788 protein-coding genes, 6 tRNA genes, 1 rRNA gene, 3 other RNA genes, 13 pseudogenes, 4 riboswitches and 4 other annotated features are annotated in these 702,922 nt (G+C 38.0%); of the genes and pseudogenes, 555 read left to right on the top strand and 256 right to left on the bottom strand.

Annotated elements, in window-relative coordinates; translation table 11 throughout:
* Positions 1 to 588 precede the first annotated feature (588 nt).
* Entirely contained in the window at positions 589 to 744 is a 156-nt protein-coding gene (locus OK414_RS19015) for a hypothetical protein (protein WP_168797088.1), read from the top strand.
* 141 nt (positions 745 to 885) lie between these two features.
* On the opposite strand, the gene OK414_RS19010 is transcribed toward OK414_RS19015, so the two are convergent.
* A complete protein-coding gene (locus OK414_RS19010) occupies positions 886 to 1,626 on the bottom strand; it encodes an alpha/beta fold hydrolase (RefSeq protein WP_034649990.1) in 741 nt (246 codons plus the stop codon).
* A 711-nt stretch (positions 1,627 to 2,337) separates the two neighbouring features.
* On the opposite strand from OK414_RS19010, the gene OK414_RS19005 reads away from it, so the two are divergent.
* Entirely contained in the window at positions 2,338 to 2,610 is a 273-nt protein-coding gene (locus OK414_RS19005) for a GlsB/YeaQ/YmgE family stress response membrane protein (RefSeq protein WP_034649992.1), read from the top strand.
* Between the two features lie 450 nt (positions 2,611 to 3,060).
* Complete coding sequence (locus tag OK414_RS19000) at positions 3,061 to 3,534, top strand: hypothetical protein (RefSeq protein ID WP_034649993.1); 474 nt, start codon at positions 3,061 to 3,063, stop codon at positions 3,532 to 3,534.
* 320 nt (positions 3,535 to 3,854) lie between these two features.
* On the opposite strand, the gene OK414_RS18995 is transcribed toward OK414_RS19000, so the two are convergent.
* Positions 3,855 to 4,691, bottom strand: a complete 837-nt coding sequence (locus OK414_RS18995; protein WP_034649995.1) for an STAS domain-containing protein — start codon at positions 4,689 to 4,691, stop codon at positions 3,855 to 3,857.
* 220 nt (positions 4,692 to 4,911) lie between these two features.
* Positions 4,912 to 5,235: a hypothetical protein gene (locus OK414_RS18990; RefSeq protein ID WP_034649997.1), complete on the bottom strand. Its 324-nt coding sequence runs from the start codon at positions 5,233 to 5,235 to the stop codon at positions 4,912 to 4,914.
* Here OK414_RS18990 and OK414_RS18985 point away from each other — a divergent pair.
* A complete protein-coding gene (locus OK414_RS18985; RefSeq protein WP_263045355.1) occupies positions 5,206 to 5,850 on the top strand; it encodes an amidohydrolase family protein in 645 nt (214 codons plus the stop codon). The two genes, OK414_RS18990 and OK414_RS18985, sit on opposite strands and share 30 nt — an antisense overlap.
* A 247-nt stretch (positions 5,851 to 6,097) precedes the next feature.
* Here OK414_RS18985 and OK414_RS18980 read toward each other — a convergent pair whose 3' ends face one another.
* The gene (locus OK414_RS18980; RefSeq protein WP_263045354.1) at positions 6,098 to 7,006 is read right to left on the bottom strand and encodes a DMT family transporter; all 909 of its coding nucleotides are present in this window, start codon (positions 7,004 to 7,006) and stop codon (positions 6,098 to 6,100) included.
* A 538-nt stretch (positions 7,007 to 7,544) separates the two neighbouring features.
* Here OK414_RS18980 and OK414_RS18975 point away from each other — a divergent pair.
* Complete coding sequence (locus OK414_RS18975) at positions 7,545 to 7,745, top strand: hypothetical protein (protein ID WP_263045353.1); 201 nt, start codon at positions 7,545 to 7,547, stop codon at positions 7,743 to 7,745.
* Positions 7,746 to 7,852: 107 nt separating this feature from the next.
* On the opposite strand, the gene OK414_RS18970 is transcribed toward OK414_RS18975, so the two are convergent.
* Positions 7,853 to 8,725, bottom strand: a complete 873-nt coding sequence (locus OK414_RS18970; RefSeq protein WP_016765072.1) for a LysR family transcriptional regulator — start codon at positions 8,723 to 8,725, stop codon at positions 7,853 to 7,855.
* Positions 8,726 to 8,850: 125 nt separating this feature from the next.
* Between OK414_RS18970 and OK414_RS18965 the strand changes: the two genes are divergently transcribed.
* The 6 genes from OK414_RS18965 to OK414_RS18940 all read left to right on the top strand — a co-directional run bounded on the left by OK414_RS18965 (position 8,851) and on the right by OK414_RS18940 (position 13,130).
* Positions 8,851 to 9,960, top strand: coding sequence for a Gfo/Idh/MocA family protein (locus tag OK414_RS18965; RefSeq protein ID WP_205661745.1), 1,110 nt, complete (start codon positions 8,851 to 8,853; stop codon positions 9,958 to 9,960).
* Positions 9,961 to 10,133: 173 nt separating this feature from the next.
* Positions 10,134 to 10,727: a YdeI/OmpD-associated family protein gene (locus OK414_RS18960; RefSeq protein ID WP_205663076.1), complete on the top strand. Its 594-nt coding sequence runs from the start codon at positions 10,134 to 10,136 to the stop codon at positions 10,725 to 10,727.
* A 139-nt stretch (positions 10,728 to 10,866) separates the two neighbouring features.
* Entirely contained in the window at positions 10,867 to 11,238 is a 372-nt protein-coding gene (locus tag OK414_RS18955) for an iron chaperone (protein WP_095378952.1), read from the top strand.
* A 124-nt stretch (positions 11,239 to 11,362) separates the two neighbouring features.
* Positions 11,363 to 12,070, top strand: a complete 708-nt coding sequence (locus OK414_RS18950) for a DNA alkylation repair protein (protein WP_034650029.1) — start codon at positions 11,363 to 11,365, stop codon at positions 12,068 to 12,070.
* Positions 12,071 to 12,232: 162 nt separating this feature from the next.
* Positions 12,233 to 12,526 (top strand): RNA polymerase alpha subunit C-terminal domain-containing protein, encoded by a 294-nt coding sequence (locus OK414_RS18945; RefSeq protein WP_263045352.1) that lies wholly within the window; start codon positions 12,233 to 12,235, stop codon positions 12,524 to 12,526.
* Positions 12,527 to 12,644: 118 nt separating this feature from the next.
* Positions 12,645 to 13,130: a tetratricopeptide repeat protein gene (locus OK414_RS18940; protein ID WP_263045351.1), complete on the top strand. Its 486-nt coding sequence runs from the start codon at positions 12,645 to 12,647 to the stop codon at positions 13,128 to 13,130.
* A gap of 264 nt (positions 13,131 to 13,394) precedes the next feature.
* Here the strand turns inward: OK414_RS18940 and OK414_RS18935 are convergent, their stop codons facing one another.
* Positions 13,395 to 13,583 carry a hypothetical protein gene (locus tag OK414_RS18935; RefSeq protein ID WP_014458940.1) on the bottom strand — a complete coding sequence of 63 codons (189 nt, stop codon included), beginning with the start codon at positions 13,581 to 13,583 and terminating at the stop codon, positions 13,395 to 13,397.
* A 512-nt stretch (positions 13,584 to 14,095) separates the two neighbouring features.
* On the opposite strand from OK414_RS18935, the gene OK414_RS18930 reads away from it, so the two are divergent.
* A complete protein-coding gene (locus tag OK414_RS18930) occupies positions 14,096 to 14,323 on the top strand; it encodes a hypothetical protein (protein ID WP_263045350.1) in 228 nt (75 codons plus the stop codon).
* A 282-nt stretch (positions 14,324 to 14,605) separates the two neighbouring features.
* Here the strand turns inward: OK414_RS18930 and OK414_RS18925 are convergent, their stop codons facing one another.
* Positions 14,606 to 17,140 (bottom strand): NB-ARC domain-containing protein, encoded by a 2,535-nt coding sequence (locus OK414_RS18925; RefSeq protein ID WP_263045349.1) that lies wholly within the window; start codon positions 17,138 to 17,140, stop codon positions 14,606 to 14,608.
* Between the two features lie 300 nt (positions 17,141 to 17,440).
* On the opposite strand from OK414_RS18925, the gene OK414_RS18920 reads away from it, so the two are divergent.
* From OK414_RS18920 to OK414_RS18910, 3 genes are all read left to right on the top strand, one after another.
* Complete coding sequence (locus OK414_RS18920; RefSeq protein WP_128820090.1) at positions 17,441 to 18,502, top strand: NAD(P)-dependent alcohol dehydrogenase; 1,062 nt, start codon at positions 17,441 to 17,443, stop codon at positions 18,500 to 18,502.
* 192 nt (positions 18,503 to 18,694) lie between these two features.
* Complete coding sequence (locus OK414_RS18915; protein ID WP_263045348.1) at positions 18,695 to 20,089, top strand: MFS transporter; 1,395 nt, start codon at positions 18,695 to 18,697, stop codon at positions 20,087 to 20,089.
* A 15-nt stretch (positions 20,090 to 20,104) separates the two neighbouring features.
* Positions 20,105 to 21,085, top strand: a complete 981-nt coding sequence (locus OK414_RS18910) for a carbohydrate kinase family protein (RefSeq protein WP_013084278.1) — start codon at positions 20,105 to 20,107, stop codon at positions 21,083 to 21,085.
* Between the two features lie 320 nt (positions 21,086 to 21,405).
* On the opposite strand, the gene OK414_RS18905 is transcribed toward OK414_RS18910, so the two are convergent.
* Positions 21,406 to 21,789, bottom strand: a complete 384-nt coding sequence (locus OK414_RS18905) for a MerR family transcriptional regulator (protein WP_263045347.1) — start codon at positions 21,787 to 21,789, stop codon at positions 21,406 to 21,408.
* 108 nt (positions 21,790 to 21,897) lie between these two features.
* Between OK414_RS18905 and OK414_RS18900 the strand changes: the two genes are divergently transcribed.
* Entirely contained in the window at positions 21,898 to 22,287 is a 390-nt protein-coding gene (locus OK414_RS18900; RefSeq protein WP_263045371.1) for a carboxymuconolactone decarboxylase family protein, read from the top strand.
* A 582-nt stretch (positions 22,288 to 22,869) separates the two neighbouring features.
* On the opposite strand, the gene OK414_RS18895 is transcribed toward OK414_RS18900, so the two are convergent.
* The gene (locus OK414_RS18895) at positions 22,870 to 23,025 is read right to left on the bottom strand and encodes a hypothetical protein (protein WP_013058266.1); all 156 of its coding nucleotides are present in this window, start codon (positions 23,023 to 23,025) and stop codon (positions 22,870 to 22,872) included.
* A 356-nt stretch (positions 23,026 to 23,381) separates the two neighbouring features.
* Here OK414_RS18895 and OK414_RS18890 point away from each other — a divergent pair, with 356 nt between their 5' ends.
* The 12 genes from OK414_RS18890 (at position 23,382) to OK414_RS18835 (ending at position 27,303) form a co-directional block, all read left to right on the top strand.
* Entirely contained in the window at positions 23,382 to 23,642 is a 261-nt protein-coding gene (locus OK414_RS18890; RefSeq protein ID WP_095378986.1) for a hypothetical protein, read from the top strand.
* A 526-nt stretch (positions 23,643 to 24,168) separates the two neighbouring features.
* Entirely contained in the window at positions 24,169 to 24,348 is a 180-nt protein-coding gene (locus OK414_RS18885; protein ID WP_013084255.1) for a small acid-soluble spore protein H, read from the top strand.
* A gap of 342 nt (positions 24,349 to 24,690) precedes the next feature.
* A non-coding RNA gene (gene ssrS / locus OK414_RS18880) (6S RNA) lies at positions 24,691 to 24,879 on the top strand.
* Positions 24,880 to 24,892: 13 nt separating this feature from the next.
* Positions 24,893 to 25,157: signal recognition particle sRNA large type (ffs, locus tag OK414_RS18875), an RNA gene on the top strand.
* 52 nt (positions 25,158 to 25,209) lie between these two features.
* Positions 25,210 to 25,325, top strand: a 5S ribosomal RNA gene (gene rrf / locus OK414_RS18870).
* Positions 25,326 to 25,450: 125 nt separating this feature from the next.
* On the top strand, positions 25,451 to 26,302 hold the full coding sequence (locus OK414_RS18865) for a tyrosine-type recombinase/integrase (RefSeq protein WP_034650090.1): 852 nt from the start codon (positions 25,451 to 25,453) through the stop codon (positions 26,300 to 26,302).
* Between the two features lie 340 nt (positions 26,303 to 26,642).
* Positions 26,643 to 26,719: transfer RNA gene (locus OK414_RS18860), tRNA-Ile, on the top strand.
* 15 nt (positions 26,720 to 26,734) lie between these two features.
* A tRNA-Ser gene (locus OK414_RS18855) sits at positions 26,735 to 26,827 on the top strand.
* An 18-nt stretch (positions 26,828 to 26,845) separates the two neighbouring features.
* Positions 26,846 to 26,922: transfer RNA gene (locus OK414_RS18850), tRNA-Met, on the top strand.
* A 10-nt stretch (positions 26,923 to 26,932) separates the two neighbouring features.
* A tRNA-Leu gene (locus OK414_RS18845) sits at positions 26,933 to 27,017 on the top strand.
* A 9-nt stretch (positions 27,018 to 27,026) separates the two neighbouring features.
* A tRNA-OTHER gene (locus OK414_RS18840) sits at positions 27,027 to 27,097 on the top strand.
* Between the two features lie 115 nt (positions 27,098 to 27,212).
* Positions 27,213 to 27,303 (top strand) — tRNA-Ser (locus OK414_RS18835).
* Positions 27,304 to 27,647: 344 nt separating this feature from the next.
* Here OK414_RS18835 and OK414_RS18830 read toward each other — a convergent pair.
* Complete coding sequence (locus OK414_RS18830) at positions 27,648 to 28,823, bottom strand: NupC/NupG family nucleoside CNT transporter (protein WP_171776842.1); 1,176 nt, start codon at positions 28,821 to 28,823, stop codon at positions 27,648 to 27,650.
* A gap of 433 nt (positions 28,824 to 29,256) precedes the next feature.
* Between OK414_RS18830 and OK414_RS18825 the strand changes: the two genes are divergently transcribed.
* Positions 29,257 to 29,922, top strand: coding sequence for an MOSC domain-containing protein (locus tag OK414_RS18825; RefSeq protein WP_216875224.1), 666 nt, complete (start codon positions 29,257 to 29,259; stop codon positions 29,920 to 29,922).
* Positions 29,923 to 29,979: 57 nt separating this feature from the next.
* On the opposite strand, the gene OK414_RS18820 is transcribed toward OK414_RS18825, so the two are convergent.
* Both OK414_RS18820 and OK414_RS18815 read right to left on the bottom strand, forming a co-directional pair.
* Positions 29,980 to 30,819 carry a C40 family peptidase gene (locus OK414_RS18820; protein WP_013058260.1) on the bottom strand — a complete coding sequence of 280 codons (840 nt, stop codon included), beginning with the start codon at positions 30,817 to 30,819 and terminating at the stop codon, positions 29,980 to 29,982.
* 434 nt (positions 30,820 to 31,253) lie between these two features.
* On the bottom strand, positions 31,254 to 31,904 hold the full coding sequence (locus OK414_RS18815; RefSeq protein ID WP_013084251.1) for a DUF975 family protein: 651 nt from the start codon (positions 31,902 to 31,904) through the stop codon (positions 31,254 to 31,256).
* Between the two features lie 193 nt (positions 31,905 to 32,097).
* On the opposite strand from OK414_RS18815, the gene OK414_RS18810 reads away from it, so the two are divergent.
* Positions 32,098 to 32,451 carry a DUF4181 domain-containing protein gene (locus tag OK414_RS18810; protein WP_034650098.1) on the top strand — a complete coding sequence of 118 codons (354 nt, stop codon included), beginning with the start codon at positions 32,098 to 32,100 and terminating at the stop codon, positions 32,449 to 32,451.
* Here the strand turns inward: OK414_RS18810 and OK414_RS18805 are convergent.
* Together OK414_RS18805 and OK414_RS18800 are read right to left on the bottom strand one after the other, a co-directional pair.
* A complete protein-coding gene (locus OK414_RS18805; RefSeq protein WP_080743113.1) occupies positions 32,411 to 32,608 on the bottom strand; it encodes a hypothetical protein in 198 nt (65 codons plus the stop codon). The two genes, OK414_RS18810 and OK414_RS18805, sit on opposite strands and share 41 nt — an antisense overlap.
* Positions 32,609 to 32,749: 141 nt before the next feature.
* Complete coding sequence (locus OK414_RS18800; RefSeq protein ID WP_263045346.1) at positions 32,750 to 33,763, bottom strand: S66 peptidase family protein; 1,014 nt, start codon at positions 33,761 to 33,763, stop codon at positions 32,750 to 32,752.
* 148 nt (positions 33,764 to 33,911) lie between these two features.
* Here OK414_RS18800 and OK414_RS18795 point away from each other — a divergent pair, with 148 nt between their 5' ends.
* Positions 33,912 to 34,424 (top strand): sigma-70 family RNA polymerase sigma factor, encoded by a 513-nt coding sequence (locus OK414_RS18795; RefSeq protein WP_016765037.1) that lies wholly within the window; start codon positions 33,912 to 33,914, stop codon positions 34,422 to 34,424.
* A 19-nt stretch (positions 34,425 to 34,443) separates the two neighbouring features.
* Entirely contained in the window at positions 34,444 to 35,607 is a 1,164-nt protein-coding gene (locus OK414_RS18790; protein ID WP_263045345.1) for a DUF4179 domain-containing protein, read from the top strand.
* Positions 35,608 to 35,652: 45 nt separating this feature from the next.
* Here OK414_RS18790 and OK414_RS18785 read toward each other — a convergent pair whose 3' ends face one another.
* Complete coding sequence (locus OK414_RS18785) at positions 35,653 to 36,072, bottom strand: MarR family winged helix-turn-helix transcriptional regulator (protein WP_016765035.1); 420 nt, start codon at positions 36,070 to 36,072, stop codon at positions 35,653 to 35,655.
* Positions 36,073 to 36,217: 145 nt separating this feature from the next.
* On the opposite strand from OK414_RS18785, the gene OK414_RS18780 reads away from it, so the two are divergent.
* Together OK414_RS18780 and OK414_RS18775 are read left to right on the top strand one after the other, a co-directional pair.
* Positions 36,218 to 36,565 carry a DUF6054 family protein gene (locus OK414_RS18780; RefSeq protein WP_263045344.1) on the top strand — a complete coding sequence of 116 codons (348 nt, stop codon included), beginning with the start codon at positions 36,218 to 36,220 and terminating at the stop codon, positions 36,563 to 36,565.
* A gap of 205 nt (positions 36,566 to 36,770) precedes the next feature.
* A complete protein-coding gene (locus tag OK414_RS18775) occupies positions 36,771 to 37,154 on the top strand; it encodes a FixH family protein (RefSeq protein ID WP_034650105.1) in 384 nt (127 codons plus the stop codon).
* A 79-nt stretch (positions 37,155 to 37,233) separates the two neighbouring features.
* Here the strand turns inward: OK414_RS18775 and OK414_RS18770 are convergent, their stop codons facing one another.
* Complete coding sequence (locus OK414_RS18770; protein ID WP_263045343.1) at positions 37,234 to 37,614, bottom strand: VOC family protein; 381 nt, start codon at positions 37,612 to 37,614, stop codon at positions 37,234 to 37,236.
* 226 nt (positions 37,615 to 37,840) lie between these two features.
* Positions 37,841 to 38,770, bottom strand: a complete 930-nt coding sequence (locus OK414_RS18765; protein ID WP_095378999.1) for a DUF3298 and DUF4163 domain-containing protein — start codon at positions 38,768 to 38,770, stop codon at positions 37,841 to 37,843.
* 431 nt (positions 38,771 to 39,201) lie between these two features.
* Between OK414_RS18765 and OK414_RS18760 the strand changes: the two genes are divergently transcribed.
* From OK414_RS18760 to OK414_RS18740, 5 genes are all read left to right on the top strand, one after another.
* Positions 39,202 to 39,459 (top strand): FeoA family protein, encoded by a 258-nt coding sequence (locus tag OK414_RS18760; RefSeq protein WP_013084241.1) that lies wholly within the window; start codon positions 39,202 to 39,204, stop codon positions 39,457 to 39,459.
* Complete coding sequence (locus OK414_RS18755) at positions 39,452 to 40,183, top strand: FeoB small GTPase domain-containing protein (RefSeq protein WP_034650113.1); 732 nt, start codon at positions 39,452 to 39,454, stop codon at positions 40,181 to 40,183. The genes OK414_RS18760 and OK414_RS18755 overlap by 8 nt, the downstream gene beginning before the upstream one ends.
* A gap of 13 nt (positions 40,184 to 40,196) precedes the next feature.
* Positions 40,197 to 41,564, top strand: a complete 1,368-nt coding sequence (locus tag OK414_RS18750) for a nucleoside recognition domain-containing protein (RefSeq protein WP_053487989.1) — start codon at positions 40,197 to 40,199, stop codon at positions 41,562 to 41,564.
* A gap of 197 nt (positions 41,565 to 41,761) precedes the next feature.
* Positions 41,762 to 42,139: a hypothetical protein gene (locus tag OK414_RS18745; RefSeq protein WP_013084238.1), complete on the top strand. Its 378-nt coding sequence runs from the start codon at positions 41,762 to 41,764 to the stop codon at positions 42,137 to 42,139.
* Positions 42,140 to 42,255: 116 nt separating this feature from the next.
* Positions 42,256 to 43,239 carry an HD domain-containing protein gene (locus OK414_RS18740; protein ID WP_034650114.1) on the top strand — a complete coding sequence of 328 codons (984 nt, stop codon included), beginning with the start codon at positions 42,256 to 42,258 and terminating at the stop codon, positions 43,237 to 43,239.
* Positions 43,240 to 43,329: 90 nt separating this feature from the next.
* On the opposite strand, the gene OK414_RS18735 is transcribed toward OK414_RS18740, so the two are convergent.
* Positions 43,330 to 44,436, bottom strand: a complete 1,107-nt coding sequence (locus OK414_RS18735) for a GntR family transcriptional regulator (RefSeq protein WP_034650115.1) — start codon at positions 44,434 to 44,436, stop codon at positions 43,330 to 43,332.
* A gap of 338 nt (positions 44,437 to 44,774) precedes the next feature.
* Between OK414_RS18735 and OK414_RS18730 the strand changes: the two genes are divergently transcribed.
* The 9 genes from OK414_RS18730 to OK414_RS18690 all read left to right on the top strand — a co-directional run bounded on the left by OK414_RS18730 (position 44,775) and on the right by OK414_RS18690 (position 56,310).
* Complete coding sequence (locus OK414_RS18730; RefSeq protein ID WP_263045342.1) at positions 44,775 to 46,406, top strand: xylulokinase; 1,632 nt, start codon at positions 44,775 to 44,777, stop codon at positions 46,404 to 46,406.
* Positions 46,400 to 47,098 (top strand): L-ribulose-5-phosphate 4-epimerase, encoded by a 699-nt coding sequence (locus OK414_RS18725; RefSeq protein WP_263045341.1) that lies wholly within the window; start codon positions 46,400 to 46,402, stop codon positions 47,096 to 47,098. Before OK414_RS18730 ends, OK414_RS18725 begins: the two co-directional genes overlap by 7 nt.
* Positions 47,099 to 47,127: 29 nt before the next feature.
* Entirely contained in the window at positions 47,128 to 48,552 is a 1,425-nt protein-coding gene (gene araA / locus OK414_RS18720) for an L-arabinose isomerase (protein ID WP_034650118.1), read from the top strand.
* 151 nt (positions 48,553 to 48,703) lie between these two features.
* On the top strand, positions 48,704 to 50,083 hold the full coding sequence (locus OK414_RS18715) for a sugar porter family MFS transporter (RefSeq protein WP_263045340.1): 1,380 nt from the start codon (positions 48,704 to 48,706) through the stop codon (positions 50,081 to 50,083).
* Positions 50,084 to 50,342: 259 nt separating this feature from the next.
* A complete protein-coding gene (locus tag OK414_RS18710) occupies positions 50,343 to 51,218 on the top strand; it encodes a metallophosphoesterase family protein (RefSeq protein ID WP_230586603.1) in 876 nt (291 codons plus the stop codon).
* Positions 51,219 to 51,750: 532 nt separating this feature from the next.
* A complete protein-coding gene (locus tag OK414_RS18705) occupies positions 51,751 to 52,002 on the top strand; it encodes a hypothetical protein (RefSeq protein WP_034650120.1) in 252 nt (83 codons plus the stop codon).
* A gap of 80 nt (positions 52,003 to 52,082) precedes the next feature.
* Positions 52,083 to 52,193: riboswitch (SAM riboswitch) on the top strand.
* A 79-nt stretch (positions 52,194 to 52,272) separates the two neighbouring features.
* Positions 52,273 to 52,462, top strand: a riboswitch (cobalamin riboswitch).
* Positions 52,463 to 52,611: 149 nt separating this feature from the next.
* The gene (gene metE, locus OK414_RS18700; RefSeq protein WP_263045339.1) at positions 52,612 to 54,906 is read left to right on the top strand and encodes a 5-methyltetrahydropteroyltriglutamate--homocysteine S-methyltransferase; all 2,295 of its coding nucleotides are present in this window, start codon (positions 52,612 to 52,614) and stop codon (positions 54,904 to 54,906) included.
* A 141-nt stretch (positions 54,907 to 55,047) separates the two neighbouring features.
* Entirely contained in the window at positions 55,048 to 55,665 is a 618-nt protein-coding gene (locus OK414_RS18695; protein ID WP_263045338.1) for an acetate uptake transporter, read from the top strand.
* A 144-nt stretch (positions 55,666 to 55,809) separates the two neighbouring features.
* Positions 55,810 to 56,310, top strand: a complete 501-nt coding sequence (locus OK414_RS18690; RefSeq protein ID WP_016765020.1) for a GNAT family N-acetyltransferase — start codon at positions 55,810 to 55,812, stop codon at positions 56,308 to 56,310.
* Here OK414_RS18690 and OK414_RS18685 read toward each other — a convergent pair.
* The gene (locus OK414_RS18685; RefSeq protein ID WP_263045337.1) at positions 56,288 to 56,467 is read right to left on the bottom strand and encodes a hypothetical protein; all 180 of its coding nucleotides are present in this window, start codon (positions 56,465 to 56,467) and stop codon (positions 56,288 to 56,290) included. The genes OK414_RS18690 and OK414_RS18685 overlap by 23 nt on opposite strands.
* Positions 56,468 to 56,705: 238 nt before the next feature.
* Between OK414_RS18685 and OK414_RS18680 the strand changes: the two genes are divergently transcribed.
* The 3 genes from OK414_RS18680 (at position 56,706) to OK414_RS18670 (ending at position 57,677) form a co-directional block, all read left to right on the top strand.
* Positions 56,706 to 56,906: a helix-turn-helix transcriptional regulator gene (locus tag OK414_RS18680; protein WP_013084227.1), complete on the top strand. Its 201-nt coding sequence runs from the start codon at positions 56,706 to 56,708 to the stop codon at positions 56,904 to 56,906.
* A 161-nt stretch (positions 56,907 to 57,067) separates the two neighbouring features.
* Complete coding sequence (locus tag OK414_RS18675) at positions 57,068 to 57,232, top strand: hypothetical protein (RefSeq protein ID WP_013084226.1); 165 nt, start codon at positions 57,068 to 57,070, stop codon at positions 57,230 to 57,232.
* Positions 57,233 to 57,263: 31 nt separating this feature from the next.
* On the top strand, positions 57,264 to 57,677 hold the full coding sequence (locus OK414_RS18670) for a DUF5301 domain-containing protein (RefSeq protein WP_034650125.1): 414 nt from the start codon (positions 57,264 to 57,266) through the stop codon (positions 57,675 to 57,677).
* 85 nt (positions 57,678 to 57,762) lie between these two features.
* Here the strand turns inward: OK414_RS18670 and OK414_RS18665 are convergent, their stop codons facing one another.
* Both OK414_RS18665 and OK414_RS18660 read right to left on the bottom strand, forming a co-directional pair.
* On the bottom strand, positions 57,763 to 57,903 hold the full coding sequence (locus OK414_RS18665; RefSeq protein WP_013058226.1) for a hypothetical protein: 141 nt from the start codon (positions 57,901 to 57,903) through the stop codon (positions 57,763 to 57,765).
* A gap of 151 nt (positions 57,904 to 58,054) precedes the next feature.
* Entirely contained in the window at positions 58,055 to 58,687 is a 633-nt protein-coding gene (locus OK414_RS18660) for a LysE family translocator (protein ID WP_026106652.1), read from the bottom strand.
* A 138-nt stretch (positions 58,688 to 58,825) separates the two neighbouring features.
* Here OK414_RS18660 and OK414_RS18655 point away from each other — a divergent pair, with 138 nt between their 5' ends.
* Positions 58,826 to 59,437: a transglutaminase-like domain-containing protein gene (locus OK414_RS18655; protein ID WP_263045336.1), complete on the top strand. Its 612-nt coding sequence runs from the start codon at positions 58,826 to 58,828 to the stop codon at positions 59,435 to 59,437.
* Positions 59,438 to 59,565: 128 nt separating this feature from the next.
* Entirely contained in the window at positions 59,566 to 59,700 is a 135-nt protein-coding gene (locus OK414_RS18650) for a hypothetical protein (protein WP_256656509.1), read from the top strand.
* Between the two features lie 79 nt (positions 59,701 to 59,779).
* Here OK414_RS18650 and OK414_RS18645 read toward each other — a convergent pair whose 3' ends face one another.
* The 3 genes from OK414_RS18645 to OK414_RS18635 all read right to left on the bottom strand — a co-directional run bounded on the left by OK414_RS18645 (position 59,780) and on the right by OK414_RS18635 (position 61,136).
* Positions 59,780 to 60,220 carry a DUF5391 family protein gene (locus OK414_RS18645; RefSeq protein ID WP_034650129.1) on the bottom strand — a complete coding sequence of 147 codons (441 nt, stop codon included), beginning with the start codon at positions 60,218 to 60,220 and terminating at the stop codon, positions 59,780 to 59,782.
* A gap of 76 nt (positions 60,221 to 60,296) precedes the next feature.
* On the bottom strand, positions 60,297 to 60,494 hold the full coding sequence (locus OK414_RS18640; protein WP_043981104.1) for a hypothetical protein: 198 nt from the start codon (positions 60,492 to 60,494) through the stop codon (positions 60,297 to 60,299).
* Positions 60,495 to 60,647: 153 nt separating this feature from the next.
* Positions 60,648 to 61,136 carry a DUF2500 domain-containing protein gene (locus OK414_RS18635; RefSeq protein WP_263045335.1) on the bottom strand — a complete coding sequence of 163 codons (489 nt, stop codon included), beginning with the start codon at positions 61,134 to 61,136 and terminating at the stop codon, positions 60,648 to 60,650.
* 126 nt (positions 61,137 to 61,262) lie between these two features.
* On the opposite strand from OK414_RS18635, the gene OK414_RS18630 reads away from it, so the two are divergent.
* Complete coding sequence (locus OK414_RS18630; RefSeq protein ID WP_034650132.1) at positions 61,263 to 62,228, top strand: 2-hydroxyacid dehydrogenase; 966 nt, start codon at positions 61,263 to 61,265, stop codon at positions 62,226 to 62,228.
* Between the two features lie 11 nt (positions 62,229 to 62,239).
* The gene (locus OK414_RS18625; protein WP_034650134.1) at positions 62,240 to 62,470 is read left to right on the top strand and encodes a YczI family protein; all 231 of its coding nucleotides are present in this window, start codon (positions 62,240 to 62,242) and stop codon (positions 62,468 to 62,470) included.
* Positions 62,471 to 62,498: 28 nt separating this feature from the next.
* On the opposite strand, the gene OK414_RS18620 is transcribed toward OK414_RS18625, so the two are convergent.
* Positions 62,499 to 63,374 (bottom strand): Cof-type HAD-IIB family hydrolase, encoded by an 876-nt coding sequence (locus tag OK414_RS18620; RefSeq protein ID WP_016765012.1) that lies wholly within the window; start codon positions 63,372 to 63,374, stop codon positions 62,499 to 62,501.
* Between the two features lie 164 nt (positions 63,375 to 63,538).
* Here OK414_RS18620 and OK414_RS18615 point away from each other — a divergent pair, with 164 nt between their 5' ends.
* Positions 63,539 to 64,297 (top strand): DeoR/GlpR family DNA-binding transcription regulator, encoded by a 759-nt coding sequence (locus OK414_RS18615; protein WP_013084219.1) that lies wholly within the window; start codon positions 63,539 to 63,541, stop codon positions 64,295 to 64,297.
* 52 nt (positions 64,298 to 64,349) lie between these two features.
* On the top strand, positions 64,350 to 64,559 hold the full coding sequence (locus OK414_RS18610; protein ID WP_205661706.1) for a hypothetical protein: 210 nt from the start codon (positions 64,350 to 64,352) through the stop codon (positions 64,557 to 64,559).
* A 13-nt stretch (positions 64,560 to 64,572) separates the two neighbouring features.
* Here the strand turns inward: OK414_RS18610 and OK414_RS18605 are convergent, their stop codons facing one another.
* A complete protein-coding gene (locus tag OK414_RS18605) occupies positions 64,573 to 65,286 on the bottom strand; it encodes a YoaK family protein (protein ID WP_034650137.1) in 714 nt (237 codons plus the stop codon).
* Between the two features lie 73 nt (positions 65,287 to 65,359).
* Positions 65,360 to 65,860 (bottom strand): GNAT family N-acetyltransferase, encoded by a 501-nt coding sequence (locus OK414_RS18600; protein ID WP_028409511.1) that lies wholly within the window; start codon positions 65,858 to 65,860, stop codon positions 65,360 to 65,362.
* 114 nt (positions 65,861 to 65,974) lie between these two features.
* Here OK414_RS18600 and OK414_RS18595 point away from each other — a divergent pair, with 114 nt between their 5' ends.
* From OK414_RS18595 to OK414_RS18575, 5 genes are all read left to right on the top strand, one after another.
* On the top strand, positions 65,975 to 66,904 hold the full coding sequence (locus OK414_RS18595; protein ID WP_263045334.1) for a hypothetical protein: 930 nt from the start codon (positions 65,975 to 65,977) through the stop codon (positions 66,902 to 66,904).
* Positions 66,905 to 67,008: 104 nt separating this feature from the next.
* Positions 67,009 to 67,638, top strand: coding sequence for a CPBP family intramembrane glutamic endopeptidase (locus tag OK414_RS18590; RefSeq protein ID WP_205661704.1), 630 nt, complete (start codon positions 67,009 to 67,011; stop codon positions 67,636 to 67,638).
* 223 nt (positions 67,639 to 67,861) lie between these two features.
* A complete protein-coding gene (locus tag OK414_RS18585; protein ID WP_016765006.1) occupies positions 67,862 to 68,557 on the top strand; it encodes a FadR/GntR family transcriptional regulator in 696 nt (231 codons plus the stop codon).
* 280 nt (positions 68,558 to 68,837) lie between these two features.
* Positions 68,838 to 70,397: a sodium:solute symporter family protein gene (locus tag OK414_RS18580; protein WP_047931356.1), complete on the top strand. Its 1,560-nt coding sequence runs from the start codon at positions 68,838 to 68,840 to the stop codon at positions 70,395 to 70,397.
* Positions 70,372 to 70,617, top strand: coding sequence for a hypothetical protein (locus OK414_RS18575; RefSeq protein ID WP_034650149.1), 246 nt, complete (start codon positions 70,372 to 70,374; stop codon positions 70,615 to 70,617). The genes OK414_RS18580 and OK414_RS18575 overlap by 26 nt, the downstream gene beginning before the upstream one ends.
* A 58-nt stretch (positions 70,618 to 70,675) precedes the next feature.
* Here the strand turns inward: OK414_RS18575 and OK414_RS18570 are convergent, their stop codons facing one another.
* Positions 70,676 to 71,146, bottom strand: coding sequence for a hypothetical protein (locus OK414_RS18570; RefSeq protein WP_016765003.1), 471 nt, complete (start codon positions 71,144 to 71,146; stop codon positions 70,676 to 70,678).
* A 74-nt stretch (positions 71,147 to 71,220) separates the two neighbouring features.
* Positions 71,221 to 71,538 (bottom strand): GerAB/ArcD/ProY family transporter, encoded by a 318-nt coding sequence (locus OK414_RS18565; protein ID WP_263045333.1) that lies wholly within the window; start codon positions 71,536 to 71,538, stop codon positions 71,221 to 71,223.
* Positions 71,539 to 71,774: 236 nt separating this feature from the next.
* Between OK414_RS18565 and OK414_RS18560 the strand changes: the two genes are divergently transcribed.
* The 5 genes from OK414_RS18560 (at position 71,775) to OK414_RS18540 (ending at position 76,781) form a co-directional block, all read left to right on the top strand.
* Positions 71,775 to 72,260: a hypothetical protein gene (locus OK414_RS18560; protein ID WP_034650154.1), complete on the top strand. Its 486-nt coding sequence runs from the start codon at positions 71,775 to 71,777 to the stop codon at positions 72,258 to 72,260.
* A 79-nt stretch (positions 72,261 to 72,339) separates the two neighbouring features.
* Entirely contained in the window at positions 72,340 to 72,822 is a 483-nt protein-coding gene (locus tag OK414_RS18555) for a GNAT family N-acetyltransferase (protein WP_016765001.1), read from the top strand.
* Positions 72,823 to 72,824: 2 nt separating this feature from the next.
* Positions 72,825 to 73,904 (top strand): DNA alkylation repair protein, encoded by a 1,080-nt coding sequence (locus tag OK414_RS18550; RefSeq protein ID WP_034650155.1) that lies wholly within the window; start codon positions 72,825 to 72,827, stop codon positions 73,902 to 73,904.
* A 156-nt stretch (positions 73,905 to 74,060) separates the two neighbouring features.
* The gene (locus OK414_RS18545; protein WP_263045332.1) at positions 74,061 to 74,636 is read left to right on the top strand and encodes a hypothetical protein; all 576 of its coding nucleotides are present in this window, start codon (positions 74,061 to 74,063) and stop codon (positions 74,634 to 74,636) included.
* Positions 74,637 to 75,125: 489 nt separating this feature from the next.
* Entirely contained in the window at positions 75,126 to 76,781 is a 1,656-nt protein-coding gene (locus OK414_RS18540) for a M14 family metallopeptidase (protein WP_263045331.1), read from the top strand.
* 45 nt (positions 76,782 to 76,826) lie between these two features.
* Here OK414_RS18540 and OK414_RS18535 read toward each other — a convergent pair.
* Both OK414_RS18535 and OK414_RS18530 read right to left on the bottom strand, forming a co-directional pair.
* Positions 76,827 to 77,180 (bottom strand): annotated as a pseudogene (locus OK414_RS18535) (SDR family oxidoreductase); the annotation flags it as partial.
* 345 nt (positions 77,181 to 77,525) lie between these two features.
* Entirely contained in the window at positions 77,526 to 77,864 is a 339-nt protein-coding gene (locus OK414_RS18530) for a general stress protein (protein ID WP_016764995.1), read from the bottom strand.
* Between the two features lie 222 nt (positions 77,865 to 78,086).
* Here OK414_RS18530 and OK414_RS18525 point away from each other — a divergent pair, with 222 nt between their 5' ends.
* Together OK414_RS18525 and OK414_RS18520 are read left to right on the top strand one after the other, a co-directional pair.
* Entirely contained in the window at positions 78,087 to 78,956 is an 870-nt protein-coding gene (locus tag OK414_RS18525; RefSeq protein ID WP_013058194.1) for an SDR family oxidoreductase, read from the top strand.
* A 31-nt stretch (positions 78,957 to 78,987) separates the two neighbouring features.
* Positions 78,988 to 79,212, top strand: coding sequence for a hypothetical protein (locus tag OK414_RS18520; protein WP_016764994.1), 225 nt, complete (start codon positions 78,988 to 78,990; stop codon positions 79,210 to 79,212).
* Positions 79,213 to 79,253: 41 nt separating this feature from the next.
* On the opposite strand, the gene OK414_RS18515 is transcribed toward OK414_RS18520, so the two are convergent.
* Entirely contained in the window at positions 79,254 to 80,111 is an 858-nt protein-coding gene (locus tag OK414_RS18515) for an STAS domain-containing protein (RefSeq protein WP_016764993.1), read from the bottom strand.
* A 165-nt stretch (positions 80,112 to 80,276) separates the two neighbouring features.
* Between OK414_RS18515 and OK414_RS18510 the strand changes: the two genes are divergently transcribed.
* A complete protein-coding gene (locus OK414_RS18510; RefSeq protein WP_016764992.1) occupies positions 80,277 to 81,218 on the top strand; it encodes a magnesium transporter CorA family protein in 942 nt (313 codons plus the stop codon).
* A gap of 46 nt (positions 81,219 to 81,264) precedes the next feature.
* On the opposite strand, the gene OK414_RS18505 is transcribed toward OK414_RS18510, so the two are convergent.
* The 3 genes from OK414_RS18505 to OK414_RS18495 all read right to left on the bottom strand — a co-directional run bounded on the left by OK414_RS18505 (position 81,265) and on the right by OK414_RS18495 (position 83,232).
* Complete coding sequence (locus OK414_RS18505; RefSeq protein ID WP_016764991.1) at positions 81,265 to 81,567, bottom strand: hypothetical protein; 303 nt, start codon at positions 81,565 to 81,567, stop codon at positions 81,265 to 81,267.
* A 17-nt stretch (positions 81,568 to 81,584) separates the two neighbouring features.
* Positions 81,585 to 81,887: a hypothetical protein gene (locus OK414_RS18500; RefSeq protein WP_016764990.1), complete on the bottom strand. Its 303-nt coding sequence runs from the start codon at positions 81,885 to 81,887 to the stop codon at positions 81,585 to 81,587.
* A gap of 133 nt (positions 81,888 to 82,020) precedes the next feature.
* Positions 82,021 to 83,232 carry an AGE family epimerase/isomerase gene (locus OK414_RS18495; protein ID WP_263045330.1) on the bottom strand — a complete coding sequence of 404 codons (1,212 nt, stop codon included), beginning with the start codon at positions 83,230 to 83,232 and terminating at the stop codon, positions 82,021 to 82,023.
* 337 nt (positions 83,233 to 83,569) lie between these two features.
* Between OK414_RS18495 and OK414_RS29915 the strand changes: the two genes are divergently transcribed.
* Positions 83,570 to 84,904, top strand: coding sequence for an SH3 domain-containing protein (locus tag OK414_RS29915; protein ID WP_016764988.1), 1,335 nt, complete (start codon positions 83,570 to 83,572; stop codon positions 84,902 to 84,904).
* 395 nt (positions 84,905 to 85,299) lie between these two features.
* Here the strand turns inward: OK414_RS29915 and OK414_RS18480 are convergent, their stop codons facing one another.
* On the bottom strand, positions 85,300 to 85,512 hold the full coding sequence (locus tag OK414_RS18480) for a cold-shock protein (protein WP_016764987.1): 213 nt from the start codon (positions 85,510 to 85,512) through the stop codon (positions 85,300 to 85,302).
* 232 nt (positions 85,513 to 85,744) lie between these two features.
* Here OK414_RS18480 and OK414_RS18475 point away from each other — a divergent pair, with 232 nt between their 5' ends.
* The 4 genes from OK414_RS18475 (at position 85,745) to OK414_RS18460 (ending at position 89,211) form a co-directional block, all read left to right on the top strand.
* Positions 85,745 to 86,614, top strand: a complete 870-nt coding sequence (locus tag OK414_RS18475) for an STAS domain-containing protein (RefSeq protein WP_016764986.1) — start codon at positions 85,745 to 85,747, stop codon at positions 86,612 to 86,614.
* A 377-nt stretch (positions 86,615 to 86,991) separates the two neighbouring features.
* Positions 86,992 to 88,146 (top strand): ParM/StbA family protein, encoded by a 1,155-nt coding sequence (locus tag OK414_RS18470; RefSeq protein WP_016764985.1) that lies wholly within the window; start codon positions 86,992 to 86,994, stop codon positions 88,144 to 88,146.
* A 16-nt stretch (positions 88,147 to 88,162) separates the two neighbouring features.
* Positions 88,163 to 88,870 (top strand): hypothetical protein, encoded by a 708-nt coding sequence (locus OK414_RS18465; RefSeq protein WP_016764984.1) that lies wholly within the window; start codon positions 88,163 to 88,165, stop codon positions 88,868 to 88,870.
* 185 nt (positions 88,871 to 89,055) lie between these two features.
* Positions 89,056 to 89,211, top strand: coding sequence for a hypothetical protein (locus OK414_RS18460; protein ID WP_162488940.1), 156 nt, complete (start codon positions 89,056 to 89,058; stop codon positions 89,209 to 89,211).
* Between the two features lie 535 nt (positions 89,212 to 89,746).
* Here the strand turns inward: OK414_RS18460 and OK414_RS18455 are convergent.
* On the bottom strand, positions 89,747 to 90,274 hold the full coding sequence (locus tag OK414_RS18455) for a cupin domain-containing protein (protein WP_016764982.1): 528 nt from the start codon (positions 90,272 to 90,274) through the stop codon (positions 89,747 to 89,749).
* 276 nt (positions 90,275 to 90,550) lie between these two features.
* Here OK414_RS18455 and OK414_RS18450 point away from each other — a divergent pair, with 276 nt between their 5' ends.
* The 3 genes from OK414_RS18450 (at position 90,551) to OK414_RS18440 (ending at position 91,796) form a co-directional block, all read left to right on the top strand.
* Positions 90,551 to 90,739: a hypothetical protein gene (locus OK414_RS18450; protein ID WP_013058178.1), complete on the top strand. Its 189-nt coding sequence runs from the start codon at positions 90,551 to 90,553 to the stop codon at positions 90,737 to 90,739.
* 242 nt (positions 90,740 to 90,981) lie between these two features.
* Complete coding sequence (locus tag OK414_RS18445; RefSeq protein ID WP_016764981.1) at positions 90,982 to 91,158, top strand: aspartyl-phosphate phosphatase Spo0E family protein; 177 nt, start codon at positions 90,982 to 90,984, stop codon at positions 91,156 to 91,158.
* A gap of 248 nt (positions 91,159 to 91,406) precedes the next feature.
* A complete protein-coding gene (locus OK414_RS18440; RefSeq protein WP_016764980.1) occupies positions 91,407 to 91,796 on the top strand; it encodes a MerR family transcriptional regulator in 390 nt (129 codons plus the stop codon).
* A 77-nt stretch (positions 91,797 to 91,873) separates the two neighbouring features.
* Here the strand turns inward: OK414_RS18440 and OK414_RS18435 are convergent, their stop codons facing one another.
* Together OK414_RS18435 and OK414_RS18430 are read right to left on the bottom strand one after the other, a co-directional pair.
* Positions 91,874 to 92,929, bottom strand: a complete 1,056-nt coding sequence (locus tag OK414_RS18435; protein WP_263045329.1) for an NAD(P)-dependent alcohol dehydrogenase — start codon at positions 92,927 to 92,929, stop codon at positions 91,874 to 91,876.
* Positions 92,930 to 93,084: 155 nt separating this feature from the next.
* Entirely contained in the window at positions 93,085 to 93,345 is a 261-nt protein-coding gene (locus OK414_RS18430; RefSeq protein ID WP_016766547.1) for an HPr family phosphocarrier protein, read from the bottom strand.
* 267 nt (positions 93,346 to 93,612) lie between these two features.
* On the opposite strand from OK414_RS18430, the gene OK414_RS18425 reads away from it, so the two are divergent.
* Positions 93,613 to 94,344 carry a nucleotidyltransferase domain-containing protein gene (locus OK414_RS18425; RefSeq protein WP_263045328.1) on the top strand — a complete coding sequence of 244 codons (732 nt, stop codon included), beginning with the start codon at positions 93,613 to 93,615 and terminating at the stop codon, positions 94,342 to 94,344.
* 75 nt (positions 94,345 to 94,419) lie between these two features.
* On the opposite strand, the gene OK414_RS18420 is transcribed toward OK414_RS18425, so the two are convergent.
* Positions 94,420 to 95,163, bottom strand: a complete 744-nt coding sequence (locus OK414_RS18420; RefSeq protein WP_263045327.1) for an SDR family NAD(P)-dependent oxidoreductase — start codon at positions 95,161 to 95,163, stop codon at positions 94,420 to 94,422.
* A 117-nt stretch (positions 95,164 to 95,280) separates the two neighbouring features.
* Between OK414_RS18420 and OK414_RS18415 the strand changes: the two genes are divergently transcribed.
* Positions 95,281 to 96,123: a LysR family transcriptional regulator gene (locus OK414_RS18415; RefSeq protein ID WP_263045326.1), complete on the top strand. Its 843-nt coding sequence runs from the start codon at positions 95,281 to 95,283 to the stop codon at positions 96,121 to 96,123.
* A 189-nt stretch (positions 96,124 to 96,312) separates the two neighbouring features.
* The gene (locus OK414_RS18410; RefSeq protein WP_263045325.1) at positions 96,313 to 96,732 is read left to right on the top strand and encodes a GNAT family N-acetyltransferase; all 420 of its coding nucleotides are present in this window, start codon (positions 96,313 to 96,315) and stop codon (positions 96,730 to 96,732) included.
* A 158-nt stretch (positions 96,733 to 96,890) separates the two neighbouring features.
* Here OK414_RS18410 and OK414_RS18405 read toward each other — a convergent pair whose 3' ends face one another.
* The 3 genes from OK414_RS18405 to OK414_RS18395 are packed head-to-tail and all read right to left on the bottom strand — an operon-like array spanning position 96,891 to position 98,111.
* Positions 96,891 to 97,109 (bottom strand): helix-turn-helix domain-containing protein, encoded by a 219-nt coding sequence (locus OK414_RS18405; RefSeq protein ID WP_013058154.1) that lies wholly within the window; start codon positions 97,107 to 97,109, stop codon positions 96,891 to 96,893.
* Between the two features lie 10 nt (positions 97,110 to 97,119).
* Entirely contained in the window at positions 97,120 to 97,599 is a 480-nt protein-coding gene (locus OK414_RS18400; protein ID WP_221788122.1) for a DUF2975 domain-containing protein, read from the bottom strand.
* A gap of 29 nt (positions 97,600 to 97,628) precedes the next feature.
* Positions 97,629 to 98,111: a DUF2975 domain-containing protein gene (locus OK414_RS18395; RefSeq protein WP_263045324.1), complete on the bottom strand. Its 483-nt coding sequence runs from the start codon at positions 98,109 to 98,111 to the stop codon at positions 97,629 to 97,631.
* 567 nt (positions 98,112 to 98,678) lie between these two features.
* Here OK414_RS18395 and OK414_RS18390 point away from each other — a divergent pair.
* From OK414_RS18390 to OK414_RS18350, 9 genes are all read left to right on the top strand, one after another.
* Positions 98,679 to 98,990 carry a hypothetical protein gene (locus OK414_RS18390; RefSeq protein ID WP_263045323.1) on the top strand — a complete coding sequence of 104 codons (312 nt, stop codon included), beginning with the start codon at positions 98,679 to 98,681 and terminating at the stop codon, positions 98,988 to 98,990.
* A 149-nt stretch (positions 98,991 to 99,139) separates the two neighbouring features.
* Entirely contained in the window at positions 99,140 to 99,667 is a 528-nt protein-coding gene (locus tag OK414_RS18385; RefSeq protein ID WP_016766555.1) for an RNA polymerase sigma factor, read from the top strand.
* Complete coding sequence (locus OK414_RS18380) at positions 99,651 to 100,727, top strand: DUF4030 domain-containing protein (RefSeq protein WP_263045322.1); 1,077 nt, start codon at positions 99,651 to 99,653, stop codon at positions 100,725 to 100,727. The genes OK414_RS18385 and OK414_RS18380 overlap by 17 nt, the downstream gene beginning before the upstream one ends.
* Positions 100,728 to 100,794: 67 nt before the next feature.
* Positions 100,795 to 101,058 (top strand): YesK family protein, encoded by a 264-nt coding sequence (locus OK414_RS18375; protein WP_263045321.1) that lies wholly within the window; start codon positions 100,795 to 100,797, stop codon positions 101,056 to 101,058.
* 63 nt (positions 101,059 to 101,121) lie between these two features.
* Entirely contained in the window at positions 101,122 to 101,847 is a 726-nt protein-coding gene (locus OK414_RS18370; RefSeq protein ID WP_047931400.1) for an ABC transporter ATP-binding protein, read from the top strand.
* A complete protein-coding gene (locus OK414_RS18365; protein WP_263045320.1) occupies positions 101,844 to 102,671 on the top strand; it encodes an ABC transporter permease in 828 nt (275 codons plus the stop codon). The genes OK414_RS18370 and OK414_RS18365 overlap by 4 nt, the downstream gene beginning before the upstream one ends.
* A 13-nt stretch (positions 102,672 to 102,684) precedes the next feature.
* Positions 102,685 to 103,455 (top strand): ABC transporter permease, encoded by a 771-nt coding sequence (locus OK414_RS18360; RefSeq protein WP_051975577.1) that lies wholly within the window; start codon positions 102,685 to 102,687, stop codon positions 103,453 to 103,455.
* 7 nt (positions 103,456 to 103,462) lie between these two features.
* Positions 103,463 to 104,140: a response regulator transcription factor gene (locus OK414_RS18355; RefSeq protein WP_016766561.1), complete on the top strand. Its 678-nt coding sequence runs from the start codon at positions 103,463 to 103,465 to the stop codon at positions 104,138 to 104,140.
* Positions 104,128 to 105,591, top strand: a complete 1,464-nt coding sequence (locus OK414_RS18350; protein WP_263045319.1) for a sensor histidine kinase — start codon at positions 104,128 to 104,130, stop codon at positions 105,589 to 105,591. Before OK414_RS18355 ends, OK414_RS18350 begins: the two co-directional genes overlap by 13 nt.
* 240 nt (positions 105,592 to 105,831) lie before the next feature.
* Here the strand turns inward: OK414_RS18350 and OK414_RS18345 are convergent, their stop codons facing one another.
* A complete protein-coding gene (locus OK414_RS18345; RefSeq protein WP_263045370.1) occupies positions 105,832 to 106,581 on the bottom strand; it encodes an alpha/beta fold hydrolase in 750 nt (249 codons plus the stop codon).
* A 163-nt stretch (positions 106,582 to 106,744) separates the two neighbouring features.
* Here OK414_RS18345 and OK414_RS18340 point away from each other — a divergent pair, with 163 nt between their 5' ends.
* Both OK414_RS18340 and OK414_RS18335 read left to right on the top strand, forming a co-directional pair.
* Positions 106,745 to 107,467: an FxLYD domain-containing protein gene (locus tag OK414_RS18340; protein WP_237892644.1), complete on the top strand. Its 723-nt coding sequence runs from the start codon at positions 106,745 to 106,747 to the stop codon at positions 107,465 to 107,467.
* Between the two features lie 63 nt (positions 107,468 to 107,530).
* Entirely contained in the window at positions 107,531 to 107,857 is a 327-nt protein-coding gene (locus OK414_RS18335) for an antibiotic biosynthesis monooxygenase family protein (protein WP_263045318.1), read from the top strand.
* A gap of 432 nt (positions 107,858 to 108,289) precedes the next feature.
* On the opposite strand, the gene OK414_RS18330 is transcribed toward OK414_RS18335, so the two are convergent.
* Positions 108,290 to 108,592 (bottom strand): hypothetical protein, encoded by a 303-nt coding sequence (locus OK414_RS18330; protein ID WP_034650216.1) that lies wholly within the window; start codon positions 108,590 to 108,592, stop codon positions 108,290 to 108,292.
* A gap of 223 nt (positions 108,593 to 108,815) precedes the next feature.
* Here OK414_RS18330 and OK414_RS18325 point away from each other — a divergent pair, with 223 nt between their 5' ends.
* The 3 genes from OK414_RS18325 to OK414_RS18315 all read left to right on the top strand — a co-directional run bounded on the left by OK414_RS18325 (position 108,816) and on the right by OK414_RS18315 (position 111,680).
* Complete coding sequence (locus OK414_RS18325) at positions 108,816 to 109,889, top strand: beta-carotene 15,15'-monooxygenase (protein WP_404932057.1); 1,074 nt, start codon at positions 108,816 to 108,818, stop codon at positions 109,887 to 109,889.
* A gap of 140 nt (positions 109,890 to 110,029) precedes the next feature.
* Complete coding sequence (locus OK414_RS18320; protein ID WP_263045316.1) at positions 110,030 to 111,283, top strand: erythromycin esterase family protein; 1,254 nt, start codon at positions 110,030 to 110,032, stop codon at positions 111,281 to 111,283.
* Positions 111,284 to 111,314: 31 nt separating this feature from the next.
* A complete protein-coding gene (locus OK414_RS18315; protein ID WP_263045315.1) occupies positions 111,315 to 111,680 on the top strand; it encodes a cupin domain-containing protein in 366 nt (121 codons plus the stop codon).
* A gap of 26 nt (positions 111,681 to 111,706) precedes the next feature.
* On the opposite strand, the gene OK414_RS18310 is transcribed toward OK414_RS18315, so the two are convergent.
* Both OK414_RS18310 and OK414_RS18305 read right to left on the bottom strand, forming a co-directional pair.
* Positions 111,707 to 112,480 carry a Cof-type HAD-IIB family hydrolase gene (locus OK414_RS18310; RefSeq protein WP_263045314.1) on the bottom strand — a complete coding sequence of 258 codons (774 nt, stop codon included), beginning with the start codon at positions 112,478 to 112,480 and terminating at the stop codon, positions 111,707 to 111,709.
* 14 nt (positions 112,481 to 112,494) lie between these two features.
* Positions 112,495 to 112,665, bottom strand: coding sequence for a hypothetical protein (locus OK414_RS18305; RefSeq protein ID WP_016766569.1), 171 nt, complete (start codon positions 112,663 to 112,665; stop codon positions 112,495 to 112,497).
* A 112-nt stretch (positions 112,666 to 112,777) separates the two neighbouring features.
* Here OK414_RS18305 and OK414_RS18300 point away from each other — a divergent pair, with 112 nt between their 5' ends.
* A complete protein-coding gene (locus tag OK414_RS18300) occupies positions 112,778 to 113,275 on the top strand; it encodes a hypothetical protein (protein WP_263045369.1) in 498 nt (165 codons plus the stop codon).
* A gap of 72 nt (positions 113,276 to 113,347) precedes the next feature.
* Here OK414_RS18300 and OK414_RS18295 read toward each other — a convergent pair whose 3' ends face one another.
* Both OK414_RS18295 and OK414_RS18290 read right to left on the bottom strand, forming a co-directional pair.
* On the bottom strand, positions 113,348 to 114,028 hold the full coding sequence (locus OK414_RS18295) for a carbonate dehydratase (RefSeq protein ID WP_251384767.1): 681 nt from the start codon (positions 114,026 to 114,028) through the stop codon (positions 113,348 to 113,350).
* A gap of 285 nt (positions 114,029 to 114,313) precedes the next feature.
* Complete coding sequence (locus OK414_RS18290) at positions 114,314 to 114,514, bottom strand: hypothetical protein (RefSeq protein WP_034650223.1); 201 nt, start codon at positions 114,512 to 114,514, stop codon at positions 114,314 to 114,316.
* Between the two features lie 169 nt (positions 114,515 to 114,683).
* On the opposite strand from OK414_RS18290, the gene OK414_RS18285 reads away from it, so the two are divergent.
* Both OK414_RS18285 and OK414_RS18280 read left to right on the top strand, forming a co-directional pair.
* The gene (locus OK414_RS18285; protein ID WP_016766573.1) at positions 114,684 to 115,091 is read left to right on the top strand and encodes a DUF1878 family protein; all 408 of its coding nucleotides are present in this window, start codon (positions 114,684 to 114,686) and stop codon (positions 115,089 to 115,091) included.
* Between the two features lie 57 nt (positions 115,092 to 115,148).
* Positions 115,149 to 115,406 carry a hypothetical protein gene (locus OK414_RS18280; RefSeq protein WP_264363541.1) on the top strand — a complete coding sequence of 86 codons (258 nt, stop codon included), beginning with the start codon at positions 115,149 to 115,151 and terminating at the stop codon, positions 115,404 to 115,406.
* A gap of 789 nt (positions 115,407 to 116,195) precedes the next feature.
* Here the strand turns inward: OK414_RS18280 and OK414_RS18275 are convergent.
* Positions 116,196 to 116,477 carry a DUF4190 domain-containing protein gene (locus OK414_RS18275; protein ID WP_144644335.1) on the bottom strand — a complete coding sequence of 94 codons (282 nt, stop codon included), beginning with the start codon at positions 116,475 to 116,477 and terminating at the stop codon, positions 116,196 to 116,198.
* A 152-nt stretch (positions 116,478 to 116,629) separates the two neighbouring features.
* Here OK414_RS18275 and OK414_RS18270 point away from each other — a divergent pair.
* The 4 genes and pseudogenes from OK414_RS18270 to OK414_RS18255 form a co-directional block, all read left to right on the top strand.
* A pseudogene (locus OK414_RS18270) lies at positions 116,630 to 117,177 on the top strand (ATP-binding cassette domain-containing protein); the annotation flags it as partial.
* Positions 117,178 to 117,189: 12 nt separating this feature from the next.
* Positions 117,190 to 117,830 (top strand): annotated as a pseudogene (locus OK414_RS18265) (ABC-2 transporter permease).
* Between the two features lie 239 nt (positions 117,831 to 118,069).
* Positions 118,070 to 118,375: a hypothetical protein gene (locus tag OK414_RS18260; protein WP_263045313.1), complete on the top strand. Its 306-nt coding sequence runs from the start codon at positions 118,070 to 118,072 to the stop codon at positions 118,373 to 118,375.
* 221 nt (positions 118,376 to 118,596) lie between these two features.
* Entirely contained in the window at positions 118,597 to 118,806 is a 210-nt protein-coding gene (locus tag OK414_RS18255) for a hypothetical protein (RefSeq protein WP_263045312.1), read from the top strand.
* 480 nt (positions 118,807 to 119,286) lie between these two features.
* Here OK414_RS18255 and OK414_RS18250 read toward each other — a convergent pair whose 3' ends face one another.
* On the bottom strand, positions 119,287 to 120,474 hold the full coding sequence (locus OK414_RS18250; protein WP_263045311.1) for an ROK family protein: 1,188 nt from the start codon (positions 120,472 to 120,474) through the stop codon (positions 119,287 to 119,289).
* Between the two features lie 226 nt (positions 120,475 to 120,700).
* On the opposite strand from OK414_RS18250, the gene uxaC reads away from it, so the two are divergent.
* The 9 genes and pseudogenes from uxaC (at position 120,701) to OK414_RS18205 (ending at position 133,065) form a co-directional block, all read left to right on the top strand.
* On the top strand, positions 120,701 to 122,104 hold the full coding sequence (uxaC, locus tag OK414_RS18245) for a glucuronate isomerase (protein ID WP_263045310.1): 1,404 nt from the start codon (positions 120,701 to 120,703) through the stop codon (positions 122,102 to 122,104).
* Positions 122,105 to 122,174: 70 nt separating this feature from the next.
* Positions 122,175 to 123,473 (top strand): nickel-dependent lactate racemase, encoded by a 1,299-nt coding sequence (locus OK414_RS18240; protein WP_263045309.1) that lies wholly within the window; start codon positions 122,175 to 122,177, stop codon positions 123,471 to 123,473.
* Entirely contained in the window at positions 123,457 to 124,227 is a 771-nt protein-coding gene (locus OK414_RS18235) for an SDR family oxidoreductase (RefSeq protein WP_013058128.1), read from the top strand. The genes OK414_RS18240 and OK414_RS18235 overlap by 17 nt, the downstream gene beginning before the upstream one ends.
* A 36-nt stretch (positions 124,228 to 124,263) precedes the next feature.
* Positions 124,264 to 125,073, top strand: a complete 810-nt coding sequence (gene larE / locus OK414_RS18230) for an ATP-dependent sacrificial sulfur transferase LarE (RefSeq protein ID WP_263045308.1) — start codon at positions 124,264 to 124,266, stop codon at positions 125,071 to 125,073.
* A gap of 47 nt (positions 125,074 to 125,120) precedes the next feature.
* Positions 125,121 to 125,891: a nickel pincer cofactor biosynthesis protein LarB gene (gene larB / locus OK414_RS18225; protein ID WP_263045307.1), complete on the top strand. Its 771-nt coding sequence runs from the start codon at positions 125,121 to 125,123 to the stop codon at positions 125,889 to 125,891.
* Positions 125,872 to 127,275 (top strand): annotated as a pseudogene (gene larC, locus OK414_RS18220) (nickel pincer cofactor biosynthesis protein LarC). The gene larB and the pseudogene larC overlap by 20 nt, the downstream one beginning before the upstream one ends.
* Positions 127,276 to 127,421: 146 nt before the next feature.
* A complete protein-coding gene (locus OK414_RS18215) occupies positions 127,422 to 128,819 on the top strand; it encodes a glycoside-pentoside-hexuronide (GPH):cation symporter (RefSeq protein WP_263045306.1) in 1,398 nt (465 codons plus the stop codon).
* 108 nt (positions 128,820 to 128,927) lie between these two features.
* The gene (locus OK414_RS18210; protein ID WP_263045305.1) at positions 128,928 to 131,333 is read left to right on the top strand and encodes a glycoside hydrolase family 31 protein; all 2,406 of its coding nucleotides are present in this window, start codon (positions 128,928 to 128,930) and stop codon (positions 131,331 to 131,333) included.
* Positions 131,334 to 131,802: 469 nt separating this feature from the next.
* Positions 131,803 to 133,065 carry a SulP family inorganic anion transporter gene (locus tag OK414_RS18205; RefSeq protein WP_263045304.1) on the top strand — a complete coding sequence of 421 codons (1,263 nt, stop codon included), beginning with the start codon at positions 131,803 to 131,805 and terminating at the stop codon, positions 133,063 to 133,065.
* A gap of 88 nt (positions 133,066 to 133,153) precedes the next feature.
* On the opposite strand, the gene OK414_RS18200 is transcribed toward OK414_RS18205, so the two are convergent.
* Positions 133,154 to 134,098, bottom strand: a complete 945-nt coding sequence (locus tag OK414_RS18200; RefSeq protein WP_263045303.1) for a phosphotriesterase — start codon at positions 134,096 to 134,098, stop codon at positions 133,154 to 133,156.
* A gap of 220 nt (positions 134,099 to 134,318) precedes the next feature.
* Positions 134,319 to 134,831, bottom strand: a complete 513-nt coding sequence (locus OK414_RS18195) for a cytochrome c biogenesis protein CcdC (protein ID WP_263045302.1) — start codon at positions 134,829 to 134,831, stop codon at positions 134,319 to 134,321.
* 261 nt (positions 134,832 to 135,092) lie between these two features.
* Here OK414_RS18195 and OK414_RS18190 point away from each other — a divergent pair, with 261 nt between their 5' ends.
* The 4 genes from OK414_RS18190 (at position 135,093) to OK414_RS18175 (ending at position 137,920) form a co-directional block, all read left to right on the top strand.
* Positions 135,093 to 135,530 (top strand): helix-turn-helix domain-containing protein, encoded by a 438-nt coding sequence (locus tag OK414_RS18190; RefSeq protein WP_095379098.1) that lies wholly within the window; start codon positions 135,093 to 135,095, stop codon positions 135,528 to 135,530.
* Between the two features lie 242 nt (positions 135,531 to 135,772).
* Positions 135,773 to 136,468 (top strand): CPBP family intramembrane glutamic endopeptidase, encoded by a 696-nt coding sequence (locus tag OK414_RS18185; protein ID WP_263045301.1) that lies wholly within the window; start codon positions 135,773 to 135,775, stop codon positions 136,466 to 136,468.
* A 470-nt stretch (positions 136,469 to 136,938) separates the two neighbouring features.
* Complete coding sequence (locus OK414_RS18180; RefSeq protein ID WP_263045300.1) at positions 136,939 to 137,715, top strand: SDR family NAD(P)-dependent oxidoreductase; 777 nt, start codon at positions 136,939 to 136,941, stop codon at positions 137,713 to 137,715.
* A complete protein-coding gene (locus tag OK414_RS18175; protein ID WP_264363542.1) occupies positions 137,696 to 137,920 on the top strand; it encodes a hypothetical protein in 225 nt (74 codons plus the stop codon). Before OK414_RS18180 ends, OK414_RS18175 begins: the two co-directional genes overlap by 20 nt.
* Positions 137,921 to 138,042: 122 nt before the next feature.
* Here the strand turns inward: OK414_RS18175 and OK414_RS18170 are convergent, their stop codons facing one another.
* Together OK414_RS18170 and OK414_RS18165 are read right to left on the bottom strand one after the other, a co-directional pair.
* Positions 138,043 to 139,572, bottom strand: coding sequence for an MDR family MFS transporter (locus OK414_RS18170; protein WP_263045298.1), 1,530 nt, complete (start codon positions 139,570 to 139,572; stop codon positions 138,043 to 138,045).
* 53 nt (positions 139,573 to 139,625) lie between these two features.
* A complete protein-coding gene (locus OK414_RS18165; protein ID WP_016766587.1) occupies positions 139,626 to 140,297 on the bottom strand; it encodes a MarR family winged helix-turn-helix transcriptional regulator in 672 nt (223 codons plus the stop codon).
* A gap of 516 nt (positions 140,298 to 140,813) precedes the next feature.
* Here OK414_RS18165 and OK414_RS18160 point away from each other — a divergent pair.
* From OK414_RS18160 to OK414_RS18145, 4 genes are all read left to right on the top strand, one after another.
* Positions 140,814 to 142,028, top strand: a complete 1,215-nt coding sequence (locus OK414_RS18160; RefSeq protein ID WP_263045368.1) for a threonine synthase — start codon at positions 140,814 to 140,816, stop codon at positions 142,026 to 142,028.
* Between the two features lie 909 nt (positions 142,029 to 142,937).
* The gene (locus OK414_RS18155) at positions 142,938 to 144,341 is read left to right on the top strand and encodes an MFS transporter (protein ID WP_013084113.1); all 1,404 of its coding nucleotides are present in this window, start codon (positions 142,938 to 142,940) and stop codon (positions 144,339 to 144,341) included.
* Between the two features lie 291 nt (positions 144,342 to 144,632).
* Complete coding sequence (locus tag OK414_RS18150) at positions 144,633 to 144,836, top strand: cold-shock protein (RefSeq protein WP_013056405.1); 204 nt, start codon at positions 144,633 to 144,635, stop codon at positions 144,834 to 144,836.
* A 320-nt stretch (positions 144,837 to 145,156) separates the two neighbouring features.
* The gene (locus OK414_RS18145) at positions 145,157 to 145,327 is read left to right on the top strand and encodes a hypothetical protein (protein WP_168797080.1); all 171 of its coding nucleotides are present in this window, start codon (positions 145,157 to 145,159) and stop codon (positions 145,325 to 145,327) included.
* Positions 145,328 to 145,510: 183 nt separating this feature from the next.
* On the opposite strand, the gene OK414_RS18140 is transcribed toward OK414_RS18145, so the two are convergent.
* A complete protein-coding gene (locus tag OK414_RS18140; RefSeq protein ID WP_013058096.1) occupies positions 145,511 to 145,711 on the bottom strand; it encodes a cold-shock protein in 201 nt (66 codons plus the stop codon).
* Positions 145,712 to 146,001: 290 nt separating this feature from the next.
* Between OK414_RS18140 and OK414_RS18135 the strand changes: the two genes are divergently transcribed.
* Together OK414_RS18135 and fbp are read left to right on the top strand one after the other, a co-directional pair.
* Positions 146,002 to 146,877 carry a YitT family protein gene (locus tag OK414_RS18135; RefSeq protein WP_013084111.1) on the top strand — a complete coding sequence of 292 codons (876 nt, stop codon included), beginning with the start codon at positions 146,002 to 146,004 and terminating at the stop codon, positions 146,875 to 146,877.
* A gap of 765 nt (positions 146,878 to 147,642) precedes the next feature.
* On the top strand, positions 147,643 to 149,571 hold the full coding sequence (fbp, locus tag OK414_RS18130; protein ID WP_013084110.1) for a fructose-1,6-bisphosphatase: 1,929 nt from the start codon (positions 147,643 to 147,645) through the stop codon (positions 149,569 to 149,571).
* Between the two features lie 53 nt (positions 149,572 to 149,624).
* Here fbp and OK414_RS18125 read toward each other — a convergent pair whose 3' ends face one another.
* Entirely contained in the window at positions 149,625 to 150,332 is a 708-nt protein-coding gene (locus OK414_RS18125) for a M48 family metallopeptidase (RefSeq protein ID WP_095379106.1), read from the bottom strand.
* Position 150,333: 1 nt separating this feature from the next.
* Positions 150,334 to 150,837 carry a DUF1456 family protein gene (locus OK414_RS18120; RefSeq protein ID WP_016766592.1) on the bottom strand — a complete coding sequence of 168 codons (504 nt, stop codon included), beginning with the start codon at positions 150,835 to 150,837 and terminating at the stop codon, positions 150,334 to 150,336.
* Positions 150,838 to 151,259: 422 nt separating this feature from the next.
* On the opposite strand from OK414_RS18120, the gene OK414_RS18115 reads away from it, so the two are divergent.
* From OK414_RS18115 to OK414_RS18105, 3 genes are all read left to right on the top strand, one after another.
* A complete protein-coding gene (locus tag OK414_RS18115; protein ID WP_263045297.1) occupies positions 151,260 to 151,790 on the top strand; it encodes an ECF transporter S component in 531 nt (176 codons plus the stop codon).
* Between the two features lie 89 nt (positions 151,791 to 151,879).
* Positions 151,880 to 152,071 (top strand): hypothetical protein, encoded by a 192-nt coding sequence (locus OK414_RS18110; protein ID WP_013058089.1) that lies wholly within the window; start codon positions 151,880 to 151,882, stop codon positions 152,069 to 152,071.
* A 207-nt stretch (positions 152,072 to 152,278) separates the two neighbouring features.
* A complete protein-coding gene (locus OK414_RS18105; RefSeq protein WP_095379108.1) occupies positions 152,279 to 153,175 on the top strand; it encodes an alpha/beta fold hydrolase in 897 nt (298 codons plus the stop codon).
* Between the two features lie 169 nt (positions 153,176 to 153,344).
* Here OK414_RS18105 and OK414_RS18100 read toward each other — a convergent pair whose 3' ends face one another.
* Entirely contained in the window at positions 153,345 to 153,911 is a 567-nt protein-coding gene (locus tag OK414_RS18100; RefSeq protein ID WP_205661673.1) for a CBO0543 family protein, read from the bottom strand.
* 295 nt (positions 153,912 to 154,206) lie between these two features.
* Between OK414_RS18100 and OK414_RS18095 the strand changes: the two genes are divergently transcribed.
* The 4 genes from OK414_RS18095 (at position 154,207) to OK414_RS18080 (ending at position 156,867) form a co-directional block, all read left to right on the top strand.
* A complete protein-coding gene (locus tag OK414_RS18095; RefSeq protein ID WP_016766596.1) occupies positions 154,207 to 154,380 on the top strand; it encodes a hypothetical protein in 174 nt (57 codons plus the stop codon).
* A 23-nt stretch (positions 154,381 to 154,403) separates the two neighbouring features.
* Complete coding sequence (locus OK414_RS18090; RefSeq protein WP_095379109.1) at positions 154,404 to 154,781, top strand: hypothetical protein; 378 nt, start codon at positions 154,404 to 154,406, stop codon at positions 154,779 to 154,781.
* 273 nt (positions 154,782 to 155,054) lie between these two features.
* Entirely contained in the window at positions 155,055 to 155,678 is a 624-nt protein-coding gene (locus tag OK414_RS18085) for an FMN-binding negative transcriptional regulator (protein WP_034650256.1), read from the top strand.
* 211 nt (positions 155,679 to 155,889) lie between these two features.
* Positions 155,890 to 156,867 carry a ring-cleaving dioxygenase gene (locus OK414_RS18080; RefSeq protein ID WP_205661672.1) on the top strand — a complete coding sequence of 326 codons (978 nt, stop codon included), beginning with the start codon at positions 155,890 to 155,892 and terminating at the stop codon, positions 156,865 to 156,867.
* Positions 156,868 to 156,936: 69 nt separating this feature from the next.
* Here the strand turns inward: OK414_RS18080 and OK414_RS18075 are convergent, their stop codons facing one another.
* The 4 genes from OK414_RS18075 to OK414_RS18060 form a co-directional block, all read right to left on the bottom strand.
* A complete protein-coding gene (locus OK414_RS18075) occupies positions 156,937 to 157,206 on the bottom strand; it encodes a YjcZ family sporulation protein (RefSeq protein WP_016766599.1) in 270 nt (89 codons plus the stop codon).
* A 232-nt stretch (positions 157,207 to 157,438) separates the two neighbouring features.
* Positions 157,439 to 158,332, bottom strand: a complete 894-nt coding sequence (locus tag OK414_RS18070; RefSeq protein WP_205661671.1) for a tyrosinase family protein — start codon at positions 158,330 to 158,332, stop codon at positions 157,439 to 157,441.
* A 177-nt stretch (positions 158,333 to 158,509) separates the two neighbouring features.
* Positions 158,510 to 159,022 (bottom strand): hypothetical protein, encoded by a 513-nt coding sequence (locus tag OK414_RS18065; RefSeq protein WP_013084099.1) that lies wholly within the window; start codon positions 159,020 to 159,022, stop codon positions 158,510 to 158,512.
* A gap of 4 nt (positions 159,023 to 159,026) precedes the next feature.
* Positions 159,027 to 159,236 (bottom strand): hypothetical protein, encoded by a 210-nt coding sequence (locus OK414_RS18060; RefSeq protein ID WP_014459119.1) that lies wholly within the window; start codon positions 159,234 to 159,236, stop codon positions 159,027 to 159,029.
* Between the two features lie 198 nt (positions 159,237 to 159,434).
* Between OK414_RS18060 and OK414_RS18055 the strand changes: the two genes are divergently transcribed.
* On the top strand, positions 159,435 to 159,974 hold the full coding sequence (locus tag OK414_RS18055; RefSeq protein WP_095379111.1) for a GNAT family N-acetyltransferase: 540 nt from the start codon (positions 159,435 to 159,437) through the stop codon (positions 159,972 to 159,974).
* Between the two features lie 62 nt (positions 159,975 to 160,036).
* Here the strand turns inward: OK414_RS18055 and OK414_RS18050 are convergent, their stop codons facing one another.
* The 3 genes from OK414_RS18050 to OK414_RS18040 form a co-directional block, all read right to left on the bottom strand.
* Positions 160,037 to 160,672 (bottom strand): FMN-dependent NADH-azoreductase, encoded by a 636-nt coding sequence (locus tag OK414_RS18050; RefSeq protein WP_263045296.1) that lies wholly within the window; start codon positions 160,670 to 160,672, stop codon positions 160,037 to 160,039.
* Between the two features lie 485 nt (positions 160,673 to 161,157).
* Positions 161,158 to 161,793: an FMN-dependent NADH-azoreductase gene (locus OK414_RS18045; RefSeq protein WP_016766604.1), complete on the bottom strand. Its 636-nt coding sequence runs from the start codon at positions 161,791 to 161,793 to the stop codon at positions 161,158 to 161,160.
* Positions 161,794 to 161,823: 30 nt separating this feature from the next.
* Positions 161,824 to 162,141, bottom strand: coding sequence for a winged helix-turn-helix transcriptional regulator (locus OK414_RS18040; RefSeq protein WP_013058076.1), 318 nt, complete (start codon positions 162,139 to 162,141; stop codon positions 161,824 to 161,826).
* Between the two features lie 220 nt (positions 162,142 to 162,361).
* Between OK414_RS18040 and OK414_RS18035 the strand changes: the two genes are divergently transcribed.
* The 6 genes from OK414_RS18035 to OK414_RS18010 all read left to right on the top strand — a co-directional run bounded on the left by OK414_RS18035 (position 162,362) and on the right by OK414_RS18010 (position 168,277).
* Positions 162,362 to 162,604, top strand: coding sequence for a spore germination protein (locus tag OK414_RS18035; protein WP_013084095.1), 243 nt, complete (start codon positions 162,362 to 162,364; stop codon positions 162,602 to 162,604).
* 399 nt (positions 162,605 to 163,003) lie between these two features.
* A complete protein-coding gene (locus OK414_RS18030; protein WP_404932056.1) occupies positions 163,004 to 164,167 on the top strand; it encodes a glycosyltransferase family 2 protein in 1,164 nt (387 codons plus the stop codon).
* A gap of 127 nt (positions 164,168 to 164,294) precedes the next feature.
* On the top strand, positions 164,295 to 164,915 hold the full coding sequence (locus tag OK414_RS18025; RefSeq protein ID WP_216875357.1) for a polysaccharide deacetylase family protein: 621 nt from the start codon (positions 164,295 to 164,297) through the stop codon (positions 164,913 to 164,915).
* Between the two features lie 256 nt (positions 164,916 to 165,171).
* Positions 165,172 to 165,741: a LemA family protein gene (locus OK414_RS18020; RefSeq protein ID WP_263045294.1), complete on the top strand. Its 570-nt coding sequence runs from the start codon at positions 165,172 to 165,174 to the stop codon at positions 165,739 to 165,741.
* A complete protein-coding gene (locus OK414_RS18015) occupies positions 165,741 to 166,511 on the top strand; it encodes a TPM domain-containing protein (RefSeq protein ID WP_016766607.1) in 771 nt (256 codons plus the stop codon). Before OK414_RS18020 ends, OK414_RS18015 begins: the two co-directional genes overlap by 1 nt.
* Positions 166,512 to 166,906: 395 nt before the next feature.
* A complete protein-coding gene (locus OK414_RS18010; RefSeq protein WP_013084090.1) occupies positions 166,907 to 168,277 on the top strand; it encodes a DUF2254 domain-containing protein in 1,371 nt (456 codons plus the stop codon).
* A gap of 36 nt (positions 168,278 to 168,313) precedes the next feature.
* On the opposite strand, the gene OK414_RS18005 is transcribed toward OK414_RS18010, so the two are convergent.
* Together OK414_RS18005 and OK414_RS18000 are read right to left on the bottom strand one after the other, a co-directional pair.
* Positions 168,314 to 169,618: an aldehyde dehydrogenase gene (locus tag OK414_RS18005; protein WP_263045293.1), complete on the bottom strand. Its 1,305-nt coding sequence runs from the start codon at positions 169,616 to 169,618 to the stop codon at positions 168,314 to 168,316.
* 63 nt (positions 169,619 to 169,681) lie between these two features.
* Positions 169,682 to 170,308: a nitroreductase family protein gene (locus OK414_RS18000; RefSeq protein ID WP_034655063.1), complete on the bottom strand. Its 627-nt coding sequence runs from the start codon at positions 170,306 to 170,308 to the stop codon at positions 169,682 to 169,684.
* A gap of 447 nt (positions 170,309 to 170,755) precedes the next feature.
* On the opposite strand from OK414_RS18000, the gene gdh reads away from it, so the two are divergent.
* Positions 170,756 to 171,541: a glucose 1-dehydrogenase gene (gdh, locus tag OK414_RS17995; protein WP_034650269.1), complete on the top strand. Its 786-nt coding sequence runs from the start codon at positions 170,756 to 170,758 to the stop codon at positions 171,539 to 171,541.
* A gap of 144 nt (positions 171,542 to 171,685) precedes the next feature.
* Positions 171,686 to 172,675, top strand: coding sequence for a DUF4003 domain-containing protein (locus OK414_RS17990; RefSeq protein WP_263045292.1), 990 nt, complete (start codon positions 171,686 to 171,688; stop codon positions 172,673 to 172,675).
* A gap of 338 nt (positions 172,676 to 173,013) precedes the next feature.
* On the opposite strand, the gene OK414_RS17985 is transcribed toward OK414_RS17990, so the two are convergent.
* From OK414_RS17985 to OK414_RS17975, 3 genes and pseudogenes are all read right to left on the bottom strand, one after another.
* Positions 173,014 to 173,778 carry an MBL fold metallo-hydrolase gene (locus OK414_RS17985; RefSeq protein ID WP_205661665.1) on the bottom strand — a complete coding sequence of 255 codons (765 nt, stop codon included), beginning with the start codon at positions 173,776 to 173,778 and terminating at the stop codon, positions 173,014 to 173,016.
* A 144-nt stretch (positions 173,779 to 173,922) separates the two neighbouring features.
* Complete coding sequence (locus tag OK414_RS17980; protein ID WP_263045291.1) at positions 173,923 to 175,503, bottom strand: histidine kinase N-terminal 7TM domain-containing protein; 1,581 nt, start codon at positions 175,501 to 175,503, stop codon at positions 173,923 to 173,925.
* Positions 175,504 to 175,793: 290 nt separating this feature from the next.
* Positions 175,794 to 176,612, bottom strand: a pseudogene (locus tag OK414_RS17975) (histidinol-phosphatase).
* A gap of 248 nt (positions 176,613 to 176,860) precedes the next feature.
* Between OK414_RS17975 and rnpB the strand changes: the two are divergent.
* The 3 genes from rnpB to OK414_RS17960 all read left to right on the top strand — a co-directional run bounded on the left by rnpB (position 176,861) and on the right by OK414_RS17960 (position 179,079).
* Positions 176,861 to 177,249, top strand: an RNA gene (rnpB, locus tag OK414_RS17970) — RNase P RNA component class B.
* A 198-nt stretch (positions 177,250 to 177,447) separates the two neighbouring features.
* A complete protein-coding gene (locus tag OK414_RS17965) occupies positions 177,448 to 177,837 on the top strand; it encodes a VOC family protein (RefSeq protein WP_205661662.1) in 390 nt (129 codons plus the stop codon).
* A 357-nt stretch (positions 177,838 to 178,194) separates the two neighbouring features.
* Positions 178,195 to 179,079, top strand: a complete 885-nt coding sequence (locus OK414_RS17960) for a LysR family transcriptional regulator (RefSeq protein WP_016764972.1) — start codon at positions 178,195 to 178,197, stop codon at positions 179,077 to 179,079.
* Between the two features lie 32 nt (positions 179,080 to 179,111).
* On the opposite strand, the gene OK414_RS17955 is transcribed toward OK414_RS17960, so the two are convergent.
* Positions 179,112 to 179,669, bottom strand: coding sequence for a MerR family transcriptional regulator (locus OK414_RS17955; RefSeq protein ID WP_205661661.1), 558 nt, complete (start codon positions 179,667 to 179,669; stop codon positions 179,112 to 179,114).
* Between the two features lie 344 nt (positions 179,670 to 180,013).
* Here OK414_RS17955 and OK414_RS17950 point away from each other — a divergent pair, with 344 nt between their 5' ends.
* The gene (locus OK414_RS17950; RefSeq protein WP_205661660.1) at positions 180,014 to 180,328 is read left to right on the top strand and encodes an MGMT family protein; all 315 of its coding nucleotides are present in this window, start codon (positions 180,014 to 180,016) and stop codon (positions 180,326 to 180,328) included.
* A 33-nt stretch (positions 180,329 to 180,361) separates the two neighbouring features.
* Here OK414_RS17950 and OK414_RS17945 read toward each other — a convergent pair whose 3' ends face one another.
* Positions 180,362 to 180,979, bottom strand: a complete 618-nt coding sequence (locus tag OK414_RS17945) for a LysE family translocator (protein ID WP_034650283.1) — start codon at positions 180,977 to 180,979, stop codon at positions 180,362 to 180,364.
* Positions 180,980 to 181,116: 137 nt separating this feature from the next.
* Between OK414_RS17945 and OK414_RS17940 the strand changes: the two genes are divergently transcribed.
* The 5 genes from OK414_RS17940 (at position 181,117) to OK414_RS17920 (ending at position 185,106) form a co-directional block, all read left to right on the top strand.
* Positions 181,117 to 181,662 carry a cupin domain-containing protein gene (locus OK414_RS17940; RefSeq protein ID WP_095379138.1) on the top strand — a complete coding sequence of 182 codons (546 nt, stop codon included), beginning with the start codon at positions 181,117 to 181,119 and terminating at the stop codon, positions 181,660 to 181,662.
* 171 nt (positions 181,663 to 181,833) lie between these two features.
* Positions 181,834 to 182,766, top strand: a complete 933-nt coding sequence (bla, locus tag OK414_RS17935) for a class A beta-lactamase (protein ID WP_205661659.1) — start codon at positions 181,834 to 181,836, stop codon at positions 182,764 to 182,766.
* A 100-nt stretch (positions 182,767 to 182,866) separates the two neighbouring features.
* Positions 182,867 to 183,130, top strand: a complete 264-nt coding sequence (locus OK414_RS17930; protein WP_205661658.1) for an excalibur calcium-binding domain-containing protein — start codon at positions 182,867 to 182,869, stop codon at positions 183,128 to 183,130.
* A 241-nt stretch (positions 183,131 to 183,371) separates the two neighbouring features.
* Entirely contained in the window at positions 183,372 to 184,769 is a 1,398-nt protein-coding gene (locus tag OK414_RS17925; RefSeq protein WP_205661657.1) for an NCS1 family transporter, read from the top strand.
* A gap of 187 nt (positions 184,770 to 184,956) precedes the next feature.
* Positions 184,957 to 185,106, top strand: coding sequence for a hypothetical protein (locus tag OK414_RS17920; protein ID WP_013058052.1), 150 nt, complete (start codon positions 184,957 to 184,959; stop codon positions 185,104 to 185,106).
* Between the two features lie 80 nt (positions 185,107 to 185,186).
* On the opposite strand, the gene bglA is transcribed toward OK414_RS17920, so the two are convergent.
* Positions 185,187 to 186,626 carry a 6-phospho-beta-glucosidase BglA gene (gene bglA / locus OK414_RS17915; protein ID WP_205661656.1) on the bottom strand — a complete coding sequence of 480 codons (1,440 nt, stop codon included), beginning with the start codon at positions 186,624 to 186,626 and terminating at the stop codon, positions 185,187 to 185,189.
* A 284-nt stretch (positions 186,627 to 186,910) separates the two neighbouring features.
* Here bglA and OK414_RS17910 point away from each other — a divergent pair, with 284 nt between their 5' ends.
* The 3 genes from OK414_RS17910 (at position 186,911) to OK414_RS17900 (ending at position 188,488) form a co-directional block, all read left to right on the top strand.
* Positions 186,911 to 187,621, top strand: a complete 711-nt coding sequence (locus OK414_RS17910) for a GntR family transcriptional regulator (RefSeq protein ID WP_034650302.1) — start codon at positions 186,911 to 186,913, stop codon at positions 187,619 to 187,621.
* Positions 187,622 to 187,790: 169 nt separating this feature from the next.
* On the top strand, positions 187,791 to 187,973 hold the full coding sequence (locus OK414_RS17905; RefSeq protein WP_016764961.1) for a hypothetical protein: 183 nt from the start codon (positions 187,791 to 187,793) through the stop codon (positions 187,971 to 187,973).
* A 23-nt stretch (positions 187,974 to 187,996) separates the two neighbouring features.
* Positions 187,997 to 188,488: a GNAT family N-acetyltransferase gene (locus OK414_RS17900; protein ID WP_016764960.1), complete on the top strand. Its 492-nt coding sequence runs from the start codon at positions 187,997 to 187,999 to the stop codon at positions 188,486 to 188,488.
* 99 nt (positions 188,489 to 188,587) lie between these two features.
* On the opposite strand, the gene OK414_RS17895 is transcribed toward OK414_RS17900, so the two are convergent.
* Complete coding sequence (locus OK414_RS17895) at positions 188,588 to 189,007, bottom strand: hypothetical protein (RefSeq protein WP_142238680.1); 420 nt, start codon at positions 189,005 to 189,007, stop codon at positions 188,588 to 188,590.
* A 169-nt stretch (positions 189,008 to 189,176) separates the two neighbouring features.
* A complete protein-coding gene (locus OK414_RS17890) occupies positions 189,177 to 190,070 on the bottom strand; it encodes a DMT family transporter (RefSeq protein WP_205661655.1) in 894 nt (297 codons plus the stop codon).
* A gap of 114 nt (positions 190,071 to 190,184) precedes the next feature.
* Between OK414_RS17890 and OK414_RS17885 the strand changes: the two genes are divergently transcribed.
* The 13 genes from OK414_RS17885 to OK414_RS17825 all read left to right on the top strand — a co-directional run bounded on the left by OK414_RS17885 (position 190,185) and on the right by OK414_RS17825 (position 197,930).
* Positions 190,185 to 191,057 carry a LysR family transcriptional regulator gene (locus OK414_RS17885; protein ID WP_205661654.1) on the top strand — a complete coding sequence of 291 codons (873 nt, stop codon included), beginning with the start codon at positions 190,185 to 190,187 and terminating at the stop codon, positions 191,055 to 191,057.
* A gap of 130 nt (positions 191,058 to 191,187) precedes the next feature.
* Complete coding sequence (fabI, locus tag OK414_RS17880) at positions 191,188 to 191,967, top strand: enoyl-ACP reductase FabI (protein ID WP_013084067.1); 780 nt, start codon at positions 191,188 to 191,190, stop codon at positions 191,965 to 191,967.
* A gap of 248 nt (positions 191,968 to 192,215) precedes the next feature.
* Positions 192,216 to 192,533: a hypothetical protein gene (locus OK414_RS17875; protein ID WP_025750968.1), complete on the top strand. Its 318-nt coding sequence runs from the start codon at positions 192,216 to 192,218 to the stop codon at positions 192,531 to 192,533.
* A gap of 344 nt (positions 192,534 to 192,877) precedes the next feature.
* A complete protein-coding gene (locus tag OK414_RS17870) occupies positions 192,878 to 193,237 on the top strand; it encodes a sulfurtransferase (RefSeq protein ID WP_205661653.1) in 360 nt (119 codons plus the stop codon).
* On the top strand, positions 193,227 to 193,487 hold the full coding sequence (locus OK414_RS17865; RefSeq protein WP_205661652.1) for a metal-sensitive transcriptional regulator: 261 nt from the start codon (positions 193,227 to 193,229) through the stop codon (positions 193,485 to 193,487). Before OK414_RS17870 ends, OK414_RS17865 begins: the two co-directional genes overlap by 11 nt.
* A gap of 90 nt (positions 193,488 to 193,577) precedes the next feature.
* Positions 193,578 to 193,805, top strand: a complete 228-nt coding sequence (locus OK414_RS17860) for a sulfurtransferase TusA family protein (RefSeq protein WP_071272716.1) — start codon at positions 193,578 to 193,580, stop codon at positions 193,803 to 193,805.
* Positions 193,806 to 193,851: 46 nt separating this feature from the next.
* Positions 193,852 to 194,334 carry a DsrE/DsrF/DrsH-like family protein gene (locus OK414_RS17855; RefSeq protein ID WP_205661651.1) on the top strand — a complete coding sequence of 161 codons (483 nt, stop codon included), beginning with the start codon at positions 193,852 to 193,854 and terminating at the stop codon, positions 194,332 to 194,334.
* A gap of 27 nt (positions 194,335 to 194,361) precedes the next feature.
* Entirely contained in the window at positions 194,362 to 194,718 is a 357-nt protein-coding gene (locus tag OK414_RS17850; RefSeq protein ID WP_071272720.1) for a rhodanese-like domain-containing protein, read from the top strand.
* A 22-nt stretch (positions 194,719 to 194,740) separates the two neighbouring features.
* Complete coding sequence (locus tag OK414_RS17845) at positions 194,741 to 195,037, top strand: rhodanese-like domain-containing protein (RefSeq protein ID WP_205661650.1); 297 nt, start codon at positions 194,741 to 194,743, stop codon at positions 195,035 to 195,037.
* 55 nt (positions 195,038 to 195,092) lie between these two features.
* On the top strand, positions 195,093 to 195,644 hold the full coding sequence (locus OK414_RS17840; protein WP_171776924.1) for a sulfurtransferase TusA family protein: 552 nt from the start codon (positions 195,093 to 195,095) through the stop codon (positions 195,642 to 195,644).
* Positions 195,645 to 195,706: 62 nt separating this feature from the next.
* Positions 195,707 to 196,834 (top strand): MBL fold metallo-hydrolase, encoded by a 1,128-nt coding sequence (locus OK414_RS17835; protein ID WP_205661649.1) that lies wholly within the window; start codon positions 195,707 to 195,709, stop codon positions 196,832 to 196,834.
* 24 nt (positions 196,835 to 196,858) lie between these two features.
* Positions 196,859 to 197,083, top strand: coding sequence for a sulfurtransferase TusA family protein (locus tag OK414_RS17830; RefSeq protein WP_013058035.1), 225 nt, complete (start codon positions 196,859 to 196,861; stop codon positions 197,081 to 197,083).
* Between the two features lie 70 nt (positions 197,084 to 197,153).
* Positions 197,154 to 197,930, top strand: a complete 777-nt coding sequence (locus tag OK414_RS17825; RefSeq protein ID WP_205661648.1) for a sulfite exporter TauE/SafE family protein — start codon at positions 197,154 to 197,156, stop codon at positions 197,928 to 197,930.
* Positions 197,931 to 197,971: 41 nt separating this feature from the next.
* Here OK414_RS17825 and OK414_RS17820 read toward each other — a convergent pair whose 3' ends face one another.
* On the bottom strand, positions 197,972 to 198,148 hold the full coding sequence (locus OK414_RS17820) for a hypothetical protein (protein ID WP_016764944.1): 177 nt from the start codon (positions 198,146 to 198,148) through the stop codon (positions 197,972 to 197,974).
* A 469-nt stretch (positions 198,149 to 198,617) separates the two neighbouring features.
* Here OK414_RS17820 and OK414_RS17815 point away from each other — a divergent pair, with 469 nt between their 5' ends.
* The 3 genes from OK414_RS17815 to OK414_RS17805 all read left to right on the top strand — a co-directional run bounded on the left by OK414_RS17815 (position 198,618) and on the right by OK414_RS17805 (position 201,150).
* On the top strand, positions 198,618 to 199,820 hold the full coding sequence (locus tag OK414_RS17815) for a PLP-dependent aminotransferase family protein (RefSeq protein WP_095379159.1): 1,203 nt from the start codon (positions 198,618 to 198,620) through the stop codon (positions 199,818 to 199,820).
* A 65-nt stretch (positions 199,821 to 199,885) separates the two neighbouring features.
* Entirely contained in the window at positions 199,886 to 200,425 is a 540-nt protein-coding gene (locus OK414_RS17810; RefSeq protein WP_263045290.1) for a dienelactone hydrolase family protein, read from the top strand.
* A gap of 110 nt (positions 200,426 to 200,535) precedes the next feature.
* Positions 200,536 to 201,150 (top strand): GNAT family N-acetyltransferase, encoded by a 615-nt coding sequence (locus OK414_RS17805; protein ID WP_263045289.1) that lies wholly within the window; start codon positions 200,536 to 200,538, stop codon positions 201,148 to 201,150.
* 48 nt (positions 201,151 to 201,198) lie between these two features.
* Here the strand turns inward: OK414_RS17805 and OK414_RS17800 are convergent, their stop codons facing one another.
* The 4 genes from OK414_RS17800 to OK414_RS17785 all read right to left on the bottom strand — a co-directional run bounded on the left by OK414_RS17800 (position 201,199) and on the right by OK414_RS17785 (position 205,686).
* Positions 201,199 to 203,145 (bottom strand): FtsX-like permease family protein, encoded by a 1,947-nt coding sequence (locus tag OK414_RS17800; RefSeq protein WP_221788249.1) that lies wholly within the window; start codon positions 203,143 to 203,145, stop codon positions 201,199 to 201,201.
* Positions 203,135 to 203,896 carry an ABC transporter ATP-binding protein gene (locus OK414_RS17795; protein ID WP_034650363.1) on the bottom strand — a complete coding sequence of 254 codons (762 nt, stop codon included), beginning with the start codon at positions 203,894 to 203,896 and terminating at the stop codon, positions 203,135 to 203,137. Before OK414_RS17795 ends, OK414_RS17800 begins: the two co-directional genes overlap by 11 nt.
* A 100-nt stretch (positions 203,897 to 203,996) precedes the next feature.
* On the bottom strand, positions 203,997 to 205,001 hold the full coding sequence (locus tag OK414_RS17790) for a sensor histidine kinase (RefSeq protein ID WP_263045288.1): 1,005 nt from the start codon (positions 204,999 to 205,001) through the stop codon (positions 203,997 to 203,999).
* Positions 204,994 to 205,686: a response regulator transcription factor gene (locus OK414_RS17785; protein ID WP_034655065.1), complete on the bottom strand. Its 693-nt coding sequence runs from the start codon at positions 205,684 to 205,686 to the stop codon at positions 204,994 to 204,996. Before OK414_RS17785 ends, OK414_RS17790 begins: the two co-directional genes overlap by 8 nt.
* 170 nt (positions 205,687 to 205,856) lie before the next feature.
* Here OK414_RS17785 and OK414_RS17780 point away from each other — a divergent pair, with 170 nt between their 5' ends.
* Positions 205,857 to 206,789 carry an NAD(P)-dependent alcohol dehydrogenase gene (locus tag OK414_RS17780; protein WP_034650369.1) on the top strand — a complete coding sequence of 311 codons (933 nt, stop codon included), beginning with the start codon at positions 205,857 to 205,859 and terminating at the stop codon, positions 206,787 to 206,789.
* 29 nt (positions 206,790 to 206,818) lie between these two features.
* Here the strand turns inward: OK414_RS17780 and OK414_RS17775 are convergent, their stop codons facing one another.
* Entirely contained in the window at positions 206,819 to 208,039 is a 1,221-nt protein-coding gene (locus tag OK414_RS17775) for an acyl-CoA dehydrogenase family protein (RefSeq protein ID WP_034650371.1), read from the bottom strand.
* A 42-nt stretch (positions 208,040 to 208,081) separates the two neighbouring features.
* Complete coding sequence (sfnG, locus tag OK414_RS17770; protein WP_034650374.1) at positions 208,082 to 209,155, bottom strand: dimethylsulfone monooxygenase SfnG; 1,074 nt, start codon at positions 209,153 to 209,155, stop codon at positions 208,082 to 208,084.
* 446 nt (positions 209,156 to 209,601) lie between these two features.
* On the opposite strand from sfnG, the gene OK414_RS17765 reads away from it, so the two are divergent.
* Positions 209,602 to 210,954, top strand: coding sequence for an LLM class flavin-dependent oxidoreductase (locus OK414_RS17765; protein ID WP_263045287.1), 1,353 nt, complete (start codon positions 209,602 to 209,604; stop codon positions 210,952 to 210,954).
* The gene (locus OK414_RS17760) at positions 210,932 to 212,116 is read left to right on the top strand and encodes a M20 family metallopeptidase (RefSeq protein WP_034650381.1); all 1,185 of its coding nucleotides are present in this window, start codon (positions 210,932 to 210,934) and stop codon (positions 212,114 to 212,116) included. Before OK414_RS17765 ends, OK414_RS17760 begins: the two co-directional genes overlap by 23 nt.
* A gap of 181 nt (positions 212,117 to 212,297) precedes the next feature.
* Here the strand turns inward: OK414_RS17760 and OK414_RS17755 are convergent, their stop codons facing one another.
* On the bottom strand, positions 212,298 to 212,762 hold the full coding sequence (locus OK414_RS17755; protein WP_263045286.1) for a hypothetical protein: 465 nt from the start codon (positions 212,760 to 212,762) through the stop codon (positions 212,298 to 212,300).
* A gap of 92 nt (positions 212,763 to 212,854) precedes the next feature.
* Between OK414_RS17755 and OK414_RS17750 the strand changes: the two genes are divergently transcribed.
* Positions 212,855 to 213,397 carry a GNAT family N-acetyltransferase gene (locus tag OK414_RS17750; protein WP_034650384.1) on the top strand — a complete coding sequence of 181 codons (543 nt, stop codon included), beginning with the start codon at positions 212,855 to 212,857 and terminating at the stop codon, positions 213,395 to 213,397.
* A gap of 94 nt (positions 213,398 to 213,491) precedes the next feature.
* Here OK414_RS17750 and OK414_RS17745 read toward each other — a convergent pair whose 3' ends face one another.
* Complete coding sequence (locus OK414_RS17745) at positions 213,492 to 214,922, bottom strand: MFS transporter (RefSeq protein WP_028409344.1); 1,431 nt, start codon at positions 214,920 to 214,922, stop codon at positions 213,492 to 213,494.
* Positions 214,923 to 215,415: 493 nt separating this feature from the next.
* On the opposite strand from OK414_RS17745, the gene OK414_RS17740 reads away from it, so the two are divergent.
* Both OK414_RS17740 and OK414_RS17735 read left to right on the top strand, forming a co-directional pair.
* Positions 215,416 to 217,014, top strand: a complete 1,599-nt coding sequence (locus tag OK414_RS17740) for an FAD-binding protein (RefSeq protein ID WP_263045285.1) — start codon at positions 215,416 to 215,418, stop codon at positions 217,012 to 217,014.
* Entirely contained in the window at positions 217,014 to 217,343 is a 330-nt protein-coding gene (locus tag OK414_RS17735) for a ferredoxin family protein (RefSeq protein WP_016764924.1), read from the top strand. The genes OK414_RS17740 and OK414_RS17735 overlap by 1 nt, the downstream gene beginning before the upstream one ends.
* A gap of 34 nt (positions 217,344 to 217,377) precedes the next feature.
* On the opposite strand, the gene OK414_RS17730 is transcribed toward OK414_RS17735, so the two are convergent.
* A complete protein-coding gene (locus tag OK414_RS17730) occupies positions 217,378 to 218,766 on the bottom strand; it encodes an alpha/beta fold hydrolase (RefSeq protein ID WP_263045284.1) in 1,389 nt (462 codons plus the stop codon).
* 162 nt (positions 218,767 to 218,928) lie between these two features.
* Here OK414_RS17730 and OK414_RS17725 point away from each other — a divergent pair, with 162 nt between their 5' ends.
* The 3 genes from OK414_RS17725 to OK414_RS17715 all read left to right on the top strand — a co-directional run bounded on the left by OK414_RS17725 (position 218,929) and on the right by OK414_RS17715 (position 221,987).
* Positions 218,929 to 220,539: a gamma-glutamyltransferase family protein gene (locus OK414_RS17725; protein ID WP_263045283.1), complete on the top strand. Its 1,611-nt coding sequence runs from the start codon at positions 218,929 to 218,931 to the stop codon at positions 220,537 to 220,539.
* Between the two features lie 297 nt (positions 220,540 to 220,836).
* Positions 220,837 to 221,337, top strand: coding sequence for a CBO0543 family protein (locus OK414_RS17720; RefSeq protein WP_263045367.1), 501 nt, complete (start codon positions 220,837 to 220,839; stop codon positions 221,335 to 221,337).
* Between the two features lie 38 nt (positions 221,338 to 221,375).
* On the top strand, positions 221,376 to 221,987 hold the full coding sequence (locus OK414_RS17715; protein WP_016764920.1) for a CBO0543 family protein: 612 nt from the start codon (positions 221,376 to 221,378) through the stop codon (positions 221,985 to 221,987).
* 29 nt (positions 221,988 to 222,016) lie between these two features.
* On the opposite strand, the gene OK414_RS17710 is transcribed toward OK414_RS17715, so the two are convergent.
* The gene (locus tag OK414_RS17710; RefSeq protein WP_263045282.1) at positions 222,017 to 222,355 is read right to left on the bottom strand and encodes a hypothetical protein; all 339 of its coding nucleotides are present in this window, start codon (positions 222,353 to 222,355) and stop codon (positions 222,017 to 222,019) included.
* A 226-nt stretch (positions 222,356 to 222,581) separates the two neighbouring features.
* Between OK414_RS17710 and OK414_RS17705 the strand changes: the two genes are divergently transcribed.
* The 5 genes from OK414_RS17705 to OK414_RS17685 all read left to right on the top strand — a co-directional run bounded on the left by OK414_RS17705 (position 222,582) and on the right by OK414_RS17685 (position 225,550).
* Positions 222,582 to 222,764 carry a hypothetical protein gene (locus tag OK414_RS17705; protein ID WP_013084028.1) on the top strand — a complete coding sequence of 61 codons (183 nt, stop codon included), beginning with the start codon at positions 222,582 to 222,584 and terminating at the stop codon, positions 222,762 to 222,764.
* A 32-nt stretch (positions 222,765 to 222,796) separates the two neighbouring features.
* Entirely contained in the window at positions 222,797 to 222,997 is a 201-nt protein-coding gene (locus OK414_RS17700; protein WP_014459191.1) for a hypothetical protein, read from the top strand.
* Between the two features lie 90 nt (positions 222,998 to 223,087).
* Positions 223,088 to 223,426 (top strand): zinc ribbon domain-containing protein YjdM, encoded by a 339-nt coding sequence (locus OK414_RS17695; RefSeq protein ID WP_263045281.1) that lies wholly within the window; start codon positions 223,088 to 223,090, stop codon positions 223,424 to 223,426.
* 201 nt (positions 223,427 to 223,627) lie between these two features.
* Positions 223,628 to 224,872 carry a glutamate-aspartate/proton symporter GltP gene (gltP, locus tag OK414_RS17690; protein ID WP_016764917.1) on the top strand — a complete coding sequence of 415 codons (1,245 nt, stop codon included), beginning with the start codon at positions 223,628 to 223,630 and terminating at the stop codon, positions 224,870 to 224,872.
* A gap of 198 nt (positions 224,873 to 225,070) precedes the next feature.
* Positions 225,071 to 225,550 (top strand): DUF2798 domain-containing protein, encoded by a 480-nt coding sequence (locus OK414_RS17685; protein WP_263045280.1) that lies wholly within the window; start codon positions 225,071 to 225,073, stop codon positions 225,548 to 225,550.
* Between the two features lie 27 nt (positions 225,551 to 225,577).
* Here OK414_RS17685 and OK414_RS17680 read toward each other — a convergent pair whose 3' ends face one another.
* Entirely contained in the window at positions 225,578 to 226,447 is an 870-nt protein-coding gene (locus tag OK414_RS17680) for a LysR family transcriptional regulator (RefSeq protein WP_263045279.1), read from the bottom strand.
* Positions 226,448 to 226,556: 109 nt separating this feature from the next.
* Between OK414_RS17680 and OK414_RS17675 the strand changes: the two genes are divergently transcribed.
* From OK414_RS17675 to gvpU, 16 genes are all read left to right on the top strand, one after another.
* Entirely contained in the window at positions 226,557 to 227,777 is a 1,221-nt protein-coding gene (locus OK414_RS17675; RefSeq protein WP_263045278.1) for an MFS transporter, read from the top strand.
* 108 nt (positions 227,778 to 227,885) lie between these two features.
* A complete protein-coding gene (locus tag OK414_RS17670; protein ID WP_034650422.1) occupies positions 227,886 to 228,371 on the top strand; it encodes a general stress protein in 486 nt (161 codons plus the stop codon).
* 442 nt (positions 228,372 to 228,813) lie between these two features.
* Positions 228,814 to 229,074, top strand: coding sequence for a gas vesicle structural protein GvpA (gvpA, locus tag OK414_RS17665; RefSeq protein ID WP_013058000.1), 261 nt, complete (start codon positions 228,814 to 228,816; stop codon positions 229,072 to 229,074).
* 60 nt (positions 229,075 to 229,134) lie between these two features.
* Positions 229,135 to 229,611: a GvpT/GvpP family gas vesicle accessory protein gene (gene gvpT / locus OK414_RS17660; RefSeq protein WP_013084020.1), complete on the top strand. Its 477-nt coding sequence runs from the start codon at positions 229,135 to 229,137 to the stop codon at positions 229,609 to 229,611.
* Between the two features lie 25 nt (positions 229,612 to 229,636).
* The gene (gvpQ, locus tag OK414_RS17655; protein WP_171776945.1) at positions 229,637 to 230,110 is read left to right on the top strand and encodes a gas vesicle protein GvpQ; all 474 of its coding nucleotides are present in this window, start codon (positions 229,637 to 229,639) and stop codon (positions 230,108 to 230,110) included.
* A 19-nt stretch (positions 230,111 to 230,129) separates the two neighbouring features.
* Positions 230,130 to 230,396 (top strand): gas vesicle structural protein GvpA, encoded by a 267-nt coding sequence (gene gvpJ / locus OK414_RS17650; protein WP_013057997.1) that lies wholly within the window; start codon positions 230,130 to 230,132, stop codon positions 230,394 to 230,396.
* Positions 230,397 to 230,471: 75 nt separating this feature from the next.
* A complete protein-coding gene (gene gvpO / locus OK414_RS17645; RefSeq protein ID WP_013057996.1) occupies positions 230,472 to 230,738 on the top strand; it encodes a gas vesicle protein GvpO in 267 nt (88 codons plus the stop codon).
* Between the two features lie 28 nt (positions 230,739 to 230,766).
* Positions 230,767 to 231,693 (top strand): gas vesicle protein GvpN, encoded by a 927-nt coding sequence (gvpN, locus tag OK414_RS17640; RefSeq protein ID WP_016764910.1) that lies wholly within the window; start codon positions 230,767 to 230,769, stop codon positions 231,691 to 231,693.
* A 14-nt stretch (positions 231,694 to 231,707) separates the two neighbouring features.
* Positions 231,708 to 232,475 carry a GvpL/GvpF family gas vesicle protein gene (locus tag OK414_RS17635; RefSeq protein ID WP_013057994.1) on the top strand — a complete coding sequence of 256 codons (768 nt, stop codon included), beginning with the start codon at positions 231,708 to 231,710 and terminating at the stop codon, positions 232,473 to 232,475.
* A gap of 1 nt (position 232,476) precedes the next feature.
* A complete protein-coding gene (locus OK414_RS17630) occupies positions 232,477 to 232,743 on the top strand; it encodes a gas vesicle protein GvpG (protein ID WP_013084016.1) in 267 nt (88 codons plus the stop codon).
* Positions 232,744 to 233,553 carry a GvpL/GvpF family gas vesicle protein gene (locus tag OK414_RS17625; RefSeq protein WP_263045277.1) on the top strand — a complete coding sequence of 270 codons (810 nt, stop codon included), beginning with the start codon at positions 232,744 to 232,746 and terminating at the stop codon, positions 233,551 to 233,553.
* A gap of 17 nt (positions 233,554 to 233,570) precedes the next feature.
* Positions 233,571 to 233,858, top strand: coding sequence for a gas vesicle protein (locus OK414_RS17620; RefSeq protein WP_016764907.1), 288 nt, complete (start codon positions 233,571 to 233,573; stop codon positions 233,856 to 233,858).
* Positions 233,812 to 234,096, top strand: coding sequence for a gas vesicle protein K (locus OK414_RS17615; RefSeq protein WP_013057990.1), 285 nt, complete (start codon positions 233,812 to 233,814; stop codon positions 234,094 to 234,096). Before OK414_RS17620 ends, OK414_RS17615 begins: the two co-directional genes overlap by 47 nt.
* Before the next feature lie 21 nt (positions 234,097 to 234,117).
* The gene (gene gvpJ, locus OK414_RS17610) at positions 234,118 to 234,420 is read left to right on the top strand and encodes a gas vesicle protein (protein ID WP_013057989.1); all 303 of its coding nucleotides are present in this window, start codon (positions 234,118 to 234,120) and stop codon (positions 234,418 to 234,420) included.
* A 36-nt stretch (positions 234,421 to 234,456) separates the two neighbouring features.
* Positions 234,457 to 235,359, top strand: a complete 903-nt coding sequence (gene gvpT, locus OK414_RS17605) for a YtxH domain-containing protein (protein ID WP_263045276.1) — start codon at positions 234,457 to 234,459, stop codon at positions 235,357 to 235,359.
* Between the two features lie 23 nt (positions 235,360 to 235,382).
* Positions 235,383 to 235,799 carry a gas vesicle accessory protein GvpU gene (gene gvpU / locus OK414_RS17600; RefSeq protein ID WP_013057987.1) on the top strand — a complete coding sequence of 139 codons (417 nt, stop codon included), beginning with the start codon at positions 235,383 to 235,385 and terminating at the stop codon, positions 235,797 to 235,799.
* Between the two features lie 30 nt (positions 235,800 to 235,829).
* On the opposite strand, the gene OK414_RS17595 is transcribed toward gvpU, so the two are convergent.
* Positions 235,830 to 236,729, bottom strand: a complete 900-nt coding sequence (locus tag OK414_RS17595; RefSeq protein ID WP_263045275.1) for an AraC family transcriptional regulator — start codon at positions 236,727 to 236,729, stop codon at positions 235,830 to 235,832.
* A 108-nt stretch (positions 236,730 to 236,837) separates the two neighbouring features.
* Between OK414_RS17595 and OK414_RS17590 the strand changes: the two genes are divergently transcribed.
* Entirely contained in the window at positions 236,838 to 237,758 is a 921-nt protein-coding gene (locus OK414_RS17590; RefSeq protein ID WP_016764904.1) for a DMT family transporter, read from the top strand.
* 34 nt (positions 237,759 to 237,792) lie between these two features.
* Here the strand turns inward: OK414_RS17590 and OK414_RS17585 are convergent, their stop codons facing one another.
* Positions 237,793 to 238,008, bottom strand: coding sequence for a hypothetical protein (locus OK414_RS17585; RefSeq protein ID WP_013057984.1), 216 nt, complete (start codon positions 238,006 to 238,008; stop codon positions 237,793 to 237,795).
* Positions 238,009 to 238,281: 273 nt separating this feature from the next.
* Between OK414_RS17585 and OK414_RS17580 the strand changes: the two genes are divergently transcribed.
* From OK414_RS17580 to OK414_RS17570, 3 genes are all read left to right on the top strand, one after another.
* Positions 238,282 to 239,217 (top strand): aldo/keto reductase, encoded by a 936-nt coding sequence (locus OK414_RS17580; protein WP_034650444.1) that lies wholly within the window; start codon positions 238,282 to 238,284, stop codon positions 239,215 to 239,217.
* A gap of 366 nt (positions 239,218 to 239,583) precedes the next feature.
* Positions 239,584 to 239,967 carry a MerR family transcriptional regulator gene (locus tag OK414_RS17575; RefSeq protein ID WP_013084008.1) on the top strand — a complete coding sequence of 128 codons (384 nt, stop codon included), beginning with the start codon at positions 239,584 to 239,586 and terminating at the stop codon, positions 239,965 to 239,967.
* A gap of 20 nt (positions 239,968 to 239,987) precedes the next feature.
* Positions 239,988 to 240,434: a GNAT family N-acetyltransferase gene (locus OK414_RS17570; protein ID WP_013084007.1), complete on the top strand. Its 447-nt coding sequence runs from the start codon at positions 239,988 to 239,990 to the stop codon at positions 240,432 to 240,434.
* 314 nt (positions 240,435 to 240,748) lie between these two features.
* Here OK414_RS17570 and OK414_RS17565 read toward each other — a convergent pair whose 3' ends face one another.
* Positions 240,749 to 240,895 (bottom strand): YjcZ family sporulation protein, encoded by a 147-nt coding sequence (locus OK414_RS17565; protein ID WP_013057978.1) that lies wholly within the window; start codon positions 240,893 to 240,895, stop codon positions 240,749 to 240,751.
* Positions 240,896 to 241,411: 516 nt separating this feature from the next.
* On the opposite strand from OK414_RS17565, the gene OK414_RS17560 reads away from it, so the two are divergent.
* The 21 genes from OK414_RS17560 (at position 241,412) to OK414_RS17460 (ending at position 260,138) form a co-directional block, all read left to right on the top strand.
* A complete protein-coding gene (locus tag OK414_RS17560) occupies positions 241,412 to 241,723 on the top strand; it encodes a hypothetical protein (RefSeq protein ID WP_263045274.1) in 312 nt (103 codons plus the stop codon).
* Between the two features lie 457 nt (positions 241,724 to 242,180).
* Positions 242,181 to 243,389 (top strand): NAD(P)/FAD-dependent oxidoreductase, encoded by a 1,209-nt coding sequence (locus OK414_RS17555; protein ID WP_034650446.1) that lies wholly within the window; start codon positions 242,181 to 242,183, stop codon positions 243,387 to 243,389.
* 78 nt (positions 243,390 to 243,467) lie between these two features.
* The gene (locus OK414_RS17550) at positions 243,468 to 244,040 is read left to right on the top strand and encodes a GNAT family N-acetyltransferase (RefSeq protein WP_034650450.1); all 573 of its coding nucleotides are present in this window, start codon (positions 243,468 to 243,470) and stop codon (positions 244,038 to 244,040) included.
* Positions 244,041 to 244,120: 80 nt separating this feature from the next.
* Entirely contained in the window at positions 244,121 to 245,257 is a 1,137-nt protein-coding gene (locus tag OK414_RS17545; protein WP_034650452.1) for a GAF domain-containing sensor histidine kinase, read from the top strand.
* A 530-nt stretch (positions 245,258 to 245,787) separates the two neighbouring features.
* Positions 245,788 to 246,132, top strand: a complete 345-nt coding sequence (locus OK414_RS17540; protein ID WP_263045273.1) for a hypothetical protein — start codon at positions 245,788 to 245,790, stop codon at positions 246,130 to 246,132.
* A gap of 14 nt (positions 246,133 to 246,146) precedes the next feature.
* Positions 246,147 to 247,025, top strand: a complete 879-nt coding sequence (locus OK414_RS17535; RefSeq protein WP_263045272.1) for a PhzF family phenazine biosynthesis protein — start codon at positions 246,147 to 246,149, stop codon at positions 247,023 to 247,025.
* Positions 247,026 to 247,188: 163 nt separating this feature from the next.
* Entirely contained in the window at positions 247,189 to 247,863 is a 675-nt protein-coding gene (locus tag OK414_RS17530; protein ID WP_263045271.1) for a response regulator transcription factor, read from the top strand.
* Positions 247,860 to 249,242 (top strand): sensor histidine kinase, encoded by a 1,383-nt coding sequence (locus tag OK414_RS17525; protein WP_263045270.1) that lies wholly within the window; start codon positions 247,860 to 247,862, stop codon positions 249,240 to 249,242. Before OK414_RS17530 ends, OK414_RS17525 begins: the two co-directional genes overlap by 4 nt.
* Before the next feature lie 72 nt (positions 249,243 to 249,314).
* Complete coding sequence (locus tag OK414_RS17520; protein WP_263045269.1) at positions 249,315 to 250,400, top strand: ABC transporter permease; 1,086 nt, start codon at positions 249,315 to 249,317, stop codon at positions 250,398 to 250,400.
* Positions 250,400 to 251,095 (top strand): ABC transporter ATP-binding protein, encoded by a 696-nt coding sequence (locus OK414_RS17515; RefSeq protein ID WP_128820252.1) that lies wholly within the window; start codon positions 250,400 to 250,402, stop codon positions 251,093 to 251,095. The genes OK414_RS17520 and OK414_RS17515 overlap by 1 nt, the downstream gene beginning before the upstream one ends.
* Positions 251,096 to 251,221: 126 nt before the next feature.
* A complete protein-coding gene (locus OK414_RS17510; RefSeq protein ID WP_263045268.1) occupies positions 251,222 to 251,419 on the top strand; it encodes a hypothetical protein in 198 nt (65 codons plus the stop codon).
* Between the two features lie 62 nt (positions 251,420 to 251,481).
* A complete protein-coding gene (locus OK414_RS17505; protein ID WP_263045267.1) occupies positions 251,482 to 251,772 on the top strand; it encodes a hypothetical protein in 291 nt (96 codons plus the stop codon).
* 11 nt (positions 251,773 to 251,783) lie between these two features.
* Positions 251,784 to 252,356 carry a shikimate kinase gene (locus OK414_RS17500; protein WP_263045266.1) on the top strand — a complete coding sequence of 191 codons (573 nt, stop codon included), beginning with the start codon at positions 251,784 to 251,786 and terminating at the stop codon, positions 252,354 to 252,356.
* A complete protein-coding gene (locus OK414_RS17495) occupies positions 252,349 to 252,738 on the top strand; it encodes a VOC family protein (protein ID WP_016764883.1) in 390 nt (129 codons plus the stop codon). The genes OK414_RS17500 and OK414_RS17495 overlap by 8 nt, the downstream gene beginning before the upstream one ends.
* Positions 252,739 to 252,836: 98 nt before the next feature.
* Positions 252,837 to 253,436: a GNAT family N-acetyltransferase gene (locus tag OK414_RS17490; protein WP_263045265.1), complete on the top strand. Its 600-nt coding sequence runs from the start codon at positions 252,837 to 252,839 to the stop codon at positions 253,434 to 253,436.
* Positions 253,437 to 253,604: 168 nt separating this feature from the next.
* Positions 253,605 to 253,964, top strand: coding sequence for a hypothetical protein (locus OK414_RS17485; RefSeq protein ID WP_263045264.1), 360 nt, complete (start codon positions 253,605 to 253,607; stop codon positions 253,962 to 253,964).
* A 442-nt stretch (positions 253,965 to 254,406) separates the two neighbouring features.
* A complete protein-coding gene (gene zwf, locus OK414_RS17480) occupies positions 254,407 to 255,909 on the top strand; it encodes a glucose-6-phosphate dehydrogenase (protein WP_263045263.1) in 1,503 nt (500 codons plus the stop codon).
* A gap of 28 nt (positions 255,910 to 255,937) precedes the next feature.
* Complete coding sequence (gene tkt, locus OK414_RS17475) at positions 255,938 to 257,932, top strand: transketolase (protein ID WP_263045262.1); 1,995 nt, start codon at positions 255,938 to 255,940, stop codon at positions 257,930 to 257,932.
* A 30-nt stretch (positions 257,933 to 257,962) separates the two neighbouring features.
* Positions 257,963 to 258,856 carry a phosphogluconate dehydrogenase (NAD(+)-dependent, decarboxylating) gene (gnd, locus tag OK414_RS17470; RefSeq protein ID WP_013057957.1) on the top strand — a complete coding sequence of 298 codons (894 nt, stop codon included), beginning with the start codon at positions 257,963 to 257,965 and terminating at the stop codon, positions 258,854 to 258,856.
* Positions 258,857 to 258,905: 49 nt separating this feature from the next.
* Positions 258,906 to 259,574, top strand: coding sequence for a fructose-6-phosphate aldolase (gene fsa, locus OK414_RS17465; protein ID WP_013083988.1), 669 nt, complete (start codon positions 258,906 to 258,908; stop codon positions 259,572 to 259,574).
* Positions 259,575 to 259,652: 78 nt separating this feature from the next.
* Positions 259,653 to 260,138 (top strand): hypothetical protein, encoded by a 486-nt coding sequence (locus tag OK414_RS17460; protein ID WP_263045261.1) that lies wholly within the window; start codon positions 259,653 to 259,655, stop codon positions 260,136 to 260,138.
* 298 nt (positions 260,139 to 260,436) lie between these two features.
* Here the strand turns inward: OK414_RS17460 and OK414_RS17455 are convergent, their stop codons facing one another.
* A complete protein-coding gene (locus tag OK414_RS17455; protein WP_034650492.1) occupies positions 260,437 to 260,982 on the bottom strand; it encodes a GNAT family N-acetyltransferase in 546 nt (181 codons plus the stop codon).
* Between the two features lie 295 nt (positions 260,983 to 261,277).
* Here OK414_RS17455 and OK414_RS17450 point away from each other — a divergent pair, with 295 nt between their 5' ends.
* From OK414_RS17450 to OK414_RS17440, 3 genes are all read left to right on the top strand, one after another.
* Complete coding sequence (locus tag OK414_RS17450) at positions 261,278 to 262,558, top strand: glycosyltransferase (RefSeq protein WP_263045260.1); 1,281 nt, start codon at positions 261,278 to 261,280, stop codon at positions 262,556 to 262,558.
* Complete coding sequence (locus OK414_RS17445) at positions 262,530 to 263,237, top strand: TetR/AcrR family transcriptional regulator (RefSeq protein WP_233334985.1); 708 nt, start codon at positions 262,530 to 262,532, stop codon at positions 263,235 to 263,237. The genes OK414_RS17450 and OK414_RS17445 overlap by 29 nt, the downstream gene beginning before the upstream one ends.
* Before the next feature lie 154 nt (positions 263,238 to 263,391).
* On the top strand, positions 263,392 to 263,985 hold the full coding sequence (locus OK414_RS17440; RefSeq protein WP_028409296.1) for a hypothetical protein: 594 nt from the start codon (positions 263,392 to 263,394) through the stop codon (positions 263,983 to 263,985).
* Positions 263,986 to 264,025: 40 nt separating this feature from the next.
* Here the strand turns inward: OK414_RS17440 and OK414_RS17435 are convergent, their stop codons facing one another.
* From OK414_RS17435 to OK414_RS17405, 7 genes are all read right to left on the bottom strand, one after another.
* Positions 264,026 to 264,379 carry a DUF1516 family protein gene (locus tag OK414_RS17435; protein WP_234943443.1) on the bottom strand — a complete coding sequence of 118 codons (354 nt, stop codon included), beginning with the start codon at positions 264,377 to 264,379 and terminating at the stop codon, positions 264,026 to 264,028.
* Between the two features lie 154 nt (positions 264,380 to 264,533).
* Positions 264,534 to 264,956, bottom strand: coding sequence for a NucA/NucB deoxyribonuclease domain-containing protein (locus OK414_RS17430; protein ID WP_013083984.1), 423 nt, complete (start codon positions 264,954 to 264,956; stop codon positions 264,534 to 264,536).
* Positions 264,957 to 265,096: 140 nt separating this feature from the next.
* The gene (locus tag OK414_RS17425; protein WP_263045259.1) at positions 265,097 to 265,561 is read right to left on the bottom strand and encodes a FixH family protein; all 465 of its coding nucleotides are present in this window, start codon (positions 265,559 to 265,561) and stop codon (positions 265,097 to 265,099) included.
* 29 nt (positions 265,562 to 265,590) lie between these two features.
* Positions 265,591 to 266,973, bottom strand: coding sequence for a PepSY-associated TM helix domain-containing protein (locus tag OK414_RS17420; protein ID WP_263045258.1), 1,383 nt, complete (start codon positions 266,971 to 266,973; stop codon positions 265,591 to 265,593).
* 151 nt (positions 266,974 to 267,124) lie between these two features.
* A complete protein-coding gene (locus tag OK414_RS17415; protein WP_047931981.1) occupies positions 267,125 to 268,111 on the bottom strand; it encodes a glycerophosphodiester phosphodiesterase family protein in 987 nt (328 codons plus the stop codon).
* Positions 268,112 to 268,287: 176 nt separating this feature from the next.
* On the bottom strand, positions 268,288 to 268,929 hold the full coding sequence (locus tag OK414_RS17410; RefSeq protein WP_263045257.1) for a response regulator: 642 nt from the start codon (positions 268,927 to 268,929) through the stop codon (positions 268,288 to 268,290).
* Complete coding sequence (locus OK414_RS17405) at positions 268,930 to 269,751, bottom strand: sensor histidine kinase (protein ID WP_263045256.1); 822 nt, start codon at positions 269,749 to 269,751, stop codon at positions 268,930 to 268,932. It lies immediately after the preceding gene.
* Positions 269,752 to 269,974: 223 nt separating this feature from the next.
* Here OK414_RS17405 and OK414_RS17400 point away from each other — a divergent pair, with 223 nt between their 5' ends.
* Together OK414_RS17400 and OK414_RS17395 are read left to right on the top strand one after the other, a co-directional pair.
* A complete protein-coding gene (locus OK414_RS17400; RefSeq protein ID WP_263045255.1) occupies positions 269,975 to 270,808 on the top strand; it encodes an AraC family transcriptional regulator in 834 nt (277 codons plus the stop codon).
* Positions 270,809 to 270,835: 27 nt separating this feature from the next.
* Positions 270,836 to 271,465 carry a LysE family translocator gene (locus tag OK414_RS17395; RefSeq protein WP_263045254.1) on the top strand — a complete coding sequence of 210 codons (630 nt, stop codon included), beginning with the start codon at positions 270,836 to 270,838 and terminating at the stop codon, positions 271,463 to 271,465.
* 52 nt (positions 271,466 to 271,517) lie between these two features.
* Here OK414_RS17395 and OK414_RS17390 read toward each other — a convergent pair whose 3' ends face one another.
* Positions 271,518 to 271,880, bottom strand: a complete 363-nt coding sequence (locus OK414_RS17390; protein ID WP_263045253.1) for a transporter — start codon at positions 271,878 to 271,880, stop codon at positions 271,518 to 271,520.
* A 202-nt stretch (positions 271,881 to 272,082) separates the two neighbouring features.
* Here OK414_RS17390 and OK414_RS17385 point away from each other — a divergent pair, with 202 nt between their 5' ends.
* Genes OK414_RS17385 through cotJC form a run of 3 tightly spaced genes read left to right on the top strand, consistent with a single transcriptional unit; the run spans position 272,083 to position 273,179 of the window.
* Positions 272,083 to 272,331 carry a spore coat associated protein CotJA gene (locus tag OK414_RS17385; protein ID WP_013057939.1) on the top strand — a complete coding sequence of 83 codons (249 nt, stop codon included), beginning with the start codon at positions 272,083 to 272,085 and terminating at the stop codon, positions 272,329 to 272,331.
* On the top strand, positions 272,328 to 272,588 hold the full coding sequence (locus OK414_RS17380) for a spore coat protein CotJB (protein ID WP_013083975.1): 261 nt from the start codon (positions 272,328 to 272,330) through the stop codon (positions 272,586 to 272,588). The genes OK414_RS17385 and OK414_RS17380 overlap by 4 nt, the downstream gene beginning before the upstream one ends.
* Before the next feature lie 21 nt (positions 272,589 to 272,609).
* A complete protein-coding gene (gene cotJC, locus OK414_RS17375; protein WP_013083974.1) occupies positions 272,610 to 273,179 on the top strand; it encodes a spore coat protein CotJC in 570 nt (189 codons plus the stop codon).
* 70 nt (positions 273,180 to 273,249) lie between these two features.
* Here the strand turns inward: cotJC and OK414_RS17370 are convergent, their stop codons facing one another.
* Positions 273,250 to 273,618 (bottom strand): nuclear transport factor 2 family protein, encoded by a 369-nt coding sequence (locus tag OK414_RS17370; RefSeq protein WP_263045252.1) that lies wholly within the window; start codon positions 273,616 to 273,618, stop codon positions 273,250 to 273,252.
* 303 nt (positions 273,619 to 273,921) lie between these two features.
* Between OK414_RS17370 and OK414_RS17365 the strand changes: the two genes are divergently transcribed.
* Together OK414_RS17365 and OK414_RS17360 are read left to right on the top strand one after the other, a co-directional pair.
* Positions 273,922 to 274,500 (top strand): TetR/AcrR family transcriptional regulator, encoded by a 579-nt coding sequence (locus OK414_RS17365; RefSeq protein WP_263045251.1) that lies wholly within the window; start codon positions 273,922 to 273,924, stop codon positions 274,498 to 274,500.
* 26 nt (positions 274,501 to 274,526) lie between these two features.
* The gene (locus tag OK414_RS17360; protein ID WP_263045250.1) at positions 274,527 to 277,676 is read left to right on the top strand and encodes a bifunctional cytochrome P450/NADPH--P450 reductase; all 3,150 of its coding nucleotides are present in this window, start codon (positions 274,527 to 274,529) and stop codon (positions 277,674 to 277,676) included.
* Positions 277,677 to 277,875: 199 nt separating this feature from the next.
* Here OK414_RS17360 and OK414_RS17355 read toward each other — a convergent pair whose 3' ends face one another.
* Positions 277,876 to 278,835: a helix-turn-helix transcriptional regulator gene (locus tag OK414_RS17355; RefSeq protein ID WP_016764861.1), complete on the bottom strand. Its 960-nt coding sequence runs from the start codon at positions 278,833 to 278,835 to the stop codon at positions 277,876 to 277,878.
* A 90-nt stretch (positions 278,836 to 278,925) separates the two neighbouring features.
* Here OK414_RS17355 and OK414_RS17350 point away from each other — a divergent pair, with 90 nt between their 5' ends.
* Positions 278,926 to 279,444: a dihydrofolate reductase family protein gene (locus tag OK414_RS17350; protein ID WP_263045249.1), complete on the top strand. Its 519-nt coding sequence runs from the start codon at positions 278,926 to 278,928 to the stop codon at positions 279,442 to 279,444.
* A gap of 131 nt (positions 279,445 to 279,575) precedes the next feature.
* A complete protein-coding gene (locus OK414_RS17345; protein ID WP_013083968.1) occupies positions 279,576 to 280,016 on the top strand; it encodes a cell wall hydrolase in 441 nt (146 codons plus the stop codon).
* Between the two features lie 141 nt (positions 280,017 to 280,157).
* On the opposite strand, the gene OK414_RS17340 is transcribed toward OK414_RS17345, so the two are convergent.
* From OK414_RS17340 to gvpA (OK414_RS17295), 10 genes are all read right to left on the bottom strand, one after another.
* Positions 280,158 to 280,682: a hypothetical protein gene (locus OK414_RS17340; RefSeq protein ID WP_263045248.1), complete on the bottom strand. Its 525-nt coding sequence runs from the start codon at positions 280,680 to 280,682 to the stop codon at positions 280,158 to 280,160.
* Positions 280,683 to 280,827: 145 nt separating this feature from the next.
* Positions 280,828 to 280,956, bottom strand: a complete 129-nt coding sequence (locus OK414_RS17335; RefSeq protein WP_013083966.1) for a hypothetical protein — start codon at positions 280,954 to 280,956, stop codon at positions 280,828 to 280,830.
* A gap of 32 nt (positions 280,957 to 280,988) precedes the next feature.
* A complete protein-coding gene (locus OK414_RS17330; RefSeq protein ID WP_016764858.1) occupies positions 280,989 to 281,306 on the bottom strand; it encodes a gas vesicle protein in 318 nt (105 codons plus the stop codon).
* A gap of 14 nt (positions 281,307 to 281,320) precedes the next feature.
* Positions 281,321 to 281,605 carry a gas vesicle protein K gene (locus OK414_RS17325; RefSeq protein WP_013057927.1) on the bottom strand — a complete coding sequence of 95 codons (285 nt, stop codon included), beginning with the start codon at positions 281,603 to 281,605 and terminating at the stop codon, positions 281,321 to 281,323.
* Positions 281,595 to 281,846, bottom strand: coding sequence for a gas vesicle protein (locus OK414_RS17320; protein WP_013057926.1), 252 nt, complete (start codon positions 281,844 to 281,846; stop codon positions 281,595 to 281,597). Before OK414_RS17320 ends, OK414_RS17325 begins: the two co-directional genes overlap by 11 nt.
* Positions 281,843 to 282,667: a GvpL/GvpF family gas vesicle protein gene (locus tag OK414_RS17315; protein ID WP_263045247.1), complete on the bottom strand. Its 825-nt coding sequence runs from the start codon at positions 282,665 to 282,667 to the stop codon at positions 281,843 to 281,845. Before OK414_RS17315 ends, OK414_RS17320 begins: the two co-directional genes overlap by 4 nt.
* A 9-nt stretch (positions 282,668 to 282,676) precedes the next feature.
* Positions 282,677 to 282,934 carry a gas vesicle protein GvpG gene (locus OK414_RS17310; RefSeq protein WP_014459264.1) on the bottom strand — a complete coding sequence of 86 codons (258 nt, stop codon included), beginning with the start codon at positions 282,932 to 282,934 and terminating at the stop codon, positions 282,677 to 282,679.
* Positions 282,931 to 283,701 (bottom strand): GvpL/GvpF family gas vesicle protein, encoded by a 771-nt coding sequence (locus OK414_RS17305; RefSeq protein WP_263045246.1) that lies wholly within the window; start codon positions 283,699 to 283,701, stop codon positions 282,931 to 282,933. The genes OK414_RS17310 and OK414_RS17305 overlap by 4 nt, the downstream gene beginning before the upstream one ends.
* A 23-nt stretch (positions 283,702 to 283,724) precedes the next feature.
* Positions 283,725 to 283,988 carry a gas vesicle protein GvpO gene (locus OK414_RS17300; RefSeq protein ID WP_263045245.1) on the bottom strand — a complete coding sequence of 88 codons (264 nt, stop codon included), beginning with the start codon at positions 283,986 to 283,988 and terminating at the stop codon, positions 283,725 to 283,727.
* 23 nt (positions 283,989 to 284,011) lie between these two features.
* A complete protein-coding gene (gene gvpA / locus OK414_RS17295; RefSeq protein WP_013057921.1) occupies positions 284,012 to 284,290 on the bottom strand; it encodes a gas vesicle structural protein GvpA in 279 nt (92 codons plus the stop codon).
* A 436-nt stretch (positions 284,291 to 284,726) separates the two neighbouring features.
* Here gvpA (OK414_RS17295) and OK414_RS17290 point away from each other — a divergent pair, with 436 nt between their 5' ends.
* The gene (locus tag OK414_RS17290) at positions 284,727 to 285,551 is read left to right on the top strand and encodes an SPL family radical SAM protein (RefSeq protein WP_263045244.1); all 825 of its coding nucleotides are present in this window, start codon (positions 284,727 to 284,729) and stop codon (positions 285,549 to 285,551) included.
* Positions 285,552 to 285,586: 35 nt separating this feature from the next.
* Here the strand turns inward: OK414_RS17290 and OK414_RS17285 are convergent, their stop codons facing one another.
* Together OK414_RS17285 and OK414_RS17280 are read right to left on the bottom strand one after the other, a co-directional pair.
* A complete protein-coding gene (locus OK414_RS17285; RefSeq protein WP_016764853.1) occupies positions 285,587 to 285,970 on the bottom strand; it encodes a nuclear transport factor 2 family protein in 384 nt (127 codons plus the stop codon).
* A gap of 18 nt (positions 285,971 to 285,988) precedes the next feature.
* Positions 285,989 to 286,468, bottom strand: a complete 480-nt coding sequence (locus OK414_RS17280; protein ID WP_016764852.1) for an RrF2 family transcriptional regulator — start codon at positions 286,466 to 286,468, stop codon at positions 285,989 to 285,991.
* A 160-nt stretch (positions 286,469 to 286,628) separates the two neighbouring features.
* Between OK414_RS17280 and OK414_RS17275 the strand changes: the two genes are divergently transcribed.
* Both OK414_RS17275 and OK414_RS17270 read left to right on the top strand, forming a co-directional pair.
* Positions 286,629 to 287,612 carry a LacI family DNA-binding transcriptional regulator gene (locus OK414_RS17275; RefSeq protein WP_258356416.1) on the top strand — a complete coding sequence of 328 codons (984 nt, stop codon included), beginning with the start codon at positions 286,629 to 286,631 and terminating at the stop codon, positions 287,610 to 287,612.
* 272 nt (positions 287,613 to 287,884) lie between these two features.
* Positions 287,885 to 288,568 (top strand): TerC family protein, encoded by a 684-nt coding sequence (locus tag OK414_RS17270; protein WP_016764850.1) that lies wholly within the window; start codon positions 287,885 to 287,887, stop codon positions 288,566 to 288,568.
* A 36-nt stretch (positions 288,569 to 288,604) separates the two neighbouring features.
* On the opposite strand, the gene OK414_RS17265 is transcribed toward OK414_RS17270, so the two are convergent.
* Positions 288,605 to 289,156 carry a helix-turn-helix domain-containing protein gene (locus OK414_RS17265; protein ID WP_016764849.1) on the bottom strand — a complete coding sequence of 184 codons (552 nt, stop codon included), beginning with the start codon at positions 289,154 to 289,156 and terminating at the stop codon, positions 288,605 to 288,607.
* A gap of 95 nt (positions 289,157 to 289,251) precedes the next feature.
* Between OK414_RS17265 and OK414_RS17260 the strand changes: the two genes are divergently transcribed.
* The 3 genes from OK414_RS17260 to OK414_RS17250 all read left to right on the top strand — a co-directional run bounded on the left by OK414_RS17260 (position 289,252) and on the right by OK414_RS17250 (position 292,668).
* A complete protein-coding gene (locus OK414_RS17260; RefSeq protein WP_034650567.1) occupies positions 289,252 to 289,977 on the top strand; it encodes an AzlC family ABC transporter permease in 726 nt (241 codons plus the stop codon).
* Positions 289,974 to 290,318 carry an AzlD domain-containing protein gene (locus OK414_RS17255; protein WP_263045243.1) on the top strand — a complete coding sequence of 115 codons (345 nt, stop codon included), beginning with the start codon at positions 289,974 to 289,976 and terminating at the stop codon, positions 290,316 to 290,318. The genes OK414_RS17260 and OK414_RS17255 overlap by 4 nt, the downstream gene beginning before the upstream one ends.
* Before the next feature lie 451 nt (positions 290,319 to 290,769).
* Complete coding sequence (locus OK414_RS17250; protein ID WP_263045242.1) at positions 290,770 to 292,668, top strand: endonuclease MutS2; 1,899 nt, start codon at positions 290,770 to 290,772, stop codon at positions 292,666 to 292,668.
* A 192-nt stretch (positions 292,669 to 292,860) separates the two neighbouring features.
* Here the strand turns inward: OK414_RS17250 and OK414_RS17245 are convergent, their stop codons facing one another.
* Together OK414_RS17245 and OK414_RS17240 are read right to left on the bottom strand one after the other, a co-directional pair.
* Entirely contained in the window at positions 292,861 to 293,274 is a 414-nt protein-coding gene (locus OK414_RS17245; protein WP_263045241.1) for a DUF1259 domain-containing protein, read from the bottom strand.
* A 114-nt stretch (positions 293,275 to 293,388) separates the two neighbouring features.
* A complete protein-coding gene (locus OK414_RS17240; RefSeq protein ID WP_205661611.1) occupies positions 293,389 to 294,045 on the bottom strand; it encodes a DUF975 family protein in 657 nt (218 codons plus the stop codon).
* 391 nt (positions 294,046 to 294,436) lie between these two features.
* Here OK414_RS17240 and OK414_RS17235 point away from each other — a divergent pair, with 391 nt between their 5' ends.
* The 12 genes from OK414_RS17235 (at position 294,437) to OK414_RS17180 (ending at position 304,032) form a co-directional block, all read left to right on the top strand.
* Positions 294,437 to 294,799: a DUF4440 domain-containing protein gene (locus tag OK414_RS17235; RefSeq protein WP_047931999.1), complete on the top strand. Its 363-nt coding sequence runs from the start codon at positions 294,437 to 294,439 to the stop codon at positions 294,797 to 294,799.
* Between the two features lie 83 nt (positions 294,800 to 294,882).
* Positions 294,883 to 295,443: a signal peptidase I gene (gene lepB, locus OK414_RS17230; protein ID WP_205661610.1), complete on the top strand. Its 561-nt coding sequence runs from the start codon at positions 294,883 to 294,885 to the stop codon at positions 295,441 to 295,443.
* Between the two features lie 291 nt (positions 295,444 to 295,734).
* On the top strand, positions 295,735 to 296,298 hold the full coding sequence (locus tag OK414_RS17225; protein ID WP_034650577.1) for an NAD(P)H-dependent oxidoreductase: 564 nt from the start codon (positions 295,735 to 295,737) through the stop codon (positions 296,296 to 296,298).
* A 238-nt stretch (positions 296,299 to 296,536) separates the two neighbouring features.
* Positions 296,537 to 298,579 carry a BglG family transcription antiterminator gene (locus OK414_RS17220; protein WP_263045366.1) on the top strand — a complete coding sequence of 681 codons (2,043 nt, stop codon included), beginning with the start codon at positions 296,537 to 296,539 and terminating at the stop codon, positions 298,577 to 298,579.
* 36 nt (positions 298,580 to 298,615) lie between these two features.
* Positions 298,616 to 299,101, top strand: coding sequence for a PTS sugar transporter subunit IIA (locus OK414_RS17215; protein WP_016764838.1), 486 nt, complete (start codon positions 298,616 to 298,618; stop codon positions 299,099 to 299,101).
* A gap of 1 nt (position 299,102) precedes the next feature.
* Positions 299,103 to 299,399, top strand: a complete 297-nt coding sequence (locus tag OK414_RS17210; protein ID WP_128820277.1) for a PTS sugar transporter subunit IIB — start codon at positions 299,103 to 299,105, stop codon at positions 299,397 to 299,399.
* A 42-nt stretch (positions 299,400 to 299,441) separates the two neighbouring features.
* The gene (locus OK414_RS17205) at positions 299,442 to 299,726 is read left to right on the top strand and encodes a PTS sugar transporter subunit IIB (RefSeq protein WP_013057899.1); all 285 of its coding nucleotides are present in this window, start codon (positions 299,442 to 299,444) and stop codon (positions 299,724 to 299,726) included.
* A gap of 55 nt (positions 299,727 to 299,781) precedes the next feature.
* Positions 299,782 to 301,053, top strand: a complete 1,272-nt coding sequence (locus OK414_RS17200; RefSeq protein ID WP_013057898.1) for a PTS galactitol transporter subunit IIC — start codon at positions 299,782 to 299,784, stop codon at positions 301,051 to 301,053.
* A 26-nt stretch (positions 301,054 to 301,079) separates the two neighbouring features.
* Positions 301,080 to 302,126 carry a galactitol-1-phosphate 5-dehydrogenase gene (locus tag OK414_RS17195; protein WP_016764836.1) on the top strand — a complete coding sequence of 349 codons (1,047 nt, stop codon included), beginning with the start codon at positions 301,080 to 301,082 and terminating at the stop codon, positions 302,124 to 302,126.
* Between the two features lie 5 nt (positions 302,127 to 302,131).
* Complete coding sequence (locus OK414_RS17190; RefSeq protein WP_016764835.1) at positions 302,132 to 303,163, top strand: zinc-binding dehydrogenase; 1,032 nt, start codon at positions 302,132 to 302,134, stop codon at positions 303,161 to 303,163.
* Positions 303,164 to 303,205: 42 nt separating this feature from the next.
* Positions 303,206 to 303,550, top strand: a complete 345-nt coding sequence (locus OK414_RS17185) for a hypothetical protein (RefSeq protein WP_047932007.1) — start codon at positions 303,206 to 303,208, stop codon at positions 303,548 to 303,550.
* Between the two features lie 317 nt (positions 303,551 to 303,867).
* On the top strand, positions 303,868 to 304,032 hold the full coding sequence (locus tag OK414_RS17180; RefSeq protein ID WP_013057894.1) for a hypothetical protein: 165 nt from the start codon (positions 303,868 to 303,870) through the stop codon (positions 304,030 to 304,032).
* A gap of 81 nt (positions 304,033 to 304,113) precedes the next feature.
* Here OK414_RS17180 and OK414_RS17175 read toward each other — a convergent pair whose 3' ends face one another.
* Positions 304,114 to 304,368: a hypothetical protein gene (locus OK414_RS17175; RefSeq protein ID WP_013057893.1), complete on the bottom strand. Its 255-nt coding sequence runs from the start codon at positions 304,366 to 304,368 to the stop codon at positions 304,114 to 304,116.
* 362 nt (positions 304,369 to 304,730) lie between these two features.
* Here OK414_RS17175 and OK414_RS17170 point away from each other — a divergent pair, with 362 nt between their 5' ends.
* The 8 genes from OK414_RS17170 (at position 304,731) to OK414_RS17135 (ending at position 312,353) form a co-directional block, all read left to right on the top strand.
* Positions 304,731 to 305,537 (top strand): cell wall hydrolase, encoded by an 807-nt coding sequence (locus tag OK414_RS17170; protein ID WP_016764833.1) that lies wholly within the window; start codon positions 304,731 to 304,733, stop codon positions 305,535 to 305,537.
* A 398-nt stretch (positions 305,538 to 305,935) separates the two neighbouring features.
* A complete protein-coding gene (locus OK414_RS17165) occupies positions 305,936 to 306,886 on the top strand; it encodes an ABC transporter permease (protein ID WP_013057891.1) in 951 nt (316 codons plus the stop codon).
* Positions 306,879 to 307,826: an iron chelate uptake ABC transporter family permease subunit gene (locus OK414_RS17160; protein ID WP_263045240.1), complete on the top strand. Its 948-nt coding sequence runs from the start codon at positions 306,879 to 306,881 to the stop codon at positions 307,824 to 307,826. The genes OK414_RS17165 and OK414_RS17160 overlap by 8 nt, the downstream gene beginning before the upstream one ends.
* Positions 307,820 to 308,578 carry an ABC transporter ATP-binding protein gene (locus tag OK414_RS17155; protein ID WP_221788364.1) on the top strand — a complete coding sequence of 253 codons (759 nt, stop codon included), beginning with the start codon at positions 307,820 to 307,822 and terminating at the stop codon, positions 308,576 to 308,578. Before OK414_RS17160 ends, OK414_RS17155 begins: the two co-directional genes overlap by 7 nt.
* 23 nt (positions 308,579 to 308,601) lie before the next feature.
* Positions 308,602 to 309,558, top strand: coding sequence for a siderophore ABC transporter substrate-binding protein (locus OK414_RS17150; RefSeq protein WP_263045239.1), 957 nt, complete (start codon positions 308,602 to 308,604; stop codon positions 309,556 to 309,558).
* 425 nt (positions 309,559 to 309,983) lie between these two features.
* On the top strand, positions 309,984 to 310,826 hold the full coding sequence (locus OK414_RS17145; RefSeq protein ID WP_016764829.1) for a manganese catalase family protein: 843 nt from the start codon (positions 309,984 to 309,986) through the stop codon (positions 310,824 to 310,826).
* 273 nt (positions 310,827 to 311,099) lie between these two features.
* Positions 311,100 to 311,954: a manganese catalase family protein gene (locus tag OK414_RS17140; protein WP_034650594.1), complete on the top strand. Its 855-nt coding sequence runs from the start codon at positions 311,100 to 311,102 to the stop codon at positions 311,952 to 311,954.
* Between the two features lie 258 nt (positions 311,955 to 312,212).
* Positions 312,213 to 312,353 carry a hypothetical protein gene (locus tag OK414_RS17135; RefSeq protein ID WP_013057884.1) on the top strand — a complete coding sequence of 47 codons (141 nt, stop codon included), beginning with the start codon at positions 312,213 to 312,215 and terminating at the stop codon, positions 312,351 to 312,353.
* Between the two features lie 60 nt (positions 312,354 to 312,413).
* Here the strand turns inward: OK414_RS17135 and OK414_RS17130 are convergent, their stop codons facing one another.
* From OK414_RS17130 to OK414_RS17115, 4 genes are all read right to left on the bottom strand, one after another.
* Positions 312,414 to 312,668, bottom strand: a complete 255-nt coding sequence (locus OK414_RS17130; RefSeq protein WP_263045238.1) for a hypothetical protein — start codon at positions 312,666 to 312,668, stop codon at positions 312,414 to 312,416.
* A 153-nt stretch (positions 312,669 to 312,821) separates the two neighbouring features.
* Positions 312,822 to 313,901, bottom strand: coding sequence for a PrsW family intramembrane metalloprotease (locus tag OK414_RS17125; RefSeq protein ID WP_034650598.1), 1,080 nt, complete (start codon positions 313,899 to 313,901; stop codon positions 312,822 to 312,824).
* Between the two features lie 275 nt (positions 313,902 to 314,176).
* Positions 314,177 to 314,425 (bottom strand): hypothetical protein, encoded by a 249-nt coding sequence (locus OK414_RS17120; protein WP_034650601.1) that lies wholly within the window; start codon positions 314,423 to 314,425, stop codon positions 314,177 to 314,179.
* Between the two features lie 22 nt (positions 314,426 to 314,447).
* Positions 314,448 to 315,062, bottom strand: a complete 615-nt coding sequence (locus OK414_RS17115) for an NAD(P)-dependent oxidoreductase (RefSeq protein WP_034650603.1) — start codon at positions 315,060 to 315,062, stop codon at positions 314,448 to 314,450.
* A 266-nt stretch (positions 315,063 to 315,328) separates the two neighbouring features.
* On the opposite strand from OK414_RS17115, the gene OK414_RS17110 reads away from it, so the two are divergent.
* Positions 315,329 to 315,505 (top strand): hypothetical protein, encoded by a 177-nt coding sequence (locus OK414_RS17110; protein ID WP_016764823.1) that lies wholly within the window; start codon positions 315,329 to 315,331, stop codon positions 315,503 to 315,505.
* Between the two features lie 92 nt (positions 315,506 to 315,597).
* Positions 315,598 to 317,085 carry a hypothetical protein gene (locus OK414_RS17105; protein ID WP_034650606.1) on the top strand — a complete coding sequence of 496 codons (1,488 nt, stop codon included), beginning with the start codon at positions 315,598 to 315,600 and terminating at the stop codon, positions 317,083 to 317,085.
* Between the two features lie 237 nt (positions 317,086 to 317,322).
* On the opposite strand, the gene OK414_RS17100 is transcribed toward OK414_RS17105, so the two are convergent.
* The gene (locus OK414_RS17100) at positions 317,323 to 318,045 is read right to left on the bottom strand and encodes a DUF421 domain-containing protein (protein WP_228459510.1); all 723 of its coding nucleotides are present in this window, start codon (positions 318,043 to 318,045) and stop codon (positions 317,323 to 317,325) included.
* A gap of 326 nt (positions 318,046 to 318,371) precedes the next feature.
* Here OK414_RS17100 and cspD point away from each other — a divergent pair, with 326 nt between their 5' ends.
* Both cspD and OK414_RS17090 read left to right on the top strand, forming a co-directional pair.
* Positions 318,372 to 318,569 carry a cold-shock protein CspD gene (cspD, locus tag OK414_RS17095; protein ID WP_013057877.1) on the top strand — a complete coding sequence of 66 codons (198 nt, stop codon included), beginning with the start codon at positions 318,372 to 318,374 and terminating at the stop codon, positions 318,567 to 318,569.
* Between the two features lie 242 nt (positions 318,570 to 318,811).
* Complete coding sequence (locus OK414_RS17090; RefSeq protein WP_016764821.1) at positions 318,812 to 320,389, top strand: peptide chain release factor 3; 1,578 nt, start codon at positions 318,812 to 318,814, stop codon at positions 320,387 to 320,389.
* Positions 320,390 to 320,486: 97 nt separating this feature from the next.
* On the opposite strand, the gene OK414_RS17085 is transcribed toward OK414_RS17090, so the two are convergent.
* Positions 320,487 to 320,813, bottom strand: a complete 327-nt coding sequence (locus tag OK414_RS17085; protein WP_013057875.1) for a DMT family transporter — start codon at positions 320,811 to 320,813, stop codon at positions 320,487 to 320,489.
* Positions 320,810 to 321,343: a TetR/AcrR family transcriptional regulator gene (locus tag OK414_RS17080; protein ID WP_016764820.1), complete on the bottom strand. Its 534-nt coding sequence runs from the start codon at positions 321,341 to 321,343 to the stop codon at positions 320,810 to 320,812. Before OK414_RS17080 ends, OK414_RS17085 begins: the two co-directional genes overlap by 4 nt.
* 228 nt (positions 321,344 to 321,571) lie before the next feature.
* Here OK414_RS17080 and OK414_RS17075 point away from each other — a divergent pair, with 228 nt between their 5' ends.
* The gene (locus OK414_RS17075; RefSeq protein ID WP_263045237.1) at positions 321,572 to 322,147 is read left to right on the top strand and encodes a poly-gamma-glutamate hydrolase family protein; all 576 of its coding nucleotides are present in this window, start codon (positions 321,572 to 321,574) and stop codon (positions 322,145 to 322,147) included.
* Here the strand turns inward: OK414_RS17075 and OK414_RS17070 are convergent.
* Positions 322,098 to 322,652, bottom strand: a complete 555-nt coding sequence (locus OK414_RS17070; protein WP_016764818.1) for an HAD-IIIA family hydrolase — start codon at positions 322,650 to 322,652, stop codon at positions 322,098 to 322,100. The two genes, OK414_RS17075 and OK414_RS17070, sit on opposite strands and share 50 nt — an antisense overlap.
* A 148-nt stretch (positions 322,653 to 322,800) precedes the next feature.
* On the opposite strand from OK414_RS17070, the gene OK414_RS17065 reads away from it, so the two are divergent.
* Both OK414_RS17065 and OK414_RS17060 read left to right on the top strand, forming a co-directional pair.
* A complete protein-coding gene (locus OK414_RS17065; RefSeq protein WP_016764817.1) occupies positions 322,801 to 324,123 on the top strand; it encodes a helix-turn-helix domain-containing protein in 1,323 nt (440 codons plus the stop codon).
* 157 nt (positions 324,124 to 324,280) lie between these two features.
* On the top strand, positions 324,281 to 324,427 hold the full coding sequence (locus OK414_RS17060; RefSeq protein ID WP_013057870.1) for a hypothetical protein: 147 nt from the start codon (positions 324,281 to 324,283) through the stop codon (positions 324,425 to 324,427).
* A 39-nt stretch (positions 324,428 to 324,466) separates the two neighbouring features.
* On the opposite strand, the gene OK414_RS17055 is transcribed toward OK414_RS17060, so the two are convergent.
* Entirely contained in the window at positions 324,467 to 324,910 is a 444-nt protein-coding gene (locus OK414_RS17055) for a hypothetical protein (RefSeq protein WP_013083930.1), read from the bottom strand.
* A 118-nt stretch (positions 324,911 to 325,028) separates the two neighbouring features.
* Here OK414_RS17055 and OK414_RS17050 point away from each other — a divergent pair, with 118 nt between their 5' ends.
* The 9 genes from OK414_RS17050 (at position 325,029) to OK414_RS17010 (ending at position 330,219) form a co-directional block, all read left to right on the top strand.
* Positions 325,029 to 325,247, top strand: a complete 219-nt coding sequence (locus OK414_RS17050) for a DUF1659 domain-containing protein (RefSeq protein WP_205661599.1) — start codon at positions 325,029 to 325,031, stop codon at positions 325,245 to 325,247.
* 15 nt (positions 325,248 to 325,262) lie between these two features.
* Entirely contained in the window at positions 325,263 to 325,475 is a 213-nt protein-coding gene (locus tag OK414_RS17045) for a DUF2922 domain-containing protein (RefSeq protein WP_034650620.1), read from the top strand.
* 55 nt (positions 325,476 to 325,530) lie between these two features.
* Positions 325,531 to 325,668 (top strand): YvrJ family protein, encoded by a 138-nt coding sequence (locus OK414_RS17040; RefSeq protein ID WP_013057866.1) that lies wholly within the window; start codon positions 325,531 to 325,533, stop codon positions 325,666 to 325,668.
* Positions 325,669 to 325,752: 84 nt separating this feature from the next.
* Positions 325,753 to 326,166: a BlaI/MecI/CopY family transcriptional regulator gene (locus tag OK414_RS17035; RefSeq protein ID WP_013057865.1), complete on the top strand. Its 414-nt coding sequence runs from the start codon at positions 325,753 to 325,755 to the stop codon at positions 326,164 to 326,166.
* A gap of 3 nt (positions 326,167 to 326,169) precedes the next feature.
* On the top strand, positions 326,170 to 327,021 hold the full coding sequence (locus OK414_RS17030; protein WP_263045236.1) for a M56 family metallopeptidase: 852 nt from the start codon (positions 326,170 to 326,172) through the stop codon (positions 327,019 to 327,021).
* Between the two features lie 36 nt (positions 327,022 to 327,057).
* Entirely contained in the window at positions 327,058 to 327,765 is a 708-nt protein-coding gene (locus OK414_RS17025; protein ID WP_263045235.1) for a DsbA family protein, read from the top strand.
* Positions 327,765 to 328,175, top strand: coding sequence for a disulfide oxidoreductase (locus tag OK414_RS17020; RefSeq protein ID WP_034650626.1), 411 nt, complete (start codon positions 327,765 to 327,767; stop codon positions 328,173 to 328,175). Before OK414_RS17025 ends, OK414_RS17020 begins: the two co-directional genes overlap by 1 nt.
* Before the next feature lie 810 nt (positions 328,176 to 328,985).
* On the top strand, positions 328,986 to 329,468 hold the full coding sequence (locus OK414_RS17015; RefSeq protein WP_263045234.1) for a DUF2243 domain-containing protein: 483 nt from the start codon (positions 328,986 to 328,988) through the stop codon (positions 329,466 to 329,468).
* Positions 329,461 to 330,219, top strand: coding sequence for a cytochrome c oxidase assembly protein (locus OK414_RS17010; RefSeq protein ID WP_263045233.1), 759 nt, complete (start codon positions 329,461 to 329,463; stop codon positions 330,217 to 330,219). The genes OK414_RS17015 and OK414_RS17010 overlap by 8 nt, the downstream gene beginning before the upstream one ends.
* Before the next feature lie 38 nt (positions 330,220 to 330,257).
* On the opposite strand, the gene OK414_RS17005 is transcribed toward OK414_RS17010, so the two are convergent.
* Positions 330,258 to 331,142 carry a YitT family protein gene (locus OK414_RS17005; RefSeq protein WP_016764809.1) on the bottom strand — a complete coding sequence of 295 codons (885 nt, stop codon included), beginning with the start codon at positions 331,140 to 331,142 and terminating at the stop codon, positions 330,258 to 330,260.
* Between the two features lie 305 nt (positions 331,143 to 331,447).
* Between OK414_RS17005 and OK414_RS17000 the strand changes: the two genes are divergently transcribed.
* Together OK414_RS17000 and OK414_RS16995 are read left to right on the top strand one after the other, a co-directional pair.
* On the top strand, positions 331,448 to 331,573 hold the full coding sequence (locus OK414_RS17000) for a hypothetical protein (RefSeq protein ID WP_016764808.1): 126 nt from the start codon (positions 331,448 to 331,450) through the stop codon (positions 331,571 to 331,573).
* A gap of 98 nt (positions 331,574 to 331,671) precedes the next feature.
* On the top strand, positions 331,672 to 332,145 hold the full coding sequence (locus tag OK414_RS16995) for a hypothetical protein (protein WP_034650636.1): 474 nt from the start codon (positions 331,672 to 331,674) through the stop codon (positions 332,143 to 332,145).
* A gap of 28 nt (positions 332,146 to 332,173) precedes the next feature.
* Here the strand turns inward: OK414_RS16995 and OK414_RS16990 are convergent, their stop codons facing one another.
* Positions 332,174 to 332,632, bottom strand: a complete 459-nt coding sequence (locus tag OK414_RS16990) for a GyrI-like domain-containing protein (protein ID WP_013083918.1) — start codon at positions 332,630 to 332,632, stop codon at positions 332,174 to 332,176.
* A 242-nt stretch (positions 332,633 to 332,874) separates the two neighbouring features.
* Positions 332,875 to 333,102: a hypothetical protein gene (locus OK414_RS16985; RefSeq protein ID WP_016764806.1), complete on the bottom strand. Its 228-nt coding sequence runs from the start codon at positions 333,100 to 333,102 to the stop codon at positions 332,875 to 332,877.
* 128 nt (positions 333,103 to 333,230) lie between these two features.
* On the opposite strand from OK414_RS16985, the gene OK414_RS16980 reads away from it, so the two are divergent.
* Positions 333,231 to 334,229: an NADP-dependent oxidoreductase gene (locus OK414_RS16980; RefSeq protein ID WP_034650639.1), complete on the top strand. Its 999-nt coding sequence runs from the start codon at positions 333,231 to 333,233 to the stop codon at positions 334,227 to 334,229.
* Positions 334,230 to 334,268: 39 nt separating this feature from the next.
* Here the strand turns inward: OK414_RS16980 and OK414_RS16975 are convergent, their stop codons facing one another.
* Positions 334,269 to 334,901 carry a YitT family protein gene (locus OK414_RS16975; protein WP_013083915.1) on the bottom strand — a complete coding sequence of 211 codons (633 nt, stop codon included), beginning with the start codon at positions 334,899 to 334,901 and terminating at the stop codon, positions 334,269 to 334,271.
* A gap of 414 nt (positions 334,902 to 335,315) precedes the next feature.
* Here OK414_RS16975 and OK414_RS16970 point away from each other — a divergent pair, with 414 nt between their 5' ends.
* A complete protein-coding gene (locus OK414_RS16970) occupies positions 335,316 to 336,140 on the top strand; it encodes a 5'-nucleotidase, lipoprotein e(P4) family (protein ID WP_128820296.1) in 825 nt (274 codons plus the stop codon).
* 391 nt (positions 336,141 to 336,531) lie between these two features.
* Here OK414_RS16970 and OK414_RS16965 read toward each other — a convergent pair whose 3' ends face one another.
* Positions 336,532 to 337,101: a GNAT family N-acetyltransferase gene (locus OK414_RS16965; protein ID WP_013083913.1), complete on the bottom strand. Its 570-nt coding sequence runs from the start codon at positions 337,099 to 337,101 to the stop codon at positions 336,532 to 336,534.
* A gap of 312 nt (positions 337,102 to 337,413) precedes the next feature.
* On the opposite strand from OK414_RS16965, the gene OK414_RS16960 reads away from it, so the two are divergent.
* Entirely contained in the window at positions 337,414 to 338,205 is a 792-nt protein-coding gene (locus OK414_RS16960; RefSeq protein WP_098601027.1) for a sulfite exporter TauE/SafE family protein, read from the top strand.
* A 29-nt stretch (positions 338,206 to 338,234) separates the two neighbouring features.
* Here OK414_RS16960 and OK414_RS16955 read toward each other — a convergent pair whose 3' ends face one another.
* From OK414_RS16955 to OK414_RS16945, 3 genes are all read right to left on the bottom strand, one after another.
* Positions 338,235 to 338,960: a class D sortase gene (locus OK414_RS16955; RefSeq protein ID WP_016764803.1), complete on the bottom strand. Its 726-nt coding sequence runs from the start codon at positions 338,958 to 338,960 to the stop codon at positions 338,235 to 338,237.
* Position 338,961: 1 nt separating this feature from the next.
* Positions 338,962 to 340,095 (bottom strand): processed acidic surface protein, encoded by a 1,134-nt coding sequence (locus tag OK414_RS16950; protein WP_263045232.1) that lies wholly within the window; start codon positions 340,093 to 340,095, stop codon positions 338,962 to 338,964.
* A 343-nt stretch (positions 340,096 to 340,438) separates the two neighbouring features.
* Positions 340,439 to 340,570, bottom strand: a complete 132-nt coding sequence (locus tag OK414_RS16945) for a hypothetical protein (protein ID WP_013057845.1) — start codon at positions 340,568 to 340,570, stop codon at positions 340,439 to 340,441.
* 335 nt (positions 340,571 to 340,905) lie between these two features.
* Here OK414_RS16945 and OK414_RS16940 point away from each other — a divergent pair, with 335 nt between their 5' ends.
* The 4 genes from OK414_RS16940 to OK414_RS16925 all read left to right on the top strand — a co-directional run bounded on the left by OK414_RS16940 (position 340,906) and on the right by OK414_RS16925 (position 345,523).
* Positions 340,906 to 341,463: a thioredoxin family protein gene (locus OK414_RS16940; protein ID WP_026106641.1), complete on the top strand. Its 558-nt coding sequence runs from the start codon at positions 340,906 to 340,908 to the stop codon at positions 341,461 to 341,463.
* A gap of 382 nt (positions 341,464 to 341,845) precedes the next feature.
* A complete protein-coding gene (locus tag OK414_RS16935; protein WP_016764800.1) occupies positions 341,846 to 343,489 on the top strand; it encodes an APC family permease in 1,644 nt (547 codons plus the stop codon).
* A 124-nt stretch (positions 343,490 to 343,613) separates the two neighbouring features.
* Positions 343,614 to 344,237, top strand: a complete 624-nt coding sequence (locus tag OK414_RS16930) for a LysE family translocator (RefSeq protein ID WP_016764799.1) — start codon at positions 343,614 to 343,616, stop codon at positions 344,235 to 344,237.
* A gap of 440 nt (positions 344,238 to 344,677) precedes the next feature.
* A complete protein-coding gene (locus OK414_RS16925; protein WP_016764798.1) occupies positions 344,678 to 345,523 on the top strand; it encodes an N-acetylmuramoyl-L-alanine amidase in 846 nt (281 codons plus the stop codon).
* Between the two features lie 47 nt (positions 345,524 to 345,570).
* Here the strand turns inward: OK414_RS16925 and OK414_RS16920 are convergent, their stop codons facing one another.
* The 6 genes from OK414_RS16920 to OK414_RS16895 form a co-directional block, all read right to left on the bottom strand.
* Entirely contained in the window at positions 345,571 to 345,888 is a 318-nt protein-coding gene (locus OK414_RS16920) for a DUF3243 domain-containing protein (RefSeq protein ID WP_013083905.1), read from the bottom strand.
* Positions 345,889 to 346,106: 218 nt separating this feature from the next.
* Positions 346,107 to 346,613 (bottom strand): PCYCGC motif-containing (lipo)protein, encoded by a 507-nt coding sequence (locus OK414_RS16915; RefSeq protein ID WP_034650650.1) that lies wholly within the window; start codon positions 346,611 to 346,613, stop codon positions 346,107 to 346,109.
* A gap of 68 nt (positions 346,614 to 346,681) precedes the next feature.
* Complete coding sequence (locus OK414_RS16910) at positions 346,682 to 347,302, bottom strand: class I SAM-dependent methyltransferase (protein ID WP_095379274.1); 621 nt, start codon at positions 347,300 to 347,302, stop codon at positions 346,682 to 346,684.
* Between the two features lie 58 nt (positions 347,303 to 347,360).
* Positions 347,361 to 349,922, bottom strand: coding sequence for a heavy metal translocating P-type ATPase (locus OK414_RS16905; protein ID WP_034650653.1), 2,562 nt, complete (start codon positions 349,920 to 349,922; stop codon positions 347,361 to 347,363).
* Positions 349,923 to 349,953: 31 nt separating this feature from the next.
* Complete coding sequence (locus OK414_RS16900; RefSeq protein ID WP_263045231.1) at positions 349,954 to 350,313, bottom strand: ArsR/SmtB family transcription factor; 360 nt, start codon at positions 350,311 to 350,313, stop codon at positions 349,954 to 349,956.
* A 284-nt stretch (positions 350,314 to 350,597) separates the two neighbouring features.
* Positions 350,598 to 351,029, bottom strand: a complete 432-nt coding sequence (locus OK414_RS16895) for a PAS domain-containing protein (protein ID WP_026106639.1) — start codon at positions 351,027 to 351,029, stop codon at positions 350,598 to 350,600.
* 184 nt (positions 351,030 to 351,213) lie between these two features.
* On the opposite strand from OK414_RS16895, the gene OK414_RS16890 reads away from it, so the two are divergent.
* Both OK414_RS16890 and OK414_RS16885 read left to right on the top strand, forming a co-directional pair.
* Complete coding sequence (locus OK414_RS16890) at positions 351,214 to 351,453, top strand: hypothetical protein (protein ID WP_025751108.1); 240 nt, start codon at positions 351,214 to 351,216, stop codon at positions 351,451 to 351,453.
* 80 nt (positions 351,454 to 351,533) lie between these two features.
* Positions 351,534 to 351,686, top strand: coding sequence for a hypothetical protein (locus OK414_RS16885; RefSeq protein WP_162837692.1), 153 nt, complete (start codon positions 351,534 to 351,536; stop codon positions 351,684 to 351,686).
* A 46-nt stretch (positions 351,687 to 351,732) separates the two neighbouring features.
* On the opposite strand, the gene OK414_RS16880 is transcribed toward OK414_RS16885, so the two are convergent.
* A complete protein-coding gene (locus OK414_RS16880; protein WP_236702274.1) occupies positions 351,733 to 352,197 on the bottom strand; it encodes a hypothetical protein in 465 nt (154 codons plus the stop codon).
* Between the two features lie 388 nt (positions 352,198 to 352,585).
* Between OK414_RS16880 and OK414_RS16875 the strand changes: the two genes are divergently transcribed.
* From OK414_RS16875 to qoxD, 6 genes are all read left to right on the top strand, one after another.
* Positions 352,586 to 352,933, top strand: a complete 348-nt coding sequence (locus tag OK414_RS16875; protein ID WP_013083897.1) for a hypothetical protein — start codon at positions 352,586 to 352,588, stop codon at positions 352,931 to 352,933.
* 308 nt (positions 352,934 to 353,241) lie between these two features.
* On the top strand, positions 353,242 to 353,820 hold the full coding sequence (locus OK414_RS16870) for a hypothetical protein (protein ID WP_013057828.1): 579 nt from the start codon (positions 353,242 to 353,244) through the stop codon (positions 353,818 to 353,820).
* A 566-nt stretch (positions 353,821 to 354,386) separates the two neighbouring features.
* Positions 354,387 to 355,340: a cytochrome aa3 quinol oxidase subunit II gene (gene qoxA / locus OK414_RS16865; protein ID WP_013057827.1), complete on the top strand. Its 954-nt coding sequence runs from the start codon at positions 354,387 to 354,389 to the stop codon at positions 355,338 to 355,340.
* A gap of 46 nt (positions 355,341 to 355,386) precedes the next feature.
* A complete protein-coding gene (gene qoxB, locus OK414_RS16860) occupies positions 355,387 to 357,330 on the top strand; it encodes a cytochrome aa3 quinol oxidase subunit I (protein WP_013083896.1) in 1,944 nt (647 codons plus the stop codon).
* Positions 357,330 to 357,938 carry a cytochrome aa3 quinol oxidase subunit III gene (gene qoxC, locus OK414_RS16855; RefSeq protein ID WP_013057825.1) on the top strand — a complete coding sequence of 203 codons (609 nt, stop codon included), beginning with the start codon at positions 357,330 to 357,332 and terminating at the stop codon, positions 357,936 to 357,938. Before qoxB ends, qoxC begins: the two co-directional genes overlap by 1 nt.
* Before the next feature lie 3 nt (positions 357,939 to 357,941).
* Positions 357,942 to 358,250 carry a cytochrome aa3 quinol oxidase subunit IV gene (gene qoxD / locus OK414_RS16850; RefSeq protein ID WP_013057824.1) on the top strand — a complete coding sequence of 103 codons (309 nt, stop codon included), beginning with the start codon at positions 357,942 to 357,944 and terminating at the stop codon, positions 358,248 to 358,250.
* Between the two features lie 29 nt (positions 358,251 to 358,279).
* Here qoxD and OK414_RS16845 read toward each other — a convergent pair whose 3' ends face one another.
* Together OK414_RS16845 and OK414_RS16840 are read right to left on the bottom strand one after the other, a co-directional pair.
* Complete coding sequence (locus OK414_RS16845) at positions 358,280 to 358,618, bottom strand: hypothetical protein (protein ID WP_013083895.1); 339 nt, start codon at positions 358,616 to 358,618, stop codon at positions 358,280 to 358,282.
* Position 358,619: 1 nt separating this feature from the next.
* On the bottom strand, positions 358,620 to 359,399 hold the full coding sequence (locus tag OK414_RS16840; protein ID WP_047933178.1) for an undecaprenyl-diphosphate phosphatase: 780 nt from the start codon (positions 359,397 to 359,399) through the stop codon (positions 358,620 to 358,622).
* A 185-nt stretch (positions 359,400 to 359,584) separates the two neighbouring features.
* On the opposite strand from OK414_RS16840, the gene OK414_RS16835 reads away from it, so the two are divergent.
* The 3 genes from OK414_RS16835 to OK414_RS16825 all read left to right on the top strand — a co-directional run bounded on the left by OK414_RS16835 (position 359,585) and on the right by OK414_RS16825 (position 361,603).
* Positions 359,585 to 359,998, top strand: coding sequence for a hypothetical protein (locus OK414_RS16835; RefSeq protein WP_047933177.1), 414 nt, complete (start codon positions 359,585 to 359,587; stop codon positions 359,996 to 359,998).
* A gap of 101 nt (positions 359,999 to 360,099) precedes the next feature.
* Positions 360,100 to 360,642, top strand: a complete 543-nt coding sequence (locus tag OK414_RS16830; RefSeq protein ID WP_263045230.1) for a GNAT family N-acetyltransferase — start codon at positions 360,100 to 360,102, stop codon at positions 360,640 to 360,642.
* A 133-nt stretch (positions 360,643 to 360,775) separates the two neighbouring features.
* Positions 360,776 to 361,603 carry an LCP family protein gene (locus OK414_RS16825; protein ID WP_034650667.1) on the top strand — a complete coding sequence of 276 codons (828 nt, stop codon included), beginning with the start codon at positions 360,776 to 360,778 and terminating at the stop codon, positions 361,601 to 361,603.
* 34 nt (positions 361,604 to 361,637) lie between these two features.
* Here OK414_RS16825 and OK414_RS16820 read toward each other — a convergent pair whose 3' ends face one another.
* Positions 361,638 to 361,901, bottom strand: coding sequence for a hypothetical protein (locus OK414_RS16820; protein ID WP_013057818.1), 264 nt, complete (start codon positions 361,899 to 361,901; stop codon positions 361,638 to 361,640).
* Positions 361,902 to 362,314: 413 nt separating this feature from the next.
* Here OK414_RS16820 and hutI point away from each other — a divergent pair, with 413 nt between their 5' ends.
* The gene (gene hutI / locus OK414_RS16815) at positions 362,315 to 363,592 is read left to right on the top strand and encodes an imidazolonepropionase (protein WP_216875482.1); all 1,278 of its coding nucleotides are present in this window, start codon (positions 362,315 to 362,317) and stop codon (positions 363,590 to 363,592) included.
* Between the two features lie 76 nt (positions 363,593 to 363,668).
* Complete coding sequence (locus OK414_RS16810; RefSeq protein WP_034650672.1) at positions 363,669 to 364,043, top strand: hypothetical protein; 375 nt, start codon at positions 363,669 to 363,671, stop codon at positions 364,041 to 364,043.
* 47 nt (positions 364,044 to 364,090) lie between these two features.
* On the opposite strand, the gene OK414_RS16805 is transcribed toward OK414_RS16810, so the two are convergent.
* Complete coding sequence (locus OK414_RS16805) at positions 364,091 to 364,384, bottom strand: DUF3817 domain-containing protein (protein WP_013083888.1); 294 nt, start codon at positions 364,382 to 364,384, stop codon at positions 364,091 to 364,093.
* 260 nt (positions 364,385 to 364,644) lie between these two features.
* On the opposite strand from OK414_RS16805, the gene OK414_RS16800 reads away from it, so the two are divergent.
* The 4 genes from OK414_RS16800 to OK414_RS16785 all read left to right on the top strand — a co-directional run bounded on the left by OK414_RS16800 (position 364,645) and on the right by OK414_RS16785 (position 369,830).
* Complete coding sequence (locus tag OK414_RS16800; RefSeq protein ID WP_016764786.1) at positions 364,645 to 365,214, top strand: TetR/AcrR family transcriptional regulator; 570 nt, start codon at positions 364,645 to 364,647, stop codon at positions 365,212 to 365,214.
* A 39-nt stretch (positions 365,215 to 365,253) separates the two neighbouring features.
* Positions 365,254 to 365,703 (top strand): DUF6188 family protein, encoded by a 450-nt coding sequence (locus OK414_RS16795; protein WP_016764785.1) that lies wholly within the window; start codon positions 365,254 to 365,256, stop codon positions 365,701 to 365,703.
* A gap of 120 nt (positions 365,704 to 365,823) precedes the next feature.
* A complete protein-coding gene (locus OK414_RS16790) occupies positions 365,824 to 368,862 on the top strand; it encodes an efflux RND transporter permease subunit (RefSeq protein WP_263045229.1) in 3,039 nt (1,012 codons plus the stop codon).
* Between the two features lie 245 nt (positions 368,863 to 369,107).
* Positions 369,108 to 369,830: a GDSL-type esterase/lipase family protein gene (locus OK414_RS16785; protein ID WP_034650680.1), complete on the top strand. Its 723-nt coding sequence runs from the start codon at positions 369,108 to 369,110 to the stop codon at positions 369,828 to 369,830.
* Between the two features lie 28 nt (positions 369,831 to 369,858).
* Here OK414_RS16785 and OK414_RS16780 read toward each other — a convergent pair.
* Together OK414_RS16780 and OK414_RS16775 are read right to left on the bottom strand one after the other, a co-directional pair.
* Positions 369,859 to 370,899 (bottom strand): annotated as a pseudogene (locus OK414_RS16780) (alkene reductase); the annotation flags it as partial.
* A 172-nt stretch (positions 370,900 to 371,071) separates the two neighbouring features.
* Positions 371,072 to 371,191, bottom strand: a complete 120-nt coding sequence (locus tag OK414_RS16775) for a DUF4023 domain-containing protein (RefSeq protein WP_013057809.1) — start codon at positions 371,189 to 371,191, stop codon at positions 371,072 to 371,074.
* A gap of 208 nt (positions 371,192 to 371,399) precedes the next feature.
* On the opposite strand from OK414_RS16775, the gene OK414_RS16770 reads away from it, so the two are divergent.
* Complete coding sequence (locus OK414_RS16770) at positions 371,400 to 371,717, top strand: hypothetical protein (protein ID WP_013057808.1); 318 nt, start codon at positions 371,400 to 371,402, stop codon at positions 371,715 to 371,717.
* A 94-nt stretch (positions 371,718 to 371,811) separates the two neighbouring features.
* On the opposite strand, the gene OK414_RS16765 is transcribed toward OK414_RS16770, so the two are convergent.
* The gene (locus tag OK414_RS16765) at positions 371,812 to 372,999 is read right to left on the bottom strand and encodes a macrolide family glycosyltransferase (protein ID WP_263045227.1); all 1,188 of its coding nucleotides are present in this window, start codon (positions 372,997 to 372,999) and stop codon (positions 371,812 to 371,814) included.
* Between the two features lie 219 nt (positions 373,000 to 373,218).
* Between OK414_RS16765 and OK414_RS16760 the strand changes: the two genes are divergently transcribed.
* Positions 373,219 to 373,935 (top strand): CPBP family intramembrane glutamic endopeptidase, encoded by a 717-nt coding sequence (locus tag OK414_RS16760; RefSeq protein WP_034650690.1) that lies wholly within the window; start codon positions 373,219 to 373,221, stop codon positions 373,933 to 373,935.
* A 131-nt stretch (positions 373,936 to 374,066) separates the two neighbouring features.
* Here OK414_RS16760 and OK414_RS16755 read toward each other — a convergent pair whose 3' ends face one another.
* Complete coding sequence (locus tag OK414_RS16755) at positions 374,067 to 375,065, bottom strand: GerAB/ArcD/ProY family transporter (protein WP_263045226.1); 999 nt, start codon at positions 375,063 to 375,065, stop codon at positions 374,067 to 374,069.
* Positions 375,066 to 375,536: 471 nt separating this feature from the next.
* On the opposite strand from OK414_RS16755, the gene OK414_RS16750 reads away from it, so the two are divergent.
* The 4 genes from OK414_RS16750 to OK414_RS16735 all read left to right on the top strand — a co-directional run bounded on the left by OK414_RS16750 (position 375,537) and on the right by OK414_RS16735 (position 377,077).
* Complete coding sequence (locus OK414_RS16750) at positions 375,537 to 375,809, top strand: hypothetical protein (protein WP_016764777.1); 273 nt, start codon at positions 375,537 to 375,539, stop codon at positions 375,807 to 375,809.
* 84 nt (positions 375,810 to 375,893) lie between these two features.
* Complete coding sequence (locus OK414_RS16745) at positions 375,894 to 376,085, top strand: hypothetical protein (RefSeq protein WP_014459359.1); 192 nt, start codon at positions 375,894 to 375,896, stop codon at positions 376,083 to 376,085.
* A gap of 42 nt (positions 376,086 to 376,127) precedes the next feature.
* Positions 376,128 to 376,499: a hypothetical protein gene (locus tag OK414_RS16740; protein ID WP_034650698.1), complete on the top strand. Its 372-nt coding sequence runs from the start codon at positions 376,128 to 376,130 to the stop codon at positions 376,497 to 376,499.
* Positions 376,500 to 376,543: 44 nt separating this feature from the next.
* The gene (locus tag OK414_RS16735) at positions 376,544 to 377,077 is read left to right on the top strand and encodes a GNAT family N-acetyltransferase (RefSeq protein WP_047933164.1); all 534 of its coding nucleotides are present in this window, start codon (positions 376,544 to 376,546) and stop codon (positions 377,075 to 377,077) included.
* Between the two features lie 180 nt (positions 377,078 to 377,257).
* Here OK414_RS16735 and OK414_RS16730 read toward each other — a convergent pair whose 3' ends face one another.
* Positions 377,258 to 378,007 (bottom strand): MerR family transcriptional regulator, encoded by a 750-nt coding sequence (locus OK414_RS16730; RefSeq protein ID WP_095379290.1) that lies wholly within the window; start codon positions 378,005 to 378,007, stop codon positions 377,258 to 377,260.
* Between the two features lie 158 nt (positions 378,008 to 378,165).
* Between OK414_RS16730 and OK414_RS16725 the strand changes: the two genes are divergently transcribed.
* Together OK414_RS16725 and OK414_RS16720 are read left to right on the top strand one after the other, a co-directional pair.
* Positions 378,166 to 378,618 carry a MarR family winged helix-turn-helix transcriptional regulator gene (locus tag OK414_RS16725; protein WP_013083871.1) on the top strand — a complete coding sequence of 151 codons (453 nt, stop codon included), beginning with the start codon at positions 378,166 to 378,168 and terminating at the stop codon, positions 378,616 to 378,618.
* A gap of 22 nt (positions 378,619 to 378,640) precedes the next feature.
* Positions 378,641 to 380,248 carry an MDR family MFS transporter gene (locus OK414_RS16720; protein ID WP_095379292.1) on the top strand — a complete coding sequence of 536 codons (1,608 nt, stop codon included), beginning with the start codon at positions 378,641 to 378,643 and terminating at the stop codon, positions 380,246 to 380,248.
* Positions 380,249 to 380,282: 34 nt separating this feature from the next.
* Here OK414_RS16720 and OK414_RS16715 read toward each other — a convergent pair whose 3' ends face one another.
* Positions 380,283 to 380,435, bottom strand: coding sequence for a hypothetical protein (locus OK414_RS16715; RefSeq protein ID WP_013057796.1), 153 nt, complete (start codon positions 380,433 to 380,435; stop codon positions 380,283 to 380,285).
* Positions 380,436 to 380,460: 25 nt separating this feature from the next.
* The gene (locus OK414_RS16710) at positions 380,461 to 380,643 is read right to left on the bottom strand and encodes a YolD-like family protein (RefSeq protein WP_013083869.1); all 183 of its coding nucleotides are present in this window, start codon (positions 380,641 to 380,643) and stop codon (positions 380,461 to 380,463) included.
* A gap of 618 nt (positions 380,644 to 381,261) precedes the next feature.
* On the opposite strand from OK414_RS16710, the gene OK414_RS16705 reads away from it, so the two are divergent.
* Both OK414_RS16705 and cysI read left to right on the top strand, forming a co-directional pair.
* Positions 381,262 to 383,070, top strand: coding sequence for an assimilatory sulfite reductase (NADPH) flavoprotein subunit (locus tag OK414_RS16705; RefSeq protein ID WP_013083868.1), 1,809 nt, complete (start codon positions 381,262 to 381,264; stop codon positions 383,068 to 383,070).
* Positions 383,071 to 383,092: 22 nt separating this feature from the next.
* Positions 383,093 to 384,814: an assimilatory sulfite reductase (NADPH) hemoprotein subunit gene (cysI, locus tag OK414_RS16700; RefSeq protein ID WP_013083867.1), complete on the top strand. Its 1,722-nt coding sequence runs from the start codon at positions 383,093 to 383,095 to the stop codon at positions 384,812 to 384,814.
* Between the two features lie 49 nt (positions 384,815 to 384,863).
* On the opposite strand, the gene OK414_RS16695 is transcribed toward cysI, so the two are convergent.
* On the bottom strand, positions 384,864 to 385,130 hold the full coding sequence (locus OK414_RS16695; protein WP_034650713.1) for a hypothetical protein: 267 nt from the start codon (positions 385,128 to 385,130) through the stop codon (positions 384,864 to 384,866).
* 198 nt (positions 385,131 to 385,328) lie between these two features.
* Between OK414_RS16695 and OK414_RS16690 the strand changes: the two genes are divergently transcribed.
* Positions 385,329 to 386,078, top strand: a complete 750-nt coding sequence (locus OK414_RS16690) for an SDR family NAD(P)-dependent oxidoreductase (protein ID WP_034650716.1) — start codon at positions 385,329 to 385,331, stop codon at positions 386,076 to 386,078.
* 41 nt (positions 386,079 to 386,119) lie between these two features.
* Here OK414_RS16690 and OK414_RS16685 read toward each other — a convergent pair whose 3' ends face one another.
* Positions 386,120 to 386,650 carry a GNAT family N-acetyltransferase gene (locus OK414_RS16685; RefSeq protein WP_034650717.1) on the bottom strand — a complete coding sequence of 177 codons (531 nt, stop codon included), beginning with the start codon at positions 386,648 to 386,650 and terminating at the stop codon, positions 386,120 to 386,122.
* Positions 386,651 to 386,886: 236 nt separating this feature from the next.
* Positions 386,887 to 387,891, bottom strand: coding sequence for a DUF3231 family protein (locus OK414_RS16680; protein WP_034650719.1), 1,005 nt, complete (start codon positions 387,889 to 387,891; stop codon positions 386,887 to 386,889).
* 316 nt (positions 387,892 to 388,207) lie between these two features.
* On the opposite strand from OK414_RS16680, the gene OK414_RS16675 reads away from it, so the two are divergent.
* From OK414_RS16675 to OK414_RS16650, 6 genes are all read left to right on the top strand, one after another.
* Complete coding sequence (locus OK414_RS16675) at positions 388,208 to 389,002, top strand: aminoglycoside N(3)-acetyltransferase (protein WP_263045225.1); 795 nt, start codon at positions 388,208 to 388,210, stop codon at positions 389,000 to 389,002.
* Positions 389,003 to 389,271: 269 nt separating this feature from the next.
* On the top strand, positions 389,272 to 390,504 hold the full coding sequence (locus tag OK414_RS16670) for an NADP-dependent malic enzyme (RefSeq protein ID WP_013083861.1): 1,233 nt from the start codon (positions 389,272 to 389,274) through the stop codon (positions 390,502 to 390,504).
* 163 nt (positions 390,505 to 390,667) lie between these two features.
* Entirely contained in the window at positions 390,668 to 390,973 is a 306-nt protein-coding gene (locus tag OK414_RS16665; protein WP_013057785.1) for an antibiotic biosynthesis monooxygenase family protein, read from the top strand.
* Positions 390,970 to 391,335, top strand: coding sequence for a hypothetical protein (locus OK414_RS16660; RefSeq protein ID WP_016764767.1), 366 nt, complete (start codon positions 390,970 to 390,972; stop codon positions 391,333 to 391,335). Before OK414_RS16665 ends, OK414_RS16660 begins: the two co-directional genes overlap by 4 nt.
* 222 nt (positions 391,336 to 391,557) lie before the next feature.
* On the top strand, positions 391,558 to 392,202 hold the full coding sequence (locus OK414_RS16655; RefSeq protein ID WP_034650724.1) for a hypothetical protein: 645 nt from the start codon (positions 391,558 to 391,560) through the stop codon (positions 392,200 to 392,202).
* Between the two features lie 99 nt (positions 392,203 to 392,301).
* Positions 392,302 to 392,721, top strand: coding sequence for an Rrf2 family transcriptional regulator (locus OK414_RS16650; protein ID WP_013083857.1), 420 nt, complete (start codon positions 392,302 to 392,304; stop codon positions 392,719 to 392,721).
* Positions 392,722 to 392,751: 30 nt separating this feature from the next.
* On the opposite strand, the gene OK414_RS16645 is transcribed toward OK414_RS16650, so the two are convergent.
* From OK414_RS16645 to OK414_RS16625, 5 genes are all read right to left on the bottom strand, one after another.
* Positions 392,752 to 394,374, bottom strand: coding sequence for an APC family permease (locus OK414_RS16645; RefSeq protein WP_016764764.1), 1,623 nt, complete (start codon positions 394,372 to 394,374; stop codon positions 392,752 to 392,754).
* A gap of 393 nt (positions 394,375 to 394,767) precedes the next feature.
* The gene (locus OK414_RS16640; protein ID WP_014459377.1) at positions 394,768 to 395,223 is read right to left on the bottom strand and encodes a hypothetical protein; all 456 of its coding nucleotides are present in this window, start codon (positions 395,221 to 395,223) and stop codon (positions 394,768 to 394,770) included.
* Between the two features lie 241 nt (positions 395,224 to 395,464).
* On the bottom strand, positions 395,465 to 395,917 hold the full coding sequence (locus OK414_RS16635) for a DMT family transporter (RefSeq protein ID WP_013057779.1): 453 nt from the start codon (positions 395,915 to 395,917) through the stop codon (positions 395,465 to 395,467).
* 12 nt (positions 395,918 to 395,929) lie between these two features.
* On the bottom strand, positions 395,930 to 396,358 hold the full coding sequence (locus OK414_RS16630) for a DMT family transporter (RefSeq protein ID WP_028409192.1): 429 nt from the start codon (positions 396,356 to 396,358) through the stop codon (positions 395,930 to 395,932).
* Between the two features lie 70 nt (positions 396,359 to 396,428).
* The gene (locus OK414_RS16625) at positions 396,429 to 396,743 is read right to left on the bottom strand and encodes an ArsR/SmtB family transcription factor (protein WP_013083854.1); all 315 of its coding nucleotides are present in this window, start codon (positions 396,741 to 396,743) and stop codon (positions 396,429 to 396,431) included.
* A 295-nt stretch (positions 396,744 to 397,038) separates the two neighbouring features.
* Here OK414_RS16625 and OK414_RS16620 point away from each other — a divergent pair, with 295 nt between their 5' ends.
* The 3 genes from OK414_RS16620 to OK414_RS16610 all read left to right on the top strand — a co-directional run bounded on the left by OK414_RS16620 (position 397,039) and on the right by OK414_RS16610 (position 399,525).
* Positions 397,039 to 398,529, top strand: coding sequence for an MFS transporter (locus OK414_RS16620; RefSeq protein ID WP_263045224.1), 1,491 nt, complete (start codon positions 397,039 to 397,041; stop codon positions 398,527 to 398,529).
* Between the two features lie 286 nt (positions 398,530 to 398,815).
* Complete coding sequence (locus OK414_RS16615) at positions 398,816 to 398,986, top strand: hypothetical protein (RefSeq protein ID WP_013083852.1); 171 nt, start codon at positions 398,816 to 398,818, stop codon at positions 398,984 to 398,986.
* Positions 398,987 to 399,132: 146 nt separating this feature from the next.
* Entirely contained in the window at positions 399,133 to 399,525 is a 393-nt protein-coding gene (locus tag OK414_RS16610; RefSeq protein ID WP_263045223.1) for a hypothetical protein, read from the top strand.
* Between the two features lie 23 nt (positions 399,526 to 399,548).
* Here OK414_RS16610 and OK414_RS16605 read toward each other — a convergent pair whose 3' ends face one another.
* Positions 399,549 to 399,905: a helix-turn-helix domain-containing protein gene (locus OK414_RS16605; RefSeq protein ID WP_013057773.1), complete on the bottom strand. Its 357-nt coding sequence runs from the start codon at positions 399,903 to 399,905 to the stop codon at positions 399,549 to 399,551.
* Positions 399,906 to 400,172: 267 nt separating this feature from the next.
* Here OK414_RS16605 and OK414_RS16600 point away from each other — a divergent pair, with 267 nt between their 5' ends.
* The 3 genes from OK414_RS16600 to OK414_RS16590 all read left to right on the top strand — a co-directional run bounded on the left by OK414_RS16600 (position 400,173) and on the right by OK414_RS16590 (position 403,313).
* Positions 400,173 to 401,156, top strand: a complete 984-nt coding sequence (locus OK414_RS16600; RefSeq protein WP_034650732.1) for an asparaginase — start codon at positions 400,173 to 400,175, stop codon at positions 401,154 to 401,156.
* Between the two features lie 20 nt (positions 401,157 to 401,176).
* Positions 401,177 to 402,607: an aspartate ammonia-lyase gene (gene aspA / locus OK414_RS16595; RefSeq protein WP_263045222.1), complete on the top strand. Its 1,431-nt coding sequence runs from the start codon at positions 401,177 to 401,179 to the stop codon at positions 402,605 to 402,607.
* Between the two features lie 289 nt (positions 402,608 to 402,896).
* Positions 402,897 to 403,313, top strand: a complete 417-nt coding sequence (locus OK414_RS16590; protein ID WP_016764756.1) for a hypothetical protein — start codon at positions 402,897 to 402,899, stop codon at positions 403,311 to 403,313.
* A gap of 279 nt (positions 403,314 to 403,592) precedes the next feature.
* Here OK414_RS16590 and OK414_RS16585 read toward each other — a convergent pair whose 3' ends face one another.
* Complete coding sequence (locus OK414_RS16585; protein WP_013083843.1) at positions 403,593 to 403,862, bottom strand: GlsB/YeaQ/YmgE family stress response membrane protein; 270 nt, start codon at positions 403,860 to 403,862, stop codon at positions 403,593 to 403,595.
* Between the two features lie 350 nt (positions 403,863 to 404,212).
* Here OK414_RS16585 and OK414_RS16580 point away from each other — a divergent pair, with 350 nt between their 5' ends.
* The gene (locus OK414_RS16580; RefSeq protein ID WP_025751151.1) at positions 404,213 to 405,028 is read left to right on the top strand and encodes an STAS domain-containing protein; all 816 of its coding nucleotides are present in this window, start codon (positions 404,213 to 404,215) and stop codon (positions 405,026 to 405,028) included.
* A gap of 43 nt (positions 405,029 to 405,071) precedes the next feature.
* Here OK414_RS16580 and OK414_RS16575 read toward each other — a convergent pair whose 3' ends face one another.
* Entirely contained in the window at positions 405,072 to 405,257 is a 186-nt protein-coding gene (locus OK414_RS16575; RefSeq protein ID WP_013057763.1) for an aspartyl-phosphate phosphatase Spo0E family protein, read from the bottom strand.
* Positions 405,258 to 405,415: 158 nt separating this feature from the next.
* A complete protein-coding gene (locus tag OK414_RS16570; RefSeq protein WP_013083841.1) occupies positions 405,416 to 405,679 on the bottom strand; it encodes a GlsB/YeaQ/YmgE family stress response membrane protein in 264 nt (87 codons plus the stop codon).
* A 197-nt stretch (positions 405,680 to 405,876) separates the two neighbouring features.
* Here OK414_RS16570 and OK414_RS16565 point away from each other — a divergent pair, with 197 nt between their 5' ends.
* The 3 genes from OK414_RS16565 to OK414_RS16555 all read left to right on the top strand — a co-directional run bounded on the left by OK414_RS16565 (position 405,877) and on the right by OK414_RS16555 (position 407,875).
* Entirely contained in the window at positions 405,877 to 406,641 is a 765-nt protein-coding gene (locus OK414_RS16565; RefSeq protein WP_095379303.1) for a GNAT family N-acetyltransferase, read from the top strand.
* A gap of 142 nt (positions 406,642 to 406,783) precedes the next feature.
* Positions 406,784 to 407,260 (top strand): hypothetical protein, encoded by a 477-nt coding sequence (locus OK414_RS16560; RefSeq protein WP_014459392.1) that lies wholly within the window; start codon positions 406,784 to 406,786, stop codon positions 407,258 to 407,260.
* A gap of 138 nt (positions 407,261 to 407,398) precedes the next feature.
* The gene (locus tag OK414_RS16555; RefSeq protein ID WP_034650742.1) at positions 407,399 to 407,875 is read left to right on the top strand and encodes a hypothetical protein; all 477 of its coding nucleotides are present in this window, start codon (positions 407,399 to 407,401) and stop codon (positions 407,873 to 407,875) included.
* Positions 407,876 to 407,911: 36 nt separating this feature from the next.
* On the opposite strand, the gene OK414_RS16550 is transcribed toward OK414_RS16555, so the two are convergent.
* On the bottom strand, positions 407,912 to 408,745 hold the full coding sequence (locus OK414_RS16550) for an STAS domain-containing protein (protein WP_095379305.1): 834 nt from the start codon (positions 408,743 to 408,745) through the stop codon (positions 407,912 to 407,914).
* 246 nt (positions 408,746 to 408,991) lie between these two features.
* Positions 408,992 to 409,774 (bottom strand): PAS domain-containing protein, encoded by a 783-nt coding sequence (locus tag OK414_RS16545; RefSeq protein ID WP_263045221.1) that lies wholly within the window; start codon positions 409,772 to 409,774, stop codon positions 408,992 to 408,994.
* A gap of 152 nt (positions 409,775 to 409,926) precedes the next feature.
* Here OK414_RS16545 and OK414_RS16540 point away from each other — a divergent pair, with 152 nt between their 5' ends.
* The 3 genes from OK414_RS16540 to OK414_RS16530 all read left to right on the top strand — a co-directional run bounded on the left by OK414_RS16540 (position 409,927) and on the right by OK414_RS16530 (position 412,021).
* Positions 409,927 to 410,190 (top strand): hypothetical protein, encoded by a 264-nt coding sequence (locus OK414_RS16540; RefSeq protein WP_074894949.1) that lies wholly within the window; start codon positions 409,927 to 409,929, stop codon positions 410,188 to 410,190.
* A 354-nt stretch (positions 410,191 to 410,544) separates the two neighbouring features.
* On the top strand, positions 410,545 to 411,210 hold the full coding sequence (locus OK414_RS16535; protein ID WP_034650750.1) for a B12-binding domain-containing protein: 666 nt from the start codon (positions 410,545 to 410,547) through the stop codon (positions 411,208 to 411,210).
* On the top strand, positions 411,197 to 412,021 hold the full coding sequence (locus tag OK414_RS16530; RefSeq protein WP_034650753.1) for a hypothetical protein: 825 nt from the start codon (positions 411,197 to 411,199) through the stop codon (positions 412,019 to 412,021). The genes OK414_RS16535 and OK414_RS16530 overlap by 14 nt, the downstream gene beginning before the upstream one ends.
* 85 nt (positions 412,022 to 412,106) lie before the next feature.
* On the opposite strand, the gene OK414_RS16525 is transcribed toward OK414_RS16530, so the two are convergent.
* Positions 412,107 to 413,540: a PLP-dependent aminotransferase family protein gene (locus OK414_RS16525; protein WP_263045220.1), complete on the bottom strand. Its 1,434-nt coding sequence runs from the start codon at positions 413,538 to 413,540 to the stop codon at positions 412,107 to 412,109.
* Between the two features lie 144 nt (positions 413,541 to 413,684).
* Here OK414_RS16525 and OK414_RS16520 point away from each other — a divergent pair, with 144 nt between their 5' ends.
* Positions 413,685 to 414,602: a DMT family transporter gene (locus tag OK414_RS16520; RefSeq protein ID WP_263045219.1), complete on the top strand. Its 918-nt coding sequence runs from the start codon at positions 413,685 to 413,687 to the stop codon at positions 414,600 to 414,602.
* Positions 414,603 to 414,714: 112 nt separating this feature from the next.
* Here OK414_RS16520 and OK414_RS16515 read toward each other — a convergent pair whose 3' ends face one another.
* Positions 414,715 to 415,629 carry a LysR family transcriptional regulator gene (locus OK414_RS16515; RefSeq protein WP_013083830.1) on the bottom strand — a complete coding sequence of 305 codons (915 nt, stop codon included), beginning with the start codon at positions 415,627 to 415,629 and terminating at the stop codon, positions 414,715 to 414,717.
* Between the two features lie 410 nt (positions 415,630 to 416,039).
* On the opposite strand from OK414_RS16515, the gene OK414_RS16510 reads away from it, so the two are divergent.
* The gene (locus tag OK414_RS16510) at positions 416,040 to 417,143 is read left to right on the top strand and encodes a citrate synthase/methylcitrate synthase (protein ID WP_016764746.1); all 1,104 of its coding nucleotides are present in this window, start codon (positions 416,040 to 416,042) and stop codon (positions 417,141 to 417,143) included.
* Positions 417,144 to 417,198: 55 nt separating this feature from the next.
* Here the strand turns inward: OK414_RS16510 and OK414_RS16505 are convergent, their stop codons facing one another.
* Entirely contained in the window at positions 417,199 to 417,663 is a 465-nt protein-coding gene (locus tag OK414_RS16505; protein WP_223260182.1) for a DUF4306 domain-containing protein, read from the bottom strand.
* 187 nt (positions 417,664 to 417,850) lie between these two features.
* On the opposite strand from OK414_RS16505, the gene OK414_RS16500 reads away from it, so the two are divergent.
* The gene (locus OK414_RS16500) at positions 417,851 to 418,735 is read left to right on the top strand and encodes a diacylglycerol/lipid kinase family protein (RefSeq protein ID WP_025751162.1); all 885 of its coding nucleotides are present in this window, start codon (positions 417,851 to 417,853) and stop codon (positions 418,733 to 418,735) included.
* Positions 418,736 to 418,763: 28 nt separating this feature from the next.
* Here the strand turns inward: OK414_RS16500 and OK414_RS16495 are convergent, their stop codons facing one another.
* A complete protein-coding gene (locus OK414_RS16495) occupies positions 418,764 to 419,327 on the bottom strand; it encodes a YitT family protein (RefSeq protein WP_095379309.1) in 564 nt (187 codons plus the stop codon).
* Positions 419,328 to 419,687: 360 nt separating this feature from the next.
* On the opposite strand from OK414_RS16495, the gene OK414_RS16490 reads away from it, so the two are divergent.
* Both OK414_RS16490 and OK414_RS16485 read left to right on the top strand, forming a co-directional pair.
* The gene (locus tag OK414_RS16490) at positions 419,688 to 420,857 is read left to right on the top strand and encodes an MFS transporter (RefSeq protein WP_047932501.1); all 1,170 of its coding nucleotides are present in this window, start codon (positions 419,688 to 419,690) and stop codon (positions 420,855 to 420,857) included.
* A gap of 185 nt (positions 420,858 to 421,042) precedes the next feature.
* Entirely contained in the window at positions 421,043 to 421,489 is a 447-nt protein-coding gene (locus OK414_RS16485) for a GNAT family N-acetyltransferase (RefSeq protein ID WP_176584168.1), read from the top strand.
* A 328-nt stretch (positions 421,490 to 421,817) separates the two neighbouring features.
* On the opposite strand, the gene OK414_RS16480 is transcribed toward OK414_RS16485, so the two are convergent.
* Positions 421,818 to 422,174 (bottom strand): hypothetical protein, encoded by a 357-nt coding sequence (locus OK414_RS16480; RefSeq protein WP_263045218.1) that lies wholly within the window; start codon positions 422,172 to 422,174, stop codon positions 421,818 to 421,820.
* A 66-nt stretch (positions 422,175 to 422,240) separates the two neighbouring features.
* A complete protein-coding gene (locus OK414_RS16475) occupies positions 422,241 to 423,107 on the bottom strand; it encodes a YitT family protein (RefSeq protein ID WP_013083822.1) in 867 nt (288 codons plus the stop codon).
* Positions 423,108 to 423,269: 162 nt separating this feature from the next.
* Between OK414_RS16475 and cobT the strand changes: the two genes are divergently transcribed.
* Positions 423,270 to 424,307 carry a nicotinate-nucleotide--dimethylbenzimidazole phosphoribosyltransferase gene (gene cobT / locus OK414_RS16470; RefSeq protein WP_016764739.1) on the top strand — a complete coding sequence of 346 codons (1,038 nt, stop codon included), beginning with the start codon at positions 423,270 to 423,272 and terminating at the stop codon, positions 424,305 to 424,307.
* A gap of 57 nt (positions 424,308 to 424,364) precedes the next feature.
* On the opposite strand, the gene OK414_RS16465 is transcribed toward cobT, so the two are convergent.
* Positions 424,365 to 424,499, bottom strand: coding sequence for a hypothetical protein (locus tag OK414_RS16465; RefSeq protein ID WP_013057740.1), 135 nt, complete (start codon positions 424,497 to 424,499; stop codon positions 424,365 to 424,367).
* A gap of 318 nt (positions 424,500 to 424,817) precedes the next feature.
* On the opposite strand from OK414_RS16465, the gene OK414_RS16460 reads away from it, so the two are divergent.
* Positions 424,818 to 425,498: an FHA domain-containing protein gene (locus OK414_RS16460; RefSeq protein WP_263045217.1), complete on the top strand. Its 681-nt coding sequence runs from the start codon at positions 424,818 to 424,820 to the stop codon at positions 425,496 to 425,498.
* A gap of 15 nt (positions 425,499 to 425,513) precedes the next feature.
* Here the strand turns inward: OK414_RS16460 and OK414_RS16455 are convergent, their stop codons facing one another.
* From OK414_RS16455 to OK414_RS16445, 3 genes are all read right to left on the bottom strand, one after another.
* Positions 425,514 to 426,281: a class I SAM-dependent methyltransferase gene (locus tag OK414_RS16455; RefSeq protein WP_095379313.1), complete on the bottom strand. Its 768-nt coding sequence runs from the start codon at positions 426,279 to 426,281 to the stop codon at positions 425,514 to 425,516.
* A gap of 182 nt (positions 426,282 to 426,463) precedes the next feature.
* Positions 426,464 to 426,925 carry a DinB family protein gene (locus tag OK414_RS16450; protein WP_095379315.1) on the bottom strand — a complete coding sequence of 154 codons (462 nt, stop codon included), beginning with the start codon at positions 426,923 to 426,925 and terminating at the stop codon, positions 426,464 to 426,466.
* A gap of 120 nt (positions 426,926 to 427,045) precedes the next feature.
* Positions 427,046 to 427,321 carry an AbrB/MazE/SpoVT family DNA-binding domain-containing protein gene (locus tag OK414_RS16445; protein WP_013057736.1) on the bottom strand — a complete coding sequence of 92 codons (276 nt, stop codon included), beginning with the start codon at positions 427,319 to 427,321 and terminating at the stop codon, positions 427,046 to 427,048.
* 412 nt (positions 427,322 to 427,733) lie between these two features.
* Between OK414_RS16445 and rpsN the strand changes: the two genes are divergently transcribed.
* Entirely contained in the window at positions 427,734 to 428,003 is a 270-nt protein-coding gene (rpsN, locus tag OK414_RS16440; RefSeq protein WP_013083817.1) for a 30S ribosomal protein S14, read from the top strand.
* A 29-nt stretch (positions 428,004 to 428,032) separates the two neighbouring features.
* Here rpsN and OK414_RS16435 read toward each other — a convergent pair whose 3' ends face one another.
* A complete protein-coding gene (locus tag OK414_RS16435) occupies positions 428,033 to 429,553 on the bottom strand; it encodes an SH3 domain-containing protein (protein WP_263045216.1) in 1,521 nt (506 codons plus the stop codon).
* A gap of 559 nt (positions 429,554 to 430,112) precedes the next feature.
* Here OK414_RS16435 and OK414_RS16430 point away from each other — a divergent pair.
* Positions 430,113 to 430,646, top strand: coding sequence for a GrpB family protein (locus tag OK414_RS16430; RefSeq protein WP_013083815.1), 534 nt, complete (start codon positions 430,113 to 430,115; stop codon positions 430,644 to 430,646).
* Between the two features lie 36 nt (positions 430,647 to 430,682).
* Here the strand turns inward: OK414_RS16430 and OK414_RS16425 are convergent, their stop codons facing one another.
* The 4 genes from OK414_RS16425 to OK414_RS16410 all read right to left on the bottom strand — a co-directional run bounded on the left by OK414_RS16425 (position 430,683) and on the right by OK414_RS16410 (position 433,060).
* Positions 430,683 to 431,363, bottom strand: a complete 681-nt coding sequence (locus OK414_RS16425; RefSeq protein ID WP_013083814.1) for a DUF4397 domain-containing protein — start codon at positions 431,361 to 431,363, stop codon at positions 430,683 to 430,685.
* Between the two features lie 115 nt (positions 431,364 to 431,478).
* The gene (locus tag OK414_RS16420; RefSeq protein ID WP_095379317.1) at positions 431,479 to 431,916 is read right to left on the bottom strand and encodes a hypothetical protein; all 438 of its coding nucleotides are present in this window, start codon (positions 431,914 to 431,916) and stop codon (positions 431,479 to 431,481) included.
* Positions 431,917 to 432,008: 92 nt separating this feature from the next.
* The gene (gene nfsA, locus OK414_RS16415) at positions 432,009 to 432,746 is read right to left on the bottom strand and encodes an oxygen-insensitive NADPH nitroreductase (protein WP_016764733.1); all 738 of its coding nucleotides are present in this window, start codon (positions 432,744 to 432,746) and stop codon (positions 432,009 to 432,011) included.
* A 29-nt stretch (positions 432,747 to 432,775) separates the two neighbouring features.
* On the bottom strand, positions 432,776 to 433,060 hold the full coding sequence (locus OK414_RS16410) for a putative quinol monooxygenase (RefSeq protein WP_095379319.1): 285 nt from the start codon (positions 433,058 to 433,060) through the stop codon (positions 432,776 to 432,778).
* A gap of 204 nt (positions 433,061 to 433,264) precedes the next feature.
* On the opposite strand from OK414_RS16410, the gene OK414_RS16405 reads away from it, so the two are divergent.
* Positions 433,265 to 433,579, top strand: coding sequence for an ArsR/SmtB family transcription factor (locus OK414_RS16405; protein WP_013083811.1), 315 nt, complete (start codon positions 433,265 to 433,267; stop codon positions 433,577 to 433,579).
* A gap of 19 nt (positions 433,580 to 433,598) precedes the next feature.
* On the opposite strand, the gene OK414_RS16400 is transcribed toward OK414_RS16405, so the two are convergent.
* Positions 433,599 to 433,934, bottom strand: a complete 336-nt coding sequence (locus OK414_RS16400; protein WP_263045215.1) for a CHY zinc finger protein — start codon at positions 433,932 to 433,934, stop codon at positions 433,599 to 433,601.
* 177 nt (positions 433,935 to 434,111) lie between these two features.
* Here OK414_RS16400 and OK414_RS16395 point away from each other — a divergent pair, with 177 nt between their 5' ends.
* The 9 genes from OK414_RS16395 to OK414_RS16350 all read left to right on the top strand — a co-directional run bounded on the left by OK414_RS16395 (position 434,112) and on the right by OK414_RS16350 (position 442,030).
* Positions 434,112 to 435,179, top strand: coding sequence for an undecaprenyldiphospho-muramoylpentapeptide beta-N-acetylglucosaminyltransferase (locus tag OK414_RS16395; protein WP_016764730.1), 1,068 nt, complete (start codon positions 434,112 to 434,114; stop codon positions 435,177 to 435,179).
* A 499-nt stretch (positions 435,180 to 435,678) separates the two neighbouring features.
* Positions 435,679 to 436,230, top strand: a complete 552-nt coding sequence (gene lepB / locus OK414_RS16385; protein ID WP_263045365.1) for a signal peptidase I — start codon at positions 435,679 to 435,681, stop codon at positions 436,228 to 436,230.
* A 90-nt stretch (positions 436,231 to 436,320) separates the two neighbouring features.
* The gene (locus OK414_RS16380; protein ID WP_034650785.1) at positions 436,321 to 437,415 is read left to right on the top strand and encodes an NADH-dependent flavin oxidoreductase; all 1,095 of its coding nucleotides are present in this window, start codon (positions 436,321 to 436,323) and stop codon (positions 437,413 to 437,415) included.
* Between the two features lie 249 nt (positions 437,416 to 437,664).
* Positions 437,665 to 438,552, top strand: a complete 888-nt coding sequence (locus OK414_RS16375) for a sulfite exporter TauE/SafE family protein (protein WP_034650788.1) — start codon at positions 437,665 to 437,667, stop codon at positions 438,550 to 438,552.
* A 432-nt stretch (positions 438,553 to 438,984) separates the two neighbouring features.
* Positions 438,985 to 439,446, top strand: a complete 462-nt coding sequence (locus OK414_RS16370) for a hypothetical protein (RefSeq protein WP_034650791.1) — start codon at positions 438,985 to 438,987, stop codon at positions 439,444 to 439,446.
* A gap of 115 nt (positions 439,447 to 439,561) precedes the next feature.
* Positions 439,562 to 440,020 carry a hypothetical protein gene (locus tag OK414_RS16365; protein ID WP_034650793.1) on the top strand — a complete coding sequence of 153 codons (459 nt, stop codon included), beginning with the start codon at positions 439,562 to 439,564 and terminating at the stop codon, positions 440,018 to 440,020.
* Complete coding sequence (locus OK414_RS16360) at positions 440,020 to 440,340, top strand: hypothetical protein (protein ID WP_013057715.1); 321 nt, start codon at positions 440,020 to 440,022, stop codon at positions 440,338 to 440,340. Before OK414_RS16365 ends, OK414_RS16360 begins: the two co-directional genes overlap by 1 nt.
* The gene (locus tag OK414_RS16355; protein WP_034650795.1) at positions 440,340 to 441,599 is read left to right on the top strand and encodes a glutathionylspermidine synthase family protein; all 1,260 of its coding nucleotides are present in this window, start codon (positions 440,340 to 440,342) and stop codon (positions 441,597 to 441,599) included. Before OK414_RS16360 ends, OK414_RS16355 begins: the two co-directional genes overlap by 1 nt.
* Before the next feature lie 14 nt (positions 441,600 to 441,613).
* The gene (locus OK414_RS16350; protein ID WP_095379327.1) at positions 441,614 to 442,030 is read left to right on the top strand and encodes a DUF350 domain-containing protein; all 417 of its coding nucleotides are present in this window, start codon (positions 441,614 to 441,616) and stop codon (positions 442,028 to 442,030) included.
* A gap of 18 nt (positions 442,031 to 442,048) precedes the next feature.
* Here the strand turns inward: OK414_RS16350 and OK414_RS16345 are convergent, their stop codons facing one another.
* Positions 442,049 to 442,195 (bottom strand): hypothetical protein, encoded by a 147-nt coding sequence (locus OK414_RS16345; RefSeq protein ID WP_016764718.1) that lies wholly within the window; start codon positions 442,193 to 442,195, stop codon positions 442,049 to 442,051.
* Positions 442,196 to 442,384: 189 nt separating this feature from the next.
* Between OK414_RS16345 and OK414_RS16340 the strand changes: the two genes are divergently transcribed.
* Positions 442,385 to 442,810, top strand: coding sequence for a DUF6843 domain-containing protein (locus tag OK414_RS16340; RefSeq protein ID WP_013083801.1), 426 nt, complete (start codon positions 442,385 to 442,387; stop codon positions 442,808 to 442,810).
* A gap of 42 nt (positions 442,811 to 442,852) precedes the next feature.
* Here OK414_RS16340 and OK414_RS16335 read toward each other — a convergent pair whose 3' ends face one another.
* Positions 442,853 to 443,305, bottom strand: a complete 453-nt coding sequence (locus OK414_RS16335; protein WP_013083800.1) for a hypothetical protein — start codon at positions 443,303 to 443,305, stop codon at positions 442,853 to 442,855.
* Between the two features lie 172 nt (positions 443,306 to 443,477).
* Between OK414_RS16335 and OK414_RS16330 the strand changes: the two genes are divergently transcribed.
* Both OK414_RS16330 and OK414_RS16325 read left to right on the top strand, forming a co-directional pair.
* On the top strand, positions 443,478 to 444,815 hold the full coding sequence (locus OK414_RS16330) for a sodium-dependent transporter (protein ID WP_034650800.1): 1,338 nt from the start codon (positions 443,478 to 443,480) through the stop codon (positions 444,813 to 444,815).
* Positions 444,816 to 445,118: 303 nt separating this feature from the next.
* Positions 445,119 to 445,520 (top strand): hypothetical protein, encoded by a 402-nt coding sequence (locus tag OK414_RS16325; RefSeq protein WP_013057709.1) that lies wholly within the window; start codon positions 445,119 to 445,121, stop codon positions 445,518 to 445,520.
* 218 nt (positions 445,521 to 445,738) lie between these two features.
* Here the strand turns inward: OK414_RS16325 and OK414_RS16320 are convergent.
* Positions 445,739 to 447,263, bottom strand: a pseudogene (locus OK414_RS16320) (catalase); the annotation flags it as partial.
* Between the two features lie 452 nt (positions 447,264 to 447,715).
* Between OK414_RS16320 and OK414_RS16310 the strand changes: the two are divergent.
* Both OK414_RS16310 and OK414_RS16305 read left to right on the top strand, forming a co-directional pair.
* The gene (locus tag OK414_RS16310) at positions 447,716 to 448,882 is read left to right on the top strand and encodes a peptidoglycan-binding protein (protein WP_034650804.1); all 1,167 of its coding nucleotides are present in this window, start codon (positions 447,716 to 447,718) and stop codon (positions 448,880 to 448,882) included.
* Between the two features lie 124 nt (positions 448,883 to 449,006).
* The gene (locus tag OK414_RS16305) at positions 449,007 to 449,321 is read left to right on the top strand and encodes an MTH1187 family thiamine-binding protein (RefSeq protein ID WP_013083795.1); all 315 of its coding nucleotides are present in this window, start codon (positions 449,007 to 449,009) and stop codon (positions 449,319 to 449,321) included.
* A gap of 63 nt (positions 449,322 to 449,384) precedes the next feature.
* On the opposite strand, the gene OK414_RS16300 is transcribed toward OK414_RS16305, so the two are convergent.
* Complete coding sequence (locus OK414_RS16300; protein ID WP_013083794.1) at positions 449,385 to 450,968, bottom strand: PucR family transcriptional regulator; 1,584 nt, start codon at positions 450,966 to 450,968, stop codon at positions 449,385 to 449,387.
* Between the two features lie 306 nt (positions 450,969 to 451,274).
* Between OK414_RS16300 and allC the strand changes: the two genes are divergently transcribed.
* The 11 genes from allC (at position 451,275) to OK414_RS16245 (ending at position 462,943) form a co-directional block, all read left to right on the top strand.
* Complete coding sequence (gene allC / locus OK414_RS16295; RefSeq protein ID WP_234943440.1) at positions 451,275 to 452,516, top strand: allantoate deiminase; 1,242 nt, start codon at positions 451,275 to 451,277, stop codon at positions 452,514 to 452,516.
* 12 nt (positions 452,517 to 452,528) lie between these two features.
* Positions 452,529 to 453,779: a pyridoxal-phosphate-dependent aminotransferase family protein gene (locus tag OK414_RS16290; RefSeq protein WP_034650808.1), complete on the top strand. Its 1,251-nt coding sequence runs from the start codon at positions 452,529 to 452,531 to the stop codon at positions 453,777 to 453,779.
* 43 nt (positions 453,780 to 453,822) lie between these two features.
* Positions 453,823 to 455,433 (top strand): gamma-glutamyltransferase, encoded by a 1,611-nt coding sequence (gene ggt / locus OK414_RS16285; RefSeq protein ID WP_263045213.1) that lies wholly within the window; start codon positions 453,823 to 453,825, stop codon positions 455,431 to 455,433.
* Positions 455,434 to 455,457: 24 nt separating this feature from the next.
* A complete protein-coding gene (locus OK414_RS16280) occupies positions 455,458 to 456,042 on the top strand; it encodes a chromate transporter (protein WP_034650812.1) in 585 nt (194 codons plus the stop codon).
* Positions 456,039 to 456,569 (top strand): chromate transporter, encoded by a 531-nt coding sequence (locus OK414_RS16275; RefSeq protein WP_034650813.1) that lies wholly within the window; start codon positions 456,039 to 456,041, stop codon positions 456,567 to 456,569. Before OK414_RS16280 ends, OK414_RS16275 begins: the two co-directional genes overlap by 4 nt.
* Before the next feature lie 59 nt (positions 456,570 to 456,628).
* Positions 456,629 to 457,087, top strand: coding sequence for a GNAT family N-acetyltransferase (locus OK414_RS16270; protein ID WP_263045212.1), 459 nt, complete (start codon positions 456,629 to 456,631; stop codon positions 457,085 to 457,087).
* Between the two features lie 199 nt (positions 457,088 to 457,286).
* Positions 457,287 to 457,492 (top strand) — a binding site (T-box leader).
* 70 nt (positions 457,493 to 457,562) lie between these two features.
* Positions 457,563 to 457,769 (top strand) — a binding site (T-box leader).
* A 126-nt stretch (positions 457,770 to 457,895) separates the two neighbouring features.
* A complete protein-coding gene (locus OK414_RS16265; protein ID WP_013057698.1) occupies positions 457,896 to 458,969 on the top strand; it encodes a bifunctional 3-deoxy-7-phosphoheptulonate synthase/chorismate mutase in 1,074 nt (357 codons plus the stop codon).
* A 6-nt stretch (positions 458,970 to 458,975) separates the two neighbouring features.
* Positions 458,976 to 459,176 (top strand) — a binding site (T-box leader).
* 48 nt (positions 459,177 to 459,224) lie between these two features.
* Complete coding sequence (aroC, locus tag OK414_RS16260) at positions 459,225 to 460,391, top strand: chorismate synthase (protein WP_013057697.1); 1,167 nt, start codon at positions 459,225 to 459,227, stop codon at positions 460,389 to 460,391.
* A gap of 20 nt (positions 460,392 to 460,411) precedes the next feature.
* Positions 460,412 to 461,269, top strand: a complete 858-nt coding sequence (locus OK414_RS16255; RefSeq protein WP_013057696.1) for a prephenate dehydrogenase — start codon at positions 460,412 to 460,414, stop codon at positions 461,267 to 461,269.
* Between the two features lie 15 nt (positions 461,270 to 461,284).
* Entirely contained in the window at positions 461,285 to 462,556 is a 1,272-nt protein-coding gene (aroA, locus tag OK414_RS16250; RefSeq protein WP_263045211.1) for a 3-phosphoshikimate 1-carboxyvinyltransferase, read from the top strand.
* Between the two features lie 141 nt (positions 462,557 to 462,697).
* Positions 462,698 to 462,943 carry a hypothetical protein gene (locus tag OK414_RS16245; protein WP_013057694.1) on the top strand — a complete coding sequence of 82 codons (246 nt, stop codon included), beginning with the start codon at positions 462,698 to 462,700 and terminating at the stop codon, positions 462,941 to 462,943.
* 42 nt (positions 462,944 to 462,985) lie between these two features.
* Here OK414_RS16245 and OK414_RS16240 read toward each other — a convergent pair whose 3' ends face one another.
* The gene (locus OK414_RS16240; RefSeq protein ID WP_013083785.1) at positions 462,986 to 464,530 is read right to left on the bottom strand and encodes an FAD-dependent oxidoreductase; all 1,545 of its coding nucleotides are present in this window, start codon (positions 464,528 to 464,530) and stop codon (positions 462,986 to 462,988) included.
* A 127-nt stretch (positions 464,531 to 464,657) separates the two neighbouring features.
* Here OK414_RS16240 and OK414_RS16235 point away from each other — a divergent pair, with 127 nt between their 5' ends.
* The 5 genes from OK414_RS16235 to OK414_RS16215 all read left to right on the top strand — a co-directional run bounded on the left by OK414_RS16235 (position 464,658) and on the right by OK414_RS16215 (position 468,661).
* A complete protein-coding gene (locus tag OK414_RS16235) occupies positions 464,658 to 464,816 on the top strand; it encodes a hypothetical protein (protein ID WP_155276296.1) in 159 nt (52 codons plus the stop codon).
* Between the two features lie 366 nt (positions 464,817 to 465,182).
* On the top strand, positions 465,183 to 466,154 hold the full coding sequence (locus OK414_RS16230) for an alpha/beta hydrolase family esterase (RefSeq protein ID WP_016764703.1): 972 nt from the start codon (positions 465,183 to 465,185) through the stop codon (positions 466,152 to 466,154).
* A gap of 340 nt (positions 466,155 to 466,494) precedes the next feature.
* Entirely contained in the window at positions 466,495 to 466,914 is a 420-nt protein-coding gene (locus OK414_RS16225; RefSeq protein WP_013057690.1) for a CBS domain-containing protein, read from the top strand.
* A 177-nt stretch (positions 466,915 to 467,091) separates the two neighbouring features.
* Complete coding sequence (locus OK414_RS16220) at positions 467,092 to 467,568, top strand: hypothetical protein (RefSeq protein ID WP_263045210.1); 477 nt, start codon at positions 467,092 to 467,094, stop codon at positions 467,566 to 467,568.
* Between the two features lie 139 nt (positions 467,569 to 467,707).
* Positions 467,708 to 468,661 (top strand): sporulation protein, encoded by a 954-nt coding sequence (locus OK414_RS16215; protein ID WP_013083783.1) that lies wholly within the window; start codon positions 467,708 to 467,710, stop codon positions 468,659 to 468,661.
* Positions 468,662 to 468,690: 29 nt separating this feature from the next.
* Here OK414_RS16215 and OK414_RS16210 read toward each other — a convergent pair whose 3' ends face one another.
* The 3 genes from OK414_RS16210 to OK414_RS16200 form a co-directional block, all read right to left on the bottom strand.
* The gene (locus OK414_RS16210; protein WP_013057688.1) at positions 468,691 to 470,016 is read right to left on the bottom strand and encodes a hemolysin family protein; all 1,326 of its coding nucleotides are present in this window, start codon (positions 470,014 to 470,016) and stop codon (positions 468,691 to 468,693) included.
* 490 nt (positions 470,017 to 470,506) lie between these two features.
* A complete protein-coding gene (locus OK414_RS16205) occupies positions 470,507 to 470,641 on the bottom strand; it encodes a hypothetical protein (protein ID WP_263045209.1) in 135 nt (44 codons plus the stop codon).
* Between the two features lie 116 nt (positions 470,642 to 470,757).
* A complete protein-coding gene (locus OK414_RS16200) occupies positions 470,758 to 471,390 on the bottom strand; it encodes a spore coat protein (protein ID WP_016764699.1) in 633 nt (210 codons plus the stop codon).
* Between the two features lie 208 nt (positions 471,391 to 471,598).
* Between OK414_RS16200 and OK414_RS16195 the strand changes: the two genes are divergently transcribed.
* Positions 471,599 to 472,150: a hypothetical protein gene (locus tag OK414_RS16195; protein ID WP_013083781.1), complete on the top strand. Its 552-nt coding sequence runs from the start codon at positions 471,599 to 471,601 to the stop codon at positions 472,148 to 472,150.
* A gap of 22 nt (positions 472,151 to 472,172) precedes the next feature.
* Here the strand turns inward: OK414_RS16195 and OK414_RS16190 are convergent, their stop codons facing one another.
* Positions 472,173 to 472,625: a Dps family protein gene (locus tag OK414_RS16190; RefSeq protein ID WP_025751201.1), complete on the bottom strand. Its 453-nt coding sequence runs from the start codon at positions 472,623 to 472,625 to the stop codon at positions 472,173 to 472,175.
* A gap of 192 nt (positions 472,626 to 472,817) precedes the next feature.
* On the opposite strand from OK414_RS16190, the gene OK414_RS16185 reads away from it, so the two are divergent.
* The 3 genes from OK414_RS16185 to OK414_RS16175 all read left to right on the top strand — a co-directional run bounded on the left by OK414_RS16185 (position 472,818) and on the right by OK414_RS16175 (position 474,622).
* On the top strand, positions 472,818 to 473,099 hold the full coding sequence (locus tag OK414_RS16185; RefSeq protein ID WP_013057684.1) for a hypothetical protein: 282 nt from the start codon (positions 472,818 to 472,820) through the stop codon (positions 473,097 to 473,099).
* Positions 473,100 to 473,192: 93 nt separating this feature from the next.
* Positions 473,193 to 473,366, top strand: a complete 174-nt coding sequence (locus OK414_RS16180; RefSeq protein ID WP_162837684.1) for a hypothetical protein — start codon at positions 473,193 to 473,195, stop codon at positions 473,364 to 473,366.
* A 554-nt stretch (positions 473,367 to 473,920) separates the two neighbouring features.
* On the top strand, positions 473,921 to 474,622 hold the full coding sequence (locus OK414_RS16175) for a poly-gamma-glutamate hydrolase family protein (protein WP_216875520.1): 702 nt from the start codon (positions 473,921 to 473,923) through the stop codon (positions 474,620 to 474,622).
* Between the two features lie 51 nt (positions 474,623 to 474,673).
* Here the strand turns inward: OK414_RS16175 and OK414_RS16170 are convergent, their stop codons facing one another.
* Positions 474,674 to 474,943 (bottom strand): CPCC family cysteine-rich protein, encoded by a 270-nt coding sequence (locus OK414_RS16170; RefSeq protein ID WP_013057680.1) that lies wholly within the window; start codon positions 474,941 to 474,943, stop codon positions 474,674 to 474,676.
* 284 nt (positions 474,944 to 475,227) lie between these two features.
* Here OK414_RS16170 and OK414_RS16165 point away from each other — a divergent pair, with 284 nt between their 5' ends.
* Together OK414_RS16165 and OK414_RS16160 are read left to right on the top strand one after the other, a co-directional pair.
* On the top strand, positions 475,228 to 475,788 hold the full coding sequence (locus tag OK414_RS16165; RefSeq protein WP_263045207.1) for a copper resistance protein CopC: 561 nt from the start codon (positions 475,228 to 475,230) through the stop codon (positions 475,786 to 475,788).
* A gap of 4 nt (positions 475,789 to 475,792) precedes the next feature.
* On the top strand, positions 475,793 to 476,854 hold the full coding sequence (locus tag OK414_RS16160) for a copper resistance D family protein (RefSeq protein WP_234943439.1): 1,062 nt from the start codon (positions 475,793 to 475,795) through the stop codon (positions 476,852 to 476,854).
* Positions 476,855 to 476,885: 31 nt separating this feature from the next.
* Here OK414_RS16160 and OK414_RS16155 read toward each other — a convergent pair whose 3' ends face one another.
* A complete protein-coding gene (locus tag OK414_RS16155) occupies positions 476,886 to 477,086 on the bottom strand; it encodes a hypothetical protein (protein ID WP_205661547.1) in 201 nt (66 codons plus the stop codon).
* Positions 477,087 to 477,305: 219 nt separating this feature from the next.
* On the opposite strand from OK414_RS16155, the gene OK414_RS16150 reads away from it, so the two are divergent.
* A complete protein-coding gene (locus OK414_RS16150; protein ID WP_013083774.1) occupies positions 477,306 to 479,033 on the top strand; it encodes an ABC transporter ATP-binding protein in 1,728 nt (575 codons plus the stop codon).
* A gap of 41 nt (positions 479,034 to 479,074) precedes the next feature.
* Here OK414_RS16150 and OK414_RS16145 read toward each other — a convergent pair whose 3' ends face one another.
* Both OK414_RS16145 and OK414_RS16140 read right to left on the bottom strand, forming a co-directional pair.
* Positions 479,075 to 479,740, bottom strand: a complete 666-nt coding sequence (locus OK414_RS16145) for a type 1 glutamine amidotransferase domain-containing protein (protein WP_013083773.1) — start codon at positions 479,738 to 479,740, stop codon at positions 479,075 to 479,077.
* 97 nt (positions 479,741 to 479,837) lie between these two features.
* Positions 479,838 to 480,416: a hypothetical protein gene (locus tag OK414_RS16140; RefSeq protein ID WP_034650838.1), complete on the bottom strand. Its 579-nt coding sequence runs from the start codon at positions 480,414 to 480,416 to the stop codon at positions 479,838 to 479,840.
* Between the two features lie 150 nt (positions 480,417 to 480,566).
* Between OK414_RS16140 and OK414_RS16135 the strand changes: the two genes are divergently transcribed.
* Positions 480,567 to 480,965, top strand: a complete 399-nt coding sequence (locus tag OK414_RS16135) for a FixH family protein (RefSeq protein WP_034650840.1) — start codon at positions 480,567 to 480,569, stop codon at positions 480,963 to 480,965.
* A gap of 63 nt (positions 480,966 to 481,028) precedes the next feature.
* On the opposite strand, the gene OK414_RS16130 is transcribed toward OK414_RS16135, so the two are convergent.
* Positions 481,029 to 482,405, bottom strand: a complete 1,377-nt coding sequence (locus OK414_RS16130) for a PLP-dependent aminotransferase family protein (protein ID WP_047932259.1) — start codon at positions 482,403 to 482,405, stop codon at positions 481,029 to 481,031.
* Between the two features lie 150 nt (positions 482,406 to 482,555).
* Between OK414_RS16130 and OK414_RS16125 the strand changes: the two genes are divergently transcribed.
* Together OK414_RS16125 and OK414_RS16120 are read left to right on the top strand one after the other, a co-directional pair.
* Positions 482,556 to 483,473, top strand: coding sequence for a DMT family transporter (locus OK414_RS16125; protein WP_263045206.1), 918 nt, complete (start codon positions 482,556 to 482,558; stop codon positions 483,471 to 483,473).
* A gap of 294 nt (positions 483,474 to 483,767) precedes the next feature.
* On the top strand, positions 483,768 to 485,099 hold the full coding sequence (locus OK414_RS16120; RefSeq protein ID WP_013083768.1) for a polysaccharide biosynthesis protein: 1,332 nt from the start codon (positions 483,768 to 483,770) through the stop codon (positions 485,097 to 485,099).
* Between the two features lie 35 nt (positions 485,100 to 485,134).
* Here the strand turns inward: OK414_RS16120 and OK414_RS16115 are convergent, their stop codons facing one another.
* Positions 485,135 to 486,925, bottom strand: a complete 1,791-nt coding sequence (locus OK414_RS16115) for a transglycosylase domain-containing protein (RefSeq protein ID WP_013083767.1) — start codon at positions 486,923 to 486,925, stop codon at positions 485,135 to 485,137.
* A gap of 821 nt (positions 486,926 to 487,746) precedes the next feature.
* Here OK414_RS16115 and OK414_RS16110 point away from each other — a divergent pair.
* The 6 genes from OK414_RS16110 to OK414_RS16085 all read left to right on the top strand — a co-directional run bounded on the left by OK414_RS16110 (position 487,747) and on the right by OK414_RS16085 (position 493,323).
* The gene (locus OK414_RS16110; RefSeq protein WP_016764687.1) at positions 487,747 to 488,349 is read left to right on the top strand and encodes an alpha/beta hydrolase; all 603 of its coding nucleotides are present in this window, start codon (positions 487,747 to 487,749) and stop codon (positions 488,347 to 488,349) included.
* Positions 488,350 to 488,638: 289 nt separating this feature from the next.
* Positions 488,639 to 489,349, top strand: coding sequence for a polysaccharide deacetylase family protein (locus tag OK414_RS16105; protein ID WP_016764686.1), 711 nt, complete (start codon positions 488,639 to 488,641; stop codon positions 489,347 to 489,349).
* Positions 489,350 to 489,364: 15 nt separating this feature from the next.
* A complete protein-coding gene (locus OK414_RS16100) occupies positions 489,365 to 489,958 on the top strand; it encodes a DedA family protein (protein WP_016764685.1) in 594 nt (197 codons plus the stop codon).
* Positions 489,955 to 491,088, top strand: a complete 1,134-nt coding sequence (locus OK414_RS16095) for an MGDG synthase family glycosyltransferase (RefSeq protein ID WP_263045205.1) — start codon at positions 489,955 to 489,957, stop codon at positions 491,086 to 491,088. The genes OK414_RS16100 and OK414_RS16095 overlap by 4 nt, the downstream gene beginning before the upstream one ends.
* Positions 491,089 to 491,180: 92 nt before the next feature.
* Positions 491,181 to 491,930 carry an oxygen-insensitive NADPH nitroreductase gene (gene nfsA, locus OK414_RS16090; protein ID WP_034650851.1) on the top strand — a complete coding sequence of 250 codons (750 nt, stop codon included), beginning with the start codon at positions 491,181 to 491,183 and terminating at the stop codon, positions 491,928 to 491,930.
* Positions 491,931 to 492,285: 355 nt separating this feature from the next.
* Entirely contained in the window at positions 492,286 to 493,323 is a 1,038-nt protein-coding gene (locus OK414_RS16085; protein WP_263045204.1) for a 3D domain-containing protein, read from the top strand.
* A gap of 80 nt (positions 493,324 to 493,403) precedes the next feature.
* Here the strand turns inward: OK414_RS16085 and OK414_RS16080 are convergent, their stop codons facing one another.
* On the bottom strand, positions 493,404 to 494,546 hold the full coding sequence (locus OK414_RS16080) for a C40 family peptidase (protein ID WP_034650857.1): 1,143 nt from the start codon (positions 494,544 to 494,546) through the stop codon (positions 493,404 to 493,406).
* A 194-nt stretch (positions 494,547 to 494,740) separates the two neighbouring features.
* Here OK414_RS16080 and OK414_RS16075 point away from each other — a divergent pair, with 194 nt between their 5' ends.
* The 8 genes from OK414_RS16075 to OK414_RS16040 all read left to right on the top strand — a co-directional run bounded on the left by OK414_RS16075 (position 494,741) and on the right by OK414_RS16040 (position 500,893).
* A complete protein-coding gene (locus OK414_RS16075) occupies positions 494,741 to 495,790 on the top strand; it encodes an anthranilate phosphoribosyltransferase (protein WP_034650859.1) in 1,050 nt (349 codons plus the stop codon).
* Positions 495,791 to 495,943: 153 nt separating this feature from the next.
* On the top strand, positions 495,944 to 496,246 hold the full coding sequence (locus OK414_RS16070) for an urease subunit gamma (RefSeq protein WP_013057659.1): 303 nt from the start codon (positions 495,944 to 495,946) through the stop codon (positions 496,244 to 496,246).
* Positions 496,247 to 496,260: 14 nt separating this feature from the next.
* Positions 496,261 to 496,587 carry an urease subunit beta gene (locus tag OK414_RS16065; protein ID WP_013083758.1) on the top strand — a complete coding sequence of 109 codons (327 nt, stop codon included), beginning with the start codon at positions 496,261 to 496,263 and terminating at the stop codon, positions 496,585 to 496,587.
* Between the two features lies 1 nt (position 496,588).
* On the top strand, positions 496,589 to 498,298 hold the full coding sequence (gene ureC, locus OK414_RS16060; RefSeq protein WP_034650864.1) for an urease subunit alpha: 1,710 nt from the start codon (positions 496,589 to 496,591) through the stop codon (positions 498,296 to 498,298).
* A 10-nt stretch (positions 498,299 to 498,308) separates the two neighbouring features.
* Entirely contained in the window at positions 498,309 to 498,755 is a 447-nt protein-coding gene (ureE, locus tag OK414_RS16055) for an urease accessory protein UreE (protein WP_263045203.1), read from the top strand.
* Entirely contained in the window at positions 498,748 to 499,434 is a 687-nt protein-coding gene (locus OK414_RS16050; RefSeq protein WP_034650871.1) for an urease accessory protein UreF, read from the top strand. Before ureE ends, OK414_RS16050 begins: the two co-directional genes overlap by 8 nt.
* A gap of 38 nt (positions 499,435 to 499,472) precedes the next feature.
* Positions 499,473 to 500,087, top strand: coding sequence for an urease accessory protein UreG (ureG, locus tag OK414_RS16045; RefSeq protein WP_013057654.1), 615 nt, complete (start codon positions 499,473 to 499,475; stop codon positions 500,085 to 500,087).
* The gene (locus OK414_RS16040) at positions 500,084 to 500,893 is read left to right on the top strand and encodes an urease accessory protein UreD (RefSeq protein ID WP_016764673.1); all 810 of its coding nucleotides are present in this window, start codon (positions 500,084 to 500,086) and stop codon (positions 500,891 to 500,893) included. Before ureG ends, OK414_RS16040 begins: the two co-directional genes overlap by 4 nt.
* Before the next feature lie 256 nt (positions 500,894 to 501,149).
* On the opposite strand, the gene OK414_RS16035 is transcribed toward OK414_RS16040, so the two are convergent.
* Positions 501,150 to 501,788 (bottom strand): urease accessory protein UreH, encoded by a 639-nt coding sequence (locus OK414_RS16035; RefSeq protein WP_047932270.1) that lies wholly within the window; start codon positions 501,786 to 501,788, stop codon positions 501,150 to 501,152.
* A gap of 272 nt (positions 501,789 to 502,060) precedes the next feature.
* Here OK414_RS16035 and OK414_RS16030 point away from each other — a divergent pair, with 272 nt between their 5' ends.
* The 17 genes from OK414_RS16030 to OK414_RS15950 all read left to right on the top strand — a co-directional run bounded on the left by OK414_RS16030 (position 502,061) and on the right by OK414_RS15950 (position 518,845).
* Positions 502,061 to 502,522, top strand: coding sequence for a hypothetical protein (locus tag OK414_RS16030; protein WP_228459514.1), 462 nt, complete (start codon positions 502,061 to 502,063; stop codon positions 502,520 to 502,522).
* Positions 502,523 to 502,757: 235 nt separating this feature from the next.
* Positions 502,758 to 503,525, top strand: coding sequence for a carotenoid biosynthesis protein (locus tag OK414_RS16025; protein ID WP_034650879.1), 768 nt, complete (start codon positions 502,758 to 502,760; stop codon positions 503,523 to 503,525).
* Entirely contained in the window at positions 503,522 to 504,235 is a 714-nt protein-coding gene (locus OK414_RS16020) for a lysophospholipid acyltransferase family protein (protein ID WP_263045202.1), read from the top strand. Before OK414_RS16025 ends, OK414_RS16020 begins: the two co-directional genes overlap by 4 nt.
* Positions 504,199 to 505,338, top strand: coding sequence for a glycosyltransferase (locus OK414_RS16015; protein ID WP_230586538.1), 1,140 nt, complete (start codon positions 504,199 to 504,201; stop codon positions 505,336 to 505,338). Before OK414_RS16020 ends, OK414_RS16015 begins: the two co-directional genes overlap by 37 nt.
* Positions 505,335 to 506,795 (top strand): phytoene desaturase family protein, encoded by a 1,461-nt coding sequence (locus OK414_RS16010; RefSeq protein WP_263045201.1) that lies wholly within the window; start codon positions 505,335 to 505,337, stop codon positions 506,793 to 506,795. Before OK414_RS16015 ends, OK414_RS16010 begins: the two co-directional genes overlap by 4 nt.
* Positions 506,796 to 506,936: 141 nt before the next feature.
* The gene (locus tag OK414_RS16005) at positions 506,937 to 507,665 is read left to right on the top strand and encodes a hypothetical protein (protein ID WP_263045200.1); all 729 of its coding nucleotides are present in this window, start codon (positions 506,937 to 506,939) and stop codon (positions 507,663 to 507,665) included.
* A gap of 157 nt (positions 507,666 to 507,822) precedes the next feature.
* Complete coding sequence (locus OK414_RS16000; protein WP_258356319.1) at positions 507,823 to 508,566, top strand: sugar phosphate isomerase/epimerase family protein; 744 nt, start codon at positions 507,823 to 507,825, stop codon at positions 508,564 to 508,566.
* Positions 508,563 to 509,522, top strand: a complete 960-nt coding sequence (locus OK414_RS15995; RefSeq protein ID WP_205661532.1) for a sugar kinase — start codon at positions 508,563 to 508,565, stop codon at positions 509,520 to 509,522. Before OK414_RS16000 ends, OK414_RS15995 begins: the two co-directional genes overlap by 4 nt.
* A 2-nt stretch (positions 509,523 to 509,524) precedes the next feature.
* Complete coding sequence (locus OK414_RS15990; RefSeq protein WP_016764664.1) at positions 509,525 to 510,805, top strand: MFS transporter; 1,281 nt, start codon at positions 509,525 to 509,527, stop codon at positions 510,803 to 510,805.
* 26 nt (positions 510,806 to 510,831) lie between these two features.
* A complete protein-coding gene (locus tag OK414_RS15985; protein ID WP_013083742.1) occupies positions 510,832 to 511,476 on the top strand; it encodes a bifunctional 4-hydroxy-2-oxoglutarate aldolase/2-dehydro-3-deoxy-phosphogluconate aldolase in 645 nt (214 codons plus the stop codon).
* A 101-nt stretch (positions 511,477 to 511,577) separates the two neighbouring features.
* On the top strand, positions 511,578 to 512,588 hold the full coding sequence (locus OK414_RS15980; RefSeq protein WP_258356317.1) for a LacI family DNA-binding transcriptional regulator: 1,011 nt from the start codon (positions 511,578 to 511,580) through the stop codon (positions 512,586 to 512,588).
* Positions 512,589 to 512,690: 102 nt separating this feature from the next.
* Positions 512,691 to 513,326: a 3-hexulose-6-phosphate synthase gene (gene hxlA / locus OK414_RS15975; protein ID WP_216875550.1), complete on the top strand. Its 636-nt coding sequence runs from the start codon at positions 512,691 to 512,693 to the stop codon at positions 513,324 to 513,326.
* Positions 513,326 to 513,874 (top strand): 6-phospho-3-hexuloisomerase, encoded by a 549-nt coding sequence (hxlB, locus tag OK414_RS15970; RefSeq protein WP_047932281.1) that lies wholly within the window; start codon positions 513,326 to 513,328, stop codon positions 513,872 to 513,874. Before hxlA ends, hxlB begins: the two co-directional genes overlap by 1 nt.
* Positions 513,875 to 514,186: 312 nt before the next feature.
* Entirely contained in the window at positions 514,187 to 515,158 is a 972-nt protein-coding gene (locus OK414_RS15965; protein WP_025751238.1) for a DHH family phosphoesterase, read from the top strand.
* A 21-nt stretch (positions 515,159 to 515,179) separates the two neighbouring features.
* Positions 515,180 to 515,929 carry an SDR family oxidoreductase gene (locus OK414_RS15960; protein WP_034650911.1) on the top strand — a complete coding sequence of 250 codons (750 nt, stop codon included), beginning with the start codon at positions 515,180 to 515,182 and terminating at the stop codon, positions 515,927 to 515,929.
* A 269-nt stretch (positions 515,930 to 516,198) separates the two neighbouring features.
* A complete protein-coding gene (locus OK414_RS15955; RefSeq protein ID WP_034650914.1) occupies positions 516,199 to 516,846 on the top strand; it encodes a nitroreductase family protein in 648 nt (215 codons plus the stop codon).
* Positions 516,847 to 517,273: 427 nt separating this feature from the next.
* The gene (locus tag OK414_RS15950) at positions 517,274 to 518,845 is read left to right on the top strand and encodes an APC family permease (protein WP_013083735.1); all 1,572 of its coding nucleotides are present in this window, start codon (positions 517,274 to 517,276) and stop codon (positions 518,843 to 518,845) included.
* A gap of 60 nt (positions 518,846 to 518,905) precedes the next feature.
* Here the strand turns inward: OK414_RS15950 and OK414_RS15945 are convergent, their stop codons facing one another.
* Positions 518,906 to 519,469 carry a YdcF family protein gene (locus tag OK414_RS15945; protein WP_263045199.1) on the bottom strand — a complete coding sequence of 188 codons (564 nt, stop codon included), beginning with the start codon at positions 519,467 to 519,469 and terminating at the stop codon, positions 518,906 to 518,908.
* 147 nt (positions 519,470 to 519,616) lie between these two features.
* A riboswitch (cobalamin riboswitch) is annotated at positions 519,617 to 519,797 on the top strand.
* A gap of 91 nt (positions 519,798 to 519,888) precedes the next feature.
* On the opposite strand from OK414_RS15945, the gene OK414_RS15940 reads away from it, so the two are divergent.
* The 3 genes from OK414_RS15940 to OK414_RS15930 all read left to right on the top strand — a co-directional run bounded on the left by OK414_RS15940 (position 519,889) and on the right by OK414_RS15930 (position 523,959).
* The gene (locus OK414_RS15940; protein WP_263045198.1) at positions 519,889 to 521,415 is read left to right on the top strand and encodes a cobyric acid synthase; all 1,527 of its coding nucleotides are present in this window, start codon (positions 519,889 to 519,891) and stop codon (positions 521,413 to 521,415) included.
* 205 nt (positions 521,416 to 521,620) lie between these two features.
* Entirely contained in the window at positions 521,621 to 522,679 is a 1,059-nt protein-coding gene (locus tag OK414_RS15935) for a FecCD family ABC transporter permease (protein WP_013057631.1), read from the top strand.
* Positions 522,676 to 523,959: an ABC transporter ATP-binding protein gene (locus tag OK414_RS15930; RefSeq protein WP_047932282.1), complete on the top strand. Its 1,284-nt coding sequence runs from the start codon at positions 522,676 to 522,678 to the stop codon at positions 523,957 to 523,959. The genes OK414_RS15935 and OK414_RS15930 overlap by 4 nt, the downstream gene beginning before the upstream one ends.
* 17 nt (positions 523,960 to 523,976) lie before the next feature.
* Here the strand turns inward: OK414_RS15930 and OK414_RS15925 are convergent, their stop codons facing one another.
* The 7 genes from OK414_RS15925 to OK414_RS15895 form a co-directional block, all read right to left on the bottom strand.
* Positions 523,977 to 524,798, bottom strand: coding sequence for a hypothetical protein (locus OK414_RS15925; protein ID WP_016764653.1), 822 nt, complete (start codon positions 524,796 to 524,798; stop codon positions 523,977 to 523,979).
* Positions 524,799 to 524,842: 44 nt separating this feature from the next.
* The gene (locus OK414_RS15920) at positions 524,843 to 525,268 is read right to left on the bottom strand and encodes an Hsp20/alpha crystallin family protein (protein ID WP_013083730.1); all 426 of its coding nucleotides are present in this window, start codon (positions 525,266 to 525,268) and stop codon (positions 524,843 to 524,845) included.
* 89 nt (positions 525,269 to 525,357) lie between these two features.
* Positions 525,358 to 525,861: an Hsp20/alpha crystallin family protein gene (locus OK414_RS15915; RefSeq protein WP_034650927.1), complete on the bottom strand. Its 504-nt coding sequence runs from the start codon at positions 525,859 to 525,861 to the stop codon at positions 525,358 to 525,360.
* 51 nt (positions 525,862 to 525,912) lie between these two features.
* Positions 525,913 to 526,155, bottom strand: a complete 243-nt coding sequence (locus OK414_RS15910) for a spore germination protein (protein ID WP_013057626.1) — start codon at positions 526,153 to 526,155, stop codon at positions 525,913 to 525,915.
* A 107-nt stretch (positions 526,156 to 526,262) separates the two neighbouring features.
* Entirely contained in the window at positions 526,263 to 526,505 is a 243-nt protein-coding gene (locus tag OK414_RS15905; RefSeq protein ID WP_013057625.1) for a spore germination protein, read from the bottom strand.
* A 143-nt stretch (positions 526,506 to 526,648) separates the two neighbouring features.
* The gene (locus OK414_RS15900; protein WP_013057624.1) at positions 526,649 to 527,428 is read right to left on the bottom strand and encodes an STAS domain-containing protein; all 780 of its coding nucleotides are present in this window, start codon (positions 527,426 to 527,428) and stop codon (positions 526,649 to 526,651) included.
* A 183-nt stretch (positions 527,429 to 527,611) separates the two neighbouring features.
* Positions 527,612 to 528,817 (bottom strand): TcaA 3rd/4th domain-containing protein, encoded by a 1,206-nt coding sequence (locus OK414_RS15895; protein ID WP_263045197.1) that lies wholly within the window; start codon positions 528,815 to 528,817, stop codon positions 527,612 to 527,614.
* A gap of 198 nt (positions 528,818 to 529,015) precedes the next feature.
* On the opposite strand from OK414_RS15895, the gene OK414_RS15890 reads away from it, so the two are divergent.
* The 4 genes from OK414_RS15890 (at position 529,016) to OK414_RS15875 (ending at position 532,115) form a co-directional block, all read left to right on the top strand.
* Positions 529,016 to 530,161 carry an acyl-CoA dehydrogenase family protein gene (locus tag OK414_RS15890; protein ID WP_034650937.1) on the top strand — a complete coding sequence of 382 codons (1,146 nt, stop codon included), beginning with the start codon at positions 529,016 to 529,018 and terminating at the stop codon, positions 530,159 to 530,161.
* A 90-nt stretch (positions 530,162 to 530,251) separates the two neighbouring features.
* Positions 530,252 to 530,806 (top strand): GrpB family protein, encoded by a 555-nt coding sequence (locus tag OK414_RS15885; RefSeq protein ID WP_034650940.1) that lies wholly within the window; start codon positions 530,252 to 530,254, stop codon positions 530,804 to 530,806.
* A 15-nt stretch (positions 530,807 to 530,821) separates the two neighbouring features.
* Complete coding sequence (locus tag OK414_RS15880; RefSeq protein ID WP_095379368.1) at positions 530,822 to 531,754, top strand: alpha/beta hydrolase; 933 nt, start codon at positions 530,822 to 530,824, stop codon at positions 531,752 to 531,754.
* Between the two features lie 115 nt (positions 531,755 to 531,869).
* Complete coding sequence (locus tag OK414_RS15875; RefSeq protein ID WP_263045364.1) at positions 531,870 to 532,115, top strand: hypothetical protein; 246 nt, start codon at positions 531,870 to 531,872, stop codon at positions 532,113 to 532,115.
* Here the strand turns inward: OK414_RS15875 and OK414_RS15870 are convergent.
* Entirely contained in the window at positions 532,074 to 532,226 is a 153-nt protein-coding gene (locus OK414_RS15870; RefSeq protein ID WP_080743170.1) for a YflJ family protein, read from the bottom strand. The genes OK414_RS15875 and OK414_RS15870 overlap by 42 nt on opposite strands.
* Before the next feature lie 150 nt (positions 532,227 to 532,376).
* Between OK414_RS15870 and OK414_RS15865 the strand changes: the two genes are divergently transcribed.
* The 10 genes and pseudogenes from OK414_RS15865 (at position 532,377) to OK414_RS15820 (ending at position 543,189) form a co-directional block, all read left to right on the top strand.
* Positions 532,377 to 533,240, top strand: coding sequence for an alpha/beta fold hydrolase (locus OK414_RS15865; RefSeq protein WP_034650945.1), 864 nt, complete (start codon positions 532,377 to 532,379; stop codon positions 533,238 to 533,240).
* 136 nt (positions 533,241 to 533,376) lie between these two features.
* Positions 533,377 to 533,541 carry a hypothetical protein gene (locus OK414_RS15860; protein ID WP_162837685.1) on the top strand — a complete coding sequence of 55 codons (165 nt, stop codon included), beginning with the start codon at positions 533,377 to 533,379 and terminating at the stop codon, positions 533,539 to 533,541.
* 431 nt (positions 533,542 to 533,972) lie between these two features.
* Complete coding sequence (locus OK414_RS15855; RefSeq protein ID WP_263045196.1) at positions 533,973 to 535,316, top strand: copper amine oxidase; 1,344 nt, start codon at positions 533,973 to 533,975, stop codon at positions 535,314 to 535,316.
* A 107-nt stretch (positions 535,317 to 535,423) separates the two neighbouring features.
* The gene (locus OK414_RS15850; protein ID WP_095379374.1) at positions 535,424 to 536,386 is read left to right on the top strand and encodes a class F sortase; all 963 of its coding nucleotides are present in this window, start codon (positions 535,424 to 535,426) and stop codon (positions 536,384 to 536,386) included.
* 230 nt (positions 536,387 to 536,616) lie between these two features.
* A complete protein-coding gene (locus OK414_RS15845) occupies positions 536,617 to 538,155 on the top strand; it encodes an AbgT family transporter (RefSeq protein ID WP_263045195.1) in 1,539 nt (512 codons plus the stop codon).
* Between the two features lie 265 nt (positions 538,156 to 538,420).
* Positions 538,421 to 539,647 carry an ammonium transporter gene (locus OK414_RS15840; RefSeq protein ID WP_034650955.1) on the top strand — a complete coding sequence of 409 codons (1,227 nt, stop codon included), beginning with the start codon at positions 538,421 to 538,423 and terminating at the stop codon, positions 539,645 to 539,647.
* 14 nt (positions 539,648 to 539,661) lie between these two features.
* Positions 539,662 to 540,024: a P-II family nitrogen regulator gene (locus OK414_RS15835; RefSeq protein WP_013057611.1), complete on the top strand. Its 363-nt coding sequence runs from the start codon at positions 539,662 to 539,664 to the stop codon at positions 540,022 to 540,024.
* A gap of 405 nt (positions 540,025 to 540,429) precedes the next feature.
* Positions 540,430 to 540,708 (top strand): annotated as a pseudogene (locus OK414_RS15830) (ABC transporter ATP-binding protein); the annotation flags it as partial.
* A 257-nt stretch (positions 540,709 to 540,965) separates the two neighbouring features.
* Positions 540,966 to 541,874: a hypothetical protein gene (locus tag OK414_RS15825; protein WP_034650958.1), complete on the top strand. Its 909-nt coding sequence runs from the start codon at positions 540,966 to 540,968 to the stop codon at positions 541,872 to 541,874.
* A 217-nt stretch (positions 541,875 to 542,091) separates the two neighbouring features.
* Complete coding sequence (locus OK414_RS15820; protein WP_034650961.1) at positions 542,092 to 543,189, top strand: acyltransferase; 1,098 nt, start codon at positions 542,092 to 542,094, stop codon at positions 543,187 to 543,189.
* A 29-nt stretch (positions 543,190 to 543,218) separates the two neighbouring features.
* On the opposite strand, the gene OK414_RS15815 is transcribed toward OK414_RS15820, so the two are convergent.
* Positions 543,219 to 543,506: a hypothetical protein gene (locus tag OK414_RS15815; RefSeq protein WP_013057603.1), complete on the bottom strand. Its 288-nt coding sequence runs from the start codon at positions 543,504 to 543,506 to the stop codon at positions 543,219 to 543,221.
* Positions 543,507 to 543,727: 221 nt separating this feature from the next.
* Between OK414_RS15815 and OK414_RS15810 the strand changes: the two genes are divergently transcribed.
* From OK414_RS15810 to OK414_RS15800, 3 genes are all read left to right on the top strand, one after another.
* A complete protein-coding gene (locus OK414_RS15810; protein ID WP_013083710.1) occupies positions 543,728 to 544,216 on the top strand; it encodes a GyrI-like domain-containing protein in 489 nt (162 codons plus the stop codon).
* 91 nt (positions 544,217 to 544,307) lie between these two features.
* Positions 544,308 to 544,598 carry a hypothetical protein gene (locus OK414_RS15805; protein WP_013057601.1) on the top strand — a complete coding sequence of 97 codons (291 nt, stop codon included), beginning with the start codon at positions 544,308 to 544,310 and terminating at the stop codon, positions 544,596 to 544,598.
* A gap of 324 nt (positions 544,599 to 544,922) precedes the next feature.
* Positions 544,923 to 545,381 (top strand): hypothetical protein, encoded by a 459-nt coding sequence (locus OK414_RS15800; RefSeq protein ID WP_016764637.1) that lies wholly within the window; start codon positions 544,923 to 544,925, stop codon positions 545,379 to 545,381.
* Between the two features lie 41 nt (positions 545,382 to 545,422).
* Here OK414_RS15800 and OK414_RS15795 read toward each other — a convergent pair whose 3' ends face one another.
* On the bottom strand, positions 545,423 to 546,643 hold the full coding sequence (locus OK414_RS15795) for a DUF418 domain-containing protein (RefSeq protein WP_263045194.1): 1,221 nt from the start codon (positions 546,641 to 546,643) through the stop codon (positions 545,423 to 545,425).
* 165 nt (positions 546,644 to 546,808) lie between these two features.
* On the opposite strand from OK414_RS15795, the gene OK414_RS15790 reads away from it, so the two are divergent.
* From OK414_RS15790 to odhB, 6 genes are all read left to right on the top strand, one after another.
* Positions 546,809 to 547,705 carry an NAD-dependent epimerase/dehydratase family protein gene (locus OK414_RS15790; RefSeq protein ID WP_013083707.1) on the top strand — a complete coding sequence of 299 codons (897 nt, stop codon included), beginning with the start codon at positions 546,809 to 546,811 and terminating at the stop codon, positions 547,703 to 547,705.
* A 122-nt stretch (positions 547,706 to 547,827) separates the two neighbouring features.
* Positions 547,828 to 548,274 (top strand): OsmC family protein, encoded by a 447-nt coding sequence (locus OK414_RS15785; RefSeq protein ID WP_013083706.1) that lies wholly within the window; start codon positions 547,828 to 547,830, stop codon positions 548,272 to 548,274.
* 140 nt (positions 548,275 to 548,414) lie between these two features.
* The gene (locus OK414_RS15780; RefSeq protein WP_128820383.1) at positions 548,415 to 549,959 is read left to right on the top strand and encodes an MDR family MFS transporter; all 1,545 of its coding nucleotides are present in this window, start codon (positions 548,415 to 548,417) and stop codon (positions 549,957 to 549,959) included.
* Between the two features lie 66 nt (positions 549,960 to 550,025).
* Positions 550,026 to 550,613, top strand: coding sequence for a PadR family transcriptional regulator (locus OK414_RS15775; protein ID WP_034650977.1), 588 nt, complete (start codon positions 550,026 to 550,028; stop codon positions 550,611 to 550,613).
* A gap of 363 nt (positions 550,614 to 550,976) precedes the next feature.
* Positions 550,977 to 553,838, top strand: coding sequence for a 2-oxoglutarate dehydrogenase E1 component (gene sucA / locus OK414_RS15770; RefSeq protein ID WP_025751267.1), 2,862 nt, complete (start codon positions 550,977 to 550,979; stop codon positions 553,836 to 553,838).
* Positions 553,839 to 553,854: 16 nt separating this feature from the next.
* Positions 553,855 to 555,150, top strand: coding sequence for a 2-oxoglutarate dehydrogenase complex dihydrolipoyllysine-residue succinyltransferase (gene odhB / locus OK414_RS15765; RefSeq protein ID WP_014459542.1), 1,296 nt, complete (start codon positions 553,855 to 553,857; stop codon positions 555,148 to 555,150).
* Positions 555,151 to 555,191: 41 nt separating this feature from the next.
* On the opposite strand, the gene OK414_RS15760 is transcribed toward odhB, so the two are convergent.
* Positions 555,192 to 555,800: a TetR/AcrR family transcriptional regulator gene (locus OK414_RS15760; RefSeq protein ID WP_034650981.1), complete on the bottom strand. Its 609-nt coding sequence runs from the start codon at positions 555,798 to 555,800 to the stop codon at positions 555,192 to 555,194.
* Between the two features lie 196 nt (positions 555,801 to 555,996).
* Between OK414_RS15760 and OK414_RS15755 the strand changes: the two genes are divergently transcribed.
* From OK414_RS15755 to OK414_RS15725, 7 genes are all read left to right on the top strand, one after another.
* On the top strand, positions 555,997 to 557,172 hold the full coding sequence (locus OK414_RS15755) for a DUF3533 domain-containing protein (RefSeq protein WP_034650983.1): 1,176 nt from the start codon (positions 555,997 to 555,999) through the stop codon (positions 557,170 to 557,172).
* A gap of 35 nt (positions 557,173 to 557,207) precedes the next feature.
* Entirely contained in the window at positions 557,208 to 558,722 is a 1,515-nt protein-coding gene (locus OK414_RS15750; protein ID WP_263045193.1) for an FAD-dependent monooxygenase, read from the top strand.
* A 131-nt stretch (positions 558,723 to 558,853) separates the two neighbouring features.
* On the top strand, positions 558,854 to 559,546 hold the full coding sequence (locus OK414_RS15745) for a response regulator transcription factor (RefSeq protein ID WP_043981650.1): 693 nt from the start codon (positions 558,854 to 558,856) through the stop codon (positions 559,544 to 559,546).
* Complete coding sequence (locus OK414_RS15740; protein WP_263045192.1) at positions 559,543 to 561,012, top strand: sensor histidine kinase; 1,470 nt, start codon at positions 559,543 to 559,545, stop codon at positions 561,010 to 561,012. The genes OK414_RS15745 and OK414_RS15740 overlap by 4 nt, the downstream gene beginning before the upstream one ends.
* A 25-nt stretch (positions 561,013 to 561,037) precedes the next feature.
* Positions 561,038 to 562,105, top strand: coding sequence for a TolB family protein (locus OK414_RS15735; RefSeq protein WP_095379382.1), 1,068 nt, complete (start codon positions 561,038 to 561,040; stop codon positions 562,103 to 562,105).
* Between the two features lie 160 nt (positions 562,106 to 562,265).
* Positions 562,266 to 562,982 carry a M15 family metallopeptidase gene (locus OK414_RS15730; protein WP_095379384.1) on the top strand — a complete coding sequence of 239 codons (717 nt, stop codon included), beginning with the start codon at positions 562,266 to 562,268 and terminating at the stop codon, positions 562,980 to 562,982.
* Positions 562,983 to 563,097: 115 nt separating this feature from the next.
* Complete coding sequence (locus OK414_RS15725) at positions 563,098 to 563,769, top strand: DUF421 domain-containing protein (RefSeq protein WP_013057585.1); 672 nt, start codon at positions 563,098 to 563,100, stop codon at positions 563,767 to 563,769.
* Between the two features lie 27 nt (positions 563,770 to 563,796).
* Here OK414_RS15725 and OK414_RS15720 read toward each other — a convergent pair whose 3' ends face one another.
* The 3 genes from OK414_RS15720 to corA all read right to left on the bottom strand — a co-directional run bounded on the left by OK414_RS15720 (position 563,797) and on the right by corA (position 567,312).
* Complete coding sequence (locus tag OK414_RS15720; protein WP_053215320.1) at positions 563,797 to 564,531, bottom strand: polysaccharide deacetylase family protein; 735 nt, start codon at positions 564,529 to 564,531, stop codon at positions 563,797 to 563,799.
* Between the two features lie 84 nt (positions 564,532 to 564,615).
* Positions 564,616 to 565,893, bottom strand: coding sequence for a polyamine aminopropyltransferase (locus OK414_RS15715; RefSeq protein ID WP_034650992.1), 1,278 nt, complete (start codon positions 565,891 to 565,893; stop codon positions 564,616 to 564,618).
* Positions 565,894 to 566,349: 456 nt separating this feature from the next.
* Complete coding sequence (gene corA, locus OK414_RS15710) at positions 566,350 to 567,312, bottom strand: magnesium/cobalt transporter CorA (RefSeq protein WP_263045191.1); 963 nt, start codon at positions 567,310 to 567,312, stop codon at positions 566,350 to 566,352.
* A 130-nt stretch (positions 567,313 to 567,442) separates the two neighbouring features.
* On the opposite strand from corA, the gene OK414_RS15705 reads away from it, so the two are divergent.
* The 7 genes from OK414_RS15705 to OK414_RS15675 all read left to right on the top strand — a co-directional run bounded on the left by OK414_RS15705 (position 567,443) and on the right by OK414_RS15675 (position 572,277).
* Positions 567,443 to 568,318 carry an STAS domain-containing protein gene (locus OK414_RS15705; RefSeq protein WP_080743169.1) on the top strand — a complete coding sequence of 292 codons (876 nt, stop codon included), beginning with the start codon at positions 567,443 to 567,445 and terminating at the stop codon, positions 568,316 to 568,318.
* 220 nt (positions 568,319 to 568,538) lie between these two features.
* Positions 568,539 to 569,609 (top strand): FMNH2-dependent alkanesulfonate monooxygenase, encoded by a 1,071-nt coding sequence (gene ssuD, locus OK414_RS15700; protein WP_216875571.1) that lies wholly within the window; start codon positions 568,539 to 568,541, stop codon positions 569,607 to 569,609.
* A gap of 121 nt (positions 569,610 to 569,730) precedes the next feature.
* A complete protein-coding gene (locus OK414_RS15695) occupies positions 569,731 to 570,504 on the top strand; it encodes an alpha/beta hydrolase (RefSeq protein ID WP_034651000.1) in 774 nt (257 codons plus the stop codon).
* A 79-nt stretch (positions 570,505 to 570,583) separates the two neighbouring features.
* Positions 570,584 to 570,784 (top strand): DUF6501 family protein, encoded by a 201-nt coding sequence (locus OK414_RS15690; RefSeq protein WP_013057578.1) that lies wholly within the window; start codon positions 570,584 to 570,586, stop codon positions 570,782 to 570,784.
* Positions 570,785 to 571,062: 278 nt separating this feature from the next.
* Positions 571,063 to 571,302 carry a YiaA/YiaB family inner membrane protein gene (locus OK414_RS15685; protein WP_013057577.1) on the top strand — a complete coding sequence of 80 codons (240 nt, stop codon included), beginning with the start codon at positions 571,063 to 571,065 and terminating at the stop codon, positions 571,300 to 571,302.
* 125 nt (positions 571,303 to 571,427) lie between these two features.
* Positions 571,428 to 571,949, top strand: a complete 522-nt coding sequence (locus tag OK414_RS15680; RefSeq protein WP_047932394.1) for a hypothetical protein — start codon at positions 571,428 to 571,430, stop codon at positions 571,947 to 571,949.
* A gap of 109 nt (positions 571,950 to 572,058) precedes the next feature.
* On the top strand, positions 572,059 to 572,277 hold the full coding sequence (locus tag OK414_RS15675) for a spore germination protein (protein ID WP_013083687.1): 219 nt from the start codon (positions 572,059 to 572,061) through the stop codon (positions 572,275 to 572,277).
* A 49-nt stretch (positions 572,278 to 572,326) separates the two neighbouring features.
* On the opposite strand, the gene OK414_RS15670 is transcribed toward OK414_RS15675, so the two are convergent.
* Positions 572,327 to 572,464, bottom strand: a complete 138-nt coding sequence (locus tag OK414_RS15670; RefSeq protein WP_160309924.1) for a hypothetical protein — start codon at positions 572,462 to 572,464, stop codon at positions 572,327 to 572,329.
* 209 nt (positions 572,465 to 572,673) lie between these two features.
* Here OK414_RS15670 and OK414_RS15665 point away from each other — a divergent pair, with 209 nt between their 5' ends.
* From OK414_RS15665 to OK414_RS15635, 7 genes are all read left to right on the top strand, one after another.
* The gene (locus OK414_RS15665; RefSeq protein ID WP_013083686.1) at positions 572,674 to 573,015 is read left to right on the top strand and encodes a DUF1033 family protein; all 342 of its coding nucleotides are present in this window, start codon (positions 572,674 to 572,676) and stop codon (positions 573,013 to 573,015) included.
* 97 nt (positions 573,016 to 573,112) lie between these two features.
* The gene (sigY, locus tag OK414_RS15660) at positions 573,113 to 573,643 is read left to right on the top strand and encodes an RNA polymerase sigma factor SigY (protein ID WP_013057572.1); all 531 of its coding nucleotides are present in this window, start codon (positions 573,113 to 573,115) and stop codon (positions 573,641 to 573,643) included.
* On the top strand, positions 573,640 to 573,960 hold the full coding sequence (locus tag OK414_RS15655; RefSeq protein ID WP_016764613.1) for a YxlC family protein: 321 nt from the start codon (positions 573,640 to 573,642) through the stop codon (positions 573,958 to 573,960). The genes sigY and OK414_RS15655 overlap by 4 nt, the downstream gene beginning before the upstream one ends.
* Positions 573,960 to 574,160, top strand: a complete 201-nt coding sequence (locus OK414_RS15650; RefSeq protein ID WP_013057570.1) for a hypothetical protein — start codon at positions 573,960 to 573,962, stop codon at positions 574,158 to 574,160. The genes OK414_RS15655 and OK414_RS15650 overlap by 1 nt, the downstream gene beginning before the upstream one ends.
* The gene (locus OK414_RS15645) at positions 574,161 to 574,352 is read left to right on the top strand and encodes a PLD nuclease N-terminal domain-containing protein (RefSeq protein ID WP_013057569.1); all 192 of its coding nucleotides are present in this window, start codon (positions 574,161 to 574,163) and stop codon (positions 574,350 to 574,352) included. It begins immediately after the preceding gene.
* A gap of 12 nt (positions 574,353 to 574,364) precedes the next feature.
* Entirely contained in the window at positions 574,365 to 575,255 is an 891-nt protein-coding gene (locus OK414_RS15640; protein ID WP_034651012.1) for an ABC transporter ATP-binding protein, read from the top strand.
* Positions 575,252 to 576,028, top strand: coding sequence for an ABC transporter permease (locus OK414_RS15635; protein WP_095379392.1), 777 nt, complete (start codon positions 575,252 to 575,254; stop codon positions 576,026 to 576,028). The genes OK414_RS15640 and OK414_RS15635 overlap by 4 nt, the downstream gene beginning before the upstream one ends.
* 27 nt (positions 576,029 to 576,055) lie before the next feature.
* Here OK414_RS15635 and OK414_RS15630 read toward each other — a convergent pair whose 3' ends face one another.
* The gene (locus OK414_RS15630; protein WP_016764609.1) at positions 576,056 to 576,859 is read right to left on the bottom strand and encodes a lipid II flippase Amj family protein; all 804 of its coding nucleotides are present in this window, start codon (positions 576,857 to 576,859) and stop codon (positions 576,056 to 576,058) included.
* A 108-nt stretch (positions 576,860 to 576,967) separates the two neighbouring features.
* Complete coding sequence (locus OK414_RS15625) at positions 576,968 to 577,114, bottom strand: hypothetical protein (RefSeq protein ID WP_014459567.1); 147 nt, start codon at positions 577,112 to 577,114, stop codon at positions 576,968 to 576,970.
* A 252-nt stretch (positions 577,115 to 577,366) separates the two neighbouring features.
* Here OK414_RS15625 and OK414_RS15620 point away from each other — a divergent pair, with 252 nt between their 5' ends.
* Together OK414_RS15620 and OK414_RS15615 are read left to right on the top strand one after the other, a co-directional pair.
* Entirely contained in the window at positions 577,367 to 578,014 is a 648-nt protein-coding gene (locus OK414_RS15620) for a VC0807 family protein (protein ID WP_013057564.1), read from the top strand.
* Positions 578,015 to 578,147: 133 nt separating this feature from the next.
* A complete protein-coding gene (locus tag OK414_RS15615) occupies positions 578,148 to 578,420 on the top strand; it encodes a hypothetical protein (RefSeq protein WP_016764608.1) in 273 nt (90 codons plus the stop codon).
* Between the two features lie 57 nt (positions 578,421 to 578,477).
* Here the strand turns inward: OK414_RS15615 and OK414_RS15610 are convergent, their stop codons facing one another.
* Positions 578,478 to 580,178 (bottom strand): L-lactate permease, encoded by a 1,701-nt coding sequence (locus tag OK414_RS15610; RefSeq protein ID WP_016764607.1) that lies wholly within the window; start codon positions 580,176 to 580,178, stop codon positions 578,478 to 578,480.
* 381 nt (positions 580,179 to 580,559) lie between these two features.
* Between OK414_RS15610 and OK414_RS15605 the strand changes: the two genes are divergently transcribed.
* The 7 genes from OK414_RS15605 (at position 580,560) to OK414_RS15575 (ending at position 590,138) form a co-directional block, all read left to right on the top strand.
* A complete protein-coding gene (locus tag OK414_RS15605; protein WP_047932390.1) occupies positions 580,560 to 581,885 on the top strand; it encodes an FAD-binding oxidoreductase in 1,326 nt (441 codons plus the stop codon).
* Complete coding sequence (locus tag OK414_RS15600; RefSeq protein WP_095379466.1) at positions 581,886 to 583,247, top strand: (Fe-S)-binding protein; 1,362 nt, start codon at positions 581,886 to 581,888, stop codon at positions 583,245 to 583,247.
* Positions 583,231 to 584,682, top strand: a complete 1,452-nt coding sequence (locus OK414_RS15595) for an FAD-linked oxidase C-terminal domain-containing protein (RefSeq protein ID WP_016764604.1) — start codon at positions 583,231 to 583,233, stop codon at positions 584,680 to 584,682. Before OK414_RS15600 ends, OK414_RS15595 begins: the two co-directional genes overlap by 17 nt.
* Positions 584,683 to 584,854: 172 nt before the next feature.
* Positions 584,855 to 587,032, top strand: a complete 2,178-nt coding sequence (locus tag OK414_RS15590; protein WP_016764603.1) for a malate synthase G — start codon at positions 584,855 to 584,857, stop codon at positions 587,030 to 587,032.
* Between the two features lie 107 nt (positions 587,033 to 587,139).
* Positions 587,140 to 587,916: a fumarylacetoacetate hydrolase family protein gene (locus tag OK414_RS15585; protein WP_128820399.1), complete on the top strand. Its 777-nt coding sequence runs from the start codon at positions 587,140 to 587,142 to the stop codon at positions 587,914 to 587,916.
* 51 nt (positions 587,917 to 587,967) lie between these two features.
* Positions 587,968 to 588,762: an IclR family transcriptional regulator gene (locus OK414_RS15580; RefSeq protein ID WP_016764601.1), complete on the top strand. Its 795-nt coding sequence runs from the start codon at positions 587,968 to 587,970 to the stop codon at positions 588,760 to 588,762.
* A gap of 143 nt (positions 588,763 to 588,905) precedes the next feature.
* Entirely contained in the window at positions 588,906 to 590,138 is a 1,233-nt protein-coding gene (locus tag OK414_RS15575) for an aminopeptidase (RefSeq protein WP_263045190.1), read from the top strand.
* Between the two features lie 142 nt (positions 590,139 to 590,280).
* On the opposite strand, the gene OK414_RS15570 is transcribed toward OK414_RS15575, so the two are convergent.
* Positions 590,281 to 590,661, bottom strand: coding sequence for a DUF4183 domain-containing protein (locus OK414_RS15570; RefSeq protein ID WP_263045363.1), 381 nt, complete (start codon positions 590,659 to 590,661; stop codon positions 590,281 to 590,283).
* 134 nt (positions 590,662 to 590,795) lie between these two features.
* Here OK414_RS15570 and OK414_RS15565 point away from each other — a divergent pair, with 134 nt between their 5' ends.
* On the top strand, positions 590,796 to 591,158 hold the full coding sequence (locus OK414_RS15565) for a DUF4183 domain-containing protein (RefSeq protein WP_234943437.1): 363 nt from the start codon (positions 590,796 to 590,798) through the stop codon (positions 591,156 to 591,158).
* A 57-nt stretch (positions 591,159 to 591,215) separates the two neighbouring features.
* On the opposite strand, the gene OK414_RS15560 is transcribed toward OK414_RS15565, so the two are convergent.
* Positions 591,216 to 591,350, bottom strand: a complete 135-nt coding sequence (locus tag OK414_RS15560; RefSeq protein WP_013083673.1) for a hypothetical protein — start codon at positions 591,348 to 591,350, stop codon at positions 591,216 to 591,218.
* Positions 591,351 to 591,430: 80 nt separating this feature from the next.
* Complete coding sequence (locus OK414_RS15555) at positions 591,431 to 591,922, bottom strand: hypothetical protein (RefSeq protein ID WP_016764597.1); 492 nt, start codon at positions 591,920 to 591,922, stop codon at positions 591,431 to 591,433.
* Between the two features lie 407 nt (positions 591,923 to 592,329).
* Here OK414_RS15555 and OK414_RS15550 point away from each other — a divergent pair, with 407 nt between their 5' ends.
* The 3 genes from OK414_RS15550 to OK414_RS15540 all read left to right on the top strand — a co-directional run bounded on the left by OK414_RS15550 (position 592,330) and on the right by OK414_RS15540 (position 594,545).
* Complete coding sequence (locus OK414_RS15550) at positions 592,330 to 592,749, top strand: hypothetical protein (protein ID WP_013057548.1); 420 nt, start codon at positions 592,330 to 592,332, stop codon at positions 592,747 to 592,749.
* Positions 592,750 to 592,821: 72 nt separating this feature from the next.
* Positions 592,822 to 593,838 carry a hypothetical protein gene (locus tag OK414_RS15545; RefSeq protein ID WP_016764596.1) on the top strand — a complete coding sequence of 339 codons (1,017 nt, stop codon included), beginning with the start codon at positions 592,822 to 592,824 and terminating at the stop codon, positions 593,836 to 593,838.
* Between the two features lie 128 nt (positions 593,839 to 593,966).
* Positions 593,967 to 594,545 (top strand): HAD-IA family hydrolase, encoded by a 579-nt coding sequence (locus tag OK414_RS15540; protein ID WP_263045189.1) that lies wholly within the window; start codon positions 593,967 to 593,969, stop codon positions 594,543 to 594,545.
* A gap of 2 nt (positions 594,546 to 594,547) precedes the next feature.
* On the opposite strand, the gene OK414_RS15535 is transcribed toward OK414_RS15540, so the two are convergent.
* The 3 genes from OK414_RS15535 to OK414_RS15525 all read right to left on the bottom strand — a co-directional run bounded on the left by OK414_RS15535 (position 594,548) and on the right by OK414_RS15525 (position 599,443).
* Positions 594,548 to 595,144, bottom strand: a complete 597-nt coding sequence (locus OK414_RS15535) for a mechanosensitive ion channel family protein (protein ID WP_016764594.1) — start codon at positions 595,142 to 595,144, stop codon at positions 594,548 to 594,550.
* Positions 595,145 to 595,987: 843 nt separating this feature from the next.
* A complete protein-coding gene (locus tag OK414_RS15530; protein WP_263045188.1) occupies positions 595,988 to 597,010 on the bottom strand; it encodes a hypothetical protein in 1,023 nt (340 codons plus the stop codon).
* A gap of 969 nt (positions 597,011 to 597,979) precedes the next feature.
* Positions 597,980 to 599,443: a hypothetical protein gene (locus OK414_RS15525; RefSeq protein WP_013083667.1), complete on the bottom strand. Its 1,464-nt coding sequence runs from the start codon at positions 599,441 to 599,443 to the stop codon at positions 597,980 to 597,982.
* A 313-nt stretch (positions 599,444 to 599,756) separates the two neighbouring features.
* On the opposite strand from OK414_RS15525, the gene OK414_RS15520 reads away from it, so the two are divergent.
* From OK414_RS15520 to OK414_RS15455, 14 genes are all read left to right on the top strand, one after another.
* Entirely contained in the window at positions 599,757 to 600,638 is an 882-nt protein-coding gene (locus OK414_RS15520) for an HAD family hydrolase (protein WP_263045187.1), read from the top strand.
* 576 nt (positions 600,639 to 601,214) lie between these two features.
* Positions 601,215 to 602,039 carry a pyruvate, water dikinase regulatory protein gene (locus OK414_RS15515; protein WP_013083665.1) on the top strand — a complete coding sequence of 275 codons (825 nt, stop codon included), beginning with the start codon at positions 601,215 to 601,217 and terminating at the stop codon, positions 602,037 to 602,039.
* Positions 602,040 to 602,159: 120 nt separating this feature from the next.
* Positions 602,160 to 603,662, top strand: coding sequence for a malate:quinone oxidoreductase (locus OK414_RS15510; RefSeq protein ID WP_095379400.1), 1,503 nt, complete (start codon positions 602,160 to 602,162; stop codon positions 603,660 to 603,662).
* A 246-nt stretch (positions 603,663 to 603,908) separates the two neighbouring features.
* Entirely contained in the window at positions 603,909 to 604,568 is a 660-nt protein-coding gene (locus OK414_RS15505; RefSeq protein WP_013057538.1) for a 2OG-Fe(II) oxygenase, read from the top strand.
* A gap of 420 nt (positions 604,569 to 604,988) precedes the next feature.
* Complete coding sequence (locus OK414_RS15500; RefSeq protein WP_034651036.1) at positions 604,989 to 605,813, top strand: thermonuclease family protein; 825 nt, start codon at positions 604,989 to 604,991, stop codon at positions 605,811 to 605,813.
* 370 nt (positions 605,814 to 606,183) lie between these two features.
* Positions 606,184 to 606,738, top strand: a complete 555-nt coding sequence (locus OK414_RS15495; protein WP_016764587.1) for a GNAT family N-acetyltransferase — start codon at positions 606,184 to 606,186, stop codon at positions 606,736 to 606,738.
* Between the two features lie 197 nt (positions 606,739 to 606,935).
* The gene (locus OK414_RS15490; RefSeq protein WP_034651039.1) at positions 606,936 to 607,496 is read left to right on the top strand and encodes a hypothetical protein; all 561 of its coding nucleotides are present in this window, start codon (positions 606,936 to 606,938) and stop codon (positions 607,494 to 607,496) included.
* Positions 607,497 to 607,694: 198 nt separating this feature from the next.
* A complete protein-coding gene (locus OK414_RS15485; RefSeq protein WP_221788631.1) occupies positions 607,695 to 608,525 on the top strand; it encodes a YitT family protein in 831 nt (276 codons plus the stop codon).
* Between the two features lie 312 nt (positions 608,526 to 608,837).
* Positions 608,838 to 609,251, top strand: a complete 414-nt coding sequence (locus OK414_RS15480; protein ID WP_034651044.1) for a DUF4395 domain-containing protein — start codon at positions 608,838 to 608,840, stop codon at positions 609,249 to 609,251.
* A gap of 247 nt (positions 609,252 to 609,498) precedes the next feature.
* Positions 609,499 to 611,022, top strand: coding sequence for a nickel ABC transporter substrate-binding protein (gene nikA, locus OK414_RS15475; protein ID WP_263045186.1), 1,524 nt, complete (start codon positions 609,499 to 609,501; stop codon positions 611,020 to 611,022).
* Between the two features lie 2 nt (positions 611,023 to 611,024).
* On the top strand, positions 611,025 to 611,966 hold the full coding sequence (gene nikB, locus OK414_RS15470; RefSeq protein WP_034651050.1) for a nickel ABC transporter permease: 942 nt from the start codon (positions 611,025 to 611,027) through the stop codon (positions 611,964 to 611,966).
* A complete protein-coding gene (nikC, locus tag OK414_RS15465) occupies positions 611,963 to 612,769 on the top strand; it encodes a nickel transporter permease (protein WP_034651053.1) in 807 nt (268 codons plus the stop codon). Before nikB ends, nikC begins: the two co-directional genes overlap by 4 nt.
* A 5-nt stretch (positions 612,770 to 612,774) precedes the next feature.
* Positions 612,775 to 613,572: an ABC transporter ATP-binding protein gene (locus OK414_RS15460; protein ID WP_016764580.1), complete on the top strand. Its 798-nt coding sequence runs from the start codon at positions 612,775 to 612,777 to the stop codon at positions 613,570 to 613,572.
* 9 nt (positions 613,573 to 613,581) lie between these two features.
* Positions 613,582 to 614,352, top strand: coding sequence for an ABC transporter ATP-binding protein (locus OK414_RS15455; protein ID WP_263045185.1), 771 nt, complete (start codon positions 613,582 to 613,584; stop codon positions 614,350 to 614,352).
* Between the two features lie 65 nt (positions 614,353 to 614,417).
* Here OK414_RS15455 and OK414_RS15450 read toward each other — a convergent pair whose 3' ends face one another.
* Positions 614,418 to 614,714: a hypothetical protein gene (locus tag OK414_RS15450; protein ID WP_263045184.1), complete on the bottom strand. Its 297-nt coding sequence runs from the start codon at positions 614,712 to 614,714 to the stop codon at positions 614,418 to 614,420.
* Between the two features lie 689 nt (positions 614,715 to 615,403).
* Positions 615,404 to 616,792: a DUF2254 domain-containing protein gene (locus OK414_RS15440; RefSeq protein WP_263045183.1), complete on the bottom strand. Its 1,389-nt coding sequence runs from the start codon at positions 616,790 to 616,792 to the stop codon at positions 615,404 to 615,406.
* Positions 616,793 to 616,896: 104 nt separating this feature from the next.
* Here OK414_RS15440 and OK414_RS15435 point away from each other — a divergent pair, with 104 nt between their 5' ends.
* Positions 616,897 to 617,343 carry a DUF4385 domain-containing protein gene (locus tag OK414_RS15435; RefSeq protein ID WP_013083648.1) on the top strand — a complete coding sequence of 149 codons (447 nt, stop codon included), beginning with the start codon at positions 616,897 to 616,899 and terminating at the stop codon, positions 617,341 to 617,343.
* Here the strand turns inward: OK414_RS15435 and OK414_RS15430 are convergent, their stop codons facing one another.
* Positions 617,344 to 618,657 carry a hemolysin family protein gene (locus tag OK414_RS15430; protein WP_047931841.1) on the bottom strand — a complete coding sequence of 438 codons (1,314 nt, stop codon included), beginning with the start codon at positions 618,655 to 618,657 and terminating at the stop codon, positions 617,344 to 617,346.
* A 269-nt stretch (positions 618,658 to 618,926) separates the two neighbouring features.
* Here OK414_RS15430 and OK414_RS15425 point away from each other — a divergent pair, with 269 nt between their 5' ends.
* Complete coding sequence (locus OK414_RS15425; RefSeq protein WP_016764576.1) at positions 618,927 to 620,960, top strand: Na+/H+ antiporter; 2,034 nt, start codon at positions 618,927 to 618,929, stop codon at positions 620,958 to 620,960.
* 47 nt (positions 620,961 to 621,007) lie between these two features.
* Here the strand turns inward: OK414_RS15425 and OK414_RS15420 are convergent, their stop codons facing one another.
* Positions 621,008 to 621,544, bottom strand: coding sequence for a histidine phosphatase family protein (locus tag OK414_RS15420; protein WP_097825112.1), 537 nt, complete (start codon positions 621,542 to 621,544; stop codon positions 621,008 to 621,010).
* Positions 621,545 to 621,807: 263 nt separating this feature from the next.
* Between OK414_RS15420 and OK414_RS15415 the strand changes: the two genes are divergently transcribed.
* Entirely contained in the window at positions 621,808 to 622,689 is an 882-nt protein-coding gene (locus OK414_RS15415; RefSeq protein ID WP_095379409.1) for a M23 family metallopeptidase, read from the top strand.
* Between the two features lie 30 nt (positions 622,690 to 622,719).
* Here the strand turns inward: OK414_RS15415 and OK414_RS15410 are convergent, their stop codons facing one another.
* Complete coding sequence (locus OK414_RS15410) at positions 622,720 to 623,178, bottom strand: hypothetical protein (protein WP_263045182.1); 459 nt, start codon at positions 623,176 to 623,178, stop codon at positions 622,720 to 622,722.
* A gap of 199 nt (positions 623,179 to 623,377) precedes the next feature.
* Here OK414_RS15410 and OK414_RS15405 point away from each other — a divergent pair, with 199 nt between their 5' ends.
* The 4 genes from OK414_RS15405 (at position 623,378) to OK414_RS15390 (ending at position 626,312) form a co-directional block, all read left to right on the top strand.
* Positions 623,378 to 624,022, top strand: a complete 645-nt coding sequence (locus OK414_RS15405) for a GntR family transcriptional regulator (protein WP_263045362.1) — start codon at positions 623,378 to 623,380, stop codon at positions 624,020 to 624,022.
* 78 nt (positions 624,023 to 624,100) lie between these two features.
* Positions 624,101 to 625,132, top strand: coding sequence for a zinc-dependent alcohol dehydrogenase (locus tag OK414_RS15400; protein WP_263045181.1), 1,032 nt, complete (start codon positions 624,101 to 624,103; stop codon positions 625,130 to 625,132).
* A complete protein-coding gene (locus tag OK414_RS15395; RefSeq protein WP_263045180.1) occupies positions 625,129 to 625,890 on the top strand; it encodes an SDR family oxidoreductase in 762 nt (253 codons plus the stop codon). The genes OK414_RS15400 and OK414_RS15395 overlap by 4 nt, the downstream gene beginning before the upstream one ends.
* A 62-nt stretch (positions 625,891 to 625,952) precedes the next feature.
* The gene (locus OK414_RS15390) at positions 625,953 to 626,312 is read left to right on the top strand and encodes a hypothetical protein (protein ID WP_034651076.1); all 360 of its coding nucleotides are present in this window, start codon (positions 625,953 to 625,955) and stop codon (positions 626,310 to 626,312) included.
* 44 nt (positions 626,313 to 626,356) lie between these two features.
* Here the strand turns inward: OK414_RS15390 and OK414_RS15385 are convergent, their stop codons facing one another.
* On the bottom strand, positions 626,357 to 626,587 hold the full coding sequence (locus tag OK414_RS15385) for a hypothetical protein (RefSeq protein WP_013057513.1): 231 nt from the start codon (positions 626,585 to 626,587) through the stop codon (positions 626,357 to 626,359).
* Between the two features lie 262 nt (positions 626,588 to 626,849).
* Between OK414_RS15385 and OK414_RS15380 the strand changes: the two genes are divergently transcribed.
* On the top strand, positions 626,850 to 627,362 hold the full coding sequence (locus tag OK414_RS15380; RefSeq protein ID WP_095379415.1) for a topology modulation protein: 513 nt from the start codon (positions 626,850 to 626,852) through the stop codon (positions 627,360 to 627,362).
* 78 nt (positions 627,363 to 627,440) lie between these two features.
* On the opposite strand, the gene OK414_RS15375 is transcribed toward OK414_RS15380, so the two are convergent.
* Together OK414_RS15375 and OK414_RS15370 are read right to left on the bottom strand one after the other, a co-directional pair.
* The gene (locus tag OK414_RS15375) at positions 627,441 to 628,112 is read right to left on the bottom strand and encodes a glyoxalase (RefSeq protein WP_263045179.1); all 672 of its coding nucleotides are present in this window, start codon (positions 628,110 to 628,112) and stop codon (positions 627,441 to 627,443) included.
* A 39-nt stretch (positions 628,113 to 628,151) separates the two neighbouring features.
* On the bottom strand, positions 628,152 to 628,553 hold the full coding sequence (locus OK414_RS15370; RefSeq protein ID WP_263045178.1) for a hypothetical protein: 402 nt from the start codon (positions 628,551 to 628,553) through the stop codon (positions 628,152 to 628,154).
* A 130-nt stretch (positions 628,554 to 628,683) separates the two neighbouring features.
* Between OK414_RS15370 and OK414_RS15365 the strand changes: the two genes are divergently transcribed.
* Entirely contained in the window at positions 628,684 to 629,919 is a 1,236-nt protein-coding gene (locus OK414_RS15365; protein WP_263045177.1) for an MFS transporter, read from the top strand.
* A 23-nt stretch (positions 629,920 to 629,942) separates the two neighbouring features.
* Entirely contained in the window at positions 629,943 to 630,347 is a 405-nt protein-coding gene (locus OK414_RS15360; protein WP_263045176.1) for a GNAT family N-acetyltransferase, read from the top strand.
* A gap of 140 nt (positions 630,348 to 630,487) precedes the next feature.
* Here OK414_RS15360 and OK414_RS15355 read toward each other — a convergent pair whose 3' ends face one another.
* Both OK414_RS15355 and OK414_RS15350 read right to left on the bottom strand, forming a co-directional pair.
* A complete protein-coding gene (locus tag OK414_RS15355; protein ID WP_034651091.1) occupies positions 630,488 to 631,399 on the bottom strand; it encodes a DMT family transporter in 912 nt (303 codons plus the stop codon).
* 167 nt (positions 631,400 to 631,566) lie between these two features.
* The gene (locus OK414_RS15350) at positions 631,567 to 631,713 is read right to left on the bottom strand and encodes a hypothetical protein (protein ID WP_013057506.1); all 147 of its coding nucleotides are present in this window, start codon (positions 631,711 to 631,713) and stop codon (positions 631,567 to 631,569) included.
* A gap of 220 nt (positions 631,714 to 631,933) precedes the next feature.
* On the opposite strand from OK414_RS15350, the gene OK414_RS15345 reads away from it, so the two are divergent.
* Complete coding sequence (locus tag OK414_RS15345; RefSeq protein ID WP_034651093.1) at positions 631,934 to 632,824, top strand: LysR family transcriptional regulator; 891 nt, start codon at positions 631,934 to 631,936, stop codon at positions 632,822 to 632,824.
* 84 nt (positions 632,825 to 632,908) lie between these two features.
* A complete protein-coding gene (locus tag OK414_RS15340; RefSeq protein ID WP_263045175.1) occupies positions 632,909 to 634,081 on the top strand; it encodes an iron-containing alcohol dehydrogenase in 1,173 nt (390 codons plus the stop codon).
* A gap of 38 nt (positions 634,082 to 634,119) precedes the next feature.
* On the opposite strand, the gene OK414_RS15335 is transcribed toward OK414_RS15340, so the two are convergent.
* On the bottom strand, positions 634,120 to 634,452 hold the full coding sequence (locus OK414_RS15335; RefSeq protein WP_034651098.1) for a hypothetical protein: 333 nt from the start codon (positions 634,450 to 634,452) through the stop codon (positions 634,120 to 634,122).
* A 197-nt stretch (positions 634,453 to 634,649) separates the two neighbouring features.
* Between OK414_RS15335 and OK414_RS15330 the strand changes: the two genes are divergently transcribed.
* From OK414_RS15330 to OK414_RS15300, 7 genes are all read left to right on the top strand, one after another.
* Positions 634,650 to 635,687, top strand: a complete 1,038-nt coding sequence (locus OK414_RS15330; RefSeq protein WP_263045174.1) for an EAL domain-containing protein — start codon at positions 634,650 to 634,652, stop codon at positions 635,685 to 635,687.
* Between the two features lie 172 nt (positions 635,688 to 635,859).
* Entirely contained in the window at positions 635,860 to 637,104 is a 1,245-nt protein-coding gene (locus OK414_RS15325) for a YeeE/YedE family protein (protein WP_263045173.1), read from the top strand.
* Between the two features lie 302 nt (positions 637,105 to 637,406).
* A complete protein-coding gene (locus OK414_RS15320; RefSeq protein ID WP_263045172.1) occupies positions 637,407 to 638,513 on the top strand; it encodes a CapA family protein in 1,107 nt (368 codons plus the stop codon).
* 91 nt (positions 638,514 to 638,604) lie between these two features.
* Positions 638,605 to 638,790, top strand: coding sequence for a DUF4083 family protein (locus tag OK414_RS15315; RefSeq protein ID WP_013083625.1), 186 nt, complete (start codon positions 638,605 to 638,607; stop codon positions 638,788 to 638,790).
* Positions 638,791 to 638,890: 100 nt separating this feature from the next.
* On the top strand, positions 638,891 to 639,124 hold the full coding sequence (locus OK414_RS15310; RefSeq protein WP_034651110.1) for a hypothetical protein: 234 nt from the start codon (positions 638,891 to 638,893) through the stop codon (positions 639,122 to 639,124).
* A 104-nt stretch (positions 639,125 to 639,228) separates the two neighbouring features.
* Positions 639,229 to 639,714: a GNAT family N-acetyltransferase gene (locus OK414_RS15305; protein WP_034651113.1), complete on the top strand. Its 486-nt coding sequence runs from the start codon at positions 639,229 to 639,231 to the stop codon at positions 639,712 to 639,714.
* A 127-nt stretch (positions 639,715 to 639,841) separates the two neighbouring features.
* Positions 639,842 to 641,173 (top strand): TIGR00366 family protein, encoded by a 1,332-nt coding sequence (locus OK414_RS15300; protein WP_014459643.1) that lies wholly within the window; start codon positions 639,842 to 639,844, stop codon positions 641,171 to 641,173.
* 69 nt (positions 641,174 to 641,242) lie between these two features.
* Here the strand turns inward: OK414_RS15300 and OK414_RS15295 are convergent, their stop codons facing one another.
* Positions 641,243 to 642,082: an SDR family oxidoreductase gene (locus OK414_RS15295; RefSeq protein WP_263045171.1), complete on the bottom strand. Its 840-nt coding sequence runs from the start codon at positions 642,080 to 642,082 to the stop codon at positions 641,243 to 641,245.
* A 230-nt stretch (positions 642,083 to 642,312) separates the two neighbouring features.
* On the opposite strand from OK414_RS15295, the gene OK414_RS15290 reads away from it, so the two are divergent.
* The 3 genes from OK414_RS15290 to OK414_RS15280 all read left to right on the top strand — a co-directional run bounded on the left by OK414_RS15290 (position 642,313) and on the right by OK414_RS15280 (position 645,456).
* Positions 642,313 to 643,275 carry a carbohydrate ABC transporter permease gene (locus tag OK414_RS15290; RefSeq protein WP_016764551.1) on the top strand — a complete coding sequence of 321 codons (963 nt, stop codon included), beginning with the start codon at positions 642,313 to 642,315 and terminating at the stop codon, positions 643,273 to 643,275.
* A complete protein-coding gene (locus tag OK414_RS15285) occupies positions 643,275 to 644,102 on the top strand; it encodes a carbohydrate ABC transporter permease (RefSeq protein WP_013057493.1) in 828 nt (275 codons plus the stop codon). Before OK414_RS15290 ends, OK414_RS15285 begins: the two co-directional genes overlap by 1 nt.
* 70 nt (positions 644,103 to 644,172) lie before the next feature.
* Complete coding sequence (locus OK414_RS15280) at positions 644,173 to 645,456, top strand: ABC transporter substrate-binding protein (protein WP_263045170.1); 1,284 nt, start codon at positions 644,173 to 644,175, stop codon at positions 645,454 to 645,456.
* A 122-nt stretch (positions 645,457 to 645,578) separates the two neighbouring features.
* Here the strand turns inward: OK414_RS15280 and OK414_RS15275 are convergent, their stop codons facing one another.
* A complete protein-coding gene (locus OK414_RS15275) occupies positions 645,579 to 645,902 on the bottom strand; it encodes a YnfA family protein (RefSeq protein WP_034651124.1) in 324 nt (107 codons plus the stop codon).
* A 311-nt stretch (positions 645,903 to 646,213) separates the two neighbouring features.
* Between OK414_RS15275 and OK414_RS15270 the strand changes: the two genes are divergently transcribed.
* Positions 646,214 to 647,200 (top strand): MBL fold metallo-hydrolase, encoded by a 987-nt coding sequence (locus OK414_RS15270; RefSeq protein ID WP_016764548.1) that lies wholly within the window; start codon positions 646,214 to 646,216, stop codon positions 647,198 to 647,200.
* Between the two features lie 42 nt (positions 647,201 to 647,242).
* On the opposite strand, the gene htpX is transcribed toward OK414_RS15270, so the two are convergent.
* On the bottom strand, positions 647,243 to 648,115 hold the full coding sequence (gene htpX, locus OK414_RS15265) for a protease HtpX (RefSeq protein WP_013057489.1): 873 nt from the start codon (positions 648,113 to 648,115) through the stop codon (positions 647,243 to 647,245).
* Between the two features lie 251 nt (positions 648,116 to 648,366).
* Between htpX and OK414_RS15260 the strand changes: the two genes are divergently transcribed.
* Positions 648,367 to 648,705 (top strand): PadR family transcriptional regulator, encoded by a 339-nt coding sequence (locus OK414_RS15260; RefSeq protein WP_013083614.1) that lies wholly within the window; start codon positions 648,367 to 648,369, stop codon positions 648,703 to 648,705.
* On the top strand, positions 648,695 to 649,372 hold the full coding sequence (locus OK414_RS15255) for a DUF1129 family protein (protein ID WP_034651127.1): 678 nt from the start codon (positions 648,695 to 648,697) through the stop codon (positions 649,370 to 649,372). The genes OK414_RS15260 and OK414_RS15255 overlap by 11 nt, the downstream gene beginning before the upstream one ends.
* 172 nt (positions 649,373 to 649,544) lie before the next feature.
* On the opposite strand, the gene plsY is transcribed toward OK414_RS15255, so the two are convergent.
* A complete protein-coding gene (plsY, locus tag OK414_RS15250; RefSeq protein WP_098433171.1) occupies positions 649,545 to 650,132 on the bottom strand; it encodes a glycerol-3-phosphate 1-O-acyltransferase PlsY in 588 nt (195 codons plus the stop codon).
* A 465-nt stretch (positions 650,133 to 650,597) separates the two neighbouring features.
* On the opposite strand from plsY, the gene OK414_RS15245 reads away from it, so the two are divergent.
* From OK414_RS15245 to OK414_RS15170, 16 genes are all read left to right on the top strand, one after another.
* Complete coding sequence (locus OK414_RS15245) at positions 650,598 to 650,786, top strand: hypothetical protein (RefSeq protein WP_016764545.1); 189 nt, start codon at positions 650,598 to 650,600, stop codon at positions 650,784 to 650,786.
* Positions 650,787 to 651,092: 306 nt separating this feature from the next.
* Positions 651,093 to 651,404 (top strand): hypothetical protein, encoded by a 312-nt coding sequence (locus OK414_RS15240; protein WP_013057484.1) that lies wholly within the window; start codon positions 651,093 to 651,095, stop codon positions 651,402 to 651,404.
* A 128-nt stretch (positions 651,405 to 651,532) separates the two neighbouring features.
* A complete protein-coding gene (locus OK414_RS15235) occupies positions 651,533 to 652,273 on the top strand; it encodes a GH25 family lysozyme (RefSeq protein ID WP_404932058.1) in 741 nt (246 codons plus the stop codon).
* A gap of 33 nt (positions 652,274 to 652,306) precedes the next feature.
* Complete coding sequence (locus OK414_RS15230; RefSeq protein WP_034651136.1) at positions 652,307 to 652,633, top strand: nucleoside triphosphate pyrophosphohydrolase; 327 nt, start codon at positions 652,307 to 652,309, stop codon at positions 652,631 to 652,633.
* Positions 652,634 to 652,671: 38 nt separating this feature from the next.
* Positions 652,672 to 653,646, top strand: coding sequence for an HNH endonuclease (locus OK414_RS15225; protein WP_034651138.1), 975 nt, complete (start codon positions 652,672 to 652,674; stop codon positions 653,644 to 653,646).
* A gap of 138 nt (positions 653,647 to 653,784) precedes the next feature.
* The gene (locus OK414_RS15220; RefSeq protein ID WP_026106623.1) at positions 653,785 to 654,729 is read left to right on the top strand and encodes a sugar-binding transcriptional regulator; all 945 of its coding nucleotides are present in this window, start codon (positions 653,785 to 653,787) and stop codon (positions 654,727 to 654,729) included.
* A gap of 5 nt (positions 654,730 to 654,734) precedes the next feature.
* Positions 654,735 to 655,058 carry a hypothetical protein gene (locus OK414_RS15215; RefSeq protein ID WP_095379443.1) on the top strand — a complete coding sequence of 108 codons (324 nt, stop codon included), beginning with the start codon at positions 654,735 to 654,737 and terminating at the stop codon, positions 655,056 to 655,058.
* A gap of 182 nt (positions 655,059 to 655,240) precedes the next feature.
* Entirely contained in the window at positions 655,241 to 656,542 is a 1,302-nt protein-coding gene (locus tag OK414_RS15210) for a pyrimidine-nucleoside phosphorylase (protein WP_016764541.1), read from the top strand.
* 21 nt (positions 656,543 to 656,563) lie between these two features.
* Complete coding sequence (gene deoC / locus OK414_RS15205; protein ID WP_013057476.1) at positions 656,564 to 657,238, top strand: deoxyribose-phosphate aldolase; 675 nt, start codon at positions 656,564 to 656,566, stop codon at positions 657,236 to 657,238.
* 59 nt (positions 657,239 to 657,297) lie between these two features.
* Positions 657,298 to 657,696, top strand: coding sequence for a cytidine deaminase (locus OK414_RS15200; protein ID WP_013057475.1), 399 nt, complete (start codon positions 657,298 to 657,300; stop codon positions 657,694 to 657,696).
* A 19-nt stretch (positions 657,697 to 657,715) separates the two neighbouring features.
* Positions 657,716 to 658,897: a NupC/NupG family nucleoside CNT transporter gene (locus OK414_RS15195; protein ID WP_013083603.1), complete on the top strand. Its 1,182-nt coding sequence runs from the start codon at positions 657,716 to 657,718 to the stop codon at positions 658,895 to 658,897.
* A gap of 148 nt (positions 658,898 to 659,045) precedes the next feature.
* On the top strand, positions 659,046 to 659,660 hold the full coding sequence (locus tag OK414_RS15190) for an AmiS/UreI family transporter (protein WP_013083602.1): 615 nt from the start codon (positions 659,046 to 659,048) through the stop codon (positions 659,658 to 659,660).
* A 41-nt stretch (positions 659,661 to 659,701) separates the two neighbouring features.
* Positions 659,702 to 659,946, top strand: a binding site (T-box leader).
* A 67-nt stretch (positions 659,947 to 660,013) separates the two neighbouring features.
* Positions 660,014 to 661,243: an MFS transporter gene (locus tag OK414_RS15185; RefSeq protein ID WP_263045169.1), complete on the top strand. Its 1,230-nt coding sequence runs from the start codon at positions 660,014 to 660,016 to the stop codon at positions 661,241 to 661,243.
* 84 nt (positions 661,244 to 661,327) lie between these two features.
* Positions 661,328 to 661,744 carry a DUF4275 family protein gene (locus tag OK414_RS15180; protein ID WP_211186172.1) on the top strand — a complete coding sequence of 139 codons (417 nt, stop codon included), beginning with the start codon at positions 661,328 to 661,330 and terminating at the stop codon, positions 661,742 to 661,744.
* A gap of 274 nt (positions 661,745 to 662,018) precedes the next feature.
* Positions 662,019 to 662,366: a DUF805 domain-containing protein gene (locus OK414_RS15175; protein ID WP_034651157.1), complete on the top strand. Its 348-nt coding sequence runs from the start codon at positions 662,019 to 662,021 to the stop codon at positions 662,364 to 662,366.
* A 50-nt stretch (positions 662,367 to 662,416) separates the two neighbouring features.
* Positions 662,417 to 662,773: a DUF805 domain-containing protein gene (locus tag OK414_RS15170; protein ID WP_016764535.1), complete on the top strand. Its 357-nt coding sequence runs from the start codon at positions 662,417 to 662,419 to the stop codon at positions 662,771 to 662,773.
* Between the two features lie 71 nt (positions 662,774 to 662,844).
* On the opposite strand, the gene OK414_RS15165 is transcribed toward OK414_RS15170, so the two are convergent.
* Positions 662,845 to 663,903: an LLM class flavin-dependent oxidoreductase gene (locus OK414_RS15165; protein WP_095379446.1), complete on the bottom strand. Its 1,059-nt coding sequence runs from the start codon at positions 663,901 to 663,903 to the stop codon at positions 662,845 to 662,847.
* A gap of 320 nt (positions 663,904 to 664,223) precedes the next feature.
* On the opposite strand from OK414_RS15165, the gene OK414_RS15160 reads away from it, so the two are divergent.
* From OK414_RS15160 to OK414_RS15135, 6 genes and pseudogenes are all read left to right on the top strand, one after another.
* Positions 664,224 to 665,036 carry an amino acid ABC transporter substrate-binding protein gene (locus OK414_RS15160; protein ID WP_263045168.1) on the top strand — a complete coding sequence of 271 codons (813 nt, stop codon included), beginning with the start codon at positions 664,224 to 664,226 and terminating at the stop codon, positions 665,034 to 665,036.
* Between the two features lie 151 nt (positions 665,037 to 665,187).
* A complete protein-coding gene (locus tag OK414_RS15155) occupies positions 665,188 to 665,997 on the top strand; it encodes a hypothetical protein (RefSeq protein ID WP_034651164.1) in 810 nt (269 codons plus the stop codon).
* A gap of 180 nt (positions 665,998 to 666,177) precedes the next feature.
* Complete coding sequence (locus OK414_RS15150) at positions 666,178 to 667,089, top strand: NAD(P)/FAD-dependent oxidoreductase (RefSeq protein ID WP_095379448.1); 912 nt, start codon at positions 666,178 to 666,180, stop codon at positions 667,087 to 667,089.
* A gap of 171 nt (positions 667,090 to 667,260) precedes the next feature.
* Positions 667,261 to 667,502 (top strand): annotated as a pseudogene (locus tag OK414_RS15145) (recombinase family protein); the annotation flags it as partial.
* Positions 667,503 to 667,764: 262 nt separating this feature from the next.
* The gene (locus OK414_RS15140; protein ID WP_263045167.1) at positions 667,765 to 668,235 is read left to right on the top strand and encodes a hypothetical protein; all 471 of its coding nucleotides are present in this window, start codon (positions 667,765 to 667,767) and stop codon (positions 668,233 to 668,235) included.
* Positions 668,236 to 668,762: 527 nt separating this feature from the next.
* Positions 668,763 to 668,841, top strand: a riboswitch (ZMP/ZTP riboswitch).
* 49 nt (positions 668,842 to 668,890) lie between these two features.
* Positions 668,891 to 670,057, top strand: coding sequence for a phosphoribosylaminoimidazolecarboxamide formyltransferase (locus tag OK414_RS15135; protein WP_263045166.1), 1,167 nt, complete (start codon positions 668,891 to 668,893; stop codon positions 670,055 to 670,057).
* 130 nt (positions 670,058 to 670,187) lie between these two features.
* Here the strand turns inward: OK414_RS15135 and OK414_RS15130 are convergent, their stop codons facing one another.
* Complete coding sequence (locus OK414_RS15130) at positions 670,188 to 670,766, bottom strand: cysteine hydrolase family protein (protein WP_263045165.1); 579 nt, start codon at positions 670,764 to 670,766, stop codon at positions 670,188 to 670,190.
* 248 nt (positions 670,767 to 671,014) lie between these two features.
* On the opposite strand from OK414_RS15130, the gene OK414_RS15125 reads away from it, so the two are divergent.
* Positions 671,015 to 671,551: a cysteine hydrolase family protein gene (locus OK414_RS15125; RefSeq protein WP_216875634.1), complete on the top strand. Its 537-nt coding sequence runs from the start codon at positions 671,015 to 671,017 to the stop codon at positions 671,549 to 671,551.
* A gap of 130 nt (positions 671,552 to 671,681) precedes the next feature.
* On the opposite strand, the gene OK414_RS29975 is transcribed toward OK414_RS15125, so the two are convergent.
* A complete protein-coding gene (locus tag OK414_RS29975; RefSeq protein WP_404932055.1) occupies positions 671,682 to 672,062 on the bottom strand; it encodes a UPF0715 family protein in 381 nt (126 codons plus the stop codon).
* A gap of 21 nt (positions 672,063 to 672,083) precedes the next feature.
* Positions 672,084 to 672,398 (bottom strand): hypothetical protein, encoded by a 315-nt coding sequence (locus tag OK414_RS15120; RefSeq protein ID WP_263045164.1) that lies wholly within the window; start codon positions 672,396 to 672,398, stop codon positions 672,084 to 672,086.
* Between the two features lie 549 nt (positions 672,399 to 672,947).
* On the opposite strand from OK414_RS15120, the gene OK414_RS15115 reads away from it, so the two are divergent.
* The 3 genes and pseudogenes from OK414_RS15115 to OK414_RS15105 all read left to right on the top strand — a co-directional run bounded on the left by OK414_RS15115 (position 672,948) and on the right by OK414_RS15105 (position 676,112).
* The gene (locus tag OK414_RS15115; protein ID WP_171779150.1) at positions 672,948 to 673,145 is read left to right on the top strand and encodes an IDEAL domain-containing protein; all 198 of its coding nucleotides are present in this window, start codon (positions 672,948 to 672,950) and stop codon (positions 673,143 to 673,145) included.
* A gap of 645 nt (positions 673,146 to 673,790) precedes the next feature.
* Positions 673,791 to 674,918 carry a spore germination protein gene (locus tag OK414_RS15110; protein WP_263045163.1) on the top strand — a complete coding sequence of 376 codons (1,128 nt, stop codon included), beginning with the start codon at positions 673,791 to 673,793 and terminating at the stop codon, positions 674,916 to 674,918.
* Positions 674,902 to 676,112: pseudogene (locus tag OK414_RS15105) on the top strand (Ger(x)C family spore germination protein). The gene OK414_RS15110 and the pseudogene OK414_RS15105 overlap by 17 nt, the downstream one beginning before the upstream one ends.
* 95 nt (positions 676,113 to 676,207) lie before the next feature.
* Here OK414_RS15105 and OK414_RS15100 read toward each other — a convergent pair.
* From OK414_RS15100 to OK414_RS15085, 4 genes are all read right to left on the bottom strand, one after another.
* Entirely contained in the window at positions 676,208 to 676,480 is a 273-nt protein-coding gene (locus tag OK414_RS15100) for an HU family DNA-binding protein (protein ID WP_013083575.1), read from the bottom strand.
* 271 nt (positions 676,481 to 676,751) lie between these two features.
* The gene (brnQ, locus tag OK414_RS15095) at positions 676,752 to 678,098 is read right to left on the bottom strand and encodes a branched-chain amino acid transport system II carrier protein (RefSeq protein WP_263045162.1); all 1,347 of its coding nucleotides are present in this window, start codon (positions 678,096 to 678,098) and stop codon (positions 676,752 to 676,754) included.
* A gap of 283 nt (positions 678,099 to 678,381) precedes the next feature.
* Positions 678,382 to 678,609 (bottom strand): hypothetical protein, encoded by a 228-nt coding sequence (locus tag OK414_RS15090; protein ID WP_034651196.1) that lies wholly within the window; start codon positions 678,607 to 678,609, stop codon positions 678,382 to 678,384.
* A 49-nt stretch (positions 678,610 to 678,658) separates the two neighbouring features.
* Positions 678,659 to 680,293 carry an APC family permease gene (locus tag OK414_RS15085; RefSeq protein ID WP_016764520.1) on the bottom strand — a complete coding sequence of 545 codons (1,635 nt, stop codon included), beginning with the start codon at positions 680,291 to 680,293 and terminating at the stop codon, positions 678,659 to 678,661.
* Positions 680,294 to 680,916: 623 nt separating this feature from the next.
* Here OK414_RS15085 and OK414_RS15080 point away from each other — a divergent pair.
* The 3 genes from OK414_RS15080 (at position 680,917) to OK414_RS15070 (ending at position 682,254) form a co-directional block, all read left to right on the top strand.
* Positions 680,917 to 681,201: an AbrB/MazE/SpoVT family DNA-binding domain-containing protein gene (locus tag OK414_RS15080; protein WP_034651199.1), complete on the top strand. Its 285-nt coding sequence runs from the start codon at positions 680,917 to 680,919 to the stop codon at positions 681,199 to 681,201.
* 114 nt (positions 681,202 to 681,315) lie between these two features.
* Positions 681,316 to 681,615, top strand: a complete 300-nt coding sequence (locus OK414_RS15075; RefSeq protein ID WP_264363539.1) for a hypothetical protein — start codon at positions 681,316 to 681,318, stop codon at positions 681,613 to 681,615.
* Between the two features lie 120 nt (positions 681,616 to 681,735).
* Positions 681,736 to 682,254, top strand: coding sequence for a PCYCGC domain-containing protein (locus tag OK414_RS15070; protein ID WP_230586545.1), 519 nt, complete (start codon positions 681,736 to 681,738; stop codon positions 682,252 to 682,254).
* A gap of 130 nt (positions 682,255 to 682,384) precedes the next feature.
* On the opposite strand, the gene OK414_RS15065 is transcribed toward OK414_RS15070, so the two are convergent.
* Complete coding sequence (locus tag OK414_RS15065; protein ID WP_263045161.1) at positions 682,385 to 683,566, bottom strand: YhgE/Pip domain-containing protein; 1,182 nt, start codon at positions 683,564 to 683,566, stop codon at positions 682,385 to 682,387.
* A 189-nt stretch (positions 683,567 to 683,755) separates the two neighbouring features.
* Between OK414_RS15065 and OK414_RS15060 the strand changes: the two genes are divergently transcribed.
* From OK414_RS15060 to OK414_RS15015, 10 genes and pseudogenes are all read left to right on the top strand, one after another.
* Positions 683,756 to 684,364, top strand: coding sequence for a TetR/AcrR family transcriptional regulator (locus OK414_RS15060; protein ID WP_263045160.1), 609 nt, complete (start codon positions 683,756 to 683,758; stop codon positions 684,362 to 684,364).
* A 786-nt stretch (positions 684,365 to 685,150) separates the two neighbouring features.
* Positions 685,151 to 685,483 carry a carboxymuconolactone decarboxylase family protein gene (locus OK414_RS15055; RefSeq protein ID WP_013083567.1) on the top strand — a complete coding sequence of 111 codons (333 nt, stop codon included), beginning with the start codon at positions 685,151 to 685,153 and terminating at the stop codon, positions 685,481 to 685,483.
* 49 nt (positions 685,484 to 685,532) lie between these two features.
* Positions 685,533 to 687,302, top strand: coding sequence for a fatty acyl-AMP ligase (locus tag OK414_RS15050; RefSeq protein WP_051975584.1), 1,770 nt, complete (start codon positions 685,533 to 685,535; stop codon positions 687,300 to 687,302).
* An 81-nt stretch (positions 687,303 to 687,383) separates the two neighbouring features.
* Positions 687,384 to 688,421: a flavin-containing monooxygenase gene (locus OK414_RS15045; protein WP_034651203.1), complete on the top strand. Its 1,038-nt coding sequence runs from the start codon at positions 687,384 to 687,386 to the stop codon at positions 688,419 to 688,421.
* A 33-nt stretch (positions 688,422 to 688,454) separates the two neighbouring features.
* Positions 688,455 to 688,721, top strand: coding sequence for an acyl carrier protein (locus tag OK414_RS15040; RefSeq protein WP_013083564.1), 267 nt, complete (start codon positions 688,455 to 688,457; stop codon positions 688,719 to 688,721).
* Positions 688,718 to 689,887 (top strand): LuxE family acyl-protein synthetase, encoded by a 1,170-nt coding sequence (locus OK414_RS15035; RefSeq protein WP_263045159.1) that lies wholly within the window; start codon positions 688,718 to 688,720, stop codon positions 689,885 to 689,887. The genes OK414_RS15040 and OK414_RS15035 overlap by 4 nt, the downstream gene beginning before the upstream one ends.
* Position 689,888: 1 nt before the next feature.
* A complete protein-coding gene (locus OK414_RS15030; protein ID WP_034651207.1) occupies positions 689,889 to 690,293 on the top strand; it encodes an iron-sulfur cluster assembly scaffold protein in 405 nt (134 codons plus the stop codon).
* A 2-nt stretch (positions 690,294 to 690,295) separates the two neighbouring features.
* On the top strand, positions 690,296 to 691,465 hold the full coding sequence (locus OK414_RS15025) for a cysteine desulfurase family protein (protein ID WP_034651209.1): 1,170 nt from the start codon (positions 690,296 to 690,298) through the stop codon (positions 691,463 to 691,465).
* Between the two features lie 53 nt (positions 691,466 to 691,518).
* Positions 691,519 to 691,990, top strand: a pseudogene (locus tag OK414_RS15020) (DinB family protein).
* A 239-nt stretch (positions 691,991 to 692,229) separates the two neighbouring features.
* Positions 692,230 to 692,558, top strand: a pseudogene (locus OK414_RS15015) (phosphoribosyl-ATP pyrophosphohydrolase).
* A gap of 387 nt (positions 692,559 to 692,945) precedes the next feature.
* Here the strand turns inward: OK414_RS15015 and OK414_RS15010 are convergent.
* The gene (locus OK414_RS15010; RefSeq protein ID WP_205661428.1) at positions 692,946 to 693,269 is read right to left on the bottom strand and encodes a hypothetical protein; all 324 of its coding nucleotides are present in this window, start codon (positions 693,267 to 693,269) and stop codon (positions 692,946 to 692,948) included.
* Positions 693,270 to 693,668: 399 nt separating this feature from the next.
* Here OK414_RS15010 and OK414_RS15005 point away from each other — a divergent pair, with 399 nt between their 5' ends.
* Both OK414_RS15005 and OK414_RS15000 read left to right on the top strand, forming a co-directional pair.
* A complete protein-coding gene (locus OK414_RS15005; RefSeq protein ID WP_205661425.1) occupies positions 693,669 to 694,163 on the top strand; it encodes a DinB family protein in 495 nt (164 codons plus the stop codon).
* Positions 694,164 to 694,600: 437 nt separating this feature from the next.
* A complete protein-coding gene (locus tag OK414_RS15000) occupies positions 694,601 to 694,888 on the top strand; it encodes a hypothetical protein (protein ID WP_098366386.1) in 288 nt (95 codons plus the stop codon).
* 683 nt (positions 694,889 to 695,571) lie between these two features.
* On the opposite strand, the gene OK414_RS14995 is transcribed toward OK414_RS15000, so the two are convergent.
* Complete coding sequence (locus tag OK414_RS14995; RefSeq protein WP_029325325.1) at positions 695,572 to 695,802, bottom strand: alpha/beta-type small acid-soluble spore protein; 231 nt, start codon at positions 695,800 to 695,802, stop codon at positions 695,572 to 695,574.
* A gap of 447 nt (positions 695,803 to 696,249) precedes the next feature.
* On the opposite strand from OK414_RS14995, the gene OK414_RS14990 reads away from it, so the two are divergent.
* On the top strand, positions 696,250 to 696,522 hold the full coding sequence (locus OK414_RS14990) for a hypothetical protein (RefSeq protein ID WP_205661424.1): 273 nt from the start codon (positions 696,250 to 696,252) through the stop codon (positions 696,520 to 696,522).
* Between the two features lie 89 nt (positions 696,523 to 696,611).
* Here the strand turns inward: OK414_RS14990 and OK414_RS14985 are convergent, their stop codons facing one another.
* The 4 genes from OK414_RS14985 to OK414_RS14970 all read right to left on the bottom strand — a co-directional run bounded on the left by OK414_RS14985 (position 696,612) and on the right by OK414_RS14970 (position 699,503).
* On the bottom strand, positions 696,612 to 696,917 hold the full coding sequence (locus OK414_RS14985) for a hypothetical protein (RefSeq protein ID WP_263045158.1): 306 nt from the start codon (positions 696,915 to 696,917) through the stop codon (positions 696,612 to 696,614).
* Between the two features lie 124 nt (positions 696,918 to 697,041).
* A complete protein-coding gene (locus OK414_RS14980; protein ID WP_205661422.1) occupies positions 697,042 to 697,416 on the bottom strand; it encodes a DUF5412 family protein in 375 nt (124 codons plus the stop codon).
* 310 nt (positions 697,417 to 697,726) lie between these two features.
* Positions 697,727 to 698,365: a MarC family protein gene (locus tag OK414_RS14975; RefSeq protein WP_034651218.1), complete on the bottom strand. Its 639-nt coding sequence runs from the start codon at positions 698,363 to 698,365 to the stop codon at positions 697,727 to 697,729.
* A gap of 157 nt (positions 698,366 to 698,522) precedes the next feature.
* The gene (locus OK414_RS14970; protein WP_034651221.1) at positions 698,523 to 699,503 is read right to left on the bottom strand and encodes an NADPH:quinone reductase; all 981 of its coding nucleotides are present in this window, start codon (positions 699,501 to 699,503) and stop codon (positions 698,523 to 698,525) included.
* A gap of 267 nt (positions 699,504 to 699,770) precedes the next feature.
* On the opposite strand from OK414_RS14970, the gene OK414_RS14965 reads away from it, so the two are divergent.
* The 3 genes and pseudogenes from OK414_RS14965 (at position 699,771) to OK414_RS14955 (ending at position 702,144) form a co-directional block, all read left to right on the top strand.
* The gene (locus OK414_RS14965) at positions 699,771 to 699,893 is read left to right on the top strand and encodes a hypothetical protein (RefSeq protein WP_256656519.1); all 123 of its coding nucleotides are present in this window, start codon (positions 699,771 to 699,773) and stop codon (positions 699,891 to 699,893) included.
* Between the two features lie 314 nt (positions 699,894 to 700,207).
* Positions 700,208 to 701,082: pseudogene (locus OK414_RS14960) on the top strand (purine-cytosine permease family protein); the annotation flags it as partial.
* Between the two features lie 861 nt (positions 701,083 to 701,943).
* Positions 701,944 to 702,144, top strand: a complete 201-nt coding sequence (locus OK414_RS14955; protein WP_025751380.1) for a cold-shock protein — start codon at positions 701,944 to 701,946, stop codon at positions 702,142 to 702,144.
* 250 nt (positions 702,145 to 702,394) lie between these two features.
* Here the strand turns inward: OK414_RS14955 and OK414_RS14950 are convergent, their stop codons facing one another.
* On the bottom strand, positions 702,395 to 702,595 hold the full coding sequence (locus tag OK414_RS14950; RefSeq protein WP_034651224.1) for a cold-inducible protein YdjO-related protein: 201 nt from the start codon (positions 702,593 to 702,595) through the stop codon (positions 702,395 to 702,397).
* Positions 702,596 to 702,922 lie beyond the last annotated feature (327 nt).

Below are 702,922 nucleotides of genomic sequence, written 5' to 3'. Positions count from 1 at the left end.
TTTTCATCAAGAAATAACGAAATTCAGTGCTTTCATCTCTTTGTTGATTCAAAATTTATGGTTGCCATGTGTGAAAAGGAATATAACGACATCGTTATATTCCTTTTTCCTTAAAAGAAGGAATCTTAATTGCTCTAAACATTGAGAATAAGTATAACCAATGAGGACAAAAGGTTGTACACTGATAAAAATCCAGTGCTTTTTTCATACGTTTCTAATTAACATAGTACTTGTTCTCGGCACAAAAATAAGTAATGCACTATTTTTGAATAGATTATTTATTTCTTGTAGATCACTTCGTAACCGACATATATAACGAATAGAGCTATGAAGGTAATTCCTATTTCTATAAATGATCCGCAGATTATCCCTTCAACACATATTTCACCATTATTAAAAGAGACTCCCATATCTAACACCCCTATACATAACAATGTTAGAACATATGTTTATCTATTTCGTTTTAGGTACCATAATGGCGCTTATCGGAAATTATATGCTAAGTAGCGTGTTTAAAATCTTTTCATTTATAACCAGAGGATGAAAGGTTTATTGTTGGGAAAAATAAACCTGAAAGGAGTGTACTGGATGAAAAAACAAAAAAATTCAACTGATAAACCAACAATTGCAGAAGGAATGAATACTGAAGATGAATTGCAAAAAGATGCAACCCCAGAGGAAATTTCTAAAGGAGAATATACTAACGTAACTACTCTCTCTTTAGATGAAAATGATCCAAGCTAGATTATTTTAGGACGAATTTTTATTACACCGTTTATTTGAAACGGTGTTTTTGTTGATTATTTTTCTCTAGTAATTTCCCCTATCCCGAGCATTATATTAGTTACCATAATGTACTGGTATGCTCCCCTTATAGGTAGCTGATTATGAATTTTGAAGAATCCTCTCAATTGCATTTATTACATAATCCGGCTCATCTCTTTGAATATAGTGTCCACTATTAGGTGCTATAACTAACGAACTGCAGGTTGATAAGTCCAATAATTCTTCCTGCATACGCAGCCATAAAGCTTGTGCCTCAGGCGAATAAAAAGCTTTTTTTCCTGCTGCAAGAATAATAACGGGTGTATCTATAAGTTTTTTTCTATGTATTTTTACTTGTTCTAAACTCTCCATAAATTGGTCATAGGTACCCTCATGGATAAACTGTTTATTATAAGCTTCCTGAAATTCTAAAGGCATGATTGGAAGGAAACGCTGCCTATAATCCTCTGGAGTTGAATCTACAAGGATTAAACCTGCCACCTCATTGGGATACAAAGAAGTATACAATCGAACATTTACCCCACCAAAAGAATGACCAACTAATATATAGGGAGGAGTTAAATGCAATTTTCCTAGTAGCATTCTTAATTCTTTAACCATTTCAGAACTAACTCTTTTATTAGAGCTTATAGTGCTCTTTCCTAAGCCAGCTCGATCGTAAATAAGAACCCTTGTACATTTAGCAATTGATGGCGCTATTTCTGTCCATGCTTTAGAATAATCACCATAACCTGCATCCATTATAACTGTTGGAGATCCTTCATCTCTTCCAAATATTTTTGTATATACTTGAAAACTACCTATATCAACTAGTTCCTCACGTTCTAAATCCTTTTTCATTTAAATATAACTCCTTCCAGAATATATAAAATATCACTTTAAATATTACTATAATAAAGGGGTGAATCGTTATAATTTAATGCATACCATATGCAAAATTAGTTGACATAACAGGTATTATCAGAAATCAAGTGTCATTATGTGTCGAAGGGGTAATGTAAAAGAAATAACATCAGGAGGGGAGGACATGCTCGATAACTATGAACGTTTCCTATTCCATAGGGAGATTAAATGTTTAATTGCGGATTATGAGAAGTGTAGACATCTACCTACTAAGAACGAGTTATACAATCAGATAGTATTTCTAAAAAAAACACTTAAATATGGATGTAAAAAAAGAATATCTAGATAGTAGAAGCTATATATTTGTCGAGAAAAACAATTGATCTCTAAATCGGATTGTTTTTCTCTTTTTTATATAAAAGAATAGGTTCTTATCACTTGAATGAAATAAAAAGGAGATCACTAAGATATCATAAAACGAATTACACGACCCATAGAAGCAAATAAATTTATGATATATGGCATATTTTTGTTTAGGAAACTCACATGGTGAATAGGAATAGCGCTTAGTAACTATTTAAAGAAATCTGTGTGGAATTTTCTAAGTAATTGAGAGAAGAGCCTCTAAACAAGAAAAAAATCCCACGATTAATTCGTCTCATTTAGGGGTAAAGTCAACTAAATCTTTTAATAAGGAGACGATTCTTAATGGAAATCCTATGGATGCTAATTGTTGGAGGGATTATTGGTTGGATTGCTAGTTTAATTACAGGCCGAGATGTCCCTGGTGGAATTATCGGTAATATTATTGCTGGTTTTATTGGTGCCTGGTTAGGTGGACTTATCTTAGGTAATTGGGGACCAGTCGTAGGTGGATTTGCAATTATCCCAGCTATTATTGGATCGATTATTTTAGTATTAATTGTAAGCTTTATTATGCGCAAAATGGGACAGAAGAATAATCATGGTCATCATGCATGAGAAAGAGATAAAATGTAAATTGTAATGACTAATAATACCATTCTAATGTTATCTGACTTTATTGAAGAGAAGCAATTCAAACTAAATTCTCACCTTATTTATGTGCTTAGTACAATGGATAAAGATGTTGAAAATGAGACGAGAGTTTAATGATAAAACAATTGCTTTGCAATAAAAGAACGGAAAAAACATAAAAATTGAATCAGCATATCTTATAAGCGACCTTATAATTCTAATTGAAATTAATGAGGTCGCTTATTATTGGGGTAAATCTTTTAAAAATATGAGCCGGTATATTTCCCCGCAATTAATGTTAGTGATTAATGAATCCAGGATAATATTTGTTTATATACATTATTTATCGTGATAGCTAGTGAAAAATGACGTCCCCTTTTTATGTTTTGTTATAATAAAAGTATATATGATAAGGAGAGGGCAGAGAATTTAAGTATGATACTTATTAAAAATAGCGAAGAAGTAATAAGAGAAGCAAAACATCAACTTCACACAACCATGGATGATTATCAAACCGAAATTGTCTCTATTTTTGATAATCACCATATTCTAATGAATCAACGAATTAGATTAATGATTCTTTTATCGGATATAAAAGAGCAGGCTGTATTAATTGGAAAACACGCTGCAGTCAAAGGGAGACTAGAGTGTGAAGGGCAGGATCAATTAATTACAGAAGTTATAGATGAAGTTCCTTTCCAGTACAGTAAAGAAACAGTAACCGATTTAGAAGATAATATACAAATCAGTAAAAAAGGAATTGAAGATATAGCAAAAGAGTGCGGATTAGATACTGAAAAAATAGTTAACCTAAAAGCTCTTCTACTTAATCTAAAGGTGTCTAGTTACATAAATGGACACTATGAAATGTATGTAAAAGATAACACTTTATCTAGAAAAAGATCTTAGTACGTGAGGATAAAACGAATAAAGTTTTAACTATACGTAAAACTAATTAAGACGCCGTGAGGCATCAGTACTTAAACTTAAGATATGTGTAACAGAAAAACTACTGTATGTGTGGGAGCAGTAGTTTTTCTGTTTTCAAGCTGTATACTCCCTACATTTTTAGCTACCTTAATGCTTTTCTAGGCGCAAAAAGCCTTATATCTTGGGACTGACCCCTTCCTATAATGCTTTTCTGAATACTGATTTATTTTTTCAAAAACGATTCTAATTTCATAAATTCATTTCCATTTCTTTGTGTAGAGTACACTTACCTATTCCTCCTACATTTGATGGAGTTCTAGATATTCTTTTAATGTTTGCTGTAACGTCCCTTTTGTTTCTGCCTTGTCTTCAAAGGAGATTCCTGAGTGAATCATTGTTCGCACCAGGTCAGCACGTAAACCTGTAAGAATTGCCTTACATCCCATCATTGAAATTCCAGTTAATATTTTTTGAAAATGGTCAATGACATGCATCTCCATATTAGCAATTCCAGAAAGATCTATAATTAATGTTTCAATCCTTAAATCTGAGATGCTTGTCAGTACTTTCTCCTCAATCGTTTGGATACGATATGTGTCAACCCTTCCGATCAATGGTAATACAGCTACAGATTGGCTAAGTGGTATAATGGGTACCGATAGATGTTCAACTAAGTCCCTCTGGGAGGCAATTAATTCATCTTTATATTTGGAATAACTAATGAGAAAAGTGTTAAGAAATTGATCAATCTTATCATTAATACGCTTCTCTAAGGCATAAAATTCTTCACGGCTCTTAAAATGGTTATTTATTCGATCATATTGATAGAGAAAATGCCACAATGTTCGCCTAATGGCCTGTACCCATTCTAGTTTGAAGGCAAGAGTTAAAGCGTGCTCCGCCCAAGCTACACCTTCTTGCTCAGCAAAAGCAATGAGTTGTTCTTCTTTTTGCTCCACTACATATAGAGATAACTTTTGAGCATTTTTTAAAAGATCAATATTTCCAGTTTCTAAAATGTCGTTAATTTTAGAGGCTACATTAACCGCCTCCGATAAGAGTTTATCCTGGAAATTTTGTTTATTATCTCTAATAAAATCAGTCATTTTCTCTCTCTGATTATAAATAGCTTCCATTTTGAATACACCCCTTATTTGTTTGCTGATTATCATTATCCTTAATTAATCCATATCTCTAAATGAATTATTATCTATTGTTATTTTTAGTCTTTTTATATAAAGGAAAGGCCTTCTTCTTTTTGCTAACGACACTAGATATGTTTTTAGGTGAAAATAACAAAACTCTTATAATGAATCTTCAAACCTGGATATACCCATAGTAGTGCCACTTCTTTCACTATGATAAAGGGTCAATAGAATTTTTTCCACTGTCTGATATCCATTCAGATAGTTCATCAAAAATGTTCTGCATTTGTTCTTTATTTAACGTGTCAACATTCTCCCATGCACTAGAAATATAAACCTCTAGATGATCAGGACAGGAAATGGATTCAGTAATAAGGGATCTATAAAATAAAGGATTACCACCTTTATCTACTTCACCCTTATATCTATAGTTTTCAAACGTCCAACCCTCTTTTGTTTTTTTAAAATGATAAAGGTCCTTATATCCCGACAGAGGACTGTATATTTGCATTTTGAATCTAGGTGCACTACTCAATTTCAGATACCACCTACCTCCCCAAAAATGTCATTTTTAAATAAGATTCTTTGTATCTTTACCCCTAAAACATATATTTTATTTGCATCTTTTATACCATTTTCTTTTTCTTCTGGTGATGTCACTCTAAACGATTGGGTAGAGAAGCTTGTCAAAAAGCAAAAGATGAAAGGTCTCGGAGAATTTACTCTTGGCCCAGGTCAAATTCCATTGTTAGAACCTATATTTAAAGCAGCAAGTGACTATACGTCTTTGCCTATCTGGGTACATACTTTTCATCCTTTGAACTTAAAGGATATTCAAGAGTTATTTCTTCTCACTCAAAAATATGAAAATGTGCCGGTTATATACGGGCATATGGGCGGAATTCATTGGCTACAAACGATAGAAATGATAAAAGACACTAAAAATGCTTACTTAGATATATCTGCATTTTATACAACATACGCCTTGTCTTTAGCTATAAAAGAAATACCTGAAAGAACGTTATTTAGTTCGGACTTTCCATATGGAGATCCATACTTAAATCTACAGGCTGTTAAGAGGCATACATCTAGCGGAGAAGTTGCAGAAAGAGTGTTAGGTGGGAATATCTCGAATCTGCTAAATATATAAATTCAGCGTTTTTGTTTGATGTTGTGTTGCATGGGATAACTAGCAGTGAATTTTAAAATTATTTTCTGCCTTGAAATAAAAAAGGCAGCCAAATAGAGGGCTGCCTTTTAAACGAAATTCTAGAATTTCGTTTTATCATCATATATGATGAATTCCATTTGAAATATATCATATTCTGTAGTCCTTCAGTTTCTTAATTCCTCTCTCGGAGATAATTTTAAAGACTCACATTATAAAATCTACTTACTCAATTTTGTTTATTGCTAACAAGAGTGACATGCGGAGTTTTACCTTTTGATTTCCTAGATGAAAGATATACGCCAGTAAAGATAATAAGTAGTCCAATGACTACGTTCGGAGTAATTGTTTCTCCCAGTAGTAAATAACCCCATACCATGGCCGAGGCAGGAATTAGATAAGTAACCGTCGCTGCTAATTCAGGGCCACCATTTTTATTGATATAAAAATAGATTAACTGACCCAATCCTGAACCAAAACAGCCGAGACCCACAATTGCCAGAATAGGAAGTGGATGAATTAACAAATCGGATTTGAATGGTTGAGTAATCAACATCCCAACTAAACCGATGATAGCACCTGTTAGTAAGGTGAAGGTTGTTATAGTCAGTACGCTCACCTCAGACAGAAACCGTTTTGTTAACTGCCCAGCAAGCCCATAGCAGATACAAGCAACAAGCATTGTTCCAATTCCGACAAACCCTTTCCCGAAAATCTGACCAAATTGAAAATCCATAAGGACGAGTATCCCGAAAAACCCGATAAGAATACCGATCCACTGACGTCGGGTAAGTCGATAAGAAAAAAGAATAAATCCGATAAGACCTGTCCAGATTGGAGTGGTCGCATTTAGAATAGAGGCAGTTGTACTGTTTATCTCAGTTTCGCTTAAGGAAATTAATCCCCACGCCAAACCACAGTTAAATATACCAACAACAATCAACGCCTTCCAGGGGAGTTTCTCTTTAACTTTTCTACGCTTCCACCATAAAAACGGGAGCAAGATGATTGCACCTGCTAAACAACGAAAAAATACAATTCCCCATATACCAGCTGAGGGAAGCAGCCACTTCATAAATACAAAAGATAAACCCCAAATTAAACTAAGCCCAATTAAGGCTCCATACAATCGAAACATAATACACCTCCTTACTTCATTTATTATGGCAAATTTTGTTGATTATTTCATTCTGAAATTTTGCTTTTTAGAACATTTTCTCATGTTTTTTTGTTTTCGTTATCTTGATATCTTTCTCTAGGTATATAAGGTATTTCTTTTTTAATAATAAATTCGACGCTATTCATAGGAATAATGTCAAATTTAGAGTTTTTATTGAAAAGAGAACCTTTGTTCTTGTATGATATAGAGAACGAATGTTCTTTTTTTGAAAGTTCTTTCGATCGATTATGAGTAGCTACCAAACAGGTTCATTACATGTATCGACATGCAGGCATTCCTTGCTTTATTTTTTCTATTAAATGCAAACGTTGAAGAAGAGGAAAAAATGAGCTTGTTGGAGGATATTGTAATAAGCGCAAACAAGCCTATGCGCTTGCCAAAACGATTGATTAAATTTGGCTTTCTCTTTAGAAGCCCCAACTATACTATCATCTTAAAGGGAAAAGATAACCAATATATAAATTATAAAAAATTAGTTTTCTAAGGAGAAATAACATTGAACTCTACACTCAATAATTCAGAAGATATAAAAAGGGAAGAAGGACAAAAGCAGCTGCTTGAAAAAAATCTTCAAGCTCCCAGAAATAAAAAATGGATAATCAACTTTACTTGTACTATATCTCTTCTTTTATATGAGGGAAGATTAAAAAAGAGCCAATCAAACATTGATTTACTCTTTTTTATAAATGGCTGCTAAGAATACGCTTTATGTAAAGCGAAAAAATCCTTCACTGTACCTATATAAAAAACAATGATAGCCAAGAAATCACAAAAAGGGTTACAGAAAAAACTGTAACCTCAATATTAAACTTCTACTCTTCTAAAAGTGTCCCCAAGGAAGTTATTCAATTCAATAAACTGTTTTTCGATAGGGGTAAATTCATAATTTAGCCGGGAAATGAGATAAAAGTCAGTGTACCGATAAGGTGGTGGAACTTCTAAAAAATTATGGATATTATAACGGTTTGCGATACGCTTAGATATTAAGGAAATTCCCATGCCCATTAACGCAAATTTTACTAATGTTTCTGGATCGCTGACTTCGATCATGTCACCTTGTTCAATATGTAAGCTGGCGTAAATAGTATCTAATATTGTCATGTACAAACACTTATCTGAAAGTACCAGTATATTCTTTTGTCTTACATAGTCATCGAATGTCGTGTGTTGATCAATATCGCGACCAATGACAACCATTTCTTCTACGCCTACTTTTTTATATTTTATCTTTTGGTTGTTTAATGATCCAATTGTATAAGCTACATCGATTTGTCCAAGTAGAATTTGATTTTCGATATATTCGGTTGAACCCGTTTTTAGTGTTACTGCTAGATCTGGATAGGTGTTGTAAAGTTTGTTTAAAGCGCTTGAGAATTGAGTGCCCCCAACTGATATCATGGTGCCAATACGGAGTTTTTCATCTTGTTTCTTCATTTTATTTTCAGTTTCTTCCCAAAGAAGCAATATTTTTTTAAATTGGTGGTACAATTTTTCTCCTTGTTTGGTTAATTTAACGCCCTTTGAGTTTCTAATAAACAGTTCTTGATTATAATAGCTTTCTATTTTCTTTATTTTGGCGGTCATATTAGATTGAAGGTGGTTCAATTTCATTGCAGCCGCAGATATATTTCTTAATTCGGCCACTGAAACAAAAGCTTTCATATTTTCAATATCCATTCATATTCACCCTCCATCAAAAAAAGTGATATAGCTATCATATTTTAACATTTAAAATAATGATTCATTTTAATTATACTTGATTAAAAGGTAATATTTTCTACAAAATGTGGGAGGAATGTCTAATGAAGGAGAAATTAATAAAAGTAGGAATTATAGGGGGATCTTTAAATAATCAATGGGCGAGCAAAACACATATTCCAGTACTGAAAGAAAGCCCTTTTTATCGAATAACCGCAATTGGAACATCAAAAGCAGAAACCGCCAAGGAAAGTGCGAGAGTACTTAATGCTTGCCATAGCTTTACAGATTATAAGGGACTAGCGCAATCTAAAGATGTTGATTTAGTAGTAGTTAGTGTAAAAGTTCCGTTTCATTACGAAGCTTCAATTGCAGCAATAGAGGAAAAGAAACATATTTATTGCGAGTGGCCTTTAGGTGTAGATACTAAGCAAGCAATTAAACTGGCAAAGTTAGCGGATAAGGTGGACATTCACCATGCGATTGGGTTACAAGCAAGACAATCTCCCGAGGTGAATTATGTAAAGCAGGCTATTAACCAAGGGGAAATTGGAAGAATTATCTCCTGTACCATGCAGGTAGCGACACAAGGAAAGGGTGGAATAACAGATGAAGCAAACAGCTATATCTTAAAAAAAGAAAATGGAGCGAACCTTCTTACAATCAATGGTGGACACTCGCTTGATGTTCTGTGCTACATCTTAGGTGACTTTAAAGAGTTATCGTCGATAATGAATACGCATTATACAGAAGCTCTCATACAAGGAGCAGAAGTTACGGTGTCAAAGGATACAGCGGACCAAATCTTAATACAGGGAACACTCAACGGTAACATTTCAGCTGCTGTTCATATTCAAGGCGGAGTTTATCCTGCTTTTCAATTAGAGATTAGAGGAGAAAAAGGTGTTTTTCGCTTAACCCAGAATTCTTCATCCGGTCACGTACAATTTGGTAATCTCAAAGTAGAGAAGGTTAAGTATCCTACTTATTTATTAAGTACTGAAAGTGTGTATGTTGAAGAGATAAACGTATCTTCGGTAAAAGATAATCATCCAAAAGATTACGTTGAAAAGGCTTATAAGGTGTTGGCAAAAGATATATTTGAACATAAAAGTCAAATTCCAAACTTCCACGATGCTGTTAAACTTCATAAATTATTAGATGCGGTTCGAACATCTGCAGAGACTGGTGAAAGGGTAACGCTTGATAAATAAACGAAAGCCTCTTTCTTATAAAGTTAAAATATTTATGATTTTAATAACTATCAAGTCAGTTGAAGAAGGGCATTTCCTACATTTGAAGAATAGTAACACCATTAAATGAATTGAAGGTTGACTGTATGATTGCGAGAGCCACAGATTAAAAAATTGAATAGGAGTGTTCCATGATGACAAATAGTAAAATGAATCCTAAGGTCGATGAATTTTTAACTAAAGCTAAAAAGTGGAAAGAAGAATATGAGACGTTGAGAAAGATTGTTCTTGACTGTGAGTTGACCGAAGATTATAAATGGATGAACCCTTGTTACACGTTTGAGAAAAAAAACATTGTTTTAATACATGGATTCAAAGAATACTGTGCGCTACTGTTTCCTAAAGGTGCTCTGTTACAAGATTCTCATGGTATTCTAATCCAACAAACGGAGAATGTACAAGGAGCGCGGCAAATTCGCTTTACCAATGTGCAAGAAATAGTTGAAAAGGAAGCCGTCTTAAAAGCTTATATTTATGAAGCTATTGAGGTGGAAAAAGCCGGATTAAAAGTCAAAGTCAAAAAGCATGAAGAACTCATTATTCCTGAAGAGCTACAGCATAAATTTGATGAAATACCTGCTCTAAAAGATGCTTTTACTACATTGACTCCAGGACGGCAAAGAGCATATATTCTTTATTTTTCTGCGGCCAAACAATCTAAGACTCGAGCATCAAGAGTTGAAAAATGCATTCCGAACATTCTTAATGGAAAAGGATTAAATGATTAGTACATTTTATTTAAAACATGGCTAATATAAATTGTTAATGTATTTGAGTTAAAAATGAAATAAGGTTAAGTGAACTGACTGATGTTCCATTTATATAAAAGTAGAGTAGATTAAAAAAATTATTTGAGGAGAAAATGCTATGGAAGTTTTTGCAGAATATTTAGCGCGTATAGATAGCCCTGACCACCGTGATCGAACAGAGGAAGTTTTGGCTTGGATTGCTAATACTTTCCCGAATTTGGAACCACAAATCAAATGGAATACGCCAATGTTTACTGATCATGGAACATTCATCATCGGCTTTGCCTCAGCGAAACATCATTTGAGCGTTTCACCTGAAGAAATAGGGATTGCGCACTTTAATGATGACATTGCCCAGGCTGGATACAGCGCTACCAAAGGCCTATTTCGAATTCTATGGACTGAGCCAGTAAACTATGAATTACTTAAAAAAATAATTGAGTTTAATATGTTAGATAAGAAAGACTGTTCAACTTTTTGGCGGAAATAAAAAGCAGATTATGAAAGGTGAACTGATCCCCAAGCAGCTTAGGAATTACAGGATAAATTGGAAGCTGAACTAAAAAGAAAAGATGATCCAGTTTACGAATGGAGAAGAAGGAGGGTACAGAACGATGGATTTTGAAATGGTTATGAAAGAACTAGAAGCGCTTGGTACGGAACGAATTAAAAAGACTTACATAAACAATGGTGCACACGATCCGCTTTTTGGAGTGGCAACAGGGAAAATGAAGCCGATTGCAAAGAAAATCAAGAAAAACCAGGCTTTAGCTGAGCAGCTTTACGCTTCTGGCAATTACGATGCTATGTATTTTGCTGGTATCATTGCAGACCCAACAGAGATGACTGCGGAGGATTTTGAGCGTTGGATTGATAAAGCGTATTTTTACATGCTATCCGATTATGTAGTTGCAGTCACTTTGTCAGAAACCGATTTTGCGCAAGTTGTTGCTGATAAATGGGTGGCAAGCGGTGAAGAACTTAAAATGTCGGCAGGTTGGAGTTGTTACTGCTGGCTTTTAGGTAATCGTCCTGACGATGAATTTAGCACAAGCAAGATTGCCGATATGCTTAATCAAGTGGAAAACACGATTCACGATTCTCCAGATCGAGCGAAATCGGCTATGAATAATTTTATCTATACAGTCGGTGTTTCATATTTGCCACTTCATGAGAAGGCGCTTGAAACGGCAAAGGCAGTAGGTCCAGTCGAAGTTAAGAAGGATAAGAAAAAAAGTAGTATTCTTCTTGCTTCCGAAAACATTCAAAAGGATATAGATAGAGGACGGCTTGGTTTCAAACGCAAACATGTAAGGTGTTAGCATGATTTGTAATGGAGCTGCACTACCTGAAATGAGACTAACAAGCATTCAATGATAATTAGCTTACTATACGTAGGATGTTTTGTTCCTTCATAAATCATCCATTGAAGAAGTGGCAGGGGATAAAAGCTAAAAAACTCTTGAGAAAAGGAGAGATTAAAAATGAAAATCCAAAAGGGAAATCTAAGAATCTGTCATAAAGGACACAAATATTATAAAAGCAGCAGCTGTCCGACCTGCCCAACCTGTGTGCAAGAACGCAAACCTGACAATGAATTTCTTTCAGTGCTATCAGCACCAGCAAGACGAGCATTGGAAAGCAACGAGATAACTTCTTTGCAGCAGCTATCAACATTTAGTGAAAAAGAGATATTACAATTTCATGGTATGGGGCCGGCTTCTTTACCTAAACTTAGAACAGCTTTGCAGGCCAATGGATTAGCCTTTAAAAATTAAACAGATAGTTAAAGCAAGAATTAGATCTGGATAAAGTGTACGAATACGCTGAATTTCCGGATATGGAAGGATGTTAAGAGATAAATAGTGGGAAAAAGAAGGATTGGAGATTTAAGTAATGAATAACAAACTAAATAAAGCGTTAGCGTTACGAAAGAATGGAAATCACAAAGAATCTAACGAATTGCTAAGTGAATTAGTTAAGGAATTTCCAGACGATGGTTTATATAATTATCAATGTGCTTGGAGCTTTGACATATTAGGGGAAGAAGAAAAGGCAGTGCCCTTTTACGAAAATGCCATAAAGATAGGATTACCTTCTAAGGATATGGAAGGGGCAGTATTGGGGTTGGGCAGCACATATAGAGCCTTGGGGGAATATGAAAAGTCAAAAGATATATTTTTAAAAGGAATGGAATTGTTCCCAGATAATCATGTAATTAAAGTTTTTTATTCCATGACTTTGTACAATTTAAAAGAACATAGCAAAGCGATGGAACTGTTACTGAAATGCTTACTAAATACGACAAATGACAATGAAATACTAAGTTATAAAAAAGCCCTACATTTCTATTCAGATAAACTGGATCAGACTTGGAAGTAGCTTATAAAATTCGTTGAATATAAGTTCCTTTCCTGAAACGAGGAGAGAACTTTTTTTGTAACAATACTGGCAGGCTTCCTTTGATAAAATGACTTTTTAAAATTATAGATTGTGAAGAAATACATTTAAACTATAGGAGGCTTTGTTGAATAAGAAAGCCCTTACATATTGTATATGTCTAATATGTAAGGAGCCTTATAAGAATCACATTTAAAATAGGAGATCTTTTCTTTTAATCTTGCGGTTTTTGTTTTGTTGAAGTACTTATGTTTGTACCACTCTATCTTTACTAAACTCTTCTTCAATTAGCTTATCCATTAGAAAATGATAAAAAACGTGATAATTCGTTTTAGTTAGTTTGTCCAGTTCCTGGTGAGTGATGATATTATGTTGGATGAGTAAACCTATAGCAGCTGATATACAATTTACTTTTAAATCTTCTTCCCCTAACATATAAATCACCTTCCCTTATTTACTAAGTAACCCATTCTATATAATAGGCATACTTAAGACACGGACTGATATAAGCTCTTTTCTCAAATTATTGCTCTCGTGCTGATAGAAAATGATGATAAAATGTTCTCAACACTTTTTGATGCCTACTGTTATCTTTATATACTGCGCTTTCTTTTCCTGCAAAAAAAACAAAACGATTTAAATTTTCCCTTATTTTGGAATGTTGTATTTGTTTTTAACAGTTAGAGAAGCTTTTGAGTGCTCAGTATGTATCTGAATGTCAACACCAAGAACTTATGAACACCATCCGAGGAAAGTGAATAATGGAATTTATTTTAATTGGTTCTTATTATTTAGCTTATGTAAATGTGAAATAAATGTGGTTTTTCTGGAAGGAAAAAAGGCAACTTTAACTATGTCATAAACTTCCCTGTAGGTAATTATTAAATTATATAGGGGAATTTACATTTCAATAAAATACTGTTATTACAAGTTAGTGAGGTAGAAGTATGGAAGAAAACAATATTAAAAATTTAAAATCCGAAATTATAAAAAAGCATGAGGTATTATTTGCAAAGAGATTGGAACTTGAGAGTGAAGCAAGTCGTTTGATGTTAGAAATTAATTTATTGGATGCACAGAATACTGTTGATAAAGTAAGTCAGTTAAACAAAAAAATAGATGATATAACATTTGAAATGGATTATTTGAAACAAGCCCTTGAAGCCATTAATTAAGCTATATATATATCAAAAAAGTGTAACTAATTCTATAAGTATAACCACGAGCAAATTTAAGAGGTATTCAAGCAACTCAAATTTTTCAGATGCAACTAGTGGAGAAACCAGAGTAATTTTAACATAATCCTTTTATATAGATGTAATTGCGTTAGTCTAATAAAAGCCAAATAGAAAAGAGTGATCAACTTGGAAGAAATAAGAGGCCAGATAAATTTCAACCTAATTGAAGCACTACATTCAAACAAACAGCCACTTGTTTCATACAAGTGGCTGTTTTACTTAATTCTCTCTAATATTATGTTTAATAACTTCATTGAATTCTTCTACTTCTTTTCGAATACTAATGGTTGGTCCCCAAGAATCGATAAGGTTTATAGCTTCTTGGATAGAATGTAAAGCCTCTATATTCTCTCCTTTTCGTAATAGCAATTGGGCCATCCCGTAGTGATAGTATATTAATTCAATTTGGTTGGCTTTGTCTTTCTGATAAAGAAGGCTATTAAAGCATTTTTCTGCTTCCTCAAGCATATCACAAATGACATAAGCTACACCTAAATTAAAGTAAGCTTCAATGGTCTTTTCTCCTCCATATATTAAACTGATTTCATTAGCTTCTTCATATAATCGGATTGCTGCTCCATAATTTTTATAGACCATACATAGATCACCTCGCACTAATGAAATTCTATGTTGAATCACCGGTGTAGTAAAGATCTCCCTAACTTCTTCAAGAATACATTCTGCTTTGTTAGGATTATTTTTCTTCAACAAGAGCCTTGCTTTTAAGGCAAGTCCCCAAGCTTTCAAATCGTAAACATCAGACCTGTCTGAGCTTAACTGATCTAGTGTCTTTAGACCGGAATCTATTTGTAGCAGGGAACCATCTAGGTTATTGACCTCCATCAATGCCCAACCCAATGTATCAATTCTAAAAAATGCCTCATAGGTATGTTTTCTAAGTTGTTTTGCATAATCAGCTGCTATTTTTCCATATTTGATCCTTAACGGTAAATTAATTCGACTTAGAAAATGGCTTATGCGAAATACCAGCTCAATCAAAAGCTCTTTTTGATCGGATTCGTTTGCCCATTTTATAACCTTGAGTATATTCGGCCATTCTTTCTTAATTTCCTCTAAATCACGACCAAGCAAATAACTCCAATAAATCGAATCCGGAAGATCCCGTTTTAAATAGTTGTCTAAATATTGGATATAGTATTGGCTCCAACGCTTACGTGCTACATTTTCAAATTGTTTATCTTCTAACAATCGTTGTTCACCATATGTTACTACGGTTTGATGACCTAGATAATGGATTTTTCCTTCTATACGTTCTCCTTGGATAAGCGCAAATAATTTCATTTGATCAACAGCAAAATGGAATTTTCGAGCGTCTAGTCCAGCCGCTGTTGCCCAACTTTTCTCGTCAGGAGGTTTGCTGAAAAAGCATAACACTTTCCAAAGATGTAAAGTATCTTCATTACATTTCTCCCATGTGCGTCCGAAAAGAAAATCAAATAATTCCAACAGTGAGTAACCGGCTTTTCCTAGTTCCTGAATAAGTTGCTGAGCAGGAATGTCATCATCTGCAATGTAAGCTATACTAAGAGCGATAGCTTTAGGATTTCCAGCAGTAGCTGAAATGAGTTGTTCACGAGTTTCAAGAGGGCTATTTAATAACTGTTTCATTTGTTCTTGTTTATTCGATGAATTAGACATTTTCATATGTTGTTTTACTTCGTAAGAAAGATAGTTAAGAGCATCGTCCTTTTCCAGTCCCTTTAGTTGAATGGTTACTATATCTCTAAAGTTGTTTCTATATTTTTGCTGTAGATTCTCGCGAGATGTGAGTAATACTTTAACGCCTTGTGGAAGATTAGTAATAAATTCATAAATTTCACTTTCAGCTGTATCGATGCTATCAATCACAAGTAATACAGGTTTTTCTTTTGCATAATTAGCTAATGCATTGCGAACTACAAAACGTTTCTCGTCAATGGATCGGTTGATTTGCTCTATCCGTCCAAGTTGGTAAGCAATTGTATTTAGAAAATCACTAAAGGTTAGTCCCTTCCAGTCAGCACTAAACCATACTATAGAATTGAGGTTTGGCCAATCCATCTCAAGGCTTTCTGTTTCCCTATAATTCTTCTGAATACACGCATATGCTACTTCAAGAGCAAGAGTTGTTTTTCCAATACCAGCCCATCCGGAAATTAAACATAATGGAGAAGGGGAAGTTACCCACTGACGAATTGCCTCCAGGTCAAAGTGTCTTCCAATAAAAACTCCTGACCAGCGTGCTGGTAAGTTATGTATTGTAAAATGTTCCTTTGGAGTAGCAGCTTCAGTCTGAAGTTTATTATGAAATATTTTTTTTACTACTTCCTCAATATCTTTATTAAGGGGTGCACCAAATGAGTTGTCTGCCCCTAATATTTTTGCCTTTTCCAGACACGAAGATACCCAAGCTGGTAAAGCAGGTTTAAGAGTGGGTATAGAAGTTGTTTCCATCAGCTTTGAGAACCAACTGATATCTATATCCGTTTTTTTTAATATTATCCATATGATGCCGAAGAGCTTTCCATCGTCAATACGACCAGGAATATATTTTAATCCCATCTGACCTATCCAACTTTTAATTGTATTGGGAGATACACCTAGTTCATTTGCGATATTAGCTATATAAGATTGTCCTAGTGAGCTATCTTCGCCTTTTTTCCTTTTAATCTTATAATCAGGGTGAAGTTTTAGTTCTTTAACACCCAAAGATAACAGTTCTGCAAATGTTTCCCGATCTTCAATTTCAGCCATGAGAATCTTACACCTCCTATTAGCTTTATTTTAACGCTATATCTTTGTATGTATATAAAAAGAAAAGTACAGTGTTACTGTACTTTTAGACAGTATAAAAGGCTATTAATGGTGTGATGTTAGCAGGTAAAATTAGCTCATGTAATAAAAAACTCTAAAATGTATGCACTTACATAATAATAAAAATATATTTAAGGAACAGTCAAGTGCATTAGAAATTTATGAGTTGAAAGTAAATTCATATTTATTTTTACGTTATGGATTTATATAGAATTTCTATTAAAGAAAGGAAAATTATTGATGAATAACAACTTACCTAAAACTATGAAAGCAGCTGTCATGCACGGCACAAGAGAAATCAGTATTGAAACATTGCCTATACCACAAATTGATGAAAATGAAGTTTTAATTAAAGTAATGGCTGTAGGAATTTGTGGCTCAGACTTACATTATTATACCCAGGGTAGAATTGGTAAATACAAAGTAGAAAAACCATTTATCCTTGGACATGAGTGCTCAGGTGAGGTTGTAGCTATTGGATCAGCTGTTGAAAGATTTAGAGTAGGGGATCGCGTAGCCGTTGAACCAGGAGTAACCTGTGGACATTGTGAAGCATGCAAAGAGGGAAGGTACAACCTTTGTCCAGATGTTCAATTCTTAGCAACACCACCAGTTGATGGTGCCTTTGTTCAATATATAAAAATGCGTCAGGATTTTGTCTTTTTAATCCCGGATTCCCTTTCCTATGAAGATGCTGCCTTAATAGAGCCTTTTTCAGTTGGTATCCATGCAGCGACGAGAACAAAACTTCAGCCTGGGTCAACGATTGCGATTATGGGAATGGGACCGGTAGGGTTAATGGCTGTAGCAGCAGCGAAAGCATTTGGAGCAAGTACAATAATAGCAACAGACTTAGAACCATTGCGTCTTGAAGCAGCAAAACGAATGGGGGCAACTCACGTTATTAATATCAGAGAGCAAGATCCTCTTAATGAAATTAAAAATATTACTGAAAACGTAGGCGTTGACGTTGCATGGGAGACTGCAGGGAATCCAAAAGCATTACAATCTTCACTATCTTCAATTCGTCGTGGTGGAAAATTAGCAATCGTAGGTTTACCTTCTCAAAGCGATATTCCACTCGATGTACCATTTATTGCTGATAATGAGATTGATATATATGGTATTTTCCGCTATGCCAACACTTATCCAAAAGGAATTAAATTTCTTACTTCCGGTGCAATTGACACAAAGAATCTTGTAACAGATAGATATCCGTTAGCCGGCACACGTGAAGCGATGGAGCGAGCACTAAATTTTAAAAACGAATGTTTAAAAATTATAGTGTATCCAAACGAATAAAAACATTATACTTGAAAGCTAGATTTCTAGTTGATATTTATGACGAGATTCTTGAACTTTTAATTTTCAGATGCGGAGTTAAAATAAGACATTTGCAACTAAACCGCATCTGTTTTTTCTTTAAGGTAAATGTTTATAATACGACTAGCTTTCTTAACATATTTTTGAAAACGCATTCTGGAGGTATTACCTATGTTAAACGCAGAACAATCACAAATATTAGAGGCTGAAAGTAAAGGTAAACCTAATTCTATTCCTAGGTTATCCTGGTTAGAACGGTTTGGATATGGATCGGGAGACATGGCATATAATATTGTTTTTCAATTCGTTAATGCCTATCTACTTTTTTATTATACTGATGTCGGAGGTATCCACCCTGCAGCTGTTGCAACATTATTTTTAGTAGTACGAGTTCTGGATGCTATTTTCGATCCTATAATGGGAGTTATTTTAGATAAAACTAATACACGTTGGGGAAAAGCAAGACCCTACTTATTATGGGTTTCACTTCCTTTTGCGTTATTTACCATCCTATGTTTTACCAACCCTCACTTAGGGTCAACGGGCAATGTTATATATATGTACATTACCTATATCTTACTAGGGATGGCGTTTAGTATGCAAACGATCCCAGTTAATAGCTTAACAGGGAGGATTACCAATAACGTTCAGGAGCGCACGGTTTTAACAACTACTCGTATGATATTGGTTTATGTAGGAATACTCCTTTCCATTTCATGCGCCACCCCTCTTGTAACAGCTCTTGGAGGAGGAAATCAAGAATTTGGATTCCAAATGGCTGCGCTAGTCTATGCTGCTGTAAGTATCATTTTAAATCTGTTTAGCTTCTTTACAGTACGTGAGCGCATTGCTCCTAAAAAGAGTAAAAAACATGGGCTTAAAGTAACTTTATCTGTTTTGTTTAAAAACAAACCACTACTAGTACTAGTTTCGTCTTTCTTGGCATTTGCTATTGGTTTTAATATTAAACTTAGTACAATGGTTTACTATTTTACTTACAATGTTCATCAAAAGGAATTAGTATTTTGGGGCACTGTTTTATTTTTTGGAGCTGCGCTAATTAGTAACTTATTTATTCCTTTATTCTCTAATAAATGGGGTAGAAAGAGTGTAATGATTGTATCAGCTACAGTATCTCTTATTTCATATATAGGACTCCAATTTACTTCTTTTGATTCAATTGCTTTAATTTTATTTTGGCTGTTTGCTTCGGGATTCTTTACCACTCCACTAAACACACTAGCTTGGGGGATGGTTGCCGATTGTGTAGATTATGCTGAATGGAAAACTGGAGTTCGAGCAGATGGTGTTGTTATTTCCTTAATGAGTTTTACTAATAAGTTAGGGGTTGCACTTGCTGGATCATTCTCAGCCATCTATTTGGGGATAGCAGGCTATGTAGCTAATGCAGAACAAACCGTAGCTTCCTTAAATGCTATAAAAAATATGAATGCTCTAGTGCCAGGAATTTTCATTTTACTTTCTGTATTAATAATCTGCTTTTATCCTTTAACTGAAAAAACATATAATCAAATGATTTTGGATTTAGAGAAAAAATCTAAGTAAATGAGTGTGATATAAGTGCAAAATAGCATAAGTGAAAATGCTCCAGTTGTTTGTGTAGGAGAATTATTAATTGATTTCTTTTGTAGCAATATTAATTCCAATTTAATAGAGGGACGCCAATTTTTAAAAAATGCCGGTGGAGCACCAGCAAATGTATGCGCAACCATAGCGAAACTAGGCGGTAATGCATCATTTAGTGGTAAAGTAGGTAAAGACCCATTCGGCTACTTTTTAGAAGAAACCTTAAATTCATTAAACGTAGATACTTCGATGCTTGCTTGGGATGAAAAGGTAGCAACTACCCTAGCTTTTGTGTCTCTACAAGAAAATGGTGAGCGAGACTTTGTATTTCATAGGGGAGCTGACGCTTTAATGACAATGGAGGACATTAACCTAAATGAAATAAATAAAGCTAGAATCCTTCATTTTGGTTCAGCCACGGCCATGTTAACTTCTCCATTCCGTGAAACTTATTTAAGCCTTATCTCTAGTGCTAAAGAGGAAGGAAAGTTTATTTCTTTTGATCCTAACTATCGAAGAGATTTATGGAAAGGAAGATTAATTGATTTCATCTCAATCGCAAAGAAAGCTATTGCTTTAAGTGATTTTGTAAAAGTAAGTGATGAAGAATTAGAGATTATCACAGGCATTAAGAATCATGAAGTAGGTGTTGATACCCTACATAAAATGGGAGCTAAAATTGTAGCAGTTACTCTTGGAAAAAGGGGAACATTGATATCTAATAGTAGAAAAAAAGAACTAGTGAAGAGTATTCCTATTAAGTCAATTGACTCTACAGGAGCTGGGGATGCTTTTGTAGGTGCAACGTTGTTCAAATTAGCTAATACACAGAATATCAAATCCATTAAAAATGATTTCGAGCAGCTACTCGACATTATTGCATTTGCAAACCGAGTTGGAGCGCTGGTATGTACAAAGATAGGAGCAATTGAAGCACTGCCAAATATTGAAGAAATAGAAATTACTAGTGTATAAACAGCCTAGCGGTAATAATACAATAACTAGACATCATTTTATATTAGTCCTATAGCAAAGCCATTTTATACAATATACGCCTTGTCTTTGGCTATAAAAGAAATACCTCAGAGAACGTTAATTTAGTTCAGATTTTCCATATGGAGATCGATATTTACATCTACAGGCTGTTAAGCGTCATACATCTAGTCAAGAAGTTATAGATAGAGTATTAGGTGGGTCTCTATTAAATATATAAATTCAGCACCTTCTATTTGATGTTAGCCTAGGTACTATAAAAAGAACTTGAAAAATGTGTTTCAAGTTCTTTTTTATATTTATTAAGATTGTTGGTTTTCCACTGTCTCTAATTTTTTATAGTGCGCAATTTTTTCTTCAATTCTCTGCGAATTTAACTCTAGTTCCTCTATCTTGCCTAAGACATCTTTATAATGTTCTTCTAACAATTCCTTTCTTGCAGTAATAGTAGAATCTCCTTTCTGTCGCAAATCAGAAAACTGCTTCATTTTAAGCATAGGCATTCCTGTAACACGTAACCGAATTAAAAACTGAATCCAAGCTAGATCAACGTCTGTATATTGCCGATATCCGGTTTGGTCTCTTTGCACATTTTTTATTAATCCAATTTTTTCGTAATAACGCAAAGTATGTGTAGAAAGACCGGTCATACTTGCTACTTGTTGAATACTGAATAAATTTTCCATATTTATTATTATAACATGAGAAATAAAATGCTTGCTTTAGAGCGCGCTCTAAAGCGTAATATCTAACTTGTAAATAAAATAACTCAGTTGTAAGGAGAGATTCAGTTGATGAATGAACGTTACGAAAATGGTTGGAAAACGTTAATGGAAGTAGATGGAGAGGGTGGAAAACGAGTAATTGAATCATTAAAAGACATCGCTCCTGACATTGGGAAATATGTCATTGAATTTGCCTTCGGAGATATTTATACAAGAGAAGGACTTAACCTACAGCAAAAACAACTAGTTACAATAAGCGCGCTTACGACACAAGGAGGGTGTGAACCACAGCTGCATGTTCATATTAATGCTGCGCTTAATGTAGGTCTCACACCACATGAAATAGTAGAAGCCATTACTCACTGTATTCCATACACTGGCTTTCCTAGAGCGTTAAATGCTATTTTTATTGCTAAACAAGTTTTTACAGAAAGAGAATTAACCGTAACTTTGAAATAAAGGCATATGTGTATAAGGCAAGTCGATTTTAATTGAACTTTTAAACAGAGGTACGTCTTGATTAGGATAAACACAATAAATCGTAGTAGTACTCTGAAAAACACGATTTATGGTATAAGGTTAACCTTAGAATGAATACATTCCTTTTTTATAGGAAGGATCTTAATTGCTTCCTAAAATCAAACTTATATAAAATAAGAAAATATCTCAAAATAATGGCAGAAAAGGAATCCCAAAAGAGGTTACAGAAAAAACTGGAACCTCGATATTAAACTTCTATTCCTTTAAAAGTGTCAATAAGAGAGTTATTCAACTCAATAAACTAAACTGTTTTTCGATAGGGGGAAATTCATAATTACTTGATTTTGAACAGAAGGTTCCAAAAAAAATATTCCTTCATTACTTAACGATTATCTAATGTGAGATACTTTTTTTATTTGAATTCTGTTTCCATAATAGAATTCAAATTCTCTTTAGCTTGGTGCCTGTTTTTCGTATAATTCTTCTTCACTCTATAAAAGAAACCTCGGTTCAAGTCATAAATTTGAACTGAGGTTTCTTATTATCTTTGAAAGGTTAAATTTATTTTTTATTTACTTGGCGTCCACTTTTTTTCTGGCTCTGGGAACTTGTGTTGCCAGTTTGAAATTCATTGCCTAATTCGACATCATTTCTTTTATCTTGCTTCTCTACTTGCTCTCTTGTCTGATTCTTTTTCTGTATCCCTTGTTTTGACATTACTTATCTCATCTCGCTTTCATTTAGTATTGTTTTTAATATGTGCAACTATAAGAAAAAACATATAAATTAAATAAATAATTTGTTAGTTGCTTCTGAATCAAAACCCTATTTATCACCAAGCTAACCTCGGCATATAAACAACCGAGCACATCTTACATTACTACCTACACCTCCCCTAATGCAGTAATTACTCTTTTTTAGTTTTAGGGTGAACGGACAAGCTTTATGGGATTAATTTGATTTTGGAATAGGTGAGAATAGTATCGTAAAAGAGACGCATAATTAGTAAAACAATTACTGTTGTTTAAAGTGTCAAGAGATGAAGATTTTACTCATTTTTGGAGGAAGTTGTAATGGAGAAAGATCAAACGTTGAAAAACGCGATGAATGAATGGGCACGTGTAACTGAGGATCCCCAAATGTTAATGACTTATGAAGTAAACCAGGAATTCCAAGTAGATGAAAAATTGACATTAAAAAAAGCTGAAAAGCAAGGGGAAAAAAGAGCTATTAAGAGAGTAGCATTAAGAATGCTGCAAAAAGGTATGGATAATCAAACAATAGCTGAATTAACTGAGCTTACGGAAGAAGAGATTGAACAGATTCGTAAATAACGAATGTAAACCGAGGGCAGGAAGGAATAGGTCCAAAACAACATTTTATTTTATCACGATAAAAAAAGGGCTACCCCAAAATAGGAAAGAGGTAGCTTGCTCTACTCAAGCTGAAAATTGAATACATTGGTTGAGTTAAAACAACTACATTATTTTAACTTGTATAAAATTTTTAGTAAAACGCTATCATTTCCAGTTTTATTAACTAATTTCCTCTGCTAAAATGGAATCATAGGGATGAAGAGAGAAGGGTAGATGAGGCACATGAGTACGAGTCTATTGCTAACTTTAGGGGTTATATTTTTGGCAACAATAGCTATAGCCATTTTAATTAAGATTCCAGAAGAAGATTAAATTGAATAATAAAATAAAAAGCTATCTCAAATAATAAAGGAGATAGTTTTTTTACTGCTTTATGTCTCATTTGAACAATTAAAATTGATTTTGTATGGAGGAATTAAATGCATAAAAATTAATTAAAAACAAATACTTTCACTGTCATAAATAAAAAGGAGGCTAGATAAAGATGGATGCACAAAGAGCACAAGAAATTGCCGATTCAGTGGACATGGCCAATGTAATATATAACGGGAAAAGCATTTACATTGAGCATGTAGACCAACAAAATGGGGTAGCTACAATTCATAACCTGGATGAACCAAATAATAAGCAAAGTGTTTCTATATCTGAACTAGCAGAACAATAATTTACTCTTAAAATAAAAAAGCCGCTTTATTTAGGCTTTTTTATTTTTCTGTTATTTTTATCGAGAGAGGATGAGAAGAAAAAATAACCACATCAGAAAAGTGTTGTTAGATCAAGGATGTATAAAAATCTAACTGTAATGAACTTTACTTTTAAATGGAGGACTCAATATAATGAAACGCGACTCCTTATAACTTCCATCTTTCAAAGAAATCCCTTCCCAACAACAGTAAATTAAGCAAATAAGAAAATATTGAAGGCTAGGAGTCATATTTTCGTTTATGTTGACTTCTACGAAATTTTATTGTAGGATAATCTATATCATCAATAAACACATTAAATACTTATCCTACGATGCACGTTATGCCCTATTTGTTTTGAACCGTACTGTTTACTTGGGATTCCTACATTTATTGACGGATGCCATGCCTGTCTTTGACACAGGATCGCTGGAACGTTAATATGCGGAAACCCACCTGCGAGATCGCGGGTTCACAAAACAGATTGGGAGGACGACATAGGTGGGAATCTCTTAACTATACATACCGTGCTAGACGGGGAGATGGCGGTGCCCTGTAACCTGCAATCCGCCTTAGCAGGGTTTAATTCCTAACAGAGGTATGAGTCAGGTAAGGTCTGACTTGGACAAGTGGTGTTGACAACTAGGTCCTGCACAACAGAAACCTATGAACATGGTCAGGTCCGGAAGGAAGCAGCCATAAGTAGATTCTTCTGTGTGTTGCAGCACAACCCGGTCGAGCTAACTGTACAAGTAACGCTTATTTGATCATGTCAATGACGGGTGCACGGTGTTTTTACTTAGCAATTTTTATTTAGTGTTAAGAAAACTATCTTTAATAGGTCTGGTGGCGATAGCAGAGAGGTCACACCCGTTCCCATATCGAACACGGAAGTTAAGTTCTCTAACGCCAATGGTAATGGGGACTTTGTCCTCGTGAGAGTAGGACGTTGTCAGGCAAAAAAACAGCCCATCATATCAATGATGGGCTGTTTTTTTGTATATTAATTTCGTTTAAATTGATTTCTACGAAATTAAATGTTATGTTTTACGTAATTTATTAGTGTATGTAGGAGGATTTAGAGTGAAAAAAAATAGCCTAGAAGTTATTCCGTTGATTGATGACTTTAGCCAATGGTTAATAGAATCAGGCAAATCTGATAATACGATTAAAACCTATCGAGCAGTGTTAAACCAATTTCATGAATGGCTTCTAAGTGAAGGTAAACATTTAGATCAAGTAACAAGAAATAATGTCCAAACTTATATGATTAACCTTGAATCTAATAATAAAAGTGCGTCGACTATAGAAAAAGCTTTTGTAACAATTAGCGTTTTTGCACGCTTTCTTGAAAAACCAGAAATTGTTCAAAATATTGAACGTAAACAAAAAGAGAAAAATAACGAGGTTGTACCACAGTCATTAGAAGCAAGTGAGCGTGACCGCCTTTTATCTGAAGTAAAGCAAGAGGGAAACCTTCGTGATATTGCTATTGTATATACTTTATTACATACAGGGATTCGGGTATCAGAGATTTGTGCTTTGAATCGTAAAGACGTAGAGATTAACAAATCTGATGGTTTTTTAATTATCCGTAATGCTAAAGGATGTAAAAAGCGATTTGTTCCTCTTTCTACAGAAGCAAGGAATAGTTTGAAGAAATATATTGATTCACTTGATTCTAATCATGAAGCTTTATTTGTCTCTAATTTTGATAGAAGAATGTCTGCACGTACGGTTCAGTACATGTTAAAAAAATATAATGTAAATCCTCATAAATTACGCCACACTTTCTGTCATGAGTTAGTTAAGAAAGGGATAGATATTGCAATAGTTGCCGAACTAGCAGGCCATTCTGATGTGAATGTTACAAAACGATACCTAAAATCTTCTACAAGAGATTTAGAAAGTGCGATTACGCAAACCTTTTTATAAAAATAAGCTCTGTAACAAGAATCATGATTCTTGTTACAGAGTTTTTTTATTTAGGTGTATGTTCCTGCTTAATAATTGCAAAATTAAGTATTAAAACACAACTTACATAGATGTTGACTTCTACGAAATTATAAGGTAAAATAATTTTTGTTGGTAGCGAAACAGATATTAATTATTAAATTACTAGTCCATGTTTCATATGAAGGGGTAGCATACGGATAAATGTAACTGACTATAAATAATTTCCATACTTATTGTTGGCATAGTCAGGGTCTGCAATACCTTTATCACCGGTTCAAATCCGATTGCCGTATCCACATTCTAATAGAGAGCTTAGAAAGGACCTTTAGCTCAGCTGGTTAGAGCAGACGGCTCATAACCGTCCGGTCGTAGGTTCGAGTCCTACAAGGTCCACCATTGAACCTGAAATATGGAGGAATACCCAAGTCTGGCTGAAGGGATCGGTCTTGAAAACCGACAGGGGTGTCAAAGCCCGCGGGGGTTCGAATCCCTCTTCCTCTTCCATTATATCTTTGTTATTATCGCGGGGTGGAGCAGTTCGGTAGCTCGTCGGGCTCATAACCCGAAGGTCGCAGGTTCAAATCCTGTCCCCGCAACCATTTTTCACATGCGGATGTGGCGGAATTGGCAGACGCGCTAGACTTAGGATCTAGTGTCTTATGACGTGGGGGTTCAAGTCCCTTCATCCGCACCATTTTAGGAAGCGCCCGTAGCTCAATTGGATAGAGCGTTTGACTACGGAGGTTAGGGGTTCGACTCCTCTCGGGCGCGCCATAAACGGGAAGTAGCTCATTTTTGGTAGAGCCCAAGTCTGATAAACGTGAGGTCGATGGTTCAAGTCCGCTTAGGTCTACTATTATTCCACAGTATCTCAGTGGGAAATCCATACAGAGAAGTACCCAAGTGGCTCAAGGGGCTCCCCTGCTAAGGGAGTAGATCGTTAACGCGATGCGAGGGTTCGAATCCCTTCTTCTCTGCCATTTTATAATTTTATCTGGTCCGTTGACCGAGTGGTCGAGAAATTGTCCTTTTAAAAAGGTAACACGGGTTCGAATCCCGGACGGGTCATTACAAAAAAGGCAGTTTGCTGATAAAGCAAGCTGTCTTTTTTATTGAATAAGAGATATTGCTTTAATCCATTATGTAAAACTAATTTAAATGTTATTAGAATGAAGATAAAAAGCATTTGATAATAGTGTCGATAACTCGAAGTATGTCAACAGAGATATTTAATAAATTTCAACATTGTAGAAACGCTCCAGATATAATCCAAAAAGAACCACCCCCAACAAAAAAGCACTCACTAAAAGTGAGTGCTTTTTCATTAAATAAATAATCCAACCATAATACCTGTTAAAATCGATCCCATTGTCGCGACTAACAGCATCTTCAAGCCGAACTTCGCAACGCGTGAAGCTTGTTCGCCGTTGATTGCTTGGATCGTACCAAGAACGATACCAATTGAGCTGAAGTTTGCAAATGAGATTAAGTAAGCTGATACGATACCAACCGTTTTTTCAGAAAGGTGAGGCATCATTTTTTGGAAGTCAAGCATGGCAACGAATTCGTTTGCTACTACTTTTGTTCCCATTACGCCGCCGGCTTTCATTAGTTCATCTGCTGGAATACCCATGATAAAGGCAATTGGGTAGAAGATATAGCCTAAAATGTCTTGAACCGTTAATCCGATTACGCCGTTTAATACGTAGTTCACTAATGCTAAAAGACCAACGTACGTTACAAGCATCGCTGCTACGATTAACGCAACGCGTCCGCCGTCTAGTGCTCCGTCGCCGATTGCTTCAAACAGCGTGCCTTGCTTAGCAGGCGCTTTAATATCGACTTCGTTTTCATCTTCCACTTTTACAGGTGCAACGATAGAAGAAACAATTAAGCCAGAGAATACGTTTAGCGGAAGGGCAATTAATACGTATTCCGCCGGAATCATCTGCATGTACGCGCCTAGAATCGAACAAGAAACGGATACTAAAGACGTTGTTGTAACGATAAATAAACGGTTTGGTGTTAAACCCTCGATGTGGTTTTTCACCGCAATTAGCGCCGTTGTATCACCAAAAATCATTGCGTTCACGGCTGTGAAGCTTTCAATTTGAGGAAGTCCGGTAATTTTTGAAACAAGTCCTCCGATATATTTGATCCCAAAGGGTAAAATACGAGAGTAGTTTAAAATACTTAATAATGCTGAAACGAATACAATCATAACTAACGTTTGGATAAAGAAAATGCCTTTTCCTGCAAGATCTCCAAACACGAACGAAATTCCGTCGTTACCAAATGATAAGATCTTTGTAAATACACTTGTGATAAAGTCAAGCACCTTGCGACCAATCGATGTATTCATCATAAAAGCAGAGATAGCGAGCTGAATAACCAGCATAACTGCGATGCCTTTGTAGTTGATAAGTTTCTTGTCGTTTGACATGAGGAACGCAACTGCTAAGACAATTACAATTCCGATAATTCCCATTAAAATTGACATTTACTTTTCTCCTTACATGTACTCTATATTTATAAAAGAGGGACGTGCATAGAAATGACTATGTAAATCGGCCTCTATTTTATATAAAAATCAGGACTTTCACGCTAGTTTTAGTAAAAATGGGCAAAATTTTTTAGGCCATAAAAAAAATGACGTAATTGTAAAATAATATTTACTATGTGCTAATATGTAAAAAAACATGCAGAGCTGACATAATAACTTATATTTCGACAGCCTCTACTATCTTAAATCATTTCGAACAAAAGAAAAAGAGGAAATGAAGATATTTTTAATATAATTGTGAAATATTTTTTAAACTTTCATGATATTGCCAAGATTTTAGTGGAATACATGAAAAATAAGAGATCCATCTTTAAAATGTGGTAAAATATGACGTAATTAGTAAGGGAAAATGGGGAAGGGAGAGATACGAATGAATCAACCTAAAATAATTCATTTAGCAACCGGCATGCCTGAACAAATGGCATACAGTCCCGGCAAAGAAATACGTACAGGCATATGCAAGAAGCAAGTAGACGAAACGTTTTTAGCCAAAGAAGGATTTCAAGGTGACGGCGTAGCGGACTTAAGGTATCACGGCGGACGGGATCGTGCGGTGTGCGTGTATCCGTATGAACACTACCAAAAATGGAACGAAGAGTTTGATACGGAGCTGCCAATGTCTGCGTTTGGAGAAAATCTTGTGCTATCAGGCATGGTTGAAAAAGACGTATGCATTGGAGACGTTTATCAAGTAGGAGACGCCGTTATTCAAGTGACGCAAGGAAGAAATCCATGTGACACGATTACAAAGAGAACGGGCGTTAAAGGAATTTTAAAACGAATGATTGAGACAAGCTATACGGGCTATCTTTGCCGCGTGTTAAAAGAAGGTACGATTACGCAAGATGCGGAAGTGAAGTTAATTCAAGCTCATCCAGATCAAGTATCCGTGTGGTTTACGCTTGATTTATATTTCCATCGTTCAAAAGATGTAGAAGGGATGAAGCGGGCTTTAGAAGTGGCTGAGCTAGCTGAAGACTGGAAAAATAAATTTCAAACGCGGATTGAAAAGGCGCTTTCAGTAGCGCAGCGATAAAAAGTAAATGCCCTCTAATCGTTAGAACGTATCTAACGATTAGAGGGCATTTTTTTCTTAGAAGCGTCCGTATCCTAAGAAATGATCTTGATAATAAGAAACATCTAGGTCAGCTACTGCTACACCGTGTGAACCAGCATGAATCATTTGGCCGTTTCCGATGTAGATTCCCATGTGAGATGGGCCGCTTGTGTATGTGTTTTGGAAGAATACTAGGTCGCCTGGTTGTGGAGACGAAATTTTTGTCGCCATGTTCCAGTAGTTGGCTACGCTTGTACGTGAAATGCTGTGACCGCTATGATTGAACACGTATGCGATAAAGCCTGAGCAGTCAAATCCGCTTGGTGTGTTTCCTGCCCATTGGTAAGGTGATCCTACTAAACTACGTGCAACATTTACTGTGCTTCCAGAAGCCGTGCTTGTTGTTGGAGCAGGTGCTGGTGTGCTTGTTTCTTGTGCTGCAGATGTAGATGCTGTAGAGGTAGAAGGAGTTGATGTGCTTACACCTTTTACTTGGCTTGCGCTTGGTTTACCTGATGCAATTGTTACGTAGCTTGAGCTTTTTGAAATCCATTTGTTTGGTGCAATTTCAACTAAGCCGTTTGCTTCTTTTAAAATAGCAAACTCTTGACCTTGTGTTGCAGTTCCAACGACTGGAGATGAAAAGCTAGCTCCTTGACGAATATTTAACGCACTCACGTTTACGATGACTTTTTGATTAGTAGTAGTAGTTGCTTGTTGTTGAGGTACGCTTGGCGTTACCTTTTCTTGTACGGGTGCTGGTGCAGCGCCTCCGTCATTTGCACTTGCTGAAGTTGTGCTAAATGTTAGGGCAGCGGGAACAAGTAATGCTGCTAACCCCATATTCATAACTGTACGATTTGCTTTCTTTAGCATGTTCTTTCTCCCTTTCCATAACTTGTTTTATTCACAACTGTGAGTCTATCAATCCTGACAGGAAAAGTAAACATCTAATTCCAAATTACGACATTTTGTAACATAGTTTTAATATTAAAAGGCGATATAAGTAGAATTGTCACCTTCTCTGTAATAATTCTGACAATTTATCTAGGTAGAAATGTTTAGGAGATTCATAGATTTATTAGAAAATATGTAAGGAGGATGGAATTTTTCTATTTTTTTGTTGAAAAAGGAGAGGTGAATAAAAAAACAACAGCTAAATAGCTGCTGTTTCTAGAGTATATAGTTCGATGGTAACATAGTTTGTATCGAACTTAGTGAATAACGGGGCAAATTTCAACTAATGTACATGGAGAGAATACCAAACCTAAATAAAAAACCGTATTCGCAACTCGAATACGGTTTTTCGTTTATTCAGCTACTTCAGTTTCATTTGCTTTTAGCTTTTCATAAAACACACCAAGCGAAGTTGTTACGTACGGAACGAGCCATAATAACCCAATGCCAAGCGTGATGATACTTAAAATGCCCCAGCCGATAAAGCTTAAAAGGAGTAAAAAGTAGGTCCACTTGTAGCCGTTCATTAACCGTCTGCTTTCAGTAATAGATTGGTTCACCGAATAATCGGGGTTATCGCGGAATACGTAGTAAGCCTGTGAATAGGCAAGACTTTTGATGATGCCAGGAATGATTAATAAAATACTCCATAGCACGGTATAAATAATCGTTAGTAAGTAAAGTCCGAGTGTTCTAAAATATAGTCCCGCAGATGAAAACGAATCAAACACATTTCCTACACGTACACTTTCTCCTCGAACCAGACGTAATAGTACCCAGTAGTAAGAGAAAAAGAGCGGTACGAGCAGCAGGGATACAATATTAGCTAAGGTAGACTGAGAGTATTCGGTTTCGGATCCGCTTGGAAATCCGTTGATTAAAAAGTCAATAAGTCCTGGAATACCGGCAGCGATTAAATACGTAACGAACGTAAGCAGTACGGCAAATCCCCAGCGGTTTTTCAGCGCTGCGAGTGCACCTTGCTTTACTTCTTTTATTCTCATAACTTGATGTCCCCCTCTAGATGAGTTTATACAGAGAATTTAACCTGTACATTAGTCAATATATTAGCGATTTTTAAATATATGAATGCTTGCACTCATAAGTTGTGTAAAGATTTTTTAGACGCTTGAAATTTGTGGGAAATTCTTTAAAATGGAAGTATAAGGATATTTTTAGCCGGAAGGAGGAGTGAAAATGACGCTTGTGTATTTGCTGATTTTGGCAGTCGTTTATATCTTTCTGGATCTTGTCATGCGAAAAAAGCTGCATACAAAGATGAAAAAAAGCTATTGGAGAAGCTTTAAAGGAAGGCGTCCGCTGTTTATCACCATTGAAATGGTGCTGCTTGCTTCGTTTTTAGTGCTGATCTTTGTTATGCCTCCAGCCTACACATCCGTTTTTATGTTTCTTTTCTTGTTTCTCCTGTACGTGTTTCGAGGTTTCGAAGAATGGAAGTTTGAAAGAAATCAAAAAGAGTACTATCACTCGTGGCTTGGAGCAACCTTTTTCATGTTTGCTTCGTTTTTAGTGTTGATGAGAGATATGTAAAACAAGGTTGAGACATAACGAAATGAACCGCTGTTGATTTCCGTGCAAGACTTCGCTTTCCGCGGGCGGCCGGTGAGCCTCCTCGTCGCAAACGCTCCTGCGGGGTCTCACTTGTTCCGCTTTTCCCGCAGGAGTCTTCGTCTTGCCCTCCAATCAACCATTGGAAGCTCCTACATATATGAAACAAATCTACTTTCACCATAACCATAAAAAATCCGAACGAATTGGATTCTCCATCAAGAATCCAATTCGTTCGGATCTTCCTTCAATCAAACTACTTTTATACAAGCTTCTTTTTTTACGTAAAGTATTGAACAGCTGTGCCTTTATTTTTCTCTACGTTAACACTCGCATACGCGCCGTTAATAAGCGTGAGCTGAGGAGGGAGGTGTCCGCAGTCGATGTCATAGATAACTGGAATATGTAAGTCAGAAGCAAGGTCGAGATACACATCTTCAGCGGTGTAGGAATCAACGGGTTGATTAGCGCTGCTTCTGCCGAATAAAATACCTGAGCAGTTATCAAACCAGCCCGCTAGCTTAAGCTGAAGAAGTGAACGGCGAAGGTCAGCGGTCGTGAGTTCACAGTTGTCAAAGTACCAAATGACCGGCTCAGCAGGAATGTATTTTTCTCGAAACGTTTTTACGTCTCCAAAAGGAGTTCCTACTAAGTGCCTGATCACGTCAATACATCCTCCGAGAAGACGCCCTTCGATGTGCACGTCGCTTAACTCTGTATGCTTCCAAGCGGTTTGTTCGGTTAAATGAAACACGCATGGTGACGGGGTGTCATGCTGCCATTCTTTTTGATAGCGATCAGAAGAAATTTGAACCACGCTTTCTCCTTTTTTGGTCGTCAGCACCTGCTGCCACATCGCAGTCGTTGGATCCCAGTATTCTCCGCGCAAATCCACAAAGTTGGTTCCATGAGCCGTTGCAATCCCGGTGTTAAGTGTAATAGCCAGCAAAAGAACGCTGGTGTCAGAATAGCCAAGCACCCATTTTGCTGTCCATTTTGTAAAGTCTAGATGTTCAAGAATTTCAATCAGCAGCTCGCCTCCCCAAGGCGGGATAATGATATCAATGTTTCTATCTTCTATCATGGCTTGAAGCTCATTTGCACGTTTTTTAGGAGAAGCGGATTTTGCTTTATGCTGCGTCCACACGGTTTCGCCCGGTATAACAGAAAAGCCTTTTTCTTTCATTCGTTCACACGATAAAGAAAACATGGAATGAAGAGCTTGAGATACACCAGAAGAAGGTGCGGTTATGCCGATGGTTGGGTTGGATGTAAGAAAAGGATAGGTAATCATAGCGGCCTCCTTCAAAGGTTTTAGCTTATTTTACCAGCGAGAGAAATACTGAACAAGCTTATTTTTCATTTAATTTAGGAAGATTGATAGGTTTTGTAAAAAGAATCCGTATTAATAGATGTAAAAGCAAGCGGAAAGGAGCAATGTTATGGAAGATGACTGGATTGTTGCGTGTATAACGCGAAAAAAAGAAAAAGGATTAGAGCTGTTAATCGATCAGTACGGAGGGTTAATTACGGCCATTGTACGCAAGCATTTAGGCACGCTGAAAAGCTACGAGGAAGAGTGTGTAAACGACGTATTGTTAGCGGTGTGGCATCATATTGATCGCTTTGATTCGGAGAAAAATACGTTTAAAAATTGGGTTGCAGCTGTTGCTAAGTACAAAGCCATTGACTATCAGCGCAAATACATAAAAACGCAGCACGAATCGCTTAGCGAAGCGGGAATGGGTGAAACGTCAGAAGTTCATAACATTCAAACAAACGACGTGGAAGAACTCTTAGGTCACTTAAGCGAAGGAGACCGCGAGCTGTTTAAAGCGTATTACTTACAGGAAGTCGAGCTGAAGCAAATTGCTGAAAAACAGCAGACTACCATCAGCAATTTATACAACCGGCTGTCGCGCGGACGCAAAAAGTTAAAAGCGATTTTCAAATAAGAAACAAGGAGGGACAAAGATGAAAAATCAATATGACTTATTAAACGGATCTTCTGTAGATTTTGATGAATATGAAGAAATTGAGCTAACGGCAAGCGAGAAAAAGCGTATGAAAAAACGTTTAAAGCGTGACATAAAGCCGACTCGAAAAAAAGCGCGTCCGCTGATCGCCGCTGCGGTGCTGCTGCTTGCTGTGACGCCTGTAATGATGCAAAACGAAACGGTATGGGCATCGGCTGTGCGAATCAGTCAGCAAATTGGCCAGCAAATCGAGCTGCTTATGAACAAGCCTGAAGGCAGCTTGAGCAGCTATAAAAAAATGATAAATGAAACGGCGACTGACCAAGGCATTCAAGTAAAAGTAAATGAACTGATGCTGGATGACGGACAGGTGCTGCTTGGATTAACGATCAGCGCAGATGAATTTAGAAGAACTGCACTAGGGCTTAACCGAGACGCATCAATTCGACCGGGAGGGCTGCGCGTGAAAATTGGCAACATGTCGTTTTTTGATTCCGCTTCCAGTATCAGAGAGGAACCAATCAAAAACAAAGACGGAAGCTGGAACTATCTGTACGCTTTAAAACTAACGCAAGCGGATACGGACGGAGACGGAAAAATCGATGTGGAAGGCTACAATGTGCTAGATCATATTGATCCAAATAAAAATTATCAAATTAGCGCGCAGTTCACAAGTCTAGAATTTGAAAAGAATCCTGCTCAGACGAAAAGCGGGAACTACCGGGATTCTTACGGGGAGATTAAAGGAAATTGGACGGTTCATACAAGGGTAAACGGCTCAAGAATCATCGCTGATACAAAAGTGTATCCGTTGAATAAAGAAATTCCAATTAATGAAAAAGGAATAAAAGGCGTATTGTCCATCAAAGAAGTTCGCGTATCGCCTGTTTCGATTAAGCTGCACTATACGTTTACATCGTCAACCGGAAGCATCCGAGGCGGAACGGATGTCGGTGTAGACATAAAAGACCAAAATGGAAGAAACCTTTCTGAAAGCGGCAGTGGAGGAGGAACAGACAAGGTGCTAGAGATGGACGGAGAGTACCGAAATGATAAAGACGTTATTATGCTTAGATTTATTCCATATGTAAGTGATCATGAAAAAGACTGGTCAAAAGATTTAACTTCAGACGCCTTTAATTTGAAGGTAAATAACAAATAACAAAATAAAAACCAGATGCCTGCTTAGCGTGCATCTGGTTTTTTATTAGATATCCATTTTATTTAACAAGCGAAGAAACGTCTGTAATTCTTCATCCGTAAAATGGCTAAGCTTTTCACCATATTCTTTGGTGAGTACTTTTTCCATTTCTTCTGCAAACGCTTTTCCTTTATCCGTAATGGATAAGTAGACAACGCGGCGGTCTTTTTGACTGCGTACGCGCGTGACAAATTCTCTTTCCATGAGGCGGTCGCTGACGCACGTCATGCTGCTGTTTGAGATGTGCATATGCTCTGCAATCTCAGAAACGATATGATTGCCTTCTTTATACAGCAGGCGAAGCGCTAAAAATTCATTTAAAGGAATATATGATTTTAAAGTGGGGATAACCGATAGCTGCATTTTTTTCGTTTGGTTTCGCATCGTGGAAACCACATTTTGGATAAGTTGATCTCGTGTATTCATAGAGGTTGTATGCTCCTTTTTCCGTTCAAACAATTCTTTTTCTTCTATTGTACCATATTGATTGTACATAAAGAGAAGCGGCAGGTTTTTTAGTGGGAAAAAGAGAAGTAGTACATATCTGTTGCGATAGAAAGGGGCTTGAGTGATGCAAAAAGTAATTGAGTTTAAAACGATGCTGCTTCCTTTTGATGGAGCAAAAAAGCTTGTGAATGCAAATAATTCCGAAAGTGACTTATTATACAAGGAATATTATGATCTCGGAGACGGCAAGCAGATGTGTACGCTTGTGTTTGAACGCTATTTTTTCCGCACCGGCGGCAGAGGATCACTAACGATTATTTTAGAAAATGTGTCCGGTCCAAACAAAGTAAAGTGTATTCCTTCAGGAAGCGCAGCAGGGATATTAAATATTGATTGGGGAGCAAGCAAGGATTTTGTACGATGGGTAGAAAACGCCCTCTCATCGTACACGTTAGAAGAACCGCAGAGATAAAGGCAAAGCTGGAGAAGGCAATGAGCTTCTTCAGTTTTTTTTATAAAGCGAAGAGCGAGTAGAGAAATGAAAAGATGCAAAAGCTACTGTAGAAATAAGAACTTTATGTGGACAATAAGCATTTTTTCTCTTTTTACCGGATAAATGAGTATAATATGAAATTGCAGGAAGACTTCACATTTACATAATAAAGGAGAACAACATAATGAAAAAACTCAGCATCGTATTATTTGTTTTAATGATAGCTATAGTAGGCTGTTCAAAAGGAAATGATTCAAGTTCAAAAGAAGTAAAAGGAACGATTGAAGTACCGGAATCAATTCAAGCAAATGAACAAGTCAAGCTTAAAGTCCTTGTGACGCAAGGAGATAAAAAAGTGGAAAACGCCGATGACGTGCAGTTTCAAGTTGAAAAAGAAGGCTATATCAATCAAGAAATGACAAAAGCGCCGCACGAAGGAAAAGGTGTATACAGCACGGACTATACGTTTAAAGAAGAAGGCGAATATATGATTACCGCTCACGTGACGGTGGACGGTGACATGAAAATGTTTACGAAAAAAGTAGAGGTAGGCAAGTCTAAAGAGTAAAGTTTATAGCTGAAGAAGAGGCTTATATAGCCATGTAAAAGAGAATGCCTCGTGCATTCTCTTTTTTAGTAAGATGGCTTTAATCTAAGTAGTTCGATAGCTCAATCAAATTGTAATCAGGATCTCTAATATAAACAGAAACAATAGGGCCTACAGCACCTGTACGTTTGACCGGTCCTTCTTCAATTTCTGCATTATGTTTTTCTAAATGATTGATTATGCTTTCGATTTTTTCTTCTGTAATAAAACATAAATCAGCAGAGCCGGGAAGAGGATGCTTTGCTTTAGGCTCAAATTCATGGCCTGCTTGATGTAAGTTTATTTTTTGTTCACCAAAACGAAGCGCTACTCTTCCTTCTCCGAACGTTTCTTTCTGCATACCTAAGATAACCGTATAAAAGTGAATGGTTTTTTCAACGTCTTTTACCGTTAGTACAAAATGGTCTAATTTTTTAATCATTTCGTTTCCTCCTCACAATGTAAGCTTTCTTTCTCTGAAAATAGAGTAAGTATTTGATGTATGGCTGTATAATTTGATTTTCTGCAACATCCAAAAAAATGATGGTAAAAGGGAAGGAGATTAGGAATAAGCTTTCTTTTTTGCTCCGCTTATTCTGCAGAAAAAAAGAAAAAGAAGCTTGTGAACTGATGGTTCGTAAGCTTCTTTTTTGTTTTATACGATTATCTTATTTATAAACGCTGGACGGAATTTTAAACGTATGAATGCCGTTAGAATACGGGCCGTACTCATACTCACCAAATATAATGGCAATGCCGCTACTTGTGTAGTAAAACTGATCTTCTTTTAAGTTTACAGACTTAAATTCATTAACCCAGAACTGAGCACCTTTTTTATTGCGAGCAATCATTTCATTACGAATATAGTTATTAACTTTATTCAACTTAGTGTTGTTGTTAATAATATCTTTTAAGCTAATTTGTCGAGCTTTCAACAAATCGTAATTATAAGTATCAATCCAAGTGTTGCCGTGAGCGCCGCCAGCGTACGCATCATTCGTAATAGCAACACTTAAAATATTATCTTGGTTGTAAGGTACAGAGTATGTCATATTACGAGAATAAGGACCTGGTGCCCAGCCGTTTTTGCGGTCTTCCTTTTCTTGTTCTTTTAGCTCGTTGTGTTCTTTTTGTGCTTCTTTTGCAATATTTAAAAATTTTCGATTATAGCTAGCTTCAAATGGTTTATTGATAAGGCCAGATACCTGCGGATAGCTAATGTTGCTTGCTAAAGATTTCTTTGTAACCGTTACTCCTAGTGCTTGAATTTTGTCACTAGGCGCTTTTTCATACTTAATACTTGATGACTTTTGAGCATAGGTGCCCTTTGATACCCCATACAGACCACCAAATTTGCTGGACTCAGAATACACACGGAATACTTGCCCTTTTGTCACTTTTCTAGCCGCTACTAACTTGTTGTTTTTAATGTTGTAAAGATTAGTGTTCTTTAAAACGGTAACGCGTCCTATTTGCCCTTTAACCAGCTCCTGATTCCCCCACACGACTTTTGCTTCTGCAACTGTTTGCGGAGCAAGCGGCGTGAATAACAAAGCCAAACCTAAAACAACTGCGCTAACTCTTTTGAACCTTTTCATAAAAGCCTCCTAAAGTGATTTTTTGAGGTTTTAAAGCTAATCAATACTTTATTTTCAAAAAAACCCATTCACTAGTATAGCATATTTTTACAGTTTTTTATTTTTATCAATTCGTTTTTACTAAATTATTTTTCGACTTGATTCCTCTTATTAAATGATTAAATAAAATAGACCAGCGCACTTTATGCCTTCAGTAGAAATAAGAAAAAACACAGTATTTTACCCTAGACTAAAAAAGTTTCCTGTGGTAAACTTTTGGTATCATAACAAGTAAAAACTGAAAATTTTAAATAAATTATGCTGACATGTTCATTTTTCTGCACCAGCAGAATACCCTATTAAAAATCAACGAGCATATTTTTTTTACCTTAAAAGTTGGTCTAATGAAAAAAAATAACCTTAGGTAAAAAATGAGAAGGGACGAAAAATAGATGGCTAGTGTAAATAATTATCCATTGTCTACATTTACGACAGGTGAAACGGTACAGCTAGAGCGAATCGAAATCGAAGGTGCCTTAAAGCGACGCTTGTTAGATTTAGGATTTATTCCAGGAGCAATTATCAAAGTGCTTCAAAAAAGCCCGTTAGGAGATCCTGTTGCTTATCAAGTCAGTCATACAACGATTGGTCTCAGAAAAGAAGAGAGCTCAAAAATTTATGTAAAAAAAGTAGGTGATGACGATGAGTAAGTATCGTATTGCACTAGCAGGAAATCCGAACACAGGAAAAAGTACGTTATTTAATAGCTTGACCGGTCTTAAGCAACACACGGGAAACTGGACGGGAAAAACGGTAGCCAAAGCAGAAGGGACGTTTGAACACCACCAGCAGCTCTACACAATTGTCGATTTGCCTGGAACGTATTCACTGTATTCAAATTCGGCAGATGAAGAAGTAGCGCGTGACTATATTTTATTTGAAAGACCTGACGTTACGGTTGTGGTGGTCGATGCAACGGCGATGGAGCGAAATCTTAATTTAGCGCTGCAAGTGATGGAAATGACTGAAAACGTCGTGATTTGCGTGAACTTAATGGATGAAGCAAAGAAAAAAGGAATTGTGATTAACGAAAAAAAGCTCGCTGAATCGTTAGGCGTACCGGTTGTGCCTATATCAGCACGTAATAGAAAAGGAATTATAAATTTGCTCGATGCAATTGAAGGAGTCGTGCGAGGGCAGGTAAAACTTAACCCTTACCAGGTACAGTACACAAAAGAAATTGAAGCGTCACTAAAGGAGCTAGAACCTCAAGTCGCTTCTATTGTTGGAAATCAATTTCCTTTGCGCTGGATTGCTTTACGGGTTCTTGATGGAGATACGTCATTTTTAGAAACGATTCAGCTGCGTCAGCAGCAAGACATCAGTCACACAGAAAGGAGGAACAGCGCATATGGGAAATCCGTTAATTCCTGAAAACTCATTAGCAATGGAACAATTAACGCGCTATGCCCAGCAGGCAAAAGAAAAAGATCATCGTTCAAATATGGTGGCAAGCATTTATCAGTCGTCACAGCAAATATGTAAAAAATCAGTTGTGTACGAAGACCGCTCAAAGCTTCAGCGCACAGAAAAGCTAGATAAAGTCTTTACCTCGCCAATTTGGGGATTTCCAATTATGCTTGGTATTTTATCAGTAATTTTTTATATCACCATAGCCGGCGCAAATGTTCCTTCTGGATTAATCGCACAAGGTTTTGGCTGGGCGGAAGGGTACTTAACAGCTTTCTTTCAAGCGATGCATGCGCCGGAATGGCTGCACGGAATTCTTGTACTAGGGCTGTTTCGAGGTACAGGATGGGTCATTAGTGTCATGCTGCCTCCAATGGCCATCTTTTTCCCGGTATTTGCCCTTTTAGAAAACTACGGCTACTTGCCTCGCGTCGCATTTAATATGGATCGTTTGTTCAAACGAGCAGGTGCACACGGAAAGCAGTCACTAACGATGGCGATGGGATTTGGATGTAACGCCGCGGCGATTATGTCGACTCGTATTATTGAATCGCCTCGTGAACGTATGATGGCGATTTTAACAAATAATTTTGTTCCATGTAACGGCAGATGGCCTACGCTGATTTTATTAGCTTCTTTATTTATGGCGACCGGCTTTACAGGGAGTGCTAAAACTTTCGTAACGGCGCTTGTTGTAGTCGGAACAGTGTTATTTGGAATTGTGGTGACGCTGTTTGTATCGTGGGCACTGTCTAAAACGGCACTGCGCGGAGTTCCAACTCACTATACGCTAGAGCTTCCGCCTTACCGCAAGCCGAAATTTGTTGATACAATTGTGCGCGCGACGCTCGATAAATCGCTGTTCGTGTTAAAACGCGCGATTATTGTTGCAGCACCCGCAGCGGTGTTAACGTGGGTACTGGCCAACATCTATATCGGTGATACGAGTATTTTAATGCATTTTGTTCAGTTTCTTGATCCGTTTGCTAAATCGCTAGGACTAGACGGTTATATATTAGCTGCTTTTATCATTGGCTTGCCGGCTAATGAAATTGTGGTACCTGTTCTATTAATGGCGTATTTATCAACGGGTTCATTAATTGAAATTGAAGATGCGACTCGACTGAAACAAATTTTCCTTGATCACCACTGGACGTGGCTAACGGCTCTTAACATGATGTTGTTTTCGCTTCTGCATTTTCCGTGCGGAACGACGCTTGTGAATATTTATAAAGAAACCAAAAATGCAAAATGGACGTTTCTTGCTTTTGCGATTCCAACAGTGATTGCGATTGGCGTTACGTTTACGGTTGCTCAAGTGGTAAAAGCGTTTAACCTTATTTAAATATGAAATAAAAGTGCAGGGCTTTGAAAAGAGCCCTGTATTTTTTATGAGTATTCAATGAGATAAAGAGTATGATAGGGTGAACTTGATTGCTATTTGTTAGGTTAAATGGTAATTTGTATGATATAGATTTGCTTCATGCACAAAAAGAGATTAATAGAAAAAAGCGCCAATGAAATGCTAAAAGGAGGCTGACGGTGGGGATATTTTTTAATAAAATAGATTCAAAAAAAGCTAATAAGTATCAAACAAGGCTATACTCTTGTTTCACCATTCTCATCATAGTGAATGTGATTAACAGCTGGTTTCTCGATTGGCTTTGGCTTTATATCACCACAAGTAGCGTTCTTGTTATACTAGTGATATTCCTGCTCAAAACACCTAAACGTGATTTAGATGAAGAGTGGAAGCAGCTAGAAATAGAGAAAGACGAGACTTTTGAAAATAAAGTCAATCTTTTGATTCGAAATGGCAGAAGAGACGTTGATGTTATTAAATATATACGGAAAGAAAAAAATCTTGGTTTGCTTCCTGCAAAGCAGTATTTTGATCGAATTAAAGCGTCAAGTGAATAATAAAAAACGACCTCTGGTAAGACGAGGTCGTTTTTAGTTACAGGCAAATGGAACCCTGCGATGTCTCAAGTTAGATTAAAATAAGTCCAAAATAGTTAGTAAAAGGAGAGAGAAATATGCTCATACTTTATGATGAGCTGTACGGGAAATTTGAAGCAGACGGCGTTCTTTTAGAACTCATTCAAAGTGATCCTGTACAGCGTTTAAAAGGAATTTACCAAGGCGGAGCGAGCCGGTTTGTAAATGAAAACTGGAATACTACTCGATATGATCATTCCATTGGTGCGATGATGCTTGTAAATAGACTCGGAGGCTCTTTGGAAGAGCAAATAGCGGCTTTATTACATGACGTTTCACATACGGCATTTTCTCATGTGATTGACTATGTTTTGGGACAAAAAGAAGAAAATTATCATGAAATGATTTACGAACAAATTGTGACTCAGTCGTCTATTCCTTCTATTTTAAAAAGCGCCGGTTTAAACTGGCGAGAGATCTTACTCGATGAAAGCCAGTGGACGCTGCTCGAACAGCAAGCTCCGCACTTATGCGCTGACCGCGTGGATTATACGCTGCGGGATTTGTACGTATGCGGGGAGATTACTTTACAAGAAGTGCATGCGTTTTTGGATCAGCTTGTCGTATTTAATGGACAAATGGCGTGCAGTAATTTATCAGCGGCAGAGTGGTTTGTGGATGCTTACTACAAAGAAGTGATTGGCTTTTTTATGAATCCGCTTAATATGTTTGGAAATCATCAGCTGACGGAAACTATCAAGCTCGCTTTGCAAAAAGATATTTTATCTATCGAAGATTTTTTAAAGCAGGATGACGATGTGGTTTGGCTGCTGAAAAACGCTGGAGATAGCAGCGTTGAAGGGATGTTATCTGCTCTTTTTAACAGCAAAGTACAAAAAGGCACTGCTTCTTGTTATGATGTTCACCAAACGACAAAAATGCGCTGGGTTGACCCTCTTGTTATTAGTTCAAATGGGGCGAATTCTGTATCTCAGCTATCACTTATTGCTAAAAGACTAATAGAACAAGCAAAACAAAAGATCGAAAAAGGAGTATATCTCAACATTCAGGCTCCGTTATAAAGGGAATTAGTACATAAAGAAAGGGATGCATAATAATGTGCATCCCTTTCTCTCATAAGAAGTTTTATAGACCTCTAAGGGAGCCTTCTTTTAACGAACTTCATCACGCTTCGCATTTAACTCTTTAATCGTTTCACCTTCAACTAACACCGGCTGATAGTAGGTTTCGTTTGGCAAATCTTTTTTGCCCTGCAGCTTTTTAATGATCCAATCTGCCGCGTCGTGTCCCATTTGTTCTTGCGGGTGTGTTAGCGTTGTTAAATTAATCGTCGCATTTTTAGCGATGTACGAATTGTCTTGACCAATAATTGACAACTTGTCCGGAATGGACATACCAAGCTGTCTGCATACATTTACAACTTCTAATCCGACTTCATCGTTATAGCAGACAAGAGCCGTCATTTCGTCTTTGTTTTCAGTGAGAAACTCTTTTAAATTAGCGTACAAATCAAGCTTTGTTTCGGTGTTAAAAGACAGAATATGCTCAGGCTGAAAGCGGAGTTTTGCATCACCGAGCGCTTTTATGTAGCCTTTCATTCGGTACTTTCCCTGCAGGTCATCCATTTTTGCGATGAGCCCGATTTGAGTATGTCCTTTTGAAATTAATTCGTTTGTGGCAAGGTAGCTTGACTGAACGTCGTCTAGACAAAAAAACGGAACGTCCAATTCTTCGTAGTAGGCGTTAATCATCGTAAACGGAACGTCTTGTTCTTTGAATGATAAATAATAAGAGATGTTTGGATTGTACAAATTACTTTTTGTAGGCTCAACAATTAGACCGTCTACTCCGTAGGAAAGCATCATTTCCAGCGCTTTTTTTTCTTGTTCCACATCGTTATTCGTGCTTGCCAGCAGCAGCGAATAATTATCTTTATTTAATCTGCTTTCAATTCCGCGAATAATAGAAGGGAAAATATAGTCGGAAATATACGTGGTAATTACACCGATTGTTTTGTTGGCAGAAGCTCCGCTAGATTTGGATTGATACTGATTGCTTACATAGGTGCCAGATCCTTTTTCGCTTCTTAAAAATCCTTCATTCGACAGCTCTAAAATGGCTTTTCGAACCGTATGTCTGCTGACACCATACGTTTCTTGCATGACCGATTCAGTCGGGATTTGTTCGCCCATGCTGTAATCGCCTGAAAGAATTTTGCTTTTTATATCCTCAATAATCACCTGATATTTTGGCTTCATGTTTTCACTTCTTTCGTAGTTGTATACATTCAACTTTTTTTATGTATAAAATTTGTATGGACATATTTTATCATGAACGTGAATAAATGAAAAGATTTCCTTGATTTTTAATCGAAAGGAAAATGATTTAAGGGTTGAATACCGATTTTTTAAAAGTTTAAGAAAGGAATAGTAGGGTGTTTTAAGTATTTGTGTGCATATATAATTTTTATATTGACAAATGTACGTACAAATAAATATACTTAAGTTGTTAACGAATTCAAACAGTGTTACATAAAACGGAAAGCGCTTCCTTACTGCTATAGGTATTGTTATAGCTATCAGAAAGGAGATTAAACGTGAAAACAACTCAAGAAAGCACAAAACAAGCAATTGCTAAAGGGAAAACGTCCCTTGGAATTGAACTTGGATCTACTCGTATTAAAGCGGTGCTGATCGATGAAAACTTTGAAACGATCGCATCAGGCAGTTATGAATGGAAAAATCTCTTAGAAGACGGTTTTTGGACGTACAACTTACTCGATATTATTACAGGTCTGCAAAGTGCTTACCGTGAAATGAAGCAAGAAGTGGAACGAAGCTACGGGATCACCATTCGAACAGTTGGCTCCATCGGCGTTTCAGCTATGATGCACGGATATATGGCGTTTGATAAAACGGGTGAGCTGCTAGTTCCGTTTCGAACGTGGCGTAATGCAACAACAAGCGCAGCAGCAAAAGAATTAACTGAACATTTCCAATTTAATATTCCTGAACGATGGAGCATTGCGCATCTGTATCAGGCAATCATCAATCAAGAAAAACATCTGCCGCGCATTGATTACATGACAACGCTAGCCGGCTATATTCACTGGCTGCTGACAGGCAGTAAGGCGCTTGGCATTGGAGACGCTTCAGGGATGTTCCCAATTGATGAACGTACGCAAAATTACAGTGAAGGTATGATGAAGCAGTTTAATGAGCTTATTTCTGACAAAGGATATCCATGGCAACTATCAGATATTCTGCCTGCAGTTCATACTTCAGGCGAGCAAGCAGGTACATTAACAGCGATAGGAGCCAGCATTTTAGATCAATCAAAAAATTTGCAGCCGGGCATTCCGTTTTGTCCTCCAGAAGGAGATGCGGGAACGGGAATGGTGGCGACAAACAGCGTAAGAAAACGCACGGGAAATGTTTCAGTAGGAACGTCCGTTTTTGCGATGATTGTACTAGATAAAAAGCTTTTAAACGTTTATCCGGAAATTGATTTGGTTACCACGCCAAACGGCAGTCCAGTTGCCATGGTTCATGCGAATAACTGCTCAAGCGACTTAAACGCCTGGCTCGGATTGTTTCGCGAATTTTCGGAGGCGATGGGGCAAAAAGTAGAGTCGGATAAATTATTTCAAGTGATGTTAAATAAAGCGTTAGAAGCTGATCCTGATGGAGGGGGCTTGCTTAGCTACGGCTATTTCTCAGGTGAAAATATTACCGGAGTAGAAAGTGGACGTCCGCTATTTGTCCGTTCAGCAAAAAGCAATTTTAATCTAGCAAACTTTATGCGTACACATCTTTTTACAGCTTTTGGCGCTTTAAAAATAGGGATGGATCTTTTAGTCAAAGAAGAAAACGTAAAGATTCACAGCATTTTAGCGCACGGAGGATTATTTAAAACGCCGGTAGTTGGTCAAAAAATGATGGCAGCGGCAATCAACACGCCTGTTTCCGTTATGGACACAGCAGGAGAAGGAGGCGCGTGGGGAATGGCTATTCTTTCTTCTTATATGCTCAATAAAAGTGAGAATGAAAGTTTAGAAGATTTCTTGGATGATAAAGTCTTTAAAGAAGTGACCGCACAAGAAATTTATCCTGACGAACTCGATGTAAAAGGATTTGAAGCATTTATTAAAAGATATAAAAAAGGGCTAGTGATTGAAAAAGCAGCTGCAGAGCACCACAGCGAAGAACGGGAGGAGTTATTGTGCTAGATCAATTAAAAGAAGAAGTATTTCAAGCAAACGTCGATTTGCCAAAACACGGACTGGTCAAGTACACGTGGGGAAATGTAAGTGCCATTGATCGAGACAGCGGTTTGTTTGTGATTAAACCAAGCGGTGTGACGTACGAGAAAATGACGGCCAAAGACATGGTAGTCGTAGACCTAGAGGGGCGCGTGGTAGAAGGTGAGCTTAACCCGTCATCTGATACGCTGACGCATGCCGTACTCTATAAACATTACCCGCAAATTGGCGGTATTGCCCATACGCATTCAACGTGGGCGACGATTTGGGCTCAAGCAGGGCTTGATGTGCAGCCAATGGGAACGACGCATGCCGATACCTTTTATGGTTCCGTACCGTGCGCGCGCTTTTTGACCGAAAAAGAAGTGAATGACGGATATGAAGTGGAAACGGGCAAGGTGATCATTGAAACATTTGAAGAGCGCGACTTAGATGTGTTAGCGGTTCCTGGTATTTTACTTCAAGGGCACGGGCCGTTTACGTGGGGAAAAGATGCCAAATCAGCGGTGATGAACAGCGTCGTATTAGACGAAGTATCCAAAATGAACTTCTTTACACAAAAATTAAACGGGCTGGCTGAAGAGCTGCCGCAGCGCATATTAGACAAACATTATTTACGAAAACACGGAAAAAACGCGTATTACGGGCAAGGACAGTAAAAGACTTACATACAGAAAAGGGGATTATCATGTTAAAAACAGCTCAAAAAGAATTTTGGTTTATTGTTGGTTCACAGCATCTTTACGGAAAAGAAGCATTAGCAGAAGTAAAAGCACACGCGCAAACAATGACTGATGCTTTAAATGAAAGCGGTGTCTTGCCTTATCCGATTGTGCTGCAAGATTTAGCTGTGAGTGCTGATACGATTACAAACATGATGAAAGAAGTGAATTACCGAGATGAAGTTGCCGGTGTGATCACGTGGATGCATACGTTCTCGCCTGCAAAAATGTGGATTCGCGGCACCAAACTACTGCAAAAACCGCTGCTTCATTTGGCGACACAATTTAACGAAAGCATTCCTTGGGAAACGATTGATATGGATTTTATGAACTTGAATCAGTCCGCTCACGGTGATCGTGAATATGGCTTTATCAACGCGCGTTTGAACAAGCAAAATAAAATCGTAGTAGGCTACTGGGAGCGCCCCGAAGTACAGCAGCAAATTGCACAGTGGATGGACGTAGCCGCTGCTTATAACGAAAGCTTCAACATTAAAGTTGCGCGTTTCGGTGACAATATGCGCAACGTCGGCGTAACGGAAGGAGACAAAATTGAAGCACAAATTCAATTTGGCTGGACGGTTGACTACTTCGGAATCGGTGACCTTGTTCAATATGTCAATGCCGTTACGGAAGAAGAAATCAATGATTTATTTGCTGAATATGCCGACGCGTACGAATTTGTTTACGGCGGTTATTCTGCAGAAGACTGGGAGTCTAGCGTAAAAGTACAGGCAAGCTATGAAATTGCGATTAAACGTTTTCTAGATGAAGGCGGCTACAGCGCCTTTACCACTAACTTTGAAGATCTATACGGTATGAAACAGCTCCCTGGTCTAGCCGTACAGCGCTTGATGGCACAGGGCTACGGCTTTGCCGGTGAAGGAGACTGGAAAACAGCGGCGCTTGACCGCCTGCTTAAAGTAATGAGCCATAATCAGTCAACGGGCTTTATGGAAGACTATACGTATGAATTGGCTCCCGGACGTGAGTCTGTGCTTCAATCACACATGCTTGAAGTAGACCCGACGCTAGCGGTAAACAAACCAAAACTAATCGTTTCTCCGCTAGGTATCGGTAACCGCGAAGATCCGGCCCGCTTAGTGTTTGACGGTAAACAAGGAGAAGGTGTAGTGGTTTCCATGGCTGACTTCGGTACGCATTACAAGCTGTTAATTAACGAAGTATCGGCATTTGAGCCGGAAGTTCCTGCTCCAAATCTTCCGGTAGCGCGCGTGCTTTGGAACATTAAGCCGAACTTCCAAGACGGCGTTAAAGCGTGGATTGAAAACGGAGGAGGCCATCATACGGTTCTTTCATTAAATTTAACGACGGATCAAATCGTGAGCTATGCAAAGCTTGTTGATCTAGAGTACGTCATTATTAAGTAAGCATCACTACTTTCGAGGGAGCGCTGCTTCCTTGAAAGTGAAAATATAGCGCAACTTAGTAAAAGAACGCCGTTTTTAGAAATAAATGAAAGCGTTTTAAATTTGTGTGATAGGAAGCAAAACTAAGACAATACAAAGGGGATCTATAATCATGAGTAAAGTATCAAGTAAGTTTATCTTCTTCTTCGGCTCATTTGCCGGTATTTTATTCGGTTATGATATTGGGATTATTGCTGGTGCAGAAGGTCATATCCGTGAAGCGTTTCATTTAAGTCCGCTCTGGCTGGGAATTGTGGTTTCGTCGCTAATGGGAGGAGCAATTATCGGTTCCATTTTAAGCGGATTATTAGGCGATAAGTTTGGACGAAGAAAGTTAATTTTAATTTCGTCGATCATCTTTCTTTTAGGCTCCATCGGTTCAGCGGTTGCACCAGAGGAAATTACGTTAACGATTGCGCGCGTCTTTTTAGGTACAGCAGTAGGAACGGCTTCTTCGTTAGTTCCTGCCTATATGTCAGAAATCGCACCTGCTAATATTCGCGGGAAGCTTTCAGGTTTAAATCAGCTAATGATTGTAATTGGATTATTATTAAGCTATATTGTAGCCTTTATTTTTGAGCCGGTTCCAAACAGCTGGCGATTAATGCTTGGCAGCGCCGGTATTTTTGCAATTGTATTATGCATCGGTATGATCAAGCTTCCAGAGTCGCCTCGCTACTTAATTAAAAATGGAATGCCAGATAAAGCGCGTGAAGTGCTGCGCACGCTTCGCCGGTCAACAGCTGAAGTGGAAGCTGAAGTGTCTGAAATTGAAAGCGTAGCTGTTCATGAACAATCAGGCATTAAGCAGCTGTTTCATAAAAAGTTTCGTTTAGCTTTAATTATCGGTGTCGGAATGGCAACTTTTCAACAGATTCAAGGCTCAAACTCAATTGTTTATTATGCAACAAGCATTGCTCGTCAAGTTGGTTTAGCCCCGCAGGTAGCTGCTGGCTTTACGGTTATTGTTGGGGTGATTTTTGTGGTGACAACACTTATCTTCCTGCAGTTTGTTGATAAATTCAACCGCCGTACCATTCTTACGATTGGCGGTGCGGGAATGGCTCTTTCATTTTTCACACCGGCTATTCTAGGAGCATTAGGCGTTAATGAAGTCGTCGTGAACTGGGTTACGTTAATTGCTCTTTGCTGCTTTATCCTTTGCTATGCGTTTTCTTGGGCGCCGCTTACGTGGATCATTGTAGGAGAAATTTTCCCGCTTTCTGTACGCGGAATCGGTGCTGGGATTTCATCTGCTTTTAACTGGACAGGATCGCTGGCAGTAGGGCTTGTGTTCCCAATTTTAGCTGATCAGTTTAGTTTGGGCGTTATCTTTTCAACGTTCGGAATCATTTGCATTCTCGGTTTATTCTTCATACGTTTTGTAGTTGTTGAAACAAAAGGACGTAGCCTAGAGCAAATTGAAACGGACATGGCAGCTCGGTCTGCAAGGAAGTCTTTAAGTCCAGTTGAACATAATAAGTACGTTTGATTATGGTGAACGCTCTAATTGTAAGAACCCTTTGCTATCTCAACAAGGGGTTCTTTTTTTAGATTAGTAGGATTCTAGCTTTTATGTTGTCCTATCAGTGCTTAACAAAATGAAAGGAGAGATAGGCTATGGAAACTAATTTAAATGTGCGTTCTGCTTACAAGAAGGTAGTGACCATCATCAACAAATTCTCATATAAATAAGTAAGCTTGTTTACTTTTAACTAAATTTATTTATTAATAGGGGGATTAACTAGTTGATGAATTTGACGCTTCATGAACGTTCTGAAAAGATATTAAAGCAAAGAATTAAACAATTAAATCCGAGAGATCCATTTAACTTTGTTTTTATGGGAGACAGCAGAGGTGACGGACCAAACGATAATTGTTTCACGATGAGCGGTGAATTTGAGCTTGTATTAAAAAAGGCGGTGGAATTGAACCCGCTGTTTATTATTCATGGGGGAGACACCGTCTATACAGGGAAAAAAGAGTATTTGGAGCACTTTGTTAAGGTTGTTGAAAAAATCGCACCAAACATTCCTATGTTTGTATGCGTAGGGAATCATGATGAACTGTACCTTGATGAAAGCAATCTCGAAAACTTCAGAGCCACTATCGGAAAAGTACACTGGGTTATCGATATTCCTGTCTTCAACTTCCGGTGCATCGCACTAAATAATGTCATCAGTCCCAAGAATAAAATATATGGATTTACAGATAGAGAGCTGAATTATTTAGAGCAGCAGCTAGAGGATGCTCCTCGTAATACCGTTGTAGCCATGCATGCGCAGCCAAATATTGGCCGGTGGTCAAATCTTGAAGGGTTTCCTGTAACGACTCCTCAAAGTCAAGAATTTTTTGATTTAATTCAAGAACACCGCGTAAAAAAAGTGTTAGTCAGCCACGTGCATGCGTATGACGAGCAGTTTATTAGAAAAAACAGAAACGGGTCGTTTACGCTTGGAAGAGGCACTGATTTTGTATTGTCAGGAGGCGCCGGTGCTCCCCTTGATTTTGAGCCGCCTTTAATTTTAAATAATTATAATTTTACAGAGTTTTTTGTAAGCAGGTACGACATTTTAGGTCCTCTTCTTTGGAAGGATTTTGGACGACCTCGAAGAAATTGTTTGTAAAAACAAGAAAGTAGAAAGCTAGGTTCAAAAAAAGAGGCTGGGACAAAAGGGTTTTAGACGAAATGAAAAACGAACCATTGATCAAGATGTTTGATTAGTGGTTCGTTTTTTTTGTTAGGGTAAACGTAGGTTTCATGTGTATAGATCTTTCTAGCAGGTGATTGGAGGACAAGACGAAGACTCCTGCGGGAAGCGAAGTCTTGTACGGAAATCAACTGCGGTGTCACAAGCGATTCAGCTCATGTATCCCATTTGCCTTTAGATTGAATTCATTTCGTTATGTCTCAACCTCTTTTGGGAAAATGTGCATAACTCTTAACGAAACCTTGTAGCAGAAGGTTCAGTCAAACGTTATAATAGATAATGAATGATGATATATTCTCTATATTTGTCATATATTTGTATTACATATGTAATTAAAGAAAAACATTCACTTGATATACTGTTTAATGACTTAACTTTATCTTAAAATTCACAGTGAACTGCCTGTTTATAGAGGCTTAGAATATACACAGCAAATGGAGGAGCAATCATGGCAAACGAAAAGATGCAAGAAGGACTTAATCGTTTTATCAAGGAAGATTTAAATGACCTTTTAGGTAGACTGTTCCCCTTAATGGACCGGGAGTGTGCCGAAGAAAAAAGAAAGCTTATTGAAACAGCAGTAGAGTACATTTATTCGTCAGGATATCACCAAGGAGCAAAAGACTTGATCGAAACACATCGAAAAGACGATTACAAATTGTTAAGACAAAAATTAGCGTCAGCACCTCCTGAAAACTAATTTTTTTGCAATTTCTTTTGACAGCATAAATCTAAGGTGTTAAGATGGCTCTACATTCAAAATATTATAAACAATTAAAACTCTTATTGAGAGAGGCGGAGGGACTGGCCCTGTGAAGCCCGGCAACCATTTAACATTCTTGTTAAAAAGGTGCTACATCCTGCAAAGCGTACAGCTTTGAAAAATAAGAGAGGATTTCATAGATACTATGCCTCTCTATTCATGATAGAGAGGCTTTTTATTTTATGTGAAGGTGTTTTGAATGAACAATTTTATAAAAATGCATCAGGTGCTGTGTAACGAATGTACGCAGCTTAAAAGGGAAGATCGGTGAAAAGCCGGCGCGGTCCCGCCACTGTAATGGGGAGCAACTTATTAACCACTGTTTCATGTTGAAATGGGAAGGGATAAGAAGCGATGAACCTAAGTCAGGAGACCTGCCTGTTGTATGCACTTAAGCTCTACGGGATATAGAGAGGAGTGAGGAATACGTGTTGAGAAAAACAGACTATCTCAACTTTAGTTAAGTATGCGTATCATCTCTCTTTTCATTTCGAAAAGAGAGATTTTTTAGTTTATCGATAAAAAAATATACAGGGAGTGGAAAAAATGAGCAGTGTAAAAAGTTCAAATGTAGGTTATCCAAGAATTGGTGAAAAACGAGAATGGAAAAAAGCGCTTGAGCAGTTTTGGGCAGGAAAACTAGAGAAAGATATCTTTCTACAGGAAATTGAAGCTCTTCGTCTTGGGCATCTAAAAAAACAGCGTGACGCAGGAATTGAACTGATTCCAGTCGGCGATTTTAGCTTATACGATCACGTGTTAGATACAGCCGCTATGTTTGGTTTGGTGCCAAAGCGCTTTGAATATGACGGAGGACCGGTATCGCTTGAAACGTATTTTGACATCGCGCGAGGAACAAAAGGTGCGGTAGCTTCTACGATGACAAAATGGTTTAACACAAATTATCACTACATCGTACCCGAGCTTGAGGAATGTACGCCGGCACTTGTAGAAAATCGACCGCTTCAATTTTACAAAGAAGCAAAAGAAAAGCTGAATATCAAAGGTAAACCCGTTATTTTAGGTCCAGTAACATTTGTGAAGCTGTCAAAAGGATATAAAGAAAGTGAGTTTGAAAAAGTAGTTGAACAATTTGTTCCGCTTTATGCAACTATTTTAGCGGAGCTGCAGGCAGAAGGCGTCGAGTGGGTGCAGATAGATGAGCCGGTTTTAGCTACAACGCTATCAAAAGAAGAAATCGCGCTGTACAGAGAAGTCTATCAAACTTTGAAGGAAGCGGCACCGAATGTAAAAGTCATTTTGCAAACGTATTTTGACAGCGTTAATCACTATAAAGAAGTAGTTGCTCTTCCTGTTCATGGTATTGGCTTAGATTTTGTACATGACCGAGGCGAAAATCTCACGGCGCTTAATAAATATGGTTTTCCAACTGATAAAGTGCTGGCAGCAGGAGTGATTGACGGACGAAACATTTGGCGTGAAAATTTGGATGAACAACTTTTAACGCTTAGTGAAATTGAAGAAGCCGTATCAAAAGACCGTTTGATTCTGCAGCCTTCATCAAGTCTATTACATGTTCCTGTCACGGTAAAAAATGAAGAGACGATTGATCCAGTATTGAAAAATGCGCTCTCTTTTGCAGATGAAAAGCTGAAGGAAATCACGCTGTTAACGAAAGCGGTACAGCAAGGAAAAGAAGCAATAGAAAAAGAAATAAGTGTAAGCAAACAAGCGATTCAAGCATTAAATGGATCATCTTTTCGAAATCATCAAGACGTGCAAAAAGAGCTGAAGCAGCTGCACAGTTATAAAGCAGAGCGCCAAGCGCCGTTTGACGTACGTCAACGCGTTCAGCAAGAAGCGTTTCAGCTGCCGCTTCTTCCAACGACAACGATTGGAAGCTTTCCGCAAACAAAAGAAGTGCGAAAAGAGCGTCTAAAATGGCGTAAAGGAGAACTAACAGACGAAGCATATGAAGCGTACATTAACGAGGAAATCAAAAAATGGATTGAAATTCAAGAAAATATCGGCTTAGATGTACTTGTGCACGGAGAGTTTGAGCGTACGGACATGGTTGAGTACTTCGGTGAAAAATTAGGAGGCTTTCAGTTTACGAAGTTTGGCTGGGTGCAATCTTACGGTTCTCGCTGCGTGAAACCGCCGCTTATTTACGGAGATGTCTCGTACGAACAGGCGATGACAATAAAAGAAACGATCTACGCACAGTCTCTAACAAATAAGCCGGTTAAAGGAATGCTGACGGGTCCGATTACAATTTTAAACTGGTCGTTTGTGCGTGATGATATCCCGCGCTACGACGTGGCAAATCAAATTGCGCTTGCTCTTAGAAAAGAAGTGGAAGCACTTGAAAGTCAGGGCATCTCGATGATTCAAGTAGATGAACCCGCGCTGCGTGAAGGACTGCCGTTAAAACGAGAAAACTGGGAAAATTATTTAAACGCCGCGGTGTACGCATTTAAGCTAGCCACGGTATCCGTGCAAAATCAGACGCAAATTCACACGCATATGTGCTATTCAGAATTCGAAGAGATTATTGATGCGATCAAAGCGCTTGATGCCGACGTCATTTCCATTGAAACGTCCAAAAGCCACGGTGAATTAATTTATGCGTTTGAAGAACATACGTACAATCAAGGAATTGGACTTGGCGTATATGATATCCACAGTCCGCGCGTACCGAAGCTTGAAGAGCTGACACGAAATATCGAGCGCGCTTTGAAGGTGCTTGACCCTGCACTGTTTTGGATTAATCCGGACTGCGGCCTTAAAACAAGAGGAATCAGCGAGACGGTTGAAGCCTTAAAAGTGATGGTTGAGTGTGCAAAACAAACAAGACAAAATTTATTACAAAACGTTTAATAACAAGAAAGTAAAGATCAAGTAGTGTAAACGCTACACTGCTTGGTCTTATGGGTTTTTAAAGGCCAAAAATATCCATTGACACTTCCCGTAGATTTTTGTATCTTTTTAAAGGTGTTTTTAAAATCAGGGAGGTACAACATGAGTAACAACAGCACGCAGCACGTTAAAATTGTAACAGCAGATCCATCAGCGCTAGGCCTATTCGGACTTGCCATGGTGACACTTGTTGCATCGTTTCAAAAGCTTGGGGTAACCGATGGTGTTTCATTGGTATTGCCATGGGCAATTTTTTTAGGCGGGATAGGGCAGCTAATCGCGTCTATGCAAGATTTCAAACATAATAATACCTTCGGCGCAACGGCTTTTGGTGCCTTCGGAGTATTTTGGCTAGGTGTAGCTATGACATGGCTTATTCAGCTTGGAGCATTTGGGGAAGCGCTCGCAAAAGAAGCGGATCCGAAGCAGCTAGCATTTGCTTTTGTCGGCTACTTGATTTTCAGCGTTTTTATGACAGTTGGAGCAATGGGCACTCATAAAGTATTATTTATTATTTTTGTGTTAATTGATTTCTTATTCATTGGATTATCGCTAAGTACATTCGGTGTGGCATATGAGTACACGCACTTACTAGCAGCAGTGTCAGAGCTATTGATTGCTCTGTTTTCATTCTATGGATCTGCAGCGGCTGTATTAAATACTCACTACGGTCGAGTTGTGCTTCCGGTGGGCAAGCCGTTTGGTGCATTTATCAAATAATCAAGACGTTAATTAAAAAGCGAAGTAGGATTGAATTCTGTATGCTGCAGAGGTCAATCCTTTTTTGTTTGGGCATTTTTATATATAGTAGAAAGAGATAGTTATATGTAATAGAAGCTTTTAGAGAAAAAAGAGAAATACATAATGAAAGGAAACGTTCCAATGATTATAAGACAAGTGGATAAAAAAGATTTAAACCAATTAATTACGTTAGAAAACAAAGGCTTTACACCCGAAGAAGCTGCCTCAAAAGATGCATTTATCACGCGGATTAACACCATTCCTGATACGTTTATCATCGCCCAAGAAAATGAAGAAATAATCGGATATGTGAACGGTCCCGTCATTTCAGCACCGTTTATTACGGATGATTTGTTTGAAAAAACGATTTCGAACCCTGAGACAGGCGGTTATCAAAGTATTTTAGGTATCGTTGTAAATCCAAAGCATCATCACAAAGGAATTGCCAGTATGCTGCTAAGGGAGTTTGAAAAACAAGCGCAGAACAAACAGCGCTTAACGGTTACGTTAACATGTAAAGAAGAATTGATTCCTTTTTACGAAAAGAACGGATATGTGAATCAAGGAGTTGCGGAGTCTCAGCATGCAGGCGTCAAGTGGTTTAATATGAGTAAGAAGCTTTAATGTTACTACTATGAATTGCTTCTTGCACCGCTAATGATTTCCGTGCAAGGCTTCGCTTTCCGCGGGCGGCCGCTGAGCCTCCTCGTCGCTTGCGCTCCTGTGGGGTCTTACCTGTTACGCTTTCCCCGCAGGAGTCTTCGCTTTGCCCTCCAATCATCAGCTAGAAGCACCTGCATACACGAAACCTATGTTCACCATACCTATAAAAAAATTAGTACGAGGTGAATTCTTAATCAAACTCGTTCGCATTGTCCTTCAACTAACCTATTTTTGTTCCAACCTCTATTTCAGTTATGTAAAAGACTCTATTTTGTCAAACATATTTGACAGTAACAAAGGAAATAATATAAGATATGGATGTAAAAAGTTTTTTACATTTTAGAGATGAGTGATGAATGGTGGAAAATCGAATTAAAGAACTGCGTAAAAGCAAAAAGATGTCTCAAGACGAACTGGCAAAAGTATGCGGCGTATCGAGACAAACGATTAATGCAATTGAAAACAATAAGTATGATCCAAGCTTAACGCTAGCTTTTCAGCTGGCTGAGGAGTTGGGAGCAACAGTAGATGAGCTGTTTTTATTTCATAAATCATGATGAGTTAGTTAAAAAGAGAAGGTAATGTGAAGTAGTGATCTTACTAGTAGAAGTTTTGACATTTCTGTACTATAAGCTAAAAGCACATAAGTAAATAGTAGATCAATATTATTTCTATCACTTTATAAAAAGAGATTTACAGAGCAACGGTGGTGAAAGGAATGAAAAATCGAGCTGCCGGAGTAGCTCTTACAAGTACGGGCATGTTACTGTTGATGGTAACGTTAGTACTTCCTGTTCCGGGATTAACGTATAGTTTACTTGTAGGAAGCAGCATTCTACTAAAGGGCTGCGGAACAGGAGGAATAAAAAGGTGTATCACGTGAATGCAGCGTGATGTAGAAAAGGAGGTTCCTTTTGAAAAAAAGAACGATTATTATAGCTGCACTTTTATTTATCGTCGTATTTTATTTTACATATACCGGGAAAGCCCATCAGTTAAAAGACGTCATAAAAGTAGATGAAGCAAACGTTACGCGTATTGAAATAGATACAGACGAAGGAAAGCGTGTAGTAGACGATAAAAAGAATATAAAAGAGATCGTACACTCTTTGTCACAGGTAGAAGTAAAAAAAAGCAAGGAGCTCGACCAAAAGTTTGACCAGGCTTACTGGATAAAAATCGTCGAAAATGGAAAAGACGCGTACGGCTTAACGATTTACGATAATGACTACATAAAAGCGTTTAGCTTTGAAGATAAAAAACAGGCGACATATACGATTGTTAAAGATCAAAAAATGGATGTTAAAAAGCTGTTTTCAACTAAATAAACGTGTAAACCTACTAAAAAAGACAGCCTGCGCTGTCTTTTTTTATAAAATAATAGATTGAAAATTTAGATTATTTTAAGCGGGATTAATCCTTGCCTATATAATTAATAAATGATTGAATTAGGTCAATATCAGGGTTAACTAATAGTGCTGGAAGAAGGCCAAATGTTAATAATACAAGGACGTTTGATCCAATAAAGATGCGAAGTGCTTTTTTGATTTTCATGATATTTCCTCCCTTTTTTATATTTTCGTATAAAAAGAGAAAAAAATCAATAGAAATGTGACGAAATTGTGAACTTTTTGTCTGATAGTCCCTGATAGATGATAAAAATTCCCTCTCTATACTAGATAAAGAGGGGATATAGCACGTCATATTAAAAATACATGCGCAGATTCCCAATAAACCGGTAGAGGAAATAGCATGAAAAACCGATTAAGATACATCCTGCCGCAACAGAAACCCATTTAATATAAAGCTGATTCAGCACTTTTCTAGTTCCGGAGACAATCGTCATTAAGCCTAGGTCATGAATTAAAATCCCTGTTAATATTCCGGCAGCAATCAGCAAGAAATGAAAAGAATGAGAGGATTGAAGCGAATTGGTCAGCACCGTTCCAAACACGCTGAGCCAAAAAATGAGATTGCTAGGAGAAATCGCAACAAAGATCCCGTTCACATAAGAAGAGGCAAATGACTTTTTTATGTGCTCTCCAGGAGCCGTTATATCATGGTCGGCATGTTTAATGCTGTCATAGCCAATATAAAGTAAAAAAAGCGCTCCTATAAGCCACATGATAAGCTGTATAAAAGGAGCCGATAAAAAAGAAGCCAGTCCAGAGTAAAGAAGTACAATTAGTAATAAATCAACCGTCATGCCCCCGAGTCCGACAACCCAACCGTGAAGAAACCCGTTTTTTAAACCTTGCTTTGTCATTTCAATCGTCACCGTGCCAACGGGGAGGGCAATCGAAAGACCGAGCAGCACATTTGTTAAAAATAACGTCACCAAAAACAAAACCTCTTTCAATCTCGTATCTACTATCGTTTTCCGTTTAAGTGGTCTTTCATTATATAAAAATATGTAATAAAATTCACTGTTATGTATAAAAAAACATATGATGAATATAAGAGGAGGAAAAAGTAAATGAAATTAATTTGTGAATCGTTGGAAAAAGAAGACTACACGCAAGAACTTCCAGAAGTGAACTTTACACATCCTTTGATTCAACAAAAGGTGCGTGAACTCAAAAGCGGCTTACCTCATTCTTCCCTAGCGTACATAAAAAAAGCATATGAGTTTGTGAGAGATGAAGTATCTCATTCCTGGGATATTCAAAGCAAAATCATCACGAAAACCGCTTCAGAGGCTTTAAAAGAAAAGGAAGGAATTTGTTACAGCAAGTGTAATCTATTAGCTGCTTTGCTGCGTGCAGAAGGGATTCCTGCAGGCTTTTGTTATCAAAGGCTGATACTTGGAGATACAATAGACACAGGCTACTGTATTCATGCTTTAAATGCAATTTACATTAAAAGTGAAGATAGATGGATTCGATTGGATGCGAGAGGAAATAAAGAAGGAGTGCAGGCCGACTTTTCGCTAAAAAAAGAAAAACTGGCTTTTCCAGCGAATTCTATACGGGGTGAAATTGACTATCCAGTTATTTATACAAAACCTCATAAAAAAACAATGGACGTGTTGTCGCAGTACGAAGACTGCTTAGATATGTATTTGCACTACTTGCCTACCGAGCTATAAAAAGAGGTTGCGACAAAAGTATGTTAGTTGAAACAAGATTAGAACGATGAATTGAGATTCTTGGTGGAGAATCCAACTCGTTGGAATTTTTTATTGAAAGGTTTCATGTATATGGCTGCTTCTAGCTGATGATTGGAGGGCAAGACGAAGACTCCTGCCGGGAAAACGGAACAGGTGAGACCCCGCAGGAGCGGAAACTACGAGGAGGCTCACCGGCCGCCCGCGGAAAGCGAAGTCTTGCACGGAAATCAACAGCGGTGTAACAAGCAGTTCAGCTCATCTCTCCAATTTGTTCGTCTTTAAATGGAATGGACTTAGCTATGTCTCGCCCTGTTTACCATTTTAAACGCTTTCCTGTACGGTAGCTGACGGTCTTTTAAACGCAGCAACAAACCACACAATATTCGTGATCAGTAAGCCCAAACAAGAAATCATTACACCTATGATGGAAGCTGAGTTTCCTGAGAAGTCTTCTAATCCGAATAAAAACAGAGCCGGCATCAGTAATAGAGTACTAGCAGCGATTAAAAGGCCAATGCTGCAAAAAGCGGCCATGACAAATTTTAAGAAATGCATTCCCAACATATAAAAAGCTAAAGGCAATAGGTATAAAAATAGAACCATGCCAAGAGATAACCACATCCCAACTGAACCGAACGTGTTAACGTTGGGGCCAGAATCTGCTAAAGAAGAAAGCGAAGCAAGAACTATGATAGAGCAGAAAAATAGGGCGGAAAGCAAAGTGGTGATCGCCACACTATTTTTTGCTGTAGAATTGCGCACTGTTTTTAACCTCCTTTCCAAATAAAAAGTATATGGATTAATTTTATAATACAAAAGTTTGGAAATAACCAGTTTTTTACAAAAACCTTTGATAGGTTGGATAATAATGAAGAGAAGCCGGGTTAAGATAATACACGTGTACATATTTTTTGTGTGGACCTGGATAGTGGGTTTCATGCCAGTATTGTGCCAGTATTGTTTGAATAGGGTGCGAATGAGGGGCCTCGCCGTAATGTCCGTAGTAGAGACCGCTGCCTGAATAAGGAGAATACATAAAATCACCTGCCTGTTTAAATGAATGTGTTACACGGTATGTTTTTGTATTGAATAACGTTCTTGTAGAATGTAAAAAGGGCACAAATAGGTCGTTTGCTGTATAAATGCCTCATTCCAGTAAAAAAGACCTCTAAAAGCAAGAGGTCATAAGCTAAGCATCTGTATGTTCTTCACTTGGATGTCTTTGAAAATCCAAAAAACGAGTTCCTTGAAACGTCAGCATTCCTTCGTCGCCTTCTGCTAGCATGCCGTATTCGCGTCCTGAAACAGTAAATTCAGAGCGGTCTGTGCTTTCAAACTGAAAGGTTACGTAGTAAGTTGTAGACGTGTGAGAGTGATGATGTTCGTGAGCATGACCGCCATGGCGGTGGACGTTTGTCCGTTTGCCCGTAATTTTTGCTTTTACGGAGAGACGGGGAGACTGCTCATTTTTACTCCACGTGCTGATTCCTTTAAAAATAGAAAATAGAAAAATACCAATAACAATAACAAAAAATAGCATCACAAACGCAGGCATTCCGTTAAATAACGCGTCATCTGGAAAAAAAGCGCCTCCGCTTACGTCATCGGGCACATCACCTTCAAAAACAATGTCATCTCCGGACGGATCATCTTCAAATATCATTTCATCTTCAAACATTCGTATTCCCCCTTACTATAAATACGGTTCCTGAATGGAAAAAGTTTCATCTTTATAGTAGGCTTATGATAGGATAGCTAGTTGCTATTCATACATATGAGTGAACAAGGAAAAGGAGAGATACACATGGGGAAATACAAAGTTGTTATGTCTGGAAAGACGTGGCCAAATGCTTACGAAAAGCTAGCGGAGCACTGCGATATTCAAATGTGGGAAGGAGAAGGAAAGATTCCACAAGAAACGCTGCGCGACTGGCTTCGTGATGCTGACGGCTTTTTTAATATCGGCCACATCACAGTAGATGAAGAGCTGTTAGAAGCAGCACCGAACCTGCGCGTTATTTCTCAATCAGGCGTCGGGTATGACAGTGTAGATGTCGAAGCGTGTACCAAAAAAGGCGTGCCATTTAGTAATACGCCGGGCGTGCTAGTAGAAGCGACGGCTGATTTAACGTTTGGTCTCTTGCTGTCAGCAGCTCGCCGCATTCATGAAGGCTATGAAAAAGTGAAACAAGGAAACTGGGAAACGGTGTTTGGCGTCGATTTATTTGGAAAAACGCTTGGTATTGTTGGAATGGGCGATATCGGAAGCGCCGTTGCCAGACGCGCAAAGGCATCGGGTATGAATATCGTTTACCACAACCGAAGCCGCAAGCATGAAGCCGAAAAAGAGCTTGATGCCGTATATCTTTCGTTTGAAGAACTGCTTCACACAGCTGACTGTATCGTATGCTTAGTACCGCTTTCAGATCAAAGCAAAGGCATGTTTGGAGAAGCGGAATTTAAAGCCATGAAAAACAGCGCGTATTTTGTGAACGCAGCGCGCGGGGGATTAGTGGATACGGAAGCACTGTACGAAGCGCTGAAACATGAAGAAATTGCGTATGCCGCACTGGACGTAACGGATCCAGAGCCGCTTCCGGCAGATCACAAGCTGCTGCAGCTTTCAAATGTGTTAGTAACACCGCATATTGGAAGCGCTACGTACGAAACGCGCAATCGAATGGCAGATCTAGCCGTACAGAACTTGCTTTTAGGTCTTGAGAAAAAGCCTTTAGTGACGTGTGTGAATGAAGAAGTGAATTATAAGTAAGGAAAGATTTTTTGTTAAAAGCATTACAGCTTATTCTTTCAATTATTACTGTTGGACTGGCTCTTTATATCATGCTCACTCACAGCTACCAGTTCCTTTCATTTTTAAATATACTGCTCGGGTTTACCATGCTAGTTTTAGGAGCAATCGAGTGGCAAAAAAGAAAGAAAACCAGCGCATGGCTGCTATTTCTAGTTGCGCTGTTTAGCTGGTTTGTTGGTATTTACCGCATGACCATTTAAAAACGCTTGGCATACGCCAAGCGTTTTTTTAATGTGCTTCTAGCTGCGTTTCTAACACTTTTTCAATAACCGAAGCTACGCCGTTTTCATCGTTCGTTAATGTAACGTCATCTGCTAGTGCTTTAATTTCTGCGTGCGCATTTGCCATAGCGATTCCTTTTCCAGCCGTTTGCAGCATCGATACGTCGTTAAAGCTGTCTCCAATGGCAATGGTATCGTGAAGAGAGCCGCCAAGCTCTTTTATAACGTAGGTTAATGCGTTTCCTTTTGACGCATCTTTGTGTTCGAGTTCAAAGTTATGATCAGCGGAAGAGACAAGCGTCATGTCGTGCTGCTTGCTAAAGTGATCCCAGCCTTTTTTTCGTTTTTCATCATCAAATGAAAAAGCTAATACGTTATAAAGCTCCGCGTTTGTATTTAAAATATCTTCATACGATGCAACAAAGGCAAATCCCGTTTGGCTATACTGCTTAGCGGCAGCGTGATGAAGTCTTTCTTCGTCCACATTTTTATTGGCGCTTTTTACTCTGTCAATTTCAATGGCCAGCAGCTCACGGCCTGAGTTTGGCGTATAAATCGCATGTTCAGCAAACACTTCATAATAAAATTCGTTTGCATCCAGCCACTGAAGCGCTTCTTTTACGTGGTGGGCATCAATTGGAACAGAATGTCTGAGCTGTCCGTTGGGGTCATGAATAGTCGCTCCGTTTGCGGCAATTACCCAAAGGTTGGAAAGCTCAGCTTTTTTTAAAATTTCCTCCACATCGAAATAAGCGCGCCCTGTAGCAACGACGACTTCAACTCCGTGTTTTTGCGCTTTTTTAATTGCTTCTGCATTAATTGTGCTAATTTCACTGCTGCTATTTAAAAGAGTTCCATCTAAGTCTGTAAAAATCATCTTCATAAACTATCTCTCCCTTTGACTATCATTACTTGTTTTTGCGTGTTTTATCTTGTTTATCCTACAATAAACGAAAAAACACTGATAATCAAGCGTTTTTACATTGTTTTTACAAAAGAAACAAGTATAATAAAGTAAAAAGCAGAAAGAAAACAGGTGAACAAGCAATGTTAAAACAAGAAAGACGCAAACAAATTATGAATTTGCTTGAAAAAGAAGGCCGAATTGTGGCTACAACGCTTAGTCAAACGCTGAATGTTTCAGAAGATACAATCCGCAGAGATCTGCGGGAAATGGACGCGCTTGGTCTGCTGCAGCGCGTCCACGGAGGAGCACTGCCTCGTTCCACGTCTGCGGTTGATTACAAAGAGCGAAAACGTGAATTGATGGATGTTAAGCATTCACTTGCCGTTGCGGCGCTTCCGTTAATTAAAGACGGGCAGGTGCTCTTGATGGACGGAAGTACAACAAATATTCAGCTCGTCAAAGCTTTTCCAAAGAATTTGAAGGTTACCGTCATTACAAACAGTCCGTTAATTACCGTTGCACTAGCGGAACATGACTTTGTAGAAGTTGTTTCTCTTGGAGGAACGTTTCGAAAAGAATCGATGGTCACGGTAGGACAAAGCGTGGTTGATACGTTAAAACAAATTCGAGCGGATCTTTGTTTTTTAGGCGTATACGCAATCGATCCTAAAATCGGTATGAGCATTCCTTTGCTTGAAGAAATGCACATTAAAAGTCAAATGATTAAAAGTGCGAGTGAAGTAGCGGCTATTGTAACAGCTAAAAAACTCAATACGTCTTCAACGTACACGTTCAGTTCAGCAAACTCATTAGATTGGCTCATTACAGAAGAACATGTGAACGAAACCGTGTTAAATGCTTACCGCGAAATCGGCATTGAAGTAATCACAAATAAATAGTAGTTTTAGTAAGGAAGTATATGGTAATGTAGAGTAAAAAGGAGCTTGAGCGATGAGCGAACAAATAGATGTTACGCAGGAATTAGCGAAGCTTCAGCAAAGAGTCGAACACCTAGAGGAAAGAGTGGAAAAAGCAGAGTCTAAGCAAGGTCCTTTGCGGTCATTATGGGAAGCCATACAATCGATTTTAATTGGACTATTGATTGTAGGGCCTGCAGCAGCAATCATTTTTGGCGTTTTAGCGGCACTGTCAGGAAAATAAAAGACCCGTTTCTTTATCGAAACGGGTCTTTATCATTATTATTTTTTTCTGAATCAGAACGAAACTTCGTGCTGACAAAAATGATAATGGCTAACAAAATCACAATTGGCAGCCAAATAATTTCAAATTTATAAGCTGGCTCTGCAAGTGCGGCGATAGCAGCGCCAAAGCAGTAAAGCACAAGAGACAGCGCGCGAAGAATGGCATCGGTGTTAAACGTTTTGCGGTAGCGAGAACTGCGAAAACGTGCCGTTACGTCTTCAAAAAAGTTAGCAAGCGTGCCTGTCAATACAGTTGTGGAAATGCCGGCTACGCCAAGTTTTCGAGCCGCCGTTGTTTGAAGACCCATCGCTGAGCTTAATAAGAAAATAAATAAGTAAGTTAAGTGTAAAGAAGGAGAAAACGAAGATAAAAGTGCAAAAACAAGTAAAATTAATCCTTCTATTCCAAGCGCGATCGTTACGGCTTTAGGCCAAAACGTTTTTTCTTTGTTTCCAACTAAAATTGCAGCTCCTACAACTCCTATAATGAAGCCTCCTAAAGCTGTCAGAGAGTGAAAAACAGTTGTTTCAAGCGAGTTTCCGATTGCTAATCCAAGCAGCACGATGTTTCCGGTCATGTTTGCAGTAAAGATATGGCCAAGGCTTAAGTAGCCAATCACATCGACGATACCCGCTGTGACACAAAGAACCAGCAGAATAATGTTTCGATAAGTAGAATTCGTCACGGTAAGTCATCCTTTCTTTTTATACCAACTAAACAGTTTACCGTGAAGAAAAAAATCTGTCCAGAGAGTTGTCTTACAAATTTTTAAGCGTGTCCCATCCAAAAGCCACTTCAGATAGAGATGTACCCTCAATAACAACCTCAGCACGATCGATTCTTTTTCCGCCAAGTGCTTCGTAGAACTGACAGGCGCCGTTTTGTTCAAAAGCCCATGTGAGCATCGTATGTATATGTTGGTTTGCCAACTCTTGCGCTATTTTATGCATAAGCGCTTTTCCAATTCCTTTTCGCTGATGCTCTGCGAGTAAATACATGGCATACAGTTCTCCTTTATAGAAAGGATGCTTGCTGGTTCTTTCTTTGCCATAAGAAGCAAAGCCTACGATTTGACCGTTTTCTTCTGCAACAAAAATAGAATTTGATTCCAGCTGCTTTTTCCAGACGGGCTTTCGCTTTTCAGCGCTCAATGAATCTAAAAAAGAATCCGGAACAAGTCCTTTATAAGTTGATTTCCAGCTTTCTACGTGTACATTTGCGATGCCTGCTTCATCGCCAATTCTGCCTTGACGTATCATATGCTCACCTCGTTTTTTCTATATATTAACATAATTTTAAAGCGGGCATCCCCGTTTTTTCGTTTTCTTTGTATATATATAGTAGCTATTTTACATAACAAAGGAGATGATATAATGAGTAAATTATTATTAAAAGATCAGCCGTTAATTGTACTGCCGGCGCTGGCAGTCAAAGTAGGAGTGAACGGAGCCCTGTTTCTTCAGCAGCTTCACTACTGGCTTGAAAAAAGCGTAAACGTGCAGGACGGATATACATGGGTATACAACACCAATCAGCAGTGGCTGCAGCAGTTTCCGTTTTGGTCGCTTTCAACGATTCAACGCATCATTTCAAAGCTTGAAAAAGAAGGGTTAATTATAAAAGGAAAGTACAACCGCTCTAAATTTAACAACACCGTTTGGTACCGGATTAATTATAAGAAACTAGAAGAGCTTATGCCAAGCGATGAGTTTGAAGAGCTCGAAGATGTCAATTTGACAGAAGGGGAGAGTCAAATTGAAGCAGTGGAGCCCGTCACAGTGAAGGCTTCATTAACAGAGACTACAGCAGAAAATACAAATCAAATAAAAAGAGAAGAAGCCGCGCATGACGCTTATGTACAAACGTTAGAAGCCGTTTTTATTGCTAGAAGAAACCGAGGGGTGTATCCTTCAGCTAGTGACTTGAAGCATATGTATGAAGTCGCCAAAAGCGAAATACCTATAGAAGAGGCGCTAGCTGGACTGCATGAAGCATTTGATCACTACGTGCCTAAATACAGCGGCGATACCATTCGAGCATTTGCCTACATTAAACAGCATCTTTTTCATAAGCATTATGTAACATCACAGCGCACGCTAGCGAGTTATCAGACTGAAAAGCCGCTTTCCTACGTTAATAAAAAGCGCGTTGTTCGCAAGGAATTGACGCCGGATTGGCTAAAAGAAAATGAAGAGACAGAGCCTTCAGCTCCTGCTTTTAGAAATGATGCTCACTTTGAAGAAGAAAAGAAAAAGCTTGCTGAAAGTCTTCGTGAGCTGGAGCAGGAATTAAAAAATAATTGAAAATACCCCTGGACTTTTATAAGATAAAAGATAGTAAACCTTTTGAATACGAAAGGTTTACTAGGTAAAAGAAAAGCGGCTCTTAAAGAAGGTGCGCCATAAACGTGATAAAATTTTTGTTTTTGCTGCTTATGCCTACAATCTTTGTTTTTTTCGGTTTGTGGCTTATCCAAAATGTGTTGGTAACATTTGTGTGCTTTTACGGCTGGATGTTTATGATTTTATATGCAAATAATAAAATTAACTTGAAGGTAGCGCTTACAAAAAAATCTCTGTATGTGGGAACTCTGAGCGGAGTTCTATGTGCCGCTGTGATAATTGGAAGCAGCCTGCTTTTTTCTGGTAAAATCTTTCATGTAGAAGATATGCAAACGGTTTTGCAAATATGGGGATTTAGCGGATGGAAAGTAATCATTTTAGCCGTCATTTTGATTTTTATTAATCCTTATTTGGAAGAAATATATTGGCGCGTATATATACAGAATAAAGTGAAGAAGCATCTACCTTTACCCGCTTCAACCATTGTTACATCAAGCTTTTATACGCTTTATCACCTGTTTATTATTCTGCCCGTTTTTGCGTTTCCTTTTAATTGGATCTCGGCTGCAGGCGTTTTTTTAGCAGGTATAACGTGGGCGTGTATAAGGGAGCGATATGGTGCCGAAGCGGCAATTATTAGTCATGCGTTAGCGGACGCGGCGATTATGATTGTATACGGATTATATGTAAGATAGTGGTATTATGTCAAAAAACCATGAATCGTTATTCATTTATAACTTGTTTTCATGGTATAATAACAATAATAGTAAAATTTTATCAACACATTTGAATTGAAATAATGTATACTTGTAATACAAAGATTGAAGCGTTTACATAAATCGGAATACACACAGTTATACTGGAGCCGATGAACACTATAAAAAGAGAGAGATAATTACTTGGAGGAGGAATAGAAGTATGTTTGTACCTATTGAGCGTAAAAAAGTGTCTAGTCAAGTGCTTGATCAATTAAAAAAGATGATTAAAGAGAAAACGTTCCCGCCAGAGTCTCGTTTGCCGTCAGAACATGAGTTATCCAAAATGTTTGGAGTGAGCCGCGCACCAATTCGTGAAGCGCTAAGCGTTCTTTCTGCCAGCGGATTGATTGAATCAAGACAAGGCGGAGGAAGCTACGTAAAGCGTGTAAACTTAGTGGGTATGCTTGATCCAATGACGTTTGAAATGGTTGAAGCAGATCAAGTGCTTGAATTAATTGAAATGCGTATTATCATTGAGTCGCAGGCAGCAAGCTTAGCCGCGCTGCGCCGCACAGATGAAGAACTGATTGAAATTAAAGAATCGTTAGAAGCATTTAAAAAGACGGTTCATAACAGTGAAGAAATTGGACATGAAGCGGACTATCGTTTTCACCATGATATCGTGAAAGCAGCTCATAATTCATTCCTTCTTCATGCTGTAGAAGATTTAGGCCATTTGTATCGAAAAGCGCTTGCTTATTCGTTAAATAAAAGCCAAAAAGAAAATCGCAAGCAAACTGACGCCGACCATGAGCGCATTTTTGAAGCGATTAAAAATGGAGACCCAGAAGAAGCAGCAGAAGCGGTTCGTGATCACTTAGAGCACGTTCGCCAAAAAGTAATGGTATCTCAATAATAAAAAACGATAGCCTCAAGGGCTATCGTTTTTTATTATTTTATTATTTCGTTCATGTCAGGAAATAAAACATGTTGAAAACGAAAATTCACACTTAAGCCGGTACGAATGTGCCGGCTTTTTGTGTGAAAAAGGAGAAAACATCTAATTATACTCTTTAATAATCAGAAAATACAGTATTGTTAATAAATTTATGGCGTGGTATTTTATTAACAAATGTTATATTTATTTACATATTAATGTAAGTAAATATAACATTAAGAGGAAGAGGAGGGATAAGATGCTTTCATCAAGCGTGGGTTATTTGATTTTACTGATTTTTGGAGGAGGCTTTACGGCCGTTACAATCATGATGCAGCGCCGCCAAGGAAAGGAAATGACGGCTGAGCAGTTTAGTACAGCCGGAAGAAATGTAGGCGTTGGGCTGGCGAGTGCGTCCATTATTGCTGCATGGACATGGGCCGCTACGTTAATGATGTCTTCTTCCACAGGGTATCAGTACGGCATTAGCGGACCGTATTGGTACGCAGCGGGAGCAAGCATTCAAATTTTGCTGTTTGCCATTGTCGCGATTAACCTGAAGAAAAAAGCACCGAACGCTCATACGTTTTTAGAATTTATTGCACAGCGCTTCGACGTGAAAAATCATCGTTTAATGCTTGGCTTTGCTCTTATGACAAATATTATTGTGACCGCGATGGTTATTTTAGGAGGAGCCATTGCTTTAAACTCTCTTACTGGGATGAATATTTTTGTTGCCGCTATTTTAATTCCTCTTACGTTTACAATCTACACCATGATTGGCGGTTTAAAAGCCTCATTTGTTGCTGATTATTTTAACACCGTTTTTATTTTCGTTATCTTATTTATTTTTGCTGCTGCCGTTTATTATAAGTTCGGCGTAACAAGCGTGTACGAAGGGCTGAAAAATCTGCCTCAATCACAGCATATGCTTACGATGGCATCGGTGCCGGGCCTTTTGTTTGGGATGATTAATATTATCGGGAACTTCGGTACGGTCTTTGTAGATCAAGCTTACTGGCAGCGTGCTATTGCAAGTAAAAACAGCGCTGCTTCAAAAGCGTATATTTACGGCGGAATTGCTTGGTTTTCGATTCCATTTGCGGTTGCCACTTTCCTCGGCGTAAGCGCGGCTGGTCTTGGAATTGCCGTTGATTCACCAGATTCTATTGCACCGGTTATGGCGTCACATGTGCTTGGAAATCTAGGTTCTATTTTGTTTTTAACGATGCTGTTTATGGCAGTAATGTCGACAGGAGCAGCTGAATTAACGGCGATTACCAATATTATCGTAACGGACATTTACCTGCGTTCTATCAACCCAAAAGCAAGCAGTAAAAAAATCTTAAGCACATCGCGAAAAGTGACGCTTGGCTTCGGGCTGGCGATGGGCGTGTTTTCCATTTTACTGTTTTATTTAGGAATTAGCCTTGGGTTTGTTTATATGGCCATGGGTATTTTCGTCAGCGGAGCTGTTATTCCCGTTACGCTTGGACTGATGTGGAAAAAAGCGACGAACACAGGTGCATTCTATGGTGCGCTGTTAGGAATGATCGGAGGCGTTGTCGCATGGAACACATCTGCTTACTTGATTAACGGTCACATTAACGTAGAAGCTCTTGGCGGACTGTATCCAATGCTTATTGGAAATTCTACCGTTTTTATCATCAGCGGGGTCATATCAATTGGACACGGCTTACTTGCTAAAAAAGAATTTGACTTTGATGAACTAAAAGATAAATTTAAAAGCTTTGATGAACACGGAGATGAACCATTAAGGGAGGAAGTGGCGTATGGATCCACAACAACAGTTAAATAAAGACGCAAAGCTATGTACGCGCTGGGCGCTGGGACTTACATTCTTATTTGTCCTCTTGTTTCCAGGCGTGATGTTTTTAACGGGCTATCAATACACGCTTTCCTTTTTTAAAGGCTGGACGTATCTTGCGTTTGGCTGGCTGATTATCGCAGGGATTTGCATTATTGTGGGGCCTGTGATGGAGTTTGTGAGGGAGAAGAAGGATAGTACTTTAAAATAATAAATTTTATAAAAAAACAGCTTTTCTTTTGGAGAAAAGCTGTTTTTTTATTGATTCCTTATATTGTTTTAGAATCCCTCTCCAACTTACACACCCACCGGTAATACTGCACAACCATCCAAAACAACAGCGGATTTAGCAGAAGCGAATACCACCACGTCCACCATCCGTAGTGAAAATAACCCCATGGAGCAGGGAGAAGGGCCACTACTTCATAAAGTAAAACAGCAACCGACCAAAGTAAAATATAGGCGGCTTTTTTTGTGAGCTTTCCGGAAAAAGGATAGTAGGTAAGAAAAAGCATGTTTACAGGCGGAATGAGAACAGTATAGGCGAAAATACCTTGCCAGTCTGTCTCTTGTGTAAAATACCAGTAGCCGCGAAATTTGAAATTAATGAAGACATCAAAGATATGCTGAGCAGCAATGGTGAACATCCAAATGTGTACAATTTGATTTGTCGTGAAGCGCTTGTTTGTTTTAAAAGCAAGAACGTTAAATACTAAAATAGAAAGAATTAATCCAATCATATTGGTTCTCCTTTTGGCTTCTTACTTATATTGTATGATTTTAGGAGATTAAATCCAATAGAGAAATGGACATACTACGAATTTTCTGCGGTATTTTTCATAGGGACGGCCTGTATTTTTTTTCGATTTCTTAAAAATGCGATCACGAGTAAAAGAGCAGGAATGACAATTTGAAACGGAAGATGTAAAGTGAACGGAATGATTTTTAACCCTTCATATACGTGTTCGAAATAGTTTTGAGTAAGAGACAATGAATAAAACAAAATGACTAAGCCGATTGGAAACACAAGCGGTGACGGGTTTTTAAGCTTAAAAACGTGGGAAAGGCTCAGCACAGTGGCATAGAAAAACAGACCGATTTTAAAGAAGCCGCCAGTGATTAAAGCCAGCATAAAAAGTGGCGTATGGGGCTAGACGAGGGTGAGAAGCATTGCTGCGAGATCACGCAGCACTCGCGCGGCTCCGTTAGCAAAATATAATACATAAAGAAAAGAAAGTATGCGCTTTTTAACGTGTAGCATATGCATCATGTAAGTAAAGAGTTGGAAAGCAAATAGGAATAGTTTGTTAAAAAATAAGTCCGCTAGCCGAAGATATAAGAGAGAAGTACGTAAAAGGAGAGAGCACGTTGGATTTATTTGGAGTTATATTAAGTATCCATATTGGACTGGGCATGATTTGTTTGCTTTCAGGAATGGTGTCTATGCTAGCGGCTAAGAAAAAAGGACGGCATACCAAATGGGGAGAAGTGTATCACGCTTCTTATGCAGCACTAGCTGCCACAGCTATCATGTTAGCGATTTGGAAATGGAATGAAATTGCTTATTTATTTTATATTGCCGTGTTTTCATACGGATTAGCGATTTATGGCTATGCAGCACGCAAGCGAAAATGGAAGAACTGGCTTCAGCATCATATTCGCGGTATGCTGGGGTCTTATATCGGAGCTGTTACCGCACTGCTTGTAAATGTTGGAGACAGTATTCCGCTGTTAAACAAGCTTCCGGCACTTTCTTATTGGTTTTTGCCGACGATTATTGGCAGTCCGCTTATTTACATAGTCGTAAGACGCTATAGAAAAAATGCTTCTGTTTCTAAAAAAATATCATACTAAGCAAAAAAGCCTTTTACAGAAAAGGCTTTTTTCTGTTACGAACATTTGTGCTATGATAGAGAAGCAAGGAGGATGCAGCATGAAAGAAAATCATCAGTTTACCATACATACGAATAAAGAAAAGCTTGATATAGATGTCATCTACTCGTACCTTCATCATGAATCATACTGGGCAAAAGGAATTCCGCTTCACCTTGTTCAAACGTCCATTGAACACTCCGTTTGTTTTGGCGTGTATGATGAGTGCGATGAACAAGTAGGGTTCGGACGAATTATTTCTGATTTTGCGACGTTTGCTTATTTGGCGGATGTGTTTATTCTTCCGCACGCACGAGGCAATGGGCTTGGAAAAGCGCTGGTACAAGAAATGATTCGCTATCAGCCGATTCAACACGTACGAAAAATTTTATTGGCAACAAAAGATGCTCACGGTTTGTACAGTCAGTACGGATTTAAAGAAGTTAAAAATAAGCAGCTGTTCATGCAAATTTTTAAAAAAGGGATGTACGAGCGGGCGATTTATTCAAAAGAAAATAAAATACTGCCTGGAAAAGAGGGATAAGTATGGCTGAAGAATTACGTAAAAGCGTGTTTAATGAAGAATTGATTACGCACTTAAGCGACGCTTTTTCACGTGAAATGAGTTCATTTGATAAAAAAGCATTTCATGCGCTTGTTTTTCAACAAGATTGGCAAGACTTGGCGCTGAAAGAGCGCATGAGAAGAATTACGCTTTCCATGCATGAAGTGCTGCCGGGAGATTATGAAGAAGCACTTCATATCCTCTATAAAGTGGCTCCAACGGTAGGAGGACTTCAAGGCACGATTTTTCCAGATTACGTTGAACTGTATGGATTGGACGATTGGGAAGCTTCAATAAAAGCACTCGCTTTTTTTACGCCGTTTTCCACATCAGAATTTGCGGTGCGTCCGTTTTTAATTCAAGATAAAAATCGAATGCTCCAGCAAATGATTGAATGGGCAGGAGATGAAAACCATCATATTCGCAGATTAGCAAGCGAAGGGAGCCGGCCTAGACTTCCGTGGGGACAATCAGTACCTGCGTTAAAGCTAGATCCAAAACAAACGCTGCCGATTTTAGAACAGTTAAAATGCGATGAATCGCTCTATGTCCGAAAAAGCGTAGCCAATCATTTAAATGATATTTCTTACATAGAAAAAGACTGGATGCTTGATGTGGTGAAAAGCTGGTACGGAAAAGACGTTAAAACCGACTGGATCGTTAAACATGCGTGCCGCTCACTTTTGAAAAAAGGAGATCCTGAAGCTCTGTCTCTTTTCGGCTATGGAGATGATCCTGGCGTGACTGTCACAGGGCTTAGCTTACAGCCGCATACTATTACAATCGGTGATAGCGTTGACTTTTCCTTTGAACTATCCGTGGAAAAACCCATGCCGCTTCGCATAGAGTACGGAATTCATTACGTAAAAGCAAAAGGAAACCGCACTCAAAAAGTGTTTATGCTAAAAAATGTTCAAGCAAAAGCAGGTCAAACGCTGACAGTCACAAAAAAGCATGCGTTTAAAGATTTAAGTACAAGAAAACATTACAGCGGCACGCATACGCTTTCTGTTATTGTAAACGGAGTAGTAAAAGCAGAAGCGGACTTTGTGATAGAGTAGCTCTTTCCTTATGGAGAGAGTTTTTTTATGTTTCTATAGAGTTGATAAGGAAACTTAAGTCAATAGGTTGCTGCCTCTTTACTTATTTACAAAATCGACCGAGAAACATCCATTTAAATTCCTTTTATGGTATATTAATCCTTAGGGAGTGATAAAGTGAAGAAATTTATGGTGGGCACATTGAGTGCTTTTTTGGCAATGTCATTGGTAGCGTGCTCAAACTCTGCTAGCAAAGAAGAGAGCGGCTATAGCATTCAAAAAGTGAAAGTCAAGATAACAGATGATGCCAATTTAATTGGAAAAGTTGGTATACAAGATAGCAAAGGAAAAATGGTCGATGTAAAACCAAAAGCGCTGTATTACGAGTTTAAAATGAAGCAGCAAGGCAAGCGTAAATTCTATCAAAATGATAAAGACGAAATAGAAGCTAAAATTATACCGAATGAAGATTTAAAGAAAGCATCTATCAATACAGTAGGCGTTAATGTATTTGATGAGGGGCATGAGAAGTTCGGTACAGGTATGGGAATTGAAGAGTTTGACTATATGAAAAAAGGAAAAGTCGATGTGCACTACGATCTGGGCGCGACTGTTAAAAACAAAGAAATGCCTATGGCTCCATCTGATCAGAAATTAAAAAAACTCCAAAAGGTAGCGAGGCATGGAAAACTCATCATCACGAGAAACAACAAAGAAATTGGCCGATATGATTTAGAAACGCTAGATCCGTAAAGAAATGAATATAGGAGAGATAGCTGCATGGAATATGAAACAGCTAGACTAGCGCAAAACGGGCTCGAGGAAATGCTAAGTTTTATAGCAGTTCATACATAAAAAAGAGGCTGGAACAAACGTATTTTAGCTGAAATGAAAAATGAACCATTGATCAACATGTTTGATTAGGGGTGCATTTTTTTGTTATAGCGAACGGAGATTTCATTTGTTTCATTCCTTCTAGCAGTTAATTGAAGGTGAAGGATCCTGCGGGAAAAGCGGTTGAGATCGTTTATCCTGATTGGTCGTCTTCATATAGAGTTGATTTTGTTATGTCCTAATCTCTTTGTTATAAAATCGCACTCTTCTCTTACATTAAAATAGTCAAAAAGGTTCAGCTCCCTTATCTTGAAGTTATTTCCTTAAACGGTATAATTATTTATGAAACATTTTAAATATTTTAAAAATTTAAAATGTCTAATCAAAGGGATGGGGAGGAGTAAATGAATGAAAAAAACTGTAAAACGAACGGCCGTGCCGGCTCTTTTGTCGATTGGATTATTGCTGTCGCCACTTGCGGTACAAGCTGAGATGCCTTATTACGGAAAAGACTATAGTCAGCCGGAAAAAATTAAAGCGCTTTATCCGGAAATAAAGGTGAATGAAGCGACGCCGGCATTTCTGAAAGGACAAGACGCATTTACGACTCAAGAAGAAATGATGAGCTATGTCCAAAAACTTGCTCATAAAAGTCCGTACGTAAAGCTGAAGATTATCGGTAAATCACAGCAAGGGCGTGACATTCCAGCTCTGTATTTTTCAAAGGAAAAGAAGTTTGCGGATGGAAAACCATCTAAAAAACCAACGATTTGGCTTCAAAGTCAAATTCACGGAAATGAACCGGCAAGCGGTGAATCTGTACTCGCCGTGGCAACGCGTTTGACAGAAGACTTTGGAAAAGATGTGCTAAATAAAGTGAACATTGTTATTGTCCCGCGCATTAATCCAGACGGATCTTATGCATTCAAGCGCCAGCTAGCAAATAATTTAGATGGAAACCGCGACTACATAAAGCTTGAAAGCCCGGAAGTGCAGAGCGTACGAGCTGAATTTAACCGTTTTTCACCAGAAGTTGTCATCGACGCTCATGAATATACGCCTTACAGCAGCGGATTTAAAAATATCGGTAAAGAAGGCGTGTGGAAGTATCACGATATTTTACTGCAGTCTGGTCGAAACTTAAATATTCCGCAGAACATTCGAGACGTGTCTGATAAGCTGTTTGTGAATAGTACGCTTACAGCCATTGAAAAGCAAGGATATTCAGGAGAAGTATACTATACGTCTCAAGTGAATAAACAAGGGCAGCTTGAAGTGGAAGAAGGCTCAGTTGAACCGAGAATTGGCCGAAATTCACTAGGCTTGTATCCATCGTTTTCGTTTTTAGTGGAAAGCAGAGGAATTGGCATTGGACGAGAAGATTTTCCGCGGCGAGTGAGTGCCCAAATTGCTACACAAGAAAAGCTCATTACGCAAACAGCCGCCCATGCCAAACAAATTAAAGCGCTGATTGCAAAAGAAAAAGCGGCTCTTGTCAAAAAAGGAAAAAATGCAAATGATCATGATCCAATTGTTGTGAACAGTGAAAATAAAAAAATACCAAACTCTACGTTAGAAATGGTTGATGTGGAAAGCGCGTCTGTTAAAGAAATTCCTGTGACGTACTATAGTGCCAAAGCGGCAACGCCGACGCTTGTCCGCGAACGTCCAACTGCTTACATTTTAAAGGCAGGATATGAAGAGTTAGCAGCAAAATTGCAGAGACAAGGAGTAAAAGGCTTCAAGTTAACGAAAGAAACGGCTCTTTCAGTAGAAGCGTATTCGGTCAGCAGCCGTATTGAAAATGAAGCCTACGAAAACAAACCAAATGTAGACGTGCAAACAATCGTGAAGAAAAAAACGGTGACGTTCCCAAAAGGAAGCTACGTCTTTTTAACATCTCAGCCGCAAAACAATTTATTGTCTCTATCGCTTGAGCCGGAATCAGTGGACAGCTTCACAACGTTTGGGTATTTGCCTTCAGAGGTAGGACAAGAACTTGATGTTTACCGGTTTACGGGTTCCATTGAAAAATCGCCTTTGCAAAAAGAAACCCGTAAATAATGAAAAAGCGTGGAGCTTGGCTTCACGCTTTTTATATTGAGATTTTTAAGAAGAAACCCACTCTCCGCCGTTTACATGCAGCGTTTGCCCCGTGACAAACCGTGAGTCGTCGCTTGCGAGATACACGTAGGTTGGAGCAAGTTCAAACGGCTGCCCTTGGCGCTCCATCGGATTGTCCACTTGCGTTACTTGATCAGCTGAATAGCCTGCTGGAATGAGCGGTGTCCAAATGCGTCCCGGCGCTACGGCGTTTACGCGAATTCCGTCTTTAATCACGCTATTGGAAAGCGCACGAGTAAAGCCAACAATGGCTCCTTTAGTTGCCGTATAGTCAATTAACTGTTCATAGCCTTTATACGTCACAATTGAAGCAGTATTAATAATTGAGCTGCCGCTTTTAGGGCCTCGTCCACCTTTTTGTGTAAACCCGCGCTATGAAAAATATCTGCCTGTTTTATAGTACAAAGAGCCCTTCTGAATGAAGGGCTTTTAAATTGGCATTCTCTTTTATTTTCCTCGTGATTGCTCACGTGATTCATGGCGATTTTTTCTTCTTCTAGAGAGGAAATAAATAAAAAAGCCGATTAATACAAGAAACGTGATAAGCAAAATACTAGTAGGAAAGTAAAGGGAGCCTATCTGAATTCCCAAATAATTTAACATCGTTATAACTTCCTTTCTTGATAGACAATGGTTTATTTTACTAAATACCCTTATAAGCTAATAAAAAACGTTTCCGCTGTTTTAGTAGGGAATTGATTGACTCTGTACGCCAATAACCACGATATTTCCTTGTTTCATTTCTTCTTTATACCGGTTTGCTTCTTGATTGGATAAGCCGAGCGAAGCCATCTTTGAAAGAAGCTCATCTTCTCTTGAAAGAAGCTTATTTACCGCCGTTTCAAACATACCTTGCTCTGCCATTCTGTACTTTTTTGTATGTGTTGCCTCCGTTAAATTCTGAGCCCATTCTTTATCGTAGGCCAGCAGATAAATATCTTTGCTTGTAAATCCTTTCTTTAAAAAAGAATGGATGACGCAGACTGCCTCCTCTTGGTTTTCTGCTACCTGAATTTGTTTCATACACGAACCAAACCTCCTGATAAAAGATATTTCTGAAATACATCTTCTACTCATTCTGTAGCCTTTGTTTCCAACTTTAAACTTGTTTTCTATGAATTTTCTAAGATAGTAAAAGAGAATAGAAACTTCATAAACTTTTAAAAAAAGATGTTTGAACTTCAAAACAGAAGGCTAAACCTAAACTATACTAAAAAGTTCCATCAAAAATAGGAGGAGATTAAAATGAATTTACAAGATCAACAAACACAAGGTCAGCCCCAACAAACGCAAGACCGCCAGCCGGGTATCGAAAGTGAGATGAATCCTCTCCCTATTTATGAGGATGACAATTACATTGGTACAGGAAAATTAAAAGGAAAGGTAGCGCTAGTTACCGGGGGAGACAGCGGAATTGGACGAGCTGTATCCATTGCTTATGCGAAAGAAGGAGCGGACGTAGCCATTGTTTACTTAAACGAACATAGCGACGCCGAGGAAACAAAAGCCCGCATTGAAGAAGAAGGTGTAAGATGCTTGCTGATTGCAGGAGACGTAGGAGACGAATCGTTCTGTAACGAAGCCGTAGAAAAAACAGTGAGTGAGCTTGGAAAGCTTGATATCCTTGTGAACAATGCAGGAGAGCAGCATCCAAAAGAAAGCATTAAAGAAATTACGAGTGAACAGCTTGAACGAACGTTCAAAACGAACTTTTATTCATACTTTTATTTTACGAAAAAAGCGCTTGATTATTTAGGAAAAGGCAGTGCGATTATTAATACAACGTCAATTAATCCTTACCGCGGAAATCCTCAGCTGATCGATTATACGGCGACAAAAGGTGCAATCAACGGCTTTACGCGCAGTATGGCGCAAGCGCTTGTCAAAGATGGCATTCGCGTTAACGCTGTAGCGCCGGGCCCAATCTGGACACCGCTTATCCCGTCTACTTTCTCGGGTGATAAAGTAGGAGAGTTCGGTACAGACACACCGATGGGCAGACCTGGGCATCCTGTGGAGCACGTAGGCTGCTATGTACTGCTGGCTTCAAATGATTCATCTTATATGACGGGTCAAACGCTTCATGTCAACGGCGGAGATTTCATGAACACATAATTGCTTCACCTATAGTAAAGGAGGAGAAAAGATGGGAGAACGCCAGAAAAGATCTATTTCAAATACACCAAAAAAAAGAGATGAAACGGAACAGCGTGTAACAGATCAAGACGAAACGTTATTTGAACGTTTCAAAGAAGAAGAAACGGTCGATCCTATGCCGTTGGAAGATATAAGACTTGAACAAAAAGAAGAGAAAAATAAAACGAAAACGAAGGATGAATCAGGTTCTGAAAACATTCATCATAAAAAATAAAAAACAGCCTTGTCGGGCTGTTTTTTGTTTGTATCCCTATATTAATGAGTGCTAGAAGCAATTACAATTTTTGAATCCTCTTCTAATGCCTGAGCAAGATTCGATTTAATTCGTATATGGTCAAAACTTAAACCAAGCTGCATCGCAGTAGTGGCTAATTCAGGACGAATGCCGGATAAAATTGATTTAACGCCGATTAAATCAAGCGCATTTATCAGCTGAAACAGCTCGTGCGCGACCATTGTATCGATCATCACAACTCCTGACAGATCAATATACAAATGAGAGATTTGCTTCTCTGCACACTGTTTTAACGTGCTTTCTAGGATCATTTTGGCTCTTGCCGTATCAATATCGCCGACTAATGGTAAAAGAGCCACGTCTTTTTTAATCACAATAACAGGTGAACTTAATTCATGAATCATTTCCTGCTGAGAGCGGAGGCGGTTTGATGCATATTCCTGCGCTTCTGTGATGAATTTCAAAATAATAATATCAAACACTCTTATTACTTTTTCATTCCATACATCGATGTGCTGCTGAGTGATGTCATCATGAAGCTCTGCAAACCGGCGAATATACTCACAGTGTTGTTTGCGGACGTTCATAAATTCTTTAATAATACTTTGAATGGGGGTTCTAAGATGCTGTTGGTCTTTGGCAACTTTATTTAGCCACGTGTTAAAAGATTCAAAAAAGCTTTTTTCATCTTCTATAAAGACGTTGCTAATATATAAATGAAATTCATAGTTTTGCGCTTTTAAGCGTTGAATGACGTCGGGATCATTAGAGGTATATACGCCTTCAGAAGATTTTTTGTCCAAAGATTCATACCATTCTTCCGTCATAGTTGGTGCACTTTCTAGCAGATAAGAACGTAAAGCGATATCTTTCTTCACTGTTATTCTCCTCTCAAACTTATAAAGCATGCGCAGGTGCGCAACATATTTATTATAGCATCTTTTTCATAAAGATGGATATGAAATGTATGTTTGTTTTTTATGTTAGGTTTTAAGTGATTGTATATAGGGAAAAATTCTAATAAAAGGGGAAAGAGGGAAAGTATGAATACCGTGACGAACGATCAGTGGAAATGGTATCAGTTTGATTTAGAAGAAGCAGATGGAATAGCTGATATAATCAAAGACTATCAGTATCCAAGAGATGAATGGTTTTGCCAGCAGCTTCACAAGAAAAATTCTAATCATATTCAAGTAGACGTGATAGGAGAAAGCGAGCTTATTTATGGTTCGCTGATTTATCATAAGAAGTCGTTTGATCAAAGGGATTACGATTCGTTTCATTTTTATATTACCGAGGAGTTTATTATAACGGCAGGAATCGATTTGAAAATCCTAGAGAACACCAATCATGAACGAATGATTGAACGAATGAAGCAGTCTGCTAACACGGCGGAAAGTTTTTTTATTCTTTTAGGCGAAATTATGAAAAAACACTTAAATGGGTTTGATCAGTTTGAAAGTCATTTCAGAGAGCTTCTGTGGGAAGTGCGCCATAATAATAACATTGACGTGTTGGATGACATTCATAAAGCGCGGTACGACCTGCTTATATGGACAAATTTAATCAGTTCTGTTCGAGAAGTCACCATGGGAATAGAAGAAGCGTTTCATAAAAAAATTAACCAAACGGTCGAATATCAGCGGATGTGTAAAAAAATTGAAATTGGCTTAACGCTGATTGAACAATATCAAAAAGAATTTGACGCGTTAATTAAATTAGAAGAAGTTGTGTCTACTCATCGAGGAAATGAAATTATGAAAGCTTTAACGCTCCTTACTGCCATCAGCACGCCTTTAACGGCTTTTGGAGCCCTTTGGGGAATGAACTTTAAAGGAATGCCCGAGCTTGACTGGAAGTTTGGCTATGTCTATGCGCTTATTTTGATTGTTCTGTCGACCGTGGCTATTTATCTTTATTTACGAATGAAAGGATGGACGGGCGATCTGTTAAAAGGAAGAAAAAAGAATTCATTTTTTAAATAAGCTTTAATAAAAGCAGCCGCTTAATAAGCGGCTGCTTTGTTGGCTATTATCCTCGCCTCCACGTCGTAGGCTCACCTGAACGAAGGCATCTTGGAAATAAATCGTTTTCTTTTAGCTTTACTTGATTGCCGTTTTCGTCAGTATAGCGACCGGTTTGCGGAACCAATTCTCCGGTTGAAAAGGCGTCATCTACGGGCTTCCACGTCGTTGATTCACGTGTGTGTGGGCAAGGTGTAAAAAGATCATCTTTTTGAAAGAGTTTAATTTCTCCTTCCGCACAAATGTAAGCCCCCGATTCTGGTACAGCTTCACTCGTTCGATAAATGTTTTGTACGGTCTTCACACGCATCCAACCTTTCTTTTTAATTAGTTGTATTTTAGTGTCCCTGTCGTGGCGTCCATGTACGTGCGGTCTTCTATAATATCTGAGTCGTCTAGCTTTCTAAACGGAGCGCAGTAGCATACAACACCCGTCTCGATTTCAATTTCTTGAAATCCGTACGCACGGCAAAGGTATTCACCGACGTCGCTTGGAGATGGATGCGTATCCAACTCATCTAATGCTTCATTAAACATTTCTAAAAATTCTTTTTTCGAAAATTGCTTCTCATGGTGCAGTGTTACTGGATCTCCAGAATCTGTTCCTTGTGCTAACGCGTAAAAATACATCGTCCTCACTCCTTGCATATATATAGTCGAGCTTTTTCTAAAATGTGTAAACAATGATTGTTAGTAAGTAAATTCCCTTAAATAAAAGAAATAAACGCATTTGAAAGAAAACGGTTTCTTCATGATCATTCTTTCAAAGAGAATTCAGTGCTATCAGCGTTTGATAGCAAGCTGCCACAGGGTGATAATCGGCTTTAGGAGCCGGGCTTTTTTTCGAGCTGTAGCGTTCGTTTTGCTGATTTAACAGCTGATACCAGCCTCCATATGTGTGATCGATAAAGTGTTTCTGACAGTAGGAGAACAGGGCATCGTATGCTTTCCAATATCCGCTGTCTCCGGTTTTTACCCCGAGCAGTGAAGCCGCAGAAATGGCTTCAGCCATCACCCAGTAGTTTTTATCCCGGTCAATGACCTCTTCTTGAGGCGACAGCGCAAAGTAAAGACCTCCGTACTTAGCATCCCAGCCCCGGTTCCAGCCCTTATCAAATAAATACTTTGCACGTTCTGTCATCCAGTTTTCCGAACGGTGCCGATCAAGCCATAAAAGCAGCTTGCTCCATTCAAACTGATGTCCTGGTATAAAGCCGTACGGACGAAATTCGTCTTTTGGATTGTTTTTATTGTAGTCCCAATCTGGCTGCCAGTCTGTATCATAGTGCTCCCAAACCATGCCGCCGGATCGTTCAGCAAGCTGCTGCGTAACGCCTTTTGCAAGCGTGTACGCTCGGTCTAAGTATTTTTTATCTCTCGTTGCTTCAAAGGCAGAAAGCATCGCTTCACACATGTGCATATTTGCGTTTTGGCCGCGATAGAAAGAAGCAGCTGACCAAGAAGCGTCCCATTCGTCTCGGTAAAAGCCGTGCGCATCTTCCCAAAAGTGCTTTTCCATCACGTCATATACCTGTTCAATTGTTTCTTTTGCTTCTGAAATGCCGGCTTGATACGCGATGGAAGAAGCTAAAAGAGCAAAAGCGTGGCCATATGCTTGTTTCGAATCATCTTTTACTTCTCCGTCATCGGCTACTTCAAAAAAATACCCGCCGTGCTTTCTATCATAATGGTTGTTTTGTAGAAAACGAATGCCGTGCTGGGCTGCTTCTTTGCACCAATCCGGTCCGTCTAAAAGAGTCCCTACACTGAAGATATAAATAAAGCGCGCTGTACTTACCAAGTGCTTTGAATGCGTGTTGTTGACGGTACCGTCGTCGTAGTATTCATGGATATATCCGCCGTTTTTTTTGTCAATACAAGCGGGGTAGTAGAAATGAAGCGTATCAAAAATATGCTGTTTTAATGTGTGAGGTTCTCGAAACGCAGTTGAGGAAAAATCCGTTGCCGTGTTCATTTTATCACCATCTCAATCTTTGTTTTTAGTTATTTTCTACCCTAAGCAGTTGAGAGTAAACGTAAGGGTTTTTTTGCTGTTTCTGCTCTATTATTCTATTTTTGTTGAAAATGTATCAGTTTGGAAACAAGTTTGATATAACTTTGAAATGATTATCCGGTATTCTAAAGATACGTGCTAGCTGGAACGAACAAATGTATAGAGCCTCTAGACGTCAAATGATTTTATTTAATGTAGCTAGTTTAAGGTTGAGCTTAAACATCGGATCCTGTTTTCACTTAACCTATTAAACTAGCAGCATATATTTCTATTATATTTTGCAAATGAGGTATAAAAAATGACAGAAGTGAACAAACAAAGATTTTACAAAAAATTAGCGGTAACAGGTCTTGCTTTTACCCTTGTAGGGGCAGGAACTCTAGGTCTTCATTCTTTACATTTTACGGGTGAGCCAACTGTCGCAAGCGCAGCGGCGGAAACATATACAACAACGGCGAATTTAAATATTCGAAGCGGCCCATCGACGTCCAACGCGATTATTGCAACGGTCAAACAAGGCACGCAGCTAACGGTAGTTGGACAAGCAGCAAGCGGCTGGCTGAAGGTAAGCTATCAAGGCAAAACGGGTTACGTAAGCAGTGAGTATGTTAAAAAGTCAGCGAGTTCAACGACCAAAACCTATGTAACAACGGCAAATTTAAATATTCGAAGCGGTCCCTCGACGTCAAGCGCGATTGTTGTAACGGTCAAACAAGGCACGCAGCTAACGTCGACAGAACAAGCAGCGAACGGCTGGCTAAAAGTAAGCTATCAAGGCAAAACGGGCTATGTGAGCACGCAGTACGTAAAGGAATCAACGAGTTCTTCTGAACCGGCTCCAGCTCCTACTCCGGCAGCTTCTGTCTATGTGGCGACAGCGAATTTAAATGTTCGAACAACTGCTTCAACATCTGGTGCTGTCATGGCAACACTTAAAGCCGGCACACAGCTCGACGTGACGGCTAAAGCAGCAAACGGCTGGCTGAAAATTACGTATCAAGGTAAGGTTGGCTATGTAAGCGGTCAATACGTACGAGCATTAGCTGGCATGAAAGTGGTTTCGAACCCTGAAAGCATCCAAGTTGTTGTGAATAAACAAAACAAGCTTCCGGAAAACTACGTTCCGAAAGATTTAGTATATGCAACGATTCCATTTACATTCAAAGAACAAACGGAAAAGAAAAAAATGCGAAGTGAAGCAGCCGCTGCTATTGAACAGTTGTTTGCGGGTGCGAAAAAACAAGGCATTACGCTTCTTGGCGTATCGGCTTACCGTTCACATGCAACGCAAAGCGCGCTTTTTAGTTCGTATGTTCAAAGAGACGGTTATGATAAAGCGGCAACTTATAGCGCATTGCCAGGCACGAGTGAACATGAAACGGGTCTTGGAATTGATGTAACAAACGGAGACGGCACATGTGCTGCTCAAGACTGCTTTGGCGGAACTAAAGAAGCAACTTGGCTCGATGCCCACGCAGCAGAATACGGATTTATTATTCGTTATCCAAAAGGAAAAGATGCGGTAACGGGCTATAAATATGAACCGTGGCATTTGCGATATGTAGGCAAACCAGTGGCGCAGGCGATTAAAAGTAAAGGCATTACGCTTGAAGAATATTACGGAATTAAGTAGTTTAAAAAAGAAGCTAGAATAAAAGCAGCTTAGTTGAAGGAAGATCCGAACGCGTTTGATTCTTGATAGAGAATCAAACGCGTTCGGATTTTTTTATTGTTTTGATGAAGGTAGGTTTCATATATGCAGGGGCTTCTAAGTGCTGAATGGAGGGCAAGGCTCATCGGCCGCCAGCAAAAAAATTAACAGCGTTGGAACAAGTGATTCATACTAGCGGCTTTATCCCATTTGTTCGTTTTTAGATTGGATGGATTTAGTTATGCCTCAATTTGAATGTAGAATTAGTTGCATCATATAAAAAAAACCTCGTTCGAACAAAAGTCGAAGAGGGGTTTTTATTCGAAGAGTATTTGATTCGACAGTCTACCCATAGCCTGTATGTAAATGTCACTCTATCAGTCAACTGGGTGTACTTTTATAGCGCTGGGTCCTTTGGCTCCTTCTTGGATTTCAAACTCTACTTTTTGTCCTTCTGCCAGGTTTTTATATTCCTCACGGTCAATCGCATTGGAGTGAACGAACACTTCTTTTGATCCGTCTTCAGGTGTGATAAATCCAGATCCTTTTGATTCGTTGAATGATTTAACGGTTCCTTTATGTTTGCTCATTGAAAAAGCCCCCTTATAAGTATAGAAATAAATTCATAGTAGTTTTTTACCCAAACGCTGAAATTTTAATCATTTTATGGTAGGTATACCGATTAGAAGAATAGGGGTAAAAGTAAACAGGGAGAGCCTAACAATTTTTTTATTTCGGTTATATTTTTATATTGTATGTGATATAACTATTGTTATAAAATGTAATCGTTAATTCTGCTAACTAAAGGAGATAAAGAAAAAAATGAGGGATGAGTTGTTATATATAGGGAAGAAAATTATCGATAATAAACAGGAATTAGCGATACAATTTTCTGATCTGATGGACTCTGAATATAAGCGGAAGCTGGTTTACCACGAAGAAAGCGAAGTTTTAAAATGGAGAGCAGAACTCATTGAGTATTTAGGCGAGTCGTTATTCGAGGAGCGCTCGGTCGTTTTAAAGAAAATCGTTCAGTGGGGTACAGATATAGGAAAAGTGGCTGTGGAAAACGGACTTTCTTTGAGTCAAACGTTAAAATCACTTGCGCTGTTTCGAACAGTGATATGGGGTGTTTTTACAGAAGAGCTGCAGCAGAAGCAGTTTGCTCCTATTACGATGCTTGATGTAAGTAAAAAAATTGATCCGATGCTTGATGAGCTTAATCATATATTTGTCGAAATCTACGAAGAACATAATACGGACACCATAAAACACGCTTATGCAGCGCTAGAAGAATTATCAGTTCCCATCGTTCCTCTTTCTGAAGGAATCGCTGTGATGCCAATCGTTGGACAAATTGATACGCATCGTTCGCAGCTTATTATGGAAACGGCTTTAGAAAAAAGCGCTCAGCTGCAGCTGAGTTATTTAATATTTGATATTTCAGGTGTTCTTATCGTCGATACGATGGTAGCGAACAATATTTTTCAAATTGTAAAAGCCTTACAGCTTATCGGCACTAAAACGATGATTACCGGAATACGTCCGGAAATCGCGCAAACCGTTGTGGATTTAGGCGTCGATTTTGGAACAATTAAAACAAGAGCGACGTTAGAAAAAGGTCTTGAAGAAATAGGCTTTAGCAAACTGCCAGAAAATTCACAAAGAAAAAAAGACAAATGGCGTTATTAATAAATAAAAAAGCCCAGAGGCTGAGAAAAATATTTTAGTTGATGTTAAATCCGAACTATTAATCTGATTGATGGTTCGGGTTTTTTGTTGCTAGGATGAACGTAGGTTTCATGTATGTGGCTGCTTCTAGCTGTTGATTGAATGGTTGATATTGCAAAAAAATAAGGGAAAGTCACAGCGTCACATGTTACATTCCTTGTAAAAATGGGTACTGGTAAAAAGAAGCATTCCAAGTGCTTTTCAATTACATTAGCCGTCTAAAATTAATTAATTGTGAATTTAGAATAACATAAATTATTTAAATACTTAGACAAACAAATGAGGAAAATATATACTTATTAGTGTTGTCACGAAAAGATAAAGGGGGAGAAACAAGGATGGATATCAAACGTCAAAACGTTGATTTTGGTAACTCAATTTTTCAAACGCTAGTGGATGGTTATTACTATGAAATTCCTACAAACGTAGTAGAAATCACAAAAGATCAGGCAGAGGGTCATTTTCCTTCAAGTGTAAATGAACCGGAATTACTTCTTCAAAATTTACTGATTTCTACAACAATCGAAGGAGTAGAAAAGTATTATTTAGTAGGAGACGCAGCAGAGAAACACGTGCTAGGCAATATCCATATTAATAAGTTACATAATAAAACTGAATCTGATATTCCTTATGTGATGTTTTTAGCTTCAGTTGCTTATTACAACATACTTAAAGGAAAAGACAAAGAGAATAATCATGTGACGATTAATTATTTCTCGACTATGCTTCCGATTTGGCTGCTTAAGAAAACAAATAAATTCAGTGAAATGCAGCAGAAGATGGCCGAACGTTTTCAAGGAGAGCACACGGTTACCGTCTTGACTCCTGGGTTAGAAAAAACGCTCACTGTGAACATTGAAACGAGCAAATGCCGTATTGAAAGTGAAGTGGCTCGCTGGGCGATCAAAAAAGATTTTGAATTACAAGATAGAGAAGAAGCAAATGCATTCAAACATTTTGAAACGCTAATTGTAGATTTGGGCGGAGGCACGGTTGACCTTGCGCTTCTTCCTGCGGGACTTCAAGCTCCTAAAAGCAGAAATTCGCTGAAGTGTCTTACGGATATTTCATATTTGAAGCATATTGAAAAGCTAAGAAATGAAAAACTGCTTGAGTATTTTGATGATGTTCGTTCATTAGAAGAGTTTATTATTGCCAATATCCATAAAGCAAAAATGGAGCAAAGAGACGGCAATAGCGGGAAAAAAGTAGATCTCACGGAGCCTATTCACGCTTCGCTTAGAGAATACACGCAAATTTTATTAACGAAAGTTGAAAATCTATTTCCATCGCCAAAAGATAAAGTCTATAAATATATTTATATTGGAGGACTGGCTCCTATCCTTCAACAGTTTATTGCAGAGCAGATTGATAACATGTACGGGGAAGAAATCAGAGAAGAAAATCATCTTTTCTTGCCGGAGACGCGCAAATTAAATTTATACGGTCTTGAAATTTTAAGCAGACATGAAACAAACGCAGTTCACGTTTAAAAAGGGGGGAGCATATATGAGTCATCAAAACACGCGCCTTAAGGAAGCACTAGATGATTGGTACGGTCAGTTAAGCTCCCAAATGGCTGCACCATTTTATTTACTATCAAATGCGTTTCTGACTGCTGGCAATCTATCAGCAGATATGATAGGAGCAAGACAAAAGACCGTAAGTAATAGAGATGAACGTGCAAATTTCACAATTGACACTGCTGACATTCCGTCAGAAGTGTCTTCATTTCTGAAAGAAAAACAGCAGGCAAACGAGCTGCAGGACTATGTAGTAAGACTCATACAGCAAGACTTGCAAAAAATGAGCAAAGAAAATGAAGTGGAGACGTTAGTTCATTCACTTCGAAAAGAGCTGTTGGGCGAAATTGACTTACTAAAAAAAGAAATGAATTCACGTCTTGCTGCAAATCGTGAGGAGTATGAGGCCTCGCAGGCAAAGGAACTTCAGGATTATGTAGCGAAGCTTGTGGAACAAAACGGGCAGAAAGACAGCCGGGAAGAAGATTTTCACTCGTTAATTCATTCATTAAGAACCGAGCTGTTAGGCGAAATTCATTTGCTTAAAAAAGAGCTTGGCTCTGCGTCAGCTCCTTCCTATAAACAGCTGAAACCCGTTAAAAATGAGGAAGAAGAAACATTTAAAGAAGGTCAATTAATTAAAAGTGAAAAAGTGACCGGAACCATTCAAGAAGATATCGATGTAGATTTCTAAACAGAAAGTAGAGGTGTAATATGCCTCTACTTTTATTATTTTTCTATTAAACATGAGGCAGGGGCAAAAGTGTTTTTGCTAAAGGAAGATCCGAACGAGTTTGATTCTTGATCGTGAATCCAACTTGTTCGGCTTTTTATTGGTATGCTGAATGTAGGTTTCATGTGTTTAAATGCTTCTAGCTGTTGATTGGAGGGCAAGGCGAAGACTCCTGCGGGAAAAGCGGAACAGGTGAGACCCCGCAGGAGCGCAAGCGACGAGGAGGCTCATCGACCGCCCGCGGAAAGCGAAGCCTTGCACGGAAATTAACAGCGGTCCAATGTAAAAGCTTTAGCGTATAAATCATAAAGCTCTTTTGTTTCTTTTTAGCATTTTTCGGACATATAAGCAAAGATCGAATGTAACAATGGTGAAGATACTGCACTTTATCATAAACCAAAATAGTGATTCGTTTATGCCAAATCCGCCAATCGAAGCTTTTAGTTCATTTAGCTGCCTGAGAATTAAATTTATGTCGTTTTCATAAGCCACAGTAAAAGATTTAATCACAAGCATGGTCATAATGACTGCTTCTACAGATATATATAATTTTTCTTGCTAGTTTAAGAGAAGGATTTACGTTTGATTTGGGAATTTTATAAAAAAATTTCATTGTCTGTTTGCCTTTCAGTTATTTTAAGCGGTTTAAAAAGATTAGTTTATTCTATAATTCTTTCCGTGGCTACAAAATCCTTTATGTATAGCAAGTTTAAAAAAAGCCCGCTAGAAAAGGTCATACACCGATTTTCTAGCGAGCTTTTTTAGTCAACATCCATCTATTCACTTAGTATTGATCCTGAACAAGCGTTCCAATCCTGCATAACGCTCTGCTTATCTTTAATGTTCTTCAGCCAGAGCGTTTGCTTTTGTCACATGAACCGTACCAAATGGGTGGTTTGGGGGAGCGTATATGGAGTAAAGCTTTAGCGGAGTGGTACCCGTATTGGTGACATCATGCCACGTTCCGGCAGGGATAAATATCGCATCATCATCGTAGACTTTTCGTTTAAAGGTTAGATTGTTTTTACTTTTGCCCATTTGAACAACGCCTTGCCCTTGTTCAATGCGCAGGAATTGATCAACGTTAGGGTGGATTTCTAAGCCGATATCTTCACCGGGCTTAAGACTCATTAGCGTCACTTGTAAATGTGTTCCCGTCCATAAAGCAGTGCGGTACGTATTGTTTTGCTTTGACGCTTCATTAATGTTAATAACAAACGGCCTTGGTCCGTAGTCCTTTAATTTACCGTTTCTTTGCTGAAACTGTTCGCTGGTGTGATAGTGATTCGGCACATAATAACTATATGGCTGCCAGCCGTAATACACTGGGGTCTGCCACTGATGATAATAAGGTGTATAGTGCATACTCATTCTCCTTTTCTCGTTTAATTTTTCTTTTCATCCTATGCTTTTGTCAAAACGGTTGATACCATTTGCCTTTTTGTCTGTGGTCTTTATCCACTTATTTTTTGCTGAAATCATGTGATTAATGATTTATCTGAGCCTTTCGACTGTTTTGCGGTAGTTAAAAAATACTTTCATCACTTTAATACGATAATTCATTAAAAAAATATATCGTATGAAAACGTTTTATTTGATATAATTTTAGGAGATGAAAATTATTTTAAAGGGTGAGGTTCATTGAAAGAAAAAAAACTTCAAGAATTAACTGAACATCTTAATAATTTATTCAACAATTTAATTCATGGATCTATCACAGAAGGTGAATTTAATGAGCTGTCCGAAGAGCTTTACAGAAAGCAGACGAGGCTGCGCTATGAGATAGAGTGTGAGAAAGGTTCGTATTATAGAGAATATTTTAGAGGCTAAGGCTTTGTATTAGACTGCTTTATAAGAAATAAGAAAAGGCCTCCTAAATGGAGGCCTTTTCTTAACTTCTAACAGAAAGTGGAGTGATACTTTCTATTTCAATAAGTATATTAGTATATTGACTTTATAAAAAATAAAACTGTTGAAGCTATAAAACTCGCTATTCACCCCCAAAAACCTGTATGATAGGTTTAAGATTACCGCATATGAGATATATGTATAGTAAAAAGGGGTGATGAGCTGTGAAGTGGTATAAAGGAGTTGTCATGCAAGTCTTAATGACAGAAATCGAAACAGCAAGAGAGCATATGGTTATGTTAGGACTTACAGAAGGTTTTACAAGCCGTAATACAGTTCGAATCAGTCAAACCCTTGATTATTTATTAAATGAACTAAGTAAAGTGCTGGCCGCAGATTAATCGTATTTTATATAAAAATGAAAAGAGCTGCTGACTTCACGGCAGCTCTTTATAAGTTGCCTTAACGTTTACTTTAATGTTTATGATACTATTTATACAGTTACCTTGTAGCAAAGAAAATAGCGGAATTTATTATATATATCGTATAGTAGAAATCTAAAAGATGAGTTGAAAGCACCCTTGGAAAGGGAAGCTTAGATACATAAAGCAAACGCCGTACTAAGAATGGCGATGGAGGGTATAGTGGAATGGAATATCATATTAAAGAGACCGCTGCAAAGGTAGGGCTGCCTACGCATACGCTTCGATACTACGAACAGCAAGGGCTTTTACCTTTTATAAAAAGAGATGAAAACGGAAATCGTATTTTTAGCGAGTCTGATATCGAGTGGCTGGAATTTATTATTTGCTTACGAAAAACGGATATTGCCCTTTTAGAATTACGTAAAATTGTTGAATTAACACAAGAAGGCGATGATACAATCGGTTTGCGCAAGCAGATATTTGAAAAGCATAGAGAGAAAATGATGGAAAAACAAAGAGAGCTGGACGCGGCTTTTAGAAAAGTGGAAACGAAAATTGATTACTATGATAAATTAGAACAAAAGTATCAGGAAGAACTTTCATCTAAAGCCTAATTTATCGTTTGTTTTTCTTATTTTATGAAGACATAAAGCGGGTAGCTAATTCAATTAGCTGCCCGCTTTTTTAAAACTTACAGTGTAGAAATGTCAATAACAAATCGATAGCGAACATCGCTGCGAAGAACGCGCTCGTACGCTTCGTCTACTTGATTTGCATCGATGACTTCAATCATAGGAGCAATGCCGTGTTCAGCCGCAAAATCAAGCATTTCTTGTGTTTCACGAATGCCGCCTACAAGTGAACCGGCAATGCTGCGACGTCCCATGATAAGTGAGAATACGCTGTACTGATCTGGGTTAGCCGGTGCGCCAACGTTAACAAGCGTTCCATCTACGCGAAGTAATGATAAATATTGATCCACGTTCAGGTTAGCCGATACTGTGTTTAAGATAAGGTCAAAGCGACCAGCTAATTCAGTAAATGTTGTCTCATCACTTGTTGCAAAATAATGATCTGCGCCAAAGCTTAGAGCTTCTTCTTTTTTATTGTTAGAACGACTCAATACCGTCACTTCAGCACCCATTGCATGTGCAAATTGAATCGCTACATGTCCAAGACCGCCCATTCCCACGATCGCCACTTTTTTGCCAGGACCGGCATTCCAGTGCTTTAACGGAGAAAATGTTGTAATCCCTGCACATAGAAGCGGACTTGCTGCATCCATACTTAACTTATCAGGAATACGAACAACGAATCCTTCTTTTACGACGATTTTTTGGCTGTAGCCCCCGTATGTACGGTTTCCGTCATAATCCAATGAATTATACGTTTGAACAACGCCTTTTGTACAGTATTGCTCATCACCGTTTACACAGTACTCGCACTCTCCGCAAGAGTCAACGAAACATCCAACGCCAACGCGATCGCCAACCTTGTATTTTGTTACGTTTTGTCCAACCGCTTCAACTACTCCTGCGATTTCATGACCAGGAACCATCGGGAACATTCCGCCGCCCCACTCATCAAATGCACTATGAATATCAGAGTGACAGATACCGCTAAACTTAATATCAATTAAAACGTCGTCTGCTCGCAGTTCTCTGCGTTCAATTGTCGTGTTCTCGAATTTTGCCTTTGCATGCGGCGCACTTAAAACACGTGATGTTGTTGTATGTTGATTACACATAAGTAAAAACACAATCCTTTCGTCATTTGATGTATTTAAAAGTACAACACTAGCTTAAACGTTAAAGTCGACTTTAAAGCAAGAGTTTTTTTAAAAAATTTTGCTTTCTATGATTTTATGAAAAAAAGGAGAGTAAGGAATAGTGTAGCAGCTTTTTATCTATGTTTAGTTAAAAGAAATTCTTCAAGGGTGCGAGCGGCGGCGTGTTCATCCACTCCATTTGTCAGCAGTGTTATTTCATCTCCTTTTTTAACAGCTAAAGCCATGACCTTCATGATGCTTTTTCCACTTACACATTTTCTATCTTTTGTAATAAAAATGTCACTTTGAAACGAACAAGCTTCACGTGCAAATAAAGCTGTATGTCTAGCTTGAAGTCCTCCAGAAAGCTGCACCGTCATTCTTTTAATCAGCATTGTATTTCCCCTTTTTTGTAGTTTAAAAACTATAAAACTAGCTTAATCGTTGAAGTTAACTTTAAGGCAAGAAGTAATTTAGATAAAACAGTCATTTATGAATGTATGGAGAGCAGCAATCGTTTCTACTAGTCATTTAAATGATGGTAACTAAAAGAAAATACAGTATACATTTTAAGGAAGATTAAATAAATACGAACTTCTTTTTAAAGGAATTTCCACGTTCTAACCAGAAAAATAATATACATTGTTTTCTGGAGGAATATGATGAAAGAGCTAAAAAGGTTAGAACCGCTGCAAGCAGCTACACAATTCATTTTTAAGCATTATCCTAACTGTCAAGGGGCATTACTCGCCGGGAGCGTGGTGAGAGGAGAAGCTACACATACGTCCGACCTTGATCTTGTTATTTTTGATGATAGTCTTATTTCTTCTTTTAGGGAGTCACTCATTGAATGTGGATGGGCAATTGAAGTTTTTGCTCATAATCTGACTTCATACCAAGCCTTTTTTAAAAGTGACTGTAAGAGGGCTAGACCGTCACTGCCGAGAATGATTTCCGAGGGAATTATTTTAGTGGATAAAGGAGTGGTGCAGTCTATAAAAAAAGAAGCTGCACAATTACTAGAAAAAGGCCCGGAAAAATGGTCAGAAGAGACGATTAAACTAAAAAGATATTTTATAAGCGATGCCTTAGATGATTTAATCTGTTCTTTAAATACAGGTGAATCACTTTTTATTGCCAACACGCTTGCTTACATAACGCACGAATTTGTGTTAAGAACAAACGGTCATTGGATTGGGGATTCTAAATGGATTGTACGGTCTTTGAATAACTATAATGAAGGCTTTAGTAAAGAGTTTGTGGAGGCATTCGAAATCTTTTATAAAACAGGGAGTAAAGATAAAGTGATTCAACTAGTTGATAAAGTGTTAAAACCCTACGGAGGCAGGCTGTTTCAAGGGTTTTCACTGGGGAAAGAGGGATCCAATCACTAGCATAGTACTTGTTATAACCCCGCTACTATTTCTTGCTAGTAGCGGGGTTTATTTTTTAGAAATATTCGCATATGCTTAAAGCGTTTGCCCATTATCAATCGTAAATACTTGGCCCGTCACAGACTCTTGCTTTAACTGAAACAGAATAGCATCTGCGATATCTTCAGGAGAAGAAATGCGCTGAAGAGGTAAATTGCCTGCAAGCTGATACATTTTATCTTCGTTGCCAGCCCACCACCTTGTGTCGACTGCACCAGGAGAGATGCAGTTTACTCGAATATGTGGTGCTAAGGCAATGGCTAACGACTTAGTCATCGTATGAATTGCTGCTTTTGTTGCTGCATAGGGAATAGACGAGCCGATTCCAGTTGTACCGGCGACACTTCCTACATTAACAATCGCCCCTGACTTTTGCTTTTTCATATGTGGAACGGCTGCTTTTACACAGTGAAACATGCCTTTTACGTTTACATCATATAAAGAGTCCCATACGTCATCCGTTGCAGACTCTAAGTCATTCATGGAGATTTGAGCTGTAATACTAGCATTATTCACTAATCCATCTAACCGTCCGAATTGTGTAACCGTTTGATGAATCATTTCATTCACTTCATGCTCGTTGGCTACATTCGCTCGAAAAGCAAAAGCCATACTTCCTTTTTCTGAGATTTCTTCCACAACTTTTTTAGCTTCTTTTTCTGAGTTGCTGTAGTTTATCACAAGTTTTGCGCCCATGTCAGCTAACTTTAAAGCCGTTGCTTTGCCTATACCAGTGCCGCCGCCCGTAATAATAAATACTTTATTTTTAAAATCGATCATTTCTATAAACCTTCCTTTCCCTTAACATCTTTTATTATATCTTCGATGGAAAAAAGGATATAATAGGTAATACTAAGAGAGGTATCATTTAAAATGATATCAGCGGAGGAATTAAAATTGGAAAGCCAAGACTTACGAATTTTCAAATGTGTGGCAGAAGCAAAGTCACTATCAAGAGCTGCAGAGGTATTAGGATACGTGCAGCCGCATATCAGCCAGCGGATTAAAAATCTAGAGGAAGAATTAGACACCAAATTATTGATACGTACAAATCGAGGAGTTACGTTAACAAACGAAGGGGAAGCTTTGTTTGACTACGCCCAGCGTATTTTACGTTTAATGGAGGAAGCTAAAGCAGAAGTTAATCCGAATAAGTTTAGAAAATCTTTAATCATTGGTGCGTCGCAGACAGTTTCTGCTACTAAAGTTCCTTTTTTGTTCTCGTCTTTTTTGAAAGAACATCGGGATATTGAGGTTAAAATAAAAACAGATAGGAAACACGCCTTACCGGAAATGCTTTCGTACGGGGAAATTGATGGACTTTTTCTTAGCGGTACCTATAACGAGGCTCAGTTTGAAAGAGTTTATCGCTATGCAGAAAAAATGGTGCTTATCTCATCTCTATATGAAGCTAGAGAAGAAAAAGACCAACCAACGCTGCTCATCAATAGTGATGCGAACTGCATCTATAGAAACAGACTATTAGCGTTTTCAAAAGAACATCATATACATAAAGCCAGCATCATGGAGTTTGATTCATTAGAAGCTATTTTACAAGGCGTCCGCGATGGACTAGGTATAAGTGTAGTCCCGGCTAGCGTAGTAAATTCTCGTGGTGATATAAAAAGCATTCAATATCAAGAGCTTCCAGAAGACGTTCATATTGATTTTGTAGTAAAGAAAGGGAAGCAGCGCTCACAAAGTCTTAAGAAATTTATTCATTTTTTAGGGAGTCTATAAATCGAGTATTTATTTTAGGTTCAAATCGTATATGATTTGAACTTTTATTTTTGTCTACATTTATATATTGAATATATGTTTTTATACCCTTAATACTCGTTATGATTTGAAAGATAAATGAATGATCACCAAGGACTTTTGTTTTTGAAAACAGAAATAGTTTATATAAAAATAAAAGGAGTAGATTCTATGAAGATTTCCTTTTCACATTCTATAGAAAACGTTGAGTGGTCGAGGATGAAAGAAATTTACCGCTCTGTCGGGTGGAAGAACCATGATGAAGAAAAAATCAAAAAAATATTTCAAGCAAGCAACGTAGTAGCGATTGCTTATGATGAAAATAAAATAACAGGGTTTGGCAGAGCTCTTTCCGACGGTGTGTTTAATGCTGCGATTTATGATGTTGTGATTGATAAGGAGTATCAAAACAAAGGAATTGGACAGCAAATTATAGAGAACCTGCTTGCTCAGCTTGACGATATTTCCTGCGTTCATCTTGTTTCCACAGCAGGAAATGAAGAGTTTTATAAAAAAACAGGGTTTCGTAAAATGAAAACCGGTATGGCTCGCTACTTAAATCTTTCTTTAGTGGAAGAATATTTGCAATGAGCTATGTCTAAGATTGTCACCCATATCAATATAATTCTCAATCGAGTTCTCTAATTAAAAAAAATCAATAAAAGCAGAGAAGGGACAGCAATTAAGCTGCCCCTTCATTTTAATTTCAATACCTAATCCTCATGATTGAAGAAATTTATGGTCTTTTATTATTGATTGTCTTCGTCGCTTTTGTACTCCAAAATATCGCCTGGCTGACAATCCAAAGTCTTACATATCGCTTCTAATGTTGAAAAACGAACCGCTTTTGCTTTCCCATTTTTCAGAATGGAAAGATTCGCCATAGTAATTCCAACCCTCTCTGAAAGCTCGGTTACGCTCATTTTTCGTTTTGCTAACATCACATCAATATTAATAATAATTGCCATATCCTCCACCTCAGACCGTTAAATCATTTTCTGATTTTATGTTAATCGCTTCTTGCAAAAGCCTTTGGAGAACAGCAGCAAAAACTGCGATAACCAACGAAGCAAAAGGAATGACCATTCCAACAAATATGAGACCTGGGGCATCGTCTTTATCTGCCACGAGATAATAGACGGGCAAACCTAAGACATGCAAACTACAGATAGAAAGGGCGCAGTATTTGATTCTCATTAAAATTCGAACAGACAATGCAGAGAAAGCAATGTTCTTGTCAATATAACTCAACAGTTTAAAAGCTTGATAAAGGGCGAAGTAAAAAGGTAATGTTCCTCCATATAAAAGGATGAAAATGATATATTCTATGGAATGAATACCTAAGAAATCCGCTACCGCATCTGCCAGTTCAGGAACCAGAAATATGCACAAAGCGAGAACCGGAATTCCAATGAGAATAACTGCTATCTTCAAAAATAATGTGGTTGCTATCTTCATAAAAAACACCTCTTCTATATTTTGAAATATTAATTGTTTTTTGGCTGTGAATCCATGACATTCTTTATAGGTTTTTGAAACACGTCCACAATGGCTGCGATGATACTTGTTGCCAAGATGCCCATTAGACCTAGAGATATTGGACCTGCTGCATCATCACCTGTGAATTGAGCATGCACCCTTAAATAAACTATTGCTAACAAAATAAAGAAAATGACAGTAAAAGTGCATTTTTTTATTATCTTCAAAGACTGAAGAGATAACTCAGAGAAAACATTATTCTTTTCGATATAGGTTAAAAGTTTAAAAGTTTGATACAACGCCACAGAAAACGTGATACATATTCCATATGTACATACCAAAAGTGGATATAACGAATAATCACCAGGACGCTCTACAGCATCTCTTCTGGCTGCTTCAGGCAACAAAAATATACATGCGGCAAGCACTGCAATTCCAATTAGAAAAATTATTACCTTTAAGAAAGTGGTAGAACCTCGTTTAACATTCATAAAAACACCTCACTTATTTAATGATAATAAGAATTTAACATATGATTTATCGTTTTGCAATAAAATATTATCGTTTTTTATTATACTATTATTGTTATTATTGAAATATGCTTTTAATTTTAAACAAAATAAAAAGCATTTCTCCATACAAAGAAATGCCCTTACTTTAGAAGGTTAAATTTACAACTTGTTCAACAAAACTTCCAAAATCAACAACGAAAGATATCAGAACCTACTTAAAATAAATAATATCTTTAAAACTAACTAAATAATTCACGGTTAAATTCAAATAATTATTTCCATATTCGAGAATTTTTATGCGAATTTCTGCTTGAATTTAAGGGGAAATAGCAAATATAGAAGTAATACCAAGCAAATAAAAAACGTGAATTCATGTGTCAATTCATACTAGAATGCATTATGAAAGTAAGTTTTGCCCTCCAGAAAAGAACCCGTTAATAAAAATCTATGTCCTTTTTTTTCTTTCTGATGTTGAGACTTTGTAATTTGTATATTTCAATTTAGTATTATATGGTATTATTTTCTTTAGTTAGGAGGATATTTGAAATGAGTGTTTCAAAAGAAAATAAGCCAATTTTATTAACGGTGATTTTGTTGGTGGCTGCGTTTGTAGTGTTTTTTGCAGATTGGATATTTCCATCAAATTCAATTTTTCCAAACAGAAGCGGAGATTTGACTATTGCACTGTGGCTGTTTTTTGCAATAGACCTTGGTTTTATTGTGGCATTAGTTTTAGGAGTCCGAACGAAGAAGCCGAGCGCTGTGTGGTTTAGCATTATCGCAAACAGCATCTTTATTGTGTTGCTTTCTGGCTTAATGTTTTTATTAGCAATTGCGAATGGGATTTCCGAGCCCTAAGCCTTTAGTTAACTAAAAATTTCATAGATTGTGATAGTAAAAGCTTTCTTAATTAGGAGAGCTTTTTTATTTTTGTAAATAAAAACCACAACTTTTTATTCTAGATTACGTCTAAGTAACGAATATTAGTTAAAAGGATGGTCAGAACATTGGAAAATACGAAAAAAGAAGAGATTGAGCGTTGGTATGACGAACACAGTAACGCCTTATTAAAATTTATTTTGATGCTCGTAAAAGATTATCAGCAAGCTGAAGATTTGACCCATGAAACATTTGTAAAAGCTTATCTTTCCTATGATTTATTTCAGCAAAACGCTAGTGAAAAGACGTGGTTATTTCGTATTGCCCATAATGTAACGATTGATTATTTTCGAAAACAAAAGCCTGCTAGTCTTTTAAAAGACTTTCTTCTTTCGAAAAAGGATCATGCTCGTTTACCTCAAGAAATGATTGAGCTTAAAGAAAGTTCTCTAGAACTGTATCAAGCGTTAGGAAAGCTCAAAGATTCACATCGTAAAGTTATTTTACTGCGCAAAGTTCAAGGTTTTTCGGTTAAAGATACAGCGACTATTTTAGGCTGGTCTGAAAGTAAAGTAAAATCAGCGCAGTTCAGGGCAATTCCTGCTTTAAGAAAGCAGTTAGTAAAGGATGGATACGTATATGAAGAAACCGTTTAATTTTTATATAGATGACAATTCGCTAGAAAAATTGAACGAGGAGTTGATTTGGAAACCAACAAGGAAGCAAAAACATAAACAAAGGCTTTTAGAAACCATTGATCAATTAGAATCTTCACCACCAAAGTCTAAAAGAAATTTATTTTCTATAAAACAAAATCATCTGGTAAGAAATATTGTATATTGTGGGATTGCCCTCTTTCTTTTGAGCGGTGCATTCATTAGTTCAGCTTTTGTTTCTCCAGCAATGGCCCAAGTGGCTGCTAAAATTCCTTACGTAGGACAGCTTTTTAAGCAAAAGCCTATAGCTGATGTATTATATCAAGAGCTTGAAAAAAAGGGATATAAAACAGCTAGCGTGGGGCAGACCTATTATGGAGGGAAAAAAGAATTAGTTGTATCAGTAGAAGGGTCGGAGAAGTATTTTAATAAGGTACGAGGAGACATAACTGATATTGCAACCAACATTTTGTCCAAAAGGCAATATGATGCCTATACGTTTAAAATTGAAAGAATGGAGCCGTATGTCTATACGGAACCGAATGCACAAGAGAAAAAAATTGAAAAGATTCAAACTGATATTTCTACAGAATTAGAGAAGCATCATTATGATTTTTTAATAGCTAACGTTAGTTTTAATTCTCCGCCAAGAGTAGAGCTGGAAATTCCTAATACAGAAAAGAGAGTAGAAGAAATAAAAGCCCTCATTCATGCTGTTCTGGCTGAAAATAAGGCAGAGAATGCTTTAATAAAAATAAAGAAAATAAATCTTAAGAAACGTGATCAAGATAATCGATGGGGAACTATTGTTACGGATATAGGCGAAGACTTATTAGGAAAAAAGAAATATCATGTCAAGATGGTAGGCTATTCTGTTCATCCCGAGCCAAAATTATTTATCTACACTTCATTAAACGTTTCCGAAGATAATAAGAAATTTGCCGATGAACTTAAAGGAATTATCGATGAATTTCTTGAAACAAAAGAAATGAAAAATAAAGTGAAAGATGATTCTTACACAGTTGTGATTTACGGAAAAGGGAATAAAAAACTAAACTAAACACAGCACTTAAATATTTCTCCATACATGCTCCTCAGTAACAGATATTTTGAAAGGTTGATAGACGATGATGATAGGCGGTCCTTTACTTATTGCACTGTTGCCAGGTGTACTTATACTCGTGTTAACTTGGCTATTCAGAAAAATGAAATGGAACAAAGTCGTTAGAATGGCTCCTTCAATTCTAACCGTTATTACTGCGGCTGTACTTTTTTATATTGGTTATGGAGAAGTAAGAGGCTTTGAAGGTGCGGGCTATTTGTTTTTATCCGTGTTTTTGCTTTTATTTGCGGTGGTATCCTATATCGTAGCTAAAAAACCTGTACAATAATTTTTATAAACTTTATAAATTCTTTATAAATCCCTCCTATACTACGTGTAGGGGGGATTTAAGATGAAAAATATCATTTTAGATGTAAAAAGCGTTTCGAAAAAGGTAAGACGCCGTCACTTAGTAAAAGAAGTATCGTTTCGAATTAATGAAGGGGAAATATGCGGGCTGTTAGGACCAAACGGAGCTGGTAAAACGACCTTAATTCGTTTATTGACGGGGTTAATTAAACCAACCGCAGGAGAAGTTTTTATTAATGACAAACATATTGTTTCACAAAGAAAAGAAGCGCTGCAAAGCGTTGGCGCAATTGTAGAGTCGCCCATCTTTTTTCCTTATATGACAGGAAAAGAAAACCTGACAAATTTAGCTCGCCTGCATTCATTTCACACAAAACAACAAAGGCAGCAAAGAGTAAAAGAAGTGCTTGATATCGTGGGATTAACCGGCAGAGAAAACGATAAAGTTCGAACGTATTCTCTTGGAATGAAGCAGAGGCTCGGAATTGCTCAAGCGCTCTTAGGTGACCCGGACCTGTTGATACTAGATGAGCCGGCCAACGGCTTAGATCCAATGGGCGTACGTGAACTGCGCGAGCTGCTTTTTACGTTAAAACGCGACTATAACAAAACGATTTTGATTTCTAGTCATTTGCTGGATGAATTACAGCGAGTATGTGATCAAATCGTTGTGATGAGAGAAGGAGAGCTAATATGGGCCGGCGCTCTGGACCAGTTAGCATCCGGTAAAAATCTGGAAGATGCGTTTGTAGAGCTGGTGTCACAATGAAGGAGCTGTTAGTAGCGGAGTGGGAAAGACTTTGGAAAAGAAAGGTGGCGTGGCTGACCTTTCTATTAGTGCCGGTGGTGCTGTTAGCTGCTTCATCTTATCTCCAAAAAGAAAACGGAGCACTCACAGTCGATTTACCACAGTATACGTTTGCGGGAAACTTTCCTGTACTGAGCTTAGCTGAAATGTTATTTACCGTTTTTAATGCCATGTTCTTAGTTTTTATTACGCTCGTTGTTACCGGCGAGTACCGGTCAGGACAGCTGCGAATGGTCATGATACGATCATATTCGTTTAAAGAAATCATTCTAGCAAAAGCCGCAGTGATTCTGCTGTTTAATTTACTGTTTTTTATTACGTATTTTTGTATGAGCTATGTGATAGGCTTTCTGATGTTTGAACATCCGCAAACCTACTTTGTGTTTTATCACAGTCATGCTTTCAACATAAAAGAAGCGCTAGTATATAATCTTTCATTCTATGGATATGCCTATTTAACGACTATTGCGATATGCTGTGTGCTGTTTTTTATCTCTGTTATCAGCAAAACGACCACTACGGCTGTTGGAATCGGTGTTGCTTTTATACTGATCTCGTTTTCGTACCCGACTTTATTAACAGGGTTTAGGCAGTGGATGAGTGAAGAGCTTTTTGGACAGCTGTTTTTTACTTCCGTACCGATGATTCAATGGCAGGGGATCACAGTCATGATGGCAGAAAAACCGCAGTTTGTAGGATGGAATTTCGGTGTGTTAGGTTTTTATGTTCTGTTTTTTAGCGGTTTAACGTATGTAGCTATTCGAAAAAAAGAATCATTTCTATAAAAGGAGAAAAGACATGATGACAGGACTTTTTATCAGTGAATTAGAGCGAACGTTTAAACGAAAGAAAACAGCGGCTGTATTAGCCGTGTACGCAGGGTTACTTGCTTTTATTTGGTTCTTTTTTCAAAGGGGAGGCATTTCGTTTTTTGATGCAGACCACGACGTGAAAATTGATTCTTTAAATTCAGCACCGCTGCTTCTTCGAGACCTATCCTTTGCGATTACGTTTATTGTCATTCCTATGTTTGTGGCAGATAGCTTCAACGGTGAGTACACGTCGGGAGCGCTGCGCATGGTACTAATTCGGCCGCACCATCGTGTGAAGCTATTTTTTGTAAAGTGGGCGGTTCAATGTTTACTAGTTTTTATTATTCTTTGTATTACGTGGTTAGTGGGTACATGCCTTGGAAGAATGGTTATGCCTCATGTAAATGAAACAACGTTTTTAGGAGGACAGACTTTAGGGACTGTTGGAGCGTTACTATATTCGCTGAAATTTTACGGCATTTGTTTTTGCATCTTTATAGCGGTTATTAGTATCGGGAGTATCCTGAGTGTTCTTATGCCTAATTCCATTTTATCTTACGTCGCAACTATTGGTGCTTTAATTGGAAGTGTGTATGTGTCAGATAAACTAAGCTTCTTTTTCTCCGTAACCGATTCTGTTTTTCATGAATTAAGCAGGCCAAACTCTGAATTTTTAGTGAACCTATTATTTCCAATTTTACTCATTAGCCTTATAATAAACCTATTCGTATGGAAAAAGAAAGAATGGGTAGGGTGAGCTGGAGATGAATCAAACAATTTTACTAGTGGATGATGAAAAAGACATTATTTCATTTATGAAAGATGCGCTGCAAGATGAAGGGTATGAGGTGCTGTTCGCCTACGAAGGGCAAGAAGCGTTAAAAAAGTTAAAAATAAATCCAGATTTAATTGTGCTGGATGTGATGATGCCAGGCATGGACGGCTTTGCACTTTGTGAACTAATCAGAAAAAGCATATCATGCCCCATCATCTTTTTAAGCGCAAAGCAAACGGAGCAGGACAGAGTAAGAGGACTATTGGTCGGTGGAGATGATTATTTAGTTAAACCTTTTAGCATGAAAGAACTAAAAGCCCGTATTTATGCCCATCTGCGCCGTGAGCAGAGAATTAGCAGCAATTCCTATAGCAGGCTTCATTTTGGAGAGTTAACCATTGATTTAAATGGCTATCAAATTTTACATAACAATGAAGTAATTCCGTTTACTTCGAGAGAATTTGAGATCATTCATTTTCTCGCTCTTCATCCAGGTCAGGTGTTTACACGCGAGCAGCTGTATGAAAAAGTTTGGGGCTACGACGCGGAAGGAGATTCATCTACGATTACAGAACACGTGAAAAAAATTAGAGCAAAACTATTAAAATGTGACGAAACACCTTATATCTCGACCGTTTGGGGCATTGGTTACAAATGGGTAAAATAAAAAAATGGATGAACCGGGCAACGTTAAAAGCGCAGTTTGTTTTATCTTTTCATGTGATTTTGCTGTATAGCCTGCTTGCTACGCTTTTAACGTGGGGAATTGTCATCTCAGTGAACTGGTTTTTTATGCCCGGAGCACTGAATCCAGCAAATTATTATGAAAAACAAATTCCCGATATTCTTCAGTTCGTTAAGAAAAAAGAAGACGCGCTCCTTTCTAAAGATGCTAAAAACCAAGTAGAATCGGTTATTCCGCTAGAAGGCATGGATTATCAAATTATGAATAGAGAAGGACAAATCGTGTATGGCTCCATGTCCACTTCATATATCAAGAGCAAACGCGATTTTTATTCTCAGGTTAATACAAATATCCATTCAGGTAAATATATTATAAAAGTCTATCCGCTTTTTGATTCAAAAGACGAAGTAAACGGGGCCATTGCGTTAAGATATCAATTAAACATGGCTTCGGCTAACCCAAATATTAAATGGATCGTTGCGCTTGTAACGTTTTTATCTCTAGCCAGTCCGTTTCTTTATTTTTATTTGTTTGCTTATTTATTTGGAAGACGATTTAGCAAAAAAATTGAACGACCTTTTAACGAGCTGATGACAGCCGCAAAGAATATTCAACATAATAATTTGGATTTTTCGCTGTCCGTGACTCAAGACGCCAAAGAATTAAGTCAGCTGCTGCATGCCTTTGAAGAAATGCGAAAAGAATTAAAGCAATCGCTAGCTAAACAGTGGCAGCTAGAAGAAGACCGTAAGGATATGACGGCTGCGATTGCGCATGATTTACGAACGCCTCTTACAATCATTCACGGTCACACCGAAATTTTAATAGAAGGAAGCAAAAAGGACGCGGAGAGGCTTAATCGATATTTACATACGATCTACACAAATACACAGCGTTCGATTCAACTATTAAATCAGCTGCAAGAAGTATCTGTCATAGAAAACCCGGGCTTTACCGTAAAACGGGAACCTATTGATATCTACACATTTGTTCATGAGAAAGGGGACGAGTTTCAGCTTTTATGTCAAAAAAAAGAGATTACCTTTTTATCTTCAATTAGTGAAGCAGACGGACCAAATCAATTTTACGGAGATCCTCAGCGCATTTCTCAAGTATTAGATAATGTCATCACAAACTGTATTCGGTACACGCCTGAACGAGGGGAGATAGCTTGGAATACCGTCATTCATCATAGCGAAGTAATCTTTGAAATACATGATACGGGTCCTGGGTTTACACTATCCAACAAAGAACAGCTGTTTAAAAAGTTTTACAGAGAAGATGCGTCGAGAACAAGCGGGCACGGGAATTTGGGGCTAGGTCTTTATATTGCTCATTCCATTGTGAAAAACCACGGAGGAAGCATCACGGCCGATAATAAGGAGACGGGAGGATCATTGTTTAAGATTGTTCTTCCGATGGGAAAGAAGTAAACGCGTAAAAAAAGAACTCTCAAAAAAGAGAGTTCCAAAAAGGGTAAGTAAGAAAGAAATGTACATGTTCCTTTAGGGGGATTGCATCTGTACAGTAAAATTTATACCCCGTATACCTCCATTAAAAAGTTGGAAAATAATCCAATAATAGAAATGAATAGTTGACGATATGTTTTATAATTTATAAAAAAGACTGCAAAGCAGCTGGCTGTATACCGTGCTTTGCAGTCTTTTTCTAGTTTATTTGCTTAAGAAGTCTCTCATAAATTCATTTACCTTTTGGGGCTGCTCATGCTGAGGCGCATGTTCTACACCGTCTAAGCGGTGAACTGTTACGTTTGGAACGTACTCTTCAATACCGTCTAAATTACTGTTTTCAAACGCTTCGTCCGCATTTCCCCATACAATTAAAGTCGGAGACTGAAATACTTTATGCGGCAGTGCTACGGGTTTATGAACGCGCTCTTCAAATGGGTAAAGGGAAGACGCACGATAGTAGTTAAACATTGATTTCATTGCATTTGGCTGATTCCACGCCTCTACATATTTAGCTTCTTCTTCTTTAGTTAAATAGCCTTTTTTAATGCCGGGCTCCGTCAGCATATTTCTTAGCTTTTCGCTATTATTTGCGAGTAGCTCATCTTGAGAATTCGGCTGTTGGAAAAAGCTCATATAGCTGCTTGCTTCTCGTTGAGCAGGATTTTCAGCAAGCTCTCTTATAAATGTGTAAGGGTGCGGTGCATCAAACATCACTAACTTTTTGACATACTGCGGGTATGTATAAGCAAATGCCCATGCAACAGCGCCGCCCCAATCGTGTGCTACTAACACACACTCTTTTTCACCAAATGCTTCAATTAACTGTTTTACATCTTCCATTAAGTGAGGCATGCTGTAAGAAGAAATTTCTTCTGGCTTATCTGATAAGTTATAGCCTCGCATATCTGCAGCTATCACGCGGTAATCTTTCGAAAACTCTTCTAACTCTATTTGTTTATTACTTATATATAAAGAACTATATCACATAAATGGAATATTTATCTTATTATAATTTTAGCATATTCTAATTAGGTGTGAAATTCCCTTTAGATAAATCCAAAAAAGTATTATAATGGAATTTGTGAAAAAAATAGTATTAAACGGAGGAATCATCATGAAAGTAAGACTGCTGCTAGGAATACTCTTAGCATTCTTGTTCATTCTGGCTGGATGCAACAAGGAAACGGACACTGCCCAGCATAAGAAAGAGAAAACAAAGGATGAAAAAATAAAAATAGTAGAAGAAAAAAGTTATACACTTGCAGATTCGATCACTCATAATAACGTACTGAGCTATTCTGCGGTTATAAAAAATGAAAGTGACCAAACGCTTAATGTAAACGATACAACAATAAAATATGTAAACAAAACTGGAAAAGTCCTTGATCCGCATATTATTCCAAGTGACCCCGACGTTCATCTTGCTCCCTATGTACTAAAGCCGGGCGAGGAAGGGTACATTTCAGCGGAAGGAATTATTAATAAAGAACCAGATACATATAATGTAAAGGTCAAGATTAATCCGATAAAACCTGCAAGTAATGTACAGAGCTTGAAAATTAAAGGCGACGCAATGAGTCAGGAAAAAGAGAATCACATCTTACATATCAAAGGAACAGCTACAAACAATACCAAAGAATCTATTGAATATATTCTGGTTGGTGGAGCCTTATATGGAAAACAAAATGAGTTTATAGGAACTACATTTCAATCGGAAGAAGCGCAGCTGACTCCTGGAAAATCCATTTCTTTTGACGCTGCTTCATCGCAAATCCCTGATAAAGAACTAGCAAAAGTGAAAAAATATAAAGTAGTAGCTTCTACGTATCAAGAGTAAAAGAGTCTTCACATTAGACTTTTTTTGTGATTAATTAGACTTTATTTAAAGGAGGAAATCAATATGCCTGGAATTGTTAAAACCCCTGATCCTCCTTATTATGCTGTCATTTTCGCTTCTGAAAGAACAGAAGGAGAGAAGGGTTACGGGATAATGGCAGATAAAATGGTGGAGCTTGCATCTAAACAAAAAGGCTTTTTAGGAATAGAAAGTGCTAGAGATCAAGATTTAGGTATTACCGTTTCATACTGGGATTCCTTAGAATCAATAAGAATGTGGAAAGAAAACTTTGCCCACCGCGCAGCGCAGTACAAAGGAAAAAAAGAATGGTATCAAACGTTTTCGCTTAGAGTGTGCAAAGTGGAAAGGCATAGCTTTTTTGAGATGTAGGGCGTATATGGTTGATTGTTTAAAAAAGCGGAGAAGCCTTTATATTTATAGCTACTGTAGGATTTATAGCCGTTTTTATCACTTTATGTTCACTAGAAGCACAGCTAAGAACGATTGTTAAACAAAAAGATAGAATTGTTGAATTACTTGAGAAACGGAATAGAGAGTAAGCAAATCCTAATGAACTCAACGTTTATGATATCATCTCCTGACTTTAGTTACGGGAGATGTTTTATTTTAAGAGTGCATAAAAAAAAACCTCAGTAGGAGGTCTAGTTATTCCTTGTTAATAAAACACTTATAACAAGCTCATCTACTGTCGGATGTCATCTAGAGGCTGTATTAAAAGCTAATTATAAAGTAAGGCTATATTTATCGTTTCATCAGGAAAGATGAGCTGAACTTCTTTATTTCTTACTTGTGATCTTTCATTTAATCACCGTATTTTTTTCTGTAGGTGAGAAACGTTATCAAATATACAACTGAAATCATCGTTAGAAATATTAGCGGCGAAATGCCAATGCCATCATAAGAATTTTTTCCTTGAAAAGTCCGATAAATGGACTCTATAACTTCTAAAATCAGCATACCTATAACTACCACAAATGCGTATGATTGAGCCTTCGTGCTGATAAACTTCTTTCTTTCATCACCTTTTCGAGAAGATGATGTAACAAAAATCAAAAGTCCGCAAACTAACAGGATGAATGAATACACAATTTTAACCCAATCCATTCTTACTCCTCCTTATAATAAATGTAAAAAGTATTTTACATTTATTATTTTATCATCAGTTCCATAAATGTCAAACTCTTTTTACATTGTAAATTATTTGTATAAAAGAATTGGTGAAAAAAATGATTTTATAACATAATGTCACGCTACAAAGTGACTTAAATCAACTCCACTGGTAAAATGGAAGTAACAGGAATTTGCGTGTTTCACTAACTAAAGTGAGGTGGGTTGTTTGGTTCTTCATAAAAAAACAGTTTCTTTTGTTGCTCTTTTTTTACTGCTGTTAGTCATAAGTTCAAATTACGTGTTGTACCACTCTTCTTTTGGTCTTCAGTCGCTGCCTGCTGATCTCAACGGAGTAGTAGTAGGTTCTATTTTAGACTTAAGTCTTGTGGCTCCGCTCTTATTTCTAGCCTGGCAGCGTAAGTTCAGTCTAAAGCACTTTATTGTGTTAATGGCTACAGGCCTTATTGCTGCGCGTTTTATCATTCCAAGTGAATACTTGGCTTCTTTTCAGACGGTTATGTGGCTCGGTGTTGGAATAGAAGGAGTACTCATTTTATTTGAACTTTCGCTGCTGTTTATGCTAGTTAAAAACGCACCGCCTATTTTGAGAAGGATCAAATCAAGCTCTTTACCGCTTTTATTTTCTTTTTCGCGGGCTGTAAACGAAAAGTTCCCCAACCAAACGTTTCTACACATCCTTTGTTCAGAAATGCTGATGTTTTACTATGCGTTTGGAACGTGGAAGAAGCAGCCCAGTAATGAAGGGAATACGTTTACTCTGTATAAACGCTCAAGTTTTGTCACGTTTCAAATTATGATTATTCATGCGATTGTCATTGAAACATTAGGGCTTCACTGGCTGCTGCACAACACCTCTATAATTCTTTCAGTCGTTTTACTGATCCTTAATATTTATAGCATTGTTTTCTTCGTAGGAGACATTCAGGCATTCAGGCTTAACCCTTTACGAGTTGAAGATGATGGTTTATACATTTCTTTTGGCTTAGCCAAGCGTATGGAGATATCATTTAGAGACATCGCTGAGATAGTAGAAGACGCTCACATTCTCCAACAAAAAATACCTAGCACCACGATTGAATTTATCGCACGCGATTTTGAAACCGTTCATCCTGATCTTTTACTAACACTAAAATCTCCAATCGAAGCAACGCTTTTTATGGGAATCAAAAAGAAATACAAGCAGGTTGCCATTCGCGTAGATGATCCTCACGCGTTTAAAAAAATAGTCAAAGAGCGTTTGGAGAAAGCTCAGCGGGATGAGTTGATCTAGAACTTTAGAAAAACAAGATCTTATAGGAGTATCTATAAGGTCTTTTTGCTGCTGATCAGCTATTGGACATAAATAGTGAAGTGTTAGCTGTATTTTAGTAAAATGGAAATAATAGGTAAATTGGTGAAGGAGGATAGAATATGGGGATTTTTTCAAAAGGAAAAGAGAGGTATTTAAACTCTGTGGAGTGGCTATCTAAAAACTCAATTCATTTAAGCGAACCGGCTGAATGTACGCCTCAAGAGTTTGAATTTCTCCGTCATATCGTAAAAGATAAGAGAATTGTGTGGTTAGGGGAAAATGGTCACAACATAAGAGAACATAATATGATGAAGTCAAAAATAATAGAATTTCTACATAAAGAAATGAATTTTACCGTACTGGCATTTGAAAGCGGATTAGCTGAATGCTACAGCGCTAATGAGTTAAAGGAAGAGTTTACAGATGAAGACTTTTTAAAAAACGCCGTTTATTCTTTATGGGCAACAAAAGAAAATCTATCTTTGTTTCAGCTAATGAAAAAATCAGATTTAAGTTTAATAGGAATAGATATTAATCCTTCTTCTAATCCTGATCTTTTCGTGAAATTCGTTCAGCAGCTGAGTCCCGTAGTGTCTGAAGACATGATAGAAAAGATAGAATACATTGAAGCAGGCGTGTATAAATGGTATTACCAACTAGGGGAATATAAATCGAGAAGAAAAAAAGTTCCAGCAGAAATGCTACGTGAGTTTGCAGAGTTTAAAGAAAAAGCAAGCGTAGTAATAGGAGATTTAGAAGCTTATCTACTTGAAGAATACGTTTTGCATCTTGAAAATCAAGAGCTTGTATGTAAAGTTAAAATAATTATTCAATGCCTGCAAAACCGTTTGTATTTTATCAATCATATTCACCATAATCACCGGATGTATAAAAAACTAAGAGAAAAACGAATGAAGGAAAATTTAGAATGGATTTGTCAAGAACTGTACCCTAATGAAAAGATTATTATCTGGGCACATAACCTTCATATTTTCAAACAATATAAAACGTTTACAGGCTTTGAATCACTAGGAGCAATCGTTTCTAATGAAATAAAAGAACAGTCTTATTACTTAGGGTTATTTATGTATGAAGGTGAAATACATACGGACACGGGACAGCCATATAAAATAGAGAAGCCGCCTAAAAAAAGTCTAGAGGACTATATGCATCAAGTGCAGTCACCAGCTTTATTTACAGATTTTTCACAGCCTGAAAAAACCTCAGGAAACAAGTGGTTATTCACTAAAACTATCTTTTTAGAAAGTGGTACCATGCCAACTTTATTTGTACCGCGTGACCAGCTAGACGGTGCTTTACTTGTTGAGTCTGTTTCTCCGCCCGAGTATCTTAAACGCAATAAAAATAAATAAGAAAACGTGATGGACAAAGAGGGTATGTATATTGAAAATCTACAAATTCAGTAAAGAACATGGCAAAAAAGTAGAAAAATATCAGTCGCATTTAGCCACTTACGTAAAAATGGCACGAACAAATGAAGCAGCTACGATCGGTTATATGTATATAGAAGGAGAAGGAACGATAGGGCATCATCAAGCTCCTATCTCTCAGCTATTTATCGTAGTCGAAGGTGAGGGATGGGTAACAGGAGAGAATCAAAAACGAATATCCATTAAACGTGGAGAAGCAGTAATGTGGGAAAAAGGAGAGTGGCATACATCGGGAAGTGAAACCGGCATGACGGCCATTGTCATTCAATCGGAGGAGCTACATCCTGAAACATTTATGGAAAGAAAAAAGCACGCTTAGATAAGTTATCTAGGCGTGCCACTTTTCTATAGGACTTCAAAATTTTTAAGGGCAAACTCAATCCCGTCTTCACCCGATTTCTTCGTGACAAAATCTGCGGCGTTTTTTAACTTATCAGATCCGTTCCCCATCGCAATTCCAAGACCGGCTAATTCTATCATATCGATGTCATTTTCTCCGTCTCCGAATGCGATAGCCTCGGATTGATCGATGTTAAAATAGTCTAAGACCTTCAGGATAGCTACCGATTTTGTAATTTCTTCTTGAAGAACACTTACGACAAAAGGGTGCCATCTTTTAAACATTAAATGAGGAAATCGCTGCGTATACTGCTCAGCCGTTTTATCATCACCATATAGACACATTAAATAAATATCTTCGTCATAAATACGCTCATTCATTTGAGGATAATCACTGAGCGATAATGTTTCCTTCAGGGCTTTTAAAATATTATCATCTTTGATTCCGTTCATGCTGAGCTCTTTTGTATAAAATGAAAGACCGTGATTTTGCGAGGCTGCATATTCAAAGACTTCGCGCGCGACGTGCTTGTCCATGGACAGCTTACAAATGACTTCTTCATTATGTATAGTAAACGCTCCGTTTGCGGTAATGAGCGTATCTATGCCTAATTCTTTAATTTCTTCACAGAGAGATAAAGGTCTGCCTGTTGCGGCAACAACTTTTATTCCTTTATCTTTTAAGCTTTTTACAATATCTCGAGTTTTAGCGGAAATAGTCCCGTTTTCGTGATGAGTAAGAGTTCCGTCCACGTCAAAGAATACGATTTTATAGCTCATAGTAATCTCCTTGTTTAAACAGCTCTATCTTTTTTTACATTTACAAGCAGCAGGGCACAGGCAAATATAGCAGCTACATATAAAAACGCAGAAACAACCGGTTTATGTAAAAAAGCAGTATGATTGTATGAAGAGTCATACAAATAAAGAGCGGCTAAAAATAAAAAAGGTAGTAGTTTCTTCATGTTGTCACCTCCTGGTTTTATTATACATATTTTTCTTGTATTTGTATGTAATCTTAATAAGAGTGATAGAATAATAGTATTTTATAAGCAAAGAGAAAGCGAAGTGACGAATATGACGATACATCACTATATAGGTTCTCCTTATGAATTGCCTACAGGAAATTTTGGCACAAAAGAAACGCTGGTGTCTTTATCCGAAGCTTCTCCTTTTAATCGAAATCCAAAGAAAGAAAAGCTGATTACAATCTATGAAAAAGAAGAAGATGCGTACGGTATTAGTATCAATTACTTAAATGACGGATACGGCGATATAAAGCATGTATTCACCTTGCCCTATATCTACGAATTATCTTGCGATGTGCACCCTAAATCCATGAGAGAGCTTTTTACATATATTGAAGAACACCTTATAGAGGGTTGTCACACTGAATTATATTCTTGCTTGGACGGCGATGAAGCGGAAGAAAAAGATTCAAGTCTAGATACGAGTATTAACTTAAAAACGCTCTATTTCGGAAAGTATTACAAATTAGACAAAAAGAAGTACATCTATGAATTAGGAGAAATGTTTACATTTGAAGATAAACAATTTGTAGTAGTGGTGAAGTGAGGGGGTTAACTACTCGAAAAACAAAAAAATCCTTTGAGCTCAATGTTTTCAAAGGATTAGTTCTGATTACTTTTAATGACCATAGGGCATTCCACAAGAACAGCGGTGTGAACCAAATAATAAGTGATAAGAAGCGGGAAATTCTTGATTTACACGCTGTACGTCTCGTGCAAATTCTTCGCCATCTGCTGGGACTCGGCGAAGAGCATTTGCTTTTTCCTGCGTATCAATATTAGCTCCGGGTGGAACAAATCGGTTTGGTGCAATCCGTACACCATTTGTGACGACGGCATTATATGCAATAAATGTTCCTTCTCCAACAATTGCGTTGTAAACAATCGATTTAAAGCCAACAAATGTGTTATTTCCTATATAACAAGGACCATGAATAAGAGCACCGTGGGCAACGCTTACTTTGTTTCCGATAAAAATGGAATAACCTTTACCGCCAACAGGAAAGCGTTTGTTCACTAAACCATGTAAAATCACTCCGTCTTGCAGGTTTGTGTTTGAACCGATATAAAATGGAGTTCCTTCATCGGCACGAATGCTTACATTAGGAGCTACATATACATTATCTTTAATTCTGACATCTCCTATTACGCTACAAAATGGACTTATGAAAGCTGTTTTATCAATTTTAGGATAACGCTGGACTGGATTAAATGAGGTAACAGGGTTGGGGCTGATAAAGGGAGCAAACGAATCATTATGATTGTCATCATTTCTTTTTTCTTTTTTTCTTTCGCTCAAGATAACCTCTCCTTTCATAAAAGATACTTGTACTAGTAGAATATGCAGCTGAATGAAAAGAGCTTGGGCATATTTCGTATTGGAATATAAAAAAGCATGTTCATTTTTATAACTGACTTTAAATTTTTTAGTGCTAACGTCAACCTTGCCAAGAGAAAGAAACAGAACAGAAAATGCAGCTGTTATTAAGCTCATTGGCATTATAGAGGTGATACTAACAGAAAGACGCCTATATCCTTTGGATATAGGCGTCTTTCTGTTAGTGACTCAGCTTGTATTTAATATTTATAAAAAAGGCTTAATATACGGAAGACTCAAACCAAAATAAATAACAAATGACATAAGCAAGTAACAACCAATAACACTTCTTCTAACTGGTTTAGAAGCTTTTTTTAACCAGCCCCAGTGTTTATCATCATAGTCAAAAATAAAGTAGTCCAAGATAACAGATAAAGTGATAATAGCAGCAATTATTAATAAACCCATATGTATCCTCACTTTCAATTTATGAAATTATTCCCATTTATAATAATATACCTTATTATTCCATTAATCACAAAGTTATACTCTTATAAACGGTTTATTAATGCTACTATATTATGGTAAAATTAACGGATTATAGTAATATCATTTTTTAAAGAAAGATGGGAAGAAGTTGGATGTCGTAAAAGAAGTAAAGCTATTAAAATATCAAATGAGTCTGATGAAACATATGATTAACGCAGAGGAACACCCTTTTTTTATGTTCACGATTGATCATGAATTTGAAGAAAATCAAGTCAATGCATTCTTAAAAATACTAGGTGTGTTTAGCTGCCGAATAAAAGGTGGAGAAATCTTCGAATGCTATCAAAATGATCAGCTGTTCTCTCAATTTAACCTTTCGTTAGATAAACTATATGCGTCAGAACCACCTACGCTAGAAGAATTAAAAATGTATGTGACTAAAATTTTTTATCAGGAATTTGAACTAGAATATTTATTGTGCAGTTTGAAGAAGCAGTTTATTCAAACCGAAGTTTGTGATTTTTTCTTGAAGCGGTTAAAAACAGATTTGAAATAAATGATTTAAGAGGATTTTAAATATGTAGAGTTTAAAGGGAAAGGAAGTTTAATTGAAGTGGCACGAATTATCAACTTTTGGTCATTTATGTGTGCGTTACTGTGCGTTGTGTTCTTTTTCATCGCTTTTAATCACCCAACTTTATTTAATATAAATTTTTGTTTAGCAATGATTCTATTTTTCGTCGGCATTGCAGGGTTCTTTGGAATAAACAATTGGGCATCGGCTCTAAGAAGTATTCTAACGGTGATAATTAGTGCTGGGTTAATTCTAGTGACAGGATTTATTATCTTCATCGGCAATCTTTTTTCATAGCAGATACATAAGAGATACTAAAAAAGATTCTCATTTAGAGAACCTTTAGTAAGCACACTGCAGAAACAATTAAAATAGTACGCTGACTTAATGTTACTCCTCATCCTTTGGTGTAGTTGCTCGATTCTCATATATTTTCTCAATAATTTTATACGTAATTCCAGTTAAAACGGACAGGATTAGCACCTTTCCTGTAAGGTTAAGACCATAATTATATTTTAGATAGTCCAGTAGTACTGCATAGAAAAATACGCAGATGCCTAATATGACAAGTTTCATAAACAAACCTTTGTTATTAACTTGATACGTCTATATTTTAACGTATAAAAGAGGGCTAAATCGTTAACCCTCTTTTAAAAAAGCTTATTGAGTAATTAGGTGCAGTCTAACTCATTTATTTACATTCAAAAGAATAGTCATTGGTAATTGGATTATGTATTTCTACCATGACTTCTCCGCCGTTATCATAACATTTTGAGGTCAAAGTTTGTATCTCCGTACTATTAAAATAGCTAGAACAGTTAATCAACACAGAGATTACTAGTAGTAAAGTAAGTAGAACAATTACTATATCTTTTATTCTAGATTCAACAATAGATTTAATTTTTTATTCTCCTTTGCAAGTTACACTAAAAGCTATAGGTCTAGTAACAATGAGTCATAGTTAACGTTTGAATTTTAAGAGCTTGATCTTCCGAGAGTCGAAAATCAAGCTTTTATTCTTTTACATAGAAAATTCAATAATCTTATCTACACCCCGATTTTCTTACGTTTTTTACTTGACCTGTTTTATTCATAGTCAACCGTCGTTCCGCCAAACATAAACGTAATAATCCCTAATACAAAGAACAGCTGAGAAATCACGCCTACTATACTGCAAATTAGCCCGGCAATCGCGAGTCCTTTACCGCTTTGATTGGTAGCAGCTATTTGATTTGATGCTTTTTTGTAGAAGATAATTCCAATAATACCTGTAATAAACCCGATGATTGGAATGAAAATAGATACGATACCTAGAGTTAGAGAAACAATAGAGTTGGTGTTTACTTGAGGTTTTGTGTTAGTTTCCAACGAATTCACTCCCTATAAATGATATTTTTTGATTATACCATAAAAAGGAATAATATCCTTTTTACTAATAAAAGTAGAAATTTTTAGAATTATATGTGTCTCTGTATATTTTCTATGTGTCGTTTCATTAAACGTAAGATGACATGTACAAAAAGAAACTTATTAATTCTTGGGAAGAAGCCGATTTTCACCGGTTGATTCATTCTTTTTCACTGCCGAAAGATAAAAAAATACATACATTTTCACGCGGCATGTCGATGAAATTATCTCTAGCGGTAGCGCTGTCTCACCGTGCTAAATTATTGCTGTTAGATGAAGCGACAGGAGGATTGGATCCTTCGTCTAGAGAGCAAATACTAGATGAATTAAAAGCATTTGTCAGCGATGGAAACAGCGGAATATTGCTTTCGTTTCACATTATGAGCGACGTCGAAAAAATAGCGAGCCACCTTGTTGTGATTAAAACGGTGAGGTTTTATTAAATAAAGAAAACGAGAAAGTTTTTCAGGAGTATGCAATTGCCGTTATGAATGAAGAACAGCTGAACTTACTTCCTGAAGATGTAGTAGTGGCAAAAAGAACGTATGATACGTCTATCCGCGTATTAGTATCAGATAAGCATCAGCTGCCAGATGGAACTATAACTGAACCGATGTCGATGGAAGAACTAAGCGTGCTTTTAACAAGGAGTGAAACGTAAAGGAGAGGTCTATTGTTAACGAATTACTATCTCATTCACCGAAGCTTTTTGACGTACACAGCGCTCGCCATAGTTATTTCTGCGGTCATCTTTTATTTTGCGGATCCTTCATTTTACCGTATTATAGCGATGTTAATTATTTTATTAATGGCAATGCCAGCGCTTGAAGTGATCAAATTAGAAAGTAAGACCGGCTACGACAAATACGTGCTTACTCTTCCGATTAGTCGAAAAAATGTGGTGCAAAGCCACTATATTTTTTACTTTTTAATTGTCGTCAGCGGAACCATCCTATCCTATGGTGTTTTTTCAATGTATTCGCTTATTTCCCAGAGTGCAGTAGAGGATATAATAAATATCGTTTTGTTTGGTACATTTATCGTACTTTTTGCCGGTGCACTTGCTTATCCGCTTCTTTACGTATTCGGGGCAGAGAAATCTGACGGAATAGTACTTGGAGGTGGAATGGGGGCCTTTTCGTTGCCATTGCTTTACAAGGAGTTGTTGGGTATCTAGTTGAAATATTAGCAGCATCCAGCTTACCGGTTGCTTCTTCTTTACATGTTCCTATCTTATATACTCTCTTTGGAATGGTAATGTATATTGCTTCTTACTTTATTGCGCTGTCTATCTACCGGAAGAGAGAATTTTAGTGTGAATTGATTTTGAAGTAAAGACTACAAAGCATTCCTCAAGGCTATTTATCAACAAATAATTCAAACAAAAAACAGCCACAAAATTTGATAAACTAAGCAAACAAGACCTTAAAAATATAACCGATATCATTGGCGATAAAGCTTAACTTATGGGGATTTTCACAAAAGTTAATTGTGTCCTCTAAGCACATGTATTATAGTAAAAGATGCAGTTTTAAAATGAGAAAGGAGATTATATGGGGAATTTGTTTAAACGGGCTTCAAACGTATCAAAAACCGCTTTTATTGCTACACTGATTTTGTATATCATTATTGTAGCATCTTTTATTCCGTCAATTGTATTTGCTGGAGCTTTCTTTGCTATAGTAATTAAAATAGCAGCAGCACTTTTAATCTTAGTAACAATCCTAGGAATGATTTATTCGCTCTTCATTAAAGGCGGTCAAAAGTTTCTTTTTTTACTGTTACATGCCGCTTCTTTATTGATTCTTTTGTTTAGTATCTCTGCTTTTATGCTCGCTAAAAGCGCTGAGTTGACATAGTAAAGAGGAATTACATATGCAAAAAGGCAGGAGAAATCCTGCCTTTTTTATTTTTGTATGATTTCAAGAGGGTTCGTATGTTCTGGAGAGGCGCCGCTCACTATTAGGCTAAACTTGTTTAATAAGAAGAAAAGAAGATGTGATAATTTGGAAATGATCGTAACCTTGGAAGCTGGGCTGTTCTAACTTTGTCCTGTTATAAAAGAGGAGAGATTAATACAATGAAATGGTACAAACATGCGCTCATTCCTTTCGCCATAGGATTTTTAAGTTTTGTATGTTTTATGATTTATAGTAAAGCAGCAGGAAATACAAGTCTTCAGCTGAACCAAGCGCTGTTTATTTCCATAGGTATATGTATTGGAGTAGTCCCAATCTCATTTTTTGTAGAGTATCAAAAGAACAAAGAAAATAAAAAGTTTCATAGCTGATTTATTTACCAATTGGCCGTTCGTTCTTTATTTTGTATGTTAACAAGGATGTGATGACCTGTTAATTCTCGTAAAGATTGGTATGTTGGTTTTTATCATTTTACTGCACGCTGCCTTTCGAAAACTGATTTTTTACGCCCATAAAAAACAAAAGAAATCCCCAAAAGAAGCAAGCAGGGGATGAATAGGAGGAGTTTTGGTTATTTTGATCATCTTGTTATCTATCCGAAACCTTTTGGAGTTTTATTATGGTGATTAAGATATAGAAGTAAAAGAATTGCCTCTTAGCAAGTAGGAGGCAATTCTTAATCGCTGTCTAGGTAAGATAGCTCTGGCTTTAGTTTAAGCTCATGCTACAATCATTTTACTTTCTTTATTAGTAGGGTTGAAAGTCTTAATTAATCTTTCATTTCTTGTTTCGAAGGTAAAAACATTTATCTTTAATTACTCTTACTATACAAGCTGAAATGTAGATGGTACTTATTTTAAAAGGGAGCCTTCTGCTGACTCGGAATATACCAAGTTTGGCATTGTAATTTCAAGGAAATGCTTAATTACTAATGCGCATGCACCCAATTCATATGCCTTTTTTCCAGTTGAGGAGATTAATAATTCACGGTAGTGACTTATAGAGGAAGAAAGGCTGCTCTTAATTTTTTGTATAGAATCTGGGTATCGAGAAAGTAATTCACTATCGATAATTAAAATTTCAGGATTATAGATATTAATGACATTATTCAAACCAATTGAAAGGTAATGAATAAAATTCTCCATTTCTTGATGGGTTTCAATATCTTTTCTATTAAGCTCTTCTTCAATATGTTTAAAAGACATATTGCGAACTTGTTTTCTTTGGGAAAGATTCTTTAGAAAGCTTGACTCAGATGCATATTTCTCCCAGCATCCTTTGTTTCCACAGGCACAAAGCTCTCCATTTGGTTGAACAATCATATGACCAATTTCTCCCGCATAGCCATCATGACCTTTAGATAATTTGTTGTTTATTAAGATTCCAAGACCTATACCTGAACGAAGCGTTATACATACTAAGTTATCAGATTTATGATGTGTATAAGCTCGTTCAGCAAAAGCTAGCAAATTTGCATTGTTTTCAAGATAAACATTCACCTTTACTGCTGCTTCTAAGTCCGCTTTCAAAGCAATTTCACGCCACTGCAACCTAGGGATGTAGTGAATAATTTCATCAGTGGTAACGAGACCATGTATCGAAATAGCTATACCAATCAAACCGTATCTAGACATAAGACATTTATCTTTATATTCATTAATTTTTTTTACTAATACACTAAATATACTCGAGTAATTTGTATCGTGTATTTTGATTTTATCTGAAGAAACTGGACGTCCAAGAAGATTAGAAAGAGTAAATGAGATTTGACCATAATCTAGATCAATTCCTAGTGCATATCCTGCCGTTTCGTTCAAAGATAACATTATAGGCTTTCTTCCAACGTTTGAATAGTCTTGCTGTGTCTCAATAATAATATCTTCTTCAAGTAGACTTGCAACTTGTGCTGAAATAGTAGCTTTTGTTAATGCTGTAGCCTTAGACAATTCAGCTCGTGAGATCATTCCTGCCTCTACAATTTTGCTAATAATTAAAGATCGATTTAATTTTTTGATATAAGCTGCATCACCGTTAGGCATAAATATATCCTCCAAATTTTCGTTGACATTTTTTTATTATAGCATTTTCATGTGGAAAAATATTAATTGTAAAATTTAAAATATTTAATTGACTGAATTTTGTATACATGCTAAATTATTTCTATAATTAATTAGTTTAGTAAACGAACAAATTAATTATAACAGAAAATGAAAGTGTTTACATATATCCATAAAGTCAATTTTGTTTCCTTAGGAGGAAAATAACATGAAAGAGTTTTTAGCAGACGATTTCTTACTATACACACCTACAGCTGTTAAGTTATATAAATACATTGCTAAAGAAATGCCGATCTTTGATTTTCACTGCCATTTAGACCCAAAAGAGATTTTAGAAGATAAACAATATAAAAATCTTACTCAGCTGTGGTTAGCAGGAGATCATTATAAGTGGCGAACAATGAGAATGAATGGTATAGCTGAGCATTTCATTACGGGAGAAGCTAGTGACTGGGAAAAATTTTTTGCTTGGGCAGAAACGGTGCCCTCTTTAATTGGAAATCCGTTGTACCACTGGACTCATATGGAATTAAAGAATTTTTTTAATATTGATAAAAGGCTTAGCCCGGATACGGCACTTGAAATTTGGGATGAATGCAACGAAAAACTGCAAAGTGCCGAGTTTACACCTCAATCGTTAATTAAGAAATCTAATGTACGATTTATAGGGACTACGGATGATCCTACTTCTACTCTTAAATACCATCAATTGCTAAAGCAAACTACTACGTTTGAAACAAAAGTTGTTCCAACCTTTCGTCCTGATGGAGCAATGTTTATTGAATGTCCAACTTTTCAGAGATGGATCAAGAACCTTGAACACGTAGCTCAAAAACAAGTAACATCTTTAGCAGATTTAATTAAAGCGCTTAAACAGCGAGTTGATTATTTTCATGATAATGGGGGGAGAGCAGCGGATCATGATATTCCTTACATGAAATACCAAGAGGTGACTCTAGCAGAAGCGGAAATGATTTTTACGAGACGTATGAATGACGAACTTCTTTCACAAGATGAGTTAATTAAGTACCGATCGTTTCTTTTAAAAGAACTAGGAAAAATGTACGCTGACAAACAATGGGTAATGCAACTACATATCGGTGCTATGCGAAACAACAACACAAAAATGAAAAACCTTTTAGGGACGGATGCAGGGTTTGATTCGATTGGAGAAGCAGATATTGCACAAGGCTTATCAAAACTTCTTAATACGCTTGATCAAGAAGATACGCTGCCGAGAGTCGTATTATTTAATTTAAATCCTAAAGACAATCCTGTACTTGCCTCGATGATGGGAAACTTTTATGAAGAGGGTATTCCTGGGAAAATTCAGTTTGGCACAGCTTGGTGGTTTAACGACCATATTGATGGAATGGAGAGACAAATGAAAGATTTTGCTAACGTTGGGTTACTCAGTCATTTTATTGGTATGTTGACAGACTCTCGCAGCTTTCTCTCCTATGAAAGACATGATTATTTTCGTAGAATACTATGCAACTTAATTGGCGAATGGGTAGAGCAAGGAAAGGTTCCCAATGATTCTACAGTTCTGCAAGCGCTGATTGAAAATATTTCTTATTACAATGCAGAGAGATACTTTTTACAACGTTAACATGAATAAAGTTCTTTTTCTTATTATGGATAATTCTAATATTACAGATTAAAAGAAAGGAGAGAAAAAGGTGGGTATTTTGCAAGATTTATTAAAAGATATTCCTATTCCCAAAATGGCCAAGGTACAAGTGGCATTTGATGATACAAAAATTCATGATGTTCAACATGTATTAACGGAAAAATTAAATCAAGAAAACATAAAAAGAAGAATAACACCTGGGATGGAAATTGCTATTGCAGTAGGTAGTAGAGGGCTCGATCAAATAGTCGAAATGACAGCTACCACAGTACAATTCTTAAAAGAACTTGGAGCTAACCCTTTTATTGTTCCAAGCATGGGTAGTCATGGCGGAGCAACTGCTGAAGGCCAGCAAGAAGTTTTACGCCATCTTGGAATAACCGAAGAGAGTGTACAATGTGAGATTCGTTCTTCAATGGAGGTAGTGGAAATTGGACAATTATCCAATGGATTACCTGTCTTTGTAGATAAGCATGCTTCAAAAGCTGATGGAATTATCGTTGTAAATCGAATAAAACCACATACAGCTTTTCGCGGTCCAGTGGAAAGTGGTCTCATGAAAATGATAAGCATTGGTTTAGGAAAACAAAAAGGGGCAGAAGCTTGCCATCAGCTAGGATTTAAATATATGGCTGAAAACGTTCCTGCAATGGCTAAAGTTATTATGCAAGAACTTCCTGTTCTATTTGGCATTGCTAGTATTGAAAACTCATTTGATAAAGTAGCTGTAATAGAAGTATTGCCGTCTGAACAAATTGAGGATAAAGAGACGAATCTACAAATTATAGCTAAACAGCTTTTACCGAAACTTTACTTTGATGAGCTAGACGTGCTGGTTATTGATGAAATTGGTAAAAATATTAGTGGGGATGGAATGGATCCTAATGTCACAGGACGCTATCCAACTCCATATGCTCATGGCGGACCGTCCGTTAATAAGATGGTTGTTTTGGACTTGACTCCCCAAACAGAAGGAAATGCAAATGGAGTCGGAACTGCAGACTTTACGACTCAAAGATTAGTAGATAAAGCAAACCTAGAATTTATGTACGCCAATGGCTTAACTTCAACAGTTGTGGCGCCTACAAAAATACCTACTACGTTACCTAATGATCGCCAAGCCATTCAGGCAGCTATTAAAACGAGTAATATATTAGACTTTACTCAAGTAAAGATGGTGCGAATTAAAAATACGTTAGAGCTAAGTGAAATTGAGGTTTCTGAGGCATTGCTAAATCATATCCATTCTCATCCTCATATGCAACAAAGTTCAGAGCTGTATTCTATATCATTTAATAAAGAAGGCAATTTTTTGAGAGTGGAGGACAGAAATGAAACAATTATTTGATTTAACTAAAAAAACTGCAGTCGTAATTGGTGGAAATAGTGTCTTAGGTTCATCTATAGCGATAGGACTAGCTAATCATGGAGCAACAGTTGCTATTGTAGGACGTAATTTAGAAAAAGCAGAAGATGTAGTGAAGGAAATAGAACGTAATGGAGGAAAAGCAAAAGCTTTTCAAGCTGATGTCAGTGCTCGTGAATCCTTAATTGAAGTAGCTAGTGCAATTGAAAAATGGTCAGGAGGATGGGATATTCTTCTTAACGCTCCTGGTAAAAATAGTGGAACTCCTTTTTTTGAGCTAGATATGGACGAATGGGATGATATTATGGATGTCAATCTAAAAGGGGTTGTACTTACGTGTCAAATTTTTGCTGAAAAAATGATTGAACAAAAAAGAAAAGGCAGTATTATTAATATTTCTTCTGTTTCTTCGACTACTCCGTTATCTAAAGTATTTACGTATTCTGTGTCAAAAGCCGGTCTTAATAGTGTAACGCAATTTTTAGCTAGAGAGTTAGCTCCGAACGGTATTCGAGTCAACGCAATTATTCCTGGATTTTTTCCAGCAGAGCAAAATAAAAAATTACTAAGTTCACAGAGGGTAGATTCAATTATGGGACATACACCTATGAAGCGGTTTGGTAAGCCAGAAGAACTGCAAGGAGCAGCTGTTTGGCTTTCTTCAGAAAAGGCTTCTAGTTTTGTAACAGGAACGCTAATACGGGTTGATGGTGGATTTGGAAGCATGACAATTTAAAAGTAAGAAGATTGTCAAAGACGGGAGGATAAGAACATGTTGAGCAAAAAATACGAGACTTTAGCTTCTATTCTTCGAGATATGGAATCAGTTGTTGTAGCTTTCTCCGGAGGAGTGGATAGCACTTTCTTATTAAAAGTGGCTGTAGAAACATTAGGAAATGAAAATGTGATTGCAGTAACTGCAGATTCGGAGACCTATCCATCAAGTGAACTGGAAGAAGCCAAGGCGCTAGCAAAGCAAATTGGGGTAAGACATCAGATCATTGAGACATCAGAACTAGCCATTCCAGGCTACTCGGAAAATAACAAAAATAGATGCTATTTTTGTAAAAGTAGCTTATTTGATCATCTGAAGCCAATTATTGAAGAATACCAATTTAAAACGATTGTATATGGTGCTATAGCGGATGATATGAATGAACACCGACCTGGCATGAAGGCTGCAAAGGAAAAAGGAATACGAGGACCTCTACTAGAGGCTAATTTGTTTAAAAAAGAAATTAGAGAGTTATCTCAACAATTAGAGTTACCAACTTGGAATAAGCCTTCATTTGCTTGCTTATCTTCTAGAATTGCTTACGGTGAGTATATTACGAAAGAAAAATTAACCAAAGTAGAAAAAGCAGAAGCCTATTTAAAAGAACTAGGTATTGGTCAAGTGAGAGTTCGAACCCATAAAGAGATTGCTAGAATTGAAGTGGAACCTCAGGATATGAACTTTATTATGGCAAAAAACAATATCATTACTAAGAAATTGAAGGGACTAGGCTATAAATATATTACATTAGATTTAACTGGTTATCAAAGTGGTAGTATGAATCAAGCTTTATCCAAAGTGGAGTAGTGACACTAAACTTCACTGAATAAACAATCTAAGGTGTGTGACGAACAATGATAAAAGAAATTTTGAAACAAGTTCAGCAAGGGAAACTAACTGTGGCAGATGCTGAAAAAGAGTTAGCTACATATGAGGATCTAGGTTTTGCTAAGGTAGATTATCATCGAAAAAAACGTCAAGGTTTTTCAGAAGTAGTATTTGGTGAAGGGAAAACAGCGGAACAAATCATTTCTATTATTAAAGTGCTGCAACTGAAAGATAAGTCGGTGCTTGTGACGCGAATATCAAAAGAAAAAGCAAATCAAGTGCTTGAAGCATGCCCGAATTTTGCATATAACGAGGTAGCAAAAATTCTCTTTTGGAAGGACTCGGATCAGGATTCTTTTTTTGAAGGATATATTGCCATTGTTTGTGCAGGAACCTCTGACTTGCCTGTGGCAGAAGAAGCTGCAGTAACTGCAGAAATACTCGGGTGTAAAGTTCGCCGTATTTATGATGTAGGAGTAGCTGGTATTCATCGACTCTTAAATAATATTGATGAGATTCAAAATGCTACTGTGACAGTGGTAGTAGCTGGAATGGAAGGAGCTCTTCCAAGCGTTGTTGGTGGATTGGTTTCCCATCCGGTTATTGCTGTACCTACTAGCATTGGTTATGGAGCAAATTTTAACGGATTATCCGCTTTATTAACTATGCTAAATTCATGTTCTTCCGGAATTAGCGTAGTTAATATTGATAATGGATTCGGCGCTGCTTACAACGCTGCTTTGATTCACCGATTAATTCAAAAAGGAGCTAAACATAATGAGAACGCTTTATCTTGACTGCTTTTCAGGCATTAGTGGTGATATGTTCATTGGTGCACTTATTGATGCTGGAGGAGATTCGACTCTTTTAGAAAAGGAGCTTCAAAAACTAAATATTTCTGAAGAGTATAAATTGAGCTGGAGAAAAGTTGTGAAAAATGGAATCTCTAGTACGAAGTTTGATGTAGAACTATCGGAAACAGCTGATCACAAGTATGCTTCTGGACATCAACATAAACATAATCATAAGCATGAAGATGAAGATGTCGACCACAATCATGAACATGAACATAGCGACCATCATCACAAGCATGAACATAGCAATCATCACGAACATAGCCATCACCATGGTCATCGTGCCTACCAAGATATTGTAAAGCTAATCGACGGAAGTCAATTATCTCAAAAAGTGAAAGAAACTTCGTTAAACATTTTCAGAAAAATTGGGGAAGCTGAAGGTCTCATTCACGGTATTTCTTTAGAAAAAGTACACTTTCACGAAGTCGGAGCTGTAGACTCGATTATAGATATTGTAGGAGCTTCTATTTTGATAAACAAACTAGAAATTCAAAAAATAAAATCATCACCTGTTTGTGTAGGCGCTGGTAAAGTACATATTGATCATGGGATTTATCCAATCCCTGCACCTGCTACTTTAGAAATATTAAAAGGTGTTCCTCTTCAGCAAAGCAATATAAAAAGCGAGTTAACCACGCCTACAGGTGCAGCTATTGTATCAGTGCTTTCAGAAGAATTCTGTACAGTTCCTTCCATGACAGTACAATCAGTGGGATATGGAGCAGGAACAAAAGATTTTGAAAAACATCCTAATGTGCTGCGAGTAATCATTGGTGAGGAAAATTGAAAGTCTGAAGTATCGTATCTCAAAGTAAACAAGAACTAAAAGAAAGGAGAGACTATTTTGTCTTCACACATTCCTCCTAACTTGGAGCACATCGATCGTAAAATGATAAAAATGGAAGTGAATCTTGACGATATTTCTGGCGAATTACTAGGATATATTATGGACTTGCTTTTAGAGTCCGGAGCCAACGACGTCTTTTACACACCTATTTACATGAAGAAAAACAGGCCGGGTGTTTTACTTCAGCTGCTTTGTGCAGAGGCATATGTAGATAAAATAAAGGAGATTTTATTTAAGGAAACAACAACTTTGGGAATTCGCTATTATCCATTGTCGGTTCACCGGTTGGAACGAGAATTCCATAAAGTGGAAACAGTATGGGGAAGCGTTACGGTGAAAACCGGAATTATGAAAGGTGAAGTTGTACAAAGGGCACCAGAATTTGAAGATTGTAAGTTGATTGCTGAGACTTACAGCGTTCCTTTAAAAAAAGTATATGAACAAGTATGGAAAGAGTTAAAGAAAAGAGGAAATTGATTCTTTAAGTTTGTGGGCTACTAACTTAAAAAGAGACATCTGAAAGGAGTGTGATAGATTTTAAATATTGAAACATCTATGTCTACTTCTTAATGAAAGGGTTTACAAAAAGGAGATTGTAAATGGGAGAAAGAGGGGATAGTTATATGGCATTACCAGTGGTTCCAAGTAAAAGGCCAGTAGTTACGGTTTCTAAAAAGCTAACTTTCAAAGAAAAGATGTCTTATGGTTTTGGTGATATTGGTAACGGACTTATGTTTGATATGGGACAGTTATACCTTCTAAAATTTTATACAGATGTTTTGGGAATCTCTGCTTACTGGGGAGGGCTAGTATTTTTAATTTCTAAAATATTTGACGCGTTTGCAGATACAAGTGTTGGTGCATTTGTAGATTCAAGAACAAATATCTCAAAAAGAGGAAAGTTCCGACCTTTCATTTTATGGGGAACAGTTCCTCTAGCATTAATGACGGTCATCTCGTTTTTGGCTCCAAACTTTTCAGACACCGGAAAGATTGTTTGGGCATTTGCCACCTATATGGGATTTGGGCTAGCCTATTCATTTGTTAATATCCCATATGGTTCTTTATCTGCGGCGATGACACAAGATCCAATTGATCGTGCATCTTTAGGTTCATTTAGAGCAATTGGTAGTCAAACAGCTCTTCTTATTTCAGGAGTAGTGGTAATTCCTATTGTGCTACAGTTTGCTAATAAAGAAGTCGGGTACATCGTGGCTATATCTGTGATGTCAATATTCGGAATTTTGTTTCATTTAATTTGCTATCGTAATACTAAAGAAAACGTTATTAGAGCCCCAAGAAAAGAAAAGTTGCCTTTATCTAAGCTATTCAAAGCATTGTTTTCAAACCGTCCTCTTATTGTATTGTGTTTAGCAGCGTTATTCATGATTGCTTCTTCCAATATTCGCAACGCTGTTCAGTTGTACTATTTGGAGTATAATTTAAAAAGCCCAGAATTAATGTCAATACTTTCCTTTTTAAGTATAGGGCTTGCTGTAGTTGGTTCGATATTCATCCCAGCAATGGTAAAAAGAATAGGGAAGAAAAATACATTCATGCTTGGGCTTTTAGTTTGCATTGCCTGTGATGTTTTAAATTTTATATTACCAACGAGTACAGTAACGTTTTTAACTGTTTTTTCATTAGGAAACTTTGCATTAGCATTTGCGCTTGGTCTGCCGTGGGTAATGATTGCTGATTCCATCGACTATCATGAGTGGAATTCGGGAGAACGTACAGAAGGCATTGTTTACTCAACATACAGTTTCTTCCGAAAGCTTGCGCAGGCTTTGGCAGGTTTTATTCCAGGAGTTGCACTAAGTTTAATTGGGTACGTTCCAAATATTCAGCAGTCTTCAGATACATTGTTAGGTCTTAAAGGGTTATTATTTCTTGCTCCGGCGGCTCTTAATATTATTGGATTAATCATTTTATTTTTCTTTTATAACCTTACAGATAATTTATACAGTAAAATTGTTGCCGACTTGAAAGAGAGAGCAGCTTTAACTAAAAGAATTTGATAAAAAGTATTTTTAATATGAGCTAGTAAAGACAATATTTATAAACTTTTATTAGGGAGCAGCTTGACATACTATTTTATAATACATGCACAGTTAAGGAGATGCGACATGAGTATTAAGGGAAATTATCAATTTACTTTCTTAAATGAAGCTAATAATGTTCTTCAATTTGAACTAGCAGAGAGTAACATATACGCGAAAATTATGGTACTTGAAACGGACATTATCAGGGTTTTGTTTACAAACGGTGAAGAGTTACAACTAGATAAAACTTGGAGCGTTGCACCAGGACAGACAGATGTTCCATTGGAGGGGCGCAAACGTTTGGATACAAGCGGTTTTTCACTACCAAGCTATGAATTTAGTAATAATAACGGTGAATGCACCGTAGAAACTTCAGCGTTAAAGCTTAATGTTGATTTAAATGGATTTAAGATTAGCTGGTTTTACCGTGAGGATTTTGGGTGGGTGAATTTTGCGAATGACCGAAAAACTCAGGCGTATAATCTTGATGGTTCACTTGGTGAGGGGATCGTTCATTATTTAAAGCGTGATTTAAATGAACAATATTTTGGATTAGGAGAAAAGACAGGATCAGTTGATAAACATGGAAAGCGCTATCGAATGCAAGCAATTGATGCAATGGGGTATGATGCAGAATATAGCGATCCTCTTTATAAACATATTCCTTTTTACATCACAAGGCATAGAGAAACAGGATTCTCATTTGGGGTCTTCTATGATAATTTGTCCAGTTCAATTTTCGAACTAGGTACGGAACTCGATAACTATCATGAGCTATACAGATACTATCAAGCTAAACAAGGTGATTTAGATTACTATATTATTGGAGGCCCAAAAGTTAAAGATGTTACTCGGAAATTTTCATGGTTAACTGGACAAACGATCTTTCCACCGAAGTGGAGCTTGGGGTATTCTGGATCGACAATGAGTTATACCGATGCTCCAGATGCACAAATGCAGTTAAACGAATTCTTAAAACTGTGTGAAAAAAATGATATCTTATGTGATTCATTCCAATTATCGTCGGGCTATACGTCAATTGAAGATAAGCGTTATGTATTTAATTGGAACCAATCAAAAATTCCTTCACCAAAAAAGATGGTAAACGATTTTCATGATAAGGGTTTACGTTTATGTGCAAATATTAAGCCCTGTTTATTAAAAGATCATCCTTTATTTAATGAGTTAAAAGAAAAAAAGATGTTTATAACAAATAGTCATAACGAAGAACCTGAAATGGCACAATTTTGGGATGAAATAGGTGCTTATTTAGATTTTACCAATAAAGAAACCTACGACTGGTGGAAAGGGCAAGTAAAAGAAAAGCTATTGGATTATGGAATTGACTCCACTTGGAATGATAATAATGAATTTGAAATCTGGAGTAAGGAAGCCAGCTGTCACGGTTTTGGGAGCAATAAAGAGTTTGAACTGATTCGTGCACTTCATCCACTGCTTATGATGAAGGCTTCCTATGAAGCACAGTTGGAACATAACCCTCAGTTGCGTCCTTATTTAATATCACGATCTGGCTCTGTGGGAATGCATCGTTATGTGCAAACATGGACAGGCGATAATCGCACCAGTTGGAAAACGTTAAAATTCAATATCAAGATGGGGATAGGGCTGAGTTTATCCGGTATTTATAATTTTGGACATGACGTAGGTGGATTTTCTGGCCCTGCTCCTGAACCTGAATTATTCGTAAGATGGATACAAAATGGAATTGTTCATCCGAGATTCACGATCCACTCTTGGAACGATGACACGACAGTTAATGAACCTTGGATGTATCCTGAAGTTCTAGACTCAATTAGAGAATTAATTAAATTTAGAACAAAAATAATTCCATATATTTATAGTGAGTTGCGCGAAACCTCTAATAGCTACCATCCTATTATAAGGCCTACTTTTTATGATTTTGAACATGATGAAACTACCTTTGAAGAAAATGACGACTTTATGCTAGGTGAGTCTCTGCTGGTTGCTTCCGTTGTTGAAAAAGGAAAAAAAGAGCGAGAAGTATATTTACCAAATAATCCTGGAGGATGGTACGATTTTCATCTTGGAACATGGTATGAAGGGGGCAAAAAGGTTGAAATTCCAGCACCCTTACACTATACGCCGTTATTAGCTAAGGCGGGAGCAATCATCCCGATTAATGAAGCAGAAGTAACTTTTTCAACGAAGAATATGGATGAAAGAGGATTTTTATTATTTCCTTGTAGAGGGAAAGGGAAATCTTCTTATAGCTTATACGAAGATGATGGGTTAACAAACGAATATTTGCACACATTTGCGTACATTCATGTTGATATGGAGACTACAGAAGATGAGATTCAAATAAACATTAACAAGGAAGGTTCTTATGAATTACCTTATAACCAGATTACGTTTCACCTTCCGGAAAAAGAGCAGCGCAAGCTAACTATCAATGGATTAGATCAAAATGTTGGAAAAGGAACATTTAGTTATAATCTGAGCTGTTAATAAATATAACCATTGACCCTATAGCTACTATAGGGTCTAGTTGTTTTTATTTCTACATTTATAGCGCAGTTGAGTAAAAAAATTTATTTACTAAAAGCGATAAGTATCAAAAATTGTATGCCTAGAAGACTCTGTTTCAAGTCTTTACCTAGGGTCTGCGTGAACAAAGACTTCATTATTCCCTCAGTTTATAGCTCTTAAAGTCTTATATGGGGAAAATCGTAACGGTTTTACCTAGCTCTATCTAAAAAATAACTAAAAGAATAAATAGCAATAATTTTTAAGAAAATTTTAATAACTTGCTAAGAAACTTCTAATTTCCTCTTTATTTTTTTGTAAGTTGTCTCCTTTAAAATAAAAGTAATCGAGTAGCCCACCTTATTTTGAGTGGTTGAAAGCTCAATAGGGTTGTATGACGAAAATACGAATGGGTAACCTCACTACTTAAAATGGAGGCTGATGTACACTTATGAATCTAGAGGTTTTTCGAAATTACTCCTTGCAGCATTTGAAGAAAGATATACTATCGGGTATTGTTGTTGGCATTATAGCTATACCTTTAGGGTTAGGATTTGCGATAGCTTCTGGAATATCGCCTGTTACAGGACTTTATACAACGATTGTAGCGGGCTTACTAATTGCTATTTTAGGTGGATGTAGGTTTCAAATCGCGGGACCTACCGGTGCATTTGTTCCTGTTTTATTAGGGATTGTGTTGCAATATGGCTATGAAAACTTATTAATTGCCGGCTTTATGTCTGGAATTCTCCTCATTATCTTTGCGCTATGTAAAATAGGAGCTTTAATCAAGTATTTTCCGCCCTCTATTATTATAGGATTTCAGTCGGGAATCGCGCTGATTATCTTTAGCGGACAGATACCAAACTTCCTTGGGTTGCACGCGATTGACAAATTTCAGTTTTTTCATTTGAATATAAAAGAGATCTTTGGTAATTTACACTTCATCAACATCTATAGTATCGCGACAGCAGGATTGTGCTTAGCTACGATTTTAATTGTTCTTTACTTTTCGCCTAAGTCGCTGGGAATGTCTTATTTACTCGGAATTATTGTATCAACGGGCTTGGCATCTTTTTTCTTTTCCAATCAGTTTGAAACCATTGGTTCTATTTACGGAGAGATACCTCGTCATTTTCCGGCGCCAGCGTTTCCAGATATAACAGTGGAGAGGGTGGTCACTCTTTTACCTTCTGCATTTGTCATTGCTATACTTGTAGGGTTACAATCTTTACTGACAGCTCGCGTTGCAGATGAAATGACAAAATCAAAGCACAGCAGCAAAAAAGAACTGATTGGCCAGGGAATCGTAAACATGGTAACGCCGATGTTTTCAGGTATTCCCGCAGCAGGAGAGATTGCAAGAACTGTTACCAATATTAAAAACGGTGCTTCCTCTCCAATTGCAGGAATCACGCATGCTATCTTTGTGTTGATTGTGCTGCTAGTGCTCGCTCCGTACGCTTCATACGTAGCGCTTGCCAGTCTCGCTCCAGTTTTGATGGTCGTAGCGTGGAATATAAGTAAAAAAGAACAGTTCTCAAAGGTGGTAAAAGAAAAATCATTTCATTCATTGGTTTTACTTACGACATTTTCATTAACGGTGTTTACAAACCTGACAATTGGAATCGCCGTTGGATTATGCCTGTCGGGTGCACACTTTATGGTGAAAAAGAGTCAAGAAAAACAAAAGCTATTAAGAAAAACTGGTTAATATAAGCATATAAAATAATACGCGTAAAAACCCCCACGGTCGGCTTAGACAGTGGGGGTTTTAGTAGTAATGAAAAAGAATATCCCAATTACTTTCCTTCAAACCAGCAGCGGGCGTTATCAAAAAGCATATGCTGAATCTGCTGTTCGGTTACGCCTTTTCTTTTTAATTCCGGCACGACTTCTTCTAACACAAAGCTCATTGACCATTTTGGAAAACGTTCTTCAATTACGCCTTCTGGAAACCAGTCCATTGTACAGCAGTAATCTTGTGATAGAAACATGCGGTTTGAGTATCCTTGTTTGGCTAACTCAATGACCGTGTTATTTCTATTTACAGTTGAACATTCTCTTGTCAAACCGTAGCGGTCCATTCCGATAAAAGCTCCTTGTTTTAAGATGTTTGAAATATATTCAAGGTTATCCGTATCCCCCGTATGTCCAATCAGAATTTGATTTGGATTAGCACCTTCTTCAAGTAAGATATCAAGCTGCTTTAAGCCTGTGCCGCTTGCCGGATGTGAATGGGTCATAATCGGCACGCCCGTTTTTTTATGAGCGCGTGCGACGGCACGCATTACTTTTTCTACATCGGCCGTTACGCCAGGTGCATCTGTAGCGCATTTTAGAAAGCCTGCTTTAATCGACGTGTTTTGAATGCCGACTTCGATATCTCGAACAAACAGGTCCGCCATGTAATCAATGCTACGAGTTTGAAAATGGGTAGGGATGTAGTTATACGTATAAATTCCTGTAGCTGCGATGATTTGAGTGTCCGTTTCACGGGCAATTCGCTCAATAAAACGAATATCGCGTCCTTGTTCCATCACCGTAGGATCACAGATTGTTTTAACTCCGAGCTTCTTTGCACGATTTACTTGTTCTACTGCTTTTGCGATTTCTTGTTTCTCATTATATAAATGAGAAAACTGTGCGTGAATAGATTCAGAACGAACGCGCATATGCTCATGGATTAACGTTAGCCCTAGTTCTGACGCGTTGACTGGGCCTGTTACAGAATTGATAAATGTCATAGTATGATTCCTTTCATAATCTACCTGTAAATTAAAAAGCGGGTGACCAGGTACATTTTTAATTTAATCTGTTTTATTTTTATATATAGACTACCGTTATAAAAAACACATATTGCGTTATACAACATATTTATTGTCTTACACAACAGGCGGGCCTTTTACTCCCTATGACAAAAAATCCTTCTTTCCAAGCAGAAAGAAGGACCATTCGTATTGATGATTACCCAGCATTTACGCTGTAATTATCATCGTTTAATTTACGGAATTTTAGATAGCTGCCAACTCTCCAAATGACAATATATATAAAAGCTAGCGTCATCGTTAAGACCGCGAAGTCTATCGAATCTAACCCTTTAAAGTACTGGCTCAAAGCCATTCTTATGAAGATAATAGCAATAATCACATATTTAAAATTCTTATTTGGCTTTGAATAAATAAAGCCGTCTTCTCTTACTTCATAGTCTGTTTGGCTAAGCATAATGAGCCCGAATATAACACCTAATACACCAGCAATCATCATTTCCCAGTAGGGTGGTAAGTGAAAGGGCTGGCCCGGTATGTGCGTCAGCTGACTTAGACTAAGAGAAAATGCAATTAATATGAACAAAATAGGAGCTAATATACCAAGTCCATTCCTTTTAATGGGTTTATGTCTCTTTTTAACCCTTCTCCAAATAATGAATCCAATAAGAGCGATAACCAACATATAAATAAATGGCATTTCCATCGTCATGTTTCCTCCTTTTTTATGTGGATGTTCGTACAATCCACTATTTAGTATAAACAATAAAAGGATGGAGATAAAAGTGCATTCTTTCATTTTTACACATGAGAATTCTCACTATTTTTCATTACTGTCGTTTTAGGTTTTGGTATACGCCTTATTAACTGTTTCTTTCTTTTTTACCACAATATGTTAGAATTGTAGAAGACGAGAAAACGTAGTGCAAGCAAATTTTGTTTACACGCTGCTATAGTCATAGAGGTGAATGAATTGAGGTTAGGAAATCAGTTGCAAAAACTAAGAGAAGAACAAAAGATGTCTCAAGAAGAGGTTGCTAAGCAAGTAGGGGTATCTGTACAAAACATACATAAGTGGGAAAATAATCAGGGCTATCCCGAAATTCAGCATCTTTTAAAGTTAGGGGACATCTATGGAACAACCATTGATGAATTTATTAAAAGTGATGCTGCATTACAAAGCAGAATAAATATTCGGGAAGAAGAAAAAGAAGACGACGATGAACTGCTTCACCCAGGTTTTTATATCGGAATAGGCATCATGTTTCTTGGTACTTTACTTAGCCTGATTATCGGCAATCTTACAATCACGATGGTGACCAACATCGCTGGAATGCTAATTGCTTGTTTTTATAAAGGTATCTTAAAACTTTTGCGAGATATCAAAAAGGATTTTTACGAACAAGGATAAAAGAGCAAGCTGCGTAAGCCATCCGATGAAATAGTAGAAAAATAATGAGGTGTACCAGGTGAAAGAGTTAAATTTAAATTTTATGACCATATCTTTTTTATGTTTAGTAAGCTATTGCTTATTTCGAGTGGGAGCATACGCTTTAGCCAGTAGGTATATAGACAAAACGTCTGAAGGAAGTGTTTCCAATTGGGCGCTTAGTGTGCTTGTTAGAGGCGGTAAAAAAATGGAGTTCAGTGATTATGTCACGTGGGCAGGGTTTTGTGGTAAACGGTGCATACGTGAGCATGACGCATCCTACTACACATTATCTTCAGTTTTTAGGAATCGTCCCTTTGGCGATTGGAATAGCATTTTATCTAACAAAAACAAAAAAGTGGCCGCATTTTTTCTCCTTTCAACAAAACATGTCGTTTAAAACGAGAATCCTGTTTCTTTCTCCGCTTCTTTTATATTTGCTTATTATCCTCATTGGGAAAGGTGTACACGGAAGTTCCATTGTTGATCTTGTTCTTATTTTGCTTACCCAAACTCTAGTCATAGCATTTATAGAAGAGATGGTATTTAGAGGATTTATCCTTAATCTGCTGTTAGCAAAAAGCTATAAAGTGGCGGTTCTTCTATCATCGTTTTTATTTGCCTTTACGCACAGTTTGAATATGCTAAGCGGTCAATCGGTAGCAAATACAATTTTTCAAATTCTATTTGCATTTGTTATTGGGTTGGTACTGGCTTTGCTGATCGTTAACGGTCAATCGATTGGAGTGACGATTGTATTTCACGGCTTAAATAATCTTCTCCAGTTTACAAGCCCTGTTGAAGCTAACGATTCTTTACTTATTAATTACACGCTGCTTTTATTTTTAAGCGGATATGCACTCTATTTATGGAACCGAAAATCTACTTTATCTGTTTCTCATCACCAAGTTAGTGGCTAATTAAAAGAGGCTGTGACAAAAGTAGTCCAGTTGAAGGTGAATCCGAACAAGGAATGGAGATTCTCCATCAAGAATCTCCATTCCTTGTTCGGATTTTTTGTTGTTGTGATGGACGTAGGTTTCGTTTATGTGGGTAGTTGCTTCTAGTGATTGAGGGGCAAGGCGAAGACTCCCGCGGGAAAAGCGAAATAGGTGAGACCCCGCAGGAACGTAAGTGACCAGGAGGCTCACCGGCGGCCCGCGAAAAGCGAAGCCTTGCACGGAAATCAACAGCGGTGTAGCAAGTGACCTATACTAGCTCCTTTCTCCAATTTGCTCGCTTTTAGATTGAATTGCTTTAGTTGTGGTCTCACTCTCTTTTTAGAGTTCCGAAGCAGGTATTAATCTACCCAAAGCTGAATAACTCTTATGGCTAATGCTGCTAAATTTAATTTGTTGTGATCTTATTAAACGCAAAAGGGGAGAACTATATGTTTGAAGAAAAAGTAGGGATCATTACGGGTGGAACGTCGGGTATTGGTTTAGCAACAGCGGAATTACTCGCAAAAGAGGGCATGCATGTTGTGATCGCTTCTAGAAATAGTGAAAAAGGAGAAGAAGCTCTTTCTAGATTAAGAAAGTGGTCTCCTCGATCTATTTTCATCAAAACCGATGTAACGAATAGTCAAGATGTTAAAAACCTTGTTAGCCAAACATACTCTACATTTGGAAAAATTGACGTGGGCTTTAATAATGCGGCTAACACGGAGGCAGCTTCTAATGCTACCCATGAATTCAAAGAAGAAGACTTTGACTATTTAATAAACGTTACGTTAAAAAGTGTATGGCTTTGTATGAAGTATCAGCTGCAGGTAATGACCAAACAAAACAGCGGTGTTATTGTGAATACATCGTCAATGGACGCGATTTTATGTTCAGCGGGGACTGGCGTATATGCCGCTGGGAAAAGCGGTGTGATTGCTTTAACGAAATCAGTTGCTCAAGAATATGGCCATCAAAATATAAGAATTAACTCTTTTTGCCCAGGTGCATTTCGTACGCCTATGTTAGAAGAAAGATTTTCAAATCTATCTTCAGAGGAAAAAGCAAAGCTCAATGAATCCTATCAAAAGCTAAACGCGCTGGGCAGAATTGGTGATCCGATTGAAGCCGCAAAAGCAGTAAAATGGCTCCTTTCTGATGACGCATCTTTTGTTACGGGTCAAAACATTATTGTAGACGGTGGGATTGGATTTAGGTTTGAGTAAGAATAATGGAATAAAAAGATATTTAAGGGGATGCGAAGGTTTTGCAGGAGTTGCATTAATGATGTTATTGTTTCCTATTTTCTTTTTAATAGGACTCGTTACGCTTTTAACAGGAGTCTTTAAAAAAGAGAGTGTGAATAAATCTATTTTAAAAAAAGAAGGAACAATCAAGAGTACAATTGATGGTAATATAAATCCGAAATAACTAAGGTAAAACCTTTAATCTATTAATAAAAAAAGCCAATTCGATTTAAATTCGAATTGGCTTTTTCATTTTTGGAAACGACTGTTATGCAAATACACTTTTGACTACAGTATGAATCTCTTTTATTCCTCTTCTGGTTTTGAAGATAGCACTTCTTTTTTTAGAAAGAAGCATAAAACAAAGGCAATGATCGTAAGTACAAATGCGTAAGTATAGATATGCTGAAACGATTCAATAAATAAAACTTTGATTTTTATAAATAATTCTGGAGTAAGACCGTTTGGAATTCCTCCTGCTGCCAGGCTATTCATGTTATTTGCCATACTTTTAGGCAATTCATCGCCTAAACTGCTTAGATTTGACGTAAGTGTGGAAGATAATAGCGTCCCAAACATACTTACTCCGACAGTTGCGCCAATAGACTGAAACAATGGAACGGTTGCCAAGGCAATTCCTTTGTGTTCTTTTTCTACAGATTCTTGAACAATTAAGTTATCTCCACCGAACATAACGCCTAAACCAAGACCGGTGATAAAAAAGAAAATAATGACCTGCAGGGTAGTGGTACTAATATTTAATTTAGAAAATAAATAAAAGCCGATAACAGGCATAATGAAAGAAATCACAAACAATTCGCGGTACCGAACTTTTGTTAATAGAAACCCAGAAACGATTGAAGTTGCAACAGCACCTACCATCATGGGCAAGGTTAAATACCCAGATTCAGTAGGGGTAAGGCCTAATACGTTCTGTGCAAAGTAAGGGAAAGATGAGAATGATCCCATTAATCCACAGCCTACAGTAAAAACAAGCAGTGATAATACTAAAATATTACGATTTTTAAATAGATGCAGCGGTACGATAGGTTCAACCACTTTTGATTCTACCCAAATGAAAAATCCAATTAAAAGTACGCCTACACATAGTAGCGAAATGACGAACGGGGAGCTCCACGCATATCCTTCATTCTCGACTAAAACAGGCGTAATTAATAACGAAATGATTGCAGCTACTAGAAGAATAGCTCCTGCCCAATCAATTGTTACTTTTTTTCTTTCATGTACTTCTTTTAACCCACTTGCTAAAAAAATGACTGCTATTAATCCCACTGGAATATTCACGAAGAAAATCCAATGCCAGCTTGCTTGATCTACAAAAAAGCCTCCCATTAGCGGGCCTAAAAGCATAGGGATAAACATAACTGGTCCCATAAACGCTTGAACTTTTGCTCGTTGTTCAACAGGGAACAAATCACTCGAAATCGTCATGGCTAATGGCATGAGGCCACCCGCGCCAAGTCCTTGAATTCCTCTTCCAATTAAAAGCATAATCATTGAATGAGAAAGCCCGCATATAATGGAGCCTCCAATAAAGAAAGCCATAGAAGCGAAGTAGACTTTTTTTCGACTAAATAAATCGGCTAATTTTCCTAGTATAGGCATAAAAGCAGATAGAGCTAGCATATAGATGCCTGCAACCCAGCCATACATAGATAATCCGCCAAGATCACGTATAATCGTTGGCATGGCTGTATTTACAACTGTTTCATCAAGCTCAGAAAAAATAATTCCAATCATTAATCCAGTCATTACTAGTATTTTATTGTTTTTATTATTTAAAACTTGTTCTCCAACATTTGAGATGTTTTCCATATTGCGTTTCCTCTCGTGAAATTATTAGAAATGATCACTAAACAGCATGTGAATCATTTCTCGTTATTATCTCTATTAGTCTCTCGGGGATTTCGGTTTCTAAATCTCGGTGTTCTGAATTCAGCACCGTCTCCCCAAGGTCCGCGCCCAAAACTTCTTGGACCATGCTCTGGATCACCACCAAAAAATCTATGGTGAGGTCCAAATCCTCGTAGGTCATTATGGCGTCGGAATTCTTGATTTTCATCATGACCTTGTTTTAACATTTCTTCATCTAAATAAGTATTTAACTTTTGCATTAAATGTGAAAGAGTATCTTGCTCTTCTTCTGAAAGAACATCAAAGATGCCTGAGTTATTGTCTTGTTCCTCCGTAGCCTCGATAGCTTCTAGTCCCGCTTCTGTTAGCTCAACGGAAAGTACTCGCCGATCTTTCTCAGATGGCGTACGAACAATGTAACCTTTTCTTTCTAACTTACTAAGTAATTCACCTATTGACTGAGGTCTCATATCCAGTAAGTACGACAGCTCTTTTTGTGTAGTTTTAGGCTGCAATTTTAATAATTTTAATATCCGTCCTTGCCCCCGGTGCTGATCACCTAGTGCTCCAGCATCTCTTCGATTAACAAAGTAGTGTCGCTGGTATCTTGCCAGCTGTCTCTGGAATCTGAAAAATTGATCAATCAAATCTTGCTCGTGTAAATATTCGTTATCTCTTTCATTCACGATAAAAGCCTCCTTACTAATTTAACGCTGCACTTATCTATATGAAAAATTTTATCTTCTCAAAAAAGATAAGGTACCTTATCAAATAGTAAAGGTACCTTATTAAAATGTCAATATTTTATAAAAAAGATATTTTGACAAAGTTAAACATATGTATAAAAGCTGAATAGTTGAAGAAAGGTCTTGCTAAGTAAATTTTATTTTGAATAGCAGTAAACGTTTCTGTGGTGAAATTCGAAGAGCAGTTACTACTTCTTAAATGATTAATCCTATAACTAAAGTGCGAATTACATTTCTTTCCGCATTTTTATTTAAATTCACTGATGTTGACTTAAAAAAAAGTAATATAAACAAAGTGGAAAGAAGCATAAAGACCCTAATATAACAGGGGTTTTTATGCTTTTATTAATATTTAAAAAATTATGGGTAAATCATACCTTACTATTCTGATAAAAATAATATAAATTATAATGTATATAGGGTAGTATGTTTACAGAATTTAAAGGAGTGTGTATGATGCCGTTTAGTTATGTTTCTCACTTATATTGTCCTAAATGTAAAAAAGAATATAGTCCAAAAGAAAAACATCAATTATGTGAATGTGGCTCACCTTTATTAGTAGCGTATGATTTAGAGGGACTGAAAGACAATCTAAGTCCAGGAGATGTCCAAAGCAGAGAACCAAATCTATGGAGATATCATGAATTGCTTCCAGTAGAAGATCCTAAAAACGTCGTTTCCTTAGGAGAAGGGATGACTCCGCTTATAAAAATGCCTAAGCTAGGGAAAGAAATGGACATTCCAAACTTATATATGAAAGATGAAGGTATTATTCCAACGGGATCATTCAAAGCTAGAGGCGCCGCTGTAGGGGTGTCAAAAGCAAAAGAACTGGGCGTTGAACAGTTAGCGATGCCTACAAATGGCAATGCCGGAGCCGCTTGGTCGCTTTATTCGTCACGCGCTGACATAAAAGCAACCGTTGTGATGCCAAAAGATGCGCCTGTTATTACACGAAATGAGTGTGCTGTCGCTGGAGCTGACCTTTACTTAGTAGATGGACTCATTAGCGATGCGGGTAAAATTGTTGGTGAAGCTATTAAAGCCTGGGGTCTTTATGACGCTTCTACGCTTAAAGAGCCGTACCGAATTGAAGGTAAAAAAACAATGGGCCTGGAAATTGCTGAACAGTTTTCTTGGAATCTTCCTGATGTGATTTTATATCCAACAGGAGGAGGCGTTGGTTTAATCGGCATCTATAAAGCGTTAAATGAATTAAAAGAGCTTGGCTGGATTAAAGGTGACCTTCCTCGTTTAGTTGCGGTACAAGCTGAAAACTGCGCGCCTATTGTAAAAGCGTGGAATGAAAGAAAACAAGAATCTGAATTTTGGCCGGATTCTTCAACCATCGCCTTTGGTATCAACGTACCAAAGGCGATCGGAGACTTTCTTGTTTTAGAGGCCGTATACAATACAAATGGATGCGCGATTACGGTGGACGAAGATAAGATTGTGGAAGAACAAAAAAAGGTTGCGCAGCTTGAAGGTTCGTTCATTTGTCCTGAAGGTGCTGCTACATTCTTAGCTGCACGCCGCTTAAGAGAAGAAGGCTGGATTAAAGAAAACGAAACGGTTGTGGCTTTAAATACAGGGCTTGGAGTTAAATATCCAAACACGGTAGATATTGAAGTCCCTGTTTTAGAGCGAAATGGCAGCCTTACTAAAAAATAAAGCAAGTAAAAAAAATAGATCTTCTTCTAAGCGAAGGTCTATTTTTTATGTTAACGCAGATAAAACGTTTATCTAATGTAAAAAAATGTAATAAGCGTGAATCTTTATGTTCAAAACTATACGGGGGTATTTAGGTTTAAAGTTCGTCTTATGGGGTATCTAAGAGAAGAAAGAGAGTATCTTTCTATCCGGAAAAACAGCGTGGTGACGGAGTGGAGCTGGCATATTACGTAAGTTGAAGAATATGACAAAAGTAGCACTGTAAACCAGCTTGCTTTTACAGTAGAAAACTTACTTGAAGCCACGAACGATTATACGGAGAAAGGAGTTGAATTTTTATCCCTCGAACCCAGCCAACTCTTAAAGTTTTATTCTATGGACCGAATCATCCATTGCTGCACTTGTTAGAACGAGCTTTATATTTATTTTTAAGGCTACATAATTTTTGTAATAGAAACAGTGTATCTATTACAAAATAAAGCTTATATCTAATGGGTTGTAACAATAATTGTCAGATAACCTGAGTGGAAATTGCTACCAAGCACATAGTAAACCAGATGCGCTCTCTTTAACAACAAGTTACTATTTCAGCGACTGTAATTCCATCGAAAACGATCCCTATTTTAGGTGAAAATCGTTTTTTAAATAGCAATGAATTGTACGTTGAAATAAAAAAAGTTTATTTTGGTTTTAATTCATTTATTTGTTAGCGTTCCTTTCTCAGCAATTTTTGGCTTCAATCCCTTTAGCTATAACCTTTTTTAATATTTAACATCACATGAATATTTTTCGTTTTTTACTTAAAAATAAAGAGAGTTACAATACATTTAAGTGTGAAATACAGTAAGTCAAATTTGACTTTACTACTCAGTCTTGTATAATCGTATACCGCGGAGGTGACGTAATGAAATGAAGTTTAATAAGAAAAAAATTAACGTCGTAGATATTGACAAAGCTAAAAAAAGCGTCTTTGCTACAGGAGTAGGAAACGCGATGGAATGGTTTGACTTTGGCTTGTATTCATATTTAGCCGTAATTATTAGTCAAAACTTTTTTAGCGCAGTTGAAAATGATCAGCTCAAATTAGTGTTCACATTTGCCACATTTGCGATTGCCTTTTTAATGCGTCCATTAGGCGGTGTTATATTCGGTAGAATTGGGGACAAGTTAGGAAGGAAAGTCGTTTTAACCACCACCATTATTTTAATGGCCTTTTCCACATTACTCATTGGGTTGTTACCTACATATGATCAAATCGGTATATGGGCACCCATCCTTTTATTAATTGCACGAATCATTCAAGGTTTTTCAACTGGTGGTGAATATGCCGGTGCGATGGTGTATATTGCAGAATCGTCTCCAGACAATAAGCGAAATGTGCTTGGAAGTGGACTAGAAATCGGTACACTTGTTGGCTATATTCTTGCTTCACTGCTAGCTAGCTTACTATTTTTTATTCTGTCGGATAAACAAATGGCCTCATGGGGCTGGAGAATTCCCTTCTTATTAGGATTGCCTTTAGGACTTATTGGTTTTTATTTACGAAGAAGTTTAGGGGAAACACCTATTTTTGAAAATGAACTTTCCAACGAAGACGAAGTCGAAGAAGAAAGCTTCCTCTCTATTTTAAAAAATCACAAAAAAGATGTGTTTGTTTGTTTCGTAGCCGTGGCTTTCTTTAACATTACAAACTATATGCTATTATCGTACATGCCTTCTTATTTGAATGAAATTATTGGTTTATCAAACACAGTTGGTACGGTATTAATTACGGCAGTTATGATTTTAATGGTGCCGCTTGCTCTTATGTTTGGAAAACTGAGCGACAAAATCGGAAACAAGAAAGTTTTCTTAATCGGTTTAGGTGGATTGAGCTTACTGTCAGCCTTTTCGTTCTATTTAATCAACTTAAATGGTTTAGTATTTGTTTCAATCGGTATACTTATTCTAGGTGTTTTACTTGCTACGTATGAAGGAACAATGCCAGGAACGCTGCCAACAATGTTCTACACAGATATTCGCTACCGAACATTAGCGATCACGTTTAATGTTTCAGTTTCTATCTTTGGAGGAACGACGCCATTAGTTGCGACATGGTTAGTTCACGCAACGGGCAATCACTTGGCTCCAGCGTTCTATTTAACGATTGTGAGCATCATTGGATTCTTCGTAATCTTGTTCCTGTTTGCGAACACGGCAGGAAAATCACTCAAAGGTTCATACCCAACAGTTGCTTCTAAATCTGAATACAATGAAGCAGTTGAAAATCCAAAAGATTCATTATGGTGGCACACAGAGCAAACAGAAAAATAAAGTAAATAAACAGCAGCAGCTGAATTAACTGCTGGGCAAAATATGAACACTAAAAAAGAGCCTTCTCCTTGTATCGCATAGAGAAGGCTCTTTTTATCATTCAATCCTTTATCTCATTCCCTGTATTTGCTATTTTTGATTCTGTATGTTACGATTAAGTTAATTATTTTTGTTCGGTATAAGATTGAGAGAAGAGAAATCTCTTCCATAGAATTTTTTATCTTAAGATAGTATGGTTGGACAAGGGTAGTAATACAACCGTGGAGTATTCCACACCAGGAGGCAACAATTATGGAACAAGGTACAGTGAAATGGTTTAATGCAGACAAAGGCTTCGGCTTTATCGAAATTGAAGGCGGAGACGATGTATTCGTACATTTCAGCTCTATTCAAGGTGAAGGCTTTAAATCATTAGAAGAAGGTCAAAAAGTAACGTTTGACATCGAACAAGGCCAACGTGGAGCACAAGCTGCTAACGTTCATAAAGTAGCATAATTAAAAGCAAAAAAGACTCCACATAGGGGTCTTTTTGCTTTGGAGTTTAATAATTTAAAAAGATTACTTAAAAAATAAGTACAGACATTGGAGACAGAATGCTATTAAAGCAGAGCTACCTATATGTAAAATCCCATGTCGCAAAAAATAGAAAAAACCCCTTATGGTTATAGAACTGTATGCTTTAGGAGTACATATACGCCTGAAGGTATCAAAAATAACTAACCTTCGCTGGATTAGCCATTGAGAGATCACATTATATTTCCCGATAAATAAAGTTAAAAATTTGATTATTTTTGATAGGAGAGAGGATGAGAGATATGAGTATAAGCTTATTTACTAATGGAGAAATTGTAAATATAAAAGCATCTAATGAAAGAGTGATCATCTTAAAAAGCCATTATGTAAAAAACATGAAAAGATACTCTTATACAGTGGATAAATATCCAAGTACGTTTTTCTTTGAAGAAGAATTAATGAAACATGAATAAATATTGATTTATAGTTTGGATTTTGTCTATATTATGCTATACTGAATTTACCATTTGTATTACCGATTACTATTTTTGTATTAATAAGCCCTATCCCTTAGTGGATAGGGTTTTATTATGACATTTTCAAGGAAATGAAAAAGACAGACTCCATGGAGTCTGTCTTTTTATATTTATGATGGATTACGCTTTTTGAACGTTAGAAGCTTGAGGGCCGCGTTGACCTTGTTCTACGTCAAATGTAACTGCTTGACCTTCGTCTAAAGATTTGAAGCCTTCGCTTTGGATTGCTGAGAAATGTACAAATACATCGTCTCCGTTTTCGCGTTCGATGAATCCAAAACCTTTTTCTGCGTTAAACCATTTTACTTTACCTTGTTCCATAATTGTTGCCTCCTAGTGTGACACGCACACATTGTGTTACTATCCTTGCTCAAATCTATAGACGAAAGTTATGTAACTTATCAATCTTTACCGAACAAAAATAATTCTTCTTAAACTTAACAGAAATAGGGACTTATTGCAAGGATAGAGTCTGTACAGCTAGAATTTCTCTTTTATCTATGTTTGCACTATGTGAGCTAAAAAGCGATACGTAAGCCTCCTTAGTTCAAATAAAGAGAATGTTTGTGGTACACTTAAATAGTAAAAAACATTTAAAAGTGAGGAATTATATGAACACACCTAAAAAACATCACAGGCCTAAGCGGCTAAAAATTGCTTTCCGAGCGTTAATGGTCATTATCGGAGGAATTATTGCAGCTTACGGCTTAGAAACTGTCTTAATTCCAAACCATGTTTCAGATGGAGGGGTAACAGGCATTAGCATCGTTGCTTCAAACCTATTTGGCTTGCCACTTGGGGTTCTCATTGCCGTTATCAACATTCCTTTTGTATGGTTAGGATATCAACAAATTGGGAAAAGCTTTGCCATATTTTCCATCCTCGGAATTGTCTCATTAGCTGTCGGTACTAGCCTCATGCATCACACTCCAGCAATTATTGAAGGAGATACACTACTCGTAACCGTTGTTGGCGGTATTATCCTCGGGTTTGGAATGGGAATTGCACTTCGTAACGGCGGGGCCTTAGATGGCATCGATATGCTGGCCGTACTGCTTTCTCGAAAACTGCCGTTTGGAACAAGTGATCTTATTTTGTTCTTAAATGCATTTGTATTTATTTTCGTTTCATTAGTATTTGGTCTGCAAGGCGCGATTCTTTCTGCAATTGCATACTTTATTGCATCCAAAGTTATTCACATCGTAGAGGTAGGGCTAAGCGGATCGAAAACCTTCCAGATTATCACTTCTCAGCCTGCATTAATGGTAGAGACAATACGTGATCGTTTAGGTCGAAGCGCTACATACAAAGAAGCTTACGGCGGTTATTCTCATGAAAAATTTAAGGAAATCACATGCGTAATCAACCGTTTGGAAGAAAGTAAAATGAAAGAAATCATCAATGAAATTGACCCAACGGCTTTTGTTACGGTATATGACGTAGCGGAAGTTAAAGGCGGTAATTTCAGAAAGAATAATATTCACTAAGTTCACAAATCACTACATTCGTACGAACACTCTGCAATAATTCACTTTTAGGTTGGAGTGTAGAGATAAGAAAAGCAGCGTGATGTTTTACATCCGCTGCTTTTTTATATCGTAAAATTTATTTAGTACAGGGCGCCCGTTGTATAGCTAAATTGCTTAGGGGCGGGTTTTAAAACCGGATATGCTGAAATAGTGAAACGGTCAGAATTAGGGTGGATAAGGTATCAGCAGACATTAATGTGAGGATTTCCCCTCGATTTTTCTCTTCATCTAACACATCCAACAGAAAAAATCTCTGAACATAAAAGAACAGAGATTCAACAGAATGATGATTCTTATATAATACAAAGGATGACTTTTCCTGTCTCAGAAAGGTCATTTTTATTGTAACACCAGCAAGATCTTAACGCTGTGAGATATCTCACAGCTAGGGAAGAAAAAACCTGCTATTATATAGAGGTCGGAGTAAACTTTCTTAATTATGTGCGCTTCTTTCATATGTATCGAACCTGTTGACTGAGATCAGCAGGTTTTTTTATGTTACCAGCTAGCTGTCATCTTTAAAGGGGCAAGATCGTTTAATCTTTATAAACAAATAGACTTTATACCATTTTACCTATACGTAAAATAGGTTAAAATAAAGGGGTGAGGCGTGGAGAGAAAAGAGTTAAATAAGAGGTGCGTTACATTATGATCACAATTTATCTTACAAGGTTATAACGGTGATTATACTAAATGGTGAACGTTGAAAGGGGATACATAGTTTTGAACACAAAATACCTAGATTTACTTGCACAAAAGTATGATACGGAAGAAAAAGTGGTAACCGAAATTATTAACCTTGAAGCTATTCTTCATCTGCCAAAGGGGACCGAACATTTTGTCAGTGATTTACACGGCGAATATCAAGCCTTTCAGCACGTGCTGCGAAACGGTTCGGGAAATGTAAAAGAGAAAATCAAAGACCTTTTTAAAAATGTATTATCAGACAAAGAAATCAATGAATTTGCGACATTAGTGTATTATCCTGAAGAAAAATTACCGTTGATTAAAGCGCAGTTTCGAAACAAAAAGGAACTCTATCAATGGTATACAGAAATCATTGATCGTATGCTTAATCTCATTTCGTACGCTTCTTCTAAATACACGCGTTCTAAACTGCGTAAAGCATTGCCGGATCAATTTGTGTACATTATTGAAGAGCTGCTATATAAAACGGATGAATTTACAAATAAAGAACAGTACTATACAAAGATTGTTCAGCAGATTATTTCTCTGGGACAAGCCGATAAGCTTATTATAGGACTTGCTTATACGACGCAAAGATTGGTTGTGGACCATCTGCACGTAGTAGGGGATATTTATGACCGTGGACCTGAACCGGATAAAATTATGGATACGCTGATTAACTATCACTCCGTTGATATTCAGTGGGGAAATCACGATGTGCTATGGCTAGGGGCTTTTGCGGGTTCGAAAGTGTGTCTTGCCAATATTATTCGTATCTGCGCGAGATACGACAATCTAGATATTATTGAAGACGTATATGGCATTAACCTGAGACCCCTGCTTAACCTGGCGGAGAAATATTATGATGATAATCCTGCTTTTAGACCAAAGGTAAGCTCAAGTGATAAACTATCCGATCACGAGCGACTACAAATTACGAAAATTCATCAGGCTATTGCGATGATTCAGTTCAAGCTTGAAAGTCCGATTATAAAAAGACGTCCTTTCTTTAATATGTCAGAAAGGCTGTTGCTTGAAAAAATTGATTATGATAAAAATGAAATTACGATATACGGAAACACGTATCAGCTAGAAAACAGCTGCTTTGCAACGATTAATCCGGCGCAGCCTGATCAGCTATTAGAAGAAGAAGAGCAGGTAATGGAAAGACTGCTGCTTTCTGTGCAGCATTCGGAAAAGCTGGCGAGACATATGAAGTTTCTGATGAAAAAAGGCAGCCTTTATTTAAAATACAACGGAAACTTATTAATACACGGCTGCATTCCTTTAGATGAAGAAGGAAACATGGAAAAAATGACGATAGAAGATAAAACGTATGCGGGACGCAACTTGCTTGATGTGTTTGAACATTATTTACAAGAGGCTTTTGCACATCCTGAAGAAACGGATGATTTGGCAACAGATATGGTCTGGTACCTATGGACAGGGGAATATTCATCACTTTTCGGGAAACGCGCAATGACGACGTTTGAACGATATTTTATCAGTGATAAAGCAACGCATAAAGAAAAAAAGAATCCGTATTACTACTTACGGGAAAATGAAGAAGTCTGCCGAAACATTCTGGAAGAATTTAAGCTGAATCCGGATCATGGTCATATCATTAATGGTCATACGCCAGTCAAAGAAATTGAGGGAGAAAACCCAGTCAAAGCAAATGGAAAGATGATTGTTATTGACGGCGGTTTTTCAAAAGCGTATCAGTCTACAACAGGGATTGCTGGCTATACATTATTATATAATTCTTACGGTATGCAGCTAGTCGCTCATAAACACTTTAATTCAAAAGAAGAGATTTTATTAGAAGGAACGGACGTTTTATCCGTAAAGCGATTGGTTGATAAAGAACTAGAAAGAAAAATGGTTTTAGAAACAAACGTCGGAGAAGAATTGTTAAAAGAAATTTCGATTTTAAAAGATTTAAGAAAATATCGCTATAGTTAAAGATAAAAAAAGAGCAGTATGCCCCGGGGCTTCTGCTCTTTTTTATGTAGCCACTACACTGTCATTTCCCAGCTCGACATTTCCAGCCAGTTCTCTTGTTCACGATAATCGGGCATGATTTTACCGACAAGACGCCAAAACGACCGGTCGTGATTCATATGAACCATGTGGCACATTTCATGAACGACTACGTAATCAATGACGTGCTGCGGTGCCATTGCCAGCCGCCAGTTAAAGGTTAGCTGACGCTTGGAATCACACGTGCCCCACGCTTTTTTGCTATCGGAAATCGAAATGGAGCGCGGCTTTGTTTTAAAATGTTTTTGATAGGAGGAGATACTCTTGGTTACTAGCGCTTTACATTGTTGATAGTAAAAGCGTTTGAGCGCTTGTTTTATCGCTTCATTGTCGTGTTGATTGACATAAATCTGAAGCGTGTTCGCTTCAAACACTACAGAATCCTTTGTAATGGTCGAATCGTGATGAATCTGTATCGGATAGTTTTTTCCTACATACAAAAAGCGTTCTCCGGGTTCATAGACTTTTTTCTGTGGTCCATGCGTTCTATCTTTCATTTCGTTTATTTTTTGCTGAATCAATGCCCAGTTGTTCTCTAATAACATCCGTACTTGTTCAGTAGAGGTTCCTTTAGGAGCAAGGACTTCGACCGTTCCGTATCCGTCTACTTTGATTGCAAAAGAACTTCGGTTTTTATATCGTATTTCATAATGAATACTCTGATTTGAAAAAGTGTGTATCATTTTATCCTCTATATTGTACGGTTAAGCCTCTTAGGAATTTTCGAGCAAAATTCTCTTTGCACGGTTTGTAATTTTTGTGGCCTTTTTTTCGTAATAAAGCACCTAATTCTGCTTTAGATACACGTATGCCACCGTCGTCGAATACTTCTAACATCTCTTCACTGGTTAGGGACAAAGCAATTTTTACTTTCTTTAATAAGACGTTATACATATTTTGATTGCTTTGAACCGGCGCTGGAGGTGCTTGCCCTGGTTTAGGGTCTTGTTCTCCTCTTTTAAAGGTAATAAAACCGTTTAAAAAAGAATCTAACATATTGTTACTGCACGAGATGTGTTCGTCCGCATGAATTGCATCCTCGTCCTCTTCGTCTGGTGTTCTCGTAAGGATCTTTAATACGTCTTCTTTTGTTACGTCTACTCCGCCAAGATTAAAGATCTCTACCATTTCTGTGTTTTTTAAATCCAAGGCATATCGTAATCTAATTAAAATATCGTTATTATCCATTCTTGCTCCTCCTATAACTTGCTTGCTGTATGTAAAAATCATGACTGCCACAATCTGAACGAACTTGGTCAATATCAGTACAATTATAGTAACAGGTTTCGCTGGAATTCTAGGTTATTCCATTCATTTCTACAAACATATAATTTCTCATATTTATCAGCCTTCGTCAACTCTTGAAAAAGAACGATTTGCTCATATTATGCCCGAACAGACTCTTTACCATAACAAAAATTAGGCACCGCAGTCTGCTAAAGGAAGCAGAAGCAGCTTTATTTTTTTAAGAACAGATAGGACAATTTTTGAAGTTGGCGGATCCCTGTGTACTGCTAGAATGATATACCTTACTAAATAAATAGTTTTACGTATTTATTAAGTGTGTAATTAGGAGTATGATAGTAGTAAAAAAAGAAAGAGGTCAACAGATGAATTCAACATACTCACCCAGAGAATCAACCAAAATTAAAGCTTTATCTATGCATGCACTTTTTATCGCACTGACGTTTGTAGCGACAATGTTTATCAACATCAAGCTTCCAATCATGGGTAACGGAGGCCTCATCCATTTAGGCAACGTTCCTCTTTTTATAGCAGCCTTTCTTTACGGCAAAAAAACAGGAGCCATCGCCGGGGCTTTTGGAATGGGTTTATTCGATCTCATCTCCGGCTGGACAGCATGGGCGCCGTTTACGTTTATTATCGTAGGGGCAATGGGCTTTTTAGCAGGTCTTATATCTGAAAAAGCACCTGGTAAAAGAGCACTTGTGAACACACTGGCAGTTGTTGCTGCGCTGATTGTGAAAGTCGTAGGCTACTATTTTGCCGAAGTGATTCTTTACGGTAACTGGATCCTCCCGCTTGGTTCTATACCGGGGAATGTGATGCAAGTTGTTATTGCTGGCATCATCGTCGTTCCGCTTGTAGGACGCTTAAAAAACAGAGCTGTACAGATTTAATCGCTCAATTGTAAGTCGTTTTACCATTATCCTATCCTTAAGTGATATACTTGATAGATATTCATCAAGTGAAAGGAGCGGAAAACACCATGAAATATTTAAAATCACAGATGAAGCAGCTCATTAAAGACAATCAGGAACTGCAAGGTAAGCTGAATGGACTGATGAAAGAGCACAGCCTTGAAAAAAACTTTGCTCTTAAAGCTCTGTACCATGCAGAAGTGGCTGAAGGCGGGAAATATCAGCTTGCCTATCAAGCATTAGACGCACCGAAAAAGTAATGGCCTTGTTGCTCATTCGTATATTTCTTCATTATAAAAAGGCAGCCGAATCGCATATTTGGCTGTCTTTTTTAGCAAGTAGAATAACATAGCATTATGTTGGCTTTTGCACAACTTCTTTCTAACTGCTTAAATCTTGATAAATAGGGTATTAAAAAATAAATGCTACCGATCGTTCTAATTATATAAGAAAAGAGGAAAATAGCGATGACCGTATCTGCTTTAGAACAAGCAAAAGTAGAATTACCGAATGGAGAAACAGTAAATTACCGAATGAAAAAAGGCGGAAAAGAGGTACTTTTGTTAATTCACGGAAACATGAATTCTTCCCTTAACTGGGATGTGTTAATGAATGAACTTCCAGAACATATCACAGCTTATGCGATCGATTTAAGAGGATTTGGAGACTCCACTTATCATACACCTATCCACACAATCAAAGACTTATCAGATGATGTCAAACTGTTTGCGGATGCTTTAAAGTTGTCTGCTTTTACAATAAGCGGATGGTCATTAGGAGGAGCAGTTGCTATGCAATATGTGATTGATCATCCGAATGATGCCAAAAATTTAATTCTCTTAAGCTCCGTCAACATTAAAGGCTACCCCATTCCAAGAAGAACGTTCCTAGAACTGCCTATTCCTAACAACTTTATACAAACCAAAGAAGAAGTAAAAGAAGCATTTAGAATGGTAGAAAACGCAAAAGAAACAAAAAACACATGGTTTTTAAAAATGATGCTGCGTCAATTTTTATATACAAAAAATAAGCCGTCTGCTGATCAATTTGAAAAATATTTAGAAGGAACGATCAAGCAGCGAAATTTAATTGATATCAATTACGCACTCATGAGATTTAATATTTCAAACGATTTTAATGGTGTTGTGGAAGGGACAGGAGAGGTGGAAAAAATTATGATTCCTACTATAGTTATTCAAGGCGATGAAGATAAGATGGTTTCCACAAGAGATGCATCTGACATCGCGAAAGGCATAGGGGAAAACGCGACGTTAAAAATTATGAAAGGCGTAGGCCACTGCCCGTTGTTGGATGATTTAAGCAGTTTAATGGACTTATATAACGCTAATTTAAGCAGGGCTTAGTTTGCTGCTAACAGAAGTTTTATTATTGCTAGATGCAGCATGTTCTAAATTAACAATGAGAAAAGCCTTCTATTTTTTGAGGAAGCAGACAACTAGTAAGGAAAACAATCAAAAAAACGTAAGGTCTTTTGAAGATGCTTACGTTTTTTATTGATGACACTTATCAAATTTAATGCTGTTTTTCAAAATAAAGAAACAGATTGGTAATCCATTTTGATAGCAGTATCACACCCAGATAAAATACAAATAAATAACCGTAAGTAGCCCATTCATGCAGCTGGAAAAAGCCAATCCCTGTTAATAGAGGCTTGAAAATAAAAGCAAAAAACAAACAAAGAACAGTTGCATATGCATAGTAATTTTTATGATGGTTAATTGTCCATTGATAAAGAAGCATAAAAGAGACAGGAATAAGCGAAGCATCTAGGCTAAAGCTTACGGGTATGATTGTGTTGATTTGGTAAGGATACGTCCACAGCCCGTTATAAACTCCAGCGGTGTCGCTATAGTGAAACCAAACGTGCACGTTAAATCCATAAAACCCTAAGTGAAAGGCTTTTTTTCGATCAATTAAAAAATAAAGAATGACTAAAGGTAAAATGAAAGCCCCCAAGGTAACCCAAAACTGCCAAGAGCCTGGAGTGGAGTATTGCTGCCAATATTCAGCCCACGTTTTGGCTAGATTTTCTTGTATGCTATGTATTTTTTTTAGATATTCCTGTTGGTTTGGTGTCAATGTAATCCATCCTTTTTAAGTAAGCAAAATTTCGTTACTTTTAAAATGCCCTTTTCTTAAGGTTTGGATACCTTTCCCTGTTGAGTTGTTTGTATTTTTCTGCACGTAAAACAATGTACGTATTTGGGATGATCTGCATGCTTACGTCGGTCTTGCTGATTGGAGAGGCCGTTTATCAGCTCATCATTTAAAAAGCAGTTACAGAGACTGCTTTTTTTCCATTTTTATGAAACTTTTAGCGCGATTTTTACGTATAAAAGGTATCAATAAAATAGTAGAAAAAAGGAGTGGTTTTTTGTCTGAAGAAAAGAAAAAGACAGATTATCTAGGAATGGGGTTAGGGATGGGCGTTGCGATGGGAGCTTCTCTCGGTATGCTTATGGATAATATTGGGTTCGGCATTGCGATCGGAACGGCCTTAGGAGTTGCTTTTGGAACGGCAATGAATCAAAGGAATAAAAAGGAATAAAGTTTTGAAAGAAGGAGTTCAGAATGAAGTATTTTGACGAAGCAAAAGAGCTATGGTTAAACTATGTTCCGAGAAATGGCCAGTCGGATATCGTAGAAGGAGAAGTCATCCGGGCCATTGAAAAGCTTCGCTGTGAAGCTCAAGGCAACGGAAATGCCAATTGGGACGGCGGATTTGAGATGCTGGTGTTATATATACTAGACGTATTGAATGATCCGGACGTATTCAGCACAGCTATGTTAGCCGAAATAAAAGCCGATGTTCACACCTTGCTCACTTCGGCAGAAGATCCGTATTTAGAAGATGACTTATACGATCGTTTGACCGACCGCGTCATTGAGTGGCATATAGCCAAAGGCGGACCTATCAAACGAGAGAAAAATCCTCAATTGTATAGATAAACGTGAGAAAGGAGCTGTTTTAAACAAGCTCTTCTTTTTTTGAGTTTCTGAAGCTTTATTTAACAAACATGTATCTAGTTGCATCATGTGCTAAATAAATACATATAAAAAATAGCGGTTTACATCGTAGCAGTGTAGCATAAGCTTCTTAAAAAATCCATTCATAGATGGTAAAATGTTTGCTGACCTCCATAAAAAGTTCATAACTGACGCTGTTGCAAACACGTATAGTATTATATCTTTTACTAAATAAGAGATAAAGGAGAAGCGCCGATGTATATTCCAAAGTATTTTAAAGTGAATGAGGAACAAATAATGTATGAATTTATTGAAGACAATGGATTTGCCACTTTGTTTTCGTATCATAATGAAAAGCCTTATGCTACTCATTTGCCCCTGATGTTAAACCGGAAAGAAAAAGCTTTATACGGACATTTTGCTCGTCCGAATCTGCAGTGGAAAGATGCTGAAAATCAAGAAATTTTGGTTGTTTTTCAAGGGCCTCACTGTTATATTTCACCGTCTTGGTATGAAACGAATCAAGCTGTACCAACATGGAATTATGAAGCTGTTCACGTGTATGGCACCATGAAAGTGATTGAAGAACCAACAGAACTGCTTGGGCTGCTGAGGAAGATGGTGGAGAAATATGAAAGCCCGAGCAGTACATATACACTAGATGACGTTGATCCTGCTTATATGAATGGTTTAAGCAAAGGAATCATTGGGTTTAAAATCGACATCAGCAAAATGGAAGGCAAACAAAAGATAAGTCAAAATCATTCAGTCGAAAGACAGCAGTTAGTCATAGAAAAATTAGAGCAGACGTCTCGTGAAAATGAAACAAAAATTGCGGAGCTGATGAAGCAAAATGTGCAGCGCGTGCTTAAGAAGTAACCGCTGTTGGAAAAGATCAGCAGTTTGTTAAAGGGAAGATAAAGAGAAACTAACTATGTGTTTAGTTTCTTTTTTATGTTCACAACATTTTCTTGTTATTGACAAACAGGCTGTATATCCTTTAAAATTATCTTTAATTAAAGATAATTAAATTAAAGATAATTTTAGTGGAAGTTAAAAAATTTATATATTATGAAAAGAGGCGGAGCAGATGGAATTGTTAGGGTTGCATCATGTATCTATTTTGACGGGGAAAGCTGAGAAAAACTATCAGTTTTTCACCAAAGTTTTAGGCATGCGATTAGTAAAAAAAACGGTGAATCAAGATAACACTCAGTCTTACCACTTGTTTTATGCAGATGGAGAAGGGACGCCAGGAACGGAAGTAACGTTTTTTGATATTCCGGGGCTTGCAAGAACGCATCAAGGTGCATCTGACATTTCGACTGTTTCGCTTCGCGTTAAAAGTACGAATTCTTTACACTTTTGGAAAGAGCGCTTTGAGCAGTACGGAGTGGAATATGAAGAAATAGCTAAACGAGCTAATCGTGATACGTTAGCATTTAAAGATTATGAAGGTACACGTTTGCTTCTTGTCGCGGACAACGGTGAAAAAGGGGTAAGAGCAGGCGTGCCGTGGAAGTGCGAAAACATTCCGTTAGAACATGCGATTATCGGCTTAGGACCGGTCACGCTAACGGTGGGTACGCCAGAACCAACTGTTGACGTACTGACAAATATTATGGGATTTCGCTACGCGGGTTCTTATCCATCACTTGCAGGAGATCATAGAGATATTTTGGTTTATGCAACAGGTGAAGGCGGAAGCGGAGCCGAAGTTCATATTGAAACGAGACCCGATTTGCCGAAAGTTCGCTTAGGGCGCGGTGGCGTTCATCACGTTGCATTCCGTGTTCCAAATGAAGAAGAATACAATAAGTGGGCAGCTCGATTAAATGAAAACAGTCTGCCGAATTCCGGTAAAGTAGAACGATACTATTTCAAAGCACTTTATTTCAGAGAACCAAACGGCATTTTATTTGAATTATCAACGGACACACCTGGATTTGCGACCGATGAACCGCTTGAAACGATGGGCCAAACATTAGCCCTGCCGCCATTTTTAGAGCCGAAGCGCAAAGAAATCGAAGAAAAGTTGAGACCCCTAGATTTGGATGAAACGCTATAGAATTCTGAAGGTGCCTGCCGCCTATTAAGACATGAAAAAACTCCAGTATTTATACTGGAGTTTTTTAGGTTAACACTCATCGTGCCAGAAACCGCAACCACATGCACCAATAATAATGAGTAAAATAAACAGTACGATGATAATGGCGAAACCATTACATCCGTGGTGAGGAACGCCATATCCACATTCAGGAACCATATATCCATAGTCCGGCATTGAATACCCGCAGTGTGGAACCATGTGCTCATAAGCAGGAGCTGTATAGGCATGGTGAGCCATAGCAGGTGAGAATGGCATATTTTCATTAGAACTAAAAGGTGCGTTTACGTTATTATGCATTTTGATATCTTCCCTTCATTTATAAAACTTTTATAAAGCTTTGATAACTTATTCATATGTTCCAAGGTCCTTATATGAAGCTTATTCACAGCCCAATTATGGTTGATTAACTATATTTTATGGTGAATGGAAATGAAACAGTGAGTTTTATGATGCTTGTGGCCTTATAAGTTATGTCAGAAGGGAAGGGGTTTACCTGTTTTTGATTGTATACTGCTGTTTCTAGAACGGGTTATGATGAACGTTTTGATTTTCTTAATTCTATATCGTATACGTACCCAAGCTTTCGATGGTTCATAACGTCTTCAGGGGTTGTATTCCAAGGGTACATCGGATCTCTAAAGTTTTGACCAAATGGCCCGTTTTTCATCGGCTGATAGTTTTGATTACGATGAACAATTTGCCATACAGCCCAAATACGATCCACATTTGCGTGGTGTAAAAAGAAGACAGGATCATTCGGAGCAGTAGGCACAATGCCCATCTGTCCGCCAACCCAACGGTGTACGCGATTGTGAAGCTGTGGCCCGTTAATAAATCCTTCAAGCTGATTACGAAAGCTGTTTTGGCTGGTCATATCCCAAGGCGGCGTATCATACTGAGTTATTTTTAAAGCATTGAGGACATCATCTCGAGTAGGGAGTGTAGGTGCCTCTTTCGTTGCTCCAAAATTACGTTTTAGCCCTCCGGAAGGATTTCCTTGTTCATCGATCGTCGTCCAGCGCCCAGCTGCAAATGGCCCGGTATCGACGATAAAATCTTTTATGGGATTTCCGTTTCCTCCCATAAAATCTGCACTCCAAATTTGTGATTGTGAGGGATCCTGCATCTGTGCGTCCGTTTCCCATTCCCAATAAGGAAGGGTTACTTCTGGATTGATTGACTGAAGGTCACGTTCGAATCGTAAAAGGTATTCACGATGCCACGGTAAAAAAGCAGAACTCATATGTGCTGCATTTCGATCGCTGCCCGGAGGAGTATGAAATTTACCTGCTGCACCATGCCAGGCTATATAGCGGTCATATATCCCTTTTTCCTTTAGTATTAGCACGGTACGAACAAAATCTCTTTTTTCCGTGTCGGTAAGATGTAATACGTTTTTTCTAACTCTGTACTTGTTACTCATTTTTTAACCTCTTTCTAAAAAAGAAGCAAGGGGCTGTTTCTTTTTTATATTTAGAATATGTCCAAGAGGTAAAAGTGCTACTGTAAATTTACAGAGACTTTTTTAAAGGTGTAAATCATAAATAGAGGTAAAATAAAAAAAACAGGCATGCGCCTGCTTTTATTCACTGCATTATTATTAATGACCAATTGGATACATGGTCGTTACGCTGTAGTCGTAGTCTTTGCCTCTGTAGTCAGTATACACAACTCTAACTTCTTGGTTTAAAGAACTAATATACTTTTCTTTAACGTAGTTGCCAGATTTATTGTTGGTGCCGTCTTCGCCTTCGTTGATGACTTCTTCAGCAACAGACATCGCTTGTTTTTCATTTAAATACTTACTGAATTGGCTTTTACCTTGATAGTTGTCAACGCCTGGTTTTTGCATATGCGCGATAATGTGGCAATATCCGTATTTATCATTTCCTTCTTGTAAGACAAGTTCTTTGCCGGTAAATAACCTGTCGCTTTGAGTCTCTGCAGAGCATTGGTTGCTTGATGTAGTGTCCGATGTGCTACTCGATGTGCTGCTTGAATTTTCATGCTGCTGAATGAGGGAAATGGGCGAATTGTTGGTAAATACAGCGATGAGGGCAATAACAAGTGCCACAATAGTGTATAGTATTTTGCTGTTTTTAAAAAAATCCATTCCTTTATGCGTCTCCTTTTTGAATCAACGTTAAAATCAAATCGACTTTCTTTTCTAGCTGATCAATTAAGTTTTGTTTTACTTGTTCTGATTGTAATAAAGCGCTTCTTAGTTCGTCCATATCTTTTTGCATATACGCACGGTTTTCTTTTTCTTGCTGCAGCTCTTTTTGAAGAGCGTGTATCGTGGACAGCAATTCTTTATCTTGGTTCATTTCTGCGTTCACCGCCTCTGTGTTGATAAAAAGGAACTTATGCCCACTATATAAAATACCACTATCTCCGCTGTAAATCGACTATTTGGATAGGAAATGAGTCCTCCCGGGTAGGATTTTAGCAGGATATTGCTAGTTGAGAGGAGAATAGTATGGTTTACCGTAGATAGATAAGCTGTGCAGAAAAGAGGGAAGAAAATGTTTCCAGAATTAGAGACAAAACGGCTGATGTTAAGAAAAATTGTAGAAGATGATGCCGGTGAGATTTTAGAATGCTTTTCTGATGAAGAGGTTCTGCGCTATTACGGGCAAAAACCTTTAGAATCGATCAACCAAGTGAAGGAGATCATTAAGAATTTTTCCAAAGGCTACGAAGAAAAGCAATTGATTAAATGGGGGATTCAGCTAAAAGGAAAAGAAAAGCTGATTGGAACAATAGGGTTTCAAGAGTGGTCTTCTGAGCATAAGAAAGCGAACGTAAGCTATGCTCTTTTTCCGGAGTATTGGAACAAAGGATACGCGACAGAAGCCGTTCATGAAGCGATTTCTTATGGCTTCAACGAACTTCAATACAATCGTATAGGAGCGATTGTATTTACGCAAAATAGTGGATCTATCGCCTTGTTGAGCAAATTAGGATTTAAAAAGGAAGGGACGCTAAGAGAGTACCTGTACCAAAACGGCATCCCGTTTGATACATATGTTTATTCGCTGCTGCGCGGGGAAGCAAAGGTATAAATGCAAGCATGAAAAAAAGGAACATGGGGAGATGTTCCTTTTTTTCATGCTTGCAGTTTTTATTAAAACGTACGTGCAGCTTCTTTAGCGCGAGCAATGCCGTCTTCTTTAATTTCTTGTGCTTTATCTGGCATTGCAGCCTGTCCTTCTACAAATAGGCTTCCGATAGAGGGAACGCCGAAGAAGTTCATCATAATGCGCATATAGCGGTGACCCATTTCTAATTCACCAGCAGGGCCGCGAGAGTAGATACCTCCGTTTGCTTGAATATGATACGCTTTTTTATCTGTTAATAGACCTACAGAACCTTCTGCTGTATATTTAAATGATTTTCCAGCTACTGCTACAGCATCTAAATATGCTTTCATCACTGGTGGGAATGAGAAGTTCCACATTGGTGTAACAAATACATATTTGTCCGCTTGAGCAAATTGGTCACTTAACTCGTTTAAACGAGCAACTTTGCGCTGTTCTTCAGGAGTAAGCGCGTCAAATTCTGCGCCGCTTCCAAGTTTACCCCATCCGCTGAATACATCGCCGTCGATGTGAGGGATATATTCTTGATATAAATTAACGTGAACAATCTCATCCGTTGGGTTTACTTCTTTATACTCGTTAATGAATGCATCTCCCGCAGCCATACTGAATGATTGCGTAGCATCGTTAGGGTTTGCTGTAATATATAATACTTTTGCCATAATTCTTTTCACCTTTCTGTCTTCAATATATAAATGTTGTTTCATGAATTAAAGATAATATGTTCGGAAACATCTACTACGTTATTAATAGTAACTTACGTAACAAATTTAGTCAAAGGTTTTTTATTGGGTTTTATCATATTCACAAACGTTTTTAAGAGTATTACGCTTTTGAGTTTTGTAGATAATCCCTTTAAAAACAAAGGTTTATTTCATTTTAAAGTGTTATTTTAAACGTTATTCATTTAGAGGAACCATCTTTTTTGAACGTAGATAATTAAAAAACGAAAAAGAAAAATCGTACATTTTTGCTTCATGCGTTATTAATAGTAACAAAAAATAACAGCTTTTTATCTTTCCTTTAAATCTATTTTCAGCGTAAAACGAGCAGGAAGGTGATCATTATTTCAAGGGAAATATAAGGGAGGGAAGAGGAAAGAAAAAGACCTCGATCTGCTTCGAGGTCTTTTTCTTTTCTATTGAATTTAAAACGTTTTGGCCATTGAATGGGCTGTTTGGAGTGCTTTTTCTTTAATTTGCGGAATTTGATCAGGGAATTTTACTTGCCCTTCGATAATAATGCTTTCAAACGCTTCGATTCCAAAGAAGTCCATCATAATTTCTAAATAGCGGTGGCCCATTTCTCTTGCCATTTCAGGGCCTTCTGAATACACGTCTCCGCGGGATTGAATATGAATCGCTTTTTTTCCTTTAAGCAATCCCTGAGCGCCTTCTTTTGTATATGTAAAGGTTTTACCTGACACGGTAATCGCATCAATGTACGTTTTCATAATCGCAGGAACAGAGAAATTCCACATTGGCGTGACAAAAATATATTTGTCAGCGAGTACGAACTGTCCGCCTAGTTCGGCTAATCGTCCCACTTTTAATCGTTCATCCGTTGATAAATCCTGGATGGAAGAGTGAGAACGAAGCTTTTTCCAGCCGTTAAATACGTCTGCATCTAAGTATGGAATATCTGCTTGATATAAATCTAAATGAACTACATCATCTTCTGGATGTGTTTGCTTATATACGTCGATAAATTCTTTCCCCACAGCCATGCTAAGTGATTCGTCTTCAGCTAAAGGGTGTGCAGTAATATAGAGAACATTTGCCATGATGCTCATCCTTTCTATGGAGTAGTTTTATTAATCTTGCACCCAGCTTTCTGCCCACTGGCTAATCGGCCCTAATATTTTACCTAACTCCGTTCCTTTTTGAGTCAGCGAATATTCAGAACGAATAGGGCGGTCCGGAATGACATTTCGGACAACAATTCCGTGGTCTTCAAGCTCTTTAATTCGTTCTGTCAAAAGCCTTCTGCTTAAGGCTGGTATACTTTCATTTAATTCACTAAAGCGTTTAGGACCGCTCATAAGCACATAAATGATTAATCCTGTCCACTTCTTGCCAATCAGTTCGAAACTTTTTTCTACTTTAGGTTGAATATCTTTTGGTTCGTCCATATTACGTATCCTCCTTCAAACAATATGGATGAAAAATAACTTATGCATTTATTGTAACAGAAAAAGCATAAAAACATGTGGAAACTTTGGGTGAAGCAGGGTGAAATGAATAATTTCACTAGTATTTGTACCTTGCTTTTCACTTCTTAAAAACTTTTCACACATAGGCTTGTGACAGCATACGATGTACGAATTCATTTTAAGAAAAGGTGGTATGGTCATGGCAGGAGTTATTAACATCTGTAACACGAGAATTAATGGTATGGCAAGAAACGGATCGATGAATTTTGGAGAAGTTCTTCACAACGGACACACAGCGGATGTTAAATCTGTTGGAATCAACTCAACATATGGAGACATTTCAGCTGCTTGTGCGCGAATGAAAAATACAAATATGGATGCAGATATATTTGATCAAACGGCTGTTGCGAATATTGATGGGGTATATGGAAATCAGCTATAAAAGGGAGCTGCTTATAACGTATGAAGTTGTAAGCAGCTTTTTTATACTGAGAAGTAGAACACTTATTTATGATAAGAGAATGTGTTTCTAATTCAATAGAACGATCTACCAAAGTTCCCGAATCTATTATATACGCCTTTTCTAAAAAAATTATATATTGTACAAGCACCCGGTCATTTATTGAATAGTATATAGAGAAAAAACAAAGAAAGGATGATTAAAATAGAATTATATGATTCCTATTACAACCGTTCCGATGGAAAATACTATATTAAAAAGAAAAAAAAGAGTCCAAATCCCTTAAAAGAGACCAAAAATAAAATAAATAAAGCAGACCATTCATTATATGGTAGGAGTATAAAAAATAATCATAAACAACCTATTAAAGTGAGTATTATTATGCCTACTTATAATAAATACCACCAAACCTCTCTTTCGCTTTACGGTTTATCTAAACAAACGTTTCCCCACGCTCAGTATGAAGTCATTCTAGTGGATGACGCTTCTTCTGACAACACACCTAACATTGTAAAAGAAGCAGATGTCCCGTTTAAATTTAAATATATTCGCATGAAAAAAAATAAAGGGCGCTCATTTGTGCGCAATATAGGAATTAACCATGCTGAAGGAGATCTTTTAATCTTTTTAGACGGAGAAATGCTGGCTCCTCCTGCTTTTATTGAAAATCACTATAAACATCATGTGCATGAATCCAATCTTGTGGTTACTGGAGCTATGCATTATGAGGGAGTCTATACGTTTATTATGCCAGACTATAATAAAGATCAAATGGCTCATTTAAAAGAACTAGTAAATAACGATGCTGAGTATAGAAGATTGTATGAAAACTATGAACAGACGAAGCAGCATTCAAATGTTCCTTGTCCTCTTGTAACAAAAGAAGATATTGATACAAATCGTTTTCAACGTTTATCCTTTCCTAATCGTTATTTTCTTAACAGCGGGCTAAAACATTTCGGAGAGCGACTTGAAGGATTTACGCTACCTTATATTGCCTTTTTAAGTGGAAATGTATCAGTAAGAAAAGCGAACTTAAAAAAATCCGGTCTTTTTGATGAGACGTTTATCGGCTACGGGGCGGAAGACTGGGAGCTTGGGTATCGATTGTATAAAAATGGCGTACAGTTTGTTTTAGATCCCTCTACAGTTGCTTATCATCAAGAACATGGAATATCGAAGCGGAAAGTGAAAGAGCAGTGGGGTAACCACTATCGTTTTGTTAACAAACACCCACATATAGACGTTCTTATTTTATCTCTTGAATGGAAAGAGCTTCCGTTTATGCATATGCATAAAACATTAGTTGAATATAATCAGCTGGAGGAACGTTTTCCTGGCGAATATAATGAATTTAAACATGCTTTTCGCGTCATGCTGTTTAGAATTATTGAATATTTAAATAATGGACAGCCTGTGACGAAACTCTACGATCTTCCTGGAGGCTCAGAGGAAAGAATAAAAATTATTCAGCAGTTTGAAACACTGCGGCCTCGCGGATTTGACTACTTGGCGAGTTCTTTTGAACAAATTTATTACCTATAGCAGTATTGTATGCAGAAAAAGATATAACATCATCTCTTAAAAATTATCTCGCCGTAAAAGCCCCTCAGCTTACACCCACAAAGTGAGGGGTTTATTTCTATATCTATTTTATATAAGGGGAGAACATATGAATCAAAATTCACCAAAATATGTTGCGTTAACGTTTGATGATGGACCCTCAGCCTACACGGCTGCTATTTTAAAAATTCTAAAAAGGTATAATGTACGTGCGACCTTTTTTGTCGTAGGTGCAGAAGCGGAAAAATTTCCGAAGCTGATCCGACGTATTCATAGAGAAAAGCATGTAATTGGAAATCATACGTGGAGTCATCCTGATATTACAACTCTTTCTAAACGTGAATTATGGAAAGAAATCACTTCTACAAATATTCAAATAGAGAAAATAATAGGTTATTCTCCCAAGCTATTTCGTGCACCTTACAGTTCGATAAATGATACAGCTCTTGCTGCTATTAAGGAATTGGGAATGACGTCTGTTCTATGGAATGTAGATAGTCAGGATTGGCGTGAGGAAGATCCATTGGCCATATGCAAATATACGATTAAAAATTTACAAGAAAAGAATCTTATTGTCATGCACGATGGGGATCGATACGGCAGCGGAGCGCGAGATCAAATTGTTGCTTCATTGCCGAAACTTATTAAGTATTTAATAAAAAACGACTATCAATTTGTAACGGTTCCTGAATTTCACCGAGTCGCATACAAGATTGAAGGATGGCCTTAAGCCAAAAAAGGAATAGCCAAGAGGTATTCCTTTTTTTCTATTGTGAAACAAGATAAAATCGAGAAGGGTTACATGTGCTAATTGATAGAAAGACTAGGTAGAGAAAAGTATTTCACCTTATAGAGGGATTGATTGTTAGGAGATGTCTTACTTAGACGTGCAATACAAATAAAATTGGTAAAAAATGAATCTTTTTAGGGTATGATTCGTACTAGTAAGTAGATACATAATTTTGATGAAGAAAAGAGGTAGTACATTGAAAAACAAAGGTTTGATCGCTACGATCATTGTGTTAGTGCTTGTTGTAATTTACGGAGTGAGCTCTTACAATAGCCTTGTTAGCGCAGAGGAAGATGTAGATAATAAATTTTCCCAAATAGATAATCAATTAAAAAGAAGAGGTGATCTAATTCCGAACTTAGTCGAAACGGTCAAAGGCTATGCTAAGCATGAGCAGGAAGCAATTGATTCAGTCACTCAGGCAAGAGCGCAGCTAGCGGGAGCGAAAACTCCTGAAGATAAAGCTGATGCTAATCAACAGTTAAGCGGCGCATTAAGCCGCCTGCTCGTAGTGGTTGAAAAATATCCGGATTTAAAAGCGAATGAAAACTTCAGAAGCTTAATGGATAGTTTAGAAGGAACGGAAAATCGACTCGCTGTAGCACGTAAAGACTATAACGATGAAGTTGCGAAATACAATAAATCAGTTAAGAGATTTCCTAAAAGCATGTTAGCGGGTACGTTCGGCTTTGAAAAAAAACCGTATTTTGAAGTAACAAATGAAGAAAAAGAAGCGCCGAAAGTTGATTTTGGGAGCGATAAGTGATGAAATTTCTTGCTTCGTTTGCTTTATTATTGTCTCTTTTATGTAATATGGTAAGCGTTGCTTTTGCTGCACCTGATATTCCAAATCCGGTAGGCGATATTTACGTTCAAGATTTTGCTCATTTATTAAACGATCAGGAAAAAGCTGAAATAAACCAAATGGGCAGAAAATTGGATGATGAAACGAAAGCTCAAGTAGCGATTCTTACCGTGAATTCATTAGGTGATGCGGATGTAGAAGAGTACGCGAATGAAGCGTTTCGAAAGTACAAACTAGGTGATAAAAAGCTGAACAATGGCGTTCTTATTTTGCTCGCTAAAAAAGAACGAAAAATCCGAATCGAAGTAGGATATGGGTTAGAAGGAGCTATCACCGATATCAAATCGGGAGAAATTTTAGATTCTTATGCTATTCCTAACTTGAAAAATGGAAAATACGATACGGCGCTAGAAAGCACATACAAAGCTGTTTATAACCAAGTGGTGAAAGAGTATGATTTAGGAACAGATTTTGAACAAAAAGTGCCAAAAGCATCTCCGCCCTCTGATAGCGGTGTTCATTTAACAACTCTTCAAACGCTGCTGATTGCAGCTGTTATTGTGGGCTTACTTATTCTAGACTTCGTCTTTTTTAAAGGAGCGATCACGCAATTTCTGCTAAACTTCCTTGTCATATTTGGAGGAAGAGGCGGTGGCGGTGGCAACGGCAGCGGTCCTCGCGGAGGGGGAGGCGGCAGCTCTGGAGGCGGCGGAGCGAGCCGGGGCTGGTAAAAAGATAAGAGTAAAAAAAAGCTGAGATAAGATTAGGTTACTTGAAAGAAAATCCGAACGAGATGGATTCTTGATTGAGAATCCGACGCGTTTGGATTTTTTATTTGCGTGGTGAACATAGCTTTCATATATTCATTCAGTTACTTCTAGCAGTTGATTGAAGGGCAAGACGAAGTCTTGGACGTAAATCAACTGCGGTGTCACAAGCGGTCCAGCTCATGTATCCTATTTGTGCGTATTTAAATCGAATTAATTAGGTATGTCTCAACCTCTTTTTTTTCTTTGTACAGTTATACCTTAAAAAATAGATTTTTTCCATTATATAAGCATAATTAGAAAAATTAAGGGAACTAAGAAAAAAGCTAGAGATTTACAAATAAAAAGGAAGGTTTTATATGAATACATTTAGATGGATAGCGGCAAGGAAACAGCTTTCTCCTCGTGCTTTTAAAGATGAATTGACTAGTCAAATATGGTTTAGTCCCTTAATTTATGCTTTTTTTTCTGTTCTTTTAGCTGCGCTGACGCTGTTTCTCGACTATTACTGCAAAGTAGGAGAGAAGGTTCCTTCATTTTTTTCAATCAACATGGATTTAACCAATACGTTAGTAAGTACGATTATGCCGGGAATTCTATCGATTACGACGTTTACCTTCAACTTAATGCTTGTTGTATTTACATCATTTGCAGCTCAGTTTTCTCCTCGCGTGTTAAAGAACTTTGCTTCTTCTAAGTCTACTCAGCGAATTCTGGGTATTTTCATAGGGAGTTTTTTGTATACACTTTTTGTGTTTTTATTTTTAAACAGCTCTCAAGTAAACGGATATTTTGCGATTCCGTTTGTGACGACAGCCCTGTCTGTTTTTAGTGCGGGCACGTTTGTCTACTTTATTAATCATTCTGTTAGGTGGCTGCAAGTAAATCATATGACTCAATCGATGAAAACAGCGTCCATAAAAGCGATTAAGACAACGATTCGAGAGGAACTGGAGATTCACCGAACAAAGTCTAGTCATAGCGAACAATTTTCTTTTCCAGAAGGAGAGAAAAAGCCGGTATGTATTCAAACATCCGGCTATATTCAAACGCTGAACTACAGCCGATTGATTCACTGCGCCAAAGAGCATAATTTAGTTATAAAAATGGAGCGTGAAGTAGGGGATTATGTGCTCAGCGGAACCGTATTGTTTTATTATTGGCATAGAGATTCGACAGAGCACGATGAAATGGATTGTACCGTCTTTCACCAATATATCCATGTAGGGAAATCTCAGACTGATATTCAAGATACTACGTATATCATTACGAAGTTTGTGGAGATGGCAGTTAAATCACTGGGGAATGATGATTTCAAAACGGCGGTTAACTCCATTCATCAAATTAGCGATATTCTTCGGGAAATTTGTGAAGTTAGTCAATTTTCTTCTTATTTAGTGGATGACAGCGGCGTGATACGAATGGTGATTCCTGATAAAAAATTTGAGGACTTTTTATATGATGGATTCGCTAATATCCGGCACTATGCGAGACGGAATATTATCATCACGATGGAGCTGCTCAAAACGCTTGGAAATCTCGCTGAGGCCATTGGACCGGCTTATTACGACGATATTTGGGAGTTTGCTGTATACATTTCTAAAGGCTTTGAAGAAGAGTATTTATTTGTTCAAGATAAAAAGTACTTTTTGCATATTCTTTGTGATTTAGCGGTTTCTACAAAAAAAGAAGAGCAATATGAACAAATCGCCAAACAGATGAAGGAATAAAAAAACCGAAGTCAGACGCTGACTTCGGCTTTTTCTTTATTTATTTGAACGTTTTAAGATGCTTTTAGCATGTGAAAATGTATCAAAGCTTGCTTTTCCGTGATACGCACCCATTCCGCTGTCACCAACGCCGCCAAATGGAAGGTAGTGAGACGTCATATGGTTAATCGTATCATTGATAGAGCCGCCGCCGAATGACACGCTGTTTAAGATGTGATCTTGGACTGCTTCATCTTCAGAGAAAAGATAAAGTGCTAATGGTTTTGGACGTTTTACGATTGCTTGGATTACTTCTGAGATTTCATCGTATACGATGACTGGAAGAATTGGTCCAAAGATTTCATCTTGCATCACATTGTCTTCCCATGAGATGTTATCAAGAACAGTTGGTTCAATAAACAGACGAGAACGATCCGTTTTGCCTCCAAAAACAATATCTCCGTTTGTTAAGAAGCTGCTAAGACGATCAAAATGCTTTTCGCTCACTACGTGAGGGAAGTCTAGATTTTGTGAAACATCTTTGCCGTACGTGTTTGTTACGACTTGTTTTAGGTTAGCTAGGAGCTCGTCTTTTACATTTCGCTGAACAAGAATGTAGTCTGGCGCTACGCAAGTTTGACCAGCATTTGCAAATTTACCGCGCGCAATGCGTTTTGCTGCTTCTTCAATATTTGCATCTTCGTGTACAATTGTAGGACTTTTTCCGCCTAGCTCAAGCGTCACAGGCGTTAAATGTTTAGCAGCAGCTTCTGCCACAATTTTGCCGACCATTGTACTTCCTGTAAAGAAGATGTAATCAAAGTTTTCTTTTAGTAAAGCCGTGCTTGTTTCCACTTCACCTTCGACTACCGTCAAGTGTTCTTCAGGGAAGTTTTCATTAAACATCTTAGCAAGAAGGCTTGACGTATGAGGTGTTAATTCAGAAGGCTTTAACACCACGCAGTTACCTGCAGCAATCGCGCCTACTACTGGTGATACAGCAAGTTGGAACGGATAGTTCCAAGGTGCAATCACTAGAGCTAAACCGTATGGATCTTGATAAATGTAGCTTTTTGCTCCTGCGTGAGTAGATGGTGTTTCTACTTCTTTTGCCGCTGTCCATTCTGCAAGATTCTCAACTGCAAAGTCGATTTCGCTTAGCACAAGACCAACTTCTGCACGTTTTGCTTCAAATTCTGGTTTGTTAAGGTCAGCTTTTACTGCTTTTAAAATGTCGTCTTCATGACGTACAACAAGTTCTCTTAATTTCTTTAGCGTTTCGATACGGAACGCAACGTCTTTTGTTTTACCGCTATTAAAGAATGAAAGCTGTTTTTTTGTCAGTTCTTGATAGTTATTCATCAGAAAATCTCCTTTTACTTCACATTTTTAACTCTTTATTCAATGAACAGAAATAGCTGCTGCTTATTTCCAAGTTGTAACCGTATTGACCGGTAAACGGTAAGAAGCATGGCCTTCGCTTGCCGCTTTCCCGATTGAGATAAGCATAATTGGAAGATAACGTTCTTTATCTAAACCGAATTCTTCTGCGATTAAGTGTTTTTCGTATCCGCCGATTGGATTTGTATCATATCCGTGAGCGCGAGCAACAAGCATAAGCTGCATAGATACAAGACCTGAATCAATTAGCACGATGTCTTTCATATCTGCTTTTGGCATGTTTTCGTAGATCGGCTTAAAGAAATTTAGCTGCTGTTCTTTAATGTCCTGAGGCATATAGCCAAGCTCTACTGCTTTTCCGAAAATCTCGTCTGCATATTCGACGTTGTTCATGTCACCAAACACGGCAATAACAGCTGAAGATGTATGAACTTGTTCACTGTTAAATTTCGCAAGTTTAGCTAATTTTTCTTTGCCTTCCGGCGTTTCAATTACAACAAAGCGCCACGGCTGCATATTAACAGAAGAAGGAGCGCGCATAGCTTCTGTAAGAATTTCCTCCATTTCCTCACGGCTGATTTTTACTGAAGGATCATAATTTTTAATTGAACGGCGTTTTAAAGCAATTTCGTTAAAGTCTTTTGTAGTCATAGTCATTATTCCTTTCTTTTTAGGCGTTAAACTTATTTATTGTCATTCTCATATTTTCGATTGCGGACAATTGTTTGACATATCAATAATTGATACATCAACAATATAATACATTGATTTAAGAATTGCAAGGGAAAAAGTTTAAACTTTTGAAGTGGGGTTAATGGGAAGTGTGAAACCATATCCTGCGGGGAATAGAGATGAAGAGAGTAAGTGATAAAAATAAATAATAAGAATGATAAAACAAAAAGTTTGACTACTTTATTTCTCTTAGTTACGATAAGTAACGAAAAGAGGGAAAAGTGAATTTGTTACTTTTTAAATGAATGACAGTTTAAGAAAGAAGAGATAGAGAAATGTTTATTCTCTTTTTAAAACCTAAACTGTATTTATAATTAGTACAGTATAGCAAGACATATCAGGCAGAAAAATTAGGAGGACTTCAAGATGTATACAGATTTAAAAGATAAAGTAGTAGTTGTAACAGGTGGATCAAAAGGGTTGGGTCGCGCAATGGCCGTTCGTTTTGGCCAAGAGCAGTCAAAAGTGGTTGTAAACTACCGCAGCAATGAAGATGAAGCGCTAGAAGTAAAAAAAGAAATTGAACAAGCTGGCGGTCAAGCAATTATTGTTCGAGGCGACGTAACAAAAGAAGAAGACGTTGTGAACCTTGTAGAGACAGCTGTTAAAGAATTTGGCACATTAGACGTTATGATTAATAATGCAGGTGTTGAAAACCCGGTTCCTTCTCACGAATTATCATTAGAAAACTGGAATCAAGTAATCGATACAAACTTAACGGGCGCATTTTTAGGAAGCCGCGAAGCGATTAAATATTTTGTTGAAAATGACATTAAAGGAAACGTTATTAACATGTCCAGCGTTCACGAAATGATTCCTTGGCCACTATTTGTTCACTATGCAGCAAGTAAAGGCGGTATGAAGCTAATGACGGAAACGTTGGCTCTTGAATATGCGCCAAAAGGTATTCGCGTAAATAACATTGGACCAGGCGCGATCGATACGCCAATCAACGCTGAAAAATTCGCAGATCCGGAACAGCGTGCAGACGTAGAAAGCATGATTCCAATGGGCTACATCGGCAATCCGGAAGAAATTGCCTCAGTTGCAGCATTCTTAGCATCGTCACAAGCAAGCTACGTAACAGGTATTACACTATTTGCTGATGGCGGTATGACAAAATATCCTTCTTTCCAAGCGGGAAGAGGTTAATAGGTAGAACTGAATGAAAAAGACCTCGGAATATTTGGGGGTCTTTTTCGTATTGTCATAAATGCACGGCGTATTTACCAAATATTGAAACTTTTATTGAAGTGCTGCGTATATAAGCTAACGACGAATAAAGGACGTGTTGATATGCTACCGGAAACGATTCAACAAAAAGTAGATCAGTATAGAGGTTTTTATATCAGCTTAAAAAATGAATTCAAATGGAAAGTGGCAGATCCGAAGCAGTTTATGGCTATCGCTTCTATGTATGCAGTGAAAGGCAAATCGCTTCAGCTTCAGCCTTATATTGAGTTAAGTGACTATATTAAAAATCAAGTAGGAATGTTTTCTACATTAAAATCATCGCAGAGGTTTACGATTGCAGCCATGCTAGATACCTGCTATGAGAATCCAAAAGAAACGTTTCATGTATTTCTGGATGTATATGATCAATTGGTACAAGGCGGGTTTACGAGAGGCGCATTTACGTATATCGCGGCTTCCGCTATGCTGTCGAATGAGTCAAGTCGAAGTCATAAAGAAATGGTTCGAAGGTCAGTAGAAATTTATCAAGGCATGAAAAAAAAGCATCTCTTCCTTACATCAAGCGGTGATGTACCTGTTGCCGTTTTATTAGCTGAAACGAGCGAGTCTGTTGATGATTTGATGCATGAAATTGAACACTTCTATACCACATTAGGGCAGCATGGATTTAAAAAAGGAAATGACCTTCAATTTTTAAGTCATATTCTCGCAATCGATAAAAACCTACATGCGGATACCCTTATTGAAATATGCGTATCTGTAAAAGAAGCCTGTGAATCGGCAGGTATCAAAGTGAAAGCGATGCATTACCCGGTCATTGGCTTATTAGCACTATTTGAAAAACCAGAAACTGAAATTGAAACCATCCATGAAGTAGTGAAACAGCTAAACGCAGACAAACTTTTTAAATGGCAGAAAGACATCAATGTTATGCTGGCGGTTAATTTGGTTATCAGTGAAAAGCTGAAGGATTCTAGACTGGTCGAAACGGGCATCTATACAACGATTGAAACTATTATTCAAGCTCAGCAAGCGGCTATGCTAGCGGTTATTGCGAGCACTTCAGCGGTTGCTACTACGACTACTACTTGATAAATGAAACGGCTATAAAAAGAGGCTGGGGCAAAAGTATGTTAGTTGAAGGGTGACCTGAACGATGAATCGGTCGAATTTTTTATTGGCAGAGGGAAGGTAGGTTTACTCAATTTAGTTACTTCTAGCCGTAGATTGGAGGGCAAGGCGAAGACTCCTGCGGGAAAAGCGGAACAGATGAGACCCCGCAGGAGCGCAAGCGACGAGGAGGCTCATCTGTCGCCCGCGGAAAGCGTAGTCTTGCACGGAAATCAACGGCGGTGTCATAAGCGAGCGATTCATGCGATCTCATTTGTCCGTCTTTACATTGGAATGATTTTGTTATGTCTCAATCTCTTCTACTTAAAAATATAAACCTCGCCATCATCTGGAACAAAGACGTGAGATGTCATGTCTTTTTCTTTGATAAAGCCTTTTAATTCTTCCCTTGATAGCGTCCAGTGGTTTACAGCTTCCATATGGACAGAAATAATCGTAGCCTTAGGAGCTGCTTTGTATACTTCGTAAATATCTTCTTTCCCCATTACAAGAGAACCGCCTTCTAAAAACTGATTATCACCGCCATTTACGACAATGACATCCGGTTGATGGGTGTTGATTTCTTCTTCAACAGCGGCATACCATACCGTGTCTCCAGCTACATAGAGGGTTTTTTCACTCTTATGTTTAAAAACAACGCCGCACACTAAACCAGTACGCTTTAAAATTTCTCCTCTTCCGTGCTCGCCTTTTGTTTTGATTAATTCAACGCCTTCAAAAACCGTGTTTTGCGTAAGTACTTCTACATTTTTAAAACCAGCTTCTTTTACTACTGCGGCATCTTCTTCATTTTGAACGAACATTTTGATATCGTTTGGCAATGCCTGTTTAGCGGCATCGTCAAAATGGTCTAAATGGAGGTGAGTAACAATAACCGCATCTACATCAGCAATAATTTCTTCAACGGATATCGGTAAGTTCACTAAAGGGTTGTTTTGATCTTGTCTGATCGAATTTGAAAAAGGGGGGTAAGTTCCTTTTTCCGCTAACATAGGATCAATTAAAAACGTTTTTCCCTCGTATTCAACAAGTAAAGTAGCATTTCGAATATGTGTAATCTTCATCTCTATCTCTCCTTTTTTTGATCTACATACAGTTTATAAGATGAGCGGTTTTCAAATACATAAACAAAATCAAGTCTTTTAGCCCTTTTACTTGATAAATGAAAGAATATTAGTCAAAAGCAAAAAGAACCGAAACAATGATGTTCAGGTTCTTTTTAGCATTTCTTTTTTCTCTTCATACAAATGTACTTGGTTGCGTCCGTTTTGTTTGGCAGCGTACAGAGCAATATCTGCTTTATTTAAAAGGTCATCCAACGTGTCGTTTTCTTGTTTTGCTGCTTGGGCTACTCCAAGGCTTAGCGTAACAGAAATGGTTTCTTCATTGATACGTAAGGGCTGAGTCTTAACGTGCCTGCGAAGCTGATTGGCAAGGACCTCAGCTTCTGATGATGTATAGCCCTTTAGCGTGAGTACAAATTCTTCACCGCCGTACCGAGCAAAAAGCGCTCCTTGCGGTAATACGGACTGGCAGGCTTTTACGACATGTACAAGCACCTGATCGCCGGTATAATGACCATACGTATCGTTCACTTTTTTAAAATAATCAATATCAAGTATAAGAAGCGTAAAAGAAGATGCAGACTTTTTTGCTTCTTCGAACGCTTGCTTGCTGTGCTGAAAAAATGCCCTGCGGTTATAAATTTGCGTCAGCTCATCGTAATAAGCTTGATTTTCAAGCTTTAGCTGAAGTCTTTTTAGCTCCGTGATATCCGTAAAAATAAGCAGCAACCCGTGACTGTTGTTAGCATACTGCAAAGGAGAGGTGCGAACTTGATACGTACACTGAGATTGGTCCGCGAAAAAAAGCTGCAGCTCTTGACTGCTGTTTTTATTTTCGAATGTAAAAGGAAATGAACTGCCCGATAGCGTGAACCAAATATCAGCAAACCGTTTTCCAAACATCGCTTTTTTCAGCTGCGGAAACATGTTCTTCGACGCTAAGTTAAATTCAATTAATCTGTAAGCTTCATCAAGCACGATAACACCGTCATTAATGCTGTTAAATATCGCATCTTTCGCAACGGGCATAACTGTAAACATACGGGATGAGTTAATGGACCATAAATATAAAAAAGAAGAAACCCATAAAACCATAGGAACTGGATCAATTCCCTGCGGCGTAAAGCCCATTAAATAGACAAAAGCTGTGACGATAGGGACTAATTGCCCGACCATTAATGCAATTAACTGCAGGCGGTAAGCTTTGGCTGTTTCTTTCCAGCGGTAAACGGCGAGCAAAAAAGCAACGAACATAGACGAAAAGATGAACATGCCGTGAATCGTATACCATGGTCCAATTTCTTGATGAATGTAAGGAGCACCTAAAACTGGGTCAATTTCAAACACGCGGTAATGAAGGTGATGCCAGTCATTTGTTGCGACCATGATCAAACTAATAAAAGGAATGATGAAAAGCGCAAAAATATGCTTTTTCCTTACCTTTATGCCGACATACTGCATAACAAACAGCAGCCCTGCAGGAGGCGAAAAAGGCATGCCCACGTATTGAACGACGGTCCAAAATTTCATTTCCTCAAGATTAACAGATAGTAAGCTAAAGGCTGCACCCATACAATAAATAGCGGTGAAACCTGTATGAAGAATAAATAAATGCGCAATATTGCTGTAGTGGTGACGTTTAATAAACACGTAAAAGCACAAGTATAAATTAAGAACACCGGACGTACAGATAAGCGTTATATAAGCTGTTAAATCTAAATTCACAATCGTGTCCCTCATTAAGAAATCATTTTTAGTTAAATGTAGCACAATTGAAATGAAATGTGGTTATTTTATGCAGGAAATTAGTAGTGTTGGAGATAGTAGAGGGACTATAAGGATAGGTCTGGACGATGAAAAAATGGTGCCTAAACAACAAGTAATTGAAACGAACGGAGAAGATTTATCTTGAGCTACAAAAGTCAAAGTTTCTCGGTAAAAAACACATGCCTGAAAACACGGGATGTTCCTTCATCTGCGTGTCTTCAGGCATATTTGTATTTAAGTTTACTGTTTTACAAAGGTGTCACCTGCATTTTTTTCTGTCTAAAAAAGACCCAATCCTTAAAGCCGATTTCTTTAAGGCGCTTTTTTACGAGTTCAAAGTCGTCGCCAATGCGCTCCGGATCATGAGCATCGGAGCCAAATGTCATGCGTACCCCGTAGTGCAGAGCTCTTTCCAAAATATCGTCTGCAGGATACCAGCCTCCGCAGTCTTTGGTTTTGCCTGATGTATTCACTTCTATGGCAATGTCATGTGCTGAAATCACTTTTAGCGTTTGATCAATAACAGCTGTCTCGATAGAAGAAAAAGAAGGATAGAATCCTTTCATGGCATCAATATGGCCAAGAATCTGAAACATTCTGCTTCGGGCGGATTCTTCGATCAATTGATAATACGTTTCTTTCGTGCGCTGCTTTTCTTGCTGAGAAAGGCCTTCCCAGCGCGTTTTATGAAAGATGCTGACTTCATCAACTTGATGGACAGAGCCGATTATGTAGTCAAACGGATATTTTTCATAGTAGCTACGATATATTTTTGCATGATCGGGAAAGAAATCAGACTCTACGCCTAACAGCACTTCAATTTTTTCTTTATATTCTTCTTTTAGTTTCAAAATCTCAGCTACATATCCGGAGAATGCGCTTTTTCCCATCGCAATGTGAGGCTACGGCTGGTCTTCTTCGCTTGCGAAATAAGGAGAATGATCGGAAATCCCAATGATATCAAGGCCTTTATCAATAGATGCCTCTATATAATCTCGAATCGTTCCGCGAGCATGTCCGCATCGGTCGTGATGGGTATGAAAATCAAATTTTAAATCAGCGTTCATTTTTCATCACCTCTGTTACCTTTTTCATGTAGTGTATAAAATATTCTACAAAGAAACAAAGTATCCCCCGTAGAAATGGATGAAGAGAATATTTCTTGGCTTGCTGGTGATTCATCTATTAAAAAGATTGTACAGAAACAAGTTATTTTATTTAATTTGCTGCAAAAATTGAAATGGAATCCATACCAAAAGTTACATTTGATTCGGCAAGCTAAAACGCATATACTACTCATACACGATCTGAAATAACGTTCAGGTAATCGCTGCATCATTTGATGTAGAGGAAAGTCCATGCTCGCACGGTGCTGAGATGCCCGTAGTGTTCGTGCCTAGTGAAAAAATAAGCTAGGGCAGCTTGGCTTATAGCTTAGCTGACGGCGGGAAAAACCACCTAAGTCCTCGGATATGGTCGAGTATCCCTGAAAGTGCCACAGTGACGAAGCTTTGCTGGAAACAGCAAAGGTGGAACGCGGTAAACCCCACGAGCGAGAAACCCAAACAATGGTAGGGGAACTGTCTCTAAGGAATTCAACGGAGAGACGGACGGTTACATGTGTAATCGTAGATAGATGATTACCGCCTGAGTACGAGAGTAAAATCGTTTGCAGTACAAAGGTACAAAACATGGCTTATCGAACGTTGTTGAAACAGAGACTGACTATAAATATGTAATCAAAACAAACCAATTGGGTTTGTTTTTTTGTTTATTATTTTTCAACTCGTAGCCGACTCATTGATAGAGTGCTTGAATTTCTTTACATATGTAAATACATATTGCCTAAATTGTTGTATAGTTTACTTGTACTTACTAAACATGGGGAAAGGGAGAAGATGGATGATTAAGAAAATGGAACATACAGCAATTATTGTTGGAAATATGGATGAAACGATTCACTACTACTGTGATATGTTTGGCTTCAAAGTTCGCCTTCAAGGCTCTAACGAAAAGAGAGAGATGGCTTTTTTGTATCTTGAAGAACAGCCGGGTATTGAAATTGAGCTCATTCGAGATATTGATCCGATTGGAGAGTATAACAAAAGCGGGATTGTTAACCACCTTGCCTTTACGGTAGAAAATATAAATAAGGCAATTCAACATTATAAGAGCAAAGGAATTGAATTTTTATCACCGGAACCTCAGCCAACACTTGAAGGCGGTCGTATGATTTTATTTCACGGACCTAATGATGAATTGCTGCAGTTAGTAGAACGGGTTAAACTTTAAAAAGTTTACTTTAAGAGGTACATATAAGAAAAAATGTGTTTTACATTCTCAAAAAAGACCTTTCTTTTACGGTGATAGAAAGGTCTTTATGATGTATAGTTACTGTGATATCTTAGTCAGCTTTTTAATAATTTCCTTACGGTTCAGGACAAATTCTTCTTTCTGCTAGAAAATGATGAGTATAAAATTTTAATAAGTGCCGTATACAGCAATCGACAAGAGGAACTAAAAACATCCTCAAGTATGTTTCCGTTTTTTATAGTAGCATCTTCTATTTATAATGTATAATTCATTATAATCATATTTTTCATACATCTATGTAATGAATAGAGCCGCTTGATAAGGAGATGGTACAAAATGGAATGGCAGCAGTTTAAATATTTTCAAACGCTAGCACGTACGCAGCATATGACGCGCGCAGCAGAAAAGCTGTTAATTACGCAGCCTGCGCTCAGTCGTTCAATCGCTCGTTTTGAAGAGGAAGTAGGAGCGCCGCTATTTGACCGGCAAGGACGTTCCATTCGATTGAATCAATACGGTAAAGTCTTTTTGAAGCGTGTAGATAATATGATGAAAGAATTTGATAAAGGACAAGAGGAAATTCAAGCGCTGCTAGATCCTGAGAAAGGGCAGGTGTCACTTGGATTTTTGCATACGCTCAGCACGGATTTAATTCCAGATTTAATTGCGTCGTTTCGCAGCTTATATCCTAAAGTGAATTTTCTGCTGAGGCAAAGTCCTTCTCACGTTCTTCTTGAGCAGCTGGAGCTCGGTGAACTGGATCTTTGTTTGATTGCGCCTATGGAAGAAAAATCGTTCATTAAGTGGCATCATCTTTGGAGTGAAGAGCTGTTTGTCATCGTACCGAAAAATCACCGGTATGCTGATCGTGAAAGTGTTGCACTAGAAGAAATTGCTGAGGAATCATTTATTCACTTAAAAGAAGGCTTTTCTCTTCGTCTTACGTTTGAGCAGTTATTTGAAGAGACAGGGGGAAAGCCTCACATTATGTTTGAAGGAGAGGAAGCTGACACCGTAGCGGGACTTGTAGGAGCCGGTTTAGGAATTTCTATCCTTCCAGATTTACACGGAATAGATCAAAGCAAAATAGTGAAAATCCCATTAGCTAAAGCCAACTGTCACCGAGTAATTGGACTAGCATGGATTGAAGGAAGATATCTATCACCGGCTGTTAAACAGTTTAGAAACTTTGTTTTACATAAATTTAATGATCAGAAATAAAGATGTTTCATGCCCTAGGCTTGTTTACAAATTTAGTCCTTTTTTCGTTTGAATAATCGTTTTAAAATCGATCTTTTTTTACCTACTACGCTGCTTTCTTTTGAAGCTTCTACTAATTCTGAAATGGCCTGCTGCTCACGCAAGCTTTTACGCAAAGATTGAATAAGCTGCTTGTCTTTTTCCTGAAGAATTTGTTTTGTATCAGGCTCTTGTTGGGGTGAAGGCTGTACAGGAAGTTCAGAAGTTGTCGGCTGCTGGTCGTCGGCCTCGGGCTGGTCAGCGGTTTCTGCTGTGTTCTCTATGTCCTCTTTGTCTTCGGCTTCTTCTAGAGACACGGCAGCTTGATCCTCGCTTGTAGTCAAAGAGAATTCTTTTTGCAGAGATTCATTAATTTCTTCTGCTTGATAACCCTCATCATAAAGCTGCTTAATTTTCAGTAAAACGTTCGCAGCCGCAGCTTCATATTGTTTTGGTCGATGATCCTCTTTTTGTATAAAGAAATATTGGAATTTATCTATATATCTTCTGATGGTTGAAGTAGGAATACTTGTTTCTTTAGATAATTCTTTTACACTAAGCCATTTTGTCATTTTCTCACCACTTTTTAAATGATTACTTATTCGTCAGCATCAATTTGAAATTGTATTAGTATCTACTGTTTATCTTATCATGTAACGCTTCTACGTACCTTGCTGTGTTGGTTTCTGTAACGTTTTTATAATCACAGTGTCATAAATGAGGTATAAGCTGCCACTCGCGCAAAGATTTGCTAGTTGAAGAATAGGAAATACAAGTATTTACCTGAAGAATGTTGCACAATGATGAGCGTGCTTCTTATTATTATCTTATAATGTTGCTGAAGAAAAATCGAGTGATTCCTTCACTGTTTATTAATTATGGTAATGTTGTACTAAAGAATAAAAGGAGGGGCAGCATGAGTTTTACAGAACGAGCAGTAGCACTTATTAAACAAATCCCTCGCGGAAAAGTCATGACATACGGACAAATCGCCCGCCTGGCTGGTAGTCCGCGAGGTGCAAGGCAAGTTGTACGAGTATTGCACTCGATGAGTAAGAAACATAAACTCCCTTGGCACCGAGTTATCAACTCCAAAGGAGAAATTGGATTTAAAGACGAAGAAATGCCCCTTGTTCAAAAACATTCACTCGAAGCGGAAGGAATAATCGTTTCTTCGGATGGAAAGCTTGACCTTAAAGTCTATCTCTATGAACCTGAAGTGCATAAATAACAAAAAAGCTATCTGAAACAGATAGCTTTTTTGTTATTTATGTTTTTCAAAAGCCAGCTTTAATCCAAATCCAATTAACACCACGCCCGTTGCTTTGTCCATAAAGCGCTGCACGCTAGGTGTTGTAAGCCATTTTCGTAAATAGTTAATAAAAAAGACGAATACGAAAAACCACGTGATAGCGAGGATCGTATACGTTATTCCCATCAGAAGTAATTGAAGAGTTACGTTTTGATCATTTTGAACAAATTGAGGTAAAAAAGTTAAGAAAAATACCGCCACTTTTGGATTAAGGACGTTTGAGACCAGACCTTGACGAAAAGCAGATGTTTCTTTTGTTTTTTCTTCTTTTGCAGAAGAACCTGTATCGCTTTTTTTAGAAAGGAAAGCAGAAATTCCTAAGTACATTAAATAGACGGCTCCTGCGTATTTTACGATTTCAAATGCAAGAGCTGACTGAAGAAGAAGAGCTGATAAACCAAACGTAGCGGCGAGTGTGTGAACTAAAGAACCGCTCGCTAAGCCTAATGCCATTTTATAGCCGCCCGTTTGTCCATCTGCCATCGTTCGTTTGGTAATAAGAGCAGTATCAATACCAGGACTCATAATCACAAATAATGTAAGAACCAAAAAGGTCAAGATGTCATTCATTTTTTTCTTCCTCCTTACTGTGATAGTATTAAATTGTAATTTATTTATTAAATATAATTTAACATAAGTAACGTCGTTTATTAAGTTTAACTTAATAAAATTAAATGTAATTAAACATCTTTTACGGAGGAATCATCATGGAAAACATAGATATTGGAAAAAAAGTAGAGAAATTTCGAAAAGAAAAGGGGCTAAGCAGTCGAGAATTAGCAAAATTAGCGGACATCACGCCATCTATGTTAAGTCAAATTGAACGGGGATTAGCTAACCCGTCCATTTCAACGCTTAAACTTTTAGCAAAAAGCCTCGATGTGCCTACCTTCAGCTTTTTGCTCGAAGAAATAAATACATCTCATTTAGTCGTAAGGTCGAATGAGCGTAAAACAATGAAGGTAAAAGAGCTAACGTATTCGCTGCTATCGCCCGATTTCACAGGGAATCTAGCTACGGCCATTATGGAAGTACCGCCGATGATGGCTTCATCAGAAACTCCTTTAGCACATAAAGGAGAGGAAGTGGCATACGTCTTAGAAGGGAAAATTAAAGTGTATTTGGACGAGGAAGTATACGTGTTAGAAAAAGGAGATAGTGTCAAAATTCCTTCGCATCTGAATCATAAATGGGAGAATACGTTTGAAGAGAAAGCCGTTATTTTATTTTCCGTTACGCCGCCTATTTTTTAAAGTACTTACGGTTTTTATACTGCTCATCTTCAGTGTGAGACACTTTTATTATATAAATGTGATAAAACTATCATGTTTGTGAGAGTAAACAATTGATAAAATAGCATTGTTGGTAATCTCTACCTAAGAGAATACATACTAAATACTTTTTTTGAAAGGTGTTGAAGGGTAATGAAGACATGGAAAAAGATGTTTCGCGCTTCAAAGCTCCAAAAAATGCTGCCTGTATTCGCTCTTTCGTGCGCGGCGGTTGTAGGCTTTTCAAGCAGCGAGGTACATGCTGAAACGGTAAAATGTCAAAGACAAGAAACAAAGAGTGATCGAGAGTTTGCTAAGCTTGAAGAAAAATATGATGCGAATCTTGGCGTTTTTGCATTAGATACAGGCACCAATAAAACGGTAACGTATCACCCGGACGAGCGTTTTGCTTATGCGTCTACTCATAAGGCTCTCGCTGTCGGTGCACTTTTACAGCAGAAGTCAATTGAAGATCTCAACGAACGAATCTTTTATACGCGCGATGACCTTGTAAACTACAATCCAATTACAGAAAAACACGTAGATACAGGCATGACTCTTCGAGAACTCGCGGATGCATCGCTTCGCTACAGCGACAATACGGCAGGGAACTTAATTCTGCAGCAGCTGGGCGGACCGGATGGATTTAAAGAAGCTTTAGAAAACATAGGAGACGATGTGACGCTGCCTGAGCGCTTTGAACCGGATTTAAATGAAGTGAATCCAGGAGAAACCCACGATACAAGTACACCGAGAGCACTCGCTGCAAGTCTTCAAAAATATGTACTTGGACAGGCACTTCCTGAAGACAAACGTGCACTTTTAACAGATTTGATGAAGCGAAACACAACAGGGGATGCGTTAATACGAGCGGGCGTGCCGAAAAGCTGGGAAGTAGCCGATAAGACAGGCGCAGGCTCATACGCGACGCGAAATGATATTGCTATCCTTTGGCCGCCAAAAGGAGATCCAATTGTTCTTGCGATCCTTTCCAATCGTACGGAAAAAGATGCGGAGTATAATGATGAATTAATTGCAGATGCGGCTAAACAAGCGGTAAAGGCTTTAAGAGTGGCTCATAAATAGAAAAATGGATAATAGTAGTTTAAATGTAAAAAAAGATTGGAAAAAATGATAGAACATCCTATTATTAATGAGAAAAAAATATAGGAAGGAAGTATCTCTTATGAAGAAGATTTTTCCAATTGCGCTATCTTTCGGTTTGTTAACAAGCGTATCTTTTAGCGCAGCTTCAAACGTAGATGCGGCAGCTAAGTCTTACAAAAACTGCACGGAATTAAACAAAGACTACAAAGGCGGCGTAGCTCGTGCGGCTAACGTAAAGAATAAAGGCGGCAAAACAAAGTACAAGCCGTACGTATCAAAATCACTGTATGATGCCAATACAAAGCTAGATCGAGATAAAGACTATATTGCCTGTGAAAAATAAATACTAGCTGACTCATCCAAGCGTTTATTATAAGCGCTTGGATTTTTTATTGTCAGCAACTCCTTTATATTGCGAGCTGAGGTCAAAAATTAGTCAAATCGCACAAAAAAATATCAGAAAATTCACATAAATAATAATGAACTGGCGGTAAAATTCGTATACACTGTGTACATGTTAAGTTAACTTACATCTAGTGTTAGAAATAAGAGTGGAAGCATTATAAAAAGGAGTTGAGTGTATAGTGTCTACAAATGCAACAAGTTCCGTTATAGAAGAGATGCATTCTCATCAAGATAGGGGTCTTGATCCGTCACTAAAGCCAAAAGCGGAAAGTGATCGAAAGCTGACTCCGATGTCCTATATGTTTATGTGGATTGGAGACGGCGTTAATTTAGGAAATATGACGCTTGGAGCTAGCTTGGTAATTGCAGGTACTGCGGTATTAAATCTTTTTCAAACGTTTGTGGCAGCGATTATTGCCATTGGTATTATTTCTACTTTTTTTGTGTTAAACGATCGAATTGGCTACAAGACGGGCATACCGTATGTGATGCAGCTTCGAATGTCTTTTGGAATAAAAGGCTCTGTCATATCGTCTCTTTTACGAGGCATTCCAGCTATCATTTGGTATGGTTTTCAAAGCTGGACAGGCGGTACCGCTTTAAACGAAATCGGGAAAATTGTGAGCAAAGGGTCTTTTGACAATCTTGTTCTTTGCTTTATTATCATTCAGCTGCTGCAAATTGTGCTTTCACTGTACAGCTTCCACGCGGTTAAATGGGTAGAGATGCTTGCTTCGATCATCATATTGCTTGGCCTTGTTTATGTATTTGGTGTTCTTTTAACTTCTCATAGTGAGGTAGTAGGAGAGAAGTGGGTACATACAAAAGGCTCATGGGGACTTCCGTTCTTTTCTTTCATTATGATGTTCATGGGGAATTATGCAGCGATTTTTCTAAGCGCAGCCGATTACTCGAGAGAACTGAAGCCAGGGATTAGCGATACAAAGCGTGGGTTCTTATACTTTACACCGATTCTAGTAGCCTACGGATTCGTTCTTACAATCGGGGCAATGCTTGCTTCTGCTACGGGCATATCTAACCCTGTCAAAGCGTTTGCGGTTGTAGTGGATAATTCATATATTACCGTCGCTGTATCAGCTTTTATTGTGATTGGCGTCATTGCCGTAAACATGGTGGCAAATATTATTCCGCCTACGTATGTGATTACGCTGCTGACAAAAGCAAATTATAAAGTGGCGGTTACCATTACTGGACTGCTTGCCTTTTGCTCGTTCCCTTGGGTGCTTGTTCAAGATTCGTCAGCTGCAGGGCTTGGTTTGTTCATTTTGATTTACTCTGCTTTTTTAGGTCCAATTGTTTCTATTTTACTGGTAGATTACTATATTTTACGAAAACAAAGAGTGAACGTAGAAGAATTATATCAAGAAAAAGGGCCGTTTTCCGGCTACAATCCATGCGCCATGCTTGCGATGCTAATCGGCGCAGGTGCTGCATTTATCGAAGTCGATTTAGGCTGGATTATAGGAGTGGTAGTTGCAGGAGTTGCGTATATTCTTTTAACGAAATTTGCTTTTAAACATTCAAAATTTAAAAAAGGAACCATCTTTGAATACTAACATTCCATCGATAAAAGCCTTTGCTTGCTGCAAAGGCTTTTGTCGCGTCAAATTAAATCTCTTTGTCTAGTTTCCTAAAAAGTGGGTAAAGTAAAGAAGAGAAAAAAGTTACCTCTATTATGAGTTGCTTTTACAGGAGCGCATCTAATGTATCGCATCAATCATAGCTTAAAGGAGAGGGTAGAGTATGTATGAATTTAGAGTGTATACTCTTCGGGATGGAAGCGAAAAGGTAATCAAAACGCTGAAACATGAATCGTTTGCTGATGAAATTCAACGAGCGGGAATTAAGCAAACGGAAATTGCGCAAACACAGCTAGTAGATAAACCGAGATAACGTATTTGCCTTTATTTTTACATGTTTTAAAAAAGCGTGATTCCTGTGTTTTCACGCAGGAACCACGCTTTTCTGATTTCTTATAGTTCTTCACCGTTTGTTTCAATCACATGTTTATACCAGTTAAAGGAGTCTTTTTTGTAGCGCTTCATTGATCCGTTTCCTTCGTTGTCACGGTCGACATAAATCATGCCGTATCGCTTTTTCATTTCGCCTGTTGTAAAGGAAACAATATCAATAATTCCCCATGGCGTATAGCCCATTAAATCAACACCATCGTACGTTACAGCTTTTTCTAACGCTTCGATGTGCGATTTTAAATATTCAATTCGTGATGCGTCATGAATGGATCCGTCTTCTTCAACCGTATCAATGGCACCAAATCCGTTTTCTACGATGAACAGCGGAATTTGATAGCGGTCGTAGAAGCGGTTTAACGTATAGCGCAAGCCCGTTGGATCAATTGACCAGCCCCAATCGCTTGATTTGATATAAGGATTTGCTACGCCGTTTGGCAATCCGCCGTTTACGATATCGCCCGTGTTATCAGCTTCAACGTCGCTTTTAACCGTTGTGGACATGTAATAGCTGAAGCCTAAATAATCAACTTTTCCGTTTCGTAAAATTTCTTCGTCGCCTTCTTCAAACGGAATATGATAGCCTTCTCGTTCGAATTCTTTTAACGCATAACTTGGGTAATAGCCGCGAACTTGAACGTCAGGGAAGAAGTAGCGCTGTCTCATTGTTTCTTCTGCTAACATCACATCTTTAGGATTTGAAGAATACGGATAGATTGGCACATGTGAAACCATCGCTCCGATTTGGAAATTCGGATTAATTTCTTTTCCTTTTGATACGGCAAGAGCGCTTGCAAGCAGTTCATGATGTCCTGCTTGATACATCACTTCTTTTGCATTTTCACCCGGCTTTACAGAAACGCCGGAGTTTGTCCATAAGAATAGAGGGTTGTGTACGTCCATTTTGTTGTTAATTTCATTAAACGTCATCCAGTACGTGACTTTGTCTTTATAGCGGTCGAAACAAACTTCAGCGAACTTCACAAAGCAGTCCACCGTTTTTCGGCTTCTAAATCCGCCGTATTCTCGAGCTAAATGCAGGGGCATTTCAAAGTGAGAAAGCGTAATAACCGGTTCAATTCCATGCTTTAACAGTTCATCAAATACATCATCGTAGAATTTTAGTCCTTCTTCGTTTGGCTCAGCTTCATCGCCTTTAGGGAAAATACGGCTCCAGCCAATAGACGTTCGCAAACATTTTAAGCCCATTTCTGCAAACAGTGCGATATCTTCTTTATAGTGGTGATAAAAATCAATTGCTTCGTGATTTGGATAAAATTTATCTTCTTCCACTGTTTCAGTGATTTGTCGCGCTACACCGTGTGCACCTGCAGTCATAACGTCTACTACGCTCGGTCCTTTTCCGCCTTGGTTCCATCCACCTTCAAATTGATGAGCTGCTAATGCGCCGCCCCATAAAAAATTCTTTGGCATCTTTGTCATTGTTAGTTCCTCCTTATTTCACTACGGTAAATAATGTTTGATTCAGCCCGCTATTTTTAATATCTTCAACGATTACTTCTCGATAATCGCTTGAATTTGTGATAATAACCGGTGTGATTCTTAACACCCTTGTTGATTATACGCTTTCAGTATAATTGTATCGATACAATTTATCAATACTCTAATAAAATAATAATTAATGAATAATTAAAGTTTATGGTATAGAGTTAGATTATGGTATAATCGTGTTATTCTTGAGACAAATTCAGTAAAGAGGTATAGCTATGATCAAATACCAACAAATTGCAATTGAAATTGAAACCTATATTGAAGACCATAAGCTTCAGCAAGGAGATAAGCTGCCGGTATTAGAAACGCTGATGGCGCAGTTTAAGGCAAGCAAAAGTACGGTAACAAAAGCTCTGGATCTGCTGGAGAAAAAAGGCGTGGTTTTTCAAGTAAGAGGAAGCGGCATTTTTGTCCGTCGTCATAAACGAACAGGTTATATTGGCTTGCTTTCCAATCAAGGATTCACGAGTGAACTTGAAGATTTTCAGTTAACGTCGGAAGTGATTGAGTTAGATGTACGAAAGCCGACGCAAGAAGCCGCGTTAAATTTAAACATAGAAGAAAATAGTGACGTCTATTATGTAAAAAGAGTACGGTATATCAACGGTCAGACGCTTTGTCTAGAAGAATCGTTTTATAATAAATCCATCGTTACGTACTTGAATAACGAAATTGTTTCTCAGTCTATTTTTCATTACATTAAAGAAGGACTTGGCTTAAAAATCGGGTTTTCTGATCTATATCTTCACGTTGGCAAGCTGAACGAAGAAGAAGCTACGTACTTAGGATTAAAAGAAGGCGATCCTAAATTATTTATTGAAACGCTTTTCCACTTAGCCAACGGCCAGCCGTTTGACTTTTCAAAAGTAACGTACAACTACGAACAATCTCAGTTCTTTTTACAAGCAACAAGTCATGTTTTATAAAAAAGTGTCTGTCTCTCAATTAGCAAGGAACGAGAGGCAGGCACTTTATTTCATTTTTTCGATAAAAATATGAAATAAGATAATTATTGTAATAAATAGGAAATTAATATACGATAAAATGGTTACAGGGTTTATAGAGATAAGGAAATGAGGTGCGAAGTTGAAAAAAATGCTGAGCTATCTTATTCCCATGCTTTTTATGTTTGGTTTGCTTTCCATGAATTTATTTCAGCCGACTAAAGGCGATTTTATCGCTGTAGGTGTGATATCGATTCTTGCAGGTGCTGTAATTGGTTTTATAATGAACATAGGCTGTGCAGTATTAAAAACAGCCAAAAATAAGATGGAGTAAACTGATTAGAGGCGGTGGAGGTTTTGAGTGAAAGTATTATCATTCAGCCATATGCTAGCAAGTATCAACAGCAAGTAGTGGATTTAATTCTTCATATTCAACAGCAAGAATACCAAATTCCAATAACGGAAAAAGATCAGCCTGATTTGTTTGAAATCGAAAGCTTTTATCAACAGGGAAACGGAAACTTCTGGGTTGCTGTTTGCAACGAAAGAGTAGTAGGAAGCGTAGCTTTAATAGACATTGGCAGCCGTCAAGTAGCGCTGCGGAAAATGTTTGTAGCAAAGTCTTATAGAGGAGCGAACTTCAAAACAGCTCACCGGTTATTGCATACAGCCATCGCGTGGGCAAAACAGAGAGAAGTGGAAAGAATATATTTAGGAACCACATTACAATACAGAGCTGCTCATCGATTTTATGAGAAAAATGGGTTTCAACATATAGAGAAAGAAAAGCTGCCTGAGAATTTCCCGGTGATGAACGTAGATAAAAAGTTTTATACATATAAGGTATAAGCTAAGCCTTTGTGCAAAATCATATCGGTTATTGTAATGCACGATAGATATGAGAGCTGTGTTTGTAGCAAAACATATAAAAAAGACGGTCTATGCATATTAGATCGTCTTTTTATATAGCCTGTTTATAAGGATGGATGATAACCCAAACGGCAATGAGCAGCTCAACGTTACAATGAGGATTCGCGGGAAGAGACTAAAAGCGGATATCCCGTCGCTTAGCAAAAATAAAGTTAATACGGCGAGTGCTCCAACGATACCGAAAAGAAGATATAGAATTAGTTCAATTAATATCTTAAGTGAATTTATGTATTTCATGATGCTTGTTATAGCTATTGAACAAGGGATGCCTACTATAATGATGAATGGAGCCGTAAGATATACACCAATAAGCAAAGTCGATAAATAATCTAATATACTTGTATAGCCAAGGGAATTTAATTCAAATATTTCGATGCAAACTGCACCGCCGCATATCGATGAAGCAATAGTTGCAAGTATTCGTTTAATAAGCTTCACAGTCGTTCTCCTAGACGTGCTTTTTTATCTAGAATAGGAATAGCAATAGACTTTGAAAAATACTAGCATCCATTAAAAGAAAAATAGAGATAGGTGTTGGGACTGCTAAAAGAAAGCTTATACTTTAGCTTAATAACAAAAGCCGCTAGGTAAACGAATCTAGCGGCTTTTACTTTGGCAATGTCTCTTGATAATGAACTCTTTTTTTTAGTAGCAAATTGTCTAACTGAGCAATTAAAATCCCCGCAACCACAATAATAGAACCAATCAGTTCTTTAAGCGTAAACAGCTCATGCAAAAAAAGAACGGCAAAAAGCGCAGCAAAAATAGGCTCTGTTGCAAAAATAAGTCCTGTGTGAGTAGGAGTTGTATAGCGCTGCGCAATAGCTTGACAAATGAATCCAATCGCGCTGCAAAGAACGCCAAGACCTAAAATCGCAATCCATGATGATAAAGTAGCTGGAATGCTGGGATGTTCAAATAAAAAACTGCAAATCAGTGCAAATAATCCAGCAAAACCTAGCTGTAAAATGCCGAGAGCAATTGGATTTTCGTTTTTCGTAAACGTGCCGGTCAGCGTAATATGAATGGCATAACATAGCGCCGTTCCAATGCAAAGTACATCACCAGTATTCATATGAAAGGAGTGCTTTAAAGTTAAAACACCTATACCGGTTAGGGTAGTGATAATACCGAGCCCAATCGGCCAAGAAGGAAGCTTCTTCACTAACAGGCAGTGGAGCAATGGAACAAAAATGACCGTTAAACTGACAAGAAATCCGGCGTTTGAAGCAGACGTCATGCTGACGCCAAACGTGACAAATGAAAAAACTGAAAACAGTAAAAAGCCTAAAATAGCTGATGATAAAATCGTTTTGCGCGTGATATGTAGTAAAGGCTTATAGAAAAACAGTCCGGCAATCAAAAAAGCAATTAAACATCTAAGTGCAATGATAGTAAATGACCCGAGCGAACTCAGCCCCATTTTCATAAACACGTACGACATGCCCCAAAATACATTTACACCAACCATCATCATATTTGCTCGTGTGCGGTAACTCACGTTCAACCCTCCATTGTTTATGATGTACTCACAGTATACAAAGGAATTTGATATTAATAAAATGAATCTTTATAATGATGAACGTGAATTAAATTCATGTTAAGGCGGGAGAAAATGAGCTTAGTGAAATATGAAATTTTAAACAAAGTAGCGGAAGTGAGAAGCTTTACAAAAGCGGCAGATGCGCTGGCGCTCACGCAGTCAGCGGTCAGTCATGCCATTACAAATCTTGAAACAGAATTTGGATTTCCGCTTGTGAATCGAAACAGATCAGGTATTACCTTAACAACAGAAGGCGAAGCGATGCTTCTTGCTATTCGGAAGGTGCTCCAAGAAAGTGAAAAAGTTCATCAAGAAGCAGCCAGTCTCTTAGGACTTGCGAAAGGAACCATCAAAATCGGTATTTTTAAAAGCGTATCGACCAAGTGGCTCCCCGAAATTATTCAGCTTATGGAAAAAAACTACCCTGAGATTCAAATTCAGCTTAAAGAAGGCGATTACCTTGAAATTGAACAGTGGCTGCTGAGCGGAGAAATAGACTGCGGCTTTATCAACATTACGCATTCAAGTCAATTTCATATTATTTCTTTAAAAAAAGACCCGCTGCTGTGCGTCGTATCGAATCAAAGTGCTTTGTATCATCAAAAAACCGTTTCCTTTAAAGATTTAGAGAAAGAACCGTTTATTATGCCTACGTACGGCGGATATCATGATATTAAGCAACTGTTTGAAGAACGCGGCATTCAGCCTGATATCCGTTTTGAATTAATGGATGAAAGTGCTATTTTATCAATGGTTACGCATCACTTAGGCATTAGTATTTTACCTGAAATGCTTTTAGATTCGATCCCTCAAGAGCTTCGTGCGATTCCGTTTCAAGTGGACAGCTACCGTTCAATTGGTCTAGCTACTCGTTATCATCTTTCACCTGCAGCCAAAAAATTTGCTGAAACAACGCAAGCATGGCTGCAGGATTCGAATAAGTAGGAGATTATTTATAGGGCAAAATCGGTTAATTCATAAGACTCTTAGGAACTAAGCGCATCTTTGTGCTATAATAAAGCTATACAATTACCTATTAGTCATCATTGATGACTAATTTTTTTTGGAGGATAATATGGAAGATTTATTACAATTAAAGAACAAGAACATTGTGATTATGGGAGTTGCCAACGACAGAAGTATTGCTTGGGGTGTCGCAAAAGCCCTTCATCAAGTAGGAGCAAACTTAATTTTTACATACCGTAAAGAACGTTCACTAGGAAAGTTGAACAAGCTGTTAGAAAAAAATGAAATTCAAGCATCACTAATTGCTGAATGTGACGTGAACAGCGACGAAAGCATTGAAGCAGCGTTCAAAAAAATCGGAGAAGAAGCGGGCACAGTTCACGGAGTGATTCACTCTGTTGCGTTTGCTCATTCAGAAGATTTAAACGGCGAGTTTATTAATACATCAAGAAGCGGATATGCATTTGCTCAAGACACAAGCGCTTATTCATTTATCGCTGTAGCAAAAGCAGCAAAACCTCTTATGACAGAAGGCGGTTCTCTTGTGGCAATGAGCTATCTTGGTGCAGAACGTGCAGTTGAAGGCTATAACGTAATGGGCGTAGCGAAAGCAGCACTTGAGTCTTCAGTAAAATACTTAGCATTAGACTTAGGAAAAGACAATATCCGCGTAAATGCGATTTCAGCAGGCCCAATTCGTACGCTTGCAGCGAAAGGCATTTCTGACTTTAACCAAATTCTTCATCATGTTGAAGAAAAAGCACCTCTTAAGCGTAATGTAACGCAAGCAGAAGTTGGCGACATGACGGTTGTATTACTGAGCCATCTTTCACGCGGCGTAACGGGAGAAATCGTACACGTAGACGCTGGTTACAATATTGTAGGTTAATTCCTAAACACCTTCTCGAATGAGAAGGTGTTTTTTTGTGCAATGTTCAGAAATTTAATGCCCTTTACTCTATTAAAATAATCAGTTCTTTCTATTCACACTTGAGCTATATAGATATAAAGCGTACCTTCTTTTATAATTGTCAAGATTAATACATAAGAAATCAAAACGCCTATATTTTAAAATAGATAAGCTCTAAATTCTAAAAAGAACATATGATGTGGCAAAGGAAAAGGAGTTGACGAAATATGCATCAAGGACAGCAACATTACATTCCATGGGAACAATGGCATCACCAGCATCCTCAAGGCACGTGGAATCAATGGCATCAGCAACATCCTCATGTACCTTGGGAGCAGTGGCATAAACAGTATCCGCACGGCACATGGAATCAATGGCATCAACAACATCCATATACACCTTGGAATCAGTGGCATCATCAGTATCCGCACGGCACGTGGAATCAGTGGCATCAGCAAAATCCATATGTGCCATGGAACCAGTGGCACCAGCAGCATCCACACAGTTCGTGGAATCAATGGCATAATATTTATCATCAAAGCTAATCAGCTTTTTAACACAAAAGGTCCAGTTCCCAAGGAGAACTGGACCTTTTGTGCGCAGATGGTGAATGGTGCAGTAAGCTTATTTTTTATTAATTTATATGAGCCCAGGTGATGTATGAAAACGGAAAAGTCTGTTTAGTCTATAGGGGAGGGGGTACACACAATAAAGCAGGTTAAAGAAAACATTCATAATTTCTAAGGTGGATAAAGTGGATTGGTTCGTATGAAAGAATTCATGTAAATCATCAAAATTAAATATAATTTTCTCGCTTGACATTATACCCATAGGGGTATAATATAGAACATGTAAACAACATTAATTCAATAGCAAGGCGGTGATGGTTATGCTCTATATAGCAGTGTTGTTGCTTGCTATTTTATTTATTGCATACAGACGTTATTATCCCGTTAAAAGAATACAGTGCATACGTGAATCTGAAGCAAAAGAACTTGGGCGAACGGTTGTAGATATTCGTCATTATCATGAAGTTCGCGATTCGATTAGTATAGTTATTCCGTATGCGTATCTCAAACGCTTTTATTCAGAAATTCCACAGGGCAGCGTTCATCTGATTGCCCGAGATAGAGTGGAGTTAAATTTAGGCGTACGGTTCTTACGAAAAAAAGGTTTTGAAGTACGCAGCTATGAGTTAGCAGTGTGTAAAAGTAAAGTAAAGAAAGGGGTATTCGATTATGGAGTATAACCAACAGGTGAAAAATCGCCTGCGCCGAATTGAAGGGCAGCTAAAAGGCATGCTTAGCATGATGGAGCAAGGAAAAGACTGCCGAGACGTCGTGACTCAATTATCTGCTGCAAGAAGTGCCATTGATCGCACAATGGGAGTCATTGTGAGCAGCAATCTTGAACAGTGCGTCAGAGAAAGCCTTCAGCAAGGAGAGCCAACGGAAAGGTTAGTGAAAGAAGCTGTACAGCTGTTAGTGAAAAGTCGTTAATCTGTCACCTTGTTTAAGGTTGACGAATATCATTATTTATTATTATATACCCTTACGGGTATATGTATATAAAAAGGAGAGATAAATACTATGAAAATTGATCATGTCTTAGATGCAAAAGGATTAGCTTGTCCAATGCCAATCGTAAAAACAAAAAAAGCAATGGATACTTTAACAACAGGCCAAGTATTAGAAGTGCAAACAACAGATAAAGGTGCGAAAAGTGATTTAACAGCTTGGGCAAAATCAACAGGACACGAGCTTATTGATTTTAAAGAAGAAGGTAGCACATTTATCTTTTACATTCAAAAGAGCTAATTTTTTTAGAATTAAATATACCGCATAGGGTAATAGGAGGAACAACATGACTGAGCAAAAGAAACGAACAACAATTGTATTATTTAGCGGTGATTATGACAAAGCAATGGCAGCTTATATTATTGCTAACGGAGCGGCTGCTTATGACCATGAAGTGACGATATTCCATACGTTTTGGGGATTGAATGCGCTTCGTAAAGAAGAAATGGTGCCGGTGAAAAAAGGATTTTTAGAAAAGGTGTTTGGTAAAATGATGCCTCGCGGTGCGGATAAAATGGGCTTATCTAAAATGAACTTTGCAGGTATGGGACCTAAAATGATTAAAAATGTCATGAAAAAGCATAATGCCCTAACGCTGCCGCAGCTTATCGAAATGGCACAGGAACAAGACGTGAAGCTAGTAGCTTGTACAATGACGATGGATCTTCTAGGGTTACAGGAAAATGAGCTCCTAGATAATATTGAATATGCAGGCGTAGCGGCGTATTTAGCCGACGCAGAAGACGGAAACGTAAACTTATTCATCTAAAAGATAGCTCATGAAGCGAGGGTCAATATGATTATCAATGCGCTTATTATCGTCTTTCTGCTGTGGTTTTTGTATCAGCGTTTTGCACCAGTAAAAGGTATTCAGCAAATAGCCACAACGGAGTTAAAAGCAAAGTTAAAAAATAAAAATAACCAGTTTATCGACGTGCGAACACCGCATGAATTTCGTACCAAACATATTAAAGGATTTCGAAACATTCCTTTGTCAGAACTGCCAGCGCAAACAGGCCAGCTTTCAAAAGACAGAGAAGTAGTCGTTATTTGTCAAAGCGGCATGAGAAGTATGAAAGCAAGTAAACTGTTGAAAAAGCAAGGTTTTACATCTATCACCAACGTTAAAGGCGGCATGAATACGTGGAGATAAATCAAGAAGGAGGAGACGCAGGGTGAAGGCAATAGCAGCACAAGAAGTAGAACAATTAGTAAAAAAGCAAGAACAAGTTCATATTTTAGACGTGCGTGAAGTAGAGGAAGTAAAAACAGGTAAAATACCAAACGCGTTAAATATTCCGCTTCCTTTATTGGAATTCCGTATGCATGAGCTAGATAAAGCAAAGAATTATATTGTTGTCTGTCGTTCTGGTGGCAGAAGCGGAATGGCAGCTCGTTTTCTTGAGCAGCAAGGCTACAGTGTAACGAATATGACCAGCGGAATGATGGAGTGGAAAGGGGAAACGGTCTAATTTTTTTAGATAAAAACATACCCCTACTAGTATTTAAACCAAGGAGGAAAAAGAAATGATGCAAGCAAACTTCGTATTAGATGCAAAAGGGCTAGCATGTCCAATGCCAATTGTGAGAACAAAGAAGAAAATGAATGAATTAGAAGCAGGTCAAGTACTGGAAATTCAAGCAACAGATAAAGGCTCTACGGCTGACTTACAAGCGTGGGCAAAAAGCACAGGTCATGAGTATTTAGGTACAGAGACAGAAGGTGACGTTCTTCATCACTTTCTTCGTAAAGGCGGAGCTGAAGAAAACGTAACGCCAATTCCTGAAATTTCATTAGAAGAATTTGCGCAAAGAGTAGAAAATGATGAACATCTTCATATTTTAGACGTTCGTGAAGTAGAAGAATACGATGAAGCTCATATTCCAGGTGTAGTTCATATTCCGCTTGGTGAAGTAGAAAAACGTTCGAATGAGCTAAATAAAGAGAATGAAATTTATATTATTTGCCACTCTGGAAGACGAAGTGAAATGGCAGGGCAAACGATGAAAAAGCAAGGATTTAAACACTTAGTTAACGTGGTTCCTGGTATGCGTGACTGGACAGGTAAAGTAGAATAACTAATGAATCATAGTGAATTAAAAAATTTTGATATTTTATATACCTAAGGAGGTATTTTAATATGACAGTACATGTTCTTACTGCAAAAGAAGTTACAGCTAAAATTATCAATAAAGAAGCGTTATTTATCTTGGACGTTCGTAACGAAAGTGATTTTAGCGATTGGAAAATTGAAGGTCATCAATTTCAGCATTTAAACGTGCCGTATTTCGATCTTTTAGACGGAGTAGAAGAAATCTTAGAAAAAATCCCTTCTGATAAAGAAGTAGTAGTTGTCTGCGCCAAAGAAGGTTCATCAGTGATGGTAGCTGACATGCTTTCAGAAGCGGGTCTTACCGTATCTTACCTTAAAGGCGGTATGAAAGCGTGGAGTGAATATTTAGAGCCTGTTAAAGTCGGCGATTTGAAAGATGGCGGAGAGGTCTATCAGTTTGTTCGTATCGGTAAAGGATGCTTATCATATATGGTCGTATCGAACGGTGAAGCGGCTATTATTGATGCGACGCGTATGGCGGATGTGTATATTAACTTTGCCAAAGAACTTGGTGTCACAGTTAAGCATGTGTTTGATACTCACCTTCATGCAGATCACATTTCAGGAGGAAGAGTTATTGCTGAAGCAACAAATGCAGCTTACTGGCTGCCTCCAAAAGATGCAGAAGAAGTGATTTTTGACTACAAGGCTTTAGAAGAAGGCAGTGATGTCGTGATTGGTAACACAGCGATTACGATTCAGCCTCTTTATTCACCGGGGCATACGATTGGATCAACTTCTTTCATCGTAGATGATCAATACTTACTTTCAGGTGATATTTTGTTCATCGATTCAATTGGACGTCCTGATTTAGCTGGTATGGCTGAAGACTGGGTAGGCGATCTGCGCGAGACGCTTTATAAACGCTATAAAGCATTATCAGATGAGTTAATCGTATTGCCAGCTCATTTTATGATTATTGATGAGCTAAATGATAACGGCAGCGTAGCTGAAAAGTTAGGTACTTTGTTTGCAGAAAATCACGGATTAAACATTAAAGACGAAGCAGAATTCAGACACTTAGTAACAGATAACTTACCGCCGCAGCCAAATGCATATCAAGAAATCCGTGAAACCAATATGGGCAAAGTAAGTCCAGATGAAGAAAAACAGCGTGAAATGGAAATTGGACCAAACCGCTGTGCGATTCGCTAAAACCTAAACAAAGGAGAGAGAGAAATGGAATCAACTAAAGTACTAGATGCAAAAGGGCTGGCATGTCCAATGCCGATTGTTAAAACAAAAAAAGCAATGAATGAACTAGAAGCAGGTCAAGTGTTAGAAATTCATGCAACGGATAAAGGGGCAAAAAACGATCTTGCAGCCTGGGCAAAATCTGGTGGTCACGAGCTTCTTCATACAGAAGAAGGCGACGTTTTTAAGTTTTGGATTAAAAAAGGATAAGAAATAATGGACGAAAAGGGTATCTCTTGTAAAAGGTACCCTTTCCTTATATGAAACGGAGCGACTATAGATGGATCTTACATTTATCATCACGCTTTTTCTTATTGGATTTATTGGGTCGTTTATTTCCGGTATGGTCGGTATTGGAGGGTCTGTTATTAATTATCCGATGCTGTTATATATTCCTCCATTAGTAGGAGTAGGAGCATTAACGGCTCATCAAGTCTCAGGTGCAGGAGCTATTCAAGTGTTTTTTGCGACAATAGGCGGCGTATGGGCGTATCGAAAAAGCGGATTTTTAAACAAACCATTAATTATATATATGGGCAGCAACATTCTAATTGGAAGTATGCTCGGAAGCTATAGCTCGCATTATATGAGTGAAGAAGGATTAAACGTTGTGTACGGGGTTTTAGCTCTTATTGCGGTTATTATGATGTTTATTCCAAAGAAAAACTTAGATGGAATTAAAAGTGACGAGCTTCAATTTAACAAAGGGTTAGCTTCTATTTTATCGCTGCTTATCGGAGCCGTAGCAGGAGTGTTAGGAGCAGGAGGAGCCTTTATTTTAGTTCCTGTCATGCTCGTAGTGCTTAAAATCCCAACTCGGATTACCATCGCAACTTCACTAGCCGTTACCTTTATTTCCTCTATTGGATCAACGGTTGGAAAACTGGTCACTCACCAAGTCCCGTTCATCCCTGCACTTATTTTAGTTGGTGCAAGCCTGATTGCCTCTCCAATCGGTGCAAAAGTGGGGCAGAAAATGAATACAAAAGTGCTTCAGTGGATCCTTGCCGGTTTAATTTTAGCAACGGCAATTAAGATTTGGTGGGGGCTGCTATAAAAAAAAGCTAACGCTATGGGAATCCATAGCGTTAGCTTTTTTTATAGTACTTCATCACTTTCCACAAACATTTCAAGCGCAGGATGAAATTCTTTTTGATAGTGGTTAGACGGACATACTTTTACAACAGTAGAGCGAAGCGCATTGGATTTTGATGTATTTAACACTTGCTTGCATTTAGGGCATCGTTCATTAAACAGCAAATGAAGCCATTTCACTTTTTATCACTCCTGTACTAAAACCTTTAAACCTTATCGATTTAATAAGGATTATAAAGGGTTTTACACGGAAGGTCAATGAAAAGGGAAGGGATCTTACAAAATAATTTACTAAGATAAATATATTTGCATAAAAAATTAAGAATTTATAGAATTTATTGTTTATTTATTTGATTTTTATGTTATCCTTTTTAACATACATTAAATACAAGGCCATATTTATCGTACGACCTTTGATTTGTATTACAAATAGTGAATAAGAAAAATATGTACCGAAAGGAGAACGTGACATCAAGAAGAAATGAAGAGTCAGAGAGCAAGCAGATGCTGGTTGTCTATTAAAAAGGCATCTTCCAAGGCTTAAAAGAAGCCTGAGCTCATAGGGAAGGTTTTTGTTTTAATTTTTCTGACTATTCGAATAATTAACTCGTTATTAAAAGTTTAAAATCTAGAAAAGGAATGATCATCAATGAAAGATAAATTTGCCCAACGAGCTAGTCTTGTAAAATCCTCTGAAACGCGTGAAATCTTAAAAGTAACGGAACGACCAGAAGTCATTTCGTTTGCAGGAGGACTTCCAGCACCGGAGCTATTTCCCGTTGAAGCAATGAACGATGCGTGCCGCGCCGTATTAAGTGAAGACGGAGCCGCTTCGCTTCAATATAGTACAACAGAGGGGTATATCCCTTTACGAGAAGCAATTTCTAAACGAATGCAGGACATCGGCATTGAGTCCACGATTTCGAACATTTTAATTACGTCCGGATCTCAGCAGGCAATCGATCTTACCGGAAGACTGTTCCTTAATGACGGAGACGTGGTAATCTGTGAAAGCCCAACGTACCTAGCGGCCATTAACGTATTTAAATCCTACAATGCGACGTTTGTAGAAGTAGACATGGACGAAGATGGAATGATTATGGAAGAGCTAGAGAAAAAGCTTCAGGAAAATCCACAGGCTAAATTTATTTATACGATTCCTGATTTTCAAAATCCTACAGGGCGCACCTTAACGCGAGAAAGACGTCAGCGAATGATCGAACTTGCGAACGCATACGACGTGCTGATTGTAGAAGATAATCCGTACGGAGGAGTCCGATTTGCAGGAGAAGCGCTGCCGCCGGTTAAGCATTTTGATACAGAAAACAGAGTGATTTACATCAGCACATTCTCTAAAATTTTTGCACCCGGTCTTCGAATCGGCTGGGTATGTGCAGACGAAGCTTTCATTGATAAGTACGTGGCGTTTAAGCAAGTGGCTGACTTGCATACGGACAGCTTTGCTCAGCGCGTAACGGCTAAGTACATGGAGCTTTATGATATCGAAGAGCACATTCAAAAAATTAAAGCCGTATACAAAGAGCGATGTACCCAAATGCTATCGTGCATCGAAGAATTTTTTCCGGAGAATTTGTCTTACAGTAAGCCAGAAGGCGGATTGTTTATTTGGGTGGAACTGCCCCAAGGAATCGATTCAGCACATATCTTTTCAGAATGTCTAAAAAATAACGTAGCCTGTGTGCCTGGAACGCCATTCTTTCCAAACGGCACAAGAAACAATGCGCTGCGCTTGAATTATTCTAATATGTCTGCTGAACAAATCGTTGAAGGCATGAAGCGCATGGGAGACGTATTGCATCGTGAATTGACAAAGGAAACGACTGTTTTATAAAAAGAATGGAAAAATCAAATAAAGCAATTTTATTAATTCATGAAATATACGGTGTGAACGATCATATGAATTTTATGAAAGAGAAATTATCTAAGTTAGAGGCAGATATTATCTGTCCTAATTTATTATCTAACGACGTTCCTTATAGCTATAAAGAAGAAGGAATGGCTTATCAAAACTTTGTTCAAAACATTGGTATGGATGAGGGTTCAAGACAAATTACTAACATGTTAATTCAACTAAAACAAGAATATGAAGAAGTAGGAGTTATAGGCTTCAGTGTAGGAGCAACAATGTCGTGGCTATGCAGTGAAAACAATTTGTGTAACTTTGTGATTGGCTGTTACGGATCACGTATTAGAGATTATGTAAATAGAAGTCCTGTTTGCCCAACTCTTCTTATTTTTCCTGCTGAAGAGCAAACATTTGATGTAGACTGTTTAACAAACTCACTAGTCCAAAAAAGAGAGCCGCTTTTGGAAATCAAAAAGTTTTATGGTGGTCATGGTTTTATGAATCCTTTTTCACAAGCCTTTAATAAAGAATCAGCGGACCAAGCCTTCCAAACAATAAGTGAGTTTCTCAAAAAACACTTAGCTGATTAATAGATATATATGCTGAAAGTGATACCCTCCAATAAGCAGAAACTGACCCTTTTTCAGTACATATACACGTATTAACATTTACTTTAAATGTATCGAAAAGGAGCGAGGTTATGTTACAGTCAGTTGAGCTTGCAGGAACAGCGGTAAAGCTAATGCCGCTTGAAAAAATACATGAACAAGAATTATATGAAGCTGCAAAACCGAAAGAAATTTGGGAGCATCTCCCGATAAAAGTTCATAGTCTAAGTGATATGAAACGGCTGATTGAAAGTGCTTTAAAAACCAAGCAAGAGGGAAGAGAGCTGCCTTTTGCTGTGTTTGATATAGAGTCACATTCGATTGTAGGAAGCACAAGATTTTTAGATATATCACTTCCCAACAAAAGCGTAGAAATAGGGTGGACGTGGTATCATCCATCCGTGTGGCGCACCCGGGTTAATACGGAGTGTAAGTATTTATTATTAAAATACTGTTTTGAAGAGCTGAAGCTTCACCGCGTTCAATTCAAAACGGATGTGCGAAACAATAGGTCCAGAGCTGCTATTAAACGGTTAGGGGCTACCCAGGAAGGCATCAGCAGAAAACATATGGTTTTACCTGATGGATACGTACGAGATTCGGTTATCTTCAGTGTAATTGACGACGAGTGGCCGTTTGTCAAAAAGCGACTAGAAAGTTTTTTACATGCAGCCAGTCAGGGAAATAAAGAAAATACCAGCAATTAATGGCATATAAAGATAAAAAGCACAAGCTATAGCTTGTGCTTTTTATCTTTAAAGAGCTTCTTTAATAATTTTTTTATAGTAAAGAACAGATAAAATACCAAAGATAGAGTAGAGTGCCGTATAGACAATCATGACAATAATCATTGGTGTCCAAACCTCCGTTCCAAACAAGAACCAGCCGGATTGCACGGCAAAATAGCTGTGAAGCAAGCCTACGATTAAAGGTATGCCGAAATTAAAGAGCTGCTTTATTTTAATGCCTTTTAATAAATCTTGTTCGGTGAAGCCGAGCTTTCTAAGAATTGTATAGTTCGGCTTTTCATCTTCACTTTCGTCCATTTGTTTAAAATAAAGAATGCAGCCCGATGTAATTAAAAATGCCAGTCCTAGAAAAGCAACAATGAACATGATTAGACCCATATTTTGTTTTTGACTCGCTGCCATTTCTATACGTGAGTTATTTAAGCTATTATCGCTGAATTTCATCTCTCCGAAAAGCTCATTTGCTTTTGGTAGGTCATCTTCTTTTGATATATCTATTCCAGTGTAGAGAGAAGATTCTTTTTGAATAGAAGGATCTGCGTCTTGTTTAAACTTATTAAATATGGAATTATCAACAATCGCAGTAGGTAAACCGCCTCCTGTAAAATAAATAGGTAGAAGAAACTTTCGATTTAATCCTACAAACTTTTGTGGAATTACTTTTTGCTTACCTTTTAGCTCAATACGCCCTGAATCTTTAAAGGCCATTGTTTTTTGAAGCATATTATTATAGCCGGTAAACAAGGTTTCGTTTGGAGCTACATCTACACCACTAACGGATTTTTCACTAATCATTGGAATCGTCATAGCGGACGAGTCCACCATTGGACTTTCCAAATCATTTTCTAGAATGTTTTTTACGTTTGCTTTTACTTGGATGACGTCGATCTTTTTTTCCGTGTAGGCTATTTTCTTTCGATCCAGCGCGGCTTTAAACGAAGCAGCGTCTTTTGAATTATTGATAGCAAAATCATTAGGTACATAATCTCCGGCCGACTTTTCAGCAGAGTAATAGGAAATGTAGCTCAAGCATAAAAAACCGATAGCAAGAGCGGATACAGTCGTAATAACCGTTAGTAATAACGCGTTTGATTTCATCCGAAACATAATGGAAGAAAGAGATAATACGTCGTTAATCGTCAAGTAGCCATTTTTGCTTTTTCGCATGAGATTTAATAGAAAACGAACGGAGCCTTTATAAAACAAGTAAGTACCTATGATAACTAAAGCTAAAATAGATATCATGGCGATTGCTAAAGCATTCATGCTTGTAAAAGATCCATCAAACAACTTGGCAGAAATATAATAGCCTGAAGCGATAAAAATAATGCCAAGAATTCCAATAATAATTTCAAGTATACTGATTTTTTTTGTTTTGCCTTCTGTCGATGAAGTAACTCGGAATAAAGCCAAAATGGTCTGTCTTTTAATAAAAAGATAGTTCATCGTCATAATCAGCAAATAAATAGCGCCGAACACAATCAGCGTTTGAATCAAGGCTTCTTCAGAAAAATGAAGCTTGGCAATGCCTTTTGTATCCGTGATTTTAAACAAAATCATAATGACCGCTTTTGAAAACGAAAACCCGATTAAAATGCCGACAATCAGTGAGGCAAAATACAACATAAAATTTTCAACGGTCAAAATACGGAAAATTTTTGTTTTGGTCATGCCAATCAGCTGAAATAAGCCAATTTCTTTACTGCGCCGCTTGATGAATATCGTGTTTGCATATAATAGAAAGATAGAAACAATAGCTACAAGTAAAACAGAAGCGGCCCGAACCGCTGCGCCTCCTTTAATGGAACCTTTGGTTGCATCAAGAGCCGGATCATACTGCAGCGTTACAAAAGCAAAATATAAAGCTGCGCTGAACATCAGCGCAAAAACGTATAAATAATAGTTTTTTACATTCTTTTTGAAGTTTCGGAAAATCAGCTGATTAATGTTCATGTTGAACTCCGCCTAGCACGCCTTGAGTTTTCATAATATCGTCAAAAAAGGCTTTTTGCGTTTGATCCCCTTTGTACAGCTGCGTATAAATTTGTCCGTCTTTTATAAAAATGACTTTGCTGCAATAGCTGGCTGCCACTGGGTCATGCGTTACCATCACAATACTTGCACTTCTTTTGTCATTAAGATCGGTCAGTTTGTTTAACAAATCGCTGGCTGCTTTTGAATCAAGAGCACCTGTGGGTTCATCAGCAAAAATCATGCTTGGCTCATGAATAAAGGCTCTTGCAGCGGAAGTACGCTGTTTTTGTCCCCCGGAAATTTCACTTGGATATTTGTCTTTCAGCTCATAGATGCCGAGCTGTTTGGCCAGCGCATCAAATTTTTTGTGAGCTACTGCTGAAGGAGTTTTTGCAACAGAAAGAGGCAAGAGGATATTTTCTTTCACTGTCAGCGTATCGAGCAAGTTATAGTCTTGAAAAATAAAGCCTAAATGTGTTTTTCGGAAGTTTGCTAACTGCTTTTCTTTCATTCTGCTAATTTCATTTCCTTCGATTTTGATGGTTCCGCCGTTGATTTTATCAATGGAGGAAAGCACGTTCAGAAGAGTCGTCTTGCCTGAGCCTGAAGCGCCCATAATTCCTACAAATTCTCCTTTCATAATCGTAATGTCTACGCCTTTTAATACTTCTTGTCTATTAAATTTATTTCCGTAGCTTTTATGAATATTAGTTGCTTCTAATATGTTCATATGTACTCACTCCTTTGATCTGATACGTTTATTATAAAAAAAGGGACTTTCGTTTTCCTTTGATTCACCGAACAAATAACGAAAGCATGTGACATTTTTGTCACATGCTTTTCATATCCACAAAATCATTTGATTTAGGAAAGGCAAGTGTAAAAGTTGTGCCTTCATTAAGAGCAGACTGCACGCCAATATGAATCGAAAGAGCGTGCGCCGCTTTTTGAGCGAGATACAGACCCATGCCTGTAGCGCGGCCGTCTTCATGCTGCGTAGTTGAGGTGAAACCTTTCTCAAAAATGCGCGGCATATCTTGAGGAGAAATGCCCCGTCCGTTATCTTTTACCTCGATGTATACTTGACCGCGGTGCTCGTAGCTTCTAATCATCACATCAGATTCTTCACTGTACTTAACTGCGTTTGTTAACAGCTGTCTCATAATAAACGAAAGCCACTTTGCATCACACAGTACACGTTCTGCCTGTAGGTCCACATCAAACCCAATATTTTTTTGCATGCACCAAGCTTGCAGCGTTTTGATTTCAGTGAAAATAAGGGACTCTAAATCCAGATGTTCAATATACATATCATTTTGGATAAAGAAAATGCGCTTTTGATGCAGCTGTTGATCAAGTAAAAAATGAATACGTAGCCACTCGAACGTCAAGTTTGCTTTAACTTCTCGATTTTCTAAGCTTTCAATTATTAAATGCATCGCAGTTAACGGCGTTTTAATTTCGTGAATCCAAGCTAACAGTTCATCTTTTTCCTGCGTCACGTACAGCTGAGTCTGCACGCCATCTTTTTTCGCTTGTTCTAATTGTTGCATCAGATTTCGCTGAACAATCTTTTCAAAGGGGCGCAGCGGATGAGAAAGAGTAGAAGAATCAAAGAAATCCTCTTCATCTTTTAACCCTTGATAAAATTTCGTTTCTTTATGATAGCGGAAGACGCAAAAAATAAGAAAGACAATTGATGATATAAACACGATATAAAGAATCGAAGACACAGGAATGGAGCTATCAATATAAGCGATAAAAAGCATAAAAAGATGCATCATAAAAAAGAAAAGAATCCAGCTTAGACGCTCGCGAATAAAGAGTTTAATCATAGCGTTCCTCTTCAATCGCTACGTAGCCTTGGCCGACTTTTGTTTCAATAAAAGTTCCCAGTCCAATTTCATCTAATTTTTTTCGCAGGCGATTGACGTTTACCGTCAGCGTATTATCACTGATAAACCGTTTATCTTCCCACAAACTATTAATCAGTTCATCTCGACTTACAATCGTATTCTTTTTTTGTATTAGGCATTTTAAAATAAAGATTTCATTTTTGGTTAAATCAATAGCTGTAGATTCGGTTGATATTTTGTTTTTTTCATAATCAATCGTAGCTCCTTGCCATGAAAGAAGGTTTACTTGTTCAACGCTGTAATTATACACGCGGCGGAGAAGGGCCTGTATTTTTGCTACAAGCACATCAAAATGAAACGGCTTTTGCACAAAGTCGTCTGCTCCAAACTGCATAGACATTACCATATCAGAAGGATGATCACGTGAAGATAGAAAAATAATAGGGATTTTTGAATGAGAACGAATCATTCTGCACCAGTGAAATCCGTCATATTTCGGCAGCTGAATATCCATAATAACTAAATCAGGTTTTACCTCGCTAAACTCCTGCATAACGTTACTGAAATCACGGATGCCGTAAACATCATAAGACCATTGCTCCAACCGTTCTTTCAGTTCGTTAAACAGCGTTACATCGTCTTCAATTAAAAGAAGTTTAAACAATAACACGTACCACGCTTTCTGTTTTTATACTTATTTTATAGCAATATCCTTTTATTTACCATATGTGATAGTAGATTCACCAGCGTTCTTTATAAAATGTGAAAGAATAGCTTTCGACGAGCATAGTTTATAAACATATATTGAACTCTAGTGAAAAAAGGAGAGCTGTTATGAAAGCAATGGTATGTACAAAGTATGGTAAACCAGATGTTCTTCAGCTTGAAGAAGTGGAAAAGCCTATTCCAAAAGAGAATGAAATACTGATAAAAATTCATGCCACCACGGTCACATCGGGCGACTGCAGAGTGAGGAGCTTTAACAGTCCACTGCTGTTATGGCTTCCAATGCGAATAGTTTTAGGATTACGGAAGCCTAGAAAATCAATACTAGGCGTAGAGCTGGCCGGAGAAGTAGAGGACGTCGGAAAGAACGTAACGCGTTTCAAAAAAGGCGACCAGCTTTTTGCGATGACAGGCATGAAGTTCGGAGGATATGCGGAATATATCTGCTTACCAGAAAAGGGGACGATAGCCGTAAAGCCAGAGAATGTAACCCATGAAGAAGCCGCCTCTATTTCTTTCGGAGGCACGACGGCGCTGCATTTTTTTAGAAAAGGAAACATTCAAGCCGGGCAAAAAGTGCTTATCTACGGTGCTTCAGGTGCTGTAGGAACTGCCGCTGTACAGCTTGCGAGCTATTACGGAGCTGAAGTGACAGGCGTGTGCAGTGCTAAAAATAGTGAACTAGTAAAATCTTTAGGAGCAGATTACGTCATCGACTACCAAAACGAAGATTTTAATAAAAAAGAAGAAAGATATAATCTTATTTTTGATGCTATTGGAAAAATCACAAAAAATCAGTGCAAGGGAGCGTTAGCCTTAAATGGACGCTTTGTTTCAGTCGAAGGGCAAGGAATTGCCAAAGTGCAGACGGAAGATTTATTACTTCTTAAAAAGCTGATGGAAGAAGGGAGGATAAAATCAGTGATTGATAGATGCTACTTTTTAGAACAAATTCCAGAAGCTCATGAGTATGTAGAAACCGGACATAAAATAGGGAGTGTAGTTGTTACGTTAAAAAATTTAAAAAGAGAATCTCTATAGAGGATTCTCTTTTTTTACGATATTAAACTTTACTCTCCTCCTTTAATCCAAAGTTCAAGCGGAAGTCCTACAAGATTCTTTCCGATCCATTCTCTGGCAATATTATTAGAAGGACCCATAGCAATGCCCGCTCTGGCATCTCGAAACAAGCGTTCAATAGGGCCTTTTTTATAGCCGTATCCGCCGCTTACATCCAATGCAATTCGCGTTGCTTTGTTGGCTACTTCTGAAGCATGAACTTTAAATTCAGTCAGCGGAAGGGTAAGAACACCCTGTGCTTTTTGTTCAGCTTGTAAAATATCAAGCTGTTCTGCCAAGTCAATTTGCCATGGTTTGGTGCTTTCAATGAGGACTTTTGCTTCGGCAATCTGCTGGCGAATGACTTGATAGTCGCTAAGCTGGTTATTAAAATCGCGGTGAATCGTTCGCGTTGCATGGTTAACCGCAAGCTCTAGCGCATGTTCCGCTACGCCAAGCCAAGCAGAACCAAGGCCAATTAAATAAATAGGGGAAACGCCGTTTAAGACGATTTCTTTCCCTGTTTCTTCACTGCCTAGAAGATCTTCTTTTGGCACGTGTACATTTTTATAAGAAATCGGACCGCTGTGATTGCCGCGAACGCCCAGCGCTTCCCATGGACTTGCGGTGATGCCGTCTGATTTTCCATCTACAATAAAAAAGCTAATATCCGTTGCTTCTTGTGCTTCAGGACTGCGTGTTTGGACGATATAAAAATCAGCTTGCCCGGCGCTCGTAGTAAAGGATTTGTCAGCATTAACTACATAATCTTCGCCATTTCGCTGCGCTTGACTGAAGTTGTACCACCAGTGTCCTCCTGAGGCTTTTTCACTTGTAGAGTACGTACCAATCAGTCCTTGGTCAATTGGTTGCAACCAGCGTTTCTTTTGATCGTCGTTTCCGTACAGCGTAATAGTTTGAATTGCTCCGACATGCATCACGTAAACCAAAGCAGTGGAAGCACAAGCTTTTGCAATTTCTTCAGCTACAATCGCAAAAGCCACGTGATCAAGTTCTAAGCCGCTGTATGCCTTTGGTACAAGAATGTTTCCCCAGCCGGCTTTAATAAGCGCTTCTAAATTTTTTCGTGGAAAAACGCCTTCTTCATCTGTAAGGGCTGCATTAGGCCGGATCACTTCATCTACAAGAGAAGTGATTTTCTCGCGGATGGACGCGTAATAAGCGCGCGTTGATTGATTGTATAAAGGACGTGCAGAAACTTCGACTGACATAACATACCTCCAAAAATTTTAATGTTTGTTACGATAAACTATTTATAATGCGCCCGCTTTTTCTTTTAGCTCCTGTTCTTTTTGTCTTACGAGCGGAATGATGGTTTCGCCAAACGTTTTGATTTCTTCTTCATAATGTAAAAAGCCTGTCAAAATAATATCCACGCCGATTTTTTTCAGTTCGATAATTTGATTGGCGACTTGTTCGGGCGTTCCGATAAGGCCAGTTCGAAAGCCATCATTGTACTGAACTAAGTTTTCAAATGAAGAGTTTGCCCACATGCCTTCACCTTGAGGAGAAGCTTTTCCCGCAAATTGCACTTGACTTTCAAACCCTTCAACGGCCTCTTTATCCGCTTGTAGCACAATTTCTTTTAGCACTTGTTTTGCTTTTTCTTCTGTTTCACGGACAATGACAAACCCGTTCACACCGAATTGAATATCACGGCCGTTTGCGTTTGCTTTTACATCTTCAATTTGGTTTTTTAAGTTTTCAATCGAGTTGCCGTTCATGAAATAAACGTCTGATACTCGGCCTGCCATTTCACGGGCTGCTTTAGAGTTTCCTCCTTGAAATACTTTTGGCGGCTGAAGAGGCTTTGGTTTTAACGGTGCGTCATTTAATCGGTAAAAGTCTCCTTTGAACGTAGTCGTTTCGTTTTTCCATAGCTCTCGAAGCACGTTAATAAATTCTTCAGAACGGCGGTAGCGCTCATCATGATCTAGCCATGGTTCGCCGTAGCCGTTAAATTCGCCTTTAAACCAGCCGCTTACAACGTTCACAGAGACGCGTCCGCTGCTGATATGATCAATAGTCGAAATAATTTTAGCAAATACGCCGGGATGCCATAGCCCCGGAAGAACTGCTGTAATAATGTTGATTTTTTTAGTAGTGGCGGCCAAAGCAGAAGCGAGAGTCGCAGCTTCTAGTTGATTTTCAGCTCCGTAGCTTGCAAAAAACCTAGTTTGCAAGAGAACATAATCAAAGCCCACCTGCTCGGCAATTCGCGCATACCGGCTGTTCGCTTCAAATGACCACTCTGTTTTTTGAGGAATGTTGGAAATGACAAGACCTCCGCTTACGTTCGGAGCCCAATAAGCAAATTGCAAACTCATATGTAACGCCTCCTTAGTTAAATAGTGAAAATAAATGAGCTGGGTTAAACATTCAACTCCTTAAATGCCAAAGGCTCTTATCTCGCTTCAAGTTGAAGAGAAGATAAGAGCCTTCAGTAGCCTGACAGGCAGTATGGATGCTGAATGTACATATAGTTATATCACCGGTTATTCCGATAGTCAAAATGAGTTTTAAGAAATTTAAAAAGAATGAAATCGTAATTAAGTTTAGTTAAAGAAAGAAGAGATCATTTATTTTAACTAAAAACAAACTTGACTTATAGGAATAGTGAGTATACTATTCAAATAAGCTAAATAAATGAGAGGTCAACAGCTATTTTGCTCTAAATAAATAGCCGTTTAAAAACAATCGACCAGACGACTGGAGATGCTTTGAACAATCAAAGCATCTCTTTTTATTTGTCGTAAAAAGGAGGAAGTATACGTTGAGTGAAAAAAGAAAGCTAAAGCTAGGAGCAAATATTAAAGGCCTTGGAAATACGACGGATGGATGGAGACATCCGGACGCAGAGCCTGATGCGAGCATTAATATTGAGTTTTATAAGAAACAAGCGCGTATATTGGAAAAAGGACTGTTCAGCTTTGTCTTTATTGCAGATGGATTAGCCATATCTGAAAAGTCTATTCCTCACTTTTTAAATCGTTTTGAGCCAATTACGCTGCTGTCAGCTCTCGCTGCTTCTACGAGTCACATCGGACTAGTCGGGACGATTTCAACAAGTTTCAGTGAGCCTTTTACAATCGCTCGTCAGCTGATGTCTCTTGATCATATAAGCGGCGGGAGAGCGGGATGGAACGTAGTTACTTCTCCGCAAGAAGGGGCAGCGCGCAATCACAGCAGAGGATATCTTCCTCATCACAGCGAGCGATACGAAATTGCAAAAGAGCATCTCGATGCAGTAAAAGGACTGTGGGATTCATGGGAAGACGATGCTTTTATCTATCAAAAAGAAACCGGGCAGTTTTTTGATCCAAAGAAAATGCATACGCTTGGATTTAAAGGTAAACATTTTCAAGTTCAAGGGCCGTTAAATATTGCTCGTTCAAAGCAGGGACATCCGGTTGTGTTTCAAGCAGGTTCATCAGAAAAAGGAAGAGAATTCGGAGCAGAGAATGCCGATGCGATTTATACAAATGCACATACACTAGAAGAAGCGCGGGCATTCTATCAAGATATGAAAAATAGAGCAAAAAATCACGGAAGAAATCCCAAAGAGCTTCTCATTTTTCCAAGTATTGATTTAATTATAGGAGATAGCGAGGAAGATGTAGAAAGAAGATATAGAGAGCTTGCCGCTTTAATTCCAATTGATCATGCCATTACATATCTATCTCGTTTTTTTGATGACTACGACTTTCATCAATTTGACGTAGACGCACCGTTTCCAGAGTTAGGGGATATCGGAGCCAATGCCTTTCAAAGCACGACAAATAAAATTAAACAAGCGGCGGCTGCTCGCAAGTTAACGTTAAGACAAGTGGCGCTTGAAACAATATTGCCGCGTTCGCCGTTTTCAGGGACACCTGAACACGTTGCGGATGAAATGCAAAAATGGCATGAGCAAGAAGCAGCGGATGGATTTGTGCTTCGTCCTTTTATGAGCGAGACGTTTCATCAATTTGTGGAAAAAGTGGTGCCTATCTTACAGGAGCATGGGCTTTACGACACTTCATATGAAAGCGATACGCTGCGCGGAAATTTAAATCTCTCCGTTCCAGCCAATCGATATAGTCAAACAAAGGGGGAGTTTGTTTATGACAGTCAAATCAATCAGTGAATACAGCGTCACAGAAAGCTTAAAGAAGCAGGTAATTGAGTGGAGAAGACATTTTCATCGCTATCCTGAATTATCGTTTCAAGAGCATCGAACGGCTCAGTACGTTGAAGATACGCTTCGTTCGTTTGGAAGCTTTATCATTACGCGTCCTACACCAACAAGCGTGGTGGCTAGATTAATAGGAAAAGAGCAGGGGAAAGTAGTTGCGATTCGAGCGGATATGGACGCGCTGCCGATTGAAGAAGAAAACACGTTTGCATTTGCTTCTGTTCATAAAGGCGTGATGCATGCATGCGGACATGACGGTCACACGGCTATTTTATTAGGAGTAGCTTCTGTTCTTTCTCAGTTAGGAAATGAATTTAAAGGAGAAATTCGCTTGATTTTTCAACACGCAGAAGAGCTGCTGCCGGGAGGAGCGCAGGAGCTTGTGAAAGAAGGCGTGGTGGAAGGGGTGGATTACGTAATTGGTACGCATTTGAATTCTGGTCTTCCCGTCGGAGAAATCGGCGTGCTTGCAGGTCCTATGATGGCTTCGCCTGACACGTTTAACATATCGATTAAAGGAAAAGGAGGACACGCCGCAGCACCTCATGAAGCAGTTGATGCTATCGTTGTAGGAGCGCAAATTGTGACAAACCTTCAAACGATTGTTTCAAGAACGACGAATCCAATCGATAAATTAGTCGTATCGGTTACACAATTCCACGGTGGAACTACGCACAACGTACTTCCTGATAAAGTGGAGCTGAACGGAACCGTTCGCAGCTTTGACGCGGCTCTGCGAGAAAAAGTTCCGGCACAAATTGACCGTATCGTCAAAGGACTAACAGAAGCCTACGGTGCAGAGTACACCTTCACATATGAAAAAGGCTATCATCCTGTCATTAACTCTAAAGAAATTACGCGTTTAATTGAAGAAACAGCTATCGAAGAATATGGAAAAGAACGGGTTAAAACGCTGTCTCCTAAAATGGGAGGAGAAGATTTTTCAGCTTACCTGCAGGAAACGGAAGGGGCGTTTTTTAACATTGGAGCACGAAATGAAGAAGAAGGCATCGTATACCCTCATCATCATCCGAAGTTTACGGTAGATGAAGACTCGCTTGAAATTGGCGTAAAGATGTTTTTGCGCATAACAGAAAAGCTGTTGGCTCGTTAAAAAAAGAACAAGAACCTATTTGGTTCTTGTTCTTTTTTATGTATCCTTACTTCGTATCTTTATAATTCGTCGCAAAACCTGCTGCAATTAAACCAATTAAACCCAGCACTCCTACAATGACGGTTATGACCATTACGTTCACCTCAGTCGCTCTTAATAATACGCTTTCAATTGTTTAATTTTACCATGAATCTTCATATGAAAGAAGCTTTTCTTTTAAAGGCTCTAGCTTTTTAAATTTTTGAACATAGCTTTGCCGTTTTAACATGTCGTTGGTTATTATCAGCGCATCTTCTTTACGCCCTGCATACAAGTAAGCTTCAATGACTTCGTCAAATCCTTCTGAGTAAGGGAATTTTTCATATTTTGCTAGCTTAAATGAGGCATCGTAGTGTTTTGTTGCTTCTTCGTATTGCTTTAGTTTTAAAAGCATACGCCCATTTGCTAAATGTAAATCAGCTCGTTCTAAATCGGTAAGGGTATGGAGTTCGATCCCTTGATTGCGTATATCAAGAGCATCTTCATATCGCTTTTTTTCTTCTAGCTCAAACGCTTTCTCATAAAAATGGTCAAACTTCGTTAGAGATCTTCTTGATTTATAGAACTTGTAAATGCCGTATAGAATTAAAAGCAGTAACCAAAGCAACTCGTTCAGCTCTCTTTCTTTATGTATAATATTTATATTAAAGGAAATTAAATTCAATTGATAGATTTATGAAAGACGCTTGGAGGAATACGATGGTCATCAACCAGCAAATCTATAATGTAAAAGGACTTCAGTACATCATTCGTTCAGCTGACACCAGCGATGCACACGAACTGTCTCACCTTAGAGTTCAGCTAGACGGAGAAACGGAAAACTTAGATCGTGAACCAGGGGAAGGATGTATGGAAGAATCCGATTTTAAAAAACTTATTCAACGTGACACAGAAAGTAAACGAAACTTATTTTTAGTAGCAAGCGTACATAATGAAATCGTCGGATTTTCAAGGTGCCAAGGCAACGAATTGAAACGATTTTCTCATAAAGTAGAGTTTGGCGTGTGCATCGCAAAAGAACATTGGGGATACGGAATTGGCAAAGAGCTTTTACAGCAGTCCATACTGTGGGCAGATAGCGCGGACATGAAGAAAATGACGTTAAATGTGTTAGAGACCAATAAAAAAGCGATTGATTTATATACAAAGTTCGGGTTTGAAATAGAAGGAGTATTAAAAAATGATAAGGTGCTGTCTGACGGCAAGTACTATAACACGGTAGTGATGGGGCGCTTTGCATAGCCTTTTACGAGTATGTATTTTATCGACCTTTAACAAAAAACACCTTCAAGCACACTGCACTTGAAGGTGTTTTCCGTTTTTACTAGGATTATAGCTAGTGATAGACCTCACTTTTTTTACTAAAGCTTTTATCGCTTTCAAATTCTTGCTCTTCTTCTTTTTCGACATCTGTGCCAATAGGCTCCCACTTAATAAGAATCGTCGCGATCAGCCCAATAACGGGAACGATTGTAAGAACCAGAAACGTCGTATAGATCCCGCCAATTGAAAGGACAACCGGAAATAAGTAAAAACCTAAAATACTGCCAATACGCGTTGTTCCTTGCCCCCATCCAGAGCCTAGCCCTCGCAGTTCAGTCGGGTAAGAAAGAGTAGCCATCGTCATCCCTTGCGCTCCGGGTCCAAAAGATTGACCGAAAATAAATAAAGCAATAAATAAAATTGGCAGCGCAATAAAATGTGTATCGCCTGTGAGCCCCATCAGGACTAAGCTTAAAGAACAAATGGTATAGCCTGTAATGGCAAGCTTTCTTATACCGACTTGCTCAGTTAGCCGTGATTGTGTAAAGCCGCCAATAATCCCAAATAAATTAAAGAAAAGAGTACCGATAATTGCATAAATCATTCCTTTGCCAAAAATAAGCGTAGAAATGGTTGGGATATAGAAGCCAACGGCAAAGTACTGCATACTTTGAGTAGCCGTAATGATGGAAGCTAGAAATGTCCGAGCCCGATACTTCCCTTGGAAAATAGCTTTGTAAGACAGTTTTTTTGAACGAGATAATGGTTCTTCTTTTGCATTTTTAGCCACTGTGACTTGTATGTCATAGGTTTTCTCTAACACTTTGACCGCTTCTTTAAGCGGAAGGTGATGAGCGGCCCACATCGGACTTTCATCCATGTAGCGGTAGCGCAAAATTAGCACGATTAGTGCAGCAACAGCTCCAAATCCTACCGACCAGCGCCAAATATCTTCATGCTGCCCAAGCAGATAAAAAGGGAGAACAACAAGTCCAGTAACAGTTGCAGCCACATACCACAGGGGACACCACAAGTTCACGTATTGACCTTTTTTCTTTAAATTGCTGAACTCTGCAATAAAGCTGAGCGCTACCGGAACATCTAGCCCTACGCCTACGCCCATTAAAAACCGAAAGATAAACAACCAAACTAAATCAGTTGCTAAAGCAGCGCCAAGAGCGGAGAAGACCATAAAAAATAAATCAATTAAAAACATTTTGTTGCGGCCGAATTTGTCCGTGTAGTATCCTCCTACAGTGGCTCCTAACAAAGCGCCAAGGGCCATAATAGCTGTAAGACTTCCAAGACCGGCAGGAGAAAGGTTAAACTGTTCTTTTAACTGATCAGCTCCAATTCCAAGACTGGTAAAGTCATAGGCATCGACAAAAATGCCGCCTAACGCTACTAAAATGATTTTCCAGCTTTTAGAGGTAACTGGATTTGAATTAACAAAGTTGATAATGTCTTGACGCGATTGAATTACGTGTGGTTGAGCACTTGCCATACTTGACCTCCTTATCGTATTACATATAATTCAGGAAACAAAAAGGCTCTCATTCTTTTTAAAAGAATAAGAGCCTCCAGTTGTCTGGTCGGTTTTTTTAATTCCTATACGTTTAGTGAGATTAATTTACCAAAAAATTCATAGAGTTGTCAATACGAGATACGAACAATCGAAATAAATTCTAAGAATAACATAATCATTGACAATCCTAGCATAAACTTTTAATATATAATTAAACAAAGTGAATTACTAGGTATTGCTGACGCTGTACGAAAAAACGCGCCTACTAGGCAACTGGAGGCCAGACCATTGTGGTGAAACAAATGGACTGGTCTCCTTTTTTATTGAACGGCTGCTATGGGAAAATTGGATTCTGGAACAGAATAGTTGGTATAGATTTAGCGATGAGCAAAATAGTCGAATGGACAGTAAGTAAGTTTTTTTCTTAATAAGGTTTTTGAGAGCGTAAACATTTTAAGAGGAGGATCCGTATATGACTGCCGACTTTCATTTTCATACAGATGTATTAATTATTGGAGGAGGCCCTGCTGGTGCATGGGCAGCTCTGCAAGCAGTTAAAGAAGGTGCAAAAGCTGTACTTGTTGATAAAGGATATTGCGGAACGAGCGGAGCAACTGCGCCTTCTGGTACAGGAGTTTGGTATGTAAAGCCCACTTCTGATGAACAGATGACCGCGATGAAAAGCAGGGAAGAGCTGGGAGGGTATTTAGCGGAAAGAAGCTGGATGAAGCGAGTGCTTGATTGTACGTTTGAACAAGTAAATGAGTTAGCTCATTTTGGCTATCCGTTTCCAGTAGATGAAAAAGGGATTTCTCAGCGAACGACTCTTCAAGGGCCTGAATATATGAGATTAATGCGGCGTCAACTTCAAAAAGCAGACGTTCAGATTTTGGACCATAGCCCCGCACTGGAGCTTCTTGCAGATGAACACGGTGTGGCAGGTGCGTGCGGAATCAATAATCAAACGCAAGAAACATGGAGAGTGGAGGCTGCTGCAGTTGTGATTGCAACGGGAGGGTGTGCATTTCTGAGCGGAGCACTCGGTACAAATGTTTTAACAGGAGACGGTTACTTGTTAGCTACAGAAGCAGGTGCGGCCCTTTCAGGTATGGAGTTTTCAAATGCTTATTCGATTTCGCCAGCTTTTTCTCCAATCACAAAATCTGCATTTTATAAATGGGCTACATTTTATTATGAAGACGGTACAGTGATTGAAGGAGCCGGTTCTCATAAAGGACGTTCCATCATTGCCAGAACGTTAATGGCCCAGTCCGTTTATGCAAGGCTGGACAAAGCGGATGAAAGCATTCAAAAAGCCATGCGCTTATCACAGCCAAATTTCTTTTTATCATTTGATCGTCTTCATATAAATCCCTTTACTCAAATGTTTCCAATCACCCTGCGTTTTGAAGGAACTGTTAGAGGAACAGGAGGTATTCACATTACAGATGAAACGTGTAGAACCGACATTCCAGGTTTATATGCAGCCGGAGATGCGGCAACGCGCGAATTAATCTGCGGAGGATTTACCGGAGGAGGCAGCCATAATGCAGCGTGGGCTATCTCTTCAGGCTGCTGGTCAGGAAAAGCAGCGGCAGCATTTGCTGTTAAGCAAGGGAAAAATGCCGGAAGTCGACATGCAAAAGGCTTATCAGAAGCGTCAGGAATCACAAAGTCAGTAGCTTCTTCTGATGCAGCTGATACGAAGGAAATGATAGCATCGGTTCAGCGCGAAGTCTTTCCATATGATCGAAGCTGGTTCCGTTCAGGAGCAAGATTGCAAGATTCCCTTATGAAGTTAAATGCCGTGTGGAATGAGTTGAAGAATGGAGTATATGATAAAGAAAGAAACATTGTGAGAAGTCGAGAACTTGCGGCCATGACGGCAACGGCGCGATGGATGTATACAAGTGCATTAGAAAGAAAAGAAACGCGAGGAATGCACCGGCGTGACGATTTTCCGTTTATGGATTCCAAGCAGCACTACCGCATTCTAAGCGGAGGGGTGCAGGAAGTCTGGGCGAGACCCTTAAGTACAAAATCTTCTAATCACGTAAAGGGGGTTATTTAATGATCGAGCTTCTTAGTGAAGACCGATGTATTAACTGCAATCTTTGTGTATCCGTTTGTCCAAGAAATGTCTTTGACCGCTCTCGAATGGGAGGTGCTCCTTCCATAGCTCGTCAATCTGATTGTCAAACTTGCTTTATGTGTGAACTGTACTGTCCGGTAGATGCTTTATATGTGACGCCTTTAGCTGAACAAACTGTAGAAGTAAATGAACAGCATGTAATAAATCAGCACCTGCTCGGAAGTTACCGGGAAGCTGTAGGCTGGGGAAAAGGAAGAAAATCCACCGCTTCTTCCGATCAGTCGCATATCATCTTAAATAGGAAATAGACAAAAAAGAGCGGACAAAGCCGCTCTTTTTTCTTTACTTTTGCGTTTCACGAACCCATTTCACAATATCATCAATGACATAAGAAGGAATGTTGGCTGAAACAGCATATTCATCGGGCGTGCTTTTTTCACCAGTTCCTTCTGTGAAAAAGTGGTTGAGCTTTGGATAAAGCTTAAAAGAAGTGTTGGAACGCTGAGATAAGCTTTGTTTCCAGCCTTCAAAATCTTCCGTCGTTACTTGATAATCACGCGCTCCTTGTAAAAAAAGCAGAGGCGTATCCTGAGATTTTGCGACTTCTGCAGGGTGCCAGTGAGCTAAGTCATACCAAAAATAAGGCGTGCCAAGCAGGAACTCTTTTGGCGGCTGAGCTGGCGAAAAGCTTGGGTCTTGTAAAATGGCAAACTGCTGCTGAAAAAAAGTAAGCTGCTCTTTTGGAAGCTGATTCAGCGATACAAGATAGGCAAATTGTTCAAGCATTAACTCTGGAAGTGTGCGGCTCGGTGCAGCAAGTAAAATAGAGCCGCGCACGCTTTTGTCCTGCGTTTGCTTTAAAATTCTGGGCATCATCATGCCGCCTTGACTGTGTCCCAGTATAAAAATATTGCGGCTGTCGATACCTTTTTGTTTCGCCATTGCTTTGACTGCGAGTACGGCATCATCCGTTGTTTCATCGTCAACGTTTATTTTACTTTCACCGGACATTTTAGCTGTATGTTCGTATGTACGCTTGTTGTAGCGTAAAACGGCGATTCCTTGAGAAGCCAGTCCAGAAGCCAGATCTCGAAACGGCTTTAAGCTCATAAACGTTTCATCTTGATCAGAAGGTCCTGATCCGTGAACCAATATGACAACGGGTACATTTTGATGTTTTGAACGTGTTGGAAGAGTAAGCGTTGCTGGAAGTTCGTAAGGTGCTTTGCCGATTGAAAGCTGTTTTTCACTGTAGTTCTTAGGGGTGTCATAAGGCGGTTTGGAAAACGAAAACTGGCGCTCCTCCGGTACGATTCGCCAATCATCAATTTGACGATTTTGACTAAATCGAACGGTTAAAGTAGCTGATACGTGTTCAAATTCAATTGGGATTTCTATATTTCGATGAACGGTATTGACTTCACCTTGTACAGATGTACCAATCTTTTTTACAGAACCAAACTGAGCCGTTAGAGCTGACCACCATGTTTTTAGGTTGTCTTCACTCATTTTGGACTGCAGGCTGCGGGAAAAGTAGCGCTTAGCTTCTTTTGTTTTGCCGTTGGCGACATTCGTTAAAAATGCGTTTGCTCGTTTGACTTCAACTTTTGCTGAATGATGGGCAGCATTTGCCGCTGCTTCAGCTTGAACAGGTGAAGTGGACATAGGGAGTACTTGAAGTCCGAGTGCTAAAGAAACAGCGAGTGGAAGGGCAGCTTTTACTTTTTTCATACATCATCCTCCTTGGCGATTCTTGTACTCTATCAGTATACCAATTTTAGGTAAAAGACGTCATGTCATTCTAAGATAAAAAAAGCCGATGCGTTATGAATATGGTAAAATAAAGAAGTTATATTATTTAGAAAATTTAAATATCTAAAAAGGGGCGCTTTTATGACCTATGATCCGCATTATCATCCATATCCATCTTACCGAGTTCCCGTTTATGCAAAAAAAGGAATGGTATCTACATCTCAGCCGCTCGCAGCGCAGGCAGGCCTTGATATTTTAAAAAAAGGCGGCAATGCCATTGATGCAGCAATCGCGACAGCAGCGAGCCTTACTGTATTAGAGCCCGCATCTAATGGAATCGGAGGAGACGCGTTTGCGCTTGTTTGGACAAATGATCAGCTGTACGGACTAAACGCTAGTGGACCTTCTCCGCAGTCTATTTCCATTGATGCGCTAAAGGAAAAAGGATACAGAGATATTCCTAAGGACGGAATGATTCCCGTTACGGTTCCCGGGGCTCCGGCTGCTCGGGCTGCTTTATCGAAGCGATTTGGCAAACTGCCTCTTTCTCTAGTACTGCAGCCTGCCATTCAGTACGCCAAAGAAGGATTTCCGCTAGCGCCTACTCTCGCGAAACAATGGAAACAAGCGTACGATACGTTCAAACGAGTACATACAAGCGAAGAATTTGAGTCATGGTTTCAAACGTTTGCCCCAAATGGACGAGCACCAAAAGCAGGGGAAATGTGGTCATCCATCCATCATGCCCGTATGCTTCAGCTCATTGGTGAAACAGATGCAGAAGCGTTTTATAAAGGCGAGCTTGCGGATCGTATTGATGCATTCAGCAAAAAATATAGCGGCTTTTTATCCAAGGAAGATTTGGCTGCTTATGAGCCTGAGTGGGTGAACCCGATTTCCGCTCACTACCGTGGATATGATGTATGGGAAATTCCTCCGAACGGTCAGGGGCTTATTGCGTTAATGGCATTAAATATCGTCAAAGGCTTTGAGCTTCAAGAAAAAGACGCTGTGGATACGTATCATAAACAAATAGAAGCGATAAAGCTTGCGTTTGCGGACGGGGAAAAATACATTACGGAAGAAGCAAAAATGAGGGTGTCTGTTAGTGAGCTGCTGTCTGATACATATGCAAGCTATCGCCGCAGCCTTATAAAAGAACATGCTCTTCAGCCTGAAGCGGGAGAACCTGTCGGAAGCGGAACCGTGTATTTAGCAACGGCTGATGAAGCAGGAAACATGGTTTCACTTATTCAAAGTAATTATATGGGCTTTGGTTCTGGAATCGTTGTGCCAGAAACGGGAATTGCCTTGCAAAACCGCGGCCACAATTTTTCAATGGACCCTGATCACGATAACTGCCTTGCTCCTAATAAAAAAACGTTTCATACCATTATTCCAGGCTTTCTCACTAAAAATAATCAGCCCGTAGGACCGTTTGGCGTGATGGGAGGTTTTATGCAGCCGCAGGGACATATGCAAGTTGTCATGAATACGATTGACTTTCAGCTTCATCCTCAAGCCGCTTTAGACGCGCCAAGATGGCAGTGGAAAAAAGATAAAACGGTGCTTGTGGAGCCAGCTTTTCCCTCACACGTAGCACAAGCGCTTGAACGAAAAGGACATAAAATTGAAGTAGCTGTTGATTCAATGGCATTTGGGCGCGGACAGATTATTTGGAGAGATCCTGAAAGCGGCGTGCTATGCGGAGGAAGTGAATCACGAACGGATGGATTTGTAGCTGGATGGTAACGTTTAAAAAAACACAATAGGTGGAGGAAGAAGCCCGTACTGATTAGAGTTGGGCTTTTTTCATGTCTCAACCACATGTATAAATCTCTTCAAAGAACTTAAAACTAAAACAAATATTTACGTATGTATGAATAACGTGAACTTAGGGGTTATGTACGGGGAATTTACATTAGACGCTGCTGCGTATCTTTATAAATTAATATAAGCAATAATTGAGAGTGGTGAGAACAGCCGTCTCAAGCTGCCAATTGACATGAGGGTAGGCTAACAACACTTGGTGAAAGGAGCGAAAAGGTGATGAGAAATAAAAAGTTTGAAGTGAAATTTTTACGTGTAATGCTACTTATCGCCCTGGGAATTCTCCCTTTTTTATTTAGAAAACCACCGATTAAAGACTGGCTGCTGGCCTATGTATTTAACGCCTTAACAAATGGTATTATTGATAAATTTATTGTAACTCACGGCCTTCTTCGATATCCAAGTCGCTTATTGAAAAAACAGTTTAGAATTAACGTGTTGTTCGACTTTTTGCTGTATCCTATGATATCCGTCATGATTAATCAAGCTACGTATTACGATAAAGGGTTAAAAGTTTTATATAAAATTGTGCTTTTTACGATTCCAATGTTTTTTATTGAATTATGGGCTGAAAAACGAACGAAGCTCATTGAGTGGAAAACAGGCTGGATGTGGTATCACACTTTTACTAGCGTAACGTTAAAATCGTATCTTAACCGAATGCTGATTGGATGGATTCGAAAAATTGAAAAGAAGCAGGAAGAAACGAAAATACAATAGCAGAGATTCTAAAAACGACGTTAGAGAGGTGAACAAAGGTGCATATTTCTATCCTTCTATGGCTGATTTTTCAAAATATCCATAAGAAAACGTGGAACAAAATACGCGAGCTGTATGCTGGGGTTTTATACGTGAGCTTTTTTAATATTCTCTACTACTTTTTATGTAATAATAAATTGCTTTGGGATTTTAAATCTTCTCATCTTTCATTAAAAGTACTGCGTGTTTTACACCTTATGTTCATTACGCCCCTCATGATTTTGTCGTTCTTAGCTACTTATCCGTCTACACTCGCTAAGCAGGTGAAATATATTACAAAATGGGTGTGTACAGCTTCGTTTGTAGAATGGATTGGGCTTAGGTGTAAGGGAATTACATTTAGGCACGGCTGGCATTTGGGGTGGTCGGCACTTATTTACGTAATGATGCTTATCTTCTCGAGATGGTTTCAAAAAAAGCCTTTTGCGGTCTTACTGCTCTCGGTTTTAGCAACAGTGGTTCTCAGCGTTATCTTTAAAGTTCCCGTGAGCAAACGGATGCTAAAACATCCGCTGAAACGAATATTGACTCGGCCTTTAAAAGATCATGTGACTCAAGCTGTTGCGAATAAAGTAAAGCGAAAATGCCTGCTTCTCAAGCTGTTCTCGTAAGTTCCTGCTCTTTGTGAAGAGCAGGTTTTTTAGCTTACTGGAGGAATAACGTCCGTCAGCAGCAGAACGAAAAAAAACAGGCCCACTCCCGTAAAGCTTAAAGAAGCAAAAAAATAAGCCGTCCAGCGCAGACGAAACGGGTTGTGTTCAATATTGGCCCCAGACATTAACCTCATGGAATGAGTTTTATAGTGAGAATGAGCGCTGTTGCTTCCGCTGCTTGAAAACCAAAAAGTCAAAACTGAAAACAAAAGTCCGCTAAAAAACATAAGCTCAATAAAGCGGATAGACAAAAATGATGAGCACGCATAGGTTAATCCAGTTTCAATAAGCAGTGTAATAACAAAAATAAGCTGAGTTCTCTTCAAAAAATTCTCCCCTTTTTTCTCTGTGTCTACTTTTTATTATACAATAATTTACATATATAAAAAGTCTCAAAAATGCTTTTATTATGATATAATGGTAATAAATGTATGTATGAAAAAGTATTCAAAGTTCGTATGCATCACGATTATAAGCTTTTTTATAATGATGAGACTTACTATATACGCTGCGCTTAGCTTCAGGTGCGTAGAATGAAAGTGAGGAGTGTGTATGGACTTAGGAGAGACTGTGATTGCGATACTAGCAGCGGGAGCACTTTTATTATACGGCACGTTAGAGCTTTGGTTTGCGCCTCGTAATTCTTCTTTTTTTAAAGGGTGGAAGCAAAAACTAGCCGTCATTTTACCGTTATATGCGGTTACATTCGGCATATGGTTCGCGTTTTTTTCATAACAAAAAAGTCTTACAAAAAGGAGGAATGAAAGATGGAAATCAATTCATACCTCATTCGGTTTTCATGTATGCTGATGCTCATGTTTGGAGGATTATTTATTATACGGTATGTAAAAACAGGTGACTTTTATTTAGATCAGCTTCTTGTCTTTGGAGCGGGTTTTGTTCTGTTTATCGGCTCACTTATTTGGAAAAGAAAACATCAGCAGCAAGGAAATAGAAAAGCTTGTTAATCTCATGAAATTGTGACAGTATAAAACAGATAAAAAATGTAATCTCGTGATCGTACCATTGGTTACGAGCTGCTGCTGGAGGAAAAGAAAATGAATGTACCTAATTGCCCAAGCTGTCAATCACAGTATACATATGAAGATGGAAACCTGTTCGTCTGCCCGGAGTGTGGGCATGAATGGGGACAAGATGAAAAAACAGAAAGCACGGAAGAACAGCTGACTGTAAAAGATGCAAACGGGAACCTTTTAAAAGACGGAGATTCAGTTACTGTCATCAAAGACTTAAAAGTAAAAGGAAGCTCATCGGTTGTAAAAATGGGAACGAAAGTAAAAAGCATTCGTTTAGTAGAAGGCGATCATAACATCGACTGCAAAATTGACGGATTTGGAGCGATGAGCTTAAAATCTCAGTTTGTTAAAAAAGCATAAGAATTAAAAAAGCTAAGATGAAGAACAACTTCACTCTGGCTTTTTTCTATGTGTTTTAACTGATAAAGCGAAATATATAGACCAATTTGTCTATTTCAGAAGGAATCTAGCTAAATGTCCCGAACTTACTTAAAGTGTCTGATTATTTGGATATTAATGGAATGGATGTCCGTTTCATGAAGGCGAAAGGGAGGTAGAAATGTGAAAAAGTTTTTAGCGTTTCAAATTTTAATTGCATTAGTAATCGGAGCTGTTATCGGGCACTTTTTTCCGGACTTTGGGATGGCTTTAAGACCGGTAGGGGACGGGTTTATCCGGCTCATTAAAATGATTGTGGTGCCGATTGTCTTTTCAACCATCGTCATAGGTGCTGCGGGAAGCGGCAGTATGAAACAAATGGGGAGTCTAGGGTTAAAGACGATTATTTGGTTTGAAATCATTACTACCATCGTATTAGGAATCGGTCTGTTGTTAGTGAATTTGCTAAAGCCCGGAGTAGGCCTCGATCTTTCTCATCTTGTTAAAAAAGATATCGGTGAATTGTCTCAGTACACCGACAAAGTCGTAGACTTTAAACAAATGATTTTAAACATCATTCCAACGAATATCGTAGATGTGATGGCAAAAAATGATTTGCTGGCCGTGATTTTCTTTGCTATTTTATTCGGTGTTGCCGCTTCAGGAGTCGGTAAAGCATCCGAACCTGCAATGAAGTTTTTTGAATCTACGGCTAAAATTATGTTTAAATTAACGCAAATTGTTATGGTCACAGCGCCTCTTGGTGTACTAGCGCTAATGGCTGCATCTGTAGGTCAATACGGCATTGCACTTCTGCTTCCAATGCTAAAGCTAATTGGAACCGTCTTTTTAGGTCTTTTTATTATTTTATTTGTTTTATTTCCACTTGTTGGGTTTTTGTTCAAATTCAACTACTTTGAAGTATTCAAAATGATTTGGGACTTGTTTCTTATTGCGTTTTCAACAACAAGTACGGAAACGGTGCTGCCACAGCTGATGGAGCGGATGGAAAAGTACGGATGCCCTAAACGAGTTGTGTCGTTCGTTATTCCGTCGGGCCTGTCATTAAACTGCGATGGCTCCACACTGTATTTATCCGTTTCATGCGTCTTTTTAGCACAGGCTTTTAACATCGATATGCCATTAACTCAGCAATTATTTATGATGCTTATACTCGTGATGACAAGTAAAGGAATTGCGGCTGTCCCGTCAGGTTCACTTGTTGTTCTTTTAGCAACAGCCAACGCAGTAGGTCTGCCGGCTGAAGGAGTGGCAATTATTGCAGGAGTAGACCGCATCATGGATATGGCCAGAACAGGAGTCAACGTTCCAGGCCACGCGATCGCCTGTATCGTCGTCTCGAAATGGGAGAAAGTATTCCGCACCCAAACGCCGATCCCGCCCGGGTCGCACACGGAATCTCTATAAAATGAACCCCTGCTTTAGTCCATAAAGCGGGGGTTTTTGTTTACGTTTCAAAGATACAGACTAGAGTGGTTTGTCATACTCATCCCTCCACAAAAAGAGGAGCAGCCGCTTACAAGTGTTCACAAAATGTTCACTTACGAAGAAGGAAGATAAAAAGCTATACTAAGCCAAGTAAAAAAGATGAAAAGGATGAGGAATGTGCCAACAACTAAAAAAGAGAGTATGTATTTTGGAATGATGATGTGCGGAGGGATGGTGCTTGTGATGACGGTGTATAACATGTTAATGAATGACGTCATCGGGCATATCACTCTTGCAGAAGGTATTTTGAACTTGGTTATCACGTTTGTAGTCGCAATAGCTGTCGAAACTTTTTTCGTTGGTCCCGTAGCAAAAAAAGTAGCATTTTCACTGCCGCTTGATAAGTCTAAACAGTTAAAAGTCGTGTTGATTTTGTCATCATGTATGGTGATCGGAATGGTGCTTTCCATGTCTGTATACGGATTAATTACAATGTCGCTTACGAAAGGTTTAGGCGGAGAGTCGCTTCTTTCAAGCTATGCATGGATCGTGATGAAAAACTTTATCGTAGCCTACCCGCTTCAGCTTCTCATTATGGGACCTCTAGTTCGCTTATTGTTCATGAAGTTTGTGAAAAAGAATCCGGCAGCGGCTTAAGTCAAAACCCTAAGAACGCCTATTTTCTTAGGGTTTTGTAATGTAAAGCTGTTTGGTAAGAAGAGAAGAAAATTCACGTAAAGCCGCCGATACAAAGGCATCTTTTCGCGTAATAAAAAAAGTGGGAACCTTTCTATACGGTTCTGGCAGCGGAGTTAACGTTAATGAATGGTCGTGATTAGATACAATGGATTTCATCATTACAGCTACGCCCATACCAGCTTTTACACACCCAATAATCGCTTCAATCGTACCAAATTCTAATATTCGTTTTGGAAACACGCCTTCTTTTGTCAACAGCATTTCTAACGTATGTCGATATGCGCATCCGCTGCTGAATGCTAATAAATTCATATCGTTTAGGCTGTAAAGAGAAGGAAGAGGGTGGCGGCTCACAAGTACAAGCTCTTCATCTTGAGTAAACAAAGAGTTTAGATCAGGATGTTCACAGCTGCCTGCAACAAATGCGCCTTCAAGTTTTCGGGTTAAAACCAGGTGAATAAGGACATCGGTTGTATGTGTTTCTAAAATGAAGTCTACATCCGGATAGGCAGTGCAATAAGTAGAAAGCAAAGGCGGTAGCCGAAGAGCTGCAGTAGATTCAGTTGCACCTATTTTTAAAGGCCCTATCGGTGTGTGCGCACTGCTTTGCACAGTTGCCGTGGCTTCATTGGTTAAACGCAGAATTTGTTCAGCATAACGATGCAACAGCTCTCCGCTAGAAGTTAACGTTACGCCTTTACCGCTTCGTTCAAATAGCTGTGTGCCGAGTTCAGCTTCTAGCTGTTGAATTCGCATCGTCACATTCGACTGCACGTAGCTTAAGATTTTGGCTGCCTTTGAAATATTTTTTTCTTCTGCTACCGTTGTAAAAACAAGCAAATCTTTTATATCCATAAAATCTCCTCCTTCAGCTATCATTTTTATTGATGACTTTTATCTTTATTACTTATTTTACATGATACCATTCCTTCTCTACACTGAAAGTAGAGGTGGAGGAGAGAAAATGAGCAGACAAAAAGCTTCTTATAAGTGGATGATTTTATTTATTGCCACTCTTTCTCAGGCATGTGCAACATTTGTCACGTACGGGGTAGGACCGTTGGCAGCGTTTTGGCAAAGACTATATGATTTATCGCAGTTTCAAACAGGACTGCTCGTATCATCTGTTCAAATTGGCCCGATTTTTTCCATGCTGCTTTTTGGGAACTGGATGGATCAATATGGAGAAAGGTGGCTTGTAGGAGGAGGATCTATTTTGCTGGGGATAAGCATGCTTTTTGCCTATAGCGCTGATCATTATTTGTATCTAACAGGCGTACTTCTCGCAGCAGGCGTGTGGTATGGAACAGCACAGCCAGGAGGAAGCAAAGCAGTGGTGAAGTGGTTTCCTTCTCATCATAGAGGCCTTGCCATGGGGATTCGGCAAACGGGAATACCGATTGGAGGCGCTGTCGCTTCAGCAGCATTACCGCTGCTGTTTTATCAATACGGATGGCATGGGGCTGTTCTTGTACAGGCAGCGGCAGCTATCGGAGGAGGCCTTCTTTTTTTTGTATTCTACCGAGAGCAATCATCATCGTCAGAAAAAAAGGAAACATTTACACTTCGTCAAAAAATCAAGCGCATTTCTCAAGATAAAACGCTCTATCCGCTGTTTTTTGTAGGTGTTTCAATGATTTCTCTTCAAATGATTATCGTTGCGCACTTTATGAGCTATTTAACGAAAGCCATAAAGATGGATTTTGCTTCAGCTGGCATCATGCTGAGCATCACACTGTTAGGCGGAATGGTGGGGAGAATTGTTTTAGCTTGGGTAAGTGATTATGTGTATAACGGAAATCGAAGAACTCCTTTGCAAGTGACGGTTTGGATGGCTGCAGGACTAATAATAGCTATTTCTTATATTGGATTTACTTTGCCTTTTTGGCTACTAACTGCAGTTTGTTTTAGCCTCGGTTTTTTTGCAATTGGCTGGTTTAGTTTGTTTATCGTGCTAATAGCAGAAAAAGCCGATGATCGTTTTATTGGTTTAACAGTAAGCATTGCGTTAACGCTCAATCAATTTGCCATCGTGCTCGCACCGATTTGGTTTGGGCTCCTTGTGGATGGGTTCCGGAGCTACGCGTTGGCTTTTAGTACGGTTGCATGCTTCATTGCTTGTGGAGGAATATGGTTAAAAAAAGAGCGAGTTCATTCATTTTTAAATAAAAACGTCACTAAATAAAAAGTGATGTAGGGCTATTTATTTAAGAATAGAGAAGACCTCTTATCCTCTAAAACGTTTCAAAGCCATACTCCCGGGTACACACAACATTAATGAGGAGGAGATAGTATGGAAGCAAAAGCAAAGAATGTTGTGGGGGTATACGAAACGGAACAAGAAGCAATTCAAGCTGTAGAGAGTTTGAAAAAAGAAGGATACGCATCAGAAGAAATATCTATCATCGGCAAACATAAAAAGACCAAAAAAGTTCAGAAAGAAACGAATACAAAAGCAGAAGGGGCAGCAACTGGAGCACTTACCGGAGGTACGCTAGGGAGCTTGACCGGAATATTAGCAGGTGCCGGGGCTCTTGCCATACCAGGAATAGGTCCATTTGTGGCGGCTGGTCCGATTGTAGCTACATTAACAGGTGCGGCAGCTGGTGCGAGCGTAGGAGGTCTGTCTGGTATTTTAGTAAGTATGGGAATTCCAAAACAGCAGGCCGAACAATATAATGATTCAGTCAAAGAAGGCAGCTTGCTTGTTTTAGTAGACAAAGAAGACTCAGATCATGATGGAAATCCGAAAGCTCCTTTAACCGGAATGATTTTATAGAACGTATGATATGGAGGAGAAATCTGTCGCAGTGCGGCAGATTTTTTTATGCACTGATTTAAATACACTAATCTAACAATAATATTCCATAATAGTTAAAAATATCAAGATATGTCATGGTGTATCGAATAATAATATCCCTTAAATTATAACGTAATATTATTGTAACAATAATGTATTTATTGTTTTATTTTGGGATTGAAATCTTGATGAATGCTTTAACAGAAGGATTTAAGCGCAAATTTCATCCAATAATTAACTGTTAATTATTATACATAGTAGAATAATTTTCTAATTTATTTTCAGGAATTACTTTTTAGCAAATTATTCATGTTTGAAAGAGAGCTAAAAAGTATATTTCAAAAGTATGTTTACTTAAAAAGTTAAGAAGGTTGATTAGTAGCATCATTCATTTAGCTAAATTTCGAAAGGAGCTGCTAAAATGAGTATTCAAAAAAGTACAGATAGTTCTAGTTTAGCAGAAGTGATTGATCGAATTCTCGACAAAGGGATTGTCATCGATGCTTTTGCCCGAGTATCACTCGTAGGAATTGAAATTTTAACGATTGAAGCACGAGTCGTTATTGCAAGTGTTGATACGTGGCTTCGCTATGCAGAAGCCGTCGGGTTATTAACCGACAAAGTAGAGGAAGAAGGGCTGCCTGGCCGAACAGAGGAGCGAGGAGCAGGGCTTAGCTTTTAAGTCTTTTAATCATTAGAAGATTCATTAAATAAATAATAATAAGAGAAAAGAGGATGGAACATGACAACAACTGATCAAAATGAAAAACAACAAAATCAGCAGCAGGAAGAAAAAACGCAAAACTCTTTAAATCTTGCTATTTTAGGAGGCGTAGTAGGAGCGGGAATTGGACTTCTTTCAAGTCCTCAAACGAGTAAAAAAGTACTCAGCCGCTTAGGACAATCAGAAATTGTACGTGCGACAGGACAAGAGTTAAGAAGAAACGCACAGGATATTCTAACGCAGCAAGCGATGGGAGCATTAAGACAGACGGCTACAGGCTATCTTGAAAAAGACAATTTAAGCAAGCTGCTGGCACCTAAAAAGAAAAAAGAAGATGCATCAAATGAACAGGGAAATGCGCAGGAAGAAGTCAGCCAAAGCGCAGAAATGGAAACGTCTCAGTACGAAGAGCTAAAAGAAGAAAATAAAAATATGAACGACCAGCTGCAGCGCATTGAAGAGATGCTAAACAAACTCATGGACGCGAAGAAGTAAGATATCCGTCCTTAAGGGGAATTTTATGGATAAAAAAGATGTGGAGAAAGCAGCCTTAAAAGCAGGAAAAAAGATCATCGATCATACACCTGAACCTGTTAAGGAAAAGGTAGAAGAAAAGGTTAAAGAAAAAGCGAAAGAAAAATTTGTCGAAAAAACTGAAGGGAAACTGCAGGAAAAAGCAAATGAAGCATCAGAAAAACTGCAGGAAATAAAAGAAAAAAATGCCCAAAAGGTACACGGAAAAGGGGAAGACGCAAAAGAAAAGCTCCAAGACGTCTTACTATCAGTAAAAGATAAGCTTAGCGATGTGAAAGAAGCTGGAGAAAACTTTCAAGAAAAAGTTTCTTCTTCAGACGATAAAGAGAAGTCAAAAAATAAGCGGAAAATAAAAGGCGCAAATCAGATTAAAAAAGCAACGGATATTAAAAGCTCTACTAAGATTAAAAGTTCCAATGATATTAAATCATCTACAGACTTAAAAACAATGGGCTCATAAGCGAAAGGAGAAATGAGATATGTCTATTCAAAAAAGTACTAATAGTTCAAGTTTAGCAGAAGTCATTGACCGTATTTTAGATAAAGGAATTGTTATTGATGCTTTTGCAAGAGTTTCTGTTGTAGGAATTGAGATTTTAACGATTGAAGCACGAGTGGTTATTGCCAGTGTTGATACATGGTTACGCTACGCAGAAGCAGTAGGGCTTCTTCGTGACGACGTAGAAGAAAACGGTCTTCCTGAACGTTCAAATTCAAGTGAAGGACAGCCGCGTTTTAGTATTTAATATGAAGTGATATGGAACCTTCCTTTTTTGAGGGCGGTTCCAGCTTTTAGATCTAACTATTGGAGGCTACTAAAAATGGAAATTAAAAAAATTATGCAAGCCGTGAACGACTTTTTCGGTGAACACGTAGCTCCTCCTCATAAAATTACCTCGGTGGAAGCTACTGAAGATGAAGGCTGGAGAGTTATTGTTGAAGTCATTGAAGAACGAGAATATATGAAAAAATACGCCAAAGATGAAATGCTCGGAACGTACGAGTGCTTTTTAAATAAAGAAAAAGAAGTCATTTCATTCAAACGACTCGACGTCAGATATAGAAGCGCCATTGGCATTGAAGCATAAACGATAAGATGGCAGGAGGAACGTAAAAATGACCGTCTTAACAGACAAAAGGAAAAAAGGCAGTGGAGCTTTTATACAAGATGACGAGACAAAAGAGGTTCTTTCAAGAGCGCTGAGCTATTTGAAGTCCGGCTATTCCATTCATTTTACAGGTCCTGCCGGCGGAGGCAAAACCTCTTTAGCGCGAGCGCTTGCTAAAAAGAGAAAGCGTCCTGTAATGCTGATGCACGGGAATCACGAGCTCAACAATAAAGATTTAATTGGCGATTTTACGGGATACACGAGCAAAAAAGTAATCGATCAGTATGTTCGTTCTGTCTATAAGAAAGATGAACAAGTGAGTGAAAACTGGCAGGATGGCCGATTGCTTGAAGCTGTAAAAAATGGCTATACGCTGATTTACGACGAATTTACTCGGTCTAAGCCTGCAACGAATAATATCTTTCTATCAATATTAGAAGAAGGCGTGCTTCCGCTGTATGGAGTGAAAATGACCGATCCTTTTGTGCGCGTGCACCCTGATTTTCGCGTCATCTTCACAAGCAATCCAGCTGAGTATGCCGGCGTATACGATACGCAAGATGCGCTTCTTGATAGGTTAATTACCATGTTTATTGATTATAAAGACATCGACAGAGAGACAGCGATTTTAACGGAGAAAACGGACGTAGAAGAAGACGAAGCGCGCACAATTGTAACGCTCGTCACAAACGTGCGAAACCGCTCTGGAGACGAAAACAGCAGCGGACTTAGCCTTCGGGCTTCGCTTATGATCGCTACTCTCGCCACGCAGCAAGACATTGCTATCGATGGAAATGACGAAGATTTTCAAACGTTATGTATGGATATTTTGCATCATCCGCTTACCAAATGTTTGGATGAAGAAAATGCAAAAAGCAAAGCCGAAAAAATCATTTTAGAAGAATGTAAGAATATAGACAGTGAAGAAAAGTAAAGGAGCTTGAAAACATGAGTGAAACAAACGAAACAGGTATTTATATTTTTAGCGCCATTCAAACGGATAAAGACGAAGAATTTGGCGCCGTGGAAGTAGAAGGAACAAAAGCTGAAACATTTTTGATACGCTACAAAGACGCAGCTATGGTAGCAGCTGAAGTACCGATGAAAATTTATCATCCCAATCGCCAAAATTTATTAATGCATCAAAACGCAGTAGCAGCAATTATGGACAAGAACGATACGGTTATTCCAATCAGCTTTGGGAATGTATTCAAATCAAAAGAAGACGTAAAAGTTCTTTTGGAAAACCTTTATCCGCAGTTTGAAAAGCTGTTTCCAGCGATCAAAGGAAAAATTGAAGTCGGTTTAAAAGTAATTGGGAAAAAAGAATGGCTTGAGAAAAAAGTAAACGAAAATCCTGAACTTGAAAAAGTATCAGCCTCCGTAAAAGGAAAATCAGAAGCAGCCGGTTATTATGAGCGTATTCAGCTTGGAGGAATGGCTCAAAAGATGTTTACTTCCCTGCAAAAAGAAGTCAAGACAGATGTGTTTTCGCCGCTTGAAGAAGCAGCGGAAGCAGCAAAAGCAAATGAGCCAACGGGCGAAACGATGCTTTTAAACGCGTCTTTCTTAATTAACCGAGAAGATGAAGCGAAGTTTGATGAAAAAGTGAATGAAGCGCATGAAAACTGGAAAGACAAAGCCGATTTTCATTACAGCGGTCCTTGGCCTGCTTATAATTTTGTGAACATTCGCCTAAAAGTAGAAGAGAAATAACGTGCTTCACAAATTAGTAACCGCACCTATTAACCTTGTAGTGAAAATCGGCGAGAAAGTACAGGAAGAAGCTGATAAACAGTTATATGACCTTCCGACGATTCAGCAAAAACTCATTCAGCTTCAAATGATGTTTGAGCTTGGTGAAATTCCGGAAGAAGCGTTTCAAGAAAAAGAGGATGAACTGTTAATGAGGTACGAAATTGCGAAGCGCAGAGAAATTGAACAATGGGAAGAGCTAACAAAAAAAAGAAATGAGGAATCCTAGATGGGAGAATTACTGTATTTATACGGTTTAATTCCAACAAAAGAAGCAGCAGCCATAGAGCCGTTTCCATCTTATAAAGGGTTTGACAGAGAACATTCACTGTACCCAATTGCATTTGATCAGGTGACGGCTGTAGTTTCTAAACTGGATGCTGACACCTATTCAGAAAAAGTGATTCAAGAAAAAATGGAGCAGGATATGAGCTGGCTGCAGGAAAAAGCATTCCATCATCACGAGACGGTAGCCGCTTTGTACGAAGAATTTACGATCATCCCATTAAAATTTTGTACCATTTATAAAGGTGAAGAAAGTCTGCAGGCAGCTATTGAGATTAACAAAGAAAAGATAGAGAATTCACTGACGCTGCTTCAAGGAAATGAAGAGTGGAACGTGAAGATTTACTGTGATGATACGGAGCTTAAAAAAGGAATCAGCGAAACGAATGAAAGCGTGAAAGCGAAAAAAGAAGAAATTAGTCACTTATCACCAGGAAGACAGTTTTTTGAAAAGAAAAAAATAGATCAGCTGATTGAAAGAGAATTAGAACTTCACAAAAATAAAGTGTGTGAAGAGATACATGACAAGCTTAAAGAATTATCGCTTTATGACTCTGTTAAAAAGAATTGGAGCAAGGACGTAACGGGCGCAGCTGGACAGATGGCGTGGAACAGCGTGTTTCTTCTCCCGTCTTTGCAGATCACTAAGTTTGTAACCGAAATAGAAGAGCTTCAGCAAAAGCTTGAAAATAAAGGCTGGAAATTTGAAGTGACGGGACCATGGCCGCCCTATCATTTCTCGAGCTTTGCGTAAAGTGAGGAATTAACATTATGTCTCTTAAAGAATCCATGGAGAATAAAGATATTGCTCTTATTGATATTTTAGATGTCATTTTAGATAAAGGAGTCGCCATTAAAGGAGACTTAATCATTTCCATAGCCGGCATCGATTTAGTGTATTTGGATTTGCGGGTGCTTATTTCTTCGGTTGAAACGCTGGTGCAAGCAAAAGAAGGAAATCGCAAACCAATCACTTCTGAACAATTTGATAAACAAAAGGAGGAATTAATGGATGCAACCGGTCAGCCAAGCAAATGGACGAATCCACTTGGATCCTGATCAAGCTGAACAAGGCTTAGCGCAGCTTGTGATGACAGTTATTGAGCTATTGAGGCAAATCGTTGAACGTCATGCCATGAGGCGGGTGGAGGGTGGAACGTTGACGGACGAACAAATTGAAAACTTAGGAATTGCACTAATGAACTTAGAAGAAAAAATGGACGAGTTGAAAGAGGTGTTCGGTCTGGACGCAGAAGATTTAAATATTGATCTTGGACCGCTAGGCAGCCTGCTTTAAGCGGTCATTAGGAGGAACAGTATGGCAGTCGAACATAATATGCAGTCAAGTACGATTGTAGATGTGCTCGAAAAGATTTTGGATAAAGGAGTCGTCATAGCGGGGGACATCACCGTAGGAATTGCAGATGTCGAGCTATTAACGATAAAGATCCGCTTGATTGTGGCTTCGGTTGATAAAGCAAAAGAAATCGGCATGGACTGGTGGGAAAATGATCCCTATCTCAGTTCAAAAGGAGCCAATAACAAGGCGCTCGAAGAAGAAAATAAAATGCTGCATGAGCGGTTAAAAACGCTTGAAGAAAAAATAGAAACGAAACGTTAAAAACTGTACGCTACTTAAAAAATGGAGGGATTTACAATGGCAACTGAAACAAAATTAGAGAACACACAGGCAGAAAACAAGGAAAATAAAAATACGGAAAACGGTTCAACAGAAAAGAACGGTTCAAAAGCAAGCAAAACAACAAGCAGCGGGCCAATCAAACGAGCGGTAGCAGGAGGCATCATCGGTGCAACGATTGGATATGTATCGACTCCTGAAAATCGAAAAAGTCTCCTTGACCGCATTGATACAGACGAATTAAAAAGCAAAGCATCTGATTTAGGAACAAAAGTAAAAGAAAAATCAAAAAGCAGTGTGGCCAGCCTGAAAACATCTGCGGGAAGCTTGTTTAAAAAAGATAAAGATAAAGATAAAGATAAATCAAAAGATGATGAAGAAAACGTAAATTCTTCTAGTAGCGAAACAGAAGACGATAACGTTCAAGAGTACGACGAGTTAAAAGAAGAAAATCAAACTCTTCAAGATCGCTTATCACAGCTTGAAGAAAAAATGAACATGCTTGTTGAGCTTAGCCTCAATAAAAATCAAGACGAAGAAACGGAAGAAACGGAAGATACAGATTCCGACGAAGAAGAGAACGATGAAAACGAGCAGGACGATGAAAACGAAGAAGAAACATCTAAGCCTCGTAAAAAGGATAAAAAAGAAGCTGAGCAAGAAGAGGAAGAAGAAAGTGAAAGTGAAAGTGAAAGTGACGAAGACAGCGAGGAAGAAGAGGAAGATTCTCGCTCAAACAAAAAAAATAAAAAAGTAAAAACAGAAGAAGACGACGAAGAGGAAAACGAAGAAGAAAAAAAGGAAGCGAAGCCAAAAAAGTCAACAGCTAAAAAATCAAAAAATACAAAAGCAAAGAAAAACACGGATGAAGAAGATGATGACGCAACATCTCTTTCTAGTGAAGACGACACAACAGCCTAAGGCGTAAAGGAGGAAAGAAAGACATGAGTACAGGCCCTTCTTTTTCAACTAAAGACAATACGCTTGAATACTTTGTGAAAGCTTCTAATAAACATGGCTTTTCACTTGATATTTCATTAAATGTAAACGGCGCTGTGATTTCCGGTACCATGATTTCAGCAAAAGAATACTTTGATTACTTAAGCGAAACGTTTGAAGAAGGCAGCGAAGTGGCTCAGGCGCTAAGCGAACAATTCTCTTTAGCAAGCGAAGCGAGCGAATCAAACGGAGAAGCAGAAGCCCATTTTATTCATTTGAAAAATACAAAGATTTACTGTGGAGACAGTAAATCTACTCCTTCTAAAGGAAAGATCTTTTGGAGAGGGAAAATAGCAGAAGTAGACGGGTTTTTCTTAGGAAAGATTTCTGATGCAAAATCAACGAGTAAAAAGAGTTCATAAAAAACGGCGGGGTGATTGCCCCGCCGTTTTTTAGGGATGTGATGAAATGTGCAGCTTCTTTTTTCGATACATGAGCGGAGTCATCTTCATTTCTTTTCGAAACTGATTAATAAAATAGCTTGTACTATTAAACCCTACTTGATAAGCGACGTCCGTCACATTTGCTTCTGCTTGCTGCAGCATAACTAGGCTTTGCTGAATTCGATAGTTTAATACATAGGTCAAAGGCGATTTTTTTAACATTTTCTTAAAATATCGACAGCATTCAGAACGGCTCAATTGTCCGGCTTTGGCAATATCATCAAGTGTAATCTTTTCAGCAAAGTGCAAATGAATCCAATTGAGCATTTGCTTCATCCGCTGATTTTTGATCATTTCTTTTTCATTGTATTTCAGCTGCAACCCGTTAAGAATTAAATTTTTCCACAATATGTTGAGTTCAGAGGCAATCTCTATTTCATAGTGGTGCGGCTGCTTATGAATCCATGTGTGTATCTTATGTATAGACTCTAACACGTTATTTCCCCAGGATTGCTTTGGACTGATGAATAAATGTGATAGATTCGTTGCATGAATGTAGGGATAAACGTAATTTGTAAAAAGCTCTTGCGGCACAAGAAAATGAGGAGAAACATTTAAACAAATGTACACGCAGCCGGATTTGTTTATATCTTCAGTCATATGAAGACATCCGCTGTTAATAAACAGTCCGTAGCCTTGTTTTACAGTCACTGTTTTTTCATTTATTTGAAAAGACGCATCTCCTTTTATAACTAATACAAATTGAAGCTCATCATGCCAATGAAGAGGGATGTAGCCGTTTATGTGATCACTGATCGTCGTTTGATAACATGCTACTGGCAGCTCAACGGTGCGATGGGTCGTTAGCTCTTTTAAGTTTTCATCAATTTTAAAATGGGCTGCTGGCATACATGGTCACCTCAATATATTTATATTTTTTAATGTAATATGCGTATTTTCTGCCCCGTTTTTCACTTATTATAACACTATTCTTATAATAAAAGTGAGGGATAAAAGATGAACAATCTCAGCCGAAAAAAAGGGTTCTTCTTTGCCACAACTGGAGCTATATGTTGGGGGATGGGAGGGACAGTTGCTCAAAAGCTTTTTCAAGAATTTGAAATCAGTGTAGACTGGCTTGTTTCAGTCCGGCTGCTCATTGCGGGTTTTTTGCTGCTAATGATTTCATGTATAAAAAGTAATCGTTCTCACGTACTTGGAGTATGGAAGAACAGAAAATCAGCTTTTCAGCTCGTCGTTTTTTCCATAGTTGGTATGCTCGCCGTTCAGTATACGTATATGGCTTCTATTAAGCATGGAAATGCAGCAGTAGCTACGCTGCTGCAGTATTTATCACCGGTGATGATTATCATTTATTTGCTTTTGCGCAAGCAGTCTATATTTACGCGACAAGACGTCATCACTGTTTTGCTGGCACTGGGGGGCTGCTTTTTTTTATTAACAAACGGCTCTATTTCTCAGCTGTCTGTTCCTGTATCTGCCGTTGTTTGGGGAGTGCTGTCAGGTGTAGCAGCAGCATTTTATACGCTGTATGCCGTGCCGCTGATCAAAAAGTACAGTTCGCTTGTCATCGTTGGCTGGTCAATGGTAATTGGGGGAAGCGTAATGAGCTTTATTCATCCTCCATGGGAAGCGTCAAGCTTATCACCAATAACCTGCGGATATATTTTATTTGTCATTATTTTTGGCACGATGCTTGCTTTTTGGTTTTATGTAGAAAGCCTGCAAAGTCTTTTACCTAAAGAAACGAGTTTGCTTGGAAGTTTAGAGCCTTTAGCCGCGGTTATTACAACCGTTGTTTGGCTGAAAGAACCTTTTGGTTTTTATCAATGGATAGGCACAGCTTGTATTATTGGATTAGTTCTATTACTCACACGAACGAAACAAGCATCATCTAAGACGACACTTTCAGCATAAATAGGGGCTTGCTAAAAGAAGAAGCAAACCAATGTCACTTTGCCGCCGAATCTGTAGAAACTCGTTTGACTTTTAAAATCTTTACATATTGAATAAACACTCTTTCTTTTGTAGAAACATTTAATTTAGCAAGTCTTGATGCGTCATCTCGGTTTTTAGCAGATTCTATCACAAAAGTTCCTTTGATTTTGGCTTCATCTTTTAGAACGGAATACTGTATTTCAAATCGTTTTGCTTTCGTTTTCTGCATAGTGTTTGATAAGCTCCTTTGCCTGATAAATTGATGTATTACTATGAAATAAGCTTCGATAAAAAGGAAGAAAAGAACGTAACATATACTACTAAATGAAATGCAGAGCGGCAGTGACTTTTATCACACCACAACCTAGTATTTCATCTTTTTACCAAAAAAGATAGGGTGTTTTACCGTCGCTGCTTATAAAATCTTTTATTCTTTCTGCTTGACCTAGAGTTAACTCTATGGTTTATCTTGTAGTAGTATCATTTCAAGGAGGGGCTTTATATGAAGTATCATACAATTGCTAATACTGACTTACACGTATCAAATTTGATTATGGGAAATATGCGTTTAACAGAGCTTTCTTTACAAGAAGCAGAGAAGCTAATCCGCACAGCGATGGAAGAAGAAATTAACTTTTTTGACCATGCTGATATTTACGGTCCTGATTATGTGGGACAATGCGAAGAGTATTTTGCAAACGCTATACAAATGAATTCAAGTCTTCGTGAGAAAATGGTGATTCAAAGTAAATGCGGCATTAACGCAGCGAAAAATTACTATGACTTTTCAAAGAAGCATATCATAGACTCTGTTAACGGCAGCTTAGAGCGTTTAAAAACAGATTACTTAGATCTTTTATTACTTCATCGCCCAGATCCGCTAATGGATCCTGAAGAAGTAGCAGAAGCGTTTAATGAACTTCAAAGCAGCGGAAAGGTACGTCACTTCGGTGTGTCGAACCACAACCCAGCGCAAATTCAGCTGCTTGAAAAATATATCAACCAAAAGCTTGTCGTAAACCAAGTGCAGTTCAGCATTGCACATACGCCAATTATAGACTCTGGTATTTCTTTAAATATGGGCATCGACCAAGCTGTGAACCGCGACAGCAGCGTGCTTGAATATTGCCGTTTAAATGATATAACGCTTCAAGCGTGGTCGCCATTCCAAAACGGATTTTTCGAAGGACCTTTCCTAGGCGACAAAGAGAAATTTGGAAAGCTAAACGAAGTGATTGATCGCATCGCAAGTAAGTATAGCGTGACGAATACAGCGATCGCCGTTGCGTGGATCACAACTCATCCTGCAAATATTCAAGTGGTGCTTGGTACTACAAATATTCAGCGTATGAAAGATGCAAGTAAAGGTTCAGAAATCAAGTTAACGCGCGAAGAGTGGTACGATATTTATAAAGCCGCTGGCAACATGGTGCCTTAAGAGCTGCAGTTCTTAAAATAAAGCAGGTAACTCCGTTCGGATATGGAACGGAGTTACCTGCGTTTTACGATAAGTAACTACTGGTTAAGCTAGAAAATAATTTAGCAGCAGCTCAATTATTTTTGTAACGCCAAGACCTAACAAAAAGGCAATAAAACCGCCAATTACAATGGTAAGCATCATGTGAGCAGTATTCATCGTATTCATCCTTTCGGGTTTAAATATATGTTGCTGCTTGTACAAAAAAACTGCAGCATAAAGAGCGTAATGAAGAAGACTATAAAAGAATAAATCCTCGAGATAACTAGAGGTCAAGACAAACTCATCATGTTTTTCTGAAAAGTTTAAGGTGTAGGAGGAAGCAGTATGACGTATACCATTTCACAAGTGGCAAAAAAATTGAACGTGACAATTTATACCATTCGCTATTATGATAAAGAAGGGCTTTTTCCATTTTTAGATCGTACAGCGTCAGGGAATCGTATTTTTAAAGAACAAGATATTGAATGGATTGATTTAATCTGCTGTTTAAAAAGCACAGGTATGCAAATCAAGGACATTCGGACGCTTATTGAAAACTGTACGCTTGAAAATGCCGTGCTTGATAAAAGTCTGCAAATGCTGGTGGATCATAAAAAAGCAGTGCAAAAAGAAATCGAAGAAATCCATCATAAGCTTGAGACGATTGATTATAAAATTAAGCACCTGCCGGAAATGTACGAGCGAATTGTTAACAAGCCTTCAAACTAAACAAAAAAGGAAGCGTAAAAATGATCGGAAAAGTAGTACCTCTCACTGCAGAGAATATGCAGCAGTGCATTAACTTGTATATGAATGTATTTACAAAAAAACCTTGGAATGAGCCGTGGACAGAGAAATCAGCTAGAGAAAGGCTGACTGATTTACTGAACACACCTAAATTTATGGGCTATTTATTTTATGACCAAGGAGAGTTGATTGGAATGATTGCAGGTCACGCAAAAAAATCATACAGCGGTATGACCTTTTACGTGGCCGAGCTTTGCGTCAGTGCAAGCGCGCAGGGAAAAGGGTACGGTTCAGCTATCTTAAGCCGGTTTGAGAACGAACTTCAAAGACACGATATCAACAGCTTGTATCTCTTGACGGCGACTGGAGGAGCTGCACAGGCTTTTTATGAAAGAAACGGCTATACTGTCAATGATCAGCGCGTTGTCTTGAAAAAAACGTTTGTTTAATGTTTAGCATCTACATAGAGCAGGAAGAGAGTTGCAGAGTGACTCTCTTTTTAATTAATCTTTTTATCTATTAATATGTAGAAGAAAAGGAAGTATGAACAAGAAAAATAAGGTGATGGGAAGAAATAGACAAGAAACGGCAGATTAAAAAAGTCTATTTTTTTATAATGGCTAGTCTTATTATTACCTGGTTCATAAGCACATTTGAAAACAGTGCCCATTATGTGGACACTGCTTTTTCATAATAAAGTGGAAAGCTAGCTTTTGGTGAAAAAATTAGCGGAAATGAAGCTGTTCATCACTATTTCTAATGATTAGCAACCGCCAAATCCTCCCCAGCAAGCACAGCCGATGATGATTAATAAAATGAATAATACGATGATTAAAGCAAAGCCACTGCCAAACCCGCAGCCGCCGCCGTAACCGTAACCGCCATAACCACAGCCACCATAGAAGCCCATATATTTCACCTCCAAGTTCTGAGTACATTTTTAACATATGCCTGAAATGCAAAAGTGCTCCAAAAATATCCAATGATTTTAATGAAAATAAAAAAAGATAAGAAAATAAGATGGACACGGTACTTTTTTTCACTTTCTACATAGGATGAATCATCCCAAGATCTCATATATGAGCCCCCATGTTATAACGAAGCAGGCTAACACCACTTCCTCCTTAGCCTGCGTACATAATGAAGGAGAAGCCGAAGAATTTTTTCTTCGGCTTCTTATTTTTTACTATGAAATAAACACGTTAGTACTTTCCCTATACCATTCTAAGTCAGGATCCGCTTCTTTTTGTATGTATTAGGTACTAAAGAGAAATCAAGCTCATTTTCATATAAACCTAGTAATTTTCTTTTTTTCGTAATTCTTTTCCCTTATTTTCAGCATAACCAAGATATTTGCCCAAGACAGCGAATAGGTAAATGCATATTCATGGGTGAAAGCAAAAACAAAAAAACGGAGGTTTCTCTTATGAATTCAGAAATGCATTTTTTACCTACTATGTATTCTCAAGATCATCATCAACTTCAACAAGCAGATGAAAGGTTTATTGGCAGACCGTTTGGCTTTGGCAGACCGTTTGGTTTCGGACGCCCGTTTGGCTTTGGCTTTGGCAGACCGTTCGGCTATGGCTTTGGAGGTCCATTTTTAGGAGGATTAGCAGGAGGGCTAGTAGCAGGCTCACTGTTATCACCATATGGCTATGGCGGCTACGGTTACGGTGGTTACCCGTATGGAGGCTACGGCGGATACGGCGGCTATGGCTTTGGCTGCGGCTGTTAAACGCAAGTAAAAGGAAAATCTCAGAAGAAATATTTTTCACATCATTCTTTTCTATAAAGAAGTCTGTTTTGGAACGTAAGGCTTTATATCCATCCACAGTTAATCAGAGCGTGCACCCCACTTAATATAAAAAACCATCTGGTGAGTTTCCAGGTGGTTTTTGCGTGGAATTTTTTATGTAGTGAAGAAGTTATATATTTACGCACTTACTGGGGGTCTGTGTCTAAAGCAGAAGATCACGACATGATGTTTATCAATACTTTAGTCATGGACTTTATATGCTCATGGTATTAAGAGTCATGATTACTTCTATTGTATAGAAGATTAGTTTTAATGAATGGCTTCTTTAATCACCTGCTTACTATCCTCCAAAAGCTTAACCCACATACTTTCACACTGCTGCATGCAAAAATTAGCTTATATTGGGCATAATACAGAGAAGAAAGGAGGCGTTTGCATGGATTTGTTATCTGGAAACCCTTATTGGCAAACAACTGTAGCGAAGCCGCCTGTATACCCATCTCTAGAGGAAGATATTGAGTGTGATGTTCTTATTATTGGAGGAGGAAGTTCAGGTGCACAATGTGCTTACTATTTATGTGAGCAAGGGCTTGATGTTGTGGTTGTTGATAAACGTAAAGCAGGGCATGGAAGTACAATTGTAAATACCTCTCTTATTCAATATTTAGGAGATAAATTGTTTTACGAATTAGTCAACACGTTTGGAGAAGAAAAAACAGTCCGTCATTATAAGCTGTGTGAACAGGCTATTACAGATATTGAGGAAGCAGCTAAAAAACTTCCGATTAATGCAGAATTTATAAGAAGAGACAGCTTGTATTATGCAAGTTATGAAGAAGATATCACGAAGATAAATAAAGACTACTTTTATATGCAAAAGCATGGATTTGAAGCTGAAATCTTATCAGAAGAACAAATTGAAAAAGACTATGGATTTAAAAAACGAATGGCAATGCTTATTAAAAATGATGCAGAGCTGAATCCTTACAGCTTCACACTCGGTCTGTTAGAGTATGGAAAACAGCATGGGGTTCGGATGTTTGAAGAAACAGAAATTGTCGGTCAAAAGTTAGAAAAAGATGAAGCTGTATTTTTTACTAAAAATAAATCACAAATCAAAGCTAAACATGTCATTATGGCAGGAGGCTATGAAAATCAAGAATTTAAGAGGGAGAAAAAAGCTGTACTCACAAGTTCCTATGCTATCGTTACGACTCCTGTAAAGGATTTTACAGGATGGAAAAATCGAAATTTAATTTGGGAAACAGCTCGACCGTATATTTACATGAGAACAACTTCCGATAATCGAGTCATTATAGGCGGTCTTGATGAAAACACGATTGTGCCGCAAGAACGTGATGCTAAACTCGTTCATAAAAGAGACAAACTTTTAAAAGAGTTCAATAAGCTTTTTCCTCATCTTCAAGTCGAAGCTGATTATTACATAAGCGCTTATTACGGAGGCACTCATGACGGCCTTCCCCTCATCGGAATATATGACGAAATGCCTAACTGTTACTTTCTAAGCGGATATGGAGATAACGGAACGGTGTATAATATGGTGCTAGCTAAAATCATAGCAGAACATATCACAACGAAGAAAAGCAGTGATTTAGAACTTTACATTCAAACAAGAAAAGTTTAATATGTGAGAAAATGGAAGGTTTTTAAAAAAGCCTTCTTTTTTTTACATACATTTCTTGAAGTAGAGGAGAGACATAGTATGATAGAGGGTCACGCTATTTATTTACGCCCGTTAACTGTCAGCGATGCGCACGACAGCCTTCAGTTGCAAAAGGACAATCGCGGCTTTTTTGAACAGTTTTCTATGGTTCGAGAGGACTCTTTTTATACGTTAGAGAGCCAAGTAGAAAAAATTCAGCGTCACGAAGAGAAGAGGAAAAACGATGAAGAATACTATTTTGGTCTTTTTCAAAAAGAGAATAATAAGTTAATTGGCACCATTAGTCTTTTTCAAGTGATGCGCGAATCTTTACAAAGCGCGTTTATCGGCTATTTTCTAGATCAGCATCATAATGGAAAAGGGTACGCAACAGAAGCCGTAAAAGCACTTGTAGGCTATGCGTTCGAAGAGCTGAATCTTCACCGCATTGAAGCCGGTGTCATGCCTCGTAATATGCCTTCTCAGCGAGTACTTGAAAAAGCAGGGTTTCATAGGGAAGGAATAGCTAGAAAAAATGTAAATATTAACGGCATATGGGAGGACCATCAAGTCTTGGCTACCCTTAACCCTAACGATGAAATAGAAGAAATAAACGAGTTCTTAAAATTTTGATATACGTTTTCGGATTTAAAATTTATAATGAGAATAAGAGAATAGAACAGTCTATATTTAAATAGTAGGTGACTAAGGTAATGGAAGAGAGGAACATCAATGAAAAAGCCGTTTGGGATGTATTGCAGATGGCTAGCGAAGTAGTCGGAAGCAGGACGCTGTTTGTAGGGATTTTCGACGAACAATTTTCAGTTATGAAAGCCTTTAATAAAGAAGGGGGAAGCCTTGTAGAGGATGGACTGACGCTGCCGTTAGAACTTGCGGTATGCAACTTAGTCACATGTGATGAACCCCTTGTTATTCCCAATACAAAACGCGATGTTAGAACGTCTAATTTAGCCATCATTGATGGTGCCCGGGTAGGTTCTTATTTAGGAACACCTATTGTGCTAGAAGACGGGAGAATGTTTGGTACCCTATGTGCGGTCGATCCGGATCCTTATCAGTTTAGCGAAAGTGAAATTCAAGGGTTAAACCGGCTGGCTGGTATTTTGTCTCATATTATTTATAAAAATCAAGCGGCTGTTTTGCCGAAAATTGAAGAGAAAATTCTGCAGCTTGATAAACTGGCGCTCGTAGGGCAGCTAGCAGCAGGGTTAGCGCATGAGATTCGAAACCCGATGCAGTCGGTGCGCGGCTTTATTCAATTTCTATTTAATGAAAATGAACAGGCGGAGCCTTTTCAAAAAATTGTTCTTGATGAACTGGATCGTATGAATGAACTTATTAACAACTTCTTGCTTGTCACGCAGCCAACAGCGCCCAAAAAAGAAATCGTATCGATTGTAGAAGTTATTCATGATACCGTTGCTTTCTTGAAAAGTGAAGCTGCGCTGTATAATGTCGAAATGAACGTAAGAATAGAAGGAGCCATTCCGCTTGTCTCAATCGATCCTGCTCAAATGAGACAAGTGTTTATGAATCTTTTGAAAAACGCCATTGAAGCAATGGAGAAAAAGAAACGCGGGGAAGTAAATCTTATTATTAAAGAATGGGAAGGTTGGGCTATTATTGACATTCAAGATACCGGCTCTGGCATTCCGCTATCCATTATTAATAAAGTAGGAAATCCATTTTTCTCAACAAAAGATGGAACAGGCATGGGGTTAGGGCTTTCTATTTGTAAAACGATCATCAACGAGCATAACGGTAAGCTTGCGATTGAAAGTGATGAGAACGGGACAGTAGTGACGGTGAAGCTGCCTTTGACGATTTAAGATAAAACAAAAAAGAAAGGAGAGCAAGCACTCATCCTTTCTTTTTTGCTGACCTTTTTAATATGCTGAACTGTCTTCAATCCAGTATTCATAGTCTTCCGCATCTTTTTTATTTAACTTTTTGCCGTTGATGTAAATTTTGTCCCACTCGTAAATTTGTTTATCCAAATAAACGTTAAACACAATGCGTACATGTTCTTTTTCTGTATAATCGTAGCCGGTAAATTGTACAACGTGATGACGGCCATCTTTTTTAATATAGGTCCATTTTGGATGATCGTTGTACGTTTCAAGCGTAATTGCTTCGTCGCCGTAGCGAACTACATCTTTAATATTCGTTTTAAAACACCTTTCATTGGTTATAATCTATCATCTAAAATGACTCTATTATTATACATTATTTCTATTATTTTTCTATTCTTCCTTAAATTATTTTTAAAGTAAGAATATTTGTGCTATGGGTTTTTTAACAAGAAGTTTCATGAAAAAGAAGAATATGGTAGATTTGAAGAAAAAGGAGGTGCTCCAACGTGAATCGTTTAAAGGAAGCCCTGCATCAATCGTGGTCAATTCATTCAAGCACGAAGTGGACGGCTGACAATCCTTCTAAGGGACAGTGCGGCGTGACAGCTCTTGTCGTTCAAGATATCAAAGGAGGATATATTTTAAAAACTCCGTGTAAAGAAGGCTGGCATTTTTATAATCAGCTTGATGAACAGCGCTGTGATTTTACACAAGAACAATTTCGCGAGCCTCTCCATTATGCAGACATTTTGTCCAGTCGGGAAGAAGCGTTTATGGATACCAATAAGGAGCAATATGAGGCTTTAAAGAAAAACGTAATGACCTATTTTATACATGAAAATTTGCTTTAGAAAGGAACACATAAATGAAAAGTATTCAGTATTCCATTGTTGATGTATTTGCACAGAGAAAATATACGGGAAATCAGCTCGCTGTTTTTAAAGACGCAGGAAGACTTTCAGACAAAGAGATGCAGCAAATGGCTAAAGAAATTAATTTTTCTGAAACGACGTTTATCACGTCTGCTTCTGCAAAAGGAGAATATAACGTGCGGATTTTTACACCTAATGAAGAAGTGCCATTTGCAGGCCATCCGACGCTCGGTACCGCTTATGTTATCCGAGAAGAATTAAAAGAAAAAGATACAGAGGAGCTTATTCTTCATTATAAAGCAGGCCCTACGCCCGTTACATATGACGAACAAAAAGATGTACTATGGATGACACAAGGTCAGCCGACGTTTGGGAAAGTGTTAGATAAAAAGCAAGTGGCGGACGTGTTAAACCTTGATGAAGTTTATATCGACACGCGTTTTCCCGTTCAAGAAGTATCCACCGGTCTGCCGGTCATCCTTGTCCCGTTAACATCATTAGAAGCAGCTAAAGAAATAAATGTAGACAAAGAAAAATATTTCAAACTGATAGAAGACACGGAAGCGAAAGCAATTATGGTCTTTTCGCCGGAAACCTATCACGAAGATCATCACGTAAATGTGCGAGATTTTGCCGACTACTACGGCGTGCCAGAAGATGCAGCAACCGGCAGCGCCAACGGCTGTTTAGCAGCATATTTAGTTAAATACCGTTATTTTAATCAGCAAGCCATTGACATACGTGTAGAACAAGGATACGAAATAGGAAGATCTTCACTGCTGTATGTAAAAGCTAGTTATGATGGAGAGGCTTTTCACATTCAAGTAGGCGGAAAAGTCGAGATGATTGCGCGCGGTGAATGGATTTTGTAACAAGCTGTTCATCTGCTGTTCACAATAAGCCCTTATCCTAATAAAAACGCAATAGGACCACGGCGTTTGGTTACACTAGTAAACAGATAGATACTGAAAGAATAAATGATGGCGGCCAAAAGGCCGCCATTTTAAATGCTTGATAAAAGGAGTGGCAGAAAAAATGATTCACATTTTACTGGCGGATGACGATGAGCATATGCGGCAATTGGTTCGTCACTATTTGCAGCTTGAGGGCTATATGGTGCATGAAGCAAAAGACGGGGAAGAAGCTTCAGGCCTGCTTGCTAAGCAGCACATTCATTTAGCGGTTATAGATATTATGATGCCTCATAAAGACGGATATGAAGTGTGCGAAGAAATACGGAGCTATTATGATTTCCCCATTATTTTATTAACGGCAAAAGATCAGCTCGAAGACAAAGAACAAGGCTTTTTAGCAGGAACGGATGACTATGTGACAAAGCCGTTTGAACCAAAAGAATTGATTTTCCGAATCAAAGCACTGCTTCGCCGGTACGAAGTGGTAAATGAAAAAATGATCGTGCTGAACAACACCTCTATCGACCGAAAAAGCTATGAAGTGCACTGCAACGGACGACTGTTCATTCTTCCAATGAAAGAATTTGAATTATTAGCTCAGCTTGCGAGCTACCCAGGAAGAATTTTTACAAGAGAAGAACTCATTCACCTAATATGGGGAGCGGATTTTAACGGAGATAACCGCACAATCGATGTACACGTAAAAAGGCTGCGCGAGAGATTTGAACATACCGATGATTTTGTCATTACGACGGTTCGAGGCGTTGGCTATAAGCTTGAGGTGACGGCAAAATGAAGACGCTCTATTTGCGGATTGTCCTGACGACCATTGCTGTAATGGTATTTAGCAGTCTCCTCGCGTTTATTTTAGCAAACGTCTATTATCAGTACAGCTTAAAACCGTATAACGATCAAAAGGTTACGCGTATGGCAAAAGACATTAGGAGCTTTTACGAAAGCAATAGAGGCGTGGATCAACAGTCTTATTTACAGCATATTAGTAAATTGGGCTATCAAATATATGTAGTGGACAGGAGCGGAAATGAGACGTTTTACGGGCGGAAATTTAGAAACCAGCGCTTAGAAAAGAGTGCTGTCAAACAAGTGTTAGACGGCAAAATGTATCACGGAATTGCAAACTTTCCTTCACAGGTGTTTGTGACGGGATTTTTTGATAATGTATTAGCCAATACCATTGGCGTGCCGTTAAAAGGAGAAAGTAACAAGCAGCAAGCCCTGTTTATTCGCCCAGATATTCAGCTGCAGTTCGGGGAAATGCGTATTTTTTTCTCAGTCATTTTACTGCTGATGATTGTATTAAGTATTTTATTTGTACTTATTAGCACGCGTTATTTAGTAAAACCAATCGTCAAGCTAACCGAAGCGACAAAGCAAGTGGCAAAAGGAAAATACAACGTTGAGCTGTACGTAAAGCGCCGAGACGAAATCGGCTCGCTTGCTTCACATTTTTCTGAAATGGCTAAAAGTTTAGAGCAGCTTGAAGAGATGCGCCAAGAATTTGTATCGAACGTGTCACATGAAATTCAGTCTCCGCTGGCGTCCATTCAAGGGTTTTCAAAAACGCTCCGTTCTGGCCATCTTTCTGATGAACAAAGAAATGAGTATCTGTCTATTATTGAAGAAGAAAGCCGGCGCATGTCCTCGCTCAGCAAACAGCTGCTTACGCTTGCTTCACTTGATAAAGAAAACGAGCATATCGACAAAAGCACGTTTGACGTTGCAGCTCAAATCAAGCAAGTGCTGTTTATGACGGAGTGGAGCTGGCGTGAAAAAGAGCTGGCCATTGAAATGGATCTGCCTTCAACGATGATTTCAGGCGATCAAAAACTGCTTCATCAAGTGTGGACAAACTTGATTACAAACAGCGTAAAGTTCACGGAAGAAGGAGGAACGCTGTCTCTTCGCGTTGGCATGGAAGACACGCATTGCCACGTTGAATTTCAAGATACGGGAATCGGCATGTCAAAAGAAAGCCTACCGTATATTTTTAATCGTTTTTATAAGGAAGATAAAGCAAGAAGCCGGACGGAAGGAAGCAGCGGTCTTGGTTTAGCGATTGTGAAGCAAATTATCGAAATGCACGGAGGCTCGATTCACGTTGAAAGTGAAAAAGGAAAAGGCAGCACTTTTCACGTTTATCTTCCGAAAATGTAATGAGCCGTTCATCTTCCATTCATTTTCTATTTTTATACTTTAAATAGAATTAAAAAAGGAGATGAAAGAAAGATGTTTTTGGCTTTACGTGAATTAAAACATGCGAAGCTGCGCTATTTACTCATTAGCGTGATTATGGTGTTAATTGTATGGCTTGTGCTTTTTGTATCAGGCTTAGCAAAGGGGCTTTCCTCTGACAATGCTTCAGCTGTTCAAGAAATGAAAGGAAATTATTTTGTGCTTCAAAAAGAAGCGGATCAGCGCCTGACGCGCTCTGTTTTATCCACAAACAAAACAGAGGATATTCAACAACTAAGCGGCAAGAAAAATGCTGAGCCGCTTGGTGTCACGATGACAGCCGTTATAAATGAAGGAAAAGAGAAAAAAATCGACGCCTCGTTTTTTGCCATAAGCACAAGCGGCTTTTTAGCTCCGAACGTAACAGAAGGGAAGATGATTACGGACGATGCGAAACATGAAGCAGTGGCGGACTCTTCGCTAAAAGAAAAAGGAGTAAAGCTAGGTGATATGATAAAAGATACGGCTTCAGGAAAAAGCTTTAGAATTGTTGGTTTTACAAAAAATCAGTCGTTTAGTCACGCGCCTGTTATTCATATTAATCTTACAGAGTGGAAGACAATTGAAAGCACAGATGCCTTTAATGCAGTGGTGTTAAACATGAACGATAAAAAAGCACATGCTCTTCAAAAAAAGGAGTCTGACATTGATGTGATTAGTAAAGATGAAGCGTTAAAGGGTATTCCTGGCTATCAAGAAGAACAAGGCTCGCTTTTAATGATGGTCGCGTTTCTGTTTATCATTGGAGCTTTTGTATTAGCCGTTTTTTTCTACGTGATGACGCTTCAAAAAATGAATCAGTTTGGGGTGTTAAAAGCGATAGGAGCAAAAACAAGTTATTTAGCGCGGACGATTTTATCTCAAGTGGTTGTCTTAACTTTATGCAGTCTTGCTATCAGTATTGGATTGACATACGGAGTAGCTGCTATTTTACCGGATTCCATGCCGTTCCACTTGGACGTGTCGCTGATCGCAGGGTGTTCGGCGCTGTTTGTAGCTGTTTCTGTACTGAGTTCATTATTATCGCTGTATCGCGTAGCAAAAGTAGATGCGGTTGAAGCGATTGGGAGGGCTGTGTAATGAGTGAAGAAAAACTAGTTTTAGAGAGTGTTAGCAAGTCATTTGGAGACGGAGAAAACGCTGTAGTCGTGTTAAATAATCTATCGCTGCGTGTAAAAGCGGGAGAGCTTGTGGCTATTGTCGGTCCTTCCGGTTCTGGGAAAAGTACCTTTTTATCCATTGCAGGCGCGCTGCTTTCACCGTCTGGCGGACGCGTGATGATTGATGGAGACGAGATTAATAACATGTCTTCAGCGCAAATGAACAGCATCCGTTTGAAAAAAATCGGCTTTATCTTTCAATCAGCTAATTTAATTCCGTATTTAACGGTTCGCGATCAGCTGCTTCTTGTCACGGAACTAGAAGGAAATCGAGACAAAGAAGCCAAAAAAAGAGCGGATGATTTGCTTGAAAAACTAGGGCTTGCTCATCGAAAGCATCACTATCCTGAAAGTTTATCGGGAGGAGAACGCCAGCGGGCAGCGATTGCAAGAGCGTGGATGAATAACCCTGAAATTATCTTTGCAGACGAGCCGACGGCAAGCTTGGATTCAGAGCGAGGAAGAGCGGTCGTGCAAATGCTTGCAGATGAAGTGAAGCTAAGGGGCAAATCAGCTGTAATGGTTACGCATGATCAAAGAATGCTGGATTTATGTGACCGCGTTGTGTGGATGGAAGATGGGAAATTAGTGGAATCAAATAGCGTGCAAGTTTAAAAAAGAGGCTGGGACAAAAGTATGTTAGACGAAGGGAAAAACGAACTATTCATCAACATGTTTGATGAGCGGTTCGTTTTTTTGTGATAGTGCCTATCGTTTTATCTGTTTTGTTCCTTCTAGCAGTTGATTGGAGGGAAAGACGAAGACTCTTGCGGGAAAAGCGGAACAGATGAGAGCCCACAGGAGCGTAAGCGACGAGGAGGCTCAGCGGCCGCCGGCGGCAAGCGAAGTCTTGCACGGAAATCAACGGCGGTGTCTCAAGCAGTTCAGTTCATAAGACAATGCTATTTAGGAAAGAAGAAAATAAGAAACAGGAAATGAAAGAGTCATGAAGAAATAATAAAAAGGTGATGAAACAATGAGAACATGGAAAACAGCCGTGTGTGGATAAAGTAGGCCCTTTAGAACTGCTAAAAACAGAAAAGCCGATTGAAGTTAAAGCAAATGAATCGCTGTCGCTTGTTATCAAATATAAGCAGCAGCCCAACGAAAAGCATCTGGTACAAATACAAAACAAACACGAAGTGGACGTACCCCTAAAGAAAAGCAAGCTGAAAGCACCTTCAAAAACAGGCACTTACTGCTACTCATATTCGGTATGGTGGATGGATGAAAATCAAAAAAATGTATCTAATGGAGATGCGTTGTACGCGTTTGTGCTGGAAGTGAAATAAGGAGAGAGCATATGCAAATCCCCATTATTCTCATTGGACCTATGTGCGCTGGAAAAACGACGGTTGGTGAAAAAGTGGCAACCAAACTAAATATTCCTCAGTGCTCAATGGATGAAGTGCGATTTTCCTACTACCGGGAAATAGGATTCAGCAAAGAAACACAGCAACAAATTCGAGAAAAACAAGGATTTCAAGGCATGTACGCCTATTGGAAGCCTTTTGAAGCCTATGCCGTTAAAAGAATACTAGAAGATTACAAGCATGCGGTCATTGATTTTGGCGCCGGCCACTCGGTCTATGAAGACATAAAGCTGTTTCAACAAGTAGAAAAAACGTTAAAACCTTACGACTCCCTGTTTTTATTGCTTCCGAGTGCTGACAGAGAAGAGTCCATACAGATATTGCATCAAAGATTGCAACAAATAACGGATGACAACGATATTTTTGAACTTAACAAACATTTTGTAAAACATCCATCCAATCGCACATTGGCAAAGCAAACGATCTACACAAAGGGAAAGTCGGCAGATACAGTAGCGGAAGAAATGATTTTATCTATTAAAAGGAGTGAAAGTATTGATTAAAAAAGTCGGTCAAATTATGGTATATGTAAACGATCAAGATCAAGCGGTAAAGTTTTGGACAGAAAAAATGGGATTTCAGGTTATGTCTGAACAAAATAATGAACAAGGCATGAAGTGGATTGAGCTAGCGCCGGTAGCGGGGGCCGAAACAACCATTATCCTTCATAACAAACAGCTAATAGCAAAAATGCAGCCAGAATTAAATGTCGGGACTCCTTCACTGCTGTTTTTTACAGAAAATGTGGATGAATTATATAGTGATTTAACAGCTAAAGGCGTAACGGTGGGAGAAATCGTATCTATGCCTTCAGGGCGAGTCTTTAACTTTTCAGATAGTGAAGATAACTATTTTGCGGTTATGGAAAACGTGAATCATAAATAAAGGAAAAAGAAAAACACCGGGAGGATTCATTCTCGGTGTTTTACATGTAGGGCAGGATGAGTTACTCTGCATGGATAAATCAAGGAGTGATGCCTCTCATGATAAAACTAATAGGAGAAAAAGTGTGGTTAAGAGAAGCGACACAGGAAGACGTTAATGAACTTTATTACTGGAAGTACGAAGAAAAAAACCAAGAAGCAAAAAAGTGGAATGCTCCCTATATAACAGAAGGAAGACTGACCAGAGAAGAATATATGAACTCATGGGACAAGGAATATGAGCTTTTTCCATGCGTTCCTCGACTCCTCGCGGTCATCATTGATGAAAAAGCAGTGGGCACCGTAAGTTGTTACTGGGTAGACAAGCATACAAACTGGCTGGAAACCGGAATTGTCATTTACGACTCAGATTATTGGAGCGGAGGATACGGCACGGAAGCTTACCGCATGTGGATTGATTTTTTATTTGAGTCTACACATTTACATAGACTCGGTATGTCCACGTGGTCAGGCAACATCAGAATGATAAAAACAGCTGCAAAAATAGGCATGAAAGAAGAGGCGAGAATCAGAGAAGCACGTATCGTAAACGGTGAATATTTTGACAGCATCAAAATGGGAATGCTGCGAAGGGAATGGGAAAGTCATCGTAGTAAGAGCTGTAATAGAAAAGAATACAGAGGTGAACTAAAGCATTGATCAATATAGTCTCATTATTTAAGGCTTCTTCCTTTATGAATGGAAGAAGCTTTTCTTATGTCAATCATGTCATCTGTAAGACCTAGCGTGTATAAAATTAAAAGAAGGAACGTTTATATAGTTCTGCTCAAATCAGTTACTGTGTTAAAAACATCAGGGGGGAAATGCATGCGGGCAAACTTTAAAGAATCTACAAAAAGAAGCGTGAAAAAGAAGAAAACGCTGCAGTTTACACTAAATGTAATCGGAATATTTATGTTTATAGGGGTTTTAATCAGGTGGTGGACTGTTCCGTTCGCTGTTAGTAACGATCTTCAAATTTACTATAATCCAGATTTTCAAATGAAACCCAGTGAGTGCAAGGAATTTGTTGCGTTCGTTTTATGCGCAGCAAGCGTGTATTTTAGTTTAATAAACGTCTACTTTTTAGGAAAAACAGGTAAAAAATTAGTCTATACCGTTCTTGTTTTACTGGCTGTCTTTAACCTCTATATGATGCTTACACTTCTTGCTGTAGCCACGCATTAAAGGCGCGCATTTAGCTCAAAAGAAAGAGGTCAAATTTCCTTTCTCTTTTAACTTGTTTTATGATTTTTCTATGTAAAAAACAGATAAGTCTTGAAACACCTTCATTAGCTGAGCTTTCATAGTACTTCCACCTTTTAGTATTTTTCACCTGACACATATGTAAATATTATGTGTGTTTTTACTTTCATACAATTCTATCAGATTCATTAAAACAGTTTTATTTTCTAAATTCAACTGAAAAGTATTTTCATTATTTTCGCCCTAAACTAACCGAGATAAGCTGCTATAAGGTTTAAAGAAAAAAAGAAAATTGAAATGATTTTTTACGAGATTAATATCTTGACGAAAAAATATTTCAGGAATAAGATAGGTTACATAAAGTAACGAGTGAAAGAAAAGTTACTTTTTAAAGATTATATTTTTCCTAACAGGAGGAAGAGATATGGAAGCGATGACTTTTGTTTTATTCGGTTCAACAGGTGATTTAGCGAAACGCAAAATTTATCCTGCACTCTATAATTTATTTGTAGACGGGAAAATTTCTAAATCAATTTCTGTTGTAGGACTAGGCAGAAGGGAGATGTCCGATGCAGATTTTCAGAAAAAAGTAGAAGAATCTATTCATACTTTTTCACGTCGCGTCGAAAAAGATTCATCTCTTATGCAGCATTTTCTGTCAGCTTTTCGCTACAGCCAATTGGATGCAACGAATGCTGAAGACTATAAAAGTGTGTTAAATCTAGTAGAAGCACGAGAAGCAGAACTAAACATTCCAAGCAACCGAATGTTTTATCTCTCCGTTGCACCAGAATTTTTCGGTACGATCGCCGAGCATATTAAAGACAGCGGCTTAGGTGCTACAAAAGGTTGGAAACGGTTAATTATTGAAAAACCGTTTGGCCATGATCTAAAGTCAGCTCGACAATTAAACGAAAACTTAAGCAAAGCGTTTAAAGAAAAAGAGATTTACCGCATTGACCACTATCTTGGCAAGTCGATGGTACAAAATTTAGAAGCGCTGGAATTCGCTAATCCTATTCTTCAATCATTATGGAATAACGAACATATTGCGAATATACAAATTACAGCAAGTGAAACGGTCGGCGTAGAGGAAAGAGCAAGCTATTATGACCATTCAGGAGCGATTCGAGATATGGTTCAAAATCATATGCTGCAAATGCTGATGATGACGGCTATGCACTTACCGGCTCGCATTAGCGCTGATGACATTCGAAACGAAAAAATAAATGTGTTAAAAGCACTTCGTCCGCTTGTAAAAGAAGAGATGGATCTAGACGTTGTTCGCGGTCAATATGAGGCTGGAAAAATAAACGGGGCTTCAGTGCCGAGCTACATAAATGAGCCCGGTGTCTCACCATCTTCACAGACAGATACGTTTTTAGCAGCCAGACTATATATCGATAATTCGCTTTGGAAAGGTGTTCCTTTCTACATTCGTACAGGGAAAAGAATGGCGGAAAAAGCGACGCGAATTGTTATTGAATTCAAAGACTCGCTAAAAGAGTTGTACTTAGACAAAGGAGAAACAACATCTCCAAATCTGTTGATCATTGAAATCAACCCGCACGAAAATATTACGCTGCAGTTAAACAGCAAAAATCCATTTAATCATGGTCATATTGAGCCTGTACAAATTAATTTCTCAGGTCAGCAAGAAGGAGCGCCGGAAGCATATGAGCGTCTTATTGCAGATGCATGTGCCGGAGATTCTACATTTTTTGCTCATTGGAAAGAAGTAGAGCTAGCTTGGGAATGGGTTCAGCCGCTTCTTGAAGCGTTTGAGGAAAATACAGTGCCGCTTTATAAATATGCTGCTGGTTCATACGGCCCTGACGCATCATATGCACTTTTAGAAAAAGACGGTTTTAAGTGGTGGTTGGATGAAGAAACAGCAAGTCAATCACGCGAAGTGCAGCTAGTTTAATACAAACAAAGCGAAAGAAGGATGAAACATGAGTACCAACATAGACATACTTGCAGTTAATACGATTCGCACCCTGTCAATTGATGCAGTAAACGCAGCTAATTCAGGCCATCCTGGGCTTCCGATGGGAGCGGCTCCGATGACCTATGCGCTGTGGGCAAATCACTTACAGCATAATCCGGCAAATTCAAGCTGGTTTAACCGAGATCGTTTTATCTTATCAGCCGGTCATGGCTCAAGCTTGCTGTATAGCATGCTTCATCTAAGCGGATACAATGTATCGGTAGAAGATTTAAAGAGCTTCCGCAAATTAAACAGTAAAACACCGGGTCATCCTGAATTTGGCCATACGGACGGCGTGGAAGCAACAACAGGTCCTTTAGGTCAAGGAATTGCAAATGCAGTCGGAATGGCACTGGCAGAAGCTCATTTAGCGGCAAAGTTTAACCAGTCAAAATTCCCTGTCGTTGATCACTATACGTATACATTAGTAGGCGATGGTGACTTGATGGAAGGCATTTCTTATGAAGCAATGTCCATGGCTGGCCATATGAAGCTTGGCAAGCTTATCGCTTTATATGACTCCAACGATATTTCGTTAGACGGGGAATTAAATCTTTCGTTTGGTGAAAATATCCAAAAAAGAGCGGAATCTGCAAACTGGCAGTATTTGCGTGTAGAAGATGGAAATGACGTAGATGAAGTCACAAAATCCATCGAAAAAGCGAAGCAAAACACCGAACAGCCAACGCTTATCGAAGTAAGAACCATTATTGGCTACGGAAGTCCAAAAGTAGCAGGAACAAATAAAGCACACGGCAATCCGCTTGGAGAAGAAGAAGCAAAAGAAACAAAACAAGCCTACGGCTGGGAAGCTGAAGAAAACTTCTATGTTCCAGAAGAAGTAAAAGCTCATTTTGAAAAGCTAGAGGAAAAAGGGATGAAAGCAGAAGCAGAGTGGAACGAACTGTTTGCTTCTTACCAAAAAGAATACCCTATGCTCGCTGATGAATTAGAACGTGCCATCACGGGCGAAGCGTTAATTGAAGTAAATGATATTTTAACATTTTCATCAGAAAAAGCGATGTCGACTCGTGTTGCAAGCGGAGAAGCGATTAATTATTTCACTAAATCTGTGCCATCTATTTTTGGAGGCAGCGCTGATTTATCGCATTCTACGATGACAGACATTAAAGAAGACGGTCCGTACGCACCAGGATATTTCGGTAATCGAAATATTTATTTCGGCGTACGTGAACATGCAATGGGAGCGGCCGGTAATGGAATGGCCCTTCACGGAGGTGTGAAGCCGTTTGTCAGCACATTCTTTGTTTTTAATGATTACTTGCGTCCAGCGATTCGTTTAGCTGCACTGCAAAAGCTGCCGGTCACATATGTATTTACTCATGATTCCATAGCAGTAGGAGAAGATGGACCAACTCATGAGCCCGTTGAACATTTAGCTTCTCTTCGTGCAATTCCAGGGCTTACCGTAATCCGTCCGTCTGATGCAAACGAAACAGCTAGCGCTTGGGCTTATGCGCTTCAGCAAGCGGAAGGCCCTGTAGCCTTAGTGCTTAGCCGTCAAAACTTGCCTGTATTTGAAGAAACAAAACAAAATATCAACGACCTAGCTAAGGGAGCTTACGTATTAACCGAAACAAACGATAAGCCGGAGATGATTTTCATCGCCACAGGTTCTGAAGTAGCACTAGCGGTCGGTGCAAAAGCTCAGCTAGAGCGTGAAAATGTATCTGTACGTGTTGTAGCAATGCCTAGCTGGGAGCTGTTTAACAAACAGTCAAAAGAGTATCAAGAGCGTATCTTGCCTGAGTCTGTTTCAAAAAGAATTTCTCTAGAAATGGGGATTTCACTTGGCTGGGAACGTTTTGTAGGGCCAAAAGGAAAAGTGTTAGCTGTTGACACATTTGGTGCTTCAGGAACCGGAGCTGATGTGATGAAGCTGTTTGGATTTACAGAAGAAAACGTAGTGGCACAAGCAAAAGAATTGCTAAAGGCTTAAATAAAAAGATAAATAGAAGGAGCTGTTCACATGAAAGTAGGATTAGTTGGTTTAGGGAAAATGGGGATTAACTTAGGACAAAACTTATTGGATCAGCGTCATGACGTTGTAGCATTTGACGTAAATTCAAATGCAGTGGAGCAAATGAAAGGGTACGGTGCGTCAGGAGTATCAAGCTTACAGGAGCTTGTTCAGTCACTCGAAACACCAAGAGTTGTATGGCTGATGGTTCCTCATACGGTTGTTGATTCTGTTATTAGTGAAGTGAAGCCTCTTTTAGCTGAAGGAGATATCGTTATTGAAGCGGGAAACTCTCATTACAAAGAGTCTATTCGACGCTATAACGAGTTAAAAGAAAACAAAATCCGCTTTATGGACGTTGGAACATCTGGCGGAATGGAAGGCGCTCGTAACGGAGCATGCTATATGATTGGCGGAGATCGTGAAGCGTGGGAAATTGTTGAACCTATCTTCCGCGATACAGCAGTAGAAAACGGATACCTATACGCTGGAGAAGCAGGGAGCGGCCACTTTTTAAAAATGGTTCATAACGGCATTGAATACGGCATGATGGCTGCAATCGGAGAAGGATTTGAAGTTCTTGAAAAAAGCCAGTTCGACTATGATTACGAAAAAGTGGCGAGAGTATGGAACAATGGATCTGTTATTCGTTCATGGCTAATGGAATTAACCGAAAATGCATTCTCTAAAGATGCTAAGCTAGATGACATCAAAGGAGTTATGAACTCTTCTGGTGAAGGAAAATGGACGGTAGAAACGGCTTTAGACCTTCAAACAGCTACGCCGGTTATTGCGATGTCTTTACTAATGCGCTATCGCTCGCTTGAAGATGATACCTTTACAGGAAAGGTAGTTTCCGCGCTTCGAAACGAGTTTGGCGGTCATGCTGTGGAAAAGAAATAACAAGTGAAATACTGGGTATAGTAAAAAAAACTAATGGAGGAATGAAAAAATGAAATTTTTTATTGATACTGCAAACCTTGACGATATTAAAAAAGCATACAAATTGGGCGTTTTATCTGGTGTTACAACAAACCCTTCTCTTGTTGCAAAAGAAGGCGTAAAGTTTGAAGATCGTATTGAAGAAATTTTAAAAACCGTTCCAGAAGTAGAATCCGTTTCAGCAGAAGTGACGCCGGATGCCGAAACAGCAGAAGACATGATTGCGCAAGCAGAAGAATTAATCAAAATTAACGGCGGGGATCAAAACATTACGATCAAGCTTCCAATGACACTCGCTGGACTAGAAGCGACTCGCTACCTTGCTAAAAAAGGTGTAAAAACAAACGTAACGCTGATTTTCACTGTGAACCAAGCTCTTTTAGCAGCCCGTGCAGGTGCAACATATGTATCTCCATTCCTTGGTCGCCTTGATGATATTTCAGAAGACGGCGTACAGCTTGTGGCTAAAATTGCTGAGTTGTTCCGCATTCAAAATATCGACTCTCAAATCATTGCGGCTTCTGTAAGACATCCGGACCACGTTACACGCGTAGCCCTTGCCGGAGCTCATATTGCAACTATTCCATATTCAGTAATCGAGCAGCTTGTTAAACATCCTTTAACCGAACAAGGAATTGAAAAATTTGCGGCTGATTGGAAAAATGCTGTTCAAAACTAAGTAAAAGATAAAGAACGTGCGCATTCTAAAAAAAGAATGCACGCGTTCTCTCATAATATCCTTAAAGAGGTAAACACCATGAATACAGTAGACGCTAAGATGATTAAAACCCAATACGGTTTAGAGGTTTATGTAGATGATGTAGAGCATATTAACTTTAAAAGCCTTCATGCACCGAAAGTTAACCAGCCGCTCTATCGCATTGAATTTGAAATTGGCTACTTTTTATTAAAAGAACACAGATATTACGAATACGAAAAGAACTATTTTTGGCTTGCAGTAAGCGAAGATTTTAGTAAGCTAATTATTCAAGAACCTGATATGGAGAGCTTATTTGGAGCTAAAAGCGAAGACGAAAGAAAGGCGACAAAAGAGCTTTTAAGTCAGTGGCTCATTCATACCGAGGCTTATAAAAAGCAATTAAACCAGCATATTAATGATTGCAAAAAAAGTAATGAAACAAATGAGGGCATAACGGCTGTTTTAGAAAAGTTGCTGAATATTTCAGCAGCAGACATTGAACAAGCCCCGATTGAGAAATTAGCTGCCTCACGATCAGTTTAACTTAAAAAAGTAGGCAGGCATTCATAGCTGCACTTGAAAAAGATGCTTCGTTTAAAACGCGAAGCATCTTTTTTTCATTCTTTATAAAGAGCGGGCTTATCTGTAGGAAAGGCTCTTTTCGCATAGATTATTTCCTGATAAGAGATGATAAAATACTCTTTCAGGAGGCGGTTTCTCAATGGTTAAAGACATTATGCCACGTTTTCAGACTTCACTAAAGACGAGCAAATTCAACTATTTAACTCTTTAAAATTCCTATGTTAAAACGACTCTATTACTTATTCCGCTAAAGCCCCCGTTACTTGAATAACTTATACCAGTATAAAGTGGTTCTAATAGTAGGATTATATGACTGCTTTAGTGTGTCAACTCCACCTAGTATGAATCCTTGTTTTACATAAAATCTGCATGCACCAAGGTTATCATCTTGCGCTTCCAAGGACATTCCTATAAGTTTTCTTTGTCTTGCCCACTCTTCTGCTTTATTTAAGAGCAACTTTCCGACTCCGCTGCCTCTATAATCTTTTTTAGTAGCAATGTTTTCAATATAACAGAAGCGATTCCAATCCTTACTTATTCTAATCTGTCCTATGCAAGTAGTATTCATATAAGCTAAAAACAAAGCTTTATCCTCTCGGTTTATATATTGGCTCCAATCAAGTTTGTCATCTGGAAAACGTGTTTCTCTAGTTTCATCAAAAAGAACTTCTTTATAAGACCACTTTCCTGATTGCAAACTGGGGACAACTCTGCCATATAACTTAAAATAATCATTTGTCATATTGATGTCGTCTATTAAGTCATTATTTAATGGAGAAATAATGAGTTTACTTTCACTATCCAATAGTACACACTTCCTTTTATGATGTTTTGAAAATATTTTATTTAAGGATAAGTAAATCCTGTCTTATTCAACATGACTGCCCGTTAGCTGAATAAGCCTTTCTTTATACAATACTATAAAAAGGAAATTTCCCCTTGTTATAATTAAAAGCAGCAATCTTAAAAAAGTGCCTTAGGAAAATAAAGGATAGTAATAAAAACGACACAATTGTCGTTTTTTATATTGACGAATCAATTTCAGGAGGTTACATTATATTAAAACGACAATGTTGTCGTTTTAATATAAGGAGGCTGAAATGATGCTTATTACGATGTTAACAACAGGAACGCGAGGAGACACCCAGCCTTTTATGGCTTTAGGATTAGAGCTAAAAAAGAAAGGATACCGTGTACGAATTGCGGCTTCAGAAGCTTATCAAAACTTCATAAAATCGTATGGATTCGAATATGCCATGCTTCGAGGAGATGTTTCTAAAATTATAGAGAGCGGAGCAGCAGACGACGCGATTAATGCAGACAATCCTCTCAAATTTTTTTCAAGCTTAAAAAATGAAAAGATGATGGGTATGATGATTGATATACAAGAAGATTTGCACAAAGCATGCAAAGGAGCCGATGCAATTGTATATCATCCAGGTGCGGCAATTGGTTACTTTGCTGCTAATGAGATGAATATACCAAGCATTTTAGCCAGCCCTTTTCCAATGACACCAACAAAAGACTATCCAGCTTTACTTTTTTATGATCGACCACGATTTGGAAAAATATATAATAAGCTGACGCATCGTATTTTTGAATGGGGATTTTGGAAAGTAGTAAATGGTCCTTTAAAAAAATATTGGGTTCAGCAGCATGGAACAGGACCTAGCGATTTTTCATGTCCGTATCCAAAGCAGCGTACAGCAGCTAACCCAATCATTATTTCGTCAAGTCCCACTGTATTTTCCGTATCTAAAGATTGGCCTGAACACGTTCATTCCTACGGAAATTGGTTTATGGACAGTGACCATAGCTATCAGCCGGAAGAGAAGCTGGAAAGGTTTTTAAAGGCTGGAGAACCGCCAGTTTATATTGGATTTGGAAGTGTTGGTGATAAAAAAAACGCAGGCGAAACGACTGCTTTAGTGATTAAAGCCTTAAAACTTGCCGGGAAACGAGGTATCATCAATACAGGAGGAAGCGGAATGAATCACACGGAAGAGATAGCAGAAGACATTTTATTTGTAAAAGATATTCCTCATGAGTGGCTGTTTCCTAAAATGTCTGCCGTTGTTCATCATGGAGGAGCAGGAACAACGGCGGAAGGCCTCCGAGCTGGTGTTCCAAGTATTATTGTTCCTTATGGAAATGACCAATTCGCTTGGGGAAGAAAAATTCACGAGCTAGGAGCTGGAGCAAAAGCCATTCCGAGAAAAGAATTGACGGCTGAAAAATTATCCGCAGCTATTTCCTGTACGCAAGTTAATGAAATTCGGTCCAAAGCACAAGAAATCGGAAAACAAATCCGAGCTGAAAAAGGGGCTGAAAAAGCAGCTCAGGTGATTATTGATGCACTCGAGACATTCGGAAATAAATAAAAAAGTAAGCGAGCGTGAAAAAATGCCAAAAGTAAGGGAAGGATACGCTGAAAAAAAGAAGCAAGAGATTTTAGAAGCAGCCAAAAGAGTATGCAAGAGCAAACCGGTGCATGATGTAGCCATGCGAGATATCGTTTTGGAAGCTGGAATGAGTCAGGGAGGCGTGTACAAATATTTTTCAAACCTTGATGAAGTATTTGTCGGACTTCTTAATCAAGAAAGCGTCAGCTATAAAGTAAAAGATAAAATTGAAGCCCTACTTCAGACAAAAAAAGATTCCTTTGAAATGCTGCATGATTTTATTATGTATATTGGAGAGCATATCCAAGAATCGATGACAGCAGGAGGAGAAATTTACTTTGAACTAGTAGCGTTGTATTCAAAAGACCCTCAGCGTTTTATGAAAATTGAAGATCAGCTAGTTGAAGTCTCTAACCTTAAATATATTCAAAAAAAGCTTCACGACTTTATTACGCAGCAAATAGAAGTAAAGAATTTCTCTCCGGCTGTACCAACAGATGATCTGCTAGCTTTTATGGCTACAACGATCAACGGAATTACACAAAATCCAGCGCCGATTTACAACGTCGATGAAAAGAAACAAGTTGCTGAGGCGGGAAACGTAGAACGGCATGTCAATACGCTTTCAATAGCCGTTCGAAAGCTATTAGGAGAATAAGTACAGCTGTAACATTAAAATGTGTCTTATAATATTGCTAGCAGCGTTAAGTACATTTTTTAAAAAGGTTTTTTCACTTCTCCGTCTCCTTTGAATAGTTTTGCAAAAATTAAGCATAATACGACTGCAAACTATATTTAAGGAGATGGAAAAAATGAAAAAAGGACTTATCATTGCTTCTTCAGTTCTTTTTCTTTCAGGCTTAGCTGCATGTGGAGGAAATAAAGACAATAACGCAATGGACAATACTCAAAATGACTTACGCAACACTTCTACAAACGACGGGGTTGATAACAATATCCCAATGGATAACACCGATCAGCCGACAAAGTCAGTTGAAGCAGCGCAAAATGTAGAAGATATGAAGGAAGTTGACGATGCATATGTGCTTCGCGATAATAATAATGCCTATGTAACGGTAGACCTAGCTGGAAATGATGCAGCGGACAACAACGATAATGGCAAGGTGAACACTGTAACGTATAACGGCGATACTTATCATGAAGTTTCAACTGATTTTGAACAAAAAATTGCGGACCGTGTAAGAGAAGCAGATAGTAAAATCGACAAAGTATACGTGGCGTTTGTAAACACGGGCTTAGACAATATGAACAACAACAATAACGTACCTGGCGTAGATAAAAATGACAAGATGTATCGAGATGATGAAAAAGACAACAACCGTGATCCAGAAGATATTGTAGAAGATCCAAAAGATATGATGGACCGTAACAACAAAGATCAATAACATCAAAAAGGCCTCTGGATCACTAGAGGCCTTTGGTTCATTAACTAAGTTCAAGTAAAGAAATAAAAATCGGAAGAACACAGCAAGAAACGGCTGAAATAAAATCAAGCTCGTTCTGTTTTTTTGCAGAAAGCGTGAACTCCATCAAAATAATCGTCAGGATACTCATGAAAAGCGTTGCATAAAAAAGAAAATCGCGCTGACTTTCCACTAAAAACAACACCGCATTTAAAATCAAAATAACGGCATAAAGAAACTTAAGCAGCATGTGAAGCTGCATGCTGAATTTATTCTCTTGTTTGTAGCGCAAGATATACACAAAAAAGAAAATAAATAAAGTTAATTGCCATGAGGCAGGAAGTAGCTGCTGCCATAGATTGTCCAAGAAACTCATTCCTCCTATAAAACAATGATGCATATATGTAACACACACGTTTTTATTTTAAAAGTGAAGAGTATCTTTAGGCAAGAACAATTTTTCTTTTTTTATTCTTTTTCTTATACAGGCTCTCAACATAAAAAAAGAACGGTCGCGATGACCATTCTTTTTACTTCACTTCAATTAAAACCTTCGTGCCGTCTGGAAACTCGTCTACTTGATGTGAGATCCAAGATCCGGCGCCTCGGTTGTCTGAAGGCTTTACATATTCAATGTCTGCACCGTTTCCGCCTTCTTCACAAAAGGCCATCGGAAACTCATCTCGATCGTAGCCGCTTTTAGTCGGAATGCCCTTTAAAGACTCACGGCGGTTTTCTTCAGCACCGTCTCGGTCGATTGTACAAACAGCCGATTTTCCTTTATCGATTGCATGTTGAATGTGCGCTGCAGTTTCAGGGTAACGATCAGCAGGGAAGGTAATTACTTCATCGTAGGAGGTATTCGTTGAAGAGTTCTGCTCTAACGGATTTCCTTCAATCATAACAATAACGGCTAATACTAAAATTAAAATACCAGAAACAATTTTTTTCAATCTGTAAAACTCCTTTATAAAACGTTTATCACTTTTATTTTAAAGTAATAAGAAAAAAATGTAAAAACATATAATGGAACTAGCTAGAATTTATAAGAAAAACATAAGCTCACGTACAGCTGCTGAACGTGAGCTTATGTCTAATGATGAGAGTAATGATGGTGCGTTTCGTTTTCAGCTGACTGCAGTGAACGTAACTCTTCTTTCGATAATTTGCCTACTGCGACTTGCTGAGTAGGAAGGATGTGCTCACCGCGCGCGTTAATATCCGTTTTAATATAGTAAATACCATCCTCTTTAAAAGTTGCTTTTGCTTTATACATACTGCCGTCATAATGTGCCTTTGCTGTTTCAACTTTACCGGGAGCATCTTTTTTCCACACTTTAAACTGAACGATTTTGGCATCATCCACCGTTTTATTTTCTTGCATTACGTGCACTTCTAACATCTGTGTGCTCTTTGGCTCTATATTTTCAGGAAGCATCACATGCGCAGACAGAGGCTTTGGCTGCTTGTAGAGCTGGTCTGCGTTACTGTTTACAGAGCACGCGGAAAGTACAAGTGTACAGAGTATGACCAATCCGGGTATTTTCCATTTGTTCATTGTTACTGCACCTCACATCGTTTCATGCATCATGCGTTTAAAAACCGCTTCAATGCTGGAATTCGTTTGATGACAAAGAAATCTAAAAGCCACACGATAACTAAGGACAGTCCGACTAAAGGAAAGACGAGACCAAACACCACGATTATACACGTCACAATTCGCATTGCATTTCCTTCAGGAACTTTAGGAGCGCGTATGTCTTTAGCTGGTTTTCGTTTCCACCACAGTAAGGCTCCGCTGATGGCGATACCAGCAATTCCGATACAAATAATGAGGCCAATAAGCTGATTTATAAATCCAAACTGCGTACCTTTATGAAGCGTAATACCAAGTGCAATCAATTTTCCCATAAATCCATAGTTGCCGTACCGATAATCAGCTAACACAGCGCCGGTGTATTGATCAAGGTGAATGGTTGCCTCATCCTGAGCTCTTGGTGAAAAAACAGAGAGCGTATACACGCCTTGAGGTTCTTGCGGAATAGAAATGGTATAACCGTCGTGCATATGCTGTTCTTTTGCAATATCTACAATGTCATCAAGCGATACTTTTGTATATTGCGAAGCTGTGGAGCTTGGAACTTCTAACATTTCAGCTCCCCAAGGCACGTCCGCTACATCTTTTGTTTGTACGGTTGAAGGAGGGGCACTGCCTACCCAAATAGACGGAGGGTACCCCACGCCTGCGTTTGTGGCGATTTGCTGAAACGAATTGCCCCACAGTCCTGACCATGGAAGGCCCGTTAGTACGAGAAAAAGCATACCAGCTGAAATCCAAAAGGCTGGTACCGCATGAAGGTCTCGTGCAAGCACGTTTTTACCTTTTGAAAAACGAGGAATCAGCACGCCTTTTATTTTGTCTTTTTTGCGCGGCCACCATAAAAAAGCACCGGTTACAATTAAGACAATCGCCCAGCAGGCCGCAAGTTCTACGATACGATCACCCGCTGTTCCTGCCATTAGCTCTCCGTGAAATTCTTCAATTTGATTCATTAAGCGACGCGAATCATCCAGTTTTCCTACAATGTGACCATTGTGAGGATTAACAAAAATCGTATATGTATGGTCTTTTAATGAGATTCCTACTTCTGAAGAACGAGTGGAGCGCTCACTGGGCTTATACGTCAATACGTCAGCGCCTGGATACTTTTCCTTTACAGCCTGCACTTGCGCTGAAGGGGATGTAGACTGTGATTGAGCTTGAACATGATACAAGTCGTGGTACAGTCTTTCTTCAATTTGAGGCTTGAATAAATACATCCCGCCAGTAACAGCTAATATAAGAAGAAACGGAGTAAACACTAAACCTGCATAAAAATGCCAGCGCCATATGGCTTTGTATAGACCTTGAGAACGCGCCGTGCTTTTTTTAGTTGTACTCGCTGATTCTTCGCGCTTTTCCTGCATCATTTTTTCCTCCTTTTTACTAACTAACGTGCTTTTATTATAGAAGGAAAGGGAGAATTAGCCATCACCCCTGAGAGTGATTGTTGGGGCTTATAAGAGGAGGGAATTGATAAAAAAGCATCTGCTTCACGTAGAAAGGGCAGATGCTTTTCATTTATTTCTTTTTATAATAAGGGCCTAGACGGTCAATACGATTTGTCCAAATTCCACCTGAATAGTTATCCGGAAGGCGTTTTATGTCTTTGGCAGAATCAAATCCAGTGGAAAATTCGCTTCCGTTTCCGCCTACAATAACAGTTCGGGTATTGATACGATCCATTCGGTTTAAAAAGCGGTTTGGCCATCCCCACAGAAAAGGTCCGATTTTTTCAGGTATATGTAGTTCAGTGTTTTCACATGCTTTAGGCACGTATCCGGTCCACCCTGTTGCTATATACGGAATAAGACAAGATTTCATCGTTGCTTTTGACATAACTTTTAGATGGGGCATCGCTTTTTTTAACGAATCAATTGGTTCGTCTCCTCCGTACACAGTAATGGTTTTTAAGCGTTCTCTAGAGAGTTGTGACAAATACTTTGCTAGTTTTTTTCCTTCTTCAGGATCATTGCTTTTCACGTGAATAAGAAAGGATTGGTGCGGAAAGTATTTCATCACTTCGTCTAGAGAAGGCATAAGGTTGACTCCTTTGCCGCGAAAAGGATGCGTTTTTCCTCCATCTGCCGTGTAGCCGTACCCAATATCAAGCTTTTTTAATTCGGCCATCGTGTAATCCCGTGTTACGCCTGTTCCGTTTGTCCGGCAATCAAGAGTCCAGTCATGGAACACAGCAAACTGATTGTCTTTTGTAATATGAACGTCTAGCTCGACAATGTCAGCTCCGTCTTTAAAGGCTTGTTTCATAGAAGGAATCGTATTTTCTAAAAAAGAATGCTCAGGTTTGTAGATGCGTTCCGCTGTACACGTTTCGTTTTGAAGGCCTTTTATATTAAACGTTTGAGCTACGCCTCTATGAGCAAGAAGGAGAGGCTGTCCGCTTCTTTTTGTCAACAAAGAGCTATTGTTTATGTAGACAAAAACAGCGATTCCTATCAAAATAAACCATACAGATTTTCGTTTGAAAAGCGCTCTTAAAAAATTCATAGCATCCCCCAGGTAGTTATTATATGTTAATTCTTACTTCTAAAAAAGCCTATAAGAATTCGTTCTTACTTTCAATATCCAGTCGCTAATAACTTCATTATAGTTTTCAGATAATTTGTAGAAAAATAGAATGTTTCACATCTACCCAGACACAAAAAAACAGCTTGTGAAAGCTGTTAGTTCATTAAACCATTTTGAAACGCATAGCTTGTCAGCTGCACGCGGTTTTCTAAATGAAGCTTGCTTAAAATATTTTTTAAATGGCTTTTTACCGTGTGTTCAGAAATAAATAACTGCGCGGAGATATCGCGGTTCGACAGTCCTTTAGCCACTAATTGAAGTACTTCAAGCTCTCGTGCAGAAAGGGGAGTGTCGGGTTTTGTAATCGATGTTTCCTGCGGAAACTCTTTTAAAATTTGAAACGCAATTTCTTTTGACATAGGAACTTCATCTAAAGAGAACGCACGCAAATAGTCGTACCACACTTCAGACTGCAGATTTTTAAGCAAATAGCCCTGTGCGCCTTTTTTCAGCGCATCAAATAAATCCGTAATATCGTCTGAAACCGTGATAACCACAATTTTAACGTACGGAAACTGAAGCTTAATTTGTTTTGTCGCTTCTAAGCCGTCCATCACAGGCATTCCAATATCCATTAACACGATATCGGGCATTAATTTTTCAGTCAGCTCAATAGCTTCTTGCCCGTTGGTTCCTTCGCCAACAATAATAAAATCTTCATATTCTTCTAAAATATCGCGAATGCCTTCTCTCGCATGAGCATGATCATCTACAATCAAAATACGAAACGGCTGCATTTACATAACCCCCTTTTTAATGCTAACAATGGTTTGGTTCTGTTTTCGCTCAATGGAAAAGTCCCAGTTCATGTCCTTCGCACGATCTTTCATAATTTGCAAACCAAGACCGGACTTGAGAGAGTCGGACGTAAAACCTGTACCGAAATCTGTAATTTCACAAATCCATCCGCCAGCCGTTTCAGTGGCTGTAATCCAGATTTTATTTGTTTTGGCATGTTTAATGACGTTCATAGCAGCTTCTTTCACACAGGCAAACAGCTCATTTTTTTCTTTTCTCGACAGCGTTGTTTCTGACAGTCTCCAATCTAAATTTACATCTAGTAAATGAGTATGTGTTAAATCATCGACGTATTGATGAATACTTTCGGTCCAGCTTTCTGAAGAGTCTGAAGGAGAGTGCTTTAAATTTGTAATCGCTTGGCGCGTATCGTCATGCACATGCTGCAGAGTTTGTTTCATTCGTATAAAATCAGAATCCTGCTCTAAGTTGTTTTTTCTTCCGAACTTGTTCATTTTAACAGATAGGAGAAACAGCGACTGCGCAATGCCGTCATGCAGTTCACGAGCTAATTTTTCACGTTCAATAAGTGCTGCTTTCTTTTCTTTTTCTTGTCTTAGCTCCTCTTGTATTTTTTCTAAAATAGAAAATAAATAGCGGACAAACACAAGCGTTACAAAAAAGACAAGGAGCGGAGAAAGCACATTTCCCATATCCATTGAGATGTAAGGGAGCAAAAAGGCATGGCGAACATACTCCCAAAGCGCGATGGTCAGAGTTGGAAGAAGCAAAATCAGCCATTTAATTTGTCTATATTTCACGGTATCCCTTCTTTCGTCCATAAAATGTGTCTATATTTTATCATTTGAGCGGAAAATTACTAGAGGAAAGAAGAGAAATCACTCTTAAGAGTGATTAGTACCACCCCTAGCTGAACGGATAAAAGTAATGGAAAAAAGTCTCATCTGCAATATCATACAAGAAAAATTCTTGAGTCAATGGTATGGTTAAAAAGCTTAGGATGTGACAAGGAGGAATTTATGGATGGTAAAAGAAATTCGCACGGCGCACGTTGACGCCGATTTACATATTGAAGCTTATCGTTTTAAAGGGATTATGCAAAAATTTCCTAATCATTTTCACGAGTATTATGTGATTGGATTTATTGAAGAAGGTCAGCGCCATTTAATTTGCCAAGGCAAAGAATACATCATTAATCCAGGAGATTTGCTGCTGTTTAATCCGTATGATGTCCATAGCTGTGAACAAATAGACGGCAAAACGCTTGATTATCGCTGTATTAATGTGGCGCCAGAAGTGATGAAAAAAGCTGTTTTTGACATTAACGGCAGTGAAAGTCTTCCGCGTTTTAACAGCAGCGTGGTGCAAAGAAGTGATGCTGTCTCTAGTTTAAAAGAGCTTCATTTGCAAATTTTAAATGGTGAACGGGAGTTTAAGAAAGAAGAGTTATTTTTATATTTGCTAGAAGAACTCATGCAGGATCATTCAAATCTTTCTTTTCTTTCGTCAGCCGTTGACACGTCCCATGAAATCACAACAATCTGCAGCTATTTGGAAGACAACTATACAAACAAGATTACGCTGGATGAGTTAAGTCAGCTAATTGGATGGAGCAAATACCGGCTGCTGCGCTCTTTTACAAAGCAAAAAGGAATTTCTCCATATAGCTACTTGGAAACAATTCGAATCAATCAGGCTAAAAAGCTGCTAGAGCAAGGGAAAAAACCGATTGACGTATCTTTTTTAACGGGATTCAGTGATCAAAGTCATTTGACTCGATTTTTTAAAAGTCAGGTTGGGCTAACACCAAAACAATACATGAAAATCTTTGAAAGTGAAAAGAAAACAGGATGCTAGTAATAGCTTAGAAGGGAGAGAAGAGCTGTGGATCATTTAGCTGCTTATATGCTGATGGCATTGGTCATGTCCATGATACCTGGTGCTGATACAATTCTTATCATGAAAAATACGCTTCATCACGGAGCAAAAGCAGGACGTTTTACCATACTCGGCATGGCTACAGGCCTCACGTTTTGGACGTTCATTGCTGTGCTTGGCTTATCTGTTGCTATCGCTCAGTCGGTGTACCTGTTTAACACGATTAAATACATAGGGGCAGCGTACTTATTTTACTTAGGTATCAGAATATTTCTGACCAAAAATACGCTCTCATTAGAGGCCATTTCAGAAGAAACAAAAACTGGAAAGTCTTCATCTAATCGCAGCTATAGAGAATCATATATGCAAGGGGCTCTTAGTAATTTTCTTAATCCTAAAACAGTATTAGTTTATATTACGTTTATGCCACAGTTTATTAACTTGGATGCACACACAAATCAACAGCTGCTGATACTCGGTTTTATTCTGACGCTTATAGCAGTAGGATGGTTTTTAATTTTGGTGTATGTAATAGATTACGTGAAAAAATGGCTTAAAAAACCGGTGTTTCAAAAAGCCTTTCAACGATGCAGCGGAGTGCTGCTGATTGGTTTTGGAATAAAAACAATAGTGTAATCGCAGTTAGTAAGTAAAAAAGCCTTATTGAAAAATAAGGCTTTTTTTACGTTTAAAAACACGTAAACGAAACAATTTGTCGTGTATCCACACCGAAAATGGTCCAGAAACGTCCGTTCCATCTAAATCCTGCAACGGATCGCGGTCCTACAAAAATAGGAAAATACCAGAAGCTAGAGCCGTTTCTAAGCCATATGAACGTATTGCGGAAGAGACATAGAGAAATAGCTCCTGGATCAACAGCAAATGGAGTTGCCATTTGTTGAGCTGGAATAAATGCCGGCGGAGGGGAAGTTGGAGCTTGCTGCGGGTTAGGTGTAGGCAAACCGCCTGGTGGTCTAGGTGGACCGGGCGGGAGTTGAGGTCCAGGAAATCTTGTCGGGTGCAAATAAAAATCCATGTAGCTAATGTCCATTTTTTAATCACCTCTATTTTTTATCACTATTTTATAAAGTATGAGAAAGCTGCCTAAAGGGATTGGGCAATTATAGCGTTTTTTATATAGGTCTTTTTTACGAAGAAAAGTTTAGTTCCTAAGTCGGGAGTAAATTCCTTCATGAACTCGATAAAAGCTGAATAGGATTAAACAGAGTGTGTTTGTTAGAGGAGGACTTCTCATGGATAACAATCCAAAAAAGATGTTTACACCGGTTAAGACTTATCAACCTTTCCACAGTATCTATGATCCTTGCCGGCCGATAGGAGTTAAATATTATTCTACGCCGCCTCAATTATACATGGGATTTCAGCCGCCGAATCTGCAGCAGTTTTCACCGAAAGAAGCCCTAAAAAAAGGAACGCTGTGGCCGGCTTTTTGGGACTACTATGAAAATCCATACAAAGATAAGAAGAGGGATGAAGAATGAAAAATCTACCTCCGGAGTACTATCAGGATTTAGAAGAAATACAGGCGATTGATTTTGCACTAGTAGAATTAACGCTGTATTTAGATACCCATCCAAATGACCAGCAGGCTATGCAGCAGTTTAACGAATACGCGCAGCAGGCTATGCAGTTAAAAAGAAACTTTGAAACAAAGTACGGGCCGCTCCAGCAATATGGAAACAGCTATACCGACGGAAAGTGGAGCTGGGGAACAAGCCCTTGGCCATGGCAAATATAAGCAGATAAAGGCGGGAGCTATATGTGGGTGTATGAAAAGAAATTACAGTATCCAGTGAAAGTAAGCACGTGTAATCCAACGCTTGCCAAATATTTAATGGAACAATACGGGGGAGCGGACGGAGAGCTTGCGGCAGCACTTCGGTATTTGAATCAGCGCTATACGATTCCCGATAAAGTGGTTGGACTGCTAAACGATATCGGGACAGAAGAGTTTGCTCATCTTGAAATGATTGCTACGATGATTTATAAGCTAACAAAAGATGCAACGCCAGAGCAGCTGAAGGCAGCGGGATTAGCAGAACACTATGTGAACCATGATAGTGCACTTTATTACAATAATGCTGCTGGGGTTCCGTTTACAGCTACTTATATACAGGCAAAAGGAGATCCGATTGCAGATCTGTATGAAGACATAGCTGCAGAAGAAAAAGCAAGAGCTACATATCAATGGTTAATTGATATATCAGATGATCCCGATTTAAACGACAGCTTACGATTTTTACGAGAAAGAGAGATTGTTCACTCACAGCGGTTCCGCGAGGCCGTGGAGATTTTAAAAGATGACAGAGACAGGAAGAAAATTTTTTAACTAGTAAAAAAACATCCCCCTTGGCGAATGCAAACGAAAGGAGGGATGTTTTTTGTTGTGACTGCGTTGATTATGCGCTAGAACTGCAGTGACAAGAAACAACCTTTAATTTCCCTTCAACATCTTTCCAAACTCGCGTATAACTGTATTCACCTCCAATAGATTCACCGGTTGCCAGTGCCCCATTTAACGCTACTTTTGTAACGGTAACGGCAAGTTCTTGAAACAGTTTAACTTCTTGTTCCAACACTTCCATGCCCGCTATATCAAGACTTTTTGAACGATGAACATTTATATCTTCTTCTTTTGACAACCATTGCCCAAGGTGATTCACAAAAATAAGCTCATCTGAAAGTAATTCTTCTAATAGCTCTATGTTATTAGAAAGGATGGCTGAGCGAAGCATTTCTTCGTATTCTATAATTCTTGCTTGATTCATTTTTAATCCTCCTTTACGCCTTGTGTAACTCTTTTCTATTTCCACGTTGCTTTTTCTTTAAACTTCTGTCCTTAATAAGTTGTGCTAAATTATGTTAATAGAGGGGATAAGTGGACTAATTTTCTGTAAGCACTAAAGATTCTGAAAGACTCTGTTAATTACCTTTAAATGGTAGAAAATTAGAATGAAAGAACCTTTTCTTTCCCCTTTTCTAGTTATCTTTTTACTATTAAGATGCAGTTTTTTATACTTGTAATTGTAGCGGAATGAACGTTCATTCCGTTTTTGAAAAGAGGTGATAAAGTGGAATCTACTCCAACAAAACAAAAAGCGATTTTTTCTGCTTCACTTCTGCTGTTTGCAGAAAGAGGATTTGATGCAACCACGATGCCAATGATTGCAGAGAATGCCAAAGTAGGAGCAGGAACAATTTATCGCTACTTTAAAAATAAAGAAAGCCTTGTAAATGAATTATTCCAACAGCACATAAAAGAGTTTTTACAGTGCATTGAAAGCGGTCTGGCAAACGAGAGAGATGGATACCGAGATGGGTTTCATCATATCTTTGAAGGTATGGTGACATTTACTAAAAACCATCCTCGTGCTCTTGGATTTATTAAAACTCATAGCCAAGGAACTTTTTTAACGGAAGAGAGCCGCTTAGCATATCAAAAGCTGGTGGAATTTGTTTGTACGTTCTTCAGAGAAGGACAAAAGCAAGGTGTGATTAGAAATCTTCCTGAAAATGCGCTAATTGCTATTTTATTTGGAAGTTTCATGGAAGTATATGAAATGATTGAAAATGACTACTTATCTTTAACTGATGAACTTCTTACCGGTATAGAAGAGAGTCTGTGGGCAGCACTTAGCAGACAATCATGAAACTTAACAAGTGAAAGAGGGATAACATGAAAATTAAAGAAATGCCTCAGCCAAAAACGTTTGGAGAGCTTAAAAATTTACCGTTATTAAACACAGATAAACCGGTTCAAGCTTTGATGAAAATTGCGGATGAATTAGGAGAAATCTTTAAATTCGAGGCGCCTGGTCGTGTAACGCGCTACTTATCAAGTCAGCGTCTAATTAAAGAAGCATGCGATGAATCACGCTTTGATAAAAACTTAAGTCAAGCGCTTAAATTTGTACGTGATTTTGCAGGAGACGGGTTATTTACAAGCTGGACGCACGAAAAAAATTGGAAAAAAGCGCATAATATCTTACTTCCAAGCTTCAGTCAGCAGGCAATGAAAGGCTATCATGCGATGATGGTCGATATCGCCGTGCAGCTTGTTCAAAAGTGGGAGCGTCTAAATGCAGATGAGCATATTGAAGTACCCGAAGATATGACACGTTTAACGCTTGATACAATTGGTCTTTGCGGCTTTAACTATCGCTTTAACAGCTTTTACCGAGATCAGCCTCATCCATTTATTACAAGTATGGTCCGTGCACTGGATGAAGCAATGAACAAGCTGCAGCGAGCAAATCCAGACGACCCAGCTTATGATGAAAACAAGCGCCAGTTTCAAGAAGATATCAAGGCGATGAACGACCTAGTAGATAAAATTATTGCAGATCGCAAAGCAAGCGGTGAACAAAGCGATGATTTATTAACGCATATGCTAAACGGAAAAGATCCAGAAACAGGTGAGCCGCTTGACGACGAGAACATTCGCTATCAAATTATTACATTCTTAATTGCGGGACACGAAACAACAAGCGGTCTTTTATCATTTGCGCTGTATTTCTTAGTGGAAAATCCACATGTATTACAAAAAGCAGCAGAAGAAGCAGCCCGAGTTCTAGTAGATCCTGTTCCAAGCTACAAACAAGTCAAACAGCTTAAATATGTCGGCATGGTCTTAAACGAAGCGCTGCGCTTATGGCCAACTGCTCCTGCGTTTTCCCTATATGCAAAAGAAGATACGGTGCTTGGAAGAGAATATCCTTTAGAAAAAGGCGACGAACTAATGGTTCTGATTCCTCAGCTTCACCGTGATAAAACAATTTGGGGAGACGATGTGGAAGAGTTCCGTCCAGAGCGTTTTGAAAATCCAAGTGCGATTCCGCAGCATGCGTTTAAACCGTTTGGAAACGGTCAGCGTGCGTGTATCGGTCAGCAGTTCGCTCTTCATGAAGCAACGCTGGTACTTGGTATGATGCTAAAACACTTTGACTTTGAAGATCATACAAACTACGAGCTGGATATTAAAGAAACTTTAACGTTAAAACCTGAAGGCTTTGTGGTAAAAGCAAAATCGAAAAAAATTCCGCTTGGCGGTATTCCTTCACCTAGCACTGAACAGTCTGCTAAAAAAGTACGCAAAAAGGCAGAAAACGCTCATAATACGCCGCTGCTTGTGCTATACGGTTCAAATATGGGAACAGCTGAAGGAACGGCGCGTGATTTAGCAGATATTGCGATGAGCAAAGGATTTGCACCGCAGGTCGCTACCCTTGATTCACACGCCGGAAATCTTCCGCGCGAAGGAGCTGTATTAATTGTAACGGCGTCTTATAACGGACATCCGCCTGATAACGCAAAGCAATTTGTCGACTGGTTAGACCAAGCGTCTGCTGATGAAGTAAAAGGCGTTCGCTACTCCGTATTTGGATGCGGCGATAAAAACTGGGCTACTACGTATCAAAAAGTGCCTGCTTTTATCGATGAAACCCTTGCCGCTAAAGGGGCAGAAAGCATCGCTGACCGCGGTGAAGCAGATGCAAGCGACGACTTTGAAGGCACATATGAAGAATGGCGTGAACATATGTGGAGTGACGTAGCAGCCTACTTTAACCTCGACATTGAAAACAGTGAAGATAATAAATCTACTCTTTCACTTCAATTTGTCGACAGCGCCGCGGATATGCCGCTTGCAAAAATGCACGGTGCGTTTTCAACGAACGTCGTAGCAAGCAAAGAACTTCAACAGCCAGGCAGTGCACGAAGCACGCGACACCTTGAAATTGAACTTCCAAAAGAAGCTTCTTATCAAGAAGGAGATCATTTAGGTATTATTCCTCGCAACTATGAAGGAATAGTAAACCGTGTAACAGCAAGGTTCGGCCTAGATGCATCACAGCAAATCCGTCTGGAAGCAGAAGAAGAAAAATTAGCTCATTTGCCACTCGCTAAAACAGTATCCGTAGAAGAGCTTCTGCAATACGTGGAGCTTCAAGATCCTGTTACGCGCACGCAGCTTCGCGCAATGGCTGCTAAAACGGTCTGCCCGCCGCATAAAGTAGAGCTTGAAGCCTTGCTTGAAAAGCAAGCGTACAAAGAACAAGTGCTGGCAAAACGTTTAACAATGCTTGAACTGCTTGAAAAATACCCGGCGTGTGAAATGGAATTCAGCGAATTTATCGCCCTTCTGCCAAGCATACGCCCGCGCTATTACTCGATTTCTTCATCACCTCGTGTCGATGAAAAACAAGCAAGCATCACGGTCAGCGTTGTCTCAGGAGAAGCGTGGAGCGGATATGGAGAATATAAAGGAATTGCGTCGAACTATCTTGCCGAGCTGCAAGAAGGAGATACGATTACGTGCTTTATTTCCACACCGCAGTCAGAATTTACGCTGCCAAAAGACCCTGAAACGCCGCTTATCATGGTCGGACCGGGAACAGGCGTCGCGCCGTTTAGAGGCTTTGTGCAGGCTCGCAAACAGCTAAAAGAACAAGGACAATCACTTGGAGAAGCACATTTATACTTCGGCTGCCGTTCACCTCATGAAGACTATCTGTATCAAGAAGAGCTTGAAAACGCCCAAAGCGAAGGCATCATTACGCTTCATACCGCTTTTTCTCTCATGCCAAATCAGCCGAAAACATACGTTCAGCACGTAATGGAACAAGACGGCAAGAAATTGATTGAACTTCTTGATCAAGGAGCGCACTTCTATATTTGCGGAGACGGAAGCCAAATGGCACCTGCCGTTGAAGCAACGCTTATGAAAAGCTATGCTGACGTTCACCAAGTGAGTGAAGCAGACGCTCGCTTATGGCTGCAGCAGCTAGAAGAAAAAGGCCGATACGCAAAAGACGTGTGGGCTGGGTAAATTAAAAAGAGGCTAGGATAAAAGTAGTTTAGTTGGTTGAAGGAAGATCCGAACGATGAATCGTTCGGATCTTTTTATTGGTAGAGTAAACGTAGATTTCATCTATTTAGTGACTTGTAGCGGTTGATTGGAGGGCAAGTTGAAGACTCCAATCAACCGCGGTGTCACATGCAAGCCATACGAAATTCATTTCTCCCATTTATTCGTCTTTTGTCCCCACTTCATTTTTATAGCGCCTTAACGTTTCTTCTGCGTGACAGCAGATCTTTTTAATTAGCTCCTGAGGTTCTTCAATAAAAGCATGAGCCCCTAAGGTATAGAAAAAAGAAGCCATGTAGTTTAATTCATTTCCATCAGTTATTGTATCGATGTACCCATTTCCATCACGCGCCACCTTCACATGATTTTCAAGCCATGGAACGCTTTTACACTGACGAACGCCTTCGTGTGTCAAGGTTACTTTTAACGAAATTGGCTGTGAGTTTACCGGTTCTGTTTCAAGCCATTCCTTTAATGTAAGAGACATATTTTTGTCTTTTTCTAAAACTTTTAACGAGCGAATACGATCCGCTCGAAACAATAATACTTTTTGCTTATTGTAAGAATAAGCAGGACAGTACCATAAACCGTTATGAGCATAAATTCCAAGGGGTTTGACTTCTTTTCTTGTTTGACCCTCCTTTGAATCATAAAGAAATTCAATATATTTTCCTGCAAGGCTTGCTTCTAAAAGCGCTTTTAAATAAGGAGTGTCAAGGTTTCTTTTAGGATTCCAAAACGCAATATGAGCACTCATTTTATCTGCTTTTTTCTTTGTTTCCTCAGATAGGTAAACATAAAATTTTTGAAGAGCCGCATGAATTTCTGCATCAAACGGAAGGTCATGATAATACTGCAGAGCTTGATAAGCAAAAAAGATAGAAATAGCTTCTTCTTCTGTAAACAAAATAGGAGGGAGAATACGATTTTTTAGCACTCTATAGCCGCCGCTCCGTCCTTTTTCACTGTAAAGAGGCAGTCCTAATTCACTTAAGTCCAGTAAATAGCGCTGGATGGTCCGCACAGAAAGACCAAATTCCTCCGCTAGTTCTTTTGCCGTAAACGTTCTTTTTGTATTAATAAACATGAGCATATCAACAAGCCGTCTAGACTTAGCCATTTATTTTCACCTTTTTCTTTTAATATGACAAAAAGTGTCGTATTAAGATGATATCATACAGAAACAGTAAAGTTGAAAGGAGAAAAGGGAATGAAGAAAAAAATCGTCGTATATATTGCGGCAAGCTTAGACGGATATATTGCAAGAGAAAACGGAGAGATTGACTGGCTGGAAAGCGCAGAAGGAGAGGGAGACAATGGCTACGAAGATTTTTATCAAACGTGTGATGCGGTCGTTATGGGAAAAGCTACGTACGACCACGTGCTGAAGCTCACACCTGAGTTTCCGTATCTCGATAAAAAGTGCTACGTGTTTAGCCGCTCAGCTCAAGGAAAAGATCAATATGTCGAGTTTATAAACGAAAGCGTGGCGTCATTTCTCAACAACCTCAGTCAAGAAACTAAAAAAATATGGCTGGTGGGAGGCGCTGACATTCTCGCTGATTTCTTAACAGAAAAGAGGGTGGATGAATTTATTATATCGATCATTCCCGTTTTGCTTGGGGCTGGTATTCCGCTGTTTAAACGAGGAATTCCCGAAATGAACTTGAAGCTTACCGATATAAAACAGTACGGGCAAATTGCTCAGCTTTATTATGAAAAAGAATAAGCTTTTCGTAATAAAAATTCTTTCTGCAGTGTCAGTGTGCTCAGCGTGTATTTAACATCCAGCTATTGTTATTTTAGGGACAGTGACATCAAGAGCGTCCTTTTTTCATAGTATATTTTTGGGGTGAAAAAATGCCAAGAGTAAATTATCGAGATTCAGACGTTGCTTTAATGGCAAGGATGATGAGAGCAGAAGCTGAAGGCGAAGGAAAACAAGGAATGCTGTATGTTGGAAATGTCATTGTAAATCGTCTTAAAGCAAACTGTTTAGATTTCAAGAATTTAAGATCCGTTCCGCAAGTTATTTATCAGGTACAGGGAGGCAACTATTCGTTCGAAGCTGTTCAAAAAGGAAACGTATTTTATCAAAGAGCAAGAGGTGTTGAAAAAAGGTTAGCCAAAAAGAATTTGGATTATTGGAGAGAACACCCGGGGAAATATGCACTGTGGTACTTTAATCCATCCGCTCCATGCCCTCCAACCTGGTACGGTCAACCCGCTTCTGGTCAATACAAAAATCACTGTTACTACGAGCCAAAGCCCGGAACATGCGCTAGCGTTTATAACGGATAGATAGCTTAGAAAATATGCTGCATTCTCAAAGTCAGGCCTCAAATCCAAACCTTTAGCTGCAGGTGACAAGGTAGTCGTTCTTCATATAATAAGAGAAAGCCCTCTTTTAATAAAGGGGGCTTTTGCTAATTGGTGCATTTCTCATTTTGCTTCAAATTTTATGTTTTTACCAGCAGCAAATTCAGATTGATCCTTCGCTTTTGTATCCTTTACCACCCAGGACGTTTTTACCTTAGCTGCTGATAAAATTTCTTTAATTTGCTTATCGGTTAAGCCTTTCGTATAAAGGAAAAATTCTCTTGTATAGATGTTTTTATTTTCTTGCTCTTTATCTGCACCGCTGCCAAACCAATATCTTATTTGCTGATCGTCTTTGATGTTATTAAAAGCTTCTTTATAGTTAGGTAGCTTAACTTGAATATTCGACAGGTAATCCGTGCCGCGTAAAGTAAGGATCATATGTACTTTGTGAAAATCTTTTTTTGAAGAGCTTGTTAACCCTGATGTTCCAACTTCACTAAATTCTTTTTTCGTCAGCGGTTTAACTGTAGTAGAAACAGAAACTTTTGGATCTGAATTATTTGTCACAACGTCTTCGGTACTGCAGGCACCTAAAATGAACAGCGTTAAAAGAGCATAGACTACTCCAAATGCTTTTTTCTTCATGCTCGTTCTCCTTTGTCATTGATAGATAATGGTACTCATTCGCTATGTTCATTGTATTTACCTCCATTTGTTTCAATGTCATGAGTAATGAAGAAAAGTATAGAAACATTAAAAAGAGAAATGCCGAAGCATTTCTCTTTTGGTTCTATGAATCTGGATTAAGCGAAGTATGCGTATACTCCGGCATACGCTCTTCTTTTTCCGTTAGCTGAGTATCGGGGCTTTGCTGCTCTTGTGAAATAGGAGACAGCGTAGATTTTTGTTCAGGATTCATGTTTGTTATTCCTCCTTATATAAAGTGAGCTGTTAATCAAGCGAAAGCAAATCATCTTGAATTCGCTGCGTTAAAGATGCGACTTGCTGCGTTAAACTGTCATTTTCCGCCTGGAGTTTTTGATAAGACTGATTTGCTTTTGAACATAGGTAAGGGTCTGTTTCCCACCAGTCCATGCCAATTTCTCTTGCTTTATCAATAGAAGCGACAAGCAGCCGGATTTTGATTGTTAAGAGTTCAACATCAGCAATTTGCACTTTAATATCTCCAGCAATAACAAGACCTTTATCTAATACTTTTTCCAATACTTCTACAATGGTGCCCAGATGCCCGTTATGTTCCGCCGCCATTTTTTCACTCCTTGTTATAGCACTTTTCCTAGGGGACCTAGATCAATATTTAAATCTTCATTTGTAAAGTTAAACACTGATTTTAGCTCCTCCATTTTGTTCTCTAACTTCATCAACGCCACGCCCAGGTCTTCGATTTGAGCGTCCGTCAGGTTTCCGCTGTCGACTCGGCGAATCGCATGTTTTTCAATGAGCTGCCGCAGTAATTCAATGACTGTTAAAACAAGCTGCGCTAGGCCTTGTTCAGCATTTTCCGCACTCAGCTCAATGCGGCCGTTTCGTTTGAGGTTATTTTCCATTTCGCAACGCCTCCGTTTCCTGTTCAAGCTGCTGAGAAGAAATGATTTGACGATCATGAGAGCCTATCAGCGTTTCTACAGAAGAAATCAATACCCGCAAATCAAGATAGACTAAATCAATTCCGGCAATTGAAATCAATAAATCACCTTTAATGGCAATTCCTTTATCGAGGATCACATCTAATATATCAATGAGGGCGATGTCCTTTTGCTCCAGCGTTTGTTTTCGCAGCGATGTCATCCCGCATCTTTCTCCGAGCGCAGAGTGTCGATATGATAAGCAGGCCATGGTCCCGTTACTTCGATGTTCAGTCCCATTTCACTATAAAACGTTTGCTTGTCGCTAATGGCTTTTAAAAACGATTCTACATTGTTCTTTGAAAGAAGGTAGATGCTGTTCCAACACATGCTGTAGCTCTCGCCGGTTATTTTTTGACTCCAGTTATTTTTGATTGTGTGGTAAGCGGCGTAGGGGCTTATCTCACTGTGCAAGTGATCACAAAGCGACAGCTGTTCTTTTTCTGTTTCTTCTTCGATCAGCCTTTCTATCTTTTTACGTTCAAAAAACTGCCTGCCTGGAGGCAGCGTATTTATTTCTTCTTTTTTCTTTTGGATCGTTTCATTATTCGTTAGCAGATAGTTCTTTAAAGAATTCGTATGGGCATATACTTTTATATTCCATTCTTCAGATCTTTTTAAAAGCTGAAGAGAAGAGAGGTTTTTTTGTTTGTTATCAGCAATACTTTTTTGACAGCTATCCTTGCTTTTGTAGACCGTACAAAATTTCATGGGAAGAAGCGTGTAGTGACTTTGTAAGAAAAGAAGAATCTCATGGTGATGCATAGCTTTGTCCTGCAGCCATTTCATATCGTGCTCGATCTTTTCTTTCAGCATTTCTTCCGAATACTCATCGCTTGGCAAGTCGCATACAAATGCGGTAATGTCATCACAGTAAAGAGCATAGATAGGGTTGTTCTGATCCATGCCTTCAAGTGAAGGAAAGGGCATTTCCTTAGCTTCTTCGGTTGGAACTAGACCATATAAATAAATGAGCTTTTCCATCTTTTAACCTCACTTTTGTTTCTTCGTCATTGATTCCCATCTTTTTAATTCATATTCCTTTGCAGCTTCATATCTCAGCAGCAGTTCTTTTTCTTTTTCCATATATGCATCTTCTGGTATTTCTCCAAGCTCATACATCATTTGAAGATGAACGATTTTTTGCTGAATAAAAGAGACATCGTAAAGTTCTTTATCCGCTTCTTCCTTGATTTTCTGTCCGACTTTTACAATGAGCGTAACAGGAGACAGCAGCAGTTTATGAATCATACATTCTCTTCTACTTTTAGTTGAATATTAATAAAGTTATAAGCAGCCCACGGTCCGGAATATTTAAAATCGGCTTTGTGCTTCCATTTTTCATACAGGTTATTTACACGTTCATCAAACGCTGCTTCTTTTTCTCGGTCAATTAAAAAAGAAGCGTTCAAAAGCATTGTTTCGACAATAGGAGGGTTGAGTCTCGACGCTTCAGCTATCGGTTCTAAATGTTGATACAGCTCTTTTTTACAGTCGTGCTGAAGCTTTAAAAAGAATTTCTGAGCTGTTTCTCCGTGCGCAATTTGTTTATAAAAATCGGCACTGGCAGAACGCTGGTTTCGTACTTGCTGCAAAGAAGAATCTTGATTCACTTTTTGTTTCAGCCAGTCCGGTTTCCCAATTACTTTTAGTCCGACTTCTATTTTTCCTTTTAACTGTGGGAAAAGAGAGGCGAACTGTGGATATAAGTTTTCTAACAGCATTTCAACATCTTGCTGACTATGAAACACGTTGCCAAAGCTGATTGGAATGACCGAATCATGCTCATTCATTACTTTGGAAATCACCTGCTGGTGCGCTGTGACGTTCTCTTTTGTAGGATGATAAATTTTAAGAGGAAAGGCAGCAGCCACTATAGCTGCATCTCGGTAATGAATGGTAAAAGTAGCTCTTTCTTGCTGATCAATCGTGACGCTGCCAAACGTATGCCCCTCAGTGGCGGGAATACTGCAAAAAATATAAATGCCTGTTTCTTCACTCATTGATTTCTGTTTCATTCCTTTCCATTAAAATAATCAGCTTATTTCTCTACTGGAGAGCTTCGATAGCGCAGGCTGGTGCGTGAAAAAGACGTGATGTTATGCTGCTTATTGACCAGCACTTCATAGATACCAAGCAGTTCATCTTTTGCATAGCGCCTCATATACTCCTGTTCTTCAAATGCCTCAAGTGTTATTTTCCATCCTCCATTTTGAATCGATTCATACGAAATAATTCGGTGAGGAGGAGCAACGTGGTCTTTAAAAAAATCAGTCACGGATTCCATGATTTCGGCTACTTTCACTTCTCTAATCCACCTTTATGAGTTTATAAATCTAAATCTTGTAAAAGGTTTAGCTGTTCAAGTTTTTTTCCGCCGTTATTCGAAGAAAGAAAATCTTCTCTTTCATTATGAAGCAGCCGAACTGCCTCGGCATACCTCAGCCATGTGTCCACACTGGCAATAACGATTCGAGCTTCGATGGTAATTAATTCAATACCAATAACGGAAATACGAGCGAATACGTCAATTACCACGCCTTTATCTAAGATGCGGTCAACTACTTCAGCTAGACTAGAACAATCGTTTGATTTGTTAATCGTCATGATGAAATTCCTCTCATGTTGCATAGTGAAATATATACGTTTGCTAATCTTGCTATTAATGTGCGTGATATTGTAAAAAATATACAAATAAAACGTGCATAAATTAAAAAATAGTATAAAATACCATGATTATTTTTGTTTTAATACGGGTAGAGTTAAGTACATTACTTTTATCCATTGATGAATGAAAACACATACATAAAAAACAAAAGGAGTGGAGAAAGATGAGAAAAGAAGAGCAGCCGGTATTATCTGATTTTATTGAAAAGGACCAATTTGAGTTAAATTCATATTTAACCTCTTTACTTGAAACGACAAGTGAAAAGAAAGAAAACCAAAGTTGATGAGTTGAAAACATATAGGACTACTTTCCATCAGGAAAGTAGTTTTTTCATTTATAAGCTTGATATAATTTTTGAACAAAGAGGTGAGAAAGATGAACGAAAAAGACGTCATTTCGAGAAGTATTTTAACAAAAGCGACCGGCTTTTTAGCATCTGGTTATACTCATAGTTTAAATCCGTATGCTGGATGTGTATTTTCCTGCAAATTTTGCTACGTGCGAGAGCTGCCAATTCAGCGTTTTAAAGAGATAGAGTGGGGGACATGGCTAGAGCTTAAAGTCAACGCAGCTGAAGTCTATCAAAAAGAAATACAAAAACTGCGAAAAAAAGAGCAGCCGGTGCGCATCTTTATGTCTTCAGCGACAGATCCCTATCAGCCGGCTGAACGCAAAGCAGGCATCACACGGGCCCTTTTAGAAACGATGATCAATCATCCGCCTGATTTTTTATTGATTCAAACAAGGTCGCCCCTTGTGACGAGAGATATTGATTTGCTTTTACAGCTTCAAAACGTATGTGATCTTCGTGTATCGATGACTGTTGAAACGGACCGAGAAGATGTAAAACAAATTTTTTCTCCTTATGCTCCGGGGATGAAACTTCGTATGAACGCGTTAAAAAAAGTAAAAGAAAGCGGAATTTCAACGCAATTAACCATTGCTCCAATGCTTCCTTTTACGCCTGAATTTCCTAAAAAAATAGAAGGAATGATGGACCGAATTTGCATTGATACCTTGTACTTAGGAGACGGTTCCTTAGGTAAAACGTCTAAAAGGCTAGGGATGCCGGAACTATTTGAGAAGTACGGTTTCCTAGACTGGTATGACAAAGACATTCATGTCAAAGCCATTCGTTATTTTGAAAAATTTTATCCTTCTTCGATGATTTATCTTTCTCAAGAGGGATTTGCTCCGTAAAAAAAGAAGGGCTAGAAGAGCCCTTCTTTTTTATATTAGTTTTTATACGTATCAAACATGTTCGTATCGTCAGGTATGTTTTCTAAGTAGCTGATTTTTCCGCTGTCATCTAGCTTAGCAATATCTTTTCCCGTTTGAGTAAAGACGCTGCCAGACGCACGTTTTCCGCATACTGCCCAAGGCGTTTCAAACTTATCTGTACCTTCAACTGCTTTCCAGCCTTCGAACATATGCTTAATATCAGCATTTTCTTTAAACACCATTTTCACAAACAGCTTCCAGTTTTCAATGCCTTGCTTTTCGTGGCCGTTTAAGACAAATACGATATCGTCTGAAAAAAGCCCTACTAATTCTTCAAATGCTTGTACGGTTGTACGTGATTGATCGAATAAATCAAAATATCTATTTAAGTTTTCCATGGTGATCTCCTTTGGGTGCTACAGCACCATTTTTCCTTCTACTGTTGCTTTTAACATGTCCAGGTTTTCTTTCGGACATTTTTTGTTAATTTCACTTGTGAGCGTAGCAATGGTTTGCCGTTTCAAGATAGACTGCCACGAAGATTCGGCTTCTTCCATTAAATCGGATAATAAGCAAATATCTTTGTCTTTTAAGTTAAGCATGTCGTGAAAAATACCGCTTGATGAGTAAAGAGACTGCTTACCTTCAATGGCTACGTATACGTCATAAATACGAATTTCTTCCGGCGTTTTTTTTAAGCGAAATCCACCTTTGCTACCAGGAACGGAAGCAAGTAAATCAGCGCTAACCAGCTTGCGAAGAAGCTTTTGAAAATACGTAGGCGAGCCCCCAAGCTGAGAGCTGATGACATCTCCTGGCAACACAGCTTTTTCAGGTAAAAACGTAAGGAGCAAAATGGCATACACCGATTGCTCAACGCCTGTTTTCATATGCAAAAATATCATCTCCTGCTTTATGTGTACAATATGGATAATGGTTATCCACATTTAGGTTATCATACCGCTCATGGAGCAAAAAGTAAAGCAGTTACTTAATATGCACGCGATATTCGTGTATACTGTGAAAGAAACAGCAACAAAATACGGAGATGAGAGAATGACAACTATTGCAGATATCGCTCGGCTTGCAGGAGTAGCAAAAAGCACTGTATCCCGCTACCTTAACGGAGGGTCTGTGAGCGATGCGACAAAACGAAAAATCGAAGAGATTATTAAAGAAACAAACTATAGCCCAAATGCTTTTGCTCAAAGCTTAAAAGCAAAAAAAACAAACATCATTGGTGTAATTGTTCCGCGCATGGGTTCTTTTGCGACTTCCCGCACATTAGATGGTATTGACCAAGAACTTAGAGACCACCACTATCAAATGATTATTTCCAATTCTAATCAAGATTTAGAAAGAGAAATTGAAAATATCTATACGCTGGCTAAGCAGAAGGTAGCAGGTATTATTCTTCTTGCCGTTCAAATCACAAAAGCTCATTTGGAAGCGTTCCGCACAATTTCAATTCCCGTTTTGCTAATTGGACAACAGCATGAAGAAGTCCACAGTTTAATTCACCAAGACTACGAGGCTGCATGGGACATTGGAAGGTACATAGGAGAAAAAGGACATAAAAAAATCGCTTTTTTAGGCGTAACCGAAAAAGACATAGCTGTAGGTGTAAAGCGAAAAGAAGGAGTAAGGCAAGGTCTTAAAGACAGAGATTGCGAGATCCGCTGTTATCAAACAAGTTTTAACATGAGCGATGCAATCGGGGCTGCTACGGCTGTGATGAAAGAATTTAATCCGTCCATCATTGTATGTGCTACCGATAACATTGCGCTTGGTACGTTAAAGGCAGCTTATCTAAACGGACTGCGCGTTCCGGAAGATGTATCCATTACCGGCTTTGGAGGCTACGAAATTACAGGTGTGATTCATCCTAGCTTAACAACCGTAAAATATTACTATAAAGAAGCGGGACAAATGGGGGCACAGCGAATTATTAAGCTAGTCAACGGAGAAGCAGTTGAAAAGCTTACACTTTCTAACTATGAATTGATTGAAAGAGAAAGCGTTGACAACCGCTTTGCATAAAAAACGATTGACAGAATGTAGGAGATGCTATAGTATAAGTGGTGTAAATACAAACAAATAATTGAACGTATCTCCTAAAGGGGAGTAGCTTTAACAGCAAAGTCGTCATTACAGAGATTATCTCTCGGCTTTGTTGGCGACATTATGTTGTTAGCAAGACCTTTACCGCTTATTTGGTAAGGGTCTTTTTTGTATTCAATTATAAAAAAGGAGGAAAAGACTCGGACATTTAGAGGAGAAACGTTACATAAAAAGAGAAGGTGGAGGTAACTATGGAGGAACTAATTGGCGTATCAGTGCAAGGTTTGCTGCAAATTATTTTTCTTGATTTAATTTTAAGCGGGGATAACGCAATTGTTATTGCAATGGCGGCTCGTAACGTACCAAAAGATTTACAAAAAAGAGCGATTTTAATTGGAACAGGCGGCGCGATTGGTCTTCGATTATTATTTGCGGCTATTATTGTCCCTTTATTGAAAATACCATTAATCGGAGCGGTCGGCGGTTTGATGCTAGTATGGATTGCATATAAATTATTAGCGGACAATCACGATCACGGCGACAATCCTCAAGGTGGAGCAACGGTATGGAGCGCGGTTAAAACGATCATTATCGCAGATGCGGTCATGTCATTAGATAATGTATTAGCTCTAGCAGGTGTAGCTCACGAATTTGTCCCGATTATGATTGGTGTATTAATTTCAATTCCGATTATTATTTGGGGAAGCAGCTTTATTATGAAAGCAATGGAAAAATTTCCGATTATCATTTACGCTGGAGCGGCGATGCTTGCATGGTCTGCTGGAAAAATGATTGTTGAAGATAAAATTATCGGCGGATTTGTTCCAAGCACAGCTTTACATCTCGCTGTTCAAGTTATCTTAACTATTGCAGTTGTAGGCATTGGGTACATGAAAAACAAAAAAATGAAAAAAGAACAAGCTCACGCAGCTTAAAAAAAGAGCGTACGGATCATCCGTACGCTCTTTTTTTTATGATTCGGGGTAGTGCATAAGCAAAAAAAAGCTTGCTTCTTCTTCAGAAGAATTGATATAGCTGTGAGAGGTATTTCCTGAAAAATGCAGAGCATCTCCCGAGACTAATTCATGTTCTTCATTTTCAAAACGAACCGTTAATTCGCCTTCTTTAATAAGTAAGTATTCATCTCCTAAATGAGTTTTCGCTTCGTGCACGCATCCAGGCTTTAATGTGACGATGTAAATTTCAAACTTTTTTTCCGGATGATAAGGAAAAAAAGAATATACTAAGTAATCACCTTTGTTGTCCGTGATGGGATCTAGCTGTTTTATGCTTACTTTCTGCACATCCGGGGTGTCTTCTTTCATAAATACAGAAAAAGAGACTTGAAGGCCGTTGGCGATTTTCCAAAGCGTGGTAACCGTGGGACTGGATTTACCCTTTTCAATTTGTGCAAGCATTGCTTTACTAACACCGGTTAATTCGGAAACTTGATCAAGCGTCAAATTTCGATGTTTTCGTAATTTAACAAGATTTTTAGCAATAATATCTTGAATCGCGTCCATTGTTGTACTCCTTTAATTATTATAAAGATAGTATAACATACCGTTGTTTAATATAACGTATAGATGTATAATATAGCAGAAAAGGAGGGAGTACGGTGATTGCAGAAAAAGCAGTACAGCAAAGAGAAAAAGTGGACTTAACGTTCAGACAAGGGGCTAAGGATTGTATCCCTACGCTACTCGGTTACATAAGCATAGGGCTTGCGGCTGGGATCGTTGGAGTATCCTCGCATCTTTCCGTTATGGAAGTTGCTTTATTATCAGCGCTCGTGTATGCAGGGGCAGCACAGTTTATTATTTGTGCACTGATGGTTGCAAACAGTTCGATTTCAGCTATTATTCTCACAACATTTATTGTAAACTTACGACACTTTCTTTTGAGCGCTACGGTCGCGCCTGAGTTTACAAAATATTCATTATTAAAAAACGTTGGAATCGGAGCCCTTCTAACGGATGAATCATTCGGGGTGTCTTCAAGTAAAATTGCAAAAGGTGAGCCAATTAATGACCGCTGGATGAATGGATTAAATATAACGGCTTACGTCAGCTGGATTATCGCCTGTACGGCAGGAGCTATTTTTGGCCATATGCTATCAAACCCGGAAGCCTTTGGGTTTGATTTTGCCTTAACAGCTATGTTTTTAGCTCTGCTTGTTTTACAAATCGAAAGCGTGTTACCTTCAAAGCTTAATCATTACTTACGTTTGATTCTTTATATGGCGATTATTATGATTGTGCTGTCTTTTTTCGTACCTTCACATGTAGCTGTATTGATTTCAACGATTATTGTAGCGACAATTGGGGTGGTGACGGATAAATGAGCATCCACTACCCAACACTCATCGTTATTTTAGGATGTGCCCTTGTTACCGTAGTTCCCCGCATTGTTCCGTTTTTAGTTGTGCGTAACATCGCGCTGCCAGAACCCGTATTAAAATGGCTATCCTATATTCCTATTTGTATTTTAACCGCACTTGTTGTAGAAAACTTTATCATTCAAGCAAATGACAGCCAAGCAAATGACAGCGTAAAGATTAACTGGCCCGTCATTATCGTAGTCATTCCAACCTTACTGATTGCGCTGAAAACCAAAAGCTTATCCATCACCGTTATTAGCGGAGTTGGAATGATGGCGCTGCTTCGTTTTTTTCTTTTGTCATGAAAGCTCAAGTTATGCTCTTGAGCTTTTTTATTGTCTCCTTTACGCACGCTTTTTCATATAGTATGATAAGAGTGTAAATTAGAAGCCAATGAAAACTAAAATATAGATGAGGTGCTTTTATGAGCGGAGTAGTATCTAAATAGGAACAATTGAATGAAATAAATTAAATAAGCAAGACGGGTATTTTTTGGAGAATGAAGGTACCCTTTATTTGCTTATGGATTTATTTCACTGCCTATGAAGATACCTACAATGCTTTATAAAGGGTTCGGCATCTTTCGCGAAAGAGGCGTCTGTTTTTACAGAGCTTTCTTTTGTGATATGTGTTAGACACCTTATGAACGCAAAAAGCTGTGGGATCACCACAGCTTTTTTTATTTACCTTTTTCATTGCCTTCTAATGAATAGGTATCTTCATATGTGATGACAAATCATAGTGAGGAGAAAAACCATGAATACGATGACATTTGAAAAATTGCAGTATCAGGAATTAAAAGAAATCGTAAAATCTCACTGCATAAGTGAGCTGGGAAAACAATTAATGGATAAACTTCAGCCGAGCACATCTCTTAAAACAGTAAAAAACCGACTTAAAGAAACAACGGAAGCACGAAGACTTCTAGATGCTGAGAAATCACTTCCGCTATCAGGTGTCTCAGGTATAGGAAGAGTTATCGAAAAGCTTGAAAAAGGCATGATTTTAGAACCTGAAGAGTTAATGCGCGTATCTGATTTTTTAAAAGGCTGCAGAAAAGTAAAACAATATATGGTGGATAAAGAATTTTTTGCTTCGCTCTTAAGTTCCTATGCCCATTCGATGAAAGAACTGACAGGTATAGAAGAGGAAATTAATTTTGCGATCAAAGCCGGAAAAGTAGACGCTGCGGCAAGTAAAGAGCTCAAGCGTATAAGAAGACATATAGAAGGAACGGAAGCTAAGATTTCAGAACAGCTTGCGAAATTTTTACGAAACGGTAAAAACAAAGAGTATATTCAAGACTTCTTCATCAGTAAAAAAGGAGACCGCTATACGATTCCGATCAAGGCATCCTATAAAAACCATGTTGGAGGAACGATTGTTGAGACATCTTCTAAAGGGTCAACAGTGTTCATAGAGCCGGCATCTATTACAAAGCTGAATGCGGAACTAGCGATTTTGAAAGCAGAAGAAGAGGTAGAAGAATATCAAATTTTAGCGTCTTTAACAGGTTTAGTGTTAGAGAAGCTAGCTGATATTCATATTAATTTAGAGCTAATTAGCCAATACGACATGGTGTTTGCCAAAGCAAAATACAGTAAACAGGCCGATGGAATCGAACCTAAAATTAATGATTATGGATATATTCATTTAAAAGGTGCATATCACCCGCTGTTAACTGGTAAAATTGTTCCGCTTCACTTCGAAATTGGCGAGAATTATCGAAGCTTAATTATTACCGGACCTAACGCAGGAGGAAAAACCGTTGTCTTAAAAACGATTGGGCTACTGACACTCGCTACAATGTTAGGCTTTCATATTACAGCTGATGAAGGAACAGAAATTGCATTGTTTGAACATATTTTTGTCGATATCGGCGACAACCAAAGTATTGAAAATGCGCTGAGCACCTTTTCCTCACACATGAAAAATATATCGGCTATTTTGCAAAAAGCAACGAACAATACGCTGCTCCTATTCGATGAAATTGGCAGCGGCACCGAACCGAATGAAGGAGCTGCACTTGCGATTGCAATTTTAGAAAAGTTTTATCATATGGGCTGCATAACGGTCGCGACTACGCATTACGGAGAAATTAAGCGTTTCTCAGAAATTCATCCTGACTTTATGAATGCTGCGATGCAGTTCAACGATAAAACATTAGAACCGCTGTATCAGCTGTTAATTGGCACATCTGGTGAAAGCAATGCGCTTTGGATTTCAAAGAAAATGAAGGTAGAAGAAGAGATTTTACAAAAAGCAAAGTTCTATATGGAAAGCAAATCGTATGATACAGAAGTTGTCAGAGAAAATAAAATAAAAAAACCAACTGTTTTGAAGGAAAAGAAAAAAGACCTTGTTGAATACCAAATAGGAGATCGAGTCAAACTGTTAGATTATGAAAATCATGCGATTGTGTATAAGTCTAAAGACAACACAAACAATATAGTCGTACTCTATCAGAATGAGTTAATTGAAGTAAACGTTAAGCGAGTAGCTCTTGAAATCAAAGCTGCTGAATTATATCCCGAAGGCTATGATCTCGATTCATTATTTATTAGCTATAAAGATCGAAAAGAGCAGCATGATCTGCAGCGAGGATCAAAAAAAGCATTGCGGAAAATTGAAAAAGATATACGCGAAAATAGATAAAGCAGAAACCCAGCACTTATAAGAAAGTGCTGGGTTTCGTTTTTATGCAGCTTCTCAAAAATACATAGCGCCCTTTTGTTAATGACTTAAAAGGTAAGGAGGTTTCCTTTAGCTATATTAGTAGTCTATAGGTATAAAAAACATCTCTCATCTCTCACCTTTCTAATGTACCTGAGAGACGCGTTTAATAAACTATTCGTTTGTCGGAACGGGAAGACTCTTGAGCATTGTAAAACAAAAAGCCATTTTTTTTGCAAAATGTAAAGGAGGCTCTACAGATTGAATATGAAGATACATAAGGACCGGTTCTGTAAAAAGCCAATGGTTATGCAAAGCGCTTACGATAAGACCTTGCCGCGCAGCAGCTTCTGTAAAACGGGGGATTTCTTCTTGTAAAATAGCAATCTCAGCCAAGTTTAACGCGTTTCCCTGTGCATCTATCGCCTCAAATGATACACCAACAGGAACGACAGAGCTGCTTTTCCGCCCTTGAACATGAGCTTGAAAACTTCTTTTAAGCGACACTGAGCATCCTGTTGAACTAACTTTGCTTTTAGCGTTTAAAATCTGGCCAAACTGCTGACAAATTTCACTTGTAGTATACATATAAGCTCCTGCCTTTCTTCTATACTCTTAGTAAGCTTTATGACATAAGAGCTTCACTTATGCAAACCGTGTTCTTATAAAAAAATCCCCTTCACGATGAAGAGGATTTTTTTATTATTCAGCATGCGATGAGCGTTCATTTAACAAATTTTCATAAAAACGGGCAAGTGAAGCAGAAAGGTATGGAATAGACCATAAAAAGCCGATTCCTAGTGTAATAATACTTAATAAAAACCAGCCAAGAAAGCTTAGCAGCAGCAGGAAGTACTGTCCTTTATAACCATTCATCAACCTGCGGCTTTCTGTAATCGCTTGATTCATCGAATAAGTAGGATTGTCTTTACAAATATAGTACGTTTGTGAATATGCCAGTGCTTTAATAATTCCAGGAATTAGTAAAAGCAGTGACCACAGCATCACATAAAGAGTCATAAGTACATAAATTCCTAGTGACTTTACATAAAGACCGAAGTCTTGGAATGTTTTAAACAAGTGCCCCAATTGAACAGATTCACCTCGTGCTAAACCTAAAAATGCCCAGTAGTTCGCCATAAGAAGAGGTGAAAATACGATAGCAAAGGCAGTTGAAATCCATGAGGACGAGTCAGATTCATCTTTCATCCAATTTTCATAACCGCCGCTTGCCACAATTTCAAATGGAATAGGCAGAAGCGTATATACTCCGTACGTCACCACCGTCAGTAGAATCGCAAGTCCCCAGCGATTCTTTAAAGAAGCTTTAGCTTCTCTTTTAATCGTACCGATGTTCATGATGTTCCTCCTTTAATGTTGCAAAACAGTATCTTTTTGCTCGTATTAACATGTAAACCATGCACAATTGTTAATTTTGTATGAAATGAAAATAATAGTCAATAGGTTCTGAGATGAAAAGCAACGCTCTTGAGAAAAAATTTTACTAGACAGATAGAAATCGCTAAATAGGTACAATCTGCTTTTGAACTACTTTTGAAGAAAGGAGAGGTGCAAAAGCACTGTGTGCGATGCTTTATTTTAATATGAAGGGAAACTCTTATGAAAAAAATTTCTAACGTAGGAGGGGTTTCTATGTTTGAAATGATCAAAATGATGCAACAAGTCTTAAGTGAAAACGGCAGTATTCCTTTATAATGAATGTAAGAAAGAATGAGAGGAGACTGTGAAAGTGGAAAAAGAGAATCTCACTCAAACATTTTATAATTTAGAATGCAGTCACTTAAAATCTGAGATACGCACCTCTGCTAAAGAGCTTTCAAATATTCTTGCAGATGATTACGTGGAGTTTGGCAGCTCGGGCAGGGTATGGAAACGAAAAGATTACAATAACAATCATGTACTTTCGCCAGATGTATTCGAAATCTCTCATTTTCATATAGACGTATTGTCTCCTGACTGCGTATTAACTACTTATCATCTTATGAATCATACGGCAGAAAAAAAGACGCTTCGCAGTTCTATTTGGCGAAAAAGAGAAGAAAAGTGGCGTTTGTTTTTCCATCAAGGCACGGTGAGCAACGGCGATCAATAAATAAGATTATTCGGTTATTATTATACTTTCCCTCTATTTGATGCTATGATGAAAGTATATTTTGACGTAAGGGATGTTTTAAAATGAGCAAAAATAACGTAAAAAAAGAAGTATTTTCATGGATTAAGTCCATTGTTATTGCATTGGTTATTGTAGTGGGAGTTCGCCATTTTTTATTTGCGCCAACTACGGTTCACGGTGAATCGATGTATCCAACGTTTGAAGATTCAAACCGCGTCATTTTAAATAAAATCAGTGATGTTGATCGCTTTGATATGATTGTATTTCATGCACCGGATGCAGATGAAAATTATATTAAACGTGTAATTGGCCTGCCAGGAGATACGGTAGAAATGAAAAACGACGTTCTGTATATTAACGGCAAAGCTTATAAAGAGCCGTATTTAAAAGAATCTAAAAAATCTCTTGCACCTGATGAGAAATTCACGGAAGATTTTACGCTTCGAACGCTGCCTGCAACTGATGGCAAAGTGAAGGTACCGAAAAATTCACTGTTTGTCATGGGGGACAACCGTCCTGTAAGTCATGATGGACGAGCATTTGGCTTCATTCCACAAAAATCAGTTATCGGAAAAGTGCAGTTTCGCTACTATCCGTTAAATGAAGTAGGCGAACCAAAATAAAAAAGACAGAAAGACTGACGAAATTTAATTCGTCAGTCTTTTTTTGTTGGGTGAAATGAACTGATTTAAAAAAACGATTTGCTTTGTGAGAGTTAAATACCTTCTAAAGAATTAGTAAATTAGACTTTGTTTTTTTCTTTGTTTAGGAAATTATAAGGGTGTTTAAAAAGGGACTTCTAGGTACCTATGTTACTTCAAAGTAAGAGGTAGTACTGATAGGCAAGTAGTTTTTATGGGTATACAGATATATGAAGATAAAGAAACAAAGATTTGGGAAAGGAGCAGGTCAGCATGAAAAACGTATTAATCATTAATGGACACGAGTATTATAAAAAGTCAAAAGGAGAGTTAAATCAGACGATTTTTAACGAAATACAGCATTTACTCACTGATCAATTTGACATTAAAACAACGGTGGTTGATAAAGGCTACGAAGTAGAAGAAGAAATTGAAAAGTGGCTATGGGCTGATGTTGTGATTATGCAGACGCCTATTTACTGGTTCAGCATTCCCGGAAAGTTTAAGCAATATATTGATCGCGTGTATATGGATAACATTTTCTTTAAAGGTTCAAATCAATACGGGCGAGGGGGCTTATTAACAGGGAAAAAATACATGTTTTCTCTCACATGGAATGCGCCGGAAGCTATTTTCGACAATGACGAAGCTTTCTATGAAGGAAAAAGTTTAGACGAAGCCATTATGCATTTGCATAAAATGAATCAGTACGTCGGTATGAGTCCACTTCCAACTTACTCTATTCATGATGTAGTTAAACATCCAAACATTGATCACTACAAGCATAAATTAAAAAATCACGTAGCAGAAGTATTTGGAATAGGAGAGCATCAATAAAAACCGATACTACAAAAAACCTGACTAAACAGTCAGGTTTTTTTATTCACTGTGACGTAAAAATCGTAGTCAAAAACAGTTTTTCTTTTTCTATCTAATCACTAGCGAAATGTCTACAATGGTAAGGAAGAGTTAACCATCAAGTTGCACAATAATTCGACCAGAAGTGGTAATGAAAGCGTAAACATTTTGGTGGAGATCAGTGATAGAATAAATTTAAGCAAGGGGGGAGCAATTGATGCATCTAGATGAAAGGAGCAATTTAATTTTAAAACGAGTGGTTAGCAATCCAAGTATTTCCAATGCAGAATTAGAGAGAAAGTATCATCTTTCACGGAGGCAGATTAGCTACAGCTTTACAAAAATTAATGACTGGTTAAAGAGTAATAACTACCCAAAAATTCAGCGAACGAACGGGGGGAAATTTATTATTGATCCTCTTCTAATGGAACTGTTTGCTGAAAAAGTCGAACACTCTGCTGGAAGTTATATTCCGTCTGAAAAAGAAAGAGCTCAATTGGTTTTGCTTATGCTATTAGGCAGCGAAGAAGAATTATCTTTACTTCATTTCTCCAGCTCGCTATCAGTGAGTAAGAATACAGTATTAAGAGATATGAAATATACACAGAAAATTGTAAATGGTTATCATCTTGAAATTATTTATTCGCGAATGCATGGATACGACATAGTAGGAAGTGAGTGGAATAAAAGGAAGCTGCTTATTGAAGTACTGCGGACCGTATATGACATGTATCAAGGCGAGACGTATATTCAGGCATATACAGGAATTTCAAGAGAAGAAATTCAGAGATTAAAAGAGCAAATGGAAAAAGTAGAAAAGCGTTTAGCACTTCAATTTATCGATCAAAAAATAAAACTTCTTCCATATACAATAGCCATTTTGTTAAAACGAATTAAAAAAGGAAACTTAATTAAAGATTCTTATCATATCGACTATGAAGAACTATCGGATACAAAAGAGTTTGAAGCTGCCGAAATTTTAATTGAAGATGCTGCTTGTATCCCAAAGGAAGAACGTTTATTTATTACATTACAATTGCTTACTTCTAACGTTCTATCCTCCCAATTTTTAAGAGAGGAAGAAACTCTTGAATTAAAATCTTCATTAAAAAACAGCCTTGCGTTATTTGAGAAAAAAGCATGTATTACTTTTAAAGAAAAAGAGAAGCTGCTTCAAAAATTAGTGCTGCATATGAAACCAGCTTACTACCGCATTAAATATCAGCTAACTACTAACTATTCAATAATTGAAAAAGTTAGTGAAGAGTTCGAAGCCATTCACTACATTGTAAAGGACTCATTAAAGCCTTTTGAAACTTATATTGGCTGCTCTATTCCTGAAAGCGAAGTGATGTTTATTACCGTTTTTATTGGCGGACATTTAATTAACAGTGGCGAAACGATACAGCTGAAAAAGCGAGCGGTTGTTGTTTGTCCTAACGGGGTATCCATTTCACATTTGATGGAGCACACGCTCCGTGATCTATTTCCAGAGTTTTATTTCTACGAAGCTCTTTCAATTCGAGAATTTGAGCAATCAAAAGCAGAATTTGATATGGTATTTTCTCCTGTTACTGTTCAGACTTCTAAGCATTTATTTATTGTGGAACAATTTATTTCCGATTTTCAAAAGCTGCAGCTTCGGCAGCGAGTCATTCAAACCATATTCGGTTTAAATACATCCGTGGTAAACATTGAACAGTTAATAAGTGTCATTGAAAAATATGCAAAAGTTGATCAGAAGTCTCAACTTCAAAAAGCATTGCAAGACTATTTTTCTCTCCAAATATTAAACGAAACAAGTAAAAATCAAGAATACAGTTTAGCAGATTTAATTACACCCGAAACAATTGTGCTGCGCGATCAAGTGGAAAGCTGGAAGGAAGCTATTTCAATAGCCGCTGCCCCGCTTTTACATAAAGGTGTTATTACTGAAGCTTATATTGATAAAATGCAGGAACAATATCCGTCTATGTCTCCACATATTGTACTAAGACTTAATGTTGCCATACCTCACGCAAGCCCTGAGGACGGTGTTCAAGCAGTAGGCATGAGCTTACTTAAGTTAAAAGAAGGCTTATTATGCGGAGAGCAAAAAGTTCATTTTATTGTTGTTATCGCAGCTATTGATAAAAAGAAACATTTAAACGCTATGCTGCAGCTGATGAAGTTAGCGGAAATGAACGGGGTAATAAATGAGATGAAACAGCTAAATGAAAAATACAAAATCTATGAAATAATTAAAACGCACTCTATCTAATCATGGTACAGAATGTATAGCAAGGAGGATACAATCGTGACATTACAGCCTTTTTTAAAAGAAGAGTTACTGAAGTTAAATAGTGTATGTAAAGACCAAGCCGATATCTTTGAAATGGTGTACAAAGAGGCATTTGGCAAAGGGTATGTCAGTGAAAACTTTCTGGCAAAAATCAAAGAAAGAGAAGCATCTTTTCCGACAGGCCTCCAAATAGGCGATTACAGTGTAGCAATCCCTCATACAGATCCAGAGCACGTTTTTGAACAATTTATTAGTGTGGTTACCTTACAAAAACCTGTATCATTTTATTTAATGGATGATAATACAAAAAAAGTGGATGTGCGCATTGTGCTTCTATTAGGTTTAAACCAGCCTCACACCCAGTTAACAGTACTTCAGGAGCTGATGCAAACAATTCAAGATCAGCAAAAAATAGAGCAATTATTACAGGCTGAAAATCAAAGGAATGTTCAAGCTATTTTTAATGGAGTTGAAAAAATTAGTACAAAAGGGGAGAAGTAAAATGAAAAAGTATACGGTATTAGTAGCTTGCGGAGCGGGAATTGCAACATCAACAGTGGTGTGTGAACGAGTGGAAAATCTATTAAAAGACAACGGCATTAACGCGGAAGTTGTGCAGTGTAAAATTGCCGAAGTAGCTTCTCGCCAAGAAGGAGCAGATTTAATTGTATCGACAACGATTTTACCCACAACGTACAGCATCCCTGCATTAAGCGCAACCTCCTATCTCACAGGGATTGGCATGGAAGCACTGGACCAAAAAATAATAGATGCCTTAAATAAACCAGTTGCAAATTGATTAGTCAGAAAATTAAAAATAATAAATCGGGAGATGATTAGAATGAAAAAATATACGGTATTAGTAGCGTGCGGAGCAGGAATTGCAACATCAACAGTGGTGTGTGAACGAGTGGAAAATCTATTAAAGGACAACGGCATTAACGCGGAAGTTGTGCAGTGTAAAATTGCGGAAGTAGCTTCTCGCCAAGAAGGAGCGGATTTAATTGTATCAACAACGATTTTACCCACAACGTACAGCATCCCGGCATTAAGCGCAACCTCCTATATCACGGGAATTGGCATGGAAGCACTGGACCAAAAAATTCTGACGCATTTACAGGCATAGGTATCACGCGTTGCCTCCATTTTAGAAAATGACAAAAGAAAAATGAGGGATGGATATGGATAAACTTCTATCAGGTGTGCAAGCAGTATTAAATCTAGGACCTACAGTTATTTTACCAATTGCCATTTTTATCTTAGGCCTGTTATTTAAAACAGGTGCAAAAAAAGCGTTTAAATCCGGAATTACAATAGGAATCGGTTTTGTCGGGATCAACTTAGTTATTGATTTACTTGTAAAAAACTTAGGACCAGCAGCACAAGCAATGGTTGAACGATTTGGTCTAAATCTAACTGTTATTGATACAGGATGGCCTTCTGCCGCTGCAATATCTTGGGCATCTCCCGTTGCAGCTATACTAATTCCTGTTTGCTTGTTTGTAAATATTATTTTGCTTTTATTAAAACTGACTAAGACGCTTGATATTGATATTTGGAACTACTGGCACTTTATCGCTGCTGGTGCAACAGGATACGTTGTCACAGGAAGCTGGTGGTTTGCAATATTGTGTACCGTTCTGTATGAAATTGCTGTTTTATTTGTAGCAGATAAGACGGCGCCAATGGTTCAAAAATTTTACGGGTTAGAAGGAATTTCTCTTCCTACAGGCTCTACAGCTGCGTTTGGACCAATTGGTATTTTGGTAGGTATGGGTGTATCAAGGATTCCAGGGATTAAAAGGTTGAATGCAGATCCCGAATCTATTCAAAAACGTTTTGGTATTTTCGGTGAACCAATGATGATGGGGTTAATCTTAGGGTGTGTAATTGGTATATTAGCAGGCTATGATCTTGGTAAAGTTTTTCAAGTAGGTATTTCAATGGGAGCGGTTATGCTTTTGATGCCTAGAATGGTTAAAATCTTAATGGAAGGACTTATTCCAATTTCTGAAGCAGCTCGTTCTTTTCTTCAAAAACGATATGGTGATCGTGAAATATATATTGGATTAGATGCCGCTCTTGCAGTAGGACATCCATCCGTTATGGCTACAGCATTGTTACTTGTCCCCATTACATTACTTTTAGCTGTCATTCTGCCTGGGAATAAAGTGTTGCCTTTTGGGGATTTGGCTACCATTCCTTTCTATGTAGCTTTTGTTGTGGGCTCATTAAGAGGAAATATTATACACTCTCTTATTTCGGGCACCGTTATGGTAGCGCTATCACTTTACATGGCAACGAATTTCGCAGATGTGCATACGCAAATGTTATCAGGAGCCCAGTTTTCTATGCCGGAAGGTGCAACACAAATTTCAAGTTTAGACATGGGAGGAAACTTATTTAACTGGCTTATTCTTAAGTTCTCTCAACTGTGGGCTTCTATTTTTTAAAATAGACACAAACAGGAGGTAAGGCAATGAAAGCGGCCGTGCTGCATGAAAAAAATGAAATTATTTATCAAGATATTAGCATTGATTCCTGCCGAGCGAATGAAGTCAAAATAAAAGTAATGGCAGCAGGAATATGCGGATCGGATACACACAAAATGACAAGCAGATGGAAGTATCCGCTGCCTGCCATTATGGGTCATGAATTTGCTGGATATATCGTCGAAATAGGGGCAAAAGTAACAGATTTGAACGTTGGGGACAGAGTAGCTGCTATTCCATTTAAACCGTGCAGCGCATGTGAATATTGCCAAAAAGGACAGTATTCGTTATGCGAAAACTATGGAATGATAGGTGCTCAAGCATTTGGCGGATTTGCTCAGTATGTGAATATTCCAGCTTCTAATGTTATACAAGTAGGAGAGATGGACTTTGAAGAAGCAGCGATGATAGAACCTTTAGCAGTAGCGCTTCATGGAGTACTTAATATTCATCCGCAAATAGGAGACACCGCAGCGGTCTTTGGAGCAGGAGTCATTGGCATGCTGACGATTCAATGGTTGAAAATTGCGGGTGTAAAAGAAATCATCGCCATCGACATTTCTAGTGAAAAGCTTGCAGAAGCGAAGGCCATGGGTTGTGAAAAAGTGATTCATGCCCGTTACGAAAATGTCCTTGAAAAAATTAATGAATATACAAAAGGAAGAGGAGTGGATCTTGCGCTCGAATGTGCAGGTTCCCCTCTCACTCAAGAGCAGTGCCTGCTCGTTACTCGTAAAAAAGGGAAGGTTGGATATTTAGGTATTGCTTATTCAGATGTTTGTTTATCTGAAGCAGCATTTGAGAGTATTTTTAGAAAAGAGCTTACGTTGCAAGGTTCCTGGAACTCTTATTCTGCACCGTTTCCCGGGAAAGAGTGGAAAACAAGCGTTGACTTTATTTTAAATGGAAAGATTAGATTAAAAGAATTAATTTCTCATCGATTCAAGTTAGAAGACACGCAAAAGGCATTTAATATGATTATTAATCGAGAAGAAGCTTATGGAAAAGTGTTAATAATTCCAAATAAGGAGTGAAAAAAATGAAGGCAGTCATGAAGGTAGAGCCAGGCTACGATAAGATGCTGTTAAAAACAATCCCTGAATTAGAAGTTCAGAAAAACCAAGTGAAGATTAAAGTTGCGTATACCGGAATATGCGGTACGGATATTCACACGTTTACAGGTCAATATAAAAATTCCCAGACGCCGGTTGTGCTTGGGCATGAGTTTTCCGGTATAGTCGTTGAAGTAGGGGAAGATGTAACAAAAATAAAAGTTGGCGATAAAGTAACGAGTGAAACAACATTTGTGACGTGCGGAGAGTGTGATTATTGCTTAGAAAAAGACTATAATCTGTGCGCTCATCGAAAAGGAATAGGTACACAAATAAACGGCAGCTTTGCTGAATATGTTATTTCACGTGAGGAAAGTGTCCATGTGCTGCCAGATGCAGTCGACCTAAAAGCAGCTGCTTTAACTGAGCCTCTAGCTTGCTGCGTTCATGCAGCTTTAGAAAAAACAGTTGTTAAAAAAGAAGATAAAGTATTAATTTTTGGTCCAGGTCCCATTGGTTTACTGCAAGCACAAGTCGTAAAAGCACAAGGAGCGTTTGTTATATTAGCAGGTATAACAAAAGATCAGAAGCGTTTAGAGTTAGCTAAGTCTTTAGGAATCGACGTAACTGTAGATATCCAAAAAGAAAGCTTAGAAGAAATTGTGCTGACTTATACAAAGGGATACGGTGTTGACAAGTTATTTGAGTGTTCAGGTGCTGTCCAGGCGTTAAACCAAGGGTTGCCTCTGGTTAAGAAAAAAGGAACGTTTGTACAAGTAGGGATTTTCTCCGAAAAATTAAACCTTTTAGATCAAGAATCTATCATCCAAAGAGAAATTACATATATTGGAACCCGCTCTCAGAAACCAAGTTCTTGGCATATTGCTTTGAAACTCCTTGAAGAAAAGAAAATTAATACAGATAAAATGATCACTAAAATTGTACCTCTTGATTATTGGCGTCAAGGATTCGAAGCCGTTCTATCAGGTAATGAAATAAAAGTGCTTATTCAATCGTAGAAACGAACTATATAAATAATGTAAATCAGGGAGGGAGGAAGTGTGAAAGATACCCAAATGGAAGCAGGTTTATATTGTAACAGTTGCAAAGAAGAGCTTCCTCACCACGTTTATTATATTAACGGCAAAATTGTACGCGTAGAGTGTCAAGAATGTAAGCGTACAATGGTATTTAAAGTTGATGTTTTGAAAGAGTTCTATAAAGAGGTCTACAAGCGCGTCTCTACGAAACCTAACCGAGTGTCAAAAGAATATAAAAAAGATATAAATAGATTTTTAACTGGAATTCCAATAAGGTTAGTGAGCAAGCCTTATCGTCTAATGAAAGATTTTAACGAATCTATGCATACTATTCACTGCTACAAAAAACGAACTGCTAGAAAATAAAGGGCCGGTTGCCTGTTTTTATAGCTGATGCATCAATGCATTTTTTCTAGCTATATAAAAAAGCTGCTTTCTATACATGTAATGTATAGAAAGCAGCTTTTTTACGTGACAGTTTCAAACTTCAGGGTGTGAGGTGGGATAGTTTTTGTTTACCCGTCTATATCTAAATAAAACAATCTAAATGATAATGAAGTAGAAATTATTTATTCCGTTTGTTTATAAATTGTTTAAATATAAGAAGAAGCAGTTTAGCTTTAGAAAATAAGGGAAGAAGCATACTAACTTGCCTGTGTATATTTAGAAAAGGAGGGATAAAGATGTCGTTAGCTCATTTTGATGATATTTCAGAAATTTGCTATGCATGTGAAAAACAGCCTCTTGGAAAAAGACAAAAACGCATTGGCGTATGGACGGAAAAAGAAATGAGAAAGCCTGTTGAAGAGAGAGTAGAAAATCAGAAGGTGGTCGCACTTTCTCGTTAATGTAAAAAAGCCTTTAGCTCATCTAAAGGCTTTTTTACATATTGGCGTTTGGACATGTGTGAAGGGTCATAGAAGCAATCGTTATAAATCTTCTAGTCTTTGAACTTTTTTGCCTTCTATTTTATGCTGTTCCATTGTTTCTTTTAACTCTTTATTCGCTGTTGTCATCGTTGTTTCATTTGTTACGCCCATAAATGACCAGCCGTGAGATTCAAGCCAGTACTTGAATTCCCTCAAAAACTCTTCCTGCGTTCCTCCCGTATGATAAAAAGCTCCTTGAATTGTAATAGCCGGTTTCTCCGTGTTATACGTCACATACATTTTATTTGCACACATCCAAATAGACCTCCTTTATTAATAAACAAACGTAAATTGACAAAGAAGCGCTGAATCATTCCTCAATAGTTACACTATTTCTCTATTTGACTGCTGTTTTCCTTTTTATCTCTGCGATTAATCATAATTAAATCAAGTTTCTTACAGAAAAAGGAATGTAAGTAAACAGATAAAAAGCTTGTTTCGCAATGAAATCGTCATATTTCTACATATTCTTTAAGGGTCATGTAAAAGTTGTAACATAATGAATGGCACTGTAAGAAACTTAATCCAATTAGAACAAATGTTACTGTTTTTTTTAATGAAAAGGCGAATCTATGTGCTAAGGTAATAACAGGTTCAAATTTTAGGAGGTAGTTTTTGTGAGTAAAAAACGTGTAAAAAAATGGGCAGTTGCTTCTGCAGCGTCTGTAGCATTTCTAGCAAGTCAAGGAACAGCATCAGCAGCAGCTTCGCACAAAGTCGTAAAAGGAGATACCTTGTGGGGGCTTGGCCAACAAAATGGGGTTACGGTAGATGAGCTGAAAGGTGCTAATAACCGCCAAAACGACATGATTTACGTTGGAGAAACATTAACGATTCCTGACCAGGGACAAGCACAACCTGCCGCTAGTCCGGCAACATCTGTACATACAGTAGCACAAGGCGAAACGTTATATCATATTGCAACACAAAACGGCATGACTGTGGATCAGTTAAAAGCTGTTAACGGTTTACAAAGTGATATCATTACCATCGGACAAACGTTAAAACTTCAAGGAGAAGCACCGGCGCCGGCACAAACTGCTCCGTCTACATCGGTTTCTGCACAAGATCAAGATTTACTAGCAAGATTAGTAGAGGCAGAAGCAAAAGGTGAGCCGTACCAAGGAAAAGTAGCGGTAGCAATTGTGGTATTAAACCGTGTAGCTTCACCGGAATTCCCAAATAACATTCACGACGTTATTTATCAGCAGCTAGGAAACGGCGTATATCAATTTTCACCAGTAGCAAACGGCGCAATTAATCAGCCTGCATCAGAAGAATCAAAACGAGCGGTAAGCGAAGCAATATCAAACCCGCATGAAAACGATGCGCTGTTTTTCTATAATCCCAAAATCGCTGAAAGCCAATGGGTTGCAACGCAGCAAGTAACGGCAGTTATCGGAAACCATGTATTTGCAAAATAAGTAGATTTCTTTCAAATATAAACATATATTTCATATATATGTAAAGTTGATACAAAAAGGTTGCCACAGAAGTATTTTGCTTAAAGTTAAATCCAAACCATTAATAGTTATTAATGGTTTGGATTTTTTTGTTATGGTGAATGTAGATTTCATGTATGTAGTTGTTTCAATCTCTTATGTATGAAAAGAGAAATAGCTATTTTTAAGTCTAATTAAACCTTAAAATACCTTAACAGATCCATCTGTTAAGGTATTTTTTTGCTTAAATTTTAAGAAAACCATTGATTATTTAGAGAATAATGATATGATAAAGAAAGTCAATTGATAATGATAATCATTTACATATGATAAAGGAGGAGATAACTAGACTTATAGATGAAAGAAAGGAGTAAGGAAAGTTGAAGTTTTATCAGTTAATTCTTGTGTTTGCTGTACTATCGATTTTGTCTCTTTTTGTAGGAGTACAAGATCTGTCAGCGATGGATCTGTTTCATTTAACAAAAGAAGAAAGCCAAACGCTGTTTTTTAGTCGTTTTCCTAGGCTTTTGAGCATTATTATGGCGGGAATGAGCCTTAGTATTTGCGGATTAATTATGCAGCAAATTACGCGAAATAAGTTTGTATCTCCAACAACGGCAGGAACGATGGACTGGGCAAGACTTGGTGTGTTGATTTCTCTACTAGTATTTGCTTCAGCAAGTCCTCTATTAAAAATGAGCATTGCTTTCATTTTCTCACTGGCGGGCAATCTATTGTTTATGAGAATACTAGACAGAATTAAATTTAACGATACGATTTATATTCCGCTAGTCGGTTTAATGCTCGGCAGTATCGTAAGTTCCTTAGCTACCTTCATCGCCTACAAATACGATTTGATTCAAAACCTTTCTTCATGGCTGCAAGGCGACTTTTCGCTAGTAGTCAAAGGGAGATATGAACTTTTATACCTGAGTATACCTCTCTTAATAATTGCTTATCTTTACGCAGATAAGTTCACGGTTGCTGGTATGGGAGAAAGCTTTTCAATCAATTTAGGCGTGAAATACAAACAAATTGTAAACATTGGATTAGTCATTGTGTCGCTTATTACGTCGATTACGATTTTGACCGTTGGCATGCTGCCTTTTTTAGGATTAATCATTCCAAATATCGTATCGATTTACCGTGGAGATCATTTGCGAAAAAGCCTGCCTCATACAGCGCTGCTTGGAGCTGTGTTCGTACTGGCGTGCGATATTTTAGGCAGAGTCATTATTTTCCCTTATGAAATCTCTATTGGGCTAATGGTCGGTGTAATAGGAAGTGCGATCTTTCTTTTTATGCTGATAAGGAGAGGTCGTTATGCATAACAAATATAAAATCATTATTCTCGCCGCGCTGGCCATTTTATCAGTGGCGCTGTTTATCAGCTACGATTTAGGCTACTGGCAGTACACGCTGCCGCGAAGAATTGAAAAAGTCGCTGCGATTGTTTTAACCGGAGGAGCCATTGCGTTTTCATCCGTTATCTTTCAAACAATTACTAATAATCGAATTCTAACTCCTAGTATTCTAGGACTGGATTCACTGTATTTATTTCTGCAAACGTTTATTGTGTACATCTTTGGCTCGACGAATATTGTCATCATGAACAAAAATCTTAACTTTCTTCTTTGCGTTTCGCTGATGATTATCTTTTCGGTCTTGCTTTACATACTGATGTTCAAAAAAGCCGGTAAGAATATTTTCTTTATTTTACTGGTTGGAATTGTGTTCGGCACGTTATTTAAAAGCATGTCTTCATTTATGGAAATGCTGATTGACCCGAATGAATTTCAAGTTGTACAAGATAAATCATTTGCAAGCTTTAACAATGTTAATACCGATTTGCTATACATAGCAGCCGTCATATTTATCCTGCTTGGCATTTACGTGTGGCGCTTTACATCGATTTTTGATGTACTGTCGCTCGGAAGAGAACATGCGGTAAATTTAGGTATTGATTATGACGGGCTCGTCAAAAAAATGCTGATTGTGATTGCCATTTTTGTCTCAGTGGCTACAGCATTAGTTGGGCCGATCACCTTTCTTGGACTGCTTGTTGTGAACCTTGCGAGAGAGCTGTTCAAAACGTACAAGCACACCTATTTAATGATGGGATCACTGCTGCTTAGTGTTATAGCCCTCGTCGGAGGAGAATTTATCGTTGAAAAAGTGTTCACCTTCAGCACCACGCTGAGCGTCATCATTGACTTTGCCGGCGGAATTTACTTTATTTATTTGCTGCTAAAGGAGAATAAATCATGGTAGAAGTAACAAATGTCAGTAAAACATACGGAGAAAAAACCGTTTTAGAAAAAACATCCGTCGTGATTCCAAAAGGGAAAATCACGTCATTTATCGGTCCAAACGGAGCGGGAAAAAGTACGCTGCTTTCAATTATGAGCCGTCTCATTAAAGCTGACTCAGGGTCAATATCTATAGAAGGAAAAAATATAGAGAATATTGACAGCTCAGATTTAGCCAAAAAAATGAGTATTTTAAAACAGTCTAATCAGCTGAATATCAGACTTAGCGTACGTGAGCTCGTCAATTTTGGGCGGTTTCCTTATTCAAAAGGCCGATTAACCAAAAGCGATGAACAAGCGGTTGATCAGGCGCTAAGTTATATGAAGCTTGAAAGGATTCAAGATAAATACTTGGATGAACTGAGCGGGGGACAGTGTCAGCGAGCTTTTATTGCCATGGTCATCGCACAGGACACGGAGTATATCTTCTTAGATGAACCGCTCAATAACTTAGATATGAAGCATTCTGTTGAAATTATGAAGCTGTTGAAACGTCTCGTAGAAGACTTAGGCAAAACGATTGTAATTGTCATTCACGATATTAATTTTGCGTCTGTTTATTCGGATTATATTGTGGCACTTAAAAACGGTGAAGTGATCCGTGAAGGCCCAACAGAAACCATCATTCAAACGTCTGTATTAAAGGATATATACGATATGGATATTCCAATCGAAACGGTTGGCGGACAGCGTATTTGCGTTTATTTTTCATAAAATTTATTCATGAGGTGACGAAAGTGAAAAAAGTGTTAGTAATGTTTGTAGCAGTCTTAACTGCGATTGTTGTAGCTGCTTGCGGTAATCAAGGAGCAAAAGAAACAACAGGTGGAGAAAGTAAGCAAAAAGAGACGGTAACAGTAACCGACCAGTTCAATAAAGACGGAATTAAAATTAAGAAAAACCCTAAAAAAGTTGTAGTATTCAGCATGGGTGCACTTGATACACTAGATAAACTAGGGGTTGAAGTAGCGGGCTTGCCAAAACAAGCGATTCCTGAGTATTTATCAAAGTATCAAGATGATAAGTATGCGAATGTAGGTGGCTTAAAAGAACCTGATTTCGAAAAAATTGCAGAGTTAAAGCCAAACTTAATTATTATTCAAGGCCGCCAAGCAGATTCATTCGATGAATTTTCAAAAATTGCGCCGACGATCTATATCGATACGGACAACCAGCACTATATGAAGTCATTTAAAGAAAATACAAAAGTACTAGGACAAATTTTTGATAAAGAAGATCAAGCAAAAAAAGAGCTAGCAGCAATTGATAAGCAAATTGCAGATTTGAAAAAACAAGCGGACAAACTAGATAAAAAAGCGCTTGTAATGATGGCAAATGACAGCAAAATGACAGCGTTTGGTCCGGGTTCTAAATACGGATTAATCCACGACGTATTCGGTATTAAAGCTGCAGACGACAGCCTAGATCCATCGGCTAAGCATGGCCAAAGCATTTCATACGAATATTTAGTTAAGCAAAATCCAGACTACTTATTCGTCGTTGACCGCGGTGCAGCGATTGGTGAAAAATCATCTGCTAAACAAATTGTTGAAAATGAGTATGTAAAAGAAATCAACGCGGTGAAAAACAATCACGTTGTGTATCTTGATCCAGGCCTTTGGTATTTATCTGGAGGAGGCCTTGAGTCAATGGCTGGCATGATTAAAGAAATCAAAGCAGGGATAGAGAAGTAATAGAGAAAAGAGAAACTGGAACAAAAGTATTTTAATTGAAAGTAGATCCGAATGATTAATCATTCGGATTTTTTATTGTGGTGGAGAGAATATAGGTTTCATATCTGTAGCTGCTTCTAGCTGTTTATTGAAGTGATTAGTTATGTCTGAATCTCATTTTTAAGTGAACATTTTTCTGTCTGGCAGTGGTTTTGACTATAAAACGTTATAAACTGAACGAATACTAAAGAGCAAAGCGCAGGTATTTCCTTCTTTTTAGGTGTCTTTCTACTTATTAAATTAAATTTCTTAATAGGCTTTTTTATCCATTTTCGTTCCAGCAGGAAAAAGATACAAGTTTAGCGATTAATTGAATAGGGAGAGGGAACAGAAAAAAGAGGAAAAAATCTCTAAAAGGAATTTATTATATTAAAGGAGGAATTAACATGTTTCGTCATCAAAAAGAACTGCAGTTTGAAGTTAAAGTAGATCGCCCGGATCCGATGCTTGCTCGCCAGATTCAAGAAGTACTAGGTGGACAATTCGGTGAAATGACGGTAATGATGCAATACCTCTTTCAAGGATTTAACTGTCGAGGAGAAGAAAAATATAAAGATATGCTGATGGATATAGGTACAGAGGAAATTGGACACGTAGAAATGCTTTGTTCACTTATTAGTCAATTACTTGATGGAGCCTCTCCAGAAGATCAAGCAGAAGCTGCGAAAGATCCTGCAACAGCAGCTATCATGGGAGGAATTAATCCTCAACATTTATTAGTGAGCGGGCTGGGTGGTTTGCCTACTAATTCAAATGGAGTTCCATGGAACGGTTCATATATTGTAGCAAGCGGCAATTTATTAGCAGATATGCGTTCGAACTTGCATGCAGAAAGTCAAGGCAGACTTCAAGTAGCTAGGTTATACCATATGACAAAAGATGAAGGTGTACGCGCGACATTCCGAAAAATGCTAGCGCGTGATCGCTATCACCAGTATCAGTGGATGGAAGCGATAAACGAACTAGAAGAAAAAAATGGAGTGGTTGTTCCTGCATCTTTCCCTCCTGAGGCTGAAAAAGAATCACAGCCAGAAGCTTATGAGTTTTGGAACCTCTCAGAAGGCGCTGAATCAGAAGAGGGACCATGGGCTACTGGAAGTGCCCCAGACGGAAGCGGTGAATATGTATATATCAAAGATCCTGTAGCAAAAGGACAAGTTCCCAATCCGGAAATCCCTGATACTTCGTTGCATCATGATTTAACTCGTAAAAAAGTTTTCTCTAAATAAAAGAAAGAAAGACCCTCGATATGTGCGAGAGGTCTTTTTTTGCTTATAACAAAGGGTGTTATCCACGTGTTTCAATGACGTTGTCTTTTGACTACCCAGAATAAAAAGACCGCATATGGAAACAGTAGTTATGTGCACATGTTAGAAAGATGGCACCAAGGAATATGTTAGGAAAAAAAGAAACAGGTACTGTAAGTGAAAAATCATACAGGGGACAAAAATCTACATAAGTTAGTTCAAAAACAAGCAATGTCAATAAAAGGAGTGTTTGATATGTATTATTACAAAGAAGGATTAATCAATGGCATTAAACCGGATAAGCCCGATCCTGCGGCCGCGAAGGTACTGCAAGAAGCCTTAGGCGGGCAGTTTGGTGAAATGCGGACGATGATGCAATATTTCTTTCAAAGCTCTAACTTCAGAGGGAAAGAGACGCAGTATCGCGATTTAATGAGAGGTGTTTTTTTAGAAGAAATTGCTCATGTAGAACTCGTTCAAAATACCATTAATGCATTGTTAGATGAATCTGGCGGAGCCGGGGTAGGAAGTCAAGGTTCAGATCAGGCTCCTCTTGATGAAGCCGTAAAACATGCTAATCCTCATCACTATATCATGGGTGCTCAAAGCTCACTGCCAGTGGATGCGGGCGGAAATCCATGGAACGGCTCATGGGTTTATAATCACGGAAATCTAGTGGCTGATTTGCTCAATAACGTCGTATTAGAATCAACCGGCGTTTTACAAAAAACAAGAATATACGAAATGAGTTCTAACCAAACGTTAAGAGAAACGCTAGGTTTCTTAATTGTTCGAGATAATGCTCATCAAAATGCGTTTGCAAAAGCTCTTGAAACATTAGGCGTGGACTGGGGAAAACTATTCCCTGTACCAAATTATGATATTAACAAATACCCTGAATGCAGAAAATTTGTCGAGATGGGGTATCATAACACGCAATTTGATTTTAGGTTAGATCCGCATCGAATGGGAGAAATATTCCAAGGACAGACGCCAAGTAGAAATGGCGGAGACTTGAGCGTAACACCTCCACCGGAAGCTTTTCCAGTCCCTCATTTATCTGAAATGCCAAATGAGCATGCTCCAGGTTTAGGAGATATGAACGCATAAAAGTATGTGAATCGACTTTAATTAAACAAAGCTAAAACAAATAAAAAACATTGACTGAGAGCTAGTAGTCAATGTTTTTTATTTGTTTTAGCGCAATTCTTTCATTTGTCTAGCGCAAAGCACATCTCGCCATTCCTGTAAGCGCATGAGAAAGGGCTTTTTTACATCTGTTTGTGAATTTATTTGTTTTTTACAAGAAGAAAAGGGAATACTTTCTTTAATCGCTTGTGATAGAAAGCTAATAAGGGGTATGCTGCTATGAGTAACCAAAAAGATGAATTTTTATTTAAACGAGAGCTCTATCGCTTAGTACAAGAATACAAACGCTGTAAAGTTGAAGAAATTAGACGGGCAATTAAAAAGGATATTCTTCTTTTGAAGAAGGTTATAAATAACTAAAATAGATAAACACCGGCAAAAAAGCTCATGTTAGTTGATAAATGAGCTTTTTTTGCTGCTTTAAACTTGTTCAAACGAATTAGTATGTCTATAAATAGTCCCAGGAAGATTATGGATCATGTTAAACAAAGCTAACGCAGTTGTTTCTGCTTCCTCATAACGATGAATGATATCGTTTTCAATATCGCAGATTTGAAAACTGTTTAATTGTTTTGAATAACTTAGTGTAAACCTATTGGCAAGAGTATGAGTAATGTCGCTATCTCTATAATTTACTAAATTTTCTATCATGTGCTTAATTTCAGTTAGGTTCATCCACCAAGTCACCCTTTCATGTTATTGAATTTATCATACCATGTACAGGTAGTTTGAATACTTTTTTTTACAATTTGTAACAACAATTTTCAAAATGAAACATAAAGGTAATAAAAAGTTAAAACGAGCAGCTTAACGCAAGCTGAAGACTTCCTAGGAGGGGGTAGGTTTTTCTTTGCAGTAGGTCAACTCCAACTTTTTATCTGCGATTTCTTTTAGCCCAATACGAATCATACTGAATACTAAAATCCATAATATAACCGTTAAAATTGTATGTCCAGCGGGCAAAATACCTAGTATAGGTGAGTCCCAAAGAGCGTGCATAAAAACGACAAGCAAAAATACACCGAGAAATTTTGGTTTTATCAACATGCTCCACTGAAATTTCTTATTTCCTTGGACGATGCAGACGGCAGCTCCAGTCAAGGCAGCCCAAGCTACATGTCCTCCGGGAGCAAAAATGCTGCGCCAAAGTATTGTAGAATAAAGCATGTGAAAGCTCCCGGAAAGAAGTGCCCGTAAAGCATAGCCAGCGGTTTCAAAAGCAGCAAAACCAGCTCCTATTGCAGCTCCCAAGAGGAGTCCGTTAAGGATATATCTATATTTAAGATTGCGCACAAAATAAATAACCGCGATAACTTTAGCCAGTTCCTCGCATATTCCAATCATGATCACGTTTGTGTTATTTCCAAGAATATCATAAAACACAAGTGCTAATAAAAGTGAGAGGATTCCGCCAATAAAAACGACATACACAATTTTGTAAATAGCAATATTCTGCGGAGCGTTCATTTCCCAAAAGAAAATAAGCGTAGTAAATGGCACTGCAAAAGCACCGACTACAATAAGGCCGGGTATGAAGTTGATGTTTTCGAACAAGCTTACGCCTAGATATAGCCCTAAGTATGCGACAAGCGCAATAAGAAAGACTCTTGCAAAAAGCCAAGGCTTTGGCCATGTATTTACAACTTCTTCTATTTTAGGAGTCGTAAGCCCTGTTCCTACAATAAAAAGTCGTTCAGCTTCCATTTCACTGTGTTGTCGGAAGACTCGAGAGAATATATTTCGAAATTTAGGTTCAACCGAACGTTCATTTCTTGGGATTTTATCAACACGATGGGCAAACAAGTAGAATATGCTGTAGTTTTCGTCGTGGTCCACGATTTCATGGCCGCAATTTAAGCAGAATTTTACCCCTTCCGGATTAGAATAAGCGCAATGGGGGCATTTCATTTATCTTCCTCCTTTTTCTACATACAAATCGTTTGACGCTTGTCTTATGAGATCTTCTACATCTATTATGTGAACTGATGAAAAAAGCATAAGAGGGTTTGATAGGTAATTTGCTTAAATAATGGAATGGTATGTATATAAAAGACAGAAGCTATTGCTAAAAGAGAACTCATGAAACCAAAAAAGGCTGCGTCATAAGCCGAACATTCGACTTACAGCACAGCCCTTTATATGATTGAAAATGTGGATTTAAGCCTGTTTTCTTTACAATGCTACTACGCAATAAAAAAGCTTCCTGAAATAAAAACGATGACACCAATGACCATCATTAATATTTCGCGGTCTTTTTTTTCTGGTTTTTTATTAGCAGGAAGCAGCGATTTTGAAAGAGGCTTGGCAAAAATAATAACAAGCATGCAAACGGCAGCAAAGATGCCAAGTGCTACCTGAAAATTACCTTCAATAAAGACGCATGCCATTAAAAGTACAAGACTTATTTTTAGAAAAATTTTTGATAGGTTCACTATCAACACTCCTTTAGAACACTTAATACGAAAGACTTAGTGATTTTTTTATATGCCTGTTGTTTTCTACGGCTTGAAGAAGAAAATGAGCGACGTCAGAACGACTGATGTTGCGTCCGTTTTCTGGTATGCTAGCTTCTCCTATACGGTAATACGTGGTTAATGGACCGCTCGTTAGACCCATTGGCCGAGCAACTGTCCAGTCGAGTCCGCTTACCTTCAAGAGCTTCACAGCTTCGTGATGGTCGCGAAGCACATTTTTTAAAATACGCTGAGCAAGCCAGCCCGTCATGCCTGGAATTTCTCCGTCGATTCCGGCTGAAGCCGTGTAGGCGATACGCTGAATTCCATTTTCGTTCATACATTGAATGAGCAGATTTGTTGTTTCTACTAAAAGGGTAGAATGCCCTAGATTTTCGGTTCCAAGACAAGAAATTACTGCATCACACCCTCGCATAGCCTGGCATACTTCATAATAATCAAGCACGTCGCCTTGTATGATGTGTACGTTCGCATGCGTTAGCTTAAGCTTAGATGGATTTCGCACAAAAGCTTTTACATAATGTCCGTTTGTCACTGCTTGCTTGATCACTTCCTGTCCCGTCCTGCCGCTTGCGCCAATTAAAAAAATGTTCATACGATCAACCCTTTCGTTTCAATGTAGGTAGTAAAAACGAAATTTTCTTTTACCATAACACATTTTTCACGATTTAGCTTGTCAAAACATAAAAGCTGCTTACGAGATTCACCAAAGTAAGAGCTATCCTCTGTTCTTTTTTAAAACTTATGTCATAGACTGTCTAGAAAACAAAGAAATGTACGAACGGTTTATAAAGGTGTTTAATGCTATAGAAGAGAAAGGGTATTATAAGAATAAGGGACGAACAGAAGGGGTGATGCACGATGAAAAAATCGGTAAGCCGAGCACGTGTTATCATAGTACTAATAGGTTTTCCACTCATCTTTCTTATTATGGCGCTTGTGACCGGTGAGTGGCGATATATGACTTGGACCATTCCGCCTGCGCTGATGTCATGTTGGACGGCACTTTTTGTATTAAGGAAGCAAGAAGAAAGATAACAGGAAATTTGAACTATTGCATCGAATTTATAGAAAAAGTATAAAATGATAGAAAGCTATAGTAAGAAAATTTAATGAAGGACGGTGTGAAGATGAACGGACAACAGTTATTGTATGGGTTGCTTACGTCTAAAGGCGATATCCTGAGAGCTGCTTATGTGTTATGTGACCACCGCATTTATACGGAAATGTCAGCACAGTATCAGCAAACGGAGCATACGGATTTTCAAGCATCATTGGTAGAAGAAATGAAATTGCTTGAAAAACAGCCTGAAGTAGACATGCATCTGCATATTTTGCTTGAAATGGCGAAGTTTTTTGAACTTTCCGTTTCTCATGCTACAACAAATGGCGAGCTGTACGAGTTAAGCGATAACATTGGAAATTTGCTTGTATCTAAATACAATGAGCTGTTTTCAATTGCACGCTGTCATACGCTAGAAGACATAATGCGCCATCAAATCCGCCTGTTCTTTCATCTAATTGATTCGCAATACATGATTGCTACAAATCGTCAGCAAGCTGTGTTTCAGCAGCAACTGATGAATTGGATTGAACAGCTGCCCCCCATGTATCAGGAAAGAATGATTGATGCATTAGGAGAATATCAGCAGGAAGCACTTGTGAAACTGCTGCAGAAAAAAGGGACAATTGAACTGTACAAACAGCTTCCTCCGCACGCATACCCTGCTATTTCAGGCCTTATGGCAACCGTAATGAGTATCTTTATTCCCGTTAATTACCCGCCAGCACTGCTATTTAGTATGAATGCGCCGCTGTTTTTAATGGCGAGCTTTGAAAGTCATGAAATTATTGCAAAACGCAAAGAAGCTGGAACTTTTTTACCGCTGTTATTGGTAGTTGTTCAGCTGATGTGGACGTACAAGCTTGAGCATCAGGATGAGCTGTTGAATTATCAGTCTCTGCTGATCAAGTGGTCATCTGTACACACAGCGTATCAAGATTATATGAAAAAGAAAGAGCAGTCACTGTTTGACCGTGAACGGTTAGACAGCTTTATTTATAAAACAGAGCAGTATGTTAAGCAGCTCCGCGCTACGGAGAAAAAGACGGTGAAGCAAATTGAAACGCTCAAAACAGCCATTCGCCATCAGCTTGATGAAATGGAGCTCACATCGTTAAACGGAGGGCTTGTGCTTCAAAAAATGATTGAAGAGCATGAATCATTAAAACAAGATGTAGAAGAACTGCAGCGCAAGCTTTCGATTAAAGGTGACTTCTTCTCTAAAGTAAGACTGACGTTCCGTTCTGCAGAACGAGCCGTCAAAAGCAAAGTGAAAGAAGTAGAGCGTAAAAAAGTGCTTATGCAAATGACGGACTTTATTTTAGCAAATCGCTTGCCCGTATGCGTGGATATTCAAAATGAAATTTATGATTATCAAGACGAGCTGGCGACGACTATTTTTCAAATTAATCAACAGGTCGAGCTGCTTGAAGAAACAAAACAAAGCCGTCAGCTAGCGGATGCAAAAGTACGCCGCTATGATCAAGAAATAAAGCGATTTGAACGGAACTACTATGGCTTGAAAGAAGGAACCGTTGAAGAGATGGCCCAGTGAAACTGGGACAAACATATTTTATCCGAACGAGTTTGATTCTCTATCAAGAATCAAACTCGTTCGGATTTTTTTATGGTGATCGTGAACATAGGTTTTATATATGTAGCTGCTTCTAGCTGTTGATAGGAAAGCAAAGCCCTGCACGGAAATTAACAGCGATGTCTCAAGCGATCCATACGAACTCATTCACTCCGTTTGTCTGTCTTTAGATTGGCTTAATTTAGTTATGTCTCAATCTTATTCTCTGTCTGTAGGAGCGGACAGCTGATCTTTATACTGATCTACATAGAGCATGCCGTTTGTTGACACAACTGCATACAGCACTTGGTTCAACTGAAGCTGACGATTTGAAAGCTCAAGGTTGATCCACTGTTCGGTATATTGAGATGTTAAGTTTTTATGAATAATTTCTCCGTCCATGATGAGTTCTACCGGTAAACTCATTTCTTTAAACGGCTTAGACAAAACGTCCTGTTTGGCAATGTTTTGATAAGCAGTTTTCTTTAATACTGACAGTTTTCCGCTTACTTCTAAAACAGCAAACTCTACTTCAGCAATGTTGAACGTTCCTAGTTCTCGTAAATGCTGATTCAAGTCGTCAATAGAATATTTGACTTTTTTCATATTTGCTTCAAGAAGCTTTCCTTTTTCCATAATAACCGTCGGGCGTCCTGTAATCCATTTTCGCAAGCGCCTGCTTTTTAGAGCTGTTGATGCTAAAAGAAAATGAATGGCTACAAGAAAAGCAAAAGAAGCGAACATCGGCAGAAATTTTAATTTTAAATCAAATCCCATATTTGCGATGAACGACCCAATAATGATGGACATCGCAAATGTAAAATGATTATTATGCGTGTTAATTTGTTTTCCAATCAGGAAAGTAGTAATGCTTAAGATAATGAAAGAAACAAAGGTTCTAAGAAGGGACATGAGAATGTCTTCCATAGGTTGTGATGTCACCTGCTTTCTCATAAATAGAAAGAGTATCTATCTCTATAGCGTTATCCATTTAAAGGATCGTTATACAAGAAAAACACCAAGAAGAAGTGCGGATAATGCGTTCACATTCGGCTGCTTAAAAAGGGGCGGAAAGGCTGTAGGTAAGGGATCAAAGCAAACAAAAAGAATGTGCAAATTCCTTTGAAATTTTTTGGAGGATTTGTTACAATAAAGGTGCTTATTTTTGTTCGGTAAGGATAGTTCGAAGTGTTCGTCTTGACTTATTGTAAGAGCAGGAATAGAGTAATACACAATGTGTGGATTGTCACACAAGGAGGAATAGAGATATGTTACAAGGTAAAGTAAAATGGTTCAACGCTGAAAAAGGTTTCGGTTTCATCGAAGTAGAAGGACAAGACGATGTATTCGTTCATTTCTCTGCTATCCAAGGCGAAGGTTTCAAAACTTTAGAAGAAGGTCAAGAAGTTACATTTGAAATCGTTGAAGGCAACCGTGGACCACAAGCTGCTAACGTTCAAAAGTAATTTTTTTTATAAAGTTTAAGCCGATCAGCAGAACGTTTCTCTGGTCGTTCGTTAAACTAAACTGGGAGAAGGCCCCTTTTATAAAAGGGGTCTTTTCTTGTTCGCTTTTTACACCTTGTTGACGATTTCTTTGATTTTGTAGAAGTATTCAAATATGAAAAAAACTAGTCACGCAGTATAAAAAAAGCGTATAATGAAATGATGAAAATAGGAATTGTAGAGCAGAAAGGATTTTAAAACGTATGAACAACCAACTTCAAGAAACGATGGTCGATTCACGTCGTACATTCGCCATTATTTCTCACCCGGATGCCGGGAAAACAACGTTAACAGAAAAAATGCTGTTACTGGGCGGAATGATTCGTTCAGCCGGAACGGTTAAAGGAAAAAAATCAGGCAAGTTTGCTACATCTGACTGGATGGAAATCGAAAAACAACGTGGAATTTCGGTTACATCAAGTGTTATGCAGTTTGAGTATAAAGATCACTTTATTAACATCTTGGATACACCAGGACACGAAGACTTCAGTGAGGATACGTATCGTACCTTAACGGCTGTAGACAGTGCGGTCATGGTTATTGACGGAACGAAAGGGATTGAAGCACAAACGCTTAAACTTTTTAAAGTTTGTCGTATGCGTGGTATTCCTATTCTAACATTTATCAATAAATTAGACCGTGAAGGAAAAGAGCCGCTTGAGCTGCTTGAAGAAATTGAAGATGTACTCGGTATTGAATCATACCCTGTAACGTGGCCAATTGGCATGGGGAAACGATTCCAAGGAACGTATGACCGTTTTTCAAAACAAATTGAAGTATACCAAGGAAACAAAGAGTCCTATTTTGCAGACTTTGACGGTGAAAATATCGACGATGAAATTAAAAAACACGTCGATGAAATGTATTTACCAGGCTTAGTGGATGATTTATCTTTACTAGACGAAGCAGGTAATGATTTTTCAATTGAAAAAGTAAAGCAAGGCCTATTAACACCTGTTTTCTTCGGAAGTGCGATTGCAAACTTTGGTGTACAGTCTTTCTTTAATTCATTTTTACAATTAACATCACCGCCGCAGCCTCGTGAATCAACGAATGGCACCGTTCAGCCTACGGATGAAAACTTCTCAGGTTTCATCTTTAAAATTCAGGCGAACATGAACCCAGCTCACCGCGACCGCATTGCGTTCGTACGCGTATGTTCAGGGAAATTCGAGCGTGGAATGAACGTGACGTTAGCAAGAACGAACCGTAAAATGAAGCTAGCGCAGTCTCATCAGTTCTTGGCATCAAGCCGTGAAACAGTAGACACAGCGTATCCAGGGGATATCATTGGCTTGTATGACTCGGGTACGTATCAGATTGGCGATACCATTGTAGGAGAGGGAAAAGTATTCGAATTTGATGCTCTTCCAAAGTTCCCGCCTGAACTGTTTGTAAAAGTTCGTGCGAAAAATGCAATGAAATCTAAGCACTTTGAAAAAGGGATTAATCAGCTTGTACAAGAAGGAGCCGTACAGCTGTACCGTACGCCGTTCTTTGGAGATTATATTTTAGGAGCAGTCGGTGAACTTCAGTTCCAAGTGTTTGAACACCGTATGAAAGGTGAGTACAACGTCGATCTTGAATTCACGCGCATGTCTCATAACATTGCAAAATGGGTAGACAAATCAACAATTGAAGATCGCATGCTAGATTCTCGCGTGATGCTAGTAGAAGATCGTGATAAACATGCCGTTCTTATGTTTGAAAACGATTTTGTATGGCGTTTGTTCCAGGACAAATATCCATCTGTTAAATTCCTAGACCCGTTTAATCTATAAAAGAGTATAAAAAAAGGAAAACGATACATACTACTTTCATAAGTAGACAGTCGATTTTCCTCCTTTGCTTAAGAGTCAGTATTTACTGGCTCTTTTTTTAGTGAGCCACTGATTTTAAATTTAAAAGAATGACTCCTGCAATGATTAATACGATGCCAAATACCATCGTGAGACTGCCGCTTTCTTTCCAAATAACTACGCCAATCACAGCTGTCACAGCAGTTCCTACACCAGACCAAATGGCATACGCAACGCTGAGTGGAATGTGCTGAAGCGATGTGGAAAGCGCATAGAAAGCAAGACCAAACCCTAATAAAACACCAAGACTAGGCCAAAATTTTGTAAATCCGTTTGATGCTTTTAACATAGATGTACCAAATAACTCTGAACTAATAGCAATCGCTAAAAATAAATAGGCTTTCATCGAAAACCCTCCTCTGTTAATTTCCGAAGTTGTTGTTGAATCTGTTTTTGCATGTCTGGATTCACGGGTGCGAGCCCAAACATTTGACTGAACCATAATCCGTCAGCTGCTAGGCGCACAATGGTAGCAAGGACTGGATCAATGTCGTCTTGTTCAATGTGCTGCTGCCACTTTTCGTATTGCTTTTGAAAGTGCTGCAGGAGTTCAGGGTTGGTTGCAATACCTGCAAGTAACCCCGCGCTCATCACTTGTTCACGCTGAAGGTCATGAAGCGTCTCAGCAAGATAAGCCCGGCTCCATTTGCCAGGAGAATTGTCACGTTCAACTTGTACGTTTAGTCCGTCATCATATTTCTTTGTGACTGAATACAGCATTTGCTTAATCAATTCATCTTTTGAAGAGAAGTGATACAACAAACCGCCTTTACTGACGCCGGCTTCTTTTGCTACTTTTTCAAGCGTCAAATTTCCAACGCCGTCACGCTGTACAACCTGCGTAGCTGCAAGCAATATATCATCAAATGTAGACACACGAATTTCCTCCTTTTTGATTTTCCCTAGAATACTTTACCGTCTGGACGGTTTGTTTGGCAATACTTTTATTTCGAATTTCAAAAAAAATTTTTGTGCACACTAAAATATAAAGTATAAAAACAAAAATAAACGACTAAACAAAGGGTCAATACCTTTACTATATGAAAAAAAAGAAAAAATAAAGCCTGGGTATATGAAAGATAAAAGAAAGGTGTGAAGAAACCGATGAGGGATGTGTATCAAAGTTTTCAAGAACTATCACAGTGTGAACGAGCGGGAATTGATTACGAAATAGAATGTGTCATTCGCCGGAGAGAAATTGTCGTGCTTGCTATTCACGGAGGAACGATGGAAATTGGGACAGAAGAAGTGGCAGAAAAAATAGCAGAAAAGCTGAACGCAACGGTGTACGTATTTAAAACACTGAAAACAGAAAATCCGTTTGAATTGCATGTTACGTCTGCAAACTACGATGAAGAAATGGCGCGTCACCTCGTTAAAAAATCAGAGGTCACGATTTCTCTTCACGGTGCCTACAGCGACGTCTGCACGACTTATATCGGAGGAAGAGACGAAAAGTTAGAAAAAGCGGTGCGTCATGCACTCGCAGGTTTTCCGATCAGTGAAACGCCCGTGCATTTAAAAGGCGTTTCACCTCCAAATATCGCAAACGGCAATCAGCGGCATAAAGGACTACAGCTTGAAATAACCACTCCGCAGTATGAACAATTATTACAGGATAATCAGCTGTTTAACGAGTATGTGAATGCGGTAGTATTGGCTGTGAACTCAGTGATGTAAAGATAAATTCAACAGCTTCCTGTATATTGGCTGCAATAAAGGCTGCTTGTACGTCAGCCCATTTTTCCCGTACATGTAACGTGTCGTGCCCAGCTCCTGTTAACACTAAAATACATTGTGCTCCTGCTGCATGGGCCGCTACGAGGTCTTTCCACCGGTCGCCAATCACGATGCAGTTAGCCAAATTTAAGCTGTGCTCCTCGGCTGCTTTTAACAGCATGCCCGGCCTTGGTTTGCGGCACGAACAATTGTCTGAATCTTCATGAGGACAAAGGTAAACATCATCAAATCCAAAAGCTAAAAGCTCAGAGATAAAGTCTGATTTCTTTACCTTTCCTTTTGTAATATCGGGCTGATTCGTAAAAGAAAACAGCGGAATGTTTTGTTTCTTTATGTCTATAATCGCTTGCTTTGCTTGGGGGAATAGCTGAAAATCACCCGGATATTGTATTTCATTACTGCCGCCAATCGTTCCGTCTCGGTCTAAAAATATTGCTTCAATCATATTCTTCACCTCTTTTTCTATCATAATATAAAACAGGATTAATTTGATAAAAAATTTGTTTTTTGAAAAAAATCAAAGAAATATGACTGTCTTTTTACTTCTCATCATATGGATAAGTTAAATAGAAGTGGTGAGGAGGGAAAGACAAGTGAACGAAGAATCGTTTTATTCACCATTTATAAGCGAAGACGGAAAGAAAAAAACAATTGGAGAAATTGAGTTTTCAGATGTGCAGCGCATGATGGAAAAACATTTAGAAGAAGGCTATCAGCTTGAGTTCAAGCGCGAAGTAAGCTCAACGGTCAAACGGAAAATCCCAAATATCATCGCTTCGTTTGCCAATGAAAAAGGAGGGTGGCTTATTTTTGGCGTAGATGAAGACGACCATTCCATTAACCTGCTCGAGCGCAAAGAATATGAGCTGTTTATTAATAATATGCTTAAAGATGTCACCAATCCCATTCCTCGTATCGTTACGCGTTTTTTATCACCTGAAGATCACTCCGGGCAAGGTGTTTTTGTTATTTGGATTCCCGAAGGTCCGAACCCTCCGTACATGTCTTACGGGAAAATTTACAGAAGAATTGGAAGCGGCACATCTCCCGTTACGGAAATCGATGATCGCTATCATTTAGATCGACTCTATCAAAAATCCGAGGATCAAACGCAGCGAATAGAGGAATTTTGCACAAAAGAACTGTCTATCTATAACAGAAAATGGCCGATGCACGGGAAAAGCTATATTCATTACGGGATGTGTAATATGTACGTGCTGCCACTATATGATTTGCATTTAGTTGAACAAATGGAAGAAGAACGGTTAAAACAATATATTTTAAGCAAGTCTAGCGAGCCAAAATACTATCGTTTGGACGACGAGAGTACGGTGATGCTGCATACACCGTTTGTTAAAGCCTCTTATTCAGCGGAATCCATCATTTTTCGAAGCACAGATGTGATTGATGCGTATGATAAAACAATTGCGTGGGAGCAGTTTTATAACGGATCAGCTAAGTTTCATATTCCTATTCCGTACATGGAAGAATCAAAACAAATTCATGACGTATTAAAGTCAAGTATTTCAAGCTACATCGATGAGACGATTTTTGAGCAGTTTCAATATATAAACGGACCCTTTTTTCTCACATCTTTAATCAGCTGCATCGGCGGATACATTGATTGTATGATGGAATTAAAAGCAGAGCTGGAAGATATGATTATTGTGATTGACTTAGAGAACGTTCGAAACGATGTGCTTTACTTTCCGCATGAGCAATTTCAAACATTTCTAGAAGAAGAAGGGCTCGTCTTTTCAGATAAAAAGCAATATCGATTTAATCGATCATTTAAAACAACAAAATTAGGAGAGAATCTGGAGCTTCTTGCCTACGTTGATTATATCGTGACAGCGTTTGGCCTTTCAAAAAATCAGTCCATTGACTTTCTTAAACACTCATTAAATCAAGAATAAACTATACAATTTTTTGACAATAACTAAAAAAATGACAAAAGTGAAAAAAAGTATGATAATATCTTTCGTAAGTAATGAGCAAGTAAAGAAGAGAAAGGGGACTCTTTTTTACGGATGCCGTTGCTAGGTAGGGTTAAACATAAGGGGAGAAAAGGCAATGAAAAAAGCGACATCCATACTTCTAATTGTCCTAGCACTGGCTGGGTTAGGAGGAGTATGCGCTGCTTATTACCATTTGGAGCAGCAAAAGCAAACGGAAGAAATGACGTATGAACAGAAGTACATAACCGTAAGAAATGCATGAAAAAACCAGCCGATCGGCTGGTTTTTTTGGGGTTTCAAGTCATAGTAAGTAAAATAAAGATTTTGCTTGTTCAGTTTTTTTAAATAACTCCAATGATGTATAGACGCAAAATAGAAAGCCAACGCTTGAAAAAACAAAAAACAAGCGGAGAAAAGGGCGTTTTCTTTGAATGCGAAAGTACGTAAAAACAACGAGTGAACATACAAGCAGTACGCTCATAGCAGCAAATCGAATCGCGAGGTCTGCTAAATCATCAACCGTACGCTGAAACAATTTTAGCGTTTCATCGTTCAAATCAGTCTCAGGAATGTTCGTTTTGTCTTGCTGATTTAACACCCCTACATCCCATTTTTCTCGACTATAATCATGAGAAACCGTGTAGTAAAACGGACCAAGCTTTTTTTCATCTGCACCGTCGTCAGCAAGTGCTGAAGCTGGGTGCATGAATGCTAGAACAAAAAATAAAAAGCTCCACTTTCTCATTACCAAAGCCTCTTTCTAACTCAGACTATCTCCCATTATAAACCAAAAAATTTTATGTTTCCATCATCCCTCTTTCCTATTTCCATTTCTATATATAAAGTGAAAGGGGGAATAAAAGATGGCAGAAAAAATTCAGCATTCAAGCCAGCTTCGCTTAGTATTAGAACAAGGAATAAAAGAGGATGGAAAACCCGATTTAAAGACAAAATCCTATATGAACATTCAGCCTGGAAGTTCTGCAGATGCACTCATTACAGCAAGTGAAACCATTGCCAGCCTGCAGTCACTGCCGCTTGTTGAAATCAACGAAATTGTCACGTTTTCACTTTTAAAATAAGAAAAGAGGTAGAGTATGAAAACTTTAACGATGCAGTTTTTGAATGAGTCACAAAAAGCAGTAAGCCTATCGATTGAATCACCTAAAGATACGTTAGACGCGGCAGCCATTACAGCAGCAATGAACGCGCTGATCGCAAGCGATGTCTTTACTTCAAGCGGCGGAGCGCTCGTTTCCAGAAAAGGCGCTCAAATCGTCGAGCGAAATGTAACCGAATTTACGATTTAAAAATGAAAGTCCTTCCACTTCGGTGCGAAGGGCTTTTTTAAAAGGAGAGAGGAAGATGACAGAGTGGTTTACGCTTGTCTCAGACGTTGGTTTTCCCGTTGTGGTGACGCTTTATTTACTTCACCGAATTGAAGCCAAGCTCGATACAGTTGTGCTATCCATTCAGCATTTAACCGATGAAGTAAAAAAGTGATTATGACAATTGTAAGGCAGTTGTCATGGAAAAGTTGACGGATTTGACACCTCACACTACAATTGGTAGTGTGAGGTGTCGAATATGAAAATTGAAAAATTCAAATTTAACGAAACCGGCCTTAATCGCTTTTTTGGCCCGCTTGAAGCAAAAATTATGACGGCTTTATGGAACGGAAGTGAAATGTCCATTAAAGATGTGCAGCACGTGCTTGAGAAAGAAAAAGCAGTGAACTTCAACACCGTTATGACCGTTATGAATCGATTGGTGGAAAAAGGCGTGTTGCAAAAGCGTTTAAAAGGACGTACGTCGATGTATCAGCCGATTCTTTCTAAAGAGGAATTTATCGACGCTCAGTCGAAAGAGTTAACGCACGAATTGATCGACGAATTTGGCTCGCTTGCTGTTACTCATATGCTTGATGCGTTAGAAGAAGTTGATGATTCACTGTTAAGCATGCTCGAATCAAAAGTCAAACAGTTAAAAAAGGATGAATAATCAATGAATCAAGGAATACTAAAGCGTTCTAAGCTTATTTTTAACCTGTGCTTTTTTATTGCCGTGACGTTGCTTATGCAAATGGGCATGTATGTGCTGCATTTGCTGTTTGGATGGAATTTATCGTTTAACTTAATTTTACTTTGTAACAAAGTAGCCCACTTTTTTGGCTTGTTTTTTATTGAATACATGCTGAATGCGGTTATTTTTCATACGATGTTTGTACTGTTCATTAAAGCTGTAAAGCAAGTGATTCAAATGCGGAAAGTCCGTAAAATGATTACGAAGCTGCGAAATGAAACAACAGCGGCTCACCTGCAAAAAGCGTACGGAAAGAATTTAACAGTTTTAACAACAGATCAGCCCATTGCATTAACAATGGGGTTGTTTACACCGCATATCGTTCTGTCTACAGGGTTGCTCTCGGTGCTTGATGAAAATGAACTAGAAGCTGTTATTTACCACGAGCAGTCACACGTTGCAAACAAAGATCCGCTCAAAACATTTTTACTAAGCACGCTTGCTTCTGCATTATGGTATATTCCGTTTATTAAATGGAGCCATAAACGTTTCAAAGTCATGCGTGAAGTGCTGGCTGATCAAGATGCCATTGTGAAAAATGGCACGTCTGCTCACATCGGCAGCGCCCTTTTAAAAATGGTTAAAACGGGACAGACAAGTCTTTCGTGTGCGCACGTATCGTTTGCTGATACGTCGGTTAATTATCGCATTCAATATATTTTAAATCCGGAAACGAAAATGCCGATGCAGCCTCCTGTCATTTTAACGCTGACGTCGCTATACGTGTTTTTTATTTTGTGTGCGCTAATTTTTACCGCTCTAACAGCTTTGTAAGTTTGTAAGAGAGAAAGAAAAGAAGGAGATGAGATTGTGTCAAAAGCAAAGAAAAAGAAAAAAGTAACGCCCAATCAGCAAACGTCCTCGAGCAAGTGGATTTTTTGGGTGATTGGAATTATTGCGGTCTGTATTTTAGGGTTAATCGTCCTTTCTAATATGTCAAAGGGCGGAGGAGATGAAAAGGCCGCTCTTACATATGATAATCAGCCGTATCTTGGAAAAGAGTCAGCTCCGGTAGAAGTGGTAGAGTTTGGAGATTACAAATGTCCGGCTTGTAAAAACTTCACGGAATCCTTTTTCCCGCTGATTCAAAAAGATTATGTAGATACAGGCAAAGTCAAATTCTACTTTATGAACTATGCGTTTATCAACAATGACTCATCTCGTGCAGCAGAGTTTGCCGAGACGGTATATAAAGAGCTTGGGAACGATACATTTTGGAAATTCCATGAACTTCTTTATAAAAAGCAAAACGCAGCGGATGAAAAGAAAGATGTCTTAACGGAATCTTACTTAGAAGATACGCTGAAAGAAGTATCTAGCGATGCCGATGCGAAAAAAGTAGCGAGTGCTTTTAAAGATGGAAAAGGAAAAGATGCGTTTGATCAAGATATGAAGACAGCCAATCATTTAGGCATCACAGGTACACCAACCATTTATGTAGGCGGCAAAAAATTCGAAGGAAAAACAATCGATGACTTTGATCAAATGGTCAAAGATGCGGTTAAGGAGAACAAATAATGAACAAGTCTTTGGTCTTCGGGTGGATTACAGCGCTTATCGCGATGCTTGGAAGCTTGACGTTTAGTGAAGTTCTTCACTTTATTCCGTGTGAACTTTGCTGGTATCAGCGAATTTTAATGTATCCGCTCGCGATTGTGCTAGGTGTAGCCGTGTATCGGAATGATACGTTCATCTACAAATACGTCCTGCCGTTTTCAGTGATTGGTATGACGCTTTCAGGCTATCATTATTGCCTGCAGAAGATACCGGCTCTTAAAGCATTTGAAACGTGTACAAGCGGTGTTCCTTGCTCAGGTCAATATATTAACTGGCTTGGATTTATCACCATTCCTTTTTTAGCGTTTATTGCGTTTACTATCATTACAATTATGATGCTTGTTCTTCGCAAGCAGGCGAAAAAAGCTTAACCTCCGGGTTAAGCTTTTTTGTATGGAAACAAAAAAAGTCCCGCTTCCAAGAAGCGGGTGCAAATAGGGTACATCTATGAAAAATGATGAAATTGTTTTGACAAGAACAGTATATAAAAGAAAAGTGAAAAAACGGTGAAAAGAGAAAAGCTTTTTTAAAAAATAAGGTGAAAAGATGCTTTTCTTACAAAAAAAGCCCCGCTCACAAAAAGCGGGGAATAAATAGGGGTCATTTATGAAAAATGATGAAATTGCTTTGACAAACTTAGTATACAAAAGAAAAGTGAAAAAATGATGAAAAAAGAAGCGGGATATAAAAAAAGACCTGCTCTGGGGAAGCAGGTCTTCACAAAGGAGTAAAACTATGAAAAAAATATGCTAATTGGCTTCGCAAGTATTATCCTATACCTTTATGGTGAAAAAATGATGAAAAAAGAAGCGGGATATAAAAAAAGACCTGCTCTGGGGAAGCAGATCTTCAAAAGGAGTAAAACTATGAAAAAAATATGCTAATTGGCTTCGCAAGTACTATCCTATACCTTTATGGTGAAAAAATGATGAAAAAAGAAGCGGGATATAAAAAAAGACCTGCTTTGGGGAAACAGGTCTTTAGAAAGGGAGTAAAACTATGAAAAAAATATGCTAATTGGCTTCGCAAGTACTATCCTATACCTTTATGGTGAAAAGATAGTGAAAACGATATTAGGATATGGTTCCTATTTTTCCATATTATAGATTCATTTCTCTTTAATAGGGTATACGTACATTAGAATCGATATAAACTTAAAGAGCTGCCAGGGAGGTATATATATGGAAAAGAAACACGAAGCAACTGCAAATCAGCGCGTGGTTCATCGCACTCGAAATAGCTGGTCAGGCTTTTTGTTTGGCGTAGGGTTAGTTGCCTTTATTGATGAAGCAGTGTTTCATCAGCTGCTTCATTGGCATCATTTTTATGATAAGTCCACAACGGCCGCTGGTTTAGTGTCGGACGGTTTGTTTCATGCATTCAGCTGGTTCGCTACAATTGCATCACTTTTTATGGTGACAGATCTAAGGCGCCGAGGCGGCTGGTGGGTGAAAAGGTGGATAGGAGGAGTATTGCTTGGAGCCGGGGCGTTTCAGCTTTATGACGGGATCGTGCAGCACAAGCTTATGGGACTTCATCAAATCCGGTACGGAGTGAAGATTGCACCTTACGACATTACGTGGAATGTACTTGCATGTTTAATGCTGCTTATTGGCATCATTTTAACATGGTTTACACGTAAACAAGGTGCACATCATGATTAAATATGAAATATTGTCTCAGCTTTTATTAGCCCTGCCTTTTGTCGCTGCCTTTTTTTTATACATATGGGCTGTAGCGTCTTCGAATGCAACGTATAGAAAATGGTCATTATATAGGACGTCCAGCTGGACACTTGGTATTTTATGCGCCGTATCTTCTGTAGCCGGACCGCTCGCAGCCCGTGCTCATATGGACTTTACTGCGCATATGACGGAGCATTTGCTTTTAGGTATGCTAGCTCCGCTTTTAATGGCGTTAGGAGCACCTCTTACGCTGCTGCTTCGCACGCTTCCGGTTCATGCAGCCAGAAAAGTGTCAAAACTTTTAAAAGGGCGGTTTGTTCGGTTCATCAGCAGTCCGGTGACAGCTTCTGTTCTTAACGTAGGAGGACTTTGGATTCTTTATACAACAAGTCTGTATGGCATGATGCATCACTCTTTTTTCGTGCATGTCGCTGTACATATTCACGTGTTTTTAGCCGGCTATTTATTCACCGTATCGATGATTTCAATCGATCCTTCGCCGCATCAAAAAACTTTTACGCACCGGGCATCCGTATTGGTTCTTGCTCTTGCTGCTCACGGTATTTTATCAAAATATGTGTATGCTCACCCGCCTATGCACGTCTCGGCGGAAGGGGCGCAGCAAGGGGCTATGCTGATGTATTACGGAGGCGATTTAATCGACTTATGTTTAATTGTGCTTCTTTGTTATGAATGGTTTAAACGGGTTCAAAAAGTATCTCTTACATAAAAAACGCGCAGAAAGCATGGTGCTTTCTGCGCGTTTTTTTAGTGAATGTTTCGTTTTTTAAAGCGTCCGCCGCGGACTTCGGTAATATCTGCAACGGCTAAAAAGGCAGTAGGATCAAAATCTTCAACAATGGTTTTTAGCTTTGATTCTTCAAGGCGCGTAATGATGCAGAAAATCACTTTTTTATCATCGCCCGTATAAGCACCTTCACCGTGCAAATAAGTAACGCCTCGACCTAGACGCGCATTAATCGCATCGCCAATGTCATCAGAATGATCACTAATAATCCAAGCTGATTTTGATTCTTCCAATCCTTCTACAACCGTATCAATGGCTTTAGCTGCAATGATGTAAGCAAGGATAGAATACATGGCGCGGTCCCACGTGAACACAAATCCCGCTGCTCCTAAAATGAAGAAGTTGAAAAACATCACAATTTCTCCGACGGAAAACGGAATTTTTTTACTGATTAAAATGGCAAGTATCTCCGTACCGTCAAGCGCTCCGCCGTAGCGAATTACGAGTCCAATTCCAATTCCGAGAATAATCCCTCCAAAAACGGTAGCAAGAAGAACGTCTGCGGTAAACGCGGGGACATCATGAAACATAGAAGTTAAGATGGATACAACCAGTATGCCAAAAATAGTGGAAAGGGCAAATGTTTTTCCCATTTGCTTGTACCCGATAAATACAAACGGAAGATTTAGTACAAAAAGAAAGATTCCTAGATTTACGCCAGTAATATGCGAAAGCATGATCGAAATACCGGTAATTCCCCCGTCGACAACGTGGTTTGGGACAAGAAAAATTTCAAGTCCTGTGGCCATGAGCAGGGCACCGATCGCAATGGCGATGGCCCTACCAAATACCTGTCCCTTGGACAGCTTTCGGTGCTGAATTTTCGCTTTTTCGAGTTCTGTCATTTGCATGTCTCCTTTGATGCCTCATATGTATTTCTCACTTTAGAAAAGTGAAACTATCTTTAATTATACCTTACTATGCACAATTAGTGGGGATAGACGGCTTAATTACTCGTTTCACCATATAAAAAAAAGCCTGCTTTAGAGTCATAAGCAGGCTTTTTAAGGAGTAAAACGATGAAAAAAAGTACGATTGGCTTCACAGTTTTCACTATATAGAGGCTTGATGAAAAAATGATGAAAAAGCCGGCATGTGCGGTAAGAAAATCGGGGATACTAGTTAAAAAAGGCCAAAAGGAGATGACGAAATGAGCGTGTGGATGATGTATAACCACTTGATGCATTCGCAAATCTTTTTAAGCAGCGTATTAATTAGCGGTATTCTTCTTGTTAGCGGAGGATTTGTGTACGGCAGAATAATGAGCAAAAAGTGAACCTAATATTGCCACGGATAGGTTGTTAATGGAAGATGCTCAATAGCTGCTTGGTTAATGTTATACTTGCTCCATAAGCTTAGCGTGGAGGTGTCAGCATGAGCAAGCATCATGATCTAACAGCATCATACGGAGAATCGTTAGTGACGTGTGAACATCAGTTTGAAGCTAGCTATTACTATCATCAAGTGCGTGAACAGTGCATGAATCGTATTCATGAAATAAGCAAAGCGGTAGATGAATTCACCGTTGATTTTACAGATGAAAGTTTGAAAATATTAGAGCTTCTTTACTATGATCTAGAAGACAGCAACTGCTTTGACTATTTTTCAATGACAAAAGAAGAATTCGAAGAGTGTATGGGCGTATACTTTGGTGAAATGGTTACGTCAACTATTGACGAAGCGCGCTGGGTTGTGAAAGAATATCCGCTTATGGAAAACAAGTATGTGACCGGAATTGAAAAAGGGAATCTTTCACTCATGTTTCCTCACGGATTTTTTAACCATAAAGAGCGTCATCCAGAGTGCGTTTTTGCTCTTTATCATTTATATAAACAGCTGCAAAAATAGGAAAAAGGTGAACGTAAGTTCACCTTTTTTATTGTCCCAGCTTTATGGGAATATAAATATCCATTTCATATGTATCACTATATAAATTGCTGTGTATAGCTGTATTTACAATTTCAAGAGCAGGACCTTCAATCATGCTGTAAGGAGAGTTCGGCAGCCATTCATTCCAGATGCTGTTGTACGTCGACCCGAGCGATGTAATGGGACCTCTGTGTTTAAACTGCAGGTATGTAAACGAAGGAAACGTATGAACGCTCATACCGTTTGGAATAAAAGCCGTATCAGCCACTTCTGTCCCTGCAATATAAAAATAATTTTCTTTTTTCGGAGCCATGCAAATGCCTGTAACCATATGAGGTTCTTTTGAAGAGCTAATCATTTCTTTTTCTTTAAGTATTTGCTTCAAAAGATTCTCTTTTTGATACTCTCCGTTTTTTGCTATGCCTATCACTGAAAATCCTTCTTTATATACAACTTTACCTTGCATAATCCACCTCGAATTTTTCAAGCTCTAGCTTTTATTCTATCAATCATAAATTACTTTACCGTGATTGTAACATAATCTTAAGTAGATATCGATGCAGAAAATGGAACATGATCAAAGCTTCAAACACACGCTTGGGATACTCTAATTATTACATAAAAACAGCGCGGGAATTCGCACGCTGTTTTTACGAATGCAACACTTTATTTATATAACGTTTATGAAGAGTAAATCCGGGAAACTCCTTAATATAAGTCAAAATGGTAGCTAAACCAGTAGTCGTCCTGCACATTCTTTGTGTTTGAAGCGACAATATGCTCATGCCCTTGTTCGTCCGTGGCAATCCAGTTGTAGTTGATATCCATTTTAATCGGATACATATTGCCTTTTTTAAACAAAATAACGGGGGGAGTTACTTCAACAAACTCGTTTAGTTTTTTAACAACATCTTCTTTACAGCGAATTAGCTCCATGTCTTTTTCTCCTTCGGTGTTATTGCACAATCATATTTTTGGCGTTGTGCACAATATATAATTTAAAATAACAAAGGTAAGTTTAGCACATTTTACAAAAAACAGAGAAATAAAAAGGAGCAATATCGATGAATGAACAAATTTTATTAGCAGAACGCCCAAAGGGAATGCCAACAAAAGATACGTTTAAATACGAAAAAATTGAAATGCCTACAGCGAAAGAAGGCGAGGTACTTGTTCAAACACTGTACCTTTCTGTTGATCCGTATATGAGAGGACGCATGAACGATACAAAATCATATGTTCCTCCATTTGAGCTAAACGCACCGCTTGCAGGCGGCATTGTAGCACGCGTAACGGAATCAAAATCAGATCGCTTTAAAGAAGGCGATATCGTGACGGGTATGCTTCCTTGGAAACGCTATTCAGCTGCAGAAGCAAAAAACTTACAGAAAGTTGATCCAGAGCTAGCGCCAATTACAACGGCTATCGGCGTTCTTGGTATGCCTGGTCTCACAGCTTACTTTGGACTGCTTGAAATTGGTCAGCCAAAAGAAGGCGAAACAGTAGTCGTTTCCGGTGCAGCAGGTGCTGTTGGATCTGTTGTTGGTCAAATCGCTAAAATTAAAGGCGCACGTGTTGTCGGCATCGCAGGTTCTGAAGATAAAATTGCTTATTTAAAAGATGAGCTCGGATTTGATGAAGTGATTAATTATAAAAAAGGAAATGTAAAAGAAGCGTTGAAAGAGGCGTGTCCTAATGGCGTTGATGTTTACTTTGAAAACGTCGGTGGAGAGATTTCAGATGCAGTTGTCAGCTTATTAAATAAATTTGCGCGCATACCGCTTTGCGGCCAAATTTCACTGTATAACTTAGAAAAACAAGATGTTGGACCGCGTGTTCAAACACCTTTATTAATTAACAGTGCGTTAATGAAAGGCTTTATCGTAGCCGACTATGCAGACAAATTCCCTGAAGGCATTAAGCAGTTAGGGGAATGGGTGCAGCAAGGAAAAATCAAGTACAGCGAAAACATTGTAGAAGGTTTTGAAAATGTACCTGAAGCGTTCCTTGGTTTATTTGAAGGAGCAAACTTAGGAAAACAGCTTGTAAAAGTAGCAGAATAAGCGTAAAAAACCGTGCAGGATTATTCCCGCACGGTTTTTTTACATAGTTGAAGCCGTTTGTTGTTTCGCTTCTTCTTCCATATGTTCACCAGTTCGTTCGATTGGCGAGCGTTTGTGATAGCGTCCAAGCAGTCCTGTCATGATGAAGATACCGATTAACGAATAAAGAACTTGAACTACGCCGAATACCACTGTTGCAGAGCCTACAATCAACACATCTGTCAAAAGCATTGTTTTACCTGGATTAATGCCAAAGCGTTTATCAAGAAACACGCATAGCATGTTGATTCCGCCAAGAGAAGAGCCGTGGCGAAACAAAAAGATCAGTCCAATGCCGACGATAATGCCGCCCACAATCGCAGCTACAAGCGGATGCGGAAGCGCAAACGAAAAGTTGGCAGCTAATAAATCCGACATCACTGACATCAGGCTAACGCTGATGAAGCTTTTTATGGTAAATTGCAGACCAATTTGCGTAAGAGCCATAAAATAAAATGGTAAATTGATGATAAAGAACAATACCCCAAATGAAATACCGGTTAAATGCTGCAGGACGATTCCAAGTCCTGCTGTTCCGCCGATAACGAGGTTAGAAGCGGTTAAAAATTGAATCCCGATGGCAACGCACAAACAGCCAAAGGTAATCCATCCCCATTGTTTTACGTGATTCATATCTCCATCCCCTTTTGTATATTTATACAATACTTTCGATAGAAAACACCGTCTTTTAATTCACAAAATCTATTTTACTATATATCTTTTCAAAAAAAAGCACTTTTGTGAGAGAATCTAACACAAGATTAAAAGTTAGATAATTCAGATTTATTAAGTTTTTTGAAGCGAATGAGCGATAAACCAATATGTTTCTAAAAAAAGATTACAAAGAAAGAATGAGAAAAACGGATTTTGGAAAATGTATAAACAAATATTTGGATAATGGTTAAAAAAAGGGAGAAAAAATAATTAAAACGAACATTTTTAACTAAAATTAAAATATAATTCGGATTTTTATTGATTTTATGTTTAATTGAGGTAATATATAACATTATTATCATAAAAATATGTAGAGATGGAAGTGGATGCGAAATGAATAAGAAATTATCAGCGTTGACAGGGGTGGGTGTACTTGCTTTTTCACTGACGGCATGTGCCCCTCAGCAGGAAAAAGAAGTGTCTGCTGAGAAAAAAGAACCCGCTCAACACCTAGCTGATCAGCAAATCATGGCCGATGCTTGGTACCAAACATCCGGCGAAATGAAAGCTTTGTATTACCAAGGCTATAATACTGGAAAGCTTCGTTTAGAGGAGGCGCTTGCAAAAAGTACCGATAAAAAGCCTGCCATTATTTTGGATTTAGATGAGACCGTGCTTGATAATAGCCCATTTCAAGCTTCAGCAATCAAAACCGGAAAAGGATTTCCTTATAAATGGGATGAGTGGGTGCAAGCAGCAAAAGCGAAAGCAGTACCAGGTGCTGTTGAATTCTTGACGTATGCGGATCAAAAAGGTGTAGATATTTACTATATTTCGGGCCGTACAACTTCTCAGCTTGAGGCAACAATTAAAAACCTAAAGAATTTACATATTCCTCAAGCAACCAAAGACCATGTGCTATTAACGGGTCCAAAAGATGAAGGAAAAGAAACGCGCCGTCAAAAAGTAGCGACAAATCATAATGTAGTCCTGCTGTTTGGTGATAACTTATCTGATTTTAGCGGCTTTGATAAAAAGTCCATTACTGATCGAAATAAGCTTGTAGAAGAGCAGAAAGAAACGTTTGGCCAAAAGCTAATCGTATTTCCAAATCCAATGTATGGAGATTGGGAAGGAGCTATTTATAACTACGACTACTCAATTTCGGACAAACAAAAAGATAAGCTTCGCCGCGAACAGCTTCAGTATTTCAACTAAAAAAAAGAGGCTGGGACAAAAGGGTTTTAACCCAAGTGAAAAACGAACGATTGATCAGCATGTGATCAACCGTTCGTTTTTTTGTTATGGTGAATATAGTTTCATCTGTCTTGTTCCTTCTAGCAGGTGATTGGAGGGCAAGGATAAGACTCCTGCGGGAAAAGCGGAACAGGTGAGACCCCGCAGAAGCGCAAGCGACGAGGAGGCTCAGCGGCCGCCCGCGGAAAGCGAAGCCTTGCGCGGAAATCAACTGCGGTGTCATAAGCGGTTCAGTTCAAGTATCTCATTTGTTCGTCTTTAGGCTGGATTCATTTCGTTATGTCTTCAACCTCTTTTTAATTTTTCCAATATAGTCAGTTCAAACGATAGCTTGTCCAAATGATCCTGCTTTTTAAGAAAGAAGCCAAGGAGCATAAGGAGCTTGCTTCCACTCGTGTTTTAACATGCCATAAATCACAAGGTCATGGTAGTGATCATATAGGTATTCACCTTCTCTGCAAATACCTTCTTCTGTAAAACCTAGACGCGTAGGGATGGCTTTACTTTTTTCGTTATTAACGCCGCAGCGTATTTCGACTCGATGAAGGTTTAACGTATTAAATGCATAATTCAGGCATCCGTGTACGGCTCTTGTCATAATACCTTTTCCTTGAAAATCATGTCCAATCCAATAGCCGAGACTTGTACTTTTGTTTCCCCAATTAATTCCGTGAAAACCAATCATCCCGGCGATTTCTCCGTAGTACCGAATGATGGCCTGGAATCCTTGGTTATTATAATATTGAGCTCTCCATTCAGGGATGAGTTCATCGTAGTCAGCAATACTTTGCATGCTATCTACCCATGGGAGCCATTCTTTTAGGTAAGGTCTTGACTCGTTAATAAGAGAAAGCAAGGGGAAAGCGTCAGTTGATTCAATCAAATGCAAACTAACTTCGTCATCAATTTTGTATTCAAACATACGAAAGCCTCCTGTGATGATGGGCCTGCTGAGATAAGCGTAGCGTGTAGGCAGTTCTAACATCTAGTTTTTCTTTATTCTACCACAAGTAACAGAGAGGAGAGCGAGGAAGTTTAGGCTAAAAGTAAATAACGCATAAAGTCGATAGGATTTTAATGATTAAAAAAATTAATAATTGAAAGCACTTTTATCAATATTTTTACAGAAAAGAAGCATATACAGTGATACAATGGAAGAAGAGATAAGGCGTTGTATGTATACATACTTTATAACAAACATGATATTGGATTGATAAAAGCAGGTGGTAAAAACATGGATGTACAACTATTAATAACGGTATTTGCACTCGGGTTTTTCGGGTCATTTTTAGCAGGTATGCTTGGAATTGGAGGATCAGTTGTTTTGTACCCGCTGTTGCTATTTGTTCCGCCTCTTGTAGGAGTGGGAATGTTCAGCGCGCACGAAGTAGCTGGTATAGGAGCCGTACAGTCGCTGTTTGCGTCTGTTTCAGGAGCTCTTGCTTACAAAAAGGGCGGCTATTTGAATAAACCGTTAATTTTATATATGGGTATCAGCGTCCTAGTTGGCAGTCTCATTGGTTCAACGCTATCAAACTCGTTTTCAGAAGGAATGATCAATTTCATTTACGGCGTGATGGCAACAATTGCTGCAGGATTAATGTTTATGCCCAAAAAAAATAATCCAGCGGCCGATTCATTCGAAGTGACGTTTTCAAAACCTTTGGCAGCAGCTCTGGCGTTTTTAGTTGGAATTTGCGGAGGGATTGTCGGAGCAGGGGGCGCATTTTTACTTGTTCCTATTATGATTACCGTGTTAAAAATTCCTGTGCGCGTAACGATTGCAAGCTCATTAGCCGTGACGTTTATTTCATCTATGGGAACAACATTCGGTAAAGTAATGACGAATCAAGTCCTTTTGCTTCCGGCGCTTATGATTATTGGAGCAAGCTTACTAGCAGCTCCAATCGGCGCTTTTGTTGGGCAAAAGACGAAGGTAGCGTCGCTGCAAGTTATCTTAGCGATCGTTATTACGGCGACTTCGCTGAAAATATGGTTTGATTTACTAATGAAATCTATTCATTAAAAAAAGCTGCCTTTTTAAGGACAGCTTTTTTATTTTGTTGTTGATGACACAAGGTGAGCGACTAAAATATAGCGTTCAGGTGCTGAACCAACGTAGTTAAACGGATAACAGGTGCTGACGGTTAAAGTGGCTCTAGGCTTTGGCACAATAACAGTCCGGTCATCCGCATCAACGATTCGTACTTTGTTCACTTTGTATGTGAAGGTGCCTGCTGCCGTGTCCACCACGAGCGAATCGCCTTCACCCACGTCGCCAAGCTTACGAAAGACCGTATCGCGATGTCCTGATAGAACAGAATTGTCGTTTTGACCAGGCAGCACGCTTCCCGCAAAATGACCGACGCCTTTTTCTAATTCATCTTCGTTCGTACCGTGATAGATCGGCAGCTTAGCGTTTAATTTAGGAATATATAATTCTCCCATTAAATCACCGATTTTTGGCTGTTTCGGGTAAGACACATTTGACACTTTCGGCTTTTTTTCCGGGCTAGCAGTACGAGAGTGTACCGTTTTTTTAGCTTCAACAGCAGAAGCTTCAGCAGAAGAGTCTGCTGTTGAAGCGTCCTTGCTTTTAGAAACTGAAGCTGCGGCTGGTTCTTCTGTATCCATTGTTTTAAATGCCAAATAGCCTCTTGCAAATTTATAGGCGTTTGTTGTTGTAAACCAAAGACCAAAGCAAATGACGGCGGCTAAAAGGGAAAGAACAATCAACCGCTTTTTGCGATTGATTGTTCTTCTTGTTTTTCTTGGTTCCATTTTATGTGCGTCTCACTTTGCGGAAAAGAACAAAGCCAGCGGCTACAAGCACTAATCCAATTAATGTATTTGTTACATAATTAGAAGCCGTTTCCGGAAGTTTTCCGCCTTTAACGGTTTTTTGTACAGCGCCATTCGTTTGTTTCTTCACAGGTTCTTGTGTCTTTTCTACTGCTGGTTTTTGTGCTTGAGCTGGTTTTGCTACAGCTTCAGCAGATTTTTCTACTTCTTTTCCTGTGTCTGTGATGATATCAGAATTAAACATATCGCCTGTGAGCACCATGTCTGCTAAAAATTTACCGTCTGTCGTATAAAGAGAAATTTTTAGACTTGCATTTTTTAATTCTTCTAAGTTGATTAAATCAGTAAGAGAAAGCGGTCTTTCATTTCCGCCTTGTACAAGTGAAAATTTAGCGTCTAAATGGAAGATTGATAGCATTTCTTTATAAATAGACATTAATTCAGCGATTTGATCAGCAGATAATTCTGTTGCTGTATCAAAATCTTCGAATGCCGCTAAGCGCTCGCCTAATTGATCTAAGCGGTTAAGCGTTGCTTCATTTGAAAGCTCATCTTCTAACGATGTAAAATGTGCTTCAATTCGATTTAACTCTTCTGAAGTTAAGCCTAATTCAGACTGCATAAACGATAGTAAGCCGCTTAAATCTTCTTCGCTTAATTCATCATCGTAAGAAGCGTCTTCTTCGTCATATGACTCATCATCTTTATACCAGTCGTCGCCCTCTAGATAGAAGCCAACATCCTCATATAAATCATCTAGGTACACATAATCGTCTAAGCTTTGGCCGTTCTCTTTTAATAACGCATTTAAGCTTGTTTTGTCTAAGTCAAAATCTGCATACACATCTTGCACGTTATGTAAGTCAGCTGCAATTGGTTCACCTAAAAAATCTTCTAAATCTGCGATTGTATCGTAGTTTTCAAGACTATCGTCATACAGTGAAAGTGAATATTCAACGTCGTCTTTGGTTACTTCAAAGCCTCGCGTTTGGCTTACCGATTTTAAATACTTGTTGAAATCTGCGTCAAATGTTGACGCTGCTGCGAATGAAGACGTTGGAAATACGCCAACAAACAGCAGAAATGATAATAAAATTGCCCCCAGTTTTTTCATCAATTTTCTCCTTTTTTTTACGTTTTCTACAAGATTATATAGGAAGAGTTATAAATTTACAATATATACTTATATTATATATACCTTGAATATAGTGGTAATTTAAGGGATTTATAGAACTATATATCTTGAGAACACCGTACGAAAGGGAGTGGAAAGCCCTAGATAGAAAAAGGAGGAACTAAAGAAAAAGGTTTATAATTTTTTTAACAGAGGCAGAAATATAAAAAGGTATCAAAAAAGAACAGCACTTTGAAGCTGTTCTTTTTGAAATGATATGTAAGCCTTAGCATAGATAGTTGAAATTCGATACCGTTCCGCTTTAGAAAAAGGTGGTTACGAGTTATGATTTTAATAAGGATAGTGAAGAAAAGTGAGAGCGCGGTTTTGTCAGCTCTATTTTGATTCCTTTTAGCCTTAAACGTTCTACAAACTGTTTGCGTTTTTTTCGCTTTTCATGCGGGGATTGATTCATATTTGCCTCATCCTCCATATTTAGTCAAGTAGCTAACATATCATTATCATAATCAAAAGATGACGGTTACACAATAAACATTCTCAAATATTCACAAAGATTTAAAATTTGTTACATTGATAGTGTACATGTACCCCATTCTCTTTTTTTATAACATCTCAATGTGCTGTTTTTAAATCGAAGTTTTGTAAATCCTGTCGCAGGCTAAAAAACGCTCTGACTTTTATATTTTGATTCACTGTGCTTAAAAGCTATACTAGTAGTGCGTGTAGAAAAGAGTAAACCGAATTTTTACATCTCATCTATTCGTATACAAAAAAGAAAGAGGGATTTTGATGAAAACAGAACAGCAGTATTTTGAAGAGGGAAAATCAATTCAAACATATATGAACGACATGAGTACATTAAAAGAGGAAAGTTTAGCTGTTTATGAACAATTTCAGCTTCCTAAAGATGGACTGGCTGACAAATTAAAGGCTCACAAGCTTCATTTCTTAGCGATTACTGAAGATTGGTGCGGAGATGCGATGATGATTAACCCAATCATTCGTAAAGTAGCTGAAGCTGCCGGTATCGATGTGCGCGTTGCACTGCGAGATGCGGACACCGAATTAATTGACCGTCACTTAACAAACGGAGGACGTGCCATTCCGATTATTTTAATTTTTAATAATGAAGGGACGCTACTTGGGAAGTGGGGCCCCCGTGCTCCCGAAGTTCAGCAAATCGTCGATGAGCTTCGGGCCACGCTTCCTTCAAAAGAAGATCCTTCGTTTGAAGAAAAACAAAAAGAAGTTTTTTCTTCGTTACGAACAAGATATAAAGAAGAACCAGCTCTTTGGTCGCATGTTTATAATAGCTTTAAAGAAACGGTATTAGCAGTTGTGAAATAACTTAAAAAGGCAGGATAAAATGAAGCGCTCATTTTATCCTGCCTTTTTTCTGGTTATCGCAGCAAGATCGTTTGTATATCACTTTAATGGAAAGGCAGCTTTTATGAATGTTAGTGTTCAAATCGCGCACTTTTAATTGAAAAAACGCACAAAATTCTAAAAATAAAAATATTTTTTATTCAAAACGCGTACTTTTTAACTTGATGATGATATAATAACAAATAATAAATGAAGAAAGGGGACGCGTAAATGAATGGAAAAGTTTTTGGATAGTATTTTTAAGCAGCATTTTTAAAGTTCAACATGAATTTTATTTTTTAAATTTAATGAAAGCGCTTAATAACTCACTTCTCAGAAAATATAGAAGAAAGGTGTTAGATACATGAATAACTTACATAGAAAAATGGGAACGTTTTCTCTCATGATGGTTGGTCTTGGATCTATTATTGGATCAGGATGGCTGTTTGGGGCATGGAGAGCTGCTCAAATTGCAGGCCCCGCAGCAATTGCTTCTTGGATTATTGGAATGGTTGTTATTTTATTTATAGCTCTTTCTTACAGTGAACTAGGATCGATGTTTCCAGAAGCAGGAGGTATGGTTAAATATACGCAATACTCGCACGGATCATTTCTTGGCTTTATTGCGGCTTGGGCAAACTGGATTGCAATCGTATCGGTTATCCCTGTTGAAGCGGTTGCTTCTGTTCAGTATATGAGTTCATGGCCGTGGGAGTGGGCGAAATGGACAGGCAGTTTAGTAGAAAACGGGATTCTTACTGGAAAAGGCTTGGCTATTGCTACAGGACTATTAATCATTTATTTTCTTCTGAATTATTGGACCGTAGGCTTATTTTCGAAGGCTAATTCACTTATTACTGTTTTTAAGATTGTAATTCCGGGGCTTACAATTGGTGCTCTTTTATTTGCAGGGTTTCACGGAGGAAACTTCTCCTCTGCAGGAGGCGTTGCTCCAAATGGATGGGCAAGCGTTTTGACAGCGGTTGCTACGTCTGGGATTGTGTTTGCTTTTAACGGTTTTCAAAGCCCTATTAATATGGCGGGAGAAGCAAAAAATCCAGCTCGCTCTATTCCGATTGCAGTAGTAGGCTCAATTTTAATTGCAACCGTGATCTATGTATTGCTTCAAATTGCGTTTATTGGAGCGGTAAATCCTTCAGAAATCGTAAAAGGATGGAGTCATCTTAACTTTAATTCCCCGTTTGCCGATCTAGCGATTGCGTTAAATATTAACTGGCTTGTTATTGTGTTATATGCCGATGCTTTTGTATCGCCATCAGGAACAGGTATTACGTATACAGCTACCACGTCACGCATGATTTATGGTATGGAAAAAAATAAATATTTGCCGAATATACTGGGACGAGTTCATCCGCTTTATGGAGTTCCTCGTCAAGCCATGTTCTTTAATTTATTTGTCTCATTCATCTTTTTATTTTTATTTAGAGGCTGGGGAATTTTAGCCGAAATTATTTCTGTAGCTACGTTAATTTCATATCTTACCGGTCCTATTACCGCTATGACGTTAAGGAAAACAGGGACCGATCTTTATAGACCTTTACGTATAAAAGGGTTAAACGTAATAGCGCCTCTTGGATTTATTTTTGCTTCACTTACTCTTTACTGGGCAAGATGGCCGTTAACTGGACAGGTATTATTTATTATTTTAATTGGTTTGCCAATTTATTTTTATTACCAAGCAAAATCAAAATGGAAAGGCTTTGGTCAAAACTTCCGAGCCGGCGTTTGGATGATTGTCTACTTATTATGTATGATGACAATCTCTTGGATAGGAAGTGAAAAGTTCGGGGGACTCAATATTATTAAATACGGCTGGGATATGGGTCTTATTGCAATTGTTGCACTTTTCTTTTATGCTTGGGCACTTAAAAGCGGATACAAAACTGAGTATTTAAAAGAAGCAATCAATGTTAATAATGAAATGAAAGCAGCGGAAGCACAGACTGCCTCAGCTAAAGAACAGATCATAGAAAAACAAATTAAATAAGTAGTAAAAAAGCAGCCTGAATAGTTGAGGCTGCTTTTTTAGGAATGGATTTTATTTTTTTTGAATACTAGATAGTAAAAAATGCTATAATGGTGGGCAAAATCATGCAGGGGGAGAACGACTTATGGATATCGTATCAATCACTTCTTTTTTAGGCGTAGCCGCTTTGCTTACGGTTATGCCTGGACCTGATAACTTATTTGTTTTAGCACAAAGCATATCAAACGGTAGATATGCAGGAATCTCGACTTCATTAGGGCTTTGTACGGGCTTGCTTGGTCATATAGCTGCAGCAACATTGGGTCTATCGGCTGTTATCTATCAATCGGCTTTAGCGTTTGCTATTGTAAAATACGCTGGAGCAGCTTATTTATTATATCTGGCTTATAAGACGTTTACAGCAAAAGATTCCGCTCTCGCTGTTGACAACAAAGAAGCCGTTGAGTACAAGGCGCTATATAAAAAAGGAGTGATTATGAATCTGCTAAATCCAAAAGTTTCGCTCTTTTTTCTTGCTCTTTTACCTCAGTTTGTTAATCATTCAACCGGACACGCCACACAGCAAATGCTTGTTTATGGCGCCGTATTTTTAGTTCAAGCGCTGATTATTTTTACGTTAATTAGTCTATTTGCAGGGAAAGTAGGAGAGTTTTTGCGAAAATCTCCAGCTCTGTCTAAGCGGCTTAATCTCGTGCAAGGCTCTATCTTTACGCTTATTGGCTTAAAAATTGCTTTTAGTGAGAAATAGCAGAAGATAAGATGGCGAACCTGCTTTTATCTCCATTAAAAGGCGTGGACGTTAGTTAAAGGGAGATCCGAACGATAAATCCAATTCGCTCGGATTTTTTTATGTCTATGGTAAAAGTAAGTTTCATGTATGCAGTTGCTTCTAGCTGGTGATTGGAGGGCAAGGCGAAGACTCCCGCGGAAAGCGAAGTCTTGCACAGAAATCAACAGCGGAGTAACGAGATTCACGCTAGCTCATTTATCCGTCTTTATTTTGTGCTTTAAAACAGCGGAGAATACCTAGCAAAATCCTGCTTTCTTGTGTGAATTTTTTTGAATGTTTTAAGGGGGCGAACCCTTCTTGTCCAATCACATATATATATAGAATGAGAGATAAAACATCAGGCAAAGCCGGTGTTAATCACAAGTTCTTTCATATTATGATTGAAAGGAAAGGTTCACATGAAAAAAGTATGGCTAGATGCAGGACACGGCGGTACAGATTCAGGCGCTTTAGGAAATAATTTGCGTGAGAAAGATATTACGCTGCAGCTTGTACTACACGCGCGGGCGTATTTAGAACATAACTATTCCGTAGATGTGCAAGTAACTCGTTCAACCGATGTGTTTGTTTCATTATCAGATCGAGCGAACCGGGCTAATGCATGGGGAGCGGATATTTTTGTTTCTATGCACATTAATGCTGGCAGCGGTACTGGATTTGAAACGTATCGGTATCCATCACAAGAGGGAAGTCAATCTTCTCTTTTACAAAAAGAGCTGCACACGGAAATTTTAACAATCATGCGGAAATTTGGAACGATTGCAGATCGCGGTTTAAAAACGGCTAATTACGCTGTACTGCGTGAAACAAATATGCCAGCTGTTTTAACAGAAAACTTGTTTATCGATACGACAGCCGACGCTGAAAAATTAAAAAACGCTACGTTTCTTCGGGAAGTGGGAGAAGCGCACGCGCGTGGAATTGCTAAGTATTTAAACTTACCTTCTAATCAAGTTACATTCTATACCATTCAATCTGGAGACACATTTTATAGCATTGCAAAGAAGTATAATATCACCGTTCAGCAGCTGCAAGATGCAAACCCTGGCGTAGATCCTGCAAAACTGCAAATTGGTCAGCAAATTGTTCTTCCTGTCACTACGTATACTGTACAAGCAGGAGATACGTTCTATAGCATTGCGAAAAAATATAGCATGACCGTTCAGCAGCTGCAGGATGCAAACCCCGGCGTAGATCCTGCAAAATTACAAATTGGCCAGCAAATTATCATTCCAGCTGTTTAATATCTGTAAATAAAAAAGATGACACGGCAGCGTGTCATCTTTTTTATTTATTGAACCAATCTTACAAGCATATGGGCAAGATGATGCTGCTGTTCTTTGTCTCCAACCTTCCACAGTTCGTGAAGCAGGTTTTCCTCTCGATTGCGCGGCTCTTCATGCTTAGCAAGGTAATCAGCTACTTTCTGAGCGGTTTTAGCCAGCTGTTCTTCGTTCATCCCTAACTTTTCACCTTTTGAGACCTTGTCCCCTAGATAACTTTTAAATCCTTCGAAGCTAGAGAGAATATCCTCTTTTTTCTCCTCGCTCATAGAATTAATTGCTCCTTCAACTTTTGCTGAATGATTTGTTTCTACAGAATTACTCATAGTTTTTTTCTCCTCTCATGGTTATATTTGGGTGTTAGAAAGCATATTCCCTGAGGGTTCAGTAAATAAACGTCCAAATGTGTTATTTTTATATTATGGCGTTTTAGAAGGACTTAAAAAGGTGAGGTCAAATAAGGTTTTATCAACTAATAATAAAATGACAAAAAAGACTTTGAATAAAGAAATCAAAGTCTTTTACTGATTTTTATACTGAAGCATCATACTTCTGGCGTAGGCGTAGGCGTGGCATAGCCTTCCTTATATTTATCATCGATTTCTTGACGAATGTCTTCAATGCTTTTGCCTTTGCTGTAGTCTACTACAGCTTGAGCGGCTATTTCTAAACAGACACCGCATTTTGTTCCGTGATCATCCCATGTCACTGCGCCGTTTTCTTTGTTTTCAAAGATAAAACAGTCGTAGTTGTTTTGATGATTAGCTTCTTCTCCACATCCGCAGTAGCAAGGAATGTTTTCTAGTAAGGTTTGATGCTTAGCAGCGGCTGCATAAATAAGCTGCATGTCTTCGGGCTTGTCACTTAGAAAAGAGGGAAGAGTTTCACTATTTTTTGTTTCTTCTCGTTTATCACCTAATGTGTGCTGCTGATGTTCTTCATGTTGTGTTGCTTCTGTACGTTTGTTGCCTGAACTTTCTTTACTTTCGTTTTCGCAGCCGGAGACCATGCTTGCTGCAAGGACAACTGTTATGACCTTTGATTTTATCATCAAAATGTTCATCCTTTCTTCAATTAAAGCTAGACAATAATATGTACATCCATCATTCGTCTTTGAAGTCATTCATCAACTTTCTGCAAAATAATTTTCCGATACATACCTTTCAACATGACGCTTGAATTCTCCTTCAAGATAAGCTGATCCCGGCTTGCTTCAAACACATATTCAAAAGAGAGTCCAATATCCGTTCCTAGTAATTTTACGAAAGGGCGGAATATTTTTTTAGGAAAAGCCGCTGATTTCTTTTTAGTTTCAAATTTATCAAAAATCAGGATAGTTCCCTTAGGCTTTACTACTCTTGTCATTTCTTTTAAAGCTTGCTCCGCATCAGGTACTACGCTAAGAATTAAGCTTGCTACAACTACATCAAACGAAAAAGAGTCGAATGTTAGCTGCTGAGCGTCCATTTGGTGAAAGGTTATAGATGGATTTTTGTATTTATCTTTTGCTTTTTGAAGCATTTCACTGGAATAGTCGATGGCTGTTACATTTACTTCATGAGGAATAAAAGCTAAATCTGCACCCGTTCCAACACCTACAAATAAAATGCGCTGTTCAGATGAAAAGTGGACGTCTTGAAAGACTTTTTTTCTGGCTCGATAAAACATCCCGTTATTAAAAAACGCATCGTAAAAAGGAGCCCAACATTTATAAATAAATTGATTCCAGCGGTTATTCACGTAAACCCTCCTAGAGAATAAGCTTTCCAACGCCTGCTGGAAAGCTTATGGATTACATTTAATTTTTCATTTTGAGTAAGCGAAGACTGTTTAAAATAACAAGTAGCGCTGCTCCTGTATCGCTTAAGACGGCAATCCACAGAGTAAGCCACCCTGGAAAGATAAAAGCTAAGGCAATGACTTTAACAATAATAGAAAACCAAATGTTTTGTTTGATAACAGCTAACGCTTTACGGCTTAGCTTCATCGTATGAGGAAGCTTTTCTAAATTGTCTGCCATGAGAACAATATCAGCTGTTTCCATGGCCGTGTCAGTACCAGCACCGCCCATTGCAATGCCAAGATCAGCAGTAGCTAGAGCAGGGGCATCATTAATCCCATCTCCAACCATAGCCGTTTGATAGCCTTCATCTTGAAGCTGCTGTATGGCTTTCACTTTGTCTTCAGGCATCAAATCGGCGAAATAGCGGTCTATCCGAGACTGAGAAGCAATCATTTTAGCTGTTCCTTCGTTATCACCGGTTAACATCACAATTTGCTGCATACCGTTTTGTTTGAGGCTTTCTAAAGCAGATACGGTTGTATGTCTGATGGTATCAGCTACGCTAATAATACCTAGAACACTTTTAGCTGTTCCGACAATAATAATTGTTTTACCTTCGTTTTGAAGCTTTTCAATATGAGACCAGCAGTGGGATAGAGGTATTTCTAAATCTGAGAATAATTTTGCGTTACCTGCGTAATAAACCGTTTCTTGAATTGTTGCCTGCACGCCTTTTCCTGTAAGGATTTTAAAATTTGATCCTTGTAAAGAACCGACTTTTTTCTCCTCTGCATAATCCACGATAGCACGGGCAATGGGGTGATTCGAATAGTCTTCAAGCGTTTTTGTTATCGCTAAAAGCTGATTTTCTTCAGCAGCAAGGGAAACAACCTCTGAAACGGCTGGTTTGCCTTCTGTTAGCGTTCCTGTTTTATCAAAAGCAATCGCATTGATTGCACCAGCTTTTTCTAAAAACGTCCCGCCTTTAATGAGCACGCCATTTTTCGCCGCATTTCCAATCGCAGATACAATGGCGACGGGAGTAGAAATGACTAGCGCACATGGACAAGCCACAACTAATAATTCAAGCCCCTTGTAAAACCACTCACTCCATGCACCATCAAACAGGGGAGGGATGACCATAATGAATAAAGCTAAAATAAAGACGATAGGCGTGTAAATGGTTGCAAATTTATCAACAAATGCTTGAGTAGGCGCTTTTTTCTCCTGTGCTTCTTCCACTAAATGAATAATTTTAGAAATCGTCGTATCTTCCACTAGCTTTGTTACCTTAATTTCTAACGATCCGCTTTCGTTAATGGTGCCTGCATAAACAGCATCACCGATTACTTTATCAACTGGAATAGATTCACCTGTAATAGGGGCTTGGTTAATACTGGATTCGCCGTTTATAATTTCACCATCTAGCGGAATTCGGTCTCCTGGCTTTACGACAATCGTAGTGCCGATTGAAATATCTCCCGCTGCTTTTTTAATCAGCTGGCCGTTTTCTTTCACCCATGCTTCAGAAGGAGCTAAGTCCATCAAACCTCGTATCGAGTTTCTTGTTTGTTCAATCGACCTTGTTTGCAGAGCAACACCTAAAGCAAATAGCCAAACGACCGTAGCACCTTCAAGCCATTCACCAATAACAGCTGCTCCAAGTGCTGCAACGGTCATTAAAACATTCATGTCTAAAGAACGGCTTTTAATTCCGTAATAAGCACTTTTAGCCGGCTTATATCCGCTGACAATCATGGCAATAGCGTAGAGTACAGTTATCATATAAGAAGCAATTCCTGTATGAGAACCGATAAAACCTAATGCGATGAAAATACCCGAGAAAACAATCGGTCCATTTTGCCCTTTATGGTGCCGCGACTCAGCAGACTGCCTGCTGCTAGTTACTAAAGTAGCGGTATACCCAGCTTTAGATACTTCTTTAATAATGTCATCGGCTTCGTTATCGTGCTCAATTTGTGCTTTTCCCGTTGAAAAGTTAACGCGTACATCTTTGACAGCAGGAACTGTTTTTAAATGATTCACAATCGTGTTCGCACAAGCCGCGCAGTCCATTCCTTCAATCAAATACGTTTTCATTTTTTTATTTGATTGGATAGCCTCAATGTTAAACCCTAGTTTTTCTACTGAGCTTGGAATGAGTGACAGAGCTGACTCACTTGTCGCCGCTACCTGGAGCTTTCCTGTATTATAGTTGAGAGTTACGTGTTGAATATCGTTTAATGTTTTTAAACTTTTTTCAATCGTCGCGGCGCAGGAAGGGCAATCCATTCCATATACGCGGTATTCAGCCGTTTCTTCTATGTCACTGTCGCCTGGTACTATATCGTGATCACTGCAGCAAGAATGCTGGCTTTTATCGGTCGTTAACGCAATCGCATCTGAACAACAGCTATGACTGTGTTCATGACTCTTTGTGCCACAGGAAGAAGGCTCTTCAGTAGATGCGGCTTCTGAAGAAGAGGAGCAGCAGGTCTTGCTTTCAATTTCTGCTGAAGAAGATCCGCTGCAGCAGCTTCCGGTATGCTGATGACTTTTTTTATCTTCGTGTTTCATTGTGTCCCACTCCCTATACGGTAAGAAAAACTTAAATGGTTACGTCTTCTTTTTTAGCAAACATGATATCAATTACTTGTTTAATATGTGCATCCCTTAAAGAATAAAAAGCTAACTTTCCTTCTTTGCGATAATTGGCAATTCCTATATTACGCAGCAGTCTTAAATGGTGAGAAGCAGTAGCAACCGTAGAGCCTACTATATTGGCTACGTCACATACACATAATTCCTCGCCTTTATACAGAGCCAAGACAATTTTAAGCCTCGTTTCATCTCCTAACGCTTTGAACAGGGCAGAAACACCTTGAACAGCTTCGGCATCGATAGTAGGCTTAATACGATTTACTTTTTCTTCATTAAAACAATAAATATCACAGCGGTCTTTTGGCATGATTTCCTCCTTCATTCAAACATTCAAATGATTGTTTGTTTATAATATATGTCAATTTTAAAAAATGTTCAAACATTTATTGAGTATTCGGAATTTTTTTCTGAGCAAAACATAAATATAGAAAGTATGCCTATTAGTGTATGTACTCTGTACTAAATGGTGCGGGCGAAAAGAGAATGACTTTACAGGCAGAACAAAACAAAAAGCCACCCCTGTAGGTAGCCTTTTAATGATTTTAAAAATGATAGAAATAATGAAATATAGCTTAGACTTTGTTTACTTAATTAGCGTTTTAATCGGTTAAATAATAAATCTGCTGAATTATTTAACACCTTGTCCGACTCTTTTAATCGTTTGTCCGAGTTTTCTAAATAGGATTGAGCAGATAATACAACATCTAACGGATCCTTGACATTCTTCTTTTCGGTACATACTAAATGCCCTACACCATTTTTCCAATGAATCGTGCATTTAAAATTCACAAATGTATCATCGGTCGTTCTTAAACGCAAATGCCTGATGATGGGGTTAGATGAGGAGTGCTGTGACAGCATCCACATTGCTTGTTTCCGGTCGTCTTTATGAATAATGCTCCACAGACTGGAGACTGAAGAAAAATAAGAATGTGCTTGACTAGAAAAATGAAGAATTTCACCTTCTTGATTTAATTGAAAGTAAGGAACGGGGATCCATTTAAGTATGTTACTTTCCATCATGCACCTCTCCCAACTTAAGTAATCCCTTTTACCATATCACAATTACCTAATATTTGTATGATTTTTATTATTTTCCCCATGCTTTTCCCCGTTTTAAGCTGTAAAAGCTAAAGAATTATTCAGTTTAAAACACTTGAAAAAAGAACATATGTTCGGTAAACTAAAAATTAAAGGAGCGAATTCTATGCGACAGCTACTTCAAGAAAGCTACTCTTCAAAACGACCTGTTGAAATTATTTATATGGACGATAAAGGATGTTTGACACAGCGATTTATTATTGTGTATAAAATTTATCCTCAGAGCGTAAAAGCTTGGTGCTTACTAAGGAACGAGAAACGAACGTTTAAAATAGAGAATATCCTTTCATGCGGATTCAGCAATAAAAGGAAAAGCAGTTTTAGGCAGAAAGCTCACTCAATTTAAGAGGGGCTTTTTCATATCATTTCCTCTTATGGCGTGTGAGTTATTCTCATACACTATATCCACCAGAAAGGGGAATGAACATGACATTAAACCAAGGAAATAAAACTAAACACATCGCTAAAGGAAGAACGAAACAAACAGATATGACAATGCAGAGGGAGCAAAAGCAGCATCAGGCACAAAATGCATCTTTATCTCATAATAATTGTCGGGCAAATCTTGATGGAGATTGATTAAAAAAGGAAAGCTTCTGAAACTGAAGCTTTCCTTTTTTTTGCATTAAGTTAACTCGTATTTTTCTGATCCAATTACAATATAGTCTCTTGCTTGATATATGAACTTTACTGATTTTTCACAAACTTCGTACGAGTAATTCTCTAAAACATTGCTTTTTTGATTAATGTAATGCATAAAAGCACGCTGAAAATAACCATTCTCCACAAAAAGTTCACCGGTTTTGCACAGTTTTTCATGTGCTTCTTCCAGCCATTTTGCAATTTGGCTGTCGTTGTTAGCAAATGTCAGGATATGCGCATAGTGATCTGATAAATCTGTCATATCCTCTTTATCCTGGTCAAAATAAAACACTTTTTCTTTTTTTGACTGCAGCCTTTGTTTATGCAAAGTGATATTTTTTAACAGTTCTTTTTCAACGTCTTCTTCGGGACTTATATAGATGGGGCAGGTGCCTGCTACCTCACCTTGATCTGTAAATAATACAACATAGTACAAATCAAACATCATATCTCTCCCTTCACGTGTTCATACTATCCTATCTCGCATCCTTCATTTTTAGAATCATTTTTCTAACGTTTGTGCAACATTGGTTCTAATGTATTGTATTACTCATAAGCGAACCTCAGTTTTAACGGGAAAGAAAAGAGGAAATGAAAATAAAAATTCTGCGTTTCTTCATTATAATAAGAAAAAACGATCTGTTTACTAGTATTTAAATCTTTCGAAAAATCAAAATAAATAATGATTGATTTCGTCACTTTATTGTGGTTTCATAATAAAGTGTAAAAAGACCATTTTTCTTTCAGAGAGAAATGAGATAGAGTGCTTCTGTGTTGATTCTTTCTTTCGAATATAGTATACATACAGGGGTATAGAAATTAATTGGGAGGAAAACATGGCGATACTATATATGAGCATAGGTATTTTACTTTTATTAATGTGTTACAGTTTTTATAAACGCTATGTGCCGGTGCAGGGAATAAAGAAAGTGACGACCGTCGACTGTGCTTCTACAACAATTTCGTATGTAGATGTTCGTCATTTTCATGAAATGAAACAAAACCCCTGTCAAAAAGCAATCCATATTCCGCTTCCTTATTTAGAGAGACAGCATGAGGAAATTCCATATAAAGAAGTGGTCGTAATTGTTCCTGACAGCATTTCCCGAAATTTAAGCATTCGTCAGCTCAAAAAACATGGGTACCAGGTCAAGGGATACATGTGTGCGGAAAGATGTGTGTAATAAAAAGAACAGCAAATGACCCTTTATAGGGTTTCCTTTTGGAAAGCTGTGATATATAAGCTGAAAGATACCTGTGTCAAAACGGGTATCTTTTTTTGTTATGAAGATGAGAAGGGGGGCAGGGATCGGTTTCTTTTGGTTCAACAGCTACTGAGTCTTTTAGCGTATTTTTATGACAAAAGGTTTGAAAAATCCCTTTTGTGGTAAAAAAAAACGTAGTTCTCCTAGTGCATAGACAGAGGTTTAATAGGAAGTTATAATTTAGGCAATTACATAAAAGGGGAGTAAGCTAAGGAAGGTGAATAGATGTGCGAAAGATAAAGCGGTTGCTATTTCTGTTCATTTGTATAGCGGTTGTAATTGTTGCGTATGAAATGATTCGATATCCGATTGAAAACAATGCGGCAAGTGTGCAGCAGCATTTGCGAAATTGGGAGCATAAAGAAAGTATTGATGGTTCTGCAAGGATTACGCTGCAAGATTTTAAACGGGTTGATCACTCTAATACATACATAGCCTTATTCTCCATACCTGGTGATAAAGAAGGAATGGCCGTATTGAAGCAAGGATGGAACAAACGCCTGCGTATTGAAGTCAGTACCAAAATGAGCAATTTAGTGGATTATGATGATATCCATACAAATAAAGGGACATATGCGCTGTTTACAGGAACAAATAGAAGTAAACAAATTGAGCGAGTAAAGGCGGCTTTAGTGCACGATACGTATACAATTGATGCCGCGGTTCCAAAAAGTGATTATTTTGTGCTGTATGAAAAAATACCGAGTCATATTAAACATCCGTTTCCAGCAACGACAACGCTGCTGGATAAAGCAGGGGATGATATCACGGTTAAAGAATTTATGGATCAAGAGCTGCGTGAGTAACACGCAGCTTTTTTCTGTAATAAAAAGCTTTTTAAAAAAATTCACGTTTTGTTCATATTTTCGAAAGAAAGAATTTTAAGCAAAAAAATCAAATATTTGCTACAAAATAAAAGGGAATTAACGGGCAAAATAAGTTTCATACAGGACGTCACATTTTCTTTGAAAATTTGTCACAAAATATTCAATTATGTCGATGTGTATTGATATATCAATGTTGAAGCAAACATGCAAAGCTAATTTTGCAGTTATTCCTAAAGAAATAGTTAAGAAATGGGAGCTGAATCCTTTTATTTACATTTATTCATACCAAATTATGTGATAGAATATCGCAAGGTTGAAGCACTCTAACCCCATTGGTACAGTCACTATATTAGAATATTTTTAATATAAAAAAATAAAGCAAAAGGGACGAAAAAAATGTCATTTTGTATTACAATAGTAGTGGCCTACAAATAAGGGGGAAGAGAGTCTGTATAAAAATGTCGTTATCTAGCGAAAGATAGCGCATTTTGAATGTTCATCAATATAGGCTTCGCATCATGTGTTGTTAGAAAGGAGAGTTTTAAGTGAAACCAAAAAAAGGATTTTGGAAGCTAGTAGGTTTACTATCTGCGCTTTCACTAGTATTTTTGAGCGGTTGTTCAAAACTTGCTGTATTGAACCCGCAAGGTCCTGTTGCAAAAACGCAATCTGATTTAATCATTTGGTCTATGTGGATGATGTTGATCGTGGTTGTTGTCGTATTTGCTATTTTTATATTTGTTCTTGTCAAATATCGTGAAAAACCTGAAAACATGGACTATGAGCCACCTGAGCAAGAAGGTAACTTAAAGATGGAGGTTATTTGGACAGCTTTCCCAATCATCATCTTAATTCTATTAGCAGTGCCAACTGTTAAAGCGATCTACTCTGCAGAAGAAGTACCGGCAGAATCAAAGGATAAAGATCCAATCGTGATTCACGTTACATCTGCAAACTGGAAATGGATTTTCAGCTATCCGGAACAAAATATCGAGACGGTTAACTATGTAAACATTCCAGCAGATACGCCAGTGAAATTTGAGTTAACGGCTCAAGGACCTATGAACTCATTCTGGGTACCAGAACTTGGCGGACAAAAATATTCGATGAACAATATGTCAATGCCATTATACTTAGAAGCTGATAAGCCTGGTTCTTATATGGGACGTAGTGCTAACTTCTCGGGTGAACATTTCACTCAAATGCAGTTCGAAGTTCAAGCTCAAACGGACAAAGACTTCAAAGAGTGGGTTAGTGATGTAAAAGGTACAGCTGGTAAACTGACTGAAAAGAAATATGATCAAATCCTAAGCCCAGGCGTTGTTGGTCGTCAAACTTACAACGGTACACATTTAAAATGGATTGACCATGCAAAAGATGTATACATTCCTGGCAAAGAGCTAGAACGTGGTACAGGACATGATCACAGCAAGATGAAAGAAGACGAAAAAACGAGTAATGAAGAAATGGAAAACATGGATCACTCAAATCATGAATAACATTCATTTATTACACTAAATAACGTAATGATTGGGGGAAGACATAATGAAGCTAGATGAATTTTTCGTCACTGGCGAACCTATGATTTACGCTGCTGACGCAGCAATCGCTATGACGGTCATCGGTATCGTTTTTGTCTTAACATATTTCAAGAAATGGAAATGGTTATGGACAGAATGGTTAACAACAGTTGACCATAAAAGACTCGGTGTCATGTACATCCTTTCAGCTGTATTAATGCTTTTCCGCGGCGGAATCGATGGAATCATGATGCGTATGCAGCTTGCATTCCCGGGTATGAATATTTTAGATGAACATCACTACAACGGAGTCTTCACGGCTCACGGTGTTATCATGATCTTATTCATGGCAATGCCATTTATTATCGGACTAATGAACGTAATCGTTCCATTACAAATTGGTGCGCGTGACGTAGCATATCCGTTCCTAAACGCAATTAGTTTCTGGACATTCTTTATGGGAGCAATGCTATTTAACCTTTCTTTCGTAATCGGAGGAGCTCCTGATGCAGGTTGGACAAGTTACTTCCCGCTTGCAGGTAAAGAATTCAGTGAAGGTATCGGAAATAACTTCTATGCCGTTTCACTACAGATTGCTGGTGCTGGTACATTAATGACTGGTATCAACTTCTTTGTAACAATCTTAAAAATGCGTGCCCCTGGCATGACAATGATGAAAATGCCAATGTTTACTTGGTCAATCTTCATCACATCAATTATTATTATTTTCGCGTTCCCTGTATTAACAGTAGCGCTTGCACTTATGACACTTGACCGTGTATTCGGAACAGCCTTCTTTACAATGGCTAACGGCGGTCTTCCAATGATGTGGGCTAACTTATTCTGGATTTGGGGTCACCCTGAAGTATATATCGTTATTTTACCGGTATTCGGTGTCTTCTCAGAAGTTATCAGTACACATTCTCGTAAGAACTTATTCGGTTATAAAGCAATGGTTGTATCAATGGTCGGTATCGCATTCTTAAGTTACCTTGTATGGGTGCATCACTTCTTTACAATGGGTAACTCACCGTCAGTTAACTCGTTCTTCTCAATTACAACGATGTTAATCGCCGTACCAACTGGAGTTAAAATCTTTAACTGGCTCTTTACAATGTATAAAGGCCGTATCAAATTTACGACTGCGATGCTTTGGTCATTAGCGTTTATTCCAAACTTCGTAATCGGTGGGGTAACAGGGGTTATGCTTGCGATGGCATCAGCCGATTATCAATATCATAACAGTTACTTCCTAATCGCTCACTTCCACTATGTATTAATCTCTGGTACAGTGTTTGGCTGTTTCGCAGGTTTATACTTCTGGTATCCAAAGATTTTCGGTCACACGTTGAACGAAAAATTAGGAAAAATTTCATTCTGGATTTTTGTTGTTGGATTTAACGTATGTTTCTTCCCACAATTCTTCCTAGGTTTAGACGGTATGACTCGTCGTATGCAAACTTATGCAGACAACCTTGGCTGGAACGGATTAAACTTAGTTTCAACAATTGGTGCATTCTTAATGGGTCTTGGCTTCTTCGTATTAGTAGTTAACTTATTATACAGTGCATGGAAAAACAAACGCGACACTGCAAACGATCCTTGGGATGGTCGTACACTTGAGTGGTGGACTAAATCACCAGTTCAAGCTTACAACTTTGCAGTAATTCCTCATGTGAAAGAAATGGATGCATTCTGGCACATGAAAAAACGTAATGAAACAGAAATTAAAGCAGAAGACTTAAAACCAATTCACTTACCAAGCAACTCTGGTGTGCCGTTTATCTCAGGTATTTTCTGGTTTATCGGTGGATTTGGCTTAGTGTTTGAATGGATTCCAATGGCAATTGTTGGATTAGCAGGTATTTTTGCTTGTATGCTTGCTCGTTCATTTGATTATGATCCGGGCTTCTATGTAAAAGTAGATGAAATCAAGAAGGTTGAAGGAATTACAGGGGGTGACAAATAATGGCAGGACATTTAGATAAATCATTGCCGTTAGAATACCAAGAAGAACAAAGTCGCCTGAATATCCTTGGATTCTGGATTTTCTTAGGTGCCGAGATCGCGTTGTTCTCTACGCTGTTCGTAACGTACTTAACGTACCATACGCGTACAGCGGGTGGCCCTACTGCAGAAGAACTGTTCGTTGTTAAAGATTTTATGATCGAAACGCTGTTACTACTATTCAGTAGTTTCACGATGGGAATTGCCATCTTTAAAATGCGTAATAATGATTTAAAAGGACTTTTAGTTTGGTTCGTGATTACGCTTGTTCTTGGTGGAGGATTCCTTTTCTACGAAATTCGTGAGTTTTACATGTACGCAGTTCACGAAGGTGCAACAATGCAAACAAGTGCCTTCTTATCAGGGTTCTTTACACTACTTGGAACGCACGGTCTTCACGTAACAGTCGGTGTATTCTGGGCAATCAGTATTATTATTCAATTAGTAAGACGAGGATTAACACCAGTTACTGCTCGTAAAGTATTTATTATCGGTTTATACTGGCATTTCCTTGATGTTGTATGGATCTTCATCTTCACGCTTGTATACTTGAACGGATTGGTGGGATAAGACATGGAAAATAAACAAGGCCAAAAAGCAGGTTTTCCGCTTAGTCATGTATTTGGGCTTATCCTTTCACTAGCCTTAACATTCGCAGCGCTTGGTTTAGTAGTGCTAGCTGATCTATCAAGAAGCATTACGATGACTCTTATCATGATCCTAGCGTTATTACAAGCAGCAATGCAGCTAGTAATGTTCATGCACATGACTGAAAGTGAAAATGGTAAAGTACAGGTTGCAAATATTCTTTACAGTTTCTTTATTGCACTTTGTATCGTTGTTGGTACACTGTGGATTCTTGCAGCTCACTTTAACCATTAAAAATAAAACCACTTACTTCGGTAAGTGGTTTATTTTTTTTCATTCAGTTTATATTTCAACGTTTGATATTCTCCCGTGGGAACTTTTTTTACTACTTTTCCTTTATCATCTCTATAAACATTTACTTGTTCGTACACTTCAATTCGGTATCCGCCTCTTTTTTCTGTTTTAACATGAACTTCTTTGACCGACATGTTTAATTGTTCCGCCTCGTCTTCATCTGCAGAGGTTTCAACAGCTCCTCCATCAAGTGAAAGGTGAGATAGACTGTTAAACGACTGCTGGGAATTGTTATCAACATAGCTTGTCACGACTAAAATGCCGGCAAAAAACAATACTAGAAAAAGCGTCCGGACTTTCATCTTCATCTTAAAACACCCCCGTAAACTGACAAATCAGCACGACTGCACCTAATATCCAAACGTAAATTGCAAACGTTTTTAATGAATGATGCTTTAAATAATTGATCATCCATTTTACCGCTACATAACCAAATAAAGCAGATGAAAAGGTGGCAACGAATAAAAAGAAAACGGAAAGCTGCTCGACTTCACCTGTGACTACATCTTTTAACTGAAGTAACACCGCTCCGCAAATGGCGGGAGTCGACAATAAAAATGAAAAGTAAGCGGCTGTTTCACGGTCTAATTTTCGCATTAACGCAGCTACCATGGTTAAACCAGATCGAGATACAGCAGGGAATATCGCAGCTGCTTGAAACGAGCCGATAAAAAAGGCATCTCCGTATGAAATATGATCCATTTTTTTATAGCCATTTTTTACGGAATCACCAAACCATAACAGCAGTCCTGTCGCAAGAAATTCCCAGCCGATCGTTAAGCCAGATTTAGAAATACTGTCAAAATAGTCTTTGAACAAAAGACCAATCGCAACTGCAGGGATCGTTCCCATCACTAAAAGCCCTGTAAGCTTGCTAAAGGGATGACGAATAATATGCCATAGCTCACGCTTATAAAAGACAAATACAGCAAGCAGAGTGCCCATATGCAGCATCGTATCTAGATACAATCCTGCATCGTCTAAGCCAAATAAGTGGCGCCCTAAATACAAATGCCCCGTGCTGCTTATCGGTAAAAACTCTGTAAGCCCTTGAATGATTCCCAAAATAAATGCTTCAAACCACGACATCTTATCACCTCATACAGCGTGTCCTTATTAGTAGTGTATAGAGGAAGTTCTGAGAACATGACAAAAACATGGAAGTATAGGCATTCATTTAGTGAAATAAATACATAAAAATAGGTCATAGTATAAGAAGAGACGACCATTCTTATCTCCATCTCATCCACAATGAATGGAAAGAGGTGCTAAAAATGATACGAAAATGGGTGGCTGTATGCGTCGTATTCGCTGCTTTTATTTTTCCGCAGGCAGTAAATGCTGAACAGCCAAAAGTAGAGATATTTCAAATTGAAACGGGCAGAGTCGTTCGTTCAACGCTCAAACCTCCAAATGTTCAAAAAGAAGCTGAAAAAAGTATTGCGTCCATTACTGGTTTATATAAAAAGGCAAGTCCGCTTCCTAAAAAAGGCTATCTTGTTAAAGTACCTCTTGATCCAGCCGTAAAAATTGAAAATAGTGCGGTCAACACGCTGGCAAGTGAAGTTATTTTTGTTCTTGAGCCGAACCAAAAGCCAATCATGATGGTATTTGACAATGAAAATAGAACCTATTTTTTTGAATTCACTCATGATTTAACTCTTCTCAGAAAAGCATTACAGCTATAAGTCATCGAAATGATGGCTTTTTTTTACATAGACAGTTGACAGTTTATTATGATAAATGTAATATATTTAGAAAAGTCAGAAATAATAAGGGGGAGAATTATGTGATAGCTCTACGACCGTTCTCCAAAAAAGACTTTAAACAGCTAATGGATTGGATTCCCTCCGAGTCATTTATGGTGCAATGGAGCGGCTCTAGCTTTTCTTTTCCGCTTACTCCTAGACAGTTAAAACACTACATTCGATATGCAAATGAAGATGGTGCTTCTACCTATGCTTTTTCCGTCATAGATGAAAATGAACAGCTTATTGGGCATATTTCTCTTGCTCATATTGATTATTATCATAAAACAGGAAGAATTGGCCGAGTGCTGCTTGGTGAAGAGTATAGAGGAAAAGGGCTTTGCTCGCACATGTTTGAAAAAGTGTTAGCTTTCGGTTTTGAAGAACTGGGTCTTCACCGAATTTCGCTCGGCGTCTTTGATTTTAACGAGCGGGCGATTCAGTCCTATGAACGAATTGGCTTTACACGCGAAGGCCTTCTTCGAGATGTCCGGCTTGTAGATGGACAGTACTGGAGCTTAATTGAAATGAGTATGTTAGAAAGTGAATGGGTACAGCGTGATGTGCATCAAAAATCAAGCTAAAATCTACTAGTGAAAAGCCAGCTTCTCAACAAGCAGGCTTTTTTGACGTGTGCTTAAATTTCTCTAAAAAGGTATAAATTTTCATTCATTAAGGCATATAGAGAGTAAGTGACGTGTAAAGGAGACCGTATGAATGAAAAAATACAAAATAGGGATCTTAGCGGCATGTATTTTACTTTTAGGAACCGCTGGATTTGGAATTGCCTATCAACAGGAAACATCTGCTAAAGAGCAGCCTCACTCGTTTAATGTACTGGTTATGGGCGTAGATGAAAGGCCAGGAGATACAGGCCGCTCAGATGTATTAATGGTGGTCAACTTAGATACGAGCCACAATAAAGCAAAAGTTATGCCGATCCCTAGAGATACGCGCGTGCACATTGATGGAAAAGGACCGGATGAGAAAATTAATCATGCTTATCGATACGGAGGCATTCCTTTAACCGTGCGCACGGTTGAGAACTTCTTAGATATCGATGTCGATTATTATGTGAAAGTAAATATGGAAGGCTTTAAAGATGTAGTAGATGAACTTGGCGGAGTATACGTTAAGAACCCGTTTCCTTTTGTGTTTGATTCATTTATCTTTCCTGAAGGAGAAAATGCGTTGAACGGCGAAAAAGCTCTTGCCTATGTGCGGATGAGACACGAAGATCCAAAAGGAGATTTAGGTAGAAATAATCGCCAGCGCCAAGTAGTGGAAGCTCTATTAGATAAAGGAATGAACATGTCAACGGTGAAAAACATTCCAAGTCTCCTCACGCTTGTAAAGAAGCATATTCGAACGAATATTGATGTCAGCGATGCATTTACGATGTATAACGTTATTAAGAAGGGCCGGCCTGATTTCGAAACGGTAACCGTAAAAGGAGAAGGACAAATGGTAGATGGTACATGGTATTATGTTGTCAAACCATCTGAAAAAAAACAGCTGAGCGCTATGTTTCAACAAACCCATTAATAAGAAAGAGGACTGAAGAAATTCAGCCCTCTTTTTATTCACCAATTTCTTCTTGACGCTGCAAGCAGGAAATTTGTTTTTTCTCTGGATGGACACCAAATGTATAGCCCCACGTTTGCAATTTATCTAGAATGATTTCGTCTTTTTTAAAGCCAAAGATCATCACTACATCTTGGTTTTCATCTAAAAGCAAATACTTTTCATCTTTGCGCCACATCGTTAAGTTTGACGCATAGAAAAGATTCCAGCCGTTATTCATGCGATGACCGGTTGCTTGGTTTTTATAGTTGACAATCATATTTCTTCCTCCATTAGTGAATCTTTCTAAAAGTAAAACTTCAAAGAATATTATAAACGTTCTATTCCTAGAAATCTATTATTTATCCTGTTGAGGGGAAATCGCCGTGATATTTATAAAATACATGTGATAAAAGATTTAGTATATAGGGATATATTTGGATAAAACGAGAATTAATAAGTAATAAAACGGAGAAAAGAAGGGTCTAAAAGCATATATAATTGAAAAAATTATAAGTTATCTAGCTTTAAAGACTTAAAAACACGCTTTTCAGACCATGGACATGCTTTTTCAAATTTCTACCTACAAGAAAGAAGGCAGAGGTGCGAAATGTGTAGGTGAATCTAAATGAGTTTACGGTAAACATGAGGCCCCAAAACGTGGTACACGCTAGAAAAGGGGGAAATTCAACGATGTCAAAAAAAGCGCTATGGATTAAAAATGCTTCGCAAGTTGTAACGGCCAAAGAAAATAAAGGTCCTTTAGCTGGAAGAGAAATGAGAAACTTAACGGTGATTGAAAATGGCTCAGTCTGGATAGAAGGAGATCAAATTGTGACCGTAGGTACAACAAAAGAGCTAGAACAAAAATATGAAAGGGAAAGAAATGACGCAACGATTATTGATGCTTCTCATAAAATTGTGACTCCGGGTCTGATTGATCCCCATACACACGCTGTGTACGCTGGCTCGCGTGAAGAAGAATTTTATAGGCGGTTTGAAAGGCCAACTTCTTACTTGGATTTATTAGAAGAAGGTGGAGGTATTCACTCCACTGTCGTTCAAACACAGGAAGAGTATGCGTACCGGATTTATCAGCAGAGCTATGAGCGTCTTACGTCTTTTCTAGCTCACGGAGTCACAACTATAGAAGTGAAAAGCGGGTATGGCTTAGAACTAGAAACAGAACTAAAGCAGCTGCAAATCGCTAAAATGCTGAACGATACGCACGCAGTTGATGTAATAAGTACCTTTTTAGGCGCACACGTCGTACCTCTTATATATAAAAAAGATACGCAGAAATACGTCAGTTTACTTATTCACGAAATGATTCCTCAAATTTCTTCTTATAAGCTTGCAGCATTTAATGATGCTGTATGTCTTCCAAATGCTTTTTCATTCAAACAATGTCAAGAAATACTAGAAGCCGGGAAAAGCCATGGCATGCTTCCTAAAATACATGCCGACCCCTTTGAATACTGCCGAGGAGCGGAGCTCGCAGCAGAGGTAGGAGCGATATCAGCAGATTATCTTTTGTATGCTTCTGATGAAGGATTAAAGAAACTGGCTGAAAAGCGGATCGTAGCGACACTTTTACCGGGGAATTCCTTATTTGTTGGAATGAAATGGCCAGATGCTAGAAAAATGATCGATTTAGGAGTGCCGGTTACTCTTTCTACAGACTGCAATCCTGGTTCGTCTCCAACGACTTCACAGCAATTTGTGATGAACCTGGCATGTATGAATATGAACATGAGTCCTGAAGAAGTGCTTGTAGCCACAACTATTAACGCAGCTCATGCTATTAATCAAGGAGATAAGATTGGGAGTATTGAAGCCGGAAAACAGGCTGACTTAGCGATTTTTAATGTCCCTAGTTATCGAACCCTTCAATATCAGTATGGCTTAAATCATATTGACTGCGTAGTGAAAAAAGGAAAAGTAGTTGTAGAAAACGGAAAAGTTTTGTAAAACAAGTTTATAGAAAAAGAGAAAAGGGTAAAGAAATAGAGAATTCGTCACACATGCAAAGGCAGGGAATTTAGATATGATTACAAAACAAAATGTTATTCCATTACTAAAAGAAGCTTGCCCATCTTTTGAGCCAAGCGAAGAAGTGGACCTCAACGATAAAGAAGAGCTGCAGCATGAATTAAGCCGTGTTGCGGGTCATTTAATCTCTCTTGAATATAACGGCCAGCTCCAGCGTGAACCGGACGTATTTGAAGCGATTGAACAGCTGTATATAGAAGGTGAAGCTGATGTGAAAGAAGCTGTTACAACGGGACTCTTTCAAGCAATGCATGAAATGATTATAGATCAGCAAATTAGCCCAGAAGAAATTGGAATGCTATTAAAACCTCACTCACTGAAGTGGTGGAAAACGATTGACCATTTTAGCGAAAACAGTGGTGGACAGTAAGGAAAAAGAACGTCATGGAAACATGATGTCCATGACGTTCTTTTCTTTTACTGTTCTTTTTTCAGCTGTCTCTCTAAAATAAAAGGACCAAATGGAATAACCGACATAAGAAATGCAAATAAAGAGCGGCCGATTGACCATTTATGCGCGAATTTTACATGAACTACTGCAAGAGCGTACAGCACAAAAAGTGCACCGTGTGCTGCGCCTACAACTGATACAGCTTCTGGTATGCCTGCTGCATATTTTAGCGGCATAGCAATGCCAAGCAGCAGTAAAAATGAAATTCCTTCTAAAATTCCTACTAAACGCAGGCGACCGATTGGTGATGTAAGAACCATGTTTTCTCCTCCCGTAACGACGGAATAAATTTCTGTATCAATGACAAAAATGTACCATAGCGAGCTCTTCATATACAAGCATCATTTGTATCTGTCACAAAAAAGTCGAAAACGCTTTAATTTGCTCTATAGAAGTGTTTTGTTTAAAAAACTGACATACTCTTGTGATGCAAGGGATAAAAGAGCACACTACGTGTTGACAAGTTATTTTAATTATTTTATATGTATAGTATCGAAAACGTATGAGAGGATTTTTTACCATGACAAACCGAAAACAGCAGAGAGAGAAAATTTTAGATGCTGCTTTTGAAGTGTTCGGATCCAAAGGCTACTATGAAGCAAAAATGATTGATATTGCTAAACTAGCGGGTGTATCTAAAGGAACGCTTTACTTGTACTTTTCGTCTAAAGAGTCGCTTTATATCGCTGTGAACAATCGTTCGTTTGATGAGTTTTTGTATCATGCAAAGCGAAGAACGGATGAATGCCAAACTTTTCATGAAAAGCTGTATTCAATTGCGAAGCATCATCTGCTCTTTTTTTACGAAACTAAAAAATATCCCGACTCTTTTTGGCAAGCCCCTCACCAAATGCCAGAAATGATGGGGCGTCTTCATCAATTTTTTGAGGATTATCACGGGCTTGTTGCTAAATTGATTGAAGAGCAGAAAATAAAAAATGCTTTTTTACACTCAAAAGCGTTTTGCAGCATGTTAAATGGGTATAGGATGGATATCGTTTCCGATGATGATATAACAGAAGAAGATATCATGAACTATGCGGAGTTCATTGTGAACTTATACATTGAAGGCTGCTACTTTGAGACCTAAAAATGACTCGTCGGTACTGGTTGATAATGGAGGGATATGATGAATACCAGCAGCACAGTAATTAATTTTTCATATTTTCAAGAACAAACCGTTACCAAGGTTAACACAGACAATACCCTGCCGTTTTCTCTTGGATTTAGTAAAGGCGGACTTGTGGCAGAATGTCCATGGAGACTAAAAAACAAACGCAGCATCTTGCTTGGTCAAGCGGACTGGAAATCGCTACATTCTGCCGAGCAGCGTCAGCAAGTCGAAGCACTGCTGCTTGGCCAGCACATTATCTCTATACAGTGGTATGAAGATATCGGTATACTTCGAATTACATTTTCTAATGGGTATGCGCTAGATATGTTTCACGACAGCTCTTTTTTTGAAGGTTGGGATTTATATGGTCAAGACGGCTTTTCCTTTATCTCGCTGCCAGGTGGAGCATGCGACCATCAAATTTCAGTTTTTATAGAGAGTTCATCAGCACATGAAAGGAGGTGAGTTTTTTTGCGAAAAACTGACCCGCGGGTACTCTAAAATTGTTAAAAAAATAAAACGGGTCTGCAGCTATTAAAGGATGAAGGTTTCTCAAATAACTTAGTTACGTAACGGAGGAAAAAGATGAATTTTTTGACGAGATTTAGTTTGAAAAATGCAGTAGCTGTGTTTATCGTTTCATTTTTACTTATTTTAGCGGGGCTATATTCATTTTCAAAACTAAAAATTGATTTACTGCCGAATATCGAATTTCCGCAGCTGTCCATTGAAGCAACGTATCCCGGGGCTTCTCCTGATGACGTAAATGAAAGCGTCACGTCGAAAATCGAAGACCAAGTGAAAGGAATTGAAGGCGTTAAAAGCGTACAAAGCGTATCGTACGAAAACGTCGGTATTATTAATTTAGAATTCCCGTTTAATACGGATTTAGATAAAGTTGAACAGCAAATTAACTCGTCGATAAAAGAATTAGATTTACCAGAGTCATCAAATGTAGACGTAAACCGTTTTTCATTTGGTTCATTCCCGATCTTCAACATTTCACTGTTTGCGAAAGATGATGCAAATCTTGAAAAAGTATTAAATGATGAAGTAATTCCTGAATTGAATAAAATTCAAGGTATTAACTCCGTCTCAGTTGGCGGCGTGAAAGAGGACCTTTTACAAATTACGGTCGATAAAGAAAAAGCAGCTCAAGCTGGCTTAACGCTTGATGAGATGAAAGAACAAATTAATCAAAAAGCTGTTTCATTCCCAGCAGGAACATTAAAAGGAAAAGAGCTTCAAATTCCAGTGCGAGTAGAAGAAAAAGTTGCGACGATCGATGCATTAAAGAAAATCCAGCTGAAATCTACGATGAATCCTGAAGCAAAGCCTGTGAAGCTTGGCGATATTGCCAAAGTCGAAGCCGTAACAGACCAAGGCGAATATACACGCTATGACGGCAAAGATGCACTGTCGATGGCCATCACAAAAAAACAAGATGCTAATACGGTTGAAGTGGCGAGCGAAACGATGAAAATTTTGAAAAAATATGACGATCAGTTAGACTACGCAATCGGCTTTGACTCAGCTGACGGCATTGAAAAGTCTGTTGAAACATTAGTACGCGAAGGATTGCTCGGAGCATTATTTGCGTCACTTGCCGTGCTGATTTTCTTGCGTAACTTCCGCGCTACGATCATTGCGATTATATCGATTCCATTATCGCTGTTAGTATCAGCTATTTTCTTAAACCAGCTTGATATTTCACTTAATATTATGACACTAGGCGGAATGGCTGTAGCCGTTGGGCGCGTAGTGGATGACAGTATTGTTGTGATTGAAAATATTTTTAGACGCGTTCGCCGTTCAGAAGAAGGCATGAGCAACGAGCTTGTCGAATCGTCCACAAAAGAGATTTTAAAAGCTATCACCTCGTCTACGATTACAACGGTTGTCGTATTCTTGCCAATCGGTTTTGTAGGAGGAATTACAGGAGAGTTCTTCTTGCCGTTTGCCTTAACAGTTGTTTTTTCACTGTTAGCTTCTCTTCTTGTAGCGATTACAATCGTGCCGATTTTAGCAAAGTTTGCATTTAAAAAAGTACCGCCTGAAGAAAAAGAAGGAAAGCTGCAGCGCGGATATGCAAAAGCGATTGCATGGTCGCTTAATCATAAAATCAAAATTTTAATTTTATCCTTTATTTTACTGTTTGGCTCATTTGCGCTTGTTCCTTCACTTGGCTTTACGTTTATTCCAAATGAAGAACAAAAAATGCTTCAGGCCAACGTTCAATTACCGGCATCTACATCACTTGAAAAAACAAACGATGTATCTTTAAAAATTGAAAAGATGTTTGCGGATCAAAATGAAATTTCAGATGTGACTACGGAAGTTGGATCACGCGACTTTTCAACAGGTGTAAAACGCTCGAACCAAGTTGGCTATTTCTTGAACGTAAAAGAAGGCGTGAATGTTGATACGTTTATTGATAAAGTTCAAAAGAAAATGGAAAGCATCACGAAAGAAGAATCACCGAAAGCAACAGTTAATGTACAAGAAGCATCAACAGGAGGGCCTCCTACAAATAATAACGTAACCGTTGATTTATATTCTTCTAATTTAGATGACTTGCAAAAGGCAGCTAAGCAAGTGGAAAACTACTTAAACAAAGACAAACGTCTTAAATATGTAACAAATAACTTCTCAGATAAGCAAAAGCAGCTTGTAGTAGAAGTAGATCCTGATAAAGCCGCAGAGTACGGAGTATCTGGATTTCAGCTGCTTGGTACAATCTCCGACCAAACCAAACCGGTATCCGTCGGAGACTTAAAATTAGATAATACAAAACGGGCGGTTCAGCTTTCGTACGATAAAGACCTTAGTTCAGTAAAAGAAATTAAAGATCTTCAAGTATTTACAGAACGAGGACCTGTGTTAGTAAAAGATATTGCTGACGTTCGTACAATTGATACGTTCACTTCTATTCAAAAGCTTGACAGCAGAGTATTTGCGCGAGTGGAAGCAGACATTAAAGGCGATGATGTTCAAGCTGTGACCAAAGATGTTGTAGATGAAGTGAAAAAGTTAGACTTGCCAAAAGATGTGAGCTTGGACGGTGGAGGCGGAAGCGATGAGACAGTGGAAGTCTTCCAATCTCTAGGTCTAGCTATTTTAACAGCAATCGGTCTTGTGTATTTAACGATGCTCGTTACGTTTGGAAAAGCGCGTATTCCATTTATCATTTTATCGTCACTCATTTTTGTGCCAATCGGTTCGTTAGTTGGTCTAGTCCTTGCAAAAGAACCGCTGTCTGTCAGCGTAATGATTGGGTTCTTAATGCTGATTGGAATTGTTACAACAAACGCGATTGTGCTTGTAGATCGAATTACCCAAAATCGTGAACAAAAAGGCATGACGATCCGCGAATCCCTTATTGAAGCTGGGAAAACGCGCTTGCGTCCAATTTTAATGACGGCATTTGCTACCATTGCCGCATTAATTCCGCTGGCGCTTACTACATCAAGCGGAACGCTGATTTCAAAAGGCTTAGCAATCACGGTAATTGGAGGGCTTGCGTCATCTACCGTTCTTACCTTAATTATTATTCCAGTGGTATACGAACTCTTCTTCGCAAAGCAAGTGAAAAGAGAAAAGCAGCTGGAAAAAGAAACGACATAAGAACTATTTTCTAATAGAGGAAAATATGACCATAGACTATATGTTATAATAAAAGTACGTTTTAACCCCTTATATTATAGAAAAAGAAGCGGCGCTTTCGAGCGCCGCTTCTTTTTTATATAAAATCATTATTTACAAAAAATGATTAAATGTCTTGTATGGAGGGAAAGAGTGTTAACAGGAAGCTTTACTATACCACCGTAGAGTTATCTAAAAAACATACAAAGTACAGGAGTGTCGTTTTCGTGAGTTCAACAAAGAAAGTTGTATTTATCAGTTCCATTATTTTAAATGTCCTTTTCCTAGGTGTTTTTGCTTTTTATGCCACAAGCAGCAGCGCAATGAAAAATCCGCTGTCATCTAAGGATTCGTCTAAGCAAAGCTATAGGGATAATCCTTATTACATTGAACGGACCACTTTGTTTAAGCAATTAAGTATTCCTAAAGAGTCAATCGTATTTCTCGGTGATAGCATTACCCAGCGCTCTGAATGGAGCGAACTTTTTCATAATAAGCAGATTGTCAATCGAGGCGTAGCTGATGATACAACAGAAGGGGTATTGCATCGTCTAAAAAGTATTACAGATGCTAAGCCAAAAAAGATTTTCTTAATGATTGGCATTAACGATTTAAACGAGCAAAAATCTGTAAAAAAAACCAAAGCCAATTATACTGAAATTCTTGAACGTATTCATAAAGAATCACCGAATACAAAAGTCTACGTTCAAAGTGTACTGCCCGTGAACAATAAAAAATGCGGCGACGCAGTGGACAATAAAGATGTTATCGCATTAAATAACTATTTAGAGCGTCTAGCTAAGAAACACAACGATTCTTACATTGATCTGTATTCAAAAGTATCTACACATAATCAGTTAAAAAGTAATTTCACGGTTGATGGTCTTCATTTAAAAGGCCAAGGCTATGCTATTTGGAAACAAGAGGTTCAGGCATACGTAAACCAGTAAAAAAAGCGCTCCGGAAGGAGCGCTTTTTTTAGATAAGCTCTGGTAAATGTTTTTTAGCATCGTATTCGACAAGAGACTCACCGTTTTTAATGCGCTGGAAATAATCAGGATTTGAAATCAGCGGACGGCCAATAGCAGCTACGTCGATCCAGCCGGCTTGAAGCGCTTTTTCAGCTGATTCAGGCGTTAAGTCACCTACACCGATAATCGGTCCATCCCAGTACTTACGCGTAATTTCATAAAGATTTTGACCGTTTTGAACATCTTCATAAAAATCCAGCATAGACGGATGGATGATCTCAATTCCTGTTTCTTTAAATGCTTCTGTATACGTTTGAATAACTTTTTCAGTATCATCCCAGCGGTAGTCTGGTTTATCAAGCTTATGAGGAGAGAAGCGAATCACAACGCGCTCTTTTCCAATGGCGTCGATAACAGCGGAAATCACTTCTTTCATAAACGTTAATCGCTGTGCAAGGCCGCCTCCGTATTCATCAGTGCGTTTATTAGACCAGTCTGAATTAAACTGATCGATCAAATAGCCGTGAGCACCGTGAATTTCGACGCCGTCAAATCCTGCTTCAATGGCATTTTTAGCGGCTTGGGCATACTGTCCTACAACTTCTTTAATATCTTCTTTCGACATTTCTTCAGGCTCTTCATAGGGCTTGCGGAAACGAGGCACTTGGCCTTGTGCTGCAATAGCGGAAGGGGCCTGAGGCTTATGCCCATTGATTAACCCGGAATGACTCAAGCGGCCAACGTGCCAAATTTGAGCGATAATCGTGCCGCCTTCTTCATGAACAGCTTCTGTTACAGGCTTCCATGAATCAATTTGTTCTTGGGTATAGATACCCGGAACGCCAGGATTTCCTTTTGCGCGTTCGCTGATAACAATTCCTTCACTAATAATTAAGCCAATACCATCTTTTGCGCGGCGGCGGTAATAGTCTACAACGTCTTGACCGACTACGCCTGTCTCTGGATCAGCAAAGCATCTTGTCATCGGTGCCATTGCTGTACGAGTGTGTAAATCAAATGCTTCAATGTTTGTTGGTTGGAATAGTTTTTCAAATTTACTCATTTTATATTCAGCTCCTTAAGAGGAAAGTATAGCTGCGAACGTTTTGCAGCGGGTTCAGTTTATTGTAACAGGGGGTTTGTTTTATCTCCAAACATTTCGACTTCCGAAGAAAGTTCAAAAAAAAAGCCGGCTGTCTTTACAGCCAACTTTTACAACATTAATGCTGTTTGTTAGGAAGTTTTTTCTCAGGATGCCCAGTAGCTTGCCCCTGCTTATTTTTACGCTGCTTTTCTTGATTATCGTTCAGCTTTTGAACAAATTCATTTGTGTTTTCCATATTATCTAAACCTCCTTTATGAGCTTTCCCTGTTACTATAACCCATTGCACTCAAAAACATGACGCCAATCCGCTAAAAGCCGCTCCATATATACACCGGTATATAGAAATTAATAGGAAAATCGTGTATACTGTTGTAAAAATAATGTTAATGTTTCGTGAGTTTATAATTTCTTATTCATTCATGAACAAGAAAAGGTGTTACGCAATGAGTGATTTTTTTAGCGGGAAAGAAATGTCGTTTATTTTAATTTTGACATTCAGCGTGTACATATTTGTCTGGAATGTGCCCCTTCAGGCGACAAATGCCATGATGATCTACTTTATCCTGCTGTTTTTGTATACAGTCAGTAAGCTGCTTTTTTCTCCTCAGTTCCGACAATTTCCGCTTGTTAAGGTGCTATTGGCCATTTTATTCGTTCTTATGCTGGCTGAAATAATCGTTGCTTACAGCACTCATAGCATAAAGATTACAGATTTAAATCATATTTTCGATTATTTCAGTCATATGGATTTGTATTCATAAGTTTTTTAGCCGTCATTTTGCTAATCATTGGCGTATATACAGTTTGTACATAGCTGGTTTAATGAAAAAAGGTGCACAAATGTGCACCTTTTCTTTATGAATATTGCTTCACTACGTGATTTACTATTTTTTCGGCTGCAGCGGCGGGGCCAGCTGCCTGTTCGAAACTTACGTTGATTTCTTTTATCCCTTTCTTGTAGCGGTCGTCATGTATGACTTCGTCAACTGCATTCCTTAAAAGAGAAGCATTTACCGTTTCTTTTGCTAAGCGATACCCGGCGTTTAGTTCCACGAGCCTTTGAGCGACGAGAGGCTGATCTTTCCCATGAGGTAAAACGACTAACGGTACGTTAAAATGAATACTTTCATTTACGCTGTTCATACCTCCGTGCGTGATAAAAACATCAGCTTCTTTTAACACGTCAAGCTGGGGAACATAGGGCGAAATAAGAAAATGCTCTGGTGCTTTTTTTATCTTTTTAAAATCAGCTCGGTCTCCTACTGCAATCACAACTTTGCCTTCAAAGTCGCTAAATGCGTCGATGCAAAGGTTGAAAAAGCCTTCTACATCATGAAGCACCGTTCCCATTGAAATATAAAGAACTTTTTCGTCTTTTAGCTTTTCTAGCGGAAAATCATGAGAGCCGTGACGCTTTGGAAAGCTTGGCCCAATAAATAAACACGAGTCATCAAAATGTTCATGAAGCGGCTGAAAAAAGCGGCTTGTATATACGACCGTTAATTCGCCTTCATTGTTCATAAATTGAAGCAGATTTTTAGGTTCTACCCCAAACTGATTTTTCAGCAAGCTGAGCCCGTACTGAGCTTTTTCGTCAGGTTTAAATGGAATGCCTGAATCCGGATGCAGAGGCATCATTGCTAAGCGTTCTTTTGGCATTAAAAAAGAAGCGGATGATACAATCCCGGGAATCCGCAAATAATCACGCACTAATTCGCCTGCTCCAAACTTGTCGTAAAACACAAAGTCAAAGTCAATTTTTTTTGATAACGTATGAACAAGCTTTAGCGTATCTAAAGACGTTTGGATGTGGATATTTAAAAAAGCGTTGATTCCTTGAGGAGTTTCAGGCTTGATGGATACACCGCTTAATAAGTCCCGGTGAGTGTGTACGATAGCCCCGGCGTTTTCAAGACGCTCTTTAAAACGCTCGGCCGTAATGTAATGAACGGTATCACCTCGGTCTGAAAAAGCTTTTACCATTCCAAGCGTTGGGTTTACGTGACCTTCAGCGGGAAAATTGATCATTAAAATGTTTGCCATTTTTTCACTTCACTTTCGGTAAGATTTCTTCAAGCGTAATCAAATATAAGGAAGTTGACAACTAATTTGGCTAGCTCATTTATCTTTTCAAACCTTATCTTTGGGTGTAAAATGTGAAAAAATATAACTTTTTTCCTAAAAAATAACATCATTAAGCGGAAGTTATGGTAGAATTTTGAGAGCACTAGAGAGAAAGAATCATTTTTGGAGGTTACTATTTTGAGTACGTTATCAACAAATTTAGAACCGGTTTTAAAGCCTAAAAAGAAAAAAGAGTTTACTTACTTCACGCTGCTTCTATTTATCGTGTTGGGCTTTGGTCTGCAGATTATAGCTGGAATTGGAGTAGCTATTTACGATGAAGTTACGGGTTCAAATATGACGGGAATTTTATTAGAAGGACCATATGCTCTGCTGGTAGACGCGGCGTTTTTTCTAGGCGTTTCCGTGCTGTACAGGCCTGTGCGCAGATTTTTAAAGCCTATGTGGAACTTCTCAGTATTAAAAGAAAGAAAAACGTATGTATATATTGTAGTAGGCTTTTTAATTGTAGCCGCGGTGCAGTACCTGATGCTTTCATTTTTAAACGTAGAAAGCGCAGATCAGCAGCAAAAGGATTTAAATCAAGGCAGTTTTAATCAAACGCTGCTTTCGAGCTGGATATTTTTTATAAGTGTAGCAGTCATTACGCCTATTAAAGAAGAGCTGCTTTACCGGGGTGTTTTATGTGGCTTTTTAACTAAACGTCATCACGTGCTTGTAGGCATTTTCATTTCCGCTCTTGTATTCGGTCTTTTACATATTGGTTTCCCAATTACGGCTACTGTAATGGGACTTGTTTTTGCCATTATTTATTATCGAACAAAATCTATTTTCCCATCTATGATTTTACATATGCTGTGGAATGGATTAGTGAGTATAACTGTATTCTTTTAAAAGCCGCTTAAGCGGCTTTTTTATTTGGATAAAGACGCGGAATGCTTTACGCGAATTTTCCCAACAATTAATAATCCAAGAGGGTAAAATAGTCCAAATAACAGACTGTACGGAATCCACGTATCTCTGTCCTACGTTTGTTCATATGGAATGCTTGGATACACGATAAGTGAAAATGTAACGGCAATCACGCCCAGCGGAAGAGTTAAAATTCGGTAGTTTTTTAATTCAAGAATTTGAGCGAGTCCGGAAACGGTCGCATAATAGTAGAGAGACGTTTTGAAATAAAGAGATAAAAACCACATAATGGCCATGATTACTTCAATGTTTTTCAGAAAATCGGCCACTTCGATACGCCTTGCAAGTTCATAGCTTGGATATAAAGCGATACGTGTATACGTATTTCCAAGTACAAGAATGCCAAGCAATAAAATAATAATCATAATGCCTCCACCGATTAAGCTTCCTGTAAAAAAAGCGCGATTTCGCTGATCAGGTTCCGCTACGTGAGCAGGGAAAACGGTCAGCAATACAATAAAAGTGAGAGAAGTAATACTTGTAAAGACCAGAATAGATCTGATAATAGGTTTAACGCCTACCTCTAACAACGGCTGTAAATTCTCATAATGAATTTGAGGAAAGATCGAAAAAACTAAGATTAAAAACGGAATAACAAACCAAGGGAAGAGAATTTCAGCACAGCGGGCAATCGTTTCAATGCCAAGCCGAACGCCGACAGTCACAATTCCCATAAACAAAATATGAACAGCAAGCATAGGCGTTTGAATAATAATGCGAGTTGTTAGAAACGAGCCCACGTAAAATAAAACTTGACTGCAAAAAAGAAGAGTAGAAGCGACAAATAAAAGAGAGACAAACTTTCCTAGCCACTTGCCTAAAATGGCTTCGTTGAGTTCTATCAGGGTTTTATTCGGGTAAAGGCTAGAGAGTTTGATATACATCCATACAAGTAAAACGCCTACACCTACACCTAAAATAGCTGGAATCCATGCCTCTTGTTTAGAATCAGCCGTTAAGCTTCCAGGTACAACTAAAATAGTGTCGCCTAAACTATAAAAAATCACGAGTATTCGAAACTGTGCTGCGGATAATTTCATCTGACTATGCACGTTGTTCACTTCCTTTTACTTCAACAGACTGAACAAAAAATCACTAAAAGGCTTTAATAAAAAAGCAATGCCGTCCCCGGGGTTGGGGATTTCCACACCGCTGTATTTTAAACTAACAATCAACATACTTACTGTGAACAAACTCCAAAAAATTCGCTTTTCTCTTTTACTTTTCACTTTTTTTAAATAAGGTATTTCTACTAAACAAACAGCTACACAAAGTAAAAAAATCCCTAAAAATATAAGCATGTATCAACCTCAATTAGTAACCCTTCAAAAATAATAAAGGGATGTTAAAGACGCCTGTGTTTCAAAAATAGTATCACCCAAGATGGCTTCATTTATGAAAAGTAAGACTAAAGGCAGTGCAAAACCGTGTTATAATGACCAAGTTAAGCGTTATAATAGAGAAAAAACAGCATGATTACAAACAAGTAGATACATAACAAGGTAAGGATGGGAGAGAGATAGATGGCAGACGAATTCAAAAAAATGCTAGATGACAAAGAAAAGGTACAGCTTATGATCGCAGCCGTTGTCATGCTCGGAGGCCTGGTCGTTTTGTTAAAAAGCGTTGCAACGGGTCAGGCAATGGGCCAAAGATGGCTAGAAAGTAAAGGGAATGCAGACACAGATCTGTATCTTGAAACGGTAAAAAGCTACATACACCTGTATCAAATTGTGGGTGGCGTCATGTTTGGAGGAGGCCTTCTCACGTTACTTCGTGCTAAGCTAAAGAAATAAAGCGGCAGCAAAATAAAAGATCATAGTCCAAAAGAAGTATCATATCTTTTTAATAACTTAAAAAATAGTGAAAAGGAGTTATGTATGAATAATGAAGAAAATACACCGGCATATCATCTGTTTATGATGATAGGAGCGCTTGCTATGCTGATTTTTGGCGTTGTCGGTTTCTTTATTCAGTATCCTGCTACGTTAAGTTTTGTGATGTGTATTGGCGGAAGTATTATATTTTTGCTGCATTTATTTGAATATATGAAACCTAAAAATGAACTATAGCATCTTCAAACGAGGAAATCTAGAGGAAAAGGAAGATGAGAAATGCAGAAACATCGTACGTACGAAACGCTAGTTGATCTTTATCAAAAAAGCGCAAAAATTCATTATGAAATTGATTATCGAAATAAGAAATCTGTAAAAAAAGGAAACCGAGCTGCAGAAGATATGAAAAAAATTGCGCAGCTCATTCATTTATACTATCCAGGCATGCTGTTTGAATTTTCAACACTGCTGACGAATCCTACTTATCGGATTGACCTATGGGCTGCACATCATATTTTAGAAATTATGAGCTATTCACCAATGCTTGAGGACAACGCGCTTTCCGTCATTGAACGCTACGCCGATGAAAATGATTTTACGGCTTTAGGAAATCGCATGTGGTTAGGTCAGTGGAGAGAAAAACAACGCTAAAACCCATATAGGCAAACAAGAATAACTAAAAGGAAGATAGGTATATGAGTTTACGTACATTAAAGAATGGTATAGGCGTCACCATTCGAGAAGCAGAATCAAAAGATGCAGAGAAAATGATTGCTTTTTACAATCGAGTGGGAGGAGAAAGTGATTTTCTTTCATTTGGAGAAGGGGAGTTTCTTAGACCTGTTTCAGAGTATGAAGTGTTTTTAGCTTCTGTAAAACAAGAGCAAAATTCTCTTATAGTCCTGGCTGAAAAAGAAGAAGAAATCATTAGTATTGCATCCATCACCTCACCTCAAAACCCGCGTAATAAGCATGTGGGTACCCTTGGTATCGTGGTAGACAAATCTTATAGCGGGCTAGGGTTAGGAAGACAGCTAATGATTGAGCTGATTGAATGGGCACGTATGAATAAACAAACAAAAAAAATCGAACTTGTGACGCGAGAAGATAATCAAAGAGCTATTTCTTTATACAAGCAGCTAGGGTTTCAAATAGAAGGATTAAAAGAAAAAGACACCTATATAAATGGCTTGTACTATAATACAATGCTTATGGGGCTTCATTTATAAAAAGAGGCTGGAACAAAAGTAGTTTCGTTAAAGGAAGATCCGAACGATGAATCGAGATTCTTGATGGAGAATCAACGTCGTTCGGTTTTTTTTATGCTTGCGCTGTAACAAGCAGTTCAGCCCATGTATCCAATCTATTTATCTTTAGAAATGATTTAGTTATACTTAAATCTCTTTTGTTTATTGTTTGTTAGCATCAGCAAATGCACTCATCGCCTCGCTCATGAATTTCGCTAATCCTTTTCCGTAGCGATTGATGTTAGTTGTAAATCGCTCATCTTGCACATACATTTCTCCAAGACCTTTAAAGGCTTCTAATGAATACGTTCCAAAGTTTTTATTTAAAAATTGATACCATGTCGCAATAGCTTTTTGAGCTTCTGTAGAGGATGGTGACAGATCACGAAGCGAAGCTAAGTGAGTGTAGATACTTTCCCATTCGTTTGACATGTGCTGCTGTTCTTCTTGTGAGAAGCTTTGTATTTTTTCATTCGCTTCATCTACCCGCTGGTTTCCCCAGCGCTTTCGTGCTTCTTCTTCGTATGGGTTATGCGAAAAATCCAGTCCGTTAAACCGCTCTTTTTCGTTCATTTCAATCGCTCCTTCTTCATATTGAATCGTTTTATTAATGGTTACAATCATTTGATCGAGCCGACTGCGTTTTTCAATCAGCATGTTTTTTTGCAGTATCAACGCTTCTATGCGATTAAACGTCGGTTCTGTTATAATCTCGTGAATTTGTTTTAAAGGGAAGCCAAGTTCTTTAAAAAATAATATTTGCTGAAGCATATCGAGATTAGCCGGTGAATAAAGCCGGTAGCCGGATTCACTAACGGCATCAGGTTTTAATAGCCCGATTTCGTCATAGTGATGCAGCGTGCGGACGCTGATTCCTACTAAGTCAGCAACCTCTTTTACTTTTCTGTTCATTCTTTCATCTCCCTTCTAAAATCTACTATAAAATATAACGCAGCGTAAGGGTCAATACTAAAAAAGAAATAATTGACTTTTAGTTTATATGCATTTATATTTAATTAGCATTAACTATTTATAACATGAAATAAATAAGCAAGCCTGGAGGAATAGATGTGACAAAAAGCAATCAGTATCTTGGAGAGATTCGTTCATCGCTTCAAGTGCTATTTGAAAAAATGCAGCCTGAAATAATGGAGAGTCTAAATGAGCATGAGATGACTCCTACGCAATTATTTGTTCTTTCTTATTTAAAGAAAGTAGGGAGCAGTAAGGTTTCTCAAATTGCAGAGCTAATGGATGTCAAACCGAGCGCCGTGACTCTTTTAGTGGATCGTCTCGAACAACACAATTTTGTTGTAAGAGAACATAATAAAGAGGACAGACGAGTCGTTGATATTACCTTAACGGAGTTTGGGCATCGCAAGCTTGAAGATGTGCTGAATGGTCGAAAAGCCATTATGGACCGCTACCTTTTGCATTTAACAGAAGAAGAGCTTTCTATGATGGCTTCTATTACGAAAAAACTTGCAACGTCAGCTGCTTCTTATAAAGATAAGCAGCAGTAACAAAAAAGAGGAGAGACACACGATGGAAAATCAAAAAAATTCAAAGCGCACGCTCTTATTAATTGGGTTAATTATTGCGATGTTCTTTTCTGCACTTGATGGAACCATTGTCGGAACAGCTATGCCAAGAATTGTAGGAGACCTTGGTGGATTGAGCATGATGACATGGCTGACAACAGCCTATTTATTAACGTCGACAACGGTTGTTCCGATTGCAGGGAAACTCGCTGATTTAGTAGGACGCAGAGTAATTTATGTTACAGGACTTATTATTTTTATGGTCGCTTCTGCTCTATGTGGAATGGCAAATAACATGACAGAGCTTATTTTATTCCGTGCATTACAAGGAATTGGCGGCGGCGTTATGATGCCGATGGCAATGATTGTAATCGGTGATTTATTTACAGGAAAAGCACGAGCAAAATTTCAAGGAGTATTCGGAGGAATTTACGGTCTTGCTTCTGTCATCGGTCCACAAATTGGCGGATGGATTGTTGATTCACTGAACTGGAAATGGGTGTTTTACATCAACTTGCCGGTAGGGATACTCGCTACCGTTTTTATTGCACTGGGACTTCAAGGAAAGAAACAGACGGGACCTGTTAAATTTGATGTAGCCGGTATGTTGACAATGGTTATCGGAGTAGTGAGCTTGCTTCTTGCCCTGAGCTTTGGAGGAAAAGACTACGACTGGAACTCATGGCAAATTATTAGTCTATTTACACTTGCTGTTGTTGGGGTCATAAGCTTTATCATTGTGGAAACGAAAGCGAAAGAGCCGATTCTTCCGATGTATTTATTTAAGAACCGAACGTTTACGCTTTTAAATATCATTGGCTTTTTTATGAGCATCGGCATGTTCGGAGCCATTACGTTTGTTCCGTTCTTTATGCAAGGAATCGTTGGAGTCAGCGCCTCGGAATCCGGTACCATTATGACACCGATGATGATTTCAATGATTGTAACAAGTATTATTGGAGGGCAGCTTGTTTATAAAGTTGGAATCAAGCCTCAAATTGTTACGGGTATGCTCATTATGGCAGGAGGGTTCTTCTTGTTAACAACATTAGACCTTCATACTAGCAAACTTGTTGCCACTTCTTATATGGCCATAATCGGTTTAGGAATGGGTCTTGTAATGCCAATTTTAACACTTGCTCTTCAAGAGAGCTTTTCAAAAGAAGAGCTCGGTGTGGTTACATCATCAAGTCAATTTTTCCGTTCAATTGGAGGAACGTTCGGTATTACGATCTTAGGAGCAGTAATGAATGCAAAATCAGGTACGCTTCTTACTGACAAACTCGTTCCATATTTAAACACATTGCCTGCTCAAGCAAGTGCTTTTGCAGACGGGTTTAAAAAAGCGATTGATACGAATCCTGAAAGTGTGCTGCAGATGCTGTTTAGCCCTGAGGCGCTAAAGAGTATTCCAGCTGCGCTTTCAGACAGCATTGTGCCAATTTTGAAGACCTCGCTAATGAGCGCATTGCACAGCGTCTTTTTCATGGGCTTAGCTTTTATTATTTTAGGAGCGGTATGCACATTGTTCTTAAGGCAGATCAAGCTTTCAAATAAAAAAGCTGAAGAAAAACCAGAAGAAGGCATTGTTGAAGTAGAGCCATCACATTAAAAAAAGCGCACAAATTTGTGCGCTTTTTTCTATATTAACTAGTTGTTTCATTAGGCTTACGAAGAAAAGGAGATTGTTTAGACGTGTCATACGAAATTTGATCAAGCAAATACGTTAAATATAAGTTCAGTTCAAATCGATCTTCCGACACAAAATCTGTAAGCGCTTGCTTATTATCTTTCCACATGGTAATTCCTCCTTAATTTTACATACTAATGAATGGATTTAATATCAGAAAGCAAAAGGGAAACAACGGCTTCATTTTCGTCTTTTACGGATAGAATTTGCTGATGGAGATTTAAGTTGTGCACGCGGCCTTTGCACGTTTGCAACGTCCCATCTTTATAGTAAGAAACAGTTATCGTCCCACTTTTCGTTAATTCTCGTAAAAACATTCAAGAAGCCTCCTTAAAAAAGATTACCTGCTTTAAAAGCCAGTCCTTTCATTTGAGATGAGCAAAAGGGAATTGTATGTACTGCAAGCTTCCCTTTATATTCTTCAACGTGTATGAATAGATGGAATAAAAGGTTGCTAGCTCACCTATAAACTGTCCTAAATTTCAGAATATACTGTCTTTTCCATATAGTGTTTTTTAAAAGGATTAATGTTACATTTATTATGTAACATTCTGATGAGAAAGAAAACCGTTTCTACAAAACTTCTCTAAAAATTACAAAATATTCATATTCATGTGAAGGATGTAGAATGAACAAATATAGAAGTAACTGCGTTTATAAAAAAAGTAAACATAACTTCAATTATTAATGATCTTAATACTAGTTATCAATTATATGTATTTTACTAATTTATTCTTCTCCGATAAAATGCAGGTAGACGAATTTGATAAGAATTTTCTAATGATTTATATAATTAAATTTGATATAATCTATAGGAATAATAATGTATGAAAGGAAACATCATTGATTAATTAGACACAGGTATTAAATGTTGTTGAAGATGATTCGTAAAAGCATACATATTTAAATTATATATTTTTGTGAGGTGGACAGTGTTGCAACTTAAGGTAGTAAACAGCCCTTTTAATCAAGAACAAGCAGATTTGCTTAATCGCCTTCTGCCGACATTAACAGAAGCACAAAAAATGTGGTTGAGCGGTTATTTAACAGCAGCTCAATCTACGTCTGCCGAAGGAACGCCAGACGTTTCTACAGCAGCGCCTGCTCAAACGAAACAGACAGTTTCAAAAGACGTAACGATTCTTTATGGATCACAAACAGGAAATGCTCAAGGACTTGCTGAAAATACAGGCAAAACGCTTGAAGCAAAAGGCTTTAATGTAACTGTATCTTCTATGAATGATTTCAAACCAAATAATTTAAAGAAACTTGAAAATTTATTAATTGTCGTAAGTACACATGGAGAAGGAGAGCCGCCTGATAATGCGCTATCTTTCCATGAATTTCTTCACGGCCGTCGAGCGCCAAAACTTGAGAACTTCCGTTTCTCTGTTTTATCGCTTGGAGACAGCTCATACGAATTTTTCTGTCAAACAGGAAAAGAATTTGATGTGCGCTTAGCAGAACTTGGCGGTGAAAGACTGTATCCGCGCGTTGACTGTGATTTAGATTTTGAAGAGCCCGCAAATAAATGGCTTAAAGGTGTTATTGACGGATTAAGCGAAGCGAAAGGACACAGCGCTTCGGCAGCTGTTCCAGCGGAAGCTCCTGCAGGAACTTCACCATATTCAAGAACAAACCCTTTTAAAGCAGAAGTGCTTGAGAACTTAAACTTAAACGGCCGCGGATCAAATAAAGAAACGCGACACTTAGAACTATCTCTAGAAGGTTCAGGTTTGACGTATGAACCAGGAGACAGTTTAGGTATTTATCCTGAAAATGACCCGGAGCTTGTTGATCTTCTTCTTAACGAATTCAAGTGGGATGCAAGTGAAAGTGTAACGGTTAATAAAGAAGGAGAAACGCGTCCTCTTAGAGAAGCGCTAATCTCTAATTTTGAAATTACCGTTTTAACAAAGCCGCTTTTAAAGCAAGCAGCTGAGCTTACTGGAAACGATAAGTTAAAAGCCCTTGTAGAAAATCGCGAGGAATTAAAAGCATACACACAAGGCCGTGATGTAATTGACTTAGTTCGTGACTTCGGTCCATGGAACGTATCGGCACAAGAGTTTGTAGCCATTCTACGTAAAATGCCAGCGCGTCTTTACTCGATTGCAAGCAGCTTATCAGCAAACCCTGATGAAGTTCATCTAACAATCGGAGCGGTACGCTACGAAGCGCATGGACGCGAGCGTAAAGGTGTTTGTTCAGTCCTTTGTTCAGAACGTTTGCAGCCAGGCGATACGATTCCTGTATACCTTCAAAGCAATAAAAACTTTAAGCTTCCTCAAGATCAAGAAACGCCAATTATTATGGTAGGACCTGGTACAGGTGTGGCTCCGTTCCGCTCATTTATGCAAGAGCGTGAAGAAACAGGGGCAAAAGGAAAGTCATGGATGTTCTTTGGAGATCAGCACTTCGTAACAGACTTCCTTTACCAAACAGAATGGCAAAAGTGGTTAAAAGATGGCGTACTGACAAAAATGGACGTGGCGTTTTCACGCGATACAGAAGAAAAAGTATACGTACAAAACCGTATGCTCGAACATAGTAAAGAATTATTCCAATGGTTAGAAGAAGGCGCATCTTTTTATGTGTGCGGAGATAAAACAAATATGGCACGCGACGTGCACAACACGCTAGTTGAAATTATCGAAACAGAAGGCAAGATGAGCCGTGAACAGGCGGAAGGTTACCTTGCTGAAATGAAGAAACAAAAACGTTATCAGCGTGATGTATACTGAGGATTGAAAGGAGATTTTCAACATGGTAAACAAAATTTTAAAAGCGCCCGAAGGTCCTCCAAGTGACGTTGAGCGCATAAAAGATGAAAGTAATTATTTGCGCGGTACATTAGGAGAAACAATGCTAGACCGCATTAGCTCAGGTATTTCTGAAGACGATAATCGTTTGATGAAGTTCCACGGAAGCTACTTGCAAGATGACCGAGATCTTCGTAACGAACGCCAAAAACAAAAGCTAGAGCCAGCTTACCAATTCATGCTTCGAGTCCGTACGCCAGGCGGTGTTTCAACACCAGAACAGTGGCTAGTGATGGATGATTTGGCACAAAAATACGGAAATGGAACGTTAAAGCTGACAACTCGTCAGGCATTCCAAATGCACGGAATTTTAAAGTGGAACATGAAGAAAACGATTCAAGAAATTCATGCTTCGTTATTAGATACAATTGCAGCTTGCGGAGATGTAAACCGTAACGTAATGTGCAATCCGAATCCCTATCAGTCAGAAGTACACGCTGAAGTATTCGAATGGTCAAAAAAATTAAGTGATTACTTATTGCCTCGTACAAGAGCGTACCACGAACTTTGGCTAGATGAAGAGAAAGTGATCAGCACACCGGAAGTGGAAGAAGAAGTGGAACCAATGTATGGTCCGCTCTATTTGCCAAGAAAGTTCAAAATTGGCGTAGCTGTTCCACCGTCTAATGATATTGACGTGTATTCACAAGACCTTGGCTTTATTGCCATTTTAGAAGACGAGAAACTTGTTGGGTTTAACGTAGCAATCGGCGGCGGTATGGGTATGACGCACGGAGATAAAGCAACTTACCCTCAGCTTGCAAAAGTGATTGGGTTCTGTCGACCTGATCAAATTCTAGAAGTAGCTGAAAAAATCATTACGATTCAACGTGATTATGGAAACCGCTCTGTACGTAAAAACGCGCGTTTTAAATACACGGTTGATCGTCTTGGATTAGAAACGGTAAAAGAAGAGCTTGAAAATCGTCTGGGCTGGAGCTTAGACGAAGCAAAATCTTATCACTTTGATCATAACGGCGACCGCTACGGCTGGGAAAAAGGTGTAAAAGGAAAATGGCACTTTACTCTTTTTGTTCAAGGTGGACGTATTGCTGACTTTGAAGACTATAAGCTTATGACGGGTCTTCGTGAAATTGCAAAAATTCATAGCGGTGATTTCCGTTTAACGGCCAATCAAAATTTAATTATCGCGAACGTATCAACTGAAAAGAAAAAACAAATTAGTGACCTCATCGAACAATATGGATTAACTGACGGCAAGCATTATTCGGCTCTTCGCCGCAGCTCATTAGCTTGTGTATCGCTTCCAACTTGCGGGCTTGCGATGGCAGAAGCTGAGCGTTATTTACCAGTTCTTCTTGAGAAAATTGAAGCAATTGTAGATGAAAACGGCCTTCGCGATAAAGAAATTACTATTCGTATGACGGGCTGTCCTAACGGCTGTGCACGTCCTGCTTTAGGTGAAATTGCTTTTATCGGTAAAGCGCCGGGTAAATACAATATGTATCTTGGAGCAGCATTTGATGGCAGCCGCTTAAGTAAAATGTACCGTGAAAATATCAGTGAAGAAGAAATTTTAAACGAGCTGCGCGTCTTGCTTCCTCGCTATGCAAAAGAAAGAGAAGAAGGCGAGCACTTTGGTGACTTTGTCATCCGCGCTGGTGTAATCGAAGCTGTAACAGACGGCACGAATTTCCACGCGTAATATGTATAAAGGGACTTTTCTAACTTACAGAAAAGTCCCTTTTTCTATTTTAATATTCTCTAACAAATACAGCTACTCCAAATACCCCTAATCTTTCAGCAGTAATTTGTTCAAAGCCGTTGTCAAGTAAACAATGAGCTGCAGTGCGGTAGCGCTGACCTTGAGCTAACAAACGTCCGCAAGGATTTGCGCTGCCGATTACTGTTGCTTCTACGACAGTACGAGGAGCTTGTCTATCCAAAGGATTTCGCTCCCACAGAATTGTTACCACATCCGGAGGACGTGGGATAGATACATTTCCTGTGTGTTCATGCATAGCCATCACCTCCTTACACTATAGTAAATGCAAAAAATGACAGAATGCTTGTACACACGCTGATTTTTATTAAAAAAGGCGTTCAACTATGCTTAACTCGGCTAATTTCATAGCAATGAGGTGACTAATAGAAACGGATGGTATAAAAAAGAATGCTATAATGTAAAAGAAAGGAACTTTTATCAAGGAGGGAGAAACATGCAGCAAAAACGAGTAGCGGTTATTACAGGGGGAGCAAGCGGAATTGGCAAAGAAACTGCCTTAAAGTTTGCGCAAAAAGGAGACGCGGTGGTCATTGCTGATTATGATAAAGGGAAAGGAAAAGAGGCCCTTCAAAAAATTGAAGAAGCTGGAGGGAGCGCTTTATTTATACAAACGGACGTCACAAAGTTTGAAGAAGTGGAAGCACTGATTGAAGAAACCGTGAATCGCTTTGGGCGAATTGATGTGATGTTTAACAATGCAGGTATTGGACACCCTACATCTATTTTAGATCAAGACTTAGAAGAATATCACCGTATTATTAATGTGAATCAGCACGGCGTTACATACGGGATTATGGCAGCGGGCAGGAAAATGAGAGAGTTAGGTATTAAAGGCGTCATTATCAATACGGCATCTATTTTTAGCTTCTTAGCCTCACCCGGTACCTATGCCTATCACGCAACGAAAGGAGCTGTTGTGATGATGACGAAATCAGCTGCGCTAGATCTCGCTAAATACAGTATTCGCGTCGTCGCCGTTGCGCCAGGATTTGTTGATACGCCCATTATTCAAGGCTATAAAGACAACGGTATGATTGAAGGAATGAAAGCGAAAACGATGAGCAGAGAGCTCACTACACCAAAACAAATTGCAGATATGGTTTATTTGCTTTCCTTAGAAGAAGCGGGAGCTGTAAACGGCAGCGTCATCATGGCTGATGATGGGTATGCGGCATTTAAATAAAATGAAAAAGGATTCTTTTTAAGAAAAGAATCCTTTTTTTATTATGTAGCAGGCAGGGAACTATAAACAAACGTATCGTGAGCTTTTCCGTTTTGATACATATAGTTTTTTAACACGCCTTCTTTTTGAAACCCGAGCTTTTCAAGCACATGCTGTGATGCTTTGTTTTCAAGAAACACAACAGCTCCAATCCGCACTAGCTGAAGGGTATCAAAGCCATAAGCCATAACAGCCGAAGCAGCTTCTGAAGCATAGCCGTGCCCCCAGTGCTGAGGGTGTAGCTCATAGCCAATTTCCGCGCGCTTATGCTTTTGGTTCCACTGATTAAATCCAACTGTCCCGATTAATTCCCCCGTATCGAGCCGTTCAATTCCCCAGCGCACGCCTTTTTGATTTCTGTAATTGTCAGCAAAAATATCAATTAGAACCAGAGCTTCTTGAATAGTTGTGAATTTTTCTTGCCCGTAATATCTAATAACGTCTTTCTGAGAGAAGCAGTCAAAAATACTATCTGCATCGACTTCTGTTATTTCACGAAGTGTAGTGCGAGGTGTAAGAAGAATAGGAAACATACTTTTCTCCTTTCTATTTTATATAGAAAGATTTCGTCAGCTCAGGGAAAATACCTTTTATTTTATTTTTCTGTTATAAATTAAGTAGAAATACGGGCTAAACGACTAAGAAAAAGATGGGAACAACTTCTAAATAACGCAAACAGTTGTTACGTACTAGCCCTAAAAAAAGTATACTAAAAAAACAAATAGAGCTAGCTGCACGTAGAGCAGCTAGCTTTCCTACAGGAAAGAACCTATTTTTTAGTTAACTGATTGCGATCTTCAATTTGAGGAGGCTCTTCAAGCCATCCGTTTTGAATCATGATTTTACCGCCTTCTTTTGCCAAACTGTAAATGTCTTTTGCAAGCTGGAGCATCTTTAATGGCAAATCACTTCTTAAACTAAAGGCTCCTCCTAAAGCGTTACTCCCCAGACCGAACGTACTCAAAAGACTCGTATTGTACATCATCAGCTTATCTGAAAAAGGAGGAACGGTTGAATTCGTCGCTTTTCCGGCATGAGTAGCCGGAGGTTCTATGTAGCTATGGCGTAAAATATCACCTAGTTCTGTTTCAATTTTCTTCGAAAGCTTCATACCCCTGACAAAATGCTGCTGTGCCTCTTTATTGTTGGCCACTTGAGCAAAACCAATCATCAGCTGCATTCCTACAAGATTTGTATCAACAGCATGTTGAATGAGTGACACTTCAATGGTATTCAACGATCTTTTTTCGCTAAACCAGCTCAATCCGCCTATATAATTTTGCGCATGGACAAAATGGACTTCCTTAGGCATAGAAACGTATGGGGGTTTTGCGATGACACCCGTTTCTAACAATACTTGTGTGGATTGATTGTATATGTCCTGTGCTTCTGCTGTTGCCTCTACGAAGAAATTCCGGATATCTTCTCGGTAAGACATGGTCGAATGCAAAGCAAACAGTCCTGTTTCAATTTGAGACATTAAGCGTATATACATGACTTCGAACATATGATCGTATAGCTTAGGGACTCCTACATTCACGTCATCTTTCGTAAAACCAATTGGGATAACAGCGCCTTCGTTCTCAAATATTTCTTTAATTTGCGCTACACTTTTTAAAGATCGGCTGTAATATAGCTCAAAAAGTTCTTTGTAATCCTGTTTATCTTCCAGAAAATATTCTAAAAACCTCAAAATCATCGTTTTTTCCTGATAAGTCATCCATAAGTTAGCAAGCTCTGAGGACGTGAGCGGCGGAAGTTTTGATGTGCTCATTGTACACATTCCTCCTGAAAATAGTGATAGGTAAATATGTATAGCTTCATTAGTATTTCTTTTATTTATAGGAATATTCTTCTTTTTAATTTATTGAAAAGCTTCAGTAGCGGTTATTATAGTAAGATAATTGAAGGAAATGAAGCTTACCAACAAGTCAGTTGTATGATAACTGATATGAATAAAACTGAGTTTTTCTATTACTTTAAATAATTTGACAATTGGTGTTATTCTTACTATTATGGAAACATAAGTTTTACATATATTGCTAGAGTTCAGCACAAATTCTAGCAGCACCATAAGTAAGGAGCTTACGATGAAGCACATTGTCCAAGCAACAGATCATCCTAGAACGAAAGATACATTAAAAGAAGATTTACGCAGGTTAGGCATAACAAAAGGGATGACTATCATGGTTCATTCTTCGCTATCTTCATTAGGGTGGGTAAACGGAGGTTCAGTAGCCGTTGTTCAAGCTTTAATGGAGACAGTGACAGAGGAAGGAACGATCGTGATGCCGTCACAGTCGGTCGATCTTTCGGATCCATCAGAATGGGGCAATCCGGCTGTGCCAAAAGAGTGGTGGAAAACTATTCGGGAAACGATGCCTGCATATGATCCAGCTCATACACCAACAAGCGGGATGGGACAAATCGTGGAAACTTTTCGAACATATCCTGGTGTAAGAAGAAGCAGCCATCCAATGTATTCATTCGCCGCTTGGGGAAAGGACAGCGAAGACATCTTAAGAGATCATCCTTTTGAATTTAGTTTAGGCGAAAATTCTCCTCTTGAAAGGCTTTACAAAAAACATGCCTTTGTTTTATTATTAGGTGTCGGGTTTGGAAATAATACTTCTTTTCATCTAGCAGAATATCGGATTCCATATCGAAACGTAATTCAAAAAGGGTCTCCAGTTATGGATTCAGGAAAGCGAGTATGGAAGACGTATAAAGAATTAGAGTTTCGAGAAGAGCTGTTTGAAGAGATAGGTGAAGCGTTTATTGAAGCAAAAAGAATAAAAGCTGAAAAAATCGGTTCAGCACGTGCATACTTCTTTTCAATGCATAAAGCCGTCGATTTTGCTGAAACGTATTTGAAAGCGCTATAATGAGCGCTTGTATGCTTTCTAAGTTGTCTGTATATCAGACAACTTGAAGTGAGACAAACAAGAGTCCCGCCGTCTCTAGACTTTATATTAACAAAGCGCAGCAGTCGTTTAAGCAAGATAGTTTACTTTTTATGTTTCTTGTTTCATAATGGCACTTGTCTGTGAATTTATTCGGTCAGGTTGTCTTACAATTATGGAGATAAAAAGCAAGTGTTAAATAAATTCATTAAAAAATTTAAATGTATAGAAAAAAAGGAGAGAATACAATTATGTCACTACGTGATCAAGCACTACATATGCATCAAGAAAAACAAGGTAAGTTAGAAGTTAAATCAAAAGTTGAAGTTCAAAACGCTCAAGATTTAAGCTTAGCTTACTCTCCGGGAGTAGCAGAACCTTGTAAAGAAATTCATGAACATCCAGAAACGGTGTATGATTACACAATGAAAGGAAACATGGTCGGCGTTGTGACAAATGGTACTGCTGTTCTTGGTCTTGGAAACATCGGACCTGCGGCTTCACTTCCCGTTATGGAAGGAAAAGCAATTTTATTTAAAAGCTTTGCAGGCGTAGACGCATTCCCAATTGCCCTTGATACAACAGATACAGATAAAATTGTTGAAACTGTGAAATTAATGGCTCATACATTCGGAGGCATTAACTTAGAAGATATCGCAGCTCCACAGTGTTTTGAAATCGAAGAGCGCCTGAAAAAAGAAGTAGATATTCCTGTGTTCCATGATGATCAGCACGGTACAGCAATCGTAACAGTAGCAGGACTTGTAAATGCATTAAAAATTGTAAACAAATCAATGGAAGACTTAAAAATCGTCTTAAACGGAGCAGGAGCTGCCGGCATTGCCATTACAAAACTTCTTTATTCTTACGGCGTACGTGACATGATTATGTGTGATACAAGAGGTGCTATTTATGAAGGACGCCCTCAAGGTATGAACAAAGTAAAAGCGGAAGTGGCTTCTTATACAAATGTAAACAAAGAAAGCGGTACGCTAAGCGATGTAATTAAAGGCGCAGATGTATTTATCGGCGTATCTGCAGCAGATGCATTATCTCAAGAGATGGTTAAATCAATGAATGGAGATGCAATTATCTTTGCGATGGCAAATCCTAATCCAGAAATCAAGCCGGACGCTGCAAAAGAAGCAGGAGCGGCTGTTATTGGAACAGGTCGTTCAGACTTCCCTAACCAAGTAAACAACGTTCTTGCATTCCCTGGAATCTTCCGCGGTGCGTTAGACGTTCGCGCTACTCATATCAACGAAGAAATGAAAAAAGCTGCTGTTGAAGCAATTGCAGCCCTTATTACAGAAGAAGAGCTAAACGCAGATTACGTTATCCCTGGACCATTTGATCCTCGCGTAGCGCCAGCTGTAGCAGAGTCTGTAGCAAAAGCGGCAATGGATTCAGGCGTTGCCCGCATTACAATTGATCCAGCACGTGTAAAAACACATACAGAACAATTAACAAAAATCGAAAACTAATAACGGTAAAAAAGCCCTTTGAAACGCTGTTTCAAAGGGCTTTTTGTTTTAAAGACCTGCTGTAACCGCTGTGAAATCTAAACGTAACACCATTTCATCTCCCATATGATGTACAATAAAGAGAAAAGAACCCAGGTTTTGTATCATAAAGGGAGGAACAAAGATGTACACCGTATTTTCAACATTTAATGTACCGGATGAAAAAGCTGAAGAAGTGATTGGAATTTATAAAAATCGTTCAAAATCAGTCGACGAGGCTCCAGGATTTGTAGACTTTCTACTTCTTCAAAACGATAAGCGAGCAGGGGAGCTCACCGTTCAGCTTACATTTGATACGAAAGAGAATTATTTAAGCTGGGTACGAAGCGAAGATTTCAAGCGTATTCATGATTTAGAGAAAAAGTACCCTGATCAAGAACTGGCAGCTGTCATCCCAAAAGTTTCTCAGTACAAAGTGGTGGCACGATGAGTTCACTTCCCGTTAATAAGATCGTCGAAAGAGTAACGGAGAAAATCTACGAGTTAGAACCTTCTTTGCTCGAAAAATTCGGAGAGCGCGGCAAAGAGAGATGTTATGAAGATAATCATTATCATATGAAGTATCTTGAGACAACATATAAGTTAGACAACCTGCAAATTTTTACGGACTATGCCTTATGGTTAAACAATTTACTCACAAGTAGAGGCATGAAAACACAGCATATTATTGATAATTTTAAGTTTATACAAGAAGCGCTGTTTGAATTAGATAATTACGGTGATAAACAAGTACAGGCTTACGTGACTTACTTAGAAGAAGCAAATCATATACTGAAGCAACAGCAGCTTTAAAAAAGAGGCTAGGACAAAAGTGTTTTAGTTAAAAGAAAATCCGAACGGGTTTGATTCTTGATAGAGAATTTAACCCGTTCGGATTTTTTCATTGGTAGGGTGAACGTAGGTTTCCTGTATGTAGATGCTTCTAGCTGTTGATTGGAGTAATGTAGTTATATTTCACTTTTTTGTTTTACATATGTATAAAGGTGGAAATAAAAAAGAAAAAGGAGAATACATATGCAAAAACAGCTAACAAAAGGAATCCTGTCCTTAGTCACTCTATGTATGATTGGAAGTGCGGCAGCTTGTTCAGGTGAACCAGCTAACAAGACAAAATCTGATAATCATAAAGCAGAGGAAAAACCAATTGAAGACCGTCAAGAATTAACAAAGCTACAGCAGTATTCCAACGACCCAGACATTAAAGAGGGGAAAGAAGAAGATTTTGACTTGATCGGTACGTTAAAAAAAGACGCTGAAAAAGAAATGACGCTGAATATTGATGATCAACTCGTTAAAGTACCAAAAAGCTCTAGGATGGAAGTGGAAGGCTCACGGCTAAAAGATATGCTTAATAAAGAAGTAGAAGCTGAAATTGACGCAGCTAAACAAGAAGCAATTAGTATTGAATTAACTCCAAAAGCAAAAGCAGATAAAGATGGCGTGTATGAACAAGATGGAGACGAACGTAAAATTGTGGGTATTTTTATAGAAGAAAGTAACAAACATATAACGGTAAAAGTTCCAAGCGGCAAAAAAACGTATCAAAAAAGCACTGACTTTGAAAAAGAAGAAAAAGGCAGTTTAAAAGAAAAGACGGTATACCTTGAAATCAACTCAGCTAACGAAGTAGAAAGTATAGAAAAAGAAGACCGTGAATAAATAAAGCTACACTTCTTCTTTCCCTCCTTGCTCTCTTGACTTTTTGAACTGTGTCACTTAACGTTACAGTAGAGAAAGAAAAAAGGTGGTTTATGGAAGATGAACAGTGAATTTACCATTGCCGTGCACAGCTTAGTGTTCCTAGCAAATTTACCAGATCACCGAGCAAGCAGTGAATCGATTGCTTATAATATCTGTACCAATCCTGCACGGGTTCGGAAAATAATGAGTACACTCAGAAAAAACAACTTGGTTCGGACAAAAGAAGGGCTAGGCGGCGGTTATACTTTAGGCTGCAGCCCTGCTGAAATAAGTCTTGGGGTGATTTACCGAGTTATATCGACAGGAACGCTGAAGCCTCACTGGTGCAGCGGCGACCCTGACGCTGACTGTATTGTCAAATCAAACATTCAGACAGTGATGGACGACATTTTTACAGAGAGTGAGCAAAGTGTAATTAGGCATTTAGATCAAATTACGATCGAAGACGTGCTGAAAAAAGTTAAAACTGCTCACTAAAAAGCACCTTGCTCATGCAAGGTGCTTTTGTTATGACTCTTTGGAAGCGGCTGTTTCAGCCGCTGCTGCTTTTAAGCTGTCATTTACTTTTCTTCCATTCTCTAAATACTCTGTTTTGAAGCCGCTTTTTAAAGCCCATGTGTAGAAGAGAAGAGAAACAACAACAATAATTCCCATATCCCATCCATATTTAATAACGTTAAGGCCCCCAAACTTTTCGCTTCCAAGCCATGAAATAGTCATCATACACAGTAAGTATACAACCATCCATACGCCACCTTTGAAGTTCTGGCGGAATCCCTTCCATTTAGCCTTTGCTTGATAATAAAAATAAATAGGCAGGCCGATTAAAATAATAAACAAAACTTGTCCAGTTAGCGGCCAGCGTGCCCAATATAGCGTTAATGAAGCAAAAATAAAGCCGAGCGGCGCAATAATGCTTAATCCTTTTAAACGAAGGGGACGATATAAATCGCTTCCAGTTCGTCTTAGCGTCATAACCGTAACAGGACCTGTAATGTAAGAAATAAGCGTAGCGACTGAAATAATTTCAGCAAGCACGCCCCAGCCCCGAAATAAAAACAAAAAGACAAGAGCAACAGCTAAGTTAAAAAACATGGCTTGACGCGGAACACCATAAATAGGATGAAGACGTCCTAGAACACTTGGCAAATATTTATTTTGTTCCATACCATAAATCATTCGAGCAGTAGTAGCTGTATACGTAATACCTGTTCCAGATGGTGAAACAAACGCATCTGCATACAGGACAATGACAAGCCAGTTAATGTTAAGGGCAATGGCTAAATCTGCAAATGGAGAGTTAAAATTTAAATGACTCCATCCCTTCGCAATATCAGAAGGATTTACCGCACCGATAAAAGCAATTTGAAGAAGCAAATAAATGACTGTAGCCACTAAAATTGAGCCTACAACCGCAATTGGAATAGATCTCCCAGGATTCTTTGCTTCTCCAGCCATATTAATAGGGCTTTGAAAGCCGTTAAAAGCGAATACAATTCCAGATGTAGCAACAGCTGTTAGCACACTAGCCCAGCCGTTTGGTGCGATGCTGCTTCCAGAAGTGAAGTTCTCGCCGTGAAAGCCGACAAATAAAAGTGCTCCAATTGTAAGTCCCGGTATAACAATTTTAAAAATAGTGATTAACGAGTTGGCCTTGGAAAATAGTCCAACTGTCCAATAATTCAGTAAAAAGTAAATAATCAATAGCACAGTAGCGATAGCTAATCCTTCGCCAGTTAACGTTCCTTTTTCTACGAGGTGGCTTGTCCACTGTGCCCACTTCCAAGGCCACGAACTCATATACTGTACAGAAGCTACTGCTTCGACTGGAATAACGGATACAATCGCAATCCAGTTTGCCCAAGCAGCGATAAAACCAATAAACGAACCGTGTGAGTACTGCGTATACTTGACCATCCCGCCGGCTTCGGGAAACATGGATCCTAATTCACTGTAAGAAAGTGCAATAAATAAAATAACAACCATTCCAATGACCCATGATAAAATAGCAGCCGGCCCTGCAATTTGAGCTGCTCGCCACGCTCCAAATAACCAGCCGGAACCAATAATTGATCCAAGTCCCGTCATGGTTAACGCGAATGTTCCCATTCTTCGATGTAAATTGTTCATCTGACTAACACCTTTCATGTAAAATAAGTCTTTCATTTAAACATTGTTGCTTTATTATTATTATTCTGAAATCTTTGGTTGTCAACTTTTGTCGTTACAGGCAGTTCTTAATGCCTATTGATTTCCAGTTATGCAGGAAAGCTATCCTCAACCTTTCTGTCACGGTAATTAAAGCGCTTTACTTTCTTTTTCATCCTACAGGAAACCCTACAAAAATAGATAAAAACCGACAAAAAGTTATCAAGTTCATATCTTATGCACTAGCAATATGAAAAAATTAGGGGATAAGTGATAGTTATATTCCCTAAATATGTGAAGAGAAAACGCGCTTCATAATAAAGCCCCTTTTGAATAGAGGAATAAATACCTTCAAAAGGGGGGAGAGTTGGAATTTTATCTTTCTTGATGTTTATACTCGAGTAGTTTTACGACGTTTTCTACATCATTTTCAGCAGAAAGTTCGTTGATATTCACTTTATAAATAAGCGTATCCGTTGCAAAAAATTCATCTTCTCCCTCGGGTTTTACTTTTAAGTTTAAGATTTTCACCCGCACAATATGAGTGAACTTACCGCCTTTTCCGGGCTGTATTTCACCCATTTGTATCCCGATATCATCTTTTTTAATAGGTCGAACTTTTACTTTTTTATGCTGTTTACCGTAAACCTTCTCATAATGAGAAGTAATATCTTGATGTACCCAAGGTTCAAGAGATTGATAAATAAAATCTTTTACAACAGGCTGACTTACGTGTGATTCTATATTTTCTTCTGGTATATTTTCTTCTGCGGAAATGGAAAGCGTAAAACAAAAAAAGACAAATGCTGCTAAAAATAAAAATTTTCCCACGAAAAAACCCACCTTACCTGTTCGTTTATGTAGCTGATTTTCTAAATCTGCCTCTTTATCTTTTGAACAAAGGCAGGAAGGTATGCACAATTTTTTTGGTGGAATTTACCTTATTTAAAATCAATTTAGTTTAAATAAAATATGTTCTAAATAATTGATTGAAAATTCAAATGTGGTTTACGTACAAAAAATAGCCAAGTGCGCCTTTACATAGGGGCACTTGGCTATTTTCATGAACATTTTATGCTGCTGTTTTCTTATTGCCTTTAAAAATAAAATAAAGAGCTAATAACATAAATGCTACACCAATCCAGCGGGATAGATCAAAGGGTACTTCCTTGCTTCCAAACCAGCCAAAATGGTCGATAATCATACTTGCAAATAACTGACCGATAACAGTTGAGATATTAGCTGCTGTTACACCAATTTTAGGTACAGCTAAAACCGTTAGAAATAAATAAGATGCTCCGAATAAAGCGCAGGTAAGCTGCCATTTAGGGACATCGAAAACCGAGAGAATGTTTCCTTGACCAAAGAACACAACGACAATTGTTAAAATCATGGCACCTGTCGCAAAGGTTAAAAAAGCTGTTTCAAACGTACCTGTTTTTTTACTTAGTGTCCCGTTAATAGAAGACTGAGCGCTTAGCGTTAATCCTCCTATTAAGGTAAGTATCACCATCAATAAACTCATCGTAAAACCCTCCTAGAAAATAAGGACAAGCGCAATTCCCATACATACAATAGCCATTACGCGTTCTTTGTTAATTTTAATTTTACTGCTGCCAAGCCAACCAAAATGCTCAATGATCATGCTTGTAATCATTTGACCCACAATAACAGCAACCATTGAAACGCCAATTCCAATAAAGGGGATACTAATCACTAGAATTGTTAAATAAACCGTACCTAATAAACCGCCGGTTAAATTCCACTTAGGTGCTTTTAAGACGTAAGGTAGATCTCCTTTTCCAGCAAATAAAGTGGTCAGACCTAAAATGAGCGTTCCCATGATAAAAATATAATAACTGCTTTCAAGTTTCCCCACTGTTTTTCCAAGTTCTCCGGCAATAGCGCCTTCCATACTTAAAGCAGCGCCGCCTAGAACCGCAACCAAATAAACCAACAACTTCACGTTTATCACTCCAGTATTTCTTTATATTTGTATATCTAGAAAAATAGATATAATGAGTGAAAAAAACTCGTTAAAGTTTTTTTCGTAAGAATGAAGAAAGCTCTTGAAGCGTTTCTTCATTTCGGCGATAGTATGTCCATTGACCGTGCCGAATTGACTCTAACAAACCTGCTTTTTGCATCATGGAAAGATAACTGGACACTGTGGACTGAGACAGCTGAGCTTTTTCCTGAATATCTCCCACGCAAACACCGCCTCTGCTGCTGACCTCCTTAGGCAAATGTGCTTGTTTGTCTTTAAAATGCTTTTCAGGTTCTTTTAACCACTCCAATATATTTAATCGAGTTTCATTAGATAATGCTTTAAAGATATCAATAGGTTTCATACTTATTATTTTATTCGTCACAGCTCAGATGTCAAATGTTCAAGTTTGCATTTTATAGTTGAATAACAAGCAATGCGTTGAATTATAACAGCTGTGAACAAAAAGTCAACTTATAATAGAGTATAAAAAAGAACGGTTTACCCAGCGCTTTTTCTATTTATATGATCAAGAAGTATCTTATTCTTTTGAGTAGAAAAGGTGACATATTCCTTATTTTTCAAGGGGTAGTTTAGTAAAATAGAAAAAAGTGAATAACAAAGGAAGCTAGTCTATTTACTCAGGGGGAGGGCTGCATATGCAAGGGAAAACAAAACAAGTGCGCTTTCGTAATATGGTAGCGTATGGATTTGGGGATTTGTTTGGCGGAGGATCCTTTTTTATTATCGGCACATTATTTATGGTTTTTTTAACGGATGTAGTCGGGCTTTCTCCTGTAGAAGCAGGAACGATTGTAGCTCTTGGAAAAGTGTGGGATGCTTTGTTAGATCCAACCATTGGGTACATATCTGATCATCTTCAGACAAAAAAAGGACGAAGAAGAGTCTTTTTTCTTTTTGGAATCATTCCAGTTGCTATCACGTTCAGTATGCTGTGGATTCCTATTGAAGGCTCGCATATGTTCAAATACACCTATTTTATCTTAGCTTATCTTTTATTTAACACGGCGTTTGGTATGGTCATGGTTCCTTACAATACGCTAGCAGCGGAGATGACGACAGATTATAGTATTCGTTCAAAAATGACGGGAATACGCATGGTCTTTTCACAAGGCGCTTCATTTTTAGGCGCTTTCTTCCCAAAACGAATCATTGATGCGTTTCCAGGTGGACAAGGATACTTAATCATGGGCATTATCTTTGGTCTTCTTTTTGCTCTTCCATGGATTTTTGTCTATAAAGGAACTTGGGATAGCGGAGAAGTAGTGGAACGAAAAAAGAAAAGCGGATTTTGGTTAGAATTTAAGCAGCTTTTTATCAGTTTTGGAAGTGCATTTAAAAATAAGTCGTTTAACGTGTATCTTGCCATGTACTTAGCATCTTACATTGCAATGGATGTATTTAATGCTCTTTTCTTTTATTTTATTGCCTATTACATGCTGCGCGAAGCTATTTATGCAGACACCCTAAGCTTTGTGCAAATTACACAAGTGCTATTTATTCCTCTTGTTACGTACATAGCCATTAAGTTAGGAAATAAATTAACCTATAACTTCAGCATGATCATCTGGGGAACGGGCATTGTTTTATTCAGTTTCCTAACAAAAGACAGCTCTTTAGTTCTTATTTACTTAGCAGCATTTTTCTTAGGAAGCGGTCATTCTGGAGCGATTATGATTCCATGGAATGTACTGCCGTTCGTATCAGATGTAGATGAAATGATTACGACAAAAAGAAGAGAAGGCGTGTATGCAGGGCTGATGTCGTTTATTCGAAAATCTTCTCAGGCGCTTGCGATTTTTCTTGTTGGTGTTGCCTTAAAGGATATTGGCTATGTACCAAACGCCGAGCAGTCAGCGTCTACGCTAGCCGGCTTGCAAAAGCTGTTCATGATTGTACCTGCTATTTTGATTCTCGCTGGAATTATCGCAACCATATGGTTTAAAATAAGTCCGGAAAATCACAAAATCTTATTAACTGAAATTCAAAGAAGAAAAAAGGGAGGCCGAGCGAAAGACGTTACTCCTGAAGCGAAAGCGGTTTGTGAAAGTTTAACGGGTTATAAATACGAACAGCTTTGGAAAGACGTAACCATTTCAAAAGAAATTCGAGATAAAACGGTTGTTTAACCTATAACTTCGCGAAAAAGCGCAAAATTTTCAGCGCAAACAATCGCTAATTATATCCAATAAGAAACTTCCTCTGACGTATTGCCTTTTGACAAGAAAAGAAATTTTCCTGTCTATCGACTCATTTTTCAGGTGAATTTTAGAAAAGAAGGATTTCTTGCCATTAAAGATGTGCAATTTGGCACGTCTTGATAGGGTGGATTGTACAACTTATAATAAAACTATAAACTAGCCACAGGCGCTTTTAAGGCGCAGGTATAAATTAGAAAGAAGGAAGGTACAGTTTATGCCAATTCGATATGTTTGTCCACAATGCCAAGGAGCCGGTAAGAAATTTGGATTGATAAAGTGCAAAGTGTGCAACGGCGAAGGAAACATCATCATGTCTTCTAATGAGCCAGATCCAACTAAAAATAAGAAATTAAAATCATCTTCTAAACAAGATAAAGCAATGTAGGCTATTGCTAATAAAGGTATGTATGAACCCCGCTTTTCTATAAAAAAGCGGGGTTTTCTGCTAGACAGATAAAAGCTTTTCTTATGATACAATAAAATGAAAGTCGCTAAAATAAGGGATAGGGAACGGAAAGAAGAGGGAAGTAGATGGAATACACAGCAAAACAATTTACGCCGCAGTTAGAACAACATATACATACAGTTGAAAAATCTATGCAAGAACTTCTCAAATCAATATATGCACAATATAAAGAAGCTTTTGAAAAAAAAGGGATGGAGATTTCTGTAGAAGTGATCCGTGAAGGAGAAAATCCTTTTCAGCCCGGTTACCACACCACTATTCAAGTGGGTATTTTGGAAAAAGATGAGTTTTTAGACAGTCTTTTCATTCCTATCTGGCACTGTGTACGCACGTTTTGGGGTATCCGTTCTTCGAGGAAGCTCCCAGGCAGCAAGATAACCGGCGAGCTGCTGGAAGAAACAGAAGAGGAAATAACAAAAGAAGTAGTAGGGTATTTAGAAATGCAGCTAGAAGATTAGAAGCGCCCTGCTTCTAATCTTCTTTAAATTGAAGAAGGTGCAGTTTCTTTTTCAATTTGTCTTTTAGCACGAATAAAAGCCGTCAGCTGCTGAATTTCTTCTTGAGATAGTTCCGCACCGTCGACCGTAATCGTATGAGTTTGAGGCGATGTTAATTCGATGGGTGCATCTGAAAGAGAGTGAGGTTCCTTTTCCTTACCTAGCAAGTAGTCTGTTGATGTATCAAATAGTTCTGCGATTGTAACGAGTGCTTCAAGAGAAGGACGACGATAGCCAGATTCGTATCCTGCGTAGGTGCTTTTAGCAATTTCAAGCTGGTCAGCTGTATATTGAAGAGACCATTTTTTTTCTTTCCTGAGTTGAGCTAATCTGCTTAACATTCATGACGCTCCTTTGTAGGTGTAGTATGTAAAAAACCGAGGCATTCAGCTCACGCGCAGATCTTTGTAATCAAACCGTGAGCTAATTTACATTTTTATTCATTATATCATTGCTGCAGAGAAAAGTGTACGCGAAACGAATAATTTTTCTCTTGATTTATTGATTTTTGGTTACTATAATTACAGGTGAAGTACGCGAAATGAATATAATTTATTTGATAGATTGTCAGGTTTTTTTACAAAAATTAAGCAAAGGGGATGTCAGTTTTGAAAAAACTATTATTGTTATCAACTGGTGGAACGGTCGCTTCACTTGAAGGTGAAAATGGACTTGTTCCTGGAATGGAGCCAGATCAATTACTAAGCTACATACCTGATTTAAATGAACACTGTCAAATTGACAGCAAATCTCTTATGAATCTTGATAGTACAAATATGCAGCCAGAATGTTGGATAGAGATGGCAAAAGCGATTGAAGAGCATTATAATGAATACGATGGTTTTGTTATTACCCATGGAACTGATACAATGGCCTACACATCGGCAGCTCTTTCTTACATGCTTCAGCATTCTAAAAAACCAATTGCGATTACCGGATCTCAAATTCCTATTTCATTTAGTAAAACGGACGCGAAGCGCAACATTGCAGATGCGATTCGCTTTGCATGTGAAGAAACAGGCGGAGTTTATGTAATCTTTGACGGTCGTGTGATTCAAGGTACAAGAGCAATCAAGCTTCGTACAAAAAGCTATGATGCATTTGAAAGCATTAATTATCCATACGTGGCGTCTATTCATGATAATACGGTGGAATATACAAAATCCGTTCACTCTAGTAAAGAAGAGTTGACGGTTAATACATCTCTTTGTACGGATGTAGCGGTTGTTAAACTGTTTCCCGGCATTAAACCCGAATTTTTCGATGGATTAAAGGATGTATATCAAGGCGTTGTTGTTGAAAGCTATGGAAGTGGAGGTATTCCATTTCAAGTTCGCAACATTTTAGCCAAGCTTGTTGAGTTAACAAACCATGGTGTATCCGTTGTCATTACGACTCAGTGTCTTGAAGAAGGAGAAGACATGGGCATTTATGAAGTGGGCCGAATGATTAATCATGACAGCGTCGTTCGCTCAAAAAACATGAACACAGAAGCCATTGTTCCTAAATTAATGTGGGTGCTCGGACAAACCAAAGATCCTCACCAAGTTAAAAAGATGATGGAAACATCGATTGCAGAAGATATTAATTAAAAAAGAAAGCAGGTACAGCTATGAAACAAGAAACAGCAGGATATCGTACAGAAGCTGATTTTCTAGGAGAAAAACAAATCCCAGCAGACGTATACTACGGTGTACAAACCGCACGTGCCGTAGAAAATTTTCCGATTACGGGTTATAAAGTACATGAAGAAATGATTAAAGCGCTTGCTATTGTAAAAAAAGCGGCAGCGCTTGCAAATATGGATACAAAGCGCTTATATGAAGGTATTGGAAATGCAATTGTTCAAGCAGCTGATGAGATTTTAGCAGGTCAGTGGCATGAATACTTTATTGTTGACCCTATTCAAGGCGGAGCAGGAACGTCAATGAATATGAATGCCAATGAAGTTATTGCGAACCGTGCTCTTGAAATTATGGGAAATAACAAAGGGGAATATGGTAAATTAAGTCCTAACAGCCATGTGAATATGTCTCAGTCAACAAATGATGTATTTCCAACGGCTATCCATATTTCAACGCTGAACTTATTAAATAAACTTATTGTTACAATGAATGACATGCATGATGTGTTTAAACGAAAAGCGCAAGAATTTGATCATGTAATTAAAATGGGCCGTACGCACCTTCAAGATGCTGTACCCGTTCGTCTTGGTCAAGAGTTTGAAGCATACAGCCGCGTGTTAGCGCGCGACATTAAGCGTATCAGCGCAACGCGTGACCACTTGCATGAAGTAAATATGGGGGCGACAGCTGTTGGAACAGGCTTAAATGCAGATCCTCGCTATATTGAAAATGTAGTCAAACACTTAGCGGATATCAGTGGTCTGCCGCTTGTGCATGCAGAGCATTTAGTAGACGCTACTCAAAATACAGATGCTTATACAGAAGTATCTGCAGCGCTTAAAATCTGTATGACGAATATGTCTAAAATTGCAAATGACCTGCGTTTAATGGCCTCTGGACCTCGTGCAGGTCTAGGAGAAATCAGCCTTCCTGCTCGTCAGCCTGGTTCTTCAATCATGCCAGGAAAAGTAAACCCGGTTATGGCTGAATTAATCAATCAAATTGCGTTTCAAGTAATGGGAAATGACCAAACAATCTCTCTTGCTTCAGAAGCAGGTCAGATGGAGCTTAACGTCATGGAACCTGTGCTTGTATTTAACTTGCTTCAATCAATCAGCATCATGAACAACGGTTTCAGAAGCTTTACAGATCACTGTTTAGCAGGAATTGAAGCAAACGAAACGCGCATGAAAGAATATGTAGAAAAAAGCGTAGGAATTATTACAGCTGTTAACCCTCACTTAGGCTATGAAGTCGTATCGCGTATTGCGCGTGAAGCGATTTTAACAGGAAAACCAATTCGTGAGCTTTGCCTTCAATACGATGTGTTAACAGAAGAGGAATTAGATCTTATTTTAAATCCATTTGAAATGACGAACCCTGGTATTGCAGGAAGTTCATTGTTTGATCGTCAGTAAAAAAAACGGCTTCCATAAGGAAGCCGTTTTTTTATAAAGACATTTGCTGAATGACTGAGCGCATTCAACATACAAAAGTAAACGCTGCTATTCGCGCTGTTCATGTCATAGAAGATGTCGAATCGTAACGAAAAACTGGATCCTTTCGGGGATTCAGTTTTTTTGAGCAAATGAAGCAGGGATTTAGATGAAGAAAGGAGAATGCAAAAAGAGATTTAAAAACGAGCAACTGGTAGCATCATTCAGCAAGAACATCTCATTTCAATTACACAAAGAAAGGTAGATGTAAATGAAAAAAGTATGGTCTGGATTAGTTGTTCTCATTGCTATTTGTTGGGTGATAACAGGATGTCAGCAAAGCAGTGCTTCAAGCGGTACTGTTGAACAAAAGCTCGTAATCGAAAAATACATAGCCGATAATCAATATGGCCATGCGGTTAAAATGAAAGACCAAAATCAAGTGCAGAAAGTGCAGCAGTGGTTAAAAGATGTATCATGGAGAGAAGAAAAAGCTGAAATGATTCGAAAACCTAACTACATTCTTCACTTTGAACCGGTGGAAACAAAAAAGGATATAAAGGTACAATCTTATCGCATGTGGGTCAACTTAGAAAACGAAACCGTTGAATTAGCTACAGATACACACTACGCACAGTTAAAGGGCAAACAAGCACGATCATTTATTGAATTAGTAGAGCCGAAATAGAAAGCAGCTATACAATAATGTCCAATGAAAGCTAAAACTTCACTTGTTCATATCGAAGCTATCTTCACCGATATGCTTGATGATCTTGAAGGTCCAGAGCTGCTCATTACTAACGCGCTTGATATGAGGGTGTAGAAGTATTAAATGTGAGAGGTGACAAGCCGCAATTATTAAATGTAGCAATAAAGAATTACACTTACAGGTAGGTTATTGTTAAAATATTTTACTACAAGAAGTAAGGAAAAAAGAGAAATCAAGACGCTGATTTCTCTTTTTCATTCAGGCATGTCGATGATTGTTATTTCCGCGCATTTTGCGTAAAACAAAACTCACAATTAAGACTAAAATAACAGCACCAATAATAGCAGGAACAATTGCGAATCCGCCGATCTCTGGACCGAAATCTCCAAAAATTAGAGAGCCTAACCATGCTCCAATGAAACCAGCGATGATGTTTCCGATAATTCCACCTGGAACATCTCGTCCCGTTAACACACCAGCAAGCCAGCCGATAAGTCCTCCAACAATAAGCGTCCAAATAAATGACATATACCTAACCTCCTTTTTATAGGGAATTCCTTTTCATTCTTTCCTAAAACACATCCTGTCATGCGACATGCTTGCTGCAAACCCTTTTACATTTTTTCATCTATTTATCATATATGCTAAGATAGCCCAACATTAAACTGAAGAGTTATGTATGAGAATTCACTGTGAAAGTAACGATAAAAGGAAGGAGAGAAGTTCAGCTTATGTACGTTTTAGATTCAATTTAGCTCATTCTATTCGCAAAAAGGGACATCCGGTTCATTTTTTAAAGCTTTTTCCCTTAGTTTTACTTTTTTTAACGGTATTTGTGATATCATTTTAATTAAACAAATTCTTAACGGGAGAACAATATGGAGTCATTATTATTAGATAAAAAGCTTAAACACATTACGAATTTAATTCTAGAAAAAAAAGAAGAGTTCTCAAAACAAAAAAAATATGAAGAAAAAGATATTCAACAACAGTTAGAACCGTGGCGCGTTCATTTAATTCAAATATATGCTGATTCTGTCTCAACAAATGATACAAAAAACTTTGAAGTGCTTGAGGAGTGGGGAAGAGAAGTAGCGAATTTACTCGTTGTCCTTCAGCTTCCGTTGGATGTAGCATTAGAAGAAATCAGCTATTACCGAAATCTTATCGGGGAAATTATTAAAGAAGAAGCAAAAGCTGAAACGTTTACGTTTGATGCCTTCTATCAAGTTATTTCTCGTTTCAACGTAGTAGTAGATAAGGCCGTACACTGGGTTAGTAAATCATATATGACCGACTTTGCAAACAAAATCCAATCGGCTCGCTATGCAATTGATGAACTTTCAATTCCTGTGGTACGCATTACGAAAGAAATTGGCGTGATTCCTCTTGTTGGCGATTTAGATACAAATCGCGCTCAAATTCTAATGGAAAATGCGCTTCAACACGGCAGCGACTACAAGCTAAATTGGTTGATTATTGATTTATACGCGGTCCCAATTATTGATACGATGGTAGCGGACCAAATTTTTAAAGTAATCGGTGCTTTAAGATTATTAGGAATTCAAGTGGTTTTAAGCGGGATTCGGGCTGAAATTGCTCAGACGATGGTGAACTTAGGGTTAGATTTGGCTGACATTACGACTTTCAGTAGCCTTCACCAAGCAGTGGAACACGTTAATCAAGCGGACTAATACAACACAAAAGCCCATGAGTATGTAACCATATCATGGGCTTTTATTGGTAGAAGAAAATTTGAAGCTTATTTAATAAAGCATCTAATGATTGACTAACTTGAAGTGTGTTAGGACTTGTCATTCCTTCACGGACAGCCGTTTGAATCATTAACGTTCGTGTCTGTTCGATTTCTTCTATTAGTATTTGGTACATGGATTTGTCTTTTGAGTGGGTTGAAAGCAGCATGTTAATTCCTCTTTTTTCTATAGTGATTATGGTTAAATTAACATTAATAGGTTTATTTTTCAATATTATGAAATTAAAAATAGTAAATTTTAAGAATTTTTCATATAAAAAAAGAACCTCTTTTTTAACAGAGGTTCTTTTTCTAATATAATAATTTATTAGGCATGTTTATGACTGCCACGCATTTTTCTCATAATGAAACTTACGATTAACACTAAGATGATTGATCCAATAATAGCAGGAATAATAGCAAATCCACCTACAACCGGTCCGAAGCTTCCAAAGATAGCTGAACCTAACCAAGAACCGATAAAACCGGCAATAATGTTACCAATAATACCTCCCGGAACGTCTCTTCCCGTAATTAATCCGGCAAGCCACCCAATAATACCACCTACAATAAGTGCCCATAAAAATGACATAAATATCATCCTCCTTTTTAATGATGTATTGCTTATATAGGTTAATACCCCACTTAAAAGAAAACTATTCATGGAATAGCAAAAAAATAAAAAAAACTTGTAAAAGGATTTAAGAACTGCGATAGGGTCATAGAAAATAGACTAACTAGTATATAATAGAAAAAGGAACATAGTTTAGAAGAGAAAGGAGACATGAAGTGAAAATAAAAAATCAAAGCGAGGTAGTAGAACAGCACTTGATTCAGCATTGGATGTATTTTCAGCATACGAAGAAATCTGTGAAGGTGGATACATCAGAAATTAAATGGATTTCTGCATCTCCTTACAATCGGGGCATATATGCAGGAACCCGTCATATTGAGCCTGTGTTGGGGATATGCCCTCCGCAAGGGGAGGAACCTCTATGGATTGTTGGTCCATCTTCATATGATAACCTTGGTCCAGTTCTTCATAAAAATGGATTTGTTCCTTATGAAAAATGGATCGGAATGATTCAGCACATTCAAGAAAAAGAATACATACATACAGGAGTAGAAGGGTTTCAATGTAAGCGAGTGCGCACAGAAGCTGAACTGAAAGAATGGATCACGGTATATATAGACGGCTATCAAAAACCAAAAGAATATCAAGCTGAATTTTTTGAAAGGTTTAGGGAGCTTATGCAGCACGCTGACCAATATCAGTTATATCTGGGCCTTTATCACAACCGGCCAGCTGTAGCTGGGTCTCTCTTTTTTTATGACGGTACAGCGGGTTTGTATTGTATCACTACAGCTAGACATATGAGAAGAAGAGGCCTGGCCACCGCATATTTGAAGGAAGTTATTACTGAAGCAAAAAAACAGGCGGATACGTGTATTTTGCATGCTACAAGTGCAGGAAAGCCAACTTATGAAAAAATTGGTTTTACAGCGGTTAACGAATTTGATGTATATAGATGGAGAAATAGAGATGGAACATAATGTGCTGCGGTTTGTGAGAAAAGAGACAAATTTCGACAAATTTTTAAAAAAGTGTAGCTTCCACTTCGTTTTTGGTGTATCCTAGGAAAAAGCAGCAGCATGAGCTAGTGTTGTACATAGAACACAGATAAAAGGAGTCATTATGAAACATTTTTTTAAAACGAGCACGTTTTGGATAGGTTTGGTTGTCGGAATCGCGCTCACATTTGGGGGATATTTTACTGTTACTAGTATTTATGATTATTATTTAGGACGAGAACAGCTGAAAGTATTGACTGCCTCTCAGAAAAACCTTCAAACTGCTTTTAAAGAGTATAATCAGCTTATGGCCGAAAAAAAAACCAAAAAGCAATTTATCAATGAACTCGATGATATTTCAAATACTATAAACTATGAATATAATGAATTAGCTTCCCTTGATCCTACGATGAAAACGATGTATAAGCATACGGGCGTCATCGATGATATGGAACTGATGATTGATAATATCGATAGCATCTATGAATTAACGATGAATGATCACAAAGACGCAACAAAACCACTTCAAACCTATGTATCTGATTTAATGGAATATGTAGAAAAAGATATGAAAAAAGAAATAAGCATGCTAAGTAAATAGAACAGAACAGCTGTCTAAACAAATAGGCAGCTGTTTTTTTGTTGATTATAAAAGGAATCTTTTGGTTGCAGGCGAAAGAGTATATTATGTACCCACTCGGTTACGTGCACCACGTTTACAAAAAAGGGAGGACATAGTATGAAAAAAGTGGTGATTATCCTATTTAGTTTGTTTTCATTAGCCGCATGTCAGATTCCTACAGCTGAAACGCTTGAAGATTCTTATCCACCCGCTATAAAAATAATAGCCGAAGGCAAAGAAGCCATCATCAAGCCCTTATTCTTTTGCTGGACCGAATGTGAAGCTGATTTTGGCGAACGAAAAAATTTTAGACAAATTGTTATGAAAGATAGTATTCCCGTCTCTGAAGGTGGTCAAGTGTCCATTAAAATAGATGGTAAAAAACCTAATGCCCTTTATTACAAACAAATTCGTAATCAGTCTATTTATGAAAACATAGTAGAAAAAAAGGACATAAAAAAAACATCTGCTATTACAGTAGATTCTGCCTCTCGCAGTGATCGGTATATACTCGTAGCAGATTGGAAAGATAGCAAAGGAAAAAAGCTAATCGGGCGTGTCTATTACACTCCAGTAAAATTTGAAACACCATAGATATGGCTCTCTATGCTGTAATAGAGAGCCATATGCTTAACCAATAGAATTAAGTGCTTGTGCAAGAGAAGAAGTAGTTTTAACATGTTCAAATGAAAGCCCTAAGCGAATGGCAGTTTGAGAAATTTCCGGTCGAATTCCAGATAAAATTGTTTGCACACCAATTAAACGAAGAGCTTTTACCAAATTAAAAATCTCTTGTGCCATCATCGTATCAATTGTAGCTACACCGAGCAGGTCAATACATAAATGTTCAACGTCTTTTTTCGAGCATTGCTGAAGCGTGTTTTCTAAAATAAACTGACTTTTGACCGTTCCAATATCCCCCACAAGAGGCAGAAGTGCAACTTTATTTTGAAGCATGATCACAGGAGAACTTAATTCATTAATTAACTCTTTCTGAGCGTTCAGCTGTTCTTGCGTATTTTTATGATATTCTTGAATAAAGATATAAATAGATAGATCAAAAGCTTTAACAATAATGTCATACCACATAAATATCTTATCTGCGCTTACTTCATTCGAATGCAAAGAGATAAACTTCTTTAAGTAATTGACGGCAATTTTTTGTGAATTAAAATATTCTCGAATAATAAAGTGAAGAGGCGTACTTAAATGCTTTGGATCACGCGCTAGTTCTATCGACCACTGCTGAAAATCTGAAAAAAAATACTCCTCATCCTTTATAAACAAGTCAAATAAATGCTGAAAATAATCTTGATTTTGCTGCTTCAGTTCTTTCACAATTGCTGGATTTTTACTCGAATAGACAGAGAACTCATTTTCATCGTCGAGCTGATTGTACCAGTCTTCAGTTAATTGAAGAGAATGTTCTTTGAAAAAATGATATAAGTCCTGATTTTTATGCATGAAGACTCTCCTTATATATGTATAGTCTAATTGATTTATAAATAAAGGCATAAAAGCATAAAAGCATCCCCTGATCTAGAGTGAGGATGCTTATGAATAAATCCATTATGAAGCGCATTTATTTTCCTATACGCCTTGTTTTCCCTAACTGTATACTCTCAAACCCAATTTATTAAAAAATAAACATTTATTAACTACCATATTCATGCATTTTACCTATTTTTCATAAAGAAACACTTCTTGTGCTTATAGCTTTAGCTTGGGTAAGGCATCTTTAATGCTTTGATAGACTAAAATAAAGGACATATCATCTTCCATAGTGCTCATATGTATGGCCATGTCAGGAGAAATTCCTGTTAAAACAAGCTGAGTTCCCATGAGCTTCAGCCAATTGTAAATATTAAGAATATCACGGCCGAATGAATCATTAAATCGCGCTAACCCTGAGACGTCTAGGATTAAATAACGATTTTTGCTGCTTGTGTTACACGAGGTGAAGCTATTAAATAGCATTTCTATACGCCGTTCGTTTAACGTTCCGATTAATGGAAGAACAGAGATTCCTTCCTCTATTGGCACGATAGGGGTGGATAGCCTTTCAACTTCTTCTAAAGCTTGCTGTAGCTGTTCCTGGGCTGTAATCTCTATTGTTACATCTTTTTGAACACCAATAAAGTAGTATTTATCTTCTTCTTCTATATACGTCGGGTCAATCGTTAGCTGATTATGAAAGAAAGAGCCGTCTTTTCGATAATTAACGAGCGTAACAGAAACTGATTGATTGCGGCTAATAGCGCTGCGAATTTCATCAATGTGGTGCAGGTTTGTAAGAGGCCCTTGTAGAAAACGGCAATTTTCTCCTAATACTTCTTCTTCCTCATAGCCGGTCATAAGAGAAAACCCTTGATTGAGGTAAATAATTGGGTTATCAGGCAAAGAAGGGTCTGTCACGATAATGCCAGATTGTGAGCTATGAAGGGCTTTATTTAAAATGGACCATTTTGAATCTTGAGCTTCAGGTGTAGTCAATTCATTCCCTCATTCCTTGGAATTTTTATAAAAATATTGTGACATAAACACATTAAAAAAACAATTTTCGACGCGTTCGCTCCTAGAGAAAGAATGGAGATAAGGAAAAATATGTTATAATAGTTTCAGGGGCAAAGGGAGTGTGAACAAACGTGATAACTATCAATTTATTTAATGTTAGTTTCTTTGTGATGGCGCTAGTAGGCTTTATTCTCATTTTTTGTTTGCGTCTAAAGTTTAACCGGCCACTGTCATTATTTAAATGGTCTTTTTTGTTCGGAACGGTGCTGCTGTCGCTAAGCTTGTACTTGTTTATAGCGACCAGCCAATATATTCATTTGATATGCAATACAATCGGCTCAGTTATGGCAGCGCTCTATCTTATCAGTATTATGGTCGGAGCAGAAGAGTCATAAATACATATGTTTGAAAGTCTATTGAAAGTGGAAAAAAGGAAAGATGCATAAAAGAAAAAGAGACGCACTTACATTCTTTTAGCCGACGAAATGATAACAACTTGAAAAACACCTCGGTACAAAATGCCGAGGGGTTTTTCATAAATAAAAGGGAAAGGAGAATATTTAGAGAAATACTAGTCATATTTTACTGAGTGTAGTAAAATAAAAAGTTATTATTCTATTTTTATGTTGTTGCTATTGGCAACATGTGTTAGTCTAAAAATGGTATACATTTTAGGCGATCTTGAAAAAGAGAGACGAGAAGCTTTTATTCAAGTTTCTTAAAAGCTTTACGTTTACTGAGGTGAAACAATGAAATCTCAAGTACAAAAATTTGTAGGCTATTTATTAGCTGGTGATCAAGACAGCGCTTGGGAAATTGTGCTGGAAGAAATCCAACAGGGAAAGAACAGCCTAGATATTTATGAAAATTTAATTACAACCGCAATGCGAGTAACTGGAGATATGTGGGAAGAAAATATCATTTCTGTAGCTGATGAGCATGTTGCAACTACGACATGTGATTATGTGCTAACTCGCTATCGCTTTTATAAAAAAATTCAGGGACACGCTTCAGACACCGCTCCAAGGGCACTGCTCCTATGCTTGGAACAAGAACAGCACTTCATTGGTTTAAAGATGGTGGCTTTATTGTTTGAGGAACATGGTTGGAATACTCGCTTTTTAGGGGCCAATCTCCCTCTGGAATACGCTGAGAAAATGGCTATAGAATGGAAGCCGCACATGGTAGGATTATCTGTCAGCATCCCTTATCATATTGAGAGGCTTGCTGAGTATACCAAAACTTTGGACAAATTAGAACCAAGACCAACGGTAATGGTAGGAGGGCGTTTAGTTTCTCAAATTGATTTCCGTTCTTACTGTTCTGAGCATACACGCCTAATTCCGGATCTTTACCAACTAAATAACTGGTTACTCAGTTATCACAAAGGAGTGGAAGTTAATGTCGATGCTTGAATATGTTCCAATTCCTTACTTTTTAGTGGATACTGAATTTAATATTTTGGAATGGTCGCAACAATCAGGTCATTTATTTAAGCCTTCAGCTAATTTTTTAGATCTTGTAGACGTATTTAGTCAAGAAAAGGCGAGAAAGTTTTTAAGCTTGCGCCAAACAGATTCTCGAGAATTGTCTGTAGACGAACCCCATGATGAGCAAACGCTTGTCCAAAGCCGAGGCCAGGCTATTCAGAAAGTAGAGCTCGTGATGCAAACCAATGATTCGCCTTATTCACTGTTTGAATGCTTAATTCAATGGGATAGCGATATAGGTCATTTAGTTTGTATTCGCCAAGATGAACGTATACAAGAGCTAACGAGTCTTGTTCAAGACCATCGGAAACGATTAGCAGATACAGATTTTGAACTGCTTGAACAAAAAGAACGTCTTGAAAAATCATTACAGAAAATCAAGCAATTGTCCGCTTCTTTTATTAAATTATCCTCTAAAGTAGGACTTATACCTCTTTTTGGAGACTTAGATACAGATCTTGTAGCTGAAAATACGTCCATTTTGCAAAACTTTGCACATGAAGGAAATTACACCACGCTTCTATTTGACTTTGGAGGACTAGATATATTAACGACCGAAGGAATCCAAGCTTTTGCAGGCTTTATGCAGTCCTTTTATCTCATGGGTATCACATGCTATATTATTGGCATGAAGCCGCACCATACGGCTGCTTTGAAAAATAGAACGTTTGGTGACCAAATTATTTATATGAATAACCTGAGTGAAATTATTGCTGTGAATAAAAATGTGAGTTAAAAGAGTGGAGGAGAAGAAAGTTATTCTTCTCCTCTTTCTGTATACACTTCTCTTCTTATAATTAAACATCTATTAAAGAATCTTTTTATATTTCAGCTGAAAGAATGGTGTTAAGACGTTGAAGTCCTGTGTTCAAATCAGTATCACTAAGGAGGGAATAGCTTATTCGAATGTAAGCATGAAGCGGTTTGTGAACAAAACAAGCTTCACCAGGTAAAAAGCAGATATTGTGCTCCTGGGCTTTTTTTAATAACCCAAATGTGTTTACTTTTTGAGGCAGTTTTAACCATAAGTTGAATCCTCCTTTAGGAACTTGGAATTGAACGGATTCGGAAAGAGACGAAAGCAGATCGCTTGCATGATCTCTTCTCAGTTGCAAAGCGGTCCTCAGTTTTTCCATGTGATGTTTCATTCGCTCAGTGCGCAAAAAAGCTAGCACGGCTTTTTGAGTTAATAAGGGACTACCAATATCCATCAGTGCTTTAACCGCATATAGCCAATCAAATACAGAACCTTGTGCATAAAGTAATCCTATTCGAAGTCCTGGAGCCAACGTTTTACTAAACCCCTTCAAGAACAAAACATGCCCATTTTTATCAAACGTTTTGATCGGTGGAGGCACCGATATATCATCGAAATAAATCTCTCCAAACGAATCATCTTCAACAATAAAAAAGTGATACAATTCGGCCAAATCAACTAGTTCTTTGCGACGCTGTCTGCTCATTAGTATACCTGTAGGGTTTTGAAAAGAAGGGTTCACGTACAAAAGCGAAGGTTTTATTTTTTGGCAGACTTCTTCTACTAAATCAGATTGTATTCCTTCTTCATCTAGTTCAATTGAAATGACGTTAACACCTTTATTGGTGAAGACATCAATTGCAGCTCCGTAGCATGGACTCTCTACTATAACCGTATCCCCTGGCTTTAAAAGCGTTTGAGCAATTAAATCAATACCTTGCTGAGCGCCACTTGTAATCATAATTTCATGAGGCTCAGCTTTTATTCCTTGCTCTCTCTGTAAATAAGAAGAAAGCTCCATGCGAAGCTCCCGATCTCCTTGAATTGGACCATATGTGGCTAAAACAAGCTCATTGGTACGTAACAGACTTTGCATTTCTTGCGCTAAAAACTGATTAGGAAGGAGACGAGGGAAAAGAATAGCCTGAGAGAAATCATAATATTTACGATCACGATTTAAGCTGTACTGAGAGCGGGTGATATTTACGTTTAATTCATCTTGCCATGAAAAATTATTTAATACCTTGGAAGAACCATTAGTAACCCCTTTAACAAAAGCTCCTTTTCCTGACTGTATTACGATTAATCCTGATTTTTGTAAGAGCTGATACGCTTTTCGTACCGTTAATAAGCTTATTTCTAACTCTTGTGATAGCTTGCGTAAAGAAGGGAGCTGATCACCAGGTTTTATCATGCTCGTTTGGATGCGATAACGAATCTGCTCATAGATTTGCTGATAAATGGGGGTAGAAGATTTTTTATGTACATTAAATTTCATTGTGTCACCTAACTATTCTTTTTCTTTAGTTAACCTCAAAATAAGCATGGGCGCAACTGAAAAAATAGCAACTGTTATAGTCAAGGTTTTACTGTTATACTTCCTTTCTTTTATACTCGTGGCATATTTAAAGGAGGAAGATATATGATTATTATTAATTACGTACTTATCTGTTTTATTTTCGGCACGACATTTTTAACTATTAAATTAGGAATTGAAGCAGGAATGCCTCCACTTTTCTCAGCTGGAACTCGGTTTCTTTTAGCAGGAATCTTAGTAATCTCGTACTTTGCATATAAAAAAGACGTTCGACGCTCGTTATTATTTTCAAAAAAAGTGATGATGGTAGGGTTTTGTTTGACCTTTATGACATTTTCAACGCTCTATTGGGCAGAACAACATGTGACATCGGGTCTTGCAGCTGTTTTATCTGCTACTGGCCCCATGATGATATTGCTTATTCAAGTGATGCAAAGAAAAATGGAATTAAAAAAAGAGCAGTTATTCGCTTTGCTTCTGGCTTTTACCGGTGTTATTTGCATTTCACTTCCAAATGTGACAGCCACTATGTCTTATTCGTGGACGTTAGGGTGTATCATTATCATAATAGGAGAGGTATTTTACGGTATAGGCAGCAATTATTCGAAAGCTTTGTTAAATGAACTAAAAGAAGTGTCACCATTTTTAATTAACGGTATTCAAATGTTTTATGGGGGAATATTTCTGCTGGTGCTATCTTTATGTACAGAGCAAATCCATGTTTCAACTATTATGCCTCGGAACGCAGTATGGTCTATTGTATATTTAATTTTTGTTGGTTCAATTGCTGGACACGGCTTATATTATTGGCTCATCGCCCAAACAAATCCCATTTTTCCATCTACTTGGTTGTATGTATCTCCTTTAATCGCGGTGTTAATCGGCTATGTAGTCTTAAATGAAGCTATCACGCCTTCTATTATTGGCGGAGGCCTTCTTATTTTAATAGGAGTGTTTATGGCCAATCGTGAAGCTTTGGGAGTACATTTTAAAAAAAGTGTGCTATTCAAAAAGCATCTGTAAAACAAGTCGCCATTTGCTGACTTGTTTTTAGTTGATCGCAAGACAAAAAAATTGAAGAAAGATATAAAAGATGACTAAGAGCCTCTTCCTAATGAAAGAAGAGGCTTTTTTGTTAAGAGTTTGCTGACATCGTATGAGACGGTAAAATGATATCTTGGTCTACTAGGAAGGATAAAAGCTCCCGTGTAGCATATGACATATAGCGATCTTTTTTCAAAATGATGCCAAGCTCCCACATTGGAGTAGGTGCGGCAATTGGAATACTTTTAATAAAAGGGTTATTGATCTTTGGAAACACGGACTTTGGTAAAATTGCAATACCTAATTCAGAAGCGACTAGTTCAATAATCAAATCCCATTGCGAACTTTCATATGCTATTTTCGGATGAAAACCCGCTTGAATGCACTCGTGAATAATGCGATCATGAAGAGAGAAATCTTTGCTGAACAGGACAAACGGTTCTTCTCTAAGCTCGCTCAAAGCAACGATTGATTTAGCTGCCAGCGGATGCTCATGATGAATGTATAAATTAAACTCTTCTTCAATAAACGGATAGACGTGAAAAAGAGGATTTTGAATAGGCAACACGATAATGCCAAGGTCTACTTGTTCGTTTTCTACAAGTTCGACAATTCGCTTTGCGCCAAGCTCCACAAGCTCTAATTTCACCTGAGGATGTTTTGATGTAAAGTTTTTTGCAATCATCGGGAAAACAACAGTCCCTACTAAAGGAGGAATTCCTACTTTAATATCTCCTGTAGGGAGATTTCGTAAATCATCTAACAGAGCATGCAGCTCGTGAAGAGTGGATACCAGCTTTTGGCTTTGCCCATACACAATCTGTCCTGCATCGGTTAACGTCAGCTTTCGAGTAGAGCGATCAAAAAGATCTACGCCGAGTTCTTCTTCTAGTTTTTTTACAATTTTACTTAATGCTGGCTGAGACAAGTGAATTGCAGCTGCTGCTTTCGTGAAACTTTTTTGATTAACTACTTCCATGAAATGTTGCAGTTCTCGAATATCCATAAATTCTCCTCACTAGTATTCTTAGTTTTCATACTATTTATTCTATTTATCTATTTTACTTATGATTCAAATAAATGTAAACTCTTACATAAGGAAATGAATAGTGATTCATCCAAAAAATAGCACATCAAATTCCTCTAAATACGTTAGAAACCCGCATATTTGTAAGCGTTAACAAAAAAGTACCCTCGAAAAAAATCCTAGAAAAATATTTTTTTCTCCCGTAAAACAAAGCCGCGAGCGCAGAAATAACACGTGTTGAAATGTTCATTTTGTATACTGTTCTGACAATTAAGAAAGAGGAATAAAATGGTATAGTGCACCACTAAGGTGAGTCTATTCATTCTGCAAACGAGCCGTACATAGAAAAAAGGGCCGGTTTGTTAAAAATAATTGGGGGAGTGGTTGAGATGACATACGTTAAAGGATTAGAAGGAATCGTTGCAGCTGAAACAAAAGTAGGGCATGTTGATGGAGAGAAAGGTCAGCTGATTTATCGCGGATATTGGGCAAAAGATTTGGCGATCAATTATTCTTTTGAAGAAGTTTCTTATTTAATTTGGAACGGCACGCTGCCAAATCATGATGAGTTAAAAGCATTTAAACAAAAAATGGTGACTCATCGTACGCTTCCGGCTAATATTGTTGCATTAATGGACTGTTTGCCAAAAGATACAGAAGTGATGAGCGCGCTTCGCACATGTATCTCAGCTTTAGGAGACCCTTCATACAGCTGGCCTCCGACAAAGGAGCAGGCACTTGCGATTACAGCGGTCACACCTACCATTATTGCCTATTGGTATCGTAAAATGAATGATTTAGAAGTAGTAGAGCCTAACGAGCATTTGGATCATGTAGCAAACTATTTATACATGATTAACGGAGAAATTCCAGATCAAAGTTTGGTTACTGCGCTGAACGCATATTTTGTTTTGACAATTGAGCATGGGATGAACGCCTCGACCTTCTCATCACGCGTTATTTCATCTACCGAATCTGACATGGTTTCAGCTATTTGCGGAGCAATTGGCGCGATGAAAGGTCCGCTTCACGGAGGAGCTCCTTCTGGTGTTATTACCATGTTTGATGAAATTGGAAGTGAAGAGAATATTGAGCCTTGGGTTCGTAAAAAATTAGATAATAAAGAGAAAATCATGGGATTTGGTCATCGCGTTTATCGTACACATGATCCAAGAGCAGAAGCATTAAAAGAAGTATCGAAACAAATCTCAGGAGATAACGGGCTATTTGATTTAATTGTTAAAATTGAAGATAAAACCATTGAATTACTCAATGAATACAAGCCGGGTAGAGGCATTTATACTAATGTAGAATATTTCGCTGCAGCGGTTATGAAAGCGGTTGAGCTTCCGTCTGAACTATTCACCCCAACCTTCACAGCAAGCCGTGTAGTTGGCTGGACAGCTCATGTCGTAGAGCAGTCAGAAAACAATCGTATTTACCGACCTCAGTCTGCGTATATAGGTTATACGCCAGTTGAACAAAATCAATAAACACAACTGATTTCACATAAAAAACGTCGGTAGATCCGACGTTTTTTTCATATGGTTAAATATATTCTTTTTGAGAATAAAATCGCTTTAATAAATAGAATAATCCGACTGCTAAGCATAAACTTGCTGCAGCTAAGCTAGAGGTAATCATGGCGTGCTCACCTTCGGTAGGGGTATGTGAAAGTTTATAGCTGCTGTAGCATAAGAGAGCTGTGATACATAAACAGCAGGAGCTAATCAATCCATACCGCTTTTTGAAGCCAATAATAGATAGTAATACAATCAAATAAATTCCACTCACCATCATCATAATTGGAAACTGAGGGTGGAATTTAATTGTATATAACAAATAATCGATGTGAGAATAGTGATGAACCGCCGAGGACTTTGTTAGCCCTCCGGTCAAACTGGCTGATAAAGGTCCTTCAAGCATCGAAGAGCCGTTATACCAAGTAGCGACTGAGGAAAGTAAAAAAACAAAACAACTTGCAAATAGTTGCGTCATGCATTTTATTGACACGTATAGAAAGCTCCTCTCAATAACCATCTTTTGTTAATACAAGTCCGAAAATTATTATAGCAGGTTTTGAAAGTAAAAAAAGTCCTATTGGAATGGTTTCATAAAACGTTCATATTTGAAAAGGTTTGTTTTTTAAAAAGAAAGGGAAAAAAGTGAAACGGAAGATATGAATAGAGGAGAGAGAAAGATGAAGGCAGCAGTGATTTTGAATCCAAACGCAGGAAACAAAAAATTAGTAAATGAAATTGACTTTATATGTGATCGGTTAAACACTGCATTTGAGACGGTTACTTTATATAAAACAGAGCAACCTGGAGATGGTGCCGATCTGGTAAGGAAATTGGAAGGCAAAGCGGATGTCATTATTGGAGCAGGAGGAGACGGGACAATTTATGAGCTCATCAACGCTCTTGCTCCGTTGCAGCAACGTCCTGTATTTGCTATTTTACCTGGTGGAACGTGCAACGACTTTTCGCGTGCAATTGGAATGAATCAAAATCCTTTAAAAGCGGTGGAGCAAATTATAGAAAAGCAGACGGAGGCAGTGGATGTTGGAAAACATGGCGAAGATTATTTTTTAAACTTTTGGGGAATCGGCCTCGTAGCTGATGTATCTGAAAATATTTTGGAAGAAAATAAAGAGAAATTTGGTAAGCTCTCTTACTACATGAGCGTAGGCAGAACTTTAAATCAAGCAGAGCCTTTTCAATTAAAAATGACGAGCGAAAAAGCTTCCTATGAAGGAGAAGCTGTTATGGTGTTAATTGGAAACGGCCCTTTTTTAGGAGGAACTCGCGCTATGCTAGGAAACAGCTCATTTCAAGACGGATTATTAGATGTATTCGTTATTAAAGAAATGGGAATCGAGCCGGTTATGGCATGGTTACAAACAAGCCCTGATGAGGAACAGCTTAACCCTGAAAGCAACCTTATGCATTTTCGTGCAAAAGAAGTTCATATTGAAACCACTCCTGAAAAAACGGTAGATTGTGATGGGGAAAAAGAAACGACGACACCTTCAACGATTACGGTTCTCCACAATCACATCAATATGATAGTCGGAAACAGATAAAAAAACGCTGAAAGTTCCAGCGTTTTTTTTATGAAGACAGCCATCGCGGAGAAGTAAAAAGCATAATCATTATGCTGCTCATCGTAATAACAAGCATGGAGTAGCAAAAAGCAGTAAATCCGATAATATGTAAGCCCACTATCATAATCGTACTGTCTAAGATAAAAATGGTTATTCCTATATTGATTTTCCATTTTTTCGATACAATAATGGCAATTAAATCAAGCCCATCCGAGCTGATGCCGTAGCGAAGCATCAGTCCTATTCCCATCCCTACGAGTGCGCCTCCAAGCAATGAGCTAAAGAGCAAAGGAAGCTCTAGCGTGCCTTCGAGAATAGACAGCCATTCTGTCATAAAAAAAGAAACAAATAAACCTATACTTCCGTAAAAAAAGCTTTGACGATGACGAAAAAAAGCATATAAATAGACAGGTACATTCAAAAAGAAAATGGACAGTCCGATAGGAGTTCCAAACACATAGTATACGATAAGCCCAAACCCTATAAGTCCACCGTCTAGTAAGTGATACGGAGCAATAAATCCGTTTAGCCCTAGTCCAATTAATAAGCTGCCACAGCAAATCGAAACCACTCTCGAAAAAATATTCCTCACCCTATACGTTAAATTTTAATAGGAGTACTCGTCCCTCTATGTATATGGCAAGCTTAGGTTATTTAGAAGTGAAGAAGAAGAAAAAGAAAATTATGTAAAAAGTATTGATTCTATAACTCTGATATTCTATAGTTAATCTAACTTCGTTTTCACGACAATTTCTTGATTTTTTACGATACTGTTTAACTGTTTGTATTTTTTACTATATAAAAAAGTTTCGTTCTGCAAAAAGTATACGATTGTAATAAGTCGATAAAAGCACGACGCTATATAAAAGGGGTTGATTACGTGTAGGATTCTCTTTCTTTTCAGTCATACTAAAAAGAAAGAGGGATTGTCGTGAAAAATCGTTCCGTACTTTTTTTATGGTTTGGCCAAAGTCAAGCCAATTTAGCAGATGTATTATATATTGTTGCGTTAATCAGCATTCTTTATGCTCAAAATAGTTCTCCTGTGCTGCTTTCATGCATTCCATTTACCATTACGACTGCTAAGTTTTTGAGCAGTTTTATTGTGCCTTTTCTTATAGATCGCTACAGGGCTAAGCGTATTCTTGTTGTGTCTCAACTGTTAAAAACCAGTGTTTTATCTATGTTTTTCTTGTGGCATATGTCGCTTATCAGCATGCTGTGCTGCGTGGCGCTTATTGCTTTTTTCGATGGGTGGGCAGCTCCGGTTCAAAGCTCTATGCTTCCTCATTTAGTAGATAAAGAGAAGCTGTTGAAATGGAACAGTATGTTTAATGTCACTGATCAAATGATTCAAATTGCAGCCTATCCGCTTGGAAGCTTTCTGATCATTAGCTGGGATGCTACTGGCCTTTTATGGCTATCATTTTCGTTATTCAGTTTGTCAATCGTATTTATGCAGGCTATTCGCATTAACGCTCATTCTTCTAAAACGAAGCAAAAACAAGGGTTAAAAGAGGGATGGAAGCTAATTTGGCATTATCCGCGCCTGCGGGTTTTATTAGTCATGGAGGTTTTAGAAGGGATGGCTGCCGGCGTTTGGGCATCAGCAATTGTCTACGTGTTTGTGAAAGAGATATTAAATAAAAATGAAGCTTGGTGGGGATATATCAACAGCAGTTTTTTTGTTGGAACGGTTCTTGGAGGTTTCGTTTTGTTGAAGATTTCAGTTGAACAAGAGAAAAGCCTTTATCATATCGTAACACTAGGCAGTCTTTTATCAGGTTTCTTTACATTATTGTTCGGAGTGATGCCTGCTCCTTTTCTTTCACTTTTACTTAGTTTTGCTATTGGCATTGCCCTTCAAATAAGCGCTACATGTTCTTACACGCTTACACAAACGGCCGTTCCTTTAGAAAAGCTTTCTAAGGTACTTTCCGCTACGCTTAGCGTTTCATATGTGACGTTTGGGCTTTCGGTGCTGCTGCTTGGAGCTGTTGCTTCGCTAAATGTAACGGCGGCGTTTCTAACAGCAGGAGGACTGATTGTAATCAGCGGCTGTGTAGGTTTATTCTTGCGAAATTATGCGCTTGCTAACTAAAAAAGGTTGCTATTTGCAACCTTTTTTTAAAACATCGTATTTTCTCTCATCAACCATAAGCCGTATAAGGTTGTTTGCTTTAAATACCCCTTGTGTAAAAGTAGGGAGCTTTTCACGAAAACGAAAGGAAAAAGAGTATGGCTATCGAATTATGTTAAGAGCGTTGAGCTAAAAGGAGTGATTAAATGGTTGTCATTCGACAGGCGGTTGAAACTGATCGAGAGCGACTGGCTACGTTAATGCAAGAATATATAGTAAAATTCTGTGAGCAGCCTGCCCCTTCCCGGAAAGCTTTAACTTTACATATTAAGCGCTTATTGAATAGTCCTTCCTATGGTATCCAGTTTGTTGCTGAATTGGAAGGGAAACTAGTAGGTTTTGCGACGGTGTACCTATCGTGGAGCACCTATTATTTTAAAGAAACAGCCATCTTAAAAGACTTGTACGTATCTCCTTTAAACAGAGGAAATAAAATTGGTGAACGTTTGTTTAAGATCTGCCTGGCCTATTCTCAAAAGTATGAGTTTGCAGGGATGACCGCTGAGTGCAGCAGTGAAAATAAAGTGGCTCAAAACCTTTATCAAAAAATGAACGGTAAAGAAAATGCAGGGGTTCAATACCGTTTTTTTTAAGAGAAGTGCAGCTTTTACTTTTAAGACTTCTACTAAATGGCAAAAATATGTTATAGTATGAAAAGTGAAATTGATGAAAATGTCGGTGGGCTATATGTTAGAAGATGGTATCAATAGTAGGGGGAAGTTGGACTAGCTGTTTGAAAGGCGGCCATCCTATTTTTAGTATAGCCGCAAGGAAGGAGCAGGACCTTGAAAAAAAATCCAATCTTAAACGCGTGGAAAATAGTAACTGCGACGAGCGGTTTTTTACTTGCGCTGTTTATCTTTAAAGTCCGAAAAGGAAGATAATCATATAAAGAAAGCTCCTCGATTGAGGAGCTTTTTATTATTTAGTAATAGGAAACGTCAAGGGAGTCACTGTTGATAAAGAATCTCTGTAAGAATGATAAGTGAAATAATGACGTGTTGGACTATAAATAGTCATGTAAAGTAAATAATCATATTTCGTTTCCATATAGAAAAAAACGCCGTCTGCGTAGAGTGTATAGAAAGAGTACGAAATCCCGAGCAGCGTTTGCTTTTGTACACTTGTGCTTGGGTTTTCTTTAATCCATTCGTACAGTTCAAACACACTCACTCCTGGTGATGATTGCAGCGTGTGTACTTTGTCATATAACTTATCCGATACATCGGCAACCGACTGTTTTAATTGGTGAAATAAGTTGGACATTTGTTCTTTCATTGTGGTGAGCTCCTTTACGGGTAGTCAGCTATTAGCATGCTCAGGGAAATCCACACTTATGTATAGTTAGTGGATGGCTGATTTGAATTTGCCGCCCTGCGCTTCTTGGGTATCCATAATGGTTGTAAAGGCATGTGGATCTATTTCGGAAATAATGGTTTTAAGCTTGGTAATTTCCAAACGCGTCACAACTACGTATATGACTTCTTTTTCTGTACCTTCAAATCCGCCTTTACCATACAGTTTCGTCACGCCGCGGCCTAAACGATGTGTAATAGCGTCTGATAGCTCTTCATAGTGATTTGAAACTATAAAAGCTGCTTTTGTTTCATCAAGCCCTTGAATAATCGCATCGATTGTTTTAGAAGCAATATAGTACGTAAGGATCGAGTACATAGCCTGTTCCCACCCTAGCACAAACCCTGCCCAAGCGAAAATGAAGATATTTAAAAACATCACAAATTCGCCCACAGAAAACGGGATTTTTTTTGTTAATAAAATACCTAAAATCTCAGTTCCGTCTAACGCTCCACCGTGACGAATGACCGTTCCTACACCTGCTCCTAACAGCAGTCCGCCAAATACAGTAGCAAGAAGCGGTTCAGATGTTACAGCTGGAACATGGTGCAACTGAGATTCTACAATGGATAAAGCAACAACTGCAAACATAGATGAAAAGCAGAAGTTACGACCAATTTGTTTGTATCCACTATATAAAAAAGGGAGATTAAAGATGATGATAAGAAGACTGAACGGCAATTTCGTTAAGTACACTAAAATTAGAGAAATACCGATAATACCGCCATCAATTACAGAATTTGGGACTAAAAATAATTCGATAGAAACGGCAGCCAAGGAAGCCCCAATTAACATCATAATATAGCGATAAATGAGCCGACCTGCCTTTTCCTTTTTGTGCTGTTTCGTTGTCATAAAATCTTTCCTTTCAAAATACTGCCTATACGCAACTCTTACTAGTATAACTAAGTCTTGGGAACTCTATCCAATTATCTACTTTAAAAAAGACTAGCCAGAATAAACAAAATCCTGTTAAATTAAACGGTAGACATTTGCTGAAATAAAGGAGCTGTACATATGATAAACATTTATATTCCAGCGCTTCAAACAAGCGCTGGTGAAAAAGCGGCACGCTATATTGATACATTAACCAAACCGATAGGAAGCCTTGGAAGACTCGAAGAAATAGCAGTGGAATTAGCGGCCATGACCGGGGAAGTTTTTCCGACAGTCACGCCGCCAGGAGTCCTCGTTTTTGCAGGCGATCATGGAATTGTAAAAGAAGGAGTTTCAGCTTATCCGCAAGATGTAACGGCACAAATGGCGCTGAATTTTTTACAGGGAGGAGCAGCTATTAACGTGTTTAGTCAGCAAATAGATGCCCAGTTCAAACTGATTGACATCGGCATTGCTTCTGACCTTTCCCATAAAGACCTTGTACAACGCAAAGTGAAGCTGGGCACAGCAAGTTTTTATAAAGAAGACGCGATGACGCGCAGTGAGGCAGAACTGGCTGTTCAAGTCGGATATGAAGAAGCTGAAGAGCTTATTGCCCAAGGAATTAAATGTTTGATTGTAGGAGAAATGGGCATCGGAAATACTACGTCAAGCACGGCTATTTTAGCTGTATTGACAGGAGAAAAAGTCTCTAAGCTTGCAGGAATGGGCACAGGGATTTCTGACGAACAACTGCGCCACAAAGTGAACGTGATTGAAGAAGCGCTGCAAAACAGGCACATTAACCCTCAGGATCCAATTGATATTATTAGTAAAATAGGGGGTCTTGAAATTGCAGGGATGACAGGTGCTATGCTGGCGGCAGCTGCTCACCGTATTCCTATTTTAGTAGATGGTTTTATTTGTACAGTTGCAGCCCTTCTAGCAACAGAAATCAATACACAAGCAAGAGACTATATGTTTGCTAGTCACGAATCTGTTGAACAAGGTCATGCGTGTGCAATGAAGCTTCTTGGCAAGAAACCGCTCCTCAACCTCAATCTTCGTTTAGGTGAGGGAAGTGGAGCTGCTGTTACATTTCCACTGCTGCACTCAGCTTCACTGATGATTGCCAATATGGCCACATTTGAATCTGCGGGAGTGTCTGAGAAAGAATAAACCTAAAAAAGACATGGGAACAAAACCATGTCTTTTTTCTTTATTTTATAAAAAAATTTATATTTTTAACATCATAAACCAATAAATGCTAAAGCTAGCACCTGTTAAAATAAATGATCCAATAATTAACAATACCAGTGCAACGCGTCGTTTAATCGCTTGAATTTCTCTATCTTTTGGCAAACGTCCCATTGGTCTTCCTCCATTATGTAAATATTTCACGTATTTTCCTATTTTACTCCGCTTTAAAAAGAGAGAACATATGTCAAAGTTACTAAAAACCAAATTATTTTACAAAAAAATTGTATCCCCGTTACAGCAGGGCAAAGAATACGTATTTTTTCAGTTAGAAAAGGACTGCTCTAAAGGTTTACTTACATGGCAACAACCTTTATCATATAACTGACTATACTATGATGTTATCCAAAGTTGGAAGAAATCTCAATAAATGTGAGTGTTATAATTACATGATAAGAGTCAGAAAATTTTAAAAAAGAGTGTGAGTAAACAATGAACGGTATGTTGATTATTCGGAACGGTGCTCCTTTTTATGAAGGAGCTTCCGTGCCTATTCCAAAAGATAAAGCCTGTATTATCGGACGAAACAGTGAAGAATGGGAGCCTTATCTGGCCTTTCAAAGTGCTTACATTTCACGCAAGCATTTTGAAGTAACGTACGAAAGCAATGCCTTTTTCATTACAGACTTGTTTAGTAAACACGGGACAAAAGTAAACGGAGAAGAGTTACAGCCTGGAACCCCTCGTTTATTGAAAGAGCAGGATGTCATTACCTTAGCAAATGAGGAGGCAACTTTAGTATTTAGAAATGATGATATGGATGCAACCCTTGATTTAGGACCTTTGCTAAAACAAATAAATAAGCCATTTTACACATTAGATCCAATTTTGCAGAAAGTAAAAGTAAAAGAGGAAACGTATATTCTGTCAGATAAAGAATACGCGTGCTTAGCTTATCTTCTAGAATACAACAATCAATTTGTTTCAAAAGAAGCATTAAAAAAAAGCGTCTGGCCTGAACGAGTAGAGTCAAATGGAGAAATTCTAGTAGCAGCAGAAGAGCTGAATGCGCTGATTTACCGGGTTCGCAAAAAAATAGGAACATATTTAGAAATCGAAGTGATTCGAGGAAAAGGATATTGGCTGCACTTTAACGAAAATGGACGTGAATAGAATCACGTCCATTTTTTAATCTCGTTTTACAGCATGTACACGTATATGTTTAGCTTCTGCTAGCCAAGATCCATTTTGAAATAGTTTGTCTTGCATTCGATTTTCTAAGCGCGTAATGAGGACATTTTTAGTTTCTGTCGTCACGTGAGCAAAAAGAGGGGCTGCATTTGTTTCCAGCCAATTACGCAAGCCATTTTCCCCTTTTAACAAAAAGGGACGGCTGTAGTGAATAGCCGTGGTGACTTGAAAATTCTGTGATTCCAAAAGAGAAGAATATTCAGCTACAGAAGGAAAGTACCATGGGAAATCTCCATCGTTATAAGGGATATCAAACGTTTTAAATTGACGGATGATTTCTGTAAAAATTTCATCCATGTTTCCCTTTCCCCAAAATTCTGCTACAAATCGGCCGTTTGGTTTTAAAGCATTGTAAATGTTTTTAATGACAAGGTGAGGGGGACGGATGTCGTGTAAAGTTGCATTTGAAAAAACTGCGTTAAATTGTTCGTAATAAGGAAGGTTAAGGGCATTTAACTGTTCAAAGGATAGAGTTGGGTACTGATGACGAGCTTGTTCAATCATATTTTCAGAGCAATCGATGCCCGTTGCAAGGACATGAAGCTTATGAAGCTGCGAAATAAATTCGCCAGTGCCGCAGCCAATATCTAAAATATGTTCGCCAGCTTGAGGAGAAAGAAGGTTCATAGCACTTCCTCCAAATGAAGAAACAAACGGAAGATGATACACTTGAGCAATTTTTTGTTGGTTAACAGTTTGACTCATGAAGTGATTCCTCCTTTGTAAAAGATGATGACTATCGTTTTATAAGAAGAAACAAGCTTTGAATAGTAGATATGAAGTTATTGATAGAATTATACCATATATCTTACTTATTATGCCGAAAACCGCAAAGAAAAAGCGCACCAAACTTCTAGCTTGGGCGCTTACAAGCACGAACTATTAACTTAACCAAACTGAACAAATAGAGGAAGATCCGTATGACCCATCTCACGTACGTAGACGTATAAATTTCCTTTATGATGAATTTCATGGTCAATGGCCATTTGTAAAAGTTGACTTCCAGGAAGCTTTCTTCCAAACGCTGCAGTGGCGTCAATTGTTTTGTTTAAATCATCTTCGCTAAGTGAACGTAATACGTCTACTGTTTTTTGGGTATATTCAGCTGCAAGGTCCGATAATGACTTACCGCTAAAATCAGCTTTTTGACCAAGTGGCGATAAATCACCGGATTTTACCACTGATGCAAATGCATAAAAGGATGTTAAAATATGCGTAGATAAGTCAAAAGCGGACATAGATGTCGGGGCAGGCTTGTATTCATAGTGACCTGCCTCAATTTTGTTGATTAATTCATTAGTTACATTTCGATGTGCTAAAAAGTGATAAGTAATTTGTTCAACTGTCATGATGAAAGGCTCCTTTATTATGTATTCGCTCCTGAGTATAGCATCTGGAGATCAGAAAGCGAAGAAAAAACTTTAACAAAAAGAAAAACAGCTGCATGTGAGCAGCTGCTTTTCTTTTTATTAGAAATTACGTTGTTTTAATTCTTCAAGTAATAACTCCATACCTTCGCGGCTTAAAGTTAATTTGCCATCTGCGATTGTTACGTTGTCAGAAGATACTTCGCCAGTAATCGCACAAGCACCGTTCGGCTCATATTTCTTTAAAATAATTCGATCTGTTTCGACAAAAATTTCAACAGGATCTTTTACATCTATTTCAAGAACACGTCTTAACTCTTTAGGAATTACGATACGACCTAAATCATCTACTTTTCTTACAATACCAGTCGATTTCATTTTTTAATCACCTTTACTTTTATATTTTATTGAGTGCGCAAAATATTATTTTTGGAATTTCTAAGATGATTATATACTAGATAACCGCTAAATTTGTCGAAGTTATTAATATGTAAATGAACTGTAATATTATTGAAATATTATCTGTAAATACAAATCCTCCTACAATATGGAATATGTAGGGCTCTTTGTATGATATAGGAGATGCAGGAATTAATTACATTTGACATACAATTTTTTTTATGTTTATACAGCAGCATGGAGGTAGAGTACATGTAAGCGTGAAAGCAAACAAGTTGAAAAAATGAAGAAAATATGATTAAATTTAAAAAGTGACTTGCTCAAAATAATTAAATCGTAATGATTACGTATTTCAAATAAAAATTATTAAAACGAAAGGATGACAAAGAGTTTGGCTAAAAAATCAAAAGTGGTAAAAGAACAAAAACGTCAAGAGATGGTAGCGAAGTATGCGCAATTACGCCAAGAGCTGAAGGAAAAAGGAGATTACGAAGCGTTAAAAAAATTGCCTAGAGATTCTTCACCAACGCGCTTAAATAATCGCTGCCGCGTTACCGGTCGTCCGCGAGGCTATCTTAGAAAATTTGAAATGTCACGCATCGCGTTTAGGGAATTGGCCTACAAAGGACAAATTCCAGGAGTCAAAAAAGCAAGCTGGTAGTATAAAAGCCCTCATTATGAGGGCTTTTATTATTTATTAGCTGCAAAATATCGAGCGATCCCTTGGTAAATACCTGTAGATATTTGCTGCTGATACGCGTTAGAAGAAACAATTTGCTCATCGTGAGCATTTGATAAAAAGCCTAATTCAAGAAGTACAGCCCGCTGGTTATTTTCTCGAGTAACATAATAATCTCCAAAACGAACCCCCATATCCTTCATAGAAGGCGCGTTTTCAGCCATGCTTTCTTGAATGTATTTTGCTAATTCTTTATCTTTAGATTCACTGTAATAAAATGATGCGATGCCGTTTGCAGAAGATGAAGTAGACGCGTTATAGTGAATGCTGATAAATGCATCTGCATGCTTTGCTTCACTAACATTCACCCGTCCGCTCAGTGAAATAAAAGTATCGTTTGAACGCGTCATAAATACATTTGCTCCAGCATTAGCTAAGCGGCTTGCCACAAGTTTTGCTGTTGTTAACGCTAAATTTTTCTCAATCGATGACTTGCCTGACGTGCCAGGATCATATCCGCCGTGCCCAGCGTCTACTACAATAATTTTATCTTTTAAAGCAGCAGATGAGGAAGGCAAACTAGCTGAAGTTGTAGAATCAGCCGCAGCTGTTAACCCTTTTGATACCCATGCTGTTTGACTGGCAGAATACTGAATTTGCACCCAGTCATTCGTTTCGTTTACTTTTTTGAATCTTTCACCTGCTTTTGCTACACGGATAATTCCAGCACTTAAGCTCGGCTGAGTGCGTAAATTTGAAGCTTTTGTAATTTGAATCGACTGGGCTGTTTGTGAAGACTGTCCAGAACCTGTTTGTAAGTACTGACTTGCTACCCAGCCTGTTTTGCCGCTTGCTGTTTTAATCTGGGACCAGGATCCGCTTTCTTTTAACACGGTTACTTTTGCATTTCGCGGTAAGTTCGTCACAATGGACGCGCTTGTGCTCGCAGAAGAACGAACGTTTAATGAGCTCGCATTAACGACCGCTGACTTCGATGTTGTAGAGCCAGAATCGTTATCTGGCGCAGAAGAACCGGAGCTTGCTTGTAGGTACTGACTTGCCACCCAGCCCGTTTGACCGCTTGCCGTTTTAATCTGTGACCAAGACCCGCTTTCTTTTACCACCGTTACTTTTGCATTTCGCGGTAAGTTTGTCACGATGGATGCGCTTGTGCTTGCAGAAGAGCGAACGTTTAATGAGCTCGCATTAACGACCGCTGACTTCGATGTCGAATTTGCGGTAGACGTACTGTTTATTTGCGTTTTATTTATGTATTGAGATGAAATCCAAGCTTCTTTACCGTTATAGGTAATTTTAGCCCATCCTTTGCTTTCATCTACTATATCAACGGTGTTTCCCTTCGTTATTTTTCCAACGATAGCACCGCTTGTACTAGGCGTTGCACGTACATTTAACGATGTAGCAGTTACTTTGGCCGATTCAGCTGCATCTGCATCAATTGAATGCAAAAGCAATGAAGAGCTTAAAAGAACAGAAGAAACGGCTGTGTACATGACATGTTTTTTATTCATTTTTTCCTCCTTGCAAATTACAAATTTCAACATAAGGTTATTGGTATACAAATCATATATCGGCAAATAGTCCAAAATTTTGAGTTAAATCTACTATTATCTCATAATACCGATATTATCCATCATACTATATGTCGAAATTCAATTGTATAATGAATTTGAACTAGCTGCCATCCTTAAGGACAAATTTTACATTAATGTAAAATATAATTATATTAAAGGTGGAATTTAGCGATATTAAAGACCTTTAATCCTTTGTTCATCTACATTTTGAGGATATGTCTTCTACTAGTAAGAACGTAAAATAGTATAAAACAGCTGAGTGTGAATATGATAGAGGAGAGATAGAAAATAAAAGCTTATCTATCTTTTGGAGGAGGAAACATCCACAATTATGAAACATTTAGAATAAAAATAACAAAAATATATAAAATAATACAAAGCCTGTCTAGACGGGTGTAAAGCTCGTAGCATAAACTAAAAGTAAATAGTTAGAAAATTCTTTCTTTTTATTTTGAAACATGGTACAGTATAAAAAAGTGAAAGGGTGGAAACTGATATGCGAAAGATTGTTCAGTATGAAACAAAGTGGTCGCTTTTGTATCAAATGGAAAAAGAAGCGTTGCTTAATACACTAAAAGATTTTTCAGTAGACATCGAACATATTGGAAGCACGTCCGTTCCAGGATTGGCTGGTTCACCAATCGTTGATATTTTAATCGGAGTCAAACGCGAAGAAGATATAAATGAAGTGCGCGCTATATTAAAAAATAAATCTCACGTATATGTAGCGGAAAAAGAGATGTTTGTCTTATTAAAAGAAGGCGTTCCAGCTGCACACTACCCTCCAATTATGACAGCTAAAAATGCCCGTAAGCTCATTCCACATGATGCGAGAAGAAGTCATGTGTACGTAACGGTCAGTGAATCACCTTACTGGAACGAACGAATTAATTTCAGGGAGCAGTTACGCTCGAACGAACGTGCTAGAAAAAAATATGAAGGTATGAAATACGAGCTTTCAAAACGACTGTGGAACGATATTTCTACCTATGAGTACAAAAAAGAGGAATTCATTCAGCGCAGTCTATAAAAAACGTCATTTCAATTGAAATGACGTTTTTTTTAATTAATTATCTTGTAAAACAATGGTCTCAAGCTTGTCAGCAGTATTTACTGCGAGAACCGTATAGTTTTTACCACTTTGAAGATTTGTTCCAGGAAGATTTAGTATTTCTTTTCCATCTGCCGTGGAAACAGATAGATCATACGAACCCGGATTTACTACTTGATAACCTGAAATGCTTTTAAAAGACAGATCTTTAAATAAAGGAGCAGCACCTTTAGGACCTACGTTTACCGCAGGAGCATCAGGAGATAAATGAGCAACACGTAAGCTTGCTTTTCCATCCATTCCTTGCTTATTATTCGTGAAAGCCTGTAGTTCAAGGTTTTCTGCTTTATTTACAGCGGCCACTGTATACGATTTTCCACCGTCTACAACAAGGGTAGCTTCGATGATGGAATCTTTTGTTCCTTTTGTCTTCGCTTCGTATACTTCTACTTTATGAGAACCGGCTGCCAAAGGCAAAGAGTTGGCGACATCTTTAAACTTTGCTCCTTCTACTAAAGCTTTGTCATCCACAAAAATGTCTACAGCCGGAGCATCCGGTGAAGCATGAACGATGCGAACTTCTGCATTTTGAGCTGTTCGCTCATCTGCAGCAGGAGGTGTTTCAGCGGCAAATACTAACATGCGGCTAAGTGCCAAGAAGGCAATCACTGCTACCATTACGAATAGTCGTTTCATCAAGTATCACTCCTTTTTTAGTATACACAGCTTTATGTAAAGAGAAGGACTGTGCAGTTGTTAGCGTATACTAAATAAAATCAACTATTCGTTTGTTTGTTAACTTTTGATGTGTTTACTGAGATTTCTGACGAAAAAATCGAAGAATAGCCAAAATATTGTACAGCGCTGTTAAGAGCCATGTCAGTAAAAAGCCTAGGCCAAGCCCAATATTGGCATCTATATACGTATGGGTGAAGTCATCATATACGACGTAGGAAAGAGGAGCAATCGACAGTAAAAATAGAAGAAAAAACAAAAGCGTTTTCCATTTGTTTGAAGTGAAGGTTAAACAAAAGAAAAGGAAAGCAGCGAACAATAGAAGACCGTCTCGAATAGCCCAAGGTAAAACGCCGATATGTGGATTAGCGAGAAGAAAAGTCGGAACAATTGAAAGGAGGAAAAGGAGAGAAAGTAAAGTCACGTGAACAGTGTGCTTTTTTGTAAAAGCCGGCACCAATAAAAACGCTGCGGTTGCGCTTAAAAGAAAATTACAAATTAAAATAAACTCCATATCAACACCTCATTTATTGAGTATTACTTTTAGTCTATTCAGCACGCTGTTAAAGTAGATAAAAAAGCTGCGATGTTCATCGCAGCTTTTGGTTATTCGAATTTAAATCCTTGTTTTTCAAGCATCGCTCGAACTTCTGGATAATAAATGGTTTTATAAATAGCTGATACAGTTTGTGACCAGTTGCGGTCATCAGCACCGTTTGTTCTCTTTTTCATATACTCTGCCATTTCAGCATCATAGTCTTGAATCAATGACTTTAAGTCGTGATTATAGCTTTCACGATGGTGCACAGCAGCTTGTGGCAATCGAGGCTTTTTCGCAGAATGATCTGCCGGATGTCCAACCACAAGACCACTTACTGGGAATACGTATTCCGGTAAATCGAGCAGTTCAATGACTTCTAGTGGTTTTCTGCGAATTCCTCCGATTGGGACTGTACCTAAACCGAGTGATTCTGCTGCAACTGTTGCGGCTTCTAAAGAAATTCCAGCATCAGTTGCCCCGACTAAAATTGATTCAAGCCCATCGGTTACGCCAAGGGGGGCATCGTTAAGTTCAGCTGCAATCTTAGCACGATTAAAATCTGCACAAAAGATTAAAAATAGAGGAGCTTGGTCGATCCACGCTTGGTTGCCGGCAAGCTCTGAAAGTTTTTTCTTCTTTTCTTTATCTTGGACGCTAATAATAGTCACTTGCTGTCCATTAATAGAAGAAGCGGCTGACTGAGCAGATTGAATAATCGTATCTAAATGCTCGTCACTTACTGCTTCGTCTGTATACTGACGGATAGAACGATGATCTTGAATTGTACGAATTGCTTCATTCATGATGCGTCATCCTTTCAAAGAAGTTATGATTAACCTTGTAATGTTTTTACATCTAAAGGTGCTACAAGTACGCCAGTTTGAGCAAATGCTACAAAACTTTGGAAGTGAGCTGATTTATTGTGTGCTTGAATTGCTTCTTCGCTTTTCCACTCTTCAATCATCATAAATGTGTTAGGTGTAAAAGCATCTTCATATAGTTGATAGTTGCTGTTTCCTTCTTCTTGTAAAGAATGCTTAATTAGTTCTTGTACGTTTTCTAAAAATTCTTCTCTTTTTGCTGGGTTAACTTTCATTGAAGCTTGTAAATGAATCATGGGTGATTCCTCCTTTAATAATGATGGTGCTTTATATTATTTGTTTTGTTTTTAATCTTTCATTCAATTTATGATTAAAATGAAGATAAGTTCGAATATCATCGAACAATGAAACTATAACACCGATTAAATAACAGTGCAAGGAATTTAGTTCGAAAGTTATCGAACATTGATACACAAAAGAAGCTGTGTTATATTTTAAGCATGAGAAAACCTTATCAACCACCGAAATCTGAAATTAAATTAACGCCTATTTTACACGCGTTGAGTGATCCTAACCGGCTGCGAATTGTACAGTGTTTAGCGACAAGAAAGGAGCAGACCTGTTCGTATTATCAAAAATTAAATGTATCAAAATCAACGCTATCACATCATATTAAAGTACTTCGCGAAGCTGGAATTATCAAACTACGTATAGAAGGTACGCAGCACTATTATTCCTTGCGTTTAGAAGAACTTGAGGAATTGTTCCCAGGTCTGCTTCCTTCCATTATAAATATAGATGAGCAGTTATTTTAAAAGCTGAACAATGTTTTGTTCAGCTTTTTTGTTCAAAATAAATGTGTCCATGCAGGCTGCATCCAGGATTAAAAGAAGAACGACAGTGAGGGCAAGTCGAGTTACAGATTAAATATTCATGAATTGATAGCTCATGTTTACATACTCCGCAAAGAATAGCTTTTTCATTAAACATAGCTTTTGGCCACTTTTTAATATCATGATCAGCATATCCATTATGACATTGATAGCATGGATAATATGTATTACAGCAATAAAATTTTATTGCAATAATATCTTTATCCGTATGATAGTGCGTACAGCGCGTTTCGGAATCCACCGTATCACCTTTTACTATAGGTGCAGATTTGTTCATTATCATCACTCCCTATGAAAAGTATAGCATGCTTTTATACGCCTTATCATACATATGTAAAAAGAAAAATGCTATAATAAAACCATCGTTTTACATGTCAGATTGCATGCTAAAAAGATCAGATAAAAATTGATGTCAAAACAGATCGATTAAGTGAAGTAAAGAGAGGAAGAAAAAATGAGTAAGCAAGTTATCGTTTTTACCGGAGGCGGAACAGCTGGACACGTAACACCAAACATTGCCATTATGAAAGAATTAGACAGTGAAAAATGGGATATCCATTATGTCGGTTCTCACAATGGTATTGAGAAAGAATTAATTACAAAATTAAACGTTCCATATCATGCGATTTCAAGCGGGAAGCTGCGTCGATACGTAGATATGGAAAATGTAAAAGATGTATTTCGAGTAGCAAAAGGAGTTGGCGATGCACGTCGCGTGCTGAAAAAGTTAAAGCCTTCTCTTGTGTTTTCAAAAGGCGGTTTTGTCACAGTTCCTGTTGTAATGGCTGCTAAATCGCTAAACATTCCCGTGTTCATTCATGAAAGTGATTTAACACCGGGACTGGCAAATAAAATTGCGCAGAAATTTGCCACTAAAATTTTCACTTCTTTTGATGAAGCGGCAAACTATTTTCCAAAAGAAAAAGTGCAGGTTGTTGGTTCACCTATTCGAAAAGAATTATTTAGCGGAAGCGCAGCGAACGGGGAAAGCTGGCTTCGCTTTTATGATAAGCGCCCAATTTTAACCATTATGGGCGGAAGTTTAGGAGCACGTCGCATCAATGAAATTGTTCGAGAGTCCTTGCCTGAACTGCAAAAGAAATTTCAAATTGTACACCTGTGCGGAAAAGGCAATGTTGATACAAGCCTTGAAAAAGAGTCGGGCTACCGTCAGTTAGAATATGTAAATGAACAGCTTCCAGATGTTCTAGCGGCCACTGATTATGTGATTACACGCGGCGGATCAAATGCTATCTTTGAGTTTTTAGCCCTTCATAAACCGATGATGATTATTCCTTTGTCAAAAGCACAAAGCCGGGGAGATCAAATTTTAAATGCACAGTCCTTTAAGAAAAAAGGCTACTGTATGGTTGTGGAAGAAGAACAGTTAACAAAAGAAGTGTTTTTGCGTGAAGTAAATGAGCTTCAGCAGCAGGCAAGTACGATGAAGCGTACAATGCGTGAAGCAACAAAAACGGATGCCATTTCAATTCTTGTAAATGAAATTGAGAAAATGAACTAAAAAAAGCGTTCTTATCGAGGAGATAAGAACGCTTTTTTCTGAAAGAGGAGGAGGAAGCAGGCCGTAAAATAATTCATGATGAAATGGAAAGTATTTTGTCACGTGCGTCTGAACAAAATTTTGTACCAGTTGTAGATGATCAAAATATTTTTATTGGACTCGTGCGGCGAAGAGAGATTATAGAGTATTGTATCTCTCAACTTTTTATACATGGAGAAACGCCTTTAAATGTGAAGATTTAGTTAAGTTTGCGTAAAAAACATAATTTTTACATAAAAGGTAGTCTCTTTTTATATAATTAATGTTATAATAAGAGATGTAAAGACGAAACTTGCGTAATGTAAGCCTCTAACATTTGTTAGAGGTTCTTTTTTTACATAACATAAAACATTTGATTTCAGTTCTTTCTATGGTTAAGTTAGAATAAGTGTTAAAGTAAGAGGTTTCTTGCTTTTTCACATAAGAAAAGTGAGCTGTACAAAGGAGACAAAGTATATTGATTACGGAAAAAACAAAAAGCGATCAATTACGCAGCATATTCAAAACTATTATCTTCGCTATCGCTCTAGTATTTATGATTCGCGCATTTTTATTTTCTCCGTATATTGTAGAAGGCGCTTCAATGAACCCAACGCTGCATAACGGAGAGCGTTTGTTTGTGAATAAACTGTCGTATTCGCTCCATGATATTCGCCGCGGAGATATTGTGATTATTAAAGATGAAGCTAAGAATAAGCATTATGTAAAAAGAGTAATCGGTCTGCCAGGTGAAAAAATCGAAATGAAAAAAGATCAGCTTTATATTGATGATAAAAAAGTAAGTGAACCTTATTTAAAAACGAATCGTCAAATTGCCAATAACATGGATATGGAGCTTACAGGAGATTTTGAACCCGTTCAAATACCTAAAAACGAAGTATTTGTAATGGGTGATAACCGTCTGTACAGTATGGATAGCCGCAACGGTCTAGGCCTCATTGATGAAAAACGGATTGTCGGAAAAAGCGAATTTGTATTTTACCCCATTAAAAAAATAAGAAAAACAACGTAAAAAGAAATGCCGGCGAAGGTATTTCTTTTTTTGTGCCTATGTCTACTCGGCTTCTAGATGGGCAAGCTAAGGAAAAAAGGGGTGATTTAATTGAAGACAGCCTATGAAAAATTATTTAAGCATTTTAAATTTGTTGATGCTCTTGAGATGAAAAACCGATTAGCAATGGGACCTATCCTCACATACGCTTCACGGGAAAACGGAGAAATATCTGATATCGATCTGACTTTTTACGAAAAACGAGTAGGGGGCGTAAGTACGGTAATTGTCGGCCCCGCGTTTATCACAGAAAATGGCCAAGTAGCACATGGTCAAATCGGCATTCATCGTGATCATGTCATACGAAAGCTTCATCAACTAACCCAAATGATTCATAGAAGAGGAGCTAAAGCGATTCTTCAACTATCACACGGGGGAAGAAAGTGCGTAGAAATGAAAAATAAATGGCAAGCCATTAGCCCAAGTGAAAAGCCTCATAAACGTAAAGGGAAAAAGCCTGTTCAAATGACCGAGCGCGATATAACTTATATGGTTCAAGCGTTTGGCGAAGCTACCACCAGAGCTATGGAAGCCGGGTTTGATGGAGTAGAAATTGACGGAGGAAATGAATGTTTACTGCAGCAGTTTATGTCAAGGCAAGCAAATGAACGGAGCGATTCTTATGGTGGAAGCGCAGAAAACCGCTTCACTTTTGCACTTGAAGTTATTCGTGAAGTGACGCGTCGAGCAGCACATGCGGGCAAACCATTTATTGTGGGATATACATTAGCGCCCAAAGAAAAAGGCTATTTAGGAAATAAAGTAGAAGATACATTTGAGTGGATTGATCGTCTTGTTCATACAGAAATTGACTATTTACATATCAGTGCTTTGCATGAACCTACCTTAAGTAGTGAAGAAAATCGTTCACTGGTTTCTTCGATTATTAAGCACGTCAATCACCGGGTCCCTCTTGTGGGTACAGGAGGACTTACGGCAACAGAAGTAGCAGAAGCTTTTGAGAAAGGGCTGGCTTTAATTACGATTGAACAAGCATTAGTTGTGCAGCCAGATTGGGTAGAAAAAGTGATAAATAGCGATGAGCCCGCTTCTATGGATGTGACGTCATTAGACAAAGATATGAGTTTGCCACCTGAAGTACTAGCTCACTGGCAAGACATGCATAAAAATGACCGCCCTTATTAAGTGAGCGGTCGTTTTTATGTTGTTGACTTAACAAGAAGAATTTTATTTTACTGATACTATAACCAAGCAGCATACATAGACTAAAAGAAAAACTAAAAACACAGTTGACTTCTAGGAATAGTTAGGATTACAATATAAACAACTTATTCATAAAACGGACAGCTGATCGGACATACCGAAGGCTTCTAGCAAACAACTGTTGGAGGCCTTTTTGTGCTTTCTAACAGAAGATGAAAGTGGAGGGACAACATGAAAAAGTTAATTACGTTTGCACTTATTGGCTTTTTAGCTCAGTTAATTGATGGATCACTTGGAATGGCATACGGGGTGACATCAACTACGCTGCTTTTAACGTTTGGAATTGCACCAGCTGTGGCTTCCGCATCTGTTCACTTAGCAGAAGTTGTAACAACGGCAGCTTCGGGTGTTTCGCATATTAAATTTGGAAACGTAGATAAATCGATGGTGTTAAAACTGATTATCCCGGGCTCCATCGGAGCTTTTGTAGGAGCCTGCTTTCTAAGTAATTTACCTGGAGATGCAGTAAGGCCTTACGTTTCAACATTCTTATTGCTTCTAGGAGTTTATGTATTATTTCGTTTTTTATTTACGTTTAAAACAAACGAAGAAAAGAGCACCAAACCTTTATCGACGAAGCAGTCTATTCCTTTAGGGTTAATTGCTGGATTTGCTGATGCTACAGGAGGAGGAGGCTGGGGGCCGATAGCAACGCCTGTATTGCTAGCTAAAAAAGGCACAACAGCACGGAAAGTCGTTGGAACCGTGGATACAAGTGAATTTGCTATTGCCGTCTCGGCTACACTTGGCTTTTTAATTTCTCTTGGCTGGGAGCAAGTAAACTGGTTCTGGGTAGGCGCCCTTATGATTGGCGGAATTATCGCGGCTCCGATTGCTGCATGGTTTGTTCGTATTATCCCGGCTCACTTGCTTGGTTCACTTGTTGGTGGGTTTATCATTTTAACAAATGCTCGAACACTCTTAAATACATGGATATCCAGCAGCTCAACTCAGATAGCTGTATATGCATTCATACTTATTGTGTGGGCAGCAGCGATCATTTACTCACTGTTACAAGGGAAAAAATATAATCAAAATCGAAACGTAGAAGTTTCGTAATAAAGAGGATGGAATAAAAGTAGCTTAGTTAAAGGGAGATCTGAACGTGTTTAATTCTTGATGGAGAATCAAATGCGTTCAGATTTTTTTATGGTTAGGGTGAAGAGAGTTTCATGTATGTAGTGGTTTCTAGCTGTTGATTGGAGCGCAAGCGACGAGGAGGCTTAGCGGCCGCCTGCGGAAAGCGAAGGCTTGCACGGAAATCAACAGCGGTGTAACAAGGGGCCATACTAGCGCATTATCCCATTTGTTCGTCTTTAGATTGGGGTGATTTCGTAATGTCTCAATCTCTTTTATTATCTGAATTCCGTAAAATAGAGAAGCGTAGATATTTTTTTTGCGTCTTATGATACAATAGACGAGTTCATTCATGAGTGGGAATACTTTCTAACACATATAAAATTCATTGAATCGTCGAGGTGTGAAGAGTAAGTGGTCTATTTTATTTTAGTATTAGTAGCAGCTATCGAAGTAATTGTCTTATTGATTAATCGACCTGTATTTGCAAACATTCCGTATGTTCAAGTATATATTGTTCCTTTGTTAATAGTAATTGTCATCACGATGTTACTTTCGCGAAATCCAAAGAGATTTATACGGTGGTTCAAACAAGGGCTTATTACGATTTCAGTTGTTGTGCTTGTATTCGTACCGGTTCTCTATGCCAAAAATCTCCCGCTGTATGGTTATAATGAAGCAAAAAAAATGCTTGCGCAAAGAGAACAGCTCTTGCTAAGTCAGTTCCAAAAAGGAAAATACGTATATCCAGCAAAAGACAGCCCTAAAAAATACCGTTATCTATTTAAAGTCAATCGTGGAAACGGCATGCTTGAATATGTATTCGACCCATACACAGGCGGTTATGAAGTTGTGACAGATGTGATAAAAAAATAAAGGTTTAGCTTATTTAAAGCTAAGCCTTTTAATATGAGAAAAATTGAAACTTTTTGAAAATCTGTGCGTATTTATTAAAGAACGTTCACAAAAAAGTCACAAAAGGAGTTGCACAATGGGGAAGTTAGAATACCGACTGCTAAAGCCTGATGATACGTTTGTATCTATTTATCACTATCAATCTATTGAACTTGAACAAATTTTAGCAAGAAGAGAATGCGAATTTTTTGTTAAAGAAGGAGTAACGTATAAACAAACTTCATCTGCAGTCGAAGATGATATACATATTATTTATGTAAAAGAACATGAACATGGGCCGAAAGAGCAAGCAGAAGACGATAACAGAGAGATTACGTTAGAAGTACGCGAACTGAATTCTCTTCGAGGACATCCGATTTTATTCGTCTCTTCATTTCATACCCATTTGGACGTATTAAGCTATATCGGAACAGTTTATACATACTACAATGGATGGGAATGGGAAAGAGACTCTGCGGAAATTGATGAAGATCGCAGCGTGTACAGTTTATATGTAACAAAAACAGGCGTAACGTATGAAGGGGGGAAGGCGTAATGTCAAAAACAAAAAAAATGATGGCCGGGGTTTTGACCACAGCTTTAATGACATCGCTCGTTGCCTGCGGTTCAACTGATCAGGCAAGACCAGCTAAACCGAAAGATAAATCGTGTGACAAGTGGAAGTGGGATGAAGATACCCAAACGTACTACTGTTCAGATTCTTCTTCTTCGCACAGCGGCTCATATTATCACGGAGGCCGCTACTACGGCTCTAAAAAACAGTTGACCTCATCATCGGCCTATAAATCATTTAAATCAAGCAGCTCGTATAAATCTGGAATTGGGAGCGGCTCTAAAGGCGGTTTTGGCGGGTAATGCATAAAGAAAAGCGAGAAATGTTTTATAAAGAAATTGAAGATTTTTGGCACGATTTATACGGAACAGAGTATGCTCTTTATGACGTACATATAGAGTCTTCTCATATCATTGATTCTATTAAAGAAGCTGCAAATCAAATTGGGGAATTATTTTTTAAAACTGCACCTTTACTTCGTTCGTTAGATGATCAGACGCTTTTTTCTTTAGGATTTCCAAAAGACAGCCTTCCGTACCTACGACTGAAAACGATGAAAACAGAAAGTGTGATTTCGCGCCTTGATTTTGCTGTTACGACTGATCAAATCAAGCTTTTAGAACTAAATGCGGATACGCCTACGTTCATTAAAGAATTATTTCATGTAAATGAGTTAGTCTGTCGGCATTTTCAAGTACAAAACCCTAATAAGCTTGAAGAAAAAAAGCTTGCTTTAGCATTAAAACACGCCATTTTTGAAGCTTATAACGAGCTCGATAGAACGAACTATCCAAACGTCGTTTTTTCTTCGCACGATACGCATGAAGAAGATAAGTTAACGACTCTTTATTTAATGAAGCTAGCCGATGTAGATGCTACATACGTTCCATTATCGCAGCTTCGAATTGTCCCTTCCTCTACAGCGGAAGAAGGTGAACATATAGAAGCGGGCGTGTATGATCAATATGGACAAAAAATAGACGTACTCTATCGCCAAACTTATCCGCTTGAACATTTAATTGAAGATGAAGATCCGAGTACGCATGAAAAAGTCGGACACATGCTTTTAACATTAGCACAGCAAAAACAAGTAGCCATAATCAATCCGCCTTCTGCATTTTTGCTGCAGTCCAAAGCCGTGCAAGCACTCATTTGGGCTTTGCATGAACAACATCATCCTTTCTTCACTAAAGAAGAGCATCACATCATTGAAACATACTTTTTACCAACGTATTTAGAAGAAGATACATTTATTGAAAGAAAACAAGCATTTGTGAAGAAACCATCCTTTGGTCGTGAGGGAGATACCGTTGAAATTTATAATGAAGACGGAATCAAAATAGACGAAGATCAGCATAAGACATATCAAGAATACACGGCTGTGTATCAACAGTTTATTCCTTTGCCAACTGCAACGATGAAGACTCAAACGCAAACAATAGAGGCTCATATCATGTACGGGTGCTTTTTATTAAATGGAAAAGCAAGCGCAGTAGGAATACGAGCTGGAAATCAAATTACGGATAACGAATCGTACTATTTGCCGATTGGATTAAAATGAAAAGGGGAATAAAAATGACACAATGGATTGATTGGGCTAGTATAGGAAGTTTTTTATCTCACGTAGCGGTAGGGTTAGGGTTATTATTTATCGGAGTTATGGTATTTGAATTAACAACAAAATTTAATGACCGTGAACTCATAAAAAAAGGCAATGTGGCGGTCGCTTTGAAGTTATGGGGAAAAGGAATTGGGCTTGCTATTGTCATTTTTACTGTATGGAGCAACAGCTTAAATTTGGTAGATGCAACTCTTTGGGGAGTAGTAGGTATCATTACTCAAGTAGTGGCATATTGGATTATTGAATTTATCATGACGCCTAAAACGAGCCTAGCCAAAAAAGTAGAAGAAGGAAATGTAGCCGTTGGAGTAACTCTTTTTGCAGCGTCGGTTGCCGTCGGCCTTATTGTGGCCGGAAGCTTAACATATTAAAAGAAGGCGATTCCTGTTTTACGGGGAATCGCTTTTTTTATGTCCAGATTGCTCGTGTTCACTTAGTAATAATGTACGTGTATTTTCACGGTCGGCACGAACAATTTTTTGCTGTGTGTAAAGCGGAATGACAAAGAGCAAAATAAATAAAAAAACATAGCTCATTTTTGTTATCCTCCCATGTAAATTGTAAACGCCTGCTAATAGTGTGTGACAAACAATACGTAAATATAGCATATTTGACTGGGTGAACTGGAAAAAATTGAGGGATGCAAAAAGAATATAATCTCACCTTCAACAAAAACTAAAAGCAGTATAGAGGCACGTCTTTTATTAAGAAAGGAGTTGGAAAAAGTGAAAAGGTGGCTCATTTTGTGCTTCTTGATTGTAATCGCAGCTGGATGTGGACGCCCAGATGAAACGTCTCAACCGAGCATTTTCCTTATACCAGAAGGGTACAAAGGATGGGTTATGGTCGAATATGATAAAGATAACGGAAACCCCAGCAAGACAGAAGGAGACTACACTGTATTTAAAGTAAATGACCAGGGAGTCGGGAAAACCAAAACGCTTTTAAGCGGCGGCGGCTGGGCAAGAAATAAATATTTCTATGTAAATAAGAATGGAGAGCGAAAGCAATTGAAGCAGGGGAAGATGATACATGGAACGACTCAAGGTAACAAAAATCATACGGTAACCTACTTTTTCGTCGGCACCGCAAAAGAGTTCGATAAGGCCGGAGACTATCGAAGAAAACTTACCGAAGAAAGTTCTTCGTAAAAAAAGAAACGTTGCCTCTTCGGCAACGTTTCTTTTCTATCTTCATTTGAATGTGCAAAAGACGGTATCTTTTAAACGTTGAATTTCGCTTAATGCTTCTTCTTGCTTATGAATTACCCAATCTGGCAATGAATGTTCAACCGACAGCTCGTCGAAACAAGCCCCGCATGTTTTAACTTCAATATAAGATTCAATATACTGAAGGTGATCTAAGTTATAAGCCCAAAGTCGACGTTCAGGGCATATCGTTTCTAAGTAAAGCGGAAGCTGAAAAAAAGGATCTACTGCTTCAGAAAGTTCTAACGGTCCTTGGCTATCAGCGTTGGTTACGTCTAGATAACCGCAGTGAGGACACGTGCATGAGTGCGTTGACCCGCTCAATTTTTTATCCAGTTTTACAACTCGCGCACATAGTTCGCAGTTTGGACATTTTACTAAGATAAAGTCAAGGAACTTATCTAAAAATTGTTGCTGTATTACTTGCTGATTTGTCATTTTTTGTACCTCTAACTGTCAAACTTTTTTTAGTTACGAAAATAAATCATGAAACCTACATACTATTCATAACACATGATGAGGGTTAAAACAACAAAAACCCTTTTCGACAGAAGGGTTGTGTGCTATAGTATGACAAATCAGAATAAATAAAGAAAAATGGTGAGAAAAAATGAGTCAAAACGAACAATGGACATCAAAACTCGGCTTTATCTTGGCATCTGCCGGTTCTGCAATTGGAATCGGAGCCATTTGGAAACTGCCTTATGTAGCCGGAACAAGCGGAGGAGGGGCCTTCTTTTTACTGTTTATCTTGTTTACAGCAATTATTGGTTTGCCGCTTTTACTTGCTGAATTTGTACTAGGTAGACATACACAAAAAGAAGCAATTCGTGCATATGATGCAGTTGCTCCCGGCTCCCTATGGAAAGGAATCGGGTATTTAGGCGTGATTACATGCTTTATTTTATTATCCTTCTATAGTGTAGTAGGAGGCTGGATTTTGCAATATATTTTTGCAAGCGTCACGGGTCAGCTGAATGGAGTAAGTGACTACGGGAGTTTATTTAACTCGACCATTGCTAATCCAACACGTGCTGTTATCTCTCAATTTGTTTTTCTTCTTTTAACAATTGTTGTAGTAGCAAGAGGCATTCAAAATGGTATTGAAAAAGCAAACAAAATTTTAATGCCTGCTCTCTTTATTTTATTTATTATTATCATTATTCGTTCTTTAACATTAGAAGGGGCAATGGAAGGTGTATCTTTCTTTTTGTATCCAGATTTTTCAAAGCTTACATCCCAAACCATTTTGTTTGCGATGGGACAAGCATTCTTTTCCCTTAGTGTAGGCGTTTCAGTTATGGTTACGTACAGTTCGTATCTATCTAAGCAGCAAAACTTGCCAAAATCGGCTATTTCAATTTCAGCGTTAAATATTTTGATTTCTTTACTAGCAGGACTGGCCATTTTCCCTGCGGTCTTTTCAATGGGTGTAAAACCGACGGAAGGACCAGGTCTTTTATTCATTGTATTGCCTTCTATTTTTGAACAGCTTCCGTTCGGAATTGTGTTTCAAACTTTCTTTTTAGCGCTGTTTTTATTTGCCACTTTGACATCTGCGTTTTCGATGTTAGAAATTATTGTTGCTTCTTTAGCCAAAGGAGAGCAGCATAAGCGTATAAAGCTATCTTGGATTTCTGGCTTGCTAATCTTCATAGTAGGAATACCTTCAGCGCTATCGTATGGTTTGTTAAGTGACGTATCGATCTTTGGAAAAAGCATCTTTGACGCTTTCGATTTTCTTGTAAGTAATATCCTTATGCCACTAGGTGCTCTTTTAATTGCCATCTTTGTTCCTTGGAAAATGAAAAAAGATGTGCTAATTGAAGAATTCAAGCACGGTTCAACGAATGTGAAGCGCTGGTTCTCTTTATGGCTTCTTGCTATTCGATACATTGCACCTGTTTTAATTATCATTGTATTTATTAACATGCTAGGCTTTATCTAACGAAAAAACGCTGTTAAAACGCTTGGTTTTAACAGCGTTTTTTTGAAGGAAGAGGAGGAGTATGATGCTTGATTTCTTGTATGATATGTTTGTAGGGGTAGGGGTATTTATTTTATTAATAATTCTGTTGCTAGTAGCGAGAACGTCAGGGAAACGCAAGAAATAGGCGGGTATAATTCCCAGTGTAAAAACCCCAAAAAAGACTAACACCACAGAATTAAACTATGATAATATATTATCCTATGAGCATAATCAATGCTCACATATGTTGTGATGAAGCGTTTTTTAGAAAGAGGGATCATCTTGAGTGGAGAAGTTCTTGTCAAGATTTTATCTCAAGCGTATGAACAAAAAAAGACATTACCAATCGTCTCATTCTCGTCTTTTTTTGAACAAAAAAAGGTGGGCTTTCGTTTAAATAACGATGTGTCCGCTGATATTATCTACCATACGCTTATGTGTATTCAGAGAAAAACGTGTGTCCAAGATGTGTTAGTGGAAGTACTAAAAGTTGATAGTCCAAACAATGACGGGGCATTTTCTGATTGTGTATATATTTTAGCAAATGGTACAAAACAGCAAGTGAAAGAATGGGTTCAACCCTTACATCCTAAAAGAGTGAAACAAGGATATCAGCACGGGACACCCATTGATGCGCCACAGTTAAAAAATGACTACCACGTGTTTGCCGTTACTTGGTCATAAGCGTTTAACCCAAAAAACATCCTGCTGTCGCTGCAGGATGTTTTTTTGTTAATAAGGATGAGCATCGTGTCCTTTTTCATTAGCTTCTTCTACCGCATCAGCAGCTTTGTTGCTTCCTAACGGTGAACCGCCTTCTTTTGGCAATTTCCCGTATGTAGGAGTCATTTCTGCTCCCATTTCAATTTCTAGGGAACCATCATCATGCATCAGAAGACCAATGCCATTTGCTACGCGATTGCCGTAGTCAAAATCACATTGAGTTAAAAGCTCAATCATCTTTGTTTGAACGGTATGGTGACAACATTTTAAGCCGTCTACTAAATTTTGAATAAGCTCATCACGTTCCCAGTCCTCTAGTAAACGATAGCGTTCACCAGCTTGCTTAAAGTCATTTGTACGATCAATTTTTTCTTTTTTTACATTTCCTTCAACATAAGGCTGATGAGGTTTTGGATGGTCATGCGCTTCTTGAAGACCTCCAAGAGAAGAAGGCTCATAGTTCACATGCGGGTTCTGACCTGGAGCAGCGTCTACATGATAGGCCATTTGACCATCGCGTTGATTTGTTGCTACATGTTTTTTCGGCGCGTTAATAGGCAGCTGCAAGTAGTTTGTTCCCACCCGGTGACGCTGCGTGTCGGAATAAGAAAACGTTCTTCCTTGCAGCATTTTATCATCAGAAAAATCTAGCCCGTCTACAAGTACACCAGTACCAAATGCGACTTGCTCCGTTTCAGCAAATACGTTGCTTGGATTTTTATCTAGGACCATTTTACCTACTGGGAGAAATGGAAATTGGTCTTCCGGCCAAATTTTCGTGTCATCGAGCGGATCAAAATCCAGTTCGGGATGCTCTCCATCTTCCATGATTTGTATACAAAGTTCCCACTCGGGGTAGTTACCGCTCTCAATCGCTTCATACAAGTCTTGAGTGGCGTGACTAATATTTTTAGCTTGAATTTCTTCTGCTTGCTTTTGGGTCAAATTTTTAATTCCTTGTTTTGGTTCCCAATGGTATTTCACAAGAAACGCATCGCCATCTTTGTTTATCCACTTATATGTATTAACACCGGAACCTTGCATTTGCCGATAGTTAGCAGGTATTCCCCAGGGTGAAAATAAAAAAGTAATCATATGCATAGCCTCAGGGGTGTGAGAAATAAAATCAAAAATACGCTCGGTATCTTGACGGTTTGTCACAGGATCGGGCTTAAAAGCATGAATCAAATCAGGGAATTTAATAGCATCGCGGATAAAAAATATTTTAAGGTTATTTCCTACTAAGTCCCAGTTTCCGTCTTCTGTGTAGAACTTTACAGCAAATCCCCTTGGGTCTCGCATTGTTTCTGGAGAGTCCTTTCCATGAGTTACGGTAGAAAATCTGACAAAAACGGACGTCTGTTTGCCTGCTCCTGAAAAAACTTTTGCGCGGGTGTATTTTTCAACGGGCTCGTCACCAAGCTTTCCGTACGTTTCAAAATACCCGTGAGCTCCCGTTCCCCGGGCATGAACAACACGTTCCGGTATACGTTCACGATCAAAATGCGAAATTTTTTCAATCAGCTGGTAATTTTCAAGAGTAGCAGGTCCTCTGTTGCCTATCGTTCGAGAATTTTGGTTATCACGAATGGGGTGACCTTGACGCGTCGTAAGCGTCTGCTCGTTTTCTCCGGCTGCATAGCGTTTGTCTTCCGAGTCACCTGATCCGCTAACATTTGTACCATGAGTGCCTTTATGGCTCATAAAATAATCCTCCTTGTTTCAAACATAACAAGACTATTTTTTTCAGCCCTCGCTTTTTTATTCATTAATATGGAAATAATATAAATTTTTAGAAGAAAAGCTGTTTTACTAGAGAGAGAAACAAATCCGCTAAACGAATAAATTTTAAAAAAGTTTCACATTTCAAAAAAAAATAAATTGTTTTTTTTGAAATATAAAGATAATGTTACGGGTGATTTTTTACCTATTATTAGTGTAGGAAAAGGAATAATATTGGAATATATTAGCTTTTTTGTCGAACTTATTAAGTGTTAAACGACAATAAACTACGACAATATACACCATACAGCTGCGCTGCTGTCGTTTCCTGTAACATAAATGTAATATTAGTGATGTTATTTTGTAATAATGTGTTGTTACAATGTAAACGTCTTATAGATTAGTAGATTATGGCATTGGAGGAACCTTTTTTTATGAAAAAGTTGATATATTCGTTAGCGTTATGTGGATCTTTAACAGTAGTACCTACAATTAGTGAAGCTGCTTTAGGAGATGCTACGCTGCACCCAGGAACAAGTAATTCAGATGTGAAAGAATTACAGCAAAAATTAAAAAACAAAGGCTATTTTACATACGGTACAACAACAAACTATTACGGTTCAATCACGACTAGCGCAGTAAAGTCGTTTCAGCGTGCAAATGGTTTATCTGCAGATGGTATTGCAGGTCCATCTACATTTAATAAGCTGCTAGGAAGCGGAAGCTCATCAATTAGCTCAGGTTCATTGCTGCGCGTTGGTTCAACTGGACCAAATGTACAATCTTTACAGCAGCAGCTAAAGAATAAAGGCTATTTTAAAGGAACTACGACTCAATACTTCGGTTCAATTACAAAAAATGCAGTAATGGCATTTCAACGTGCAAACGGACTGTCTGTGGACGGAATTGCGGGTCCGGCTACGTTAAGCAAGTTGAAAAATGGCGGTTCTAGCGCTTCAACTGGTGGTTCTAGCTCTAGCAACTCAACTATTTTACGTCAAGGTATGAAAGGTTCAGCAGTAAGCAGCCTTCAGCAAAAACTAAAAAATAAAGGTTACTTCTCAGCTGGTGTAACAGGCTACTTTGGCTCAATTACAACAAGTGCAGTAAAATCATTTCAACGTGCAAATGGTTTATTAGTAGACGGAGAAGCGGGTCCAGATACGCTGAATAAATTAAATTCAAGCAGCTCTAGCAGCTCAAAACCTTCAACATCAACAGGAAGCAGCACAAGCTCAAGCTCAGCTTCAAAAGTTATTTCATACGGTAAACGTTTTATGGGAACACCTTATGTTTGGGGTGGAGCTGCGCCTGGAGGATTTGATTGCAGTGGTTACCTTAACTATGTATATCGCAATGCAGTAGGTGTAAGTCTTCCTCGTACAGTTGCTAGCATCTATCAAACTGGTACGCGTGTAAGTTCACCTCAGCCTGGCGATATCGTTTTCTTTGAAACGTACCAACCAGGAGCTAGTCATGCTGGCATTTATATCGGAAACGGTCAATTCATGCATGCAGGTTCTTCAACAGGCGTGACAATCACATCACTAAGCAACTCTTACTGGTCAAAACGTTACTTAGGAGCAAAGCGTTACCTATAAGAGTGTAACAAAAAGGAGTAGTTGTAGAACTATTCCTTTTTTCTATGCACCATAAATGTAAAAGTAGGAAATTTTTGCGCGATTTGATATGATAACTAGGGAACAAATAAAAGGAGTGTATAACATGGCTATTGTAGATGTAACCATTATTCCGGTAGGTACGGAAACGCCAAGCGTGAGTCAGTACGTAGCTGATATTCAAAAAGTGTTGGCCAAGCATGAAGATGAAATTACATATCAATTAACCCCTATGAATACATTGATTGAAGGGGAATTAAGCACGCTGCTAAACATTGTTCAAGAGATGCATGAGGTGCCTTTTGAAAATGGTATTCAGCGCGTATGTACAAATTTACGAATTGATGATCGCCGTGATAAAGAAAATCATACGATGGCTGGGAAATTACAATCCGTACAGTCTAAATTAAAAGCGAAATAAAGAATATGCAATACAATAAAAACGCTTGAGTATCCACTCAGGCGTTTTTTATTGTATTTATACTTAATTAGCATGCACAAGAGAAAAAATTTGAAAAGCTACGCGCAGCCGAAGGGTTTCCTCTGACGTGTGAATAGGTCTTTTTAATAACTCTTCGCATTTTTCAATTCGATAGATCACCGTGTTCCGATGAACGAATAACTGCTTAGCAGTCTCTGAGATTTGGCAATTGGAATTTAGATATGTTTCAAGCGTGTCAAGTAAGATGGAGCGATCTTTCTTATCGTACTGCAGCAAACCTTCTAATGTTTGAGAATAGTAATCCTGTAAATCGTTTGCTGGAAGCAACCTCAGCAGTTCTTTAAACTGTTTTGGCTGATAAAATTGAATAAGCTTCGACTGGTCTTTAAAATGGATGGTTTCAAGAGCTTCAACAGCTTCTTTATATGAATCAGCGATTGTAAGTAGGGATTGGCTTTGGTTTCCAACTCCAAATGACATTCGCTTATCGTAGTGACGGTAAACAGCTTCCTGCAAGCGATGCAAGCATTCTATAATCATAGGTTGAGAATGAGGTGTAAACAAAAGAATATAAAGATTGTCATAGAAAAACAAAACGGCCTCTGTATGACCTGTTGATAACTCATATTGAAGGAGCTCATAGATCATATCATCATCGCTGTAAGGCGTGAATGTAGAATGGATTTTCCCGACGGCGCAAATATAGCTGTTTCCTGCTGATAAGCCCATCATCTGTGCTTGAAAGGAAGCATCTTCAAGCGTTTTATAATAATTGTTAACAAGCTGATTGAAAAAATCGTTTTTTCGTCGCCGTTCAGCTTCATACAAAGCCTGCTGCCTCATCATTTCGAAGGATAAAACGTTTGTCGCTTGTTCAATCGTTAGGAGCGCTGAATCGGATAAAGAAACTTGATGTTCAATAAGTAAATAACTGTACTTTCTTGTATGAGTAGCAATCGGAAAAAGCGTAACGGTTTTTTTTGTGTGTAAAAAGGAAAAGGTTGTATATTTTACCGTTCGTAAAAACAGCTGCTTAGCGCCCGCTACCGCTTCTTCCATCGGGAGTGAAAAGGGTTCGCGTTTGTTTGTATAAAAGAGTTCATGGCCATGGGTATCAAAAAGGGCAACGTGAGCATTGCATAACGTTTGAATGGATTGCATAATTTTCTCAATGCCTTTTCCTTGTAAGATGTACGAGGAAAATAGCTGATGTGTGACCATCGCTTGCTGAAGCTCGGCTGTTTTTTTATCTAAAATAAAGCTGAGAGATTCGTTAATAACCGCGCCTAACGTTTCGTCCGTTTGGAAATCAATGATCGGAAAGTGAAGTTCATCAGCTAGCTGACAAATAGAAGCAGGCACGTGCTCGAAAAAGCGCTTCGTTTTGATGGCCAATCCTGCACATTTCTTTTTAGCCATTCCTTCTACAAGTTTTGCTAAGCTTTCTTCATGTTCTTTGAAGTGATAACCCGTTGTAATTAAAAACTCTCCTTCTTTTAAAAAAGATAAAATATCGGGTGCGTCCATCATATTGACGTTATGTACTTTGCGGGTGACTCCTTTTTGCCCGGCTACTACAGATGCTTTCTCATAAATTGGAATGCGTAAAAGAGTTTGTAGTTCCATTATTTATTACTCCTTTTGTTAAAAATTCTCACATTTCCCTACGCGTATCTTTATCTATCTTTTATTTTATAAGAAAGTTTAGTTAAAATAAATAAAATTTTCAGAAAAAAATGTATAAATTGTTAATGAAGAAGTATATTCAATCCTGTAAGATAAAATAAATAACATATAATGTTAGAAAAAGTGACGTATATAAGACTTTGCATATTTAGTGATAATAGCTAAAAAAACACTAAATCATTGTAGAAAGTGTTAATGAAAACAATCAGTCATTTTCTTAAAATGAAGATAGCAGGAGGGATAGCAATGGTTGCAGATATGACGGGAAAATCTAAGCTTTGTCAGCAAATCGAAGAAAACGTTAACTGGTTGTCACAGTTTGGGGTAGATGAAAAAGAAGGGGTCACGAGGCTTTTATATACGGAACAGTGGAATGCAGCTCAAAAGGCATTGGAAGAAAAAATGAAGGGACTTCACCTCAAAACGTATTACGATGATGTAGGAAATTTATTTGGACGGTTGCAAGGAACGGGTTCAGAACAACAAGTTATTTTAACAGGATCCCATATCGACACCGTGATAAACGGAGGAAAGTATGACGGGGCGTTTGGTGTTGTGGCAGGTATCATTGCTCTGCAGTACCTATATGCGCATTACGGCTCCCCTACAAAAACCTTAGAGGTCGTATCACTTTGTGAAGAAGAAGGTAGCAGATTTCCTCTTACGTATTGGGGATCAGGCAATATAAATGGATTACACAGCAAAAGTGATGCAAAACATGTTATAAATAAAGAAGGGGTTAAGCTGGATGACGCAATGAAACAGCTCAATTTCGGAAAAGGCCTCCACAGCGAGCCATACCGCACGGACATCGCTTCTTTTATTGAACTGCATATCGAACAAGGAAAGCAGCTTGAAATGTCTCGTTGCGATATCGGAATTGTTTCTAGTATCGTCGGGCAGAAACGATTTACAGTATCTGTTAAAGGTGAAAGTAACCATGCGGGCACAACCCCGATGAACATCAGAAAAGATGCATTTTATGTGAGCTGCAAACTTGCTAAAGCATTTATTGAATTGAGCGAAAAATATCATAACGCTTTATACGTAACGGTTGGCAAAATTACACTTTCTCCAAATGCACCGAATGTAATACCAGGATATGTGGAATTCACGGTCGATATAAGACATCATGAGTATGAGGTTTTACAAGAAGCAGAACGAGAAATGAAGGAAATTATAAAGCGAACAGCAGGGGATTTAGAAGTGAATATCGACTGCTGGATGGATGAAAAACCTGTCGCTATGAGCGAAGAATTATCTGAACTTTCCAAAATTATTTCCTCGGAAAAGAATATCTCCTCCCGAGAATTAGTAAGCGGTGCAGGACACGACTCCCAGGTATTTGGACGAAGAGTTCCCACATGTTTGTTATTCGTACCGAGCCAAGATGGAATCAGCCATTCCCCAAAGGAATTCACCAAAGGAGAACAGTTAGAAAAAGGAGTAAAGGTCTTAATAGAACTATTATATAAACTTGCCTACTAGGAGGAATTTGACATGACTATAACAAAACAGCTTCATACACCGCCGCGTACGATTATGACACCCGGACCCGTAGAAGCAGATCCACGCGTATTAAGAGCATTAGGAACACCTATTTTAGGTCAGTTTGACCCCGCATTTACGCACATTATGAACGAAACGATGGAAATGCTTCGTGAACTATTTCAAACCAAAAACAAATGGGCTTTTCCCGTTGATGGAACGTCTAGAGCTGGGATTGAAGCAGTTCTTGCAAGTGTAGTTGAGCCTGGAGATAAAGTGTTCGTCCCGATTTTCGGCCGCTTCGGCTATTTATTAACGGAAATTGCCGAGCGCTACGGAGCTGATGTACACAATATCGAATGCGAATGGGGAGAAGTGTTTGACCCTGAAACAGTTATTCGTGAAATAAAAAAAGTAAACCCGAAAATTGTTGCAATGGTTCATGGTGAAACGTCTACAGGAAGAATGCAGCCTCTTAAAGAAATTGGTGCTGCATGCCGCAACGAAGATATTTTATTTATCGTCGACGCAGTAGCTACTATTGGCGGTACGGATGTAAAAGTAGATGAGTGGAACATTGACGCATTGATTGCAGGCACACAAAAGTGTTTATCTGTTCCGTCCGGCATGGCACCTATTACGTACAATGATCGTATTGAAAAAATTATTATGGAACGTAAAAAAGTTGAAAAAGGAATTGCGACAAAAGCAGATGCTCAAACTGTTCGTCTGCGTCCGAATATTATCAGCAACTATTTTGATTTGAGTCAGCTTCAAGACTATTGGAGTGAGCGCAGATTAAATCATCACACGGAAGCAACGTCCATGCTCTATGCTTTAAGAGAAGGGCTGCGCGTTATTTTAGAAGAAGGATTAGAGGAAAGATTTGCAAGACATCGCCTCCATGAAAAAGCACTTGTAGCCGGTATTAAAGCAATGGGATTATCTTTATTCGGGGATGAGCATTCAAAAGTTCCAACCGTTACTTGTGTTTTAATTCCCTCAGGTATTGACGGAGAGGCAGTTCGTTCTACGCTTCTTGAACAATTTGGAATTGAAATTGCAAGTTCTTTTGGGCCAATGCACGGAAAAATATGGCGTATCGGTACAATGGGATACAGCTGTCGAAAAGACAACGTTCTCTTTACATTGGCTGGTCTTGAAGCAGTGCTTATTCGAAACGGTGCAACCGTGAATGCAGGTTCTGCTTTACAAGCAGCATTAGAAGTTTACGAGGAAGAAGTAGCCTTGTCTAGTCTGTAAAGATTCGTTTTATTCATCATATAAAGAAAAGAGGAGATTTTCTATGAGCGAATACTTTTTTACACACCCCTATGCATCTCAGCGTACGTGTACGTTTGGAAAAAATGGAATGGTAGCGACTAGTCAGCCTCTTGCCGCTCAAGCGGGTCTTGAAATGTTGAAAAAAGGAGGCAATGCGGTAGATGCTGCTATTGCCTCGGCAGCTTGTTTAACGGTTGTAGAGCCTACGTCAAATGGAATTGGCGGAGACGCATTTGCTCTCGTGTGGATAAATGAAGAGCTATACGGACTCAACGCGAGCGGTCCTGCTCCTGCTTCCATCTCTATTGAGGTTCTGCGTGCCATGGGGATAAAAGAGATGCCGGCTCGCGGTTTTGTTCCTGTTACGGTCCCAGGTGCCCCCAGCGCGTGGGCGGAATTGTCAAAACGCTTTGGGCGACTGTCGTTAAAAGAAGTGCTGCAGCCTGCTATTTCGTATGCACAAGAAGGGTTCCCAATCTCCCCAATTTTAGGGTACAATTGGGAACGAGCGTTTGAACGATTTACACACGCGTTAAAAGGTGACGAATATAAGCACTGGTTTGAGACGTTTACCAACAATGGATCAGCTCCTAAAGTAGGGGAAGTGTGGCGATCACCGAACCATGCTGCTACGCTGCTTGAAATTGCCGAAACGAATGGGGAATCTTTTTACAGAGGGGATTTAGCTGATAAAATAGCAGCTTTTTCGAAAAAATACGGTGGATTTTTAACAAAAGAAGATTTAGCAGCTTTTAGAGCAGAGTGGGTGAAGCCAATTTCAACTTCTTACCGAGGATATGATGTGTGGGAAATTCCGCCAAACGGCCAAGGCCTTATTGCACTTTTAGCTTTAAATACGCTAAAAGGCTTTTCTTTCGATGCCAAAGATTCTGTCGATACATATCACAAGCAAATTGAAGCCATGAAGCTAGCGTTTGCAGATGGACAAAAATTCATTACAGATGCTGATAAAATGACAGTAGCAGTTGAAGATTTGTTGAATGATTCTTATGCAAACAAGCGCAGAGGGCTGATTGGCGAAAAAGCGCTTGTTCCCGAAGCCGGACAGCCGTCTCATAGCGGCACGATCTATTTAGCGACAGCTGATGGAGAAGGAAACATGGTATCATTCATTCAAAGTAATTACATGGATTTTGGCTCAGGACTTGTCGTACCTAATACGGGCATATGCCTGCAAAACCGCGGGCATAATTTTTCGTTAGACCCACAGCACCATAACCGATTAGAGCCTGGAAAACGAACCTACCATACTATTATTCCTGGATTTTTAACAAAGAATAAAAGCGCTGTAGGTCCATTCGGTGTAATGGGCAAATTCATGCAACCTCAAGGACATGTGCAAGTCGTCATGAATATGATCGATTTCCATCTGAATCCTCAGGCAGCTTTAGATGCACCAAGATGGCAGTGGATTGAACATAAAAAGGTTCTTGTGGAAAAAGAAATGCCTTCACATATTGTAGAAGCATTAGAACGCAAAGGGCATGATATTCATGTGGCTACGAGCAGACATACGTTTGGAAGAGGACAGATTATTTTAAGAGATGAACAAACCGGTGTATTATACGGCGGCACAGAAGCGCGAACAGACGGAGCGGTCGTTGCTTATTAGATCACAGAGAAAGGAGCGCGAGAAATGCGACAATTGGATATTTTTATAGCGTTTTTTCGCTCAGGTATGCTCGGCTACGGAGGCGGACCTTCAGCTATTCCACTCGTAAAAAAAGAAGTGGTCGATACGTACAAGTGGATGGATGACGATGAATTTGGCGATTTATTAGCAATCGCCAATACGCTGCCTGGGCCTATTGCTACAAAGCTGGCTGGATACATCGGCTATCGAGTCGGTGGTATTTTGGGTCTCGGGACAGCTTTATTTGCAGCCGTTATTCCAACCGTTTTTTTAATGGTATTGCTGTTAACAACTTTAACGCAATTTAAAGATCAGCCGTGGGTTATGGGTATGACCAAAGCAGTTGTTCCTGTAGTAGGAGTTATGCTCGCGGTTATGACGTGGGACTTTTTTAAAAAATCAACGTCTGGTCTAGGGTGGACGCCAGCTATTATCTTACTGATTATTAGTTTAGGGCTAATAGAATTCGCCCATATCCATCCAGCGGTCATTATTATTGTTCTTATGGCAGCAGCTTGGATTCCGCTAAAACGAAAAGGAAAAAAAGGTGAAAGTGCTGAACACAAGCAAAAGAGGGAATCAGTATGATTTATATTCAGCTATTTATGGCGTTTTTTGTTTCAAATATTTTAGGCTATGGAGGCGGACCTGCGTCGATTCCGCTTATTCAAAAAGAAGTCGTGGATCACTATCATTGGCTTACGGTCAAAGAGTTTAGTGAAATGCTGGCAATTGGAAATGCGCTTCCTGGTCCGATTGCCACAAAAATGGCGGGGTTTATCGGATATCAACAGGCAGGGATTTTAGGCTCGGTGATTGCTCTTTTTGCAACGATTGCTCCGTCGGTTTTACTTTTAGTTATTTTACTTCGAATATTATTTAAGTATAAAGATTCGCCAAATGTTAAGAAAATGACGAACTACATTCGTCCGGTTATTGCCATTTTACTGGGCTTGATGGCATATGAATTTTTTATGAATTCATACGGTGATTCAGGGATATGGCAAACTTTATTTTTAGTAGCAGCCAGCTTTGTTTTATTGGAAAAATTGCGTGTGCATCCAGCGTTCGTTATTGTCGGAGCACTCGTATACGGAGCTGTTTTTCTTGCGTGAATGAAGCTCTCGAAGGATGAGAGTTTTTTTTTGTAAAAGAGACAAAAAGAGGGGAAGTCATGGTTGAAAAAGCGGTGTTAGAAAACGTTCAGGATCTAGTTAACTTGCGAATTTTGCTTATGAAAGAACTGGGAGAATTAAACGGGAATGAGGAGCTGTTTCGAAAAGCTACAGAAGAATATTTTACTGCAAATATAAATAATCCACATAGCTATACGACTATTTTAAAAGCGAATGGAGAAATTGTATCAGCAGGAAGCATCGTCTTTTTTATACGTCCGCCTTCACCGAGTAACCTCCAGGGAAAAGAAGCATATGTTATGAACATGTATACAGCTTTTGATCACCGAAAGCACGGCTATTCTTCAGCTGTTTTAAAGCATTTGATGCAGTACTGCCAAAAAAATGGTGTAAATCGAATATGGTTAAATGCTTCTTCCGCTGGAAAAAGCTTGTATCAAAAACATGGATTTATTGAATATGAATCTGAAATGGAATACAAGTTTGAAAAAAACTAGAGCAGCAAAACTCTTGATAGAGATGGGTTTGAAGGAGCTATGGTTTTAAAAAATAAAAAAAATTAATAAAAAGTGTTGACGAAGATAAAAAAACCATTCATAATACAAATCAACATCACACAACATTACACACAACTTGGAAGCGACAAACAGTTTCAAACGATCGGAACTGATTATCCAAGTACACATACATAGTCAATACTGAGCGTTGATAGGAGCACTAGTAGAAAAAATTTCCCTGTAACAGAGAGCTGACGGTTGCTGCGAGTCAGAACACAAATTTTTTCGAAGTACATTCCTTGAGCATCTTTTCCGAGTAGGAAAAGACGGCCTAGCCGTTATTTTAATCAAGAGGCAAGCAAAATGCTTGCAACTAGGGTGGTACCGCGAATTTTCGTCCCTACTGACTCTTAAGAAAAATCTTAAGGGTGAGTAGGGACTTTTTGTATTTTGGCCCATTATAATTTTATATCCATTACAAGCGATGAAAAGAGCATAGTAGCAAAATCTTCCCTGTATTCAGAGAGCTGATGGTTGGTGCGAATCAGTACAAAAGAGATTGCGAATTACATTCTTGGAGCTTTCTTTTGGCAATAGTCAAAAGCGGCAATAGCCGTTATCTTAATGAAGAGGCAAGCAATGCTTGCAATTAGGGTGGTACCGCGATCAATTCGTCCCTACTGATACAATCAGTAGGGACTTTTTGTATATCCGCATAAGCGGCTGTGTAGGTGTAAAACGGATTTTTCAATACAAACTAAACGAGAAGATCCGTTCAAGGTTATAAAATCAAAGGAGGATTTTTAAAATGACAAAATCACTAGAACAATTACGAGGACAAATCGACGAAATAAATTTAGAAATTTTAGAATTATTAAATAAACGCGGTGAAATCGCACAAGAAATCGGAAAAGTAAAAGGTACACAAGGTGTGAATCGCTTTGATCCAGTTCGTGAACGTAAATCGTTAGATCAAATCTTAGCTAACCATAATGGACCATTCGAAGCTTCAACAATTCAGCATATTTTCAAGGAAATTTTCAAAGCAAGCTTAGAGCTTCAAGAAGACGATCACCGCAAAGCACTTCTTGTATCTCGTAAAAAGAAATCTGAAGATACAATCGTTGACATCAACGGTACAAAAGTAGGACCTGGAAACTTAGAATTTGTAATGGGACCATGTGCAGTAGAAAGCTACGAACAAGTAAAAGAAGTGGGCTTAGCGCTTAAAGAACAAGGTATTACGTTAATGCGCGGCGGAGCGTTCAAACCACGTACATCACCTTACGATTTCCAAGGTCTTGGGGTGGAAGGCTTAAAAATCTTACGTCAAGTAGGCGATGAGCTAGGCCTATCAATTATCAGTGAAATTGTTTCTCCTCAAGATATTGAAACGGCTCTCGACTACGTAGATGTAATTCAAATTGGTGCACGTAACATGCAAAACTTCGAGCTATTAAAAGCTGCAGGTTCTGTAGACAAACCGATTCTTTTAAAACGTGGATTGGCAGCAACAATTGAAGAATTCATTAACGCTGCTGAATACATTATGTCTCGCGGAAATGGAAACATTATTCTTTGTGAACGCGGTATCCGCACATACGAGCGTGCAACACGCAACACACTAGATATCTCAGCTGTTCCAATCTTGAAAAAAGAAACGCATTTACCAGTTGTAGTAGACGTAACGCATTCAACAGGACGCAAAGACTTATTATTACCATGTGCAAAAGCAGCGATTGCTATCGGCGCAGATGCTGTAATGGCAGAAGTTCATCCAGACCCAGCAGTAGCACTATCAGATTCAGCACAGCAAATGAACATTCCTGAATTCCACAAATTCATGGAAGAATTAAAAGGTGCAGCAGTAAAATTATCTTAATTTCATAGTGATACAGTGATAAGAAACTAGTAGCAAACATTTCCCTGTCTCAGAGAGCTGACGGTTGGTGGAAGTCAGTACACAAATGTGAGCGAATTACACTCTTTAAGTACTCTTTTACAGAGCGGTCAGCGGATCGTTAACAATTCGAGGTGGCAAGCAATGTTTGCAACTAGGGTGGTATCGCGAGAAAAACTCGTCCCTATGACGTAGGGGCGAGTTTTTTATTTTTTACAACAGAAAGGAATCGATAATATGAGATATTTAACAGCAGGAGAATCGCACGGACCTCAATTAACAGCGATTATTGAAGGAGTACCAGCAGGGCTTGAATTAACAGCCGAACATATTAATGAAGATTTAGCAAGAAGACAAAAGGGACATGGGCGCGGACGCCGCATGCAGATTGAAAAAGATCAAGTTCAGATTAAAGGCGGGGTTCGCCACGGTGAGACGCTTGGTTCACCCATTGCTTTAGTCGTTGAAAACAAGGATTTTACTCACTGGAGAAATATTATGGGTGCTGATCCAGTTGATCATGATGAAGAAGTAAAGCGACAAATTACAAAACCTCGTCCAGGTCATGCGGATTTAAATGGAGCGATTAAATACGGTCACAGAGATATGCGAAACGTATTGGAACGTTCATCTGCTCGTGAAACGACGGTACGAGTAGCCACAGGCGCAGTTGCCAAACAAGTACTAAAAGCTGTAGGCGTAAATATTGCATGTCACGTGCTTGAAATCGGCGGTGTGAAAGCTGAAAAAACGGCATATGAGTCACTGACAGAACTTCAGGAAAAAACAGAAGCGTCACCTGTTCGCTGCTTAGATGAAGAAGCGGGACAGAAAATGATGAAAGCAATCGATGATGCAAAAGAAAATGGAGACAGCATTGGTGGCGTAGTGGAAGTAGTAGTAGAAGGAATGCCTACTGCAGTGGGAAGTTACGTGCACTATGATCGTAAGTTAGATTCAAAGCTAGCTGCTGCTATTATGAGCATTAACGCGTTTAAAGGCGTTGAAATCGGCGTAGGCTTTGAAGCAGCTCGCAGACCGGGAAGTGAAGTCCATGATGAAATTCTATGGGATGAACAAAACGGCTATACGCGTAAAACGAACAATGCGGGAGGTTTAGAAGGAGGCATGACAACAGGAATGCCGATTGTTGTGCGAGGCGTCATGAAACCTATTCCTACCTTATACAAGCCGCTTCAAAGTGTAGATATTGATACAAAAGAGCCATTTGCTGCAAGTATTGAACGCTCAGACAGCTGTGCAGTACCGGCGGCAGCGGTTGTAGCAGAATCAGTGATTGCTTGGGAACTAGCATCTGCTATTATCGATCAATTTGGGGCAGATCGAATTCAGTTAATTCAAGAAAACGTAAAAAAACATGAAGAATACGCAAAGCAATTTTAATGAATAGAGGAGAATGAAAGGTGAAAACACGTGTATTACTTATTGGCGTCGGCCTTATTGGAGGATCATTAGCGCTAGCTATGAAGAAGCATCGTCACGTCACAGTCGTTGGAGCTGATATCAATACAAATGAAGTACAAGTAGCCAACCAGCTAGGTATCGTTGATTATGTAGCTGAAGATATAAAAACAGAAGCAGCCCAAGCAGATTATATCGTACTTGCTACTCCAGTAGAGTACACGACAGCATGGATACACGACCTTTCTACTTGGAAGCTTAAAGAAACGGTTATCGTAACGGATGTCGGAAGTACCAAAGGTGAAATTATGAAAGCAGCCGAAGCGCTGAATAAGAAACGTATTTCATTTATTGGCGGGCATCCGATGGCTGGTTCTCATACGAGCGGTGCAGTCAATGCACGAGCGGATTTATTTTGTTCGGCGCGCTATATTTTAACGCCGTTTGAAAATGAGCAAAAAGAAAAAATAGATGCGCTTATGCATTTGCTAGAGCCTACAGGTGCACAATTTGTACCGCTTGATGCAGCTACTCATGATCAAATCACTGGAGTTGTCAGTCATTTACCTCATGTGATTGCGACCAGTCTTGTAAGACAAGTAAAAGGATATTCAGCACAGAATCATCTTGTCACGGAAATGGCAGCAGGCGGTTTTCGAGATATTACGAGAATTGCTTCAAGTAATCCTCATATGTGGAGAGATATACTAAAACAAAACCGTTCTATGCTTTTAACATTGCTTGATGACTGGATGAAAGAAATGGAACAAGTAAAACTATTAGTAGAAAAAGGTGACGGTCACGAATTATTTGATTACTTTTCAGATGCCAAAGAATTTCGTGATTCGCTTCACGCATAAAAGGAGAGATATATTGTGACAGTAAAAGCTTTACGAGGAACGATTCAAATTCCAGGAGATAAATCTATTTCTCACCGTTCCGTTATGTTTGGTTCGATTGCAGAAGGAACAACAACGATTAACGGATTTTTGCCAGGAGACGATTGCCTTAGCACCATTTCCTGCTTTCAAAAACTAGGTGTAGGTATTCAAATGATTGATGAACAAAGCGTCGTAGTAAAAGGAAAAGGGATACAAGCGCTAAAAGAGCCATCTGATATTTTAGATGTTGGAAATTCGGGCACAACGATTCGCCTTATGATGGGGATTTTAGCAAATACACCCTTTCATTCAACATTGATTGGAGACGAATCCATTGCCAAACGCCCTATGAAGCGTGTGACCGGTCCGCTTCGTGATATGAATATTCATTTAGACGGTCGAAAAGATGCTAATTTTACACCGCTTGTTATACGAGGTGGGAAAGCAAAAGGTATACACTATACATCTCCCGTTGCAAGCGCACAAGTAAAATCAGCTATTTTACTTGCTGGACTGCAGGCGGAAGGAACAACTTCTGTAACGGAACCGGCGAAATCACGTGATCATACAGAACGTATGCTAGAGGCATTTGGTGTTAAAGTTGAAGAAGAAGGCTTAACCGTTTCAATTGAAGGCGGCCAAACGTTAAGAGGAACCCATGTAGAAGTGCCTGGTGATATTTCGTCAGCTGCATTCTTTTTAGTAGCGGGGGCTATTATTGCAAACAGCCGCATTGAAATTCAAAAAGTTGGGATGAATCCGACTCGAACGGGTATTTTAGATGTGCTTTCAAATATGGGCGCTTCGATCGAGACAGTCAAAGAAACAAAAGAAACAGCGGAGCCCTATGCAGATTTAGTTGTAGAAGCTTCTCACTTAAAAGGTACGGAAGTAGGCGGAGACTTGATTCCACGCCTAATTGACGAAATCCCAATTATTGCACTAGCTGCCACACAGGCAGAAGGGATTACGATTATTAAAGATGCTGCAGAGTTAAAAGTCAAAGAAACAAACCGTATTGATACGGTAGTGAATGAGTTAACCAAAATGGGAGCTAACATTGAAGGAACGGAAGATGGAATGATTATTCACGGAGGTGCAAAACTTCACGGAGCAAATGTAAACAGCCACGGAGATCACCGTATCGGTATGATGCTCGCTGTTGCCTCTTGTATTGCAGAAGGGGAAACAATTATTGAAAATCGTGACGCGGTATCCGTCTCTTACCCGCAGTTTTTTGCTCACTTAGAGTCTTTACAGCAGTAAATTCCCTTATTATGTTAAAATAGCAGTTTGAAAGTTATAAGGAATTTATAAAATTAAAACCAATGACTCTATATTTCGCCGGAGAAATCCGATATAATCATTACAACACCTCTAGTATTAAATAGAATTTGGTGAATGATTATGTTTTTGATGATTGTCTACATCGGGGCCATTTTATTTTTTATAAAAATGTTTATGGATCGAGATTTTATTTGGTTTTTGTTCCTATTGCCATTTTTGATGTTTGTTATGTTTTTTGAAACAGACTATCTTGATCATGTCCCTGAATCTGGAAGGTTAATTATCTTTACGTTTTCTTTTTTAGTCATTTATGCAATGGTTTTGGTGTATAATCGATATTTTAGAAAAGAAGGATGTAAAGAGTAAACTCAAATGTGAATCTATTGATAATGATAAAAAAAGCATGCCCTACGGCGTGCTTTTTTTATCGCTTGAATCGACATCCACTGGCGTAAGCGGCTTTTTAGCAGGGCCTTCTACCACAGATCCGTCGTAAGAGAAACGAGAACCGTGACAAGGGCAGTCCCACGTGCGGTCACCAGCGTTCCAATTTACTTCACATCCTAAGTGCGTGCATGTAGTATCGACGCAGTGAAGCTTCCCTTGAGGATCTTTATAAGCTCCCGTACGTTTGCTATTTACATATACGACCGACCCTTCATCATTTTGAAGCTGATCCAGTCCTTTTTCAGGCATTGAAAACTTACCGGTAATAAAGTGTTCAGCCACATCAAGATTTTGACGAAAGAAATGCTTAAGGCTAGGGTCCGCATAAAAACGAGACGGATTATACAACTCCGCATATGGGTTGTCTTTTCCGGTTATTGCATCTCGAATAATATGTGCTGCAATGGTGCTATGAGTCATCCCCCATTTTTTAAATCCGGTAGCAATAAAGATATTTGGCTTGCTTTCTTTAATGGGACCGATATATGGAATTTTATCAAGCGTAAATAAATCTTGTGCAGACCATTTGTAACGAAAATGTTGAACAGTAAAATTTTCTTCGGCGAACCTCTGAAGGGACTCATAGTGGAACATAGTATTAATTCCTTGTCCAGCTTTGTGGCCTTCTCCACCAATTAAAATGAGTTCTTCTCCGTCAACTTTTGTTGAACGCAGCGAATGAGTAGGCTGATCAGCACTTAAATACATGCCTCCAGGGTAAGCTTGTTCAACTTTTGCTGCTAACACATACGAACGTTTGGCATACATGCGCGTATAGTAAAAGCCGGCTCCATCATAAAATGGAAAGTGTGAACACGCCACTACATATTTGCAAGAAATTCGATGTCCGTCTCTTGTGACAACGGTGGGCGACGTGCTTTCTTCTACATCCGTGGCTACGGTGTTTTCAAAAATCAATCCGCCGCTTTCTGTGAATTTTTTTACTAAATGAAGCAGATATTTTAACGGATGAAACTGAGCTTGATCTTTCATAATAGCTGCTGCCCTAATATCAAAATTAAAAGGAAGCTCTGTTGCAAATTCACATGGAATATGTAATCGCTGATAGGCTCGAAATTCTTTACGAACTCGATGATCAAACTCCAGCGTTTCTCCGTATAAGTAAGCATCTTGTACCGAAAAATCACAGTCAATGTTTTCCGTTTGAATTAAGTTTTTCATAAACTGCAGAGCTTGTTCGTTTGCTTTATAATACAGCAGCGTTTTTTCTTCGCCAATGTGTGAAAGCAGCTCATCGTAGATAACGTCATGCTGAGCTGTAATCTTTGCTGTTGTGTGACCGGTTGTACCATTTAAAATATTATCAGCTTCAATTAACGCCACGTTCAGCCCTTCTTTTTGTAATAAATAAGCTGTTGTAATACCGCTAATACCGCCTCCTACTACTACAACATCAACTTTTCGATTTTCTGAAAGAGATGGGTATGTTGGAAACTTTAAATGATCGCGCCAGTAGGGCTCAGTATCCTTTGGGATATTTGCCAATTTATTCACCTCCATATGATAAGTCTTATTTTTACCATAGTTTTCTAAAAAATGTATGCAAAATAAAGGAATCTACTCCAATAGCATCTCTTTGCTGTACTTATTTAAGCAAAAGGAGGGGAAAAGAGTGATTGCAATCAGCCTTTGTATAATTGTTGCGAACGAAGAAGAGGTTAAACCAAAACATTTGCTCTTTAAGATTCTTCTTTTTAAACGTGGCTTCTGCACCTACACCTTGCCATTTGCTGCGAAAGAAGTGGTGAATAAAAAGCAAAGTATAAAATAGTAAAGGTTACAGATTTAAACATGCAAAGCAATAAATTCATATAAATGATAGGGAGCATCATATAATAAAAGTATAGAGGCTTAATTCGGCAAAAGATATTTAAACATCAAGGTCCAAATAAAAGGGCAAACGGCATGTTTGTCCTTTTTTCATGATTATAGTGACAATTTTCATATATAGTAATAAAGTATATATATAGCAAAAAAATCCCAAATTTCAAGAAGATAAAAAACAGCTTAAAACCAAAACAAGTTGTACTCTTAGAGTATGTAGAACGTGCAAAAAAAAGAAATAATATGTAGTATTGTAATACAGGACGTAATTGGGAAGAAAAATGAAAACGTTGACAAAAAGAGGAGGGGTACCATGTTGGGTTCACTACCTAATGTTATAAATACGTCAACGCTTGTGTCTTCAAGTGAACAACAAGAAGCGTCATCTGAATCATTTAAAACATATACTCATAAAGGAAAAAAATTCAAGGTCTATTTACCTAAATCCTATCATATTTTAAAATCTTACCCACTAATGGTTATGCTGCATGGATGTACACAAAATGCAGATGATTTTGCAATAGGCACGCAAATGAACGAGCTCGCCGACGAAAAAGAATTTATTGTCGTATACCCACAGCAGTCTTCTAACTCAAATATGAATAAATGCTGGAACTGGTTTGAACCTCTTCATCAAATTAGAGGGTTTGGCGAGCCAGCTATTATTGCAGGGATTGTAAAAAAAGTTCAAAACATGCACTTTATTCAGAAAAATAAAGTGTTTATTGCCGGTCTGTCAGCAGGAGGAGCAATGAGCATTGTTATGGGGGTAACGTATCCAGAACTGTTTGCTGGAATAGGTGTGTCAGCAGGTATCGAATATCAGGCGGCTCTTAACGTATTTAATGCGTATTCTGTCATGGCCAGTAAAGGTCCTTCCCCCGTTAAACAAGGAAGAATTGCTTATCAGCAAATGGGAAAACGGGCAAAGCCACTGCCGCTCATTGTATTTCATGGTAACGCTGATTCTACGGTAAATGTAGCCAATGCAGATCAAGTGGTTCACCAGTGGATTACAACGAATAATCTTGCTTATAATGGAAGAATAGATGGATGGATTCAAGATAGCCCGGTTAAAACGAGAGAAGAAAAAATTCTCTTTGGACGGGATTATACAACATATCGCTACGAAAGCAGTAAGGGAGAATTGGCTATTGATAAATATATTATCAATGGAATGGGGCATGCATGGTCAGGAGGGAATTCAGCGGGCAGCTATACAGACCCTAAAGGTCCCAATGCTAGTCGAATCATGTGGGACTTTTTCATGAGTCAAAAAGTATAAACAGAGCATATAATGAGGTTCAGTTGCGTTCTTATCGCAGAGAAGAAGAGCTGAAAGTAGCTCTTCCGGCCCTTATTAGTATAAAGAAGCAGCTGCAGGAACCATTATTTTAACTAGACGTATTTTTCTAAAAATTAGGATTTGATTATTTAGAAAACGGGTACTGTAATAAAGAAAATAAGAAGTCAAAATTACATAGCTTAGGATTGACAGCTTATAGTTGTAAATGTAAGATAACTGCGAGCTGCATTTTGTATGATTAAAACATTAAAATAAGCCGAAAACTGAAAAAATAAATAGAAATTGTAAGATGAGCGGGTAAGGAAAAGGAGATTAAAAAATGAATATTGCATTTTTCTTAGTACCAAAAAGTGATGTTGTAACACTAAATATTCAATCCACATTAAGACAGGCTCTTGAAAAAATGGAGTATCATCGCTATTCTACAGTTCCGCTAGTTGACGATGATGGTAAATATGTGGGCGTTCTTACTGAAGGAGATCTTCTTTGGAAGCTAAAAAGCCTAGGAGACTATCGCTTTCAAGATACGGAAAATATTAAATTAACAGAGATTGACCGCTATCAAGATTATAACCCAGTTGCTATATATGATGAAGTTCAAAACATCCTTTCAAAGGCAATTGACCAAAATTTTGTTCCTGTAACGGATGATCAAGGTGTATTTATTGGAATTGTAAGAAGAAGAGAAATTCTAGAGTTTTATGCAGAAAGCGCAAGTAAAGTGAAAAATCAAATATAAAAAAAGCCATCTAGAGATGGCTTTTTTTCTTGTCTTATCTCCCCGTACATACTCCTAAAAACAGGCTTAGGTCATGGCCCACAGCAATGCACTTCCTTGTACTAGTTTACATAATCTATTTATATATAGGTATAAAATTGCCTATATAAATCTTATTTATAGATAAGGATGGTTTATGTGAGTTACAACAATAAAAAGAAGTGTTGCTGGTGTTCTAATCAGTATTATTACAAAACTTCTGGCTATGATCCAAGAAGTAGCCATGAAGGAAAATGCTGTCATAACGATTATAAGCATAACGATCATTGTCCTAAACATGATGATGATCATCGTTCTGGACATAAAAAATGCCATCATGGTGGCAACCATAGCGGAGGTCACGACGGTAACCATGGCGGAGATCATGGTGGCAACCATGGCGGAGGTCACGACGGCAGTCATGGCGGAGGTCACGGCGGCAGTCATGGCGGAGGTCACGGCGGTTGTCATGGCGGCAACCACGGCGGAGGTCACGGCGGCAACCACGGCGGAGGTCACGGCGGTAACCACGGCGGAGGTCACGGCGGTAACCACGGTGGAGGTCACGGCGGTTGTCATGGCGGTAACCACGGCGGTTGTAAAAGACGTCGCTGCTGTTGGGGCTGGGTGTTTTAATTTAATAAATAATTGAATTAAAATGAAGCGTTGATTTAGCAGAAAGAACTCAAGAAATTGAGTTCTTTTTTTTGTAAGTTGAAACTTATAAACGGTATACTTCGTATATATAGTAAGAGCATTTTGGAGGAGGAAAAAAATGTTTAAAAAAATGTTTGCTAAAATTGGAGTTGGAGCTGCCAAAGTGGATTTACGATTAAATGAAACCGCCTATACGCTCGGTCATGTAATTGAAGGAGCCATTGTCATCCAAGGTGGAAACGTTCAGCAACATATTAATTTAATTGATGTTGAATTTTGGCTTGAAGTTCAATTGAAAAGCGGTCAAATGCATACACATCGTGTGGAAAGCCTGCGCGCAGCTTCTTCATTTACAATTAATGAAGGCGAGAAAAAAGAAATTCCATTTACATATCATTTACCTTTGGACCTTCCAATCTCTGCGAGCAACGTTAGCTATTTCTTTAAGACACACTTAGATATTGAAGGGGGAGTAGACTCAACAGACCGGGACCCTGTGCGCATTAAAGCTCCAAAAAGCTTATATCAGCTAGTAGAGGGCTTTGAAGCACTTGGATTTAGAGAAAAACATCATTCAGGAAAATTTAACGGATACAAACAAGAATTTTCATTTTTCCCTACAGACTTCTTAAAGGGATATGTAAATGAGGTTGAGTTTGAGGTAGCCATTGAACGAGAAGGGATCCGCGTGCTGTTGGAGCTAGATTTGCCTTCTTTTGGCCGTGAGAGGGAAATAAAAAATGAACTCTTTTTTACAAATGATGAACTAAGCCAGCCATCTACTATCGCTCGTTTGCTGGAAGAAGCGATGGAAGAGATGATGGAGAATCCTCGAGACTATGAATATTATAAGTCTCCTCACTATGATCAGCATTCACACCACCCACGTATGAGCGGGTTAGGGGGAGCAATGGGAGGTTTTGCAGCCGGTATGTTAGGCGGACTGCTCATTGAGAATTTGATGGATGATATGTTTGAAGACTCGGCGCTTGGTGAAATTGGAGAAGATATTGAAGAAGCCGGGGAAGATCTGTTGGATGGAGATTTTTTTGATGGAGGAGACGATTGGTAAAAGGGATTTTGAATAAATAAAAAGGATGATTAATGATGATCATCCTTTTTTTCTTTCTTCTTTCTTTTTTTTACTTCTATATACTTAATGTGAAAATCCTCTATAATCAGAACTTTAAAGTAAAATTGCTCATGCTGAATGATATCATTTTTGGTCACATCAAACTTTTCGGTTAACACCCACCCGGCAATGGTATCTACTTCTTCGTCGCTAATATCCGTACCGAGTAAATCATTTACTTGGCTAATGAGCATTTTTCCGTCAAGAATATAATGATCGTCTTTAATTTTTTGTACATAAGGAATTTCGTCCGTATCAAACTCATCTCGAATTTCTCCCACAATTTCTTCAATAATATCTTCTACTGTAACAAGCCCAGCGGTTCCGCCATACTCATCAAAAAGAATAGCCATTTGAATACGTTCTTTTTGCATCTTTACAAGCAAGTCATGAATGGGTACGGTTTCAATTACTTTAAAAATAGGCTTGACGTATGACTCTAACGTATTGGTGCCGTCTTTTTCGTTGAATACAATATCATTATAAATTTCTTTGATATTAACGAGACCGATTACTTTATCTTTATCCCCATCTTCAACAATTGGATAGCGCGTATATTTTTCGACATTTGCGATTTGCAAAAAAACCTCTACGACGTCGTCTTTGGAAGCACTCACAATTTCCGTACGAGGGACCATTACTTCTTTAGCTAAACGATCGTCAAAATCAAAGATTTTGCTCATATATCGATATTCGGATTGATTGATTTCACCGCCTTCGAAGCTCTCAGATAACAAAATACGCAGCTCTTCTTCACTATGAGCAGCTTCATTTTCTGAAATCATCGTTATACCAAAAATCTTAGTCAACATACGAGCTGATCCATTTAATATTTTAATGAACGGATACATAAGTTTGTAAAACACGATAATCGGTTTTGCAAAGTTCAGCGTAATTTGTTCAGCCATTTGAATAGCAAACGTTTTAGGAGCTAATTCCCCTAAGACAACATGTAAAAAAGTAATAACAACAAATGCAATGACAAAAGATAAAATACCAGCAAGCGGCTCATTCGTATGGAAGGTAGTAAAAAGAGGGTGAAGCAACCGATCTAGCGTCGGTTCACCAAGCCAACCAAGCCCGAGAGCCGTGATGGTGATACCAAGCTGACAAGCGGATAGATATTCATCTAGATGCGTAATAACGTGTTTGGCAGATACAGCTTTTTTATGTCCTTCTTCTAGAAGCTGATTGATTTTTGAACTTCTTACTTTTACAATAGCGAATTCTGTCGCTACAAAAAAAGCAGTTAATGCAATTAAAACTGCGACTAATAGTAATTTTACGGCGATCATCAAAGTCACCACCTTGTATGTAAATGTATATATTAAGTGTTAGCCAAAGTGGAGAAAACATGTATTAAATCAAGAAAAGAAAAACGCACATAAAAAAACTGCTTCTATCTTTAAAAAGAAAAAGAAGCAGTTTATTATGTTACATGTTCATTTAGGGGAATTAATCTTAACTTTACCATCATGGTCTATCACATATCGGTTCTACAGTTCAACTGACTTTTAGCAAACGTATTGCGAGTGTGTTATGACACCTCCTTTAACTGTAATCCGAGTATATATGATGCATCTCTCACCCCTTTCTATTAGTTAATTGTATTATAATACACAATTAATCAAAATACTACAAATATTCAGAAAATAATCCAAAATGCATAGTTTTTTGTCATTTTCTGAAATATACGCACAAAACGAGATTGAGACATAACAAAATCAATACAATACAATCTAAAGACGAGTAAACTGAGTAAATGATCTAGTATGAGTCGTTTGGTTACACTGCTGGTGATTTCCGTGCAAGGCTACGCTTTCCGCAGGCGGCCGATGAGCCTCCTCGTCGATTGCGCTCCTGTGAGGTCTCATCTATTCCGCTTTTCCCGCAGGAGTCTTCGCCTTTCCCTCCAATCAACAGCTAGAAGCAACTCTAAACATAACCTATATTCACCGTACTAATGAAAAGATCCGAACGGTGAATCGTTCGGATCTTCCTTCAACTAAAATACGTTTGCCCCAGCCTCTTTTTAATTAATGCAGTTTATGGTTATTAGGCATCTGAGGAGAGGCAGTGGCTTTTGCAAAACTTGTAATCATTTGCTGCATATCTGCTTTTGCAAGCTGCGGCACTTGATAATAATGGTGTTTATTTTGATAAAGAGAAATTTCATAAGCCATTTCAATCCAATTAGGAACACTGTCTCCGAATATTCGGCGAACAACAGGATTTGTTATTTCTAAAGCGGTCATGGTTAAAAGAGATGCTTGAGACTTAACTAGACCTAGCATATGACCTGATATGCCTTTTTCATTGATTTCCTCAACGGACTGATTCGGCTTTTTAGGCTGTGAAGGCTTTAAGCCATAAACAAAGGTATGAGACTGCTTCATGTTATATACATGTGTAGAATCGGCCGGCTTTTGACCAGTAGAAAAAGCTTCTACGATTAAATTATATTCATTTAAAATAAACTGATATTGCCGATCAATGATATCAAGCAGCTCTTGTTCTTTTACATATTGCCTAAACATCATAAACTGATCCATTACATTAATCGAGCCCGCAAGTGTTTCATGAACGTCAAATAGTTCATGCCCTCCATGGTTCAATTGAGGGGGTACAGCTCCAGTTTGCATGTTTGTAGGAAGTTCGTGATTATTCATACTAAGTCCTCCTTAAAATCGGTATCGACTATAGTCTTTAAACTTCTTCAGGTTTTATACTCAAACTTGATTTATTCATAAAATGTTGCTCTACATAACTTAATTTACAACTAGTTATTTAATTAAAGGGTAAAAGTGAAAGGGTTTTATGAAAAAAAAGCGAATATCAATAACAATTCACGATCTATAGATAGGGGAATCAAAAAACATGAATGAGCTGCTGTCATACTCAAGTGAATTAAAACACGAAGCAAATCAACTGGTGGTATCCAGTCATTTATTGGATCTGTTAAGAGAATATGGTTGTCTTCTCTCAGGGGAGAGTTTTGAGTTAAATGTCATGACAAATCGCATCATTAATTTTTACGTAGGAAATGATGAAATGGATGAAGAATCTATTTTTCACATGGGGTATCAGCTTACAAAGCGTTTTAGCCCTTATAAGATGATATTTGCTAATGAAAAAGATAAGTATCAGTGGAGTGTGTATATGATTCAGAAGGGAGAAGAGTGGAAGCTTGATATTTCCGTGCTTCCAGAAAATATCGTGAAAGGCAAAGTTGAGAAACAAGAGTTATTAAAATCACTTTTCACTGAAAAGAAGCGGGAATGCATTTTATTTTTCAAGCAGCAAAGCGGATATAATCGCTATTATACGAGTGATCATGTCTATAAGGCTGTGCTAGAAGATGACATTCACGATGATATGTCTTTTTTTATGTGGCTGCAAAGACAAAAAAAAGTAAATCAACAAACGTAAAAAAGAGCCGCTTAGGCTCTTTTTATGCGTTTACGGATGTTTTTACAGGTAAAGCAGCTTTTAGCATCCAAATATGTTTTTCAATGTTGCCGATTGTTCCAATGAATAAGTCAGCTGTTACGTGATCGTGTGCTGCTTCAGCGTTTTCAACTGCATTTTTTAGGTTTTTAACAAGTAGCGTATAGTCATTAATTAAGGTTTCTACCATTTCTTCACTCGTTTGCTCGTTTCCATCTTCAGAAAGAGTAGCTGCTTGCAAAAATTGCTTCATTGTAGCAATTGGGCTTCCTCCAATGGCTAGTAATCGTTCTGCATATTCATCTATATAGTCCGCCGTCTCATTATAGAATTCTTCAAATTTTTCATGAAGCGTAAAAAATTGAGGCCCTTTTACATACCAGTGAAAGCGATGTAGCTTCGTATACAATACGTTAAAATCGGCAATTTGTTGGTTCAATACGTTTTCTAAATTCATAGTTAATAGCCTCCTAATGAGTTGTTGTTATCTTATATTTATATTATATCAAATATCAAATTAAAATCAATACTTATTTATAATAATTATTAAATAATAATAAAAGTGCTTTTAAATCATAGTTATTCTCTTTAAAAACTCTAAAGATATGATAGGATAGAGCAAGAGTATTGAAAGGAAGAAGGGTTAGTCATGCATATTACACCAGAAGCAAAACAATTAATTAACAATATACTTGAAGAACAGGAGATAACAGGAATTCGCTTGTATTTCAAAGGAATTAGCTGTGAAATCCCTAATATTGGGTTAGCTTTTGAAGAGCCTTTTGAAAATGATGAAATGTATGAAGTCGATGGAGTACAAGTAGCAATGGAAGCTTCTATTGTGCCTTATACAAATGAATTAATGTTAGATGTTCATACAACGCCGTACGGTCCAGGTTTAGCATTAGTTGGGGCTAAAGAGGCTGAATAAAAAATGTATGTAAGAGAAGCTAACAGGTTTGTTGTTTGTTTTGGTAAACTTTGGTTTACTTAATTTAAACGTTAGTGAAATGGAGGGGGACCTATGCTTCTTTCTCATCATGTAACGGTTGAACAAAGACAGCAAATCAAACGCTTTAAGCAGCAAATACAAGACGCAAAAACGCTAGAGGAGCGCCGTTTGTATCAAGCACAGCTAAATAAATTTGTTGAGCGCCTATTTATTGAGAATCGCTTGCAGCGCAGCGGCGAACAATAAAAAACACCTAGAAAAGAAACCTTCAAAGAAGGTTTCTTTTTTTTAGTAGATTATTATACTTTTACACTTTGCAATTATTCATTTTCTTATATATCGCCCTTTCTCTACTTGGAATCTGGTTTTCTGTATGAATATAGCACTAAAAACGTGTAAGTGACTATTAAATGAAAGCGCTTTCTGTTATAGTGAAGGTATAGAATGGTACTTGTTCACCTACAATGTTCATAAGGAGTGGTTTGTATGATTGAAAGAGGAAACTTCTTAATTGGTTTAGCGTGGGGAACATCTTTGAGCATACCTTTATGGATCGCCTTCTTTGGCTGGATAAAATTAGTTTGGCGCTTGCTTTAAATAAATAAAAACAAAAAAAGTAAAAAAACTTCAGTGAATATGCGCTGAAGTTTTTTTAAACAACATAAATAGGTATTAAGAACTATTAAATAAATTATAACTTTTAACGATAAGTAAATAAGACTACTATAAATATTGTTTTTGGATTTTTTAGGTTCCTAATGTTTTAGGTCTTATTACACAACGGAAAGCAGGAGTACAAATTGAAAAGCTATCGTTTAGTAAGTTTCTCTACCTTATGTATCTGTCTACTCTTTTTATTCATTTCACCTTTTCAAGATACATCTAGTGCGTCAACTGATAAATATCAAAATTTCAAGCAGCTCTCACAGCATGAGTCTTCAGCTAGCTATAAAGTGACGACCAAAGAAACGAAAAGCCCTGTCCTTATCTTTGCTCCACACGGTGGAGGAATTGAAGGGGGGACAAGCGAAATTGCCCAAGAGCTTGGCAAACAAAATGCTCTTTACCTATTCGAATCGTTAAAGTCGAAAGGATCACGAGACCTGCATCTCACAAGCACTCATTTTGATGAGCCCACAGCGCGTAAGATGGTAAGCAAGTATGATAATGTTTTATCTCTTCACGGGTATTCTGGAAATGAAAAACATATTTTTGTGGGGGGAACTGATCGGGAACGTGCAAAAAAATTAACAAAATTATTAAATCAAAATGGATTTCCCGCGGAACTGATTACAAAAGGGCACGATGAGATTGCAGGCATTAATCCTAAAAACATTGCAAATAAAAATCGTACCGGGAAAAGTATTCAATTAGAGATTAGCCAACCGCTGCGAAGTGCTATGTTTCATTCATTCACTTCAAAAGGAAGAGCTTCGTCTAAAACTCAAACTTTTTATAGGTTTACAAATGTGCTTTCTACATTCGCTTCTACTTCTTACTGAATCCAAAAAAGAATGCTTTCGCAAGCATTCTTTTTTTATAAACTAGTTTTGCTACTCGTGACTTATAATAGGTTTCCAGTTAAAATCTTTTACATCTTGAACAGAAGGTTTTCTCACGTGCTGTAAGCTTTCTTTATTACACGCTCCATAAACTATAAAATTTTCCTGAGCTTCTATTAAAGAAATAGAGTTGGCTCCTAATTCGTTGGCATTCAGCTTTTGGTACGGATCGTCTTCCCAAAAACATATCTCACAAATGTCATAGTCACCATCACTGTCTAAAGATTGATAACCACAGCAAGGGCATGTATACTTTTTCATTGTTTCTATCCTTTCTTTATGGGATTTTAAGCTAGAAAAAGGTCAGTCATCTTATTTAACTATTTTACTATATTCAAGGATAGTCCGAAAGAAAATTCAAAAAAATTACAGCGGCATCTTCCCTAGGATTTGTGAACATTTTATAACGAATTGGTAATAGTTATTGTGAGACTGAGTAAAAAAGGAGTACACTTACTAGGAAAATAGATCGTGTTCGGAAACGTCTACATAAAAACATTTTTGGATATGATGAAAAAAGAAAAAAGAGATAGGGAGTCATAAATATGAAAAAAATAATAGGTTTACTTTTAGCATGCTTTTTAGCTGTTCCGACAGTTAGTTTTGCTCATACACATGTGCAAACAACCGTGCCGGAAAATGGTGCAACTGTTACAACTCCTCTAAAAGAAATTAAATTAACCTTTGAAACACACATCGAGAAAATCAGTACTGTAACCGTTACAAAAGATGGACAAAAAATTTCACTTGCATCTCAAAAAGTAGAGGGTCATGATTTAATAGCTTCTCTCGATCAGCCTCTTAAAAACGGATCTTACACAGTGGACTGGGAAATTGTAGGGGAAGATGGTCATGTAATGAAAGATTCGATTGCTTTTAAAGTAGATGTGAAAGATGAAGCGAAAGAAGAGAATACTCAAGCAGCCGGAAAAGATAGTGAAAAAAAGCAAGACGCCACGCAATCCGAACAGCACCAAAAAAGTGCAGTAGCAAATGATGAAAAAACAGAGAACAATGATTCTTCATCGTTTTTTGTTATCATGATTATTGCTATTGTAGTTGTGGTTGGAGCATTACTCTTAATCTTCAGAAAGAAAAAGTCTTAAAAAGATGAGTATTTTGTTGCCTGTTTTTGAGTGGTTCACATACGTAGGTCTTTCCTTATTATTAGGATTTGCCGTACTGCAATATGTACCGCTTACAAAAAAGCCAACAATTTTATTATCAAAGCGATGGCTACTTGCAAGTGCAGCGGCTGTCGCTATTTTTTCGGCTGGAAATTCGCTTGAGATTATTTTATCTTTTTCAAAAATAAGAGGGTTAGGTGAAACAGTTCGTCTTGTATTATTGGAAACAAGAACGGGACACGCCTGGATCTTTGTTATGCTAATTGCTATTTTATGTATGGTTGCTGTTTCAATAGAGAGCCACCCTCATATGTATACATTACTGACTGTAGCCTTGGTGGGAGGAATCGCCTACGCAAGTCACGCAGCATCCGCTTCTGCGCTTAGCGGCATGCTTTCTCATTCTCTTCATATTTTAGCAGTTGGACTGTGGGGAGGGGTGGTTCTGATTGTTTCCGCTTTTTCAAAAGAAACCTCCAATTGGAAAAGTTTCTTAAGCTGGTTTACTCCTTTTGCAATCGCTTGTTTTGTGCTTCTTTCATTAAGTGGGTTCATTTCGATGGTCATTATCATGGGTCTGTCCAACTATGTAAATTCATGGGCTACAGATTACGGGCAGTCTCTTTTGCTAAAGCATATTACGATTATTCCGCTGCTTGCATTTGCCGTCATCAATAGCTTTCTTATGAAAAAAACGATAAAACATCCAGAATATAAGCCCGTGATGTGGATTCGAGCAGAAAGCATTATTTTGCTTATCATTTTTTTATTTACAGCTATCATGGTAACGCAATCGCCGCCAACTAATATAAGTCATATGGCAATGGATTCATCGATTCTTCCGTTTATCTATGGGAAACAAGTGACGCTCCCTCTAACGTTTCACGTAACGATTGTGGGAATCCTATTCTTATTTGTCGCACTGCTGTTTTTTGTGTATTTACTTATTTGTTTTTACAAAAAGACAGTATGGCTTAGCGTATTAAGTGCGGGTTTGTTTGTTTTTGCTTTTTATATTGCGATGATGACAAGTATTCAAGTCTAAAAACAGTGAGAAATATCTCACTGTTTTTTTATTAGCCATTAAAAGCTGTATTATCTCTCGGGCCTTTTCCCGGAGAAGGAGGCATCGGCATTTGGGAATTAGAACCAGAGTTAGAGCTAGAACCAGAGCCGGACGTAGAGCCGCTTGGAGGCGATATATTTCCTGCGTTTCCAAAAATAACGATCCCGCCAGAAATTGTTCCAATAGAAATAGATTTAATATAAACAGACATCCTTATTCAACCTCTCATCTAGTAAAAGAATTCAGTGTACCATAATGTATGACCAGCTTGTCATTTTCGTATAGACGAGTTTGAAAAATAGGTAAAAGCTTAGAAGTTCAGGTTAAGAAAGGAAATGGTGTAAAATAAGATGGAACTTTGAAGGTAAAGTGTGTGGTGTTTGCCTAAAGTGTGTATACCACCTATTAAAAGAATTAGAAAGGAACTAAGATGAATACGCAAAAAGGAATTCATTTTTCATTTAAAAAATTATGGTTGCTAACGAACCCTCCGACAGGAAAGCTACTCATTTCGTTCATACTGGCCTTAATTAATACCGGAGCGTCGCTTTCTATCCCTCTTGTCATTAAAGAAGTGATGGAGAAAATTGCAGTAGGCGTCTCACCGCAGCTTATAGCAGGACTCCTTGGTTTATTCGCTGCTCAAATGGTAACAAGCGCAGTATCTCTTTATCTCCTTGCTCAAGTAGGACAAGGTGTTGTAAAAGAACTCAGACATAAAGTGTGGAACAAGCTCATAAAGCTTCCGATTTCATTTTACGACCAAAACCGTTCCGGTGAAATGGTAAGCCGCATTACAAATGATACAACCATTGTGATGAATTTATTGTCAACAGAAATGATTGACTTTGTTAAAAATATTTTATCTATTATCGTTGCCATTGTTATTTTATTTACGCTTGATGTACCCATGACGCTCATTTTATTAGCGGTTATTCCCGTTATGTTTGTACTGGTTATGCCCCTAGCGCGAAAAATACATAAAATTTCACGTGAGCAGCAGGATAAAATGTCCAAGCTTACAGCTTTTTTAGCTCAAATGCTGAGTGAAATCCGCTTGATTAAAGTATCCGGTTCAGAGAAAAAAGAAGTTGGTTCCGGCTTACAATCGTTTCAGTCACTCTACCTCTTCGGTGTAAAGAGAGCTAAAATTGAAGCCATCATTACCCCGATTATTAGCACGGTGATGACCGCTGTTATGATTGCCATCGTCGGGTTTGGTGCATATCGTGTGAGTGAGGGATTTATCACTGCAGGAGAGCTGGTAGCTTTTGTTCTTTACCTTTTTCAAATTATGGTTCCGGTTGGTTCACTTACCCGATTTGTTACTAGCTTTCAGCAAACTAAAGGAGCTTCAGAAAGAATCTTTGATATATTAGCTGAGAAAGAAGAGAACTATGAAAATGGAGAAGTGCTTGAACAGGTAGGGAGTTTAAGGTTCGATAAAGTTGCTTTTCAATATGAAGATAAACCAGTATTGCAGGAAGTTTCATTTTCTGCTAAAAAAGGAGAAGTTACCGCTTTTGTTGGACCTAGCGGAGCTGGAAAATCTACTGTTTTTTCGCTTATCGAACGCTTTTATGAGCCTTCATCGGGGCGCATATTCTTGGATGGAACAGACAGTCAAAACGTCAACTTACGTTCGTGGCGTCACCTGTTTAGCTATGTTCAGCAGGATTCTCCGATTTTAGCAGGAACAATTCGAGAAAATCTCATTTACGGATTAGAGCGGCATGTGACGGATGAAGAAATAGAAGAAGCAGCGAAGTTAGCGAATGCTCATCATTTCATTCAGTCCTTTGAAGATCAATATGAAACAATGATTGGAGAAAGAGGTATTAATCTCTCAGGAGGACAGCGACAGCGTATTGCAATTGCCCGAGCGCTGTTACGCAATCCCCAGTTTTTACTACTGGACGAAGCAACAGCTAGCTTAGACTCCGAATCAGAAAAGCTTGTGCAAGAGTCATTGGAAACGGTAATGAAAGAACGCACATCACTCGTCATTGCACATCGTCTATCTACGGTCATTAATGCGGACCAAATTGTTGTAATAGAAGAAGGGAAGGTTACAGGAAGCGGAACGCATAAAGAGCTGTTAGCCTCTCATTCTTTTTACCGGCGTTTGGTAGAGCAGCAGTTTCAAACATCCCTATAGAACAAACAAAAAAGACTGCTTTTAAGCAGTCTTTTTTTAGTTTATTTATTTAGCTTTTTAACTAATTCATCACCCATTAATTCAGAAGAAAAAGGATCTCGGCTTGTGACAATTTGATCATTTGCCCAAACAGCATATGCTTTTTTATCCATCTCAGGGATGTAATTAGCCACTTCACGAAGTTCTTGTTCTAAACTGTATGGTAAAAAAGGAAGTACTTCTTCCGGTTCAATTTCATCAGGATAACCGGTTACGTCTAGTCCTTTAATTAACAGTTCATCATCGGATCCTTTCAAGAAAGCAAAAACAGAAGGTCCGTGACACTCAGCTGCTAAAATACCTCCATTGTCGTACACTTTGTTCATAAGTGCATGCAAGTCCACATTTTTTGCTAAGTCAAACATAGCGCCGTGGCCGCCTACTACTAAGATAACATCATAGTTCTCAGCATCTACTTCTTCAAGTTTCATTGTCTGATCCGCTCTTCCTGATTCATATAATTTCTTATACGTTCCGTCTGGATCAAAGTCTTCTGAAATACTTCGAACGTCTACTTCCGGCTTACCTCCAAAAGGTGAGGCTAAATCAACGGTGTGCCCTGCGTCCTCAAGCTTTTGCAGCGGAGCAAATAATTCTTCTGCCCACCAACCTGTGTGATAATCTTTCTCTTCATATCCGCTTGATAATACAGCTAACACTCTTGCCATGTTTATACCTCCTAAATGATGTAAAACGTATAGTGATACATATCATGTATTCATTGTGAACTGTACCCTATATAAAAAAACTTTAAACAATGGCAAGTTATGAAAAGGTAGCGTGAATCATAAACAAAACCAAAAAAGAGATAGCAAATTTAAGATGCCACTTTTTATCTGTACGCTTATAGCGCTTCACGCCCATCACGAGTAAACAAGCTAGAACAGCCATCGTAATAATTCCTGAAAAGTACGTAAAATTTGCTTGAAATCCTTTTATTAAAGCCATATAACCATGTAAAATAATCATGGCCGTTGATATAAGAGCAATGGGAACGTGCCACTGACGAACATACTTGGCTAAAAATTGGATAAGCGGTTTTAACTCAAAATTTCCTTTTTTTATGTGCGATAACGGTTTCCATTTTAATAATAAAAAAATAGGATAAATGGCTAAAGCTGCAAAAAAACCAATTCGTGCGATTGAACCAAGCTCTTTAAAATTCCCTTCATATATTTTAGAATCGAGTGGAAGGGAATGTTTATAAATAGGGATGTAAATAAGCCCTGCTACAACTAGTAAAAAAGAGATAGTAAAGATAAAGATCACTTTTTTGCGCTCATTTTTATTTTTGATTAATGTCTGTAGCCATGATTTTTTAGCTGGAGATTTAGCTGAATTCATTTTCTTCCTCCTTGGAAAAAACTAGTTAGTATCAGTATGAACTTTTTTTCTTAAAAATTCTTTAAAAGTCCTTCTTTTTTAGAAAAATTCATTTTTTTCTTGGCAATACGCGTTATAGTTAAACAAAGGGTTTAAAAAGGAGATGAATATATGAAAAAAAGAATAAGTATATCTATAATCAGTCTTTGTTTACTTTTAACGGCCTGTGGTCAGGAACCTGCTCAAACCACAAATGCTGAGCAGCCAAAACCGTTGGACGTAAATCTTCAAGGCCCAGAGACGTTACAGAAAAATGAAAGCGGTATCTACAAAGCCGAAGTTACATATGGAGACGAAAAAGTGAAAAATGATGATGTTGAAATGATTGAATTTGAAATAGAAAAAAAAGATAGCGAAGGGAAAGGGAAGATGTTAAAGCCTAAACAAATAGGAGAAGGTGTATATGAAATACAAACATCTTTCTCTGAGCCTGGCACATATACCGTGCAATCACATGTTTCTGCAAAAGGGACGCATAACATGCCTCTTATAACCGTTACGATTAAATAAAAAAAGTCAAGGATTCTAATTCCTTGGCTTCTTTTCTTTTAGTATGTCCATTGAATTCCCATTCTACAAGGGGAAAAGGTTATTTGGAATAGGATGATGTTTTCTATCATCAATTAAAGTAATGCACTGAGCCAGCTGTTCAATTCCTCGTTTGATCGTATTCGTATTTACTTGTGAGATGCTTAATCGGAGAAGAGTGTCTCTTTTATATTCTGGTAAAAAAAATCTAGAGGCATCATCAACATATATGTGCTGCTCATTCAGCATGTGAACAATCTGTTTTGCTGTCACATGCTCAGGCAAACTAATGGATAAATAGAATCCTGAAGTTGGTTTAGAAAAGTGTGTATGAGCGGGTAGCAGTGAATCACATGCTTCTACAAGAGTTTGCATTTTGGTATGGTATACCTCTTTTATCTTTTTAAGATGACTCGTAAACATGCCGCTTTTTAAATAAATTTCAAGAGCACCTTGGGAAAGCGCTGAACTATTAAAATCTGAACTGAATTTATATCGTAAAAAGTTGCTATTCATTAACGAAGGAAGCACGACAGCAGCAATACGTAACCCAGGAAGAAAGACTTTCGAAAAGCTTTTAATGTAAATAACTCGTCCACAAGGATTAAAAGAAAATAAAGGATCTGATTTTGCATCGGGATCAAGGTCGCCCAAAAAGTCATCTTCCACTATATATACATCGTATTTTTCGGCTAGCTCCACGATTTTTTTCTTCTCAAAATTTGTATAACAATGCCCAAGAGGATTGTGAAATCTTGGAATAATGTAGAAAAATTTTATATCATTATTTCGAAAAATGTACTCCAAACGATCAAGATCAATCCCTTCCATCGATAGCTGGATCCCAAAAGTAGTAGCTTGGTGCACCGTAAGAGACTCGATAAAACCGAAATAAGTGGGCTGTTCAATTAGGATATTATTTTTTCCATTTGGAAAGGGCATAGAACCTAGTAAGTGAAGAGCTTGCTGAGACCCGGATACAACAACTAACCTTTCAGCTTGAGTGAACACCTGTAGGTTCTGCAAGTGTTTCACTAACTGTACCCTCAATGAGTAAGAGCCTTGTTGATCAGAGTATGTAAAAAGCTCTTCTTTGTAATGTTCAATCGCTTGGTTTATACAATGCTGAAATTCAAGATAAGGCATAACGTTTTTATCTGGACCAGCAGACAAGAAATCAATCACTTCATTTTCATTCGTCCTATGTTGAAATTCTGCCACAACGTAGTAGCCGCTTTTAGGAACAGAATAAATTAAATGCTCTTTTTCTAGTTCACTGTACGCTTTGAGAACGGTATTCTTGCTGCACGAAAAAAGTTGGGAGAGTCGGCGAACAGAAGGGAGTTTACCACCTGCAATAAGCGATCCATTTGCTAGGCCAAGCTTAATTTCTTCCATGATTTTCAGATATTTTAAACTCATAGGTCATACTCCTTTAATTTGTACCCGTACAGATAGGTAAAAGAATGATTTATTTTAGTAGTTGTCCTGCGCTATCCTTTTAATTATATCAGAACTTTTTTTAGAAAAATGGTATAGTTCTGAAAAATAAAAAGACAGGGGTAGGGTAAGATGCAAAAAGAAATTAGAGAGAAAATGGGTGTATTGTTGGGATTAGTAGGCGTTATCTGTTTTAGCTTAACCCTTCCTTCTACAAGCATTGCAGTCGAGTATTTCGGAACGACAGTCGCCGGTTTAGGAAGAACAGCTGTAGCTGCTGTTTTAGTAGCTGTGATATTGATTGTACGAAAAGAAAAATTTCCTTCTCTCCGCCAATTTAAAAGTCTGCTGATCGTCGCTTTAGGCGCAGTTTTAGGGTTTCCTCTGCTCACTTCTTGGGCAATGAAATCCTTGCCTGTTTCTCACGGAGCGGTTGAACTCGCTCTTTTACCATTAGCCACAGCCGGTTTTGCGATGTTTAGAGGGGGTGAACGCCCTTCTTTAAAATTCTGGATATCAAGTATGATTGGTTCGGCAGCTGTTATCGTGTATGCTCTTCACCTTGGATTCGGTCAACTGCAGTTTGTTGATGCAGCTTTACTAGCAGCGGTGCTGATACTTGGACTGAGCTATGCAGAAGGAGGGGTGTTAGCAAGAGAATTAGGCAGCTGGCAAGTAATTGCTTGGGCCATTATCATCGGTGCACCTTTTTTTATGGTTCCAGTAGGACTAAGCATTACAGCTGAAATGCTCCATGCGCCTTTACAAGCATGGGTTAGTTTGATTTATCTCTCAGTAGTGAGTCAATTTTTAGCATACGTTGCTTGGTACAGCGGGATGGCTATGGGTGGAATAGCCAGAGTTAGCCAAGTTCAATATTTACAGCCATTTTTAATGATTCTGTTTGCAGCTCTATTTCTAGGTGAAACGATTACACTTTTTACTCTTGCTACAGCAATAATTGTTGTTTTTTCGGTTGTACTAGGCAAAAACGCTTCGGTGTCAAAAAAAGAAGTGCATCCACAGAAAATAGTGAATAAAGACGCTTAACTAATATGTGGATTTGTTACATTAAAACAACATGCTCTGTTCCCATTAGCAATCGGCAGGTTCACTCAGTCTCCTGTTTTTCTATGTAAGTTTCAAGAGCCAAAGTATAAGAAATGAATGAATTTCCTATGTAAAAAAGGTATATAACGGTTTTTTTTCACATAGGTTGAACATTATACAAGAACTTGTACACCGAAAAAATACAATTAGACAAATAATTCGTATTGGGCTTGTCATATACATAGAGAGAAGAGGTAGTGATGAAAAAGGACGGGAGATAGAGGAGATAACGAGATGAACACTTTTTTGAAAGGAACGTTTATTCTAGCAGGTGCTGCCTTTGCAGGAGAGTTAATTGAATTTCTTGTAAATATGGTACTTGCTAGAGAATTAGGAAGGGAAGGCATGGGCATGTACATGACTGTTCTTCCTATCATTTTTCTTATTGCCACCGTAGCCAACTTAGAACTGCCTATTTCTATTTCTAAATTTCTTGCTGAACATCATCGCAAAGAACATCAGCATATGATGAAGCATGCCACCATTTTTGCTACTGCTGTGAGCTTGGGAATCTTTTTTATTACACTAGCCGTATTAGCAGCCTTTCCATTTTTTAGTCACTATCATCCTTACTTAAAATGGGTTGTCCTATGTTTCATTCCGGTTGTTTCGTTTTCAGCGGTGCTTCGTGGATATTTTACGGGTAAAAATAATATGACGACTATCGCTGTGTCTAATTTTATCCGCAAAGCCTTTCAGCTAACGATTTTATTTATTGTGTTTCAAATGTTTGCTTTCACAGATGTTAAAATGTCGCTGTTTATTGCGATTTGTACGCTAATTGGGACCGAAGCTGTTATTTTGCTTTATTTTTTTATCACGTATGTTACCCAGTTAAGTGTTTTATCAAGAGGGCACAGACCTCTGCTTTCTCCAAGTGAGATTCGGAAAAAGCTGTTAGGCGTCTCACTTCCGACCACGGGACTGCGTTTATTTAATGCGGTATGTAATGCTATTCAGCCGTTTTTAATCAAACACGCGCTCGTTTTATCGGGCATGACTTTAACCGGGGCAACGCAGCATTTTGGTATGCTAACAGGGGTAGCGATGTCGATCGGCTTTTTTCCGGCTTTCTTTGCTCATTCTCTTTTAGTAGCACTAATACCTGCTGTATCTGAAGCTCATGCGAAAAATCAGGAAGAACAGCTTCAAAGACTTTTGACTCAAAGTATGCAAATGACATTTTTATATGGGATTCCGTCTATAGTGGCGATGTATTTCTTTGCTGAGCCGCTTACTAACTTGTTTTTTCATTCTACAGAAGCCGTGTACTACCTAAAGGCTTTATGGCCGTATTTTCTTTTTCACTTTTTTGCCGTCCCGCTTCAAGCTTATTTAATTGGCCTTGGCTATGTGAAAGATGCTTTTTATCATACGATTTGGTCTCATATTGTATCTTTTTCCCTGATGTTTTTCTTAGGATCACAAACAAATATTGGCATGCAGGGAATTATTATCGGGATGAACTGTGGCGTGGTTGTCCTGACCGTTCTGCATTATGTAACGATTTGCAAAGTCATTAATGTTTCCTTTTTTTCACTTAAGCATAAAACGCATTTATCCTAAAAAAACCTCCAACAGTGAAGTTGGAGGTTTTTTGGTTACCAGTTATTCATAATTGAGCTAAACAGTGTAGCAGGGTCTTGTCCACCGCCGCCTGATAAGTATTTCGTTGTTTGCGTAGAATTAGCATTATCAAAGCCAGCGTGGATAGAAACGACTGCATCATCGGTATACCCGACAAACCAAGCATCTTTGACATCGTTGGTTGTACCGGTTTTACCTGCAGCATCTCGTGAAGAACGAGCGTTAACACCTGTTCCATAGCTTTTTTCAATCACATCTTGCAGCATGGACGTCATTGTATCTGCATTTTCTTCACTCATTACTTGCTCTGTCTGAATGTCTGGCTTTTTCACTTCACCGTCGCGCATCTCAATTTTTCGAATTGCGTACGGCTTAGTCATGACGCCTTTGTTAGCAAAAGTAGTATATCCTTGTGCTAACTGAAGGGGAGAGAACGTTGTGGTCGTTCCTCCAAGAGCAAGCCCTAATTTTGACTTATCATCATCTTCAAGAGGAAGTCCAGCTTTTTCCATGAATTTTGCGCTTGTATCAATACCAATTTGTTTTAAAAGCCAAACAGCTGGAACGTTAAGTGAACGAGTAAGTGCTTCACGCATTGTCACATGCTTTTGATATTCACCTTCTGCATTTTTAGGGCTATATCCACCGCCAAAGTCTTGTCGTTCGTCACTTAAGAGTGAAGTTGGTGTATAATCTCCAGTTTCTAAGGCTGGACCGTATACGGCTAACGGCTTAATAGCTGAACCAAGCTGATAGCCGCTTGTAGCACGGTTTAAGCCGTTTCGCTCATAGCTGCGTCCTCCATACATCGCTGAGATCCCACCTGTTTTAGGGTTAACAGCTGAAATCCCAACCTCTACTTTGCTGTTGATGTCATCATCTCGGAACGTATGATTTGCTACAGAGTTATTAATCGATTCCTGTAAATTAGGATCTAAATCTGTATAAATGGCATAACCACCCTTATAAAGGTCATCAGCAGATACGCCATACTGTTGAGCAGCTTCTTTAATTACATAATCAATAAATGCTTGATTGGAGTTCGGTTTTTTAACAGGAACACTAGGCTTGACTACACGTTCGTTTAACGCTTGCTGATACTGAGTATCGCTAATAACGTTTTGGTCATGCATCAGTTTCAATACAACGTTTCGTCGGGCTGTCGCTTTTTCTGTACTATTGCTTGGTGAATACGTACTCGGCGCTTTTGGCAGTCCCGCTAAAAGCGCAGCTTCGCCTACGGTTAAATCTGATACAGGCTTATTAAAATAAAGCTGAGAAGCTGCACCAATACCATATACACCGCTTCCGAAATAAATTTGATTTAAATATAATTCCAAAATTTGATCTTTTGTAAATTGTCTTTCTAAGCCAAGTGATAGAAACATTTCATCTACTTTACGTTTAATGGTCTTATCACTAGATAAGTAAAGATTTCTTGCTAGCTGCTGTGTAATGGTACTTGCGCCTTCAGCTTTACTCATTGTTACAATGTTCTTAAAAAGGGCGCGGCCAATACCTTGTAAATCAATCCCAAAATGCTTGTAAAAGCGACGGTCTTCCGTTGCAACAAACGCCATTTTTACATAATCGGGAATTTCATTGCTCGAAACATTTTGACGGGGAACGGTTTTATACAATTCGTCAATCTTACGGTCATTTTTGTCATAGACTACCGTACTTTGAACCGACTGCAGTTTCGAGTAAGATAAATCAGCCGTTTGCTGAAATTGCTTTAATACATAGGTAACTCCCAGCATTACAATTAAAACAACGACTAAAAAGGCTAAAATAAATTTCCTCATGTTGGTTCACTCCACTAAGTAATAATTCCATGTTCACACATAGCTACATTCTTCGTCTTTACAAGGTCGTTATGTAAAGAATGCTGAAGTTTGTTGCCCCATTTAATCTTTCAACAGAGAAATGGGTGATAAAGTATTAACGTTCACAAGCTGACGCGCTAAGTTTAATAAAGGCTATTATTCAAGTGCAGGTAAGTTTTTAGGGTATAAGATGATTGACATAAATAGCTCTTTACGCAGTTATTTTTTGCTTACTCGCAGATGCTTCGTTTTTTATTAAACTGAAACAAAGTGAAATACAATCATCTGAACTTAGTTTACCCATAAATTTGTGTTTGTCAAATAAAGTCGTATAAAGCACCATTCGGGGCTTTGTTCCCCTTTATGAAAAAACAAGCTGATATTTTACGTTCTGTTTCTCATAGAAAAAAGTTGTTGTAACACGTATACGAAATAAGATTTAGTACGTTCGGGTATAAATGCTGATATCTGTTGAAAGTAACGAAATAAAGAAAAAATTAACTAATTTATCAGACTAGGGCACTTTTTATACGAAGGAGGACGGGCGAGTTTTAATCATTATCCACCTTTTGACGGGAGCACTTAGCTAAAAGTGGAATATTTCTTTCCCCGCTGTAAGTCAAACGAATTAAATACCTAGCTGCATATGAGCAATGGCCATATGAAGTTATTCAGTATTATGTGATACTGCCAGCAAAACATACAGGTATTTCTTTGACAGTAGTTCCTTTACAAATGCTTCGAAAGTTCTTATAATAAAATTATCTTTAATTCGAGATATTTAAAAGGAGTGGATATACGTGAAACATATTTTTAAAAAAGGAACGGACGAGACGAAACCGACTTTATTGCTGTTGCATGGTACAGGAGGTACAGAACAAGATCTGCTTCCTGTTGCCGATATGATTGATTCCTCTTGCTCGGTATTATCTGTAAGAGGAAATGTACTAGAAAACGGAATGCCTCGTTTCTTTAGACGTTTACAAGAAGGAATATTTGATATAGAAGATTTAATTGAACGCACAAAAGAACTTCATCAATTTTTAGATGAAGCGGCTGAAACATACTCATTCGATCGACACAACATCGTAGCTGTAGGCTACTCAAATGGTGCCAATATTGCAGGAAGTTTGCTATTTCATTATGAGAATTCTTTAAAAGGGGCAGCTCTTCTTCATCCGATGGTTCCAAGAAGAGGAATTGAAGTGCCTAAGACCGACGCTTCTATCTTTATTGGCGCAGGCAAAAACGACCCTATTTGCCCAGCATCAGAAACGGAAGAACTTTCTGCGCTTTTAGAAAAAGCTGGAGCGGACGTACAGGTGCATTGGGAATCATTTGGCCATCAGTTAACACGAACAGAAATTGAAGCAGCTGAAAAATGGTATCGAGCAAAATTTTAATTTAAAAACTTTCCGCATTCGTGCGGGAAGTTTTTTATTTTTAAAAAATAATGAAAGTTATCGTACAAAAGATAGATATAAATGGTAAAAAGTACTTTTTTTACTGAATGAAGGGAAATTTTATGATATCATTTTATTTCCGGTATATCCTTGCAGAATAGCTATTTTTAGGTAAAGTATCAAATTATTTTAAAATTCCTGGCTTCTATCACAAAAAAATGAAACCAAAGTCTGAGTAAACCGTTATAATAAATGCAGGATTTAAATTCAAAAGGATGGTTAAAAGCATATGACTCGTTTTTTTATTGTTTTACTTTTCGTTCTAATGGTTATATGTGTATATACCATTATTTCGCAAACCCTTTACCGTCGCTATCATTCATCAGTCATAATAAAAGGGGCAAAAAAGCATAAAATAGCTATAACATTTGATGACGGACCTCATCCTGTTTATACACCAAAAATTTTGGACTTGTTCAAACTGCATGAAATGAAAGCTACTTTTTTTATTGTGGGAGAACTAGGGGAGAAACACCCGTCTATTTTAAACAGAATGATTGATGAAGGACATGAAGTAGCTATACATCATCACCGTCATGTGAGTGCATGGACGCAAACACCTTGGCAATTAAAAAGACAAATTCATCAATGTGCACAGGTTATAGAGAAAGTAACCAATCAAAAGCCGCTTTTTTATCGTCCGCCGTGGGGACATTTAAATATGAGCAGTTTATCAATGGCCAAGCCATATCACCTTGTGATCTGGACAGGAATCTTTCAGGATTGGACACTAAAAACAACGAAAACGGCATTAGTTCAAAAACTAATGCGTAAAGTAGAAGATGGAGCCATTTTTGTGTTACACGATAATGGAGATACCCCGGGAGCAGATGAAAAAGCACCTGAAATGACGATTGCGGCGTTAGAAGAATTTTTACCTTACTTAAAACAGCAAGGGTATGAAAGTATAACCATGCAGCAATTGATGAATCAATCGTAAATAGAGGAGCGAGCAGTGGACTTAACAATTATTTCTCAGTATATACATTCCTATGGTTATATTGTTATTTTACTTGTACTTTTTTGTGGGATTGTTGGAATTCCAGCGCCTGAAGAATCATTTTTAATATTATTAGGCATGTTTATTGCCAAACATCAGCTGAACTTATACGAATCATCTCTTTTTGCTTTTTTAGGTGTTATCACTGGAATGCTTACTGCTTACGGGCTAGGAAGATATGCGGGAACCCCATTTTTTGATAAATACGGAAAATACGTAGGATTAACCAAAGAGAAAATTGAAGCGGCAAGCGGCAGCTACCATAAATATGGGATATGGACCATTTTATTTGGTTTATATATTCCAGGCTTGCGTCAAATTAGCCCATATATGGCGGGAATAAGTCGCTATCCGTTTTTCCTTTATTTATTGTTATCGGTAGTAGGAAGTCTAGTATGGGTCCTTTCTTTTCTGATTCTAGGTTACTACGTAGGAGATCGAATTCATATTTCGTATATCATCATGGGCGCTGTAGCTTTTTTTGTCATTTATTTACTTATAAAAAGAACAAGAAACCGAAAACGTCTTGAGAGGAGGGATGGTCAATGAGGAAGGTTTTATTCTTACCGCTTTTTCAGATGCCATCTGGTCATCACCAAGTAGCAGACGCCGTTATGGATGCCATTATGGAGCGTTTTTCCCACGTTATTTGTCAAAAAATTGATTGTTTAAGCTATTGGAGCAAACCGCTTGAACAAATGATTTCATCGATATACATGAAATGGATTTCTGTTTTCCCAAAGCAGTTTGAAAAATTTTATTACGGTCATGTATACAAAAAAAACGACCATACGATGGACGATTTTGTTGTGAAAAAGTGGCCGATTATCGAATACCATATGAAGAAATTAATTGATGCAGAGCAGCCGGATGTCATTGTTTGTACACACAGCTTTCCTTCCTGTGTATTAAGCGGGTTAAAAGAAAAAGGAATCATTGATCTTCCTATTATAAACGTATACACAGACTTCTTAGTAAGCGACGTATGGGGTAAAAATGGAATTGAGCTTCACTGCGTGCCTGATCAGGATACAAAAGCGTTTTTACAAAACGTTCACGGTGTAAAAGAGTCTTCTATTTATGTAACGGGAATTCCTGTTCATAAAGCGTTTTTAAAAAGAAGGATTGACCATCTTATGCCACAGAAACATATATTGATTGCCGGAGGGAATTCCGGCCTTGGAAATGTACGCAAAATGCTTCAGCAGCTTCCGCAAAACTGTACGTATATGTATTATGTGCTGTGCGGAAAAAACAAAAAGTTGTATCAAGAACTAGTAAAATTAAACCACCCGAGAATTAAAGCGGTCTCGTATGTAAAATCGAGAGAGAAAATGAATGATTTATATGAGGGAGCAGATGCCATTGTCACAAAAGCGGGGGGAGTGACAATTAGCGAAGCCCTTCACAAAAGACTACCTATTTTTATTCACTCCTCTCTTCCCGGTCAAGAACAAATTAACATTGAATATCTAAAAGAAAAAGAGCTGCTGATACCGCTTAATGAGGCTGAAGCCTTTGAACAGCAGCTTAAGAACATTTTAGAAAATGATGTGAAACGAAACCGGTTGATAAAACGGATGGACGAATATGTAGACAGCTTAGAAGTAAAAGTAGATCACGTGCTTGCAGATCACTTTAAGCTGTATCGATATGAGACAAGTCAAAATCAATTTTAAGCAGAACATTGGTTATTTCTTTTTACATTCGATAAACTAACTGTAGAGATAACAACTGTAGAAGGTTAGATGAAGTAAAAGGAGATTATAATATGAACTCAGTTATTGAAACGATTTTAAATCATCGTTCTATTCGCAAATATGAAGACAAACCATTGTCAGAAGAGCAAATTCAGACGATTGTAGAAAGCGCACAGGCAGCTTCCACATCAAGCTATATTCAAGCGTATTCCATTATTGGAGTAAAAGATAAAGAAACGAAGCGAAAGCTTGCTCAATTAGCAGGAAATCAGCCTTACGTAGAAACAAATGGACACTTCTTTGTATTTTGCGCTGACTTTCATCGTCATGATGTCATTGCGGAAATGGAGAAAAAAGACTTATCGACAGCGCTCGAAAGCACAGAGCAGTTTATGGTAGCTATTATTGACGTTGCCCTTGCTGCGCAAAATGCAACGCTTGCTGCTGAATCAATGGGACTTGGAGCTTGTTACATCGGCGGTTTGCGTAACGAATTAGAAGAAGTAAGCAAATTGTTAAAACTGCCTTATCATGTAATTCCGTTATTTGGTCTAACGGTTGGACACCCAGCGGGTATTACGGATAAAAAGCCGCGCTTACCATTTAAACATGTGTATCATGAAGAAACATATGAACCGAACGATGAGCAGACGAAAAAAGAATTAACAGCGTATAACGAAGAAATTTCCGCTTATTACAACGAAAGAACAAATGGCAAACGCCAAGACACATGGACTGGTCAAATGGCCGACATGCTTTCCAATCCTAAGCGTATGTATATGAAAGAATTTGTTGAAAAGCAAGGATTTAATAAGAAATAAAAAAAGCTGGGACAAAAGTATTTTAGCCGAATTGAAAAGCGAACCGCTAATCAAAATTTTTGATTAGCGGTTCGCTTTTTTTGTTATAAAAAAACTGAATATACCCGTTAAATGATCAATAAAAAAGAAGAGGCATAGTCAGCAATGGTAGAGAAATTTAACTATTTTAGTAAAAACAACAATAAAAAGCAGTAAAAAGTAGAAACGTTTCATCATATAGCCAAATTATCAGAAATATTACGATTGAATGTTCTGTTTTGTTAAGTTTTGTAATAAAAGTAGCATGGCTCTGTAACGGCTGTGAAATGTGAGGATGATATCATTCAATCATTGAGTAAATAAGGAGGTATTCGTAATGAAAAAATTTATATTTACTCTAGGAACAACAGCAATCCTTTCAGCAGGATTTGTAGGTGCAGCTTCTGCTTCTACAAGCGGAACGTATCACGTAGAAAAAGGTGATACGTTATGGAAAGTCGCTCAAAAGCACAGCGTGAGCGTAGACGAGCTAAAAGATGCAAACAACTTAACATCTAATATTATTTATCCAAATCAAGAATTAAACGTAGCTACTATAAAAGAAATGACGCACAAAGTTCAGCAAGGAAACACATTATGGTCTATCAGTCAGCAATACGGCGTGACGGTAGATCAAATTAAAGAATGGAATGGACTGAAGTCAGATTTAATTTATCCTGGCGAACAATTAAAAATTCAGTCTCCAAACGGCCAAGCTCAGCAATCAAGTCCTTCAGTAGCCCAAGCTGCTCCAGAAGCTCAGCAAGCTCAAGCGCCGGCTGAACAAACTCAAGAAGAACAGCAGCAAGCTCAAGTTGAACAAGCTCAAAAAGAGCAGCAGCAGGCTCAAGCTGAACAAGCTCAAAAAGAGCAGCAGCAAGCTCAAGCTGAACAAGCTCAAAAAGAGCAGCAGCAGGCTCAAGCTGAACAAGCTCAAAAAGAGCAGCAGCAAGCTCAAGCTGAACAAGCTCAAAAAGAGCAGCAGCAGGCTCAAGCTGAACAGGCTCAAAAAGAGCAGCAGCAGGCTCAAGCTGAACAAGCTCAAAAAGAACAACAACCTGCTGAATCGTCACAACAAGCCAGCGGCAAATCAATGACAGTTGAAGCAACTGCCTATACGGCTAATTGTGCTGGATGTAGCGGTACGACTGCTACAGGAGTGGATTTAAAAGCAAATCCAAATCAAAAAGTAATCGCTGTTGACCCTAGTGTTATTCCATTAGGTTCGAAAGTTTATGTAGAAGGCTATGGTGAAGCTGTAGCTGCCGATACAGGTGGAGCAATTAAAGGCAATCGAATTGATGTATTCGTTCCTGCTGAAGGTGATGCTCAACAGTTCGGAAGAAAATCTGTTAAAATTACGGTTATGAACTAAGAAGTTCTTTATAAAATTGCTAGTCTAGTATAGAAATACATAGCTAGTAAAGCAAAAGAGGTGCCTTATGGCACCTCTTTTTACTTTATAATACGCTTTGCGCCCGCATAGCTGTTTTTCCAGTACGCTGTTGAAAGTGATTGCGTTTTAACGCCTTTGCTGCTGACATAAATGAATTCTTGTTTGTCTAGGTAAATTCCTACGACTGAAACGGATTTGCCGTTTTTAAAGAAAACTAAATCTCCAGCCTGCAGGCTGTTTTGCTTTACGTCCGTACCGCTTTTATACTGATCTGCTACTGTACGGGGGATAGAAATATTTGAACCCGCGTTTTTATATACATACTGTGTGTACCCTGATACATCAAAACCTTTTGGTGTCGTACCTCCATATTTATATGGCTTTCCAATTAGCGTTTTAGCATACGATACAATTTGCTGCTGTTTTGCACTAACAGAAGTTTGAGGTGCTGGAGCCGGCGAAGGTGCGCTTGCACTTTTCACTTTCAACACTTGTCCGACTTTTAGCGCGTCTGTTTTTAAATTGTTTAATTTTTTTAATTCAGCTACCGTCATGCCGTACTTTTTAGCGACTGCTGTCAGCGTGTCTCCTTTTTTCACCGTGTAGGTGCCATTGCTATCAGCCGGTGTAGATGGAGCTGTTGGTGAAGGTTGAATATCTTCATCAAGCAAATAACTCATATTTGCGTTAAACGCTACTTTTCGCTTCGTTTTATAGCTCTTCGCTTTTTGCTGAAATTGCGTATTGTATGCGTTGATTTCTTTTTCAAAATTTGCAGAGATCTTATTAAATTCCGCGTCACTTACATCTCCATACGCATAGTCTTCAAGATCTACAATGTAATTGTAAAGAGCAATTAAGCTGTCGTATAAATACCCTTGAAGCTGATCAGCTTCTGAATTAAGGTGATTCATCGCATAATTTTTATCAGTCTTTGTTAGAAACTGGTCAATTTGATTCGCAAGCTGATCATATGCATCTAACGCTTTTTCGTCATCTTTTATTCCTTCAATTTCTTTTAGCTTTTTTTCTACGGTTTTATAAAATGGTGCGTAATAATCTGCTAGCGAATTAACGTCTTTTTGATAAACGCTGACAGAAGAAGCAGCATAAGCAGAGTGACTAAAAACAGGCGTTGTCACCGATGCTCCTACTAAAACAGATGCTGCTATAAATGGTACAAGTAGTTTCTCTTTTTTCATTTGTAAAGTCCCCCAAATATCCAAATAATAGTATAGCAGATAGATTATACTATATTAGATTATAAAAGAACTAGTACTTTTCCTTTAATTTCATATTTTTTAGCAGTTTGCGTACTTGATAGAAGATAATCTAAGGAACAAAGAAAATATGTGATACAATGTACAAATATTCAGTTAAAAAGGAAGTGTACGATATGCAGCAATTTATCAAAGAAATAGCGCGCGGAAAAAGGGGATCAACTGACTTAACGTATGAACAAGCAAAAGAAGCAGCTCGCTTAATCGCTTCTGGACAAGCTACGGATGCTCAGATCGCTGCTTTTTTTATCGCGGAACGTATTAAAACTGAAAATGCAGATGAACTATTGGGATTCGTCCATGCTTTTCGTGAAAAAACAAAAGAAATACCGCTGTCTCAGCCGTTAAAAGATAAATCAATTGATTTTGCAAGCCCTTATGCAGGGAGGAATTCATTTTTTGCGACCATTCCTGTATCAATTTTATTAGCTGAAAGAGGTGTGCCAGCTTTTTTACACTGTACAGAAGCACTTCCTCCAAAGTTTGGAACAACGATTGAAGACGTACTTCATTCATTACAGATCCCTCAAGCTCAAACGATTGAAGACATCGGTCATGCGTTTGAAACGTTAAAAATTGGCTTTGTAAATGCCGAAACAATCTCTTATCCTCTTAGCCGCATCAAACAAGTTCGTCATGAAATTGGTGTAAGGACACTTATTAATACGGTTGAAAAACTACTAAACTTATCGAATGCTTCTTCTTTAATGATGGGCGCTTTTCACCGTACAGCCATTAATAAGATTGTGCCTATTTTTGCTTCTCTGCCTTTCAAACATGTATACGTGGTACAAGGGATAGAAGGATCAGAAGATGTACCTGTACATAGAAGCAGCTTTGTTTTTACGATCTCAGAAGGAGAGATGGAGTCGTTTATTGTCAATCCAAAAGAATACGGACTGTTTGTGGAAGAAGAGCACTTTGAAAAGAAAATAAGTGTTGAAAAACAAGTGGAATATGTGACGCGCATTCTGGAGGGTGAATCTTCTTCCGAACTGACTTACGTCTATAATCAAGTAGTATTAAACGCTGGCTTGCGCTATTATCTATTTGGCTATGAAGCTTCTATTGAAAAAGGAGTAGACTATGCAAAACGTCAGCTAGCTGAAGGTTTGGGCTGGAAACACCTGCAGAAATGGAAAACACAAGCGATTTCAGAAGAGTAAAAGGTGAGCAAACATGCTCATCTTTTTTTAGCGGAAGAGATAAATTCTTTGTTTTTTGTCAGAAAATTTACTATAATTAGTTATGTATTTTGTGTTAGAAAATATCACATTTGATGTTAATTAGAAAATAGATTAGCAGAAAGGAAGCTTTCATTGAAACTTACGTCGAGAGAACAAGAAAAATTAATGATTGTCGTAGCTGCAGACTTAGCAAGACGCCGTCAAACAAGAGGATTAAAACTTAATTATCCCGAAGCAGTAGCTATTATTACATATGAAATTATGGAAGGAGCTCGTGATGGCAAGACGGTAGCACAGCTAATGCGAGAAGGGACCAAGATTTTAAAACGAGAAGATGTAATGGAAGGTATTCCGGAAATGATTCATGATATTCAAGTGGAAGCTACCTTTCCAGACGGAACCAAGCTCGTCACTGTGCACGATCCAATTCGTTAAGAGGAGGGAAAGATATGATTCCAGGGGAATATTTCTTAAAAAAAGACCCCATCACATGCAATAACGGAAAGAAATCAATTAGCGTGACTGTAATCAACAGAGGCGATCGACCTGTTCAAGTAGGGTCACACTTTCATTTTTTTGAAGTGAATGCTGCGCTTGAGTTCCCCCGCGAAGCTTCGCTTGGCTATCATTTAAATATTCCGGCCGGTACAGCTGTTCGTTTTGAACCAGGTGATGCAAAAGAAGTGGATCTCGTTGCTTTCTCCGGAACAAGAGAAATCTACGGTCTTAACAATAAAACAAACAGATCGCTTTCTGATAGAAAGGAAGATGTATAAGATGAGTTTTCAAATGTCGCGACGTCAGTATGCAGATATGTTTGGACCAACCGTTGGAGATGCTGTTCGTTTAGCAGACACAGAGCTATTTATTGAAATTGAAAAAGATTTCACCACGTACGGAGATGAAGTAAAGTTCGGCGGAGGAAAAGTCATTCGTGACGGAATGGGGCAGCATCCTCTTGCAACACGAAGCGAAGCAGCGGACTTAGTGTTGACAAATGCAATTATTGTTGATTATACAGGCATATATAAAGCAGATATTGGAATAAAAGATGGACTCATTCAAACTATCGGAAAAGCGGGCAATCCCCTGCTGATGAATGAAGTAGACATCATCATTGGTGCCAGTACAGAAGTGATTGCAGCTGAAGGAAAAATTGTAACCGCCGGCGGTATTGATGCACATATTCATTTCATTTGTCCGCAGCAAATTGAAACTGCTCTTGCCTCGGGAGTTACAACAATGATTGGAGGAGGAACGGGACCGGCTACAGGAACAAAAGCTACAACTTGTACACCCGGAGCTTGGCATATTGAACGAATGCTTGAAGCTGCTGAAGCATTCCCAATGAATATTGGCTTTTTAGGAAAAGGGAATGCAAGTGCCAAAGAGCCTTTAATTGAGCAAATTGAAGCTGGAGCGATTGGACTAAAGCTTCATGAAGACTGGGGAACCACGGCATCTGCCATTGACACAAGCTTACAGGTAGCAGACGAGTACGATGTTCAAATTGCGATTCATACAGATACTTTAAATGAAGGCGGCTTTGTCGAAGATACGATTGCAGCGATTGGCGATCGAGTCATTCATACCTATCATACTGAAGGAGCTGGAGGGGGACATGCACCTGATATTATGGAAATGGCAAGCTTTCCAAACGTGCTTCCATCATCAACTAATCCAACAAGACCCTATACTGTCAACACGCTTGAAGAACATTTAGATATGCTCATGGTATGTCATCATCTTGATCCCTCTGTACCAGAAGACATCGCTTTTGCTGATTCTCGCATTCGCAAAGAAACCATTGCAGCTGAAGATATTTTACACGATTTAGGTGTATTCAGCATGATTTCTTCAGATTCCCAAGCAATGGGACGTGTAGGAGAAGTGATTACAAGAACGTGGCAAACAGCTGACAAAATGAAAAAGCAGCGAGGGAAACTTGATGGTGACAGCGAAGCTGGCGATAACGCACGTGTCAAACGCTATGTAGCTAAATATACGATTAATCCAGCTATTGCTCATGGAATTTCGGAATACGTAGGATCAGTAGAAACAGGGAAAATGGCTGACTTAGTCCTATGGGAGCCAGCTTTTTTTGGAATAAAGCCTGACTTGATTGTAAAAGGCGGTTTGATTGCACACAGCTTAATGGGAGATCCTAACGCGTCAATTCCAACTCCACAGCCGGTTTTATACCGTCCGATGTTTGCTTCTTATGGAAAAGCAAGAGCTAAAACGTCTCTTACGTTTGTGTCAAAAGCAGCGTACGAGAACAAAGTGGGCGAGAAACTGGGGTTGCAAAAGCTGCTTAAACCGGTCAAAAATATTCGTCAATTAAAAAAAACAGATATGAAGTTAAACGGGGAAATGCCTAAAATTGAAGTTGATCCCCAAACGTACGAAGTAAAAGTAGATGGACAAATGATTACATGTGAAGCAGCAGAAGTTGTGCCTATGGCACAGCGATACTTTTTATTTTGAGGTGAAAGAAATGGTAATTGAAAGAATTATCGGAAATATGGCAACATTAGAAAAACGGGCTCCGCATATAGAAACGGTATATATCGAAAGTGATCACTTAGTAAAACGCGTTCAGCGCGTTGTAACAGATCACGGTAAGGAACTAGGAATTCGTCTAAAAGAAAATCGCGAGCTCACTGATGGCGATGTGCTGTTTATGGATGAAAGCAATATGATTGTTGTTCAGGTGGTGGCAGACGATATTTTAACGATTCAGCCGATTGATATTCAGCAAATGGGAGAAATTGCTCATCAGCTTGGCAACCGACATTTGCCAGCACAGTTTGAAGGTGGAGACATGCTCGTACAGTACGATTATTTAGTCGAAGAATTGCTTCAGCAGCTTGATATTCCCTATAAGCGCGAAAAAAGAAAAGTAAAACAAGCTTTTAAGCATATCGGACACAGTCATGACTAATTCATTGCTTTCGCTGATTCAACTATGTGATTCAAATTTTCCATCCGGTGCATTTTCACATTCGTTTGGCTTTGAAACGTATATTCAGCGAGATCAAATTTACAACACAGAAACCTTTCAAGAAGCGCTTCGTACATACCTTGATGTTCAGCTGACGTATACGGACGGCTTAGCATGCAGACTGGCTTATGAGTATGCAAATCATGACCAGTTTAACGAAATTATAAGAGTGGATCATGAATTATACGCTCTTGCTTTGTCAAAAGAAACAAGAGAAGGGACGAGACGCGTGGGCCAGCGCATGTTAAAACTTTGCTTAGAGTTATTTCAAGGCTCTTATTTAGAAAAGTATATGAGTGAAGTAAAAGCAAAAAAGGCGTATGGACATCCTGCTGTTGTATTTGCATTAGCCAGCCTGCAGTTAAACATTACAAAAGAAGAGGCAATTTTAAGTCACTTGTACGCTAGTATTTCTTCGTTAATTCAAAATGCTGTTCGCGGCATACCGATCGGGCAAACTGATGGGCAAAAAACGCTCGTTCTTTTTCAGCCGCTGCTGCAGCAAGCACTTCAGCATATTTTACAAGCAGATCAAGAGGAATTTGGTGCGGTGACACCAGGGTTAGAAATTGCTCAAATGCAGCATGAACAGTTGCATGTTCGATTGTTCATGTCATAAAAAAGGAGGGAAAGCCTTCTAACAATGAAGGCGTAAAAATGAATGCAATTAAAATTGGAATTGGTGGACCTGTTGGTGCAGGGAAAACAATGTTAGTAGAACGATTAACGCGTGCACTAGAAGGACAGCTAAGCATGGCAGTCGTTACAAACGATATTTACACAAAAGAAGATGCGCAATTTCTAGTAAAAAACAGTATTTTGCCAGAAAATCGTATCGTAGGAGTAGAAACAGGAGGATGTCCTCATACGGCCATTCGAGAAGATGCATCTATGAACTTTGCTGCGATCGATGAGTTAGTGGAACGCCACCCCGATGTTGAACTTATTTTTGTAGAAAGCGGAGGAGATAATTTAGCCGCAACGTTTAGCCCAGAGCTCGTTGATTTTTCGATTTATATCATCGACGTAGCACAAGGGGAAAAAATCCCGCGTAAAGGCGGTCAAGGAATGATTAAATCTGATTTATTCATTATCAACAAAACAGATTTAGCCCCGTATGTAGGAGCCAGTTTAGAAGTAATGGAAAAAGATACAATCCAAGCAAGAGGGCACAAGCCTTTTGTTTTCACCAATTTAAAAGAAGATAAAGGGCTCGACCAAGTGATAGAATGGATTAAAAAAGAGGCCTTTTTAATCGGCCTTGAATCATGAGCTACACGGGTTATTTAGAGCTTCGAGCAGAAAGAAACAGTGAGCGAACCGTTATTAAAGATACGTACCATTACGGTGCTTTCAAAGTTGCCAGACCTATTTACATGACTCCTGAATCCCCTTTTGTTTATATGCTTCACGTAGGCGGAGGATACGTAAGCGGAGACAAGTATAAAACGATGATAACGGTAGAGAAAAATGCCCAGCTGACGGCTACTACTCAATCTGCGACAAAGGTGTACAAAACACCGAACAAAGCTGTTTTACAAGAAACGTGTATAACCCTTGAAGAACAAGCAATCATGGAATATATACCAGACCCGCTTATTTTGTATGAAAATGCTGCATTTGTCCAAGAAATAACGGTTCGTATGGCACAAAACGCTGCTTTGTTTATGTGTGACAGCATCACCCCGGGGTGGTCGCCGGATGGGCAGCTGTTTCAATATACCTCTATGCGTTCCAAGCTTAAACTGTATGTAAACGAGCAGCTGAAGGTATACGATCACTTATACTTGAAGCCAGAAAGCCATTTGCGCGGCATGATGAAAATGGAAGGGTATACTCATTTTGGATCGATTATCATTGTTCATCCAAACGCCGACGACGCATTTACAGCGAAAGTACATCAGCTGTGCGAAGAGGCAGGCTGTAAAGTAGGAGCTTCTGCACTTCCGATCCCTGGATGTGCTATTCGAATATTAGCTGCTAGTACACAAGAAGTTGAAGACATAATCGCTAAAGTATACGGATTGTTCCGACAGCATTTACTAAAAGCTGAAGTATCACTTTTGCGTAAGTATTAAAGAGGCTGGGACAAAAATATGTTAGTTGAAAGAAGATCCGAACGAGCTGGATTCTTAATGGAGAATCAAATTCGTTCGGATTTTTTTATTGGTAGGGTGAACGTAGGTTTCCTGTATGTAGCTCCTTCTACCCGTTGATTAAAGGGCAAAGCGGCGTCTTGCACAAAAATCAACAGCTGTGGAACAGGCAGTCCAGGTCATTTATCCTACTTATTCATCTTTAGATTGAATTGTTTTCGTTGTGTCTCATTCGCTTTTAGAACCACAGGCTAAACAATCCGTCGCTTACACCTAAATTATACATATAATAAAGGCCAAATATAATGCTGACAGCGCCTGTTACCTGCAGTAAGCAGCGGTTTAACGTCACTTGTTTTTTAGTTGTAACGAATGGAATTCCAATGACCGTGGTAAATAACAGCATGCCAAGACAAGTGCCGATTCCAAAAATGATAATGTACAGAGCACCTTGCCATACGTGAGTAACGGTGCTCATCGTTAATACAACCATCGCTGCGCTTCCGGCCAGTCCATGAACAAAGCCAATGCCTAATGACTTTAAGTAAGACGTTTTTTCGTGATGCGTATGTACTTGTTTTTTGTAAGACAGAAACGATGTGAAACCGAGGTAAACGAGCATAATGCCCACTAAAAATTCAAGTGACATGCTCATACGTTCAGAAATACTGCTTTTTAACACCATTAAAATCATGCCAAAAATAAACAGCGTAAGCGTATGGCCAATCCCCCAGTACACTCCTGCAAGCGAAGAGCGCCACAGTTTTTTACTTTTTGAAGCAATGGTTGATACAGCGATAATATGATCTGGTTCTAGAGCATGCTTGATTCCTAAAAGAAACCCTAGTATTAAAATTGAAAAAAAACTTGTTTCCATGTCAGCTTTCTCATCCTTTCGTACGTATAACACTAGTATATCGTACGATTTTGTTTTAATAAACAGAAAATTCTAAACGAAAATATCTGGTCGAATAGCTAAACTATTTATCAATTTACAATAAGTTACAAATATTAAAGAAGATGTAGTATAAAAATTTTACATTTACAAAAACTATGAGTAAATTATTGTGAGGTTGATAACTATGGACAAAATTTCTACTGATATTATGCTGTGGAGTTCTTTTATACGTCAAAATGTTAGGACAGAACGTGACTAGACTAGAAGCTCTTTTATGGAGCATTGCGTTGCCGGGCTTTGGACAATTACTAAACAAAAAACATATAAAAGGAATTTTGTTTATTGTACTTGAATTTCTCATTAATATGGGCGCAAATTTTAATGAAGGCATCCGCTTAAGCTTTTTAGGAGAAACAAGGCAGTCCCTAGAAGTAATGAACATACAGTGGTTAATGTTTTATCCATGTTTATATTTTTTTGCAATTTGGGATGCTGTTAAAGAAGCAGAAAACGGCGCATCGAGATTTACATTTATTCCTTTTGTCTCCTGTGCTTATTTTGTTACAGTAGGCATTATGTATTCCTCAGTAACAACCATCAACGGTGTTTTTATAGGACCAATTTGGCTTCCTATGCTGTCTGTTATACCTGGACTTGTTGTCGGACTCATTGTCAAAAAGCTATTAGAAGTGTATATACATAAGAAAAAATAAACGTCATTACAATCTATACATCCGTAGATTTTAATGGACGTTTATTTTATTTTTGTTTATAAATAAGTAATAAAGTCTCTTATTTAGGGAACGTACTAACAGTGGCTGTTTTTACATAATTTTAAGAGAGCGCGGACTACTCATAAAAAAGAGCACATTGAAAATGGAGAGAATGGGTACGAGCTTATATAATAGCACTTTGACAAAAAGAAGCTGGTGAGAAGGTGGATAGAGGATGATCACAAATGGTATTTATCGTTTTTTTCTTATCTGGTACGTATGCGGAGTCGTCTTGCTTTCCTTCGATTTGCTGCCTTCATGGTTAGAATGGGCAAACGCGGTCTTTTTACACTTGAGCAGTCTTCTTGCTCTTATTTATCTAGCTAAAGCTTATGGAGTAAGGCGGGCACTGCTCGTTGCGATATTTGTGACAGGCGCATCTATTTATATCGAAAGTCTAGGTGTTAAGTATGGATTTTTATTTGGATCCTACGATTACGAAAAAGATTTTGGCGCCAAAATTTTAGGTGTTCCTCTGACCATTGGTTCGGCTTGGTTTATGGTTGTGGTTACAAGCAGAATACTAGCTCTAGGAATTATGAAACGTATGGAGCTGCCGTTTATTGTCCATGGAATTGCCTATGCAGTCATTAGTTCGCTTTTTGCTGTTATTATGGATTTGGCTATTGATCCTGTTGCCTATGTTGTTAAACAATATTGGGTGTGGGAAGGGGACAGCTTTTATTATAATATTCCTTTATCAAATTTCTCCGGCTGGTTTTTATTGTCTTTCTTCATTCAGCTGGTCGTATACTTCTTTTTAGCTAAGTCTCCTAAAGAGGAAAATCCGGTGTGGGAAAAAAGAATGGTATTTTTGTATAGTGCAGTTGTCATGATGTTTGTGATTGTAGCGTTGGCAAATGGCCTATGGCTTGTCGTATGGCTGACGATGATTCCTTTTCTTATTCTTTATATTGTGTATAAAAAGGAGACTCGCTTATGATTTACCCGAAGAAAAACTCAATATTTGAGCGATTTTTTCAACTGTTTGTCACATATCAGCTTAAAAAGCAATTTTATCGTATTCATTTACATATAGGAGGGCTCCCAAAAGATAAAAAAATTTTATTAATTGCTAATCATTCCAGCTGGTGGGACGGTTTAGTGACATTTTATTTAAATAACGCGGTATTAAAAACAGATCTATACGCTATGATGTCCGAACAAGGAATGAAGGATTTTCCTTTTTTTCAACGAATCGGAGCTTTTTCAGTAAATGCAGCGTCTCCGAAGCATACGGTGGAATCGTTAAGGTTTGCCAGTAAGCTGTTAGAAGAGAAAAAAGCGGTGCTTATTTTTCCCCAAGGAAAAGAAGAGCATCTTGAAAAAAGACCGTTAACTTTTTCTGAAGGACCTGCTTTTCTTCTAAAGAAGCATTCTGACGTTGAAGTTATTCCCATTACGTATTATTATACGTTTCGCCATGATCAGCGACCGGAGCTTTTTATCTGGATAGGGCAAGCTGTTTTTTACGACTCGGCCAAGGCAAGAGAAGAGATAACCAACATGCTAGGCGGTGCAGTCACTGCTCAGCTTGATCATCAAAAACAGAAAATAATTCAAGAAAACGATGAGGAGTTTACGGTTTTATTAAAAGGAAAAAAGACGCTTAGTGAATGGTTAACGTGGTGGAAAGCGAAGGTGAAAGAATGATTTACTATATGCTTTTATTTATTTTTATGCTGCTTTTAACCATTGTAAATATTCAAGCAATGCCTAAATTAAAAAGATACGAGCCGGATTCCAAAACACCTCAGCCTCTCATTTCTATTTTGATTCCAATGCGAAATGAAGAACGAAATGTAAAGCGAATCATTTCCTCTATTAAAGGATTAACGTACAGCAATCTAGAATGTGTCATACTAGACGATCAGTCCACAGATCAAACACGAACACAGCTATTGAAAGAAATTCACGGGGATCCGAGGTTTACCATCATAGAAGGAAAAGAGCTGAGAGAGGGTTGGGTCGGAAAAGTTCATGCCTGTTACCAGCTGTCGCAAGCTGCAAATGGAGAATATTTATTGTTTATAGACGCAGATGTAGAACTAAAAGAACGTACACTAGAACATACTTTAGCCACAGCACAAGCGGCAAAAGCCGCTCTTTTAACAGGTTTCCCTCGTTTTCCCGTAAAAACGTGGTTAGAAGCATTGGTTGTTCCGCTTCAGCATGTGGTTGTTTTTAGTTATTTACCGGTTGTCGTAGCTAATCGTAACAAGATGAGCAAAGCTTCCGCGGCTCACGGTGCTTTTATGTTTATAAAAAAAGAAGCTTACGAGGCCGTAGGAGGACATGAAGCCGTCAAATCTTCACTAGTAGAAGATGTCCACCTAGCCCAGCTTTTTAAGCAAAAGAAACACCGCGTCATTTTAGCTAATATTACCTCTCATGTTAGCTGTTATATGTATGAAACAACAGAAGAAGTATGGAACGGTTTTGCTAAAAACATCTTTGTAGGTCTGGGCCGCTCCGCTAAAGCAGTTTGGGTACTAAGCGTTTATTTTGCCTGTTACTATGTGCTGCCGCTTCCTTTTTTTATAGCAGGAATATTCACAGGCAACATGCTTTGGATTCTTCCTTTTTGCATTATGCTTTTTCAGCGGTTTTTAATTGACCGGTCGGCTCAGCAAAAAGGGCTTTTATTTTGTACGATGCCCGCGTCGGCAATTGTGCTGATGCTGCTGATGAATCATTCCATGAAGCGTGAACGAAAAAAGCAGGGATATGAATGGAAAGGAAGGCATTATCAATGAAAAAAGTACTAATAGTTGGGGCAGGATTAGGCGGATTAGCTGCAGGAGTTCTTCTTCAAACAAAGGGGTTCGATGTCACAATTGTGGAAAAAAACGAGCATGTAGGCGGAAAAATGATGCCTGTGCAGCTAGGAGAATATTCTTTTGATTTTGGGCCTAATACCATTACAATGCCCGAAGTTTTTCAGTGGTTATTTGAGCAAGCGGGTGAACGTCCAGAAGACTATATGCCTCTTGTCAAACTAACGCATCATACGAATAATTTCTTCACCGACGGCTCCCAATTTTCCATGTCTATAGATGAAAGAAAAATGATTCAGCAGCTTGAACGTCTCGATCCCTTTGCTGCAGAGCAATACCCTGCCTATTTGAAAGAAGTAAAAAGAATATACGACATTGCAAAAAGCCAATTTTTCTACCGGACATTTTCATCGTGGAAAGATTACACAAACCCTTCTTTATTAAAAGCATTGCTGCAAGTAAGGCCGTTTGAAACAGTAGATACGTTTCATCAGCGTTTTTTTCGAAACGAAAACATACGAAATGCATTTAATCGATATGCAACCTATATCGGATCTTCACCTTATACATCACCCGCTACGTTTTCATTGATTGGACATTTAGAAATGAATGATGGAGTGTACTATGTAAAAGGAGGAAATCCTAGAATTGCAAAAGGGCTGGGACATGTGTTCCAAAAAGCTGGAGGAAAGCTGTATACAAACTGCAGTGTTACTGAAATAATCGTAAAAAATAAACGGGCTGTCGGAGTGGAAGTAAATGGAGAAGAAAAGATAGGCGCGGATATCATTATTGTGAACGGAGACTTGCTAAAAGCCTATCCGGCACTTGTAAAAGAACAGGATAGACCTCATTTTAAAAACAAAAAAGCAGCTGAATTCGAGCCTTCCATATCAGCTTATGTGATCATGGCAGCTGTTAAGAAGCGCTTTTCTCAGCTGATTCATCATCAAGTGTATTTTTCTCAGGATTATAAACAGGAATTCTATGAGCTATTTCAGCAAAAAACGCTTCCAACCGATCCCACCATTTACATTTGTAATTCTTCATATACCGATAACACGGTAGCTCCGGGCGATAATTTATTTATTTTAGTGAATGCTCCTGCTGTGAAAGAAGAGAATCAAGAAGAAATGAAAGCTTATAGAGAAGTTGTCTATCGCAAGCTTTCTCAGTTTGGTTTAGATATCGAGCCTTCGCTTGTACATGAACGAATTGTTACTCCATATGAAATTGAACAAACGTTTGGTGCATTTAAAGGTGCTCTGTACGGCGTGAGTTCAAACCGGAAAATGGATAGTTTTCTTCGCCCAAGCAACGTCTCAAAAGATGTTAAAAACTTATATTTTGTAGGAGGAACGACTCACCCTGGAGGAGGGTCTCCTATGGTCACGATTAGCGGCATCAATGTAGCTATGCTTATTTCATCGTCCTGATTGATAAATCAGGATTGTCAAAAAGTTTAGTTTTTTGGTACTATAAGAAAGTGCAGAGGCTGTTAACCTACTGTTATTACGGATGGAAAAAATGAAAAAATATGTTACATAACGAAGTTGAAAAGGTGATTACATAACTATATGATTGTATTTACGTGTCTTATTATTATCATAAGCATTATCCGTCCTTACTTGGAAAGCGTGACTGTTAAGCGAATTGCTTCAGAAGGCAAAAAAATTCGCTACTACAAAGAACAGTTCTTTTTTTATGTGCTAATTTTACTATTTTATATTGCGGTGATGGTATACCATAGGGTTCCAATTTCTATGTTAGGATTACAGGGAGTATATCTCGATACGATTCACCGCACGGCTCCGTATCCAGCGTGGATTGAATATTTGCTGCTTTTAATCTTTGCAGGCTTTATCATTCTTTCCATTATGCTTCAATGGATGAAAGATCATGGAGAAACGGTTTTTGTGGAACAGGAAATGCCCACGTCAATTGAGGCAACCGTTCCTAAAACGGAAAGAGAGCAAAAGTGGTGGCTTGCATACAGCGGTATCTCCAGCTTCGTAGAAAGCACCGTTTATTTTCCTAGCTTTTATTTATATAGTCACTATATATTAGCTATTGGAAACACATGGGTATTGGCCGTCTTAATTGGTATTGGTTATTTCCTATCACAGCTAGCTTTCCAGCGTGACCGTTTAAGTGTCCAGACGCTGTTAGTTGGTATCGGGCTAGGCGCTTTATTTATCATGACGAAGTCAGTTGTCATCATGGTCTTGTACTATGGCTTTAGCTTTTTGATTTATGATATTTACCAGCAAGATCGCAATCTAGTAAAAAGCACAGATGATCACTAAGAAACAACACGGCATAAAGCTGTGTTGTTTCTTTTTTTTATAATTTATAAAAAAAGCTTGAAAAGCGCTTTCAATAGTCTTATAATTTAGATAAATCGATTTACTAAACCGGTTTAGTAAGTGGTTAGTTAGTATAATAAGAAAGGTAGGTCGATTTATGAATAGTATGATTATCCCGTTAAATGCATTCGAAACAACAGGCTTTCAGCACACCATGATTGGGAAAATATATGAGCAGCAAGTACATGGAGTGGAAATTCGAAGAGAGTTAATGAAAAAAGTAGAGCAAGAGATTGAGCTTATTGCCGAAGAATTAAAAACATATCCACTTTTTACAGTATATTCGGCTCCAATTGAACTGTGGAAAGAAAATGGAGAGTTAAACACACAAGAATTAAAAGCTATTCTTGAAGAAGCCGTATCACTTGGCGCTCAGTGGGTAAAAGTTTCTCTTGGTTTTTATCAGCCCCAATCGCCTATGGCAGATTTACAGCAGCTATTAGAAGCATTTCCAGCTTTACGTCTATTTGTAGAGAACGATCAAACCAGTCACGGAGGCAACATAGCATCTCTGCATGCATTTTTTGATAACGCTTACGAAGTTCCTGTTTCCATGACGTTTGATATTGGGAATTGGCTTTATGTACATGAACAACCCCAGGAAGCAATCAAAATGCTAAGGTCATTTGTGGGCTATATTCATATTAAACACGTCATAAAAAGCAGCGGAAAGCTAGTGACAACCGCTATATCAAACAATTCAAATGAAATGTGGAAAGATATTTTGAAAGGGTTTTCTCATTCGATTTTTAAAGCTTTAGAGTTTCCAATCGATGAACCGGAACAAATCCCCCGCTTCATTTCATTGGTGCAAGCAGCAGAACAGGAGGAAGTTCAATGAATTCATTAGACGTTATTACCTTCGGAGAAGCAATGGCAATGTTCATGGCAGAACAGCCGGGACCGCTGCATGAGATTAAACATTATACGAAAGAACTGGCCGGAGCAGAAACAAATGTAGCAATTGGTCTCGCTCGTCTCGGTCTGCGCGCAGGCTGGGTGAGCAAAGTCGGCAACGATCCTTTCGGTACGTTTATTATGAAACGGCTACAAGAGGAGTCAGTCAACACCGATTGTGTACTAGTAGATAGCGAGCATGCAACAGGCTTTCAAATTAAATCAAAAGTGGAAGTGGGAGATCCGGAAGTTTGTTACTTCCGAAAAAATTCAGCAGCCAGTCACTTGCACTCGAGCGATTTTAATCAAACCTATTTTTTAGCGGCAAAACATATGCATATGACAGGCATACCGCTTGCTGTGTCAGCAAGTATGCGCGATTTTGCTCTACATGCACTTACATCGATGAAAGCAGCTGGAAGAACGGTTTCCTTTGACCCAAACCTGAGACCCACTCTTTGGAAATCGCAAGAAGAAATGGTTGTTACAATCAATGAAGCTGCTAAACAAGCAAACTACGTTCTGCCGGGCATTGAAGAAGGAAAAATCTTAACCGGCTACGAAAATCCAGAAGACATTGCTTCTTACTATTTAGATGCAGGTGTAGAGCTTGTCGTTATTAAACTAGGTGAACAAGGAGCCTTTTTTAAGACGGCTAAAGAGCAAGGGATGGTTGAAGGAATAAAAGTGAAACAAATAGTGGATACAGTCGGAGCAGGAGACGGTTTTGCAGTAGGACTATTAAGCGGACTTCTTCAAAATGATTCTCTTACTCAGTCTGTAAGGAGAGCAAATGCTATTGGGGCATTAGCTGTACAAAGCCCTGGAGATAACGACGGATATCCAACTGAACAGCAGTTGCAAAGATATATGGAATCCCAAAAACAAGGAGTGAAGTGATAATGAAACAGCAGCTAGCAAAAAAAAGATGGCTTCGATTAATTCCTATCGTATTTATTACGTATAGCCTTGCATATTTAGACCGTGCAAACTATGGGTTTGGAGCAGCGGCAGGGCTGGCAGAAGATCTTCATATTACGCCAGGTATTTCGTCTTTATTAGGGTCGCTCTTTTTCTTAGGTTATTTCTTTTTCCAAATTCCAGGCGCTCACTATGCTGAAAATAAAAGCGCCAAAAAGCTGATTTTTTGGTCTCTGATTTTATGGGGAGCACTTGCTACAGCTACGGGTATGGTAAGCCACGTCGGATTTTTGTTTGTTATTCGATTTGCTTTAGGAGTAGTTGAAAGTGCCGTTATGCCTGCTATGCTGGTATTTTTAAGCCACTGGTTTACAAAAGCAGAACGTTCTAGAGCCAACACGTTTTTAATTTTAGGAAACCCGGCAACCGTTCTTTGGATGTCGATTGTTTCTGGGTATTTGCTAGAATCGTTTGGCTGGAGATGGATGTTTATTTTAGAAGGTTTTCCAGCTGTTATTTGGGCATTTTTATGGTGGAAACTAGTAAATGATGAGCCAAAAGATGCAGGATGGCTGTCGAAAAAAGAAAAAGCAGATTTACACGATGCGCTGCAAAAGGAACAAGAAGGAATCAAACCTGTTAAAGGCTATAAAGAAGCTTTTAAAAATCGTACTGTCATTTTATTAAGCATTCAATATGCTTTATGGAGTATCGGTGTCTACGGATTTGTTATGTGGCTTCCGTCTATTATTAAAGCAGCGCCTAACATGAGTATAGTGAAGACAGGGTGGTTAGCGTCCGTTCCTTACGTATTAGCAGTTGTATTAATGTTAACGGTTTCATATCTGTCAGATAAGTTTTTAAAACGAAGCGCATTTGTATGGCCGTTCTTATTAGTAGGAGCGTTTGCTTTTTACGGATCTTATTTAGTTGGCACAAGCAACTTCTGGCTTTCTTTTACTTTACTCGTTATCGCCGGAGGAACGATGTACGCTCCGTACGGACCGTTCTTTGCAATTATTCCTGAAATTTTACCGCGTAATGTTGCCGGAGGAGCAATGGCTTTAATTAATAGCATGGGCGCACTTGGTTCATTTGCCGGTTCTTATATTGTAGGATTTTTAAATGGATCAACAGGAGGATTTGGCGCTTCATATATCTTTATGGCTGGATCATTATTCCTTGCGGCAGTTTTAACCATTGTCGCAACGAAAAAGCCAAGAGAAGTTCAAAGTGTAAAGCCAGTCGAAACAACGGCTTAATGTAACGATAAAAAAGGAGAATTGAGATGCATATTGAGAAAATTACAAGTAGCGGTATTGTAGCGGTCATTCGAGGAGCAAGTGCTGAGCGAATTATTCCGCTTGCCTACGCATTAAAAGAAGGCGGAGTAACAAACCTAGAAATTACAATGGAAAACCCTGCTGCTGTAGAGGTTATTAAAGAGTTGAAAAATGAATTTGACGACTCGATGTTTATTGGAGCAGGAACTGTTCTAGACGAAGAAACAGCACGAATTGCTATTATGGCGGGAGCGTCATTTATTTTTTCTCCTACGGTTAATGAACGAACAATTAAAACGGCTAAAAGATACGGTGTCATTAGCGTTCCGGGCGCTTTTACACCAACTGAAATACTAACAGCCTATGAATGCGGTGCAGATATGATTAAAGTCTTCCCGGCAAGCGTAGTAGGCCCCGCTTATTTTAAAAATATAGCAGGACCGCTTCCTCACATTCCTTTAATGCCAACGGGCGGCGTTACGGCTGAAAATGCGGGCGCTTATATTAAAGCTGGAGCAGCTGCTATTGGGGCAGGAAGCACATTAGTGGATGGAAAGCAGCTTCCAACTCCTGAATACTTACGTCAAGTAACAAAGGAAGCAAAGCGTTTTACTAATGAAATTCAAGAAGCTAGGCTTGCGTACGCTTAATAAATAAAGCCTTCTGCTAGCAAGAAGGCTTTTCCTTTTTCGTTTTTTTCGTTTACACTAGGAGTAGCATAATTTTAGGGATTGAATGAAAAGGGCGGATTATGATGCAAAAAGTTACTATGCTGGACGTTGCAAAAGCAGCAAATGTCTCCAAAAGCACCGTATCACAATACATTAACAAACGGTATGAATATATGGGCGAAGAAACACGAAAGAAAATTAAAGAAGCGATTGATACACTCGGCTATCAGCCCAACTATCTAGCACGAAGCTTAAAACAAAAGCGAACGTCAATGATTGGGATTATTGTCGCGAATATTATGCACAGATTTTCTACTGAAGTCATTCGTGCAATTGAAGACTATTGCCATTCACAAGATATACATGCCATCATCTGTAACGCAGATGATGACCCTGATAAAGAAAAGAAATATATTAATATGTTAAAAGCAAAGCAAGTAGATGGCCTTATTTTATTTCCAACGGGAGCCAATACCTCTCTTTATGAGCAGATGATTAAAGAAGAATATCCAGTTGTTATTATGGATCGCAAAATTCACGATGTAAAAGGAAAAATTCCATCCGTAGTGGCGAACAACCAAGAAGCCACAAAACAGGCTATTTTGCATCTCCTCGAGCTGGGACATAAGCATATAGCGATTATTACAGAACCATTAACTATTACACCCCGGATTGAACGTGTAGAAGGGTACAAAGAAGCGTTAACATTAGCCAATATGCCTGTAAATGAATCCATGATTATCAACTGCAAAAAAGCGGACATGCAAAAAGCGCTTGAGAAGCTATTTGCAGCCGATAATCCGCCCACAGCGCTGCTTGCTGGAAACGATTTAGTATTCATTGAAGTGCAGAAATTTATTAAACAACACGGATTTAATATCCCAAATGATTTATCTTTAATTGTTTATGATAATATTCCTTACGCAGATGTAGCAACGCCTGCTGTTACGACGATTTCGCAGCCCGCTTTTGATATGGGAAAAAAAGCAGCAGATTTACTTATTAAACAAATTTTGAACGAAAAGATAGCTTATGAAGAATACCAGTATGAGTGTGAATTAATTATTCGAGAAACAACTTTGTCGCATTAAGCTAAAAAGAGCGCCTATGGCGTGCTCTTTTTAGCTCATCAAAATATTGGTTTTTTTTATGCAGTTACTAAACCGATTTAGTAAAAAGTGAGGAGAAAAAATATGAAGATACAATTAGCATTAGATCGCGTCACAATTGAAGAAGCTATTATCCTTGCTAAGTTGGCAGAACCCTCTGTTGATTGGATTGAAGTAGGTACATCTCTTATAAAAGAGTATGGAATTGAAAGCATTTATAAAATCAAACAGGCATTTCCGCACAAGACGATTGTAGCAGATATCAAAACGATTGATAACGCAGAGTATGAGTTTACAATGTGCTATCAAGCAGGAGCAGATATAGCAACGGTCATGGGTGTATCACCTTTACCTACGATAGAGACGTGCGCAAATGTCAGCGAAAAATGGAATAAAAAAATGATGGTTGATTTATTAAACACGTCAAGCAGCTCGCAAAAGCAAGTAAGTATTTATAGAAACGCTATTTTTTGCCATCATATCAGCAAAGATGAGCAAGAAAAAGAAGGAAAATCGCTGAGTCAAATAAATTTGCGGCAATATTTTCATTCAGATGCCCAAATAGCAGTAGCAGGAGGAATTAATCCAGCCTTAGCAGCATTATTACTTCAAATGAAAGCGGACGTCGCGATTATTGGATCAGCGATTACAAAAAGTCCGGATGTGGCAAAGGCATCTGCTAAATTTCAAAACTTATTTATGAGCAGGGGGAACGTATGATGACAAAAACACAAACGATTTTAGACGAAATTACGGCCGTAATGAATCACATAAAAGAACCGCAAATAGAAGAAGTAGCGTTTTCACTTTACCAAGCAAAACGAATTTTTGTTATAGGCGAAGGCCGCTCTGGGTTAATGGGCAAATCATTTGCGATGAGACTGATGCATTTAGGTGCGACAGTATATGTTGTAGGGGAGACCATTACTCCTTCGATTGCAGCAGGTGACGTGTTGGTGGCCGTATCTGGTTCAGGAAAAACACAGCAAGTGGTGAGTGTAGCAAAAAAAGCGAAAGAGGTAGGATGTTCAGTTATCGGCATTTCAGCTAGTACAGAATCACCATTAACTGCTCATACTGACGAGCTTTTACACATTCCCGCTGCAACCAAATATCGAAGTGAAAATGAAGCAGCTTCCATTCAGCCTTTGGGCTCGTTATTTGATCAATGTGCTCACGTTGTATTTGATACCATTTGTTTAGAATACGGGAATTTGAATCACACGAATCATGAACAGGCGTTTAAGCAGCACAGCAATTTAGAATAAGAGGAAAGAGGCTAGAACAAAAGTAGGTTATTTAAAAGAAAATCCGAACGATGAATCGAGATTCTTGATAAAGAATCACATTCGTTCGGATTTTTTCATTGGTATTGATGAGCGTAGGTTTCATGGGTGTAGTTGCTTCTAGCTGTTGATTGAATCGAGATAGTTATGTCTCATCTCCTTTGATACAGGCAAGTCTAAGTCTGAACGTTGACTTCACTTCAAAGTAAATAACAGCATTTTTATGCTGAAATTGCTATAATATACAAGCCGGTACATATACTAAGGCGACTGAAAATAAAGGAGTTTTGATTAATGACAAAAATAAAATTAATTTCACATAACGATTTAGACGGGGTAAGTCCGGCACTATTGGGTCGGTTAGCGTTTGGCGATGACAACTTTGATTACAGCACGGTAAGCATTGGCCGCATCAATGACACAGTGACACATTTTATTGAAGAAGAAAACGATGGAGACACAGCTTTATACATAACGGATATTAGCGTGAATGAGGAAGTAGCGGAAAAATTAAATGAACTGGTAAAAAAAGGCCAAAAAATCACTCTTATTGACCATCATATCTCTGCTCTTCCACTAGCTGAGAAATACGATTGGGTTCATGTTATTGCAGAAGACGAAAACGGTAAAAAGACGGCAGCTACATCTCTTTTCTACGACTACTTAGTGCGCAACAACATGCTCCAAAAAACGGCGTTGCTTGATGAGTACGTAGAACTTGTGCGCTTATTTGATACGTGGGACTGGTTCCATGAAAATAACTTGAAAGCAAAGCGCCTTAATCACCTATATTATCTAATCCCGCATGAAGAATTTAAAGAAACTATTCTAGAAACGCTTCGTGAATCGTACCATACTGAAAATCAAGAATTTACGTTTACGGACAAACATGAAATTTTACTAGAAGCAGAAGAAAAAAAGATTGAAAAATACATTTACGACAAGCAAAAACAAATCATAAAAGAAAGGGTTGAAATTGATAACACAGCGTACAACGCAGGGATTGTATTCGCAGATACATATCAGTCTGAGCTAGGAAATGCACTGTGTCTAGAAAACGAAGATATCGACTTTTCCGTTATGGTGGACATGGGACGCCAAAAGATTGGCTTCCGTGCAGTAAAAGACGAAATCAACTTAGCAGAAATTGTTGGGCACCTTGGAGGAGGAGGTCACCCAAAAGCTTCTGGATGCAAGTTAACGGCTGAAACGTTTGCTCTTTTCGTCACGGATCACTTGTTTAAAGACGAAGAAAAAAGTGAATAAAGCGTATAAGGAGGAGATGATATGTCGTTTAAAGATTTAGTTGTTGTTGTTACCGGAGCTGCGAACGGAATAGGTAAAGATGTATCCCGCGCATACGCGAAACAAGGAGCAAAAGTGGTATTGGCAGATGTGGACGAAACCGAAGGAGAGCGTCACGCAGAAGCTATTCAAAGACAAGGCGGAGAAGCCATTTTTGTCAAAACAGACGTCCGAAAAGAAGGCGACATTTTAAATCTCGTTGAAAAAACGGTCAGTACGTATGAAACGATACATATTTTGATTAATAATGCAGGCGTTTCCCGCTGGAAATCACCGTATGAGCTAACCATTGATGAATGGGATGACATTATCAATACGAACCTGCGCAGCGTGTTTCTATGCTCTCGCGAAGCAGCTAAGGTGATGAGAAAAAACGAAAGCGGAGGCTCCATTGTAAACTTAGCTTCTACAAGAGCTACAATGTCTGAACCTCACACAGAAGCCTATGCTGCTACAAAAGGAGGAATCGTTGCTTTAACTCACGCACTTGCCATTTCACTTGGTGATGACAATATCACAGTAAACGCTATTTCTCCAGGATGGATTGAGACATCTGACTACGATGGCCTTCGTGAAATCGATCATGCGCAGCATCCGTCTAATCGGGTGGGAACGCCAGCCGATATCTCAAGAGCGTGTATGTACTTAACAAACGTCGAAAATGATTTTGTAACAGGAGCTAACCTCGTAGTAGACGGGGGAATGACGCGAAAGATGATTTATGAACATTAAGCATCTAAGAAAAAAGACTGCCGTATTTAGCAGTCTTTTTTCATATAATCAAGAAAAGAAAAAGATAATAATTTTTGCTTGACAGAACAAAATAATCATTGTAAAGTAAGTTACATAAAGTAATTAAATTTCAATTAATATTTTTTTAGTTTAATATCTCGAATTAGAGATATAAGAATTCATTATATCTTGTTTATCTCCTTTTATCAGGGGGAAGGGTATAAACATGCAATTTAAGCTTAAAAAACAAACAATTAGGAGTGTGGAAAATGGGTTTTTTAGATAAATTATTTGATAAATCAAGTGATCAACAACAGGTTGGAAAAGATTTTTATGAAGCGATTAAAAACCGACGTTCTATTTATGCAATTGATAAAAATGTAAAAATATCAGAAGAAAAAATTGAAGAAGTTATTAACTTTGCGGTGAAACATACTCCTTCAGCATTTAATTCCCAAAGCGCACGCGTAGTCGTTTTATTTGGCGAACAGCATGATAAAGTATGGGATATTACGAGAGAAACGCTTCGTAAAATTGTTCCAGCTGAAAATTTTTCAGATACGGATCAAAAAATGAACTTATTCGGAAGCGGCTATGGAACAGTTCTTTTCTTTGAAGATCAAGAAGTAGTTGAAGGATTGCAAAAGCAGTTCGCATCTTACAGCGAAAATTTCCCGGTTTGGTCTAACCAATCATCAGGCATGCTGCAGCATGTGATTTGGACAGCGCTTGAGCTCGAAGGCCTAGGAGCAACATTACAGCATTACAATCCATTGATTGACGATGAAGTAAAAGCAGCTTGGAATATTCCAAGCTCATGGAAATTAATTGCCCAAATGCCATTTGGTAATCCTGTGTCACCTGCGGGAGAAAAAGAATTTCAACCGCTAACTGAACGTGTAAAAGTATTTAAATAAGCAAAATAAGAGGTACGGACAAAATTATTTTAGTTGAAGCAAAATCCGAACGATTCATCGTTCGGATTTTTTCATTGGTATGGCAAGCGTAGGTTTTGCGTATGTAGTAGCTGCTTCTAGCGGTTGATTTCGTTATGTCTCAGCCTCTTTTTTTGATAAATAGTTTGAATATTCTTTTATGTTTAACCTAAGAAAAATGCGGTTAAATAGGAGGAGTAGTCCTCAAATCTTCTGTGGAATTTATGCGCTATACATAAGCAATTCAACGATGTTTTACAAAAAAATAAAGTTTTTAACTTGGTTTTTTAGAGAATATTTGTTAACATATCCACTTGTGAGGTCTTAGTAAGAGGAGGATGATGTAAAGAATCCCATATCGGACGCAAGGGCGTAGATATGTGGAGTGGGAATTTTAAAGGAGGATTTTATGTCTGATCAAGGAAATCAAGGAAAATTTAAAAAATCAATATCGTTACTTGACCTAACGTTAATTGGGATGGGAGCTATTTTTGGTTCCGCCTGGTTATTTGCGGTTAGTAACGTAGCGTCAAAGGCTGGACCAGCCGGAAGTTTTTCGTGGCTGATTGGCGGAGTCATTATTTTACTTATCGGTTTAGTGTATGCTGAACTTGGAGCAGCGCTGCCACGTACCGGTGGAATTATCCGTTATCCGGTTTACTCACACGGTCATTTAGTGGGTTACTTAATTTCATTCATTACCATTATTGCTTACACTAGTTTGATTGCTATCGAGGTAACGGCTGTACGTCAGTATGTTGCTTTTTGGCTTCCTGGTCTAACTAAACATGGTTCTGAATCGCCTACTACAGTCGGCTGGTTATTTCAGTTCGCGTTATTAACGCTATTTTTTATCATTAACTACGTAAGTGTAAAAGCATTTGCTAAGTCAAATGTTATTATATCTGTGTTCAAATATGCGGTTCCTCTTACAATTATCGTCGTGTTGGCTTATCACTTTAAATCAGCTAACTTTACAACTGGCGATTTTGCTCCGTTTGGTTTTAATGGTATCCAAGCAGCCATTTCAACAGGTGGCGTTATGTTTGCTTACCTAGGACTTCACCCTATTGTTTCTGTAGCCAGTGAAGTTAAAAACCCGCAGCGTAATATTCCAATCGCGCTCATTATCTGTATTGTACTTTCAGCGATTATTTACACAGCACTGCAAGTATTGTTCATTGGTAACATCCCGGCTGATATGCTATCAGGAGGATGGGGAACAATTCAAGAGCAATTCTCTTTACCATTTAAAGATATTGCACTTATTTTAGGCCTTGGCTGGTTAGTAACGCTTGTTATTTTTGATGCTATTTTATCACCAGGCGGTAACGGGAACATCTTCATGAATACAACTTCTCGTTTAGTTTATGCTTGGTCTCGTAATGGAACATTATTTAAACGTTTCTCAAAAGTAGATAAGAAAACAGGAATTCCACGTGCGTCACTATGGCTATCATTTGGAATGTCCGTATTCTGGACACTGCCATTTCCTTCTTGGGAAGCGCTAGTAAACGTATGTTCAGTGGCACTTATTCTGTCTTATGCGATTGCGCCAATTTCAGCTGCTGCATTCAGAGTAAATGCAAAAGATCTTAAAAAACCTTTTAAATTAAAAGGCATGAGCGTTATTGCTCCTGTATCATTTATTTTCTGTTCATACATCGTATATTGGTCAGGGTGGACGACAATTTCTTGGCTGCTAGGATCACAGCTTCTAATGGTTGTTATCTACGTAGCGTTTAAGAAATACGTACCAACTGACGTTGTAAAATTTGCACAGCAGCTTAAATCTGCTTGGTGGCTAGTTGCTTATTATATTATTATGCTTGTTATCTCTTATCTAGGTTCATTTGGTGGAGGACAAGGTGTGCTAAGCAACCCGCTTGACTTAATTTTAATTGCTCTTGTTTCACTTGGTATTTTCTACTGGGCGAAATACACAGGTTTACCAAAAGCAGTTATCGATACAGATGATTAATAAAAAAACACGGCATGAATTCATGCCGTGTTTTTCGCTTGTATAGGGGGTGTACTCTATTTACTTATCAAACAGCCACGTTTTTAATATAGCAGCATACTCACGAGAGTAGGCTTGAAGTTTAATTGAATTTGGTGTCTTTGCACCTAAAGGATAAACGTCAAAACCTTGACGTTTAGCAATAATAGAGGCGCGAAATAAATGAAAATCACTGCTAACAAGGACGACTTTTTTGTGTTGAATATCAACTTTCTGTTTAGTAAAAGTAAAATTCTCAAAAGTAGAAGTTGACTGATTTTCTTTTATAATTCGATTCTCTTTAATTCCTTCTTTCCGCAGAAAACGATAGGCTGCCTCTGCTTCAGAAATTGCTTCATCGGATCCTTTTCCGCCCGTTACGATAACTTTTGTTTGTTGATGTGCTTGTAAATAAGATAAAGCCGTCTTTACTCGTTCTTTTAAACTAGGAGACATTTGGTCACCATCTACTTTAGAACCTAAAACGAGCACATAATCTGCGTTTTGCGGAACAGGCTTGTGAGCAGTTTGATACATACAAAAAGATATAATTGCTATATAAAGAACAAGAGAACCAATAAAGGTATAAATCATTTTTTTCTTCAACTGTGAGCACCTTCCTAGCTATTTCATAAGATGTTTGGAAAATAATTGTTATTATAGCATACGAGACCCAAATAAGTATAAACACAGTAATATATAATAATAGAAGAAAATCGTTATTGTGAATGGTTATAAAATTCGTTACAATAAAGAATAAATGATTTTAAAAGTGCCTCTAAGGAGGATAATAGGGAAATCGGTGTAAATCCGGTGCAGCCCCCGCTACTGTAAATGTGGATGAACCTGCAAAGACCCACTAGTCAAACTAGGAAGGGTGCAGAAGTAAAACGAAGCATAAGCCAGGAGACCTGCTTTTAAAAACCCCTTATTTTTCGGTGGGAGAAATAAGTCAAGACAATGTGTTAATGAGCGCATGACCAAACCTTGACTTTTACAGTTAAGGTTTTTTTATGTGGTAGGGAGTGGGAAAAGTGAAAAAAGGAAAACCGCTTATGATTCAAGGAACGCACTCAGACGCTGGAAAAAGCATGATTGCTACAGCATTTTGCCGTATTTTTAAAGAAGACGGCTATCAAACTGCACCGTTTAAATCGCAAAATATGGCGCTTAATTCATACATTACAATGGATGGAAAAGAAATTGGCAGAGCGCAAGGAATTCAAGCAGAAGCGGCTGGAGTAGAAGCAACAACCAATATGAACCCTATTTTAATTAAACCAACTCGTGATCATGAATCTCAAATTGTCGTTCACGGAAAACCGCTACGTAATATGTTTGCTTTTCAGTATCGGCAAGAATTTTTTAATGAAGGTTTGAACGTTATCACGGAAGCTTATAAAGAGCTTGCCAATCATTATGATCGAATTGTGATTGAAGGCGCTGGAAGTCCTGCCGAAGTCAATTTGAACGATCGGGAACTCGTAAATATGCGTGTTGCAAAAATAGCAGAAGCGCCTGTTGTGCTAGTAGGAGATATTGATAAAGGTGGCGTTTTCGCGAGCCTAGTGGGTACTCTTCAATTGCTTCCAGATGAACACAAGTCTAGAGTTATCGGGGTGTTAATTAATAAATTCCGAGGAGATTTAGAACTTTTAAAACCAGGTTTGAAGTGGTTTGAAGAATACACGGGTGTTCCGGTTCTAGGAGTTATTCCTTATATGAACAACGTGGAAATTGATGCGGAAGATTCGTTATCACTTAGAAATTACTCAACGCTTGTGAATCCGTTAAAAGAAATTGATATTGCGGTCATCTCGTACCCGCGCATCTCAAATTTTACAGACATCGATCCTTTAAGCTTAGAAGAAGACTGTCACGTGAGGCTTGTAACCAAGCCGTCGCAATTAGGTACGCCTGATTTAATTGTTTTACCAGGAAGCAAAAATACGATTGAAGATGCGCAGTTTTTACAAGAAAGCGGCCTGGCTCTAGCCATTAATCAAGTATTGAACACAACGAACGTTCACGTCATTGGCATCTGCGGAGGATATCAAATGCTAGGGGAGACAATTACAGACCCTGATGCAGTAGAATCTCGGATTGAATCCATTAAAGGGCTGGGCTTGCTTCCAGTGGAAACGGTTATGACAACCAGCAAAAAAACAGAAAGAGTTGCTGGGTATGTCCAGCTAGAAAGTGAAAGAGTTTCGATTGAAGGCTACGAAATTCATATGGGAAAGACGATTTCTAAGAGCACCACGGAAGCTTTTGCAGTGGTAGAGCATGAAAAAGAAGGAACGGTTAAAGACAACGTCATTGGCACGTATGTTCATGATATGTTTCATAATGATGCTTTGCGCAGAGCTTTGCTTAATCAAATTCGTAAACATAAAAAATTGCCGCCTATTACGGACACATTCAACAGTCGCCTGCAAAAAGAGGAATCTTTTTCAAAAGCAGCAGCATATGTGAGAGAAGCCGTAGATATGGAAAAGCTGTATCAGTTAATAGACAACTATAAAAGCCCGGAGCAAACACAAAAAGTATAGCTTGTAGAGGCTTTCGCTTGTTTTTTTGCCGAGAACTTTAGTACGCTATTCTACGTTGCCTAGTTCAACAGTCTAGCACTCGTAACAAATAAAAGATGATTGTTTCCAACTTAATGCATGGTGGAAGCATGGTTTATGGACAGGAAAATGAATGGTTAATGTAATATAAAACATCACGCCTCGTTTCCTAGAGGAGCTGAACGTATTGATTTTTAAACGTATTTTTTTTAACAAAGCATCTATTTTATACATAGTCAGTTTATTTATTGTATGTACTTCGGTAATTATGGGCGTATTTATTGGTACAGTTTCGTTAACCGTAGGAGATACAATCAAAATTATTATTGGCCACCTTACCGGGCTATCCTTATATCACGGTCCCGAAAACATGGATTTAATCATTTGGCAAATTCGTTTTCCAAGAGTACTGGTGGCATTTTTAGTAGGAGCTTCGCTTTCAATAGCAGGGGCTGCCTTTCAAGGGCTATTAAGAAACTCTCTTGCTGATCCTTATACGATTGGGGTTTCCTCAGGTGCAACCCTTGGCTCTGTCATGGCAATTTATTTTCATTGGAGTATTTTTGGTTTGTCTATCTTCACGCTGCCTGTAGTCGGCATTGTATCTGGTTTTATTACTCTTCTTTTAGTTTTTGGTATTACGAAACTCGCAAGCGGCAATTTGGCCAATGAAACCATCATCTTAGCGGGGATTATTTTATCATCCTTTATGAGCGCGCTTATTTCATTAATTGTGGCTCTTTCTCCCGAAGAAGATGTAAGACAGGTTTTATATTGGCTAATGGGAAGCGTATCAATGAGAGGATGGTCTCATATTCAAATTTTAGGGCCGTTCTTTTTGATTGGTACAATTATGCTGTTGTTACATGTAAAAGAGCTGAACGGCTTAGCATTTGGCGATCAATCCGCTCAGTTTATGGGAATAGACGTAAAGAAGAAAAAAAGAATGATTTTAATAGGTGCATCCGTATTAACAGGGGCTGCGGTATCAGTATCTGGGGCAATTGGATTTGTTGGCTTAGTTATCCCCCATGTAGTGCGTCTCGTAGCGGGAGCTAATCATAAGCATGTACTGCCGCTTTCTATTTTAATTGGAGGAAGTTATTTGGTTTTAGCAGATTTATTGGCACGAACGATATTAGAACCTCGTGAACTGCCGATTGGAGTCGTAACCGCCTTAATTGGTTCGCCAATCTTTACCCTGCTCCTTGTAAAAGAACGTATGCGGAAAAGAGGAATATCATGATTGAACTATATAATGTGACAGGAGGATACGATAGGCAGCAGCCGACCGTTCGTGACATCACGTTCACCGTAGACAAAGGTTCTTTTGTCGCTTTACTAGGACCAAATGGAAGCGGGAAAACAACGCTTATTCGCTTGATTATGAATGTATTAACCATTCAATCAGGCGAAGTGAAGGTAGAAGGAAAGTCAGTGAAGGCTTATTCACCAAAACAGCTGGCGCAAAAAGTTGCAGTCATGACGCAAGAAAATCAAATTGGGCTAGAATTTACGGTTCAAGAAATTGTTTCACTTGGACGTTACCCTTATCAGGCAAAAGGATTGTTTAGCACTGTATCAGCACAGGATGAAGAAGTGGTGGAAAGCGTGATGAAATTAACAAACGTTTGGCACTATAGAAATCATACTTTTCAATCGCTGAGCGGTGGAGAAAAACAGCGGGTTTTACTGGCTAAAGCACTGGCGCAAGAACCTGACTACTTACTTCTTGATGAACCAACGAATCACTTAGATGTAAAACATACGATGGAACTGCTTCAGCTGTTAAAAACGTTACAGCAGGAAATGAGCTTAACGGTTCTGGCCATTTTGCATGATCTCAACATCGCCTCGCTGTTTGCAGATAATGCTGTGTTACTGAAAGATGGAAGAGTAGAAGAAACGGGGATGGATGCTATTTTTCAGGATGCAGCTACGTTAAAAAGAGTATATGGGGTTGATTTGCATGTATTTCACCATCCCGCTGTGAACAAGCGGCAAATTGCTTTTGTGCCGCCGTATCAATATCCAGAGACGGACTTTCATGAGTTATATCAGTTACAAAAGGAACCGGGCAACCTATGTTTATCCTTTGTTCGTCCTTTGAGAACTCTTTCACTGGGTTCAAATGAAACAGGCCTAGACTGGTGTCAAGAAATTGTTCAACAGCAAAGCAGTGCTAACGCGGCGTGGAAATCTGCGTCTTTATCCAGTCATGAAGTTCGCTTAAAAGACGATAAAGGTTACTCGTGGCTGGCTGTGCTGACACATGGACAAAAAGAGAATGAAATGAATATTGTTCTACTAACAAATACACCGCTTTCGGACGCGAACTTACTTCATGCAGCGATGAAGGTAATTGAGTACCGGGCTTTCTTAGGGAAAACAGGACGTATTGCTGTAGCATCATCTCATCATAAAGAAGAAAATCAAGAAGAAATTTCAGAGTTCTTAATGGAACGCCTCCAAAAAGAATTACAACTATTTATGGAAACAAAAATGACCGACAATTGCTTTAAATAAGCAGTAGCGGTCATTTTTTATTCTTCGGAGTGATCATCAGATTTTTCTGGTTCACCTCCTGAACTCATCGTTGTTTCAGTTGTATGTTCATCAATCTTTTTTTCTTTTAGCTTAACAGAAAACAAGTCTTTGACTTCTTCATCTACTTGATCAGAGTCAGCGCTGTAAGTGGTGCCGATGTTTAAGTGACCCGTTAAATCTTTAATGCCTAGCTGGCCGAAATTATTACTAAGATCAATTTTGTCTAACAATACTTTTTCGACCATGATTTTTTCAACAACAATGGACTGCTTTGGCTGAGTTACTTCATCAATCTTTTTGTCAAGAGTTTTCACCATCTCATATAAGGCGGTATTAGAAGATTCTTCCTTTAACGCAGAGAGCTGATTTTGAATAGCCTCGAAATTAGGAGCTGACTGCATAGCCGAGAGTAAATGAGCTGTTTGCTCGTGCAGTTGAGACAGTGATTGAATAAGGTGAGCTGATTCATGTAATTGCTGATGAAGCTCTTCTATTTTAGGGATCGCGTCGGTTAAACGCGTCACTTGATCAATAATTCCCTGCAGGTTCAGCGCTGAATCTGACGAAAGAGCAGGTTTTGTGACTTCAGCTTCAGCAGATGTCTTAGGCTCCGTTTGGCTAGACAACTTCTTTGGCTGCTGAGAAGGGTTCTTTAGATTAGACTGTTTTTTAGTTTTCATCTTTTTGGGTAATTCTTTCCGCTTTTGATTAGAACGTTGGTCTATGGGACTTACTTTTTTTTTGGTTGGGAGGGAAGACGGATTTATTTTGCGGACTGTTTCAATTTTAGGCGATTGTTTAAACCACTTAGAAAACATGAAATTCCCTGCCTTTCATGCTACGTATAGTTCTGCACAATAAATTACAAATCAAATTTCACATGCAAAAGACCATCTTTAAATGATGCGTGACACGGCGCTTCCTCTACAGCAGGTGGAAGGATAATTGATCGTTGAAACGTTCCTTCACGTCTTTCTTTGTGAAGAACATTTGCATCCTTCACGGTTAAAAGAGATGAACCGGATATGTGTAAAGTATTTTCGTGCATAGTCAATTCGACGTCTGTTCGTTTAGCACCGGGGATTTCAATTACAACTAACAGTTGATTTGCCCATTCATATACATCAATTAAAGGATAATCTCGATACTCATTTACAATCTGAGGAGAAGCATCTGCTTCCGTATCATTCTTTTCTTCATGATCATCATCAAAAATCTTTTCCCAAAATTTCGTATGGTTTTCTTCTTGTAACGTTTCTGCCCACTTTTTAAATTTTCCGTGATTCATATTTGTCACCTTCTTTAAAAAAATAAAACAAGGCCTTTTGCAGCTTTCTATTTTATATGTATGCATGAAAACAGAAAAAAACGTCCACTTTAATCTAAATCGTGGACGTCTATTTGAGACATAGGAATATTAACATGTTTAGGCATCCGGATTTCCAACACTCCGGAACGATATACGGCGCGCGTACCTTTTTTGCGAACCGAACAAGGAAGCTGAATTTCTTCTTTGAAGGATTCTTCTCCATCTATTCCTTCAATCGTGCACACGTATGGAGTATGATAGACTTTAATGCTTGATACAATATCGCGATTAGGGATTTTTAACTGTACAATGCATTCGTCTAATGTATTGATGACGTTTGAATCAAACCTTCTTAGCTGTTGTCCTTGACCTTCATTTCCCACATCCTGCTGTTCTTTCATCATGTCTTGGGCTTGCTTAAAGAATTCATTTCCTTGCATAAAATCGGGAAAAGAATGGGACATTGTAGAAGAAATCATTTGCTGAATATACTTATTCATGTCTTTAGATGCCATTCCTTTTGGGATATTTTCCATCATTCCTTTAAAAGGAGACTTTCCAAATGGAAACATATTTACACACCTCCTTGTAATGTGCCAAGTAAACTAACAAAATTGTTAAAGCTAAATTTGATTTCCAATTGGAGCTGAAGGGTTTGCAATTTGATCTTGATCACTTACATCAGGATCTAACACGCCCGTATTCATTTGAGAGCAAGTAGGAGAGAAGTTACCTAAAGAGAAATTTGCGCCGTTAAACTTTGAGTTCGCCGTGTGACTGTTTTGAATGGTGGAACCAAAATCAATATTTGCGTTTTGCGTGACACCGTTTGTTACGATATTAAAAACGTTAATTTGAAGAGGCATAAAGAGACTCCTTACTGTTTTTATTCATTCTACTCCAACAGTCTATTGCGTTCAGAGAGAATGTATTCACCGTTTGTCGTCATGCTGTTGACAAGCATCGCCCTATATCACTGCTGATAACCATTGACATGATCAACGTTTGCAATATCTGTTTGGTCATTTGTATCAGGATCGATATAAATGTTTCGCATTTTCGAGGAAGCAGGTGAGACATCGCCATAAGAAGAGTTCGTACCAGTGGATTTTGAATGAGCCGTGTGACTGTTATGGAGTGCTTCGCCAATGTTGACAGAACCGTTGCTTGAGATACTGTTGATCTTTAAATTATAAATGTTAATAACACTTGGCATACGCTCTCACCCTTTTCTATGGTTGATTAATGTATCCTATGATGATAAGTGCCTAAACGTTCACAATTCCTCATAACTAAAATCGCCTTTTCCGATTGAAGGAAAAAGCGATTGAGAGAGGATTACTTAATGATATGATGGGCTTATGAAATGGGTGCAATACGATAATTCTTTTTTTCTAAAATGTAAGAGATGCTTTGTTGGACAGTGGAAAATGTTCGCCAATTAAACTGAGAATCTACAAGCGAAAGAGCCATTTTTGAAGAAAGACCCACAATAAGGCAAGTGGTACCAATCAAACGCAAAGCATCGTGAAGCGTGTTAATATAATAACCGTGTTCTTCATCTAACGAATGAAGGGAAGATAAATCAATAAGCAAATAGCGCGCCTGTTCTTTTACAACTGCCTCCAATACCGTTTCAGTTAGCTTCTTACCACGTTCTATATCCATCTTACCGGTAATGGGCACAGCTAAAACCTCGTCCCATATTTTTAATAAAGGTGTAGACAAATCCTCAATTAACCGTTCTTTTTCAAGCTCTGCTTCGGCTTGATCTGTAAAGTCTAATAGCATAAGCAAGTAGCCATAACGCTCGCCGTCTTTTGTATCAATAGGGTGAATCACGGCTTCTGCTACGTATTGACTGCCAATCGTTATACGCGTTCGGTAGGTTGTATGAAGAGAGGTGAGTAATTTTTCCGCTTCTTCAGAATTGGAATGAAAGAAGTCCATATGCTTTCCAATTAACTCTTCGATATGAGATAACTGGTAGATTGGAAGTACTGGCTGGAGTGTTTCAATTGCTCTTGCATTCATCCACTGCACACGATAGTCTTTATCCGCAATGATCATGGTTTCTTGAATATTTTCTAAAATCAAATGGCCATTAAGCTTTTGTGGAAGTCGTCCAATTCCATTCATTCTCCATCTCTCCTTATGTGTGTATTAAGTTTATGTACATCTACTTTATATTTTACAGTGAAAAGAATAAAGAAGGCTATAAGAAATTTATTAACGTATATAGGGATTATGGTATGTAAAAAAACGTTGGAGTAAGCACTCTCTTCAATTAAAAAACTCCCCTATGCAAAAGGGGAGGCCACCTTACTCATATGATTTAATAAAATCAACGTTGTATTTTTCAACACTTGATAAGTAGGAATCTCTAAATGATGAATCAGGCGTATACCATGACTTTTCATAAAAATAGGCTTGAAGATCTTTCGATTTAAATACATACCCATGCCGCGCATAGATTTCATTTCGAGCTAGCCTTAGTTCACTCGAGCTCAAACTGCTAATATCACTATAGCTTAATTTGTAAGAATCCGAATCAGGAAGAATATAAGAGCTTGAAGTAGCATAAGAGTGCGGCCCAGGCACGATCACTTCTCGTTCTTTTATGACGGTTTTTTCCTTTTCGACGGGCGGCGTTTGTATATTTAACATAATACTTTCTTCACTTTGAATAGTGTAGGGACTGCTTTTGAACGTTGTGCCGTCTTTTTGCACTTCTGCATGAACAGTGACGCTTCCATCCGTGGCAACAGGCCCTATTTGTGATGAGCTATTCACCTGCAGTCCCGTGCTTTTTCCATTTAAGAATAAAATAGCGTCATCTCTATTCGATGAGATTGTAACGTAAGCCCCGTTAAATACCACAGATATATTTTCTTCTTTTTGTCGGTGAAAATTTACAGTGGTTTGGTCTGTAAGTTTTCCATAAGAGCTTTCATAAAAAGCCGTAAGCGGGTAATTTCCAATCATAAAAGGCCCTATTTTTTGCGTTTGATTCTTGGATATCGATTGTTTTGTATCATTGACTATAACCGTTGCATCCTCTGGCGTGGTGAGAGAGATATAATATGATGACGGCACAACCACGTACTGTTTTTTGAAAAGTAGTGAATGTTTCTGTTCTTTTATTGTAAAGTAGATGCTCGATTTATTTTTTAAATCATTTTCAACATCTCGTAAAATAGAACCATCGGAAGTTGCGTCTAACAGAGCTTGAATAGATGTGTCATTAATAACTATAGTAGACTGCGAAGAGTCTAACAACTCTCTTAACACAGCTGTATCTTTCGATTCTAATGCCTCAATAAAGCGGTCAGCCGTCTTTTCTTCTGAGCCAGAGAAAAAGAAATAAAATACAAAAGTTAAAAGAAGTATAAGCGCAATACCCCCGCCAATATACCAGCTCTTTTTATGCTTGGCTGCAGCTGGCGACACGGTGAAAGAAAAGCCGCAGTTATTGCAAAATAATTGGTCTGTGCTTGCACTGGCCCCGCATTTTGGACATTGATTCATTCACACCATTCCTTTCTTTTTATTTCATTAAATGTATGGAATGTGTAGGTAAAACAGACCATTAAATTGGAAAAAGAATAGATTCAACAAGAAAGATAAATACACCAAACATGCACAGAAAAGGTGAGGTATGCTATGATAAGAACTATATATTAATCCGATAGGGACACTCTGTCATATAAAAAGGAGATGAAGCAAATGAGTGTTTCATTTGTAAATAAAAATCAAGAGTCTACGTATGAAAAATTGCTGCCTCTAGTCGAAAAATTTAAGAAACGAGCTTTTAAAATAGATGAAGAAGGTACGTTTCCCTTTGAAAATATTCAAGAGTTAAAAGAAGCGGGCTATACACGTCTTTCTCTCGAAAGCAAATATGGCGGAAATGAATTACGCCTTTATGATTTTTTATTATTTCAAGAATTAATTGCTCAAGGAGATGCTTCTACGGCTCTTAGTATTGGATGGCATATGGGGATTACAATGGACTTGCGTGAAAAACAGCCTTGGAATCAGCAAATGCTCGATTTTATTTTTAAAGAAATAGAAAAAGGTGCACTTATTAACACCGCTGCAACTGAACCGAAGACGGGAAGTCCTACTCGAGGAGGAAAACCGGAAACGACAGCCGTAAAAACAAAAGAAGGCTGGCGAATCAATGGCCGAAAAACATTCACCACGATGTCTCCAGTGTTAAATTATTTTTTGGTAAAAGCAAGCATTGAAGGTGAAGAAGAGATCGGCTTATTTTTAATTCCTCGTGAAACAAGCGGACTTTTAATAGAAGAAACATGGGATATGATTGCAATGCGCGGAACAGGAAGTCATGATCTTGTGCTAGAAAACGTCGATATTAAACACGACTTTCTTGTTGAACGCCTCGGTGGTTTTAAAAAGAATGAGCCAAGCGGCTGGCTGCTTCATATACCAGCTTGCTACATGGGTACAGCCATCGCAGCAAGAGATTATGCTGTCGCATTTGCTACAGAATATTCGCCTAATAGTATTGAAGGAACGATTAGCGAATTGCCAAATGTGCAGCGGTTAGTAGGAGAGATGGAACTTGAACTTATGCAAGCGCGTCACTTTATGTACAGCGTGGCAAGTAAATGGGATGAAACCAGCGACCGAGCAGCATTAGCGGGAGAGTTAGCAGCTGTCAAACACGTAGTGACCAATAGTGCCTGTACGATTGTCGACAAAGCAATGCGCATCGTGGGGGCGAGAAGCTTGCAGCGCAGTAATCCGCTGCAGCGCTATTATAGAGACGTGCGTGCTGGGCTTCACAACCCTCCAATGGATGATATGACGATTGTTAATTTAGCGAAGCAGGCGTTTGCTAGATAAAACTTAATAACATGTTAAATGATGAAAAACTGCTTATTATAGGCTATTCTATAATAAGCAGTTTTTTCGTTGCAAGAGGAGGAATTGGAGATGAAGTCCGTAAGAGAAATTCAGCTGACACCCTATAATATCGCGTGGGAAAAGAAATTTTCAAAAGAAGCTGCCACCTTAACAACTATAATGTCAGCTCAAGTTTTAGAGGTTCATCATATCGGAAGCACTGCTGTTCCCGGCTTAAGCGCAAAACCGATTATTGATTTACTTATTGAAGTGAAAGATATAAAGAAAGTAGATACATATAATCAGAGGATGGAGCAGCTTGGTTACGAAGCGAAAGGTGAAAACGGCATAAAAGGAAGACGATACTTCCAAAAAGGCGGAAATGAAAGAACGCACCATGTTCATATTTATGAAAAAGGTCATCCAGAAATTAATCGGCATATATGGTTTCGAGATTATCTGCGAACTCACCCTGATACAGCAAAAGAATACGAAACGTTGAAAATAGAACTAGCGCATCGTTATCGCTTTGAACCAGAAAAATATGTGGAAAATAAAACGAATTTTATTCATAAAATAGATGTGCTAGCTTTAAAATGGAGAAAGGGAAGCAGCAATAAGAATAGGAAAGATGATCTTAGATAAAAAGGAGGAACGAGCTTGACTCCAGTTCTAAATCGACAGACAAATACAGGAAAAAAGAAAAAAACAATATGGATCAGCCTGATATCCTTTGTTATTCTTTGTTTTGTACTTTGTACGGCAATTTCTCTTTATGTAGGCATAAGCCTGACAAAACTAGATAAAAATCCTGCTGTGAAAAATCCTGGTGATTACGGCATGTACTATAGCAATCAAGTATTTTTGAGCAAAGACGGAATAACCCATTTAAAAGGATGGATGATTGAACCAACGGAACAGCCAAAAGCGACCATTATTATGTCACATGGATACGGAAATAACCGTGAAGCACAAGGAGCTGGCTTTCTGCCGCTGAGTAAGGAATTTGTAAAAGCGGGATATCGAGTAGTCATGTTTGACTTTAGAGATTCAGGAGACTCAGAAGGAAATCAAACAACGATTGGTGTAAAAGAACAGCTCGATTTATTAGGCGTTATTCAGAAAATGAAAGAAACAACAAAAGAGCCAATTGTGCTCTACGGCATTTCAATGGGAGCAGCTACTTCTTTATTAGCAGCTTCTCAAGAGGACGACGTAAAAGCGGTGGTAGCCGACAGTCCTTTTAGTGATTTAACCTCTTATTTAAAAGAAAATCTATCTGTATGGTCTCATTTACCAAACTTTCCGTTTACACCGCTAACAATTGCTATTCTTCCTGTTATTGCAGATGCAAATCCTGCTGAAGCTAGTCCTATTAAAGCAGTCGAGCATATTTACCCTCGACCAATTTTATTTATACACAGCACAGGAGATACAAAAATTCCTTACACTGAAAGTGAAAAAATGGCTAAAACGCACCCGGATGCTTTTCACTTCTGGAAAACTGATAAAGCAGAACATGTTCAAAATTATCATATATACAAAAAAGAATATGTAAAGCGCGTATTATCTTTTATTGAGCAATCACTGTAAAAAAAGAGGCTGGGACAAAAATATTTTAGACGAAATGTAAAACGAACCATTGATCAAGACTTTTGATTAGTGGTTCGTTTTTTTGTTAGGACAAACGTAGATTTCATGTGTGTAAATCTTTCTAGCTGTTGACGAAGACTCCTGCGGGAAAAGCGGAACAGGTGAGACCCCGCAGGAGCGAAAGCGACGAGGCTCAGCGGCCGCCCGCGGAAAGCGAAGTCTTGCACGGCAATCAGCTGCGGTGTCTCAAACAGTTCAGCTCATATATCCCATTTGTTCATCTTTAGATGGGATTCATTTCGTTATGTCTCAACCTCTTTTAGCCGTTGATTTTACCTTGTTCTATAAGCTCAGCATGTAAATTACGAAGAATGTAGGTTTTATAACTTTCTAGCTTTCTTCCATCGATTTTAGAGATATTGGCCGCTTTTAACTGCTGAACAAACCAGCCCTTTGAATAGATATGAGCCATTGTTAATCACTCCTTCAAAAAGATCCACTCTAAATAATTAACTATATTCATAAAAGGAACTAAAAAGAAGTGAATGAGGCAAATGAATTGACGTTCATTTTTTGCAGCGTTATACTGCTCTACAGCTACTTATAAAGGAGGAAATGAACAATGAGTAAACAGTATATAAACGTAAATGGCGTTAATTTGCACTACATAAGCAAGGGACAAGGAGATCTTATGCTATTTCTTCATGGGTTTCCTGACTTCTCGCATATTTGGCGACACCAGATAGATGAATTTTCTAATGATTTTCACACAGTTGCTTTGGATTTAAGAGGATATAATCTATCTGAAAAGCCAAGCGGACTAGAATCATACGAAATTGATGTATTAGTAGAAGATATTCGCCAAGTGATTGAAGGTTTAGGATATAGCTCCTGCACGCTAGTTGTACACGACTGGGGAGCAGGAATCGGCTGGACATTTGCTTATCGCTACCCTGAATATGTACAAAAATTAATTGCTTTTAACGGTCCGCACCCTTATACATTTATGCGTGAGCTTAGAACAAATAAAAATCAGCAAAAAGCAAGTGAATATATGAAATGGTTTCAAAAACAAGAAGCACAGGACTATATGGAACGAGATAATTTCTCAGGTTTGCGTAAGCTTGTGATCGACCCAGGCGTAAAAAAAGGATATCTAACAGCTGATGATGTTCAAGCATACGTGAACTCTTGGGAAAATGGCTCTGTGCTGTCCATGCTAAGTTATTACCGCAACTTAAAGATTTTCACAGAAGAAGACCTTCAAAGAAAATCTTTGTTTCCGTTAGAAGAAGAAGTGTTAAACATCCCGGTACAAATTATTTGGGGAAATCAAGATCCTACTTTTATGCCTGAAAACTTAGATGGTATTGAAGAATATGTACCAAACATATCTGTTCACCGATTAGGTGAAGCATCTCATGCCCCTCAGCATGAAAAGCCTCACGAAGTAAACGACGTGATGTGGAATTTTTTAAATAAGTAAAGATAAAAAGAGGCTCAGACAAAAGTAGTTTAGGTGAAAGAAAATCCGAACGATGAATTGAAATTCTTGATAGAGAATCCAACTCGTTCGGATTTTTTTATTGCGCAGGTTTCATATATATAGTGGTTTCTAGCTGTTGATTGGAGGAAAAGGCGAAGACTCCTGCAGGAAAGACCCCGCGGGGCGCAAACGACGAGAAGGCTCAGCGGCTGCCTGCAGAAAGCGAAGTCTTGAACGGAAATCAACAGTGGTATTAAAAGTAATTCATACTAACTCATTTATCCCATTTGTTCGTCTTTAAATTGAATTTATCTTGTTCTGTCTCAATTTCTTTTTCGGTTAAATTTAAAATATTTATTCAAAAAGTGATCCAAATGAATAAGGTGTTCGTTAGGTAAATAGAAAAGGAAGTACTTCTTAAGAAAAGGCGGTTAAAAACTTTTTTAAAAAAAGTGATCTAGCTGAAGAAGGCGTTCGTTAGGTAAGTAGAAAGGGAAGGCATTCCTCACGAAAATGACATTTTTAAAAATTTTTTAAAAAAGTGATCCAACGTCACTCAGCGATCGTTTAGTAAATAGAAAGAGAATACTTCCTAAAAAGGATCATTAAATGTGAAGGAACATGAAAGTTTAATATATAGAATATTCAAAATGTTCAATCTATTTAATGGTTTAAGATGTGGTAAGAATGAAAAAAGTGGCGTACATCAACTAAAAATGAGGAGAGTGGAAAATGATGAAATTAAGTAAAAAATTAATGATCCCTGTACTAGGAGCTTCACTATTGATGCCGACTATTGCAAATGCGGAAGAAGTAAAACCAACGGCAGTAACAAAAGCTTCAGATCTACGAGCGAACTTAGACTACCTATTATCTGAACACTTTACGCTTGCCGTTGCCGCTATGACAACAGCCTATGACGGTTCTAAAGATGCTGACGCTGCGTTCAAAGCATTGGATCAAAATGCCGTCGACATGGAGCCAGCTATTGCTTCTATCTATGGTGATCAAGGAGCGGCTGAATTTGAACGAATTTTCAGAGAACACAACAATTACACAGATGATTTTGTAAAAGCAACAAAAGAAAACGACAAAGAAGCCATGGCGGAAGTAGATAAAGAAGTAGATCAATTCGTGAATGAATTTGCTGAATTTTTAAGCACTGCTACGGAAGGTAAACTACCTGAAGATGCAGCAAAAGAAGCGCTTCGCGTGCACGAATATCAAGTAAAAGAAACGTTTGAAGATTATGTAGAAGGTGACTATGAGGCAGCCGCGAAGACATACCGCGAAGGATATCAGCAAATGTTCGCAATTAGTAAAGCGTTATCAAATGCAATCGTAACGCAAATGCCTGATAAATTCGACAATACAAAAGTAGATACACCAGCAGCAGATTTACGTTCTTCATTAAACAGCTTAGCAGCAGAACATTTTGCTCTAGCAACAATGGGAATGGAAAAAGGGTTTAACGGTTCAAAAGATTACGACTATGTTAGCTGGTTAGAAAATGCTAACACAGCAGATTTTAAAGCTGCAATTGGCTCAGTATATGGCGATGAAGGAGCTGCACAATTCGAAAAAATTTGGCAAGGAGATCACATCAATGCCCAAGCTGAATTAGTAAGTGCACAAGTAAAAGGCGATGAAGCAGGAGAAAAAGCTGCAAAAGATAAGCTCCATAAATTCGCGCAAGAATTTGGTACATTCTTAGGAACAGCAACAGATGGAAACCTTCCAACTGCAGACGCACAGGCAGCTATAAAAGCACACGAAGATACGGTTATTAAAACATTTGAACAATATGCATCCGGTGACTACGCTGGAAGTTATGATACGTATCGTGAAGGGTATAAATTAATGTTTGGTGTTGGCCAAGCTTTAGGTGAAGCAATCGTAAAACAAAACCCCGATAAGTTTGCTGAAACAGCTATGCCAACAGATATGCCGAAAACAGGTATGGGCGGGGCATCTGAATCAACGATGAACCCACTAACAGCGATCTATATTGCACTAGGTTCGTTAGCTGTGTTAACAGCTGGAGTGATTTTACGCAAGAAACCAGTAAGCAAATAATATTTTTTCTCCTTTTCCTTATGATTTACAAGTCAAGAGTCCTGAAAAAAAGAAGAGAGGTTGTTCTCTCTTCTTTTTTATAAACAGCTGTGAAATGAGGTGACGATGTGAAAAAAGCGATTGTTCTCGCCTACTGTATATTAAGTTTAGTCCTGCTTGTTAGCGGGGGACTATATTTTAAAGAACAAATGGTAGAAGCCAAAGAAACAAAGCAACAGGCTGCAGCTAAGCAAAAAGAAAAAGAAGCACAATCAAAGGATCTAAAAAGCCGGGTAACGCTGGAAGAAGAATTTGCTGTACTAAAAAAGCATAAAACAGAAGCCAAACAGTTAAACAAAGAATTTAAAGGAATCATTCCTGAAAAAATGTCCATTCCTGCTGTTCATGTGGAGGCTTCAATTGAACAAGTAGGAGTATTAGACAGCGGTGAAATGGCAGCTCCATCTACAGAAAATGGAGTTGCTTGGTTTGAACCAGGAGCTAAACCTGGCGTAAAAGGAAATGCTGTATTAGCAGGACACGTAGACAGTAAAACCGGCCCTGCAGTCTTTTACAACCTAAAAAACTTAAAAAAAGACGATGAAATTACCGTCAGAGATGCACAGGGAACCACGCTTACTTTTGTTGTTAAACGTATAAAAAGCTATCCGCGAGATAAGGCACCTCTAAACGAAATTTTTGGGTACAGCAACAAACGTAATTTAAATTTAATTACGTGCACAGGCACGTTTGACCGTGCGGAAGGAACCCATCAAGAGAGGTTAGTTGTCTATACAGAACTAAAAGCTGACCAAGCAAAAGAATTGGAGCGTGAAGCAAATGCACCACAAACTCCTACACATGTAAAGATGAGTGGTAATTTGCTTACGTGGTACGCGGTACCAGAAGGTAATATTATCGGCTACCGAATTTATAAAAAGAATCCAGGCGGAACATTTGTCCATATTGGCAGCGTTTCGGAATTTGAGCGAAAAAGCTTTGCTGACTCCGACGCATCTCAAGCTCGTTACTATGTAACAGCTGTTAATGAGTCAGGAAAAGAGTCCGCTCCGTCTAGTATAGCGAAATAACAAAAAGCTCTCCTTAAACGGAGAGCTTTTTGTTATTTTTGATTGTCGATTAAAAAGATATCTTCTGCCTTTCTATTTATCTAAATGCTATTAGTTTTAATAGATAAATAAAAATTCCTTAAAAATAATACTTGAATAATATAAATATTCAGATTATTATGTACTAATAGTCTTTTTGGTAATTAAAAGGAAAAACCTAAAAAGAATCTAAACGAAAAAGGAGAGAAAGCATGGCACAACCTAATTTGCAGACAGAGCAAAAATCATATCCAACAACTTTTCTAGACAAACTATTAGGAAGAGTAGAAGCAATCGGAAACAAACTACCTGATCCTTTTATTTTGTTTGTATGTCTAGCGCTTATTATCGTAGTAGCATCTGTTGCTATTAATAGTATCGGAGTAACGGTGGTCCATCCCGGTACTAATAAGACTCTTCCAATTAAAAGTTTGTTGTCGCACGAAGGCATTCAGTATATCTTAACATCGATGCTGACCAATTTCACTGAATTTAAGCCCCTAGGACTTGTACTTGCTATGATGCTTGGAGTCGGACTTGCAGAAAAAGTAGGTCTGCTTGAAGTGGCCATAAAGAAAACGATTTTAAATGCTCCAAAAGCTCTTATTACATACGCCATCATTTTTACAGGAATTATGGCCAACTTAGCGGCAGATGCTGCTTTTGTCATCGTGCCTCCTCTTGCCGCAATGATTTTTTATACAGTAGGAAGGCACCCGCTTGCTGGATTAGCAGCAGGATTTGCTGGGGTGGGATCAGGCTTTACAGCGAATCTTATTATATCCGGAACCGACGGATTGTTATCAGGCATTTCTACTGAAGCTGCTAAAACAATTGACCCAAGCGCTGCTGTCAGTCCTGCAGCAAACTGGTATTTCATGGCGGCTTCTGTATTTGTTTTGACCGTTATAGGAGCGATGGTCACCGAAAAGATTGTCGAACCTAGGCTGGGCAATTATAAAGGAAAAAAACGCAATGATTTTGGTGAAATTAGTGAGGCAGAAGCAAAAGGGTTAAAAAACAGTATCGTTGCTACATGTATTTATGTCGCTGTACTAGCTGTTTTCTTATTTTGGCCCAACTCTCCTCTACGAAATGAAGACGGTGGAATTGTTCCATCTCCTTTTTTAGATGGTATCATTCCGATCACGCTGCTGTTTTTTGTAGTAGTTGGCTCTGTTTACGGAATAACAGTAGGGAAAATCAAAAGTTCTAGAGATGTACCCGCTTATATGACTGATTCGATGAAAGATATGGCTAGCTATATTGTCCTTATTTTTGCGGCTGCTCAATTTATCGCTTACTTTAATTGGACTAATATTGGAACGTGGATTGCAGTAGAAGGAGCGGATGCATTAAAAGCACTAAATCTAACTGGACTTCCAGTTGTGGTTGGTTTTGTATTTTTAACTGTTGTTCTAAGCCTTCTTATTTTTAGCGGCTCCGCTCAATGGGCACTAGAAGCACCTATTTTTATTCCATTGTTCATGCTGTTAGGCTACAACCCTGGATTTATTCAAGCGGCATACCGAATAGCGGATTCTTCCACGAATGTAATCACTCCTTTAAATCCATATATGATTGTTATTTTAGCCTTTATGAAAGAATACGAGCCTAAGGCAGGGCTTGGCACAATTATTTCACTTATGCTTCCTTATACTCTAGCTTTTTTAGGGATTTGGATTGTTATGTTGCTTATTTTTGCTATATTCGGTATTCCTCTGGGGCCTGGTGTATATATGTATTTGTAAAGAAAAATCCTCTTCTACTCCAAGAAGAGGATTTTTTATGTCAGAAAATATAACACGAATAAAAAATAGTTCAGCTTATGTGTACGTAGGAGAATACATAAGAAAAAGAAAACACTATAAAAAACAAAATTTTTCTGAATAAATTTGCAAAAAGTAGTTGCTAAATACATATAAATCAAATATGATAGTAAACATAACAAAAGATGTTATATAATCTAACATTAGATTCAGGGGTTATTTATTCGTACTTAAGGGGGAAATCATCATGCAAATGGGCGATTCAGTATTTATGTTTTTTTCAGCATTATTGGTTTGGATTATGACACCAGCTATTGCATTGTTTTACGGGGGCATGGTTCGAAGTAAAAACATGTTAAGTACCGCGATGTATAGCGTAGGTTCCTTAGCTGTTATATCCGTTCTTTGGATAGTAGCAGGCTATTCGTTAGCTTTTTCGACCGGTGGCAATGCTTTTATTGGTAACTTGGACTGGGTGGGATTAAAAGGAGTCGGGTTCACTCCAAACGGGGACTACAGTGCTACGATCCCGCATAATATGTTTATGATGTTTCAGCTGACATTTGCTGTACTAACAGTAGCTATTATCTCTGGGGCTTTTGCAGAGCGCATGAAGTTTTCAGCATTTATCTTATTTGCTATCCTATGGTCATTATTTGTATATGCACCAGTTGCACACTGGGTTTGGGGAGTTGGCGGCTGGCTTCGTGAACTAGGAGCTATTGACTTTGCCGGAGGAAACGTCGTTCACATTTCGTCAGGCGTAGCAGGATTAGTTCTAGCTCTTGTTGTTGGAAAACGAAAAAATGCCGATGCCGCAGCACCTCACAATTTACCGTTAACTCTTTTAGGCGGAATGCTGATTTGGTTCGGGTGGTTTGGTTTTAACGTTGGAAGTTCTTTAACTATTAACAGCGTTGCAATGACGGCTTTTATTAACACGAATACAGCGGCAGCAACAGGAATTATCGGCTGGCTTGTAGTAGAGTGGATTATCAATAAAAAACCTACGCTGCTTGGAGCCGTTTCGGGAGCAATTGCTGGACTTGTAGCTATCACACCAGCTTGTGGATTCGTTACACCGTTTGCTTCTATTGTAATTGGTTTTATCGGCGGAGCGGTTTGTTTCTGGGGTATCTTCTCACTTAAAAAGAAAATCGGTTACGACGATGCGTTAGATGCATTTGGTCTTCACGGTATTGGGGGAACGTGGGGAGGTATCGCAACAGGTTTATTTGCCACAACTTCTGTAAATGACGCCGGTGCGAATGGTTTATTCTACGGAGATCCAAGTCTACTTTGGAAACAGCTGGTGGCTATCGTAGCAACGTATCTATTTGTCGGCATTGCTACATTCATTATTGTTAAAGTGGTTGGATTAATCGTATCTCTGCGTGCGACACAAGAAGAAGAAACGCTTGGGCTTGATATTACGCTGCACGGTGAAAGAGCGTATCACGAATCGAATATGTAAAAGGGGTGGGCACAGTGAGTGATGTTTTAACAAAAATTGAAATTATTACACGCCCTTCAAAGTTTGAAGAGCTTAAGCAAGAACTAGCGAAAATTGGCGTTAGCGGTATCACAGTTACAGATGCGCTGGGATGCGGGTTGCAAAAAGGCATTACGGAACTTTATAGAGGCGTTAAAAAACAAGACAATATGCACGCACGAATTAAAGTAGAAATTGTGGTGTGCGAAGTTCCAGTATCTGACGTTGTTGATAAAGCAAGAAAAGTACTAAATACAGGTCAGCCTGGAGATGGGAAAATATTTATCTATGAATTAAAAAATGCGATTAAGATCCGAACAGGGGAAGAGGGATCACAGGCATTACGAAATAATAGTTAAAGTCGGGGAGAAGTAGAAAACAAAGGGTCACATATAAGAGGCTTGGACAAAAGTATGTTAGCCAAAGTGAAAAACGAACCGTTAGTCAACATGTTTGATTAACGGTTCGTTTTCTTTGTTATGTTAAACATACATCTGTTTCGTTCCTTCTAGCAGCTGATTGGAAAGAAAGGCGAAGACTCCTGTAGGAAAAGCGGAACAGACGAGACCCCACAGGAGCGCAAGCGACTGCCCGCGGAAAGCGAAGTCTTGCGCAGAAATCAATGGCGGTGTCATAAGCAGTTCAGCTCACGTATCTCATTTGTTAGCCTTTAGATTGGATTCATTTCGTTATGTCCCAGCCTCTTTTTTAGGTTAAATAGGTGCAAAGCATGTTTTCGTAGGGTGACATGCTTTTTGTTCCATGTACTAGCCATTGGGCGAACACTTATGATGAACCCTACTATGCTTATGCTAGATGAACCTTCTACGGGGCTTGCTCCTATCATTGTAGAACAAATATTTGAAATCATTATAGAATTAAATAAAAGCGGAATGACCATTTTACTCGTTGAACAAAACGCTTATCAAGCACTGCAAATCGCACACCGAGGCTATGTGATTCAAACGGGAGAAATTATTCTACAAGGAAAAGGGACGGAATTAATTCATAATGAAAAAATAAAAGAAGCTTATTTAGCTTAAAAAACAAGGGATGATTTGGATAAAGCAGGCAAGCATTGCTATTATCTGGTTTAGTTTCTTAATTAAGTAGGGAACATTTAAAATAAGATTATTGAATAAGTGAGTAATTAGGCAACCCCCTAGATGAAAGAAATGATTCAATTTAAAGCTTTTTTATAAAAAACAAAAAAAGTTGAAACTTTTTTCATTAAAAAACGTTTATAAAGTAATAGAAAAAAATGGGTACGGTTATTTACACTCAAAAAGGAAGTGAGAGCGTGGCGACGCTGAAAACTAATTATTTGACTGACTTATGCTTAATCTATAGAGAAAGTCAATTTTATGTACTGCAAATACCTAGTTTCTACAAAAAAATGGCTAGCAAATACTTTCAGTTTCAGCCTCAAGAAAAAATTATCGCGTATTTACACAGCTCTTTTATAGCAGGCCTAGATAAAAGGGGAATTTGCCTTACAAATAAGGGGATTTACTGGAAAAGCAGAGGGATGAAAAAAGGAAAAATGTTATGGGAAGAGTTCGCTAACATTCAATCCATTACCATTCGAAAAGAAGAAATGATTTGTTTTAATGACGTGGAGAAATTTCAAGTCAATCAAAATGATTATTCAGCTAGAAAGCTAGTATCTCTATTAAAAAAAATCAAGAAATTTATTCGCACTCATTCCCATGAATATATGTGTCAAGACTATATATATCCGTGTGTATCCTCAAAAGAATTAACTTCTATTTGTTCATCTTTTCAAATTCATCAAACCCCTGATCCAAAAGATGTGTTGTCGGTAGAAGGACAGCTATGTGAAGAAGTTGAAAAAGAGATGAGAAACAGGCTCTACTTACCTGCTAAAGAAAAAATTGTAGCTCATTTAAATACATATCCTCTTCAAAAAACCGAAGGGATTACCGTTTGTTCTAAAGGAATTTATTTCTCAAAATCTTTTAAAACAGTTTACTACCCTTGGCACTTATTTCGCCACGTGAGTATTTCAGTGGAAACCGAGGAATTAAAAATTGCTAAAAAACATTCGTTATCTCTCAACTCAGCTGCCGTGTCAAGCGGGGAAGTAATGCTGTTTCTGAAACAGATTAAACAACATGTGCAGGCTTTGCATGAAAAAGAAGTCGACATTAAACCAGATAATAAGTTTGCATGGAAAATGTTAATTTAAAAAACAGGTTACGCGTAATCTGTTTTTTTATTTTGTAGTTCTTTAGAATCATTTATTTAGAATGTTGAAAGACATCATACAAGTAAACAAGACTAGAATATTGGAAGTTAAGAAATTTTTTCCATGACTATAAGGTTAATTTTACCAAAAATTCTTTCCTGTTTGGATAATTATGCTAAAATAGAGCTCGAGTTTATTTTAAGGAGCTGACAACAAGATGGAACGTAATTATTCAATTGATTTTATTAAGTTTTTTGCTACAGTGTTTGTGGTTTGTATTCATGTTAATCCATCACATGACGATTTCTTTTTAGGGAACCAGGAAAATGTGCTAGATGTCATTGTTGACACATTTGCACGATTCGCGGTTCCTTTTTTCTTTATTGTATCAGGTTATTTGTTTATGAATAAAATCCAAAAGCATCCAAAGCCTTCTGCATACTTAAAAAAATACACGTGGAATATTTCAAAGCTTTATGCATGTTGGTTCATCTTTTATTTATTGTTTGGTGTAGTTCTGCGCTTATTTCAGAACCACGGAACATTAGCAGAACGAAAAGATGCAGTAGCTGATTATTTAACATCATCCATCACATTCAAAGATATTTTTTATTATGGAAGTGACACAAGCGGATTTCAGCTTTGGTACTTGATTGCATTAATTTGGGCTGTTGTCATCGTTTTCTTATTTCAACGATGGAAAAAGATTGGCTTATTAATGTTTATCAGCACCGTATTATATGTAACTGGGTTATTTGGGCAGTCTTATTCTTTATTTTTTCCACTTTCTTTTCAAACGAGAGATGCCCTGTTCTTTGGTTTGTTCTATACAGTATTAGGAGCTATGTTTGCCCTTTATGGTAAGCAAATTCTGTCAGTATTAAACGCAAGGCCAATGATTTATTTAGCCAGCTTTTTTGTGTTTTCAGCGTTAGAGATCGTCGAACGTTACTGGTTGGTTAATATCCAGCATAGCAAGCCCGGAGACTACTTTATTTCTACGATTTTTTTATCGGCATCATTGTTTTTATTCGTATTGAGCAGTCCAAGTCTTGGCAAAAACTCATTTTTTTCAAAAGTTGGGAAAAATTCAGTTGGCATTTATGTAGTGCATATATGTATATTAAATGAGACCTATCGATTGCTTCGTTCTATAGATTCTTCTTTCTTTACGAATAGTGTCGTTGCCTACGTACTCATCGTTCCAGCAGTTTTTTGGTGCTCGTACTATTTATATAGAGGAATTCAATGGACAAAGGGAAAATTACATGTAAAGCCGCACAAACATTCATTTACAAAGCTACAGCATAAATAAAAAGAGCTGGCTAACTAAGCCAGCTCTTTTTATGATGCAATAGCGTACAAAAGCTGCCTTTGCAGTTGAGGGGATAAAGAAATATTTTGATACAATTCGTAAATATGATGTTCGTTCCGGTGATAACAAATCCAATCCTTGTATGTTCCTTTTAAGAAGATGCGAAAAAACACGATTCGCTTATTCGTGCCGCCTGTTTTTAATTCAATTTTCAAATCATCTGTTTCTAATGTATACTGTACTGTAGAAGAGGAAAGAGCAAGTTTAGTTGTTTTTTTACTTGTTTTAATGAATTCGGCAAGTTCAATGATCTTCATTTTTTTACCTCACTCTATTGTAAATTAGGGGTATCTTATAGGTATGATGTATACAAAGAAAATAGAATCGTTTTTTTATAGTTTAGAAGAATGATCTTCAGCCCCTTCGTTAAGGGATTTTTATAAAAGGTTGACGTTTTCTTTGAATACAAATAAAATGCATATTAAGAAGTATTTCCCTCATTGTAACTACAGAAAAAGAAGAATTAAGGGGGCTCAATATGTTGACTGACTTAGTTGTAAGTCAAAAAGTAGTCAAGGTAAATGAATTTACTGTTGTAGGAGTGCCTATTCGAACAGATGAACCTGTGGAAGAAACGGGCACAGGTCTTATTCCAGAGCACTGGCAGACTTTTTATAAACAACAGTTAGCTAATAAAATTGCCAATAAAGTAAATGGTAATACATTTGCTCTTTATACAGAATTTGAATATGATCAAAAAATGGATTTTACATTTGCTCTCGGATATGAAGTTTTACCCGGCGGCGAACTGAAAGATGATATGAGAGAGTTCATCATCCCGGAAGGTGAATACATGGTGTTTACAACAGCTGTTGGGCCAGCTAGACAGGTAGTCGTAGAGGCTTGGGCTTATATTCGCGAGTGGGCTAAAAAAAATCATCGTGCCTATAAAATAGATTTTGAATTATATGATGAACGCTGTATTGATCCTGAGTACAGTCAAGTTGATATTTATGTTTCAATTTAATAGCTAGTTTTGCTAAGTAGTTAAGATGCAGAGAAACGTTTTTGCTGCGTTCTTACTTTTAACGATAGGAATAAAAAGGGGTTTAGCGAGAGTGATCAGCAACGATTTATTACAAGCTTTAAAAGACGGATATAAACAGAGAATTAAATGGGTACTTATAAGTCAAATGGCACTGTTCATCACCGTAGCAGTCATACTTGTATCAAATTTTGTCACTAAATTTTCGTTTAACCAATTAAGCTTTATTTTTGTTTTGGTTAGTATAAGTTCGCTGTTATCAGGGGTAGAGCATGTATTGTTAAAACGTGAGAAGTGGCAATGGATTTTTGATTTTATTTTAGCTGCTTTTTTTATTGGTTTATCTATTTTTTTACACCGTTAAAGCGCCTGGTTCAGCGCTTTTTTATTTTGAGCAGCTCGGCACGCAATTTTCGGGCCTTTCTAGTATAAACAAAACAAAACTAGGTATTTATGACGAAAATAGTCAGAAAATTTAGTAAAAAAGTCTTGTATCTTGTCTTTATTTCGATTATGATAAGTTTACACCCTTCGTATTCACTCCTTTGGATGTCAGTACCTCTATTTTTACACTACAGAAAAGAGGTGAAGTCATTTCTTCAGTTTTCTTGCTAGCCTGCATACTAACCCTTTTAGCTATTTTATTTAGTAGCAACTACCCTCAAAATTAAAGGAGAGATCCGCGCTTATGTCAAAAGCTCCTGTAAAAAACGAAATTGAACTTCAACTATCTGAAACGCACTTTTTTCAACTGCTTGATTTAATTTATTTAGGTAACTGGATGGTCACAGCATGTTCTGGAGTGGAAGATGAGCATGCACAAGAATATACGGATGTAGAAAAACAAATGTTTTCTCATGCAGAGCCTTTCCTTGAAAAAGGACCTTTTCACACGCTAAACAGTGAAGTTATGTTTACAGAAGAACATGAGGATTCTCTTCAAGATATTATTGGAGAATACGATAACGAAGTGTTTTGGGAAGCGCTAGCCTATCGCATGGCTAAACGAGATGTGATAGAACAAATAGGACCCATTAAAGAAATAAAAAATGAAGTTTTTATGCAAATTTTTCATCGAGAAATGGAGTATATACGAGAGTTTGAGACAAATGGAATTAAACGAATAACCATACCTCCTTTGCAGTAAAGGAGACAAATCGGCTTTCAAATTTGAAGGCCGATTTGCTGTTAAGCTGAAGCTTTTCTATTCCGTCTGAGAGGCGGGAAAGATCGGTATGTAAAGCTCCGCCATAACCATTCACACGGACCGTAATAGAAATAATAAAGCCACCACTTATTAAAAAAAAGCTGGAGTGTATATATAATGAGACAAATAATCGTGCTTTCTGTTAAGGTAAGAGTTCCGTATAAACCAAAGTCTCTAACCATCCACAGGCAAATTAAAGTTTGGCTAAGGTAAGTTGTTAATGCCATTGTTCCACTATACTTAAAAAGACCCAGCATCGAAGCGTAAGGAGAAAATTGCAGGAATAACAGTAAGGTGGTAAGATAAAAAAAACATAGAAAAATGCCGCTCAAACTTGTAAAAAGGTGAATGGCCGACTGCTGATAGAGTCCATATTTTAAAATTTCTAGTTTTAAGATAGCGAGAATGATAGTTAAAGTAAAACCTGCTGCCCCTGTTATTAACTGAATTTTCTTAAAAAAGGAACGATTTTGTTCGATACTATGTACTAATTCTTTTTTAGCAGTATATAAGCCAAATAAAAACATAGAAAATACGGGAAAGATAGAAAACGGTAGATTTAATAGCATAGGTACCACTTCAACATTCAAACGATAAAACAGCCAAGATAAATAGTCTGCTTGCCTGTAGGTGGATAAATATTGGACTAAGGCATGTTCATGTAAAACCTTATACTCCAACTGAGCCTCCTGCAAGACGTGGGCTGGAATAAAAAACTGCATGCAAGCCAAAAGATAAAAAAAGCATAGCAAGCCTATTGCCCACAGCAAAATCGTCTTGGTTTTTTGATTATAAAAAAACAACAATAAAAAACCGCCAATAGCATACACATGCAAAATGTCTCCATACCAGAAAAAGACAAGATGAAAAAGCCCGATTAATAGCAAAGAAGCCATTCTTCTTGACCATAAAGCAGCGGCAAAGTAATGCTTTTCTTCAGCTCTACGCAAAAAGATTCCGCATCCAAGTCCAAATAAAAAAGAAAAAATCGTAAAAAACTTTCCTTGAACAAACAGCAGCAGGAATAAATCAATATAAGCATCGATTCCTTTATATTCATAAGGAATATCGTACATTTGAAAAATAAATATCGGACAAGCAAAAGCAGGGATATTTACTAAGAAAATGCCTAGCAAAGCAATACCCCGAATAATATCAAGAACAACAAGGCGTTCGTTAAGGGGAAGTGGAGAAGGATTCATCACTGTCGCTCCTTTTTGTTAGATATGTACATCTTAACACGGCAATGGCGAAAAAATAGGGGGGAATATAAAAAAATAAGCGGAAAGATTCATAGCTTTATGAACAAAAAAGTTGGATAATAATGGTATGGTTACTCATATCAAATACGAAAGGTGGAGAAAAAGATGAAAACAGCACTTGTGTTAGGTGGAACTCGTTTTTTTGGAAAAAATTTAGTCCAGACATTGCTCTCTAAAGGAGTTAAGGTTACGTTAGCAACGCGAGGTAAAACACCAGATGATTTCGGCGACCGAGTTGAACGGATTTTTCTTGATCGTGTAGAAAAAGATTCTGTAATCGAAACAACACGAGGAAGAAAATGGGATGTTATCTTCGATCAAATATGCTATTCTTCACACGGCGCAGCTGTGGCTGTTGAAGCTTTTCGTCATAGTACGAGTCACTATGTACTCACCTCGACTCTTTCAGTATACGGTTCTTTAGAAAAAACGTGTTATGAAGAAGATTTTGACCCATACAAGTATCCTATTTCATATACACGCCGTGAAAATATTTCCTACCAAGAAGGAAAACGCCAAGCTGAAGCGGTATTTTTTCAAAAAGCACCGTTTTCGGTAACGGCTGTCCGTTTTCCAATTGTAATGGGAAAAGATGATTATACGGATCGTTTACGTTTTCACGTAGAAAAAATTATGCATGAAGAAGAAATTGGTGTACCGGCTATCGAAGCGGAAATGAACTTTATTTCACAGGAAGAAGCTGGTGAATTTTTAGTCTGGTGTGCAGAGCAGAAGCTAAAAGGGCCGATTAATGCTTGTTCAAATGGTACCATTTCACTCAAAAATTTATTTTCATATATTGAACAAGCAGCGGGTAAAACAGCAAAAACAACCTCTCGTTTAACAGACGAAAATAGTTCTCCGTACGGAGTAGATCATTCTTGGACAATGAGCAATGAAAAAGCTAGCTTTTGGGGATATTCATTTACAAATCTGCAGGACTGGTTGCCATCATTAATCAAAGCTTTCGTTGAAAGCGAAAAGAAAGTACCTTTAAGTTAAGAGAAAACAAAGACTGCGCTGTTTAGCAGTCTTTTTGCTGTTACAAGCAGAACATTTTTATTTTATACATAAAAAGGGTACGCTAGGTACACATCATTATATAGAAGGAAGAAGGATAAACTATGGCAAAACACCATTTTCACCTGCAAGCAAATTGGCCAGGAGGTCGAAATGAAGTAGGTACAATTGAATCAGGACAATTAAAAACACAAATTTCTATTCCGCCAGAAATGGACGGGCCAGGAGTAGGAACAAATCCAGATGAAATGCTGCTAGGAGCAGCAGCCACTTGCTATATTATCACGCTTGCGGCGATGTTCGAAAGAAGCGGAATCCGTCAGGAAGCTTTAACGATGGAATCAGAAGCTGTTGTGGACGTAACGAATGGTGTATTCACATACGAAAAAATTATTCACAAACCTCACGTTATCATCACACCTGAACTTACGGCTCAAGAAGAAAAAATCAGTCGACTTATAAAAAAAGCAGAAACATCCTGTATGATTTCAAGAGCCATCCAAGGAAATGTTGAAATTGAATTAGAGCCCCGGCTCACAGTAAAAGCGTAATGAGTTCATTACGCTTTTTTTATGTTTATTTCTAAAAAATAGCACATTTAAGATTGTAAAATACTCAAATTTGAATATAATAATTTAAGTAGTTATCATTTCTGTTCATCAAGAAAGATGATGCGAAAGGAGGAACTGAAATGGTTTCATCGGAAAAACATATTCGTTTTATCGTAGCAGGATTGCTGCTCGGTATTTTTATGTCAGCCATGGATAATACCATCGTAGCGACGGCTATGGGGAAAATCATTTCTGATCTAGGTGGGTTAGATAAGTTTGTTTGGGTTACATCCGCCTATATGGTTGCCGTGATGGCAGGTATGCCGATATTTGGTAAACTGTCTGATATGTACGGTCGTAAACGGTTTTTTATTTTTGGATTGACGGTATTTTTACTTGGATCTGCATTGTGTGGCCTAGCGCAAAGCATTGTGCAGCTAAGTATCTACCGGGCGATTCAAGGGATTGGAGGAGGAGCGCTTCTTCCGATTGCTTTTACCATTGTATTTGATATTTTCCCTCCCGAAAAGCGCGGGAAGATGACTGGATTACTAGGTGCTGTTTTTGGCTCAGCAAGCGTATTTGGCCCGCTTCTTGGTGCCTACATTACAGAATATATCAGCTGGCACTGGGTGTTTTATGTGAACGTGCCGATTGGACTTTTGTCATTATTTTTTATCGTACGCTTTTATAAAGAGTCAAAAAGTCATAAAAAGCAAAAAATTGACTGGGCTGGTGCAGCCACTCTTGTAATTTCAGTAGTCAGTTTAATGTTTGCTCTTGAGCTTGGAGGAAAAGAGTATGAGTGGTCTTCTCCACAAATTTTATCTCTTTTCGTTATCTTTGCTGTGGCGCTATCATTCTTCTTTTTTGTAGAAAAACGGGCGCAAGAGCCGATTATTTCGTTTTGGATGTTCAAACGCCGTTTATTTGCAACATCACAAATTCTCGCTTTCTTATACGGAGCAACGTTTATTATTTTAACGGTATTTATTCCTATTTTCGTTCAAGCTGTTTATGGAGGTTCTGCTACAAATGCAGGTTTAATTTTAACTCCAATGATGTTAGGGTCGGTAGCAGGAAGTGCGATCGGCGGGATTTTTCTTACAAAAACAAGCTTCCGAAATTTAATGGTTATGTCCGTTTTCTCATTTGCAGTAGGAATGTTTTTATTAGGAACAATGGAACCTGATACACCTCGTTGGATGCTAACGGTATTCATGATTTTGACTGGGTTTGGCGTAGGATTTAGCTTTTCTCTTTTACCAACTTCGTCAACGCATAAGCTGGATCCACAGTTTAGAGGTTCTGCCAACTCAACGAACTCATTTGCGCGTTCTTTAGGAATGACGCTGGGAGTTACGATTTTTGGAACGATTCAAAGCAATACATTTACAAATGAGCTGCAGCGCAATTTTCAAGGTATGGGAAATGGATCACAAGGAGCATTTTCTCAAATAGGAGATCCGAGTGCAGTTTTTCAATCAAGTGCCCGAAACAGCATTCCGCCTCAAATATTAGATAAGATTGTTGATGCTATGTCTACATCGATCACGTATGCATTTATGCTTGCTCTTATTCCAATTGCAGTAGCTATCATTACTGTCTTTTTAATGGGAAATGAACGAGTGGAAGTTCCCCCTAAAAAGCGGGTAGAAGCTAAGGAACCTGCAGCTCAAAAATAGAAAAAGCACGAAGATTTTCGTGCTTTTTTTACTAAATAAGATGCATATCAAGAGGTGAAAGGTGTTATGAGTGTTAAATTAGTCATATTGGGTTTATTAATGGAAGGAAACAAGCACCCTTATGAAATTCAGCAAACCATTAATGAAAGACAAATGAAGCACTATATTAAACTGGCAAGCGGCTCTTTATATTATGCTTTTGATACGCTTGAAAAAAATCAGCTGGTGAAAGTAGTCGATGTGATTCGAGAGACGAACAGACCTGAAAAGACCGTTTATTCTATCACGGATGCAGGAAGAGAAGAATTTGAGCGCCTTTATTTTGAACAGCTATTAAAAAAAGAGCATATGCATAGACCAGTTTATGCTGCGCTTTCATTTACTTCTTACGTCGATCAAGAAAAAGTGGCTTCTTCTTTAGAAAAAAAGATTGAGGAAACGGCAGCTTATTTAGAAAAAATGCAAAATTTGTACCGAGTTAAAAAGGTGGATCATTCCATTGCAAATCTGTCGATCATTATGCGCACGATTATGCATTTGAAAGTAGAACTAACTTGGTTCACTCATTTACTCGAAGCGGCGAAAAGCAACAAGCTTACAGAAGTAGATGATGGTTATTTTGAAGACGTTGAAAAAATCGTAGATGAGTTTTAAAAAAGAAGCAAAACGCTGCTTCTTTTTTTTAATAGTCATAAAATATATTTCAAGCAATTTAATTTTGCCAAAAGCTAGGTCAATAACAATTAATTAACACCTGATTCGACCTTTAATCAGCTTTACTTATAAAACGCTTTCAAAAAGTAGTAAGACTATTAAAAAAGTAAAAAAAATTAAAGAAATATAGCGATTTCATTTTGATTGACGAGTAAAAGAGTGGTAAAATATAAGCAGATATCAGATACACACGCAGTGAGATTTATCACTCGTTGTAAAGATGTCAGACGATAAGGTAATCGACATTCAAAATGGAAAGATTGTTGAGTACGACAATTATTATAACTCGTTGGGGGTTTTATCATGGGTAACGAAACGTCGAATAGAGGGGAGCCTTGGCAAGGATTTTTGGGTCCGAACTATGGCTATGTATTAGAACAGTATGAGTTATATGAAGAGCAGTCAGATCTAGTAGATCCAGAGTTAAAAGAATTATTTGATTATTGGGGTGCTCCTCCATTAAACGAAAGCGAGCAGGTTCAGCAAGCTGAATACGCACAGGCTGCACCTTCAGCTAACACATCTAAAATTGCATCGGCTATTAAGCTAGCGGAAAACATCCGTGCTTATGGTCATCTATACGCATCAATTAAACCTCTTGAAAGCGAGAAGAAAGATCCTGTCTTGCTTCACTTGGAAGATTACAATTTAACGCAAGAAGATTTGAAATCAATTCCGGTTGATATTTTATGTACAAATGCGCCATCACACGTCAAAAATGGTTTAGACGCAATTAACTATTTAACAGATGTCTACACAAAAACCATTGCGTTTGAATTCCATCACGTACATAACATGGAAGAGAATAAGTGGCTGACTGATATGGTCGAGTCAGGTGCTATTTTCCAACCTCTTTCAAATGAGAAAAGAACTTCTGTATTAAAGCGTTTAACAGAAGTAGAAGGCTTTGAACAATTTTTACACCGTACATTTGTCGGACAAAAACGTTTTTCTATTGAAGGCGTAGATATGTTAATTCCACTTGTAGATGAACTGATTGCACGCTCAGTGGAAACAAGCCCAAAAACGGTTAATATCGGTATGGCTCATCGTGGACGCTTAAATGTATTGGCCCACGTATTAGGCAAGCCGTATGAAATGATTTTTGCAGAATTCCAGCATGCACCTAACAAGGAATTAGTTCCTTCAGAAGGTTCAATCGGTATCAACTACGGCTGGACGGGAGACGTAAAATATCATCTGGGTGCTGACAAACAAATTAAAGCAGAAAACACAGTTCGAGCTCGTTTGACATTGGCTAGCAATCCTAGTCACTTGGAGTTTGTTAATCCGGTTGTGGAAGGGTTTACAAGAGCGGCTCAAGATGAGCGTGATGTGAATGGATACCCAAAACAAGATGTAAAAAAATCGTTCGCGATTTTAATTCACGGAGATGCTGCGTTCCCTGGTGAAGGTATTGTACAAGAAACGCTGAACTTAAATCAATTGACTGGTTATCAAACAGGTGGAACAATCCACATTATTGCTAACAACATGATTGGATTTACAACAGAAAGCGTCGATTCTCGTTCAACGAAATATGCAAGTGACTTAGCCAAAGGGTTTGAAATTCCAATTGTTCACGTAAATGCGGATGATCCGGAAGCCTGTTTAGCTGCTGCTTATTTTGCTTATGAGTATCGCAGACGCTTTAACAAAGATTTCTTGATTGATTTAATTGGATACCGTCGATTTGGCCACAATGAAATGGATGAACCGTCTGTAACGCAGCCGAAGATGTATGAAATTGTGACAAAACGTCCAACTGTTCGTGCTATGTATGCAAAGCAGCTTGAAGAACAAAACGTGATTCAAAGCGGCCAAGCAGATCAAATTAATGAAGAGTTACAAGCGAAGTTAAAAGCAGCTTATGAGAAAGTACCGCCAAAAGCTGAAAAGCAACATAGAATTATGGAAATGCCACAAGCAGTCTTCAAAGGAATTTCAGATATTGATACATCGGTTACAAAAGAAGAGCTGTTTGAAGTGAATCAAGAGCTGGTGAAATACCCTGAAGGATTTAACGTATTTCCAAAACTTGATCGCATCTTATCTAAACGTGCCAAAGCGTTTGAAGAAAATGAAAGCGTAGATTGGTCATTGGGTGAAGCATTTGCATTTGCTACGATTTTAAGAGACGGCACGCCAATTCGTATTACAGGCCAGGACTCTGAACGCGGTACGTTTGCACATAGACATCTTGTTCTTCATGATCATAAGACAGGGGATGTTTACTCACCACTACACGCAATGAAGAACGTAAGCGCTTCCTTTGATATCCGTAACAGTCCATTATCTGAAGGATCCGTGCTTGGATTTGAATACGGCTATAATGTATTTGCTCCTGAAACGCTTGTTCTTTGGGAAGCACAGTTCGGTGATTTTGCCAATGCAGGTCAAGTTATTATTGACCAGTTTATTGCCGCAGGCCGTGCTAAGTGGGGACAAAAATCTGGAATGGTCTTATTGCTGCCACACGGCCATGAAGGTCAAGGGCCAGAACACTCAAGCGCTCGTCTAGAACGTTATTTACAGCTAGCTGGTGAAAACAACTGGACAATCGCAAACGTAACAAGCGCTGCGCAATATTTCCACTTACTTCGACGACAAGCTGCCATTTTACAGCGCGAAGAAGTAAGACCGCTAGTAGTTATGACACCAAAAAGTTTGCTTCGTAATGCTTTTAGTGTGTCAAACCTTGAAGAGTTTACAAAAGGCTCTTTCCGCTTAGTAGTAGAACAGCCTGGATTAGGCAAAAAAGAAGATGCAGTTGAACGAATCGTTCTGTGCAGCGGAAAAATCAGCAGTGAATTAACGGAACGCTTGAACAAAGCAGAAGATGATAAAGATTGGCTACACGTCCTTCGTCTAGAACAAATTTATCCGTTCCCAAGACGCGTAATTGCTGAAATCTTTGCTCGCTATAAAAATTTAAAAGAGATTGTCTGGTTACAAGAAGAGCCCGAAAACATGGGCGCATGGAACTATGTAGAAGATCGACTGCGTGAAGTAGCACCAGAAGGAGCTACGGTTGACTACATCGGCCGCACAAGACGCTCAAGTCCAGCTGAAGGAGATCCAACAGTTCACAGACAAGAACAAGAACGTATTTTACAAGATGCATTAACTAAAAATGAAATTGCTAACGACGTTGTTACACGATAAGGAAGGGGAATGAACCATGGGAGAGATTAAAGTACCGGAATTAGCAGAATCAATTTCTGAAGGAACAGTTGCACAGTGGCTAAAACAAGTAGGAGATTTCGTTGAAAAAGGCGATTATATCGTTGAACTTGAAACAGATAAAGTTAACGTTGAAATTACAGCTGAAGACTCTGGTGTGTTAACGGAACTTCTTGCTGGCGAAGGCGACACAGTGCAAGTTGGTGAAACAATTGCACGTCTTGAAGCGAAAGAAGGAGCTTCAGCACCAGCAGCACCAAAAGCTGAAGAAAAACCAGCAGAGGAAGCACCAAAGCAAGAAGCGGCTCCAGCTCAGCAAAAAACTGTTGAAGAAGTAGCGCCAGCAGCTGAAGCGCCTCAGCAAGGAAATCAAAAACAATGGCTAATTGCTTCTCCTGCAGCTCGCAAAGCAGCAAGAGAACGCGGGATTAAGCTAGATCAAGTGCCAACTACTGATCCTCTTGGCCGTGTGCGCAAACATGATATTGATTCGTATGCAGACCAAAAATCAAATGAGCAAAAGCAGCAGGCACAAGCAAGTAAGCCAGCTAACCCGGTATCTCCGTCTCCAGCGGCAAGTGAAAATAGCGACAAACCTGTTGAACGCGAACGTATGTCACGTCGTCGTCAAACAATTGCCAAACGTCTCGTTGAAGTTCAGCAAACAGCGGCTATGCTAACAACGTTTAACGAAGTAGACATGACTGCTGTTATGGCTCTTCGCAAACGACGCAAAGACAAATTTTTTGAACAGCACGACGTAAGACTTGGCTTTATGTCATTCTTTACAAAAGCAGTAGTAGCAGCACTTAAAAAGTATCCATTATTAAATGCTGAAATTCAAGGAAACGAGTTATTAATTAAGAAATTCTATGATATCGGTATTGCTGTGTCAGCTCCAGACGGTCTTGTTGTTCCAGTTGTACGTGATGCTGACCGCAAAACATTCGCTGGTATCGAAGGATCTATCGTTGATTTAGCGAAAAAAGCGCGCGACAACAAATTAGCATTAAAAGATTTACAAGGTGGAACTTTCACAATTACAAACGGCGGCGTATTCGGTTCATTAATGTCTACACCAATTTTAAACGGGCCTCAAGTTGGTATTTTAGGAATGCATAAAGTTCAGCTTCGTCCGGTAGCAATTGATGAAGAGCGTATCGAAAATCGTCCGATGATGTACATTGCACTTTCTTACGATCACCGTATCGTTGACGGCAAAGAAGCCGTAAGCTTCCTAGCTACTGTTAAAGAACTATTAGAAGATCCAGAATCTTTATTACTAGAAGGTTAATAAAAAGAACCTGCTATTTTCTTAGAGAATAGCAGGTTCTTTTATGTTCTTTTAATGCCTGCAACATAAGCAGGACCCAAAAAAGTCATGCTAGCGAGTGTCAGGGCCATTTCTCCCGGTGACTGCTTCATACCTTGTTCTAACCAGTGCTGAATAACTCCAAGATGCGCTGACGTTACGTAAGATATTAAATGTTCAAGTGGAACAAGCGGAGGCGTTTTATTATCAATGAGCTCTAATTTTTCGAGCATATTGGTTTTCATAACTTCTTTAATTTTAAGATGAAAGCCAGGGTTGCCTTTTGGACCAAGCATAACCTGCATAAAACGTGCATTTTCTTGAATATATTCAAAAAGTGTAATAATAAACGGCAAAGGCTGTTCTTTCAAATTAGCAGACACAATCTCATTGGGATTTGCTTTTTTGATAAATTCTTTTATTTCTTGAATGACTTCATTTTCGCTTTTTTCAAGCAAATCGTATTTGTCTTGGTAGTGTAAATAAAAAGTTCCGCGATTAATATCCGCTTTGTTCGTCAAATCCCTGACCGTTACGCCTTCAAACCCTTTCTCTTCCATTAATTCTGTCAAAGCATCTCGGATAAATCTTTTCGTTCGAATAATTCTGCGATCTGTTTTTGAATTCCCCACGGCTTTTAAACACCTACTTTTTCTTTAATAATGAACAGTTATATGCTTTGTGTTAAGTAATCGACATTCCCGCTATTATTGCATATTGAGAATACAGGTAATTTCATTATAATTTACATAGTGACCACTAATCAACATCATGTACATTATCTTTTCGTTAACGTGTATATCCTTAAAACAAAAAGGAGAGATCTATATGAAATTAGGGAATCAAAAGCTTATATATTTTTCACCAATTATAGTAGTAGCTGTTATTTTTATCTTTATTCTAACCTTAATTCCTTCGGCAAGCTCAGCACCTAAGAATTTGCCAATCGCATTCGTAAATGCTGACGAAGGAATGACAGTTCCAGCAAAGGGTAATGTAAATATAGGAAATCAAATGAAACAAAATATGAAACAGGCAAATACCGAACAGTCTTCGGTTAAATGGATCTTTGTCTCAAATACTAAAGAAGTTGAAAAGGGGTTAAATAATCAACAATACTACGGGGCGCTTATCATTCCAAAAGATTTCACAAAAAAACAGGCGACTCTTCAGACGGCTAAGCCTGATACACCTGCTGTTAAATTATTAGTGAATCAAGGAATGAATACAGCTGCTTCAACCCTAGCAAGTCAGGTGCTAAACGGGGCAGTTGATAAGATGAATGAAAATATGCGCTTGCAGCTAGTGAAAAGATTTGAACAAAACGGAACGCAACTAAGTGCAAACCAAGCATTAGCACTCGCTGCACCGATTCAAAAGACAGTGATAAACGTAAACGAAACAGGGACTCATAGTGTCAACGGAAATGCCCCCGTTTCATTATTTCAGCCGCTGTGGATGGCAAGTATAGCCGGTGCTGCAATGATCTTCCTCAGCATTCAAAAAATCACGTTTTCTTCTCGTAAAGAGAAAATCGTTAACCAAGTAGGACTCGTAATCATCGGGGTTATACTTGCTTTAGCTGCAGGTTTCGGGCTAGCGTGGCTGGCTGAAGTAGTTGGAATAAGCGTTCCTTCATTTTTGGATACAGCACTATTCTTAGCTATTGCTTACTTCAGTTTTTTCACCTTGATATCAGCCGTACTTTCATGGCTAGGACTAAAGGGACTTCCGATTTTTGTTATTGTTCTATTTTTTGGCGCACCTTTGCTTTCAATAGCCCCAGAAATTATGCCTGATTTTTATAGAGAGTTGATTTATCCATGGCTGCCAATGAGATTTATGGTAGATGGCGTAAGAGAACTATTTTTCTTTGGAGAACATCTGACATGGAATCCTTCTGTATCTGCTCTAGCTCTTATCTCTTTAATAAGTTTGTGTGCTCTGTTTACTTCTGCTTTACCTGCATCTTCTGTAAAAAAAGAGAAGTCTCGCTCAATATAAAAGATACTGTAACTGAATGAAAAGGAGAGATGATGATGAATCCACAAATCCTAATCGTTGGTGCCGGCCCTACTGGCCTCGTTATGGCCTACAATTTAGCCAGACATAACATTCCTTTTCGAATTATTGATAGAAGCGACGGACCTGGGCAAGCCTCCCGGGCAATGGCTATTTTACCGCGAACACTTGAATTTTATCAGCAGTTCGGTTTTGCAGATGAAGTCATAGACAGCGGGATTAAGATGGAAGATGTATACATCCGAGTGAAGAATAAAATAAAAGCAAAAGTTCATCTAGGATCTTTAGGAGAAGGATTAAGTCCTTTTCCTTTTGTTCTTACATTTCCACAGGACGACCACGAGCGGTTTCTGCTTGGAAAATTAAAAAATTTTGGAATCGAAGTAGAATGGAGGACGGAGTTACTATCTCTAGCTGAACACGGAGAAGGGGTAAAAACTTTATTAAAAGCCCAGCAAGAGGAAACCGCTTATTTTAAGTATATTTGTGGATGTGACGGAGCACACAGTACCGTTCGCAAGCAAATGAAGATAGAGTTTAAAGGAGAAAAATATAAACAGCATTTTTATGTGATGGATGTTCACGGCTCTGGTGAAGTGATGAAGGATCAAAAAATAAGTATTTCCTTTAGCAATGAAGAATTTTTGATTTGTATGCCGGTTAGAAGTAAAGGAACGTATCGAATGATCGGCATTATTCCTTCAGCTTTTAGAGATCAAAACGATGTAAAAGCTGAAAACATTCACGCTTTTATTCAACGAACATTTGGTGTTCAGATTGAGGGTATAAATTGGTTCTCGACATATCATATCCATCACAGAGTAGCAAATCGTTTCCGACAAGGGCGTATTTTTCTAAGTGGAGATGCAGCCCATATTCATAGTCCTGCAGGCGGACAAGGAATGAACACAGGAATTGGAGATGCAATCAACCTTTCATGGAAATTAGCAGCTGTCCTTCAACACAAAGCGGCACTTTCCATATTAGATACATACGAAGAAGAAAGGTTGCCTTTTGCAAAGCTGCTTGTAAATACAACTGATCGCGCTTTTAAACGAATGGTGGCACGAGATAAAACGAGTCAATTTTTTAGGAAGCATATCTTTCCGCCTGTACTATCCTTTTTATTTCGTTTCCCTTATCCCCGTCACAAAGCATTTACGATTTTATCTCAAATCCGCATTAAGTATCGAAATAGTGACCTAAGCAGCGGGCAAGGGACAAATGTGCAAAGTGGTGATCGATTACCCTATGTAGAAGGGAATTTTGAATCTTTACAGTCTTTAAACTGGCAAATACATGTCTATGGAACAGCAGCAGAGAAGCTAAAAAAAAGCATGCAAGAAAAAGACTTCTCCTTGCACGAGTTTTCTTGGAACCCTTACTTGAAGAAAGCAGGGCTTCAAAAAGATGCTCTGTACGTTATTAGACCGGACGGATACATTGGTTTTATTAGCAGCGAGCAGCGTATAGATCTGCTTCATCAATATTTGAATACGCATAAAATCCTTCCTTTTACAAATGAATATTAGATCTAAAAAAACGCCATCTTATATGGTGTTTTTATTTTTGTTTACAATTTCGAAACAACTTGGAGATGTTTTTGGGAAAGCTGTTTGATAAGATAGACGAATAGAAATATCAAATGAAAGTACGTGATACATTGAATAAAAAGATTTTAGTAGTTGATGATGAAAAAAGTATTGCTACAGCAGTATCCTATGCTTTCAAGCGCGAAGGATATATTGTAGACACCGCATCTGACGGTGAAGAAGCACTTGAAAAAGTAAAAAGCTTTCAACCTGACGTGATGATATTGGATGTGATGATGCCGAAATTAACCGGCTATGAAGTATGCCGAAAACTTGAGAATCGAAGAGGAATGGGGATTATCTTGTTAACAGTTAAAAATGATATCGTCGATAAAGTTCTAGGCTTAGAGTTAGGCGCAGATGATTACATGACCAAGCCTTTTGACGTAAGAGAACTTGTAGCTAGAGCTAAAGCACTTGTTCGGCGAATGGAAAAAAATGAAGCTCCTGAAGCTGTGGGAGAAATCACGGTGGGAAAAGTGAAGGTGAACTTAATTCAGCGCACGTTACATGTTGCCAATGAGTTAGTTAAGCTTACACCAAAGGAGTTTGATCTTATTGCTTTATTACTTGCCAATTTAGAGAGAGTGTACACACGAGAAGATTTACTAGATCTTGTCTGGGGAATGGATTATGCAGGCGGTACACGTACGGTAGATATTCACATGCAGCGCCTTCGAAAAAAAGTAGGAGAAGCAGAGCCTTATTTGCTTCAAACGGTATACGGGGTTGGATATAAAGCGACAGCAGGGATCAATGAATGAAAATCAGCCTAAAAGCTAAGATGGGACTCGTTCTTGCTTTTTTAATTATTTTAACAGTAACTGTACTGAGCGTACTTGTGTTAAAAGGAATTGAGACAAATCAGCGTGATCAGCTAGAAAGTGAACTTATTCAAAAAAGCAAAGCAGCCGAGCAGACGATTCATCAAAGTTATGTAACCGGTGACCCGTCTCTGAATACAGATTCTTTTCTTCAGCAAAAAGGACAGCGCCTTGCATCTTCGATTGCATCACAAAGCGGAATGCAAACAGTCCTATATAATCAAAAAGGACAGGAAGCAGGAAGCTCTATTCCCATCGGCCAAAAAGATGTGGATGTTTCTGATACGCTTAGCTATGCTTTGAAAGGAAAAATAGCCTATCAAATCTCGGGTTCTTCCCTTATTTACTTCGCACCTGTGTCAATCGATAATCAATTTATTGGAGCCATTCGTTTTGACCATTCCCTAAAAAATAATCAGCAGTTTATAGCTGATATTAGGCACTTATTTCGTATGGGAGGAATGATTGCAGCAGCAGTAGCTTTTTTAATTGGCTACGCTTATTTTTACCGCATTGCTTCGCTCATCGCTACGCTTCAAAAAACTTCACAGCAGATTCGAAAAGGCCATTATTTAACTGATGTACCGTTCAAACGACGCGATGAACTTGGAGAGCTCAGTCAAGGCTTGTTTTTTATGAGTACGTCGATTGAAAAAAATATCGATCAAATGAATGAAGAAAAAAGAAAGCTTGAGTTTGCTATTTCGAAACTGCAGTCTCTTGAACAGCAGCAAAAGCAGTTTATCGGTAACATCAGCCACGAATTTAAGACGCCTTTAACATCGATCAAAGCTTATGTTGACTTACTTGATATGTATCGAGATGATCCTCAGCTTATGGAAGACGGCGTGCAGAATATTCGTAAAGAGACGAATCGCCTTCATGAAATGGTAGATAAAATCTTAAAGCTTTCAGCGCTTGAAAAATATGATTTCGAGCAGCGGCCAGAGCAAGTTGAATTGAAGCGGCTTCTAGAAGACATATGCGATCGTATGAAAGGAAAAGCAGCTAAATTTGATTTGACTCTTCATACAAATATTAAAGAAGCAGTTGTTTGGGCTGATCGTGAAAGTTTAATACACATTTTTATCAATTTAATTGACAATGCTATTAAATATAATGAACCAGGCGGAAAAGTGGAAATAACGTCTTACACTTTAGAGAATTCTATTATTGTGGATGTAGCTAACACCGGAATAGGGATTCCACCCGAAGCAGAAGAGAAATTATTTCAACCATTTTTCACCGTAAATAAAGATCGGTCGCGTTTATCCGGAGGTACAGGCCTTGGCTTAGCATTAGCCAAAGATTTAACTGAAAAACAAAAAGGCGTTATCAGGCTGCATCATTCTGACTCTAAATGGACGATTTTCAAAGTGTCGTTTCCTTTGAAAACAGAGAAATGAGTTAGCTAAAAGGAGTGAACCGTTATTGAAACGGTATAGATTAATGATATGTATAGCAAGCACTTTTCTTATTTTAACATCATGCGGACAAAAAGAAAGCCATAGAGAAACCGTTGAAAAACCCGACAAGAAAATTACTATATTGGACCAAGTAGATAAAGATGGAAAAATAGAAGTGAAAGATGTTCAGGATATTAACGGCGTAAGGGCGTTTCAATTTTTAAATGAAAACACAATGATTGTTAGTAAAGAAAATAAACAATTTCGTTCGCACGATTTCGGTCCCAAAGAGGTATATGCACAGAATCTAGCTACTTATAATCTAAAAAACAAGTCTACTTTTGTGTTGCATCCAAGCAATGAAATTCAACATGCGGCGAAGCTTTCTCCGAATGGTGATTATCTTTTTTATAAAGTAGCAAAAGGCGAAGATACATTTGGTTATATAATGAACCTTCAAACAAAAAAAACGGTTAAAATAAAGAATGTTCTTCTCTATCCATCAAGCGGAGAGTGGCTTAATAATTCAGAAGTAATGTTTATTACAATGGAAGGAAAGCTTTCTAAAGCAAATGTAAAAGGAGAAGCAGAACCTCTGTTGCACAGAGACGATCGAATCTTAGATGCAGTTAAAGGAATAGGTGGCATTTATTATATTGGTGTAAACAACCAGCTTTTTTTTCTTCATAACGAACAGACGAACCCTGAAAAAATCCGAGATAATGTGATTTCTATTATCCCGTCTCCAAACGGAAAACAATTAGCACTCGTTCAGCAAAAAGATGCCCAAACGAGAACGTTGTCTATCACAGATTTAAAAGGATCAGAGGCCTTTCAGCTTGCTCTGTCCACTCAAATTTTTGGCGTAAGCTGGTCTCCCGACGGTTCGAAATTAGCCTATAACTTTATTTCTGAAAAAGAGGGAGATAAAGGGATATTCATAGCAGATGGATTAACAGGAGATGTTACACACTTAAACGTAAATTTAGACTATGCCGCTGATCAGCTTGCTTGGAGTCAATCAGGAAATAAACTAGTTGCATCGAGCTTTACGCAAAATCAAGTTCATACGTATATTATCTTTTTGAAATAGACTGCTTAGGCAGTCTATTTCTATTTTTTTCACACCTTACTTTTTTTAGAGTGTTTACAAGTTTGAAACAACTGAATAACAGACAGAAACATTTATATTTTATCCTTTCTTTATAGGCTTTTGTAGCGCATCAAAAGCCGCTTGAAAGGAGTAAGACATCATGAAATACTTTTTATTCATTTGTTCTTTAGCTTTTACGCTGATGATAGCAGGGTGTGGCACAAACAATTCTTCATCAAAGCCTGCTAGAGAATTTACAAAAAATGGACAGGCTCAAGTAGACGAAACAGTGGTAATAGCCAATCCAGAATCGGTTACAGCTTTAGTTAATAAAAAGCATCAGCTTCCTGAATCCTATCAGCCTTCCGATTTAGTCTATGCCGACGTTCCGTTTATCTTCAACGAAAAAATAGAAAAACGAATGCTTAGAAAGCCTGCAGCACAAGCGCTTGAAGAACTTTTCCGAGATGCTGAAAAAGAGGGAATCAGCTTACTTGGTGTATCCGGTTATCGATCTCACGAGCGTCAAAAAGAGCTTTTTGCATTTTACGCAAAGCGAGACGGAGAAGAACAAGCACGCACCTATAGCGCCTACCCTGGAACAAGTGAACACGAAACGGGACTAGCAATCGATGTCACGGGAGGAAGCGGAATGTGTGCTGCCGCAGACTGCTTTGCTGCTACATCAGAGGCTCATTGGCTTTCAAAAAATGCGTATCAATACGGATTCATTATTCGATACCCTGAAGGTGAAGAACAGGTTACCGGCTATAAATACGAACCATGGCACCTTAGGTATGTAGGGAAAAAAGCAGCTGCATCCATTTTTAATCAATATGCAACGTTAGAAACCTATGCAAGTAAGAAAAAAGCTTAATCAAAAGTTCTATAACTGGAGAAAGAAGGAAAGAAAAATGAAAAGTCAGGTTTATCACTCTCACATATGATACAAACTGATACTATAACATGCTTGCTATAGAGGAAGGGTATCGATGTATAAAGATATTGCGATTGAACTGATATGTGGATTTTTAGCGCTATTTATTATGCTGAAGCTTTTAGGTAAGACGCAGTTTGCTCAAATCACCCCGTTTGACTTTATTACCACGCTTGTCCTGGGAAATATTGTGGGGGACGCAGCTCTTGAAAAAGGAGTAGAGTTAACTGAAATTCTTTATAGCGTTTTGATTTGGGGGCTTCTGATCTACGCAGTGACAAAGCTATCTCAAACCTTTACAGGATTTAGAGGGATTCTTGAAGGAAAGCCTTCAATGATTATTTATAAAGGGAAAATCCTTTATAAAGAGCTTAAGAAAAACAACTTGGACTTGAATCAGCTTCAGCATCTAATGAGACAGCAAGGGTATTTTTCACTGTATGAAGCAGAATACGTCATTTTAGAAACAAATGGAGAGGTGAGCGTCGCTCCTAAACACGAATTCGGCCCTCCGACGAAAAATGATTTAAATATCCCTTATTCTCAAACCAATTTACCTATTGCCTTAATCATGGATGGAAAAGTAGTGCCTGGTAATTTGAAAGAAGCAAACGTAGATGAAAAATGGTTGAAAAAACAGCTTGCAATCAAGAAAATTAAAAAATACAGCGAAGTTTTTTATGCTGAATGGCAGCAAGAGCGAGGACTAGAAATAACAAAATTCTAAAAACCCTTTCCTTAAAAGAAAGGGTTTTTAGCTTTCTTTTAATAGCTTAGCAAAATCTTCAATCGTTGTAGAATACGTGACGTAAAGACGGGGAATAAGATAGTTTTCATTTTTTTGTCCGCTCTCAGTGAAAGATTTTGGAATCGTTGAAAGGCCAAATGTATAATTCTTTTTTGTTTCTTCCACTACGCGGCTATTGACCTTTCCGTAAGGGTAAGCAAGAGCAATAACGGGCTGGCTCGTAATGGCTTCAATTTTTCGTTTTGAATCAGCTAGCTCGTAGGATAAATTTTTCGTCTTAGTTAAATCCGGATGAGTAGCGGTATGAGACTGAATAGAAAAAAATCCTGAATCAACAAATTTTTTTAAATCCGCTGGCGACAAACGGTTGGGACGGCCGATAAAATCTGAAATCACAAAAATTGTAGCCGCTGGATGAAATTGAGGGCTGGCTGCTCTTTGAAAAATGGGCAAGATAGTAAGATTATTTTTATATCCATCGTCAAATGTAATAAATATAGGTTTTTTCACACGCTTTAGTTCCTGCCATTTTTCAAATGTTAGCGGCGTATATCCTTGCTTTTTAAGATAAAGAAGTTGTTTCTCAAAATTTTCAGGCGTCACATACAGTTCTTTTTCCCCGTGGCCTGTGTAGGCATCAATAGAATGGTAAATCAAGACAGGCACTTTCACTTGGCTAAAAGCGGGGGAAGGGAAAATAACAGTTAGCACTAAGATAACAAAAATCGAAATTTTTCTCATAACAATCCTTTCTATTGCACAGTGGTGACGAGACTGTTTTAGTATGTCAAAAGAAAAGGAATGTATAAGCCAAGCTTTCCTTTTTTACAAATATAAGCCTTCTTTTTTAAATATTTTATGCAGAACCAAGTGCTCAGCAGAGTTCACAACTGCAAACTGTTTTTTGGAAAGAGAATGGGGAGAAAAACGCATTAACTTAGTAAAGTCTGACGGCAGCGTAGTAGATGAAACATCAGTAGAGAGTATAGGGGCAGACAAAGGTGTTTTCGAGCCGATGTGAAAACCCCAATCTCCAAAAGAAGGAATAATGGTGTGGTAGCTCAACGTATAAAACTGAGAAGCTTTCATCGTCTTATTAATGCTCCAAAAAACGATAGGTGTGTCTCTAGGAGAATTTGACTGACATACGACCAAGCCGCTGCGCGATAGTGAACGATGGAGAAGTGCGTAAAATTCTTTTGTATAAAGAGCACTTATTTTTTTGTTAGTAGGATCAGGAAAGTCAATAATGATGATGTCATAACACGCTGAATTCAAAGAGAGGTAGTCAACAGCATCTTGAATATGAACGGTGACACGAGAATCTTCAAATGAGCGTTGATTTAACTTCTTTAATTCTTCTACATTCATCGCAGCATTTACAACGTCAGCATCTATTTCCACTAGGTCTATTTCTTTAACTTCTTTATATTTAAGGACTTCTCGTAAAGCTAAACCATCTCCACCGCCTAGAATAAGAATGCGGTGAGGACGTAAGGAAGCTGCAAAGATAGGGTGTACAAGAGCTTCATGGTACGCATGTTCATCCAATGAACTAAATTGCAGCTGTTCATCCAAATACATTCGAATATCCGATGCTTTAATCAGCTGAATATCTTGAATACGGTTTTTTTGATGAAACAAAATGTCATGCTGGCCTGATAAGAGTTGCTTTAGACTAACGTGATCTGAGTCATCTCCACGATTGAGAAGACGAGTGTTTTCAGCATGCTGACGATTTTTTGTTGGAGTTTCGGCGTATTGAATTCCGCGAGAAATCGAATACACAACAGCTTTTTTTGAAGCTAATTGCTTCAGCAACGCATAACCAATTTCAATTATTTTTTTGTCTCCGCACGTATAAAAATCTAATGAAGCGTAGTTTTCCTCCGGCCACGTATGAATAGACAAGTGAGAGGTAGCTAATACGAGAATGCCTGTAATGCCTTGGGGCGTAAACTGGTGAAAATAACAGTGCAAAACTTCCATCTCTGCATCTAGTGCAGCTTCAACAAGAATTCTCCTTAAGAGTGAGGGGTCGTTTAATATCCCTTCATCGCATTCGAACGCATCCATTAGCAAGTGTTTGCCTTTAATATCCACTACTTCAGCCTCCTTTTTGAGCATTATTTTCACTATCTTATGAAACTTTTTCAAAAAAGAAACGTAAGCACGTTATTTTATGAATATTTTCGGGAAATAACTAGTTACCTTCTCATAGAAAAGAAGCTGGGACAGACGTATTTTCGGTGAAGGAAGATCCGAACGATCAATCGAGATTCTTAACGGAGAATTCAACTCGTTCGGATTTTTTCATTGTGATGGTGAACGTAGATTTACCGTATGTAATAGCTGTTAATTGGAGGGCAAGGCAAAGACTCCTGCGGGAAAAGCGGAACAGGTGAGACCCCGCAGGAGTCTAAGCGAAGAGGAGGCTCATTGGCCGCCCCCTGAAAGCGAAGTCTTGTGCGGAAATTGACAGCACTAGCTTACTTATCCAATTTGTTCGTCTTTACATTCGTCTTTACATTGGATTGATTTCGTTATGTCTCAATCTTTCTACTCTTTATCAGTATTAAACCAGCCTTTTCGCTTGAACCATAAAATTAACCCCACCGTTATCAGTCCCATGAAGCCAAGCACAAAGAAATAGCCATAGTGCCACTTTAGCTCAGGCATATTTTCAAAATTCATTCCGTATACGCCAACGATAAAGGTAAGGGGAATAAAGATAGATGAAATAACAGTCAGTGTCATCATGATTGAATTCATCCGGTTTGAATTAAGAGAAAGATAATTATCGCGCATATCAGACGTCATTTCCCGATTTGATTCAATCATATCGGCTAATTTTAATAAGTGGTCATAGACATCTTTAAAATACCTTTTTTGTTCCGGATGAACATCTAGGCGTTCAGAATTTATAACACGGTACAATAAGTCGCGCATGGGCAAAATGGTTCTTCTGATTTTTAGCAAATCACTTCGAAGTTTGAATACATCTTCCATTAAAACAGAGATGGATTTTTTTGCATCTATGTTTTCTATATCATTCAGCTCATCTTCAATCTGATATACAGTGGGGAAATATTCATCTACCACTTTATCCATCACAGAATACGCAAGATAGCTTATCCCTTTTTCTTGAATCGAAGGTGTATGAAGCAGCTTTTCCCATACTTTATCAATTGCAGCTGACGGGTGAAAATGAAAAGTAACCATATAATTTCCGCCGATAAAAAGGTCAACTTCTTCAGCTTCTAACGTTTGACGATTTAATGAATGAAGGACAAAAAAACTGTATCCTTCATAATAATCGAGTTTTGGGCGCTGCAGAAAATGAAAGCAATCTTCAATCGCTAACGGATGAAAGTGAAAGGATGATTGAAGCAGCAGCGCTTCTTCTTCAGAAGGGCAGTTAAAGTCAATCCAATAGTACTGAATAGAGGGATCGTGAATCTGACCTAATTGTATATGCTTCACAAGTATGTCATCGTTCGTAAGAGCTAACGTTCGTATCATTTGAAAACTCCTTTGTGTTTTTATAACTATTTTCAATGTAGCATAAAATCATAAACTACACGTATTTAAAAGAATAATTTTCTTTCTTCTCTTTTTATAAAACTAGTAAGGGTGAAAAAGTTGAATTATAATGATAGCAGTAGCTGGTATGGAAAGGGGAATCGTTTTGAATAAAAATGAAGCACTTCGAATGTTTTTTTTAAAACATGCGGATCAACTGACGGAAGAATGGTATGAAAGCATTGAAGACAATGACCCAGAATCAGTTTATGCATCTACTCATCCGGAAGTCATTTCAGTATTAAAAGATCAAAATAATGAATTCCATTTATACATAGCCGATGTATTTATAAAAAGTGAAAAAGAATTTTTTGATTCATTTGAAACGTGGATTTTAAAGATTGCGGAAGACGGAGAGCATGTAAGAACGCCTATTCATTATATTATTCGAGAATTTTTCCGAGTTAGAAAACAGTATTTAACGTATTTAAATCAATTTGTAGAAGAGTACGAGCAAGATATTACGCAAGAAGAACTAGACGAATGGAACGAATTGATTGTACGCGTGTTTGATATCACCGTTTATAAATTTGTAGAAGAGCACCATCAGCATGCAAAGAGGTTACTTGAAGCACACAAAGAGCTGATCAATGAGCTGAGCTCGCCAGTTATTCCATTAAGCGATCATATTGCGATTCTTCCGCTTGTTGGGGATATCGACACAGCAAGAGCGCGCCGAATTTTAGAAAATACGTTAACTCGCTGCGCTGAACAGCAAGTGAATCACCTTTATATTGATATTTCAGGAGTAGTTATTGTTGATACGATGGTTGCTCATCAGATTTTCCAGCTGATTGATGCATTAAAATTAATAGGTGTAGAATCAACTATTTCTGGGGTACGTCCTGAAATCGCGATTACCGCTTCTCATTTAGGTTTATCGTTTGAAAATATATCAACAAAATCAACCCTTGCTAACGCGATGGCTTCACGTATGAGGAAATAAAGCAAACAAGAATTACTTTTAATTCTTGTTTTTTTTATTCCAATTCATACTTGACATATAGGTTAAAGAGGTATTATGATTTTACTAATTTAATAAATAAAAAGAGTCGTATTACATACGCTACTATAAAAATGCATCTCTATAATTAGCGGACAAGAATTAAACAAACAATATGAAAACGCTTTATATAGAATACGAGAATATTTAGGAGGAAATAGAAATGAACATCTTATGGTTTTTCCCTACAGCAGGCGACGGACATTATCTAGGCACAACCGAAGGAAGCAGAACAAGCGACATTCACTACTTAAAGCAAATCGCACATGGACTGGATTATCTAGGATATGACGGCGCTTTGTTGCCCACTGGTTCAAATTGTGAAGATTCATGGGTGATTGCATCGGCACTTGCTTCCGTTACGAATCGACTGAAGTTTTTAATTGCACTTCGCCCGGGTGTAATGTCTCCAACACTTTCAGCACGGATGGCTTCGACATTTGATCAAATGTCAAACGGCCGACTTATGTTAAATATTGTGACGGGAGGTGATCCCGTGGAGCAAGCAACGTACGGTAACTATTTAAGCCACGATAAACGCTATGAGTTAACAGATGAATTTTTAACGATTTGGCGAGATGTAATGGAAGGAAAAAAAGTGGATTATAAAGGAGAGTATGTTGATGTAACAGGCGCGTACATTCCATCGCCTCCTATCCAAAAACCGTATCCTCCGCTGTACTTTGGCGGGTCTTCTCCAGCAGGAAAAGAAGTAGGAGCAAAGCATGCAGATGTATATTTGTTATGGGGAGAACCGCCTGCGGTGATTAAAACAAAAATTGATGAGATGAAAGAAAAAGCTGCAAACGAAGGCAGGGACATTCGCTTTGGTATTCGCCTGCACGTTATTGTAAGAGAATCGGAAGACGAAGCGTGGGAATCTGCAGATAAATTAATTAAACATGTTAATGATGATACGATCAAAGCGTTTCAAGATAAGTTTGCCTCATTTGACTCCACTGCCCAAAAAACACAGTCAAGTTTGCACAGCGGCACAAAAGATAGAGGTGCACTGGAGATTGCTCCGAATCTATGGGCGGGAATTGGCTTAGCACGAGAAGGTGCTGGCACTGCTCTTGTTGGAAGTCCTGAAATTGTAGCGGATCGGTTAAAAGAGTACAAAGAGCTAGGAATTGATACATTTATTTTATCAGGCTACCCGCATCTAGAAGAAGCATATACGTTTGCTGAGCTAGTATTTCCACATATCCAAAAAGAACGAAGCAAGAGATAATTCTTGCTTCGTTCTTTTTAAATCGTAAAAAAACAAATACCCCAGTTGACTTATAGGAATTATAGTTGTATTATAAAGATAGTTCATTTAGTCAGAAAATTTGTGATAAAGGGTGAAGAAAATGGAACGTTATGACGTAATTCAAGGCGCAGAATCTTTTTATTATAAAGGCAACGACATTGGTATACTTGTTTCTCATGGATTTATGGGGACTCCTCAAAGTATGGAATATATCGGAAAAGAATTAGCTGAAAAAGGTTTTACTGTGTACGGTTTACGACTAACGGGACATGGTACTCACTACTATGATATTGAACAAACAACGTACCAGGAATGGAAGCAAGACTTTTTAACTGGGTATCAGCGTTTGAAGCAAGAATGCCGTCATGTATTTATCTTGGGTCAGTCCATGGGAGGCACTCTTACCTTTCATACAGCAAGCCAAGGATTAGACCTTGACGGAGTTATTGCAATCAATCCGGCTATGACGTCCATTCCTTCAATGGAGCCTTATCGCTCTCGTCATACGCCTCGTTATTTAAAAGAAGAGCATCCTGATATTAAAGATCCAAACGTACATGAAATTACGTACGATAAAGTACCCGTGCGCTCTATGCGTGAGCTGCTTTCTTTAATGGACGAAACAAAAGAACGCTTATCTTATGTAACGTGCCCTGCTTTAGTACTAACATCAACAGTTGATAACGTAGTACCGCCTGAGAATTCAGCTTATATCTTAAGCCATATTCAATCAGCAGAAAAAAGACAGCACATGCTTCGAAACTCTTACCATGTTGCGTCGATGGATTTTGATAAAGACACAATTGTTGCACAAACGGCACAGTTTGTACAAGCAACAGTTGCCAAAAAAAAAGTGCATGAGCGAATTTTTTAATTTTTAAATTCGCTCCGTTTCTTTTTTACTTCAAGTAAGATAAAATGAATCTTGAATGAAAACAAAGGAGTGTACATACATGATTCATTTAGAATGGAACGATCGTCCAACAATTAAACAAGTAAAATGCATACATACAGATGCAAAAAAATTCGTGGTTGAAAATGTCTTAACAGCAGGAAAAACATATGATGTGAAAAACGAAACAGAAGAGTTTTATTTTGTTGTTGATAACACTGGCCAAGTCGGCGGCTTTTATAAAGAATACTTTGAAGGCTAAACAAAAAATCATCGTCTCGGCGATGATTTTTTTATTACAATAATTACTTGGAGCTTTTCTTAATGAAAACGAATGAACATACTTTTAAAGAAAAATTCCATATATCTAATCATTTCGAAAAAAAGCTTTATGATAAAAATAGGATGTAAGACCCAAATTCTTCCGTTTCTTGTTCTGATTAAAAGGGTAACTGACTATAAATACCCATGACAACAATTATTTTACAATGTAAAATGAAAGCGACGCTTAACAGAAAAAGGAAAAGAGGAGGTCATACGATGAAAAAGCGTAATACAGCAGCTTTTACATTTTTAGCATGGACAGCTTTTATTACAGCACTATTAGCTATGTTTATAGGAATTTATACCTTAGATGCATCATTACCGGTAAAAGGTTATTATGCCGTTGGAACTTTATACTTAACAATGTCTGCTTTTGTGCTCCAAAAAACCATTCGTGATAACGAAGAAGATACGGCGCACGAACGCAAATATGACAAAGCAGAAGAAGAATTGTAGAGCTAAAAAAGAGCATTTTTTTAGCTCCTTGAAAAATATCCCCATTTTTGGGAGATGTTTTTTTATATAAAAAAACAGGGAACTTGTCACTCCGTGTCGTATTAATAAAGAAGGAGGCGATTGAATTGACACAACTAATGATTAATAACGTAAATTTTCACGTTGATATGTTTGAAGAAAAAATGATTACTGATGCGAATACAGGTGAAGAGTTGAAAAGGCTAAACTTTTCTTTTTCGGTTGTAGGCAAAGCAGCTTATGATAAATATGATGCATTTTTTGAGGATCCGTATTTTGAAGTAACAAATATGGAGACAAAAGAAACGCTAACACTAAAAAACATTTCGCATAGCACATTTTATCAGTCACCTGAAATTACAGATCATACGAATATTGTTTTCAGGGTGAAGCTGCAGCAAGAACCTGTTAAAGCAAAAGAACAAGTGAAAAATGAACAGCCAACAGAGAGCACCGTAAACGAAATGCTTTTATCTAGAATAAAGTTTAAGGCTCTTGTCGAAATACTTGAAGAAAAAGGACTTCTAACAGAGAAGGAATTGTATACTAAAATTGAAGAAGTAGCAGAACGAGATTTTGATATTCTGCGAGATGAATTAAGTCATTCTAAAAAAGAGGTAAAAGCGTAAAAATACCCCACTCTGCAGGGGGATTTTTTATTTATATCCATTAATGTATAACCCTTTTGATAAATCGTTCATATATTACATCATGATGAAAATAAAAAGGGTGAGGATAATGCCGATTGTTATTAATCATGTAGTGATTCCAAACGTTACAGGAGGAGTCGTTACGTTTGGCGATACGTACTATGTTTCTCCAAAAAGTAACAGTAAAACTGCACAAGGTTCAGGGTCTTCAAATACAGGAATTTGTGTAAATACAAATTCAGGACTTTCTAATACAAATACGCTCGATCCCGATGGTTCTGATCAAAACGGATTCGGAAACGGATAAAGAAAGAGATATTTTACTCTTCTTTCTATACGCCTTTTCAGTATTCGTTCTATCCGTATTTTATGCCTTCGTTTGCACGTCCAATTGGATTTGTCGTTTCACCTGATGGAGCGATGGACAACTGGCGGGGCAAAAAACCATCTTGGTGGGGGGAAATCACGCCTTCAGCAGGCGTTTTTCCTCCCATTACCCAGTATTATACGGGCAGTTTAGTTCCTTATAGTTTAAGGAGCTATTATTAATATAAAAGAGAAGTTCAGATTAAGCCACATTGTTAGCGTCTATTTCCTGAAAATAGGCGTTTTTTCCGTTTTACTTGATTCAAAGTTATTTTTGCTGAATAATAAGGAAAAGAGAAATTTTAGAAGTAAGCTGTAAGTAAGGAGATGTTCTATCATGACAGATAAATGGAGAGTTCATAAAATAAAAAGCGATTGTGAACCTTGGCTATTTTTAGAAGGCTGGGAAAAAGATATTATTGAAACTATTGAATTTGAAAAAAAAGAAGAAGCGCTTCGCTACTATGCGATGATGATTTATGAATTTCATCAAAAATATGCAAGCGTGCGTAGCGATGAACTAGCGCTTTTTAGCTTTTGGAACGAAGGCGAAAAGGAATTTTGTGAAGCCTGTGATGATGATCTTCAAATCTTCCACGGTGTTTTATTCGCTAAAAACGACGAAGTCTATCCCTTAGAAGAAGATGAAGAAGGATTAAAAATACTTCGTACTAAATAAAAACGTCCAGCTGGGCGTTTTTTTTATATAAAAAATGAACGATTTCAATCGCTAAAGCGTCATATAGGTGATGAAACAAAAAGGAGGGGTGACCGCTTTGGAACAAGATGATTTCATCCTTGTCCAAAAAGCATTACAAGGTGATGATGATGCCTTTTCATTATTATTTCAGCGCTATCATTCATTTTTATATAAATACCTTTTAAAGCTGACATTAGATGAGGACTTATGCAGTGAATTGTGTCAGGAAGCAATGATGAAGTGTTACGTGAATCTTTCTTCATACAAAAATGAAGCAAAGTTTTCGACTTGGATGATATCCATTGCTTCAAGACTGTACATGGATTATTTGCGTAAGCAAAAACGGGAAAAAAGCAGTCTCCAGCGAATAAAGCAGTCTTTATCGCACCAGCTTCAGTGGAAAGCTAAATACAAAGGAGTGGAATGGAGCGAGATGTTTTCCGATTTTAACGAACTCGATTCGCGCTTTCGAATTCCTGTCTTGCTTCGACATTATTACGGATATACATACGATGAGATTGCCCATATGCTGAATATGCGAGCAGGAACCGTCAAATCAAGAGTAAATAAAGGAGTAAACATACTGAGAAAGGAGTGGAAAGAATGAGAGAAGAAAATAACAATCAGTCCTTACATTCTTTAAAAAAAGATTGGGAGCAGCTAGAGAGTTTAGCAAGTCATGAACGTATTTCTCTTCATGCAATTCAAGAACAGCTTCTCATTCAAAAACAAAAGCAGAAAAAAGCTTTCCGGAAAGAGTTATGTTTATTTACATTAACAGCACTTGTTATTTTAACGGTAATGGCAACTGCTATTTTACAAATACCTGCCTTATTTATCGCCATTGAAGTAATTGGGATCATTGTTGCTCCTATTTCTTTTATCGTCTTTCACTATAAACGAAAAAAGGAGATGTTTTTATAATGAATGAAAAATGGATTCTTGTGCTGTTTATTTCACCATTTCTCCTTCTTCAAAGCTTTCTACTTTTTATCAATGCAAAAAAACGCGGCGCTCATCCATGGTTTTGGGGAATATGGGGACTGATTCAAATTCCAATGCCAACGCTGTTTTATTGGTTTTTTATTATTTGGCTGCCAGCACGAAGAAAAAGGGGGATGTAAATGAAGGACATTAACTGGTTGTTAATTGCTCCAATTCTATTCTTACAATTGCTTTTAATGATTCCAGCATTGATAAGCTGCATAAAGCAAGAAGAGACAAACGGGCCAAAATGGTTATGGGGACTCATCATTTTATGTGTAAGTACAGTTGGCCCTGTTTTATATTTTGTTTTAGGACGTAAAAAACAGTGAGGTGGAACTAAGATGTTTATGCAAGTAGAAAGACTGACAAAAGCGTATCGTAATATAACTGTTGTGAATAACCTTTCATTTAATCTCGACAAGGGAAAATGTGCAGCGTTGTTAGGCCCTAATGGTGCAGGTAAGACGACTACTTTGCATATGATTGCAGGTCTTACTGCACCTAATAAAGGGAAAATTTCTTTTGAAGATAAACAGCATCAAGACGTACGATCATTTATTGGCTTTCTGCCACAGCATCCTACGTTTTTTAATTGGATGACGCCTCAGCAGTATTTAACTTTTTTAGGTCTTTTATCTAACATTTCAAAAAATGTGCTTTCCCACCGAATAGATGAAGTACTTGAAACTGTAGGTTTAAAAGGAAAGGAAAAGCAGAAAATTGCTGGCTTTTCTGGAGGAATGAAACAACGTTTGGGCTTGGCGCAAGCCTTGTTACATAAACCTGAACTGCTAATTCTAGATGAACCGGTTTCGGCTTTAGATCCTGAAGGCAGAAAAGATGTCCTAATGATTATCGAAACATTAAAAAAAGATACGACCATCCTTTTTTCAACTCACATTTTGCATGATGCAGAACAAATATGCGATAACATTATTATGATTAAAAACGGACGTATGAAATGGAATGGAACAAAGAGTTCGCTGCGCCAAGAGTTTACGACTCCTGCTTTTACGATTGAAACAGAAGAAAGGCTCCCTGGATCACTTAGCAGTCTGCCAAGTGAACAGGTGCTGTTTCATTCTCCTTATAAAGCCACTGTAGGTGTAAAAGATACATCTCAGCAGCAGCAACTGCTTCAACTGCTTGTTGATCAACAAGCAAACCTTGTTTTATTTGAACGAAAACAGCATTCTCTCGAAGATGTGTATCTAGAGGTGATGAACAAATGAACACATTTGGAGTCTTATTTAAAAAGGAACTGCATGAATTATTTGCGAACGGCAAAGGAATTTGGCTGCCAATCTCTCTAATTTTACTAGGCATCACACAGCCTTTAACGAATTATTATATGCCACAAATCATTAACATGGCAGGGAATTTACCAAAAGGAGCAATTATTCAACTTCCTACGCCCACCGGTCAAGAAGTAATGCAAGGTGTCCTTTCACAATATAGCACAATAGGAACTTTACTGATTGTACTAGCAAGCATGAATATAATTTCAAATGAACGACAAAATCATGCTGCTATACTTGTTATGATGAGACCGGTGAGCGTCATTCAATACATTATGAGTAAATGGGCTGCGCAAATCGTACTGGTCATTGGCTCAACGTTTATAAGCTATATAGCAGCATGGTATTATACAAATCTTTTATTTTCATATGTGGATTGGACTCATATGCTAGTTAGCTTTCTTTTATACAGCCTGTGGCTGATTTTTATCTTGTCCGTTTTAGTGGCAGCTGGAACATTTCTTTTACAAAGCGGAGGAATTGCTGGAGTAAGTATTTTGATCATTGCGTTACTTTCATTTTTGAGTACTTTGTTTACGAATCAATTAAAGTGGAGTCCTGCAGCGCTGTCACAATACGCCGCTCGTCTGCTTGAACAATTGCATTGGTCACAAAGTGTCACCTATACCGTAGTTGTTACGTTAATGAGCAGTTTTTTTCTTTTAATCGCTGCTGTTCATAGATACAAAAAAGTGGAATATGTATAAAAAGACTTCTTTAACGAAGTCTTTTTTCTAAGGGATTAATTTGCAAATCCATGCAATATAAAGAGCAGCAGGTACTAAGAGAATTTGGGCACATACTGTCCCGCACAAACGAGAGATGACGAGTGTACCAACCATTTTATTCATAGATTGCTTAGTAGATTCACCTTTCATTACCTTTTCAGTTAAAATGGCTACTTGCGGATCTACAAACACAGCAAGGGTAATCATCGCTAGTCCGTTAATAAGACCAGAAGACATCAAAATTGATTTAGAAAGAGTAGGCTCGAGCGTAGAAGCATAAAGAGTGGAAAGAACACCTACTGTATAAATGGTCGTAGCCATTAAATTTAAAAGAAGCAACCGCTTGGGCACTCCGCCTATTCGCAGCTGAGACAGCATAATCCACCTAGGACGCTTCACGTGTTTTTTTGCTTTTTCCAGCGTATGTATGGAAGTAATGTTTTTCATCATTTTGGGTACAGATCCCGCTACTTCTAAATGTGAAATCATTCGGGAGAAAATTGATACAAAGCTAGGAATTAAAAGAGCACCTGCGATTGTACCAATAGAAGCCGCGAGCAAGATAGTTTGAAGCTGATGAAGCAGAACGGGCAAATCTTCTTTAGACTGAACCGCATCTCCTAATTTACCGGTCAGCGGAGCTTGCACCATATTAGCTGTTCTTGACACAATGACAATAATATTAAAAAGAGATAAAGCCACGACTAGTTTTCCAGTTTTTAAGCCCGCAAGCCTCACAGAGTAGGCTAGTGTTTCAATCATATGAATAATTCCTACAAACACACAAATAATCAGTAATTTTTCCATCATAATAAGCAAGTTCCTTTCTTTGGTATACGCACTTCCTTATTATGTATAAATTTGGTTCATTTGTAAATAAAAAGCCGCTTGCTACCAAAAGTAGCAAGCGGCTTTTTATTATCGATGCTGGTTAATATCACGCAGTATATCTTTGCTAGCCTGATAATCTTTTTCTCGTTCTTTTTCCACCTGTAGACGTTTGTCTAGTTTACGGCTATATTCAGCATACCCCACGCCGTGAGAAAGCTGCATGGCCTTTTCCATTTCTGACGTGTACGTTAGGTGAAGTGCGATAATGAATCAATCCTTTCAGCATTTTTCACTTGTGGCACATGTATTGCTGCTCAAGTGTTTGGATGTTTATGATTCTTAAAGTCTTTCTAGAAATCTTTTTCCCTGTCGCTCTGGATCTAAACATCAAATGATTAAAATTTCATAACATTCCAGGTAAAAGCCTTTTTTTCTTGCGTAGTATCCCATATAATAGCAAGAACAACGTTTTTAAAGGAGTTATATATGAACAATACAAAACGAGTATGGTTTGATTTACTTTTTTATATCGCTATTCCTTACCTAATATGGAACCAAGGAAAAGACATTATTGGTGATTACTATGCCATTTTGCTTTCAACAGCACCAGCATTTGTGTATACCATTTATACATTTATTAAAGATCGCCAGTTTAACGTAACAGGATTGTTTATTGTCATTACGCTGCTGGCACGTACTATTATTGATTTAATTTCTGGGAACGCAGCAACGATGTTAAACAATCAAGTATACTTTATGATTGGACTGGCTGTAGTTGTCCTTTTTACCATTGTGATAAAAAAGCCAATTGGTTTGTACTTTTTTGTAGATACGGCTTACTTAATGGGCTATAAGCGAGAAGACTCTCTAAAACTCTTCCACCAGCCTGATTTATTCAAAATGATGAACTGGCTTACAGTACTGTTCGCAGGTCGCTATGTATTTTTAGCAATTGTAAAATACGTATTGATTCAAAAGTACGGAGTAGAAGGGTACGGGAACATGATTGTATTCCGTCAGGCTGTTACGTGGGCATTCTCCATTTTAATTGCCGTCTACACGTATTTTATCTATAAAAAAATTCAAGATAAAACAGGGATGGATAATCCAATGAATCCAAATGTAAATGAATGAAAAAGAAGCGTGCGTTTAACTAACGTACGCTTCTTTGTTACAAAACAGTGAACAGTGCACGAAACGCTAACATCTCATTTAAAATTAATAGTAAACTAACGCTATTAAGAACGGGATGAAAGTAGGTCAAGAAATGAAACTTTTATTAGCATGTCAAAAGCAACCTTATCGGATTTTAGAAATGATTATGGTGTTTTTTACCTTAATTTTTGTCGTACTGTCGTTCTTCGATTACCGTCAGCTGTTTTTTCTTGTGTTTACACTTGGAATTGTATTTGCTATTCGAGCGTTTGAAATGCAAGAAGGAGAGAAGAAGACTCAAGGAAACGTCTGGCTGCTTTTTGGTGTTGTAATGATTTTGCTAGATATTGTTTTATTTGTTGTATATGCCATTAATCGATCGTAAATGAAGAAAAAAAGCTTCCGCGCAGAGGGATACCTCTAGATACGGAAGCTTTTTTGATTAAGGAATCATCCATGATAATACATTAGATTGTAAAAATGTTAGTACGCAGACAATCAGCAGTAAAAATAAACTGTGTTTCACCGTAAAACGAAGCAAATCGGACTCTTTTCCAGCCAACCCAACCGCAGCACAGGCAACGGCGATGGACTGGGGGGAAATCATTTTCCCGGTTACTCCCCCTGAAGAATTTGCTGCAAGAGCAAGAAGGGGGTCCATTCCAATAGACGTGGCCGTAATTTTTTGTAAGTTGCCGAACAATAGGTTGGCCGATGTATCTGATCCTGTAATAAAAACACCGAGCCAGCCGAGTACAGGAGAGAAAAAGGGAAATAACGCGCCTGTTTTAGCTAGCAGTAGTCCTAAGGTTGTACTCATTCCAGAAGCATTTGTCACGTAAGCAAATGCCACAACGGACATAATGGTAAGCAGCGGCAACGCTAATTCTTTGCACGTCTCGTTAAACGTAATGAACCAGTCTTTCCAAGAGATGTTGACGATAAATTTTGTGACAACAGCAGACAACAGGATAGCTGTGCCGGCAGCGCCTAGTAATTCTAACTTATACACTGCCGCAATCGGTTCTCCATTTCCATTTAAAATTAAATTATTTAACCAAGGTACTTCTGGCATAAACGTTAAATAATGTCCGATGGAATTGATAGCGCTCAAAAAAGCGTTAGCTCCTTCATAATGTCCTGTCAAAGCGGTTTTAATTTGAGGAATTCCCCATATAGAAATAAAGATCGTTAAAATTAAAAAAGGTGACCACGCCTTTGCAATTTGAGCCCCCGTGAATGTAGGTTGATCTTGAGTTTCTCTTGGCTCAGCCGAAGCGGAAGCTACTTCATGTGCTGCTTTTTCAGATTGAAAGCGAAACGTTGTTTTCGGTTTCCAGAATTTTAAGAAAATAGCAAGCGCAAAAAGTGAAACGAGTGCCGATAAAATATCGGGAAGTTCCGGTCCTAAAAAGTTAGAGCTGACAAACTGGGTAAGGGCAAAAGAGATGCCGGATACTAAAATAGCAGGGAGTACTTCTACTGTTTTCTTAAATCCTGCCATTATAAAAACTAAATACAGCGGAATAAATACAGAAATAAAAGGAAGCTGGCGGCCTACCATTTTAGAGATTTCCATTGCCGCTACTCCAGTAGGACCTTCCATAGCCGTGATAGGAATACCAATTGCACCAAAAGCAACGGGTGCTGTGTTTGCTAATAAACATAAGCCAGCAGCATACAGTGGATTAAATCCTAAACCTACCAGCAGAGCTGCTGAAATAGCAACAGGTGCGCCGAAACCAGCGGCCCCTTCAAGAAAAGCCCCAAACGAAAAAGCAATCAACAAAGCTTGAAGTCTGCGATCTTCTGTAATAGATACGACAGAGGTACGAATAATATCAAACTGACCGGTTTTTACGGTTAGTTTGTAAAGAAAAACGGACGTAATGATAATCCATCCAATCGGCAGTATACCGTATACAGCTCCTTGACTAGCCGACATAAAAGCCATGCTAGCCGGCATTTTGTAGGCAAGTATTGCAACGGCAAGTGCGACCAGTAAAGTTGTAACCCCAGCCATATAACCTTTCATTCGTTTAATAGCCAGAGCCCAAAAGAAGTAAAGAATAGGAATCAAAGCGATTAATGAAGACCAAATGACGCTGTTTCCTACAGGGGTGAACTGCTGTGTCCATGTCATAACTAACACCTCATTTTCAAATTAGTGAACTACAAATTTAGTAAAACAAAACAATCAAAATTACGATGATAAGGTCATCTGATGACTTATGTAAAAATGAATTCGCTTACATTATATTCTAATCCTTTTAGGATAGGCAAGTGCCAAAAGAAACTTTTTTCAAAAGAAGGGACATTTTTTTATTGATATGAAGAAAATATTGGTTGAAAATCCCAAGAATAGGTGATTTAATGATTGTAAGCGCTTAAAATATATCTTTTCATCTATTCTACTAATTATCCTTCTTATTAATCTACTACTTTTAGTCGTATTATATGGAGCACTTCTTTCTGTTACTAGTGAAACGTTGTTTGCTATTACAAAACGAGAGGAGTCAATTTATTGAGTACGTTAGAGCTTCCAGGTCATTTAAAATCCATTTTATTTAATTCTTCCACACTTGAAGAACAGCATATGAATCCCTTCCTTGGAAATAACGGATCCCTTCACGTTAAGCCAACTACAGAGCAAGAAATAGCAGCCGTTTTAAAGTATGCAACGGAACACGGAAAAAAAGTCATCATTGAAGGGAACGGTACAAAAAAAGGGTTTGGCGGGCTTATGGAGACAGCTGACCTTTTACTTTCACTGACTGAATACAGCGGAATTGTTGAACATACAGTAGGAGATATGACGGTTACTGTAAAAGCTGGTACACCGTTTGGAGAGCTACAAACGTATTTAAAAACCTATAATCAGCAAGTTTCACTTGACCCAGCTCTAGGAGAATACGCTACAATCGGCGGAGTTGTTGCAGCGAATGAAAGTGGTCCAAAGCGCTTGTCTTATGGATCAGCTCGAGATGCAGTAATCGGTATGAGAGTCGTATATTCAGATGGAACCATTGTTCGTTCAGGGGGAAAAGTCGTCAAGAACGTGGCTGGCTATGATATGAATAAGCTGTTTATTGGTTCAATGGGAACGCTCGGCGTTATATCCGAAATAACGTTAAAGCTGCGTCCGCTGCCCAAGTATCAAAGCATTGTCTTTATTTCTTTTTCAACAGGCAATATCGAAGAAATTCATGCGTTTGTTAGCAAAGTCTTAGATTCCATGATAGAGCCCGTTGCTTTGGAATTATTAAATCCTTCTCTAGCTGAAGATGTAATAGGGCAGCATCTGTTTACACTTGTAATCAGCTTTGAAGATGTGGAAAGCTCCGTTCATTATCAAGAGAATTACATCAAAAGTATTCAGCCGCCTGATACGATTTTAAAAGTGCTGCATGAAAAAGAAGCCGAAGTATTTTGGGGATTTTTTAGTAACATTAGTCCAAATGGTGCATGCTGTTCTTCCGAAGAGGAAACGGAAGCCGCACTAAAAATTGGCGTACCAAATATGAATGTACTCGATGTAATAAACAAAAGTACTGCATTAAAAACGTCCCGTCCAATGCTGATAAAAGCACATGGAGGAGTTGGACATGGTCTTTGTTCGGTCTACATAAAAGGCTCAGAAGATGCCATTCTTTCCGTTATTACTTCATTTACTGAAACTGCTAAAACGTACGGAGGATATGTGATCGTTAACCATTTGCCTTTTATACTCCGCCAAAAAGTAAATGTATGGGGAGAAGAACCTTCTCATTTTCCGTTACTAGCAGGAATTAAAGCAAAGATGGACGCTAAAAACGTGCTTAACTATAAACGATTTATAGGAGGAATCTAAGTGAATTCAGCGAAAGCGGATATCAAAGATGCTCCATGTCAAAGTGTTAGCAATTATTTGTGGAAAGACGCGCCAGACGAAAAAAAATGGGCGGATTGTGTACACTGCGGAATGTGCTTGGAGTCTTGTCCTACTTATGAAATAACGGGGCAAGAACAGCATTCACCAAGAGGACGCGTGCACCTTATCAAATCGGTAGCAGAAGGAAAAATAAGCGTGAATGAGCAGTTTACAGACCCTGTGTTTGCCTGTTTGGATTGCCGGGCCTGTACAACTGCTTGCCCTGCAAATGTAGACGTTGGCGGACTCATTGAAGAAGCTCGCGGCCAAATTCGTCAGGCAATGCCTTTGACGGGATGGAAAGGCATGATCAGCAAGTTTTTTCTAAAAGAACTTTTTCCTCACTCTCATCGCTTAGAAGCTGCAGGAAGCTTATTGAAGCTGTATCAAAAAAGCGGAATGCAAAAAATGATGCGCACAGCAGGCATGTTAAATATGATGCCGACACATCTAGCGGAAATGGAACATGTAATGCCTAAAATTACCCGTTCTGTTCGAAAAAAATATAAAAAGAAACGCGTTCTAAAAGCAAAAGCCGAAAGAAAAGCAGAAGTTGCTTTTTTAACCGGCTGCATCATGGACGTCATGTTCAGTGATATTAATGAAGCGACTCTTAATGTATTACGAAGAAATGGAAACGACGTCGTTATTCCTCCATCTCAAACATGCTGTGGTGCTTTGCACGTTCATGCAGGAGACCGAGACATGGGAAGACAGCTTGCAAAAAAAAATATAGAGGCGTTTCAGCATGCGGACACTGTTATTGTAAACGCTGCAGGATGCGGCTGCATGTTGAAAGAGTATCCTGAACTATTTAGAGAAGAAGAGCAAGAGTGGCTTGAAAAAGCCGAAGTCTTTGCTGAAAAAGTCCAGGATATTTCAAAATACCTTCACGATACGGGATATCGAGCCCCGCAGACAAAGCTGCATAAGCGTATTACGTATCACGACGCTTGCCATTTAGCTCATGGTCAAGGAGTTAGAGAAGAACCAAGAGATATTTTGCTTTCTATTCCGGGAGTGGAAATGGTTCATATGGCTAATGCGGACCGATGCTGTGGAAGTGCAGGAATTTATAATTTAACAAATCCTGATATGGCGGGAGCTGTGCTTCAAAGTAAAATGGAACATGTGCCTCATGACGTAGAAATGATTTCAATGGGAAACCCGGGATGCATGCTGCAGATGGCAGTAGGAGTGAAAAAATATGGACGAAGTCAGCAAATTGTTCACACGGTACAGCTTTTGGAGTGGGCCTATCAAAAAGAAGAGGAGGAAGCACATCGTGTTGAAGAAAAATAGAATAAAAGATCTTCACGTAAAAAATCTTTCTCAACTAGTAGATGCTCATTCTATTTTGCATCATAAAGAAGATTTGCTTGCGTACGACTGCGATGGATTTACCATTCATAGACATTTGCCTAAAGCGGTGTTATTTCCTCAAAATACGAAAGAAGTTTCTAGCATTGTTAAATACTGCAATGAACATGATTTGCCTTTTCTCGCAAGAGGAGCAGGGACAGGACTGAGCGGGGGAGCAATTCCTCTTAATAACGAAGTGGTTATTAGTTTAGTGAAAATGAAGCGCCTTCTTAGCGTCGACTATGAAAACAGGCGTGCCGTTGTAGAGCCGGGATTTATTAATCTTAAATTAACCAATTCAATCTCTGAAAAAGGATATTATTATGCACCGGATCCTTCGAGTCAATATTGCTGCACCATTGGTGGAAATGTAGCGGAAAACGCAGGAGGGGCACACTGTCTTAAATACGGGGTAACTACCAACCATATTTTAGGGCTAGAGGTCGTGCTTCCAAATGGAGATGTGATTGAGCTTGGCAAGCAAGGTATTCCAGATGAACCGGGATATGATTTATTAGGGCTTTTAACAGGATCAGAAGGGACGTTAGGAATCGTTACAAAAATTACGGTACGCATTTTGAAAAACCCCGAAGCAAAACAAACGGTTCTTGCCTATTTCGACCGCATAGAAGACGGCAGCCAAGCGGTATCGGACATTATATCAGCCGGCATTGTACCTGCTGCGCTTGAAATGATGGATAAAACCGCCATTGAAGGAGTGGAAGCTGCTGCGTTTCCAGTCGGACACCCTAGAGATATTGAAGCTCTTTTATTAATTGAAGTAGACGGCATTTCAGCCGGTATCGAAGAGCAAATCCTTCGTATTTTAGACGTATGTAAAAAACAAAACGTACGGGAAGTGAAAGTAGCGGAAAGTGAAGAAGAACGCGCGAGGTGGTGGGCAAATCGTAAAACAGGATTTGGAGCGATGGGAGCTATATCCCCTGACTATCTCGTACAAGACGGCGTTATTCCAAGAAGTAAACTGCCTCAAGTGCTGAAGCGAATTAACAAAATTAGCGAAGAATCTGGCCTTCGCATTGCCAATATTTTTCACGCCGGAGACGGGAACTTGCATCCGCTTGTATTATTTGATGCTAGAAAACCCGGGGAAACTGAAAAAGCACTCGACGCCGGAAGCGCATGTTTGCAAGTATGTGCAGAAGCAGGAGGAACGATTACCGGCGAACACGGCGTGGGCATTGAAAAAAAAGAAGAAATGCGATTTGTTTTCAATGAAGAGGAAATTCAAGCACAAACGAATATACGAGAAGTATTTAATCCTAAAAATCTATTAAATGCAGGAAAGCTGTTTCCAAGTCCGAGCCGCTGCGCTGAAGTCAAAAAAGAAATGAAAAAAATAGAATATTTTTAGAAAATTCTTGAAAATATATTCGCTCGATGATATGATTTTTTTAACAAAAATAAAACACTGTTTCGTAATAAGAAACAGAACCGCATATGTTCGTCTTAACCATTTTTGGCAAAAAGAAATAAAAGCGCGTCCAAATTTAAAAATGTAAAAGAGTAAGAGGAGGAAACAGACGGTGACAAACTATAAACAAGTTGGAAATCTGAAAGTAGCTCCAGTTCTCTATCAATTTATCAATGAGGAAGCTCTTCCGGGCAGCGGCCTAAGTACAGAAAATTTTTGGTCTGATTTTGAAGCGTTAGTAACCAAGTTAACACCCGTAAATAAACGTTTGTTAGAAAAGCGTGATCAGCTGCAAGCTCAAATTAATGCGTGGCATCAAGAAAACCCTGACGGTGACTTTAGCGAATACAAATCGTTTTTAACGAGAATTGGCTATTTAGAAGGCAAGACAGAAGATTTTCTTATTGGTACAGAAGGAGTAGACAGCGAAATTGCCTATCAGGCAGGACCACAGCTTGTTGTACCAGTAAATAACGCCCGGTACGCTATTAACGCTGCTAATGCACGTTGGGGAAGTCTCTATGATGCTCTTTACGGTACTGATGCAATCAGTGAAGAAAATGGAGCTTCGCGCACGAGTTCTTATAATCCAATTCGAGGAGAAAAAGTTATTGCGTTTGCGAAGAATTTTCTTAATGAAGTTGTTCCGCTCGTTCAGTCTTCTCATGCGGAAGTGGTTCAGTACAGCCTTGAAAATGGAAAGCTTGTCGCTCAATTAAACGATGGCAGTTTAACCGAATTACAGGAAGAAGAGAAATTTGTAGGGTATCAAGGGGAAGAAGAAAGCCCTGATGCTCTTTTATTCAAAAACAACGGCCTGCATTTTGAAGTTCAAATTGACCGTACGGATTCGATTGGTAAAACAGACGATGCGGGTGTAAAAGATATTTTAATGGAAGCAGCTCTTACGACGATTATGGACTGTGAAGATTCAGTAGCGGCAGTAGACGCAGAAGATAAAGTAGATGTTTACCGCAACTGGCTGGGATTAATGAAAGGTGATTTGACGTCTACTTTTAAAAAAGGAAGTCAAAACATGACAAGGCGTTTAAATCCAGACCGTACCTATATTTCTCCGGACAAGAAAAAGATTTCACTGTCTGGCCGTTCGCTTATGTTTGTTCGAAACGTTGGGCATTTAATGACAAACAGCGCTGTTTTAGATCGAAATGGCAACGAAATCTATGAAGGTATTTTAGACAGCGTGATTACTAGTTTAATTGCCAAACACACCTTGCTTAAAAACGGTACGTATCAAAATTCTAAAAAGAGCTCTATCTATATCGTTAAACCGAAAATGCACGGCTCCAAAGAAGTAGCTTTTGCCAATACGCTATTTAATTCAATTGAAGATATGCTAGGGCTTGAGCGTCATACAATTAAAATTGGCGTAATGGACGAAGAGCGCCGCACGACGCTTAATTTAAAAGCGTGTATCAAAGAAGTAAAAGAACGAGTGGCTTTTATTAATACTGGATTCTTGGATCGAACGGGTGACGAAATTCATACCTCAATGGAAGCGGGCGCTGTTATTCGTAAAAATGATATGAAAACGTCTAAATGGCTTCAAGGCTACGAGCAGTCTAATGTAAATGTAGGATTAGCAAGCGGATTCCAAGGGCGCGCTCAAATCGGAAAAGGAATGTGGGCAATGCCGGATATGATGGCGGAAATGCTTAAACAAAAAGTGGGACATTTAAAAGCAGGAGCGAATACGGCATGGGTGCCTTCACCAACCGCAGCAACGCTTCATGCTCTTCACTATCATCAAATTGATGTAAGAGATGTTCAAAACGAATTGCTTACTCAGTCTACTGATTTACAAGATGACATTTTGCAAATTCCTGTGGCAGAAAAACCAAATTGGAGCAAAGATGAAATTCAGCAGGAGCTCGACAACAACGCTCAAGGAATACTTGGTTATGTAGTAAGGTGGGTCGACCAAGGAGTAGGGTGCTCAAAAGTACCGGATATTAATAATGTAGGGCTAATGGAAGACCGGGCAACGCTTCGTATTTCTAGTCAGCACGTGGCTAACTGGCTTCATCATGGAATTTGTACAAAGGAACAAGTAACGGAGACGCTCAAGCGAATGGCAAAAGTAGTGGATCAACAAAATGAAAATGATCCTCTGTATCAGCCAATGGCACCGAACTACAGCGCATCCATTGCTTTTCAAGCAGCCTGCGATTTAGTATTTCAAGGCTATGATCAGCCAAACGGCTATACGGAGCCCATTTTACACCGCAGCCGTATAGAAGCAAAGGCAAAAGCAGCTATAAAACAGTAAAACAAACGGCCTGTCAGCATAGGGATGGCAGGCTGTACTTACACCTTCAGAATCTGACTATCTACTATTCTTATTAAAATTAAGCAAATGGGAAAAGGAGCTATGTTATGAAATTTGTAAGGTTCGCTGTACAAGATAGCCGTCATACAGGTGTACTAAAAGAGAATACGATCAGCGTCATTAAAGGAAATATATTTGAGAAATGGGACTATACAGGGCAGACTTTTTCACCGAGTGAAGTAAGGCTTTTGGCTCCTTTAGAGCCGAATCAAATTATTGGAATAGGCGCAAATTATGCAGCTGCAAAGTCGGAGCTGCCAAGAGAAATGCCTTCTATTCCTGTCTTCTTTTTTAAGCCCACATCCTCTGTGATCGGTCCAAACGATGCCATTGTCATTCCAACCGCGATTAAGCACGTCAAGTTTGAATCCGAGCTTGCGGTTGTTATTGGAAAAGAAGCGAAGAACATCGCAACAGAAGACGTGCTGGACTATATATTTGGGTATACAATTGGAAACGATGTAACGGCTCCGGATTATTTTCATGAAGACGGGCACTGGACCATTGGAAAATCCTTTGATTCATTTACCCCTCTTGGCCCCGTAATCGAAACGGAGCTTGATTTTAAATCCATTCATGTAAAAGCGTTTTTAAATGGCGTTGAAAAACAAAATAGCTCGACAGATTTAATGATTATTTCCGTTGAGCAAATGATCGCTTACCTTTCTACTGTTATGACCCTTAAGCCGGGAGATGTGGTTTTAACAGGAAGTCCGGTCGGCGCGGAGCTGGTAAGCGCAAACGATATCATTGAATGCACCATCCGAGAAATTGGAACCCTCCAAAATCCGTTTGCTGCAGAGAAAGAACGTGTAAACGTATAAGAGTGATAAAAAATGCCCGGCAGTAACACGACACATAAAGGAGAGAAAAAAATGGAGAGAGAAAATATGGTGAAGTCTGTAAGCCGGGCGTTGGATATCGTCACAATTGTCAGTATGGAAAGAGAAGGGGTAGGCGTCACAGAAATTGCAAAGCAAATGGACATCAACAAAAGCTCCGTATACCGTATTCTAACTACTCTTGCTCAGTACGGCTATATTGAACAAGATCAAGAAACCGGGCGGTACAAGCTTGGGTATAAGTTTTTAGAAGTAAGTTCAAAGCTTTTAGATTCTATTGATTTACGAACGGAAGCAAAGCCGTTTTTGCAAGAACTTGAAAGTGAAACAAATGAAGTTATTCATCTTGTTGTCTACGATCAAGGTGAAGTAGTGTATATTGAAAAATTAGAAGGCAATCAGACGCTGCGCATGCATTCAAAAGTGGGGAAAAGAGCCCCTATGCACTGCACGTCTGTCGGTAAAGCTATCCTAGCTTTTTTACCGCTTAACACGGTAACAAGCATTCTTGAAAGAAAAGGCTTACCCGCTCATACCGATCACACCATTACAGATGAAGAAAGCTTTCTTCGAGAACTTTCAGAAGTAAAACAAAAAGGATATGCGCTGGATTTAGAAGAAAATGAATATGGAATTACCTGCATCGCAGCGCCTATTTTTGATCACCTTGGTCAAGTCGTTGCCGCAGTCAGCATTTCCGGTGCTACCATGCGTATGACAAATGAGCGATTAACGTATTTTCAAGAACGCATGGTTGATATAGGCAAGAACATTTCGGAGCGGCTCGGCTACAAAACTGAATCTGTGAAAGACAAAAGTTTGTTCTGATTCTTAGAGAACAAACTTTTGCTATATAATAATCTGTAAAATAACGTAATTATATTATGTAAACTATAGGCTAGGATTTTTAATTGATGTTTTATTCATGATACAATAAAGTCGTTAGAATATATACGTAAAGGAGATAAATTATGGAACAGTTTGAGCGCAATATTGAAAAGTATGCCGAGCTAGCTGTAAAAGTCGGTGTAAACATTCAAAAAGGGCAAATATTAAACATTAATGCCGATATTTCTTCCGCTGATTTTGTTCGTGAAATTGCGAAAAAAGCATACGAAGCCGGAGCAAAGTCTGTTGATGTAGACTGGCATGACGATCATTTAGTTCGTTTGAAATATGAAAAAGCGGATGAATCTGTATTTAGTGAATTTCCTGCTTGGAAAGCTCAAGCAAGAGAAGAGCTTGTGAAAAACGGAGGCGCTGTTTTATCTGTGATTTCAAGCGGCCCTGACTTACTAAAAGGAGTAGATGGCAAACGTATTGCTGCTTTCCAAAAAGTAAGCGGAAAAGCAATGAAAAAATTCCGTGAAGCGATCCAATCCGATAAAATCAGCTGGTCCATTGTAGCTGTTCCTTCAAAAGACTGGGCAGCAAAAGTATTTCCTGACGTTCCAGAAGAACAGCAGCAAGAAAAACTGTGGGAAGCTATTTTTAAATCCGTGCGCGTAGACCAAGAAGATCCAGTGGCTGCATGGGAAGAGCATAATGCTTCATTACATACAAAAGTAGACATTTTAAATGAAAAGAGATTTGCTAAGCTTCACTATAAAGCGCCAGGAACAGATTTAACAATTGAGCTTCCTGACAAACATATTTGGGTTGGCGCAGGCAGTGTTAATGAAGACGGCAACTCGTTTATGGCCAATATGCCAACAGAAGAAGTATTCACACTTCCAAAAAAAGACGGCGTAAACGGACAAGTAACAAGCACAAAACCGCTTAGCTACGCAGGAAACTTAATTGAAAACTTCACGCTAACATTTGAAAATGGAAAAATTGTTGATGTAAAAGCAGAAGAAGGCGAAGAAACGTTAAAGCACCTAATTGAAACAGATGAAGGTGCCAAATACTTAGGAGAAGTAGCCTTAGTACCGCATCAATCGCCAATTTCTCAGTCAAACATTATCTTCTACAACACGCTGTTTGACGAAAATGCATCCAACCATTTAGCGATCGGCAGCTCGTACTCTTTCTGTCTAGAAGGCGGAAAAACGATGTCTAAAGAAGAGCTGTCACAAAACGGAGCAAACGACAGTATCACCCACGTTGACTTCATGATTGGCTCAGCTGAAATGGACATCGACGGCATTAAAGCTGACGGCACAACAGAACCTGTGTTTAGAAAAGGGAACTGGGCGTTTTGAATTAAATAAACAACAATAATAAAAGCTTCTGCGGATGTAGCGCAGAAGCTTTTGTTATGACCACTAAATTTCTTTAAAACTGAGACTTTATATATCTTACACGCGCGATTTCGCTTTAAAATAAAACGATAGCAAGTTATTTTTAAGTTTGTACATCAGTATCAGAATCAGGAGCAAAGTTAACAACTTCTAAAACTATAGGAGAACCTGTTAAAACGCTAGATCCTGCAGGAACCGTAATAGCTAAAGAACCGACACCCGTAGCTCCTGGCGTATATGTGGAAAGACCAGTCATTTGTAAAACGCCGTTGATATACACATTGTAATAGCTGTTATCCGTAGCTAAAGCAGGGAGTGCAGTAGCCGCGCCACCTGTGTCACCAAAAAAGTCAGCCGCATCGATTGTTAGAGTAGCTGCACCCGTAGTTGTAGCAGTGGCTGCATAGAAAAAGCGTGAGACGGTTGGGCTGGCTGTTACAGTGGTAGTAGCGGCTATAGCGAGTTTCATAATTTGAAGAGGCATAAATGTGTTACCTCCTTTCATGTTCTATCCTTCAATATATGCATTTGTTCCTTCTGAGGAATAGGTTTAATGGCATAAATTTAATTCTTAAAGACTATAACTAAACTAAGTACATCTGTGAAGGAGAGTCTTTCTTGAAAAAAAAATCTTACGGCTGCGATCAGTATGCATCCTCTTGTTCAACACCTTTTATTAAGCTTCCCGTGTTGCCTCAGCAGGAATTCAGGTATATATTTCCGAAAAAAGTTCGCATCTTTGAATACTATACGGTAGCCGGAGGCAGCAAGCGCATCTTTACAGATCAAGATGCATTAAAAGAATACGGCACTCAGCATATATTGGATCCTGAGAGCTACTCGTACAGTAATCTATTCATAAACGGTGTGTTACAGCCTTCCTCCAATTACAGCGTCCAAAAAGGACTTCTTATCATTAACACAGAGGATATTCCTTTAGAAAAATCACCCGTGATTTTACAAATGATTAAAGTAATCTAACTTTCAACCACAAAATGCGAAGTACACATGCCTGCACATAAAAAAACAAGGTGAACGTTAGTCAGTTCCACCTTGCTGTGATTCTTCTTTTTTAACCGGAGCGTCACGCTTGAACATGTGATAGTAGGTAAACCCTAAGCATAGAGCGCCGGCGATTGAACAAAAATATTGCAAAAAACGGACGAAATCCATTGGAATGACCTCCCATTTTCAGTTTCGCTTCTAGTATGTACAGGGAAGTGAAATAATATGTGAAAAAGGGAGGTTTTCTCTTATAGTTCGTATGGTTCTTGAAGAGTAAGGTAAGGCTGCAGATCTTCAAGACCCAGACGCTTATTTAATTGTCTTTTCATTAAATCGTACTGGTAGATGAGGTGAAATTGATTTTTTTTCGGTGTTTCACAGCTAATGTATGTTTCTTGCCCGTTCTTGTCTGTGAAATGGATGGTTAATTCACCGAAATAGCGTTGAACAGGAGCTCCGTGAAGGCCTTTTTCATTTTTGACAACCTTTGAAAATTCTGCTCGTTGAATACGGTTAAATGGAATAATAGCTACTTGATTGATAACAAGACGCTGATCGTACATGTCAATTTTAGATATGGAAATTTGATTAATTCCTTCTGCAAATTTAACATGCCCGTTTACAGAAACAAGCGGTTTGCGATCCTCAGGATCAACAGCGCCTTGAGGCCGCTTAATGACGTAGAAGCTAGCTACGCCAAGTGCTACGATACCAACCACAACAATAAGTGCAAACATCATTTTGCATTCCACCTCCTGAGTATAGATGTGTAATCTGAATTTAACAGCAAGCTGTTTCAGTTGCCATATTGCCTCAACAATGAGGGTAGAGAAAAGCAGTTCGGCAGTTCATTATAAGTATATACATACGTTCGACAATATGGTGTGATATTCCTTCTTATTATGACTTTTTTACGACAAAATGGTCAAAACTCTTTTCGAAAATGAAGTGAATCAGTTACAATTTAAGGATAAGGTACCAAATTTCTTTTTTATCTCAAAAAAGTGCAGAAAAGCGTAAAAAATTCTAGGTACTTTTTCATATTTTTACTATTTTTATAGAATTTATTCCAATTTCTAATCCTTTATCGTGTATAATCTCTTGTGTGCAGCATGATATACATAAAGGTGTAAGGAGGCACAGTTCATTGTCTTTATCAGCAAAAAAGATATTATTATTAGTTTTAGTAGTTATATGTTTAGTGTTAGTTGTGATGCAATTCATAAATCGATCAGCAGAGCCGACTTCCGAACAGGCCCAAGAAACACTGAGTAAGCTCCCTGAACAAGAAACCGTTAAAGAAAAAGCAAAGGGCGACGAGGAAGCGCACAAATATCGAGTGTATTATATTACTATTGAAAAAATCGAAAATGGTACATACAGCGGAACAACAAAAGAAGGAACGGGCATTAAATTTTCCGATAAAAATTTAAATGAACCGATTCCAAGCAATTTGAAAAAAGGGGATATCGTTAAAGCATACTTTGATCTTGAATATAGCACCAAAGGTCTAGTCAAAGTAGAAAAGGTAGACGAGATGCCCGATGATGACGAGAGCTCAAGTTAATTGAGCTCTTTTTTTGTATTTTACGAATGTGGTAAAATATTGAATATATAGACACCGTATAGGGGGAAAAAGATGATAACAGCAATTATAGTAGGAGCGGTAATTCTTTTAGCTTTGATTATTAAAGGGATTGGAAAGCCAAGGGGATTTCGCTTGTATAAAGAGGAGCTTCCAGATGAGCTCGGAATACATGAAGGTAATGGTTTTGAAGATATTGTTCATTCACTAGAAGATTCTTTACCGAAAGCCTATGTTCAACAGGTGAAACAGCGTATACAAGGGCGAAATACAAAAGACGATGAAGTAGAATGGACATTTTTTGAGATGAAGCGCTACTTTTTATTAAATGCAGTCATCAAAGACGTACCGATGTTTAGTGCAAAAGTAGATGAAGTGTGGCACGAAATGATCATGTTTACAGTGGATTATGGGCGTTTTACAGACCGTTTTTTTGACCGTTTTTTGCATCACCAGCCAAATGTAGACACTACGCCATCACCACAGCCGGATAAGCGAGCATTCTTCGATTGGATGTATGCTCATTTGTTTGACATAACGGGCAACAGCCGACTGCTTTGGGGGAAATTTTTTCAGCATCCGCTTGATAAAAGTACACTTCAAGATTTTCAAAGATTGTCAGAAGATGAATTACTAGATCGCTATTTTTTAAGAAACGGCAAATGGGAAAAACTGCAGAGAGCCCTGATTCAAACGTTAAAAGAAGAAATCAATGCTGCTCGAAAAAGAAAAAAAGCAGGCGGATCAACTTATTTTAAAAAAACGGCTAAAAAAGGAAATGTATCAAACGAACTTCTTCTTCAAGGTTTTGTTTTTTATTCTCTCTACAAAGCCACCAACTTTTCAAGCCATATGAATGAGCTGCTGCTATATAAAAAAACGATGTATGCGGGAGATACAGCCTCTTACAGCGGCTATAGCTGTTCAAGTCCATGGGAAGACAATCGCCACCATCACCAACACGATGGAGGGCATCACCATCATGACAGCGGCAGCAGCTGTTCGAGTTCAAACTGCAGCAGCTCTAGCTGTTCAAGCTCCAGCTGTGGGAGTGGGTGCAGCAGCAGCTAATAAAGTAAAAAAACTCGTATAAAACGAGTTTTTTTACTTTAAATGCAACGACGACAAAATGGTTCACTGACAAGCAATGAAAAATTTGGTATAATCGTTACGTTTTTAAAAAAGGAGAGACAGTGAAAATGAATATTTTATGGGACTTTGATGGAACCATCTTTGATACCTATCCAACGATTGTAAAAGCATTCAAAGAATTACTAACAGATCAAACGATTTCAGAAGACGATATTTTAAAACAAATGAAGATATCTTCTGACATAGCAATTAAGCACTTCGATATTGAAAAATCTTTGTTTGATAAACACTTCCATGTGCTCGAACAGAAAATCAATCCTAAAGATAAGCCTGCTTTTCCTCATGTAGAAGACGTACTGAGCTTTGCGAATACAAATGTAATTGTTACGCATAAATCTAGACAGTCTACTCTTGATATCCTGGCATTTTTTAATATGGAGCACTATTTTATGGAGATTATTACAAAAGATGATGGCTATAAACGAAAGCCTGATAGCGGCGCTTATGCCTATCTTCACGATAAGTATCAGCTCGATTTAGTGATTGGAGACCGCGAGCTTGATTTAAAACCTGCCCGTGAACTGGGAATCAAAACATGTGCATTTCAAAATGACGACATTAAAGCAGATTACCACCTTACATCATACGATCAATTTTTTACAACTGTCGTAAATAAAAACTCGTGAAGCTATTCTTCACGAGTTTTTATTTGTTCAGGCTTATGTACTTCGGGAATTTCACCGAGCGTATAGTTCGCTACTTTTGTAATGTTACTATTAGCAAAAAAGTAAAACTCTCCATCCACTCCGCGAATTTTTGTCGTGCGCAATCCAATTTCTTCAACAGTTCCTTTCGTATCATTTATGGATACGTGATCTCCTACTGAGAATTGATCTTCAAATAGAATAAAAAAACCGTTTAAAATATCTTTAATCAAATTTTGTGCACCTAAGCCTGTAATAAATCCTGCTACGCTAATACCAGCTAAGAGTGCTTTCATATTAATTCCGATTGCCTCTAAAGACGTAATAAGTACAATAAAATACACTACGTACATGACAATGCTCAGACAAAGCTTTTTCAGCGTTATTTCTTTACGTTCATTGTACCTCAGCAGTTTAGTTTTAAATCTGAAATCAAAGATTTTATTAATTACACTGCGAGCAAACCTGATAACGATTTGAGCAATAATGAAAATCAAGATAATCTTTATAATTACTTCACTAATGTCAATCCACTTACCGGTATTAAATAAAGTTTTCTGTACCCACTGTATGTCTTTCATGACTAAGTCCCTTTCTTGCTTTATAAAATTTTCTCTACTGAATAGTATAATTTATTTTTAAAAATATACTACTAGAATTTATGAAGAGGCGTTTGAATTATTGTTTTATTTTAATTTATTTGTATTAGGTATACGTAATGAAAACTCCTTAATTTAGAAAAAGAAAAAATCCTCAGGTATAGATATCTTTAAAACATTTCTTTATACAAATATTAAATAAAACCTTATAACAGAGATTAGTATAGATCTTATTAACAAACATTATATACAGATATTAAAGAAAGAAAAACCCTGTGAAAACCCAATGATATCAAGGGTTAGAGAGGAAATTGCTTTTCAATAAATAACTGTGTGGAAAATAGACATTTTTTGTGAACAGCATCCTTTAGCTAAAGGATGTTTTTTATAACAACAGATATGGAAACTATTTTATTCACTATGTTTTTTCTTCTGCAATAGACGGATTTTAAAACTCATAGTATGAAAATTGCTATTAAAAGTATGAATTATTTCCATTGTGGATAAAAATAGTCGTGTTAAAGAGTAAATAACCTGGAAATTATCGTTAATAAAAAAATAAAAGGGATGTTTTTATCAACAAAAAGGATGATATAACAGTCATTGAATATGTTTTCTTTCTTTTGTGGATAAGTATGAAGGTATTTTTTTAGCAATATTCCGTAGTTATACACAAGAAATATCATTTATTTGAACTCATTACGTTTATATAGATAGGATAATGGAATTGGATAGCTGCAAAAAGGGGTGTTTGTTTGCACTATTTGTATCAATAAGAGAAGAGAAGGGAGAGAAAATAAAAAAAAGGCATGCCAAAGAAGCCCCTTATGAAGCTGTAAGTTCGGCAGGGACTTGATCTTGAAGATTTTTTGAAAGCTCTTTTCGAATGAGCGTACGGATTTTTCCACCGTAATTTTCAACGACTTGAGCATCATGGCTGAAGAAGGTCTGTTCAATCAGAGAATAAAGGGCAGACTTTACTCGTTCAATACCATATTCAAAAGAAAGCTGAACCAAATCAGCGATGTCTTCGTTTTGGAATGAAGACATAATAATTCCGGTAGAATCTGTGCTGTGTCCAGATAGTTTTACAAAAGTCTCTTCAATAGTACGTCGAATCGCCGCAGCGTATTGATCTTTCTTTTCTTGTTTTGACATCTTGCCATTTTTAGCTCCGTCTTTTAAAACAAAGAAAATAGTAGATCCTTGGACAACTGTTTTAAATGCGCTTGTCTGTGTTTCAGCTATTTTTTGCATCATACCTTTGTAGTGAGTATATTTCGGCGTAAAAATTTTATAGTCATTAAAGCTAATTTTTGAAGTGTTTTCTGCAGGATTAAACTGACGCTTAATCGTATCGTTGTCATAAACCAATTCTTTGCGCAGCTCTAAGCGAAGGGCATTTACATTTTCAATTAGAATAAGTTCTTCAAAGCGAGTATATTCTAATTCCATAAACCCAAAGCCGTGTTCTTCAAAATATTGAGGATAGGGAACAATACAAATATTGATTCCTTTGCCGCTGCGAGAATAGGAAATTAATTCTGTTTCTGCTAATACTACATTGTTGTTGCGAACTGTTCGAACGGTACAGTTCAAAGCGGCTGCAATCTCTTTTTCAGAAACATCACAAATAATACCTCTTTCATCAACGTGAAGGAAGTGATAAAAAATTAATTGTGAAATTTGAGATTTAGATAAACGGTGATGTTCTGCCACTGTTTTGATTGTAGGATTCCCATGAGCGTCTAGGTCCATGTGATCTTCAATATCTTTATATTTTTCTACGGTGCTAGACAATTGGCGAATAATTTGTTTTCCAATTTTCGCAAATTCTTTTTTTATCATGAGAATCCCTCCAATCTATTTCATATCAACAATAATTTATTAGGGTAAAATAACAAAGAATACCTTGTGAAAATTATATCAATAAGAAATAGAATCGCAAACGAACGAGTAGTACGCTAAAAACGGCAAAAGGTTCAAAGAATGCTGTCATATCAAGGGGTGCAGCGTATAGGTTTTTTAGTACGCCAAAAACGGCAAAAGCAAGCAAGCGCCGGCAGAACAGTATTTGTTACGATCAGTAAAAATCAAAAAAAACTTTATGCATTTTAGTACGTAAAAAACGGCAAAAGGCTCAGTGTAGTACGCCAAAAATAGCAAAAGTGAAGAGTAGTACGCTAAAAACAGCAAAAGTTATCTTGATTCACCTAAAAAAAGGTAAAAAAATCACTTCTCTGATCGTTGTAAATAACACAATGAATTTCATCAGTACGTCAAAAATGGCAAAAGCTATTTTTAGTACGTGAAAAACGTCAAAAACGACGTAGTAGTACGACAAAAACAGCAAAAGTTTTTGTTTGGTACGTCAAAAATGGCAAAAGCTTTATATATGCTGCGAAAAAAATAAAAAATGGGGTTTGAAAAGGCAATAACAAAGGGAAAAGCAATGTTTAGTACGCAGAAGACGGCAAAAGTAGTGAAGGAGTACGTCAAAAACGGCAAAAGGTAGGATTGTTTTACGAAAAAAAGAGAATAATTAACAATTAATAAGTGATTACGAGTAAATAAAATGAATGTAGTACGTCAAAAATGGCAAAAGAATCAGAGTGGTACGTCAAAAACAGCAAAAGGTAGTAATTAGTACGCTAAAAACGGCAAAAGAAGCGAACAGGTACGTCAAAAACGGCAAAAGCTTCTGGTTAGTACGTTAAAAATGACAAAACTTCCAAACTATGAAATAAAAGTAGAGGGATATTTTGTATTTATAAGCTGAAAGTGGCAAAATATCAAATAAAAAAGGAAGGGAACAATTTACCCTTCCAATGTTTCTCTATGTTCTCCTCCAAAATAGTCTTGAATTTCATAATTTTGAAGAGGAATAAAAGAGATTTCAAATCCTTGAAGTTTTTGCTGATAACTTTGGATCAGTACTTGATTGCTAACAAACTCTGCTAGAGATTCATTAATTAATTTTAGATTGACATCAATTTTCTTTGAACGAAAACGAACTTTTGAAGCAAAATATTGATACGGGTAAAAATGGGTGTAAGACTTCTCTTGTAAATAACAATCTAATCGCTCTTTTTGAAATGCGTACAGCAGTAAAGAAGACAGCGAGTTATCTTTAAACTTTTTAATAACGTCACTATAAATTTGTACAAACTGCTGATTTAAAAAGCCTTGATGCGTATCGTCGCTAAATACGATGGTTGCATATCGTCTGCCCGTTACTTCATCGGTTTCAATAACAGCTTTTTGGAAGAAGTTTATTGCAAATTTTGTATCTCTGGAATTTTTCTTCTTCGCTACACCTTCTACATGGTATCTGGCAATTTTCATAATGCGGGCTTCAACCGCTTCATAGTTTTTTACACCTTTTGAATTATAAATTTCTTTAACGATATCCGCTAAATCAAGAGTCACCGTTTTTTCTTTATAAAACATCTCGTCGCGCTGTGAAAGAGCAAACTGGATAATTTGAGAATCTTTTGGATCTAAAACCATATTTCGTTTGGAAAGAACCGTTTGATTATCATTCACAGGGATAATGGTGCGAATGAAATATTCTTCATCAACTTTATAGTCATTATATAAAACGACTTCTTGGGAGTTTGTTTTAACTTCCATATTGGTTTTAAGAGAGTGACTTTCATTTGAGAAGATAGGGGCCTCTACCCACGAATTTAATCGTTTATCAATCCAGTTACTCAAATTCCCATTGTATTTTTCTAGTATGATTTCAGCAATTAAAAAAGTAAAGTCCGTGTGAAATGCTTTCTCTATTTGATAATTCATTTTTGAATCTAAATAAGGAAAATCAGTAATGTTTGTTTTTTTACTTTTAGCCCATGCCTCTACTTCTTTTAACTTTATCTTTAAAATATCTTCAGGTTTTTCCACGCCAAACAGCTTTTTTAAGTGTTCGGTATCCACTTTTTTATCCATCACTTTTTTGGCCAATTCAATGTCTTCAAAAATAGGATTAGGCTTTTCTGCTTTAATATCTTTTTTTAACGTTTGCAGCCAGTTTTTCTTATTCGATTGTCTTCTTTTGTAAGCGGGATTTCTTATTTCCTTAGGATTTATTAATTTATTCTCTAAAACAAACGTATCTTGCAATATATTTAAAATGTAGTCTTCTATAAAATCTTTTTCATTCGAAAAAAACGAATGAGAATCATATAAAAAGTCTATGCACTTTGCTTTGATATTGTCATCGATCGCATCGCTGATTTGTTTAATAAGGTAAGGAGAAAAATTGGATGGTTCGTTCATGTTGACCTCCTCTGTATGTATTTAATCTGTAACAGTCTTATTATATCTTTTTTGAACGATACTCTAAAGGCTAAAAGAAAAATTCGTTTTTGTGAATGCAGTTTTATATCAAATTAGCCTAGCCGGCTATTAGTATATAAAGGCTTATTGCAAAGATAAAATTCTTTCTTTATAGCGCTTGTACAATTTTAGATGTAAGGAGAGTATTATAGTAGTTTTATAAAAGAGAAAAGCAAAGTACATTCATTGAGTTTGAAAATGGAAAAGTTTATACTTGCCAAGTACACTCTTTTTACAAATAGGGGGAATAAATATGTTGTTAAAACCTAAAGCAATTTTTTTAGATATGGACGGCACGATATTAAATCGCTCCAACAAAGTAAGTATTCAAACAAAAGAAATCATTCACGAATTACGAAAACAGGGAATTTTTGTTTTTATTGCTACGGGAAGAGCGTTTGATGAAATAGAAGAGTTAGTTCCTGAAGGCTTTCAAGTGGATGGATTTATCACGTCAAATGGTATGGCAGGGTACGTAGGAAAAGAGTCAGTCTTTCAGCACTCGCTTTCGCTTCAATTGGTGGAAACTATTATTGAAAAAGCAAGAGCGAACAAGGTATACTACGAGCTTTTCCCGTATGGCACACCTCGCGTGACGCTAAAACAAGATCAGTCCTATGTGGAAAATGAAATTAGAGAGCCAAAGCCAGACAGTGTGGAAATTAACGAATGGCTTTCTCGTAAACAAGCGATTAAAGAAGAAATTGACTGGAAAGATTCTGTAGAGGGAAGTGAATTTTCAAAGTTCTATTTCTTTGCAAGAACGCACGAGCATATCGATAAATGGAAAGAGGAACTTGAAGAACTTAAAAAAGAAATCGACTTTACAACTTCTACTTCATCTAAACACAATGTTGAAGTGATGGTGGCAAACGTAAATAAAGCAACGGGAATTCAGCAAATGCTAAAACATTTTAATTTGCCCGAGCAAGACATTCTAGCAATTGGCGACAGCAATAATGATTTACCAATGTTTCAGTTTGCCAGCTATGCCGTAGCGATGAAAAATGCGCCGGATCATATTCAAGAAATTGTCGATGACGTAACGGAATTTAACTGTGACGAAAACGGCGTATCTCATTATCTTTCTAAATTTTTATTGCAAAAATCTACTAGAAGTAATCCCGTTTTATAAAAATTAATCTATTTCATGACAATGCATTATAACCAACTATTCAAAACATCGTCTTTTAGGCGGTGTTTTTAGTATACATAAGGTGGAAAGTAAACCGTTCATTATTTTTAGTTATAGCACTCTTAGCTAAAAAGAATAGATAAGAATAAATCTTCTATAACTTAAAAATCATGCTATAAACAACATAACTATATAACTATCCTCGTACCTATCGCTGCAAAACGCCTCTCAGCCCTGATGAGTGCCACCATGCCAAAGCATAAAACATTTTAACATCTAAACTTTTTCTTTCTTCAAACTTTTTATAAAATGCGGAGAAAAGGGATTGTATCTCCGTATATTTAATGCTAATATAACATTTAATGAAAATAGTATAACATATTTAGTTTTATTTTATAATTAGTATGACATAAATCCTAGATTCGCTCGTTTTTTAAGTGTTTATAATCACAGTATCCAGGATATTAGCCCATTCATTACCCATAAAATATGTATCTTGCAAGCTGATAAATGATAGTTGAACAAAAAATACTAGCGTTATTAAACTATTAAAATCAAAGAATAGGAAGATTTAATGTGAATAAAAGAAAAATTGTCTATATAGTTTCCGACTCAGTAGGTGAAACGGCTGAGCTGATGGTAAAAGCAGTTTTAACTCAATTTAGTGGAGAAGATATTGAAATTCAAAATACTTCTTACGTAGAAGATGAGGGAAATATTGATAATATCATTGCTGAAGCAAGGTGTAACGAGGCCATCATTGCGTATACTATCGTCATCCCACCTTTAAAACAGTATCTTGACCAAAAGGCACAAGAAGAAGGAATTGTAGCCATTGATTTAATGACCCCACTCATGAGTGCCTTTAGCCAAACCTTTAATAAAGAACCTAATCTCCAACCGAGATTAACGAGAAAATTAGACGATAACTATTTCCGAAGAGTAGAAGCAGTTGAATTTGCTGTTAAATATGATGATGGACAAGACTTCAGAGGCATCAAGCGAGCTGATCTAGTGTTGATTGGTGTTTCGAGAACATCTAAGACGCCACTTTCTATGTATTTAGCTCATAAAAGTCTTAAAGTAGCGAATATACCGTTAGTTCCAGAAGTGACGCCTCCTGATGAACTTTTTACTATTCCGAAAAATAAATGTATTGGTTTAGTTATTACACCGGATAAGCTCAATGAAATCCGAAAAGAACGATTAAAAAATTTAGGTTTAGCGTCTCAAGCCAATTATGCCAATGTAGATCGAATCCTTGAAGAGCTGGACTATGCTGAGAAAATTATGAAGCGCATTGGCTGTCCTATTGTTAATGTCTCAGGTAAAGCAGTTGAAGAAACCGCTGAAGTGATATTGAGCATGTTAAAAAAGGACAAGATGAAAGGGTATGTATAAAAACACCCATTATGTAAGACAGATAACTTGTCAGACATACTTAATCTGTAGAGAGTCAGGTAGAACAGGCATGTTGCTAAAAGGTGCTTTTTTAAAATATAAAAGATAAGGAAGATTGTGATGAGCAATGTATATAAAAAAACAGACGTTATCTTAATTGGGGCCGGAGTGATGAGCGCAACGTTGGGATCTTTACTAAAAGAGTTAGCGCCGGAATGGGAAATCAAAGTATTTGAGAAACTCGCAGATGCAGGAGAAGAAAGCTCGAATGAATGGAATAACGCAGGGACTGGCCATGCTGCACTGTGCGAGTTGAACTATACATCTGAACAAGCTGACGGATCTATAGATATTACGAAAGCAGTGCGGATTAATGAACAGTTTCAGCTTTCAAGACAGTTTTGGTCATATCTTGTAAGCAGTAATTTAATTCATCATCCGCAAGAGTTTATTATGCCAATCCCTCATATGAGTTTCGTACAAGGAGAAAAGAACGTATCCTTTTTGAAAAAACGTTTTGAAGCGTTATCAAATAATCCATTGTTTCAAGGGATGGAATATTCAGATCGTCCTGAAAAGCTAAAAGAATGGATGCCGCTTGTTATGAAAGGCCGGACATCGACTGAAGCAATTGCGGCAACCAAAATCGACTCAGGGACAGACGTGAACTTTGGAGCTTTAACTCGTATGTTGTTTACACATTTAAAAAGTAAAAGGGTAGAAATAAACTATAACCACAGCGTTGAAAATCTGACACGTACCGCAGACGGCTCGTGGGAAGTAAAAGTACATGATATTCATACCGGCAAACAGGAATATCACACGGCGAACTTTGTTTTTATCGGAGGAGGAGGCGGAAGTCTGTCTTTACTCCAAAAAACGGGTATTCCTGAGTCCAAACATATTGGAGGGTTTCCGGTAAGCGGATTATTTATGGTATGCAATAACCCCGAAGTTGTAGCGCAGCATCACGGGAAAGTGTACGGAAAAGCAAAGGTTGGCGCTCCGCCGATGTCGGTTCCGCACCTTGATACACGCTATATCGCCCGCAAAAAAACACTGCTGTTTGGACCTTTTGCCGGCTTTTCACCAAAGTTCTTAAAAACGGGTTCAAATTTGGATTTAATCAATTCTGTAAAACCGAATAATATCTTAACGATGTTAGCAGCAGGCGTCAAAGAGATGGGCTTAACGAAATACTTGATTCAGCAGGTGCTGTTGTCCGATGAAAAGCGTATGGAAGAACTTCGCGAGTTTATTCCAAACGCAAAAAGCGAAGACTGGGATATCGTCGTAGCGGGTCAGCGTGTACAAGTAATCAAAGATACGGAAGCCGGAGGTAAAGGAACTCTTCAATTCGGTACCGAAGTTGTGAGTTCAGCTGATGGTTCCGTTGCTGCATTGCTCGGGGCTTCGCCAGGTGCTTCGACTGCCGTTCATGTCATGCTTGAAGTGCTGGAAAAGTGTTTCCCGCAGCATATGAAGAAATGGGAATCAAAAATAAAAGAAATGATTCCTTCTTACGGCTTGTCACTGGTAGAAAATCCAGCGCTTTTTAACGAAATTCATGCTTCTACATCACAAACGCTTGATTTAAGTAAAAAAGAACTTGTGTACCGATGATTTTAGGCAGCCTTTGATACGTATACTCTATATTAAAAGAGTCTTTTAGATAGTTAAAGCATTTAAACGACATGTGAAATCTAAAAGAAAAAATGAGGGAGGTTCGTTATATAACGGGCTTCTTTTTATTTATTTCCTTTACTAGCAGAATTTACTTCGTATTCATGATATAATTCTTATTAGTAAGCGTTTACATGTAATGGAGTGAAGAATTGGAAAATAGCTATTTCGAGGAGCCGATAAAAGATGATTCTAACTAATACATCTTTACTAACGAAAGAACAAACGATTTTTAACCATACAGGGAATAAAATTAAATTAGAAGACAGAGAGATTGATATTGTTGCTCGATTTGAAGAGCCTCTTGTTCTAGTTTTAGGAAATGTCCTAAGTAACGAAGAATGTGACGAACTTATACAGCTATCCAAAGATAAAATGCAGCGATCAAAAATTGGTGCTGCACGTGAAGTAAACAGTATTCGAACGAGCAGCGGCATGTTTTTTGAAGAAAGCGAAAACGAGCTTGTACATCAAATCGAAAGACGACTTTCTAAAATCATGGGACCATCTATTGAATATGCTGAAGGTCTTCAAGTTTTAAAATACTTGCCTGACCAAGAATACAAAGCACATCACGATTATTTCACTTCTGCAAGTAAAGCATCTAAAAACAACCGTATTAGTACATTGGTTATGTACTTAAACGATGTCGAAGAAGGAGGAGAAACTTATTTTCCTAAGCTAGGTCTTTCCGTATCTCCGACAAAAGGAATGGCCGTGTACTTTGAATATTTTTATAGTGACGCTGAACTTAATGACCGTACTCTCCACGGGGGAGCTCCTGTTATAAAAGGAGAAAAGTGGGTCGCTACCCAGTGGATGCGCAAACAAAAAATTCGATCGTAAAAACAAAGGTTTGAAGAGCCCTATTAGCTATTGTTAATGAGGGCTCTTATTTATGTTACAAAAAAATAGCAATCGTGTTAGCCAGTTATTATATTGAAATATTCACACTTATTCTATTTGTGCGGCTATTCCTTATTCTTATAAGGCGGTAGACGATAAATGTATTTGTAGTGTAAAATATCCTCATGATTAAAAATCTGGATACACTAAAACGAAAAATGTGTTCGTGAAATAAAAATAAAATAGATGCTATTTAAAAGAATAACTTTAAAACAGGTAACCAATTTTTATAACAGTCGCACGAAAAAACTCGTGAAAGGTATTTTCACGAGTTTTTGTTTTTAGGTGATCTACACTATTTATAAAATCATTTTACTTTTATATAGTAGATAGGGAACGTGTTAAAGGAGGGCCCGGGTTTTGAAAGAAATAAAAGCAATTATTTGCACGATGCTTGCGATGTTTATGTTGCTTCTTACTGGATGCAGCGATGAGCAGGCAAGTCATTCAAGCACATCTTCTGCCGATACAAAACAAGCAGTTCAAGTAGAAGATTCATCAGATCAAGAAGAAGATCATAGTCCTTCTAAAGCAAATCGTGAAGATGTAGTAGGTGAGGCGGCTACGGTAGAAAGAGTAGTGGACGGTGATACGCTTAAAGTGAAAATGCTGAACGGAAAGAGAGATCGCGTGCGATTACTTCTTGTTGATACCCCCGAAACAAAGCATCCCAAACTAGGCGTACAGCCCTTTGGTCCAGAAGCATCTGCTTACACAAAAAAAAGGCTAGAAGGACAGGAAATCACCCTTGAATTTGATGTGCAAGAGCGTGATCAATATGGCCGGTTACTTGCGTATGTATGGATAGACAATGAGCTGTATAATGAAGAGCTGCTAGCAAAAGGGCTAGCCCGCGTAGCAGTATTTCCTCCTAACACAAAGTACGTAGATGAATTTAAGAAAATCCAGGAGCAGGCTCGAAAAAGCGAAAAAGGAATCTGGAGCATTGAAAACTATGCCCAGGAAAAAGGGTATAATACGGATGCTGTAAAAAATCAGTCCTCTTCTAAACAAAAGGATACTCAGTCTGCCAAAAGCTGTGAAGGTAAAATAAAAGGAAATCAGAACTCTAAAATTTATCACGTGCCAACTGGGGCGCACTACAATCAAACCATGAACCACGTCATTTGGTTTTGTACCGAAAAAGATGCGCAAGAAGCAGGATACAAAAAAGCAAAAAACTAATAAAGAAATTCAGTAACTGCTGAATTTCTTTTTTTTTTGAGTTAAGTAAGTATTTGTATAGGAGTGGCTAAATACCATCCAACAAAGAGCGACCAATCCGTATAAGAAGACGCAGGGGCCATATGAGCAGCTGAGGCACTTGTAAAAGAATTTATGCTAAAAATTCCCATCCACTTACCGTAGTATCTTTCTGCTGACGGTGTTTTTTCATAGTCATCATCCATTCATTTGAAAATATACATTAATTATACAATGAAAGGAAGATTAGCAGTTAATTTTTTCTTTCTTTTCTTTTTCGTGTTAAAGTAGATAGGTAAGAAGGTTTGCTACAAATAACGCAAGCGAAGAGAATAAAGGGAGTTTGAAAATCGTGAAAATAAGGAAAGCAAGAAAAGAAGATGCTTCTGCTGTAACGGAATTACTTTATGACATGCTTGGCAGTATTGCACGCTCTCATACGGCGGCTACAACGAATGAAGAAGCGCTTTTAAGACTTAAAGCGTTTATTCTGTCTGAGAAGAATCGCTATAGCTATCATCATATTACAATCGCAGAAGTCGAGGAGAAGGTAGTTGGACTTATGCTTTGCTACGAAGGAAGTATGTTACAAACGCTTTATGAACCAGTTAAGCGTTTTGTACGTGCTAAACTTAATAATCCAGCGTGGGAAATTGATATAGAAACTGAACATGGAGATTATTATATTGACTCTCTATGTGTAGATGAAGCTTATCGTGGAAAAGGGATAGGAACGGCTCTTTTAAATGTAGCCAAGCAAGAAGCCAAAAAGCGTAAGATGTTTTTATCGTTAAACGTTGAATATAATAACGTAGAAGCCAAGAAATTGTATCAGCGTATAGGCTTTCAAGAGCATAAAACCATTTTTATTGATAAAAAACCATTTTTTTATATGAAGACTGCCTGAGCATCTTTACGGTAGTATTTTTTGTGATAAAATGGATATATAAGTAAAATAATAAGAACCAACAGCTCAGCACTTTTGCTGAGCTTTCCTGTAAATCGCGTAAACGTATCAAAATGGAAAGAATCCTACATCCAATGGACCATAAGCAAGCGGTCATGAAAGTATGTTTGCTGATGTGCCACATGAAAGGAGCGTGCATGAACATCAGAGATCTTCCGTTTAATATGAGTTATCGATTTAATGAACAGCTTCGAGAAGTTCCGGTTAACCCACACCAAATGAAGCAGGGAATTATCTATTTAAAGAAACGAGCTCTTGAAGAAGAGGATGAGTGTGCCGCTGCTAAAACATATGGACATATTGGTGTATATGAGCGCATACTTGGAGAATTAACGAGCAGTGAAAGACATCTGCTGCTGGCCATTTATCTATATGACCGGCATGCTGATACAATAGGTGAATTTTTGAATACGATCCGACTTGGACATACATATCACTGGCAAGAACAGTGGGATAAAGCGAATGAAACGTTTCAGCTACTCATTGAACAATTAAAAGCAGATGAAGACCTTCACATATATGAAGACTTTGTCTATCAGCATTATGGAAAATGTTTACTTGATCAGCGGGTTGTTTCCAGAGCACATCACTATTTTCAACGTGCGTTAGAAATTCGATTGAAAAAAGGCGATAAAGAATTGATTGAGTCAACTAATTCCTGTATCCGTCTTTGTTTAAATAAATTAAAACATTCCTAGTATACATAAAAGATAAATGACTCATAGCCGTGGTTACACATAATGCATAAACTTTCCGTTTGACAAACGTATTTGAACATATTATAGTCATACATGGCAATTTAAGAATACGTAATATAAAAACTACACATAAGCGTCTCTTCTCTTTTGGAGAAGGGACTTTTTTATGTGAATTTTTATGACGAGGAGGTTTAATCGATGAGTAAAACAGTAAAAGATGTCATCTTTTTATTAATAGGTTCGTTTGTATTTTCACTTGCAGTTAACATGTTCGTCATTCCAATAGGACTAGGTGAAGGCGGCGTTACGGGTATATCAATTATTTTATATTATACAACGCATCTTTCAACGGGCAGCACTAACTTTATTTTAAACGGTATCTTGCTTATCGTAGGGTATAAATTTTTAGAGAAAAAAACCATCGTCTATACGATGATTACGATTATCGCTACATCTATTTTTCTTCACGTAACTGAAGGTTGGGGTCTTCATCTTCATGAAGAGCTCATTGGCATGGTTTTTGCCGGTGTACTGCTAGGCGTTGGAATTGGGATGATTTTACGAGTTGGTGGAACAACAGCAGGTTCAGCCATTATTGCTCGAATTCTAAATAAGTTTTTAAACTGGAAAGTCAGTCATGCACTTTTAATAGTTGATTTACTAGTGGTATTGGCTTCTTATTTTATTATTGGAATCGAAAAGCTACTATTTACGATCGTCATGCTTTATATTACAACAAAAGTAATTGACTTTGTTATTGAAGGGTTTGATGCCAAAAAGGCCGTTACCGTTATTTCAAGCAACAAAAATGAAGTAGCAGATCAAATCAATGAACAGCTTGATCGCGGAGTAACGATTCTAAACGGTCGAGGGAACTATACAAAAGAATCAAAAGAAATCTTGTATGTGGTCATTAATAAACAAGAGCTCATTAAGCTTAAAAAGCTGATTAAAAAAATTGATGATGAAGCATTTGTGATTGTACACGATGTACGAGATGTAATTGGAAAAGGCTTTTTAAGCGCATAAAGCTGTGGTTCTTGGCAATTTTTTCTGACGTTGGTGTTCTCCGAAAAAGTATGATATAAGTGTGTCTAGAGACAATTCAATATACGAAAGGGAGAACCCATATGCGTAATAAAAGGCATGTAAAACGTCTTCTTCAACGTCGAATTCGTTCTTTACGATACGTTGTCTTGATTTTATTTACGATACTGATCTTAAAATACGTTAGTGAAATTATGTAACTTTTTTATATGAGTTTTATCGTTCATTTGGAGTGCTTTTTCTTTTAAATTAGTAAACCAATTTGTATAATAGGTTTTAAGAAGGAGGAGTTCCATGAGCATTCCCAAACCATTAGTTCAGCTTAATCAACTCTTTATCGTTATAACGGTTTTGATCGCTTTACTTGCGGCAAAATGGCTTTTACTTTTGCCTTTTCTCATTGGAGTAGTCACACTTGCAACAAAGCGTAATCCCGTAATTATGGCAGGGAAAAAGCTTCTCAAAAAGCCTGCTTCTTCTTATCAAATGGAAGACCGGGATCAGCAGCTTTTTAACCAATGGATTGCAACGATATGTATGGGGGTTGCTTTCATTTCATTTTTAATGGGCTATACGCTTGTCGGCTATGTATTTAGTATAATGGTGATTCTTGCTGCTGGTGTAGCGCTAATGGGATATTGTATAGGCTGCACGATTCGTTATCGATATATGATGTGGAAATATAAAAGAAAAAAACACGCTGCATAAACAAAGCCTCGAGAAGGCTTTGTTTTTTTTATGCTCATTTGTATGCGTTATCAATAAATTTTAATCATCATAAAGGGTGAAAACAACTGTTAGAGCGCCTATATCCTTTAAAAACCTTTGTTGACAAAGTAAGGTAAACAAATTAAACTTTTTATGATAATAATAATCGTTACGATTTAAAAGGAGGAAGTTATAGTTAGAAACCGTACATAAAAGAAAGATTGTTTTGAATAAAGGAGGGGTTTATATGAGAAAAAGGATAAGTTTGCTATGCTTAACGCTTGCTGCGATAGGTCTGCTAGCGGCATGTTCGAGTAACTCTGCGAGTACCGAAGAAAAGAGCAAAAAGAAATCACTTACTTTTGTATCGAATTTTCCAAGTGACACGCTCGATCCACAGTTAAATTATACAACTGTACGAGCCGGTATTGCCGAAACGTTAGTAAAAGTTAATGAGCAATTACAGACTGAACCGTGGCTTTCAAAAAAGTGGAAAACAGAAGATGATGGGACGACCTGGGTATTTGAGATTAGAGACGGGATTACGTTTCAAAATGGCAAGGATCTAAATGCTGAAGCCGTGAAACATTCGTTAGAAAGAACGATAAAAGAAAGCGAAGCAATGAAAAGTGCACTTAAAATTAAAGAAATGAAAGCCAGTGGCCAAATCTTAACCATTACAACAACAGAGCCGCTTGCCACGCTGCCTTCTGAACTTGTTCATCCAAACACAGCAATTATTGATGTAGATGCTCCAGATACAAAAAGTAAACCCGTGGGAACAGGGCCATTTAAAGTAGCTTCGTTTAAACCGGATAATGAAATGAAAGTAAAAAAATATAAAGAATACTGGGGTGGGGAACCAAAATTGGATGAAGTTGTGTTAACATTTAATGATGATGAAAATGCACGAACGTCCGCTTTGCAATCAGGTGAAGCCGATATTGTGTACCGTCCGGCTATTGAAAGCTTAAACACGTTAAAAAAAGATTCTTCTATTGTAGTAGATGTACAGCCGAGCCTGAGAAATCAAATGCTTTTTTATAATTCAAGGCAAGAAGCGTTTAAAGATAAAAATGTGAGAAAAGCGTTTGATGTATTATTAAATCCAAAAGATGTTGTCGATACAGCGCTTGCAGGTCAAGGATCCCCAGCAAATGGTCCATTTTTAAAGAGTTTAGATTTTTCGAACGATCAAAAAACGAAAATCTATGGACCAAGTGAAGCTCAAACATATTTAGAAAAAGCCGGTTATATACTCAAGGATGGAAAAGCAATAAAAAATGGAAAACAGCTTTCCTTTAAGCTTGTTACATACCCTTATCGTCCAGAACTGCCTTTAATGTCACAAATGCTTCAGTCAGAAGCAAAAAAGATTGGTGTGAAAATAGACATTCAACAAGTGGAAAATATGGACGAGTATATGACAACAAAAAATGATTGGGGAATCGTTACATATAGTCTAGTAACCGCGCCGCGAGGAGATGCAGGATATTTCTTTAATGCTCTTTACATGGAGGGAGGAGCATTTAATGTAGGTCATTTTCATGAACCAGCATTAACTTCCATTATCAATAAACTCAATAAAACAGTTGATCAAAAACAGCGCAATGAGTTAGCAAGACAAGCCGGAGAAATAGTAGAAAAAGAAACGCTCCACTCTTCGATTGTTCATCCGAATAATTTTGCGGCCTATAGAGACAATGTGAAAAATTGGGTCACAACTAAAAGTGAATACTATGTGATAACAAAGGATTTAGATGTGAAATAGATATGAAATTAATTGGTAAAAGAATAATAGAATTACTCATTTTTTTAGTTATCCTATCGTTTCTCAGCTTTGTTTTGATGAAGCTGGCTCCAGGAGACCCAGTTAAGCAAATGCTCCGTGTAGATGACGTGGCAGTTTCTGAGGAACAAATAAATAGTTTGCGAACAGAGCTAGGGTTTAATGAACCTGTATATATTCAATATGTAAAGTGGCTGAAGCGCTTTTTTCAGTTTGATTTAGGGTCTTCGTATATGACAAAAGAGCCTGTCATCGATGAATTAGCCGAGAAGTTTCCGGCTACGCTGCGCTTGACGGCTGCATCTTTGGTTGTGATGCTGTTAATAGCTGTGCCACTCGGCACGCTGTCAGCACTATACTCGAATAAATGGATTGATTATCTCAGCAGAAGTATTTCCTTAATTGGAGCGTCTATTCCAAGCTTTTGGCTCGGCCTTTTGTTTATACAGCTGTTCTCTGTACGTCTTCAATGGCTTCCTTCGATGGGGACAGGCACAGCGGCTCATCTTGTACTGCCTTCTTTAACACTCGGTTTTGCCATGTCCGCTGTGTATATGCGAATGATTAGAGCTAGTCTGCTAGAAGGACTGAAACAAGATTTTGTACGATCCGCTCGAGCAAGAGGAATCAGTGAAAGCCGCATTTTTATTTTCCACGCGTTCCGGTATAGCTTAACGCCCATCCTTACCATTTTAGGCACGAGCTTAGGCAGTTTGCTTGGAGGAACGGTCATCATTGAAGTGCTTTTTGCTTATCCTGGCATTGGAAAATTAGTCATTGATGCGATTATGAATCGTGATTATCCTGTGATTCAAGGGTATATTTTGTGGATGGGCCTGTTTGTTGTTTTAATTAATTCATTTGTGGATTTGAGCTACAAATATGTAAATCCCCAGCTCTATGTAAAGGGAGGGGATAAAACGTGAAAAAGCCGCAGCTTCCTTTTGTAGTGATAAGCGTGTGTGGTATTGCGCTTATTTTATTTTGTCTGTTTGGAAGTCAGCTAACACCGATGGATCCCACACAAGTTAATATGCAAGATCGGCTTCAAAAATCCACCGGTGATCACTGGTTAGGAACTGATCACTTAGGCAGAGATCTCTTTTCACGAATCGTGGCTGGAGCTCAGACCACAATTGGAACTAGCTTTCTTGTCTTAGCTCTTTCTCTTTTGATTGGAGTACCTGTTGGCTTAGTTTCAGCGTATATTGGAGGGAAAATAGACCGCTTTTTAATGAGAATTGTAGACGCTTTTTTAGCTTTTCCTGACTATATTGCAGCCATCGTCTTAAGCGGACTGTTAGGGCCTGGATTATTTAACTTAATTGCTGCGATGGTTATTGTAAAGTGGGTTGGTTATGCAAGGGTAGTGCGCAGTATTGTGCTTCAAGAAAAGTCAAAAGAATATGTGCTGGTCGCTAAATTAAACGGAGTGGGAACACTACCTTTAATCCTGCGCCACTTTCTTCCTCATGTGGGAGGACATATTCTTGTTCTTGCTACGCTGGATATAGGGAAAATTATTTTAATGATGGCTTCATTATCCTATATTGGACTAGGGACTCAGCCGCCTACTCCGGAATGGGGAACGATGCTAAATGAAGGCAGGGCCTACTTTTACAATGCTCCGCAGTTAATGTTGATACCAGGCGTGGCCATTATTTTATTTGTGCTGGCGTTTACAGCTTTAGGTGAATATATTCGAGGGAAATATCAAGTTAATCAGTAAAAGAGGTGATCGTCATCGTTTTAGAAATAAAGCATCTAGCCATTCATAATAAAACAAAACAAATCGTAAAAGACGTTTCTTTTACAATCGAGCAAGGACAGTGGATGGCGCTCGTTGGAGAAAGCGGAAGCGGTAAAAGTATCACTGCTGCTTCGATAGGAGGACTGCTGCCTTCAGGTGTAACGCTTAAAGGAGGATCTATTATATTTAAGCAGGAAGGATATGCGCCTATCCTTGGAAAAGATATTTCGTATATCTTTCAAGATTATCGAAGCGCCTTTACTCCTTTTTTAACAATTGGAAAGCAGTTTGATGAAACGATTCGTACACATAGTAAGCTTGCTAAAAAAGACAGGACTGCTGCCATTTTTCAGGCTCTAAAAGCTGTGAATTTACCTAATGAACGCGTGTATAAAAGCTATGCTTCTCAGCTGAGCGGAGGACAGCTTCAGCGAGCAGCGATTGCTTTAGCACTGGTGATGAAGCCTGCCTTGATTATTGCAGATGAACCAACCACGGCTTTAGATAGCGTGTCAGCAGCTGAAGTTCTTCAGCTGCTGCATAAGCTGAAAGAAGCAACAGGCTGTGCCATTTTGTTTATTACCCATGATTTGCGTCATGTGCGGAAATATGCAGACCGAGCAGCCATTATGTTAGCAGGAGAGATCGTGGAAGAAAACAGTATCGAATCTCTGTTTCACGCTCCGCATCACTTTTATACAAAAAAACTGTTTAACGCCATTCCTTCTTTACAGAAAACGCCTGATCGATTGTTAGATATGCAGAAAAAAGTGTTGATATAGGAGTGAGATATGAAAGAAAAAAGTATATTACACGTCACGCAGCTGGTGAAACAGTATAAAGACGTTAAAGCACTAAATAATGTTTCCTTGCATATCGATAAAGGAGAATGTGTAGGGATTGTTGGAGAAAGTGGAAGCGGAAAAAGTACGCTTGTAAAAAGTGTGCTAAGGTTAACAGAGATTCAGCAGGGAGAAGTATGGTTTGCAGAGAAACCTCTTCACCGGTTAAAAGGAAAAAAACTGCAGCAAGCTCGTCTAGGTATGCAAGTTGTATTTCAAAACCCCGCGGCTTCTTTTAATCCAAAAGTAAAAATCATCGATTCTTTGCTCGAGCCTTTACGGCAGCAGCGAACCGTTCCTTCATTTTTATCTCATGTGAGCAGAAACGAAAAAGAACTCGCTTTTTATTTGTTAGAAACAGTCGGGATTAGCGCAGAATATGCGTTGAATTATCCTCATGAACTCAGCGGTGGACAGCTTCAGCGTGTAGCGATTGCGCGTGCCATTAGCGTAGGTCCGTCTCTGATGCTATTAGACGAACCAACAGCGAGTCTTGACGTTACAGTACAGGCAAAAATTTTAAATTTATTAAAAGATTTGCAGGAGACGTTTCAGCTATCTTATTTGTTTATTTCGCATGATTTAGCGGCAGTGAAATTTATGAGCAGTCGCATGATGGTTATGCAGCAAGGCGAGGTTATCGATCAATTTGACCGTGCAAATCTATTTGATAAAAACAGGCATCCCTACACAAAAAAGCTTGTGCGTTTATTTGAATAGAGAGTAAAGCTCTTCGTTTAATATACTAAACGAAGAGCTTTTTTATAAATGAGAATGAGACAAAGTCAGGGACGCGCCGGGGGAGTATGCATATGTATAAAATGATAGCCTGCTTGGCAAAGCATGACAAAACTAATGCTGAGTACAACGAGAGGAATTAGCTTGTTTTTCCCTCGTTCTTCATATAGTCCGGCTGCGCTTAAAAGGAAGCCAATAGCAGCTAAAGGAGGAGAGGCGCGAAAGAATAAATCTGCAGTGGTAAACGCTTGGTTTGTATATTTATAATAAAAAAATAGACCTGTAATCAATAAAAATAGTCCAATCCAAAACAGCGTAAGTTTTCCAAAAAGGGTTTTAGGCACTGCGATTTCACTCCTTTTTTCAGTCAAGTACCATAAAATACTAGCATAAAACGTTCTAGTTTGCATTAGAGAAAAAGAACGTGAATTATACAATATGTGTAAAAAAACAGGTTTGAAGTAGGAGGAGATGAGGTATTCAAAGCGCTTCATGTAAAAAAATACATATCGTTGGATCTGTTGGAAGTGGAAAAACAACTCTTGCCCGTTTATTATCCCATGAATTAAAAGTTCCTCACTACGAACTTAATAACATTATGTGGGAACGAACATATGAAGGAGATAAAAGAAGAAGTGAAACGGATAGAAAAAAGTGTTTACATCATATTGCAGCTTCAAAAGAATGGATTATAGAAGGCTTATACTATACGTGGGTGAATGAAATTTTTAATAGAGCTGACCTTATTATTTTTCTCGACATCCATTATCTAAAAAGAATATGATTTATTATAAAAAGGTATGTTCTGCAAAAAGCTAAAATAGAAAAAGCAAATTATGCACGGACGTTTTCTATTTTCATTAAAATGTTTCAGTGGAATGCGGATTTCGAAAAGCAAAGTAAACCTGAAATTTTGCATATCCTTCGTACGTCATATAACGATAAACTTATAATAGTGAAAAAGAGAGAAGAGATAGAGCACCTTATATCGTAAGAAAACGCCGCTCAGTTGATGAGCGGCGTTTTTTGACTTTTATTCTATCAACATAGAAGCGCCTTTTTTTTCACAAGCTTTTGCAAGGTTTTTGAGCAGCTGATTAAGAAACTCTTCGTCCATTTTAAGCCACTCTTCTTTTTGCAGCCCTTCTACGATATAGGAAGAGAAAACCCACACGTCGTTTTTGATGGCAGAGCGATTTGTTTCAGCGATTACGGTTAATGCCTTGATGACAGCAGACATCACGGAAACATCTTCTTTCCCATAATGGCGAATTTGGTAGAATGCTTTGTACAAATAATCCATAAAAGAAGGTTTTTCTAGCATGACGCGAATGCACCCTTCTTCATCGTAATAACAAGGAGAAGAAGAATAGCTTTTTCCAAGTTTAATAAACACTTGCGTGAGCTGTTCAATGCAGTTAATGGCTGTTTCAGGATCATTAATAGCGGGTGAAATAGCTCTTAATGCAATTTCACTCAGCTTTTGAATCCCTAACTTCACATCTTGAATCGATTCTTGATCATTTGTAATAAACAAACAATGAAGAAATTTTTCGTGTTCTAATGATTGATCGTGATGGATCACGCTTAGCAGAGGTGTGTCTTCTTCGACATACTCACCGGGTGCTTTTTCAAGTTTCACAATAACGTTATATTTAGATGCTAGTGTAGTTAAATGCTTGAGTTCAATATAGTGGATATATCCTTGTTTGTTACTTTTAATTTGCAGCGTGTTTTCACTATCAAAATTAAGCTGTTCTTCATTTTTTGATTGAGGTGATTTTTGCTGTTCTAGTTGTCGTTCTTCAATGGTTAGCATCGTTTTTTTGGCAATGTTTGAAATTAAGTTGCCGACTTTAATCCAGTTAATAACATGATGAATTAAAAATACAAACATACCTAGACAAATGAAAGCTACCAAAATGGCTAGTGAAGGCACAATGAAAGTGTTGCTGACTTGATTGCTTCGAACTTGAATAAGTAGTACAAGCACGTACACATACCCACCGATAAAAGTGCCAAGCACGCGCTGAGTTTTGGCATCTGTATTAAAATTTTGAATCGTTCTAGGAGAAAACTGACCTACAAACGTAGTCAGTACCACTAAAACAGAAGAAAACGTAATCGTCGTCATCGTTAATAAGGAATTTGATACTGAACTCAAAATAGTATGAGCAAGCTCTTTATCCGTTAGAAACACGGAAGGAACTAATTTTAACCATTGTTTATGAGCTGTTAAATATCGATCTAAAAATGTACTAATAGTGGCTAAAACAAAAGCAACAATTCCATATAAAGAAGGAGTGATCCAAAAATTAGCTTTTATTCGGTTTTGCTGTAGATTTATTGACATAACGAAATCTCCCGTATCATGATTTAATAAGTTCGGCCTTCTTTTAGCATGGAGAAAAAAGTTAGTCATACTTATCCACCTATTATTACCCGCATCTGCATGTAAAAAACTTCTTTAAGAAAAGTTTTATCATTCATTTGTAAGGGGTAGAGATCAAAAAGGAGGGGAGAGCCGTGGCATTTGATTATTCACTTGACTTTGAGCATATCGATTTTAGAAAACATCCTGAAAAGTATAGAGTAGGAAAAGGAGAACAAGGAGTTCTCCTTGTGGAGCCGTATAAAAGTGAAATTCTTCCTCATTGGCGTTTTCGAACACCTGAAATTGCTGAGGAATCCGCGGACGCCATTTATCAGCTTTTTTTAACCTATAAAGAAAAAAGCGATTTTGTTGGAATGGACATGGCCCGGAAATTTCTCCAAATGGGATATACGCGATCCAGGCGCTACGCGAACTACAAAGGCGGAAAGAAATATAGCAAAGACGGAGAGCGTAATGAACGGCAAATTGATGAACAAAAAGCAAAATCGGCGGCTATTTTTATGAAAAAATGGAAGGAGGTACGAGAGAATAAAGAGTACTTGACATTTAAAAAAGAGCATCAAAAAAAGTACGGATAATCAGCTGTTATCCGTACTTTTTTCCTTTGTTATTTCGATTCGTTTAATATGGTGATGTTCAATATCAATGACTTTAAATGAAAAACTTTCGTTTGTGATGCTGTCACCTTTAGCAAGATCAAACTTTTCGGTCAGCATCCAGCCGCCAATGGTATCAACGTCTTCTTGCTCAATATTTGTTCCGAGTAAGTCATTTACTTCTTCAATCAACACCTTCGCATCGAGTACGTAGTGATTGTCACTAATTTTGTGTACGTCCGGTATTTCATCATCATCAAATTCATCACGAATTTCACCAACAATTTCTTCTAAAATGTCTTCTACCGTTACAAGCCCTGTTGTTCCTCCGTACTCGTCTATTAAGATGGCCATGTGAATTCTGTCTTTTTGAATTTTAAGCAATAAGTCGTAAATGGCGATGGAATCAATGACTTGAATGATGGGTTTCATATACGTTTGCACGGTACGTGGTTTAATATCATCTTCTTTTATGTAATCCGCTAATATTTCTTTAATATTAACTAATCCCACCACTTGATCTTTGTTTCCATCTACAACTACTGGATAGCGAGTATATTGCTCTACTCTAGCCATTTTTAAGAATTCTTCTATCGTTTCATCTGCTGATACGCTAACAATTTCCGTACGAGGCACCATGATTTCTTTAGCCGTACGATTATCAAATTCAAAAATATTATTCATGAACTTAAATTCCGATTGATTAATTTCACCGCTCTCATAGCTTTCAGATAAAATAATTCTAAGTTCTTCTTCACTATGAGCTACTTCGTTTTCAGAAGCTGGCTTCAGGCCGAATAATCCGACAACGCCTCTTGCTGAGTGGTTTAAAAGCCAAATAAACGGATAAAGTAACTTAGAAAAAAGAATAAGAGGACGGGAAAATAGCAGCGTCACTTGTTCGGCTTTTTGAATCGCCACTGTTTTGGGCGCAAGTTCTCCAGCTACCACATTTAAAAATGTGACAACCGAAAAAGCAAGAACAAAAGATATGACATGCGAAAGTGATGTAGCAAAAGGAAGCATGTCAATAAGCGGTTCTAATAAATGACCTACCGTAGGTTCACCTATCCAGCCTAGACCCAGTGCGGTAACCGTAATGCCCAGCTGTGTGGCTGAAAGATAACCATCTAAATTTGATACTACTTTTTTTGCTGCTAAAGCGTTCCGGTTTCCTTCTTCAATTAACTGGTCGATTCTAGTCGACCGTACCCTAATGACGGCAAATTCCGTTGCAACAAAAAAGGCTGTTAATATAATTAATACGATGAATAAAATGACATTTACTGTTTCCAAATTTATCTCCTTACCCCGTTGAAACGGATAAGGGAACACCTCCCTTATAAAAGTTTGATGAGCTGATTTATATGGTAAATAAAGAATATCATGTATACTGTTCCCTTAATGTCCGTAGAAATAAACTTACCGAAAAGAAAGAGCACTTTTTAATAACCCACAACATTTTTTGGCACAAAAAGCGTAAACTAAACACTATAAAATAAATGAAAAGAGATAACGTGATACCTTTAAAAGGATGTAAATAGAAGTAGGAGTCGATTGTTTTCATGGAATTTTTTCTGACGATATTAGTCTTATTGGCTTTGATTGGTCTATCTAATATCATTAATCATTTTGTACCATTTATTCCTGTTCCATTAGTTCAAATAGCTTTGGGAGCAGGGCTTGCTATCTTGCCATTTGGTGGAGATGTACATTTAGAGCCTGATTTATTTTTTATTTTATTTATTGCCCCGCTATTATTTAATGATGGGAAAAACGTGTCAAGAGCTGCTCTTTGGAAGCTTCGTACACCTATTTTATTACTAGCGCTGGGACTGGTTTTTGTAACGGTGGCAGTAGGGGGATATTTAATCAATTGGCTGATCCCTTCCATTCCGTTACCGGCGGCATTTGCACTAGCCGCTATTTTGTCCCCAACAGATGTAGTGGCTGTTGGAGCTATGGCGAGCCGAGTAAAGCTGCCTAAGCGAATTATGCATTTGCTGGAAGGCGAAGGGCTGATGAATGATGCCTCTGGTCTTGTAGCGTTTCAAGTAGCAGTAGCTGCTACCGTAACGGGCGTCTTTTCGATAGTAGATGCTACATTTCAGTTCCTTTGGGTAGCGCTGGGCGGTTTGTTTGTAGGAGCATTTATCGCTTTTTTGATTATCAGACTGCGTGTACTTGTTCGACGTTTAGGAATGGAAGATATTACGATTCATATGTTAATACAAATTCTAACTCCATTTGTTGTCTTCTACATTGCTGAACATTTTCATTTATCAGGAATCTTGGCAGTTGTAGCAGGCGGCATTGTGCATGCGATTGAGCGCGACCGAGAAGAATCACCTAATCAGCAGCTTAAAGTAGTATCAAAAAGTACTTGGACGGTTATTTTATATTTGTTAAATGGCTTGGTGTTTGTACTGCTTGGCCTGCAAATACCTAAAGTGGCGAAAGCAATTATTCAAGATCCAAACTTTAATAATGGACAAGTGCTTCTTTATATTTTGATTATTACTGTCTTTTTGCTTGTACTACGATTTATTTGGGTGATGGTGTCATGGTCAGTAGGCTGGTATTACAAAAATAACAAGCATCTAAAACCTGAGCCTCGTTCTATTGGCATTATTACGGTTTCAGGTGTACGAGGAGCGGTTACGTTAGCCGGAGCATTTTCGATTCCATATACGCTTGATAACGGCAGTGATTTTCCGGAACGCTCTCTGATTATTTTTCTAGCAGCAGGCGTTATATTGTTAACCCTAGTTGCGGCAAGTATTCTTTTACCTCTCATTGCGAAAACAGAAAAGGCGCCGAAGAAGCCTGAGCGCAATACAAAAGAGGTTAAAGCACGCATTAAAGTGCACAAAGCTGCTATTCAGCGGTTAAAAAGAGAAATGACCGAGGAAAATCGTGGAGCAGCCCTTTCGTTAATTTCAACGTATAATACAACGATTAATAATATCATCGTTAAAACTCATCCTTTAGAAGCCTCTGAAAACAAACAGTATGAAGAAGAAATTCGATTGCTGGCTCTTCAGGCCAAGGGGAAATTGGTGGAAAAGCTATTAAAAGAGGAAAAAATAGAACGTGAGACAGCGTATATTTGTTTGGAACATACGCACAAGCTTGAAATGGCTGTAACCAATCGTGTAAGGTACAAATTATTGGTGAGCTGGATGAGGTTTAAAAAAGTTTTATTATTACTAGTCCGAATTTTTTCACCGAATAAGCAGGCGTTAAGAAAACAAAGCTTGCGAAGAAGAAGCAAAGTGAACAAAGTACGTATTCAAATGATTGAAGAAGCGATAAAGGTCATTAAAGAAAATATGAACGAAGAAAATCGAATGATTTCACTTGCTATTATTAGCGAATACCATAGGTCCATGGCAAGACTTAGAAAAGAGAGTACGGAGTATAATTCACGCAAACGTAAAAAAACAACGAGAGATTTATGTTATAAAGCGTTTCATACCGAGCGGGAAACGGTGCAAGAACTTTATGAAAAAGGAGAAATCACGCGTGAAATCGCTCATAATATCCGAAAAGATATCGCTTTGCGTGAAGCATTAACAATTGAAGAAAATGGTTATTAAAAAGTCGCAGAGAGTAGTCTCTGCGACTTTTTCTAGTAAGTTTCATTCTATTGCTTTTCAAATAAATAAAGCTTTCCGTTAACAGCAATATCAAACCGAGGCCCTTTAAAGCCGCGTTTTATAAGTTCTTTACGCATAAACTTCATAATGCCTCCGTGGCTGACAATCAGCAAATCGTCTTCTGACTCGGAAATGGCGCGATCTAGCACTGCTGCCACTTTTCTCTTAGTCTCAGCCATATCTTTACGAGCTTGTTTGTTGATGAGTCCGGACGTGCGAAACAGTAATGCCCATAGGATAAAAGGAAGTTTAAATTTTACTGGAATAATAGGCATAGGTATTTCTCTAAGTTCAGGAAGAAGCGTGATCTCTTGTTTATAAATGTGCTTTGCCGTTTTGTGTGCTCGCGGCATATCGCTTGAAAAACAGCGTTTCCATTGGATATTATTCAAATCAGTCTCTCCATACGTAATATCTGATTCATCATATTCCTGAAACCAAGCCACTAGTTCGTCAGTGGATAAGCGGTGGTTTTCTGGAAGACCTTTGTTTACTTTGTAATGACGTACTAATGCTACTTTCATTGTGAAATCTCCTTAAAATCTAAGCGCCAAAAACACTTATTCGGCGCAGCTTGATTTTCTTATTTAATGTTATTTTCATCATGCTGCACCTCCTTTCAAATATTTGTAAAATAAGTATAAAATGGATTAAGAAAATTGTAAATACGGTATAGAAGAAGATTTTGAGATAGAATAACTGGAAAATGAAACCTTTTTATAACATAAAACGTATTACTTATAGATAATTCAAACAAATTGAAATACATATAAAAGGGTGGATTACAATGATGGATACAGAGAGAAAAGTGAACATCAGAGAAGAGTTTGGAATTTTATTTGCACAAGGGGATTTTAAGAAACTTTATGATTGTGTAAGCGAAGAATTTAAACGTCAAGTTTCGCTTCAGCAATTTTTGGAGCAGAGCAAATTGTTTAATCAAGGAGAACAGTTCTACAGACTAGAAACAAATCTCTATTTAACTCCTCAAGTTGAGCAGTTTATTTGGTTAAATTCTACGCAGACAAAATTCATCAGCGTTATGTTTGATGAACATAACATTATACAAGCACTTGTGATTGCTCCTATAGAATCATTTTCAGAGAGAGATCGATGGAGTACAAACAAATATACGATGCCGATTCAAAGTGAATGGTTTGTCTATTGGGGAGGAAAGCATGAGGTGTTGAACTATCACCATCCAGTCGAAAACCAAAGGTATGCGTATGATTTAGTCGTGAGAAAAGGAAAGCAAAGCTATAAAAATGATGGAATGAAAAACGAAGATTACTATGCCTATGGAAAAAAAGTTGTAGCGCCGCTTGAAGGAGTCGTTATCACAGCAGTTGATGGTCAAGAAGATAATGAAATTGGACATACGAATAAAAAAAATCCTTTAGGAAATCACGTTATCATTGAGCATGAAGGAAAAGAATACAGTGTGCTTGCGCATTTGAAGAAAGGATCGGTTTCTGTGAAAAAAGGAGACGTGGTTCGTAAAGGAACGCTGCTCGGAAGGTGTGGAAATTCCGGGAATTCATCCGAACCCCACATTCATTTTCACGTCATGGATGCCTCTGACATCGAAACGTCAAAAAGTTTGCGAATTCGGTTTCATGCGGCCGTTGAACCGATTCGCGGAGATACGGTTATTCCATTTTTTAATTGATTAAAAAGCCATAGCGTTTGCTGTGGCTTTTTATGCAAGGCTTTCCTCAAATATAAAGTCAAGCAGCCGTTGAAACAAGTAAAGGATAATAGCTACGGTAGTCATGACAAGGAAAAGTCCAAAATGACTGATATCATACAGATTATAAAGCCCGATTTTAGCGAGAAAAGGAACAATAACATAACCATGAATCAAATCTAAAATAACGTTAACAATTATGTACAAGATAAATCCGGGATACGTAAGGTAAAAGACAAAGATCGTAATCACAATATGAAGGCAATAAATCGTTGCTCCCATGTTAGTAAGAAAAAATACGTTTTCTTGAACCGTCCACCAGTGCATTTTTTCCGCTACTTGATAGGCGATTGTCATCGTTAATGCAGCAAATAACCCTACAGTAAAAAATCGTTTAACACGCTGTTTATCAAGCAACAGCAGTAAAAACCATGGAATAACAAGAATCCCCCATAATATAATTTGATTCATTCATCTTCCCACCTTTTATTTATCAGTAGTTCTTAGTGTAAGAAAGAATTGTAAAAATATACGTTCTATAAAGAAAACGTTTACAATCAGGTTGCTTCTCTATATACTAAATCTTGAATACTTGTATACAAGTTGGCTAAGGAAGTGATGACACATTAAAAAGGTAACCTACCCGGAAAGATGGCTTCGCGGAGCGTCGCTGGGAGAACAAGTTGTAAGCAAATTAAGAATTCAAATTATGAGCGGCGAGCTGAAGAAAGGAGCCATACTATCGGAAAATCAGCTCTCGGCAGAATTTGCAATGAGTCGATCTCCTATAAGAGAAGCGCTGCGAACCCTTTCAAACGAAGGACTCATTGATTTACAGCGAATGGGAGCAGTTGTTATTGGTTTAACAGCTAGGGATTTAAACGAGCTGTACGATGTTCGTCTGCTTTTAGAACATTTTGTCCTAGAACGTTTATCTGAAGTCAACCATGATTCGCTTATTAAAAAGCTTGAGCAAAGCATTGATCAAATGAACATGGCAGCTAAATACGATGACTATGTAGAGTTTGCTTATCAAGATTTGCGGTTTCATGAGCTCGTGATTATCGAAGCAGACCACAAGCGGATATTAAAATTGTGGGAAAGCATCCGTGAAATTATTTTAGCTGCTCTTTTAATTACCACTGAAAAAAGATTTCAAGATGATAAAGCAGCTGTGCTCCCACTGATAAAGCAGCATCATGAAATGATTAAAGCATTAAAGTCTCAAAATACAGAACGTATTCAAGATGAAGTGAAGCGTCACTTTGAAGACACGCGAAATACGATAACAGCTTCACTTTTGAATGAAGCATAAAAAAGGATAAAAGATTTAAAATGTTTTTGGATCTTCTTATCTTCAACCTGTCGACAAGTATACAAGGGGGATGGAAAAATGAAAGCAGGTGTCTACGTTTCAGAAACAAAAGCCGTTATGCAGCAAAAAGCGAAACCGGTTATAAAAGAAGGAGAAGCGCTTGTAAAGGTATCTCATGCTGGAATTTGCGGAACGGATATGATGATTTATTTTGGAAAACACCCTAGAGCAAAAGCGCCACTTATTATGGGACATGAATTCAGCGGAGTTATAGAAGAGATCCGAGGGGAAACGGAATTTTCTTTAGGTGACCGCGTAGCAGTTGAGCCTACGCTTAGCTGCAGAACGTGCGAAGCCTGTGTAAGAGGACAGTTTCATGTTTGTAAGAAGTTAAAACTAATCGGCATTGATCAAGATGGAGGGTTCGCGGAGTACGTGGCTGTTCCAGTGAACCGCCTTCACCTCTTGCCAGAGAAACTGTCTAGCCCGCATGCAGCTCTTGCAGAACCTGTAGCGGTTGCCGTACACACAGTACGACGCTCGCGGTTGAAAATAGGGGACCAAGCTGTCATTTTAGGGGCAGGACCTATTGGACTGCTGATCGGGATGATTGCGAAACGAGCAGGAGCAAAAAAAGTAATGATCTCAGATATTAGTTCTTATCGCTTAACTAAAGCGAAAGAACTTGGCTTTATACCAATTGATGCAGCGAAAAAAGACGTCGTAAAAGAAGTGTGCTTGCTTACGAATGACGTCGGTGCAGACGTTGTATTTGAAGTAGCCGGAAATCAAATTACAGCAAAACAAATGGTTGAAACAAGCCGTATTCAAGGAGAGATTGTGGTGGTAAGCGTATACAAAAACGCTCCAGAAGTAGATTTAGCAGCGATGCACTTTAAAGAAATTTCATTAACTACAACGAGATGTTATACAAAGGAAGATTTTCAGACGGCTATTGATTTACTGGCAAACGGTGAAATAGCAGCAGATTCTTTAATTTCTCATAAACTGCAGCTTGAAGATATTCAAGCAGGGTTTGAGTTTATGCAGCGGCCTGATGAATCACTTAAGGTTTTATTTGCACCAAATGGAGAGGAGAATGAACAATGACAGTAGATTTATTTTCTTTAGATGGTAAAGTAGCAGCGATTACGGGAGCAACAAGAGGAATTGGAAGATCAATGGCGATTGCTTTGGCAGAAGCAGGTTCGGATATCGCTCTTCTGCAGCGATCAAAGGAATTTCTTGGAGTAAAAGAAGAAATTGAACGTCTCGGAAGAAAATGTTTTATTGTTAATTGTGATCTAGAAAATGCTTCTGAAGTAAGCGAAGCGATCTCATCGGTTGTTGCTTATTTTGGAAAGCTCGATATTTTAGTGAACAACGCTGGCATTCAAAGACGTTCACCCGCTGTAGACTTTCCAGAGGAAGATTGGGATGCTGTTATGAATGTCAATTTAAAAACCGTATGGTTGTTATGTCAGCAGGCGGGCCGCCAAATGCTTAAACAAGGAAGCGGAAAAATCATTAATATGGCATCTTTGCTTTCTTACCAAGGAGGTATTACCGTTCCGGCCTATGCTGCAGCAAAAGGCGGAGTTGCTCAGCTTACAAAGGCTTTATCTAATGAATGGGCAGCAAAAGGCGTAAATGTTAATGGAATTGTACCAGGGTATATTGCTACTGATATGAATGAAGCACTTATTAACGATAAAACGCGCAGCAGACAAATCATTGAACGTATTCCCGCAGGCAGATGGGGGCAAGCAGATGATTTTAAAGGAGCGGTTGTCTTTTTAGCATCTGATGCATCTGCCTATATTCATGGGCACTTACTTGCTATAGACGGAGGCTGGCTAGGAAGATAACGCATGAATGAACGAATTTTTTCATATCATGAACAAACTTAATTAAAAGGAGCGTTCGTGGTATGAAAAGGTGGATGTTAAATCTGGGTATTGCTGTCACAGTGCTTATAACTGCTTGGACGGTGTATACAAAGCCTGAAGAGAAAGAGGTTTCGCTATTTTCTTACAATCAGCCTTCTATAGTTGTTCAAAAAGAAAGCACAGACTTTGAAAAAGCGTTAAAAGCTTTTTTAATGCAGCATGGCTTTCAAGAAGTTAGGGTGCTGAATAACTATGCGGAAGCTCAAATTCTGATTCTTCTGCCCCGCGAACACCTTTCTTCCCGTAAGAAAAGAGAAATTCAGCAAATGGTAAATCAAGTTGCCAAACAGTATCACGTTCATCCTGATGTAGTTAATGTTCAGTTATATGAAAAAAAGTAAAAAGCCTTTTAAAAAGGGGAATCCCCCTCGATAAAAGGCTTTTTTTACTCTTTTTTCTTCTCTTGTTCAGCGAGCTCTTCTTGTCTTTTAAAATGTGATTTTCCTAACGCATACACAAAACTAAAAAACAAAGGAAGTAAAATAGTCAGCAGCACAAGGCGGGTAAGCATATCGCCCAAATCATTTCTTGTTAAGTAAATATTAATAGCTGCAATGACAATATAAATAAAAATACCGAGGTTTCGTAAAAATCTCTTTAGCATAGATGCATTCATTTTTTCACCTTACTTTTATATACTCACATTTAAGGTAAAGGAAACGATTCATAAAAGCAACCTATTTACTACAAAGCAAGAAGGAATATAGGAATTTATAATGAATATTTATAGGTTGCCTGAAAATCATGGAAATAAAAATCCTAACATGAAGTCGTTTTATAAAGCAGCTCGCTCCGAGTACACTGAATGCGCCGAGTCAGCTATAAACAGCTGCCTTCTCTTCAATCAGCTTTATTTCTTAAAAAGGTAAGGTGATAAGATGAAAAGAGTACTGGTAATGGGCGTTTCTCCAGGAGTAGGAAAGTCTACCTTTGCCAAGAAATTAGGGGAAAAGCTTGATCTAGAAGTATATCATTTAGACAGCCTGTATTGGCAGCCTGGCTGGAAGGAAAGAGACAATGATAGCTTTAGAGAATTGCAGGAGCACATTGTAAAAAAAGACAGCTGGATTATCGACGGGAACTACAGCAATTCGTATGACCTGCGAGTGAAGCGTGCAGATACCATTATTTATTTAGAGCTGCCGCTCATCGTTTGTGTGTACCGAGTAATAAAGCGGAGAATCGTATATGCAAGAAAAACGCGTGAAGATATGGCAAAAGGATGCCCTGAAAAAGTAGATTGGTCATTTTTTACGTTTATTCTTACTACGTATCGAGAGCGGCAAAAAAAGATGAGAAACCGGTTTAAAAAGCTTAAAAATGATGAGGATTGCAAGATTTTTATGCTGATGAACAGAAAGGACATCGAGAACTATATACAAAACCTCTAGGGGGAGTATGTGCTGAATTTTGAACAAAAATAACCACGTAATAACTTTGCTTGTTACGTGGCTTTATTAAAAAAACAATTATTCTTGCGTAATCTTCAACATTCCTTCTTCGTCGAGCGCAACCGTTAGAGAATGATTGACCTTTGCCATTAATGGATGAACTTCAGAGTCTCGGTTCGAAAAAAACCACCGTCTTTTAGGCGTCCCTACAAGAAAAAACGCACTGTCGCTTCCTAAAAAATTAAATGTAGCGTTTAATAGCCTGTTGTTACGTACGGTGATACCGGAGTTGATAAGCTGTGTTCCTACAGAGTGGACATGAGGAGTTGTCAAGTTGATTTCTCCTATGCTTAAAAGCGACTTAGAAGAAAAGGGTTCCTTGGATGAGGGGCAGTCCGAATGTCTTGAAATGTATTCAACAATATTATGAGCAGGGTCTTCAAAATAAAACGAATGAGCATCAAACGCTTCAAAATAAATCTCATCTTTCTTCTCTTCCGTATTGAGGAAGACTCTCTGAGTAGCCCATTGCTTTGCTTCCATAAAGCGGTTTGCTGGAATATTAAAAGCAAAATGGTAAAAGGGCTTTGTATGTAGAGAACTTTCTTTAAAGGTTAGCTCACTTTCACCAACCTTGATGGAAAAAGAACGCGGTGAAACGGCGGTTAATGGAAAATCGAGAGAATTTACATAAAAATCCTTCATTGTGTCCAATAAGTGGGTGTACAGGACAGCTTGATTAATAATCATAAACCATTCCCCCTCGTTTAAGCGTTGTCTAAAATGGTATTACACAAATTTTTCGCTCTCTTTTTGATTACTGGTTTTCCAGTGAAGCTGAAAAGAGCCTTTATGCTCAGAGCCTACAAAATTAATACGATATCTCCTCGTTTTTTCAGGTGTTAAATAAAGAGAGTTATTAGTCATTTCAAAAAATCGTGTCTGTTTTGGATCTTCTACGTACAGGGACAGGTCTCCGCTTTTGGTATTTTTAGATAGCGTAAAAGCGTAGGTTACACCTTTTTTGAGTTTAATGCTCCGGGAGTAGCAGCCCGTAAAGCTGTCGTACTCGCCAAAAAAAACCTCACTTCGTTCCTTTTTTATTTTTCCTCCTACAATTTGATTTTCCTGACCGTTAAAGTTAATAAGTAAAAAAGCGATAAGAACAATAAGAAAACTATATTTAAACATAAAAACCTCCATCTACTAAATTATAGATTGTTTTGGATTTCGTCAAATAGTGTTATAGTTTAAAAGGTAAAAATTAACAAAAAACGAATTATCTTTTTGCATGTTACGTCTAACAGAAAGGAGAAAAGAATTGACTCAGCGTTTTTATCTTTTAGCAGCAAGTCAAGTAACCGCAAATGTAGGTTTTGTTCTTTATACAATGGCTGTCACTTCCTATATAAAGGAAAACACCGGTTCAACAGTTCTTGCGTCGATGATTACGATGACGAGCTTACTTGCACGGCTCCTTAGCGGCCTTAGCGTGCCTTTACTAGCCGATACGTATAAATCCATTCACATTATGCGGTCTGTTCAAGTGATGCAGATAGGGATGCTTGTTGGATTGTATGTGCTGCTTACACAAGAATTTACAGTCACAGTACTAACGATGGGTTTTATCATTGTTGGAATCATTTCTTTTTTTAACGGCTTTTTTTCCATTTTTAAAACGTCAGTTGTACGCAGCTTAGTAAATGATAGTCAAAGAATGCAGGCGAATAGCTTGCTTTCAACAATTGATCAGACTTTTCTGTTTGCAGGGTGGTCGCTTGGTGGTTTCGTTTTGTCCTTAACGGGATCCACTCAGTCTCTATTTATAACGGCAGGTCTTCTATCGATCTCATTTGTTTGCTTACTGTTTATAAAAGAAACCCATACATATAAACAAACACAAAAGCGAAGAGCGGCAAAATTAATGGAAGGATGGCGCTTTTTATGGATACATAAACGCATCAGAGCCCTCGTTATAATGGACATCATCGAGTCGCTTTTTGGAACCATTTGGATTGGAGCTATTACTCTTTCTTTTGTGAAAGAAGTGCTTGAAAAAGGAGAAGCGTGGTGGGGGTATATAAACGGTGCGTATTATTTTGGAAGCATAGTTGGAGGAATTATTGTGTACCGAATGCCTTCTATGGTAAAAGGAAGGCTTTTGCTTTTTATGTTCGCAGGCTCACTCGGTTATGCTGTTTTAACCGGTTTTTACGGTCTAGTAACGAACCCGTATCTAGCTTTAGTACTTTTGATAATGATGGGTCCTGCCTATCAGCTTCGAGATGTAGCTCAGGAAACCATTTATCAAAATACCTGCAGCAACGGGATGCTTCCTAAAGTAATAGCGGCAAAATCAACTCTTGTACAGGCTGTATTTATACTTTCCATAGCATTTGTAGGGACAGTAGCCGACCTGTTTGGGGTAAGGTTTGTATATCTATTTTCAAGCTTCATGTTACTTTTAACGGCTCTAATAGGCATGGCAGGATTAATGTATAACAAGCATTCTATCGAAATAGACAAGACACCTGCTGAACGGAGAGGAGGTATATGAGAATCATTAGGATAACGTAGCTTGTGGAGCATGATATAAAAGAGCTGTTAATAGAAAACCAGGAGGAAGGCTTTTGCTTTCTTACCAAGCTAATAGTGGAGTATAAAAACGGGCAAAACGTATTTAACAAAATAGGCGAAAGATTGTGGGAAGTTTACGGTGAAAAAAACAAATTAATTGGCGTAGCCGGCCTTAATCAAAATCCTAACAGTCAGTATGCTAACGTTAGAAGAGTAAGAAGGTTTTATGTTTCAGCTCAGTTTCGTAGAAAGGGTGTAGGCAAACAACTTTTAAAAGAAATTATTCACTATGCAGAGAATTATTACGACAGTCTCGTTCTCTATACAGACACGGACAAAGCGAAACTATTTTATGAACGAAACGGTTTTAAACGCGTATACAACGCGTATACAATCAGCATAAAATGACTCATGAATATAAACTGAAAAATGTTCATTAACCAGCTTAACGGGTGTTTAATTCAATTAGGGCATTAAAATAGTATACTAATAAAGCTCAGAAAAATCTGAGCTTTATTGGCATGCATCAACCGAACCCGTTACTCTTTTTAGTTTGCTCTTTTAAGTTTAAGAGCTGTTTTAGGAGCAGGGCTTTTTTTGACAATATACAAACCGCTAAAAATAATAAGTCCTCCAAGCAGCTGCATAGCATTGATGGTCTCTCCGATAGCTACAGCAGCAAAAACAACGGCGAACAAAGGAATAACATACATGTAGACCATTACTTTTGTAGAGCCAATTTTTCCAATTCCTACATACCACATCACCAGTCCGTAAACCGTCACGAACAAAACAGAGTATGCCAGAGAGCTCCAGCTGCCTATATCTGTTGGCCATACAAGTGTTTGATAGGTGAAAAGACAGTAGACAGTAAGCGGAATAGCTCCGATTAAAGCAGACCAGGCAGTCACGCGCAAAGCAGAATATTTTACGACTAAAGGTTTTGCTAAAATTGGGTACCAACCCCAAGCAATGGCTGCGACAATCCCCATGATGTTTCCGAACCATGCAAGCTGCGACAGCGCATGACTAGAGTGACCAAACAGCAGTACAAACGCAGCCCCGAAAAAAGCAAGCACAGAGCCTAGCTGTGTTTTTAACGAAAAAGCTTCATGCTTATATAATATAGCTAGGATTCCTGTGAAAATAGGAGACATCGAAATAAGTAAAGAAGCATTTGTAGCTGTCGTATACTTAACAGATACCATAAACAGCGTTTGATAGAGCGTAACGCCTACTATACTGACCGCTATTAAACGTCCCCAGTCTTTTTTTTCGATCCGAATGCCTCGCTCTATTATTCCTGTAATAAGTAAAAGAATAGGAGCAACCATTATAAAACGCAGTGCGCTAAATTGAATGGAAGACATATGAGCAACTCCAAATTTTCCGATTGCATAATTGGCTCCCCAAATTAACGCCACGGATAATAATATCCATTCCAGCCAGCCTTTTTTCATGTAATCACCTCGAGTAAGTATAGAAACTAAATAAGTGCGAATATCCTTAGTTACAAAGTATACAGGAAGAAATTATGTAAAAGGTCAGCCAATTCAGCTATTTTTATCTCATCCACTTGTTTTTAATACAAATAAAAAAGCAGCTGCATTAGCTGCGTTCATGATTGTTATCCACATTGTTCTATCTCATCTAATCGCACAAGTTCGACTTTAAAAGCATGATCAATCGGTCGGATTTCACAGTATCCTGAATCATATACGTGAATCAGTACAAAGCGTTTTCCTTTATATAACACTTCTTTGTAGGCTGTCATGAGATACACCCTTTCTTTTCATAGGTTTGTTTTTCATTCTATGAACAAAAAACGGCGTAATTGCCTAATATAAAAAGAATTTTTAAGGTTGATAAAATTGCTTGGCAAAACGAGTTCGCTTATACTGTACTGTGATTCTATTTACGTATAAGTTCTAATTACTAGAACAGCTTTAACATATGGACAACGAAACCAAACAGCAGTACATAAGGAGCAGCATATGGATATTAACTATTTATATACATTCAAAGAAGTAGCGAAGTGGGGGAGCTATACACGAACGGGCGAGGAGTTAGGGTATGCTCAGTCAAGCGTTACCACTCATATAAAAAAATTAGAGGATCATTACGGTCAAAAACTATTTGAACGAACAGGACAAAAAATGAAGCTGACTCAGCCTGGTGAAGAATTGCTTTATTATGTGAATCAAGTAACCGAGTTATTAAATGAAGCAAAAGAGCGCCTTACTACGAACGAAGATGCTAGAGGAACCGTTTCAATAGGAACCGTGGAGTCGCTGGCCGCCTATTTTATTACACCGTATATTCGTGAATTAAAAAAACAGCACCCTTCTCTAAAGATTATGCTAGAAGCGGGTTTATGTCCAAATTTAACACAAGGAATTATTGACGGAAAGTATGATGTAGCCGTTTTGCTTGATCGCCTTCAAACATCTTCAAGTTTAGAAGTGATTCCTATTCGAAAAGAAAACATGGTTATGATTGCTTCGTCTTCTCATTCTTTTAGTAAAAGAAACAGCGTTCTAATGGAAGAGTTTGAGGGAGAGACCATTATTTTAACTGAGAGCGGCTGCCCTTATCGCACGCTTTTAGAAGAGATGATGCGCAGCAGCGGTATTCATATGCAATCGGTCATCTCGTTTAGCAGTCTTGAAGCGATTAAACAGTGCGTAGCGGATAATTTAGGTATTGCTCTTGTACCGGAAATAGCGGTAAAACAAGAGATGGAAAGTGGAAAACTGATTAAAGTCCCGTTTGACCACGAAGAATTTTATCTTTATTCACAGCTCATATTCAAAAAGAAAAAATGGCTGACGGCACCTATTCAACAATTTATTTCACTTGTTCAAGAAGGTTATCAAAAATATTGATAATAGATATAGAGAATCTTCAATAATGATGAAGTAGTTTTCGTGCTACACTTTTTATAAAACATGAAACTAGAGGTGTAGAACATGAATATATTTTTGCAGCACAATCCTACAAAATTATACTTTGGAAAAAATCAAATTACGAAGCTATCGCAAGAGCTTGCTTCTTATCATAAACAAGTAAACGTTCTGTTAGTATACGGAGGAGGAAGTATCAAACGAAATGGCGTATACGACGAAGTGAAAGCTGAACTTCAGTCTATTAACGCGGTTGTTCACGAGCTGTCTGGTGTAGAACCTAATCCTCGTTTGACTACGGTAGCTAGAGGCGTGGATATATGTAAAAAAGAAAACATTGATTTTCTTTTAGCCGTTGGGGGAGGAAGTGTAATCGATTGTACAAAAGCTATTGCAGCTGGAGCCGTGTATGAAGGAAATACATGGGATTTAATTACACGTAAAAAAGAGATTACAGATGCGCTTCCTTTTGGAACGGTATTAACACTTGCAGCAACTGGGTCTGAAATGAATTCAACTTCTGTTATAACAAATTGGGAAACAAAAGAAAAGCTCGGATGGACGTCTTCTCACGTATTTCCCGTCTTTTCTATTTTAGATCCGGCGTACACATTTTCAGTGCCGCGCGATCAAACCGTCTATGGAATTGTTGACAGTATGTCGCATGCGCTTGAACACTATTTTCATCGCACGGAAAATACGCCGATGATCGACGGCTTTACTGAATCTTTACTAAGAACGGCTGTACAAGAAGGTCCTAAGCTTCTTAAAGACCTGACTTCTTATAAGTATCGTGAAACGATGATGTATATCAGCACGACGGCGTTTAACGGAAGCTTAGCAAACGGAACGGACGGGGGAGACTGGGCTACTCACCGTATCGAACATGCTCTGTCGGCCGTATATGATATTCCCCACGGAGGCGGTCTTGCTATCTTGTTCCCTAACTGGCTGGAGCACGTCTTAAAAGAAGACCCTTCCCGTGTAAAACAATTGGCTGTAAACGTATTTGGCATTGATCCAGCAGGAAAAAGCGATGAAGAAACAGCAATGGAAGGAGCAAAAGCGCTTCGCACTTTCTGGAATGACTTAGGAGCCCCGAACAGCTTGCGTGACTATGATATTGATGATCGTGAATTTGATGCGATTGTTGAAAAGACCTTTGTAAAACCAGGTGTTGGCACTTATAAAGAGCTTGACTATGCAAGCGTTCGAGATATTCTAGAAAGATCCAAATAAAAAAAGACGAGCTGCCTGCTCGTCTTTTTTATATGTACTCAATAATCCATTAGAAAATAAAGAAAAAGAAAAAAGCACAGCACGATGCATCCTGCTCCTACCGTTATTTCGGAAAATCCTTGAATAAACGTACTTTTAGGACTGGCTCCTTCATTTTGCAGCTGAAATACACGTTTTCTTTTGCGCTCATGGATGATTACCAACGAACCAAAAGCAACCGATAATAAGGTGAAGAGTGGTACCGCGATTAAAAACAGCTTAATAGAATACGTCCAGTACGATATGTACAGCATATAATACATTGCTCCGGTACTTAAGGCAAAGAGTATTAGAGAAAATAAAAACCACTTCGTAAAACGGTTTTTGCTCATGCATTGTTCACTTCCTTATATCAAGTTCTTCTATGATCTAGATAATAAAAGCCGTCTACCATTTTACCAAAACTTTTTAGTACGTTCTATTTTAAAGGGAAAATAGGGTTTGCAAATTTCTTAAAAATGGTATAGTTCCTAGAATTATCCATGTTTACATACAAAAAACTGATGATAAATGAGGGAGAAGATGAACTATGGGGTGCGACGGGTGTCTGCCAATTAGGACAGGATATACGGTTTCTTTTCAGAAGTCAAACGATGTGAAGAAATTGGAAAGATACTTTAAAGATATTTCTCAAAATCAATGGAAGACTCTTGGAGAAGATATGTTCTGGATGAGGGAAGATATCTTTTGGAGTTTTATGGATTATGTTCATCAGCATCTAGACCCTCGGCATGTGTGGGCTGTAGAAGCCAAGCAGCGGAGCCCGTTTGAAAACCTGGGGGGTATGGAGCCAATCACCGTTTTTCAAAAAATGAAAGATGCCTTGTGGATTGATGAGCTGATTGAAGACAAGCGAATTTGCTCATATTATCAGCCGATTGTATCGATTGATCACGAACGCGTGCATATCGTTGGGCACGAAATTTTATCAAGAGGATTAGAAGAAGACGGAAGTATTATACCGCCTTTTAAAATGTTTGAAGCTGCTCAAATAAGAAATAAAACCTTCGCTCTTGACCGAGCCTGCCGCTTAGAAGCTGTAAAAAATGCTAGTATTATTGATCGTCAGCTGATTTTTATTAACTTTATTCCTACAGCAATATATAATCCCGAGCATTGCTTGGCATCTACATTTGCGTTAATTCAAGAATTGAATATAAAACCCGAGCAAATAGTGTTTGAAGTGATTGAAACGGAGGATGTTCAAGATATTGAGCATTTAAAAAACATTTTGAATTATTATCGTTCCCATGGATTTAAATATGCTTTAGATGACGTAGGGGTTGGTTATAACACGCTGAAGAGGCTTTTAGAAGTGGAGCCTGACGTGGTGAAGTTAGCATTTGAATTCACAAACGGAGTCAGTAAAAATGAGAAACAGAAAAAAGTGGCCCAAGAGATGTTAGCTATCACTCATAAAATGGGGGCGAAGGCTCTTGCGGAAGGGGTAGAGACAGAAGAAGATTTAAAATGCCTGATAGAGATGGGATATGATTTGTTTCAAGGGTATTATTTTGCAAAGCCTCATCCTACTCCGGTAAAAGAGATTCATTCTATTTACGTTTAGCAGCGAAAAGCAGAAGAATAGAAACTTCTGCTTTTCGTATGACTAAAGGTAAGAAAATTTAAAAAATAAACAATTCACTTTCATTTTGCTAAACAGTTTACAGGAGAAGGGAAGTGCTATAAGATGATAAATATTAATTCTTAGTATTTCTATCAGAAAAGGAGTTGATGATGTGGTACAAACGTTGCACTCATCATATAAATCAAAGCCGACTACTGTTGTAACAGAATTAAGCCCTATGCAAAAGCCATTATTTGCAGGAGGGGTTATAGCAGCAGTTATTTTATTTCTTGCGATTGTGCTCACGACTAATTGGACGCAAGGTGTTTTATTTATTATCGGCCTAGCGTTAGGGATGACGCTTCTATACGCACGTTTTGGCTTTACATCAGCATTTCGCCGCCTTGTATCTGTCGGCAATGTTCAAGGCTTGCAAGCGCATATGCTTATGCTTGCAATTGCGTCAACATTGTTTGCTATTATTTTAAGTACAGGCTTTAGCTTTACAGGGGTAACGCCAAAAGGATATGTTTCACCTGTAGGAGTAAGCGTGATAGTTGGTTCGTTTATGTTTGGAATTGGCATGCAGTTAGGAAATGGATGTGCCTCAGGGACGCTGTATTCGTTAGGCGGCGGCTCTTCTTCTATGATTTTAACGCTTTTAGCCTTTATTGTAGGTTCTATGTTTGGGGCGTATCATTTGCCATTTTGGCAAAAGCAACCTTCGCTTCCCCCTATCTCATTAGCTGAATCGACAGGTCTTGGTTATTTTGGAGCTTGGATTATACAGCTTATCGCGTTCGCAGCGATTTACTGGATTACGATTCAAATTGCCAAAAAGAAAAATCCGCCTATGATGAAACAGCTTCCTACTACAAAAGGGTGGACAAAGATTATTCGCGGCTCTTGGCCTCTATTCACAGCAGCGATTGTGCTGGCCGTATTAAATGCATTGACGCTTGCTGTAAGAGGAAACCCTTGGGGAATCACTTCTGCTTTTGCATTATGGGGTGGAAAAGCCATGATGGCAGCCGGGATAGATGTATCGAGCTGGGGATTTTTCCAAGGTGCAAATGGAGAAGCGCTAACGCAAAGTGTGCTAGCAGACTCTACCAGCGTGTTAAACTTTGGGATTATACTAGGGGCCTTCATTTCAGCGACGGCGCAAGGGACGTTCAAACCAGGAAAGATTAAGCCCGGAGTTGCGGGAGCAACTGTTGTTGGCGGCCTTTTAATGGGGTATGGTGCTCGTCTTGCTTTTGGCTGTAACATCGGCGCTTACTTTGGCGGCATTGCTTCATTTAGTCTTCATGGATGGGTATGGATGGTTATGGCAATGCTTGGCACAGGATTAGCACTATTTATCCGACCGATATTTGGACTCAAAAACCCTAAATCTAATGATTCGATTTGTTAAGTTTGGATAAAACCTTCTTTGCATGAGCAAAGGAGGTTTTTTATTTTAGGTGATGTTTGAAAACCTCTATATTTTTGTAAATTCCTTGACGTTTATCAAAGATCATCAGCTTTCTTCATAGCACTTGTATTAAAAAAAACTCTTGTTTTTAACTCAAAAAGAAGATTGGAATTTCCTTTTTTTATAAAAATTTCACTTATTTTGCCGATATAACAGGAAGATTGTATGTATTTGGCGAAATGAACATTAAACACCATGTCCAAACACAGTTATTAAAACGTAAAAAGGGGTTTTAACGTTACATGAACAAGTATTTAAAAAAAACTGTTATTTATGGAAGTTTGTGTTTTTTACTGGGAGCGTGCGGAGGAGCAGGAGAACAAACATCTTCTGAACCGCAGAAAAAAGAAGAAGCTGTAAAATCTAAAGAAAAAGCGACAAAAAAAGAGAAAAAAGAGGGCATTAATACAACCATTAAAATTAGCGCAGCGGGAGATTTTACTTTGGGAAATGATGAAAGCTTCAGCTATGATTCTACTTTTAATGACGTAGCGGCAAGAAATGGCCTTCCGTATTTTACACAAAATGTAAAGTCGATTTTTGAACAAGATGATTTAACAACGGTTAATTTAGAAACGACGCTGACAACTGCGACTGAAAAAGCAAGTAAAACATTTCGTTTTAAAGGTGATCCTTCTTTTGTGAATATTTTAAAACAAGGAAGTATTGAAACCGTTAACTTAGCTAATAATCATACACGTGATTATTTACAGCAAGGATATGATGATACAAGAGAGAATTTGAAAAAAAGCGGAATAGGTTATTTTGGCTATGAAGATACATACGTCACCACGGTAAAAGGAGTCAAAGTAGGGTTGCTTGGATATCCGGGCTGGGATGACACCAAAGAAATAAGAAGCCAGATTAAAGACGGAATTAAGTCTTTAAAAGAAAAAGGAGCTAAAATTATCATTGTACATTTCCACTGGGGGTCTGAACGACACTATGTTCCTGATACAGCGCAGCAAGCATTGGCAAAGTATACAATTGATAACGGAGCAGATTTAATTTTAGGTCATCATCCTCATGTTGTTCAAGGAATTGAAGAGTACAAAAATAAATTTATTGTCTATAGCTTAGGAAACTTTATGTTTGGCGGAAACAAAAATCCAAGTGATAAAGATACATTTGTATTTCAGCAGAAGTTTACGATTAAAGATGGAAAGCTAACGACGAATAAAGACATCAACGTCATTCCATTCCGTATTTCTTCCACAACAGTGCGAAACGACTACCGACCTACGCCTTTAACAGGACCGGAAAAGGACCGAGTGAAAAATAAGCTGATTGATGTTTCCAATCAAATCAAACAAGAAAAGTGGACAGTTTACGATGAAGATAGTAAATGAGGCTCTCAGCATTGAGAGCTTTTTTTATAAAATAAAACAAAAGTAACCAAAAAAAATATATAATGTAAAAAAATAGATTAAAGGTGGAACTATGGTTAATATAGGTGATATGATTTTTCAAATTCTTATGCTGCTTATCCTGATAGGAATAGCAGGAGTAATAATTGCATTTATTATAGGCTTAAAAAGGTTGATTCAAAAGCAGGGGGCAAATGAAAAAAGGCTTCAGCGTATGGAGCAAAAATTAGATGATATGCTGAAAAATAAAGAGTCATGACTATACAGAAGCACTGTTAACACATCAGTGCTTCTGAACTTGACATTTTATAAAAAAGCAGTAAGATATGTATACATCGTTTATATAGGGAGGAAGTTACATGGCAAAGTCAAAAGCAAAAAAAATGCGTGATAAAATGACGCGTGAAGGAAAGCGAAATCCAGAATTAAACCGCAGCCTGTTTATATTTGCAGACATGGAAACGCGCAAAACCAAAACAAAGAAGGAAAAACTTCAGCATCAGCAAACAAAACATAAAAAACGATTATCAGACGGAGCGTACAGTACCGGAGATGATCGTTTTTTTATTGCGTTTCATACATCTACAAAATGAAAAAATAGCTTTTTGACTATCCATCTTCACTTTGCCTCAAACATTTTTACTGTAAACTTTCACAAAAAACCCTTATGATAGGAAAAGAAGGAGATGAACTAGGAATGCTTACGATTGAAAAAGTACCTAAAAGCCAAGCGGGCGTTTTGCAAAATTTGTATTCTCTTTATCTCCACGATTTATCTGCGTATACACCTTCTTTAGATATTCGCGAAGATGGAGCTTTCCATTTTGAAGAGCTGCCTCTGTTTTGGAAAGTAGAAGGCCTCTCGCCATACTTTATTAAAGTAGATGATAAGCTGACGGGCTTTTTTTTACTTCTTGAACAGCCCGCACTTCAGCAAGAAGCAGATTACTGCATCAATGATTTTTTTATCTTAAACAAATACCGAGGGCAGGGCATCGCTTCTAAAACGGTAAAAGACATTTTCTCTCATCGAAAAGGAACGTATATGATTATTGAGCTTGCAGGCAATAAGCGGGCTATTTCATTTTGGAAACATATTTATGAAAGCTTACATATTTCCTTTCAAGAAAAGAAAATTGAACTTGACGGAGAGCCAACTCTTATTCAAACGTTTAGTGTGTAAAACCTTTCTGGAAAACAGAAGGGTTTTTTATTTAAACTAAATATTAACAATTTTCAACAAATTATGTATAATTAAAGATGCTTGTCGACATTTATTCACAGGAGTATTCCTGTAAAGGAGGAGTAAAATGAAAGCGTTATCTAATTTCTTTACGGCGCTTGTGCAGCGCTTTTTACCTGATCCGTTTGTATTTGCTTTAATCCTGACGCTAATTTTATTTGTATCAGGTATTGTTTTTACTCCTCACGGGCCGATTGAGATGGTTCAGTTTTGGGGAAGCGGCTTTTGGAACCTTCTGGCATTTGCGATGCAAATGAGCTTAGTGCTTGTCACAGGGCATGCGCTTGCTAGCTCGCCGCTTGTAAAGAAGTGGCTTGTGAACATAGCACTGCTAGCCAAAACTCCGGCGCAAGGGGTAATTCTGGTCACGCTCGGCGCAGCTATGGCCTGTATGATTAACTGGGGGTTTGGCTTAATTGTAGGTGCGCTGTTTGCGAAAGAAGTAGCGAAGCGCGTGCCGGGATCTGATTACCGGTTTTTAATTGCCTGTGCTTACATAGGGTTTTTAACATGGCACGGAGGCTTGTCGGGTTCTATTCCTCTTGTCGCTGCTACACCTGGAAACCCAATGGAAAAAACGGCTGGACTTATTCCGCTGTCAGACACGATTTTTACAGGGTACAACTTATTTATTACCCTCGGGTTATTAATTGTCCTTCCTATTATGACAAGACTGATGATGCCGACGGGAAAAGAAGTGGTAGAAATTGATCCAAGACTGTTGGCGGAAGATGAAATGGCTCCGGCTACAGTTGTTGAGACAACTTCTTCTAAGCCAACATTTGCTGTACGCATGGAGAACAGCAGGTTTTTAAGTCTGACGATAGCGCTTCTTGGGTATTCATATTTAATTTATTATTTTGCTACAAACGGTTTTAAAATGGATATTAACACAGTGAATTTATTGTTTTTTACAACGGGTATTTTACTTCACCGCACGCCTTTATCCTATATGAATGCCGTTTCTAATGCTGCGAAAGGAACCGCTGGGATTGTGATTCAGTTTCCATTCTACGCAGGTATTCAAGGCATGATGGAGCTATCAGGCTTAGGCGGGAAGCTAACGAACGCGTTTATCTCGATTTCAAATGAAACGACATTTCCGTTTCTTGCGTTTTTAAGTTCTGGCGTTGTGAACTTTTTTGTTCCGTCTGGAGGAGGACACTGGGTTGTACAAGGACCTTTTATTATGCCGGCAGCTGAACAGCTCGGCGTAGATCCGGGAGTCGCTGCGATGGCCATTGCCTACGGAGAAGCATGGATGAATATGGCGCAGCCGTTTTGGGCACTGCCCGCACTAGCTATCGCAGGGCTCGGAGCGCGCGATATAATGGGCTACTGCGTGACGACCTTAATTGTATCAGGCTTTATTTTTGCTATAGGACTAACGTTTTTCTAATACGCAAAGGTCAGCTGAAAAGCTGACCTTTTTTCATTACTTTCTTTTTTCCGAGCGTATCTATCTACTTTATAAGTCAACTTCGCGCGTACTCCAGTCCCAGAATTCTTCCGCCAGTCGCTCATCTTTTGCTCTTGGAGAAGGAGGAGTCACGCGTTTTTTATAAAAATAAGCGCCGCTAATATGCGTTACTTCAGGGCTGTCTGCTAAATAAATAGCTGTTTCGGCACCTTCAAGAGGTGTTAAAAAGAAAGGGCGAAGCACGGCGTGAACGCTTTTTCCAAACCCCGTTTGACGATTAACGCCGATAGCGATAGAAACGGCTCCGGGGTGAAGGCAATTTACGGTTACAGAAGTGTCTTTTAGCTTTTTACTTAAATAGACCGTAAATAAATTATTCGCTAATTTAGACTTAGAGTATCCTCGCCATATTCCGAATCCTGTTGTTAAGTGAGGGTTGGTGAAGTCTATTTTTCCAGCTTTATGAGCACCGGACCCAACGTTTATAATGCGTCCTTGCTGAGATTTTTTCAGCGGATCTAAAAGTAAATTAGTTAATAAAAAGTGACCTAAATGATTGACACCAAGCATCATTTCGAATCCATCTTGTGTTGTTTCCCGCTTAACTGTCACGACGCCCGCGTTATTAATCAGCACATCAAGCATACTGTAGCGAGACGTAAAGTCATCACTGAAAGCCCGGATACTAGCGAGAGAAGCTAAGTCACAGGTCATAAGAGATATGGAATCCGATCCGCTTTGACGCTTCGCTTCTTCTAAAGCGGCATTTCCTCTTTCTTCATTTCGGCATACCATAATGACTTCGAATCCTTTTTTAGCTAGTTCAATCGTTGTAGCCAGCCCCATTCCAGAATTGGCACCCGTAATTAACGCTCGTTTTGCTGTCATGCGTATGTTCCTCCCAACTACATCTTTTTTTTAGTGTATAAGATAAGAAGATACGTCGTCCACTTCTAGCTTTTTCTTTTATTTCTTTCATGTTGTAAAAAAGGGCGTAAAATGTGCACCGAGGAGAAAATGTTGCACAAAGGTCAATATTTTACACCCTACTCGTCAATTAAAGCGGTTTCATAAATAACTGATTTCGCTAAAATAAGACATAGGGAGGTGCTAGTAAGATGAATAGCCAAAGTAAATTACAGGAGACAGAATATGTTCCTTTAGAGCAAGAACTTAAAAGAGAACCATCCATTAATACAAAAAAACGTAAAAATTTGAAAAATGTAGGTTTATTTGCTCTATTTGTAGGGCCCGCACTTTTAGCGTTTTGTGTGATTGTACTTATACCATTTTTTACAGGGATTTATTACTCGTTTACAGACTGGAACGGAGTAAACGGTACGATTAACTGGGTGGGACTTGATAACTTTAAGTACTTGTTCACCGAAGATAAGCAGTTTCAGCAATCGTTTTGGGTCACAACAAAATATACGGTCGTTGCGATTATCTTAACGAATGTGGTTGGGTTCGTGTTAGCAATCCTTGTTACTCAAATGTTAAAAACACGAAACATTTTACGTACGGTTTTCTTTATGCCGAATTTAATTGGCGGACTTTTACTAGGATTTGTATGGCAGTTCATTTTTGTAAAAGGATTTGCATCTATCGGACAAATCACGGGAATTTCGCTTTTTGAACTTCCTTGGTTGGGAGACGCAAAAACAGCATTTTGGGGCATCGTGATTGTAAGTGTATGGCAAGGAGCAGGCTATATCATGCTTATTTACACAGCAGCACTGCAAAACGTGCCGCAAGAGCTAATTGAAGCAGCAAAAATTGACGGAGCAAGCAGATGGCAAATTCTTCGTCACATTACAATTCCAATGGTAGCACCGGCAGTAACGGTTTGTTTATTCTTAACGATTTCATGGTCATTCAAAGTATTTGATGTCAACTTATCATTAACAAACGGTGGTCCATTCAAATCAACAGAAATGTTAGCGCTTAACATTTATACAGAAGCATTTGTTAATAACAGATACGGTCTAGGTGAAGCCAAAGCCTTAATTTTCTTCATCGTCGTAGCAGCAATTACAATTATTCAAGTAACATACACCAAGAAGAAGGAGGTTGAATCGTGATGGGAAACAAATATACGAGCAAAACCTTTATTGTTGAAATTTTAGCAGTCCTGCTTGGACTAGTGTTCTTGGTTCCATTTTATTACGTGCTTTCAAACTCACTGAAGTCATTTGCAGAAATTTTATCAAACACATCGGCACTGCCGACAACAATTCAGTTTCAAAACTTTGTTAATGCATTCAACCAAATGAATTACTTAAAAGTGCTTAGCAACTCGCTGATCATTACAGTCATTAGTAACGCAGTTCTAGTCATCTTCTGTTCAATGGCAGCTTACATGCTGGTTCGAACAAAGAAAAAAATCAGCAGCATTATCTTTATGGCATTCGTAGCGGCAATGGTTATTCCGTTTCAATCCATCATGATTCCGCTTGTAAAAGTAGCAGGAAACTTAAATCTGTTAAACAGCATCTGGGGTATTGTGATCATGTATTTAGGCTTTGGTTCTGGTATGACGATTTTCTTATACCACGGATTTATTAAAGGAATTCCAGTTGAGCTAGAAGAAGCCGCAATCATCGACGGATGCTCACGTCTAGGCGTATTCTGGAGAATTGTGTTCCCGTTATTAAAACCAATTACAGTAACCGTAGTTATCTTAAACAGCCTATGGATTTGGAATGACTTCTTACTTCCGTCTCTTGTTCTGCAAGATCCTGAGCTAAGAACGATTCCACTTGCGACATTCTTCTTCTTTGGTCAGTATACAAAGCAGTGGGATTTAGCACTAGCAGCACTTGTAATCAGTATTATCCCGCTATTAATCTTCTTCTTTGCAATGCAAAAACACATTGTTAAAGGAATTACAAGCGGTTCAATTAAATAATAGAAACGGCAACAGGGCTGATTTTGATGCTGAGGCGTCAAAATCAGCAGCAAATAGGGAGGAACGGAAAATGGCATTTAAAATGAAAAAATGGCCTTTAGCAGCAGGCGTTTTATCGGCTACGCTTTTATTTTCAACCGCGTGTTCAAACGAAAGCGCATCGGGTAATAAAAAAAGCGGCGGAGATCAAGTAGTAGTAGATGTATTTCAAGGAAAAGTAGAAATCGCTGATCAGCTAAAAGCTCTAACTGATCAATACACAAAAGAACATCCAAATGTGAAGTTCAATATCCAAACGGTCGGTGGAGGAGCTGACGGTGCAGCAGCTTTAAAAGCGCAGTTTGCGTCGGGTAATGCACCTGACCTTTTCACAAACGGGGGATATCAAGAGGCAAAAACGTGGAAAAATAAATTGGAAGATTTATCCGATCAGCCTTGGATTGATGATGCGTACGAAAATACACTTACACCAATGACGATGGACGGTAAAGTATATGGACAGCCAATCAGTCTTGAAGGCTATGGATTTACATATAACAAAAAACTGTTCAAAAAAGCAGGCATCAAAGAACTCCCAAAAACATATTCAGAATTAGAAGCAGCGGCTAAAAAGCTAAAAGCTGCCGGTATTACGCCATTTTCTATCGGCTACGGCGAGTGGTGGGTGCTTGGAAACCACGGCTTAAATATTCCATTTGCTAGTCAAAAAGATCCGGATGCATTTATTAAAGGGTTAAATGACGGCAGTACGAAAATCGCAGGAAACGAGCAGTTCAAACAGTATGTAAAGCTGCTTGATTTAACGGTAAAATACGGAAACAAAAATCCGTTAACGACGGACTACAACACGCAAGTAACGAAGTTTGCGAACGATGAAGCAGCGATGATTCAGCAAGGAAACTGGATTCAGCCAATGCTTAATAAAATTACGCCGAACATGGATGTAGGTATTCTACCTATGCCGTTAAGCGATGATGCAGCTGTAGCTGACAAGCTTGCAATCGACGTTCCAAGCAACTGGGTTATTCACAAACAAGCACCAGCGGCAGATAAAAAAGCAGCAAAAGACTTCTTAAACTGGATGGTCACATCTAAAGAAGGCCAAAAAGCGTTAGTAGAAGACTTTAAGTACATTCCAGCCTTTAAGTCAATTGAAGCAAAAGACATTGGACCTTTAGGCGAAGAACTTCTTAAATATTCTAAGGATCAAAAAACGCTTCCTTGGGAATGGACAAAATTCCCTGAAGGCGTAACGCAAAAATTTGGAGCGGATGTACAAGAATACATCGGCGGCCAAACATCTGAAGATGAGCTGTTAAAATCATTAGATAAAAGATGGGCTGAGTTGAAGTAATAAAAAAGACAACCTTTGGGTTGTCTTTTTTGTGAGTACATAAACTGGCAATATAGCTGTATTTATCTAAAAAAATAAAAGGCGGCAGAATTCATGTATTCTGCCGCTTTCTGCGTTATCACTTAACTTCTTGGCCAAAGCATAACGGCTACGCCAATCAGACACACAAGTCCGCCAATCCAATCATATGTATCGGGCATTTTTTTATCAACCCACCACGCCCAAAACAGGCTTAAAACAATAAAAATACCGCCGTAAGCTGCATATACACGTCCAAAGTCCGGGAACGACTGCCACGTAGCAATGACGCCGTACAGCACCAAAGCAATACCGCCCAGAAGTCCTAACCAGCTTGATGCTCCTTCGCGCTGCCACTGCCAAATCAGATAGCCTCCACCAATTTCAGCAAGACCCGCTAGGATAAAAAGAAAAATCGCTTTAATCATAAACTATGCTCCCTATACCATCATTTCATCTCTTTATTCTATCTTACTTTTTTCGTTTGCTGAACCATTTGTTCGTTTTAAATAATTACAATGGAAAGCATTCCTTTATCAATTTGTCTTCAAACCTGCTAAACTATTAATAGTATGAGTTTATGTAAAATGTTTGTACGAGTACAAAGAGTCATCTAATTATTGATGCTCAGCGCACTTTTGCAAAAGGTAGAAGTTAGCAGGAATTTGACTATTTAAAAGAATAAAACGTTTAACAGTATAAAGCAGTAAAAAGAATGCAGATATAGGGGTTTGGTAAAATGAGTTTAGATCATAAAGTGATACGCATTGAGCTGCCTACGCCATTTCCAATTGGACCAGTGAATGTGTTTTTATTAAAAGCAGACAAGGTAACGTTAATTGATGCAGGGATGAAAACCAAAGAAGCGTGGAATGTTTTTGAAGAGGCGCTTCGTAAAGAAGGATATAAAGTAACAGACATTGAACAAGTGATTCTTACTCATCAGCATCCCGATCACACTGGATTTTTAGAATGGCTACCGAGTGATATACCGGTTTACGGTCATAAGCTTGTGGAGCCTTGGATTTACCAAGATGAAGAGTTTGTTCAGCAGCATAATGAGCTATACCGTAATTTTCTTATGGAGTTTGGAGTCAGTGATGATGTAATGGATACATGGCTTCGTAAAGCAACGGCTGCAATTCAAGTATATTCACCTAAAGGGCAGAAGCTAGCAGGGTATTTGAAAGAAGGAGATACACTTCCCTATGCTAGTGATTGGGAAGTGATTGAAACGCCGGGACACTCCTTGAGTCAGCTGATGTTTTACAATCGAAAAGAAAAAGTCGCGTTTGGAGGAGATCATATTTTGCCAAAAGTGCCGTCAAATCCATACTTAGAACCGACAATCCAAAATCCTAAGCCTACGCCGCTATTGGACTACTTAGCGTCTCTAGAAAAAACATTGAACTATGACATTGATTTGATCTACAGCGGACATGGTGAACCGCTTAGTGACATTCATTCTTTAATTATGGAACGTATTCAAAAGCAGCATAAATGGGCGCTGCGCGTGTTACAAGCGATGGGGGAAGGAAAGAAAACAACGCTTGAAGTCAGCGCAGCCTTTTTCCCGGATATGTATCAAAAAGCACCGGACTTCATTTTCTCGGAAGTGTATGGCCAGCTTACGTATTTAGAGAAAGAAGGATACGTTGAATTAACAAAAAATGAAGAAGGCGTCTTGCTGTGGGAAACTACACGTGTGCTTGCTCCTCAGTCATAACATAAAAAAACCAGCTTCTTTAAAGAAGCTGGTTTTGTGTGCTTATAGTGAATGCAAGCGCTCAATGCGTTTTTCGAGCGGCGGGTGAGTAGAAAATAAGCGTGAGAATTTTTCTTTGCCGCTAATTTTAAAAGCAGCAATGGATTTTTGACGGTCATCTACTAATGAAGTAGTATGACGAAGCGATTCTAACGCATAAATCATTTTTTCTTTACCACCGAGTTTAGCTGCAAGCTCATCGGCTTTGAATTCACGTCTTCTTGAATGCCAGAAGATAATTGGGCTGCTTAAGATACTAAAGAGAATCTCAAATACAATCGATGTAAGGAAATAAACAACCATCGCAAACTCTTCTCGCACAAAGTTTGACACCGCTTTGGCTACTAAACGAGAGAAGAAAATAACAAATGTATTTAATACTCCTTGCAGAAGCGTAGTTGTGACCATATCACCGCTTTTAATATGCGCTATTTCGTGAGCGATAACGCCGCTGATCGCATCGCGGTCCATTCGTTCGAGCATTCCGCTTGAAACGGCAACAAGCGAGCGTCTTTTACTTGGCCCAGTTGCAAAAGCGTTAACTTCCGCTGAATGATAAATTCCGACCTGAGGCATTTTTCTTAATCCTGCAACAGATGCAAGTCGGTGCGTTTCTTCTAGAACAAACCGTTCGTATTCACCTTGAGGGGAACGTTCATCAATAACTTGAACACCCATCATCCACTTTGCCATCACGCGTGACATCATAAGAGAAATAATCGCGCCGCTGAAGCCGGCAATTACGCTAAATGCCAGCAGGCCGCCGTAACCGCTGCTTCCCATATAGCTTTGAACACCTAATAAAGATGTAATCGTTGTGATTGTAATTAATACTAAAATATTAACGAAAATAAACAGTGAAATTCGTTTTAGCACAAGTCTTCCTCCTTTAACTAATACGTGCATGATAGGTATACGGTTAGTAGAGAGGAAAGGTTTCATTTATTTATTCAAATTTACTAAAAAGATTACTATGTTAAGTGGTTTAATAAAAAAAGTAAATAAATGGTTGAATATTTACCATAAATAGGTTATTATGAGTGATATAAAGCTATCTTGTCTTGCAAGGTAGCTTTACTTTAAAAATGTATCTTGTATAACAAGATAGTGAAAAGGAAGAAATCGATATGTCTTTGAGAAGTCAATTGTTAAAAGGAATTTTAGAAGGGTGTATCTTATCAATCATTCAAAAAGAAACGGTTTATGGCTATGAGCTATCTCAGAAGCTTCAACAATATGGATTAAATGATGTGAGTGAAGGTTCGATTTACCCAATTTTACTACGTCTTCAAAAGGAGGGATTAATAAAGGGAGAAATGAAAGCATCGCCTTCGGGTCCTAAACGAAAGTACTATCATCTTACGGCATCTGGTGAGAGCGCATTATGTGAAATCCAAGAGGAATGGATCAACATTCAAAACCCTGTAGATAAATTGTTGAATAGGAGTTTTTACGATGAACGCTAAGGAATTAATTCAATTAAATAATAAGAAGCGAAAAGAGCTGACCAAGGAAAATGAAGAGTACTATGATAATATGCTTGTTTACATTCGAACGAGTGTGTCAGTTTCTGAACAGCAGGCTGAAGAGTTATTGATGGAGCTTTTAGATCACCTTATTGACGCACAAGCGGAAGGGAAGCGTGCTGAAGAGGTGTTTGGAGAGAATCTTAGGACGTACTGTGATGAAATGATTAAACAGTTACCTAAAGAACCCTTAAAAAGCACTGCTTTTTTTATAAGCTTTTTATTGTTACAGCTAGCAAGCTTGATGGCTATAGTAAGCGGGATAGGAAATATCGTTGTACATTATGTTAAGGATAGCAGCCAGACTGTTTATATCGGAACAGCAATCGTCACCTTTGTTATTGTTGCAGCTATTATTTCTCTTGATGTTTTTCTGCTTTTAAAATGGATACAAAAATCTGTTTACAAAATTTCGAATAAGATTAAGGACTTTTTTCTACTCTTTGTCTTAATTTTTATTTCTCTTGCCGGGATGGTTTTTTTACCAAAGCTTATTCCACCTTTTGGGTATGTAATAGAAGTTGGAGGTTTCTTATATTTAGCTGCTGGTGCCGTAACACTCATCGTTTTAAGGTGGTTAAATAGTAAATATCAAATTACAAAATGAGATATAGGAAGCAGCGAAATGTATTGTTTAGTCTATAATCAAGAGCATTTTTAAAGAAATTTCATAATTTACGTCTATCTTGAGGCAAGACGTACTAAAATAATTAAAAAGGTGTTCAACTCATGAACACCTTTTTGGTCACACCATTTAAAGATTACTAACTTTAGTACGTTTAAAAATTAACCTTAGGTTCTGTACCTAATTTAATACGTTTGAAGTTTTTAATATGCTTCCATGTAATGAAAACAAAAATAATGGCTGCAAATACCATTAAAACTACATCACCTACATAAATTGATGTTAAAAAGGCAACCAATGCGCCAATAGGTGAAGATAAGGATACGTATTTAGAAATTTTGAGAGAAATTAAAAAAGCAAGAATTCCTAGAATGAAAGCTAATGGTGAAAATGCAAGGAATACACCAGCCGCAGTCGCTACAGATTTTCCTCCTTTAAACCTTGCAAAAACAGGATAGCTATGTCCGAGAATAGCGATAAATCCAGGGACAAGCATATGCAAGTGACTATTCATCATAAGCGGTAAACAGACAGCTAGCGAGCCTTTTGCTATATCGCCGATCAACACTATAATACCTGCTTTCTTTCCTAAAGTGCGAAAGGTATTAGTGGCTCCTAAGTTACCGCTTCCGTGCTTGCGAACATCGGTTTTGTAAAAGCCCTTTCCAATCACTAAAGCAAAAGGAATTGACCCAATTAAATAAGCTAATAAGATAATTATAGCGTTTGTTAATACGTTCATTGTGGGCACCTCAAATTGTGTTGGTAGTATTCATTAAAATATAAATGCGGTAAAAGCAGTCTTTTGTATGGCTAAAGGTTTCTAGTTTTTTCGGTGGAGTTTTGTAAATTCGATTGGATTTCTAGTGGGACAACCCAATGCTTTTTAGTATGGTAAGATATTTTTGAACTTTTAAACCTTGATACGTATTAGTATAGATTGATATGTCTATTATGAATATGTAAAAAGAAGAAAAGAGGAGAAACGAAAAGGCAAAAACAAAAAACTTGTAATACAATTTTAAAAATATAACATAAATATTTAAAGGTTAAAAGATATTTTGGGTATATTATAGTAGAAAAAAGCGTTTGGATCATTTTTTTATAAAAAACAAGACAAAAAAATTAACAAATCAAAAAAAATATAATAAAATGTAAAACAGTGTTTCGAAATATTAACTTCTTAAAGTTGAAAGGGGTTCTGCACTTGTTGTGGACAGATATCAAAGAACGAGAAGTAGTTATGTACAAAAACTGCCAGGCAAAAATTTTAGAAAAAAAAGGGCCGAATAAAATAGTCGTTCGAAATCTAGAATTCCCGGAAAAAGGCGATTGGATATCAGCCGAGCTTGATTTTGAAGCTGTTGAAAAATTTGAGAAGAGTCGAGAACACTAATACGACAAACATTTTATAATACTTCTATTTGTTATATAAGAAAAAGCCGAGCTTACATTTTGAGTTCGGCTTTTTTGTTTATGTTTAATTCGTTCTCTTTCCGAAGAGCTCCTCGTTATTACATGTAAAACAACGCCTTTTCCTCTCATTCATTTTCCACTATTACACTAGTCCCGTATAAAAACGTATCTTTATACGGGACTATCGATTTATTTTTAGTACACGTATTTTTGCCACTTTTTTCATATACAAACGTTCAGAAACAAAACCTCTTTGCATACATTGAAGACAAAGGGGGAGGATACAATGGGAAAAGCAAGTCGTATATTGAAATGGGTCAGCGGAGGATTGGAGGCCCTTTGGGGGATTCCACTTCTAGGTGGCACCTTGGTTATAAGCCTAGCCTACACGCCGCTTATTCTAATGCTCGCATTGCATATCGTAGGTTTAGTATTTGCCATTAAAACAAACAAAGTTCGGACAGGGCATATCATGGGAATTGTCTGTTCCGCTATTGCGTGGATTCCTGTGGTCGGCATGATCATGCATATTTTAACGGCTATTTTCTTACTTATAGAAGCAGCCAAAGATAATGAACCATCTGAAGACGCAGCATAAAAGAAGAGCCGCCTGATTTTAGGTGGTTTTTTATATTTCCAAATAAAGACTTGTAGGCTCTTTTGCTTTGGAAAATCCTTTTTATGTTAGAATATTAGAAGTATTTTCTAAAAAAGGGGGTAAACACAATAGATAAAGCAAATCAAAAGAACAAAAGATTTCTTGCCGTAGGAGTTATATTAGTCGTTCTTGTAAGCTTTATATTTTTACTATGGAGTAAAGGCTGGGTAATTCCTAATGCGATAAGTGCCAACCGCTATGGTGTAAAAGGCGTAGACGTATCTTCTTATCAAGGGGAGATTAATTGGAATGTGCTGAGTAAACAAGATATTCAGTTTGCTTTTATTAAAGCAACGGAAGGAAGTTCATTTCAAGATCCTTTATTTAAACAAAACTGGGAACAAGCAAATCGCAAAACCATGCGGATCGGAGCTTATCACTTCTTTAGTTATGATAGCAAAGGTTCCACACAAGCGGCTAATTTTATCAAAGCAGTCTCTCTTAAAAATAACGATTTGCCTCCAGTGATTGATGTAGAATTTTACGGAGATAAAAAACAAAACCTTCCGTCTCAGAAACATGTATACAAGGAGCTTTCTAGCATGATTAAACGTCTTGAATCTCATTATGACAAGCGCGTCATTCTTTATACGACGCCTAAAGCGTATGACTTGTATATTAAAAACAGATATCCTGAGTGTGATATTTGGATTCGCGATGTTGTGAAAAAGCCTACTCTTGAAGAGCAGAAGAAATGGACGTTTTGGCAGTATACGAATAAAGGGCGGTTAAGCGGCTATAAAGGTAAAGAAACGTTTATTGATTTAAATGTGTTTAACGGAAATCAAGCAGAATTTGAAAGATACTAGTTTACTAGAAAGGTAAGAGATGGAGGAAAAATAATGCCTACTTATAACAAGCTAGTGCGAGATAAAATTCCTACGATTATTGAACAAAGCGGAAAAACCTTCAAATCACGCGTGCTGCAGCGAGAGGAATATCAACATGAGCTGACGAAAAAGGCAAAAGAAGAACTTCAAGAGTACATAGAAGCCCCAACGCATCAAGAGGCAATTGAAGAGCTTGCAGATTTACTAGAAGTTATGCACGCGCTAGCAGCTGTGCACGGGGCCACGCCAGAACAACTTGAGAAAGTGCGTGAGGAGAAGGCCAAGGAGCGCGGGAAGTTTGATAATCGGGTTTATTTAGTGGAAACAGAAGAAGCGTAGTTTGGTGGTGCAATAGTGGGAGGAGCGAGCGGTGGCAGGTGAGTTTTAATTTAAAAGTAGGAGAAATAAAAAAAGCTTATTTAACAGAACAAGAAATTTGGAAGATCATTAATCAATTTTTTGCTAATGGTCACTTTACCACAACGTATAAATATGGATTAATGAAAGCTTTAATTGAAAACCTATATAACGTTGACAATCGGTTAGTACTCACGTTTGATCAAGTATATTTTTCATTTGCTAAAATATATTGGAATTTGGTTATTCATCATGATTTAAATCAATTAAATACACCCAATAGACAATCTGGAATTCAAAAAGAGTTAAAGGAATTTCAGTTAATGCATGGTGTCCCCAATAAAGTAGTATTTGATCGTTTACCAAGTAATTTTCAATTGCAGTTAGTAGAAAGAACTAAAAAAGTGGGGGCAAGGTATGTAGTAGGGGCGTTATACGGAGATATGGAAGCTTCTATTTATGAGTTTGACAAAAGAACAGAATACATAAAGTTTAATAGCAGTATCTATATTTTTTTACAAAAATATAGACAAATTGTTACTCATTTAACCAATTATCATTTGGCGAAATTTTTAGAAAAGCATAATGACAAAAATAAGTTAGAAGATGTCTTGTTGAAAGTAGAAAATATTTCAAAACGCGAATCGCTGCATGCATTCTATAACATACTTTGGAAATATGAAACAAAAGAATGTTTTTATTGTGGGAAAGTTCTTTCTGATAAACGCATCGCTACTCATGTAGATCATTTTATTCCATGGAGTTATATCCAATCAGATAATATGTGGAATTTGGTGTTAAGCTGTCAAAGTTGCAACACAAAAAAGAGCAATAAACTTGCTAAGAGCTTATACCTTGAGAAGATGTTTGTTCGTAATGAGAATCTTAAATTAACAGCAGTTCACAATGATTTTAACTATTATTCGGAGCGTAAGTTAGAAGCTCTTTATGAGTATGCTGGAATGAATGGATACGTAGAAAACTGGTCTCCATAGCCCCGAGTATTTCTCTTTTCATCTCAGTTACAAAATCCCCTCTTGAAATTTTGTTCACCAAACAAGTAAACTAAAGACATAAGTTTGGTAAAATTGGGATAAGAAATTCATGAGGTAAGGGAGAACAAGTCGATGGAGATGGATCAAGAGAAATTTAATAAAGTGATTGAAGCGGCAAGGATGTATTATATTCTTGATTATAATCAAAGTGAAATTGCAAAAAAGCTTGGTGTATCAAGGCCCACGGTTTCTCGATTGCTGCAGACAGCAAAAGAAGAAGGCATTGTTCAAATTAAAATTGTAGATTCATCTATCAATAGTGAAAAGTTGTCTTCTCAGCTTGAACAAAAATTCAATTTAAAAAAAGCAATCGTCACACCGGTGCCTCAATATGAAAATCACATTATTAAAAGTCATCTAGGCGTGGCAGCAGCTGACTATCTCTATGACATTGTAAAAGATGGAGATATTATTGGGGTGACGTGGGGAACAACTCTTTATCAAGTGGCCATCGATTTAAAACAAAAGTATGTGAATGACGTGCAGGTTGTGCAGTTAAAAGGCGGAGTAAGCCATTCGGAAACGAGCACGTATGCTTCTGAAATTATGTACTTATTTGGAAAGGCATACAATACGCCTCCTATGCATCTTCCTTTGCCTGTGATTGTCGATCACGTGGTAGTTAAAAAAGCAATGGAAACGGATCGTCATATTAAGCGCATTTTAGATTTAGGCAAACAAGCCAATATTGCCGTCTTTACTACGGGACCTATTAAAACCGATTCGCTGCTTTTTCAGCTTGGCTACTTTTCCGAACAAGATGTAGAGATGATTTCCTCTCGAGCGGTAGGAGACATTTGTTCACGTTTTTTTGATAAAGATGGACAAATTTGCAATGAAAGCCTGGATGAACGGACGCTTGGACTTGATTTGGAAGAACTAAAGAAGAAAGAGTACGCCATTTTAGTAGCCGGCGGGGATCAGAAAATTGACAGCATTTACGGAGCGCTGCAAGGGAAATTTGCAAATGTGCTCGTTACTGATCAGTTCACGGCGCGCTTTTTGTTAGATAAACAAGAGTAAAGGAGATGAAGACGCTGTTTTTTCAAGAGCAAAAGCTTCATCGGATTGAAATAGTAGAAGATATTGTATCTTATTCGGCGTCATCTCTGCAGGCACAGCGAAACCGGTATCCTTTTCAAACAGACGTTTCAAAAGATGGAATGATTGCCAAAGGAACCACAGGCTATATCATTAAACGGTGGGGAAGAATGTACTTTTCTCCTGATACTGACCAAAAAGGAATTGAACGATTTACGCCGCCTGATCAGCCATATGTATTAATTCCTTATAAAAAGGTAAAGAATAAGTACCGAATCATGTTGTCATTTGTGATAAAAGCTGAAAAATAAGGGAAGACTTCCGAGTGCGGAAGTCTTTTTTTATTCACTAAAACAAACGCTATAAATATTTTTGAACAAATGTAAATATATCTGTTTACAATTGTTCAAAGCTATTATATAGTAAGGGTGTAAGTTGTTGAAAACGTTTTAGTGGATGCACAATATGCAGATACTTTTAGGGGGAAAACGTCATGAGAATGGTTGACTTAATTGAAAAAAAACGTAATGGACATGAATTAAATAAAGCTGAAATCGATTTTATTATCGAAGGTTATACAAAAGGGGATTTACCTGATTATCAGCTATCGGCATTTGCGATGGCGATTTACTTTCAAGGAATGACGCAGGAAGAACGCGTAAATTTAACGCAAGCAATGGTTGAATCTGGCGATCAAATCGACTTATCAAAAATTGAAGGTATTAAAGTAGACAAACACAGCACAGGCGGCGTAGGTGATACAACAACACTTGTATTAGGACCTTTAGTAGCTGCGGTTGATGTACCGGTTGCCAAAATGTCTGGCCGCGGCTTAGGACACACTGGCGGTACGATTGACAAACTTGAAGCAGTGCCTGGCTTCCACGTTGAAATTACAAACGAAGAATTCATTCGTTTAGTAAATACAAATAAAATTGCCGTTATCGGTCAAAGCGGAGACTTAACGCCGGCGGATAAAAAACTTTATGCGCTTCGTGATGTAACAGCAACGGTTGATTCGATTCCGTTAATTGCAAGCTCAATTATGAGTAAGAAAATTGCAGCTGGAGCAGATGCCATTTGCCTGGATGTAAAAACGGGGAACGGCGCGTTTATGAAAAAGCTTGAAGACGCTGAAGAATTAGCAAAAGCAATGGTTGAAATCGGAAAAGGCGTAGGCCGAAACACAAAAGCAATCATTTCAGATATGAGCCAGCCTCTAGGATTTGCGGTTGGTAATGCGCTTGAAGTGAAAGAAGCTATCGACACGTTAAAAGGCGAAGGCCCTGAAGATTTAACAGAGCTTTGCTTAACATTAGGAAGTCACATGGTTGTACTTGCTGAAAAAGCAAGCAGCTTAGATGAAGCGCGTGCAATGCTTCAAGAAGTAATTAAAAACGGAAAAGCATTAGAATCGTTCAAAACGTTCTTAAGCGCACAAGGCGGAGACGCTTCTGTTGCAGACGATCCGTCTAAATTACCTGATGCAGCGCACAAAATTGAAGTGCCAGCAAAAGAAGATGGCTACATTTCAGAAATCGTTGCAGAAAAAATCGGCGTAGCAGCAATGAAGCTAGGTGCAGGACGTGCAACAAAAGAATCTGAAATCGACTTAGCAGTTGGTATTATGCTAAATAAAAAAGTTGGTGACCAAGTGAAAAAAGGTGACTCTCTTGTTACAATCCACAGCAACAGTGAAGATGTACAGGAAGTAATGGATATCGTTTATGATTCTTACAGCACGGTCGCTGAAAAAGTGGAAGCTCCAACGTTAATTTATAAAGAAATTCATTAAGAGACAGAGAGGAAGTACAAAATGAGTCAAAACATTACGGGTATTATTGATCATACATTATTAAAAGCAGATGCAACAGAAGAGCAAATCACGGTTTTAGCACAAGAAGCAAAAGAATATTCATTCGCTTCGGTTTGTGTAAATCCAACGTGGGTAAAAAAAGCAGCCGAGTTATTAAAAGATGCTCCAGAAGTGAAAGTATGTACGGTAATCGGCTTCCCTCTTGGAGCTACTACTTCAGCAGTAAAAGCATTCGAAACAACAAATGCAATCGAAAACGGTGCAGATGAAGTAGATATGGTAATCAACATCGGCGCGTTAAAAGATAAAAACTATGACTTAGTGCAAAGCGACATTCAAGCAGTAGTAGATGCTGCAAAAGGCAAAGCGCTAGTAAAAGTAATTATTGAAACAGCTCTTTTAACAGACGAAGAAAAAGCAAAAGTTTCTGAGCTAGCTGTAAAAGCTGGAGCTGATTTTGTTAAAACGTCAACAGGCTTCTCTACAGGAGGCGCAACGGTAGAAGACGTAGCGCTTATGAGAAAAACGGTTGGACCAGATGTAGGTGTAAAAGCTTCTGGCGGCGTTCGAGGCTTAGAAGATGCAAAAGCAATGATTGAAGCAGGTGCAACACGTATTGGTGCAAGCTCTGGCGTATCAATTGCAAAAGGTCAATTAAGCAACTCTGATTATTAATAAATGACAGCAGGTTAGTACTAACTAACCTGCTGTAAACTAAGCAAAGGATGATGACGGTGGAGCCAAAACAATTAATAGATGAAGCAATCGCAGCAAGCAAACAAGCACATGTACCATATTCTCACTTTCATGTTGGTGCAGCTCTTTTAACAACCGATGGGAAGATTTATCGTGGATGCAATATTGAAAACGCTTCCTATGGATTGACGAACTGCGCTGAGCGAACGGCTATTTTTAAAGCTGTTTCAGAAGGGGACAAGCAGTTTTCAGCTATTGCAGTTGTAGGAGATACGGACGGCCCAATTTCTCCTTGCGGTGCATGCAGACAAGTATTAGCTGAGTTCTGTGATGATCACACACAAATTATCTTAGCAAACCTAAAAGGAGATTTTGTGATTACCAACATCAACGAAATCTTACCAGGCTATTTTTCATCAAAAGACTTACAAAAATAAGTAAGCAGTGGAGGATACTATGAAATATTTAATTGGCATCTTAGGGTTACTCGTTGTCTTTGGATTAGCGTATCTTGCAAGTAATAACCGTAAAGAAATCAAATATAAACCAATCGTTATTATGGTTGTGATTCAAGTTCTTTTATCAGCTTTGCTTCTTAATACAAAGTTTGGTTTGATTATTATCAATGCGATTGCCAGCGTTTTTGGAAAGCTGCTTTCATACGCAAACCAAGGAGTAGAGTTCGTATTTGGAGGCATTGCGAATAAAGGATCAATGCCGTTTTTCTTAAACGTGCTGCTTCCTATCGTTTTTATCTCTGTCTTGATTGGGATTTTACAGCACTTTAAAATCCTTCCGTTCATTATGAAATGGATTGGCTTAGTTCTCAGCAAGATTAACGGAATGGGAAAATTAGAGTCTTATAACGCAGTAGCTTCTGCTATTGTAGGTCAGTCAGAAGTATTTATTACCGTTAAAAAGCAACTAGACAAACTGCCGCCAAATCGTTTATATACGCTTTGTGCATCAGCTATGTCGACGGTTTCAATGTCTATTGTCGGTGCTTATATGACAATGATTGAACCAAAATATGTAGTAACAGCGATCGTTATTAACTTATTTGGTGGATTTATTATTTCTTCTATTATTAACCCTTACACAGTAACGGATCAAGAAGATATTTTAGAAGTACAAACTGGTCATAAACAAACGTTCTTCGAAATGCTTGGCGAATACATTATGGATGGATTTAAAGTAGCGATTATCGTAGGTGCGATGCTAATTGGTTTCGTTGCGCTGATGGCTGCGATTGATAACGTGTTTGAAATGTTATTTGGTCTATCGTTCCAGCATCTGCTTGGCTATGTGTTTGCACCGTTTGCATTCATCATGGGTGTTCCTGCTTCAGAAGTTGTGGCAGCGGGTGGAATTATGGCAACAAAACTTGTAACAAATGAATTTGTGGCAATGATGAGCCTGTCGGATATGGCTTCAACATTCAGTGCTAAAACGCTTGGAATTGTATCTGTATTCTTAGTATCATTTGCTAACTTCTCATCAATTGGAATCGTGTCAGGAGCTGTTAAAGGCTTAAGCGAAAAGCAAGGAAATACAGTAGCGCGCTTTGGTCTTCGTTTACTGTACGGAGCTACGCTTGTAAGCGTACTGTCAGCAATTGTTGTCAGCTTTATTTTATAAGTGTAATAGAAACAGAAAGAAAAGCAGTTTCCTTTTTAAAAGGAATTGCTTTTTCTTTTTTACATGTAAACCACAACTCCGTACATCCTAAAGAAAAACATAGACGCAGAGGAGGACAAGAAAAGCTAGGGGCTTTTCTTACTGAAAAATGGATCAAATTGGACTGTTGCTGTCAGGTGCAGCTTTATTTTTAAACGGACTGATGCTGCTTGGAAAAGCAGATGAAAAAAACGTAGGCGTATTTAACTTATTTGTTGGAGCTTTTCAAGTTATTGTTCCGTTTTATTTAATTATTACGTCAGATCAAAGCAACTGGATTTTGTATGAAAGAACGGCGATTTTTTTATTTGGCCTTACGTATTTGTATGTAGGGGTGACGGTATTAAAAGGAATGCAGGGAACAGGACTTGGCTATTACTCTCTTTGGGTATCGATTATCGCTTTAGTGTACGTGACCGTTTCTCTTGTTCATTATCATGACGTAATTAACGCTATTACATGGATTCTTTGGTCGTTTTTATGGTTTTTATTTTATGTGCTTAATACGAGCAAAAAAGATGTATCTGCATATGTGGGGAAAGTAGCGATTGTCCAGTCGTGGGTGACGTTAACGATTCCAGCGCTGTTTTCACTAACAGGCGTATGGGGAAATAAGGATATGTACAATATGTGGGGAATCGTGCTGGTAGCTTCCATCATTTATTTTGTATATCTAGGGTATCGACTATTCTTTTCTCAGCCGCAAAAAATGATTTTAAAATAAGTATTTACAAAAAATAGATAATAATGGTAAGATGTTAGAAATTAAATGCCGTGAAGAGAAAAGTAGACAGCGCGTATTCTTAGCAGAGAGCTCCGGAAGCTGAAAAGGAGCAAGAGAAACGCTGTTGAAGCAAGCCTCTGAGCAGCGCATTGGATCTAACGTGATAGTGCGACGGCTGCTTCCGTTACAAAGCTAGAGTATAAGCGAAAGCCGTACTCGATAAGGTTTATATGGCGATATATGAACAAACTAGGGTGGCACCGCGATTCATAATCTCGCCCCTAAGACAAATGTCTTGGGGGTGGGATTTTTTTATTGATCGAAATCAATAGTGAAGCGGAGGCCTTTCTTTTATGAAAAATAAGCTGTTGTCTTGGAAATACCCGTGTTTATTGCTGTTTGGAATTGGCATTAGCAATATCGGCGACTGGATTTATTTAATTGCTTTAAATGTCATGATGCTTGATATGACGAATTCGCCGCTTGCGGTTTCAGGGCTATACATGATAAAGCCGCTTGCTGCACTATATACAAGTATATGGTCTGGAAGCTTAATTGACCGCATAAACAAACGGAAGCTTATGATGTTTTTAGATTGGATGCGCGCGGGGATTATTGCTTGCTTTCCGTTTTTCTCATCCATACTGATCATTTATATGCTGGTATTTATCATCAGTATGGCAAGTTCAATGTTTCGGCCGGCATCGATGGTTTATATCACAAAGCTTATTCCACGTGAAAAACGAAAAAGATTTAATTCGCTGCGCAGTTTGATTGATTCAGGCAGTTTTCTTATTGGGCCAGCCGCAGCAGGTACGCTATTTATGATTGGAACCCCTGTGTTTGCCATTTATGCTACTGCTGCAGCGCTGGTATCCTCAGGAGTGGTTACTTTGTTTATGCCGAACCTGGATACAAAAACAGAAGTTAAAGAAAATAAGCTGTCTGTAAACACCATTCGAGAAGATTGGAAAGCGGTGTTTCGTTTCAGTAGAGCCAACAGATACATTATCACCATTTATGTATTATTCAGTTTCTTAATGGTCATGGCTACGGCAATTGATTCTCTTGAAGTTTCATTTGCAACAAAAGTCATTCATTTGTCCGAAAGCGAATACGGATTTTTATTAACCATAGCAGGCGCTGGCATTATGATTGGCGCAGTTGTGAACACACTGTTTGCTAAGAAGCTGTCGACCAACTTTCTCATAGGTGCCGGCAGTGTAGGAGTGTCGCTTGGCTATTTGCTGTATGCGTGTTCCTCTTCTTTTCAAACTATCGGAGCAGGATTTTTTAGCTTATCCTTTGCGTTAGCTTTTGCAAGTGCTGGTTTTCAAACCTTTTATCAAAACAGTATTCCCGTTGACATGATGGGTCGAGTAGGAAGCATATATGGACTGCTTGAGTCACTCCTGATCATTATCATGACTTTTTTATGCGGCATGGCTGCGCCCATCTTTTCGATTCAAGGAGCTGTAATTGGTGGAAGCCTGATCATGCTTTTAAGTACAATTGTATTGTTTTTGTGCACGTTAAAGCCTACGTTTTATAAAGTGAATTTGGTCAAAAAGCAAAGAATCTAACGCAAGGGTACTAGTGGACAAATAAGCTAAGAAGCCGATAAAAAGAAATGAATACAGGATAAAGGATGGAAAAGCACAGTGAAAATGAAAGATGCGTTAAAGAAAAAAGGAATGTTTGTTAAAAAGTTATCGAATCAAGGTGAATTCTTTCGAAAGCGATGGGAAAATGAATTTGCAAGTGCTTTAAGCGCATTGCAAAAAAAGAAAATTTATATGGATGAATTTTTGTGGCATGCATTTAGCTATGAAAAGCTCCCTTGTTTACAAGGAGAACAAGCGATTCAAGCGTTCGAACAGCAAATAAAGAACGACTGTTATTTATTGTTTGAGCATGATGAACGAGTGCTGCAGCTATCTAAATGTGAGCATCTAACAAGCGCTGATTTAAGTGAAAATACAAACATGTATTTAGAAGATTTATATGTGGTTGATAAAGATTTTACGTGGACTTATGTGATTACGCATGAAAGCTCATGTGGGCCTTACTTTTACCGAACATAAGTAAAGATAGAGCCTGCCGTGTTTATTAATACGGCAGATTTTTTGTTATAAAAAAACATTTTATTAATTAAAAGTAATTATAGTGATTAAATGGTTTTTGATCTGAATTTATTGGGTGTTTATTACTAATTATTATCCATCCCTTTCCTATATCTATATTATCAATTGGAATTTTTTTAAAAAATAGGATATGAAAATAATTTTTTGTATGCTAAGGTAATTACTGCTAGTAAGCTTGTCTTACAAAAAATGTTTTAAAAAAGGAGGTTTTTGTATGAAATGGTATTTACATGTACTGAAAAATTATGCAGTGTTTCAAGGGAGAGCGACGCGTAAAGAGTATTGGATGTTTGTCTTATTTAATTTTATTATATGGTGTGTGCTTTCAGCTATTGAACTTATAACAGATATGCCCCCGTTTTTGCGTATAGTTTATCTTGTTGCAGTCTTCATTCCATCTCTTGCTGTGACGGCACGCCGACTGCATGACATAGGAAGAAGCGGCTGGTGGCAGCTTATTAGTATTATTCCGATTGCCGGAAGTATTTGTCTATTCATTCTTCTTTGTCTAAGAAGTGAGTCGCAGCTAAATCGTTTTGATGTACCTAATAAAGTTGCGTAGGACTTAAATGATTAGATAGTTTAATTTAATAAACAAAGAGAGGGTTTGTCATGTACTGGTATATAAAAGCGTTAAAAAATTACGCGACGTTTCAAGGAAGAGCAACGCGTACGGAGTATTGGATGTTTACATTATTTAGTTATATCTTTGCACTTGTTCCATTTATATTTATTTTCATTGATTCACTTACAGTCTTTGCACCTATTTTAATATGGCTATACGCAGCAGCAATGATTCTGCCTTCACTTGCCGTTACTGTTCGCCGACTGCATGATACAGGAAGAAGCGGCTGGTGGTATTTAATTAACTTTGTTCCAGTTATCGGAGGTATTTGGCTGCTCATCTTACTTTGTCAAAGAAGCGAAGTAACAGCCAATATTTACGATACAGACACGCAGGCATCTTAACCAGAGTAGTTTATTAGTTTAAAAGTTAATAAACTAATAGACAAATTATTTTTAGCTAAAGAAAACTCCTGTTAAAAAGGAGTTTTCTTTTTTTTATTTTCCCACACGCTGCTGGGAAGTTCTTTTCGAAGAACAGGTGCAATATCATCTGCAAAGCGCTCTAGCTGTTCGCGCTGTTCTGCTTCGCTTAGACCGTCTACGCTGATGCTCAGCACTTCGTTTCCATAAGCGCGGTGATAGTCTATTATTTTTTCAATGATTTGCTCCGGGCTTCCTACTAAAGCAGGACCGTGTTGAACGATGTCTTCGAGTGACGTGAACGGCGATTGATTATGTTTGGCTGCTTCTGTATTGCTAAATGCGTTATAGTACGGGCGATAGCGGCGAATCGCTTCTTCCGTTGTATCGGAAATATATAGGCTGCTCGCCCCCGAACCGACAATGGCCTTGCGTGGATCATGGCCATAATAAGCGAAGCGTTCGCGGTAATGGTCAATCAGCGCTTTATATTTAGCCTGAGGGTGGAAGGAATTAGATGAAAATAGCGGATCTCCGTATTTAGCCGCCAGTTCTGTAGACAGTGAGCTTGACGCGCTTCCATGCCAAACGGGAATAGAAGTCTGAAACGGCCGAGGCTGAGTCGTAACGTTAGTTAAATGCGGACGATAACGGCCGCTCCAGGTGACATTTTCTTCTGTCCAAAGCTGTTTTAAAAGAGCGTATCTTTCAGCAAGAGATTCCCATTGTTCTTCTTCTGTAATACCAAAAAGCGGATAATGACGCGGGTCATTGCCTTTTCCGATAATCAGTTCAAGGCGTCCACCCGATAGGTGATCAAGCGTTGCATAATCTTCAGCTACTCGTACAGGGTCTAAAATGCTTAGAACGGTAACGGTCGTAAGGAGACGGATGTGTGACGTTTTAGCCGCAATTGCACTTAAAACAACGGGAGGAGAAGAAGACAAAAAAGGAGCTCCGTGTCTTTCGCCGACTCCGTAAGCATCAAAACCTAACTTTTCTGCCAGCACTGCTTGATTTAACACATGCTGAAACTTTTCTTGAGCAGTGAATGTTTCTCCAGTAACCGGGTTCGGGATGTTTTGAATAAGACTAAATAAAGCAAATTTCATACGTTTTACCTCCAAAAGATAAAATGGTAGACGACAATAAAAAAAGCAAACGTACACGCATTATCGTGTCCATTTGCCTCCAGTTGACTGGTAGATATGTAGTTTCAATGTTTTATTAGTTGTATCTTAAGCGGTAGACACCGGGCTGTCAAGATAATCTTTTTCTAAAAACCTACTTGATTTATCGGTTAACTAGTATTATGATGTGAATAATCTTACACGAAGTAAGCCCACTGGTTAACCAGAGGCTCTTGATGAAGCAGCTGCTTCATCAAGAGCCTCTTTTTATTACATAATATAGGGATTTAGGGGAGGAAAGTATGAAAAAATATTGGCTGTTTTTACTTTCAATTGTAGTAGCTGTGAGCGTGGCAGGATGCGGAACAAACGCATCTTCAAGTGCAGGAGAAAAGAAAGAAAAAGATGTTCAAACGGTTGTGGTTGGAACAGGCACTCAGTTTCCTAATATTTGCTTTATCGATGATAAAGGCAAACTGACCGGCTATGATGTAGAAGTAGTAAGAGCAATCGACAAAGAGCTACAGGATTATAAATTTGAATTTAAAACGATGGAATTTTCAAATCTGCTTCTCAGCTTAGAAAGTAATAAAATTGATATGATTGCTCATAACATGGCTCAGAACGCTGAGCGAAAGAAAAAGTTTTTATTTAATGATGAAACATATAATTATTCTCCGCTTTATGTAACAGTTCCTAAAAATCGAAATGATATTCATTCATTAAAAGATTTAGAAGGTAAAAAAATGATTGTAGGAGCTACAAGCAATGCGGCTGTCTATCTAGACAAATACAATCAAAAACACGGCAATAAAATCGATGTAGTTTACGCCGGTCAAGGTGCGGATGATGCCACAACTCAATTAAAAACAGGCCGGGCAGATGCTACGCTTGCGACACCATTTTCCATCGACTTTAGCAATCAAGCGCTGAAATTTCAGCAAAAAACGGTTGGAGATATCGTGATTAATTCAAAAGTATATTTTATGTTTAACAAAAAAGACGAAAAGTTAAAGTCGGAAGTCGATCAGGCGATTAAAAAGCTGAAAAAAGACGGTACATTAAAAAAACTCAGCACAAAATGGCTAGGAGAAGACTATACGGTGCAAAATTGACTATCGCAAAAAAGCAGCTGCCCACACAGCTGCTTTTTTTGTATGATATAAATCTGATAGATAGAAGAAACGATCTGCAAAGAAAACAAAAATTAGTGTATAGTAGAGCTATAAGTACTATAAAAGCAGGACCGCAGTAGGAGGCAATTCATTGATTACGGATTTACAGCGCGGAGATTTCTTTCAAAAAGGACATCGTTATCGCAGAAAACAAATTCATAAGCTTTATAAAGGACAGGAACAAAGCGAAATATCAACGCCAAAAGCGCATCCATATATTTTTATTTTCACAAAAGAAAGCGGAAGTGAATACGGAACAGGACACGGGTGGAACAGAGATAAAACCGCTTTTTTCTATACGGGAGAAGGCCAAAGAGGATCGATGCAGCTCATTAAAGGCAATAAAGCGCTTCGTGAACATTTTTTATCAGGAAAAGCCGTTTACTTGTTTCACTACGTGGAGCCTGGAGTAGTAGAGTTCATTGATGAAGTGACGTATATTAATCATCAATTAGAAATCATGTGGGACTCAGACGGAGAGCTTCGTGAAGCTATTATTTTTGAACTTGAACGAAATCCTGTGATTGAGGAAAAAGCAGCAAAGCTGGATGTTTCACCTTATTCAACTGAACAGCTTCGTCATATAGCATTAGGAGAAGAAAAAAAGACAAGTGTTTACGAACAAACGGCAGCTCTTAAACAATATGTTCACAAACGCGCAGCAGGTATTTGCGAAGCCTGCGGAGAAAGCGCGCCGTTTATCGCAAAAGATGGCAGCTCCTTTTTACAAATGTACTATCTTCCAAAGCTGTCAGAGGGCGGACTCGCTAAGCCAAAGGACGCTGCTGCATTATGTCCCAACTGTCATAGTCGTCTACGCTACGGGAAAGATAGTGAAGTGTATAAAGAAGAGCTGATTACTAAAATTAATGAAAAAGAAGCAGGAAAGAAAAGTGAGTAATATCATCTTTTTTCATTTTATAAAAACCGTCTCTAGGCAGGGCAGCTGCCGAGGCGGTTTTTTTTGTATAGAAGGACTTCAAAAAATAAAGACAATAAAGCGTATAAAAATAATGGAAAAACAGATAATGAAAAACTGAAGCTTTCGTTTAGAAAATAGTAAAAGCTGAGGTGATGTGCTGTGACAGATAAGTATGATTGCGTTATTATAGGTGGAGGAATTGCTGGACTTCAAGCCGCTATTCAGCTTGGAAGATATAAGCGCAGTGTATTGGTTATTGATTCAAACGATGGACGTTCCAATCTTTGCAAAAATTATCAAAATATATTGGGATGGCCTGAGGGAATAAGTGGGCAAACTCTAAGAGAAACGGGAAGGAAGCAAGCAAAAAGCTACGGCATTCAATTTGCAGAAGAGCGTGTCCTTCAGTGTGAAAAAAGAATAGAAGGGTTTAACGTCATTACAAACTCTGCGAACTATGAAGCAGCTACTTTACTGTTTGCGACGGGAGTAGTAGACCGGATTCCGCCTGAACTTCAGCAAGAGCTATATCCGTGCATGGGAACAACCGTATATGTATGTCCCGACTGCGATGGGTATGAAGTAAATAATAGAAGGGTATTAGTACTAGGGTCAGGAAAAGCAGGAGCCAGTTTATCTCTTACGTTAACATATTGGACAAATGACATTACGTACATTAATCACGACAAAAAAGAAATTGGACCTTTAGCAGATACCTTGATGCAAAAGGGAATTACCTATAAAGAAGCGGCAATAAAAAAAGTCATAGCTGAAGCAGACATGTTAAAAGGAGTCATCCTCGAAAACAATGAATTTATCTATGGAGAAAAAGGTTTTTTAGCGTTCGGAGGAAATAAAGTTCGAACAGAGTTAGCGCATGAGCTCGGAGCAGAACTTCTAGAAAATCAGCACATTATCGTAAATCCGCGTACAAAAGAAACAAATGTCTCAAACGTGTGGGCAGCAGGAGATATTGTGGCTCATTCTGAACAAGTGACGGTAGCGATGGGAGAAGGTTTACAGGCAGCTATTTGGATACACAAACGCTTGTTAGAGCTTTATGAAAAATAATTGTTTTTTTATCCGTTTCTGCACACGCTACATTCTAAGTGGGAAAAGTCGATTCTTAGTGTTTTTTGTAATGAAACTCTGTACAGTATTCTGTGTTCAATAACCTTTCTTATTCTATTTTATATTACAATCGAATAAGAGAAAAATAAGAAAGAGTGATAATGGGGGGTTATTGGATATGCACGTGTATCAACAGGATGACAAAATTTAGATTTACAAACAGATGTACTTATAAAACGTGGTTGTACAAAATTTTTCACGATAAAATGAGTGGAGCAAAAAAACAACGTCCTGGTTTGGAGGAGGCTCTGGGTGATGCTCGTGAAGGAGATGCAATTGTTGTTTGGCGATTGGATCGACTAGAACGCAATATGCAGGATTTGATTCAAATTGTAAACAGTTTAAATGAACGATATATAAGATGCTTTTATCTGTAAAACGCTCGTAAAAGTGGTGTGTCAATATAAAGGCGTTCGTATAGTGTTTTTATACTTTTTCGAATACCGAAAACTGTTCGCTAATGGAGCTTTAGTTTGGTTCGCAAAGGTGTACTTTTACGGACTTTAAATTCAATAGTTTAGATAGGTGGCATTTCTAACAACAATATTTTTAGATAAATATTCTGTTACAATTGGTACAGAGGATATCTTATTATATTTGTGGAGGATCTAGTCATTGAAATATAAATTAAACAAAAGTAAAATATTGAAAGCTGATGATATCTGGAATGCGGTTGTCGATTTGATGGGGGAATACAAATTTCCAACGGAAAACCAGGTTGCCAATAAAGTATATATAGTTTTTGATTATTATTCTGAACTTGAGAGTGGGGGACATGAAAAACTATTTGATTGGTCTTCATGGTATATAGATGAGATAGGTGTAGATAATTACTTTAGGGAATTGACGAGTATTCTTGAAGACATTAATGCTCATGATTATTCACTGATTGAGCAAGAATATGGTGAAAAGTTGTGGAACTTATATAAAGCTTTAGAAAATGACGAAATAGCAGAAGAAGATTTTTGCAATGTCCTAGAACAAGCTGATAATGAATATCTAAAGCTGGGCAGTAAATTGGGTGATTTGTTAGAGGTTTACTTTATGAAAATATTTACAGAGGTATTCGAACTTGTAGAGGATTAAATTTTAAATTTTTAAAGATAACAAATGTATAAAAGATACATTTGTTATACATCGATGTGGCTCGTCCTTTTAATAAAAAGACAGGTGTATCAATGATGTATAAAAAAAATACATAAATGAGAAAATGGAAAAGCTAACGAGTCTTTATGTATAAAGGACTCGTTTTTTATATGTGTACCGGAAGAGACATTATGTTAACTAACTTTGTGTAGAGTATACAGGTTGAAAAACGAAAAAACTACTGAACAGGAATCAGTAGTCTTCTCATGAAGCATGTTGTGAACTAAAGAAAGTAGTGAGGATTTCCAATTAGAAGCTTCGCAGCGTCTTAGGTAGTTTGTTCAAAGGTTTCAAGAGCTATGCAACCTTTACATAGCAACTTTGCAATAGGATATTGCATGAGTAGATTTGTCCCGAAAATACCTGTTATGTAAATTAGATTTATATATGATATATAATCAAAAAAGAAAAATTTGGATAAAGTTATTGTTAAAATGACTTTTATTATGTACAATTTTCTTATAAAACAGACTATGTGTTACTGGCGTAAACATGGAGAACCATGAGGAAGCACATAGATAACGGCCGTACGCCTGGGCAAAGTATTTGAACATGAGTTCAAATACTTTTTTTATTTAGAAAGGGGATTTTTTAAGTGAAAGAGATTGGTTTACGGTACGGAATGAATCCAAATCAAAGTAAAGCAAAAGTTTACAATGCAGAAAACACACCTATTAAAATCTTAAATGGAGAAGCGAGTTATATTAACTTTCTAGATGCATTAAATGCTTTTCAATTGGTTCGAGAGCTTCAACAGGCCACTGGTCAACCTGCAGCTACATCTTTTAAACATGTAAGTCCAGCAGGTGCAGCTGTGTATACTCCACTAAATGAGACACTTACTGAATCCTATTTTGTTGAAGGCTTAGATTTGTCTCCTTTAGCGATTGCTTATGCAAGAGCACGTGGGACAGATAGGATGTCTTCATTTGGAGATTGTGCTGTTTTTAGTGATGAAGTGGATATAACTGTAGCTACTCTCCTCAAAACAGAGGTTTCTGATATGATTGTTGCACCAAGCTACACTCAAGAAGCATTAGAGATTTTGAAACAGAAAAAGAAAGGAAAATATCTTATTTTAGAGATTGACCCAAACTATGTACCTGATCCAATTGAAAAAAGAACGGTATTTGGCATTACGCTAGAACAACAAAGAAATGATGTACAGATTGGGAAAGAAGTTTTTAATCATATTGTTACGACTCAATGTGATATCCCTGATCATGCAAAGAGAGACCTTCTTGTTGCTCTTATTACATTGAAATATACACAATCAAACTCTATTTGCTTCGCCTTAGATGGCCAAACAATTGGAATTGGTGCTGGACAACAGTCTCGTATTCATTGTACAAGGTTGGCAGCTGAAAAAGCTGATAACTGGTGGCTAAGGCAACATCCAAGGGTCCTTAACATGAAATTCAAAGAAGGCATTTCTCGTGTAGAAGTGAACAATGCAATTGATGGATGGCTGAATGATGATATTACTGAGGTAGAAAATGAACAATGGAAACAGTGTTTTGAAGAGGTCCCTGCTAGGCTAAGTAAGAGTGAAAAACAAGAATGGCTAAAAGGATTAAAAGGCGTTTCCTATGCATCTGATGCTTTTCTACCTTTCCGTGATAATATCGATCGTGCAGCTCAAACTGGCGTTAAGTATGTGGTTCAAACAGGAAATTCTTTACGAGATGAACAAGTTACACAGGCAGCAAATGAATATGGAATGATCATGGCGCATTCAGGCATACGTGTATTCCATCATTGAGGTATGAATTAAATATAATTAGCCCAAAAGAGCCAAGACCTTATAAGGGAACTGGCTCTTTTATGACCTTTTCAATAATTTGTGTGGGGTTAACTAACTCTGTATATCGTATATAGTTAAAACAAAAGTATTAAGCCTTTATTTCTTCGGCTAAATTTTGGAGTAATTCTTTTGTGGTTAAAACTGTAGCAAACTCATTGTCTAAAGTAGCTAGTGACACGTTATGTATTTGTTCAGCTGAATAATACGTATTGTCTGCCCCTTTTATTGCAAATGCAGCTGTTGCATCTGATACTAAGTACGTTTCGAATCCGAATTTACCACTCATTCGAGTAGTAGTTGAGACACAATGTGGAGTTGTTAACCCTACTATTACAACCTTTTCTATTTGGTTTTCTTTTAAATGTTTTTCCAGTCCAGTACCTATAAATGCACTATTTACTTTCTTTTTAAAGATTGGTTCATTTTCAGCTGGGACTGCAACATCTTTAAAATCTGAACTTGGTTTACTAGGATGAAAAATCGAATGGTCGTTATCGGATAAGTGCTGAATATGTATAATTGGGTATTTCTTTTCTCTCCATGTTTTTAAAAGGACTTGAACATTGTCTTCAGCATTGAGGTTATTTCTTATCCCCCACTTTTCATCTTCAAAAGCCCTTTGAATATCGATAATAATTAAAGCCGGATTGCTGAAATCTTTTCTCATATGTAATTCTCCTCCACTCTTTTATACATATTTTAACATTTATGTTAGATTGGTGAATTAAAAATAAGATTTTTATTTAAGTATATACACTTCCTAGAAGCAGTATTATATTGGTTATGGGTTCATATTATATACATTTCGAAGAAGGATAGATTTCGTAAGTTCGAGTTATATAATATAAGATTTTAATTTGATATAATATTATTTTGGATTTTTTACCACAAAAATCAATAGGGGGATACAATGAAATGAGTAAAAAAACAGCTTTGTTGCTTATCGATGTTCAAAACATCATGTTTTCTTATGAAGGTGGACCTTTATGGAATGAACAGCAAGTGCTTCAAAATATTACTTATCTAAGGGAAAAAGCGCACCAATCTAATGTACCAATTATCTATATCCAGCATACAGACCCTAGTTATAATAGTATGCTTAGTGAAGGAAAAGTCACATGGGAAATCCATCGTGATGTTAGCCCCTTACCAACAGACATAGTTATTCAAAAATCTTCTTGGGACGCATTTTATCAAACAACTCTACATAAAAAACTTCAGGAACTTGAAATTGGAAAATTAGTCATTGCAGGGATGCAAACTGAATTTTGTTTAGATACTACTTGTAGAAGAGCATATAGCTTAGGGTATAACGAGAATATCTTAGTAAAAGATGCTCATAGCACATTTGATACGGCTGTGCTTTCAGCTTCAAAAATAGTAGAACATCATAATAATATTCTAGGCGGCAGATTCGTTACATTAAAAGAAGTAAAGAAAATTATATTTTAATCTAATAAATAACTTTTCAAAGAAAAAAACAGCCTTTCAAAGGCTGTTTTTTGTTCCTGGAACGCACACTATGTAAACTAACCATGTATATGTATATACAACTTGAAAATAGGAAAAATACTTGTTTTTACTAACTAGGTTTTGAGACTAGAATAGTGTCCCAAAACCAATAAATGATTGATGTACTAACTATATAAATATAGACCTCATAGTTTTTTATAAATGAAGTCAGGTTATATGTTAAAGTATAAAAAATATAGTAAACAATAGAAGATATCAATAAATAGCACAGTAAACTTATTATACTGAATCTGGGTAACTTTTTAGTTAAAAGCAGGGATGTAGGTAGTCCAAAAACTGTATATAAAATGACGTAAACTACTGTGCTTATAATTATGCTAACTGGCAATGCAGGTGAAACAAGATCTTCCACTCCGTATTCAGTAATTAAATACAATAAAGATAAGCAAATTGAGGATAGCAATATAGTCAGTACATATTTTTTAATCATAAAAATTTACCTCTCGTTCTACTAACTCCCCATTTCCCCTTCTACATAACGGATTCCAAAAAATGTGTAATAGGTAACACGGTAATTTTTAACTGAATTTTGTTTTACTGAGTCCCATTGGTGTCCATTGGGTTTAACCTCATAACCTTGCACCATGAATTTATCCAGTGGTCTAAGTGACCATTGATGAAACTCTTTTTCAAGTTGTTTCACTTGCTTTTTCTTTTCTGGCGAACTCAAAGAACTTGCTTCATTACTTGTTATTCTAGGTATACCAACAGCTAGAGAAATAATAACCACAATAAGGATTCCCCAACTCCAAAAAAGCTTTTTCATATTGGATATTTCTCCCTTTTTTGTTCTTATTATATTATATCTATTCATATAACACTAATTGATTATGGGGAGTGAACAAGGAACTATTCTGTAATTCTTTTTTTGTTCCTGAAATGATGATTATGTAAATTACAACTGTATTTTTTATAGACCTGATATTCCAAACGCAATAGCAATAAATAAAAATAGTACAATTGCTATTGTAACAACGGTTAGTACGATTTTTTTCCATGCATTTTTAGGACTTAAAAATGCAAAAATTAATGTCAAAGCTAATCCAATCAATAACCATGTATTAATAGTTGTGGATGAGTAATTATTATTTGTTGTCGCTAAGTATAGATAATAAAACATTAATCTTCATAATTTAATTTTTATCTTTTTTCGGCTAATTGAAGACATATGAAAAATATCTAAAAAGAATATAGGAGGGTAATTACGCATATTACATATTATTCTATATCTCACTTCATCTATCAACCTTGCATAAAAAGAGTTCAAAAGGGAATACTGTTTGCAAAAGAGAAAAGATAAAGGGGTTGACGTTTTATGGAAAATAATGTACTTAACGGAATGGATCGGGTTGATCCAAATTTACGTGATGAAATGTTGGCTGAATTGTTTTTGGATCAAATGATGAATGACTTTAAAAGAAGTAAAATCCTCGAGGAAATTGATCATTCCTTAAAGAATAAAGATAAAGAAACTTTTTTACGTTTAACAAAGAAATTAAAATCTGTATCTTAATAAAAACAATATAATATAGAAGACACTCGTCAAAAGAAGCCTTTGCTCAACAAGAGCAAAGGCTTCTTTTCATAAATTTTTCCTATATTCAAATCGGATTAAGTTCCCTTTGTATAAGAAATAAACTGAAGAATAATACTACCTGGTAAATAAAAGAATTTCCCATGGAGTAAATAACGATATTTTAAGGGTGTTTGTGTCTAGATCCTCCTTAATATAAAGATAAATAGGGTGATTAGTATGGAGAAATCAATGGTTTCCTATCTTCCAGAGTGGCAAGTTTTTATGCAAGCGTTAATGGCATTTTTCATCCTATATATAATCTGCAGATTGTTTAATTGGACTCGTACTTCAGAGGAAGAGTGGTGAAAATGAAAACAAACAGGAATCTGTATCTAAAAATTCAGCTAATCCATTTACACGTGATTTCAATTCAAATGTAAAGGAAGTTAGAAAAGAAATTGGTCATAACTCTGAAGTTCATTTTAGGGAGTTTATTATAGGACGTACCGGCATTCGAGCATGTATTGTCTTCGTTGAAGGGCCATCAGATAAAGATCTTATTGATAAACATATTTTGTCATCATTGATGGCTGATTTTTCAGCAGAATCCTAATTGAAACAGCCTTACGAAAAGGGTAGCTTATGATGAAAGGAAGTGAACTGTGGGTAATGATCAATTCAAACGATCGTATTACGACACCTCAAGCAACTGTAGTTGTTATCAATTTTATACTTGGAACAGGAATTCTTACCTTGCCCCGGACAGTTGCGGAACAAGTAAAAACACCAGATGTTTGGTTAAGTGTTATTTTAGGCGGAATAATTGCCATGATAGCAGGAGTAATTATGGTGAAATTAAGTCAACGCTTCCCTGAAAAAACCTTTTATCAATACAGCCAAGAAATTGTAGGGAAATGGATGGGCAAGTTATTTAGTTTCTTCATAATAGGTTATTTTTTAGTACTTGGTGGGTTTCATGCCCGTTCATTGGCAGAAGTAACAGGATATCTATTGTTGGAAGGAACCCCTAAATGGGCTATTATTATGCCCTTTATGTGGGCAAGTCTCTACCTAATCAGAGGGGGGATAAATCCAATCGCTCGTCTATTTGAGATTATATTACCTATTACGGTTATTCTTTTTTTACTTGTTGCCTTTATGAGTATCAAAATATTTGAAGTAGACAATCTGCGCCCGGTACTAGGTTTAGGTATCACACCGGTGCTAAAAGGCATAAAAACAACTGCTCTTGCATTCACGGGTCCTGAAATCATGCTTTTAATATTGGCATTCATGAAAGAACCAAACAAAGCAGTAAAAGCTGTACTGATTGGTACTGCGATTCCTTTACTTCTTTATGTTATTACCGTCGTGATGGTTATCGGAGCGTTCTCAGTAGATGGAGTGGTTACGAGAACGTGGCCTACGCTTGATTTAATAAGAAGTTATGAATTAACTGGGTTAATATTTGAACGCTTTGATTCTCTGTTGCTGGTGGTATGGATTATGCAAATGTTTACTTCTTTTACTGTTAACCATTACGCTGCTTCATTAGGACTATCTCAACTTTTCCAAAAGAACATTCATCCATTTATGTATGGCGTGCTTCCCGTTATTTATCTTATTTCCATGATCCCCAAAAACATCAATGATGTATTTAAAGTAGGGGATATGGTTGGCAACGCTGCCTTAGTTTTATTTGGCTTTTTGCCGCTGCTGCTTCTCATTATTTCAAAAGTAAAGGGGAGAAAGTATGAAACAAACCTTTAATCACGTACAGTTCTTATTGGTTTTTCTCTCTGTTTTTTTGCTCGTTCCTCTGACGGGCTGCTGGAGTAGTCATGAAATTGAAGAAAGAAGTTTAGGGGTAGGTGTGGCGCTCGATAAGGGGAAGGAGTCCATGATTGAAAAAGAATTTGAGGAACAAGGAGGGGGATATGCGAGAAAGAACCTGATTACGTCAACCTATCAACTTATCACCCCACAAGTGGCAAGTTCAACCACTAAACAAGGAGGTCCTCAACAGAAATCTTATGTGAATGTGTCTGAAACAGGAGATTCTGCTTTTCAAATGCTTCGTGAATTATCTTTAAGAAGTGATACTCCTTAACTAGTCCCCATATGAAAGTGATGGTTATCGGTGAGGCCCTTGCACGATCGTATAGTTTGGAACAATTAGTGGATCAAAGTCTTCGGGACAATGATTTTAGACCAAGTTGTCTGATGTTTATTAGTAAAGGAAGAGCAAGCGACACACTCGAATCAAAAACAGCAGGAGAGATCCCAGCATTTCGTTTGTCTGCAATGGTAGAAAACCCCTATCGAACAACGAGAATTTTACCTCCTATGCCGCTTATTAAACTGGAGAGCAAGATCCAATCACGGTCTAGTTTTCTGTTGCAAAATATAGTATCAGCAAATGGAGAAATCAAATTTGCGGGTGCTGCCATAATTAAAGGGAAAACAAACAAAATGATTGGTTTTTTGAATGAAGAAGAACTAGATGGTCTGACTTGGATCACAGGAAAAGGGAAAGGCGGTCTAGTGAAAAGCTTTAATGAAAAGACTGGTCAGCTGATTGTATACGAAATAGAATCTATGAAAAGCCATATTGAACCTCATGTTAAAGGAAATAGCATTTCCTTCAATGTGCATATTGAAGCCGAGGGGAGGCTATCTGAAAATTGGGTGGTCTCAGGAAATCCTTTAAAAAATCAATTTTTACAGAAGGTGCAAAAAAACTCAGAAAAAAAAGTGGAGCATCTTGTAAAAAACACGGTAGAAAAAATGCAAAAAGAATATAAAGTCGATGTGGCCGGGTTCGGAAATCAATTGAGAATTAAGAGGCCCAGAGTATGGATGAGGGTTAAAGCCAATTGGGATCAAACATTTAGTGAAGTTCCAATTAACTATGATGTGAAATTAATGATTAAAGATTATGGAGCGTCAGGATCAACGAAGTAAGCTTTCAAGTTTAACTTTGCTTATTTTGATGTCAAAAATGAAAGAAAGCTCCAAGGAATAACCTTGAGGCTTTCTGAAAAGTATTCACCCTATACTTATTTAAGAGCTTCTTTTAATTCTTTTCCGGGTTTAAACGCAGGAACTTTGGAAGCTGGAATCGTCATTTCTTCACCAGTTTGGGGATTACGTCCGGTACGAGCTGCACGTTCACGTACTTCAAATGTGCCGAATCCAATCAATTGAATTTTTTCTTCATTAGCAAGTGTATTAGAAATCGTTTCAAACAATGCATCTACAGCTTTTTTAGTATCTTGTTTCGTTAGTTCTGATTTTGTTGCAACTGCATCGATTAATTCAGCTTTTTTCATATGTAAATACCTCATTTCTTATTGCATATATAGTATGTATATGTAGAACATATCACAGTCTTTATAAAATGTTCAAACATAAGCACTCATTTGATGATTTAAAAAGTTATCTAATAAACTAGATGCTGAGATTTGCTCTAAGACAAAATGAACCCCATTCAAGACAGAAGAAACTCGTCAAAAAGGGAGCTGTGCTCAATAAGAACAAAGCTCCCTTTTGATGATTTTCTCCTATTTTCAAATGGATGTAACCTTTGCATTAGAATATTTATTATTTATTCAGTCTAGATGAACTGTAATTAAGAAGGATTTTTACTTGTACTATGCTAAAACCTATTAATCCCCCAATAATAGCTGGACCAATCCACCCTAGTCCTACTTTGTACATAGGAAGAACTCTAATAAAGAAACTATTAATAGATGAAATGTGAATACCGCCCGTATTTAATCCATCAAATAGACTAATAATAAATGTCAAAAGTAAGCTCCCTTGATAAACTTCAGTTTTTCCTTTAAATAAAGGATGAAAAAAAGTTAAGAATATCAATACAATAGCTAATGGATAAATAGCTGTTAATAGAGGTATAGAAATAGCAATTAACTGCGTTAACCCGATGTTAGCAACGATTGCACTAAAACCACATAGACTAATAGCAAGTATTTTATAAGGTACCTTTGGAAGTAGTTTATGAAAGAATGAAGAACAAGAAGCAACAAGTCCTACACTAGTTGTTAAACAAGCTACCGTAATCATTAATCCTAATAATATTCCACCGTAAGCTCCAAAATAATAATTCGAGACTTTTACCAAAACAGTACCTCCGTTATCTAAGTGTCCAAGTTTTTCTACACTTGAAGCACCCATGTAAGAAAGAGCCGTATAAATGGTTATTAGGATAATAGCAGCAATTCCTGTGGCTTTTGCACAAATAGTCATAATGTGTTTTTTTGTTTTTGCGCCTTTTTCTTTAATAGCATTAATAATAATAATTCCAAAAACAAAAGCTGCAAGAGCATCCATTGTTAAATAACCTTCCTGAAATCCCTTGAAAAATGAGTGGATTTTATAGTTCTTCGTAGGCGCCTGGAAATCCCCAATAGGATGAATAAAAGCCATCGCTACAAGAATCCCAATAAATGTTAACTTAATAGGGGTTAGGAATTTTCCGATAATATTGATAGTTTTAACAGGATTTAGTGAGAAAAAGCATGTGATGCTAAAAAAGATGATGGTGAAAATAAATAAAGGTATGTGGTCTAGATCTTCCGCCAAGAAAGGTTTGATGCCTATCTCAAAAGAAACGGTTCCTGCTCTTGGTATGGAAAATAAAGGACCAATCGCTAAATAAAGTACGGTTGTAAATACAAGAGCAAACACAGGGTGTACGCGACTCGCTAGTGACTGTACATCATCTTTCCCCGAAAAACCAAATGCTAACACACCAAGTAACGGTAACCCAACTCCGGTTACTAAAAATCCGGCATTAGCTGACCAAATATTTATTCCTGCTGATTGACCAAGCATTGGCGGGAAAATTAAATTTCCTGCCCCGAAGAATAGAGCAAATAACATTAAACCAATAACTAATATAAATGAAAATGGCACTTTATCCGACATATAAAACCTCCATAAAATAACAGCTTTCACTATTGTTATATAAATGAAACAAGAGACCAAAAGAATGTACAGTGTTTTTTAGAAAACTTTTCGGCCTTTTTATGTTTTGACTTCTCGTGGCATTACGATAGTTAGGAATTCGACTTTTCCTATAGCCCTCGAACATATGAGAAAAGAGAAAAAGATGCCCTAGGCATCTAATAAGACAAGTAAAATATCTCAATAACATCGTCAAAAGAAGCTTTTGCTATTGTAAGTAAATTCCCTTTTAGAAGAGTTTCTTCTATTCTAAATTATGTCCATGAGATGGGACAGACTTAAATCTTAAAATCTTTACATTTTGAATGAACACTCTTTCTTTTGTAGATATATCCAATTTAGCTAACCTTACAATTTCATCTGGATCATTAATGGATTGCATGACTATGGAATTATTAATTATTTTATTATTTTTTAATATAGAATAGTCTACCGTAAAGATTTTTAACTTTCCTACCTTATTTTTCAACATAACAACTATCTCCACATACTTATAAAATACTTGTATTAGAAACCAATTTTTATACAGCTTTTTCTTTATCTAATTGAGATTTTATTGTTCTCTCCCTTAATTTCATTTCTTCATTTACTTTGGTGGCTTCCTTGAGGTATTCTGTTTTAAATCCACTCTTTACAGCCCAAACATAAAAAACAAGAGACAAACATGTAATGATAAGCATGTCCCAACCGTATGGAATAACATTTATTCCACCAAATTTTTCACTTCCTAAATATGAAATAACCATCATACATAATAAGTAAGTAACCATCCAAAGTCCAGCTAAGAAGTTCTTCTGGAACCCCTTCCATTTCAACTTTGCTTGATAATAAAAGTAAATAGGAAGACCCATCATAATAATGAATAACACCTGTCCTGTAAGTGGCCACCTCGCCCAGTACAGAGTTAATGACGCAAATATAAAACCCAGTGGCGCAATAATACTTAATCCCTTTAAACGTAATGGTCTGTACAACTCTTTTCCCGTTCTTCTTAACGTCATGGCTGTAACAGGTCCGGTAATATAAGAGATTAATGTCGCAACTGAAATAATTTCAGCTAATACACCCCAACCTCTAAATAGAAATAAGAAAATGAATGATACGGCTAAATTGAAAAACATTGCTTGACGTGGCACACCATAAATAGGGTGCAATTTCCCTAAAACACCAGGTAAATATTTATTCTTTTCCATACCGTATATCATACGAGATGTGGTAGCAGTATAGGTTATTCCCGTTCCAGAAGGAGAAACAAATGCATCAGCGTACAATATAATAACAAGCCAGTTAATACTTAGAGCAATAGCCAAATCAGCAAATGGAGAGTTGAAATTAAGGTGACTCCATCCATGAACAACCATAGAAGGGTCAACTGCTCCAATAAACGCAACCTGTAATAAGATATAAATAACGGTAGCAATTAGAATCGATCCTACTACAGCTAATGGAATAGAACGCCCAGGATTCTTTGCTTCTCCAGCCATATTAATAGGGCTTTGAAAACCATTAAATGCAAATACAATACCGGACGTTGCTACCGCCGTCAGTACGCTTGCCCAACCATTTGGCGCGATGCCTTCTTCAGACGTAAAATTTCCACTATGAAAACCGGCAAATAAAAGTGATCCAATTGTTAAGCCAGGAATCACGATCTTAAAGATTGTGATGAGTGAATTTGCTTTGGAAAAAAGACTTACTGTCCAATAATTTAATAAGAAATAAATAAGTAATAAAACGGAAGCAATGCCTAATCCAGGTAAAGTAAGCGTGCCATTTTTCACTAAACTACTTGTCCACTTTGCCCAGTCCCAGGGCCAAGAACTCATATATTGTACAGAGGCAACAGCTTCAACTGGGATAACAGATACAATAGCAATCCAGTTTGCCCAAGCAGCAATAAATCCAAGAAACGATCCATGAGAATATTGTGTATATTTAACCATACCTCCTGCTTCCGGAAACATAGATCCCAGCTCGCTGTAAGAAAGTCCAATAAATAAAATAACAATCATACCGATAATCCAGGAAATAATAGCAGCAGGTCCAGCAATTTGGGCTGCTCTCCATGCTCCGAATAACCAACCTGAACCAATGATGGAACCTAGTCCAACCATTGTTAAAGAAAAAGTTCCCATCCTACGCTGTAAATGATTCATTTTTTTAACCTCTCTCATATAAGTTGTAGTAATTATAGAAAGACTATTACACCCTCCATAGTCCCTTTCTTAGTAAGGGAAGGATTATAGTAGATATCGTAGTCTGCTTAGCTTCAAAAGGAGTTGATATATCAGCGTAGCTTTAAGAGATAGTGATACTCCTTTAGGTCATTAATAAGGATACAATGAGAGCAATTTTTTTCTGTAGTTAGTTTATAAATATCTTCACTCCATTAAAGTAGAATTTTATTAAACGCTTTCATTTTTCCTCAACGAAATCGTATCTTTAATTTATAATAGGAACTATATAATCATACAGAAAACGACAAAAATTATAAATTTTTTAAATTTTTTTGTGAATGATTTAATAAGGAAGAAGTGCGTATTCTCCATTATTTAAATATAGAAACATTTAATGTTGTCATATATGGATTTAAATACTTTTTACATATAAATAATTTAATGGATATTATTGGCTGATTTTATGTAGATTTTTGTTTAATTCTGTAGTTTGTATCATAAAATGAGGCTTAATAAATCTTTGTTATTAGTTTAAATTCATATATTACTTTTATTAAAAGAAAATAAACAAGAAAAAGATGATTTAAATTAGGAGTGAGAAAATGAAAAAAATAGGGCTGATTAAAGGTCTGGGTAAATTTGGACGTATCACATTCCCTAGTGAACTACGACGAACCTTAGGGATAAAAGGCAGTGAGAGTTATGTGGAGATGTCTATAGAAAATGAAGCAATAATTATCGAAAAATGTGGCGAAAGTAAACCCTGTGCTATCACTGGTAAGGTAAGTGATAAAAATAAAGTGTATATAGGTAATATCGTGCTAAGCTCAGAAGGAGAAAAGATTTTATTACAACAATTAATTGATATAGAAAAACCGATTGAGTGACCATTCTTTCATAATGTCATTACTGATATTACATTTGGTATAACCGATATATACCAATTAATTTCTGTGTTCGTAGCCACCATTTTACACCAGATTCCAAAGTGCATGGCAATCGTGACTATTCTTTCTGTAGCAAAAGTAACTCAATTATCCTTTTTACTAATTGTAGCCTTCTTATCTTTATCCTTAGGTGGGAGTTTATTAATTGGAGAAAGCGTACAAGCCTCCTCACTTAAATTACAAGCTTTATCTACTAGGGGAGCAATCGGTACATTGTCCTTGGTTATCTTTCATGAAGTAATAGGCCAGGCTGTAACTTATTTTAGACTTCTACATGTATGGATGCTTATAGGTTTAGGAGTATTAATTATTTACGTTTATCGGTATTCACTTTCACTATTTCATGGCCATTAAAGGGATTTTATTATTAGTTGTTTTAAAAACGACAAGAATGATGGATATACCTTGTAGGTTAAACTTTTCATTACTATTAGAGGATTAGTTACTAATATAATAGTAGGAAGGGTGTCTTAGTTGCATAAAAAGTCTTTAGTCGTATTAATCATGTTAATAGTAAGCATAGTTTCTACAGCCTGTTCAAATTCAAGCGAAGAAACAGCTAGTAAAGAAAAAACAAATGCTACAAAGAAAGAGCATCAACAACATTCAGAAAACATTAGTCGTGACATAAAGGAAGAAACAGCTAGTAATGAGGTTTTACCTGAATTTTTGAAGGATAAATCAGAAGAGATGCAAACCATTTACGCGAATGCTGCCCAAAACAAAGAGCTACTAGAGAATATTCCATGCTACTGTGGCTGTGGTGAATCGGCGGGGCATAGAAATAACTATGATTGTTTTATCCATGAGAATATAAGAGATGGAAAGGTAATATGGGATGACCATGGAACAAAATGTGGTGTTTGTCTCGAAATAGCAGCTCAATCCGTTTCTGATTTGGAATCTGGTAAATCAATTAAACAAATTCGTCAATCAATTGATGAAAAATATAAAAGTGGTTATGCAAAACCAACGCCAACTCCTGAAGTTTAAGGTCAAGTATAGGCTTTTAGCTGACATGTAATTAAAGATATCAAAAGGTTAATTAAAACAAATAGGACCTTGAGAAGAGTAAGTTATATATCTTGCTCTTCTCAAGGTCTTTTTTATTAATACATAAAAATTACTTTTCTACAGCTACCATTGTTTTTTCTTTACTTGTTGTTTTGAGTATAGAGAGCGACATGATTATAAATGAAGCCACACCTATCATTCCTAGAACAAATAAATAGCTTTCAATATCATGCCCTCCAAAGTAGAAGATATTACGTAGACCTTCTACACTGTATTTAAAAGGAACCCATGAATAAAACCAATCTTGAGTTACTGTAGGTAGAAACTCTGGAGGTAAATTTAATACCGGAATTGAGAAGAGAAAAAGTAAGATGAATAATGGAACCCCTACCAATCCTAACCAATTTAAAATAGCGTTTTGAAGTAAATAAAACATAAATGCAGTAAATAGTAAAAATAAGAATGTTGCCTGGAAGTCAGATATATTAACGTTTAATACATTATCGGTAAATAAAAGGACTGTAGAAGCAATGGCAGTTGCAAATAGGAATCCTGCAACTAATTGAGCTAAAATAGATCGGATACTTATACGCCCATTTGTAACCTTCTTCATAATAATAAAATGAATAACAGAACTAATAATGACTGCGATCCATATTATTTGTGTAAATAATACAGGGGCATTTCCATTAGCTGTATGATCTCCGACTTCGTTAGCTGTTTCATTCTTCACAAGTAAAGGACTGCTCAAAAGTTTAGCTTGCGAAGGAGTAATAGTAGCTTTATTAGTCTCTAACTGGGTAAAAACATTATCCTGAATTTGCCCATTTATTTTAGAAAGCAATTGATCGATAACCTGCTTTGTTGTATTAGCAGCCGTGTAATGCATTCCTTGATTAATAATTACCTCTACTTCTGGCTTTTGTGGTGAAGGAGATTGAAGTGACAAAATTTGTTGAGACATATTCTCTGGAATCACAATCGTTGCATAGTATTTCTTTTCATTCATTGCACTGATAGCATCTTCTCTTGCGTCAATCACTGACCACTTAAAAGGAATATCTTTATTATCTAGTAACGTTTCCTTATATTGTTCACCAGCATTCAGTTTTGTCTTATTAGGCAGTTCAGCACCTTTATCATTTACTACTAATGCAACTGGCAAGTCCTCCGGAGTGGGATTAACAATTGACCCTATGAAAGCAATACTAAAAATCATAACGACAATGACAATTCCTAGTAAGCTCCCCCAAAATCTTTTTTGTGAAAAAAAACTCTTAAATACGCACACGTAATCTCCCTCCTGAACATCTTGTTTTCATTGACAGGGCGTTGCATAAGGAACGCCTTGTTATATACAATGTAATTATATTCCTTATCTTCACATACTCAATAATCAATATTGTGCTATTTGTTATATATACAACAAATGAGTGCTGAGTGTTAATTAAAACTGAAATCATAGACAGGTGATGAGAAAATGTTTAAAAAAACAGATTTGCGTGTTATTCGAACAAGAAAAATGATTAAAGAATCGTTTATTGATTTAATCCAAGAGAAAGGCTATGAATCTATTACCATTAGGGATATTGCAGACAATGCATTAATTAACAGAGCTACTTTTTATCTTCACTATGTAGATAAGCAGGATTTGGTGGATAAATTAATTGACGAAGTTTTTGAGGAACTAACAGATATTATTAACCCTTGTATATACATCCAAAAGAAAAGAGTGAACATATCGCAATTTCAATCAATGATTGAAGCTATATTTACAAATATTTTCCATCATGCTACGTTTTATCAAATCATGTTAAGTGAAAAAGGGGTACATGGATTTAATCGCAGAATGCAAGAGGTTATTCAAGAGAAATTTAGAAAAGAATTCGCCACAATAAATTTACAAGAACAAAAGTTTTCAACTCCTCCTGAATTATTGATACATTTCATTTCTTCAGCATTGATTGGGACAGTAGAATGGTGGGTTAATAATGATTTAGTCTATTCTCCTAAACATATAGCAGTGCAGTTAGTTCACTTAGTAACGATTGGTCCATTACAGTCTTCAGGTTTTGAAATTGAAGCATAAGATAAAATTAAGCTTGTAAAGAGTTCCAAACTCACTTCAATAAGCAATTTTGAAAACATCAGCATCACCTAGTTTTTTATAAAAAATGGGATTATATCTAGAATAAGTTCCAGAAGAGATCTTGAATGTAGATAGATATAATTCCTCAATCTATCCTTATCATTTTTTACCTTTATTCCCAAATGTAAATTTCATTCTTTTTTTAAAAATTTTTTGTACCATTCTTATTTAGCAAAAATGGTAACGTTGTCATATGTTTTAACATTCAAAAAAATGTTTGAGTGTTATAGAAACATATTATACGTAGTGAATATCTCACTTCTAAATAAAGATTCATCTGCTCTAAAAAAACATCTGAACTTTCTTATATCTTATAGTCCTTTTATTTTTATAAAACTTCCTAAAAATACTGACTGAAATGAATTTTGCTTTGATTTTATCAATATAATTTTAAGTATAATACTGTACTTATCCGAGTGGATAAGTAGACTTTATTTCACCTCCTAAAAGTCTTGTAAAATAGTTATTAAATTATTCTTAAATTTGGAATAAAGTGATTGACAACCCAAAATATTGTTTGTAGAATCCATTTGTAGCTACCATTTTTACAAATAGAGGTAATTATAGGTTAATTTTCTTCTGTTTTGATGTAGTAAAATATTACCATTATGGAGAAGATGTGGAAAAATCGCCCGATAATTAAATGAGTTTTTATTATTTTAAAGTAGTTTGTTTAATTCTTTATGATAGTTACTTATATTTAAACAATGATGGGAGAAATAAAAGATGTCAGACGATACTTTATATAAAAAATCATATTTAAATAGATTAGGGGAATTAAAGGAAAGATCACCAAAAGTTGCAGCAAAATTTATGCAGTTTGAACACGAAGTCTTTAATACAGGTACGATTCCTCCTAAAATAAAAGAGTTGATCGCTATTGCTGTAGCGCATACAACAGGATGTCCATATTGCATTGAAGCTCATGTAGCTAAGTATAAAAAACTAGGTGGAACTATGGATGAAATTTTAGAAGCAGTGACTGTAGCAGCTGCGCTTAAAGCTGGGGCTGCAATTAGTCATAGTGTAAATGCCATCAATGCCTTCGAAAGAGAGTGAATTTTTTAGTTTGTTAATTTTAGAACATATAAAATGAGGTGTAGGCGGCGTGGAAAAATTGATAGACAACCCTACTATTCCAAATAGTAGTTATTCTTCAATGATTGACTTGTTATCTCATAAGGCGAGGGTTCATCCTGAAAAGGTGGTCTACACATTTTTATATAATGACAACAAGGATGAAATTAATATTACCTATCAAGAACTTCACACGTGTGCTAAGCAAATCGCTGGTTACCTACAACATTTAGGTTTAGAAGGACAACGAGCTCTTTTAATGTATCCATCTGGAATAGACTACATTAAAGCTTTTCTAGGTTGTATCTATGCGAATGTAATACCCGTTCCCGTGTATCCTCCTGGGTTGAGCAGGAATATGTTACGTTTAAAAGCGATTATGGACGATGCAGCTACTAATATTATTTTAACAACTACGTACCTGCATTCAAAAATAAGTTTTCATTTCTCAGATGAACTTTCAAGCATGAATTTAAAGTGGATTCCGATTGACGATATATCTCATGATTATCAAGATGATTGGTCACAACCAAAGATAGATAAAGAATCTTTAGCCTTTTTACAATATACTTCAGGATCTACATCTTCTCCTAAAGGAGTAATGGTCACTCACGGTAATATTTTGCATAATGAAGCCATGATTAAAACAGCTTGTCAGCATAACGAGGATACAGTCATGCTCGGGTGGCTACCAATGTATCATGATATGGGGTTAATAGGTAACATTCTACAACCACTATACCTTGGGGCCAAATGTGTATTTATGTCGCCAATGGATTTTTTACAAAAGCCTTTTCGATGGCTAAGTGCTATCTCAAAGTACAAAGCAACTATTAGCGGTGGACCCAATTTTGCTTATGACTTATGCCTAAAAAAGATTACAGATGAACAAAAGAGGCAGCTTGATTTAAGTACGTGGGAAGTTGCTTTTAATGGGGCTGAACCCGTGCGTTATGAAACTATTCAAAAGTTCGCCCAGGCTTTTAAAGATTGTGGTTTTAAACTAAATCAATTTTTTCCGTGCTACGGTATGGCTGAAGCAACTTTATTTATAACAGGTAATGAAAAATTAACAAAGCTTGTCTCCAAAGGCTTTTGCAAGGAAAGTCTCCTAGAAAATAAAGCTATAGAGCGACCGTTAAATTCTGAAGATTCAGTTAAATTAGTTGGTTGCGGTATGACTTGGCTTGATCAGAAAGTAGAAATTGTTAATACCGATTTCTTAACCACATGTGCATCAAATGAAATAGGTGAAATTTGGATTAAAGGAAACAGTATAGCAAAAGGGTATTTTGGACGGGAACAAGAAACAAATTATGCGTTTAATAATACAGTGAAAGACACAAACGAAAATGGCTTTTTAAGAACTGGGGATTTAGGGTTCTTTCATGAAGGCCAGCTTTTTGTAACAGGTAGACTGAAGGATGTCATTGTAATGAGAGGGAAAAACCATTACCCGCAAGATATTGAATTAACTGTGGAAAAAGCAGATCAAGCTATTATTTCAGGAGCCAGCGCTGCCTTTTCTGTTGATATTAATGAGGAAGAGAAGTTGATTATAGTTGCTGAAATCGAACGTAAATATAGGCCTAGATCGCATAAGGAAAAAGAGTTGAAAGGTTATTTAGACAATGTTTTAAGAAACATCCGTCAGCAAGTAATGGAGGAACATGAAGTTCAGCCATATGCTATTTACCTTTTAAAGACTAGCAGTATACCAAAAACATCTAGTGGGAAAATCCAAAGACATGCTTGTAAAAAAGCGTATTTAAATAATGGCTTAGAGGTTTGGCATAATTAAATTCGTTCTTTTCCCTCTTTTCCTAATGAATTCATCCTATTAAGCATAATGTACTTACTATTGTTGAAGGAGGGATGTTAAATGGGAAATTCATATAACACAATTGTAATTGGCGCTGGACAAGCAGGACTAGCTATTGGCTATTATTTAAAACAAAAATCCCTTTCGTTTTTAATTATAGATTCTAATAGTAGAGTCGGGGACTCTTGGCGTCATCGTTACGATTCTTTAATCTTGTTTACACCTAGATCTCATAGTGCACTACCGGGTATGAATGTAGAAGGGTCGCCACATGGTTACCCTAACAAAGATGAGATTGCCGATTATTTAGAGAATTATAGTCGTCATTATAATCTTCCAGTTCAACTAAATACAGCCGTTATTAATTTATTTAAAGAGAATGAGCAGTTCCACCTCGTTACTAATAAGGGTAATTACGTAGCGAAAAATATAGTAGTTGCGACTGGTCCCTTTCAAAAGCCCTTTGTACCAGATGTTGAGAAAGATGTCTTAAAAGACATTTTTCAAATTCATGCAGCTCATTATAAAAACCCGACTCAATTAAATGAAGGAACGACTTTAATAGTGGGTGCTGGTAATTCAGGGGTACAGATTGCAACGGAGTTAGCTGAAAGCAGAGAAGTTTATCTATCTGTAGGTAAACGGATGAAATTCCTACCCTATACATTACTGAATAGGAGTGTTTTTTGGTGGTTCCAAGTGCTTGGAGTATCAAAAGCAACTATCCATTCAAAATTGGGGCAGTTTATGAAAAAAAATGATCCAATTATAGGGAAAGAGTTAAAACCACTGCTAAGTAGAGGCGTTGTTAAAAAGGTTTCAAAAGTTTCAAAGGCAGATGGTAAGAGTTTAATTTGTCAAAATGGGGAGAAGGTCCAACCAGAGAATATCATCTGGGCCACTGGTTACCACAATGATTACGAATGGATTGAAATCCCTAACATAATTGATAAAAACAATAATGTAATTCATGATCGAGGCATAACAAAAGAAAAGGGTCTTTACTTTCTAGGGTTATCATGGCAATACCGACGAGGTTCCGCCTTATTATTAGGGGTTGGAGAAGACGCCAAGTTCTTAGCAAATCATATAACTTAATTCATATGAAAAGTTTTAGTGGGGGTCCTAATTATGGAAAACGATAAGATTTTTATGATGATAAGAGAGTCTATTTTAGTTTTTTCACCTTTAAAAGAAACGGATATTAAAATAGATAGCAATTTGTCCGGAGATTTATCACTGGATTCAACTGACCGTTTAGAACTTGTCTTAGATTTAGAGCAAAAGTTAGATATTAGCATTCCAACTGAGGACTATGGCTGGTGTAAAACGATTGAGGACGTTGTGTTGTTAGTAAAACAAATACAAGCTCAGAACACTAAGGAGGCTGTTAAATGAACTTATCTACTAAGTTAAAAGAACTAGGATTATCCCCATTAAATACATTAGTCGGCAGTGCCCATAACCTTTATAAAATGCCTTTTGATACAGTAAATGAATATAAAGGCAGCGTTATTGCAGATAACTTTAACTATCATTATGAAAATAACGAATTTTATCGTGATTTATGTAAAAAGAAAAACATTAGCCCTCAGGATATAAAGAGTTTTAATGATTTAGCAAAAATCCCTTTAATTCCAGTTCAAACATTTAAACAATGCGATTCTCATCTTCTTATGACATCGAAATTAAATGAAGTTGAATTCGAAATGAGAAGTACAGGAACAAGTGGTATTCCTAGTGTATCTCGTCGTGATCGATTAACGATGGATAGTGCATTTGATAGTGTTGTAACCACCTATAGGGAGTTCTTTAAGTTCTCCAGAGGGATGGGATTATTTCTTTTCCCACCAACTGAAGAAATGCCTGAAATGGGAATGGTAAAAGCACTGAACGTTTTTGCTGGTTTATTAGATGGTAGCGTTAATTTAGTAAAGAAAATAACATTCAACCCCGAAAAAGCTGTAGAAGTCTTACAGAGTTGGGATGGAAAGCACACTAGACATATAGTAGGCCCTCCATTTTTAGTATATAGATTAATTAAATATTGTATGGATCGCAATATTAAACTTAATTTAGAAAAGAATAGCTTTATTATTACGCTTGGAGGATGGAAAAGGTTCACTGGTGAAGAAATTCCACGAGGAGAATTTAATGAGCTTTGTCATGAATACTTAGGTGTTCAATCATACAATGTAAGGGATATGTATGGATTAGTAGAAGCTAATATGCTTGCAGTAGAATGCCATAAACAAGAAAAACATATTCCACCATGGGTACACGTTTCTATGCGTAATCCACACAATGTCTTAGAAGAAGTTGAATATGGAGAAAGAGGCGTTATTGCTATTTATGACCCAACTTCTATTTCTTATCCAGGCTTCATTCTGACAGAAGATGTTGGATATTTAAGAAAGGATACATCTTGTGAATGTAGCCGTAATGGACAGACGTTAGTATATATTTCAAGGATGCCAGGCGTGGAAGTAGGTTGTTGTGCAATTAACCTTGAAAAGTTTATCGAAGAAAAAGAAAAAGGCATGGCTATCAAAGGAGGAATTTAAAATGTTCAATGATATAATCTGTGATCATTTTATGAATCCTAGGAATATTGGTGAACTTACAGATGCGGACTATGTGATTGAAATCAGTAATCCTATTTGTGGTGATACAGTACACATGTATTTAAGGTTAAACCAAGAGGTTATCTCCGATGTGGCTTATAGAGCTTATGGATGTTCTACGTCTATTGCTACAGCAAGTATTGTTTCAGAAAAAATAGTTGGTATGTCTAAAGCTGAAATTTCGTCTATTACACGAAATAACGTTGTTGAATGGTTAGGTGAGTTAGAACCTTCACAGCTTCACTGTGTGGATATTGCTTTAAATATTCTAAATCAGTGTGCAAATCCAACAAAAAAGAAATTTGAACAGAAAGAGTTTCTGATAGAAGGGGAAGGTGCATTTTAACAATGCATACACCTATTTATTTTGACTATAATGCCACTACTCCTATTGATCCAAGAGTATTAGAAGGTATGTTACCATATCTTCAAAATCATTTTGGGAATCCGTCGAGCACTTATTCTATAGGATATCGTACTAAAGAGGCCATTGAAATGGCACGTAAAGATATAGCTAATCTTATCAGTGTTGAGGATGGTAATGTATTTTTTACAAGTGGTGGATCTGAGGCGAATTCCACTATATTAAAAGGCATTGCAGCAAAAAGTTCAAAGAAGAAGCATATTATTACAAGTTCAATTGAACATCCAGCTATCTTAAAAACGTGTGATTACTTAAGAAAGCATCATGGATTTCAAATTACCACAATACCTGTCAATCCGGCTGGTATTGTGGATGTTAATGATATCGAAAGAGCTATAACTAGCCAAACAGTTCTTGTTACAGTCATGATGGTAAATAATGAAATTGGATCTATACAGCCTATAAAAGAAATAGGTAATCTGTGTAAAAAGCACAATATTCATTTCCATTGCGACGCAGTACAGGCAGTTGGGAAAATACCTGTTAATTTAAAGGAACTTCCAATTGACAGTTTATCGATGTCAGCGCATAAGATTTATGGACCTAAGGGAGTAGGCTGTTTATATTTACGTGAAGGTGTGAATATTCCTCCTCTTATCCTTGGAGGGTCTCAAGAATTTGGTATGCGCTCTGGAACAGAAAATGTAGCAGGTATTGTCGGTTTTGGGATTGCTGCAAAAATAGTTCAAGAAGATCTATACTTCAATCTTACAAAGATAGAGTACCTACGTAACTTATTCTTAACTAATCTCCATACAGAAATTGAGGAGTGTTTAATAAACGGAGATATACATGCGAGTGTTCCTTCCACGATAAACATTCAAATTTCTGGTATTAGAGGAGAATCCTTAGCCAGTATGTTAAATGAATTAGGATTTTGTGTATCTATTGCTTCTGCATGCAGCTCTACTTCATCTAAACTTTCACATGTATTAAAAGCAATTGGAAAAACAGATGAAGAGATCAGAAGCTCAATTCGTATAAGTATAGGTGCGTTAACTACAGAGGATGAAATAAATCAGTTAGTTAGACATTTAAAACAATCCGTGATGAGATTGCGTTCTTTCTCCCCTAAATATCAAATGTCTATATAGCTATATAAGAATAAAAAAGTCTAAAAATAGTGGTTGAAAGGTAGTGGGACTACATGGATGAATTAGTATTTAAGCAATTTAAAGTTGCAAAAGATTTTTTTTATTAGAAACGTAGAAGCTATTTCCACAGAAGTAGCGAGTGTTCAGCCAGATGGCTTTAACAATACAATTCATTGGCATATTGGCCACGTATTAACATTCACTGAGCAATTAATGTTTGGATTTCCGGAAAAGACCATTTACCTTCCGATAAACTATGTCGAATTATTTGGAAATGGTACGAAACCGGCTGACTGGAAAGGTAAGGTGCCAAGCTTAGAAGAATTGATTAGCCAGCTTAAGGATCAGTCCATTCGTCTTCAGCAAATTCCAAGTGAACAATTAAAGGAAACTCTTCAAAAACCATTTATGGGATTTGAAATTTTTGGGGAGCTAGCAGGCCTGGCCGTTCTACATGAATCCAATCATTTAGGCCATATCCAAGCAATGAAACGCGTTGTTGAATATGAAAGTGTAAAACAATAATCAGTTTAGGTACAGATTAAAGGCATCCTCTAGCCATGCATATTACTAAGCTCTAAATAAAAAACAAGCATTTGTTTTCAAAGGCTTGTTTTTTTGTTTAGAGAGTTTTTATATAGAAATGTTACAGGTCATCTATGATGCAAATTTGATAAAATTTAGAGGCTAAATTTAGTAATTACTTTTGGATTTGGCTGTGACCATACACTAAATAGAGTTTAATTATAAAGGAGATGAAGTAGATGATAATTTACAATAAGCTAGTCAGAGATCGTATCCCTGAAATTATCCAAGAATCTGGAGAGGAATGTTTAGTAGAAGTTTTAACAGAGCATGATTATTTAAAAGAACTTCAAAAAAAGGAGAGGAAGAGTTAAAGGAGTATTTAGCAGCTTCTAATTCCAAAGAAGTTATAGAAGAACTTGCGGATTTATTAGAAGTAATTTATGGACTAGCACAGTGTCATGGGTTTTCCATTAAAGAGTTAGAGACAGTTAGACAATCTAAAAAGGATAAAAAAGGTGCCTTTGATAAAAGATTATTCTTAGTTGAAGTCCATAAGAAAGATTAAAAACTAATTTCTAGTTACGTAAGAAAAAAACCTACTGATTATGGTTATGATGAGGTCCTTGTTTCTCTTTTATTCAGCTTTTATACACCATAGATATAACGGGGGTTCCTTAGATAAGTGGATAAGGATTTGATGTGTAAAAAGTACACGTTTTATATATATAATCGCACGGAAAAATATAGTATATATGGAGAAAACATGTTATTATGTTTCTGCACATGCATTTTAATGGTAAAAAGCCACCTGTCCTGCAAATACTGGGTGGCTTTTTATTTTGTTAACGATAATAATTGCTTTAACACTCTATAATAGATTTAAATATCTTGTCCGAAAAGTATACGTTTGTAGTTACCATAAAACGTATAGGCAGCAAAGGTTTAGTTAAAACTACAATTTTACAGTTTTTAACGAAAAGTGGGGCTTGAAACTAATTTCTACTTCTCTGTTACCGTCATTTCCGAGAATTGTTAAGCGATTATTCTCACCTTTAATTTCGCTAATATCTTCTAATTCAAAATCAAAGATTAATCCCTTAAAATGTTTATAACCTAAGCTTACACTACATTGACTTTCATGTACCAACATCACCAATAACAAATGAAAGCCATGATCGTCATCTTTACTATACATAAACATACCAGTCTGTTCATCGACCATTACTACAGGTTCATCTTCAAATAACTCAAGCAGTTCGTATTCATCGTACTTCATTACTGTTTAAAATCTCCTATCTTAATATTACTGTAATAACATGGATATTATTATTTACAACAATCTTAAATGTATCAGATATGCTCAATATGTACCTAAGTTTTGAACCCAATTTTCGTCAAATGTATATATAATCTTAGTTACCATAATGTACTTACAGGAACCAAAAAGCCCTTTAAATAAACAAAAATATTTTCTTCTAATGTAAAAATGTATAGTTTTTATTTGTTTACCAAATGAAGAGTAGTGGTTGAATGAAAAAGGAAAATAACTATATATAAGAGAATGTATGTCAGTGGAAAGAAAATAGATTTATGACATTTTCAACAAGGCATCTTTACATAATTTTGATTTTTCCTATGAATAGATCGGAAATTTTTTATAAAGGGGATGGAAATCATGTTTCACGCGAAGGATGTTTTAGCCGATCAACTGTCAGCAAATGCTAATGACCCTAGCTGGTACCAGCCATTTTCAGCTTCGATTGAAAACTTGTCGGAAGAAGAAGCTTTTTGGAAGCCTAACAAGGACAGTAATAGTATAGCTGAGATTGTGCAACATCTACTTTATTGGAATGAAACATGGCAAACTAGGTATCAAAAGTCTCATGTCAATGCAGTACCTTCTATAGGAAATAATAATAAAAGCTTTATAATTGTCGAAAATCAAACATTTGATCATTTAAAAGAGCGACTATTAAAAGTACTGTTACAATGGCAAGAGTTATTAACTGAAGAAAAAGTCGAAAGAAATGTAAATGGTTTTTCTGAACATGTGAAGTGGTGGGAGGTACTTGGAAATTTAACTACTCATAACGCATATCACATTGGTCAAATCATTTATATTCGGAAACTACAAAAAAGTTGGAAAGAGAATAGTGGTGAAGAGGATTAACCGAAGTCGATAATTGATGTCTCTGAATGAAATGGAGCATGAAGTTCTCCTTTTTTTATGTAGAATGTATTATGATGTACGAAGTACTTTAATATTTACTTAATGAATGATGAAACCTAGGTAAAAGAAAAAGTAGGTTTCTATCGAATGTAGAGTCGATTACAAAATACAGAATCTGCTCTTTTTATGACCAATGTTTCAGTAGGACTACGATATATGTCATTTCCTATACATGTGTGTATCAAAGGTTATAGGACATTGTTCTCATGGTATACTATCGATTAATGACAAAACACATTGTATATGCAACATGTTTTGTTCATTTTCTGCTTTTGGGGGACAACTTCATTGTTTGTTGTCCTTCTTTTTATTTTATATAAAAAGAAGGAATTACTCTCCAGAGTAGTGTTAACCTTAGTCAAGGGAGTTGAAACGTTATGAAAAAGACAGAGCACATCAAGAGGTATGAGCAAGGTATTACTAGTAAGTTTGCTGTGTACAGATTACCCTATGTTTATGACTTTTCTATTTACGCTATTGACATCTTTTATACTGATACAGAGGACTACTTCTTTGGCTGTGCCAAGAACACTACACTTGAAAGATTCTTTACTCGTAAAATCCACCAAGATGAACTAGGGTATTATTTCCAGTATGCTCAAGAAAAGGTCTATCTCAACAGTTTTAATCCAATAAAGAACAATAAGTTACAGTTTGTTCAATGAACTGGCTTTTTTTATGCCATCCAAGACAAATAACCTATCATATCACCATTATGAGAAGTAAATGCTAAGAATATCAGCATGATTAACCCTGTTGTTTTATTTGATATGAATATTTTCCCTTTATTCGAACATTCTACTACTTAAGAAACCCTAAAAAGTTTACTCAAAGATATAAAGGTGGATTCAATATAAATGAATAATAAGGCTTATATGGTCTTTCGTGAGATCTTCATTGTTTGCATTGTTCCCTTTGCTGTTATCTTTCTTACCGACCTTTTGGTGCAAATAACCAGTAAAAGAAATTGATTTATATTCTTCTCCCACTATAAACGGATAATAAATAGCAACTTGAGCAAACTACTCAAGATGCAATAGAGCATCGTCCAACGACTGGCTACCATGAATTCAACTTATAGAAAAAGACGACCTCTCTGAACTGAGAAGAGTTGTCTTTTCCTATTTTTAGACTATACACGATATTCGAAACTAGTTACCATAATAAGCATTCTAAGAAAGCAGTAAATAAAAAAGAAACACTTTATCAAGAGCTATTTTCTTAAAAATAAGAAGGCTACCTACATTTGTAGGTAGCCAAAGCCATCAAGACTTATTTAATTATCTAGCGATGTTAAATGAATAAAAATAAAGTAAGCACTCTATTTTCTCCTATTTTTAATGGCTTATTAGCGAGAAGTACCAGATTGTCCTGAGACACCGCCAGCTAATTGTTGTTGAGCTGTAGCTACAAGACGTTTTGTGATTTCTCCACCAACTGAACCATTAGCACGAGCTGTTGCTTCAGCACCAAGGTTTACACCAAATTCGCTAGCGATCTCATATTTCAATTGATCGATTGCTTGCTCAGCACCACGTACTAATAATTGATTACGACTACCACTGTTGTTGTTTGACATATTGATTCACCTCCTTGTACGCTTTTAACTTTCCTTTTGTTCGCAAAAACGATTCAAGGTAAATATTGGATGGATAATAGGGAGATATTCAGCGATAATAAACCTGTTGAAAGAAAAGAATTTCACTAAGAAACAAAGAAATTCATTGCCTTTCATCTCCTTGTCAATTTCAAACTCATATTTGCCATGTGTGAAAAGGATTATAACGATATCGTTATAATCCTTTTTCCTTAAAAAAAAGAACGTTAACTGTCCTAAACACTATGAATGAACATAGTCAATTAGGTAAAGAATGCCGTACACTCCTACATACTAAAACGTCAGTGTTTTTTCTTGATTATATTGCTAATTAACATAATGAAAATTATCGGAAACCTAATGAAATATAAATAATAGCTAAATAAAGTTATAATAGACCATAAATATAAAATAAGGTGAGATGTATTAATGATTGACTTTATATCTGATCTCCTTTCAGGTGGGATAGGATTCAGTACGGGTGTTTTAGATACAAGGAAAATTGATAGTAATATTAGGTTACTAAGGAAACAAGAATGGTTTAAAAAGATTTATGAAAATAACCAATACTATTCACTACTTACCGGAAATAGAGAAGTCAGAGCTTACTTACAAAGTAATTTTCGTGTTAAAAGAATGATTCGTAATGAGAAATCTCAAGCAAAGTTCTTATTGCTCTTAAATAAAAAGTTGAAGATATAATTACTAAGACATAGAAGTTAACATAATCACAGTTCTCTGGATATAAAAAAGGCTGCCATATATAGCATACCTTTTTGTCCTTGATGATCTTAATTTTTAGAGTATAACCATGGAATAGCCGGCGGAATTCCTGCCTCTGGTAATAGATAAATAAATACGAAAAATAGACATATAAGTACTCCAAACCCCATCACCAGTAGGGAGAAGGTAATTTTATCTCTTTTAATAAGTCCATATAATCCTAGTAGAGTACTTAGTATACCTAAAGACAATTCAAATAAAGCTGGTGGATATACAGAATAATGATTGATTATAGATGCTCTCCAGGAATCAAAAACTGTAATGAATAGGACAAAGACAATTTGTAGTGCTAAACCTGCATATGGGAAACTCATGATGCTTCTCCTTACTTGTTTTCCAAAATTATATACTATTTCCTTACTTTACATAAGGTCCATTATAGGTATTTAAACAACAAAAAGCTCTTTCATAAGAGCTTTTGTTGTTTAAGAATAGAATTTAATCATCTACATCATTAGCATCAAACGTATCTGTTGTAACGTTTAATATATGACCACTAATGTTAACTGTTTTGTTATTTACCCATTTAACTTTGGCTGTTTCCTGAGGGTAATTCCAATAGATGTTTTTCCTTTTATTAAAAGCTTTATTTGTATACGTCACTTCTCCTCTAATAGCAAAAGGTGTAGTCGCTCCACCACTCGAACGATAAATCTTTACTATGTAATCACCGTTAGGAGATTTACTTTGAGAAATATATTCTCCCTTTGGAGCAAATCGTAGATAACTAGGCGCAAAAAGAAACCACCAAACAAACCCTATAACTAGAAGAGAACTTAATCCAGCCAAACACACTATATATCGTTTTTTCAATTTCTAACCTCTATTCAGATGGACTCAATTATAATTTTGTTCCTATCTGATTATATATCAGAATTGAGTTAAAAGATCATGAATATCATATACAAAATCAGTTTACATAATACCTCTTAAAGGAACCAAGCAAGCGAAAGAACCCTTGTGGCAATAAGGGTTCTAACGAGAGTGTGTTTCTATTTTATGCAACTTTTTATACATCCTTGATATGACTACGTTCTGTGGAGAGTTGAAAGAAACGAGAATGTATAAAAAGCGTACTTTTTATACATATGCTCGTTCCTATAGGAATAGTCTTTTTGAATGATTACAGATGAGGAAATAACCCGTGAACACCTTCTGCAATCATTTGTATAGCCATCACTGCTAGTATTAATCCCATTAACCTTGAGATAACATTTAAACCATTCTGTCCGAGCTTTTTGATAATAGCTGTAGAATAATAGAAAAGGATAAAAGTAACTCCTAATATAAGGGTGTAACTAATGAGTACACTCCCTAGATTTGCTATCGAATAAGAACTGTGAGACATGACTGTCGCAATTGTTCCGGGTCCAGCCATAATCGGCAGAGCAAGGGGGGTAATGGAAATATCATTTTGGGAAGCTGCAGCTTTTTGTTCATGCGAATGAGGACTTTGTGCATTAGAAGGTTTAGCATGAAGCAAGCTATAGGCAATTCCAAAGATTAAGATTCCTCCTGCTACACGAAAAGCATGTATGGTGATCCCAAAGGCGGAAAAGATAAAACTCCCTAAAAGTAAAAATAGGGTAAGAATAATAAAAGAGATAATGACAGCCTTCCTTGCACTATGACGTCTTTCTTGAATAGAATAATCATTCGTAAGAGTAATGAAAATAGGTATGTTTCCGAGTGGATTCATAACAGCAAAAAATGAGATAGTAAGTTTAAGAATTAAAGCTAACACTGTAAAAACTCCTTTCATCTTAATAGTACATACCCATTTAGCTTACTTCGTTAACCTATCCCTCTATATTTTCACTTTTTAATAGAAAAAAGGACCCTGTAAGGTCCTTCTAGTATTTGCTTAGTTGACTAATGCAGTATTTAATTTAAGTGAATACCTTAATTATGTAGATTAATTAGTCAATTATCAAAACAAGTTTACCATTTCCTATACCTTTTTCTAGTTGTTTAAAGCCCTGCGATACTTGCTGGAGTGGCAAAGTTGTACCAATAATGGGACGAAGTGCACCACTTGTTAGCATGCCAATTACCCCATGAATACTTTGTTCATATTCATCCTTTGGTGCATTCCAAAGAGCTGTTGCTAAAATATCACATTCTTTTTGCATGGCAAGGCGTGGGTTTATGTCTATTGAACCACGGTTTCCAACAATTATAATCTTACCGAATGGTGCAATCAGCTTTAAATCTGTTTCTAAATTCTTATTTGCTAAAAACTCAATAATTACATCAGGCCCATTGCCATCCATTAAGGCTAACACATCTTCAATCGTTGCTTCTGTCACATGATCAGTGACAAAATCTGCACCAGCTTGCTGAACCATTTTTTTACCCTCTGGCTTGCTTGCTGTTCCAATCACTTTTGCACCGTGAGATTTCGCCATTTGTACAACCTGTAATCCGACTCCACCACTGGCTCCATGAATAAGCACGGTTTGACCGGGCTTCAGGCAGGCACGTTGAAATAGCGCACGATAGGCCGTTAGTGCGGGTACCCCTAATGCTGCACCTTGTTCAAAAGATACATGGGATGGTAATGGATGAACCAACGTTGCATCACATACTACTTTTTGGGCAAAGGTTCCTGTATTTTTACTTCCCATTAAAGACGCAATAAATACACGATCACCGACATGAACATTTGTAACTTCTTCTCCAATCGACTCCACAACTCCTGCACCGTCTAATCCTGGAGTATAAGGCAACTGAGGTATACTAAACGCATATGTACCTGCTAATGTGTAAGTATCACTCGGATTGACACCTGCTGCATACAAACGAACACATACTTCTCCCTTTTCTGCTACTACATCCTTAACGTCCTTAAATACTAATTTCTCAGGTCCACCAAACTGTGTGACTTGAATTGATTTCATATTCCAAACCTCCTTGTTACTTAATTATATATTGAAAGGTTTGAAATTACAGTAATATCAAGGTTTGAATTACTAGTTTTCACAAATTTGGACATTTTGAAACAAAATCAAATACACCGTCCGTAAAAATATACCTTTACGGACTTTTCTTTTATATAAGTAATTATCATGTTTATCGTTCGTTTTAGTTTGAAAACAACTTACGAACGTCTTCGTAAGTTGACACACTTTTATGAACGTTTTTGATTAAATAAAAGGAAGTTTGATATGAGAATAAATAAGTTAGATTGGGAGGCCGGGGAAGGAAAAGCGACTTCAATGCCTCAAGTAGTATTGGACGGGCCTAAAGAAATTGTTGAGAGAAGATGCATCTATGTTATTATATACTAATGCTCTAAGAGACCGTATAAAAAAATTATCAAATTAAATAAGAAGGTACCTAAGCAGTTAGGCGCTAAAATCTTGCAGTTCCTCTTATTAAAAAAGTTTATCCCTCCATTGCAACACCTTTTTTATGAACAGCAATTTATAAAAGGAGCACAATAAATTTGTTACTTAATTAAACGTAGCGAAGTCTTATATAGCTGTTATATCAAATGATTCAAGGGAACACATGTTAATTATAAGAATGATTCATCACCTACTATAAGTAAGTATAAAAACGTTGAATTATATAGTTTGACTTAGAGTGCAAGCAACAAATATCTTACAAGGTGGTATATCTAGCAGCAATTATTATATTTCAGGTTACCACTTCCGACAGGAAGTTTTTCATTAAATGGCTTATATTTACCTGTATTTTTACTCGCTATCAGCATTGTAGCAACATGGCAATTAGCATATGCACCATACGTAGCAGACTATTCACGCTATCTGCCTGCTAATACATCAACTGCACAAACCTTTTGGTATAGTTACCTGGGTACATTTGTAGGGACTGTATAGATGAATGATTTTAGAAGCAACTCTAACAATTGCTATTCCTAATTTCCTTGATAATTCTGGTGGGAATTTAGCTCACTTATTCGGAAGTTTTGCTATCTTTATGTATTTGATCATTATTTTTGGTCAACTAGCTATTAATGTTTTTAATTTATATGGTGCTTTTATGTCAACGATTACAACTATAGAGCCCTTTTGGAAGCTCAAAGTAACACAAAAAGTTAGAGTAAGGATGATGTTTTGTGTTACTTTGGCAGGTACTATCCTATGTTTATTAGGCCAAAGTAATTTTCTATCATTTTTCTTAAATTTTATCTTTTTCATTAGCTATTTCTTGATTCCTTGGACGTCTATCAATCTTGTGGACTACTACTTATTGCCCCGTGGTCAATATAATGTGAAAGATATCTTTGATGTAAATGGTCAATACGGAAAAATAAATGGAATCACTTGCATGGCATTTGCTGTATCAATTGTTGCAGAGATTCCTTTTGTTAACACATCATTCTACATTGGTCCTATAGCAAAGGCATTTGGTGGCGCAGATATTGCCTGGCTGATTGGAATAATAGTTCCTGCGATCTTATATTATTTTCTGATGAAACAAAAATTAAATAAAGAAGTTTGTGGTAACTGAACTCGAAAGAAAGGCCTGTATCTAAACAGATACAGGCCTTTCTTTACCCCATGAAAAGAGAATAAACATTCTTTTTTTTATGTAACAAAAACGAGATGCAAACGATTATGCATCCCGTCATGTGAAGAAGGAAAAAATAGCTTTTAATGCAGCATATGATCTTTAAGGAACACCTCATTTAAGCATTGAACTAAAAAATATACAATGTGAACGAAATCGTTCTTGGTCTGGGACAAACACCTCATTTGTATAGTTATAAATGAACGTTATTGTCTACCCATTATATATATTCTTACTACGCTCATGACTACCATCCCCTTATGATTCAAACATACATCGATTTACAATAAGGTTTTCTGAAATATGCCTGCTATAGACACCTCATCCCAAATGTAAGAAGCTTTGTAATGATTAGTTGTAATCAATAACTTGTTTTCCTTCTTCCTTAAATAGAATATCCCAATAGCCTATTTATAATTCAGTAAAGCTAACAGGGGTTTTTTGGATTACATGCACCCTTTATTTATAACAAAGATTAAATAATGAATTATTATGAATAGCTATAATAAATGGAGATATACACATATTCATTTTGTTCAAAGTGCTCGAGCATTCATAAGTTATGCTACATATGCCTATCATAAGTCTTGGTAGGGGAAAGATGAATAGTTAGAACTTGTTGAAGGGGATATTTTCCTTATTTGCTATAAAGCCTACTATATGTTACACTACAGATAACTTATTTTTGTTCGGTATATTGAGAAAAGAAAAAACCTAATTAGAAGTTTTTATCTTGAAATAGTATGTTTGGGCAAGATTGGTAATACATTTGTGGAGTATTCCACAGCAGGAGGCAACATTATGACACAAGGTACAGTAAAATGGTTTAACGCAGACAAAGGTTTCGGTTTCATTGAAATCGAAGGCGGAGACGATGTATTCGTTCATTTCAGTGCTATTCAAGGTGAAGGTTTCAAATCATTAGAAGAAGGTCAAAAAGTTACTTTTGATATCGAAGAAGGTCAACGTGGAGCACAAGCTGCTAACGTTCATAAAGCATAATTAAAAGTGATAACGAAAAAGACTCCTTATAAAGGAGTCTTTTTTTTATGGTCTTATAATTAGAAAACCATGATTTATCTACTATTAGTTCAATAGAAAACCCAGGCTTAAAAAAAAGCCTGGGTTTTAGACAAGACGGTCGATACAAGGTTAATTAGTTATAACATACAATAGAAATAGAAAGCAAATATGAACAAAGACTTTTTTATGTATAGGTAGTGTTTAATCTTTTAAAAAGCATAGGTGTACATTATCTTCTATGAGGATTACGGGGGATTTTATCAATAAGGCGTTTTTTAGCTTCCATCTGACTTTTACACAAAGGACATTTCTGATGACTATCGTAAGAGAAGTCTTTTCTCATCCAGCCTTTACACTCTTCTACTGTACATTCCCAAATTTCTGTTTCTTCTTGAACCGGAGGTTCTTGATTTCTTTTACTATAATACATACTAATCACTACTCCTCTCTTTATAAGTATGCCTTATAAAGAGAGCATAGATACTTTATATCTTTTCTTTCATTCATATTTTATTAGCATCAATTTCACATTTGAAAAAAGTGGAGTGGGGATATTAAAATATAATAATTAATGTTTAATGAATAGTTGTTACCGTGATGTGTAAAATACAATGGAAATAAAAAAGAATGTTTTTTTAGAAAAACTATTGACGTTTCATTTGATATGTTTTATTATTATTAAGCGTCGTTGAAACGACAACTTATGATTTGAACATTGAACTTTGAAAACTGAACAAAGCGACAAACGTCAACGTTG

Source organism: Priestia sp. JV24 (assembly GCF_025910025.1).
In the GTDB taxonomy this organism is placed as follows: Bacteria; Bacillota; Bacilli; order Bacillales; family Bacillaceae_H; genus Priestia; species Priestia megaterium.
The sequence above is the reverse complement of the archived record's forward strand: the minus strand, read 5'-3'. Positions and strand labels throughout refer to the sequence as shown.

Bases quoted from the DNA above. Each gene is read 5' to 3' on its own strand.
- OK414_RS15400 (WP_263045181.1), top strand. From the start codon at position 624,101: ATGAAAGCAGGTGTCTACGTTTCAGAAACAAAAGCCGTTATGCAGCAA.
- OK414_RS16465 (WP_013057740.1), bottom strand. From the start codon at position 424,499: ATGGGACGTTTGCCAAAAGATAGAGAAATTCAAGCGATTAAACGACGC.
- OK414_RS16190 (WP_025751201.1), bottom strand. From the start codon at position 472,625: ATGAATTTAGAAAACGTATTGAACCAACAAATTGCCGATTTTAACGTA.
- OK414_RS16960 (WP_098601027.1), top strand. From the start codon at position 337,414: ATGGATGTACAACTATTAATAACGGTATTTGCACTCGGGTTTTTCGGG.
- OK414_RS17595 (WP_263045275.1), bottom strand. From the start codon at position 236,729: ATGCCAGCAGCCCATTTTAAAATTGATGAAAACTTAAAAGAGCTAACG.
- OK414_RS17410 (WP_263045257.1), bottom strand. From the start codon at position 268,929: ATGCAGCCGTTTCGTATTTTGATTGTAGATGATCATGCTCATGCGAGA.
- OK414_RS15725 (WP_013057585.1), top strand. From the start codon at position 563,098: ATGTATAAAGATATTGCGATTGAACTGATATGTGGATTTTTAGCGCTA.
- OK414_RS17705 (WP_013084028.1), top strand. From the start codon at position 222,582: ATGGACTTAGGAGAGACTGTGATTGCGATACTAGCAGCGGGAGCACTT.
- OK414_RS18045 (WP_016766604.1), bottom strand. From the start codon at position 161,793: ATGGCAAATGTTCTCTATATTACTGCACACCCTTTAGCTGAAGACGAA.
- OK414_RS16035 (WP_047932270.1), bottom strand. From the start codon at position 501,788: ATGGAAACAAGTTTTTTTTCAATTTTAATACTAGGGTTTCTTTTAGGA.
- OK414_RS18675 (WP_013084226.1), top strand. From the start codon at position 57,068: ATGAAAAATCGAGCTGCCGGAGTAGCTCTTACAAGTACGGGCATGTTA.
- OK414_RS19010 (WP_034649990.1), bottom strand. From the start codon at position 1,626: ATGAAAAAGGATTTAGAACGTGAGGAACTAGTTGATATAGGTAGTTTT.
- OK414_RS18205 (WP_263045304.1), top strand. From the start codon at position 131,803: ATGAATCTAGAGGTTTTTCGAAATTACTCCTTGCAGCATTTGAAGAAA.
- gvpO (WP_013057996.1), top strand. From the start codon at position 230,472: ATGGAAATTAAAAAAATTATGCAAGCCGTGAACGACTTTTTCGGTGAA.
- OK414_RS15215 (WP_095379443.1), top strand. From the start codon at position 654,735: ATGAAGACGCTGTTTTTTCAAGAGCAAAAGCTTCATCGGATTGAAATA.
- OK414_RS18650 (WP_256656509.1), top strand. From the start codon at position 59,566: ATGATTGGAGGGCAAGACGAAGACTCCTGCCGGGAAAACGGAACAGGT.
- OK414_RS17380 (WP_013083975.1), top strand. From the start codon at position 272,328: ATGAAAAATCTACCTCCGGAGTACTATCAGGATTTAGAAGAAATACAG.
- OK414_RS17565 (WP_013057978.1), bottom strand. From the start codon at position 240,895: ATGGGCTTCTATGGTGGCTGTGGTTATGGCGGTTACGGTTACGGCGGC.
- OK414_RS18575 (WP_034650149.1), top strand. From the start codon at position 70,372: ATGGATCCACAACAACAGTTAAATAAAGACGCAAAGCTATGTACGCGC.
- OK414_RS16075 (WP_034650859.1), top strand. From the start codon at position 494,741: ATGCAGCAATTTATCAAAGAAATAGCGCGCGGAAAAAGGGGATCAACT.
- OK414_RS17420 (WP_263045258.1), bottom strand. From the start codon at position 266,973: ATGATGCAGGAAAAGCGCGAAGAATCAGCGAGTACAACTAAAAAAAGC.
- ureG (WP_013057654.1), top strand. From the start codon at position 499,473: ATGAATGCAATTAAAATTGGAATTGGTGGACCTGTTGGTGCAGGGAAA.
- OK414_RS16530 (WP_034650753.1), top strand. From the start codon at position 411,197: ATGTCGATGCTTGAATATGTTCCAATTCCTTACTTTTTAGTGGATACT.
- OK414_RS17175 (WP_013057893.1), bottom strand. From the start codon at position 304,368: ATGTGTGCAAATAAAATGTATGTGACGTATAACACGGAGAAACCGGCT.
- OK414_RS16715 (WP_013057796.1), bottom strand. From the start codon at position 380,435: ATGTGGAAAGATAATAAGCAAGCGCTTACAGATTTTGTGTCGGAAGAT.
- OK414_RS16145 (WP_013083773.1), bottom strand. From the start codon at position 479,740: ATGGCAAGAGTGTTAGCTGTATTATCAAGCGGATATGAAGAGAAAGAT.
- OK414_RS18610 (WP_205661706.1), top strand. From the start codon at position 64,350: ATGAGCGAACAAATAGATGTTACGCAGGAATTAGCGAAGCTTCAGCAA.
- OK414_RS18105 (WP_095379108.1), top strand. From the start codon at position 152,279: ATGACCGTATCTGCTTTAGAACAAGCAAAAGTAGAATTACCGAATGGA.
- OK414_RS17305 (WP_263045246.1), bottom strand. From the start codon at position 283,701: ATGAAACAGAAATCAATGAGTGAAGAAACAGGCATTTATATTTTTTGC.
- OK414_RS18495 (WP_263045330.1), bottom strand. From the start codon at position 83,232: ATGAACACGGCAACGGATTTTTCCTCAACTGCGTTTCGAGAACCTCAC.
- OK414_RS18025 (WP_216875357.1), top strand. From the start codon at position 164,295: ATGAATCAAAATTCACCAAAATATGTTGCGTTAACGTTTGATGATGGA.
- bglA (WP_205661656.1), bottom strand. From the start codon at position 186,626: ATGACAAAGATGCCAAAGAATTTTTTATGGGGCGGCGCATTAGCAGCT.
- OK414_RS16880 (WP_236702274.1), bottom strand. From the start codon at position 352,197: ATGATGTTTGATTTGTACTATGTTGTATTATTTACAGATCAAGGTGAG.
- OK414_RS16620 (WP_263045224.1), top strand. From the start codon at position 397,039: ATGCAAGGGAAAACAAAACAAGTGCGCTTTCGTAATATGGTAGCGTAT.
- brnQ (WP_263045162.1), bottom strand. From the start codon at position 678,098: ATGTCGGATAAAGTGCCATTTTCATTTATATTAGTTATTGGTTTAATG.
- OK414_RS15390 (WP_034651076.1), top strand. From the start codon at position 625,953: ATGAAAAGGTGGATGTTAAATCTGGGTATTGCTGTCACAGTGCTTATA.
- OK414_RS16670 (WP_013083861.1), top strand. From the start codon at position 389,272: ATGTCACTACGTGATCAAGCACTACATATGCATCAAGAAAAACAAGGT.
- sfnG (WP_034650374.1), bottom strand. From the start codon at position 209,155: ATGAGTTTGCAATTTGCTTATTGGGCTCCGAACGTAAGCGGAGGTCTT.
- OK414_RS17290 (WP_263045244.1), top strand. From the start codon at position 284,727: ATGAACGAAAAAGACGTCATTTCGAGAAGTATTTTAACAAAAGCGACC.
- ssuD (WP_216875571.1), top strand. From the start codon at position 568,539: ATGAACATCTTATGGTTTTTCCCTACAGCAGGCGACGGACATTATCTA.
- OK414_RS16425 (WP_013083814.1), bottom strand. From the start codon at position 431,363: ATGAAACGACTATTCGTAATGGTAGCAGTGATTGCCTTCTTGGCACTT.
- OK414_RS17370 (WP_263045252.1), bottom strand. From the start codon at position 273,618: ATGAATCAAGCAAGAATTATAGAATACGAAGAAATGCTTCGCTCAGCC.
- OK414_RS18350 (WP_263045319.1), top strand. From the start codon at position 104,128: ATGGGTAAAATAAAAAAATGGATGAACCGGGCAACGTTAAAAGCGCAG.
- OK414_RS15705 (WP_080743169.1), top strand. From the start codon at position 567,443: ATGATAGCAGTAGCTGGTATGGAAAGGGGAATCGTTTTGAATAAAAAT.
- OK414_RS15815 (WP_013057603.1), bottom strand. From the start codon at position 543,506: ATGAAGATCATTGAACTTGCCGAATTCATTAAAACAAGTAAAAAAACA.
- OK414_RS18125 (WP_095379106.1), bottom strand. From the start codon at position 150,332: ATGATACACACTTTTTCAAATCAGAGTATTCATTATGAAATACGATAT.
- OK414_RS17115 (WP_034650603.1), bottom strand. From the start codon at position 315,062: ATGAACATTTTTTTAATTGGCGCAAGCGGCAGGACGGGACAGGAAGTG.
- OK414_RS17400 (WP_263045255.1), top strand. From the start codon at position 269,975: ATGGTAAAAGAAATTCGCACGGCGCACGTTGACGCCGATTTACATATT.
- gvpJ (WP_013057989.1), top strand. From the start codon at position 234,118: ATGGCAGTCGAACATAATATGCAGTCAAGTACGATTGTAGATGTGCTC.
- OK414_RS16735 (WP_047933164.1), top strand. From the start codon at position 376,544: ATGAGTTTACGTACATTAAAGAATGGTATAGGCGTCACCATTCGAGAA.
- OK414_RS16800 (WP_016764786.1), top strand. From the start codon at position 364,645: ATGACAAACCGAAAACAGCAGAGAGAGAAAATTTTAGATGCTGCTTTT.
- OK414_RS18765 (WP_095378999.1), bottom strand. From the start codon at position 38,770: ATGAAAAGGTTCAAAAGAGTTAGCGCAGTTGTTTTAGGTTTGGCTTTG.
- OK414_RS18520 (WP_016764994.1), top strand. From the start codon at position 78,988: ATGGGAGAACGCCAGAAAAGATCTATTTCAAATACACCAAAAAAAAGA.
- OK414_RS15220 (WP_026106623.1), top strand. From the start codon at position 653,785: ATGGATCAAGAGAAATTTAATAAAGTGATTGAAGCGGCAAGGATGTAT.
- OK414_RS18195 (WP_263045302.1), bottom strand. From the start codon at position 134,831: ATGACGATGGAAATGCCATTTATTTATATGTTGGTTATCGCTCTTATT.
- OK414_RS16575 (WP_013057763.1), bottom strand. From the start codon at position 405,257: ATGCTGCTTTCAACCCACTCAAAAGACAAATCCATGTACCAAATACTA.
- OK414_RS18570 (WP_016765003.1), bottom strand. From the start codon at position 71,146: ATGATTGGATTAATTCTTTCTATTTTAGTATTTAACGTTCTTGCTTTT.
- OK414_RS15125 (WP_216875634.1), top strand. From the start codon at position 671,015: ATGAGTAAAAAAACAGCTTTGTTGCTTATCGATGTTCAAAACATCATG.
- OK414_RS15855 (WP_263045196.1), top strand. From the start codon at position 533,973: ATGATGAAATTAAGTAAAAAATTAATGATCCCTGTACTAGGAGCTTCA.
- OK414_RS18405 (WP_013058154.1), bottom strand. From the start codon at position 97,109: ATGGCAATTATTATTAATATTGATGTGATGTTAGCAAAACGAAAAATG.
- OK414_RS15045 (WP_034651203.1), top strand. From the start codon at position 687,384: ATGGGAAATTCATATAACACAATTGTAATTGGCGCTGGACAAGCAGGA.
- OK414_RS15100 (WP_013083575.1), bottom strand. From the start codon at position 676,480: ATGAAAAAAGCTGAATTAATCGATGCAGTTGCAACAAAATCAGAACTA.
- OK414_RS15030 (WP_034651207.1), top strand. From the start codon at position 689,889: ATGTTCAATGATATAATCTGTGATCATTTTATGAATCCTAGGAATATT.
- OK414_RS15505 (WP_013057538.1), top strand. From the start codon at position 603,909: ATGATTCTAACTAATACATCTTTACTAACGAAAGAACAAACGATTTTT.
- OK414_RS17795 (WP_034650363.1), bottom strand. From the start codon at position 203,896: ATGAACATATTAGAAGCAACTAATATTCATAAAAGCTACGGAAATAAA.
- OK414_RS16395 (WP_016764730.1), top strand. From the start codon at position 434,112: ATGAGTAAGCAAGTTATCGTTTTTACCGGAGGCGGAACAGCTGGACAC.
- OK414_RS15350 (WP_013057506.1), bottom strand. From the start codon at position 631,713: ATGACAGCCTACAAAGAAGTGTTATATAAAGGAAAACGCTTTGTACTG.
- OK414_RS17270 (WP_016764850.1), top strand. From the start codon at position 287,885: ATGGAGGAACTAATTGGCGTATCAGTGCAAGGTTTGCTGCAAATTATT.
- OK414_RS17675 (WP_263045278.1), top strand. From the start codon at position 226,557: ATGAGCAGACAAAAAGCTTCTTATAAGTGGATGATTTTATTTATTGCC.
- OK414_RS17440 (WP_028409296.1), top strand. From the start codon at position 263,392: ATGAAAAAAGGACTTATCATTGCTTCTTCAGTTCTTTTTCTTTCAGGC.
- OK414_RS15260 (WP_013083614.1), top strand. From the start codon at position 648,367: ATGTCTTTGAGAAGTCAATTGTTAAAAGGAATTTTAGAAGGGTGTATC.
- OK414_RS18695 (WP_263045338.1), top strand. From the start codon at position 55,048: ATGAGTAACAACAGCACGCAGCACGTTAAAATTGTAACAGCAGATCCA.
- OK414_RS17775 (WP_034650371.1), bottom strand. From the start codon at position 208,039: ATGTCAGTCGAAGTTTCTGCACGTCCTTTATACAATCAATCAACGCGC.
- OK414_RS15560 (WP_013083673.1), bottom strand. From the start codon at position 591,350: ATGGATTTCGTCCGTTTTTTGCAATATTTTTGTTCAATCGCCGGCGCT.
- OK414_RS14950 (WP_034651224.1), bottom strand. From the start codon at position 702,595: ATGTATTATAGTAAAAGAAATCAAGAACCTCCGGTTCAAGAAGAAACA.
- OK414_RS17020 (WP_034650626.1), top strand. From the start codon at position 327,765: ATGAACAAGTCTTTGGTCTTCGGGTGGATTACAGCGCTTATCGCGATG.
- OK414_RS16265 (WP_013057698.1), top strand. From the start codon at position 457,896: ATGACAAAATCACTAGAACAATTACGAGGACAAATCGACGAAATAAAT.
- OK414_RS16245 (WP_013057694.1), top strand. From the start codon at position 462,698: ATGTTTTTGATGATTGTCTACATCGGGGCCATTTTATTTTTTATAAAA.
- OK414_RS17450 (WP_263045260.1), top strand. From the start codon at position 261,278: ATGATGCTTATTACGATGTTAACAACAGGAACGCGAGGAGACACCCAG.
- OK414_RS15320 (WP_263045172.1), top strand. From the start codon at position 637,407: ATGAACAAGTATTTAAAAAAAACTGTTATTTATGGAAGTTTGTGTTTT.
- OK414_RS17265 (WP_016764849.1), bottom strand. From the start codon at position 289,156: ATGGACGCGATTCAAGATATTATTGCTAAAAATCTTGTTAAATTACGA.
- OK414_RS17570 (WP_013084007.1), top strand. From the start codon at position 239,988: ATGATCGGAAAAGTAGTACCTCTCACTGCAGAGAATATGCAGCAGTGC.
- OK414_RS17135 (WP_013057884.1), top strand. From the start codon at position 312,213: ATGAGTAACCAAAAAGATGAATTTTTATTTAAACGAGAGCTCTATCGC.
- OK414_RS16185 (WP_013057684.1), top strand. From the start codon at position 472,818: ATGCATATTACACCAGAAGCAAAACAATTAATTAACAATATACTTGAA.
- OK414_RS15510 (WP_095379400.1), top strand. From the start codon at position 602,160: ATGAGCAATGTATATAAAAAAACAGACGTTATCTTAATTGGGGCCGGA.
- OK414_RS16335 (WP_013083800.1), bottom strand. From the start codon at position 443,305: ATGACAAATCAGCAAGTAATACAGCAACAATTTTTAGATAAGTTCCTT.
- OK414_RS17055 (WP_013083930.1), bottom strand. From the start codon at position 324,910: ATGAGAAAGTGGAGCTTTTTATTTTTTGTTCTAGCATTCATGCACCCA.
- OK414_RS15800 (WP_016764637.1), top strand. From the start codon at position 544,923: ATGTCAAAAGCTCCTGTAAAAAACGAAATTGAACTTCAACTATCTGAA.
- OK414_RS18210 (WP_263045305.1), top strand. From the start codon at position 128,928: ATGAGTATTAAGGGAAATTATCAATTTACTTTCTTAAATGAAGCTAAT.
- OK414_RS17445 (WP_233334985.1), top strand. From the start codon at position 262,530: ATGCACTCGAGACATTCGGAAATAAATAAAAAAGTAAGCGAGCGTGAA.
- OK414_RS15525 (WP_013083667.1), bottom strand. From the start codon at position 599,443: ATGAACGAACCATCCAATTTTTCTCCTTACCTTATTAAACAAATCAGC.
- OK414_RS17335 (WP_013083966.1), bottom strand. From the start codon at position 280,956: ATGAATCCTGAACAAAAATCTACGCTGTCTCCTATTTCACAAGAGCAG.
- OK414_RS15480 (WP_034651044.1), top strand. From the start codon at position 608,838: ATGAGCATTCCCAAACCATTAGTTCAGCTTAATCAACTCTTTATCGTT.
- OK414_RS16065 (WP_013083758.1), top strand. From the start codon at position 496,261: ATGATTCCAGGGGAATATTTCTTAAAAAAAGACCCCATCACATGCAAT.
- OK414_RS18755 (WP_034650113.1), top strand. From the start codon at position 39,452: ATGAGTAAGTATCGTATTGCACTAGCAGGAAATCCGAACACAGGAAAA.
- OK414_RS17350 (WP_263045249.1), top strand. From the start codon at position 278,926: ATGAAGAAAAAAATCGTCGTATATATTGCGGCAAGCTTAGACGGATAT.
- OK414_RS18890 (WP_095378986.1), top strand. From the start codon at position 23,382: ATGGAGAAAGATCAAACGTTGAAAAACGCGATGAATGAATGGGCACGT.
- gvpA (WP_013058000.1), top strand. From the start codon at position 228,814: ATGAGTATTCAAAAAAGTACAGATAGTTCTAGTTTAGCAGAAGTGATT.
- OK414_RS17735 (WP_016764924.1), top strand. From the start codon at position 217,014: ATGATCGAGCTTCTTAGTGAAGACCGATGTATTAACTGCAATCTTTGT.
- OK414_RS18305 (WP_016766569.1), bottom strand. From the start codon at position 112,665: ATGAAGAAACTACTACCTTTTTTATTTTTAGCCGCTCTTTATTTGTAT.
- OK414_RS18680 (WP_013084227.1), top strand. From the start codon at position 56,706: ATGGTGGAAAATCGAATTAAAGAACTGCGTAAAAGCAAAAAGATGTCT.
- OK414_RS16355 (WP_034650795.1), top strand. From the start codon at position 440,340: ATGCATAAAGAAAAGCGAGAAATGTTTTATAAAGAAATTGAAGATTTT.
- OK414_RS16525 (WP_263045220.1), bottom strand. From the start codon at position 413,540: ATGAAATTTAATGTACATAAAAAATCTTCTACCCCCATTTATCAGCAA.
- OK414_RS18425 (WP_263045328.1), top strand. From the start codon at position 93,613: ATGAAAGAGCTAAAAAGGTTAGAACCGCTGCAAGCAGCTACACAATTC.
- OK414_RS15630 (WP_016764609.1), bottom strand. From the start codon at position 576,859: ATGATGGAAAAATTACTGATTATTTGTGTGTTTGTAGGAATTATTCAT.
- OK414_RS17960 (WP_016764972.1), top strand. From the start codon at position 178,195: ATGGAATGGCAGCAGTTTAAATATTTTCAAACGCTAGCACGTACGCAG.
- OK414_RS16840 (WP_047933178.1), bottom strand. From the start codon at position 359,399: ATGTCGTGGTTTGAAGCATTTATTTTGGGAATCATTCAAGGGCTTACA.
- OK414_RS16000 (WP_258356319.1), top strand. From the start codon at position 507,823: ATGAATAGTATGATTATCCCGTTAAATGCATTCGAAACAACAGGCTTT.
- OK414_RS17010 (WP_263045233.1), top strand. From the start codon at position 329,461: ATGATTAAATATGAAATATTGTCTCAGCTTTTATTAGCCCTGCCTTTT.
- OK414_RS16445 (WP_013057736.1), bottom strand. From the start codon at position 427,321: ATGAAATCGACTGGTATTGTAAGAAAAGTAGATGATTTAGGTCGTATC.
- OK414_RS16365 (WP_034650793.1), top strand. From the start codon at position 439,562: ATGGGGAAGTTAGAATACCGACTGCTAAAGCCTGATGATACGTTTGTA.
- OK414_RS15990 (WP_016764664.1), top strand. From the start codon at position 509,525: ATGAAACAGCAGCTAGCAAAAAAAAGATGGCTTCGATTAATTCCTATC.
- OK414_RS18885 (WP_013084255.1), top strand. From the start codon at position 24,169: ATGGATGCACAAAGAGCACAAGAAATTGCCGATTCAGTGGACATGGCC.
- OK414_RS17085 (WP_013057875.1), bottom strand. From the start codon at position 320,813: ATGAAAGCCTATTTATTTTTAGCGATTGCTATTAGTTCAGAGTTATTT.
- OK414_RS17285 (WP_016764853.1), bottom strand. From the start codon at position 285,970: ATGGAAAACTTAAATAGATATTTTGATTTATTCGATCAATCACGTACA.
- OK414_RS17875 (WP_025750968.1), top strand. From the start codon at position 192,216: ATGCATCAAGGACAGCAACATTACATTCCATGGGAACAATGGCATCAC.
- OK414_RS18735 (WP_034650115.1), bottom strand. From the start codon at position 44,436: ATGAAGCCAAAATATCAGGTGATTATTGAGGATATAAAAAGCAAAATT.
- OK414_RS17680 (WP_263045279.1), bottom strand. From the start codon at position 226,447: ATGGATATAAAAGATTTGCTTGTTTTTACAACGGTAGCAGAAGAAAAA.
- OK414_RS17220 (WP_263045366.1), top strand. From the start codon at position 296,537: ATGCATCTAGATGAAAGGAGCAATTTAATTTTAAAACGAGTGGTTAGC.
- OK414_RS15255 (WP_034651127.1), top strand. From the start codon at position 648,695: ATGAACGCTAAGGAATTAATTCAATTAAATAATAAGAAGCGAAAAGAG.
- OK414_RS17830 (WP_013058035.1), top strand. From the start codon at position 196,859: ATGGAATCAACTAAAGTACTAGATGCAAAAGGGCTGGCATGTCCAATG.
- OK414_RS17040 (WP_013057866.1), top strand. From the start codon at position 325,531: ATGACAGAGTGGTTTACGCTTGTCTCAGACGTTGGTTTTCCCGTTGTG.
- OK414_RS15035 (WP_263045159.1), top strand. From the start codon at position 688,718: ATGAACTTATCTACTAAGTTAAAAGAACTAGGATTATCCCCATTAAAT.
- OK414_RS14965 (WP_256656519.1), top strand. From the start codon at position 699,771: ATGAGAATAAATAAGTTAGATTGGGAGGCCGGGGAAGGAAAAGCGACT.
- OK414_RS17225 (WP_034650577.1), top strand. From the start codon at position 295,735: ATGAAAAACGTATTAATCATTAATGGACACGAGTATTATAAAAAGTCA.
- OK414_RS18235 (WP_013058128.1), top strand. From the start codon at position 123,457: ATGAAACAATTATTTGATTTAACTAAAAAAACTGCAGTCGTAATTGGT.
- OK414_RS18905 (WP_263045347.1), bottom strand. From the start codon at position 21,789: ATGGAAAATTTATTCAGTATTCAACAAGTAGCAAGTATGACCGGTCTT.
- hutI (WP_216875482.1), top strand. From the start codon at position 362,315: ATGTCAAAAAAAGCGCTATGGATTAAAAATGCTTCGCAAGTTGTAACG.
- OK414_RS18135 (WP_013084111.1), top strand. From the start codon at position 146,002: ATGAACACACCTAAAAAACATCACAGGCCTAAGCGGCTAAAAATTGCT.
- OK414_RS18810 (WP_034650098.1), top strand. From the start codon at position 32,098: ATGACGCTTGTGTATTTGCTGATTTTGGCAGTCGTTTATATCTTTCTG.
- OK414_RS16300 (WP_013083794.1), bottom strand. From the start codon at position 450,968: ATGGAACTACAAACTCTTTTACGCATTCCAATTTATGAGAAAGCATCT.
- odhB (WP_014459542.1), top strand. From the start codon at position 553,855: ATGGGAGAGATTAAAGTACCGGAATTAGCAGAATCAATTTCTGAAGGA.
- OK414_RS15950 (WP_013083735.1), top strand. From the start codon at position 517,274: ATGTCTGATCAAGGAAATCAAGGAAAATTTAAAAAATCAATATCGTTA.
- OK414_RS15110 (WP_263045163.1), top strand. From the start codon at position 673,791: ATGATGAAAGGAAGTGAACTGTGGGTAATGATCAATTCAAACGATCGT.
- OK414_RS17195 (WP_016764836.1), top strand. From the start codon at position 301,080: ATGAAAGCGGCCGTGCTGCATGAAAAAAATGAAATTATTTATCAAGAT.
- OK414_RS17145 (WP_016764829.1), top strand. From the start codon at position 309,984: ATGTTTCGTCATCAAAAAGAACTGCAGTTTGAAGTTAAAGTAGATCGC.
- OK414_RS16740 (WP_034650698.1), top strand. From the start codon at position 376,128: ATGCAGAAACATCGTACGTACGAAACGCTAGTTGATCTTTATCAAAAA.
- OK414_RS15355 (WP_034651091.1), bottom strand. From the start codon at position 631,399: ATGAAAAAAGGCTGGCTGGAATGGATATTATTATCCGTGGCGTTAATT.
- OK414_RS16820 (WP_013057818.1), bottom strand. From the start codon at position 361,901: ATGATTGTCAACTATAAAAACCAAGCAACCGGTCATCGCATGAATAAC.
- OK414_RS15000 (WP_098366386.1), top strand. From the start codon at position 694,601: ATGAAAAAGACAGAGCACATCAAGAGGTATGAGCAAGGTATTACTAGT.
- OK414_RS16330 (WP_034650800.1), top strand. From the start codon at position 443,478: ATGAGTCAAAACGAACAATGGACATCAAAACTCGGCTTTATCTTGGCA.
- OK414_RS18655 (WP_263045336.1), top strand. From the start codon at position 58,826: ATGAAATTAATTTGTGAATCGTTGGAAAAAGAAGACTACACGCAAGAA.
- OK414_RS16625 (WP_013083854.1), bottom strand. From the start codon at position 396,743: ATGAAACCTATTGATATCTTTAAAGCATTATCTAATGAAACTCGATTA.
- OK414_RS15675 (WP_013083687.1), top strand. From the start codon at position 572,059: ATGCCGATTGTTATTAATCATGTAGTGATTCCAAACGTTACAGGAGGA.
- OK414_RS18160 (WP_263045368.1), top strand. From the start codon at position 140,814: ATGCCGTTTAGTTATGTTTCTCACTTATATTGTCCTAAATGTAAAAAA.
- OK414_RS18340 (WP_237892644.1), top strand. From the start codon at position 106,745: ATGAAAGTAAGACTGCTGCTAGGAATACTCTTAGCATTCTTGTTCATT.
- OK414_RS18330 (WP_034650216.1), bottom strand. From the start codon at position 108,592: ATGGATTGGGTTAAAATTGTGTATTCATTCATCCTGTTAGTTTGCGGA.
- OK414_RS17210 (WP_128820277.1), top strand. From the start codon at position 299,103: ATGAAAAAGTATACGGTATTAGTAGCTTGCGGAGCGGGAATTGCAACA.
- OK414_RS17275 (WP_258356416.1), top strand. From the start codon at position 286,629: ATGACAACTATTGCAGATATCGCTCGGCTTGCAGGAGTAGCAAAAAGC.
- OK414_RS15750 (WP_263045193.1), top strand. From the start codon at position 557,208: ATGAATCCACAAATCCTAATCGTTGGTGCCGGCCCTACTGGCCTCGTT.
- deoC (WP_013057476.1), top strand. From the start codon at position 656,564: ATGAGTCAAAACATTACGGGTATTATTGATCATACATTATTAAAAGCA.
- OK414_RS16605 (WP_013057773.1), bottom strand. From the start codon at position 399,905: ATGTTAAGCAGATTAGCTCAACTCAGGAAAGAAAAAAAATGGTCTCTT.
- OK414_RS18740 (WP_034650114.1), top strand. From the start codon at position 42,256: ATGCTCATACTTTATGATGAGCTGTACGGGAAATTTGAAGCAGACGGC.
- OK414_RS17310 (WP_014459264.1), bottom strand. From the start codon at position 282,934: ATGATTCATAAACTGCTGCTGTCTCCTGTTACGCTCATTGTAAAAGTC.
- OK414_RS16010 (WP_263045201.1), top strand. From the start codon at position 505,335: ATGAAAAAAGTACTAATAGTTGGGGCAGGATTAGGCGGATTAGCTGCA.
- OK414_RS18155 (WP_013084113.1), top strand. From the start codon at position 142,938: ATGAAGTTTAATAAGAAAAAAATTAACGTCGTAGATATTGACAAAGCT.
- OK414_RS17740 (WP_263045285.1), top strand. From the start codon at position 215,416: ATGACTGCCGACTTTCATTTTCATACAGATGTATTAATTATTGGAGGA.
- OK414_RS17320 (WP_013057926.1), bottom strand. From the start codon at position 281,846: ATGACATCGCTGCGAAAACAAACGCTGGAGCAAAAGGACATCGCCCTC.
- OK414_RS15370 (WP_263045178.1), bottom strand. From the start codon at position 628,553: ATGTTTAAATATAGTTTTCTTATTGTTCTTATCGCTTTTTTACTTATT.
- OK414_RS17130 (WP_263045238.1), bottom strand. From the start codon at position 312,668: ATGAACCTAACTGAAATTAAGCACATGATAGAAAATTTAGTAAATTAT.
- OK414_RS29975 (WP_404932055.1), bottom strand. From the start codon at position 672,062: ATGATTAAAAAATATGTACTGACTATATTGCTATCCTCAATTTGCTTA.
- OK414_RS18815 (WP_013084251.1), bottom strand. From the start codon at position 31,904: ATGAGAATAAAAGAAGTAAAGCAAGGTGCACTCGCAGCGCTGAAAAAC.
- OK414_RS15655 (WP_016764613.1), top strand. From the start codon at position 573,640: ATGAGAGAAGAAAATAACAATCAGTCCTTACATTCTTTAAAAAAAGAT.
- OK414_RS15160 (WP_263045168.1), top strand. From the start codon at position 664,224: ATGAAAAAATATTGGCTGTTTTTACTTTCAATTGTAGTAGCTGTGAGC.
- OK414_RS17355 (WP_016764861.1), bottom strand. From the start codon at position 278,835: ATGGCTAAGTCTAGACGGCTTGTTGATATGCTCATGTTTATTAATACA.
- OK414_RS15420 (WP_097825112.1), bottom strand. From the start codon at position 621,544: ATGAAAGTAGCATTAGTACGTCATTACAAAGTAAACAAAGGTCTTCCA.
- OK414_RS16225 (WP_013057690.1), top strand. From the start codon at position 466,495: ATGAATATTGCATTTTTCTTAGTACCAAAAAGTGATGTTGTAACACTA.
- OK414_RS17435 (WP_234943443.1), bottom strand. From the start codon at position 264,379: ATGAGTTTCTTGGACAATCTATGGCAGCAGCTACTTCCTGCCTCATGG.
- OK414_RS18630 (WP_034650132.1), top strand. From the start codon at position 61,263: ATGGGGAAATACAAAGTTGTTATGTCTGGAAAGACGTGGCCAAATGCT.
- OK414_RS18370 (WP_047931400.1), top strand. From the start codon at position 101,122: ATGAAAAATATCATTTTAGATGTAAAAAGCGTTTCGAAAAAGGTAAGA.
- OK414_RS14990 (WP_205661424.1), top strand. From the start codon at position 696,250: ATGATTGACTTTATATCTGATCTCCTTTCAGGTGGGATAGGATTCAGT.
- OK414_RS18790 (WP_263045345.1), top strand. From the start codon at position 34,444: ATGAAAAATCAATATGACTTATTAAACGGATCTTCTGTAGATTTTGAT.
- OK414_RS15635 (WP_095379392.1), top strand. From the start codon at position 575,252: ATGAACACATTTGGAGTCTTATTTAAAAAGGAACTGCATGAATTATTT.
- OK414_RS16115 (WP_013083767.1), bottom strand. From the start codon at position 486,925: ATGAGGAAATTTATTTTAGCCTTTTTAGTCGTTGTTTTAATTGTAATG.
- qoxD (WP_013057824.1), top strand. From the start codon at position 357,942: ATGGAAAATAAACAAGGCCAAAAAGCAGGTTTTCCGCTTAGTCATGTA.
- OK414_RS16500 (WP_025751162.1), top strand. From the start codon at position 417,851: ATGAAGGCAGCAGTGATTTTGAATCCAAACGCAGGAAACAAAAAATTA.
- OK414_RS15285 (WP_013057493.1), top strand. From the start codon at position 643,275: ATGGGAAACAAATATACGAGCAAAACCTTTATTGTTGAAATTTTAGCA.
- OK414_RS17340 (WP_263045248.1), bottom strand. From the start codon at position 280,682: ATGAAGAAAAAAGCATTTGGAGTAGTCTATGCTCTTTTAACGCTGTTC.
- OK414_RS17240 (WP_205661611.1), bottom strand. From the start codon at position 294,045: ATGAACATCGGTACGATTAAAAGAGAAGCTAAAGCTTCTTTAAAGAAT.
- OK414_RS15315 (WP_013083625.1), top strand. From the start codon at position 638,605: ATGGTTAATATAGGTGATATGATTTTTCAAATTCTTATGCTGCTTATC.
- OK414_RS18410 (WP_263045325.1), top strand. From the start codon at position 96,313: ATGAAGATTTCCTTTTCACATTCTATAGAAAACGTTGAGTGGTCGAGG.
- OK414_RS17060 (WP_013057870.1), top strand. From the start codon at position 324,281: ATGAAAAAAGCGACATCCATACTTCTAATTGTCCTAGCACTGGCTGGG.
- OK414_RS18900 (WP_263045371.1), top strand. From the start codon at position 21,898: ATGAATGAACGTTACGAAAATGGTTGGAAAACGTTAATGGAAGTAGAT.
- OK414_RS17525 (WP_263045270.1), top strand. From the start codon at position 247,860: ATGAAGACGCTCTATTTGCGGATTGTCCTGACGACCATTGCTGTAATG.
- OK414_RS18510 (WP_016764992.1), top strand. From the start codon at position 80,277: ATGAATACCGTGACGAACGATCAGTGGAAATGGTATCAGTTTGATTTA.
- OK414_RS16990 (WP_013083918.1), bottom strand. From the start codon at position 332,632: ATGCAAGGTAAAGTTGTATATAAAGAAGGATTTTCAGTGATAGGCATA.
- OK414_RS17125 (WP_034650598.1), bottom strand. From the start codon at position 313,901: ATGAAATGCCCCCATTGCGCTTATTCTAATCCGGAAGGGGTAAAATTC.
- OK414_RS17110 (WP_016764823.1), top strand. From the start codon at position 315,329: ATGAAAAAATCGGTAAGCCGAGCACGTGTTATCATAGTACTAATAGGT.
- OK414_RS17515 (WP_128820252.1), top strand. From the start codon at position 250,400: ATGAGTGAAGAAAAACTAGTTTTAGAGAGTGTTAGCAAGTCATTTGGA.
- OK414_RS18430 (WP_016766547.1), bottom strand. From the start codon at position 93,345: ATGCTGATTAAAAGAATGACGGTGCAGCTTTCTGGAGGACTTCAAGCT.
- OK414_RS15115 (WP_171779150.1), top strand. From the start codon at position 672,948: ATGGAAAATAATGTACTTAACGGAATGGATCGGGTTGATCCAAATTTA.
- OK414_RS18980 (WP_263045354.1), bottom strand. From the start codon at position 7,006: ATGTTTCGATTGTATGGAGCCTTAATTGGGCTTAGTTTAATTTGGGGT.
- OK414_RS15270 (WP_016764548.1), top strand. From the start codon at position 646,214: ATGAGTTTAGATCATAAAGTGATACGCATTGAGCTGCCTACGCCATTT.
- OK414_RS15650 (WP_013057570.1), top strand. From the start codon at position 573,960: ATGAATGAAAAATGGATTCTTGTGCTGTTTATTTCACCATTTCTCCTT.
- gvpT (WP_263045276.1), top strand. From the start codon at position 234,457: ATGGCAACTGAAACAAAATTAGAGAACACACAGGCAGAAAACAAGGAA.
- OK414_RS16550 (WP_095379305.1), bottom strand. From the start codon at position 408,745: ATGCATAAAAATCAGGACTTATATCATTTTTTCAAAGAACATTCTCTT.
- OK414_RS16935 (WP_016764800.1), top strand. From the start codon at position 341,846: ATGAATAACTTACATAGAAAAATGGGAACGTTTTCTCTCATGATGGTT.
- OK414_RS18215 (WP_263045306.1), top strand. From the start codon at position 127,422: ATGGCATTACCAGTGGTTCCAAGTAAAAGGCCAGTAGTTACGGTTTCT.
- OK414_RS17045 (WP_034650620.1), top strand. From the start codon at position 325,263: ATGAAAACTTTAACGATGCAGTTTTTGAATGAGTCACAAAAAGCAGTA.
- gvpT (WP_013084020.1), top strand. From the start codon at position 229,135: ATGACAACAACTGATCAAAATGAAAAACAACAAAATCAGCAGCAGGAA.
- OK414_RS15865 (WP_034650945.1), top strand. From the start codon at position 532,377: ATGAGTAAACAGTATATAAACGTAAATGGCGTTAATTTGCACTACATA.
- OK414_RS17870 (WP_205661653.1), top strand. From the start codon at position 192,878: ATGCTCTATATAGCAGTGTTGTTGCTTGCTATTTTATTTATTGCATAC.
- OK414_RS18475 (WP_016764986.1), top strand. From the start codon at position 85,745: ATGAGGGATGAGTTGTTATATATAGGGAAGAAAATTATCGATAATAAA.
- OK414_RS16275 (WP_034650813.1), top strand. From the start codon at position 456,039: ATGATTTATATTCAGCTATTTATGGCGTTTTTTGTTTCAAATATTTTA.
- OK414_RS15670 (WP_160309924.1), bottom strand. From the start codon at position 572,464: ATGGGAGGAAAAACGCCTGCTGAAGGCGTGATTTCCCCCCACCAAGAT.
- OK414_RS15485 (WP_221788631.1), top strand. From the start codon at position 607,695: ATGAGTAAAACAGTAAAAGATGTCATCTTTTTATTAATAGGTTCGTTT.
- OK414_RS15810 (WP_013083710.1), top strand. From the start codon at position 543,728: ATGTTGACTGACTTAGTTGTAAGTCAAAAAGTAGTCAAGGTAAATGAA.
- nfsA (WP_016764733.1), bottom strand. From the start codon at position 432,746: ATGAATGAAGCAATTCGTACAATTCAAGATCATCGTTCTATCCGTCAG.
- qoxC (WP_013057825.1), top strand. From the start codon at position 357,330: ATGGCAGGACATTTAGATAAATCATTGCCGTTAGAATACCAAGAAGAA.
- ureC (WP_034650864.1), top strand. From the start codon at position 496,589: ATGAGTTTTCAAATGTCGCGACGTCAGTATGCAGATATGTTTGGACCA.
- OK414_RS18955 (WP_095378952.1), top strand. From the start codon at position 10,867: ATGGAAGTTTTTGCAGAATATTTAGCGCGTATAGATAGCCCTGACCAC.
- OK414_RS18595 (WP_263045334.1), top strand. From the start codon at position 65,975: ATGAGTAAATTATTATTAAAAGATCAGCCGTTAATTGTACTGCCGGCG.
- larE (WP_263045308.1), top strand. From the start codon at position 124,264: ATGTTGAGCAAAAAATACGAGACTTTAGCTTCTATTCTTCGAGATATG.
- OK414_RS16515 (WP_013083830.1), bottom strand. From the start codon at position 415,629: ATGGATATTCGAGAACTGCAACATTTCATGGAAGTAGTTAATCAAAAA.
- OK414_RS16165 (WP_263045207.1), top strand. From the start codon at position 475,228: ATGAAAAAAATAATAGGTTTACTTTTAGCATGCTTTTTAGCTGTTCCG.
- OK414_RS18055 (WP_095379111.1), top strand. From the start codon at position 159,435: ATGTTTCCAGAATTAGAGACAAAACGGCTGATGTTAAGAAAAATTGTA.
- OK414_RS17950 (WP_205661660.1), top strand. From the start codon at position 180,014: ATGAGTTTTACAGAACGAGCAGTAGCACTTATTAAACAAATCCCTCGC.
- OK414_RS15280 (WP_263045170.1), top strand. From the start codon at position 644,173: ATGGCATTTAAAATGAAAAAATGGCCTTTAGCAGCAGGCGTTTTATCG.
- OK414_RS17635 (WP_013057994.1), top strand. From the start codon at position 231,708: ATGAGTGAAACAAACGAAACAGGTATTTATATTTTTAGCGCCATTCAA.
- OK414_RS18540 (WP_263045331.1), top strand. From the start codon at position 75,126: ATGAAAAAAACTGTAAAACGAACGGCCGTGCCGGCTCTTTTGTCGATT.
- OK414_RS15965 (WP_025751238.1), top strand. From the start codon at position 514,187: ATGACAAAAATAAAATTAATTTCACATAACGATTTAGACGGGGTAAGT.
- OK414_RS17500 (WP_263045266.1), top strand. From the start codon at position 251,784: ATGCAAATCCCCATTATTCTCATTGGACCTATGTGCGCTGGAAAAACG.
- OK414_RS15885 (WP_034650940.1), top strand. From the start codon at position 530,252: ATGAAGTCCGTAAGAGAAATTCAGCTGACACCCTATAATATCGCGTGG.
- OK414_RS15985 (WP_013083742.1), top strand. From the start codon at position 510,832: ATGCATATTGAGAAAATTACAAGTAGCGGTATTGTAGCGGTCATTCGA.
- OK414_RS15395 (WP_263045180.1), top strand. From the start codon at position 625,129: ATGACAGTAGATTTATTTTCTTTAGATGGTAAAGTAGCAGCGATTACG.
- gdh (WP_034650269.1), top strand. From the start codon at position 170,756: ATGTATACAGATTTAAAAGATAAAGTAGTAGTTGTAACAGGTGGATCA.
- OK414_RS17990 (WP_263045292.1), top strand. From the start codon at position 171,686: ATGCTACCGGAAACGATTCAACAAAAAGTAGATCAGTATAGAGGTTTT.
- OK414_RS18255 (WP_263045312.1), top strand. From the start codon at position 118,597: ATGAAATGGTACAAACATGCGCTCATTCCTTTCGCCATAGGATTTTTA.
- OK414_RS16050 (WP_034650871.1), top strand. From the start codon at position 498,748: ATGACTAATTCATTGCTTTCGCTGATTCAACTATGTGATTCAAATTTT.
- OK414_RS15920 (WP_013083730.1), bottom strand. From the start codon at position 525,268: ATGAATCACGGAAAATTTAAAAAGTGGGCAGAAACGTTACAAGAAGAA.
- OK414_RS17245 (WP_263045241.1), bottom strand. From the start codon at position 293,274: ATGTATACTACAAGTGAAATTTGTCAGCAGTTTGGCCAGATTTTAAAC.
- OK414_RS17855 (WP_205661651.1), top strand. From the start codon at position 193,852: ATGACTGAGCAAAAGAAACGAACAACAATTGTATTATTTAGCGGTGAT.
- OK414_RS15690 (WP_013057578.1), top strand. From the start codon at position 570,584: ATGATTCATTTAGAATGGAACGATCGTCCAACAATTAAACAAGTAAAA.
- OK414_RS18750 (WP_053487989.1), top strand. From the start codon at position 40,197: ATGGAACAATTAACGCGCTATGCCCAGCAGGCAAAAGAAAAAGATCAT.
- OK414_RS17200 (WP_013057898.1), top strand. From the start codon at position 299,782: ATGGATAAACTTCTATCAGGTGTGCAAGCAGTATTAAATCTAGGACCT.
- OK414_RS16270 (WP_263045212.1), top strand. From the start codon at position 456,629: ATGGTTGAAAAAGCGGTGTTAGAAAACGTTCAGGATCTAGTTAACTTG.
- OK414_RS18525 (WP_013058194.1), top strand. From the start codon at position 78,087: ATGAATTTACAAGATCAACAAACACAAGGTCAGCCCCAACAAACGCAA.
- OK414_RS16020 (WP_263045202.1), top strand. From the start codon at position 503,522: ATGATTTACCCGAAGAAAAACTCAATATTTGAGCGATTTTTTCAACTG.
- OK414_RS17860 (WP_071272716.1), top strand. From the start codon at position 193,578: ATGAAAATTGATCATGTCTTAGATGCAAAAGGATTAGCTTGTCCAATG.
- OK414_RS17590 (WP_016764904.1), top strand. From the start codon at position 236,838: ATGAACAATCTCAGCCGAAAAAAAGGGTTCTTCTTTGCCACAACTGGA.
- cysI (WP_013083867.1), top strand. From the start codon at position 383,093: ATGGTAAACAAAATTTTAAAAGCGCCCGAAGGTCCTCCAAGTGACGTT.
- OK414_RS16795 (WP_016764785.1), top strand. From the start codon at position 365,254: ATGAATACCAGCAGCACAGTAATTAATTTTTCATATTTTCAAGAACAA.
- OK414_RS18250 (WP_263045311.1), bottom strand. From the start codon at position 120,474: ATGCCTAACGGTGATGCAGCTTATATCAAAAAATTAAATCGATCTTTA.
- OK414_RS18995 (WP_034649995.1), bottom strand. From the start codon at position 4,691: ATGGAAGCTATTTATAATCAGAGAGAGAAAATGACTGATTTTATTAGA.
- OK414_RS18010 (WP_013084090.1), top strand. From the start codon at position 166,907: ATGAATACATTTAGATGGATAGCGGCAAGGAAACAGCTTTCTCCTCGT.
- OK414_RS16150 (WP_013083774.1), top strand. From the start codon at position 477,306: ATGAATACGCAAAAAGGAATTCATTTTTCATTTAAAAAATTATGGTTG.
- OK414_RS16590 (WP_016764756.1), top strand. From the start codon at position 402,897: ATGAAAAAAGTATGGTCTGGATTAGTTGTTCTCATTGCTATTTGTTGG.
- OK414_RS16095 (WP_263045205.1), top strand. From the start codon at position 489,955: ATGAGGAAGGTTTTATTCTTACCGCTTTTTCAGATGCCATCTGGTCAT.
- OK414_RS16610 (WP_263045223.1), top strand. From the start codon at position 399,133: ATGGAATACACAGCAAAACAATTTACGCCGCAGTTAGAACAACATATA.
- OK414_RS16130 (WP_047932259.1), bottom strand. From the start codon at position 482,405: ATGAGTTTAAAATATCTGAAAATCATGGAAGAAATTAAGCTTGGCCTA.
- OK414_RS16430 (WP_013083815.1), top strand. From the start codon at position 430,113: ATGCGAAAGATTGTTCAGTATGAAACAAAGTGGTCGCTTTTGTATCAA.
- OK414_RS18260 (WP_263045313.1), top strand. From the start codon at position 118,070: ATGGGGAATTTGTTTAAACGGGCTTCAAACGTATCAAAAACCGCTTTT.
- OK414_RS16305 (WP_013083795.1), top strand. From the start codon at position 449,007: ATGGCTATTGTAGATGTAACCATTATTCCGGTAGGTACGGAAACGCCA.
- OK414_RS17800 (WP_221788249.1), bottom strand. From the start codon at position 203,145: ATGAACATTAATCAGCTGATTTTCCGAAACTTCAAAAAGAATGTAAAA.
- OK414_RS18710 (WP_230586603.1), top strand. From the start codon at position 50,343: ATGAATTTGACGCTTCATGAACGTTCTGAAAAGATATTAAAGCAAAGA.
- OK414_RS16790 (WP_263045229.1), top strand. From the start codon at position 365,824: ATGAATTTTTTGACGAGATTTAGTTTGAAAAATGCAGTAGCTGTGTTT.
- OK414_RS16875 (WP_013083897.1), top strand. From the start codon at position 352,586: ATGGCGATACTATATATGAGCATAGGTATTTTACTTTTATTAATGTGT.
- OK414_RS16835 (WP_047933177.1), top strand. From the start codon at position 359,585: ATGATACGAAAATGGGTGGCTGTATGCGTCGTATTCGCTGCTTTTATT.
- OK414_RS18075 (WP_016766599.1), bottom strand. From the start codon at position 157,206: ATGCATAATAACGTAAACGCACCTTTTAGTTCTAATGAAAATATGCCA.
- OK414_RS18390 (WP_263045323.1), top strand. From the start codon at position 98,679: ATGAGTGTTTCAAAAGAAAATAAGCCAATTTTATTAACGGTGATTTTG.
- OK414_RS18550 (WP_034650155.1), top strand. From the start codon at position 72,825: ATGGCTGAAGAATTACGTAAAAGCGTGTTTAATGAAGAATTGATTACG.
- OK414_RS16920 (WP_013083905.1), bottom strand. From the start codon at position 345,888: ATGAGTAATTCTGTAGAAACAAATCATTCAGCAAAAGTTGAAGGAGCA.
- OK414_RS17250 (WP_263045242.1), top strand. From the start codon at position 290,770: ATGAATACGATGACATTTGAAAAATTGCAGTATCAGGAATTAAAAGAA.
- OK414_RS14995 (WP_029325325.1), bottom strand. From the start codon at position 695,802: ATGTCAAACAACAACAGTGGTAGTCGTAATCAATTATTAGTACGTGGT.
- allC (WP_234943440.1), top strand. From the start codon at position 451,275: ATGGTTGCAGATATGACGGGAAAATCTAAGCTTTGTCAGCAAATCGAA.
- OK414_RS18140 (WP_013058096.1), bottom strand. From the start codon at position 145,711: ATGGAACAAGGTAAAGTAAAATGGTTTAACGCAGAAAAAGGTTTTGGA.
- OK414_RS16635 (WP_013057779.1), bottom strand. From the start codon at position 395,917: ATGAGTTTATTGATGGTGATACTTACCTTAATAGGAGGATTAACGCTA.
- OK414_RS17810 (WP_263045290.1), top strand. From the start codon at position 199,886: ATGAATTTTATGAAAGAGAAATTATCTAAGTTAGAGGCAGATATTATC.
- OK414_RS17625 (WP_263045277.1), top strand. From the start codon at position 232,744: ATGGGAGAATTACTGTATTTATACGGTTTAATTCCAACAAAAGAAGCA.
- OK414_RS18705 (WP_034650120.1), top strand. From the start codon at position 51,751: ATGGCAAACGAAAAGATGCAAGAAGGACTTAATCGTTTTATCAAGGAA.
- OK414_RS16645 (WP_016764764.1), bottom strand. From the start codon at position 394,374: ATGAACAATTTACATCGAAGAATGGGAACATTCGCGTTAACCATGACG.
- OK414_RS17090 (WP_016764821.1), top strand. From the start codon at position 318,812: ATGAACAACCAACTTCAAGAAACGATGGTCGATTCACGTCGTACATTC.
- OK414_RS15195 (WP_013083603.1), top strand. From the start codon at position 657,716: ATGAAATATTTAATTGGCATCTTAGGGTTACTCGTTGTCTTTGGATTA.
- OK414_RS18920 (WP_128820090.1), top strand. From the start codon at position 17,441: ATGAATAACAACTTACCTAAAACTATGAAAGCAGCTGTCATGCACGGC.
- OK414_RS18760 (WP_013084241.1), top strand. From the start codon at position 39,202: ATGGCTAGTGTAAATAATTATCCATTGTCTACATTTACGACAGGTGAA.
- OK414_RS17360 (WP_263045250.1), top strand. From the start codon at position 274,527: ATGAAAATTAAAGAAATGCCTCAGCCAAAAACGTTTGGAGAGCTTAAA.
- OK414_RS15120 (WP_263045164.1), bottom strand. From the start codon at position 672,398: ATGAAAAAGCTTTTTTGGAGTTGGGGAATCCTTATTGTGGTTATTATT.
- OK414_RS17885 (WP_205661654.1), top strand. From the start codon at position 190,185: ATGAGCTTAGTGAAATATGAAATTTTAAACAAAGTAGCGGAAGTGAGA.
- OK414_RS18060 (WP_014459119.1), bottom strand. From the start codon at position 159,236: ATGAACCAAGATAAAGAATTGCTGTCCACGATACACGCTCTTCAAAAA.
- OK414_RS16520 (WP_263045219.1), top strand. From the start codon at position 413,685: ATGATTATTATTAATTACGTACTTATCTGTTTTATTTTCGGCACGACA.
- OK414_RS18620 (WP_016765012.1), bottom strand. From the start codon at position 63,374: ATGAAGATGATTTTTACAGACTTAGATGGAACTCTTTTAAATAGCAGC.
- OK414_RS18200 (WP_263045303.1), bottom strand. From the start codon at position 134,098: ATGACATTTATCAATTCTGTAACAGGCCCAGTCAACGCGTCAGAACTA.
- OK414_RS17555 (WP_034650446.1), top strand. From the start codon at position 242,181: ATGGATTTGTTATCTGGAAACCCTTATTGGCAAACAACTGTAGCGAAG.
- OK414_RS16280 (WP_034650812.1), top strand. From the start codon at position 455,458: ATGCGACAATTGGATATTTTTATAGCGTTTTTTCGCTCAGGTATGCTC.
- OK414_RS18365 (WP_263045320.1), top strand. From the start codon at position 101,844: ATGAAGGAGCTGTTAGTAGCGGAGTGGGAAAGACTTTGGAAAAGAAAG.
- OK414_RS16900 (WP_263045231.1), bottom strand. From the start codon at position 350,313: ATGCCAAAAGACCGCTGTGATATTTATTGTTTTAATGAAGAAAAAGTA.
- OK414_RS16845 (WP_013083895.1), bottom strand. From the start codon at position 358,618: ATGAAGATGAAAGTCCGGACGCTTTTTCTAGTATTGTTTTTTGCCGGC.
- OK414_RS15620 (WP_013057564.1), top strand. From the start codon at position 577,367: ATGAACAATACAAAACGAGTATGGTTTGATTTACTTTTTTATATCGCT.
- OK414_RS18505 (WP_016764991.1), bottom strand. From the start codon at position 81,567: ATGCGTGTGAAGACCGTACAAAACATTTATCGAACGAGTGAAGCTGTA.
- OK414_RS16230 (WP_016764703.1), top strand. From the start codon at position 465,183: ATGTTGGGTTCACTACCTAATGTTATAAATACGTCAACGCTTGTGTCT.
- aroC (WP_013057697.1), top strand. From the start codon at position 459,225: ATGAGATATTTAACAGCAGGAGAATCGCACGGACCTCAATTAACAGCG.
- OK414_RS16480 (WP_263045218.1), bottom strand. From the start codon at position 422,174: ATGAAAGAACAAATGTCCAACTTATTTCACCAATTAAAACAGTCGGTT.
- OK414_RS17955 (WP_205661661.1), bottom strand. From the start codon at position 179,669: ATGACAAAATGGCTTAGTGTAAAAGAATTATCTAAAGAAACAAGTATT.
- OK414_RS17425 (WP_263045259.1), bottom strand. From the start codon at position 265,561: ATGAACAAATGGAAAATACCCGGATTGGTCATACTCTGTACACTTGTA.
- OK414_RS15755 (WP_034650983.1), top strand. From the start codon at position 555,997: ATGAAATTAGGGAATCAAAAGCTTATATATTTTTCACCAATTATAGTA.
- cobT (WP_016764739.1), top strand. From the start codon at position 423,270: ATGATAAACATTTATATTCCAGCGCTTCAAACAAGCGCTGGTGAAAAA.
- OK414_RS18580 (WP_047931356.1), top strand. From the start codon at position 68,838: ATGCTTTCATCAAGCGTGGGTTATTTGATTTTACTGATTTTTGGAGGA.
- OK414_RS18180 (WP_263045300.1), top strand. From the start codon at position 136,939: ATGTTTGAAGAAAAAGTAGGGATCATTACGGGTGGAACGTCGGGTATT.
- OK414_RS17180 (WP_013057894.1), top strand. From the start codon at position 303,868: ATGTCGTTAGCTCATTTTGATGATATTTCAGAAATTTGCTATGCATGT.
- OK414_RS17850 (WP_071272720.1), top strand. From the start codon at position 194,362: ATGATTATCAATGCGCTTATTATCGTCTTTCTGCTGTGGTTTTTGTAT.
- OK414_RS15345 (WP_034651093.1), top strand. From the start codon at position 631,934: ATGGATATTAACTATTTATATACATTCAAAGAAGTAGCGAAGTGGGGG.
- bla (WP_205661659.1), top strand. From the start codon at position 181,834: ATGAAGACATGGAAAAAGATGTTTCGCGCTTCAAAGCTCCAAAAAATG.
- gvpJ (WP_013057997.1), top strand. From the start codon at position 230,130: ATGTCTATTCAAAAAAGTACTAATAGTTCAAGTTTAGCAGAAGTCATT.
- OK414_RS17155 (WP_221788364.1), top strand. From the start codon at position 307,820: ATGGTAGAAGTAACAAATGTCAGTAAAACATACGGAGAAAAAACCGTT.
- OK414_RS16040 (WP_016764673.1), top strand. From the start codon at position 500,084: ATGAGCTACACGGGTTATTTAGAGCTTCGAGCAGAAAGAAACAGTGAG.
- nikB (WP_034651050.1), top strand. From the start codon at position 611,025: ATGAAATTAATTGGTAAAAGAATAATAGAATTACTCATTTTTTTAGTT.
- OK414_RS16475 (WP_013083822.1), bottom strand. From the start codon at position 423,107: ATGACAACGAAACAGCACAAAAAGGAAAAGGCAGGTCGGCTCATTTAT.
- OK414_RS16120 (WP_013083768.1), top strand. From the start codon at position 483,768: ATGAACACTTTTTTGAAAGGAACGTTTATTCTAGCAGGTGCTGCCTTT.
- gnd (WP_013057957.1), top strand. From the start codon at position 257,963: ATGAAAGTAGGATTAGTTGGTTTAGGGAAAATGGGGATTAACTTAGGA.
- OK414_RS18615 (WP_013084219.1), top strand. From the start codon at position 63,539: ATGTTAAAACAAGAAAGACGCAAACAAATTATGAATTTGCTTGAAAAA.
- OK414_RS17050 (WP_205661599.1), top strand. From the start codon at position 325,029: ATGGCAGAAAAAATTCAGCATTCAAGCCAGCTTCGCTTAGTATTAGAA.
- OK414_RS18030 (WP_404932056.1), top strand. From the start codon at position 163,004: ATGCCTACTTATAATAAATACCACCAAACCTCTCTTTCGCTTTACGGT.
- OK414_RS17550 (WP_034650450.1), top strand. From the start codon at position 243,468: ATGATAGAGGGTCACGCTATTTATTTACGCCCGTTAACTGTCAGCGAT.
- OK414_RS18015 (WP_016766607.1), top strand. From the start codon at position 165,741: ATGAAATTTCTTGCTTCGTTTGCTTTATTATTGTCTCTTTTATGTAAT.
- OK414_RS15785 (WP_013083706.1), top strand. From the start codon at position 547,828: ATGGCAAAACACCATTTTCACCTGCAAGCAAATTGGCCAGGAGGTCGA.
- OK414_RS18050 (WP_263045296.1), bottom strand. From the start codon at position 160,672: ATGGCAAAAGTATTATATATTACAGCAAACCCTAACGATGCTACGCAA.
- OK414_RS15960 (WP_034650911.1), top strand. From the start codon at position 515,180: ATGTCGTTTAAAGATTTAGTTGTTGTTGTTACCGGAGCTGCGAACGGA.
- OK414_RS15375 (WP_263045179.1), bottom strand. From the start codon at position 628,112: ATGATTATTAATCAAGCTGTCCTGTACACCCACTTATTGGACACAATG.
- OK414_RS15170 (WP_016764535.1), top strand. From the start codon at position 662,417: ATGTACTGGTATATAAAAGCGTTAAAAAATTACGCGACGTTTCAAGGA.
- OK414_RS16570 (WP_013083841.1), bottom strand. From the start codon at position 405,679: ATGTCATTTTTATGGGCACTTATTGTAGGTGGTATTATTGGGTGGCTT.
- OK414_RS16085 (WP_263045204.1), top strand. From the start codon at position 492,286: ATGAAAAAATTTATATTTACTCTAGGAACAACAGCAATCCTTTCAGCA.
- OK414_RS15410 (WP_263045182.1), bottom strand. From the start codon at position 623,178: ATGAATCAAATTATATTATGGGGGATTCTTGTTATTCCATGGTTTTTA.
- OK414_RS16125 (WP_263045206.1), top strand. From the start codon at position 482,556: ATGCAAAAAGAAATTAGAGAGAAAATGGGTGTATTGTTGGGATTAGTA.
- OK414_RS18320 (WP_263045316.1), top strand. From the start codon at position 110,030: ATGGGGATTTTTTCAAAAGGAAAAGAGAGGTATTTAAACTCTGTGGAG.
- OK414_RS17035 (WP_013057865.1), top strand. From the start codon at position 325,753: ATGAAAATTGAAAAATTCAAATTTAACGAAACCGGCCTTAATCGCTTT.
- OK414_RS17825 (WP_205661648.1), top strand. From the start codon at position 197,154: ATGGATCTTACATTTATCATCACGCTTTTTCTTATTGGATTTATTGGG.
- OK414_RS17985 (WP_205661665.1), bottom strand. From the start codon at position 173,778: ATGAAGATTACACATATTCGAAATGCTACTTTACTTGTTGAATACGAG.
- OK414_RS17390 (WP_263045253.1), bottom strand. From the start codon at position 271,880: ATGGACATTAGCTACATGGATTTTTATTTGCACCCGACAAGATTTCCT.
- OK414_RS18555 (WP_016765001.1), top strand. From the start codon at position 72,340: ATGAAAGAAAATCATCAGTTTACCATACATACGAATAAAGAAAAGCTT.
- OK414_RS17385 (WP_013057939.1), top strand. From the start codon at position 272,083: ATGGATAACAATCCAAAAAAGATGTTTACACCGGTTAAGACTTATCAA.
- OK414_RS16170 (WP_013057680.1), bottom strand. From the start codon at position 474,943: ATGAAAAAGTATACATGCCCTTGCTGTGGTTATCAATCTTTAGACAGT.
- OK414_RS16965 (WP_013083913.1), bottom strand. From the start codon at position 337,101: ATGTTTGAATACAAAATTGATGACGAAGTTAGTTTGCATTTGATTGAA.
- OK414_RS17575 (WP_013084008.1), top strand. From the start codon at position 239,584: ATGACGTATACCATTTCACAAGTGGCAAAAAAATTGAACGTGACAATT.
- OK414_RS15210 (WP_016764541.1), top strand. From the start codon at position 655,241: ATGAGAATGGTTGACTTAATTGAAAAAAAACGTAATGGACATGAATTA.
- OK414_RS16985 (WP_016764806.1), bottom strand. From the start codon at position 333,102: ATGGAGCTAATTCGCTGTAAAGAAGATGTTGTTAAAAAACTAAACGAG.
- OK414_RS19015 (WP_168797088.1), top strand. From the start codon at position 589: ATGAAAAAACAAAAAAATTCAACTGATAAACCAACAATTGCAGAAGGA.
- OK414_RS16405 (WP_013083811.1), top strand. From the start codon at position 433,265: ATGAGAAAACCTTATCAACCACCGAAATCTGAAATTAAATTAACGCCT.
- OK414_RS15055 (WP_013083567.1), top strand. From the start codon at position 685,151: ATGTCAGACGATACTTTATATAAAAAATCATATTTAAATAGATTAGGG.
- OK414_RS15955 (WP_034650914.1), top strand. From the start codon at position 516,199: ATGGGTTTTTTAGATAAATTATTTGATAAATCAAGTGATCAACAACAG.
- OK414_RS18420 (WP_263045327.1), bottom strand. From the start codon at position 95,163: ATGATCGATTTTAAAAATAAAGTATTTATTATTACGGGCGGCGGCACT.
- OK414_RS17760 (WP_034650381.1), top strand. From the start codon at position 210,932: ATGACAGTCAAATCAATCAGTGAATACAGCGTCACAGAAAGCTTAAAG.
- OK414_RS16885 (WP_162837692.1), top strand. From the start codon at position 351,534: ATGACATTAAACCAAGGAAATAAAACTAAACACATCGCTAAAGGAAGA.
- OK414_RS18090 (WP_095379109.1), top strand. From the start codon at position 154,404: ATGAAGTATTTTGACGAAGCAAAAGAGCTATGGTTAAACTATGTTCCG.
- OK414_RS15890 (WP_034650937.1), top strand. From the start codon at position 529,016: ATGAGTGTTTCATTTGTAAATAAAAATCAAGAGTCTACGTATGAAAAA.
- OK414_RS17620 (WP_016764907.1), top strand. From the start codon at position 233,571: ATGTCTCTTAAAGAATCCATGGAGAATAAAGATATTGCTCTTATTGAT.
- OK414_RS16765 (WP_263045227.1), bottom strand. From the start codon at position 372,999: ATGGCAAACATTTTAATGATCAATTTTCCCGCTGAAGGTCACGTAAAC.
- OK414_RS18380 (WP_263045322.1), top strand. From the start codon at position 99,651: ATGAAGAAACCGTTTAATTTTTATATAGATGACAATTCGCTAGAAAAA.
- OK414_RS15275 (WP_034651124.1), bottom strand. From the start codon at position 645,902: ATGATTAAAGCGATTTTTCTTTTTATCCTAGCGGGTCTTGCTGAAATT.
- OK414_RS15575 (WP_263045190.1), top strand. From the start codon at position 588,906: ATGGAACAGTTTGAGCGCAATATTGAAAAGTATGCCGAGCTAGCTGTA.
- plsY (WP_098433171.1), bottom strand. From the start codon at position 650,132: ATGAACGTATTAACAAACGCTATAATTATCTTATTAGCTTATTTAATT.
- OK414_RS18635 (WP_263045335.1), bottom strand. From the start codon at position 61,136: ATGTTTGAAGATGAAATGATATTTGAAGATGATCCGTCCGGAGATGAC.
- OK414_RS18375 (WP_263045321.1), top strand. From the start codon at position 100,795: ATGATGATAGGCGGTCCTTTACTTATTGCACTGTTGCCAGGTGTACTT.
- OK414_RS15640 (WP_034651012.1), top strand. From the start codon at position 574,365: ATGTTTATGCAAGTAGAAAGACTGACAAAAGCGTATCGTAATATAACT.
- OK414_RS15780 (WP_128820383.1), top strand. From the start codon at position 548,415: ATGGTTTCATCGGAAAAACATATTCGTTTTATCGTAGCAGGATTGCTG.
- OK414_RS16360 (WP_013057715.1), top strand. From the start codon at position 440,020: ATGTCAAAAACAAAAAAAATGATGGCCGGGGTTTTGACCACAGCTTTA.
- OK414_RS16200 (WP_016764699.1), bottom strand. From the start codon at position 471,390: ATGAATAATCACGAACTTCCTACAAACATGCAAACTGGAGCTGTACCC.
- OK414_RS15995 (WP_205661532.1), top strand. From the start codon at position 508,563: ATGAATTCATTAGACGTTATTACCTTCGGAGAAGCAATGGCAATGTTC.
- OK414_RS15130 (WP_263045165.1), bottom strand. From the start codon at position 670,766: ATGAGAAAAGATTTCAGCAATCCGGCTTTAATTATTATCGATATTCAA.
- OK414_RS15685 (WP_013057577.1), top strand. From the start codon at position 571,063: ATGAAAAAGCGTAATACAGCAGCTTTTACATTTTTAGCATGGACAGCT.
- OK414_RS15300 (WP_014459643.1), top strand. From the start codon at position 639,842: ATGAAAGCGTTATCTAATTTCTTTACGGCGCTTGTGCAGCGCTTTTTA.
- OK414_RS18950 (WP_034650029.1), top strand. From the start codon at position 11,363: ATGGATTTTGAAATGGTTATGAAAGAACTAGAAGCGCTTGGTACGGAA.
- OK414_RS15090 (WP_034651196.1), bottom strand. From the start codon at position 678,609: ATGTTGAAAAATAAGGTAGGAAAGTTAAAAATCTTTACGGTAGACTAT.
- OK414_RS18150 (WP_013056405.1), top strand. From the start codon at position 144,633: ATGGAACAAGGTACAGTGAAATGGTTTAATGCAGACAAAGGCTTCGGC.
- OK414_RS16105 (WP_016764686.1), top strand. From the start codon at position 488,639: ATGACTCGTTTTTTTATTGTTTTACTTTTCGTTCTAATGGTTATATGT.
- OK414_RS15385 (WP_013057513.1), bottom strand. From the start codon at position 626,587: ATGAATGCATCTATGCTAAAGAGATTTTTACGAAACCTCGGTATTTTT.
- OK414_RS15730 (WP_095379384.1), top strand. From the start codon at position 562,266: ATGAAATACTTTTTATTCATTTGTTCTTTAGCTTTTACGCTGATGATA.
- OK414_RS16810 (WP_034650672.1), top strand. From the start codon at position 363,669: ATGATTACAAAACAAAATGTTATTCCATTACTAAAAGAAGCTTGCCCA.
- OK414_RS16310 (WP_034650804.1), top strand. From the start codon at position 447,716: ATGAAAAAGTTGATATATTCGTTAGCGTTATGTGGATCTTTAACAGTA.
- OK414_RS18935 (WP_014458940.1), bottom strand. From the start codon at position 13,583: ATGTTAGGGGAAGAAGATTTAAAAGTAAATTGTATATCAGCTGCTATA.
- OK414_RS17815 (WP_095379159.1), top strand. From the start codon at position 198,618: ATGAAAGATAAATTTGCCCAACGAGCTAGTCTTGTAAAATCCTCTGAA.
- OK414_RS15175 (WP_034651157.1), top strand. From the start codon at position 662,019: ATGAAATGGTATTTACATGTACTGAAAAATTATGCAGTGTTTCAAGGG.
- OK414_RS18775 (WP_034650105.1), top strand. From the start codon at position 36,771: ATGAAAAAACTCAGCATCGTATTATTTGTTTTAATGATAGCTATAGTA.
- OK414_RS15695 (WP_034651000.1), top strand. From the start codon at position 569,731: ATGGAACGTTATGACGTAATTCAAGGCGCAGAATCTTTTTATTATAAA.
- OK414_RS16585 (WP_013083843.1), bottom strand. From the start codon at position 403,862: ATGTCATTTATTTGGACGCTTATTGTTGGAGGACTTATCGGCTGGCTT.
- OK414_RS16950 (WP_263045232.1), bottom strand. From the start codon at position 340,095: ATGAAAAAACTGGGGGCAATTTTATTATCATTTCTGCTGTTTGTTGGC.
- OK414_RS16655 (WP_034650724.1), top strand. From the start codon at position 391,558: ATGCAAAAACAGCTAACAAAAGGAATCCTGTCCTTAGTCACTCTATGT.
- OK414_RS19005 (WP_034649992.1), top strand. From the start codon at position 2,338: ATGGAAATCCTATGGATGCTAATTGTTGGAGGGATTATTGGTTGGATT.
- OK414_RS17945 (WP_034650283.1), bottom strand. From the start codon at position 180,979: ATGAATGACATCTTGACCTTTTTGGTTCTTACATTATTTGTGATTATG.
- OK414_RS15900 (WP_013057624.1), bottom strand. From the start codon at position 527,428: ATGAATGGAATTGGACGACTTCCACAAAAGCTTAATGGCCATTTGATT.
- OK414_RS18970 (WP_016765072.1), bottom strand. From the start codon at position 8,725: ATGGATATTGAAAATATGAAAGCTTTTGTTTCAGTGGCCGAATTAAGA.
- OK414_RS15335 (WP_034651098.1), bottom strand. From the start codon at position 634,452: ATGAGCAAAAACCGTTTTACGAAGTGGTTTTTATTTTCTCTAATACTC.
- OK414_RS16975 (WP_013083915.1), bottom strand. From the start codon at position 334,901: ATGAATCACGTAAAACAATGGGGATGGATTACCTTTGGCTGTTTGTGC.
- OK414_RS18600 (WP_028409511.1), bottom strand. From the start codon at position 65,860: ATGATACGTCAAGGCAGAATTGGCGATGAAGCAGGCATCGCAAATGTA.
- OK414_RS18145 (WP_168797080.1), top strand. From the start codon at position 145,157: ATGAGTATAAGCTTATTTACTAATGGAGAAATTGTAAATATAAAAGCA.
- OK414_RS15295 (WP_263045171.1), bottom strand. From the start codon at position 642,082: ATGACAGCAAAACGAGCGTTAATTACGGGTGCCAATTCTGGAATGGGG.
- OK414_RS15580 (WP_016764601.1), top strand. From the start codon at position 587,968: ATGGAGAGAGAAAATATGGTGAAGTCTGTAAGCCGGGCGTTGGATATC.
- OK414_RS15625 (WP_014459567.1), bottom strand. From the start codon at position 577,114: ATGGAAAAGGCCATGCAGCTTTCTCACGGCGTGGGGTATGCTGAATAT.
- OK414_RS18185 (WP_263045301.1), top strand. From the start codon at position 135,773: ATGTCACGTGGGCAGGGTTTTGTGGTAAACGGTGCATACGTGAGCATG.
- OK414_RS16215 (WP_013083783.1), top strand. From the start codon at position 467,708: ATGTTTAAAAAAATGTTTGCTAAAATTGGAGTTGGAGCTGCCAAAGTG.
- OK414_RS19000 (WP_034649993.1), top strand. From the start codon at position 3,061: ATGATACTTATTAAAAATAGCGAAGAAGTAATAAGAGAAGCAAAACAT.
- OK414_RS16745 (WP_014459359.1), top strand. From the start codon at position 375,894: ATGAATAATGAAGAAAATACACCGGCATATCATCTGTTTATGATGATA.
- OK414_RS17485 (WP_263045264.1), top strand. From the start codon at position 253,605: ATGCGGGCAAACTTTAAAGAATCTACAAAAAGAAGCGTGAAAAAGAAG.
- OK414_RS14975 (WP_034651218.1), bottom strand. From the start codon at position 698,365: ATGAAAGGAGTTTTTACAGTGTTAGCTTTAATTCTTAAACTTACTATC.
- OK414_RS18965 (WP_205661745.1), top strand. From the start codon at position 8,851: ATGAAGGAGAAATTAATAAAAGTAGGAATTATAGGGGGATCTTTAAAT.
- OK414_RS16015 (WP_230586538.1), top strand. From the start codon at position 504,199: ATGGTTAACGTGGTGGAAAGCGAAGGTGAAAGAATGATTTACTATATG.
- OK414_RS16005 (WP_263045200.1), top strand. From the start codon at position 506,937: ATGATTGTATTTACGTGTCTTATTATTATCATAAGCATTATCCGTCCT.
- OK414_RS17530 (WP_263045271.1), top strand. From the start codon at position 247,189: ATGATTCACATTTTACTGGCGGATGACGATGAGCATATGCGGCAATTG.
- OK414_RS15530 (WP_263045188.1), bottom strand. From the start codon at position 597,010: ATGATAAAAAAAGAATTTGCGAAAATTGGAAAACAAATTATTCGCCAA.
- OK414_RS15840 (WP_034650955.1), top strand. From the start codon at position 538,421: ATGCAAATGGGCGATTCAGTATTTATGTTTTTTTCAGCATTATTGGTT.
- OK414_RS15380 (WP_095379415.1), top strand. From the start codon at position 626,850: ATGAAAAGAGTACTGGTAATGGGCGTTTCTCCAGGAGTAGGAAAGTCT.
- OK414_RS18120 (WP_016766592.1), bottom strand. From the start codon at position 150,837: ATGGATAATAACGATATTTTAATTAGATTACGATATGCCTTGGATTTA.
- OK414_RS18500 (WP_016764990.1), bottom strand. From the start codon at position 81,887: ATGTATTTTTACGCGTTAGCACAAGGAACAGATTCTGGAGATCCAGTA.
- OK414_RS17670 (WP_034650422.1), top strand. From the start codon at position 227,886: ATGGAAGCAAAAGCAAAGAATGTTGTGGGGGTATACGAAACGGAACAA.
- OK414_RS17805 (WP_263045289.1), top strand. From the start codon at position 200,536: ATGTTACAGTCAGTTGAGCTTGCAGGAACAGCGGTAAAGCTAATGCCG.
- OK414_RS15540 (WP_263045189.1), top strand. From the start codon at position 593,967: ATGAATATTTTATGGGACTTTGATGGAACCATCTTTGATACCTATCCA.
- OK414_RS18465 (WP_016764984.1), top strand. From the start codon at position 88,163: ATGAGTCATCAAAACACGCGCCTTAAGGAAGCACTAGATGATTGGTAC.
- uxaC (WP_263045310.1), top strand. From the start codon at position 120,701: ATGAAAGAGTTTTTAGCAGACGATTTCTTACTATACACACCTACAGCT.
- OK414_RS18065 (WP_013084099.1), bottom strand. From the start codon at position 159,022: ATGGATTTTTTTAAAAACAGCAAAATACTATACACTATTGTGGCACTT.
- OK414_RS17835 (WP_205661649.1), top strand. From the start codon at position 195,707: ATGACAGTACATGTTCTTACTGCAAAAGAAGTTACAGCTAAAATTATC.
- OK414_RS18355 (WP_016766561.1), top strand. From the start codon at position 103,463: ATGAATCAAACAATTTTACTAGTGGATGATGAAAAAGACATTATTTCA.
- OK414_RS18035 (WP_013084095.1), top strand. From the start codon at position 162,362: ATGGCAGGAGTTATTAACATCTGTAACACGAGAATTAATGGTATGGCA.
- ggt (WP_263045213.1), top strand. From the start codon at position 453,823: ATGAGCGAATACTTTTTTACACACCCCTATGCATCTCAGCGTACGTGT.
- OK414_RS18070 (WP_205661671.1), bottom strand. From the start codon at position 158,332: ATGAGTAACAAGTACAGAGTTAGAAAAAACGTATTACATCTTACCGAC.
- OK414_RS17965 (WP_205661662.1), top strand. From the start codon at position 177,448: ATGATTAAGAAAATGGAACATACAGCAATTATTGTTGGAAATATGGAT.
- OK414_RS17490 (WP_263045265.1), top strand. From the start codon at position 252,837: ATGATAAAACTAATAGGAGAAAAAGTGTGGTTAAGAGAAGCGACACAG.
- OK414_RS17160 (WP_263045240.1), top strand. From the start codon at position 306,879: ATGCATAACAAATATAAAATCATTATTCTCGCCGCGCTGGCCATTTTA.
- OK414_RS16420 (WP_095379317.1), bottom strand. From the start codon at position 431,916: ATGGAGTTTATTTTAATTTGTAATTTTCTTTTAAGCGCAACCGCAGCG.
- OK414_RS15040 (WP_013083564.1), top strand. From the start codon at position 688,455: ATGGAAAACGATAAGATTTTTATGATGATAAGAGAGTCTATTTTAGTT.
- OK414_RS17930 (WP_205661658.1), top strand. From the start codon at position 182,867: ATGAAGAAGATTTTTCCAATTGCGCTATCTTTCGGTTTGTTAACAAGC.
- OK414_RS15610 (WP_016764607.1), bottom strand. From the start codon at position 580,178: ATGACATGGACACAGCAGTTCACCCCTGTAGGAAACAGCGTCATTTGG.
- OK414_RS15415 (WP_095379409.1), top strand. From the start codon at position 621,808: ATGATGGATACAGAGAGAAAAGTGAACATCAGAGAAGAGTTTGGAATT.
- OK414_RS17780 (WP_034650369.1), top strand. From the start codon at position 205,857: ATGAAAGCAATGGTATGTACAAAGTATGGTAAACCAGATGTTCTTCAG.
- OK414_RS18770 (WP_263045343.1), bottom strand. From the start codon at position 37,614: ATGATTAAAAAATTAGACCATTTTGTACTAACGGTAAAAGACGTTGAA.
- OK414_RS15720 (WP_053215320.1), bottom strand. From the start codon at position 564,531: ATGAGAAAAATTTCGATTTTTGTTATCTTAGTGCTAACTGTTATTTTC.
- OK414_RS17585 (WP_013057984.1), bottom strand. From the start codon at position 238,008: ATGCAGAAAACGAAAGCAAAACGATTTGAAATACAGTATTCCGTTCTA.
- OK414_RS17330 (WP_016764858.1), bottom strand. From the start codon at position 281,306: ATGGCGGCGGAACATAACGGGCATCTGGGCACCATTGTAGAAGTATTG.
- OK414_RS17460 (WP_263045261.1), top strand. From the start codon at position 259,653: ATGAATACAGTAGACGCTAAGATGATTAAAACCCAATACGGTTTAGAG.
- OK414_RS17000 (WP_016764808.1), top strand. From the start codon at position 331,448: ATGAGCGTGTGGATGATGTATAACCACTTGATGCATTCGCAAATCTTT.
- OK414_RS17015 (WP_263045234.1), top strand. From the start codon at position 328,986: ATGGAAAAGAAACACGAAGCAACTGCAAATCAGCGCGTGGTTCATCGC.
- OK414_RS18005 (WP_263045293.1), bottom strand. From the start codon at position 169,618: ATGAATAACTATCAAGAACTGACAAAAAAACAGCTTTCATTCTTTAAT.
- hxlB (WP_047932281.1), top strand. From the start codon at position 513,326: ATGACAAAAACACAAACGATTTTAGACGAAATTACGGCCGTAATGAAT.
- OK414_RS16350 (WP_095379327.1), top strand. From the start codon at position 441,614: ATGACACAATGGATTGATTGGGCTAGTATAGGAAGTTTTTTATCTCAC.
- OK414_RS16025 (WP_034650879.1), top strand. From the start codon at position 502,758: ATGATCACAAATGGTATTTATCGTTTTTTTCTTATCTGGTACGTATGC.
- OK414_RS18945 (WP_263045352.1), top strand. From the start codon at position 12,233: ATGAAAATCCAAAAGGGAAATCTAAGAATCTGTCATAAAGGACACAAA.
- OK414_RS16730 (WP_095379290.1), bottom strand. From the start codon at position 378,007: ATGAACAGAAAAGTAAAAGAGGTTGCTGACTTAGTAGGAATCAGCGTC.
- OK414_RS17905 (WP_016764961.1), top strand. From the start codon at position 187,791: ATGCTGAGCTATCTTATTCCCATGCTTTTTATGTTTGGTTTGCTTTCC.
- OK414_RS15775 (WP_034650977.1), top strand. From the start codon at position 550,026: ATGAGTGTTAAATTAGTCATATTGGGTTTATTAATGGAAGGAAACAAG.
- OK414_RS18435 (WP_263045329.1), bottom strand. From the start codon at position 92,929: ATGTGTAATCAACATACAACAACATCACGTGTTTTAAGTGCGCCGCAT.
- OK414_RS16720 (WP_095379292.1), top strand. From the start codon at position 378,641: ATGGAAAATCAAAAAAATTCAAAGCGCACGCTCTTATTAATTGGGTTA.
- araA (WP_034650118.1), top strand. From the start codon at position 47,128: ATGTTAAAAACAGCTCAAAAAGAATTTTGGTTTATTGTTGGTTCACAG.
- zwf (WP_263045263.1), top strand. From the start codon at position 254,407: ATGGAAGCGATGACTTTTGTTTTATTCGGTTCAACAGGTGATTTAGCG.
- OK414_RS15930 (WP_047932282.1), top strand. From the start codon at position 522,676: ATGATTGAACTATATAATGTGACAGGAGGATACGATAGGCAGCAGCCG.
- OK414_RS18310 (WP_263045314.1), bottom strand. From the start codon at position 112,480: ATGAGCTATAAAATCGTATTCTTTGACGTGGACGGAACTCTTACTCAT.
- OK414_RS16615 (WP_013083852.1), top strand. From the start codon at position 398,816: ATGCCAATTCGATATGTTTGTCCACAATGCCAAGGAGCCGGTAAGAAA.
- OK414_RS17910 (WP_034650302.1), top strand. From the start codon at position 186,911: ATGATCAAATACCAACAAATTGCAATTGAAATTGAAACCTATATTGAA.
- aspA (WP_263045222.1), top strand. From the start codon at position 401,177: ATGAAACAAGAAACAGCAGGATATCGTACAGAAGCTGATTTTCTAGGA.
- OK414_RS16195 (WP_013083781.1), top strand. From the start codon at position 471,599: ATGAATGAGCTGCTGTCATACTCAAGTGAATTAAAACACGAAGCAAAT.
- OK414_RS16930 (WP_016764799.1), top strand. From the start codon at position 343,614: ATGGATATCGTATCAATCACTTCTTTTTTAGGCGTAGCCGCTTTGCTT.
- OK414_RS17070 (WP_016764818.1), bottom strand. From the start codon at position 322,652: ATGATTGAAGCAATATTTTTAGACCGAGACGGAACGATTGGCGGCAGT.
- OK414_RS18800 (WP_263045346.1), bottom strand. From the start codon at position 33,763: ATGATTACCTATCCTTTTCTTACATCCAACCCAACCATCGGCATAACC.
- OK414_RS16695 (WP_034650713.1), bottom strand. From the start codon at position 385,130: ATGCATGAACACACAGGAAATGTATCTATCCCACGTCCTCCGGATGTG.
- qoxB (WP_013083896.1), top strand. From the start codon at position 355,387: ATGAAGCTAGATGAATTTTTCGTCACTGGCGAACCTATGATTTACGCT.
- OK414_RS18785 (WP_016765035.1), bottom strand. From the start codon at position 36,072: ATGAATACACGAGATCAACTTATCCAAAATGTGGTTTCCACGATGCGA.
- OK414_RS17005 (WP_016764809.1), bottom strand. From the start codon at position 331,142: ATGACAGAACTCGAAAAAGCGAAAATTCAGCACCGAAAGCTGTCCAAG.
- OK414_RS15060 (WP_263045160.1), top strand. From the start codon at position 683,756: ATGTTTAAAAAAACAGATTTGCGTGTTATTCGAACAAGAAAAATGATT.
- OK414_RS15330 (WP_263045174.1), top strand. From the start codon at position 634,650: ATGGGGTGCGACGGGTGTCTGCCAATTAGGACAGGATATACGGTTTCT.
- OK414_RS18440 (WP_016764980.1), top strand. From the start codon at position 91,407: ATGGAATATCATATTAAAGAGACCGCTGCAAAGGTAGGGCTGCCTACG.
- OK414_RS15915 (WP_034650927.1), bottom strand. From the start codon at position 525,861: ATGTTTCCATTTGGAAAGTCTCCTTTTAAAGGAATGATGGAAAATATC.
- OK414_RS16485 (WP_176584168.1), top strand. From the start codon at position 421,043: ATGGTTGTCATTCGACAGGCGGTTGAAACTGATCGAGAGCGACTGGCT.
- OK414_RS16160 (WP_234943439.1), top strand. From the start codon at position 475,793: ATGAGTATTTTGTTGCCTGTTTTTGAGTGGTTCACATACGTAGGTCTT.
- OK414_RS17105 (WP_034650606.1), top strand. From the start codon at position 315,598: ATGAACGGACAACAGTTATTGTATGGGTTGCTTACGTCTAAAGGCGAT.
- OK414_RS17920 (WP_013058052.1), top strand. From the start codon at position 184,957: ATGTATGAATTTAGAGTGTATACTCTTCGGGATGGAAGCGAAAAGGTA.
- lepB (WP_205661610.1), top strand. From the start codon at position 294,883: ATGAGCAAAAATAACGTAAAAAAAGAAGTATTTTCATGGATTAAGTCC.
- OK414_RS18565 (WP_263045333.1), bottom strand. From the start codon at position 71,538: ATGCTGGCTTTAATCACTGGCGGCTTCTTTAAAATCGGTCTGTTTTTC.
- OK414_RS18690 (WP_016765020.1), top strand. From the start codon at position 55,810: ATGAAAGGAAACGTTCCAATGATTATAAGACAAGTGGATAAAAAAGAT.
- OK414_RS18480 (WP_016764987.1), bottom strand. From the start codon at position 85,512: ATGAGCAAACATAAAGGAACCGTTAAATCATTCAACGAATCAAAAGGA.
- OK414_RS16945 (WP_013057845.1), bottom strand. From the start codon at position 340,570: ATGAATCAATCCCCGCATGAAAAGCGAAAAAAACGCAAACAGTTTGTA.
- OK414_RS15645 (WP_013057569.1), top strand. From the start codon at position 574,161: ATGAAGGACATTAACTGGTTGTTAATTGCTCCAATTCTATTCTTACAA.
- OK414_RS17325 (WP_013057927.1), bottom strand. From the start codon at position 281,605: ATGGAAAATAACCTCAAACGAAACGGCCGCATTGAGCTGAGTGCGGAA.
- OK414_RS18470 (WP_016764985.1), top strand. From the start codon at position 86,992: ATGGATATCAAACGTCAAAACGTTGATTTTGGTAACTCAATTTTTCAA.
- OK414_RS17730 (WP_263045284.1), bottom strand. From the start codon at position 218,766: ATGAAAAAAGTAAAAGCTGCCCTTCCACTCGCTGTTTCTTTAGCACTC.
- OK414_RS16750 (WP_016764777.1), top strand. From the start codon at position 375,537: ATGGCAGACGAATTCAAAAAAATGCTAGATGACAAAGAAAAGGTACAG.
- OK414_RS15895 (WP_263045197.1), bottom strand. From the start codon at position 528,817: ATGAATCAATGTCCAAAATGCGGGGCCAGTGCAAGCACAGACCAATTA.
- OK414_RS16135 (WP_034650840.1), top strand. From the start codon at position 480,567: ATGAAAAAAAGAATAAGTATATCTATAATCAGTCTTTGTTTACTTTTA.
- tkt (WP_263045262.1), top strand. From the start codon at position 255,938: ATGAGTACCAACATAGACATACTTGCAGTTAATACGATTCGCACCCTG.
- OK414_RS16895 (WP_026106639.1), bottom strand. From the start codon at position 351,029: ATGATGGAAAGTAACATACTTAAATGGATCCCCGTTCCTTACTTTCAA.
- OK414_RS16580 (WP_025751151.1), top strand. From the start codon at position 404,213: ATGGAGTCATTATTATTAGATAAAAAGCTTAAACACATTACGAATTTA.
- OK414_RS15340 (WP_263045175.1), top strand. From the start codon at position 632,909: ATGAATATATTTTTGCAGCACAATCCTACAAAATTATACTTTGGAAAA.
- OK414_RS18300 (WP_263045369.1), top strand. From the start codon at position 112,778: ATGACGATACATCACTATATAGGTTCTCCTTATGAATTGCCTACAGGA.
- OK414_RS15305 (WP_034651113.1), top strand. From the start codon at position 639,229: ATGCTTACGATTGAAAAAGTACCTAAAAGCCAAGCGGGCGTTTTGCAA.
- OK414_RS16805 (WP_013083888.1), bottom strand. From the start codon at position 364,384: ATGGTTCTTACATCACCAATCGGTCGCCTGCGTTTAGTAGGAATTTTA.
- OK414_RS14955 (WP_025751380.1), top strand. From the start codon at position 701,944: ATGACACAAGGTACAGTAAAATGGTTTAACGCAGACAAAGGTTTCGGT.
- OK414_RS17580 (WP_034650444.1), top strand. From the start codon at position 238,282: ATGAAGTATCATACAATTGCTAATACTGACTTACACGTATCAAATTTG.
- OK414_RS16450 (WP_095379315.1), bottom strand. From the start codon at position 426,925: ATGACAGTTGAACAAATTACTTATCACTTTTTAGCACATCGAAATGTA.
- OK414_RS16410 (WP_095379319.1), bottom strand. From the start codon at position 433,060: ATGATTCATTTACAAGCTTCAATGAAAGTTAACCCAGCAAAAAGAGAA.
- OK414_RS18960 (WP_205663076.1), top strand. From the start codon at position 10,134: ATGACAAATAGTAAAATGAATCCTAAGGTCGATGAATTTTTAACTAAA.
- OK414_RS15190 (WP_013083602.1), top strand. From the start codon at position 659,046: ATGGATCAAATTGGACTGTTGCTGTCAGGTGCAGCTTTATTTTTAAAC.
- OK414_RS17520 (WP_263045269.1), top strand. From the start codon at position 249,315: ATGTTTTTGGCTTTACGTGAATTAAAACATGCGAAGCTGCGCTATTTA.
- OK414_RS17865 (WP_205661652.1), top strand. From the start codon at position 193,227: ATGGAGTATAACCAACAGGTGAAAAATCGCCTGCGCCGAATTGAAGGG.
- OK414_RS17725 (WP_263045283.1), top strand. From the start codon at position 218,929: ATGACCTATGATCCGCATTATCATCCATATCCATCTTACCGAGTTCCC.
- OK414_RS16905 (WP_034650653.1), bottom strand. From the start codon at position 349,922: ATGAAACACGAAGATAAAAAAAGTCATCAGCATACCGGAAGCTGCTGC.
- OK414_RS15005 (WP_205661425.1), top strand. From the start codon at position 693,669: ATGTTTCACGCGAAGGATGTTTTAGCCGATCAACTGTCAGCAAATGCT.
- larB (WP_263045307.1), top strand. From the start codon at position 125,121: ATGATAAAAGAAATTTTGAAACAAGTTCAGCAAGGGAAACTAACTGTG.
- OK414_RS17720 (WP_263045367.1), top strand. From the start codon at position 220,837: ATGAGAAATAAAAAGTTTGAAGTGAAATTTTTACGTGTAATGCTACTT.
- OK414_RS18585 (WP_016765006.1), top strand. From the start codon at position 67,862: ATGTTTGTACCTATTGAGCGTAAAAAAGTGTCTAGTCAAGTGCTTGAT.
- OK414_RS15925 (WP_016764653.1), bottom strand. From the start codon at position 524,798: ATGTTTTCTAAGTGGTTTAAACAATCGCCTAAAATTGAAACAGTCCGC.
- OK414_RS16400 (WP_263045215.1), bottom strand. From the start codon at position 433,934: ATGAACAAATCTGCACCTATAGTAAAAGGTGATACGGTGGATTCCGAA.
- OK414_RS15490 (WP_034651039.1), top strand. From the start codon at position 606,936: ATGAACATCAGAGATCTTCCGTTTAATATGAGTTATCGATTTAATGAA.
- OK414_RS15795 (WP_263045194.1), bottom strand. From the start codon at position 546,643: ATGAATCCTTCTCCACTTCCCCTTAACGAACGCCTTGTTGTTCTTGAT.
- OK414_RS18780 (WP_263045344.1), top strand. From the start codon at position 36,218: ATGCAAAAAGTAATTGAGTTTAAAACGATGCTGCTTCCTTTTGATGGA.
- OK414_RS18820 (WP_013058260.1), bottom strand. From the start codon at position 30,819: ATGCTAAAGAAAGCAAATCGTACAGTTATGAATATGGGGTTAGCAGCA.
- fsa (WP_013083988.1), top strand. From the start codon at position 258,906: ATGAAATTTTTTATTGATACTGCAAACCTTGACGATATTAAAAAAGCA.
- OK414_RS18925 (WP_263045349.1), bottom strand. From the start codon at position 17,140: ATGGCTGAAATTGAAGATCGGGAAACATTTGCAGAACTGTTATCTTTG.
- OK414_RS15740 (WP_263045192.1), top strand. From the start codon at position 559,543: ATGAAAATCAGCCTAAAAGCTAAGATGGGACTCGTTCTTGCTTTTTTA.
- OK414_RS18895 (WP_013058266.1), bottom strand. From the start codon at position 23,025: ATGTCAAAACAAGGGATACAGAAAAAGAATCAGACAAGAGAGCAAGTA.
- OK414_RS16925 (WP_016764798.1), top strand. From the start codon at position 344,678: ATGAAAAAAGTATGGCTAGATGCAGGACACGGCGGTACAGATTCAGGC.
- OK414_RS18530 (WP_016764995.1), bottom strand. From the start codon at position 77,864: ATGAAACAAATTCAGGTAGCAGAAAACCAAGAGGAGGCAGTCTGCGTC.
- OK414_RS16675 (WP_263045225.1), top strand. From the start codon at position 388,208: ATGAAGCACATTGTCCAAGCAACAGATCATCCTAGAACGAAAGATACA.
- OK414_RS16980 (WP_034650639.1), top strand. From the start codon at position 333,231: ATGAATGAACAAATTTTATTAGCAGAACGCCCAAAGGGAATGCCAACA.
- OK414_RS17790 (WP_263045288.1), bottom strand. From the start codon at position 205,001: ATGATTAAACTCTTTATTCGCGAGCGTCTAAGCTGGATTCTTTTCTTT.
- OK414_RS16775 (WP_013057809.1), bottom strand. From the start codon at position 371,191: ATGGAAAACACAAATGAATTTGTTCAAAAGCTGAACGATAATCAAGAA.
- OK414_RS18940 (WP_263045351.1), top strand. From the start codon at position 12,645: ATGAATAACAAACTAAATAAAGCGTTAGCGTTACGAAAGAATGGAAAT.
- OK414_RS14970 (WP_034651221.1), bottom strand. From the start codon at position 699,503: ATGAAATCAATTCAAGTCACACAGTTTGGTGGACCTGAGAAATTAGTA.
- OK414_RS16710 (WP_013083869.1), bottom strand. From the start codon at position 380,643: ATGTTTTTACGAGAATTAACGAAAAGTGGGACGATAACTGTTTCTTAC.
- gvpA (WP_013057921.1), bottom strand. From the start codon at position 284,290: ATGACGATTAACAAATCAAACGATTGTTCTAGTCTAGCTGAAGTAGTT.
- OK414_RS15425 (WP_016764576.1), top strand. From the start codon at position 618,927: ATGGAATTTTTTCTGACGATATTAGTCTTATTGGCTTTGATTGGTCTA.
- OK414_RS16435 (WP_263045216.1), bottom strand. From the start codon at position 429,553: ATGAATAAAAAACATGTCATGTACACAGCCGTTTCTTCTGTTCTTTTA.
- OK414_RS16940 (WP_026106641.1), top strand. From the start codon at position 340,906: ATGAAAACAGAACAGCAGTATTTTGAAGAGGGAAAATCAATTCAAACA.
- OK414_RS16460 (WP_263045217.1), top strand. From the start codon at position 424,818: ATGAACGGTATGTTGATTATTCGGAACGGTGCTCCTTTTTATGAAGGA.
- OK414_RS17345 (WP_013083968.1), top strand. From the start codon at position 279,576: ATGCCAAGAGTAAATTATCGAGATTCAGACGTTGCTTTAATGGCAAGG.
- OK414_RS17560 (WP_263045274.1), top strand. From the start codon at position 241,412: ATGAATTCAGAAATGCATTTTTTACCTACTATGTATTCTCAAGATCAT.
- OK414_RS18665 (WP_013058226.1), bottom strand. From the start codon at position 57,903: ATGAAAATCAAAAAAGCACTTCGCATCTTTATTGGATCAAACGTCCTT.
- OK414_RS16455 (WP_095379313.1), bottom strand. From the start codon at position 426,281: ATGAGTCAAACTGTTAACCAACAAAAAATTGCTCAAGTGTATCATCTT.
- OK414_RS29915 (WP_016764988.1), top strand. From the start codon at position 83,570: ATGACAGAAGTGAACAAACAAAGATTTTACAAAAAATTAGCGGTAACA.
- OK414_RS15455 (WP_263045185.1), top strand. From the start codon at position 613,582: ATGAAAGAAAAAAGTATATTACACGTCACGCAGCTGGTGAAACAGTAT.
- OK414_RS15185 (WP_263045169.1), top strand. From the start codon at position 660,014: ATGAAAAATAAGCTGTTGTCTTGGAAATACCCGTGTTTATTGCTGTTT.
- OK414_RS16535 (WP_034650750.1), top strand. From the start codon at position 410,545: ATGAAATCTCAAGTACAAAAATTTGTAGGCTATTTATTAGCTGGTGAT.
- OK414_RS16555 (WP_034650742.1), top strand. From the start codon at position 407,399: ATGAAAAAAGTGGTGATTATCCTATTTAGTTTGTTTTCATTAGCCGCA.
- OK414_RS16140 (WP_034650838.1), bottom strand. From the start codon at position 480,416: ATGAATTCAGCTAAATCTCCAGCTAAAAAATCATGGCTACAGACATTA.
- OK414_RS16345 (WP_016764718.1), bottom strand. From the start codon at position 442,195: ATGAGCTATGTTTTTTTATTTATTTTGCTCTTTGTCATTCCGCTTTAC.
- OK414_RS17840 (WP_171776924.1), top strand. From the start codon at position 195,093: ATGATGCAAGCAAACTTCGTATTAGATGCAAAAGGGCTAGCATGTCCA.
- OK414_RS18170 (WP_263045298.1), bottom strand. From the start codon at position 139,572: ATGGAAAACATCTCAAATGTTGGAGAACAAGTTTTAAATAATAAAAAC.
- OK414_RS18360 (WP_051975577.1), top strand. From the start codon at position 102,685: ATGATGACAGGACTTTTTATCAGTGAATTAGAGCGAACGTTTAAACGA.
- OK414_RS17535 (WP_263045272.1), top strand. From the start codon at position 246,147: ATGAAAAGTATTCAGTATTCCATTGTTGATGTATTTGCACAGAGAAAA.
- cotJC (WP_013083974.1), top strand. From the start codon at position 272,610: ATGTGGGTGTATGAAAAGAAATTACAGTATCCAGTGAAAGTAAGCACG.
- metE (WP_263045339.1), top strand. From the start codon at position 52,612: ATGAGCAGTGTAAAAAGTTCAAATGTAGGTTATCCAAGAATTGGTGAA.
- OK414_RS18915 (WP_263045348.1), top strand. From the start codon at position 18,695: ATGTTAAACGCAGAACAATCACAAATATTAGAGGCTGAAAGTAAAGGT.
- OK414_RS17140 (WP_034650594.1), top strand. From the start codon at position 311,100: ATGTATTATTACAAAGAAGGATTAATCAATGGCATTAAACCGGATAAG.
- hxlA (WP_216875550.1), top strand. From the start codon at position 512,691: ATGAAGATACAATTAGCATTAGATCGCGTCACAATTGAAGAAGCTATT.
- OK414_RS15870 (WP_080743170.1), bottom strand. From the start codon at position 532,226: ATGGCTCATATCTATTCAAAGGGCTGGTTTGTTCAGCAGTTAAAAGCG.
- OK414_RS18715 (WP_263045340.1), top strand. From the start codon at position 48,704: ATGAGTAAAGTATCAAGTAAGTTTATCTTCTTCTTCGGCTCATTTGCC.
- OK414_RS18830 (WP_171776842.1), bottom strand. From the start codon at position 28,823: ATGTCAATTTTAATGGGAATTATCGGAATTGTAATTGTCTTAGCAGTT.
- OK414_RS17030 (WP_263045236.1), top strand. From the start codon at position 326,170: ATGAATCAAGGAATACTAAAGCGTTCTAAGCTTATTTTTAACCTGTGC.
- OK414_RS16970 (WP_128820296.1), top strand. From the start codon at position 335,316: ATGAATAAGAAATTATCAGCGTTGACAGGGGTGGGTGTACTTGCTTTT.
- OK414_RS15240 (WP_013057484.1), top strand. From the start codon at position 651,093: ATGGGAAAAGCAAGTCGTATATTGAAATGGGTCAGCGGAGGATTGGAG.
- OK414_RS15555 (WP_016764597.1), bottom strand. From the start codon at position 591,922: ATGATGTTTGCACTTATTGTTGTGGTTGGTATCGTAGCACTTGGCGTA.
- gvpQ (WP_171776945.1), top strand. From the start codon at position 229,637: ATGGATAAAAAAGATGTGGAGAAAGCAGCCTTAAAAGCAGGAAAAAAG.
- OK414_RS15080 (WP_034651199.1), top strand. From the start codon at position 680,917: ATGAAAAAAATAGGGCTGATTAAAGGTCTGGGTAAATTTGGACGTATC.
- OK414_RS18455 (WP_016764982.1), bottom strand. From the start codon at position 90,274: ATGCACTATACACCTTATTATCATCAGTGGCAGACCCCAGTGTATTAC.
- fabI (WP_013084067.1), top strand. From the start codon at position 191,188: ATGGAAGATTTATTACAATTAAAGAACAAGAACATTGTGATTATGGGA.
- OK414_RS18040 (WP_013058076.1), bottom strand. From the start codon at position 162,141: ATGGACGAACCAAAAGATATTCAACCTAAAGTAGAAAAAAGTTTCGAA.
- nfsA (WP_034650851.1), top strand. From the start codon at position 491,181: ATGAACTCAGTTATTGAAACGATTTTAAATCATCGTTCTATTCGCAAA.
- OK414_RS15545 (WP_016764596.1), top strand. From the start codon at position 592,822: ATGATAACAGCAATTATAGTAGGAGCGGTAATTCTTTTAGCTTTGATT.
- cspD (WP_013057877.1), top strand. From the start codon at position 318,372: ATGTTACAAGGTAAAGTAAAATGGTTCAACGCTGAAAAAGGTTTCGGT.
- OK414_RS18290 (WP_034650223.1), bottom strand. From the start codon at position 114,514: ATGGGTTTATTAATAATTGCTGCTATTATCACTTTATCTGTTATCTTG.
- OK414_RS18335 (WP_263045318.1), top strand. From the start codon at position 107,531: ATGCCTGGAATTGTTAAAACCCCTGATCCTCCTTATTATGCTGTCATT.
- OK414_RS16560 (WP_014459392.1), top strand. From the start codon at position 406,784: ATGAAACATTTTTTTAAAACGAGCACGTTTTGGATAGGTTTGGTTGTC.
- OK414_RS17745 (WP_028409344.1), bottom strand. From the start codon at position 214,922: ATGGCAAGTGCTCAACCACACGTAATTCAATCGCGTCAAGACATTATC.
- OK414_RS15165 (WP_095379446.1), bottom strand. From the start codon at position 663,903: ATGAAATTTGCTTTATTTAGTCTTATTCAAAACATCCCGAACCCGGTT.
- corA (WP_263045191.1), bottom strand. From the start codon at position 567,312: ATGATACGAACGTTAGCTCTTACGAACGATGACATACTTGTGAAGCAT.
- OK414_RS14985 (WP_263045158.1), bottom strand. From the start codon at position 696,917: ATGAGTTTCCCATATGCAGGTTTAGCACTACAAATTGTCTTTGTCCTA.
- OK414_RS16210 (WP_013057688.1), bottom strand. From the start codon at position 470,016: ATGATCGCCGTAAAATTACTATTAGTCGCAGTTTTAATTGCATTAACT.
- nikA (WP_263045186.1), top strand. From the start codon at position 609,499: ATGAGAAAAAGGATAAGTTTGCTATGCTTAACGCTTGCTGCGATAGGT.
- OK414_RS16955 (WP_016764803.1), bottom strand. From the start codon at position 338,960: ATGGAACCAAGAAAAACAAGAAGAACAATCAATCGCAAAAAGCGGTTG.
- OK414_RS17315 (WP_263045247.1), bottom strand. From the start codon at position 282,667: ATGGAAAAGCTCATTTATTTATATGGTCTAGTTCCAACCGAAGAAGCT.
- gvpN (WP_016764910.1), top strand. From the start codon at position 230,767: ATGACCGTCTTAACAGACAAAAGGAAAAAAGGCAGTGGAGCTTTTATA.
- OK414_RS16915 (WP_034650650.1), bottom strand. From the start codon at position 346,613: ATGATAAAATCAAAGGTCATAACAGTTGTCCTTGCAGCAAGCATGGTC.
- OK414_RS18930 (WP_263045350.1), top strand. From the start codon at position 14,096: ATGGAAGAAAACAATATTAAAAATTTAAAATCCGAAATTATAAAAAAG.
- OK414_RS16660 (WP_016764767.1), top strand. From the start codon at position 390,970: ATGAGTTCACTTCCCGTTAATAAGATCGTCGAAAGAGTAACGGAGAAA.
- OK414_RS15845 (WP_263045195.1), top strand. From the start codon at position 536,617: ATGGCACAACCTAATTTGCAGACAGAGCAAAAATCATATCCAACAACT.
- OK414_RS17695 (WP_263045281.1), top strand. From the start codon at position 223,088: ATGAATGTACCTAATTGCCCAAGCTGTCAATCACAGTATACATATGAA.
- OK414_RS16770 (WP_013057808.1), top strand. From the start codon at position 371,400: ATGAGTGATTTTTTTAGCGGGAAAGAAATGTCGTTTATTTTAATTTTG.
- OK414_RS17545 (WP_034650452.1), top strand. From the start codon at position 244,121: ATGGAAGAGAGGAACATCAATGAAAAAGCCGTTTGGGATGTATTGCAG.
- OK414_RS15440 (WP_263045183.1), bottom strand. From the start codon at position 616,792: ATGACTAACTTTTTTCTCCATGCTAAAAGAAGGCCGAACTTATTAAAT.
- OK414_RS18080 (WP_205661672.1), top strand. From the start codon at position 155,890: ATGGAATTGTTAGGGTTGCATCATGTATCTATTTTGACGGGGAAAGCT.
- OK414_RS16080 (WP_034650857.1), bottom strand. From the start codon at position 494,546: ATGAAAAAAGAGAAACTACTTGTACCATTTATAGCAGCATCTGTTTTA.
- OK414_RS16690 (WP_034650716.1), top strand. From the start codon at position 385,329: ATGCAGCAAAAACGAGTAGCGGTTATTACAGGGGGAGCAAGCGGAATT.
- OK414_RS15520 (WP_263045187.1), top strand. From the start codon at position 599,757: ATGTTGTTAAAACCTAAAGCAATTTTTTTAGATATGGACGGCACGATA.
- OK414_RS16680 (WP_034650719.1), bottom strand. From the start codon at position 387,891: ATGAGCACATCAAAACTTCCGCCGCTCACGTCCTCAGAGCTTGCTAAC.
- OK414_RS17415 (WP_047931981.1), bottom strand. From the start codon at position 268,111: ATGAATTTTTTAAGAGCGCTTTTCAAACGAAAATCTGTATGGTTTATT.
- OK414_RS16995 (WP_034650636.1), top strand. From the start codon at position 331,672: ATGAGCAAGCATCATGATCTAACAGCATCATACGGAGAATCGTTAGTG.
- OK414_RS15230 (WP_034651136.1), top strand. From the start codon at position 652,307: ATGCCTACTTATAACAAGCTAGTGCGAGATAAAATTCCTACGATTATT.
- OK414_RS17615 (WP_013057990.1), top strand. From the start codon at position 233,812: ATGCAACCGGTCAGCCAAGCAAATGGACGAATCCACTTGGATCCTGAT.
- OK414_RS18085 (WP_034650256.1), top strand. From the start codon at position 155,055: ATGTATATTCCAAAGTATTTTAAAGTGAATGAGGAACAAATAATGTAT.
- OK414_RS16685 (WP_034650717.1), bottom strand. From the start codon at position 386,650: ATGTTTCCTATTCTTCTTACACCTCGCACTACACTTCGTGAAATAACA.
- OK414_RS15665 (WP_013083686.1), top strand. From the start codon at position 572,674: ATGACAGATAAATGGAGAGTTCATAAAATAAAAAGCGATTGTGAACCT.
- OK414_RS15790 (WP_013083707.1), top strand. From the start codon at position 546,809: ATGAAAACAGCACTTGTGTTAGGTGGAACTCGTTTTTTTGGAAAAAAT.
- gvpU (WP_013057987.1), top strand. From the start codon at position 235,383: ATGAGTACAGGCCCTTCTTTTTCAACTAAAGACAATACGCTTGAATAC.
- OK414_RS15180 (WP_211186172.1), top strand. From the start codon at position 661,328: ATGAAAGATGCGTTAAAGAAAAAAGGAATGTTTGTTAAAAAGTTATCG.
- OK414_RS15310 (WP_034651110.1), top strand. From the start codon at position 638,891: ATGGCAAAGTCAAAAGCAAAAAAAATGCGTGATAAAATGACGCGTGAA.
- OK414_RS18685 (WP_263045337.1), bottom strand. From the start codon at position 56,467: ATGATTGGAGGGCAAAGCGAAGACTCCTGCGGGGAAAGCGTAACAGGT.
- OK414_RS16665 (WP_013057785.1), top strand. From the start codon at position 390,668: ATGTACACCGTATTTTCAACATTTAATGTACCGGATGAAAAAGCTGAA.
- OK414_RS16290 (WP_034650808.1), top strand. From the start codon at position 452,529: ATGACTATAACAAAACAGCTTCATACACCGCCGCGTACGATTATGACA.
- OK414_RS15025 (WP_034651209.1), top strand. From the start codon at position 690,296: ATGCATACACCTATTTATTTTGACTATAATGCCACTACTCCTATTGAT.
- OK414_RS18825 (WP_216875224.1), top strand. From the start codon at position 29,257: ATGAATCAACCTAAAATAATTCATTTAGCAACCGGCATGCCTGAACAA.
- OK414_RS15010 (WP_205661428.1), bottom strand. From the start codon at position 693,269: ATGAAGTACGATGAATACGAACTGCTTGAGTTATTTGAAGATGAACCT.
- ureE (WP_263045203.1), top strand. From the start codon at position 498,309: ATGGTAATTGAAAGAATTATCGGAAATATGGCAACATTAGAAAAACGG.
- OK414_RS18000 (WP_034655063.1), bottom strand. From the start codon at position 170,308: ATGACTACAAAAGACTTTAACGAAATTGCTTTAAAACGCCGTTCAATT.
- OK414_RS18395 (WP_263045324.1), bottom strand. From the start codon at position 98,111: ATGAATGTTAAACGAGGTTCTACCACTTTCTTAAAGGTAATAATTTTT.
- OK414_RS17700 (WP_014459191.1), top strand. From the start codon at position 222,797: ATGGAAATCAATTCATACCTCATTCGGTTTTCATGTATGCTGATGCTC.
- OK414_RS17750 (WP_034650384.1), top strand. From the start codon at position 212,855: ATGGTCATCAACCAGCAAATCTATAATGTAAAAGGACTTCAGTACATC.
- OK414_RS17075 (WP_263045237.1), top strand. From the start codon at position 321,572: ATGAGGGATGTGTATCAAAGTTTTCAAGAACTATCACAGTGTGAACGA.
- OK414_RS16155 (WP_205661547.1), bottom strand. From the start codon at position 477,086: ATGTCTGTTTATATTAAATCTATTTCTATTGGAACAATTTCTGGCGGG.
- OK414_RS16180 (WP_162837684.1), top strand. From the start codon at position 473,193: ATGCTTCTTTCTCATCATGTAACGGTTGAACAAAGACAGCAAATCAAA.
- OK414_RS15535 (WP_016764594.1), bottom strand. From the start codon at position 595,144: ATGAAAGACATACAGTGGGTACAGAAAACTTTATTTAATACCGGTAAG.
- OK414_RS17190 (WP_016764835.1), top strand. From the start codon at position 302,132: ATGAAGGCAGTCATGAAGGTAGAGCCAGGCTACGATAAGATGCTGTTA.
- OK414_RS17255 (WP_263045243.1), top strand. From the start codon at position 289,974: ATGAGCATCCACTACCCAACACTCATCGTTATTTTAGGATGTGCCCTT.
- OK414_RS18640 (WP_043981104.1), bottom strand. From the start codon at position 60,494: ATGTATTCTCCTTATTCAGGCAGCGGTCTCTACTACGGACATTACGGC.
- OK414_RS16375 (WP_034650788.1), top strand. From the start codon at position 437,665: ATGAAAAAGTTAATTACGTTTGCACTTATTGGCTTTTTAGCTCAGTTA.
- OK414_RS15615 (WP_016764608.1), top strand. From the start codon at position 578,148: ATGAAACTTTTATTAGCATGTCAAAAGCAACCTTATCGGATTTTAGAA.
- OK414_RS18110 (WP_013058089.1), top strand. From the start codon at position 151,880: ATGAAATATTTAAAATCACAGATGAAGCAGCTCATTAAAGACAATCAG.
- OK414_RS17940 (WP_095379138.1), top strand. From the start codon at position 181,117: ATGGAAAACATAGATATTGGAAAAAAAGTAGAGAAATTTCGAAAAGAA.
- OK414_RS15910 (WP_013057626.1), bottom strand. From the start codon at position 526,155: ATGCCTCTTCAAATTAACGTTTTTAATATCGTAACAAACGGTGTCACG.
- OK414_RS16890 (WP_025751108.1), top strand. From the start codon at position 351,214: ATGCGACAGCTACTTCAAGAAAGCTACTCTTCAAAACGACCTGTTGAA.
- OK414_RS16650 (WP_013083857.1), top strand. From the start codon at position 392,302: ATGAACAGTGAATTTACCATTGCCGTGCACAGCTTAGTGTTCCTAGCA.
- OK414_RS17205 (WP_013057899.1), top strand. From the start codon at position 299,442: ATGAAAAAATATACGGTATTAGTAGCGTGCGGAGCAGGAATTGCAACA.
- sucA (WP_025751267.1), top strand. From the start codon at position 550,977: ATGGGTAACGAAACGTCGAATAGAGGGGAGCCTTGGCAAGGATTTTTG.
- OK414_RS16510 (WP_016764746.1), top strand. From the start codon at position 416,040: ATGACATACGTTAAAGGATTAGAAGGAATCGTTGCAGCTGAAACAAAA.
- OK414_RS15980 (WP_258356317.1), top strand. From the start codon at position 511,578: ATGATGCAAAAAGTTACTATGCTGGACGTTGCAAAAGCAGCAAATGTC.
- OK414_RS15820 (WP_034650961.1), top strand. From the start codon at position 542,092: ATGGAACGTAATTATTCAATTGATTTTATTAAGTTTTTTGCTACAGTG.
- OK414_RS18400 (WP_221788122.1), bottom strand. From the start codon at position 97,599: ATGAAGATAGCAACCACATTATTTTTGAAGATAGCAGTTATTCTCATT.
- OK414_RS18115 (WP_263045297.1), top strand. From the start codon at position 151,260: ATGAATTCAACATACTCACCCAGAGAATCAACCAAAATTAAAGCTTTA.
- OK414_RS16825 (WP_034650667.1), top strand. From the start codon at position 360,776: ATGAAAAAATACAAAATAGGGATCTTAGCGGCATGTATTTTACTTTTA.
- OK414_RS15585 (WP_128820399.1), top strand. From the start codon at position 587,140: ATGAAATTTGTAAGGTTCGCTGTACAAGATAGCCGTCATACAGGTGTA.
- OK414_RS15905 (WP_013057625.1), bottom strand. From the start codon at position 526,505: ATGCCAAGTGTTATTAACATTTATAATTTAAAGATCAACAGTATCTCA.
- OK414_RS15290 (WP_016764551.1), top strand. From the start codon at position 642,313: ATGAATAGCCAAAGTAAATTACAGGAGACAGAATATGTTCCTTTAGAG.
- OK414_RS15570 (WP_263045363.1), bottom strand. From the start codon at position 590,661: ATGCCTCTTCAAATTATGAAACTCGCTATAGCCGCTACTACCACTGTA.
- OK414_RS18795 (WP_016765037.1), top strand. From the start codon at position 33,912: ATGGAAGATGACTGGATTGTTGCGTGTATAACGCGAAAAAAAGAAAAA.
- OK414_RS15085 (WP_016764520.1), bottom strand. From the start codon at position 680,293: ATGAATCATTTACAGCGTAGGATGGGAACTTTTTCTTTAACAATGGTT.